This is a genomic window from Chromatiales bacterium, assembly GCA_024234935.1.
In the GTDB taxonomy this organism is placed as follows: Bacteria; Pseudomonadota; Gammaproteobacteria; order Steroidobacterales.
On record JACKNI010000001.1, the window covers coordinates 284,611 to 1,115,053 of the forward strand.

Sequence of the window (830,443 nt, forward strand, 5' to 3'; positions counted from 1 at the left end):
GTTGCGCGAGCGTGGTGAGATTACGCGCACGATGGTGGTGTACGCACCATTCAGCGGGATTGTCGTCGAGCGCAATATCCCGGAAGGCGGATTTCTGCAGCCTGGTCAGACTGTTTATGCAATCGCAGACATTGCCACAGTGTGGGTCTATGCGAACGTTTACGAGTATGAGGCACCGTGGTTGCACGTTGGTCAGGAGGCCGAGATGGCCTTGGCCTATCAACCCGGGGCCACTTATCGGGGCAGGGTCGCGTATGTGTATCCCTACCTGGACCAGAAAACCCGCACCATCGAGGTGCGTATGCAGTTTTCCAATACGCCGGATTTCGATCTCAAACCTGATATGTGGGCAAATGTCACGCTCCATAGCGAAGTAGCCCGTGAGGGGCTCGCGGTACCAATCCAGGCAGTGATTCGCGGCGGGCAACGGGACACCGCCATCGTGGCCCTCGATGGCGGGCGCTTCGAGCCTCGTGAGATTCAGCTCGGTGTACAGACCGGGGATGAATTTGAGGTGCGTGCGGGCCTGGCAGCGGGTGATCGTGTCGTCACCTCGGCCCAGTTCCTGATCAACTCCGAGAGCAACCTGCAGTCTGCGGTTCGCAAGATGATTGGCGGGGCACCGGCTGCCGAGCCAGCAGAGGCTGTCAAAATGCCGGAAGGTGAAATGTCGCCCCCGGCACCTGCTGATGCCGGGGCCGCACCGGCGCATTCCGGGCACGTCCACGAGTAGCGGCCATGCTGAAACGCATTATCGAGGCATCAGTGCGTAATCAGCTGCTGGTATTGCTGGCTACCGCAGCGGTTATCGGCGCCGGTATTTATGCCTTTCGAAATATCCCGCTCGACGCGCTTCCCGATGTGAGTGATGTCCAGGTCATCATATTCACCGAGTGGCCCGGACAACCCCCGCAGATAGTGGAAGACCAGGTTACCTATCCGCTGACGACCACAATGCTTGCTGTCGCCAAGGCAAAGGTCGTGCGGGGCTACTCTTTTTTCGGGCTCTCTTTCGTCTACGTCATCTTCGAGGATGGCACTGATATTTACTGGGCGCGTAGCCGGGTCCTTGAGTACCTGAGCTTCGTGCAGAACCAGTTGCCCCCTGAAGTCACGCCGGTTCTCGGCCCCGATGCGACACCTGTAGGCTGGGTTTTCGAGTATGCCGTGGTTGACCGCACTGGCAAGCACGATCTGTCGCAGCTGCGGAGTATTCAGGACTGGTTCGTGCGCTATCAACTGCAGACCGTTCCCGGAGTTGCCAACGTGGCAACTGCGGGGGGATTCGTCAAGCAGTATCAGGTCACGGTTGATCCCAACAAGTTACTTGCCTACCACCTGCCGCTCGGCACGGTCATGCAGGCGATCCGGCGTAGCAACAATGACGTGGGTGGCCGCGTCATCGAGTATGCCGAGGCTGAGTATATGGTCGAGGGTATCGGCTATATCGAGCAAGTACGGGATATCGAGCAGGTTCCGGTCGGAACAGGCGATGACGGTACTCCCGTCCTGGTGCGTGATATTGCCGACGTGACGCTTGGGCCTGATATCCGCCGGGGTGCTGTTCAACTTGATGGTGACGGCGATGCGGTGATCGGCATCATCGAAATGCGCTACGGCAACAACGCCCTCGCTGTGATTGACCGTGTCAAGAAAAGGATCGAATTGCTCAAACCCGGACTTCCAGACGGCGTCGAGATAGTACCTGTTTACGACCGTTCGGCGCTGATCAACCGCGCCCAGTCAATGCTGCAGATGAAGCTTCTTGAAGAAAGCCTGATTGTTGCGGCGGTCTGCCTTGTGTTTCTGTTGCATCTGCGCTCCGCATTTGTGGCCATTTTCACGTTACCGGTCGGAATCCTGGCCGCCATGGCCATCATGTATTTTCAGGGTCTCGGGGCGAACATCATGTCACTCGGTGGGATTGCCATTGCGATCGGTGCCATGGTCGATGGCGCGATCGTGATGATCGAGAACACCCATAAACACATGGAGCGTGATCAAGGCCGGAAGCCGCACTGGGAAATCATTCTGGATTCGACCAGGGAGGTCGGGCCGGCGTTGTTCAGCTCACTCATGATTATTGCGGTTTCATTTTTCCCGGTTTTTGCACTGACAGGTCAGTCAGGCCGCATGTTTTCACCGCTCGCCTTTACGAAGACTTACGCCATGGCAGCGGCGGCAGTCCTGGCGATTACGGTGGTCCCTGTGTTGATGGGACACCTCATCCGCGGCCGTATCCCGCCTGAGGGGCGGAACCCGATCAACCGGTTTCTGAGCTGGGCGTATCGCCCGATACTTCGTGGAGCGTTGCGGCTGCGTTGGGTGGTTCTTGGAGCTGCCCTGGTTCTGCTAGTGGCGACAGTGGTTCCCTACAAGCAACTCGGTGCGGAGTTTATCCCGCCGCTCAATGAGGGCGATCTTCTCTATATGCCTTCGTTGCTGCCGGGTGTCTCCATTACCGAGGCGCAAGCTGTCGCACAGCAGACCAATCAGTTGATCATGACCGTGCCTGAAGTCAAACATGCGCTCGCCAAGATTGGCCGTGCGCGGACCCCGCTGGATCCGGCACCATTGTCCATGATGGAAACAACGATCATCCTCAAGCCGGAGGGGGAATGGCGGCCCGGGATGACGATGGAGCGCCTGACCGAAGAACTGGATGGGCTGATTCGATTTCCGGGCGTTACCAATGCGTGGACCATGCCGATCAAGACACGCATCGACATGCTATCCACGGGGATCAAGACGCCCGTGGGCATAAAGCTTACCGGACCGGATCTGGGCGTTTTGGAGGAACTGGGAAAGCAGGTTGAACCTCTGGTCCGTGACATTCCTGGCACGCGCAGCGTGTATGCCGAACGGGTTGCGGGCGGCTACTACATGTCCTTCGTGGTCAAGCGGCTTGAGGCGGCCCGTTATGGTTTGACGGTGCAGGACGTACTCGACGTGATCCAGTCCGCCATCGGTGGCATGAATGTCACTACGACCGTCGAGGGGCTGGAGCGCTATCCGGTGAACCTGCGCTACGCGCGCGATCTTCGCCAGAGCCCGGAAGCACTACGCCGCGTGTTGCTGGCAACGCCCACCGGTGTGCAGGTGCCATTGGGCCAGGTGGCGGACATCTTTCCGCGTATGGGGCCGCCGGCGATAAAGACGGAGGGCGCACAGCCGCAAGCCTGGATCTACGTGGACATCAATGCCGATCAGGACGTTGGCACGTATGTGGCCCGTGCAAAGCAGGCAGTGGCGTCAGGCCTGAGCTTGCCTGCGGGATATACGGTGCAGTGGAGCGGCCAGTACCAATACATGCAGGAAGCGGAAAGCCGGCTCAGGGTAGTCGTTCCGATCACGCTGTTGATCATATTCCTGCTGCTATACATCACCTTCCATAGCGTAACCAAGGTCTGCATCGTGATGCTCACGCTACCGTTCGCGGTGGTCGGTGGAATCTGGTTCATGTGGTTGCTTGGCTACAACATGAGCGTAGCCGTGATGGTGGGCTTCATCGCACTCGCGGGCGTCGCGACAGAGATCGGCGTGGTGATGATCGTCTACCTTGATCATGCATTCGAGGTCAGGCGAGCGCAGGTTTCCCGCTTGAGTGCGGAGGATCTCTACGATGCCATCATGGCGGGAGCGGGTGAGCGGGTTCGACCAATCGTGATGACAGCGACTGCGGTGATTGCCGGCCTGCTGCCGATCATGTGGAGTGATGAGACCGGGTCGCGCGTCATGAAGCGCATCGCTGCACCAATGGTGGGCGGGATGGTATCGGCAACGGTCCTCGCCTTGGTGATCCTGCCGATTGTTTACGCGATCTGGCGAGCGTGGCAATTGCGGCGGGAGCCGGAAATCAGGGATGCGTCATCTACGCCGTCGTGAAGACGTCTGCTTCCATCGGTAGCGATGGCGGAGTGCGCTCCACAATGGTACCTGGAGCTGATCATGGCGATTATTTCGAGATAACTTCCAGCGCAAGATAGCCATTCAAGGTGGTTGGTCGGGTTATTGCCGGTTGGCGGATCAGCATTAATCGTTATCAGTTTGGCAGTTTCTGGAGGACGGAATAATGAATGGACGGATGCTTGGTATTGCGGCGCTTGTGAGTGCCGGGGTACTTGTTACGGGAACAGTCACACTGATGTCATTGCCGGCTGCCGTCGCAGGCCCGGATGTGACCATGCCGACCAATGCTGCTGAATACGCATCGGAAGCAGCAAGGTACCAGCAGGAGGCATCGACGCTCGAGGCGAGTGCCAGGCGGCATGCCGATATGGCTGCGCATTACAAGCACCGCGCGAGCGGTGGTGGCAAGCAGGCGACTTCGCTTGGCAGTCTCGCCAGTCACTGCGAGAAGCTTGCGAAAGCCTATGCCACGGCGGCAGCTGAAGCGCGCGAGATGGCAAAGTCTCTGCAGGAAATGTCCACAGCAGGCTGAACCGTTGCCTGGTTCGGACAGGAGACTGGCGATGAAAGCGTTCGTAACAGCGTTGCTGATGGTACTGGTGGCTGGAGCTGGCGGAATCGCGGTACTGCTTTGGTCCGGGGTCTACAACGTGGCCGCGGATGAGCCTCACAGCCGCGCGGTACATGAATTTCTGGAAGTCGGTCGTGAGCGGTCGGTGGCGGTACGGGCGCTTGACATCGATGTGCCTGACCTCGCCGATCCCGAGTTGCTGGAGCGGGGCGCGGGTAACTACGCAGCGATGTGCGAGACCTGTCACTTGCGTCCCGGACTGGCTGACTCGGAACTGCGTCGCGGCCTCTACCCGCAGCCGCCAGCGCTGGCTGATGCCCGGGCTGACAGCAACTCGGCCCGTGATTTCTGGATCATCAAGCACGGCCTCAAGGCGACCGGTATGGCGGCGTGGGGCCGGAGCATGGACGATGACTCCATTTGGGGCATGGTGGCATTCCTGCGCTGGTTGCCAGACCGTGATGAGGGCGAGTACCTGGCAGCTGTCGCTGCCAGCAGCGGCCATTCTCATGGTGGGGTCGATGATCCGATGCATGAGACACGATCCGATCAGATGCACGAGCACGATGACCACGACCATTAGCAAGAGCAGGGTTGTGTATACCTGTCCAATGCATCCGGAGGTCAGGCAGGACCATCCGGGTATCTGCCCCAAGTGCGGGATGACGCTGGAGCCCGAGATTCCGATTCTGGATGAGGAAGAAAACGTCGAGCTGGCCGATTTCCGGCGGCGCTTCTGGTGGACGCTGCCACTGACGGTCGTGGTGACATTTCTGGCGATGGCTGGTCACCGACTCGGCTTATTGCCCGGCAATTTGCAGAGTTGGGTTGAACTGGCGCTGGCCACACCCGTGGTGCTGTGGGCCGGCTGGCCCTTCTTCAGCCGATGCGCTGCATCCATCGTTTATCGCAGCCCGAACATGTGGACACTCATTGGCATGGGTACCGGGGCGGCCTACGTTTACAGCGCTGTTGCCACCGTTGCGCCCGGCGTTTTTCCCGACGACTTCGTGCAGATGGGACGTGTCGGTGTTTACTTCGAGGCAGCGGCAGTCATCATTTCCCTGACATTGCTGGGACAGATGCTTGAGCTCAAGGCGCGGTCGCAGACATCGGCGGCAATCAAGGGGCTGCTTGGCCTTGCTCCGAAAACTGCACGCCGCATCAATGCAGACGGCAGTGAAGCAGATGTCCCACTGACCCATGTACACGTTGGGGACCAGTTGCGCGTCCGGCCCGGTGAGAAAGTGCCGGTGGATGGCGTGGTCGTTGAGGGCCGCAGCGCCGTGGATGAGTCCATGCTGACCGGTGAGCCGCTGCCGGTGACCAAGCGGTCTGGTGATCTGCTCATCGGCGCCACTATCAATATGTCGGGCGGACTCATCATGCGAGCCGACAAGGTGGGTGCGCAGACGGTGCTGTCGCGGATCGTGCAGCTTGTGGCGCAGGCGCAGCGTTCCCGTGCTCCCATGCAACGCATGGCCGATCACGTGGCCGGCTATTTCATCGTGGTGGTCATTCTGAGTGCGGTGCTCACCTTTCTCGTGTGGGGCACGTTTGGACCGGAACCCAGCTGGGTCTACGGCATGATCAATGCCGTCGCCGTACTCATCATCGCCTGTCCGTGTGCCCTGGGGCTGGCGACACCCATGTCGATCATGGTCGCCACAGGCAATGCAGCGACCCAGGGCATATTGTTTCGGGATGCGGCAGCGATCGAGAAATTTCGTCAGGTGGATACTCTGATCGTGGACAAGACGGGGACGCTGACCGAAGGCCGGCCACAGTTTCAGCGTGTGGTGCCGGGTGCCGGATTCGATGAAAAGGAAGTGTTGGGTCTGGCGGCCAGCCTGGACCAGGGCAGCGAACACCCGCTGGCCCATGCAATCGTCGCGGCCGCAAAGGAGCAGGGTCTGGTCCTGGAGAAAGCGGATGAATTCGAGTCTGGTACCGGCATCGGGGTTCGTGGTCGGGTTGGTGGTCGGAACCTTGTGCTTGGCAGTGCGATACTGCTGACGCAGGCTCATGTTTCCGTCGAACCGCTGCGTGCGAAGGCAGAATCGCTTCGCGCCACTGGTGCCAGCGTCATGTTCCTTGCCGTGGATGGCAAGCTCGGCGGCATCCTGGCTGTGGCTGATCCGATAAAGAAAACCACGCCAGAGGCGTTGTCCGTTTTGCGTGACGCGGGTATCCGGGTGGTTATGGCCACAGGAGACGGTCTGACCACGGCACGTTCCGTAGCGACCGAGCTCTCCATTGATGAGGTTTACGGGGAGGTCCGTCCCCAGGACAAACTCGATCTCGTGGCTGGTCTGCAGGCCAAGGGTCGTGTTGTCGCCATGGCCGGTGATGGCATCAACGATGCGCCGGCGCTGGCCAAGGCGGATGTTGGCGTTGCCATGGGGACCGGGACGGATATAGCCATGAACAGCGCGCAGGTGACCCTCGTCAAAGGCGATCTGCGGGGCATCGCCCGCGCCAGGCTTATCTCGGAAAACACCGTCGCCAACATGCGGCAGAATCTGGTGTTCGCCTTTGTCTACAACGCGCTTGGGGTGCCGCTTGCAGCCGGTGTGCTGTATGGACTTACGGGTTGGCTGCTGTCGCCAATGATCGCCGCATTGGCGATGAGTCTGAGTTCAGCTTCGGTTGTGATGAATGCACTGCGACTGCGGAAGTCGAAACCCTGATGTCTGACTTCCGGGGTGGTGCTTCGGGTGGTGTAGAGGCGAGCAGGGCGGAAAGCAGCACCACGATCAGCATGATCACGGCCTCGGCGCGAATCCCCCAGCGCATTTGCCTCGCTGCGCGGGGATCGCCTGCGACCAGTCGCGGGCTGAGCCGCAGTTTGTGATACGCGGCAATGCCCATCAGCACCGTGAACCAGGTGAACTTCATGATGAGCAGCTGCCCGTACCAGGTCTTCAGGAGCGCATCGGGTGTCCCCAGGTTAAGCAGGGCGGTGATGACCCCGACGATGGCCAATGAGCCGACAGCGACAAGTGCCAAGCCTGAGAATCGGATTACCGCTGGTGCCGCGGCTGCCGGCGTTTCCGTACCCAGCAGACGGTGTAGTGGCCACAGTGAACCGAGCCAGTAAGCGGCGCAGCTGACATGCAGGACCATCAGCGGCATCAGCAGGAAACCCGGATCACGGCTGGCCGGATGACCGATGAGGGCGCGGCTGATTGCCAGAACCAGCACTCCGCCCAGGAGCAAGCCCCGATGGTCTCGCCAGCTCCCCATCAGCAGTACAAAAAAGCCTGCGACCGCTACGGTATTCAACTGTTGCGGATTGAACCCACCGGCCAGAAGGCCACTGACAGCAAATATCGCCACGGCCCGTCGCAGGGTTGCCGTGAGTTGAGCGGTTACCGGTACCAGCAACATGAACCACGCGGTGCCCATTGCGAGCAGCATCAGTCCGACGTATGCCGCACGGCTCAGGACCAGGCCGTCAACGGGTGGCGCAACCTCCGCGAGGGGCGATACGCTGCCGCCGAGAGTTGTGTCGGCGAGTGCTGGCAGTGCGGCCATCATGAGACTGGCCAGTACGCCTGAAGCCGATGCTATATTCCTCATCACCAAACTGGCGCCTTCAAGGTTGGCATCAAAGATGATCATGAACAGACGCAACCCGGTGATATTAGCGACCGTATATGGTCTGGCGCTAGCCAGTATCGTTTTCACGCGCGCCTTCAAGGCATTCACGCTGGCTGAGGTGCTTGCGGTTTCCGCATTCATCTGTGGCCTTTTCATGTTCTGGCTCACGCGACGGCAGCAGCCGGGAGTCCGGCTGGCGCTGCCCGAACGACTGATTGTGATCGGTTCCCTGCTTGGCCTGGTCGGGCTGCCGTTGAAACTGGTATTTAGCCTGCTCGGTGTTGGCGCGCCTGCCCATGACATGGCCAATCATGTGAGTACAGCGGGCAACCCTTTGCTGCTGCATGTTCATCACCTGTTCTTCAATCTCGGCTTCCTGGCTCTGCTGATCTCTGCCCTTGCCTGGATGGTTGCCGCGATTCGGTGGCAGAGTGCCTGACCAGCGTCACGGATAGATCCTTGAGGCTGAGGCCTTATGAACTTTGACCATTGCCGATGCCTACGTCCACCGCCAGTTGCAAGAAATCCCTAGCCTGGATACTCCGCTACGCCAGCCAGGCCAAGCCGCGGTACCACACCTTTCGGTGTGTCTTTCACGCCGGTACCGCTGTCGATCATGCCGAGTATCTCGCCGGTCTCCATGCACACCTTCGCCATCATGCCGGTGAAGAAGTTGGTGGTGACGAATGACTTCTGGTCAGCGCCAGGCTGGATCATCGCCCAGCCGTAGGCCGGCAGCCGGTATTCGCGCAGTACCTCGCCGGCTTCATTCAGGACCTCGACGGTTTCGCCCCGGGTCAGCAGCAGGCGGCCGTCCCGCAGGTAGGCAACCGCAATGGCCCAGATGCGATCCATCTCGAATGGTCTTGTCTCACCGGGGCAGACTTTCAGGTCCGGCATCTGTTTGCCGGTGCTGATGTTGAAGCGCATCACCCGTTTACCCGTCTCGGTCGTATAGGTCACGTACTCTTCCGACGGATGCAGTGTCATGTGTGTGATGCCCTTGAAGCCGAAGGGCTCTGGCGCTGTCTCCGGTGTCCACTCGTTGAGCAGTTTGCCGTCACGGCCGAACCGGTAGAGTTTGCCCTGACCGATCAGCCCGCCGGTACCAGGAATCGAACGTATGCAGGTGCCAGGCGGCGGGGTGTTGCCCTTGAAGTAGTCGGCGAGCAGGATCGTGCCGTCAGCAAGAAAGCAGGGGCTTGCCAGTCCGACGTCGGCGAATCGTGTCTCTGGCAACAAGGTGCCGGATGGCTTTACCTGCACGATGTGATGCCCCTGGCAATCGCAGCCCCAGAGCGTACCGTCCGGGGCAAAACGCAGGTGTACGATCAGGTGGCTGGTGAAGCCGATCCACAGCACGCCCTTGTATTGCAGGTTCCGGTCGTACTGCACGATGCGTCCGACCCCGGCGTGATTGTCATGCGGATTATTCAGATAGGTACAGCCGAGAAAGATGTCGCCCTTCTCGAACGGCCTGATCGTTGAGGTGGTCGGCGGAGTTGGCAGTGTTTCGCCGTCCCATCCCGCATAGATCCGCTCGCAGATTTCCTTCGGTACCGGCTTGACCGAGGCCATGAACTTCGGCTGGCCCGTTTCGGCACTGTCGCCTTTCACCGTCTCGATTCTTGTTGCATCGCTGCTCATCTTCAGGTTTTCCGGCTGCTCAGGCTACGAAGCCGAAGTAGTAAAGTGGCGGCGAGGTAACACCCGCCATGATCATGCAGATCATCCCCGCGCGGCCGAAAATCCGGTGGATTCTGCTGAACTTGTTCGGCTTGGGCGGGTTACCGAATTTGAATAGTGAAATGATGATCAGAAATACCCAGATGATCGAGGTGAGGATCGAGAAGAAGGTGTGGATATAGATTGTCCAGTTGAGCAGCGGAGTGCCTTCGTAGATGCTGCCTCTGGTGATCTCGAAAATTCCGCCCGACACCCTGAGGTCATACTCGAAAATACTCACCACGATGAACAGGCTGATGCCGAGGTAGAGCTGGATTCGACGATGGGTGACGTAATCTTTCCGGTTGCGCGCCATGCGCCAGGAAAAAATCAGGATCGGCAGGATGATGATGAAAGACAGGGTGACGATGTCGATGAGGATATCTGCGCGCGAGCCGAGAAAGCCTGGTGGGAACATGATTACAAGGACCTCAGGAAGCGTATAAATCGAACAGTACTGTCCGAAGTAGAACCCGGAACCCGAACAGTGTCAACCAGAAAGGCTGCTTTTCTTGAGTTCCCTGCCCCGGTGCTTGAAATAAATAGGACCAATATGTCCTAATGGCTTTTCAATGAAGCAGCAGCAGCGAAAACCCGCAATGAGCATGGTCAGTCCCGTCATCCGTCGCCGGGTCGCCAGCACCAAGGCGCGTGTCTGTGAAGTTGCGGCAAGAAAGTTCAATGAAGAAAGCTATGCCGCGGTGAGCGTCGATTCGATTGTCGAGGCGGCCGGAATTGCGCGCAGCAGTTTCTATCGCTTCTTCCGGGACAAGGAGGATCTCCTTCAGCAGATCATCGATCCCGTCTTCAACCTGGCGGTCACGGAGCTGGGCCGGATGTCCGCCGATCAGCCCGAAGGCATCGTCGATGGCATAGCTGAAAGCTATCTGCAGGTATGGGCGAAGCATCGGGACGGGCTGGTGTTGTCGATGAAGATCGGTGCGAGCCTGTTTCCGCTGGTGCAGAAATCGCACGACAGATATGTCGCTGCCATCCTGGTATTGATGGAGCGCCTGCACGAAGCGCGGATGTTGCGCCACGATGATCCACGCATGGCTGCCCGCCTTCTGGCGTTGACGGCGGTGCCGGTGCTCCAGGTCTGCGAGCGGCATCCACAGTTCAGGAATGTCTTTCGAAGCACGCTCCGCGGCCTGCTGCTGAAGTGGTAGGCAGCTGATGTTCATCAATTTCTGGTATCCGGCCGGACAGGCCAGTGCGATCGGTCGCAAGCCGGTCAAGGTCCGCATGCTGGGCCAGAATTTCGTCCTGTTCCGGGATACCGCGGGCTCCGTGCACTGTCTCAGCAATGTCTGTCTGCACCGTTGCGGTTCGCTCGGCGATGGATGGGTACGCAATGACCGTGTGGTCTGTCCGTACCATGGCTGGGAATTCAATGGCAGCGGTCAATGTGAGCGCATTCCGTCGCTCGGTCCCGGCCAGCCACCGATGACGGCACGTGCGCGTGTCGATGCCTATCCGGTACAGGAGAAGTACGGGCTGGTGTTCGTGTTTCTCGGTGACTTGCCAGAAGATCAGCGGCCGCCTGTCATGGAAATTCCCGAGTGGGGAGATCCTGGCTGGCGCTGTACGACGATGAGTTTCTCCCTGAAAGCCAACTATGCGCGGGTGGTGGAGAATGCACTGGATCCCGCCCACGCGGAGTTTGTGCATTTTGTCGGACGCAAGGGCATGGATCCGGACTATCACATGCCGGACTACGAGACCCGGGAGAGCGAGTGGGGTGCAGGCATGGAAGTGCGCTTCAGAACGCAGGCTGGTGGCTTGTTCAGGTATTTTCGCCCCGGCGATACCGAAACAGTTGCAGGTACGACCTTTCACGGACCGGCGCAATTCGTGACACGTATCCGCATGAATGCACGGATGTCATCATTTCAGTATGCCTTCGATACGCCGGTGGATGAGTACGAAACACGATCTTTTCTGATCAATGCGCGTAACTTCTTCAGAAGTCCGCTGCTCGACGGCACGGCTGACAAGCGTAACCGGGCCATCATCGAGGAAGATCGGGCCATCATTGAAAAAATCGAACCCGTTGCACCGCCGCGTAGCACCACTTCGGACCTGTCGGTCAGGTCTGATGCCATTCAGCTGATCTACAGGCGCTATCTGCGCGAATGGGAGTCGCGCGGCTGGCGGATCGACAGCGAAGCGATATTCCGTGAGCATCCGGCATCACGACTGCACATGATTCCGAGTCCCGGGCGGCGCGATTCACGCAACTGGGTGTTTGATACGGTTCCGCTGGTGCCGGCCGCAGAAACGCCGGACTGAATGGCCCGCAGTGCGGGTCTCAGATTCCAAGCTTGCCGAGTGCGTCAGCGACCTGACCGACGGTCGCCGCCAGGCGCGGATGTTCACTTTCGAAGCGCAGTACGACTTCCCGAAGGCGGACTTCCAAGCCGTCGGGCGCGTCCGGATCCTCGCCGACCCGGCCGACGTCCTGCAGCACCTTCTCGATCAGTGCGCGCGACTGCTGGTCCAGTGTCCGGGTCGCGCCCAGTTCCCGGTGCAGTTCCTTAAGCAGTTGTTGCAGCTTCTCGTTTGACATGGCCGGAGTATAGCCTTCTGCTTGCCGAAAAGGAGTGCACCGCATACCCTGTGCCCGAGTCCGCGCTGGTCCCCTCGCGGCGGCTAGTCGTGAATCCCGTCAGGTCCGGAAGGAAGCAGCGGTAGCGGTGATGCCGGGCGCCGGGGTGTGGCTGGCGCGGGCTCACCAAGCTCGCTTTTCCCTGATCTCGAACCTGGTCCGACAAGTTTCATGAGCTATCTCGCGCTGGCCCGCAAGTGGCGTCCCAAGACCTTCGCTGATGTGGCGGGTCAGGGCCATGTGGTCCGGGCGCTCGAAAACGCCCTCGGCTCCGGCCGTCTGCATCATGCTTTCCTGTTTACCGGTACGCGCGGCATAGGCAAGACCACGATTGCACGTATCTTCGTGAAGGCCCTGAATTGCGAGCAGGGCGTCAGCGCCACACCCTGCGGCCAGTGTGGCAGTTGCATCGCGATCGATGCGGGGCGCTTTGTCGATTTCCTGGAAGTGGATGCGGCTTCGACGACCGGTATCGACAACATGCGCGAAATACTGGAAAACGCGCAATACACGCCGGCCAGCGGACGCTTCAAGGTGTATCTGATCGACGAAGTACATATGCTCTCGAAGAGCGCCTTCAATGGCCTGCTGAAGACGCTCGAAGAGCCACCACCTCACATGAAGTTCCTGCTCGCGACGACTGATCCGCAGAAGATTCCGGCGACGGTTCTGTCCCGCTGCCTGCAATTCAACCTGAAACGTCTGTCGCAGGCCGGAATCGTCGAGCGCCTGACCAGTATCTGTGCGAGCGAAGGCGTGAGTGCCGAGGCTGGTGCGCTTCAGCGCCTGGCACGGGCGGCGGCCGGCAGCGTGCGTGATGCCTTGAGTCTGCTCGACCAGGCACTGGCTTTCGGCAATGGTGCTGTCAGGGACCGGGAGGTGGCCGAGATGCTCGGCAGCCTGGATCGCCAGCGGCTCACCGGTCTGCTGGAAGCGCTGGTGCAGGGTGATGCTCCCGGATTGATGGACCAGGTAAGCCAGCTCGACGAACTGGTTCCCGACTACGAAGATGTGCTGGCCGGTCTGGCAGGCTTGCTGCAGAAGATTGCGGTGATCCAGCTGGCAGGGGCAGATGCGGTTGAGGTCGATGACGACAAGGAACTGCTGACGCGTTTGGCCGCACAGATGCGGGCTGAAACGGTACAACTGATGTACCAGATCGCCGTATTGGGTCGCCGCGATCTCTATCTGGCACCTGATCCGCGTACCGGATTTGAAATGACGTTGCTGCGCGTGCTGGCTTTCGATCAGCTGGAAAGCCCGGCCGCGGCAGTATCGACGGCACCAGCCATGTCACCTGGTGCAAAAGCGGCCGCGCCGATTCCGAAGTCGCCGCCGGCGCCGACGTCAAGCGGCGTTGTCGGTGGCGAGATCAGTGACTGGCCTGCCTTTGTCGCCACGCTGGACCTCGATGCTGCTGCACGCCAGCTGGCGGCCAACTGTGCACTGGCTGCACAGTCACCGACCGAACTGCGGCTGAGCATTGAAGGTCGAAATGCCCACCTGCTGACCGAGAGCCTGAAAGTGCGCGTGACCGCTGCCGTCCATTCCGCTCTCGGCGACAGCCGCAAGCTGAATTTTGTGCTGGACAAGGGCGTGAGTGATACAGCAGCGGCACGCCAGGCCCGCAGCGAAGATGAGCAGCAGCGCAAGGCACGGGAGGCTATCGCTGCAGACAGCAATGTTCAGGCCATGGGCGAACTGTTCGGGGCAGAAGTTGTCGCCGGCTCCGTCCGCCCCTCACCACCGGCAAGTTCCGGAAAACCAGGCAACAGAAAGTGAGTGCGATATGAAAGCCGATCTCGGTCAGTTGATGAAGCAGGCCCAGCGGATGCAGGAGCAGATGCAGAAGGCCCAGGAAGAACTTGCCGGCATCGAAGTCAGCGGTGAGGCTGGTGGCGGTCTGGTGAAGATCCGCATGAGCTGCAAGCATGAGGTACGCGGCATCACGCTCGATCCGGCACTTCTGGGAGAGGATCGCGAAATGCTGGAGGATGTGCTGGTCGCAGCCTTTAACGATGCCTTGCGCAAGGTCGAGCGTACAAGCCAGGAAAAGCTCGGTGGCATGACTTCAGGACTCGGCCTGCCGCCGGGTTTCAAGCTGCCATTCTGAGCGGAATTCAGATCGCATGGCTTTTACGCCGCTCCTCCAGGACCTGTTGACTGCGCTGCGCTGTCTGCCTGGCGTCGGGCCGAAGTCTTCGCAGCGTATTGCTTTTCATCTGCTCGATCGGGACCGTGATGGCGCAGGGCGAATCGTTGCGGCCCTGCAGGCTGCCCTGGACAAGGTTGGACTCTGCGTACGCTGCCGCATGTTTGCCGAGGCCGAGCTGTGCATGATCTGTGGCGATCCGCGTCGCGATCATGGCCTCGTCTGCGTCGTCGAGACGCCCGCCGACGTCGTGGCGGTCGAGGAGTCAGGCAGTTATCGCGGCCGGTACTTTGTGCTGATGGGCAGGCTCTCGCCGCTGGATGGCATCGGTCCGGCAGAGCTTGGCATTCCGCTGCTTGAGCAACAGCTTGCCGATCGTGCGACGCGTGAGCTGATTCTCGCCACCAGTGCCACGGTAGAGGGCGAGGCGACCGCTGGTTATCTGGCCGGCATCGCACAGGAACGCGGGATTCGCGCCACGCGTATCGCGCATGGCGTGCCGATGGGCGGTGAACTCGAGTATGTGGATGCCGGTACCCTGTCTCACGCCATTGCGGCGCGCACCCGGATCGGCGCTGATCAGTAAGCCTGGCCAGTCGCCTGGTTGGCGAGATTCATGAGCCGTCGATAGCTCTCGTAACGCCGGTTGTCTATGGTGCCTTTCAGGACGGCTGCGCTCACCGCACAGTCCGGTTCCCGCAGGTGACTGCAATCGGCAAAGCGACAATCGCGACCGGTTGTGCCGATCTCGATGAAGCCATGTGCGATGTCGCGCGGATCGGGGATGGCCGGAACGAAGTCCCGTACACCGGGCGTGTCGATCAGGCGACCACCGTTTTCCAGCCGGTACATGATCGAGGCTGTGGTCGTGTGCCGACCTTCGTCGCTCGCGGCGGACAGTTGGCCGGTAGCCGTATCGGAACCGGGAACCAGGCGGTTCAGGAGCGATGATTTGCCCACCCCGGACTGGCCGACGAGCAGGCCGACGCACTGACCTGCCCAGCCCAGCAGCGCGTCAAGGCCTGTGCCTGTAACCGCGGATACCGGAAACAGCCGATAGCCAAGCCTGGAATAGACCGCCAGTTCGGTCTCCGGCAGCGCGGCAAGATCGGCCTTGTTCCAGACGATGGCCGCCTGGACGCCCATCAGATGTGCGGCACACAGGTACCGGTCGGTGATGAACAGATCGGGAAGCGGGAGCGCGGCCATGACCACGATCAGATGACTGATGTTGGCTGCGATCGTCTCCGGCTTGCTGCCCCTGGGGGGCTGTCGGTTGAGCTGATTCATGCGCGGGGCAGTGCCACTGACAACCACGGGATCCCCGTCAGCAAAAGCCTGCCAGTGCACATGGTCTCCGCAGCAAACCTGCAGATGGCGGCCGCGGACGATATAAGGCAGGGCACTGCCCTCGGTTGTTTCGAGCATGCCGCGCCGGCCATGCGCCGCGATCACGAGGCCGGTTTTGCTAGAATCCCGCGCGGCGTCAATTGCCATGGTCGTGTTGGGAGGATCCTGGCTGATGAGTGCACCGATGCACAGACTGATCTGGATCGATCTGGAGATGACCGGTCTCGATTGCCGGAATGATTCTATCATCGAGATCGCCACGGTCGTCACGGATGCAGATCTGTGCGTCATCGCCGAGGGACCAGTGCTGGCGATTCATCAAAGCGATGCGGTGCTCGCGCGGATGGATGAGTGGAATACCCGGCAGCATGGCAGGTCCGGTCTGACCGACCGGGTGCGCATGAGCACCGTTACGGCTGCACAGGCCGAGCAGCAGACACTGGCTTTCCTGACGGGGCACCTGGCGCCGAAAGTCTCGCCAATGTGCGGCAACAGCATCTGTCAGGATCGCCGCTTCATGGCGCGCGAGATGCCGACGCTGGAGGCCTTTTTCCATTACCGCAACCTGGATGTGTCCACGCTGAAGATCCTGGCCGGGCTGTGGGCGCCCGCCGCACTGGAGGGCGTTGTCAAGAACACCGAGCATCTGGCGCTTGCCGACATTCACGAATCAATAGCGGAACTGCGACACTACCGGGCACAGCTCCTGAAGCTGCCGACCGCTGCCGGCTGAACGCGGGGTGCCGGAGCCGCTTCAGGCTGCCGCGACGAACAGGCCGATGATGCAAACCAGACCGCCGACCCAGGCCAGCGAGCGCAGCGTGGCGCGGTCAGCGATATAGAAGATGCCATAGAGGATGCGTGCGGCAACGTAGCCGAGTGCCAGCAAGTCGATGGTGGGCTGGGCCGCACCAGCCAGGTGCGCGATGATTACGCCAGCTGCAAAGGCCGGAAAACTTTCATAGGAATTGGCCTGCGCCCAGTTCGCGCGTTGCCGCCAGCCCTGCAGGCTGGCCAGATAATCGCGCGGTCTGGCATTGTCGAAGTTCCGGGCTCCGCCTTTCGCAATACCGGCCCAGACGATCGGCATGAGGATTGCCACGAGTACGCACCAGTATGCTGTGGTCATCTCCGGTCTCCCGATCGTCTGTGCAGCAGTGGTCGCGACGCTATACGGTTTTCCCGGCCAGAAAGAGCCAGGTCTCGATAACGGTATCCGGGTTCAGGGAAATGCTGCTGATGCCTTCCGTGATCAGCCAGCGGGCGAAGTCGGGGTGATCGGACGGGCCCTGCCCACAGATACCGATGTACTTGCCTTCCTTCTTACAGGCATCGATGGCCATCTTGATCAGCATCCTGACCGACTCATCGCGTTCATCGAACAGGTCGGCGATCAGGCCCGAGTCGCGGTCCAGTCCCAGCGTGAGCTGCGTGAGGTCATTTGAGCCGATCGACATGCCGTCGAAGTACTGCAGGTACTGGTGCGCCAGCAGCGCGTTGGTCGGAAGCTCGCACATCATGATCAGGCGCAGGCCGTTTTCACCGCGTCGCAACCCGTTCTCGGCCAGCAGTTCGGTGACGCGCCTGGCTTCGCTGACGCTGCGTACGAAGGGCACCATGACTTCGACATTGGTCAGTCCCATGTCATTGCGTACCCGGCGCAAGGCACGGCATTCCAGTTCAAAGCAGGGCTTGAAGCTGTCGGATACATAACGTGAAGCGCCACGAAACCCGAGCATCGGATTTTCTTCATGAGGCTCGTACTGCTTGCCGCCGATCAGGTTGGCGTATTCATTCGACTTGAAATCGGACAGGCGGACGATCACCGGGTTGGGTGCGAAAGCCGCGGCGATCGTGCTGATGCCCTCCGTCAGGCGGGCGACGAAATACTCGACCGGATCGGCATAGCCTGCCGAATGTTCCCGCACGATCTCCTTGAGATCAGGCGGCAGGCGCGCAAAGTCGAGAACGGCTTTCGGATGCACGCCGATCATGCGGTTGACGATGAACTCAAGCCGCGCAAGACCGATACCCTGGTTCGGGAGACTGGAAAAATCAAAGGCGCAATCCGGATTGCCCACGTTCATCATGATCTTGACCGGCAGCTGCGGCAGGTTGGCAAGTTCGATCTTCTGCTGCTCATAATCGAGGATGCCGTCGTAGACCAGGCCCTCGTCGCCTTCCGCGCAGGACACGGTCACTGGTGCGCCGTCGCTGATCAGCCGCGTGGCGTCGCCGCAGCCGACCACGGCGGGAATGCCGAGTTCGCGCGCAATGATCGCCGCGTGGCAGGTGCGTCCGCCGCGGTTGGTGACGATGGCCGAGGCGCGTTTCATGACCGGTTCCCAGTCCGGATCGGTCATGTCGGCGACCAGCACGTCGCCATCCCGTACCAGGTCCATCTTTGCCGTGCTCGCAATGATGCGGGCAGGCCCGGCACCGATGCGCTGTCCGATGCTTCGCCCGCGGACCAGCACCTTTGAGTGGCTTTTCAGCCGGTAGCGCAGCAGCGTATTGCCGGAGCGACTCTGTACGGTTTCCGGGCGCGCCTGCAGGAGGTAGATCTGGCCGTCGCGCCCATCCTTGCCCCATTCGATGTCCATCGGGCAGTTGTAGTGCGATTCGATCACGAGCGCATAGCGCGCCAGCGTCTCGACATCCTGGTCGGTGAGTGAGAAGCGGGCGGAGTCGGCCGGTGCCACATCTTCCGTGCGAACCGTCCGTCCCGGTTCCGGCTGGTCATTGAAGACCATGCGTATCTTCTTGGTGCCGAGCTTGCGGCGCAGGATGGCCTGGTGCCCGCTTCTCAGGGCCGGCTTGTAGACATAGAACTCGTCGGGGTTCACTGCTCCCTGAACGACGGTCTCACCAAGTCCCCACGCCGAGGTGATGAAGACGACATCGCGGAAACCGGACTCGGTATCGAGCGTGAACATGACGCCGCTGGAGCCAAGATCCGAGCGCACCATATGCTGTATGCCGACCGAAAGCGCCACCAGCTTGTGGTCGAAGTTCTGGTGTACGCGATAGGCGATGGCGCGGTCGTTGTACAGGGACGCAAATACCTGATGTACGGCCTCGATCAGCCGGGGCAGGCCACGGATGTTGAGAAAGGTTTCCTGCTGACCTGCAAAGGATGCTTCGGGAAGGTCTTCGGCCGTTGCCGATGAACGTACCGCAACGGCCATGTCGTCGGCTTGCCCCCGGCTCATCGTCATCCATGCGGATTCGATGGCGGTCAGCAGCTTCGGAGGCAGCGGCGCGCCGAGTATCCAGTCGCGAATGGTTTTCCCGCAGCGGGCCAGCTGCTCGATGTTGTCTACATCGAGATCGCTGAGCAGTTTGTCGATGCGCGCATCAAGGCCGTCCTGGGCCAGGAACTCGCGGTAGGCGCGTGCTGTTGTGGCGAACCCGCCAGGTACACGAACGCCCAGAGCCGAGAGTTGGCCGATCATTTCGCCGAGCGAGGCATTCTTGCCGCCGACACGATGGATGTCGGTGAGCCGCAGCGACTCCATGGGGATTACGTACGGTTCCATTTGCCTCCAATGTCCGGACCGTCCATGATCGGCCCACTACAGCCAACGATGACAGTCCGTCATGAACCAGAAAAACATCAATCGACGCGTCGTATTTTTTCTGTCGGACCAGACCGGAGTGACCGCAGAAACCCTGGGTCGCAGCCTGTTGACGCAGTTCGAAGAATACGAATTCGACCAAGTGACTGTGCCATTTATCGATACTGTTGACAAGGCGGATGAAACCCTGCGGCGTATCAGTGCGGCAGTTAGCGAAACAGGCAACAGGCCTATCATTTTCAGCACGCTGGTGCACGACCATGTCCGCGAGCGTTTTGCCGGAGTGAACGGGTTATTCCTGGATTTCTTTGCCACCTATCTGGGTCCCATGGAGCGTGAATTGCTGGTCCGCTCCTCGCATACTTCGGGGCGCGCCCATGGCATGAAGGATACCGGGAGTTATGACCGGCGCATGGATGCCACCAACTTTGCGCTCAACAACGATGACGGCGCGCGCACGAATGATTATGAACGTGCAGATGTGATCCTGCTCGGCGTCTCACGCTCCGGCAAGACGCCGACCTGCCTGTACCTCGCGCTGACGTACGGTGTGTTCGCGGCCAACTATCCCCTGTCTGAAGACGAGTTTGAAACGGGGCGTCTGCCCAAGGCGCTGGAACCTTATCGTCACAAGCTGTTCGGGCTGAGCATTTCGCCGGAACGTCTGCAACAAATCCGTCGTGAGCGACGTCCGGAAGGCCGTTATGCCTCATCCGAGCAGGTGCGCTACGAACTGCGGGGTGCAGAGGCACTGTACAGTCGTTATCAGATTCCCTGGGTGGATACCACGCAGTTTTCCATTGAGGAAATTGCCAGCCGGATTCTCAGCACGACAGGTATCGAGAGGCGGGCGGGTCGATAGTCGACCGCGGCCTCAGATCGTGCCTGTCGGTGCCTCCAGTCCGGTGTAATGGCTGATGCGTGCGAGTTTCGCGGCGAGCTGACCGAGCGGTTCCAGAACCTCCGCTGACGCCCGGTCGATTGTGGCCTGGTCGCGGACATGGTGTTCCAGGTAAACGCGCAGCGTCGCTCCGGAGGTGCCGGTGCCGGACAAGCGGTAGACGATCCTTGTGCCGTCACTGAAAACCAGCCGGATGCCCTGATGGGCGGACTCGCTTCCGTCGACCGGATCGCGGTAATGGAAATCATCGGCCGTTTCTATCCTTGCACTGCCGACCTGTTTGCCCGACAAGCCGGGTACTGTTTCACGAAGCGCCTTGACCAGTGCGTTGGCAGCTGCCGTATCGGCCGTAAAGTAATCCTGGCGTTGAAAGTGATGGCGGCCATAGCGGCGCCAGTGCTCATTGGCAATTTCCTTCAGGCTGCGATTTTGTACAGCGAGCAGGTTGATCCAGAGCAGCACCGCCCACAGGCCATCCTTTTCGCGGACATGTGCCGAGCTGGTGCCGAAACTTTCTTCCCCACAGAGCCCGATCAGTCCGGCCTCGAGCAGATTGCAGAAGAATCGCCAGCCGGTCGGCGTCTCATAGCAGGGGATGCCGAGTTCGGCCGCGACCACATCGAGCGCCCGGCTGGTCGGCATGGAACGTGCCGCACCGGGTACGCCGCTGCGGTAGCCTGGCAGGAGCGGCAATGACGCGAGCATCATGGCCACGCTGTCCCCCGGTGACAGGAAAAATCCCGGGCCGAGAATCATGTTCCGGTCGCCGTCGCCGTCCGAGGCGGCGAGCAGGTCAGCTGAGTCCGGTCTCAAGGACTCGGCAACCAGCTCCGCCGCATCGATCGGATTCGGGTCCGGATGGAGTCCGCCGAAGTCCGGCAGGGGCTCGCCGCGCAACACGCTGTCGTGTGGACAGTCGAGCAGATCGACGAAAATCCTCTGCGCATAGGGTCCGGTGACACCGTGCATGGCATCGAAGCGGATGCGATGCCCGGCCTTGAGCCATGCGCGGATCGCCCCGAAATCGAAGAGGGTCTGCATCAGCGCGGCATAGGCGGCAGTCGGGTCGATCACTTCGATGCGAATACCGCGCAGATCCGTCACGCCGATACAGTTCAGGTCGGTGGCCGGCAGGCTGGCCATGCGGTACCCGCCGAGTTGCTGGCTGGCCCTGAATACCGCTTCTGTCACCTGCTCGGTTGCCTGGCCGCCGGTCGGTGTATTGAACTTCAGGCCAAAGTCGCCGTCCGGGCCACCGGGATTGTGGCTGGCGGTCAGGATGAATCCGGCCGCGGCCGAATACTGCCTGATCACCAGTGATGCGGCCGGAGTCGACAGCAGACCGTTCTGTCCGACAACCACTTCGCGTATGCCATTGGCGGCAGCGATACGGATGATGGTCTGTATCGCCTCGGCATTGTGGTATCTCCCGTCACCGCCGATCACCAGACGGGAACCTTCGGGCAGCTTCAGCGTATCGAAGATGGCCTGTACAAAGCACTCCAGATAGTGCGGCTGACTGAACACGCTGACTTTCTTGCGCAGGCCGGCCGTCCCGGGGCGCTGATCCTGAAAGGGCGCGCAGCTGATATGAGTGATGTCAAGCGTGGACACGATCACAGACCCCGTTGGATTTTGCTTTAGTGTTGGACATGTGTTTTGAAAAAAGTGTGCATGAGCCACCGTGCTATAGTCAAAACGTGATTACCGACAGCTACATCGTTCCACAATGCATCGTTGCGCCACGCAGCCTCGGCGCACTGATGGCATTGTATGAAGGCAACTTCATCAAGCTGGCCGGACTCGCACCCCTGATGCTGCCGGATCGGCTTGCCGCCCCATGCACGGCAGTCTCTACATCGGTTCATGATCTGGACCTGCATCTCAGCGTTGATGCCGGAACCCGTTATACGCTGGATCTGCGTCTCAGTTACCGCTTTGATGATCCGGGTGGTTGTGTGGCCGACCCGGATCTGCGCCTGCGAGTCTACCTTGATGCGCGCATGGTTGAAGTGCTGGGCTGGATCAATGCTCCGCGACACGAGACGCTGCGGCAGTTGATGAAGCACAGTTCAGGTGAACTTGACCGTCGCTGGTCGAAGAACATCATGCTCGGCAAATGGCTGGACTACCTGTACGAGATGGGGCACCGGTTCCGGTCCTCACCGCCCGTCGCAGCTTGAGAAACTGTCGATTGCTTCACCGTCGCCAGGCGCGGACTTGGTTAAGTTCGAGCGTGGAGCTTCAGGTCTGCAGCGTCGAATGGCATCCATTGCCCAGCAACTGCTTGTGCGTCGAAAGCCCGCCGAGGACGAGCGGCTCCTGCAGCTGTTCTGGAATCGCGCCGAGCTGAAACGTGAATTTGCCCGCCTGCAGCGGGACCGGGACCGCCTTGCCGATCAGCTGCGCCAGCAGGAGGGCTCGACGCTCCGGTGGCAGCAGCGCCTCGAGCAACTTGAAGGACTGCTTGCCGACCCGGAACGCGCCGCAAACGCGGCGGTTTTTTTTCAGCTGCGTGGCGTCTGGCAGTACTGTCGGCGGCGTTTGGCGCGCCTGGCGCGAGAACTCGGGTCGCGTCAGCAGGACGCTGAACTGCGGCGGGAGACGGCACGTTTTGAAGAGCATCGCAAGATCGCCCTGGCGTCCATCGAACAGCGTCTGGTGCCGCTGATCGAAAGGCGTGTCGCGATCGAGGCCGAGCTGCATGGAGTACGTCTGCAGCAGGTGAAACTGACCAGTTTCTGGAAGCTGTTGGCTCGTCGCCGTTGTGAGCACGCGCAGTCAGTGCTGGAGTCCGCGCTGGCCGGCGTCCAGTCGCAGATCGATCGCTATGAAAAAGCCCGCCACGAGAAGCTCAACGAGTCCGTGACCCAGGCAGCTACCATCGGCACGGACAGCAAGCGGATCGTGAATCTCTCTGTCATCGCGCTGGCGCAGGAGCTGGTGGTGCAGCTCACTGCCCACAACGTTGCCCAGATGGCGCGCGACGCATCGCTGCGCCAGGTCAACGATATGCGGTATGGTGACTTGCCTGCCTGTCACCAGACAGGGCAGATGGTGGCAAAGGTTCTGCAGCGCCTCGATGAACTTGATGATCTGCCGGTACTCGTCCGGGCGCGGGCAGAGTACCTGCGGCGGCAGGCTGAATACCTGCGTGATGCCGATACTGTGCCGATCGCTGCGTCCTGCGCGGAGATCCCGCTGCAGCTGACGGCCGGTGACAGCCCCGCGCCAGCGAGTGATCGCAGGCTGTCAGTCAACGTCCTCGGCGAGGAGTATTGGGAGATCTATTCCGTACTCCTGAATTAAGGTCCGGCCTGCGGTGCCGTGCCCCCGGGCGACGACTGGGTTACCAGGCCCTGGCTGGCGCTGCTGATCCGCGAATACTCGGATGCCACGCGCGCTGCGGTCTGCAGCAGTACATCGGGTTGTTCGTCCGGCTTGAGTTCGTCGAGCGATGCAAGCGCCGGCAGACCCTGAGCCGAACGGCGCGTATTTTCACGTGCCAGCTGCACGCGTTGTTCGCTCTCGCGTTCATTCTTCCGCACCGTCAGGTTCAGCGAGATCTTCTTACGCGAGCGCAGCTGATCGATGTCCTTGATGCTTGCCTCAAGGTGGCGCATATCCGGGTCGCTGGCAAGTTCCGTGCTTTCGTAGCGGGAAAGTTCCGCGATTGCGGCATCAAGGGGCTGACTGGTCTGGAACCGGGTCGCGGCGATCTGATCCCAGGGCAGCGCACGATCACGGCTGCTTTCGCCGATGGTCGTTGCATCGATTGCCGAGGGCAGGGCGATGTCGGGGATCACGCCGCGATTCTGCGTGCTGCCTCCATTGACGCGGTAGAATTTGCCGATGGTCAGCGTGAGCTGGCCAAGTCCGCGATCTGATCTGCTGTGTGAATACTGGTCCAGTTCGTAGAGATTCTGCACGGTTCCCTTGCCGAAGGTCTGCTGGCCCATGACGATGCCGCGCCGGTAGTCCTGGATGGCGGCGGCAAAGATCTCTGACGCCGAGGCGCTGAACCGGTCAACCAATACGATGAGCGGTCCGCTGTAGGCAACAGTGGGTTCCGGATCGTCCAGAACCTCAATACGGCCGTTGGTATCGCGCAGCTGGACAACCGGTCCCTGGTTGATGAACAGGCCGGTCAACGCCGTGGCCTCGGTCAGGTGTCCGCCGCCATTGCCACGCAGGTCGAGAACCAGGCTGACAATCTTGTCCTTGCGCAGTTCGCCAATCAGGCGCCGCACATCGCGCGTGGTGCTCACATAGTCCTTGTCGCCACGATTGCGTGCTTCAAAATCCTGATAGAAGCTGGGCACGGTGATCACGCCGACATTGACCGGTTCACCGTCACGCTCAACCTTGATGACCTGCTTCTTGGCAGCCTGTTCCTCCAGCTTGATCTTGTCGCGGGTCAGCTCCAGGACATATTCGGCGGCGCCTGGCGCGGCGCCGCCCGGCAGGATCTGCAGGCGAACCTTGCTGCCGCGCGGGCCACGGATCTTCTGCACGACGTCGTCCAGCTCCCAGCCAACCACATCGGTCATTTCCTTGCTGTTTTCCTGGCCGACCGCAGTGATGCGGTCGTTTGCCTTGAGCCTGCCGTCCGCCGCTGCGGGGCCGCCGGGTATCACATTCATCACCTGGACAAACTCGTCATCGAGCTGCAGCGATGCGCCGATACCTTCATAGGAAAGGCTCATCTGGATCTTGTATTCCTCGGACTGACGCGGTGACAGGTAGTTGGAGTGCGGGTCGAGCGTCATGGCGAAGGCGTTCATGAAGGTCTCGAAGACATCGTCGCTGTCGAGCTTGTTGATGCGCTCCAGGACCCGCGTGTAGCGCTTGCGCAGCACCTCTGCCGTCTCTTTCCAGGACTTGTCGGCGAGCATGAGGCCGAGCGCATCGTTCTTGACGCGCCGGCGCCATAGGTCCTGCATTTCCGCAGGCGTGGCAATCCAGGGAAGATCCTTGCGGTCAAAGACGTAGTCTTCATTCACGCTGAAGTCCGGTTCCTGCTCCAGCACAGTCAGCGCATAGGTCAGGTTCTGCTGGGTGCGCAGCCGGTACAGGCGGAATATATCGAAGACCGGGTCCATGTCACCGGAACGCAGCGAGTCATCCAGCGAGTTACGGTAGCGCGCAAAGTAGGCGATGTCCGACTGCAAGAAGTAGTGCCGATTGCCGTCGAGCGTTTCGAGGTAGGTCTTCAGCGTCGCTTCGGACAGGGAGTCATCGAGCGGCAGCCGTGCGTAGTGGGCCCGCTCCACAAAGCGCGTCACCATGCGCGCAACCTGCCGCTCACGCGGTGTGGTGTCGAGCACCGCAGGACCTGGCGGAAGCTCGGGCTTTGCCATGCCCGGGACAGCCGGACCCAGCAGTGCGGCCAGGCAGGTGACGAGGGCGTATTTCCAGCTATTGTTCATGCGTGACGCTTTGCAGGGTGATCTCATTGAGGGACAAGGGCCAAATGGCTCCGCTAGGCTAGACTTGGACCGTGTGCGAGGCAAGCGAATGGCCCGGAAACCGGTAATTGACGCAATCCAAGGTGTGATCCATGCAACCTTTGACCATCATTCTGGGTATCGTGTTCGGCAGCGTCGTGTCCGTGGCTTTCAGTCTCGCTATCGTCCTCCTCGTATTCGGCCTGCGCAGTCCCGAGGATTCACGCTATCTGCTGGAAATCCCTGAACTGTGGCGCGCCGTGGCAATGTTCAGCGTGACCGCTGTCGCAGCCGGTCTGTCTTTCCTGGGGTCATTGCGTGTTGCGTCGTGGCGCTGGTGGCCGATGGCGGCCATGTGTATCGCCCTGACCGGCATCGGCTTTTATTACTGGCCAGACTAGGGCTGCTGACCGAAAAGCCGGGGCCTCTCATCCAGCTGTCGTGAGCAGCCGGCGCTGCAAACGCAGGATCAGGTACCAGACCAGCCAGACCAGAGCTGGCGACAGCAGGACCAGCCAGGCCAGTACCTCGCCGCGACTGGCTGCGGCATAGATGCTGTCGGCATAGTCGATGAAACCGAGCTTGCCCTCATAGCTGCCGATCAGGCGCTTGCCCGCCACGTATGCAACCGCGGGGACAACCAGTGCACCGGCCACACCGAGCAGGCTGAACCACAGCAGCCAGCGAAGGATCGTCGTGAGGAATCTGCGCATGGCGCATTGTCCCATTTATGCGTGATCTGTCATAACCCGGCCGGCGATCCGGTTATTGCGCTTCCGGACTGCCGCTGTGCCCGGGCCCGGCGCAGGCGCGAATGCCGGTAGCGCCGCCGCAATACCATGAGCCAGATGCCGGCATGCACGCAGATGGCGCTGATCACCAGCAGGTAGCTGATGATCCAGCCCGGGTCGGGGATATAGATGCCCGATGCCAGGGCGCCGGCACCAAGCAGCAAGTAAAGGAAGGGCAGGGCCGCATAGAGCCTTCCCGGGAGCCGCAGGCGGCGCGAGAGGAAGCGCCGCAGGGGTCCCTTTGGAAATGATTGCCGGAGTGTTGCTGGTCTGTTCCGCATGTCGCCGCCTGACAGGTGCAAGTCTGGCTGGCAGGCGGATTTCTGTCTGTGTGCAGACTCACACGGCAGGTGGCTCAGTCAAAGCCTGGTACCTCGGCAGGCGCCAGCGAGCGCGGCGCGTGCCCGATCAGTTGCCGCGCCCGGCTGCGCAGGCTCTGAAGCTCGGCCTGGTTCCCGCCGGATCTCAGTTCGTTGATCAGACTGGCCAGGCTGGTCCGGTTGCCGGTGGCCCGGCGCAATTCCGCATCGAGGTCATGGAAAATCGTCACGCCGCGTGCGCTCACTGCTCCGGTGGAGGCCGTCGTGCGCAGGCTTGTCACCCCGGCGCCCCATTTCCGCAGGCTACCGATGGTTTGTACATAACGTGCTTCTGAAATCGTGCCCGAATCGAGCAGTGCACGGAGTCCAAAGTATTCCGCGAGACCTTCATCGATCCAGTCCTGGTCGGCGGGTGTCTTGAGGTCGGCAAGCAGCACGTGCACCATCTCATGCACGATCGTGCTGGTGCCGTTCTCGCTGATCAGCGGCCGGCGAGCGTTGACGAAAATGGAATTGGGTGCGGACAGCGCGCCGAGCCACATGGGTTCGCCTGCAGCGACGATGTTCAGGTAGGCCGGCGGCTTGCCGAGCGCGGAAGTCAGCTGCGGCAGCGTCCAGCGCAGCAGGGCCAGCATGGCGATCCGCTCCATGCGGATGCCGCGCGGTGCCGATACCGTGATTTCCGTGCCTGCAATCACATCACGCCGCGTGCCGATGTCACCGGCGATGACCCAGCCGAGCGGGCGGGCCCTGCGGTTGCCGGGATTACCGATTCGCATCTGTCCGGTTGAGTCGGGCAGGTAGGGTGTCACGACGGACCAGCCTTCCGGGGCGCTTACGGCCAGTTCGCCGTGCAGTATGCTGCCTTTTGTGAGCCGCCAGCTGCTGACCGGAAAGGCCTTCTCGCCGCGGAAAATTGCCAGCCTTCTGCCCACCCATGCATCGTGGCTTGATGCATCGCGCGCCGAGCGCCGATGTGTGAGCCGGACCTGGTAACGGAGTTCGCCCCCGGTCGCCGGGGGGTTCCAGATCAGCTTGCCGGCGCTGAGCCGGATGCGTCCGTCACCATCGGGTTTGCCGGACAGGGCGTCAGCGGACAGTTGCAGCTCACGCAGTGCGCCTTTGTCCTGGCTGAGGACGATTCGCGCCCTGGCGCTGTCGGTGTCGGCAGCGAGCTGCAGTTGATATTGCAGGTGGATGGCCGCTGCCTGTGCACCGAGCACGGGCAAAGCGCAGCCCGACAGAAGGAGCAGGGCTGTAGCGAGACCAGCGCGCGAGCGGTGGGCAACTGCCGCAGGAATCAGGACATGTCCTCCTGGACTATGAACTGGCGCAGCTCACCGGCCAGCTCCTTGCAGGCAGCTGTTTCGGTACGCGCAATGAATGGCAGCGGCAGAATCAGCGCCGGCATCATCGAGCTGCCATGGACGTCGGCGCTTACCTTGCCGGCGGAACTTGAGGCCTTCAGATCCCAGACTCGGGCAGTATATGTGCCGTCGTCTTCCCACCAGACCAGACCGAAGCAACCGCCACCGGCTGCACTGGCGGCACAACTCATGCCACCGCCATCCGACGTCTTCTTTGTGCTGCCATTGACCCAGACCAGATAACGCACCCCGCTGGCGCTGATCCGTTCACTGACACCTGGTCGGGCCAGCAGTTCCGGCAGATCATTGATCCCCTGCGGCATGGTGCGCGGCTCGAGCCAGGGAAAGAGTTCGTCGAGGAATTTCTCGCGCGGATAGACCTTGAGCGCCTGTGCGCCGTTATCCAGTTCTTCATCCATGCACTCGAGAAAGTCCGCTTCTGTGCGATTGCCCTTGTGGTAACTGGCGGGGATGACCACAATCGATTCGTTTGCCGTGATGCCGGTTGCGGCGTTCTTCAGTCCTTCAACGCGGCTGGTGACGCAGCCGGAACAGATGGCGAAAATGAGCGGCAACACCGGCGAAAGCCAGCTCATGGTCTGTCTAGTTGCTTGCGTCGGTGCTGGCATCGGATTGCTCCTGCAGCAGTTTTTCGATCCCGGGTTGAACGGCGAACTCAACACTGATGGCAGCAGCCGCATCGCGCATGGCGAGGACAGTCGCCTGTTCCATTGAGCGAGCCGGCTTCAGGGTGCTCTCGCGGGCTTCCCCATAGCCACTGAGACTCCATGCGGTGATCAGTTCACCTTCGGGTCCGTACACTCTGAGAGTGTAGCGGATCCAGACCGCATACTGGTCCGACGCCGAGTTCTTTGGCAAGGAAAACTCGAAGGCATCAATGACCGGTTCAATGATGATATCGACCGCAGCCGGATTGGCCGCCGTCGGCAGCTTGCTCACCTGCGCCGTATCGCGAAACAGGCGACTGCCGAGCCGGTCGAAGAGACCCACGTTGGCCGGCCCGAGCTCGATATCCCATGCCGCCTGTCCGTCCTCATGCTCGGTGTAGTGGTAAGCGGCAAACGCCGGGGTGTAATACAGGCCGGCGCTCAGCGGCAGGGCCTGAACCAGGGGTTCCGGAACGCGGTCCGGAATGGTCAGCGACTGGCTGCAGCCTGCTGCCAACAGCAGAACGAGAGTGGTCGCAGCAATACGACCAGCGCACATGGTGCCTTGCTATCCGCCGGAACTGGCGAGGATTGCCGCCGGCTTCTCAAAGTTGTCGCGGCGTTCCGCGAAACCCAGCGGGTCGGGGTGAATGATGATTTCGCAGTCGGGAAACACCTTCCAGATCTCGGCTTCCACCTGATCGAGTATCTCGTGCGTTTCATGCAGCGAGGTGCCGGCATCGAGTTCGAGGTGGAACTGCACGATGTAGCCGGAGCCGCTGAACCGGGTGCGCAGGTCGTGAAAACCAAGTACTTCCGGATGTGCTTTTGCGATATCGCGAATCCGGCGACGGTCGACTTCGGGAATCTCCTTGTCCAGCAGCACGTCGAGAGAATGCATGGCGATTCCCCAGGCGCCGGATACCAGGTAGAGGGCAACGGCCCCGCCAACCAGCGGGTCCAGCCAGCGCAGTCCGGTCATTGCCGTGCCTGCCACCGCACCCGCCACGACCACATTGACCAGCACGTCTGTCTTGTAGTGCATTGCATCGGCGGTAATGGCCAGCGAGCCCGTCTTGTTCTTCACGAAGTGCTGGTAGAAGACCAGGCCGACTGTCGCCAGGGTTGAAACGGCCAGCACCGCTATGCCGGCGCCAGCCTGGGCGATCGGTGCAGGGGCCAAGAGGCGCTGTATGGCTTCATAGCAGACGAATACGCCCGAGCCACTGATGATCAGTGCCTGCAACAGGGCGGCAAGTCCTTCCGACTTGCCATGGCCAAAACGGTGCTCGCGGTCAGGCGGTTCCAGCGAATAGCGGATGGCCCAGAAGGTCAGCAGCGAAGCCAGTACATCGAGAACGGAGTCGGCGAGGGAGCTCAATATGGAGACAGAGTCCGTAGCCAGCCATGCCCAAACCTTGCCGCCAACCAGACTGCAGGCGACGAACACGGATGCATAGGTTGCCGACTTGAGCAGCCAGGCGCGTTCAGCCTTGCTGAGGCGGGTTGGCGCGTCAGTGTTTTTTTCAGTGCGGGCCACAGCTCATCCGGGATCGTGAAGCGGTGCCGCCATGTTTCGTGTTGGCGACGATTGAAGCCATTATGCCATGCATCGGCGCTTCGATCATGGCTCGTCCATCTGCAACCGGCTAATATCGCCGCGCCTCCCCACTGGCTGCGCGCCGCATGTCGCCCACCGAATTCCTGCAGATCATCCTGATGGCTGCCGCCTGGGGCGGGTCTTTCCTGTTTCTGCGCATGACCGTCGGAGAATTCGGCGCGGTACCGCTGATTGCGATGCGCGTGACCATCGCTGCCCTGGTGCTGCTGCCCGGAATCCTGCTGAATCCCGCCTGGCGGGAACAGTTCAGACATAATTTTTTCAAACTGCTGCTGCTTGGCGCATTCAACGCCGCACTGCCATTTTCTTTGTTTGCGCATGCAACCCTGTATGTCACCGCCGGCTTTGCCTCGATCATCAATGCGACTGCGCCATTGTTCACGGCATTTCTGGCCTGGCTATGGCTGCGGGAGCGCCCGACGCTGCTCCGCGTTGCCGGTCTGGTCACCGGGTTTTCCGGTGTCGTGCTGCTGGTCGGCGGAGTACCCTCCACGCAGAGCGGTGCCTTGCTGGCAACCGCAGGCGCGTTTCTGGCCAGTTTGTGCTACGGGGTGGCGGCGAACTTCGTGAAAACGGAGCTCGCCGGCGTACATGCATGGGTGACAACGGGTGGCAGCCTTGTTTTTGCCGCACTGCTGCTGTTGCCGCTGTCATTGTGGCAGTGGCCCGAGCAGTCGCCCTCAATGCACTCCTGGCTGGCAGTTGTGCTGCTTGCCGTACTGTGTACGAGCATCCCGAACATCTACTACTTCCGGCTGGTGATCAGTGCCGGTCCGACCCGGGCCATGGCGGTTGCATTCCTGATCCCGGTATTCGGCATGCTGTGGGGTGCGCTCTTACTTGATGAGACCGTTACACTCGCCATGCTCGGCGGCTGCAGCGTGATCCTGCTGGGTACCGCACTGGTCGGCGGCTTTACCAGCCGGCGTCTGCGCTAGGCACGAAGTTTCGCGAGAGGGTGTATTGATATGTACGACATCGTCAAGGACTACTACGGCAAGCAACTGCAGGGCTCTGCAGACCTCAAGACCACGGCTTGCTGCGATACAAGCAAGGTACCGGGTTGGCTGAAGCCGCTGCTGTCACGCATCCATCCTGAAGTGCTGAACCGCTATTACGGTTGCGGGCTGGTCTGTCCGCCGCAACTCGCGGGTTGCCGGATTCTCGATCTGGGCTGTGGTTCCGGGCGCGATGTTTATGCGCTGGCGCAGCTGGCCGGACCGACGGGCAGTGTTGTTGGTGTGGACATGACTGCCGAGCAGCTGGCGGTTGCCGATGGTCATCGCGGCTGGCACGCCGAACAGTTTGGCTTTGACAACGTGCGTTTTCTGAGCGGCTATATCGAGCGCCTGGATGAACTGGATCTGGAGCCCGGGAGCTTTGATGTCATTGTCTCCAACTGCGTGGTCAATCTGTCGCCGGACAAGCCTGCCGTGCTCGCCGGGGTGCATCGCCTGCTCAAGCCGGGCGGGGAGTTCTATTTCTCGGACGTCTACGCCGACCGGCGTGTTCCTGAATCGGTACGCAATGATCCCGTACTCTATGGTGAGTGCCTCGGTGGTGCCTTGTACTGGAACGATTTCCTGCGCATGTCGCGGCAGGCAGGCTTTGCGGATCCGCGCCTGCTCACCGATCAGCCGCTGGCGGTCACCGATGCAGAACTCGCTGCCCGGGTCGGCGCTATCCGTTTTTATTCGGCCACGTATCGACTGTTCAGGATCGCCGCACTGGAAGATGCCTGCGAAGATCATGGGCAGGCCGTGGTCTATCGCGGTACCGTGCCCGATCAGCCATTGCGATTCGATCTGGACAAGCATCACGGCATTGAAGCCGGTCGCGTGTTTCCGGTCTGCGGCAATACCTTCCGGATGTTGCATGAAACCCGTTTCGCAGCGCATTTCGATTTCATCGGTGACTTCAGCCGCCACTTCGGCCTGTTTGCCGGCTGCGGCAGCAGCATTCCTTTCGATGCAGGGGCATCAGCCGGAGTGCGCGACGCATCTGGCAGCTGTTGCTGAGGGGGCAGTCGGGTGAACGCGGCCGGTGTGAAACGTACACCAGACAATCGCTTCGACAAGCTGCCGGAATTCGGTTTCGCGCCGCACTATTGCCAGCTGCCCGATGCGTGCTTTGGCAGTCTGCGCATGCACTACCTGGATGAGGGACCTGTCGATGCGCCGGTGATCCTGCTGATGCACGGGCAGGGCACATGGTCGTACATGTACCGGAAGATGATCCCCCTGCTCGTCGCGGCGGGTCATCGTGTGGTGGCGCCCGACTACATTGGCTTTGGCCGTTCCGACAAGCTGCCGGACACGGAGGACTACAGCTTTCAGCAACACGTGGACTGGCTGGTGTGTTTTCTCGATACACTGCAAATCCGGGATGCGACCGCCTATCTGTTCGACTGGGGTGGTTACTTCGGCCTGCGTATCGCGGCGCTGCATCCCGCATTCTTCGGCCGACTCGTATTGAGCAATACCATGTTGCCGCAAGGGCAGGGCGGCAGCGGGCGGGAATGGTTTCTGAACTGGCGTGCGCAGCAGTTCGCGCTGCCGAAGTTTCCGCAGGGCGAGATGGTCAACATGGGCGTCGTCGAGAAACTCGGGCCCGGGATCATTGCGGCCTACGACGCGCCGTACCCGGATGAGACCTTCAAGACCGGTCCGCGACGCTGCCCCATGATCCTGCCGATCTGGCCCGATGATCCAGTCAGCATCGCCAACAAGGAGGCATGGCAGAAGCTGGCCGAATGGACGAAGCCGGTGCTCACGCTCTTCAGTGCCAGCCTCGGTACCGGCAGTCTGGGGCCGGATGCGATCAAGACGCATATCCCCGGGGCCAAGGGGCAGGCGCACGCGCTGCTGGAGCCGGCCGGGTTCTATATCGTCGAGGACCGGTATCGCGAGATTGCGCTACGGATTGCGGAGTTTGCCGCTCATTAGTGCCGCATTATCCGGCGGTGGCGCGCTCGCGCAGATACTCGGTGTCTTCAAACATGAATTCCTTCCAGTTCTTCGTGTCGAGTATCTCCGGCACAAAGCGCCGTACGCCGGTCATCACGTCCGAAGGCAGGGCATCAAGTCCGGATATCTTGGCCCCGAAGCCGCGCGCGACTGTGCCGCCCGAACGATCGCCCATGCCCATCCATGGCTGCCAGCGGTTCTTGTTCTGCAGCTGGGCATGTATGGGTGCGGAGTTGAGCCGGGGATTGGCAATATCGGTGAACAGGGCCGAAAAGGTCATGAATGAATTCACATAGTTGGTTTCGCCGGGCCGCACCATGTCCGGCATTTTCTCGATGGACTGCGTGGCGAGAAACACCCGGTCACCGATCAATTCCAGCGGCAGCGCCTTCGGCGTGTAGCCCATCGCGGTAATGCCCTCAGGCGTATAAATTCGCGGTACAGGCCCGAGCCGGAAGTGGTGGATATTGCTTCGCTCGCCGGTCAGGGGATTGTCGAAGTATTCAAGCGGCTCGTGGCTGTCGAACTTCGTATAAAAACCCACCTCATATTTGCGCATTTCGTAGCGATCGTTGCCCTTCGCATCCCAGTAGTCGACCAGGATGTTGTTCATCGTGAACAGCGGCACGAAGTTGCCGGTGCCAAGATCAGCATAGAGGTTCAGCCGGAAGAAGGTGTGCACGGTCTCTGTACCCAGGCTGCCGACCATCTTGACGTGAGCGCGCAAGGCCGTCAGTGGATCGGCCAGATTGAAACCTTCCGGAACAGCGGTTGCCGAGGTCTTTGCACCCGCAGACGCAACCGCGAGTGTGCCGAGGCTTGCTACGCCGCCAAGTGCGGCTCGCCGGGTCATTGGGTGCATGCCAGTCTCCTCTGTCATCAAAAACAATGGGGGAAAGCCCGCGAGTTTAGCCATTCCCGGGTCATTCGGCTCGACGTGGCCCGCGTTCTTTCTATACTGGCAGACATGCCGGGCGAACTGATTCGTCTCGTTCATGTTGTCAGTTCAGCGCTGATGTTCGGCGTGGGCATTGGGGCGTTCTGGTTTGTGCGTACGTCCCTGCGTTCAGCTGATGTGGCAGCGATCGCTGTCACCATCCGCAACGCGGTGCGGGCCGAGTGGTTCATTGCCGGGCCGGTCGCGGTAATTCAGCCCACGACGGGCTACTTGCTGATGCTTCAGCTCGAGTACTCGCTGCGCTCCCGCTGGTTCCTGGCGGTTGCGATCCTCTACATCCTCGCGGGCATGTGCTGGGTTTACCTCGTGAAGGCTGAACTGGGGATGAGGGCCCTGGCCGCTGCCTCGCTCGCGTCGCCGCGCGCGGCGACGCCTCTGCCGCCGCAATTCCACACCCTGGCCCGTCGCTGGCAGTATCTCGCGCTGGGTTCTATCGCCGGCGTGCTCGCGATCTTCTGGCTGATGGTGTTCCGGCCGGGGCTCTGAGGACGGCAGCGTTTTAGGCAAGCGCTGTTGCCGATCGATACCGGCCGAGGCCCATGCTTTGGTCCGCTGATTGGTGCCGGACCTGCTGTGTGATTACAGCAGCATCCCTTGTGGTCGTTCACGACATCGGGTCGGGTTCGTGCGCCTGGCTAATCGCAGGTGGCAGCGGGATGAACTCGCCGTTGTCGAGATCGGGCAGCTTCATTCGGCCGGCTGCCCAGTCCTCGCGCGCCTGGTCGATGCGTTCCTTTGATGAGGAGACGAAGTTCCAGTCGATGTAACGCGGCCCCACGGGCTCGCCGCCCAGGCCCATGACCACGGCATCGCCGATGGCGGCAAGGGTTGCGGCCTTGCCCGGCTTGAGCACAGCCATGGTGCCGGCCTCGATCCGCTGGCCACCAACGTCAACCGCCCCACTGACCACGTAGACACTGCGCTCCGGGTACTCGGCGGGCAGTGATGCGCGCGCTCCCGCACGCAGCTGCCAGTGCACGTAGAACTGCGGCGATTCGGTGCGCACCGGCGAGGCCACACCCGACAGGCGGCCGGCAATCAGCCGCCCGACCACGCCGTCGCTATCGAACACCGGGAGCGCCGCGCTGTCGTAGTGCCAGAACTCGGGATTCATGTCCTCGTGCTCGTCCGGCAGCGCCACCCAGGCCTGGATGCCGTCGAGCCGCCCGCCTTCCCTGCGCAGGTGCTCAAAGCGCTCCGAGTGGGTTATGCCGCTGCCTGAGGTCATCCAGTTGACCTCGCCCGGACGCACCGCCTGCTCCGATCCGACGCTGTCGCGGTGCATGATCTCGCCGTCGAAAAGGTAGGTGATCGTAGACAGTCCGATATGCGGATGCGGGCGAATGTCCGCTTCGCGAGGCAGTCCCGGCTGCAGGTCCTTGGGACCAATGCGGTCGAAGAAGATGTAGGGCCCGACCATTCGGCGTGTGGCGTACGGCAGCACACGGCCGACCTCGAAACTGCCGAGGTCGCGACGCCGCTGCTGTATGACAAGTTCGATCACGTGGCCGCTACTGGTTTCGAGCAATGGCACGAACGACGGGCATCCGATACCGGTGGCGTTGCAGCCACCTCAGGTGCCACGCGGCAACACGGTCAGGACATGCCCGATGAACTCGTGGAACGCCTTGAGGTAGTTGCGCAGGAACTCTGCCGTGGATGCGTTGGCGATATTGCCGGCGTCATCGATCATCCCGTCCTTGAACTGGATGTAGGCTTCCGGCGAGTTCATCTGCGGCGAGTTGAGGAAGCCGAGGATGCTGCGCAAGTGCTGCTGTGCCACGGCAGTGCCGATTGCGCCTGGCGAGGTGCCGATGACGCCTGACGGAATGTTGGCCAACGAGTTGGTGCCCCAGGGGCGGCTGGCCCAGTCGAGGGCATTCTTGAGCCCGCCGGGGACGGAGCGGTTGTACTCAGGCGTCACGATAAGGATCGCGTCGGAGCCCTCGATGCACTGCTTGAACTTGCGGCCGGCCTCGGGATAGTCGGCGTCATAGTCGTAGCTGTAGATCGGCAAATCCCGGTAGGAAATTTCCTCGAAGCGGAGCTGGGCCGGTGCCAGCTTGAACAGCGCATTGGCGAGCTTGCGGTTGATGGATTCCTTTGCGATGCTGCCGATCAGGTATCCGACCTTGTACGTCTTCATCATCTGCTCCCTGGTTTTCGGAATGGCCGCCAGCATGGCAACGGCTGGACTTACTCGGCCGGTGGCGGTGGTGGTGGCGGCAACCTGATAGGCAACAACCGCTGGCCTACAGTAGCAGCTTCATGGAGGGGACATAGGCCATCTGAAGGCTTTGATTTCTGCGGAGCCTCACTCGTTCACCTCCCATCAACACGGAGAAGCACCATGATGCAGGTAAGCAAGGCTGCGGACCGCGGTGTCGCCGAACACGGCTGGCTGAGCTCGCGCCACACGTTCTCGTTCGCCGACTACAGGGATTCGGGCCAGATTGGCTTTTCTGACCTGCGCGTGATCAACGAGGATCGCGTGGCACCCGGCCAGGGTTTCGGCACCCACCCGCACCGCGACATGGAGATTTTTTCCTACGTGTTGGAAGGCGTCCTGGTGCACAGCGACAGCATGGGTACCGGCTCGCAGATCAGGCCCGGCGATGTACAGTTGATGAGCGCCGGCAGTGGCGTTACCCACAGCGAGTTCAACGGCTCCAGGGAGGAGCCGGTGCACTTCCTGCAAATCTGGATCGTGCCGGACCACACCGGTGGCGCACCGGTCTACCAGCAGCAACACTTCAGTGAAGCGGACAAGCGTGGGCGCCTGCGCTTGATCATTTCGCCGGATGGCCGCGATGGCTCGCTGCGCATTCAGCAGGACACCCACGTTTACGCTGGTCTGTTCGATGGTGACGGTACCGCGTTGACGCTAAACAAGAACCGTCATGCCTTTGTGCATGTCGCCCGCGGCAGCATCGAACTCGACGGCATGAAGCTGGAGGCCGGTGACGGGGTGCGCCTGCGCAACCCACAGAGGCTGCAGCTAACGGCCGGCGAGGGTGCGGAAGTGCTGGTATTCGACCTGCGTCCGAACGAATTGCCGCAAACGCCCTGAGCTTACGCAACATTGGGGCTTCAGATGCGAAAAAACCCGCGTTTTAGCGGGTTTTTCGGTCGTCATCGGATGTCGTCGGATCGTGAAGTGGTGGAGGCGGCGTCCCTCACATCCTGACTGCAAGGTATTGTGGGTACTGGAGTTTCGCCGATTCGCTTTTTCCGCTTGCCCCCAAAATTGCCCCACGGTTGACGTATCGTTTTCGCACCCGGTGCGATTCCGTCGCGAGCCTGGAAGCGCGTCGAACACGCGCTTTTCTCTTGACCGCTGCTGTGCCAGTAACAGATCAGGCTTTCGACTTCGGCAAGGCGGCAGCCCGCACGGCACGCTGCACTTCCCGAAAGACTGTATCGAATGTCGGAAGCTGACTCATCTGGTGTGCAAGACGATTTGCCCAGAGCCGACGCAGGCGCTCTTCCTTGGCGGCGATTGCCTGCTCCATGCCTGCAACGACACGTTGTCGCAATGCCAGCTTGGCATCGAGTTCGACACGCATCTCTGCAATTCGCAAATTGGTTGCGCCGAACAGATACCAGAGGTCATACAGATCGCGCGGCTCGTTGCGAGCCCGGTCGCTCAGGGCCAGCAGTTTCTCGACCACGATCTCTTCGAGAGCGTAGACCTTCACGGTCGGTCCTTCCGGCAGGTCGTCGAAGCTCGTGTAGATACGCTGGATCGGGCGATCCTGTAACGGGTAGCACAGGACTTCGTTGATCGTGATGTCTACCTTGACATCGTTCGGAGCGGGGAGCGGCCCCTGGTAACGCAGATAGAACGTGTAGCTGTTCTGATGGCCGTGGCGGTCTTCGCAATCGAAGGCGATGCGAAGGCCGCAGGCGGCTTCAATCGCAGTGAAGATTTCGTTCAGGCCAGCCAGGATTTCTTCGAGTGCGATTGGTCGGGTCAGCGTGAAGTCCAGGTCTTCGGAAAACCGGTAGTCCTCGAACCAGCAGCGGCGCAGCGCGGTACCGCCTTTGAAGGCGAGCACTTCGCGCAGCGGATGGCCGGCCAGACCCGTCAGAAACCAGGCCAGCACGTAGTCGCGTTCGATCACGGCTTCGGGGATGCGCCGCCCGCCAGCAGATTGCAGCGTGTTCGAGATCAACGAAATGTTGCGTTGAGGGATCATCAGCCAAGCCTCACGGCATCGAGCTCTTCGGGAGTCACGTTGAGCTGAAGCCGCCAGCGTGCGAGGAAGGCACCCTCGGCGGGCAGTAGCGGGTCGAGTCGCTGGTAGGTTGCCGTTAACGTGTCGCGCAACGAGGCGAGCATTGAAGCATCGGCCAGGCTGTAGTGCTCAAGCAGGTAGCCAAGGCGACGCACAACCGCGCCGACGCCGAGACGTTGTGCGTAGTCCACCAGCCGCTCGGCATTCAGCACATCGCGCTTCATCCACAAGCCCTTGGCGACTTCGGTAATGCCACCGGCAAACGCGGGGTGTCGTAGACCATCGATGATGGTGCGCTCCATGTCGCTGATCATCACGAAGCGCTCTTTGTCGATCCAGTGCTTCACCACACCGAAGGCTTGTTCTGTGGTGATGTGGATAAAGCGGAAATCGTAGCCACCCACCGTCTGTGGGCGGACGCGCCGCGTGCATGACACATAGATGGTGAAGTTCGGCTGGGTCACCATGCGATGCAGTTCAAGTGCCGTACCGTGTGACAGGAAGTAGGGTGCCGTGCCGGCGAGTTCACGCGCAATCAGGTACGGGCTGCCGATATATTCGGTAGCACGGCCGAGTTCGAAGGGCACTAGGTTGTAGAGACCTGGTTTCAGCCGTGTCACCAAGCCCCGTTGTTGGGCCTTGTGCACCAGGTTGCGGGCCGATGACGCCGACAGCCCGGTGATTGAGCGCACATCCGCCAAGGTGAACGTAGACCGGCACCGTTCGTTCAGTTCGGTGAAGAGCTGCGCCGCGCGTGGGCCTAGTGTCTTGGTCTGCGAATGATACTTTACGCTCAATGTAGTTCTCGAATAGAGACGAAATGCGCAAAAAAGATAACAGAAACTATTTTTAGTGGCAAGTTCGTTTCCTTATAAGGGACGAATCGAGGCTAAAATATAACAATGATCATTCAAAGCGGACTTCCCACGGTACGTCCAAGTTCTGCAGCTGTTGCCGGACGAACGTCAGGCGGCACGGTTGCCCGGGCACTTTTTTGACTGTCAGCAGTGCTGACAGCTGCCCCGGGGTTGGTTCGGTCGAGCGATACGGCAGACTTACCGACCTAAATACACCACGGTGATCTGCTCGCGCTGATGCCCCAGCTCTGGGCTGATCGTGAGTCGCGCTTCGCGGTCGGCCTCGCGTTCTGAGGGTGTGAGATCTCTAGCCCGTGGTCCACCGGCCGTAGGTGCCGGCCAGCCGGTCAGTTCGCGGTAACGCGTCTGTGCGTACTGGTGGCGGTGGCCGTGGATGCGGTGTGCGCCGGCCGCAGCGCACTGATACTCGAAGCGGCGTAACTGCTCGACGTAGCTTCGCTCGGCCGGAATGAGGCTGCCCCTGCCGGCCAGGGCCTTGGCTTCATCAAGGAGCTGGCGCTGCTCAGTGTTGCGGATCGGAATTTCGCGCGCCCGCCCACCCTTGGTCCAGGTGTCCTTGAGTACCAGCCGGTTGTCCCGATCGGCCCACGCCGGGCGGATCTTGATCGACTCACCACGGCGCAGGCCGAAGGCGGCCTGCAACCGCAGCGACATTGCCGTAAAGGGGTCGGTGATCCGGGCGAGCTCGCTTCCGGTCAGCTGACGCGCCTTGCTGACGTTGGTGACGTACTGTCGATGGCCGATGCCGTAATGATCGTTGTCGCGGGTCATGACGTTTTGCTTGCCGATCTTTTCTGTCCACCAGCGCAGCTCTGCCATCCGGTTCTTGATCGTGCCCACAGCCAGGCCTTCGGCTTGCCAGCGTTCGACCAAGCGCTCGACGTGCTTGGGCTTGAGGCTTGCTGCAGCCATGTGCCGGTAGCCCAACTCATGAAGCTGGTTTGCCACCAGGTCGAGCACGCGCTCGCGATCGCGCTGGGTCGCGAAGCTGCCGTCGCGGTTGCGCCGGCACATTTGCTTCAACTCATAGTTCAGATTCCGCATTCGCTTCTCGTCTGCCTTTCGTTCTGCCTTCCATCCGTTGCCCCAGGGTTTTCGATTCGCTTTCTGTCGCTGGTGTAATGCATATCTGGTCAGTGTTTCTGTCCGTCCCGAACGCCTGAGCGTTACGGAAACCACAAGGGACACGGGACACCACTCCCGTTTCGTGCCGAGTAACTACTGGCCGCCGCGGCACGCGGCATTGGCGTCGATGGCGCTTCCTGTGGGAAGGCGATCCATCGGTTGAGCCATTGACCCAAGGCTCTGGGTGCGCCGGTGGCGCTATTGCTGATGTGGCCCGTAGAGAGGCGCGGGCGAGGGGCAGACCGCGTTGCGCGGTCCGAGGTTGTGACGTTCCAGAGAGGTCGTCACGTGGGGTTGTCACTTGCGACAGCCCCGGCACAACGCTTGTGTGCTGGGGCTGTATGCGCGTCGTCACTACTGGCTGGCGCCGCGTAGTGACGACGCGGTTGGCGCAGCGATGCTGGGGCAGGATGCGGGCGAGATTGCAGCAGTGGTGTCTCGGCAGATGCCGCTACGGTTCTGCAAGCTCGACTGGGGCAGGACAAACGTATCGTGTCTCAAGTCTGACGAAATCTCCGAGCCTTGCGGCCACCGGTTTTCAGGAGATCTGACCGGTTTCGGGCGATGCGTAACGGGCATCAACCGGGCTGACACAGCCAACGTGAATTTGGACGCACCGATGCTGCGCCATCTGTTTGTCGTCTGCAACAGCAGTGGAGAGGCTGAGACAGGGCCTCATGCGGTGGGCCAGAGCGCACGGCCGGTTCGAGGTGTCAGCACTGCTGACGGTCGCGTATGTCCTGACCTGCCGGCATTCCTCGATCCAGTGATGACTTAGGAAATGGTCGGTCTATCCGGTTGTCCGGTCTAGCGGGCTGCGCACAGCGCGTGCGCCTTTCTGCATGACGTGGGTGTAGATCATGGTGGTCTTCACGTCCGAGTGTCCGAGCAACTCCTGGACCGTGCGGATGTCATAGCCATCCTCCAGAAGGTGCGTCGCGAAGCAATGGCGCAAGGTGTGCGTGGAGACGCGCCGATCAACGCCGGCGCGCTGGGCAGCTGTCTTGATTGCCTTCTGCAGGTTGCTCGGCGAAGCGTGCCAGCGACGCCAGCAGGGGTCTTCAGCGCTGCGTGAACGGGTCTTGGACGGAAATACGAACTGCCAGCGCCACTCGATGGCCGCTGTCGGGTACTTACGCGCCAGCGCGTCGGGGAGCGGGGCATGGCCAAAGCCTTCGGCGAGATCTCGATCATGCAGTCGCCGCACACGCTCCAGGTGTTGCCGCAAGTCCGGCAGGACACCCTCGGGTAGAATTGTCACTCGATCCTTCATGCCCTTTCCAGAGCGCACCGTGATCTGGTGGTAATCAAAACCGAGATCTCCTACGCGCAGCGTGAGTGCCTCCAGCAAGCGCATGCCGCTGCCGTACATCATCCGCGCAATCAGGCTTTCGGTGCCCGCCAGCTCTTGCAGTACCTGGCCCAGCTCCCCGCGTGAAAGTACGACCGGCAGGTGAGTGGGCCTTCGGGCACGCACCACGTCCTCAATCCAGCCTATCTCCTGGTCCAGTACTGCTTTGTAGAGAAACAGAACGGCAGCCAGTGCCTGATTCTGAGTGCTCGCCGCGACTTTCTTTTGCACGGCAAGATAATCGAGAAACTCGCGAACTTCGGCTGAGCCCATTTCCGCGGGATGTCGCTTGCCATGAAACAGGATGTACCGGCGGATCCAGTGCACGTAGGCACTTTCAGTCCGCGGGCTATAATGCCGCACACGGATGCAGGCTCGGACTTTTTCGAGCAACGGGGAGGGTGCCATGGTGATGATCTCCTACGCCGCGTTTATCTTTTTTTATTATTCACTCTATCCATCTGATCGCAAATGGGTTTCCCATGATTTCCCATAAAAAGTCCGGATGGCAAACGGAATTTAGTCCGTATAGATATAGTTAGATTCAGAACAGATGATTCGGCTCCTTCTCCTTGCGACCGTGCTAGTCGCCTTCTCGCACCGGCAGGAGCCCGATTGAAATTAGAGGAGCGGGAGCGCTGGGCAACTATTCACGGGCACCGAACTATCCGGGGCGCGGCAATCCGCTCAAGATCCCGAAAAGCGGGTGGTGAAGGAAGCGTCTTTGCGGCGTGAACGTGCTGTTCTGGTCCCACGCCGTGCGTTTCAGCGTGCTACGGAATTCTTACAGCCTCTTTCCGCCGACTACGTTCTGTGCGCCGCATAACGACCATTGGACGGCCGGATCCTCCAGCGAACAATATTCTTACGGTGGTCAGCGATTCTTGCGTTTGCCGTTCGGTCTGTCACGAGTGTCTCAAGCGCGCAGCCGCCGGTCTCACTCAAGGTTAAGATTACGCGGTCTCTGGTGCCGGACCATCCGGTAGTCGGTGTGGCAGAGACAGTTCAGTTCGCATTCCCAGATGATTGGGGTTGCATAGTGCTCCGTGCGATGGCGAAAAGCCAGTATCGCTGGCTCGCTTCGCAGCACTGCAGGTCACCGGTTCTGTCGCCAGGTTGGGACATCAACGCCTGCTGGACCCGACCATCCTTCATGAATTGTGGCCGTGAAGCCTGAAGTGGCGGAAGATTGACCTCGGCAGCGCACCCAACGGCTTCACGAACCCGGCAGTACTGCGCAAGCGATCTGCGATGCCAGAGTGCGCCAGGCGTTTAACGGACGCATCCACTCTACGTTGACTGAATCACCTGTCACGCGGCTTGCAGACGCAAGCCTGCCCGCGCGCCAGCCGCTGGCGCCGGTGAGCTTCAGGCGTTAGCCACCAAGAAGGTGCCATGAAAACATTTGCCGCATATGTAATTATCGCGTGTCTTTCGAGTACGGCATTAGCTGGTTCAATTACAGAAAATACGTCTTGGAACAAAGAGTTCTCTGCCGAAGCCGTCAATGGTGTCTTCGTGCTTTGTAAAAGTAGCAGTAAATCCTGCGCTACCAATGACTTAGCTCGTGCATCAAAGGAATATCTTCCAGCATCAACATTTAAGATCCCCAACGCAATTATCGGCCTAGAAACTGGTGTCATAAAGAATGAGCATCAGGTTTTCAAATGGGACGGAAAGCCAAGAGCCATGAAGCAATGGGAAAGAGACTTGACCTTAAGAGGGGCAATACAAGTTTCAGCTGTTCCCGTATTTCAACAAATCGCCAGAGAAGTTGGCGAAGTAAGAATGCAGAAATACCTTAAAAAATTTTCCTATGGCAACCAGAATATCAGTGGTGGCATTGACAAATTCTGGTTGGAAGGCCAGCTTAGAATTTCCGCAGTTAATCAAGTGGAGTTTCTAGAGTCTCTATATTTAAATAAATTGTCAGCATCTAAAGAAAACCAGCTAATAGTAAAAAGAGGCTTTGGTAACGGAGGCGGCACCTGAATATCTAGTGCATTCAAAAACTGGTTTTTCTGGTGTGGGAACTGAGTCAAATCCTGGTGTCGCATGGTGGGTTGGGTGGGTTGAGAAGGAGACAGAGGTTTACTTTTTTCGCCTTTAACATGGATATAGACAACGAAATAAGACATTATGAAAACATTAAATCAAAGACGCGCGGCAATCAAAATGCAAAGGCAGGGCTACCCAAACACTGCGTACAACTCTGATTCGCGTATGGTGAATGCAAACATAACATCCCCGCTCAAGCAGACAACGCCAATCTCTTGTGTAAAGAATTATATTTATGGCGTTGCAGCTTAGCGGGAGCGTTAGCGCCCGCAAGAAACCGTGAGGTAATCATGTACGTTCCGCCCGGCTTCAATACGATCACGCCATACTTCTTCGTCAAGGGTGCCGACCAATTCGTTGCGTTCCTTGTCAAAGCTTTTGGTGGCACCGAGGTGCTTCGCAGCTTGCGCCCCGACGGCTGCATTGCCAATGCGCAGGTTCGCATCGGCACATCCACCATCATGGCAAGCGAGGCTGGTGGCCAGTACGCACCCATGCCAACGGCCTGCTACATCTACGTCGAGGACGCTGACAAGGCCATGGAACAGGCGCTGGCGGCCGGTGGCACGCTGGAGATGGAGGTCAGCGACATGCCCTATGGCGACCGTCAAGGCGGCATCAAAGATCCGCATGGCAATATCTGGTGGGTCTCTCAGCGCCTTGTCCAAGCACCGTATTCAACTTGAGCGTGCGGGCTCTAACAAGTCAATGCAGCGGACGCGGTACCCGCGCCGCTGATTTCCAGCGTTAGATGCCATGAGAATTGTGGGCGTTACATTGCGCGTAGGTTGCGCGGTCCAGCCTCGAGGAGAGTTGTAGTGTTTCTACTGAGCGAGAAATACATACGTTGGCATGTTCGCCTGATGAACGTGTTCGCACGCGCCTTCGGCGTCATGTCGGTGCTCGTCGGCGTAGTATTTTGCATCTCTGCATTCGGCGATCCAGACGAGCGGGTGATGTTCGCTGTAACTGGAATCGCCATTCTCGCGATTGGTATTGCCTTCCTGGTTGTGAAGCCACTTAGGACGGAGCATATCTACTCAATTATGGAAGGGTTCGGATATCGTCGGCCTACCAAGGCTGATAACTCTCCACGCAATGGCATCTAACAACTCGTTGCAGGCGGACCGTGAACGATAAAGTGCACATCACAATGGATCGGCGGGCGGCCGCTGAACTCGGGCGTTAGCCGTCATGAATTCGCTTGTATTGGCACTAGCGGTTTCGTTCGTCGCAGCATCGGCTGCGGCGGGCGCTCCTCACCCTGACTCCAGCGTTGTTCGGGGCGACTTTGACGGGGATGGAGTCATTGATCGCGCCACGCTCGTGCAGAGCGAGAGTAAGGTAGAAATCTCCATTGAGCGCGGAGGCGCCTCCGCAGCAGTGCAGGTCCTAGAGTTTGGTGTAGGCCCCTCCAGACAGGATGCTATCTGCCAGTTGCCGGCTGAGCTGATCGCCACTCCTCAGAATTGCAGCCCCATGGATGAACCCTTACCCGGCTGCAAAGTAATTACGGGGGCCATTGGCCTCACACTGAGTGACGGTGAGTGCGACTCGATCCACCTATATTGGGATCATGCCGCCTCTCATATGGCCTGGTGGCGCCTGTGACGGCTAACCAATCGTTCGAGCGGCCCGTGACGCATCATCGCGAGGCGCGCTCCGCGTCGCCCGGTCATTGTGCGCGCAGAGCGCGCCTGGCACGGCTGAGCGCGGCCGCTCAACTCAATCGTTAGGTTTCTCGGACACATTTGTGGACAAGCATCTTACGGTGACAGGGCTGCGCCTAGAACGGCGATTCGACGGCGTAATTGAGTGGTCACGCGGCGAACTCGGGGAGCTCACGTTAGGGCCAGACGAAGCAACGTTCAAGGATTGGTCAATTCCTTACGCGGCGATAAGTGAGGCAGCCCTGAATACCGAGCGGATGCTTTTCAAGAGGGTGCAGTGCCTGGCAATCGACGCAGAAACAGGCAAGTACATATTTACGCTCCACAATCCGATAGCAACCGCGGACGACTTCCCGTTTTCGGTTCGCACAACAGAACGAAGATCGGCCATTGGAAAGTTGATCCTGGTTGGGACAATATTCTTTCTGGCGAAGATTGCATGGGATGTTCTTAAGCCGTGGGCATGAAACCTAACCAGTCGCTCCACCGGTCGCCTGACGCGTCTGTCACGCGGCTTGCAAGGGCAACCCGCGCGCCAGCCGCTGGCGCCGGTGAGCTCGATCGTTATACGCATGAATTGCCATCGTACGCTTAAACCTGCCGTGTATGCGAGTCTCCTTCTTAGCATCCTGAATGCAGGGGCTCTGGCGGACAGTTGGTCGTTTCGGAAAGAGAAAACGGAAACTGTCCACCAATTTGGAAAAACAAAAATACTGAGGATCGTGGACGCGACGAATGACCAACAGTATCCCTCGTTCACAGTCGACATTTATACCGATGATCAACTGGTCGGAAGATACGGCAACGTCAGCTTTGACCAAATATTTTCCTCGAAAGATAATTCTCTATTCGTGGGCCTTTCGAACAATGGGCTTCCCGGTACGGCAATTCTTATTTTTGACAGCTCGGGCAATTTGAAGCTTGAGATCAAACACGGGTTGGGACATTTTAGGTATTGCGAAGAAAGCGCGAGCCTAGTCCGCACCTGGTTTAGCGCGGAGCATGCAGACTTCGCTTTTGAATATGCAGAAGGAAATGAAATAAAGGACATGACCCTACGTCTTTGCGACGGAAAACTGGCGTCTCTGAATTCGGTAATCGAAAATGCGTATAACAAGTAGCTGCACCGGACCCGTGAGACTCCGCGGCAAATTGTGCGTCGCGCGTTGCGCTCTTTTCGCACAGTTTGCCGCTCCGCTCACGGTCCGGTGAGCACAGCGTTAGGTTGCCCTATGAGAATCCGACCATTTCTTCGCTGGTGCTATACATCGCTGCTAGGTCACCTAGTCCTATTCGGAGGGAGCTTTACGCTGGTTGAATTCGTCACGTTCTCCTGTCTGGACTACCAAGATGGAACACTAACGTTTCATCGTGCCCTATATACCGCGGCCACAGGTGCCGTTTGTGGTGTGGTAGGGGCGATTCTCGTTTGGTACACAGTTACGAGGCCGCTAATCGCTCGACAGCAGCGATCTAAGCCTGGGTTGGAATCAAAGCATTCGTGACACCACTGCCGTGCGACAGCGCGAATTAAACATTAACGAACCAAGCTGACCACTACTTGCCAGTGCCCAGATTCATCCGCCTTGGCGCGCAATCAGATGAAGAAGGACCTGCCCATGCGGGTCTTCTTTATCGAATCGGATCTCGTTCTCCAGCCCCTACTGCTGGTTCGCCCCCGTTTCTACGGACGGCTCAGTGATGGCGCTCTCGCGAGTCGGTCAGGCGGTGCGTGTGAGCGGGATGACGGTTGCGCCGATACGAAGGGTGTCGAGATAGTCCGCCCACGACTGCATCATCCTCTTGCGTTCAGACAGATGCTCGGCAAAGTTGTATGCCGCGCGCACGGTGTCGCGTTCCGCATGCGCAAGTTGGCGCTCGATCGCGTCGCGGTGCCAGCCTTGTTCGTTGAGTCGGGTGGAGGCCATGCTGCGGAATCCGTGGCCGGTCATTTGATCCGACGCGTAGCCCAGGCGGCGCAGGGCGGCGTTGACGGTGTTCTCGCTCATGGGGCGGCCATTGGTGCGTGCGCCGGGGAATACATACCGACCCTTGCCGGTCAGCGGCCTCAGCTCGCGCATGACTTCGACGGCCTGGGTGGATAACGGAACAATGTGCTGCTCGCGCATTTTCATGCGCGCGGCCGGGATGCGCCATTCGGCGCCGTCGAGATCGAACTCGGCCCACTCGGCCCGCCGCAGTTCGCCGGGGCGCACGAACACGAGCGGGGCGAGGCGCAGGGCGCACTTGGTGATGAGGGCGCCTTTGTAACCATTGATCGCGCGCAGCAGTTCGCCGATGGCCTTCGGCTCGACGATGGAGGCAAGATGGGTTCCCCGGGTCGGTGGCAGCGCGCCGCGCAGATCGCGCGTGGGGTCGCGCTCGGCGCGACCGGTGGCCACTGCGTAGCGGAATGCCTGCCCGCAGTTCTGCGATGCGCGGTGTGCGGTTTCGACCGCGCCGCGCGATTCGATGCGCCTTAGAACAGACAGTATTTCGGGCGCGGTGATCTCCGCTATCGGCCGCGCGCCGATCCACGGGAAGATGTCCCGTTCGAGCCGGCGCAGGATCTTGCTGGAGTGGGTCTCGGCCCAGGAAGGCGAGAACCTGGCGAACCACTCCCGCGCGACGACTTCGAAGCTGTTGGCGGCCCGGTCGCCCTTGGCCGCCTTGATCGCTTTTCGTTGCTCGCCCGGATCGACGTCGCTCGCCAGCAGCTTGCGTGCCTCGTCGCGTCGATCTCGGGCGGATTTCAGGCTCACGTCGGGATAGACGCCGAAGGACAGGCGCTTCTCCTTTCCGTCAAAGCGGTACTTCCAGCGCCACCACTTCCCGCCAGCAGGGCTGATTTCGAGGTACAGGCCGCCGACGTCGAACAGCCTGATGCTCCTGGCTTGCGGCCTGGCAGAACGGATTGCGCTATCGGTCAACGGCATGTGGGGGCAACTCCCTGTGACTGCCTCCTGTTGCCCCGAGAGTTGCCCCACTTGTGGGGGCAGATTCGGGCGGAAGGCAAACAACCATGTCGGACAATATATATAAAAAAACCCACTGTTTCCAGTGGGTTATAGGACGTCTTCGGAATGCTTTGGTAGGTCAATTGGTGGAGGCGGCGGGAATCGAACCCGCGTCCGCAAGTCCGCTGCTCAAGGATCTACATGCGTATTCCGCCTTTTTTCTTGCTGGCAGCTACCCGACGGACAGGGACAACTGACAGCCAGTCCAGTAATAGGCAGTTAACCGTCGGGTCCTGGACGAACCCTCGGGCGAGCTTGTGTTTGATGACTCCTGGCTCCGGACCGCACAAGCACGGACCCGGTCAGAAGGCTCTAGCGCTGGTTTTTAAGCAGCGAGAGCGTAGTTGTCGTCGTTGGCAACTATAAGGTTTGCAGATGGATTTACGAGGTGATCTGCACCTCGGCATGCACCCAGAGGTTTGTAACCCACGTCGAAACCATGTCGCCCCCGGTAAGCCGATTATTGGGGCTGCGGTCGGGGAAGACAAGGGCGTGGGTCGCGACTGAAGCCGCAGCTGCGGGCGCTCCTACCCGCGACGCAGCAGGCGGCTCTTCTGCCGCTGCCAGTCGCGATCCTTGATGGTGTCGCGCTTGTCCTGGCTTTTCTTGCCCTTGGCGAGCCCCAGCGTGACCTTGACTTTGCCCTTGTCCCAGCGCATCGCCAGTGGCACCAGCGTGTAGCCGTCACGCTCGACGTTACTGCGCAGCCGGTCGATCTCGCGGCGGTGGAGCAGGAGCTTGCGCAAGCGCACGGGGTCGGGGTCTACATGGGTGGAGGCGGAGGGCAGGGGCGCGATATTGGCGCCGAGCAGCCACACCTCGCCATCCCTGAAGATCGCGTAGGCTTCCTTCAGGTTGCCGCGTGCGGCGCGCAGGCTCTTTACTTCCCAGCCGGTCAGCGCGATGCCGGCCTCTATCTGGTCTTCGATGAAATAGTCGAAGCGCGCCTTGCGATTTTCGACGATAAGGCTGGATCCGGCGCTTTTGGCCGGTTTGCTGGTTTTGGCTGAGTTCATGGGTGAATTGTCGGCGAGGCGCAGTTCGGCAACAATCCTGCCAAGTTTGTCTGGATAGCGGAAGCGAAATCGTTCCACATGCGTGAAGTTCACCGCAGCGCCATCGTGCCGTATCCGGCGCCCGCCATGTATGCGCTGGTGTCTGATCTCGAGGCCTATCCGCAGTTTCTGCCCGGCTGCACCGGCAGCTCCGTGCTGGAGCGGGGAGCCGATTCGGTGCTGGCGAGCCTTTCACTGTCGAAGGGGCCATTCAAGGCTACGTTCACCACCCGCAATGTGCTCGAGCCGCCGCGCCGGATGACCATGGACCTGGTCGATGGGCCATTCAGCAGTCTGCACGGGGAGTGGACGCTGGTGCCGCTTGGTGAAAACGGCTGTCGTATCGAGCTGCGGGTGAACTTCGAATTTGCCGGCACGACGCGCGATTTGCTGCTCGGGCCGGCTTTCGAACTGACCTGCGGCGGGCTCGTGGACGCTTTCGTCAGTCGCGCCAGGAAGCTCTATGGCTGAGCTCATAGAGATGCAGGTGGCCTATGCGCGACCTGATGTGCAGGTGGTCAGATCACTGAGCGTGCCGGCTGGCACCCGGGCGCGCGCAGCACTGAAGGCGTCGGATCTCCTTGCGGAATTCCCCGAAATTGATCCGGACCGTTGTCCGCTGGGTATCCATGGGCGAGAGATCAGCGGGGAGCGCGTACTGCGGCAGGGCGAGCGGCTCGAGGTTTACAGGCCGCTCCTCAAGGATCCGCGCACGGCGAGGCGGGAAGCGGTCGCACAGGGCACCGTGCTCGGCCGTAGCGGCCGGTAGCGCATGCCTCAGGACGGTTTGTCGATTGGTACGTCCTGATCGATCTTGCGGACGGTATCGCCGTCGAACCAGATGATTACCCAGTGCTGCAGGGCTTTATTGCCCCTGCCCGGCTTCAGGTAGTACATGTAGTCCCAGCGATCCTTGCGAAACCCCGTGCCGGCAACCGGTGTGCCGAGCAGAAAGCGTACCTGGCTGCGGGTCATGCCGATCTGTACGGCGTCGATGTCGGTCTGGTCGAGCAGATTGCCCTGCTGCACGTCGACGCGGTACACGCAGGCCGTCGTCAGGCCGCAGAGCAATAAGGAAATGAGGAGTCTGGTCAGCAGGCTGCGCATCAGGATCCGCCCCATGTTTCGGTGCTGGTAGCTGTGGGATAGCTGGTGGATAATCCGGGCGGATGATAGCCGATCGAAGCTGCTGATGGAGATCAACGATCTACGCAAGGCGGGGCTCAAGGCCACGACGGCCAGGTTGCGGATACTTGAAATCCTGCAGCAGGGGGGCGCCCAGCACCTCAGCGCGGAAGAAATCTATCGTCGCCTGGTCGAGGCGGGTGAGGAAGTCGGCCTGGCTACCGTGTATCGGGTGCTGACGCAGTTCGAGAACGCGGGGCTCGTCACTCGCCACAATTTCTCCAGCGACCATTCGGTTTTCGAGATCGGCTCCCGCAAGCATCACGACCACATGGTGTGCGGTGAGACGGGTCGGGTCATCGAGTTCTCCAGCGACGAAATCGAGCGCCTGCAGCGGGAGATTGCCCGCAAGCACGGCTACGAACTGGTCGATCACAGCCTGGTGCTGTACGTGCGGCCGAGGAAGGAAAAAGACTGAGCCAGGCCGGCGTTCAGGCCGGCGTACGCCGCCGGCCAGCGGTCTTCGGGGGCTTCCCGGGGGCTGGCGCTGCAGCAGCAGCGAGCATTTCCTGTGCGTGTGCTCGGGTCTGTGCCGTGATGTTCAGGCCACCGAGCATCCGTGCGGTTTCCTCCACGCGCTCCGCTGCATCGAGTTTCTGTACCGAAGTACTGGTCTTGCCGCGCACGGCCTGCTTCCGCACTGTGAAATGCTGACTGGCCTGTGCCGCGACCTGCGGCAGATGCGTGACGCAAAGCACCTGACGCTGGCCGCTCAGTTCGCGCAGCTTGCGGCCGACGATTTCTGCCACGGCGCCGCCTACACCGGCATCGACCTCGTCGAAAATCAGCGTTGGCGCACCGTGTGTTGCCGTGGCAACCACCTGAACGGCCAGATTGAGGCGCGACAGCTCGCCGCCCGAGGCGACGCGACTCATCGGCGCCGGTGGCTGACCGGGATTGGTGCTGACCAGAAACTCGATGTCGTCGACGCCCTCCGGGCCGATGGCCGCATCCGGTAGTGGCCGGATGCGTATTTCAAACACGCCGCCGGCCATGCCGAGTGTAGCCATGTTCTGCGTGATCGCTGTCGCGAGCTTTGTGGCGGTCTCGGCGCGCCGGACGGTGAGCTGTGCTGCAAGCGTGTTCAGCGCGCTGCGCTTCGCGGCGGCGACGTTTTCCAGGCGGCTGCAGGTCTCGGCGTAGTTGCCCAGTTGCGCCAGTTCATCGCTGAGTCGCACCTGAAGCGCGGGCAGCTCGTCCGTGGTGATGCGATGCTTTCGTGCCGCTTCCTGGAGCGCTGCCAGCCGATCATCGAGTTCGCTTTCACGGGCCGGGTCCTGGTCGATGGTGTCCATGCGCTGCCGGATCAGGTCGGCGGCTTCGCGAATCCGGATGTCGGCCTCGGTGAGCATCTGCAAAGCCGCGTCCAGCCCTGGATCGAAGCTGAGGACCTCGTTGAGCGCCTGGCGCGCAGCGGCGACCGCGGCCTGCGCCGAACCGCTGTCGTCGTCATAGGCGCGCCCCAGCGCTGTGTGGAGCGCAGCGGCGATCTGCGTCCGGTGGCGCAGTGCGCGATGTTCGCGTTCAACTTCGGCGTATTCGCCCTCGCGCGGATTGAGCGCCTGCAGTTCACTGACCTGAAACGCCAGCAGTTCGCGGCGGCTGTCGCGGTCGCGCTCACGCGTCAGCAATTCCCGGTATTCCTGCTCGGCAGCTCGCCAGCTGTGCCATGCGTTGCGCACCGCATCCCGCAGGCCGAGGGTGTTTCCCGTGCTGTCGAGCACCTCGCGCTGCGTACCCTTGTGGCGCAGGGACTGATAGTCCTGTTGGCCACAGATGTCCACCAGCAGGCCGCCCAGTTCACGCAGCGTCTGCGCCGGAACGGGTCGTCCATTGATCCAGGCGCGCGAGCGCCCGTCGCTGCCCACCACGCGACGCATGACGCAGTCGCCGGATTCCTCACCGAGTTCATTCTCAAGCAGCCATGTGCTGGCAGCGCGGTTATCTGCTGTGTCGAAGGTGGCGCTTACTTCGAGGCGCTCCGCGCCGCTGCGGATCGCGAGCGCATCACTGCGTTCGCCAAGCGCCAGCGCCAGAGCGTCGATGAGTATGGATTTTCCGGCGCCCGTTTCGCCGGTCAGTGTCGTAAAGCCGGGGCCGATCTCGATTGCGACTGCTTCGATGACGGCCAGATCGCGGATTTGCAACTCACGCAGCACTAGGCACCATCAGTCTTCTGGGGCAGGTGGATTGGTGTGCTCTCGCGCGCATCGCGCCCCCAGAGCAGTTTGCTGCGCAGGATGCCGAAGTAGTCGTAGCCGACCGGGTGAATGAGTTCGATCCGTTCTTTCGCTGCACGTACCCGGATACTTCCGCCCGGGCCGAGCTGCCCGACCGGCTCGCCGTCACAACTGACGTCGGCGTGTTCGGACTGCGCGGCCCGCAGCCGGACTTCGGCAACGCGCGTGGCAGGGATCACCAGTGGCCGGTCGCTGAGGGTGTGCGGGCAGATCGGAATCAGTAACAGTGCCTCGAGGCTGGGTTCGACGATGGGACCGCCGCAGCTCAGCGCATAGGCGGTAGAACCGGTGGGCGTGGAGACAATGAAGCCGTCGCCCAGGTGAGTGTTTACGTACTGTCCGTCAACAAATGTCTGGTACTCACACATGCGACCGGTGGCGTGCCGTTTGATGACCACATCGTTGAGCGCCATGCTGCTCGACACGATTTCCTCGTCGTGTCTCAGATCGACCAGCAGCAGCATGCGCTGTTCGCTGACGTATTTGCCGGCCAGAACCTCGTCGACACGAGCGAGCATGTGCTCCGGACCCACGTCGGCGAGAAATCCCAGCCGGCCGCGATTGATGCCAAGCAGGGGAGTCTGGCGGCCCGCAATGCGTCGGGCGGCATAGAGCATGCTGCCATCGCCGCCGATCGCGATCACCAGGTCCGCACCGTTGGCGATCTTCGTGTCGGGCACCCGGCGCACCTGCCTGGGCAGCGCGCGGCTGCGCAGCGATTCGCTGGCCTGTACCTTGAGGCCGGCGGCAAGCAGATGTGTGGTCAGCACCTGCATGGAATCCAGCGTGCGCCGGTCTTGCGGGTTGCCCATCAGTGCGATGGTGCCAAAGCGTGCGGCGCGCGTTTTCTTACTGGTCACAGGAGGCCCCGGTGCAGGAACGGTTTTACGCCCGCAATCCGGGCGCAGCAGCTATGCGCAACATAAAGGGTCCAGCCACGCCGCGGCAAGCAGCGATAGCCGGTTTTCGATGATGCTCCTTGCCTTGACACCCGCCGCAGGCGGTTGCTAGCGTGCCTCGCTACCAGTACGCGTTCCTGCAAGATTCCTGATCCCTGAAGCATGAGCAGTGAAACGACCCGCCCCGTTCCCTCCGAGCGCGCACAGCACATTCTGCGCGTCCTGGTAGAGCACTATATCCGTGACGGGCAGCCGGTGGGTTCCCGTACCCTGGCCCTGGAGGCTGGCCTCGCTCTCAGCCCGGCCACCATCCGCAACGTGATGGCGGATCTTGAGGATCTGGGTTTTATCACCTCTCCGCACACCAGCGCTGGCCGGATTCCGACCGCGCGCGGCTACCGCTTTTTCGTCGATACGCTCGTGCGTCTGCAACCGCTCGCCGAGCAGGAAGTTGCAAAGCTCCAGACCCGCTTCGAGGAACGGCAGCGCGGCGATGCCAAGTCGATTGTCACCACGGCTTCGTCGGTGTTGTCCGGGTTGACCAGCCTTGCGGGAGTGGTGACGTTGCCGCGGCAGTCGCAGGTCACCCTGCGGCATATCGAGTTCCTGCCGCTGTCCGGACAGCGGGTGCTGGCGATCCTGGTGGTCAATGATGCCGAGGTGCAGAACCGCATCCTCGATATGCCACGCGACTACAGCGAGGATGAGCTGCGGCGGGCGGCGAATTATCTCAATCAGCAGTTTGTAGGGCGGGATATCGACGATGTCCGCACGCGTTTGCTCGATGATATGGATGTCACCCGCGAGTCGATGAACCACCTGATGCTGGAGACCATCGTCGTGGCCGACAAGGGGCGCCAGAGCGGCCGTGACGGCTCGGGTTACGTGATGTCAGGTGAAACGCAGCTGATGAACTTCCACGAGCTCTCGGACGTGGAGAAGATCAAGCACCTGTTTGAAGCGTTCGGAGAACAGCGGGAGATCCTGACGCTGCTTGACCGCAGTCTGGAGGCTGATGGCGTACAGATCTTCATCGGCGAGGAATCGGGTTACCGGATGCTGGATAATTGCACCATCGTTGCGGCGCCATATTCGGTAGACGAACATATCGTCGGGGTGCTCGGCGTGATCGGCCCTACCCGCATGGCCTACGAGCGCGTCATACCCATCGTGGAGATCACCGCACGGCTGGTTGGCGCGGCCTTGAATTCCTCGTCCTGAGCCCCACTATGGTCTGAGCGGGCGATGGTCCGCACGTTTGTCTGCGCCTGCCAGTATGCTGATTTCAGGAGTAATGCCATGCCGGATACCGAACCCCAGGAGCCCACCGCAGAGATGGCAGATGCCGGAGGCGGTGAGCAGGGCCAGGCGGCGGATCCGGTCGCAGAACTGAGGGAAGCGCTGAAGCGGGCTGAAGCGACGGCTGCCGACAACTGGAACCGGTATCTGCGCTCGGTCGCCGAGATGGAGAATGTACGCAAGCGGGCCGCCCGCGACATCGAAGCCGCGCGCCGTGCAGGTATAGAAAAACTGGCTACGGAGCTGCTGGTCATTGCCGATACCCTGGAGATGGGGCTCGAATCGGCGGGAACAGCCTCGGCGGAGAGTCTGCTGGCCGGCAAGGAGGCCACGCTGCGCCTGCTGCAGGCCGCCTTCGAGAAGTTCAACATCGAGGCGGTCGACCCTGCCGGTTACCGTTTCGACCCCCAGCTGCATGAGGCCATGAGCATGCAGCCTTCGAATACGGCCGAGCCCAATTCGGTGCTGGCGGTCCTCCAGAAGGGCTACCGGATCGGCGACCGGTTACTGCGGCCGGCGCGTGTGATCGTCGCTGGTGAGCCGGTGGTGTCGCCTGCGTCCGGGGTGGAAGACACTTCGGGCGGCGAGTCCGCTTGAAAACGGCTGATCCGCTCCCATTAGTGGTGACAGACAGCAATATTTTATTGACGACAGCAATCTTCAACGGAGCGACTGGATGAGCAAGGTAATCGGCATAGACTTGGGTACAACCAACTCCTGCGTCGCGGTGATGGAGGGCGGCAAGCCCAAGGTCATCGAGAACAGCGAGGGCGACCGGACCACGCCGTCGATCGTCGCCTTCACCAAGGATGGCGACGCACTGGTGGGTCAGGCTGCAAAGCGGCAGGCGGTGACCAATCCGGCCAATACGCTTTTCGCCGTCAAGCGGCTGATCGGTCGCAAGTTCAAGGATGAGGTAGTGCAGCGGGACATCGGTATGGTCCCCTACAAGATCATCGGTGCCGACAATGGTGATGCCTGGGTAGAAGCCGGTGGCAAGAAGATGGCTCCGCCGGAGATCTCCGCGCGCGTGCTGATGAAGATGAAGAAGACGGCCGAAGACTATCTGGGCGAGGCGGTGACGGAAGCCGTGATTACCGTCCCGGCCTACTTCAACGATTCACAGCGACAGGCAACCAAGGACGCCGGCCGGATCGCCGGGCTGGACGTCAAGCGCATCATCAATGAGCCGACGGCGGCGGCCCTTGCCTATGGCATGGACAAGCAGCGCGGTGACCGCAAGATCGCGGTCTATGACCTTGGCGGCGGCACCTTCGATATCTCCATCATCGAGATCGCCGAGATCGACGGCGAGCATCAGTTCGAGGTGCTGGCGACCAACGGCGATACCTTCCTTGGCGGTGAGGACTTCGACCTCCGCGTGATCGAATATCTGGCCGGTGAGTTCCAGAAAGAAAGTGGCGTGGACATTCGCCGTGACCCGCTCGCCATGCAGCGCCTTAAGGAAGCCGGCGAGAAGGCCAAGGTGGAGCTGTCTTCACTGCAGCAGACTGAAGTCAACCTGCCCTATATCACTGCTGATGCAAGCGGCCCGAAGCATCTGAATATCCGCCTGACGCGCGCGAAGCTCGAATCGCTGGTCGAAGACCTGGTCGAGCGGACCATCGCGCCGTCGAAGATGGCGCTGAAAGACGCCGGTCTCAAGGCCAGCGATATAGATGATGTGATTCTGGTGGGTGGCCAGACGCGCATGCCCAAAGTACAGGAGGCGGTGCGCAATTTCTTCGGCAAGGAACCGCGCAAGGACGTCAATCCGGACGAAGCGGTGGCCGTTGGTGCAGCGATCCAGGCGGGCGTGCTCTCCGGCCAGGTCAAGGATGTGCTGCTTCTGGATGTGACTCCGCTGTCGCTGGGTATCGAGACCATGGGCAGCGTCATGACCAAGCTGATCGAGAAGAACACCACGATCCCGACCCGTGCAACCCAGGTGTTTTCGACTGCGGACGACAACCAGACGGCAGTGACGATTCACGTGCTGCAGGGTGAGCGGGATCAGGCGCGGCACAACAAGTCGCTCGGCCGCTTCGACCTGTCGGATATCCCGGCGGCGCCGCGCGGTATGCCGCAGATCGAGGTCACCTTTGACATCGATGCGAACGGCATCCTGAACGTATCGGCCAAGGACAAGTCCACGGGCAAGGAACAGAAGATCGTCATCAAGGCATCCAGCGGTCTGTCCGAGGATGAGATCAAACGCATGGTTACCGAGGCCGAGAGCCATGCAGAGGAAGACCGTCAGTTCCGTGAGCTGGTCGATGCGCGCAATCAGGCCGATGGTCTCGTGCATACTACCGAGCGCATGCTGCGGGAACTGGGTGACAAGGTCGATCCGGCCGAGCGCGGGCCTATCGAGTCGGCACTGTCTGATGCCAGGGAAGCGATAAAGGGCGACGACAAGGCCAAGATCGAACTCAAGGCAAAGGCGCTCGCGGAAGTTTCAGCGGTGCTGGCACAGAAGGCTTCAGCGCAGGCCGGGTCGGGCAGCGATGAGGGTGCGGGTGCGGGCAGCGCAGGCAGTAGCCAGGATGGCGTGGTCGACGCCGAGTTTGAAGAGATCAAGGACGGCAAGGACCAGTCTGGCACTGCCTGAAGCGCGGGCCTGAATACGGGTTTTCGGACCCGTCATGTCACTGGCTGACAAGGGTAGACGGCGGCCTGGTGCGGTGCACCGGGCCGCGTTTGTATTGGTGAACCAAGCGGATAGCAAATGACGAAGCGCGACTATTACGAGGTACTCGGTGTCGGCAAGGATGCCGCTGAGGCTGATATCAAAAAGGCTTACCGTCGCCTGGCCATGAAGCTGCATCCGGATCGCAATTCAGGCGATACAAAGACCGAGGCTGAATTCAAGGATGTCAAAGAGGCCTATGAAGTCCTCTCTGACCCGCAGAAGCGCGCCACCTATGACCAGTTCGGTCACGCCGGGCTCGAGGCGCAGGCGGGTGGGGGCCGGGGCAGCCACGGCTTCAATCCCGGTGATGCTTTCGGCGACATCTTCGGCGATGTTTTTGGCGATATTTTCGGTGGCGGCGGAAGGCGTGGGCGCTCGACGGTTTTTCGCGGGGCCGATCTGCGTTACGAGCTTGCGCTGACCCTGGAGCAGGCGGTTTTCGGCGATACCGTCAATCTCCAGTTGCCCACCCTGGTGGTCTGCAATACCTGCGAAGGCTCTGGCGCAAAGCCGGGCACCAGGCCGGTGACCTGTCGAACCTGCGAGGGCAATGGCCAGGTACGCATGACGCGTGGTCATTTCTCGATTCAGCAGCCGTGCCCGACCTGTCGCGGCTCCGGCCAGCAGATCGAAGAGCCGTGCAGCAGCTGCCAGGGACGCGGGCGCATCCAGAAGAACAAGACGCTGGCAGTCAAGGTTCCGGCCGGTGTCGATAGCGGCGATCGCATACGGCTTTCCGGTGAAGGAGAGGCGGGACAGAATGGCGGGCCCTCGGGTGATCTCTATGTAGAGATACACATACAGCCCCACGACATATTTCAGCGCGATGGTGCCGATCTTTCCTGTGTCATCCCGATCAGTTATGCCACGGCCGTTCTCGGCGGTACGGTGGAAGTGCCGACCCTGATGGGTGAGGTGGCCTTGAAGGTTCCGCCGGAGACACAGTCCGGGCGTGCGTTCCGTCTGCGTGGCAAGGGCGTACGGCCTGTGCGGGGCAGCGGCCCCGGTGACCTCTATTGCCGGGTTGAGGTTGAGACACCGGTCAAGCTCACCTCCGCACAGAAAAAACTTCTGGAGAGCTTCAACGAGGCGCTGGTCGCCGGCGGAGACCGGCATCGACCGCGCAGCCAGTCGTGGCTCGATGGCGTGAAGCGCTTCTTTGCTAAAGTCGGTTCCTGATTCGCAACGTGGTGGGCGGTATGCAGCGTATAGCAGTCCTTGGCGCAAACGGCCGCATGGGTCTCGCGCTGATTCGCCTGATTGCAGCCAGTGACCGGGCAGTACTGGCAGGTGCACTGACCGAACCCGGTCATGCGACCGTCGGGCGTGATGCCGGCCAGTTGGCCGGCCTCGATTCGCTGGGTGTCGCGTTGACCGATCAGCTGGAAATGGCAATCGCGGACTGCGATATCGCCATCGATTTCACGGCACCGGCGGCGACGGCACGGCATGCGCAGGCCTGCGCAGCGCATCGTTGCAGCCTGGTGGTTGGCACGACCGGGCTGGGCGCCGTCGAGCTCGCAGCGCTGCAGTCAGCTGCAGGCAGCATCGCGGTCCTGTATTCCCGCAACATGAGTATCGGTATCACGGTTCTGACCGAACTGGTGCGTCAGGCAGCCCGGTTGCTTGGTCCTGGTTTTGACGCCGAGATTTCCGAGGCCCATCACCGCGCAAAGAAGGATGCACCGTCGGGCACCGCGCTCCAGCTGGGCGAAGCATTGGCAGAAGCCCGCGCGCAGAAGCTGGCGGATGTGGCAGTCTATGATCGTAGCGGGTTGACCGCGGGCCGGCCCGCGCAGGCCATCGGCTTTTCATCGGTCCGCGCCGGCTCAATCGTCGGCGACCATACCGTATTGCTCGCCAGCGACGAGGAAGTGCTGGAGCTGACACACCGTGCCACCGATCGCGCGCTGTTCGCACGCGGCGCACTGCGTGCTGCGGCCTGGCTGGCGGATCAGCCGGCGGGCCTCTATTCGATGCAGGATGTACTGGGGCTCTCTGCCCGCTAGCCACTGTCGTCGACAGTCCCAAAGGGGTGTCCACGCCAGCCCCTGTCGTTTAGAATGCCGCGGGTCCCCAACAAAACCAGCAGAGCGGGAGGGCCCGGACAGGTTGTCTCCCGCTGCGTGTATATGCGCCCATCAAAAGCAGAAAACTTCCGGTCATCGCAGGTCCAGGGCTGATGGAAGCCGCGTTACTGGCTTTACGCGACGGTACGCTGTTCCACGGCATCTCCGTGGGCGCGCCCGGTCGCACCATTGGCGAAGTGGTATTCAATACGGCGATGACGGGTTACCAGGAGATTCTCACCGATCCGTCCTACTGCCGGCAGATCGTCACGCTGACCTATCCGCATATCGGTAACACGGCGACCAACAGCGAGGATCACGAGAGCGAGCGCATCTTTGCCGCCGGCCTCGTGATCCGCGACCTGCCGGCGGTATCGAGCAGCTGGCGTGCCGAGGTGCCGTTCCCCGAATTCCTGCGCCGGGGCGGTATCGTGGCGATTGCCGAAATTGATACCCGCAAGCTGACGCGTATCCTGCGCGACAAGGGTGCGATGTCCGGCTGCATCATGACCGGCGAGATCGATTCGCGAACTGCGGTCGATCATGCACGACGCTTCCCTGGTCTCGCAGGGATGGATCTGGCGAAGATCGTCAGTACCAAGGACAACTATCAGTGGAACCTGGGCGCTGCGTGGCCGGGACCGGGACCGATCAGGCCAAAGCGCAGTGGCGCCTTCGAAGTCGTGGCTTACGACTTCGGCATCAAGCGCAATATTCTCCGCTTGCTGGTCGATAATGGATGCCGCGTTACCGTGGTGCCGGCACAGACGCCGGCCGAGGAAGTGCTGGCCCGCCGCCCGGACGGGATTTTCTTGTCGAACGGCCCAGGTGATCCCGAACCCTGCACGTATGCGATTGAAGCGATCCGGCAGATCCTGGCCACCGGAACGCCGGTATTCGGTATTTGCCTTGGGCACCAGCTGCTGGCGCTGGCGAGTGGCGCGAAAACGGTCAAGATGAAGTTTGGCCATCACGGTGCCAATCATCCTGTGCAGGATCTTGAAACCGGTCGCGTCATGATCACCAGTCAGAACCATGGGTTTGCCGTGGATGAGGCGAGCCTGCCGGATAACCTGCGACCGACACACCGCTCCCTGTTTGATAATTCACTTCAGGGAATCGAAAGAACTGATTGTCCTGCATATAGTTTTCAAGGGCATCCGGAAGCCAGTCCGGGGCCTCATGACATTCGTTCCCTGTTTTCACGCTTCAGCAACCTGATGCGCCAGCGTGTGCAGCAGGGTGCGGGCGCGGCTACCGCCGGCAAGTAGCCTTAATTCCCGGATACCTGAACAGCCATGCCCCGTCGTACCGACATCGAGAGCATCCTGATCATAGGCGCCGGGCCGATCGTTATCGGCCAGGCCTGTGAATTCGACTACTCCGGCGTGCAGGCCTGCAAGGCCCTGCGGCAGGAAGGTTACCGGGTCATCCTGGTCAACTCGAACCCTGCCACGATCATGACCGATCCGGAAATGGCCGATGCTGTCTACATCGAGCCGGTCAACTGGCAGACGGTTGCGCGAATCATCGAAAAAGAGAAACCCGACGCGCTGCTGCCCACGATGGGTGGCCAGACTGCGCTCAACTGTGCACTCGATCTCGAGCGCCATGGGGTGCTTGCCCGGTTTGAAGTCGAGATGATCGGTGCTTCGCGCGATGCGATCGATACCGCCGAGGATCGCGAACTGTTTCGCCAGGCGATGAACGAAATCGGGTTGTCGGTTGCCCATGCCGAGATCGCGCACTCGCTGGAGGAGGCGATTCAGGCCCAGGCGCGAATCGGCTTTCCGACCATTATCCGGCCGTCGTTTACGCTCGGCGGCAGTGGCAGCGGTATCGCCTATAACCGCGAAGAATTCGAGGCGATGGCTGCGCATGGCCTCGACCTGTCGCCGACGACGCAGATCCTGCTTGAGGAGTCGGTGATCGGCTGGAAAGAATTCGAGATGGAGGTGGTGCGCGACCGCAACGACAACTGCATCATCATCTGCTCGATCGAAAACGTGGACGCCATGGGTGTGCATACCGGTGATTCGATCACGGTTGCACCGGCCCAGACGCTGACCGACAAGGAATACCAGTTGATGCGCAATGCATCGATTGCTGTGCTTCGTCGAATCGGGGTGGATACGGGCGGGTCGAACGTGCAGTTTGCGCTCAATCCGCGCGACGGCCGCATGATCGTCATTGAAATGAATCCGCGGGTATCGCGATCATCTGCGCTGGCATCCAAGGCAACCGGCTTCCCGATTGCGAAGGTTGCAGCCAAGCTGGCGGTTGGCTATACGCTGGACGAACTGCGCAACGACATTACCGGCGGCGCAACGCCCGCTTCCTTCGAGCCGACCATCGACTACGTCGTTACGAAGATCCCGCGTTTCACCTTCGAGAAGTTCCCCGGCGCAAACAGTCGTCTGACGACACAGATGAAATCGGTCGGCGAAGTCATGGCCATGGGCCGGACTTTCCAGGAATCCCTGCAAAAAGCGCTGCGTGGCCTGGAGACCGGGATCAATGGCCTCGTCGAGAAGCTGCCGGCCGAGCCGTCCCCCGAAGAGATGGATCGTCTGCGTCTCGAGTTGCGCATGCCCGGCGCTGACCGGCTCCTCTATGTCGGCGATGCCTTCCGGCACGGGATGAGCTGTGATGAAGTGGCGAGCCTCTCCGGAATAGATCCGTGGTTCCTTGCCCAGATCGAAGAACTTGTCCAGCTTGAAGCAAAGGTTGGTACTGATGGTGTCGTTGTGCTGCAGCCTGGAATGTTGCGGAGCCTGAAGCGCAAAGGTTTTGCTGACAGTCGCCTGGCTGCACTGCTGGGGATGCCTGAAGATTTCGTGCGCCAGCAGCGCCTGAATGCCGGTATCAGGCCGGTCTTCAAGCGCGTGGATACCTGTGCAGCGGAATTTGCCACCAGTACCGCCTATCTCTATTCCTCCTATGAAGAGGAGTGTGAGGCCGCTCCGGGCGATCGAAACAAGGTAATGATTCTCGGTGGTGGCCCGAACCGCATCGGCCAGGGCATCGAGTTCGACTACTGCTGCGTGCATGCCGCCTTCGCGCTGAAGGAGATCGGCTACGAAGCGATCATGGTCAACTGCAATCCGGAAACGGTATCGACGGACTACGATACGTCGGATCGTCTCTACTTCGAGCCGCTGACCTTCGAAGATGTCATGGAGATCGTCGACAAGGAGCGGCCGGTCGGCGTCATTGTCCAGTTCGGCGGACAGACGCCACTCAAGCTGGCGCGGCGTCTTGAAGAAGCCGGTGTGCCGATTGTCGGCACCAGTCCGACATCAATCGACATTGCCGAAGACCGCGAGCTGTTTCAGAAGCTTGTGCAGCAACTCGGTCTCAGGCAGCCGCCAAACTGCACGGCGCGGACGCCGGAGGAGGCTGTGCGGCGCGCTGCTGATGTCGGATTCCCGCTGGTGATCCGTCCCTCATTCGTGCTCGGCGGTCGGGCGATGGAGGTCGTGCATAACGAGGAAGATCTGCGCGCCTACATGAAAGATGCAGTCAACGTGTCGAACGACAGCCCGGTGCTGCTGGATCGCTTCCTTGACCAGGCTGTAGAGGTGGATGTTGATCTGGTGAGCGACGGGAAGGACATCCTCATCGGCGGCATCATGGAGCATATCGAGCAGGCCGGAGTCCATTCGGGTGACTCCGGTTGCTCGCTGCCACCGGCGACACTAAGCGCGGAAACGCAGGCCGAATTGATCGATCAGGTCACCAGGCTCGCCAGGGCGCTCAATGTGGTTGGCCTGATGAATACCCAGTTTGCCATCCAGAACGGGCTGGTCTATCTGCTTGAGGTCAATCCGCGCGCATCGCGTACCGTGCCCTTTGTTTCCAAGGCCACCGGTCTGCCGCTTGCCAAGATTGCCGCGAAGACCATGCTCAATATCTCGCTGGCCGAGCAGGGCGTGACCGAACAGGTCGTGCCGGGCTTCTATTCGGTCAAGGAAGCTGTATTTCCCTTCGGCAAGTTTCCTGAAGCCGATCCGATACTCGGTCCCGAGATGAAATCGACGGGCGAGGTGATGGGAACCGGTCGCACTTTTGCGGAGGCCTATGCCAAAGCGCAGATTGCCTCCGGCGTGGTCCTCCCCCAGCGGGGTACCGCATTCCTTTCGGTGCGCGACCGCGACAAGCCGGCAGTGGTAAAGCTGGGCAAGCTGCTGCTGGATCGTGGCTTCGACCTGGTCGCAACCGGCGGTACCGCAGTGGCGCTTGCCACGGCCGGTGTCGCCTGTCGCCGGGTCAACAAGGTTCGTGAAGGACGGCCGCATGTCGTGGACATGATCAAGAATGACGAGATCCACTTCATCGTCAACACGACCGAAGGCAAACAGGCCATTCGGGAGTCGCATTCCATTCGCGCGGCGGCGGTGCACAAGAAAGTCACCTACTACACGACCATGCCTGCAGCCATAGCCACCAGCTACGCCCTGGACCATCTCGAGGGCGGCAGCGTCAACAGGCTGCAGGACCTGCATGCGGGAGTTGTACAGTGAAAAGAAATCCGATCACGGCCGTCGGGGCGGACAAGCTTCGCGACGAGATCCGTGTCCTCAAGACTGAATCGCGTCCCCGGGTGATTCAGGCGATTGCCGAAGCGCGCGCCCACGGTGATCTCAAGGAGAATGCCGAATACCACGCGGCGAAGGAGCAGCAGGCTTTCATTGAAGGCCGGATCCGGGACCTCGAGATCTTGCAGTCTACGGCCGAAATCATCGATGTCGCGCGGCTGGCGGGGACGAAGAAGATCGTCTTCGGCGCCACGGTCCACCTGGTTGACGAGGACGATGGCCGTGAGATCTGTTATCGCATCGTCGGCGAATACGAAGCAGACATGAAAGGCGGTCTGATCTCCATCAGCTCGCCACTTGCGCGGGCGCTCATCGGGCGCCTCGAGGGCGACCTGGTGTCGATGACGGCCCCGGGTGGCGAGCGAAATTACGAGATCATGCGGGTCGAATACCTGTGAATGGTTGCTGTATCGCGGTGTCAGGTGGCCAAGAGCACTTCTAGCGCACGCTGGAAACAGAGGCAGGCGCGGGACCCCTTCGTGCGCAAGGCGCACGCGGAAGGCTGGCGGTCCCGGGCGATTTTCAAGCTGTCGGAGTTGCAACGCGTCGAGAAACTCATGGCGCCCGGCAATATCGTGGTCGACCTGGGCGCCGCGCCGGGTGCCTGGAGCCAGTATGCGGCTTCAATCGTGGGCCCGCGGGGTCGTGTGGTTGCCCTGGACCTGCTGGAGATGCCGCCCTTGGCCGGGGTAGAGGTCATGCAGGGCGATTTCCGGGAGGATAAAACCCTGCAGGCCCTGCTGGCGCGGCTCGGGCAGGTCAGGGTCGACCTTGTCTTGTCGGATCTGGCACCCAATATGAGTGGTATGCGCACGGTCGATCAGCCACGCAGCATGTATCTGGCCGAACTCGTACTCGACTTTGCGGGTCAGGTCCTGCGGGAGCGGGGCAATATGGTGGTAAAGCTGTTTCAGGGCGAGGGTTTCCAGGAATACATAGGCGCGGTGCGTTCACGGTTTGAGTCGGTCCGGATGAGAAAGCCGCCTGCTTCCCGGGCCGGAAACCGGGAGACGTATCTGGTAGCAAGAAACTTTCGGTTGTAGTAGGGTCTAAACAGAATACTGTCAGAATTTTGACGGTCAGGTTTCCAAGAGGGCCACCCACGTGCTCAATGATCTTGCCAAGAACATCATCCTCTGGATCGTCATCGCCATCGTGTTGCTGACGGTCTTTCAGAGTTTCAGTACGGGTACCCGTCAGTCAGATGCGGTCGAATACTCCGAGTTTCTGGATCTGGTCAGCAGCGGGCAGGTGGATCAGGTCGTCTTTGAGGGCGATACGATCAAGGGATTCAAGGCCACGGGCGACCGGTTTACGACCTACAGTCCCGAGACCGACAACACCGCTTTGATCGGTGAGCTCAAGAAGAACAACGTTCGCATCAGTGCGAGTCCCCCAAAGAGCCAGAGCATTCTGGTCAGCCTGTTCATCAATTCCTTTCCGGTACTGCTGTTGATCGGCGTCTGGGTGTATTTCATGCGCCAGATGCAGGGCGGTGGCGGTGGCCGTGGTGCCATGTCGTTTGGCAAGAGCAAGGCAAGGCTGCTCAGCGAGGATCAGATCAAGGTGACCTTCGTGGATGTCGCTGGCGTCGAGGAGGCCAAGAGCGAAGTCGAAGAGATCGTCGAGTTCCTGAAGGACCCGGCGAAGTTTCAGCGCCTGGGCGGCAAGATCCCGAAGGGCGTGCTGATGGTCGGTTCGCCGGGTACGGGCAAGACCTTGCTGGCACGTGCCATCGCCGGTGAAGCGAAGGTGCCATTCTTCACGATCTCGGGCTCGGATTTCGTCGAGATGTTCGTTGGTGTCGGCGCGTCCCGGGTCCGGGACATGTTCGAACAGGCGAAGAAGCATGCGCCTTGCATCATATTCATCGATGAGATCGACGCGGTTGGGCGGCATCGTGGTGCCGGTCTGGGTGGTGGTCACGACGAGCGCGAACAGACACTTAATCAATTGCTGGTCGAGATGGACGGCTTTGAAGGCAGCGAGGGCGTCATTGTCATTGCGGCGACCAACCGTCCCGATGTGCTCGATCCCGCCTTGCTCCGTCCGGGTCGCTTCGACCGGCAGGTCGTGGTGCCATTGCCTGATGTACGTGGCCGTGAACAGATCCTGAAAGTACATATGCGCAAGGTTCCGCTGTCTGATGACGTGCGGCCAAGCGTGATCGCACGTGGTACACCGGGCTTCTCCGGTGCCGACCTTGCCAACCTGGTGAATGAGGCTGCCTTGTTTGCTGCGCGTGCCAACCGGCGCACGGTAACCATGGATGAGTTCGAGAAGGCCAAGGACAAGATCATGATGGGCGCCGAGCGGCGTTCCATGGTCATGAGCGAATCCGAGCGCCGCCTGACGGCATACCACGAGGCCGGGCACGCGATCGTCGGGCTTTCGGTGCCGGACCATGATCCGGTATACAAGGTCAGCATTATTCCCCGCGGCCGTGCGCTCGGCGTCACGATGTTCCTGCCAGAGGAAGACCGGTACAGCTACAGCAAGCGACGCCTCAACAGCCAGATAGCCAGTCTGTTCGGCGGGCGTATCGCCGAGGAACTGGTGTTTGGCAATGAGGCGGTAACCACCGGTGCCTCGAACGATATTGAACGGGCCACTGAGATTGCACGGAACATGGTCACGAAGTGGGGCCTGTCCGAGCGGCTTGGACCGTTGACCTACACCGAGGAAGACGGCGAAGTGTTTCTCGGCCGCAGTGTTACCAGCCACAAGCAGGTTTCCGATGTCACGATCCACGCGATTGATGAGGAAGTCCGCAAGATTATCGATTCAAATTACCGGCTGGCCACTGGCATTCTCACCAGCAACAGGGAAAAGTTGAATGCCATGGCGGAGGCGCTCATGAAGTATGAGACGATCGACGAAACCCAGATCAAGGACATCATGGCGGGTCGTGAGCCCCGGCCGCCCGAAGGCTGGGATAGCAGTGGCGGTCCGGGTGCTCCGGCGACTGTGTCGGGCGGTGCGAGCAAGGGTGATGAGCCAGGGCTCGGTGAGCCTGCCAGCCAGCACCGGACCCGCAGCTGAGCCAGTCGCGCAGTCGCCCGACAACAGATATCCAGCCGGCTGGTTAAGGGCTGCTTGCTGCGCCGGATGATTCCCCTTGTTCCAGACGCCAGGCCGGCGGCCCCGCGCTGCCTGGTAATGGGCATTCTCAACGTCACGCCGGATTCCTTCTGGGATGGTGGGCGCTACCGCCAAATTGATGCGGCTGTTGCGCACGGCCTGAAGCTCGCCGCTCAGGGTGCAGACATGCTCGATATCGGTGGGGAATCGACCCGGCCGGGTGCTTCGGCACCGGGTGTCGAGGAAGAGTTGCAGCGGGTGATTCCGGTCATTGAGGGGCTACGCCAGGCCAGCGATATCGCCATCTCCATCGATACCAGCAGTGCTGAAGTCATGCGAGCAGCGGCAGCCGCCGGTGCCAACATGATCAATGATGTCTGTGCGCTGAGCCGGCCAGGTGCTTTGGCGGCAGCGGTGGAGACGGGGCTTCCGGTGTGCCTGATGCATATGCAGGGAGATCCGCAGACGATGCAACGACGGCCTGCCTACGTTGATGTCGTGGCTGAGGTAAGGGCGTTTCTCTTGCAGCGAGCAGCTGAATGCATGGCAGCCGGCCTGGCACACGATTGCCTTATACTCGATCCGGGTTTTGGTTTTGGCAAAAACCTTGATCACAATCTAAGCCTGCTGCGCGGGCTGGAGGTGCTGGTCGCCACCGGGTTTCCGGTGCTCGTCGGACTATCGCGAAAGAGTATGTTGGGCGACCTGCTGGGCAGGGCGGTTGAAGACCGGTTGCCTGGCAGTCTTGCTCTGGCGATCGCGGCCCGGCAGCGCGGGGCCAGGATCGTGAGGGTTCACGATGTGGCTGCAACTGTGGATGCGTTCCGGACGCTGGATGCAGTTGAAGGTTCTGAATTGGGCGGCCAGCGTTCAGACGCCATGGCCAGAACTGGAGTATCCGAGTGAGCAGAAAACTGTTTGGTACCGATGGAATCCGGGGCCAGGTCGGCGAGTACCCGATGACGGCAGAATTCGCCCTGCGCCTGGCCAGTGCCGCTGCTCACGTGCTGGCACCGCAGGGTGGCACGGTACTTATCGGCAAGGACACCCGGGTATCCGGTTACATGTTCGAGTCGGCCCTCGAAGCGGGATTTGTCGCGGCCGGGATGGACGTGATGCTGGTCGGGCCGCTGCCCACGCCGGGTATTGCCTATCTCACCCGGACGCTGGGCGCTGATCTTGGCGTGGTAATCAGCGCCTCGCACAATCCATATCAGGATAACGGCATCAAGTTCTTTGACCGAGAAGGCAGCAAGCTCTCCGATATGATCGAGGCGGCCATTGAAGAACGCCTCGAATCGCCCGCGATCACGCGGGAGTCCAGCCAGCTGGGGCGCGCCAAGCGGGTTGATAATGCGCTGCAGTCCTACCAGAACTTCTGTATCTCGACCGTTCCGCCCGAGCTTCGACTCGACGGCCTGAAAATTGTCATCGACTGTTCGCACGGCGCAGCCTACAAGGTTGCGCCACGTGTCCTGACCGAACTCGGGGCGGAGATCGTGCCAATCGGCTGTTCACCGAATGGCAGGAACATCAATGACGGCTGTGGCTCGATGAAGCCTGAACTGTTGCAGCTCACGACCACCGGTGTGCGCGCCGACCTGGGTATTGCCCTCGACGGTGATGGCGACCGGCTGCTCATGGCTGATCATGCAGGCGCGCTGGTTGATGGCGACCAACTGCTGTGGGTTCTGGCCAGCGCCTGGCAAAAGAGCGGTGAGCTGCAGGGTCCGGTGGTGGGCACCCTTATGAGCAATTTTGGACTCGAGCGCGGTCTGGGCGATCTCGGCATCGAATTTCTGCGTGCCAAGGTCGGAGATCGCTATGTGCTCGAGCTGTTGCGTGAAAAAGGTGGCCGACTGGGCGGCGAGACTTCGGGGCATCTGCTCTGTCTGGACAAGACCACTACCGGAGACGGCCTGATCAGTGCGCTGCAGGTACTCAGCGTGGTCAAGAAAACCGGCCAACCGCTCGCTGATCTGGTTGCCGGAATGCGGCGTTATCCACAGAAGCTGGTTAACGTCAGGATGAGCCGAAAGCTGGATCTGGACGGTTCGATGCCGGTCCAGGCAGCCGTACTCAAGGCGCAACAGCAGCTGGCAGGGCGAGGGCGCGTGGTTCTGCGCGCTTCGGGCACCGAGCCGGTCGTGCGCGTGATGGTCGAAGGAAACGACCATGCCGAGGTCGACCGCCTGACAGATGAACTGGCAGAGACGGTACGTCAGGCTGCAAATGCCTGATCTGCGTTGATTTTCAGCTGGGCTGAGGCTAACCTGCGCCGTCATTTTCGGGCCGCATGCCGCTTTGCGCGCCTGTCTCCCCGGAGTCACCTATGTCAAATCGGCGGCCGCTCGTGGCCGGAAACTGGAAGCTCAACGGTAACCGCACCGGAAATAGCGCCCTGATCAGTGCCCTGCGGGCTGGATTGGCGGCCCAGTGCCGTACCGATGTGGTCGTATGTCCGCCCTGTGTTTATCTGGCCGACATTGCTGCGGCTATCCACGATAGCGTTATTCAGCTTGGCGCCCAGAATACTGCCGCGGAAGATTCTGGTGCTTTCACCGGTGAAGTTGCGGCCAGCATGCTGGCCGATGTGGGTTGCAAGTACGTCATCATCGGTCATTCAGAGCGCCGGGCCTTTTTTGGCGAGACGGACGCCTTGGTTGCTGCCAAGGTTGCAGCAGCCCTGCGCTGCGGACTCAGGCCGATTCTCTGCGTGGGCGAAACGCTGGGGGAGCGCGATGCGGGGGATTTCCTGGACGTCGTGCGTCGACAGCTGGAGGCGGTGCTTGACGTGGTGGGTATCGAGGCCTTTGCGGAAGGGCTTGTCGCCTATGAGCCGGTCTGGGCGATTGGTACAGGACGTACGGCGACGCCGATGCAGGCACAAGACGTACACGCAGAGATACGGGCAACGCTGGCGCGACGCAATGCTACAATTGCCGCCGCTGTCCGCATCCTTTATGGCGGCAGTGTGAAGGCTTCCAATGCGAAGGACCTCTTCGCGATGGCAGACATAGATGGTGGACTGATCGGCGGCGCCTCGCTGGATGCGGCCGGGTTTCTCGGTATTTGCAAGGCGGCGGCAGAGAGTTATTGATGACTACCCTGAACACAGTTGTGCTGGTTGTACACGTACTTGTGGGCGTGATGATGGTCGGCCTGATCCTGATTCAGCGCGGCAAAGGTGCCGATGCGGGTGCTGCGTTTGGATCTGGTGCATCCGGCACGGTATTTGGCGCGCGGGGTTCGGCCAATTTCCTGTCGCGGTCGACGGCGATCCTTGCAGCAATATTTTTCTGTACCAGTCTGGGGCTTGCCTATCTGGGTTCGCAGCGTGAGGCCCCGACGAGCGTGCTCGATGTCGCGGCAGATTCTGCTGCGGCACCTGAGCAGGGTTTGCCTGTGGTCGGGCCCAAGGAGACGGATGCGCAGGTGCCGGCGGGCACATTGCCAGTTCTGCCACCGGCTCCAGCAGCCGAGCTGCCGGCGCCGGCGGACAAACAGACAGATTGATTTTTTTCGAGTGCCGACGTGGTGGAATTGGTAGACACGCCGTCTTGAGGGGGCGGTGGCGCAAGCTGTGCGAGTTCGAGTCTCGCCGTCGGCACCAACAGATCAGCAGAACCCGCGAATAGAAATTCGCTGGTCAGCCGTGGGTCGAAGGAGCGCCCGTGCTGAACAACTATTTGCCCGTATACATCTATCTTTGTGTGGCGCTGGGGATCGGGCTGGTTCTGCTCGGACTCGGTTTTCTGATCGGCAACGGGCAGAAGTACGGCGAAAAGCTGTCGCCTTACGAATGTGGCTTTGAGCCCTTCGAGGACAGCCGCATGCGCTTTGACGTCCGCTACTATCTGGTTGCCATTCTGTTTATCGTCTTCGATCTCGAGATCGCCTTTCTGTTTCCCTGGGCGATCACCCTGAAGGAGACCGGGCTCACGGGGGTCCTCGCCATGGGTATCTTTCTCGTGATTCTGGTGGTCGGTTTTATCTACGAGTGGAAAAAAGGAGCTCTGGAGTGGGACTAGAACGTCCGGTGCCGGAGATTCTTCAGCAGCGTGGTTTTGTGGTGACCGGGCTGGACAACCTCATCAACTGGGCACGCACCGGCTCGTTGTGGCCGATGACATTTGGCCTCGCTTGCTGTGCCGTGGAGATGATGCAGGCGGGAGCCGCCCGCTACGACCTTGATCGTTTTGGCGTGATCTTCCGTCCGAGTCCGCGCCAGGCCGACGTGATGATCGTTGCGGGTACATTGACCAACAAGATGGCGCCGGCCCTGCGCAAGGTCTATGACCAGATGACCGAGCCGCGCTGGGTCATCTCAATGGGCTCATGTGCCAATGGTGGTGGCTACTACCACTATTCCTATGCCGTCGTGCGTGGTTGTGACCGGATCGTACCGGTCGACGTCTATGTACCTGGCTGTCCGCCGACCGCCGAAGCGCTGATCTACGGCATTCTGCAGCTGCAGAACAAGATCCGGCGCACCAACACCATCGCGCGTTGATCTGGCCATGCGAGCAAGCAGCGGGATGGTAGTTTGATGAGCGCACGTACGGATGCGTTGCTGACCGCGCTGGGCGAGCGCTTCGGCCCCCGCCTGCAGCGGGTGGAGTCGCGCTGCGGCGAGCTGGGCTTTGAAGTCGCGCTGCCGGACCTTGTTGATGCCTGCCGGATTCTGCGAGACGACTTTGCTTTCGAGATGCTTGTCGATCTCTGTGGCGTCGATTATCTGACCTGGGGGCAGGGCGAGTGGGAAACCCAGGACGCCACCAGCAGCGGCTTCAGTCGCGCAGCGGTACGAGCCACTATCCTTCCGGATCCGGCACAGCAGTTTGATCCACGACGTTTTGCCGTGGTCTACCACCTGCTGTCGGTCAGCCGCAATTACCGGCTCCGGCTGAGCGTCTACACGGGCGTGGACAATCCGCCGGTTGTGCCATCGGTCATCGATATATGGGCTTCCGCCAACTGGTATGAGCGCGAGGCATTTGACCTGTACGGCATCCTGTTTGACGGGCACCCTGATCTGCGCCGTATTCTCACCGACTACGGATTCATCGGTCATCCGTTCCGCAAGGATTTCCCGATGTCGGGAAATGTCGAGGTTCGCTACGACCCCGAGCAGGGGCGGGTGGTGTACCAGCCGGTGAGCATCGAGCCACGGACACTCGTGCCGCGGGTTATCCGTGATGACAACCGGTACGAGCCTGACATCAAGTCCGCGGAGCCACCGCGTGGCTGAGTTCCAGAATTACACGATCAACTTTGGTCCGCAGCATCCCGCGGCGCATGGGGTGTTGCGTCTCGTGCTCGAGATGGATGGCGAAACCGTGCAGAGGGCTGATCCGCACGTTGGCCTTCTGCACAGGGCCACTGAAAAGCTGGCGGAGAGCAAGCCTTTCAACCAGAGCATCGGCTACATGGACCGGCTCGACTATGTGTCCATGATGTGCAACGAGCACGGATACGTGCTGGCGATCGAGAAGCTCCTCGGTGTGGTTGTGCCGATACGCGCGCAGTACATACGGGTGATGTTCGATGAGGTCACCCGGATACTGAATCACCTGATGTGGCTCGGTGCGCATGGTCTCGATATCGGCGCGATGACCATGTTCCTGTACTGCTTCCGCGAACGCGAAGACCTGATGGATTGCTACGAAGCGGTTTCGGGCACACGCATGCACGCCACCTATTATCGGCCTGGTGGCGTATACCGGGACCTGCCTGACACCATGCCCAGGTTTCAGCCTTCCGCATGGCGCAGCGACAAGAAGCTGCGCAGCCTGAACCAGGCGCGTGAAGGCTCATTGCTCGATTTTCTGCAGGATTTCTGTACGCGTTTTCCCGCCTGCGTCGATGAATACGAAACGCTGCTGACGGACAACCGCATCTGGAAACAGCGCACGGTAAACATCGGCGTGGTCAGCCCGGAGCGCGCACTCCAGCTCGGTTTTTCGGGACCCATGCTGCGTGGTTCGGGTATCGCCTGGGATCTGCGCAAGAAACAGCCCTACGAAGTCTATGCTGATATGGATTTCGATATCCCCATCGGTGTGAACGGTGACTGCTATGACCGCTATCTGGTGCGGGTCGAGGAACTGCGTGAATCGAACCGGATCATCCGCCAGTGTATTGACTGGTTGCGGGCAAATCCCGGGCCGGTGATGACTGACGATCACAAGATCGCCCCACCAAGTCGTGAACAGATGAAGGGTGACATGGAGTCGCTGATTCATCACTTCAAGTTGTTTACCGAGGGCTATACGGTCCCTGCCGGCGAGGCCTATGCCGCTGTCGAGCATCCCAAGGGCGAGTTTGGCGTGTATCTCGTGTCTGATGGGGCCAACAAGCCATACCGGCTGAAGATCCGGGCGCCGGGTTTCGCGCATCTGTCGTCCATGCACGAGATGGTGGTCGGTCATATGCTTTCAGACGTTGTTGCCGTTATCGGCACACAGGACATCGTGTTCGGCGAGGTGGATCGCTAGTCATGTGTGCCTTGAAGAGACTGAACTGAATGGAACCCGAGAAAATCCTGTCTGAGCACCTGCGTGCCGAGATCGATCGCTGGGTGGCGCGTTTTCCGGAGGGGCGACAGCGTTCCGCCGTAATCGCGGCCCTGCATGCCGCCCAGCATGAGAATCACGGCTACCTCACGCCTGAACTGATGGGCGCGATTGCCGGATATCTCGGTCTCCCGCCGATACAGGTCTATGAGGTTGCGGCTTTCTATTCGATGCTCGAGACGAAGCCGGTCGGCCGACACAGTATTTCCGTGTGCACCAATATCTCGTGCATGCTCAGGGGCGGAGAGAACATCCTCGCCTATCTCGAAAAAAAGCTGGGTGTAAAAGTCGGTGAAAGCACGCCGGACGGACAGTTTTATCTGAAGTGCGAAGAAGAGTGCCTTGCCGCCTGTTGTGGTGCGCCGATGATGATGGTTGACCACAAGTATCACGAGAATCTGACGCCGGCGAAGGTGGACGAGATCCTCGACAATGTTGCCAAGTCGGCGGGGCACTGAGCGTGAGCGAGCAACGCACATACGAACAGAACCTGGTCTGCTATCAGACCCTCGGGCAGGATCAGCCTGCCAGCCTGGAAACCTATCGCAAGCTCGGTGGCTATGAGATCTGGGAAAAGATACTCGCGGGCGGCATGACACGTGCGGAAGTCATCGACGGTGTGAAGGCGTCCGGCCTGCGGGGGCGCGGTGGAGCAGGGTTTCCTACTGGCGTGAAGTGGAGCTTCATGCCTAAGGATGCGCCGGGCCAGAAGTATGTGGTTTGCAATTCGGACGAAAGCGAGCCGGGCACCTGTCACGACCGGGACATCCTGCGCTATAACCCGCACGCGATCATCGAAGGAATAGCCATTGGCGGATTCGCGATGGGAGCGACCGTCGGGTACAACTATATACGCGGAGAGTTCATCGACGAGCCTTTTCCGGTCTTTGAGGCTGCACTGAAAGAAGCCTACGCTGCCGGACTGCTCGGCCGGAATCTGCGCGGTTCCGGTATCGATTTCGACCTGCATGCATTCATCGGTGCAGGCGCCTATATCTGCGGCGAGGAAACGGGCCTGCTCGAGTCCCTGGAAGGGAAACCGGGTAAACCCCGGTTCAAACCACCGTTTCCGGCTGCCTTTGGTCTGTATGGACGTCCGACGACCATCAACAACACGCAGTCGTTTGCCCTGGTACCGACGATTCTGCGCAGGGGGCCAAAATGGTTTGCTGATCTGGGGCCCGAGGGCTCGGGCGGCACAGCCATTTTTTCGGTGTCCGGCCATGTCGAGCGGCCTGGCAATTATGAGCTGCCCATGGGCATTCCATTCCGCGAGCTGCTGAAGATCGCGGGCGGAATGCGTGACGGGCGGCGGCTCAAGGCAGTAATCCCTGGTGGGTCTTCCGTGTACGTCGTGCCAGGCGATCTGATCATGGACGTCACGATGGACTACAACAGTCTCAAGAATATCGGCACCTCGTTTGGTACCGGTGCCGTGATCATCATGGATGAAACCACCTGTATGGTGAGCGTACTTCGGCGCTTGTCGCGTTTCTATTTTGCCGAATCCTGCGGGCAGTGCACGCCATGTCGCGAAGGTACGGGCTGGATGTACCGTCTGCTGTCGCGTGTTCTTGCCGGTGAGGCGGAGCGCAAGGACCTCGACCTGCTGCTTGATGTTGCCGGGCACATAGAAGGCCACACGATCTGTGCGTTTGGCGATGCTTCAGCCTGGCCGGTACAGAGTTTTCTGCGCCACTTCATGCCCGAATTCGAATACATGATCCAGCATCGGGGCCGGTCAATCGTCGAATCGCGGACTGAAGCAGCATGAGCGACGACAGCTTCAAGGTGGAAGTAAACGGTGTCGAGCTGAACGCCCGGCCGGGCGAGATGCTGATCGCCGTGACTGACCGCGCGGGTATCTATGTGCCGCGCTTCTGTTACCACGAGAAGCTGTCTGTGGCCGCGAATTGCCGGATGTGTCTGGTCGATGTGGCGAATGTACCGAAGCCGCTGCCGGCCTGTGCAACACCGGTAACGAATGGCATGAAAGTTGCGACGCGCTCGCAAAAAGCCATCGGCGCACAGAAAGCCGTTATGGAGTTCCTGCTCATCAATCATCCTCTGGATTGCCCGATCTGCGATCAGGGTGGCGAGTGCGAACTGCAGGATCTGGCCATGGGCTTTGGCCGGGACATCGCCCGCTTTGCCGAGGGAAAGCGCTCGCTGAGCGACAAGGATATCGGCCCGCTCATTTCGACCGACATGACCCGGTGCATCCTGTGTACCCGCTGCGTGCGTTTCGGAACGGAGATCGCCGGCATCCAGGAACTGGGTACCGTCGGTCGTGGGGAACGCACCCAGATTGCCAGCTTTGTGGGCAGCACCGTGGACCATGAGCTTTCCGGTAACGTCATCGATCTCTGTCCGGTTGGTGCGCTGAACAACAAGCCTTATCGTTTCAGCGCACGGGCCTGGGAAATGCAGTCGCTGCCGGCCGTTGCGCCACATGACTGCGTGGGCTCTAACCTGTCGGCACATGTGCTGCTCGGGCGTGTGAAGCGCGTGGTGCCGCGTGTCAACGAAGAGATCAATGAGACCTGGCTTTCGGACCGGGATCGTTTCAGTTATGCCGGTATCTATGCGCCGGACCGGCTGAATCAGCCGATGATTCGCGAGGGCGGGGAATGGCGGACTGCGGGCTGGGAAGAAGCGCTGCAACTGGCAGCCAGCCGGTTGGCTGAGGTCGCCTGTGCGGATGGCGGTGCCGGACTCGGTGCCTGGGCCGCACCTTCGGCGACGCTGGAGGAGGGCTACCTGCTGCAGCGTTTGCTGCGCCATCTGGGTTCTGAAAACATCGACCATCGGCTGCGTCGCCGTGATTTCCGGCTTGAGGAACGTGATCCGGTGTTTCCGTCACTGGGCGTTACGCTCGCGGAGATCGAATCAGCGGATGCGATTCTGGTCGTCGGCTCCAACCTGCGACGCGAGGCCCCCATGCTTGCTCACCGCGTGCGCAAGGCTGCCATCAGCGGTGCCGCAGTGATGTTCGTCAATCCGCTGCGCTACGACTACCTGCATCCTGTTGCCGGATACATTGAGACCGGTGCAGATCTGGTCAGCGGAATGCGTCGCTTTGCGGCGGCGGATGCGGTGGCCGCGGCAATTGCAGCGCGCCTGAAAGCGGCGACCACAGCAGGCAAACGGGCCGTCATCCTCCTTGGCCAGATCGCGGGTCGGCATCCCCGCTTTGCTGATCTCCGCCAGATGGCTGGTGAGCTGGCACATGAATCCGGTGCGGAACTCGGCTATCTCTCCGAAGGCGCGAATTCAGCGGGTCTTGCCCTGGCAGGAGTGCTTCCGCACCGTGGTATGGGCGGGGCAGCAAGCACAGGTTCCGGGCGCAATTTTGCGCAGATGCTTCATCAGCCGCCCAAAGGTCTGGTGCTGCTGGGCTGTGAGCCGGATGAAGATTGCAGCGATGCCGACCAGGCCGTCAAGGCAATGCAGGCAGCAAGCTTTGTTCTGGCGCTGACGCCGTTTTTCGGGACTGCTGTGCGCGCCCACGCCCACGTCGTGTTGCCGGTCGGAACCTTTGCCGAAACTGCCGGCACCTTCGTCAATGGCGAAGGCCGCTGGCAGAGTTTCAATGGCATAGCCAGTCCGGTGGGCGAGAGCCGCCCGGCCTGGAAGGTGCTGCGCGTGCTTGGCAACCTGTTGCAGATGCCTGGCTGTGAATACGCTTCGGCAGACGAGATCCTGGCGGAGTTACGCAAACTGGTTCCACCGGTCCAGCCGCACAATGTCGTACTGGCGAGTTCGATTCCGCCCGCACCGACCTCCGCCGACATTCCGCTGGCCGCCCTGGACGTTCCGATGTACCGGATTGACGCAGTCCTGCGCCGTACACCGGCCCTGCAGCTGACGCGCGAAGCGCGTACCGCGCGCGGCAACAGACTCGAGACGGCGTAGGGAACCAGGCGTCGTCATGGCAGCAATTCAATTCATTCAGGACCTCTGGTTTGCGCTGCCTGATCAGCTGCGTGAAGTGATCGTGATCGTCGTGCAGATCCTGCCGCTCACTGTAACCGTGATCCTGTGCGTGGCATTTCTCACCTATGGCGAGCGGAAGATCATCGGCTACATGCAGATCCGCGTGGGACCAAACCGGGTGGGTCCGAAGGGCTGGTTTCAGCCTTTCGCCGATACCATCAAGCTGGTGATCAAGGAAGTGGTCATTCCCGCCAACTCCAGCCGCTTCCTGTTTGTCATTGCGCCACTGCTGGCGATCGTCCCTGCACTTGCGACCTGGGCGGTCGTGCCGCTGTTCCCCGGCTTTGCGATCGCGGATATCGATGCCGGACTGCTCTATGTGCTCGCGCTGACCTCCTTGAGTGTCTACGGCATCATCCTGGCCGGCTGGGCGACCAATTCCAAGTACGCCCTGCTCGGCGCAATGCGATCTGCAGCACAAGTGGTTGCCTACGAAATTGCGATGGGCTTTGCGCTTGTCGGCGTGCTGATGGCCAGCGGCAGCATGAATCTTGGCAAGATCGTGGAGGCGCAGTCGGGCGGACTGTTCAGCTGGTTCTGGCTGCCGCTCTTCCCGCTGTTCATTGTCTACTTCATTTCCGGCCTGGCCGAGACCAACCGTGCCCCATTCGACGTCGCTGAAGGCGAATCGGAAATCGTCGCGGGTTTCCATGTCGAGTATTCAGGCGTCGCGTTCGCGATTTTCTTCCTGGCTGAATATGCCAACATGTTACTGATCTCGGCGCTGACTGCAGTGATGTTCCTTGGGGGCTGGCTGTCCCCATTTGCCGGTGACAGCATGTCGTTTCTCGACGGTACAGTCCTCGAGCTGCTCCGTGCGCCGGGCTTGCACTGGCTATGTGTGAAGATCGCGTTCTTCCTGTTCTTCTTCCTCTGGGTGCGAGCTACATTCCCGCGCTATCGCTACGACCAGATCATGCGTCTGGGGTGGAAAGTGTTCATTCCGGTAACGCTGGTCTGGATCGTGATCGAGGGCGTGCTGGCCGTACTGCATGTCGGACCGTGGAGTACCTGAGCATGCCGGACCAACAGGATCCAGTTTCATGAATGCACTTGTCAGTTCCGTAAAAACCCTCGTGCTGTGGGACTTGCTGAAGGGGTTGCGCCTTACCCTGCGCAATCTGTTTGCCCCTAAGTTCACCATCAACTACCCGGAAGAGAAGACGCCGCAGTCGCCGCGCTTCCGTGGTTTGCATGCGCTGCGCCGTTATCCGAATGGTGAAGAGCGCTGTATAGCCTGCAAGTTGTGTCAGGCGGTCTGTCCGGCGGCAGCGATAACCATCGAATCAGACGTTGGTCCGGATGGCACGCGTCGCACGACCCGTTATGACATCGACCTGTTCAAATGCATTTACTGCGGCTTCTGTGAGGAAGCCTGTCCGGTGGATGCCATCGTCGAGACCCGGATTCTCGAATACCACATGGAAAACCGGGGCGAGAACATCATGACCAAAGACAAGCTGCTCGCGGTCGGCGAGAAGCATGAGGCGAGCATCGCTGCCGACAGGGCAGCGGATGCGCGTTATCGATAGCAGGTACGCAGGGATGTTCCCGACGATACTTTTTTATGCGGCTGCAGCGACGCTGATCGGAGCGGCGATTGCAGTGATCACCGTTCGTAATCCGGTGCATGCCGTACTGTCCCTGATTCTGGCCTTTGTCAGCAGCGCCGTACTTTGGCTGCTGCTGGAGGTTGAATTCCTGGCGGTCGTGCTGGTGCTGGTCTATGTCGGTGCCGTCATGGTGCTGTTCCTGTTTGTGGTGATGATGCTGGACGTCAATACCACAAGCCTGCGGGATGGTTTTGCCCGGTACGCGCCGGTCGGTGCGATCGTTGCGGGCATCATCATTCTGGAGCTTGCTGGCCTGATCTGGTGGCGAAATGAAGGGATGCCGGTGGATCGGGTGCTGGTGCCCCGCGATGCGGCTTACTCGAGCACGGCGGAGCTGGGAAAGGTGATCTACACACAGTACCTGTACCCGTTTGAACTCGCCGCGATGCTGCTCCTGCTGGCGATCGTGGCCGCCATTCTTCTGACCATGCGCAAGCGGCCCGGGATCAAGAAGCAGGATATTTCGGCCCAGGTTCGTGTGCGCCGGGAGGACCGCGTGAAGCTGGTCAGCATGAAGGCGGAGAAGGACTGATGGTATCCCTCGAGCATTATCTGACCCTCTCGGCACTGCTGTTTGCAATCAGCGTCGCGGGTATTTTTCTGAACCGGAAAAATGTCATCGTTCTGCTGATGTGTGTTGAACTGCTGCTGCTCGCGGTCAACTTCAATTTCATTGCATTTTCGCGGTACCTGGATGATCCGGCCGGGCAGGTATTCGTCTTTTTCATACTTACGGTGGCTGCAGCCGAATCGGCAATCGGACTCGCCATTCTTGTGGTGTTGTTCCGGAACCGGCGCAGCATCAACGTCCAGGAAATGGACACCCTGAAGGGTTGATGTGATGGAGAATATCTACCTGGCTATCGTTCTCTGTCCGCTTGCGGCCGCATTGCTGGCCGGTCTGTTCGGGCAGGTGACGGGGCGGGCCGGTGCACATGCCGTAACCATCATCGGGGTCGGCGCCTCCTTTCTGCTGTCGCTTGCAGTGCTGAAGGCACAGGTGCTGGATGGAGCGCCTTCGTTCAACGGCACCGTATATACCTGGGCCGTCGTCGATGGCGTACACATGCAGGTCGGCTTTCTGGTCGACCGGCTGACGGCGCTGATGATGGTCGTGGTGACCGCTGTCTCACTGATGGTGCATATATATACCATCGGTTACATGCATGATGATCCCGGCTACCAGCGCTTTTTCAGTTATATCTCGCTGTTCACCTTTGCCATGCTCATGCTGGTGATGGCGAACAACTTCATGCAGCTGTTCTTCGGCTGGGAAGCGGTCGGCGTCGTTTCCTACCTGCTGATCGGCTTCTGGTACACGCGGCCTACGGCAATTTTCGCCAACATGAAGGCCTTTCTCGTCAACCGGGTTGGTGATTTCGGCTTTTTGCTCGGCATCGCGCTGATCCTGATGTCGACAGGCAGCCTGGATTACGCGACGGTCTTTGCCGGTGCCGATGCGATGAGCGGGCAGACGATACAGTTGTTTGGCGACAGCCAGTGGCCGGTGATCACGGTGGCCTGCATTCTGCTTTTCATCGGGGCAATGGGCAAGTCGGCCCAGATGCCGCTCCATGTCTGGCTGCCGGATTCGATGGAAGGTCCCACGCCGATCTCGGCGCTGATCCATGCCGCCACCATGGTGACGGCGGGTATCTTCATGGTTGCCCGGATGTCACCGCTCTTTGAGCATTCAGATACTGCCTTGTCGGTGGTCATGGTGGTCGGTGCCACAACAGCACTCTTTACCGGATTTCTTGGCGTCGTGCAGAACGACATCAAGCGTGTAGTGGCCTACTCGACGCTGTCGCAGCTCGGTTACATGACGGTCGCGCTGGGGGCCTCTGCCTATGCGGCGGGCGTGTTCCATCTCATGACCCATGCCTTCTTCAAGGCGTTGCTCTTCCTCGCTGCAGGTTCGGTAATCATCGCCATGCATCACGAGCAGGATATCCGCAAGATGGGCGGACTGTGGCGTTACCTGCCGATCACCTGGCTGACCAGTCTGATCGGATCCCTGTCCCTGATCGGTTTCCCCGGTTTCGCAGGCTTCTTTTCCAAGGATGCGATCATCGAGGCAGTTGGTGTCGCGCACCGGACCGGTTCCGGATATGCGTGGTGGTGCCTGATGATCGGCGTGTTTGTCACCGCGCTCTATTCGTTCCGGATGTTTTTCCTCGTGTTCCACGGGGCAGAGCGGCTTGATTCGCATGCCAAGGACCACCTGCATGAGCCGTCGATGGTCGTCTGGCTGCCGCTCGTGCTCCTTGCCGTACCGTCGGTCATCCTTGGTTGGCTGACGGTCGGGCCAGTCGTTTTCGGCAGCTATTTCGGGGGCGCCATCTTTACGCGCGAGATCAATGATGTGCTCGGTGAAGGCGCTGCAGAATTTCACGGGCCTGCGGCTTATGTGCTGCATGCCCTCAGTATGCCGGTGCCCTGGATAGCGCTGGGTGGCGTTGTGTGCGCCTGGTACCTGTATCTGAAAAATCCGGCTTTGCCGGAACGCCTGCGCAAGCAGTTCAATGGGCTCTATACGCTGCTGATCAACAAGTACTACTTCGATGAATTCAACCAGAAGGTGTTTGCTCGCGGCAGTACGGCGCTGGGCGGGTTTTTCTGGCATGTCGGTGATGAAGCAGTGATTGACAACGGTCTGGTAAATGGCAGTGCGCGCCTGGTCGGTTGGGCGTCGCAGGTCGCGCGTCAGCTGCAGTCCGGCTATCTGTACCACTATGCGTTCGCGATGATTGCCGGACTGGCTGTACTCATTGGCTGGTTGCTGCTTGCCGGCTGATATCAGCCAAGCGATGGGGTAGACGTGGGAATATTGAGCATATTGATCTGGCTGCCGATACTGGGCGGACTGCTGGTCCTTGCGATCAGTCGTACCAGCGCCGGCAAACCGTCCGGTGATGGTGCGGGATTGCGTGCCGATCGTTTGTTGGCGCTTGTCATATCGATACTCTGCTTCGTCCTCAGTCTGCCATTGTGGACGGACTTCAATTTGGCAACGGCAGACATGCAGTTTGTCGAACGCATGCCATGGATCCGCGCCTTCAATGTCGAGTACTACCTTGGCGTGGACGGCTTCTCCATGCCGCTCATCCTGCTGACAACGTTCCTGACACCGATCGTCGTGTTGGCTGGCTGGGATTCCGTCCGTGTGCGCACTGCAGAGTACTTTGCCGCTTTCCTGATTCTTGAAGGACTCATGATCGGCGTGTTCGCCGCCATCGATGCCCTGCTGTTCTATGTGCTTTGGGAAGCGATGCTGATCCCGATGTTCATCATCATCGGTGTCTGGGGTGGTGAGCGCCGGATTTATGCGACGGTGAAGTTCTTCCTGTACACCTTTCTCGGTTCGGTCTTCATGCTGATCGCGCTGATCTACCTGTATCTGAAATCGGGCAGCTACAGCATTCTCGTATTCCATCAGCTTCCGTTGAGCCAGACGGAGCAGACACTGATCTTCCTGGCCTTTCTCGCCGCCTTTGCGGTAAAGGTGCCGATGTGGCCAGTACACACCTGGTTGCCGGATGCGCATGTGGAGGCGCCCACCGGTGGATCGGTCATTCTTGCGGCGGTGCTCCTGAAGATGGGCGGCTACGGGTTTATCCGCTTCAGCTTGCCCATTACACCGGATGCCAGCGGGCAGTTGTCTGCGCTGATGATTTTTCTGTCGCTGGTCGCAGTGGTATACATCGGCTTCGTCGCCCTCGTGCAGCAGGACATGAAGAAGCTCATCGCCTATTCCTCCATCGCGCACATGGGCTTCGTCACGCTTGGGCTTTTCATCGCCTGGCCCATCCTCGCGCGCACCGGAATTACAAGTGGTGTAGCCATGGGCCTCTCCGGGGCAATGCTGCAGATGATTTCACATGGTTTTATTTCCGGTGCATTGTTTCTTTGCGTCGGAGTCCTGTATGACCGGATGCACAGCCGGAAGATTGCTGACTATGGCGGTGTCGTGAATACCATGCCGCGCTTTGCCGCCTTTATGGTGCTGTTTGCGCTGGCCAATGCGGGGTTACCCGGTACTTCGGGCTTTGTCGGCGAATTCATGGTGATTCTGGCCAGTTTCAAGGCGGGTTTCTGGTATGCCTTCCTGGCATCTATCACCCTGATTCTGGGTGCGGCTTATACGCTGTGGCTGGTCAAACGCGTCATATTCGGTGCAGTGGCCAATACGGCTGTCGCCAGCCTTGTGGATATTTCAGCCCGGGAAATGCTGATTCTGTTGCTCGTGGCCGGTGGCGTGCTTTGGCTTGGCCTGTGGCCAGCGCCTCTCGCTGATGTGATGTCCGCAAGCGTCGATCATCTGGCCATGCAGATCACGCAATCCAAGGTGCAGGCGGGACTATGAATTATTCGCTCCTGGACTTGTCTGCCCAGTTGCCTGAAATCGTGCTGGCCAGCGGGATCTGTGTCCTGCTGATTGTCGATCTGTTCGTGCGCGACAGCGCGCGTGACTTCAGCTACCTGCTGGCGATTTTCCTGCTGGCCGGTGTTGCGTGGGTGTTGATCGGTACAGGGCCGGACAGCACAGCGCATTTTGCGGCTGGTGGCTCATATGTGTCCGATGCACTGGCGCGGGTCCTCAAGTTGTTTGCGGTAACGGCCGTGGCATCGGTCTTTCTGTACTCGCGTCCCTGGCTCCGCAGCAGGGAACTGCATTTCGGTGAGTACTACGTTCTGGGCTTGTTCGGCCTGCTCGGGATCATGGTCCTGGCCTCGGGTTACAGCCTGCTTGTCAGCTATATCGGGTTGGAAATCCTGTCGCTAAGCCTGTATGCGATAGTGGCCTTCGACCGCGACGCGTCCCGGTCGGCCGAAGCGGCGATGAAGTACTTCGTGCTGGGTGCAATTGCTTCGGGCACCTTGCTCTACGGCATGTCGCTCGTCTATGGCATCACCGGCACGCTGCAGATCGGGGAGCTGCAGACGGCCATCGCCGCACAGTCGGGTGTGGTCGGCCTCTGGGTTGGTCTTGGATTCATGGTCGCAGGTGTCGCCTTCAAGTTTGGCGCGGTGCCTTTTCATATGTGGGTACCGGACGTCTATGAGGGTGCGCCAACCCCGGTCACTCTCTATATCGGTACGGCACCGAAGCTCGGTGCGCTGGCATTGGCTGTCCGCATTCTGGTCGAGGGCTCGGCAGGCCTCGCCTCGTTCTGGGAACCGATGCTGGCGGCGCTCGCGGTGTTGTCGCTGATCCTTGGCAACGTGGCCGCAATCGCACAGAAGAACATCCGGCGAATGCTTGCGTACTCCACGATCTCACATGTCGGATTTATTCTGCTGGGCCTGATGGCGGGCAGCCCGGGCGGTATACAGGCTGCGCTCTTCTATACGATCGTTTATGTGATCATGGCGGCGGGCGCCTTCGGTTTTCTTGTCATGCTGGGCAGTCAGGGCCAGGAAATATATGACCTGGATGATCTGCGCGGCCTCTGGCAGCGCAGTCCGTGGTTTACGCTGATGATGGCCCTGCTGATGTTCAGCATGGCGGGTGTCCCGCCGCTGGCCGGTTTCTATGCCAAGTGGTGGGTCCTTTCCGCGTTGCTGAACTCGGGCTATCTGGGGCTGGCGATAGTTGGTGTGCTGACCTCCGTGATTGGCGCCTTTTACTACCTGCGCGTCATCCGCCTGATGCTGTTCGACAATGGCGGTACAGCCAGTACGGTTGGTCTGCCGCTGGACCTCAAGCTTGTCCTTAGCGTCAATGCCTTGCTGTTGCTCGGTATCGGCCTGTTCCCGGACCGCCTCCTGGATCTCTGTGCGTATGCTGCTGCGCTGATCTGATTCCGGTCCGTTTCCCGACGGTTGCCTCGCTGCTGCGAAATGGCTACCATGCATAGCTGCGCTGGTGCGGGGTGGAGCAGTCTGGCAGCTCGTCGGGCTCATAACCCGAAGGTCGTAGGTTCGAATCCTACCCCCGCTACCATTTATCGCTTGAAATGGCCCCGCGCGGGGCTTTGTTTTTTTTGCGGTATTGCACGGCGACAGCCCGCACCCGGGCGGCAGCGAGGATTGGGGTGCAGCAAGGGTGGGCCAATGGCCCATTTTTTGTTTCTGCTCCATGCAATTGCAGGGCATGAAGCCCGGATGAGGCGCGTGATGAGCAAGGGTCGTATACAACTGATTGCCCTGCTGGAACCGCCGGTAGAGGCACTGGGCTACGAGTTGACAGACCTGGAGTTCAGCGTTGGCGGAGGGCGCAGGGTTCTTCGCCTGTTTATCGACCGGCCCGAGGGGATTCGTGTCGAGGATTGCGAAGCGGTAAGCCGGCAGATCAGCGGCTTGCTGGACGTTGAGGACCCGATTCAGGGTGACTACGACCTTGAAGTCTCTTCTCCGGGCATGGACCGGAAGCTGGTAAAGCCGGCGCACTTTGACCGGTTTGCCGGCCAGCCGGTCAAGGGACGGTTCAGGGCGAAGATTGCGGGGCGCCGCCGGTTTGCGGGGGTGCTGATTGGCCGCGATGGCGACAAGGCCAGGCTGGACCTTGACGGTGCCGAGGTGAAGGTACCGATTGAGGACATTGAACTGATACGGCTGGTTCCGGAATTCTGACCAGTCTTGCATGAAGCGAAGATACTGCGCGCAGGTGTACCGATTATGAGCAAGGAAATTCTGCTGGTGGCCGAAGCCGTCTCGAACGAGAAGGCAGTTGACCGTGAAATAATTTTTGAGGCGCTGGAAGCCGCGCTGGCTTCGGCAACCCGCAAGCGTTATGGCGACGACGATGTCGATGTGCGCGTCAACATCAACCGAGTCACCGGCGAATATGACACATTCCGTCGCTGGAAAGTCTTCGCGGATGATTCCACCGAGCTTGAGACGCCCGCGCGCGAGCTGCGCATGATTGATGCGGTCGATATCGACCCGGCAGCGGAGCCTGGCGGGTACGTGGAACAGCTCATTCCCTCGGTGGAATTCGGCCGCATTGCTGCCCAGACGGCGAAGCAGGTCATCGTGCAGAAAGTACGGGAAGCAGAACGCAAGAAGGTGGTCGAGGAGTTTGAAGGACGCGTTGGCCAGCTGTTGTCCGGCGTCGTGAAACGCGTTGACCGCAACGGCGTGTACGTCGACCTGGGTGGCAATGCCGAGGGCTTCATCCCGCGTGAGCACATGATGCCCCGGGAGCCGGCCAGGCCGCAGGACCGTATCAAGGCGCTGCTGCGCGAAGTTCGCTCGGAGCCGCGCGGTCCGCAGCTGTTCTTGACCAGAACTTCACCGCAGTTTCTGCTTGAGCTGTTCAAGATCGAAGTCCCGGAGGTTGGTCAGGGGCTGATTGAAATCCTCGGTGCAGCGCGTGACCCCGGCCTGCGGGCGAAGATCGCGGTAAAGAGCAACGACCGCCGCATTGATCCGGTCGGCGCCTGTGTCGGTATGCGTGGTTCGCGTGTGCAGGCTGTCTCCAATGAGCTGGCCGGCGAACGTGTGGACATCATTCTCTGGAACGAGAGTCCGGCCCAGTACGTGATCAATGCCATGTCGCCTGCCGATGTCAGCTCCATCGTGGTCGATGAGGAAAGCCACAGCATGGATCTCGCTGTTCAGGAGGACAAGCTGTCCCAGGCCATCGGTCGTGGCGGCCAGAATATCCGCCTGGCGAGCGAACTGACCGGCTGGGAACTCAACGTCATGACCGAGGCAGCTGCCGAGGAAAAGAGCGAGAAGGAGTCCCGGGTGCTGCTGGACCTGTTCAAGGAGAAGCTGGACGTGGACGAGGAAGTGGCACTGATCCTTGTGCAGGAAGGCTTCTCGAGCATCGAGGAGATCGCCTACGTGCCTGCCAACGAGTTGCTCGGCATCGAGGAATTTGACCAGGACATGGTTGATGAACTGCGTAACCGGGCCCGCGATGTGCTGATTACCCTGGCCATCCAGAATGAGGAAAAGATCGACAAGGCACCTCCGGCACAGGATCTGCTGAGTCTGGAGGGGATGGATCCGGCGCTGGCCGGTCAGCTTGCCAGGCGCGGCATCTGTACGCGCGATGATCTGGCTGAACAGGCAGTAGACGATCTGGAGGGTATAGAGGGGCTTGATGACGAGCGCTCGGCGAAGCTGATCATGGCGGCGCGTGCGCATTGGTTCGAACAGGAGTCAGCCGGTTGATCTTTATTGACCTGCCAGTACGCGGGGTAAGCCTATGTCGGAAGTGACGGTCACGCAGTTTGCAGATGCCCTGAAGATTCCCGTGGAGAAGCTCCTGGCCCAGCTGGGTGAGGCAGGGATATCCGTGGAAGGTGCGGATGCGGTTATCAGTGATGATGCCAAGCAGAACCTGCTTACGCATCTGCGCCGTACGCACGGTCATGATGACAGCAGCGCGGCGGCGGCCGCAGCGCCCCGCAAGATCACACTGAACCGGCGCACATCGACAGAAATCAAGGTGGGTGCGGGGCAGGGGCGTGCGAAGACCGTAACTGTCGAGGTGCGGCGCAAGCGTACCTATATCAATCGGGGTGTTCTTGAAGATGCTGCCAGGAAGCAGCAGGAGGAACAGGACCGGCTGCGCGCCGAGGAGCAGGCCAAGGCCGATCAGGCGCGTGAACTCGAGCAGCGCGAGCTTGAGCGCGTGCAGCGCGAGAAGGAGCAGGCGGAGACTGAAGCCAGACAGAAGGCCGAGGAAGAAGCCCGCCGGGTCAGCGAAGAAACTGCGCTGCAGGAAACAGAGAAAACACGGGCCCGGACCGAGGAAGAAACGCGGAAACGTGATGTCGAGGCCCGTCAGCGACGTGAGGCGATCGGCAAGCGCGAGGTGCGCCGCGAGGTCGTTGAAGTGCTGGCCGCAAGTCCGGAGGAGGATCTTCCGGATGACAAAGGCACTCTTTTCGGTCGTCAGGAGCTGCATGTCGCTGCCGATGCCAGCGGGCGGCGCAAGAAGAAAAAGGCGCGCCGACGAACGGTGGCCGTATCTGTGGACAGCAGCCGGCATGGCTTTGAGCGGCCTACCGCGCCGGTAGTTCGTGAGGTCGCAATCCCGGAGACCATCAAGGTAGGCGATCTGGCGCAGCGTCTGGCAGTCAAGTCGACTGACGTTATCCGTTCGCTGATGAAGCTGGGTGTGATGGCAACCATCAACCAGGCCATCGATCAGGATGCCGCCACTCTCGTCGTCGAAGAGTATGGGCACATCGCCAAAGCCGTAAAGGTCGAGGATCTGGAAGACCTGATCAGGCCGGGCGAAGACGATGCCGGAGAAATGAAACCACGCCCCCCGGTAGTGACGGTGATGGGTCACGTGGACCATGGCAAGACTTCGCTGCTGGACTATATTCGTCGCACAAAAGTGGCCTCCGGAGAGGCCGGCGGGATCACCCAGCACATCGGTGCTTACCATGTTGAAACGGCCAAAGGCCCGGTGACCTTCCTGGATACGCCTGGCCATGCTGCATTTACATCCATGCGTGCACGTGGCGCCAAAGTTACCGACATCATCGTGCTGGTTGTTGCTGCAGATGACGGTGTGATGCCGCAGACGGAAGAAGCCATCGTGCATGCGCGCGCAGCGGGCGTTCCGATTGTGGTTGCGGTCAACAAGGTCGACAAGAGCGATGCCGATCTGGATCGGGTTCGGCAGGAGCTGGTTGCCAAGGAAGTTGTGCCCGAAGAGTGGGGCGGTGACACGATGTTCGTCAATGTCTCGGCAAAGACCGGGCAGGGTATCGATGATCTGCTCAGCGCAATTTTGCTGCAGGCCGAAGTGCTGGAACTGGCTGCTGTAGACGAAGGGCGTGCGGCGGGCGTGGTTATCGAATCCAGTCTTGAGAAGGGCCGGGGAGCGGTTGCCACTGTGCTGGTTACCCGTGGGCGGCTGAAGCTTGGCGATGCGTTGCTGGCCGGCCATGAGTACGGTCGGGTACGTGCGATGACCAACGAGCGTGGTGAGCCGGTTACAGAAGTCGGTCCGTCGCAGCCGGTATCTGTTCTTGGACTGTCAGGTACCCCGAATGCCGGTGATGACGTCCTGGTGCTTGAGGATGAGCGCAAGGCGCGCGAGCTCGCGCAGTTCCGCCTGGCGCGTACCCGCGACACGAAGCTTGCCCAGCAGCAGGCTACGAAGCTTGACGACGTATTCAGTCAGTTTGATGCCTCACAGCCCAAGACGCTGCAGTTGCTGATCAAGGCCGACGTTCAGGGTAGTGCAGAAGCGCTGAGCGATGCGATGAGCAAATTGTCACATGATGAAGTGCAGGTGAAGGTCATCGGCACAGGGGTCGGTGGTCTGAGCGCCTCGGACATCACGCTTGCCGCGGCCTCAAAGGCCATCATCATTGCGTTCAATGTCCGGGCCGATGGAGCCGGTCGCCAGGCTATCAAGGACACCGGTGTTGATGTTCGCTATTACAGCATCATCTACCAGGCCATCGATGATGTCCGCGCGGCGATCACGGGCATGTTGTCTCCGGTTGTCCGGGAGCAGATCGTCGGTCTGGCAGAGGTTCGGGATGTCTTCAAGTCGCCGAAATTTGGCGATATCGCCGGGTGCCTTGTCATCGATGGTTATGTACGGCGCAATAACCCGCTTCGGGTCCTCAGAAACAATGCCGTTATTTACGAGGGTGAACTCGAGTCGCTGCGGCGCTTCAAGGACGATGTCAACGAGGTCCGTGCGGGTACCGAGTGCGGTATCGGCATTCGTAATTACAATGACGTGAAACCCGGGGACCAGATTGAGTGCTATGAGCGGATTACGGTTGAACGGACCGCTTGAGTCCGGTGTCCTGAAGGGTAGCTGACCGTCATGGCCCGTGAATTCCAGCGGAGCCGCCGTATCGAGGAACGGATCCAGCGACTGTTGTCCGATGTAATCCGCACCCAGGTGCGCGATCCACGCGTTGAAGGTGTCGTTATCACCCACGTACGGGTATCACGTGATCTGGGCGTTGCCTGGGTTTACTACGCGAGCTATGAAGGGAATGGGCACCTGAGTCCCGACCTTCAGGCTGGTCTGGACAGGGCAAGTGGTTTTCTCCGTTCCCATCTCGCACGCGAACTCAACACCCGTACGGTTCCGGAAATACGTTTCCGCTATGACGACTTGGGGGAAAAAAGCCGGGAACTTGATCGCCTGATTGATACCGCGGTCGGTGCATCGAAGTCAGATCCGCATCCCGGGCAGAATCCGGAGGGGACTGAAGGGCCATCCGCAAAGGCTGAAAAGACGTGACCGGCACCCGATCCGGGGTGCGGTCCGGTGGAGCGAGGCCCCCCGGAGTTCGCCGGAAAGTGGATGGACTGCTGTTGCTGGACAAGCCGTCCGGCGTCACCTCCAATGCCGCGCTACAAAAGCTGAAGTGGCTGTACGCAGCGCGCAAGGCAGGTCATACGGGGAGCCTGGACCCGCTTGCTAGCGGTATGTTGCCGCTGTGTTTCGGCGAGGCCACGAAGTTCTCGCAGTACCTGCTCGGGGCCGACAAGACGTATCTCGTGCGGGCCAGATTCGGAGCCCGTACCGATACGGCCGATTCTGACGGGACCGTTGTCGAAAGCACGGAAGTCCGGATTCCCGATGAGGCGACGCTCAGGCGAGCGGTGCAGCATTTAACGGGTTCGATCGCACAGGTCCCGCCTATGTATTCGGCATTGAAACACCAGGGGCAACGGCTCTACGAGCTTGCAAGAGCAGGCCGGGAAGTTGAGCGTCCGGCCCGGCCCGTGGTGATCTACAGCTTCGAGATCGAGCATTTCGATCCCGTTGCCCCGGTCTTCAGAGTTCGCTGCAGTAAAGGCACGTATATACGTGTTTTAATTGAAGATGTAGCTAAAGAAATCGGGTCTCTCGCGCATGTAATCGAGTTGCGCCGAACCTCTGTCGGTGGCTTTGAGGAGGCGGCGATGCTCACGGTTGAGCAATGCATGGTCGCTGCAGATGAGGGGACGAAGGCGCTCGATGCGCTCCTCCTGCCGCTCGATGAAGTCGCCGGGCAATGGCCGCTGGTCAGGCTGCAGACCGAAGAGGCAAGGCTCCTGCTGCGCGGCAGTCAGATCGCTGCACCAAACGGACAGTCAACGGGCATGGTTCGCCTCTATACGGAGGGCGGCAGTTTCTTCGGAATGGGTGAGGTAATGACGGATGGCCGGCTGTTGCCCCGGCGCTTGCTGGCGCATGGTTCGGCTGCCCGGGACGGGGATCTCTCGCTGACTCAGCTATCCCTGTGACCGATACATGGTTAGAATAGCGCCGGATTACATGGGCTGATTTACAAAAGTTTGGCAACAGGAGAAGGCTGGAATGCCCCACACGGCTGAAGCGAAGAGCAAGATTGTTGGTGAGTACCGCCGCGGCGCGGCTGATACGGGTTCGCCTGAGGTGCAGGTTGCACTGATGTCGGCGCGCATCACAGAGTTGACTGATCACTTTACCCGCCACCAGAAAGACCATCATTCCCGTCAGGGTCTGCTTCGTCTTGTCAATCAGCGGCGCAAGCTGCTGGATTATCTGCGTTCGACGGATGTCGCACGCTACAAGAGCCTGATCGAGAAGCTTGGTCTGCGTCGCTAGTCGGGCGTCGGGTTCACGTACCGCTCCGGATTTATTGGACCAGTCGGCCCTGAACGGCGACTGGTCCCTCTCTCCATTGCCTTGCCAGAAAATTTGAGGAATTCATTGTGGCTATAGTCAAGAAGTCTTTTCCCTACGGCGAACATCAGGTAAGCATCGAGACTGGCGAGATCGCCAGGCAGGCCGGTGGTGCTGTGGTCGTCAGCATGGGCGATACCATCGTGCTGGTTACGGCGGTCGCAAAAAAGGAAGCGGTGCCAGGCAAGGACTTCTTTCCGCTGACTATCGATTATCAGGAAAAGACCTTTGCAGCCGGCCGCATCCCTGGCGGCTTTTTCCGTCGCGAGGGTCGTCCGAGTGAAAAGGAGACGCTGGTTTCCCGCCTGATTGACCGGCCGCTTCGTCCCCTGTTCCCCAAGGGGTTTCTCAACGAAGTACAGGTGATCGCCACCGTCATATCGGTGGATCCGCAGATCGATTCTGATATCCCTGCCATTCTCGGTGCCTCGGCAGCTGTAGCGCTTACCGGCGCACCCTTCATGGGTCCGATCGGTGCCGCGCGCGTCGGATACATCGATGACAAGTTTGTCCTGAATCCGTCCGCGGCACAGCTGGCCACATCGAAGCTCGACCTCGTTGTTGCCGGCACTTCGAAAGCCGTGCTGATGGTGGAATCATCTGCCCAGCAGCTCTCCGAGACCGTCATGCTCGATGCAGTCATGTTTGGTCATGCGCAGATGCAGGTCGCCATCGAGGCGATTCGGGAACTCGCCGCCGAAGCGGGCAAACCGGTCTGGGACTGGCAGCCGCCGGCGGGTGACCCGGGTCTGGTTGCCGCGGTGGTGGCGGCGGTTGGCGAGCAGTTCTCCGCCGCATACAAGGTTCAGGACAAGCAGCTCCGCACTGCTGAAGTCGCCAGGATCAAGGAGCAGACGATTGCAGCGCTGCTTGTGGACGGAGGTCCGACCAAGGAAGCTATCGCTGCTGAACTTTCGCGCCTTGAGAAAAAGATCGTGAGGGGGCAGATTCTCGCCGGTCAGCCGCGTATCGACGGCCGCGACACCCGTACGGTTCGGCCCATTGCGGTGCGAACAGGCCTTCTGCCCAGAACACATGGTTCTGCGCTGTTTACCCGCGGTGAGACACAGGCCTTGGTTGTAGCCACGCTGGGTACTGACCGCGACGCCCAGATCATCGATGCGATTACCGGCGAGTATCGCGACCGTTTCATGTTGCACTACAACTTCCCTCCCTACAGCGTGAACGAAACAGGGCGGGTTGGGTCTCCCAAGCGGCGCGAAATTGGTCATGGGCGTCTCGCCAGGCGCGGTATCCAGGCCGTGCTGCCTGATATGCAGACCTTCCCGTACGTCGTGCGGGTTGTTTCAGAAATTACCGAATCGAATGGCTCCAGTTCAATGGCCACGGTTTGCGGTACCAGCCTCGCCCTGATGGATGCGGGCGTTCCGCTGGCTGCTCCTGTTGCCGGTGTGGCCATGGGCCTGATCAAGGACGAGGATCGTTATCAGGTACTCACCGATATTCTGGGTGATGAAGATCATCTGGGTGACATGGACTTCAAGGTCGCCGGCAGCGCCACGGGCGTGACAGCGCTGCAGATGGACATCAAGATTGATGGCATCACGCGCGAAATCATGCAGGACGCACTGGCGCAGGCGCGCGAGGGCCGCCTGTATATCCTCGAGCAGATGAACAGCGTGCTCTCGTCACACCGTCAGCAGATGTCTGACTGGGCACCGACCATCATCATGATGCGGATCGACCCGGAAAAGATCCGGGATGTGATCGGGAAAGGTGGCTCGGTTATCCGCGCGATCACTGAGGAAACTGGCGCAACCATCGATATCGATAACGATGGTACGGTAAAGATCGCATCGGTTCAGGCCGCTGCCGGGCGCGAAGCCAAACAGCGCATCGAACTGATCACTGCAGATGTCGAGGTAGGCCGGATCTACGAGGGCAAAGTCGCCAGGCTGATGGACTTCGGTGCCTTCGTCACTATTCTCCCGGGCCGCGACGGTCTGGTCCACATCTCGCAGATTTCGGATGAACGCGTAGAGCGTGTCGGTGACAAGCTGAACGAAGGCGATGTCGTACGCGTCAAAGTGCTTGAAGTAGACCGGCAGGGCAGGGTTCGGCTGAGCATGAGAGGACTGGACGCCGCCTGACGTCCAGCCTTTTTCGCCACAAAGACGCCGCTATTGGTGGCGGCTCAGACGGTATAACCCGCTGTAGCTGCCATTGATACATTTCCGCTGCTTCCGGAGCCGGCTGCAACAGGCGATTGCTTGTCCAGCAGGTTCTTCAGTGCGCGGTCGAGACGGGCAGGAAGTTCCGGATCACGATCCAGTGCGCCGAGCCTGATCATGGTGGCCAGAAATTCAGCGGACAGCAAAGGGGTATTGTCACGCTGGGTTTCAGCAATGATCTGCAGCAGCACGGGCGTGGTGATATCGGCACCTGTTGCCTGTTCTACAACCTTGACCTGGGAACCCTTGGTGATCAGCTCCCGCAGATCGTCCAGATTTACATAGCGGCTTTGAGTGGTGTCGTAGAGTCGGCGATTAACGTATTTTCGAATCAGTCTCTGCTCGCCCATCGTAGGTACCTCCGTGGTTTCAGGGACAGGCTCCAAGCCACTTATCCCGCGTTGGACAGTTCCAACTACCACTTATAGACCTGTTCCAGTCGAATTTAGTTCGCGCTGCAGCTCAACTTCTGTCTGATTCGATTATCGTCGGATAATCATTGCCTTACAGCAGATTTCTCGACAGTTACCGGTGCCTGTCATCACGCTCGCCATACTGCCGCTCGGCGAGTTCGCGCCGTTCCTGGGCCTCCAGGCACAAGGTCGCGACCGGGCGGGCCTCCAGGCGCTTCAGGCCGATTTCCTCACCCGTCTCTTCGCAATACCCATAACTCTTGTCATCGATGCGTGCCAGCGCCGACGCGATCTTCTTCAGGAGCTTGCGTTCCCGGTCCCTGGTGCGCAGTTCCAGTCCGAACTCGGATTCCTGCGTGGCCCGGTCATTCGGATCAGGAAAATTGCTGGCCTCATCCTGCATATGGTGAACAGTGCGATCTACCTCTTCCATCAGCTCCCGCTTCCAGGCCAGGAGTACCTCACGGAAGTGCTCAAGCTGAGCATCGTTCATGTAGCTTTCGCCGGCCTTGGGTTTGTAAGGCCGGATTCCATGTATCAATGCATTCGGATCATATTCATAAGTTTCCGACTTCAATGCCGAAGACTTTGCGCGTGCCTTGCTGGCCGCCTTGCGCGGGGCGGTGCCCGCTGAAGGTCGCGCTGCGGTCCTGGACACGTTCTTTGCCGGTGCCCGGCTGGTGGCAGCACGCTTGGCCGGCTTTGCAACAGCCTTCTTTTTCGCCGGCTTTGCCGGCTTCGTGGCTGGTTTTGCTGCCGGTCTTGCTGCCGGTTTTACCTTGCCTTTAGCTGCCGCCGCCTTGACACCAGTCCTGCGGGTGCCACTACGAGTCTTGGCGGTGGCAGAGGCTGTTTTGGTCTTTGCGGAAGGCTTGGCTTTGCGGGCCGGTCGCTTTGCTGCAGGCATGTAATGAATCCCAAAGGGCTCGGTAAACCGCCGAATTATACATAGCCGGGGCCGGGCGCAAAGACCCGTAACCGGTTTCGGGATGCCCGGATGTCGGTACCTATACCTGGTCTGCTTCGCGCGACGGCAGGCGGACCGGGACCTCGGCTTGCCAGCCGGACTGCCTGTGTTCGGCGACGATCGATGTATAAATCCCGCCCCGGACGTTGAAATCCGCGCTCAGGCGCATGAAGCGGGGTGCTACCGTTCTCACCAATTCATTCAGGATATCGTTGGTCACCGCCTCGTGAAAAACCCCCCGGTCACGGAAAGACCAGATGTAGTTTTTCAGGGACTTCAGTTCGATACACAGCTTATCGGGAATGTACTCCAGATGGAGTACAGCGAAATCCGGCTGCCCCGTGCGCGGACAGAGGCAGGTAAATTCCGGAAGGCGCATGCGAATGGTGTAGGGTCTCGCCGTTTCCGGGTTCTGGAAGGTCTCCAGAACAGGCTGATCTGAATCGTTGCTGTTCACAATAGCTGGCTCGTTTGTATGGGCGTGCAGATGATTACTGATCTCCCGGCTTTGGGTGTGCAAGGCCGGGATTTAATTTACACTAGGTCCGCCGCACCCGTTAGTGTTGTTACTCATCCTGGACGTCTGAAATTATGCGACTCAGCAAGATAAAGCTTGCGGGTTTTAAGTCCTTTGTGGACCCGACCACCGTTCACTTTCCCAGTAATCTGGTCGGTGTCGTCGGCCCGAACGGCTGCGGGAAGTCGAACATCATCGATGCGATCCGCTGGGTCATGGGTGAGACTTCCGCCCGGCACCTGCGGGGCGACTCCATGGAGGACGTCATATTCAGCGGGTCCAACTCGCGGAAACCGGTCGGTTCAGCATCCATCGAGCTGTTCTTCGATAATTCCGACGGTGCGCTTGGCGGCCAATACGCAAGTTATGCAGAGATCTCGATCCGCCGCATGGTCAGTCGTGACGGCATATCGCAGTACTTTCTGAACAACACGCGATGCCGGCGCAAGGACATCACGAGCCTGTTCATGGGGACAGGTCTCGGGCCTCGCAGCTACGCCATTATCGAGCAGGGCATGGTGTCCCGCCTTGTCGATGCGAAGCCGGAGGAAATGCGCAGCTATATTGAGGAAGCAGCGGGGATATCCAAGTACAAGGAGCGGCGCCGGGAGACCGAATCCCGTATCCACAATACGCGTGAAAATCTTGCGCGCCTTTCAGACCTTCGTACCGAGGTCGAGAAGCAGATCAGGCACCTGCAGCGTCAGGCCCAGGTGGCCGAACGTTACAAGACCCTGAAGCAGCAGGAGCGGCAACTTGAGGCCGAGTTGCTCTCGATGCGCCTCGCTGAGCTTGATCAGGGCCTGGGCGCGCAGCGAAGCGAGCTGTCTGCGCGGCAGACCGGGCTGGAGGCAGCGATTGCGGGGCAGCGGCAGGTGGAGGCGGATATCGAACGGGCGCGGGCCCGCCACGTCGAGGTCAGCGACCGTTTTACAGCCGTCCAGGCAAATTACTATTCGGTTCAGGGCGAAATTGCCCGGCTTGAGCAGACGATTGCGCACAACCGTGAATCGCGGGAACGCCAGTTGAAGGAGCTTGTCGGTGCACAGACCGAACTGGCGAACCTCAGCACGGAGGTGGGGCGTGATACGGCGCTGGTAGCCGGCCTTGCTCTCGAGCTTGCGGATTTTGAGCCGCGACTCGAGGCAATCCAACGCGAGGCAGAACAGGCGGGCGAGGAACTGCGTGGCAGTGAGGCTGCACTGGCGGACTGGCAACAGCGCTGGCACGGCTTCAATCTCGACGTAAAGGAGCAGCAGCAGCTCCGCCAGCTTGAGCAGACCCGGCTTGAACATATCGGTGCGCATCGCGACCGTCTGTCCCGGCAGCTGGATTCGGTAGAGGGCGAAAGATCATCGATATCCGTGGTTGATCTGGAAGCCAGACTGCAAGTGCAGCTGCAGAATCAGGCGGAGACGTTGGCAAGTCTTGAGGCCGAGACGCGAAACCTGGAAGAGGTGGAGCGCCGGCTCGTGGCGCAGCGCGAGGCAGAGCGGCAGCTGGGAGCGGATGTCCTGCAGCTTCGCGGTGAGCTGGAGTCGCGGCGTGGGCGTCTGGACACCTTGCGCGCAATCCAGAACACGGCTTTCGGTAATGAGGAAGCGGTGCTGGGTGAGTGGCTTGCCGGTACCGGGCTTGCGCGCCGCCGCCGGCTGGTTCAGGAACTCGTCGCCGACGACCGATGGACGCGCGCGATCGAGACCGTGCTGGGAGATTTTCTCCAGGCAATCTGTGTCGAAGACTCGACCCGCCACCTGTCTGCCTTGCCGGACACGAGTCTGGTGCTGCTGGATTCCGGGCCTCCGGACGGCGATGCGGAAACCGCGCCTGGAACCCTTGCAGCGCACGTCAGGAATGCCGGTCAGTTGCAGGGCATGCTGTCGGCGGTGCGCTGCGCAAATACCCTGGATGAAGCGCTGACGCTTCGCGGGTCGCTGAAATCCGGCGAATCCGTTATTACCCCGGATGGTGTGTGGCTTGGTGTGCACTGGCTGCGTATCAGTCGCGGGCAGCGCCACGTTGGCATGATGGCACGGGAGCAGGAGATTCGTGCCCTGTCGGATGCTGTAGCCGAGCACGAGGTGCGTGCGGAGTTGCTGTCCGGCAACCGGATCGAGGCACGTCAGGAAATCGAGGCCCTCGAGCAGCGGCGGCTGGATGCACAGAGCCGGCTGACCGAGGCAAATCGCCAGAGTCTTGAAGCTACCGCGTTCGTTGCCGGGCTGCAGACCGAGCTTGACCGCGCACGCCAGAGACTGGAGACCCTTGATCAGGACAGCAGTACGGTGCAGGACGAGCTGGTTTCTGTCGGTGCCGCAATCGACGAGGCCCGTGATCGACTTGTCGCCGCAGAAGCCGCGCTTGCCGCACTCGAGGAACGTCGGCCGGGCTTGCGGCAGGAGCAGGATGACTTGCTGCTTGCCTATAACCGTCTCCGGGAGCGGACTGAAGATCGCCGCAATGCGGTTGCACAAACCCAGATCGACTATGAAGGTCGCAGAACAGCACACGGTGCGGCGGTCGCAGCTCTCGAGCGACTGGTTGCCCAGCAACGTCAACTCGATCAGCGCATGGCGATGCTGCGCGAAAACATCAGTGCAAGCGAGGCTCCGCTGCAGGAGTTCCAGCAGGAACTGGACGGGTATCTGGCGCGTCAACTTGAAATCCAGCAGGAACTCAACCAGCAGCGGGAAGAGTTGTCAGCCGTCGAATCGGAGGTCAAGACAGCCGAACTGCACAGGCATGAACTTGAGAAACAGGTCGAGGCCTCTCGCGAGCTGGTGGAGGGCCTTCGAGTCAGTGTCCGCGAACTGGAGGTGCGGCGCGAAGCACTTGCTGAGCGCTTCGCTGCGACGGGAATTGCGATGGCTGATATGGAGGGCCAGCTTCCGGAGAATGCCAATGCCGGGGAGTGGGATCAGCGATTGCAGGCAGTTCGCGCGTCTGTGGAGCGGCTCGGACCCATCAACCTCGCCGCCATCAGCGAGTTCTCGGAACAGTCTGAACGCAAAACCTATCTGGATTCACAGCATGCTGACCTCAGCGCTGCGCTCGAGACACTCGAGCATGCCATCCGGCGTATAGACCGTGAAACGCGGACCCGGTTTCAGGAGACTTTCGACAACATCAATACGGGTCTGAAGCGGCTGTTCCCCCGTCTCTTCGGTGGTGGGCACGCCTATCTCAGTCTGGATGGCGACGACCTGCTCAGTTCGGGTGTGACCGTCATGGCCCGGCCGCCGGGCAAGCGCAACAGCCATATTCACCTGCTCTCCGGCGGTGAAAAGGCGCTGACGGCGGTGGCACTGATATTCTCGATTTTCGAGTTGAATCCGGCGCCTTTCTGCCTGCTGGACGAGGTCGATGCGCCACTGGACGAGGCCAACGTAAATCGCTTCTGCGATATCGTTCGCGAAATGTCCGGTACCGTGCAGTTCATCGTGATCACACACAACAAGACGACGATGGAAATGGTCAGGCAGTTGACTGGCGTTACCATGAACGAACCTGGCGTATCCCGTCTCGTGGCGGTGGATATCGATGAGGCAGTCAAGCTTGCAGCCAGTTGAGGGCTGATTCGTGGAAGAACTCCGTTGGGTTCTGCTGCTCGCCGCCGTTCTGGTCCTGGCGGCAGTGTTTGTCTGGAGCCGTTACAGGGCAAAGCTCGCCAGGGCCATCCCAGCTTCGCTGCGCAAAACCCCGGCGCCATCCGTGCGCATTGAGCCGGAACTTGAGCCTCCAGGCGCTGCCGCGGCCAGCGGCACAGCACCGGTGGTCCTGCCGGACAAGATTGTCACTATCCGTCTGCTATGCCGGGACAAGCGCGGCTTTGCCGGTGATGAACTCGTGCTCGCGCTTCGCGACAATGGACTCCAGCACGGCCGCTTCGGCATTTTTCATCACTACCCTGATGACGGTGTCGGGAGCGATGCCGGTACCGAGCCGGTATTCAGCGTGGCAAGCCTCACCGAGCCCGGTTCGTTTGACCTGACCCGGCTGCGTAACGACAGTTTTCCCGGAGTCAGCCTGTTCATGGGCCTGCCGGGACCGATGGACGGTGTTGCTGCTTTTGATGCGATGGTTGCGACCGCCCGATCCATTGCCGCACAGCTTGAGGGTGACCTGGTAGACGAGCAAGGCAGCACACTCAGCATTCAGCGTGAGCGCTATTTGCGCGAGGAAGTGATCCAGTTCCAGCATCGACAGGGGCGTGGCTGAGGCGTCGCAGCGCATGGCAACGAAGGCGACCCCGGGACAGGTGAGACGTGCAGCCGAGCTGCGGCAGCTGCTTGTCGCACACAATCGTCAGTATTACGAACTCGACGATCCGGTTATCCCGGATGCGGAATACGATCGACTGTTTCAGGAACTCCTGGCACTGGAACGCGATTTTCCCGATTTGGCGACGATTGATTCACCAACCCGGCGCGTCGGCGGGGCAGTGGCCAGCGGGTTCGCCGAGATCGTTCACGGGGTGCCAATGCTGTCGCTGGATAACGCCTTCAGCGATCAGGATGTCACGGATTTCGACCGGCGGGTCCGCGAACGGCTTGGCCGTGAAACAGTAGTCTATTCGGCCGAGCCCAAGCTGGATGGTGTTGCCATCAGCCTGACTTACGAGCAGGGACTTCTGGTGCGAGCGGCCACGCGTGGCGATGGGGCTGTTGGCGAAGACGTGACACATAACATCCGGACCATCAATTCGGTGCCATTGAAGCTGCACGGGGAGCGCGTTCCGGAGCGCATGGAAGTTCGCGGTGAGGTTTACATGCCGCGCGAGGGCTTTCTGGCACTCAACAAGCGGGCCGTGCAGTCGGGTGACAAGCTCTTTGCCAATCCGCGCAATGCTGCGGCCGGCAGTCTCAGGCAACTGGATCCTCTGGTGGCAGCCCGGCGACCGCTTGAATTGTTTGCCTATGGCGTTGGCCTCGTGACCGGCGGTGAACTGCCGGAGCGGCATAGTGAGACGCTGCGCATGCTGGCCGGGTGGGGCCTGCCGATCTGCTCTGAGGTTGCGGTGCTCAGTGGTGCCGACGCCTGTCTGCGGTACTACCGTGATCTGTCAGCGCGTCGTCACGCTTTGGCTTTTGACATCGATGGCGTGGTCTACAAGGTCGATGACTATGCGGGTCAGCAAGAACTGGGCTTTGTGGCGCGCGCCCCGCGGTGGGCGATTGCGCACAAGTTTCCCGCTGAAGAACGGTCGAGTCGCGTCGAGGCGATCGACTTCCAGGTCGGACGAACCGGCGCACTGACCCCCGTTGCGCGCCTGAATCCGGTCTTTGTCGGTGGGGCGACAGTCAGCAACGCGACCCTGCACAATTTTGCCGACCTGCACCGCAAGGATGTGCGCGTCGGTGACACGGTCGTGGTGCGCCGGGCGGGTGATGTGATTCCCGAGATCGTCTCGGTAGTTCTTGAGCGCAGACCCGCTGGGACCAGTGAGGTCGCCGTTCCCGTCAGCTGCCCCGTGTGCGGGTCCGAAGTGGTTCAGACAGAAGGCCAGGTGGTCGTTCGCTGCAGCGGCGGGCTTGTCTGTCCCGCGCAGCGCAAGCAGGCGCTGCGTCATTTCGCGTCACGGCGGGGGATGGATATCAGCGGTCTTGGTGACCAGCTCATCGATCAGCTTGTCGACAGTGGTCTGGTCCGGACTGCCGCCGATCTCTACCGTCTCGACAGTGCCGGGCTCAGTTCACTGGACCGCATGGGCGAGCGCTCTGCAGAGAAGCTGATTGCTGCCATTTCGCGCAGCCGGAAGACCACGCTTGCACGTTTTCTGTACGCGCTGGGCATTCCGGAAGTTGGTGATGCCACCAGTCGCCTGCTGGCCAGCTATTTTGGCAGTCTGGAGAAACTTGCTGGCGCCAGTGAAGACCAGTTGCAGGCGGTGCCCGATATCGGTCCGGTAATGGCGGCAGGAATTGCTGCCTTTTTCCGGCAGCGGGACAACCGGACAATTGTCGATGAATTGCGTGCGTCGGGCGTTGGCTGGGATGACCTTCCTGCGCCGGAGCACAGCAATCAGTCGCTTCGTGGCCAGAGCTTTGTCCTCACCGGTACGCTTGCGGCGATGGGCCGTGATGAGGCCAAAGCGAAAATCGAGTCGCTCGGTGGCAAGGTCAGCAGCAGCGTGTCAGCCCGTACCACATATCTTGTATGTGGCGAGAATCCCGGTTCGAAGCTGGCCCGGGCTGTTTCGCTCGGTGTACAGGTGCTGGATGAACCGGCATTGCTGGCTTTGCTGCGATAACCGATGGTGCGGGGAAGCTGCAGTTCACAAAGTCAGAACTGCAAATTGCCGGTAGTGTGCGGGACGCTGCATAATCTGCTGACTGGCGATGGATCCGCCGCGCAGAACAGAAAAGCATTTCATGACCGGACAACAGTTTCCTTTGCATGTACAGGCCCGATTGCCGGAGCGCATAGAGCGCCTGAATGACCTGGCTTCCAATCTCTGGTTCAGCTGGCATCGGCCAACGCGCCAGCTTTTCGATACTCTCGACCGGAGCCTGTGGTGGCGGACCGGCCGGAATCCGAAAGTATTCCTGCGCTGTATTGACCAGTCGATTCTGGAACTGGCAGCCAGGAATGACACTTTTCTGGGCGCTTATCGTCGCGCGGTTGCCGAGTATGACTCGTACCTCGAACAGAAGGTCGAAGGCTACGAGCCGGCTGGCCTGGATCAGGATAACCTCATCGCCTATTTCTGTGCCGAGTTCGGCTACCACGAGAGTTTTCCGATTTATTCAGGTGGTCTCGGAATTCTCGCTGGCGACCATTGCAAGACGGCGAGTGATCTGCGCCTGCCTTTCGTCGCCGTCGGCCTGCTTTATCGGCAGGGTTACTTCAATCAGCGGATCGACGAGCATGGTCAGCAGATCGCCGAGTATGGCTGTATCGAGGCCTATGACGCACCGGTTCAGGCTACCCGCGATGCGGCAGGCAAAGAGGTCGTTGTTCACTGCCAGATCGACGGCCGCCAGGTCGCGGTCAAGGTCTGGCAGGCGGGAGTAGGGCGCATCAATGTTCTGCTGCTCGACACGGACCTTGTACAGAATGAGCCGACCGACCGGCAAATCACCAGGCAGCTCTATGGTGGCGACAGCCAGCTCCGGCTGCAGCAGGAGATCATTCTCGGCATTGGCGGTGTGCGCGCCCTGCGGGCTGCCGGATTGGCTCCACAGGTCTGGCATATCAATGAGGGACATGCTGCATTTCAGGTCATTGAACGGGTGCGCGAACTGGTCGTTGGCGGCCTGGTGTTTGACGCGGCGATTGAAGTCGTGGCGGCAAATACGGTATTCACGACGCACACGCCGGTATCGGCCGGGCATGATGTATTTGGTCCTGAGTCGGTCCTGAACCACTTTCGTACTCTGGTGCCCGAGCTGGGTATCACCGAAGAGGCGTTCCTGAATCTGGCGCGGGAGAACAGTTCGCATCCCGGTTTCAACATGACCAGGCTTGCACTGCGCGGATCGCGGCACGTCAATGGCGTCAGTCGGCTCCATGGCCGGGTGACGTCGAATATCTGCGCGGGGGCGTGGCCGGAAGTGCCGGCAGCCGAGAACCCGGTCGGCTATGTGACCAACGGCGTTCACGTTCCGACTTTCATGCAGAAGGAATGGTCAGATCTGCTGGAGCAGAATCTCGGACCGTCATGGCGATACCAGATCACTGATCGCGAGCTGCTCAGCAAGATCGACGACATTCCAGACGGGCGGTTCTGGTACGTCAACCAGCAGGTCAAGGCCGCGATGCTCTATGGTCTTCGCGAGCGTTTGCGTCGCCAGCACAGCCGCAATCAGCTGTCCGAGGCGCATGTGCACCGGTTGCTGAAGTACCTGGATCCGGAGCGCCCCGATGTACTGACGATCGGCTTCGGGAGACGTTTTGCCACCTACAAGCGAGCAACCCTGCTGTTGCAGGATCTTGGCTGGCTGAAACAGATCGTTGATACCGATGAACGCCCGGTGGTATTTGTTTTTGCCGGCAAGGCGCACCCTGCTGATATGCCGGCACAGGAACTCCTGAAGGAGTTGCACCGTGTCAGTCAGCTGCCAGAGTTCTCGGGAAAGCTGCTCATTGTTGAAGGCTATGACATGGGCCTCGGCAGAATGCTGACTTCAGGTGTTGATGTCTGGCTGAATACACCGGTCTATCCGATGGAGGCCAGTGGCACTTCCGGCATGAAGGCGGCGATCAACGGAACTGTCAATGTCAGCGTTCTCGATGGCTGGTGGGCCGAGGCCTATGACGGAGAAAATGGCTGGGCGATTCCTCCCTCGCCACGCTCCGATGATACGGCCGAGCGGGACTGGCACGATGCCCGGACCCTCTATGAAATCCTCCAGGATGAAGTGATACCGCTCTACTATGCGCGTGACGAGCGCCTCGGTTATTCGCCTGGCTGGGTACGCAAGTGCAAGCGCTCGATGTCGACCATTCTGCCCAACTTCAACATGAATCGCGTTGTTCACGACTACGCAGGGCTCTTCTACGCGCCGGCAGCGCAGCGCGGAAAGCTGATGAGCGCAGATGGTTATGCGGCGGCACTGACGCTGGCTGACTGGAAGAAACGCGTGCATGAAGCCTGGCCTGGCGTCAGTCTGCGACTGGCAGCACCTGTCGGGCAGCGTATCGATTTCAATGAGCCGGTTACCGTTGAAGTGGACGTGGTGCTTCATGGCCTGGCGCCGGAAGACTTGCGCCTTGAATGTCTGCTGACGCGCGAACTCTGCTCTGAACTGACGGTTTCAGTGAAACGTTTTGCAGAGCGCGGTGCTGCAGAGCGCGGCACGCGGATCGTGGGCAATGACCATGCCTACGTGGAAATCTTCGAGCCGGCGGGTGCGGCCGACAGTGAAGGTGTGCAGCGCTATCGCGTGGTCTTTCGTCCGCCGTGGTGTGGGGCACTGAATCTGGAGATCAGGGCGGTTCCCTGGCATGTGCACCTCGCGCACCCCTATGAAATGGGACTCATGCGCTGGATGTAGCGCAGGCGCGCCGCTCAGCCTGTCGGTGCCAGAATCACGCCGGCCAGGGGCGGCAGGCTGATCAGCACCGACCAGGGTTGATGCATGCACGGTACGGCTTCAGCCGTCAGCGGGACAGGGTTGCCCAGATCGCTGCCGCCGTAGAATCGGGAGTCTGAATTCAGGATCTCCCGATACTGACCTGCGTGCGGAACACCGATCCGGTATCCGGTGCGCGCCACCGGGGTAAAATTGAGCGCGATCAGCAGACATTCATCCCTGCTCCGGCGCAGGTAACTCAATACCGAGTTTTCGGCATCTTCCCAGCTCAGCCACTGAAAGCCGCTGGCGTCAAAATCAAGCGCGTGCAGGGCGGAGTGTGCCGCGTAGATGTGGTTCAGGTCGCGCACCAGTCGCTGCATGCCACCATGACGCGGGTCATCCAGCAGGTGCCAGGGCAGCGACTCCCGCACGTTCCATTCCGAGGGCTGTGCCAGTTCACTGCCCATGAACAGGAGCTTCTTGCCCGGATAGGTCCATTGGTAGGTATAGGCAAGACGCAGATTGGCCAGGCGCTGCCAGTCATCGCCGGGCATCTTGCCCAGCATGGACCGCTTCAGGTGTACGACTTCGTCGTGCGAGAGAGGGAGCACAAAATTCTCGCTGAAGGCATAAACAGGACCAAATGTCAGCAGGTCATGGTGATGTTTGCGATAGACAGGATCCAGCGAAAGGTACTTCAGCGTGTCGTGCATCCAGCCCATGTTCCATTTCATGCTGAAGCCGAGACCGCCCAGATCAACCGGCCGGCTCACGCCAGGCCAGGCGGTTGATTCTTCGGCAATGGTGATCGAGCCGGGAAAGTCCCGGTGGGTCATGGCATTCAGTTCGCGCAGGAAGGATACGGCTTCCAGGTTCTCGTTCCCGCCGTGCCTGTTTGGCAGCCACTGACCCGGGCGGCGCGAGTAATCCAGATACAGCATCGAAGCGACTGCATCGACCCGCAGACCATCGACATGGAATTCCTCCAGCCAGAAGCGAGCGCTCGACAGCAGAAAGCTGCGCACTTCACAGCGATCGTAATTGAAAACCAGTGTTCCCCAGTCAGGATGGCTGCCCTTCCTGGGGTCGCTGTATTCGTACAGCGGTGATCCGTCGAAGCGGGCCAGCCCATGGCTGTCGCGGGGAAAATGTCCGGGCACCCAGTCGAGGATCACCCCCAGACCGGCACGGTGGCAGGTATCGATCAGATAACGCAGATCATCGGGTGAGCCAAACCGGCAGGTTGCAGCAAAATAGCCGACGGGCTGGTAACCCCATGACTCATCCAGTGGATGCTCCGTTAGCGGCATCAGTTCGATATGGGTGAATCCGAGCTCCGCCGCATAGGGCACCAGCAGGTCGGCCGCAGCACGATAGCTGAGTGGCTGCTGACCAGGTCCGTGCCGCCAGGAGCCCAGATGGACTTCATAAATGGAGACCGGCGCATGCAGCCACTGCCAGCCGGTGCGCGCGGTCATCCACTGGTCGTCATGCCAGCGGTATGCCGATTGCGGCCGCGCTATGGAAGCGGTCGCCGGGCGCAGCTCTGACTCGCGGGTCCACGGATCGCTTTTCAGCAGCAGCTCACCGCTCTGGCGATTGCGGATCTCGTACTTGTAGATGGTGCTCGGGAGGCCAGGTACAAACAGCTCCCAGACGCCCGAACTTCCGCGAACCCGCATCGGATGACAGCGGCCATCCCACTGATTGAAGTCGCCGACGATGCTGACCCGCTCGGCCTCAGGCGCCCAGACTGCGAAGCGAATCCCGGGAATCCCGTCTGCCGAGACCTGATGATTGCCCATGAAGCGATAAGCCGAGCTGTGCAGTCCGGCGTTGAACAGGTTCAGATCCGAGTCGGCCAGCTGCGGGGGGAAGCAGTAGGGATCAAAGTGCTCGTCGCTTGTTCCGTCGCTTGCAAGTGTTCGCAGGCGATAACGTGCCGGGACCAGCCTTGCCGGGCCATGCCACTCGAACAGGTCGGTATCACCAACCCGGGTCAGCGCGAGCCCGGATTCTGCGATGCTGACTGCCGCAGTGTGGGGCAGAAGCGCCCGTACCACGACCTCCTCGGAGCCTGCGGGGTGCCGGCCGAGTATTTCGAAGGGATCGTGGTGCCGCGCCTCCATGAGGCGCTGCAGGGCGGTATCGGTGACAGCAGTGAGTGGAGGCGTTTTCTGTGGGTCTGGTGGCCGCATGGTCAGCTTCGAGCCTTGTCAATCCGGGTGAACAAGCAGCCGTATGGTGTTACATTCATTGGCAGTGTGACACATCGGGCGATGGGGCGGTCATGAGCATCTTCTATCCGGGCAGTACCGCAAAGCCAATGCGTTCGGGGCGCTTTGTAAGCCAGCTTACCAAGAGCACCATGGCCATCGTAATGGCAGGTGGGCGGGGCGAGCGGTTGCGCCAGTTGACAGAGCACCGCGCCAAGCCGGCAACGCCGTTCGGCGGGAAGTACCGCATTATCGATTTCAGCCTTTCCAATTGCGTCAATTCCGGAATCCGGCAGATTCTGGTCATGACACAGTACAAATCACATTCTCTTACCCAGCATATCCAGCGTGGCTGGGGTTATTTGCGTGGCGAACTGGGTGAGTTTGTCCAGCTGGTTCCTGCCCAGCAGAAACTCGGCGAGCTCTGGTACCGGGGGACCGCCGATTGCGTGTACCAGAACCTCGATATCATCCAGGCGCATGACCCGGAACTGGTACTGGTCCTCGCGGGCGACCACGTATACAAGATGGACTACGGTCCGATGATCGCATTTCATGTGGCTCGTGCAGCTGACGTGACGCTTGGCATGGTGCAGGTACCCGTTAATCAGGCGCATGAATTCGGCATTGCGACGCTCGATGCGGATCAACGTATCGTGAAGTTCAGTGAAAAGCCCCGTAATCCCGAGCCGATGCCGGGCCGCAATGATGTCGCGCTCGCATCAATGGGTATCTATGTGTTCAGCGTCGACTATCTGCGTGCTGCGCTGAATCGCGATGCGGAGGATGCGGTCTCGGCGCATGATTTTGGCAAGAACATCATCCCGGCAGCAATCGCTGCCAGCAGCCGGGTATTTGCCTATCCCTTTGAGAGCGTTGAAACCGAGGCACAGGCCTATTGGCGCGATGTGGGTACGGTCGACGCGTTTTACGCGGCAAACATGGAGCTTATCTTCGTCAGCCCGGAGTTGAATCTTTATGATTCCGAGTGGCCGATCTGGACCTATCAGGAGCAGACCCCCTGCGCAAAGTTTGTACTCGACGAGGACGGCAGGCGAGGGGTTGCGATCAATTCTATGGTTGCGGGCGGCTGTATCGTTTCCGGGGCACTGGTCCGCGAGTCCCTGCTGTTTTTCAACGTCACCGTCAATGAGCGCAGCGAGGTGTTTCGCGCGGTCATATTGCCCGATGTCACGATTGGACGTGGTTGTCGCATCAGCCGGGCGATCGTGGATGAAGGCTGCTCGATACCGGACGGTATGGTGATTGGCGAAGACAACGCACTGGACCGGCGCCGTTTCCATGTGACCGAGCAGGGTGTGGTCCTTGTCACCCAGGACATGCTGAAGAACTGCAGCGTTTCCGCATCCGGTCCGGCTCCGACTGTATCTCCCGTTGCCCAGCCCCATACCGCAGGCTGAGCGGGGAGGACACATCGTTGACTGACCTGCTTGCAGAGGGCCGTAGTGCCGGCGTACTCCTGCACCCGACCTCGCTCCCCGGAAACTGGGAGAGCGGCGTGCTCGGTGAAGATGCGCGGCGGTTTGCCGACTTGCTTGCGGACGCCGGATTCAGTCTGTGGCAGATGCTTCCGGTGGGCCCGGTCGGTGGCTCGCTTTCACCCTATCAGCTGACTTCGGCTTTTGCCGGAAATTCACGTCTGGTCGATCCGGTGCCGCTCAAGGCAGCCGGGTGGTTGGCGCCTGAAGCATCCGTTGCCGGGGGCGAGTGGCAGCAGCGTGCCGGACTTCTGCGGCAGGCGTGGGACGGGTTCCGGCGGGCGGCAAGTCATGCGGAACGCAGCGAATTTGCCGCGTTCTGGCAAGCACAGCGCAGCTGGCTGCTGCCCTATGCGTTGTTCAGGGTTGCTCGTGAGCAGTATGGTGAGTCAGGCTGGTGGACTTGGCCCGAAGCTGTCCGGCATCGGGTTCCTGCAGCAGTTTCCGGTCTGCTCAAGGAGGCTGATGCGCGCATTCGCCAAGTGGCGTTCGAGCAGTGGATCTTTGACCGGCAGTGGGCCGATTTCCGGCATTACGCTGCGAGCCGTGGTATCCAGCTGTTGGGCGATCTGCCCATATACGTCGATCTGGACAGCGCCGATGTCTGGTGGCACCGGACGCTCTTTCGCGTGGACAAGGACGGGAACCCTGAAGCGGTGGCGGGAGTACCGCCAGACTACTTCAGTGAGGACGGGCAGGTTTGGGGGAACCCCCTTTATGCCTGGGAGCGAATGGAGGCGGATGGTTTCTGCTGGTGGCGGGACAGGGTGGCCAATCAGTTGCGGCGCTTCGATTGTCTGCGTATCGACCACTTCCGGGGCCTGCAGGCTTACTGGGAGGTTCCGGTTGGCGCGGAATCGGCACGCGAAGGGTCATGGCGGGATGCGCCGGGCGCCGCGTTACTGAAGGCGCTGGGTGCGGGTGGCGAGGGGCGCCACTTCGTCGCTGAGGACCTGGGAACGATCACCACCGAGGTCCATCAGCTCCGCAGGCAGTTTGGCTTGCCGGGCATGCTGGTCATGCAGTTTGCCTTCGACGGCTCGGCTGACAATCCTTATCTGCCCGACAATCAGGTTGAAGAAGCCGTGATCTATACCGGCACGCATGACAACGACACGCTTGTTGGCTGGTACGCCGGACTCAGCGAGGAAACGCGGCGTTACGTTCATGAAGTTCTGCACTGCGGTGTGGCCGACATGCCGGCGGCACTGATGGATGCGGTTTGGCATTCGCCGGCACGCGTGGCGATGCTGCCGTTCCAGGATCTGCTTGGCCTGGGTACTGAAGCACGGATGAATATACCGGGTACCACGCAGGGAAACTGGATCTGGCGGTTCGACTGGTCACAGGTACGGGCAGACTACGCTACGGGGTGGCGGGCAGATGCCGCCGCCTCAGGCCGACTCCGGATCAAGTCCGGCGAGGCGCCGGTAGAGCGCGAGGTACTGGGGCGCCTGGTGTGCCCATGAAAAGTCCTGTGTCATGCCGTTATGGCGCACTTGTTGCCATACCGAAGGCTGCCGGTACCAGGCCAGAACCTGGTTGATTGCCCACATCAGTCCGCCGGTATCCGCATCGCGAAAGACGCTTCCGGTTCCGGTTCCACTGTACGGATCGAAATGACTGACCGTATCGTGCAGTCCACCGGTATCCCGAACGATGGGTACGGAACCGTAGCGCAGCGCATACATCTGCGTCAGCCCGCAGGGTTCGTACAGCGACGGAACCAGAAAGGCATCACTGCCGGCAAAAACAAGTCGGGCAAGCGCTTCATTGTGTGCCGGAATAAAGGCGAAGTGGTCGGGCATGTCATCCGCCAGTTCCTGCAGGGCATCCGCATAGGGTTTGTCACCTTCGCCGAGGATGACGGCCCGACAAGAGCTGTTGCGCAGGAATGGCGGCAAGGCTTCTAGTACGAGTTCAATGCCTTTCTGTTCCGCCAGCCGTGAGACCATGCCGAGGATCGGCAAGTCCGGGGCTTCGCTGAACCCTGAGCGCCTGATCAGTTCGGATCGGCACTGCAGTTTGCCCCCGGTATCCGTCGGACTGTAATTGCGCGGCAGCAGATGATCCGATTCGGGATCCCAGCGACTGTAGTCGACGCCATTCAGTATCCCCACGAGCCGGTTCCGGCGTTGTCGCAACAGGGCATCGAGACCCTTGCCGTAGGCAGGCGTGAGGATTTCACTGGCGTGTGTAGGACTTACCGTGGTCAGGGCATCTGCGGCGGTGATACCGGTACGCAGAAAGTTCAGTGTCCGAGGTACAGGATCATCAGTCGATATCAGTTCTGCGGTTTCGTCCAGGCCCAGCTTGTCGGCCAGCGCGGCGGGAAAAACACCCTGATAGCCGATATTGTGAATCGTGAGTACGGAGTTCGCAGGGCGGAATACCGGCTCGCGCAGCTGATGCCTCTTTAACAGCAAGGGTGCAAGTGATGCATGCCAGTCGTGACAATGAACGATATGCGGCGCCCATTCGAGCAGCTGGCACAGTTTCAGTGCCGCATGGGACAGTAGTGCAAAGCGCAGGGCTTCCGTATCACCGCCGCCGTAGATCGTGCTGCCCGAGAAAAAGGCCGGCGCATCGACCTGATAGATCACTGGTCCCGTATTCGCTCCGCTGCAGAGAAACTCATATGGAGGGTGCGTACCATTCAGCGCTACCGGCGATATTCCGTTGGCGGCATGAGCATGAAACTTCAGCGCCGCTGCTGTATCTCCGGCCTGCTCAAGACCACGATAGCGTGGCATGACCACCCGTACATCATGGCCAGACGCGGCCAGCTGGTCAGAGAGACCGGCAACCATATCGGCGAGACCCCCGGTCTTGGCGAGCGGGGCATACTCGGCGGTGATCATCAGGATGCGCAACGCTTTCATGGGCGCGGATCATCGCTGATCCGGACACCAGAAAAAAGCGGGCCCCGCGATAGCGGGGCCCGTGACCAGGCGTGGATCCTGCAGCGCCGGGGCTACTCGAAGTGATAAAGCGCCATGAACTGCAGGACGTACACGAAGTCGGTGTTGTCCATGTCGTAGTAGGTGAAATCTGCCCGGAGGCTGAAGGGTGAGTCGGTATGCATGTTGATGCCGAAGCCGGCGGCCAGATCCGTGCCGTCATCGGAGGTCCTGATCGCCGCATTCTGCGCGCCCAGTGGCGGACCGGAAGCGTAAAGCTCGCTCCGCTCGTAACCCGCATAATCGGCGTTCCAGTCTATGACACCAAGTTTGCCGTAGAGGTCAAAGCTCTCGTTCAGTGGCAGGTTGCCGACCAGAAACAGCTGCCAGCCGTCCCGCTCGATCTCGCTGGTCCACTGCCGGCTGGAGCAGCCGAAAGTGGCGCAGCTCACCGGCAGGCCAAGATCGTCCGTGGCCGTCCCGAAATCGATATAGCCGATTTCAATGCCGATGTTCTGGTTGAACATCCAGCCGGCTACGAAGTTGAAGCTGACGTCGGACCCCGAAAAGTCGGGGTCGCTCCCGACGCCGACCGGCGGTGGTTGCGTGTCCTGGTAGCAGCCTGAGGTGGTCGATTCGCATACCGGAACCAGACCCAGGTCCGCCAGTTTTGACTCCGTGCGGCTGCCGCCGATACCTATGCCCAGATAGGCACCTGCTGTTGCAATCGACGGTGTACACAACATCACCGCGATGATGGTAGCGAGAATCCTGCTCATAGCCTGCCCCCGAAAATTGTTGAAGTTTCTATGACCGAACCTGCTCAGAACAGATTGTCGCGTCCCATCAGGCTGGCAAAATTGAACCGTGCGCTGAGCTCGATGCCCGTATCCTGATCGAACACGACGCCGCGTACCCGCACAGCCAGCTTGTCATTGAAATGGTAGCCGAGCCCGATAATCGCATCGCGATTGTCGATATCGGAATCGCTCATCTCCGTATAGCGATATCCGGCTTCAAGTTCCACCTTGTCGGAAAGCGAACTGCGAATCAGGCCCTCGATCCGGTATCCGTCGTCGCTGACGCTGGTCTTTGCGCAGCTGCCATCGGCGACATCAAAATCTGCATCGACATAGCCAAGGTTGGCCACCACATGGGTGGATTCCGTCAGTCTGTAATGCGCGCCCAGTCCGGCCGCATAGGATTTTGAATCCCGATCTCCGCAGCCGTCCCCGGCACCGCTGAAGTCCCCATCGAAGTATTCAGCAAAAAGGTGCAGGCCGACCGGGCCAAACTCCGTCAGCCCAAGGGAAGCATTCAGCTTGATGCCCTCGTGCTGCCCGCCATCGATCTTGATGGCCTCGTTGCTCTCCATCCACTGGTAGCCGGCATCAAAATAGGTGTATTGGGGGCCTTCAGCCGAAGCCGTGGCAACCCAGCTGCCCGCAAACAGCGGCAGAGCAGCAATCGTCAGCAACCGGACCTGCCTGGCATTCATGGATATCTCCTCGGAATAATCGATGCGGACGGCGGAAATCGCGAGCGACTATAGCGAATCGGTTCAGGACTGGCTAGTTGCTCGCGCGATCGGTTGCAGCGACAAGGGGGCGGTTTGCTATCATGCGCCCGTTGCCTTCCAGGGGAATCCGAATGTCCACCACCAATAGAGCCAATAGTCTGGTTGCGTCCGCATGGATTGCAGTTGCCATCGGGTCGGCACTGCCGATCGCAGCCTGGGCACAGATTGAAGAGGTCGTGGTCACGACCCGCAAACGCGAAGAGAATCTTCAGGACATCCCGCTGGCTGTTTCCGCCATCTCCGCCGAGCAGATACAACGCCAGGGCATCAGCAACCTGAATGATGTGGTTCAGAACCAGCCCAGCGTGCAGTTTGACCAGTCTTACGGGCCGGCCGACAACCGCATCACTGTGCGCGGCCTGTCGAATACCCGCGGTCGTTCCAACGTCGCATTCCTTATCGATGGCATCGACGTCACCACCGAGAACCTCATCTCCGCCGGTTCAGGTCTGCTGGCCAATCGGCGGCTGCTCAGCGATGTCGAGCGGATCGAGGTGGTCAAGGGCCCCCAGAGTGCGCTGTTCGGCCGATCAGCATTTGCGGGCGCACTGTCCTACATCACCAAGGAGCCGGGTGATGAGCTGGAAGGGCGGGTCAACCTCGACATTGGGGACTATGGTCGTCGAACGATTGACGGTGGTTTGAGTGGTCCGCTTACGGACACCATCAGTCTCGGAATTTCGGGTGTCCAGTTCAACGAAGACGGTTTCTATACCAACAGCCAGTCGGGAGCCGATGTCGGTGGTTCATACGGATATGGCGGTGCGCTGACTGCCGTATGGAAACCGGTGGATGCTGTAAAGCTCAAGGGCCGCATGGAGTACAGCGAGGAGAATTACGATCCGCGTGCGGTGGTAAATCTGCAGGGTGATACCCCCGTCTATCTCAGCGACCCGCGTGCCCTGGAAATCGTCAGGCCGATCATCACCGGCGATGTCTATGGTGATCCGACGCTGCAGAAGTCATCCAGCGGCGGAACCAACCTCTTCAACTTCGGCACCTACTGCCCGAAGAACTCTCCAGGTGGTAATTTCAATCCACTCACCGATATTTCGGGCGCACCAGGTTTCTGCCTGCCTCTCAATCTGGGTAGTGCCGATGGTCACGTGGTCTCTCTGAGTGAAGACCCCACCACGGGCGGTGAATTCCCGGGTACCCATACTGAAACGTTCCGCGCCAGCCTGCTGGCCAGCATCGATCTCGGTTATGGGCTGCTTTCGTCGTATACGGGGTGGACGAATTTCAATTCCAGCGACCGCTATGACCAGGACTATCAGGCCAGCTCAGGGCTCGATTTCAACGGCAATGGACAGATTCCTTATACCTTTGATGCCAACGGGAATGTACTGGGAGGCCGGCGCGATACCCTGATGGGCGCACAAGGCTCGGATCAGGAGACGAAGACCACGCAGTTCAGCCAGGAATTCCGTTACGAGACTCAATGGGACGGTCCCTGGAAGCTGACCGGTGGTGCGCTGTACTGGCAGGATCACCGGCTGCTTTGGGATCGCAACTGGATCATGGGCTGTGCCCCCTTCTCGCGTGACCAGGCCACGACATCGCCGCTGCTGGATGGCGCCGGAAACCCGGTGCTGGATTCCCTGGGTAATCCTGTTTCAGACCCGGCTACCGGCAGCATGACCCAGGTGGAGGGGCTCTGCGATGGCAGCAGCGCTTATCCGGCTACCCTGACTTCGTATCAGGATGTATATCGTCAGGTCGGTGTCTACGATTCGGTCCGGTACCCGAATGCGCTGCCCGGCCAAACTCCGTCAACATGGGATGCAACAACCCGGCACTGGTCCTTCTATGCACGGGTCGACTGGGCGATTACCGATGAGCTGAACCTCAGTATCGAGGACCGGTTTGTCAATGAAGAATCCAGCATGACCAAGCCTGGTGGCTCCAGTTGTACCGAGCTTGCGTTCATACCCGGTTCGGTCAATTCGCTGAATCCGGGCGCTGCAAACCGTGCGGTGGCATGGCTGGACCAGACTCGCACGCTGTGCGACAACGAACGGGTGATGTACGGCTACATCAACAATGAAGTTCTTACCCCGCCCAATGTGCTGCCAGTCGAGTTGACCTGGCGCTATATCGAGGGATCTACAACTTCAAGATACAACACGCCGAAGCTGACCCTCGACTGGAGCCCCATCGACGGCACCAAGCTGTTCTTCTCCTATGCCTTTGCGCAGAAACCTGGCGGCATCAATGCCCTGATCGGTGGCGGCGGTACGGCGCCGCCGACCATTGATAATGAACGATTCGACCCGGAGAAGCTGAAAGCCTATGAACTCGGGCTCAAGACCCAGTTCCAGGCGGCTGGATACTGGCAGCTGAACACCTCGCTGTTCTATCAGGACTATGCGTCCAAGCAGGTCAGCATCCAGGTTCTGGATAACGCGGGTATCGCCCAGCCACGGGTGGTCAATGCTTCCGGTGCTGAAGTCTGGGGTCTGGAGTTTGAGGCGATCTGGCAGCCCGAGTTCATGGACGGTTTGCTGCTCAGCCTGAGTGGCACGTTGCTCGATGCCTCATATACCAACTGGACTGATGACACGCGGAACCTCGTCAGGGCTGCCGCCTACGGCTCGTGCCCGCTGGTCTACAAGTACACCGGGCGTGATGGTGTGCAGCAGGAGGCTACCAATCCGGCCGATATCACCATTGAGGATACGAACAAGTTGCAGGATGGGAGTTATGCAAACGACGGTGTCGATGCCAATGACCCGCAACCCACGGCGTTCTGCCGCCTCGACTACGCCGGCAATGATCTGGAGCGCACGCCGAAGCAGGCCTATTCGGCGTCGATGCGCATCCAGCGACCATTTCTCGATACGCCCTATGAGTATCTCTTCGAGCTGAGTGGCAACTGGCAGGACAAGCGCTGGGCAGAGCCGGAGAACCTGGTCGAGCTCGATTCCTATGCCCTCGTGGATGTCCGTTTGGGACTCGTCTCCGATAAATGGGAGGTCATTGCCTATGTTGACAACCTGCTGGACGATGACACTTTCAAGACGGGTGGCAGCGGTCCGGACTTCGGCGACCAGGTTACTGATCTGGGCTTTACCGCAGGCCTTGGCACCACGCACTACTTCGCCAGCATGCCGGACCCGCGGGTCTTTGGTATTCGCGCCGGTTATCGCTTCGGGGGTGGCCGCTAGGGCCTGATACCGAACAGAGAGCCAGACCTGAAACGTCCCGGAAGCTGAATGGTTTCCGGGACGTTTTTTTTAACCCGCGAGTTTTGTAGTACCGATAAAGCCGACCAGAACGATCAGCAGGTAAGTGGCCCAGATAATGACCGTGGACTTGTTCATGGTCCGGCTGATGATGGTCTCGATCTCGGGTTTTGAGCCTTCGACCGCAAGCTGACCGAAAGCCGCACCCAGCGGGTCGAATGCCACGAGCATCCAGATGATGAACAGATTGATGAGGCCATAGAGCCCCACCTTGAGCTGCAGCCAACCTGCATCGGCAACAATGGGTCCGTAGCCGGCCCATGAGGACAGTGCCAGCACGATCAGGCAGCTGCCCACGAGCAGCGTCAGCAGGTTCGTGAGGCGCCCGAGGCGATGGCCAAACGGTTTGTCGTAGAACCATGCGCCGGTCATGCTGATCGCCCACCAGCCGAAGCTGAATATCCAGACGGCAGTCAGGGCACCTGTGGCTATCGGCAGCAAGCCCATATCCCGCGAGAGCATTACGCCGAAGGGCAGGGCGGCCTTCCACATCGTTCGCGGCAGCAATTCGATGCGCAAGGCCATGTGCAACAAGGTAACCCGGCTTGCAAAGGAGAGCTTCGGATCGGTGCAGCGCCGCGCAGCGAGAAAGACGCCCATGTCCGTTCCCACCCAGAAGACAAACATCAGGATGTGCGCGTACTTCCAGACGAGATAGCTCGACATTGTTCAACCCCCGCTGTCTTGCGGGTGACTCTACCCCACAGGCTGCGCTGACGTCGCTCCGGTTGTGTCCGCATTGACCGCACGGTGGCCCTTTGGCGGATGCCTGTACGCGGGGCGGCTACTGAGGTCGTCAGTTCCTTGTTACCCTGCTGATCGGGAAATTCACGGCCAAGCGGGGAGCTTCAGCATGCCAGTGCCGGGTGCAATAGATATCGTCTGCAATCTCTTTACTCCGCGTGAGGTTGCCGGCGGGCATACCGGTCTTGATGACGCATTCAAGGCGCAGGTGCGCATGCCCGAGGAAATTCGTGGCGGGGTCAGTATCGGGAATTATCTGCAGCGCATGGACCGGGCGGGTATCGAGCGCTCCCTGCTGATTGCAGTCCGGGCGGGTGACATCAATGTGAAGGGCGGGTTTGAACTGCCCTACGCACGGGTCCATGAGGTCTGTCAGGAGCATCCCCGGCGTTTCTCGGGACTTGCAGGCATCGATCCTTTTCGCGGCATGCAGGGACTCAGGGATCTTGAGCAGGGCGTGCGGGAATACGGCTTTGTCGGTGCACATCTCTATCCGCACTGGTGCGGGCTGGCGCCCGATCATGCGAAGTACTACCCGTACTACGCAAAGTGCTGCGAACTCGACATACCGATCATGATGCAGGTTGGCCACAACCTCGTCTATTCACGTGAACGCCGTCTGCCTTCGGTTGGCCGGCCCATTTGCCTGGATCAGGTGGCAATCGATTTTCCGGAGTTGCGCCTGATCGGAATTCATATCGGTATTCCGTGGACCGATGAGATGATTTCCATGTGCTGGAAGCATGAGAACGTCTATATCGCCGGCGATGCCTATGCGCCGAAGTACTGGCCACCTGCTTTCGTGCACTACGCGAACACCTACGGACGGCACAAAGCCATGTTTGGCACGGACTGGCCGGTTATCGACCCGGAGCGTGCGGTACGGGAGGTCGATGAGCTGAACCTGCGTGAGGAATCCAGGCGCATGTTGATGCGCGACAATGCATTGCGGGTATTCAAGCTGCCCGGCGGTCCGGTCTGATCATGTCTTCAACGAGCGCCGGTCTGCCCTTTTCCTTTCAGCATCTGTCCCTGGCAGCGGGCGTGCGGGCGGCGATGCATCGCAGTCCGGACAAGATTGCCTATCGGCATCGCGACCGCACGCGCAGTTATGCAGAGCTCTTGTCGCGCATCGACAAGGTAAGCACAGCGCTGGGTAGCGGTCTCGGCCTCAAGCCGGGCACACACGGTGCGATCATCGGCAAAAACTCCATCGAATACATGGAGATCGTCATTGGAGCTTCGCAGGCGGGGATCGCACTGGCAACGGTCAATCCGCGCCTGTCTGTCAGCGAAATGGTCAGTATCTGTGAGGATGCCGGGGCCGCGGTCGTGTTTGCCGATCGCGAAGTGGTTGCCTTGCTGCGCGACGCGAAGCTGGCATCCGCACCCGTCATCATCGAGATCGGTCCGGCGTTCGAGGCCTGGCTTGCCAAAGCCCGCCCGGCGACCGGCCTGCCGACAGTCAATGAATGGGATGTTTTTACGATTCCCTACACTTCAGGCACTACAGGCAAACCGAAGGGGGTACTTGTCCCGCACCGCTCACGGATACTCACCCTGTTTGCCATGGCGGTCGAGTATGGCTGCTACGGGCCGGATGACCGCTTTCTGGCCATTGCGCCCATGTGCCACGGCGCGGGCATGGTGTTTTCCCTGGCACCGATCTTCTTCGGCGGCTATGCCGAGATCATGGACAAGTTCGAACCGGAGGAGGTTCTGAAGAGTCTGGCCGGAGAGTCGATCAGCGGATTCTTCGGCGTGCCGACGCACTTCCACGCACTGCTGGAAGCCGGTTTCGGGCTGCAGACAGCGAGCCGCAAGGGCAAGTTGCGTGCGGTCATCTCCAATGCGGCGGCGATGCCGCAGACGATGAAGGAAAAACTGGTCGGGCAACTCGGTCCGGGTCTGCTGCATGACACCTATGGATCGACCGAGGCCGGAATTGTGTCCAACCTGAGACCGGCAGATCAATTGCGCAAGCAGCAGTGTGTCGGTCAGCCTTTTCCATGCACCTTGATCGAAATCCGGCGACCGGATGGCAGCGTCTGTGCAGCTGATGAGGTCGGCGAGCTCTACTCACGCAGTCCCTATCTTTTCAATGGCTACTGGGGTCGTCCGGAGGAAACAGCCGAGACATATCGCGATGGCTGGGTAACGGTCGGCGATCTCGCGCGGCGTGATGCCGAAGGTCATCTGTATATCGTTGACCGCATCAAGGACATGGTGATCTCGGGCGGAATCAACATCTATCCACGCGAAGTGGAGGAGGTTATCTTCCGGAATCAGGAGGTTGCTGATGTCGCGCTGATCGGTGTTCCGGACGAACGCTGGGGCGAAGTCCTGAAGGCCTTTGTGGTCAGGCGGGCTGGCTCCGGAATCGACGAGGTCGCTCTGACTGCGTTTCTGGAAGGAAAGATATCCCGCATGAAACAGCCAAAGTATGTTGAATTCATCGAGCAGATTCCACGCAACGCAAGCGGCAAGGTCCTGAAGACAGTGTTGCGTGCCCGGGGCTGAAAGCCAGTGTCTGCCGGTGATCCCGCCCAGGCCACTGTAGAATTTTTTTTCGACTGTGGCTGCCCCTGGAGCTATCTGGCTCTGGGACGGCTGCAGGAAGCGGCGATCCGCACCGGAGCGCGAATCGTTTATCGGCCGGTACGGCTCGCAGAGATCAGCAGTGGCGGCACGATGCACGCGGCGCAACCGCAGGATGATCTGTCGGCAGCAAGGCAACGCTATCGGAGCAAGGACTTGCAGGACTGGGCGCGCTTTTGTGGTGTAACTCTGCATGAGCCTGATTCCGGGTACGTGGAATCCGGCTGGGCGCAGCGGGGAGCGATCGTGGCGCTGAGAGCAGGGTGCGTGGTTCCTTATCTGGAGGGTATCTATCGGGCCCGGTTTGCGGAGCAGCGTGATATCGGTCAGCCTGGCGAAGTCACTGCGGTGGCAGAGAGTGCCGGTCTGGATGCTGAAAAGTTCGCCGCAGCGCTTTGCGCACCGGACACACTGGATGAGGTTCATGAGAATGCAGCGCGCCTGCTGCAGCATGGCGGCTTTGGTACGCCCAGCATGCTGGTGGGTACCGATCTCTATTTCGGCAACGATCGTATGCCGCTGGTGGAGATTGCACTGGCCCGTGCCGGCGGTATGCGCCTCGTGATGCCCGGCGAGCACGGGCGTTGAGCCCGGGACACAGTGGAGCCTGTAATGACTGGTACACAGCACAGATCTGAAATGACGACGCGGCGTGGATTCCTGGCCGGGTCGGGAGCGCTCGCCGCCGCTCTCAGCCTGCGTTATGCGCCCGCTGCCGCACAGGCCAAGGCGACGCTGCCATATGGTGCGTGGGAAGACCTGCAGCGCAGGAAGTGGAGCTGGGACCGCGTAACTCACGGCACACACGGGACCAACTGCACCGGTACCTGTGCATTCAATATCTATGTGAAGAACGGCATCGTCTGGCGGGAAGAGCAGCAGGGCGAGTATGGTCGGTCCGAGGACGCGCCGGATTACGGGCCCAGAGGCTGTCAGAAGGGTCTGCGCCACGCGAAATACATGTACGGCAAGCAGCGTGTGCTGTATCCGATGAAGCGGGTCGGCGAGCGCGGCGAGGGCAAGTGGCAGCGCATCAGCTGGGACCAGGCGATGAGCGAAATTGCCGATCGCTTTATCGATCACTCGATCGCCACAGGGCCGCGTTCCATCAGTTTCGATCTCGGCACGCAGATGGTACTCAAGCGTGCTTCTTTTGCAGCGCTGGGCCGTTTTGCCACCATCAGCGGTATCGAGTTGCCCGAAGCTTTTGCCGGCGTGGGCGACCTGCCGACCGGCGTACAGATGACGGTCGGAGAACCGCTACTCGGCGATACGATGGCGGCAGTCTTCAAATCCAGATGCTGTCTGGTCTGGTTCTGCAATCCGGCGGTGACCCGTATTCCCGACGCGCACTTCTTCTGGGAGGCGAAGTACAACGGAACGGAAGTAATCTCGATTTCGCCTGAATTCACGCCGAGCGCGATGCATGCAAACAAGTGGCTCAATCCGCGGCCGGGAACGGACATCGCGCTGGCCATGGCCATGGTCCAGGTCTTGCTCACCGAAGACCTGATCGATCGCAGCTATATCCGCGAGCAGACGGATCTGCCGTTTCTCGTCCGTAGCGATAACGGACGTTTCCTGCGTGAGAGCGATTTCATCGATGGAGCAACCGCACGCGACAATCTGTTCTATATCTGGGACGAGCGGAGCGGGAAGGCTGTCGCTGCACCGGCGACCGGCAATCCGCCGCCACCGCCCGGTTCACCCCTACCGGTCATCCCGGCAGGCAGCCTTGCGCTTGGTGCACTTGAGCCCGCGCTGGAAGGCAGCTGGACGGTAAAGACCAGGCAGGGCGCCGTCTGCGTTACCACGGTCTTTGAACTGGTGAAGCAGCGTGCCTTCGGTTATACGCCCGAGCAGGCCGCACAGATCTGCGGAGTGCATGCCGACAATATCCGTGAGGTCGCGCGGATCTTTGGCAAGGCCCGGCCGGCGATGATTTTTACCGGCTATCGCATGTGCAAATGGCTGCAGGGTGATCTACTGCAGCGGGCTTTCATGCTGTTGTTGTCGCTGACGGGGAACCTTGGCAAGGCGGGCGGTGGCTTTCAGCTGGAAAATCTGGGCAGCACAGCAAGCCAGATCGCCTTTATGCTCGCCGGTCTGCCGCCAACCCTGAACATTGCAACTCTGGCCCGCTGGGACTATGTGCACGCAGACGGCAAGGATCTCAACGAACGCATCTACGGCAAGGCCGTGGCCGACAAGGTGGATCACTATTTCCAGGAATCCATGCGCTCCGGCATGTGGCCGGACTATGCGGCAACGCCATGGAAGATGGGTATCTTTGCCGGCAGCAATACCGCGAGCTGGCGCTCTGGCGCCGGGCGCTGGCGCAAGACCGCATTCGAAAGCCTGGAAACCATTGTGACGCTGACGCCCGACATGGGTATCACCGCCATGTATTCGGACTACGTGCTGCCGATCGCCCATCACTACGAGCGGCAGGATTACCTGCTGGAGGCCCGCACGCCATACGTGCAGGTGATGGATGCGGCAGTGGCGCCCCTGGGCGAATCGATGGATGACTGGCATGCGCTCAACCGGCTCAGCAAGGCTATCTCGGAGCGCGCGGTGGCGCGCGGCATTGCACCGATTCAGGACAGTTTTTTCGGGCAGCCAGTCCCGCGGGATTTCACGCAGTATCACGCGCTCTTCACCCTCAATGGGCAGATCAGCGATACACGCGACCTGATCCAGTTCCTGATCGACAAGGATCCCGGTGTACCCAAGGTCACCTTCGAGGAAATGCGCAGCCATGGCCTGATGCGCAATGAGGGTACGGCACGCGTTGTTTACGATGAAAATGCACCCTATGGTTCCGTGCTCTTGCGGGCGGTTGAAAAGCGTGAGCCCTACCCGACGCTGACCGGTCGGCAGCAGTTCTACATCGATCATGACTGGTTCATCGCCGAGGACGAGCAGTTGCCGCGGCACAAGGACCCGATGCGTCTGGATGGCTATCCGCTGCAGATGCTGATGGGTCACCTGCGGCACGGCATACACAGCATGTGGACCGATGACTCCCTGCTGCTCAGCCTGCGTCGTGGCGAACCTGACGTCTACGTGAGCCCGGATGATGCGCTGTCGCGCAAAGTCAGCGACGGTGAGCTGATCAGGGTTTTCAATTCGCTGGGTTCATTTGTCGCCATGGCACATGTGACGCCAAGCATGCAGCCAGGGAGCATTTTCATGTACCACGGTTGGGACCCGATGATGTTCCGCGGTGGGCGGCAGAATTTCGGTGCGGTGGTGAGCAGTTCGGCGCTGATCAAGCCGACGGCACTGGTCAGTGGCTACGGGCATATCACCTACCGGGCACTCAACTTTGAGCCGAACTCAACTTTTCACGACTTCACTTGTGACTTTGAAAGGCATGTCGAAGCGCCGGTTTCGACCGCGAGCTGAGCGCATCAGTCCGGTGTGACAGGCTCTGCCGGTACATCGGCGGGCAGGGCGAGAAAGGTGGCGCCAGCGAGTATCACCGGCAGCACGGCACACCACGTGAATGCGGCTGCCCAGCCAACCACGCCTATCGCCCATGAGAGGGCAAACGGCCCGAGTCCAAGTCCGAGTTCCACCGCAAGTGAACTGGCAAAGCTGGCAGCAGTCGCGCGCAGCTCGGCCGGGTAGTTTTCCGCGATGAAGGTAAACATCACGGCATAGGCGCCGTAGAAGAAAAACGTCATTGCACTGAAGGCCAGGAAAGTCGGCCACCAGCCCTGTGTTAACCAGATCATGACGCTGAAGGCCAGCCCGCCGAGCCAGCACCAGGCGACGATGGTATTCCGGCGGCTGATCAGGAACTCGCCGAAGTACGCTGCGAGCACATAGCCAAAGGTACCGATCAGGAAGGAGAGTCCCACCAGCTCGATCGCTTCGCGCGCTGCCCAGCCCCGGGCTTCACGAAAGTAGGGCGTGAGCATGATCGTCGCGCCGTAGGCAAAGACGTAGAGAAAAGTTCCCATGAACAGAAGCACGGTCCGCCGTCGGTAGGTCGGGCGGAACAGTTCACGGGTTGCGGCTGGCGGGCGACTCGCCCTGCTGCGCGCCGCGCGGCTGTCCCGCCAGATCTGCGAATCCTTGAGGTAACGGTAGATCACCCACGCGTAGGGCAGGAAGAGGAGACTCAGCAGAAAGATATACCGCCAACCCCATGTTTCATATATGAAAGGAACCAGCAAAGAAGCGAGGAAAAAGCCCAGAGGGAAGCCGATCTGAAGGACGCCGGTGAACAGTCCGCGCAGGCGGGACGGGGATTCCTCGAAGACCAGCGTGCCGGTTACCGGCGACTGCACGCCGGACGTGGTAAATCCCAGCGTGCGTGCGATCAGCAGGCTGACCGTCGTCGGTGCAAACGCAAGCGCGGTTACGAATATCGGAGTCAGCAGGGTGCTGGCCAGCAACACCGCGCGCCGACCGATACGGTCCGCCAGCGCACCGATCTGGGTGATCAACACACCGGCTGCGACAAAGGTGATTGCAATGTAGATCCCGCGCTCGAGGTCCGACCAGCCAAATTCCGCCGAGATTTCGGTAAGAACGAAGGTGAACAGGGAGTGGTCGAGATTGGCGAAGGTCACGCCGATCAGACAGATCAGAAACACCCGCCAACTGTGTCCGGAAACCTGCCGCAGACACTCCCGGAGGCCCGGCTTTGCGGCAGCAGTCACAGGCGATGAGTGCACGGTTTCAGGTTCCGGAGAAGGTCCGTATCCAGGCAATGATGTCGCGGATGTCCTGATCCGAAATAACGTCACCGAATTTCGGCATGATGAAGTTCTTGCCCACTGCGGCACCGCCCCTGCAGATCACCAGATAGAGGTATTCGTCGGGCAAGGTTCGCATGTAAACCGGATCGCTCTGGTCCTTCGGTGGTTCGTCCATATGCATGACGATCACCTCGGCTTTGCCGTCAACGCCATGACATGCGGCGCAATGCTGAAGATGCAGCGGGGCTCCACGCTTTGCATCGCCCCGCAGCTCCCCGGATGGCGCGCAGGATTCAGCCGATGCCGCTCCGCCGCCCACATTGGCAATGCCAGCCATGAAAAGTGCGGCGACTGTAATGGCGCATGACCGGAACATGACTCAGACCGCCGCAATCCAGCCATACTGGGTCATGCTCGGTTCCTCGCCAGCGGCCTGATAGGCGAGCTTCATCTGGCTCAGTGCATCACCGGGAATGGCCTTGCGTGCTTCCTGCAAGTCCAGGTCAAACAGGCGGGCGGAATTCAGGCCGAAGATCAGCTCACGATCGCGCGTGGAAACGGGTTTGTATCCGAATTTCGCCTGCAGGTTCTCCGGAATCTGGAAGCGCCGGAATGCTTCGATCTGCCACTGTGGCGAGCCCCACCAGATGCTGTCGGTGCCCCAGATCACGTGATCAGCGCCGACAGCGGCTATGAGCTGGCCGAGCAGATGGCCGCAGACTTCAGGATGCGTAACAACCGAGTGGCCGAATACAGCGCCCAGTTCCAGATAGATATTCTTCAGGCCGTTCGCCTTGATCTGCGCGCAGAAGTCAGTCGTCCAGGGGATATTCCCGCTTTCGTCGATACCGCTTTCACCAGGCAGCAGCATCGTCATCATGTGCTTCATGCCGGAGTGAAAGACGATGAAGTTGAGATCGGGCCAGTCCTTTGCCGCTTTGAGTACGTCATCCGGCCGAAAATAATCGGCGCCGGGCCCTGGCAGTGGCAAGCCCTTGTGGGTGCAGATATTCCTGACGCCGAGCTTCAGCGTTTTCTCGTAGAATGGATAAGCAAGCTTCTCGTCATCGTGCCGCCAGGGCAGCATGGGATCGCCGGTATAGAACTTCCAGGCGTCAATCCTGAGGTCGCTGACTTGCCGTTCGGCCTCCTCAAGCCAGTCAGGATTTGCGAGCGTGCCGATTCCATGCGCCAGCATGCGCCGTGAACCAGCCGCCTGGTTGACCAGATTGCGTGTTTCCACGATCTCGTCCGCGGACAGTACGTAATTGTCCGGTGGACCGAACGCCGCCCCGGTCAGACAGGCCATCACCGTTTCGCTGTCGAAGAAAATTTCTTTCACATAGTTGGCGCGGTGAAGGCTGTCTTTTGCGGGTGCCGTGCCGCTGAGCACCGGGTTCAGCCCGAACCTGCCGGTCAGTGAACGAAAAACAACAGGGCCGACCATGCTGGCTTTCACATGGTGTGTCTGCAGGTCGAGAATGAACTCTTTCTTTGGCCACATCTCGCGGCTCGCGGCGGGTTCAGCCGCTTCGGCCTCACTGACCAGGAATGCCCGACCGAAGACTTCGTTCATGGCCATGAACGACACGGCCATACCGCCACTGGTGCGCAGGAATGCGCGGCGCGACATGCCGAGTTTCTGGCCGTAGTGATCAGCGAGTTCGAATATCCGCTGCTCGACCCGCCGCTGATCCGGCGTCTGCGGCATGGGCTCGAATTCTTCATTGCCCACGATCTGCGTCGGAACCGGTGTTGCGTTGCCCGATTGACGGTCACGATCACTCTTGCGAATCCACATGCGGTGATTCTCCCGGCGGCTGTCGTCGAGCGACGTCTCAAGCCTACGTTGATTGCCCTGTGGTCACCAATGGCTCATTGGCATCTGGCCGCTGCTTGGCCGGGCCGATGACCATGCCCTATAGTCAAAGACTCACTCATCGGCAATGAAGGCTGGTCATGCGTCTCCACTACACCGCAGTTGGTATACAGAACGTGTCCCGGATGGCTCTCACCCGGGACGATTACATGAAAGACATCGACAGGCTGGCGCTCAGCATGCGCTATGCAGTCTGGAATTGCAGTCTGGACCTCCCCGTGAAGCTGGTGGCCATCTCCGAAGGCGGGATCGGTGGCTGGTGCCTGGGCGGCGGGGACGAGCACCTGCGGATCTGTCGCGAGGTGGTGCCGGAGATCCCCGGCCGCGAGACCGACGCGCTGGGCGAACTGGCGAAGGAACTCGGGATCTACATCATTGCGCAGATGGTGGCCAAGGATCCGGAACTGATGGAAGACCGGATTTTCAACATCGCTTTCGTAATCGATCCGCAGGGCAAGGTCATTCACAAGCATTACAAGACGGCCTTTTACCAGCGGGAGCCCAATGTTGCGCCGAGCGACATCTGGAATATTTACCTGCAGAAATACGGCGACGACCCGCTCAGCCTGTTCAAGGCAGTATTCCCGGTTGCGAGGACCGAGATCGGTAATATCGGTACCCTGATCTGCGCCGAGGGCAGTTATCCGGAAGCGGCCCGCGGCCTGGCCATGAACGGCGCCGAGATCATCTGGCGGACCCAGTATCCGGAACCGTGGATGGGCAATGGCATCGCCGAGATCCAGAACCGGGCCCATGCCGTCTTCAACAACTGCTATGTGCTGTCGCCCAATATCGGTGCGATCGATTTCCCCGGCGGCGGCCACCAGATGAGCTGCGGAAGAAGCCAGATCATCGACTACCGCGGCAATGTCGTTTCGCAGTATCTGGGCGGGGGAGAAACCCTGGTCAGCGCATTGCTGGATATCGACGGGCTGCGGGATTTCCGGGTGCGGGCCCAGTGGCAGAACCTGATCAAGGACATGCGCGTCGAGGAGTACAAGACCATCTACGACGCGGCAATGGCGCGGGGTGGCATCTACCCGAGAAACCTGTGCATGGAAGAACCACCCCTGGTTGAGGCTGACCAGCTCGAGATGGTGAAGCACCAGATCAACAAGATGGTCGACTGGGGGGTTTTTACCCCACCGGCTGACTGGACGCCCTACGTGGTAAAGGCCGAGGTCGCGGAGCGGGTCCGCCGCGCCGGTTCCCTGTAAGGGGCCCGGGGTGCACCCCGGGGTTGGCAGCCAATGCGGCTGACAGGCTACAATACGGGGTTATCGTGACCCGGGTGGCGCCATGGCGCTGCCTGCCCTCCACAGTACACAACACGAAGTCGGAATTATGGCCAGGAAGAAAGACATCAAGCTCTACCGCAACATCGGTATCGTGGCGCACATCGATGCAGGTAAAACGACCACCACCGAGCGCGTGTTGTACTACACGGGCAAGAAACACCAGATCGTCGAGGTGCATGACACCAAGGATGGCAAGGGCAGCACCACGACCGACTACATGGAGCAGGAGCGGAAACGCGGTATCACGATCCAGAGCGCCGCAGTATCCACCGAGTGGAAAGGCCATCAGATCAACGTCATCGACACGCCGGGACACGTGGACTTCACGATCGAGGTTAACCGGAGTCTGCGTGTACTTGACGGCGCGGTCGTCGTCTTTGACGGCGTAGCCGGCGTCGAGCCCCAGACAGAAACCAACTGGCGTCTGGCCAACCAGTACAACGTTCCCCGCATGTGTTACATCAACAAGATGGATCGCATGGGTGCCAATTTCGGCCACTGCGTGAAGGGTATTCGCGAGCGGCTTGGCGCCAACGTGTTGCTGTGCCATGTCCCGATTGGCAGCCACGACGAGTTTGTCGGCATGTGCGATCTCATCGAGAATGTTGCCTATATCTGGACGGCGGAAGGCAAAGACAGCCCCTGGGAGACCGTACCGCTCGACCAGGTCCGGAGTCGATTCAACTTTGCGACCAGCCGTGACAATGACTGGATCGATCAGCTTCCCAAACTGCGTCAGGATGCACTGGAAACAGCGCTGGCGCTCGACGATGACGCCTTCATGACCTTTGTCGAAACGGGCGAGTTTGATCCGGTCGTCCTCAAGGCCTGTATCCGCAAAGGTACGGTGACAGGCCAGCTGGTACCGGTTTTCTGCGGTTCCTCATTCAAGAACAAAGGTGTCCAGCAGCTGCTTGATGCCGTGGTTGCTTACCTGCCTTATCCGGGTGAAAACGGCGGTACTGCTCTGGTGGATCCGGACGGCAATATCATCGGTACGCAGGAAGTTCGCGACGATGCCCCGGCCCGTGCGCTCGCGTTCAAGGTCATCAATGACCAGTTTGGCACCCTGACGTTTGCCCGCATCTATTCCGGTGTGATCAAGAAGGGTGACACTCTCATGAATGTCACCCGCGGCAAGAAGGAGCGTATTGGACGCATCGTTGAGGTACAGGCAGATTCAACCAAGGATATCGAAGAAGTGCGCGCCGGCGATATCTGCGCGTTTGTGTCCATGAAGGACACCGAGACCGGTGACTCCCTGAGTGATCCGGCCCATCCCGCCCTGCTTGAGCGCATGCGCTTCCCGGATCCCGTAATCAGCGTATCCGTTGAACCGAAGACACGTACCGACATCGACAAGATGTCTGCAGCTCTCTACAAGATGGCCAAGGCTGATCCATCCCTGCAGCTTGAAGTGGACAAGGAAACCGGCCAGACCGTACTGAAGGGCATGGGTGAGTTGCACCTTGAAGTGACAATCGACCGCATGCGTACCGAGCTGGGTGTGGAAGCCAACATGGGCAAGCCGCGGGTGAGCTTCCGTGAGGCCTTCGGCTCGACAATCGAGCATGTCTATACGCACAAGAAGCAGTCCGGTGGTTCCGGACAGTATGCCGAGATCAAGATGATCTTTGAACCGCTGCCGGCCGGGACCGGCATCGAGTTTTCCGACGAGATCGTCGGTGGTCGGGTACCGCGCGAATACATTCCGGCTGTTGAGCATGCGATTCGTACCGAATCAAAGCGCGGCCAGATTGCCGGCTATGAAGTCGTCGATTTCAAGGCCCGTCTGATCGATGGCAAGTACCATGATGTGGACAGTTCGGCACTGGCCTTCGAGATCGCAGGCCGCGCCTGCTTCCGTGAGGCACACAAGGCGAGCCGGCCGAAGCTTCTTGAGCCGATCATGGCTGTCGAGACGGTAACCGAGTCGGACTACCTGGGCGAAATCATCGGTGACTTCAACCGGCGGCGTGGCCAGATCAGCGAGCAGGGCCAGAAGGGTCCGCAGGCTTTTGTGCAGGGCTTTATTCCGCTCTCGGAAATGTTTGGTTACATCAACTGGCTGCGTTCAGCGACCAGCGGCCGGGGTACCTTCACGATGGAATTTGCGCGCTATGCGGAGGTTGCGCCCGGACTGGTCGACAAACTCATGGAGAAGGAAGTTCGCTGACCGGCGTCCGTTTCCGGACCATAAAAAGGCCAGCTTCCAGGCTGGCCTTTTTTTCGATCCTTTTACCGACATCTGCAATCAGCGTTTGGTCAAACTTCCCCTGGCGGTCAGCTGGCTGACGCTCGCTTCCAGGACCTTTCCTGCCGCAGCATCATCCATTGTCGGCAGATTTTTGGGCCAGACCGGTTGTTCATAGATCTTGCGGTAGATTTCGGTACGCAGGTAGGGAAGCCAGTTCTGAAACCGGGCATGTTCCCGATAATGGCGCAGCGCATCGATGTTGATCTCCGATGCAACATAGCAGTCATCGACAACGCTGCTCTGGGCCAGTACCTCGCCCTTGTAACCGACAATCATCGAGCGTCCACCGAGCGCTCCGCCAATCGTTGTCGGCGGGTTGCCGGGCATGATGAGTGCACCGCAGTTCGGGGCCAGCAGGTACGCGGTATTGTCTGCCGCGCGGGCCCGGTTCTGCACGTCCCAGATCCCGCGCGACACCCAGGGCTCAGGCAGTGATGCGCGATACATGATTTCCGCACCGTTCATCGCAAAGCCACGGTAGCTTTCCGGGAAAGCACCTTCAACCCCGACGCTGCCACCGATATTGCCGATCTCCGTCTTTGCTACCGGGAAGAATGCATCGAGCGTATCGCCATTTTCCCTGACCCACTGGTCGTAGACATCGTGCGGAGTCGTGGAATGCTCGACAAACAGCACCACGTTCTTGCGGTGCTTGTAGATGATCTGTCCGGCAGGATCCAGGATGAATACCGTATTGAAGAAGCGGTCCGGATATCCGGGCAACTTCTCCTTTAGCTGGGCGATCAGAAAAATGCCGTGCTCGCGGGCCTTCCCGGCCAGATGATCTGTTTCCGGCCCCGGAATTTCAGCCGCCATCGTTGCCGTATATTCAGCCGAAGAGAGGTGCAGGATTTCATCGGCGAAACCCTGGATACAGCCCTCACCGAGGGCAACCAGTCTTACGGGCAATTCCAGTGCGCAGATGTGGCACACCAGGTCAATCATGTTGCCGATATGGCTGAGATTCCTTTCGGTCTCGCTTCGCGTCACGCAATGGCGAACAGTAGTCTGGAGGGCGACAGCGATATATGGATCTATCATCGCTACGGCTTCCGCTGCAGGTAGTCCGCGAGGTTGATCTCGCGGGCACCCGGAATGACCGGGCGCAGCATGTCCTCACGATCCTCGATGTCCTTGGTTGCATCTATGGCGAGTCGGAGCGAACCCTTGTCGCCCTTGGCGCAGCGTTCAAGCTCCCAGCTCTTTACATTCGGAATTACCCGGTATTTGTCAGCGCGTGCCGTGCGCGTATACATCGCCCACTCCACATCGACAAGGTCGTGCACATTCACGTCCTCGTCGACTACTATGATCCGCTTGGTGATGTGACTGACCGGGAAGAACCCGCCGGCCGCCTTGAACGCGGCCTCGATCAGCGCCATGGGTTCCGCATCGTTCTGCTTGCGGATCGACATGACGATATGTGCCATTGCGCCCATGCGCGGTTCGAGAAAGACATCGATATCGACAATCCCGGTCAATTGGCTGCGCAGCGCGCTGATCAGCGCGCGCCTGATCGAGAAGGTAGCGATGGATCCAAGGGTGTTGTGTTCCGGGTTCCGTCCCGCAAGGATCGAATAGAACATCGCATCCTTGCGATGGGTGATCGCTGTGACTTCCGCAACGGGCGCCGTCTCAAGCCCATACTGCCCGGCGAACTCGCCGAGGTTGTTGTCGATATTCTCGGTGAAGCGGACCTCCACTTCGATGATCATCTCCGCATTGGCAGGAACCAGCAGGTCGCTGGTTTCGCACTTGACCAGGTCGATGGGCTTGCCTTGCAGTCCGCCCGCCAGATCGAGTTCGGACTGGTCCGGTGGCAGTTTGCAGGCTGCTGCCATCTGCAGTGCCGGCTCAACGCCGATTGCCAGGGCGACCGGCATCGACTCGCCACGCTGTTCGGCATGTTTGTAGAACTTGCGGAGGTCGGACAGGGAACTGGCATTAACGGCCAGGGTATTCCGTCCGAGAATGACGGACCGGTAAACACCGACATTAAGGTGCCCGGTATCCGGGTTGCGCGAGATGCCACAGGCGGCAGTGATGAATGGCCCGCTGTCCAGCTCGAAGAAGGTCGGTACAGGCAGGTCAGGAAGGTCAATCTGTTCACCACGGCGGACAACTTCCTTTACCGGTGCAGTGGGCACTTCACGGGGTGCAATGAGATTGCGCTTGGCAGCTTCGAACCGGGCGTCCAGGTCGTTGGCATCAAACGGTTCGCCGGGCGTGCTGCCGAGAGCCCAGCCAAAACACTCGATGCGGTTCAGTAGGCCACCGATGACGGGGAATCGTGCGCCGATGACGTTTTCAAAGAGAAACGCGCGTCGCTGTTGATCGATCTGTTCCATGACAGCCGCAATCTCGAACTCGGGGTCGACCGGCCGGCTGATGCGGTACAGCTCACCTCGTTGCTCAAGAAGCTTGATCAGTCCTCTGAAATCCAGCACGGACGTCTCTCCTGCGGCGGTCCCTCCGGGGAGTCCATTCTAAAGGATGTGTCCGGCCGACTGCCGGGGTTGATCGCCGTGTCCGCCAGTCAGACTGTTCCCGCCGTTTGGCGGGAGGTACCATCGTCCGGGCGGTGCCCATGGGGCCGCCAGTTCCAGCACAGGAGGAAACCATGAGTTACCAGGAGCCGGGAAATGAGCTGTCAGCAAGAACGCGGGACATGCATCGGGCCATCGAGTCCCTGAAGGAAGAACTCGAGGCGGTAGACTGGTACAACCAGCGCGTCGATGTCTGCAAGGATGCAGAACTCAAGGCGATCCTGGCGCATAACCGGGACGAGGAAAAGGAGCATGCATCCATGCTTATCGAATGGATTCGCCGCAATGATCCGGTCATGTCCAAGGAACTGAAGGATTATCTCTTCAGTACCAAATCGCTCGCCCATGACTGATCCGGCGTGAGTGCGGCGACACAGGGGCAGGGGGCATCGACAGGTGGCGCCATGGGCGCACTGGCGCAGTTCATGGCCGGGCTTGCCGAAGCCCTGCAGCGGGATCAGTGCTGGGGCCTTGTGCTGCATAAACCCTGCTCAAGGCCGTCCGGTGGCAGCTCTGCCCATACAGACAAGATAAGTGTACGGCCAGTCGAAATTGCGGGTCGCCGCTGCTACCAGCTGGCCGAACGTCGCGGGCAGCAGGAGTTTCATCGCAACCTCGATATGGACGACTTGCTCGGGCTTGTAGCTGCTGAAGTCCCCGCGAACTTTGCCCAGGCCGAGCTGTACACCGGCTCGGCTGACCTGTCCCTGCGTCTGACCGGGCGTCAGGAACCGCGCCTGACACGTCGAAAACCCTCACGCACAGCACCTGCGCTTGCCCATGACCGGCGCAAGCAATACCTCATACCCGAAGGGCGGCCCTGTGCCTTCATGCAGGCGATCGGTGTGATGACGCCGACCGGCCAGGTACGGGCCGCAAAGCAGGCCAAGTTCCGGCAAGTGAACCGATTTCTGGAACTGGTGGACGATGTGCTGCCGGAATTGCCGCCGGCTGGCAGCTTGCGCGTGATCGATTTCGGTTGCGGCAAGAGCTATCTGACCTTCGCATTGCACCACCTGCTCTGCAACATCCATCGACGCGACGTCGAGATTGTCGGGCTCGATCTGAAGGCCGATGTGGTACGTGATTGCCAGCAGATCGCTGAAAAGCTGGGCTGTACCGGTCTTCGTTTTGAAGTCGGCGATATTGCCGGGTATACCCCGACCGGTCCGGTAGATCTTGTCGTAACACTGCATGCCTGCGATACAGCCAGCGATGCCGCAATTGCCCAGGCAATGCGTTGGCAGGCAAAGGCCATTCTCGCCGCACCCTGCTGTCAGCACGAAGTGGCAGGCTTGCTGTCTGCTGATCTGCTGCCCGGGATAATGAAGTTTGGAATCCTCAAGGAGCGATTTGCAGCTCTGGCGACCGACGCGCTGCGTGCAGCCATTCTTGAGCGCGCCGGTTATCAGACCCAGATCATTGAATTCATCGACCTTGAGCATACGCCCAAGAACCTGCTGCTCCGTGCGGTCCGGCGGGACTGCCCTGATCCCGCTGCCGCAGCATCAGTCGAGTCGCTGAAGAACCAGCTTGGTATCCGGGAATTCAGCCTGGAACGTCTGTTGGCAACGCCAACCGGTTAATGCCTCCGGACCAGCCAGAGAGCAGCGAGATACTGATGGTCAGGCCCATCGGTCTGGTCAGGACCGAGGCGAGAACCCGCATCGAAGCGCCGCGACAGCCCGGCGCGGCTACCGGGATCAGGGGGCGCATCGAATTGTTTCCCGGGCGCAACTTCGAGCACGCATTGGAGGATATGGAGGGGTGGGACTACATCTGGGTGGTGTTCTGGTTCCACCAGAACAAGGCCTGGCGGCCCAAGGTTCTGCCGCCCCGCAGTACATCGGGGCGCAAAGGTGTGTTTGCCACGCGTGCACCCTACCGGCCCAATCCGATCGGCTTGTCAGCTGTGCAACTGGAGCGCATTGATGGATTGGTGCTTCATGTACAGGGGGTGGATATGCTCGATGGCACGCCCGTGCTCGACATCAAACCCTATGTGCCTTACACGGATGCGCATCCTGCCGCCCGCAGCGGCTGGCTCGAAGATTCCGCACGTCGACCGGACCGGGAGGCTGCGCCCGCCGATCCGGCTGGCAGCTATCGGGTCAGCTTCGCACCACTGGCTATGGAGCAGGCCAGCTGGATCGAGACCCATACCGGACTGGCCATCGGTGACCGGATCAAGGCAATCCTGTCGATAGGGCCGGAGCCGCATCCGTATCGCCGTATACGGCGCGACGGGCAGGGTTTTCGCCTTGCGGTCAGGGAGTGGCGGGTTCGCTTCAGCCTGGAGGGGCAACTTGTGCTGGTCGAGGGCATCAGCTCCGGCTACCGCGCTGCGGAGCTGACAGCACCCGGCAATGAGGTCATCAAATTATTACATCGCGATTTCCTGCGGCAATTCCGCCAGTAGTCACTCCGCGTCAGCTGATATGTCATAACGTGACTCTTGTCACACGTGTCCCCGGGAAATTGCCATAACCTCCATCGAAGAACAGCGTAGAACCGGGGCCAGGTCATTCTTGATTTTCTGTCCATGTTTGACCGTTTACGGCGCCCTGCCAGCCGCCGTAATGAGGGTTACCGGAGCGTCAATCCGCAGGATAATTTCTATCAGTCCTCGGCCTTCTTTCCGATGCCCTTCGCGATGGTTACGACGGTCAGCGAGATGGGGCATACCTCCATCGGGCCTTACTCCCTGTGTTTCCCACTGGATATCATTGAGGAGCCTTCCATGCTCCTGGTGGCCCGTTCCAGTTCCAATACCTCAATCAATCTGCAGCAGGGCAGCAAGGCTGCACTGAATTTCATTGAATTCCGGAAGAACTGGTTGCGTCATGTCGTCAATCTGGGCTACCCCGGGTTTGACCCGGTAGAGAAGATGAAGAATATCCCTTTTGCGCTGACCACCAGCCCGAATGTCCGATATGCTGAAGATCCGACATACCCATTGATCATGCAGGACGCATTTCAGGTTTTCGAGTGTGAGGTTGACGGAACGTTCAGATATGAGCCTGGACGCCTGACAGACCGGAGTGCTGTCGAGTGCTTCTGGCGGCTCAGGATAACCAATATCCTCCTGAAGGACTCGGTCCACACACGATTGGTTGAGCAGAAGGAGTTTCCGGGCGTACCGATCTCCTACGGTTTCAGGCATAACGACGCAGGTGATGCGCGATTCTTCTTTTGCTCGCATAACAAGCCGTTCGCTGTACCGGTGGCGAAGCCGGAGGGGTCCACGAGCAGCCACATCTACTACGTGGCAAACAAGATTGATCCGGAAGTGAGATTCAACGAAGAAGCATGCGGGCTGCTGGTCGATGTACCTGCTGTGTTCCTGAAAGTCGCATTGAAAGGGATCGTCAAGCAAGCGAGGGAAGAGGGTGTGATGATGGTGGACACGGAATTCATGAAGAAGTGCAACGAGAAGCGCAGGGCGGCCTGAGTTAGCCTGCGCTATTCTGTGTCGCTGCGACGCTGACCGGTACAAAAGCCGCGGTGTCTACTTGCGCATAACTGACTTCAACGACAGTCAGTTCTTCTGTTCCGGCAGGTGCGTGAAATACGATTGTGTCGCCGATGCGCGCCTTCAGAAGCGCGCGCGCCAGTGGCGAAACCCAACTGATACGGCCGAGAGGCAGATCGATTTCGTCGACCCCGACGATGGTGATCGTATGCAGCTCGCCAGTCTGGCCTGAATAGGTGACCTTGGCGCCGAAAAACACCTGATTGGCGCGCTCACCGCGCGGCTGTGCCGGATCAATGACTTCAGCGAGGTCGATGCGCTTGCCGAGAAAGCGTATACGACGGTCTATTTCCCGTAGTCGCCGCTTGCCATACTGATAGTCGGCATTTTCGCTCCGATCGCCATTGCCGGCTGCCCAGGAAACGACGGCGGTCACCGCGGGCCGTTCCTTGTGCAGCAGGTACTGCAGCTCGTCCTTCAGGCGCTGAAGGCCGCCAGGCGTTATGTAGTTTCTTGATCCGGTCGGCAGCGCCGGCGCAGCCGACCCCATGCCACCGCCATCGTTTTCGTCATCATCGGGATCAGGTTCCCGGGTAAATGCCTTGCTCATCTCTCATTCCCTGCTGCCCGGGCAAGCTTACGCCACCGGCGGCCGGGCATCTGGTATAAACAGGCCCCCTTCAAGTATCTGGAGTCGCGCCGTGGCCACAAAGCAGTATTCAAGTCCGCCCGCCATGCAGGTTGAGACCGATCGCACCTACAAGGCGGTGATCGAGACGGAAAAAGGCAGTATCGAAATCGAGCTGTTTCCGGAGCATGCACCCATCACCGTCAACAATTTCGTATTTCTTGCCCGGGATGGATTCTACGATGGCGTGGTTTTCCATCGCGTGATTGCCGATTTCATGATTCAGGGCGGCGATCCGACCGGGAGCGGCCGTGGGGGACCAGGTTATCGCTTTGAGGATGAGTTTGAGGGCAATCCCTTGCGTCATGAGCGTGGGGTGATCTCGATGGCCAATGCCGGTCCCGGAACCAACGGCAGCCAGTTCTTCATCACGCATGGGCCGCAGCCGCACCTGGATGGGCGGCACACCGTGTTCGGCAAGGTCAGCAAGGGCCTCGATGTCGTCGATTCGATAGAGCAGGGCGACTCCATGATCAAGGTAACGATCGACTAGATCGCGGTCACCGCAGCAAGGCAAGAAAAAGGGGTGCCGGTATTGCTACCGGCACCCCGATTCGCTTCAGGAGGCTGGAGTGACTTAAGCCTCGTCAGCCGCCTTGCGTGCAGCGCGGTTCTTGAACAGGGGGACTGCCTCAAGAACCCAGTTGCCGCTGGTACGACGGCCCGGCGACGGGATCGCATACATCATGTCCTTGCCATGACGTGCCTTGAACGTATTCCAGTCGATACGCCATCCCTTGTCGTCAAACTTGGCCAGCCAGTCGCGGTAGGCGACGATGGCCTTGTCGGCCGGCATCAGCACTTCCTTGGTGTTGCTCAACGGTGTCAGCTTGGGCTCGAGGTCGACCAGAAGGGCGATGTCCTGACCCGCAATGACCTTGTTGCGCGCATGGATCGGACCGTCTTTCTCCGGCTCAAGCAGGAAGTTCCGCATGTTCAGGAAGAAGATCTTGGTCTTGTTCTCGTCCACCGGCTGCTCGAAGAAGTACTGCCGGAACATCTTGTCTTCAGTGATGGTGATATAGGTCGGCATGATGTTCGGACCATAGGTACCGCCACCGGCAAAGATGTTGCTGCTCTGGGTCTTCGTGTTGCCCCAGGGCGTCGGCTGTCCGCCTGCCGTTATATGGTCTGATTGCGGCAGCGGCGGGGAGTCGAACTCGTGCATGAACCAGAAGCCCCAGCCCTGGCGGTGATCCTCGGTCTCGTATGGGCGAACCCTGTAGGTATCGCGATTGAGGGCCGAGTGACCGTGGGTCGGATGAACGAACTCATTGTGGGCCGGATCAAGGCCGTTCTCGATGGAACGCTCGAAGTAGTAGTCGACTTCAAGTACCAGCACCTGGTTGGCACGCCAGCCGGGCTTGCCGTATTCCTCGATCTCGAGCAGCGGCGGACGCGTCGCTTCCGGTTCATCGCCCAGGAAGGCGAAAACGATGCCGTACTTTTCCTGCACGGGATAGGAGTCGACTTTGGCGCGCGGCGGCGTCTTGGTGCCGTAGCCAATGGAGGGAATGTTCTTGCATTCGCCGTCACCACCGAATTCCCAGCCATGGTATGGGCAGACGATGCAGTTGTTGACGATGCGCGGCCGGCCAGCCAGCGACCAGCCGCCACCGAGCGATGCACCACGGTGGGTACAGGTATCGCTCAGGACATGGGCATTGCCTGCGTCGTCACGGAACGCAACGAGATTGCAACCAAGGACCTTGACCTTCTCGGGCTTGCCTTCACCGAGGTCTTCACTGCGAATAATCGGGTACCAGAAATTTATATACACGCCATTTACTCCTCTTGAGAATTTCAGCAAAACTTGAGTTATTTATCGCTTAGCTGACCCGGAAACACCCTGATCTAGATCAGGTCCGCTTACTTCACTTCACTTCACTTCGACTTCACTTCAAGTCATTCAAGCCGGCCCGACTCCAACGCAGTCGAGCCGGTCATTCATTTGTTCCTTCCCAGCTGCGCATCCAGCGCACGCGGGAACAGCACCCTGTTTTCCTTGTACATGTGCTCGACCATGTCCTGGTCGAAACGCGCAACCGCGGCAAGCATCTCTTGCCAGGTATCATCGGCGCCGGGCGGTGCCCTGTAACCGTCGGTGTACTCGCGCATCTTCTTCAGCGATTCGAGGGCTGCCTCATGTTCGGTTTCCATGCAGGCAATAGGGCCTCCGACTGCGTCACCACAACGTGTGGGCTTGACCGCGCTGCGGAGCGCCAGATCCCGTACCATCGCAAACAGGGCCTCCTCCTCATGGGCCAGATGTGACTCCAGTTCGGTGGCAATGTGCTGCATCTCCAGCTTCAGGGCCGCAAGTCGCCCATTGTCAGCCTGCGCTGCTGCAACCTCGCTGGTCAGCCGCGTCAGCAGCGGGAGATTTTCCCGCAGATAACGGTGATGAACGTCTTCAATATGCTCGACGAGCTCGAGCAACGACATTGCCTTGAATGGCGCGATATCAATCGGAGGGGTTTCCTCCGCCATATTGGCCGACTGCAGCATATTGAGCAGAATTCCCGGATTGAAGCCGAAGTTCCAGCACAGCTCACCGATGGTGACTTCCGGATCGTCACCATCCCGGAAAATACCCGTGGAAATCAGGGTCCGCATCACTCCCGGCGGACCATTCTGCAGGTCTGCAACTTTGCTGCGTGAGGTCAGTGTCAGCATTTTTTTGGTCTCCTCGGCATGGCGTTCGCATGACGCGCAAACCGGGCCGGCGTCATCCTTGACGATTACAACATGCCTCAGTTGCCTGATGAGCCATATAAGGGTTTTTACGCAATCGGCGCAACCCGAGCCTGATATGCTGCATCCTGCATAAACCCTCAATCTACGCGGAGTGAGACGATGACGACCAAGTTTCTGTTGCCGGAATCCGAGCTGCCGACGCATTGGTACAACGTGGTGGCCGACCTGCCCACCCCGCCGCCGCCACCGCTGGGTGCAGACGGCAAACCGGCGACGCTCGACGCCCTTGCGGCGATCTTCCCGCCCGGACTGATCGAGCAGGAGGTGAGTGCCGAGCGCTGGATCGAGATTCCGGACGAGGTGCGCGAGATTTTCAGGCTCTGGCGCCCGAGCCCGCTGTATCGGGCGCATCGCCTGGAGCAGGCGCTGAAAACCCCGGCCCGGATCTACTACAAGAACGAATCCGTCAGTCCGACCGGCTCGCACAAGCCTAATACCTCGATTCCACAGGCTTATTACAACAAGCTCGCCGGCATCCGGCGGCTCGCGACCGAAACCGGAGCCGGGCAGTGGGGCTGTTCGCTGGCGCTTGCCGGTCAGTTGCTCGGGCTTGAAGTCCGCGTCTATATGGTCAAGATCAGCTATGAGCAGAAGCCGTACCGGCGCTCGATGATGCAAACCTGGGGTGCCGAGGTCTTTGCCAGTCCAACCAATCTGACAGCCGCGGGTCGACAGATCCTGCAGAGGAATCCCGACACCCCGGGTTCGCTGGGGATAGCCATCTCCGAGGCGGTCGAGGAGGCCATCGGGCGGTCCGACACAAACTATGCGCTGGGCTCGGTACTCAACCACGTGATGCTGCACCAGACGGTTATCGGTCTGGAGGCACGCAAACAGATGGCGCTCGCAGGTGACTACCCCGATGCCGTGTTCGGCTGCTGCGGTGGCGGTTCAAATTTCGCCGGTATCGCCTTTCCGTTCTTCGCCGACAAGGCTGCCGGGCGCGAGGTCCGGCTGGTGGCGGTTGAGCCGACTTCCTGCCCGACGCTGACCAAGGGCATCTACGCCTATGATTTCGGTGATGCCACCGGCCTGACGCCACTGCTGAAAATGCATACTCTGGGCCACGATTTCGTGCCGCCGGGTATCCATGCCGGCGGGCTGCGCTACCACGGCGCTTCGCCGCTCGTCAGCCAGCTGGTCGATGCCGGGCTGGTCGAAGCTGTGGCCATTCCGCAGCTGGAAACCTTTGAAGCGGGCCTGCTCTTTGCGCGTACCGAAGGGATCGTGCCAGCACCTGAATCCACACATGCCATCGCAGCCACAATCCGCGAAGCGCGGCGCTGTGCGGAAACGGGGCAGAGTCAGGTGCTGCTGCTGAACCTGTCAGGCCACGGCCATTTCGACATGAGTTCCTATGACCGTTACTTTGCCGGGGAACTGCGCGACTACGACTACCCTGCGGAAGCGATCAAGGAGTCCCTGGCGCACCTGCCCAAGGTTGGCTGAGTCGCAGCTGTCGGTCAGTCCCGCGGCTGCGTCGCCGGATCCGGAAAAAGGACGGAGCTGTACCCGAAGCGGCTGAAATCGCGAATCCGCATCGGGTACAGTTTGCCGATCAGATGATCGCACTCGTGTTGCACGACGCGGGCGTGAAAGCCCTCTGCGACGCGATCAATGGTCTGGCCCTGCGCATCGAAGCCCCGATAGCGGATGCGGCTGAAGCGGGGCACCACGCCGTTCATGCCGGGTACCGACAGGCAGCCTTCCCAGTCCTCTTCTTCTTCGGGTCCCAGCGGCTCGATCACCGGATTGATGAGAATTGTTTCCGGTACCGCGGGTGCATCCGGATAGCGATCGTTGCTGTCGAAGCCCATGATTACGACAGCGAGGTCCACGCCGATCTGCGGAGCCGCCAGGCCAACCCCGTCGGCAGCGCCCATCGTTTCGAACATGTCGCGGATCAGCTCATCCAGCACAGGTACGCCGAACTGAATGACCGGTTGCGCGATCCGGAGCAGTCGCGGATCGCCCATTTTCAGGATTTCACGTATGGCCATGGGTCTTGATTTCCGCCGGTGGTTGCCGGTCAAGCCATTCGCGCACCACATCTGCGGACTCGACATCAGCGTACTTCAGCATCAGGTCGCAGAGGCTCGCGAAGTGCGGGATCTCGTGCTTGTCCGCCACGCATTCCTCCACGACGATCACCCGGTAATTGCGCGACAGGGCATCGACGGCGCTGGCACGTACGCAGCCCGAGGTGCTGCCGCCGGTCAGGATCACGGTATCGACCCGGTGCCAGACCAACAGCGAGGCGATTGGCGTTTCATGGAAAACGCTCGCCATGCGCTTGTTGAAAATCGCGTCGCGGCCAAGATCGACATGCAGCCGCGGATCCAGTTCGGCACGCTCCGACCCTGATTTGATGTTTTGCAGGGAGTCCGGCGTATCGGTCCGCGTACCCCAGACGCCGGCATCGTCAGCATTGTCCATGTAGGCTACATAGGTCCAGATAACCGGCATGCCGCGGCTGCGGGCCAGGACCGCAAGTTCGTCGATCAGCGGAAGCTGCCGAGGATCGGTCTGATAGGCGGTTTTGAAAGTTGCCAGATCGGTATAGGCTCGCTGCAGATCGATATTGATCAGTGCCGCACGCTTGCCGAAACCGAACTTCGCCCGGTTCGGGTTGGCTTTTATCTGCGCCCAGTACTGCCTGGGGCTCAGATCCGACGTTTCCATTACGGGCATGGTGGCAGAGCGACTCGCGCGGGATAATGGGACCGGGCATAGTCTGCCACAGGGGTGAGACTGGCGATGGACAGTAAGACGATCAGCTCGCTGGCCGGACAGCGCGGGGTGCGGAGCTTCTATACCGACCTCGTCGCTGACTCGCAGTCCGTACGGATCTGCACGGGTCTTTCATGTCATCTGGCCGGCGCCCGCTGCCCCGATGAGACTGTGGCAGCTCACCCTGCACGGACCGTTCAATGTCTGGGGTACTGTGATCGATCACCGGCACGCCTGGCGCCGGATGGTCAGGTGATTCTGACGTCCGGCAGTGGACCGGTATCGATCCGGAACGTTGCACGGGAAGCGATCGTTACCGCCCGCATCGGCAAGGGTGATTACTCTGAACTCGCACGCGCACGGGAAGCAGGTGTCTACCGGGCACTTGCCCAAGCGCTGCGGCGTACCCCTGAAGAGGTAATGGCCGTTGTCGAAGAGTCCGGGGAACAGGGGCGCGGCGGTGCCGGTTTCCCCACCGGGCACAAATGGCGCGTTGCGGCCGAGGCGCAGGGAAAGGAGCGCTATGTCGTTGCCAACGGCGACGAAGGCGACCCGGGTTCATTCATCGACCGGCTTCTGCTCGAGTACGACCCCCACGCGATTCTTGAAGGCATGGCCTTGTGTGCCTGGGCGATCGGCGCAAGCGAAGGAATCGTCTATATCCGCTCCGAGTACCCGGCAGCACAGGCAAGAATGCAGGCCGCAATCGTAGAAGCGCGCACGGCAGGCCTGCTCGGCACCGATATCTGCGGTGCTTCGTTCAGCTTTGAAGTGCGGGTCGTTGGCGGACATGGCAGCTATGTCTGTGGCGAAGAGACCGCTCTGCTCAACGCCATCGAACGGCGACGTGGCGAAGTCCGTGTACGCCCGCCGTACCCCGCGGTACAGGGTTTGTACGGGCAACCAACAGTCGTGAACAACATCGAGACGCTGGTCAACATCCCGTGGATCCTTGAACGGGGTGCCGCAGCGTTCCGGAGCCTCGGTACGCCGGCTTCACCCGGTACCAAGGCTTTTTGCTTCAGTCAGGGTTTCGCCCGACCCGGCATTGTCGAAGCCGAGTTCGGACTGTCGTTGCGCGAACTGGTGGAAACCCATGGCGGCGGCGGGTGGGATGGGAAACCGCTTGCGGGGATCGCGCTCGGTGGCCCGATGGGCAGCATCCTGCTGCCGGAAGAGTGGGACGTATCGATCGATTACCCGGTGCTTGCGAAACGCGGTATCCAGTCCGGTCACGGCGGACTCGTTGCGCTTGCTGCCGGAAGCGACTGGCGGCAACTGATGGTTCACTGGCTCGAATTCATGGTTGCTGAATCGTGCGGAAAATGTGTGCCCTGTCGTCTGGGTTCGGCCCAGGCACTGGCCCTGGCACAACAAACTGACGCTGATGAGGCTCAGCGCAAACTTCCCGCATTGCTGGATCTGATTGCCAGCACCAGCCTGTGCGGCTTTGGGCAATCGATACCGGCACCGGTCGAGCGGCTGCGTGCACTGGCTGAGGCTGCGGGACCAGGCCGATGACGGGAAAGCTGCTGATCGACGGCATGGACGTGGCGTTTGCGCCCGGCGAGACCCTGCTCGATGCAGCAAGGCGCGCCGGTATCGGCGAGCGCATTCCCACTCTGTGTCACCTGGCCGGCTCCGCACCGGAGGGCGGGTGCCGGCTCTGCCTGGTGGAAGTGGAGGGCAGGGAACGACCAGTGGCTGCGTGTCATTCAGCAGCCGAGAGCGGCCAGGTTGTCAAAACGTCAAGCCCGCGTCTGCATGAACTGCGGCGGGGCTTGCTGCAACTCTGGGCAGATACTGTGCCCGCAGCCACAGCAGAGCCTGTTTCCGGCGGGGATCAGTGCCGCGACTTCGCAGACTTGCTTGCGCAATATCAGGTCAATCCGGCCACCCCGGCTCCCGTGAGCGCCATACCGAATGCGATCCACCCCTATCTGCGTTTTTCAGCCGAGCGCTGTCTGGTCTGCCGACGTTGCCTGCAGGTCTGCGAGGATCTGCAGGGGCAGTTCGTCTATGGCATCGGGCAACGCGGCCCGGATACGCGATTGCTGTTCGGCGTCGACGAAAATTTCGATACATCTGCCTGTGTCAGCTGCGGTGCCTGTGTCGAGGTTTGTCCCACCGGGGCGTTGTTCGATCTGGATCGTGAGGCGCCGACAACAGGCAACCTGTCGCGACGGGTACGCTCTGTATGCGGCTATTGCGGCGTCGGCTGCAACGTCGACCTCACCGAGTCAGACGGCGCGGTGATACAGATCAGCGGCACCCCGCAGGCCGCTGTCAATCGCGGGCACCTCTGTGCAAAGGGCCGCTATGCGCACGCGTGGCAGCAATCGCGGGAACGCCTGACCACGCCCATGCTTCGTGTCGATGGCGTCCTGACGGCGGTCAGCTGGCCGGAAGCCACCACCTGGCTGGCGCGGCGGCTGACGGAGATTCGCGCCGCGCACGGGCCCGATGCGCTGGGGGCGATGAGTTCTTCGCGTTCGACCAACGAGGCGGGCTATCTGCTGCAGAAACTGTTCCGCAGTGTGATCGGCACGAACAATATCGACTGTTGTGCACGCGTCTGTCACTCGTCAACGGCGCTCGGTCTGCAAATCGCGACGGGTACAGGCGCTGCCAGTGCATCGTATGCAGATATCGAGCGTGCCCACACCATTGTCGTGGCTGGTGCCAATCCCACCGAAGCGCATCCGGTTGTCGGTGCGCGCATCAAGCAGGCGGCAAGGCGTGGCGCACGCCTGATTGTCATCGACCCGCGAAGCATCGAACTTTGTCGCTGGGCCGATCTGCACCTCCAACTGAAGCCCGGAACAAATGTGCTGCTGTTCAATGCGCTTGCACGGGTGCTCATCGATGCCGGGCTGATCGACACCCGATACCTGCTGGAGCGCACCGAAGGGTTCGAGCAACTGCGGGATTTCCTGCTGGCATCCGATCCTGCCGATGCCGCGCGGGAAACGGGTATTCCGCTTGAGCTGTTGCGTGCGGCAGCGCTGGCGATCGGTCAGGCCGGCATCGCGTCAACCGGACGCTGTCTCTTTGTAACCGGGCTGGGCCTGTCGGAACTGACGCAGGGTACGGATTCGGTGATGGCGCTTTGCAATCTGGCCATGCTCACCGGAAGCATCGGCCGGCCGGGTGGCGGAATGCTGCCGCTGCGCGGGCAGAATAACGTGCAGGGCAATGCCGACATGGGCGGTATGCCGGATCGATTGACCGGCTATCAGCGCCTGGATGATGCATCCGTTCAGGCGCGGGTTGCGGCGGTGTGGGGTGAGCCGGCGCCAGCGACACCCGGCCTGACCATCCTGGAAATGTTCGACGCCGCACTTTCCGGTGCCATTCGTGGACTCTGGATCCAGGGTGAGGATGTCGCACAGAGCGATCCCAATGAGCGGCATGTACGGGCTGCGCTTGCAGCTCTGGACCTCCTGGTCGTACAGGAGTTGTTTATTTCCGAGACCGCACACTATGCCCATCTGATTCTGCCGGCTGCCAGTGTGCTCGAGCAGGATGGAAGCTTCACCAACGGCGAGCGGCGCATTCAACGGGTACGTGCCGTTGTGCCGCCACCGGGAGAAGCGCGGGCTGACTGGGACGCGACGCAGACTGTCGCCAATGCGCTCGGTGCAAACTGGAATTACGCCGGTCCCGCTGCGGTCATGGACGAGATTGCCCGCATTGCACCGAGCCTGTTTGGCGGCGTGAGCTACTCGCGACTGGAGGGCGACGGGTTGCAGTGGCCGTGTCCGGACGCCGGGCATCCCGGCACAGCTACCGTACACGCGGCTGGTTTTGTGCGGGGCCGCGGTCGCCTGATGACACTGCCTTATGTGCCGACAGCCGAGCAGCAGACCACTGACTATCCATATCTGCTGATCACCGGCCGCGTACTGCAGCACTACAACGTGGGCACGATGACTCGCCGCACGCCACACCGCGAGCTTGAAGATGCTGACTATCTGGAAATCAATCCGCTGGACGCGGCCGCAGCGGGCATCGAGGACGGTGCGCGAGTGGATGTCCGCAGTCGTTACGGCAGGGCTGTCGTTCGTGCACGAACTACCGGGCGTGTGACGCCAGGACTCCTGTTCCTGTCATTTCATTTTCCGGAAACACACACCAACGCGCTGACCAGCCCCCGGGGCGATCCGGAGTCCCGGTGTCCCGAATACAAGATAACGGCCGTGCGTATAGCGGCTGTGACTGACGAGGAGCTGCTGACAACATGAGCGAACAGGACCGCAGGATTTTTGAGCGACTCTATGCGCGTGCGCATCGCGCGGAAGATCTGCCCTGGCATGAGGCGGAACCGCCGGCGCTGCTGGGCCGGGCATTGCAGGCGCGGAAGTCTCCGGGCAGGGCACTGGATCTGGGTTGCGGTGCCGGCACCTATTCGCTGTGGCTTGCAGAGCGCGGTTACAAGGTGACCGCTCTCGACTTCATGCCGCAGGCCGTACGCCTGGCTGGTGAGCGCGCAAGGCAGGCGGGACTCGATGTGACCGTGGCGCAGGGCGATGTCACCTCTGATGAGACCCGGCTTGCACACCCCGGACCCTTCGATGTGATTCTCGATGTCGGATGCCTGCATGGCTTGCCGGATGCCCTGCGTCCGGCTTACAAGCGGCAAATCCTCTCCTGGCTGGCCCCTGACGGTGACTACATCCTGCTGCATTTTGGCCGTCGCGGCTGGTGGGATCGCTGGCCGATTGGTCCGCGACGGATCAGTCGGGCGGCGCTTGGCCGCTACTTCTCGCCTGAACTTGAAGAAGCAGCCTGCGACCAGAAAATCAGCCGCGGCATGCCGCTGTTCATGGGGGGCAGCGCCGAAATCGGACGTTACTGGTTCAAGCGCAGTCGGGCGCGTACTTCCGCAGGCGTTACACCGGATGCGCGCAAGGCAGCGAGCGTCTGAGCCTTGTCCCGTTTGGCCAGCCGGTGACCATCGGCGTCGCGGATCAAGGGATGATGCCGGTAGCGTGGTGCGGCGAAACCCAGCACGATCTGCAGCAGGCGCTGCACATGCGTAGCGCTAAACAGGTCTTCGCCTCGGGTGACCAGCGTCACGCCTTGCTCATGGTCATCCATCACCACTGCGAGGTGATAGCTGACGCCGACATCACGACGCCCCAACACGATATCGCCGAGTATCCCGGGCTGCAGCGCGATCATTCCGGTCTGCCCGGTCGCGCCGTGACCAGTTTCCAGAAAGCCATTCAACGGTGCAGCGAGAGTTTCCAGGCAGGCTGCAATATTCAGACGGACGGCATGCGGCTCGCCGGCTGCAAGCCGCATGGCTCTCTCGCGTTCATCGAGTCTCCGGCAGATGCCCGGATACAACGGACCCTCGGGTCGTTGCGGCGCAGACTGCATGCGTGAAATTTCATCGGCGATATCCCGACGCGTACAGAAACAGGGGTAGGTCAGGCCGCGGGCGGTGAGGGCGGCAATTTCGCGGCGGTAATCAGCAATACGTTCTGACTGGTGCCGTACCGGACCGTCCCAGTCGAGCCCCAGCCATTGCAGATCGTCGATGATCTGCGCCGTATATTCCGGCCGACAGCGGCCCGCATCGATGTCTTCGATGCGCAGCAGGAAACGGCCGCCGGTGTCCCGGGCCAACCTATGCGCCAGCAGCGCCGAATATGCGTGCCCGAGATGCAGGCCGCCGGTGGGACTCGGCGCAAAGCGGGTGATTTCGGGTATTGCCATGGCAGCAGAGTATGCCGCGCCGTTACATAAGCTGCTGCTATTGCACGATCCGGCTCCCACAGAGGGGTGGCGTTGCTCTACTATTCAGGCCATGTATCCGTCCAGCCATTTTTCGATCCGCCTGTGCTTGGGCGTATTCGCGATGCTTCCCGCACTCGCTGCCGCAGATTATCGGGCAGATATCGGCTACACGAAGTTGCAGCAGCAACTGGGCTTGGCAACTCCGGATGGCACGGGGATACGGGTTACCCAGGTGGAGGGCAGTACCCAAGTCAACGGCCAGGAGGCCTGGTTCCCTGATCCGGCCAATGCCGAGTTTGTCGGCAAGACAATCAGCAATGCCTCCGGTGCCCCGGCCGGACTTTATTCCAGTCATGCCACCAGTGTCGGTGGCAGTTTTTACGGCAACATGCGTTCGATAGCGCCGGGCGTCAGCGATATCACGGCGTTCTCCGCCAATGACTGGATGGGTGGTGGCGCTCTGCTTACTATCCTGGGGAACGGTGGCAGCCGGCCGCTGTCTTCCACCAGCCGTGTCGCCAACCACAGTTATGTGGGCAGCGCACCCGGCGCCGAAAGCTACGTGCTGCGACGCGTGGACTGGCTGGTTGAAACCGACGAATACATTCAGGTTGTAGGGCTGGGGAATGGTGCCGGAACCAGCTATGTGGCCCTGCTTGGTTCAGCCTACAACGTGATTGCTGCCGGGCGTACCGACGGTCAGACCCAAGTGGGTTCGGTTGCCCTGGATGAAACGTATACCGTCGGGCGTACCCGGCCGGATCTGGTCGATCCTTCTGACTACACGAGTACGGCTGCGCCGCGCATCGCTTCGGCGGTCGCCATGCTGGTGCAGGCAGGGCACGACAACCCGGCATGGTCGAGTGATCCGGTCAGCACGAGCGTGACGAACCGCGCCGGGATCCTGGTCCGTAATGCAGAACGTTCAGAAGTCATCAAGGCGGTATTGATGGCGGGTGCTGATCGTGTCACGCATGACAGCACCTCCATCGATCTGCTCAATTACCGGACCAGCAGTGCTGACCAGACCAGCAATGGCCTGGATCGTCGCTATGGTGCCGGTCAGCTGAATGTCCGCAACAGCTACTGGATCCTTGCAGGTGGCGAACAGGCCAGCACGGAAGACGGCAATGCGGCCGGCAGCGTCTCCGGTCGCGGTTTTGACTATGACCCTGCCTTCGGCGGTGCCTCAGGCAGCAATTCTGCGGGGACTTATCCGCTCCCCATCGATGTGAAGCCGCGCCTGCTGACAGCAGCACTGGTCTGGAATCTGGATATCAATGGCGGAACGGCAACTAACTTCAATCCTGCTGCGACGCTGCGCGACCTCAATCTGGAGGTGATCGATCTGGCTGTCGCCGGCAGTCCGGTAGTCTCTGCCTCGCAGAGCACAATAGAGAACACTGAAAACATCTGGATGGTCGTTCCGGCCGGCGCACATTATGCTTTGCGCGTGACGCGAGTGGGGTCGTTCAAGTGGGATTACGGTCTCGCCTGGCAGCTGCTTGCCGATACGGATGGTGACGGCGCTTACGACGAACAGGACAACTGCATCGATGTCGCTAACGGTCCGCTCTTGCCCGATGCGGGTGGCAACAGTCAGCGCGATACGGACGGCGATGGTTATGGCAACATCTGCGACGGCGACATGGATAACAGTGGCGGTATCGTGAATTTTGCCGATCTGGCCGCCTTCAAGGCGATGTTTGGAACCCCGAATGCGAATGGCGATCTCAATGGCAGCGGCGGAATCGTCAACTTCGCCGATCTGGCCGGCTTCAAGGCCCTGTTCGGCAAGCCTCCCGGACCTTCCGGAATTGCGCCCTGACGTCAGGACCATCACGGACGCCGAGCGCGCTTTGCTTCCTCCATGACCCGCAGCACATGGAGTCCTCACGGCCCTGCTCCCGGGCCTGCACCGCCGCCACCGTCCGGTCTGCTCAACAAGCTTGGCCTCAACCTTTCGGTACTCCGCTACAGCGGGCGAGCCATCCGGCTGGTCTGGGAGACTAATCGGCAGCTCGCGCTGGCGCTTGCCGCACTGACGATTGCAACCGGCGTATTGCCGGCGGCTGCCGCGTGGGTCGGCAAGCTGGTCATTGATGCGATCGTCCTGCAGATGGGCTTGGTCAAGGCCGGGGCTGCGCCGGTTTATGTACACGTTCTGGATCTCGTTGTTCTTGAGGCAGCAGTCATTGCGCTGCTCGGCGCTGCACAACGCGGCATCAGCGCCTGCCAGTCGCTCCTGCGCGCGCAACTCGGTCAGCGCGTCAACGAGATGATTCTGGAAAAAGCCCTGACCCTGGACCTGACTCAGTTTGAGGACGCCGGGTTCTACGACAAGCTGACCCGTGCCCGGCGCGAAGCCTCCAGCCGGCCGCTCAGCCTGGTGATGCGCAATTTCGGACTGTTCCAGCAGCTCGTGTCACTGGTGAGCTTTGGCTTCCTGCTGGCCCGGTTCTCGCCATGGGCCATGGCACTGCTGATCTTCGCGGGACTGCCTTCATTTGTGGCTGAAACCAAATTCTCCGGAGATACCTTCAGGTTATTCCGCATCCGTGCGCCGGAATCGCGGCTGCAGTTCTATCTGGAGACCGTCCTTGCGCGGGACGACAATGCCAAGGAAGTGCAGCTGTTCCAGCTCGGTCCGCTGCTGCTCGGTCGCTACAAGCAGATCTTCACGAAGATCTACAGTGAGGACAAGGCGCTCACCCTGAAGCGCGAAACCTGGGGCCTGCTGCTCAGTCTGTTTGGCACCGGGGTACTCTATGGTGCCTATGCCTGGATCGCTGTCAGCGCTGTTCAGGGCCTCATCACCATCGGCGAGATGACCATGTACTTGCTGCTGTTCAAGCAAGGACAGGGCGCAGTCTCCGCCAGCCTTGCGTCGATTGGCGGAATGTATGAAGACAATCTGTACCTGACCAATCTGTACGAATATCTGGAGCAGGCACCGGTATATCGCTGGGGCACACTGAGCCACGGCCCGGATCGGAGCGACGGGGTACGCTTTGAGCACGTCTCATTCACCTACCCGGGCTCGACGGCACCGACGCTGAGCGATATCAACCTGCATATACGGCCCGGCGAAAGTCTCGCTCTGGTGGGTGAGAATGGTGCTGGTAAATCAACGCTTATCAAGATCTTATGTGGACTTTATCAACCTGATTCTGGTATGGTTTCCTTGCATGGGCTGGAGATCCGCAAATGGGATCGCGAGGCGCTGCGCCGGCAGATTGCAGTGATCTTCCAGGACTTCAACCGCTATCAGTTCACCGTCGGCGAGAACATCGGCGCTGGCGATGTAGAGGCCTACGCCGATGAGAGTCGCTGGGAAGCATCGGCACGCAAGGGTATGGCCATGAGCTTCATCGAGCGGCTGGAGCAGGGCTTTGCGACCCAGCTCGGCAGCTGGTTCCGTGGCGGCAAAGAGCTTTCCACCGGGCAATGGCAGAAGGTCGCCCTGTCGCGGGCTTTCATGCGGGTCTCGGCGGATGTGCTGATACTGGATGAGCCCACCGCCTCGATGGATGCTGCAGCCGAGGCTGAACTCTTCGAGTATTTCCGGGAACATACTGCGGGCCGGATGTCGATCCTGATCTCACACCGGTTTTCGACAGTACGCCAGGCTGACCGGATCGCTGTGATCGAGAATGGCCGCATCACTGAATACGGCACGCATGCCGAACTGCTGACGATGAATGGCCGTTATGCGCACCTGTTCCAGCTGCAGGCGCAGGGTTATCGCTAGCGGTGCACCGGTTGGCGCCGGCGGCTCAGCCCGGCGGCGAGCAGGATCACAAGCAGCAGCGGGTGGATCAGTCCACCGCCACCGCCGCCACTGGCAGCCGCCGCCGCATTTACAGTGACTCCGGCATAATCCTCGGCACCAACGTCGTCGGTAACCGTCAACAGCACACCCACGGGTCCCGCTGCCGAAATCTGCAGCCTGGCCGTCGCAGCAGTGCTGGTACCGACGATTTCTGCCATGCCCCCCGACACGCTCCACGCATAGCTGGTAATACCGCGTCCGCGGGCCGCGCCACTGGTAGAGCCGTCCAGGGTTATGGTTTCGCCAGCCCTGCCATTACCAGGCTCAACAATGCGTGCAATCGGTCGCAAGGCTTCACTCACCGCCCCGGGCGCATCGGCCATTCCGGCGCCGCAGGTCGTGGTGGTGCAATTGCACTGCGCTGTCAGGCTGTCCAGTGTGGGGCAAGTTGGAATGGCCGGATCAGGAGCTGGAAAGGGCCGGGCACCGGACTTGATGCGCGCAATCATCTCGCTGTTGGCCAACTCCCCATTTACCGCGTGCATCAGGCCGGCGATGGCCGCAACGATCGGTGCTGAAAAGCTCGTACCGATGCTGGCCCTGTAGGTATAGAGTCCGGGCACGGTCAGCCCGGTGTTGGAAGTCGTGGTAAGCGCAAAAAGGCAGGGTTGTCCGGCACCAAGGTTGACACAATTGCCAGCCGGGGCCGCTATGCCGACTTCCGGTCCGAGACTGCTATAGCCGACCTTGCTGCCAACCTGTCGCAGGCCGGCTACAGCCAGTACGCCCGCACAATTCGCCGGCGTTTCCACAGCCTCGCCATCCGTGTTACCGGCAGCAGCCACCACCAGCACGCCAGCTGTAGTCAATGCCGTTATCGTCTGGCGATAGCTGCTGCTGCAGTTGCCGGTACCGCCGAGACTCAGATTCAGGATTTTCGCGGGCGTCGGGTTGGCCGGTGCCCCCGGAACACTCAATCCGGCAGCCCAGCGCATTCCGGCGATGATGTCGGAGTCGTAGCCACCACACTTGCCCAATACGCGAACCGGCAGGATGCGCGCGTTCCAAATACCGCCTGCAATGCCCGTATTGTTGTCCGTAATCGCGCCCAGCATGCCGGCAACACGCGTACCGTGCCAGGAGCTGTCGTGTTCATCGCAATTCGCCAGAGGGCCCGCCGGGTCTTCATTGCGTACCCAGTCACCCGGATCAGAAGCATCGGCATCCCATCCGTTGCCATCATTTGCACTGACAAAGCTGCCGGCCGACTCCCCGGAGACAAAATCATAGCCGGGCACCAGCCGGCCACCCGGATCGATGCCATCCCGCCCCAGATCGGGATGATCAAAGCGTACGCCCGTATCGAGCACCGCGATCACGGTATCCGGTCTGCCGGTCGTCAGATCCCAGGCGGCGGTGAAATTTACCGCAGACGGCTGGTCCGCCTGGAGATACCACTGGTCTACATACATCGGATCAGTGGGCACCGCCTGCGCGTAGCGGCGCTGATCGATCTCGACAAATTCGACTTCCGGATCGGCGCGCAGCAAGGTGAGAGCTGACTCCAGTTCCGCATCTGCCAACGGCTTGTCCAGAAGGATCATGCTCAGGTCGCCACCCAGACTCCGGGACAGCCGTTCCGCGAGGCCTGTGCGCTGACCCAATGCACTGACGCGCCTTGATGCGCCGTCGGTCGCGGCAAGCGCCTGGGCGCGCACCGGCTCATCACTTGCCGGACGCAGCTTGACGATCAGGCGCGCCGTTCCATGCGACACGGGGGGCTGCCGGGCGGTTTCACCGTCCGCGGCGCTTTGCGCCATGCCGCTCTGCGCAATGAGGAATACCGCCGTCAGGGCACCAAACACATGAGCAAATCGCATAAATCCTCCGCGGTCATCATCCCCGAGGCGCATCTCGACGTGGAGTATGCAGCAAAGCACAAAAGCCGGTCCGGGCAGTGCCGATTACATCTCATGTACACTGGAGAACCAGGCCAACGGAGCATACCAACATGACGAATATGGAAAAGGTAACGAAAGACAAACTGTTCAGCGATTTACAGACGGTCATCGAAGATGCGGAAGCGCTGTTGCAGGCTACTGCAAGCCAGACCGGCGAAAAAATCGAGGCTGTCCGCGCACGGGCGAAGGCCTCGGTGAATCAGGCCCGGGAAAGACTGTCCGAAATTCAGAAGAAGACAACTGACCAGGCAAGGCAGGCTGCGGAATCAGCGGATGAGTATGTACACAAGAACCCGTGGCAGGCGGTTGGCATGGCTGCCGGTCTCGGACTTCTGCTCGGGATCCTGATCAACCGGCGTTGATACCTGTTGCGGAAGCACCAGTCATGGAAAACAACACGCCTTCAGCCGGAGGCCCGATCAGCAAGCTGCTTCAGTCGCTGAGAAATGTACTGGCGTCACTTATCGATGTCGGGCAGACGCGCCTCGAACTGCTGACCCTTGAACTGCAGGTCGAGGTTCGCCGTGCGGCCGGCTTGCTGGCCATCGGCTTTTTCACGATTTTCTTTGCCGGCATGGGTTGCCTGCTGGCCGGCCTGTCGCTGATATTCGCGTTCTGGGACAGCCAGCGGATCCTCGTATCTGTCCTGGTGACGGCCTTTTTCTTCCTGATGGCAAGTCTGGGTGCCTGGAAACTTTCCAGTCAACTGCGTCGCAAACCACCGATGCTCGCAGACACTCTGGGCGAGTTGAAAAAGGACAGCGACGGTCTCAGGGGCGGGATGAGAAACGGCTCATGAGCGCTGCTCTTTCCGGTCTCGAACAGCGGCGCGCGATGCTCCTGCAGCGTTGCGACAGCCAGCGCGAGCAGCTGCGCCGGGAAATCGGTCACATTGAGGAACAACTGGGCGGAGTCCAGCGCGGGATCCGCATTGCGCAACAGCTGACGACCCTGCCAGGTCTGCTGGTTTCCGGGTCCATACTGGCCATGCTTGCGATAGTGGGCCGCGGACGGACACTCAAGTTGATCAGTACCGGACTGGCGCTGTGGGCCGGCATACGCCGACTCCGACATGATCGTGCGCACCTTGCCGGAATGCTGCCGCAGTCCGAGTGATGACTGCGACAGCGGATCGGATCAAGCGAGCAGGATTTCGCTCTCCCGCTCGCCGAGCGGATCCGCGAAGCTGAATCCGGCCTGCTTGAGCTTGGCATTGGACACGCCGCGCGGACCCTTGAATACACCCAGCCAGATCACCGGCTCCAGCCCTTCACGTTTTGCAACCCGGGCAAAGAAGTCTGCCTTGTTTTCCGGAATGTCATTGAAGAGGTTGTAGAGTCCCGACAGGTGACGGTCAACGGCAAAGCCGATGGCACGTACCACGTCGTCCCTGTGAATCAGCATGGCATCGGATTGTCCGTCGAACGGAATCTGCTTGCCGGCGATGTGCTTCAGCTCATTGCGGTGTTCGCGGCCCGGGCCGTAGATGGTACCGGTACGGAAGTTGCACACCTTTAGCGTGTCTGTTTCCAGAGCTGCCAGCTTTTTTTCGGTCTCGACAAAGACCTGGGCGGCGGGGGAGGCAGCATTTGCCGGTGTGTTCTCGTCGACCGGATTCGCGCCATTTGCATCGCCATAGGCGTTCATTGAACTGCAGAATATGATCTGCCGGAGATTCGGTGCCGCGGAGAGCGCGCCGATGAGTCCGTCAGCGGTGCCCACATAGGAGTCCCGGTAAGCAACCGGATCCATGTAGGGCTTGCCGTCCTTGACACCGAGTCCACCAGCCATGCTCAGGAGTACGATATCCGCATCCCTGATCAGGCTTGCCATTGCTGCCGAATCACTGCCTTTCATGACAACGATATGATTCGCGACCTCGGCAAGATCAGCCGTCCGCTCCTGCCGCGTGGTGCTGACGCTGACGGAGTATCCTCTGTTCTTGAAGTACAGGGCTGCGGCCCGGCCGGTATATGCAGCGCCGACGATTGCAATTTTCATGTTCTGTCCCGTTGTGGTCGCCAATCTGCTTTTCAGTCTAATGCAGGGGCTCTGCGATGATCTGCCGGATCTCCTGTCCGACTTCCCTGCCGACCACGGTATAGACACCCTTCCAGGCGCGCGGATCCAGGTCCTCGTCCAGAAAGCACGCCAGGTGCTTCGCATCGCGCCTGCGCAGGAGCTCGGCGTCCGGGCCATTGAAGCGAAGCGCATTTGCCAATGCCAGCCAGTGCGCCAGATACGCGTGAATGCTTGGCGTTACCTTCGCAAGCTCGGTTGCGGTTGCAGGGCGACTCGTGCCAATGGACCAGTGCGAAAGGTAGGTGGCGATGGCCGGATTGCCTGGCGCATGTGAACACACGTTCTGGTAGTCGTTTATTGCTTTCCAGTACGGCATGTTCAAGGGGGCAAACACCTGACGGAAATAGTCCGGATGGTCGACCGGATCCACGCGCGGCAGGAAATCCGCATTGAATACACAGGCCTCCGGCGAGAACTGCACCACCTGTACATGAAAATGCGGCATCACGCTGTCGGCACGGCCGAACAGAAAGAATAACTGTGTATCGACCGGGCCCGAGCACAGGCGGAAATGCACCATGCGATCAGCAAGGCTGCCCGGTTCGGCAATCCACAGTCGCACGAAACCGGCATCTGCATGCGGTGCATCCAGAGCCTTCAGTTGCAGCAGAGGTCCACCCGCCGCTCCAGTGCGCTCACTGAAGTCAAGGCTGGCGAGGCTGTGTTCGACCAGGTTCTCGACAAATGGCAGACTGAAGGATCCGGACGACACTCAGATCACGCCGTCGCGCGCCAGCGCCTGACGTTCTTCGGCTCCATAGCCGAGCAAATCGCCGAGCACTTCATCGTTGTGTTCGCCGACTGTTGCGCCGGGCCAGTCAGTGCGGCCGGGTGTCGCGCTGAGGAAGGGCATCATCGCCGGGATCTTGAGCGCTTCGCCGTTGACCTGCACTTCCTCGAACAGCCCGCGGGCATTGAAATGTGGATCGCCGAGCATATCCACGACACTGTAGATCGGACCGGAAGGCACCACGGCTTTCTCGAGTACATCGAGAACCTGGACTGAGGACAATGACGCCGTCCACGCACCGATCGCCGCATCGAGTTCCTTCTCGTGGGCAACCCGGCCGGCATTGTCTGCCATGCGCGGGTCATCACCCAGATCAGTACGCCCGATCGCCTGCATCAGTCGTTTGTAGATCGAATCACCATTACCGCCGATGATGACAAACTTGCCATCCTGGCACTTGTAGGTATTTGTCGGCACGATGCCGGTAAGCGTGGATCCGGAGGGCTCACGGACAACGCGTGCACCCGAATACTCTGGGACCACGCCTTCCATCAGATTGAATACCGATTCATAGAGCGCCGCATCAATCACCTGGCCACGTCGCTCCGGATCCCTGGCCCGCTGAATACAGGCCAGCAGTACGCCAAGCACGCAGTGAATGCCACCCAGCGTATCGCCGATGCTCAGGTTCGGGCGCACAGGCGCCTGACCCGGAAAGCCGTTGACGTATCGCAGGCCGCCCAGCCCCTCGCAGACCGACGCAAAGCCCGGTTTCGCGGCATAGGGCCCATCCTGGCCATAGCCCGAAATACGGCCGTAGATGAGGCCCGGATTGTCTTTCCAGAGATCTGCGGGGCCGAGGCCCCATTTTTCCAGCGTGCCGGGGCGGAAATTCTCGATAAGGATGTCTGACTTCAGCGCCAGTTCGCGAGCGATTTTCCGGCCTCGCGGCGTCCGCAGATCGAGCGTTACCGATTTCTTGTTCCGCCCAAGGCTGTGCCACCACAGCGATACGCCATCCTTCATCACGCGCCAGGTGCGAATCGGATCGCCGCTGCCGGGTGGTTCGATCTTGATGACCTCGGCACCAAAATAGCCAAGTACGCTGGCCGCAAAAGGGCCGGCCAGCAACTGGCCCATTTCGAGAACGCGGTAGCCGTCGAGGGGCCTCTCGCCCTTCTTCTTGTCCATCATTGGATCGCTCACTGAGGTCGTAGTGGGGATGGTCCGTGGAACCGGCATTCTGCCAGTTCCGATGCTGCCTGCAAAACCGCCAGGCTAGCGCCTGTCCGGCGTGGCCTTGCCGACGAAGTGCCAGGAGATGAATCGTGGCCCGTCAAAATAGCTGCGTTCGATGTCCGTAAAGCGAAATCCGGCAGCTTCAATCGAGGCGTCGATTTGCCGGTTCGGGTTGCAGCCGGCCAGTCCGCGAAATACCGGCGCGAGCCGGTCCTGCCAGCGTGCAACGGCGGCATCGGGAGCCCGGCCATGCTCGAGGAACAGCAGCTGCCCGTCCGGCTTCAGCACACGCCGGATCTCGGCCAGGGCACGGTCCAGATCGGGGATCGAGCAAAGCGTCCAGGTACTCACTACACAATCCATGCTGGCACGCTCAAGCGGGATGCTTTCCGCACCGGCAGTCAGAAACTCCACCGGAAAGGGACTCCGGGTAGCAGCAGCAAGTTCAGCCGCTCTGGTCTGCAGCAACTCGGAGGGTTCCAGCCCGAACAGGTGCGTGACCTTGCGGTCGTAGTAGGGGATATTCAATCCGGGTCCCATACCGACTTCAAGAACCCGGCCGCTGGCGAGCACCGGAATACGCGGCCGGTGTTTGGTCATGGCCTTGTTCTTCATGCCCGCCGAAATCAGCCTGGGCAGGATACGGTCACTATAGAAACCCATGCGATCTACCCCGCGTGCATCTCGCTGCGCCGGGTAATCGCAGCAGAAACCATTTCCAGAAAGTCAGTTTCATCGCGCAGCGTATTGATATCACGCGCGTTGACGGTATAGCCGTGCTGTTCGGCAATCGCCGTATAGCGCGGTCGTCGATGCTGGACAAGCCGCGGAAAAATCCAGGTAACGAACTTGTCGGGATCGATTTGCTCTACCGAACTGCAACCGGTTTCATCGAGATAATTTGCCAGTTGCGCCTCGAGGAAGTCTTCGCGGTAGTAAAGTGGCTTGGGCCGCTCGACTGCACGCCGGATGAGTTCCTGTTCCATATCGTCGCCGGCACGGAGATAGAGGATCAGGGTGTGCCTGGCCAGCACTTCAAGCATGCTGTCATCGTCGAGTTCGCAGATGCTGCCGCCGGCATCATTCAGAAAGTGGTCATAGCCGTAGATGTCATGAGCCTTGTCGATGAAGGCGGCTACGTCCTTCATCGCCGAAATCTCCGCATCGCGGTGCAGGCGTTGTCGCCGCCGAAACTCGGCAAACGGAAGGCCGCCCTGACCTACCGCACCGACCTTGCCGAGGAAAGTCGATATCGGCTCGAGGTTGTGGACGGTGATATTGCTAGAGATATAGATCGAGTCACTGCGCAGCAGGTCGCGCAGAAACGGTACCTTCATGGCCTGCGCCTTGACGTTGTCAAGGAACGGCTCCTCCAGGTACTTGGTGCCGATGCGGTAGTCGCCCGAATAGTGAAACCAGCTGGAACTCGGCAGCTTGTAGGCGAGGGTGGTCTTGCCCACGCCGGACATGCCGAGGAGCGTGATCGCGCGGCGCGGCCAGGCCAGAAACTCATCGCGGGTCATGAACATGGCGGCAGTATAACCGTGGGCCGTCAGAGTCCCGCCAGCCGGCGGTGCAGGTCGAGTGCTTCAGTGCTGGGGCGCTGGTTCTCGTCACGCGGGTAGCGCAGCGGGCGACCGGCGAGAATGCGGTAGCTGGTGTCCATCAGGTCATCGCTGATGACCACCGACATGGTTTTCGTATCGATGGCGATTTTGCCCAGATCGAACAGGGTATGTACGTCGGCGCGGAGCAGCAGGCCGTTCGTGGCGTCGTGGGTGGATTTGCCCCGAAACGGCACGATATAGGCTGCCTCAAGCGCGTCCATTGCGGTGAAGTTGGTGATCGCACACCGGTATTCGTAGGCCTCGAGCAAGGCCTGCCGGAATCCGGGGTGACCGCGGCGCTTGATGATGGTGTCAACGACAGCCTGACGGCCTTCCTTGCTGTTCTGTGGCTCGAGCAGCTGAAGTTTGGCCATGTCGCGTTCCGACATGCGGATCATCCCGCTCATGTCGAGGATCGGACCGCCTACCGAAGTATTCAGCAGTCGCCGGCGCACGAAGCGCTCAATACCGCCGAAATCTGCCTCTATCCGGTCGATGCACTCGGCGGATATGCGACTGATCTCGCCGGGAACGACGGGCAGATAGTCCACCAGTTCGGTGCAAGGCAGGCTGAGTGGCACCGGTTCGGACAGGAAGAACAGATACTCGCGGATTTCGTCTTCGGGGCGATCGGTGCCCCAGATCAGGGAGGCTGCCTTGGCATTCTGGTACCGCCCGAGCACCTTGGCGTAATAGCGAAAATGGTCCCGCTGGACCAGCAGCACGAAGTCCCCGACCCCCATCTGGAACCAGTGCTGGATATTCTCGGGTTGCCCGTGCAGGCCCCAGCCATAAAAACCGTGGCCGCGCCGCTCTATGTCGATGAGTTCAGGGTAGGTTGCATCGCTGAAACTGCGGATCACCTGCTGACGCTCAATCGGCATGGCCACCGACCTCTCGAGATCGGTCCGGTCCTGTGCGGAGTCCACTGCGGCGACAAAGATACTGGCCATATTTCGACGTGTGTCTGTCGGGGCTGAGGTGGAGCTGATTCTAGCCTACAAAGGCGCCTGACTGGTCCTAAGCCCTGTGGCGGACCGGCGGAACGGGTATTATTGCGAGCGATTTTTTCCCTTGAGCAGGAACGGACGGATGAAGCCGGGTTGGCAGGTTCACAAGTTTGGCGGTACCAGTCTCGGTGATGCGGATTGTTTTCGCCGGGTCGCCGATATTCTGCTGGCGGAGCCCGCAGAGCGGCAGGCCGTTGTCGTTTCCGCCATGGCCAGGACGACCGATGCACTTCTCGGTCTGGTGGCCGCAGCCGAGCAGTCAGCCCCGGATCTGGCCAGTCGCCAGGAGGCCCTGAACAGCCGTTACCGGACAACTGTTGGTGCATTGCTCAGGCAGCAGAACCGGGCAGACGAGATCCTCGGCACCTTCGATGCGGACATGGCTGACTTGCGCGGCCTGCTGCATTCGATTTCACTGGTGCGGCAGGCGGGCGAACGCAGCCGGGATGTGGTGGCCGGATATGGTGAGCTCTGGTCATCGCGACTGCTGGCCGCGTATCTGGGCGAGCGCGCACAAGCGGACGCCCGCAAACCCCAGATCAGATGGGTGGATGCGCGCGATCTGATCGTGATCGAGCGGGGTGAAATGGGACCGGCGGTGCGGTGGGATGAGTCTCGCGCCCGCGCACGCCGTCACTTCGGTGCAGATATCCGGGGAATTTCGGTCATTACCGGCTTCATCGCATCCGAACCCGACGGTCTGTTCTGCACGCTGGGCCGAAACGGCAGCGATTTCTCCGCATCGATCGTCGGTGCCCTCGTGGATGCGGAAAAGATCACCATCTGGACCGACGTCGACGGCGTGATGAGTGCAGACCCGAACCGGGTCCCGGAAGCAACGATCATCAGCTCGCTGTCATACAACGAGGCGATGGAGCTGGCCTATTTTGGCGCCAAGGTGATTCATCCACAAACCATGGCACCGGCTGTACAGCGGTCGATCCCGATCTGGATACGCAACACGTTCAACCCCGCCGCGACCGGTTCGCTTATCGGCCCGGCCGCCGGTTCGCAGCAGCCCATCAAGGGGATCACCTCCGTCGACGATGTGGCGCTCGTGAACATCGAGGGAGCAGGCATGATCGGCGTACCCGGTACTGCCAATCGCCTGTTTGGCGTTCTGCGCGAGGCTTCAATATCGGTCATTCTCATTTCGCAGGCCAGCTCCGAACATTCGATCTGCATCGGCGTGCCGAGCCGGATGGCGGAACAGGCGGACAGGGTCGTGCGCCGTGCCTTTTCCGTCGAGCTTGATCAGGGGCTGATCCAGAGCGTGTCCGTCAAGAATCCGTGCAGCATCATCGCCGTGGTCGGCGATGGCATGGCGGGGATACCGGGTGTCGCGGGGCGATTCCTCAGCACGCTGGGCGCAGCCGGCATCAACGTGATGGCGATCGCGCAAGGCTCATCGGAGCGCAACATTTCAGCTGTAGTGGCCCGTTCTGATTCGACGCGGGCACTGCGGGCCGTGCATTCAGGCTTCTACCTGTCTGCCGAAACGGTTTCCATCGGCGTCGTCGGCCCGGGCAATGTCGGCCGGGTGCTGCTCGACCAGATGGCGGCAGAACTGCCACGCCTCAAGTCCCAGTTCAATCTGGATCTGCGCGTGCGGGCGATCGCCAGTTCGAGCCGCATGCTGCTGGCGGACGGGCGGATCGATCTCACCGACTGGCAGACTGTCTTTGCTCAGAAATCCGAACCGCTGGACTGGGAGCGATTTACCCGGCATGTACATGCCGAACATCTGCCGCACGCAGCCGTGGTTGATTGCTCCGCCAGCGAGGCCGTGGCTTCACGCTACCTGGACTGGCTGGGTACCGGTGTACACGTCGTAACGCCCAACAAGAAAGCGGCCAGCGGTCCGCTCGCGAACTACGACAAGTTGCATGAAGTCCGTCGTCAGCACAATACGCGCTTCCTTTATGAAACCACGGTCGGTGCCGCGCTGCCGATTATCGGCACCGTGCGCGACCTGCGCGAAACAGGCGATGAGATCCGCAGCATCGACGGCATCTTTTCAGGCACGCTGGCTTATCTCTTCAACGTTTTCGACGGCAGCAAGCCATTCTCGGCCATCGTGCGCGAAGCGCGCGATGCCGGCTATACGGAGCCGGATCCGCGCGATGACCTGTCGGGCATGGATGTGGCCCGCAAGCTGATCATTCTCGGTCGCGAGATGGGCATGCGTCTTGAACTCAAGGATGTGCAAATCGAAAGCCTGGTACCAGCCGGTCTCGATGCCGGCGACGCGGATCAATTCCTGCACGGACTTCCGGCTCACGATGCGGCAATGAGCGCGCGCTGGCGGAAGGCTGATGCCGAGGAGCAGGTACTGCGCTATGTCGGGCGCCTGGACCGGCAACGTGGCACAGCCACGGTGCAGCTCGAAAACCTGCCGCGTACGCATCCGTTCGCCAACATCAATCTGACGGATAATATCGTCCGCTTTGCCTCGGCGCGCTACAGCGAGAATCCGCTCGTCGTTCAGGGTCCGGGTGCCGGGCGTGCGGTAACGGCAGCGGGCGTCTTCGCCGACCTGCTGCGGCTTGCGACCTATCTGGGCACCGCGCTCTGAGTTCCATCATGCAATACATCAGCACACGCGGAGGAGCGCCAGTCGGCATCGAGACTGCAATCATGAGCGGTACTGCCCCCGATGGGGGGCTGTATGTACCGATAAGTCTGCCGGCGACACAGCCTGCTGACTTTGCCGGGCGCGAAACCCTGCCCGACATTGCCGAACAGCTGCTGATGCCGTTCTTTGCCGGTTCAACGCTGGCAGGACGACTGGGCGATATCTGCCGCCAGGCGCTGGATTTTCCGGTGCCGTTGCGCGAGCTGGAAAGCGGACAGCTCTCGGTGCTCGAGCTCTTTCATGGACCGACTGCTGCCTTCAAGGACGTCGGCGCGCGATTTCTTGCCGCCACCATGGAACGCATTGTCGATGACGGACGCTTTGCCACGCCACCAGTGACGATCATGGTTGCCACCTCGGGCGATACTGGCGGCGCGGTGGCTTCTGCTTATCACCGGCGACCGGGGATGCGCGTCGTCGTGCTGTTCCCCCTTGGTCGTGTGTCGCCACGCCAGCAACATCAGCTCACCTGCTGGGGTGACAATGTCACCTCACTGGCTGTACGCGGTGAATTCGACGATTGCCAACGCCTTGTGAAGGAGGCTTTTGCCGACCAGCAGCTCGCCAGTACGCACCGTCTCTGCTCGGCCAACAGCATCAATGTCGGCCGGCTGCTGCCGCAAGCTGCCTATTATGCGAAAGCCAGTCTGGAACACTGGCGGAAAACCGGCCAGCCGCTGAGTTTTGTGATTCCGACAGGCAACCTCGGCAACGGCTTTGCCTGCGTCTGGGCCAGGCGCATGGGTCTGCCCATCGATCGCATCGTACTGGCTACCAATGCAAATACGCCGATCGAAGATTATCTGGCCACCGGACAGTGGCTGCCGCGGCCGAGCATAGCGACGCTCGCATCGGCAATGGATGTGGGCAATCCGAGCAATATGGAAAGGCTGCGCCAGCTCTGCGGGGACATAACGAATCTGCGGGAAGAGGTCAGCGCAGTGGCTGTATCAGACGCGGAGATCCGCAGCAGTCTGAGCGATGAGTTCAGGCGTCATGGCATCGCCTGGTGCCCGCATACCGCAACGGGCCTGCATGTCTATCGTGGGCTGTCCGCGGCGCAGCGCGGTCAACGTCACTGGGTTGTCGTTGCGACGGCCCATGCGGCCAAGTTCGACACGATCGTGGAACCACTGCTCGGTTGTGATATCCCGCCGCCGGCGGAACTGGCTGCGCTCCTGGCACTGCCATCCAGGTTTGCGACGATTGACGCAAAGCTCGCCGATCTCGCCAGCCAGCTCTGAACACCATGCCCCCCGGTTCAGTCGATAACAATGCGTGGGTGCTTGGTGCCCTCGTTCTGCTCGCTGCGCTGCTGGCCGGCGGTATCGCGATATGGGTGCTCCGTCGCCGGCGACAGCGCGATACAGAGCGTCGGCTCCATGATGCCAGCTGCGGCATACTGAAGAACTCCCTGATACCGGATGGCAACGGTGGTCACATCCATCTCCAGTATGCCTTGCTTACCCGGCGCGGCATCCTGATCCTCGACATCAAGGAGGTCGAGGGACACGTGTTCGGCAGTGAGGGCATGCAGGACTGGACGGTGCTGGCAAACGACCGCCGCTATACCTTTGCCAATCCGCAACCCGGCCTGTGGGATCGCCTGGCCGCGGTAAAGCGGCTGACGCCTGAAGTTCCGGTGACCGGTCATGTCGCATTTGGCACCAAGGCGCGATTCTCCAAGGGACAACCGCGCAGCGTGATCATGCTGGAGGAACTGCTGCAGGAGCTGGAGCAGGAGTCCCAGGCAGACCGGTCTATGGCTGCTGAAAGTTTTCGCCCGTACTGGGATCGTCTGTGCGCGGCGGCCGGGTCGGCTCAGGGTGAGGCCGCTAGCGGACACTCTCAAGCCTGAACAGGCGTTCGGCATTGGCTGAACTGGCAGCTGCGACCGCGTCGGCAGGTAGCCGCATGCATTCGGCTACTACCCGTTGCACTTCCGTGAGATAGGCCGGTTCATTTCGTCGCGTGCGTGGCTTCGGACTGAGCGTGCGCGGCAGCAGATAGGGGGCGTCGGTTTCGAGGAGGAGGCGGTCCAGTGGCAAGCCGGCGGCTGCCATGCGCAGCTCCGCACCCCGTCGTTCATCGCAGATCCAGCCCGTGATGCCGATATACAGTCCCAGACCAAGATAGTCATCGAGTTCCGCCGGGCCGCCGGTAAAACAGTGTGCAACACCGCCGGAGAGTGAAGACCAGTAGTCGCGCAGCATCCTGAGAAACTCATCGTGCGCATCGCGCTGGTGCAGGAACACCGGCTTGCCGCAGGCTGCCGCCAGCTGCAGCTGCCCTTCAAAGGCCAGACGCTGATCGCCCGACGGGGCATAGTTCCGGCAATAGTCCAGACCGCACTCGCCAACGGCTACCGCCTGAGGATACCTGAGCAACTCGCGCAGCTGCGCTGCCGTTGCCGGAGAGTATTCGCCGGCATGATGCGGATGAATCCCGACTGTCGCCCACACAATTCCCGAGTGCTGCCCGGCGATTTGCAGAGCGGCCTCGCTGCCAGCCACAGTGGTACCGGTCGAGATGCAACGGGTGACGCCACTCCGGGCGGCACGCGCGAGAACTTCGTCCAGGTCATGGGCGAAGCTCTCGTGCGTCAGATTGGCCCCGATATCAGTCAGCATGTGCGGATGCGCCGGGCCAGGCGCATTGCTCCCGGCTCAGGCTGCAGCTTTGCCGCTCGCCAGCTGGCGCAGCACATACTGCAGGATTCCGCCGTGCACGTAGTAATCGCGTTCCTTCGGCGTATCGATGCGCACCCGTGCCTTGAAGCTGAATGTCGAGCCATCTTCACGACGTGCAGCAACACTGACTTCACGAGCATTTCCCTGATCCAGACCCGTGATGTCCAGCACCTCGCGGCCGGTCAGGCCCAGACTCGCGGCGTTCTCACCAGGCAGATATTCGAGCGGCAACACACCCATTCCGATCAGGTTTGAACGATGGATGCGTTCATAGCTCTCGGCGATGACCGCCTGCACGCCCAGCAGCTTTGTGCCTTTGGCTGCCCAGTCGCGCGATGATCCGCTGCCGTATTCCTTGCCGGCAAGGATCACCAGCGGCACCTGCTCGCCGACATAGCGCATTGCTGCGTCATAAATGGAGAGCTGGTCGCCACTCGGCAAATGAACGGTGACACCGCCTTCGGTGCCTGGTACCAGCTGGTTGCGCAGGCGGATGTTGGCAAAGGTGCCGCGCATCATGACTTCGTGATTTCCGCGTCGTGCGCCATACTGATTGAAATCAACAGGTTGTACGCCCTTACTCAGAAGATATTTACCTGCTGGTGTGTCTTTGCCGATCGAACCAGCGGGGGAGATATGGTCCGTCGTCACCGAGTCACCCAGCAGTGCCAGCACGCGGGCACCGCGAATATCGGCAACAGTACCCGGCCTGGCGGTCATGCCTTCGAAGTAGGGCGGGTTGCGCACGTAGGTGGAGTCGTCAGCCCATGCAAAGCGGTTGCCGGTCGGTACCTTCACTGAATTCCAGTTGGAATCGCCACTGAATACATTGGCATAGCTGTCGCGGAACATCGCCGAATCGATGCAACTGGTCACGACCTCCTGGATCTCGGCGCGCGATGGCCAGATATCGCGGAGATAGACAGGCTTGCCGTCGCTGCCAACGCCGAGCGGCTCATTCTCCATATCGATATGCAGGGTACCCGCGAGGGCATAGGCCACGACCAGCGGCGGAGAGGCGAGGAAGTTGTTTCGTACCAGCGGATGAATGCGGCCTTCGAAATTGCGGTTACCCGACAGTACGCTGCAGCCAATCAACTTGCCGTCACGGACTGCGGCTTCGATCACGGGGTCGAGCGGACCAGAGTTACCGATGCAGGTGGTGCAGCCGAAACCAACGATATCGAAGCCCAGCGCGTCGAGGTCCTTTTGCAGACCCGCTTTCAGCAGGTAGTTGCTGACCACGCGCGATCCCGGTGCAAGACTTGTCTTGACCCAGGGCTTGCTGGTCAGGCCACGCCGGACGGCATTCCGGGCCAGCAGACCTGCGCCCATCATCACGTACGGGTTTGAAGTATTCGTACAACTGGTAATCGCGGCGATCAGTACCGCGCCGTTCTTGAGATCAAAAGTCTGGCCCTTGTGGGTCAGCCTGACCGGTGCTGTACCGGTCTTGCCATCGGCAGCCTGTTCTGCCTCGATCTTGGCGTAGGTCTTGGCGAGCGCCTGCAGGGTGATCCGGTCCTGCGGACGTTTGGGTCCGGCGAGGCTCGGCTGAATGCTGCCCAGATCCAGTTCGACTACATCGGTGAAGAACGGATCGGGCTGGCCATTCTCGCGCCAGAGCCCCTGGGTCCTGGCGTATGCCTCGATCAGTGCAATCTCCTGCGCCGGACGGTTGGAGAGCTGCAGATAACGGATGGTTTCCTGATCGACCGGGAAAATCGCCACGGTGCTGCCGAACTCCGGCGACATGTTGCTGATCGTAGCGCGGTCAGCCAGCGGCAGGTTTGCAAGACCGTCGCCGAAGAACTCGACGAACTTGCCGACCACGCGCTTCTTGCGCAACATCTCCGTGACTGTCAGTACCAGATCCGTTGCGGTGGTGCCTTCGCGCATCTGGCCCGTCAGCCGCACCCCTATCACTTCGGGAATCAGCATCGTAACGGCCTGACCAAGCATGGCGGCCTCAGCCTCGATTCCGCCGACGCCCCAGCCGAGTACGCCGAGGCCGTTGATCATCGTGGTGTGCGAATCGGTACCGACGACGGTGTCGGGGTACGCGGTACGCTGGCCATTCCTTTCTCCCACGAAAACCACGCGGGACAGGAACTCGAGATTGACCTGGTGCACGATGCCCGTGTTTGGTGGCACGACCTTGAAATTCCGAAAGGCATTCTGACCCCAGCGCAGGAAGCCATAGCGCTCCTGATTCCGCTCGAACTCGACGGCGGTGTTTTGCTCGAGCGATCTGGCTGTCCCGTAGTGATCGACCTGCACCGAGTGATCGATGACAAGCTCGGCAGGCGAGAGCGGATTGATCGATTCGGCCTTGCCGCCAAGTTTCACAACCGCATCGCGCATGGCGGCCAGATCGACCACTGCCGGCACCCCGGTAAAGTCCTGCAGTACGACCCGTGCCGGGGTAAAGGCGATTTCATGCTCGGACTGGTTTTTCGGGTCCCAGGCGGCCAGCGCTTCGATATCCTCGACACGGACGTCGCCACCATCAGCATGACGCAGGAGGTTTTCGAGGAGGATCTTGAGCGAGTAGGGCAGGCGGTTTACATGTCCGGAGCCGATCGCCGCAAGACTGTAAATCTGATAATCGATGCCGTTGACGGCAAGTGTGGACCTGGTGTCGGGCGCTTTCGCCATGAGTCGGATCTCCAATCGGGTGGACAGCTCGCAGGGACGGCCTGGGAGCCCTGCAGTATAACGGATGGCCCTTCCATGCGCCGAGGCTCCGGGCGGGTTGAGGCCCTCAGTCGGCGGAGCGGGTGGCCAGAATCACACCGCCGCCCAGGCATTCGGCACCGGAATAGAAGACTGCGTACTGTCCGGGGGTCGCAGCCCTCTGCGGCATCATGAAATTCAGCCGCAGGGTAGTGTCATTTCCGAAGCAACTCAGTTCGCAGGCAACCTCGGTCTGCCGGTGCCTAAGCCGGGTATGGAGTGCAATCCTGCCGGTGACAGACAGCTGTTCCGGCACACCGTTGATCCAGTGCAGATCGCCCACCTCCAGCTCGCTGCTCAGCAAGGCCGGGTGATCGTGCCCCTGGACTACGATCAACGCGTTGCGAGTCTCGTCCTTGGCGGCGACGAACCAGGCTGCCTGCTCCTTGGTCGCCAGCCCACCGATATTGAGTCCGTGACGCTGGCCAATCGTGTAGTAGGGCAAGCCCGAATGCCGACCGACCGTCTGCCCTTCGATCGTCAGTATCGGCCCAGCTTCTGCTGCAATGTGCTGCGCCAGAAACTCGCGAAACGGACGCTCACCGATAAAACAGATTCCGGTGCTGTCGGCCTTGGCGTGATTGGCGAGGCCGTACTCTCTGGCGACAGCCCTGACCTCGCTCTTCTGCATTCCTCCAAGCGGAAAGAGCGCGCGGGCAAGCGCCGCACTTCTTACGGAGTGCAAAAAGTAGGTCTGGTCCTTGTCGGTGTCAGCGGCCTTGTACAAATGGCCCCTGCCGTCCTGATGTACGACGCGGGCGTAATGCCCGGTTGCGATATATTCCGCGCCCAGGCGCTGTGCGTGATGCAGGAATGCACCGAACTTGATGTGCCGATTGCAGGCCACATCGGGATTGGGTGTCCGGCCCGCCCGGTACTCCGACAGGAAATCAGCAAACACCTGCTCCCGGTATTCGCGAGCAAAGTTCACATGGTGCAGTGGGATGCCGAGATCGCTGGCAACCCGCTGCGCATCGGCAAAATCGGCAGCGGCGGTGCAATGCTCGTCAGCGTCTTCCCAGTTGGTCATGTGCAGCGCTTCGACGGCATGTCCGGCACACAGCAGGCACAGTGCGGCCACGGCCGAATCAACACCACCGGAAAGGGCAACGATAACGGGCTTTCGGGCCGCAGACATGCGGCTCAATTCTAGCAGGACGTGTCTGCCGGCACGGACTTACCCGATTCGTGCAGCACCTTGCATCAGCTCTGCGGCTGCCATGTTGCGGATGAAGTCGGGCGGATAGCGCAGACCCGCGAGATAGTCATCTACGGCACGCAGCACCATCGGGCTGCGCAGCTGCGGCGAACGTGCAAGCAGTTCATCGCGATTCAGCCAGAGTACCCGCTCGATACCAGTGTCGAGCACTCGATGTTTGTCATGACCGGAGCAATGACCGGAATACGCGACGCGAAGAAAGGTTTGTTTCCCGCGCCCACTGCTCCAGAGATAGATGCCGACCATGGACTCTGGCACGAAGGCCCATGCGGTTTCTTCCAGCGTCTCGCGGCAGACAGCCTGCAACAGGGTTTCTCCCGGCTCGACGTGCCCGGCTGGCTGATTGATCAGCAGCCGGCCACGGATGCGTTCCTCGACGAACATGAAGCGGCCATCCCGTTCGATGACGGCAGCCACGGTGAGTTCAGGCCGGACTCCGGTTTCATGAATATTCGGCATCTTGTGATCCCCCGATCCGCATGGCGATTTTCTTGTGATTGTCTGTCTTGTATCCCTGTGCTCAGACCCGTAACTGGCGCAGCTCCCTGGATGTTTCTGATGCTGTCCATATTTCTTCGAAGAGCGTCAGATACCGGCGCGCAACGGCGGGTTCATGCGTGTCGGCGATACCTTCCCAGCGCCTGTTGTTGACGCGATAGAGCAGGGCGGTGTCGTCGGCCAGCAAAAATGCCTCGCGATGCCCGGCATAGTCATCATGCAGGTTCCGGAATTCAATATAAGTGTCGAGCCGTCGCCCGAGCCCGACCAGCCGGTTGCCGTTGCGCGCAGTGCGCGCCGGCTCGGAAATCAGCACACGAACGCGCGCACAACGCTTGGCAAGTACAAGTCGCTTGACGATGGCCAGGAACCTTTCGTGATCGTAGAGGCCAGGCTCCAGATCGGGAGTCAGGATGGACAGTCCACGTTGCGCTATGGCGGCCACTTCGGTTGCGGCTGCCCGGGTGTCCTCAAAAGTCGTCAGGACCCAGCGCCGCCCCTGTGTTTTTTCGGCATCCATACAGGCATTGTAAAGACGGCATCCGGCTCAAAGTGCCAAATGCGTCACAGTTGGGCCGGCCGGGGGCCTGGCCCGGAAACCCGGCTCAGGGTTCGCTGTCGGCAGCCTGACGGGCAAGTCGTGCTGCATCACCGACATAGGCGGCCGGTGTGAGGGCAAGCAACCGGGCTCGCTCTGCAGCGGGCAGATCGATGGATTTGAGGAAGCGCTGCAGATCATCCCTGTCGATACTGGATCCACGCGTCAGCGCTTTCAACTGCTCGTAGGCGTCGGCATGGCCAAAGCGACGCATCACGGTCTGGATTGCCTCGCCAAGGATCTGCCAGCTCGCATCAAGCTCTGCCTGCATGCTGACGGTATCCGGCTCGAGCTTGCGCAGTCCGGTCAGCAGGGAATGCACCGCCAGCACAATATGGCCGGCCGCAACGCCCAGGTTTCGCAGTACGGTTGAGTCGCTGAGATCACGTTGCCAGCGCGACACCGGCAGCTTCTCGCTGAAATGGCGCAACAGGGCATTGGCAATACCAAGATTGCCCTCGGCGTTCTCGAAATCAATCGGGTTTACCTTGTGCGGCATCGTCGAGGAACCGACCTCGGTTTCGACCCGGCGCTGCCGGAAGTGGCCGATCGAGATATAGCCCCAGGCATCACGACACAAGTCGATCAATATCGTGTTGATTCGTGCCAGTACATCGCAATACTCGGCTATCCAGTCGTGCGGTTCGATCTGCGTCGTGTACGGGTTCCAGACCAACCCGAGGGACTTGATAAACCGGCGGGAGATACCCGACCAGTCAGCGTCAGGATAGGCGGCCAGGTGCGCGTTGAAGTTGCCCACCGCACCATTGAGCTTGGCCAGTGGTTCGACCGCACGGAGTTGTTTGAGCTGCCGCTTGAGGCGCCATGCCGAATTGGCGATCTCCTTGCCGATCGTGGTCGGGCTTGCGGGCTGGCCATGTGTGCGCGCCAGCATCGGTATATCCGCCATGTTGCGCGCCATGGTGTCGAGCAGGCTGACCACCTGCCGCAGCTGTGGCAGCAATACATCGTCCCGCCCGTGACGCAGCATCAGCGCATAGGCAATATTGTTGATGTCCTCCGAGGTGCAGGCGAAATGCAGAAAAGGTCTGATCCGGGCCAGTTCGGCATCCTGACCGAGGCGTTCGCCAATGAAATACTCGACCGCCTTGACGTCGTGATTGGTCCGACGCTCGATTTCCTTGATGCGCCGGGCATCATCGGGGCTGAACTTTTCCGCAATATCATCCAGTACCTGACTGACGACCGGCGACAGCGGCCCGAAATCGCCCACCGCACTCTCGGCGGCCAGAAACTGCACCCACCGCACCTCCGTGAGCACACGGAACCGGATCAGGCCGTACTCGCTGAAGATTTCCCGAAGGGAATCAGTCCTGGCGGAGTAACGGCCGTCGAGCGGGGAGAGGGCAGTAAGCGGGTCGCGATCCATGCCAGACAGTGCAAAAAGCCCCTATAATTCGGCGCGGAAATCATACACCAACAGCAACCGGTCCTGCCTGCACATTGTCGGCGGCGACTGCGGGCAGGCAAACCGAGGAAACACGAGTGGCAGACAGCAACTACCGCATTGAACGTGACAGCATGGGCGAACTGCAGGTTCCGGAGCAGGCCCTGTGGGGCGCCCAGACACAACGCGCCGTCGATAATTTCCCGATCAGCGGTATCCCGATGCCACGCGGCTTCATCCGCGCACTTGGCCTGATCAAGTGGGCAGCAGCTGGTGCAAACGCCGAGCTGGGACTGCTCAAGAGTCGCCGGGCCATGGCTATCCAGGCTGCCGCGCTCGAAGTGGCAACGGGTCAGCATGATGAGCACTTTCCCATCGATGTATTCCAGACTGGTTCGGGCACCAGCTCGAACATGAATGCGAATGAAGTCATTGCACGACTGGCAACCAGGCGACTCGGTGCCGAGGTGCATCCAAACGATGACGTCAACATGGGCCAGAGCAGCAATGATGTGATTCCGACGGCCATCCATGTGAGTGCCGCACTCGGTGTTACCGAAGACCTGTTGCCGGCGCTCGCCCACCTGCGCAAGGTGATACTGAAGAAGGCAAAGGAAACAGACGGTGTGGTGAAGACCGGGCGCACGCATCTGATGGATGCGATGCCGGTACGACTGGGTCAGGAGCTCGGTGGCTGGGCGCAGCAGATCGGCAATGCCGAAGCCCGTATCAGGGACTGTCTGCCGCGCCTGACGCGTCTGGCCCAGGGGGGCACAGCCGTTGGGACCGGGATCAACGCCCATCCGAAATTCGGCAAGAAGGTTGCCGTTCTGCTGGCAGAAAATACCGGCCAGAAATTCGACGTATCGAAGAATCTTTTTGAGTCGCTCAGTTGCCAGGACACGGCAGTCGAGCTTTCGGGACATTTGCGCACGCTTGCCGTTGCACTGATGAAGATCGCCAACGACCTGCGCTGGATGAACAGTGGCCCCCTGGCGGGGCTCGGCGAGATCTCCCTGCCTGGCCTCCAGCCTGGCAGCAGCATCATGCCGGGCAAGGTCAACCCGGTCATTCCCGAGGCCGTCGCCATGGTCGCGGCGCAGACCATCGGCAACGACGCGACGGTAACCGTCGCCGGCCAGTCCGGTAACTTTCAGCTCAACGTCATGCTGCCGGTCATCGCACTCAACGTGCTGCAGAGCGTGAGCCTGCTGGCCAATGCAAGCCGCCTGCTGGCCGACAAGGCGATCGCCGGGTTCAAGGTCAACCATGACAAGCTGGCTGAGGCGCTGGATCGCAATCCGATTCTCGTTACGGCCCTGAATCCGGTCATCGGTTACGAGAAAGGCGCAGCGATCGCCAAGAAGGCCTATGCCGAACGGCGTCCGGTACGGGAAGTTGCTGCGGAAAATACCGACCTTTCAGACCGGGAACTCGATCGCCTGCTGAATGCCAAAGATCTTACTCGCGGCGGCATCAAGTCCTGAGCCACATGTAATGAACCAGCAGGACAAACGGTCGATAGACACCCTGCTGGGAATCATGGCAGTGCTTCGCGATCCCGTGCGCGGCTGTCCATGGGACCGCGAACAGGATTTCGGCTCTATCGCGCCGTACACGATCGAAGAAGCCTACGAGGTTGCCGATGCGATCGACCGGGATGATCTGGCCGAGCTTCGTGACGAACTCGGCGACCTGCTGTTTCAGGTCGTCTTTCACGCACAGATGGCGAGCGAACTGGGGGCTTTCAGCTTTGCCGACGTCGTGCAGGCCATCTGCGACAAAATGCTGCGGCGCCATCCGCATATCTTTGCGACAGAGGAATCGTTGACTGCCGACGACCAGCGAGTGGCATGGGAAAACCTGAAAGCGCGCGAGCGTGCGGACAATGGCGACCCATCCGCAATAGCCGGGATCGGACAGGCGCTGCCGGCGTTGAGCCGAGCCAGCAAGCTCGGCAAGCGCGCTGCACGGGTCGGCTTCGACTGGCCGGAAATCGACGGGGTGATTGCCAAGCTGCATGAGGAGCTTGATGAGCTCCTGGCAGCCAGGGATGCCGAATCGCCTGATGCGATCGAAGAAGAAATCGGCGACCTGTTGTTCACGGCTGCCAACCTGGCACGCCACCTGCGCGTGGATCCCGAACATGCGCTGCGGGCAGCCAATCGCAAGTTCGAGCGCCGCTTCAGGGCCGTAGAAGCATTGCTCGAGCGTGCCGATACCGACTGGAGCAAGCAAAGCCCCGAGGATCTCGACCGGCTGTGGAAGTCCATCAAGGCAGACGAGCAGGGAACATGAGTGACGCCGGCGTCAGTGCGGATTGGAAACCGGACAGTTGGCAGTGCAGCACCGTGGGCCAGATACCCCGCTATGGCAATACTGCGCAAAGCGAAGCGGTGATGATGGCTCTTGCGAAACTGCCGCCGCTGGTTACGTCCTGGGAAATCGAGGCGCTGCGTGAACAGATTGCGCTTGCCCAGGCGGGCAAGGCCTTCGTTCTGCAAGGTGGTGACTGCGCAGAGACTTTTGATGACTGCACTTCGGCCGCCATCGTCAACAAGCTGAAGATCCTGCTCCAGATGAGCGTTGCCATCATCTCCGGGATGAAGCTGCCGGTCGTGCGTATCGGCCGTATTGCCGGACAATATGCCAAGCCACGTTCAGCCGATACCGAGGTTCGCGACGGCGTTTCCCTGCCGAGTTTTCGCGGCGACATCATCAACCGCAATGCCTTTACCGCGGACGATCGCGAGCCCGATCCGGAACTCATGCTGCGTGCCTATGAGCGCGCCGCGCTGACACTCAACTTCATACGGGCGCTGATCGATGGCGGTTTCGCCGATCTGCATCACCCGGAGAACTGGGATCTGGACTGGGTGAACCATTCGCCACTTGCTGACGAATATCACCACATGGTGAAAACGGTCGCTGATGGCCTGGACTTTTTCGAGAGCATTACCGGCAAGTCGATCGATCAGGCCCGTCGCGTGGATTTCTATACCGCACATGAAGGGCTGCATTTGCCCTATGAGCAGGCGCAGACGCGTTTTCTCGCACACCGCCAGAAGTGGTATGACCTGACCACGCACTTTCCGTGGATCGGTGCACGAACCAGTCAGCCGGGCAGCGCCCACATCGAGTTTTTTCGCGGCATCAGCAATCCGGTGGGCGTGAAGCTCGGCACCGGGATGAGCCCCGACTGGCTGCGCAGCCTGTTGCGCAGCCTCAATCCGGACAACCAACCCGGCCGGCTCACGCTGATCCACCGATTTGGTGCTTCACGCATCAAGGCCTTGCTGCCGCCGCTGATCGAGACGGTAAGGGAGGAAGGCGCGGAGGTGCTCTGGGTCTGCGATCCGATGCACGGCAATACGGAGACCGCCAGCAACGGACTGAAGACGCGGCGCTTCGAGAATATCCTCGATGAACTTGCCAGTGCGTTCGAGGTGCATCGCACCTGTGGCACCTGGCTCGGTGGCGTGCATCTGGAACTGACGGGCGAGCATGTCACCGAGTGCACCGGCGGCGCCCGCGGTCTGACCGATGCAGACCTGCACCGCGACTATCGCAGCCAGGTCGATCCGCGTCTCAACTACGAGCAGGCCATGGAGGTGGCGATGCGCATCGCCGGTCACGGCCGGCAGGCCAAGGCACGCGAAGCCGCGAAATAAGCCTCATGGCGGCAGACCCGACCCAAGCGCCGTTCGACAGCAGCAGCTTTCTCGCCTCGCTGACGCACCGCCCTGGTGTCTACCGGATGCTCTCGGTCGACGACACAGTGCTCTATGTCGGGAAGGCGAAGGATCTCAGAAAGCGGGTCTCAAGCTACTTTGGCAACAAGGCGCACCTGCCCAGGACGCAGGCGCTGATGGCGGAGACCCGTCGGGTCGAAGTGACGGTCACCGGTACCGAGCACGAAGCGCTGCTGCTCGAACACAATCTCATCAAGGAATACCGGCCACGGTTCAACGTCATTTTGCGCGATGACAAGAGCTACCCGTGGATTCATGTATCCACGAACCAGGAATTCCCGCGCTTTGAACTGCATCGTGGCAGCCGCCGCGGTCCGGGCCGCTTTCTCGGCCCATGGCCCTCGGCCAACACGGTGCGCGAGAGCCTGATCCAGTTGCAGAAACTGTTTCGGGTTCGTCAGTGCAGTGAATCCTTTTTCTCCAATCGCACGCGGCCTTGCCTGCAGTATCAGATCCGGCGCTGCACCGCCCCCTGCGTGGGCCTCATCAGCGCCGCGGACTATCAGCGTGATGTTGCCGATGCGCTGCTGTTTCTGGAGGGCCGCAACGAGAGCATCCTCGCAAGTCTTGGTTCCCGCATGGAGCAGGCTGCGGCGGCCCTTGATTACGAGCGCGCAGCACTGTTGCGTGACCAGATTCAGCTGGTTCGAAAGATCCAGGCTGAGCAGGTGATCAACGCACCGGGCATGACCGATGCCGACGTACTCGGCGTACGAACCGGACAGGGGCAGGCTTGTGTCGCGGTCCTCATGATCCGTGGCAGCCGTGTGCTCGGCAGTCGTACCTGGTTTCCGCGTATCGCCCATGACACCGAGGAGCAGGAGATCCTTGCCGCCTTCATCGCACAGCACTATTTCCATGCTTCGCCACCGGCCGAAGTTCTGGTTCCGGTTCCGCTGCAGGACCGGCTGCTCCTGCAGGCAGCACTCGAAACCCGGACCGGCAGCCGGTGTCGGATTCGCGACAGGGTGCGTGGCACCCGCAGTCGCTGGCTGGAAATGGCCACAGACAACGCGGCGCAGGGACTTGCCACGCGTCTGGCCAGCACGGCTACCCTGCGCGAGCAGTTTGAGCGACTGGCGGAAGCGATGATGCTGGAGGAGGTGCCGGAGCGGATCGAGTGCTTCGATATCAGTCATACCGCTGGCGAAGAAACCGTCGCAGCCTGTGTGGTGTTCGGAGCGGAGGGTCCGCTGAAGTCAGACTATCGACGCTTCAATATCAAGGGTATTGAACCCGGAGACGACTATGCAGCGATCGCCCAGGCGGTAGAGCGTCGCTATACCCGGGTACGAACCGAGGACGCGGCATTACCCGGGCTGATCCTCATCGATGGAGGCGCCGGCCAGACTGACCGGGCCTATGGGGTGCTCGAAGAACTGCAACTCGGGCATTTACCCCTGCTCGGAGTGGCGAAAGGCCCCGAACGACGGGCGGGCGAAGAAAAGCTGGTTCTGCCGCGCGGAAGAGGCCTGATCGCATTGCCGGCAGATTCCCCGGCCCTGCACCTGATTCAGCAGATTCGCGATGAGGCGCACCGATTTGCAATTACCGGGCACAGGCAGCGCCGCGCGCAGCCCAGGCGGACTTCCAGCCTGGAGGCCATTCCCGGTCTCGGACCGCAGCGTCGCCGCGCGCTGTTGCGCGAGTTCGGCGGTCTGCAGGGCATTCTTCAGGCCGGTGTCACGGATCTCGCCCGGGTTCAGGGCATCAGCCGGACTCTTGCGCAGCGAATCTATGACCATCTGCACGGCGGGACGCCCTGAGCGCCGAATTATTTCCACCGCGATCGAAACCCGTTCGTCGAGCGCGCGTTAGAATGACGCGCGATGTACCCGCAATTCAACACAGCGACATCCCTGACCTGGTTCCGCATTGCGGCCATTCCACTGGTTGTACTGGTGTTCTACAGCCCGGTTTCATGGGCCCGGCCCGCAGCTGCCATGGTATTTCTGCTTGCAGCCATTACCGACTGGCTCGATGGCTATGTCGCGCGTCGCTTCCAGCAAACCTCGGCATTTGGTGCTTTTCTGGACCCCGTCGCAGACAAGATGATGGTCGCGACCGCACTTATCCTGCTGGTGCAATCGGATACGCGAAATATCGTGGCAATACTGGCGGCAATCATCATCGGCAGGGAAATAGCGATTTCCGCCTTGCGGGAATGGATGGCTGAGCTCGGGGCGCGGCAGCGGGTGGCGGTTTCCGGTTATGGCAAGCTGAAGACCATCACGCAGATGACCGGCCTGTGCTGCATGATCTTCTATCAGCCTCTGCTGGGACTGCCGGTCTACGAGCTTGGCGTTGTCTGCCTCGTGCTGGCGGCCGGCCTGACCATCTGGTCCATGATCGGCTATATCCGTGCCGCCTGGCCCTCCAGCGGGGAACATGACAAGGTTTCTTGACTCTGTGTGGTTCGCCGATACCATATGCACTCCTTGCGGGCGGGAATAGCTCAGTTGGTAGAGCGATACCTTGCCAAGGTATAGGTCGCCGGTTCGAGTCCGGTTTCCCGCTCCAGTTTTCTCCTTGCTTTTCTGTATCCGGCTAGGTGGCAGAATGGTTATGCAGCGGCCTGCAAAGCCGCGTATGCCGGTTCGATTCCGACCCTAGCCTCCATCAGTCCCTGCAAGAGTCACTGCGGTATCCGCAGGCGTGTGTCTGCGCTGCGGTGAGTAGATGTAATCCGATTGTGGCGGCATACCGATACGTTACACTCCGGGCCCTTTCGTCAGTATCTGCATCATGATTCAGCATTGCTGTCTGCATTCGCGAGGAAGGCTGTTTCTGGGCGTCGCGTTCGCGACAATCCTCGCCGCCTGCGGCTCGGCCAAGGCACCATCATCTGCTCCCCCGGCACCCGGCCTGGTCGTAACCACGGTCGCACCGGAAACCCGTGAGGTCGCCCGGTCGATTGCCGTGTCCGGCTCGGTGAGCGCCTGGCAGGAAATGTCGCTTGGCGTGGAACTGACTGGCAACCGTGCCACGGAGGTTCTGGTCGAAGTGGGTGACCACGTGCGTGCGGGGCAGCCACTGCTGCGGCTCGACAGCCGCACGCTCGATGTACAGTTTCGTCAGGCCGAGGCCAGCGTCACCCAGGCCAAGGCTGCTCTGGAGCTCGCTCAGGCCAACGCTGCGCGTGGAGATTCGCTGGTGGGGCAGGGGCTTATATCGTCCAGCGACAGCGACAAATTGCGTGCCGACCTGCGCAGTGCTGAAGCGCAACTTGTCGCCGCACAGGCTGACCGTGACGCGGCGCGACTGCGCCTCAGCTTCGCAACCCTGTCAGCCCCCGACGATGGCATCATCTCGGCGCGCTCGGTACAACCGGGACAGGTCGTATCGGCTGGCAGCGAACTGTTGCGACTCATCAGGCGCGGCCGGCTCGAATGGCGGGCAGACCTTGCCGAGGCTGACCTGATCCGGGTCAAGCCCGGCGCGGTTGTGGAGTTGAGCGGCCCGTCAAACGAGACGATCAGCGGAAAAGTACGAGCCGTGTCACCCGCCGTTGATCCATCGACACGTACGGGCCTTCTTTATGCCGATCTTCCGGAACCGGGGCCGTTGCGTGCGGGCATGTTCGCGGAGGGCCGAATCCTGCTTGCGAGTGCGCCGGCCAGCGTGGTGCCGCGTGAATCGGTCGTGTTCCGCGACGGCTTTGCCTATATCTTCGTTGCCAAGGGTCTGGACGGCGAAGACGCCGGCAGCGCACTGCGACGGGTCGAACAGCGCCGCGTGAAGATCGGAGTCCGGCGGGGAGATTTCACCGAGATTCTCTCCGGGCTGCAGCCCGACGAGCGGGTCGTGCGTCGCGGTGCCGGTTTTCTGGGTAACGGCGACGTGGTTCGCGAGGTCGGTGATACGGCCGACGGAGCGTCCGGATCGCTGCAATGAACGTTTCGCTCTGGGGTATCCGCAACCCGGCCGGAGCGGTGATCATCTTTGTCGCGCTTTGCGTGGCCGGCCTCTACGGCCTGCGCCAGTTGCCGATTTCAACACTGCCGGACTTCACCGTCCCGCAGATCACGGTGACGGTAACCCTCAATGGTGCGACGCCAGCCCAGCTTGAAACCGATGTAACCCGCAAGGTTGAAGATGCGGTCGCAAGCATTGCGAATATCGACAAGCTCCATTCAACCATCACCGAAGGCCGCTCGCAGACACGTATCCAGTTCCTGCTTGGCCACGACATGAGCCGGACGCTGGAGGAAGTGCGCGATGCGGTTGACCGCATCCGCATCGATCTTCCGCAGAATATCGACGAGCCCGTTGTCGCCAGGGTCAACACCATTGGCGGGGCGGTGCTGACCTATGCGGTCTTGTCAAAAAATCTGGCACCGGACGAACTGAGCTGGTTTGTCGACGATACCGTCCGCAAGGCGCTTTTCGATGTACCCGGTGTCGGCGGGGTCACACGCATCGGCGGCTTCGATCGGGAAATCCGTGTCGATCTGCGACCTGATGCCCTGCAGGCCTATGGGCTGACCGCCGGCACGCTTTCCGACCAGCTGGCGCGAATCCAGGTAGAGCAGCCCGGCGGACGCACCACCGTGGGCGGCAGCGAGCAGTCGGTGCGGACGGTCGCGACCGTCCGCACGGCGGCAGCACTGGCCAATTACCCGCTGTCGTTGCCTGATGGTCGGGTTGTTCGCCTGTCCGCGGTGGCCACAGTCACCGACGGCTTCGCCGAACCGAAGGATGTCGCTCTGCTCAACGGCCAACCTGTCGTATCTTTTTCCGTGCAGCGCGCCCACAGCACGAGCGAAGTGGGAGTGGGACGAAGTATTCGCGAACGCGTTGCAAGGCTTGCAGCCGATCATCCCGAGCTCAGCTTTGTCGAAGTAGCCTCTGCCGTAGAGCCGGCCGAGAATTCCTACAACGCATCGGTCGCCATGCTCCTTGAGGGTACCGTGCTCGCCGTCGTGGTGGTCTGGATCTTCCTTCGCGACTGGCGGGCCACGTGGATCTGTGCCGTGGCCTTGCCGCTCTCGGTCATTCCCACTTTTGCCATGATGCACTGGTTTGGTTTCAGCCTGAACCTGCTTTCGCTGCTCGCCTTTGCGGTGGTCATCGGCATCCTTGTCGACGACGCCATTGTCGAGGTTGAGAACATCGCGCGTCATCGCGCCATGGGCAAGTCAGCTCGGCAGGCAGCCATTGACGCGGCAGACGAGATCGGCATCGCGGTGATAGCAACTTCCGCGACGCTGGTTGCAGTCTTCGTTCCCGTGGCAATGATCGGTGGCCAGGTCGGCCTGTTTTTCCGCGAGTTCGGCTGGACGGCGGCCACGGCCGTACTCTGTTCGTTGCTGGTGGCGCGACTCCTGACACCCATGCTGGCCGCCCAGTTCATGCAGTCGGCCGGGGAGGCCATCCCGGAATCGGGCTGGATGCCCGGTTATATTCGCTGGGTGGAAGCAGCCCTGCGCCATCGGAAGCGCACGCTGCTGCTTGCCTTTGCCGTATTCCTGGGCTCTCTCGCGCTGGTACCGCTTATTCCAACGACCTTTCTTCCACCCGGCAGCGGTACCCGTACCGAGGTATCGCTCGAGCTCCCGCCAGGAGCCAGCCTGCGCGAGACGACCGAAGTTGCGGAGCAGGCTCGGCAACTGGTCTTGCAGGTTCCGGAGGTTGACAGCGTCTATGCACGCATAGGTGCGGTTGCCAATATGGGCTATGAAGGTGGTTTCCTGGGCGATCTTCGCAAGGCCGGCCTGATCATATCCTTCAAGCGTGATCACAAACGGAGTGTTCCGGAGCTGGAAGCCGAACTGCGCAAACGGCTCGGCGATTTGCCCGGCGTACGCAGCAGCTTTGTGGCGGTGGGTCCCGGCAAGCTGTTCGAGATCATACTTGCCGGCAACGATGCCGAACTACTGACAGCCGCTGCGCGCGACGTAGAGGCGGCCGTTCGCACCTTGCCCGGTCTCGGCAGTGTTTCATCCACCGCATCGCTGCTGCAGCCGGAGATGATCATCACACCGGACCCGGCCAGGGCCGCGGATCTCGGTGTCACAACCGTCGATATCGCGACTGCCGCACGTGTTGCTACCAGCGGTGATTTTACGCAGCGGCTGGCCAAACTGAATCTGGCCGAGCGACAGATCCCGATCCGCGTACAGGTTGCGGAGCGCGCACTTGGCGATGTCGGACTGCTGTCGAAGCTGCGTATACCAACGCGGGATGGCAGCGTGCCGCTCTCGGCCGTCGCAACGATTCGCGAAGGCAGCGGGCCAGCACAGATCGACCGTCTCAACCGCGAGCGCAACATTCGCGTGACAGCCGAGTTGAATGGCCTGCCGGTCGGCACCGTGCTCAAGGAAGTCCGGGCATTGCCGGCACTGAGAAATCTGCCGGCCGGTGTCCGCGTCCTGCCAAGCGGCGATGCCGAGGCACTTGGCGAACTGTTGTTCGGTTTCGGCATGTCGATCCTGGCAGGCCTGGTCAGCATCTATGTCGTCTTGTTGCTGCTTTTCGGCAGCGCCTCGCAGCCCTGGGTAATTCTTGCCGCTGTACCGCTGTGCGGTGCGGGTGCGTTCGGCGGACTGCTGCTCACCGGATATGCGCTGTCACTGCCATCCCTGATCGGCCTCCTGATGCTGACTGGCGTCGCAACCAAGAATTCCATTCTCATCGTCGACTACGCCATCATCGGCGAACGCGACCAGGGCTTGTCACGACGCGAAGCCATACTGGAAGCCTGTCGCAAGCGTGCGCGTCCGGTCATCATGACCACGGTGGCAATGGGCGCAGGCATGCTGCCGATCGCGCTGGGTTTTGGCGCTGATGGCAATTTCCGTGCACCGCTCGGCGTCTCTGTGATCGGCGGGCTGCTTACCTCTACCCTGTTGTCCCTGGTCGTCGTCCCTGCGGCTTATTCCCTGGTTGCTGATATGGTTGGCAGATGGAGGAAGCCCGTTTGACCGGATCAACCGGCACAGCCCTGAAGCAGACATCAACCTCGCAGCTGGATATCGCCGGCATCTGTACGGTGCTTTCCGGCAAGATCGTCTACTTCGACCGGTCACATCAGGATTGCCTGCACGGCGCCTACATCACCGGTGTACATGAGGGGACCGAGCAGATTCGCATCGATTCCATCATCGTTTTGTAGCGACATGTTCGCAACGCCCTGGTACGAAGAGAATGTGGTGTTGACGCCCGGCGACATGGGCGGCCGCATGAACAACAAGCTCAAACCGGAAGAGATGTTTGTGGTCATTCCGGCACGCTGGGCCAACAATCTCGTCAAACTCCTGGGCGGCTCGGTTATCAGCATGCCCTGGGACGAGGAGGCGATGGCGACAATCGCAAAGACGCCAAAGTTCGTACGCAAGTTTGCCGTCGGCAACGTGGAAGATTTCGCAGAGGAAAAGGCTTTCCCGGTTGTCACTGCGGCTGTCGTAAAGGAACAGGCGGACAGCGTCGGCATGGGCAAGTGGCTGGCCATGCTGAAAAAGCCCTGAGGAGAACCATGCCGATGCGCCTGCCGCCGCCAGGCACTAGAATGTCTTGCAGGCCCGGGTGGCGGAACTGGTAGACGCTGCGGACTTAAAATCCGTTGACCCGAAAGGGTCGTGCCGGTTCAATTCCGGCCCCGGGCACCATTCCGGTCATAGATGCCGCAGGCAAGGGGCATCATCAACGACCAGGGCGATCTGCTTTTATCAGGGGGTGAGCGCAACGCGGCGAATCCGGATTGCCGCTGGCGGCGAATACCCTGCACAAGCAGCGGCAAACTGCCGTCTCCCGATTCAGTACAGGTATAACGGAGATCCCGCCATGCGCCGATATTTCTCCATTTTCTTTACCCTGCTTGTCATCGGGGTAAACGCTGCGGCAAATATCCTGCCCATCAACGGCGTGAATACAGGTGAGATCAGCGCGCGCTATCCGACAGGCTTTACGCCCGCGGGCTGGGTGTTCTCGATCTGGGGACTGATCTACCTTGGACTTGCGGCCTTCGCTGTCCATGCTGCGCGTGTTCCGACGGCCCAAGCGGCACGTGTGCGCAGCATAGAGCCCGCATACTGGCTCAGCTGCGTCGCCAATTCCCTCTGGATCTTCATGTGGCATTACGGCCGGATATTCGAGAGTCTGGTACTGATGCTGGTCCTGCTCGCAAGCTTGATCTTCATCTATGTGCGACTGCGGGCAACGCCTGCGTCATCACTCGCCGAACGCCTTTGCGTGAATACGCCGTTCAGCCTGTATTTTGGCTGGATCAGCACGGCAGTTCTCGCCAATCTTGCTGCCTGGTTTTTTGAGCTGAAAACCTGGCCGTTTGGATTGCCGATGGAGGACTGGGCACTTCTCACCGTTGTGACGGCAACGGCCATCTATACCGCCATGGGCGTCAAGACGCACGACGTCGTGTATACAGCGGTATTCGGCTGGGCGTCGCTCGGCATCGTGTTGCAGACGCTCGAAACAAGCCATGCTGTAAGGCTGTCAGCCGCGGCAGCTTGCGCGGTAATGGTGGTGGTCAGCGTGGCGGCGATCTGGCCGGGTCGGGCGCCTTCGCGCCGGTCATCATGAATAACCAGGCGCGGTCAGCTGGACTGCTCCATATACTTTTATTTACGGTCGCGCTGTTATCTGGGAGTCCAGCCATGAGCATCGAGGAGCCCGCATACACGGTCCGGCACACGGACGGAAAGGTTGAGTACAGGGAATATGCTCCTTACCTGACGGCTGAGACACTGGTCGAAGATGCAGCCGACTTCGAGAGCGCAGGTAACGAAGGTTTTCGCCGTCTGTTCAGATACATCAGCGGCGGCAACACCGCACAGTCGAAGATCGCCATGACGGCACCCGTATCCCAGACGGCAGGAAGCGAGAAAATTGCCATGACTGTACCCGTGCAGCAAACCGGTTCAGTCCGTGGATGGCGTATTGCCTTTACCCTGCCGAAAAAGTACACCCTTGAAACCGCACCGGTCCCGGCAGATTCAAGAATAAGAATCGTGCGTGAGCCGGCAAGGCTGTTCGCAGTACTTCGCTACTCTGGTCGCTGGACCGAGAGTAACTACAATGCCAGTCGTGACGAGTTGCTTGCTGCCCTCGCTGCGGCTGGTATCGGCGTGCGCGGGGAACCGCAACTGGCCCGCTATAACGCGCCATTCACCTTGCCGTTCATGCGACGTAACGAAGTATTGATTGAAGTCGACTCGCTCCCTGTGCGTTAGTATTCTCCGGTTCGGAGCACTTGTGAGGCGGGGGCGGGATGACTGCCGAAATCTATCTCAGCCTTAAATGGTTGCATATCGCCTCTGCCTGTATCGGCTTCGGATCAAACGTAACGCATATTTTCTGGCTGCTGGCAGCCAACGCAGATCCTGTGCATGGCTCGAATATCCTGCGTCTGATAAAGAAAATCGATGACCGGTTGGCGGTTCCGTCCTACATCGTCGCCACGATCTGCGGTACCACCATGTGGCTGTCCCTATGGCCGACGATCACGCCGTGGATTATCGTCAGCCTGGTTCTGACACTGGTGCTGGCAGCGATGGGCACCGCCTATGGTCCGTTCATGAAGAAGTGGATTCGGCTGACCGCGCAGCAGCCGCCAGATCATCGGCAGATTGCAGCGCTGTCACGCGGACTCACTTTTAGCTGGATCGGTATCACGGTCAGCGTCTTCGTGGTCCTGTACCTGATGGTCTGGAAGCCGATCCTCTGGTAGCGGGTGGCCTCAGATAATCAAGGCGTTCTTCGTGACCATGCACCAGATGATGTAGAAGGTCAGGATCGTCGAGCCGATTCCGCGGATCGCTGCCGTCTTCACATCCCGCTTCGGATCAGCGGCATGGGTGTCGACTGCATAACGGATGATGTCTGGCACCAGCTGTATCGCTGCCATGATCCAGAAGGCGACGTAGGCAGCGAGTGCCCATGGCGCCGATGCGAATCCGCCAAACCAGCCGTTGACCAGCAGCAGACCAGCCAGCGGGCTCAGTATCGACGTTGGGGCAGTGATGCCGAGCGCCATCTTGCGCAGCATCGCTCGGGCCATCACGCCCGTTGCGTGATCGGCCGTCATACGCACGCGCATGGCCCAGATATTGCTGAACAGGGTGTGGCCGAAAAAAATAAATCCGGAAAACTCGTGGATTACGAGCAGGAATACTGCACCGTGGTCCCAGTCCAGCAGAAATTCCGGCGGCATCACGGTGACGCCCAGCAGGGGTGCCGTGTACAGAGCCATGACAATAAAATACAGGCTGTAGCGAATCACCATCGACTGGCCGCTCCACGACGAACAGGTCAAAGACTGGCGTCGAAGCGTAGCTGATAGTTGCCTATGGTGAGCAGGTCTCCCGCTGCCAGAGCCTGGTTTTTTACCGGCTGTCCATTTACGCGCACGGGGTTGGTGCTGCGCAGGTCCACTATATGGACCTCATCTTCGGTAACGATCAGTACAGCATGATGGCGGCTCACGAAACGGCTGCGCAGGCACAGATCGTTGTGCTGACTGCGGCCGATCAGCATACGGCCGCAGGCGAGTGTCCGTCGCTCCAGAATCGCGCCATCGAGCATGACGACCAGGCTTCCGCGCTGGTTGGCGTCGGCCGGTCCCGAGGAGGGCGACCATCCGGCGGGGTGCGGACCACGAACGACGCTGAGCGCCGGCTCTGTAACGCGAACCACAGCTGCATCAAGGTCAAAGCGTTCGCGCGTGAACTGCCTGAGTCCGGCCATACCGGGGGAATCGAGGATCCGGCACAGCGTCTGGGTGCCCGCCAGGACAAAGGTAGCGGCGGGTATCGCGCTCACCCGCACTCGCGAAAGGACCTGCAAGAACTCGAGCACGCGAGGCCCGCACTGCTCGGTATGCTCGATCAGGAAGACGGTCCTGCGTCCGCGGGCACCTTCATGCCGCAGAAAGACCATGAGCAAGTTGTGGAGATCATCAGCTTCGACCGCCTCGAGCTCGAAGCCAAGCTGCGTCAGTGCGCGGGTCAGGAAATCCGGGATACTGTCACCGGGCGCATTGATCCGTACCAGGTGTAGATCGTCGCGGCGCTGGCATTCAGCGGCCAGATGGTCTAGGAGGGTCCCCAGCGTCAGTTGCGCGCTGCCGGTAAGCACCGCGAATGGACGCTGACCAAGCAGGCAGCGGTTCAGGTAGGCCGAGGCGGCGGTCAGTGTCGCGACGCGCGGCACCGGTTCGCGACCGGAAGCCTGTAGTTCACCGGTATTGATCAGTGCAGACAATGGCTCGAACGCTCATTTCTTGTTTGGGATCAGTCTAGTTAGGCATCTCAGTTATGTAAAGCATGAGGAATGCCAGGGCGATGGCCGCTTCGCTTGCGTCGGCGGGTCCGCGAAGTGATATGAACGAATTCATTCAATAACTTGTTTCAAAAGCGGATCCTGGTGCAGGATGGCGCGCCGCAAGGGAAGCGGTTTACGGAGGTGGAGTTGCTCACGGGCACGGGTTTGACGCTGTGGCGCGGTGCGAACTGTCTGTTCGATCAGCTGTCGTTTGCTGCGGCACCGGGTGGTGCGTTGCTGATCCGGGGTCCGAATGGCTCGGGCAAAACGACGCTGCTGCGCGTGATCGCTGGCCTGACCCTGGCCGAAGAGGGTGAGGTTCAGTGGCAGGGGCTCCCGCTGTCCGGACGCGACGGGACCGGTCGTCACGCGATCGCCTATTGCGGCCACGCAACGGCGCTTAAGCCTGATTTGACGACGCTGGAAAACCTGCGCTTTTATGCCCGGCTGTCCGGCTATGCGACCGGTGCGCTTCCTGAACTCCTCGCATCGACCGGGCTCACCGCATGTGCTGATCTGCCTGCCCGCGTCCTGTCAGCCGGGCAGAAACGTCGCGCCGCACTTGCCCGGGTGCTGATGTCCGGCGCACCGCTCTGGCTGCTGGATGAGCCGCAGACGAATCTCGATGCTGCCGGGCGCGAGTTTCTGGAACGGGTGTTGCAGAAGCACCTGGCCAACTCAGGCACTGCGGTCATCGTCGCCCATCAATCCATCGACCTCGGCACAGCGCGGACCACTGTGCTGCAAATGGGAGAGGCAGCTTGAATCTCGGACTGGGCAGCCTGTTCTGGGTCGTGCTCCAGCGCGATCTGATGATCGCCATGCGACGCTGGTCGGATATCTGCAATCCGGTCGTTTTCTTCGTGCTGGTTGTCGCCCTGTTCCCGCTGGCGCTGAATCCCCGCCCGGAGTTTCTGCGCGCGCTCGCGCCAGGGGTACTGTGGATTGCCGCGCTGCTCGCCGCCTTGCTCTCGCTCAACCAGCTGTTCCGTGCCGACATCGAGGACGGCACCATGGAGCAACTGCTGACACTGCCCTATCCATTGAGTCTCGTTATACTCGCGAAGACCCTTGCGCACTGGCTGGTCACCGGGCTGCCTGTTGTAGCCGTGGCACCGATGCTTGCCATCACCTACCATTTGCCGGCCGATGCAATCGGCACCTTGCTGCTGTCATTGCTGGTCGGTACACCAACGCTCAGCCTGCTGGGTTCAATCGGCGCGGCATTGACGGCCGGACTGCGCCAGTCCGGCGTGCTGCTGGCTTTGATGGTCGGGCCGCTGATGCTGCCCGTGCTTATGCTGGGCGCGCGCGCTACGGATATTGCCCTGAGCGGCGATGACCCGACCGGGCCGCTCTATCTGCTGGGTGCGCTGCTTGCTCTCGCATTGAGTCTTGCACCGCCTGCCGCGGCCATGGCGATACGTATCAGCGCAGATTGAATACGGAGCAACCGGACTTATGTGGACATGGTTTTATCGCCTCGCATCGCCGCCGCATTTCTATCGCGTGGCAGCGAGCCTGGTACCTTGGTTGCTCTGGCCGGCCTTGCTGCTCATCGTCCTCGGCACCTGGGGCGGACTGGTGGTTGCACCGGCCGACTATCAGCAGGGTGACGGCTACCGGATCATCTACGTGCACGTGCCATCTGCCTATCTGTCGATGATGATCTACGTAACGATGGCGCTTGCCGCTGGTATCGGCCTGATCTGGCGCATCAAGCTCGCCCATGCGGTGGCGGCGAGCTGCGCGCCCATCGGTGCGAGTTTCACTGCGGCAGCACTGGTCACGGGCATGTTATGGGGCAAGCCCATGTGGGGAACCTACTGGCAGTGGGAACCACGTCTCACTTCGGAACTGATTCTGCTGTTCCTCTACTTTGGTTATATGAGTCTGCGCAGCGCCTTCAATGACCTGAACCAGTCCGACCGGGCCAGTGCGGTGCTCGCGCTGGCTGGCGTGGTCAATGTGCCGATCATCCACTTCTCGGTATTGTGGTGGGCGGGGTTGCACCAGGGACCTTCGATCTCCAAACTCGATGCGCCGTCGATTGTCTTTAACATGCTCTGGCCATTGCTGACGATGATTCTGGGCTTTACGCTGTTTTTTCTGGGCGTACTCGCGATGCGGGTGCGGGGTGAGGTACTCGAGCGTGAATTCCACTCGCGCTGGGCACAGGATGTGCTGCGTAGCACCAGTATCAGGCAAACGGACCGATGAGTGAATTTCTGGCGATGGGCGGTTACGCCAAATACGTATGGCCGTCGTTTGGCATCACCGCCATCGTGCTGATATTAAATCTGCTGGCGGCACGCAGCCAACTGCGGCAGACCAGGGAACGTCTGCACTTGCGGCTGGTCAGACAATCGGGCAGAAAGGTGAGCACATGACTCCTCGCAGACAGAGAATGGTACTGGTAGGGCTTTTCGTCGCTGGTGTTGCGGTTGCGGTCGGGTTGGCCTTGCGCGCCTTTCAGGAAAACCTCCTTTATTTCTACACCCCGACCCAGGCGATTGCCGGGGAAGCACCTGAGGGCAAGAAGATCCGCCTCGGCGGCATGGTCGAGAAGGGCAGCCTCCGCCGCGAACCGGGCGACATGGAACTCCGCTTTGATGTCACCGATAACGCGAAAACCATGACAGTGGCCTATTCGGGCGTGCTACCAGATCTGTTCAAGGAAGGGCAGGGGGTTATTGCGATGGGACACGTCGATGCTGACGGTGTCTTCCGTGCCGAGGAGGTTCTGGCCAAGCATGATGAAAATTACATGCCACCGGAAGTCGCAGCGACCATGGCCACAGACGGTCAGGCGCCGCCTGCGGTACCACCCGCCACCGACGCTGCTTTGAATTGAAGTCTGGCACACTGTCGGCATGATTCCCGAGATCGGTCAAATCTGCCTGGTGCTTGCCCTGTGCCTGACCGCATCCCAGGCAATATTCACACTCGTCGGCGCACATACCGGCAAGACTGCGTGGATGGCTGTGGGTACGCCCGCCACGGCCGGTCAGTTCGTGTTTATCGCCGGTGCCTTCCTTGCGCTGGCCTGGGCCTTCCAGCACGATGATTTTTCGCTTCTCTATGTCGCCAGCAACTCGAATACCAGACTCCCGGATATCTACAAGGTAGCCGCTGTGTGGGGCGGTCACGAGGGATCGCTGCTGCTGTGGTCGCTGGTACTGTCAATCTGGGCGATTGCCGTGGCCGCACTTTCCGGGCGCCTGCCGCGGGACATCAGGGCGCGGATTCTCGGCGTGATGGGCGCGGTCAATTTCGGTCTCATCGCCTTTATCCTCTTTACCTCCAATCCTTTTGTACGGCTTGACCCGGTCCCCTTCGACGGCAATGACCTGAACCCGCTATTGCAGGATCCGGCAATGGCGCTGCATCCGCCCATACTTTATGCCGGCTATGTCGGCTTCTCGGTCGCATTCTCGTTTGCGATTGCAGCATTGCTTGCCGGCAAGATCGACAGCGAGTGGGCGCGGTGGGCGAGGCCATGGACGACAGCCGCCTGGGTGTTCCTGACCATCGGTATCGCACTGGGCAGCTGGTGGGCCTACTACGAGCTCGGCTGGGGTGGCTGGTGGTTCTGGGATCCGGTGGAAAATGCCTCGTTCATGCCCTGGCTGGTAGGTACGGCACTGATTCACTCGCTCGCGGTGACCGAAAAGCGCGGGCTCTTCAAGGGCTCGACCCTGTTGCTGGCGATCACTGCCTTTTCGCTGAGTCTCGTCGGGACCTTTCTGGTGCGTTCCGGCGTGCTGGTGTCGGTACATTCCTTTGCCTCGGATCCGGCGCGAGGGCTGTTCATCCTCGGCTTCCTGGCAGTTGTGATCGGTGTGGCGCTCGGACTCTATGCCTGGCGTGCACCAACCCTTGACCGGGCGGTGGGCTTCAGCGCTTTCTCACGCGAGACCTTTCTGCTGATCAACAATATTCTGCTCTGCGTGGCCGCAGGTCTCGTGCTGCTGGGCACCCTGTATCCGCTGATTCTGGATGCGCTCAATGCGGGCAAGATCTCGGTAGGACCGCCATATTTTGAAACGGTGTTTCTGTTGCCGATGTTGCCGCTGCTGGTGGCCGTGGGTGTGGGCATGCACACGGCATGGCGTTCGGCGGATACATCTGTTGTGGCAACACGTCTGCGTATTCCTGCCGCACTGGCCGTCGTGGCCGGAATCGCCATTACCCTGTTCCTCTACGGCGGCAAGAACGTACTCACCATGGTCGGCATAGCCGCAGGCCTGTGGCTCGTATTCGCGGCATTGCTGGATCCGGTACGGCAGCTCGTGGGTCGTGGGCCGCGATTCAGCCGGGCTGCACTGGGCATGTCGGTTGCACATCTGGGACTGGGGCTCTTCGTGCTGGGCGTTACCGTAACGACGTCTTTCAATGTCGAGACCGATCAGCGTATTGCAGTCGGGGAAACGGTGAGCATCGGTGACTACAACATCCGCTTCAATGGTGCCCAGCCGATACGCGGACCGAACTACCAGGGGCTGCGCGGTGAAATGGTCGTCACGCGCGATGGTCAACCGGTTGCAACATTGCACCCTGAAAAACGCGTCTATGGCGAGCGCAGTTCACCGATGACGGAAGCTGGCATCGATGCCGGCTGGTCCCGCGATATCTTTGTGGCGCTCGGTGATGACCTCGGCGGAAATGCATGGAGCGTGCGGCTCCAGTACAAGCCGCTGATCCGGTTCATCTGGCTGGGTGCGCTGGTGATGGCCTTCGGTGGCGTTCTCGCTGCAAGCGACCGGCGTTACCGTATACCGGTGCAGGCCAGCGTTCCTGCTGCAAGTCCCGGTTCGCAGCCCGCGCGGCCCTGAGGAATTCCGGACAGCGATGTGGCGCTATCTCATACCCGGAGCCGTGTTCGCGCTGCTGGTCGCCGTATTTGCCGTCGGCCTGTACCGTGATCCGGGCTATGTGCCTTCACCGCTGATCGGGAAACCGGCGCCACAGTTCAGTCTGCCGCGCCTCGATGATCCGCAAATGACCCTGCAGCGTTCGGATCTGCTCGGCAAAGTCAGCCTCGTCAATGTCTGGGGAACCTGGTGTTCAGGGTGCCGGCAGGAACATGAAACCCTGCTCACGCTGGCGCAGGACGGCAGTATTCCGATCTATGGCATCAACTGGAAAGATGATCCCGCTCTTGCCCGCCAGTGGTTGCAGCAACTCGGCAACCCTTACGCGGCCGTAGGCGTAGACGAGGCGGGCGGGGCTGCCATCGAGTGGGGCGTCTACGGTGCACCGGAAACATTTCTGGTTGGCCCCGACGGCACTGTGCTTTACAAGCATATCGCACCGATGACGCTCGCCGTTTGGCGCGATGAGTTTCTGCCGCGTATCACGGCAGCCCGGACGGGATCGAAACCCTAGTGCGGACCGTTGCGCTGTTTTCCGGAATCCTGCTTTGCCTGGCGACACTTTCAGCGTGGGCGATTGAACACGATGAAAAGCTCGCAGACCCGGCACAGCAAGCTGTCTTTGACCATCTGACCAACGAGGTACGCTGCCTCGTTTGCCAGAATCAGACGATCGCTGATTCCACTGCACCTCTGGCCATCGATCTGAGGCGTGAAATACGCCAGATGCTCGAAGCCGGGCGGTCGGAAGAGGAGATCAAGACCTTTCTCCTCGACCGCTACGGCGACTTTGTGCTGTACCGGCCCCGCTGGCAGGCGAATACGGCACTGCTGTGGTTGGCGCCGGTGCTGCTGTTGCTGATCGGCGCGGGCGGCTTGTGGCGAATCATCCGGCGCCGCGCCGCGCTGCCCGTACCCTCTGAGGACGGCGATCCGCCGTCGGCAGGCTGAATGAACGACAGCATGACACTTTTCGTACTGACTTCAGTTCTGCTGACCTTGCTGAGCGTCGGACTGATAGCCTGGCCACTGTGGCATGCCGCCGGTCCGGAACGCTCGCGGCTCGCAGCAACGCTCGCTGCCTGCCTGATTCCGATACTCGTCTGGCTGGTTTATCCGAAGATCAGCACTTACAACTGGGTGACGCCACCTGCCCAGGCCGCTGACCCTTCGGCGCAGGCGCGTTCCCTCGATGAAGCGATCGGCGGACTTGAACAGAAGCTGGCGGAGAATCCGTCTGACGAGGACGGCTGGGTCTTGCTTGGCAGTTCCTATCTGGCAGTTCAGCGTCCGGCCGATGCAGTGCAGGCTTATCGACGTGCCATCGAACTGTCCAATGGCAATAACATGGCTGCGCGCCTGGGCGCCGCCGAAGCACAGATTGCCGAGAATCCCGCAGCGCTTTCAGGCGCCGCAGGCCAGGAAGTCGAGGCGGTTCTGGAGCGGGAGCCGCGAAATCCGAAGGCGCTCTGGTACGGTGGCATGCTCGCCTTGTCACGCGGCGACATCGCAAGCGTACGCTCTCGATGGCAGGCATTGCTCGACCTGGATCCACCGGCGGAAGTTCAGCAGATCATTGTGAGACAGCTTGCTGAGCTGGGCGTCGATCCATCCGTCGCAGCACCTGGCTCAGGTCCGTCCGCAGCAAATGCGCCAGCGCGCGGTGCCGGTGCGGCCGACAGTGCTGGTATCGATATAAAGGTTTCGGTCAGTGCGGACTTGCGCGCGCGGATCTCGCCTTCGGCGCCACTCTTCATATTTGTTCGTGATCCAGGCAAGCCCGGACCGCCGCTGGCTGTGGTACGCCGGCTCGCCAGCGACTTGCCCGTGTCCCTGCGGATCAGCGATGCAGACCTGATGTTGCCTGGTGGGCCCGGCCTCGCGGCACTGAAGTCAGCCGCACTGGTGGCACGTATCGCCAATGCGGGGAATCCGGTCGCCCAGGCTGGCGATCTCTATGGTGAAGCCAGCTGGGGCGGAATGGAGCAATCCGGCGGGACCATCTCCATAGTGATTGACCAGGTGGTCCAATAGCCCGCGCAAGATAAAACTTAACATAATATATATTATGCGCACTTTAGCCTTGGCGACAGCATGCCTGCTGCTGAGCAGCTGTACCAGTTCCCTGCCACCGTTAAGCGGCATGCGGGAACCTCTCGATCTCCAGCGATTCATGGGCGACTGGTACGTGCTGGCATTCATTCCCATCGATCTGCCATTTATCTCGGAGAAAGATGCGCACAACGGTGTGGAGTCCTATCGACTCGCCGCGGATGGAACGATCGAAACCACCTACACCTTCCGTGACGGCGCATTTGACGGGCCGCCGAAGCGCATGACGCCCAGGGCACGTGTCGCCAATCCACCGGTGAATACCGAGTGGAAAATGAAATTTTTCTGGTTTCTGCCGGCGGGCGATTATCTGATCGTCGACCGTGATGAGGCATATACACGCACCATCATCGCGGTTCCGGACCGGCGCTGGGTCTGGCTGATGGCACGTACGCCATCCATAGCAGAGACAGACTACCAGGCGATGATTGCGTTCCTTGAGCAGAACGGGTTCGATGTAAACAAGCTCAGGAAAGTCCCGCAGCATATTGATTTAAAAACCGAACAACCCGATCCGGAAAGTCCGTAAAGACAGCATCAACGGATTCAGCGCCACACAAGACCGTGAGCAGCTCTTCCAGATTGCTGAACCCCGGCGGCAAGGCGTCGGCGCGAAGCGTGTAGGGATGAACCTGCAGACCAGCGCGGTGTGCCGCCTGGACCAGCCCGGTACCGAGCACCAGCCCCAGACCTGGTCCGATACCGTCGGCATATCCCCGGATCGCAGCCAGCTCTGAATCGGAGGGTAAAGCGCCCTCACCCTCCAGCAATTGCACCTGCCGCAAGCTGCACCCCAGTTCGCTACGCATACGCCGCAACTCCCCGGCGTCAAAGCACTGCATGATCGCCGGATCACCGGGACCGGAATAGCCATGACGGTTCAAGCTGGCCAGCATCTTTGCCGCCAGATCAATGCCATGATCGTGATGCCAAGCGGGTGATTTCACTTCCGGGTAAATGCCGACGCGGCGCCCGGTGGACTGATTCAGTCCATGTATGAAGCGGATTTCCTCGTCGAGGGTCGGGATCGCAAAACTGCCGGCAGCGGCCGGGAACCGGCCCGGATAACGCGGCTGCCTGCTCCCGGCGCGCCGCCGCTCGCTGACCGCCAATTGCCGGATTTCAGCCAGATCAAAATCGATGCAGTAATGCCGCCCGTCGGCTCGCGCCCGGCCCGGAAAACGGAGCGCTGCATCAGTTAGATCGTCGAGATGCAGATCATGGAAAACGATCAGCTCGCCATCACGAGTCGCGACTACATCCTGCTCGAGGAAGTCCGCGCCCATCGCGTGCGCCATGGCCTTTCCGGCCAGCGTATGCTCGGGCAGATAGGCTGATGCGCCGCGATGAGCGATGACGAGGGGCCGGATTGCCAAGCCTCGGTGCATGTCGCGACTACTGCTCGCCAGCAACTCCCAGGCGTTTTTGCATCAGCGGGCTGGTCGTCGTGTACTGCAAATGAACTTTCTTGCCGGGTTCCACGATCGCCTTGGCGGCAAACGCCGCCAGTGCAGCCTCATGAAAGCCACTCAGGATCAGTTTCTTCTTGCCCGGATAATCACAGATATCACCGATGGCAAAGACGCCCGGGATATTGCTCTGGAACTTCTCGGTATCGACCGCGATAGCCTTCTTGTTGAACTCAAGCCCCCAGTTCGCAATCGGGCCAAGTTTCGGAGACAAGCCGTAGAACACCAGCACATGGTCCACATCCAGTACTTCGGAAGTGCCGGATTTGGTAGTGACCTCAACACCCGTCATCAGCGAACCGTCCATACGCAGAGCGGTTGGATTCGCCTCTTCGACTAGTCGCACTTCGCCACGGCCTGCACGTTCCTTGAGCAGCGCCACCGAAGCCGGTGCCGCCCGGTACTCGTCGCGTCGATGCACCAGGGTAAGCGCCGCGGCCTTCGGCCCCAGAGCCAGCGCCCAGTCGAGCGCCGAGTCACCGCCGCCGAAAATTGCCAGCCGCTTGCCGGCAAAAATGCCGGGATCCTTCACGTGATAATGGATCTGCGTGCCTTCAAGCGCATCCGCGCCATCGACATGTACGCGGCGTGGCTGGAACGAGCCCACGCCGGCGGCAATGAAGACCGTCTTTGCCAGAAACTGCTTGCCTTCGCTGGTGCTGGCCGTAAATCCGCCGTCGGCAACCGCTTTCAGCTCAACGAGCTCTTCGCCGAGATGAAAAGTCGGCTGAAAGGGCTCAATCTGCTTCATCAGGTTCGCCACCAGTTCGGCACCCGTGCAGACCGGTACGGCGGGAATGTCATAGATCGGCTTGTCCGGATATAGCCAGGCGCACTGGCCGCCAGGCGCTGACAGTGTATCCACGAGGTCGGCCTTGATACCGAGCAGACCGAGCTCGAATACCTGAAACAGCCCGGCCGGGCCTGCCCCGATGATCAGGGCATCTGTATTTATCGTCATGATTTTGAACCGGATTTAAAGCAAGCTACGCCGGGATGTCCGGCAAGCAGGCGATGTTACTGAGCCATGCCTTTTCAGACAAGCGCGCTGCCCGGCAAGCGATCCGCCTGTCCGGCTGTCAGTCCAGCTTGAACTCAACGACGTCCCAGCGGGCCGTATCCTCATGGCGCGCGTGGAGCCGGATTGCATCGACCAGCGCGCGCTCGTTCCACTCCACCACGTCTGCTGCACGGTCGATGATCAGCTTCCTCAACATTACCGTCTCGCCAAACGACTTGACCGCCACGATCGGCTTGCTGAAGGCGCCGGCCACATCCATCTGGAAGGTCACGAGGTCCGGATTCGCTTCGTAGATCGAAACCGGCAGCACCATGATCTCGGCCGCCTTGATCTGGTTGCGCAACTCTTCCTTGAGGTCTTCCTTGCCGCCAGGCGGAATCCGGTCCGGGTCGCTGGTCGCCAGATACAGGAAGTTGTCCCGGCTCTCGAGATACTCGATAACCCGCAGATAATCCGGGTGCTTCTCGAACAAGTGACTGACAAAGACACGAATGGGTGTTTTATCGGACAAAATTCCGTCCTCCATCCAGTATTCTGCGGGACATACTACAGTTCCTGTTGCCTGCAGTCCCTGCAGCATTACACTCCCGGTCCAGATGCGCCTTCTCGTATACAACATCCGCTACGCCATTGGCGCCGGAGCCCCGCCGCAAATGCCGGTACCAGGGGCAGGTTACCTGTTTGGCGCGCCGGGAAACCTCGACAACATCATAAATTTCGCCAAGTCCGTCACACCGGACGTGGTGGGCCTGATCGAGGTGGATGTCGGTTCGATGCGCAGCGGCGGGGTCAACCAGGCCGAAGTGATCGCAAATGCCCTGGGGCACTTCTCCAGCTATGAATGCAAGTACGGCGAAGAGTCGCTGAACCAGCTGCTGCCCATACTGCGCAAGCAGGCGAATGCCTTTCTGGCCGCACCCTCGATTGTTGGCGAACGCTTCCACTACTTCGACACCGGCATCAAGCGCCTCATCATCGAGCTCGAACTCGACGGAGTGATCATTTTCCTGGTGCATCTCTCGCTCAAGTACCGGCATCGACAGTTCCAGCTTCGCTATCTGTACGAGCTCGTGTCAAAAGCCAAGAAACCGGTCATCGTTGCCGGAGACTTCAATACTTTCTGGGGCGAGAACGAGATGTTCCTTTTCATGAAGGCAGCCGGGCTGCGCAGTGCCAACGTGAGCGGACTGCCCTCCTACCCCAGCAAGTCGCCGCGTATGGAACTCGACTTTGTCCTGTATGGTGACGGGATAGACATCACCGCTTTCGACATCCCTCATGTCATCTATTCCGACCACTTGCCGCTGGTCTGTGACTTTCAGCTGAGGTAAACACATGCCGCATTCATCGCCCACCAATGTCCTGCTGACGCTCGTTCACTGGCAACTGGAAAGCGATGCGGACGGGATCGGCTGGTTGTGCTTTGACCGGCAAGGTGCCGGCGCCAACACCCTGTCCGCTGAAACGATGGCGGAGCTGGAAACGTGTCTGGATACACTGGAGGCGTCCGCACTCAAAGGCCTGGTGGTCTATTCGGGCAAGGCCCGGGGCTTCATTGCCGGCGCCGATATCAACGAGTTTCCGGCACTGGATTCCGAGAAGCGTGCCTATGCAGTTACGCGGCAGGGACAGAACATTCTGGCCCGTCTTGAGGCACTGCCTTTTCCCAGCGTTGCTGTACTGAACGGCTTTGCCCTCGGCGGCGGACTGGAGCTGGCACTGGCCTGCACCAGGCGCCTGGCGATTGCCGGAAGTGAGCCCGTTTATGGTCTGCCCGAAGTGCTCCTGGGCGTGCATCCGGGCTTTGGCGGCACCGTGCGTCTGACGCAGCTCATCGGCGTGCGCAAGGCGATGGACCTGATGCTGACCGGCCGGTCCATACGCCCGGTACAGGCGTGGAAATATGGCCTGGTGGATGCGGTGGCGGCGGAGGACAAGTGGCGAAACGGCGCCACGCACCTGCTGGCTGAAGGCGATGACCGAGCGCGGGCACCATGGCTTGACCGGCTTCTCGGTCTGGCCCTCGTGCGACCCTACCTGGCACGGAAACTCCTGCGCACGGTCAGCAGGAAAGCGCGGGTTGAACACTACCCCGCCCCGCATGCGTTGATCACCCTGTGGGAGAAGCATGGCGGCGCGGCCACCCCGGCCGCCTACGAGGCCGAAGCAGAGTCGTTTGCCCGACTGGTCATGACACCGACCTCACGCAATCTGGTCCGGGTGTACTTTCTGCAGGAACGCCTGAAGAAACTCGTCTGCAATGCGCAGCCACCAAAGCGGGTACATGTGATCGGCGCCGGGGTGATGGGGGGCGATATCGCGGCGTGGTGCACCTTGCGCGGCCTCGAGGTCAGCCTGCAGGACCGCGAACTGAAATTCATCGAACCCGCCATGGAGCGGGCCCGCAAGCTCTTCGAGCGCAAACTCAGGGAGCCGGACGCCGTCAATGCCGCGACGTCACGGCTCACGGCTGATCCCGAGGGCCGGGGTACCGCCACCGCCGACGTGGTCATCGAGGCCATCTTCGAAGACCTGGCTGCGAAGCGCGAACTCTTTACGCGCGTGGAGCCACAATTGAAGGCCGGGGCGATTCTGGCAACCAATACCTCAAGCATCCGGCTTGAGGATCTGAGCAGCTGTTTGCAGGATTCGGGCAGACTGATCGGACTGCACTTTTTCAATCCGGTGGCAAAGCTGCCGCTGGTCGAGGTAGTCGCAGCGCCCACCAGCAGTGAGGCGTCGGTGGATGCCGGCATTGCCTTCGCGCGCCGGATCGGCAAACTGCCTCTGCCCTGCCGGAGTCATCCGGGCTTCCTGGTCAACCGCATACTCGCACCCTATATTGCGGAAGCACTCGAATTGCTTCGGGAAGGGATCCCTGCCGCGGAGATCGATCTTGCGGCGACCGATTTCGGCATGCCAATGGGCCCGATCGAGCTTGCTGATTCCGTCGGCCTCGATGTGAGTGCCCATGTGGCCAGGATCCTGGCACCGGTTATCGGCAGGGAGGTTGCGCCCGAAATTGAAGAACTGGTGCGGCAGAAACATCTGGGCCTGAAGACCGGTCAGGGCTTCTATACCTACCGTGAACGAAAGCCGGTGCGCCCGTCGCTGGCTCCCGGCAGCTCGGATTCCGCGGTCCAGGAACGCCTGATCCTGACCCTGCTCAACGAAGCAGTGAGCTGCCTGCAGGAAGCGATCGTCGCGGATGCTGATCTGGTCGATGCCGGTGTGATCTTCGGCACCGGTTTTGCGCCCTTCCGCGGCGGCCCGCTGCACTACGCACGGGAGACCGGTGTGGACACCCTGGTTGATCGGCTTGAGGTGCTGGCAACACAACATGGGTCACGTTTTCGGCCCTCGCCCGGCTGGAAGCTTCTGGCCAACTGACGTCACAGATTCCACACAGGCGTTCTTCCGCCCCGCAAAAGCTTGCGGTTACAATGGCCGCAGATGTCTGAACTGATCCTCACCGAAGCCATTCTGCGGCGTTTCTCCCCGCTTGACAGCCTCAAGCGGGAGAACGTGGCCGCGCTCGCCAAGAAAATGGAGATCAGGACCCTGGAAAGCGGCAAGACACTGCTGCGCGAGGGGGATACCGACAAGCGTACCTATTACCTGGTGTCCGGCACGCTTGAACTTACCGATCGCAGCAATAACGTCAGACTGATGCGCGCCGACAGCGCCGACGCGCACAATCCGATTACACCGTTACTGCCCAGGCGCTATACGGTCAAGGCAGTTGACCATGTCCAGTATCTGTCCGTCGACACGGAACTGCTGGATGTCATGCTGACCTGGGACCAGACCGGCAGCTATGAGGTCAACGAACTGCACAACGAAGAGCATGCCGAGTCTGATGACTGGATGACGACGCTGCTGCAGACACGCGCCTTTCATCGCATTCCGCCCGCAAATATCCAGGCCATCTTCATGCGCATGCAGAAGGTGAATTACAGCGCCGGCGACGTCATCATCAAGCAGGGTGACGAAGGTGACTATTTCTATGTCATCACCCGTGGCCAGTGCACTGTGATGCGCGAAACACCACTGAACAAGGAAGGCATCAAGCTTGCCGAGCTCGGCGTCGGCGATACCTTCGGTGAAGAGGCGCTGATTTCACAGAACCGGCGCAATGCGACCATCACCATGCAGACCGACGGTGCAGTCATGCGCCTCGGCAAGCAGGACTTCAACACCCTGCTCAATGAACCGATGACAGTATGGGTGGATCGTGAGGAAGCGCAGAAGATCGTGGCCAATGGCGGCAAGTGGCTTGATGTGCGCCTCCCGAGCGAGTTCGAAACACGCCACGAACCCGGAGCAATCAATATTCCGCTCTACTTCATCCGGCTGAAGCTCGGCACGCTGGATCCGAAAATACCCTACGTCGTCTGCTGCGATACCGGGCGCCGCAGCTCAGCCGGCGCCTTCGTGCTGAACGAACGGGGCTTTGATGCGCGGGTGTTGCGCAACGGACTGAATCTGGCCGACTGAGGCCTCCCGGCTCGTTCCGGCAGCTTCCGGTGAACTACATGGTATGGGTTGGCTTGTCACCGCCCAGGGCGCCGGCCAGATAATTCTCTATCTTTTTCTGCGTTGAGCCGCCGTCCTGGTCACTGAACTGCACACCGATACCGGCGGTACGTTTACCCTGTGCGCCCTTGGGCGTCACCCAGATCACCTTGCCGGCGACCGGAATCTTCTCGTCCTCGCCCATCACGTTAAGCAGCATGAAGACTTCATCACCGATCCGGTAGCTGGTACTGGTCGGGATAAACAGGCCGCCATTGCGCACAAACGGCATGTACGCGAGATAGAGCGCACTCTTGTCCCTGATTGTGAGTGTCAGCAGCCCAGGTCTTGCCATGACGTTACCTTGCATATCCCGCCGAACCGTACCACCACATCAACAGCTCTGCCCACTGGAGTTCAGGATTCAGTGAACGATCCTGCAGCCGACTTGCCTGGTTGAGCTGATCCAGGTAGTCGCAGCAGGCGCTCATGTTCAGGCGCGAGTGCGAAATATTCAAGTGTGCTTTCGCTACAGCAGTCACTGGTTCGGCAATATTCATTGCTTCACGCATCAGTGCTGCCACCTGCGAGTAGAGCCAGCGCAGGCAGAGGTCGCGGTCGAGCCTGGCCCAGCGGCGCGCCACCGCGGCGGGTGAAAGCTCACGTTGCACGATCCTTTCCAGATCGGCGGCCAGTTTCCCGGTCTGTTCGCCGAAGCCTTCACGAAGCAGCTTCCGGGCGGCCAGTGGTGCGCGGCCAGCAAAGCCCAGTGCTGCTTCCACGCCGCTGTCCTCCGGCTGGGCGCGCCGCAGCCAGGCCAGCCCGGCTGACCAGTCCGGCGGTGCCAGCCGCACGCGTTCACACCGGCTGACAATGGTGGCAGGGACGCGAGCCAGCGAATCACAGACCAGCAGGATCGTGGTTGCGCCTGGCGGCTCCTCAAGAGTCTTCAACAGGCAGTTCGCAGCATTGCGCATCATGCGGTCGGCCGGACAGATGATCGCGACCTTGCGCCCGCCCCGATGACTGGTCAGTGTGAGATTGGCGATCAGTTCCCGCAACTGATCGATTCCAAGCGACTTCTTGTCTTCTTCGATGCTGACGGAAAAGAAATCCGGATGCGGCACTACGGGCAAGGCTCCGGCTTCGCTTTCAGCAGCCGGCTCCCAGTCTGTACCCAGGATCTGCGCCGCAGACCACAGGGCAAAATGGCGCCGCCCCGTGCCTGGCGGCCCATAGATCAATTGCGCCTGCGGAGGCTGATCCCGCTGCAGGCGTGCCTTGAGTTGCCGCGCCGGAGATTCCAGCCAATACATATTTTCAATAAGAGTCATTATTACAATAGCTTATAGCTTATTCGACGAAATTATCTCAATAACACTTCCTGCAAGACCCGACTGATCTCCGCCTTGACCTCTGGCAGCGGTCGCGCAGCATCGATCAGGCGAATCCGTTCCGGATGCTGCTTTGCCAACTCCAGATAGCGCGCCCTCACGCGACTGAAAAACGGACTCGCCTCACGCTCGAAGCGGTCGCGCGCAGCCCGGCCAGACTGTCGCGATATCGACACCTCCAGAGATACATCGAGCAGCAGGGTCAGGTCTGCGCGCAGTCCACCCGTCACTAGGTGATCCAGGGTCTCTATGGTATCGCGCGAAATGCCCCGACCCCCGCCCTGGTACGCGTGGCTGGCATCGGTAAAGCGGTCACAGACCACCCAGCAACCCGCCCGCAGCGCCGGCCGGATAACTGTCTCGACATGTGCAGCACGGGCGGCGTACATCAGCAGCAACTCGGCCATCGGTACGATTTCACCGTCAGGCCGGAGCAGCAGGTCGCGGATCTTCTCGCCCAGCGGTGTGCCGCCCGGCTCGCGCGTCAACAAGACCTCGTGTCCGGCCCGCCGCAGTTCCTCGGCGACAAAAGCGAGGTTCGTGGACTTGCCGACCCCTTCGATGCCCTCCACGGTAATCAGGCGCCCGGCTTCCTGCGCTGAAACTGGCCCGTTCATCGCTGGCCCTGTGCCTTCAAGGTGGCCAGGTACAGCCGAACGGCTTTCTCGTGCTCCGCCAGCGTATCGCTAAAGCGATGACTGCCGTCACCGGCACCGCTTGCAACAAAGAACAGGGCCGTACCAGCGGCAGGATGGGCAGCGGCGGACAACGCGTCGGCACCGGGTGCTGCGATCGGCGTAGGCGGCAAGCCCGTCCTCGTATAGGTATTCCAGGGCGTATCGGTTTCGAGGTGGCGCCGGGTGAGGTTGCCATCGAATTGCGCACCCACGCCATAAATCACGCTCGGGTCGGTCTGCAGCAACATGCCTTTGCGCAACCGCCGCACGAATACGCCAGCGATCTGCGGCCGCTCCGCAGCCAGCGCTGTTTCACGCTCGACGATGGAAGCCAGCACCAGCAACTCATAGGCACTTTGCAGAGGCAGGTCAGGATCCCTGCCTTGCCATGCTTCCCTCAGCTGTTCCTGCATGGCTTTATGCGACATGTCGAGAAGTTCAGCATCCGTCGTACCGCGCGGAAACAGATAGGTCTCCGGCAGGAATGCGCCTTCGGCACTCGCAAACTCCAGTTTCAGCTGCGTGGCCAGCTGGCCCGCATCGCTGGTCGTCAGCGTCTGCTTCAGCACAGTCGATTTTTTCAGGGCAGCCATGATCTCCGCAACTGTCCAGCCCTCCACCAGGGTAAAGCTGTGCAGCTGCACGCGGCCCGCCACGAGTTCAGCCAGCAGGTCACGGGCAGTCAGTCCCGGATGGAATGCATATTCGCCAGCCTTGATCCGGCCCGCCTGCCCACTGAGACGACCATAGATGGTGAGAATGGCGGGCACGGAGATCATGCCGTCCGCGGAAAGCTGACGCGCAACGGTAGCCAGTGAGGCACCCGCCGGCACTTCCAGACGATAACCGCTCGCGGCAATCGGCAGCGGAGCAGACAGGTAAGTACGCACCCAGACCGTGCCGGCCACAACTGCCAGCACGATCACACTGGCCAGGATCAACAGCTGCCGGCGCACTCGCCCACTCCCAGATCGACCAGCTTTGACGCCAGCCTGAAAGTCACCGGACCCGGTTTCCACTGACGCTCGCCAAGTTGTACGACGGGCCGTATCCCGATCAATGCATTGCTGACGAACACCTCATCCGCATCCAGCAAGTCCTTCTTCGTCACCGGCCCCTGGTATGACTCGATGCCTGCCTCGTGCGCCTGTTGCAGGATTACCCGGCGCATCACACCGCTGATACCCGCGTGGGTGACCGACGGCGTGAGCAGGCGCCCGCCCGAGACGATGAATACGTTGCAGGCGGTACCACCCACCAGTTGGCCCTGCTCATCGCACATAAAACCCTCGGCGATCAATTCATCCTGCCACTCGGCGCGGGCCAGCACCTGCTCAAGCCGGCATAGTGTTTTCAGGCCCGCCGTAACAGGATTCCGCCCGGCGATAGTCTCACACCAGCGCACCCTGATCGGTGTCCAGCGCTGCGCTTTGCACCGCTCCAGGCCCCAGGCGACAGTCGGCTGCTGATGCTGATGCTGTGCGGGCCGATAGCCGCGCGGCCCGGGACCACGGGTCAGGATCAGCTTCATCACGCCTTCATCGATGCCCGCCGCAGCGGCTGTCAGCTGCACAAAAAGCGAACCGCGCTCCGGTGCAGGGAGCTTGAGCCGTGCGGATCCAGCATACAGCCGGTCCAGATGCAGATCGAGAAACCGCGCAGCAGAACAACGGATGGCAATGGTCTCAAACAGACCGTCACCATAGGCCAGGCCGCGATCGTCGATATCGACAAGCCTGCCGGGCATACCGTTGATCCAGTACCGCTCCATTGCCCGTCAGCTCTCCAGTGCCAGCAGCATGCCCTTGGCCTTCGCCCGGGTCTCGTCGAGTTCCCGTTCTGCAACGGAATCGGCAACGATGCCGCTCCCCGCTGAAAGCGCGAACTCCTGGCCACACACCTGGATGGTGCGGATCAGGATATTCAGATCACAGCTGCCGTCGCGATTGAGATAACCCATCGAACCCGTGTATGGCCCGCGCGGTTGCGATTCCAGATCGCGGATGATTTCCATGCAGCGCACTTTCGGACAACCGGTGATCGTGCCACCGGGAAAAACCGCACGAATCAGCATGCCCGGCGTAACACCCGCACGCAGCTCGCCGCGAATATTCGAAACGATATGATGTACGTGAGCATAGGACTCAACGGTCATCAGTTCGTTCACCTCTATCGTGCCCGGCACACAGATCCTGCCGAGATCGTTCCGCTCCAGATCAATCAGCATCACGTGCTCCGCGCGCTCCTTGGCGTTACCGAGCAATGCCCTGCGCCGCTGCTCCTCTGGGTCAGCCATGCTCGCCCGCGGCCGCGTACCGGCTATCGGCCGCGTCTCCACGTATCCGTCGCGGACGCGTACCAGCCTCTCGGGCGACGAACTGATGATCGCGCCATCGCCGAACCTCGCGAATCCGGCAAACGGTGCCGGATTGACTTCACGGAGCCGGCGATAGACTTGCCAGGCCTCGACTCCGGATTGCAACTCACCCGTCCACTGGCGGGCCAGGTTGACCTGGAACACTGCACCGGCGGCAATCAGCTGGCGCGTCATCTCGACGGCATTGAGGAATTGATGCGGGTCCGGTTCGTGAATGCCGACAGCAAAGGTTCTTGTGTCCCCGGTCGGCCGGTTCCCGGCACGGATCACGGCATCGATATCTGCTGTCAGCTGTGCCGTCGCTGGTTCATTCCCGGATTCGGCCATGAGCCATGCCTGACCACTGTGCCGGTTGCGGATGAGCGCCACGGGTATGCGAACTGCCAGCGCAACAGGGAATCCGGACCGCGCCGTGGCCCTGACGGTGGGTTCGGTTTCCCGAACCAGCTCATAGGCCAGAAAGATGAACCAGCCGCCTCGAAACGGCAGACGGGGTGTCGCAGCGATGCGCTTGTCCGCACCGCTCTCAGGACGGGATTCAACCGACTCACTTGCCCACCAGGCATCGAGTGCCGCGAGGAACCCTGTGAATCGCCCGGCACGATCTCCGGAGAGTTTCCAGTCCTCGCCCAGACGAAGGATCTGGCCTGGAAAGGCAAACAGGATGTCAAAACCCTCCTGCGCGGTCGTGCCACCAAGGCTTTCAAGCAGGAAGGGATAGCGCTCCGGTGCCAGACAGTGCAGATCGATAAAGTCGAATTCTGCCGGGAGCCGGACCGTAGTGACGATGGGCGCTGTCACGGAGAATCAGGCCGCCGTCGATGTGCTGGCGGCAGCCGGCACCCGAGCCTCAAACGCGCCGGAAAACGAGGCTGCCGTTGGTTCCGCCGAAGCCGAATGAGTTACTCAGTACTGCGTTGATCGGCATCTTGCGCGCCGTGTTCGGCACGTAGTCCAGGTCGCAATCCGGACCCGGCTTGTGCAGGTTGATGGTCGGCGGCGCAACCTGGTCACGAATCGCCAGTATGCTGAATACGGCCTCCACCGCGCCGGCTGCACCCAGCAGATGGCCCGTCGTGGACTTCGTGGAACTCACGGCCAGCTTGTCTGCATGTGCACCGAAGACCGAGCGGACCGCGCGTGTTTCTGCTGCATCACCCAGCGGCGTGGAGGTGCCATGCGCATTGATGTACTGGAGATCTTCGGGATTCATTCGGGCGTCTTTCAGCGCGGCACGCATGCTGGCCTGTGCACCATCGCCAGTCTCCGCCGGTGCGGTGATGTGGTGTGCATCGGCACTCATGCCAAAACCGGCCACTTCAGCGAAGATCGGCGCACCACGACGACGTGCCGCCTCGTACTCTTCAAGCACCAGACATGCCGCGCCATCGCTGAGCACAAAACCGTCGCGATCGCTGTCCCAGGGCCGGCTTGCGCCCTCCGGATCATCATTGCGCTGTGACAGCGCGCGCGCCGAACAGAATCCACCGAGACCAAGTGGCGTGAGCCCGTGTTCCGCGCCGCCGGCCAGCATGACGTCGGCATCACCATAGGCGATCAGGCGCGCCGCCATGCCGATACAGTGGGTAGAGGTCGTGCAGGCACTGACCAGCGCAATATTCGGACCACGGAAATCGTACTGGATCGAAATATGGCCGGAGATCATGTTGATGATGCTGGCCGGAACGAAGAACGGCGAAATCTTGCGCGGGCCACCCTCCGTGTAGCGTATGAAATTTGCTTCAATCGTGCCGAGCCCGCCGATTCCCGAGCCTATGGCCACACCAACACGGTCCGGCGCATAGCCCGCCGCCGCCAGTCCGGCATGTGCCACAGCCTGCTGGGCCGAAGCGATACCGAAATGGATGAACGGGTCCATTTTTTTCTGTTCTTTCGGGGGAATGTACTGACCCGCGTCGAAGTTACGGATACTGCCGCCGATGGTTGTCGAGAACTGGCTGGCATCGAAATCGGTGATCGGCCCGATACCACTGCGACCGGAAACCACCTGCGACCAGGCGGTCTCCACGTCATTGCCCACGGGGGCAATGATTCCCATACCGGTAACGACGACGCGTCGGCTGGACATGCCGGTCTACCCTCGAAACAAAGCGGGCTGAAATGCCCCGGGGACGGAAACGAAGCTCAGGACGCAGCAGCCCGTTGAGTGATGTAGTCGATAGCCTGCTGGACCGTCTTGATCTTCTCGGCGTCCTCGTCGGGGATCTCGGTCTCGAACTCTTCTTCAAGAGCCATGACCAGTTCAACCGTATCCAGGGAATCGGCGCCAAGGTCATCCACGAAAGAGGCCTTGTTGGTGACCTCTTCTTCCTTTACGCCGAGCTGCTCGGCAACGATGCTCTTGACCTGTTCCTCAATACTGCTCATGTCTCTATGTCCTCTTCTCGTGAGTCCGAAAATAGCGTGGGCCGGCTTGTACGCCCACCAATTGAGTGCCCCACCGGGCGGGTATTCTAGGTTAAGCCCACCGGTCAATCTAGCATTGCAAAAAAACCCTCGCCGGGCGATAAGCCGGATCAGGGCATGAGCATGCCACCATTGACATGCATGGTCTCCCCGGTGATGTAACTGCCGGAGCGTGCGGCCAGAAACAGGGCCGCGGCCGCCACATCCTCCACCGTACCGAGGCGCTGCAGTGGCACACGGGCCTCAAGCTCCTTGCGCTGGGCCTCGGCGAGGCCTGCGGTCATGTCAGTGGCGATAAAGCCCGGCGCGATGACATTTACGGTGATGCCCCGACTTGCCACCTCGCGCGCCATCGCCTTGCTGAAACCGATCATCCCCGCCTTGGCCGCCGCGTAATTTGTCTGGCCAGGGTTGCCCATGACACCCACTACCGACGAGATATTGATGATCCGGCCATGCCGCGCCTTGAGCATGCCGCGCATGAACGTCTTGCTGGTGAGAAATACGGCGGAGAGATTGGTATCGATGACAGCCTGCCATTCTTCCTCTTTCATGCGCATCAGCAGATTGTCGCGCGTGATGCCTGCATTGTTGACCAGAATACTGACCGGACCTTCATTCGCACTGATCTCCGCTTCCGCGGCGCTGACAGCTGTCGCCTGGGAGGCATCCAGCACCAGCCCGCGACCGGTTACACCCAGAGCCTGGAATCTGGCACTGATCGCCGCGGCCCCCGCCTCCGTAGTCGCTGTACCAATCACGGTGGCGCCAGCCTGCCCGAGCAGATCAGCAATCGCCGCGCCTATTCCGCGCGATGCGCCGGTAACGAGCGCCCGCTCACCGGTGAGTGAAAAAAGCGTAGCTGGCTTATCCAATGATTGTCTCCGCAAGCCCAGACGGTAAATTGGGGTACCGCATTATAGACAGGCGCGGCACAGCCGATCGGGTTTCAGGCACGCAGCTTCCGCACAGCGGACTCACCGCCCACAAACAGGAAGCCGCCGACCGCACCCCACAGGTGCGCGTCAGTGACCACTGGTGCACCGATCGTTTCCGCTGACAGGGGCACGGCGCCATTCAGTTGCTCCCATCCCAGCTTCGCGATCCAGATCAGCAGCAGGACCCAGCCGAACCGATCGCCCTGGCGGATCCAGTCGATCGCACCGATGATCAGCAGGCCGTGCAGCGCACCGGACATACCCACACACCAGAGGATTTCCGGACTGAACAGATAAAGCCCGAGGGTGCTGGCAAGGGAACAGACAAGCTGCGCAAAGACCCAGGCGACAGGCGTTCGCGCCGGGTAGAACACCCATATCCCGATCAGCAGCGCGCCCACATTCAGCGCCAGATGCCGCCAGCCCAGATGCACCAGATTGCCGGTCAGAAGCCGCCAGTATTCGCCGTTGGCCACTGCATCACGCGCATACCAGAGCTTCCTGTGCAGCTCGTCTGGCAGGAACTGCAGGCCGACGAGCAGCAGCGCAAAGCCCATGGCCCACACCAGGGAAGAAGATTTCTGCCAGGGGGAAAAGCTTATGTTTCGTGCTGTTATGCGCACCAGGTCAAATCTTTCTGAAATTTACTGGCAGGGCCTGTCACGGTGGCGGATAATCACTCGCGGGTTGCCGCTGCTGTTGGGTTGCAGCGGATCATCGCAGAATCACGAGGCCAATACATGAAGTTCGAGAACGCTCCGTTCCGGGCAGCGCGAGGTTTTACGCTGATAGAAATCATGGTTGTGGTGGTCATTCTCGGCATTCTTGCCGCGCTGATTGCTCCGAACGTGATCAGCCGCATCGACGATGCACAGAGCGCCAAGGTCCAGCAGGACATCCGCGCCATCGAGAGCGCACTGAAGCTCTATCGCCTGGACAGTTTCCGGTATCCGACCGGGCAGGAAGGTCTGGAGGCCCTCGTCACCCCGCCACAGGATCCCGCCCAGAAGTGGCCTGATGGCGGCTATCTCGACCGCTTGCCCAAGGATCCCTGGGACCGGCCGTACATCTACGAGAATCCCGGCAAACAGGGGGCATTCGACATCTATACGCTGGGCCGCGACGGGCAGCCGGGCGGTGACGGAGTCGATGCCGATATCGGTAACTGGGATATCGACTGACCGGCCGAATGCCCTGTCTGGCAAATGATCGGCAGCAGCAGGGCTTCACCCTACTCGAAGTGCTGGTGGTGGTATTCATCGTCGGCGTCATCGCCACGATGTTCACGCTGGCCGTGGGCGTGGCCGGTGGCGTAGACCGCGAACTGCGGCAGGAAACCGAACGCCTGGAAACGCTCATACATCTTGCGCTGGAGGACTCGACTTTCCAGGCGCGCGAACTGGGCATACGCTTTTATCCGCAGAGCTACGAGTTCTCTGTCTGGTCACGCGGGCAGATCGCAGACCCCACCGATGACACCTGGATACAGATCGAGGATGAGGTCCTCGCACCCCGGAAACTCAACAAGAGTTTTGGCTTCGAGCTGGAAATCGAGGGACGCAGCGTGGTCCTCGAAAACAGTGCAAAGGACGTGGAAAAAAGCTACCGGCCACAGATTTTCATATTCTCCTCGGGCGATATCAGCGATGCCTTTGTGGTGCGCATCCGTGATCGCGTCGAGCGGCGCAGCTACACGCTGGATGTAGCAACAGATGGGACGACGGAAATCACCCGCGATGACAAATAAGCGGTGCGGACAGCCGGGTTTCACGCTCATCGAGGTGCTGGTCGCACTGGTCATCGTTGCGCTGGGACTGCTGGCCGCCTTCGGGCAGGTCAACCAGACACTGACCACGGCGAGCCGCCTGCGTGACAAGACCTTCGCCGACTGGGTCGCGCTGAACCAGCTCACCGCGCAACGGCTGACCGGTGAATTCCCTGCCATCGGCAGCAGTTCCGGGGAAACCGAAATGGGGCGTGCCAAATGGCGCTACACCGTCAAGGTTGATAAGACCGATTTTGAAGATCTGCGCCAGATCGACGTTTCGGTAGCCTTCGCCGACAAACCGGAACAGGTCGTCACGTCGATCTCCGGCTTCATGGGACGGGCCGCCAGCCAGGCCGTGGAACCCGGCGGCCAGCGCGCCGACTGGGTACCGATCGAGCCGGGCCGCTGAACATGCCATATCGCAAGCCCGTCTGCCGGAGATCACTGACTGGCCTAAGACGCACGGTCAGCGGCTTTACCTTGCTTGAGCTGCTGGTTGCGATGGGTATCTTTGCCGTCATCGGTGCGATGGCGCTGGGCGGCCTGAATACCGTGGTCGACCAGACCACCATCGCTCGCGAGCAGATGGATCGTCTCGGCAAACTGCAGCGGGCGCTGCGTCTGATGAGCGGTGACTTCAGCAATCTCGCGCCGCGCTTTGTCCGCGACGAACTCGGTACAGCCGGTGAGGCGCCCCTGTTGGCCGATGGTCGTCTGTTCGGCGTGGAGCTGCGCCTCAGCCGCGGCGGCTGGCCCAATCCGGCCGGCCTGCCCCATCGCGGCACCCTGCAGCGCGTGCAGTATCGTCTGGATGACGACAAGCTGATTCGCGAATACTGGTCCGTGATGGACCATGTGCTGGGCCAGGAGCCGCGCAGCCAGGAGCTGCTGAGCGGCGTCAATGAATTCAAGTTGTTCTATCTCGATACGCAGAATGAATGGCGAACCCAGTGGCCGCCGCCCGCACAGACAACCAGCACGGTCGTCGGCCAGCGACCACGCGCGGTGCGCATCGTTCTGGATCTCAAGGACTGGGGTGCCGTCGAGCGTCTGATCGAGGTGGCGCAGTGAAGCGGTGCGCAGGTCCGGCCCGCCAGCGTGGCATCGCCGTGCTGACGGCAGTGCTGGTCGTGACCCTGGCAACGGTACTCGCCGTAAACCTGCTGTGGCAGAGCAGTGTCGATCTGCGCCGTACCGAGACGTTGCTGCTGCAGGACCAGGCGCGTCAATACGACCTCGGTGGCGAAGAAGTCGCCAGGGTGTTTTTGGTCAAGGACTTTCGCAACGATCCCGGCGGCATGGATACGACGAAGGAGATCTGGGCCACACCACTGAAGCGTGATTTCGAGGGCGGATTCTTCGAGGGCTGGCTGCTCGATCAGCAGGGCCGCTTTGACCTCAACAGCCTGGTGGATGCAAAGGGCAAGCCGGTTGAGAAGACCTGCCGCCAGTTTGTACGCATGCTGATGTTGCTGCCGCTCGAATCACCACTGGATGCAAACACGGCAACTTCGCTCATGGAAGCGACAGTCGACTGGATTGATCCGGACCAGGCACCACAATTGAACGGCGCCGAGGATGACCACTACACCAGCCGCGAACCGCCCTACCGGCCAGCAGATTTCTGGTTCGTTTCCATCAGCGAATTGCTGGCCGTGGAAGGCTACACGCCGGAGATCTATGCGGCACTGGAGCCTCATGTCACCGCCCTGCCGCTAACCGACAAACCGCGCCTGATCAATGTAAACACCGCCACCGATGTCGTGCTGGCTTCGCTGGTGGACAACGAAACCCTGGAAAGCGTTGAACCGCTGCTCAATCAGGAATACGCGAAAGCAACCGACTTCACCGAAGAAGCACCCGGTTTCAAGGCCATCGAGAACGACATCGACGTAAAAAGCGACTGGTTTCTGCTGACTGTGACCACGTCTATTGGCACCACCCAGTCCACTCTGTACAGTCTGCTGGAACGCCACGGCGAGAACGTCGCGGTCCGCCTGCGCAGTTTTGACGTGAAATGACCGATGAGTGAAACCCTCGTAGTCCGCCTCCGTGCCAGCGACGCCGGACTCGCCGAGTGGATTGTCGTGGACGACACCGGCGCCTGCACGCTGGCACCTGCAGCCGGACCGGTGGCGGGTGCCGCTGCGCTGGTGGGTGGCAGACGCGTCGTCTGTCTGCTGCCATCGACGCGGGTACTGCGCACCCGCGCTGATGTTCCCGTTCGCAACCAGAGTCGTCTCGCTCTCGCCCTGCCCTTCGCTCTTGAAGACCTGCTCGCCGAAGATATTGATGATCTGCACTTCGCCAGTGGCATGCGGCACGGCGATGGCCGGATCGGCGTTGCGGTGATCCGTCGTACACATCTGGACGACTGCCTCGCCCTGCTGGCAGAAGCCGGGGTAGCGCCCAAGGCCATATTTGCCGACAGCGACGGCGTCGCCGATCTTGTCGGCACGACGACAATACTGCTCGAAGACACGCAGGTAATTCTGCGCGATCCGGGCGGCGATGCAGTGGCCGCCGAGACCGATGGCCTTGATGCCTTGCTCAGCCTCTGGCTGGCGCAGACCAGGCCCACCAGTGATGACAGCACGACCCCACCCCGCCAGCTGCAGATTTATGACGCGACTACCGACGGCTGGCCAAACTCGGTCTGGGAGGAATTGCAGGCACAGGTACAGAGCCTCGAGGTCCGGCGTCTGCCGGACGGGGCGCTGGCACGCCTGGCAGCGGGCGTCGTCGTAAGTCCCGGTGTCAATCTGCTGCAGGGCAGGTATGCGAAGCGTTCCAGTTTCGCGAGTTACTGGCCGCGCTGGCGTCTGGCCGCTGCACTCATCGCGGCGCTGGGCCTCACGATACTGCTGAATGCCGGAGTCGATACCTGGCGCCTGAATCGCGAATCCGCAGCGCTCGAAACCGAACTGAACCAGGCCATCGCGCATACCTTTCCAGGCGCGGCGCCGCGGGATGTGCGTGCGCTCGTCGATCAGCGCCTGCAGGCCGGCAGCCCGCAGCAGGGTCTCGCGGCAGGCAGGCAGTTTCTCGATACGCTGCGTACGGTTGCGGGAGCAGTCTCACGCACCGGCAACGCAAGAATCGAAGCCCTGAACTTCCGCACTGGCACCATGGAACTGACCTTGCGCGTGCCCAGCGCCGATTCGCTCGACAGTATTCGCAAGCTGGTGACCGAAGGTGGTCGGCTCAATGCCGAAATCCAGTCTTCCAATGCAGAAGGTGAGCAGATCCAGGGACGCATCCGGATCACGCCAGCGGGCAAGGCGGGTGAGGCATGAACCTGGCTGCGCTTCAGCAGTGGTTCGACAAGCTGGCGCCGCGCGAGCGCTGGATGGTGATGGCCGGCGCAGTGTTTGCGCTCGTCGCGCTGATCTTCGCGCTCGGCATCCGGCCGCTTTACCAGGCCCGCGATGCTGCCGCCGGGCGGGTTGCCGACCAGCGCCGGTTGCTGGCTGATATCGAACAGGTCGCGCAGCGCTTTGGACCGCAATCCGGCCCCGCTGCGCAGGTCCAGGGCAGTGGCGAATCAGTCGTCGTGCTGGTCGACCGCTCGACGAGGGAGCGCGGGCTCAGCAGCTATCTGAAGCGCAATCAGCCCGAAGGCAATGGCGGCGTTCGTCTGCGCCTGGAAAACGCACCCTTCGACGAGTTGCTGCTGTGGATCTCCGATGTGCAGTCCGGCCAGGGACTCGCAGCCGTGTCGGCCAGTTTCGACCCCACCGGTGAACCAGGGCGCGTGAACGCCAACCTGGTGCTGAGTCCGGTCGGGCGCTGAGTTGACATGACACGCATGTACCGCACCCTGTTGTTCACCGGCCTGGCCTCCCTGGGTCTGTCGCTGCTGCTGCTCATTCCCGCGCGGACCCTTCTGCCATTGCTGATCAAATCCGGTGCGGTCACCAGCGGTCTGGACGGCACCGTCTGGTCAGGCAGCGCGCGTACCCTGAACGCGGGGCCGCTGCGCTTCGACCAGCTGCGCTGGCGATTCGAGCCGTGGCGACTGCTGCGCGGCGAACTCGGCGCGCGTATCGAGGGGCGGCTCCCCGATGGTTTCTTTTCCGGACATGTGGCGCGCTCGCTGGGCGGCAGACTTGTCATTCGCGATATCGAAGCGGCGGCACCACTGCAGGTACTGTCACCCGGCATGGCGTCCCTGACCGGCAACAGCCAGCTCAGCATCAGGATGCAGCAGATCGCCTGGCTCGACGGCTGGGTGGAAACAGCGATCGGCACGATCCAGCTGTCGCAGGTCGTGTTGCCGATTCCAGTGCTTGCCGGCCGCACACCGCCTGGCAATTACGTCATCAGCTTCGACAGCGAATCGCTGGCAGCCGGCACACCGCTCAGCGGGAAGGTCGCCGACGGCGGCGGCCCGCTGGAAATCAGCGGGGTACTGAACCTGAGCCCGCCACGCAACTATGAACTCTCTGCCACGGTCAAGGCACGCGACACGGCGCCGCCAGAACTGGTCAATATCCTGAAGTCAGCCGGTCCGCGCGCGCCCGACGGTGGCCGCGAATTCAGCCTGGCAGGCTCATTCTGAGCCAGCTTCTGGCAGCTCGACTGCGTGCAGCAGCCTGAGCAGTGGAAAATACAGCGCCACTGAAATCGGCCTTGTTTCAATCTGCGCGAAGGCGTCTCTGTAGGCTGTCAGCTGGGGCGCGTAACGCCGCGTTTCCGAAGCGATGAACTGCGTGCGGTCACCGCCCTCGTGACTGCTGGTCTTGTAGTCGACGATCCAGCGAATGCCCTGCCCGCAGACGAATGAGCGGTCGATGACCAGGTGCCTGAAACGGTCGCCAGACTTCACCGTCAGCGGGTACTCGTTCACGGCCTCATCGTGCTGCGAGGACATCAGCCAGCGTCCGCGCTCATCGGTCAGCGCATTGCTCAACACGGCATGTACCCGCTCGATGGCGCGGTTCAGATTGTCGGCTTCGACGCCGGCCCGGAGCAGCAAACGCCGGATAGCGGGTTGCAGACTGCGAAACGCCGCGTCGTCGCCCACGAACTGCTCGGCGCCGACCGTCGCAATATGCTGCAGCCAGCGATGCGCAACCGCGCCGGCATGCATCGCCCAGGAACTCGCCCAGTCGTAAGGCACGAGGGTTTCCGGCTGTGCTGCTTCCGCAATTGTCAGGCCCAGGCCAGCCGGCGGCGGCGGCCGCTGCCACGCGCCAGGCAGGCGGCGCAATACAGGTTGCTGCCAGTGCGACACGCAATCGTCTGTCGCAGCGACCTCTGGCTCCGTGACTTCGGGCCAGCATGAGCCGAGGGCTGGCCAGAGGCGTTCCAGCAGGCTGCCCGCCGCAGGCACGACCGACACGGCGCCATCGTCAACCGGTTCAGCAGTCTTGAGCTGACCGTACAGGTGCAGGCGCTTGATGGCACGGGTCGCGGCGACATAGAGCAGCCGGTCGGTTTCGGCCAGTCTCTGTTGACGCCGCAAGCGCCACAGCAGCGCGTAAAGTGGATCCGCATTCTTTTCGCCGGCCGCATTCACCGGCGCCAGCAACAGCTCAGGCTTGCCACCGGCCGAAGGCACTTCCTGCCAGAGCAGCGCCGGTTGCTGATCGCGGCGGGTCTCCCGCCCGAGCGCCGGCAGGATGACCGTATCGAACTGCAGCCCTTTCGCCTTGTGAATTGTCATCACCTGGACCTGGCTGCCGCCGCCGGGCAAGGACGATGGTGAGGCGTCGAGCGAAGCATCAAGCGCCAGCAGGTCCGCGCAATCGCCCCCGCTGTCGTGCTGCCCTATCGTGTCGAGTACCAGATCCACAAGCGGCAGGTCTGCACCAGCCACGGCCGGTCCGCCCAGTTCCACCCACAGGCCTTCGATCACATCGCGCAAGGGGATCTGACCGAGGCGTCCACGTGCACGCCCGAATGCTGCCGCAAGCCGCTTCACGCGATTGCGGCCATCGGTACTCAGCCTGGACAGCCACTGTCCATCGTTGCAACGTTCAACGAGCAGTGACTGGTCATCAGCTCCGGGAGCAGCCAGAGCCTCGAGATCGGCCAGCATCAGCCCGCACCAGGGCGCCCGCAGTACCGACAGCCAGGCCAGGCGGTCACCGGCATGCAGAAGCGCATGAGTGAGGGCCAGAAGTTGGCTGGCAATCGCCGTCTTGCCGAGCTGCACCAGATCGGCTGCAGAGAAATCGATCTGTGCGGCGCGCAACGCCGAAACGACCGCCGCCGCATGTGCCCGGCTGCGAACCAGAATGCCGATACTGTCCGCCGGCCAGCGCTGCAGGCAGCGCGTCACCAGGGCGGCGACCTCCATACCTTCCGATTCCGCCTGCATCCAGCTGCAACCGTGCAGCCGCACGCCATATTCAGGCTCACCGGAATCCGGTACATCCGTCGTGCCATCCTCCTCCGGCAGTATCGCCGGGGTGCTGGGGACGAAGCTGATGGCGCTGGTGAGCAGGTCATCGTGCGGGGGGAAAACCTGCGGAAAGATCCGGTTGACCCACTCGACCAGCGGAGGCACTGAGCGGAAGTTGGCACACAGACGGATGAATTCGAGCTGCACGCCGGGAATGCCCTGATCGCGACTGGCCAGAAACAGGCGCACTTCAGCCTGTCGAAAACCGTAGATGGACTGCATCGGATCGCCGACCAGAAACAGCGTACGGCCATCGCCTGGTGACCAGCCGCGCGTCAGTGCCTGCAGCAACTCGTATTGGGGCTGCGAGGTGTCCTGGAACTCGTCGAGCAGCACATGGCGGATTCGCCAGTCCACGCGCAACGCCAGTTCGCTGGGCGAATCGAGGCCGCCCAGTGCTGCCCTGCCCTCCGCAGCGATTTCCACGTAGTCAGTCAGGCCACGCGCAGCGAAGACCAGCTTCAATCCCGCGGCTGCGACGGGCAGCAGCTGCAGCAGCGCTTCCAGCGCCCGCCACTGCGCGGCGGGATAAACGGGCGACGGCAAGCCGGCGACCGTCGCCAGCACCGGCAACAATCCCTTGACCTCGCCGATGTGCGCGATCAGCTCCGCAGCGTGCGTCTTGAGATCCTTCTGCGCCGGCGGGAATCCCTCTGCCACGGTGAGTCGCGCGCGCGGCGTACCCGATTTTGTCAGGACCGTCGCCGCTGCAAGCTGCCACCATGCCAGGCGCTCAGCGACCGGGTACCTGGTATCGGGGCCCGCAGCGACAACGAGACCACGGTTGATCGCGGCAGCGTGGACGATCTCCATGAGCTGATCGAGCAGCGCCGCCGGTAGCGCCGCCTGAACCAGATCCAGTTCATGACTCACCACCCGGCCCAGCGCGGCCTCAAGCTCGGCACGAGCCAGGTCCATATCCATGGGCGTACCGATGATCGGCAGCCACTGGTCGCGATGCGCCAGCATCCCGGCCAGCAAAGCTTCCAGACGGTCCAGACGGTTATCGAAATGAGCCAGCAGGCTGGCGACTGCCACGCCCGCCGCATCGTCCTCAACCAGCAGTCGCACGGCCTCGCGCGCTGCCTGCCGATACAGCGGGTCGAACGGCGTCGCCACCGGGCGCAGCACGTTCGCACCGCCGCTCACCGGTGTACTGCGCGCCAGCGATGCACTCAGGCTGTCGATCGTGCTGATGCGCAGCCGGGACGGGTAGGCCGCAAGACCCCAGCCTCGCGCCTGATCCCTGGCCCGCACCGCGGCGACCAGTTCCCGCTGTCGGCGGCGACTCGCGGTTTCGTCAGCCGCGGCGGCCCCCTCGCCGGTCAAGGCCTGGCAGATCCTTCGCTGCATCTCGGCTGCAGCCTTGCGTGTAAAAGTGATGGCAAGAATTTCTTCCGGTTCGTCGACCAGACTGAGCAGTCGCAGATAGCGCTGAATCAGCAGTTCGGTCTTGCCGGCGCCAGCCGGTGCCTGGACCAGAAAAGAGCGATCCGGTGCGAGTGCACGTTCGCGCAGCGCGTCATCAGGTGCGGTACCGGCGATCTTCATTCGGCGTCTTCTTCCGTCGCTTCGGTCGCATATACGCCGGTAAGCACAGCGAACTGCCCGGAAGCCAGCGCCGGTTTTGCCGGATCGATGCGAAAATCGCCCGCCGCAAACTCGTCAGCGAGCAATTCGAGCTGGCCCTTCCAGCGCGCCACCACACCGTTCCAGTCCAGCTCCGGCTCGGCAAAGAACTTCCCTGGCGTCGTCAGGCAGCCTGTTCCAAGCGCCGGATCGCCGACACCGTAAACCACGACGGTGGACGGCGTGAACTGCAGCACCGCCACGCCGCGACAGCCAGTCCTTAGCGCATACAGCGGGAGCTGGCAGTCTTCCAGTCGCTGGCTACGCCACGACTTTGGCTTGAAGCTGCCGGTCTTGTAGTCGATGACCAGCTGCGCACCATCGGCAAAGGTGTCGATGCGATCAAGGCGCAACGCCAGGGCAAGCGAGCCAATAGTCAGCGAGCGCGGCGTTTCGGTTTCAGCCGTGAACTCACCCCACTCCGTCTCCCGTGCAGCGAGCAACAGAAGCTGGGACCACAGACGCTCGCGCTCAAGTTCGCGCAGACGGCGCAGAAAAACGTCCCTGCGCGGCAGCCAGTCATCCAGCACGTTTTCGACCAGTCCTGAAAAAAGGTCCGACAGGCGTGACCGGGGCACGAGCGCCAGTCCGTGCCGGCACTCCTCATGACCATAGAGGCGTTCAAGCAACCGGTGAAGCAGATTGCCGCGCGTAGCCGGGTCCAGCGGACGCGAGGGCTGTGGCAACTCCATACCGCGCAGCCGCGCTTCGATAAAGGCCCGCGCCGGACAGACTGCCTGCAGCGACAGGACACGGGCACCGCCGCGCACACGCTGACCCGACGGCCATGGAGGTGGCGGATCCGCAGCGACAGTTTCCGGTTGCGCTGATTGACCGACGCTGTACCGGTCCGGATTCGGCATCAGCGCCGGGCTCATTGACGCCCCGGCGCTCATTGTCGCGCGGATCCCCGCAAGCAGCGGGCTCATCAGCAAGTCTGCATCGCCGCGCTGACGGGCCCAGCTGAGGACCAGCTCATCGGCACTCGTCAGCAATCGGGAAAAGCGCCGCCCGGTCCATGCCTGCAAGGTGGCCGGTGCAGCAGCCGGAATCCCCGCCGTGCGCTGCAGTTGCAACGGCACCAGCGAATGGGGATGAGGCGCCGGCGGCCATCGGTCTGCGGTCATGCCGCACACCCAGAGGTGATCGAAGCTCTGGCCCGCCGCCTCCTCCAGACTGAGTACCTGCACGCCTTCCGGCATGGCCTCGGGAACGAACGGCCGCTCGCCGGCCAGGCTCTCGATGCCGGCCAGCGCGGCGCGCTGCGAGACCTTGCCGATCACCTCGTCGCAAGCGGCCCAGGACTGCAGCAAACCCTGCCATGCGCCTGCAGCCTGAAACTCCTCGCTGTCGAGTCCGCGCTCACCGGGCCATCCATGCGCTTCGAGTACGCGCGCAAACAGCGCCGACCATTGACTGGGCACAAGCCGGCCACCGGCATCATCGAGCAGACCGGCTGCCGCATCAAAACCGGCAGCGAGCCGTGGCGACAGCTTTCGTGCCCGCGCCACGAGCGACTCGCGACTGATATGGCCACCTGGCGCGTTACGCAGCCAAAGCTCGAGTTCGGCCCGCCCGGCCTGCTCAGTCGCGGCACCACCCGAATAGACCGAGCGCAACACCTGGCTGAGGAGTTCAAAATCGGGCTCGGCAGCCGATGCCTGCAAGAGACGCAGGGCTGCTGCAACCACCGGATAATCCGCCAGCACCCATCCGCCCGATAGGCTGAGCGGCGGTGCGGATGGCCGATGCAGTTGCCAGCCCGGCGCCAGTATCTCGAGCAGGCTTCTGCGGACGGCAGCGGCGCGCTGCCCGAGTTCCGGCACGATGATGGCAACCTGGGCATGCGGCGACTCGTCAAGACGCTGGCGCGCCCACCAGCCCGCCTGTACCAGCTCATCGGCCTCATCCAGACAGCTGACGACGCCTGTCTCACCGGCGCGCGCTGTCGGCCAAAGCGTTTCTACTGTGCAGCCCGCATCGGCGAGCGCCTTGCCCAGGGCCGCATATGCGGGCGGCCAGGGATCGAACGCCATCCAGCCGATATACTGCGGTAGCGGCAACAGTCCGGCTGAGAGCTCTGCTGTCAGCGCCTGCATCGCGCCGGTAATGTCCAGCCACTCACCGTCTTTCAGCAAGCCCTGGTAGGCATGCACCCATTGCGAGAAAGCACGGGCATCTCCGCTGTCTGCCGCGGTCTGCAGCTCGGCAGCACTGATGCCCCAGGTCTGGCAGAGGCGCCAACCTGAACTCGCGAGTGGTACCAGTACGCCGATGTCAGCGGCTGCACTACCGTTGCGCTCTGCCCAGCGCGCGATCACCCGCCACCAGAGCAGACGACACTCTTCCTCGGACAACAGCCGGCGGGTGCCCGACGGAGTATCCAGCACAACCGCAGCATCCCAGCAGCGTTGTATCCAGGCATCCAGTGGCAGGATGTCGGCACCGGGCCAGACGCCGAGCCCCGCCGCGGCCTGGCTGCGATCCCAGTCGAGCCGCAGCGTGCGGGCCAGCCGATGCGTGGCCGTGATGACCGTACCGCCGCCAGCAAGAACCTCCCGTGTGGCGGGTGTCACTGGGGGCATGCGGCTGGCAGGCGCAAAAGCGCGGCGCCGGTGAATCGTTCAGGCTGTCCGTTCGGCCACATAGCCGTCGAGCAACTCCTGGATCCGGCCAAATACATCCTTCAGCATGTCGGCATCGGGCAGATTGGTTATGCGGAAGAAGTTGTTGTCGCGGGTATTGAAACTGGTGCCTGGCGCGACCAGCACATGCTTCTTCTCGAGCAGGTCGAGCGCGAAGGCCTGGTCATCGAAGCCGGGAAATCGGGACTTGTCCACCCCGACGAAGGCATACATCGCACCGGCCGGTGGCGTGACATCAAGATATGGACTGGCTGCAATCGAATCGATGATCACGCGCCGCGACTCATACAGCCGTCCGCCGGGCCGCACCAGTTCCTGCACGCTCTGAAAACCGCCGAGCGCCGTCTGCACCGCCCATTGCGCCGGCACATTACTGCACAGACGCAGCGAGGCAAGCAGATCCATCGCATGCAGATAGTCGCCGGCCTGCTCGCGCGCCCCACTCAGCGAAACCCAGCCCACACGATAACCGCAGGCACGGTAGACCTTCGACAGGCCGCTGAAAGTTGCGCACAGCGTGTCGTTGACCAGCGGCGCCAGCGGTACGAAGCGCGCATCGTCGTAGGTCATCTGATCGTAGATCTCGTCGCTGAACAGGATGAGCTGATGTTTCTCGGCGAGGCGCACGATGGCGCGCAGCGTTTCTTCCGCGTAGACGGCACCGGTGGGATTGTTTGGATTGATCACGACGATCGCACGTGTACGTGGCGTGATGAGCCGGGCAATCGCTTCCGGGTCCGGCTGAAATCCGGCCTCGGGACGACAGGGATAGTGAACCGCCCGTCCCTGGTTCAGGGTCACGCTGGCCGTCCACAACGGATAGTCAGGGCTTGGCACCAGCACCTCGTCGCCAGGGTTGAGCAGCGCCCGCAAGCTCAGGTCGATGAGTTCGCTGACACCGTTGCCGATGAACACATCCTCCGCGGTTACACCGATGACGCCCCGCTCCTGCTGCTGCATGACCACGGCTTCACGGGCGGGAAAGATGCCTTTCTGATGACAATAGCCTTCGGCACTTTGCAGGTTCTCGATGATCGCCAGTCGCATGGTTTCCGGTGCACGAAAACCAAAGCGACCCGGATTGCCGATATTCAGCGAAATGATCTCGTACCCACGCCGCTCCATCTCGTGCGCGCGATTCGCGAGCCGTCCGCGAATTTCGTAGCGAACACCGCCGAGCGCGGTGCTGGGTTTGAAGGTAAATGATTGCTTCATGCGAAACGCCCTTTATGTGCCCGTCTTCTTGCCGGTACCGGCCTGTGTGCCGGTATGGAACAGGGTTGACAGAATGAATGCCAGTCCGACCAGTACAGCAACCAGCAGGAAGGCCAGGTCATAAGAGCCCGTGTTGTCACGGATCGCACCGATCATCGGCGGACCCAGGCCACCGCCCAGCGTGTCGAGCACGGTAATCGCACCCAGTATCTTACCGAGATGGCGTGGACCGAAGTAATCCGCCGCCAGCAACTGCAGCAGCGTATACAGCCCACCCCAACCCAGACCGAACATCGCCAGGCCGATCCAGATGCCGCTTGCCGCGGGCAGTCTGAGTACTGCGGTACCTGCCAGCATGATGCCAAGTGCGGCCACGAATACCGGCTTTTTGCCCAGCCGGTCAGCAAGAAAACCATTGATCACCTTGCCGCACAGGCCCAGGTAAAACAGCACCGTATAACTGAAGCCGGCATCCATCTGCGAAAAGCCGCGACCGAGCATGTAAAGATTCAGGTGCGCCTGGGTACCGATGATCGCGAAGAAACTGGTCATTGCAATCAGCGCGAGCAACCAGAAATTGCGCGTACGAAAAGCCTCCGATAGCGACATCCCGCCGAGTACCGGTGAATGTCCGGCGGTGCGCTGCGCCGGCGGTTGCTGTGCACCGAGATCGGCCGGCCGCTCACGAATGACAAAAAATATGACCGGCAACAGCAGCAGTGGCAGCAGGCTCATCCAGGCAAAACTCGCGCGCCAGCCGATCTCACCCATCAGTGCTGCATTGATCGGCGGCAGCGTGCCATTGCCAAGACTGGTCCCGGCCAGCGCGATACCCAGGGCCAGACCGCGATCCCTGACGAACCAGCGCGAGATGAGGATCACAATGACGATCAGCCCGCAGCTGGCCAGCGCTGAGGCAAACAGCAGGTGTATCCAGTAAATCTGGTCAAGACTGTCGACCGTCGAGTAAAGAAAATAACCCGCTGACAGCAGCAGTGCGCCAAGCACCATCAGCGGCCGCACACCAAAACGATCGGCTGCCGCGCCAGCCAGTGGTGCCAACAATCCGCTCACGGCCAGTGTTATCGCATCCCGAGTCTTGAGACCGGCGAGCGTCACGCTGCCACCCATCGACTCGTTGAGTGACTCGATCAGCGGTTTGTCGAATACATTGAGGCCACCCAGCGTCATGCCGTTGGTGATCAGCAGAATGAAGCCGGAGGCAAAGGCAATGACCCAACCATAGTAGAAAGCCTTGCTGTCCTGCTTTGTCATCAACCTCAACCTGTTCCGATAAGCTGACTCGCGCGGCGGCCACGATACCGGATTAGGGGCGGTTCCCCAAGCTGCTTGCCGGCGAACGGCGACAGGCTAGAATCAGGCCACAAGTCGCGCAGGACCACAGGCCCGCATGCTCAGATATATCGCCGTCGTCACGCTCGTCGTCAATCAGCTGTCAGCAGTCGAAGAGCCCTATCGCCTGCACCTGAACTATACGGCCATGCATCGTGGCACGGTCAGCGCGGAACAGGCAGCGCTGTGGGCGGCGCCGGCGATGAATGGCAAGCCATTTGTGATCCTGGGGCCAGCCAGCGGCGAACCCGTCTATCTGCGCTTTATCGAAGACCAGGCGGCCGTGATGCCCGCCCCCGGCACGAGCTTTGGCTGGAATGCCGCTGAGTTGCTGGTTACCGATCCGGACCGTCTCGCCGCTGAGCTGGAAGGGTCCGCGTTCCGCGTAATCGGCGAGCCCCGAGACCTCTGGGCTGCACCGGATGCACCGCGCGCCATGCAGGCCTTGGGTCCTGCCGGTGAACTCCTCTATTTCACCCGCGTGATCCCCTCCGCGTTCAGGATTCCCATGACACCGGCCAGCAGCCCGGTGGACCGCATCTTCATCATGGTCGTCGGCGGTCCCTCGATGGCCGCCATGCAGAACTGGTATCGCGATGCGCTTGGACTCAAGCCCGGAGCGGCCAGCGCCTGGCAGATCAATACGCTGTCGCAGGCACTGAAGCTGCCACCGGAAACCAGATACCAGCTGTCGATCGCGCCCATGCCGCGCGACTTCGAGATCGAACTGGACGAGTATCCGTCGGTGTCAAAGCCGCGCGCGGCTCGTGCGGGCTCGCTGCCGCCCGGTATCGCGATGGTCAGCATCGGCGTCGACCGGCTTGAGGACCTTCGTGTCGATTGGCGGGCACCGCCCGCTCGAATCGCGGATTTTCCCTATAACGGCCGGCGCACAGCGGTAACGACGGGGCCCGCGGGCGAATGGCTGGAGTTCATTGAGGCGACCACACCCGCAGTGCCGAAGTAACTTCAGACCGAGCGTTCGAAGTCGACCAGTTCATACTCCGTCAGCATGTAGCCGCCGATCACGCCCCTCAGGAAGATGTAGTCGCCATCCGCAGTACACCAGATGTCATAGGGTGGATGTGCCTCGGGCAGGCCCGGCGATGATACGAAACGGTAATGCAGGGCATCGAAGGTTCCGGCCTTTACCGTGATCTTCTCCTCACCCACATACTCCACGCCAAAACCGATACGGAACAGCATCGGTCCGGTGGCGCCGCGATGATCCGGAGAAGACAGCAGCATCTCGTCGATACTCTGCACGCCGGGACCCTTGTTGCGGTCAAAGAGCTGCATATGCCAGGCATCGCAGACGATCGCGTGATTCTGGAATGCCTGCAGCCGGCCGGTGGTTTCCATGCGCTGCGTAACACGGCCATCGAGAGCGGTATAGGTCTCGCACTCGGCGAAATCCTTGCCGAAACGGAACCAGCCGGTGCCGGTAAAGCGGTCGTTGACGCTCAGCCGTACAAAGCAGTCAGTCGGCAGCCACTGCGCGTCGAGACTGTAGACGATGTCACGCATCACGCTGGGCCGGTCGTCGATTTCCGAGTGGGCCATGCAGGTGCGGCGGCCATCGCTGTGCACTGTGATGTGGAAATACTCGCGTCCACGCTCCTGACCAACGCGGTCAGGCTTGTTGCTGGTGTAGGCGATGGTGCCGCGTACGGCACGCTGGTCGCGCTGCAGGATGCTCGTGCTCATGCTGTGTCAGTCCTTCGAAGTCTGTGTGATCCCCTGCTGCCGCACTGAAGGGCCACCGCAGGCTTTGCCGGGGCGCAGACTTTACGGGGAAAGGAGCCTGCCGCCAACCGCCTGCACAGGAAATGGCTCAGCTTTCCCGCTCCACCGGCCGCCCAGCGGAGCGTATCCATTCGCTCCACGAGCCCACATACAGGCCAGCTCCGGGCCAGCCGGCCAGCTCAAGAGCGAATATGCCGTGACAGGCCGTCACCCCCGAACCGCACATGCAGACCACTTCGGCAACCGGCCGGTCACCGATCATCGCCGAATAATTCCGGCGCAGCTCTGCAGCCGGAAGAAAACGACCGTCGGGCCCCAGGTTCCTGGAAAACGGAGCACTCACCGCGCCCGGCACATGCCCGGCCACCGGATCGATAGGCTCCACCCGTCCGAGATAGCGATCGTGTGAGCGCAGATCCAGCAGCAGGATCCGCGCCGTACCGAGTGCGGCTTCGATGTTCCGGGTTGTGGCTACCGGCATACTGCCGGGCCGGGCCACAAACCGGCCCTTGCGCCGGGCTGGCACTTCGGTGCTGATCGGCAGGCCGGCCGCACACCAGGCAGCGAAGCCGCCGTCCAGCAGGCTGACTTCGGTGTGGCCAAGCCAGCGCAGCAGCCACCACAGACGCGCCGCCAGCGCACCACCACCCTCGTCATAGACGACCACCCGGGTCTCCGGCCCAATGCCGAAGCCTGACAGCAGCTGCTGCAGATCCTCCACATCCGGCAGCGGATGACGGCCGGTTTCCGCTGTCCTGGGGCCGGCCAGATCCCTGTCCAGGTCTGCGTAGTAGGCGCCGGGAATATGTCTCTCGGCGTAGAGGCGCGAGCCTGCCGCCGGCTGCTGCAGGTTGAACCGGCAATCCACCACAACGAGGTCGGGATTGCTCAAATCAGCGGCAAGGTCGTCTATTGAAACAAGCATGAATCCTGCTCTGTACTTGTCGGGGCTGGGCCAGTGGTTAAAAATACCGGCTCCTCAGGAAGCCAACATGCACAAAATCATCGTTTGTCTCAAGCGCGTCGTCGATTACAACGTGCGCATTCGCGTCAAGCCGGACGGCTCCGGGGTGATTACCGAAGGGCTCAAGATGAGCATCAACCCCTTCGATGAAATCGCACTCGAAGAAGCCCTGCGCATCCGCGAACAAGGCGCTGTCGGTGAAATCATTGCGGTTTCCATCGGCCCGGATGACTGCCAGCAGCAGTTGCGCACCGCGCTGGCCATGGGTGCCGACCGCGCCATTCTCGTGCAGACCGACGCGGAACTTGAGCCGCTGGGTGCGGCCCGCAGCCTGCTGAAGATCGTCGAGCGCGAACAGCCGGAACTGGTGCTGCTCGGCAAACAGGCCATCGATGACGACTGCAGCCAGACCGGCCAGATGCTGGCCGCATTGTGGGGGCGTCCGCAGGCGACCTTTGCCTCGAAGGTAGAGATCAGCGACAAGTCAGTCCGTGTAACCCGCGAAGTGGATGCCGGGCTCGAAGTCATCGAAGTCGATCTGCCGGCCGTTATCACCACCGACCTGCGCCTCAACGAACCCCGCTATGTGAAGCTGCCGGACATCATGAAGGCCAAGAAGAAACCCATCGAGACGGTGCCGCTCGAAAGTCTCGGCGCTGATACGGCCGTCAAACTGCGCACGCTGCGCCATGAAACACCGGCGCCACGAGGCAAGGGTATCGTGGTCAAGGACGTTGCCGCACTCATCGCCGCACTGCGCGAACGGGGTCTTTCCGCATGACCAGAATTCTCGTAATCGCCGAACACGACGGCCAGCACGTCCAGCAGAGCACGGCCCGGTGCCTGAACTGCGCCGTACAGATCGATGCCGCTGGTGCGGACGTGGTGGTGTTCGCCGCTGCCGACAGTCCCGCCGCTGCCGAAGCCTCCAGGCTCAGCGGCGTAAAACGTGTGCTGCTGGTCGCCCAGAAAGAAAAGGCCGGCTCGCTGGCCGCACTCCTCGCACCGCAGATCGTTGCGCTTGCGGCCGACTATGACTGCATCCTCGCGCCATCAACGACTTTTGGCCGGGACCTGCTGCCGCGTGTGGCGGCACTGCTTGGCATGGCCCAGGTGACCGACATCATGGCCGTCATCGGTCCGCGCAGCTTCAAGCGACCCATCTATGCGGGCAATGCGATCGTTACCGTTGAGGTACCGGAAGGACAACAGGTTATCGGCACCGTGCGCAGCGCCTCCTTCAAGCCGGTTGAGAATGGTGCGGAAGCGCCGGTCGAATCCGTCAGCATTGCGGCCGAACTGCCAACGCATACCCGTTTCATGGAACTGCAGTCCGGTTCCAGCGATCGCCCCGACCTGCAGAGCGCGAAAATTGTCCTGTCCGGCGGCCGCGGCCTTGGCAGCGCAGACAACTTCAAGCAGCTCTACGCGCTGGCCGATCGCATGGGCGCTGCAGTAGGCGCTTCCCGCGCAGCAGTCGACGCGGGTTTTGTACCCAACGAGATGCAGGTCGGCCAGACCGGCAAGATCATTGCGCCTGACTTTTACCTCGCATTCGGAATCTCGGGCGCCATCCAGCATCTCACCGGCATCAAGGACGCCGGCACCATCGTCGCGATCAACAAGGACGCCGAGGCGCCGATTTTCGAGGTTGCCGATATCGGCCTGGTCGGCGACCTGTTCGAGGCGATCAGGGAGATCAGCGAACAGCTGGGCTGAGCGGCGCTCAGCCGCCCATGCCCGGCTTCCAGACGCCCAGCCAGGCTGACACTGCGACACCGATCCAGATCGCCCAGACATAGGGTCTGCAGGCCATGATGCCGTCATACATCAGCTTGTCGCTCTCCGGGGTCGCACCCTTCGCGGCCAGCACCCGGAAGCCCTCGACAAAGGGCGGCAGTTTGACGCGGATCATGAAGCCGCAGAAGATCAGGAAGGCGAAGATCGTCAGCTTGGCCGCCAGCCACGGGAAAGCCTGGAGAGGCCCGGTGATCCAGTGATAGATCACCGAACCCAGCAGCGCAAAGATCATCAGGAAACGGAACCAGTAGTCGCCCCTGGCGAGCAACCGGCCGAAATCCGTGCCCTCTTTTACATGCACCATGTGCACCACCCAGACCCAGATCGGACCCAGCGCGACGATCGCAATCGTCTGCCAGAGCGGATGCTCATAGCCGACAAACTCGGCAAGTATGCCGCCGACCGTGAGCATCAGTGCCAGGCAATAGCGTGGCAGCATGTCGAGGTTGATGAAGATCTTGAAGGCCGTCAGCCGGGCATCGCGCGACAGTTTGTCGTTGATGACAAAGGTGCTGGAGTAATACACCCCGGCATCACCGCCCAGCCAGTACACAAAAAGCAGTATGTGCACGAACTTCACTGCGGCATAGGCTAACGGCAGCGTCTGGACGACCTGCATCTCTTCCATGGTTCAGTTCCCGATGAGGATTGCTATCAGAGCTGCTTGAGTACGCACTCGGCGGTGCTCACCTTGAACTCGCGTGGCGCTTCCACGTTGAGTTCGGTGACGACACCGTTGTCGACCACCATCGAAAAACGCTGGCTGCGGGTGCCAAGACCGAAACCGCTGCCATCCAGTTCGAGGCCCAGGGCACGCGTGTATTCGGCGTTTCCATCCGCGAGCATCAGTACCTTGTCGCCCACGCCGCGGTCCTTGCCCCAGGCGTCCATCACGAACACATCGTTGACCGACATGCAGGCGATCGTCGCCACGCCCTTGGCCTTGATCTCCGCCGCATTCTTGATATAGCCCGGCAGATGGCTGTTCGAGCAGGTTGGCGTGAAAGCGCCTGGCACGGAGAAAAACACGACTTTCTTGCCGCCAAACAGGTCCTGCGTGGTGATTGATCCAGGCGCACCATCGATCATCACGCTGAACTTGCCCTCGGGTACCCGGTCGCCGACTTTGATTGTCATGGAAGTCTCCTTGCCTGATCGGTAGAAATCGATGCCGGATTGTACAGTCCAAAACCGGCGCAGGTGACCAGCATACCGGAGTCGTCCTCAGGGCGGAAAAGCAAAGGTCCCGCTGGAGCGGACACCGCCCGAATACGGGTATTGACCGCGCCGCTCAGGGTTCGCCGGGCGACTCGGGCACCATGAATACGGGCATCGGCTCGGTGGGCGTCGGATCGGCGCCCATGATGGCAATCAGCTTCTGCATGCTGGTGAGGAATGTATCGAAGCCGAGAAAAACCAGCGCCACGACAAGCAGAGCAAGAACCAATGCGATTGCATGCTGCCAGTAACGGTGCGGTCGCGTGTCGCGATTATCTGCAGCAAATTCGCGAGCACGCTCAGTGATGGCGCGCCGGAGCGCGTCCTGATCCCCGGTGTCGTGCGGCATCTCGGTCTGCCCGTCAATTTCTGAGCGGCGAGAGTACCCCGTCCCGCATTTTATTGGTATCACCGCACCCAGGCTCATGGCGTGCGGCCACGGTACTTTGCCAGCACGGTGGCGCGGGACAAGCATCGAAGGCTGGATCCGACAGAAAAAAAGCCCCCAGCGTGTGGGGGCTTTTCATCAACCAGTGATTCCGGCGAAGGTCAGCCGGCGATACGTCGACGCCTCAGCAAACCGAGACCACCCAGGGCGCTGCCAAACAACCAGACCGCCGCAGGGACAGGAATGGCTGTCAGGTTCAGCACCCCCGAGTAGCTTCCACCGGAGGCGCCTGTGGCATCGCCACGTATCTGCAGCACGTAGCTGCCTGGTCCGAGAACGATCGGATTCAGCACCGTATAAGTCACATTGGCAGCGACAACCGTCGTACCCCAGACCGCCAGGCAACCGCCGGGACATGGAGCACCCACCGTACTGCCAGGGTTATAGACCCCGGGCAGTGCGAACAGTCGAGCCTGCAGATTCGAGATTTCGAGTGAACCGGGGATGCTGATGGACGATGTCACCGAGTTCGACCCCGCGCCAACAGGAATGGTGAATATGAAATCGTCGTAGAAGCCATAGCTCGACGCGGCAGGGAAATTCGGGTCGGTCGGCAGGCTGAATGTATTACCGTAAAAATCAGAGCCGGGAACCGGCAGCACCGTATTGGCACCACCACCGGTCGTGACATTGATCGCGCCATTGTAGGTTGTTGAATAACTCAGCGGCATGGCCTGGGCGCTGCCGATACAGAACAGTGACATCGCCGCGAGAGCGCCAGCGACAACCGAAAACCTGGTATTCCCCACGTCAACTCCCCCGGATCATGTTAGTTCTGGTCAGAAACGCCCCATGCAGAGGGGTTCATGACTGTTATTGAGTAGCGGGACCAAGACTAGACTATGTCTGAGACAGAAATCAATCAGATTTCAGCCGGACCAGCGGGCCGGCAGCCTTTGTCATAATGCGCCGAAAAACCCGGGAGCAAACTCTGCTACCAAACAAGGACTTGTGGAATATTTTCCGATGCATTCTCATCAGCCTGACACCGCAAGGATGGGTGTACCGTCGTCCGGCCCAGGCTTTTCCCGCAGCGTTGCCGCTCAGCCTTTCAATGCCCCCAGCACCTCGTCCAGCATCTTCTTCGCATCGCCGAACAGCATGCGGTTGTTGTCCTTATAGAAGAGCGGGTTGTCTACACCGGCATAACCCGAGGCCATCGAGCGCTTCATGACGATGGAAGTCTTCGCTTTCCAGGCCTGCAGCACGGGCATACCCGCGATCGGACTGTTTGGATCGTCCTCGGCACCGGGATTCACGATGTCGTTGGCGCCGATGACCATGACGACATCCGTATCCGGGAAGTCGTCGTTGATCTCGTCCATTTCCAGCACGATGTCGTAAGGTACCTTGGCTTCAGCCAGCAGCACGTTCATATGGCCGGGCATGCGACCCGCCACCGGGTGAATGCCGAAGCGTACGTTGGCACCCTTCTCGCGCAGGAACTTCGTGATCTCGTAGACCGTGTGCTGGGCCTGCGCAACAGCCATGCCATAACCGGGAATGATGATCACGCTCTTTGCCGAACCGAGCAGTTCCGCTGTTTCGATCGCACTGATCGACGTGACCTCACCGGCCGGCTGCGCACCAGTCGCAGGCGAGGCCCCCTCACCAGTACCGAAACCGCCGGCAATGACGCTGATGAAGTTGCGATTCATCGCCCGACACATGATGTAGGACAGGATCGCGCCGGAAGAACCGACAAGCGCTCCGGTCACGATCAGCAGGTCATTGGAGAGCATGAACCCGGTGGCTGCTGCTGCCCATCCCGAATAACTGTTCAGCATCGACACCACCACCGGCATGTCGGCACCACCGATGGCCATCACCATGTGGATACCAAAAAGGATGGCGACAACCGTCATCACGATCAGCGGCGTCATGCCGGCACCGATGTCCGGTGCCTGCAGAAAAGCGTAGCCAAACCAGATCACCACCAGCAGCCCGACCAGGTTGATCCAGTGCCGGGCTGGCAGCAACAGCGGCTTGCCGCCAATCTTGCCGGACAGCTTGCCGAAGGCAATCACCGAACCGGAGAAGGTTATGGCGCCAATCAGGATGCCGATGTAGATCTCGATTTCGTGGATGGATTTCTCGGCACCGGTGAACTCGATCGAGGTATCGACATAGCTCGCAAAACCGACAAGGCACGCAGCGAGACCGACCAGGCTGTGCATCAGCGCAACGAGTTCAGGCATCTGCGTCATCTGCACCTTGCGCGCGGCGTAAAGACCGATACTGCCCCCGACGAGCATGGCGCCGATGATCCATGGCACGCCGGCCAGGGTGACGCGGGGGCCGAACACCGTCGCCAGTACCGCGATGGTCATGCCGACGATGCCGTAGAAATTGCCGCGGCGGGCGGTTTCAGGATTGGCGAGACCGCCGAGACTCAGGATGAAGAGAATCGTGGCGCCGATATAGGCAACTGCAGCGAGACTGGCGGACATGCCGGTGACCTCTTATTTGCGGAACATCGCCAGCATGCGGCGGGTAACGGCGAATCCGCCGAACATGTTGATTGCCGTCAGCGCGAGTGCCACGACGGCAAGCCCCAGAATCAGGGCTGATGGACGATCCGCCCCCTCCCCGATCAGCGGTGGCGCAATCTGCACAAGCGCACCGACCGCGATGATGCTCGATATTGCATTGGTCACGCTCATGAGCGGGGTATGCAGCGAGGGTTTGACGTTCCAGATCACCATGTAACCGATGAAACAGGCCAGTACGAACACGGTGAAGTGCGACAGAAAGGTGGCCGGCGCATAGGCGCCGACCAGCCAGAACAGTGCGGCACCGACGCCAAACAATACCGCAAGACTGCCAGCCGACATTGGCTCGCTATCGCCATGACCGTGGGCTGACTTCTTCGCTGCAGCTGGCGATGCGACCGGCTTTGCCTGCGGAGGCGCTGCCGGGATTTTCGGCGGCGGGGGCGGCCAGGTGATCTCGCCGGCCTTGATGACGGTGAGGCCGCGAATTGCCTCATCGTCGAAGTTGACGTCGATCTGTCCATCCTTCGCCTTGCACAGATCCTCGGTGAGTCGCAGCAGATTGTTGGCGTACAGCGTCGAGGATTGCTTGGCGAGCCTGCTCGGAAGGTCCGTGTAGCCGATGATGGTGACGCCATGGCGCACCACGCTCTCGCCCGGCACGGTCAGTTCGCAGTTGCCGCCCTGTTCGCCGGCCATATCGACGATCACGCTGCCGGGCTTCATGGACTTGACCATGTCCGCGGTAATGAGCCGCGGTGCCGGCTTGCCGGGAATCAGGGCCGTCGTGATGATGATATCGGCCTCTTTCGCCTGGCGCGCGTACATCTCGCGCTGAGCCTGCTGGAAGCCTTCGCTCATGACCTTGGCGTAACCGCCGCCGCCAGAGCCCTCTTCCTCGTAGTCGACCTTGACGAATTCACCGCCCAGGGAAACCACCTGATCGGCCACTTCGGCACGGGTGTCATTGGCACGCACCATGGCACCCAGGTTGGCAGCAGTGCCGATCGCGGCGAGGCCGGCGACACCAGCACCGGCGATGAAGACTTTTGCCGGCGGGATCTTGCCGGCAGCAGTCACCTGGCCATTGAAGAAACGCCCGAAGGCATTTGCAGCCTCGATGACCGCGCGATATCCGCTGATGCTCGCCATGGAGGTCAGTGCGTCCATCTTCTGCGCACGACTGAGCTGGCGCGGCAGCGAGTCCATGGCCAGCACGGTAATCCTGCGTTCGGCCAACTGCTGCATGAGGTCGGGGTTCTGCGCCGGCCAGATGAAACTGACCAGCGTGGTACCGGCCTTGATCAGGCTGATTTCTTCGTGCTGTGGCGCACGCACCTTGAAGACCATGTCCGAGGCTGCCCACAGACCTGCTGCACTCTCGGCAATTTGCGCGCCGGCCGCCCGATAGGCCTCGTCATCGAAGTTTGCGGCTGCGCCTGCACCTGTTTCGACGGTGACGGAAAAGCCGAGCTTGATCAGCTTTTCGACGACTTCCGGGACGCTGGCGACACGCTTTTCGCCCGGAAACAGTTCGCGGGGAACCCCAATTGTCAGCGACATGGCAACCTCGGCAAGAGCCTGGACTGGTCTCGGTTCAGATTAATGTCGCGGGGAACCCGCAACAGCGGCCCTTGACGGTGCGCAATGATACTCAGCTTGGCGGAATTTACGAGACGTTCGTGGAAATTACTGACTGACGCGACCCGCCATTTTTTCGATCTGCGCGCGAGCCTCGTCCTCGGTTTTGCCGAGTGCATTGGCCAGTTCTTCAGACAGAAAACTCAGCGACTGGTTGTAATGGGTGCGGTCAGCGGCCCGCAGATTACCTTCCGCTTCAAGCTTGCTCAGCCCCTTGTAGACCTGCGCATAGCCGAAGGGATCACCCTTCTCCATCGTCTGCTGGTGGGCATTGGCCCTGGCCTTCCACTGGCTGCTCGCCTTGCCCTTCCATGTCTTCAGATAAGCCAGCAACTTCCGGGCTTCAGTGGCATCAATCGGGTCGCGTACGGTTTTCGCCAGGTCTTCCTTGCGCAACATCACCGTGAGGCGATCCCGCTTGAAGAACAGCTTTGCAAACAGCGCTTCGGTATCTCCCGAAAAACTCCGCTTGCGAATGGACAGCACCTCGCCGATGCCGTGGTGGGGATGATGGATGCAGTCGCCCTGATGTATGGTGATAAGCCTTCTCCTGCCAAAGTGTAGTCTGATTCGTCAAAAACCATTAATAATCATTATCTTACATAAAAACGGTGCGAATTTCAAGAAACAGGAAATGAAGGCGGCCGCTGCCGCTTTCACTGGCTGCCGGGCGCCTCCAGACGTTCGCGAAGTTCGGCTATTTCGTCCAGCAGCTGCAGCGCAAGGGCGACACCGGCGAGATTGAGCCCCAGGTCCTGCTGCAGCCGCCGGGCAGTCAACGCACGCCGCAATTGCATGCCAGGAAAGATCCAGTCCGGCTGCTCTCCGCGTTCCGGTTCGATCACGCCTTCGTGCACCAGCTCGATCACCCATTCGACCTCTGCCGCGCAGGCCCGGCTCACCTCGATCAGGGTCAGCTCCGACTGCTCCTCGACGATGACGCCGGAGAGGACTGCTTCGTATTCCTGGCCTTTTCTGCTCATACGCCGAGGCTCGCCCGTGGATTGTAGGAACTGAAATGCTCGCTCATTTTCTGGTAAATCGCTCTCGCAGCCGGGTCACTCGCCGGAGGCAAGGCGATCTGTGCAACGGCGTAGAAATCCCCGGGCGGATTCGCCGGGATTCCGCGCCCCTTCAGACGCAACTTGCGGCCGGCTGGTGTGCCGGGCGGAACCTTGAGCTCGACCGTCCCGTCAGGCGTCGGCAGCTTCAGGGTTGCGCCCAGCGCCGCCTCCCATGGAGCGAGCGGCAAATCCAGGTACACATCGAGATCCCTGATCCGGTAGAGCGGGTGTTGCCGGAACCCGATCTCCAGATAGAGATCCCCCCGCTTGCCGTCACCGATGCCTGACGCGCCCTGTCCGGCGAGGCGGATATGCTGCCCGGGTCGGACACCGCGCGGAACGCGAACGCTGAGCGTGCGCTCCCGCAATGCCACCCGCCCCTGCTCATCGAGTTCCGGGCTCCGCAGGGTCAACGTCTGCGTGCTCTCCTTCCAGGCATCCTCCAGGCTGATCACCAGCCGCGCATGCTGGTCCTCACCGTTCAGGCTGAACCGCGCATGTTCAGCTCTGCCGCCCGCTGCGCCACGACCATACAGGGCCTCGAAGAAGTCACTGAAATCGGTCGGGCCGGCCGTGGCGGAGCGCGCACCCCAGTCGGGTGGCGGTCGAAATTCCTGCCCGGATTTCCAGTCGGCACCCAGCTGGTCATAGGCCGCACGTTTGTCCGGATCCCTCAGGACTTCGTAGGCCTCACCGACTTCCTTGAAACGGGCTTCGGCTTCCGGTTCCTTGCTGACGTCAGGGTGGTATTTGCGGGCAAGCTTGCGATATGCCCGCTTGATGTCATCGGGAGTTGCATCGCGCGCCACGCCCATCGTCTGGTAGTAGTCCTTGAATTGCATCGCGGATCCCGGTGATTGCAGCCAGCCCGGCCAGGCAAGTCAGCAGGAGAATGGTCGAATCGCCGCTGTGCAAGGGGCTGGCAGAAGGTGCAGTATAAAAGAGGACAGGCTATCGTCATCCATCGTTACTCAATCCGGAAGGGCCCCCACGATGAACCGGCGCCTCGGCATCGCCGCCGTACTCGCTATCGCAGTCACCGCACTTGCCGCCTGGTGGTGGCTGCGGCCGGACCAGACGGGCAATGGCAACATCGTTGTGATGCACGGCAATGTGGATATCCGCGAGGTTGAACTCGCCTTTGACGGCAGCGAACGAATCGTGAGTCTCGCCGCAAAGGAGGGCCAGCGCGTCAAGGCTGGCGATCTCCTCGGCACGCTCGACACCGAAGGCCTGCGCGCCGACACCGATCAGGCAATCGCCAACCTGGAAGCGCAGGAACAGGATCTGGCCCGCCTGGTGGCGGGCAGTCGTACGGAAGAGATCCGCAAGGCCGGTGCCGACGTGGTCGCCGCTGACGCCGAACTCACAAATGCCCGGCTGCGCCTGACCCGCGCCCGCGAACTGGTCAGCCGTCAACTTGCCGCCCAGGCGCAGCTCGATGATGCCAAAGCCGCAGCCGATGCGGCACAGGCACGACTCAACGCGCTGAAGGCGCAACGTGACCTGGTCCTCGCGGGCCCGCGAAAGGAAGAAATCGCAGCCGCACGTGCACGGCGCGACGCCGCACGCGCAACGCTGGCGCTGGCGAGGCGCCAGCTGGCGAACGCTGAACTCCGCGCTCCGGGAGATGGTGTCATTCGCAATCGCATTCTCGAGCCGGGCGATATGGCCTCAGCTCAACGACCGGTCTATACGCTGGCCCTCGTCGATCCGGTCTGGGTACGGGTGTACGTCGAAGAACCCGATCTGGGCCGTATCCGCGAAGGGCAACGTGCGGAAGTACTCACCGACAGCTTTCCCGGCAAGCGCTATGCGGGCTGGGTCGGCTTCATCTCTCCGACCGCGGAATTCACCCCCAAACCGGTCGAGACAGTCGAGCTGCGTAGCCAGCTCGTCTACCAGGCCCGGATTTATGTCTGCAATCCTGCGGGCGAACTTCGGCTCGGAATGCCAGCCACGGTGAATGTGAATATCGCAGCGGCACCAGTCGAAGGACCCGGTTGCCAGGAAGCCGACCCGGAACCCTGAAAATGCCGCCTCCCGATGTAGCGGCGCTCCCCGTCAGTGACCTGGTCTTGTGTGCGAAGGGACTTACGCGGCGCTTCGGTAGCGGTACAGGCCAGAGCACGGCGCTCGATGCCGTTGACATCGAGATACGGCGCGGACAGGTGACCGGACTCATCGGCCCGGACGGTGCGGGAAAAACCACCTTCATGCGCCTTGCCTGCGGTCTGTTGCGCGCCGATGCGGGTACGCTCACGGTGCTCGATATGGACGTCGCCACCGACCCCTATCGCGTGCAAGCCGAAGTGCGCTACATGCCACAGCGGTTCGGGCTCTATGAAGACCTCTCGGTAGCCGAAAACCTGGCGCTCTACGCCGATCTTCAGGGGCTGTCGCCGGCCGGCCGGCCGGCCCGTTATGCCGAGTTGATGCAGATGACCGGTCTGGCTCCATTCATGAAGCGGCTGGCAGGCCGTTTGTCCGGCGGCATGAAGCAGAAGCTGGGCGTCGCCTGTGCGCTGCTCAAGCCACCCCGGCTGCTGTTGCTGGATGAGCCCACGGTGGGTGTAGACCCCGTATCGCGACGCGAGCTCTGGGCGATCGTCGATCGCATGGTGCAGGACACCGGCACCACGGTGCTGGTCAGCACCGCTTATCTCGATGAGGCTGAGCGATGCGCCGAGGTCATCGTGCTTCACGAGGGCCGGGTGATCGGTACAGGCAAGCCCGGCACTTTCAGCGCTGGCCTTGCCGGCCGCACCTTTCTGGTCGCGACCCCCGGTGTGCAGCGTCGTGCACTGGCGACCGGGCTCCAGGCTTCTGCAGGGATTCTCGACGCAGTGATCCAGGGTGACCAGGTACGCATCATCACAAGGACAGCTGACATGCCGACTGCAGCGACGCTGGGCCTGGCAGCGCCCTGCACGATCAGTCCGGTGGCACCGCGCTTCGAAGACGGCTTCGTGGTGCATATCAGGGAAAGTCGCGGACCACACGCGAGCGTCGCCGATCTCGCCATGCGGAAAGTGGCGGGCGGACGCGAGGTGGTGATCAGGACTGAGAACCTGGAGCGTCGCTTTGGCGATTTCCTTGCAGTACGCGAACTGGACCTTTCCGTGCGCCGCGGAGAAGTGTTCGGTCTGCTCGGCGCGAACGGCGCCGGCAAGTCGACGACCTTCCGGATGCTGTGCGGACTGCTGCCACCAAGCGGTGGCCAGATCGAGGTTGCCGGGGTCGATCTCCGCACCGCGCCGGCCGAGGCGCGGGCGCGCATCGGTTACATGGCCCAGCGCTTCTCGCTCTACGGCAACCTGACGGTCCGGGAAAACCTGAGGTTTTTTGCCAGCGCCTATGGCCTGTCCGGCTCACGTCGGACAGAACGCATCGACTGGGCGCTGGTGCAGTTCGAGCTCGCTGACCATGTCGACTCCGGCAGCGACTCGCTGCCGCTGGGCTTCAAACAGCGGCTGGCGATGGCCGCTGCGCTGATGCACGAACCCGAGATTCTCTTTCTCGATGAACCGACCTCCGGCGTCGATCCGCTGGCGCGACGCGACTTCTGGCAGCATATCAATGCGCTTGCCGAGGCCGGTGTGACCGTACTGGTCACCACCCACTTCATGGAAGAAGCGGAGTACTGCGACCGACTGGCGATCATGGCTGCCGGCCGCGTCCTCGCGCTCGGCACACCTGCCGAGATCAAGGCACAAACTGCCGACGAAACGGGTCCCGCAAGCAGCCTCGAAGAAGCTTTCATCCGGCTGGCAACATCAGGCACGGAGGCAGCGTGAGCGACAACCGGCGCGTGCGTGGCCTGATCCGCAAGGAATTCCTGCAGATCCTGCGCGACCCGAGCAGCATTGCGATCGCCTTCCTGATGCCGGTATTTCTGCTGCTCCTGTTTGGCTATGGCCTCTCGCTGGATGCGGAACACGTGCCGCTTGCTGTCGTGGTGGAAAAGCCGTCCGCAGAAACCGCACGATTTACCGGCATGCTGCAGCAGTCCCGCTATTTTTCACCACAGCACTTCGCCAGCATGCGCGACGCGGAACTGGCATTGCGTATGCACGAAGTGAACGGCATCGTCCATCTGCGCGCCAGCTTTGCTGCCGACCTCAAGGCAGAGCGCGAATCCGGAATCCAGGTCATCGTCAACGGTGTGGACGCCAATACCGCGCGCATGGTGCAGGGCTATCTGGGTTCGGTCTGGGCACTCTGGCTTGAACAGCGGCTGCGGGCAGCCGGGCAGGCGCCGGTAGTGAACATCGATCAACGCATCTGGTACAACACGGCGGTATCGAGCCGCAACTACCTGGTGCCGGGGCTGATCGCAGTCATCATGACCTTGATCGGCGCGCTGCTCACGGCGCTGGTGATGGCTCGCGAGTGGGAACGGGGCACGATGGAAGCGCTCATGGTGACCCCGGTGTCCATGTACGAAGTTCTGCTCGGCAAACTCATCCCCTACTTCATTCTTGGAATGGGCGGCATGACCCTGTCGGTAGCCATGGCGCTATGGCTGTTTGATGTGCCACTGCGTGGTTCCGCCGTGGTACTGTTTGCAAGCGCAGCCATCTTCCTGCTTGCTGCGCTCGGCATGGGGCTCGCTATCTCGATTACGGCACGCAACCAGTTCGTCGCAGGACTCGCGGCCATCATCACCACATTCCTGCCGGCATTCATGCTGTCGGGCTTCATCTTCGATATCGCGAGTGCGCCGTTGGCCGTACAGGCCGTAACCTACCTGGTGGCGGCGCGCTATTTCATCGCCATCATCCAGACCATCTTCCTCGCCGGCAACATCTGGCCGGTGATTCTGCCCAACGCAGCTGCCTTGCTGGCGATGGCCGGCCTGTTCCTCGGTATCGTTGTGGCGCGTTCCCGGAAACGGCTGGACTGATACATGCTCCGCCGTATCCTGGCCCTCGCCACCAAGGAATTTCTCGCCATCCTGAAGGATCCGCGCAGTCGCGCCGTGGTGATCGTGCCACCCATCGTACAAACGCTGGTCTTTGGCTACGCCGCGACCTTTGACCTGAACCATGTCGCTTACGCAGTGTATGACGCTGACCGCTCCTCGATCTCCCGCGAACTGGTTGAGCACTTTCGTGGCTCGCCCGTTTTCCTGGAAAGAAAACCAATCACGGCTGCCGACGATATCGCACCAACCGTCGACCGGCGTGAAGCGCTGCTGGTCGTGCGGCTCGACCCGGGCTTTGAACGGGACATCCTTGCCGGCCAGCCTGGCCAGGTGCAGTTGATCATCGACGGACGCAATTCAAATACGGCGCTGATCGTGCTGAACTATGCCCGGGAAGTCATCAACGGCTTCGCGATGGATCGTCAGCCGGACCACACGTTGCCGGGTCAACCGGTGGTACGCGCCTGGTTCAATCCCAATCTCGAGAGTCGCTGGTTCATCGTCCCCGGCATCATCGGCATACTCACCCTCCTGGTAACCATGATGGTCACCGCACTTTCTGTCGCCAGGGAGCGCGAACAGGGCACCTTCGATCAGTTGCTTGTCACGCCGCTGCGACCACTCGACATCCTGCTCGGCAAGTCACTCCCGGGACTCGCCATAGGCGTTGTCGAAGCGACCGTCATGATACTGATCGTTACGCTGTGGTTTGGCGTGCCGCTGCGGGGCAGTCTGTGGACCTTGTACATCGGGCTTGCAGCCTTTCTGAGTTCCGCGATCGGTATTGGCCTGATGATCTCTTCACTCTCGGTCACCATGCAGCAGGGTCTGCTCGGCGCTTTTCTGTTCATGGTCCCTGCCATCTTGTTGTCCGGCTTTGCAACACCCGTCGCGAACATGCCGGAATGGATGCAGACGCTGACACTCGGCAACCCCTTGCGGTTTTTCATGGTGATACTGCGCGGCGTGTTTGTAGAGGGCGCATCGCTGCGCGTACTCTGGCCGCAGATCTGGCCCATGCTGCTGATCGGCAGCCTGACGCTGGTAGCCGCCGGCCGGCTGTTTCGCCGCCGGCTCTATTGAGGCCCCGCTACGGCATGAGTGACAACCCGCATGAACCGGCACCTGAGGCACAGGCTGATTCGTTGCGAGCAGCGGCACAGGATCTGTTGTCGCCGAGCCAATGGCGGCGACGGATCCTGTTCTGGTCCGGTGCGATCATCGTCGGCCTGGCCGCCGTCGGCTTTGCCAGGGCTGCGGATGCGGTATTCGGCGTATTCACACGGATCGTCGCGCACAACAGCCATTGGCCATTCCTGATCACGCCAACCGTATTCGCCTTGCTGGCCTGGCTGACCCAGGGTGTACTCAAGCCCACCCGCGGCTCCGGGATTCCGCAAGCCATTGCCGCCCTGCAGGTTGACGAGGAACCGTTTCGCCGCAGCCTGCTCTCGATACGCATGTCGATCGGAAAGGCGGGCCTTACCCTTCTCGCCCTGCTTGGCGGTGCATCAGTCGGACGTGAGGGCCCAACCGTGCATATCGGCGCCGGGCTGCTCTACTCGCTGGGCAGGCGCTTTGGATTCGCTGATTCAGCGGCCAGCGCGCGATTCATACTCGCCGGTGCCGCCGCAGGCCTTGCCGCTGCATTCAACACGCCGCTGGCTGGTGTGGTCTTTGCGATCGAGGAAATGAGCAGCGCATTCGAGCACAGGATGAGCGGGACCCTGCTGACTGCCGTGATCGTCGCCGGCGTGGTTTCACTCGGCATACTCGGCAACTATGCCTACTTCGGTCGCCTGGATATCGGACTGCCACTCGGCAAGGCCTGGCTGGCCGTGCTGGTCACCGGCAGTCTGTGCGGTCTAGCCGGTGGCGTGTTCGCACGCATGATCCTTCCCCACCAGGGTGGCCTGCGCGGACTCGTCGGACGTCTGCGCATGCGCCAGCCGGTCGTCTTCGCAGCCGCATGCGGTCTCGCGCTGGTCCTGCTCAGTCAACTGACCGACACCGGCCTCTATGGAACCGGCTATACCCAGGCCAAGGCAATTCTCGAAGGCCACACGGTCACGGCAGAGGCCTTCGGCATCCTCAAGTTCTGCGGCAATATCGCCTCTTATTGGGCCGGCATTCCCGGCGGTATCTTTTCGCCAGCGCTTGCAGTGGGCGCCGGATTCGGCGCGAATATCAGCCCATTCCTTCCGGGCACCGATCCATCGGCGGTTGTGCTGCTGGCGATGGCTGCCTATCTCGCCGGCGTCACCCAGGCGCCGCTGACCTCCGCAGTGATCTCGATGGAGTTGACCGCCAACCAGCAGATGGCCCTGCCGATCATGGCCGCCTGCCTGCTGGCACGCGCAACTTCAGCGCTGGTCTGTCACAAACCGGTCTACAAGGCCCTTGCGGGGTTGCTGGTCGAGAGTCACGAGCGGAGTCGGCGTCAGCAGGAGACGGTGGGGCAAACGCCAGGCTGATTCGGGCCGAGGCGATGATTATTGCCGCTCGCCACCTACGTCAATCACCCGCACCTGCGGTATCAGCCAGCTGATGAATGCTGCCGAGAGCAGTTGGGTAATCACCACCGCCAGGAACACTGGCGCATAGGCGTAGTGTTGCGAAACCCAGCCAGCCGCGAAGCTGAACAGCGCGGCACCAAAGCTGCCGGCGGCGCCAAACAATCCCCAGACCGTACCGACCTGCAGTGACGGGAACAGGTCTGCAGGCAGGGCAAAGAGGTTCGATGCCTTGGCCTGGATCGCAAACATGGCCAGCGCAATCAATGCCAGAGCAGTCGCTGGTGATCCGGTCTTTGCGGCCGGGAGGCTGAGCACTACCAGCAGCGCTCCACCCCAGATCAGGCTCTTGCGCGCCGCATCCAGCGACCAGCCGCGCAGCATCAGATAGCGACCGCACCAGCCGCCGGCCAGCGCACCGGCATCGGCGGCCAGAAACGGCACCCAGGCGAATGCAGCAATCTGGCGGATATCGAAGCCCTGTGCCTGGGCGAGATAGAGGGGCAAAAAGCTGACGAAGAAATAGAAGGCGCCATCGTTGCTGATCCGGCTGAGCAGCAGCCCCCAGACTTGCCGATACCGCAACAGGCGGCCGATTCCAGACCAGACACCGACAGGTTCAGACACCCCGGTCTGCGGCGCTTGATCAGCCAGTATCAATGCGCGTTCTGCATCGCTGATATCCGGATGCATTGCAGGCGGCCGGTAGAAGCGCAACCAGATCCATAGCCAGACGAAGCCGGCAAGCGCCGGAACGATGAAAGCGCTGCGCCAGCCGGCCAGCAGAATCAGGCCACCGAGCAGCGGCGGTGCCAGCAGCGCGCCCAGACCCGGCCCGACAGTAAGAATGCCGACGGCCATCGAACGGTCGCGATGCGGAAACCACTCGGCGATGGCCTTTACCGCTGCGGGGAAGTTGGCTGCTTCGCTCAGACCCAGCAGCGAGCGGCAGAATATAAAACTGAAAAAACCGCGGCCGAACGCATGCAGAAAGCCTGCAATGCTCCAGGCAATGACAGCCAGTTTGAAAGCCCTGCGCGTACCCACACGATCGATGAATGGCCCGGCAATCAGGTGTCCGATGCCATAGCAGAAAAGAAAGGCAGCCGTAATTGTGCCGAAGCCGGTGTTGTCGATGCCGAACTCGGCAACCAGTGCGGGTGCAGCTACGGCAAAGGCCTGGCGGTCCAGGTAGTTGATCGTGGTTATGACACACAAGAGGCCGGCGATCCGCCAGCGCATCTGGCTGCCAAGAATACTGCGTCTGATACACCACCCCCGCTCTCGCATCCGGCAACAGCCAGTGCCTTGCCTCCACCGGTCTCCGGCAATTATGCTGACCGGATTCCGATTGGAGAGTATTGATGAACGCTGCTGCACAAAACATAGCACCATCCAGCGAAGCCCGGGCCTTTCTGGGCCGCGACCACCGGCTGCTGATAGACGGCCAGTGGGTTCCGGCAGCGAGCGGTGAAACCACCGAGATATTCGACCCATCCACCGAGCAGCGGCTGGCTGTGGCAGCTGCCGGTGGCAAGGAAGATGTCGACCGGGCAGTCGCCGCGGCACGCAAGGCCTTGCGCGGCGAATGGTCGAAACTGACCTCCTACGAGAGAACACGACTCATCCTGAAGCTGGCCGACGAGCTCGAGGCCAACATCGGTCTTGCCAGCGAGATCGAGACGCTCGACAACGGCATGCCACGCATGGTTGCCCACTACTCGATCGCCTCATTCGGTTGCGACTTCCTGCGCTACTACGCAGGCTGGGCCACCAAACTCAGCGGTGAAACGATTCCGGTATCGCCACAGGGCGTACGCAACGGCGAATCGCTGACCTATACCCGACGCGAGCCCATCGGCGTGGTCGGTGCGATCATTCCCTGGAATGCACCACTGATCATGGCCACGCTGAAGCTTGGCCCGGCACTGGCGGCCGGCTGCACCGTGGTACTGAAACCGGCTGAACTGACCCCGCTGTCCGCCCTCTTTCTCGGTGAACTCATAAAACGTGTCGGCTTCCCTGACGGTGTGATCAACATCGTGACCGGCTATGGCGAAACCGCGGGTGCTGCGCTCGCTGCGCACCCGGATGTCGACAAGATCGCCTTTACCGGCTCCACCGAGGTCGGCAAGAAGATCATCGCCGCTTCGGTCGGCAATCTGAAGCGCGTCACGCTGGAACTGGGCGGCAAGTCGCCGATGGTGGTATTCCCCGATGCCGACCTGGAAAAGGTGATCCCGGGTGTCACGCGCGGCGCTTTCTTTCTCAACGGCCAGAACTGCATGGCAGGCACGCGCCTCTTCGTGCACAGCGATATCTTCGACACCGTCGTCGAGCGGGTCGCACAGATGGCGGGGCAGTTCCGCATCGGTCCGGGGCTGAGCCCGGACAGCGATCTCGGCCCGCTGATCTCGGCTGAACAGCGCGAGCGGGTGATGAGCTATGTGAATGCCGGTCGGAAATCCGGCGCTGAACTGGTCTGTGGCGGCGAGGCACTGGCCGGCCGCGGCTTCTTCATGAAGCCAACCCTGTTCAGCAAGACCACGATGGACATGACTATCGCGCGCGAGGAAATCTTCGGGCCGGTACTGTGCGTGCAATCATTCAGCGATTCCAGTCTGCAGGCAGTCGCCGATGAAGCCAATCGGAGCATCTATGGACTATCGGGCAGCGTATGGACCCGGGACATCTCGGTCGCACATCGCATGGCGGCGATGATCGATGCCGGCCAGGTCAGTATCAACTGTCACGCGGCGGTGGATCCGGCGATTCCTTTCGGTGGCAACCGGCAGTCCGGCTGGGGCCGCGAGTTCGGCCGTGAGGGTCTGGACGCCTACCTGAAAACCAAGGCGACGACGGTCATCTATTGAGCGCCGCGCTGTCGCCGGCTACCAGGCTACAGGCTCGCCGAATCGGTCCAGACAGGTACCGCTGTGTTCAGCGGTCAGCTTGTCGAACACGAGCTGCTGGGCACGCACGCTGTCGACCGGATCGATGGGTGCGCTCGTACCGCCCAGATCCGTGTGACACCAGCCCGGCGCCATCGAGATCACGATCAGGTCACGCCACTCGTTGGCAATACCCTTTGTGAGCATGTTCAGTCCTGCCTTGCTGGTGCGGTACGCATGTGAGCCGCCGAGCGTGTTGCTGCTGATCGAACCGAGATCGCTGGTCATCATCACCACCGTTCGCCTCCGGCTCGCGCGAACATTCGGCGCCAGCGCCACGGTGAGACGAAATGGTGCCAGCAGGTTGATCTCGAGAATCTCGCGCCAGATCGCATAGTCCATGCTGGCCAGACTCTGATACACCATCCCCTCCGGCGCACCGAGCGGACCATAGGTGCCAGCGTTGTTCAGCAGAATATCGACTGGCGTACCGTTCAGCTCCCTGACCAGCTCCTTTACGCTGCCCTCGCTCGTCACGTCGAGCTGCAGGATCTGCACCCTGGCCGGGAACGCCTGCTGCAGGGTATGAAGGTCCCGCGCCTTCTCCGGATTGCGCGCACAGGCAAGCACGCGCCAACCGCGCTCTGCAAACTGGCGGCTGTGCTCCAGACCAAGACCCCGGTTTGCACCGGTGATGAGTACCGTTCCCGACATAGCGCAAAGTCTACGGCTTCGCAGCTCCCGATTGGCAGCATGCAGACTTGGCAATCGCGCAGGTAGTGACTAAGATTGTCCGCCTGCCGGTCAGACCAGGGATGTCGAACAAGCGATGACTTCAACCCGCCCCATACGTGCCTTGCTACGCGGCCTGGAAGTACTCCATGTGCTCAACCAGCGGAATGGTGCCACCGTCTCCGAGGTCGCAACGGCGATCGAGCTGCCCCGCACCACCACCTACCGCATTCTCGAAACGCTGTGCAATGCAGGCTACGCCTACCGCGCCGCCAGCGACGAGCGCTATCGCCTGACGATCATGGTACGCGGACTGTCGGACGGCTTTGACGATGAGGCCTGGGTGACGCAGATCGCACGTCCCTACATGTACGAACTCTGCAGCGAACTGGTCTGGCCAATCGCCATCGCCACCCTCTCCGGTTCGACGATGCTGGTACGCCAGACGACCGATCATCGCAGCCCGCTCGCCGTCGAGAAGCGCGGCCCCGGCTTCCGGGTGGCAATTCTTACCTCGGCTTCCGGGCTCTGTTATCTCGCACATTGCCCGCCTGAACAGCAGGAGGCGCTGCTGGAACTGCTGATGCGACCGAAGCGCGGCGACGAGCAGACCAGCAGCCGCAAGAAGACCGTCGAGCTGCTGTCCGAGGCCAGGAAGCGCGGCTATTCAGTGTGGCGCCGTCCACGCCGTATTTCCGATGAACTGAGTTTCTCGGTACCGATTTTCGCGAAAGACCGTTTGCTTGCGGCACTGACCATCCGCTTTTCGAGCACCGCAGTGCCTGAATCAGACGCGATCCAGCGCTTCATTCCCAGGATGAAGGCGGTTGCCCAGCGGATAGGCCATGACTTTCTGACCCAGAACGAGCACCAGGCTCTGGCAATTGCAGCCGACGCTCCCGGCACGGCCGGCAGCGCTGACTGAAATCGCCTGAAAACGCGCAGGGCCGGTACACCACCAGGTGTGTACCGGCCCTTGCTTTCTCTGCGCTTGCCAGCAATCTTGCAGGCAGCGCCCTGACCAGCCTCAGGCGACCTTCTTGCCTGCCTTTTTTGACTTCGATGCCGGTGGCTTCCCGGCCACGAATCGTGCCTGGAACACCGGCTGCTTCGGTGCATCCATGCCGGTTTCCTTCTTGCAGGCTTTCTTGAGCTCGGGAATCGTGCCGCCGAAGTCAAAGAGCTTGGCCTTGCCGCGTTTCTTCGCCATTTTGGCGCGCAGCGCCAGCGTCGCCTTCTCATCCGCGCTGCCATCGGCCTTGATCACCACACCATAACGCTTGGCACCTTCGCGCGAAACCAGCCCGGCTTCGACATCAAACGCGACCTGCTCGATCGGCCGCTTGAAGGGATCGCCCCAGCCACCGCCGCCCCAGGTATCGAAGTACAGCAATTCGCCTTCAAGCACCGGAATGCGATCGCACTTCGAAGGCAGCAATACCTTCTTGCCGTTCTTGCGGATCAGCGTCTTTCGGCTGCGCGCACCGGGCAGACCGCCGGTCACGCCCCACGGGTAGGTCAGCCAGCGATCATCGTGAATCGAAATCTGGCCATCTTCGAGGAAGCGATAGGCGACGCGCAGTGCGTTGCCGCCACGATGCAGCCCCGGACCACCGCTGTCGGTGATGGTTTCGTAGGCTTCGATCCGCAACGGGAAATAGCTTTCCAGGAATTCGTTGGGAACATTGGTAAAGCTCGGCCAGAGCGAGTGGCCGTCCGGACCGTCACCGGAGGGCTTGCCCGGAATACCGCCGAAACCGATCGAGTACAGCTGATACCACTCGCCGTCCTTGCGGTAGCCTGAATACATGAAGTGCGGGCTGTCGGAAAAGCCGGCTGCGCACAGGAAGTCCGGATTACCCTGCCCGAGCAGACCACCGAGGATGTCGAAAATACGGCCCAGCGCATGCGTGCGGCACGACAGCGCTGCCGGTGCCCGTGGCTTGAGCAGCGTACCTTCCGGAATCCGCACTTCCATGAGGTCGTAGAAGCCGTCGTTGAACATGATCTGCGGGTCAAAGACCATGATCATGTAAACACCGCAGAACATCTTGAACATCTCTTCGTTGAGAAGGAAGTTCACGGAACCGGTCGATTGCGGATCGGTGCCTTCAAAATCGAAGATAACCTTGTTGCCCTCGCGCCACATCGCGCACTTGATCTTGTAGGGCCCCATACCCATGCCGTCGTCACACAGGTAGTCCTCAAAGTACTGCCGCTTGGTCGGCACCGTTTCCTTGATGAGCCGGCCCATGGCGCGCTTGTTGCGATCGAGCAGTTCCTCAAGGGCTGAATAGAAGAGGTCGTCACCGAAGCGGTTGGCCATCTCGATCACGCGCTTTTCAGCCGTGCGGATCGCCGCCACGATGGCATGGAAGTCGCTGCGGTTCCACTGCGGCATGCGGCAGTTGTGCAGGATGAGGTTGAGAATCTCCTCCTGCAGGACATCCTTCTTGTAGATCTTCATCGGCGGAACGCGAATACCTTCCTCGAAGATCGACTGCGCATCGGTCGGCATGCTGCCAGGCACCTTGCCGCCGATGTCGGTCATGTGACCAAACATCGCCGCGTAGGCCAGCAACCGGCCATCCTTGAAGATGGGACGCAGCAGCAACCAGTCGTTCGAGTGGCTGACGGCACCATTACAGGTATAGGGATCCGTCGTGAGGAACATGTCGCCCTCCTCGATGGTTCCGTCGTATGCGGCCTTGAAGCCGTAGATGAAGCTGCCGAACTGGCCGACGACCATCTTGCCGTCGACGTTGGCGATCATCGGAAACTCGTCGTGCTGCTCGCGAATACCGGGCGACATTGCCGTGCGGAACAGCACGGCATCCATTTCCCACCGCGCATTGAGCATGGTGTTCTCGATGATATCGAGCGAGATCGGGTCGATATCCACGCGATTGAATGGCCGCGGCTTGGTTTCAACAATTCTGGCTGGCATCTGGTTTGCTCCTGCGCTCTTGGGCTGACTGGGGCTGAAGGTTGATCAGGCGGCGGGGGTGATGAGGATGTTGCCCCAGTCATCCACCTTGCCCCTGTGTCCCGGGAGAATAAGGGTAGTCGAGTCCATTTCGAGGACGATGGCCGGCCCGCTGATCAGGTTTCCGGACCGCAGCTTTGAACGGTCATAAAGCGTGGCATCCTGGTCCTTGCCGTCGACGAAGATCCTGAGCTTTGCGGTCACCGCTGCCGACGGACTCTCGCCGCCCTTGGCCACCTTCTGTGCACGCACATTGGTCGGCATGCCCTGCACGACCGCGCGCAGGTTGACGAGCTCCTTGTCGTGCGGCAGAGCGAAGGTAAACAGCTGTTTGTGCATCTCGTCGAAGCGTTCGCCGATGACATCAAGGCCCCGGGCATCAAACTCCTCGATCTCGAAATCGACCGTAAGCAGGAGACCCTGTCCGTGATACCGGATATCCACCTGGTAGCTAACCGTCTGCTGGGCCTTGGGAATGCCTTCGTTATCCAGCGCCTTGGACGCATCCTTCGCCAGGCTCTGGAAGATTTTCGCCACTTCCTTGACCGTGGTTTCGCTGAAACGCCGGATGAAAGTGCGTGAGGCGTCGTCGCGTACCCGCGTGGTAGCGTCTCCATAGGCGCAGAGCACGCCCGGACCCGGCGGAATGATGACCGGCCAGGAGTTCATGAGCTTGCCGATCGCATTGGCATGCAGCGGCCCGGCGCCGCCAAACGCCATCAGTGCGAAGTCGCGCGGGTCGTAACCCTTCTCGACCGAGACCAGGCGCAATGCGCCGTACATGTTCTCGTTGACGATATCGATAATGCCTGCGGCCGCCTTCTTGATGCTGAGTCCGAGTCCATCGGCAATGGACTTCACAGCCGCTTCGGCCAGGTCGCGCCGGATCTGCATGTCACCGCCGAGGCGCACTTCGCCACTCGGCAGATAGCCGAGCACGACGTTCGCATCGGTCACCGTCGGCAGGGTGCCACCGCGGTTGTAGGCGGCCGGACCAGGCAGTGCGCCTGCGCTCTCCGGGCCGACACGCAGAGCCTTGGTCAAGGCGGGCACCTTGGCAATGGAGCCGCCGCCCGCACCTACGGTACGCACGTCGACGGACGATGCGCGCACCGTTACGTCGCCGACCGTGGTCTCGCGCCGCAGCTGCGCCTTGCCGTTCTCGACCAGACAGACGTCAGTCGAGGTACCACCCATATCGAAGGTAAGCAGGTTCTTGAACCCGGCCTGCTGCGCCACCCATACAGCACCGGACACGCCGCCGGCGGGGCCGCTCATCAGCAGGTTCACCGGCAGGGCCTCGGCGGCCTTTGCCGAAGCCAGGCCACCGTCAGAGCGCAGGATGTGCAGCTGGACCTTGCTCATGGTCTTCTGCAGGTTCTTGTGCAGGTTGCGAACATAGGTCTCGACCTTCGGCCGCACGTATGAATTGGCAACCGTGGTAATCGTTCGTTCGTATTCCTGCATTTCCGGAACGATATCGGAGGACAGTGAAACGGGAATATCCGGCATGACTTCACGTGCAATCTTGCCGACACGCTGTTCGTGCGCCGGATTCGCAAAGGAATTGATCAGGGAGATCGTCAGCGCTTCGATACCCTTCTTGCTCAGCGCCTTCAGGTCGCGGCGCAGTTTCGCCTCGTCCAGTTTCCGGACCACCTCACCGCGCGCACCGATCCGCTCATCGGCCTCGATGGTGACGGCCAGTGGCGCCATGGGCAGGCTCTTGTTGTAGATCACCCAGCCGCCAAGACCGCCCGGCACAAAAGACCGCGCGATCTGCAGGACCTGACGGTAACCCTTGCTGGTTACCAGGCCAACCTTTGCACCTGAACCCGTGAGCACCGTATTGGTCGCCACGGTTGTACCGTGCATGAAGTGATCGATCTGGTTGGGATTGATCCCCGCGTTCTGGCAGACCCTGGCGATACCATTCAGTACACCGACCGATGAGTCGTGGGGCGTACTTGGCACCTTGGCCGTAAAAATATCCCCGTTCTGCTCATTGATGAGCAGCAGGTCCGTGAACGTGCCTCCAACGTCAACCCCTAAACGGTAACTCATACGGCCCTCTCAGATTTGTAAGTGTTCATTGATCGGTTTCGGAACCACGACAAACAGTCGCAGCACTTGAGCGTGTACTTGATTCTTTTCTCCGGTCAGGCAGCGCCTGCCGCACGATGTTTATCGGCAATCTGCGGGAACATGCCGGCTTTGGGCAACATCGCCGGTGTGCTGCGGCCCAGCTGCTCCTGCAGCCATCGGCTGGTCGCAATTATTTTCTCCAGCGACACGCCGGTATGGATACCGGAACGGTCCAGCATGTAGAGCAGGTCGTCGGTCGGAATATTACCGGTTGCTGCCGGCGCGAAAGGACAACCGCCGATCCCGCCGATACTGGCATCGAGGGACGCAACGCCGGCCACAAGTGCAGCCTGCGCATTCGCGATGCCGGTATTGCGCGTATTGTGGAAATGACAGCGGATCGGTACACCCGGCGCGCGCGCCATCACGGCGCCGAGCAGATCGCTGACCTGGTTCGGCACGGCAACCCCGATACTGTCGGCAAGCCCCAGCTCGACCGGCTCGCCTTCCATGACCTGATCGACCAGTTCCAGAATCCGCGCAACAGGAATCTCTCCTTCATACGGACAGCCGAAGGCCGAGGAGATCATCACATTGGCGCGAATGCCCGCGGCCCGCGCCGCACGGGCGATATCGATCCAGGCCTTGACCGACTCGGAAGTAGGCACGCCCTGGTTGCGCTGGTTATAGGTATCGCTGGCCACAACCGCCATGCCGATTTCATGGATCCCGGTTGCTTGCGCACGCTCAAAACCCTTGCGGTTCAGCACCAGACCGATGTAAGTCACGCCTTCGCGTGCCGGCAGACCGCGAATGACATCTTCCGCGTCGGCCATTTGCGGCACGCGCTTTGGATGCACAAAGCTGCTGACTTCGAGACGCCTGATTCCGGCGTCGAGCGCACGAGTGATGAACTCGATCTTGACGGCCGTCGGCAGAACTTCGGGCTCGCTCTGGAGCCCGTCGCGCGGTCCGACTTCGATGATGGATACGTGCTGTGCTAGCTGGCTCATGGCCTTACAGGGCGAGTGAATTCCGCTATTCTATACACCGTAGTCAGCGATACAAGAATTACGGTGATGGCAAGCGAACAGAAAACAGGTGCAGGTCCGCTGGCGGGGCTGCGCCTCATCGAAATGGGCACGCTGCTGGCAGGGCCTTTCTGCGGGCAGCTGATGGGCGATTTCGGCGCCGAGGTGATCAAGATCGAGCCACCCGGACAGGGCGATCCGATGCGCGAATGGGGCCGGGAGAAAGCTCACGGCATGTCCTTGTGGTGGCCAGTGGTGGGCCGCAACAAGAAGTCGGTTACCGTCAACCTCCGCGTCAAGGAAGGCCAGGACATTGTCCGGCAGCTGGTCTCGAAAGCAGATTTCCTGCTTGAGAACTTTCGTCCGGGAACGCTCGAACGATGGAACCTGTCTTTTGAAGAGCTGCACAAGATCAATCCGCGACTGATCATGATCCGCGTGTCGGGCTTTGGCCAGACCGGCCCCTATGCCGGCCGCGCCGGTTTTGGTGCCGTCGGCGAGGCCATGGGTGGATTGCGCTACGTCTGCGGCGACCCGTCAACGCCGCCAAGCCGTATGGGCATCAGCATCGGCGATTCACTGGCAGCGACTTTCGCCTGCATCGGCGCCCTCAGCGCGCTGCACTATCGCGAGAAGACAGGACAGGGACAGGTCGTCGATTCCGCGATCTACGAAGCAGTGCTCAACATGATGGAGTCACTCGTCACCGAATACGACAAGACCGGATATATCCGCGAGCGGACCGGCGCGATCCTGCCCAATGTCGCACCCTCAAATGTCTACCCAACCCGGGACGGCGGCATGATCCTGATCGCTGCCAACCAGGACACGGTGTTTGGCCGGCTGGCCGAAGCGATGGGCCGACCGGAACTCGCCAAGGATGAACGTTACGCAACACATACGGCGCGCGGCGCGCGGCAAACCGAACTCGATGATCTTATTGCCGACTGGACGCGCACCATCGACGCGCCGGTACTTGAGCAGTTGATGGACAAGTTCGGCATTCCCTCGGGCAAGATCTATCGCACGCCCGAAATGCTGGAGGACGCGCACTTCCAGGCACGCCAGGCCATCGTCACCACCATGCACCCGAAGTTCGGGGAATTGCGCATGCAAAATGTTGCGCCGAAGCTGTCATCCACGCCCGGCGGCATCAGGCTCCCGGCGCCGGAACTCGGCGAGCATACCGACGAGATTCTCCGCAGCCTGCTGGACTTCGATCCGGCAAAGCTGGCAGCGCTGCATGCACAGGGTGTGATCTGAGCGCGCAGATCGGCCCGATTGCCGGCGTTACGATCAGCACGCCGGATCTGGGCAAAGCGGAAGCTGTCTACGCCAGTTACCTCGGCTATCGCGTACTCAGTTACGAATCGGTGAGCGCCGACCAGGCCCGGCTCTGGCGCACACCCGGCGCGGAGGGCCGACGCTGTCTGCGCATGGCACCGGCGGCCGCCGACGATTTCGTCTTCCGCTTCATAGAGATGCCGGCAGAGCCAGGTTACCGGGCTTTCAGCCGGCATGGCTGGAATGCGGCCGAACTCATCGTTGCCAGTGTCGATGCGCTCGCCCAACGTCTCGCCTCCTCGCCTTTCGAAATCGTCGCCCCGCCGATGGATCTGTCCTTCTGCCCTGATATCCGTGCGATGCAGGTGCGTGGTCCGGGTGGTGAGATCCTTTACCTGACTGAATTCAAGAAGCCGGTGCCTGGCCTTGAAGCGCCACCTGCGCGCTGCGAAGTCGACCGCACGTTTATCGTGATCGCCGGCGGCGCCTCGCTCGATGCCATGCAGGATTTCTACGCGACACGCTTTGCGGTACCACGCGCACCAGCACTCGAATCACGCGTACAGACGATGGCGCTGGAATTCGGCCTTTCGCGCGAACACCGTTTCCGGATTGCGGCGCTGCCGCTCGGCGGTCGCTGCTACATTGAAGCAGACGAAATGCCGGCCGCGGCACAGCCACTGCCGGCTGAGCAGTACGAGCTGCCGCCGGGCATTGCCATCGTGAGTTTCCTCGGCGCTCCGCAAGCCGGCATGGACAGTATCAGCTGCATCCGCGGCGCCGCTGGCGAGATCCTGGAAATCATTCCACGCTGACCATTCAGGCCCGCTTTCTCGCCAGTGTCAGGCCATCACCGACCGGCAGCATCGAGAGATCGAAGCGCGGATCGATGTGCAGCTTCTGGTTCAGCGCACGCAGGGCATCCGTGTCGGCATCGTGTATGGCCGGGTCTGCAACCCTGCCACTCCACAACACATTGTCAAACATCATCAGCCCGCCGGCGCGGAGCAGTTCATGGCCATGCTCGAGGTAATCGTCGTAGCCTGCCTTGTCCGCATCGATAAAGATGAAATCGAAGCTGCTCTTCATGCCTTCTGCGGCGAGCTGGCGCAGCGACTGACCGGCGGAGCCCAGCCGCAATTCGATCCGGTCTGCAACACCGGCTTCTGCCCAGTAGCGACGGGCAATAGCTGTCCATTCCTCGCTGATATCCAGTGCCACCAGGTGCCCATCGGCTGGCAAGGCCAGCGCACAGACCAGCGCGCTGTAGCCGGTAAAGGTACCGATTTCCAGACAGCGGCGCGCACCGATCAGCTTCAGCAGCAAGGCCATGAATTGCCCCTGTTCAGGCGAGATCTGCATCCCTGCCATGGGCAAAGCTGCGGTCTCGGCACGCAGGGCAGCGAGGACCGCCGGTTCGCGCAGTGAAACGTTCTGCAGGTAAGCGTACAGCCGGTCATCAAGGTTCAATGAGCGATTGGACATGATGGTCTGAACTCCATGTCAGGGTTTCCAGAATCTGGTCGCAGTCGACGCAGCGACTTCGCAGTCCGGGCGGCTCGGCTACAATGCACCGCCCCATCGCCACAGGCCAGCCCGCTCTTGTTCACTGCCGACACCACCGCCATGCTGCTCTGGCTGGTACCGCTGCTCGCTACAACGGGCCTCATCGCCGGCGTGCTCGCCGGGCTGCTCGGCGTCGGCGGCGGCATCGTCGTCGTGCCCGTGCTTTACCACCTGTTCAGCTATATGGGCATAGACCCGAGCGTACGCATGCATCTGGCCGTCGGCACCTCGCTGGCGACGATCATACCGACGAGCATCCGCTCGGTTCGCGCCCATACGCAGCGCGGGGGCTTTGACCCGGCCTTGTTCAGGGCCTGGGCGCCGGCCGTTTTTGCCGGCTCAGTCTTCGGCACCTGGATGGCGACGCTGGCTGACTTCAGCGTACTGACCTCGATTTTTGGCATCGTCGGGCTGATCATGGCATTGCAGATGGGCTTTGGCAGCTCCAGCTGGCGACTTGGCACCAGCCTGCCGCGCGGACCAGCCAGTATGGCCTTCCCGGTCATGATCGGCGGCCTCTCCGCGATGATGGGTATCGGTGGCGGCACATTCAGCGTTCCGGCGCTCAGCCTGTTTGGCACCCCGATGCATCGCGCCGTCGGCACCGCCTCAGGATTCGGACTGGTCATATCGATTCCGGCCACGGTCGGTTTTGCGATCGGTGGATGGAACATGCCGGGACTGGCGGCATTCAGCCTGGGTTATGTCAACGTCCTTGGATTACTGCTGATCGTACCGACGACTCTGCTTACCGTACCGCTCGGTGCGCACCTCGCGCATACCCTCAGCCAGCAACGCCTGCGCCAGCTGTTCGGCATCTTTCTCGGCATCACTGCCAGCCGCATGTTGTGGGATGCCATCAAGGCCGTCAGCGGCCTTTAAAGTGCACGACGAACACTTCCTCAGGCAGAGACCGAAAAGTGCAATTCGAGGCTGCGGTCGAGTACCACGCTGACGCGATCGCCGCGTCCGATCCTGAACTGACCGACACCCGACGAAAGGGCCACGATATCGCCCGGACGGAAAGCGTAACTTGCAGACAGGTGGGCCAGGATCCCGGCCGCATCCTGCAGCGACAAATCGGGCATGCGGCTGCCGATGGTATGTGAATTGACCGTCAGGGCAGCGCCAGGCACCACCCGATCGGGCCACTCATCCAGTGTCGCAATACATGGACCAATCACGCAGGCACCCGGGAACTGCCGCCCCGCCGGGTCAAGGTGTGACCATGCGGAAAAGCCGAGATCGGCAACCAGTGTCACAGCGGCGATGGCTCGCGCCGCCTGTTCAGCGGTAGCAGCGTACAGCGGGCGACCCAGCACCAGCCCCGGCATGGCCAGTCCGTCCAGGGGCTCATCCCGGTTCGCCGGCAGGACGATACGGGCATCCGGACCAACGGCCGCATTCGGATTCTTGACGTAGGCCGCCAGAGCGCCACCCGCTTCACGCCGAACCATCAGCAGCAGGCCCGGACGTCGTATCGGTGTCATCAGTTCGGTACCGGCCCCCGGCAGCAGGCGCCCTACGGCACGCCACTGCAGGCGCTGTGGCCCGCTCGCGGCCTCGATCTCGGCAACCAGGCGCGCAACATGTGCGGCGCCCTCCTCCCCCTGTGCAAGCACACTGACCACCGACTGCGGCCGCCACTGTGAGGTACCGAGCGTGGCGCCAGCGGCTGTCAGATCCAGTATCTCTCCGGATGGCAGGCTGACCGCGGGCCGTCCGCCGACTTCACGACTGTCCAGTGTGACCAGGCGCATGGCAGGTATCAGTCTCCGTTGTCGGCTACGGTGATTTCGAGGCCATCGAGCCCCGGCTCAAGCGCGATCTGGCAGAGCAGGCGACTGTTTGCCCGCCGTTCCGTCGCAGCACTGAGCATGGCATCTTCCATCTCTTCCATGGGCTTGAGCCGCGGCAGCCAGCTGTCGGCGATGTAGCCATGACACGTGGCACAGGCACAGGCACCCCCGCATTCCGCCACAATTCCTTCTACGCCGTTGTCAACGGCCGCCTCCATCGCCGAGTACCCGGCGGGTGCCTGCACTTCGACGCGGCGACCGTTCTTGTCGTGGAATACTACCTTGGGCATGTCTGAGCTGTCCGGCAAGCTGATAGAGCTCCCTGTGGAGCGGCCCCGGCATTGTACGCAACATCACGATCACTCCCGCAAGCTGCGCCGAGGTTGACAAGGCTGCGGGCTTAAAAGAACATTCTGGCATGCGGTTCTTTACGATCAGTGCGTCTTCTTTCCGTCTGTCCCTGCCCCTGGTGCTGCGAAGCCTGGGCGCGGGCGTCTGACTGGCTGATTTCCCCACGAATCACCGAGACCCCGCACCCGCAAGGTGGCGGGGTTTTTTGTTCTTGGCGCAGAATTATCAGTTGCGATTCCACTCAAACAACAAGGAACGGAAACAACAGCCCCCGGGTGACCCGGTTCACCTGAGGCAGGGAGAGCAGCGATGAGTGAGCAGAGCCAGGATCGGGTCATCATCTTCGATACGACGCTTCGCGACGGCGAGCAGGCCCCGGGCTGCAGCATGACCCTGAGGGAAAAGCTGCGGGTCGCATCAGCACTTCGTGACCTGCGTGTCGATGTCATCGAAGCCGGTTTCGCGGCCGCCTCTCCGGGCGACTTCGATGCGGTTCAGGCGATCGCCACCGATATCAGCGGGCCGGTGATCTGCAGCCTGGCTCGTTGCCATCCGAACGACATCGAACGCGCCGCTGCGGCACTCAAGCCGGCACCGCGCAGCCGCATTCACGTTTTTCTCGCTACCAGCGAGATCCATCGAACCTACAAGCTGCACATGGCGAAGGAAGAGATCATTCGCCGTGCAGTCGAAGGTGTGCAGCTGGCGAGAAAATACTGCGAGGACGTGGAGTTTTCGGCTGAAGATGCGTCGCGAACGGAGCCGGCCTACCTGGCCGATGTGGTCGCGGCAGTCATCGCTGCAGGCGCCAGCACGGTCAACATCCCGGATACGCTCGGTTACACCGTGCCCGAGGAGTTCGCCTCCCTGTTCGGCTACCTCCGTACCCATGTACAGGGTATCGACCGGATCATGCTCAGCGTGCACTGCCACGACGACCTGGGCATGGCGGTCGCCAACAGCCTGGCCGCCGTCTCCGCCGGAGCGCGCCAGGTGGAATGCACGATCAACGGCATCGGTGAACGAGCCGGCAACTGCTCGCTGGAGGAAGTGGTGATGGCGCTGCGCACGCGGGCCAATCACTACGGACTCGATGTCGGCATCGAGACCCGACGCCTCTATCCGACCAGCCGTCTGGTCTCGAGCATCACCGGCATGCATATTCCGCGCAACAAGGCCGTCGTCGGTGAAAATGCCTTCGCCCATGAGTCCGGCATTCATCAGGACGGCATGCTGAAGCACGCCTCCACCTACGAGATCATGAATCCGGAAGACATCGGCATCAGCAAGTCGAATCTGGTCCTCGGCAAGCACAGCGGCCGCCACGCCTTCCGTGAACGCGTGCAGCAGCTCGGCTTCAACCTCGACGACGAGCAGGTCAACGTCGCGTTTGCCGAATTCAAGAAGCTCGCTGACCGCAAGAAGGAGATGTTCGATGGCGACATCGAAGCCATCATCATGAACACGGGCATGCTGGCTGCCGATACGGGAGGCGCCGGCCCCTGGGAGATGGTCGAACTGCATATTTCCGCCGGTACCGGTGCGATCGCTGCGGCGGCCGTACGCATGCGCCATTCCGACGGGCGGATCGTCGATGAAGCCTCGGTCGGCGACGGGCCGGTGGAAGCCGCCTTCAAGGCGCTCGAACGGGCTACCGGCATCAGCCTGGACCTGAAGAATTTCGAGGTACACAGCGCTACCACGGGTGAAGATGCCCAGGGCGAAGTAACCGTCACCGTCAGCGAGAACGGACAGTGCCACCGGGGGCATGGTGTGAGTACCGACATCGTCGAGGCTGGCGCCCTCGCCTACCTCGATGTAATTAACCGTATCTGCCGGCAGAAACCGGGGCACACTGCCCCGGAATCACCGACGAATGAAAACGTAGTTCACCTCTGAACGCTTGCGAAGGCCCAGGGCCGAGGAAACAGCATGGCTATCAAGACGACTGAATGGATCTGGTTCAACGGCAAGCTGATTCCGTGGAACGACGCGCGGGTTCATGTCATGACCCACGCCCTGCATTACGGTTCATCCGTTTTCGAGGGCATTCGCGTTTACCAGACACCGGCCGGTCCGCGCGTCTTTCGCCTGGCGGCCCATACCCGGCGCATGTTCGATTCGGCCCGCATACACCGCATCGAAATCCCCTGGACTGCAGACGTGATCAATGCCGCCTGCCGGGATGTCGTGACGCGCAACAAGCTGGGCAGCGCGTATATCCGCCCGATCGCCTTTCGCGGCTACGGCGAAGTGGGCCTCGCACCGCCGCCTGGACACCCGGTCGATGTTGCGGTTGCCGCCTGGGAATGGGGCGCCTATCTCGGCGCTGATGCACTTGAAAAGGGCGTCGATGTCTGCATTTCTTCCTGGCAGCGTGCGGCTCCGAATACGATTCCGACGCTGGCCAAGGCGGGCGGCAATTACCTGTCCAGCACCCTGATCAGTCTCGAGGCACGCGAACGCGGCTTCGCCGAAGGCATCGCGCTGTCGACCAACGGCACGGTCAGCGAAGGCGCTGGCGAAAACCTCTTTCTGATTCGCGACGGCTCGATCATCACGCCATCGACGACGGATTCGGTTCTGCAGGGCATCACCCGTGATGCGGTCATGACACTGGCGCGGGATCTCGGCATACCGATCAGGGAACAGGGCATTCCCCGCGAGATGCTCTATGTGGCCGACGAGATCTTCCTCACCGGAACGGCGGCAGAAATCACGCCGGTCAGGTCGGTGGACCGGATCACCGTCGGCTCAGGCGTGCGCGGCCCGGTCACCACCGCACTCCAGAACGCCTTCTTCGGCCTGTTCAACGGACGCACAGCAGACAAGTGGGGCTGGCTCGAGTCGCTTGCTTAAACCCAGGAATCATCACATGAGCGATAGATCACTTTTTCAGAAAGTCTGGGACGACCATATCGTCGTTCCCGAATCGGCGGATACCCCGGCCGTCCTTTATATCGACCTGCACCTGACCCACGAGGTGACGACACCCGAGGCCTTCAATGTCCTGCGCTCCCGCGGCCTGTCCATCCGGCGGCCGGACCTGACCGTCGCCACGCTCGATCATTCGACACCGACCGTGCCGATCACGACACTCAAAGACCTTGATGTGGTCTCGGAACCTGCAGCGGCGGCACAGATCCGCACCATGATCGAGAACTGCGACAAGAACGGCATCCGCATGTACGGCTTCGACAGCGACTCGCGTGGCATCGTCCACGTGATCGGCCCGGAACTCGGCGCGACGCAACCCGGCAAGACCATCGTCTGCGGCGACAGCCACACCAGCACGCATGGCGCATTCGGCGCGCTCGGTTTCGGCATCGGCACCACTGAAGTCGGCCATGTTCTTGCGACCCAGTGCCTGCTGCAGCGCCGCCCCAAAACGCTCGCCATCAATGTCGAGGGCAAATTGCCGCGCGGCGTGACGGCAAAGGACGTGATCCTCGCCATCATCGGCAAGATCGGGGTCGGCGGCGGCACCGGACATGTGATCGAGTATCGCGGCAGCACGATCCGCAGCCTCGACATGGAGCAGCGCATGACCATCTGCAACATGTCGATCGAAGCCGGTGCGCGCGCCGGCATGATCGCGCCCGATGACACCACGATTCAGTATCTCAATGGCCGGCCCCTGGCTCCCAAGGGTGCGGACTGGGATGCCGCGGTGGCCCGATGGCGCGCCCTGCCCTCGGATACCGATGCGCGATTCGACAAGGAAGTATCGATTGATGTCAGTCAGCTCGCGCCGATGGTGACCTTCGGTACCAATCCAGGCATGGTCGTGCCGGTTACTGATGCGGTACCCCTTTCCGACGATGCAAGCTTCCGCAAGGCACTTGCCTACATGAAAGTCACCGCCGGCAAGCCCATGCTTGGCCTGCCGGTCGATGTGGTCTTCGTCGGCAGCTGTACCAACTCACGCATGTCCGATCTTTACGATGCGGCCTCGATTCTGCGCGGCCGGAAGGTCGCGAGTTCCGTACGCATGCTCGTCGTCCCCGGTTCTGTCCAGGTGCAGCGCCAGGCCGAGGCGGAGGGTCTGGACAAGGTGTTCCGGGAGGCCGGCGCGGAATGGCGTGAAGCCGGTTGCTCGATGTGCCTCGGCATGAATGGCGACATCGCATTGCCAGGACAACTCTGCGTCAGCACCAGCAATCGCAACTTCGAAGGCCGGCAGGGCATCGGTGCCCGCTCGGTGCTGGCAAGCCCGTTGACCGCTGCCGCTTCGGCGATTGCCGGCGTCGTCGCCGATCCACGGCCCCTGCTGCAAAACTGAGCGGCTCATCCAGTCGAGAAATATCCATGGAAAAAATAGACATCGTACGTTCGCGGACCGTGGTGATGCCCGGCACCGACATCGATACCGACCAGATCGTTCCGGCCCGTTTCCTCACCACCACCACCCGCAAGGGCCTGGGCAAGGCGCTGTTTGCTGACTGGCGTTACGACAAGAGCGGCAAACCCAAAGCCGATTTCGTACTCAATACGCCGGCAGCCGCGGGCTGCAGGATTCTCGTCACCGGCAACAACTTTGGCTGTGGCTCCTCGCGGGAGCACGCACCGTGGGCTCTGCTGGATTTCGGCATCCAGGCGGTGATCAGCACCGGTATCGCCGACATATTCCGCAGCAACTCACTGAAGAACGGCCTGCTGCCGGTCGTCGTCGACAAGGCGACCCATACCTGGCTGCTTGAGAACCCGGGTATCGAACTGACCATCGACGTGGCCAGTTGCCAGCTGCAGCTGCCTGACGGCAAGTCCGTCTCCTTTCCGCTGGACGGCTTCTCGAAATACTGCCTGTTGAACGGCGTGGATCAGCTCGGCTACCTGCTGCATCAGTCCGATGCCATCACGCGCTTTGAGAGCGAGCGTTCATGGAAGCCCTGATCGGCGTACTGCCTGGCGATGGCATCGGCCCCGAGGTGATGACCGAGGCGCTGCGCGCACTCCGGTTCATCGAAAAGAAGTACCGGCATCAGTTCGTCTATCGCGAAGCGCTGATCGGCGGCATAGCCATCGACAGCCAGGGCCATCCTTTTCCGGCTGATACCCGCAAGCTGTGCGCAGAAGCCGATGCCGTGCTGCTCGGTGCGGTCGGCGGCCCGAAGTGGAGCAACCCTGACGCGAATGTTCGCCCCGAGCAGGGCCTGCTGGGCATGCGCGCGGCCATGGGTGTGTTTGCCAACCTCCGTCCGGTACGGACACATCCGGCCCTGTATGCCGCGTCACCCTTGCGCAGCGAGCGCCTTGCGGGTGTCGATATCCTGGTCGTGCGTGAACTCACCGGCGGCGCCTACTTCGGACGCAAGGAACGGACCCCTGACGCTGCCACCGACGTCTGCACCTATACACGGACCGAGATCGAGCGCGTGCTGCGCATGGCCGGCGAACTCGCCCGCACACGCCGGCGCAAGATCACTTCAATCGACAAGGCAAACGTACTGGAGACTTCCAGGCTGTGGCGTTCGATCGCCACCGAACTCTACGCCCGTGAATTCCCCGATGTAAGACTGGACCATATGTATGTGGATGCGGCCGCGATGCATCTGCTGTCGCGCGCTGCAGATTTCGACGTCATGGTGACCGAAAACCTGTTCGGCGACATCCTGACCGACGAAGCCTCAATGCTGACCGGTTCGCTGGGCATGCTGCCCTCGGCCTCACTGAATGCCGAAAAGCGCGGTCTCTATGAGCCGATCCACGGTTCTGCCCCGGATATTGCGGGACGGGGCATTGCCAATCCCTGCGCCACCATACTCAGCGCCGCCATGCTGCTGCGCCATTCGCTGGGCATGGAGACCGAAGCCCGCGCGATCGAACAGGCCGTAATCACGGCCATTGAGAGCGGTTGCCGCACCGCAGACATCGCCCTGCAAGGCAAATCACCGGTCAGCACCCGCGATATGGGCGATGCGGTCCTGCGGGCGCTCGAGGCGCAGTAAGCCCTGACGGGAAACCCGGCTTGCCAAAGCCTGTACTGATGTATTAATGTATTAGCGCATTAGTACATCAGCACATGAAAGAACATCGCATACTCGACAAGCAGGATGAGGCAGCGGCGGAACAGGCACTGTTCCGCGCCCTCCTCAGCCTGCGTGATGTCAGCGAACTGCGCGCCTTCTTTACCGATCTGTGCACCCCCGCCGAGTTGCAGGCACTCACCGATCGCTGGCATGTCGCAGAACTTCTGGACCGTGGCCTGCCCTATCGCCAGATCCACGACCAGACCGGCGTCAGCGTAACGACGATTGGCCGCGTGGCCCGTTCACTGAACATCGGTGCCGGGGGCTACCGCAAGGCCCTGCAGCGCCGCAAAAAGTAGGAACTTATGACTGACAAGCCAGCACGTATCAAGATCGCCATCCAGAAATCCGGCCGACTGACCGAACAGTCACTGGATCTCCTGCAGCGCTGCGGCCTCAAGTACACGCGGGGGCCCGACCAGCTGATCGCCTTTGGCGAGAACATGCCGGTCGACGTGTTGCTGGTCCGCGATGACGACATTCCCGGCCTGGTGCGCGACGATGTCTGCGACCTCGGTATCGCCGGCCTCAATATCGTTGAAGAGAAGCGCCTGCACTTCCTCGAGCAGGATCCGGTCACGCCTTTCCAGATCATCCGCTCGCTGGACTACGGTCACTGCCGGCTCGCCTTCGCCTATCCGGACGGCAGCGCCCTGCGCACCGTTCGCGACCTGGCGGGCAGGAAGATTGCCACGAGTTATCCCTCGATCGTGCGTGACTACCTGCGGCGCAACAATGTCGATGCGGGTGTCGTCGAGTTTTCGGGGGCGGTCGAGATCGCGCCGAGCCTCGGTCGCGCCGAGGCAATCTGTGACCTGGTTTCGACCGGTTCGACGCTGCTTGCCAACAAGCTCCGCGAGGGTGAAACCATCCTGGAAAGCCGCGCCGTGATACTGCAAACCCCCGTGGCAGTGCCGCCGGAAAAGATCGAGTGGATCAACCGCCTGCTTCAGCGTGTCGAAGGCGTCATGCAGGTCCGCGAGAGCAAGTACATCATGATGCATGCGCCGAAGTCGGCACTTGCAAGGATCGCGGCCCTCCTGCCCGGCTCCGAGTCGCCGACGGTGCTGCCGCTCGACAGCCTGGATGACCGGGTCGCCGTACATGTCGTGTGCCGGGAAAATGTGTTCTGGGAAACACTGGAGGCCCTGAAGAGTGCAGGAGCGACTTCGATTCTGGTCCTGCCTGTGGAAAAGATGCTCGCCTGAACCACATGCGTATCGTTGACTGGACAACTCTGGATGAAGTGGCGCGCAGCCTGGTGCTGCAGCGTCCGGCTGTGCAGCTCAGCGACAGCATCCGCGAGCGGGTCAGCGAGATCGTCAACCGGGTACGGACCGAAGGCGATTCGGCACTGCTCGGCTTCGCGGCGGAACTCGATGGCGCCAGACTCGATTCGCTGCGGGTTGACGCTGACGAGGTCAAGGCGGCAGCAGCGGAACTGTCGGCCGACGCCCGGCAGGCCATCGCCACGGCAATCGCCAACGTCACGCGCTTTCATGCTGCGCAGGATGCAGCCCCGATCCGTGTCGAAACCGTGCCCGGCGTCGTCTGCGAACGGATCAGCAAACCACTTCGTGCCGTCGGCCTTTATGTACCTGCCGGTACGGCCCCGTTGCCCTCCACGGCCATCATGCTCGCTGTGCCCTCGGGCATTGCCGGCTGCCCGGTACGCGTCATGTGCACGCCACCGCGTCCCGACGGGCGTGCGGATCCGGCCGTAGTCACGGCAGCATGGGCCTGCGGTATCCGCGAGATCTACAAGGCGGGCGGCGCCCAGGCCATCGCTGCGATGGCCTATGGCACCGCGACCGTGCCCAAGGTCGTGAAGATCTTCGGCCCGGGCAACGCATGGGTGACCGCGGCGAAGACGCTGGTCGCTGCCGATCCTGCCGGCGCAGCACTCGACATGCCAGCCGGTCCCTCGGAGGTCATGGTCATTGCCGACCGCGACGCCAATCCGCGCTTCGTGGCACTCGATCTGCTCTCGCAGGCTGAACATGGGCCGGATTCTCATGTGGTGCTGGTCTGTACCGACCGGACCCTGGTGAGCGCCGTACAGGCCGAAATCGATCGCGCCCTGCCTGGCCTGCCGCGGCGGGATACGATCCGGACTGCACTCACGCATGCCGTGGCTGTCATCGTGCCGACGCTGGCTGATGCCGTGATCGTGGCCAATGACTATGCGCCCGAACATCTGATTCTCCAGACAGCCGAGCCACGGGCACTGGCCGCAGGCGTGGATACTGCCGGTTCGGTATTCATCGGCGAGTGGACGCCAGAATCAGTCGGCGATTACTGCAGCGGCACCAACCATGTGCTGCCAACCTACGGGTATGCGCGGGCCTACAGCGGGTTGTCCGTGGCCGACTTCCAGCGGCGCATGACGCTGCAGGAGGCCACGCTGCCGGGCCTGCGCACGCTGGCACCAACGGTGCGTACGCTCGCACAGCTCGAGGGACTTGATGCCCATGCACAGGCCGTCGCCACGCGGCTGGAGCAGACCGACAGCGGGCGAAGCCCATGAGCACCACACTCGAACTGCTGCGCCCGGAAATCTCCGCGCTGAAGCCATACAAACCTGCCGACTATGTCGGCGGCTTTATCCGCCTCAACGCCAACGAGACACCCTGGCGACCGCCCGGCGACCAAAGCCGCGACGGCCTGAATCGTTATCCGGACCCGCGTCCTGCTGAGCTGACCCTGAAACTTGCGGCACACTACGGCGTTGCCGCCGATGCCTTGCTGGTTACGCGGGGTTCGAGCGAAGCGATTGACATGCTGATCCGCAGTTTCTGTCGCGCCGGGCAGGACGAAATCATCATCTGCCCGCCAACCTTTGGCATGTATGAGTTCTACGCACAGGTCCAGGGTGCCGGGATCCGGCGGATTCCGCTCGACCGCGAGAACGGCTACACCCTGCCCGTTGACGAGATCAGCGCGCAATGGACCGATCACAGCAAACTCGTCTTCGTCTGTTCGCCGAACAATCCGACCGGCAACTGTTTTCCGGACAGCGATATCGACCGGCTGGCCACAAGTCTCGCCGGACGTGGCGTCGTGGTTGTCGACGGCGCCTACATCGAATTCGCGGCCAGCGATCCCACGCTTGATCTGCTGGCACGCCACGACAACATCGTGGTGCTGCGCACCCTGTCCAAGTCGCTGAGTCTGGCCGGCATCCGCTGCGGGTCGCTGATCGGACGCGCCCCGCTCGTCGAGCTGATCGGGCGCATCCTGCCGCCCTACTGTTTCCCGACGACCAGCCAGGACGCCGTGCTCCGTTGCCTGGGCGCCGAGGCGCAGACCGAACTGGCCGCCCGTCGCCGCATCATCATCGCCGAACGCAAGCGGCTGGCCGAGGCGCTGCAGCAGCTGCCTGATGTGCTGCGAATCTGGCCGAGCGACGCGAATTTCCTGCTCGTCGAAACCACGCTCGGCTCGACACTGTCGGCCCGTGCACGAGCCGGCAAGATCCTGCTGCGCGATTTTGGCTGGGACCCGATGCTGCCAAACTGCGTGCGGATCACGGTCGGCTCACCAGCCGACAACGAGCAACTCCTGAAAGCCCTGAGGTCATGATGGCAGCGCCAGGCAAAATCGCATTTCTGGACAGGGACGGCACCCTTGTTCTCGAGCCCGCCGATGAGCAGGTTGACCGGCTCGACAAGATCGCGCTGGTACCCGGCGTGATTCCAGCACTCTTGCGCCTCCGCGATGCGGGCTATGAATTTGCGATGGTCACCAACCAGGACGGCCTGGGCACCGCGAGCTTTCCCGAAGCCGATTTTCGCCGCGCGCAGGATTTCATACTTGAGCTGTTCCGTTCGCAGGGTATCGAGTTCCGCCATATCTTCATCTGTCCGCACAAGCCCGCTGACGGGTGCAGCTGCCGGAAGCCCGATCCGGGCATTCTGGGTGAAGCCGCGCGCAGCCTGGATTTCGACCGCGAACGCAGTTTCGTGGCCGGTGATCGTGATACCGATCTTGAGTTCGCGCGCAATATCGGCGTACCGGGCTACCGCACCGATCCGGCCGACCCCGACTGCTGGGCGCAAATCGTGCACACGATCCTGGACCAGCCACGCACCGCGAGCGTGCTGCGCGAAACGCGAGAAACCCGTATCCGGGTCAGCGTGGACCTCGATGCGGAGCAGCCGGTTTCCGTGCATACCGGCATCGGTTTCTTCGACCACATGCTCGAACAGATCGCCAAGCACGGCGGCTTTGCCCTGACGCTCAACTGCGCGGGCGACCTGCATGTCGATGAACACCACACCGTCGAAGACGTGGCGTTGGCGCTCGGCGCGGCCCTGCGCCAGGCGCTGGGCGACAAGCGGGGTATTGCACGCTACGGCTTCGTATTGCCGATGGACGAAGCCTGGGTGCAGGTCGCACTCGACCTCTCCGGACGCGCCTGTCTGGTCTTCAAAGGCAAGTTTCCACGACCCGAAGTCGGGCAGTTGCCGACCGAGCTCGTGCCGCACTTTTTTCGCTCACTGGCCGATAGCCTGGGTGCCAACCTGCACATCACGGTACGCGGCGAGAACACGCACCACATGATCGAAGCCTGCTTCAAGGGCGTCGGCCGGACGCTGCGCCAGGCGATTGCACGCACCGGCCAGTCATTGCCCAGCACCAAAGGCACGCTGTGAGCACTGCGTCGCGCGAGGTTGTCATCGTCGACGGCGGCGGCGCGAATATCGCCTCGCTGAACCTGGCGCTGCAACGCCTGGGTTACACGGGCCAGCTGAGCAGCGATCCGGCAATCATTCGGGCCGCCTCGCATGTGATCCTGCCCGGCGTCGGCGCAGCGCGCGCGGCCATGGAGCGCCTGCAGAAAGCCGGCCTGGTCTCCGTGATCCCGGAACTCAGACAGCCGGTACTCGGCATCTGCCTCGGCTTGCAACTGCTGTTTGAATCCTCGGAAGAGGACGATGTCGCCTGTCTCGGTATCCTGCCCGGCCGGGTCCGGCGCTTTGCGCCGGCACCGGAGCGGCCGATACCACACATGGGCTGGAACCAGATCACGCGCAAACGTGAATCGCCGCTGCTGGACGGTGTTCCTGACGACAGCTACTTCTATTTCGTGCACAGCTATGCCGCTGATGTATCCGACGACACGATCGCCACGACCGACTACGGCCGGCTTTTCACGGCGGTTGCCGGGCGGGACAACTTCTACGCCGCCCAGTTTCATCCGGAACGATCGGGACCACTCGGCGCACGGATTCTCGAGAACTTTCTGGGCCGCTGCTGAGACCTGCACATGGAAGTGATACCCGCAATCGACCTGCTGGACGGCCAATGCGTCCGTCTCTACCAGGGTGACTTCAACAAGGTATCCGGTTACACGCAGGATCCGGTCGAACTGGCGAGCACCTATCGCGCAGCGGGAATGGGGCGGCTGCATGTGGTCGATCTGGATGGCGCGCGCACCGGCAGTCCGACCAACATGCCACTCATCAAGGCCATGGCGGCTGCCGGCGGCATGGCTGTTCAGGCCGGCGGCGGAATCCGCGACCTGCAGCGCGCCCGGCAGATGCGCGAGGCCGGTGCCACACGCGTCGTGCTCGGGTCGATCGCAGCCGAGAAACCGGAAACTGCCCTGGCATGGCTCGGCGAACTCGGCGCTGAACACGTGGTGTTTGCCTTTGACGTGCGCGTACCCGAATCCGGCGACCCACAGATCCTGACCCGTGGCTGGGTACACGACAGCGGTCTCAGCCTGTGGACGCTGCTCGCACAATTCACTGCATCCGGCGGCATCCACTTCCTGTGCACGGACATCGCGCGCGACGGCACCCTCGGTGGCCCGAATCTCGATCTGTACACGGAGTGTTCGCGCCGCTTTCCGGATGCACAGGTCATCGCATCGGGCGGCGTCAGTTCGCTGGCCGACCTGCAGGCCCTGCAGCAGACCGGCGTATCTGCCGTGGTCACCGGCAAGGCCCTGCTGGACGGACGCCTGACACTCGAGGAGATCCGCAAATTCTCGCACGGCGCATAATTCCCTGCCTCGATGTCCGCGACGGACAGGTCGTCAAGGGCGTCCGGTTTCGCGATCACCGCGTGGTCGGCGACATCCTGGAACTGGCCGCCCGTTATCGCGATGAAGGCGCCGACGAACTGGTCTTCTACGACATCACCGCCAGCCCGGAAGGACGCGGTGTGGACCGACGCTGGATTCACCGTGTCGCCGAGGTGCTGGACATACCCTTCTGCGTGGCCGGCGGCATCCGCAGTATCCGTGACGCCGAGGAAGTATTGAACTTCGGTGCGGACAAGGTTTCGATCAATACACCGGCGCTGACTGAACCTGCACTGATCACCGAACTGGCGCAACGCTTCGGTACCCAGTGCGTGGTGGTCGGCATCGACAGCCGGGAAGAAGACGGGAGCTGGGTCGTCTATCAGTTTACCGGCGACCCGGACAAGACTCGTGCCGCCGGACTCAGGACCGAAGACTGGATCGTCGAGGCGCAGCGCCGCGGCGCCGGCGAAATCGTCCTGAACTGCATGAACCAGGACGGCGTGCGGCGCGGCTATGATCTGACCCAGCTGAAAGTCATGCGCGCTGCGGCCACCGTACCGCTGATCGCATCCGGTGGTGCCGGCACGCCGGAACATTTCCGCGATGTATTTGTTCAGGCCGGGGTGGATGGCGCACTCGCTGCCAGCGTCTTTCACAGCGGCGCGATCAACATCAGGGACCTCAAGACTTATCTGCGTGGCGAAGGCATAGAGGTACGACCATGAGCACAGCCGATATCAGCTTCCTGCTGCAGCTTGAGCAGGTGATTGCCGCCCGCAAGGTCGAGGGCAGCGAGGCCAGTTACACAGCGAAACTGTTCAAGGCGGGACCTGCCCGCATCGCGCAGAAGGTCGGCGAAGAGGGAGTGGAACTCGCCCTCGCCAGCGTTACCGATACACGTGAAAAGGTGGTTTCCGAAGCAGCGGACCTGCTCTATCACATGCTCGTGCTGCTGAATTCACGCGAGGCCGGCCTGGCCGAAGTGGTCACCGAACTCGAACGGCGACACAGGTAGCGGCCCAGGCCACCCGCCTGTCGCTCAGATCGCGACTTCGACCGCGGGATCACGCAGGTTGTAGCTGGAACTCATCACGCGGCCATAGGCACCGGCATTGGCGATCACCAGCACATCGCCTTCCTCGCACGTCGGCAACAGACGGTCGGCACCCAGCCTGTCACCGGTCTCGCAGATCGGCCCGACGATGGTGACGACGCGATCGGTATCATCGCCCCAGCGGCTCAGGTTGACGATCTCGTGGAAGGCGCCGTAGAGCGCCGGACGGATCAGGCTGTTCATGCCGGTACTCACACCGACATACATCATCTGCCCCTTGCCCTTTACCTGCGTCACGGTGGCAAGCAGCACACCGGCTTCGGCGACGAGGTAACGCCCCGGTTCCAGCCAGATCTCCAGTTGCGGCTGCGCCGCACGGATCTCGGCAATCCCGGCGTCGACGGCCTGCATATCCAGCGGATGCTGCCCGGACTTCTCCGGCACACCCAGGCCGCCACCGAGATCCAGGAAACGCAGCCCCGGAAAATCCTGTGCAATCGCGACGAGTTCCCGGCCCACATCCTGCCAGTTCTGCGGCGTCAGGATGCCGCTGCCGGTATGCGCGTGCAGCCCGACGACAGTTGCGCCACAGGCGGCGACCAGCGCGCGCGCCTCTTCCAGTTCGAAGACCGGAATCCCGAACTTGGAATGCGTGCCCGCCGTCCGCACATGCTCGTGATGGCCATGTCCCTGCCCGGTATCGACACGCAGGAAGATCTCCCGCCCACGAAACAGCTCGGGCCAGTGACGCAAGGGATGAAGGTTATCGAGCGTCACCCAGACGCCTTGTGCCAGTCCGAATTCGTAATCGCTGCGCGGGGCGAAATTCGGCGTATAGAGAATCCGGTCGCGGGCAATCTCCGGGAACAGTTCGAGCACCCGGCGTATCTCACCCGGCGAAACGCACTCGAAGCTCAGGCCCTGTTCATCCATGACCCTGAGCACATCAGGCGAATTGTTGGCCTTCATCGCGAAGAAGACCCGCTGCACCGATTGCAGGGATTTCAGCCGGGCTGCGGCCGCGCGCACCGAGGCCAGATCGTAAACGTAAGCGGACTGGTGCTGATGGCCGAGCGCCACAAGTTCCGCGCGTCGCTGCACCCACCATGGCTCGACATGCGGTCGCAGCTTCCGGCCGCCACTGCGCAGTTCTTCCCAGGTCTCACCGAAGACCTCGTCATCCGGCCCGGAGTGAACCAGCGTGCCGTGCAACTGCTGGATCAGGCGCCCGGCCTGCCCTTCCTCAATCACGAAGGAAAGGTTCAGGTCGCTGGCGGACTGGCTGACCAGATGAATGCGGTACTCGTCGAAAACCTCGAGCGCCGGACCGATCTCATGCAGCGCCGCGCGAATTTTCTGCCCGACCAGGCTGACGACCTCCACGCCTTCGATGATCCGCACGCGACACAACTGCTCCAGGCGAACCTGCAGATCAGCGAGCGTCTGCACGTCGATCGGGTTGGCACCCGGATCGAGCGTAACGGTCACGTTGCTCTCGGAAGTCGAAACCAGATCGACCGACAGTCCCAGATCGGAAAAACAACGGAAGGCGTCGGCGAGGAATCCGACCTCATGCCACATGCCGAGGGTTTCCATCGACACCAGCGTGATCCGGCTGCGACCGAGGATCGCCTTGACCCGCGGGCCATCGCTGCCGGCGCGTGCCGTGACCAGCGTACCGGGCAGTTCCGGCTGGCTGGTACACAGCACCTTGAGGGGAATGCCGTGCCGCTTGCAGGGATTGATACAACGCGGATGGAGTACGGAACCACCGGTCGAGGCGATTTCCTGCGCTTCCTCGTAGCTCAGCATGCGCAGCAGACGCGCGCCCGGCACCACCTTCGGATTGGCGGTGAACATGCCGGGCACGTCGGTCCAGATTTCAAGTGCTGCAGCCTGCAGCTTCGCCGCAAAATACGCGCCGGAAGTATCGGAGCCACCACGCCCGAGCAGCACGCCATCGCCGCGTGCATTTCTGGCAATGAAGCCCTGTGTCAGCACGATGCCCGCCGCAGCGGCGAAGCGCGCCTGAAGCTCGGGATCGGGCTCGAAATCGCAGTTGGCGGCGAGGTATGCCGAACGCTCGTTGACACCGGGCCGCACACTACTGAGCAACAATTCGCGCGCATCCATCCAGGTCACCGTCAAACCCTGCCGCGCAAGAAAGGCAGCACCGAGTCGTGTGGCCATCAGCTCGCCGAGCCCCATCACCCGGGCCTGGATACGCGGGCTCACTTCCCGGATCAGGTGAATCCCTGCAAGCAGATGCTCGAGTTCGCGGAAATACGCGCCCAGTTCCTTTTCGCCATCGACCTGCAGGCCGGCGGCGAGGCGCAGGTGCAGTTCGCGGATCCCGGCAACCTCGGCCGTGACGTCTGCCTCCAATGCACGATGCAGCAGTTCGTCGAGCTTGTTGGAAACGGTGGCAAGAGCCGAGTGCACGATGACCGGGCGCAGGCCTTCAGCCTGCCGCTGACGCAGCAGCCCGGCGATGGTCTCCCAGCGCTCCGGGCTGGACACGCTGGTGCCACCGAACTTCAGCACGACCCAGGCCGACGTGGAGGCCTTGCGACGCGCGCTGCGCTTCCCTGACATGCTCGCCCTGTCCGTGCTCAAGTGGTGATCGCGCCGAGAGAAGCCGAGTTGACCAGTTGCACGTACTTGCTGAGTACGCCGCGCGGCACCTCACGCGGCGGCAAGGTCCAGCGTGCGCGGCGCGCCTCCAGCTCCGCCGGCGAAAGATCCACATCGAGGGTCCGCTTCTCGGCATCGATGGTGATGCGGTCCCCGTCCTGCAACAGCGCCAGCGGCCCGCCGACGGCAGCCTCGGGCGAAACATGCCCGACGACGAAGCCGTGACTGCCACCGGAGAAGCGGCCATCGGTGATCAACGCAACCTCGGCACCCAGACCGCGACCCATGATCGCACCGGTCGGACTCAGCATCTCGCGCATGCCCGGACCACCCTTCGGACCCTCGTAGCGAATCACCACCACATCACCGGCAACGACCACGCCACCGAGGATGGCTTCGAGCGCGGCTTCTTCGGAGCCGAACACGCGAGCATTGCCGACAAAGCGCAGCCCCTCCTTGCCGGTGATCTTGGCCACTGCACCATCCGGTGCAATATTTCCATTCATTACAACAAGATGGCTGTCATTCTTCATAGGATTATCAAAGCCGCGGATGATGTCCTGACCCGCCGGATAGGGCTGTATATGAGCCAGGTTTTCGGCAATGGTCTTGCCACTGACCGTCAGACATTCACCGTGCAGCAGGCCCTGGTCGAGCAGCATCTTCATCAGCGGCTGGATGCCACCGATGGCAACCAGCTCGGACATCGCATAGCGCCCGCTCGGGCGCAGATCAGCGAGCACCGGCACCCTGGCACCGATACGCGTGAAATCGTCCAGCGTGAGCGGAATATTCGCCTCGTGCGCGATTGCCAGCAGATGCAGGACCGCGTTGGTCGAACCGCCGAGCGCGATCACCACCGTGATCGCATTCTCAAAGGCTTCACGACTGACGATATCCGAAGGCTTGATGCCGCGACGAACCAGCTCAACCACTGCCGCACCGGCGCGGCGGCAGTCGTCCAGCTTGTCCGGCGAGATCGCGTCCTGGGCGGAGCTGTTCGGCAGGCTGAGACCCAGCGCCTCGATGGCCGAGGCCATCGTGTTCGCCGTGTACATGCCACCGCAGGAGCCCGCGCCCGGAATCGCCGTCTGCTCGACCTCGAGCAGCTGTGCCCTCGACATACGGCCGCCAGCAACCGCACCGACTGCCTCGAAAACCGAGACGATGTCACAGCGGTTGGCGCCGGGCAGGATCGTGCCACCATAGACAAACACCGAGGGGCGATCCATGCGCACCATGGCGATCGCACATCCAGGCATGTTCTTGTCGCAGCCACCGATGGTCACAAAACCGTCAAAGCCTTCCGCACCCACGACCGTCTCGATCGAATCGGCAATCACTTCGCGCGATACCAGCGAGTAGCGCATGCCGGGCGTACCCATCGAGATCCCGTCCGAGACGGTGATGGTGTTGAAGATCACCGACTTGCCGCCCGCCGCATCGGCACCCTCGCCTGCCAGCCTGGCCAGCTGATCGATGTGCATGTTGCAGGGCGTGACCATGCTCCAGGTCGAGGCGATGCCGATCTGGCTCTTCCCGAAATCAGCCTCGGTGAAGCCGACGGCCCGCAGCATGGCGCGGCTCGGCGCCTGTGAAACGCCGTCCACGACGACGCTGGAATAGCGGCGCGCACTGTCTTTGGTGTTCTTTGGGTCAGTCATGATCTGGTCCGTACTCCGCAGCTGTTTCAGGCAGCAAAACCGGGCGCAAGTTTAGCCGATTCGGTCTTGATTCCCTATGCAAATCCGGCTGAATCTCCCTCAACCCGCGCGCAACAACTTGCCCGGATTCATGATGTTGTGCGGATCGAGTACGCCCTTGATGGCACGCATCACCTCGATCGTCGTCCCGCCCCGCCAGCGTTCGAGTTCCGCCACTTTGAGGCTGCCGATACCGTGCTCGGCACTGAAGCTGCCACCGAAGTCCACCGCAATCTGGTGAATCTGCGCGGCGATCTCGTCCCAGCGAGCGAGAAAAGCCGCCGGATCCGCACCGACCGGCTGACTGAGGTTGAAGTGCACATTGCCATCACCGAGATGTCCGAAGGCAACCACGCGGACCCCCGGCACGGCCGACTCGGCCCAGGCGGATGCACGGGCAACAAACTCGCCGATGCTGGAAACCGGCACCGAGATGTCGTGCTTGATGCTGGCTCCCTCGATCTTCTGCCCCTCCGACATGCTGTGACGAAGCCTCCACAAGGCATTCCGCTGTGCGCCACTGGTCGCGACCACGCCGTCTGTCACCGTATGCCTCTCGAGCATGCCGGCCAGGAAACGCTCCAGGTCCGCTCCGGTATCTGCCGATTCGCGCGCGGTGCCGAGTTCCAGCAGCACGTACCAGGGCGAGTCGCTGCCCAGCGGCGCGCGGCTGCCCGGAATATGTCGAATCACGAAATCCAGCGAGGTCTGATTGGCAAACTCGAAGGCGGTCAGCTCATCACCCAGCGAGTCGCGTGCCGCACCATACAGCCTCAGCGCCGCCGCAACATCGGGCACGGCCAGCCAGGCAGTTGCCGTGTGCCGGGGCTGCGGGAAGAGCTTGCAGCTCGCTGCCGTGATAAAGCCCAGCGTCCCTTCCGCACCGATGAACAGTTGCTTCAGGTCGTATCCGGTGTTGTCCTTGCGCAGGCTACGCAGCCCGTCGAGCACCCGCCCGTCTGGCAGCACGACTTCGAGGCCCAGCACCAGGTCGCGCATGTTGCCAAAGCGCAGAACTGCCGTACCGCCGGCGTTGGTGGAGAGATTCCCGCCCAGCTGACAGCTGCCCTCCGCGGCAAGACTCAGCGGGAAAAGCCGGCCCGCTTCCGCTGCCGCCGCCTGTACCGAGGCCAGCACGCAGCCAGCCTCGGCCGTGATGCTGTAATTCGCCGCGTCGATGGTACGTATGCGGTTCAGCCGACGCGCCGAGAGGAGGATTTCCGGCCGCTCTGCCGTCGAATGCGGTATGGCCCCGCCGACCAGACCCGTGTTTCCACCCTGCGGAACGACGGCGATACGATGCTGGTGACAGAAGCCGAGTATCGCTGCCACGGTCGACGTCGAGCCGGGCATCAGCATCAGCGGCGCAGCGCCCCTGAACAAGCCCCGCCATTCGGTCAGGCTGGAGGCGAGCTCGGCCGGATCCTCGATATGGCCACCAGGGCCGGCAAGTGCCTTGAGTTCAGCGAGAAGCGGGCTGGAAATTGCGGTCAAGGGAATGAACCTGCTGATGTAAAAGACGGGCCATTGCAATGCCGCTTGCCCGTCGTGCATCCTAAGACAGTCCCCACCGGGTCGCAAAGCACGCTTTCCACGGAAGGAATCCGGGTTCTGAGCACACGTTCCATATTCATGCCCGACCCCATTTTCCCCGAAGGCACATTCGGTCCTGCCGCTGCTTTCGATTTCCGCCAGCGCAGCAATCTCCAGGAACTCGACCGGCAACTTTACAGCCACTGGGGGCTCGGCCAGAACCTCGTGATGGCCTGGTGTCCGCATCCGACCGGCATCCAGGTCCTGGTGGTGCCTCATCATGCGGTTGCCAGTTATGGTGCAAGCGGCAACACGGAGTCACCGGCTGACAACAGCCTCAGTCCGGCACACGAATTCATCATGCATCTGCTGTCCGGGTCGCGGCAGTTCAACGCCCGGCAGATGAACAACGCCACCCATCTGCTCGGCGTCGAGGCCATACAGATCCGTTTGCGCCAGGCACTCACCGGCGGTGCCGATGAAGCAGCGGTGATCGACCAGATCGTCAAGCGCTACAGCGTCAGCTACATCCACAATCGTGCGGTGGCGCTTTTCGATATCGTCGGCTTCAGCCTGCTCAGCCCTTTCGAACAGATGACCCAGCTCAGCAGCCTGTCCTGTTCACTCAATGCCGCACACAGCCGCCTGATGGGCCGGCGCATGATGGTGGACTTCGCGCGCTCCACCACCGGCGACGGCTTCTATATCTGGAATCGCGACGCCGGACTCGAGGCCAACACCAACCTCTACCACTTCATGCATCTGGTCCTCGCCGACAACGCCATCGCCGGACAGAAAGCTGCGAGTCGCACCGTGCCGTTGTTGCGCACCAGTTTTCATGTCGGCAACTGCTACGAGTTCCACCACGCCGAAGGCCTCAACCCGACCATGTACTGCGACATCGTCGGCGACGTCACCATCGAACTCGCACGCATGGTCGAGCATGCAATGCCCGGCCAGATTCTGGTCGGCGACTTCGCACTGGAAACCATCAGCCAGGAACCGTTGACCGATGCCGTCTGCGACGCCATCGGCTTCATCGAACAGGCCCAGAACAGCCTGTCACAGCTCAACGGGCTTGAGCTGTCCGGCGACGCCGTCGAGTCGATCAAGTGCTACCTCACCGGACAGGCCTGCGCCGACGGCACCTTCACCATTCGCAAGCTCGCCATCCATGACAAACACGGCCGTACCCGCAACGCCTTCAACGCCAAGGTCAACATCCACCGCCGTGATGCGACACCGATTCTGCTCGGCATCGAAGACAGACTGCTATGCGATGACGAACGCTACGCCGTGACGCGGGGGCATGTGGTGCGGGATGGGACGTGAGCATGCGAATGTATATCCACCGCACGCCGGCGGACACAGATTCGCAGACTGACCGCTCGCTTGCGGTGCGCGACAGGAAGTATGCCAAGCCCGCATTGCTACTTCCCTGCTCGATCGTAACCGTTTGTTGTTATTGGTCGGGGCGACAGGATTTGAACCTGCGACCCCCTGCACCCCATGCAGGTGCGCTACCAGGCTGCGCCACGCCCCGACTTTGTTCCGGTACCTGCTGAACAGACATTGATGCCCTTCGACAGGGCGTGAATTGTAAGCGGAAAGACGGTCAGAACGCCAAGTCAGCGACGCAGCAGGCGTAATACTTCTTCAAGCTCGAGGCGCAGCTGACGGATGATCTGCTGGCTCTGGGTGGTATCGACCCGGGCTTCTTCGCCGGTGAGCTTCTGGCGGGCCCCACCGATGGTGAAGCCTTCGTCGTAAAGCAGGCCGCGAATCTGGCGAATGACGAGTACGTCCTGGCGCTGGTAATAGCGGCGATTTCCGCGGCGCTTGACGGGCTTTAGCTGCGGGAACTCCTGCTCCCAGTAACGCAGCACGTGCGGCTTGACCGCACAAAGCTCGCTGACCTCACCGATCGTGAAGTAGCGCTTGCCCGGAATCGGGGGCAGTTCGTCGTTATTCCCCGGCTCCAGCATAGGCCTCTACTCGGGTCTTCAGTTTTTGTCCGGGACGAAACGTGACGACACGTCGCGCCGTGATGGGGATTTCTTTCCCCGTTTTTGGATTGCGGCCTGGCCGTTGATTCTTGTCTCGCAGGTCGAAGTTGCCGAATCCGGAAAGCTTTACCTGCTCTCCGCTGGCCAGTGAGGCACGCAGTTCTTCAAAGAACAACTCGACGAGCTCGCGGGCTTCGCGTTTGTTGAGTCCCAGTTCATTGAACAGAGACTCGGCCATATCAGCCTTGGTGAGAGCCATGCTCATTATTTTTTTACTCGTTATTCTCTTAGCCGGGCGTCGAATTTCATGGCCAGATGAGTGACGACACCGCTGATGATTTTCTCGATATCAGCGTCAGTAAGGGTGCGGGATGTTTCCTGCAAAATCAAGCCCAAAGCGACACTCTTTTGACCACTTCCGATGCGTTTGTCAGCGAAGATGTCAAATACCACGACATCTTTCAGCGCTGGTCCGGCGGCCTCGGCAACCGCCGCCAGCAACTTGCCGGCGGGTATCTCGCTCGCCACCAGGATGGCGAGATCGCGGCGTACCGCCGGAAAGCGAGACAGGGCCTGATAGCGCCGCGGCCTGGCACGACTGAGCGCTGCGGTATCCATCTCGAAAAGCACAGGCGATGCAGGCAGTTCGAGCGCTGCGCGCAATGCCGGGTGCAATACACCGAGCCAGCCCACAGGCACACCGTCACGCAGGATCCGCGCCGTCTGTCCGGGCTGGAGAGCGGAATGCTCCGCGGCCACAAAATCCAGGCCGGACGGATCACCAGCGAGCCGCAGCAAGGCCTCAACGTCGGCTTTCACATCGAAGAATCCAGCCGAAACAGGCTTTGTATCCCATTGTTCCGGAGTGACATTACCGATGGCGACACCGGCAATGACGGTCTGCTCCGACAGCGCGTCGGCGCCAGAAGGGCTGAAGCGCACGCCGGCCTCAAAGAGACGAACGCGGCTCTGCTGACGCGCCAGATTATGACGAACCGCATTGATCAGGCCCGGCCACAGGGTCTGGCGCATCACTGCGAGTTCAGCGGAAATCGGATTGACCAGCGGGACACCAGGGGCACCGCCTGCAAACTGCGAATCGAGATCAGCGTCGATGAAGCTGTAGGTGATCGCTTCCTGGTAACCGCGCTCGACCAGCACGTTTTTCAAACGGTCGAGGCCGACCACGCTGTCGCTCGCCGCACCAAGGCGGGTGGTCTGCTGACCCGGAAGCTCCCCGATGCGATCGTAGCCACGTATCCGTGCGATCTCTTCGATCAGGTCCACCTCAATCGCGATATCAAAGCGGAAGGATGCCGCTTGTACCTGCCAGCCCAATGCATGCCCATCGACCAGCATGTCGAGCCGTTGCAGGATATCGACGACCTCTGCATCCGGCACCTGGTGACCGAGCACCTGCGCCAGGCGCTCACGTCGCAAGAGCACCGCCGGAACGCGCTTTTCTGCCAGCGCACCCCACACGCTCGCTGGTCCGGGCTTGCCACCGGTGATGTCCAGCAGGAGCGTCGTCGCCCGCTCGATCGCTGCAAGCTGGCCGGCCGGATCAACACCGCGTTCAAAGCGAGTTGCCGCATCCGTCTGCAAACCGAAGCGGCGCGCGCGCCCGGCGACAACGGCAGGCCGGAAAAATGCCGACTCCAGCACCACGTTGCGCGTGCCCTCCGTCACTCCGGTACTTGCGCCGCCCATGATGCCGGCCATGCCCACGGCACCGCGTGCATCAGCGATAACCAGCACATTGGCGTCAAGTTCCGCTACGTCACCGGTCAGCAACTGAAGTTTCTCGGCAGGCAGGCCGCGCCGGACTGCAAGACCACCGGACAGGGTATCCATGTCATAGGCATGCAGTGGCTGGCCCAGCTCGATCATCACGAGGTTGGTTACATCGACGACCGGGTTGATGCTGCGGATACCGCTGCGGCGCAAGCGCTCGCGCAGCCAGAACGGGCTCGGCACATCGCTGCGCAGGCCGCGGATCACGCGGCTGACAAAGACCGGACAGTCATCCTGACTGCCGATCGTTACCGGAAATACTTCATCGATGAGGGCAGCGACCGGCACGGTTTCCGGGGCGCGAAACAGCACACCGGTTGCCGCGGCCAGATCGCGCGCAACGCCTGCCACGCAGAAGCAGTCAGCCCGGTTGGGCGTGACTTTCAGGTCGATAATCTGGTCATCGAGCCCCAGAGCCTCGGCGACCGGCATCCCGGGCTGCAGACCGGCATCCAGCTCCAGCAATCCATCGGCCTTTTCGGCCAGTCCGAGCTCGGTTGCCGAGCACAGCATGCCCTCCGAGGCCTCGCCGCGCAGCTTGGCCGGCTTGATCAGCGTCCCGTCCGGCAGCTTCGCGCCCACGCATGCGACGGGATAAACGCCGCCGGCCTGCACATTGGAGGCGCCACAGACGATCTGCAGCGGCGCAACCCCTGCATCCACACGACAGACGCGCAGACGATCGGCATTCGGATGCGGCTTCACTTCGAGCACGCGGCCAACGACGACGCCGGGCAAGGGCGGCGCAGCCGGATCGAGGCTCTCGACCTCCAGACCCTGCATGGTCAGTTGATGCACGAGCGCGGCGGTATCCCCTGCAGGGTTTGCATACTCGCGCAACCAGTGTTCGCTGATCTTCACGGCATGCCCATCAGTTGAACTGGCGCAGGAAGCGCAGGTCGTTTTCAAACAGCAGGCGGATATCGTCTATGCCGTACTTCAGCATCGCCAGACGCTCGATGCCGATACCGAAGGCATAGCCGGTGTATTTTTCCGCGTCGATGCCGGCATTGCCGAGCACCTTCGGATGCACCATTCCGCAACCGAGCACCTCCAGCCAGCGCCCTGACTCGGAGAGAATGTCCACCTCCGCAGAGGGCTCCGTGAACGGAAAGTACGAGGGCCTGAAACGCAGTGTCGCCGAACGTTCGAAAAAACGCTCGATGAACTCATGCAGGATCGCTTTGAGGTTGGCAAAACTCACGTCGGTATCGATCACGAGTCCTTCAACCTGGTGAAACATCGGCGTGTGCGTCATGTCGGAATCGCAGCGATAGACACGACCCGGTGCAATCAGACGCAGCGGCGCGCCCTGCTCGAGCATCACCCGTATCTGCACGGGTGATGTATGCGTGCGCAGCAGTTTTCCCGAAGGCAGATAAAAAGTGTCGTGCATCGCACGCGCCGGATGATCCTCCGGAATATTGAGCGCCGTGAAGTTGTAGAAGTCGTCTTCGACCTCGGGACCTTCGCTGACCGTGAAACCGGCGGCGGCAAAGATCGCCTCGATACGCTGCCGGGTCTGCGTGACCGGATGCAGGCCACCGGCCTGTTGACCGCGGCCCGGCAGACTCACATCGACAGCATCGGCGGCCAGGGCAGCGCGAAGCGCATCGGCCTCGAGCGCAGTACGCCGCTCATTCAGTCCGGTTTCCAGGGCATCCCGGGCGGTATTGATCACCTGGCCTGCCGCACGCCGTTCGGCATCCGGCAAGGCACCGAGCTGCTTGAGCAGCGCTGTCAGCTCGCCTTTCTTGCCCAGATAGCGGACACGCACGGCATCGAGCAGCGCGAGATCACCCGCAGCGGCAAGTTCCGCTCTGGCACGGGCCAACAGCGACTCGATGTCATGCATGGAAATAGCCCCCGGCAAGAGCCGGGCCCGGGCAGGTACTTACCGGCTCCGGGCCCCTGGGCATTGCAGGTCAGACGGCAGCGCTGAGACTGGCCTTGGCCTTCTCGGCCAGAGCACCGAAGGCTGCGGCATCGTGTACAGCGAGGTCAGCCAGCATCTTGCGATCCACCTCGATGCCGGCCTTCAGCAAGCCGTTCATGAAACGGCTGTAGGAAAGGCCATGCAGACGGGCAGCGGCATTGATGCGCGTGATCCACAGTGCGCGGAACTCACGCTTGCGCACCCGGCGGTCGCGGAACGCATACTGGCCGGCCTTGATGACGGCCTGCTTGGCTGTCTTGTACAGCTTGCTCCGGGCCTGGGACATGCCCTTGGCCTTCTTGAGCATCTTCTTGTGACGGGCCTTGACCGTCACACCACGTTTTACTCGTGCCATGAATCGGTCCTCCTCAGGTGTACGGCAACATTTTCCGGACGGCAGGAACGTCGCATTCAGCGATCTGGTTCATCGAACCCAGCTGGCGCTTACGCTTCGAGCTCTTCTTCGTCAGGATGTGGTTGAGATGGGACTGCGCGCTCTTGTAGCCGTTCGCAGTGGCCCTGAAGCGCTTGGCAGCGCCCCGGTTGGTCTTCATTTTAGGCATTGTCGTCTCCTGTAGCCTGAACCGAACCGGGATTGGCCGGGGCAGGCGGGTTCCGGTATCACCGACAGCACGATTGCTGGCGGCAACAGCCGTCACTCTCTTCTAATTGCCGTCACTCACTTCTTCTTGGGTGCGATGACCATGACCATTTGCCGGCCTTCCATCCGGGGAAATTGTTCAACGGTCCCTATGGCTTCAAGATCCTGTCGGACCTTCTGCAGGAGCTGCACGCCGATCTCCTGATGAGCCATCTCCCGGCCACGGAACCGCAGGGTTACCTTGGCCTTGTCTCCCGCCTCGAGAAACCGGATGAGATTACGCATCTTGATGTCGTAATCTCCCTTGTCGGTTCCGGGGCGAAACTTTATTTCCTTTACCTGGATCTGCTTCTGCTTGCGCTTCGCTGCGTGCGCCTTCTTGTTCGTCTCGAACAGGAACTTGCCAAAATCCATGATGCGGCAAACGGGCGGCACTGCGGTCGGTGAAATTTCGACCAGGTCCATTGCCGATTCAGATGCCAACTGCAAAGCAGCCTCGCGGGACAGCACGCCAACCTGTTCGCCATCACTTCCGATGACGCGAATCTCTTTGGCCTCGATCTCGTCGTTTCGGCGCACTCGTTTGTTCGCAGCGATACGTCAGTCCTCCATTAAATTACGGCCGCGGCTCGCGATCTCGGCTGTAAGGCGCTGGATCAGCTGCTCTAGAGGCATGCTGCCCAGATCCTTGCCGCTTCGCGTGCGCACGGCCACTTCAGTGTTTTGCGCTTCACGGTCCCCGACCACGACCAGGTAGGGAACGCGTTGCAGAGTATGCTCGCGAATCTTAAAGCCAATCTTCTCATTCCTCAAGTCCACCGTGGCGCGAACACCCTGATTTTTCAGGACTTCCTGAATGGTTCCCGCGTACCCGGCCTGCCGGTCGGTGATATTCAGGATCGCGACCTGCACCGGGGCCAGCCAGGTCGGCAGACGGCCGGCATGGTGCTCAAGCAAAATGCCACAGAAACGCTCCAGGGAGCCAAACATGGCCCGGTGCAGCATGACCGGAATCCGGCGCTGGCTGTCGTCACCCACATAGGAGGCGCCGAGCCGTTCCGGCATGTTGAAATCCACCTGCAGGGTGCCGCACTGCCAGTCACGGCCGATCGCATCGCGCAGCACAAACTCGAGCTTCGGGCCATAGAAAGCCCCCTCGCCCGGGTTGTATTCGAGTTCGAGTTCAGCCGCCTCGGCCGCCGAGCGCAACGCCGCCTCGGCGCGATCCCAGATCGCATCGCTGCCGACGCGCTTTTCCGGACGATCGGAAAACTTGATGCGGATATCGTCGAAACCGAAGTCACGATAGATGCCGAGGATCAGGTCGGTGATCGCCACCGACTCCGAGGTGATCTGGTCCTCGGTGCAGAACACATGGGCATCGTCCTGGGTAAAGGCGCGCACGCGCATCAGTCCGTGCAGCGCGCCCGAGGGCTCATAGCGGTGCACCTTGCCGAACTCACAGAGGCGCAGCGGCAGATCGCGGTAGCTGCGCAGGCCCTGATTGAATACCTGGATGTGTCCGGGACAGTTCATCGGCTTGATCGCGTAGACGCGCTCGTCAGGCGTCTGCGTCAGGAACATGTTCTCGCCGAATTTCTCCATATGCCCGGACTGTACCCAGAGTTCGCGGTCCAGAATCTCCGGCGTGTTGACTTCCTGGTAACCGGCCGCGCGCTGCGTGTCGCGCATGTAGCCGATCAGCTGCTGGAACAGCGTCCAGCCTTTCGGATGCCAGAACACGGCACCCGGCGATTCTTCCTGGAAGTGAAACAGATCGAGCTCACGGCCCAGCTTGCGGTGATCGCGCTTCTCGGCTTCTTCGAGCCGCAGCAGGTAGGCCTTGAGCGCCGCCTCGTCCTGCCAGGCCGTGCCGTAGATCCGCTGCAGCATTTCATTGCGCGAATCGCCGCGCCAGTAGGCGCCCGCGAGCTTGGTCAGCTTGAAAGCCTTGAGGCGACCGGTCGAGGGCACGTGGGGACCGCGGCACAGGTCGACCCAGTCGCCCTGCCCGTACAGACTGATGTCCTGCTCCGCCGGAATGCTGGCGATGATCTCGGCCTTGTAGTGCTCACCGATACCCTTGAAGTACGCAACAGCCTCGTCGCGACCCATGAGCTTGCGCGTCACCGGCAGGTCGGCGCCGGCGAGTTCCTTCATGCGCGCCTCGATGGCCGCGATGTCTTCGGGCGTGAAGGGCCGCTTGAAGGCAAAGTCATAATAGAAGCCGTCTTCAATGACCGGACCGATGGTCACCTGTGCATCCGGAAACAGCGACTGCACTGCCTGCGCCAGCAGATGCGCCGTGGAGTGGCGAATGATCTCGAGGCCCGCAGGATCCTTCGGCGTGACGATGGACAGGCGAGCATCGCCATCGATCACATATGAGGTGTCGACGAGCTGGTCATCGACCCGCCCGGCCAGCGCGGCCCTCGCCAGCCCCGCGCCAATGGAAGACGCCACCTCGGCAACCGAAACCGGGCGATCAAACGCCTTCTGACTGCCGTCAGGCAGGGTAATGACGGGCATGGGTGAACTTGTCCAGAAAGTTGGTAGGCGCGAGAGGAGTTGAACCTCCGACCCCTTCCATGTCAAGGAAGTGCTCTAACCACTGAGCTACGCGCCTGTCGCATTTATCGGGAAACGGCCCTGCCGCATCCCGACCGGGCGCCACGATACCGAATGGCACGCGCAGAAGGCAAGGCAAACTAGCCGGTCTTGCGTTCCGGCAAACCGAAACCTGTGCGCCGCAGCTCCTGCACCTGGTCCCGCAGCCGGGCTGCCGCCTCAAACTCGAGGTTCCGGGCATGGCTATACATCTGCTTTTCCAGCCGGGCAATCTGCTTGATCAGCTGCTCCGGACTGAGATTCCGGTATTCGCTGCAGGGCTCGGCGGCGCGTCGGCCGCGGCGCGGTACCTCGCTGCGTGCCCCGTCCATCACGTCCCGGACCTGCTTGATGATGCTGCGCGGCTGTATGCCGTGCAGCTGGTTAAATTCGAGCTGCTTCTGCCGCCGCCGGTCGGTTTCCGCAATCGCCCGCTGCATGGAGCCGGTGATCCTGTCGGCATACATGATCGCCATGCCATTGAGGTTACGGGCCGCACGACCCACGGTCTGGATCAGCGAGCCCTCGGAACGCAGAAAACCCTCGCGATCCGCATCGAGGATTGCCACCAGCGAGACCTCGGGCAGATCCAGCCCCTCGCGCAACAGATTGATGCCTACCAGCACATCGAAGGCACCGAGCCGCAGGTCGCGAATGATCTCGCTGCGCTCGACCGTTTCCACATCGGAGTGCAGGTAACGCACGCGCACCCCGTGCTCCTGCAGATAGTCGGTGAGATCCTCCGCCATGCGTTTGGTGAGCGTCGTAATGAGTACCCGCTCCTGCCGCTCAACCCGGATCCGGATTTCAGACAGCACATCGTCAACCTGTGTGGCGACCGGACGTACCTCGATCAGCGGATCAACAAGTCCGGTGGGCCGCACAACCTGTTCGACGATCGCATCGGAGCGCTCACGCTCATAGGGCCCCGGCGTGGCCGACACATAGATGGTTTGCGGCGACAGCGCCTCAAACTCATCGAAGCGCAGGGGCCGGTTGTCGAGCGCAGACGGCAGGCGGAAGCCGTACTCGACCAGCGTTTCCTTGCGTGAACGATCACCCCGATACATGCCGCCCAGCTGCGGCACGGTCACGTGGCTCTCGTCGATGATCAGCAGCGCATCGTCGGGCAGGTAATCGAACAGGCAAGGCGGAGGTTCGCCCGGCTGGCGGCCCGACAAGTAGCGGCTGTAGTTCTCGATACCGCTGCAGAATCCAAGCTCGGCCATCATTTCCACGTCGTACATGGTGCGCTGCTCGAGCCGCTGCGCCTCCACCAGCTTGTTGGCTTCGCGCAGTTCGGCGAGACGCAGCACGAGATCCTGCTTGATGGAATCGACAGCTTTCAGCACCACCTCGCGCGGCGTCGCATAGTGCGTCTTGGGAAAGATGGTGAGCCGCGGCACGCTGCGAAGCACCTCGCCGGTCAGTGGATCGAAATATGCGAGGCTTTCGATCTGCTCGTCGAAGAGCGTGACGCGAACCGCCTCGCGCTCCGACTCAGCCGGAAAGATGTCGATGATTTCGCCACGCGCCCGGTAGGTACCGTTACCGAGTTGCATGTCGTTGCGCGTGTACTGCAGCTCGGCGAGGCGCCGCAACAGGTCCCGGTCAGACATGCGATGACCGCGGGACAGGTGCAGGACCATTGCAAAGTAGGCCTCCGGATCGCCGAGACCGTAGATCGAAGATACCGTCGCGACGATGATGCTGTCTGGCCGCTCCAGCAGCGTCTTGGTGGCCGACAGGCGCATCTGCTCGATGTGCGCATTGATCGCCGCGTCCTTCTCGATATAGGTGTCCGACGAAGGCACATAGGCCTCCGGCTGGTAGTAGTCGTAATAGGAAACGAAATACTCGACGCGGTTGCCAGGAAAGTATTCGCACATCTCGCCATAGAGCTGCGCCGCGAGGGTCTTGTTTGGCGCCAGGATCAGCGTCGGGCACTGCCGGGCCTCGATGACGCTGGCCATCGTGAAGGTCTTGCCCGAGCCGGTTACGCCAAGCAGTGTCTGGCGTGCCAGCCCGTTGCGAAGGCCGGCGACCAGATCCCGGATTGCGGCGGGTTGGTCGCCTGCCGCGGAATAGTCGGCCACCAGCCTCATGCGGTCCATTGAATCATGCTGCCTGTTGGTTGCGGCCCGTGAATCCCTTAATATCTGCAGCCCTCCCGCTTCTCGAATACAGCAAGGAAATCACGGTGAGTCTAGCAGTTTCCCAACGTTGCCAGCGCGTCAAGCCGTCGCCGACCATGGCCGTCGCGGCCGCCGCTGCCGAGCTGCGCGCCAAAGGTCACGACGTCATTGACCTCGGCGCCGGCGAGCCGGATTTCGACACCCCGGAACATATCCGTGCGGCCGGTATTGCCGCAATCCAGAACGGCCAGACCCGTTACACGCAGGTCGAAGGCACCCCTGCACTGAAGACCGCCATCATCGACAAGTTCCGGCGGGAAAATAACCTCAGCTACGCACCAGACCAGATCATCGTTTCCAGCGGCGCAAAACAGACCTGTTACAACGTCTGCGGCGCCGTGCTGAATCCCGGTGACGAGGCCATCGTGCCGGCGCCCTACTGGGTTTCCTATCCGGACATGATCAAGCTGGCCGACGCCGAGCCGGTGATCGTTGCCGCCATGCTGGAAGATGGCTTCAAGATCAACCCGCGTTCCCTGGAAGCGGCAATTACGCCCCGTACCAGGCTGGTTTTCCTCAATAGCCCTTCCAATCCGACCGGTGCCGCCTATACCCGCACAGAGCTGCAGGCACTCGGCGCCGTGCTGGAGAAACATCCGTCGATCGTGATCGCGGCTGACGACATGTATGAGCACATCTACTGGGCAGACGAACCCTTCGTCAGCTTCGCGGAAGCCTGCCCGAACCTCTACGACCGGACCGTGACGATCAACGGTGTATCCAAGGCCTATGCGATGACCGGATGGCGCATCGGTTACGCAGGCGGACCGAAGACCATCATTGCCGCGATGAAGAAGATCCAGAGCCAGAGCACTTCGAATCCCTGCAGCATTTCCCAGGCTGCGAGCGTGGCTGCCCTGAACGGCGACCAGTCCTGCGTACGGGAGATGACGAAAGCCTTTCGTGCCCGGCACGATTACCTGGTGGCGGCTCTGAACGAGATTCCCGGATTTCAGTGCCTGGCCTCGGCCGGCACCTTCTATGCCTTCCCGAACGTCAGCGACGCGATCCGGGCCAAGGGGCTGAAGGATGACCTGGCATTTGCCGAGCTCCTGCTGAGCAAGGCTGAGGTCGCCATGGTTCCCGGTTCTGCCTTTGGCGCGCCGGGCTATATCCGGCTCTCTTTTGCCTGCAGCCTGGATACCTTGAAGGAAACCATCCGCCGGCTGAAAACGGTGATAGGCTGAATCGCCGAGCACATCAGCAGCTGAATCCTTGACTTGCTACAGCGCCTTCCGGGAAAATCCCGCGCGCTTCAGGGCTTTTATCGCTTCCCCGGTAGCTCAGTGGTAGAGCAACCGGCTGTTAACCGGTTGGTCGCTGGTTCGAATCCGGCCCGGGGAGCCAACTCTTCAGCGCAGCGTCTGCAGGTGTGCCCGCAACCGGTCCTGCAGGGCCGGATCAGCCAGCGCGTAATCGACGGTAGCCTGTACATAGCCGAGCTTGCTGCCGCAATCGTAGCGCTGGCCGGCAAATGGCAGGGCATAAACCGCTTCGGTGCCAAGCAGTCCTGCGATACCGTCGGTCAGCTGTATTTCTCCGCCAGCCCCTCGCCCGGTTGACTCCAGGATGTCGAAGATCTTTGGCACCAGCAGATAGCGGCCCACCACGGCGAGTCGTGACGGCGCGACCTCCGGTGCCGGCTTCTCGACAATTTTCTGCAGGCGATTGTTGCCATCGACGGCGACAATGCCGTAGTCGCGTGTACGGCTCGGCGGCACTTCCTGTACCGCAATCACGCTCGAGCCATGAACCTCGTAGTGCGCGCGCAGCTGGGCCAGACAGCCCGTTTCCGCGCGGATGAGGTCGTCAGGCAGGTGCACGTAAAAGGGCTCATCGCCGACGGCCGGTCTGGCACAGAGCACTGCATGCCCGAGACCGAGCGGCTCACCCTGTCGTATGTAGACGCAGGAGACACCCGCTGGAAGGATCGCCTTGACGACATCGAGGAGATCCTGCTTTCCGGCCACGCTCAGCGCACGTTCGAGCTCCGGATCACGGTCAAAGTGATCTTCGATCGCACGCTTGCTGCTGCCGGTGATGAATACCAGGCGGGTTACGCCGGCCTCCAGTGCCTCCTCGACCGCGTACTGGACCAGCGGTTTGTCGACGATAGGCATCATCTCCTTGGGCATGGCCTTGGTCGCCGGCAAAAAGCGCGTACCCCGGCCGGCGACCGGAAAAACAGCCGTGCGAACTGGTCCCTTCATCTTGAACCCCGGACTTCTTGTTGTTGCGGACAGGCGGCCATCATAGCCAATACCACCGCCCGCGTCCGGGAACTGGTCCGCGCAGGCGACACCGTTTCCCGGTGCCGCCTGCGGAACAGCCTATTGCTGATTGATGGTCTTGGCAGCCTGACCGGTGCGGATATTCTCGCGATTCAACTTAAGTACCTGCGGACCGATGCCGGAGACCTTCATCACATCGTCCGGCGAGGCAAAGCGCCCGTTCTTCTCCCGATACTCGACGATGGCGCGCGCACGACTCTCGCCCACACCGTTCAATTCACGTGCGATGGTTGCGGCATCAGCTGTATTGATGTCGACCGGCCCTGCGCCAGCCAGCGCGGGAAGCAGTCCCAGAATGCCCAGACATATGAATTTGCGCATGACAGACTCCTGAAATGATGTTGCCTGAATAAACCGCTGCCACAGCGGACAGCAACGACATCCTAGGAGATCGATCGCATGTTTCTCAGCGCAGTTTCCGGCGAGATGCACCAGAAATCGCTTATACCGGCGAACCTTTGAATAACAGCCGGTCAGCAGCCCGGACCGTGTCCCACGCGCGGCAGCCGGGGCACTGCCACTGCAGGGATGAGCTGTAGTATCCGCAGTCGGCGCACTGATAACTCGTGCCGGGTCGCGACAGCTGATGGAGCGCCTTGCGCACCCGTCCGATCGCCTCCCGTCGCGCGTCCGGCGTCGCCGACAAAGGCACGCCCGCACCCGCCAGGTCGCGCAGTATCGGCTGCTGCTCGATGAACCGTCCGAGGCAGTCGATGGCCGCCGGATGAACGATCTGCGGATCACGAATGACGGCAAGGGCAATGCCACGCAGCCCCTCGGGTGTCTCCGTGACCTCGTTCAGGAGCGCCTCAAGTCCGGACTCCGGCACGGTGCGCAGGACACGGGGCAGCACATCGCCAAGCATCGCCGGAACAGTCCTGGCAATTTCCACATAGGCTGCAGCCGCAGCCTCGGCCCGTCCCTGGTCCGCAGCGAGATCGCCGCGAATCAGCGCGCAGCGCAATTTCCCGGGCTCAACCGCCTCGGCCTGTTCCAGCAGCCGATACGCCTCGTGCCACTCGCTTTTCTTGCGGGCATTTTCAGCCAGTTCGCAGTAGTAGTGGGCCAGCTGAGCCGGCGCCACGCTGCCTGGCTCGATCCGCAACAACTCGCCACAGAGATCGACGGCGCGATCCCACTCGGCGGTAACCTCACAGATCCGCAGCAGGCGCCTCAGGGCAGCGACGCGATACTCGCCGGCCTCCCTGAGCTGCAGGTACAGGTCTTCAGCACGATCAAACAGACCGGCACTGAAGTAGTCTTCAGCCAGCGCGAAACGTGCCTTGTCACGCTGAGAGCGACTGATCCCCGGACGATCGAGCAGGTTCTGGTGCATGCGGATGGCGCGGTCGACCTCGCCCCGCCGCCGGAACAGGCCACCGATGGCGATCTGGGTATCCAGACCTTCCTCGTTGATATCACCGCTGTTGGTAAAGATCTCGACCGCCTGGTCCGGTTCCTCATCCAGCAAATGACGGAATCCCCTGACGAAGTTGGCGCGGGCAGACTCGCGCGTATCATCCTCGTCGTCATCGGCATCGCCGTAGCGTGCAAAGACGTATCCGAGCGCCGCGGCCAGAAACAATAGCCCGGCAAACAGGAATGTGGATTCAGTCGGCATCCTTGACCGGCAGGCTGCGCAATGCCTGAACTTCCTGTTCGGCAAGGCGCAGCGATCGCTGCAGCGCGCGCCGCTGACTCAGCAAACGCAGGACTCCAACTCCCGCACAGAAAAGACCGAAGACCCAGCCGACCGCGAGGGTTGCCATCAGGGCAACGGATTTTTCGACCTCAATGGCCTGAAAGGCAAAATCGAGACTGATGCGCCCCGGATTCAGGGCACCGAATACGGCCGCCAGCCCGATAAATACGAGCAGCAGACCAGAGTAAATCAAACTGCGGAGCATCGACGGCCTCCAGCAAATCGAAACAGCCGCCCGTCACCACTCACAGGCCATGCTGACGGCAAATCGCGATCGTCAGGCCCGGATCAAACCGCATCAGTCCTTGATGGGCAGGTGCCGGTTCTCATTGACCCGGTCGCGCAGATCCTTGCCTGGCTTGAAGTGCGGCACATGCTTGCCGGCCAGCGCAACAGCTTCACCCGTCTTGGGGTTACGTCCCATGCGTGGCGGACGGAAATGCAGCGACAGGCTGCCAAAGCCCCTGATCTCGATTCGCTGGCCACCGGCCAGCGAATCGCTCATCAGGTCGAGCAGGTGCTTGACCGCCAACTCGACATCCTTCGCCGGCAGATGCTTCTGCTTTCTGGCCAGAACTTCGATCAACTCTGACTTGGTCATCGCTGCGTCCCCTTGCGCATCACCAGCTCGCCCCTCGTCCAGCACGACCGGATCAGGAATCGCCAGAGTTGGAAATCTGCTCTTTCAGCAACTCGCCCAGGGTGGTTCCGGTGCTGCCACCGCCCTCGGACCGGTAGCTGTCCATCGCCTGCTGCTCCTCGTGAGCATCCTTCGCCTTGATGGACAGGGACACGATACGATTCTTGCGGTCCAGACCAGTGAACTTGGCCTCGACTTCGTCGCCGACCTTGAGAACCGTACGGGCATCTTCGACGCGATCCCGCGACAGCTCGCTGGCCCGCAACTGGCCCTTGATCCCGCCTTCGAGATCGACCACTGCACCGCGGGCGTCCACCTCGGAAATGACACCCTTCATGATGGTGCCCTTGGGGAAATCCGCCAGGAACCTGGAGAAGGGATCCGTATCCAGCTGCTTGATACCCAGCGAGATACGCTCGCGTTCGGGGTCGATCGCCAGCACCACGGTATCGACGTCCTCACCCTTCTTGTAATTGCGCACGGCCTCCTCGCCCGCGATATCCCAGGAGATATCGGAGAGATGAACAAGGCCATCTATACCGCCCGGCAGCCCGATGAAGATGCCGAAGTCGGTAATCGACTTGATCTTTCCCGACACCTTGTCGCCCTTGTTGAAGCCAACGGCGAAGTCCGACCACGGATTGACCTTGCACTGCTTGATACCGAGGGAAATACGCCGGCGCTCCTCGTCGATATCCAGCACCATCACTTCGACTTCATCGCCGATCTGCACGACCTTGGCCGGACTGACGTTCTTGTTGGTCCAGTCCATCTCGGATACGTGCACCAGACCCTCAACGCCTTCCTCGATTTCGACGAAGCAGCCATAGTCAGCAATATTGGTGACCTTGCCGAACAGGCGGGTATTGGGCGGATAACGCCGCGAGATAGCCTTCCACGGATCAGAGCCCAGTTGCTTCATGCCGAGTGAAACGCGGTTCTTTTCGCGATCGAAGCGCAGGATCTTGACTTCGATCTCGTCGCCTACCGTGACCACTTCGGAAGGATGCTTGACGCGCTTCCAGGCCATGTCGGTGATGTGCAGCAGACCGTCGATACCACCGAGGTCGACGAACGCGCCGTAATCGGTGAGGTTCTTGACCGCACCCTTGACGACCGAACCTTCCTGCAGGTTGACCAGCAGCGCTTCACGTTCGGCGCTGTATTCAGCTTCGACCACGGCGCGCCGGGAAACGACCACGTTATTGCGACGCCGGTCGAGCTTGATGACCTTGAATTCGAGTTCCTTGCCCTCGAGATAGGAGGGATCACGTACCGGCCGTACATCGACCAGCGAGCCTGGCAGGAACGCACGGACAAATTCGATATCGACGGTAAAGCCGCCCTTTACGCGTCCGTTGATCACTCCCTTGACGATCTTGCTGTTCTCGAATGCGTCCTCAAGGGATTCCCAGGTCCGCACGCGCTTGGCGCGTTCACGCGACAGCTTGGTTTCGCCGAAGCCGTCTTCAAGATAATCGAGTGCAACCTCGACTTCGTCGCCGACCTTGACCTCCATCTCGCCGCGTTCGTTCTTGAACTGGCTGGCGGGAATAACTGCTTCGGATTTGAGACCGGCACTGACGACGACGGCCTCGGAGGAAACTTCCACCACCCGACCCGTGAGGATCGTGCCTGGCTTGATACGCTGGTTGGCGAGACTCTGCTCGAAAAGTTCGGCGAAATTTTCAGTCATTTGTTACACACCTGCCCGAAGGCAGACCCATGGTTTATCGAAACGTACACTCACCAATCGTGACGAGTGACGGCTACAGCCAAAAAAACCAGCCGGCTATTTGCCGGCCAGACCCGTTAGGCACTCAACCCCGTTGCCGTGAAGCCCCGGGGAAACGTTCACTGACCCAGCGCGACATCAAAGCCACCACCTCAGGTATGGACATACCGGTGGTATCCAGAATTCGCGCGTCCTGACCGGGACTCAACGGTGCAACAGACCGCTCCGAATCACGCCGGTCGCGGTCCGCCATGTCCCTTGAAAGGGCCGCAAGGCTAACATCAATACCCTTGTCCTTCAACTGCTTATGGCGCCTGCGGGCCCGTTCCTCAACGCTTGCCGTCAGGAAGACCTTGAGCCCTGCGTCCGGGAAAATAACCGTACCCATATCGCGACCATCGGCGACCAGTCCCGGCGGCTGCCGGAAACTCCGTTGCCGCTCCACAAGCGCGGCCCGCACCGCCGGAAGCACGGCGACCACCGAAGCGCCCTGAGCGCAGGCCTCGGTACGAATCGCCTGCGTGACATCAGCACCGCCCAGCCAGACCCGCTCCTCGCCGCCTGACGCATCGAAGCGCACATCCAGACTGGCGGCGATCTTCGCAACCTCGGCCTCGGTGTCCAGCGCCACAGCCCTGTTGGCGGCCTCAAGCGCGACGAGCCGGTACAGGGCCCCGCTGTCAAGCAGGTGCCATCCGAGCTGGTCAGCCAGCAAGCGGCTGATCGTGCCCTTGCCCGCTCCGCCGGGCCCATCGATGGTTGTCACCGGGACTGCGCTGGCGGTCGTCTCAGCCACCGGCATCCGCCTCGATGACCAGGCCGACGGCAGACGCCTGGCGCACGAAACCCGGGAAAGAGGTCGCAACGTTGGCGGTATCCAGAATCTGCACCGGCCCGGCGGCACGGGCAGCACCAATGGCAAATGACATTGCCACCCGATGATCGCCGTGGCTGTCGATCGTACCGCCGCTGAAACGGCCGCCACGGATGCGCGCGCCATCTGGCAGTTCATCGACCTCGATACCCAGCGTGCGCAGGCCGGCCACCATCACACTGATGCGATCGCTCTCCTTGTGACGAAGCTCCGCGGCACCGCTTACCAGGGTCTCGCCGCGCGCAAGCGCTGCAGCGACAAACACCATCGGAAATTCATCGATGGCCAGCGGCACCAGCTCCGGCGGAATCGCCACGCCCTGCAGTTCCGATGGCCGAACGACCAGACGCCCGACGGGCTCGGCGCACTTGCCAGTTGCCGGTTCAACGCGCAAGTCGGCACCCATCAGCTCGAGTATGCGCAGGATGCCGGTACGAGTGGGATTCAGCCCCACGTTGTCGATGACCAGCTCACCTTCCGCCGCGAGGCAGCCGGCAAGCACAAAGAACGCTGCCGAGGAAAGATCGCCAGGCACGTTGATGTCAGTGCCGTTGAGTTGCCCGGTTGCGCTCAGGCTCACCACTTTCCCGTCACGGCGGACCGGCTGACCCAGGCTGGCGAGCATCCGTTCGGTGTGATCGCGGGTCACTGCCGGCTCGGCCAGCACCGTATCGCCGTCGGCGTACAAGCCTGCCAGCAGCAGTGCGGACTTCAGCTGGGCGCTGGCAACCGGCATGTCGTAGCGGATGCCCTGCAGCTTGCGTCGGCCGGAAATATGCACGGGCGGCTTGCCATCGGTAGTGCTGATTTCCGCGCCCATCAGCCGCAGCGGCACCGCGACCCGCTCCATCGGACGACGGCTCAGCGATTCATCGCCAATCAGTTTGCTGTCGAAATCCTGCGCCGCAAGCAGCCCCATGAAGAGGCGCATCGCCGTACCCGAGTTGCCCATATCAAGCGCCCCGGACGCCGCACGCAATCCGTGCAGCCCTTTGCCCATCACCGTAATCGTGGTCGCATCGTGCTGCTCAACATCGATGCCCATCGCCCGCACGGCCGCCAGCGTCGCCATGCAGTCTTCACCGGGCAGAAAGCCCGAGACCCTGGTCTTGCCGCTGGCGATGGCACCGAGCATCAGGGCACGGTGCGAGATCGACTTGTCGCCCGGCACCCGCATCGTGCCGGCAACACGTCGTGACGGTCTGATCGTGAAAGTGCTGCTCATGGTTTCGGCGCCTTCCCGTCGATCAGACTGCGCAGTGCCGACAGCAGTCGTTCGTTTTGTTCCGGAAGCCCGACAGTGATGCGCAGATGATCAGGCAATCCGTAATTGGCAACCGGCCGCACGATGACCCCGGCACGCAGCAGCTTTTCGTACCAGGGCAGTGCCGGACCGCCCGTATCGGCCAGCACGAAGTTGCCCGCTGACGGCGACACGCGCCAGCCGAGCGCACCCAGGCCGCTGCTCAGCTGCACAAGTCCCTGTGCATTCAACTGCCGCGAACGCATGACATGCGCTGTATCGTCGAGCGCTGCACAGGCCGCAACCTGCGCCAGCGAGTTCACATTGAAAGGTTGACGCACGCGATTCAGCAACTCGGCGACTTGCGGATGGCTGACCGAATAACCGACCCGCAGGCCGGCCAGCGCATACATCTTGGAAAAAGTACGCGTGACGATCAGATTGGGAAACTCGTCGAGCCAGCGCACCGTATCCGGCCAGTCAGAGCCTGCGACGTACTCCCCGTATGCCTCATCGAGCAGGACCAGCACGTTTGCGGGGAGACTGCCGATGAATGCCCGCAGTTCCCCGGCACCCAGCCAGGTGCCGGTCGGGTTGTTGGGATTGGCAATAAAGACCAGCCGTGTTGCCGGCGTAACGAGCTGCTTCATTGCTGCGAGATCATGGCCGAGCGCCTGCGCATGGCCGGCCGGATTCGCCCGCGCCACGCGCGCGGTCGCTCCGGTTGCCTGTACCGACAGCGCATAGATCAGAAAGGCGAACTGCGAATAGATCGCCTCGGTCGCCGGCGTCAGGAATGTTTCGGCAACCAGCGACAGCAGTTCATTGGAACCGTTGCCGACCGTGATCTGTGCCGGATCGACCGCCAGCCGCTTTGCCAGCGCGTTCTTCAGTTCGAAAGCAGCACCGTCCGGGTAAAGCGCCAGTTCACCGAGTGCCGCACTGATCGCCCGGACGCTTGCCGGTGGGGGCCCGAGCGGATTCTCGTTGGAGGCCAGCTTGATCGAATCACGAATGCCGTACTCGCGTTCCAGCTCGGCAAGCGGCTTGCCCGGCACGTACGGCTTGAGGCCGAGCACTCCCTCGGCGGCAAGTGCTGAAAAGCGATCCGGCCCGGGCATCTGCATCCAGCGCTTTAGAGTATGGCCTTGGGATAGGAACCAAGTACGCGGAACAGCTGCGCACGCTTTTGCAGTCCGGCAAGCGCCAGGGCAACGTTCTTGTCTTCGGCATGGCCGTCAATATCGACAAAAAACACGTAGTGCCATTTGCGCCGACGGGACGGCCGCGACTCGATACGGCTCATGTTGACCTGATGATCAGCAAGCGGCGCCAGCAGTTTCTGCAAGGCGCCGGCATCATCCGTATCCTGCGTCGAGAGCAACAGACTGGTCTTGTCACAACCGCTGGCTGCCAGCAGCTCCCTGCCGATCACCAGAAAGCGGGTGGTGTTATCCGGACGGTCCTCGATATCAGTGACCAGCTTCTGCAGCCCGTAAACCTCGGCTGCCGCATCACCGGCAATCGCCGCCGTGCCCGCCTCGTCACGCGCCCGGCGCGCACCTTCAGCATTGCTGCTCGCTGGCAGCAGTTCGACACCAGGCAGGTATTCCCGCAGCCACGCACGGCACTGGGCCAGCGACTGCGGGTGCGCGCTGACCCGCACCACCTTGTCGAGACCTGTGACGTTGCCAAGCAGATGCTGGCGGATGCGCATTTCAACCTCACCGCAGATCTTCAGCGGTGAAGTCAGGAACATGTCGAGCGTATGGTTGACCGTGCCTTCGGTGGAGTTCTCGATCGGCACCACGCCGAAATCTGCAGCGCCCGACTCGACCTCATGAAAGACCTCGTCGATCATGCCGAGCGGCAGCGCGCGAACCGAGTGCCCGAAGTGCTTGTATACGGCCGACTGGCTGAAGGTACCTTCCGGCCCCAGATAGCCGACCTTGAGCGGCTGCTCCTGGGCGAGGCAGGCCGACATGATCTCGCGAAACAGGCGAACCATTTCCTCGTCACTCAACGGACCCTTGTTGCGCGCCACAACGCCGCGCAGCACCTCGGCTTCACGTTCCGGACGGTAGTAGCCCGTCGCTGGAACGCCCTCGCCCTTGGCCAGGGCAACCCGCTGCGCCAGGCCGGCACGCTCGGCGATCAGCGCCTGGATCTGCTTGTCGACGGCGTCGATCTCCTCGCGCAGCACGGCCAGAGCCGGAGCTTTGGGGCTGGTCTTGCGCGTGGCGGATTTCTGCCGTTTCTTGACCATTCAGGCCTCAGCCGGGCTGTTCGTTGAGGTAGCGTACGTTCAGCACACCATTGATTCCACGGATCCGCGCGAGCGTCTCTTCTTTCACCGGACCGTCGAGATCGACGATCGTATAGGCCACTTCGCCGCGCGACTTGTTGAGCAGATCGGCAATATTCAGCCCGGCATCGCCCAGACAGGTGGATATCTGGCCGACCATGTTCGGCACATTGGCATTGGCGATCGTGATCCGGTGCGGCGTCGTCCGCGGCAGATCAGCCTCCGGGAAATTCACCGAATGACGAATGACCCCATGCTCAAGGTAGGCGCGCAGATTGTCCGCAACCATCACCGCACAGTTTGATTCAGCCTCATGGGTTGAAGCACCGAGGTGCGGCAGCGAAATCACCTTCGGATTGCCCATCAGCGCCCGACTCGGGAAATCACTGATATAGGCGGTCAGCTTCCCGGAGGCCAGGGCCGCAGCGACTGCCGCTTCGTCAACGATTTCGCCACGCGAGAAATTGAGGATTACCGCCTTGGCCGGCATCAGTTTGATACGCGCTTCATTGACCAGCGCGCGGGTCGCATCCAGCAGCGGCACATGTACGGTCAGGAAATCCGCCTTGCTGAACAACTCGTCGAGGCTGCGCGCCTGTTCGACAGCAGCGGACAGTTGCCAGGCACGCTCGACGGTGACCTGCGGGTCGAAGCCGACCACGCGCATGCCGAGGTTTATCGCAGCATTCGCCACCTGCACGCCGATCGCACCCAGACCGATCACACCCAGCGTTCGGCCAGGCAACTCGAAGCCGACGTACTGCTTCTTGCCGCCTTCCACCGCCTTGTCGAGCGCCGCACCGTCTTCTTTCAGATTCTCGACGAAGTTCCAGGCCTGGCAGATGTTGCGCGCCGCGAGCAGCATGCCGGCCAGCACCAGTTCCTTGACCGCATTGGCGTTGGCGCCGGGCGCATTGAATACCGGGATACCGCGCTTGGCGAGTGCGGCAACCGGCACGTTGTTCACACCGGCACCAGCCCTCGCAACAGCGAGCACCGAATCCGGAATCGCCATGTCGTGCATCTTCGCTGAACGCACCATGATGGCATCCGGATGACCGATGTCTGAAGCGACCTCATAACGCTCACGCGGCAAGCGCTGCAAGCCCTCCACCGAAATGCTGTTGAGGGTCAGAATCTTGTATGTCGCCTTCGCGCTCACTGTATCAACCTCTGTCTGGATTCAACTATCCGCGTCTTCAACCGCGCCGCTTCTCGAAGTCGGCCATGAACTGCACGAGCGCCGCAACACCGGCCTCGGAGGTAGCGTTGTAGATGCTGGCACGCATGCCACCCACATCGCGATGCCCTTTCAGATTGGTCAGCCCGGCCTTCTTCGATTCACTGAGAAAATCCGCGTCCAGTGCTGCGTCGGCGAGCGTAAACGTCACATTCATCCACGAGCGGTGCGCTTTCGCCACCGGATTGTTGTAAAAGGATGAAGCATCGATCGCATGATAGAGAAGCTCGGCCTTGCGACGATTGATCTCCGCCATTCTCTGCAGACCGCCCTGGCGCTTCAGCCAGGCAAAAACCAGACCCGCCATATACCAGCCAAAGGTCGGCGGCGTATTCAGCATGGAGCCGGCTGCCGCATGCGACGAGTACTTGAGTATCGCCGGCAGACCCGACGGTGCGCGCTCGAGAAGATCCTTGCGCACGATGAGGATCACTAGACCGGAGGGGCCGATATTCTTCTGTGCACCACCATAGATCACACCGAACTTCCGCACATCGACCGGACGCGACAGGATCGTGGATGACATATCAGCAATCAGCGGCACCGATCCGACTTCGGGCGGCTCATGCATCTCGAGACCGCTGATCGTCTCATTCGCGCAGTAATGCACATAGGCCGCATCGGGATCGAGCTTCCAGCCCGCCCGCGCCGGGATGTCCATGTAGTTCGACCCGGAACCGTCTGCAACGATGTTCACCTTGCGTACCGCCGCCGCTTCCTTGCTGGCCTTTTTCGACCAGCTGCCGGTAACCAGATAGTCCACGGTTTGTGTGGGTGCGGACAGATTCATCGGCAGCAGGGCGAAATGCGTCGTCGCACCACCCTGCAGGAACAGCACCGAGTAGTCGGCCGGGATCTGCATCAACTCACGCAGATCGGCTTCAGCCTGTTCCGCAACCTTGATGAATTCCTTGCTGCGATGACTGACCTCCATCACCGACATACCCGTACCGTTCCAGTCGGTCATCTCTGCCTGTGCCTGCTGCAGCACTTCGAGCGGCAACGCGGCCGGGCCCGCACTGAAATTGATTACCCTTGTCATCTGCTTCTCTCGTGAAAAATTGTCTGGAAAGCGGCGCGCGGAAATCGGGCCTATTCTGCCGACTCACCGTCATCCTCATCGGTACCGGGAACGATCCGGTCAAGTCCAACCAGTCGCTCGTCGTCGCCGATGCGGATCAGCCGCACGCCCTGCGTGTTGCGACCCTGCTGCGAAATCTGGGCCACCGGCGTACGCACCAGCGTCCCGCCACTGCTGATCAGCATGATCTCGTCTTCATCCCGGGCCTGGATCGCACCCACCATGCGGCCATTTCGATCCGAGGTCTGGATTGCGATGACGCCCTGACCACCGCGGCCCTGCACCGGAAACTCGTCAACCGCCGTGCGCTTGCCGTAACCGGTCTCGGTGGCGGTGAGCACCTCGCCTTCCCCGAGGATCAGCAGCGCGATGATCTCGTGTCCTTCCGGAACGCGCATACCGCGCACACCGGCCGCCGCCCGACCCATCGGCCGCACGTCCGCTTCACTGAAGCGGATCGCCTTGCCGGTGCTTGCGCACAACATGATGTCGCATTCGCCATCGGTAATCGCAACATCGACCAGCCGGTCACCTTCGTGCAGGTCGATGGCACGGATACCGGCAGTACGCGGTCGCGAGAAGGCATCCAGCGCCGTCTTCTTGACGGTACCGTCACTGGTGGCCATGAAAATGTAGTTGCTCTCGCTGAACTGCCGCACCGGCAAAACCGCGTTGATGCGCTCATCGGGCTCGAGCGGCAACAGGTTCACCATCGGCCGGCCGCGTGCGCCATGTCCGGCGCGCGGAACCTGATAAACCTTCAGCCAGTACATCTTGCCGGTGCTGGTAAAGCACAACAGGGTATCGTGGGTATTGGCGATGAAGAGCTTGTCGATGAAGTCCTCTTCCTTGACCTTCGCCGCCGTACGGCCCCGCCCGCCGCGACGCTGCACCTGGTAGTCGCTCACACTCTGCGCCTTGGCATAGCCACCGTGCGAGAGCGTCACGACCACATCCTCTTCGGGAATCAGGTCTTCCATCTCGAGGCTGGAGTGGTCCTCGATGATCTCCGTACGCCGGGCATCCGCGTAATTGTCGCGGATCTCCACAAGCTCGGCGCGAATGACGGCGATCAGACGTTCCGGGTCGGCCAGAATCTCCGTGTACTCGCGGATCCGCAACAGCAGTTCCTGGTACTCGTTGATGATCTTGTCCTGCTCTAGACCCGTAAGCCGCTGCAGACGCAGATCGAGAATCGCCTGCGCCTGGACCAGCGACAGCCGGTAACCGTCCGGACCCGGACCGAAGTCGGCTGCGGCATCGTCTGGCCGGGTGGACACATTACCTGCCCTGGCCAGCATTCCGGTCACGGCGCCTGGCGACCAGACCTGGCTGGTCAGCGCTTCGCGCGCCTCCGGCGGCGTCGGCGAAGCCTTGATCACCGCGATCACGGGATCGATGTTGGCCAGCGCCACTGCCTGGCCTTCGAGGATATGCGCACGCTCGCGCGCCTTGCGCAGGTCGAAAATCGTCCGGCGAGTGACCACCTCACGCCGATGACGAACGAAACACTCGATGAGGGTCTTGAGATCGAAAAGCCGCGGCTGCCCGTCACGCAAGGCAACCATGTTGATGCCAAATACGCTCTCGAGTGGCGTCTGCTTGTACAGGTTGTTGAGCACCACCTCGGAAGACTCGCCGCGGCGCAGTTCGATGACTACGCGCATGCCGTCCTTGTCGGACTCGTCGCGCAGCTCGCTGATACCTTCCAGCTTCTTGTCGCGGACCAGTTCGGCAATTTTCTCGATCAGTCGCGCCTTGTTGACCTGGTATGGCAACTCCGTAACGATCAGCGCCTCGCGACCACGGTCACCGAATTCCTCGACATGCACGCGCGCACGGATATGTATCCGGCCACGACCCGTGGTGTATGCCGAATGAATGCCCTGCGAGCCGTTGATGATGCCGGCGGTCGGAAAATCCGGGCCGGGCACGATCACCATCAGTTCAGCGGTGGTAATCGCCGGGTTGTCGATCAGGGCCAGCGTCGCCGCAACAACCTCGCCGAGGTTATGCGGTGGAATATTGGTCGCCATGCCAACGGCGATGCCTGATGACCCGTTGACCAGCAGATTGGGAATCCGCGCGGGCAGCACCGACGGCTCGGTCTCGGAGCCGTCGTAGTTGGGTACGAAATCAACAGTACCCTTGTCGATGTCGGCCAGCAGTTCGCTGGTGATCCGGGTCATGCGCACTTCGGTATAACGCATGGCGGCGGGCGAATCGCCGTCTACGGAACCGAAGTTGCCCTGCCCGTCGACCAGCAGGTAACGCATCGAGAATGGTTGCGCCATGCGCACGATCGCGTCATAGACGGCCGTATCGCCATGCGGATGGTATTTACCGATGACGTCACCGACCACGCGCGCAGATTTCTTGTAGGCCTTGGTATGGTCGTTGCCCAGCTCCCGCATCGCATGCAGCACGCGACGGTGTACCGGCTTCAATCCATCGCGCACATCGGGCAGCGCACGGCCCACGATGACGCTCATCGCGTAGTCCAGATAGGACTTCCGCATCTCGTCTTCGAGATTGACCGGGAGAATTTCCTTGGCTACTTCAGCCATCGATACAGCAGGTTCCGCCAGACAACGATCCACACACAGCCATCCCCGGCATGGCATTTACCCGCCAGGCTGGAGGCGGCTCGGCTGATCGTTGCGGTGTTAAAAAAAATGGTCTCCGGGACGCGCGCTATGCTAACACGGATCAGGCATTATGCCGCCGCCGGAACCCTGTGCCATGCAGCCTGCTGACCTCATCATTGCCGCCCGCTGGATCGTCCCCGTCGAACCCGAGGGGCAGGTTCTCAATGACCATGCCCTGGTGGTTCGCGACGGCCGGATTGTCGATCTCTTGCCCACTGCCGAAGCCGCTCGGCGTTATGCCGCCGTGGCGCTGGTCCGGCGACCAAACCATGTATTGCTTCCCGGGCTGGTCAACGCCCATACCCACAGCCCGATGACGCTGTTCCGCGGGTTTGCCGACGATATGCCCCTCAGCGCCTGGCTCGGCCAGCACATCTGGCCAGCCGAAGCGCGCTGGGTGGATGCCGGCTTCGTGCGGGACGGCGCCGAACTCGCCATGCTGGAAATGCTTCGCGGTGGCACCACCTGCTTCAACGACATGTATTTCTTTCCGGACGTCGTCGCACGGGCCGTTGATGCCAGCGGTCTCCGCGCCTGCATCGGCATGATCGTGCTGGAGCAACCCACGGTCTGGGCACAGAACGCCGAAGAGTATCTGCGCAAAGGCCTGGCGGTACGTGACCAGTTTCGCGGCCATCCGCGCATCTCGATGGTGTTCGCGCCACACGCCCCCTACACGGTTGCCGACAGCAGCTTCAGGCAGATCCAGCTGCTGGCCAACGAACTCGACACGCAGATCCACATGCACGTCCATGAAACTGCCGACGAGATTGCGGAAAGCGAGCGGCGCTTTACGCGCCGGCCGCTGCAGCGACTCGATGAGATGGGCCTGCTCACGCCACTCCTGGCTGCCGTGCACATGACCCAGCTCCTGCCGGAGGAAATCGCCCTGTTGCGCGAGCGCGGTGTCAGCGTGGTCCATTGCCCTGAATCGAATCTCAAGCTGGCCAGCGGCTTCTGTCCGGTTGCGGAACTCGCCAGCGCGGGCATCAATATCGCACTGGGCACCGATGGCGCTGCCAGCAATAATGACCTGGACATGTTTGGCGAGATGCGCAGCTGCGCACTGCTCGCCAAGGGTGTGGCACAACGTGCCGACGTCGCACCCGCCGCAGCGGTACTCAGTATGGCGACACTCAACGGTGCGAAGGCGCTCGGTCTCGACGATCGTATCGGCTCACTTCTGCCCGGCAAGGAAGCCGATGTAATCTGTGTAGACTTGTCCGCGCCTGCCACCCAGCCGGTTTACGATCCGGTTTCCCATCTGGTCTATGCGGCCTCGCGCGACCAGGTCAGCGATGTCTGGGTCGCCGGCCGCCAGTTGCTGGCCGACGGCCAGCCGTTGCTGGCCGAATCCGCACTGATTCTGGCGCGCGCGGAAGCATGGCGGGCACGACTTTCAGCCACTCCGGAGAGCGTTGCAGATGACTGAACATGCGAATGCCAATCTGGCGGAACTGGCGCATTTTGGCGCGCTTGCCAGCCGCTGGTGGGATCCCGACGGTGAGTTCCGCACGCTGCACGATATCAATCCGGCACGCATTGAGCTGGTCGATCAGCGCATCGGCCTTCAGGGCAAGCGCATCGTCGATGTGGGGTGTGGCGGCGGACTGCTCAGCGAGGCCATGGCCAGATGCGGCGCGGAGGTTACCGGCATCGACATGTCAGCCGAAGTGCTGGATATCGCGCGTCTGCATCTGCTGGAATCAGGACCCTTGCCGGTCACCTATCTGCATGTATCGGCGGAAGACCTCGCGCAAAGCTCACCCGGCAGCTTTGATGCCGTCACCTGCATGGAACTGCTGGAACACGTGCCCGATCCTGCATCGCTCATTGCCGCCTGCGCGCGGCTGGTCAAACCGGGCGGCAGCGTCATCGTGTCAACCCTCAACCGCACGCCGCGCGCTTTCCTTACCGCCATCGTCGGTGCCGAATACCTGACCAGGCTCGTGCCGCGCGGCACGCATCACTACGGGAAACTCATCCGGCCCTCGGAACTCGACGCCTGGGCGCGGCATGCCGGGCTGAGCCTTGAGGCCCTGATCGGCGGTCACTACAACCCGCTCAGCCGCAGTTTCAGTCTTGGTGGCAATGTAGGCGTCAATTACTTTGCACACTTTCGCCGCCCGCGCGGAGCCGCTGACTGATGCCGCGCTGGTCAGCGCCGGCAATACCCGCTGCGGTGCTGTTTGATCTGGATGGAACACTGCTCGATACGGCGCCAGACATGGTGGCCGCACTGAACGAGCTTTGCCGGTTGCAGTCGGTTCCGGTACTGGCGTGGGAAACAGCCCGCGCCCAGGTATCCAACGGTACGCTCGGCCTGCTGCGCGCGGCATTCCCCGGAACCGACCCGTCCCGACGTCCCGATCTGCAGCAGCAGTTCCAGCAACTGTATGCGGCGCGCCTGGTCAGTGAAACCCGCCTGTTCCCCGATATGGAACCGCTGCTGTCCAGACTTGAGCAGCAGCGGATTCACTGGGGAGTGGTCACCAACAAGCCCCGTCAGTTCACCGAACCCCTGCTGGCTGCGCTCGGTCTGCTCGAGCGCGCCGCCTGTACGGTAAGCGGCGACACGCTGGCCGAACGCAAACCGCATCCGCGCCCGATTCTTTATGCGCTGGAACAGATCGCGGCGTTGCCCGAACACTCGATCTATGTCGGCGATGCGCGCCGCGATATCGAATCGGGCCGGGCTGCGGGCACCGCTACCATCGCAGTGCGTTACGGCTATATTGAGCCCGGACAGGATCCCGACGCCTGGGATGCCGACTTTGTTGTCAGCACACCCGGCGAACTCTCACAACTCATTCTTGGATACAGCTGACGCCATGACATCCGCAGCCGCCAAAGCCTATCAACCCGCCGCCGACGTCTTGCTTGACCGGGTCATCCTGGTCACTGGCGCCGGTGACGGACTGGGACGGGCAGCCGCCCATGCTTTCGCTCGGCACGGTGCGAGCGTGATCCTGCTGGGCAGGACCGTACGCAAACTCGAACAGGTCTATGACGAAATCCTGGCCGCAGGCGGACCTGAACCGGTCATCGTCACGCTCGATCTCGCCAGGGCGCATGGTCCCGACTACAGCCAGCTTGCCGAACAGATCGACAGCAACTTTGGCCGGCTCGACGGCCTGCTGCATAACGCAGCCATGCTCGGCGAGCGTGCGCCGATCGACTACTACGATATCGGCATCTGGCATCAGGTCATGCATCTGGACCTGAACGTGCCCTTCATCCTCACACAGACCCTGCTGCCCCTGCTGCGCAAGGCTGCAGACCCATCGGTGGTCTTTACCAGCAGCAGTGTCGGGCGGCGGGGACGGGCCTACTGGGGCGCCTATGCGGTAGCCAAGGCCGGCATCGAGAACCTGAGCCAGGTGCTGGCCGATGAGAATGAGGGACGACTCCGGGTGAACAGCATCAACCCCGGTGCCTCCCGGACGCGGATGCGGCGCGAAGCCTATCCGGGTGAAGACCCCGAAACCCGGCCCGAGCCAGCCACCCTGATGGGACCGTATCTGTATCTGATCGGACCGGCCTCACACGGCGTGACGGGACAGAGCATCGACTGCCAGTAGCAATCAGCTCTCTTCGTCTTCGTCTGCGCTGCGCAACCCGGCTGCGATATACACGCGGTTGAGCTCCGCCTCTTTCAGCAGGCGATGATGCCCTGCCCGCACCGAGCGCGGCAGACTGACCGGACCATAGCGCACACGGATCAGCCGACTCACGCGGCAGTCAACCGCAGCCCACACTCGCCTGACCAGCTGGTTGCGACCTTCAGCGACCACGACCTTGAACCACTGGTTGGAACCTTCGCCACCGGCAGCTTCGACGATGTCGAAAGCGGCCGGACCGTCCTCGAGCTCCACGCCCTGGCGAAGCAGCGCGAGTGTCTGTGCTGTCACCGTGCCTTGCACCCGCACGGCATATTCACGTTCGATCCCGCTCGACGGATGCATGAGCGTGTTGGCCAGCCCGCCATCGGTCGTCAGCAGCAGCAGACCCGATGTCGCAATATCGAGGCGGCCCACGCTGATCCAGCGACTGCCCTCCAGCGGCGGCAACCGGTCGAAGACCGTCGGCCGGCCCTCGGGGTCGCTGCGGCTGCACACTTCACCGGCCGGCTTGTGATAGAGCAGCACCCGGGGACCGGGGCGCGACTTGCGCAAAGCCGGTACCGGCCGGCCATCCACGAGGATGCGCTCCCGGCCCGTGACCTTGGTGCCCAGCGTCGCAACATTCCCGTTGACCGTTATGCGCCCGGCACTGATCCATTGCTCGATTACGCGCCGCGAGCCCACGCCCGCAGACGCCAGCACCTTCTGCAGGCGTTCAGTCATGATGCTCGATGTTCCGGGCGGTGATCAGCGTGCCTTGATTGGCACGACAGTCGCACTGTGCTGCTCGCCATCGCCATGCGCCGACGTTTCATCATCATGCACCGGCACCACTGTGCCGCGCGCTTCGGATATCTGCGTGACGGTCGCGAGTTCGTCGGACTCATCGTCATCCATGCTCTCAGCATCGCCCGTCAGGTCAGCGAGGCTGCCGGGCAGCACTTCACCATCTCCGAGGTCGAGCTGGGCGGTGAGCGATTCCAGGTCCTTGAGATCGGCAAGCGGCGGCAGTTCATCGAGACGCTTCAGTCCGAAGTAATCCAGGAAATCCTTCGTCGTGCCGTAGATTGCGGGTTTGCCCGGCACATCGCGAAAACCGACGACACGTATCCAGTTTCGTTCCAGCAGCGTGCGCATGATGTTGGTTGTTACGCCGACGCCGCGGATCTCCTCGATATCGCCCCGCGTCACCGGCTGCCGGTAGGCGATGATCGACAGCGTTTCCATCAGCGCCCGCGAATATCGCGGCGCCCGCTCTTCCCACAGATGCGACACCCAGGCCGACATGCTCGTCCGCAACTGGATACGAAAACCGCTGGCAACTTCCTGAACCGTGATGCCGCGGTTTTCATAATCGGCCTGCAACGCGACGATGGCCGCGCGCAGATCATCGCGCTCCGGCGGATGTTCGTCGCCGAAAAGGCCTTGCAGCGTGGCAAGGTCCAGCGGCCGTGCGGCGGCAAGCAGGGCCGCCTCGACGATATATTTCAGCTGTTCAGTTTCCATATCGGTCCATCAACCTTGCAGTTCTGCGGGTTCTGCCTCCGCCTCGGCCTGCCCCTCGACAAGAACGGGGCGTACTGACGCGGCCCGGACGTGAATTGGCGCATAGGCTTCGGTCTGCACAACCTCGATCAGCGATTCCTTCAGCAGCTCGAGAAGTGCCAGAAAGGTCACCGTAACGCCCATGCGGCCTTCGGTCGCATCAAACAAGGACATGAAGTCCACGAATGATGTGCCCTGCACCCTCAGCAGAACGTCAGACATCCGCTGCCGCACTGACAGCGGCTCACGTGAGATGTGGTGATGGGCAAGCATCTCGGCCCGCATCAGCACGTCCCTGAAGGCCAGCAACAGTTCCTTCAGCGTCAGGTCCGGCAACCGGGTAACGACGGTGCGTTCGGTCATCTCCGCACTGGCCTGGTATGTCTCACGCTCCAGGCGAGGGATCGTGTCCAGATCGGTGGCCGCCTGCTTGTAGCGCTCGTACTCCTGCAGCCGGCGTACCAGCTCCGCTCGCGGATCCGACTCCTCATCCTCAGCATCGCCGATACGCGGCAACAGCATGCGCGACTTGATCTCGGCCAGCATGGCCGCCATCAGCAGGTATTCACCGGCCAGCTCCAGCTGCAACTCCTCCATCAGCTCGATGTACTGAACGTACTGACGGGTAATTTCCGCGATCGGGATATTGAGGATATCGAGGTTCTGCCGGCGAATCAGATAGAGCAGCAGATCGAGTGGACCCTCGAATGCCTCCAGAAAAACCTCCAGCGCATAGGGCGGGATATAGAGATCCTGGGGTAACTCGGTTACCGCCTCACCGGCAACGATGGCAAACGGCATTTCTGCCTGGGCCGGCCCCGCCTGCACTTCTGCGACGGGCTCCAGCTCCGGAGCAGAAACCTGCACCTCTTCTTCCGTCATCTGCTTAAACGCCCACGAGCAACAGGATGAGATCGATAAACCAGCTCATCACCGGCAAAAGTATTCGACCAAGAATTCCGAATGTCAGCAACAGCAGCACAAGTATAAGGCCCCAGCGCTCGGCGGCATCGAGCTTCATGCCATGGCGTTCGGGCAACAGGCCACGCAACACGCGCCCGCCATCCAGCGGCGGTATGGGAATCATGTTAAATACAGCCAGCAAGACATTGAACTGTATGCCTATTTGTGACATGGAAAGCAGGAACTGACGCAGGCCCAGCTGGGGCTCGTTCCAGCCCAGCATTGCGCGGAACACCACAGCCCAGAGCAGCGCCATCAGCAGATTGCTCACTGGGCCGGCCGCCGCTACGGCGATCATGTTGCGCTTGGGGTCGCGCATATTGGCGGCCACGACCGGCACGGGCTTCGCCCAGCCAAATGCCGGCAGACCCAGCAGGGTCAGGATGAGCGGCATCGCGACGGTGCCGATCGGGTCGATGTGCTTGATGGGATTGAGGGTCAGGCGACCCAGCATCTCCGCCGTGCGATCGCCGAAGTAACGGGCCACCCAGCCATGTGCGGTTTCATGCAGCGCGATGGCGAACAGGACCGGGATGACTGCAGCCGCGAGTAGCTGGATTGAAGCTGCTGTGTCCGTCCCTGGCATGCCGGAGAGTATACGGTGATGGGCCGACTCGCGCCCTCAGGCAAATGCGCTCGCGTCACCACTGCCCTGGCGCAGCACCTGCGGATAGTCCCCGGTGAGGTCCACGACGGTGGTCGGATCAAGCCCGCAGTTACCGCTGTCGATGAGCAGGTCGATGCGGCTACACAGTATCTCCCATATCTCATCGGGATCAGCGAGCGGCAGATCATGGTCCGGCAGGATCAGTGTGGAACTCATCAGCGGCTCGCCGAGTTCTGCCAGCAAGGCCAGCGGCACCGGATGGTCCGGTACCCGGATACCGACCGTTTGCTGTTTCGGGTTCTGCAGTCGCCGAGGAACCTCCCGCGTAGCGCGGAGAATAAAGGTATAAGCGCCCGGCGTATGGGCACGCAGCAAACGGTAGGTGGAATTCTCGATGCGGGCATAGGTGGCAATTTCAGACAGGTCCCGGCAGACCAAGGTGAAATTGTGGTCCTTGCCGGTCTGGCGGATACGCTGCAGCCGCTCAGCTGCATCACGGTTACCGATATGCCAGCCGAAGGCATAGCCGGAATCGGTCGGATACACGATCAGACTGCCGTCGCGAATCAGCTCCGCCGCCTGGCGTATCAGCCGGGGCTGGGGATTCACCGGATGGACCTGTAAGCGCTGTGACATGCCGGCATTCTAACGGACGACCAAATCCGGAGCATGAATTGAGTATCATGCGAACGGGCTCCGGAACTGGTTCTGATGCAACTCTTTATCGATTTTCTGCCAATCGTCGCTTTCGTCATCGCCTACTGGCTTACCGACATAAAGACAGCGATTGCCGTCATCATGGTCGCCATGACCCTGCAGGTCGTGATCACCTACGCGCTCAAACGCACCGTCAGCCGAATGCTGCTCGCATCTGCGGCGCTCGTTGTCGTGCTCGGCGGGATCAGCCTGGCGATCAATAACGATCTCGTATTCAAGTGGAAACCGACGGTGCTCAACTGGGCCTTTTGCGCCGTCCTGCTGGTCAGCCGCTATGCCGGCGACAAACCGATGATGCAGCGACTGCTTGAATCGGTAGCCAAGGGTGAAATCAGGCTGTTGGCGCCGGACTGGCAGCGACTCAACCTGATGTGGGCCGGCTTTTTCCTGCTCTCCGGTGCGGCGAACCTGTATGTTGCCTACAACTTCTCCGAGGGCGTCTGGGTCAACTTCAAGCTTTTCGGACTGCTCGGCATGACACTGGTCTTTGTATTGCTCCAGGCTTTTTGGCTGAGTCGCCACGGGCTGCCAACAGAACCTGGAAATCATACGGAGAGCCAATGATGCTCTATGCAATCTCGGGCACAGATGCGCCTGACAGCCTCAACGGACGCAAACTCGCGCGCACCTCTCACCTCAATCGCGTCGCAGCGCTTCGCGATGCCGGAAGGCTGGTTCTCGCCGGACCGCATCCGGCAATCGACTCAACCGAACCGGGTGAGTGTGGCTACACTGGCAGCCTGATTGTCGCCGAGTTTCCGAGCCTCGACGAGGCGACCGCATGGGCACGCGCTGACCCCTATATGGCAGCAGGTGTCTGGTGCGAAGTCACGGTCAAACCATTCACGCAGGTCGCACCATGAATACCGCGCGTATCGAACTCATGCACAAGCTGCTCAGCGAAGCGCTTGAACCCGACTCCTGCGAAATCATCGACGAAGGACACCTGCACATCGGTCACGAGGGGGCACGCGGTGGCCGCGGACACTACCGTATCCGGATCGCCTCCCCGCGATTCCAGGGCATCTCCCGTATCGCCCAACACCGCCTCGTCTACGACGCACTTGCGGACCTGATGGTCGAAGAGATTCATGCGGTGTGTGTTGAGGTGGTTGGAGAATCCAAACCTCTGGGCGCACCCACTCCAATTCGACTAACTGAATAGATGTAGCCGAGCCTGAATCACTGAGCCCTCCGGTACATCACAGCGGAACCTTGGTCTGCAGCAACGTGCGAACCTCAAGCCCGCATACTAGTTACATAATCTAGTAACATCTTCGCTTAGCATCGCCTCCTAACCCTGCGATTTAATGGCGCAATCGCTATTGACTAACGATCGCATTGAACATATCGTTGTTACATAAGAAAGAACCATAGAAATGGAATCCGACCTTAAGGCGGCGCTACTTGCAGCGTATGCGCGTCTCTTGGGTCCGCTAGTCCGGATTCTTTTGCAAAACGGGATCTCTTACCCGGAGTTCGCGGAAACAGCAAAGAAGGTGTTCGTCACAGAAGCTACGAATGAAGCACCAGCTGGAGACATAGACAGCTTGGCAGCAAGAGCAGCAATTAGAACCGGAGTAACTAAGAGTGAAGCAATTGGTGTCTTGTCTGCAGATGAAAGTCCATCTGTAGAGAGCAACCTCAACCGTATAACACGCATATTAACCGGGTGGCATGCGGACACGACATATACAGGGCCATATGGATTGCCACTGGAGCTGCCGTTTCAACTGCGCGACCGACCAGATTTTGTATCCCTTGCACGGACGCATTGCCCAGATACTCAACCGGCTGCGATCTTGAAGGAACTCATTCGTATTGGCGTGGTTAAGGAAACAGAAAATGGTTGGCTTCGGGTACTGACGCGCACATACCTACCGAAGACTGACGCGCCGGACAGCTTAGAAAGAATAGGCCAGGCCATTCAGCATCTTGTAGAGACTGTTGAACACAACAGGCGGGAAACAGATACAGACCGACGGCTATTTGAACGAACCGTATACGCCGATGACGGAATATTCGAAGAAGATTTGCCTAGATTTAAACGCTACGTCCAAGGCAGAGGCCAAGTGCTACTTGAGGACATCGATAACTGGCTTAGCCAACTAGAAAAACCAAAGAACAGTGAGAGCAAACGGGTAATTCAAACGGGAATCGGTATCTATCACTACATTGAAAAAGAAACCGATAACAACAAGTAGCTCGCCTTCTATCCGTTTCTCGCAATTGCCGTAATTCTAGCGATTAGGGATTCTTCAAAATGCAGCATTTAGTTTCAGCTAAAACCCTATTCTTGATATGTGGCCTATACGCGGGCTGCCTTGCACTTCCTTCAGGTACTGGATACGCCTTTTCAGGCACAGACAACCCGCCTGGCCTCCGGCTAGTTGGTCGTACCGTCGATGGCGCGATTGTAATTGACGGATCCGATAGCCAACTCACGGACTTGGAGACGATCGCGGTCATCACACGCAGGAATATTCCGAATACATTGGCCCCCGAACTTATTAGCATTGGAACTATCGAGTCTTTTGACCAAGCTAACAACTTGTTGGTAGTTGCTGGGCAAACCACATTTATACCTAGAAATACGCAATTAATTGATGCGTCAAGCGGCAAATCATCTTCACTTGGTTTCAATGGTAAGGATATCCATGATTTGCACATTGGACGTCATGTGGCCGTGGCCGGCGACATTATTGGGCTAGGTCAGTCGATTGCCACGTTCGTAGTACTTATACCGACTCCAGCAGCTCGAGGAACATCACTTGTTTATGTTCGCGGCATACTGCAAGAAAGTAACCCGAATAGCCGAGAACTTGTTATTGGCAACACCAAGCTGGATCTCGGCATTGTCAGATCCAGTGACTACGACAACCTATCGCCAGGCGACCTACTTGAGGTAGTTGGTTACGACGCCGGACCAGGGCAGTTGACGGTAACAGGGCTTTCTAAGCTAGCGCCACAAGACCCACTTACTACAGGCAATCCAGCGCCGCAGGATACCGCCCTCAGCAGTGGCTTGAATGGTATCCACGGCAGTGGCTTGAAGGGTATCCATGGCAGTGGCTTGAAGGGTATCCATGGCAGTGGCTTGAAGGGTATCCACGGCAGTGGCTTGAAGGGTATCCATGGCAGTGGCTTGAAAGGTATCCATGGCAGTGGCTTGAAGGCCGCCCCATTGGAGCCATCGGCTGACAATCGCTAAATATCCTCCTCAAAATAATAAACGCCAAATCCGCAGCTTTTTCGAGGAGATTGCGACAGCGTTTCAAGTTGGGCCATATCTATACGCTCTCTCTCGCCTATCCAAGTATCTAGCTGCAACAGCAGCTCTTCAGCTTTTTGCTCGGACAGAATCCGGAAATCATGCGCAGAGGCTTCTGATATCCGTGTAGTCCATGCATATCTTTCCAAACGACCATTTTCGGTTTCCGGACCCTCGCGAGCAATGACATCAGCGTTATGCGCTAATGTACTAGCAATGTTCTTCAGCGAAAATATCATGGTCTTTACAAACTCGACATCAACCTCGGTTGGCGTGTACTGACGACGAACGGCACGCATAACATCATCACCAGACTCCTTAATCGCGCCAGAGCGCTTAAGCTCGAGTCGCGCCGCGTCAGGCTGGATATCGCCGGCATACTTTGCAACTAAATCTGCAAACGAGTATTCACCATTAATGAAGTTGAGCGGACGAGGAACACCGTCGTTCGAGTAGTCTGGATCGCTATGCCAGAAATGCAGAATCTGCGTTAATGGATTCAGTTCAGAAGCCCAAAATTCGGCTTCAGTCTCTGCTAGGTCGCAATCACGAAGCCTTGTCACTTCCTTTCGGCCGACCCCTGTTATTGCGGACACCCGAGAAATGCTTGCTAGCCGCCCGCGAACGCCATATTCATCGCTTGCAACAGAAACAAATGCCGCCCTACAGATCTCCGAGAATTCCTTATAGCCAATCCCTGATCTCAATAAAAAACGTGCTAAAGGGCGTAAAAAACTCCCCAAGCCCAGAAGTACTGCACGCTGCAGACTGGGACTCCGTTCTTTTCTACTATCCTTCACCATAGGGAATTACCGTACTTAGAAGCCCTTTAGCCCAACAACATTACGTGCAATATCGACAGCCTTTGGGCGAGTGGGGTACAAAACAACTCACTCAATCATAAAATCCGACCACCGCATACGATGAAACGTATATTAATCAGGCTTAAAGTCGCTTAATCCATGGACCCCTTACTCAGCCTGATCATCCGCATGGGCCTCAGCGTCCTGTTCGCGACAGCGGCGGTCAGCAAGCTCCGCAATCGTCGGGAGTTCTACGCTGCCATGCTCGCATATCAGTTGCTGCCACCGCGCTGGGCAATCAATCTGGCAGACATTTTGCCATGGGCTGAGGGGGTAATTGTCGTCGGATTGATACTGGACATTAACGCAGCGCTACCAGCTGCTGCGAGCCTGCTCCTAATCTACGCACTGGCTATGGCAGTGAATCTCGGTCGGGGCAGACGCGACCTCGACTGCGGCTGTGGCGGCGCTCCGCAGCCGCTAAGCAACTGGCTGGTTGTCCGTAATCTGGTTCTGGCCGGAGGGGCGTTGGCAGCATGGTATTGGCCGGCGGCGATCCTGGCCTGGAATCCGGTTGATGCACTCATTGTCATCAGCGCGGTGGCCTTGTTGACGCTGATCTACATCAGCAGCCACCGGTTTCTGGCCAACCGCAGTGGATCGGATCGGAATTAATACCGAAATGCGGAGTTGGTGGGCCGTGATGGACTCGAACCATCGACCAACGGATTAAAAGTCCGTTTTCATAACCAAGAAGCTGACTTTCAACCGCTTACATTTTGGTTGAATAAGGCTGCAGTCCTTTGACAGCATAACTTCTAGAGGCTACATTAATCCGCGTGTCGTCGGAAGTCGTTTGAAACCGCCTGCTTACACGGCGCTTACACGACGAATTCGGCAGGGAGGATTGATGGCTGGAAACCTCACCAAGACCGCTATAGAACGCCTAGCAGCGCCTGAGAGCGGCTATCTGCTCATCTGGGACCCTGACCTAAAGGGCTTCGGCCTTCGCGTCACCGCCAACGGAGCGAAGTCCTGGATCTTGCAAACCCGTATCAAGGGCCGCTCTCGCCGGTTAACCATTGGGCGCTTCCCCGGTGTGACCCCAGAGGTTGCCCGCAAACAGGCCCAGAAGCTCATTGGACAGGTAGCTAACGATGGCGATCCAGTGGCCGAGAGGTCCCGCCGGAAGGTCGCGAGCATCACCCTAGAGCAGGCATTCATCGAATACACCGAGACCCGGCGGCGGAAGAAAGACGGCAAACCCCTGAAAGCCAGAACCCGCGCCGACATGCTCAGCGCGATGAGTGAAGCTTTCGAGGACTGGAAGACGCGCCCCTTAGCCGGCATTACGCGAGACATGGTGCAGAAGCGCTACCAGCTTCGTGTACAGGCATCGGTAGCCCGAACCAATCTGGCGTTCCGGTATCTGCGGGCGGTTTTGAATTACGCGATTGCTGCGTATAGGGACTCCGAGGGGCGGCCCGTATTGATGGACAACCCCGTGCGTGTTTTATCGGAGGCCAGCAAGTGGCACGGTCTCAAGGCTAAGACTTCGGTGCTGTCGCCCGACGACCTAAAGACTTGGGTACCTGCCGTACTGGCGCTAGCCGATACACCAGACCGCCCAGCCGGTAAGGGCAAGCAGATTCCACGCCTGCGGCATGGTGAAGTTTTCCGGGACCTGTTGCTGTTTCTGGCATTAACCGGGTGTAGACGCGGCGAAGCCATGCAACTCCGCGTTCAGGACGTGGACCTTGAAGGCGGGACTCTGACGTTTCCGGACACCAAGAACCGCCAGGATCACCGCCTGCCCCTCACGCCATATCTCCGCAAACTGCTCGAACAGCGTATCCGTCAGGGCAAAGGTAAGGCGCTGGTGTTCTCCTCCCCTTTCGATGGTGCCCCGACAAGGAACCTGCGTCACGCCCTCGCACGGGTGCGGACAGCGACGGGTCTCACGTTCTCCCCTCACGATCTGCGCCGGTTAACAGCCAGTTCACTTGAGCGCCTAGCGGTACCCGTCTATACGATCAAAGCTGTACTCAACCACCTACCTGGCGCTAATGACGTAACCGGCGGTTACGTGCAGGTTGACGAAGCAATGAAACTGGATGCCCTAACTAAATTGCAGGGCTTTCTCTTAGGCTTTGCACTAAAGGGAAAGAAGGTTGTTCCATTGAGGGAAGCGCAGTGAAAAAAGCTCTCAATGACTACCGCGTAGATACGCGTTGGCACAACAATGTCGTCGAGCATCTTCAATGCTTCCTGGACACGGCCCACAAAACCTTCGCAAAAGATCCTGATGGGCTGAAGTGGATCGAGGCAGCCATACCTACAGCCCACCATGCTCTGATTGGTTATGCGAGGGGCGAAATGAGTATTGAAGAAACTCTATCCGTAGTTAACAAGCTTGCGCAGCCATGTCCACCGTCAGCGCGTATCTTGCTTCTAGGCATCACCGCCGATCGTGCCCTGGAAACAAAGCAGCGAAAACTGGGTGAATCGAAGCCACTGATCCCTCGATGGCTGCGAGCCATGTGCGGCGAGTTCGTAGAAAAAGGCATGGCCGAAGGTGGGCTGTCGCGTGAGGATTCGATAGACAGCGTACTGCAACTGCTGAACAAGTGGGACTTAATCGACCTGCTTTCGCGACAACCCAAGGAATCAACGCTTCAGGAATGGCATCGGGAATGGAAGAAATCCAACGGGGTGCCAATGAAGCGCGGTCGCCCCCGGAAATGTCAGTAGAGGTAGCGCATTTCCGATTTAATTAGAGTTCATCTACCTGCAATCTGGGTGAAACGGTTCGATGTCCGAATCGATGGAGTACCGCCCGATGCAGACGAATCTCACCCTCGCCGACCTTCAAGCTGATCCTGAGCGGTTACTGACAGACACCGAGGCTGCTCCCTTCCGTGGTGGCACTACCGCAACCTTGGCCCGAGACCGTTGGGCCAATACAGGGATACCGTTTCTTAAACTGGGCCGCAAGGTCGCCTACCGTGCTGGTGACATCTTGGCATGGGTTCAGACACGGCGCGTCGAAACTCATCAGCAGGCCGCCTGATAACCCCCATGAAAAAGGCCGCGCACCGAACCTTAAGGGTCGGCCTGCTGCTAGACCATGGTGGCATCTGGAAAGGCGCTCCTATGCGAGATGGTGAAGCTCTGGTGCGACGTTACCCGATGACGGCCGATCGGACGGTGCAGGCATGAGCGCCCACATCCTGCAATTTCGCCAGCGATCAGGTCCGACCTGTACACGGTGCGGGGTTCACTTCCGGCCGGCCCGGCCTGAGCACCTGTTCTGCCACCAGTGTTACCGATGGGCGCGTGCCTGGCTCGGTATTGCACAGGCCCGAAGCGCGCCGCGGGGCGAGCAATGAGCGCTGTCGATATGGCATACGCAGTAGGGGTGCAGGGCCATGTCTAACCGGTCCAAGGCAAAGGGCAGGTCAGAGAGCGGCAGCTATACCAATCTGCCACACGCTTTTCTGCAGCACCCGAACTGGCTCGAAGCCAGCCCGGCTGCCGTCAAGTTGTTCATGTATCTGGCGGGGCAGTATCGCGGCCATAACAACGGCGATTTGTCCTGCTCATTCACGACGATGAGAGCTATCGGCTGGAAGAGCAATGCCACGCTGGCCCGTGCTATCGATGAGCTACTGGCTCGGCAGTTTATCGTTCGCACACGACGCGGTGCGAAGAAGGGGAAGTGCCATTTGTTCGCGCTGACTCTCAGGCCGATCAACGACAGCGACAAGCTCGACCATGACGTTACGCCCAGCAACATCGCGGGCAACGAGTGGAAGCGTGGACCAGACCCCGAACTTTGGGCAGTTTTCCAATCCCGTAGGCGGGACCGAATAGACCGTATACGGGACCATGTAGACCACATACGGGACCAATCAACCAATTCAGTCCCGCATACGGTCCAGCCAGAAGGTATTTCGACGACTTTTCAATCCCGTATACGGTCAACTAGTAGTAATACCAGGTCAGGTGCTTGCGATAGGGCTGATTCCCTGCCACCTGAATCTGATGATCTGGGTCTTAAAACAGCGGGCGGGTCGAATCTGCATTCGCTATCCGCCCTCGAAAGGTCCGCATCCAAAAGACTGCCGACACTCTCGCCAAATGCCCGCCTTGCAAAGATAGCTAGGGCTGCCGAGCTATGGTCAGACAAGGACAACGAGAGCCTGGCTAAGCTCTCAGGCACCACGCTCGAAGAAGTGCAGCAGTGGCGAGCGACAACTGCATGAGGAGCATCGGCGGACAGCTCGACTACTCAGCCCTGGCGAACCTGCACCGGCCAGACGATCCCGAAACACTCAGCCGAGAGGCTCACTCGCTTGCTGCCCTCGGATTCAAGTCACGCGACATTGCCGACGCGCTGAACCTGGCACCGGCTGCTGTTGCGTTCCTGCTCAACCCAAAGGAGAAACGACATGGCCAAACGTAAAGCCTTCCCCCGCAACCCGCTTGTCTGCGATCGCCCAACCGACTCTCTGGACTACTGCGCTGCTGTCATTGACTACGTTGCCCACTCTGCCAGCGAGAACCTGCCCAGTGACAGCCATGAGTTCGGGCAGTTCCTGGTGCTGATGGCAGTTCGGGATGCGCTGCGCTTCGAAGTTGAGAGAGTGGGGCCACGTGGCAGCGCGGGTGGTGGGCTTTGATGCATGGGAACACGGTTCAACATTTTATTGAAAGGAAGGAGACAGCATGACTACCCGTAGTGAATATTTGGCTGATCTGGATACGGCAGCCGAAACCATTGGCCGGTCCCTGAGTGGGCTTAGGGCTGAGCGCGCGGCCAGGCTCGATCAGGCCCGAGTGTGCCCGCTGCATGAGATTGAAGCACTCCATGACGCCGAGGATCGTTTTGACTACCTGGTGCTGGGGCTACTGGAAGCGCATGGGCTGAGTGATCTTCTGATCGGCCATCGGCTGCCAGCGGCTGACCTAACGGGTACCGCGATACTCGAAGTCGGCGGCACGCTTCTAGCCAAAGTCGATCAACAACTGGCAGCAATGGTGACACGCCAAACACAGCGGAGGACAGCATGAAAGGCGAAGTAACAGAACGGACGGCGCTGGAAGATCGTGTGGCTACGGCTAAGGCCGCGTATCGCGTTGCGGCTGCTGAAGCGGCAGCTGGTAATGCCGAGGCCAAACGACGTATGCCGGACCTATGGCAGGCCATCGGTAGTGCGACAGGCGCGCTACGAGACTTCGACGCCATAGGCGATGAACGACTCCGCCTTGAGCGTGAACAGGAGGCGGCAAGTCAGTTACGTCAGGAGGTGGACACCATAGCCACCAGTCTGGCTGCAGTGGATGAGGTGGCGGCATTGGCGGTTGTCCTGGCCGATCAGGTTAAGCAGATCGCGTCCACCCTGAACAAAGCCAAGGATGCCCGGGACTTGGCGGCAGCCGGTATGGACTCTGCCCCGGAGCGAGACTACGAGGCGTTCGTTTATCTGCTTTCCCGGTTTGAGACTGGTCTTGCGGCAATGTTGGGCCAGTCAATTGAGGAAATGTATTACATCAACATCTCGGCTGAGACCCAGTTGCAGCGTTCAGATACGCCATGGGCGGAAAGTGTGGCATTGCGGTGTGAGGCCGCAGCGAAAATGTTACAGGCACGTTTGACGCCAAAGGAGGCGGCATGAATACCACCAACACTCAATCACCAGACGCGGATTCGGATCTGTCAGTGCTCTACCCGACCATGTCACAACCGATTGAATCCAACGAACCGATGTATAGCGCCGGGAAGGACTACGGCCCAGCTCTGCGCGATAGCATGGATGAAGTGTGCGCCCATGTTGGCTTTGGCGTGGATGACCGGGAGGGCTACCTGCAGGATGTGGCAACGACGTTCCGTGAATTGGGCATCTCACCGGCTGACGCTGCCCCCCTGCATGATTTGATCGTCGGTGGACTCAAGAAGCCAACCTCACCAGATCAGATCAATGCGTGGAATCGAGAAATCGAGCGGGACGGCAAATATGGCTTCGGTGAAAAGGAGTACACCCGCCGCCTAGATCTGGTACGTGACTACCTCACCCGCCGCCTATTTCTTCGGGACATTCTGACCGACACAGGGATGGGCAGCCATCCAAAGGTCGTGATGGCCCTGCTGAAGCAAGCCTATTCCCTGCCCAGGAAGTGAGGCCGTCATGCCCGCTGACCGTCACGAAACTGCTCAGTCCGTTACCGGAAACGCCATGCATGGCAACGATTCTGGTGAGGACAAACAATTAGCCGTCGGATCGCCCGTGCGCGTGGGGCGACTGGAAACATTAATCTCATTGCGAGCAGAAGCGGCTCGGCTATACCGCGAAGCACGTAGGCGGGAGGGACGGTATCCAGATGCTTTGACGGCGCAACGGCTTGCCGCAGTTCTGGGCTCAGTTCGTGGCTATATCGAACTGACGGAGCTTGAGGCGCGTATGACTGCCATGGAGCAGAGAAACGATCGATGAGCACGCATCTCAGGGCGCGTATGCGCCGATTGGAAACGCGAGTGCCACCTGTTCAAGAAGCCACTTTGTACGATTACATAGCGGCCGCAATGGATCAGGAGTACAGCGAGCAATTCACTGCGGATCTTAATGCTGGCCGAATAGCTGAGGGTGCGAGCGGTTGGTACCTACGGCATATAGCCAAGCATGACCCCACCATCGGTATGTTTCATTGGGTTGATCCGATAACTGGCGAGTCCTGGTCATGGCCCATGGGCGCACGAGACCCCCGCCCTGAGAAATATCGGACTTACGAGCTGCGCGACCGATCAGAGCCATTGCCGACATTTGTGGCAGGCCAATCCAAAAAGCGGCCTAGCTGCCACGCAGAGAACCACGACCCGTAAGACTGAATGCAAGGAAGGTAAACGAGCTTAGCAAAGGATCTCAAAAGCCCCGAGAATTACGCCAACTACAAAAGCCGCCTGACCTACCCAGCCCACCCACTCTGCTCGTTCACCCCAGTCGGGCACGGGCTTTGCGGAGGTACCGCACTCCTTGACGGTGAGTTGATTGTTGGCAAAGCCGAGCATCCGCCGACGGACGTCCATATGTATTGCATACCACGCGCTTCGCAAGAACCGAAGCGAAACGCCGGTGCAAACGAGTCCGATACAGAATGACAGCAGGGCCAAACTGCCACTTCGATCGGCACCGCCACCCATGTAGGCCAACATAGCCGCAGCACCACCGCCGTTCGTCAAGAATGTAGTTTGTGCAATCTTGGCGTCGATCTCGGACAAGCGATCAAGGGAATCCACAGACTGCGTCTGGAGCAAGTCGAGCAGGCGGTTTGCTCGCTCTGGGTCAAGATCCGAATACCGTTCCGGCATCTGGGCGTCCATCGCTCTTGCCTCCGAGGGACTGTGGTTTTGGTTGCAACGCTTACACCGTGCTTACACGGCAAAAGTAGCCAAGCGACAAGGCCCGTAACTCATTGATTTATTGGTGGGCCGTGATGGACTCGAACCATCGACCAACGGATTAAAAGTCCGATGCTCTACCACCTGAGCTAACGGCCCATATCGGGTATCGGGTGCCGCGAGGGCTTTGGACGCGCGGCATTCTATGCCGGCAGGTCTGGATCAGGCAAACGATAGCGGGTCGAATCGGGAACTCCTGCCGCTGCAAAACCGGCATGTCGCAGGCGACAGGCGTCGCAGCGTCCGCAGGCTGCGCCATCTTCATCGGCCTGATAACACGATACCGTCCGCGCAAAGTCGACGCCGAGACGGATTCCTTCGCGCACGATCGCCGCCTTGCTCATCGAGAGCAGCGGCGCACGCAGCTCGATTGGCTTTCCCTCGACACCACGGCGCGTGGCGAGATCGGCGAGGCGCTGGAATGCCTGCAGGTATTCCGGCCGGCAATCCGGATAGCCGGAGTAATCGACGGCATTCACACCAGTATAGATGCGGTCGGCATCCAGGACTTCGGCCCAGCCGAGCGCAAAGGCCAGAAATACCGTGTTCCGTGCCGGGACATAGGTAACCGGAATCCCCTCACCCGGCTTGTCCGGTACGGCGATCCTGCTGTCGGTCAGTGCAGAACCTCCGATCTCGCCCAGACCGATGGTGAGCGTGCGATGCTCAATCGCACCAAGATCTTCGGCAAGTGCGGCTGCCGCATGCAGCTCGGCCCGATGCCGCTGCCCGTAGTCAAAACTGAGCGCGTGACAGGCAAAGCCGTCATGACGCGCCATTGCCAGACAGACTGCGGAGTCCATTCCTCCTGAAAGCAGCACGACGCCACGTTTGTTCTGCGCTGACATGCTCAGTGCCCCGGCGCATCGCCCCAGAGATATTTGTGCAGCTGCAACTGGAAGCGCACCGGCAACTGATCAGCGAGCACCCATTCCGCCAGCTCCCGGGCGGCGAGCTGCCCCCATGAAGGCGAAAACAGCACTTCGCACCGGCTGTCCAGCTGACGTTCGGCCAGTACTTTTCTTGACCAGTCGTAATCGGGCCGGCTGCAGATCACGAATTTGATCTGGTCATCGCGCTTCAGGCGTGGAATATTTTCCCAGAGGTTGCGTTCGCTCTCACCGGAGTCCGGCGTCTTGATATCCAGAACCACGGTTACCCGCGGATCAACCGCCGAGATATCAAGCGCCCCGCTCGTCTCAAGCGAGACGGCATAGCCCGCATCACACAGTGCGCTCAGCAGCGCGAGGCAAGCAGGCTGCGCCAGCGGCTCGCCACCAGTCACACACACGTAGCGGACACCAAAGGTCCGCACCTGGTCGAGAACCTCGGCGATGGTCTGTCGGGTCCCGCCCTGGAACGCGTAGCTGGTGTCGCAATAGACACAACGGAGCGGGCAGCCGGTCAGCCGCACAAATGCAGTCGGATAACCCGCCGGACGCGACTCGCCCTGCAGGGAATGGAATATCTCGCTGATACGCAGGGCTGACACGACTGTCTGTGCGGCAGGACGGGCAGCAGGCCGCAAGCCGGCTAGGTGCCCTCGCTGCGCATGGCCTCCAGTCGCTGCCCGGCCAGACGTGCTGCCGTGGTTTCCGGATAACTCGCAACAACCGCCTGCAGCGACTTGCGGGCTGCGGAGTATCGCTTCAGCTCGTAGTTGCAGTAGCCGATCTTGAGCAGCGCGTCGGGAATCTTCCGCGACTTGGGATACTTGTCCACCACAACGGTGAATTCCGCCAGAGCCTTCTCGTAACGCTGACGGACGTAGTCGGTCTCGGCAAGCCAGTACTGCGCATTGTCGATCAATGAACTATCGGGAAATGCCACCATGAACTGGCGCAGCGCTGCATTGGCCTCCTTGTGACGACCCTGCTTCAGCAGCTCGAAAGCTGCCTGGTAGTTCGCGCGGTCGCTGCCACCCGGTACCGGCAACTGGCCCGCTTTCAGTTCCTTGCCATCGAGTACGCTTGCGCCATCGCCCTGCTGGCTACTCCGCTCGGTCGCAGACTTCTCGATGCCCTGCAGGCGCCGGTCTACATCCTGATACTGCTGTTTTTGTGCAGTATTGGCCTGCTCAAGCTGGAACTGCAGCTGCTCGACCTGCCCGCGCAGCGCCTGGCTGTCGGATTGCAGCTGCTCGATCTGTTTGAGGATATTGACCAGACCCTCGCTGTCGATCACCCGCTCAACCCTGGTCAGCCGTGAATCCAGCTCTGAGAGCTTGATGTAGGTCGGATCTTCCTCTGGAGGCACGAGCGAGCAACCCGCCCCCAGCATCGCAACCAGGCCGGTTGCGATCAGGGGCGCCCGGAATGAAGGCCAGCGGGTTCGGGACTGCAGCATGCCGGACTCCAGGGCTTATTGCCCGTATACGATCTCGACTCGACGATTCAGCGACCAGGCTTCCTCATCGTCACCGGTGACTGCCGGGCGCTCTTCGCCGAAGCTCACCGTATTGATCTGGTCCGAGGCCGCGCCCTGCAGCAGCAGGACGTTGCGCACTGCCTGCGCGCGCTTCTCGCCCAGACCGATGTTGTACTCGCGGCTGCCGCGTTCATCCGCATGACCTTCCAGCCGCACCCTGGATGTCGGGTTGGCAGAAAGGTACTTGCCATGCGCCTGCAGAACCGGGTTGTACTCCGACTTCACATCGAAACGGTCATAGTCGAAGTAGATGATGCGGTTCTCCTGCGAGGCACCCGGGCCACCGAGCGCGCTGCCGCCCATCGCGGCACCCTGACCCATGCCACCCTCATTTACACCGGACGACATCGCGCCACCAGCCTGCGTACCAGTGGATCCGGCCGCATTTTCGTCAACCGTGGACTTGGATGGGCCAGCGCATGCCGCAAGCAACATGACAGTCAGCAATGCAGCAATACTCTTCATCATCGTCATGTACGCAAACTCCCTGAAAAAGTTCGTTAAGAAAACCGTATACAAATCTGTCCTGCCACCGGGCCGACCCGGAGACCGGCTCAGTTTGGCGGAAAGGGTGACCAGGCCGGCTCCCGCACATCGCCCTCTACTGTCGAGAGGCGCTGCTTGATACGACCATTGGCGCTTACCGTTGCCAGCACCCCCCGCTTGCCCTCGCGGGTCGCGTAGATCAGCGTTTCACCGTTGGGCGCAAAGCTCGGCGACTCATCCAGCCGGCCATCGGACAGCACCTGAGTATAGGACCGGGCCAGATCGACGAGCGCAATTCTATAGTTGCCGCGATCGTTATGCACCACGGCCAGCTGCTTGCCGTCGGGCGACATTCTTGGCCTCGCGTTGTAGCTGCCCTCGAAGGTCACGCGCTGGCTTGCCCCGCCCAGTGCCGGTACACGGTACACCTGCGGTCCACCGGTCGAATCGGAGGTGTAGTAGATCTGCTGGCCGTCGAGCGACCAGGCCGGCTCCGTGTCGATCGCCGCACCGCTGGTCAGGCGAGTCAGCATCTGGCTGTCCAGATCGAGCGTGTAGATATCCAGATTGCCGTCCTGCCGCGACAAGGACACGGCAAGCTTTCGGCCATCCGGCGACCAGGCCGGCGCCCCATTGACTCCGGGCCGGGCCGAGGCCCGCTTGCGCGCTCCGGAGCGCAGGTCCTGCACATAGATTTCAGACCGGCGGTTTTCAAAGGATACGTAGGCGATCCGGCGGCCATCCGGCGACCAGGCCGGCGACATGATCGGCTGCGCCGACTCCAGCATGATGTGCGGGTTCTCGCCATCGGCATCGGTCACAATCAGACGAAAAATCCGTTTCGTGGCCGGGCCTGCGACCGTCACATAGGCGATACGTGTGGAAAACACGCCACGAATCCCGGTCAGCTTCTCGTAAATCAGATCCGCCACGCGATGGCTGTTGCGGCGGAAATCCGCCGCATTCGTCGCTTGCCGGTAGCCGAGCAGCTGCTCGCCTCGCAGCACATCGAATACCTGAAACCGGATCTCGAACTGGTCGCCAGCACCCTGCACGACCTGCCCGATCACGAGAATATCGCTGCCCTGGATTTTCCAGTCGCTGAAATCGACTTCTGCACCCGTAACAGGCCGTTGCAGCATGTCCTTGCGGTCCATGGGCGCGAATCGCCCCGAACGTGCAAGGTCGGCAGCTACAATCGCTGCAGCATCCTGCGGCGGCTGGGCGCCCGTACCACTCCAGCCAAAGGGCACCACGGCAATGGGTACCGCCTTGTCCACGCCGGCGGTGATTTCGATCTGCAGTTCGGCACGCAGGCCGGCCGAGAACATCAGCAAGGCGAAAACAGCGGCAGCGCGCTGCCAGTTGAGTCTGTTCATGAGGCTCCCGATCCAGATTTCCCGAAGGCTATTCTTGCGGTTTGAACACAAAGCGCAAGTTGCGGTCGAACAAGGCCTGATTCGCCGGCATGGGCAATGGCGAGGCGCGCAGCACTGCTGCCTCGATCGAGCGACGGACGGCATCATCCGCCGGACAGTTACCGATGCGCACACCGGTCACCTGGCCGCCAGGAATCTGCGTAACGCTCAGCTCGCATTCAAGCCCGGCTTTGGCACTTGGCGGACGCACCCAGTTGCGCTCCACTTTCTGGGCGATGAGCGCGACATACTCGGCCAGCGCGCCTGAATCAGCCGCGGCCAGCAAGGCGTCTTCCTCAGCCAGCTGGCGATCGAGTTCAGCCTGTGCAGCGCGGCGACGTTTGTCTTCAGCTGCCCGGCGTTGCGCTTCGGCCTTCTCGGCTGCCGCCTTGTCCGCAGCCTTCTTTTCGGCGGCCTTCTGCTCGGCGGCTTTCTTTTCGGCAGCTTTCTGCTCGGCAAGCTTCTTCGCGGCGAGCTGCTTTTCAGCCGCTTTCTGCTCCGCACGCCTGGCTTCGGTTGCCTTCTGCTCGGCGAGTTTCTGTTCTACAAGCTTCTGCTCGCTCAGCTTGCGCTCGCGTTCAGCCTGCAACCTGTCCGCTTCGGCCTTCTGCACCGCCGGGTCCGGCTGTGGCGGCTCGGCTGGTCGCGCTTCAGGTGCGGGCGGCGGTGGTCGGCGCCGCATCTTGCGCACGGCATCAGGATCGATGAGCGTCGCCTTGATGCCCAGATTCGAGGGTGTGGGCTTGTGTGGAATGACAATCCCGCCTAGCAGGATGATCAACAACAGCACCCCGTGGATACCGAGCGACCAGGCCAGACTCCACCTGTCGCCCGCCGAACCAGGAAAGCCCGCGTTGCGCATGGCTGCCGCTCCGTTTGCCGGCATCAGCCACGCCGCCGCAGCTTCGTCGGCGGCTCGGTGAGGAAACCGACGTTCTTTGCACCGGCCTCCTTGAGCAGGACCATGGCGGCCACCACTTCGCGGTAGGCCACGCGCTGATCTGCATTGACCAGAACGGGGGTCTGCGGATTGCGCCGCAGCACCGCCGAGGCGAGTTCCACTACCTTTTCCGGCTCAATCGGCTGGTCTTCGTTGTCACCGACGCTCAGGTACATACGGCCCTCTGCATCCACAGAAAGCACCAGCGGTTCATGGTCTTGCGCAGCAGTGATCGGATCCGCCGCCGCTTCCGGAAGTTCGACATCGATACCCTGCGTGAGCAACGGTGCGGTCACCATAAAGATGACCAGCAGTACGAGCATGACGTCGATATAGGGAACGACATTGATATCGCTCATCAGCCGGCGTTTACGCGTCTTGCGCATGGCGGCTACCGGGAAGCCTGTGTCCGGCTGTGGGCATGTCGCTGCAGCACGCTGAAGAATTCCTCGATGAAGCTGTCGTATCGGACTTCCAGACGGGCCACCTTGTCGGCATAGCGGTTATAGGCAATGACCGCCGGGATCGCCGCAAACAGGCCGATGGCAGTCGCAACCAGCGCCTCCGCGATCCCTGGCGCCACCACAGCGAGCGTCGCCGACTGCACATTGCCGAGACCACGGAAGGAATTCATGATGCCCCAGACCGTGCCGAACAGGCCGACGTAGGGGCTGGTAGAACCGATCGTCGCCAGCGTGGACAGGCTCTCTTCGAGGCGATCCATCTCGCGCATCTGGGCCACATGCATCATCCGGCGCACACCATCGAGGACCTGGTCCGGGGACATGTTCTGCTGGGCCGTCAGGCGACGGAATTCGCGGAAACCTGCTTCAAAAAGTCCGGCCATGTCCGCCGGCTCGGTCTTGCCGCGCGTAATGTCACGATAGATGGCATTCAGGTCGCCGCCTGACCAGAAGCTGTTCTCGAAAGCATCGGAACCGCTGAGGGCCTGATTGAGCAGGCGCCGTTTGCGGATGATGATGGTCCACGAGGTCACTGAAGCAACCATCAGCAAGGCCATGACCACCTGCACGACAAAGCTCGCGTTGACGATCATGTCGAAGAAAGAATAGTTGTCGGACATCAGATATTGCCTGTACTCATGTTGCTGACGGGTCCCCGGAATCAAACAGCCCCGGCCCGGCATCGCTGCCGCTCCGCGGCGGTTGCAGACCAAAATATTGCCAGGCGCGCCGCGTTACCATGCGTCCGCGCGCCGTCCTGCTCATGAAGCCCTGCTGAATCAGAAAGGGCTCGATGACGTCCTCGATCGTACCGCGCTCCTCGCCCAGCGCCGCGGCCAGCGATTCGACGCCAACCGGTCCGCCATCAAAGCGTTCGATGATCAGCAGCAGGAAGCGGCGATCGAGCAGATCAAATCCGCCCGGATCCACGTCGAGCAGGTCCATCGCCGAGCGGGCGATAGCCGCATCGATACATCCGTCCCCCTCGATCTCGGCAAAATCGCGCACCCGGCGCAGCAGGCGGTTGGCAATGCGCGGCGTACCCCGCGCCCTGCCGGCCAGCTGTGCGGCACCTTCCGCATCGATCGGTACGCCGAGGATATCGGCCGAGCGCACGATGATGGCATGCAGTTCTTCCGGCGAATAGAACTCAAGGCGCTGCACGATGCCGAAACGGTCGCGCAAGGGTGAGGTCAGCAGACCGGCCCGGGTGGTGGCACCGACCAGGGTGAACGGTGGCAGATCGAGCTTGATGGAGCGCGCCGCAGGGCCTTCGCCGATCATGATATCGAGCTGAAAATCCTCCAGCGCCGGATAGAGCACCTCCTCGACGACCGGACTCAGCCGGTGGATCTCGTCCACGAAAAGCACGTCACGCGGCTCGAGGTTGGTCAGCATCGCAGCGAGATCACCCGGTCGCTCCAGCACCGGACCCGAGGTATGCCGGATGTTTACGCCGAGTTCGTTGGCGATGATGTTTGCAAGCGTGGTCTTGCCGAGACCCGGCGGACCGAAGATCAGCGTATGGTCGAGCGCATCGCCGCGCTTGCGCGCAGCGGAGATGAAGACCTCAAGCTGACGCTTCACGGCCGCCTGACCAACATAGTCGGTCAGACGCTGCGGGCGGATGGAGCGATCAAGTGAATCCTCGCCGGCACCGGCCAGGGTGGCGATGACGCGCTCGTCAGTACTCATGTCCGCACCGCACCGCGCAGGATCACCCGCAGCAGATCTTCCGTCGACTGGCCCTCGTCGGGTACGCGATCCAGCATGCGTCGCGCCTCGGGCGGCTTGTAGCCAAGCGCCAACAAGGCGTCGAGCGCCTCGGTACGCGAGTCGGCAGGCATTGCCGGCCGGCCGGAGCCACCGCCAGCGAGACCCGGATGACGGACGCGGTCGCGCATCTCGATGATCACCCGCTCAGCTGTCTTGCGACCGACACCGGGCAGACGCATCAGCGAAGCAACGTCATCGGTTTCCACACAGCGAATGAAAGCATCGACGCTCAGTCCCGACAATACGCCGAGGGCGGTCTTGGCCCCTACACCGCTGACCTTGAGCAGATCCCGGAACAGGCGCCGCTCCACTTCCGTACTGAAGCCAAACAACGTGTGATGATCCTCGCGGATCAGCAGATGGGTACACAGCTGCACGCTCTCACCCGTGCCCGGCAGCCGAAAGCAGGTGGACATGGGCGCTTCGACTTCGTAGCCGACCCCGCCCACGTCGATGAGCAGGAACGGCGGCTCCTTGTGCGTCAGCACACCGCGCAAGAACCCGATCATCGGCGCATTCCGGCAACCAGACGCCGTGCGCCGGCCAGCCGCTCGTTGAGTGGTTGTGTATGCGCATGACACAGGGCTACAGCCAGCGCATCGGCAGCATCCACCTCCAGCGCTTCGCGATGATTGAGCAGCACGGCAACCATGTGGCTGACCTGCGCTTTCTCGGCATTCCCGGCACCCACGATGGCCTGCTTTACGGCCCGTGCCGCGTATTCGAAGACTTCCGCGCCGCTACCGAAAGTGGCGCAGATCGCCGCTGCCCGGGCCTGCCCGAGCTTGAGCGCGGAATCAGCATTGCGGGCCATGAATACCTGCTCGACGGCCACTGCGCCGGGCTGATATTGCTGAACCAGGGCCTGTACGTCGGAAAAGATGGTCTGCAAACGCGAAGGCAGTGCGCCCGCCGCAGTCCGGATGCAGCCGCTGGCCACATGCACCGACCGGCGTCCGTCCGACTCGATGATGCCAAAGCCGGTGATCCGGGAGCCGGGGTCGATACCGAGAATGCGCGTAACCCCGCTCACGCCTGGCTCCCGACATGCGAATGAAGATCCTGCACAGCGCAGGATGATAACTGAATTGCCGCGTCAGCCGGAGGTGCGGTGAAGCTCAGTGATTGATGGCATGCAGGGCGCGACGATCGGCCGACAGCGCCGCCTCGTGTATGGCTTCGGTAAGGGTCGGATGGGCATGGATCGTACGCTGCAGATCTTCGCAACTGGCTTCGAATTCCATGGCGACCACTGCTTCGCCGATCAGTTCACCGGCCATCGGCCCGATAATGTGCACGCCCAGCAGCCGATCAGTGGCGGTATCAGCCAGTACCTTGACGAGGCCAGCCGCCTGTTCCATGGCCTTGGCCCGGCCACTGGCCGCGAAATTGAAAGTCCCGACCTTGTAGGACTGGCCGGTCTCCTTGAGCTGTTCCTCGGTCTGACCCACCCAGGCGATCTCCGGCGAGGTATAGATCACGCTGGGAATTGCCGCGTAGTTGACGTGCCCGTAACGACCGGCGATGAGATCGGCGACCATCACGCCCTCTTCAGAGCCCTTGTGGGCGAGCATTGGCCCGCGTACCAGATCGCCGACAGCCCAGACATTCGCGGCTGTGGTGCGGCACTCGGCATCGACCTCGACAAATCCGCGTTCGTTCAGCTGAACGCCCGCCAGCGGATCGAGCAGCCCGTCGGTACCCGGCCGGCGCCCGACAGCGACGATCAACCGGTCCACTTCCAGCGAATGCCGGCCGCGCCCGTCCTCATAACTCACCACGACCCCGGCATCGGTCTGCACGGTTTCGATCACTTTGGCGCCGAGCCGGATATCCAGACCCTGCTTCTTGAACTGCCGCTGCGCGTCCTTGGCAATCTGGCCGTCAACCATGAACAGGAACCGGTCCAGCGCCTCGATCACCGTGGTCTGCGCGCCCAGCCGCTGCCAGACGCTGCCAAGTTCGAGCCCGATCACGCCGCCGCCGATCACCCCGAGACGGGCCGGTACGGCATCAAATTCCAGGGCACCCCAGGAGTCCACGATCCTTTTGCCGTCGAAGCGCGCAAAGGGCAACTCGACCGGCACGGAGCCTGCGGCCAGCACCACATGCTCGGCCTCCAGCAACTCCGGCTCACCGTTGTCTGGCGTATAGCGAATCTTGTTGGCGGGCAGCAAATGACCGTGGCCAAACAAACTGTTAACCCCGTTGGCCTTGAACAGTTCCTGTATGCCACCCGAGAACTGGCGAACGATTGTGGCCTTGCGTGCCTGCATTACCGACAGATCAAGCCCGGGCTTGCTGACCTGGATACCGTGACTTGCAAATTCGTGGCCAGCGCGATGAAACAGCTCGGAGGATTCGAGCAGCGCCTTGGACGGAATGCAGCCTGCGTTCAGGCAGGTGCCGCCCAGCGCGTGCTTGCCGTCGCGGTTCTTCCAGGCATCGATACAGGCGACCCGCAGCCCGTTCTGGGCCGCACGTATGGCGGCGATATAACCGGCTGGCCCGCCACCGATGACTACCACGTCGTACTTGCTCACGACCGCACTCCTTCTGTCCTCAGATACCCAGCAGGAGCCGTGCCGGATCCTCGAGGGTTTCCTTTATCGCCACCAGAAACTGCACTGCCTCACGACCATCGACGATGCGGTGATCGTAGGTCAGCGCGAGATACATCATCGGACGGACCACAATCTGCCCGTCGACGACCATCGGTCGTTCCTGGATCTTGTGCATGCCGAGGATCCCGCTCTGCGGGGGATTGAGGATGGGCGTCGACAGCATCGAACCGAAAACGCCGCCATTGGTCAGCGTAAAGGTTCCGCCGATCAGGTCATCCATGCCGAGTGTGCCATCGCGCGCCTTGCGGCCGAACTCGGTAATTGCCGCCTCGATGGCCGGCAGGCTCAGCCGTTCGGCATCGCGCAGTACCGGAACGACGAGACCACGGTCGGTCGAAACCGCGACACCGATATCGTAGTAGTCGTGATAGACGATTTCCTGACCTTCGATCGAGGCATTGACGCCCGGATAGCGACGCAGTGCCTCGATCGCCGCCTTGATGAAGAAGCCCATGAAGCCCAGACGAGCACCGTGCTGCTTTTCGAAGGCCTCCTTGTAGCGGCTGCGCAGGCTCATGACCTCGCTCAGATCAACCTCGTTGAAGGTGGTCAGCATCGCGGCAGTCTGCTGTGCCGTAACCAGCCGTTCCGCAATCCTGGCGCGCAGACGCGTCATCGGCACACGCCGCTCGCTGCGACTGGCGGCAACGACCGGTTCGGGCACCGGTGCGGGCCGGGTCACGGGCGAGGCGACGACATCGCTTTTCTGAATACGTCCCTGGGGACCGCTGCCCTTGAGGGTCGCCGTATCGACGCCCTGCTCCGCGGCCAGCCGGCGTACCGCCGGACCCGTCTTGCCGGCATTGCGCTCTGCGGGCGGCCCAGCGGCAGGCGTTGCTCTGGCTTGAGCCGCTGCAACGGCAACAGGCTTTTTCGCTGCAGCAGCCGGGCCCGCCGATGCACCGTCCGCGGCTGCCTCAAAGATCGCCAGCAGCTGCCCGCTCGTCACCGTGCTGCCCGCCTCCACCCGGATCTCGCGCAACACACCCCGCTGCGGTGCGGGCACTTCGAGCACCACCTTGTCGGTTTCGAGATCGGCGAGATTCTCATCGCGCTCAACGGAGTCTCCTGGCGCCTTGTGCCAGGTCACGAGCGTCGCGTCGGCCACCGACTCGGGGAGGCGCGGCACCTTGACTTCAATCACCATCTGCAAACACCTCCTGTTTAACGCACGTCTGCCGACAGCGCGGTTTCAACCAGCTCCTGCTGCTGCTGGACATGCAACTGGAAAATTCCCGGCGCCGGTGCAGCCGCACCGGGACGGCCAGCATAGTAGAGTTCCTGCCGCTTCTGCAGCGGCCGCTGCAACTGATGGCGGATCTGGTACCAGGCCCCCTGGTTCTGCGGCTCCTCCTGGCACCAGACGACTTCCCGCGCCTGTGGATAGCGGGCCAGCAGCGCAGCGTACTCATTGCCGGGGAACGGATAGAGCTGCTCGATGCGGATCAGCGCCACATCGGTCTGGCCTTTGGCGCGCCGCGCCTCGAGCAGATCGAAGTAGACCTTGCCGCTGCAGAATACGACGCGGCGTACCGCCGTTGTCTCCAGCGAATCAATCTCGTCGATGATGAGCTGGAATCGGCCACGGACCAGTTCATCAAGTGGCGAACTCGACAGCCGGTGACGCAGCAGACTCTTCGGCGTCAGCACGATGAGCGGCTTGCGCAGCGCGCGCAGCATCTGCCGGCGCAGCATGTGAAACATCTGCGCCGGCGTGGACGGAATGCATACCTGCATGTTCTGTTCCGCACAGAGCTGCAGGAAGCGTTCGAGACGCGCAGACGAGTGCTCCGGCCCCTGCCCTTCCTGTCCATGCGGCAGAAACAGGACGAGGCCGCACAGACGGCCCCACTTTTCCTCGCCCGAGCTGATGAACTGGTCGATGACGACCTGCGCCCCATTGCAGAAATCACCGAACTGCGCTTCCCAGATCACCAGAGCGTCGGGGTCCGTACTGGAATAGCCATACTCGAAGCCGAGCACCGCCTCTTCGGACAGCAGGGAGTCGGTCACGGTAAAGCGGCTGCGCTCCTTGCCGCCCGATATATTGTCGATCGGCGTCCAGGTCTGTTCGGTGAGCTGGTCGTGAAGCACGCAGTGACGGTGAAAGAATGTACCGCGACCGCTGTCCTGGCCGGTCAGCCGTACATTGATGCCCGCACGGACCAGACTGCCGTAGGCCATCAACTCGGCGAAACCCCAGTCCATCGGCAGCTCGCCGGCAGCCATGCGCTCGCGGTCCGTAACCACTCGCGCGACGCGCGGATGCAGACTGAAGTGCTGTGGGATGGTATTGATCTCACGCCCCAGGATCGCGACTTCCTCGCTGCCCAGCGCGGTCGACTCCGGCTCGTCCCAGTCGGCCTTGACGTAGCGGCTCCAGTCCACCGTGTATTCATTGCCGACCATGCCCAGCACGGTCTGCGGCAACGACAGACCTGCGTCGACACGCTCCCGGTAGTCCTCGCTCATGCGATCGGCCTCGGGCGCATCCAGAACGCCGCGCTCCATCAGCTTCCGCGCGTAGATCTGCCGGGTCGTCGGATGCTTGCGGATCGTCTGGTACATGAGCGGTTGAGTTGCACCCGGCTCATCGGCCTCGTTGTGGCCGTGGCGCCGATAGCAGACCAGATCGATCACCACATCCTTGTGAAAGGTCTGACGGTATGCCAGTGCCAGGCGAGTAACGAAGACCACGGCTTCCGGATCATCGCCGTTCACGTGCAGTACAGGGGCCTCGATCATGCGTGCAATATCGCTGCAGTAGGCCGTAGAACGCGCATCGCGCGGATTGCTGATGGTGAAGCCCACCTGATTGTTGCAGACGATATGCAGTGTGCCGCCGGTGCTGAAGCCGCGCGTCTGGGACAGCTGGAAGGTTTCGGCCACCACGCCCTGCCCGGCAAACGCCGCATCACCATGCAACAGCACGGGCAGGATTTCACTGCCGTCGACGTCACCGCGACGCTCCTGCCGCGCACGCACCGAGCCTTCGACCACCGGATCGACGATCTCCAGATGCGAGGGATTGAAAGCCAGGACCACATGGACGTTGCCGCCTGGCGTGCGGATATCGGACGAGAAGCCCATGTGGTACTTCACGTCACCCGAACCCTTCACGCGCGCCGGATCGTAGACACCTTCAAATTCGGAGAACAGGGCCTGCGGCGCCTTGCCAAGGATATTGACCAGCACATTGATCCGGCCACGGTGGGCCATGCCGAGTACCATCTCCTGGATACCGCTGGCGCCGCCCTGCTGAATCAGGTCATCGAGCAGTGGCACCAGACTGTCGCCACCTTCCAGCGAAAAACGCTTCTGACCCACATAGCGTGTATGCAGATATCGCTCGATGCCTTCGGCCGCAGTCAGCTGCCTGAGAATGTGGCGGCGGTCGTCGTCACTGAAAGGGTCGCTGAGCATGCCGCGCTCAAGGCGTTCACGGATCCAGCGTCGTTCCCGTCCCCGGGACAGATGCGCATAGTCGGCGCCAACCTTGCCGGCGTAGACGCGTGTCAGCGTGCTCATCAGCTCGCACAGCGTCATGCGCACATCGGTCTGGCCGGCCAGATTGCCAACGTAGAACTCTGTATCGAAATCAGCCTCGCTGAGTCCCAGCTGGTCGAGACGCATGACGATGGGCATGGCGCGCTTGTCGAGCCCGAGGGGATCGAGATCCGCGATCTGATGACCGCGCAGGCTGTAAATCTGGATGAGTCGCGAAACAGAGGCCTGCTTCTCTGCCGATGGCTGTGCGCCGCTTCGCCGGGGTCCGGATCCGGGATGCGGCGACCGGCTGATCGTCGCTGCACCTGAACTGGCAGCCGAACCGGGCGCTTGCGGTGCCTGCTCGGCAAAAAACCGGCGCCACCTGGCATCCACGGAACCTGGATCCTTCAACCAGCTCGCGTAGAGTTCTTCGACGTACTCCGCGTTGCCCGCAAAAAGTGGCGACGCAGCATAGATCTGCTGCAGGCTCTGGCTCATATCGATTAACTGTTTCAGAAACTGCCGGGGACGCCGTGGATTCTACCTGTTCTGTCCTGCCGGCTCATGGTCAATCACCGGGATCGGGTCCGCTCAGAAGTAAACGACAAACATCCACACTTCATAGGCCAGCAGCACGGCATAACCGGCACAAAAGAGTTGCAGCAACCGGACCACCGGAAACATGCCCATGAACTGCCGTCGGGCAACCACTGCGAGCAGCACAGCGGACAGACACGTACTGCCGATCTTGACAGCCAGAAAAGTCCTGACGTCGTGTGTGATCAGCGCGTGCATGACCGCATTGACCTCCTGCGCGCCAGAGGCCAGGAGATTCAGCGTAAACAGCGCGTCAGTGCAACTCATCAGCACGACGGCCAGAACCAGGTAGAGGACGCGCGGTTCATGCCAGTCGAGGAAGACACGCTCATGGTCCCCCTGACGCCGCCCCTGACGCCGCCGGGGACGGAAGCTTCCGTAGGCAAATGACCAGAACGAGTGGCTGCGCCGCTCATTCATGCGGCGCTCGGCAGCCAGCGCGGACGAACCCGGGATCTGTCCGGTCAGTCGCTGAAACCAGCGACTCCAGACCGAAACCTGTGCACTGCCCGTCACCGCGCGATCAGTAGATGGCCGGATTGGATGCCCCACGCACCGATATCCTCAGGACTTGCGTATCCGCAGCATATTAGAGGTTCAGGCGGTGCTGCAGCTTGCTGGAGTTCGCACTCCGGCAGCGGACCGGGCTGCTACTTTGGGCGAACGGGCGCGTCATCCGCAGTCGTCATCATGATACCGGGCTTCATTTCGCCCGACGCGAGCGCCTTCAGGTAGTCGACCGTCGCCAGATGGCAGTAGCTCTGGCCCTGAACTTTTTCCGGCAGAAACCAGGTGATCCAGCTGTCGTAGTCCTGATACAGGCCTGGTGAGCTGATGTGTATCGCGCCATCCCCGTCGCGATAGCTGAGCTGGAAATCGGCGAGGTATGAGCGGCCCGTAAAATACGGCTCGTTCTCATCGACGATAAAGGCAGCCGCCCTGGCCGCAGCCCCCGCCTGACTGGCTTGCTGCAATTCCGCGACCGCCTGCGCGCGGATCAGCCGCGTGACATCAGGACAGTACAACTGCTTGCCCGCGGCCTTCGGGCCATAGGCTGCACGCAGATGTGCTGCCGTCTTTACTTTGCAGGACACCATGACCGGCAGCTTCCCTGCGTAGCTCACCACCTGGAAAATCTCCAGCGGATCAACCAGCGGCTTGGAATGCCGGTACGCAGGCATATCGGTGAACAGTGTGTTTCTTCCGACCATCCTGGTGCTGGCGAGAAGCTGCTGGGCGGACACGCAAAAAGCCGGCGAATCTGCTGCCGGCAGCGGCGCCGCGCGGACCAGACCCGGAGCGAGCGAGACCAGACCCGCGACAAACATCAGGAATCTGCTGAAGCTTCGCATCACGTACCCTACTGCTGGATCGAACGCAGATAGCCGACCAGTTTGTCGATCAGGCTCTGTGCGGCTGCCCGACCGGGCTGATCAGGCGGGGCCTGCGCTTCGAGTTCATAGCCCCATACCGGCATGTCGCGCAGACCATGCGCCGGCAGCACGGCGCGCCCGTCGACGATCTCGCGGATCCGCTGCTCGGGGAATTCGCCATTCTGCTGCCGCCGGGCGATACGGGTCAGGTCTGGAACCATCACCTTGAGCGTCGCTGCCACCGGCCCGTCACCATAGGCCTGTGGTCCATGACAACTGGCGCAGAAGCGCTGATAGAGCTGCGGACCGCTATAGCTCAGCAGCGGCTCAAGCTCCGTGGCATGCAGGGCAGGAACCATGCCGAGCAATACGGTGCTGACCAGAATACGAAGCAAGGTGACTCTCCCGGGTTCAGGCAGGACGTTGATCTTGCATTGTGGCAGCAGCGATCGCAACACGCTGGCGATCGGTCAGAACTTGTTCAGGATCTTCTTTGCGCGGATTTCTTCGAGCTTCTTTACCGTGGCCCTGGTCTTGATGCGTCGGGCCTCGTCCTTGTCCATGCCGGCTTCCACCGCCTGCTTTGCCGCATCGAGCCGTTGCCGGCTGTGCTGCACCTTCAGCGTGCGCGAGGCAATCGCCCGATCTACATGCAACAGGGCCGGTTCCACGGATAAATCCCCGGCAAAAAGCTGCTCTTCAAGTTCACGCTTGCGCGTCTGCAGTTGCTCCAGTGTCGCCATATCTCTCAGTCTTGACCATAAAGCCGTTATGCGTATGTGGTGGTTTATGATACACGCCCGCCGCAGGATCCCCGCTTCATGTCGCGCAAACCCGGCAAGGGCTACTACATCGATGGCGAGTTCGTGCCCCAGGGGAGCGAACTCGACCGCCAGTTCAGGGCCGAACTCAAAGGCACTGACGCCGCCAGCCGCACCGATCTCAAGCGCGAGAGCGAGGAACTGCAGGCGCTCGGCGAGGCACTGCTGGCATTACATGGCGACGCCCTCGAGCAGCTGCCCCTGTCGCACGGGCTGCACAACGCCATTCTGGAGGGCAAACGGATCAATGCCCGCGGCGGCGGCCGCCGTCAGCGACAGCTGATCGGCAAGCTGATGCGACAGCAGGAAGCGGAAACGGTCGAGGCCATACGCGCCGCCATCGCGTTGCAACATGGGCTGTCCGCGCGGGAAAAGGCCATGCTGCACCTGGCTGAGAGCTGGCGGGACCGGCTGATCAGCGATGACCGGACGCTGGATCAATGGCTCGCGGAACATCCCGGCACGGATGCCCAGCAGCTGCGCACACTGATACGCCAGGCGCGCAAGGATGCGGGTGCGGAGAAACCCGGCGGCCAGGCGCGTCACGGGCGGGCATTTCGCGGAATCTTTCAGCTGGTACGGGAACAACTGGGACCTGAGCTACCGATTCCCTGATCTGCCTGGAGTGCCCGGGACGACACGGAGAGTCATCGTGCCGCCCCGGGAGCCAGGGGGAGAGATCAATCTCGACTATTCACCACCAAACCGGTAGCTGGCACGCAGCCCGACAACCCGGGGTGGTGGCAGGAAGGCAAATATCGCTTCGTCTCGCGGCTCACCGCCAAAGTTTCCGCCATACATGCCGTCACGGAAGTCCTGGTAGCCCTGCGCCCACCGCACTGTGTCGTCATCGAAGAGATTGGTGACATAGGCCTCGACCAGCCAGTCACCGGTCTGAACGCCGAGCTGCGCATCGACGCTCCAGAAGGAATCGACATAGGCAGTATTAATGCGGTCATAGATGGCACGCTTGTCCTGATACTGCCCGACCGTATTCACGTACCACTCCATATCACCGGCCAGCGGTCGCGTGTAGTTGGCCTGCAGCACCAGCGCATTTTCGGGGATACCCGCCACATCTGCGCCGCTGCAGTCACCCAGCGCGTTGCCACAAATCGCCATATCCTTCTCGTTCACACCGCCGCTGTTGGCGCGGATTTCCGAATAGTTGAAATCTGTCCATTCGGCATCGGTATAGGCATAGCCGGCACCCAGCGTCAGCGCGTCGGTCGCACGCCAGACCAGCTCGATTTCGACACCTTTGGTTTCAGCTTCGGCGGCGTTGACAATACCGGCCGCTGCCCAACCTGTATTCGGATCGGTCACCGTCACACCGACCTGGCGGTCGGTGTAGTCGTTGTAGAAAAACGCCACATTCGCCTGTAATGACCCGTCCAGCCACTCGGTCTTGGCACCCAACTCGTAGGCCCAGAGCTTTTCCTGGTCGACCCGCGCATTCTGTGGTGTCGCGAACTGTGAAGTCCCGAACCCGGCCGGCTTGGTCCCCTTGGCCACGGAACCATAAACCATCACGGCATCGGTGATCTTGTAGTCCAGTGCCACACGCGGGTTGATGGTGTTCGAGTTGACAGTATCCGATGCCGGCAGCACTGGTGGCGCGCCGAAACTGAAGTCAATCGGCAGATTGAACACATACTGTGACACACGATCAATCGAGGTATTGGTTTTTACTTTTATCTCATCGTCGATGTAGCGTGCTTCGAGCGTCAGTCGCAACCGATCGGTGATATCGAAACCGACCAGGCCAAATACCGACCAGCTGAAGGTATCCCTGTCGATCGTCTTTGCCGGAGTGCCCGCCACAGCGGAAGCCGCATAGCTGCAGGCAAACTCGAATGGATTGGAGCCACAGAATCCCGGCACGAAGAGGATATTCGGATCATTGAACCAGCCCAGCGAGTTATCCACGTTTCGGGTGTCTTCCCAGAAACCGGACAGACCCACCAGCCAGTTCCAGCGGCCCTGGTCGTTGGACTCCAGGGTAAATTCCTGGTTGAAGTAATCGGTATCCGTTGAATCCCGGTACTCGTTGGCCAGTGACAAACCGACACCCATGAATACCGTACCCACGCCGTCCTGGTATTCCGGATCTTCGTCGAGCGTGGCTTCATTGCTCAGATAACTGGTCGAAGACCTGAAGGTGGTGGAACCCAGGTCCCACTCCAGCTTCAGGTAGCCAAGCAGGGTTTCATCGCTACTGCCGGCAAACGGTGCATTGGTGCGCTCCGAGACCGACAGGTTCACGTCATCTTCATTGACTGAACCAACGGTACCGAGCCACTGACCGTAATCCTGGGTTCCCATGAAGCTGAAGTCTGCCGTGGTACCGGCGGGCAATTGCTGCCCCATGAGGTAAAAGGTATTGGCGTTCGCAACCTTGACTACCGCCCGCGGATCGCTGTCGGTTTCGCTGTAGCTCACGCTGCCGGTTATTTTCAGGCTGTCGGTTGGCGTATATATCGCCACCAGGCGCGCGCCATGACTGTCGCCGCCGTTAAGTTCGCCATTGGCCGCCGGTACCGCAGAGTTGTGATTGTCGTAATAGCCGTTCGAATCGTACCAGCCCAGATTCAGGCCGATAGCCAGTTTGCCGTCAATCACCGGGCCTGACACCGAAGCGCGCAGGTCGTAGGTACTGTAATCGGCGATATCGGCACTCACCTTGGCCTCCATCGCGGTCATGGACGGCTGTCTGGTGATGTAACTGATGGCGCCGGCAAAGGCGTTGCGACCGTAGAGTCCGGCCTGCGGCCCCTTGACCACCTCGACACGCTCAAGGTCCAGAAGGCGGGTATTGAGCAGCGATGATCCGCCGCCTGCCGTCACGTTTTCACCGCTGACGTCGATACCGTCGACCAGAACCGCCGCACTGGTGCGGCCGCGTTCACTGTTGATGCCACGAATGGAGATGCGCGTATCAGCCGCTGAAAACCCCTGATCAAACTGCACACCCGGCACCAGCTTGACTACATCTGCTGTACTGCTGATCCCCTGCTTCTCAATCTCGTCAATACTGAACGATGACACCGCTACCGGAATGTCCTGCAGGTTTTCTTCTCGACGCCGGGCAGTCACCACGATTTCGGCAACCGCCTGCGACCAGCACGGTGTCGTCACCAGCGCAGTTGCCGGCAAGGCCAACAGTGATAGCGCAGCTGGCGATAACAATATCGCGACACCGGCGCCCAGAGTCTTCTTGGTTCTCATTCGACAGTCCCCCATTCAAACAAACAAGCAATATCGCCAAAACACCGTCTCACCACCCGTGCGACCGGTCAGACGGCAAGGGCGTCACCGGAACGCGGCTCCATCGACCGGTAGACCATGATCAGCACCCCGACAAACAGCAGCAGCACGGTGAGCATTACAGGCGCGTATTCAACCGGCTTGATCCAGATTTCCGGATATAGCCCCCAGCGCGCGAAAGACTCTATGGGCAGCCAGAGAATATTTCCGGTCGGTATTGCGTAGCGGAGTGTCGGCCCGAAGCCCCGTTGCTTCAGCAGCCGGGTCACAAGCCATAAACCCCACACCAGAATGCCAATCGTGATCGACATCGCAGCAAGCGAGTCGTAGCGAACACCGCGCGGATCGTTGATGTAGATCGCAAACAGGTAGATGGTCCAGACCAGGAATACCGTTTCCATCGCTGTATTGCGCGCATGCTGGCGTTTGAAACCCGGCGTCATGCTGTCGGGTCGCAGATTGAAGGTGCGATGGAACCACATGAACATGCGGCACCGGGTGTCCTTGTTGGCGCCCAGAAATATCAGCAGGCTTATTGCGATCAAGGTAGTAGCCTGGATCATCAGCAGTTCCGACGACAGGATTGCGAAACCCTTGTCCATGACGGGCTGGATACCGAGAGAGTGACTGAAGTAGCGCCAGCTCCACTCGAAGGAACCACACCAGATCAGGTTGCCGCCGATGTAGCCAAGGATGGTGCCCTGGGTTTCGCTGCGCTTCATGCCGATCCAGACCAGCACAAAACCCAGGAAACCCATTGGCCAGGAGATCATTCCGTCCAGCAGGCCTGCGCCACCGGTCGCGGCAACCTGCAACACCACCAGAGAGTGGCCCAGCGCAAGGCCGCCCCACACTATGAGCAGACTCATCAGCCCCAGCAGGGGCTGCTTGCCCAGTCGTTCAACGACAGAATCCATCCGGTAAATCCGTCCGCGGCTCTGGAAGATCAGGAGGCGGCTAAACTAGGCATTGGTGACGAACGCCGCCAGCGAAGATTCCTGAATTGCAACGGAATATCCTAGAATCGCATTCGTGCAGCACGAATTTGTCGTGCGCCCGGGTTCAAACACAGGGATATGCCAGTACAGCCCCCGAGCGACAGCAAGCCAGCCATCGTGAATACGATGCAGCAGCTCGGAGCCGACCTGAGCTGGCAGATCCTCGCCTTCTATCTGCTGGTACCTCTGGCGCTTGGCGGTTATGGGGCGATCAATAATTGGCGATTGATCGAATCCATCGGCCCGCTGTGGGCAGTGGCCTTCTATCTGGGCCATGCCTTTGTGCCCTGGTTCAGCACCTGCCTGCTGACCGCACTTGCAATGCGTTTGCTTCAGCCGTGGCGACCCCGGCCCGTCTTCATCATGCTGGCCGGACACACGATGGCATGCCTGATCACCCTGCCCTATATCACCTGGCTGACGAGCCTGTTTGCCCTGCACTGGCCAGCCAGCGGCCTTGACGCTCAGCCGACAAGCCCGCTGGCTGTCAACTACTGGGGTTACTGGCTGCGCGCGGGGGCTATCTGGCTGTGCACAAACTTTGTTTTCGACCGCTTTTTGAATCTGCCCCGCTATCGGTACGACACCGTGTCGCGCAGCGCAGCCCCGAAATCTGCCGCAGCGGACACGTCAGTCATGGCTTCCAATGTAAGCCGGCCGGCATTCCTCGAACGGGTACCCGTCGGCATACTCTTGCCCGACGTCATCGCGGTAAAAGCCGAGCAACACTACATCCGGATCGTGACTGCAAAGAAAAGCTATCTGGTTCTGCATCGCTTCAGCGACGCCCTCTGTGAGTTGCCGTCGGACGACGGCTTGCAGATCCATCGCAGCTGGTGGGTAAGGCGGAATGCGATTCAGCGGGTACGACAGAACGCCCGCAAGATGTCAGTGGTTCTGCAAACCGGAGAGGAAATCCCGGTCAGCGGCCCCTACCAGGTACTGGTACGGCAACTTGCGCGGTCCACGGCACTGCCCGTAACACCCTGACCGACAACCAGCCACCGCCAACCTAAATCCAGCCGCGACAGCGCTTTGCACCACACAGGCAGGGCAGCTTGCCCTCGTGGTGACTCTCGCCATAGTCCACCGTGAGTTCCTCGCCCGCCCGGATCCGGCGCAGGGCATAGAACTCGGCCCGCTCCCGCGTCAGTCGGGTGAAGGTGTTGGGTGCACAGGAATGATTGATGTAGCGGAAGCCGCGCCGGGTGACTGATGCGTCGATCGCCCAGCGTTCCAGTTCGATGATGGCAACGATGCGCTTGCCGGTCGCACGACGCCGCGCCTCTGCAATCGGGATCACCTCGCCCTCGAACTCGCCGATCTTGGCGCGTGCCGGAATCACCGTTCCGGCAAACAGGCCTCGTCCGGTGATCCGGCTGGGCGCGACGCGGAGCGCGTCGTAGATCGGCGAGGCGTAGACAACTCTCTCGCCGGTCCGGCCTCGCCTGCTCAACCTGGCGTCAGCTCGCACTCTCCGCCTTCCGCCGTGAAGCCGATCTTCCGGTGCGTACCGTCACACAGGGGTTTGCTGCCGGATGCGCCACAGCGGCACAGGGCAATCCGGTCTTTGCCGGTCTTTGTGCCGGCCTCGCCCGTCCAGCTCCACTCTCCGCTGGTATCGATCAGGAACGGACCATTCGCTACGACAGTGATCTTCATGAACGTCTCCAAAATGACAATCGGTGATGGTACCGGACATCTACAGCCGGTTGATGCGCAGACCAGGCCGAACACCTTCCTTGGCCTTTTCCACGGCACGCACGAGCGCGGCGTGTTCATGGCTGCCCTGGCCGGAGTGCAGATACAGATCGGCAGCGGCCAGCACCCTGTTCAGCAGGTGTTCGCGCTCCGAATCACTGACGAGGGGCAGACCTTCCCGGGACTCGGCAGGCCGATGCGCCGGACCCGGCAACTGCTGGATGAGCAGGCGTATCAGATCGGTAGAGGTTACGACTCCTGTCACCCGGCCATCTACGTCGACCACCGGCAGGGAATGAAACGCGCCCGAGACCAGAATCTCCGCCGCGTCCTGCAACGATGCGGTGGCCGGAATGGAAACCGGATCCGGTTGCATCAGTTCGGCAACCGTTGCTGCGGAAGCATCCATCAAGTCGCTGGCGCTCAGCATTCCCACCAGCCGGCCATCCTGCAGCACGACCAGATGGTGCAGCGATTTCCGTGCCATCAGCAGTCGGGCAAGTTCCGGCGTCGCCGTCGGTGCAACGAACACCGGGGGTTCGGTCATAATTCGGGTGACAGGCTGATCACGCATGGCGCCTCCGGAAATTGAACGGTCCGCTACCAGATTGCATCGAGAATGGAACCTTCACGTATCGGCCGACCAAACGCAAACTGAAGTTCCCAGAAGCCATTGTTGGTGCTGCCCAATGATACGAGAAAAGGTCCGACGGGCGTGCGGCCGCTCAGGCTGACAGCCGCACCGAGGATGGTGCCATCGTTCACATCGTCGATCCGGCCCGCGACATCGCCGGCGGTGAGTCGCAGACCACCGTACAGCGCCTGCCCGAACAGGCGTTGTATGTCGCCGAGCTTGCGGTAATAACTGGTCCCCGATATCCAGTAACTCGTGCCGCGCAGTTGCTGACGCTCAAGCCCGGGGAAACTGTTGATTCCGCCAATCGCAAACAGGTCGTACGGCGGCAGCGTGCCGCTGAGTTCACCGCCTCCGGCCGCGAAGACATGCAGCACATCGCCGCGGAACGGAATCACCTTCAGCACCAGTCCTTCTGCCTGCTGGTAGGACTGCTCACCGTTCAGCCAGGCACCGGAGGACTGGTATCGCGCCGTCAGCAGGCTGCCCAGGCTCGGCAAGCCAACGACATCCCGCGTGTCGTAGGTCGCCTGCAGAACCAGGTCGGACTCATGCGTCGTGGACAGGTCGGCAAGCGCGGCGCTGTCACCGGTCTGGAGATCGGCTCCGGCCCAGCCCTGTCGCAGCCCGGCCCGCAGTTGCGCCACCCTGCCGATATTGAGACCAAGATCGATCTGGCCAAAGCCGCGCCGGAACGAAAACTCGCCGATCTTGTTCCCGTCGACGTAGAGCCCTTCTATGTTCCGGTCAAACTCGAGATAGGGCTCGACAAAAACCCGCTGGCGGATTTCCAGCGGCTGATAGAGGCTTGTGCGGAGCAGCAGATCCTGGCCAACCTGCACCGTATTGCGCCACTCGCCACCGTACGGGTTCAGCCAGGTACGGGTATGTTCGCCGAGTAATGCGAAGGAAAAATCTCCTCCCGCCGTAAAACCGAGCCCCAGATCAAACTTCAGGAAATCGGGTCCCCAGGATTTCTCGGTTGCCCTGAACTCGACCGTGGGATCAACCGGCGTATTGACCACGCTGTATTCAACTTTCTGGAAATCACCCAGGGCATAGATCCGACTGGAATCCGTCGCGATGGCACCCAGGCTCACCTCTTTGCCCGGCCGGGTGGCAATCACCCCCGTGCGCACGTACTCGGAATTGACGCGATCCAGGCCGGTGATACGGACCCCGGCCACCCGGATCGGCTGCTGGTAATCACGGCTGAGGCTCGCGCGCCAGGCCTTGTATTCCGCTTCCGGCAAGGCATAGCGCGCCAGTTCAGCAGACTTCGACAGGGCGGCGGCACGCCCGAGCGGTATCGCATCGGGCACCCGCTCGAAGCTGCCTGAACCGATGTCGCCCATCGGCACGACGATACTCACGTCCTTGTCCGTCAGGGTAGCGAGCTGGGCCCTTCCGTTCGCCTCGATCATCACATCCAGTGAGCGGGTGGCAAGCGCCAGCGCCGAATCCAGATCCTCGGGCTTTGGTGGCGGGCTGGACAGGGATACGGCGATGATTACATCGCCACACAGCTCCCTGCCGATATCAACCGGCACGTTGCGCATCTGTCCGCCGTCAGCCAGCACCCGTTCACCGATGACGACCGGCGAAAACGCGCCCGGCACCGCCATGCTGGCCCGCATCGCAACGGTGAGATCACCATCGCCGAGGACCACCATCTCCCCGGCCATCATGTCGGTCGCGACGGCACGAAAAGGAATCGGCAAGTTGTCGAAATCATCGACATAACGCGCACCGGCCACCAGGTTCCGGAGCAGCTCCTCGATCTCCTGCGATTTGAGAACACCGCCCGGTGCCCTGATCCTGCTGCCCTTGAATCCGAACTCCAGGCTGTTGGTATAGGTACTGCCCTGAAGTTTGCGATTGATCGGCGCCTGGTCACGTGCGCCTGCGGTCCCCACTGTGCGCGTCCAGTCGACCGCCAGAACCCTGCGCTCGATTTCCGCGGGCGGCACGCCGCTGGCAAAGGTCGCGCCAACCAGTGCACCCATACTCGTGCCTGCCACGCAATCCACGGGAATGTGCATCTGATCGAGTACACGCAGAACGCCGATATGCGCCGCACCCTTGGCACCGCCACCGCCCAGCACCAGGCCGATTCTTGGCCGTGCCGGCGCTTCGGCCACAGGCTCGGTTGCGTGGATCGCGGTTACCGGCGGCAGCATGAGGAAGAACAGGGTTACAAGCTTGCCGTTTCTGGCTCTGCGCACAGAGTTCTCCGGAACGAGTCAATCCTGTGCGAGTATAGGGTGAAATCCGGAGCCCACGATGATCAGTTCCCGCCAGACGCTTGCCTTGATCGTCCTGTTCACGGTCCTCGCTGCGCCCGTTCATGCAGCTGAGCCGGGCGAGTACCGCTTCGCCCTCACACCCCTGCTCGGCTACCGGATGGGTGGCGATTTCGAGAACGAAGACACGGGCGCAAAGGTATCGCTGGACGATGCAGCTGCAGTCGGCTTCATCCTCAATGCACCGGCTGAAGCGGTCGGTGACGATGCCTACACCGAGTGGGAACTCTATTTCAGCCGACAGTCGGCCGGCATCGACGAGGCGCCCGCCGGCGTGGATCCGGCACTGGACATGAATATCAGCTACCTGCTGCTCGGCGGTACCTATGTCGGTGCAGGAGAACTGGTACGACCCTTTCTGGCGGCCGGTATCGGTGCCGCGCACCTGAGCCCGGATCGTTCCGGATATGGTTCAGACACGGTGTTTGCCGTCGGTATCGGCGGCGGCGCACAGGTTTTCCCAACCGAGCGAGTCGGCCTGCGCATGGAAGTGCGGGCGCTGGGTGCCGTGATCGACAGTCACAGCAATATCTTCTGCGCCTCGGGGCCCGAGGGATCAGCCTGCGCGGTCAGCGCCAGTGGCAATATGCTGTGGCAGTGGGAAGCATTCGCCGGACTGGTGGCGAGGTTCTGAAAGCGGCGCAGCGGGCGATCCGCTCAGCTGTCAGTCCCCAGTTCCTTCCAGCGGTTGAAAAAATACACGCTATTGAATGCCCAGAGACCCATGTTCATGCTCAGCGGTATGTGGACGATCCAGCCCCAGCGCCGCCGCGTGAGTACGCCATAACTGGCAATGCCAAAGGCCACCGCATAGACCATGACAAACGGCGCCCAGTCCGGATAGAAACCAATGCGGGTCATGGCGATGCCGCCGGCAATGCCGGCAACTGCTGTCATCAATCCACTGTAGCCGAGGAAATATCCCCACTTGTAGGACATCGTGCCCGGCAGGCGTACCGAGAGCTGCGCATCCCTTTTCTGCGAAAAAAACAGGCAGACCACGATACAGACTACCGCCACAATGAATGGCACGGCCACACCCGCCACGATCAGATCATCCACGTTCTTTCTCCATCAGTCCCGGCCCATCATCAGCTCGCCACGTGGAGTCCCGCCATGACCGGGGTCAAAATGCCGCCGCATTCAGCTCCAGGTGCACCCAGATGCTCGCCGCATAGCCGAGTGCGATCGCCCATATCCAGCGCAAATGTCCGAAAAACGTATAAACGCCCCTGGCCTGGCCCATCAGCGCGACCCCCGCGGCCGAGCCGATGGAGAGCATTGAACCGCCCACACCGGCGGTCAGCGTCACCAGCAGCCAGTGACCATGCGACATGTCGGGGTTCATGTTCAGCACCGCGAACATGATCGGGATATTGTCCACGATCGCCGAAGCAATGCCGACGAGTATGTTTGCCTTCAGCGGCCCGAGATCCGTATAGGTCGCATCCGCAAGCAGATGCAGGTAACCGAGAGCGCCCAGGCCACCGACGCTGATCACCACACCATAAAAGAACATCAGCGTGTCCCATTCGACGCGCTTCATGCTGATGAAGATATCGAAGGGCCGCGTGGCCGGCTTGAAGCCCTCGGGGATCAAGACTTCCATCGCGCTCGGGTCCTGGTCGCCGCTCCTTTCCTTCGTTTCCCGGCGACGCAGAACAAAGCCGTAGATACTGAGTATCCCCATCCCGGTCATCATCCCGAGCGCCGGCGGCAAGTGCAGGAAGTTGTGCAGGCTTACGGTCATCGCAATGGTCAGTGCAAACAGCGCGACAACGATATGGCCACCGGGCTTCACGGCTGCCCGTACCGCAAGTTTGGCCGGCGCCGCATCGGGCACGGCAAATGCCATGATGACTGCCGGAACCAGCCAGTTCACCAGCGAGGGCACAAACAGCGCAAAAAACTCCTGGAAGGTCACGACACCTTTTTGCCAGACCATCAGTGTCGTGATATCGCCGAAGGGACTGAAGGCCCCACCGGCATTGGCTGCCACCACGATATTCGAGCAGGCAATCGCGATGAAGCGCGGATTGCCCGCCCCCACCGAAACCACCACCGCGCCCATCACCAGTGCGGTGGTCAGGTTGTCGAGTATTGGCGAAAGAAAAAATGCCAGCAGACCGGTTATCCAGAACAGCGAGCGGGGATGAAAACCGCGGCCGATGAGCCAATCCCGCAGTGCATTGAAAACCCCGCGCTCCTGCAGCGTATTCACGTAGGTCATTGCGGCGAGCAGGAACAGGAGCAGCTCGGCATACTCCTCGATCTGCATTTTCAGCAGATCAGTGGCACCGGGAACCCCGGCACGCGCATAGGAAATCGCAACCAGTATCCAGATAACGCCAGCCATGACCACTACGGCCTTTGACTTGCGCAGGTTCGTAAACTCTTCGGCAATGACGAACACGTATGCAAGGACAAATCCCAGCAGCGCGGCAATGCCAAGTGATGTAGCCGTCAGATCGGGAATTTCCATCGCTGCACCGGCTCCGCTCGCATGTGCACCCGCAGGCAGCGCGAGTGCCGCAAGAAATACGGCAGCACGACAGAGGCTGGCGACAGTCATCAAAACGCTCCGGAACCCGATTGACGTCGCAGCCTACCCTACCGAAGCAAATTTGTGCCAGTCAATTGCCGACAGTGATTTCAGGTTTCGTCCCGACTGCCGTCCAGCACACGCTGTTCCACAACTGCCGCACCCACCGCATCGCCCCAGACATTGACGCTGGTGCGAAAACGATCAAGCAGCCAGTCCACGGCGAGTATCAATCCGATACCTTCCAGTGGCAGGCCCACCGCCTTCAATACGATCACCATCGTGACCAGCCCCGCTTCGGGAATTCCCGCTGCGCCGATCGCCGCGAGCGTCGCCGTGAGCAGCACCATGACCTGCTGGCCAAGCGTCAGATCCAGACCAATCGCCTGGGCGATGAACAGCGCAGCAACCGCTTCGTAAAGCGCAGTGCCGTTCATGTTTATGGTTGCGCCGAGCGGCACCACGAAACCAGCCACCTTTTCCGACACGCCGTTGTGTTTTTCCACGCCCTCCATGGTCAGCGGCAGCGTTGCCGATGAGGACGCGGTAGAAAATGCGGTGAGCAGCGCGGTACCCATGTTGAACATGTAGCGGTAGGGATTGCGTCTGCCGACAAACCAGAGGATGGCTGGCAGGACCACGGCAGCATGCAGGCTTAGCGCAAGCAGCACGGTCGCCATGTACCAGCCAACGCCACCGATCACTTGACCGATATCGCCAGCGCGGCCGAAGCGCCCGGCGACCAGACCGAAGATACCGATCGGCGCCACCAGCATCAGCAGCATCACCATCTTCATGATGGCCTCGTTCACGCCGCGGAAGAATGCAATCACCGGCGCCCCTACCGGTCCCAGCGTGGTCAGGACCGCGCCGAAGACCAGCGAGAACACGATAATCGGCAGCAACTCGAGGTTGGCCATCGATGCGACGATGTTGTCGGAGACCAGCGAAAGCACCAGATCAGATAGCGCGAAGTCCTCCTTCGCCGCCACATGCGCCGGCACCGCGAGTTCGCCGATGCTGATCCCGTCGCCGGGACGGATCAGGTTCACCATCAGCAGACCGATGGCGACTGCGATGCCCGTGGTCACGACGAAATAGAGAATCGCGTTGCCGCCGAGCCGGCCGAGCTTGCGGACGTCACCAAGACCGGCAACGCCAACGATCATCGAGGCCGTGACCAGCGGCACGATGATCATCTTCAGTGCCTTGAGAAACAGCGTGCCCAGCCACTCCACGCTGGCCATCGCCTCGCCGAACAGCGCCACGCTGGCAAAGGCCAGCACGATCGCAATCACGATGCCGAGCAGGATGAAATTACTGGTGCGTGCGTCCAACGGCTACCTCCGTCCACTCTTTCCAGGCCGGTGCCAGACCGCCACGGGAATGCTTGCGGAGCTGATCTGGATTCACCCCTGCGGCCTGATCCGGAAGCCGGCGATACCGGTCAGCAGCCAGGCCAGCATGAACGATGTACCGCCCATCGGCGCGACTTCGCCGACTGCCGGCGGCGCACCGAGGATTTCCGCGTAGATGCTGCCCGAGAACAACACCAGCCCAAGCATCATGAAACCGGCAGCAATACGCAACAGCCATGAGCCCGGCGCCTTGTCGAGAAGCAAACCGATCAGGATGAGGCCCATGGAGTGAAGGAACTGGAACTGGTTGGCCCATGCCCACGAGGCAAGTTTGGCCTCAGGGACTTTCCCCGGCAGACCGTGGAAGCCATAAGCGCTGAGCATCGCGGCCAGCATCAGGCTGATGCCGGCTATCAAGAAGAGGCTTCGCGAGAACTTGGGCATGTCGTTACTCCCCGATTCAATCTGCCGACACTCGATTCATCGTCTTGAACGCTCGCGCATGGTGCGCGATGTGCTCACCGATAAAGCTGCTGATGAAGTAGTAGCTGTGATCGTAACCCGGCCGCAGGCGAAACGTGAGCGGATGACCGGCCGCATCGGCAGCAGCCTGTAACAGCTGCGGCCTGAGCTGGCTGTCGAGAAACTCGTCAGCGTCGCCCTGATCGATCAACAGGGGCAGTTTTTCCCGCGCCAACTTCAGCAGTTCAGTTGCATCCCAGGCCCGCCACGCGTCTCGATCGCTGCCCAGATAGGCCGAGAATGCCTTTTCGCCCCACGGTACCTGCGACGGTGCCACGATCGGTGCAAATGCCGATACGCTGCGGTACCGGCCCGGATTCTTCAGTGCGACTAGCAGTGCACCATGTCCACCCATCGAATGCCCGCTGATGCCGCGCACCTCGCTGACCGGGAAGTTTGCCTCGATCAATTCCGGTAACCCGGACACGACGTAGTCATACATGCGGTAATGCGTGGCCCAGGGCGGCTGAGTGGCATTGAGGTAGAAGCCGGCACCCTGGCCCAGATCGTAGCCCCCGGCATCAGGGACATGCTCACCGCGCGGGCTGGTATCCGGCGCAACGAGGATCACACCATGTTCAGCGGCATAACGCTGCGCCCCTGCCTTGGTGATGAAGTTCTGCTCGTTACAGGTGAGGCCGGACAGCCAGTACAGCACCGGCAGCTTCCGCTCCACAGCCTGTGGCGGCAGGAAAATGGCAAAGTTCATCAGACAATCGAGTACCGCAGAATGGTGACGGTAAACGTCCTGCCAGCCACCACAACAGGCGCGATGCTCGATACGTTCCATGCTCAGAAATGGATCACGGTGCGGATCGACTTGCCCGCGTGCATCAGATCGAAGGCTTCGTTGATCCGCTCCAGCGGCAACTCGTGGGTGATAAACGGATCCAGGCTGATTTTGCCGGCCATCGCCTGCTCGACCATGCCCGGCAACTCGCTGCGGCCCTTGACCCCGCCAAAGGCACTGCCGCGCCAGACACGGCCCGTCACCAGCTGAAACGGACGCGTGCTGATCTCCTGGCCTGCGCCGGCTACCCCTATGATTACCGATTCGCCCCAGCCCTTGTGACAACACTCGAGCGCCGCACGCATGACCTTGACGTTGCCGATACATTCAAAACTGAAATCGACACCGCCATCGGTGAGCTCGACGATCACGTCCTGAATCGGCCGGTCGTGGTCTTTCGGATTGATGCAATCGGTCGCACCCATCGCCGTGGCGAGCTCGAACTTGTCGGGGTTGATGTCGATGGCAAGGATGCGCCCGGCTTTTGCCTGCACCGCGCCCTGAATCACGGCGAGGCCGATACCGCCGAGACCAAATACCGCCACGCTGTCGCCGGCTTTGACCTTTGCCGTCTTGTGTACGGCGCCAAGCCCGGTGGTGACACCGCAACCGAGCAGACACACCTTCTCCAGCGGTGCCGCGGGATTGATTTTGGCCAGCGACACTTCTGCCACCACGGTGTATTCGCTGAAGGTGCTGGTACCCATGTAGTGGTAGACCGGCGCACCTTTGTAGCTGAAGCGGGTCGTGCCGTCAGGCATCAGTCCCTTGCCCTGCGTGGCGCGCACTGCCGAGCACAGGTTGGTTTTGCCCGATCGGCAGAATTTGCATTGACCACATTCAGCGGTGTAGAGGGGGATCACGTGATCGCCGGGGCGGACGCTGGTCACGCCCTCGCCCGCCTCGACCACGATGCCACCACCCTCGTGGCCGAGCACTGCCGGGAACACACCTTCAGGATCGTCACCGCTGAGCGTGAAGGCATCGGTGTGGCAGACACCGCTGTGGGTGATCCGCACCAGCACCTCGCCCGCGCGCGGCGGCGCCACATCGATCTCGACGATTTCCAGCGCTTTGCCCGGCGCAAAGGCAACGGCGGCACGTGATTTCATGACTGACTGTCCATGGCTTTTTTTCGATGGGAATTGTCCGTCCAGTACGGAGCGGAGACTACCAGCATCGCCTGCGCACAGTACCTGTCAATCAGCATTAGTGACGAAGTGGTACAGGCGCAATAAGGTACGGCAAGATTCACAGCTTCGCACTGCTTTGCCGGCATAATGCCTTGACATCGGAACATCGGCCTTCAGACCCGCCACCAGCACTTGTCGCCCGGGGTCGACGCCGACGACGATACAGGTCTCTTGCAAACACAACCCACCGGGGAAAACACAATGAAGAAGGTACTGTCAGCAGCCGCTCTCCTGGCGGTCAGTGGCTTCGTCAATGCGGCACCGGAACCGGCAACCCTGACTCAGGTGCTGAGCTATAGCACCAACGGAAACTCAATCTGGTCCCGCACCGCCGATACCTCAACCTGGACCTTCGATGCCATCACCGGTACAGCCGTACAGACCGGCGGCACCTATACGGGGACAGCCAAAGTTGGCGCCACCCCCCTGATGACGCACACCATGACTGGTGCAACACTCGGCAGTGGGCCGGCAACTGCCACCACCTGGGCCTGCATCGAGGGTACTTTCGGCACTGTCGTCGGCGCCAGCATCTGCGGCAACTACAACTTCGGTATTAACGCTACAAACGAAAGCATCTACACCCCGACGACGACCGGTGGCACCGTGGTGCTTGGTGGTGACGATGTGGCCTTGCCGGGCGGAGTACAGACACTTGCCAATGCTTACAGCAGCATGCTTGCCACCAATGTTGGCGGCAATGTCTGGAAACTTTCCAACAAGCTGCCCGACGGGAGCGGTGGCTATGACTTCACTTTTACGATCACGGGCGGGTTGATAGCGAACGCCGTAAACGATGGCCCGATCACCGCGCCGCAGACCGTGCCCACGGTAATTCCCGTAGGCGCAAATGACGTGGACTTCAGTGACCCCGTAACAATAACGGTCAACACCAACCCGCAGCACGGGACCATCACCGCGATCAGCGCCACAGGGCCTGCGGCCGACCAGACCATCACCTATACCGCGAATGCCGGTTACCTGGGTGCAGACAGCTTTACCTACACCATGACCGGCGGGAACGGTTTTGATTCAGCCACGGTAAACATCAACGTCACGGCCGCGTTCAGCGCGGCCGCCGACTTTGCCACCACAGCACCCAACCGCCCGGTCATCATCTTTGTCGGCGGCAACGATTCGGGCTTCGACAATACAGTGAACGTCACGGTGAATAGCGGCTCCTTCAGCGCCGGCGGTTCGGCTGCCGTAACGGCCGGCCAGGGCGGCCCGGCGAGTGGCATTCGCATCAGCTACACCCCGCAGAACGGATTCAGAGGTGATGAGACATTCACCTATACGATCGACGACGGCTCACGGAGCGACACCGCGAGCGTTACAGTCACGGTCACGGACCCGACACCACGCGCGGCAACCCTGATCAGCGTGACCAGCCAGAGCACCAATGGCGCCTCAAACTGGTCCCTTTCCGCCAACACGGCCACCTGGACCTTCGATCCCGTGACCGGAGTAGCCCTCCAGACAGGGGGCACCTATCAGGCAACTGCCAAGGTCGGTGTGACGCCGCTGATGACCCATACCATGACCGGCGCCTCGATCGGTGGCACCGCAAATGCATCGGCCACCACCTGGGCCTGTATCGAGGGGACTTTTGGCGGCGTGGTCGGTGCCAGCATCTGTGGCAACTACAACTTCGGTGCAAATGCGACCAACGACAGTACCTACTCCCCCACGACTACCGGCGCCACCGTAGTGCTTGGTGGCGATGATGGTGCCCTGCCGGGCGGTCCGCAGACGCTGGCCAACTCATACAACAACATGACCGCGACTGCCATCACAGGCGCTGCACCGGGCCTGCAGCGCTACAGGATCTCAAACAGCATTTCGCTCCAGTCCGGCTACGATTTTGTTTTTGAAGTCACTCACCTGGTTGATGCTGCTGATGATGGTCCGATCAGCGCTGCCCAGTCCGTTGCCACTGTCATCCCGATTGGCGCCAATGATATCGACTTCAGCAACCCGGTCACGGTAACAATCATTGCCGCACCAACGAGGGGTGAAATCACCGCAGTCAGCCCCCCGGGATCCGCAGCCAGCCAGACCATCACCTATACGGCGGATGCAGATGCCACCGGTACCGATACCTTTGTCTACCGTATGACTGATGCCAACGGCGTTGATTCCGATACCGCCACGGTGGCCATCAATATCAGTGCGCCCAAGGCCAAGCTTCCAGGTGGCAGCAGTGCATTTGATCTGTGGAGCATGTCGCTGCTCGGTGGACTCTCTTTGCTCCGCCGTTTCAGGAACCGTCCGGGAAGGGGGCCGTCACGAGCGGCGCCCTGACGCCAGGCGGGTTCAACGGTCTGCCACGCTGCATGTCACCGCAGAGACAAAGCTGGCTATATGGCCGGCTGGACCCTGGAGTTTATGGTGCCCCGACCACGATTCGAACGTGGGACCTTCCGCTTAGGAGGCGGACGCTCTATCCCCTGAGCTACCGGGGCTTCGGTAGGTGGCGGCCATTCTAGCGCAAGCGCGGAAATTACCGATCGGCCCGGGTCCGGGTCAGTGGCTATACTCACGCCCATGAAAACACATGATGCGGTATTGATTCCCGGCGATGGCATCGGTCCCGAGGTTACGGCGGCCACGCTGAAGATCCTCGACGCGGCGGGCGCCAGGTTCCGCTGGACCGAACGGCAGGCGGGCGTGGTATCACTGGAGCAGGAAGGCAGCGTGCTGCCGGAGTCCACGCTGGTCGCGATCCGCGAACAGAAACTGGCACTGAAGGGCCCCTGCACCACGCCGATCGGCGGTGGCTTTCAGTCCGTGAATGTGCAGCTGCGCAAGGCCTTCAATCTGTATGCAGCCGTGCGGCCTGTGCGCAGCCTGCCGGGCGTTGAAACGCGTTTCAAGGATGTGGATCTGGTCATCATCCGCGAGAACACCGAGGGTCTCTACAGCGGCGTCGAGAACGAAGTCACGCCGGGCGTGGTGATGAGCATGAAGGTGGCCACCGATATCGGCTGCACGCGCATCGCCCGCTGGGGCTTCCGCTATGCCATGGAACGCCAGCGGCCGAAGGTCACGGTGTTCCACAAGGCCAACATCATGAAGCTCACGGACGGGCTGTTTCTGCGCTGCGCGCAGCAGATCCACGAGCGTGAGTACCCGGACGTCACTTATGAAACAGTGATCATCGACGCCGGCTGCATGCGCCTGGTGCAGGACCCCACGCAGTTTCATGTACTGCTGATGGAGAATCTCTACGGCGATGTGGTCAGCGATCTCTGCGCCGGGCTGGTCGGTGGTCTCGGCGTGGTGCCAGGTGCAAACATCGGCGACGACGGCGCGATCTTCGAGGCCGTACACGGCTCGGCTCCGGACATCGCCGGCATGGACAAGGCCAACCCGCTCGCGCTGCTGATGTCGGCCGTGATGATGCTGAATTACGTCGCGGACTCGGCCCATGATCCAGCTGCACGACCGGTCGCCCTGAGAATCCGCAAGGCCTATGACGCCGCACTTGCCGCCGGAGAAAAGACCCGCGATCTCGGTGGCAAACTCGGTACCGCCGCCTTTGCCGATGCGGTGATCGCCCGGCTCTGAACCGGACACGAGGCAGGAACCGCTCCCGCATCCGCCGCTGATCCCTTGAGGTCTGCATCGCCATGACCCCGGAACGCTTCGCAACACTCAGCACCGCACTCGCCCGTCGGCAGCCGGATCTCACCGTGCTCGCCGATAACGTACACAAACCGCACAACGTGGCAGCACTGATGCGCAGCTGCGACGCTGTGGGCGTGTTCGCAATTCATGCCGTCGGTGGCGCGGCCACCTTCAGGCGTGCAGTCGGTATCTCGGGCGGTACTGCACCCTGGGTGAAGGTACGGCGACATGCCGCCATCAGCGAGGCTGTGGCTGAACTGAAAACAAATGGTTTTCAGATAGTTGCAGCGCATTTCTCAGATACTGCCGTGGACTACCGGCTGCCGGACTACACGCGGCCAACGGCACTCTTGCTTGGCGCCGAGCTATATGGTGTTTCCGAGCAGGCCGCCGCGCTTGCCGACCTGCATGCGGTGCTGCCGATGCGCGGACTGGTCGCCTCGCTCAATGTCTCCGTCGCCGCTGCGCTGTTCCTGTATGAGGCTGCCCGTCAACGCGAAGCAGCGGGCATGTATGCACAGTGCCGCCTGCCACCAGCCCTCTATGCCGATACGCTCTTCGAGTGGTGCTATCCGGAGATTGCCGCCCGCTGCCGGGAAAAGTCGGTAGCCTATCCGCCGCTGACTTCGGAAGGCGAACTCGGCGCCAATCCGTTTACGGAGTCCGGCCGCGCACCATAGTGCAAGCGCAGGGTCTTCACCTTGCCATACCACGGGATGCTGACGATATAGATATTGTCGTACTCGGCATCCGCCATGGGCGGCACTTTCTTGCTGCCCTGTAACTTGGGGATGATGGACGGAATCAGCTCTGGCCCGGCAACCACGAGCACAACCTCGCCTTTGTACTTGCGCAAGATCCGGTTGCGCAATTCACGAGTGCTGTCCAGATCGTATTCGAGTACCGGCAGGTTCAGCTGTCGCGCCAGCGGCGCCACTGTCTCCTGATCGGCACGCAGCGCTGGCGAGAAGATGGCGTCGACGCCCTGCACGACATCTGCATCCCCAAGCACACGGGCGAGTTCTTCGGCGCGCAGCGCACCCGCCGGACTCAGACCCTGATCCTCGCCCATCCCCGGCAGCGTATCGGCATGACGCACAAAGATGACTGTCGTGGTCGCCTGCGATTCAAAGAAGAATGCCAGCCCGAGGGCAAACACCATAAAGGCCGATACTGCCCCCGCTCGCCGCCGGCGCTTGCGACGTTGCCGTGGATCCATCGATCACTCCCTGTATCAGCTACTGCCGGACGTGCCGTAGAGCGGCGTCAGCGCTTCAGGCCTGCCTGATATTCAGTCTCGGTGATGGTCGTTACCTGGCCCTCGGGCAAACTCACCCATGTTTCGGAGGAATCGTCCAGAAACTCCACGACACCGCGACCTTCACGCTCGATCTGCCGTGTGAAATAGACCTTTCCGGAATACGGATCAGTAACCTGATAGTAGCTGCCAAGGCCCAGGACATGCGGGACCGAACATGCTGCGAGGGCAAGACAGAGTGCCGCACCCAGCCCGATACACTTCAAACGATAGATCGACATAAGCTGGTACTGGCTCCATAGGTTGAACAAGACGATTGCACAGCACCTGGCGGAGAGGGAGGGATTCGAACCCCCGGAACCTTGCGGTTCAACGGTTTTCAAGACCGCCGCATTCGACCGCTCTGCCACCTCTCCGGCGCCTGACGGGGATTGTCACCACCCGGCGAACGACATTCAAGCGCTGCCGTGCGATGCAACCGCCATCCGGGTGAGTCGCGGGGAACCTTTCCGCGCCGGATTTGCCTGAATGAACGGGATTACTCAGGTAGGATAGATCCCGATAGCGCCGATACAGTGAGGATATACATGAACGACCGTCAATTGCGTCCGATCCCGACCAGCCAGGGCACCCCGTCATATGGCGGAACGCGCGAGTCCGCGCTGTCCACCAACCGCGTACTGCGCAATACCTATCTGCTGCTGTCAGCCACACTGCTTTTCAGCGCTGCGATGGCCGGGCTGGCCATGGCGATGGGCATGCCGTATCTGGGCCCGGTCGTCACGCTGGTCGGCTACTTTGGCCTGCTGTTTCTTACCTACAAGTTGAAGAACTCGGCGGCAGGCATCGCGGCGGTGTTTGCGCTGACTGGCTTCATGGGCCTGACGCTTGGGCCGATCCTGAGCATGTATGTGAAGTCGGTACCGAACGGTGGCGAACTCATAATGACGAGTCTCGGCATCACCGGCCTGCTTTTCGCCGGCCTGAGCGCCTATGTGCTGAAGACCGGCCGCGACATGAGCTTCATGGGCGGCTTCCTCACAGTCGGGATGTTCGGCTTGCTCGGCGTGATCGTCATCGGACTGTTCGTCGACCTGTCGGCCTTCCAGATGGTGATCTCGGCGGGCATCGTGCTGCTGATGGCCGGCTACATCCTCTATGAGACCAGCGCCATCATTCACGGCGGACAGACCAACTACATCCTGGCGACCATCAGCCTTTACGTCAGCCTCTACAATATCTTCCTGAACCTGCTGATGCTGCTCGGTGGTAATCGCAACTGAGCATGCCTGAGCGCGCAGGGTGACCGCCTGGCCACGGGCCTCATCGGATGGTGAGGCCCGTGGCGGCAGCAACAAAGGCCCACTGCGCGGCATATTCATCCACCAGCTTCGATACCGAGGCCCCGGCTCCGTGGCCCGCACGAGTTTCGATACGAATCAGTACGGGCTGCCTGCAGCCCTTCACACCTGACTGCGCCGCCTGCAGAGCCGCCGCATATTTGTAGCTGTGCCAGGCGACCACGCGATCGTCATTGGCATCAGCCTGTATGAGCACCGGCGGGTAACAGTAGCCCTCCCGGATATTGTGGTAAGGCGACCAGGCGCGCAGCGCCGCAAACTCGGCCGGATCATCGCTGAGACCGAAGTCGCTCGCCCACTTGCGCGCGTTCAGGCTGGCTGTCTGATAACGCAGCATGTCGAGTACACCAACGGCCGGCACGGCTGCCGCAAACAGTTCCGGCCGCTGGTTGAGTACCGCGCCGACCAGCGACCCGCCATTGCTGCCACCCCATATCGCCAGATGGGCGGGCGATGTCACGTTGTTGGCGATCAGCCACTCGGCCGCTGCGATGAAATCATCGAAGACATTCTGCTTGTTGAGCCTGGTGCCAGCCAGGTGCCAGGCCTCGCCATACTCGCCACCGCCGCGCAGATTGGCCTGCGCATAAATGCCGCCGGCCTCGATCCAGGCCATGCGTGCCGCAGAAAAGGCCGGCATCAGCGAGACATTGAAACCGCCGTAGCCATAGAGCACGGTCGGCTGCTGTCCATCCAGCGCCAGATCCTTGCGATATACGATCGACATGGGCACGCGGGTGCCGTCGTGGCTGGTGTAGAACACCTGCCGCGTTGTGAAACGATCCGGATCGATGTCCTGCCGGCCGGCACGCAGGGCGGCGACTTCACCCGTTGCGGTATTCAGCCGCCAGATCTCCCGCGGTGTCGTGAAGTCGGTGTAGGACCAGAAAGTCTCCGGATCGTCCGGCGTACCGGGAAAACCCGCGACACTGCCCTGCCCCGGCAAATTCACATCGGCGCCCGGCTCGCCGTTCAGCTTGTACAGTCGAAGCCCGGCATGCGCATCCTGCACGTACTCGATCACGAGACGTTTGCCGATCAGCGCCGCCGAAGCGATCGCCGCCGATGCTTGAGGTACGACTTCACGCCAGTTGCCCGCCTCCGGCGCGCCCAGGTTCACGGCAATGATCCGGCCCAGCGGTGCTGATTGAGTACTCAGGAAATAGAAGTCCTCACCGTCGGCACCGAGAAAGTCATAGCGGCCATCCCAGCGATCGAGCAGCCGGATTACCGCGCCACTGCCGCGTGGGTCATCGAGGCGCTGATAGTAGACACCGTTCGTGACATAGCCGTCTTCAACGCTGATGACCAGGAAACGCCCGTCGGCGGTGACCTGGGGATAGGGGTCGCGTGTGGGATGGTCGTTGATCTCGCAGACCTGCCGGTCGGCTGTCTGCACGGTGCCGAGACGATGGTAGTAAACGGCGACCTGCCGGCTGTCATCGTAATGCAGTTCGCCATCATCCCCCGCGTGCCCGGGGTAGCGGCTGTAGTAAAAGCCGGATCCGTCCCTTGACCAGCTGACCGGCGTGAATTTGGTGCCGGCCAGCACATCGCCGGTATCACGCCCGGTCGCGGTATCACGCACACGCCAGGTCTTCCAGTCGCTGCCGCCGTCCGACAGGCTGTAAGCCACCCGGCTGCCGTCCGGACTCAGCTTGAAATCACCGAGAGACACCGTGCCATCAGCATTGAAGCTGGCCGGATCAATCAGGACTGCGCCAGCATCCGCGGGATCACGCGAGACGCGCAGCACATCCTGTTCGGCCTGACCCGGATTCCAGGTCCACGCATACACGCCACCTTCACGATCCGGCAGACCCATGCGCTCGTGATCGAGCAGCGCACGCAGGCGCGCCGCAAAGTGCGTGCGGGCGGGAAGTGCTGAGATATACCGCTCGGCAAGCTGATTCTGCGCAAGGATCCATGCCTGCACTTCAGCAGAGCCGGGGTTCTCCATCCAGCGCCAGGGATCGGCAACCGCAACGCCATGGTAGACATCAATCTGTTCGACACGGCGTGCGTTCGGGTATGACAAGTCCGGCTGCTCCGCTGGCAACAACTGCATGGCACTCAGTGCGACGATACCAAGCCAGCCGAGGAAGCCGCCGAAGTCTGCGGCGAGGTCCGCACCGGAGCGGGCGCCCCGCCCTCCGGTCCGGTTCAACGCCGGGCGGCCGGCAGCCGCTCCACACCGCCCATGTACGGTTTGAGTGCGGCGGGAACCGTGATACTGCCATCGGCGTTCTGGCAGTTCTCCATCACCGCAACCAGCGCGCGACCGGCCGCCACGCCGGATCCATTCAGCGTATGCACCAGTTCCGTCTTGCCGGTATCCGGATTGCGCCACCGTGCGCCCATGCGCCGCGCCTGGAAGTCGCCGCAGTTACTGCAGGAGGAAATCTCGCGGTACTTGTTCTGCCCCGGCAGCCAGACCTCCAGGTCATAGGTCTGCATGGAACCAAAACCGATATCGCCGGCACAGAGCGCCACCACCCGGTAGGGCAACTCGAGCTTCTGCAGGATCGCTTCGGCATGTGCGGTCAGCGTTTCGAGCGCTGCAGCCGATTCCGCCGGCGGCACGATATGCACCAGCTCGACCTTTTCGAACTGGTGCTGGCGAATCATGCCGCGCGTGTCCTTGCCATATGAACCCGCCTCGGAACGGAAACACGGTGTATGCGCAACATAGCGCAGTGGCAATTCACGGGCATCAACGATCCGGTCGCGCATCAGGTTGGTGACCGGAACTTCCGCCGTCGGAATCAGGAATAGTTCAGTCTCGCCACTAACGGCAAACAGGTCAGCCGCAAATTTCGGCAGCTGCCCCGTACCCTGCAGCGAGCTGCGGTTGACCAGATACGGCACATAAACTTCCGTGTAACCGTGTTCCAGCGTGTGCGTATCGAGCATGAACTGGATCAGTGCCCTGTGCAGGCGCGCCAGTGAACCGCGCATCACGGCAAAGCGGGCACCGGAGATCCGGCCTGCGGCCTCGAAGTCGAGCAAGCCGCTGCCATTGCCCAGATCAACATGGTCGCAAGGTTGAAAATCGAAGCCACGCGGAGTGCCCCAGCGACGTATTTCGATGTTGTCGCTCTCGTCACGCCCGTCGGGCACGCCAGGCTGCAGCAGATTGGGCAGACCGAGCTGCAGTTCAGTCAGTTGTTGCTGCAGGGTTTCCAGCGCCGCCTCGGCCGCTGCCAGCTCTTCGCCGAGCTGCTTCACCGTGGCCATCAACGGGGCCGTATCGGCGCCCGAGGCCTTGAGTTTGCCGATTTCCTTCGAGCGGACGTTGCGCCCATTGCGCGACTGCTCGACGCGCACCTGCAGCTCCTTGCGCCGCTCCTCGATGTCCTGAAAGGCAGCGACATCGAGGCTGAAGCCACGGCGGGCGAGATTGGCGCGGACCGCTTCAGGATCCGTACGCAGCAGTCTGGGGTCGAGCATGATGATGATCCGGTTTCTGCAGGCTGGAAGTCGCGCAGTTTACACTGCGCTCCGGCGCACGAGGCCGGCTTCAGGACTTCGTTGACGGCTTTCGGGCGGCCAGGTTGCGCGCCCTGAAGGTCGCGAGCTTCTCCGCAATCCTGATCTCGAGCCCGCGGTCGACCGGCTCATAGTAGCTGCGCTGGCCGAGTCCCTCGGGGAAATAGCGGGCGCCGGCAGCAAAACCGTCGGGCTCGTCGTGAGCATAGCGATAGCCCTTGCCATGACCCAGTTCGCGCATCAATGCGGTCGGTGCATTGCGCAGTTCGAGCGGAACCTCAAGGCTTCCATGCGTGCGGACATCAGCCTGCGCCGCTTGCCAGGCCCGATACACCGCATTGCTCTTTGCCGCGCAGGCGAGAAAAACGACAGCCTGTGCCAGCGCCAGCTCGCCTTCCGGCGTACCGAGCCGTTCGTAAGCCTGCCAGGCTTCGAGAGCCATGGTGAGGCCGCGCGGATCAGCATTGCCGATGTCCTCGCTGGCCATGCGCACGATACGGCGGGCCACGTACGCAGGATCACAGCCGCCATCAAGCATGCGCGCCAGCCAGTACAGCGAGGCATCGGGGTCAGAGCCACGCACCGATTTGTGCAGCGCCGAGATCTGCTCGTAGAACACATCGCCCTGCCGGTCGAAGCGACGATAACTGCCAGCCAGGGCAGCTGCCAGGATTGCGGGCGTCAGTATCACCTCAGCGCCATCCTCCGCCTGCGCACGGGCCAGATCTGCAGCCAGCTCGAGCAGATTGAGTGCGCGCCGCGCATCGCCGTCAGCACCCTGTGCAATCTGCAGGAGTTCGGCGTCGCCGGCGACCAGGCCGGTTGCACCAAGCCCCCGCTCCCTGTCCGCCAGCGCCCGGTGAAGGATGCTCAGGAGATCCGCATCGGACAGCGGCCCAAGCACGCAAACCCGCGCCCGGGACAGAAGCGCGTTGTTGAGCGCAAAGGAAGGATTTTCGGTCGTGGCGCCGATAAAGATCAGCGTACCGTCTTCGACGTAGGGCAGAAATGCGTCCTGCTGCGCCTTGTTGAAGCGATGGACTTCATCAAGGAACAGCACCGTGGGCTGGCTGCGGTCGGCCTGCGCAAGTGCCACCGCCTCACGCACATCCTTGACGCCCGCCATGACGGCAGAAAGCGCTACAAAGCGCGCGCCGCTGGCCGCTGCGATCAGTCTGGCAATCGTCGTCTTGCCGGTACCGGGCGGGCCCCACAGGATGACCGAATGCAAGGCCTTTGGCGCATCGCCGGCACTGCCCGCCAGCAGGTATGCAAGCGGCTTTCCCGCGGCGAGCAACTGCGCCTGCCCGGCCACTTCGGCGAGTGTCCGCGGACGCATCCGGTCCGCCAGCGGCCGCCAGTTTGCTTCAGTACCGGGATCCGGATCGCTCAGCGCTTTTCGTTTGCCCGCCATGCTTGAAGGCCTGACTCCAGCCATACGCACCAGCGCCGCAGACCGGCGATGGCAAGAATCCAGCCTAGCAGAATGCCGGCGACGTCGGCGCCCACATCCAGCAGTTCGGGGTGGCGGGACTCCGTAAGGCTCTGCAACAACTCGATCAGCACACCATAGGCCACCAGACAGATCGCCAGCGTCGGCAGACGGCGCATCTCGATAACGCCGGAGAACCAGACCATCAGCGTCGTGAAGGCCAGCGCATGTGTCATCTTGTCGTTGTAGGCAAGCGGCAACGGGGGCGGGTTGGGCATCAGGGCCAGAATAAGGATAACGGTGAGCAACAGGCCACCGAGAATTGTCCAGACGTGCGCATAGCGCAGGGGCAGCAGTACGGAAGTCACAGCGCGCTGTCGTCGATGACATCCGCACCGGGCGGAATGTCGAAAATGAAGCTCTTTTCGTCCAGTCGCGGATTGATGTCGATGCGGGAAAATTCCAGCTGCGTTTGCTGACCGAGCCTGTCGTCGAGTTCCAGGTTCACGAGCCTGGGCCCCTCAAAACCGAGCCGCAGAGCAGAAAAATCCCCATCGGCAACTTTCGGCACCAGTGAGATCCACTGCAATCCGTCGGCCCGCCATGACTTGCTGACATCGAAACGCTCCAGCACATTCTGTTTCCCGGTCAGCAGCGCCGCCGGCGTATCGCCAATCCCGGTTTGCAGCTGCCGGATGACGACCTGCTCCAGATCAGCTTCATAAAGCCAGAGCCTGGTACCGTCAGCAACGATCACGCGCGCATAAGGTTGCTGATAATCCCAGCGGAACCGTCCGGGGCGCTGCATGAGGACCCGACCGCTGGAATCCTCAACGATCTGCTGGCGAGAATCGACGACCCGCTGCCGGAAATCGGCACGCAGGGTTGTGACTCCGGTCAGAAAATCACGCAGGCGCTGCAGGCCGGGGTCATCCGCGCTCACCGCCGCCGCAGCACTGCCCGGCGCACAGGCAAGCGCACAACACAGCAGAAAAATGGCCCGGATCATGCGCCAGAAAATCCGTCAGTCGTCATCAGCCGGTGGCGGCGCCAGCACTTCCCGAAACCCGTTCGACTGCAGGGGACCGACGAGGCCCGCTGCCTCCATGCTCTCGACGAGCCGTGCTGCCCGGTTGTAGCCGATCTTGAGACGTCGTTGTATGCCGGAGACCGATGCGCGCCTGGTCTCGGCAACGATCCGCACCGCCTGGTCATACAGCGCATCCGCTTCGCCGTCGGCTTCCATGCTGGTGGTCGCCTCCCCGGAGATGCCCGGGATCGCCATCGCCGGACCCTCGGTGATTTCATCGACATATACCGGAGCCCCGGCGCCCTTGAGCGCAGAAACCACCCGGTGCACCTCCTGGTCGGAGACGAAGGCACCGTGTACCCGCAACGGCATACCGGTGCCGGGCGGGAGAAAGAGCATGTCACCGTGACCCAGCAGGCACTCCGCACCACTCTGGTCGAGAATCGTGCGCGAATCGACCTTTGCCGAAACCTGGAAGGCAATACGCGTGGGAATATTTGCCTTGATGAGCCCGGTGATCACATCTACCGACGGCCGCTGCGTAGCGATGATCATGTGCATACCGGAAGCGCGCGCCTTTTGCGCCAGCCGCGTGATCAACTCCTCAACCTTCTTGCCGACAACCATCATCATGTCGGCCAATTCGTCGATGACCACGACGATCTGCGGCAGCGTGGTCAGAACCGGCACAGACCCATCGAGCATTGGCTTTGGTGCAAATTCGGTACCGACCAGCGGATCGGGGATCGGCTCGCCCTTGTCTGCCGCCTGCGTCACCTTGCGGTTGAAACCCGACAGGTTGCGCACGCCGAGCGCCGCCATCAGCCGGTAGCGGCGTTCCATCTCTGCCACGCACCAGCGCAGGGCATTGGCCGCCTCTTTCATGTCAGTCACGACCGGCGCGAGCAGATGCGGGATACCCTCGTAGACGGAGAGTTCAAGCATCTTCGGATCGATCATGATCATGCGCACGTCCTGCGGACGCGCCTTGTAGAGCAGACTGAGCACCATCGCATTGATGCCCACCGACTTGCCCGAACCGGTGGTACCGGCAATCATCAGGTGCGGCATACGCTGCAGATCAGCGACCACCGACTTGCCGCCGATATCCTTGCCGAGCGCGAGCGTCAGGGGTGATGCCATTTCTTCATAGGCCTGCGAACGCAGGATTTCGCCGAGCGTGACGATCTCGCGGGTTTCGTTTGGTATTTCCAGACCGACCGTGGACTTGCCGGGAATGACTTCCACAACCCGCACGCTGATCGCCGACAGCGAGCGCGCCAGATCCTTGGAGAGGTTGCTGATCTGGCTGACTTTCACGCCGGGTGCCGGAGCCAGCTCAAAGCGCGTCACGATCGGACCGGGCTGCACCGCAACGACTTCAACTTCGACGCCGAAGTCCTTCAGCTTGAGTTCCACAAGCCGTGACATCGCTTCCAGAGATTCCTTCGAGTAGCCGGGCGGCTGCTCGTGAGGCGCATCGAGCAGCGACAGTGGCGGAAGCTCCCCCGGCGCAGCAGCAGCATCGAACAGCGGGACCTGTCGTTCTTTCTGGGCGCGCACACTGGGCACTGCAGATACGAGCACGGGCTCGATACGCGGCGGTACCTTCTTCTCGACCTTCCGGCGCTCTTTACGCACCGTCTCCTGCCGTTCCTCCTGAGCGCGCTGTCCCTCACTCCGGCTGCGGAATTCCGTGATCAGCTGGCGGCTCCGGTCTATGCCGTCGAGTACGATCTTGCCCACCCGGTCCATGACCGCAAACCACGACAGGCCGGTAAACAACGATATCGCAGCCAGCCAGACCGACAGCAAGAGCAGCGTTGCACCCAGCAGGCCAAGACCTGCCTCAAGCGAGCGGCCGAGCAACTCACCGAATCCCCCACCGGCGGTCGCGGGCAGGCCGGGCGCGGAAAAATGCAGTGCGGCGAGCGCACAGCTGCTGGCCAGTGTCAGTACAAAACCGGCAGCGCGGGTCAGCAGCAAGGTGCGATCAATGGGCTCCGGGCTGGTGCGTGCATTGAAAACAATCCACCCGGCAAGCATCACCATGGCGGGAAACAGCAAGGCCGGCGCACCGAACAGGCTGTAGGCGACATCCGCGAACCATGCGCCTGCCGCACCAATCTGGTTGCGCAGCGGTCCGTTATTGACGGCATGACTGAAGCCGGGGTCGTCCTTGCTGTAACTGAGCAACGCCACCAGCATGATGAGCGCAACGGCACCGAGCACCCACAACGCCGCCTCGCGCATGATGCGCGTCAACGGCGCAGCCACGCCGCGGTTCTCGAGTCCGATTGCTCTGGACGCGCCCGATCCCACCAATTTACCCAGCTTCAGTGATACGACAGCAACAAAACTAACTGCCTGCCCGTCAAGCAGTTAGCGCAACCGATCATAGCAGCACAGGGCTTTGGCGCAAGCCGCAACAGGAGCCGCGGCGGCTTTGCCGCAACAGCACGGCATCGCCTAAACTGCCGCCATGACAAACCCGAAACACGCCCGACTGGTTATCCTCGGTTCCGGACCAGCCGGCTATACGGCTGCCGTTTATGCGGCACGCGCGAACCTCAAGCCGCTGCTCATCACGGGTCTTGAGCAGGGTGGCCAGCTCATGACGACGACCGAGGTCGACAACTGGCCGGGCGGTCGAGAAGGTCTCCAGGGACCCGAACTCATGGAACAGCTGCGCGCGCATGCGGTGCGGCTCGACGTGGAAATGGCCAGCGACCAGATCGTGACTGCCGATCTCGGCCAGCGACCCTTCATCCTGCACGGCGGCTCACAGACATACAGCTGTGACGCACTCGTCATCGCCACCGGCGCCTCGGCACGCTACCTCGGCTTGCCATCCGAACAACAGTTTCGCGGCAAAGGCGTATCAGCCTGTGCAACCTGTGATGGATTCTTTTACCGCAAGCAGCGCGTAGCAGTCATCGGCGGGGGCAATACCGCCGCCGAAGAAGCCCTCTACCTGTCGAACCTGGCTGCGCACGTCACGCTGGTCCATCGGCGCGATCAGCTGCGGGCGGAAAAAATGCTGCAGGACAAACTCATGGCCAGGACCGGTGCCGGTGGCAACATCTCCATCATCTGGGAACACGAGGTGGAGGCTGTCGTTGGCAACGACAGCGGCGTGACGGGCCTGCGCCTTCGGCCGGTGGACCCCAAGCTGCCAGAACGCGACATCGACGTTACCGGCGTGTTTATCGCCATCGGGCATGTGCCGAATACCGCGCTCTTCGACGGACAGCTCGAACTGGATCACGGCTATATCGTGGTCCAGGGCGGCCGCAGCGGCGGCGTGACAGCAACCAGTGTCCCCGGCGTATTTGCAGCGGGCGATGTTGCCGACAGCATTTATCGACAGGCGATTACCTCGGCCGGCTCGGGCTGCATGGCGGCCCTGGATGCCGAGAAATTTCTCGACAGCATGACGTCGTAAACGACAGGTGCGGATCGAAAGTGTCGCCAGCATTGCGGAGATTCCGGCGACCAGCTGGAATCGCCTGCATGGCGCGGAATACCCTTTTCTGCGCCATGAATTTCTCCTCGCCCTCGAAGAGTCCGGTTGTGTCAGCAGCGCAACGGGCTGGACACCCTGCCATCTGACGCGTCGCGATGATCAAGGGTTGCTTGCGGGAGCCATGCCCCTGTACCGCAAGACCAACTCGCTCGGCGAGTTCGTCTTCGACTGGGCCTGGGCCGATGCCTACCGCCGTTCCGGTTTGCATTACTACCCGAAGCTCGTCTCGTCAGTCCCCTATACCCCCGCGACCAGCACGCGCTTCCTTTACGCGCCCGGCGAAAACCGGACTAAAGTGAGCCAGCAACTGCTTGACGCGGCTCTGGCGCTCACGCGACAGTCAGGCGCCTCGTCCCTGCACCTGCTGTTTCCGGATCCGGCTGAAATGCCGCTGCTCGGTGCGGCCGGGATGATGCCGCGCAAGGACTGCCAGTTTCATTGGCACAATCGGGACTATGCGAGCTTCGATGATTTTCTCGGCACCTTCACCGCAGAGAAGCGCAAGAAGACCAGACGCGAACGTCGACGGGTCGCGGAGGCCGGAATCAGTTTTGAACACCTGAGCGGCCATGAAATCGACCGTGACCTCTGGAAGCAATTGATGCCGCTGTATGCCAGCACATTCCTGTACCGCGGTCGCAGTCCCTATCTGAACGAGGATTTCTTCCGGCGCATCGGGACAAGCCTGCCGGATCAACTGCTGGTGATACTCGCCCGGCTGCATGGCGAGCCGGTCGCAATGGCCATCTGTTACCGCAGCGCCGATACGCTTTACGGTCGCTACTGGGGCAGCAACGGCAATTTCCACAGCCTGCACTTTGAAACCTGCTACTACCAGGGCATCGAATACTGCATCGCCAATGGGCTAAAGAGCTTCGAGCCCGGCACCCAGGGGGAGCACAAGCTCGCGCGCGGATTCGCGCCTACGGAAACATGGTCTGCCCACTGGCTGTCACATCCGCAGTTCGCCGCCGCGATCGACAACTACCTCGAGCGTGAGCGTGCGCATATCGATGAATACATGGACAGCGCGCGCGCCCACGTACCCTTTCGCAAGGACATGATCTGACCGCCAGGATGGACAGCACATGCCGCGCCTGACACTCCTGCGACCGGACGACCCCCCGGAAACATTTCCGGATCCGGCGCAGGCGCTGGACAGCCCGAACGGCCTGCTGGCACTCGGCGGCGACCTGTCACCTGAGCGGCTGCTGGCTGCCTACCGGCGAGGCATCTTTCCCTGGTACGAAGACGGACAACCGATCATGTGGTGGTCACCGGATCCGCGCGCTGTCCTGTTGCCCGGTGAACTGCATGTGTCGCGAAGCCTGCGCCGCACCCTGCGCAGCAACCGTTACATGGTATCCGCCGACCGGGACTTCGCCGGCGTCATCAGTGCCTGTGCCGGGACGCGCGCACTGCAGGGCACCTGGATCACGGCCGAAATGCGTGCCGCCTATCTGGAGCTTCATGAGCTCGGTCATGCGCATTCCATCGAGACCTGGCACGGCGACAGGCTGGTCGGCGGCGTTTACGGCCTCGGCATCGGCAGGGTGTTCTTCGGTGAGTCGATGTTCAGCACCGAGAGCGACGCCTCCAAGGTCGCGCTGGCTGCGCTCATGCGCGAGCTCACCGAACGGGGCTTTGGCCTGCTCGACTGCCAGATCGAGACCGGACACCTGAACTCGCTGGGCAGCCGGCTGATGGGGCGCACGGAGTTCGTCAGTGCGGTGAGCAGATTGACCGCCTCACCGCTGCAGGAATCCAGCTGGCGCTCCGGTCCCCGCCCTACCCGGAGCCTGGTTCCGTCCATCAAGCCACATGCTCGCTTGCACGATATAGCCACTTAGACCACAATTCGCGGCTTCCTGACGGAGCGCTCATGCCTAAAGAAGACGCCATAACCATGGAAGGTCTCGTCACCGAGACCCTGCCAAACACCACATTCCGGGTCAAACTCGAGAACGGACACGTGGTAATCGCGCATATCTCCGGAAAGATGCGCAAGAACTACATCCGCATTCTGACGGGCGACAAGGTAACGGTCGAACTGACCCCCTACGACCTGTCCAAGGCACGCATCACCTTCCGCGCACGCTGACCCCGGCCTTTACACCGGCACCATGATCAGGCCGGATCGGGCATATGCTCGAGGCTGCGCGTTGCCGGCGTGGTGATCAGCGTCAGGGCACCCGCGGTGTCGAGTGTCACCCGCACGTGTCCGCCCTTGGCGAGATCACCGAACAACAGCTCTTCCGCCAGTGGCCGCTTGATCTGCTCCTGAATCACCCTCGCCATGGGCCGCGCGCCCATCTTCGGGTCATAGCCCTTGTCAGCAATCCACTGTCGCGCTGCCGGCTCGAGCTCGATCGTTACTGCATTCTTGTCCAGCTGGGCCTCGAGCTCCATCACGAGCTTGTCGACCACGCGCAAGACCGCATCCGGCCCCAGCGGAGCAAACTGGATGATGGCATCGAGCCGGTTGCGGAATTCAGGGCTGAACATCCGATTGATGATCGACATGCCATCGGTGCTGTTGTCCTGGTTTGTGAAGCCCATCGACGGCCGGCTCATCTCCTGCGCGCCGGCATTGGTGGTCATCACCAGGGTCACGTTGCGGAAATCCGCCTTTCGCCCGTTGTTGTCGGTCAGCGTGCCGTGATCCATGACCTGCAACAGCAGATTGAACACCTCGGGATGTGCCTTTTCGATTTCGTCGAGCAACAGCACAGCGTGTGGATGTTTGTTGATAGCCTCGGTGAGCAAGCCACCCTGATCGAAACCGACATATCCGGGCGGTGCACCAATCAGCCGTGAAACGGTATGGCGCTCCATATACTCCGACATATCGAAACGGATCAGCTCGATCCCCAGACAGTGCGCAAGCTGCCGCGTGACTTCGGTCTTGCCTACACCGGTTGGCCCGGCAAACAGGAATGCGCCGACCGGCTTTTCCGGTTCACGAAGCCCCGAGCGAGCGAGCTTGATGGCCGACGCCAGCGCGGTAACCGCATTGTCCTGACCGAAGATCACGAGCTTTAGGTCGCGTTCGAGATTGCGCAGCTGATCGCGATCGGATGCGGAAACATTCTTTGGCGGGATACGCGCCATCTTGGCAATGACGTTCTCGACCTGGGGCACATCCACTACGCTGGTGCGGGTCGCCGCAGGCTCCAGGCGGACACTCGCTCCAGCCTCGTCGATGACGTCGATCGCCTTGTCCGGCAGCTGCCGCTCGTTGATGAATCGGGCTGACAGCTCGACTGCTGCGACGATGGCCTCATCCGTATAGCTGACCTTGTGATGTTCCTCGAAGCGGGACTTGAGCCCCTGCAGGATCTCTATGCTCTGCGGCACCGTCGGCTCGACGATATCGATTTTCTGGAACCTGCGCGCCAGCGCGTGATCCTTCTCGAACACTCCGCGATATTCACGGTAGGTGGTGGAACCGATGCAGCGGAGCTCGCCACTTGAGAGCACCGGCTTGATCAGGTTGGAGGCATCCAGCACACCCCCGGAGGCTGCGCCAGCCCCGATGACCGTGTGCACCTCATCGATAAACAGGATCGCGCCGGGGTCCTTGGCGAGATCCTTGATGACCGCCTTGAAGCGCTTTTCGAAATCACCCCGATACTTGGTACCGGCCAGCAACGCACCCATGTCGAGTGCATAGATCGTGCAGCCGGACAGCACCTCGGGCACCTGGCCGTCGACGATCATCTTCGCCAGACCCTCGGCAATGGCTGTCTTGCCCACGCCGGCCTCACCGACATAGAGCGGATTGTTCTTGCGGCGCCGGCAAAGGACCTGGATGGTGCGTTCGATTTCAACTTCCCGGCCGATCAGCGGATCGATCTTGCCTTCCCGTGCGCGGCGGTTGAGATTGGTTGTGTAGTTGTCAAGCGCAGTACCCTCGCCTTCCGGATCATCGCCATCCGGCGACGGGTTCCTGGGCTGGGCCTGATCCTCGCGCAACTTCGACAGGCCATGGGATATGAAATTGACGATATCCAGACGGGTGACTTCCTGGAGTCCCAGCAGATAAACCGCGTGCGACTGCTTCTCGCCAAATATCGCGACGAGAATATTCTCGCCCCGCACTTCCTTCTTGCCGCTGGACTGCACATGAAACACTGCGCGCTGCAGTACACGCTGAAAGCCCAGAGTCGGCTGTACATCCAGATCGCTGCCTTCGGCTATCCGCGGAGTCGACTCCTCAATGAACTGTTCCAGATCGCGGCACAGCCGCGCCATGTCGGCACCACAGCCCTTGAGGATCTCGCTGACAGAAGGAACCGCCGCCACCGCGAGCAGAAGATGCTCAACGGTCATGTACTCGTGACGGCGCGTACGGGCCTGCTGGAAAGCCTCGTTCAGACAGACTTCGAGTTCATTGCTCAACATGATGCTTCAGGTCTCCTCCAGCGTGCACAGTAGCGGATGCTGATTCTGCTGGGCGTAGGCACCAACCTGTGCAACCTTGGTCTCCGCGATCTCGTAAGTGAATACACCACAGACTCCCTTGCCTCGCGTATGAACCTCCAGCATGACCCGGGTGGCCTTCTCGCGGTCCATCGCAAAAATTCGCTCCAGCACATCTACTACAAATTCCATCGGCGTGTAGTCATCGTTCAGCAGCAACACCCTGTACAGGGGTGGTCGCTTGACCTTGGGCCGCGCCTCTTCGACGGCGAGCCCGCGTCCATCATCCGCCCGTCGCCCGAAGTCCTTGTCGCCAGAGTCATTGTCACCAGGGTCATTCATCGTTGAAGTCGTCTTTCTCACCGAAACCTTGAGTGTTCAGGATACCGCTTTATTCGCACGCGGCCAGTACAGCGGATTTCCGCGACGAGGCCCACTAAAGCACTGCGGCACGACGCCAATCCGGTCGCAATCCGCGGACCAGACAGTTGCTTTATTTGCGTACTCCCCGCACAGTAAAAGATTATGCTCAATCTCCATGACTTTACGGGGCTTTTTGTCGCTGTCCCGATTCATTCCATGACCCGGAACGGGCCGGACCAGGCAACATGGTAAACATACAGGCGACACTCAGTCGTTGGAGCGGTCAAAGTCCGGCACAGTTCACCGCGCTGACCATCGAGCGCCTGCCCGTGTGGGTGTCCTTCCTTGCTGTACTGCTGCTCGGCTATTACCTGGCCCGCTTGATCTGGTCGTTCTATCCGGTGGCTGAAAGCCCTCCCTGGCAGCCGCCGGCCCAGTTGCAGTCGGCATCGCCGTTGGCAACCAGCCAGAGCGACTACGCCAGCATTGGTGCCGCCCACCTGTTCGGCGAAGTCTCACACGACACACCATCGATCAGCGGCGATGCGGCACTTACCGCACCCGATACGGGCCTCAGCCTTCAATTGCGCGCCACGGTTACAGCCGACAACCCCAAAGTGGCCCACGCGATCATCGCTGACAGCGGCGGTACCGAGAAAGTTTACTTCGCCGGGATGCCCTTGCCCGGCGGTGCGACGCTGCAGAAGATCCAGCCGGACCTGGTCATCCTGAGCCGCGCCGGGCAGCTCGAGGTGCTGCGCTTGCCGCGGGCCTCCGGCAGCACCGGCAGCAGACCCACCCCTGCTCCGGCACCTGGCGCTGCGCGCTTCCCGGCCGTACAGGCCGATGTCGAGGAGTTTGTGGCGCAGAACACGGCGGGGTTTCTGGAGGTGATTCGGCCGCAGCCCTTCATGCCGAACGGCCAGCTGAAAGGCTATCGCATCTACCCCGGACCCAACCGCCAGCAGTTTGCGGCGCTTGGCCTGCGGGCCGGCGATCTCATCACAGAAATCAATGGTGTAGTCTTGAATAATCCGGCCCAGGGAACTGAAGTGTTCCGCAGTCTTGGCGGTGCAACCCAGGTAACAGTCACGCTGGAACGCGACGGCCAGCCCCAGGTTCTGTCGCTGAACATGGATCAGGTCAGTCCGGCCGGCGGAGCCACCCAGTGATGTACAACAAGTATTCAGCCGCCCGCCGCCCGTTGTCCGCTGTCCTGGCGCTGCTTCTCTGCCTCTCGGGCACCGCTCAGCTGCACGCGGCAACCGGTACCACCATTACCCCCAACTACAAGGACGCCGACATCCGTCAGGTCATCGAGGCAGTCGGTGAGGTCACGGGCAAGAACTTCATTCTCGACCCGCGGGTCAAGGCACAGGTCACCATGCTGTCGGTGGCACCGATGAGTCCCGATGCCTTTTACGAAGCGTTTTTGTCCATACTTTCCGTCTATGGCTTTGTGGCCGTGCCGGCTGGCGATGTCATCAAGATCCTTCCTGATGCCAATGCCAGGCAGATGCCCGGTGCGGAACTTGAAAGCGGCGGCGGCCGGCGGCCCGATGACATCGTGACGCGCGTTATCGCCGTACAGAACGTCGCGGCTGCCCAGTTGGTGCCGATACTGCGCCCGCTGATTCCGCAATACGGTCATCTCGCCGCACACCCGCCCTCCAACCTGCTGATCATCAGCGACCGCGCTTCCAACGTGGACCGCATGGCCCGTATCATCGCGCGCATCGACCAGGCCGCCGATCAGGACTACGAAGTCATCCGTCTGGAGCACGCTTCGGCAACGGAGATCGTCAAGCTGGTCACAGCTCTTAACCAGGGCGCACAGGCGGGCGAAGGCGCCGGCGGGCCGCGCATCACCGTGGTCGCTGATGAACGTACCAACAGCGTGCTCATCACAGGTGCCACTGACGACCGGCTCCGCTACCGTGCACTGATCACTCACCTCGATACCCCGCTGGAAGAAGGTGGCGATACACAGGTCCGCTATCTGCGTTATACCAACGCCACAGATCTGGCAACCAAGCTGCAGAGCCAGTACTCGGGTACCGGCGCCCAGGCAGCGGCTGGCAAGGATGCCGCTCCACCGGCCCAGCGCGGTGAAATCGGCATCTGGGCCGACGACTCGACGAATGCGCTCATCATCACCGCCCCGCCGAAGATCATGAAGTCGATGATGGCGATCATCGACAAGCTGGATATCCGGCGTGCACAGGTGCTGGTCGAAGCGGTCATTGTCGAAGTGACTTCAGACCGCGCCGCTGAACTCGGTGTCACCTGGGCTGTGGGCAACGCCAACCTCGACAATGCAGTGGGGCTCACCAAGTTCCCCGGAACCACGGGCGTCACAGGCGTAGCCGGCGCGCTGCTCGGCAGCGGGACCAGCACGACCAGCCCGGCGTCTCTTATCGGCGACGGCCTTACTCTCGGCGTCGGCCGGCTTCGGGATTCCGGCGTCAGTTTTGTTGCCCTTCTCGAGGCGCTCGAATCCGATGGCACTTCCAACATCATCGGCACACCGGTTCTGGTGACGCTCGACAATGAGGAGGCCGAGATCAAGGTTGGCCAGGAAGTGCCGTTCGTGACTGGCAGTTACACCAACGGCGGTACCGGCGGCACCAGCACGAACACGGTAAATCCCTTCCAGACAATCCAGCGTGAACAGGTTGGCTTGTCGCTGAAGCTCACACCGCAGATCAATGAAGGCGATGCGGTTCGCCTGAAAATCGCCCAGGAGATTTCCTCACTCCTGCCCAGCAGTGCCGCAGTAGACCTGATCACCAGCAACCGCTCCATCAATACGACCGTCATCGTTCAGGACGGCGCAACACTGGTACTCGGCGGCCTGATCCAGGACCAGGTCAGTGAAAAGCAACAGCGCGTACCCATCCTCGGTCGCATCCCGCTGCTCGGCGCACTGTTCCGCAACAACGAAACCACCAAGACAAAGACCAACCTGATGGTGTTCATCAAGCCCACGATTCTGCGCGACAACGTTCAGGCTGCCTTTGAAACCAACACCAAGTACAACTACATACGCGATCAGCAATTGCTGACCCGGCCGAAGAATGTACGGCTGATGCCGCGGACGCCCCGTGCCGTGCTGCCCGAGATGCCGGCCGTCGAGCCGCCGGCCGCCGGTACAGAACCGCCAGTCATTGATCTTCGTGAGGCCCCTCAGGGAGAAACCGGTGAACCCGGCGATACCTGAACGGGCCAGCGCCGAGCCGGAGTTGGAAATCATCGTCGGCGACGCGCCGATTGCACCACATGCTGTCGCCCAGGGCGACCCGCGCAGCCAGCTACTGCCGTTTGCCTTTGCCAAACGCCACGGGGTACTGATCAACGGATTCGAGAATGGCCGCCCACTGCTGCTGGTGCGGCAAGGTGTGCGCCTTGCCACAGTGTCTGAAGTGCGCCGTTTCATCGACGCACCGCTCTGTCTCAAGGTGGTCGCAGCGGACGAGTTTGACCGGCAACTGCAGCAGACTTACGAACGCGAATCGAATACGACCATGCAAATGGTGGATGGACTCGGCGAAGACACGGACCTGTTTCGAGTCGCCCAGGAACTGCCTGAACCTTCCGACCTGCTCGAAAGCGACGACGATGCGCCAATCATCCGGCTGATCAATGCACTCCTGACCTCGGCGGTAAAGGACAACGCATCGGATATACACATCGAACCCTTCGAGAACCGGCTGGTCGTGCGCTTCCGTATTGACGGCGTCCTGCGCGAGGTACTGCAGTCCAGGCGCGCGGTGGCCCCGCTGGTGGTGTCGCGCATCAAGGTCATGTCCAAGCTCGATATTGCCGAGAAGCGACTGCCGCAGGACGGACGTTTCTCACTGCGCATCGCCGGCCGGGCGGTCGACGTTCGCGTTTCCACAATGCCGTCCGGACACGGTGAGCGGGTCGTGCTACGTCTGCTCGACAAGCATGCCGGCCGTCTCGAGCTCGAAGGCCTGGGCATGGACGCCGACTCCAAGGGCGTCGTCGACGAACTGATCCACAAACCGCACGGCATCATTCTCGTCACCGGCCCGACCGGTTCCGGCAAGACAACCACCCTCTATGCGGCGCTGGAGCGGATCAACGACGACACGCGCAACATCATGACGGTCGAGGATCCGATCGAGTACTACATCGACGGCATCGGTCAGTCGCAAGTCAACACCAAGGTCGAGATGACCTTTGCCCGCGGCCTGCGCGCCATCCTGCGCCAGGATCCTGATGTGGTGATGGTCGGCGAGATTCGCGACCTTGAGACCGCTGAGATCGCCGTACAGGCGAGTCTGACCGGCCATCTCGTGCTGTCTACCCTCCACACAAATACAGCTGTCGGCGCCGTGACCCGGCTGCGCGACATGGGCGTCGAGCCTTTCCTGCTCTCATCCAGCCTGATCGGCGTACTGGCACAGCGGCTGGTACGCGTGCTCGACCCGGCCACCAGGGTCGCCTATACCGCTCGTGAATATGAGTGCCGCACGCTGGGCATCGATCCGGCACACCCCCCCCTGCTCTACCATCCGGACGAAGCGGCCGTGCTGGCCGGCAGCCCGGGCTACCGGGGACGCACCGGCATTTACGAACTCGTGACCATCGACGACGAACTCCGGACCATGATTCACGATGGCGCCAGCGAGCAACAGCTGGAGCGCTATGCACGCACCCGCAGCCCCAGCATCCGTGACGACGGCCTGCGCAAGGCGCTTGCCGGCATCACCACGCTCGAAGAGGTGCTGCGCGTTACCCGTTCTGACTGATGGGCGCATTTGAATATACCGCGGTCGATGCGGCTGGAAAGGAACGCCGGGGCATACTCGAAGGCGATACGGCCCGGCAGGTACGCCAGCTGCTGCGTGAAAAGCAGCTGCTGCCAATCGAGGTATCAGAGGTCGCGAGACAGGAAGCCTCGCGGCAGAAATCATTCAGCTTCCGCCGAAGCATGTCGGCGGCCGATCTTGCGCTCATTACCCGGCAACTCGCGACACTCGTGCATTCCTCGCTGCCGCTGGAAGAGGCGCTGCTCGCGGTTTCCGAGCAGACCGAATCACCGCGGGTGAAGAGCATCCTGCTCGGCGTCCGCTCACGGGTGATGGAGGGACACACCCTGGCCGATGGATTCGGCGATTTTCCGCAGGCCTTCCCGGAGATCTATCGGGCCACCGTTGCGGCAGGTGAGCAGTCCGGACACCTGGATGCCGTGCTCGAGCGGCTTGCCGACTACACGGAGAGCCGGCAGGTGCTGCGACAGAAGGTGCAGCACGCCATGATCTATCCGGTCGTGCTGTCCTGTCTCGCACTGCTGATTGTCAGCGGCATGCTTGTTTACGTTGTACCCAAGGTCGTGGGCGTCTTTGCCAATACCGGCCGGGATCTGCCCGGGCTCACGGTCATGCTGATTGCCATCAGCGATTTCCTGCGTCACTACGGTGTCTTGCTGCTGCTGGCGATCGTTGCCGCCAGCTTTGGCATACGCCGCGCGTTGCGCCAACCTGGCCCGAGGCGGCGCTTCGATCTGTTGCTGCTGCGCCTGCCGCTGGTCGCCAAGCTGGTCCGTGGTTCCAACACGGCACGCTTTACCCGCACGCTCAGCATTCTGAGCGGCAGTGGTGTACCGGTACTCGAAGGGCTGCGCATTGCCGCCGAAGTCGTGACCAGCGTGCCGATGCGCGAGGCCGTTGAAGCGGCTGCCGACAGGGTTCGCGAGGGTGCGCCGATCGGCAAGTCGCTGGCCGTGGCAGGTTATTTCCCGCCCATCTGTATCCACCTGATCTCCAGTGGCGAAGCCAGCGGCGAACTGGAGATGATGCTGACCCGGGCCGCATTGAACCAGGAACGGGAAATGGACGGGCTGATAGCCGCCCTGCTCGGGATCCTCGAGCCGGCCCTGATCGTCGGCATGGGCGTGATCGTTCTGGTCATCGTGCTGGCAATCCTGCTGCCGATCTTTGAACTCAACCAGCTGGTCAGGTGACGGCGGTTTAGCGGCTGCTGCGAACCGGCAGCGGTATCAGTTCACAAATCAGGGAAACTGCTATTGCCAGACCGCAGTTGCGTCATTATAAAAACGGCGTGCGCTTTGAACATAAGGAAGTTCGCATGGGCCGCAAAGCTGTCGTGCAGAAAGTGCCGGAAAAGGTTTTCCCCAAAGAGCCGCCACCGGAGACTGTGGACGAACTGGATGAGCTCGAAGCCGACGCTGATGCCGGAGATTCGGACGACACTCTCATCGGCGACAACATCGGTGAGCCTTCGGTGGAGATCAATGTGGAAGGCCTCATTGCCGAGCTGGAAGCAGAGTCCCGCTTCGTGAGCAAGCCCGACATGATTTCTGCCCGGCGCAAACTCGAGGACTTTCTCGAGCGCCGTCGCGTGGCACGGGAAATCGAGGACTTCGACGATTTCAAGGTCGTCGATTAGCCGCGGACCGGCGGGCTTTCTGCGTCAGGCGAAATCGCGACTGTGGACGGTCAGGGTACCGAGCGCAGCGCTGCGATCCTCGGCCCGGGATACGATGACATGCAACACATCGCCCTGACGCTGTATCCGCCCCCGGACAGCCAGCAGGCGTGAACCGAGCAGAGCCCGGCGTTGCCGTTCTGCAACCTGCGGCCAGACGATCAGATTCACATAGCCGGTTTCATCTTCCAGCGTTACAAAAATCACGCCACCGGCACTGCCAGGTCTCTGGCGTGTGATCACCAGACCGGCAATCCGTACCGGATCATGCTCCGTCATGTCACGGAGATCTTCGGCTGTCACAAAGCCCTGTCGCTGCAGCTCGCTGCGCAGCAGGGCCAACGGATGACGGCCGAGGCTGAGTCCCATGCTTGCATAGTCTCCGCTGATGTCCTCCGCCTCGGTCGGCGGCCGCAACAGGGGAATCCCCTCTGCCACTCCCGACACGGGAAACAAGGGCAGCATGGGCTCCGCACCGGCCACTTCCCAGCGCGCCCGGTAACGGTGACCGGCAATGCCTGCCAGTGCTCCGGCTGCAGCCAGGGCGCCGAGTTCATGCTGCTGCAGGCTGCTCCGCACCTGCAGGTCCTCTACGTCGGCAAAGGCCTGCTGCCCGCGCGCCTCCAGCAGGCGCGCAGCGGCATCCCGGCTCAACCCGCCGGTCAGACGCAGCCCGAGGCGCAATGCCGGCTGACCGGCTGACCGGCCCTCCAGCGTGCAATCCCACTGACTGCTATTCACATCCACCGGCCGGACCTCGATACCGCTGCGCCGGGCATTCCGGACCAGTTGTGCCGGCGCATAGAACCCCATCGGCTGGCTGTTCAGCAGTGCGCAGCTGAATGCAGCCGGTTCGTGCGCCTTGAGCCAGGCAGATACATAAACCAGCAGGGCAAAACTTGCCGCGTGTGACTCGGGAAAACCATACTCGCCGAAACCGCGGATCTGTTTGCAGATCTGCTGTGCAAATTCCGGCGTGTAATGCCGCTCACGCATGCCGGCAATGAGCCGTTCCTCGAAAGACTCCAGACCACCCCGCCGTTGCCAGGTTGCCATCGCGCGACGCAACTGGTCGGCTTCGCCGGGCGTAAAGCCCGCTGCGACGACCGCCAGCTGCATGACCTGCTCCTGGAAGATGGGCACACCGAGCGTCCGCTCCAGCACCTGCCGGACCTCAGGTCCGGGATAGCTGACCGGTTCTTCACCATTCCGCCGGCGCAGATAGGGATGAACCATATCGCCCTGGATCGGCCCGGGACGCACCAAAGCCACTTCGATCACCAGATCGTAGTAACAGCGCGGCCGGAGCCGCGGCAGCATCGCCATCTGGGCCCGCGACTCGATCTGGAACACGCCCATCGTGTCGGCGCGACAGAGCATCGCGTAGACCGCCGGATCTTCAGCCGGCACTGTGCGCAGACTGAGTTCCCGACCGGAATAGTCCCGGATCAGCGCAAAGCTCCGCCGGATCGCCGAAAGCATGCCCAGAGCGAGGATATCCACCTTGAGCAGGCCGAGTTCGTCGAGGTCATTCTTGTCCCACTGAATAACCGTACGCCCGGCCATGGCTGCATTTTCGACGGGTACGAGTCTCGACAGCGGCTCGCCGGAAATCACGAAGCCGCCGACATGCTGGGAAAGATGACGTGGAAAGCCTTGCAGCTCCGCGACCAGGCTGATGAGCCGATGCATGACCGGGCTGGCCGGGTCCAGCCCTGCCTCGACAAACCGTTCCGGCTGTACGGCATGACCATCCCACCACTGTACGGAGCGGGCGATTTTTCCGGCCTGTCCAGCCGACAGCCCCAACGCACGACCTACATCACGGATCGCACTGCGCGGCGAGTAGCTGATCACCGTCGCCGTCAGCGCTGCCCGGTCGCGACCATATTTGGCATATATGTACTGGATGACTTCTTCGCGTCGCTCATGCTCGAAATCCACGTCTATATCCGGCGGTTCATTCCGCTCACGGGAAATGAATCGCTCGAAGAGCATCGACATGCGGGCCGGATCGACTGCCGTGATGCCCAGACAGAAACACACAGCGGAGTTCGCTGCCGACCCGCGCCCCTGGCAGAGGATGCCGCGACCGCGTGCGAAGCGCACGATGTCGTCGACGGTCAGGAAATAGGCTTCGTAACGGAGTTCCGTGATCAGTTTCAGTTCATGCTTCACGAGCTGCATGACCTGTTCGGATACCCCGCCCGGCCAGCGTTCCTGCAGTCCTGCCATCACGCGTGAATGCAGATAGCTGGCAGGCGTGTGGCCTGCCGGCACCAGTTCCTGCGGATACTGGTAACGCAGCTCATCCAGGGAAAAACTGCAGCGACGGGCAATCTCCAGCGTATTGCCCAGCAGCTCTGCCGGATAGATCCGTGCAAGCGCGGCACGGCTGCGCAGATGCCGTTCGCCATTCTGATAAAGGATGTGACTGCCGCTGCCCAGCGGCTGCCTGTTGCGAATTGCAGTGAGCGTGTCCTGCAACGCACGCCGGCCGCGCACGTGCATATGCACATCGCCGGCAGCAACCGCAGGTATGCCGGCAACGGCGGCCAGTTCAGCCAGCTGCCGGGCACGGCGATGATCGTCATCGCCGGCATGCAGTTCGACCGCCAGCCAGACGCGCCCTGCAAAGTGCTGCTTCAGCCAGAGGGCATCAGCCAGTTGCGGATCTGCAGCAGGCACCCACAGCACGCAGCAGGCTGTACCGAGTGCTTCCAGCTCGGAACGCGACAGATGGTAACTGCCCTTTACGGCAGCCCGGCGACCGCGCGTGATCAGCGCACAGAGCGCCGCATAGTCCTCGCGGTCAGTGACCAACAGGACGAGGTGCAGGCCATCGGCCAGTCGCAACTCGCTGCCGATGATGAGCTGTATCGCATGCCGGCGGGCGGCGACATGGGCGCGGACGATACCGGCGACGGAACATTCATCAGTCAGCGCCAGCGCTGTGTAACCCAGTGCAGCGGCCTGCGCCACGAGTTCAGCCGGATGCGATGCCCCGCGCAGAAAACTGTAGTTGCTGATGCAATGCAGTTCTGCGTATGCCGGGAGGCCAGCATTGCTGTCAGCCGAAGATGCCATGCAGATACCAGTTCGCTACGCTGCGCAGATCCTGGTAGACCCACAAGCGCGCACCACGGCGATTGCGCGCGACGTAGTAATCACGACGTATATCGTCTCCGTCCCACCAGCCGGTTTCTATGCGTTCCGGACCACGCTCCAGGCAGAGCGCTCCGTCATGTACCGGCTGTCCGGCAGCCCGTTGCAATAGCTGTGGCGCTGGCAGTATCCACACCGGTCTGCGGCCCAGGAGCCGTCGCGATACTTTCCGGTTCGTGCCCAGCGGATCGCTGACGGGGCGCCAGGCCCGCTCAGGGCGATATTCATCAACCAGCGCGAGTCCCCGCACTGCATGCTGACCAAGCCGGGCGCGCAATCTCTCCAGCAGACCGGACAGGTCGCTGTCAGCCTGCAGTTCGCGACCGAGCAGATCGCTGCCGGTTGCTTCCTGGCCTGTCGATAACCTGGCCTTTAGCGTCAGCAGCGTGACCGGTGCGGGCAATACGAGAGCCTCCAGGCGCAGACGCAGCACTTCGGTGAATGCAGCGGCGCTTGCGGCAGGCCTGCACAGGCGGATATGCAGCTCTGTATCGCTGCCATCCGGATGCCGGAGATGACACTGCAATGTATCTGTGCTCGCCTGTCGTGATTTCAGGCGCTCGCCGAGCCGGGACAGAAGCCGCTGAAAGCCTGCCAGCAAGGCATCGACGCATGTCGTCTCAACGGGCAATTCCAGCGTATCGACAAAATGTTCCGGCACGACATGCGGTCGCCGCAACTCGGGACTGCGTCCGAAACCCTGATCCAGTTCATGCAGTCTTGCCGGGCCCAACCTGCGTGCAAACCCCTGTCTCGGCAGCCGCGCACACTCACCCAGCGTCCTGATGCCCATCTGGGCCAGCATCTTCATTGTGGCAGCCGGCCAGGCCAGATGCTCCACGGAGACCGGCAACAACCGGTGACGCAGTTCATCCCGGGTCAGCAACGTACATTCAATGCCCGCACGGGCCAGCCACAGCGATCCACGTACGGTCGGCGTGCAGCTGATGACCGGTTCATGACCGCGCGCGTGCAATCCCTGCTGCAACAGGGTCCGTATCCTTTCCGGACCACCAAACAGTTGCAGGCTGCCACGGATTTCCAGCAGCAGCGCCTGGTCTTCCTCGATGCTCACGACGGGTGTAAACCCTGCAGCCCAGCCAGCCAGCTGCTCCATCGTGACGGCTTCCAGCGGCCCGGCCGGCAGCCAGGCGCACAACCAGAGTGGCGATAAAGAACTCATGGCAAGCTGACCCTGACGGTGCCCGCAGCACGCAGGCGGTTCTTGAATATCTCCACGCACACAGCAGCCTGTATACCGGGCTCCAAATGCAGCTGCAGGCGCAACATGGCTGGCGAACGTTCGCGACGAAAGCGTGCCGCCCTTATCAGTACAGACCAGACCGGCCGCTTGCCTGCCAGCAGATGCAGTCTTTGCAGGGCAACCCGGCCAGCCGTACCAGTCCAGGCGATGATGCCAGCGCAGGCGCCCGACCTGAGCGCTGCTTCCATCGCCCACAGGGCATCTGCAGCTTGCCGTACATCGATCACCAGCACCCTGGAGAGCGCGAGACCCTGCCAGCAGAGCCCCGGCGCATAGGGAATCCACGGGGGCGCAATCAGCATGACCCATGCCGGATCCACCGTGGCATCTCCACAGGTGAGGCGGGTCAGCACCGGACTGAGCAGACCGAGTTCAGCCGAAGCGCCAGCCTCTATCAGCAGTTCGGTCAAACCCCCGGTCGGCCAACCACCGCCCAGCATTGCATCGAGTTCCGGAAACCCGCTGGGCAAAGATGGAAAAGCGCTGACGCCAGGTGCATGCGGACCCTCTGCGGCAGATTCAGACCAGCGCGCAACACCAGGAATATCGATGGGCACGGAACTTCACTCTGTGGTCGACATTCCGTTGCGGATAACGCCGACGACCACGCCCTCGATGATCAGATGCTGAACGTTGAGATCGACCTTGATGGTTTCGTAGTCCGGATTCTGCGGCAGCAGGTATACCGTTTTGCCGGTCTGACGATAGCGCTTGACAGTCACCTCTTCATCCATCCGCGCCACCACGATCTGGCCATTACGCACATCAGGCTGACGACATACGGCAACCAGGTCGCCATCCAGGATGCCGGCATCGCGCATGCTCATGCCATGCACGCGCAGCAGGTAGTGTGGACGCGGATTGAACAGAGCCATATCCAGCTGGTAGCGAGCCTCGACATGCTCACTGGCCAGCATCGGCTGACCAGCCGCTACCCGACCAATCAGCGGCAAGCCTGCCTCATGGTCTGTATCCAGTAATTGAATCCCGCGCGAGGCACCCGGAATCAGGCTGATGACCCCCTTGCGCTGCAAGGCGCGCAGATGCTCTTCAGCAGCATTGACGGAACGGAACCCCAGTTTCCGGGCAATCTCGGCACGCGTGGGAGGCATCCCGGTTTCAGCCACAAATGACTGAATAAAATCGAGAATTTCTGACTGGCGGGCGGTGAGCTCGCGCATGGCTATACCTGTATATATGAACAGTACTGGGATTATATACAGAGATTTTCGGCAGGCAACAGCCGACCCGCAGAGTCCTGTTGCGACTATGGTCAGAAAGCGTCATTTACCCCCCTCCATCACCTTCGGGGGTGAGGGTTGGGGATGAAAATCCATCACGCAAAGTTCAGCAGAATTCCTGTATCAGGACTGTACACACTCAATCACACCCCAGCGCAATCAAGCGATATTGCGGCCACGAAAACCTGCCACGCTTCAACGTCGGTATCCGGTCGCTTGTTTCTGATTTGTTTGCGAATTAATCCGGCTTCGTTCATTATTGCCGTGCACGAGGGTCCGCTATACGGCGGGTTTACTGCCTCTCGGCGACTATCGTCTTTCCGGGTGTGTATCCATTCAATCTGCTGTTTGAGGAACTAATATTATGAAAATGAAATCCGCTTTTCAGGGTAGCGTTCTGGCCATCGCGATGGTCGTTGCTGCTGGCTGCGCTTCATCGTCCAGCATCGACGCGCTCTCTGCCCGCCTTGATCGCGTTGCCGCCGATGCCAAGTCTGCTTCCGATGCAGCTGCCTCAGCCAACTCCGCTGCTGCCGATGCCAAGAAGACTGCTTCCGGTGCACAGAGCACTGCCAACCAGGCTCTGAACGCTGCCAACCAGTCGCAGTCCTGCTGTGACGCCACCAACGAAAAGATCGACCGCATGTTCAAGCGGAGCCAGGCCAAGTAATACTGGCCACTCTCCGTTTGGGCTTCTGTTGATGAAGCCCGATCAGGAAAAAGCCGCAGCAGATGCTGCGGCTTTTTTTTCACGAAATGCTTGTGATCAACATGTCGGCTGATCTGCATGCCCATGTCAGCAAAGACGCATCAGCAGATCCCCTCGCTCAGCCACGCCTCCATCTCAGTGACCAGCTCTCGTGCGACCCACGGATCGACAAGCACTGCGGGCCGGTCACGAGCGAGCAGAAACAGGAAGGTATCCGCCCACTCGAGATCCGGCTCACGGCGCCAGATGTCGAGCATCGGCGCAATCATCTGCCAGATCTCATCAGCTGCAAGCGCACGCCGCGTAATGCCCTCGCGCAGAAATTTCTGCTGGATCGCCTGCAACTCCTGCGGCATCTCAAGTGCGAGTTGCATGCGCGCTGTTTCACTGACGATATCGAATGCGGGAAACACTGCCGGCAGCGGGTAGTGAATGCCCCGTGCATACAGTGCGGTATAGGCATCATCGAAAGCCTGACGCTCGGCAGGCGATGGATAGCCGGGGTGTTCGATCTCCACATCGATCTCGGCCCAGCAGTCAGCCCAGGCGAGTACCTCAGCCCACTCCTCTTCGTCATACCGTGCCACCAGGAAGCGCTCGGCCGATGTGCGCGTCATGACTGCACGATCCGGTCGATACAATGCGAGCGCACGTTGTTGCTCAAGTGTCGGTGGCATGCGGCCTTCCATCAGGCCAATCAGGCGCCGCGCTTCACCCCTGCTGGTAAAGAGGCCCGCTTTCAGCTTGAGCTGGCGCAGGCGCTCCATCTCCAGTGGCGACGCACGCTCCGGATGCGTGCCCCGCAACCAGCACCACAATACCGCGGGATTGCACAGCACTTCCGGCGGCGCACGACCCGTCCAGGCAGCACATACAAACAGTGCCGACACCCAGAGCCCAAGCGCCAGTTGCCCCATACCCTGCAGGCTCCAGTTGCCAGCCGTTATCAGGCCGGGCAGGTCCACTGACCAGACCGCAAGGCTTGCCGTGAGCAGATACACCACCGCCAGCGCCCGACTCCAGGGCGCAATCGTCGAACCAATATTGACTGCTGACATTGCCTTTCCCTCCACACCGCAAGACGTTCCGGTGAAGCCAGCATAGCAGCCCGTCATCGGGCGATGCCGCCCTTTCCCTGCCACAGGAATGCACAAACAGGACAGAAGGCCAGGCTATCGGCCTATCATCGCCAAGGCATGTTTGATATGCAGATAGCGCACCATGGATGAGCCGAAGAGCGATGAACAATCGGGCGCCAGAGGCGTCACCCCGGCCTTCAACCTGACCCGATTCACCTGCCCTGCCTGCCACTCTTTGGCAGACCAGGTGTGGCTCGGTGGCCGGATGGTCTACCCATAAGGGGAATCAGCGGCAGTCCTCAGGTACCCGGCGAAATACCCGTGCCGACCAGAACGGGAACGCCCTCATGCCGGCGATAGACATCCTCGACCAGGCGCCAGTTGACGCGCGCGGGACGATCCCGCGTAGCCTGCACATATTCCTCGGTCAGGACGGTCATTTCCCGCTCACGGGTTGCCTTGTCGTCATCGAGGGGAGGATGGGCTTCGAGATAGAGATCATTCCCTGCCCAGCCAAACTTGTAGGGCTGATTGACGATCGTCACAGGCGTACCAACCGGCACCTGCGGAAACAGCCACTCAATATCTTCCGGGTACATGCGGATGCAGCCGTGAGTAACCTGCATGCCAATACCGACTGGCCTGTTGGTACCGTGAATCAGATAGCCGCTGATGCTGAGGCGCATCGCGTAGCGGCCGAGCGGATTATCCGGCCCTGCCGGCACAACTTTCTGCAGCACACCCCGGCCATCCGTCAGATGCTCGTTACGAATCGACTCCGGCGGATACCAGGCCGGATCCTTCTGTTTCGCAACCACGGACCAGCGACCTATCGGTGTCGACCAGTCCATGCGCCCTATGCTGACCGGAAACGTCGAAACACCCGGCTTGCCGTCGACCTGATGAAAATAGTAAATCCGGTATTCGGCAATATTGACGACCAGGCCGCTGCGCGCGGATGGCAATATGAATCGCGTTGGCAGCGTCACCACAGTGCCTTCACCAGGCAACCAGATATCGGTACCAGGATTGGCCCAGATGATCTCCTCGTAGCCCAGGCCATGTGCGCGTGCGATGTCGGTCAGGGTATCCTCGTGGCGCGCGACTACAGTTCCGACGTCACCGACCAGCTGGGTCCCCGGCTGCAACACCCAGGTTTCAGTACTCACATCCGCAACGGCACCGGCACTGGCAGACAGAACCAGGCCGGCGAGAAGCCCGGACAGCGCGCGGATGTAACGACAGATGTCAGTCATGGTCATCAGAACCTGATCAACGCCGAGCCCCAGGTAAACCCGCCACCAAAGCCTTCGAGCAGCAACAGGTCGCCGCGCTTGACTCGGCCGTCCCGCACTGCGACATCGAGCGCCATGGGCACAGAAGCTGCGGAGGTATTGCCATGGTCCTGGACCGTCAGCACGACCTTCTCCATGGGCATCTCCAGCCTCCTGGCGGTAGCCTGAATGATGCGTATGTTGGCCTGATGGGGAATCAGCCAGTCGATCGCTGAAGGCTTGAGCTCACTGGCCGCAAGCGTCGTTTCCACGATGCCCTCGAGGGTCTTGACCGCGACCTTGAATACCTCGTTGCCCTTCATGTGTATGTAGGGCCCTGCAGTTTCGCCCGGTTTCTGGCGCCGCGAGGCACCATAGGGATGATAGAGCAGATCCTTGTAGTTCCCGTCGGCGCCGAGGTGACAGGCGATGACGCCAGGCTCGTCGGCCGGCTGCAGGATGACAGCACCTGCACCATCACCGAACAACACACAGGTATTCCGGTCCGTCCAGTCGGTGATGCGCGACAGTGTCTCCGCCCCGACCACCAATGCGCACTTTGCGCTGCCGCCGGCAACGAAACGGTCAGCGATACTCAAGGCATACATGAAACCGCTGCAGGCTGCTTCGACACTGAAGGCCGGGCAGGCACGGATACCGAGCCGCTCCTGTATCAGGCACCCGACATTCGGAAACACAAAGTCGGGCGTCGTGGTCCCGACGACGATGAAATCGATATCTGCCGCAGTGACGCCAGCCGCAGCCATGGCCTGAAGAGCTGCCTGCTCGGCCAGATCTGCCGTGGTCTGGTCATCGGCGGCAATATGGCGTCGCTCGATCCCGGTTCGCGAACGGATCCATTCATCGGTGGTATCAACGCGGGTCTCAAGCTCGGCATTGGTCACCACCCGCTCAGGCAGGTAGCGCCCGGTACCCGCAATACGGGAGTACGTCATACCGCCTGCTCGCTCAGCAGTTCACGAATCTGGTCTGGCACGCGCTTCTCGGCCTCCAGCAAGGCAACAGTGATCGCCTGTTCAAAGGCCAGTACGTCGGCGCCACCGTGACTCTTGATGACGATCCCGTTCAGGCCAACCAGACTTGCGCCATTATAGCGACGCGGATCCAGCCGGCGCCCCAGCGATTTGAGTACCGGCCATGCCACCAGGCCGGCGAGACGTCGATAGAGCCCGGCACGGAATTCAAGCTCGAGAAAATGGCGGATCAGCTTGGCCGTTCCCTCCATCGACTTCAGTGCGACATTGCCGGTGAAGCCGTCGCAGACGATCACGTCGGCACGATCGTCCTGGATCGCATCGGCTTCGACAAAACCGACATAGTTGAGCACGCTGGCCGAGAGCAACCCTGCTGCCTGCTTGACGATCTCGTTACCCTTGATGTCTTCCGCACCGATATTGAGCAGGCCGATGCGAGGCCGGTCGATGGATTCCGTAACGCCGGCAACAACCGAGCCCATGACCGCGAACTGGAACAGTTGCTCCGCCGTACAGTCGGCATTGGCGCCGAGGTCGAGCATGTAGATGGCACCGTGCCTGGTCGGCAGCAGGGCCATGATGGCCGGACGATCGATACCGGGCAGCGTCTTGAGTACGAAGCGGCCGGTGGCCATCAGGGCACCGGTATTGCCAGCGCTTACACAGGCGTTGGCACGACCATCGCGAACCAGATCGATCGCAATGCGCATCGACGAGTCCTTCTTCTTGCGCAGTGATTCAGCGGGTGGCTCATCCATGGCCACCACCTGCCGTGCATCGACGATCTCCACGCCAGCAGGGAGGCCGCCCGAACTGGCGACGATCGGCTCGATGACCTCGCGCTGGCCAACCAGGATAATGCGCACACCAGGCCGACGGCGCACCAGCTGCAGTGATGCCGGAACGCATATCTGCGCACCAGTATCACCGCCCATGGCATCAACAGCGATGGTTACGGCTTCGGCCATCAGATGGCTCCGGAAAAAGGAGGGACGCGCCAGGCCGTCCACATGGAAATACAGGCCGTCGGCATGTGCCGCACGACCTGCATGTCCCGGGTACCGTCTGAACTAGTCGTTATCGCCGGCATCCGGCGTATCGATGACCTTCTTGCCGCGATAGTAGCCGTCGGCGCTGATATGGTGCCGACGATGCGTTTCGCCAGTGGCCGATTCGGTCGAGATGGCCGGCGCCTTCAGCCGGTCATGCGACTGACGCATGCCCTTTCTCGACGGAGTTACGCGACTTTTCTGAACTGCCATTGCAGATCTCCTGATGGTTCAATCATTGCCCTGCTGGTCTTTAGGTCCAAGCAAAGCCGCCAGTCCTGCCAGTGGACGACGGGTCGGCTCACCGGCCTCCCTCTCGCCACTGACACTCAATCCTTTGGCATCCCATCCGGCGGGAGCCTCGCAACGCTGTCCTTCCGCATGCCGTGGTGCCAGCGGCAGCGCAGCCAGCACCTCGTCCTCGACGACCGTATCCGGCACCAGGCCATCGCTCACCAGCAGCGTATCGAACGGATCTGCCAGCGCCTCTGTCTCGCCATCCGTACGGACCATGGTCAGGTACAGGTCAATGTCTACAGGCCAGACCAGTGCCTGCAGACACCGCTGGCATGCGACAACGACGGAGCCACCGACGATCAGATGCAGTTGCGGGTATCCTTCTGCACCCGGCTGAAATGCCAGCCTTGCATGGAGTTCACCCAGCGGTACTGTCGCTGGCACATCCGCTGCAGCCGCAAGGCTCGCCAGACGCGACAGGGAAGCGACCGGAAAACAGAAATCCAGCTGCGCCTGTCGGGCTACCAGATCCTCAATTTCAACCGATCCGATACGCCTGGCTGTCATGGCGGCGCCAATGATAGGTACGGTCTCCGGGTGTGTCAAAATCATCTGCAGCTAGGCCCGCGTCATAATCCGGCCCGCAAGCCTCAACCTGCATCAGGAAGTTCCATATATGGGCCATGGCCCCCGCGTCCTCCTGGCTTCCCAGTCACGCTATCGGCGCGAGTTGCTGGGCCGGCTGCTCAGCGCTTTTGAGTGCTTCACGCCGGATATCGACGAAAGCCCCATGCCGGGCGAGCCCCCGGGACAACTGGCGCAGCGGCTGGCGCGGCTCAAAGCCAGTGCCGGCGCGGCAAGTGCGCCGGGGACCGTGGTCATTGGCAGCGACCAGGTCGCGGCACTCGGCACAAAGAAGCTGGGCAAACCGGGCTCTGTGGAGCGGGCGGTCCGCCAGCTACTGCAATGCTCCGGGAAACTCGTCGAGTTCCATACGGCGGTCTGCATTCTCCGCCCCGGGAGCGGCGATCTGCTTGAGCATCTGGACACCACAAGGGTGCAGTTCCGGAAACTGAGCGAAACGGACGCCCGTCGCTATGTCGAAGCCGATCAGCCGCTGGACTGCGCCGGCAGCTTCAAGGCCGAACGCCGCGGCGTGATCCTGCTGGAGAGCATCGACAGTCGCGATCCCACGGCCATTCAGGGGTTACCGCTGATCTGGCTGGCCGACGCCCTGCGCCGGTGTGGCGTACAGATCATCTAGTTGACCTGCCCCGTGCTGCCCGGATGCCACCCGGTCTGGCGACATCCTGATGCGATCCAGTGAAGCGGTGAGGTCCTCTCCGGGCGGCGCATCGATGGTCAGCGCCCCGTTATGCGGACTCGTGAATGCCAGTGAACGGGCATGCAGAAAGAGTCGCTTCAGACCGTACTTCGCGACCACCGGATCGTCAGCCACGCCATAGCGCTCATCGCCGGCAACCGGGTGTCCGATGGACGCGGCATGCACCCGGATCTGGTGCGTACGACCGGTCGTCAGATGCACCTCGGTAAGCGTTGCTTCAGCAAAACGCTCCAGCGGCACAAAGCGGGTCAGGGCGCTCTTGCCCGCCGCATCCACCCGTACGTGCCGCTCACCGCCACGCCGCTCGTCGGTGATCAGTGGCGCATCGACGGTGCGCGCCCGACCCGGCCAGCGGCCAATCAGCAGGGCAAGGTAACGCTTGTCGATGCTGCCATCCCGGAATTGTGCATGCAGCGTACGCAGCGCGCTGGCCCTTTTTGCCACCAGCAGGCATCCGCTCGTATCGCGATCCAGACGATGCACGAGTTCCAGACGTTCACGCGGACCGCGGACTGCACGCAGCAGTTCTATGGCGCCGAGGCTGATCCCGCTGCCACCGTGTACGGCCAGACCGGATGGCTTGTTGAGTACCAGCAGATCCTGATCCTCATAGATGACGCAATCCTGTATCCAGTCGGCGCGCACACGTGAGGCCGGCAGCGGTGTGCGGGCATCGGCCTGACGGACCGGCGGAATGCGCACTTCGTCGCCGGTACTCAGCCGGTATCCGGCCTGAACGCGGCGACTGTTGACGCGCACCTCACCGCCGCGAATCAGCCGATAAACGTGCGCGCGGGGGACGCCCTTGAGGCGCGTCAGCAGGAAATTGTCGAGACGACGCCCTGCTTCTTCGCTGGTCGCCGTGACGCGCTCCACCCGGGGGGAAGCAGCGCTCACGGGAATTCCTGTATCGGCAAGGGCTTAAGCCTCATATCGCATTGCTGGGGCGAATAGTCGCTGCTATAGTAATCCACTGCTAGGCCAAGCGTCGCCGACTGTCAAGTCTCAGCGCTGTCTTCGCCCGCGAAGGTCGCCGATTGCGATCTGATCTAACGATAGGGCTATCGGTGACGTATCACACCCCGATAGATCCACGGCCCGCGTTGAGGCGGGCCACGAGCGGGCCTCCTGCTGGTGCGGATCAAGATCCTCCCAGAGTCGGTCAGGCAAGAATTCCAGGAATCTGAAGAGTGACAGCAGTCGATCACCGCAGAATGGAATCCGGGCACTCCGCGCCAGGGTATCGCACCACTTCAGGTGGAACGGTAGCCGGCGGAATATGGATGTGTGCCCCAATGCCAGACCGTTCGCACCCGGGAAGCCCAGGTACTGTCACGCGTACTTGCGAGTATGTAAGGGCTTATGAAGAGAATGCTTGTCAATGCAACTCAGGCAGAAGAGTTGCGAGTAGCGATGGTCGATGGCCAGCGCCTGTTTGATCTTGATATAGAGAGCCAGTCCCGGGAACAGAAAAAAGCCAACATCTACAAAGGCCGGATCACGCGCGTCGAGCCCAGCCTGGACGCCGCGTTCGTCGAGTATGGCGGTGACCGCCACGGCTTCCTGCCGCTGAAGGAAATCTCCAGGGAGTACTTCATCGCCGAGCCGGCATCCGGTTCACGCATCAATATCCGCGACGTTCTCCGCGAGGGGCAGGAAATAGTCGTCCAGGTTGAAAAGGAAGAGCGTGGCAACAAGGGCGCCGCGCTGACCACCTATATCAGCCTTGCCGGCCGTTTCATCGTCCTGATGCCAAACAACCCCGGGGCCGGCGGTGTTTCCCGGCGCATGAGCGGTGATGACCGCGACGAAATGCGGGAAACGCTCAACGAGATCGGCGTACCCGAAGAAATGGGCATCATCGTCCGGACCGCCGGCGTCGGTCGGTCGGCCGAAGAACTCAAGTGGGATATGGACTACCTGCTGGGTATCTGGGAAGCCATCAAGAAGGCGGTCGTGACGCGCCCTGCCCCGTTCCTGATCTTCCAGGACAGCAACGCCATCATCCGCGCCCTGCGCGACCATCTCGCCAACGATGTGGGCGAGATCCTCATCGACGACGAAAGCGCCTATGAGGAAGCCCGTCAGTTCGTCGAGCGGGCCATGCCGCAGAATGTACGCAAGCTGCGCCACTACACCGATCCGGTACCGCTCTTTACCCGCTTCCAGATCGAGAGCCAGATCGAGTCGGCATTTTCCCACAACGTCGACCTGCCCTCGGGTGGAAGTATCGTCATCGATCACACCGAGGCACTGGTTTCGATCGACATCAACTCAGCCCGTGCAACCAAGGGCGGGGACATCGAAGCAACCGCCTTTGCCACCAATCTGGAAGCTGCCGATGAAATCGCGCGTCAGTTGCGCCTGCGTGACCTCGGTGGCCTGATCGTCATCGACTTCATCGACATGGGACCGCAGCGCAACCAGCGGGATGTCGAAAACCGGCTGCGCGACGCCGTGCGCATGGATCGCGCGCGCGTGCAGATCGGCAAGATCTCCCGATTCGGTCTGCTCGAGATGTCGCGTCAGCGTCTGCGGCCCTCGCTCGGCGAATCAGCCCATCAGCCCTGTCCGCGCTGTGACGGCATGGGCTCGATCCGCAGTGTCGAATCGCTGGCACTGGCTGTACTTCGCCTGGTCGGCGAGGAAACCCGCAAGGACCGTACCTCCAGGGTCATCGCGCAACTGCCGGTCGCCGTGGCCAATTACCTGCTCAACGAGAAACGTGAATGGATTCGCGCCATTGAAGCACGCGACAACCTGCAGGTCGTTCTTGTCGCCAATCCGGATCTCGAAACGCCGAACTATTCGATCCGCCGGGTACGTGACGATCAGCTCGCTTTGCCGGAAAACTCGGCGCTCAGTTACCAGCTTGCCGCACAGGGTGCCGAGGAGTCTGCGGCGGGCGATGAACTCGCGGTCACGAAACCGCAGCCGCAGGCGCCAGCTGTCGCAAGCATACTGCCCGGCGCGCCGGCACCCGCACCCATAGCGCGGGAATCGACTGCCGTAGTTGCCACAAGCCCTGGGCTGCTGACCCGTCTGCGTACATGGTTGTTTGGCAGCAGCCCGCCGCCTGTGGAGACAGACAGCAGCAACCGGAGTGGTGGTGACCGCCGGCCGCGCCCGGAATCATCCGCACATCGTGGCCGTAGCGACGGACGCGCCCAGGGTCGCGCCCGTGGGCCCGGCAGCGACCGCAACAGCCAGCGGCGCAACCGCCCCCCGCGTCGTGAGCAGCGTGACGGCGACAGCAATAACCGTGGTCAGGACGGCAGCCGCCAACCGGATGCGCGCGCGGCCGCGGAACCTCGCAACAACGAAAGCCGGCGACCTGAACCACGCGATGACGATAACCGTCGCGCCGCGAACGTGAGCGGGGAGAACCGCCAGACCGAGGGCCGCAGTGCCGGGAATGAACAACAGCGTAGTGGTGGCGGCGCGGCCGGCAGTGAGCGGCCCAGGCGCGGTCGTCGCCGGCGCGGAGGAAGCGGCCGCGACAACCAGGGTGAAACACGTTCCGCCAATCCCGCGTCCGCACCGGAATCAAGCGGCAACGGCATGGATCATCATGCTGCCAGTGCATCAGCACCACAGGTGCCGAAAGCAGCGGTGGACAGCACTGTGGACCGCCAACCGCCGGCAGCGCATGTCGAAGTGACACCGCCTGCAAATGGGGCGCCTGCCCCGGTAGCTGCACCAGCCCAGGCTTCTGCTCCGGCTCCGGCACCTGCCGCAGCTGCCCCTGCTCAGGTCTTTACACCTGCTCCGATACCAGCGCCTGCACCGCCGCCGGTGACTGTTTCTGCACCGCCGCGGGCGCCGGCTCCTGCAGCTGGAGCTGTGCCGACATCTTCTGCATCTGCATCCGCGTCTGGCACTCCGGCTCCGGCAAGCAGTGTGACCACCCACACGGTATGGACCAGCCGTGACAGCGAGCGTCCGGACGCGGACAGGGACGCATAAGCCGAGGCCGATTGACGACTTGGAGCCCTGGTCACGTCAGCCTGAACACTGGCGTGACCAGCTCGCCGGGATAGTCAGGAATTGTGCTCGGCGAGGCACCGGGCCTTCTCTGCGCTGAGACGCTCAAGCTCGTCGAGCAACCCGGCCATGGATTCCTCAACCATATCAAGTACACGCTCAAAGCCCAGACTGCCGCCGTAATACGGATCGGGCACACTGCGCGATGTCTGTTCGGGACTGAACTCCAGCAGCAGCCGGACTTTTTCGTGATGCTCCTCCGCGGCGACTTCGAGCAGCGCGGAGCGGTTGTCCTCATCCATCGCGAGCAACAGATCGAAGCGGATGAAGTCCACGGACTCGACCCGTCGTGCCCGGAGCTTCGAGATATCCACACCACGACGCAACGCCGCAGACTGCGCACGCGGATCAGGCGGCGCACCTTCGTGGTAGCCATGTGTACCAGCCGAATCCACTTCTACAGGCAAGGCCAGCTGACGCTCTGCCAGCCGCTGCCGGAGTATGCCTTCCGCCATCGGCGACCGGCATATGTTGCCCATGCAGACCAAAAGCACCCGGAACGTTTCAGGTGGCGGTGACTGCCTGCTCCACGGAAATTTCATACTGCCTTACCTGCAACTGCCATGAACTCCAGCGCGCGCTGGAGATCTTCGGGCGTATCGATATCCGGACCGTGTGGCTCGAGCGCCTGCACAACACGAATTTCAAGACCCATCCACATGGCGCGCAATTGCTCCAGGTTCTCGCATTGCTCGATATAGCACGGCGGGGACGCAGCCAGCGTGCGAAGCGCGCCGATGCGATAAGCATACAGCCCTATGTGCCGGGCGCTCACCGGAAAGCCACCCTGCTCCGCCGCGGGCAGGCCGCCCATATGACCTGCAGCCGGGATCGGTGCGCGACTGAAATACAGCGCGCGGCCTTCAGCATCACTGACCACCTTGACCACATGCGGGCTGCGGTAGTCCTCCGCTCGCGCAATCCGGGTGCACAGCGTCGCGATTGCCGCGCCCGCATGCTGCGCCAGAAGTTCGGCAACCTGATCGATGCTGGCGGCTGGCAGCAGCGGTGCATCACCCTGACAGTTCACGACCAGATCTTCATCGGGCCAGCCCCGCAGGTCCGCCACTTCGGCTGCGCGCTCCGTTCCCGAGCGATGCAGCGCTGAAGTCAGCACCGCGTCGGCACCAAAGCCCCGCGCCGCCGCCATGATGCGTTCATCATCAGTGGCGACCACCACCTCCAGTGCTCCGCTCCGCCGGGCCTGTCGCCAGACATGCTCCAGCACCGGACGACCCGCCAGATCGGCGAGCAGTTTGCCCGGAAAGCGGGATGCCGCGTAGCGCGCCGGAATCACCACCCTGAATCTTGCAAGCGACATCAATCCAACCTGATCATGCGGACAATTCGGCCAGACGAGCGAGCATAAACACCCGGAACACATCGGGCATGTCGATTTCCATCGGCACCACCCACAGCGCACGGCCCGGCAATGGCCGGTATTTTACGGCGTCTTTTTCGGTCATGAAGACCGGTGTGTCCTCATCCTTGAACAGCGCCTCAAGTGACACGCGTTGATGATCGGCCACCGGCACAGGAATCACCTCCATGCCGGCGGCAGCGAGCTGGGAATAAAACCGCTGCGGGTTGCCGACGCCTGCCAGCGCACGCACCCGCTGACCGCGAAACGCTGCCAGACTGCGGCATTCGCTGCCATCCAGCGCGATGGCGTCCTTGATCCGAACCTGAAACACGGTGCCACCTGCAAAAGCCTCGCCACCATTCAGCAATACCGCATCAACTTCGGCCAGACGGCTGCGCGGCTCACGCAGTGGTCCGGCCGGCAGCATCCAGCCGTTGCCAAAGCGTCGCTCGCCATCGACAACAGCGATCTCGATATCACGTGCCAGCGGATAGTGCTGCAGTCCGTCGTCGGCAATGATCAGGTTGACACCCTCCTCCAGCAGACGTCGTCCGGCAGCAACGCGGTCAGGGCAGATGCAGACCGGCACGCCGGTCCGCCGGCGCAGCAACAGGGGCTCATCGCCAACTTCGGCAGGATCATCGCCGGGCTGCACCATATAGGGTGCAGTGCGGGCCTGGCCGCCATAACCCCGACTGGCGATGCCGGGTCTGAAGCCTGCCGTGCCGCAGGCACGTACCAGCCAATCGACCACCGGTGTCTTTCCCGTGCCGCCCACCGTGATATTGCCAACCACGATCACCGGTACCGGCAATCGCTGCGGCTTGCCGAATCCGGATCGCCAGAACCAGCGACGCAGTTGTACCGCCAACCCGAAAATCCACGCCAGCGGCAACAGCGGCAGGACCGCCGGCGATCTGCTGTGCCAGAGCGATTCCAGCCGCCGGACCAAGTCAGGCTGCGTCATCCCGGAACTGCAGCCGATGCAGATTGGCATATTGGCCTCCCGCCGCCAGCAGCTCGGGATGACTGCCGGCCTCGACAATCCTGCCTTCCGACATGACGATGATCCGGTCCGCACTTTCGATCGTCGAAAGACGATGGGCGATGACAAACGTCGTGCGGTTCTTCATCAGCTGTGCGAGGGCTGCCTGGATCCGGCGCTCGGACTCCGTATCAAGCGCCGAGGTCGCCTCATCGAGGATCAGGATCGGCGCGTTCTTGAGCAGCGCCCGCGCGATTGCGATGCGCTGGCGCTGACCACCGGAGAGCAGCACGCCGCGATCGCCGACCCAGGTGTCGAGTCCGTCGGGCAGCTGACTCGTGAACTCATCCACATAGGCAGCGCGTGCAGCTGCTTCGATATCTGCACGCTTCGCATCCTGGCAGCTGCCATAGGCGATATTGCCGGCAATCGTGTCGTTGAACAGCACCACTTCCTGGCTGACCAGACTGATCTGGTTGCGCAGCGCCGACAACCGGTAGTCACCAACCGGCTGATCATCGATGAGCACGGTCCCCGAGCTTGCATCGTAAAAACGCGGCAGCAGTCCGACCAGCGAACTCTTGCCGCTGCCCGACCGGCCAACGATCGCCAGCGTCTGGCCGGCAGGTACCATCAGGCTGATGTTGCGCAGTACGCTGCCCTGATCGGCGGCGTATTCAAAACTGACGTCCCGGAACTCGACCCTGCCGCCGACCCGCTCCGGCTCCAGCATCCCGGTATCACGTTCGCCTCCCTCATCGAGCAGGCGAAACACGCTGGCGCCACCCGCTATTCCGCGCTGCAAGGCTGAATTCACATTGGTCAGTGCCTTCAGCGGCCGCATCAACAACAAGAGGGCAGCGATAAAACCACCGAAGTCACCGACATTCAGCGCTTCACGTACGGCATCCTGGGTTGCGACAAAAACGACACCAGCGAGACCGATGGCAGCAAGGAATACGGTAATCCCGTCGCCGATCGCCTTGGTTGCGAACAACCGCATGTTCATCCGGCGGTTCTTTTCGTTGGCCTCTTCAAAGCGGTGCGCTTCGTATTCCTGGCCATTGAATATCTTGATGATGCGGTGACTCTGCAAGACCTCGGTCGTGATGCGCGTCAGATCGCCCATGGAATCCTGGATGCGCGTGCTGTGGCGGCGAAACATGCGTGCCAGCGTTCTGATCAGCAGTGCCAGCACCGGTGCCGCGACAAATACAAATGCGGTGAGTACCGGACTCAGATAGATCATGTAGCCGATCAGGCCGACCGTAGTGAGACTGTCGCGGACGAGTACCGTGACCACATTTGAAGTCGCATCAGCAACCTGTTCGATATTGAAGGTCAGCTTGGAAAGCTGCATGCCGGCAACAGTGGTGTCAAAAAACCGCGTGGGCAGATAAAGGAACTTGGTGAACACTTCGCCGCGCAGCTTCTTGATGATCTGGCGGCCGATCCAGCCAATGCCGTAGGTCGAAGCAAACTCGCCGGTACCGCGAACCAGGAACAGCACGAGAATGCCGAGCGGCAACCAGCGACGGATCAGTTCCTGGTATGGCCCCTCAGTGGAAGGTGGCGCGCCTATCGCAGCGATCAGCTTGTTGATCAGGTACGCAAAGCCGGTATCCGTGGCGGCATACACCGCCATTCCCAGCGCAGCCACGATGAAAACCTTCCAGTACGGAAGGCAGTAGCCGAGCAGCCGCCGGTAGATCTGACCGGGGCTCAGCTCGCGGGCTGGCGAATTGCTGTCCGGCGTACTCACCTGTTACTGGTCTGCCTGCTGCGCCCGGGTGGTGGTGATCCGGACCTCGACAAATCCCAGCCGACCGGCAACATCCATCGCCGTCACCACGGCCTGGTGACTGGCCCGGCCATCAGCGCTCAGCGTGAGGTGGCGCTTCTCCACATCCGGCATGACCGTGCGGATGGCGGCCTCCAGCGTCTCGGGGCGTGAATCCACGAGGGCCCGTCCATTGACCCGGTACTCGCCCGAACTGGTCACGGAAATTTCCAGTTCCTCACGTTCGGGCGAGACCGTGGACGCAACATCGGCCTCGGGAAGCCGGATGGAAATCCGCGATGGTCGGACGAAGGTCGTGGTGAGCATGAAGAAAATCAGCAGCAGCAACACCACGTCGATCAGCGAGGTCATGTTCAGATCCGGCTCATCGCGGGCCGTGCTGTTGCGCAGCCTCATCTGGACTGCCCGAGGCCTTCCATGTACTGCTTGCGCTGCAGGGCTGCGACCAGCCCGATCGCATCCTTTTCCATCTGCACCACCAGCGCATCCACACGGCCGCGCAGATATCGGTAGCCGATCAGCGCGGGAATCGCCACCATCAGGCCTGCGGCAGTGGTGATCAGTGCTTCTGAAATTCCACCAGCCAGGGCCGAGGGGTCGCCGGCCGTATTGGCGGTGAGCGCGGAAAATGTCCGGATCATCCCGGTAACGGTACCCAGCAACCCGAGCAGCGGCGATATCGCTGCGATGGTACCGAGCGTATTCAGGTAGCGCTCCAGTTCGTGCACGACATGCCGTCCGGTATCTTCAATGACCTCCTTCAGGCTGGAGCGGTCCTGCTGCCGGCTCGCGAGCCCGGCGGCAAGAATCTGGCCGAGCGGAGAGCCGCGACGCAATTCCTCGATGCGCTGATGGTTGAGCTGGTTGTTGCTGATCCACTCCCAGACCTGCCGCGACAGATTGCGCGGCACCACGCGTCGAGGTTGCAGGGTCCACAACCTTTCAAGAATGATTGCCGCCGCCACAATCGAACAGAGAATGATGGGCACCATCACCCAGCCGCCCGATATCACGATCTCCAGCATGCGCACACGACCTTTCTGAACTGGTCGCAACTATACATCGCCAGGCACTGGCCGGGACAGGCAACGACGCAGTTGTCGACTCAGGAGCAGGGTTGCTCTGCCGGAGGCCGGGTCAGCCACACACCCGCCGCTTCAGCGCGCTGTCGATGACTGAGCGAGAGCCGGCCCGCGAATGACAGATCAAACTGCAAGGCGCCCTCCTCTGCCGTATTCAGCAGGCAGGCGCCGGCCGCTTGCCAGCGACCGACAACCTCCCGCGCCGGAAAATGCCAGCGGTTGGCAAAGCCCGTGGCAAACACAACATGGTGCGGCGAAGTTGCAGCAACGAACTCTGGCGACGACGACGAGCGGCTGCCGTGGTGGGGCGCGAGCAGCAGGTCAACCGGCCCGCTCACACCTCGGGCAAGGAGTTCCTGCTCGGCTTCCACTTCAATATCACCCGGCAACAGGACGCTTGCGCCCGACACACTGATCAGCAGCACGCAGGAGCCATTGTTGTCAGACATCGGACCGGAACCCGCGACCGGATGCAGGATCCCGAAATGTACGCCGTCCCAGTCCCAGCCCTGACCTGCTGCACAAGGCTCACTGCTGCCACCCCTGGGCGCCGAACCGGACACATGGACCTCGGGATAGCGCTCGATCACGCTCCATGCACCGCCACGATGGTCGGCATCCGCATGGGAAATGAGCAGTCGGTCAAGCTGCCGCACGCCCAGTGCCTGCAGGACCGGTACGACGATACGGTCTCCCGCGTCACCGTTTCTGAACAGCGGTCCGGCATCATAGAGGAGTGCATGATTTGCGGTCTGGGCCAGCACTGCGAGTCCCTGCCCCACATCCAGCACCATGATCCGCAGGCTACCCGCATTGACGGCTGGCGTGGCGCCACCCAGCAGCCCAAGGAGCAGCAGCGGCCCGAGACCACGCGCCGGCCAGGGACGCGGCCATAGAAACCAGACCACCCCCGGCACCGCCAGCACAAGTGCCACCATGCCCGGTGTCGGCAGAGGCCAGACCGCGAAGGGCAACCCGGCGCACCAGGCGAGAAAGCTGCGCCAGACATCAAAACAGTCAGCGGCAAGCAGCAGCAGGGGCACCGAAGCCCCAGGACTGAAGCCGGCAACAGCAGCCGCGAACAGGGTCAGTGGCACCAGCACCAGACTGAAAGCCGGTACGGCGGCAAGATTTGCAATCGCGCCGGCCAGCGGCAACTGACCGAAGAAAATCAGCGTCAGCGGTGCCAGGCAGATCGTCATCGCGATCTGGGTCAGCAACAGCAGGCGGCATGCGTTCATGGCGCTCGCGACTGTTCTCCGGCGAAAGGACTGTGCAGCTTTTGGCCCGGGACCAGGCACCGGGGCACTGGTGGTTGCCACCAGCGCCAGGATCGCCACACCCGCAAACGACAGCCAGAACCCGGGCACCAGTACCGCAAAGGGCTCGACCAGCAACACTGTCAGCAGCACCGTCGCCAGGACAGTCGGCCCGCCGACAGCGCGACGAAGACTCAGCAAAACGGCGGCGGTAATCAGCATCACGACCGAGCGCAGCAGCGGCACGCTGAATCCGGCCAGCAGACCGTAGACGGCAGCCGCACAAACCGCGGTCCAGCCTGCCCACAGTCTGGGCCGGCAACTGAACCCCAGGGCGAGCAGGCCGCGCCCGAGCAGCAAACCCAGCAGGGCGAATGGACCTGCGACCAGTGCGATGTGAAAACCGGAGATCGAAATCAGATGTATGGTGCCGGTGCGGCGCAACATCTCCCACTCCTCCGTCGCCAGCGCCTGGTAGGCGCCAACCGAGAGCCCCAGCACATAGGGCGCTGACGCCCTGCCGGCCAGCGGTGCGGCCATCCGGCGCGCCAGAGCAGCCCGGGCACTGCTCGCCGGACAAGCCGGTCGCTGATCCGCGAGACGATGGTTTGCTCCACCCGGGCGAACCCAGCCGGTCGCACCGATGCCTTCACTGAAAAGCCATCGTTCGAAATCGAAGGCACCCGGATTGGCCGAGCCATGCGGTGGCCGCACACGTATCTGCAACTGCCAGACCTCGCCTGGCCAGATCTCCGGCGCAGTGTCGTACCAGCTGACCAGCATCCGCTTCGGCACCCGCATCGCGCCTCCCGAACCCTGCGTTTCGAGCACAAAGCGCAGCGAGTCATCCTGCCGGCGCGGAAACTCGCATATGCTGCCGCGGACATCGAGATCCGCGCCGGTATTTTCTGGCGGCAGGCGATCGGCAAGTACCGCACTGATACTGAGCACGACCCGCACGCCAACGAGCACCACCAGCCCGGCCAGCAGCAACCCTCGTCTGCCAGCCAGCACGCCGCCTGCAAGAAGGATTGCAGCGGCAGCGGCTGCCAGTGTGCCGACCGGTGGCAGCTCTTGCTGAAACAGCAGCAGAACAGCCGCCAACACGGCGAGAAAAGCCGAAGCGAGCATATTCGCAGGCGTCCAGAACCGGGATAATGCGCGGGCCCGGGGTACTGCCGATTGCCGGGCGACTGCTACAGTGGAAGTACAGATCCAGGGTAAGGGATGCCGCGCAAGTTTTTAAGGCGACTATCTGTTGCGTATCGCGAGAAGCGCGGGGCGCAGCCGTGGTATTTGCGTCCCTTCGGGTCGCTGCTCCACCACCCGGTCTATTTCTCAATCAACCGTCGCAGCATCAGCAGCGCCATGGCAATCGGCCTGTTCGTCGCTGTGCTGCCGATGCCGGGGCATACGCCACTCGCGCTTGTACTCGGCCTGTTACTGAGAGCCAATCTGCCGGTCGCCCTGCTGGCCATCTGGGTTGCCAACCCCCTGACCTATGCACCGATCCTGTACGGCGACTATATGCTCGGCAACTATCTGCTCGGTGTCACGCCCGGTAATTTCAGCGCGGGCTCGTCCTGGGCAGAGCTTCGCGAACTCATGGCCAGCGCCTGGCGTCCACTGTGGTTCGGTGCAATCGTCGGCGGCCTGCTGCTCGCTGTTCTGGGTTATGGCCTGACCAATGCAGCCTGGCGGGCCAATACGCTGTGGCGATACCGAAACCGCATCGCACAGCGCGCAAAGGACTCATGAGGCCTGCTGCGGGTACTCGGTGCTGATGTCGTCGAGGCGTCCGTCCTGCAGCCGCATCACACGGCCCATCCTTTCGGCGATGCGTGCTTCGTGGGTCACAATCACCAGGCTCGCACCGACTTCACGGTTGAGACTCAGCATCAGTTCGAGCACGGTTTCGCCCGTCTTGCGGTCCAGGTTGCCGGTCGGTTCGTCGGCAAGCACAACGGCCGGCTCAGTGACGAGTGCGCGGGCAACCGCAACGCGCTGACGCTCACCGCCCGACAATTCACCCGGCCGGTGATCGAGTCGCGCACCCAGTCCGACACGTTCCAGCACCTCACGTGCGCGGACGCGGATCGCGGCGACCGGGTCACGACGAACCAGCAGCGGCATGGCCACATTTTCCAGCGCCGTGAACTCCGGCAACAGATGATGGAACTGGTAGACGAAGCCCAGGTGCCGGTTACGGATCAGTCCGCGCTGCGCGTTATCGACTGCCGAAAGGTTCTGGCCACTGACGAGCACTTCGCCGGCAGTCGGTGTATCCAGGCCACCCAGCAGCTGCAGCAGGGTGGTCTTGCCGGCCCCGGAGTAGCCCACTATCGCAATGCGTTCGCCCGGCGCAACGCTCAGCTCGATGCCGTTCAGCACATTGATGACAACACCACCTTCCACAAAGCGACGGGTCAGGCCGTGACACTCAAGAGCCGGCTTGTCATTCATAACGCAACACCTCCGCCGGTGCGGTCAGTGCGCCGCGCCAGGCTGGATAGACCGTGGAAACCAGACTGAGGACCAGAGCAATTCCCGCCACCTGCCAGACATCTGGCCACAGCAACCTGCTTGGCAGCTCGCTGATGAAATAGACATCCGGCGCAAGAAACTGGAAACCCGTGATCCGCTCGATCAGCGCTGTGATCGAGCTGACATTCCACGCACCGAGCACACCTGCGGCCACCCCGACGATGGTACCTGTGAGACCGATGATCGCCCCCTGACAGACGAAGACCGTCATGATCGCCGCAGGCGATGCGCCCAGCGTACGGAGTATGGCGATCTCGCCCCGCTTGTCGCGCACAACCATGACCAGCGTGGAGACGATATTGAAAGCAGCGACGGCCACGACCAGCAGAAGGATGACGAAAACGATGGACCTCGTCAGCTGTATCGAGCGAAAGAAATTGCCGTGCTCGTGCGTCCAGTCGCTGATATAGGCGCCCTCGCCCCAGGCATTTGCGACAGACCGGACCACGGCAGGTGCCTGCAGCGGATCCCGGACCGCCAGGCGCAGGCCAGACACATCGTTCCCGAAGCGCAGCAGACGCTGCGCATCCCGGATGTTCAGAAAGGCCAGCGACCGGTCGAACTCATACATGCCGGCATGGAAGATGCCGACAACCGTGAATCGGCGCATGCGCGGCACCACGCCTGCAGGCGTCGTTGTTCCCTGTGATACCAGCATGATCAGCTCGTCCCCCGGCCCCACATCGAGCTGCTCCGCCAGCGTCTGGCCGATCACGAGACCGAAGCTGCCTGGCCGGAGTGCGGTTAGTTCGCCTTTTACCATCAAATCACCCAGCGCGGAGGTGCCGAGTTCAGCTGCGGGATCGATGCCGCGAATCTGTACGCCCCGGATTTCCTTCTTGCCGACCAGCATGGCCTGACCATCGACAAAGCGCGCCACCGCCCGCACATCCGGGTCGGCAAGCGCAACGGAAGTCAGCGATTCCCAGTCGCTGATATGTCCGTCCAGGCCGGTAATCGATGCGTGGGCGACGACCTGCAGGATCCGGTTGCGCACCTCGTACTCGAATCCATTCATCACCGACAGCACCATGATCAGCACGGCAACCGCCAGCGCCGTGCCCGTGATCGAAATCACCGAAATGAAGGAAATGAAGCGATTCCGGCTGCGCGAACGGATATGACGGAGCGCGATGGCGAGTTCGAATGGATGCAACATGATTGCCGGTACGACCTCAGCTACTCGTAGCGCAGCACTTCAGCCGGCGCAACAGATGCGGCGCGCAGGGCCGGATAGATGGTTGCAATCGCGGTCATCAGCAGCGCGATCACGCTCACCCAGAAAAGATCATCGACCTGCAAATCGACTGGCAGGCTGGTCAGGTAGTACACATCAGCCGGCATGAACTCGAAGCCAAAAAAGTTTTCCAGCGCAGGCACGACGGACGCAATGTTTTCGGCCAGCAGGCTGCCAGCCAGGATTCCGGCAAGCACACCGACCCAGCCGATGAGCAGCCCCTGCAAGGCAAATGTGGCAATGATCATCCGCCGGGAAAAACCCAGTGTGCGCAGAATCGCGATACCCGGCCGCTTGTCCGTCACGATCATCACCAGCGTGGCGACAATATTGAAGGCGGCTACGGCCACGATCAGCGACAGCAGCAGGGTCATCATCACCTTCTCGATGCGCACGGCCCGGAAGTAACTGGCGTTGTCGCGCGTCCAGTCGGTGGTCGCAAACCCTGCCCCGCCAGCGGCGGCCCAATGGGCTTCCCAGCGCCGCAGGATTTCCGGCGCCGCGAAGATGTCGGCCATCTCCAGGCGCACACCGGTCACCCTGTCGCCGAGCCCGGCCAGCTGTGCCGCATCTGCCAGATTGAGCAACACACGGACGGAATCGTGGTCCCGCACACCGATTTCAAAAACCCCGGCGACAGTGATCTCGCGCAGCCTGGAAACCAGGCGCCCGTCCGCATCACGTACCGGCACCATGACCCGCACGCGTTCGCCGGTCGCAAGCCCCAGGCGCATGGCCAGTGCACGGCCCAGCAGCGCATTGAAGGTGCCGGGACGCAGCTCGGCAAGCCCTTCACCGAAGATGGCGGCACGCTGATCGGCGAAAGCTGCATTCTGCGCAGGATCCATGCCTTCGATCACCACACCGGCGAGTTCACCGCCATTGGCCAGCATCGCCTCGAGTTCGACATAAGGAGCCGCGGCGACGATGCCGGGCCAGGTGCGGAGGTCATCGCGCAGTTCACGCCACCCGTCACCCTGCCGGCCGGTCAGCACCGCCGCATGCCCGGTGATGCTTACCAGGCGCGAACGCAGCTCGTTTTCAAAGCCGTTCATGACGGAAAGAACCACGATCAACGCCGCCACCCCCAGCGCCACACCAAGCACCGAAGCCACGCCCACGAGGGATGCAAACTGGTTGGCGCGCTGGGTGCGCAGATAGCGCAAGGCCATCCACAGGGCGACCGGCCGTATCACGCGCGATACCCGGACTGGCGCGTCACCGGCGCGGCCGGTCGCAACCGCGATAGCGCAATTCGGGGGTCATGTCTACGCAACAGGTGGTTTTTCCGAGTACAGACGGGATGTTATAGTCAGAACCGAAAGCTGGCAGAGAGGTTAGCATGGTTATGAATACAGTCTACCGGATGCTCAGTTGTCTGGCAGTCAGTCTGGTGCTCGCGGGCCCTGCCGCCGCAGATACCCTGCTCATCGAGAGCGTGCAAGCCGCCAGGGCCACCGCCAACGAACGACCAACTCGCGGCCTCAGCATGGACAGCGTGGAAGCCCGATGGGGTGCACCAACCAACCGGTCCGCTGCCGTTGGAAAGCCGCCGATCACGCGCTGGGAATATCCCTCGTTTGTCGTGTATTTCGAATACCAGCACGTCATCGACGCTGTTCCGCGCTAGAACGCTGTTCCTGTCACATTGACCGGTATCTGCTCTTCGGCAGGTACGGGTCGCATGCTATGGGATAATCGCGAGCTTGCCAGCAGCCAGCCGCGACATGAACAGCGCACCCGCCGACTCCAGCCTGCTATCACTGCCACTGCCACTGCCGACCGGGGCCAGCACCCGCCGGAACTGGACGGCCTTGCCTGGCTGCGGCGAAGCACTCGGACTCGCCAGCCTGCGCGCGACGGCCGCCGACTTCTGGCTGATCATCGTGCCGAGCGTTGCACGCGCCGAGAGCCTTGAAGCCGAACTGCGTTTTTTTCTTGGCACGGCAACCGGCCTCGCTGTATTTCCCGACACCGAAGTACTGCCCTACGATACCTTCAGCCCCCATCAGGACCTCACCTCGCGGCGGCTGATGGTGTTGCGCGATGTCGCGGCGGGCCGGATCAATACCTTGATCGTAGCGGCCTCCACGCTGCTGCCCCGGCTGGCACCGACGCGCTATATCAGCGGCTACAGCATCTCGCTGGCAGCTGGCCAGAAGCTGCGGCCGGAGCAGTTGCGCCTGCAGCTGGAGACAGCTGGCTATCAGCGTGTCGCGCAGGTCATGGAGCATGGCGACTTCGCCGTACGTGGCTCCCTGCTCGATTTCTATCCGATGGGCTCCGAGCAGCCGGTCCGTATCGATTTTCTGGACGACGAGATCGAAAGCCTGCGTGAATTCGATCCCGACTCCCAACTCTCGGGCACCGTGCTTCAATCGCTGGAAACGCTTCCGGCGCGTGAAATGCCGGTCGACGCCGAAGCCATCAAGCAGTTTCGCCAGGCCTACCGGCGCCGATTCGAGGGCAACCCGGCGCGGTCGATCATCTATCGTGAAGTATCAGAAGGACGCATGCCCGGCGGTATCGAGAACTATCTGCCGCTGTTCTTCGAGGAAACAGCCCTGCTCTGGGATTACCTGCCGCCCGGACGCCTGACTGTTTCGCTGGGCGAACCCGGCACACTGTTCGGCTCGGCCTGGCAGCAGATTGCCGAGCGTCATGCGCAGGCGGGCGAAAACTCCGAGCGGCCCGCGCTGGCGCCACATGAGATCAACGCACCTCCGGAAGAACACCTGGCACAGCTGGCATGTGGTCCATCGCTGGTGATCGAGAGTGGGAGTGATGCGGCAGCTACCAGCCTGCCTTCACTGCAGATCAATGCGCGACAGGAACATCCAACCCGCCAGCTGGGCGAGTTTGTGCGCGGATTTGCAGGTCGCGTGCTGTTCGCCGCAGAGTCACCGGGGCGCCGGGAAATGCTGGCCGACATCCTGCGCCAGGAAAAACTTCCGGCAACCGAGACAGCGGGCTGGTCTTCCTTCCTCGCCAGTCCGGCGCCCGCCATGCTCGCTGTCGCACCACTGGAACAGGGGCTGCTGCTGGAGAGTGCCGGCATTGCGGTCATCACCGAACGCGAACTGTTCGGCGAACGGACGCGCAGCCGGCGGCGCCAGCGGCGGGTCCGTGATCCGGAGCAGATACTCAGCGACCTGACCGACCTGCTGGTCGGCGCACCGATCGTGCACGTCGATCACGGCGTCGGACGTTATCGCGGCCTGACGACCATCACCATCGACGAGATGCCGACCGAGTTCCTGACCGTTGAATACGCCGGCGGCGACCTGCTGCACGTCCCCGTGGCTTCCCTGCACATGATTTCTCGCTACACGGGTGGCTCCGCGGAAGAAGCGCCGCTGCACCGCCTGGGCAGCGACCAGTGGGACAAGGCCAGACGCAAGGCTGCCGCGAAAATCCGCGACGTCGCGGCCGAACTGCTCGAACTCTATGCGCAACGTGCCGCACGGAAGAGCATTCGCAGCGCGGAGATACAGAACGACTATGCCGCATTCGCCGCTGCTTTTCCCTTTGAGCCGACCGAAGACCAGGCGACTGCCATCGAAGCCGTCATCAAGGACCTGCGCTCCGACAGCCCGATGGACCGGCTGGTCTGCGGCGATGTGGGCTTTGGCAAGACCGAAGTGGCACTGCGCGCCGCCTTCATCGCTGTCTCGTCCGGGAAACAGGTCGCGGTACTTGTGCCGACCACGCTGCTCGCCCAGCAGCACCAGCAGAATTTCGCCGACCGTTTCGCCGACTGGCCATATACGGTGGAAGCGCTGTCGCGATTCCGCTCGGCCCAGGAAACCCGCAAGATCATCGAGGGCGTCGAATCCGGCAGCGTCGATATCGTTATCGGCACACATCGGCTGCTGCAGGGCGACCTGCGCTTCAGGAATCTTGGCCTGATCATCGTCGATGAGGAACATCGCTTCGGCGTGAGGCACAAGGAGCGGCTCAAGGCACTGCGCACCGAAGCCGATGTGCTGACACTGACGGCAACGCCCATTCCTCGCACGCTCAACATGGCGCTGGGACGGCTGCGGGACCTGTCGCTGATCACAACGCCGCCTGAAACGCGCCTGAGCATCAAGACCTTTGTGACCCGCTGGGAAGCGCCGCTGATCCGCGAGGCCTGCCTGCGCGAACTGAAGCGCGGCGGCCAGGTGTACTTCGTGCACAATCACATCGAGGACATCCAGAAGATCGCTGCTGCGCTTGCCGAGATAGTTCCTGAAGCGCGCATCGAGGTCGCCCATGGCCAGATGCGTGAGCAGGAACTCGAGCAGATCATGCTCGACTTCAATCACCGGCGTTTTCATGTCCTCGTCTGCACCGCCATCATCGAAAGCGGCATCGACATACCCTCGGCGAACACCATCATCATCAACCGTGCAGATCGTTTTGGTCTGGCCCAGCTGCATCAGTTGCGCGGCCGGGTCGGCCGGTCCCATCACCAGGCATTTGCCTATCTGCTTGCGCCACCGCGGGAAGCCCTGAAACCCGATGCCATCAAGCGACTCGATGCGATTGCCGCACTGGAAGACCTGGGCTCCGGCTTCATGCTTGCCACACATGACATGGAGATTCGCGGTGCCGGCGAACTGCTCGGCGAGGAACAGAGCGGCCAGATCCAGGAAATAGGTTTCGAGCTCTACAACGACATGCTCATGCGCACGATCAAGGCACTGGAAAGCGGACTGGAGCCGGGCCTGGACAGCGCCCTGCCGCCGGCGGTCGAGATCAACCTGCATCTCCCGGCGCTGCTGCCGGATGACTACCTGCCAGACGTGCATCTGCGCCTGGTGCATTACAAGCGCATCGCCAGCGCCCGCTCGGATCAGGCCCTGCGCGAACTGCAGGTGGAACTCGTGGATCGCTTCGGCTCACTGCCGGAAGCAACGCGCAACCTTTTCCGTCTCACGGCATTGCGTCTGCGCGCCGAGCCGCTGGCAATACGCCGGCTCGATGCAGGACCGGCTGGCGGCTTCGTGGAGTTCGGGTCGGCCACAACCGTGAGCCCGGCCTGGCTGGTGAAACTGTTGGGCGATGAACTCGCGACCTACCGGCTCGACCGGCAGCAGAAGCTGCGTTTCCGGGCCGAACTGGAAGACAGCAACGCGCGCTTCAGCTTTGTGGAACGACTGGTAGCGGAAATGCTGGAGAACCGGGAGAAGCCGGCGACAAAGCCTGCAGCACGGAAAGATGCGGTTACGGAGCGTCGTTAATCAGGAAGGGCCTTGAATCAACCCGTTTCGAGCGAAGAGCTGCATTGTTCTTCAGGCTCATGGCCACGCGTGAGGCGGGCCTCCGCATCCTCCAGCAGGCCCGGTTCCTCGGCGCTGACCGGCGGAATTTCCGAAGCCAGGGAAAAAGATACGGTTACATAGCGTGCGGGCTGTGCCCGTGGATGATGGATGGCGAGATCCCAGACACGCTGGGCGATTCGCTCGGCAAACTGTGCAATACGGTCTTCTGCCCCGCCGGAAATCAGTACCGCAAAGCGATCGTTGCCCACACGCGCGGTGTAGTCCGTGGATCGCTGCAGTGAATTGCTGATCGCATGCGCTACCCGGCGCAGGCAGGTCTCCGTCGCATGACGGCCGAAAAGTTTCTGATAACTCTCCAGGGCGTTTATGCGGAATACGATGACGCTGAGCCGCTTTTGTTCCTGCCTGGCTATGAGCCAGTCGCGGTACTGGACTTCGAGGAACGCCGTTCGGCCGGGAATGCCTGTCGTTACGTCGGTACGGTCATCGCGAATGATCCGCGACGGGACTTCCGTTGCTCGACCGCCAACGCCGGTAGATCGCGCCGAAGTCCGGACAGCGGGCGGCTCTATCGGGTCGCCGGTCAGCAGCCAGTAACTGGCCTGGCCGGGCTGCGCGTACAACGGCACCTGATGCAATGTGAGCGCTGAACCGTCTTTGGCCCGCAGTTGCCAGCGCTCGTCTGTAGCGGGTTCGAGGCTGAGGTTGGATGCCGGCCGCGCGATCAGTTCGCTGGCCTGCAGGCCCAGCGCCCGGCCTGCGGCAGGATTTGCGTAGACGACCAGCTTGTCATCGCACTGAGCGTCAACGATCAGTACCGGCGTGGCGACCGCATCCAGCGCTTGTCTTAGCAGATGTTTATTCAATTTTTTCAATATGTTAAATGACATATCTACAATCCGGCTATCAACCCGCCGTCGCCAACCCTGGCAGTTGACAGCTCCGTGACGGGCATCTTAGGTCGACTGCAATTTCGCTTCTGTGAACACCATCACTCCGGACAGGGTAAACAGGATGTTTTTCCTCGCTCGGGACCGCAACGTGCAACCACGCGCCATCCGGACGCCATCGCTAGCTGCTCAGTTGGCGCGCAGGAAGGCCTGCACCAGCGCTTCGGCCTGGCTCAGACCCGCTGCCAGATGCGCTGCGATTTCGGTATGGATACCGACGCCGGATGGCGATCGCCCGGCAGCCTGGTTCACGACCACGCAGCAGATGGCATAGGAGATGCCCAGCTCGCGCGCAAGGCCTGCTTCAGGCATCGCGGTCATCCCGACCAGGTCGCAGCCATCGCGTTCCATGCGATCGATTTCGGCAGCCGTCTCCAGCCGTGGCCCCTGGGTGACTCCATAAGTACCAACAGATCTCAGACTGATACCAGCCCGATGCGCAGCACTTGACAGCTGTTCACGCAGTGGGGCGCTGAACGGCATGGTGAACTCCACATGTTGCAGGGGGAATTCCGTGCGACCGCAATAGGTGTGCTCACGCCCCCAGCTGTAATCGATCAACTGGTCAGGCAACACCAGCGAACCGCACGCTGCATGGTGAGAGATGCCGCCAACTGTATTGATTCCGAGCAGATGATCGACGCCCAGCTCGCGGAAAGCCCAGACATTCGCACGGTAGTTCACGACATGTGGCGCAATCGCTGGCGCCCCCGGCTCTCCATGCCGCGCCATCAGCAGGACCTCATGACCGGCAATGACGACGCGCCGGACTGGCCCGGAGCATTCGCCCCATGGACCAGCGGCCAGCCGGACCAGCTGGCCGCCTGACAGAAACGATGCCGTGCCTGATCCAGCGATGATCCCGAGTCGCATGAAATCATGCCCGGCTATGCGGGCAACCCCCAGATTGCATCCAGATGTCGCCAGCGTCCGCGAAAATCCATGCCGCAGCCAAACACATACTCATCGCCGACTTCCAGTCCGACATGATCCGGTGTCAGCGAGCTGCTGACCCGCTCATGCCGCTTGCGGACCAGCACTGCCGTGCTGAGCTGGCGTGCGCCCTGCTGCCGGCACCAGGCGGCGACAAAATCCAGCGTAACCCCTTCGTCAAAGATATCGTCGATGAGAATGACATGCTGATCCCGCATCACGACTTGGGGCGGACTGATCCACTGCGGAATTCCACCGCGAGTCGCATCACCATAGCGGCCGACACGGCAGACATCGATCAGCAGATCACCCTGCAGCAAACCCGCAACCCGCACCAGCGGCACGACACCGCCCAGCAATACGCCGAGCAATACGCAGTCACCCGCCGCGAGCTCCGGCTGGATGGCTGTCGCGAGTCTCTGATACGCCACTTCAACCTCTGCGGGCGTGGCGACCAGGCGTGCCCCTGCGACTGGCGGAACCATCAGCTCAGTGCAAGCCCCGGTCGGGCCAGCGCCTTGTCGAGACTTGCCACCGCCTGCCGCCAGTCGGCCGATCCGCGCAACCCGGCACCAGGCAACGGCGCGCCGGCCTTGCGTCGCAGCGCTACCAGCCGCGACTGTCCGGCAGGATCGATATAGCCCTGCAGGGCTTCCAGCGTGGCATCAGCAGCTACCGGATCATTGCAGATCAGTGTCATGTCGGCGCCGGCGGTGAGCGCACGCCGCGCGCGCTCGGGCATCTCGCCCTCGCTGGCGAGTGCCCGCATGCTGAGATCATCCGTAAAGATGGCCCCATGCATACCCAGGTCACGGCGCAGTGCGGTCCGAAGCCAGTATGGCGACAGGCTCGCGACCTCGGCGTCGACACGTGGATAACGGACATGAGCGACCATCACTGCATTCAGCCCGTGGCTCAGCAGCCGCTCATAGGGCAGCAGGTCGTCATAGAGTTCCGGGAGCGTTCGGTGATCGACCGGCAGATCCAGATGCGAATCAGCAACGACATGGCCATGCCCCGGAAAATGCTTGGCGACACCGATCATTCCCGCCTTGTGCATGCCCTGCAGCCACGAGACAGCCAGCGTGGCGACGATCTCGGGATCACGGTGAAACGACCGGTCGCCGATCACTTCGCTCAATCCGTAATCGAGATCGACCACCGGCGAAAAACTGAAATCGACGCCCGACTCGAGGACTTCGGCGGCCATCAGCCAGCCACATTGCCAGGCGAGCCGGCGACCCTCGGCGGCATCCAGATCGTACTGGTGGCCCAGCCAGCGCAGGGAGGGCAGCGCATAGAAGCCGTCACGAAAACGCTGAATCCGTCCACCTTCCTGGTCCACGGCAATGAGCAGTGGCGGCATCCGCAGGGCGCGGATCTCGGCCACCAGCTCACGTAACTGGTTTGGATCTGCGTAATTCCGGCTGAAGAGAATCACGCCGCCTACCAGCGGATTACGCAGCCGATCACACTCGGCAGCAGACAGGGCGTGACCCTCCACGTCGAGCATCAGTGGACCAAGCGTCATGGGACAATATCGACCGGTGTTCCGGTCTTCACGGTGGAAAACAATTCCATCACATCTGCATTGCGCATTCTGATGCAGCCGTGCGAGAAGGGCACGCCCATGACTTCACTGTCAGGCGTGCCGTGGATATAGATGTAACGGCGCATGGTATCTACCGATCCAAGGCGGTTGCGTCCGGGCTCGCATCCGGACAGCCACAGGATACGTGTCAGTATCCAGTCACGTTCCGGGTGTGCCGCGATCAGGGCCGGGCTGCAGATCTCGCCCGTGGGACGTCGGCCTTCCAATACAGCCCCGGCAGGCAGGCCCGCACCGATCTTCGCGCGGATCACGTGACGACCGCGCGGCGTACACAGGCTGCCACTCTGCTCTCCCGGCCCGTAACGCGATGTGGAAACAGGATAAGTCGCCAGATCACGGCCCGCCTCACGCAGGCTCAGCCGCTGGCGCCTGAGGCTGATTTCAATCGTCACCGCGGAACTGCCAGTGTGAGCCATGAGTATCAGTTCTTCACAAAGAGCGCCATGGATTCAACATGGCTGGTCTGGGGAAACATGTCCATCGCACCGGCGGCCTCGAGCCGGTAGCCATGCGCTGAAACCAGCAGCCCCGCATCGCGGGCCAGCGTCCCCGGATGGCAGGATACATAAACGATGCGCCGGGCGCCGACCCCGGCCAGCGCAGGCAGCAGCTCTGCCGCACCCGTCCGGGGTGGATCCAGCAACACCAGCTCAAAGGACTGACGGGTCCAGGCACCCTCCACGCCCGCACCGCCAAGATCAGCCTCAATGAAGCGGGTATTGGCAAGCCCCGCAGCGGCCGCATTCTGCCGGGCACGCTCCAGCGCAGGTCTCGCACCCTCGATGCCGGTGACTTCGGCGGCGCACTTCGCCAGCGGCAGGGTGAAATTGCCTATACCGCAATAGAGATCGAGCACCCTGTCCGTCGCGACAGGGGCCAGCAGGGCAATGGCCTGGTCAATCATGCGCAGATTGACTTCCGCGTGTACCTGAATGAAGTCCGCCGGACCGAAGCGCAGCGAAAGCCCGTATCCGGGAATCGCGTAGCAGAGTTCCTCATCCGGCTGCAGCGGATCGAGCGGGGCTACGGAATCGGGACCCCCGGACTGCAGGTAAATTCTCAGCGCATGCGTCGCTGCGAATTCGCGCAGCAGGGCCATGTCTCCTGCTGCGGGTGGATCCAGAACCCGCAGGACCAGCGCTGTCGCATTGTCCGCAACCGTTACTTCGATCTGCGGCAGCCGCGCGCGGATCGACAGCGCACCGATCAGCACCGACAGCTCCGGCAACAGGCAGCTCACAACCGGATGCATGGTTTCACAGGACAGCATGTCGACAACCCGCGGCTGGTCGCGCTCACGAAAACCAACGAGGACACGGCCCTTCTTCGCGACGTGACGCACGGCAAGCCGAGCCCGCCGACGGTAGCCCCATACCGAAGCACTGATGGGCGGCAGTATCCGTTCCGGCACAACCCGGCCGATCCGCTGCAGGCTGTCGAGCAGGGCCGCCTGCTTCATCTCCAGCTGTGCAGCCGGTTCCAGATGCTGAAGCGAGCAGCCGCCACAGCGGGAAAAATATTCGCAGGCCGGGACCGCACGCTGCGCCGAAGGACGCAATACCTCGAGCAGCACACCCTCGTCGAAATTGCGCCGGCGCCGCTCACGCCTGAAACTGATCTGCTCACCGGCCAGCGCACCCGGCACCAGCACCCGCTTGCCTCCAGGCGAGGCGACAACCCCTGCACCTTCGAGGGTCAGATCCAGGACTTCAGCGGTTTCCGCCGGTGCGATGCTGGCCACAGGACGATCAGTCCCCGGCAGGCGGCTGTGTAACAGCGGCGGAATCTGTCTGCACCCAGGCTTCGGCGAAGGCCTTCCAGTGCGGCGCATCGGAAGCATCGAGCAGACGACGCACCCGCTGGTACTCCTCTGCCAGTCCCTGCGCATCAAGCTGCCCGCGCAGATACTGGAAACGGAGATACACCAGCCAGGTGTTCATCACATCCGTCTCGCAATAGTCACGAATCGCTTCAATTTCACCGCGCTGATAATGATCCCAGACCATGTCGCCGGAAAACCCCAGCTTGCCGGGCAGGCCCAGCATGGTCGCGATGTCATTCAGGCTGGCGCGCGAGCGGCCCTGAAAGGCCGAAAGGACATCCATCAGATCGACATGGCGCCAGTGAAAGCGGCTCAGATAATTGTTGTAGCGGAAGGCCTGCTCGTTGTCGCCGGTTTCCCAGTAGCGCGGGGCCTGTACACCGTGCAGCAGTGAGCGATAGTGCAGGACCGGCAGATCGAATCCGCTGCCGTTCCAGGACACCAGTTCCGGGGTATGTCGCTCGATGGCTTCAAAAAAACGCGTGACCAGTTCCTGCTCGCTGCTCTCTGCAGTGCCGAGGCTCATGGCCTTGAGGCCATCGCGATGCCGCCAGACCACCGAGATGGCGACGACACGCTGCAGGTGCAGCGGCAGAAAATCCGAGCCGGTCTCCTGCAGACGATGAAAGGTCATGGCCTTGGCAACTTCCGCATCCGGCAAACCTTCAAGGTTGAACAGGCGCCGGCCGGTTTCCACATCAGGCACAGTCTCGATATCAAACACCATCGTCTTCATGATCGCCTCAGGCTTTCATCAATACGGCGACCGCGACAACCAGACCTGCCTCATCAGACAGGGTAACGTGGCCATCGCCCGCACCGAGTTCTGCACAGACCTGCAGTCCGCGTACCGAATACACGATCTCCGGTTTGCCGCGCACGTCCGGCACGATGCCCGTATCACGCAACCACATGCCGTTGGCAAAACCGGTGCCCAGGGCCTTGACGATAGCCTCCTTGGCCGCGAAGCGCATGGCCAGATAACGCACCGGATTGCCGCTGCTGCTGAACCCGGGCAACTCCTCCGGCATCAGGATACGCTGCGCGAATCGCTCACCATACCGGGCGTATGCGGCTGCAATCCGGTCAATCCGCAGGATATCGGTACCAATACCGAAAATCATGGCGACCGCGCCATGCGGATCAGCTGCTTCATTTCCGCAACCGCTGCCGACATACCGGAGTACAGCGCCTGGGCAACGATCGCATGGCCGATATTGAGTTCGGTTATTTCGGGTATCGCCGCAACCGGCCCCACATTGTGATAGTTGAGCCCATGCCCTGCGTGCACCTCAAGCCCGGCCGCGATGGCAGCGCGGGCTGCATCACGCAGCCGTTGCAGTTCCTTTTCGCGTTGCGCACCATCCGGCAGGCCCGAATAGACGCCCGTGTGCAGTTCGATCACCGGCGCACCGCTGCGGGCTGCCGCCTCGATTTGCCGCAGCTCCGGATCGATGAACAATCCGGCCCGGATTCCTTCCCCGGCAAGACGCCGGCAGGCCGCCACCACGGCATCGAAATGCGTGATCACATCCAAACCACCCTCGGTGGTCAACTCGGCGCGCCGCTCCGGAACCAGGCAGCAGTCGGAGGGACGGATGCGACAGGCAATCGCAATGATCTCCGCGGAGACGGCCAGCTCCAGGTTCATGTGCGTCTTCAGCTGCGCCTGCAGAACCTCGAGGTCGGCATCCTGGATATGCCGGCGATCCTCGCGCAGATGGACGGTAATGCTGTCGGCACCGGCCCGCTCTGCCATCAGAGCCGCCTCACAGGGATCGGGATACGATGTACCCCGCGCCTGGCGCAGGGTCGCGACGTGATCGACATTGACACCGAGGAGCATCGCGGCAGACGGGCTCATGCTCATGACGGCTGCGGCACCACAGGGGTGCGGCGCATTGAAGCCAGCACCTGACGGGTGCGCAGCGTGCGCCCGTCCAGATAGTGCGCGAGAACTCCGCGCAACAGCCGCTTGGCTGACTGCAGTACACCGGGATCACTCAGCTCACCGCGGCTGATGGCAAGCAGCGTGAGGCCGGACAGGACGAGGACCCCCTGGCCGGCCTCCGCAGGTACCGGACCATGCTCGATGCGGTACTCATAGTTACGCTGCGGATCCAGCGCGACGTCATTGAGTACATCGTGGTCAAGATTCAGGCCGTAACCGACCTCCGCCAGGAGACCCAGCTCGAAGCGACGCAAGGCCGGCTCGGGATCACCACCCAGACGCAGCTCATCAAGCGCCTGTGCATAGGCCATGAACAGCCCGGGATGCGGATCGCCACGCCGGACAAAATTGAGGATCAGCTCATTCAGGTAGTAAGCACCCATGAGCGCCATACCCTGCAGCGACGCCTCGGGTGATGTTGCCTCGGCAGCACGCAGCGTCTGCAGCGAGCCCCTGCCACCCCAGGACAGCCGTACTGCCTGAAAAGGCTGCAGCACGCTGCGCCAGCGCGAAGCCGGCCGGCGGGCACCGCGGGCCACCATGCCCACGCGGCCATGTTCATTGGCCAGCACTTCAAGGATCTGGCTGGTTTCCTGATACGGCCTCGCATGCAGGATGAAGGCCGCTTCAAACTCGGCTGTCGCAGCGCTCACGCTTCCGTCTCAAAACCGAACTGTTGCAAGGCCCGGGCACTGTCTGCCCAGTTACTCTTTACCTTGACGTGGGTCTCCAGATAAAACTTGCTGCCAAAGATTGCCTCGAGCTCGAGTCGCGCAGCGGTACCCACTTCCTTGATCGTCGCACCGCCCTTGCCAACCACGATACCCTTGTGGGAATCGCGGTCGGCCCAGATCGCAACGTCGGCGAGCACCACGCCCGGCTTCTGTTCCAGCATCAGCACCTCAACAGCCAGTCCGTAGGGGACTTCCTGACGAAGTGCGAGCAGCAGCTTTTCCCGGACCATCTCGGCGATGCGGAACTCCATGCTGCGATTGGTACTGGCATCCAGCGGGTACAGCGGCGGCCCGACTGGCAGGAATGACACCGCAAGATCGGTCAAGCGGTCGAGGTTATCGATACGCGCCGCAGAAACCGGAATGATGCCGCAGAACTCGCCCTTGCCGGCACACTGCTCGAGATAAGGCAGCAAGGCTGACTTCGGCCGTACCGAATCCATCTTGTTGACGACCAGCAGTGCAGGAATTCCGGCTTTACGGACATGCTCGAGTACGTAATCGTCTGCTGACCGCCAGACCCCGGCCTCGACGACGAACATCACCAGATCAGCCCCGGCGATTGCGCTGTCCGCCGCCTTGTTCATCGCCTTGTTGAGCATGTTGCGCTGGCGGGTATGCAGTCCCGGTGTGTCGATGAACAGCAGCTGCGCATCGGTACGCGTCAGCACGCCGAGGATCGCATGCCGGGTGGTCTGTGCACGCGGCGTCACGATGCTGATCTTGCGACCGACCAGGGCGTTGACCAGTGTGGACTTGCCCACATTCGGGCGCCCGACCACGGCGACGAAACCAGTACGGAAATCTTCAGCCATCCCGGCCCGCCTCACGCAACGCCTGCTCAGCCGCCTGCTGCTCGGCAATCCTGCGGCTCGAGCCTTTGCCGCGCACCGTCAGACCCAGCGCCTCAAGCCGGCACACCACTTCAAAGAGCTGGTCGTGTGCCGAGCCGCTGACCTGCTCGACCGTATAGACGGGCAGCGCCTGACCCTGACCCTGCAGGAATTCCTGCAGGCGGGTTTTGGGATCGCGCAGGTCTTCATCCACTGCAAGCCCTGCAAGGTGACTGGAGAGAAGCCGCACCACCAGCTCACGGGCGGGCGTCATGCCACCATCGAGAAACACCGCGCCGATAACGGCCTCCAGGGCATTCGCGAGTATCGAACCGCGCTGGTGACCACCCGAACGCGTTTCACCACTGCCCAGCTGAAGATGCCGCCCGAGATCAACGCTGCGAGCAACTTCCTCCAGCGTTTCGCGTCGTACCAGCCTGGCACGAAGTCTGCTCAACGTGCCTTCGTCTGCGGTCGGGTATGTGGCATAGAGCACTTCTGCCGTCACCATGCCAAGCACAGCGTCGCCGAGAAATTCAAGGCGCTCATTGTGCGCTGCCGAAGCGCTCCGATGGGTCAGTGCCAGACCGAGCAGGCGCACATCCTGAAACGGGTAGCCGAGTGTGCCTTTGGCCCAGTCGGCCGGTTGCTTCATCTGCTGATCTCGACGCTGTTGCGGAACTTGGCGGTCAGGTACAGATTGCCCAGATATGGCACTTCATCCTCATAGTCGACTACGACGCTAAAGCCGTCATCGGTCTTGTTGATCATGAAATCCTGGCGCTTTGGATAATCGACGGCATCGATATCGAGCCGCTTGCCTATTTCGGTCATCAGCCTCGTCGGCGTTGGACCGGCACCATCGTACTCATCCTGGAGATCTTTCATCAGCTTCACGATCTTCATCTGCGTCAGATAGACAGGTATCAGCCGTATGGCGCCGTAACCGATCATGGCAACCAGACTCGCGATAACGATAAAGCCGATGGCAGTCATTCCCTGCTGGCGGTGTTTCATGTCCATCCCCTTTGGTTAACCGTAGGTACAAGCGCTCAGTGGATCGATTGTCCTATACGCTGCCAGCGCGGCATGTGCGAAAAATCCCAGTTCATCCAGATACGCACGGCGTGGCCCGCGATATTGGCGTCAGGAATCATGCCCACACCCTCATAGCGGCTGTCGCGGCTGTTGTCCCGGTTGTCGCCCATCATGAAATAGTGACCTGGCGGCACGATAAACGTCCCTTCCCGGCTGCCCCTGCCCGGCATCCACAGCACATTGTGATCAACCATACCGAGCTTCTCCTCGCCCAGCAGAGAGTCATCCTGGTCGCCACCCTGATAAGGGCCAATGACGCTGACCGGTACCGGCTGACCATTGATGAATACCTGGCCATGCAGATAAGTCACCGCATCGCCCGGCAGGCCGACGAGGCGCTTGATGTAGTTCGTGGAAGGGTCAGACGGCAGGCGGAATACCACGACGTCGCCGCGTTGAGGTGCACCAAGATCGAGAATCTTGCTGTTCAGTACCGGCAGCCGCAGCCCGTAGGCAAACTTGTTGACGAATATGAAATCGCCGACCAGCAGGGTCGGCATCATGGAACTCGATGGAATCCGGAACGGCTCGAACAGAAAAGACCGGACGACCAGCACCACGAGCAGAACGGGAAAAAAGGAGCGGGAGTACTCGACCAGCAGGGACTCTTTTGCCTCAGGTGAGCGGCCGAGTCGCCGCCGACGAAACCAGACTGCATCCAGGGCCCAGACGACGCCGGTCAAGGCAGTCGCACATACCAGTACAAGTGCAAAATCCACGTCTACCGCCGACCCGTTCCAAAAGAGCGCATAGCCTAACATGACGGGTGCGGACACCCGCTGCAAAGACAGCCGGGAAAACGCCGATCTATCCGTTCAGCACTGCGTTTAACGCAGCCCGGTCAAGCCGGCCGAAGCAGATAACCTGATCCAGGTGACTCAGCACCGGCACCTTGAGGCCATACATTTGCCGCCAGTCATCCCGACTGTCCACATCGAGTACCTTGACACAGACCCGGGTGCCATACAGGCGCTCAAGCTCCTCCATCATGAACTCACAGAGATGGCAGCCGTCACGGCTGTACAAGCTCAACTCGAGCACGGCTATTGCCGCAGGTCTTTGGCTACGGGAGCGGTCCCGGTCACCTGCAGCGACCTGGCAATCAATTCCGCCGTACGCGCCGGAACCTCGCCGACGGCAGTCACGAGATGGCCCCCGGTCACCGCCGTATAGGCATTGGCGGCGCCCATCCGCGACACCCCCTCCCCCTGCTCTGCGTTGGGCACATTAGCCTCGATGAACACCGATACACTGGCGATACCGTCCGTATAGACGAGGTGTTCCATCGGCCTGTTTCCACCCTCGACCTGCAGTGAACGGACCGTACGCAACCAGAAGCCGGGCGGCAGCGATACGGCGCGCCAGACCGGCTCGACGGCGCTCACCGGACCGGTTGATCCCGGGGATGCAGGCATGTCCGAACGACGCCATGTAAATCCATCCGTGCCGACGGACGGTTCCAGTGCCGCGGCAGGAATCTGCTCGGGCAGTGAAATTTCCGAGAACAGCAGTTGTTCGACCACAGAATCGTCTTCGGCAGAAATCTGCACCTTCAGTGGCATGGCAGTACTGCGATCAAGCCAGAGCCGATAACCATAACGAAACTGGTCCATCGGCTTGACCGTGATCATCCACGTCAACCGGCCGACCAGCCGGCCGCCGCTCGCAATCGCAAACCGGTAGTAATTGTCGTCGAAGCGGATATCGTCCGGAAACTGCTGCTGCAGGGGACTGGTGCCGTTCTGGCCATTGCCGCGCCGGCCGACGGTCACTGTGCGCTGGTCAGGAAAAATGCAGGTGACTTCCTCGCCCCGGCGAATGATCTCGCGACCGACCTCGTCCATCGCCGTAATACGCTCGGCACTTTCGCCACCATCGACACGGTGGACGATATGCATGATGGAAGCCTCGTCGCCATGCATCTGCACCAGCGTACCTTCATAGTTGAGACTGCTGAGGGCGTGCTCCATCCGCCCGAGCCAGTTCTGCGGTTCACTGTCAGCCCACGCGGGGAACCCGAGTACGCACACCAGGCCGCCAACAGCACAAAGCAAGGCCTGTCGCGTACCGCCTGGCCAATGCGTCATTTCACCGGATACTCAAAGTGCGTACGCACAGCGGCTGCGTAGCCACGATCGTTGACTATGCGTGACTCCGCCGCCTGTACTGCAATTGCACCGGTATATTCACCGTGCCAGACCAGATAATCGGTCAAACGCTGTCGCGACAGCGGCGTCCGATCCGCAAATTGCGGCTGACGCCAACGTCCTGAAGTGGCAGCCGCCGGGATGAACATGCTCGCCCTGTTCGTCTGCATTGCCACGACTGGTGCGGGCTCCGGACTCCTGAGCGTCGCCATCACAAAGAGCGTCAGCAAGACGGTTGCGGCTGCGGCAAAAGGCACGATATTGTCCTGCCAGCGACGATCCGGGGCAGTCGCTGCAGGCAAGCTGTCCGCAGCAATCGGCAAATCAGCCTCCAGCGCACGGCGCACCCGATCACTCAGCTGTCGTGCATCGGGTACGGGATACCCACCGCGCAGCGTGGCGCCTATCAGCCCGTATCGTCCGAGTCGGCTGCGCTGTTGGGTGTTCTGGGCAAGCCGGGCCATCAGCAGCTCGAGCTCGGCACCGGGTAACTCATCATCGAGCCATGCAGACAACTGTTCAGCAACGATATCCGGCATGGCTTCGGGTACCTTGCTCATTTCAGTTGACCAGTGGCCGGATGCAGGCATCGATCGCTTCGCGCGCCCGAAATATCCGTGAACGAACCGTACCGACCGGACAATCCATCGCCTGTGCTATTTCTTCGTAGCTCAAACCTTCGATCTCCCGCAGTACGATCGCTGTTCGCAGTTCGTCCGGCAGACCAGCCATCGCCCGCGCGATGGTCTGGCGTAACTGCTCCTGCATGACGAGCCCCTCCGGCGATTCCTCGTCACGCAAACGGGCATCACTTGCGTAGTAATCCGGATCCTGGCTGTCGAGTTCCTGTTCGGGCGGCCTGCGCTTGGCTGCGGCAAGATGGTTCTTTGCGGCGTTGATGGCAATTCGGTACAACCACGTATAAAAGGCGCTCTCGCCACGGAACGAAGGCAAGGCCCGGTAGGCCTTGATGAAGGCTTCCTGGGAAACATCCAGCGCATCGGTCGGGTCATGCACAAAACGCATCACGAGCTTGACGATCTTCTGTTGGTACTTGAGAACCAGCAGGTCGAATGCGCCCCGGTCACCACCCTGGGCACGCTCTACGAGAAGCTGGTCACCGTCGGTTGCTGCCATGCCCGCTGGTCCTGTGACGGAGCGCGGACGATAGTCAGTTCACCGGTCGTGTAGACCCTGATGAAAACTGAAAGTTCGCCACGCGTGATCCGTATCCCGAATCCCGAATATAAACACACTGCAAACGCGATGCAGCGTCAGACTCATTCTAACTCAAGGCAGGAAGATTAATTTCTTCGAAGTCGAACCAGCAGTCGACGCCAGGTATCGGCGCATAGCTGCCACCGGAACAGGATGATCGATGAGGTGAGCCCATCACGATCGGCAAGCCGAAAGCCGGTCGCGACACCAGGCGCTATCCAGGGCCGGCCCGTGAGCTGCAGTTCGGCGTCAGTACGCGCTTCCTGCCAGATCCGGCCCGCGGCATCTACGAGGATGTCCGAAACCCCACCGCCGGTGCGCAGCGCACGCCAGCCCTGCAGGCAGGCCAGGGTCGCAAGCGGTAGCGCGCAGACCGCGGACAACCGGCTCAGCCAGACCGCCAGGAGTGCAGCCAGTGTGAGCCCGACAATACCGGCCGGCAGACACCAGTGCCGTTCAATCCGGAGACCGAATGAGAAGTTGTTTGACCACATGGCGCAGACCCGGATCTTTACTGCCCACACGACCCGCCAGCAAGTCGACTATGTCCGGATCCTGCCAGGAAAGCAGTTGCTCGAAAGCCCTGCGATCAGCTTCCGGCGCCAGCGGAAAGGTCTCATCGAGGTAACGCAGAAGGAGAACGTCAAGCTCGCGCATCCCGCGCCGGCACCGCCAGCGCAGCTGCCCCGGATTCACAGACGACGTTCGACCAGCATGCGCTTGATCGAGGCAATCGCCCTGGCCGGATTGAGATCTTTCGGGCACGCGTTTGTGCAGTTCATTATCGTATGGCAGCGGTACAGCCGGAATGGATCTTCAAGATGATCGAGGCGTTCACCGGTTGCCTCATCTCGCGTATCCACCAGCCAGCGATAGGCCGCCAGCAGCGTGGCCGGACCCAGATAGCGGTCGCTGTTCCACCAGTAGCTGGGACAGCTTGTCGAGCAGCAGGCGCAAAGGATGCAGGCGGAAGGGCTGTTGATCAGTTCCTGGTCCTGCTTGGACTGCAGGCGCTCGCTGTCGGGCGGCGCCGGCGTCTGTGTCTGCAGCCAGGGCTTGATCGAAGCGTACTGCGCATAAAAGTTTGTCAGGTCAGGGACCAGATCCTTGATGACCGGCATATGCGGCAGCGGATAGATCTTCACATCGCCGCGAATGTCCTCGATCGCCTGCGTGCAGGCCAGCGTGTTAAGTCCATCGATATTCATCGCGCAGGAACCGCAGATTCCCTCGCGGCAGGAGCGGCGAAAGGTCAGCGTGGGATCAACCTCGTTCTTGATCTTGATGAGCGCATCAAGAACCATCGGGCCGCAACGGCCAAGATCCACTGAATAGGTATCTACGCGAGGATTTTGTCCGGTATCCGGGTCATACCGGTATATCCTGAAATCGCGCACACGCGTCGCGCCTTCCGCAGCCGGATAGTTCTTGCCGGGTGTGACTCTGGAATTGGCAGGCAGGGTGAACTCGGCCATGTTTAATACGTCCGCGCCTTCGGCGTGACTGTCTCCACTTCGTTGGTGAGGGTCTGCAGCTTTACAGGGCGATAATCAAACCGCACTCCGCCCTGCCCGTCGATCCAGGCAAGGGTGTGTTTCATCCACTGCTGGTCGTCGCGATCCGGGAAATCTTCGCGCGCATGTGCGCCACGGCTCTCCTGGCGATTGACCGCACCGGTAATGGTGACCATCGCCTGGCTGAGCAGGTTATCGAGTTCAAGCGTTTCCATCAGATCAGTATTCCAGACCAGGCTACGGTCGCTGACACGTACATCGGCAAAGGACAGGAAGCACTGGAGCAGCGCATCGACGCCTTCCTGCAGCGACTGGCCGGTGCGGAATACTGCCGCATGTGACTGCATGATGCGCTGCATGTCGAGCCGGATCTCTGCCGTGCCGCGCGGGCCATTGGCATTGCGCAGACGGTCGAGTCGCGACACTGCCACCTCGGATGCTTCCGCAGGCAGCGCCGGCTGACGGGCGCCCGCCGTCACCGTTTCAGCACAGCGCTGGGCCACGGAACGGCCAAACACCACCAGATCGAGCAGCGAATTTGAGCCCAGCCGGTTTGCGCCATGCACCGACACACAGGCCGCTTCGCCGATGGCCATGAGCCCCGGCACGACCTCTTCCACACCGCCGTCCTTCAGCGTCAGGACCTCGCCGTGCACGTTGGTGGGTATACCACCCATGTTGTAGTGCACGGTCGGCAAGACGGGAATCGGTTCGCGGGTCACGTCGACGCCGGCGAAGATACGTGCGGTCTCGGCAATACCCGGCAGCCGCTCGTGAATGACTTCGGGTCCAAGATGCTCAAGGTGCAGGTGAATGTGGTCCTTGTCCGGACCCACACCACGACCTTCGCGGATTTCGATGGTCATGGCGCGGCTGACGACGTCGCGCGAAGCCAGATCCTTCGCATTCGGCGCATAACGCTCCATGAAGCGGTCGCCAGCCGAGTTGGTCAGATATCCGCCTTCGCCGCGCACACCTTCAGTAATCAGACAGCCAGCGCCGTAGATTCCAGTCGGATGGAACTGCACGAACTCCATATCCTGAAGCGGCAGGCCGGCACGCAAAACCATCGCATTACCATCGCCGGTGCAGGTGTGCGCTGAAGTACAGGAGAAGAAGGCGCGGCCATAACCGCCGGTCGCGAGGATCGTACGCTGGGCACGAAAGCGATGCAGTTTGCCTGTGGCCATCTCCAGCGCGATGACACCGCGGCACTCGCCGCCTTCCATCATCAGGTCGAGCGCGAAGAACTCAATGAAGAAGGTCGCCTGATGCTTCAGCGACTGCTGGTACAGGGCGTGCAGCATCGCATGGCCGGTACGGTCAGCGGCAGCGCAGGTACGCTGCGCCGTGCCCTTGCCGAAATGCGTGGTCATGCCGCCAAAGGGCCGCTGGTAGATGCGTCCGTCATCGGTGCGCGAAAACGGTACGCCGTAGTGCTCGAGTTCGATGACGGCTGCTGGCGCCTCCTTGCACATGTATTCGATGGCGTTCTGGTCACCAAGCCAGTCAGATCCCTTCACCGTGTCGTACATGTGCCAGCGCCAGTCGTCTTCGCCCATGTTGCCGAGTGCAGCGCTGATACCGCCCTGTGCCGCAACGGTATGACTGCGGGTGGGGAACACCTTGCTGATACAGGCTGTGGAAAGCCCGGCCTCGGCGAGCCCGACTGCTGCGCGCAGGCCGGCCCCGCCAGCACCGACCACAACCACATCATAGGTGTGGTCGACAAAGGAATAAGCCTGGCTCATGCGCCGGCCCTCGTGGCAATCAGGAAAACTGAAAAGATGCCAGCTGCTGCAAGCGCGATATGTGCGAGACGCAACAATGCGAGCACCACGACGCGCGACCCCGGCGTATGGATATAGTCTTCAGCGACTACCTGTGTGCCGAGCGCCGAGTGGTAGACGAGCGCGACAACCAGTAGCGCAAGCAGGATGGCGTGTAGTGGCGCTGCGGCCCATGCACTCACCGTATAGTAGTCGAGGCCAGGCAAGCCGAGCAGTGCAACGGCAAACCAGAGCGTGAGCGGCACCAGCGCCACGGCACTCAGGCGCTGCCCCCAGAAATGCTCGGTACCGGAATTGGCAGAACCCAGCCCGAGCGCGCTGCCCAGTGGAGACTTCAGGCTCATGCCGCACCTCCGGTCAGCGCGGCGGCCCAGAAAGCCAGCGTGAGCAGCACCGAGATGCACACGACCACAAGCCCGGATTTGCGTGCGAAGTGCTTGTCAAAACCGCGATCGACATCCCATGCAAGATGACGGATGCCATTACAGAGGTGATAAAAAAAAGCGAAGCTCCAGCCCAGCAGCAGAAACTGGCCAATGAAGCCACGGAACAGCTCGTTGAGCTGCAGAAAGCCGGCCTGACCCGCCGCCAGTGCGAGCAGCCAGCCAACGAGTGCGATTGCGCCGATGGAGAGTGCAAGGCCCGTCATCCGGTGCAGGATGGACAGGGTGTTGCTGACCGCCCATCGATACACCTGCAGATGCGGGGACAGGGGTCTGGAAACCTGGCTCATCGAACTCTCCACTCAAAAAAACATTCCGCCCGACGCCCAGGGCGTCGCGAATCGTCGCTGTCATGCTGACATCGGAACCGCTACCGCGCTCAGAAGTCTATACAGCGCCCGCCACGCTCCCAGTCACCGTAACGGGTAGGCTCAGGTCCGGCCGGCCCGCCGGTTTCACGCGGCCGGCTGACTTCAGGATGCGGGGCTTCAGGCGACGGTATCGAAACATCCGGCCCGCGAGCAACGTCTGTCTTTGCTGAGTTATCCGTTGCGCGAGACTGGTTCACGTATTAATTGTGCCAGAATGACCTTCGCTACTCCAGACCAGACAAGACGCCAACCCGCTCATACACAAGGCTTTCTGTGTCCAACACCATTGCTCTGAACGATCTGCGCATTCTCACCGTCTCCGGTCCGGAGCGCGCCATGTTCCTGCAGGGCCAGCTCACGCAGGATGTCGGCCTCGCGCGCCCTGACTCCACGCTGCTCAGTGGATGGGCAGATGCCCGCGGCCGGCTGCTGTTTGCCGGGCATCTGTTCACGCTGGGTGCCAGCGCCGATGCACCTCTGGCGCTGCTGGTGCCGGAGTCGCTCGCCGGCTCACTGCTGAAGCGTATGCAGATGTACGTATTGCGGGCCAAGGCGCAGATCGCCGTGTCCGGGCTGGCGGTGTATGGACAGTACGGTGAAGGCAACCACATGGAACCTGGCACCGGCCAGCAGCTGCGATATCTACAGGACGAAAGGCGCCGCTTGTTCCTCGGCCCGGCCGGTGCCGCAGTCGATGACAGTCAGCAGGCACGCAACAACTGGTTGCTCGCCGACATCCGCGCCGGAATCCCCGCCATCGGCACGACTACCAGCGGTGAGTTCATACCGCAGATGATCAACCTTGATCTGCTGAATGCAATCAGCTTCAGCAAGGGTTGCTATACCGGCCAGGAAATCATCGCACGAACGAAATATCTCGGGCGCATAAAGCGGCGCATGCTGCGTTTCTCGTCCGCCAGCGCCCCGCCGCTTCCCGGCACGCCGGTCCATGCCGCACGCGGCACCGTTGGACAGGTCGTAAGCGCGGCTTCGACACCCGAAGGCAGTGAACTGCTGGCCGTCATCACGGTCGACGACCTGCCCGGTCCGTTTTTTCTGGACAGCACTGAGACGCAACAACTCGAGCGTCTCGATCTGCCTTACGAAGTACCGGTCTGAGCGCCGTTTGCCTGCGGGTTGCGCGACCCGCTTTTCAGCAGCAGAACGGTTGCGATCAACGCTGACAGCATGGAGCCAGCAAGCACACCGATCTTCAGCTGCTTTTCATAGGCCGGACCCAGGTCCTCGAAGGCCAGCGAACCGATGAACAGGCTCATCGTGAAGCCGATTCCGCACAGCACGCACACGGCGAAGAACTGGTGCCGGCTGGCATCGGCCGGATAACGTGCGTAGCCGGACCGTACGAGCAGCCACGCAGCGCCAAAAACGCCAATGGCCTTGCCAGCTGTCAGCCCGAGACCAATACCCAAAGGTACCGGCTGGATCAATGTGGCAGGCGAGACCCCTGTCAGCGATACCCCGGCATTGACGAATGCAAACATCGGCAGGATTGCAAACGCAACCCATGGCTGCAGCGAATGCTCTGCTTCCAGCAGCGGTGAACTGCCATCCGGACGCGAGGCCGGTATCGCGAGCGCGGTGATGACCCCGGCCAGCGTGGCGTGCACGCCTGATTTCAGCACACAGACCCAGATCAGCACGCCGATCACCAGGTACGGGGAGATGCTCGTGATGCGCGCACGGTTCAGCAGAATCAGGCCGGCGCACCCTGCGCCACCGACGATCAACATGGGCACCGAAAGGTTGTCGGTATAGAACAGCGCAATCACCAGAATCGCACCGAGGTCGTCGATGATGGCGACGGCCGTCAGAAACAGCTTCAGGGATGCCGGCACACGTGAACCCAGCAGCATCAGAATGGCCAGCGCAAAGGCGATATCAGTTGCCGCCGGGATGGCCCAGCCCCGCAGCGCGAGGGCATCACCGTAATTGATTGCAACGTAGATCAGCGCCGGCACGACCATGCCACCGAGCGCCGCACCCGCGGGGAGTATCGCCTGCTTGATGGAGGCAAGTTCACCGTCAACCAGTTCACGCTTGATTTCAAGGCCGACGAGAAAGAAGAACACTGCCATCCAAAGGTCGTTGACCCAGGTTACCAGCGGCTTGGCCAGCACCAGCCAGTCCCCGCCGATCCGCACTTCGCCCGGCAGATTCACGAATGCTTCGTACCATGCCGCCAGCGGCGAGTTACTGACCGATAACGCGAGCAGCGCAGCGCCGGCAAGAACAATACCGCCGATCGATTCGGATTTTACAAAACGATCAAGACTCAAACCCGTGACATCCCTAATATGCTTCTGCGGCGCCGGTCTCTACGCCGAGCCGGTAAGTCTGGCGCTTGCCGTGCTCCGGGCCATCCGGGTAAGTGATCACGCCGTCCGGCAACAGCACATGATCCCCCTTGAGCCTGATCCAGCGACCGTCAAAGGTATCGAAACCGGGAAGTTCGCTACTCGCCGGTTCGGTGTACTCGGAGCGGAGCGCCTGCTGGTTCCAGCGGCGGTGCCGAAGCAGGTACTGCCCTTCGGCAATCATGGCGCCACCGGTCTCGAACCAGGTCCGGCAGGCATAGCGGTTCGGTAACGACGGCACAGCTTCACAGGCTATCCACGTACCGCCCTCGACATTACCTGCCCAGCTCGCACTGGCTGGCACGCCAGGCGGGCGTTCCGGATCAGCACCCGGGCGGCAGGCCGCAACAAGCCCCGTGACTATCGCGATCAGCATCAACTGGCGGCGCATTCTCTGACCTCCGCGCAGTTCCGCTCCATCGCGCCTGGATCAGCTGCGCAGGTGCGGAAACAGCAACACGTCGCGGATCGACGCCTGATTGGCGATAAACATCACCAGACGGTCCACACCGATACCGAGACCCGCGGTCGGCGGCATGCCGTACTCCAGCGCGGTGATGTAATCCGCATCATAAAACATCGCTTCATCATCACCACCCGCTTTCTGCCGGACCTGGGCCTGGAAACGCTCCGCCTGGTCTTCCGGATCATTCAGCTCGGAAAAGCCGTTGGCCAGCTCGCGGCCATTGATGAAGAACTCGAAGCGGTCGGTGAGAAAGGGATCTGCATCGCTCTTGCGTGCCAGTGGCGAGACTTCGGCCGGATAACCGGTGATAAAGGTCGGCTCGATCAGCGCATGCTCGACCGTCTTCTCGAAAATCTCGATCAGCAACTTGCCCGCGCCAAAGCCCGGCTTCACGGCGATTCCAAGTGCGGCACACGCGGTGCGCAGCGTTTCGACATCGCGCAACTGCCCACTTGTGAGATCCGGATTGTGCATCAGTACCGCCTCCTCCACTGACAGACGACGGAAGGGCCTGGAAAGATCGTGGCTGTGACCCTGATATTCGACCGTCGTTGTGCCAAGCACATGCACCGCCAGGCTGCGCAACAGATTCTCAAGCAAGTCGATCAGCGTACGATGGTCCGCATAGGCCATGTACAACTCGAGCATCGTGAACTCGGGATTGTGCTGCGTCGAAACCCCCTCGTTGCGGAAGTTCCGGTTGAGCTCGTAGACACGCTCGAAGCCACCAACCACCAGACGCTTCAAATACAGCTCGGGCGCGATGCGCAGGTAGAGCTGCCTGTCCATCGCATTGTGATGTGTGACAAAGGGCCTCGCCACCGCACCGCCGGGGATTGCCTGCATCATCGGCGTTTCGACTTCGAGGAAGTCCAGCGTATCGAGATAGGAACGCAGGAACTGCACGACCCGGGTGCGCAGCGCGAAGACCCGCCGCGTCTCCTCGTTGACGATCAGGTCGACATAGCGCTGCCGGTAGCGCATCTCCTGATCGCTGAGGCCGTGAAACTTTTCCGGCAGGGGCTGCAGCGACTTGGTCAGCAGCGTCAACTCCTGCGCCTTTACGCTCAGCTCGCCGGTACGGGTACGGAACAGGGTACCGCGCACGCCGACGATATCGCCAAGGTCCAGCGCCTTGAAGCCCGTGTAGGCCGCCTCGCCCAGCGTTTCCCTTTGCAGAAAAATCTGGATCTGCCCGCTGCGGTCCTGCAAGGTGGCAAAACTTGCCTTGCCCATCAGACGCTTCGTCAGCATGCGGCCACCAACCTGCACTTCGACCGGCTCGGCCTCCAGCGTCTCATTACTGCATTCGTCGTAAACAGCATGCAGCTGCCCGGCGAGCGCGCTGCGTCGGAAGCGGTTGGGGAAATCAAAACCCGTGGCCCGCAGTGCGGCCAGCTTGCGCCGACGCTCGGCGACCAGTTTGTTCTCTTCACTCATGTCTCAGAGTCCCTGCTTCAGGCTGGCTTCGATGAACTTGCGCAGATCACCGTCCAACACCTTGTCCGGACTGCCGCTTTCAACCCCCGTGCGCAGATCCTTGATCCGCGACTGGTCGAGCACGTACGAGCGAATCTGCTGACCCCAGCCCACATCGGACTTGGAGTCCTCGAGTACCTGCGCCTCGGCGCGACGCTTCTGCTGCTCCAGTTCATAGAGCTTGGCGCGCATCTGCTTCATCGCCGTCGCGCGGTTCTTGTGCTGGGAGCGCTCGCTCTGGCATTGCACGACTGTATTGGTCGGAATATGCGTCATGCGAACCGCTGACTCGGTCTTGTTGACATGCTGGCCGCCGGCGCCGCTCGCCCGATACACATCGACGCGCAGATCCGAGGGATCGATTTCGATATCGATGTCCTCGTCGATTTCCGGCGAAACGAACACCGCGGCAAAGGAAGTGTGGCGACGGTTGCCCGAATCGAAGGGCGATTTGCGGACCAGCCGGTGGACGCCGGTCTCCGTACGCAGCCAGCCATAGGCATAGGGGCCGGTGACATGAATCGTTGCACCCTTGATGCCGGCCACCTCACCATCGGAGCTGTCGATGATCTCGGTCGAAAAGCCCATGGTCTCGCAGTACTTGAGATACATCCGCAACAGCATCGCTGCCCAGTCCTGGGCCTCGGTCCCGCCGGCACCGGACTGGATATCCAGAAAGGCATTCGCGTTGTCGAGTTTGCCGGAAAACATGCGCTGAAACTCGAACTGCTCGACCTCGGCAGACACGCGCTTCAGGTCGCGCAGGACCTCATCGACCGTGGACTCGTCGTTCTCCTCCTCGGCCAGATCCAGCAGATCTGAGGCGTCGCGCAGGGAGCGCTCGATCTTTTCCACGCCCTCCACCACGGTCTCAAGCCCAGAGGCCTCCCGGCCGAGGACCTCGGCCCGCTTCGGGTCATTCCAGACGGCCGGATCCTGCAACGCTTCGCGGACCTCGCTCAGCCGGCGCAGCTTGGCATCAAGGTCAAAGGTACCCCCTCAGAGCGCCATTGCGCTCCTGAAGGTCGCGAATGCTGAGCTTGATCTGGGCAGTTTCCATGGGGGCAGGTCGTTCGGGAAAGCGCGAATGCTAGACGCAATGCCACCGATCAACAACCGCCGGATGACCGGCAGCCTCAATCAGGCCATGTACTCAACGACCAACTGCACGCTACGTGACTGCCGCCAGGTATTCACATCAAGGCGATAGACGAGACGGACCGGCGCGTTTCGGGCACTGTCCAATGGTGCCTGATTGAAGGCCACGGCATCGAGCAGTGGGCCGCCATCAGGATGCCTTACACGCATACGCAGATGCTTCTCGCCAATCACCCGCTGCTCGCATAGCGTAAAGACGTTGTCGAAGAGCGGCTCCGGAAACCCCTGTCCCCACGGCCCGGCCGCAGCAAGCGTCTCGGCCAGGTCCAGCTGCAGATCCTCCGCCGCCAGCGCACCGTCCGCCCAGAGGCTGTCGTCGCTGCCGGAAATGTCGCGCTGTCTGCCGACTTCGGCAGCAAATGCCGAACGAAAGCCGGCCAGATCCGCTTCCGCCAGCGTGATACCGGCGGCCATCGCATGACCACCAAATCGTACTGTGGACCCGGACATTGTCGTCAGCGCCGCCGCCATCGCGTCGCGCACATGCAGTCCTTCGACCGAACGCGCCGAGCCGCGCAGCATCCCCGTCTCCGTACACCGCGCAAAAGCGATCGCAGGACGCCCGGTGAGATCCTTGAGCCGGTTTGCAACCAGACCGACGATACCCGGATGCCAGCTCTCATCAAAGAGACAAACAGCCGCCTCCACGGCACCGAGCCGGGCGCCGACTTCGTTCAGCAATACCTCGGCTTCGCCTTGCATCTGCTGCTGCAGGGCGCGCCGCTCTGTATTCAGCGCATCGAGCCGCGCTGCCAGCAGCTGTGCTGTTGCCGCGTCAGCCGCCAGCAGGCAGTCGATACCGATGGTCATGTCCTCGAGCCGCCCGGCTGCGTTCAGGCGCGGTGCAATGGCGAAGCCGAGGTCGGTACTGCGGGCCAGTTCCATCTCGCGGCCGGCCACCCGGAACAACGCCGCCATGCCAGGCCGCGTGCGCCCGGCCCGCATGCGCCGCAGGCCCTCAGCGACCAGGATGCGATTATTGAAATCCAGCGGCACGAGATCGGCGACCGTGCCCAGCGCGACCAGATCGAGGCAGTCGGTGACCGCATCGCGCGCCACATCCGCCGGAATGATCCCGAGTTCAGCGAGCCGCTTGCCGGTCGCTGCCAGCAGGTAGAAAGCCACGCCCACACCGCACAGGGCCGGGCTGCCAAACACCGAGCCGGGCAGATTCGGATTCACGATCAGCGCCTCATCCGGCAGCACCGGACCGGCAAGATGATGGTCGGTGATCAGCACTTCCATGCCGAGTTCCCGCGCACGCCGCACGCCCTCAAGGCTGGTGATGCCGTTGTCGACCGTCATCAGCAGCGTCGGCTTGCGCATCGCGGCCAGTTCGGCAATGGCCGGCGAGAGGCCATATCCGTATCGGAAGCGATCCGGAACGAGGAAGTCCGGCGCCGTGAAGCCAAACGCGCGCAGGCAGGATACCGAGAGTGCCGCAGCCGTAGCGCCATCCACATCGAAATCACCGATCACGAGTACGCGCTCGCCGCGCTGCCGGGCGATGACCAGTCTTTCGGCAGCGGCCTGCACGCCCGGCAGGCTGCCGACCGGAATCAGCTGGGCAAGCTGCGGCTGAAGTTGCGCCGCACTGACCTGTCGTGCGGCCAGTACCCGCCGCAGCACCGGATGCAGTCCGGCGGGCAAGGCAGCGCTGACCGACTCAGCTGCACTGCGCACACGAATCGTCGTGCTATCTTCATCTGCAAAACGGGGATGACGCATGCAACTCGATGCCGAACCAGGTTCCGGAAATTATATACAGTCGGTCTCGGCCGAATTGGTGCGGATCAACGGACGCGACTTTCGCGGCCATGTGATCGTCAGCGCCGAGCGGATCCTTGCCGACTGGAACCCACGACCGATCGATGAAATGCAGGTGGAGGATTTCCAGGCAGCGCTCGAAGGCCAGCCGGAAACGATCCTGTTTGGCAGCGGTGCAAAGCACCGCTTCGTGAGCAATTTCCTGCTCACGGCAATCATGTCGCAGGGTATTGGTTTCGAAGTGATGAGCACTGCGGCTGCCTGCCGCACCTACAACCTGCTGCTGGGCGAAGGCCGACAGGTCGTCGCGGCCCTGCTGCTGCCGGAACCATCCTGAAGCTCAGCGCGCCGGCAGCATGGTCAGCGGATCCAGTGGCTGGCCAATGCGGCGGATCTCGAAGTGCAGCATGGCACGACGTTTATTGCCGCCGGGCATCGGCCCCTCGCCCATCCGTGCGATCTGCTGTCCGGCTGCCACCCGCTCACCCTCCGCGACCAGTCGCGCCTGGTTATAGCCATAGGCCGTCAGCCAGTTGTCACTGTGCTTGATGATCAGCAGTTCACCATAGCCGATCAGGCCACTGCCTGAGTACACCACCTGGCCGGCAGCAGCAGCACGTACCGGATCGCCCACCCGGCCACCGATCTGTATCCCCGACGCTGTCAGCGGTGACTCACCGTAGCGACTCAGCACTTCGCCGGAAACCGGCCATTGCCAGCGTGGCGGCGCCTCGACCGCCGGTTGCGCTGTACCGGACGGCGATACAGCACTGCCCGGCGGCGCCAGACGCAAACGCTGATTCACATAGATCAGCGTCCCGTCACCGAGTTTGTTCCAGGCTGCGAGCTGCTTCACGCTCAGACCGTAGCGGCGGGCGATCGAGTACAGGGTTTCACCGTTCCGCACGGTATGAAATGCAGGGCGTGAACCGGGCGGCACACGCGAGGCCGAAGAAACGCTGCGCCCCGTGGACCCGCTGCCACGGTCGACTGTGCCGCAGGCGGTCAGCCCCAACACCACGAACAGGATGCAGAACAGCTGCCGGGTCACCCCATACCTTCGACAAGCGGCACAAATGAAACCTGCGACAGCAACTCGCGCTGCAGGCCATCGGGCGTGCGGGTCACCCGCAACAGATCCTGCTGACCCGAAGGCCCCACCGGAATCACCAGTCGCCCGCCGGGCGCGAGCTGCTCGAGCAAGGCAGCGGGCACCTCGGCTGGCGCCGCAGCGACCAGGATCGCGTCAAACGGTGCCTGACCCGGCCAGCCCTGGAAACCGTCGCCATGCCGGTAACGGACATTGCCGAAACCGAGTTCATTGAGACGGGTACGCGCCGCCCGCTGTATGCCGGCGAGTCGCTCGATCGTGAAAATCTGCCGGGCGAAGGGCGACAGCACGGCGGTCTGGTAACCGCAACCGGTACCCACTTCAAGGACCTTGCCGAGCGGCGGCACGGCGCTGCTGCTGCCGGGCGGCGGCAGCAGCGCCTGCGTCATCAGCGCCACAACCCACGGCTGCGAGATGGTCTGGCCCTGCCCGATCGGCAGTGCCGTGTCTTCATAGGCACGACTCGCAAGCGCCTCATCGACAAACAGATGGCGCGGCACGCTGCGGATTCGCTCGAGTACAGCCGGGTTGCTGATTCCGTTTTCGCTGAGGCGCTGAATGAGTCGCTCGCGGGTGCGGGCCGACGTCATGCCAATGCCGCGAGTTGTCGCCTCTCCGTTCACCTGGGCAACCATCCGGTCAGCAGCTCTATCCTCGAGCTGTGCGTCAGATCGAGCTGCAAGGGCGTTACCGAAACGTAGCCATGCTCGATGGCATGAAAGTCAGTACCCGGACCGGCATCCTGGCCTTTTCCGGCCGCCCCGACCCAGTAGATGATCCGGCCCTTGGGATCACGCGCCTGCACAACGCGCTCGGAACGGTGCCGGTAGCCCAGACGCGTAGCCTGAAAACCCTTGATCTGCGCCCAGGGGACATCAGGCACATTGATGTTGAGGATGGTATCGGCAGGCAGCGGCACAGCCGTCAGCTGCTGGAACAGCTTGCGTATCGCCTGTCCGGCCGTATCGAAATGACGGTGCTCGCCGGTCAGCGATACCGCGATTGCCGGCAGGCCAAGAAAACGTCCCTCGACCGCCGCCGCCACCGTACCTGAATACAGCACGTCGTCACCCAGGTTGGCACCGTGATTGATGCCGGCGATCACCATGTCCGGCTCCCTCTCCAGCAGCCCGGTGATCGCCAGATGCACACAGTCCGTCGGCGTGCCGTTAACGTAATGTATGCCCTCACGCGTCCGGCCGACCCGCAGCGGGCTTTCCAGGGTCAGCGAGTGGCTGGCGCCGCTCTGGTTGCGATCCGGCGCCACTATGGTGATTTCCGCCAGATCGGACAGACTGAGGGCAAGTGTGGCCAGGCCATCGGCCAGATAGCCATCGTCATTACTGAGCAGCAAGCGCATTGTTGTGAAAAGCCGTGCGAAAATGGAATGCTAAAGCATAGTGCATGAGTCGAGGAGCCCCGGTGAACCCCAGCGGTGGAAAAAAGCCAGATTCGGACCTCTCCTTCAGTGAACTGGTAGGCCCGGTAACGCCGCTCAAGGTCCGCGGACGGGTGAACGTGAAAAAGCCGCCGCCACCGCCACGCGCGCGCTTCAAACAGGCTGACGAACGCGCCGTACTGGAGGAATCAATCTCCGGTGGACCGTCTGAACCGGCCATTTCCGCCGGCGACGAGATCAGTTTCCGGCGCAAAGGGGTACCCATTTCCGTACTGAAAGACCTGCGGCGCGGCAAGTATGCCATCCAGGAAGAACTCGACCTGCACGGCATGAACACCAGCCAGGCACGTGCGGCACTCCGGCAGTTCATGAGCGAATTGCTGATGAGCGATACACGCTGCGTGCGCATCATCCACGGCAAGGGACTGCGTTCAGGGCCACGCGGCCCGGTACTCAAGGGCAAGGTCGTCACCTGGTTGCCGCAGTGGGATGAGGTACTGGCCTACGTCACGGCACCGGAGAACAACGGTGGAACCGGTGCGGTCTATGTGCTGCTGGCGCGTTGAGAGCCGCTGTACCTTCACCCGGCCTTGCCCGGCCAGTTCCTGAAGTAGTCGTCCCAGCGCTGATCCACCAGATCAAAAGATCCTGGAGCACCCCGGCTCAGCAGCTCGCGGTTCGGCGCCGGCCAGCTCTTCGGACCACCTTCCTGGGGCAGCTGCCGGGTGGCGTCGATGATGAATTTACCCGACAACATGGGCGTGGGCCGGCTGGGGTCCGGCATCATCATCTGGGTCTGCGGAATGAGCACACTCGCCGAGGGTTGCCAGCGCGCGCCGATTGCCTTGAGCACGGCGCCGGAGTCCATGATGTCGACGTCGTCATCAACCACGATGACCACCTTGTTAAGAGCCGGGTTGGCGGCAATGTACTGGCCGGCGGAAATACCCTGGCCCGGAAAGCGCTTCTGGATACTGATGACGATCACGCCGCTGGCACCAGCCGGGGAATAGAGGCCCGTCAGACCGGGAATCAGACGCTTGTACATGAAGAAGTTCGACGAAACCTGCGGTGCCTTTGGCATGTCCCAGGTCAGGCCGGTGAAAGAATTCAGTACCCAGGGCTTATGCCGATGGGTCACCGCCTTGATGTTCATGAAGAAGTTTTCTTTCTTCGCGGCACCCTGGAAACCGTACATTTCTCCGTAGGGTCCCTCGGCCTCGAACTGGTCCAGCGGGATCTCGCCTTCGATGATGAACTCCGACTGGGCCGGCACGAAAATGTCGCAGGTCTCGCACCTGACCACCGGCAGCGGACTGCCCCGCAGTCCGCCGACGAACTCCAGCTCATCCTCCCTGAATCCCGCCATCTTCGTGCTGCTGGCACAGAAGGTCATCGGGTCGGGAGCCACCGCGATCGCAACCTTGGCGAGCTTGTCGCCACGCTGCTGCATCTCGCGCAACAGCAGCCAGCCGTGCTGCCCAGGCTCCGGATTCACACCGATCTTGCGCGGACCCTTGACCTGGCAACGGTAGGTACCGACGTTGCTGCCAAGCTCGGGATCACGCATGAATACCGAACCCATGTTGATGTAGCGGCCTGCATCGCCCGGATTGTTCTTCAGCCAGGCGAAGCGCTCTATGTCGATCGCATCACCGGTGAGTACGACTTCCTTGCAGGGCGCCTGCGCAGCCGGGACCACAACGGGGGGAATTCTCGGCCAGTTTCCGCTGCGATCGAGCTGGCTGACCAGCGTATCGATCACGGCCCGGTACATCTGGTGCTGATCGTCGTTGATCGCAGCAACGCCAAACAGAAGCGCCTCGTCCGGCCAGCTGCCGTAAAGGTTCGCAAGCACCGGACCATCGCGCCACTGGCCATCGATCCTGACCCGTTCGACCAGAAATCCGGGCGCCGCTTCGGAACCGAAACGCTCCAGCAGCCGGTAGGCAAAGGCGGTGATTTCGTACTGATCCTGATCCATCGATTCGATACGCAACAGGCGGCCCCTCGCCTCCAGCGCCGCGACGTAATCGCGGATTGAATCAATGGGTCTGCCAGACGCAACGCTCATGGGGAAAGTATAGGACATTCAAAGCCCTTGGCCGTGGAGGCAACATTGCGCCGCTATTGCCCCAACAGAAAAGGTGCGGCCGGCCAAGAGCCGGCCGCACCGCCTGGGGGGCCAGGCAGGGAGAGCTCGTTGATAACTACTTGGCGGGAGGCAGTATTACCGCGTTGACCACGTGGATCACGCCGTTGCTCGCGCCAACATCCGCCGTCACGACGTCGGCTCCGTCAACCGTCACACCCATACCACCGGCAACGATCTTGACCGTCTGGCCTTCGAGTGTTTTTGCATTGATGGTGCCCTTGAGATCGCCCGCCATGACTTTGCCTGGCACGACGTGATACAGGAGGATGCTCTTGAGCTTTTCCTTGTTCGCCGGCTTCAGCAGATCATCGAGCGTACCTGGGGGTAGGGCCGCAAAAGCCGCATCGGTAGGCGCAAAAACCGTAAACGGACCGCTGCCCTGCAGAGCGCCGGCGAGGTCAGCTGCCTTGATCGCTGCAACCAGTGTATTGAACGAGCCGGCACCAATCGCCACTTCGACCACGTTACCGGGCGCGGCAGCCACTGCATTTGCACTCTGGCCGGCATGGGCAGAGGTCCCGTAGCCGCCGGCAACCAGCAGAGCTGACAGCGCCACAGCCATAATAGGCTTTGTTTTCCGGATTGCGTACGTCATATAAGTACTCCTGTGGGGCCAGGCGATGACCGCTGGCGTACTCATGCTTTCGGCCACATCGTCAAACCGGATTCATCGCTTCTCCATGCGCTTGCTGAAGTCCCACGATGTCATCCAGTCCGCTTCCAGTCGGATGGCGACCTCGGTGTCCGAGCGGGCAATCAACCATGATGCAAAGCCGGAATCGCGATTGCCAAGGTAACGATCGATCAGGCGCAGCAAGATATCCGGACCTTGTGCGGCTGATAGCGAAACCCTGCCCTGACCGCGCACGCCACGATAGGGCATGGTTTCGGTCGCCACTTCGAAGCCGCAGCGCGGTTCCGCTTCAAGAAAGCCAATCACACGCGCGGATTGCCGTGTTGCGCACCAGAACGCGCCTTCCGAATAGAGGTACCAGAGCGAACAGACGAGCGGATCGCGATCACGGTCGACGCACGCAAGCCTGAGCGGAATTACGGCATCGGCGAGAAACCGGCTGATCTGGCGTTCATCCCAGGCACTGGTAGCACGAATAATGCCCATGGCTGACATCCCTGCAATTTTTCCTCCCCTATCGTAGCCCACTCCCAACAACTGACGCCGGCGTTGGAGAACCCAGCCTGCCAGGCGTGGCACCCGCATTGTGCAATGCAATTTACGCCGCCACGCGGGAGCGTATACGTCGGTTACCGATTCTTGCCGCATGACAGGTGTATGCTGATTCGCCCATCCGACAACGAACAGGAACATGCCTGTGTACCTGAATCGACGCACCATACTGATTGCGGCAGGACTGTTGCCGTTGACCGGCTATTTCAGGGCTGCGTCCGGCGAGGAGAAGAAAGCAGTGAATGACAAGCCCGACGCACTGATTCTGAGTGATTTTTCCGGCACCGAGCCTTATGTGCTGTCCGGCGCAGGCTGGCGCGGCTTCAGCGACCGGGTGATGGGAGGTGTTTCAGATGCCAGCCTTAACAAGGCGACCGTTGATGGCAAGAACTGCATGCGCCTTACCGGCCGGGTTACCCGCGAGAGCAACGGCGGATTCATACAGATGGCGATGTATTTCGGCAGCGGAGACGCCGAACTCGACGGGTCAGCGTACAAGGGGATTGAGCTGCTGGTGTACGGCAATAACGAAGACTATAACGTGCATGTGCGCACGGCTGATTGCGGCTGGTACGACGAGTCATACCGCTATACGTTTTTCGCCAAGCCGGAATGGCAACAGGTACGGATTGCGTGGGCAGATCTCAAGGCCAACGGAGTCAAGGCACCTCTGGACAGCAGCCGCATCAATCGCATTGCCATCCTCGGCTGGATGCGCGAATTCCAGGCCGATATTTCCCTCGCCCGGATCGCGCTTTACGCATGAACCAGTTGAAGCACGAAGCAGAACTCTTCAAGGCTGGTCTGGCCGCTGCCATGAAGTACGCGGAAGACCGGGGTGCCGTCGTCTTCGAGAAGACCGACTCGGCGAGCGAGAAGCTCCTGTACGTCTACCGGCTTCTGGTACACGACAAGAAGATCGCACCCCTGCCTGAAGCGCAGGTCGCGGAAAAAGCGCTCCGTCACCGCATCGCCATGTGGTACGCCCACCAGCTGCCGAAGGATCATCCGCTCCTGAAGTGAATCAGCGCCAGCTGTTCTTCTCATCGAGGAAACGCTTCGCGTCCTTAAGGTCGGTGGGCAGGTATCGACTGAACAGACCAGGTGCCTGACGCGGCTGGTAGCGGTCGAACACGGGCTGGTAGAGCGCCAGATGCAGATCAGGGATCTGGTGCGTCTGGCGATAGCTTGCAAGCGGCAGCCGGGCCACAACCTCCTGTTCGAATTTCGAGTCCGCCTCGGCCAGCGATTCGCCGCGCGGCCCATGGATTGCCGAGCTGCCGGCACCGCCATTGGCATCATCCAGGAAGCCGGGATTATCGGGCGACACCGCATTATTGACGATCACCGAATACACCCGGTTATAGGCCGAGACCATCCGGATGTCGTCGGCATTAAAGCCACCCGATGCCGTGCGCAGCAGGACTTCAGCGCCCTTCAGCGCCATCGCGCGGAACAGTTCCGGCTCCATCTGCGTGGACGAGGTAGCGAGGTTGCCGATGTCGGTGCGGTGCACCGGAATGACCGCATCGGCACCATACATCTCGATGTAGCGGTCCAGCACGTTGTAGATCGTGGTGGTAACCAGCTCAAAACCCGGAAAGACACCAACGATGTTACGGGCCTTCCAGTCGCGCGCAACCAGTTCACCGGTCGGCCCGATGATCGACGTGAGACTGAGAATGTGGCCGGGCCAGTCCTTGTCGACCGCATAGGCGCCGAACTGGATATAGCAGTTGTGCTTGCGCGCCCTGGCCGCTATCGCCTCGGTCTCCGGCCCCGGAATCTCGATGGCAAGCCGTTCCAGCTCCTTGCGGTCCCATGGGTTCCAGCCCTGGAGGGGAAACTCGTGAAAACACAGCAGATCCTTGGTGCCGCCGAAAAACTGTACCTTGTCGATCAGCTCCAGCATGTGCGCCAGATTGTCGCGAATCCCGGGGCCCGGCTTCTGTCCGTCGACGGCACGAATCCGCGACTGCACGGCAGCCACGGCGACAAAGTCGGACCTCAGGGGCTTGCGCTCATACGCCCGCCCGTTGGGAGAAACACTGACCTCAGTATTGCCGGATTCCTGCGTGCGCTTGTCGGCCGCAGCGGCAACCGCAGACATGCCGTCAAGGACGGACAGGCCCGCGAGTCCGGTAATGCCGGTGATCAGCCGGCGCCGATCAATTCCTGAATCTTTCGTCATCGCCTGCTCCTCCCGACCCTTGTCATGAATATCGCTATTTGAACAACCACCGATGCACCAGCCTCGTGTAGCGCGGCATGACCACATAGATCATCAGCCCGACGATCACACCGGTGACAACCAGTGTATCGACGAAGGGCGTTCGCGGGAGCCCGGCAGCGCGGAGCACCGGTGTCACGAGCAGCGGCACACCCAGCACCAGCGGGTAAATCACCGACCAGGTGATGATGAACTGTCTCCAGCGCACTGGCAGCCTCGCCCGCGCCCCCTCGGGGGCAAACCAGAAGTCGAGGCCCGTGCGAATGAAGAAGTCGTCGTCGGTCGAGAGGATCGGTCTGACTTTTGCTATCAGCCGGTTGCGCTCTGGCGAACTCATCCAGCTTTCGAGATTCCTGTGCGAATCAAAACGGATGACGACAGTGTAGGTCGAGGTCAGGCCGGTGACGGGGCGGATGATCTGCCAGTCCAGATAACCGGGCGCGGCGCGACAAACGGGGCCTATCTCGTCTATCCAGGCTTCGTAGTCGGGCTGGTGCCCGTGGCGGACGCGATGCGTTATGACGACAGTGGCGCCAGTTTCGGCAGCGTCCGCGACGGGTCGGGTTTCGGTTGGCATCGTGTGGCTACTTCTTGGCCAGGCGCTCCACCAGTTTGCGCATCTCGGCCTGGGTTTCAGTGCTAAACCACCAGTCCGTCGCAGCAGCCACGTCGCTGCAGTTGCCGTAAGCCCCGATCAGGCGGGACTTGCCGGCGAGACGCGTGGTATTCATCGCGACCGGTGGCAAAGCCAGCAGTTCCTGCGCGCGGATCAGCGCGGTTGCCATCAGGTTTTCCGCATCGACCAGTTCATCGACGAGGCCGATGTCCAGCGCTTCCGCCATCGGCAAGAGCGTACCGCGGGTTGCAATACGACGCGCCATTCGCGGCCCGATAACCTGTTCCAGAGCCAGCAAGATGGTGGCGGGCACTGGCAGTCCGACCTGGACTTCGTTGAGACCGATCCTGAAGTTGCCGTTGACGCCGATCCGGTAATCGCACTGCAGGGCGAGAACCGCACCGCCAGCCGGCGCATGTCCGGACAGCGCAGCGATGACCGGTACCGGACTGGCTGCAAGCCGGCACGTGAGCAGAAAGAACTGCTGCCAGAAACGTTCAATCTCGGGCCGTGTGCAGTCGATCAGGGCAGGTACATCCAGACCGCCGCTGAACATGCCGGGCCGGCCGGTGATGATCAGGGCCCGGGTACCGCTTGCCTGCAGGGTATCCAATGCGGCCAGCAACTCATCGACCAGCGCGTGGTTGAGTGCATTCGCCGGTGGCCGATCCATGCGGATCTCGGCGACATCCTCATGATGCTGGATGTGCAGCACGCGAGCTTCCCCGGGCCGCACTCAGCCAGCCGGTCGCGGTGCGCTGAACAGATAGAAAGTCTCGTTCGGCCCGATCAGGCCCAGGTCAGCGCGGGCGCGCTCTTCGACGGCTCCCTCGCTCTTGCGCAGATCAATGACCTCGGCCTCCAGGCGCTGATTGCGCTGATTGAGCCGGTTGTTTTCGTCGGTTTGCTGTGCAATCAGCGCCGTCAGCCGGGAGGCCTCGGCAAAACCGTCGTCGGAAACCCAGAGCCGGAACTGCAGCAAGCAGAACAGCAGTGCGAGAACGCCGGTCGCAACGCGTATCGCCATGGTGCCAGTCCCCCCGAAATCAGAACTTCAGTTTCACCGGAAACGCATCGGCACCAGCATACCGCGCTTCGCGCCCCAGCAGCTCCTCGATCCGCAGCAGCTGATTGTACTTCGACATGCGGTCAGAGCGGCAGAGTGACCCGGTCTTTATCTGCGTCGCACGGGTTGCGACCGCAATATCGGCAATGGTCGCATCCGAGGTTTCACCTGAACGATGCGAAATCACGGCGCTGTAGCCGGCATCGATAGCCATATCGACCGCTGCAAGCGTCTCGGTCAGCGTACCGATCTGGTTCGGCTTGATGAGGATCGAGTTGGCGATCTTCTCGCTGATGCCGCGCCTCAGAATTTCCGTATTGGTGACAAACAGGTCGTCACCCACCAGCTGTACCTGCTTGCCCAACAGTCCGGTGAGTATCGCCCAGCCCGCCCAGTCGTCTTCAGCCATGCCGTCTTCAATGGAGATGATCGGATACTGGCGCACCAGACCTGCCAGATACTCTGCAAACTGGCCGGGCTCAAAGCTGCGATCTTCAGACTCCAGCCGGTAGACACCCTTGCTGTACAGCTCGGAACTTGCCACATCGAGGCCCAGAAACACGTCGCCACCGAGCTTGAAGCCCGCCTTGTGTACCGCCTCCGCGATCGTATCCAGTGCCGCTGCATTGGATGGCAGATCGGGCGCAAATCCACCCTCGTCGCCAACCGCCGTATTGAGCCCTGCCGCCTTGAGCACGGCCTTCAGCGCATGAAAGATCTCGGTTCCATAGCGCAAGGCTTCGCGAAAGGATGGTGCACCGACCGGCAGCACCATGAATTCCTGGATGTCCACGCTGTTATCGGCATGTGCGCCGCCGTTGATGATGTTCATCATCGGCACCGGCATGGTCTTGCCCGGGCCAAGCGTCCGGAACAGCGGCTGACCACGGCCCGCAGCCGTGGCATGGGCTGCCGCCAGCGAAACCGCGAGTATCGCATTGGCACCGAGCCGCGATTTGCCGGCGCTGCCATCGAGGCTGATCATGCGCCGGTCCAGAGCCGCCTGATCGTCAGCGTCCATGCCGGTGAGCGCACTGCGGATTTCACCATTGACGCCCGCAACGGCCTTGAGCACACCCTTGCCCAGATAACGGGTCGGATCCTTGTCGCGCAGTTCAACCGCTTCGCGGCTGCCGGTGGAGGCACCGGAGGGCACCGCTGCCCGCCCGAAGGCGCCATTCTCCAGCCGGACATCGGCTTCAACGGTGGGATTACCCCGGGAGTCGAGAATCTCCCGACCGTGAATTTCGACAATCTTGCTCATCGCGTCCTCTGCTCCGCCAGGCCGGTTTCGGCCAATGGCCTCTTCTTCACCACCTGGTCGATTTCGACCAGGACCTCCAGCAACCTCTCCATCAAGTGCAGTGGCCAGGCATTCGGGCCATCGGAAAGCGCGCGATCCGGGTCCGGATGGGCTTCCATGAACAGTCCCGCCACCCCGGCCGCGACTGCCGCACGGGCCAGCACCGGCACGAATTCCCGCTGCCCGCCCGAGGCATCGCCCTTTCCGCCTGGCAGTTGCACGGAATGCGTTGCATCGAAGACCACCGGACAGCCGGTATCGCGCAGCACCGCCAGCGAACGCATGTCACTGACCAGGTTGTTGTAGCCAAAACTGAAGCCGCGCTCGCAGACCATGATCCCGGGGTTGCCGGTGCTCCGCGCCTTGGCGACCACATTGCTCATCTCCCACGGCGAGAGGAACTGGCCCTTCTTGATGTTGACCGGTTTGCCCTGGCTGGCGGCGCGGAGAATGAAATTGGTCTGCCGGCACAGAAATGCCGGTGTCTGCAGCACATCGACGACTGCCGCGACTTCGTCGAGCGGACTGTCTTCGTGGATATCCGTCAGCACCGGCACGCCGAGCTGCGCGCGCACGCTCTCCAGCACGCGCAGACCTTCGGCGATACCCGGCCCACGGTAACTCTGCAACGATGAACGGTTGGCCTTGTCATAGGACGACTTGAAGATGAAAGGCACACCGAAACGGCGTGCCATATCCCGCAGTTGCCCGGCTGTCTCGACAGCAAGCGTCTCGCTTTCGACCACGCAAGGTCCGGCGATCAGAAACAGCGGCTGGTCGACGCCGACCTGGAAATCCAGCAGCTTCATGCCCGCGCTGCAGTCGGCATGGCCTGGGTACGGAATTTCCGCGCCGCTGCAACGAAACCGGTAAACAGCGGGTGGCCATCACGCGGGTTGGACTGAAACTCCGGATGAAACTGGCAGGCCAGAAACCACGGATGATCCGGCAGCTCGATCACCTCGACGAGCCCGTCGATGGAAAAACCGGCAAATACCAGGCCCGCATTGCTGAGCTGCTCCAGATAGGTGTTGTTGAACTCGAAGCGGTGCCGGTGACGCTCGCGGATGGTTTCCGTCCCGTAGAGATCGTGGGCCAGCGTTCCCGCCTGCAGGCGACATTCCTGGGCGCCGAGGCGCATGGTGCCACCGAGATTGGAATCGGTATCGCGTTTCTGCAGGCTGCCGTCACGATCCTGCCACTCGGAGATCAATGCGATCACCGGATGCGGATTGCGCGGATCGAACTCCGTGCTGTGGGCGCCGGTGAGCTTGAGTACATTGCGCGCATACTCGATGACCGCAACCTGCATCCCGAGACAGATCCCCAGATAGGGCACACCGTTCTCGCGCGCATACCGCACGGCCGAAATCTTTCCTTCGATGCCGCGCTCGCCAAAACCACCCGGCACCAGAATGGCGTCGACACCAGCCAGCGCTCCCAGACCGTCCCGCTCCAGGTCCTGTGACTCGATGTAACGGATGCGGACCTGCGTGCGCGTCCTGATGCCCGCGTGCATCAGCGCTTCGGTCAGCGAAATATAGGCATCGCGCAGGTCAACATATTTGCCAACCATGGCGATAGTCACTTCCGCTTCAGGATTCCTGCGTGCAGCAACCACCGCGTCCCATTCGCTGAGGTCGGCAGCCGGTACGCTCAGGCCCAGACGCTCGACGACGATGGCATCGAAACCCTGACTGCGGAAAGCGCCCGGCAGCTTGTAGAGATCGTCGACATCGACCGCCGAAATCACGGCGCGCTCGGGCACATTGGTAAAGAGTGCGATCTTGCGGCGCTGCTCCTCGGGCAACGCCTTCTCGGAACGGCACACGAGCACATCCGGCTGGATGCCGATGGACCGCAGTTCCTTTACCGAGTGCTGGGTGGGCTTGGTCTTGATCTCGGACGAGGAAGGAATGTACGGCACCAGCGTCAGATGCACATAAACACAATGCTGCGGGCCGAGGTCGAACCCGAACTGGCGAATCGCCTCGAGAAACGGCAGCGATTCGATATCGCCGACCGTGCCGCCGATTTCGACGATACAAACGTCGGCGTCGCCGGCGCCAAGCCGGATACAGCGCTTGATCTCGTCCGTCACATGCGGGATGACCTGCACGGTCGCACCCAGGTAGTCGCCTCGACGCTCCTTGGCGATCACGCTGCCGTAGATCCGTCCGGTGGTGAAATTGCTGTTACGTCCGGTAGTGGTACGGACGAAACGTTCGTAATGACCCAGATCGAGGTCGGTTTCGGCACCGTCAGCGGTAACGAATACCTCACCGTGCTGAAACGGGCTCATGGTGCCCGGATCGACATTGAGGTAGGGGTCGAGCTTGACCATCGCGACCTTCAGGCCGCGGGCTTCGAGGATGGCGCCGAGCGAGGCAGCCGTTATGCCCTTTCCCAGTGAGGAAACGACGCCGCCGGTCACGAAAATATAGCGGGGCATGGCACCCATCTCCGCCGACCGGCGGCGCCATACCTTGTGAGGCGAGGCCCGGGATCGGCTGCAAATACAAAAGCCAGTATCCAGCAAACAGACAGAGTGCAGTCCTCACCGGCCGGATCGAGCAGGTAAGGCGACGAGCTGTCTGGGCTGGACTCTCCAACAAGGAGGTAGATGGGGAGGAAAAGTTACCAGATCGCTCCACGGCGAACAATGCGGGATTCAGACGATTGCGGCATGCCCTTCCCAGACAAGCACCACACCGGGCTCGCCAGGCCGGGCCATCGCCCAGTCAGCCAGCCAAAGGTTTGCAACGGCGGCCAGTTCGCCGCCGGCATACAGCAAGGGAATATGGCCGCGCATCCACGGCACGACGGCATGTTTCTGAAACAGGTATTTCAGGGTCCGGTGGTGCAGATCCCCGCTGGTCTGCACCGCTTCCCCGCCGGCGCGAAAAGCGACCCGCAGCCCGCCGCTCAGGGCGCTTGACGCCAGACCGACACCGACCGTTGGCTGCAGTCGCAGTCGGCCACGCGGGCCGCCGAGCAGCAATTCGCCCTCACCGCTCCAGACATGACTATCAGCCAGACCGGCAACCGGTCCGGCTTCGATCAGGTACAGGCGCTCACGAAAGCGCCGGATCTCATGGTCTGACCAGGCGAGCACCGGATGACGATCTACCCGCGCATCCAGCAGCTGCTGCAGGCCCGAACGGAGCCGCTGCTCCGGTGGCATGGACCAGCCGCGTCGCCTCACGAGACTGCGAATGAGGTTGCGCTGGCGGGCTGCACCGAGCGCGCGAAACGGCAGCAGGCTCAGGGCCCCTTCCCGCATCACGGCGAGTTCATCAATGTGCGCAAGGTCTTCGAGCAGATTTGCCGCCTCGCCGGCCAGCCGGGCACTGCGCCCCGCCGCCCGGGCCGCCGTCGGCCAGCGCAGCCGCAGCGCCGGAACGACCTGGGCACGCAGGAAATTGCGATCCAGCGCGATATCGGCGTTCGTCGGATCATCGATCCAGTGGAGCGCATGGATCCCCGCATAGGCCTCGATGCTCGCACGCGATACGCCGAGCAGCGGCCGGCACAGTCGTCCGGCGGCAAAATCGCTGCCGGAGGGTATGCCGGCGAGGCCACTCACGCCGGAACCACGCAGCAGATGCAGGAGCACCGTCTCTAGCTGGTCGTCTTCATGGTGGGCGGTCAGCAGCCACTCCCCGGGGTGGATCTCGGCACGCAAGGCCGAGTAGCGCGCTTCCCGCGCCGCAGCCTCGATGCCATGCCCCGCATCCCTTGATATCACGACCGACCGGACACGCAGCGGTACATCCAGGCCGGCGCAGAACTGCGCACAGTGACGGGCCCATGTGTCCGCCCGGGATTGCAAGCCATGATTGACATGCACCGCGCGCAGCTGCCAGTCGTTCCGGTCACGCAGCCCGGCCAGCGCATGCAACAGCACGGAGGAATCGCGACCACCGCTCAGGGCAACACACAGGGATATCCCGCCCGGAATGGACCGGGTCAGACTCTGCGGAATATCTGCAAGCTGGCTGCTCATCTGCTGACCAGCATGGCTTCAGCCCGGCTCAGCTCTCACGAAAACTGCCATATGAAGCCAGACGCGCCGAGCGTCGTCGCAGCAACTCGTTGACATCCACGGCATCGAAATCGCGCATGTGCCTCACCAGCGCGCCGCGTATGGACTCGGCAGTGACCGCCGGATCGCGATGCGCGCCTCCCAGCGGTTCGCGCACCACTTCGTCGACCAGACCCAGCTCGCGCAGCCGTGGGGCCGTTACGCCCATCGCTTCAGCCGCGAGTTCAGCCTTCTCCGCACTCTTCCACAGGATGCTCGCGCAACCTTCCGGCGAAATAACCGAGTAAATACTGTACTCGAGCATCAGCACCCGATCAGCAACACCGATCGCCAGCGCGCCGCCGGAACCGCCCTCACCGATCACGATGCTGATGATCGGTACCTTGAGGTGGGCCATCTCGAACAGGTTGCGTGCGATAGCCTCACTCTGCCCCCGCTCCTCGGCGCCGATGCCCGGGTAGGCGCCCGGCGTATCGATGAAGCTGATCACCGGCAGACGAAACTTCTCGGCCATGCGGAACAGTCGCAGCGCCTTGCGATAACCCTCGGGCTTCGGCATGCCGTAGTTGCGGCGCACCCGCTCCTTCGTGTCCCGGCCCTTCTGCTGGCCGATATAGACCACCGGCTTGCCGTCCAGACGCCCGAGACCGCCGACCATCGCCGGGTCATCCGCATACATCCGGTCGCCATGCAGCTCCTGGAAGTCGGGGCTGATGACACCAAGATAGTCCAGCGTATAGGGGCGAAGCGGGTGGCGTGCAAGCTGGGCAACCTGCCACGACGAGAGGCTCGAAAATATGCTGCGCGTGAGCGTATCGCTCTTCGCTTTCAGGCGCGCAATCTCATCGCTGATGTTGACCTCGGAATCATCACCGACAAAACGCAGCTCGTCGATTTTCGCTTCGAGCTCCGCGATGGGCTGTTCAAAATCCAGAAATTTCAGAGCCGTGACTCCCTGCTGCGACTGCCGCGCGGCCACACTAAACCGGCGCACGCCCGCCTTACAAGCCACCCATACCGCCTGTTCACTGCCTCGGGCCCTCATACACGAAACGGAAGCCGTCGTTCCCGACCAGTTCCGACAGCCGTTCGCGGAGTTCACGTGCCGGCCGGATCGACCAGTCGCTGCCCAGCACCAGTCGCGCCTGGCCGCCATTGTGCCGATAGTGCACCGTCACCGCACAGCGACCCGGCCGATGAGGCTCCAGCACGTTCTTGAGCAGCTCCGGCGTCAGGTTGCGCTCCACATCGGTACGCCAGCGCAGCAGGAGACCGGTAGCGCGTGCCTCGACCAGGCGGTCGAGATCCAGCACGTCTTTGGCGGCAAGCCGCCAGCCGTTGATGAACTCGTCAAAGCGCAGTGAGCCGCTGATGGCCACCAGCGCCTGACTGCCGAGCAGGTGGCGCCAGCGGTCGTAGGCCTCCTGAAAAAATCCGACCTCAATCGTCCCGGTGCCGTCATCCAGCTCGACCGATACGCGGGAACCACGCTTGCGTATCGATGCAACGATACCGCCAACCGTAACTTCACGGGCCGGACCGCGAAACTCACCCGCTACGGGTGGCGGTTCCGAGATCAGCCCCTCGATGGTCGAGCTGCAGATGAATGGCTGGTCGGCGCGGTACTGGTCAAAGGGATGACCGCTGAGATAAAGACCGAGGCTTTCCCGCTCGGCCTGCAGTTTGCGGCCCAGCCCCCAGTCGGCAAGCTCCGGCACGACTTGCTCGGCAGCCGGCTGGCTGGCCGGCGCACCGAACATGTCCTCCTGGCCTGCCCGGTCGGCCGCAGCTGCCTGATCCGCCGCGTCCATCGCGCGTGGCAACTCCGCGAGCAGGCTCGGCCGGTTCGGTCCGAGGGCATCCAGAGCGCCGGCCTTGATCAGTGCTTCGACCGGCCGACGGCCGAGCTTCTGGCCTCCAACCCGCACGCAGAAATCCTGCAGACTCCGGTAGATCCCGGATTCGTTCCGCTGCGCGACTATGTGTTCAGCAGCCCCCTGCCCCACGCCCTTGATCGCACCAAGACCATAGCGGATGCTGTTCCCCGCCTCCACGGTAAACGCATGCTTCGACACATTCACATCGGGCGGCCGCAACTCGATTCCGAGCGCCGCGCACTCGCGCTTCTGCACGACAAGCGCATCGGTATTGTCCATTTCTGTCGTCATTACCGCCGCCATGAATGCGGCCGGATGGTTGGCCTTGAGCCAGGCAGTCTGGTACGCCAGCAGGGCATAAGCCGCCGAGTGCGACTTGTTGAAGCCGTAACCGGCAAACTTCTCCATCAGGTCGAAGATCCCGGTCGCCCGGCCACGGTCCGTACCGCGCTCCGCCGCGCGGTCGGTGAATCCCGCGCGCTGCTTGGCCATCTCCTCGGCCTTTTTCTTGCCCATCGCACGGCGCAGCAGGTCGGCCTCGCCGAGTGAATAGCCGGCCAGGCGCTGGGCGATCTGCATCACCTGCTCCTGGTAGAGAATCACGCCGTAGGTTTCCCGCAGTACCGGTTCCAGGTCCGGGTGCAGGTAATCGATGGGCTGGCTCGCATCGGCGTGCTTGCGGTTGATGAAGTCGTCAACCATCCCCGACTGCAGCGGGCCAGGCCGGAACAACGCCACCAGCGCCACGATGTCGCCGAAGCTGTCGGGCTGCAAGCGACGCATCAGGTCACGCATGCCCGGCGATTCGAGCTGGAAGACACATATCGTCTTGCAGGCCTTGAGCAACGCGAAGGTGGCTGGATCATCCAGCGGCAACTGACGGATATCGACAGGCGCCTCACCGCCGGCCTCTCGTTCAGCATTGATCACGCGTACCGCACGATCGATGATCGTCAGTGTGCGCAGGCCCAGAAAGTCGAACTTGACGAGCCCCGTCGCCTCAACGTCATCCTTGTCGAACTGGGTAACAGCCGTCTTTTCGCCGGCCACCTGATAAAGCGGCGTGAACTCGGTGATCTCCCGCGGTGCGATGACGATGCCACCGGCATGCCGGCCGGCATTGCGCACCAGTCCCTCAAGCTGCCGGGCCAGGTCGATGAGACTGCGCACCTCATCATCCTCCGCATACAGTGCGGCCAGCTCGGCTTCCTGCTGCAGGGCAATCCCGAGCGTCATCTCGACACCTGGCGCATTGGGAATCAGCTTCGCGATGCGGTCGACGAAACCGTAGGGATGGCCGAGCACGCGCCCCGTATCCCGTACCACGGCGCGCGCAGCCATGGTGCCGTAGGTGATGATCTGCGAGACGCGGTCACGCCCATAGCGCTCGCCGACATACTCGATTACCCGGTCACGGCCCTCCATGCAGAAGTCGATGTCGAAGTCCGGCATGGACACGCGCTCCGGATTCAGGAAACGCTCGAAGAGCAGATCGTAGCGGATCGGATCGAGGTCGGTGATGCCGAGCACCCACGCGACCAGCGAGCCGGCACCGGAACCACGCCCCGGGCCCACCGGAATCTCATGCTCTTTCGCCCAGCGGATGAAGTCGGCGACGATCAGGAAATAGCCTGCGAAACCCATCCGGCAGATCACCGACAGCTCATCGGCAAGACGTTGCTGATAGCCGGCCACGGGACCGCTGACCTGACCGGGACCGGTTTCGGACAGGCGCTGTGCAAGTCCCGCTTCTGCCTGCTCGCGCAGATAGTCTGCCGGCAGCAGGCCGTTGGGCACCGCATAGTCCGGCAGATGGGTTTCACCCAGGCTGAGCGTGACGTTGCAGCGCCTTGCGATCTCTACCGAGTTCGCCAGCGCCTCGGGCAGGTCGGCAAACAGCGACTGCATCTCTTCCGGTGTGCGCAGGTATTGCTGCTCGCTGTACAGGCGCGGACGACCGGGATCAGCAAGGGTTCTGCCCTGCTGGATGCAGACCCGCGCCTCATGTGCATCGAAGTCATCGGGCTTCAGAAAACGCACATCGTTGGTCGCAACGACCGGCAGTCCCATCCGGCTCGCAAAAAGCGTTGCCGCTTCGACATAGGCATTTTCGTGCGGCCGGCCAGTGCGCTGCAGTTCGATGTAGAAGTCACCACCGAACCACTCGCTGTATGCCGCTGCGGCACGTTCGGCACGTTCCGGCGGCCCGCCGAGCAGCGCGCGGCCAAGCACACCGTCCTGGCCGCCTGACAGGGCAACCAGTCCGCTCGTGGCACCGCCATCAAACCAGCTGGCATGTACCTGGGGTATGCCGTCAACCTGGCCCTCCAGCCAGGCACGGCTGAGCAGGCGGGACAGGCTGCGATAGCCGGCAGCGTTCCGGCACAGGAGAACCAGTCGCGCACCGTCGGCCTGCTCCTCGCGGCCTGTCACCCGGATTTCAGCCCCGATCAGCGGCTTGATACCGGCATCGAGCGCCTGACGATAGAACTTGACCAGGCCGAACAGATTGCCCTGATCGGTAATGGCGACGGCCGGCATGCCGGCCGCAGCTGTGGCAGCCACAAGTCCAGACAGGCGCACAACGCTGTCGATCAGCGAGTACTCGGTATGCACGTGCAGATGCACGAAACCAGGCGCTGTCATCACGACAGTTCCACAGGCCGTCTCGCGCCGGTCAATGCGGCACGCACAGGCGCAAAGCTGCGGCGATGCGCCGGACAGGGACCGAGCGCCAGCAACGCGGCCCGATGTTCGGCGGTCGGATAACCCTTGTGGCGGTCGAAGCCATAGCCGGGATACTCGACATGCAGTTCCATCATCAACTGATCGCGATGGACCTTGGCGAGTATCGAAGCAGCCGAAATCGCCGGACAGCTCCGGTCGCCGCCGATCACGGTCTCTACGGTTCCCGTGAAGCCATCGAACCGTGGCGCCCGGTTGCCATCGATCTGCACCAGATCAGGCCGCATGCCCAGGCCGGCAAAGGCGCGGGACATGGCCAGCATTGTGGCGTGCAGGATATTCAGCGAATCGATTTCTGCATGCGTCGCGACACCGATGCACCAGGCGAGCGCACTGCTGCGGATTTCGTCCACCAGCGCCTCGCGGCGGGCCGCGCTCAGTTGCTTGGAATCACGCACACCGGGAAGAACCTGACCGGGAGTGAGTACCACCGCGGCGGCGACGACTGCGCCAGCCAGCGGCCCGCGTCCGGCTTCATCGATGCCAGCTACGGTAGTGGCGCGACCGCCGGGGTTATTCGGTGTGAAAGAGGAATACATGGAATGCGGGATTATACGGAGCTGAACCGGCCGCGCAGCGCTCCTGCAATCGGCCCGTGGCCCGGAACTCAGCTCCGCTTCAGCATCGCCAATACCGTGTCCGCTGCGCGCTCGCTGGCAGCGTGGCGCAGCCGGTCTCCCAGCTCACGAAAGCGCCCGGCCAGACGCTGGCGATTTTCCGGCTTCTCCAGCAACTCAAGCAGCGCAGCACCGAGTATCGCCGGCTCAACCTGACCCTGCACGAACTCCGGCACCAAACGCTCGTCGGCGAGCAGATTCGGCAGCGCCATGTACTGCACATGGATCAGCCGAAAAAGCTTCACCAGCGCATAGCTGAGTGGCGAGATACGGTACGCCACCACCATCGGCCGGTTGAGCAGCATGGCCTCGAGCGTGGCCGTGCCGGAGGCCAGCAGAATCGCATCGGCGGCCGCCATGACCGTGTGTGACTGGCCATCGACCAGCTGTATCGGCAACCCACCCGCCACCCGCTGCCATTGCGCCGCGAAACGGGTACGCAAGGCCGGCGTCGCCATTGGCGCGACAAAGACTACATCAGGCAGGCGAGAGCTCAGCCAGCGTGCGGTTTCAGCGAATACCGGACCGAGTCGCTCGAGTTCGCCGCCCCGGCTGCCGGGCAGCAGGGCCACCACTCGCCCCGTCTCCGGCAAACCGAGCGCCCGGCGTGCGGGTACGGGATCCGGGTCAGCCGGCAGTTCATCGGCGAGCGGGTGACCGACGAAAACGGCTGGCACCTGGTGCCGCTGCAGGAACTCCGCCTCAAATGGGAGCAGGCACAACACATTGTCGCAGGCTTCACGCAACACGCGAACCCGACCGCTGCGCCACGCCCATACGGAGGGCGACACATAGTGCACAGTCGGTATACCCGCTCTGCGCATCGTCCGCTCGATGCGGAGGTTGAAATCCGGCGCATCGATGCCGATGTACAGGTCGGGCGGATCGGCGAGCAGACGCGCCTCGAGTTCGCGGATGATGCGCCGCAGACGCGGCAGATGGCGTACGACCTCGGCAAGGCCCATCACGGCCAGTTCATCGCTATGCCGCCAGGCTTCTGCGCCGGCGGCCTGCATCAGTGGTCCGGCAATGCCGGCAAAGCGGATTTCCGGATGCCGCGCATTTACGGCGTGGATCAGGCCGGCACCGAGCCGGTCTCCGGAAATCTCACCCGCAACGATGGCAATCCGCGACATGCGGCGAGTCAGCGGATCAGGCTCCGCTCGGAGGAATCGATGAAATCGACCAGGATGCGCAGCTCTGGCTGGCTCTCCGCAAGCGCCGCGATCCGGTCACGCGCCTCCGCCAGCTGCAGGCCATCGCGGTACAGGATCCGGTATGCGTCCTTCAGGTTGCGCAGCTGCTCGGTACTGAAACCGCGACGCTTGAGTCCTTCGGTATTGATGCCATGCGGAGCAGTCGGCTGCCCCGCCACCATGACATAGGGCGGTACGTCACGGGTGATACCGGCAAAACCGCCGAGGAAGCTGTGTGCGCCCAGCCGGCAGTACTGGTGGATCGCAGAGAACCCACTGCAGATCACGTGATCGCCAACCTGTACATGGCCGGCAAGCGTCGTGTTATTGGAGCAAATCACATCGTTGGCCAGGACGCAGTCATGGGCGATATGGACGTAGGCCATGATCCAGTTGTCGTTGCCGATACACGTGACACCCTTGTCCTGGGTCGTGCCGCGGTGAACCGTACAGAACTCACGGAAGGTGTTGCGGTCGCCGATCTCCAGCCGCGTCTCCTCACCGCCATACTTCTTGTCCTGCGGATCCTCGCCGATGACGGCAAAGCCGAAGATCCGGTTGTCGCGACCGATGGTTGCCGGCCCCTTGAGCAGCGCATGGGCACCGATTGTGGTACCCGCGCCGACATGCACGCCAGGACCGATGATGGCGTATGGGCCGACGCTGACACTGCTGTCGAGTTCGGCCTCGGCCGATACGATCGCGGTTGGATGAATTGCAGTCACTCAGGAGTCCCGGTTGATGCGCTTTTCGACGGCCCGAAGCCGGCGCGCAAGTTCGTCAAGCTGACCAAATCGCACCATGTTCCTGCGCCAGCGCTGCAGGGTATCCGCAGGCGTACCGCCACCGGCATAGATACCTGGTTTCAGCAATGAACCCGTCACGCTCGTCCCGCCACCGATTACGACGTCATCAGCAATGACGATATGACCAGCAATGGCAGCCCTTCCGCCGATCGTGCAGCGTGCGCCGATGATCGTACTGCCGGATATGCCAGCCTGGCCGGCAATCACCGTATGCGCACCGATGCGCACATTGTGCCCGACCTGTATCTGGTTATCGAGCTTGACACCATCAGCGACAAACGTATCGCCGATTGCACCGCGATCGATGGTCGTGCAGGCACCGATCTCGACATCGTCACCAATAACCACGCCGCCAATCTGCGGTACCTTGAGCTGGCTGCCGTCGCGTTCACGCGCAAAACCGAAGCCATCCGCGCCGATGACAGCACCCGAATGAATGATGCAGCGACTGCCGAGCCTGACACCCGTGTAGATCACTGCACCAGCGCAGATGCGGGTACCTGCGCCGACTTCCACACCTTCACCGATGACCACATTCGCGCCGATGCTCACCCGTTCGCCAAGCGACACCCTGTCAGCAAGCACGGCACCGGCATCGATCTGGCAACTCGACGGGACCAGGGTCGCGGCACCAAGTACAGCAGCCGCATGGATACCCGGCCGCAGCGGTGGCACGGGATGCAGCTCTGCGGCGACCCGCGCATAGACTGCGTAGGGATCCTGCGCAACGAGAACAGCAACGGGACACCCGGCCGCATCCGCGGTACGGAGTATCACGGCTGTCGCCCGCGTAGAGGCCAACTGGGAGCGGTAAACGGGGTTGGCGAGAAAACTGATGGAACCCGGCGCCGCCGAAGCGAGCGTGGCAACCCCGTGCACGACGCTGTCCGGGTCGCCGCGCAATTCACAGCCGTAGCGGACGGCCAGCTGACCCAGTGTCATACCCATGGAATCAAGCGCATCAGGCGGCCCGCTGGCGCCGGCCGGCGCGCCAGTGCCTCAGGGCTTGGCTGGCGCTTTGGCAGCACCCGACCGACTCTGCAGGGCCTGCAATACCTGCGCGGTGACATCGAGGCCCGGACTCACATACAGGGCATCGCTGATGATCAGGTCATACCCGCCCTGACGGGCAAAGCTCTCCACTTCTCCAAGCAGATTGACGCGCAGCTTGCCGAGTTCCTCGTTCTTGCGGTTGTTAAGGTCCTCACGGAGTTCATCGAGCTGGCGTGTCAGGTCACGCTCGTCGCGCCGCATGTCGTTCTCCGCGTTGCGACGCTCGTCGGCACCCATCACTGCCGCATCCTTCTGCATCTTGTCGGCGCGGTCCTTGAATGCCTTCTGCTTGGCCAGCAGATCACGTTGCCGCGGGGCAAATTCATTCTCGAGTGAACGATTTGCCGCATTGGCCTGTGGCGACTCGGCCAGCAAACGCGCCACGTTGACGAAGCCCACCTTGAGCGGTTTCGCCGCCTGCGCCAGTACGACCTGCGGTACGGCCAGCAAACCGGTTATCGTCGCCAGCACCGCCCACTTCCTGATCTGCAACATCGTAATTCCCTGTTTCATTAAGAGTTTAAGTTCCGGCGGCTGCCGCCGCCATCCCGGATCCCGCACCTGAAATTGTTCTTAACACGCCCGGACCTAGAACGCACCACCGATCGAGAACTGGAATCGCTCGGTCTTGTCACCCCACAAAGTGGTGGTACCGTCGTCAGCATCCATCGGGAAAGCATAGCTGAAACGGAACAACCCAAGGGGCGCCAGCCATTGGGCCGATATGCCGTAAGAACGCTTCAGGTTGCTCGCATCGAAATGATAGTCGATCGGTTGAAGCTGTTTGTCGTAAAACTGGACATCGCCAACCGAATAGACGTTACCCATGTCGAAAAACAGGGTAAATCGCGACTTGGCCTCCCACTTCTCCGGAATCGGCAGCAGCAGCTCGACCTGACCCGCCGTCAGCAGGTCGCCGCCATAGGGTCTGCCGAACGTATCCTTGGGGCCCAGGTCGTTTTCCCGGTAACCACGCACCGTATCCGGACCACCTGCAAAGTAGTTTCTGTATGGCGGCAATGAAGTCGTATCACCGAGCGCCGCGCCATAACCGAGGTCGAGGCTGAACAGGAAGGTTGCCCAGCGGTTGACCGGCAGGTATTTCTGGAAATTGTAGTTGAGTGTGTAGTACTCGACATCACTGCCCGGAACCGTAACGTTGGCGGTCAGCCGATGGCGGGCACCACGGTCCGCAAACAAGCCGCGGTTGCGGGTGTCGTAGACCCAGCCTGCCAGCAACTCGACGGTATCGAACTTGGTGGTGTATATCGCACCACCCGGCACGATATCAGTCGTACTGTTACCGTTATTGCGCACCCACCGCTGCGCCTGCTCGGTCTGGAAGCTGTCGCTGAGCAACTCGGAACTCTGCAGCGTGCCGCCGAAGATGAGCCGCTGGTACTCGGTGACCGGATAACTGTATTCGGCAGACACGGACAGGGTCTTGGTCGAAAAGTCGGACGCATCCGAGGTGAACTGCGTGATGTCGCGATAGGCAAGGCTGATCGTACGACTGACCTCATTGATCGTCGTGTAGGGGTCCGTGTAGGAAAGCCCGTAGACAGTACGGTACTGACCTGTATTGACATCGGCCTGAACGCGGTTGCCGCTGCCCATGAAATTGGTGTGCACGAAGTTCCCGTTGAATATCAGCTTCTGCGACTGGGAATAGCCAACACCGCCGCCAAACTGCCCCGGGAGGCCCTCCTTGATGTCGAAATCCAGATCAACGAGATCCGGCGTACCCGGCACCGGATTGGTGGTTTCCTCCACCTTCTCGATATAAGGCAAACGCTGCAGACGGATCTTCGAGCGCTCCAGCCGGCTGTTCGACAGGTAGCCGTCCTCCAGTTGCCGAACCTCGCGCCGCAACACCTCATCGTTGATGGAAGATGTGCCGTTGAAATTGATACGCCGCACGTAGACGCGGTTCTTCGGTTCGACATAGAGCGTGATCGCCGCGGTCTTGGCCTCCCGGTCAAGCTCCGGCACTGGATCGACGCTGGCGAATGCGTAGCCCTCTTCACTCAGGCGCAGGCGGATCATGTCCGCGCTCTGCGTAATCAGTTGCTGCGAATAGCCCTGCCCGGGCTTGACCCGTATAAACGGATTGAGCTGCGCCTCCGACAGCACCAGATCTCCGGCGAGACGTACATCGCTGATCCTGTAGCGATCGCCTTCGAGCAGATTGATCGTAACGAAAATATCCCGTTTGTCGGGAGATATCGCCACCTGGGTCGACTCGATGTTGAAATCGGCAAAACCCCTGTCCATGTAAAAGGAGCGCAGCGTTTCCAGATCCCCGGACAGCGCTTCGCGCGAATAGCGATCGTCCTGCCTGATGAACGACAGCCAGGTCGGTGTCTTCAGCTCGAATCGCTCGAGAATTTCCTTGTCGCTGAAGCTGTGATTGCCGACCAGATTGATTTGCCTGATCCGGGCGCGGTCGCCTTCCTTGATCGTGATGGCGATTGCGACCTTGTTGTCCGGCAAGGTTTCGACGGCCGTTGTTACCTTTGCCGCATATTTGCCACGACTGAAATACTGGTCGGTCAGCGACTGCTCGACCTCATCCAGCACGGACTGGTTGAAGATACGGCCCTGCTTGAGGCCGATCCTCGCCAGCGGTTCCTGCAGGTCTTCAGTCTTGATGTCCTTGTTGCCGGTTATCGAGAAACTTGCAATCGACGGGCGCTCCGACACGGCAATGATCAGGGTTCCACTATCCCAGCGTATCTCGACATCGCGAAAGAAACCGGTGCCATACACTGCCCGGATGGCCTCCTGGATACGACCCTGATCGATGCGGTCACCGATATTTACCGGCAGGTAATTGAACACCGTGCCTTCGGCGATCCGCTGCAGGCCTTCGACGCGGATATTGCGCACCACCAGATCATCGGCATCAGGGGCCGCAACCTGGCCGTGTGCGACCAGTGCCAGCAGCAGCAAGGCCGGTACAAACAGCAGGCGCGCAAATCGATAACCCGGCGAAAACAGACCCATCACTGACTCAGCCGAGCAATCTGGAAATATCGTTGTAAAAAGCGAAGCTCATCAGGAGCAGCAGCAGGCCGATGCCCACTTGCTGCCCGATCATCTGCGCACGTTCCGACAAGGGGCTGCCCTTCAACTGCTCGGCCAGCGTGTAGACGATTTGACCGCCATCAAGCATCGGCACAGGCAGCAGATTGAGTACACCGAGACTGATACTGACCACTGCAAGAAAACCCAGAAATGCCGAAATCCCGATGCTCGCACTATAGCCTGCATATTGGGCGATATTGATCGGACCACTGATATTCTTTACCGAAACATCACCAACCAGCATCCGCCAGATCATGCGCAGCGTCAGCGCGCTCATCTCCCAGGTCCTGACAGAGGCACGTTGCAGGGCTTCAAGGGGCGCATAACGCTCCTCGGCGCGCATGCTGTCGAATTCGCCGGGTGACAGCAGAACCGCGGCACCGATACGGCCAATTGAACCGGCATCGCTGTCCACCGCTTCCACATCGACCGGCAGATCCAGCTCTTCCTCAGCCCTCTCCAACTTGACTTCAATACGCTGTCCGGGGCGGGCACGTATCATTTCCACCCATTCCGCCCAGTTGCCCACAGCGATACCATCGACCGCCAGCACCCGGTCACCGGACTGGATACCGGCACGCTCGGCAGGGCCGCCCGCAACCAGCTCACCGATAACCGCATCCGGGACGGGCCTCCAGGGCCTGAAGCCGAGCTTCACAAACAACTGCCCCGGCTCCGTCAACTCGGACTCAAGGCCTGCTGTCTGCAGCACCACCCGCCGCACTGCCGGCGACTCGGCACCATTCCTCCAACTCACATCGAGACGAATCGCTCCGTTGGTCAGCAGTTCATCCAGCATGCCCAACGTGGCGGACTCCCAGGTCAGAACGCGCCGCGTCCCGACCGAAACGATGGTGTCGCCTTCGCTCAACCCGGCACTCGCGGCCACTGACCCGGGGTCGACGGCACCGATCACTGGCTTGATGCCCGGCACACCGTGCATGAACATCAGCGTATAGGCGAGCACGGCAAAAACCAGATTGAACGCCGGCCCGGCAAACAGAACGGCCATGCGCACCGGTCCCGACTGCCGGTTGAATGCGCGCCCGCGCTCGGCAAAGCTCACCGCACAATCCCGTTCGTCAAGCAGTTTCACATAGCCGCCAAGCGGTATCGCCGACAGGCAGTATTCAGTCTGGTCAGCACCGGCACGGCGGGACCAGAGCACCTGCCCGAAACCAATCGAGTAACGCAAAACCTTCACACCAAACAGGCGGGCAACGGCGTAGTGCCCGAATTCGTGTACCGCTACAAGCAGCGCGATGGCCGCAATGAAGGCGAGCAGGGAATTGAGAATGGTTGGCATGGCGTCAATACTAAGACATCAGGCAGGGATCCGTCCCATCCACTGCAGCGCCAGCGCAAACAACGGGGTCGCCGCCGTGATGCTGTCAATCCGGTCGAGGACACCGCCATGACCGGGAAACAGCCGGCCGCTGTCCTTGATGCCGACACTGCGCTTGAACATGCTCTCGGTCAGGTCACCGAGGATGGATATCGCTGCCATGCACAGACCGAGCGGCAGCATGGCCGCCAGTGGCAGGCCAAGCAGGCCGCCGCCCAGACCTGCAACAAGTACCGCGCTGACCAGACCCCCACCGACCCCTTCGAGCGTCTTGCCTGGACTGACGCGCGGCGCCAGCTTCAGACGCCCCCAGCGATGCCCGGCAAAGTACGCGCCGATATCCGCAGCCCAGATGATCGCCAGAGCAAGCAGCAGCAGCGCCGGTCCCTGCCCCGCCACCTGCAGGATGCTCACCAGGCTGATCCAGGCCGGAACCAGGACGAAAACGCCAGCCAGTCCGGCGGCAATTGGCGAAATCGGCACCGGGTAGCGCAGGACCCAGACCAGCGCGGTTAACCACCACGCGAGCGCTGCCCATAGCACGAGCGACAGGTCGAGCTGACGGGGAACGAGCACATAGACCGCTGCATAGGCGCCGGCCAGCAACAACAGCCACGCATAGCGCACCAGCGGATTTACCGCACCGAGAAATGCCGACCATTCGCGAGCAGCGAGCAACATCAGCAACGCCGCCACACCGGTTGCCACGCTGCCGGGAGCGACAAAGAGAACTATCAGCAGAACCGTGACCAGCACTGCCGCGGTTAGTACCCGCTTTATCAGTTCAGTCACGGGGATACCGCGACTCTGTCCGGAGCGCACGCCCCGCGGCGGTACTCAATCGCCGATGGCCTCGAGCTGCCCGGTGACACCACCAAAGCGCCTCTGCCTGTGACTGAATGCGTCCAGTACCGCCACCAGTTCCTCCGCGTTGAAATCCGGCCAGAGGGTATCAGTGAAATGCAGCTCGGTATAAGCCAGATCCCACAGCAGAAAATTCGAAATACGCCGCTCACCACCGGTACGTATCAGCAGATCAGGAGCCGGCAGACCCGCCAGGGCACGATGGCGGTCGATCAGTGACTCGTCGATATCAGCAGGATCGAGATCGCCGGATCTCAGTTTCTGACCAATCCGCCGCACGGCCTGAACCATATCCCACTGGCCGCCATAGGCGACTGCAAGCACGAGCGTCATACGCGAGTTCGCCGCAGTCCGAGCCTCGGCATCGGCCATGCGCTTGCGCAAGATCGTCGGCAGGCTGTCACGTGCACCGATAAAGCGCAGCTGTATGCCGTTTTCATGCAGGGCATCGACCTCGCGCTGCAGCACCTCGACGAACAGACGCATGAGTGCATCGACCTCGCCCGGAGGCCGCTTCCAGTTTTCGCTGCTGAAGGCAAAAAGCGTCAGCACCTTTACATGCTGGGCGGCACAAGCCTCGATGACAGCGCGAGCGGCCTTGACGCCGGCACGGTGGCCAGCGTGACGGGGGCGCCCATGCGCGGTGGCCCAGCGCCCGTTCCCGTCCATGATCATGGCCACGTGGGCAGGCAGTACAGCCTGGAATTTATTGCTGCTGGTCATCGACGCTCAGATCTGTCTCAGAAGTTCCATAACTATCAGAACTCCATGATTTCCTTCTGTTTATCCTCAGAGATCTTCTCGATCTCAGCGACATGCTTGTCGGTAATCTCCTGGATCATCGCCTCGCCCTGATGCTCCTGATCCTCGTTGATCAGCTTGTCTTTCAGCAGTTCCTTGATGTCGTTGATGGCATCGCGCCTGACATTGCGTATGGCAACCCGGCCCTGCTCGGCTTCCTGGCGAACCAGCTTCGCAAGGTCCCGTCGCCGTTCTTCGGTAAGCACCGGCAGCGGCACACGGATCACCATGCCGGCACTGCGCGGCGTCAGGCCGAGATTCGCACTCATGATGGCTTTTTCTATCACCGCCACCATCGATTTTTCCCAAGGCGTCACCGTCAGCGTGCGGGAATCTTCGATGGCAACGTTCGCGGTCTGCGTCAGCGGAACGCTGGTGCCGTAGTAATCAACGGTCAGGTGTTCGAGCAGGCTCGGGTGCGCGCGGCCGGTGCGGAGCTTTCGCAGGCCCTGCGACATTGCCACAACGCATTTGGCCATGCGCTGATCAGCATCCTTTCTGATCTCATCGATCACGACATAACCTCCGGACTACACGATCTACTCTGTAATCAGAGTGCCCACATTCTCGCCGCGAGCGAGACGCACCAGCTCCCCGGCTCCGTTCAGATTGAAAACACGGATCGGCACATGATTCTCACGGCACATGACAACCGCCGTGGTATCCATGACGTTGAGCTTGTCGCTGATCACCTGGTCAAAGTTCAGCCGGTCGTAGCGCACTGCCTTGGGATCCTTGACAGGATCGGCCGTATAGACCCCATCGACCTTGGTGCCCTTGACCAGCACATCGGCATCGATCTCAATGGCACGCAATGCCGCAGCGGTGTCGGTCGTGAAAAACGGGTTGCCTGTGCCTGCCGCAAAGATCGTCACCCGTCCTTTTTCGAGGTGACGGATTGCGCGGCGCCGGATGTAGTCTTCGCAGACTTCGTGGATCTGCAAGGCCGACATCACCCGGGCATGCGTACCGATACGCTCGAGGGCGTCCTGCAAGGCAAGTGAATTGATGACCGTTGCGAGCATCCCCATATGGTCACCGGTGACCCGGTCCATACCCGCCCGGGCGAGGCCCGCGCCGCGGAAAATATTGCCACCACCGATAACGATGCCAAGCTGCACCCCAAGGGCGACAACCTCTTTCAGCTCGGCTGCTACCCGGGCCAGCACAGCGGGATCAATGCCGTAATCCCCACCGCCCATAAGTACCTCACCGCTGAGTTTCAGCAGGATGCGCCGGTAGAGCAGAAGGGTCTCATTCATGCGATCAGAACCGTGCGATGTCGATTGAAGGGCTGGTGCAAAACCCGGTTGATTCTACCGGATTTGCTGCCCTGCGATGTTAACAGCAGGACAGGCTTGCGACGTACCGCACAGCTGGCCGGAAATGCGATCGGCCGATCATGAAGTGGCTCAGCCCCCCGAATGCATGGCAGCGACTGCTTCAGCGATGTTTTCCGACTTCTTCTCGATCCCCTCGCCCACCTCAAGACGCACAAAACTCTTTACGGTGGCGCCACGTTGCTTGAGCAGTTTCTCGATGGAAATATCCGGGTCCTTGACGAAGGACTGGCCAAGCAAAACGATTTCATTCAGATACTTGCGCAGCCGACCCTCGACCATCTTGGCGACGATCTCGGGCGGCTTGCCCTCACCCTGGGCCTGCTCGGAGAGGATCCGGCGCTCGTTGGCGCGAATCTCTTCGGGCACATCGTCAGCTGACAGGAAGCGCGGGCTGCTCGCAGCGATATGCATCGCCAGATCCTTGCCGAGATCCGCATCACCACCAACCACATCGACAAGCACGCCGATCCGCGTACCGTGAAAATAGGTGCCCAGCTGTCCGGCTGGCCGGACATAGTCAAAGCGGCGCACACCGATGTTTTCACCGATCTTGGCAACCAGGTCCCGCCGGGTTTCCTCGAGCGTCCGTCCGTCAGCGGCTGCGAGCGCCATCAGTTCATCGACCGTCCCGGGCTGCTTTGCGGCTGCCATCTCAACGGCTGCCTGCGCAAAGCGCTGAAAGTTGTCGTCTTTGGCAACGAAATCCGTTTCGCAGTTGACCTCCATGATAGCGGTCACATCGCCACCGGGGCTGACTGCCATCATGACCTGTCCTTCGGCGGCGATCCGTCCGGCCTTCTTGTCGGCTTTAGCCTGACCGCGGGTACGCAGAAGTTCTTGTGCCGCATCGATCGCACCATCGGCATCGATCAACGCCTTCTTGCACTCCATCATGCCGGCGCCAGTGCGCTCGCGCAGTTCCTTGACGAGACTTGCGGCAATCGTCATCACGACTCTCCAGATTCATAAACAGCGGCCCCTGCAATACACGAGGCCTGGCTGGTGCCCGTAAGGCACCGGAAAAACTTCCGGGCTGCACAAGCAGCCCGGCATGGAGCAGGCAGGCCTATGGAATCAGGCCTCTGCTTCCGTCTGATCGCCTGGCGACGCGGCATCGGCTGCCGCTTCTTCCGGCTCGGCCTTTGCAGCCGGACCCGGTGCTGCAACCGGTTTCCGTGCCGGCCGCCTGGCTGCACCGGCCCGCTTGCCATCGGGGTTTGCCCGGGGACGCCCGTCGGCATCAAGTTCGACAAAATCGTCTTCGCCGACCGGCAGGGCCGGAATTGCCGACTGGCCGGCGATTACCGCGTCCGCAATCGCGATTGAATAGAGTTCGGCGGCCCGCATTGCGTCATCGTTACCGGGCACCATGTACTGGACACCATCGGGCGAAGAATTGGTGTCAACAATACCTACAACGGGAATGCCCAGCTTGTTGGCCTCATGAACCGCGATCTTTTCATGACCGACATCGATCACGAAAATCGCATCCGGCAGCGACGCCATGCTTTTCACGCCCCCCAGGCTGCGCTCAAGCTTTTCACGCTCACGCCGACGCTCAAGAACCTCTTTCTTGGTCAGACGCGTGAAAGTGCCGTCCTCTTCCATCGCATCGAGTTCCTCGAGGCGCTTGATGGACTGCTTGATTGTCTTGAAGTTGGTCAGCGTACCGCCCAGCCACCGGTGACTGACATGGGGCATACCACAGCGGGTCGCCTGCGCCTTTACTGATTCGCTGGCCGAACGCTTGGTACCGACAAACAGCACCTTGCCGCCATTCGCCGCAAGCGAACTGACGAAGTTCGCCGCCTTGCGAAACATCGGTACCGTATGTTCGAGATTGATGATGTGGATGTTGTTGCGGGCGCCGAAAATATACGGGCCCATCTTCGGATTCCAGTAGCGAGTCTGGTGGCCAAAATGCACACCGGCCTCGAGCATCTGGCGCATGCTCACGTCAGTCATGGGAACTCCTCACAGTTTGGGTTCGAACCTCCGCGAACCCCATCCGGCAACCCTGGCTCCGCAGCAGGATTCCTGTACTGGAATCCCGACTTGGTTGGAGGGCACCCCGCCGGACGTGTCGGAACGCGTGTGGATTTCGTTGCCTCTAGGGCGCGCGCTTTATACCATACCGGGTTAGCGGCAACAACGCGCTCGCAGGGTCGTTCCTCTTCATTTGCCGGGGCCCGGCTCAGGGCTGCAGAAAGGAACGCATGGCCATTTCAATCAAGACCCCGGCTGAACAGGACGCAATGCGGCTGGCAGGGCGGCTCACCGCAGACGTCCTGGACATGATCGGGCCTTATGTACAGCCCGGGGTCAGCACAGACGAGATCGACCGCATCTGTCACGATTTTATTGTCAACGTGCAGCATGCGATACCCGCCCCCCTGAACTACCGCGGCTTCCCGAAATCCATCTGTACCTCGGTCAATCATGTGGTTTGCCACGGCATTCCGGGCGACCGGGTCCTGAAAAGCGGCGATATCGTCAATGTGGATATCACGGTCATCAAGGATGGCTTCCATGGTGACAGCAGCCGGATGTTCTTCGTGGGCAAGAGTACGGTGCAGGGCGAGCGGGTCGTACGTGCTTCCTATGAAGGGCTCTGGAAGGGCATCGCGCAGGCCAGGCCGGGTAACCGCCTCGGCGATATCGGCCATGCCATCCAGACTTTTGTCGAGGCCCAGGATCTCAGTATCGTGCGTGAATACTGCGGCCATGGCATTGGTCGCGTCTTTCATGAAGATCCGCAGGTACTGCACTACGGTGAGCCGAACACCGGGCTCGAACTGCGCCCGGGGCAGACATTCACCATCGAACCGATGGTGAATATAGGCAAACGGCATGTCAGGCTGCTGCCAGATGGCTGGACGGTAGTCACGCGCGATCATTCACTGTCCGCCCAGTGGGAGCACACAATCCTGATCACTGACAACGGGTGCGAAGTCCTGACTCTCGGCGCCAACGAGCAGCGATGAACGAATCCGCCACCCTGCCCATTGTCCTGACTGACGAGGCCCGGGAACTGGCCGCGAGCATCCTTAGCGCTGACGGCAGCGCCATCGACTGGACAAAGGTGTCCACCCTGCCCTGTCAGCCGGACAAGAACCCGGACACCCTGTTGCTGCAGCTCCGCCATATCCTTGCCTGCGGCAGCGCCGCACTCAAACAGCGCTTCCTGGCCGGTGAAAATACCGGGCAACTCATCGCCGACCGGGCCAGGCTTGTCGATCTCGTCATCTGCAGCGCCTGGCGAGGCAGTACAGGTAGCGACCATGCCGGTTGCGCACTTGTGGCAGTCGGCGGTTACGGTCGGGGAGAACTGCACCCCTGCTCGGACGTCGACCTGCTGGTACTCATGCCGCCAGAAACGGCGGGTCCGGTCCGTGATGGCTTGTCAACATTCCTGACCCTGCTTTGGGATGCGGGCATCGAGATCCGGCACAGTGTGCGCAACGCCCAGCAGTGCCGACAGGACGCTGAACACGATCTCACCGTCCTCACGACGCTGATGGAATCCCGCCTGCTGCTTGGGCCGGAAAAACTGTTACAGAGCATGCGGGCCGCTATCTCACCGGAAAACATCTGGTCATCGCGCGATTTTTTCGAAGGCAAACTGCGGGAACAGCAGGCCCGCCATCACCGCTATGACGACACCGTCCATAACCTGGAACCGGATGTCAAAGGCAGTCCGGGCGGATTACGCGACATCCACACGATCGCCTGGATCGCACGCCGTGAGTTCGGCAGTGAAAATCTCGAAGACCTGGTCAGGCGCGGTTTTCTCAGTGCTCCAGAGCTTCGCCTTCTCCTTCAGGGCCGGGAGTTTCTCTGGCGCATCCGTTTCGCCTTGCATCTGCTTACCGGTCGGCACGAGGACCGCCTGCTGTTCGATCATCAGGCACGCATTGCGCAGTTGTTCGGCTACCAGGATGCCACCTATATGCTGGCTGTCGAGCAGCTCATGCAGCGCTACTACCGCACAGTCATGGACCTGAGCCGGCTCAACGAGATGAGCCTGCAACAGTTTCAGGAAGCGATTCTCAGCAGCCCGGATACGCCCGTCGAAGCCGTCAACGACCGCTTCCAGGTCCGCAACGGTTTCCTGCAGGTCACTGCGGATGATGTTTTCGACAACACACCGTCCGCCCTGCTGGAACTTTTTCTCATCCTGCAGCAGCACCCCGAACTGAAGGGTGTAAGCGCAGGAACCATTTCACTGGTACGGCGCAGCCTGAATCTGATCGACGATGGCTTTCGCCAGGATCCGCGCAACCAACGGCTTTTCCTGCAGATCCTGCGCGCCAAGGAAGGCGTAACGCACGAACTGCGGCGCATGAACCGCTATGGCGTACTCGGCCGCTACGTTGCCGCCTTTGGCCGCATCGTCGGCCGCATGCAGTACGACCTCTTTCATGCCTATACCGTCGACGAGCACACACTGTTCGTGGTCAGCAATCTGCGGCGCTTTGCACTGTCCCGGTACGATCATGAATATCCGCGCTGCTCGGAAATCATGCGCTCGCTGCCCGCACCGGAACTCGCCTACCTCGCCGGACTCTTTCATGACATCGCCAAGGGGCGCGGTGGCGACCATTCCGAACTTGGCGCACTGGATGCCGAATCCTTCGTCCTTGAGCACGGAATGAGCCGATACGACGCCAGACTGGTTGCGTGGCTCGTCCGCCACCATCTGAGCCTGTCGCTGACCGCGCAGAAACGCGACATCAGCGATCCCGCGATCATCAGCGAATTTGCCGCGCTCGTCGGCGACGAGGTCCACCTGGACTATCTGTATTTGCTCACCGTTGCCGATGTCCGTGGCACCAACCCGAAACTGTGGAACTCATGGAAAGCACAGCTCTTTGAGGAGCTGTACAACCAGGCAAAGCGGGCCCTGCGCCGCGGACTCGAAAACCCGATCGACCGCGACGAGCTGGTTGCCGAACGCAAGGCTGCCGCACGGATCCTGCCCGCGGCAGCCAGCATCCCCGCAGCACGGCTCGAAGAGATCTGGGCCGAACTGGGCGACGAGTATTTTCTGCGCTACTACCCGGAGGAGATTGCCTGGCACACGCGGCTGCTCGCCGCACGCGAGGACGAAGGCCGCCGGGTACTGGTCGGCATCCAGGATGAAGCCTCTCGTGCCGGCACCTCGGTGATTACCTACGCGCCACAGGATCGCTATACCTTTGCGATTGCCACCGCCGTCCTCGACGAACTCGGCCTCAACATCGCGGACGCGCGGATTATCCGGCTCAACAACGGTTTCCGCCTGTCGACCTACGTGGTACTCGAAAGCGGTGAACACATTCTGGACAGCGACCGGCGCGAACAGATCAGACAGCGCCTGGAACAGGCGATAACGGCCGGCGAAACCAGAGGCCTGAAAGTGACCCGGCGCCCGCCACGGCAGGTACGGATGTTCACCACCCCGACCCTGGTCAGCTTTGGAAGCGATGACATCAATAACAGGACCGTCATCGAGATCGTTGCGAGCGACCGGCCGGGACTGCTGGGCCAGATCGGGCAGGTACTGCGCAACCATGAGGTGGGCATTCAGGCTGCCAAGATACTCACCGTGGGCGAACGGGCCGAGGACGTCTTTTATGTCACCGACCCGAACGGCAACCCGCTGACCGATGCTGCCTGCGAGCAGATCGAAGCAGCCCTGATTCTCGCCCTCGACAATGGCAGCTAGGACGGCAGCCCGCATATTCTTCAAACATCTACAGCTGGAACTCATCGTGAACAAAGACACAGACACACTCAGCACAATCATCGACAAGGCGTTCGACGATCGCGCCTCGCTCGATCTGCAGAATCCGCCACCGGCGATCCGTACGGCCGTTCAGACCGCCATCGACATGCTCGATCGCGGCACAGCGCGTGTGGCTGAGAAAACCGCCGGGGGATGGGTTGTCCACCAGTGGCTCAAGAAAGCCGTGTTGCTGCACTTCGGTATCGAACGGAATGTCCGCATCGAAGCCGGCTTTACCGATTTCTATGACAAGGTACCGATGAAGTACGCCAACTGCAGCCAGGAGGCATTTGCCGCAGGCGGAGCACGCGTGGTACCGGGTGCGATCGTCAGGCGCGGTGCGCATATTGCCCGTGACGTGATCCTGATGCCGTCGTTCGTGAATATCGGGGCATTTGTGGACAGCGGCACCATGGTGGACACCTGGGTGACGGTCGGCAGCTGCGCGCAAATCGGGCGCAAAGTGCATCTCTCGGGCGGCGTGGGCATCGGTGGTGTGCTGGAGCCCCTGCAGGCCAATCCGACCATCATCGAAGACAACTGTTTCATCGGTGCGCGATCCGAGATCGTCGAAGGCGTGGTCGTCGAAGAAGGGGCCGTCATCTCGATGGGGGTCTTCATCGGCCAGAGCACCCGCATCTATGATCGCGAGAAGGACGAGATCCTGTACGGACGGGTACCGGCCGGAGCCGTGGTCGTACCCGGAACGCTGCCCTCGGGCAAAGGCTCCTGCAGTCTGTATTGTGCGGTAATCGTCAAGCGCGTGGATGCGAAGACACGCGCCAAAACCTCCCTTAACGAGCTGTTGAGAACAGACTGAGCGCATGACATTCACCAGGGACAGTACGCTCGATTTTGCCTGCGAACTGCTGCGCAGGCCGTCGATTACGCCCGCTGACGAAGGCTGCCAGTCGCTCATTGCCGAGCGGCTCGCCACAGCCGGCTTCAGCGTCGAACACCTGCAGTTTGGCGAAGTCAGCAATCTCTGGGCACGTCACGGCCAGGGCAGCCCGGTACTCTGCTTTGCAGGCCATACCGACGTGGTGCCAGCCGGACCGGCACAGGACTGGCAGACCGATCCCTTCGTACCGGAAATCCGCGATGGCATCCTCTATGCCCGCGGCGCCGCCGACATGAAGGCGAGTCTGGCCGCCATGGTGGATGCCGCAACAGACTTCACGGCAGCTCATCCCGGACACAAGGGCTCGATTGCGTTCCTGATTACCAGCGATGAAGAAGGCCGTGCCCAGGATGGCACAAAGCGCGTCATGCAGTGGCTTGCCGGGCGCGGTGAGCGGATTGACTGGTGCGTCATCGGCGAGCCGTCCGGGAAAGAACGCCTTGGGGATACCGTGCGCGTAGGCCGTCGCGGATCCCTGAGCGGCATACTGACGGTGCACGGGATCCCGGGGCATGTCGCCTACCCGCACATGATCAGCAACCCGATCCAGGCTTTTGCACCACTGCTGGCCCGCCTCTATTCGGAACCGGTCGATCAGGGCAACGAGTTTTTCCCGCCGTCCAGTTTTCAGGTCGTGAAGCTCGAAAGCATCGGCGATGCGGTCAACACCACTCCCGGTACGCTCAGTGCGCGCTTCAATTTCCGCTATTCAACCGTGTGGACACACCAGCGTCTCAGCGCACACATCGAAAAACTGTTTGCCGAATCCGGCATGAAATACACGCTGGACTGGCACCTGTCAGGCGAGCCGTTCCTGACACCGCCGGGCCAGCTCACCGACTCGGTCAGCGCAGCCATCACCAGCATCACCGGCATCACGCCAATACTGTCTACCGGCGGGGGAACATCGGACGGAAGGTTCATCGCGCCGAGCGGCGCTCATGTCATCGAGTTCGGCGCGGTCAACACGACGATCCACAAACCGAACGAACAGGTACCGGTCGCCGATATCGGCACCATGCGCGAGGTCTACCGGGAAATTTGCGCTCGGCTGCTGGGCCAGCCATAAGACGGGCCGGGCCTCAGCCGGTGCGTAGTGGCCAGCCTTTGCCACGCCAGTTCAGCACGACACCGCAGCTTCCGAGTACGGCCAGCGCAATCAGCACCCAGCCGGGCATGCTCAGGCCAAACAGCGTCCAGTCGACCTTGGCACACTCGCCGGAACCGGACAGCACCGTCATCAGCATCTCGCCGACCGGAAACGCCTCCAGCATGAAGTCCAGGCCCGGACCGCAGGCCGGCACCCGGTCGGGTGGCAAGGCCTGCAACCATAATTGCCGGCCGGCGACACCGCTGCCAGCCAGCGCCGTCAGGCCGATCAGGATCGCGTAGAAACGCCGCATCCGTGGTCCGGCGTCGTGTACGGCAGCGATCAGAAACAGGAGCCCGAGACAGATCACCGCAACACGCTGGAAGATACACAGCGGACAGGGCTCAAGGCCCAGCACCTGCTGCGCATACAAGGCAAAGACGATCAGCGCGGAACAGACCAGGAACCCGACCGTGTTTGCACCCCGCACCGTACTGAAGATATTCATGCCGCCGATCCTGTCACCCGTCCGGGAAATACCATCACAAACTGAACCCGGGCACTCACGATGTTACCCGGTCGCGCAGATAATTCGGCAGTGCGAGTGCCGGCGCAAGCGTCTGGCCGCGCAGGAACTTCGGCCAGGCCAGTGCGGCAACATCGGCCGCCGACGGCCGCAACTCCGCATCCAGCCCGGTCAGCACACCGGCAAACCGTTCACGCAATCCCGGATATGCAAGCCAGCCGGGCCCGGCCGCAAAGCATGAGGACAAGCTGGTACAGCTGATTTCCTCCGGCTGCACCAGCACATCATCCTGCAGGCTGCGCACACCAAACTCGTCGTCCGCTGCATAGACTGCAAAATAGACCTGCCCCATCCGCGCATCCAGACAACAGGCAACCGGGTGCCCCGCGGAAGCCCGGAATCCGGCCATCGCCAATGCGGCCAGCGTCGACACCGGTACCACAGGCAACTGCCGCGCAAAACCAAGAGCCTGCACCAGTGCTGCCGCGACCCGCACTCCCGTAAAGCTCCCGGGTCCGGCGCCAAAGGCCAGACAATCAAGCTGATCCAGGCTGGTGCCTGTTTCTTCAAGCAGTTCCTGAAGCCAGGTGTAGATCGCACGAGATGGCGTCTGCAGACCCTCCGCCACACGTACGGCGATCTGCGTTCCGTGTACCAGCGCGAGGCTCGGGAAGTCGGTGGCCGTCTCGACAGCCAGGCAGCAAAAATGCGGATCCTTCACTGCCCTGCTTTCAAACAGCCATACATTCAGGTAACCGGAACGGTCGGGGAACAGATGTGGGTCAGTATAGGCGATCCCTGATCTGTATAATCGCCCACCAATCCCGCCTGCCGCCTCCTTGCCGGCGCGATTACTTCACAATAATCAAGGATATGTGATGACCACAAGTAATACCGCATTGCGCGGCTGGGTGGACTCGGTTGCTGCCCTGACGAAGCCGGCAAGAATTCACTGGTGCGACGGATCGGAGGCCGAATATCTCGGCCTGATCGCGGAGATGCAAAAGACCGGCGACCTCGTCGCCCTCAACCAGAAAACCTATCCGAACTGCTATTTGCATCGCTCCAACCCTTCAGACGTGGCGCGCGTCGAACACCTGACCTTTGTCTGCACCACAGACCGCGACAATGCCGGCCCCAACAACAACTGGATGGCTCCCGATCAGGCCCATCAGAAAATGGATGGCTTGTTCGCCGGCGCAATGCAGGGGCGGACGCTGTACGTGATCCCCTACTGCATGGGTCCGATAGATTCCCCCTATTCCCGCTGTGGCGTGGAGATTACCGACAGCGCCTACGTCGCCGCCAACATGCAACTCATGACGCGCATGGGCAAGGCCGCCCTTGAGCGCATTGAGCGCGAAGGAACATTTGTACGCGGGCTGCACTCGACCGGTGACCTGGACCCGAACCGCCGCTTCATCATGCATTTTCCGGAAGAGCTGCTGATCCAGAGCATCGGCTCGGGTTACGGTGGCAATGCGCTGCTCGGCAAGAAATGCCACGCGCTGCGCATCGCCAGCTGGCAGGCCCGCCAGGAAGGCTGGCTTGCAGAACACATGCTGCTGGTCGAGATCGAGAATCCGGCTGGCGAGCGCTACTACATCGGCGCCGCCTTTCCTTCAGCCTGTGGCAAAACCAATCTTGCAATGCTCATACCGCCGCAATCGATGGCTGGCTGGAAGGTACGCACGCTGGGCGATGACATCGCGTGGCTGCACCTCGACGACGAAGGCCAGCTTCGTGCTATCAACCCGGAAGCGGGCTACTTCGGCGTGGTACCGGGCACCGGGCCGACCACCAATCGCAACGCCTACGACATGATCCGGCACGACACGATTTATACCAACGTCGCGATGACCGCCGACAAGGAGCCCTGGTGGGAAGGCAAGGGTGATGGCAAGCCGGCCTTCGACTGGCAAGGCCGCCCTTACGATGCGAAGAATGGCCCGGCAGCGCACCCGAATTCCAGATTCACGGTATCGGCACGACAGGGTTCGAGTTACTCGCCGCTTGCAGACGACCCCAAAGGCGTGCCCATCAGCGCGATCGTCTTCGGTGGCCGTCGCCGCGAACTGGCGCCACTGGTCTATCAGGGAAAGAGCTGGCGTCATGGCGTATTGATGGGCGCGGGCGTCGCTTCCGAAACCACCGCAGCGGCCACGGGTGCGGTCGGTGTGACCCGGCGTGACCCGATGGCCATGAAGCCCTTCTGCGGCTACAACTTCGGTGACTACTGGAAGCACTGGCTGAGCTTTGAAAAGCGCGCCAGGAAGCTGCCAGCGGTATTCCACGTGAACTGGTTCCGGCAGGACGACAGCGGACATTTCCTGTGGCCGGGCTTTGGCGACAACCTGCGCGTCATTCAGTGGATAACGGAACGCTGTTCAGGCAAGGTCGGCGCGCGCGAGACACCGATCGGTTTCCTGCCGCACAGCGCGGATATCGACAGCCGCGGCCTTGAGCTCAGGCCGGGTGCGCTCGACGCGCTGCTAAAGGTCGATGCCGCCCAGTGGCGGGCAGAGATGGCGTCCATTGAGAACTACATGAAGGAATTCGGTGAGCGGCTGCCGGCAGAATTGCTGGAAGAGCATCGCCGGGTGGTCAGGGATCTCGGCTGAGTGACAGACCGGCTTTGGCATGCGGGCGCAAGGCCCGCATCCGCTCTCAGCTTTCCACGCTGTATTCGATGGCCAGCGGTGTTCCGCGGGAAGCGACGCGCCCCATGCTGATCACGCCGCTGCCGGTCAGGACCGCACTGTCGCGACGCAGGTAGATCTCTTCCTTGCCATCCTGCTGAATGAAAGTCCCGTTCGTGCTTTCATCCACGAGTACAAACCTGTTTCTCGCCGCGTCCACGCGTGCGTGTATCCGCGAAATCAGGTTTCCCTTTATGACCACATCGTTTTCGTCGGCCCGGCCCATAGTGACGGTCGCCTTGCCCTCGTCACCAACGATGACTTCCTGATCACGAAAACGAAGATACAGGCGCGCATTGGTCACCGGCACCCGGTGGGCCGGATCAATCGACGGCAGCATGTTGGTTGCCTCTTCAGGCTGCCAAAGCACCTCGAATACAGCGACTTCGTCGGACTGCCCCTTGGGTGTGGCAACGTCAATCTGGCGCACCAGCGCCTTCCATTGCGGACTCAACTGCTCCACTACAGCGCTCGTCGTGAGAATCTGTCCCGCCTTCGCCTGCGATGTCATGCTGTTGGCGGTATGAACCGCAACACCGGAAATATCCCGCTCCTCAACCTGAACCGCCCCGTAGTGACAGCCGATGCGGATCGCAACATGCGTGCCCTGCGCGTCGATGCGCACCGTATTGCTGATGCGCTGCTGCATCTGGTTGGCCGCATTCAGGGCGTCGTCTGCAGACGGAAAGGTTGACATGGCTTCGTCGCCCATGGTCTTGATGACCGTGCCGCCGAAGTTCTCAGTGGCCTGCTTCATCACCTGCAGACACTGCTGGACCGTCTCGCGGGCTCGTTCGTCGCCGAGCTTCTCGTATAGCTGGGTGCTGCCGACCACGTCTGCAAACAGTATCGAAAGCTTCTTTTCGGCAGCTGCAGTCACACGTCACCCGGAACGCAATATGTCAAACGGCTGCAGGCAGTATATGCCATGACATGCCCGGCCAGACCAGTGTCCGGACCCGGGGGCGCCACATCAATACTCCGCCACGAGATAGGCCACCCAGCCGGCATCCGCATCACCTTTCGCTTCAGGTGTGAACTCCCCGTTACCGCGACCATCCTTCGCAGTTCCTTCCCACCAGACAGTGGTCTTCGAGAATCCTGCCTCCCCCAGCAGCTCTGTCAACTCCGGCAATGACCACAGGCGCCAGTCATAGGTGAATGCCTTGTCTATCCGCGAACCATCCGGAAACCGGAATCCGATATGGCACAGCACTTCCGATGTGACGGGAAAGTATTTTTCCTGATGCCATACATAGGTGAAGCCGCGATGTGCGGTCGTTTCACGAAGCTCGCGATAGGCGTCGTATCCACCGTAGGCATCCAGAAAGAAAATACCATCCTTGACCAGCGAACGCCGGACACGGCGGAAATACCGCAGCATCTGTGCACGTGTCTTGAAGATCCAGTAACTGAAATTGAAGGCAGCGACCGCATCGAAGCCTGTGGCACGGACTTTGGTGACGTCGGCCTGAAGCAACTCAAGCCGCCCCCGCTCCGAGGGCTTGAGCCGGTCGACATTTCGCTTCCGCCCCCAGTCCAGTACGGCCGCATCCAGATCAACGCCCGTCGCATGCATGGACCGACCCAGACTCACCCACTGGCAGGCCACGCTTGCCGTACCGCAAAAATCCTCACGCAGCTTGTGTGGCGACCGGCCACGGACCTGCCGGAAAGTATCCACGACAAACTCGCATTCCGACTCGGCACACTGTACAGCCTTCTCGTAATACTCATGCAGGTCTGCATTCTGGGCGATGCTTTGCTTGCCCGTATTTCTCCGCTCCGCCATCCGTGATCAACTCCTGTATGTCAAAAACCCGCATCATCGCCGGTCACCATCTTCAAGGACTCAAGCAGCAACTCCGGCCCCGCATCAACCGCACAGCCCCGGGTACTGAGAAAGCGACGCCATGCCCGCGCACCCGGCTGGCCATGATACAGGCCCAACATGTGACGAGTGATGTGGTGCAGGCGAACGCGCTCGCCTGTCTCCTGTCGCGCATAGCGTGCCATGGCGGCGACAACATCCCCCCGTGACGGCGGTTGCCACATGCCAGTCCGGTCAAGGACACCCGTCTCGACTGCCGTGAGCCAATAGGGATCTGCGTAGGCCTTGCGGCCGATCATCACACCGTCCACACCCGCTGCCAGGTGCGTCCTGATCGCAGCCAGGGTATCGATACCGCCATTCAGGATAATCCGCAAATCAGGAAAATCCGCCTTGAGACGGTACACCGTCGCATACAGCAACGGAGGGATCTCCCGGTTCTCTTTCGGCGACAGTCCGCTGAGCAGCGCTTTCCTGGCATGCACGACGAATGTCCGGCATCCGGCTGCTGAAACCTGCGAAATGAAATCATGCAGAAAACCATAGTCGTCGCGATCATCGATACCAATCCGCGTCTTTACCGTGACGGGCAGCCCGGACTCTGCCTGCATGGCTTGCACACAACGGGCCACGAGGCCCGGCGAACCCATCAGGCAGGCGCCGAAGGAACCCTCTGCGACCCGCGAACTCGGGCAGCCCACATTGAGGTTGATCTCGTCGTAGCCATAGGGCTCAGCCTTGCGGACAGCTGCGGCCAGCAATCGGGGATCACTGCCGCCCAGCTGCAGGGCGAGCGGATGTTCGGCCGGGTCGAAGCGCAGCAGCCTGTCGCAGTCACCATGCATGATCGCCGCTGCTGTCACCATCTCACTGTAAAGACGGACATGGGGACACAACAGGCGCAGGAAATACCGGCAGTGCCGGTCGGTACAGTCCATCATCGGCGCAACCGAGATGCGCCAGGGATCGACGCCCCGCATCTGTCCGGATGCGGCCGGGATTTCAGGAATCAGCTGCGTCATGGGGTCAGGCGACAGGCGTCACGGCCAGAATCCGGACCGGGCTATATAATTGACCGTTAACTCATTCATCACGGGATTCTGTCATGAGCAGTTCCACCAGCACCAGGGAAACCGTCCTCGTCAGCGGCGGCGCCGGATACATCGGCAGTCATGTGGTCAGACAGCTGTGCGAGGCCGGAAAAAAAGTAGTTGTGCTGGACGACTTGTCTACCGGATTCCGCTCGGCGGTACCGGAGGGAACGCTGGTAACCGGCAATACCGGCGACCGCGATCTGGTGACCGAACTGCTTGCCGGACACCGAATTTCCACCATTTTGCATTTCGCAGCACACACCATTGTTCCCGAGTCGGTAAGCGATCCGCTGAAGTACTACGGCAACAATACCTGCGCCACCCGCAACCTGCTCGAGTGCGCTGTCCGCGCTGGCGTAAAGCACTTCATCTTTTCATCAACGGCCGCAGTCTATGGGATTCCCGAAAACGGCATCGCCTCGGAAGATACGCCGACTGCACCGATCAACCCCTATGGCAGTTCGAAACTCATGAGCGAATGGATGCTCAGGGATGCCGATCTAGCCCACGCAATGCGCTATGTTTCCCTGCGATATTTCAATGTCGCAGGCGCGGATCCAGGCGGCAGGATCGGCCAGTCCACACGCAAGGCGACCCTGCTGACCAAGGTGGCGTGCGAGGCTGCTGTCGGCAAGCGGCCCCATGTTTCCATCTATGGCACTGACTACCCAACCCCGGACGGCACAGGCATACGCGACTATATCCATGTCGAGGATCTCGCCACGGCCCACCTCGACGCACTCCGTTATCTGCACGATGGCGGAAAGTCAGCCGTACTGAACTGCGGCTACGGACACGGCTACAGCGTGCGCGAGGTTCTTGCCGCGGTCGAACGCGTGAGCGGCCTCACGCTTGCAAAGAAAGAAGAACCCCGCCGCGCCGGCGACCCGCCGACGCTCGTAGCGGCCGCCGACCGGATTCGCTCCGTACTGGGGTGGAGCCCGCGCTTCGACGATCTGGACCTCATCGTCAGTACCGCACTGCGTTGGGAACAACGCCTGCTCAAACAACCGGCCGAGTAACCCCCTGGCGCGACTCAATGGTCCTTGTCGTGCTGAATCGCGTACTTGTCCAGCAGGTCATAGAGCGTCGGCCGCGTGATACCGAGTAACTGCGCCGCTTTGGAGATATTGCCCGCCGCATAAGCCAGCGCACTGTTTATCGCACGACTTTCCGCATCCTTGCGCACCTCACGCAGATTCAGGCTGGGTGTCTGCTCACCGTCAGCCGCAAGACCGAGGTCAGCTGCAGTAATGTAGCGCCCTTCGGCCATGATCACCGCACCCTTGATCTTGTTCTCCATCTCCCGGACATTGCCGGGCCAGGGGTAATTCTCTACGGCGTTCTGCCCGTCCGGACTGAAGCCGCGGAACTGGCGGTGGTACTGCAGCGCGAATCGTTCCAGCAGCGTCCGTGCCAGCAGCAGGCGGCAACCGCCGTCCCGTTCGCGCAATGGCGGAATCCGGATGGTGATCTCGCTGATCCGGTAATAGAGATCTTCACGAAACCGGTTCTCGCGAATCGCCACTTCAAGGTTCTGGTTCGTGGCGCAAACGACGCGCACGTCGACGGGAATCTCCTCCCGTCCGCCGACGCGCTCTACAACCCGCTCCTGCAAGAACCGCAGCAGCTTGGCCTGCAGTGGCAAAGGCATGTCGCCGATCTCGTCAAGAAACAGCGTACCGCCATCCGCGTGCTCGATCTTGCCAGGCGTTTGCCGCACAGCGCCGGTAAACGCGCCCCGCTCATAACCAAACAACTCGCTCTCGAGCAGGTTTTCCGGGATGGCCGCGCAGTTGATGGCGACAAAGCCCTTGTCGACCCGCGGACTCAATGAGTGCAGGGCCCGGGCCAGGACCTCTTTCCCGGTACCACTCTCACCGAGCAGCAGGGTCGTGGCATTCGTGGGTGCAACTTTCTCGACAATGCGGCAGACCTGCAGCATCGATTCGCTGGCGGCCACCACGCCATCCAGCGGTGACATGCCCTGCTTCTGCAAGAGCTTCTGGTTCTGCCGCTCCAGTTCGTGGATGTGGTAGGCGCGATCGACAATCAGCTGCAGCGTATCGGTATCGACCGGCTTCTGGTAGAAATCATAGGCACCGATCGCCACCGAACGAATGGCATTCTGCTGGTCGCCGTGACCGGTGACAACAATCACCTTGGTAGCAGGCACGAGCGCCAGAATTTCCTCGAGTGTGGCTATTCCTTCACTGACGCCTTCCGCATCCGGCGGCAGGCCCAGATCCTGCAGTACTACAGGCGGCTCATGACGACGCAGCTGTGCCAGCGCGCCGGCCCGGTCCTCGGCAACGATTACCTCATAGTCCGTGAAGCACCACTTGAGCTGACTCTGCAAGCCCGGGTCGTCCTCGACCACAAGAAGCTTCCTGCGCTGGTCTGTCAAAGATCTCTCCGCTGAAAACTGAAGCCCCGCGGCACATCCGGCCGGACAGGGTCAAACGCAACATAAACCCGGGTCATCATAACGCACGGGTCCGGCACATCATGCCGCCGACGTCACAGCACCGGCTTCATACAGCGGCAACCAGATGATAAACCGGGTACGAACACCCGGCTCCGATTCAACGCGCAGCGAACCGCCGGCATCCATGACCAGCGTCCGCGCCTGATACGCGCCGATGCCCATGCCCTTGCTGCCCTTGGTCGTATCAAAAGGACGGAACAAACGGGTGCGGATGAACTCAGGCTCCATGCCGCAACCGTCGTCCTCGATCGTGATCGCCACCCCATCATCGGCCGCCGCAATCGCGACGCTGACCGAGCCATCGCGGCTGGTTGCCTCCTGGGCGTTACGGATCAGGTGTACGAGTACCGCGGTGAATCGCTCACGGTCTATCCACACCTGCAGATCCGACTCCGTATCGCCGAACTGCGGGACCGGCTCTCTGCCCCGACAGCGCTCCACCGCATCGGCGACAGCGGCTGCCGCCCGTACGCGCTGGCGTGGCCCCGTGGTTTCACCACTCTGCAGCTGCTGCAGCAGCTTGTTCATGCGCAGGACGGAATTGTCGATGGTCGCCATCGCATCATCGATAAACGCCGGATTACCCTTGTGCTTCGCAGCGTTACGCAACATCAGCGATTGCTGGGCAATCAGGTTCTTTAGGTCGTGCATGACGAACGCCGTCAACCGGTTGAACGCCTCAAACTGACGTCCTTCGGCAAGTTTTTGATCCGCTTCGTACTGCGCCAGGAAGGCGGCAACCTGCCGGCCTGAAGTACGCAGCAGATCGATCTCCTCGAAACTCAGCCTGAAACTGGTACCGGGCTGATGCAGCATGATCAACCCCGTAAGCGTCGCGTTACTGATCAACGGAACGATAAGCAGGCCATCCGGAAACGCATCGAGCCACGACGGTTTCTTGAGGCCTGAATACAGTTCCGGCCGGCGCGACAACTCTGCCGTATCGATGATCCACTGACGCTCGAGCATGAACAGGACCAGGGGGTCATCGATTGCGATACGCGCTTCCGGCAGGCTCTGTACATTCCAGCCGGCCAGGGCAGTCAGTTGACGGTTCTCGTCGACCGGTGTCCAGAGTATCCCGGCTGGACTGCCCACGATCTCGGCCAGCGCCTTGATCACGCGCTCCGGAAGCGGCAGACCGGCACCCTTTGAAACCAGGGTATCGATCAGCCGTAACCACTCTTCCCGATAGTCGTAGCGAAACGGTACGAAATGTTTGCTGACAAACACCTTCAGGCGCGCATTCAGACGTTCGGAGAACAGCAGCACCACGAGCGGCGTACCCATGCCGAGTACCAGGGCAAGCGCTGCCTGTCGGGCGATCAGCGGTTCCAGCGAGTGGAATACCGGCAGCAGAAACAGGGCGACCAGCAGGATGGATCCGGTGGCCAGAAAACGCGGCGCATAGCTGCGCGCTTCAGGAGACACGAATATATCGAGCGACCACTGTGGTCGCTGGCGAAGCGCGAACAGCATCAGCAGACCCGCCGCCGCAAGGCACAGCGCTGCGAGGCCGCTCAACCAGCGCGGTACGCCCGCACCGGCCGCAGCGACTATAGCCACAACAGCCTGCGAGCCCGAAACCAGTACTGCGGAAAGGGCGAGAGCTCGGGTTGCCGTCCGCCCCTCGACCGGGGCATCACTGACAAACTGGGCTGCAAGTGCCAGACACAAGAGCGCGACGGCCGCTGCAATGACATTGCAGACCGTATCCAGCCACCCGGCCGTGCCGACAGAGGTCAGCCAGATGACGCCGGCTGATGCACTGAGGACCACGATCCAGAACAACCGCAGCAGCCACCTGACCAGTTCCGGCATGGACCGTTCGTAAGGTCCACGCAAGAGCCGGTGCAGGAACTGATACCAGCTGTAGAGCAGGAGAATCTGCACGCCGTAGGCCAGCAGTGCAAAGTACTGAATGCCTTTGGCATAACCGGACTGGGCGAAAAAAAGCCCCCAGACCACACCGCCGAAAACGACGCCGAGTATCTGATTCCGCAGCAATACCCCGCCACCAGTCAGCAACACGTAGGCGCCGACAAGGGCGTAGGAGAGCGCCACCAGGCTGGCCCACAAGGCGGTATTGAATAAAGCGGCGGTCACGCAGTCATCATAATGCCTGTTTGCTCAGATGGTTAGCATGCATTCGATGAATGGATCACAACACCAGCCATTGCCCGGGAACGCTGGCCGCGGTAGTAGCCAGCGCCAGGATCATGAGAAATGGCGTCCCCAAGGGGATTCGAACCCCTGTTGCCGCCGTGAAAGGGCAGTGTCCTAGGCCTCTAGACGATGGGGACAGTCTGATGGGCTAACGGTACTGGAAGTAATTTGGTGGAGCTAGTCGGGATCGAACCGACGACCTCTTGCATGCCATGCAAGCGCTCTCCCAGCTGAGCTATAGCCCCACACGGCTGGCCGGGGAATCTACGCGACCGCTCCCAAGACTGTCAAGGAAAGCTGCAGGCCCCAACCGGAAAAATATGGAATCATGATGGCAACCGAGCGATCGCGTGCTTCAGGCGGTCCAGGGCCTTTTTCTGCCCGAGCAATTCGAGCGTCACATCGATTGGCGGCGATACAGTGCCGCCGGTCACGGCCACGCGCACCGGCTGACCGAGCTTGCCGAAGCCGATGCCGCATTCCGCGGCGACGGCGGTCATGGCGGCATGAATATCTGTGCGCGTCCAGGTTGCAGCCTCGGCAAGGCGCTTGACCAGCAGGCTCAGCGGTCCGGCAACCGTCGCAGTCAGGTGTTTGCTGATAGCTGCGGTATCGATCTGTGCCGGCTCCGCATACAGATAGTGTGCGCTGCTGGCGATCTCTTGCAAGGTCGTCGCCCGCTCCCGATATGCCTCGACGACAGCAACTGCAGGTGGTCCATTTCGCACATCAAGCCCTGCCCGCTCCAGTTGCATCACAAGACCCGGCGCGAGCTCCTCCGGGCTGCCGCTGCGGAGATACTGCTGATTGATCCAGTTGAGCTTGCCCGTATCGAAACGCGAGGCCGAGGCGTTGACCGCTGCGATGTCAAACAGGCGGATCATCTCTTCACGCGAAAAAAGTTCCTGATCGCCGTGCGACCAGCCGAGGCGTGCCAGATAGTTCAGCACTGCGTCCGGCAGATAACCCGCATCGCGGTACTCGAGTACATTGACGGCCCCATGCCGCTTTGACAGCTTGGCCCCGTCCGGCCCGAGGATCATCGGCAGGTGGCCATAGGCGGGACGAGCAAAGCCGAGTGCATCGATCAAATGCATCTGTCTCGGTGTGTTGTTGAGATGGTCGTCACCACGGATCACGTGCGTGATTCCCGTATCACCATCATCCACCACGACGCCAAAATGAAATGTTGGTGAGCCGTCAGATCGCATGATGATCAGGTCGTCGAGCTCGGAGTTCTGGAACTCGACACGGCCACGCACCAGATCATCGACAATTGTGACGCCCTCCTGCGGCGTACGGAAACGCAGAACCGGGGACACGCCCGGGACCGGGTGCCGACGCTCCCTGCAACGTCCGTCATAGCGCGGATTTTCGCCGCGCGCCATCTGGGCCGCGCGCATCTGCTCAAGCTCATCCCGGCTGCAGTAGCAGTGATAGGCGCCGCCTGCCTCCAGCAACTGTGCTGCGAGTTCGCGGTAGCGATCCATCCTTGCGGTCTGGTAGTAAGGGCCCTCGTCATATTCAAGGCCAAGCCAGTTCATTGCCTCAAGGATCGCGTCCACTGCGGCCTGGGTAGACCGTTCGCGGTCAGTGTCCTCGATTCTGAGCACGAACTGCCCGCCGTGATGGCGTGCATACAACCATGAGAACAGCGCGGTACGGACGCCGCCGATGTGCAGATAGCCGGTGGGGCTGGGAGCGAAGCGTGTCTTGACGGTCATTGCTTTTCAGAACTGGCGAATACGGGCGCGATTCTAGCGTGAACGGGTTCCGGTCGCCCCGCCCCGCTTTCCATTGGCATCGTGACCATCGATTGGCACACTGCCACCCCATGCCTGATGGTGCTGAACTGACGAGGGCCATGACGGATCTGGTTCCGCCAGCAGTTGCCTGCGCGCTGTACAACACCGGCTGCGAGCCGGAACCACTATGGTCACCGGAACTTCGAGCTGCTGCCGGCATGAGCGGGAAGCGTCGACGCGAGTTCGCTGCCGGCCGCCATTGCGCACGCCGGGCGCTGGCGCACCTGGGACACGAAGCAGTTGCGCTGCCCATCGGCCCTGGTCGTGCGCCCGTATGGCCACCCGGGGTCATCGGTTCGATTACGCACACCGGTGACTTCGCCATTGCCGCTGTCGCATGGAAGTCGGATCTCCGCTCCCTGGGCATCGACATGGAAAGCGCTGATCCACTTGAGCCCGACCTGCTCGAACTGGTATGCCGTGAAGACGAGCGGGCGGCACTGGCCAGCTGCGGCATGGATCCGCAGCTCGGCGCCAAACTGGTTTTCAGTGCCAAAGAGAGTGTCTACAAGTGCCTCTGGCCAGTAACGGGCTCATTCCTCGAATTTCATGCCATCGGCATCAGGATCGACCCGGTCGTATCCCGTTTTACGGCCTGCGGCGAGGATCCTCTTATTGAAGAAATGCTGAAGACTGTCCGCGGCGCATACCGGAGAGTTGGCAACCTTCTGCTCAGTTGCGCTTGGCTACCCTGATCAGGGTTGAGGCGGCCGCTGAAGGGCGGGCGGAAAAGTCCGACGATGCACGCTGTCGTGTCGCCATCGCTGGCGCACGTACCGGAGAGGAAATATTGACCGGTGGTGCCGTAGCCGTCTGAGCCGAAGCCAGACGCCGGTCAATGCCGCTGCGCCGCTCGGGCCCGGCATAAGCCGGATCCTGCCCACGACGCCGATCGCCAGCAATTCTGCGCCGGCAAATCGAGCGATGCAGGAAGCGCATCACCCGCCAGGCGTGCATGATCATCCAGAAATAACCGAGCCCGACCAGCAGAAAACCGCCGGCAACGAGCAACTCGGGCACATGCCAGTAAACGCTGGCCAAGCCGATGAGCACACCAAGTGCGGCAATTGCAGCCATCAGCCCGACCGTCTCGTTGACGGTATAGCCGGCCAGCAGGAACACATGATGCAGATGCTCCCGGTCCGGCGAAAACGGTGACCGTCCGCGCAGGATCCGGCGCAGCATCATGGTGACGGTATCGAAAATGGGCAGCATCAAGAACCACAGGGCTGCTGCAGGACTGATCACCCTGGATTCGCCCTGGGACAGCGAGACTGCATACCAGGTCAGTGCGAAGCCGAGAAACATGCTGCCCGCATCACCCATGAATATGGAGGCGCGCTGGCGGCCGGGAAGCCGGAGATTGAAAAACAGAAAGCCCACCACTGCCGAGCCAAGCAGTGGCAGCAGGATGACATCTGCGACGTTACCCCACAGGTACGCTGCCAGAAACAGTCCGGCCAGAGACACCAGCGAAAGACTGCCACTCAGCCCATCCAGGCCATCGCACATGTTCAGCGCATTGATTACACCCAGGGTCGCAAAAACCGTGAACGGAACTGCAAAGACGCCCATTGTCAGGAGCCGCCCGGACAACGTCATGCCGCCCAGGTCATTCAGTACAACGCCAGCGCCAAAGATCATCAGCAATGCCGCAGCGATCTGCGCAGCGAAGCGCGCCAGCGGTGACAAGTCAAAAAAGTCATCGATGACGCCAACCGTTACCAGCAGCAGACCTCCGCCGAAGAAACTCAGGATTTCACGAAGCGGCAGGGTCACACCTTCGGCTACAGTCAGCAGGAATGCCATGACCAGACCGGCGAATATCGCCAGGCCGCCAACCAGTGGCGTCGGGATCTGATGGCTCTTCCGCTCGTTCGGAATATCGACAAGTCCGGTCACTACGGCGAGCGGACGCAAAAGGAGGATCAACAGCGTGGTCGAGGTCAGTGCGGCCAGGGATATGTGATACACAGACATATGCCGTTCTTCTTTGTGCAACCAGTCAGCCGTTCAGTGTGTCGTTACCATTGTCCTGAAGCGTGACACTATTCGCCTCGACCGTGGATTTCTGCGATGGCCCTCACAGGCAGAAGCGTCGCAGCAGATCCAAAACGCGATTAGACTGGAGAGACTATATAGTCGCTCGTTCAAGGAACCGCGTTACGGGTTGGTAAGGCTTCAGGCAGCCGGGGCTTGCGGTTAACATAAGGCCGGGAGCATCGTGTGCAGCGCATTTCACTTTCAGCAGGAGCAACGGCATGACAAGGCAGTTTCACAACATTCTGGCGGGCACAGCTGCAGCCCTGCTTATCCTGATGAACACCCTGGTGCCGCAACCTGCGCTGGCCGAGGACGAAACACCAAGCGTGGGCACATACCCGGTCAATGCGGGTGACGTACTGGAGATACTGGTGTGGAAGGAAGAGAACCTGCAGAAGCAGGTGGTAGTCCGTCCCGATGGCTACTTCTCCTTTCCACTGACCGGAGACATCCGCGCAGAAGGCCGAACCATCGAGGAGATACGCCGCGATATTTCGTCACAAATCGCACGCTATATCCCCGACCCGGTCGTCAGCGTTTCGATCTTTGAACCCCGCGGCAGCAAGGTATATGTCATCGGCCAGGTCAACCGGCCAGGCGAATTTCCGATCAATCGCTATGTCGATGTAATTCAGGCACTGAGCATGGCCGGCGGCACGACGCCATTCGCCAAACTGGACGAAATCAAGATATTGCGCCGCGAGGGTGCGACGCAAACAGCAACGACCTTTGCGTATGGCGACATCGCCAATGGCAAGCGGCTGCAGCAAAATATCGTGCTGAAGCCCGGCGATACCGTACTTGTCCCCTGATAGCGCAGGCCGTCAAATGAGCAGGATCAGAAATCCGGTTCGCTATCGGCACATCAAAGCCGCGGCGATACTGATTTCGCTCTTGCCAGGTCTGCTGACATCGCAGCCGGCCCGGGCCTACTGGGAGCTGACACCGCGTATCGAGGGCGGGATCACCACTGAAACGAATCCATACAACCGGATTGAAACGCAGAGCTACGACGGTGCCACCGGAGCGTTTGCAGACTTTCGTCTGGAAGGCTCCCTTCAGACTCCTCGCGATGTTGTCACACTGACCCCAAGGTTGCGTAGTTCCCGGTTCGCCGGTTCAAACGAGCCGCTGGACGACGATGACTACTGGATCAACCTTGACGCAACTCACTACTGGGACACCGCCAATGCGAACCTGGGTGTGATGTACCGTGACAACGGTATCCGGACCAGCGAGTTCAATACAGCAAACCCAGGGCAAACCAGGGACGACTCGCAGAGCACCTGGTCATTCGATCCGTCGCTAAGCTATATTTTTTCGGCGCGAAACTCCATCCAACTCACCGCTAACTGGACGGATATCACATATGATGCGCCTCCACAGTCAGGCTATTATGACTACACCAACGGCAGTATTCAGGCGACCTGGATTCACGCCTTTAGCGAAAAAACATCTGCTCTGGTGGCCGTGAACGGCGGCTCTTTTAAGGCAAGTGACCCCTACTCAGCAAGCAGGAACAACACTGATTCGTTCGGCGGAACCCTGGCCCTGGAGCGCAAACTGAGTCCAACGCTTACGACCACGGTTACCCTGGGCAGCTCACGCAGCACCCAGGATGTCGAGGGACTTTTCTTTGATCCGGAAAACCCGGGATTTCTTTGCCCAACCTATCCGTTTGCGCTATGTTCGATCAGCGAAAACAGCAACAACTTTGTTGGTGGCATTACGCTTCGTCAGCAATCGGAGGTCATGACGACGACAATCGACTACAGCCAGTCGCAGGCGCCTCGATCAAACGGAACATCCGTTGTGTCAGAGAGTTTTCGCGTTAATTTCCAACGCACGCTAAGCCGGAAACTGGATGGCTCCTTTAACCTGCTCTACACCAGCGATTCCGCTCTCGGCAATTACGGCCGCCAGGACAGAGCGTACTTTTCAGGCAATGCTGCTCTCAGGTACCGGTTGACCCGGACGCTGGCCGTAAACGGGAGCTACAACTACTCGGTCAACAATGACGACGCCAATGGTGCCAAGCAGAAGAACAACAGCCTGTTCTTTTCCCTGATCTATACGGGCGTGGGAATCCGGCGGTAGCCGAAAAATGGTGGGCGATGAGTGGATTGAACACTCGACCTCTGCTGTGTGAAAGCAGCGCTCTCCCACTGAGCTAATCGCCCGCTGCGGCGCAGATGATATACGGAGTCTGGTCGCCCTGGCAAAGCCGGCCCGCAGCCCTGAGAACCGGACCGGCAGCCGCCAACCGTGAGCCAGGCACGCTCCACAGGCTATACTCGGGACTAATATCGCCGGTACGGGGCTGTTAACCGGCCGGATCCTGCTCCCTGACGGAACGACGGACCAGAATGTACGAAGAATTCTTTCATCTGCAGTGCCGCCCGTTCGACCTGACGTCGGACCCGAAATTCATTTTCATGACGGCTCAGCACGCCCGGGCGGTAGCAAACTGCCGGTTCGCACTGCTGAACCGTGACAGCTTCGTAATCATCACCGGCGAGATCGGGATCGGCAAGACCACCATCCTGAACACGGTGATCGAGGAGCTTGGCCCCGAGTATGTGACCGCCAAGCTTGTACACACCACACTCTCGGATATCGAACTGCTGCAGGCCCTGCTCTCGGAGTTCGGCATGCCTAACTACACCAGAAAAAAGGTCCTGCTGCTCGATACGCTGCGCGGCTTCTTTCTGGAAAAGCACCGTGCCGGCAAACATGTGGTCATCATCGTTGACGAAGCCCAGAACCTCAGCAGTTCCGCGCTTGAGGAGTTGCGCCTCCTGTCCTGCATTGATACCAGTGACAGACGCATCGTCTCGATCGTACTTACTGGCCAACCCTCGCTGGACGACCTTCTGGACGCCCCGGGACTCGCACAGCTGAGACAGCGGGCTCGGCTCAGGCAACGGCTGGATGCCATGGAAGAAGCCGAATCCATCGACTATATCCGACACCGCCTGCAGGTGGCCGGCGGCAACGCGGACGAGATATTCGAGGCCGATACGCTGCCTGAAATCCATCGCCTCACCTTTGGCATACCCCGGCTTATCAACACCCTGTGTGACACGGCCCTGACTGCGTGCATGGTCGATGAGCGTCACAAGGTGACTATCGAAGTCATCGACAACGTCGTTCATGAGTTGCGCTGGCAATGGTTTGAAGACAAGAACCCGCATCATGAGAAAGAGACGCCCGCATCGGCCCGGGAAAAGTCACAAGATGGCCATGTGAGTCTGATGGTCTACCGCGCCGGGCAACTCCTTGAGCAGATGGAGACCTCAACATTTCCCTTTGTGATCGGCCGAAGCAATGCGAACGATCTGGTCATCATCGACAAGGAGGTCAGCCGCCGGCACGCACTTATAGACTGCATCGGCGGTATTTATGTTATCGAAGACCTGAACAGCCGGAATGGCATCCTGGTCAACCAGAAACCACGCGGGCGCGCGCTATTGCGTTCCGGCGACATCATCAGCTTTGGTGGAGTCGATGTGGTGTTCTACCTTGAACGTCAGCACGACATGCAGCCACGATCAGCGCTGGTGGAAAAAGCTACGACCGACTCGGGCGACGACACGGGTCAACGCACAACGCTTCTCAATATTGGCACTCAGGCCCTCGGCTGATCCGGCGCCGCCTGCTTGCCACGCCCCCGCCGGTCTGCGCCTGGCGCTGCCCCGGACATGCTCGTCCCGCGCCCCCAGACCACGACTTCCGCCGTCTGAAGCAGGATCAGCAGATCGAGGATCAGGCTGGCGTTCTTTATGTAGTACAGGTCGTACTGCAGTTTCTCGCGGGCGTCCGCCACCGAAGCGCCGTAGGGAAAGTTCAGCTGCGCCCAGCCCGTCAATCCCGGCCGTACTCCATGACGGTAGTAATAGAGCGGGACCTGCCGGCTGAGATCTTCGACGAACTCCGGACGCTCCGGCCGCGGCCCAACAACGCTCATATCACCCCTGACGATATTGATCATCTGCGGCAACTCATCGATCCGGAAACGCCGCAGGATCTTCCCTGTGCGCGTGATCCGGTCATCGCCGGCTGTAGACCAGCGTGGCCCGGTGTCGCGCTCGGCATTTATCCGCATACTGCGGAACTTGTACAGACGGATGATACGACCGTGCCGCCCTACCCGCGTCTGGCGATAGAAAATCGGTTTACCGATACCATCCTCGATGACAATGCCAAGAATGGCCAGCACGGTTAAAGGCAGCGTAAGAATCAGCAGGACGATCCCAAAGAACACATCAAAGGCCCGCTTGAGCAGCCGGTAGATCAGGCTTGTTTCACTGCTTTTTTCATACAGCAGCCAACTCGGGCGGAGGATATCGAGATCGAGATACTCGGTTTCACGCTCCAGAAAATCCACCAGGTCAGTTACCGGTACCCCACGCTGCTTGAACTGCAGCAGGAACCCCATTGGCAACATCCCCCGTCGATCATCCAGCGCAACGACGATTTCATCGAATCTCCAGTTGACCGCGTCGTCAGCATTGATGACCGGCCCGATACCAAGTTCCGCGGCGCGCTCCTGCTCGCCATCGAGCGCCACGAATGCTACTGCTTCAAAACGCCGGCGATCGGAGCGACGGCGAAGCATGCTGATCTTTGATGCGAATTCACCGGCACCGACCACCAGTACCCGTCGCTTTACCGGGTTGTCATCGATGAGACGGAGCATCACGAGACGCACACCCACCAGCATGAAGCAGGCAATGACCATTGCCAGCGCCATCACGCCGCGCCCAACCACGAAGAAATCGGGTACCAAATAGAAAAACAGGATATTGGCCAGACAGCCCAGCACAACGGCCAGCAATACTCGCGCGATGGCTTCCTTGGTGGTTGGGCGCTGGCGCACCCGATAGAGGCCCATCGCGAGCATGCCGACCATGACCCAGAATACAAAGGAACTTGCCGGGTACGGCGTGGCCTCGACAAGCCATTCGAGAGTCGCCCCGTTCAACGCAAAACGCAGCCACATCGCCAGGCAAAATGCCACCGTCGCGGCGATGATATCCACCACGACCATGAGCACCATCGGGTTGCCATGACCACGTTTACCGGCGCGAAACATGTTCACAATTTCAGCATGATGCAGAATCGATAGTCATTTCCGGAGTTTCCTGTTTTGCCGCCTTGCATGTGACGGGGGATTTCCAGACCAAGTATACGATTGAGAAACCTGCCTTACCGTGCTGATTCCCGACATTTTTCAGCCCTGATCACAAAGGAAGCGGCGGACGTCCGCAACCCGGCTTCAGCGGCCCGAGTTTGCACGCAATACAGCAAATCCCGACCAGATAAAAAAACCGTGAGGCTCGCGCTGTGAAGATGTAAAATCCCCCGTCACTAAGTGCTTGCGCAGCTCAACTTCATGCGGTTTACTGGCCGTGTGCAAGGGCAAACCCGTCGAAAGGCGGGGACGCAAAGCTACCGGTCTTCGGGCGTGAGCCCATGATAGCGGGGTTGCCAGTAAAGGGTTTTTGTTACCACCACAGCCTCTGCGGCTGTCGTGGCCGCGGGCTCTTTCTGACCATCCCCTCATACGTAGCACGGCGTTCGGGCAGAACGCACAGAGGATGGGCAGATGGGGCGGTCTACGAACCAATTCGGCAAAATTGCAGCCCGATACCTGGCTGTCAGTGCGATTGCACTGATTTTGGCTGCGTGTGGCGGTGGCGGCGGTGGTGCTTCAACAAGCACACCTTCCGAGATTCCATCCCAACCCGCCCAGAACAGGGCCCCGCAGATTGCGGGAACACCGGCGACAACTGCACAGGTCGGCGCAACCTACGTCTTTCATCCCGCCGCCTCCGATGCCGACAACGACACGCTCAGTTTTCAGATTTCCAGCAAGCCGGCGTGGGCTTCCTTTGATCCTGCGTCAGGAACCCTGACTGGTACCCCTGCCAGCAACAATATCGGCACCAGCAGCAACATCGTCATCAGCGTCAGCGACGGCACTGCCAGCGTATCTTTGCCGGCATTTTCAATTCAGGTACAGGCAGCACCGCAGACCGATTTGCCGCCCACGATCAGCGGTACGCCACCCACCACCATCGTTGCCGGCCAGGCCTACAGCTTCCGGCCGTCTGCATCCGATCCGAATGGCGACACTCTCACTTTTTCCATCAGCGGCAAGCCGGCATGGGCAGCGTTCAATACCACCACTGGTCGCCTGAATGGAACACCGGCGCCGGCTGACGTCGGCTCATATACGGGTATCGTCATCCGCGTCAGCGATGGCACGACGACGGTCGCGTTGGCAGCTTTCACGATCACCGTCACACAAGTCACGAACGGTACTGCAACGATATCCTGGATCCCGCCCACCCAGAATACCGATGGCTCACCACTGACCGACCTTGCGGGCTATCGCATCTACTACGGAACCAGTCCGTCCAACCTGAACCAGGTTGTCGAACTCAGCAACCCGGGCCTGACGAGCTATATGGTGGAAAATCTCTCTCCATCCACCTGGTACTTCTCCATGCGATCCTTCAGTACTGACGGTACAGAAAGCGAAGCATCGGGCCTCGCCAGCAAGACGATTCTGTAAAAAAGCCCGGCTCCTCCAGTCCGCTGGATCCCCAAAACGCCCTCTTTGGGGTTTATCGCCATACAATGCGCCCGTACAGTGAGCCGGCTGGCTGGCGTAAGCACAGCCAGCGGACTGCGAAACGGGGGAAATCCAGACATGTGCAATCGCGTATTGAATCCAGTCGTCGCCGGGCTGGTATCGGGACTTCTCAGCCTGCCGGTACTCTCCGCCGATCTGGACTGGGGGGTCGAGGCGACCATCGGTCACACTGACAATGCCACCCGGGTGAGCAGTGATGAAATCAGCGACACCATTGGCAGTATCGGCGGACACATCGAAGTTACGCGGGACGGCTCACGCATCGATGGCCGATTACGCGGTGCGGGAAGTTTTCGCGACTATTTTGACAACACCTATAACGACGATTTTCTGGGCTCAGGTGCCGCGGAGCTGCGCATTGGCCTGATCGGTGAATCTGTCACGTGGTCGGTAGACGACACATTCGGCCAGGTGCTGAGCGATGCATTTACACCATCGACACCGGATAACCGCGAAAATGTCAATATCTTCTCCACCGGACCTGATATACGCCTGCATCTCGGCCGGTCTACAGAAATGGTTATCAGGGGACGCTACCAGGATTCAAACTACCAGAACTCCAACAGCGTAGATAACGAGCGTGTCAGCGGTGATATTGCACTGGTCCGGCACACTTCGCCTGCCGTGGCATGGTCGCTGAATGTCAGCGCCAGCAGTGTTGATTTCAGCGGCGCGGGCAACCCGGGCTACGATCAGCGGGAAGTCTTTGCCCGAATGGAGTCCAGGGGCACAAACCAGACCCTCACCGCCGACCTCGGTATCGGCATTCTGGACGGTGGAGACCAGACCGACCATACCGCCCTTGTCCGGATCAACTGGATACGGCAGCTGTCCCCTTCATGGGCGCTTGAACTCGGCGCGCTTTCCGAGTTTGGCAATGCGGATGACCAGTTTGTCTACGGCGTTAGCGGCGGCACAGAGCTCGGTGGCACCCAGGATGTAGAACTGTCGGGGCTGGCCATGCGCAATGACAATGCCAGGCTGGCACTACGCTTCGTGCGCCCGCGCACGCGGCTGCGATTCTTTGGCGACATCGGACAGGAAACATACCCGGATACCATCGGGCAGGATCGCAGCCGGTGGTCTCTGGGCGTCGAGGCCACGCGGCGCCTTACCGCACACCTGGAGGCAACGGTAGCGCTCTTTCACGAGGACCGCGACTTCGATGCCAACGCGGGCAGCGACAAGACAGATCGCTACAGCGCCCGCCTCGACTGGCGCATCGGCCGCTCGCTATTTCTGGGTATTGAGGGACGCAAGGAAGATCGTTCGGGGAATACCGCCTACAGCTACGACGAAACGATCTATCTGGCATCACTCAGCTATCGAACCGGTGCGTTGTAAGCTGACCCGGTCCTCCAATGCCTGAGCGGGGCAACGCACTGCAGAGCCAGCCGCCTTGGCCCGCCAGTGCAAGTCTGATCAGCTTGCGCTGGCTTGCGGTAGGCGTATTGATGGTGGCGGAACTGGCCAGCGCGCGCCTCTTTCTCGCCTTTCCTGATGTTTCTGCCCAGCCCGGACGGGTCGCCCAATTCATCAGCTCAGTCAATGAAAACGTCTCCGTAGGCTCCGTCGGTTCGTTTGTCGTCGCTTTCCTGGCGACCTTGTTGCTGATCATCAGCAAACGACTTGGTTCTGTCGTCAGGGACTTGCTGGATCAGGATGGATATCGCTGGTGGCCATGGCTGGCATGCCATACAGCCGCCTTTCTCCTCTTTGTCGACCTGTCATGGCCGGTATTCGGACCTGCTGCCGGAAGTTCCGGTCTCTCACCAGGCTGGCTGACTGGCTGGATAACAGCCGGTACCGTGATGCTCTTCTGCCTTTTATTCATAATCGCCCCCGCCTCCAGATGGCTGCATCTGGCGCGCCGGGAAAAGGCAGCAGCCGGTCTGGCGGTAATCGCCGGATCCGTTGCATGGGCGGGCGGTCAGCTGACACAGGAACTCTGGACACCCTTGACCGATATCACCCTTTGGTGCACCTACAACCTGCTGTCAGCCGTCTACGCAGATGTCTATCTTGACCCGACACGGGCAATTCTCGGCGTAAATTCCTTTCTGGTCGAAATCGCACCAGCGTGTTCCGGTCTTGAGGGCATTGCGCTGATAACCGTATTTACAGCTTTGTATCTCTGGCTGTTCAGAGAAGAACTGCGCTTCCCCGCCGCCTTGCTGCTGTTTCCCGTCGGCATCACCATCATCTGGATCACCAACATCCTGCGCATCGTGATACTGGTCTCGATTGGCGCATTCATTTCACCGAATATTGCGGTCGACGGTTTCCACTCGCAGGCGGGCTGGATTGGTTTCAGCGTCGTCGCATTTGGCGTGATTTTTCTTGCCCATCGCCATTTTCTTGCCATTCCGGCCGACATGGAAACTGTCCGGGACCAGCATCCTGCAGGTACGAGCTCGGCACCATCGCTACTGATACCCCTGCTGGCACTGCTCGCCAGCGCCATGCTGGTGGCTGCATCTTCAAGCGGTTTTCCGTATCTCTACCCTGTCAACGTCATCGTGACAGCGGGAGTGCTTTGGTATTTTCGTGGCAACTACAAACCGCTCATGAAAACACCATCCTTGCACGGCGTGGCGATCGGCATTGCGGTAGGCGTTGTCTGGCTGTTGCTTGTTCCCGATGACGAAAGCTCCGCGACAATGCTGACCGCAACTCTGGCGACCATGCCAGGCTGGCTTTCAGCTGGCTGGATCGTGTTCCGGATCCTGGGCTCCGTGCTTACCGTGCCAATTGCGGAGGAACTTGCCTTCCGGGGTTATCTGCTCCACAAGCTGGTCGCTACGGAGTTCGAGAACGTAAAGCCGGGCAGTTTCACCTGGCTGTCGTTCCTGATGTCTTCGGCCCTCTTTGGCCTGATGCATGACAGCTGGCTGGCAGGAACCGTGGCCGGGGCCGGTTTTGCGCTGGCACTCTACCGGCGTGGCCACCTTGGCGACGCCATAGTTGCGCATATAACCAGCAATGCGCTTGTCGCGGTCGCGGTTTTGGGTGCGGGCCGCTGGGAATTATGGGGATGAGTTCGCACTGCCACGACCTGGAATCAGGTGATAATGGCGCCCTGATCGACACTGACCTCTGGAGCACGCATGGGCGAACAGCAGCGAATCAAGGAATTTATTCTCGGTAACTTCCTTTTTACCGACGATGCCAATGCGATAGGCAATGATGTCTCCCTTATCGGCCAGGGTGTGATCGACTCGACGGGTATCCTGGAGGTCATTGTCTTTCTGGAAACAGAGTTTTCGATAAAGATCAGCGACGAAGAAATGACTCCCGAGAATTTCGACTCGATTGACGCCATCGCGGCCTTTGTCGACAGAGTGCGAACCAAGTAGCCGGCCGGTACCAAAGATATGGACTCGCTGCCGGAAACGTTAGGAAGACAGGCCCGGGAGCAACCCGGGTCATTGGCCATCGTGGACGGCATCCACAGGCTGACCTACGCCCAGCTCTACAAAATGGCCGGCATTGTTGCAGCCCATCTCTGCGAATGCGGCATATCGCCCGGTGACCGTGTTGCAATGCTGCTGCCAAATTGCCCGCAAGCGGTGGCGCTGATCTATGGAACCTGGCTGGCGGGCGGCGTCATCGTGCCACTCAATCCGCAGGCACGCGGACAGGAAGCATGTGCCCTGGCGCAACATGCCGGCGCACGGATCATCGTTTGTGAGCCAGGCTACCGGGATCTCGATACCGTTGTCGGCACAGCCGAAACCAGCAACACGCTGGTGCCAATGATCGATGACCTCATATCTGCTGGAGACACCGCAATCCCGGCCCCGGCGAAACTGAAGGCTGACGATCTTGCCATGCTGCTTTATACATCCGGGACCACTGGTCACCCGAAGGCCGTAATGCTTTCGCACGGAAACATCAGCGCCAATGTCGCTGCCATCATCGATTATCTGGAACTGACACGCGAAGACCGTGTGCTTTCCGTATTGCCGTTCAACTATTCCTATGGCAGCTCGGTATTACACACACACCTGGCCGTCGGTGCCACGATCGTACTGGAGAAGAACCTGGTCTTCCCGCATGCACTTGCCGAGACCATGGTGAGAGAGCGGGTTACCGGATTCCCGGGTGTCCCCTCGACTTTCGCATTGCTGTTGTCGCGGGTTGACCTGGCAAGCATGCGGCTGGACTCGCTCCGTTACGTCACGCAAGCGGGTGCCGCCATGCCTGCCACACTGGTCGAAAAGCTGCGCAAAGCGCTCCCGCAGGCGCAGATCTTCATCATGTATGGCCAGACCGAGGCAACCGCCCGGCTCAGCTACGTGCCGCCGGACCGGCTGGCTGACAAGCCTGGCTCAGCCGGAATACCCGTATCCGGCGTCGAGATTGAAATCCGTGACGAGCAGCGCCGCACACTCAAGTCATACGATACCGGCGAAGTGTGGGTCCGCGGGCCAAATGTCATGCAGGGCTATTGGCATGATGAGTCCGCCACTCAAGCTGCATTGGTTGACGGCTGGCTGAAGACCGGCGACATCGGTTATCGCGACGACGAGGGTTTCCTGTTTCTGGTCGGCCGGCGCAGCGATATCATCAAGACCGGTGCACATCGCGTCCACCCCGGCGAAATCGAAGAGGTGATCGCCGGGCTGGCCGGCGTGAGCGAAGTTGCCATCGCGGGAATCGATGATGAGCTGCTCGGCCAGACGATCGCAGCCTGGGTCGTACCGGAACCTGGTCACGACATCAGCGTCGAAGCAATCAAGGCGCGGTGCCGGGACATGCTGGCAAGCTACAAGATACCCAAGCAGGTACAGATAGTTGCCACCCTGCCGCGCACCGCCTCCGGAAAACTGCGCCGTATTGAACTATCGTCCCCGAAACCGGCCACAAGCACGAAGGAAGTCCATTGAACACCCTAGACGCCAAGGTACTGGATCTTGATCTGGAACAGGAAGCCACGCGCATCGCATCCCGACTGCGCGACATCACGGCAAAGACTCTGCATCGACGCGGCCTGGTCGTGGCCATTTCCGGCGGCATTGACAGCTCGGTATCCTTTGCGCTGGCCGTTCGCGCACTGGGGCCGGACCGCATCCTCGGGCTGATCCTGCCGGAACAGGATTCATCGGACGACAGCGCGGTACGCGCCACACTTCTCGCCCGTCATCTGGGCGTCAAGGTTGAAACCTTCAATATCGCAGCCACGCTCGAAGCCATCGGCTGCTATCGCTGGCGGGATGAGGCCGTGCGATCGGTCATTCCGGCATACACCACAGGCTGGCGCATGAAGATCGTGATCTCCGGCGGGATCGCCGGCCGGATCAATCATTTCAGGATCATCGCCGAGGCGCCGGACGGAACCCGGATCGAGGAATCCCTGGGACTGAAGCCGTACCTGCAGATCGTGGCCGCCACGAATTTCAAGCAACGAATTCGCAAGACGCTCGAGTATTTTCATGCCGACCGCCTGAATTATGCTGTTGTCGGCACACCAAACCGGCTCGAGTATGACCAGGGCTTCTTCGTCAAGAACGGTGATGGCGCAGCCGACGTAAAGCCCATCGCGCATCTCTACAAGTCCCAGGTCTATGCCATGGCACGTCACCTTGGTCTGCCCGAGCGCGTGTGTGCCGCCGTACCGACCACCGACACCTACAGTCTCGCGCAAGGTCAGGACGAGTTCTATTTCGCCCTGCCGTATGCCCAGATGGACCTTGCCCTTTGGGCGCTCAACCACAACCGGCCGGCACGCGAACTGGCATCAGCCATTGGCGTTGATGAAGCGACCGCTGAAGCTGTCTATGCCGATATCCGCGCCAAGCGCCAGACGACCCGCTACCTGCATATGCCGCCGGTATTGGCAGGCGAGGTACCGGAACTGGACAGCTGAGCAGCAGGCTGGTCCCGCAAGATGTGTGGAATCGCCGGAATCTTTTCTCCGCCGGGTGAGCGGCCATCAGAGCGGCCGGATCTCGAGAGGATGATTCATAGCCTGCGGCACCGTGGGCCGGACGGTTTCGGATACCACATGGCGCCCGGCATCGGGCTCGCGCACGCGCGCCTGAGCATCATTGACCTCACCACCGGCGACCAGCCCATTCACAACGAATCGGGGACCGTCTCGGTCGTGTTCAATGGCGAGATCTTCAACTACCTGGAACTCAGAGCGGAACTGGAGGCGCGTGGACACCGCTTCTACACCACATCGGACACCGAGGTCCTGGTGCACCTCTACGAAGACTTCGGTGAGCGCTTTGTAGAGCATCTGAACGGCCAGTTTGCGATCGCCCTGTGGGACGCACCGGCACGTCGCCTGATACTGGCACGGGACCGGGTCGGCATCCGGCCCCTCTTCTACACATGGTCGCGACAGCGACTGCTTTTCGGTTCCGAGGTCAAGGCGATACTGGCGGAAGGCAGTCTGACGCCGCGCCTGGATGCCCAGAGCCTGATCGAGACTTTCAGTTACTGGTGCCCCCTGGAAGGCCGTTCGGCCTTCGAAGGAATCCATGCCTTGCCCCCCGGACACCTGATGATTGTCGAAGGCACGCAAAGCAAGGTCACATGCTACTGGGACTGGGATTTCAGCAACCCGGCTCCTCCCCGGGGCAACCACCAGGAGCGCGTCGAGGAACTGCGCGCATTGCTCGAGGACGCCGTGCGACTGCAGCTGCGCTCCGATGTCCCGGTCGGCGCCTACCTCAGCGGCGGGCTGGACTCATCCGCGATCACGAGCATTACGCAGCGTATCACCCGCCAGCCGGTGCGGGCCTTCTCGCTGACCTTCGAGGATGCCGAATTCGACGAGGGTGATTTTCAGCGCCTGATGGGTAAAGCACTGGGTGTCGAGCGTACCGAGTTCTGCTGCAAACACGGCGACATCGCCGCAGCCTTCGGCCAGGCAATCCGCCATGTCGAGGCACCGATGGTACGCACGGCACCGGTGCCCCTGATGTTGCTGGCACAGCGGGTACGGGAGGCCGGCTACAAGGTCGTTCTCACGGGTGAAGGTGCCGACGAAGTATTCGCCGGCTACGACCTGTTTCGCGAGGCGAAAATTCGCCGCTGGATTGCAGGTAATCCGGACTCGGCATGGCGCGGGCGTCTGCTTGAACGTCTGTACCCCTACCTGGCCAACTCACCGACCCGCAGCCAGGCCTTCGCCAGGCAGTTTTTCGCCGCGGGGAAGGAGGACCCGCAACACACCGCCTTTGCCCACCTGCCACGGATCCGGACAACGCAGCGCAGTCTGCAGTTCCTGTCGGCAGGTCTGCGGGAGGAATCGCGCAAGTTTGACGCAGCCGCAGCATTGGCCGACGCCTTTCCACGGGTCACGCCGGCCTGGCCACCACTGGGCAGGGACCAGTACATCGAAGCTCACACGCTGATGTCGGGCTATCTGCTCAGCACCCAAGGCGACCGGATGGCCATGGCCAACTCCATCGAAGGCCGCTTCCCCTATCTCGACCACCGTGTCATCGAATTTGCCTGTCGCCTGCCGCCATCAAGCAAACTGTCTGGAATGCGGGAGAAACACATCCTCAAGCAGGCTGTGGCGCCCTGGGTGCCGGACCAGATCCGTGCGCGGGTGAAGCAGCCTTACCGCTCGCCGGACAGCCAGAGCTTCTTCGCCGCCGGGCAACCGCACCCGCTGGTTGTAGAAATGCTTGACGCCGGCAGAGTCCGCGACGCGGGCTACTTCGACCCGCTTGCGGTGGCCCGTCTGACGGAAAAATGTCGAAGCGGCAAAGCCATCGGCTTTGGTGACAACATGGCTTTCATCGGCATTCTCTCCACCATGACTCTGCACGCGACCTTCATCGCCGCAGGGACCACCTGATTGCAGGTCTGCAGGCCATGGTGAGCGCAGTTGCCACGCAACTTCTGAACAGCAGTCCGGTCTGGCTGCAAAACTGCGCGATCAGCGCCTATGGCTGGCAGTTGCGCCAGCAGCGATATGGCGGCGAGTTCCGCAGTATCTACGCCGAACTCGAACGCAGCGATCGCTACAGTACTGCCGAGCTTGCCGAACTGCAGGCGCGTCTCCTCGGATCAATGCTGAGTCATGCGGTCAGCACCGTGTCTTACTACCGGAAGCAATGTGCAGTGGATCCAGCCCGGCTCGGATCGATGAGTGCTGAAGAGATGCTTGCGGCATTTCCGGTTCTGCCAAAATCAAGGCTGCGGGCCATGCCGGCAGATTTTGTCGCAGTGAGCGCAGGGGCCACCGTCGACATCCAGACCAGCGGCTCAACCGGGAGTCCGCTGAAAGTCACCACGACCAGCGCCGCAATCCGGCGCAACTATGCCTTTTTCGCCCGCTTTCTCGGCTGGCACGGGGTGAGCCCTTTTGATGAGAGCGCAACCTTCGCCGGCCGGCTCTTCAGTGCATCCGGCCGGGGCAGAGACACGCCATGGCGGCGCAACGCCGCCATGCACGATACGCTGTTCTCCTCATACAACCTGAGTGATGCAAATATCCCCGCATACATCCGTGAACTTGAAAGAAGGCAGCCGGTTTTCATCGACTCATACCCATCCTCCATCTACCGGATTGCCAGTTTCCTGAAATCGCGCGGGCAGCAACACCGGATACGCCCGAAGGTAATCGTCACTTCCTCGGAAACCCTGCTGGATTCGCAGCGCGAGACCATCGAGGAGGTATTTTGTTGTCCGGTACGCGACCAGTACGGCAGCGCCGAGATGGCCGGGTTTTTCGCCGAGTGCGAGCACGGTCGTTATCATGTTGCCCCGGAGTATGGCATCGTGGAAATCGTCGACGCTGATGGCGCACCAGTACCGGTTGGCGAAATGGGCGAACTGTGCCTGACCGGGCTGATCAATCCCACCATGCCGCTGATTCGCTATCTGATCGGCGATGTCGGCCGGCTGTCAGACAGTTCCTGTGCCTGCGGTCGACACGCCCCGGTTGTGGAATCGATCGAAGGTCGCATCGACGATGTGATCATCACGCCTTCCGGGCGCCATGTCGGACGTCTCGACCCGGCCTTCAAGGGCGTGACGGGTATCCGTGAGAGCCAGATCCTGCAGACGGCCCGGGATGAGGTTGTGGTGCGTATCGTCAGCGATGACCGCAGCCAGGTGAACGGCGCGGGGCTGGTCAGCAACCTCAGCGAGAGAATCGGCACCGATGTTCACATAAGCATCGAGTTCGTCGAGAGCATCGACAAGGAACCGAACGGCAAGTTCCGCTCGGTGAAAAGCCTGCTGCCAAAGACACAGCGGCCAGGTTGATGGTCAGGTCCGTGGTCAGGCTGGCAGCAGTCGGGGATATCTGCCCCGGCGATCACTATTTCAGCTTCGGTCACGGTGCCGGCTCGCTGTCCGCGAGACAGCGCGGCCAGGCACTCAAGGCGCTGTCACCCGCGCTGCAGGATGCTGATATCGCACTGTGCAACCTCGAAGGGGTACTCAGTTTGCGGAGCAACGTGCCTGATCCGGTTGAGAGCCGGGTATTTCGCGGTCCGCCTGACTGGGCCCTGGCATTGCGTGAAGCCGGGTTTACCGCGGTGAGTGTTGCGAACAATCATTCCCTGCAGCATGGCATCGAGGCTTTCCGGGACACTGTGGATGCGTGTCGCAAGGCCGGGCTTGATGTCATCGGACTTGCCGACGAGCGCGGACTCCCCGTACCGGTCATCCATAACTTTGGCGCAATCCGCATTGCCCTCCTCGGCGCATCCTTTGTGCCGGACCCCCGGGGGACGTCGACGAACAGCTATGCGGCACCGGAACCGGACGCCCTGCTGGAACAGATCAGCAGCCTGGCGGCCACTGGTGCGTGTGTGGTCATCGCTCTCCATGCGGGCGAAGAAGGCCGGCTGCTGCCGGACCCTGGCACCATGTCGGCGATCAACGCGCTTTCCACGGCCGGCGCACGCCTGATCCTGATTCATCACAGCCATGTTTTTCAGCCGGTTTTCCGGCACGGTCACAGCCTTGTCGCTTCAGGTCTCGGCGACTGCCTGTTCGACCTGCACTGGCATCCGGCCTTGACCAGTGCGGCCGTACTGCTGGCCGATATTCCGGCAGAGGGCGATATTCTGGACACGCTGCTGCCATTCCGCCTGACTGCGGGCATGGAACTGCAACTCCTGACTGACGATCACAAGACCCGTTTTCTGCAAACGCTGGGTACCCGCTGCGAACAGTTGCTTGAAAAGCGCCCAAGCCAGCCGGACCAGCTTCGGGCGCTGCAGATCCGCAAGGCGCTTTACTTCCTGATGCACTTTCCACAGGGCGAATCGCGGCTGAAGCTGCGGTTTCTGACCGCGAAAGTGCGTCGGCGGCTGGGATTTCGGGCATGAAAGTCCTGCATGTACTGCCCAATGCGGGCAGCGGGATCGAAACACTCGTCACTGCGATGTTGCCCGGTTTCCGTCAGCACGAGGTTGAAACCCACCTGCTCTATCTGAGCGATGTGGTCGCGCCAGTTGATGCTGCCGGCAGGGACGCCTGCTCGCTGACCGTGATGAATATTCGTCGGGATCCCTTGAAGACGATAGCCGGATACCGCAACATGATTCGCGCCTTGCGTCCGGATATCGTGCACGCACATTCCATGTTGCCGAGCCTGCTGGCGGCCACCGGACGCAACCGTGGCACCTGCCATGTCAGAACTGTTCATGCACCCTATCCGTATTTCTCCGCACGGGATGCGCGCTCCCTGATCAAGCGCCACATCGAGGGCAAGGCGCTCGGCTACACCGCCTCCACCGTCGTATGCGTGAGCAATGCCGTTGCCAGGAGTCTGCCATGGCAGATGGCCAGGCCAGTGCTCACCATTTACAACGGAGTGAGCACAGTTCAGCCAATGCCCACGCCGCACAACGCCGGCAATCTCCTGATCGTGACGGCAGGCCGGCTCGAAGCGCAGAAGAACTATCCGCGTTTGCTGAAGGCCTTTTCGACGTTGCGGCATGCAGTGCCCGAAGCACAACTTGCCATTGCGGGCGAAGGTTCGCAGCGCGGGATGCTGGAGGACATGATTCGTACATTGCAGCTCGAGAATCACGTCACGCTGCTGGGCCAGGTGACCGACATGACTGCGCTCTACGAGAAAGCAGCCCTGTTCGTGCTGAGTTCAGATTATGAAGGGCTGGGCCTGGTTACCATGGAGGCGCTTTGCGCCGGCTGTCCGGTCGTGAGTACACCCATCGAGCCATCGCGGGAGATTGATGCCATCCTCGGCGGCGGCATGATTCATTTCGCCAGAGACCTCTCGCCGGACGCGCTCTCGGAAACCATGGAAAATACCCTGCGCAACGTCTCATCCACAGATCCGGATTTCACGGTGAAAATATCCTTAATACGAAAACGGCTGTCGGTCGAAAACTGTGCTGCACAGTATCTCGCCCTGTACCACAGCACCGATGACCACCAGAGGCGGCATGCGGCATGAACAGCCTGGGCGACAAATCCGATATACCGACGGTTGCCATCGTCATACCGGCCCGGAACGAGGCGGATTACCTGAGCCGGTGCCTGCAAGCGCTGGCCCTGCAGGACTATCCGGCAGACCATATCGAGATCATTCTTAGCGACAACGGATCGACTGATGCGACCGCGGAAATTGCCCGGACACACGGCATCAATGTACTCCACCACCCCCGGGGGCGGGTGGGCGCGGTACGCAACAGTGGCGCACGAGCGACCAGCAGCCAGATCCTGGCTTTCGTGGATGCCGATTGCGTAACGCACACCAACTGGCTGTCGGCTGCGGTCAGTGCTCTGGCGACTCCGGGAGTCGGCGTTGCCGGGGGCGGCTATCTCGCGGACCCTCGTGGCACCTGGGTACAGCACGCATGGGCACCGACGAGACCCGCACCGACTGCCGAGGTTGCTGCCCTGCCAGGTGGCAGCATAGTCGTTGAGCGGGAACTGTTTTCCGCACTCGGCGGCTTCAATGAACAGCTTTCTGCCGGGGAAGACGACGATTTCTGTCGCCGGGTACGCGATCGCGGCCTAAAGGTACTCGCGGTAGAGGCAAGCTGTGTGATACATCTGGGGTATCCGCGTACCTTAGGTGCTGTCGCGCGCCGGCAGCTTTGGCATGGGAGCTATCAGCTGGATGTCGCCGAGACCTGGCGCGAACCGCAACTGCTCATGACACACTCCTATGCGCTTGGTTTGCTGACCGTTCTGACCACGCCATGGTCCGGAGCTGCAGGCTGGGCAGTCGCTGGCTTGCTGCTGGCACCACCAGTACTGCTGATGTCGATTGCCAAGGCAGCTCAGCGGCACGACCGGCTCGCAACCTTGCTGCGGATGATTCCGGTGGCCGCGGCCTTCTATTGCGGCCGGGCACTCGGTCTGCTGAACAACTACCGTCGACTTGCACGATCGAGGAATTCATTGCACGAGAGGTCAGGAAGATGACAAGACCGTGGAAATGGATTGCACTGAGCCTGATGGTGCTCAGTGGCTGCAATCCCCAGGAGGAAAACATGACAGCACGACACGACGCCATCGACTGGTCCGCACTGAGCGGCAAGACAATCGTCTTTGCCCACCAGTCAGTAGGCACGAATATCCTGAGCGGCGTGGAACAGCTCGCCCGCCGCGACGGCATCACGCTGCCGGTTCGCGAACAGCGTGGCGCGCCGGCTGGTACCGGCATCACCCATTTCAACGTCGGTCGAAACGAGGACCCACTGGGCAAGATCAGGGACTTCTCCGCTGCAATGGATGAGGGCGCGGCCCGAGGTGCAGACATCGCGCTGATGAAGCTCTGCTACATCGACTTCAATGCAAAGACCGACGCCCGGCAGCTTGCCGAAGCATATATCAGCGGCCTGGATGCGCTCAGTCAGAAATATCCGGATACGCGCTTCGTTGCAGTCACCGCGCCGCTGGCAGCGGTGCAGACAGGCCCAAAAGCATTGGTCAAGCGCCTGCTTGGAAAGCAGCCGGCACAGTACATCGAAAATGCCAAACGTGCCGAGTTCAACGAACTCGTCCGGGCACACTACAAATCCGGCAGTCGCCTGTTCGATCTGGCGCGCGTGGAAGCCGATGGCGGCGGCACACATACGGTAGTACGCGTTGCCGGTCGCGATGTCGAGGCCCTTGATCCTGCACTTACCGATGACGGCGGCCATCTGAACGAGCGCGGAGAGCTGCTGGCCGCCACGGAGTTCCTCAATGTCATCGGCGCCATCCCGGCAAAGTAGCCGTGGCCATGGCACGATTTTCAGCTGATCTGGATCTCTGTCACCGGCGCCGCTGGCCAGGCAAGCCGGTCCGCCTGCTCTCCGGTTTCTGGCTGCTGTTGAGTTCGCGGGGTTTGTGGTTGCTGCTGGTGCATCGCCTCTCCCACTGGTGGGTCAGCCGCTGGACCGGCCCATCGCGGGGCAGCTGGCACCTGCGACTGATCGGTATTCCGCTGAGCAGTCTGGAGTGGCTGGTCAAGGTATTTACCAAGAGCGATATCCTCGGGCGCAGCGATATTGAAGGCGGCGTGTGCATGCCTGATCAGGGCTGCCTGATCTTTGGCGCGAAGAAAATGGGTACTGGTACGGTCATCGGCCCGCGCACGACCATCGGCATGAGCCTTGCGGACGGTGGGCTGCCCGAGATCGGCCGCAACGTCTGGATAGGTGCGGACTGCGTGGTCTACGGATCGCTGACCATCGGCGATGGCGCCACCCTGCTGCCCGGTACTGCACTCACCAGGAGCATACCTGCCGGCGTCGTCATGCAGGGCAATCCGGCGCGCATGGCACTGCGCGATTTTGACAACACCGCGTTACGCGAACAGCCGGACCTGGACGCGGATGCATACGTCGCGGCCGTGCGGGGCAACTGATTGTTTGCGCATATTCGCGCTGATGTACTGCGCTTTCATCGCGCCGACACCACACCTGGTGTCCGCGACTTGCTGCGACTCGCGGGCGACAACTTCGGCCTTCAGGCCTTGTTCGTCTACCGTTTCGGGCGCTGGCTCGCCAGCTTGCGTCAGCATCTGCCCGGCTGGCTTCTTGCCGCCTGTCTCTATCCGGCATACTGGCTGCTGGTGGCATTTATTCGCCTTGCCTATGGGATCCGTCTGGAACAAAGCGCTGACATCGGCCCCGGCCTTTATGTCGGCCATTTTGGCCGGATCCGGGTGGCACGCTGTCAGATCGGACCAGGTTGCGCGATCCAGCAGCACGTCAGTATCGGGCCCGAGGCAGACGGACCCGGGCCGGTAATCGGGACGGGGGTCTGGATCGGTGCACACGCAACGATAACCGCCAGCGTGCACATCGGTGATGGCGCCACAATCGCCGCTGGCGCGATGGTAAATCAGGACATTCCGCCGCGTTGCCTGGTACTCGGCAATCCCGGGCGCATCATCCAGCGCGACTACGACAACAGCACGTTTCTCTGATCAACCGATACCGGCCCGGCGCTCCACAACGGAAATCCACTCCGGCATCGCGAGCTCCGTACCCGCTGGCAGCAGCCACCGACCCTCCTCCACCAGACCAAACCCGGCATTGGCAAACACGCTCGCCGACGGCTCATTGCGCCCACTGGGAACAAAGTGGCCGATGAGCGGCCGCCCGGCACACAGCCGGACGATATAAGCCAGCATCACCTGCTCCATTCCAAAACCCATCGCCCGACAACTCATGACGAAGCTCTCGATCAACACCTCTGCTTCCCCAAGACGCAGGACTGCCACGCACACCAGTCCCAGCGCGCCAAACTTGTCCGACAGGTCACCGACGACAAGCCGCGCGTCATCACTTCGAAGCAAGCCGTCGAGTTCATGCTTCCCGTACCTGATGGTGGTCGTATTGAACTGGTTCGTCCTCTGTACCAGCTCTGCGACCCGGTCGAGATCTGTTTTTCTTGCCGGACCGATCGTCGCCTTCAGTTCGAGGGTGCGCATCAGTGCCGGGTAGTCGGCCCCCGAGCGAACCGTCTGCTGCCGGCTGGCCTGCTGGCGATAGAGCTGTTTGCGATGGCGCGCCTCCTCTGTCTCCCTTGTATTCGGCATGAATAACAGCCGTCCCAGAGCCACCCAGGCAGACGGTGCCGTGGCATCAAGTACGGGGATCTGGGGTAACTGCTGCCTGAGCAGCTCACGTTCAGCCGGGTTGTCGTCCAGCAACAGGAATGAATCGATGCCCAGGTTGAGGTCCGCCGCGATCTCCCGCGCTGACTGCGCCTTCAGGTTCCAGTTGATTTTCAGGGCAACGAAATCATCCGCAGCCAGCAACATCTCGTCCCAGCGGACGTTCTTCTCGTCATTCTTGCTGACCGCGGCAAGGAGGATGCCCTGTTCCGACAGCTTCTTGAGCAGCAACTGACGGTCGCGATGATGTTCCACCGGACCATCAGCCATGACGCCGGTCCAGAGGGTGTTGTCGAAGTCGACCAGGATCAGCTTGGTTTTCGCGAGCCGCGCCAGGTCGCTGACAATTGCGGAATACTCGATTGATGCCAGCCGCTCAAAGTCGATCAGATGAAACTGGGCGTGGCGGAACATGCGCTGCGGAAACAGAACCCTGGACGCGCTGCGCAGTCCTCGTGGTTCCGTCAGGGCATTTTCGTCGATCAGGAAACAGTTGTCGGTTGCGGCCGCGATGCGGCTGATCCCGGTATTGACCAGATGCAGCGCATCCCGCTGCGCCCGCGTCAATGGCGACAGACCGGGCAGGCGCGAACGCCATCGACTCAAGGGCAGGCCGGATGCGTTGTGCAGCAACAGCGGCACATCGGTAAGTTCGCGGATCTGGCTGACATGGCTGGCAACATACTGCGTAATCGCTTCCACCAGCGCGCGCTTCTCCTCCGCCGAGTGCTTGCCTGCGTCCTCCATCAGCGAGCGATAGAGCGGGATTCCCTTGTAGGTCAGATAACTCGCAGCAATGATGTCGACCTTGCTGGTTCTGATCGCAGCCGCTATGCCATCCTGGTCGATATCGGCACCCATCAGCGCCGACAGGTAGTAGTAGCGCACATCCAGGTCAATTCCCTGTCTGGCCATCTCGCCAATCAGGAACACCTGGATACCCGCCATCACACAGTCGCCAACCATCAGCATCCGGAGGGTGGTTCGGTCAGCTGCGGGTGGTGCGCACAAAGGCCGGTGCAATTCAGTCAGCCAGTCTGCAAATGGCTGACGAACCTCGCCGGACACCCGGCTGAGCAGCGCCCGCTCATGCGCCGGCACCAGTGACGCAAAGTAGGCCTGCAGCGCTTCCTGGCCCTCACGGTGAGGTGCATAGCGCCGCCACTCGAACAGGTATTGCTCGCGGAACAGTTGCTCACCGGTGCGCGCATACTGGACCAGCAGGCCGAGCATGGGGAGGAGAAATTCCCGGGTTATTGCCGCCTGTTGCGGACTGGCCGAAAACTCACCGGGAAAGGCCGCCAGGATGGCCGGCGAGAACCAGTCGGCATACCAGTCCGTAACGATCTGCTGACGGTTGCGCCAAAGTTCGCCGGCGAGCTTGTGAAGGTTGATCGACGCACTCATAAACCACAGCGAGGGTACCGCGAATTACGGTATTTCCTTGGGCTGGGCAATATATCACGCGACCAGATGCGACAAGTGTGACCGCGTCGAAGCGCAAGACATCAGTCTTGCACGCCGCTCTCCGTTACAATCCCGCCGGTGAGCGACGACGTATACCGATCATTGCGCTGGATGACTGCGGCCCGGGCTTTTGCGCAGATCGTCTCCTGGATATCGACCATCGTCGTGATGCGGCTGCTCGCTCCCGCAGACTATGGTCTGGTGGCGATGGCCACACTCTTTACCGGATACCTGCTGTTCCTCGGTGACCTCGGGCTGGGCACGGCCCTGATCAGCCGCCGCGAAGCCGACCCGCTGGTGCTTCGCGCTGCCTATGGTGCGTCGATGCTGGCGGGCATCGTCCTCTGCGGACTGATGGCGGGCCTGGCGCCACTGGTTGCCGGCTACTTCCGGAATGACGCGCTCATCCCCCTGGTGCAGGCCAGTGCCCTGCTCTTCCTGGCAATTGGCATCTCTACCGTCCCGCGCGCCCTGCTCGCCATCGACATGCGGTTCCGGGAAATCTCCCTCGCGGGCATGACCTCCTCGCTGATCTCCACGATCACGACGCTGTATCTCGCCTGGGCCGGGTACGGCGCCTGGGCGCTGATTCTCGGCAATCTGGCGGGCAGCTTTGCCCGAGCGCTGCAGATGCAGCTTTACGTAGGCGGCATACCGCGGCCGGTGCTCGCACTTGAACCGCTGCGCGGCTTGTTTCGACTGTCCGGCTTTCTGCTCGCCAACATGACGGTCTGGTACTGGTACACGCAGATTGATGCCTTGATCGTCGGACGAAGACTCGGCGATGCGAGCCTCGGCCTGCTGACCGTCGGCAAGGAACTGGCCTTCATGCCGGTTTCAAAAGTTGTAGAGATCACCAACCAGGTCGCGCTTCCCGCCTTCGCTCGCCTGCAGGATGCACCTGCACAGGTGGCTGACGGCTATGGCAAGTCCCTGCGTCTGTCATCCATCGTGAGCTTCCCGGTACTCTGGGGCCTTGCGCTCACCGCGCAAGACCTGGTGACCGTCGTGCTGGGCGGCAAATGGCAAGCTGCCGTGCTGGTGATACAGATACTGGCCGCCGTCATGCCCCTGCGGCTGACCGGCGCCTTTGCCGCCACCGTACTGCAGGGTATCGGTCGCCCCGAACAGACCTTCTATTACAACCTGAAGACCCTGGTCTTGTCGGCAATCATGTTGCTGGTGAGTACGCGCTGGGGGCTGCCGGGAGTTGCCATCGCATGGGCCATCTCTATTCCGCTCGGCTTTCTGCTTGGCCTGAATGCGGTTGCCAGCTGCATACCGGTCAACCGCTCGCAAATCCTGCGCGAACTGGTCATCGCAGCGCTGCCGGCTTTCGTCATGGGACTTGCGGTACTTGGCTGCCAGGCGCTTTTGCCTGACGCATCTGCCACCTTGCGTCTCGCGATCAGCATCAGCAGCGGTGTGCTGGTCTGGCTGATCGCCGCACGCCTGTTGACACCGGCGCCGTGGCGCGAACTGATACAGGTTGGCGGAAAACTGCTGGGGCTGCGCAAGTCCTGATCTATCCCCGGCGATGCAGGGAATGGTGGACTCTGACCCGAGTGCCTATATGAGCTGATTGATCAGGCGTTGATATTCATCGAGCGTTGCGCTCAGCGAGTAGCGCTGCTGTACAGCCTGCAGGCCACGCTCACCCAGCTCACTGGCCAATCCGGGATTGCCGAGGACCGACGTTATCGCGCCGGCCAGGGCGGCCGGATCGCCGCCGGGCACACTGAGACCACAGCGGGCATCATCAAGCAGACGTGTCGAGCCCTCGTTGGCTGTGGCAACTATCGGCACACCACAGGCCATTGCCTCAAGAAACGACAGGGGCAGACCTTCGGATGAGGCCGCCGACACCAGCAGATCCAGGCTGCTGTAGTGCGCAGCATCGGCAGTATGAAAGCCCAGAAAGTGCCAGTGACGCTGCAGCCCCAACTGATCGCGCAACCGCTCCAGTTCACGCTGATAGGCTGGATCACCCTCACCGGCAACCACAAAGTGCACATTGCCCTGAGCTTTCACCACCAGGGCCGCGGCCTGCAACATCAGCTCATAACCTTTTACCGGATGCAGGTTGCCTACCGCCCCAACGACAACGGCATCTGCAGGCAGTCCCGGCACATTGCGCAGCGCTGCGCCTGCCACCGGCTGAAATGCAGCCGTATCCACGCCATTTGCGATGACCCGTACCCGGTCGGCCTGCAGACCCCAGGCAACCAGCGCCTCCTTGACACCGGCCGATACCGCAACGACATGCACGTGCCCCAGGCCCAGCAACCAGCGCTTGAGGGCACTCATCCTGCCGGGCGCTTCGAAGTCCAGGGCGCCATGAAAGACGGCAATCACCGGTCGGCGCAGGAGCAGACCGGTCAATGCAGCATAAGCAGCTGAACCGAGCAGGTGGACGACCATGATATTCGCGCGCGATTGCCGCATAAGGCCCACGAGGGTCGCCAGCAACCGGCTACTGAAAGAACCTCGTGAAGCAACAAAACGCACTTCAGAGCGAAGCCCGGTGAGCTGCTCCGCAATCCAGCCCGGACCCGGCAATGCGGTCAGGGCGTTTTCGTCACGCTGATCAAAATAACGGACCATCTGGCAAAAGACGGTCTCGGCGCCGCCCGTTCCCGCGACATCGATCAGATGGAAGATCCGCGGCGGAGGACCGGCCACGCCGCGCGTCACGGCTGGCAACCGCAGAAAGGCTGCGACGAACTGTAGGATTCAGCTGCGTACTTGGCCGCTTCATTCTCGGGGCGACGCGAGCGGCACAGCATCGCATCGCTGATTCGGCGGAACCAGGGATAGTCCTGCAGGTGCACGGCTGCATTGCCACGATTGGCGTCAATCAGGATTGTCACGTCACCATGCGCGGCATCGCCGACGACGTGCCAGCCTATTGCGGGGATAGCGAGCGAAAAATCACCTCGCTCGACGGGCAACGGCTCGCCGGTGGTCTGCCACAGTGCTGCATCCGAAGGCAGCGAGAATGCCGCGACCAGCGAACGCAAGGACCACAGGCAACTGGCCGGACCGGAGTAGGAGTCAAGGATTCGCGGCTCGGCACCGCAATAGCCCTGGGTCATCGTCCCGTCGACAACCGCGCCATTGCGCACCAGGAAGCTCCAGGTCAGATCCATGGCCCGGCGTGCCTCACCCGCCGAAACACTGCCCGTATCATCCTGTGCCGCCATCAGCAGCGGCACCGGCGCAGCAGCGCGATAGCAGATACTCCGCCCCATCGCGGGGATCCCGTTCGGCCCGAAAAAATACTTGTACTTCGCGGCGAACGCCGCCAGCGCACCGACCAGAAACTCGTGATCCCACTGTGGGGAAATCTCGCGAATCCAGTACAGCGGATAGTGCATGCCCCAGGCATTGTAGTAATCGACGTGGCCGGCCGGTCCATCGCGAAACCAGCCTTCACCGGCATAGAAGGACTTGAAACGGGCATACCTGCGCTGCGCCTCTTCAAGATCAGCCGGCATACCCAGATCCTGCAGTACGACGTTCACCTGCACGACGAACAGATGCCAGTTGTTGTCGACCGTCTGTTTGCCATTCACGCCGTACAGCCAGCCTGCAACCTGTTGCCGCTCGGCGGGGGAGAAGTCTGCCCACACGGCAGCACGCGACAACCAGAGTGCCAGGGCGATATCCGCCGCCTCGACAATCCGCGATGGGTCGATCACACCCCAATAATCGGGCGAGCGCGGATCCGTGCCGTGCAGGATTCCGGTGCGCAGCAGATCCCGGACATCAACAGCGGCACCCGACGACAGGCTGATATGAGCTTCGCGGCCACCGTGCAACCAGCCGGCCAATAGTGGCGCAATCCGCGAAAACCCCTCGAGACGGGCAAGGCTGCGGTCGCGGACAGCACCTTCACCCATGGGCCAGCCGGGATAGGCCGCTCCCGCACCCCCGCTGTCGCGATAGGTCACAAAACCTTCAACGAAATAGCTGAACAGACCGGCGTAGTCTGCCTCGGTCAGCCCTGCGGCGGGACTGCCGAACGGTGCCAGGCGGGGATCATCGGCCGGGGCCGGAAAATCACCGGCCCCGAACAGGCAGTCACGGATTCTCCATACCCCGAAACCGGTCAGCAATACCGCAGCAACCACCACCAGCAACAGCGCCCGACGCACGTTCATGCCAGACGGCGCGCCGCAATGTGAGCGCTCTGCGGACTACGAAACACCTTGCAACGTCGGCGGATTTGGCCTGACAACCGAAGCGTCAGAATCGCTGCCGATCTGCGCAACACCGGTCGTCCAGCAACCCTGGTCAACTGCCGATCCGGACGAAACGCCGCCGATACGGCCGGCGCCGATACACGGTGATCCGGCCTGCAGCTTGTAGTTGGCCGGCGTATTGGCACCGCGCGACACGAAGAGCGGGTCACTTGCCGCACTGTGTGCCTCGGCACCCCCGGCTGCCGACATCGCACTGCGCCAGGTTGCCAGACTCGTGTACATGTTCGACGCCCAGTTCCGGAACTGGCCGCCGTAGCAGTTGTAATCCAGCACGCCAAACTGTGCCGGATTGTTGTTCCGGTCGGTGATACCGATACCCAGCCAGCCGGTGCTTGCATTCGTATCGACATAGACGATGTTGTTGTACAGGCGCACCAGCCCGTTACTTGCTGATCGCAGATAGAACCCACCCGCATCATTCAGGGAACGGTTCGCATACGCCGTATTGTTGTAGATATACAGGTTGTGTGTCGTAGCCTGATCAACTTCAGCATCGTAGTACTGTGTCACGTTGTAGAAGAAGTTGTTGTGCACATAGGTCGAAAGCCCGCTTGTATTGGCATTGCCACCGAGCCGGCGCGTAGCCGATACGAGGTTGTGGAAATGACAGTAGCGAACGGTCGTTCCACCCGTATAGGTCTTGGCAAACACACCTTCATTGGTGTTGTATATGGTGCAGTATTCGACCAGAAGGCCGCGCGTGCGGTAGATCTTGATACCGCTCGCATTGTAGTCCGCGTGCGGTACATAGGTACCCGTTCCCTGTGCATTGTAGATATCGTGGATTTCGCAATTCCGGACGACAATGCCACTCAAGGATGGCGAGCTGCCACCACTGTAGTCCTCGATGCGTATGCCTTCAGTGTTGTCGATGACACCGTAATTCGGTTCACGCCGCTGATCGATGTCGAAGATTTCGCAGTCTTCAACCACGACATTGCTGTTACCGATCATGATGGCCTTGCGCACCACCCGCTTGATCGTCAGGCCACGTATCGTGACGTACTGATTGAGGGTACCGATGGGCGCCGGAACATAGGTGTTGTAACCACTGCCGTTCCAGGCAGTGATGATCGCCGCGCGCGGTACCACAGACTCAACGACGGTATGCGCGGACGAACTGCCGCCGACGATATTGACCACCGGACGGAGATAGTCGCCCTCGCTGGCACCGGTCGGAGCGACATAGGTTCCGGGCAACAGGCCTATCCGCTTGCCCGAAATCGTCGAACCTTTTGATTGCAGCGCGCTCAGCGCCCAGGGACTGCCCTCGGTACCGGCATTGCTGTTCGAACCGGTCGGGGAAATGTAGTAATCAAACCCCGCCTGCTGGGCAAAAACACGTGCCGGCCGGGCAAGCAGCGCGGCGAAAGGGATAGCGAAGCCGGCCTTGACGACGCTGCGCCGGGAAACGCCGGAAAACGCGGCACCCGGCGTCGAGAAACGATTTCTCTTGCTCAAGAGGGAACTCCTTTTTTGATCAGCCGAACCCAGCCGCTTAAACAGCGCACCCAGCGGCCTGTGTCGCGGTACGGGCAGTATCCCCCGTCCCCCGGGATCCAATGCTGTGGACTATCGCACACTTCGCAACTGTCGGATCGTTATGGAACACCGTCTGGCTGTCACCAAGACGGCTCCGGAGTCTATTATGCGCCCGGTGACGGTATTTTCTCGCCAAACCCCGGCCGGGGAAAGGGTGCTTCTCCGGCAGTTGCTGGTAACTCCTCGTGCCGACGAGTTCACCACTCCCCTGCTCGGGGGCTGGAGCGCATTCGGCTCGGGAACGATGGCGCTTGCTGCAGCGCTTTTCTTCGCAGCTGACCGGCATCAACCGGGGAAGTCGGTGATCCTGCCGGCCTACTCCTGCCCGGATATCGTTGCGGCGGCACTATGCGCCGGTCTGGAACCTGCATTTGCAGATCTCGCGAAAGAGCAGACCGGAATGAATCTCGCTGCGCTGCATAGCTCACGGACTCCCGGATCATCCGTCGCCGTACTCGTGGAGCTCTTCGGCACGCGACATGAAATACCGGCGCATGGGGAAACAGCAGCGGCCTCGCGAATGACCCTGGTTCACGACCGCGCGCAGAGCCTGGCCGGACCAGGAGTGGAAGTGGACTCTGCAGCCGACCTGGTCGTCGTCAGTCGTGGCCGGGGGAAACCGGCAACATTGCTGGGTGGCGGTGCCACCTGGGCAAGGCAGGCCGACGAGTTTTCCGCATTCGCCAACGCGCGCTTCCCGGTCAGCCCCTGGAGCGCGGCGAGTACAGCCCTGCGGGCCGCCCTGTACAATCTCGCCACGCAACCGCTGGCTTTTGGAACGGTGGCACAACTGCCCTTTTTGCACATTGGCGAAACAAGGCTCAGAACGCTGCCTGCGATTACTCGCCTGCCCCGACCATGGCTCGTACACGCCGCCCGGCAGCTGCAGGCACAGCAGTCCGCATGTGCCGCGCGCCGCGCACGCACCCTCGCGATGGCCGAACTGATCCCTGCCAACAGATTCCGGATCCCGTCCGATGCCCTGCAGACAGCTGCCGATGAGGGGCTGAACAGACTGCCCGTCCTGTGCAGTGACGCGGAGCAGGCCGAGTGGCTGATCAGCCGGGGCGCAGCACTGGGCATCTCGCCCATGTACGGCAGAACCCTTCCCGAGTTCCTGGGCATGAGCGCAGCGGATGCAGCCCTGGCTTTCCCGGTTGCCTACCGCTTTTCACGGACCCTGGTGACGCTGCCAACACACGCACGCTGTGGTCCACCAACACGCCAGCGCCTTCGGGAACTGCTCCGTGACGCGCAATAGGTCCCAGGGCAACAAGCGGCTGCCGGGCACCGTGCCGGACGAGGCAGCGCTGAAAGGCATGTATCTCGCCGTTTTCGGCTACCTGTTTCTGACGTTTTCCCGCCTCCATGAATTTGTTCCGGCCCTGAAAATCATCCGGCCGCTGCAGTTTCTGACACTGATAGTCATCGTGCTGTGGTTCAAGCACCGGCCACCGATGCCAAAAAACGAACCACTCATCCGCTGGCAACTGATCTTTCTCGGCGTCATGCTGATTGGCCTGCCCGTCGTGGTGAACCACTTCTGGTGGCTGAACACGGTCGCGGACTTCGTCATGTATCTGGTTGTGTTCTCTGTCGGGCTCGTCGCCGTCTGCCGGTACGCCGTTTACCGGCAGAAAATCCTGCGTTTTCTGCTCCTTGCATTCCTTTTACTGGGCGTATGGGCTCTGACTCACAATGGCGTCGGTCCGCGGGATTGCTGGCTGGAGGACGAAAATGACATTGCCGGTGTGTTCGTCGTCGGCGCCTGCCTCGCCTATGCCATGCGCACGGAATCACCGTCACGAAAATGGCGCTGGCTCGCCATTCTGAGCGGCGGCACCTGCCTCGCCGCACTGATTGCTACGGCCTCGCGGGGCGGCTTTGTCGCGCTGGTGGTAACCGTGGCAACCATCGCCCTGTTTTCCGGCAAGTTCATCCGCACCAGCATCGTCATCATCCTGATCGGCCTCGCCGCCCTGCCCTTTGTACCCGCCTCATACATCGGAGAAGTAAGCTCCATCGAAAGTGGTGCCGAGTCATATGGCAAGACCGAGGGACAGGAGATGGAACGCATCTATACCTGGCGGCGCAGCTGGGAAATGTTTCTCGAGAATCCGGTGATCGGCGTAGGTGCCGGCAACTTCTCCTGGGCCATCAGCAAGTTCGAATCAACCTACAAGGCGCGACTGCAACGTGGAAAACGACGGGCAATCGCCGGCCGTGCTGCGCACTCGATCTACTTCACCCTGCTCCCGGAGCTGGGCGTGGCTGGCACCCTCGCCTATCTGATGATCATGATCAAGGCGGTCCGGCGTGCCCGCAATATGCTGCGTCTTCCTGCCCAGACACCGGAAGACGGCTCGATGCGCATGATTGCCCTGTTTGTCGGACCGGCAATCGTCGGCTACTCGGTCGCCGGCGTATTCATATCGGTACTCTGGTACCCGATGCTATGGCTGCTTGTAAGCCTTGCCATCGTTCTGCATCTGCCAGCCGATACGGCCTCGGACGGGCCCCAGGGGTGAAGCAGCAGCCACTGCGGATATTGCATATCGCGTCCGGCGACCTGTGGGCCGGCGCCGAGGTTGCGATCTTTCATCTGGCCTGCGGGTTGGCTGCTGATGCCGATGTGCAAATCGGGATCGCGCTGCTGAACGATGGTGAGCTCGCGGCGCGTCTGCGCAGCGTCGGCATCCCCGTACATGTCTTCGATGAGCAGCGACACGGGATCTCAAGCCTGCTCCTTCAGGTCCGCAACCTGATCCGGCGGCTCCAGCCACAGATCGTCCACACGCATCGCGGTAAGGAACACCTGCTGGGCGCGCTGGCAGCTGCGCTGGTTCCGGGATGCATATCGCTGCGCACCGTACATGGCGGCATAGAGACCCTTGCCGGACGGCGGCCCGGGTTCCGCGATGTGATCAGGCAGAAACTCGACCGGTTCGTCGCCGGATTTCAGCGTTGTGCGATCGCCGTTTCCGTGCCACTTGAAGCAGAACTCGGCAAGAGTCTGCCAGGAATGCCGATCCGCACGATCGTCAACGGCATCGACCGGAAGGCGATCCAGGCAGCGGCAGCACAGCCCTGCGGGCCTGTCACTCCAGGCCGCATCGGTATCTGCTTTTCCGGACGACTCGTCGCGGTCAAGCGCGTGGATATCTTCCTGGCCGCCGCACGCACCGTGCTCGACGCGCATCCGGGACGCTATGTTTTTTATGTCATTGGCGACGGTCCGCTGCGCGCGCAACTTGAGGCACAGGCGCAAGAACTGCAATTGGGCAGCGATTGCATGTTCACCGGCTTTCTGCCGAATGCCCTGCCCCTGTTGAACAGGATGGGGGTGCTGGTACTGACTTCCGACCATGAAGGCACGCCCATGGTCGCACTTGAAGCACTTGCCCTGGGTGTGCCCGTGGTTGCTCACGCGGTGGGTGGCCTGGTGCCGCTACTCGGTTCGGCGGCACAGGGAAAACTTGTCCGCAGCCAGGACCCAGCCGGGATCGCCAGGAGCATCATCGAAACCGCACCGCCAGACCGGCCGACGCCGGCGGAACGTCACAACCTGTTGCCGCCCGAATACCGGATAGAAAACTGTGTTGCCGCCCATCTCGCCCTGTATCGCGAGCTGCTGGCGGGGACCCCCAAACGCCGCTAACGCAAGCCTGCCACGCGCGCCAGGAAGCTCGCCCCGTCGGCCGCGATATCCTCATGAACCGACAATCGCCGCAGCAGATGGAGATCGCTCCGGGGCTGGTTCCAGCCTGGCACCGTCGTCACAGCCGCACGGTAGACGCTGCGCACGAGCGCCAGCGCCGCCGGCGAACAGTCGCCGTTCGGGTAGCAGAAAATATCCGCCGGCTGCCCGACCATCTGCTCCAGGTGGCGGCGCGATGCCCGCACCTCGTCTTCCAGCTGTACCGGCGTCAGCCCGGGCAATAGCCGCGTATGGCGTCGGCTGTGTGAACCGAACTGCACCAGCCCGGAGTCCCGCATCGCCAGGATTTCGGCCTCGTCGAGCAGATCGCGACTCCCCGCCTCAGCGACGGCCGGCACAAGGGCCTCCGCCGCATCAAGCAGGCTGATCATGGCCGCATCAGACTCGCTCTTGCAGGCGTCGATGACACGATCGATTTGCGCGATATCGGGCGTACCGGCCGGTACAAAGCCGGCGCGCACCAGCAATGCCGACAACCTGGCCGGCAGCAACGCCAGATCGCTGCTACCGAGCCTGCCCAGCAGCTGCGCCAGCCGGTTTGGCCAGAACCGGTAACTGCTGCCAATGAAGTCGGTAACCAGAAACACCGTCGCTGGCACTCCCGCCGCGGCAAGGACTGGCAGTCCATAATCGTAATTGTCACGCCAGCCATCATCGAAGGTGATGCAACAGGCGCGATCCGGCAGCGCGGCACCCGAGGCACGCAGGCTGAGCCAGTCGCCCAGCCCGATCAGCGTAAAGTGCTGCTTCAGCACGCGCAGCTGCATGGCCAGCGTATCCGGACTGACATACATGCCGGGCTGCTCGGTCAGCCGTGCGGGATGATCAGCCGGCAGAATGCGGTGGTAGGTCAGTATCGTGAGCGACGGTCGCGGCCGAGTTCGCCAGACCACGGGTGCTGCCAGACCGAGTGTGCGACGCAGAAGCCTCTTGATGCGTGTTCGGGGCATCATGACTACCAGGGCAGTTTGGGACTGATCAGCGGGCCAAGCCAGTTGGCCATAGGCAACGGCATCCGGCTCCATAGCCTGACCGCCAGCTCGAGACGGGAACGCCCGCCCTGCTGATCCGCAACCGCATCAACACCAGCCGGCGACCAGCAATGCCAGTGGAGCTGCACCGGCTTTGCACCCCACTGGCTCTTGAAGCGGTAGGTTCCCGCGTCCACGCTGCTGCGACCAAAATCGAAGGATGCGCAGCCCCGCGAGAGCGCAAGCTGCAGCAATTCCCAGTACAGGCGCATATTGATGGCCAGGCCCTTGACCTGCCCCAATGTTGCCGCCCACGGCACCTCCATGCCATCACGCCACTGCACGAGGATCGCTCCGGCGACCGGCTTGCCGGCCAGGTAGATCACGACAACCGAAACACGTGATTCCAGGGCCGCGCAGACAGCTGCGAAAAAACGCAGCGGATAGACCGGCGTACCGAGATCGCGCATCACACTGCAGAACACCGGATAGAAGTCCGCCAGCAACTCCGCACCACCGATCCGCACTTGCGGATTTTCCCGTTCAGCACGCCGGATCTGCGAGCGCAGCTTGGACCCCAGGCTCTTCTGCAGCTCTGCAATCGTATCCGGCAGTGGCAGAACCATCGACACCTTGTCGAGGCTTTGCGCCCAGCTGATCGCCGGCATTTGCCGCGCATGACGCAACAGGATGCGTGTCGCGCGACGCTCGCCGGCAAGTCGTTCAACGCCCTGCAGGAGTGCCGCAACGACCGCATCGTCGTCGGCCAGCACACCGCCATAGGTGCAAAACGGCAGCGAGCCCAGACAACGTGTCCACGGCACCAGCCGCTGCTCCACGACCGGCAGCACACCGCACAGTCGGCCATCGGCGCCACGCGCACCGAGAAAGAAGCTGCGTAAACCAAAGCTTGTCGTACCGATACGCACCGCCGCTGCCAGCTGCCATGCACTCGCATCCTTGTGGTCTGTCACATAGGCATCCCAGTCGCCAGGCGGCGTCTGCGCCGTGTCAACGGTCAGCGTGCCGGAACTCACCGCGCCGAGGGCTCCCAGGTAACGATCCGGCGACCACGCAAAAAGGCAATGCCGGCTGCCGCCAGCGCAAGATTCACCTGTACGAAGAAGTAACCGAGGCGCAGCAGCACAAAACGCTGCAGTACGGGCACCCAGTGACAGAGGGTAACCAGCACATAGCCGAGCAGCTGCACGCCAAGTGCGATGGCAAAAAACCGGCTCTGCGGTGCGAGCCAGGCCGAGCAGACCAGCAGCAGCAGCATGCACCACGGCACCAGCCAGCGCATGAGCTTGTGCCCCCACACCTGGAATGAAAACCAGCCGTAGCGAAACGGATTCAGCACCTCTCTCAGACGAGCCATGGCGGTCATGCCGCGCACCGCGGTACGAATCTTGCGCGCGTACTCCTTGCCCGGATCCTTGATGTCGCGATAGATGCCGACCATCCGCGGATCCGAGATCGCGCGGGTCCCGGCGCGCACCGCATACAGCGCACAGGCAAAGTCGCTGGGGATGCCCGCATCCCATCCGCCAAGGATCGAACGCCGAATGGCAAAAAAGGAGCCACTCAGGCCAACCAGCCCCGCCCGTGCGGATTCGAGCCGGCGCAACCACATTTCATATTTCACGTAGGCGCCTTCACCGACCACGCTGCCATCGGCGCTGACAAACCGGTCTTCACTTGATACCGCGCCAACGGACGGATCTGACAGATCCTCGACCAGCACGCGAATACTCCCGGCCGGCAGGTCCGTACCGGCATCCGAGAACACCAGTATTTCGCCTCTGGATGCCGCGATTGCCAGGCCCTGCGCAAACTCCTTGCCGCGGCGCTCATCGGAGCGCACCAGCTTCACTCCGCGCAGCGCATATTCAGCAACGATGGCATCGGAATCGTCATCAGACGCATCCGAGCAGACGATGATCTCGATATCCGGGTAGTCGAGCTCAAGCGCATTATCGAGCTTGTGACGCAGGCGCCGGCCTTCATTCCGGCAAGCGATGATCAGCGAAACCGGCGGCATGAACGCCGGGGATCCGCGTACCGGCGGACGCGCCGGAACCAGTCTCAACAACAGCGGATAAAGCGCATAGCTGTACGCGCAGCCAAAAACTGCCAGCCAGAACAGCGTGCGCAACGCGCCGTGCCTAGAACCAGGTCTGGGGGATAACGATCACGTCGCCCGGCTTGAGTAGCAGGTTCTGGTCCAGGTCACCTGAATCGAGCAGGTCGCCGACCCGGATCTTTGTCTTTGACTCCTTGCCGTTTTCAGTGCGGATCAGTACGGCGCGGTTGGGTGCCGCAAACTCGGTCAGTCCGCCGACCGCGAGCAGCGCATCGAGCACACGCAGTCCGGCATGGTAGGGCACGCCGCTCGGCCGTGTGACCTGGCCAATCACCTGCACCTGACTGAGCGCCCCGACCGCCTGACTGACGATCACACTGACTTTCGGCGTACGTATGTAAACCGCCAGAGCGGTTTCAAGGTCTGACGCCAGCTGCGCCGGCGTCTTGCCAACCGTCACGGTATCCCCGACCAGCGGCGTGGAAATCCGTCCATCCGGCCGCACCGGCACCGTCACCGACAGCTCCGGATTCTGCCAGACGAAGATCTGCAGGGTATCGCCCGGGCCGATCAGATAGTCCGCACTGACCACGGAAGCAGCCGGGGCAGGCGCTTCAGCCGAAGTCTGGGCCAGCGCCGGCTGTACGAGGAGGCTCGTGATCAGCAAGGCACAGATTGACTTGAACAGCGACATGGAAAACTCCTTCATGGGACTGAACACGGAGGTGTGCAGCATACTACTCCGAAGCGGAGAGCAGTCCTTCTGCCACCAGGCATTCGCGCATGGTACTGAAGCGAAAGTCGGCCAGCAGCTGCTCAAGGCGCGGCAGGGTACGGTGCAGATTGAGGTAGTGCCGGAACCGCGACCGCCACCCGGCATCGGCGATCCGTGGCTGCTCCGGATCAACTTCCCAGGGGTGCAGATAGAACACCACGGGCCGCCCCTGTGCCCGGACCCGACTCAGGCCCCAGCGCGTCAGGCCGTAGGGGAACAGGCGAAAATACCCGCCACCGGCCATCGGAATGTTCTGGCCAAACACCTCGACAGCAGTGAGCGGATATTCGACCAGCGTTCTGCCTTCCGGCGTCGTCAGCCGGTGCGGAACGGTCTGTGCGTCCGGAATGCCATAGCGATCATGACGCACGGGAAAAATACTCGAGTCATATTCAAAGCCCTCCTCCTTCAGGATATCGAGGGCCCACAGCGAATCGCGGGTAATCGAATAGGTTGCGGCACGATAGCCGGTAACCGCCACCTGCCCGAGGTCCTCCAGCAGCCGCTTGCTGTCGCGGGTTTCCTGGCGGAATACCGCCGGTGTCTGCGTCACGATGCGCTGATGACTCATGCCGTGGGATGCCAGCTCGTGCCCGCGGGCCACGATCGAGCGCACGAGTTCTGGATGACGTACGGCAATCCAGCCGAGAACAAAAAAGGTACCGTGGACCTGATGCCGGTCGAGCAGGTCGAGCAGCCGACCGGTATTGGCCACCACACGCGAGCCAAAGCTGTCCCAGTCCGACGGGTCGATTACCCTTGAAAACGCATCGACCTGGAAATAGTCCTCGACATCGACGGTAAATGCACAGGGTGGTGAAGTCATGCAGACCTGCTCAATTGAAACAGCGAACCCTCTTCCGGGGCCTGGCCCGATACTGTAGCTGCTTATGCCCCGTCTGCCACGCCCGATGGAGTGTGGTGTGAACTGCATCACACCGTTCGCAGCGGTGCGGGTGCAGCCGGCGAGCCTTACGCCGCATCCATTCACGGTGTCCAGATGATAGGCTAGGCGGCACAGATGGAGCACTACAGCGAATGGACTTCCAGAAGACACTTGCCCGGCTGATCGAGGATGCTCACCGCATGTGGGAGTTCCGCTGGCTGGGGCTCCTTTGCGCATGGCTGATTGCCGCCGGCGGCTGGTTCGCGGTGCAGCTCATCCCCGACAAGTACGAAGCTGCTGCCCGCGTCTACGTCAACGCGGAGGGCGTGCTGAAACCCCTGCTGCAAGGCCTGACGGTACCCACGGATCCGCTCGAACAGGTCAAGTTGATGACTCGCGCCCTGCTCAGCCGGCCGCACCTCGAGACCGTTGCCGACAAGACGGGGCTTTCCGCCCGGGCGCGAACTCCGGCAGAACGCGAATGGCTGCTGCTGAAACTGGAGGATTCCATCCTCGTGCTGCGGCCAATCCTGGCAGATGACGAGCAGGTCTACACGATTGCCTACAGCGATCACGACCCGAACATGGCCAGAGCCGTGGTGCAGACCCTGCTCGATGATCTCATCTCCGAATCCATGACCAGCGATATTGCCGACTCGGCCGAGGCCGGCGATTTCCTCCGCACGCAGATCAAGCAGTACGAAGACCGACTGACTGAAGCCGAAAACCGGCTGGCTGAATTCAAGAGGAAGAACATCGGCCTGCTGCAGGGCGAAACCGATTTCTATGCGCGCTTCGAGGCTGCCCGGGCTGAAGTCAGTACCCTGCAGTCACAGGTCAGCAGCCTGACCAACAAGCGCAATGAACTCGCCCGCCAGCTGGCCGGCGAGTCCACCGGCACAGACGGTATCGACCCGCTGCGCTCGAGTTCAGTGGATGGCCCGATCAGCAACCTGGAGGCTGAAATCGCCCAGCTGCGGCTGCGCTTCACGGACCAGCACCCGGACGTGCTGCGCGCCAAGCAGACGCTGGATGATCTGTACAAGATCCGCGAAGAAGAATTGCGCGCACGCGCTGCCGGCGGACTGGATACATCCAGGCGCAGTGTCGATCTGGTCTCACAGCGCATCAAGATCGCCCTCAGCACCACGGATGCCGACCTTGCCGCCCTGCGCTCGCAGTTGTCGCAGAAAAATGCCGAGGTCAGCTATCTGCGCGGCATGGCCAACACGATTCCGGAGGTGGAAGCGCAGCTGGCTCGCCTGAATCGCGATTACACCGTGGTAAAAACCGAATACGAAACGCTGTTGAAGCGACTCGAGTCGGCGCGGATGAACCAGGAGGTCCAGGCCGACAACAAGGACGTTACCTTCAAGGTTCTGGACCCGCCACGCACCCCGCTGCGACCGAGCAGCCCGAACCGCCTTCTCCTGAATACCCTGGTGCTTTTTGGCGCACTGGGCGGCGGACTGGCCGTGACCTTTCTGCTCGGCCAGCGGGATCCGAAGTTCTACTCCACAACCCCGCTCAACGAAGCTGCCGGCGTGCCCGTCTACGGCATGGTCAGCATCGTCGGCGATCCGGCAGCTCAGCTGCGGAACTGGCGCTTCCAGCTGACAGCAGGCGCACTGCTGTTAGCCTATATCGCGGTGCTGCTCATCAACAGGTTCTTTAGCGCATGACCATCATCGAACGCGCCATTCTGGCTGCCCGGGCCAAAGCCGCAAAAACCACGGCTTCCGAACCGGCAAAGACATCCTCAGGTACTGGCCGGGTCACGCCCTTGCCACGGCCTGCGCACGAAGCACCTGACCATGTCGTTGCTTTCCCCCGGCTGGACACCGGTGGAAGCCTGGTCACCGAAATCACCGACGCGAAGGTTTACGAGCAGTTTCGTCGCCTCAAGCGCCCTATCCTGCAGTGCGCGTTCGGGCCGCTGGCCACGCCAGGCACCCAGACGATCATGGTCACCAGCCCCCTGCAGGGTGCCGGCAAGACCTTCATCTCCAGCAACCTCGCCTATGCACTGGCGCTGGAGAAAGATCGCAACGTGCTGCTGATCGATACCGACAATGCCAACCCCACCCTGACGCGGCAGATGGGCCTGACCGGACATCCCGGCCTTTACGACCTGATCGGTACTGCCGGACTCGCGCTTGAGGAGGTGGTCTGCCGGACCGATATTCCGGGGCTCTGGGTCCTGCCGGCTGGCAAGACCGCGACAGACGCACTCGAATTGCTGAACAGCCATCGCTGCCAGGAAATATTCCGTCAGCTGGCAGATCGCGACCCCGACGGGATCATCATCCTCGACGCGCCGCCACTGCTGATCACCAACGAGGCGCCGGCAGTCACCGCCCTGGCGGGTCAGTTCCTGCTGGTCGTTGAAGCCGGCGTGACACCGAAAAGCAGCGTGACGCGCTCACTGGAAATACTCGATTTGAAAAAGCCGGTCGGCCTGGTGCTCAACAAGGCGCTCAGCCGCGGCGAGCTTGGTTCGTATTACCCGTACTCGTATCCCGCGTAGGAGCCGCTCCTACAAGCCGCTCCTGCCCCGCCCGATCCCGTAGTAGGCAAAGCCGAGCTGCTCGAGCTGGCGGGGATCGTAGAGGTTGCGGCCGTCGAAGATCACCGGGCCGGACATAGCGGCGCGGATACCCTCGAAGTCCGGACTGCGAAACTCCTGCCACTCGGTCACCACCACCAGCGCATCGGCACCGGCAAGGGTCTCGTCGGCCGAACTGCACAGCGCGAGGTCGGCGCGTTCTCCACAGATGCGACGGGTTTCTGCCATCGCCTGCGGATCATAGGCACGGACCTTTGCCCCAGCTGCCCACAACGCCTGCATCAGGACCACGCTCGCGGCCTCACGCATGTCATCCGTATTGGGCTTGAAAGCCAGGCCCCAGAGGGCGATGGTCCGGCCCTTCAACTGCCCGCCAAAATGGCCGCTGATCTTGCGAAACAGGACCTCTTTCTGCCGGTCGTTGACGCTGTTCACCGCGCGCACCAGCTCGGCGTCATAGCCGATCTCCTCGGCCGAGCGGATCAGGGCGTGTACGTCCTTCGGAAAGCAGGAGCCACCATAACCGCAGCCGGGATAGATGAATGAATAGCCGATACGCGGGTCGGAGCCGATACCGATGCGCACCTGTTCAATGTCAGCATCGTAACGCTCGGCGATATTGGCCAGCTCGTTCATCAGGCTGATCTTGGTGGCCAGCATCACGTTGGCGGCGTACTTGGTAAGCTCGGCCGAGCGCACATCCATGACGATCAGCTTGTCGTGACTGCGGCTGAAGGGCTCATAGAGGTGACGCAGCAGGTCGATGGCCCGCGGGCTGTCAGTGCCGATGATGATGCGGTCCGGCTTCATGAAATCAGCGACCGCCGCACCTTCCTTGAGAAACTCCGGATTCGAGACCACGTCGAACTCAACCCTGGCGCCACGCGCAGCCAGCGTCGCCGCGACGGACTCCCGAACCCGGTCGGCAGTGCCGACGGGGACGGTGGACTTGTCGACGATCACCTTGTAGCCGCTCATGTGCCGGCCGATGGTTTCGGCCACGGTCAACACGTGGCGCAGGTCGGCCGAACCGTCTTCATTCTTCGGCGTACCGACGGCGATGAACTGGATGTCGCCGTGGGCAACGCCCGCCGCCACATCGGTGGTGAACTGCAGTCGCCCGGCCGCGTGGCTGCGCTTTACGACATCCGCAAGACCGGGCTCGTAGATGGGGATCTCGCCACGCCCGAGCGCTGCGATCTTGGCGGCGTCGATATCGACACACAGCACCTGGTTACCGGCTTGCGCAATGCAGGCGCCCGTGACCAGACCCACGTAACCAGTGCCGTGTACGGTGATTTTCATCGTTGTTTCTCGGGACCCAGCGGGAAAACAGCAGCTAGATTAGCCGCTCAGACGCCGAAGGCAACCAATCCCGTCACGCCCGACGGCCTGAATCCATGTCAACCAGCGACCCGTTTGGCGCCGGGAGGCTCTGCGCGGCCTTGCCAGTGGTCCTCGCGGCACCGATGGGCTCAGCCTGGCGGGCCTGCCAGACCAGATCGTCGATGCCCTCGCTGACCGGCACGAAACCGTTCACACTCTCCAGCAGCAGGTTCAGGGTCTGCTCGCAGTCAAAGGCATTGCCGGCCAGCTGGAACTGGGCCAGGAAATGCCGCACCTTCGGCCAGGGCAGCGATTCTTCCATGGCGCGCATGATCATCGGGTGCTCGGTACGCGATACATCGGTGCCGATCAGCAGCTCCTCATAGAGCTTCTCGCCATTGCGCAGCCCGGTGTAGTGGATGGCGATATCGCCCTCTGGATTGGCCTCATCGCGCACCGTCAGCCCCATCAGGTTGATCATGCGACGGGCCAGATCGGCGATCCGCACCGGTTCACCCATGTCCAGCACGAAGACATCCCCGCCCTGACCCATCGAGCCGGCCTGGATCACCAGCTGGGCCGCCTCGGGGATGGTCATGAAATAGCGGATCACGTCTTTGTGCGTGACGGTCACCGGCCCGCCATCACGGATCTGCTTGCGGAACAGCGGCACCACCGAGCCCGAAGACTCGAGGACATTGCCAAAGCGCACCATGCAGAACCGGGTCTTGCTGCCGCGCTCGGCCATCGCCTGCAGCACCAGCTCGGCAAAGCGCTTGGTGGCGCCCATCACGTTGACCGGCAACACGGCCTTGTCGGTGGAGATCAGCACGAAGGTTTCAACGCCGGCCTCGTCGGCAGCTTCGGCGGTATGCCAGGTACCGATGATGTTGTTGTGGATACCCTCGATCATGTTGTATTCGACGATCGGCACATGCTTGTAGGCAGCCGCGTGATAGAGCGTCTGCACGCCGAAGGCCGCGATAACGCCGCGCACGCGGTCGCGGTGATGCACGGAACCAAGCAAGGCGACGATTTCGGTCCTGAGTCCACGCGCCTCGACAAGCTTCGTCAGCTCCTGGTCGATCTGATAGAGGGCGTGCTCGCTGATCTCGAACAGCACCAGCCGGCGCGGCCCGAGTTCGATGATCTGCCGGCACAGCTCCGACCCGATTGAACCACCCGCACCCGTGACCATCACCGACTTGCCGCGTATGCAGGCATCCAGCAGGCCCTCGTGCGCTGGCACGGTTTCACGGCCCAGCAGGTCGGTGGCATCGACGTCGCGGATATCCTCGAGACGCGCACGCCCCGAAAGCAGGTCACCGATATCAGGCACGGTCTGCAAGCGCACCGACTGGCTGCTGAAGCTGTCGATGATCGTCTTGCGCTTGCGCCGACCAGCCGACGGCATGGCCAGCAGCACCCGGTCGATGCGCAGCGAAGCGAGCTTCTTCGCCACCTTCACGGGGCTGACGACCGGCAGTCCGGCAATCGTCCGCCCCTGCAACTCGGGGTTGTCGTCGATAAAAAGCACCGGCAGAAAGTCACGGTGGTTTGTTGCCGCGGCAACCAGGCGCAAACCGGCGCGGCCTGCGCCGTAAATCGCCACGCGCTCACTGCCCAATCGGCGATCCGATACCAGGGCACGCATCAGGAAGCGGCTGCTGACAAGTCCAATGATTGCAAAGGCATAGAAAACCAGTGCAAAGGAAACGAGCTGCTCGCCGGTCTCGATGCCCAGCGCCGCAATAATCAGGGTCATGGTTATCGTGATCAGGACTGTGCCGCCCAGTACGCCAAGCACCATGCGCGAACCAATGAACCGGATGATCGCCCGGTAGAGGCCCTGGCTGGCGAGGGCCGGGATACCGATCAGCATCACGGCCGGAAAAAGCCAGGCAATCGCCGGGCTGGACGGGAAGGAAAACCGGTGCAGGACCAGCAGGCTCAGAGTCAGGGTCAGGACCAGAACACCGGCATCGCTCATTGCCACGATGAGGCGCTTGGCCAGCGCGGGAAGCTGGATCAGCCGGGATTGGACTTTGGCGACTCTCATTCGTCCCCCCTGGTTTTGCCGCATTATAGCGACGGTGATCAGCCGCTTGCCAGAACGCTGTCAGGCTGCCCGGGACGTTACCACGCTGCTCGCCCCAGGTGGCGGATGAGGCACCAAGCGGTCTCGACGCTGGGCGATACGCACCAGCTCAGGTGGCGCGCTGCGACGTTCGAGATCCTGTGCGACCGCCCGCAAGGCTTTTTCACGCGACAAGATCGTCACGGCAGTCAGCAACACTAGCTTGAGATCGAGTGCAAGGCTGCGCCGCTCTATGTAAAACAGCCCGAGGCGGCTCTTCCACGGTCTGATCAGCTGGTTATAGGCCAGGTCCGGATCGGCCTGCCCCTGCAGGATTTCGCCTTCGTCGGCGAAGACTATCGAAGCGTAATCGGTAATGCCCGGTTTCACCGTCAGCAAGCGCTGCTCGAGATCCGTATAAAGGCGCGTCTCCCGTTCCACGTTTGGACGCGGCCCCACCAGGCTCATGTCACCGATCAGGACGTTCCAGAGCTGGGTCAGCTCATCGAGCTTGTAGCGACGGATGAAATGGCCCACAGGCGTGATACGACTGTCGCCGGCAGAGGTTGAATCGACGCCAGACCTGTCGGCACCGATACGCATGGAGCGCAGCTTGACCATCCGGAACGGCCGCTGATCAAGGCCAACACGCGAAGCCACATAGAAAGGTGAATGCCTGTCCTGCCACCAGACCAGAAACATCACCGGCAGCAGCACGGGCGACGCCAGCACGAGCCCGCCAAACGACACCAGCAAATCAAGCAGACGCTTTGACATGAGCTTCCTGACGACCAAGAGTGGCCCGGACCGCATCGACGATGGTCGCAGCGGTCGGGTAGTAGATACTCTCGAGAGCCTTGCTGGTCGGGGCCGGGGCATCAGCCAGCGCAATCCGCACGGGCCGGCTGCGGAGCTTCGCGGGATCAACAGCTTCCGTCACCGCAGCCAGTATCTCGGCGGACCAGCCAGCGGTACGCCAGCCACCGTCTACCGCAAACAGCCGTCCGGTTTTCCCGACTGACCTGATGATCTGCTGCGCATCGAGCGGACTCAACACACGAACATCGACAACTTCAGCAGAAACACCCCCGGCAGCCAGCAATTCGGCTGCCTGCTCGCAGAGATATGTCGAGTGACCCGCACCGACCAGCGTGAGGTCGCTGCCCTCACGCACCACCTTCGGGCCTTCAGCAGCCAGCGGTCGCTCGACTATCGGCGGGAGAACCGCTTCGCGATCGTAGAGCCAGCGATCATCGATATACATCACCGGGTCGTCACACAACACGCTGGAAATCAGCAGGTCGCGTGCGTCCTGCACGCTCGCCGGCATCACCACCCGGAGGCCGGGAACATGGGCAAACCAGCTATGCAACGCCTGGGAATGCTGTGCACCCTGCTCGCCGCCGCGATTGATGATCGCGCGGATCGTCACCGCCGGCGAAACCTGCCCGCCCAGCATGTGCCGCCACTTCGCAGCCTGGTTGATCACCTGATCGGCCGCCAGCACCATGAAGTCCATGCGCGGATGGATCACGATCGGCCGGTAACCGCACAGCGAAGCCCCCACAGCGGCCCCCGTACAGGCAAGCTCCGAAACAGGCGTATCGATAATCCGGTTCTTGCCGAACTGCTTGTCCAGGTCAGTCATCGTGTTGCCGACGTACCAGGGACTCCACAAGCCCTGGCCGATCGCAAACACCCTGGGGTAACGATCCAGCAGATAGACAAAGGCCTCGCGGATCGCCTCGCCATAGCCGACCGGCCTAGTCATTGGCGTACACCAGATCGAGCAGTGCCGCGGTCGGCGGATACTGCCCGGCCTTCGCTTTCGACACTGCCTCCGCGACCTCCGCGTGCACATCGGTCTGCAAACGCTTGAGCTCGGCCTCGGTTACTGCCTTTCCGGCCAGCAAGGCTTCGCTGAGTCGCCGGATGGGGCAACGTCGCTTCCAGCTTTCCACATCTTCCATGCGCCGGTTGACACCGACATCGATATCTTCATTTGGACCGACGTGGCCCCGAAAACGATAGGTCACGGCTTCCAGCAAGCCTGGTCCCTGGCCGGCGCGGGCCGCGTCGATCAATTCCTTCGCGGCACCCTGCACGGTGAGAACATCGTTGCCATCGACGGTACGGTTACGGACCCGGTGCGCATCGGCATAGCGTGCTACCCGGTCGCTCGGCTGCCGGAACTGGATATCGAGATGACTGGCAAACAGGTTGTTCTCGCAGACGAACAGGATCGGCAGGTTGTAGACGACGGCCAGATTGAGCGATTCGTGGAACACGCCCTCCTCGCACGCACCGTCGCCGAAGAAGGCCACGGCGATGCTGTCGGCGCCATCCATCTGTGCGGCAAGCGCGGCACCGACTGCTATCGGAATCGTCGCACCCACGAGCGGCACGGAACCATGAAATCCGACCGATGCCCCGTAGAGATGCATGGAGCCGCCCATGCCGTGCGAGACGCCCTCAACCCGACCGAGGATTTCCGCCAGCAGTCCGAACGGCGAGCCGCCCAGCGCCAGAAACTGCGAATGAGAGCGATGGCCGCCAAACACCCGGTCGGTATTGCGCAGCTCGGCACAGACGCCGACCGCCACGGCTTCCTGACCGATCCCGAGGTGACACGGCGTCTTGGCGAGTCCCGCAACGACCAGCGCTGCAACCTGTTCCTCGACCACCCGTATCTGCCACATCGAACGCAAGAGGCGCAGCAGCCCGGCAGTATCCTGACCGGTGATGTCCAGCGGCTCTCTGAAACGGGCCGGATCCGCAAGTCCGCCCAGATCTGATCGCCAGGTATCCCTTGCCATGCTCAGCGGCCCCGGCCGTAGAAGCTCCGGATGCATTCCACGACGTAGTGCACGTCAGCGCTGACCATCGAAGTATTCATTGGCAACAATAAGGCCCGACGATACAAGAGCTCCGTACGCGGCAAACTGTAGCCTGTCAGACCCAGACCGGCGTACTGGTGAACGGCCTTGCCGCCGAACTGAACGATGGTCCGCACACCGCGTTCCTCAAGATGCTTCTTCAGCGCGTCGCGACGCTCCGCCTCGATTTCATAATTCTGGTAGACATCGTGATGATCGGCGCTGGCTCCCGGCGCCGGCGGCAGCAGCAGTTCGCCGAGATCACGCAGGCCCTCGTCATACAAAGCTGCAAGCGCCCGCCGGGTGGCCAGATCCTTGTCAAAGGTCCTGAACTTCACATTGAGGATCGCGGCCTGGATGTTATCGAGCCGGGAATTCGTGCCCCAGGCAACCACTTCGCCCTCACTGTTGCGGCCGTGATCGCGCAGCAGTGCGAGTTGTTCACCCATCCGGTCATCGTTGGTTACCACACCACCGCCATCACCGAAGCAGCCAAGCAGCTTTGCCGGATAGAAACTGAAGGTGCCTGCGGCGCCGAAGGTACCGGCATGGCGACCCTTGAACTTCGAGCCGAGCCCCTGGGCGGCATCCTCGATGACGCGCAGATCATGGTCCACCGCCACCTTCATGATCGCGTCCATGTCAGCGGTCCGGCCATTGAGCTGCACCGGCATGATGGCTTTGGTCCGCTTTGTGATGGCCTGACGGGCAGACGCCGGATCGATCATGTGATCGTCGAGGCACTCGACAAGCACCGGCGTCGCGCCTGCAAAATGAATCGAAGCGGCGCTGGCAACATAGGTATGCGAGGGTACGATCACCTCATCACCGGCACCGATCCCGGCCGCACGCAGGGCGATGATCAGCGCGTTGGTGCCATCAGCGACGCCATACGCATACTTCACGCCCAGATAGCCGGCCAGCTTCGCCTCGAATTCGGTCAGGTCGCTTTGCAGGATATAGGCACCACGCCGCATCACATCCGTGACGGCGGCGGTGATTTCGGCTTCCTGGGACTCAAACAAGGCGCGATAGTTGAAAAACGGGACCTGCCTGGTGGACGCCATCGGCAAACATTCCTTGTCAAAAAACGGGGATCAGGCAGTCCGAAGAGTTGCCACGCAATAGATTACCTTGTGAGAGCGATCAGGAACACCAGCAGGCAGCGGTGCAGGCTCGATGACGGGCGCCGAAGATTCCGCGATCTCGGCGGGCATCGGCACCGGCTTGCCGAATACCAGACGCTTGAGTAGCTGCTTGCCACGCATGGTCTTGGGCATCAGGCCCGAGGCGACGACAAACTGCTTTACCGGACGGAGCAGGCGCTGCTTGGCGGATACGGCCGAAACACTGAGGTAGCCGAAACAGCTGGTCTCGAAACCTTCCTTCGCGAACTGCTCGCCCAGTTCGGCCACCCCCAGATACAGGTGACTATAAGGACTCGGGTTGAAATCAGGCAAATCCTTGTTGGCAGTTGCGATGAGTACCTTGCCACCCGGTCTCAGAACTCTCCGGCACTCGCGAATGAACGCCGGCACATCAGGCAAATAGTAGAGCGCCTCGAAAATGATCAGCACGTCCTTGGATTGATCCGGGTAAGGCATCGCCTGCGCATCAAACTGCCGGACGACGACACGACCGCCATAATGCTGACGCACCCGCTCTATCATCGGACCACTGAAATCGCCGGCCTCAAAGGATCCGGCTACCCCGTTCAGCACACCGATGCCCGGTCCGGTGCCACACGCGAGCTCCACCACATCCTTGCCAGCACAGTAGCGACTCGCCCATGCGTATCTATGACAGAGGCGGTCGAGCTGCTCTGAAGTGATCGGCTCGCCCGCCATCTCGGTGACGTCCTGGAAGTCTGTGCTCACTGCGTTCACCGATAAACACCCGAAGTGCCGCCAATCAATACTGGCAACGTAAAATGGGCCGCACCATAGCACGCGGCTCTTCCGATATCCGAAAGTAACTAAGACGTTGCCGAAACCCCAACCGGTACAGCTGCCGATGACTCAAGAAGACTCACGTAGCGTTTGTAAATAGTCTCCGCTGAGTACTGCTTGTCGAATAGCGAACGCGCACACATCGCCTGCCTGCTGCGCAGTCTCGTATCCTCGGAAAGCCGCAATATTTTCTCAGCCAAATCCTCAGCCCGTCCCGCCATATAGGACAGACCAATATTGTTTTCATCAATTATCGTGGCCGCCTCGCCCGTCAAAGACGACACAACAGGCAGACCAGCACTCATATATTCAAAGAACTTGTTAGGCAGGCTCATTGAGGCTCTGGGTTCATAGGCAGCAAGCCCGGCGTAGGCTATCGCAGACATACCGGCAATTTCTGCAGCACCAAGCCAGCCTGTAAAAACCACGTTAGCCAGATCATGTGCATGCCGCTTCCACTCTGTTGCCCGCTCACCGTCACCACTGAAGACAAACAGTATTCTTGGACTCCCGGCAAGAATACGTGCAGCATCAATGACCGTTCTGAGATCAATGTTTCCGACGAACGTACCGCAGAACCAAAAGATCTGCCTATCCGGATCGACACCGAGGCTCCTGAACCGGCCCAATACCTCATCAGGGCATCGCTGAGGAGTTGACTCACCCGTATATCCGAGCGGAATCATCTGGTCGGCACGACCTGCCGAACGGTTGGCCATGAGCAACCCCCATCTTAGGTAAGCATCTGAAATTGCAATCAGTCCAGCAGATTCTTTCATCGTGGCGACGGCCTGCCGCCGCAGCGGCCAAATTGCCAGCTTGACAGCAAATCGCGACCAAAGTGGCGCCCGACGAACGATCTCATCAGGCCACAGATCCCGAATGTCAGTAAACACGGGCACACCGCGCTCCCTGCCGTACCGAACTACGGCCCGGCAAAGCTCGATTGGAGGATACGAGGCGGCGATAACATCCGGTTGCGTCGCCCGCTGCGCGATAGCCGCGAAGCGCTGGCCTAGCTCTCTATGATTGAGAAATCTGGCAAGCGAAATATTTCTCGCGTAGGGCCTGCCCTTGAGAAACTGAAGGCGAAGATTCGAACTGATCTCTGAATTTGCTTCAGCTTCTTCAAAGTAGCGCTTATTGAAGTGATCAAAAGACGATGTCCACCAGGTGACCTGATGTCCACGATTGGCCAGAAGCCTCGCCAGAAATCCGCACCGCCACAGCCTGTCACCAGATGAGTAGCCTGGAAGGGGTTCACCGACAGTAACCAGCCAGATACGGAGCGGGCGGACACTAACCACACGCTATCCCTTCAGAATGTGCGAGCTGACAACTGTCGCGCGCGATATTTGCAAACCCCACCTCACCGACCATCCAAGACTGCAGAATAGTTTTCACTCAGCAACCTTACACACGCCGGCAACGAGTATTCTTGCTCAACACGCCTGCGCCCCGCTTCGCCAAATCTGTTCCGCAGATCCGTGTTGTCTATAAGCGTCTCAATCGCCAGCGCAAGCGCTCGTACGTCACCGGGCGGAACCACCAAACCCGTTACCCCTGATTCGACAACCTCTGGTAGCCCGCCAACATTACTCACTACGACTGGAATGCCACACGCCTGCGACTCAACGACAGATACACCAAAACTCTCGCTATGGTCTATTGACGGATACACCGCAACATCCAACTCCTGGTGGTAACGATGGACCACATCGTTGTCCACACGTCCGACAAATGTTGTCGTCCGGTCTATTCCAAGCTCTACAGAAAGGACTTCGAGATCCCTCCGTAGCGCGCCACCCCCTACGATCACAAGCCGCATCGGCGTCTGTGGCCGACCGGCGCATATTCTCGCAAACGCGCGCATCAGAAATTCCATTCCATACTTAGTCTCTAGGGACTTTATCGTTCCAATTGTAATTGGCCGTCGTCCACCTCCGTCTTTTTCGACGGGAGAGAATCTCTCAAGATCAATGCCAAATGGGACAACATGGACATTTCCATTGCTCACCAACTCAAGAACCTTTGTGCGCATCGTGTGACTGGTAGAAAGAATTCGATTTGCATTACGCAGAACATACCCAATTGCAGCCTTATGCAGCGGCGTAACAGATGGCGTTGTATACACATCTGCCCCCCATGCTGATATCACCCGTGGTCGCAATCCGGCGATTGTCGCCAGAACGCCGTAACTACTTACGTAGTGAGCATGAACAATGTGTGGATCGAATACTCGTGCCAGGGATTTCACCTTAGGCAGTGTCCCGATGTATGAAAGCTTCCGCAAACCGCCATCGGCCGAGTAAGCGACGCCGGGGTCTATTCCAGCGGTTTCCAACCGGACATCAACAGAGGCCCACTCATGCGGCGACTGTGGAGCCGCCAAACTGTAGACAAGCACCTTATACCCAGCAGCCGACAACGCCCTAGCCCAGCGCAGAGTGTGGGCTGCATTCGCATCTGACAACCAAAATATTCGTTTTCCGTGCCCGTCGCTATTCACCAGATAATCCCGCCCCACAATTCCTTTGCACAGGTGCCTTCGGGAGCAATCCTCCCAACTTACTGACCGCCCATACCAGACACCAGGCAACTGGAAGAATGTATGCAAAGTACCCTAATCCAATCGTGGAGTTTCCTCGCGCCACCATCAGATAACCAACTATCGTCGCCGGAGCAACCAGAACGACGACCTCAATCGGCAACGCAAGCAAGATACGATCTATGCTGTAAAGAACCAGCGGTAGAATGGAACACATGACTACCAGCCCAAGCCATCCACCATTCATCCACGCTTCACCCCAAAACGTCGGATGAAGTGATCCTTGGTCACCAATCTTCAACACATCGAGAATCTGGCGGATAAACATTTCACCATCAAAAAGGCCAGAATTGGCGGCATGCGTCCAGAGCATATAGGTTGGATCAATTGGCTTTAGATCCACTGCCCAGGATCGCGGCACGTACATTAGTACCCATCGAAGCACGGTAGCCATGGGCTCGACACCGGGAATGTAGTTTTCAGAAAGTACGAAATAGTAATAACCAAAAATATCGCTTTCACCTCCTGTCCAGTCGATATTCGCTATGAAATCTAAAATGCCTTCTTCAGGTGCGAACCGCCCCTGAGCAATCGAAATCAGCCCCCCCAGTCCAATCCCCCGTACAAATCTGCCGGTCACATGCAGCACCATGACCGCCAGCAGCAAAGCAATTGCGCCCCACATCAGTGCAGACTTACTACTTGTCAGGCGTCTGCGCGTATGAAGATCGAATGCGACAATCGCGGGAATCGTCAGAAACGCGGCACGTGATCCGTAAATTGAAATAAGCAATAAGGAAAGCAAGAATAATCCTACGGCTGGCAAATGTTTTCCTGACCGCCAAACAACCCAACAAACCGGAAGCGCCATGAACAGCAGAAGCGTCGCAACAGAGTCTGCGAACCCAAGCGCATCGCGAGCGTCCTCCCACGTTGAATCTAGCACTACAACGCCCCTACGGGCCGTAATCATGACAACCACAGCAAGCGCGGACAAAGCAATTACCAGGTAGTTGCCAGGCTTCTCTCCCACGGCCTGAACGACTGGCTCAAATGACCGATGAGAAGAATGCTGGTTGACGCGCTCCAAGCCCTCCAGGACACCGACTATGAGCACGGCCCCAAGAAGCGCGACGAGTTCGCCTTGAATGACCACGTCGACACCAAATTGATCAAGAAACGCGTAGACGCTTGGCAGCGCCAGGACATGATAACCAGCCAATCCTGCAAGCAGCGCCGTACAAATCCGAATACGCTGGAGTGCGGCCCATGCTCCGTATCCCAGCACACCTGCCACTGTCAGATGCAGTACAACGAGCGCGAGAAACAGCATGCTCACGGCGCCATCCTCATGGGGAGCAAATCAGCACGCATGAAGTAAAGGCACGCACATAGCCCAATCAACTCTCCGCCAACCCAGGCAAATGCAATAGACATCAGGTCCCTGCCGACGATCAGCAAGGCCGCGCCAATCACGACAGATCGGAGACATTCAACAAGTGCAGATACCTGTGGCTTCCCACAAGAACTGCAGTAGACAGAAAAGATACGCAGCATCGCCTGTGGAACAATCGACACGAATACCACGGCATATAGGCCTACATACCTGCCATACGGTTCGCCAAATATAAACCTGACAAGCGTCGCTTCGAAAAGCAGGAGGCCGATACAACAGATTACGGCAACACCAAGAACAAACGACATGGATATCCGCACTTCTCGCAAGCGACTCTTCCCCTCCAATGGAACCCACCATTTGAAAAGAAGCGGCATGCTTAGCACCAAAGGTGTTGCCGCGGTCGCTACCAAGGTAGCTGCAGCACCAAATGCGCCAACAGCGTCTGGATCAGCCACAACTATACCGACCCACTTAAGGGCCAGAAGCATTGCCGCCGCTTGGAATAACGATGGTAGCCATGACGATATACTGAAAGGCAAGAGGTCTTTGATATCGGCCAACGTATTCGCCAGTGTCAGCCGACCCAGCTTCGGCACAAAAATCAATACAACCAGAACAACTGCCGCCGCATATGCGCCGAGAAAAACCACACGCCCAGCTATTCCGGAGAACGAACCTTCCCCTGCCCCATATACCAACCAGCCGGCCACCAAAACCAGCAGCACAACATTTGGAACAGCGCTGATTCGTGCAAATGTAGCCGCCGAATGCGTAGCCAGTGAGATTCCTCGCAAATCGCCATAAATGACACACAGTGCAACGGTAACCCCCATCACCAACGGACCAGATACACTCATCCCGACAGACCCAGACGGCACAAGTACATACCACGCCCACACAACAAGTCCTGCAGTAACAGAGTGGACTGTCACGATACTCAAGCAAGCATCAAGCGTTTTTTTTTGACTCCGCAAGAAGAAGAGAAAGGACTGCGGTAAGCCGATCAGCGCCAGAGCAGCGAGGAAATCTATTGCGGCCTTTAACGTACTGAACTCGCCTTGCCCACCCGGACCGACCACTCTGGCGATCAGAGTCACACACGCAAACATTGCCAGCGACCCGACTCCCTGGAGAAGCACGGTTACTACCAACTCACTTGAACGTGTAGGTACCTTCACCGCGTCTGGTCGACTCTAGCGGCACTCATAATGAGGTTTGATGGATAGAGGCGGCGCCCAAAAGGCCGACATCCACGAGCAAGGCCATGCACTAATGTCTTTAGACAGCGAACAGGCCAGGTACCACTGTACTGGCTACCCAGAAGCTGCTCACGAAGCATTCGACGCTCAACGTCGTAAGATGTTTCATGAGACCACACACGGACACAAGAGACAATTCTCAATCCAGCCCGCACAACAAGCGCACGCCCAGCCTCTTCGGTATACCGGCGAAGATGGCCAGACTTGTCAGAAAATCCGTAAGGTCGCCGCAAATTGAGCCAATTGTCCTCAAGCGGCAGGTTAACCAACACCAGGCTCGCCGACTCTCCCGCACGACGAAGGAAATCAACATCATCAGGAACATGCTCCAGAATATCGCTGAGCACCACCACGTCAACCGCTGGACCATCGTAGAACTGCGCATCGGAGAAGGTCACGTTTCTGTATCGATTTTTCGCCTCCTTAATATTCGACGGAGAAATATCGAACCCATACTTCTCCAGGACATCACCATCCGGCCCATACTCCGGATACGAGGCAATCAACTCACCCGTCGCGCACCCAACTTCAGATATTGAACGGTAGTTGAAGCCATCTGGAATGACAGACAACAAGTGAGGAATCTTGAAGGTCACCACCTCCAGCAAGATCTGCCGAGCTTCAAACGACAAAGGATCACGCCGCGCGATGTATTCGGCATGATTATCGTAGAGAACATCTAGGGCAATGCCAGCCGCTGAGGCGCGGTCATCTTTTTCGACATCCGCTATTGGTGATGCGCTCATCTGCACCACTCCCTTTGAGTCACGCATCCAGTTAGCTTGCGGGCGGCCGCATCAGCAATGCCGCACCAAGCCCTACTCCCCCACCAATGACGGCGCCAAACAGCGTTAATAACAGCAGGTTTGGCCAAACATATTCATCGCCTTGCGGAGGAAGTGCGGGGTCGATGACCCGAAGTGCATACTCCGGATTAATCTTAGTAAGCATCGATTTCTTGATTTCGTCCTGGAGCAGCCGAAACAGTACAGCCCTCAGCTCGACAAGATCGGCGGATGCAATCTGCTCATTGAGGTAAGCAAGGCTTTGCGTTGCCGCTACGTACGCCCTCTGACGCATCGCTTCATTCAACTTCGCAACAAGACTATTCAGCCATTCCGCCGCTTGAGCAGGATCGTGCCACCGCAAGGTGAGCGTAATTACCCCAGTTCGCCGGTCCTCTTGAAAATGCAGAAGCTTAGAAAACCGACGATAGCCATCAGCTGGAGTTGGGGCATCCTTGCGGCCACCGACCAAAGCAAATCGGCTGACAGCGCAAGCATTATCCGCACACAACGCCGGCAGTATCCCGGCATCTACAAGAAACTGTTCGCCGAAAGCGCGGGATCGCAACACCTCCAGCGCTTCATACTTTGCTCGGTCTCCGCCGACTTCTCCAATGCCAGCCAGATCGGCCAAGCCACCGAGACCGCCTAGCGAAAAACCATCGCCGTGGATCTGTTCTGATGGCAAGACCTTAATCGAAGCCTCGTAGATCGGCGTTACAAACGCAGAATAAACCAAGCCAAAAAGAAGCCCGAACAAAGGAAAACCAGCGAACCACCAACGCCAAACAAAAAATTGCCGGGTCAAATCCGTTCCCTCATTGTCAGAACGAATTGACCGCCGCCACCGCGACAGCCAGGTTGTAGATGATTGTGGTGACCGCGCTCCACATCGGCAGCGGTGGCAGGCGCTCGGTGTCGACCGGTACGACGATCGTGTCGCCGGGGCGAATATCCTTGCCGGGATCGCCGAACCAGCGGCTCTTCGAGCTGGCGACAACCTGGCCGTTGGCCTTGACGACGTAGATCCTGCCGGCGTCGGCCTTTTGCGTGGTGCCGCCGCTCATGCCCACATAGTCGGAACGTGAGAGACCTGGCTGATAGAGATGCGAGGTTGCAGTCTGGACCTCGCCGAGAACGGTAACTTCCTGGCTGCGCCTCGGCACGACGAGCCGGTCGCCGTCCTTCAGCAGGATGTCCGCAGCCGATCCGGGTTTCGCTGCGAGCACCTGGGGCAGATCGATGGCGAGACGGCCGACCGGTTTGGTATTCCGCAACTCTGCCAGCAGGGACTGCCCTACCGACAGCGACTGCGCGCCGCCACTTTGCTGATCCACCTGGCTTCTTTGCACGGCCATGGCCGCCATGTCGCGTTCAAGCCGGCTGGTAAGCGCTGCTATCTGCTGCGCTTCGCGCTCCTTGAGGTTCTCGCGGGTAAATACCACGCCTTCGGCAAACGCGAGGTCAGTCAATCCACCGGCCCGACTGATCACGGAGGTCAGCGTTTCGCCACGCCGGATCGGGTAGCGACCGGGGAAGCGCACCTCTCCCTGCAGGGTGACCGCCTCCTGGTCAGACCACTGAGGCACGGATCGAATTGTAAGTACATCAAATGGTTGCAGCACTATATTTGACGCTGAATCACCTGCCTGGGCTGCTGCCAGGTTGATCGGCAACAGCTCCGTACGGCGGGATTCGCCGTTGATCACCTCGTAGCGCACCAGCTCCGCGTCGGCCGCAAAAGCTGCCTCATTCATGCCACCACCGGCGCGCACCAGATCGGCGACGCGCATCCCCGCTTCCAGCGGATAGTCGCCGGGCATACGCACATTGCCGCCGATATTGACGATCTGGCTGGGGTGCTCGCGACTGCTCTGCCGGTTGAGATCGGCGATCACCGGATCAAGCAAGGCCGAGCGCGTTGCCTCCAGATCAAAAACGATGACCTGGTCGCGCGGCGCGAGCACGACGTTGGCTTCTGATTGCGGCGCCGCCCAGGCCTTGGCGATATCGGCCGACAACACCGTCACGCGACGATCTGGCGGCAGCTCGCGCCGGATCAGCACATAGTGAAGATCGGCATTTGGCTTCAGCTCATCGACGCCGGGCAACAGATCAGCGAGACGCATCCCCGGACGGAACTGCGCCGGGCCGGCGCGGTAGACATGACCGCTCACCCTGACGGCATCGGCAACGGTCTCACGCACCGCAGCCACGCGCAGGGTGTCACCGGACTTGAGCTTCATGGCGCGCCCTTGCGGGCCGCCCAGATCCACATCAAGGAGCACATGGCCCTGGCTTGCATCGACCCGGTCGAGCTTGGCCAACCGGGGTGCCGCCTCTGCCGTGAGGCCACCGCTCAGTTCGATCAGATCCTGGACCGTTGCCGCACCCTTGTACTCATAGATCGCAGGCCGGCGAATTTCGCCAGTGATCCCGGCGGTATTGCCTACCGGCGGGATGAAGATCACATCACCGGAAAGGAGGCGCGCATCCTTGCTCGCATCGCCCTTCAGCAGCAGGTCGTAGAGATCGAGGGTCGCGACCAGCCGGCCACCGCGCTTTAGTTGCACGTTGCGCAGCGAGCCGATCGGCTTCACGCCACCACTCACCAAAAGCGCATTGGTCATGGTCGAGAGGCCGCTCACGGTATAGGAACCGGGCCGCTCCGCCTCGCCTGTAATCAGCACCCGAAGCGAGCGCAGTTCGCCCAGCCCGACGACGGCGCGCGTGCCGATCATCTGGTCGGCAACGGTCTTCTCGATCAGCGACTGGAGTTCATTGAAAGGCATGCCGGCAACGCTGATCGGCCCGAGCTCCGGAAAGCGGATCTCGCCATTGCGACCAACGACCAGCGTGTAGTTGGCCTTGACGTTGCCGATCAGCTGCACCTTCACGGCATCGCCCGGACCAACGGTGTATTCAGGCGGCACCGGGATATCGGTGGCCGGCGCGTAGGTTGTTGGTACGTTCGAGAACAGGTCGTAACCGAAGGGCTTGAGCGCGTCCACACCGATGCGCTCGAGACTGAGCAGCGATACGGTCGTGGTGAGATATTGCAGGGCGGGCTCGCGGCGCAGACGCTCGCTGGCCTGGTCGGCCGTCAACCCGGCCAGCGCTATCGGTTGGCTCAGGCCAGGGATCTGCAGACGGCCCAGCTTGTCCAGACGATAGGGATTCGCGGCCAGCGCCCGCTGGCGCAGCTGTTCGAGCGCCTGTAAATCCTGCGGTTGCAGATCCGGCAGGGCATAGGTCTGGTTTGCGGGGAGGGTTCCCGAAAAACTCTTGTCCGGGTAGCCATTCTTTTGAGATGACTTGTCGGGATATGGCTTTTCTGTAGCGGAGCTGGCGCCATCCGCACTGAGGGTACCCAGCTGCAGGTCGAGAAGAATCGTATCGCCGCCGCGGATCCGCGGTGAACCGGTCTGGAACATCGCGGTATCGGACCAGGCCGAATCAGACCATCGGTCATTTGCACCCTGGTCGATTTTCGGTCTGCTGGTTACGGGTTGATCGAGAGGCCGGTCAGTCTGACCACCATCACCCTGAATGCCACTCAGGCCGTACTGTTCGGCCAGGGCGCGCTGCTGTTCGGGAGACAGTGAGCGCAGCATGCGCAGCTGCTCTGGTGTGGGCGTCTGGCTCCAGGCGGGTCCAGCCAGCGTTGCGCCGAGCAGAATCGCGCACGATGACGCCATCCAGAAAGCCAAGGTCCAACCTGCAGTCTCGCGTATCAAACGCCGCAGCATCACGCTGTTCATCCCCCGGTGAGCCCGCGGGAAGCTTACAGAATATGGACGGCGCTGGGTAGGAGCGGTGTGTCGGCGACCCTACTCGTCACCCGACCAGCGGCGGATCGCTGCGGCGATACCCGGCAGCGTGGGATCGGCCTCGGTGGCCTGCAGCTTGTCGTGCATCGCAGTCGCCATCTTCTTGCCGAGCTCGACGCCCCACTGATCGAAGGGATTGATGCCCCAGATACAGGCCTGCACGAAAACTTTTTGTTCGTAGAGCGCGATCAGGAAACCGAGACTGCGCGGATCGAGCCGGCGCATGAGCAGGATGTTGCTCGCGTGATTGCCGGGGTGCACCTTGTGTGGCGTCAGCCGCTCGACTTCCGCCGGGCTCCTGCCCTGCGCCACCAGTTCGGCACGTACCGCATCGGCCGGATTGCCGCGCGCAAAGGCCTCGGCCTGGGCCAGCATGTTGGCAAGCCCCACCATGTGCTGATCGACGGCAGCGCTTGAGCCCTCGACCGGCGCGATGAAGTCGGCGCAGAACTGCGCTGTGCCCTGGTGCAGGAGCTGGAAGAAGGAATGCTGGGCATTCGAGCCCGGCTCGCCCCACAGCACCACACCGGTGGACCACTGCACAGGCTGGCCATCGCGCGTGACGCCCTTGCCGTTGCTCTCCATCTCCAGCTGCTGCAGGTAGGCGGGAAAGCGGCCGAGCCGACCGTCGTAGGGCAGAACCGCGTGGCTGGTGGTACCCAGATGGTTCTGGTTCCAGATGCCGACCAGCGCGAGCAGCACCGGCAGGTTGTCGATCAGCGGCGCACGGCGAAAGTGTTCATCCAGCTCGTGCGCACCGCGCAACAACTGGCGGAAATTCTCGCCGCCGATGGCGATGGCAATCGCGAAGCCGATCGGCGACCACAGCGAATAACGTCCGCCGACCCAGTCCCACATTCGAAAGCGGTGCTCTGGCGCGATGCCGAAAGCATCCATCGCCGGACCATTGACCGATACCGCGACGAAATGCCGGGCGACCGCGGCCTCGCCCAGCTGGCGGATAAACCAGCTCCGCGCAGCGCCGGCATTGAGCGCGGTTTCCCATGTCACGAAAGTCTTGGAGCAGATGATGAACAGGGTTTCTGCCGCCGAGACACTGGCGAGCACATCGGCGAGCTGGGTGCCATCGACGTTGGAGACGAAGTGCAGACCGAGATCCGGATCGGCATACTCGTGCAAGGCCTGGACCGCCATGACCGGCCCGAGGTCGGAGCCGCCAATACCGATGTTGACGATGTGGCGGATGCGCGCACCGGTAGCGCCGCGGAATTCACCGCTGCGGATCGCCTCGGCCAGCGCCAGCATGCGCTCGCGTTCGGCAGAGACTTCCGTCACCAGGTTCACGCCACCCACGACGACCGACGCATCGTCCGCATCACGCAGGGCCATGTGTTGTGCGGGACGGTTCTCGGTGCTGTTTACCGCCGCGCCGCTGAACAGCGCTTCGATCCAGCGCGGCAGCTCACGTGCCTCGGCCAGCTCGATCAGCAGCCTGAGCGTCCCCGCATCCAGCCGGCTGCGCGAGAAGTCGAGGATGAAATCGCCGTGCTGGCGGGAAAACTGCGCGTAGCGCCCTGGCGTATCGAGCAGTTCAGCGATATGTGTACCGGCAAGTGCCGCGGCTTGCCGCTTGAGCGCCTGCCAGGCCGGCAGCTGATCGAGCCCGCTGCTTTGCTGCTCCAGGCTGCCAAGCTGATCACTCATCGCTTGATCTGATGGTAGTCCAGATACCAGTCCACAAAGCGCGCCACACCGGTTTCGACCGGCGTGGCCGGACGGTAGCCGACATCGCGTGCCAGGTCTTCGACATCCGCCCAGGTATCCGGTACATCCCCGGGCTGCAGCGGCAGCAGATTCTTCTCCGCCTTGCGCCCGAGTCGTTCTTCGAGCACGGCGATGTAGTGCATGAGGTCCACGGGCTGGGCGTTGCCTATGTTGTACAGGCGATATGGCGCCGGACTGGTGGCGGGATCGGGCGCATCGGAATCCCAGTCCGCATTCGGCGTGGCGACGTGATCGAGCGCCGCCACCACACCGCCGACGATATCGTCGATGTAGGTGAAGTCGCGCCGATGCTTGCCGTAGTTGAAGACATCGATCGGCTTGCCTTCGAGGATGTTCCTGGTAAACAGGAACAGCGCCATGTCCGGCCGGCCCCACGGACCGTAGACGGTAAAGAAGCGCAGGCCGGTAACCGGCATGCCATAGAGACTGGCGTAGGTATGCGCCATCAGTTCGTTGGCCTTCTTGGTGGCGGCATACAGGGACAGCGGGTGATCGACGTTCTGGTGCACCGAGAACGGCATGTTGGTGTTTGCGCCATACACGGAACTCGTCGAGGCATAGACCAGGTGCTCGACCGCGTTATGCCGGCAGCCTTCCAGCACATTGAGCGTGCCGACCACGTTGCTGTCGACATAGGCATGCGGATTCTCGATGGAATAACGCACACCGGCCTGCGCACCGAGATGGACGACGCGATCGAATCGCGAAGCGGAGAACAGTCTGGCCATACCCTCGCGGTCGGCGAGGTCCAGAAACTCAAAGCGGAAGTTCGACTCTTTCTGCAGTATTGCCAGCCGGGCCTTCTTCAGGTTTACGTCGTAGTAGTCGTTGAGATTGTCGAGACCAACCACTTCGTCGCCACGTGCCAGCAAATGCCGCGCCGTCGTCGAACCGATGAATCCCGCTGCGCCTGTGACCAGAACCTTCATTAATTGCTACTTCCGTTCGCTGTCGCTGTCAGAGACGCCCGTCGACCTGGTTGGCCGGCAGCAGGCTCTTGATGTCATAGAGGACGTGCCCTGCCCGGCCCCAGGCGTGAATATCAGCCGGAGACATGTCCCGGAACTGGTCGTGGGCCACCGCGATGACGATACCGTCGTACTGCCCCTGTGCCGGTTCCTGCCTGAGGATGTCGAGGCCGTATTCGTGCTTGACCACGGCAGCATCGGCCCAGGGATCATGGATGTCCACCGTGGCTCCATAGGCCTTGAGTTCATGCACCACGTCCACGACGCGGGTATTGCGCACGTCGGGACAGTTTTCCTTGAAGGTGATGCCGAGTACGAGAATGCGGGACTTCGGCAGACTCGCGCCACTCTTTACCATCAACCGGATCACCTGCGACGCGACGTAGAGACCCATGTTGTCGTTGATGCGCCGGCCGGCGAGGATCATCTCCGGGTGATAGCCCATCTCCTGCGACTTGTGGGTGAGGTAGTACGGATCGACGCCGATGCAGTGGCCGCCGACCAGGCCCGGGCGAAACGGCAGGAAATTCCATTTGGTACCGGCCGCCTGCAGTACTTCGAGCGTGTCGAGACCCATGCGGTTGAAGATCAGCGCCAGCTCATTGATCAGGGCGATGTTCACATCGCGCTGCGTGTTTTCGATCACCTTGGCAGCTTCGGCCACACGGATGCTCGAGGCCGGATAGGTGCCGGCCGTGATGATCGTGGCGTAGAGTTCGTTGACGAAGGCTGCCGCAGCCGGCGTCGAACCGGCAGTGATCTTGCGGATGGTGGGCAGGCGGTGTTCCTTGTCGCCCGGGTTTATGCGCTCCGGGCTGTAGCCGACAAAGAAGTCCTTGTTGAGTTTGAGGCCCGAAAGCTGCTCGAGAATCGGCGCGCAGTCTTCCTCGGTGCAGCCGGGATAGACGGTCGACTCGTAGACCACGATGGCGCCCTTGCCAAGTACCTGGCCAACCGTGCGGCTGGCCGCACGCAGCGCACTGATATCGGGGCGCTTCGCGGCATCGATCGGCGTCGGCACCGTGACGATGTACACATCGCAGCCACGCAGGGCCTCGAGATCGGTACTGAAGCGCAGATGTTTCGCTTCGGCGAGCTCGGTGGCGTCGGTCTCGAGCGTGCGATCGTTACCCGCCTTCAGTTCGGCGATGCGCGCGGCGTCGATGTCAAAACCGAGGGTATCGAGATGCTTGCCGAACTCGACCGCGAGCGGCAAACCGACGTAACCGAGACCAACAATGGCCACCCTGGCGTCGGCCGTCCTTTTGAAGCTCGTCATATGCGTTCTTTATCCTTTTTCCCGGGGACACAGGCCTGCCCATTGTCCGGCAAGAGCCCGGCCTGGCCACACGGGACCGGTCACACTACAGCAGAAAAACCACGGCGATCAGGCCCGTCAAGGTCATGGTAACGGCATAGGGCAGGGCCATCCAGACCATCCGGCCATAGGAAAGACGGATCACTGGCGCCAGGGCCGAGGTCAACAGGAACAGGAACGCTGCCTGGCCATTGGGCGTAGCCACACTGGGAATATTCGTCCCGGTATTGATCGCCACGGCCAGCAGGTCGAACTGTGCGCGGCTGATGCTGCCGGCGGCGAGCGCATCCTGCGCCTGGCTGATATACACCGTACCGACGAAGACGTTGTCACTGACGGCTGACAACAGGCCCGCTGCCAGGTAGTACGTGACGACCTGCGTCCGGCCGGCCAGGCTGAGCACCCAGTGCGTAAAGGGATGGAAGAGTTGCTGGTCCTGGATCGTCGACACGATTGCGAAGAACACCACGAGCAGTGCGGTAAACGGCAGCGCAGCTTCGAAGGCGTGCCCCAGCCTCACTTCCTCCGTGACACCGTTCAGCGCAGTCGCCAGCACGATGATGAGCAGTCCGATCAGGCCGACTTCGGCGAGATGGAAAGCCAGCGCAAGGATCAGTATCAGCACCACGACGGCCTGCACCACCAGCACGCACTTTTGCCGCAGCGTTCGCGACGCTGCTTCGTGCCGGGCATGCTCGCTAAGCACGGCGCGCACTGCAGGACTCAGCTCGGCGCCAAATCCAAACCAGCGTGTGGTCTCAAGCCCGACACACACCAGCAGCCCGGCCGCCAGCACAGGCAGGGAAACCGGCGCGACGTTGAAAAAAAACTGACTGAAGGTCCAGCCTGCTTCTTTGCCAATCAGCAGATTCTGCGGCTCGCCAACCAGTGTCGTGACGCCGCCGAGAGCAGTCCCGACTGCGGCATGCATGACCAGGCTGCGCAGGAAACCGCGAAACTGGTCGAGATCCTGCCGATGGAGCTCCGGCACGGAGCCGTCATCGATCCAGCCATCGGACTGCGCATCGGATTGACCGGAAGCCACCCGCTGATAGATCCGGTAGAAACCTTCCGCGACGGCCATGACCATGGCAGTGACGGTGAGCGCGTCGAGAAATGCCGAGAGAAATGCGCCGGCAGCGCAGAACATCAGCCCCAGCAAGGGCTTTGATTGCACACCGAGCAGAATCCGGCTGAAGACATACAGCAATATCTCGCGCAGGAAGTGAATGCCTGCCACCACGAAGATCAGCAACAGGATGACCGGGAAATTGTGCAGGGTTTCCTGGTACACGCCGTCCGGTGTGGTCATGCCGATCAGCACCGCCTCGATCGCAAGCAGCCCGCCCGGCTGCAGCGGATAGCACCGCAGCGCCATGGCCAGCACGAAGATGAACTCGGCAATCAACAGCCAGCCGGCGGCAAACATGCCCAGGCTGAAGGCCACCAGCGGATTGATCAGCAGGAAGGCGACGACAGTAAATTTGTACCAGTCGGGCGAGCCGCCGAGAAAATTCGCAACCAGTGCCTGACGAACCGTGAGCTGCATCGTGAATTGTCCCGAAGGTGAAGGGTTTCGGTGCAGGAGCGGCTTCATCCGCTCCTGCAGCCGCGATCAAGGGTTTGTGCGCCAGAGCGTCTTTCCATGGCTGATCTTGTCGATCAGCTGCAGATGCTGCTCGTGCTCGGCCAGCTCTTCCGGCGTGGCCCGGATCACACGCAGATTGAGGCCGCTACGGTCAATCGGACGGGGCGGTGAAGGCCGCCCGCCGGCTTCCGGGCTGTTGCGGTCCAGAGAAAGGGTTGCCTGTCCGCCGGTCATGGCCAGATAGACGTCGGCAAGCAGATGCGCATCCAGCAACGCACCGTGATACTCGCGGCCGGAGTTGTCGATGCTGTAACGCTTGCAGAGTGCGTCGAGGCTGTTGCGCTGGCCGGGATGCAGGCGGCGTGCAAGCGCCAGCGTATCGACAACCGGGCAGACCTCGGTCACGGTCGCCGGCGACCGTCCGGTCCGGCGCAGCTCGGCATTCAGAAAGCCCACATCGAAGTCCGCGTTGTGGATCACCAGCTCGGCACCGGCGATGAAACCGAGAAAATCATCGGCGATTTCACTGAAGCGCGGCTTGTCCTGGAGCATTTCAATGGAAATGCCGTGCACTTCCTGCGCACCGGGATCTATGTCGCGATCCGGTTGCAGATAGTGGTGCAACGTGCGCGCCGTCCGCCGACGATTGACGAGTTCCACACAGCCAATCTCGATCACGCGATGACCGAGCTTCAGCTCAAGCCCGGTGGTCTCGGTATCCAGTACGACCTGTCGCATCCGCTGATCTCCGCTCAGTCCGCACTCGCCGCCGTACGGCCGCCGAGTGTCGCCTCCAGTCCCTGGTTTGCCAGTGCATCCGCCCGCTCGTTTTCCGGATGACCGGCATGGCCTCTGACCCAATGCCACTCGACACGGTGCTTGGCAGTGATCGCATCGAGCCTCCGCCAAAGGTCCTCGTTCTTTACCGGCTTGCGGGCTGCCGTACGCCAGCCGGCACGCTTCCAGCCCTCCAGCCATTCGCTGATCCCGCGCCGGACATACTCGGAATCGGTGTACAGCGCGACCTCACAAGGCCGGCTGAGTGCGGTCAGCGCCTCGATCGCCGCGGTCAGCTCCATGCGGTTATTGGTGGTATGGAGTTCTCCGCCGCAAAGTTCGCGCTCCTTGCCATTGGCACGCAGCAGTGCACCCCAGCCGCCCGGACCCGGATTACCGCGGCAGGCACCGTCGGTATAGATCTCGACCTGGCTCATGCGGCTTCGCGCGTGGTGGGATTGACGAGGCCGCCCACCAGTTGCGCGCGGCGGCGACGAAGCGCGGGACGAACCGGCGTCATGGTGAACATCTCGCGTCGCGCGACGAGCAGATAGCAGCTGGCCAGCGGATGCCAGCCGCGGCGCCGGCTGTGTCGATCCCTGACGGGTTCGGCTGCCACATGGCTGCGATAGATCGGCGCCGTAAAGTGAAAAAAACATGACGGGTCCACGCGGAAATCGAGCAGGCGCAGCCAGTCGTGCAGACGGGATTCGGAAACCATGCGCCGCGAGCCAGCCGGAAATTTGCGGCGCGCAAGATAGTGGCGCATGCCCCACCAGCCCCAGGGGTTAAAACCCAGCACCACCAGATGTCCGTCAGGACGCAGAATACGGTCGACCTCGCGCAACACATCGTGCGGATCATCTGCGGTCTCGAGGGTATGGGGCAGGAAAACAGCATCGATCGAATCGGGGACAATGGCCAGATCCTCGGCGGCGCTGACCAGATCCACACCCGGAGCAGGCTGTGCGGCGACCACCGCGTAGCGTCGCGTCCGGGCAAACTGCCGGAACAGCTGTCCGTCGCCCCATGCACCGATCTGCAGACACTGGTCGCCGAAGATACTCTCGAAAGCACCGGCCACCTGGTACGACTCCTCCCTGAGCAGGGCGATGCCGGTACCTGAATGGAGCCAATCGGAGCGCATATCCGTATATTAGCCCACAGTGATGCACCGGTTTAGCCCGTGGCACCTTACAATGGGCGCCTGGCCAGCAAGTAAAATTGAGGCAGACGATGGGTTTTCTCAAAGGCAAGCGCGCACTGATCGCGGGTATCGCGAGCGATCGCTCCATAGCATGGGGTATTGCGCAGGCAATGGCCCGGGAAGGTGCGGAACTTGCCCTCACCTACCAGTCGGAGCGTCTCAGCGAACGTGTGCGCGAAATGGCGGCAGAGATCGGCGCAAATATCTGCCTGCCGCTCGACGTCTCAAGTGATGACGAGATCATACGCATGTACGCATCGCTTGCCGGGCACTGGGACAAGCTCGACATCATCGTGCACTCGGTCGCATTTGCGCCCCGTGACCAGCTGGTTGGCCCCTACCTCGACACCGTCACGCGCGAAGGCTCACATATCGCGCACGATATCAGCAGCTACAGTTTCGTGGCGCTGGCGAAGTACGGCCGAGGCATGCTCTCGAAGCAGTCTGCCATGCTGACGCTGTCCTACCTGGGTGCGGCGCGCTCCCTCCCGAACTACAACATCATGGGCCCCGCCAAGGCCAGCCTTGAATCCAATGTGCGCTTCATGGCGGCCGACCTCGGTGCTTCGGGTGTACGGGTCAACGGTATTTCGGCAGGACCGATCAAGACGCTGGCCGCGTCCGGGGTCGGCGACTTCCGGCAGATGCTGCAGCACTTTGCCAGCATCGCCCCCCTGCGGCGCAATGTGACCATCGAGGACGTCGGCAATGCAGCCGCATTCCTGTGCTCGGACCTCGCCAGCGGGATTACCGGTGAGATCGTCTACGTCGATGGCGGCTTCCATACGGTGGGCATGAGCCTTCCCGAATAGGCGCGCCGCCTCACCTACTGCGTGACGTCTTCGGCCTTGAAGAGATCCTTGGCCACCACGACCTTCGCTTTACTGCGCAGATCGGCAGCCAAGGCTGCCAACTCGGCCTGCGCTGAACGCTGGGCCAGAATGCGCTTCTGCGCATCACGCTGATCTTGCGGTATCTGTGCAGGGTCACCCGGAATGACGCGATCGAGCCGGAACACCGCGTAGCTGCCATCTCCCAGCGATACACCACGCACCACGGGCTTGCCATCGACAGGTGCCGGAGTACGGAACACGGCCGAAAGCAGTTCGGGTGGCAAAAGCGGCGAGCGACGCAGCACCGGTCCGGTCCTGGTCAGATGCAAATCCATCGAAGCGAGGACAGCGGCGAGATCTTCGCCGGTCTGCTGGCGCTTGAGAATTGCTTCGCCCCTGGTCTTCGCCTCGGTCGCCGCACGCAGCGAACGCAGCCGGGCGACGATTTCGTCGCGGACCTCGGCCAGCGGCCGGGCAGCCGGCAGTTTGTGTTGGGCGACCCTGGCAACCACGACCCGCCCCTGATCAAGCTCGATCAAGGGCGTATTCTCGCCACCCTCCAGCACGGCATCGCTGAAGACGGCGCTGATCAGATCTGAGTTGTCGCCAAATGGTCCGCCGCCGGCACGCGTATATCCCGGGTAGCGGCGGATCTGCAGCCCCGCTTCCCGGGCTGCAGGCTCCAGCGAGCCGGGGTTTTCGAGCGCGAGATCATCGAGCCGCTCGGCCAGCGCATAGAACGAATCCTGCGCCTTCTGCTCGCGCAAGGATGCCGCGAGCTGCTCGCGTACCTGTTCAAAATCCTGCCCCTCGCTGGCCTTTATCGCCTCCAGCCGGATGATGTGATAACCGAATTCGGTCTTTACCGGCGCCGAGGTCTCGCCCGGCTTCAGGGCAAACAGGGCTTTTTCAAACGGCTCGACATATACACCGCGCGCAGCAAAACCCAGATCACCGCCGCGCGCAGCCGAACCGGGATCACCGGAGTACTGGGCCGCCAGCGCCGCGAAATCAGCACCATCGGCAAGCTTCTTTTCAATTTCATCGGCCAGCGCTTTCGCGGCCGCATCACTGCGATCGGTGCCCACAGTGATCAAAATGTGTCTGGCATGCCGCTCCTCGGGGCTGCGAAACCGTGTCGGATCCTCGTCGTAGGCTTTGCGCAACGCTGCCTCGTCCGGCACATAGTCGCGTTCCGCATCCGCCAGACTGATTTCAAGGTAGTCGAGGTCAACCGTTTCTTCGCTCTGGAACTGCGCGGAGTTCGTCGCGTAATAGGCCTGGATTTCCGCGTCCGAGGGGGTAATTGCCGCACCCAGAATCTTGGGGTCGAACAGCACATACTCGAGATCACGGCGTTCCTGATCAAGGGCGATGATGCGGCGGAACTCGGCCGGCGTGAAAAAGGCGCTGCCGGCAATACCGTCCTGCAACTGGTTCACCTCAAGCAGGGAACGCTGCTCGCTCTCGAAGGCCGCGGCGGACGCCCCGTTTGCAGCCAGTGCCGCGTCATAGGCCGGCTTGGAAAACTGCCCGCCCACCTGAAAATTCTTCAGACTGCGGATATGGTCGGCAACACGCTGCGCACTGACCCGGAAACCGGCTTTGTGTACAAACTGGAGAACTGCCCGGTTCAGCACCAGACCGTCGAGCGTCTCCTGCTTCAGTTGCTGTTCTACTTCAGGCGACAGCTGGCTACGGGTTTCCTGCTGTCTGGCGACCGTACGGTCCTGCAGCACACGCTGGAACTCCACGATCGGAATATCCTCGCCGTTGACACTGGCTGCGGTTCCGGCTCCCGTGAAAGGGCTGTTACCACCGACAAAGGTCAGGACAAGGGGTACGCCGATCAGGGCAATAACGACCCATGCAATCCAGCCCTTGAGACCGTCTCTTATTTTTTCCAGCATCGATTTCTCCAAACAAAAAAGGCGCCACACTGGTGGCGCCCGTTCGTTCGCATCAGATCAGCCATATGCTGCCACAGATGCACTTGCAGGATAGTTGGCGGAGTGGACGGGACTCGAACCCGCGACCCCCGGCGTGACAGGCCGGTATTCTAACCAACTGAACTACCACTCCAAAAAAAACCGACCGCCCGACCGGAGAAACCCGGGCATGGTCCCCCGAGAGCCTGCCTGGGCTGATCAGAAACAGTCTGCGAATCTGGTGGGTGCTGAGGGGCTCGAACCCCCGACCTTCGCCTTGTAAGGGCGACGCTCTTCCAGCTGAGCTAAGCACCCTGTTTGCTGGCCGCGATCCAGTTACCGGCACTCATGCCGGCTGGCAACCAGAAACTACGACCATCAGGCGATGCCCCTCACAGGGCACCCGGCAGCCGCCTAGTTTACGGCATCCTTCAGAGCCTTCCCAGCCTTGAAACCAGGTACCTGGCTGGCGGCAATCTGGATCGTCTCACCGGTGCGCGGATTACGGCCCTGACGTGCCGCGCGCTTCTTCACGGCAAAGGTTCCAAAGCCCACAAGCGCGACCTGGTCGCCCTTCTTCAACGCCTTTGTGACCGCGGTAATGACAGCATCCACTGCACGAGTGGCATCAGCCTTCGACAGGCCGGCATCATCCGCAACCACGTCGATCAGTTCACCCTTGTTCATCAACGTACCTTCTTAACTGTTTCCCGATTACTGACTACGCTACCGGCAAACCGGCAGCACCCCCTTGAAAACTTCTCCGGCTGTCGTCAAACCAGCGAACACACCGATACGGACATAAACCCGATCCTTCAACAGGACTGCAGGATCTGGAATCCGGACGGCGGTGAAATGAAGTATAGCGGGACGCGAAGCCGCGAACCTTATACCAAGCGCAAAAAACCGCTGTCAACCTGCACTCGGCCCGGCGTTAGTGGGCGCGTACAGCCTTATCAGCGGGATCAGTTTGCGCCTTCTGCGCTTCGTCTGCCACCAGTTTGCCTTCGACGGTCTTCGGCATCGGCATGTCCTGCAGGGACAACTGCAGGACCTCATCTATCCAACGGACCGGAACAATGTTGAGGTTGTCCTTGATGTTTTTCGGTATTTCCGCCAGATCCTTCTCGTTGTCGTGCGGGATCAGCACCGTCGCAATCCCGCCACGATGCGCAGCCAGCAACTTTTCCTTGAGGCCACCGATCGGCAGAACCTCACCGCGAAGGGTGATTTCCCCGGTCATGGCCACATCACATCGCACCGGGATATTGGTCAGGGCAGAGACCAGCGCCGTACACATGCCGACACCTGCGCTCGGCCCGTCTTTGGGCGTAGCGCCCTCCGGCACGTGTATATGCAGGTCGAGCTTCTGGTGAAAATCCTCGTCTATTCCCAGTGTCCCGGCACGCCCCCTGACGATCGTGGTGGCGGCCTGGATCGACTCGCGCATCACTTCGCCGAGTTGACCGGTATGGATCATCTTGCCCTTGCCGGGCACGACAGCTGCTTCAATCGTCAGCAGTTCACCACCGACTTCGGTCCAGGCAAGGCCGGTCACCTGACCGATGCGGTTGCTCTCCTCCGCGCGGCCATAGCGGAAACGGCGCACACCCAGATACTTCTGCAGGCCCTTCGGTACCACGTGAGTGGTCTTGCTTTTCGGCTCGAGCAGGTGGCTCTTGACGACCTTGCGACAAAGCTTGGCGATCTCACGCTCGAGGTTTCGCACGCCCGACTCGCGCGTATAAAAACGGATCATGTCGTGAATCGCCCCATCGGATATCGAGATCTCGTCCTTCCGCAGCCCGTTGTTCTTTATCTGCTTTGGCACGAGATAACTGCGCGCGATATTGAGTTTCTCGTCTTCCGTATAACCGGCAAGACGGATTACTTCCATTCGATCAAGCAGCGGCGCGGGGATATTCAGCGTATTGGCAGTACAGACGAACATCACATCGGAGAGGTCGAAATCGACTTCCAGATAGTGATCGGCAAAGCTGCCATTCTGTTCGGGGTCGAGCACCTCGAGCAGGGCCGACGAGGGGTCGCCACGGAAGTCCGTCGACATCTTGTCGATTTCATCGAGCAGGAACAGCGGGTTGCGCACGCCGGCCTTGGCGAGGTTCTGGATGATCTTGCCGGGCATCGAGCCGATATAGGTACGCCGGTGGCCGCGGATCTCCGCCTCGTCGCGTACCCCGCCCAGTGACATGCGGACAAAGGTCCTGTTGGTGGCGCGCGCAATACTCTGGCCCAGTGAGGTCTTGCCCACACCGGGCGGACCCACCAGGCACAGGATCGGACCCTTCAGCTTCTTGACGCGCTGCTGAACCGCCAGGTACTCGAGAATGCGTTCCTTGACCTTCTCCAGGCCATAGTGATCCTTCTCGAGAACCGCTTCGGCCTGCGGCAAGTCATGATTGACCCGGGTACGTTTGCGCCACGGTGCCTTGAGCAGCCAGTCCACGTAGTTGCGGACCACGGTTGCCTCGGCTGACATTGGCGACATCAGCTTGAGTTTGTTGACCTCGGCTGTCGCCTTCGTGCGCGCCTCCTGCGACATGCCGGCACGTGAAATGCGCTTTTCGATATCAGCGATCTCGTTCGGGGCATCGTCCATGTCCCCGAGTTCTTTCTGGATCGCCTTCATCTGTTCGTTGAGGTAGTACTCGCGCTGACTCTTCTCCATCTGCTGCTTGACACGGCCGCGGATCCGCTTCTCGATCTGCAGCATGTCGATCTCGGTCTCGATCAGCATCATTACGTGCTCGAGACGTTCACGGATCGGGATGATTTCGAGGACCTTCTGCTTCTGGTCCAGCTTGAGGGACATGTGCGCAGCGATGGTGTCGGCCAGCCGCCCCGGCTGGTCGATACCGGCCAGGGACGTCAGGATCTCCGGCGGCACCTTGCGGTTCAGCTTGACATAGTTTTCGAACTGGGAAATCAGCGAACGCTTCAGGACATCCGCCTCACGGGTAGTGACGTCGAGACTGTCTTCAACCAGGTCGATATCGGCTGAAAAGAACTCGCCGGCCCTGGTCTCAACAAGATTGGCCCGAACGCCGCCCTCAACGAGAACCTTGACCGTACCGTCCGGCAGCTTCAGCAACTGCAGAATGGTGGCCAGCGTACCCACGCGGTAGACATCCTCCAGCGAGGGCTCGTCCACATCGGCCTGTTTCTGCGCCACCAGCAGTATCTGCTTGCCGGCCTGCATCGCCGCATCGAGGGCCTGGATGGAACGGGATCGGCCCACGAACAACGGAATGACCATGTGCGGATAAACCACCACATCGCGCAGGGGAAGGATGGGAACGTTCAGACGTTGTTCCGGCGGATTCTGTTCAGACATTCCTCTCTCCATGCGCAATGCGCCGTTCCGCCCCTGGCTGGCCGGAAGACCCGGGCGCTAGCCGCCGCACAACACTCTCACGAGCTCAGCTGCCGCCGCCGGAACCTGCTGCCCGGCGCTCTTCCGTCACGGCACGCAAGGACCCGGCCTCATCAGACTCATAAATGATATAGGGACGCGTCTCACCAGTGACGACGGCCGCGTCAACCACCACCTTGCGGGCATTACGCAGGGACGGGATCTCATACATGGTGTCGAGCAGGATGCCCTCGAGAATGGTCCGCAACCCCCGGGCACCGGTCTTGCGCTGCATGGCACGCAATGCGATCGCGCGCAGCGCGTCTTCACGAAACTCCAGTTCCGCACCTTCCATCTCGAACAGACGCCGGTACTGCTTGACCAGCGCGTTCTTTGGTTCAACCAGGATGCTTACCAGCGCCGCCTCGTCGAGTTCATCGAGCGTGGCGACCACAGGCAGCCGGCCGACAAACTCGGGAATCAGTCCGAAGCGGATCAGATCCTCCGGCTCCACATCATTCAGCAACTCGCCGATCGGTGAGTCTTCGCTACTGCGCACATCGGCGACAAAGCCGATACCGCTCTTTTGCGAGCGCTTCTGGATAATCTTCTCGAGCCCGGCAAAAGCGCCGCCAACGATAAAGAGAATGTGCCGCGTGTCGACCTGCAGGAATTCCTGCTGCGGATGCTTGCGGCCACCTTGCGGGGGTACGGAGGCAACCGTACCTTCGATGAGCTTCAAAAGTGCCTGCTGCACGCCCTCCCCCGAAACGTCACGGGTGATTGACGGGTTGTCCGACTTGCGGGAAATCTTGTCAATCTCATCGATATAGACGATGCCGGTCTGTGCCTTTTCGACATCATAGTCACACTTCTGCAGCAGCTTCTGGATGATGTTCTCGACATCCTCGCCGACGTAGCCGGCCTCCGTAAGCGTCGTTGCATCAGCAATCGTGAACGGCACATTGAGCAGGCGAGCGAGTGTCTCGGCGAGCAGCGTCTTTCCGCAGCCGGTGGGACCGATGAGCAGTATGTTGCTCTTCGAAAGCTCGATGTCGCTCTTGCCAACATCGGTAGAACGGTTTTCCAGCCGCTTGTAGTGGTTGTATACCGCTACCGAGAGGATCTTCTTGGCCCGGTCCTGACCGATGACATACTCGTCAAGGACATTCTTGATTTCCTGCGGCTTGGGCAGCTTGGTGCCGGTGTGATCCTGACGGTCTTCCAGCTCCTCGCGGATGATGTCATTGCAGAGCTCTACGCACTCGTCGCAGATAAATACCGAGGGACCGGCAATTAGCTTCCGTACCTCATGCTGGCTCTTGCCGCAGAACGAACAATAGAGCAGCTTGCCGTCGTCGCCACGTCCCCGGGTTTCATCTACCATGGTTGCCTCGTTTCTCTGCCGTGAGGTCCGTCACATGGACCCGGTTCAGATATAACACGCCCTTGTCCGGCCGTGCAAAGCAGCTGCACATATTCTGCGATCAGTTCACATCAAGCCGGGATGCGAACGTCTGTGCGGCTTTCCAGCACGGAATCAATCAGACCGTACTCAACGCCTTCAGTACCGCTCATGAACCGGTCGCGGTCGGTGTCGCGGTCGATCTGCTCGATCGGTTGACCGGTATGCTTCGCCAGGATCCGGTTGAGCCGGTCGCGCGTTTGCAGGATCTCCTTGGCGTGGATATCGATATCCGTCGCCTGGCCCTGGAAACCACCCAGCGGCTGGTGAATCATCATGCGCGAATGCGGCAGACAGAAACGCTTGCCCTTGGCCCCGCCGGTCAGCAGCAGCGCACCCATGCTCGCCGCCTGGCCGAGGCAGATCGTGCTGACATCCGGCTTGATGAACTGCATCGTGTCGTAGATGGAGAGCCCGGCAGTCACGACGCCACCCGGTGAATTGATATAAAGGTGAATGTCCTTGTCGGGATTCTCGGACTCCAGGAACAGCAACTGGGCGACCACGAGGTTGGCCATGTGATCTTCCACCGGACCAACGACGAATATCACCCGCTCCTTGAGCAGCCTTGAGTAGATATCGTAGGCACGTTCGCCGCGGGCAGTCTGCTCAATCACCATCGGCACGAGGCCGAGCGCCTGTGTTTCCATTGCCATGTCCAGCTGTTCCTGTCTGTCGTACTGTGCGCCGCCGGAAACCCGGCGGACCCGTGCTCTGTTCTGCGCTGCCTAACTGCCTACCAGTGCCTGGAAACTGGTCGGTTTCGGCGTCACCGTGGCGCGCTCCGTCAGCCACTCGATCACCTGCTCTTCCAGCACCATGTCTTCCACCTGGCCCAGCAGCCCGGCGTTCTGGTAGTAGATCTTGCGCACCTCATCCGGCTTGTCGTAACCCCTCACAAGTGAATCTATTCGTTCACCAACCCTGTCCCGATTCGCCACCATGCTCTGCTCCATGATGATGGCACCGAGCAGCAGGCTGAGGCGCACACGCCGCTCGGCTGCGGGGAGATAGGTTTCGACCGGCGGCGCGCCCTGCCGGTCGGGCAGACCGAGATTGCGCGCTGCATCGCCCTGCAGCGATGCGGCAGCTTCCGCAACCAGCACTTCAGGTACATCGATGGGATTGTGCTTCAGCAACAGTTCCAGCAGCTGCTGCTTTACTTCAGCCCGTGCACGCGATTCAAACTCCTGGGCCATGTTCTTGCGGATATCCTGCTCAAACTCGGCACGATCACCGCTCTCGACCCCGAAGCTGCGGACAAACTCCTCGTCCACCTCCGGCAACTGTTCTTCGGCGACCTCGCTGATGCGCAGGTCGAATTCGCCCCGACGTCCAGCCAGTGTCTTGTTCGGATAATCGGCCGGGAACTCGACCTGAATGGTCTTCTGCTCGCCGGCACGGACTCCGGCCAGTTGCCGTTCAAAGTCAGGTACGAGGCGACCGCCTCCGACCACCACACTGACCTGATCACCTGATCCGTTTTCAATCGGCTGACCATCGAGCCGGCCTTCAAAATCGAGTGTCACCTGGTCACCGTCACGGGCCTCGCGCTCAACCGGATTCCAGGTCCGGCGCTGCCGACGGAGGTTGTCGATGACGAAGCTGACGTCGGCGTCGTCCAACTGCGGTTCCGGGCGCGAGACCGTCAGCGCATCGATGCCCTGCAACTGAAAATCCGGGAAAATCTCGAAGCTGGCGGTGAACGACAGGTCGCTGCCGCCGTCACCGGAGTCCGGTGTGGTTTCAATCTGCGCGTCGCCGACGGGGCGCAATTTCTCGCGGGTCACGGCCTCGGAATAACTCGAGCGCACGACGTCCTGCATGACCTCCTGACGCACCTGGTCACTGAAGCGCTGACGCACGACTTTCTCGGGGACCTTGCCCGGGCGATAACCCTTGATGTTGGCCGTCCGCCCCACCGAGCGGAGACGCGATTCGACTTCGCGCTCGATACGCTGTGCCGGCACGCTGACCCGAATGCGCCGCTTGAGACCCTGTGCGGACTCAATGGCTACCTGTACGTCTGAACCCTCAACGCGCTCCATTCATCCTCTCGCTTTCTGCTGTGACTGCCTGATTTCCGTACGGCGTAGCACACTGGCCCCAAAATCCCCTACACCGGGGCTGGTGCGAAAGGAGAGACTCGAACTCTCACGGGTTGCCCCACAGGAACCTAAATCCTGCGCGTCTACCAGTTCCGCCACTTTCGCGCCTGGGGCCCCGTGGCGCACTACGCGGCGCATTATACCGAAGGGTCCTGGCCACGCCGTCCGAAACGGCGGGCGCCGGGCCTTCGCCGAATTACTGAGCTGACCCGCCCCACTCAAGGCTTTTAAATCAATCGATTAGGGATGAATACTAACACGTAGCCTGATTTGCGGCCCGTCCGGGTACGGCTTTCGCCGCTCTGGTTCCGAACCTTCACGTGGACAAGCAGGAAATAGCCCAGACCGATTTGACCCAGATCAAACAGCCCCCGGGGCACCTCTGTTACTGATAGCTGATATCCAGCGTCCGTATCGGTCCGTCTGAGCAGGAGTATCGAGAAGCGTGAACACCGAAGCACACCAAACCGCTGCTGCCAACGACTTCGTAAGCTACGCCGGCCGGAACAACTTCTATCAGACCTGCGCCTTCATTCCGATGTCCTTCGCGCTGGTTACGACCGTGCATGAAAACGGCGAGACAGGCATCGGCCCGCACGCCCTGGTCATGCCCTTTGGCATCAGCCCGCCCTACTCCATGCTGCTGATCAGCCGTGGCAACAGCGCCACGTCCAGCAATATCCGCCGTACCGGCAAATGCGCGCTCAACTATATTGAATTCAACCGTGACCAGTTGACCGCCGTTTCGCGCCTTGGCTATCCGGGACAGTCGCTGGAGGAGAAGCAGAAGGCAATGCCTTTTACGCTCCTGCCTTCACCCTCTGTCGACCGGCAGAATGACCCGGACGCGCCCCGAATCCTGGGTGACGCCTTCCAGATCATCGAGTGCAGTTGGGACCGCAGCTTCGATCTGGATCCGCCGCGTACCGGTCCCGACGGCACCAACGAGCGCCGCTTTGTCCTGCAGATCGACCACCTGCTTATGCGCCGGAATTTTCACGATGCGCTTGAAAACGGCGGCACCTTCCCGATCATGCCGATCTTCTACGGCTTTCGCAGCGACGGCGGCTTCTGGTTTGCCGAGCACGGCGAGCCGTTCAATATTTTGCCGCCAAGGGTTGAAGGCAGCGAAATCCGGCAGGTTTCCTATCTGGCCAACCGTATCGACAATAACGTACGCTTCACGCAGGAAGCCTGCGCTGCGTTCACCAAAGTACCGCGACCGTTTCTGAAAACCGCATTGCAGGAAACCGTCAACGCTGCACTGGCGGCCGGCGTGAGCCTGGTCGATGAAACGTTCGTAAAGGAACTGCGCGGCAAGTCTTCGCGCTGACTGAAACACACCACCCATCAAGAGAGGCAAGCCCATGATGCATCGCTGTCTGACCATCACCACAAGTGTCATCCTCATGATCAGTTCGTTGAGCCCGGTCGCCCTGTCCGCGGCTGAACGCAGCCCGGGCGAAACCGTTCAGGCCTTCAATCAGGCCCTCAGCAAGCATGATCTGGATGCAGCGCTGGCGCTGATAGCAAATGGTTCGGTGCAATTCTCCCTGCGCTCGGCGCACAGCGATATCCCGTCTGCTGGCCAGGGGGGTGTCACGAGCGACCTGAAGGCCCACTGGAGCATGGTCGGTCCGGTGGTATTCGGCAGTACAGCGGTCTACAGCCGTATCCCGAAAGTCGTGGACTCCCATGTCGACGGCGACCTCGCCACCGTATGGACGAATACCGCCACCGAAACCGTGGACAAGAGCGGCAGCAAGCGCACTGACAGCTTCAGTGAGGTCTATATGCTCGTGCATACGGCCGGCGGCTGGCGGATCGGCGCGGTGGCCGACAATCGTGGCGCGAACAAGACAACCGCAGTGGCACCAGCGGCATCAGGAGGAAAATAAGCGTAGGTGGTGGGCCGTGTAAGACTTGAACTTACAACCAATGGATTAAGAGTCCACTGCTCTACCAATTGAGCTAACGGCCCGCTGCTTCTTCTTCCGGACTGCATAACTTCCGCAATCCGCTGTCAAAATTGGGGTGGGCGATGGGGCTTGAACCCACGACCACTGGAATCACAATCCAGTGCTCTACCAACTGAGCTACGCCCACCATTGACACGGCACTGCACGTCAAAATCCTGACCTGGCGCGCCTGGCAGGACTCGAACCTGCAACCACCGGCTTAGAAGGCCGGTGCTCTGTCCAGTTGAGCTACAGGCGCTTTACTGCCGGGAATTCCGGGTGGTCGGGGTAGACGGATTCGAACCGCCGACCCTCTGCTCCCAAAGCAGATGCGCTACCAGACTGCGCTATACCCCGATCTGTACCCGGCATTGCATTATAGCCGCCCGCCCGTCGGGGCGCCGCATGATACGAAGCGCCGCCGGCAGCGTCAATTTCCGGCCGACCTCGCCGACCCGCCCGGGGCCGGTTTTTCGGCTTCTGTGCCTCTGGTATTGTGCATTACCTTCTGTATTTCCAGCCTGCAGCCAGAGACCGCACATCCCGCTCATGACAGATTTCACATGACTGCCCGCCTGATTGACGGCAAAGCGATCGCGCTCGGCCTGCGCGCGCGACTGCGCACACGCATCGCTGAGCGGCTGACCCTGGGTCACCGGCCGCCGGGGCTCGCAGTAATCCTTGTCGGCGATGATCCGGCCTCACAGATCTATGTACGCAACAAGCGCACCGCCTGCGCGGAAGTGGGCGTCGTATCCCGCAACCACGATCTTCCGGCCTCCACGGGTGAGGCGGAATTGCTGGCGCTGATCGACCAGCTCAATCTGGATCCGGCTGTCGACGGCATCCTCGTCCAGCTGCCGCTGCCACCGCACATTGATGAAACCGCAGTGATCGAGCGCATCAATCCGGTCAAGGATGTGGACGGCTTCCACCCCTACACCCTTGGCCGTCTCTGTCAGCGCATGCCGGTGCTGCGCCCCGCCACCCCGTACGGCGTGATGACGCTGCTGCGGCATATCGGCGTACCGGTCCGCGGACAGCATGCGGTGATCGTCGGCGCTTCAAACCATGTGGGCCGCCCGCTGGCGCTCGAACTGCTGCTGGCCGGCGCCACCACCACAGTGTGTCATCGCTTTACGCAGGATTTGGCCAGCCACATCGCGAGAGCCGACATCCTCGCAGTGGCGGTCGGCAAGCCCGGACTGGTACGCGGCGAATGGATCAAGCCTGGCGCCGTCGTGCTGGACATCGGCATCACACGCCTGCCCGATGGCAAGCTCTGCGGTGACGTGGAGTTCGCCGCAGCCAGTGAACGCGCTGGCTGGATCACGCCGGTGCCGGGCGGTGTCGGCCCGATGACCATTGCGATGCTGCTGGAGAACACGCTGACGGCCGCGATCTCGGGCATAGCGCTGCTGACACCCCGGGAAATGCCCCCGGCCTGAGCATTACTGTTTCAAGATTGATGCGGAGCAAGTACCGATGCGTATTTCAAGAATCTGCCTGCCACTGATCGCCAGCTTCTTGTTGGGCCTCGGCACGAGCCTGCAGGCTGCAGACCCGGTTCTCGTACAGTTCGAGACTTCAGCGGGCGCGTTTATCGTGCAGCTTGATCCGGAGCGCGCGCCACTGACCGTCGACAACTTCCTGAAGTATGTCAACGAAGGCTTCTATAGCGGCACGATCTTTCATCGCGTGGTCAATGGCTTCGTGATTCAGGGCGGCGGATTCACCGGCGACCTCAAGCTCAAGCAACCGCACCCGGGCGTGCCGAATGAATCCGGAAACGGGCTCAGCAACCGGCGCGGCACCATTGCCATGGCGCGGACCGGTGAACCGCATTCGGGAGACTCGCAGTTCTACATCAACCTGGCTGACAATTTTCCGCTGGACCCGAAGCCCACCCGTTGGGGTTATGCCGTGTTCGGCGAGGTCATCCAGGGTATGGATGTCATTGACGACATCGGCCACCGCCTGACGGGGACGAAGGACGGGATGTCGGACGTCCCGGTTGAACCTGTGATCATCCAGAAAGCGAGTCTGCTGAAACCGCCTGCAGCTAAATGACGATACTGTTCGTCTCCGACCTCCACCTTCATGCCTCGCGGCCTGCAGTCACCGACTGCTTTCTGCGCTTTCTGGCTGATACCGCCAGCCATGCGGAAGCCCTGTATATCCTCGGCGACCTGTTCGAGAGCTGGATCGGGGACGATGCGCCCGGTGCCACCGGGATGCAGGTCAGCGCAGCATTGCGTCAACTGACGGACCGCGGTGTCCACTGTCACTTCATGCGTGGCAACCGCGATTTTCTGATCTCTGGACGCTTTGCCGCTGAAAGCGGCATCAATCTGCTGGCGGATGAAGTGGTCATCGACCTTCATGGTGAACGTACCCTGCTCATGCATGGGGACACCTTGTGCACTGATGACCACGCCTATCAGCGATACCGCCGGATAGTGCACTGGCCGCTCACCCAGGCACTGTATCTCGCCCTTCCGGTGACTGCCAGAAAGCGCATCGAAGCGCGGTTGCGCAGCAAGAGCATGGAAGCATATGGCAACAAACCGGCCATGCTCATGGATGTGAACCAGCAGGCAGTGGCGGCCATCATGGAACATCACAAAGTATCGCTGCTGATACACGGACACACGCACAGGCCGGCGATCCACAAACTAGCCACCACACACGGCGAGGCGGCAACACGCATCGTGCTCGGTGACTGGTACGAACAGGGCAGCGTGCTGCGCTGCTCGCGCGGAGGACCGGCGCTGCAGCCAATTCCCCTGCACTGACGCCCGTTGCTACAGAGCCGGCTCCCAGGCCAGCAGCTCGGCGACATTCTGGAAACGTGCCGAGGGCTTCTTGGCCAGCATTCTTTCGATCAGCGGCTGGAACTCGGCTGTCGCGGGCGGCAGCACTGGCACCGGCGCCTGCCGATGCTTGACGATCACGCTCATTGCGGTCTCGCCATCGTAGGGCTTGGCACCACTCAGCATTTCGAAAAAAATGACGCCCAGGCTGTAGATATCACCCCGCGCATCGACTGCTTCACCGTGTCCCTGCTCGGGGCTCATGTAGTACGGCGTGCCGAAAATCGCACCCGCACCCGTCACCTCGGCGATCAGAGCCACCTGTTTGGCCAGACCGAAATCGATCAGCGCCAGCGTGTCATCATCGCGAAACAGCACGTTGGTCGGTTTCAGGTCGCGGTGCAGGATACCGGCAGCGTGCAGCACACCGAGCGCAGCCGCGATATCGCGCATCAGCCGGTAGGCTTCGTAGCGGTCCATGCCTGCCGCAATACGCCGCTTCAGACTGCCGCCGCCGCAATATTCCATGGCGATATAGGCATGATCATCCGCCACGCCAAAGTCATGGATGCGCACGACGTTGGGATGATCGAGGCGCGCAGCCAGCTCGTACTCGCGCAGGAACCTGTCGAGGATCTTGCCGCTCGCCGCATCGCTGACCTGGTGCAGAACCTTGAGCACCACTTCCCGGCCAGAACTGCGTTCTTTTGCCAGATAGACCGTGGCAATCTCTCCGTGCGCGAGCTTGCGCACGACACTGTAGTTCCTGGGAATCGGCCCGTTGCCATTTGCTGCCAGAGACTCTCCCCCTGTGCGGCCCGGGTTGGCCCGGTTTGAACCGATACGCAAGGCTTCCTCGATCGCCTCAACCAGCCGGGCGTTATTAAGCCGCGGTTTGCCCACGTATTCTTCTGCACCGGACTTGATGGCCGACACGACCTGTCGTTCATCGCCATTGCCGACAAAAATGATGGGTGGAAATTTTGGCTGCGCCCGAAACCGGCGCAGCCACTCGATGGCATCCTCGCCGCCACAGGTATCCCCCAGCAGCACCACGTCATTGCCGGCACCGGAAAAGGCATCGGGCAGGCGTCCTGACTGCAGGGGGTCATACTCCCTGATGATCGCCTCGGGCCAGCGTGCCGCAATGTGGTAGGAAAGCAGACGCCGGTAATCGGCGTGATCGTCAATGATGAGGAACTTGAGGCTCACGAGGGTGCCGGGCTGCCGACTGCTACATGCCGCACGACCGCCTCAGACGGTCCGCAACCGGGGAGCGGCGCCGGCACCATCCGTACCAGATGGACCGCGGCGGCGTTTCGAATCACGCTGTGACATGGCCCGATCGCCGCGCTGCTGCTCGAGTTGCGAAAGATACTCGGGACTCACATCCCCGGTTACATACTCACCGGAAAAGCATGACGTATCAAACTCGGTGATCTCCGCGTCATCGTGGTGGACTGCCTTGATCAGATCGTCGAGATCCTGGTAGACGAGCCAGTCGGCACCTATGAATTCCTGTACCTGCTGCTCGGTTCGGTCACTCGCGACCAGCTCGCTGGCGGCCGGCATATCGATACCGTATACGTTCGGGAACCGGACCGGCGGCGAGGCGGATGCAAAATACACCCGTCGCGCACCCGCTTCGCGGGCCATCTCGATGATCTGCTGGGAGGTCGTTCCACGCACCACTGAGTCATCGACCAGCAGCACGTTCTTGTCGCCAAACTCCAGATCGATTGCGTTCAGCTTGCGGCGCACCGACTGTCGCCGCATTTCCTGACCGGGCATGATGAAGGTGCGGCCGATATAGCGGTTCTTGATGAAGCCTTCGCGGTACTTGACGCCCAGCCGGTGCGCGACCTCAAGCGCGCTGGTGCGGCTCGAATCCGGTATCGGGATAACCACGTCGATATCGTGGTCCGGTCGTTCCCGCAGGATCTTCTCTGCCAGGCGTTCACCCATGCGCAACCGCGCCTTGTAGACGGAGATGCGGTCAATGATCGAGTCCGGCCGTGCAAAATAAACGTACTCGAAGATGCACGGCGTATAGCTGCGCGGAAGGTCACAAACCTTGCTGTGCAGGCGACCATCCCGCTCGATGATGACGGCCTCACCCGGCAGGATGTCGCGCACCACCTTGAAACCGAGCGCATCCATCGCCACGCTCTCCGATGCCACCATATGCTCGATGCCATCGGGCGTTTCACGGCGCCCGAGGCATACCGGACGTATGCCGTGAGGGTCCCGGAAAGCCACGATGCCATAGCCGATGATCAACGCCACTACGGCATAGCCGCCGCGGCAGCGACGGTGCACAGCGGCCACCGCCGCAAAGATCGCCTGCGGTGTCAGTTCTGCCGCTGGCTGCTGCTGAAGCTCATGGGCGAACACGTTGAGCAGCACTTCGGTATCCGAGCCGGTGTTGAGATGGCGGCGATCCTGCTGGATCAGCAGGGCTTTCAGTTCGTCGGAGTTTGTCAGGTTGCCGTTGTGCGCCAAGGCGATGCCATACGGCGAGTTGACGTAAAAGGGCTGGGCCTCACTGGACCTGAGTGTCCCCGCGGTCGGATAGCGGCAGTGACCGATACCGATGTTGCCGCGCAATTCCTCCATGTGCCGCTGCAGGAAAACATCGCTGACGAGCCCGTTTTTCTTGCGCGTACAGAGAGTGCCATTCCAGTCTGTGACGATACCGGCTGCATCCTGGCCGCGGTGCTGCAAGACCATCAGCGCGTCATACAGTCCCTGATTGACCGGCTGATGACTGACGATGCCGACGATGCCACACACTAGAACCAGACTCCTGCCTGCTCACCCAGGCCCTTGACCTGCTGCCCGGCCAGCGCCCAGAACTTCTCGCCGGCTGCGGCGGCATACGGTATCAGCTTGGACCGTTGCCACCAAGATTCAGACTCAAAACCGCCTTCCTTCAGCACCAGCACGACCAGAATCATTGCCATAAGCCCGCGGGCCAGACCAAACAGCAGTCCCAGCACCCGGTCAGTACCGGTCACGGCGCTGTTGCGGATCAGGTATCCCACCAGCCAGCCGAGCAGGCTGCCGGCAAACAATATCCCGACAAACGCCAGGGTCCTGCCCGCCCAGAGTTGCAGCGCTGGCTCGTGCAGAAAGCCGTTGAGCAGTGTCCCCATCTGACCACCAAAGCGGGCAGCGCCCCACAGCGCCAGTATCCAGACCAGCACCGACAGGGCTTCGCGGATAAAGCCACGCAGCACACCCACCAGACCGGAGACCGCAACCAGCACGACAAGAATGTAGTCGACTGTGTTCATCAGCTATAGCCTGGTTACCTGCCCCTTGAAACCGGCGCCGGAAAGCTTTTCTGCCAGCGCGACAGCGGCATCCCGGTCGGCACGCGGCCCCACGAGCACACGAGACATCGAGCCATTGTTGCTCTTGCGGATCGTCGTATTGAAGCCCGCGGCCTTCAGCTTCCTGGCCAGACCGTCAGCATTCAGCCGGTTTGAGAAGCTGCCCAGCTGCACATACCACTCCCCGGTATCGGCAACGGCCGGCTTCCCCGGCGCCGGCGCCCGAGCGACGGCGTCGTCCGTGGCTGCCGCCACAACTGCCTGCCTTGCCGGTTCTGGCACCGTGGATGGCGCCGGCGGCTCGGCCTCGTTCAAAATCAGCGGCGCAGCGATCTCGTCCGCAGGTGACTCTTCAGGCGGCAGCGTTCCGGCGGGCTCGCCCGGAACATCGCGCAACTGCGGTACCGGCGGCACACGCTCCGTATTGCTCAGACTCAGCGTATGCGTACGCAAATCAGGCACTTCTGCCGGCACCGGCTCCCCGGCCATTTCCGAATGCTGATTGCCATCCAGAATGGAGGGCACGACGAGAACGAGAACCGCGAGCAGACACGCGGCACCAACCATTCGTTCAGCGAGCTGGCGGTCCATCAAAAAACGGTTCCAGGCGGGCCGTCAGTATAAACCAAGCCACTGCAGGGCAGGCGCCACAATGCGGAACGAACCGCAGACCACTATGCGGCCCGTCGGTGGCGTCAGGCGCTCAGCCAGCCTGAATGCTGCCTCCGGCGTCGCTGCATATTCAAAGTCATCGATCCCCGCAGCTGCCATTCCTGCGCACATGCGCTCGCTGCTGCTGGCCCGGGGGTCGTCGATACCAGCGACGATCCAGCGCGTGGCAATCGGTGCCAGTACAGCCACAAAGGGCGTTACCGCCTTGTCAGCCAGCAGTGTCGTTACGAAGGTCGTTGCGGCAGCGCTCGGCAGAGTCTCGAGTTGTGCGCGGAGTACAGTTGCTGCCTGCGGATTGTGTGCCACATCCAGAATCCATTCATGTGTCGCACATACCTGCTGGAAACGACCGTCCGGACGGGAATGGGCAAACACGGCATTCAGGGCAGCGAGCTCGGCCAGCAATGCGGGTTCGAGTACAGACAGCGCTGCCAGTACCAGGCTGGCATCGCGATACTGGGCAGCCGACCAGTATTGCGGTGCCTTGAGTCCCCCGATGCCTCCCGCAGCTGCACCCTGCCACGACCAGCTACGCAGGCCATCAGCCAGCTTCTCGCTGGTGGTGTGGTAGGAAAAGTCACTGCCCAGGACCGCCAGCGGTGTACCGGTTTCCGCCGCATGATTCCTGATTGCAGCCGGCACTGGCTGGTCTGCATAGAAAGCCGGTCGACCCGGTCGCATGATCCCGGCCTTCTCGGCGGCGATTTCCTCGACCGTTTCACCCAGCCAGTCCTGATGGTCGAGCCCGATCGTGGTGATCAGCGCGAGATCGGCCGCCAGTACGTTGACTGCATCCAGACGGCCGCCCAGACCGACCTCCAGAATCCAGGTATCGCAATGAGCTTCCGCAAAACAGCCGAACGCCGCGAGCGTGCCAAATTCAAAGTAGGTCAGCGGCACATCGCCACGCACTGCCTCAATACGCTCAAAGGCGCGCACCAGTCCGGCATCGGAGACTGGCGCACCGCAGATACGGATACGCTCGTTGTAGTGCACCAGATGGGGCGAGGTATAGAGCCCGGGACGGCGGTCAGCCGCCAGCAGCATGTCCTGCAACAGGGTCACGGTCGTGCCCTTGCCATTGGTTCCGGCCACGGTCACGACACGGCCGGCTGGAGGTTCAAGGTCGAGACGCTCCAGCACTGCGCCGACGCGCTCAAGACCGAGCTCAACAGCGTGCGGACTCAGGGACTCCTGCCACCGGAGCCACTCCGCAAGGGTTCTCGTCGGCATCAAGCCTCAGGCCGGCAGGTCGACGGCTGGCGGCGCCTGCTTGAGCAGCTTGGCGAGCAGCTGCGCAATCTCGTCACGCATCTGGCGACGATCGACAATCATGTCCAGGGCGCCGTGTTCGAGCAGAAACTCGCTGCGCTGGAAACCCTCGGGCAGGGTTTCCCTCACCGTCTGCTGAATCACACGCGGCCCGGCAAAACCAATCAGGGCGTTGGGCTCGGCAATATTGATGTCACCCAGCATGGCAAGGCTCGCCGACACACCACCGGTAGTCGGGTCGGTAAGCACGGAGATATAGGGAATACGCGCATCGGAGAGCGAGGCCAAGGCACCGCTGGTCTTGGCCATCTGCAGCAACGAGTACAGGGCTTCCTGCATGCGGGCGCCGCCGCTGGCAGAAAAACAGATCAGTGGCGCGCGGTGGTCGCGACCGTATGCGGCAGCCCGCGTGAATTTCTCGCCAACCACCGAGCCCATCGACCCGCCCATGAAGCGAAACTCGAAGGCGCAGACAACGACGGGCTGCCCCTTGAGCAAACCGGACATCGCGACCAGCGCATCGCGCTCACCAGTGTCCTTCTGGGCCTGCGCGATACGCGCCCGATAGGGCTTGGTGTCCTTGAAGCGCAGCGGATCCTGCGGACTGAGCTTTTCGCCGATCTCCTTTCCGGAACCCGCGTCGAGAAAAACTGCCAGCCTGTCGCGCGCAACCAGACGCATATGATGGCTGCACTTGGGACAGACATGGAGATTGCGCTCGAGCTCGGCACGGTAGAGCTGCGCGCTGCACTGGGGGCACTTGATCCAGAGTCCCTCGGGCACTGAACGTGTCCGCCGCTCGGTCTTGATCCGCGAGGGCAGGACTTTTTCATACCAGGTCATGGGCGAATCATAATCAAGTCCGGTTCATCGATCACGCCAATCGGCAGACCAGACCGGCCGGGACGGTGGCGGCGGGAAACCGAAGGCATCCGGATAGTGGACGGCAGCAAGGAAAAGACCCGATGACGGCGCGGTTGGCGCCGCCGCGCGCCGGTCTTTCAGCGCCAGCAGTTCGCTGATCCAGCCAGCCTCAGCCTCACCACTGCCCACCGCGACCAGCGAACCAACGATATTGCGCACCATGTGGTAGAGAAAGCCATTGGCGCGCACTTCGAGAACCAGATAATCACCGTGCCGGACGACCTCCAGATGCTCCACCCGGCGCACCGGGCTCCTTGACTGGCAGCCTGCCGCACGGAAAGAAGAAAAATCATGTTCGCCAAGCAGATAGCTGCCCGCGGCCTGCATCAGCCCGGCATCCAGCGGCGTGCGCAACTGCCAGGCACGGTGCCGATCAAGCGCGGAACGCACTGGACGATTGAGAATCACGTAACGGTAGGTGCGCGCCAGTGCCGAGTATCGCGCGTGAAAATCCGGTGGTACGGCCCTGACCCACTGGATCGCGATATCCGCGGGCAGATTGCTGTTGATGCCGCGCAACCAGGCATATTCGGAACGACTGGCGATGGAGTCGAAATGCACCACCTGGCCGCAGGCGTGCACACCGGTATCGGTACGCCCGGCGGCGGCTGTCGTCAGGGCTTCGTTGGCGACGGTACTGATCGCAGCATTCAGCGTGGACTGAATGCTGCGTGCATGGCTCTGGACCTGCCAGCCGAAGAATTCACCGCCGTCGTATTCAACCCCGGCAGCAAGACGCTGGGCGATCACTGATATGGTGTGGCTCAGTCGGCCAGTTCGTCCAGAAGCTTGCGGGCTTCCTGCTGCTGGGACGAGTCGCCCTCCTCAAGAACTTCGTTGAGGATGCTGCGGGCCCCTTCAGGATCACCCATGTCGACGTAGGCCCTGGCCAGATCCAGCTTGGTACCGACCTCGGTCATGGTCGGTCCATCAGGCCCGCGACCTCCCCGAGGCGTCACGACGGAGGTTGGTTCGGAGTCTTCAATCCCGTCTGCGCCGATATCGAAATCGACCTGGCTCAGTTCGCCGGATTCCTCACCAAGCGCAACACCAGGCAGCTCGCCGCGCGGCTGTTCGGCCGTATCGTCGATACCTGGCGACTGGCTGGTCGCCTCGCGGCTCGCCGCACTCTTCTCCATTGCCGTACCGATTGCCGGCAGATCAAGCGTCCCCTCATCGAGCGACATGCTGCGCATCTCGGAGGTTGCGTCCCCTTCCAGGCTCTGCAGGATGTCAGAGAGGTCTTCGTCCACATCGGCATCAGCATCGCCGATATCAAATATCTCGCCTTCACCGCCATCGTCGGCCTTGCTTTCCTCGAGCTGGTTTTCGTCGACCGCCGCGTGCAGTCCCGTACCCATGTCGCCCGCCACTTCGTCGAGGCCAGTCAGATCAATGGCAAGATCTTCAACATTGATCTCTTCCGTATAGTCATGGCCTTCAGAGTCGGCAAGCCCGGCGCGCGACCCTGTTATCGCGGCATTCTCGAGCGTCGGCGTCTCGACGGTACCGGCCGCTGGCGTCTCCAGTGTTGGCGTTTCCACGGTCGGCGCATCTGGCCCGCGGAATTCCACGGTCGGCGTCTCGATGGTGGGCGTTTCCATGGTCGGGGAAAGGTCACCCGCCGGTGCTTCAACAGTTGGTGATTCGTTGCCCTGCAGTTCCGGTGCGATCTCGGTCTGCATCATGCCGGTATCGTCGACTCCGGTATCGTCGGTCCCGGCAATTTCACCGAAATCAAAGTCGAGAAGGTCAGCCGCCGGACCCGGTCGCGCCCCGGTCAGGTCCAGGTCGACGCTTTCAGCGGCGTTCTCGTCCAGCGTAAAGTCCACGCTGTCCCCACTGTCGCCGTCCAGCGAGACATCCAGGCCAGCGGTACCCGCACCGGCTGCAAACAGTTCCTCGCCCGGACAAATCTGCTTGCCCATGATGAGGACCTTGTTCCAGTCCGGGCTCTCGGCAACACCGGGCTGGCGATGGAAAATCTGTGCTTCCTTGAGGAAGGCCGCCTTGTTTTCCCAGATGAAATAGACTTCGAGCAGCTTGAGGCGCAGATCACGCCGGTCGGGATTGTCACGCAAAGCCCGCACCAGCAGCTCCGCCGCCTGGTCATAAAGACCGTAGGCCATGTGAAACTCGGCTTCGGCGACGACATCGGCCTGGTCGATCTCGACCGCGCCGTCGGTGCTGATCGTGCGTTCAAGCGCTGTCTCCGAATCATCGGCAGGTTTGCGGCCACTGCGCCCTGGTGCCGGTGCCACAGCCGTCTGTTGTGCCTTGATCTCGCCGGTCCGTTGCGCCTCGCTTTCCTCGACGATGAAGCCTTCGCGCAGCGTCGGCTCGGCTTGCGCTGCGCCGCCTACGGAGCTGCCTCTGGGCAAGGTAGAGAATCGGCCAGTGCTGTCGTCATCAGCCCTCGCCATGCGCCGGCGGCCAAAGACGACGAAGAGACCGGCCAGAACGACCGCAGCGGCAGCAATCAGGAAGTAGCTGTTGAACACCAGGCTACCGAGCGAATCCAGCCAGGAACTTCCGGCGGGCTTCGGCTTGCGTTTAGCGGCGGTCTGCTTTGCGGGAGCTGCTGTGGAAGCCGCAGACCCGGCAGAATCTTCGGCGACGGTGGCTTCATCGCCAGCCGCTTCATCCGGCTCGGCAGCTGCCTTGTCTTCGATCGGCAACCGCTCTACGGGCGCTTCAATAGGCGCTTCAACCGGACGCTCAACCGCCGAACCCGGCCCGCCAACCTTCAGCCGGTCCTGCAATGCCTTGAGCTGGCTGTCTTTCAGGTCAAGCAGGCGGCGGCTCTCGGCGAGCTGCTGCTCGAGCGCCCTGACCTGCGCTGCATCCGCCCCGGCTGACGCTTTCGGAGCAGGCGTGGACGGCGTGCTTGCCGGCTTTTCCGCCGGTGGCACCAGCTGCAGGCGTGCCGCGCCTGCAGCTTCTGCTGCGCCTGCACGCCAGGCGTCATTCTGGCGGCGCACTTCGTTCATCGCTTCACTACCTGAAAGCGCCGCGAGCTCGGCTCCGGCCGGTACGCGCAGGATCGCACCGCGCTTCAGCAGGTTGATATTGCCCGCGAATGCCTCTGGATTGGCGCGGAAGAGCGCAACCATCATGGCGTTCAGGGACACGCCACTGTCGGTATTCAGACGCTCCGAGATTGCCCAGAGCGTTTCGTTGGCGCGTACCGGCCCGTAGCTGCTGCCATCGGGCCCGGCAACCAGGCGATCATCGCCGCGCTGCCCAGCCCCGGCTGACGCGGCCGGTGCCTCCGGCTGCGCGACGGTCCGCTCAATGCGTTTGACCGCGGGCGCGGGCGCGGTTACCGCCGGCACGGCCGCAGCGGGTTGCACGGCACCGGTCCGTGCAAACGCGGGCGGGTCGAGCAGCATGGTGTATTCGCGCAGCAGATGACCCTGGGGCCAGGTGATATCCAGCAGCAGGGAGACGAAAGGCTCGCTGATGGGCAGACTGGAAGTGACGAGAATGCGAGCCCCACCGCCAGCACGGTCGACGGTGAAGTTTAGGGTATTCAGGAACTGCGGCCGGTCCAGGCCAAAACGCTGGAAGGTTTCTGCCGAAGCCAGGCGCACATCGAGTTGACTGAGGTCATCAGGCGATTCGGTTGTCACCGGAATCTCTGCGACCAGTTCTTGATTCAAGGCTGACTTGAGACTGATCTCGCCGAGGCCAAGGGCCCCGACAGACAACGGTATCAGCCCCGCCAGCAGCCATCCTGCAGCGAGTGGAACTCGTGGCATCACCAATCCCCGTTCATGACCCAGAACACCACCCCTGGTGACTGCGTCTCAAGGCGCACAGCGGAACGTCGTAACCCACTCCGAGAAGTGGCTGCAACTATAGCCCATATGACCGTATTACGTAAGGCAGACCATGGACGCATCGCCCGTTTCGTGACGCCCGTCTACTGTCGCCCGATGGACAGGCTCACAGATATTCGCGGATCAGCACTTCGGCGATCTGCACGCTGTTCAGCGCGGCGCCCTTGCGAATATTGTCCGACACGACCCACAGATTGATGCCGCGCTCGCAGGACAGGTCTTCGCGGATCCGCCCGACATAAACGGCATCGTGGCCTGCGCCCTCGGTGACCGCAGTGGGGTATCCACCCAGCCGCGCCTCGTCCACCACGCTGATGCCGGGCGCCTTTTCAAGCAGGGCACGAACTTCACGCGCGGAGATCTTGCGCCGGGTCTCGATGTGCACGGCTTCGGAATGACCAAAGAATACCGGGACGCGCACAGCCGTCGGGTTGACTTGTATCGAGTCGTCCTCGAGGATCTTGCGCGTCTCCCACACCATCTTCATCTCTTCCTTGGTGTAGCCGTTGTCCATGAAGTCGTCGATATGGGGCACGACGTTGAACGCGTTTTGCTTGGCGGCACCCTGGGTTTCCACCGGCTGGTGGTTCAGATGCTGGGTAGTCTGCCGGGCCAGCAACTCAACCGAACGCCGGCCGGCGCCGGACACCGACTGATAGGTGGCGACATTGATGCGGGTGATGCCCACGGCATCATGAATCGGCTTGAGCGCCACCACCATCTGGATCGTTGAACAGTTCGGATTGGCAATGATGTTGCGCTGCCGGTACTGCGGAATGGCCTGCGGATTCACCTCGGGGACGATCAGCGGGATATCAGCCTCGTAACGGAACTTCGAGGTGTTGTCGATGACCACGCAGCCGGCGGCTCCGGCCCGCGGCGCATGCTCGCCTGAAACGCTGCCACCGGCCGAGAACAGGCCGATATCCACCCCGGCAAAATCGAAAGTCGCGAGATCCCTGACCGGCAGCTTGCGGCCGCCGAATTCAATGCTCTTCCCCACCGAGCGGGCACTCGCCAGCGGAATGAGTTCGCTGACCGGAAACTTTCGCCCGGCCAGAATCTGCAGCATGGTTTCGCCGACGAGACCGGTAGCACCGGCAACGGCGACCCTGTAGGCATTCTTCTTTGACATGAGCTGAAACTCTGCGATGGGTATAGGGCGGAAAGCCGCCGAAGGATAGGCAATTGCAGGGCAAAAACAAGCCCCGCAGCGATACGGAACGGGCCATGCCCGGACCGCTCAGCGTTTGGGTCGGCGCGCCTCGACAGCGGGCGTCAGCGGCTGCACATCGGCATTCTGGCCGCGCTGCCGCAGATAGTGATCCATGAGCACGATGGCGAGCATGGCCTCGGCGATCGGTACGGCCCGCAGCCCGACGCAGGGATCGTGCCGGCCGGTGGTGGCGATCTCGGCAGCCTCACCCTCCTCGTCTACGGTCGCCCCGGGCAGCCGGATGCTTGAGGTCGGCTTCAGCGCCATGCTGAAAAGTATGTCCTGACCGGTCGATATGCCGCCGAGGATGCCGCCAGCCGAGTTGCTGCGGAAACCTGCCGGTCCTATTTCGTCGCGATGCTCGGTACCCTTTTGTGCCACCACGGCAAAGCCGGCGCCGAGCTCAACCGCACGCACCGCATTGATGCTCATCAGTGCGTGGGCAATATCGGCCTCAAGCTTGTCGAACACCGGTTCGCCGAGGCCGGCCGGCACGCCCGAGGCGAGCACGTTGACCCGTGCGCCGATCGAGTTGCCCTCCTTGCGAAGCGCATCCATATACGCCTCGAGTTCTGCCAGGCGGGACGGGTCGGCACAGAAGAACGGATTGTCATCGACGGTTGAAAGGTCCAGCGGTTCGAGAACCAGCGGACCCAGCTGGCGCAGATAGCCGCGGATTTCCACGCCGAGGCGCTCACGCAGATATTTGCGGGCGATGGCGCCGGCGCCGACGCGCATTGCGGTTTCGCGGGCCGATGAACGCCCGCCGCCGCGATAGTCCCGCAGGCCGTATTTCTGCTGGTAGGTGTAGTCGGCATGGCCCGGACGGAAGCGGTCCTTGATACCCGCATAGTCCTTCGACTTCTGATCGACGTTATCGATCAGCAGGCCGATCGGCGTGCCGGTGGTCAGCCCTTCAAAGACACCGGAAAGGATGCGCACCGTGTCCGGCTCGCGACGGCCGGTGGTGTGGCGTGACTTGCCGGGCCGGCGGCGTTCGAGGTCGTGCTGGATGTCGGCCTCCGCAAGCGGCATGCCCGGTGGACACCCGTCGACGATGCAGCCGATCGCGGGTCCGTGACTCTCACCGAAGGTGGTCACGGAAAACAGTCTGCCTATGGTGTTGCCGGACATTCACTTGCTCTCAGATCGACGGCACTAATCAGCGCGATGCCGTCACCGCCGTTTTCAAACTCGGGCCAGATAAATGGCAGCGTCGCAAAACGCGCCTCCAGCAAGGCAGCCCCGCCGCCAACCTCCAGGGCCAGCCAGCCGTCCGCCGTGAGAAATTGCGTCGCATGTTGCAGGATTCTCGCGGGCGTTGCCATCCCGTCCTCCGCCGACAGCAGCGCCAGCTCCGGCTCGTGACGATACTCGTCCGGCAGTGATGCGACCTCTGCGGGCGAAACATAGGGTGGATTGCTGATGATCAGATCGAATACCCCGTCGAGCCCCGCATACAGGTCGGCCTCGACCAGCTGCACCCGGCCCGTCACCTTGTGCCGGGCCACGTTTTTCCTCGCCACCTCCAGCGCTGCCGGCGAGATATCCGTAGCCACCACGCTGCTCTCCGGAAAGGCCAGCGCACAGGCAACCGCCATGCAGCCGCTGCCGGTGCCGATCTCGAGAATCCGGTGGATGCCATCCGGATCCAGCCAGGGCACAAAGCGCGAGGTGATCAGTTCGGCGAAGGGTGAACGCGGCACCAGCACCCGCTCATCGACATGGAAAGGCAGCCCGGCGAACCATGCCTCACCGGTCAGGTAGGGCAAGGGCTGACGCGTGCTGATGCGCGCTTCGAGCATCCCGGCCACCTGCCGTTGTCCGGCTGCCGATACCGGCTGACCATAGACGCGCAACGCATCGGCATGGTCCAGGCCGAGCACGTGGAAAACCAGCGCTGCGGCTTCATCGCGCGCATTGTCAGTGCCATGTCCGAAGCAGACCGCGCTGCGCTCAAGGGCCCGGGTACAGCGGGCGATCAGCTCGGCAACACTCTGCCCCGCGTTGCTGTCGCCACCAGTCTTTTTGTCTGCCATCGCGCCCTGACCATCAGCATCCGAACCGGCCGTATAGAATACGCTGGTGCCAGACAGGACCGGAACCGGAACCACCATGCTGCAGGGCCTGCCTGATCAGCTCTTTGTGCTGTTCCAGCGTCTGCTGCCGGGGCGACTGCTGGGACGCATCGTCTACTGGCTGGCGCGTCAACGCGCACCGTGGCTGCGTACCCTGCTGATCAGGAGCTTCATCCGCTTTTACAAAGTCGATCTCAGCGAGGTCGAACACCCGGAACCGGCGGCATGGGAACATGCCAACGCCTTCTTCACGCGCGCACTGAAGCCTGGTGCCCGTCCCGTGGCTGCCGGTGCCGGTACGGTGGTGAGTCCCGCCGACGGCACGATTGAGGAACTCGGTTACGCCACCGGTGATCACCTGGTCCAGGCCAAGCGTTTTCATTACCGGCTGGCGGACTTTCTGGCCACCGACGATGCAGCGGTGGCCCGTTTTCATGATGGTGCAGCGCTGACGATCTACCTCGCCCCGCACAACTATCACCGGGTACACATGCCGCTGGCGGGGCAGATACGTGAAATGGTCTATGTACCCGGACGACGATGGGCAGTGAACAGGCGAACCGCCCGCGCGGTACCGGGGCTCTTTGCAGCCAACGAGCGGGTGATCCTGTGGTGCGAGAATCCCGCGGGCCGCTTTGCCGTGGTACTGGTCGGCGCGATGAATGTCGCAAGCATCTCACTGGCCTGGACGGGTGAAGTGGCACCAGGAAAGGAAGTAACCCGTATTCGTTATCCCGCCGATGCACCGCATCTTGCGATTCCCGCTGGTGGACTCCTGGGGCAGTTCAACCTCGGCTCTACGGTCGTCATCGTGGCTGAACGCAAGCTCATCGAGTGGGATGCCGGCTGGAGTTCGGGGCGCAGCGTACGCATGGGCGAAGCGCTGGGCCGGCTCCGGTCCGGCTGAGCCGGGACATGGCATGGCAACCATCGGCCAGCCTTGACACGCTGGCGCAGCGCGCACGCCTGCTCGGTGCCGCACGAAACTTTTTCAGCACGCGAGGTCTGCTGGAAGTCCAAACCCCGACACTCGTGGCCCACGCTGTCAGCGATCCGCACCTGTTCAACATGGCGACATCGCTCGCCGATGGCCGCAGGCTCTGGCTGCACACCTCACCCGAATACCATATGAAGCGGCTGCTTGCTGCCGGCGCTCCCGATATCTGGCAACTCGGCAAGGTCTACCGTGACGGCGAGGCCGGTCGCTGCCACGAACCGGAGTTCACGCTGGTCGAATGGTACCGACACGGCTACACGCTGGGAGCCATGGCCAGCGAAACCTGCGAGCTGATTGCAGCGCTGGCGGCTGCGGTGGGCAGATCCCTGACAACTCCGGCATTCATCAGCTATGGGGAACTTTTTGTCTCTGCAGTCGGCATCGATCCGCTGACTGCAGATGCAACAACGCTCTGCAACTGCGCGCGCAAAGTGCTGGGCAGCAGCCTCGGCATGGAACTGGAGAAGGGCCTCGGCAACGATATCGATGCCTGGCTCGACCTGCTGATGAGCCATGCCGTGACTACCCATCTGGCCGGTACGGAAATCGCGGTAGTCAGCGGCTATCCTGCAAGCCAGGCGGCGCTTGCGCGGATCGATCCTGCCGACGAGCGTATCGCCGAGCGCTTCGAGGTGTTCTGCGCGGGACTGGAAGTCGCCAACGGCTATCGCGAACTCTGCGCCGCCGATGAACAGGCGCGGCGCTTCAGCGCTGACCGGGCGACACGCGCCCGACTCGGCAGACCGGACGCGGTGCCGGATCCTGCACTGCTGGCCGCACTTGAAGCGGGGCTGCCGGACTGTGCCGGCGTTGCGCTGGGCTTTGACCGGGTCCTGATGTTTCTGCTGGACTTGCCGGACATCCGCTCCGGCATCAGTTTTCCGGCCGGTTCATGAACAGCGCATACCCGGTGGTCCGCGGCCCGTGAATGGCTGGCCTGCGCCTACTTGACCCGCGATGCGTACTCGCTGGAGCGGGTATCCACCTTGATGACTTCGCCTTCGTTGATGAAGAGCGGAACCTTCACCACTGCACCGGTCTCAAGGCGCGCGGGCTTCATGCCGCCGGTCGCTGTATCACCACGCACGCCCGGATCGGTCTCGACGATCTTGAGTTCAACGAACATCGGCGGAACGACTGTCAGCGGCACCCCGTTCCACAGCGTGACCGTGCAGGTGTCTTGCTCGCGCAGCCACTGCTTGGCCTCGGCGACCGCAGCATCAGACGCAGGGATCTGCTCGAAGGTTGCAGGATCCATGAAGTACCACATCTCGCCGTCGGCATAGAGAAACTGCATCGGGCAGTCGATGACATCGGCCGACTCGATGGAATCGCTGTTGCGGAAGGTTTTTTCCACTACCCGGCCGGTGCGCAGATTGCGGATCCGGATGCGGTTGAATGCCTGGCCCTTGCCAGGCTTGACGAACTCGTTATCGACCACGGCGCAAGGATCGCCATCGATCAGAATCTTGCTGCCACTCCGCAGATCACTCGCGCTGTAATTGGCCATACCAGTCCATTCCTTTACGTTGCCGGGTATTCTAGCCGTAGTGCTGTGCCGAGGGCAGACCCCGGCAGCAGATGGACAGCCAATGCACGCAATAACCCGACACCTGAAGGACCGATCGCCGTGGCAGACTGAACTCGGCCAGGCCTACGCACGCCTCGACGATCTGCTGGCAGCGCTCGGTCTGACGCCCGGGTCCTGTGGCGTATCGGCTGAAGCTGCGGCGACCTTTCCACTGCGCGTCCCGCGCGGATTCGTTGCCCGCATGCGGCATGGCGACCCGCTCGACCCGCTGTTGCGGCAGGTGCTGCCGGTCGAGGGCGAGAACGCAGTCGTGGCAGGCTATGGTGCCGATCCGGTCGGCGACCTCGACAGCGTGCGGGCGCCCGGACTGCTGCAGAAATATGCCGGCCGCGCATTGCTCATCACGACCGGCGCCTGCGCCGTACACTGCCGGTACTGCTTCCGGCGTGCCTTCCCCTACCCGGAACACAGCGCGACGCCCGGCGTACTCGCCGAGACGCTCGCGACGATCGCGGCTGACGACAGCCTCCACGAGATCATCCTGAGCGGCGGTGATCCGCTGGCGCTCGGCAATGCCCGGCTGCGCGAAATCCTCCGCTCGCTCGGCGATATTCCGCACATCAGCCGTATCCGGCTGCATACGCGGGTGCCGGTGGTGCTGCCGGAGCGCATCGATACCGAACTGCTCGATCTGCTCCGCAATGCAGGCCGTCCGGTGGTCACCGTGATTCACGCCAACCATGCCAATGAGATCGATGCTGGTGTTGTCGCAGCGCTGCTGGAACTGCGCGATGTCTCGGCCGCGCTGCTGAACCAGTCGGTACTGCTGCGCGGTGTAAACGACTCGGTCGATGCACTGGCCAATCTGTCCGGGAAACTGTTTTCCGCGGGCGTGCTGCCCTACTACCTGCACCAGCTGGACCATGTCGCCGGCGCCGCCCACTTCCTCGTTCCCGATGAGGAAGCACGTGCCCTGCTTGCGGCGATGACCGCGAGGTTGCCGGGCTATCTGGTACCGCGACTCGTACGCGAGATCGCCGGAGCGGCTGCAAAAACACCGCTGGAATATTTCAACGCTACATAATTCCAGCCGCGCCACATAATCGTACTGCGGTCACATAATCCCCGCGGTGGTGTCGGCAGAATCCTGATCCTTCGAAGAAGACACGACAGGTGTGGGGTTGGGCAACTCCGTTGGCATTCCGCTGATCGTCATCAGCCGCAGCGACGATCACGCTACGACCATCAATACGATTCTGCGCGACAGTGGTCATCCGGTGCACTGCATGCGGGTCAATGAGCTGAAGCTGCTCGGCGAGCAGCTGTCTGCCATGGCCCCGGAACTCGTCCTGTATTTTTCGGGCGATACCGACGTCGATCTGGCTGCCGCTGCTGCCAGCATCGCCCAGTGCAGCACGCAGCCACCGCTGCTCCTCGTGCACAACCAGGTTGACGAACAGACCATCGCTACCGCACTGGAAAGCGGTGCCCGCGACGTCGTCTCGCTGACGCACCGTAACCGCCTGCGTGCCGTTGTGACCCGGGAGTTGCACGCACACCGGCTGCGGGTCGCACTGGAAGGTGTGCTCAGCTCGGCGCGGCAGTACAAACAGGAATTGCGCAGCCTGATGAGCGGCGCCTCTGATGCCATCGTTGACATACACGATGGTATCGTCGTCGCCACCAACCCGGCCTGGGCCGCATTGCTCGGCCGCGCTGAAGAAGAACTCATCGGCGAGCCCTTCATGGACCTGTTCCGCGAAGCCGATCAGGCCACACTGAAAGGCGCGCTGGTCGCCTGCCTGCGCGACAAGTGGCAGGAAGGCAGCACGCTCGGCATGGTCGCCTACCGCAAGGATGGCCGTGAGCTGCCGCTGGACCTCCAGCTGAAACGCATCACCATCGATGGCGACCCCGGCATCAGGCTGATTGTCCCGGGTGAACGGAGCGTCGAACAGCCCGTTGACGAAATGCTGCAACACGCCGTCGGCAAGGATCCCTCGACCGGGTTCTTCCAGCGACACTTCTTTCTGGAACACCTCGCGGCCCGACTTGCGACACCACCGGAAGGCGGTATCCGGGCCGTCGCCTACATCCGCCCCGACCATTTTTCCAGGGTGCAGGCTGATGTCGGACTGCTCGGCACCGAAGCCCTGCTGATGCGCCTTGCCGAGTTGCTGCGCGAACTCATGCAGCCCGGCGATCTTTACGGCCGATTCGGCGGCACGATGTTCGCGGTGCTCGTGGAACGCGGCACGATGGGCGACGTTCAGGCCTGGGCCGAGCAGATACAGAAGGCCGTGGCCACACAGATCTTCGAGGTCGACACCCAGTCGACCTCACTCTCGTGCACGATCGGTGTCTGCGAAGCGCGTTCGGGTAGCCAGACGCCCGGCGAGATCCTCAGCGAGGCGGAACAGGCCTGCCGCAATGGCCGCGACCAGGGCGGCAACCGCGTCATGCTGAGCGACATTACCAGCGTCACCGAGCGCCTGCGCCTGACCGACTCGCTGTGGATTACGCGTATCCGTGCCGCGCTGATGCAGAACCGCCTGCGGCTCGTGCATCAGCCGGTGGTCGGACTGCAGGACGAGGTGCAGGGCGTGCTCGACACGCGTGTGCGCCTGATCGACGAACAGGGTGAACCGGTGCTGCCCTCGGAGTTCATTCCGGTCGCAGAACGCGCCCACATGATGAAGAACATCGATCGCTGGGTGATCGGTGCATCTTTCTCGTTCTGCGTTGCGCGCCAGCCGAACCTGGTATTCATCCGGCTGTCGCGTGAATCGATACTCGATGAGTCGCTGCTCGACTGGCTGAAGGCACGCGCCCAGAGCACGCGACTCAAGCCCTCCCAGGTCTGCTTCCAGGTCAGCGAGGAGCTGGCCCTGCAGCACCTCAAGGAATGTCAGCAGACGGCCAAACAGCTCCGCGAAGCAGGCTTCATGTTTGCCGTCGATCACCTCGGCGCCGGCCGGGATGCCACGCAACTGCTCGGCCATCTGCCGATGCAGTTCGTCAAGATCGACGGCAGCCTGATGCAGGGACTGCACCGGGACAAGGAACTGCAGCGCAAGGTTGGCGGCATCGCCGCGCGCGCAAATGAACTGAAGATCAAGACCATTGCCGAGCGGGTCGAAAACGCCAACACGATGGCAGTGCTCTGGCAGCTCGGTATCGCCTTCGTGCAGGGCAATTTCACCCAGAACCACGGCGTGGTCCTGGCCAGTGAAACCAGCCCCGGTCAGCAGGCTGTTGGCTGAGGGATCCCGTGCAGCCGATCACAGTCCACGGCACCGGAAGCGCGTCCTGCTGCTGCCACATTACAGAACGAGACCTGGTTCATTTCACTGAACCGCAGCAAATGGTCTCTTGTCGTCTGTCACAAAACCGATCCGCAGTGGATCTGTAAACCCGGGACCCCAGGCATGCGCACCAGGCGCAACCAGAGCAAGAAAAGCACGCCGCCCGCGCACCGCGCGGCGCACACACAACCCGCAACCGGTCATGAGCGGCTGGTCGCATCCACGCTTGCAGGCATGGCCCTGTTCGCCGTGTCCCCGGCCGGTCACTCGCTGAGCCTCGGCGAGATCACCATACACTCCAGCCTCGGGCAACGTCTCGATGCCAGCGTCCCGGTTCAACTGGCCGCCGGTGAATCGCTGTCCGGCGGCTGCATTCAGTCAGGCCGCGGCAGCAATGACCTCGGGCGCGTTCCCGATGCTTCCGTCAGCACGCCCGAGGCGGTTCGCCCGGGCACGTACACGCTGCGGATCAGCAGCACCGCAGCGCTTTTTGAACCGGTCTACGCACTGAGCCTGCAGGCCGGCTGCCCTGGTACCGCTGCCATCACACGACAGTATGTGCTGATGCTTGACCCGCCGGGCATGAACGCTGAGCCGGCTCCGGTGCCATTTCAACCACCGGTTGCGCAGACGGGACGGTTGCCGGAAGCCCTTCCTGCCTCGCCTGTCTCCGGAGATGCGCTGCGCACGACGGTACCGCGTGAGCGGCCATTGCGATCGCGCCGCTCACTGGATGCCGCCAACACACCGGTCTTGCCTGGCACGAGATATCAGGTGGTTGCCGGCGATACCGTATCGTCGATTGCGGCGCGCGTCAGCGGACGCCGGGTGAATCTGTGGACGCTCGCTGGCCAGATTTTTGCTGCCAACCCGGATGCGTTTATTCGCAACGACATCAACCTGATCAAACTCGGCAGCACAATCGACATTCCGGCTACCAATGCCCCTGCCGAGGCAATGATCCCTGCTGCCCTGACAGCATCTCTACCTGAACCCGTACCGGTACCGCTGCCAGAACCGGCCCTGTTGCCGGCTGTCGCACCGGTGCCGGTTGAATCCGCACCCACTGCCGCCACGACTGAAATTGCTGCCACACCGGCTGCCGAGCCAGCTCCGGTCAGCAGGATCTCGCCCATCAAGGAAACCGCAACCGGTCCTTCGGAACCGGCGATTGCCGCTGTCGACACACCTGCCGGGACCGAAGCCAGTCCGCTGGCTGCCACTGCCGCGGGCATCACCTTCGGCCTGCTGATCAGCGCCCTGCTCTGGTTCCGCAACCGGCTGCCAGCCATCGCCCTCAAGCGCCAGGCAAGACAACCGGTGCAGGCTGATTCCGCCGCGGAGGAAGACCCGTTCAGCAGCGCAGCCATAGCCGCCCCGATTACGGTACGTACCGAGCGTGCGGAGCCATCGATCACAGTCCAATGGTCCGCGCGGCCTGATGATTCACTGTCCAAGGAGTTTACAAGGCGAACCGCAGCTGATTCGCAGACGGTTGCCCAGCCTGCGTCAGCTGCGCATTCCGAGGAAATCACCTCGGAACTCGAAAAGCTGTTTGGCGACGACAGCGAGACCCTGAATTCCCCGGCACCCGCGATGCCTTCGATATCCGACGACAACGGTGCGCATGATGCGGATGAAAACGACAAGCAGGCCGAGACCCTGCTGCAGGCCCTGTCGCTGCTTGAACGCGACTACGAAACCGAGCTGACCGCCAGCCAGGTGCTGGACCTGTCTGCAATGCGCGAAGCGCTGGCGACCGGTACCGACTCAAAGCCGTTCATCAAGAAACCCGACTAGGCTCGCTGTCAGGCAGATGGCGCGACCAGGATGCGGTCGACCTTGCGCCAGCCTCGTGGCAACAGACCACCGCGCTGGCCACGCGCACCCCGATAGTCCGCGAGATCGCCCGGCTTCAGCGTCATGCTGCGCTGATTGCTGAACAGCAACAGCGAATCTCCCGGCTCAAGCACGGCGATACTGGTGAGCTTCTCCTCACCTGCCTTGAACTTGCGCGTTGAGATACCGAAGATCTTGTTGCCTTTGCCGCGCGCGAGTTCAGGCAGATCGGCGGCCGGGAATACCAGCAGCCGGCCTTCCGAATTGACCGCCGCAACCAGCGCCTTGCCCGGAAATCCGGTACCACCATACGGCGCGGGAATCAGTACATCAGCGCCCTCGGGTACACGCAGACAGGCTTTGCCGGCCCGGTTACGCGACTGGAGTTCAGCGAGCTGGACGAAAAACCCGTAACCAGCATCGCTGGCCAGCAGCCAGTGCATGGATGGCTCGCCGATGAGCACGCCGCGGAAACTGGCGCCAGCCGCCGGATTGAGCCGGCCGGTGAGCGGCTCGCCCTGGCCACGTGCCGAAGGCAGTGAATGTGCGGGCAGACAGTAGGCGCGGCCGGCATTGTCGAGAAACACGGCGGTCTGCGTACTCTTGCCGAGTGCCGCAGCCAGATAGCTGTCCCCTGACTTGTAACTCAGCGATGCCGGATCAATCTCGTGGCCCTTGGCCGCACGCACCCAGCCGCCGACCGACAACACCACGGTGACCGGCTCGCTGCTGACCAGTGCGGTTTCAGCCAGCGCCTGGGCCGCTTCGCGCTCGACGATGGCCGTGCGCCGCTTGTCCCCGTGTTTCTCGGCCAGCGCCAGCAACTCGTCGCGGATCAGTTTTCGAAGCTTTGCGGCGCTCTTCAGGACCTGATTGAGCCAGTCGCGCTCTTCTGCCAGTGCCTTCTGCTCGCTGCGGATCTCGATTTCCTCGAGTTTGGCCAGCTGGCGCAGGCGCAGATTGAGAATTGCCTCGGCCTGCACATCGCTGATTCCGAATCGTTCCATCAGCACCTCTTTGGGCTTGTCTTCCCGGCGGATGATGCGGATGACTTCGTCGATATTGAGAAAGGCGATCAGCAGGCCATCGAGGATGTGCAGACGGTCCTCGACCTTGCCCAGGCGATCCCGCAGGCGCCGCTTGACGGTATCGGTACGGAATTGCAACCACTCGGCAAGCAGCGATTTGATATCGCGGATACCGGGCCGGCCATCGAGACCGATGCAGTTCATGTTGACGCGGAGGGTGCGCTCGAGATCTGTGGTGGCAAACAAATGGCCCATCAGCGCATCTATATCCACCTTGCCGGATTTCGGCGTGATGACCAGGCGCACCGGGTTCTCGTGGTCAGACTCGTCGCGCAGGTCATCGACCAGTGGCAGCTTTTTCGCCTGCCGCTGGGCCTCGATCTGCTCGAGCACCTTGCTGCCGGACACCTGGAACGGCAGGTTGGTGATGATGATGTCGTTGTCTTCGCGCTCCCAGGTCGCGCGCAGACGCAGGGTGCCGTTCCCGGTCGCGTAGATCTCGTTGAGTTCCTTGCGCGGCGTAACCAGCTCACCGCCGGTCGGGAAATCCGGGCCCTTGATGTGCTGGCAGAGCTGTTTGGCCGTGGTATCCGGCTCCTCCAGCAGCCGCAGCACCGCAGTGACGACTTCACGCAGGTTGTGCGGCGGGATGTCGGTAGACATGCCGACGGCGATTCCGCTCGCACCGTTCAGGAGAATGTTCGGCAGCTGCGCAGGCAGCAGCACCGGTTCGAGCAACGTGCCGTCGAAGTTCGGCACCCACTCGACCGTGCCGTGATCGAGTTCGTCGAGCAGCGTCGCCGCATAGCCTGTCAGCCGGGCCTCGGTGTAGCGCATGGCCGCAAAGGACTTCGGATCGTCGGTCGAACCCCAGTTGCCCTGGCCATCGATGATCGGGTAGCGATAGGCGAAGTCCTGGGCCATATGCACCATGGCTTCGTAACACGCCGAATCACCGTGCGGATGGAACTTGCCGAGCACATCGCCGACCGTACGGGCGGATTTCTTGTGCTTGCTGGTCGCGCGCAGCCCCAGCTCGCTCATCGCATAGATGATGCGCCGCTGCACCGGTTTGAGGCCGTCACCGATATACGGCAGGGCACGATCGAGAATCACGTACATCGAGTAGTCGAGATACGCCTTCTCGGTGAAGGTGCGCAGCGCAAGCTTCTCGACCGGGTCGAACTCGAGACGCGTCTGCATGTTGTCGGAAGCCGTCATTGGAATTTCATACCCCGTCAGATCTCGGCAAGATTGCCCTTGCTCTCGAGCCAGGCACGCCGGTCAGCCGAGCGCTTCTTGGCCAGCAGCATGTCCAGCAGCTGTTCCGTGTCGTCCTGTGGCGACATCGTCAACTGTACCAGACGCCGCGAGTCGGGCAGCATGGTGGTCTCACGCAACTGCAGCGGGCTCATTTCACCAAGACCCTTGAAGCGCGTTACATTGGGTTTTGCGCGTATGCCTTCGGCCTGCAGCCGGTCGAGGGTACCCTGCCGCTCGGCTTCGTCCAGCGCGTAGTAGACATCCTTGCCCACATCGATACGAAACAGGGGTGGCATGGCCACATAGACATGCCCGGCACGGATCAGCTGGGGAAAGTGCCGGACGAACAGCGCGCAGATCAGCGTCGCGATGTGCTGGCCGTCCGAGTCGGCGTCGGCAAGGATGCAGATCTTGTGGTAGCGCAGCCCGGCGAGGTCATTGCTGCCGGGCTCGGCGCCGATCGCCAGGCTGATATTGCTGACTTCCTGCGACGCCAGCAGTTCGCCCTGGTCGACTTCCCAGGTATTGAGGATCTTGCCCCGCAGCGGCAGCACGGCCTGGTATTCCCGGTCGCGGGCCTGCTTGGCCGAACCGCCGGCGGAATCGCCTTCCACCAGGAAGATCTCGCAACGCTCCGGATCGGTGCTGGTGCAATCGGTGAGCTTGCCGGGCAATACCGGTCCGCTGGTAATCCGCTTGCGCACCACCACTCTTGCCATCTTTGCCCGCGTCTGGGCAGCAAGAATTGCCCGTTCGGCAATCTGGTCACCGGCATCGGTGTTCTGGCTGAGCCAGAGCGAAAACGAGTCCTTGACCGCACCGCTGACGAAGGCGGCACATTCGCGCGAACTCAGCCGTTCCTTGGTCTGCCCGGAAAACTGCGGATCCTGCATCTTCACCGACAGCACGAACTGCAAGCCGTCCCAGACGTCATCAGGTGCCAGCTTCACCCCGCGCGGCAGCAGATTCCGGAACTCGCAGTATTCGCGCAACGCATCGGTAAGGCCGGTCCTGAAGCCGTTGACATGCGTACCACCCTGCGCTGTCGGAATCAGGTTGACATAGGACTCGTTGATGGCCGGGCCATCCGGATCCGCCCAGGCCATGGCCCACTCTGCTTCTTCACGCTGCCCCTTGAGGACCGCGCTGAAGGGTTCCGACGGCAACAGCGCAGTATCCGGCAGACTTTCAACCAGGTACTGCTCCAGTCCACCCTCGTAGTGCCATTCGAATTTCTGTTCCGGCTTCTCGACCTCGAAGCGGATCTGCAGCCCCGGGCAAAGCACCGCCTTGGCCCGCAGCGCATGGCGCAGCTCGTTTATGGCGAACTTGTCGGTGTCGAAATACTTCGGATCCGGCCAGAAACGCAGTGTCGTTCCGGTATTGGCCTTGCCGACGGTACCGACCTTTTCGAGCTTGCTGGTGCGCTCACCGCCGCGGAAACTCATGTTGTACTCGCAACCGTCGCGGCGTATCCAGACCTCGAGATTCTTCGACAGCGCGTTTACGACCGAGACACCAACACCGTGCAGGCCGCCTGAATACTGGTAGTTATTGCCGGAAAATTTCCCGCCGGCGTGCAGCCGCGTGAGGATGAGTTCAACGCCGGGGATTTTTTCGACGGGGTGCTTGTCCACCGGCATGCCGCGGCCATCGTCAGCTACCTGCAGCGAGCCATCGGCGAACAGCGTGACGTCGATTCGCTTGCAGTGTCCGGCGATGGCCTCGTCGACGCTGTTGTCGATGACCTCGTGGGCAAGGTGATTCGGTCGACTGGTATCGGTATACATGCCCGGCCGGCGGCGGACCGGGTCGAGACCGCTCAGGACCTCGATATCAGCAGCTTCGTAACGGGCACTCATGGACGGCCCGGCCTGCCGGCAGCAGACTGCCAATGCATCGGGGCCGCTGAAGACTCGATCACAGCGGAATCCTTAATTATCCAGGGTCGCGCACAACAACGGGCGGAATCTTAGTCCACCCGGAGGATTTATCAACACGGAACGAAGCGGAAGTGCTTCAGTGCAGGTCGGCCAGCAACGACTCGTGCAAGGTCTGGGGAACGTCGTCCACGCGAAGTCTGAGCTGCGGGTGATCCACACCAACCGACAGCGCCGCACCGGCACGCAATGCCTTCACTGAGCCTGGCGGCAGCTCGAAACGCAGGAAGTGTACGGCTGAGGTCTTGCTTTCCGTGCTGCGCTCAAGGTCTTCGTCGGCGATACCAAAAACGACCGGCTCGCCGGCCACCTGCACCCAGATCCGGTCCTCTATACCGACCAGCTGCTCGAGCGCCACGCGACGTTCGTCGGGATCCGGATATTCAATGGACAGGGTTGCCTTCCAGTTGCTGCCGTCAGGAATCAGCGGGTTATAGGCCGCCAGCTCGGCTTCGATATCAGCCGGCTCGAAAATCCGCTCGGCACGCAGCATTTCCTGCACCTGGTAGTGCATGGTCAGCCGGTCTTCAAAGACCAGCGACAAGTGTTCGCCGAGACCGAGGCGGCGGTGCGCCTTGTGCTCGATGACCCGTTCGCGGAATTCCGGCCGCAGCCGCGCGTAGGTCTCGAGGGGATACAGGTCGTCAACAGTCAGTTTGTTCATGTCAGATGCCGTAGGCTTGCCGCAGCAGCTGTATCGGATGCGGATGGGCATCACGGTCGGCCAGACCGGCCACCTGTGCGCCGGCCATCGGGCAGTCGCTGCAGAAGTGATCCGGTGCCGCCTCTTTCAGCTGATCGACCACCGGCATCGCGATCTTCACCGAAGCGGCGCGGAATTCGGTCTTTACACCGTAGGTGCCGTCATGACCTGAACACCGCTCGATGGCCTCGACGGTGGTACCCGGAATCAGGGACAGGACATCGCGCGTCTTGAGGCCGATGTTCTGCACGCGCAGATGACAGGGCACATGCCAGGAAACCCGCCCCAGCGGTTTGGCGAAGTCGGTGCGCAGCTTGTCGGCCTTGTGGCGCAGATACAGATAATTGAACGGATCGAAAAATGCCCTGGCGACCGCCTGCACCTGCCGGTCTTCCGGAAACATCAGCGGCAGTTCCTGCTTGAACATGAGCACGCATGAGGGCACTGGTGCGACCAGGTCCCAGCCCTGCTCCACCCAGCGCGCCAGTTCCGGCACGTTCGCTTCCTTGGCCTTGGCTACCGACTCCAGATCACCCAGTTCGAGCTTCGGCATCCCGCAGCACTGCTCCGATCCGACCAGCTTCACCTGTATGCCGTTGTGGCGGAATACAGCGACCAGGTCTTCAACCATGGCCGGCAGGTTGCGGTTGCCGTAACAGGTCGTATAGAGGACCACCCGGCCTTGCGTGCCGTTGACCGGTTCCACAGGCAGATCCGGTGCCGGCGTGCGCGCGAGGCGCTTGCGCGCCGTATCGCTCTCGTAACGCGGCAGCGGCGCGTCGCGCGCCACGCCCAGCGTCTTTTCCAGCAGCAGACGGCCGGCCAGGTTGTCGTTGACGGCGTTGACCACTTCGGACACCACCGGGATGCCGGCGATGCTGCCGACCATGTCGGTCGAAGACAGAATCCGGCTGCGCAGCGATGCACCCTCCTCGCGAAAGCGCACGGCCTTCGCCCGCAACATCAGATGCGGGAAATCGACGTTGAAGGAATGCGGTGGCACGTAGGGGCACTTCGACACATAGCACATGTCGCACAGATAGCAGTGGTCCACGACCTCGCCGAACTTGCTCTTCGGCACGCTATCCAGTTCACCGGTCGGGGATTCATCGACCGCATCGAACAGTGTCGGAAACGCATTGCAGAGGCTGAAGCAGCGCCGGCAACCGTGACAGATATCGAAAACCCGCTCGAGTTCCTTGTCGAGCGCGGCCTTGTCCCAGAATTCCGGCGACCGCCAGTCAAGCGGATGCCGGGTCGGGGCCTCAAGGCCGCCCTCGCGCGCAGGCTGGTTATCCATCTGCGCTGTTATTTGCCCAGCGTATCCAGTGCCTTCTGGAAGCGGTTCGCGTGCGAACGCTCTGCCTTGGCCAGGGTCTCGAACCAGTCAGCGATCTCGCGAAAACCTTCATCGCGTGCCGACTTGGCCATCCCCGGGTACATGTCGGTGTACTCGTGAGTCTCGCCGGCAATCGCCGCCTTGAGGTTCTCGGCCGTCGAGCCGATCGGCAGGCCCGTCGCCGGGTCTCCGACAGCCTTCAGGTAGTCGAGATGACCGTGTGCGTGGCCGGTCTCGCCTTCTGCCGTGGAGCGGAATACAGCTGCCACGTCGTTGAAACCCTCGACATCGGCCTTGCCTGCGAAATACAGATAACGCCGGTTCGCTTGCGACTCACCGGCGAATGCGGCCTTGAGGTTGCCCTCGGTCTTGCTGCCCTTGAGGTTCATATCAGTTCTCCCTGGTTATTGATCTTATGCCCGTGCCCCGGATCAGCCGAGACACGTCTTTTAGAATGAGTCTAAAGTTTAAGAGGTCCGACAGGCTCCTGTCAACGCTTGCGGTCCATGGTTTGACCGCCCGCCGGAGCATATGCAAACCTTAACCTCATCACCCACCTCAAGACCAGTGTCCATATGAACACAGCGCGCCGCAAACTGCCGGACCTGGAAAAATCCCTGGCCGAACTTGAAACCATCGTCGAGCAGCTCGAATCAGGCGAACTGGCGCTGGAGAAATCGCTGAAGGAATTCGAACGCGGCGTGCGCCTGAGCCGCGAATGCCAGCTCGCACTCAAGGATGCGGAACAGCGCGTTCAGCAGCTGATGGGTGCGGAACTCAAGGACTTTGTCAGCCCGGACGACGAACCGGACGACGCTGCCTGAGTGCGTTCTTGCCGGCGCTCAGGCAGCCGGATCTGCGCGGTTATTCGCACCCTGCAGGCGCCGGATCAGGGTACGCAGGAATACCTTGTTGAAGCGCAGCTGGCACTCGGTGGAAACCTGTTCGAGTATCGTCGAACTCACCGACAGCACCGTCACTGCATCCTGCGCGCGGAAGCTGGAAATGCTGCGGGCACCGGAGACATAGCCCGTCTCGCCAAAACAGTCACCACTGTTCAACATGCCGATTTCCCGGCCGTTGCTTTCAACGGAAACGCGGCCAGTCACGATTACATAGAAGCGATCATCGGCCGTACCCTCGCGGACAATCTCGTCCCCTGCCATGTATTCGCGCCATTCACTCGCGCGCAGCAGGTCATGAATCTCGGCCTGCGAGAAGTCGTGAAAAAATGACAGACGCCTGAGCGTATCGAAGTGCTCATGGCGATCGATGCCGTCCCACTGGGCCTTGAGCTGCTGATAGACGCGCGTCAGCCGGGCGCCGAACTCACCCCCGTTGGCGTAACGCCGGGCGGGATCCTTCTGCAGGGCGATCGCAACCACTTCCTCCAGCTCATCGGGCACACCGAGTCGCAGCGTATGGATGGGCGGCGGTGTCGCATAGACGATCTGGTTCAGCAGCTTGGACAGGCTGCTGCCGCGAAATGGCCGGAATCCGGTCAGCAGCTCGTACATCACGGCACCGAGCGAATAGAGATCGGAGGCCGGCGTGATGTCGAAACCCTGCACCTGCTCTGGCGACATGTAACTGGGTGATCCGGCGATACCTTCGATGCGCGAGATATCCGCATCCAGCAGGATCGCGATGCCAAAATCGATGATGCGCACATCGTTGTCGTTGGTCAGCATGATGTTGCTGGGCTTGATGTCGCGATGAATGACGCCGCGCTTGTGCGCGTAGTGCAGCGCCTTTGCGCACTTGAAGATGATTTTCACCACATCTTCGATGTGCAGCAGGTTGTCCGGACGGCAGTAGGCCTCAAGCGTGCGGGCCCGCTGCACGTGTTCCATCACGACGTAGTATTTTCCGTCTTCCTCACCGGCATCATAGATCGGCAGGATGTTGGGGTGCTGGAGCATGCCCACCATGTGCGCTTCGTTGAAGAACATCTTGCGGGCGATCCTGGCGCGCTGCGGGTCATCGTCGGTCGCAGTCGCATAGACCTTGATCGCGACATCACGGCGAAAATAGGGATCGTGTGAAAGGTAGATGGTACCGGTCGTGCCTTTGCCGGCGACCTTGATGATCGGGTACTTGCCGATCTTGTCCGGAACCTCCGCCGAGGCGGCTGGCGCAACACTCGGACTCGGAAGTTGAACCATGCGGACAGGACCTGAAAACTCATGCCAGCGGCAGAAACTGCACTCCCCCGACGACCAATGCCGCATACCCGGCCGCCAGAACGTCATCGAGCATAATTCCCGTGCCGCCCTGCAATCTGTGATCAGCCTCCCGAATCGGCCAGGGCTTCCAGATATCCATGAGCCGGAACAGCACAAATGCCAGCGCATACCACGCCAGCGTGTGCGGTGTGACCACCAATACCAGCCACTGGCCCACAAATTCGTCGAAGACGATGCCACCATGATCATGCACGCCGAGACGCCGCGCACTTGCGCCACAGATCACGCAACCGGCAACAAAGGCCAGCGCCAGCCCGGCCAGCTGCACCGGCACTGGCAGCGGAGGCAACCACCAGTAGAGAAAGGCCGCGAGCAGCGAACCCCAGGTGCCGGGCGCAACCGGCAGCAGGCCGGTGCCGAAACCGAAGGCCAGCCATTGAACCGGATCGCGGAGGACCTCCTGCCAGCCAACCGGACCAGCACGGGAAGCGGCCATCAGAAGTGCCGGAAAGTGGAACCGGGCACGGTCAACGCCCGTCCCGCATGCTGCCAGCGGACGCCCGGCTCGCTCACCACGGTGCCGATCCGGGTCACAGGGACCGTCCACCCGGCTGCCATCCCCTGCAGCCGGGTGGTTGCCTGCGCGGGCACTGTAAAGCACAGTTCGTAGTCATCGCCGCCGGTGAGCGCATATTCGATGGCGCGCTCCGCAGCCGCAGCTCCGAGTTCAGCTGACAGCGGCAGGAGCCCGGCATCGAGTTCGGCACCTGTGCCGCTCGCGGTCATCAACTTGCCGATATCGTCATGCAGGCCGTCCGAGACGTCGAGCATGGCGGTGGCCAGCGCCGCGAGAGCAAGGCCCTCGCGGACCCGCGGCTCCGGATAGAGAAAGCGATGGAGCAGCGTCGCCCTGACCGTTTCGGGCACGCCCGCGGCAGCATCGAGCAGATGGCGGCCAGCTACCGCATCACCCGGACTGCCAGTCACCCAGATCCCGTCACCTGCGCGCGCTCCGGTGCGGGGCACAGCGGCCCCGGGGCGAACGCGGCCCTGTACGGTGACCGTTGCAGACAGCGGCCCGCGCACCGTGTCACCGCCAATCAGTGCGGTGCCAGAGCGATCGGCCAGTGCAAACAACCCGGCGGCAAATTCTTCCAGCCAGGTCGGTTCGGCCGCCGGCAAGGACAAGGCCAGCGAACACCACAGCGGCTCGGCTGCCATGGCCGCGAGGTCACTGAGGTTGACCGCAAGAGCGCGATGGCCGACGGCGCGAGCGGGAATACCGGCCGGGAAATGTGTGCCTTCGGTGATGGTGTCGGTCGCCACCACCAGATCCCAGCCAGGCTCGAAGCGCAGCACGGCGGCATCGTCACCGATACCGAGTACGACATCCCTGCGTCCGGCGCTGTGGCCGGCGAAGTAAGTGCTGATCAGCGTCCGTTCATCCACCGGCACGTGACCTGTGCTGTCAGGCGGCCGGGCGCAGCGCCGGCGCAAGCTGGTCGAGGACGGCATTGATGTAGCGATGCCCGTCCTGGGCACCGAATTCATGCGCGAGTTTCACCGCCTCGTTGATCACGACCTTCACCGGCACCTCCCGGTGCAGTTTCAGTTCGGCCAGCCCCAGCCAGAGTATGCCCCGCTCGACCGGATCCAGCTGGGCCACGGGCCTGTCGGCCTGCGCGGTCAGCAAACGATCCAGAGCATCGGTATCACCGAGAATCTCGCCGAGCAGGAGGCGGAAGTAATCCACATCGACAAGCCTGAAATCGCGCTGCGCCGCGAACTGCGCGGCGATTTCCGCCACCGAATGCTCGCTCAGCTGATACTGATAGAGCGCCTGCACCAGCAAACGACGCGAGCCATGCCGACCTGTCGCGGCCATGCGGCGGGCTCAGCCTTCCAGCTGCCGCAGGAGACTGGCCATCTCCAGCGCAGCCAGCACCGCATCCGTGCCCTTGTTGCCACCCTTGCCGCCGGCGCGATCCATGGCCTGATCCACCGTATCGCAGGTCAGCACGCCGAATCCCACCGGCATCTCGAACTCCAGACTGACGCGGTTGAGCCCGGCGGCGCATTCGGTGCACACGAAACCGAAGTGCGGCGTCTGCCCGCGGATCACTGCACCGAGCGCGACGATGGCGTCACAGCGCCGCAGCCGCGCAAGTCGATGCGCAGCGAGCGGCAGCTCGAAGGCACCGGGCACCCGGACCAGCTGTATATCGGTCTCGACAGCGCCGTGCCGCTTGAGCGTGTCCACCGCGCCATCGACCAGATTCCGGACAATCAGGTCGTTGAAGCGTGCGGCAATGATCACGAAACGCATGTCCCGCGCCACCAGTTGTCCTTCCATGATGCGCATACCTTCAGCCTGCCTTTGGCCGGTCAGCCGTATCGACATACTCCACGACCTCGAGACCGAATCCCGACAGGCCATGCATCTGTTTCGGCGCGCTCAGCACGCGCATCCGCTGCACACCCAGGTCGCGCAGGATCTGTGCGCCGATGCCGTAGCTGCGCAGCACGGCGCCGCCGGCCGGCGCAGGCCGCTCCGCACCCTCGGGTCGGCTCAGGGACTTCACCGCTGCCATCAGTTCGCGCGGCGACTCGCCGTAGCGCAGAAGGACGACGACACCGTGACCGGTGGATGCGATCTGATGCATCGCCTCGCGGAGCGGCCAGCCGAGCTCCGCGCTCTGCACGCCGACCACATCGCCCAGCGTGTCCTGCACATGAACGCGAACCAGCGGCGGCTCCGGCCGGCTGAGGTCACCGCGGATCAGCACGAGATGCACATTGCGCGTGACATGGTCTTCATAGCAGACCAGCCGGAAGTCGCCGAACTCGGTCTGGATCTGCTGATCGGCGATACGCTCGACCGATTCCTCATGTCGCAGCCGGTACCTGATCAGGTCAGCGATGGTGCCGATGCGCAGCCCATGCTCTTTGGCGAAAGCCTCAAGCTGCGGCCGGCGCGCCATCGTGCCGTCTTCATTGAGGATCTCGACGATGACGGCCGCAGCTTCCAGCCCGGCAAGCCGGGCCAGGTCGCAGCCTGCCTCGGTATGTCCGGCGCGCGTGAGTACACCACCGGGCTGGGCCATCAGCGGAAACACATGTCCGGGCTGACGCAGGTCTTCGGGCGTCGCATCCGGTCCCACCGCAACCCGCACCGTCCGCGCACGATCGTGTGCGGAGATACCGGTGGTGACACCTTCAACCGCCTCGATCGAAATGGTGAAATTGGTGCCGTGCGCGCGATCGGTGTCACCGACCATCAGCGGCAGACGCAACTGCTGGCAGCGCGCCCGCGTCAGGGTCAGACAGATCAGGCCACGACCATAGCGGGCCATGAAGTTGATGTCCTCGGCGCGCACCTTGGCGGCGGCCATGAGGATGTCGCCCTCGTTTTCGCGGTCTTCATCGTCGACGATTATCACCATCCGCCCCTGGCGGATATCGTCGATGATGGCCGAAATCGGACTGAAGCCGCTTTCCGGCCGTTCCATTGTCCCTCGCCTCGTGTCCTGTATCGGATTCATGTCGTTCCCAGCAGCCTTTCAACGTAACGCGCCACCAGGTCAACCTCGACGTTGACCCGCGTGCCGACCACATAGTGCTGCATGATAGTTTGTCCGAGCGTATGGGGCACGAGCGTTACCAGTACGCGGTCGTCCGCAACATCGTTTACGGTCAGGCTGACACCATCGATACAGATCGAACCCTTGCGGGCTGCATAGCGGCGCAGCGCCTCGGGGAGTGCGAAGCGGACAATCGCCGTGCCGCCTTCCCGATTCAGCGCCACAACCTCGGCGATGCCGTCCACATGGCCGGTGACCAGATGCCCGCCCAGCGGGTCGTTCAGCGTCATCGCCGGTTCCAGGTTGACGGGGCTGCCCACCGCCAGGCTGCCGAGCGTCGTGACCCGCAAGGTCTCGGCAGAGATATCGGCGCCGAAGCGGTCTGCATCCAGCGTGACGACGGTGAGACATGCGCCGTTCACCGCGATGCTGTCACCGGGATTGAAATGACGACCGGCCAGCGCCCCGAGCTCAAACTCACAGCGGCGGCCCGATGGTGTTGCTGTCGTTGTCACGACCCGGCCCAGCGCCTGCACGATTCCGGTAAACATCAGTCTGTCCTTTCTCCTGCCGTTGCCGGCCTGTAGGTCAGGCGCAGATCCGCGCCCACGCGCCGCACTTCCAGCAACTCGAAGGCCGGCCGCTTGTCCATTGCCGGCAGCGGCGGCAACTCGAACATGCCGCGCGCCGTCGAACCCAGCACGTGTGCAGCCTGATAGACGATCAGCTCATCGACCAGGCGTGCTGCCAGAAGCGCGCCGTTGAGCGCCGGCCCCGCCTCAACGAGCAGTTCATTGACCTGCAGCTCTGCGAGCCGCTGCAGCACTGCTGGCAGGCTCACGCGCCCGTCAGTACATGCGATTGTTTCCACGCGCGCGCCGCACGCTTCAAGCGCAGCTTTTTGTTTCGCAGCTCCCGCGCCGAACACAAGCACCTCGCCGGGCACGGACAGCAGGAGCGCATCTGGCGGTGTCCTGAACCCGGAATCCAGAATCACGCGCAGCGGCTGCCGGCTGGTCCCCTCGGCCAGCCCCTCATCCGCGACTCCACGCACATTGAGCCGAGGATCATCGGCCAGCACCGTACCGATCCCGGTCAGCACCGCCGAACTCTGCGCACGCAGGCGCTGCACATCCAGCCGGGCTGGCTCACCGCTGATCCACTGGCTGCGGCCGTCGGCGAGCGCTGTACGACCGTCGAGACTGACGGCGATCTTGCAGCGTACCAGTGGCCGACCATGGCGCATGCGCATGAAGAAGCCCGCGTTCAGCCGCTCCGCCTCCGCAGCCAGCAGGCCACTGCTGACCTCGATGCCGGCCGCAAGCAGGGCTTGGCCGCCGCCGCCATTCACCTGCGGGTTGGGATCCTGTGCGGCATACACCACGCGCCGGATACCCGCCTTCCGCAGTGCTTCGCTACAGGGCGGTGTACGTCCCTGATGACAGCAGGGCTCGAGCGTCACATAGGCTGTTGCGTCGCGCGCCTTGTCGCCGGCTGCCTGCAGTGCATAAACCTCGGCATGCGGCCCGCCGGCCTCGCGGTGCCAGCCTTCACCGACAACTGTTTCACCCCTCGCAATCACGCAGCCCACGCGTGGATTCGGCGGCGTGCTGTTGAGTCCACGCGCCGCAAGCTGCATTGCGCGAGCCATGTGACGGTGATCGGCAGCGCTCCATACCGGCACAACGGCGCTCACGACGCCTCATCCGGCAGCAGTGGCAGCTGATCCCGCCGCCGTTCCTTGTCACCCAGCTCGCGCATGCGGCGGATCTCTTCCTGGAATGACTCCACATCCTGAAAGCTGCGATAGACAGAGGCATAGCGCACATAGGCCACCTCATCCAGCGCGCGCAGCTCTTCCATCACCAGCTCACCGATGCGCCGCGAGGCGATCTCGCGTTCGCCCATGGTCTGCAGGCGGTGCGTGACCCGGGCCAGCGCCGCCTCCACCGCTTCGCTGTCGACCGGACGTTTTTCCAGCGCACGCACCATGCCGCTGCGAAGCTTGCCGTCGTCGAAAGGCTCACGCGTGTCGTCGCGCTTGATCACGCGCGGCAAGACGAGCTCGGCCGTCTCGAAAGTCGTGAAGCGCTCGGCGCAGGCCAGGCACTCGCGACGGCGACGCACCTGCAGGCCCTCGCCAGCCAGCCGCGAATCGATGACCTTGGTTTCAGGATGGTTGCAGAACGGGCAATGCAAAACCGGTCTGCCTCCTTCAGCTTACTGATATACGGGAAAGCGCGCGCACAGCTCGATGACCTTGCCGCGGATCGCCGCCGAACGTGCCTCGTCCTGGATGTTATCGAGAATATCGGCGATCCAGCCGCTGAGCTCTTCAATCTCGGCGGCGCGAAAGCCGCGCGTGGTCACGGCCGGCGTGCCCATGCGCACGCCGCTGGTCACGAAGGGTGAACGCGGATCATTCGGCACCGCGTTCTTGTTGACCGTGATGTTGGCCCGGTCGAGTGCGGCATCGGCATCCTTGCCGGTGATGTCCTTGTCGATCAGGTCGAGCAGGAACATGTGATTCTCGGTGCCACCGGAGACGATCCTGTAGCCGCGCTCCGTCAGGCAGCGCGCCATCAGCTGCGCATTGCTCTTGACCTCGCGCTGATAGGTCCTGAACTCGGGCTGCAACGCCTCGAGAAAGGCCACGGCCTTGGCCGCGATCACGTGCATCAGCGGGCCACCCTGGGTGCCGGGAAATACCAGGGAGTTGAGCTTCTTCGCGATTTCCTCGTTCTGCCGCGCCAGGATCAGGCCGCCGCGCGGACCGCGCAGGGTCTTGTGTGTGGTGGTGGTCGTCACATCGGCGATCGACACGGGATTCGGGTACTCCCCCGCCGCGACCAGCCCGGCGACATGCGCCATATCGACGAAAAGATACGCGCCGACGCTGTCGGCAATGGTGCGGAATTTCTGCCAGTCGATGACCCGTGAATAAGCGGAAAAACCGGCAATGATCATGCGCGGCTTGTGTTCACGCGCAAGACTTTCCAGCTGTCCGTAGTCGATGAGCCCCGTGGCCGCATCCACACCATAGGAAACGATGTTGAACAGCCGCCCGGAGAAGTTCACCGGCGAACCGTGCGTCAGGTGGCCGCCATGCGCGAGGCTCATGCCGAGCACCGTGTCGCCCGGCTGGAGCAGGGCCAGGTAAACTGCAGCATTGGCCTGCGATCCGGAATGCGGCTGGACGTTGGCATAGGCGGCGCCAAACAGCTGCTTCGCGCGCTCGATGGCCAGGTTTTCGGCGATGTCGACATACTCGCATCCGCCATAGTAACGCTTGCCCGGATAACCCTCGGCGTACTTGTTGGTCAGCACCGAACCCTGCGCCTCGAGCACGCGCGGGCTGGCATAGTTTTCCGAAGCAATCAGTTCAACATGGTCTTCCTGCCGGCCACGCTCGCTGTCGATGGCGCGGGCAAGCTCAGGATCAAACCCGGCAATCGTGCAATCCCGCCTGAACATTCTGGGTGGCCTCCACTGGAAAAGCGGGTCATTCTACCCGAGGCCTCCGGTCTGGCGGTCATCGGCGACGGAAACAATCCCGCTCAGGCGGGCCGGCCGGCCTCGACAAAAGCCTCAACCACCGCGGTCCAGGCCAGGGCGAGATTGCGCCGGTTGTATCCACCGCCACCGGTGGCCAGCAGGCGCCCTTCACAGCAGCGATCGGCCAGCGCACACAGACGCGCAGCGGCATAAGCGTGCGCTGCCGGCGAGTAGCGCAGATGGGTGATGGGATCACCGGCCAGACTGTCCGCACCGCATTGAAAGACGATGAATTCAGGCCGGGCGGCGGCGACATGGGCCTCAACGCGCTCCCAGGCACCGCGGAACTCCTCATCGCCGGCACCCGGCGCGAGCGGAATATTGAGCTTGGTACCGGCCGCAGCGCCACGGCCGGTCTCATCCGCGGCCCCGGTGCCCGGATACAGATAGCGGCCGTCCTCGTGGATATCGGCAAAGCAGATCGCCGGATCGGTGTCGAACGCGTAATAGACGCCGTCACCGTGATGGGCATCGATATCGACGTAGGCAATGCGGCTGAGACCATGGCGGGCGCGCAGCAGCTCGATCACCACACCGCAGTCGTTGTAAACACAAAAACCGGCTGCATTATCGCGGCCCGCATGGTGCAGCCCGGCGATCGGCACGAACGCGCGCCGCGCCTGCCTCGCCATGATGGATTCCATCGCAAAGACCGTGGCACCGACAACCGCGGCAGCAGCAGCATCCAGCCCTCGCTGTGCCGGCGTATCCCCGCCATCCAGCCAGCCGGTCCCCTCCCGGCACAATGCCTCCACACGCGCCACATGGCCCGGCGTGTGAAAGGCGGTCAGCTCGGCATGCGTCGCTTCGCTCGCCATCGCCAGCCGGATTACGCGGCTGAAATCGCGCCCGGCAAGCTCATCGTGGAAAGCAGCGTGGCGGTCCGGCCCGAAAGGATGACCGTCGCCGAATCCATAGGCGGCAATATTGGCGCCCTTCAGCACCAGCACGGCATTGCGACTCTCTGCCATGCCCGGGATTATAACTTTGCAAGGCCCGACGCTTGCCGGATAATCGCGCGGCATTTCCCGCACGGCAATCCGGCAGGCAGATCCAGTGGCGCAATACGTTTACACGATGAACCGGGTGGCGAAGATCATTCCACCCAAGCGTTTCATCCTCAAGGACATCTCGCTCAGCTTTTACCCCGGCGCCAAGATCGGCGTGCTTGGCCTGAACGGCTCGGGCAAGTCCACGCTGCTGCGGATCATGGCCGGCGTCGACAAGGAATTCGAGGGTGAGGCCCGCCCGCAACCCGGCATCCGCATCGGCTTCCTGCCGCAGGAACCCGACCTCCCCGCCGGCCGCAGCGTGCGACAGGTCGTCGAGGAAGGCCTCGGCGAGATGATGCAGCTGGTCAAGCGCTACAACGAGATCAGCGAGAAGTTTGCCGAACCGCTCGACGACGACGAGATGAACAAGCTGCTCGACGAGCAGGCAAGACTGCAGGACGCCATCGAAGCGAAGAATGGCTGGGAAATCGAGCGCAAGCTCGAAATCGCCGGCGATGCCCTGCGCCTCCCCGACTGGGATGCGAAAGTCGACCAGCTGTCCGGCGGTGAGCGGCGGCGTGTGGCCCTGTGCCGGTTGCTGCTTTCCGAACCCGACATGCTGCTGCTCGACGAGCCGACCAACCATCTCGACGCCTCATCGGTCGCCTGGCTGGAAAAATTCCTCGAGCAGTATCCGGGCACTGTCATCGCCGTGACTCACGACCGCTATTTTCTCGACAACGTGGCCGGCTGGATTCTCGAGCTCGACCGCGGACACGGCATCCCCTGGGAGGGCAACTATTCCTCCTGGCTCGACCAGAAAGAGCAGCGCCTGCAACGCGAGGAAAAGGGCGAAGCCGCGCGACAGAAGGCCATCAAAGCCGAGCTCGAGTGGGTACGCGCGAACCCCAAGGCACGTCAGGCCAAGAGCAAGGCGCGGCTCAGCCGCTTCCAGGAACTTGTCTCGCAGGAATACCAGACCCGGCAGGAAACGCAGGAGATCTACATTCCGCCCGGGCCGCGCCTCGGCGACCTGGTGATCGAGGTCAATCACCTGCGCAAGTCCTTTGGCGACCGGCTGCTGATCGATGATCTCAGCTTCCAGATTCCGCCCGGCGCGATCGTCGGCATCATCGGCCCCAACGGCGCGGGCAAGACCACGCTGTTCCGCATGCTGACCGGTCAGGAAAAGCCCGACAGCGGCGAAATCCGGATCGGTGAAACGGTGCAGATCGCCGCAGTCGACCAGTCACGACATTCGCTGGATGACACGAAGACGGTGTGGGCCGAGATTTCCGGCGGTGAAGACATCATCCGCATCGGCAAGTACGAGACGCCGTCACGCGCCTACTGCGGGCGCTTCAACTTCAAGGGCACCCAGCAGCAACAGCTGATCGGTGAACTCTCAGGCGGCGAACGCAACCGTGTGCACCTGGCCAAGGTACTGAAGGAAGGCGGCAACGTGCTGCTGCTCGACGAGCCGACCAACGATCTGGACGTCGAAACACTGCGGGCACTGGAAGAAGGTTTGCTCGAATTTCCGGGTTGCGCCATCGTGATCTCGCACGATCGCTGGTTCCTTGACCGTATCGCCACGCATATCCTGGCCTTCGAAGGCAACAGCCAGGTGGTCTGGTTCCAGGGCAACTATGCGGACTATGCTGCCGACCTGCGCCGGCGCATCGGTGATGACGCGGCCAATCCGCACCGGATACGCTACAAGCCGCTGACACGTTAGGTTTTCTGCAACGGGGTATGAAGAAATGACAGCCTGCATCACCGCAGACAACCGCTTCGAGCGCGGCGGCACCAGCACCATGGAGTGCCCGCAGTGCGCGGCCGTGGTGCCGATGAGCGTCACCGCGTTCCCGCCTTTCAGCCGGTTGAAAGCCGAGCGGCCGGCGCAGATCGGCGTCGTCCTGCAGTGCTCGGCCTGCAAGTCGCCGGTATTCCTGCGCTACCGGACGCGCGCCTGGCGCGATGACCGGGTCGACCTGCATCCGCTGCCGCAGCCGGTCGAGCATCCACCCGAACGCTTCAGCCTCGGCTACCTGCCCGCACCGGTCGCCACGCGCTTCCGCGAGGCGCTGGCCTGCTACAGCGCCGGGCTATGGCAGGCCTTTGCTGCCATGTGCAGGCAGACGGCACAGGCGATCTTCGACGATGTCGGCGAAGCCGGTCGCCTGCGCGTTTTCGATACGGTGACGGAGATCCAGCAACTCGGCGAAATCGACGAGGCGACTTTTACTGCGGTCTGCCGGGTGATCTTCGACACGAATACCAAAGCCGCCGGTACCGAGCCGGCATTCGAGCGCCGGCAGGCTGCCGCGCTGCTTGAAACCATGAAAGACCTGCTCAACCAGACCTACGTACGCAAGGCCAAGCTGCGCCAGGCACTGAAAGTGCGGCGCTTCTTTGCGGATCAGGCGGCGGGGATCGACGATACCGATACCGCAACGGACCCGAAAGTCAGCAAGCTCCGGCTGTAGGAGTGCTGCACGTTGCGCCGCACCTTTTCGGGATACGGGATACGGCATCAGGATCGCGGCGGCTGAATCAACGCCACCGCAGCCCATCCGGTTGGCGCTCCGGACTTGCCCTCAGCTCAGCAGGAATTTCAGCGCCGCAATCATCACGCCGAACCCAACTACCAGCATGGATCCAAGCTGAATGACCATCCGGCTGGAGAGCAGTTCCATGTCCTTGCGAACCAGCCCGGTTTCGTGCCGGAGTTCGTGGCGCAGGTCGCTGACGTTGCTGTTCACCAGTGACGTGAGGTCCTGCCTGAGGATCTGCAGGTCTGCCTTGGTTGCAATTGTCGTACCCATGTCCCGCTCCATGGCATCCACCACTGCCCGGGCCTTGTCGTTCGGAACGTGGATGCTCAGGAGAGCATCGTACAGCGAATACAAATAGTCCATGGGCAACAGGCTAGCCCATGTCACAAGCCTGGCAAACCCGGGTTTCTGGCCGGATTGTCCTGATTGGACCCGCCCCGCTGGCACCACCGCAGCGAGGCGTGCGATGAAGTCCAGCGACTCGAACGCCACGTGGGTGGAGCCGTCCCGGTACGGCATCTTCAGCGTGTAGCGCACCTGGCCTTGGGCGGTGAGCGACAGCAAAGCCGGTGATCGCACCGGATCCGGGGGTAGCAACCCCAGAAAAGTTGAGATACGCGGCGTGGGCAAGCAAGGCGGCATCGTATTGCTCTTGAAATGTAGACATGCTTTATCTCCAAGGATCCGGTCAGTTCACTCCGCTCGACTTCGGCGAAGAACGCTGGAATGCTGCAGAAAAAAGGTCAGTTATGTCAGGGAACCGACCGTTCACATAAGTCCAACAGGTGGAGGAAGCCACTCCGCCGCCCCCGCTGAAATCCAGAAACGGAGCGGCGCTTGAATAGAATCGGTAGTCTCTCAGGACAGCGATCTCCTCTCCGGAGGAGGAATCGTCAATGCGAAGCTCCCGTACAGAAAGCTTGATGCCCCAATCCGCTGGCTCGTCAAAATATCGCTGCGAATACACCGGACCCACTGGCCGGCTCGGAAGTGGCTCCACGGCAATACATTGACTAGGGAGCAGACCGAAGCGATTTGCGTCCATCTTGACGAAGGCGGCCCGATCAAAGACGGCACAGTCGGAGTCTCCCACTGTGCCAATCCTCATACGGTAATAGCCCCGGACCGGAAATAGCTCTCCGTGTCCGTCTGCACGCACCAAGTAGTCGACATACTCAGAAGTCCCGGCGGCCAGTTCCCTAATGCACGATTCGCAATTGGAGCCACCTGGCTCGCTGTAGAGAAACCCTGGTGCAACCGTTGGCGTTCGTAGCGTGAGCCCCCCGTCGCGCGCACAAGCCGCCTTAACAGCTGCATTGCCAAGGTCCTCCTCTATCCAGAGAAACGCCAGTATCCCGATAATAGCGACGAGCGCCGAACCTTTAATGAACTGGCCTAACCGGATGTTCAATTGAATCGCCTCAAGCGCTCGGACGTAGGACGTAACTGCCCCTGGGTGAGTCCTGCGAACGATGTCCGACCGAGGTGAAAGACGGGGGCTTCAGGGCATCCTTGTCCTGAGCAAATAGGAAATTCAAACACCCCATGCGGTGAGTCTGCCAGCTTGCCACGCCACCTGTCGCGCACCTCGGGCGCAATACGCGCCAGCGCTGACGAACTACTGTTCAGCGAATCTCCCCGCTAACCCGCCGTTTGTGCACCGCACACACCGCCCGGCGCAGCCATGGATACCGGCTCCCATAACGTCGGGGTGAGCCGCTACCACTGATTTTCAGGGATCAGCCGCGATTGTTCTGGCGGGCAATCGCGGCTGAAGCCGCTCCTCCGACAGCGCACTTCAACCAGTGAACAACCGCGCGTTGCGGAACAGGCGCAGCCAGGGGCCATCATCGCCCCAGCCGGCCGGATGCCAGGAGTGCTGTACGGTGCGCTGCACGCGCTCGGGATGTGGCATCAGGATCGTGACCCGGCCATCATCCGAGCACAGGCCGGCGATGCCACCCGGCGAGCCGTTGGGATTGGCGGGATACAGCGCGGCCGGCGCACCGCGATTGTCGATGTAGCGGATCGCCAGCTGTGCACCCCTTTCACATGCGGCGAGATCGCCCGGCCGTGCAAATTCCGCACGCCCCTCGCCGTGCGACGTAGGCACCAGCAGACGACTGCCGGCCATGCCATCCAGTAATACGGAGCGCGACGGCAGCACTTCCACCAGGCTCAGGCGCGCTTCGAACTGTTCGGACCGGTTCTGGCGAAAACGCGGCCAGTGCGCGGCACCGGGTATCAGTTCCGCCAGCACGGACAACATCTGGCAACCGTTGCAGACGCCCAGCGTGAAGCTGTCGCTGCGCGCAAAGAAGCTTGCGAACTCCTCGCGCACGCGCGGATTGAACAGCACCGACTTGGCCCACCCACCACCGGCGCCGAGCACGTCGCCATAGGAAAAGCCGCCGCAGGCGGCCAGGCCTGCAAACTCGCGCAGCTGCTGACGCCCGGACAGCAGGTCGGTCATGTGTACGTCCACCGACTCGAAACCTGCGCGCTGGAACGCCGCAGCCATCTCGATCTGGCTGTTGACTCCCTGCTCGCGGAGGATCGCGACGCGCGGGCGCCGCCCGATGCGGATCAGCGGTGCGGCCACATCGTCGGCCGGATCGAAACTCGTCTGCGGACTCAGGCCTGGATCGTCGGCATCAAGCAAGGCATCCCAGGCCTCGGCCGCGGCATCCGGATTGTCGCGCAGCGCCTGCATGCGCCATGACAACTCCGACCAGCAGCGACGCAGTTCGGTACGCGTTCGGTCCAGCAGCAGCTCGTCGCCGGCGAAAATGCGGATCCGGTCATCCAGCGCGACGCCAGCCACGGTCGCCGTGACATCCGCCAGACCATGCAGCGCGAGGACCGACTGCACGGCGGCGAGATCGGTATCGCGCACCTGCAGGACGGCGCCGGGTTCCTCGGCAAACAGGACGCCGAGCAGCGCGTCAGCAGAAGCGGGGGCGAGCCTGATGTCGAGCCCGGTCTTGCCGGCAAAGGCCATCTCGCACAGCGTGACGAACAGACCGCCATCGCTGCGATCGTGATAGGCGAGCAGCAATTGCCGCGCGCGAAGCGCCTGTACACAGGCGAAAAAGGCGGCAAGCCGGCCCGGGTGATCGAGATCGGGTGGGCAACCGCCAGCACGGTTGAATGCCTGTGCCAGCACCGATGCCCCCAGGCGATTGCGGCCACCACCCAGATCGATGAGCAGCAGACTCGAGCCGCTTTCCTGCACCAGCTGCGGGGTGAGCGTGCGGCGCACATCATCGACGGGCGCGAAGGCCGATACGACCAGCGAGACCGGCGCCACCACCGAGTGACTCGCGCCCGCCTCCGTCCAGCGCGTCTGCATCGACAGCGAATCCTTGCCCACCGGGATGGCGATCTTCAGTTCCCGGCACAGCGCGCTGACCGCATCGACCGTGTCGTAGAGGCACTCATCCTCACCGGGACTGCCGGCTGCTGCCATCCAGTTTGCCGAGAGCCGCACTGTTGCCAGATCGCCGATCGATGCCGCCGCGATGTTGGTCAGCGCCTCGGCAACGGCGAGGCGGCCGGATGCCGGCGCATCGAGCAGCGCAACCGGCGCACGTTCGCCCATCGCCATGGCTTCACCGGCAAAGGTTTCGAAGCCGAGCGCGGTCACACCCACATCGCTCACCGGCACCTGCCACGGGCCGACGAGCTGGTCGCGCGCGACCAGGCCACCGACAGTGCGGTCGCCGATATTGATCAGGAAGGACTTGTCGGCGACGACCGGCATGCGCAGCACGCGCTGACAGGCCTCGGCCAGATCGATACCACCCAGATCCAGCGGCACCTCCGGCACCGCGCGACGTTCAATCCGGCGCCGCATCTGTGGTGCCTTGCCGAGCAGGGTTTCCAGCGCCATATCCACCGGCCGGCCGCCCAGTTCGCGGTCAGTCACGATCAGCCGGCCGCTGTCATCGAGACTGCCGAGGACGGCATACGGGCAGCGTTCGCGCGCACAAACCGCGGCAAACCAGTCGAGATCAGCCGGCTCGATCGCCAGCACATAGCGCTCCTGGGCTTCGTTGCACCAGATCTCCAGCGGCGACATGCCCGGCTCGGCATTCGGAATCTCGCGCAGCTCGATGGTCGCGCCACGATGGCTGTGGTCAACGAGTTCCGGTACCGCATTCGACAGGCCACCGGCACCTACGTCATGCAGCATGAGCATCGGGTTCGCAACACCATCGAGTGCCGCACGTGCGCGACAGGCCTCGATGACCTGCTGTGCGCGTCGCTCGATTTCAGGATTGCCGCGCTGGACCGAGGCGAAGTCCAGATCGGCGGCACTCGTGCCACTGCCCACCGACGAAGCCGCACCACCACCGAGTCCGATCAGCATCGCCGGACCACCGAGCACGATCAGCAGGGCACCTGCTGGTACCTCGGCCTTCTCGACATCCGGGCCGGAAATATTGCCGAGGCCACCGGCAATCATGATCGGCTTGTGATAACCGCGAGCCGATGCGTTGCCCGTCACATCGCGCTGCTCGAAGGTCCGGAAGTAGCCGGCAATGTTCGGCCGGCCGAACTCGTTATTGAACGAGGCTGCGCCGATCGGCCCCTCGAGCATGATCTGCAACGGGCTCGCGATGCGCTCCGGTCGGCCCGGACTGTATTCCCAGGGCTGCCGCCAGCCGGGCATGTCGAGATTCGACACACTGAAGCCGGTCAGGCCGGCCTTCGGTCGGCCACCGCGGCCCGTCGCCCCCTCATCGCGCAGCTCGCCGCCGGAACCGGTCGCGGCACCCGGGAAGGGCGAGATCGCGGTCGGGTGATTGTGTGTCTCGACTTTCATCAAGGTGTGTACGGGGAGAATCTGCGCCCGGTAGATACCGGTCACGGGGTCCGCAAAGAGGTGTGCGGTAACTGCGCCTTCGATCACCGCTGCGTTGTCGCGGTAGGCGCTCAGCACGCCGGCCGGATTCGCCGCATGCGTGGAACGGATCATCCCGAACAGGCTCGAGGCCTGCTCCTCGCCATCGATTACCCAGCGCGCATTGAAAATCTTGTGACGACAATGTTCGGAGTTTGCCTGGGCGAACATCATCAGCTCGGCATCGGTCGGGTCGCGCTGTTCCGCACCGAACTTCTCGGCCAGGTAGCTCATTTCATCTACCGACAAAGCGAGGCCGAGCTCGCGATCAGCACGTTCCAGTGCGGCCAGGCCTTCACTCAGCAGCGGAATGGTGCGCAATGCTGCCGGCGCATGGATGGCGAACAGATCGTCCTGTACCACTTCCCGTTCGAGCAGGCTCTGGGTCATCCGGTCGTACAGCAGGGGTGCGAGCGCCACGATTTCATCGGCGGTGAGCGGCTCCGGCGCCGCAAGGCTGAAACGGACCATGCGTTCCGCACGGCGGACCACCTTGAGCCCGCAGCTGTGCACGATATCGGTGGCCTTGCTCGACCAGGGGGAAATGGTGCCGACGCGCGGAATCACCAGCAGGGACTGGCCAGCCAGTTCGGGCACTGGCTCATCGCCGAGCAGACGGCGCAGCGTCCGCTCTTCGCTGTCAGTCAACGGACGGTCGATGGAGAGGCAGTACTCATGGCGCGCGGCAATCCGGCTGACGCGGGGCACGCGGCCGCGGATTGCCTCCAGCAGCTTGTCGAGCCGGAAAGGCGAAAGCGCATCGGTACCGGCCCACACCAGCATGGTGCCGGTACGGGAAGTCGGCGACGCGGCAGGTTTCTGCTGCGGGCCCGTCACGGGTCCGCATCGCCGGAAGGCGCCGGCGTATAGACAGGCGTGGGGAACTGGCTGACGTTGCTGCTTTCAGCGGCGCTGATCTTGCTGGTGCCCTGCTTTTCGACTTCATCGATACGCAGTATGGAATGCAGCGGCAGATAGGTACGCCGCACACCGGCAAATTCGGCTCTGACGCGTTCTTCGGACGGATCGATAACGACCGAACTGCGCTCACCGAATACCAGCCGCTCCACCTCGATGAAGCCAAACAATGTGCCCTGGGTCACATTCCGGGCGTAGATCTCGTAGACCTTGCCCTGGCTGAGAAAGACAACCTTGTAGATACTTCTCGCTGACATGCTGCCGCCAGGACCCGCTGGTGCTGTTCAAACGCGCCGCCAGATCTGGCGGGCGCGCAGTATAGCGCAGCGTCCATGGTCTGGACCGGGTCCGGAACTGTGAACCGAAACGCGGCCAGATATCCGCTCTCCGGCCATGATTCCGTCCGGGACATTCCAGACTGGCTGCCGGCGCACCGCGCCGGACCTGCGCTGGCACAGGACAGAACATGCCACTTCGGCTCCGGGTAATCAGTGACGGCAACGCGCTTGCACCTGAAGAGCGCTTGCGCGAATTTGCCGCTGCCGGCGGCACGATCGGGCGGCACAGCGACAACGACTGGGTGCTGCCGGACGAGAAGCGCTACATCTCCAGCCGGCACGCGATGATCGAACATCAGTCCGGTGCCTACTACCTGGTCGATACCAGCCGCAACGGCGTCTACGTCAACGATGCGGACACCCCGGTGGGTCAGGGACATCCGCAGCGTCTTTTTGATGGCGACCGCCTGCGCATAGGCGCCTATGAAATCGCCGTGGACATCAGCGAGAGCGGCGACGAAGAGCAGCACGACGGCATGCGCGACTCGATCGTGCGTGCGCAGCTCGTACCGGAAGAAGAGTCGCTGGAGCTGGCGCTGGTTTCGGAAGACAAGATGCTCGGCGACGCCGGCCTGCAGAAACATTTCACGCCCAACAGCGCGCTGGTGCAGAAACTGAAGTCCCTGCCCTCGCGCCCCGGGAAGCAGGCAAGAACGCCGACGGCGAGGACTGCGGCTACAGCCGCAAAGCCCGACAGTGATGCAACACCCGCCACCTCAGCCGCCGATCAGCGCGCACTGGACCGCTTTATCACCGCTGCCGGTCTCGACCCGGATGCGGTCGCCGGTGTCCCGGCCGGCGACCTCATGCAGACCAGCGGCAAGCTGTTGCGCCTGATGGTCGGTGGGCTCATGGAGCTGCTGCGCGAGCGCAGTCACATGAAAGACACCTTCCGCCTGCCGCAGACGGTGATGCAGGCGGCGCAGAACAACCCGCTCAAGTTCTCGCCGAACATCGAAGAGGCGATGCGCTATCTGCTCAACGACCGCAACGAAGGCTCGTATCTCAGCGCCGAGGATGCCGTAAAGGCCGGCTTTCGCGATGTGCGACAGCATGAGCAGGCGCTGGTGAAGGCCATGTTGCAGGCCGTTGAGGATTACGTCGACCGTTTCGATCCGGACGAGCTGAAAGCCCGTTTCGACAAGGGCATGAAGCGGAGCGGACTGCTGGCCGGCGCCAACAAGCTCAAGTACTGGGAACTCTACGAAGAGAGTTACCATGCGCTCACACAGCGCGATGACGGCGGCCCCCCGCAGCTCTTCAGCGAAGAATTTGCCCGTGCCTACACCCAGGAGATGGATGTGGCACGGACCGCCCGCAGTCGCTAGAAACCCCCGCCCTCCGCCCGCAGGGGCCTTCCTGGCCCGGCTCAGGGAAAGTCCCTATCGAATGACAATGATTCTCATTTAGAATGGGCGCATGACACTCGATGAACTCAAGGTCGGGCAACCGGCCACCATTACCGCCGTAAATGGCCACGGCCCTGTCGTGCAGCGGCTCATGGCGCTCGGCCTCCTCGCCGGCTCGCCGATCAAGGTGACTCGCCGGGCCATCGGCGGCGATCCGATCGAGGTCTCGGTCATGGATTACGCGCTATCGCTGCGTCGCGAGGAAGCGCGCCAGGTAGAGGTTATTCTGGCGACATGAATGAAGCCGCACCCGCCCCGGTAACGGAGCTGGAAAATGCCAGGGACCGGGTGATTGCCGTAATCGGCAATCCGAATACCGGCAAGAGCACGCTGTTCAACGCGCTGACCGGACTGCGGCAGAAGACCGCCAACTATCCTGGCGTGACCGTCGAAAGACATACCGGACACATCACCCTCAGCGGTCAGAAAGTCACGCTCGTCGATCTGCCAGGTGCTTACTCGATCGCCGCGCAGTCGCCTGACGAAATGGTGGCCATCGACGTCCTCCTCGGCCATGTCGAAGACCTGCCGCGACCTCGCGCCATCCTTGCCGTTGTCGATGCGACCAATCTGCGACGCAACCTGTTTCTCGTCACCCAGCTCGCGGAGCTTGGACTGCCGATGGTCATCGGCCTGAACATGACTGACCTCGCAGCGGCCAAGGGCATCGAAGTCGATATCACCGCCCTCGGCAAGGCACTGGGCGCACAGGTGGTTGCGCTCTCGGCTGCCCGCGGCATCGGACTGGATGATTTGCGCGCCGCGCTGGCCAGAGCGATCGATGCACCGTCACCGCCGCCACTCCGGGTATTGCCCACGGTCAATGAGGCTGCGGCGGACCTCTGGCAGCGGCTGCGGGCCGCAGGCTCGCACCTGAGCGAATACGAAATCGAGCGGGCACTCATCGATGCACACGGTGCGGCCGAGCGCCGCTTCGAGCTGAGCGCCGGCGAAGCCTTCCACGCCGAGTTGCTTGATCTGCGTGCCAGGCTCAGCGCCGGCAGTTCGCTGGCTGCAATGGAGGCGACTGCCCGCTACGGACTGATCAACGCACTGATCGCCAAAGTGGAACGACGCCAGCCACCACGGGTCACGGTCAGCGACCGCATCGACAGCGTAACCAACCACCCGGTGATCGGCTCGCTTTTGTTCCTGCTGGTCATGGCGGCGGTTTTCCAGGCGGTATTCTCCTGGGCCGCGCCGCTTATGGACCTGATCGACGGCTGGGCATCAGGCCTCGGCGAAGTGGTGCGCGCTGCCCTGCCGCCCGGGGCAATCTCCAGTCTGCTGGTCGACGGGGTGATCGCCGGCGTCGGTGGTGTGGTGATCTTCCTGCCACAGATCATGATCCTCTTCGCCTTCATCATCGTGCTGGAGGACTCGGGCTACATGCCGCGTGTCGCGTTCATGGTCGACCGCCTGATGCGCTCGGTGGGCCTGTCCGGCCAGTCCTTCATTCCAATGCTGTCGAGCTTTGCCTGCGCCGTGCCCGGCATCATGGCAACGCGCGTGATACCCGAGCGGCGCGACCGGATCGCAACGATCCTCGCCGCGCCCTTCATGACCTGCTCGGCACGTCTGCCCATCTATGCGCTGCTGATCGGCGCCTTCATTCCCGACACACGTTATCTCGGCGGGCTGATCAACCTGCAGGGCATGGTCCTGCTCGGCCTCTACCTGCTCGGCATCGTCGGCGGCATCTTCACCGCCCTGCTGCTGAAGCGCACGGCACTGAGCGGCCCCACACCGACCTTCATGATCGAGTTGCCGCCCTATCGCCTGCCGAACCTGTGGTCGGTCGCGATCCGGCTCGCCGAACGCGGCCGCATCTTTCTGGTACGCGCCGGCACCGTGATCTTCTCGGTGGCCGTGCTGGTCTGGGCACTGGTGTATTTCCCGCGGCCACCGGAAGTCGCCGCACCCTACGAGGCCGAACGCGCCGCACTTGCCAATCTGCCGGACAGCGCTGTGCGCGACCGGCAGATCGAGCAGCTCGACAACCGCCTGGCGAGTGCATGGCTGGAACAGAGCTGGCTGGGCCGCGCCGGCCACTTCGTGGCGCCCGCCTTCGCACCGCTCGGCTGGGACTGGAAGGTTTCGGCGGCGGTGATCGCCGGGTTCCCCGCGCGGGAAGTGGTGATCGCCGTACTGAGCACGATTTACTCGGTCGGTGATCAGGGCGAGGCGACAGACAGCGCCCTGCGTTCCCAGTTGAAGCGCGCCACATGGCCGGATGGGTCATCGATCTACACACTGCCGATGGTGGTCGGCTTGCTGATCTTCTATGCCTTCTGTCTGCAGTGTGCGGCGACGCTTGCGGTGATATATCGTGAGACCAACAGCCTGGGCTGGCCGGTCTTTGCCTGGCTGTACATGACCGGGCTGGGTTACACGGGCGCGCTGCTTGCTTACCAGCTCGGCAGCTGAGGAGAATGTCATGCCCGGTTTGCAGGAGATCATCGCCATACTGATCGTCGGCGTCGTTGCCGGCCGCCTCGCCTGGCGTTTCTGGAAAAAACCGTCCGGCAGCTGTTCGGGCTGTGCGTCGGCACCACCTCCGGAAAAGGAAAAGACGGTCCGCTTCTACAAGCGAATCGACTGACCTGCCAGGGAACGATGAATTTCCCGGCGGCTGCGCCATACTTTGCGCATGTTGATCCGTCACCCTCTGTTTGCCTACGGCTTCCGTCCATTCTTCTTCCTTTGTGGCCTCTTTGCGCTGCTCGTCATTCCCGCCTGGCTGCTGATCTGGCTGGGCAATGCCGAACCTCTCGCCGGCCGTCTGCCTGCGCAGCTCTGGCATGCCCATGAAATGCTGTTCGGCTTCACGGCCGCAGCCATAACAGGCTTTCTCCTCAGCGGCGTGCCGAGCTGGACCCGCAACCGTGGCTTTGGCGGCCTGCCGGTTTTCACGCTGGCCCTGGTCTGGATGGCTGGTCGCGTGGCATTTGCCCTCGCACCGTTCTGCAGCCTCCCGCTGCTGGCCGCACTGGAACTCGCATTTCTGCCTCTGCTGATAGCGCTGATCGCACCGCCGATCATCCGCGAACGAAACCGCAATATCGCGATGCTGCTCGTCCTCCTGTCCCTGTGGATATCAGACGCCGTGTTTCTGTTCTCGCTGGCGCGGTCGGATGCGGCTCTCGCCAGTCATGCGCTGCTCACCGCAATGAACATCGTGCTGCTCTTGTTGACCATCGTCGGCGGGCGGATCCTGCCGGCCTTCACGAGCAACGCGCTGCGCCGTGCGAACATCGCCTTCAATTTGCACAGGTATGCGTGGCTGGAGACGCTGCTGCCGGTCGCGATGATCGCGGTGATCGTCGTCGATGTCTGGCAGCCCGGCCCGATGCTGCGCGGCTGGCTTGCATGCATCGTCGCCGCGCTGCACGCCGTGCGGCTTTCAGGCTGGCGCAGCCTGCGTACCGGCGGCGATCCGATGTTATGGGTACTGCATCTGGCCTACGCATGGTTGCCGCTCGGCTTTGCACTGAAGGGCATCGCGCTGCTGGGCGAGGCGATCTGGGCACAGTACTGGCAGCATGGCTTCGGCATCGGTGCGATTGCGACGATGATCCTTGCCGTGACCACACGCACCGCGCTCGGCCACACCGGCCGGCCGCTGGTGGTCAGCCGGCCGATCCTCATCGCCTATCTGCTGCTCGCGCTGGCAGCACTACTGCGCGTCGCCGGACCGGTGGTCTGGCCGGACAACTATTCAGCCGTGCTGCTCGCTGCCGGCACGAGCTGGGCGCTCGCTTTCCTGATCTACGTTGCGGTCCATGGCCCGATCCTGGCAACACCACGCGTGGATGGAAAACCGGGCTGAAGTACCGCAGCCTAATTCAGGCCATACCGATCAGTCACTCGTGCCCGCTGCGGGAAATACCTAGAACACAAGGCTGGATTTACGCGTTCTACGCACCACGGCGGCACTTTTCCCCTCACTTGTAAGTACAACTCGCTATGCAAAGCGCGTCCGTCCGCGCGCCTAATATGCAGCAGCGAAATATATCCAGCAAAGGAGTGACTACAGTGACAGTTTCACGTACTACCACTTCGGCAAAGCGTCTGGGGCTTGGCGTCCTGTCCGCACTCGCCAGCAGCATGCTGATCACGCCGGTCGCTTCCTATGCCGGCGACGTGGGCACCGATATCGCACAGGCCTTCAAGGACGGCAAGACCAGCGTGTCCTTCCGCTACCGCTATGAGAACGTTGACCAGGACAACTTCACGGATGATGCCAACGCATCCACCCTGCGTTCACGCATTTCCTTTCAGACTGCGGCCTGGCAGGACCTGAGCCTGATGCTGGAACTGGACGACATCCGTTCTGTCGGCAAGCAGCGCTACAACAGCACCCGGAACGGCAACACCAACCTGCCGACGGTGCTCGATCCTGTCGGAACCGACCTGAACGTTGCCGCGATCAAGTACATGGGGCTGGCGAATACGGAAATCGTCGTCGGCCGGCAAAAGATCTCGCGCGGCAACGAGCGTTTTGTTGGTCCGGTGGGCTGGCGCCAGAACGAACAGACCTACGACGCGGCCTCCGTCAATTACAAGTTCAACGACAAGCTGCAGGCCTACTATGCCTATGTCGGTCAGGTGAATCGCATATTCGGTCCCGACAGCGGCACGCCGCCATCCGACCTGAACGGCAATACGCATCTGCTCGACCTGAGCTACACCTTCAGCCCGGCCGCCAAGCTGACCGCTTACGGCTATTTCCTCGACTTCGATGAAGCCGCCGCCTTGTCGAGCCAGACGCTCGGCCTGCGCCTGGCCGGCGACATCAAGATCAACGACCAGTGGTCAGTTCCCTATGCGGCCGAGTGGGCCACCCAGGACGACTATCAGGACAACCCCAACAGCTACAGCGCCGATTACTATCTGGCAGAGGCCGGGGTCAAGTGGCAGAAGGTAACCGTCAAGCTGTCGTATGAAGTGCTGGAAGGCGACACCGTTGCCAACCACCAGTTCCAGACGCCGCTGGCGACGGCACATGCCTTCCAGGGCTGGGCTGACCAGTTCACTTCGACCCCGACCGGCGGCATCGAGGATACCTTCGTGCAGGTGGACTTCCCCCTGCTCGGTGCCAACATCAAGGTGCGCTATGACGACTACCAGGCCGAAACGGGCTCGGTGGACTACGGCAACGAACTGGGTATCTGGGCCACCCTGCCGATCGGCACCAACTACTCGGTTGCCCTGAAGTACGCCGCCTTTAACGGCGACAACGAAGCCCCCAGCTACGTTGACGTCGACAAGTTCTGGATCATGCTCTCCGCAAACTTCTGATCCTGAGCCGATACGCAAGAAGGGCCCAGGCAGCTCCGGCTGACTGGGCCCTTCCTTTTTTTGGCACGCAACCCTTCTTCAGGAAACAAGCATGAAGGGCCGCCTGCCCTTCATGGAAAACCGACCCCTCATCCGGATACGTAGCGGCGCAGCTCCTCGATCACGAATTGCTGATCCTTGATGATCTCCTTGACGAGGTCACCGATCGACACCACACCGATCACCCGTCCCTCATCGATCACCGGCAGATGGCGGAAATGCCGCTCTGTCATCAAGGCCAGCCCCTGCTCGACCGTCATGTCGACCGACACCGCGATGACATCGCGCGTCATGATCTCCTCGACACGCGTATCGGCAGAACGCCGCCCCTGCAGGATGATCCGACGGGCATAGTCGCGCTCCGAGATAATGCCGAGCAGCTTCGGCCCTTCCATGACCAGCAGCGCACCGACCCCGCGCTCGGCCATGGTGGTGATCGCCTGCAACATCGTGTCGCCCGGCGCCACAGACCAGATCTGCCCCCCCTTGTTCGTCAGAATCGTCCCGATCGCTTTCATTGTTGTTCCCTCCCGCCCCGTAACGACAACAGTATAGAAGCATGGCTGCCGCGTTTCGCGCCCCAGGCTCCGGGCCGGGACGACATTCAGCTCCGCAGCGCTCTGGCCAGGAACGGCAGGCTCAGGTCCATGCGATAGTCGATATCCGAGTGATCATCATCGAATTCTTCGTAACGGTGCGCAATGCCCGCGGCCGACAGCCGCCGGGACAGGATCCGGCAGCCATAATGGATGTGGTACTGGTCGCGCCAGCCACAGTCCACATACAGGCCGCGCAGCGAGCGCAGTGCCGCCGCATGCCGCGTGACCATATGGATCGGGTCGTGGACCAGCCAGCGCTTCCAGTTGGCAGCAATCAGCTCACCGGTTTCCGCATTGAATGGCAGGCGAAAGCCGAGCGGTGCCTGCGGTTGCGGATCGTAACTCGCGGCCATGCACAGGTTCATCAGCGCCAGGCCCTCGGCCCGCGAGACCTTGGACTTCTTCCAGATTGCATCCAGGAAGCGCCGCACCCGGCCGTCGTCATGGCCACGAGCCAACGCCACCTCTGCGCCAGCGCGGGCGGCACGGTAAACACCCGCTTGCCGGCGCGGCAGCCGATACTTCGCCAGCTCGTTCAGTGTGTTCGGCCAGTCGCTGCGATAGACAAAGTCGAAATGCGCATCCCCGGAATGATCCGCGACCGCGCCCCAGGTGGCCGGATATTTCATGCCATGGACCAGCGCGCCGTAGCCGCCCGAGGATTTGCCGAAGCAGCCCCGATGCTCGCGCGCAGCGAGCGTACGGAACTCTGCATCGACGAAGGGGACGATCTCGCGCGTCAGATAGTCAGCGTAGCGTCCAATCGCGGAGGAATTGATGTACTGGTTGCCGCCGAGTGCGGTGAAACAGTCCGGCATCACCAGTATCACCGGCGGCATCTTCTTTGCGTGAATCAGCCGCGCCACGCGCTCGACCAGGTTTTCGCTGAACGGCTTCCAGTTGAGGTGCGCGAGCCCCGAGCCGGTAAAACCGGCGAAATCGTAGAGCACCGGAAACCGCCGCTGGCCCCGGCCATCGTAGCCAGGCGGCAACCAGACGGCGAGCTTGCGCACATGCGGGTCATTGAGGCGATTGTCCTTCAGGACGCGCGAGACGTGCTCAAGGACGACAAGCTTGCCGGCACTGCCCGGACTGTGTTTACGAGCCATGATTTGTCTGCGACTTCAGGTCGTCACCTCGTAAAAGATACGTCGCGCCTTCTCCGCGCCGATCATCCTGGCCATCATGCCCTGGGCCTTGTCCTGGGTGCGTATATCGCTGACGAACTGCGCCTGCGCTTCGCTGATCTGCGCCAGACGGGCCTCATCCTGCACCGCTTCGCAGCCGACCAGGTGACCCAGATAGACATGCAGATAGTCGAGACCGCAGTTCATGAAATCATCAAAGCGGTCTTTCGGCAACATGCCGTAGATGCCGGCGGGCGTGCGCCACTTCAGCATCCATTCCGGATAACGGTCTTCACAATCAAAAGATCCATGGCGCTGCCGCGCTTCGAGCAGCGGTGCGACCCACTTCTGCATGTAAGCCTCATCCCGGAACGGACAGTTCAGGTTCACATGCGCGATCAGCTTGCGGCCGGTCAGCAGGCAGAAGAACAGGAAGATCGGTGCGTCATATCCGGGTTCCGGATAAATGATGAAGTTCATCTGGTCAAGCGACGGGATCTTCACTGAAAACCGCATGCCGAATACCTTTCGGCAACGCGGCGCCTGCCAGTTCATGTGGCGGGCCTTGAGGATTTTCAGGAAGGAATGCGGCTCAGCCAGCTCCGGGTCCAGCACCACGGGCCTGAGTTGCAGCTTTGCATCCACCACCTCGATCAGGTCCTGGAACCGGCGCTCCAGATCAAAATCAGCTGCCATCTGCGGGTCTCATGCCAGTGGAATCAACTGCAGCATACCCCCGTGATGCAGCCGGATAGACAAAAATTCGGCGAAAACGCCTGCATGGGCTATTGTCTGTCCTGCCGCAGAAAAGGATCCAGCGATGAAACAAAACTACCAGTTCGAAAAGCGCCAGAGAGAGATGGAGAAAAAGAAGAAGAAGGCAGAAAAAGCCCAGAAGAAGGCCGCAGCTTCCGAGACACCACCACCGGCCCCACCGGCACGCAGCTGAAGCGGAGGATTACATGTACTACATCGTTGAAAGCAGCAAGAGCTTCGACCAGGCCTCGGCCGATCTCGAGGCAGCGGTGAAGCGGCACGACTTCGGCGTGCTGCATATCCACGATCTCGGCAATACCCTGCGCAGCAAGGGCGTGGCATTCGACCAGCAGTGCCGGGTATTCGAGGTCTGCAATCCCGGACAGGCCGCCCGGGTTCTGGCCACCGACATGCGCATCAATATGGCTTTGCCCTGTCGTATTTCGGTGTACACCGAAAACGGGGCGACGAAGATTGGCCTGATCAAGCCACGCGAAATGCTGTCTGCACTGTCCCGGGACGCCACCCTGATGCAGGTCGCCCAGGAGGTCGAAGACCAGACCATCCAGATGGTCGACGAGGCGCGCTGAGTCGGAACGCGCGGCGACGCGGGTATTCGGCCCCGGATTCAGCGCGCTGCCGGACTGCCCTCCGCCGCCACAAAGGGCACTGGCCGGTACACCCAGTGCGCCGGATCTGCCTGGCGCGCCGGCGACGGAATCACCCGCACCTCACCATTGCGCTCGCAGGCATCCAGTGCGAGTCGGTCAATCTGCCAGCCCTTGCCACGCAGTTCGCGCATGAACTGCCAATAGGTCTGCATCAGCAGATCTTCACGGTCAACGTTGATCACCGGCCACTCGGGGATATCCGGTGCACGCTTCGGCAGATTGGCTTCGGCAATCGCCTTGTCCTGGTAAACGTTGCGCAGGTTGCGCTGCAGGTGGTCCTTGTCCTTTTCCGGTTCCAGCATGAAATTGCGGAAGACGACCAGGTACATCTTCGTGTTCTCTTCATCGATGGGTGTGGACATGGAATAGAAGACATTGGTGAATGACGTATCCGGGGTACCGATCTGGATGCGGCCGTATAGCGTGAATCCCGGCAGATAGAACGTCAGGTGCGAGTTCACCTCGGTACGCTCCTTGCGCATCTTTGCCCACTCGCCTGATGGCGGCGGTGGCCTGGAAACCAGATGCGTGCGAAAGCCGTTGTCGAGCCATTCCACGCTGTGCGCCGAAGGCCGGCTCGGGTTTTCCTCGTTGAGCGGGATGCCATGGACGATGTGCAGGTGTACCTGATCGAGATCCACCATCTTTGCCCAGTGCACGTTGGCTTTCCATGTATCGGAGAAGATCACCCGTCGCCAGGCCGGGTCGTTGTCTTCCGGCATATCGAACAGCGGATGCGCCTTTTCGGGCCGGTCGCCCAGAAAAACCCAGATCAGGCCATGTTTCTCCTGCGTCGGGTAGCTGTCGATCCGGGCCGAGGCAGGGATGTCGGCAGCCGGATCGAGCTGCGAGGGAATATTCGTGCACCGGCCACCGGCGTTGAAGCGCCAGCCGTGGAACACACAGGACAGCGTGCCATCATCCTGTCGCTTGCCCTGCGCGAGGCTCGCGCCACGGTGACAGCAGGTGTTGCTCAGGCACACCGCCTTGCCCTCGATATCCCTGAACAGCACGAACTCGCGCCCGAGCATCTTCACCTTCACCGGTGTATCGCTGACGCTCTCGCTCCACTCGGCGATGTACCATACGTTCGCAAACAACATGCTTGTCGACCCTGCTACTGCTTCACGACGACAACACGCCCCTCGGCGTTGACCGTCACCCGATAGCGATTGCCATCCGAGCACGAAGCGAGATAGTCGTTGTCGCCTTTCCTCTCGGCGCGCACGACCTGCCCGCAGGGCAGCCCCTGCAGGGCTATCACCGCTGTCATGTCCTTGGCGGCGGCTTCATCGGCACCAATATCCACGGCAAGCAACGGTCCGGCACAGCAAACTGTCACAAGGGCCAAAACCATATTCGTCAGCTGTCTGCGCATGCTCATGCTCCTGCCATCAGATTGTTCTCGGAAAACTTCTTCGGGTCCGAAAGAATGCCCCAGATCGCTTCACGCGAGCTGACGATATCCCTCGCCAGCGCCCGATCACTGTCCTGAAGGAGTGACAGCACCTTCATCAGCAACCGGTCATAAGCCGCCCGCAGCTCCGTCAACGGAATCTTGGCGCGCCCGCGGTACTGATTGCGAAAGGTATCGAGCAGATCGTCGACCTGGTTCTTGAGCGCCAGCTTGGTCATCACGCCGATGGCCTTGGTCGCACGCAGTCGCGACTCGAGCCCGGCCAGATCGAGCGGCGGTGCAGCTGGTGGCGCGGCAGCGACCGGCGGCGGTCGTGGCGCTGGGGCCGCGCTCGCTGCAGGTGCCGGCGTTTGGGCAGCAGGCGGCGCGGACCTGGGCGTGGCTGCCGACGGCGGTGGACTCACCGGTGCCGATGCCGGTGCAGGTGGTGGTGCTGAAGCCGGAACCGGAGCGGCTGCAGTCGCTGTCGTTTTCGGCGGCGCAACTGGCGGCACGACCGACACGTCCCTGGCCGATTCAGCTCCGGCCGCCTCAGGCTCAAGCGGTGCCGGCTCGTTTTCAACGACCGGCGCTGCAGCTGCCGCCGCCCCCGCCGAGGACCGCGATTCCCTTGCCGGAACCGGTTCAGACGATACGGCCGCTGCCGCCGGCGGAGCAGGTGCCTGTTGCGCAGGGGTGCAACCAGCAGCGAGCAACACGGCGAAAACGGCGATGGGCGAAAACGACCTGTCCATGAAGGAATGGAACCGCATTTGACTGCAAGAGGCAACAGGTTGCCGAAAAGAGCTGCCCGGAACGATCAAAAACGGCGATCGCGCCGCAACTTCCCTGGCCAGCGCGCCTTCATGCGTTCGACGATGTCAGGCGCCGCCCGCAGGAGCACCGCCCGGTTCAACTCCTGGTACACGGGCGGGCCGCCTTCTTCCGGCCACTGTCGTGTTGCATCAATGATTGCCTTGCTCGTCGTCACCCGGTCGGGCGACCCGGGGTCCAGCGCAAATGCACGCTTGCCCCTGAGGATTTCGGTAGCGGATCCCGGCTGCCATCGCGAACCGATTGCGAAACGCACCGCCGCCGAGTCGAGGATGTCGATGTCGTCATCGACCACAATCACGATCCGCGACAGCGGATTGAAGTTGGCGAGAGGCTCAGCCACTTTCAGGCCCTGGCCCGGTGCGTCCTTGCGGATGCTGATGTATGCGATGCCCTGCGAGTCGCCCGGCATGAAGTAATCCACGACCTGGGGAAAGGTCTTGCGCAGCGCGTAAATGCTGGCCGCAGACTGGGCCGCCGTGCAGTATTCGGAGACGACGCCGGTGAAGCTGTTCATGACCCACGGCTGGCGCCTGTGGGTGAGCGCATCCACCCGCATCACGTAGTTTTTCTCTTTCGCAATGCCCATATAGCCGTACATCTCGTGGTACGGCCCTTCAGGTTCGAGGTTGACGATATCCACCGTGCCCTCGATCACCATTTCAGCGTTGGCAGGCACCAGGAAGTCGCCGCCCCCGGTTCGCACCACATCGATTGCCTTGCCGCGGAAACCGCCGGCCACGGCGAGTTCGTCGATCGGCTTGCGGTTGCCGATGCGGTTTGGCACCCGCGAGCTGCTCACCATCCATGTCATGGGATCCTGGCCGATCACCAGCGCAACCCGCACCGTCGTCTCGCCGCGCTGGCTGGCCGCCATTACCATGCGATGGCCGGTCTGGCCTGCTTCGAAGTTCACCATCACCTTGCGCGGCCCCTTGACCTGGCAACGGTAGGTACCGAGGTTCACGCCCAAGTCCGGATCCCGGGTGAACACGGATGCCGTGTTGATGTAAGGGCCGCCATCGCCCGGATTACCGCGAATGAAGGGAAAGGCCGTAACGTCAACCTCGTCACCCGTCAACCGCACTTCCTTGCACGGCGCCTCCTCAGCGCGTACTTCTCGCGGCTCGATCAGCGCGTACTCGCCGTTGTCGCGCTCGAGCTGCGCCAGCAGCAGGTCCTTCACCGTGCGGTAGGACCGGCGGGGATCGTGCGGATGCGGCTCAACGCCGAACAACAGTGCCTCGGCATCCATATGGCCCTGCACGTTGGCCACGATCGGGCCGGGATATACCTGGCCGTTGGCGCGCAGATTTTCAAACACGACCGCTGGCGCCTCGCGCCGGCCGAACTCTTCGATCAATGCGTACATGATCCCGGTCGCCTCGTACGCATCCTGGTCAACATCGCGAAAGCGCAACACGAGACCACGTGCGTCCAGCGCTGCTATCCAGTCGCGCAGCGACTCGAAAGGTGCCATGGAGCTGCCTGTGGAAACACCGGGTGAGCTGTTCATTGGCAGATCAAACCGCAGTTGATGGCAAGAGGCAACTGCATGCCCGGTCATCGCACCCGGCGCTGCAGCCAGGCGGGCTTGATTGCAGCCAGATCCGTTGTGCCGGCGAATTGCATCGCCCGCTTGAGTTCGCTGTCCAGGATCGCCATGACCTTCGCGACGCCGTTGTCACCGTAAGCCGCCAGGCCGAACAGATAGGGCCGGCCCACGCAGACCGCGGTGGCGCCCAGCGCCAGGGCCTTGAATACATCGGTACCGCGCCGGATGCCTCCGTCCATCAGGACCGGCATGCGCCCATCGACTGCCTGGACAACCTCCGGCAAACACTCGAGAGTTCCGCGGCCACTTTCTTCCTGCCGGCCACCGTGATTCGAGACGATGATGCCGTCCACGCGCCTGCTCACCGCCAGTTCGGCATCTTCGCGCGTCACGATTCCCTTCAGCAGGATTGGCAGCTGCGTGTTGGCGCGCAACCAGTCCACAATTGCCCAGGTCATGGCCGGATCGCCGATACGCTGCGGCCCCTTGTAACCTTCCAGGTTCCCCGCACGTACCCGGCCTTTCCGCGTCGATCTTCGGGCGAACCAGCGTTCGCCCTCGCGGTTGCCACGGGTCGGAGAGTCCACCGTCAGCGCGATCGCCCGGCAATCGGCCTCTTCCGCCACCGCCAGCAGGTGCCGCATGAATCCCTCGTCCGGTGAGGCATAAAGCTGAAACCACAGGGGTGCCGTACCAGCAGCACGAATCTCGGCGATGCTGCTGCCAGTCATTGTGGAAGCGATCATCAGATGCCCGCTGGCCGAGGCGCCGCGCATGGTCGCAGGCTCGCCGTCGGCGTGGATGGTCTGCTGTGCCCCGACCGGCGCCAGCAAGATCGGCGTTGGCAGTTTCTGCCCGAACAACGCGATGCCCGTGTCGATGTGACTGACGTCGACCAGCCGACGGACACGAATTTGCCAGGCGTCGAAAGCCTTGCGGTTGGCCTCGAGGGTGAGCTGATCGTCCGCGCCATTGACGATGAAGTGCCAGGTTTCCGGATCGAGCACTTTCTGCGCCGCGCGCTTCATCTGAAACACATCGAGTACCTCGTCGAGCGTTTCCGGCATCGCCAGTTCGGGACGGCTGCGCGCAGCGCGAGGCAGCAACAGACCGGGGGCGGCCAGCAGCGGTGAGGCGAGCAGGAAGCGCAACAGCCGGCGCCTAGCGATGATTTTCTCAGGCATGGATCGGGGTCCTCTGCAAGTGACATACTCGGGGCGCAATCCGCATAACGATAGTGGCCAGACACCATGCTTGGCCACCCGCTGCGTGGCAGGCAAGCAGACCGGAGCCGGGAAAGGACGCAAAACACGATGAAACTGAAAAACAGGACTATCTGGATCACCGGCGCTTCCTCCGGGGTCGGCGAAGGCATGGCGAAGGTATTTCACCGCGAAGGCGCGGAACTCATCCTCTCCGCACGCCGTCTCGCCGAGCTTGAACGGGTCAAGGCTGCCTGCACACAGGGTCCGGGCAGCATACGCCTCGTGCCCTTCGACATCATCGACGCCGGCCAGCGCGAGCAGGCGGCACGAGAGGTGCTCGGCAACTACCCGCGCCTCGACATACTGGTGAACAACGCCGGCATCGGCCAGCGCTCGGCGGCGAAAGACACGCTGCCCGAAGTCGAGCGGCGCATCATGGAAGTCGATTTCTTCGCGCCGGTGGCACTGACGAAGCTGGTACTCCCCCGCATGATCGAACAGCAGGGTGGTCACCTGGTTGTAACGTCATCCGTCGCAGGCAAGCATGCGGTTCCCCATCACAGCACCTACTGCGCGGCGAAGCATGCCCTGCACGGCTACTTCGACACGCTGCGCATCGAGCACCTGGCCGATCACATCGACGTCACCCTGCTGGTAATCGCCGGCATCAGGAGCGATGTCTACCAGCATGCGCTGACTGCCGACGGCTCGGAGTACGGCGCGAGCATTGGCAGCGATGGCACCAGCATGAGCGCCGAGGAATGTGCAGAACAGGTGGTGGATGGCATGCTGAGGCGGGACTTCGAAACCGTCATCGGCATCGAGATGGCACTGCAAGCCCTGCGCATCAAGGACAAGGACCCGGCGGCGTTCGTGCAGCGCATGGCCGGCATGATGAAGTGGCTGGAGAAGACCTGATCTCCCCCATGAATGCGCCTGCGGGTACCTCCACCTTTCTGGTCACCGGCGCCACCAACGGCATCGGCAAGGCTACGGCACTGGCGCTCGCCCGGCAGGGTGCGAGCGTCATCATCCATGGCCGCCATCCGGGCAGGCTCGAGGCAACCCTGAACGAGCTGCGCACAGCCACCGGCAATCCGGCGCTGAATACCGTGCGCGCTGACTTCGCATCGCTGGCCGAGGTCGCCGCGCTCTCCGCACAGCTGCGCCGGGAGTTCGCGGGACTCAGGGTACTGATCAACAATGCCGGCCTGCTCACCGATCGCCGGCAGCTGAGCGTCGACGGCTTTGAACTGACCTTTGCCGTGAACGTCCTGGCACCCTTCCTGCTGACCCTCGGCCTGCTCGACACGCTCAAGGCCAACGCGCCGGCGCGCATCGTCAATGTCGCATCAACGGCACTCGGGGGTGGCCGAGTGGATTTCTCCAACCTGCAGCTCGAGCGCGGCTTCGAGGGCTGGCAGGCCTATGCCAACAGCAAGCTGATGAACGTGCTGTTAAGCAACCATCTCGCGGCTGAACTGGCCGGCAGCGGCGTGGTGAGCAATGCGCTGTGCCCGGGACTCATCGACACGAACTTCTTCCACACCAATACGCTGTTCGCTGGTGGTACCTATGAACGGCTGCGGCCGGGCATGCGCCCGCCTGCAGAAGGCGCGCTGGTGCCCCTGTATCTCGCCACCGACCCGGCAGCCGGCGAGAGCAACGGAGCGTTCTACGTTCGCGAAGGCCGTGACGGCCGGCACGCCGTTGCACTCCCCTGGGACCGGGCCGTGGCTGCGCAGTTGTGGGCCTACTGCCTGGACTGCGTGCAGCGATGGCTGCCGGTGAGGCAATAGCTGTTACAGCGGCTCGATCCGCCCCTTGCCAGACAACCGCACAACGAACTGACCTGTCACCGGATCCACACACCAGCCGCGGGTTACACCCTGCGCCTCGTCATCGTCGGCGTCCGACCATAGCACCCAGCACTCGCGCGGCGCGGGCAGCGCTTCATCACGCTGAAAGCGCAAACCGAACTGCGCAGAGTCACCGGGATCGAAGCCCGCAGCCCGCGCTGCCTCCCAGGCAACCGGACTGTCGACGAAGCCGCCAGAAAACGGCTTCATCAGCACGCACGCATCACCTGTGCCGACATTCTCGACCGTGCCATTGGCGAGCGCACGAATGCGCGTACAGACTCCCTTCGAGCGGGACTGCACATCGTAGAACCAGAAGGCGTGCTTTGGCCCCTCCGCCATGCTCGTGGTCACAAGAACGAGTTCGGCATCCGGCTGCCACTGCCTTGCTGCAACCATTACCGGCTCGAGCAGCGCGCGGGCGGTAATGCCGTCATCGTCCACCGCTGCCGGGGCAGGCGCAGTCGAGTCCGACGAGGTTGATGTCGATGACGCCGCAGCTGCCGGCGCTTGCGACCCATTGCTCTTGCCGCCACAGCCAGCAGCGAGAAAGACGGTCAGGCCAAGCAACAGCAAGATCTTCGGTGTATTCATGGTAATTTTCCCCTGCATATCCAAAGGTGTGACTGCTACCGGCGAATGGCGAGCGGGACCGGACGGCTCAGTCGATCGGTCCCGCCGGATAGAGTCGCAGCTTGTCGATACCGACGTAGTAGCCCGTCGCTTGGGCATGCTTGCCGGTAATCATCAGGCTCAGCTGCCGTTTCCCGGCCTGCAGCGCAAAAGTTCCCAGCTGGACCGGACCGCTCGTCATCACCTGCGGTGCCATGCCATCAAAGGGCACCGTGCTCTTGTTGCCATCGATCTCGAACTGGAGCTGACCGTAGTCCGGTGCACGCGTCATGTAAATCTCGACCGCATACTTCGAAGCTGCCGGCACGTCGACGAAAAGATCAAGCACGGCGCCAGTCGCGCCCCCGCTCCAGAAGAGCTGTGCACCCCCGCTCCAGCCGCTCCCGAAGCCCGCCATCTGCTGCACGCGCGCCTGGCCGCCGTTGACGGTCGTCGCTCCCGAGGTCACGAACGATTCCCCTTCGATTTCCATTTGTGTCGCAGGCCCCGTCACCCTGGCCGCTCGCTGCGGGCTTTCCGCGGCGGGCTGCGCGACCCGACGAGCGTCCATGGGCTGACGACTCGCTGCACCGGAACCGCGCTGCATCTGCTCGATCACTGCGGCACGACCCGCGACGTCTTGTGGCGGTGAGCGCGTAGACGCCGTTCCGGTACTGCCCGCGCCCGTCGACGCGACGCCGCCCACCGTGGTCCCCCCCGGCGAGTTCCCGGCAACCGCCTGCTCAACCTTTGGCTTTTCGGCCGGCGGCGGCTGACTCGGCGGCGGCAGATTGGAAAGCGCCTGGGCTTCCGCAAGCGACAGTTTTTTCGCGGCCCAGAACTGCCCCTGCACCAACAAATTGTAGATGCCGCCGGATTCAACCTTGGCCGTGACCTTGACCGCGCCACACGCAGCTGGCCCGCCGGGAGGGTCCTTGAGGAATGGATCCTGGGAGCAGATTGCCCTGGCATCGCGCACGCCAACCGAATCGCCGGTGAACTTGAGCGTCTCCACCGCCTCGCCGGTCAGGCGATCCCAGCTCGCGCTACCCAGATAACTGAACGACAGACTGTCCGACGTCGTCGTGTGGGAACCGACACCTGTCTTGATCTCGCTCCAGGTGTAAGTGCAGTCGCCAGTGATCTTGTAGCTTTGCTTGTTCGAGATCACACCCGAAGCGGCCTTGAGTGTCGGGCTGGAACACTGCAGCCCAAAGGCGGGTTGGGCAAACCAAAGCGACATGGCGAGGATCAGAGAGACGCGATTCCGGTACATGAGACCTGCCTCCTGCGTGCGAGAGCCGGATCAATTGTGCGCCGAACAAAGTCTGTCTGCAGCAACCGGCCCGGGACGGCCTGGCAGGCAGGGGCAACGTACGCCCCGCGTCTGGAAAAATATGTGGCGGAGGGAGAGGGATTTGAACCCCCGTGGGGCTTGCGCCCCCCACTGATTTCGAGTCAGGGCCGTTTAGCCTCTCCGGCATCCCTCCGGTTTCAGGCTGGCGCCGCATTATAGGTATTCAGCGCCGTGGCGTCAGGTTGAATCGGCTGTACCGAGCTGCAGCCTGAGGATTTCCAGAAAACCCTGCGGGTCGGTCAGTACATTCTGCTCGATTGCCTCACCGGTGGCCGAGCAACCACCCACGACGCCACCGGTCTGGTCGCCGCTCTCCGAGGCCTTTTCCTGGCGATAAAAACGAAACCACCCGGCCAGCGGCAGACCACCACCGTGGTCCTTCATATAGGTCCGGTAGGCCGTGTAGCGGGAGGCAACCATCTCGACCTCGGCGGGATCGATGCGACGCACCCGGCACAGGCTGCGCCAGTCACTGCTGGTTGATTCGGGCTGTGTGACCGTCTGGGGCATGGCATCACGGATCCTGTCGCGGGACTGAACAATAACGGAAATCGCTGCCCGGGGGTCGGCCAGCTGACTTGACGGGAAAGGCCATATATCTCTCGTATATTATTGTTTTAATTGTTTTTATACATAAACCCCAACATTAAAAATCACACCTGCGCCTGTTCCCGGTCGAAGCCTGCGTGCTACGGTTCGCGCCGATCATGCGTACTGCACTGCTCATCGCTGTCGCGAGCCTGCTATGTACCTGCGCCCGGCAACCCTCACTGCTTGAGGAAGTCAGGGCCCTGGGCGAGCTGCGCGTGGTCACCCGCAATAGCCCGATCACCTATTACATGGGCCAGGCCGGCCCCGAAGGACCGGACTACGAACTCGCCCGCAGCTTCGCCGAAAAGCTCGGCGTCAAACTCAAACTGATCGAAGCCGAGCGCTTCTCCGACCTCCTGAAAGAAGTCCGCGCCGGTCGCGCCCACATCGCTGCTGCCGGCCTGACGGTAACGCCGGAACGGGCCAGGTCCGTGGATTTTGGACCCTCGTACCAGCATGTGAGCCAGCACCTCGTCTATCGGCGTGGACAGAAGCGGCCCCGCTCAGCCGCCGATCTGGTGGGCAAGCGCATCGAGGTCATTGCCAGTTCAAGCTATGTCGAGTCACTGATGGCAGCCCGCCGCGAGGTACCCGGCCTCGCATGGATCGAAAACCCCTCAGCAGACGCCGGCGAACTGCTCAACAAGGTCGCCGATGGCGAAGCAGACTTCACGGTCGTCGACTCGAATCTTTTCTCGGTCTTTCAGCGCTTCCACCCCGAGCTGCTCGTCGCCTTCGATTTCAGCAAGGGCGACTCGCTGGCCTGGGCCTTTCAGCGCCGCAGCGAACACAGCCTGATCGATGCAGCAGGCGCACACATGGCCGCAATGCGTGCCTCCGGTGATCTCAGTCATCTGATGGACCGTTACTACGGACATCGCGACTCTTTCGATTACGCCGGTACGCGGAAATTCATCCAGGACTACAAGAGCATGCTGCCGCACTACCGGGCCTTGTTCGAAGCCGCAGGGAAGCGCGCCGACATCGACTGGCGGCTGATCGCTGCAGTCGGTTATCAGGAAAGTCACTGGGATCCGGCTGCCGCATCGCCCAAGGGTGCGCTGGGCATGATGATGCTCACCCCGGATACGGCACTGCTGATGAACGTCGAGGATCGCAGCGACGCGGTACAGAGCATCACCGCCGGCTCAAAGTACCTGTGGCGCATGCGCAGACGCATCTCGCGGCTGGCGCCCGGAATATCCGAACCTGACCTGACCTGGATGGCGCTGGCTGCCTACAACATGGGCTATGGCCACCTGCTCGATGCGCGGCGCATCGCAAAACTGAACGGCGGCAATCCGGACCGCTGGACCGATATCAAGCGCGCCCTGCCGTTGCTGATGGAGCGCCGCTGGTACGAGAAAACCCGCTGGGGTTTCGCGCGCGGCCATGAAACCCGCGCCTACGTGCGCAACATCCGAAACTACTACGACATCCTGGTGTGGCTTACCGAAGGCCGGAATGCCTGGCGCCGGACCGAGCCCGCCATGGAAGTACCCGTGAAGGCGGCTGACATCCGGCCGGCGCAGGCCATTGCCATCGAGAACCGCAGCTAGACCGCAGGCCTTCCGCCCCGACGGGTGCGAAAGAAAGCCTGCAGCAGTTCCCGGCACTCGTCTGCCAGCACGCCGCCGGTCACGTTGACGCGGTGATTCGCGGCAGCGCTGCCCAGCACATCGATGACCGTCCCGGCAGCGCCGGCACGCAGGTCCGGCGTCCCGTACACGACACGCGCGACACGCGCATGGATCATGGCGCCGGCACACATCGGGCAAGGCTCCATGGTCACATAGAGCGTACTGCCAGCCAGCCGGTAATTGCCGAGTTGCCGGGCTCCGGCCCGCAGCGCCTCGATCTCCGCGTGCGAACTCGGATCACAGCTGCTGATCGGCCGGTTCCAGCCCTCCCCGATCACCGCCCCTTCGAGCACCAGCACCGCACCCACCGGCACTTCGCCGGCCAGCTCCGCACTGCGCGCGAGTTCGAGCGCACGGCGCATGAACACCGCGTCGTCAACGACACCGGATACACCGCAAGTCACCACGTTTACACGACCGGTCGCCTGAGTTGCCGGCCAGTGTAACGCGAGGGCTCAGGATACCGGCATGCGCATCCTCATCAGCCGCCGACGAAACACCAGGCCACCGAGGCCTGTACCGAGCAACCAGATGCCACCCGGCAGTGGTACCGGGCTGGCGCTGGCGCTCAGCACCACTGAGTGATCGAAGTACAGGGCGGTGAATGAAACCCCCGGATCGAAGCCACTCCAGGTCACGTGGCTGAAGACGCCCAGCAGGTCGCTGACGTCCGCCACTCCGTCATCAAAGGTGATGATCGTGAAGGTGTCACCGTTGCCGGGGTTGTACCCGCCGAGGCTCGATACGTGGACCGTACCGTTGAGCGACAGGTTGCCGACCACATCCATGGTATCGAAGTCCGCGAGCGATGCCAGGTTGAACTCGATCAGGCCGACGGCATCCTGGGTGTAGTCGCCCGCGATCAGCAACTTGCCGAGGCTGGTCGCGGTGCCCGGCTGTACCTGACCAAAGTTCTGCACGGCCCGGCCGGTTGCCGAATCATAGGTGCCGGTGCCCTGAAGAGTACCGTGATTCTGCAGATTCGCCCCGCCGCTGGTGGATGCGAATGTCGTGCCAGTGGCGGTACTGATCGTACCCAGATTGTCGACCGCGTTTGCAACGCTGATCGTGCCGGCATTCACATTGACGTTACCGGTGTTGTTGAAGTTGACGCCCAGGTCAAAGGTGGTGAGGGTGTTCTCGGTCTTGTTGTAAGTCCCGATATTGTTGAAGTTGTGCGGGCCACCGACGTTGTGCTCGATGAAGGAATCGAAGGCGTTCGAATCATTGAACGTACCGTTGTTGTTTATCGTCGCCCCGTTCCAGAACCGGATGGCGTTGTTGTTGTTCGCGGTATTGCCGCTCCAGGTCGTGGTGCTTTCAAGGTTCAGGGTGCGGCCACCCACCAGGACCTTGAGATTGGGACCCGAGATCGCCACGTCATTGGCAAAGGTCGTGCTGGCGGCACCGGATATCGTGCCGCCGGTCCAGGTTGTCAGGCCCTGGAAGGTCGCATCGGTACCGGACATGGTGCTGCCACTCAGCAGGAACGGCGTCGTGTGAGTGCCGCCGTTCACGGTGACGGTCGCATCCGCTCCAACGTTGTCGGTGCTGATCTGGAAGGTGCCCGCGCCGCTGGTCGTGACGTTGTTCAACGTGTGCGCCCCATTCCGGAATTCCAGCTTCGCACCATCCGCGATATTGAACACGCCGGAGTCGGTGCCTCCGCCCCCCATCAACATCGTCCCGGCGTTCACGTTCACCGTGTCGGAACTGTTGAAGATCACCCCGATCGTCGTGGTCGTGCCTGACTGCTTGTTGAAGGTGCCGTTGTTGTTGAAGATGCCGCCACCGTTGCCGGCGCTGATAATGCTGTCGAAGGCATTGGAATCCGTAAAGGTGCCCGTGTTGTTGAAAGCACTTGCGGTGGCTATGGCAATCGCGTTGTTGTTGGTGCCCGTGTTGCCGGACCAGGTGGTGTTGCCGGCATTGACGCTGCGACCACCCGAGAGCGTCTTGGTATTTGCACCCGTGATGGCCAGCGTGCTGCCAAAGGTGGTGCTTGCGGAAGCTGCGCCCGTGATGGTACCACCCGTCCATGTGGCGGCGCCCTGGAAGGTGTTGCTGGTGCCTGTCATGGTGCTTCCGCTCAGCAGGAACGCCGAGGTGTGCGTGCCGCCGTTCACGGTGACGGTCGCATCAGCTCCAACGTTGTCCGTGCTGATCTGGAATGTGCCAGCGCCGCTGGTCGTGACGTTATTCAGCGTGTGAACGCCGTTCCTGAATTCCAGTTTTGCGCCATCGGCAATGCTGAACTGCCCGCTGTCCACGCCGCCGGCCTGCATCAACATCGTCCCGGCATTCACGTTGACCGTCGCGGTATTGTTGAAGACAGAACCCATGGAAGTCGTCGTGTTCGACTGCTTGTTGAAGGTACCGTCGTTATTGAAGGTACCGCCGCTCATGCTGCTGTCGAAGGTATTGGCGTCGGTAAAGGTTCCGGTATTGCTGAAGATACTGGTGTTCGCGATGGCAATGGCGTTGTTGTTGGCGCCGGTATTGCCGGTCCAGGTGGTATTGCCGGCGCTCACGTCGCGACCACCGGTAAGCGACTTGCCGTTGGCGCCACTGATCGTCAGCGTGCTGCCAAAAACAGTGCTCGTCCCCTCCGCACCCGTCAGCGTTCCGCCGGTCCAGGTCGCCGGACCCATGAACACCTGATTACCCCCGGTAACGGTACTGCCGCTCAGAAGAAAGGCCGAGTTCCAGGTTCCACCGGTAATCGTGACGATCGCATCCGCGCCAACATTGTCCGTGCTGACCTGTATCGTGCCCGCACCGCTGGTCGTTACGTTGTTCAGCGTGTGAGCGCCATTCCTGAACTCCATCACGGCCCCCGTCGCGAGGGCGAAGCTTCCGGTACTGGTGCCGCCGGACTGCATCAGCATCGTTCCGGCATTCACGTTGACCGTCGCAGCATTGTTGAAGACGGTACTCATGGTCGTCGTGGTGTTCGTCTGCTTGTTGAAGGTGCCGCCGTTGTTGAAAGTGCCACCGCTGATGGTGCTATTGAATGCGTTGGCGTCGCTGAAGGTACCGGTGTTGTTGAAGACACTCGTGCTTGCCATGGAGATGGTGTTGTTGTTGGCGCCGGTGTTGCCGGACCAGTCGGTGCTGGCCGCATTCACAACGCGGGCACCGGAGATCGTCTTGGCCGTTGCACCGGATATGGCGAGCGGGCCGTCGAACTGGCTGATGCCGGCACCGGTATGGGTACCGCCGGTCCAGGTCGAGGAACCGGTCAGCGTGAGCGCGCCGGTGCCCGATATCGTGCCGCCAGCCTGGGCAAGCCCGAGAATGGTGGTATCGGAATTCAGCTGCGCATTGCCCGCATTGATGATCGCGGTATCGCCCACTCCGGGCGGGCCACCAGGCGTCCAGTTGGTGCCGATGGTCCAGTCAGCAGTGACGCTGTTCCAGGTCAGCGGCGCTGCGCTGGCAGAACCAGGCGCCGCCAGGACGACAGGCAGGGTGGCCAGTGCCAGCCAGGATCGGCGGCGCATGTCGGAACTGATGCTCTGGGGGAACGAACGGAAACCGCGCGCCTTGTACATGACACCTGCTCCCAAACAACGCCTTCCACGACGCTTCCCGGCGAACAGGAAAGGCTTCAATGCTGAATAGACCGGTGCTTCCGTGCAGGGTCTGGAACCATGACCTGCGACTTGTAGTTGTGGTCGAATAGTCCTGCCGGGATCCCTGGCATGTCAAGCGGGGCAGTCTTGCTGCGGCGCCCGCACGCCTTGACATAAGGTCTGGCCTCGGACCGGTCGCAGGGCATCCATGCTATTCCCCGGAGCGGCGTGTAGCATTCGCCCCCCGCTTCAGCCCCCCCGACAGGATTCCGCCTTGATCACGACAGCCAATATCACCATGCAATTCGGCGCCAGGCCGCTGTTCGAGAATGTTTCGACCAAGTTCGGTGGCGGCAACCGCTACGGGCTGATCGGGGCCAACGGCTGCGGCAAGTCCACCTTCATGAAGATCCTCGGCGGCGATCTGGCCCCCACCTCGGGCAACGTGGCCCTGGATGCCGGTGTGCGCCTCGGCAAGCTGCGCCAGGACCAGTTCGCCTTCGAGGAATATCCGGTGCTCGATACGGTGTTCATGGGACATGCCGAACTCTGGGCCATCAAGCAGGAGCGGGATCGCATCTATGCCCTGCCGGAGATGAGCGAGGAAGACGGGATGCGGGTCGGTGAACTTGAAACCCTCTTCGCCGAACTCGACGGCTACACCGCCGAGTCCCGTGCCAGCGAGCTGCTGCGGGGTGTGGGTATTCCGGCAGAACTGGAAACCGGCCTGATGAGCGAAGTGGCACCCGGCTGGAAACTGCGCGTGCTGCTGGCCCAGGCGCTGTTCGGCAACCCGGACGTGCTGCTCCTTGACGAGCCCACCAACAACCTGGACATCAACTCAATCCGCTGGGTCGAGGACCTGCTCAATACCCGCGACTGCACGATGGTGATCATCTCGCACGACCGGCACTTCCTGAACAGCGTCTGCACGCACATGGCTGATCTCGACTACGGTGAGCTGCGCATCTATCCGGGCAACTACGACCAGTACATGACCGCATCCACCGTGGCTCGCGAACAACTGCTGGCCGACAACGCGAAGAAGAAGGCGCAGATCGCCGAGTTGCAGACCTTCGTCAGCCGCTTCTCGGCCAACGCGTCGAAGGCCCGGCAAGCGACGTCCCGCGCCCGCCAGATCGAAAAGATCGAACTGGCCGACGTGAAGCCCTCCAGCCGGGTGAGCCCGTTCATCCGCTTTGACCAGTCGCGGAAGCTCTACCGCCTGGCGCTGGAAGTCGAGGGGCTGACCAGGGGCTACGACGCAGAGCCGCTGTTCAGGAACCTGGACCTCAAGGTCGAGGTCGGCGAGCGGATCGCCATCATCGGCGCGAATGGTGTCGGCAAGACCACGCTGCTGAAATGCCTTGTACAGGAACTGGAGCCGGACCAGGGCACGGTCAAGTGGTCGGAGAACGTGACGACCGGCTACGTCCCGCAGGACCGTGGCGAGGATTTCGCCGAGGACCTCACGCTGTTCGACTGGATCCGCCAGTGGCAGCAGAAGACTGACGACGAGCAGGCGCTGCGCGCGACGCTCGGCCGCATGCTGTTCTCGAAGGACGAGAGCCGGAAATCAGTGAAGGTGATCTCGGGTGGTGAGGAAGGCCGCCTGCTGTTCGGCAAGATGATGCTGCTCAAGCCGAACGTGCTGCTGATGGACGAGCCCACCAACCACCTGGACATGGAATCCATCGAGGCTCTGAACCTGGCGCTGGAGAACTACGCCGGCACACTCATCTTCGTCAGCCACGACCGGGAATTCGTGGCGTCACTCGCCACCCGCGTGATCGAGATGAAGAGCGACGGGATCGTCGATTTCCACGGCGGATATGAGGAATACCTCAGCAGCCAGGGCGTGGCCGAGGTTCAGCAGCAGAGACGGCTCAGCAGATAAGCCTCGCTCCGTCAGCAACAGCAGCTGGAGGATTTTACTTAAGATCAATCATCCGTTTGGATGGTGCATCTGCAGCATTGTTGTTGGATACTCCGGCTATAAAAAGCAAGAAGGTCGGGGGGCCAAAATGGGAACGCAAGCGAAGACAGTGCTGTCGATAGCCGCACTGGTTGGGCTCAGTGGTATCGGTGTGGCGTATGCAGCGCCGGTTCCTGCAACCCTGGTGAGTGTCGGAAGTTACGGCAGGAACTCAACGACGCCCGGCGACTGGACTGCCACGGCAGCCAATACCGCCACCTGGACCTTCGATACCACCACGAATACGCTGGCGATTGCGAGCGGTACCTACGCACGTGTAGCCAAAGTGGGCTCTACCCCGCTGATGACACATACCATGACGGGTGTCACCATGAGCGCCGGTATAGCCACCGCCACGACCTGGTCGTGCACGGAAGGCGTTTTCGGTGGCATCATCGGCGCACACATTTGCGGCAACTACAACTTCGGCAGTAACTACACCAACGACAGTGTCTACACCCCGAGTACTGTTGGGGCCACCGTGACGATTGGTGGTGACGACATAGCCCTCGGCGACCCGCAGACGCTTGCCAACAGCTACAGCAACTTCAACCCTGCAGTTGCCATCCCTGGTGCAGCCACTGGTTTCCAGCGCTACACCTTCTCCAATGGTGCGGATCTGGTCCCAGGTGCCGGAGATTCAGCCACCGGCTTTGATACCGGCTATCTCTTTACCTTTGATATCCCGGTCACCCCGGCAGCCGATGCTGTCAATGATGGCCCTGTCGTTACCGCACCGTCGACTCCCACCCTCATTCCAGTGGGTGCAAACGATATAGGCTTTACTGATCCGGTAACCGTCACGGTGAGCACGGCGCCGGCCCACGGGATAATCACTGCAATCAGCGATACCGGTGCCGCGGCCGCCCAGACGATCACTTACACAGCAAGTCCTGGCTATACGGGCCCCGACACCTTTGTCTACTCGATGACTGACGGCGCCAGCACCGACACGGCCACCGTGACCATCACCGTCCAGCCAGCCCAGGCCAACGACGACATCATTTCCATCAGTAACGGCGCTGCAACCTCCATCAATGTGCTGGCCAATGACCAGGCCTTTGCCAACCCCGCAACCGTGACGATCACCGCCGGACCGAACCACGGCGTTGCGACCGTCAGCGGGTCCCCCGGCAACAAGTCTGCAATCCGCATCAACTACACGCCGACCACAGGCTACGCGGGCCCGGACAGCATCACCTATGAGGTCGATGATGGCTTCAATTCCGATACGGCGACGGTGGCAATCACGGTGCTGGTCTACAAGGCCAACAACGACAACTTCGTCGTGAGTCGCGACAACTGTTGCCAGTATTTGTACGTGGCCCGGAATGATGTGGGCTTTGGCAGCCAGGTCAGTGTCACGCTGATCCAGTCGCCCGACCACAACGGATCTGCATACGTCCAGAACAGTCCCGGCACGAAGAATGATGTCAATTTTTATTACTACCCGTATTCCTACAACTATCCGAATGACTATACGGAAACTTTCCGGTATCAGATCAGCGACGGCGTCCATACGGATACCGCCACCGTGTCTGTTGAGGTGGTTCGCTACAAGGCCATAGACGACCAGGCCGTTACCGGCGTCGGGACACCGGTAACCATCGGTGTAACCACCAACGACATCGGATTTGCCTACTACAACAAGACGGTCGGCATCTATACCACTCCGCAGCATGGCAGTCTGAGCATCAACGGCAATGGCGGCAGTTCCCCGAGCATTACCTACTCACCCGCACCCGGCTTCATGGGCACTGATACCTTCGAGTACGCCATCGATGACGGTGCACGGATAGACATCGCGACGGTCACTGTGGCTGTGATCATCGATCTCGACAACGACCTGGTGGATGATGCCGCGGATAACTGTCTCGGCGCCGCCAATAACAGTCAACGTGATACCGATGGCGACGGTTATGGCAACTGGTGCGATGCGGATCTGAACAACGACATGAAGGTCAACTTTGCCGACCTGGCGATCTTCCGCGCCCGCTTCGCCACCAGCAACGCTGATGCCGATCTCGATGGCAACGGCAACGTGAACTTTGCCGACCTCGCCCGGTTCAGGGCCCTGTTTGGCAAGCCGCCGGGGCCGTCAGCAACGGCGCCCTGAAGCCTGGCAGCAAGGCTGGAAGCGGCGCGTGCTCAGCCGAGGGCGGACCAGATGGCGCCGCCGAGCCCGCCGAGGATCAGGATCATGATCGGCAGCACCGAGATACCAAACCCGGCACCGCGCTTCTTCGGGTCCGCGATGTAGAGGCGCAGGTAGACAAGGCGCCCCGCGATGAACACCAGCCCGAGTATCGCCGCGCCCGTGGCGCTGACGTAAGTACCGAACAGCAGCATCCCCGGCACGAAGCTCACGAGCTGCTCCATCGTGTTGTAGTGAACCCGGTAATAGCGCTCGAACACCGGGTGGCCGGTGATGGCCGGCGCATCCACCTGATATTTCACCCGGGCCCGCCCGACAAGCGCGCCGAAGACGAAAAACTGGATCAGTGCCAGCGCGATGACGACGTGAACGGCAACCATACGCCCCTCCTCTTGGCCGAAAGACCGGCACCATTCTAGCTGGCCGGGGGTGGCTTCGCAGACAAGCGACAGGCAGTCGGCAGTTGTGAGTGGGCATCAAACAATTCCTCGACAAGGCGGGCCTATGCGGGTTGCCGCTCAGCACAGGCCTCTCGAACACGCCCACGAAGCCAGCGATGCGCCGGATCTCCATCCAGCCGCGGATGCCAGAGCAACGAAACCGCGAACTGCGGAACAGGCATTGGCAACGCGAAACTGTGCATCCCGGCGAAAAGAACTCCGGTGTGCCGCTCGTGAACGGTGGCCACCAGATCCGAGGCTCTCGCCAAAGCCAACGCGGCCGAGTATCCGCCGACTGTCGTGGAAATCTCGCGTTTCAGCCCACGTTCTGCCAGGGCGTCGTCCACATGGCTCTTTTCATAGTCTCTACGGGAGACATGGACATGAGCTGCGGCGGCATATCTTGATGGGGTGATTTTGCCCTTGCTCAGCGGATGCCCTATCCGCACGACACCGACGTAGCGGTCTCGAAACAGCGCCTGCGCGCGCAGCTCCGGACCAATTGCTTTGTCAATTACTCCCGTTTCCAGATCAACGGATCCATCGCGCAGCGGCCCACTGGTCTTGTCCAGTTTATGCAGGAAGTGCAATCGAACACCGGGTGCTTCTCGTGAGACGAGAACCAGAAGTCTCGCTCCGAAGTTTTCCACAAAGCCCTCACTGGCGCGAAACGTGAACGTTCGATCAAGGTGCTCGAGATCGAGTCTGTTAGCGGGACGCAATGCCGCTTCGGCGGCATGGACAAGTTGGCTGACCGAATCGCGGAGCTCCATCGCCCGGGGCGATGCGACCATGCCACGCCCTGCCCTGACCAGGAGCGGATCACCCGTTGCCTCCCGAAGCCGCGCGAGTGATCGGCTCATCGCCGAGGGGCTGAGCCGCAACCGCCGGGCAGCGCGGGCAACACTGCCCTCTGCGAGCAGCGCATCGAGCGTGAACAACAGATTCAGGTCCGGTCTGGCCATGGCGTCTCCTCGACGCCCAGGCTCATATATGGCGTCATATGCACTTATCGAGTGCAAATGATGCGCCTTCCGCCATGCCATCTCAATCACTACCTTAGCCGCCAGAAGCCTGAACTGATCGCGTCCAGGCAGAACGGGAGAAGAGGACATGGTTGGCAACACTCTTGAAACGTCGATTGAAGGAATCAGGGCGGCGTGGGGACCACTTTGCACTGAAGTGGTCGCTACCTGTCAGCGACACCTGGAGGATGCCCTCAAAGCGCCCGTCACAGAAGACTGGTTGTCGGCGCTGTACAGGGAAGCGCCGGCCAACAAGGAACTGTACCGGGACCCGCAACACGGGTTTGTGCTGCTGGCGCACTCGGAATATCCAGGGCTGTATCGACCGCCGCACGACCACGGCAGGGGGTGGGTCATCTATGCGATCCAGCAGGGTGAAATCGAGATGGGAACCTATGCCCGGGTCGAGAACGAAGATGGCAGCGCGAAGCTCGTCAAGAGAAACTCGACGGTGGTACGCCCCGGCCAGGTGCAAGTCTATCTGCCCGGAGATATCCATGACACCCGGTGCCTGACAGGGCCTGCGCTCCTGTTCCGCTTTACCGAGCGAGACTTGAAGAAGGAGGACGAAGAGGAACACCGGGTGACGAGGTATGTGGAGCGCGACGGCGTCTGGACCTCAGGTGCGTCATGAGCTCGCAATTCAATGATGCAGGGCCAGGTTTGCGGGGACGGCGCCGGACGGCCGCAATCGCTTCTGTACTGGCAGCCATGGTGCTTGTTGTGCTCGACGCCGCCATTGCCAACGTGGCACTGCCCACGATCGCGCGATCGCTGCAAGTGACGCCAGCGATGTCGATCTGGATCATCACCGCCTACCAGTCGGCACTGGTGGTGGCGTTGCTACCCAGTGCCGCGCTCGGTGAAAGCTTCGGCTTCCGCAAGGTTTTCACGGTCGGCGTTACTTTGTTTGTCGGCGCATCCGTGCTGTGTGCGCTGTCACCGTCCCTCCCATGGCTCGTCGCCGCCCGCTTCCTCCAGGGGCTCGGGGGAGCGGCTGTCATGGCGCTCGGCGTTGCGCTGCTGCGCACTGTGGTCCCACATGCACGTCTCGGCGCCGCCATCGGCTGGAACGCCCTTGCCGTCGCGCTGTCATCTGCGGCCGGTCCGTCCATTGGTGCAGCGATTTTGTCGTGGGCGAGCTGGCCGTGGCTGTTCGCCTTTAACCTGCCCTTGGGCGTTCTGGTGCTGCTCGCGAGCCGCGCTCTGCCGCACATCAGTGGCACTGCGCGCCGGCTGGACTTGCTCAGTGTGGCGATGAATGCAGGTGCCTTTGCATCTTTTGTCATTGGCGCAGAGATACTACCCGGACGACCGGCGCCGGCTGCCGCACTGATCGCCGCGGCGATCATCATACTGATGGCGTTGGTCCGACGGGAGAGACCCAAGGAAGCGCCGCTGATCCCGCTCGACCTGCTCAGCGCCGACTCGTTCCGCATTTCAGTGACTGCATCGGTACTGTGCTTTACGGGAGTGGCCGCTGGCCTGGTGGCGTTGCCCTTCTACCTGCAGCACGGACTCGGACAGAGCGTCTGGATGACAGGGCTCTACATGACGCCATGGCCGCTAACGGTGGCCGTCGCAGCTCCGCTTGCAGGTCGACTCGCGAGTCATGTGTCAACGGCATGGCTCTGCGCAGCGGGCGGTATTTGCCTCGCCTTCGGGCTTGCGGTTGCCGCGATTTGGCCGTTAAAGGAAAGCCTGCTGCCGCTCGCACTTCTCACAAGTTTGTGCGGCCTTGGATTCGGCCTGTTTCAAGTACCGAACAACCAGAACATGTTTCTCGCAGCGCCGCGCGAGCGAAGTGGTGCGGCGGGAGGCATGCAGGGTACCGCGCGGCTGACGGGCCAAACGGCGGGCGCAATCACCATGACCCTGCTCTTTACCCTGGCATCTGTCGACACAGCGCCCCGGATCGGACTCGGCATCGCTGCGGTGCTGGCATTGGCTGGGGGCCTAGTGAGCGTGCTCCGCGTGAGACTGACAGCTACCGACCCACATGAAACATAACTGCTGCCCAAGCTGCTTACGTCGCGCGGTCGAAGTCGCTGGCCGCGTGCCGCTCGCGGAGCTGCTTGCCCCCGTCACCCGACACACGGTTGACGCGCCGTCCGCGCTGCACGGCTTCGCGCCCGGCGATGCCGGCCGTCCAGCGCAAGACATGGGGATAGGACTGCACGTCGAGGAACTCGGCTGCGCCGTATACCTCGTTGCTGACCAGGCCGCCGTACCACGGCCAGCAGGCGATGTCGGCGATGCTGTAGTCGTCGCCGGCCAGGTAAGTGTGCCGGGCGAGACGCTGGTCGAGCACGTCGAGCTGCCGCTTGACCTCCATCGCGTAGCGGTTGATGGCGTACTCGATCTTGATATCTGCATACTTGTAGAAATGCCCAAAGCCGCCACCCACGAAGGGCCCGGCACCCGTCTGCCAGAAGAGCCACGACAGGGCCTCCGTCCGGGCTGCATGGTCCTGTGGCAGCAACGCGCCAAACTTGTCGGCCAGGTACAGCAGGATGGCGCCGGACTCGAAGACGCGCACCGGTTCGGGCCCGCTCCGGTCCAGCAACGCAGGGATCTTGGAGTTCGGGTTTAGTGCGACAAAGCCGCTGCCGAACTGCTCCCCTTTGCCGATATCGATCGTATACGCGTCGTACTCGGCCCCCGCGTGCCCCAGCGCGAGCAGTTCCTCGAGCATGATGGTCACCTTCATGCCGTTCGGTGTCGCGAGTGAGTAGAGCTGCAAAGGGTGCTTGCCGACCGGCAGCTCTGCCTCGAAGCGCGCGCCCGCCGTGGGACGGTTGATGTTGGCGAACGCACCGCCGTTACCGGGCTTCCATGTCCACACTGCCGGTGGCGAATAGGATGGTGAATCACTCATGCTTGCTCTCCTGCCTCCGTACCGCTCCGCAATCTTCGCCAGCTCTCATCGTGATACGAAATGTGGTCGCGCCACCACTACTCAAGAGGGCAAGGGCTTCGCCTCGTCCGTCTGTCCGGCAGCTCTCGCCGACAGCGTGAGCCCCAGCGCAAGCATGATTCCCGCGACGACGGTCATGCCGAGGAATGCCGCCTGGTAGCCCACGACACCACTGCCGGCCGATGCCGCAATACTGCCGACCAGGGCGGCGCCGACCAGCCGGCCCATCGAGGTGAAGTTGCTGAGCAGACCCTGGGCTGTGCCACGCTCATTGGGCAGGCTGTTGTCGATTATCACCATGCGCAGTGGCGCGCCCTGCACGCCACCAAGGCCGGTACTGCCGAGCACGCTGGCGAGGATAAAGCTCGCGACGCTGATGTGCGCCAGCCCGAAGATGAGCAGGCTGCAGACGACCATCAACACGCTCACGGTGACGATAGTCCGCGTGCTGATGCGGTTTATCAGGCGGCCGGCAACCGCCGAGGCAATGATTGCGCCGAGGACGCCCGGCAGGAGCATCCACGACGCCGTGCTCGGTGTCACCCCGATGGCCGCGATGGCAAGCGCCGGATAGAACGCGCCACCGGACTGGACGGCGCCGATGCACGTACCTATCAGCGAAGCGGTTGCGACAGGCCGCGAGCGCAGCAGGCCGGGACGGACGATCGGGTCAGCGGCGCGATTCTCGATGCGCCAGAACACCGGCACCAGCACCACAAGCACACCGGCTGCCAGGGCGCTCCGGCCTGAAAGCAGGCTGCGCAGCAGTTCGCGGGTGTCCAGGCTGCTGACGAACAGCACGAGCGCGGCAAGCGCCACTGACAAGGTGGCAATGCCACCGATATCGAGCGGCTTTCTGGCGCTGCCAGCAGCGGCCGGCAGCACGCGGTACGCACCAGCCATGAGGACTGCGGCGATCGGCAGATTGACGAGGAAGAGCCATTGCCAGCCATAGGGCAGCAGCAGTCCGCCCATGATGGGTCCCACCAGGAATGCGAGTCCGAAGACCGTGCCGAGGATGCCGAGGGCCGGGCCGCGCTCCCGGGACGGCAGCGTATTGCCGATGACCGCCGCAGCTATGGGAAAGATACCGCCGCCACCGAAGCCCTGCAGCGATCGGCCGAGGTACAGCACCCAGGGGTCAGGCGCGATCACCAGCAGCAGCGACCCGCCGGCGAAAAAACCGATGCTGACCAGGTAGGCCAGGCGTGGACCCACGCGGTCGGCAAACTTCGCCAGCATCGGCGTGCCAATCATCTGGCACAGCACGTAGGCGTTGAACAGTACCGCCAGCTGACGGCTGGTCATGCCGAAGTCCGCCTGGATGGCCGGCAGGGCCGGGCCCACGATGGCGAGATCGAGCGCGCCCATCAGCACGCCAGTAAACAACAAGGGCAGCAGGGTTCTGGATTTTTGCGGATTCAAGATGGGTCCCCGGACGACGTCATGCATGTCATTCGACAGTCAACCGCCGGCGGATTCCGACTGAAGATCATCAGATCCAGCCGCAGCGGCCACTGGCAGCATACCGGCGGCGAAGCGGGCCTTTATCAGCGACTCAGGATTGAATTCCGCTGAGTGCCGACAGACACGAAAGGCCCCTGGTCATTCCCACTCGATCATCAACGGCATGGGCAAGCCGTTGTCTGGTCTAGAGCTTCGTTCTGCGAGTTGCATTTTTACCGTCAGATATACCGTCAATCTCACCTGATGCCCTGCAACAGCTTTCAGCATCTATCGACATCTATTGAGGAGCATCGGCACCTTGATACGAGTCCGCTTTCGAGATGTATCGAGATCTATCGGCTCTGGTGGTAGCTCACACGCTGCATAAACTGCGCTGGCGTGAGGATGGGAATGCCTTCATGAGCGACCAACTCCAGCAGGTCGCGGTCACCGCTGATGATCGCGTCGGCCCGCCCGATCACTGCGAGCGCGAGAAACTTGTCGTCATCCGGATCACGGGAGATGCCCGTCGCTGTTCCGGCATCCTCGAGCCAAAGCGCCAATTCCACCAGTTCGGACAGGAACAGGTTCCACGCCTCAGGTTCGCGGTACCGATCAAACTTGGGTCGATCCAGACGTGACACCAGCTCAGTAAACGTCGCCTCCGACATCAGTATGTCGATGTCGTTGTCCAGCACAGCATCCACGAGCTGACGCGCTGTTCCGGAGGGTGAGATCAGCGCTGCAATCCAGACGTTGCTGTCGATGACCAGCCTTTCAGCTTTCATCCGCGAGCAGCTTGTCCAGCACGTCCTCGGTCATGCCCTGAGCCGCCGCGTGTTCGCCAGCGCGTTGCATGGCCTGGCGCAGTCGTTTGCGCGCCATGTGCTGCCGACGGGCGTAGCTCTCTGCGGAAATCACCACCACCGAGGGGCGGCCGTTGCGCGTAATGCTGACGGGTTGACGCTGGGCGGCCTCCAGCACTTCGCCGAACCGGTTTTTGGCTTCCAGGGCGGTAACGCTTTTCATCACAGCTAGAATAGCTATTATGGACGGAACAAACAAGGACGATCGCCCGCGTACCCCCCCCCGACGGCCCCGAGCCGAATGTCGCTGGCGGCAAGGCAAATCTAAGCACGCTCCAAGCTCAGCCAAGGCGTGGAGCAGGGCATTATGTCCAACCGGCGCATAGCGCCTGGCCGCGCGGGTTGCGCTTGCGAGCGGCGTGACAGCCGCGTCAGGCTGTGCGGACACCATGCTCGATCATTGCAAAGCAAGGACGCGACGGACTTCCCGTGCTTGTCCCATTCAATGCCTACAAGTTACTGCGTTCAGAATCCCCGGTTTTGCCTTGGAGTACATGCGGGCTGTCCAGCTGATCCAGCACGGCAATCAGTGACTCCAATGAGTCTTTGCTTGCTTCCCTATCCTGACGGACGGAGCGAACATTTTTCAGGGCATCATCAATCGCATCATCAACCTCGATCCATTTTTTCGCAGTTGGCCGCACGCAGCAATGCCTCCGCGTTGTCCAAAGTGAATTCCAGATCACCGATACGCGCTTTCGCTGCCGCGGGTTCGTCCCTTAAAACCATCTTCAAAGTATCTGCAGAAATCGTACGAAAAACTGACAAATCGCCTAACGGAGCCGCCACTGTTGAATTCAGCAGAGAAGGATCATTCAGCTGCACTTGCCGCCAGTAATAGCCGCTGCTGGCAATCAGGACCAACACAGATACAACAACAGCGGTCTGCCAACCCGCACCGGATTTTCCGTCAGCCTCCGCGACATCTATTTGTGCTTTCGCCATCAAATCACGCTTTGTGATTGACCAGTATGCAACCAGCACAAAAATAGCGGCGGCGAAGATAGCACTGGTGACAGTCGCACCCAGACCTATGCCACCGTTGACCGCAGACTGTGAAAGATAGTCACCCAGCGATGCGCCAAGGGGCCGCGTCAGAATATATGCCAGCCAGAACGCCAGCACCGCGTCCAACTTCAGATACCAGAGGATAGTAATCGCCGAAATTGCACTGGCGACAATGATCCCGGTCAGCGGATAACCCAGACCTAGACTCTCGGCCATCAGATCGCCGGCAGCAGTACCGAGCGCGAAGGTGGAAAGTATGGCGAACCAATAGAACAACTCACGGCGCCAGGTAACAATCGAGTGAATCGAAAGCGTTTTCTCCTGCTCATACCAGATCACGAATGTAATCAGCAGCGTGACGCTGAAGAACAAGGTACTGGCCTCAAGTGGCACCCCGATTTCATCGCTAAGAATGTCAGTAATCAGCGTACCGAACACACTGATCAACACCACCGCCAACCAATATACTTTTGGATTGTATTGGCTCTCTCTAAACTGAAAATAGAGCGCGACAATAAGCACAATACCCGTTGCGACAGAGGTCCACGTAAGCCCGAAGCCCAGATCGACGTTCAGAAAATCGGCGGCAGATTCTCCGACGGTGGTGCAAAGAATTTTGATAACCCAGAAGTAGATCGTGACTTCAGGCACTTTGCTCAACATGGTCGAATGATTTTTTCGGGTCATATTCGATTATCAACGCAAATAGCGACGATTTGGTCGCGCTTGAGAACACCAACTGCTGCCACATCACCGTCGACCACCAGCCAAACAAACTTTTTGGCGTGAATTTAGTTCAGGCCATTCGCGCCTGAAGACGCTCCTGCACAATACAGATCAGGCCGCCGGTGCAGACCGTGTCAACCGGAACTGAGTCGCCAACAGCAACGCGGCCACAACGAGTCCGGTAACCAGAATGAAGGCCTGATTGTAGGATCCCGTACGGTCAAAGATGGCGCCGATCATCGCCGGCCCCATGCCGCCGCCGAATGTATCGAGTACGGTGATGGCGCCCAGGATCTTGCCCAGATGCCGCGGGCCAAAGTAGTCGGCCGCGAGGAGTTGCAGCAATGTATACAATCCGCCCCAGCCGAGGCCGAAGCAGACCAGGCCAGCCCATATCGCATTGTTCCCCGACAGCGTAAGGATGCCGGCACCGATGGCCATGGTCGTCAGCGTGCCGATAAAAATGCGTTGACAGCCGACTCTGTCTGCCAGAAAACCGCTGGCGATCTTGCCAATCAATCCCAGGTAGAACAGTACCGTGTAGCTCAAACTCGCCCCGGTCTGATCGAAACCCTGGCCGAGCATGTAGAGATTCAGGTGGGCTTGCGTACCAATGATCGCAAAGAAGGTAAACATCGCAATCAAGGCCAGGATCCAGAAATTCGGTGTGCGAATTGCTGTGCCCAGTGTCAGGCTGGTGATGCTTGCCGGTGCAGCGCCATTCGCCTTCGCAACCGGCATCTGCCGATCCAGATTGGCCGGATGCTCCCGGACGACAAACAAAATCACCGGAATCAGAAACAGCGGCAACAGGCTGATCCATCGGAAGGCAGACTGCCAGCCAACGGCTTCCATCAAGATGGCATTGAGGGGTGGCAGCGTGCCGTTGCCGAGACTGGTGCCTGCCAGCGCGATTCCGAGGGCCAGGCCCCGGTCCTTGACGAACCATCGCGATACCAGGATCACGTTGACTATCAGGCCGCAGGAGGCGAGCGCCGAGGCAAACAGAATGTGAATGGCGTAAATGTCGCTGAGGCTGTCGACGGTTGAGTAAAGGTAGTATCCGGCCGACAACAACAGCGCACCGATTATCATCAAGGGGCGGACGCCGAAGCGGTCGGCAGCAGCACCCGCCAGGGGCGCCATGAGCCCGCTGACCGCAAGCGTGATCGCATCCCGCAACTTGAAATCGCTAAGACTGACAGGGCCGCCCGTGGCCTCCTTCAGTGCGTCGAGCAGTGGCCGGTCGAAGACGTTCAAGCCTCCCAGCGTCATGCCATTTGTAACCACCAGGATGACGGCCGCCGATACGGCAATGACCCACCCGTAGTACATGCCGCTACCGTTTTCTACCGTCATGGATTGCTCTCCCTTTTTTTCCGGTGACGCATGAGTAATTTCCGCCCGCTCAGCCGCGACACGGGATTCCTGCTCCCACCGTCGGTGGATGAGTGGCTGCCGCAGCGAAACCTGGCGCGCTTTGTGGTGGAGATGGTCGATCAGCTGGAAATGTCGGCACTGGTCAATGCCTATATCGCTTATTTTAAAGTGCGAACGCCGAGCGACAAGTAATGGCAACGGATTGATGAGAGCTGGCGGATCGTCTTGATTGCTGTTCTAATCTGGGCTGGCACTTTATCGTTGCTGAACGCATGGCCGATGAATGCGAGTGAGAATTCGCGGCTGGCGTTTGAGCTTTGCAAGGCTTCGCAATGGCGAATCCGGCGCCGATATCGACGCCTTGTTTGTTGATGGCCATCGCAAGGCGCAACGTGCCGCTTGGCTGTTCTGGACGCTGATCATCATGGCCTGGCTCGGAATTGTTCAACCCTTTTGACGTCTCAACAATATGAGAGTAACAGTGATGCTGTTTCTGGTTTACCTGGAAGACATTACGGACAACATGCGTATTCGTGAGCCGTTGCTGAAGGAACACATGGCGCATATTGGCAGACATATCGGGGCGATCAAGATGGCCGGCCCGTTCATGCGTGATGACGGCAGCGCGCCGGCCGGCGGCATGCTGCTCATCGAAGCAGAGTCGAAGCAGCAGGTCATCGATATCATCGAGGCCGATCCGTATAACAAGGCTGGCCTGTGGCCACAGGTCCGTATCCATGCCTTCAAGGACCTGGTCAACAGCTGGCGACAGCCAGCCTGATCCGCACACGGCCATGCCACTGAACAGCCCGCCTGCCATTCGCCCATCCGCTGAACTCATCGCGGCGCTTCACGGCATCATGGGAGCACAACGCGTTATCACCAGCGCTGACGAGTGTGAACTGTTGTCCGGGGACTTGTACTCCCAGGGAAAGACGGCGACCGCAGTCATCCGGCCATCCGGCACGCAGATGCTAGCGAGCGCAGTGGCACAGATTTCGGCCGCAGGCTATGTGCTGGTGCCACGTGGCGGTGGTATGTCCTACACCGGCGGCGTGTGTCCCGCGTCGGTGTCCTCGGTTGTGGTGGACACCGTTGAGCTTCAGGGCGTGGTCGACTTTGATCCTGGCAACATGACTATAACCGTCGGTGCCGGCACGACCTGGGAAGCCATTTATAAACATCTGGCACCGCACGGGCTGCGTCTGCCCTACTTCGGAACCTTTTCCGGACGCCGCGCGACCGTTGGTGGAGGGCTGTCCAACGGTGCCGTATTTCTCGGCACAGCACGGTATGGCAGTGCTGCCGAGAACGTGCTGGGACTGGAAATCGTGACGGCCGATGGCGGCATTCTGCGCACCGGCCAGGCAGGATTCCGCCACGGCAAACCGTTTTACCGGACGCACGGTCCGGATCTGACCGGGCTGTTTGTACATGATAGCGGTGCGCTCGGCATCAAGACCGAGGCCACCTTCAGGCTGATCGAAATGCCGCAGCATATCGAGTACCTGTCCGGCGCTTTTCGCGACGCACATTCAGCGGCCACAGCCCTGTCGGCTATCGCCCGGTCGGGCGCAGCAGAAGAGGCATACGTGTTCGATGCCCAGACCACATCCAGAAATATGGCGGGCGGCACGCTCAAGGGTGACATTGCCACCCTGGGCAGGGTGGTCGGCAACCAGAAAAACCTGCTGGCAGGTCTGAAGGCCGGCGCGCGCCTCGTTGCGGCCGGCAAAGGTGTCGTGCCGGCGGGCGCCTGGTCATTGCATCTTGTTTGTGCCGGGCGCAGTGCTGCCACTACCAGGTCCGATCTGGAGCTGTGCCGACGGCTGCTCGAGCGGCATGGCGGCAAGGAGATCCCTGCCTCCATCCCGGTGGCCGTGCGTGCCGCACCCTTCAACAATCTCAATGGTGTGCTCGGCCCGGCTGGCGAACGCTGGGTGGCGCTGAATGCCAAGGTCCCGCACAGCGATGCGCATCAACTGATCGATGCGTTCAATCAGATGATCGAGCCACACCGGGCAATGCTTCAAGAGGCTGGTGTCGAGTTGTCCACCCTGCTGACGGCGATGCAGACGCATGCCTTCAGTTTCGAAACTGTCTTTCACTGGTTCGACAGCTGGTTGCCCCTGCATCGCGCGATTCCTGATCCGGAGCACCTCAGAAGATTGACCGAGCCACAGCCCAATCCGGCTGCGCGTAACCTGGTTGCGCGCCTGCAGCGCGAAACACTGGCGCTGTTCGACTCCCTGGGTGCGGCCTCGAATCAGTTGGGGCGCACCTACGCTTACGCCGACAAACTGATGCCGGAGAATCGTGCGCTGCTCGTGGCGATCAAGTCCCGGCTCGATCCGCGCGGCTTGATGAACCCCGGGGTACTTGGCCTGCCAATCGACAACACAGCGCAGGATCAGGCCCCCAACCCTGCGAAGGACGGACCAAAGGCGCCATCATGCTGATTCAGGTCATCATGGTGGCGCATATCATCGTCGTGGGTTACTGGCTGGGCTCCGACCTGGTCATCAACAGCACCTTTCGCTATGTCTCGCGGGCCGCAGCTATGCCCTTCGCAGACCGGGACCGGCTACTCGAGCATGTGCTGGATGTCGACCAGCATGTTCGTTACGCGCTGATTCTCCAGGTCTGGCTGGGTACAGCGCTCGGTGCGCTGCTCGGGTATTTTCCCGGCGGGATCTGGTTGGCTGGAGTTGCCACGCTGCTGGGAATTGCCTGGCTGGTCGTGGTCGAGTTCACCCACCGACTGAGAAGCGGGCCAAAAGGCCGTGCACTGGGGCTGATCGACCGGACCATCCGGTATACAGCAATCGTCACTGCCGCGATGATGGCAATCGGTACCTTGATGGGCTACTTTTCCATAGCGGGCTGGCTGGCAATCAAGCTGGGCTTGTTCGCCGCGATCATTGTCAGTGGGCTCGGCATACGCTATGAACTCGTCCACTATTTTGCGGTATGGAATACCATTCGGCTGGAAGGCTCAACAGAAGAACGTGAGCGACTCCTGCGCAGTCGATACAAAAGCTCGACGACCGTACTGGTGCTGCTCTGGCTGCTGGTCGCCTCGATCGTCGCGGTGAGCGTTCTTAAGCCGGGCTGGGCGTAGCGCAGTGCAACCTGGTCGGTACGCAAACTGAGTGCTTCAGCGAGAGGTACACAGCTGATGAACTCATCTAATGACTCCACTGCAGCCGCCACGCCACAGCTGAATCAGGTCCGACCCCGTTACGGAAACCCCAGCCCCCTAAGGCGGACCCCGCAACGGCGGCCTCGACCCGGCCGGCAGGTTCCGCGATGCCAGTTACTCACCATCGGGACAATCGCTACTGTCTCATTTATTGATTACTGATACTCCTTGCCACCCCACTTGAAGATGTAGCTGGCATCGTCGAACTACAGGTCTGGGATGGCGGGCAAGGCGTCGGCCCAATATAACGCTCTGATCGTCGAACACCCGCTAAATGCTGGACCGGAAATTGCGTGAATAATGACCTCTAGCGTCTCCAGGTTTGACCCGTGTTAAGCCGCTCGATCGTATCGGCCAGGCGCTTGCTCGCTATCGATCGCATCGACTGGCCCTCGGGAATGCTGGCCAGCGTATTGGCGGGAAGGTGTTCGAAGTCGCGATACGACTCGTAATAAGCCTGGAAAGGCTGCCGCGCGAGCAGGTTGGTCATGCCGGGCAGGCTTCTTTCCGACCTGAGGGCAGCAATATCGATCTTGCCGGCCGCTTGCGATTCACCGAAGCCTGCTGCGTCGATAATCTCACCACGCGGACCCACAACCTTGCTCATACCATCGGTAGACGATTCAGACAGGCCTATCGATCGATAGCTACCCGTATTGGCGGAGACCACATAAGCCAGGTTTTCTATGGCGCGAGCACGTTTTGCCAGATCCTTCATGGTCACTTCGACACTGCCGACCTCCGACGAGGAATGACAGATCACTTCGGCACCGCGCATTACGAGACACCGCGCCAGTTCAGGATACAGGATCTCTTCGGACGCAATACATGCCAACCGGCCGATATCCGTGTCGACGACTGGAAACACGCCATCCAGTCCATAGCGATCGACATACTCGTCCCACACATCATAAGGAGTGGGCGAATACATGGAAATCAGTCGTCGGTACCTCAGGATCAGGTCACCCGACGGTGCGATGATGAAACTCGTCTGAAAGTAGAGCTCGGGAAAATACTGATCCGTTTCATAGGCATTGCCACTCAGATAGACACCGCTGGACTGAGCGATGCGACCGAGAAATTCGTATTCAGGGCCATTCGGATCCAGCGCAGCCTTGCTCTTCCACTCTGCAGAACTTTCTCCCAGTGGAAACCCTGTCAGGAAGTACTCCGGTAGAACCACCAGCTTGACCTGCCGCCCGTTATAGATCTTGAGAAATGCACTCGAACCTCGAACGACCTCGCCATAACGTTCGAGCGAGCTTGCAATCCGTCGCCGGGCACTCTGCGGGTCGTCCTGGTTCACAGGATCGCAGGCCAGCTGGAGCGCCAATGCGGTGTAGCGAGGAATCCCGCCGTCCAGGTCGGGCTGCAAACTAGCCGCCGACGCGTCAACTGTCCCGGATGAAGTCAGTACGGCAGATCCAACAGCCGCTCCCACCATGAAGTCACGCGTGCTGATGACATTCGCGGCTTTTTTCTCTGAGTAGTCGCCAGACACTAACTACACCCTATCCTTACGTACCATGAGAAACTCAACGTTATATTTTTTTTCCAGCACAGGCAGCCAGCTGTCCGGACCTCGCGTATCAATGTTCCTGCCGATAGGCCACATACGCCGGGCAGTCCTGCGCAGAGCATCAGGAAGTAAGCCGGATGTTCGATGGTTCTTGCAGATCCTCTGCCGCAGCCTGGATCGCAACGACTGGCCCGCGATTGATATAGATCGCCTTCTGGCGCAGAAACCGCGTCAGGCCGGTCGAGCCCATTCGGGAAGGCCCCATTCCAGACAGACGGAAGGCTGACTTACAGGCATCGAAAACCATCGTCGTCATGCCTGCATCATTGATACTGATTCCTCCCGCCTCAATTTGTTCGGCTACCCGCAGGGCGTCATCTTCGTTCGGGCCAAACACCGCGCCGGAGAGTCCATAGCGCGTGTCGTTAGCCAGTGCTATGGCTTCAGCTTCCTCGACGTACTTCATGACGGGCATGACCGGACCGAAGGTTTCCTCGGTCATGACGGCCATGGAATGATCGACTCGGCTCAGAACCGTCGGCTCGACCCACAGGCCGCCGCCCAGTTCCCGGACTTGTCCGCCGGTTTCGATCTGTGCGCCCTTCGCGACAGCGTCTTCAATGTGCTGACGGATAATCTCCGCCTGGCAATCAAAGATCAGCGGACCAACGATGCCCTGCCTGATATCCGGATAACTCAGCCGGGCAGCGCGAGCCTTGTCGGCCAGCAACGCCACGAACGCATCGTATTGGCTTTCGTGAACGTAGATCCGTTCCAGCGACTGACAGGCCTGGCCGGTGGCCAGAATGGAGGCGCGGAGAATCGCAGTGGATGCGCGCTCGAGATCGCTACCAGGCAGCAGGATGGCGGGGTCCTTGCCGCCCAGTTCGAGAAAGGCCGGAATGAAGGCCGCCGCAGCCGCAGCTGCGACTTTCTGTCCCGTCGCAACACTGCCGGTGAACGCCACGACGTCCACGTGCTGAATCAATGCTGCCCCGCTGCGCCCATCGCCGTGCACAAAGCCAAGCACGTCCCGCAGTTCCGGCACGGTGGCAATACACGCCTCGACCGGCACTGAAAACCGTGGTGTAACTTCACTGGTTTTGATCAGGGCCGCACATCCGGCCAGCAGCGCTGGAACAACGTCGATGAACGACAGGATCATCGGGAAATTCCATGGCGTAATCGCGCCAAGCAACGCATACGGCTCCAGGCGCTGCTGCACACCCACCAGAGGCAGATTGCCAGCTGGCCGCTCGCTATGCGCTTGCACCAGATCTGGTGCAAGCCGACACCAGTTGTCGATACTGTCGATGACGGTCTCGACCTCGATGCTAGCAATCCGGCGTCGACCGGTATCGGCTTCAAGCGCGGCGATAATATCTCCACGCCAGGCAACCAGCGCCGTCTTGAAGGCCTGCAGAACCTCAATGCGCGACTTTACGTTGAGCCGCTTCCACTTCTGTTGCGCCGTGCGCATGGCACGAACCCTGGGTTCGATATCCGTGGCCGTCGCAACGATCAGTTCGAAATCAAGTTGGCCGGTGCGTGGGTTGCGGACTCTCAATGAACCAGCCTCACCGGCCACTTGAGCTGAACTACTCGTAAAAGAAAGGGGAAGTGAATCCAAATGTCAGTTGAGCCAGCGGCTCACCCTATCCAGAAGGGCCTTCATTTCTTCCTGTGTTTTCGGTAATTGATCCGGCGGCATGTCAAGGTGGTTCGGTGGTAACTCCTGCTGGAATTGTCCAAAAATTTCTTTCACCATCTCCGTCGGATAGCGAGGCAACAGACGGCCCTCACGAAGCTTCGCAATCGGGATCTCCGCTTCGATTATCGCCTCAACGTTACGCGGTTCTTCCGCAAGTACAACTCCGCCGGGACCGGCAATCAGCGATTTGCCACCCATTTGCTCGGCATATGGGAGCTCTGGAGAAACCGCCATGTTCGACATCGCTGTGTAGAAGTTGTTGTAATAGGCGATCGCACGAACGTCGATCGGCGAGAACCCGGTCGCCGTGCGGAACATGATTTCAGTGCCGCGCATTGCGAAGGCAGCGTAAATCAGCGGATCGAGCTGTACCGTGCTTACGGCAATATTACCGTACTCGGTCTGCAGGACGGGATACTCCGCCTCGATACCATATCGCTCACGGAACTTGTCGCGCACGTTCTCGATCGTAGTCGTTGGAACCTCTCCGCTTGGGTCGTATCTGGTCGCATTACGTGTCTTCCAGAAAATCTGTGCGACCTCGCCCTGACGATTAATGACAGGGTTAAGACTAAGAATATGTCCCGGCCAGCTGGAATCACGCGCGTAGCTGCCGAAAATTACATAGGTATCGCAGGCTTTAGCCATTTCTCCTATGCGACGGGTCTCCGGCCCCGGGATTTCGATCGTGTATTTAAGCTTCTCCGCTCGGGGACCAGCCGAGTAACCAGTCAATGGAAATTCGTTAAATAGTATGAAATCAGGCTTTTTGCCTTCGCTGCATGCCTTGTCGATCCAGTACTGCATACGCCGGAGGTTTTCTTCAAGGCCAGCCGCCGGATTATCTGCTTGCTGGATATTGAGTGCGATGTGCTGGACGACCTTTACAACTACCACGTCTTTCGCAAGCGGTTTTACCGGATAAGTCCCATCCGCTCTCACAAGCTGCGGGATCTGCGGTTTGACTTGCCGGGTTTGCTCATTCTGCTCCCCTGACGCGCATGCGCCGAGACCAACCAGCATGGACAATGCGATTACATTCTTCATTCTTCTCATACTAATTACCTCTAGAGTGGTATGTCTGCTCGCAGTTGTTTGCAAGCAAGTTCTCTTGTGCATTTTTCACTATTGCCCGATCACGTCTTTCGTAGGCGCACTGCGGTTTATCGGCTACTTCCAGAACGACATCTGACATAAGGCTGATACAGGCGCCATTCGAATGCTTCCCACCGCACCCGACAAAATACCGGGAACCTAGAGCTTCGCTTCACCCGGCAGCTTCAAAGAGTCGTCAGTCGCGTGAAATACCTTTGAGATGCAGGCCGATTTAGCAACACAGTCAACCACCAGGAGCGCCAGGTCGCGACGGGTGATCATCCCGAGGGCAGTCTGATCTTCGACCAGCTTGCCCTTCCCGGTAGCAGGAGCATCCCCATCGATTACGAGACCACCCGTTCGAATGATGGTGTAAGGAACTTGCCCCTTGAACACTGCGCTTTCGGCACGGCCGCGCTCCTCAAGGAAGCTGGTGTACTCGCCCCATTTGATATCGGGGAAATTTTTTATGTTATCCCCTGCGCCGACGGAACTGATAAAGATAATCTGGCGCACTCCAGACTTTTCGCTTGATTTTACAATTTGCTGCATGGCTTGACCGTGGTCATAGGAAAAGACATCTGCACGGCGCCCGGATGCGTCGATCAGCACCGTAAATTTGCCCGACTCGATGGCAGATGCGATTTCGTTGCCGTTGTCGAGGTTGCCAATTGCATAGTCGACGTCGAGGCCCTTCAAGCGACTGCGGTCCGATGTCGAGCGTGCGAACACTGTGACAGCATCACCTGCATCGATGAGATCAGCGACGATATAGGCACCAAGCTTGCCCGTTCCTCCAAACACCAGAACCTTCTCGGCCGCTGTTGCGACATTCGCCAAAACCGAAACGACTGTCATAAAAAGAATTAATACGAATCGCATGTGACTTCTTCCTCTACCTGAAAATAAAATCGCCTGCCACCCTTTTACAAATTGCACGCAGATACAAGTCAATCCTGCTTCAACCGTTCAAGCGCCGGCTTCCAGTCGCCTAGGTCTTTGGTGACAGCGTTATACATCTCGAACGTTTTTCCCTGCGCAGCCGGATTAAATAGCGTTTCAACAATGACTTTGGCAACATCGGCACGGCTTGTATGAATGAGATTTGCAAAAACCGCATCACCTTGGGCCAATGCAATACCTGCCCTGCCGCCTGCCTCGTCACTCAGCGCGCTTGGTCGCACGATGGTGTAGGGCAAACCGCTTTTTCTGAGATACGACTCGGCATCACTCTTCCACCGAAGCAGGCCAGCAAATCCTTCGGTTGCTTGCGGATTGGCATGGCCGACGCCTGCCGAAGACATCATTGTGATGTGCTTTACTTTAGCCGCCACGCCAAGGTCAACCAGAGCGGCCACGGCTTCATATTCAACTTTCTGCGGTATGTTTGTCGGATCACTGAAGCTGTTCGATCCGGCAGCGAACACGATATAGTCCACTCCATTGACTATATTCTTGAGAGTTGAAGGCGCTCGCAGGTCGCCCTGTACCCACTCAACGGACGAATTGCCTTCCTTCGCCTGCTCGGAGTTGCGCGTAAGGCCGCGAACCTTGTATTGCCGCGACAATATCTCAGAGGCGATCAGTCTCCCGGTGCGGCCGGTAGCGCCTATGACGAGGACTGTTTCCGGGCCTGTGGCGCCGGAACCTTTGCCCCCCGCTGCAGCAACTGACGTCTGCCAGCCACCCGGCCCAACCAGCATGAACATAAAAGCAGCAGCTAAAACAGCCGTGCGTCGCGACTTCCTGATTGTTTGACAACTCATACTGATCGAATTCATCGGTGACAGTCCTTCTGCAGCTTTACTTTTGTTGGCCAAAAATTGACAGGTGTTCTTTGGGTTTTGACCAGGATTCCGGATTTTTGTAGAAGGAACGATCCCTCTCCATGACGGGCTTCCTGATCGACTCGGGCAAATCGTCAAAAGACTTGATCTTGCCGCCCTGTCCACGGCCCATCGTAAATCCTGGTCGCGTTCCCATTTCCATCCAAACTGGCCAGTTCATCATGTTCTGAAAGGTGAAGCGGGTTGACATCGCAGTGGCAACGGAAGCGTCGTTCAGCTCCGCCAAAGGAGCCGAATAGGTCGTAAACTCATCTGTCCGGAACGGCCAATCGATATCCCGGCCGTTATCATCTTTCACCTGTGACGGGATCGCTCCGTGCGTTTCCTCGGACAAATATACGATTCCATCGACGACAAAGGGCTGCCTGAACAATATGCTGAATGTCGTCCCCGGCGGCATCCCTTTCACGAGCTTCATTCCCTCCGGCGTCAACAAGAATTGACGTGGTCCGCCCTTGATATGACTGAGGCGGATTGGCTTTCCCGTATATGGATTGGTCACGTTATCCAGAACCCGCCCGTCTTCGGGCGAAAGGTAGTAGCCGACCTCGCTTGCCGTTATCGTCATCGTGCCATCATTATTCATCTCGCTACGTGACCAGGACGCGATCTCGAGCGCGTATAACAAAGTAACCTGGCGATCGACGACACCATAGGTCAGTGATTTGTACCACCAGTACATTGGATCGGAGCTGAAGCTGCCGCGCATTTTCTGGTATGCGAGAAAAGCATCAGCGTCATTACCTAGATTGAGCGACGTCCGATGGACGTTTTTCCCGAAGACCGCACCGACAAAGAGGCCAGCCGGAACTGCAGCAAGCACATGCCTTCTGGAAATTCTGTCAATCGACATCTAGTTCTGCACCTTCCAAACAAGCCGGTCACGACCACGCAATGTGGCAACCATGTTGCTCGCCGATCCCCCTGTCATCGGGATCCGAGGCTCCCAATCGGATCTCGCGCCACATCCGGATGCGCTTTGGCCAGCAGCGCCCGCCAGGTCTCGGGAACCTCATCGAAAGTCGCCACCTTTGAGCCGACGATACGAGAGATCAATCCGCCCGGCTGGTCGCCCATCTGCATCCAGCCTTGCCACCCGCCAAGTCCCTGGAGATGGAGAGACGCAGGCACGAACGTGAGGCTTTTATCCGCCAGATCCGTCATTCTGCAGCGAAAGGTGGACCACTCTGCACTGTAGACGGCAGCACCGCTGGCCGGCAGCATCTTCGTCGCTGCGTCGTCAGAAACCCAGATTTCGTCGCCATGAACGGTGAGGATGGCCTTTTTGCGGTCCGACTCGAACTTGGCACCGCCGATCTCGGACGGCAGGTCGAGCGAACCGTCCGAATGGTATTGCATGGTGAAGGGTCGCGCCGGCGTGCGCTTGTAATCCAGCGTCTTGCCGGTGAACGGGTTGGTCATCGACTCAAGCAGTCGGCCGCTTTCCAGATCGGTATAGAAAATGTGCTCCAGGACATCCACCGACCATCCGGCAGGGGTGGTCGTCACTCTAGTAATAGCGCACGCCTCGATGCCGTGAAATGGTCTTACTTCATTGTGAATCTGGCCGTACTTGGCGCCCTTCATCCACCAAAACAGAACACCATCATTCGGCCGATATCGCATTTTTCGAAACATCGGACCGAACTCACCGAGTGCCGGGGGAACGGCGCCTGCGCTTGCCCAAGCCACCGGAATCAAAGGCGCTAAAGCTGCGCCAAGCACCAGGGCCCGACGGTTCAGATTCGGTTGCGATCGCGTCATAGGATGGCCTCGAGTCAAGAGTTACCCGGCCGATAAAGCAGACGACCCCGGATGCCGACTACTAATATCTTGGAACACTTCTATAAGCCAACAACAAATACTGCCGATTAACAATGATCGGTATTTCAACAATAGCTAACCGGTAAAATCCGGGGACGCATGCAAACGCTTCGCCCGTAGACTGCCCATGACGCCATGGGGCCATGACGCCATGGGGCCATGACGCCATGGGGCCACCACCCCTTTCAGGCATCTGCTACCGAATCGCAACCGGGTGCACATTACCCTGCACCGCACCCACTACTCGGGGTGTAGCCAGGACGAACAGAAATTCCCACGCCTTGTCATTCACCAACTCTCTGGTGACGATGTTTTCCAGCAGATAAACACCATTTTTAGCCAGCATCTCCTGGTGGACTGGCATTACCAGGCTGCGATCCTCAGACGGCACAACCTCCACTGCGTCGCTATCGGCGCCGATTGCTATGACACCCAGCTCCGCAAGATACCGGGCGCCCTCCAGCCCCAAACCCGGCTCATTGATATTCATCCTTGGGCCCATAGCTTTCGTAGCGTCCATCCAGCCCGTATGAAGGAGCACTACGTCTCCTTTGCGCAACACGACACCCTGCCGCTTGCTGGCTTCGCGGATCTCCGCCACGTTGATAGCGTCTCCCTCTTTTAAAGCCTCGACTCCCCGTGCGCCCGCAAAGTCCAGCACTACGCCTCTGGCAACCAGCGGTGGTATGTTATGGACACTGAACTTCGTTACGCCGCCCGGCCTAACGAACTCGGTGGCAGGCACCCCGTTGTAATAACGGAAGTTGATCCCCGCGTGCGCAAAGCCGTCGATCTGTGTACCAAGTCCCTGCCATAGATAAACCGCGTCATCGTTGGCTGTAAACTGATTCGGTCCAAAGGGCTTGCCATCTCCGAACCCGACTTGCACTACCGTAACGCTGGCTCTTCGATAGGACCGCGGCGGCGTTGCGGGGTCTACGGCAACCGCCAGGGAATAGATCTTGCCGCGGTCGACGAGCTTGGCAGCGTCGCGTACCGTCTTTTCGTTTATGAAGTTAGCTGCGCCAATGGTATCGTCGGGGCCAAACTTCGATGGATACCAGTCACTTTTCGCGTCCGCAGCATTTTCTTGTGCCGTGGCCCAACCCAAGGGCGCTATAGATGCGATAGCACCGGCTGCAAGTATTAAAACCATTCCTGATGCAACCGAAAACCGCTTCGTCATACCAATTACCTCACCTTCGACCAACATTAGCGCTTGCTCTTCAGGCACAAGCGCACGAAACATTTCCCGCACCCACTTTTCACAGCACACCCATGTCGCCGCGCATCAACAGGACTCGTCTTTTGTCGCCGAAAAAAAAACTTACCACATCAGGTAACTCACCCACTAACAACTAATATGATGCATTCACTTCCGCGTCGAAGACCGCGGTAGATTGCTCCAGAAACCGTCAAAACCAGCATGCCGCCGCCGTCACACTGGCTGGTTGTTTAAGCTCCGGATTACTTGTTGGCAGCTGTTGTGCCGAGCATCCATACTCAGCTTATTCAGCGAAACGACGTTTGATACAGAGTCGTAACATTCTTGCTCGATGGAATTGTTTCAATTTGTCTGCATTGCAGCATTACTCAACTTGTATAGGCCCCTGAATGAGCTCTGAGTTCCACGTATCTCGCCGCAATACACTCGGCATATTAATTGGCAGCTTTCTTGCTGGAGCAGGCTCAGTTCTCGCGCCTGCGGCGCATAGCGCTTCTCCGTTGCCGTCCGGTAAAAATGGTTCTTTGGATCCCTACGACGCTGATGACTTCGCGGTGATTAGCCGAAAACTGCTTTACCGCGGCGATGATGGTTTGTGCTTCGCGTGGCTGAAAGCAACCAAATACGCGTTGGTCAAGAGTAGCCTGACTCCGCTGCACAGCATGGAGTCGGGAGCGCTTTTTAGGATCCAGACAACGACCGATGGCTATGACGTCACTACGCTGGAGAGGACCTTTTACACCGCTGTCGGAACCGACGATCTCCTGGATGAGTGGCGCAATCCATTAACGGGCGAGACCTTGATGCTGAAACGTGGCCCGGTGGGTCCGACTACGCAAAAGTATCGTCGCGACGGGTCGCTAGTGCTTCCGAAAGCCTATCTGGGACTCGATTTCGAAGCGACCTCCAGCACCAGGCTGGCAAATATTCACGGAGACGACATCTGGTTACTGGTTGATTCCGACGCCAAGGTATTTCGAAACGGACCAGATAAGCCACCGTTTCATGTTACCGAGATGCGCACCACGCAGGCGCGTCTATCGGACGCCATTAAGCCGAAAAACAACCTGGTGGAGACCTCGCTCAGTCTTCACGAAGTGAATAGCTGGCCCGAAACCATGCGTATGGGCGATATCGATGGGTCGGTGATAATCCGCGGATTCGGCCGCAAGATATTTGACTTCAACAAGATGCCCGACTCCTGGCTGACGAAACTGCGCCGTATCAATCCCGACATCGCGGCTGATCCCGTCGCCGCACTGGATAAAACTGCCGCCAGATTCGAACAGTAACCTCAGGATCAGATCTCTATGTGCAGCTTAACCCGATCAACGGCTTCACACGTTTGCCGTAACATACTTGCGGGACTGGGGACACTCTTTATCATTGCCTGCGCGCAGCAACCAACGAAGTCCGAGCCACGTCAATCAATTCTGGTAGCCGGAACGCCGATGCATGGCATTCAGGGCCTTGCATGGGGACCGGACGGTTACCTTTACGCTGGCGCAATTGCCGCGCAAAGAATTAGCAAAATCCATCCTGTCACCGGCGACGTTGAGGTCGTTGTCGATGCTCCGCTCGGTGAGGCTGATGACCTCGCGTTAGCAGAGAACGGTACCCTGGCGTGGACGGCGATTGTTGCTGGCGAACTGAGGCTTCGGAAACCAGACGGTACAGTGGTGACTGTCGCAGCCAATTTGCCGGGCATCAACCCTGTCGCTTTCCGCAAGGACGGGCGTTTTGTGGCGGGGCAGTTGGGATTCAGAGATGCGCTTTTCGAATTCGATCCGGCCGGCAAAAAAGCACCGCGCCTTATTACAGATGCGGTAAAGGGGCTGAACAGTTTCGAGTTCGGCAGCGATGGGCGCCTCTATGCACCGTATTGGCAGGCAGGCGTTCTGGTAGCAATCAATATTGACAGCGGCGAAATCGAGGAAATTGCTGACGGCCTGGGAACACCGTCGGCGGTCAGCCTGGATTCGCGCGGCCGGATGGTAACCGTGGATTACCTTACCGGGAAGATTCAGCGCACGGATCCCAAGACAGGAGCGACCGAACTGATCGCGACAGTCGCACCACCACTCGACAACCTGGCTGTGGGTCCTGATGACACGATTTACGTTTCCGACACTGCAAACAGCGGTATCGTGGCCATCAACCCCACCACGGGCGCGCAAAGAACGGTAGTCGGCGGTGCGTTTTCCACACCGGGCGATCTGGCGATTACAACAGTTGGTGGCAGTGAGGCACTGGTTGTCGCCGACTCCACTGGTTTTCGTTTTGTCGACCCGGTGAGCGGCACAGTGAACCGCCCACCGTTCAATTTTGCCGCAGGCGGGTCACTCAGCATCGATGCGACTGATGAAGTCCTTGCATTTGCAGATGCCAGGAGCGGCCGTATTCACATGATCAATCGCAAAAGCGGTGACATGCTTTGGAACACCATGGGTGCGCAGGCTCCTTATGGTGTCCTGATTCTCAACAACGAAACGGTGATTGTCACAGAATATGCAAAGGGCGCTTTACAGCAATATAACGGCAGCGCTGCGACGCTCATCATGGACGGACTGGACGGGCCCGTAGGCATCACCCGGGCCGGGCCACGCTCCGTGTATGTCACGGAAAACAAAAGCGGCCATATCACCCTGATTGACCTGGTGGAAGGAACCAAGGTTCGAATCGTCTCCGGTCTCGACCACCCGGAAGGCCTTGCGCTTATGAAGGACGGCCGGCTGGCAGTCGTTGAGGCAGGCGCTGGCCGCCTGAGCGCCATCGACCTGGGTAGCGGTGAGAAGACGGTTCTGGCTTCCGGATTACCCTTGAACGTCCCCGTTATTCTTGCACCGCAAGCAGTAGGCATGCCGGCCGGGGTAGCCGTTGCCGCAGATGGAACAATCTATGTGAGCTGCGCTGGCGATAACAGCATCCGCAAGATCACCGTCGGTAGCAACTAAGCCTTAGCCTGTCCGGAACTGGCTACAGGAGCAAACATGATTCGAAGATTTCGAGACCAGTGGTTGGCACTGCATAAATGGGTCGCTTTGACCATAGGCGTGTGGATCATCTTGAACGGGTTATCCGGCTCGATCCTCGTATTCCAGCGCGAACTCGAGGCGGCGATCAATCCTCACTTATATCGCACGGATCAGGCGATCACCGGCACCATTAACCTCGACGCGATGGAGCAAGCCGTTAAGGCAGCGTTCCCCGATTACTGGATTGTGATGGTTGATCGCGACAATCTGGTCGCAAACGAGGCTTTCCGATTTCAAATCGCCAGGAACGGGGAAGCTGCTTCATACTTCACGAATCTGGAAGTCTTCATAGATCCGGCAACCACTGAAATATTGGGCAGCCGTCCATATTTTACCTTCATCAAAGCCGTAAAAATGTTCCACTTCGAGTTATTGGGTGGCCGTACGACCAAGGTTGTCATGGGCTTTATGGGGCTGGCTTTCCTGGCGATGATGCTGGCGGGCGCCGTGCTTTGGTGGCCAGGGCGAAAGAAGTTGCTCCGTAGTTTACGCTTCAAGACAACAAGCCAGACTCCTCGATTAATCAGGGACATCCATACCGTCTTTGGTGTTTATTTCCTCGTTGTATTGTTGATGGTCTGCGTGACCGGGCTTGTGGTGATATTCCCACAGCAATCAGCCACGATACTGGGCGTCTTCACAGATGCCACGGCCACGGCCCGGCCTACAGCACCGCCAACCCTCAACCAGAATACCCCGCCCAGCCTCAATGAGTTGGCGCAAACGGTTAACGACGCGTACCCGGATAGCACACTGGTGTTATTGCTATACCCTGGGCCGAAACGCGGCTGGTATACATTCCGTGTTGAGCCCGCTGGTGCTGATCCTACGACGAATACTGTGCAGGTCTATGTTGATCAATACACCGGCAAGATCGCTGACGTGTTCGATCCCGGTGTCATGCCCCCGGCCCGATCGTTTATCGGACTCTGGTCAGTTTATTCACACAACGGGAAGCTCTACGGCATGCCAGGCCGCGTGCTGGTTTTTTCTGCCGGTATTGGCCTTTGCGTGATGTTTGGAACCGGCCTCTATATCTGGCTGCGAAAGCGACGCTTATCAGTCCCGTCGAGCAGCGTGGTCGTCCTGTCCCAGACTGACCACGGTGTAGCCTGATATCGCAGCGTGGGTAACCGCGCGGGATCGCGGTCGCCGCTTCTTCCACCAGATAAAGAATCCCGTCCCGACCATGCTCAGGAGGAGGATTCCGGCCAGCAGCACGACCAGCCGACCTACAATTCCCGCTATCTGGCCCGCATGAATATACAGATTCCACAACCCCAGGTAGGTATTGGCGCTGGGTTGACTGGTCGGATCAAAGGTATCCAGAATTTTCCCCGTACGGGGATCCAGATAGACCTGTGTAGTCGCAAGCGCAACAGATTTACCTTTCGGCAGCAGGCGGAAAGTAAATGTCCCCTTCCCTTCAATATGAGGAAAAAGCAGCAAGTTGACTGTGCTGCCCGGATAAGATTTTTGCACCGTGGCCGCCAGCTCGTTTAATTTGACATTCTGAATCCGACGAGCGTCAAGAGAAGACGACTCATCATTGCGGATATCGGTCGTGAAAGGCTTTAATGGCCGGACCTCGGCAAACTGTTCGATCACCAATCGCGCAGGTCCTGGCAGCACGATAACTAACCCCGATATAGCCATCGTCACGAGCACTACGCCGACATAAACGCCGGTAACCGTGTGCAGCTGTCGTATGACGGCGGGCATTGTGCCACTCAATCTGTAACGAAGCGCCGCCTTGAACTTGGAGTTTCTGGGCCACCAAAGCACGATACCGGTGCAAATGCTGATGATCAACGCGACACCCAGCACGGCCAGCACGTCTTCATAGGGCTCGATAAGCAAGCCGTTATGGAGAAGCCATACAGTTCGCATGAACGTTAACCAGGGTCGGCTTCCCAGGATCTCACCAGAACTGGAATTAACAAACACCTCCCAGTCCTCGAACGGCGACGACAATTGACCCGATTTGACCAGAACAAATCGAAACGCTTCATCGGCTGCGAGCATGTCCCGTTGAAGATAGGCAATGCGACGGTCCGGGTACGCGGACGCTACCTTTGCCACCATACCGTCATAGTCAACTTCTGCGACCGGGGTGCCCGTTCGATACAGCTCCGGGGCTACAGCAGCTTCGATTTCGTACCAGAATACCAGCAGAGTACCTGTGGCCGCCTGACAGGCCAACCATACACCGAGCACTAATCCGATCCACTTGTGCAGCACCAACCACAAACCGCGAGGGCCGCCACGAGTCTTTTTTTCAGCTCCTCGAGTCAACAGATGCCCTCCAAGGCATAGGCAACCTCACGCGATCAGTTTGTGCGAGCCGATTCGCTAATTCAAACAATAAGTAGTAAAGTCAACAACCGCCAGTTGTGCAGCCTGTCTTCTTTGGAAATAAAGCGATTACGCCAATTTCTTTCAGTGGTGGATTGCGGCAGCTTCACCCTAGCCGCTTCCGCTTGCAATCTTAGTCAACAGGGATTGAGCAAGAGCATCGCCACTCTGGAACAGAGTATTGGTGCCCGCTTGTTCAATCGGGACACGCGGGGCGTCACTCTGACGGAATGCGGCAATCTGCTGGTTCCAACTGCACGCAACATCCTGGCTGACGTGCAGAATTTTCAGCGGCAGTTTGAAAGTCTAACGGGAACAAACAATGGACGCGTCGTCGTCGGAGCCGGGTTTACTTCCGCCGGTTATCTCCTGCCGCCCGTAGTCAAGCGCATAGGGTTGAAGCGACCACAGCTGCAGGTCAGCATAATTGACGGCATAGCTGAAGAGTTAATACCAAAGTTGCTAGTTGGCGACCTGGACGTAGCGATCTGTATAATGAGCATGCGCAACGAGGATCCCCGTCTCGTTCAGAAAGTCCTTTTGGAAGAACCTGTCTCGATCATAGTCGGCAAAAACCATCCACTAAGCGGCCGCGGCAAAGTCACTCTGGGTGAGACTCTCAACTATCCCTGGGTGTCTTGGGGAGTTCCCAAGGTTCACCCGAGCATCTCAGCATTACTCAAGCAGGTCGGGCTGCCAGAGCCGGTACCGAAACTCGTTACGACTTCAATTGTGTTTGCTCTAGCGCTCCTCGACGAGAGCGATTACGTCTCAAGCTTCTCTGAACACATGGTGCATCGTGAACTCAAGTCCGGCACGCTTGTTTCTCTAGAAATTGAAAGTGAAGCCAGCCGCCCGGAGATCACGACGTCGCTTTGTTACCGAAAAGATTTGATCCTTTCACGGTCGGTCTTACTCTTCATTCAGGAACTCGAAAGATATGTGAGCGGCCTGGGCCGTGATCTCGAATAACTCCCCCGTGCTGGCCAATCAACGTCGCCGTGCGCGCAAGCCCTGCACATGCTATCTGCGCCACAAACAACAATGGAGTTCCCAGGTTTTAGTGGAGACATGAGAATGATCAGTCCCACATCCTCGGGAGAGTTCAATGTCCAAGGCAGCAAGCGCAGGACGAGTCCGCCTGGCATACCAGTTCATTGAGGCCCATCGACACCAATACCCCATCCAAATGATGTGCCGGCTGCTCGACGTCGCGCCGAGCGGCTACTACGAGTGGCTGCACCATCCGGTTTCCGATCACGCGAAGGAAGACGCCCGTCTCCTGCGCTTGATCCGGGCATCCTTCGTTGCCAGCCATGGTGTCTACGGCGCGCCCCGGGTATTCCTCGATCTGCGCGAGGCCGGGGAGACCTGCAGCAAGCACCGGGTCGAGCGCCTGATGCGGGTCAACGGCCTGCGTGCCCTGCACGGCTATCGGACCCGCCGGTGGTCGGTCGGCAAGCCGGCAGTCCTGATCCCGAACCTGTTGCAGCGGCAGTTCACCGTGACTCGCCCGAACACCGTCTGGGCGACGGATATCACCTATATCCGCACCTGGCAGGGCTGGTTGTACTTGGCGGTGGTCATGGACCTGTTCTCGCGCCGTGTCGTCGGCTGGTCCCACCATCCGTCGCGAGCTGGTGCTGGATGCCGTACTGATGGCCGTGCGCAAGCGGAGACCGCGCCGGGCATTGATCCATTCTGATCAGGGGACCCAGTACGGTAGCGATGCGTGGCGCCGGTTCTGCCGCCCCACGGCCTGGAGCCCAGCATGAGTCGTAAGGGCAACTGCTGGGACAACGCTGTTGCCGAGTCGTTCTTCAGCAGCCTAAAGAAAGAGCGCGTCAGGAAGCACATCTACCGGAACCGAGCGCTGGCCATCGCGGATCTGGCCGACTACATCGAAGCCTTCTACAATCGGACGCGTCGGCACAGCCACCTGGGCGGGCTCAGCCCCGAGCAGTTCGAGGCCGCGCACTCCGGCAGGCGCAAAGGTATCCACTAAAACCTGGGAACTCCACGTCGACCACCACGGCAGAGCTGTACGGCCCACCCCAACACATGCGCCAGTCCAGGTTGCAATTGTTGGCCTGGGTGCCGCTTTCAGGACCAGCTAGAACGGGGTAAGGTGCAGCGAAGCCCCGCCACGGCGTGCTAACTGCAGAGCTTCAGAGGGATATATGGCCATTCAGATCACGCGCCACTTCGCAACAGTCAATGGAGAACGCCAGGTTCATTACCGGCGCGCGGGCTCGGGCTCACCAGTGATTCTGCTGCACCAGTCGCCCACCTCATCGCGTGAATATATTCCGCTCATTCAGGAACTCGCCGGCAAGGGCTTTACCGTGTTTTCACCTGACACGCCAGGTAACGGTATGTCAGACCCGTTCCCGGGTGACGAATGGGCGCCCATGGAAGTGTTCGCCGACGGCATCGTGAACCTGATGGATGAATTGGGCATAAAGAAAGCGCCCATTTATGGCTATCACACCGGTGGCATTTGCGCACTGGCCCTCTGCTTGCACCACCCCGACCGTTTTACCGTGGCCATCATGAATGGCTACATACAGCTGGACAAAGATGAGGTCGACGAAATTCTGCAGCACTACCTGCCGGCGGTGGTGCCTGACTGGAGTGGCTCGCACCTGACCTGGACATGGTCGCGCTTTCGCGAACAACTGCTGTTCTTTCCCTGGTTCCGCAAGGATCTGGCACGGCGCCTCAACTACGACGTGCCGGCACCTGCAGGCACGCATCTGGCCGTGATGGATTTCCTCAGATGCCAGGATTATCGCAGCGCGTATCACGCCGCATTCCTTTTCGACACCGTCAATGCGGTGAAGAACATGAAGGGGAACATGGTCATCACCACGGCGAAAACCGATGTGCTGGCCAGGTATCACCCGCTATTGAAGGACGTGCCGCCCAACATCACGCTGCTGAACCCGGCAAATCCGGATGAGTCAAAAGAGCAGTTCATCAAGGTTTTAGCTGACAACGCCACATCAGACGCCGCACCGGTGCTCGCACAGACAAAGCCCATGCCCGGTAAAATCTGGCAGGAGTATTTCCAGGTTGATGGCGGGTCGATCTACGCCCGTCGCAACACGGACGGCACAGGGCGCCCCATCGTGTTCATTCATGCCAGCGCTGGCTCAAGCTACAGCATGGACAAGTTCATGAAGCCGTTGATCGGCAAGCGCCCGGTCATCGCGTTCGACTTGCCGGGCAATGGTGAGTCCGACAATCCCATGGGCACGACGGTGACGGTGGAAGCGCAAGCTGAATACCTGGCGCAAGCCATCAAAGCCGCAGGCTACACCGAGGTCGATCTGTTCGGGTATTGGGGCGGCTGTGCCGTGGCCGTGGAATTGGCTGTACAGAACCCGGACCTTGTGAAACACGTCGCAACGCCCACGTTGATGGTCTTGCCCGATGCCGTGCGTGATGAGTACCTGGCGCGTTACACACCGACCATTGAACTGGAAGACTATGGTATTCACTGGCTTAAGGTGTGGAACATGGTGCGCGATCAGGAACTGTTCTCGCCTTGGTATATACGCAAGAAAGAGCACATCATTCGCGATCATGAACCCAATATCGCGCCCGCCGTGATCCATCGGCGCACTGTTGATTTATTCAAGTCCCTCGATATCTATCAATCGGCTTACGGCGCGCATTTTAGTTACCCCGTGCTGAAGAAACTGCCGCAGGTGGCCTGCCCGATCTTGCTCAACGATGCTGCGGGCGGTACACGTCAAGCACTTACCGCCAGCAAAGCAGCCACGGCCAAAGCGTTACCGAACAATCCGGCAGCTCTGGCCTCTGAACTACTCTCTTTCTTTGGGTGATTTACAGAAGGCCTGAAGATCTGGTAATGACAGGGCGCGAATTCGCGAGATTCGGCTCGAGCGGGGATCATACGCTTGCTCCCGCAGGATCAGCGAGCGACTCGACGGATCGTGGCATCGACGCGAGTTTGGTCGACCCCACAGCACTGGGTTACTGGCCGCTAGAGCGCGGCAAAGAATGCCCTGAGACGGCGCGCGTTCGTGCCGGCATCTCCACCGCCGACTCGCGACAGCGAGCGTGCATCGATGATCGTCCCGTCGCCGGCTGGGCGAATCCGGATCACGACGTCGTCTTTAAAGCGAAACCAGAACGTCGTATCTGTGGCCTCGATTCGGCCCTCGGCAGGCACGGCGGCAACGAGTTCCCAGCCCAGTTGTTCGACGGCCGCGAGTGCGCGATTGAAGACGACGTTCGGCGGTTGGGCAATTGTCAGGGTTTTTATGTCGGGGTAAGCGTCCGTTTGAAGTTGTGCCAGGCGCTCCTTGGTCATGCCCTGCGAGCCGCCGTAGACCGTGGTATTTGGAGCATCGGCGCGCAACGGCATGACCGCGACGTAAGCCGGCGGATCGACGGTATCGGTCGAGACATCGTGAATCGGCGGGATATTGGCGCCCTCGGAAGGGCGGTAGGCTTCGGGCACGTAGTACCCCAAGCCTGCCGCAGCGGTACCGATCAACGCGAGGCTCACGAGCTTGCTTGCGTTGCCGGTTTTCCAGAGCTGGCTCAACGCCAACAGGCCGATAGTGATGATCAGGCCCGCAATTGCTATCCAGCCGGCATAGGCATTGGCGAACTGCAGCAGCGCAAAGCCTCTGCGGAAATCCCACAACCCGAACCATACCCCCATCGACGCGACCAATGTGACGCCGCCGATGCCGAGTCCTGCAAGCAGAGCCAAAATGGCAATCCACATCATCCACGGTCTTTGTTGACGAGTCATTGTTATCCCCGGATCGTTTTACGACTGTAGTTGCGGTCAACGTGCCCTTATAACTGATAAGGACGCTAATGGATATTAAGTTACTGTTGACAGTTGGAGGCACCGTGTTTCTCGCCAGCTGTGAGTACGCTTGCAAGCTGGCTGGCCGTGGTCAACCAGCCGATGCGGCGCAGCCAACGCTACCAGGCTAACAAGCTGCCATCGTACAGGCGGAACTGACCGGAAGTCTTGGCATCGAGATCGACAATCCGGGCGCGAACCCCTTTGGCGCTGGTCTGTACTGCGACTGGAGCGTTCGCGCCTCCCATGCGCGTCCGTGCCCAACCCGGGCACACCGCGAGTGTGTGCACGCCGCGCGACGCCAGGTCTTTCGCGAGCGTTGCCATGATCATATTGACGGCCACCTTGCTCGATCGATATGCATACAAGCCACCTTCGGTCCCAGCGATCGATGCGACGCCACTCGATAGCGTAATAACCTTGCGCTGGGCGCTGCTTGCAACATTGTCGATCAAGGCTTCTGTGAGCCGCAGGGGCGCCACTGTGTTGGTGCGCCAGACTTCTTCCAGCACCTCGTAACGAATGCTGCCGAAACTCTGGCCGGGATCCTTCTCTGCCACTGCCTTCGGACCAAACAACCCCGCGTTGTTGATCAACACGTCGATCGGTACCCCTGACATGGCTTGCCGTACCGACTCGATCGACGAACCGCTCGCCACATCGAGCGTCACGACCCGCACATTCGGTGCGCCCGCAAGTTCGTTTAAACCGGTTGCCCCTGCAGGTGCCCGACAAGTAGCGATGACACGCCAACTGTCTGCGGCGTATTGGCGGGCGAGTTCGAGGCCAATGCCGCGATTCGCTCCCGTAATGAACACTGTCGGCATGCGCTACTCCTGATCAAATGTCGAAATGGCGCTAAGGACTCACGCGCCCTCAGGCTTACCTGATGGCGTGCGGTCGAAGTCGCTGGCCGCGTGCCGCTCGCGGAGCTGCTGGTCCACCTCACCCGACACACGGTTGACGCGCCGTCCGCGCTGCACGGCTTCGCGCCCGGCGATGCTGGCCGTCCAGCGCAAGACGTGGGGATAGGACTGCACGTCGAGGAACCCGGCTGCGCCGTACACCTCGTTGCTGACCACGCCGCCGTACCACGGCCAGCAGGCGATGTCGGCGATACTGTAGTCGTCACCGGCCAGGTACGTGTGCAGGGCGAGGCGCTGGTCGAGCACGTCGAGCTGCCGCTTGACCTCCATCGCGTAGCGGTCGATGGCGTACTCGATCTTGATATCCGCATACTTGTAGAAATGCCCAAAGCCGCCACCCACGAAGGGCCCGGCACCCGTCTGCCAGAAGAGCCACGACAGCGCCTCCGTCCGGGCCGCATGGTCCTGTGGCAGCAACGCGCCAAACTTGTCGGCCAGGTACAGCAGGATGGCGCCGGACTCGAAGACGCGCACCGGTTCGGGCCCGCTCCGGTCCAGCAACGCAGGGATCTTGGAGTTCGGGTTCAGGGCGACAAAGCCGCTGCCGAACTGCTGCCCTTGGCCGATGTCGATCGTATAGGCGTCGTACTCGGCCCCCGCGTGCCCCAGCGCGAGCAGTTCCTCAAGCATGATGGTCACCTTCATGCCGTTCGGTGTCGCGAGTGAGTAGAGCTGCAGGGGGTGCTTGCCGACAGGCAGCTCTGCCTCGAAGCGCGCACCCGCCGTGGGGCGGTTGATGTTGGCGAACGCACCGCCGTTACCGGGCTTCCATGTCCACACTGCCGGCGGCGACCAGGCGGGGGAATCACTCATGCTTGCTCTCCTGTTTCTGTCGGGAGGGAGTGGGCGCCAACATCAACGGCCCCACGGCATTCGTGCCCGCAGGAGCGGCTTTAGCCGCGAGCGAACCAGTGATCGCCGCTAAAGCCGCTCCTGCAGGATGCGTGTCGATTCGTCGTCATTCCGGGCTGCCCCAGATCTGCTCCAGTCGGGCATCACGTCTGCAGTTGTATCGATAGAATTTGTAGCGGAGAGGATTCTTCTGGTAGTAATCCTGATGGTAGCCCTCGGCGGGATAGAATTTTGAGGCGGGGAGGATCTGAGTGACGCCCTTGCATATCCAATCAATGCTCTCACCAAACGTTAGCTGGCCGCACCACCCTCGACTTCACCCTTATCCTTGCGATAAGCACGTCCCAGCACCACGCCCATGAAGGCCCAGACTGCGGCAATAACCGCACCAATAATCGCCAGCGGTGACATACCCAGGCCCAGGCCTTCTGACAATGCAGTGAATGACCACGCATTCAAGGTATCCCCCAGACGATAAACCAGCGTGTCGATCACAGGCTTGGTCTTGAAGCGGGTCTCACGATCCACCAGCGTAAACAGCATTTCGCGTGCCGGACGGGTGATAGCGTAGTTGCCCGCCTTCAATGCCACCTGCGCGAACACCACGATCCATACGCTCGTGACCACCGATACCGCAAGCAAGCCGCCTATCATCATCACGGGAATGATAGCCAGTGCGACGCTCATGCCAAAGCGGGTCGTCAGTCGGCTGGTGGCGAACACTGCCGTGAGAATGGTCAGCACATTGATGGCCCAGGTAATGCCGGACTGGATCTGGGTACGCACTTCAGGGTCGTAGGGCTTGAGCAGGTTCTTCAATTCAAAGTAGATAAACGAACCTAGCGAAGTGTAGAAGAACAGGAACACGGCAATGCCCAGCAAAAACGGGCTCTTGAGCAATAACGTGAAGCCGGCGAAAGGATTGCCACCCAGCGTTTGCCTGGCAGGTGTGGTCGCGCTGTCGGCATTGTGTAGCTCAGTGACTTTCAGTCGCTCCAGATATGCAATGGTGGGAATGACCAGCACCAGCATCACTGCCGCCATCACCATCAGGCCTTCATTGCTGACTACCTTGGCAAGAAACACTGGTACCAACGGTCCGACCAGGCCGCCGACGCTGGCGCCGGTGGCGATGAAGCCAAACAGGCGCTTGGCCTGTTCCTTGCTGAACAGGTCGGCCATGAAGCTCCAGAACACGGACACATGAAACAGCGCGAACATGCTGATCCATACATAGAAGGTCTTGTTCACCAGCTCGATGTTGCTGAAGTAGTCGCTGCCGAAAGCGAACACCAGAAAGCTGACAGAAAAAAAGGCATACAAGGCAGGCACCACGACTTTCAGACGTGCCACCGACAGTGCCAGGCTGTACAACAAATTCATACCCAGCGTGACGAACAGGTTGATGGTCCACAACCAGCTCACTTCGGCATCCGACCAGTCCGACGCCATGGAATCGCGGATCGGCTTAAGGATGTTGTATGCGGTCATCAGGATGAACACGAAGGCAAAAGATGCGAACGCAGCTTTGACCTCGTTGGGCTCGATCATGGACATGGCCTGCATCAGGCTGGCGAGCGGGCCACGTTTTTCGATGGATTGTGGAGAATTCATGTGTGAGTTCCAGATTCAGGAATGTCGCAATTTACCTGTCACGTCTTGAATAGGTTGCGCCGCCTATACGTCTTCACAGTTTTCAGTCCATGCGCATTCAAAACGCCAATGATCTGGCTGTCGGTAGGACGCAATTTCTTCACGGGAATCTCCTCGCCTCAGATTACGAGAACATTCCACTTCTGGCCCCAGCTAATTGCCGGGAGGATGGTAGCCCGGAGATGTCCTACGTACCGTGGGAAGTCCGGATTACCCATGACGGTGTCAGGAAAAATGGGGCAAGGCCATAGACCACCTCAGTGGACGAGCTCCGCTTCGGGGCGATCAAGCGCTGCGATCGGATCCTTCGCAACCGAGGGGAACACTTCGATCAGTCGACGCCGGAAGTCCTGCGGCATGTCTTCGAAGGCGCTCACTTTCTGCCCGGAGATCTGCCCCATCATTGACCCGGGTTGACCCGCCATATCGAGCCACTTGGGCCAGGTCGTCACTTCCACCAGGTCTACCGTGGCAAGGATGCTCGTGACCGCCGGATCGGTGATCTCGCCAACATTCGAGACGTAAGTGGCCCACTCATTGACCTGTCGTTCCGCACCCCCAGATTTCGGAACAAGCTGGAAGTCATTCCGCGTCTTCATCCACACTGTGTCGCCGAGCAGGGTCACCGGGCCGTTAGCTGTCTTCATCCGGATGCGCGAACCACCAATCTCACTCAGCGGTATCAGATTCGACTTCGCATCATACTGAGCCGTGACCGGGCCCACGACCGCGTAAGGAATCTCGACGGTACGGCCTGTATAGGGATTGTCAAGTCGCCGCAGGACCTTCCCGGTAGAGAGGTCGGTGTAGAACGCGCACTCCAGTACAGTAACGGAGAATCCGCCGCCTGGCAGCTGCTTGACGCGGTTCCAGTTGCATGTCTCGACACCGTACATCGGCTGAAATTTTGCGTCACGCTGCCCATACTTCGCACCTGTGAACCACCACAATACGACGCCGTCAACCGTTGTATAACGCAGTTTCCGATAGATCATCGGCAGATCTGCAATTGGGTTGATTGAGCCGCGCGTGCTACGGACGGGGGCTGCCTTGGCAAGGCTCGTAACGACAGATGCGGCCGCTATGCTGGCGGCAAAGGTACGCCGCGTAATTCTTGATGAGCTCATGGCTTGACTCCCGTGGACTTACTTTCAACGATTCGGCGGATACAGTTGTCTCCACCTCAACCAATACAAGGGCTTCCGTCGCCGCTCAACGGCTTGATTCGAGCGCGATCAGAACGTACTCACGGTCTGCCGCGGTCCAGACAAACTTCACCATGAGGGCGTCGGGGCCGGTTACAAAGAGATCAACACCATCGCCGATACGAAAATGATCCGTAAGGAAAGTCCCCGCTGGAGTCGTGAGTGTTTCGGATCCAATGAATCGGAGATTTTGCGCTGACAGGCGGCCCAGCAGCGCGCCGGAACGATCAGCCAGAGCATCCATATCGTACACGGTGCCAGGCTGGTCACCGCCCTTGGCTTTGTCGTAGTGCCAAGTCTGCCAGCTGTTCGTGGACAGTGGATGCGGTATCACGGATAGATCTTCGGGTACCCTCAGCGTCTGTGTCAGCCGCCCGTTCGGGGTGTTCACGACAGCATCGAGTGTATTGCCGTCAATGGTAAACAGTCCGGAGCCGGCCCAGGCACCCCGGATCCAGTATGTGGCCATTACTTCCAGGGGACGGAAGTTCTCCTCGACGCGCAAGATCACGCTACGATGAAAGTCTACGTTGTCCAACCGGTTCACTGCCCGCATCGTGCGCGAGCCGTCTGGATGAACGGTCAGATACCAGTCCTCCTCTCCGTTTCGCTCGCCGGTCGATAGCACCCGGTACTCGATTTTGCCTTTGGCCCATCGGATGATGTTAGCGTTTCCATCCGCACCCTTCGTTTCACCCGCTGCCATGCTCAATACCGCAAAGAGCGCAACAAGGAGAAACGAAGGGGCCAATCCCGTAGGGTCAAAACGTAATCGCAGCCGTGATACCAAGTTGGCGCTGTCGCGGCACACCATAGGTAAAGCCGCGCAATCTGTCCCCGCTAAGAGTTCTTTCCGTCGCCAGGAAGTCTCTTCCCCGCGTGACCGCATTGGCCGTGTCGTCATCGGTCGCATTGTTAACCCACGCGGTAAGCGTGTATCTCTCGTTTTTAACGCCCGCCCGAAGGTTGAGATTGCGACTCCAGCCGGTTTCAGCGAGATTATGGATTTGCGCGTACCGAGACGATTCGGTTTGGTAATCGGCACGAGCGAACCAGTCCCAGCCAGTGCTCCCGAGCTGATCATCCCACGCGGTAGAAAGGGTGAACTGCCACTCAGAAGTATTAGGGAGTTTGTTACCGGCTACGTTACCCTCTCGATCAGTGAAAGCCTGCTTCTGCGACGGGGTGAGACTCGGACTGTAATCGATTGTTCCGTCCTGAAAATCAAACAATATGGCCTGCTGAAAGTCCGTATACGAGGTGATCGTTGCGTCGGCGTAAGCCGTTGTGCCGGATACAGTAAGCCTGTCGGTTGCGCGCCAGACAGCCTCGACCTCTACGCCCTTAACCTCGGACTTGCCGATATTCAAGATGGCGGATCCGGGATAGGGGGTTCCGTCGGTCTCTTCTATCAGGCGACTCGAGGTCAACCCCTGGTTGGACCAATCGATATAGTATGCCGCCACGTTCAGGATGAGCCGGTTGTCCAGCCAATTTGTTTTAGCACCTATCTCGTAGGTCCATGCCTCTTCTTCTTCGATCGCCAGCTCGCCGGCCGCCTGCCACCTGAGAAATTCCGCAGCCGTTACCAGCGGCCTGTAAATCTCTTTATTGAAACTACCCGGCTTGTTTCCCTTGGCCACATAGACATAGGTATTCGCATTATCTGTCACGTGCCAATCAAGCGTCGCGCGAGGGGTAAAGCTGTAGAACGTGGCCGAAGGGCTTACCTCGAAAGCCTCCGGCGTTCCCGCACCGATGTTTATCGGCCGACCCTCGTTGAGGATACGTTCATCCTTTCCGTATCGCCCTTCCAGGCTGGCCGTGACCTGGTCGGTGATATCGACCTCAATAGAGCCAAAATAGGAGCTGTTTTTTACATCCTCAACATCGGACGACGGAACCTTGATTACGCCGAACGAGCTGAAGGCACGCTGCTGCAGATCGTCTTCATCCTCGTCGTAGTTGTAGTATCCCGCCTCCACCCGAATTTTGCGGTCCGTGGGACTGGAAACCCTGAATTCGTATGCGCTATCGTCGACCCTCGATCCAAAATCAAGCTGCAGAAGACCACTCAACCCAAAGCCCTGACGATAGTCTCCATCGATAACTACGGTGTTGTCGTAGTGGTTGTAGGCTGCGGATGCCATTAACGTCCAGTCGCGAAGATTGTATTCAGTCGTTAGATGGGCCCGCCTGACTTGCGTAGTTACGCCGCAACTGACAGGGTCGCCATCGGCCGCCGACCTTTGCTCGATTTCCAGGCAACTGCTCGGGAACGTTGTCGGGCCCGTATCTATCACACCCTTGTAGTACTCAGGGGAGTATGGGTTGGTGACAGGGTCAAAAAGCGAGAAATTGTTCTTGCTGGAATCTTGCAACGCCTGAACGTACATATCGTCATTCGACCTGGAGCGTGACAATCGAAGCTTGACAGTCAGATTATCCATCGGCGTTGCATAGAGCACCCCGTCGAAGGAAGTGGTTTTCTCGCCACCGACATCCCGCGTCGTACCGTCCGACTGAGGGGACTTGAATTGCCCGTCGAATGTATCGCTGCTCGCGCCAAGATAGAAAGACAGTTTATCCTCGATGATTGGCCCAGACACTGATACAGATCCGCGGTAATCACTGTCTTGGGCAGCCGTCACCGAAGCTTTGGTCTCGAAATCATTGCCCGGAATTTTTGTAACGTAATTAACGGCGCCGGCGAACGTTGCGCGGCCGAATAGCGCAGCCTGCGGCCCTTTAATGACTTCCACACGCTCAAGATTGTTCATTGTAGTGGTAGTAATAGAACCGTTAACGAACACCCCATCGATAAAAAACGACACGTTGGGATCTCCCAGGATGTTTGACTGTCCGCGTATCACGGGACGATCGAAATCCTGCCGGCCAAACGTCGTATGCATGGAGAATCCAGGAGTACGCATCGCGATATCGTCGATGCTCGTCGTGCCCTCGCTTTCGATTTGAGCGGCAGTGAAGGCCGAGATTGACAACGGGACTTCCTGGAGGCTCTCAGCCCTCTTCCGCGCCGTGACGACGATCGTTTCTATAGCTTCCTCGGCGAAAACGCTGCCTGAACTCAGCAAGCTCCCGGCAACTATGGCTGCCAAGGCAATGTAAGTAGTTGTTGTGCGTGCGCTCATAACTGTTATACCCCCAAAAGCAGTGTCAGGCGTGCGAGCCGCAGTATTACCTACGCAATTGCCCAACTGCTAACAGCTGTTGCGTATCGCTTCACAACCGAAACTTGTGACCAGCCATTGCCAGATCGGACCTGGTTGAGAGTTGGCTTTCCGACAAACCTGGGGTGGTTCAACAAAGCCATCCCCCAGTCTGCGTTGGCCGAAAGGAAGCCAGCAGGTCAGTTGTACGTAGTGCCTCAGCTGAATTGATTTAGGGTGACAACGGGCAGACGTACCAACCAACGTCAAGTTGTTGGCACCCGCTCCCATCGATGAGATATATATTCATCACATGATCGGGTGGGCACTGGTAAGTCAGTAGGGGCAGCAGCGTGATTGAGCCAGAACGGGCATTGCAGCGTGACAATACTTGCGGATCCCAACTTGGGCGGCATGCGCTAGAAATAGTCAGACACGCTCGGCCGCGGATCACCACACGCTCGTTGGCGGTCAGCCTTTTAATGTTTCTTACGCTCCCCGCAGGGGCCCAGGAGGCGCTTCGGTTGGACTTGCCCAAGCTGGTGGAAATAGACGCGATGGACGGGCAACAATCCCGTATTAAGCGGTTTGCGATCACAGCACGGGGCATGATCGGGCAGGAAGTCAAGATTCCAAACTCACAAAAGTTCTTCTGCACCTTGAGCCATGCCTACAATGTGGTGCTGAATTACTATCCCGAAAACGACGAGTGGCTATTCGGAGTGCAATCCAACCCGAGTGCGCAGTTTGCAGCTGGGGGGCTGGCGACCTGCCTTGATCTATCAGTGCTTCCTGACGCCCCAGGGAGCCGCCAATGAACATTTTAAAGATCATGGCCTTTTGCCTTTTCGGTATTTGCGTTCTGGGCGATGCCGTAGCGGAGCAAACAGTATTCGTTGCTGGCGGGTCTGGCCGGACAGGGCTCGCCATCGTTGAGGTTTTGAGTAACGCCGGCTATCACGTACTCGCTTCCACCCGCAACGCCGAACGTGCCAGACAGAAATACGGCGATGCAATCGATTGGGTGGAGGTAGATCTGCTTGATACCACACGACTTGTGGACGCAGTCAAGGGAGCCGACTTCGTGGTCAGTGCCGTTGGCCATGGCGACTTCGTTGGTGTGGAGGCCCCACAGTTCGTTGCATACCTGGCGATACGCAATCTTGTTGATGCAGCCAAGGCCGCTCAGGTCAAACAGGTTGTCCTGATCTCATCAGCGACAGCCGGACATGTTCGCGGTGTCGATCACCGAAACGAAGCTCGCTTCGGCTTTGTCCTGTATTGGATGACAAAGGGCGAAGACTACCTTAGGGCGAGTGGCCTGCCTTATACAATCATCGGTCCGGGTGGACTGGCCAACGATTTCATGGCAAACCTCATCGGGTTTGATCTCGAAGCGTCCAAAACTTGGGGTGTCAAACTTCTTCCACGCCCCGAATACAAGCAGGCTTTCGTTTCCAGGAGCGGTGTAGCCTACGTAATAGACAAGGCACTAAAGGACCCAAGCGCTCGAAACAAGGCGGTTGCGGTAATTTGGGACAAGTCCGTCCCTGCCAGCACAGTGACTGGCTCATATGCGGCTATTCCGGAGGAAGTTCCCACCCGGAGCTACCTCACGCCATGACAGATCCGTCCAGTTTCCGCGGCGGATGCTGCTCACAATGGCAACCGCCGGAGCAGGCGGATTATTATCGGCCCCAACTTTGAGCGCTGCACAGCCCCGATACGACTTTTCCGATCCTGTGGATAATCTGCGGGCTTTCGTCAAGATCACAGGCGATCTGACAGGCCGGGAGACTTACCAATGGTCAAGCGGACGTCTCTTTGGTTCAACACCTGGAAAACTGGCGGAACCGCTGGCTGACGTCCAGGCATGCCGTAAACAGCAGTATCTAAAGATTGCGGACGGCTACCGCTGCCTTTACCGGGGAATGATCATCTTCTTCGAACCGCGAAGCGATAACGTTCTTGGAATCTTCGACAATCCGTATACGGGTAAGCGAAACGATGTCACCCACTATCGGACGCAGCTTAGCGAGTACACAATCACACCGCAGGGCTACCGCGGCGGCATTACGGAAATTGGCGAATCCGGAGTACCCCGGAAAGCGCCGTTCCTGTTGGACTGGACGGTGGCTGGCGATGACGTGTGGGTAATTCATGACGAGCGCCTGAAGTACACTCGCCCCGACGGGGGGAATGTTCGCATCGACAATCTGCTCAACCAGTATCATTGCCGGCTGGGCGAACTGGACGATACGGAACTGTCATCGGTTGGATGCGACTTGAGCTGGCGGGCCGAGTTGACCTGGTTTCCCTGGATGGGCATGGACGACTATCCAGGTCACATCTTCTGGGGCGGGATGGGGCGGAAGTACCACGAAATCGACGATCTCCCCAATCAGCTGGTAACGGCAGCTGATGCGATCTGGCCCGGCGCCATGGGCCAACCCCTGATACAGAGCTGCTTGAGCCTTGCCAGTTCCGCCCTGCTGAGGCAACAGCATCATGGAGATCAAGGCCTGGCGTCTAACAGGGTGATGCAAAACGACTGAGGCAGCTCGGTATCTGCGAGATACGCAGGACACCGAGTCGACTTAGTTGTGCCGATGCATGGCGAGGGCAGTCAGCGTACCGGTAAGCCCGTCGAGGAGATCCTGGGTACAGGGCTTGTCGATCGCAGCCAGGCAATTGACGATCAAGCTAGCGACCAGTATGGATTCAACATGTTGCTGCCTCGTGCAGGAGCCACCGGCAAACCGGAAGCGGCTGAGTCTGCCTGCGCAGACCACCAGCCCCTACCAACCGGCCGCTTTCCTTGGGAAAGCGTGCTGATTCCGGAATTGTGAGCGCCACATCAAACAGGGAAACATTCCATGACGGTCAAAGACGGTAGCGGCATGTACTACGGGTGGGTCATTGCCGTATCGGCGGCCGTCATCCTGGTGGTTACAAATGGCATGACGCTGGGAGGCTTGAACGTCTTCGACCGGCCACTGCTCGACGCACTGAAGGAGGCCACGGGCGGCCCTGTCAGTCTTAGCGATTTCAAGTTGCGGGACGCGATCACGCTTGCGGTCAGCGGGCTCATGGCGCCCCTGGCGGGTGCTGCTGCCGACCGCTTCGGCGTCCGCCCCTTGATGATAATCGGTGCGCTGTTGTTGTCGGCCGGATACTACCTTTACTCAACCGTCGACAGCCTCAGCGACATTTACGCCATTCACATTCTGTTTGCCTCGGCGCTCGCCTCCTGCGGCCTGATAGTCAACGTGATCCTGGTATCGCGATGGTTCGTCAAGGACCGGGGCCTGGCCCTCGGAATCGCGCTGGCAGGCACCAGTCTCGGCAACGGCACGCTGCCACCCCTCAATGCCATCTTGATGGAAGCCGTTGGCTGGCAGTCTGCCTTCCGATGGATCAGCCTGTTGCCGCTGTTTCTGATTCCGGTGATTTTGTTTGTCGTCCGGGAGCATCCGGCCAATCTGGATCGGCAGATGCCGGTTGCGAAGGCGAATGGCGCTGCACCGGCAAGCATCACCAGCCTGACACTGGGCACAGCAATTCGCACACCGAATTTCTGGATCCTGGCCTTGATTGCGATGTTTACCTTCTTTGCGATCATTGGTACGCAAGCCCACCTGAATCTCTACATGCTCGGCCAGGGTTTCGATCAGACCGGGGCGAGTTTGAGCTACACGGTACTGTTCTACCTGGGATTGATTGGCAAGATCGCCAGCGGTTTTCTGGCAGACAGAGTCGGCTGTCAACGCATTTTTATCGGCACGCTGACGACCATGGCCATCGGTGCCGGCATCCTTACGCTGTCGGGGAACAATGCGATATGGGCTGGCCTGGTCTGCTTCGGCCTCGGCTGGGGCGGATTGTATACATTGCTGCAACTCCTCGCGGCCGACTACTTTGGCCCGCGGCATCTGGGCAAGATCCTGGGCGCTATCACCGTACTCGATACATTCGGCGGCGGCATGGGGCCGGCGATGATCGGCGCCATCTTTGACCGTACGGGATCCTACAATCAGGCCTTCATTCTGGTTACCGGACTCGTTGTGGCCGCGTTGCTGTTGGCGACTCAGTTCCGGTTGACACGGTCTGCACCGGCGGCCTGATCCGTATTGTGCAGGAGCGTCTTCAGGCGCGAATGGCCCTAACCAAATCGTATATGGATTCCCTCTGCAAGCGGGCACAGTGATCGATGGTAATTCTGTGGGGATTTCGCCGGCAGTCGCGCCGCACCGTAAGGCCCATGGTCGCGCGGCGTAGCGTAGTAGATGCAGGCAAATTTGTTTTCCTGCGCACGGGTGGCCTTGTTGTGGCTGGAACGACTCTGCACCGGCAGCAGCGTGACACAGGCTGGCGAGTGTTTGGCCGCGTTCGTGAGTACAGTCTGGACATTCGCCTTGAACTGGTTCGCTATGTCAGGATCTGGATCCGACATGCAGTAGTCGCCATGTCGGTCAACGCCGTGGTACACGGCCAGGTGCAATGGAGAAAAAAGCAGGAATCCACTCAGTCGACGCCAAGTGCTGATGGGACTGGGCGCTGTGTCCCTGACATCTCCCCGGCTGCGAGCTGCCGCACGACAGTGGGACGTGGTGATTATCGGCGCCGGACTATCTGGTTTGAGAACTGCTCTGGATCTGGAGTCACAGGGGCTGTCCGTCAAGGTACTGGAGGCAAGGAACCACGTCGGTGGTCGACTGTATACGCTCGATGATGTGCCGGGCGCACCGGAGGCCGGCGGCAACGTCATCGGCGGCTTTTACGCACGGGTGCAGGACACCGTCACGCGCCTCGGCGAACGGGTCGCGTTTCACCTGAATGGCAAATACGTGACGGCCGATGAATGGCCCGATTACCGGAACAATCCCTTCCCGACCAGCCTGCGGGCGAAAATGCCCTGGAACTTCACGCTTGCGGCACTAGCGCCGGACAATCCGCTCAAGGACCTGGATGACCGGCTGCTGCCTGCAGCGCACCGCTACGATGAACCGCTGGCCGACACGCTGAAACGCGCAGGCATTTCCGATGCGGCCATCAAGCTGGGTGTCGGCGAGAACCAAGTCTATGGCCGATCGCCGACCGGGGTTTCCACGCTGCATCTTTACCAGTTACTGACCTAAGCAACTCACCAGAATCTTGGCAAGCAGCTGTGGCATACCGTCGGCGGCAATCAGCGGATGCCAGAAGCCAGGGCCACTGCGCTGAAGGAACCCGTTAAGTTGGACTGCGCGGTGAATGCCATCCACGACCGCGGCGAATCTGTGGCCGTGGAAACCGCGGACGGTATCTTCGAGGCCGGGCGGGTCGTCGTAACGCTGCCGGCACCGGCATTGCGACGGATCCGGATGACCCCTGAACTGCCCGCAGTGCAGCGGCGGGGCATAGACACCCTAGCCTACAGCACGGTCACACAAGTGCAGTTTCGCGTTGATGACGCTTATTGGGAGCAGGATGGCCTGCCGCCGACGCTGTGAACCGATACCGACATCGGGCAGCTACTGGCCTACCCCTACAGTCTAGGCGGCGCGACAAAATCTGCCGCCGTCTGGTTATCAGGCACCGATGCCCTCGAAGCCGACAAGCTCTCATCCGAAGCACTGGTGAAACGCAGCATGGCAGTGGTAAAACGCATCCGTCCCAAAGCCGCCAAAGCGCTTACGCCTCTGAAGGTTTTCTCCCGGCAGAAGGAACGCTACACGGGTGGCACCTGGGCCTCTTGGGCACCTGGCCAGATCAGTGCTTTCGCCAACGAAATCGGCCAGCGCCACGGGCGTATTCATTTTGCCGGTGAACATACTGCACGCCTGGAGCGTGGCATGGAAGGCGCGATGGAATCTGCAGACTTGGTGGTAATGGAGGTCCTTGAGCGCACGCTCGAGAGATCCGAACGGTATTCATCCGGGCTGTCGGCAAAAAAAGTCAGCAATGCGCGGTCGGCTGTCGCGCTACGTTCAACGGCTGAAGCCGCAACATCATCTCGCCAAAATGGCCCTCGCCGCCCGCTCGCCGCTTTCCAGCGCACCCTCGATCCCGGATGAGGTCTGCGCGAGATGCTCACCGGCGAAATAGAGGCGTTGGCCGGTATATTGGGCCGCCGCGGCCAGATCAGCAGCTTGCCCCGCCCCCATGTGATGGTAGATCCCGCGGGCATACCGATCTTTCTGCCAGCTGTACAGACGCAGCAACTGCAGTTTTCCTTTTGCCGATGGTCTGGCATTTTCAATCTGCCGGATGATTTCGGCACCCGCGGTGGCCGGATCCATTGCATCGATCCGGTCTGCGGCAGGGCCATTGATCCAGGCTTTGAGCATCGCCGGTTCATCGCCCAGCACAAAGACGCGCCCGATCATCGGGTCATCGCTCCACAGCGTTTCGGCAAAGCCATCGCTGTGCCGGAAGGGCTCTGACGCGGCGATATAGGCGAAGGTCGCGTGCGTGTAAGGCAGGCTTGCAATCATGCGCTTGACCGGCGACGGCAGTCGCGCGCTTATTTTTATTTCGCGCAAGGCAGCAAAAGGCACCGTGCAAATACAATGCGCTGCCAAAATCTGCCGGCCGTTGACCCAGGGTGATGCAGGTGCTGTCTTTCTGTGCCGATATGCCTGCGACGGGACTGTCGAGCTGGACGTCGGTCTTCAGTGCTCTCGCCATTGCATCTGTCATGCGTTGCGACCCGCCGCGCACAAACTGCACAGGCCCGCGTGCACCGCGAAATATGGCAAGCGTGCGAAGGACGTGAATGGGGAGAGCGTCTCGACTGAGTAACCGTTCATGTTCGCGTCGATCAAGGTAATTGCCTGGTGGCTTGCACCGCAGGCCTTCAAGGTGCCCAGCAATGGAACATCAAGGGCGCTGAACTGCGGATCCATCCATTGGGTAGGCAGGTCAAGCTTGGGCAAACCCTCCATGAAAGAGAAAAGTAGCAGGTCTGGCAACAGCGCTTTTTCAGCTCGTGCCAGCACGTTTTGCGCTGCGGCCGGCCATTGCCCGGCGGTGATCGTTGCGGCATCGATACGATAAAGCGAGCCGCCCTCGCCGCTTGTGGGGACAAAACGCTCAACGCCGTGGACTTCCCACGGTACGTAGGACATCTCCGGGCTACCGGTCAAATCCCAATGCCGAAACGACACGAAAACTCCGCCGTCTCACACAATCTTCGGTCCATGTATTCATGGTGAAACGCAAATCACCTGGCAGCTCAATCCAACTACCCACTATCAGGATTTCCTGGATAAACGTTCCAGCACTTCAACGGCGACGCGTTCTGCCGACTCCATCGCCCCTTCCATACCGGTTTGCATCACGGCAGTGTGCTCGCCGGCGAAATGAATGCGCCCGGCGGGTGCGGCCAGGTGATTCTTGAAGCGCGTAACCTGGCCTGGGCCAAAGTAAGAAAAGGCGCCCCGAGCGTATGGATACTTGCTCCACGACCACACCATGCGCGGCTCAACGCGCCCCTCGACCGACGGTCGCAGGCGTTTAAGCTCTGTCCATGACCAGTCCAGGATTTCCTGATCGCTCATTGCCTGCAGATGCTTTTCACGGGCGCCACTAATGAACGTCCACAAATACTGATCGTCGCCCGACGGCGGGCCCGCCAGAAACATCATGCGTTCCAGGGGACCATCGCTAAACATGGAAGCGGGCATCCCATCTTCCTCCCAGTAGGGCTTCTTTACATCGAAAAAGATCTGCGTCACCTGACTGTAGCCAAGGTTCTGCACGGCATCTGCTTGCGCACCCTGCAAGGGTGGATTAAATGCAACCTCGCGCAACACCGAAAATGGCAATGTCACGATGGCAGAAGCAGCCCTGTACCTTGAACCATCCGCACACACCGCCTCAACCGCACCATCCTGCTGGTTGATGGCCACAACCTTCTTGTTCTTGAAAACCCCGCCCTGAATTCGGCTCGCCATTGCCTCTGGCAACCGACTCATACCGCCCTCAAGCAAACTGTAAGGGCCACTCGCGATTTCATTTTTCAGCACTTTTTCGTTGCGCATCTGGTCAAGCGTAGAAACAGAACTTGTACGTTCGCCGGTTACTTCAAGCAATCGAATGGCTTCGTCAGACGCACCGTTAGAGCGTAAAAACCGCTCAAAGGAATAGTCATAGGCTTCCAGGTCTTTGCTCAACCATGAATCCAGTTGCTCTAATTGCGGTGCTTTCCGGAGATACAGGCTCTTCAGGGCAAACGGGGGCAGGCCGCGCTCGGCTCCTTCTGTCTTGTTCAATGGCGAGGTCGGCCAATCAGAAAGTTTGACCGGCTGCCCGCCGATATACATGCCCATGGGCGGGAAACCCTGTTTCGGCTCATACACCGATAAACCGACGGTATTGATCATGCTGCGTATGCGGGCATACATCCGTCCGATCTGCATACCACCCGCTTCCGGCCTTCCTGCCAGCATGTCCATGGTCTTGACGCGCCCGCCGACACGAGTATCGGCTTCAAGAACGACAACACGAGCACCCTGCTCCTGCAGCAGCTGTGCTGCATAAAGACCGGATAAACCTGCGCCAATAATGAGCACGTCGGTTTGAGGCGTGCCTGCGACGCCGCGCTTCTTCTCAGTCGCATTCACTGCACCGCTGGACAGCAGTGCACCGCCGGCGAGGCCAAGCAGCGCAGATCCACCCAACTTGATCACACGTCTACGATCGATAGTTGCAAAGTTGGCATTCGGTTTCTTTGACGATGACATGAGCTGGGTACTCCAGGAGGTTGAACGTGGCGGCATTGATACTGTGCGGCGACCGGCTGCAGGAACTCTGCTATTCGAGGCTCAGTCGCGCTTCATGCATGTAGAACTGCATCGGAATGGTCTTGAAGTCTTCAAGGGCCTTGATGGTTGCCCCAAGTTCCATCCAGCTTGCGCTTTCGCCGTTGGCCGGCGGCCAATGCGGCTGACCCTGGTAATCAGGCTTACCGGTCTTTGCGAACTGGATCCAGTAATTTGCAATGCTATTGGAGAAGTTACGGTCTTCGGCCGTGATCTGCTCCTCTGCATAGTCGTGCAGGCCACCCGGCAGGTTGCCAAAGATGAACGGAACCTCATCACCATGTGCAGCACCTTCGCGAACGCTCGACAGAGCCCGCGGAACATAGCTATATGAATACAGGTATGCCGGTTTCGACACGCGCTGCATCTGCGTGGCTAAAAAGTATGAGGTAAATGCAAACCGCCCGTCTCGAAAGTACTCATTCGCAAGTAGTGCTTCATCAGGGTTGTTGTAGATCGAACGAAGTTTGTCCAGGTCTTTAACCCCCGCGAGGATAAAGCGCGGTGGAATGGGCGGCGCTGTATTGACCAACAGGCTTTGCTCCCAGGTATTGCTGCCTGTCATCAGGGGTACGGCGTGCTGCTCGCCGTCGAAAAATACCTGCCCCAGGCTTTTGGGGATGAACACACCATCCACGACCGGGTTGAGCGAGTTACCACCATCTTTTTCCTGCACCTCCAGTATCTTTTGATAAGGAACAGCACGGAGTGCAGCCAGTAGCCCGGCACCCTCAACAGACACCAGAGATTTCGCCAATTTCTCGCCACTGGCTTCGAGTGACGGAAAAAATCCAACTTGCTTCGAAATATCCCTTGAGCCTGCAATATTGACGGCACCGCTTTGAGATATGGCCCTGCGGAACAAGCCCTTGGCAGCTGGTGTGCCCATAAGGTAGTTCACGGATACCCCGCCGGAGGAATTCCCGAAAATCGTAACCTGATCCGGATCGCCACCGAACGCGCCGATATTCTGCTGAATCCACTTCAGGGCAGCCACTTGATCCATCAAACCGTAGTTGGCCAGGGGCTGGCCCGATTGCGACCGGCTGAGAAGTGGATGTGCAAATTGCCCCAGATAGCCGAGCCGATAGTTGATGGTTACAACGATCACAGCCTTTTGAGCGAGCCGCGTACCGTCGTAGATTGGCCAGGAACCGGCCCCTGTCCGGAATCCACCACCGTGAATCCAGAACATGACTGGCAGTTTCTGGCTGATGTCCCCGATGCGCGGGATCCATATATTGAGCGTGAGGCAGTCCTCGCTCATCGGACCGGCTTCAAAGCTGCGTTCGCGCGATCCGGTTTGCGGACAGATCGGTCCGGGAGCCGCAGTGGAACGAACGCCTTGCCAGCTTGCAGCTGGTCGAGGCGGCATCCATCGAAGCTCGCCCACCGGCGGGGCTGCGTACGGAATGCCCCAATGTACCTCCACGCCATCGTGCTGGGTACCATGGACTGCGCCAGCGGAGGTCTGAACAATCGCGGGCTCCCGGGCACTGGAGTTGCCAGGCAGCATAAGAAACCAGCAAGCAAGAATGGCGGCGCAAAGCCCTGGATAGCGATAGTTCATGGCGTCCCTCAAAATCCATCCCCGATCTCTCTAACGAGGCAAGCCGCGCGGAGAGAACTTACGACAATGCGACTCTCTGGGCGCTTGGCGCCGAAATGAGCCGTGCTCGCCAAGTATAGGGACCATGTAAGCGGGTATTATTCGCAGCCGACCGGATTTTCGTGAAATGCCGGCATATTTCGCGCCTGACATCCGCGTGAGCGAACGTCAGGCGCCATATCCAGTAGAACCAACAGGTGCATTTGTTCGTGAAAGCCATTCAACGAATCATCCAGTTTGAAACACGAGGAATGTCGCTCGTCTCGGGGCTCACCTTTTTCCTCGGCGTACCCTTATTCGTTGCATTCATATTTGGATGGAATCACGTAATCGTCGACAGGAGCACGCCACTGGCCCTGTCGCTGCTTTTCTGGGCCGGTCTGGTCATGATCATCTGGCTCACTTCGATTGTCGCTTGCCACCTCGCGTATCACCTCCTGAAAAAGTGGGAGCCGCGCATGATCATTGTGCTTTTGGCGGGGCTGGCTATTTCGACCCTGGTCCTGGCATGGCCGATGCGTGCCTACAGTCTTTGGGGCCGCAACATGGGCAGCGATGCCCTTGCTCCGATCCTGTACGCACCCTTCACCCTGTCTTTCGATTATGCGTTCAGGCTGATCAACGGTGTTTTACCGGGGGCCTTTCTGTGGTTTGGCCTGAACCTTTTCTATGACAAGGCCCTAGGTATCCGGCGCTACAGCTATCAGCCTGATGTTGAGCCTGAAACAGATCCGGGTTCCAGTCGAACCGCGGATTCGAATCCCGCCTTTATGTCCCGGCTTCCGGTCGCCGCATACGGCAAGCTCATTGCCATGAAGGCGGAAGACCACTACGTTCGGGTGTTTACCGACAATGGCAATTCACTCGTTCACTATCGCTTTAACGATGCAATCACTGATGTTTCCGGGCATAGCGGCCTGCAAACGCACCGGTCCTGGTGGGTTCGTGAATCGGAAATTGTGAAGCTGAAGACGCAGGGCCACCGCATCCACCTCATACTTTCCAGCGGCCTGGAAGTCCCGGTCAGTCGCAGTTATCTGAATAGCGTGAAGCGCTCACTCGATCACCTGAAACGCCTGCCAGACCAGACAGGACAGACTGGCAATCCGGACGTTTCACAACAAACGCTCCAGTAAGAAACGCTTGTCGGCAATGCCGTTGAGGTGTACGGCAATTGAGCTCCACTGCGAAATCACAATGCCGGGCCTTTGTCCACGGGGGAACTGGACGCCGGCCCGGCATTGCTCTGGAGATCTACCTCAAATCAGAACTTGTATGAACCCCTGAGTCCAAACGTACGCGGATCGGGCAACATGCCCTTGCCAACGTTGTAGATGGTTGCAGGCGGCACATAAGTTCGCAGATCAGGCAGATTGGCGCCCGACCTGATGGTGTCATCGTCGAAAACGTTGTCGACATAGAGCATTACGTCCCAGCCATCAGCAGCCTGAACGCCAAACCGCAGATCGGTGAGCGTGTAGGAATCAAACCACCTGCGATTGGAACTTGAGTCGTAACGCTCATCCTGATACAGAACTTCTGTTTGAACAAACCAGTCCAGATCATTGTTGAGGGGTGCCTTGTATTGCACCGACGCATTCAGGGCATTACGCGGAACGCCTTCAAGCGTGTTGCCTGACAAGTCAACCTCACAGAGCGTACTCGTTCCTACCGTCACCACCGTACAGTTTCCGGCTGAGGCAATGCCGTCCGGGCTCGAAGTGTTGATCTGGAAGTCCTTATATTCTGTATCCAGCCATGCATACGATGCCGCAAAGGACAGGTGGTCCGTTGCCTGCCAGGAGGCGCTCAGCTCAAGCCCCCAGACCTCTGCTGATGATGCATTCTCTGGCTTGACACCCGGTATACCGGTGTCCGGGAGAATAACGGTAGAGGAAGTTTGCTTGTCCTTGAAATCCTCGTAAAAGAGGGCCGCATTTAATTGAAAGGTATCGTTGAACCAGGCGGTTTTGGAACCAATTTCATAGGTGGTCATTTTTTCGGAATCAAAACGGTTTTGCTCGACGTTAAAACCACCAGCGCCGCCGGTAAGTGTGCTGATTCCGCTTGGCTTCTCGCTCTTTGCGATAGACGCATACATCATCACTGCATCTGCCGGCCTCCATTCAAGCGTCGCTTTCGGTGTAAAGAAGCTGTCCCGGTCAGTTCCGGTAACCGGCAGACCCGCGGAAGGCGGATAGTTAATCGAGAAGAACGGCGAGGGAATAATGGCAAGTGCGTTCCCCGATGACCCGGTTACCTCGAGGTATTCATTGACGTAGCGCCCTTCAAGAGTCAGCGCAAGCTGGTCAGCAAACGCCCACTCTACAAGTCCAAACGCCGACCAGTGCTTGGTACGGCGCTCGTTAAAGCGCAAATTGCGGGGCAATGTCGTGCCAATTGGCGCCAGGGCGGCAGCACCGGAACCAATGCTGCTCAACACGTTCACGGAACCGTCGTATAGCGTCGCTCTTTCATCCCAGTAAAGACCGCCAACCATCCAGTTGACCGGTCCATCACCATTTGACGCCAACCTGAGTTCCTGGCTGAACAGCTTCGTAGTCGTGTCAAAGTAGAATTCGCCGCCAAATCCCAGGCCGCCTGTCGTCTCCGTTGTTTCAGAGCTGCCTACAATCTGGGCATCTTCAAATTGATAAACGTCAGCATCCGCGTAATGGGTCAGCGACGTCACCTTATAGGCATCGTTTTCCCATTCGGTGGTCAACGTCGAGCGAAAAATGTTGCGCCTGCCACCCGTATAGTCATAGCCCGTTCGCGGGTTCTGGCTGATTGTCGGAAACCGCCCGGAGGCATCCCCATAAGACCCAACGAGAGCGGGCACCTCGGTCGTGGTTGTCACACCAGGTATTGCCGATGGCGGAACCGGTAGCATCGTATTGGCCGGGATGATTGCACGCGCGCGTGGCTCGAAATCGTCATGCGAATACTCGGCACGCAACCAGAAGGACAGATCGTCCGTGGCATGGAACAAGGCGGATCCCGAGACCCCGTATCCGTCTTCGCCGCCCAGGTCGCCGTTTGTTACAGAGTTGCTGTAATAGCCATCGTGCCGCCAGGATGAGGCGTTGATGCCCAGGGACAGACGATTTTCTATAACCGGCCCACTGATGCCCGCACCCGCTTCAAACTGACCGTAATCACCAATGTCAAAGTTGACCTTACCCTCAACTTCATCGCCAGGGCGCTGGCTGATGTAGTTGATGGCGCCTGCAAAGGCACTTCGCCCGTAGAGTGCCATTTGCGGACCTTTCACCACCTCAACCCGCTCGATATCAAACAGACGGGTGTTCATGAGCAGGGACCCGCCTGAGGTGAGCAGCGACTCGCTCGACACGTCGATACCGTCCTGAAGAATGGCAACGTTCTGGCGACCGCGGGTCGGATTCAGGCCACGCATAATGACCGTCATGTCCTGGGCGGAAATGCCGCCGTTGTCGAAAATCACCCCGGCCGTCTGGCGGGTAATATCCTCAAGGTTATTCATGCCTTTGCGTTCCATGTCCGCGGTCGTGAACGCGGTGACAGAAATCGGCACATCCTGAAGATTCTCTTCCCGTTTGCGGGTGGTAACCACGATCTCTTCAATGGCGGCAACCGCTACTGATGGTTGACCAGTAACCGCTATAACAACTGCCATAGCGCACAGTTGCGCCTTTATCTGATATGAATGATTAATCACGTTCCCCTCACCCCAAGTGCATGATTTAAAATCAATAAAACGAATGCCTATTGTTTTCCGGCATTAGTTTTTTTCCTAGATTGATAATCCGGAACTTGATCAGCACGCTCAAGCAGCATTTCGTGGGGTACCTGGATATTTCGCGAATACAATTCGCGCACGCGAACCACACGGCCCTTTCAGGCCCGGCTGGACGACATAGCGCGCGCCACTTCGGACATTTCGGCCATCCCTCAGCCCGCAACGACGACCTGCTCAATAAGCGCAGCGTCTGCTGGCGATGCAGAAAGGCCTGGTGCGTCTAGCAGGATTCGAGAGGCAGAAAGCGTGCAAGCTCCTCAGGATTGTCGAGGGCCAGGACGTCGACCAAGACGACGATAGTGATGACTGGTGAACCAGCACGAAGGCTCGGGGATCGCGGCTGAAGCCGCTCCTACAGCCGCTCCTACGGTCGGCCTACTCCCACTCAATTATTTCCGAGCCTTCTAAGTGGTTGTGCCGACTCGGATTCTAACAGAGCCTCATATGACTTTACCGTCAGGAACGCCGACAAAACATTCCGCTTACAGAAGGCGGCCGGCGATAGATGGCGAATCGTCGACGCCCAGTAACTAGTCTTCCGCTTCACTATTGGCTTCCAGTCGCCTACGAAGCGTCGAAAGGACTTCGTGAGTCGTCTTGACGTCCGCAACCCGAAGGCCGCCCGCCAGTTGATTGATCCAGGGTGTCTGCACATTCATCGCAGCGCCGAAGGCTGCGTTGCCCTTGTCAGTGAGGACAACCAACTGGGCGCGTCGATGATGCGGGTTCGGCTGGAACGCGACGAGCCCCTCCGTGGCCAGATCGTTCACGATCCGTTGCACATTCTGCCGATTTCCGCCCATGTCGCGCGCCAACCAGGCAACGGGCTGAGCACGCTCCGCGGCGACGATGGTGCCCAGCACCTGCCAGCGCGCGCTGGTCAGACCGAGACCTGCGACCAGCCGATCCCCTGCGGTGAGCATGCGGCTACTGAGCCGGAAGAGTTCAAGGACGACGTCCGTCAGGGCCCGGCCGCCAGGGGTCTGCTTTGATTTTCTCATTGCTAGTATGATGCCTTGTTGACATCACAATGTCAATTTGTCAGTATTAGTCTTTATGATACCAAACTGTCATCATGCAGCCCAATCACAAGGAATCAATTCATGCTATCCCTGCGACCCTTGGACTCCGCATTTCCAATTGAAGCGCAGCTTCATGCCACGGCCACTCCGGTCGTCCTCGTCAATCTGTTCACGATTGCCGAGAGCGACATCCCGGCGCTGCTGGCAGCCTGGGAATCGGATGCCAACTGGATGAAGCGCCAGCCCGGCTATATCTCGACCCAGCTGCATCGCGCCATCGGCGGCAGCTGCATGTTCATGAACTATGCCGTCTGGGAGTCGGTGGCGCATTTCAGGGCCGCCTTCACGAACCCGGAGTTCCTCAGTGCGCTGGGCACGTATCCCTCGAGCACGGTTGCGCAGCCGCATTTGTTCGCCAGGGTTGCGGTACCCAACCTTTGCGCCGCCTGACTCAGCCCGGGAGTTCGTTAATGCCTAAGCGCATCCACCTCATTGCGGGGATCTTGTCTCCGCTACTCATCGCCACCTTCTTCACATCAACGGTGCTGGTCGAGCTGTTCGGCTCGCACGCTGCCATCGCCCACCTCAAGTCCCTGATCGTCACGCCCGGGCTGTGGATTCTGATCCCGTGTCTGGTCGCGACCGGCGGCAGTGGCATGTACATCGGCAGATCCCGCAAGGGCCGCCTTGTGGAGAACAAAAGGAAGCGCATGCCGTTCATCGCTGCCAACGGACTCCTTGTCTTGGTGCCCTGCGCCATCTTCCTCAGTCGCTGGGCATCCGTCGGGGCGTTCGATGCGCGCTTCTATATCGTCCAGGCACTCGAACTGCTCGTGGGAGCGACGAATGTGACACTCCTTGCGCTCAATGTGCGCGACGGCTTGCGGTTGGCGGGGCGACTGCGTGCTCCCGCATCCGCGGCGGCGCCTCGTTCTTGAACCGCAATACCCGGACAAGCCGCCGCGATGAAGCATGGACGTCAGCGCGCTCTGCTTGGTACCGATCGTGCACTATTGGTGCGAAATGCTGTTGATCAGGGGGGCCCGTTACTCACCGCATCGGGCACTCCCAAAATCTCTCTCACCCATCGAACCTCGCGGGTCGGCGCACGAAGCATCGTCTGGACCCGCAGCGCCACGCAATCGGACTGGCCGAGCGCCGTAGCTGCCTCTTGTGCGAGCCGGTAGGCCATCTGCACATCAAGCGAGGTCAACTCATAGCCCCTTCCCTGGCAGATCCAGTGCAATGCGGCGAGCGCCACCTCTCCGGCGAACGATGGCGACTTCGCGATGTTGTCTCTGGCGGCCCGGATCAGCGTCTTCGGATCGCAGGGCGATTTCCACGCGAGCTGCATCGCGAGTTCGAATCGCTTGAGCGTCTTCGCCGTGGCGAACCATTTGCCCTCCTCGCCCGGCGTCGTCGCGATGAGATCGGACAGCAACCGGTCGGGGTCGATCTCCGGATACCTACCGGCGATCAGCCGGAACGTGGCGAGGTAGGTCGTGGCGCGGTTCGCTTCGAGCGCGTATTTCTCGTAGGCCTCGATGCGCCGGCCAGCATGCAGCAGGATACCTTCGGCGAAACGCGCGAGTCCCGCCATCGGCGTCCAAGGGTTCACCGACTTCGCCATGAACTCGATGGCCTCGTCGATCTCGCCGCGGGCGACCTTGACGCGTCCGACCCACAGCAGGTCGCGCCACATGGGACGCGGATCGCTGCCGATGAGCTTGATCAGCTCATCGTGTCGACCGGCGGAGAACAAGGCGCTGTAGCAGAGCGAATCGGATCGGGTAAATGCGTGATGGCCGCGACGCCGCTCGGCGTTCACGTGTTGGACGAGATCGGTCAGGCGTTCGGCCCATTGCGAAGCGTTGTCCGGCGTCGCGCACAGCTCACCCCAGCGATCATCCAGGGATTCCAGATAGGGCGGATCATCGTTCTGGATCGCCTCGAACAACTGCTCGAGCCAGCCCTTACGCGTTGCCTCATCCGCCGGCGCCTGCGCAATGACGGGCACGAGCTCATCGACAGCGGCACGCGCCGCACCGCCCAACGCACCCGAAGAGCTATCCACTTGCTCCAACGCTGGGGACAGTTTCACCAGGAACCGGACCGCACCATCCGCGGCATGCAATGGATCGCGGCGGGCGGCAGCACGGATTTCTACCAGCGCCTCGGCGATACGCTCGCTGGCCAGCCGACTGGCGCGCCAGCCGAAACCGCCGCGGCGAAATCGCTTCGTGAATTGCCAGTCGCTGGCCTTGCCCATCATGTCGCCGGATAGAGCTTCGGAAACCAGCGCTCGACGACGTCGATCGGGAACCCCAGTCGCAATGGCGCCTTGTGCGAGCCCGAGACGAGCAAGCGCTTTTCGATCAGCGCCGAGATCACGCGACGCGCCGTGCGTTCGCTCGTGTCGATGAGCGCAGGAACTCGGCCTCGCTCCAATTCGCCAGCGAGCAACACCTCGCGCAACACGGTGAAGCTGCGCCTCGGAAGCCGCTCCGCGCTTTCCTCGTCGCGCACGTACAACTCCATGCGGCGCTGGAGTTCGGCCGGATCGAGCAGCTCGCGCATGTAGCGAATCTGGTCGAGGCAGGTTTCGAGAAAGAATTTGCAGAAGTCGATCAGCGCGTCCTGGGACAGCGCCCCTCGCCCATCGAGATCGTTCCTTCGCGGCTGGTCGGCAGCCATCAGCAGGCGTTTGTACTCGCCCGAGTTGCGCGCCAGTCCGCGCGACACGGACCAGAGCGCAGAGCCGATACCGATGTCGAGCAGCAGCGCGTGCGACATCAGCCGCGCAACACGACCGTTGCCATCGAGGAACGGGTGAATCCACAGGAATCGATGATGAGCCGCCGCGACGGCGATCACCTGCCGTGGTTTCGTCAGGCGCGCTGCATCGTAAGCGTGCTCGAATCGGCTCATGAACGCCGGCAGGTCCTCGGGTGCGGGCGCGACATGCCGACCCACGGCAACCGTGCGGGTGCGCAACTGGCCGGGCACCACCGGGACACGCTCGCCGGAGTCGGGATTCACGACGACGAGAAGACTTTCGGGTACCCGCTGGCAGAATTCCCGGTGCGTCCATTCGATGAAGGCACGCGAGACTGGCGGACACGGCAGGTCGTCGGCTCGTTCATCGATCATCTGCTGCACTTCAATGTGCGCGCGGGCTTCGAGCTGCAGATCGCGGCGATGTGGGTCGCTGGAATAGTCCGCCGCCAGGGCACGGTCGATGTCGCGGGGGTGAGTGTTGTGACCCTCGATCAGGTTCGAGTAGTAGCAGTTCATCGAACGCACAAGGTCGGCGACAGACTGCCGCACGACCGGGTGCAACTGCGCCGACAGCTCGCTGGCCTCCCGGGCGAGGTCGAAGGCCAGATTCTCGAGCACGGCGGCGCCCTCGGCCGGCAGATAGGGCTCGGCCGCAGCAGGCGTCACGCAAGGCTCCCAATGAGGTTAGGATTGGCCGGTTTCATGGCCGGAATATTAGTACTAGAAACAGTGTTTTGGTAGATTTCCATTGCCATATATGGCCGGAACAGTGACCGCAACCGCACCCTGCGCGGGTTTACCAAACCTGGATTTCAGTCACCTTCGGTGAGCATTTCTGGCAAACCGTAAACCAGTCAGGCTGCTTGGAGCCTTTTCCCAACAACCTCCACCGCCCCCAGAGGGCTGCCGCCGTCCATCCGCCGTAGTTCGCCCCTCCGCAATGATGGATCTACGCCTGCGGCGAGCATCTGCCGCGCCGCGCGATGGCGTGCCTGCGCCAGAGCATTGGGAACATCCGGATAGGTCCCGAGCGAAAGCGTCTTCCGCTTGTCGCCGTACCGGTACTGGTAGTGCCAGTACCGCCCACCCTGGGGGTGAAGGAGCAGATACAGACCGCCCCCCAGGAAAATCTTGCGGGTGTAACGGACCTGCCCCTCGACGTGCGGGTGCGTTCGTTGCCCTCCGGCGCGCGCTCTTGAGTTCTGGTGCATTGGCGAACTTCGATCGCTGGCGCCGCGCACGGACACATCGGAATCCCTGAGCGCTGCCGCCCACGAGTCCTTGAGCGAATTGACCTGCCCACCCTCACCCATCGGCACCGAGTATTGCTGCTTGCGGATGCGATGCGCGAGCTCGATGCCCGCCAGCGTGATCGCAGCCGACCGGAAACTCTTCAAGCCCAGCATCGGCGCGCAGCGCTGCTTGATGGCACGATGGTCCTGCTCGACCACGTTGTTCAAATACCGACGCGCCCGCACTTCCACGCCTCGCCAGCGGCGATCTTCGTCGGCGAGCAATCTCAGGCCGCGATGCGTGGCGCTGTTCCCGTCAACGTTGATCTTCTCCGGCCACGGCACGCCGTCCTGGCTGACGGCGGCACGGAAAAACGCCTGCGCCGCCTCCATACTGCGATCATTGCAGAGCAGCGATGCCACGGACTTTCCGCGCCGATCGACGGCACGATAGAGATAGTGCCGGCCACCCCGAACCGCCACCGCCGTCTCGTCCATCCGCCAGGAAGACCCCGGCGACCGCGCGAATCTCGACCATCGCCGCTCGTACTCCGGAACGTACCGCAGCACCCAGCGCATGATGGTCGTATGGGACACGACGATCCCGCGCTCGGCCAGCATCGCAACCAGATCGCGATAGCTCAGCCGGTAGGTGATGTACCAGCGAACGCTGGTCTCGATGGTCTCTGCGGAAAAGCGACAACCGCTGTAAATTGGGTCGCGCGCGATACGTCTGGCCATCCGGTCCGCCCTCCAACTGATACGCGGATTCTAGGGCTCGGACGCCAGCGCACCAGAACCCAGATTGACCGTCAATCTGGAGGGCATCCCCCCGATAGACCTCGATAGATCTAGACAGGCATTTTCTTTATAAAATAGACACTTATTGTGATCTTTCGATAGGTGCCGATAGACCCAGAAAGGCCCCGAATCATTCCCACTCGATCGTCGCTGGTGGCTTGCCGGAGATGTCGTAGGTGACGCGCGAGATGCCGTCGACTTCGTTGATGATGCGGCGCGAGACCTGGTCGAGGAAGTCATAGGGCAGATGCGCCCAGCGCGCGGTCATGAAATCGATGGTCTCGACGGCGCGCAGCGCGATCACCCAGTCATAGCGGCGGCCATCGCCCATCACGCCGACCGAACGCACCGGCAGGAACACCGCAAAGGCCTGGCTGACCTTGTCGTAGAGATCGGCACGTCGCAGCTCTTCGATGAAGATGTGGTCGGCCTGGCGCAGCAGATCGGCAAACTCCTGACGCACCTCGCCGAGGATACGCACGCCGAGCCCCGGACCGGGGAACGGATGCCGGTAGACCATCTCGCGCGGCAGACCGAGTTCGACGCCGATCTTGCGCACTTCATCCTTGAAGAGTTCGCGCACGGGCTCGATGAGCTTGAGCTTCATGTGTGCAGGCAGGCCGCCGACATTGTGGTGTGACTTGATGACATGCGCCTTGCCGGTCTTGGAACCCGCCGACTCGATGACATCCGGATAGATGGTGCCCTGCGCCAGCCAGCGGATATCCGTGTGCTTCGCAGCTTCCTCATCGAAGACGTCGACAAAGAGCCGGCCGATGATCTTGCGCTTGACCTCCGGGTCCTCGACGCCGGCCAGTGCGGCCATGAAACGCGCTTCGGCATTGACGCGAATCACTTTCACGCCCAGGTGTTCGGCGAATATCGCCATCACCTGGTCGCCTTCATCAAGGCGCAGCAGCCCGGTATCGACAAATACGCACAGCAGCTGCTCGCCGAGCGCGCGGTGCAGAAGCGCCGCCACCACCGAGGAATCAACGCCGCCAGACAGCCCGAGCAGCACGTGGTCCCTGCCGACCTGTGCGCGCACGCTGTCGATTTCGCGCGCGATGATGTTGCCGGCGCGCCAGGTATCGGGACAGGCGCAGATGTCGCGCACGAAACGTTCGATGATCTGCTGTCCGTGCTCGGTGTGCGTCACTTCGGGATGAAACTGCAGCCCGTAGAAATTCCGGCTCTCGTCCGCCATGCCGGCGAGCGGTGCATTGGCACTGCTGGCAATCGCGCTGAAGCCCTTCGGCAACCGCGCAACGCGATCACCGTGACTCATCCAGACATTGAGCGAGGGCACACCATCGGGATGCGCCACATCGGCGAGCCCCTCGAGCAAACGGTTCGACGACGTCGGCTGCACGACCGCATAGCCAAACTCGCGATGTGCCGATGCCTCGACCTGGCCGCCGAGCTGCGCCGCCATCGCCTGCATGCCGTAACAGATGCCGAGCACCGGCACACCCAGCGTGAATACCAGCTCGGGGATAGCCGGTGGTTCAGCCAGCACCACCGACTCGGGGCCGCCGGAAAGGATCACGCCGGACGGCGCATAGTTGCGGATCTCGGCCGCGTCGACATCCCAGGGCAGGATCTCGCTGTACACGCCAGCCTCACGCACGCGACGGGCGATGAGCTGGGTGTACTGGGAACCGAAGTCGAGGATCAGGATACGCCGTGCCGTCAGATCGCCCCGGACGGCTTCACGGGCAGATGCCGCTGCTGCTTTCAACGCCAGGACTCCGTCAAGTCTCCATCCGGTAATTCGGCGGCTCTTTGGTCATCGTGACATCGTGCACATGACTTTCGCGGATGCCGGCGCCTGTGATGCGCACAAACTGCGCCTTGCTGCGCAGTTCCTCGATGGTGGTGCAGCCGGTGTAGCCCATTGCCGCACGCAGACCGCCGACCAGCTGCGTCACGATGGTGGTGAGCCCGCCCTTGTAGGGCACACGGCCTTCGATGCCTTCGGGCACCAGCTTTTCAAGTTCGGCCGAGGGATCCTGGAAGTAGCGGTCTGAAGAACCGTGACGCTGGGCCATCGCCCCAAGCGAGCCCATGCCGCGATAGGACTTGTAGGAACGGCCCTGATACAGCTCGACTTCGCCTGGCGCCTCTTCCGTACCGGCAAACAGGCCGCCGATCATCGTGCAGTGCGCGCCGGCAGCGATCGCCTTGGCAAAGTCACCCGAGTAACGGATACCGCCATCGGCGATCAGCGGTACGCCGCTGCCCTCCAGCGCCGCCGCCACATTGGCGACTGCCGTGATCTGCGGCACGCCGACGCCGGCGATGATGCGCGTGGTGCAGATCGACCCCGGCCCGACACCGACCTTGACGCCATCGGCGCCGGCATCGACCAGCGCCCTGGCGGCATCTGCGGTCACGACGTTGCCGCCGACCACCTGCAGCCTGGGATAGGTCTCTTTGATCCGGCGCACGCGATCGAGCACGCCCTTGGAGTGACCGTGTGCGGTGTCGACGATGATCAGGTCCACGCCAGCCTCGACCAGCGCCCTCACCCGCTCATCGGTATCCGCGGCCGTGCCGACTGCCGCGCCAACGCGCAATGCGCCGCGCGCATCCTTGCAGGCGTAGGGATAGTCCTTGGCTTTCTGGAAATCCTTGGCGGTGATCATGCCGCGCAACTGGAAGTTCTCGGCGACCACCAGCACCTTTTCGATACGGTGCTTGTGCAGCAGTTCGAGGACTTCTCTCTTGTCGGCACCCTCGCGCACTGTCACGAGCCGGCTCTCCGGCGTCATCACCGAGGAAACCGGCGCGTCGAGGCGGGTTTCAAAGCGCAGGTCGCGATTGGTGACGATGCCGACCGTACGGCCCTTGTCCACCACGGGCACGCCGGAGATGCGGTGGGCATGGGTGATATCCAGCACTTCGCGGATGGTCTGGTCCGGGCGCACGGTGATCGGGTCGTTTACGATGCCGCTCTCGAATTTCTTGACCGCGGCCACCTGCCGGGCCTGGTCCTGCGGGCTCATGTTCTTGTGAATGATGCCGATGCCGCCTTCCTGGGCCATCGCGATGGCCAGGCGGGACTCGGTGACGGTGTCCATCGCGGCCGAGACCAGCGGGATATTCAGCGTGATTTCGCGCGTCATCCGGCTGCTCAGGCTGACTTCCCGCGGTATCACCTCCGAATAAGCCGGCTGCAACAGCACATCGTCGAAAGTCAGGGCGTCGTGGATGATCCGCATGGCATCGGTACGCAGGCTGAGGGATCGAGGATGGTACGCGGGCAGGCTGGGCGCGTAAACTGGCCCGCCGCAGCATTGCCCCTGAAGAAGGCCATCCTGACCATGCCCGCTGGCTCCAACGAGCAGGTGTATACCGTTTCCGAACTCAACCGGCTGGCCCGCCAGCTCCTCGAGCAGGACCTGCCGCGCATGTGGGTATCCGGCGAGATTTCCAACCTTGCCCGCCCGGCTTCCGGACATCTGTATTTCTCGCTCAAGGACGAACGCGCCCAGATCCGTTGCGCACTGTTCCGGGGTGCCAGCCGCGGCAGCGCATTTGTGCCGGAAAACGGCATGCAGGTGCTCGCCCGCGGCCGCGTCAGCCTGTATGAGCCACGCGGCGACTACCAGCTGATCGTCGATCACCTCGAAGCGGCCGGCGAAGGGCTGCTGCGGCGTCGCCTCGAAGAACTCAAGCAGAAACTCGCCGCGGCCGGGCTCTTTGACCCTGGCCGAAAACGGCCCCTGCCGGCACTGCCGAGGGCCATCGGCGTGATCACCTCGCCAAGCGGTGCCGCGGTGCGCGACATCGTGCATGTCCTCAGACGGCGCTTTCCGGCCATCCCGGTGATCATCTACCCGGTACAGGTGCAGGGCGAGCAGGCAAAGTTCGATATCGTCAAGGCGTTCGGGACGGCAGCCCGGCGTGCCGAGTGCGAGGTGCTGATCCTCGCGCGCGGCGGCGGCTCGCTCGAGGACCTGTGGGCCTTCAACGAGGAGATCGTCGCACAGGCCATCGCCGACTGCCCGATCCCCGTCGTGAGCGGCGTGGGCCACGAGATCGACTTCACCATCGCCGACCTGGTGGCCGATGTGCGTGCCCCCACCCCGTCCGGCGCCGCCGAACTCGTGGTGCCCGACAGCCGCGACTGGTTGCGGCACCTGCAGGCACTCGAACGGCGCACGGTGCTGGCGGCCACACGGACGCTGGCCAATACGCAATCACATCAGCAGCAACTCGCTGCACGCCTTGCCCGTTGCCATCCCGGCTACCAGTTGCGACAACACGCACAACGGCTCGACGAACTGCGTCATCAACTGACTGCCGCACTGGCAAACCGGCTCGCGCTCGATGCGCTGCGCATCGACAATGCACTGCACCGCCTGCAGCGCGTCTCGCCGGTGATGCAACTCAGGCTGAGCGCCGAACGCGTCGCTGGCGCCCGACAGCGCCTTGCCGCCGCGATTCGCGTCAGCGTTTCAGCTGCCGGCAGCCAGCTCGCTGTGCTCAGCGGACGGCTGCAGACGGTCAGCCCACTCTCGACACTCGAGCGCGGTTATGCGCTGGTGCTCGATGCCGGCGGTAGTGTCGTGCGCAGCACCGCGCAACTGAAAGCAGGCGATACGATCACCGCGCGCCTCGCCGATGGCGTGATCGGCGCGACGGTAAATCGCACAAAATAAGGATGTCACCCTTTCCTGCTTGCCAACAGCACCAGAGCTTCCACGTATACTCTGTGCGCATTCGGGTATTCAGGGAATCCATCAAGGGAGCGGCACAATGACGGCATTTCGTGTATTGGTGGCGGACAAGGTCAAGGCGCAGCTCTACGAGCTGCCCAGCCGGCGCGGTTCCCTCAAACCGCTACAGTGCTTCATCAATCCGGAGGGCAGGAAACACGAGCGGGCGCTCGGCACCGGCCGCCCGGGGCGGGTGACGAGTGGCGTCGGTGGTGGCCGCCACGCCTACCAGTCCCGGCATGGACTCAAGGAAAATTCCGAAGAGGTTTTCGTCCGGCGCGTCGCAACAGCGCTGGCCAAGGATGCCCGCGCGAGTGAAGGCGCTCCCATCCTGCTCATAGCCGCGCCGAGATTGCTGGGCAGCTACCGCAAGCATCTCCCGGCAAATGTGCGGGAACTCGTCGTCATGGAGCTCAAGCTGGATCTGGGCAAGGCCACCGACATCGAACTGTCCAGACGCGTGCGGGCTGCGCTCAGGGACCTGCCCTTCTCGGTCACGGCGCGATTTCGCAGCTGATAAATCGGAAAGGGAACGCTACCCTTTTCTGAATCTGCCCACCATCGCGAACAAACCGGTCGCCAGCAGCCAGGCTGCTCCCGGTGCCGGCACCGCCGCGACATCGCCGGAGATGACCGGCCAGACAAAACCACCCACCGCGCCATTTTTCTGCAGCGTGTAGTTGGCACCGTCAGTGGCATAGAAATTGAGAACCCACACCTGTTCCGGATTCGTGATCACCCACCCGATGAGGCTGTTTACATAGATATAGGTGGTGGTACTGGAAAAGTACTGCTGCCCCTCGATATTGCTGAACGGGCTCTGGCTGGAGTTGGTGATACCGTCTCCCCAGAACAGGTAGCCCAGCTCATTGTCTTCGCAGCCTGGCTGGTTGTAGACCGGGTTGCATCTCACGACCGCGTGATCGAGATTGCGATCCATGTTCGGCAAACGCCAGGTGTTGAAACCGAGATAGCCGTTACCGCCATCGTAGGCATTCATCGCCGCAATATAGTTGTTTGCAGCGGGCCAGAGCATGCCACCGGTTGAACCAATGCCTGCCACACCAAAACTGAGGTTGTCGGCCAGGTTTGCATTCGCAAGAAAAGTGACGTCGGTGATCGTGTCGTAGTAGGCCTGATAGACGCCGCTGCCTGGCGATGTTTCCAGGCGACCGAGCAACGATGCCTGCGCTGCCGTTGCGAGTAACAGCAAGGTTCCTGCACACACGGAACCGGACAGCCGCGATACGGATGACATGGGAACCCCCGGCAAATCTTGTCTTGTTACGGTGTGAATCTGCACCCATTTCAACGACATGTCCATACATGCGAACCTTATGTAAAGAATTTTCCGGGGATCCCGAACTGGCCCGCTACCGCGCGGGCATCCGCGCACTCACAGCCATCGCTTCTTGCGGAAAGCCAGCAGGAGTACGGTGGGTGCGCTCCTGGTGCTCAAATGCGTCCTTGACCTCGTGGATCCGGGCGGGGCCTATCTGCCGCCGCCGGTCAGCTTTGGCGTTTGGCAGACGGCACGTGCCACTATGAACCATTGGCAAACGCCATTTAGCGGATCCGGCACCCATGCAGTCACGTATCAACGAACTACTGAACCAGATTCACCAGCTGGAAGACCAGCTCGAAGATGTGCTGAAGAACCACGAGGTGGAGTTCTTCTACCGCCTCGACGGCACCCGGGTAAGGTTCGAGGAATCGGTCAGGCGGGCGCACCAGAAACTGCGGATCGGCATCTTCCGCTGGCTGGGCCAGAGCGAGCTTCGCAACGTGCTCTCGGCCCCGTTCATCTACGGGATGATCGTACCGTTCGCGGTACTGGATGCCAGCCTGTGGCTTTACCAGCAGGTCTGTTTCCGCCTGTACCGGGTTCCGCGTGTCCGGCGCAGCCGATATATCTTTCTGGACCGGCACCAGCTCGCATACCTGAACGGCATCGAGAAATTCAATTGCATCTACTGCGGCTATGGCAATGGCCTGATGGGCTATGCGCGCGAAATCGTGGCACGCACCGAGCAGTACTGGTGCCCGGTCAAGCATGCGCACCGGATTCTGGATCCGCACCGCCGCTATGCGCGCTTCGCGGAGTTCGGTGATTCGGAAGCCTACCAGGCGCACCTGAAAGCGATGCGCGATGAACTCACGCAGCTCGACGACGGGGAACCCGACAGCGATACGCCGACCACCTGAACCGAGCCGGTGTTTCCCGGATTCAGCGTGCCGGCGCCGGCTTTCCTACCTGGCAAAGAAGACTTCAAGCACGGGCCGGAAGCGGTCCATGTCGACGAGAAAGGAGTCGTGCCCCTGGATTGACGGCAACTCGACGAAGTGGACTTCGCGGTTGAGCGCGTCCAGGCCGGTAGCCAGTTCGCGCTGCTGCGCGATCGGGAACAGGATGTCGGTGTCCACGCCGATTACCAGCACGCGCTCGGCACACACCTTGCCGAGGCCGCAGGTTACCGAACCACCGTGTTCGGCGACGTCGAACAAGTCGCTGGCACGCGACAGGTAAAGATAGCTGTTGGCATCGAACTGGCCGGTGAACTTCTGCGCATGGGCTTCGAGATAGCCCTCGACCTCGAAATCGAAGCCAAAGGCGTCGCCGGTCTGGTGCTCCTCGCCTATGCGTTCCCGGCCAAAACGCTGATCCCATTCCCTGGCTGAACGATAGGTCACCATGCCGAGCTTGCGTGCCATGCGCATGCCGGTGATCGGCCCCGCACCGTCAGCATAGTTGCCATGATTCCAGGCCGGATCGCGGCGGATCATCTCGCGCTGAAGAGAGCGCATTGCAATCGAGAATGGCAGCGCGCGGGCAGCGGTAGAGATCAGCACGAGATTGCGCGTCATGCCGGGATGCGCGATGGCGAACGCCAGCGTCGTCATGCCGCCCATCGACGGACCGACCACCGTGTGCAGCCGGCTGATGCCAAGGTTCTTCACCACCAGCATGCCGGCGTTGGCGACATCCTCAAGCGTCAGCACCGGGAAGTTCAGCCGGTATGGTTGTCCGGTCAACGGGTCGATGGAAGCTGGTCCGGTAGAGCCGAAACAGCTGCCCAGGGAATTGATGCAGATGACGAAGTAACGCCGCGTATCGATCGGCCGCGATGGGCCGACGATTTCTTCCCACCAGCCCGGCGAGGGATCGTCGGGTGAAGAGCAGGCATGAGCGGAAGGCGACATGCCGGTAAAAATCAATACGGCGTTATCCCGCCCGGCATTGAGCTGTCCCCAGGTCTCGTAGGCAATAACAGGCTGTTCGAGCACGCCACCGCGATGCATCTCGAAGCTGCCGGGAACATGAAAGAGTTTGCGTGCCGTGGTCACTGCCTTGCGGTCCATCGCGCGGTGGAAGCCAGGATTATGCGTGCCGGAACAGCGCTCCGACCCGACCGTTTGGTTATATGGATATGGCCCGCTACCGGTAGCGAAGCCGGGCGCGATGCTTGACCTGGCGCGGTGTGAGGCGGTTCCGCTTGCCGGCAAAGGGATTCTTGCCGGCGCGCAATTCGATGCGGATCGGTGTCCCGCGCAGGCGAAATACCTTGCGGAAATAACCCATCAGGTAGCGCCGGTAATTCTCCGGCAGTGCCGAGGTCTGGTTGCCATGAATGATGATCAGCGGCGGCCGGCGCCCGCCCTGATGGGCATAAGTAAGCTTGATGCGACTGCGGTTCGCGATCGGCGTCGGATAAGCCTGCACGGCATCCTTCAGCGCGCGATTGAGATCAGGCGTCGGCAGTTCGCGGACCGCGGCAAGTGCCGCACGGCGACCGCTTTCGAGCAGATCGAAGACAGCCGTACCATGCAAAGCCGAGATGAAGTGTATATCGGCGAAATCCAGAAAGGGCAGACGCCGGTCCAGATCCTCACGTACGCGCTCGCGCTGATCGGGTGGCAGGTGATCCCATTTGTTGACACCGATGGCCAGCGCCCGTCCCCGCTCAAGCACGAGGCCGATCAGCGACACATCCTGCTCGGTCAGGCTGTCGCGCGCATCGATCAGCACCAGTACCGCATCAGCTTCTTCCAGTGCCTGCAAGGACTTGACGATACTGAAGCGCTCGATGACCTCGTCCACGCGCGCCTTGCGGCGTATGCCGGCGGTATCCACCAGAACCATCGCATGACCATCATGCGTGAAAGGAATGCGGATGCTGTCGCGGGTGGTACCGGCCTGATCGGAGGTCAGCAGCCGGTCTTCACCGAGCAGGCGATTGATAAGCGTGGACTTGCCGACATTCGGCCGACCTATCACCGCAATGCGCGTGCCCAGGAGCGCGGCAGTGTCGGCCTGTGGTGCGGTATCCTCCCGCACCGGCAGAGCGGCCAGAATGCGCTCGCCGAGCAGCGCGAGGCGGTCGCCCTGTTGTGCCGAGATGGCCACCGGATCACCGAGACCGAGTTCATAGAATGCTGCTGCCAGTTCCAGCGGCGCGCGGCCCTCGGCCTTGTTGATAGCGAGAATCACCGGCTTGCCCGTCTTGCGCAGCCGGCCGACGATCTGGTGGTCGTCGGGCAAAGGCCCGGTTGCCGCCTCGACGAGAAACACGATCACATCGGCCTCGCCGACAGCATAGGCAACCTGCCGCTCGATCTGCTGACCGAAAGGATCGCTGGTATTGGCCAGTCCGCCGGTGTCGATGACGATCGCCGCACGGTCCTTGACGGTGGTATAGCCGTAAAGGCGGTCGCGGGTCAGACCGGGCAGATCGGCGACCAGCGCATCGCGCGTGCCGGTCAGCGTATTGAACAGCGTGGACTTGCCGACATTCGGGCGGCCGACCAGCGCAAATACAGGCAGCACTTCAAGTGTCCCTGTGCGCTATTTCTTCACAACCTGACGGAAGGCCGCAAGATCGCCGCCATCGGACTGGACGTACAGCAGGTCGTTGACGACCAGTGGCGGCGAAGTTACACGGGTCCGGTCGATCCGCACACGCGCCTGCGGCTTGCCGGTCGCGGTATCGAAGAAGTACACATAACCCTCGAAGTCGCCGACCACCACCGAGTTCTGATACGCCGTGGGGCCGGTGATATCGCGGTTCTTCAGCAACTCGTGCTTCCAGAGTTCACTGCCGGTCTGGCGCACCAGCGCATACAGTTCGCTGTGGCTGCCCGATATGTAGACGTTCTCCAGATCCGCAGCGAGCCCGCCATAGCCGGCAACGTCCTGGGCCCAGAGGGACTGTCCGGACTCCAGTGCAACAGCCGTGGTCTGGCCGCGATAGTCAACGACGTAGAGGTCATCGCCCACTGAACGCACCGTCGCATTGATGTCCGCCAGCCGTTCGATCTCGTTGCGGCCCGACGGCGGATCGAGCAGCGTATCCCAGGACGGCGTTCCGTCCGACAGGTCGTAAGCGGCGAGCTTGCCGTTGTCGAAACCGCAGACCACCATGTTCCTGACCACTACCGGCGCACCGGTGCCGCGCACCGTGAGCCGCGGCATGTTCTGCTGGACAAACCAGCGTTGCGTACCGTCAGCCGCATCCAGTGCCGTGAGCTTGCCATCCACGGTACGCACCAGTACGAGCCCCGGGGCGATGGCCGGTGCCGCGAGTACTTCGCTTGACAGGGCCTTGCGCCAGATTTCCTTGCCATCGTCAGCGCCGAGCGCTATGACATCGCCGTTGCTCGAACCCAGTACGACGATCTTTCCGTCGGTGGCCGGCCCGCCCGAGAGCGGCAACTCCGTCTTGCTCTGCCAGAGCCGCTTGCCATTGGCTGCATCGAAGGCACTGACCCGGCCATCGTTGGCAGCGGCAAAAATCCGCGAACCATCAGATGCCGGCCCGAGCGCCAGGCGCAGGAATTCGGTTCCGCCGCCGAGGCCGGCCGACCAGACTTTCTTTATCTTGATCGTCGCTTTGAAGTCGGGGACCTCGACGGGCGCATCCGGCTCATCGTCCTTGCCGCCAAACAGGCCGCAGCTGGTGGTCGAGATGGCGCCCGCGGTCAGCAGCGCACCGAGCATGAAGATGCGCAGGCAGTCACCGACGGTCCGGCGGTTGAAAGGCATCACTGCGCAGGCTGGCCGTCAGCCAGAGCCGGAGCAGCAGCCGGCACACCAGCTGCCGCGGTCAGGTCGGCAGCCGTACCGCCGAGCTGGTCGAGCTTGGCGGTGACATAGCCGAGATCAAGCACCGCGGCCGCCATTTCACCGTTCAGCGCCTGCTCATATTCGCTGCGCGCTTCGGCCTGCTTGCCCATCGCGTAATACACATCACCGCGCACATCATGAAAAAGGGGCGCAAAGGCGACACTGCCGGGTATGTCCAGGGCTTTCAGTGCTTCGTCATTCCTGTCGTTTGCACTGAGCAAACGTGCAAGTCGCAGCCGGGCGATATTGCGCATCTCGTCGGAATTGCCCTTGTCGGCAACCCGCTGCAACTGGGCTATTGCTTCTTCCTGCTTGCTCCGCGACACGTAGAGACCGGCCATCGACATCCGGGCCAGATCCACGTAGGCGGACGACGAAAAATCGGCCTCGAGCTGCTGCAGCTGCTGGCTTGCCGCATCGACCTGCTGGCCGTTCACCGATTGCATCAGCTGGTCGTACAGCGCCGACGCAGCCTCGGCACGCTGCATCTGATAGTGCTGCCACTGGTTCCAGCCAAACAGTCCGCCGAGTCCCAGCACCACACCGGCGATGAGAAACGGTCCGTTCTGCCGCAACCAGCTCTTGACCTGGTCGGCTTGTTGGTCGTCTGTCAGAAAATCATCTTCCACGGCGTGTTCCTGTCACTGCATCACGTCATCAGGGCCGCGATCGCAAGTGCGCGGCGATCGCATCGGCCAGCCCGCCTGTAGCTACTGTGGTCTGCTCCACTTCGGTGCGCAAGGGTTTGACGACCGCCGTGCCGCTGGCGACTTCGTCTTCGCCCAGCAATACGGCAACGGTCGCACCGCTGCGGTCGGCACGTTTCATCTGCGACTTGAAGCTGCCACCACCGCAATTGGTCTCGACCCGCAACGGTGCGGCACCATCGCGCAGGCTCTCGGCGATGCGGAATGCGCAACGGGTGGCAGCCTCCCCGACCGCGACCACATAGACATCCGGCACCCGCGGCGGTGCACCCAGACCGGCCAGCGCATAAAGCTCCACCAGCCGCTCCAGTCCGATGGCAAAACCGACTGCCGGGGTCGGCTCACCGCCCAGACACTCAACCAGCCCATCATACCTGCCGCCGGCGCAGACCGCGCCCTGCGTACCGAGGCGGTCGGTCACCCACTCGAAGACGGTGCGCCCGTAATAGTCGAGCCCGCGCACCAGGCGTGGATTCACGACATAGGGGACGCCGGCATCGTCGAGCAGCGCGCGCAGGCTGCTGAAATGGGCCTCTGATTCCCCGTCCAGGTAGCCGGTAAGCCGGGGCGCGTCGGCAATCAGTGCCTGGAGCGCCGGGTTCTTGCTGTCGAGGATGCGCAGCGGGTTGCGCTCCAGGCGCCGCCTGCTGTCCTCGTCGAGACCCGCAAAGTGCGCACGGAAATAGGCCGTCAGGTCGGTACGGTACTGCACGCGGGATTCCGTCGTGCCCAGCGTATTGATCTGCAGGCTGACATGCTCGATGCGCAACAGGCGCCAGATGCGCGCCAGCATGATGATGAGCTCCGCATCGATATCCGGCCCCGGGAAACCGAGCGCCTCGACATCGAACTGGTGAAACTGCCGGTAACGGCCCTTCTGCGGCTTTTCGTAGCGGAACATCGGACCCGTCGACCAGAACTTCTGCCGCTGATTGCGCAACAGGCCATGCTCCATGCAAGCCCGCACGATGCCCGCGGTCGCTTCGGGACGCAGCGTGATCGACATGCCGTTGCGATCGTCGAAGCTGTACATCTCCTTCTCGACGATGTCCGTCACTTCACCGATCGAGCGCTTGAAAAGTTCCGTACGCTCGACGATCGGCACGCGGATTTCCTGGTAGCCGTAGTCGAGGAGCACGCCGCGGATCGTCGCTTCGACATGCTGCCAGAGCGCGGAATCCGGCGGCAGTACATCACCCATGCCACGGATCGCCTGTATCTGTTCCTGCATGACTGCTCTCTACCGGGGCGGCGATTCGATACGGAAGCGGGCCACATTGCTGCCGGGTGCGCGGACACCTTCGGGCACCGGCCAGGGCTGGCCATCGATGCTCAGGCGCACCCCGGGCACGTTGCCGAGGGCCACGGTGTAGGGCGGCTTGCCACTCAGCACCTGGCGACTGCCGGCGGGTTGCTCGCCTGACAGCAGGCGACCCGAACTGTCGCTGATGTCGACCCAGGACGCCTCGACAAACTCGAGCACCAGTGTGCCGGCCGCAACCGGCGGCGCCTCCGGTGCCGGCGCTGCGGGCAGTTCCACGGACGGCGTCTCTACCGGCAGTACGGCGACTTCGGCCGGCGTTCCGGAGTCCGGCACGGGCACAGGCACGCGGCTCTCCCCGCCAGACCGGAACAGGAAGAACAGCAGCACGAAAACCAGCACGCCGGCACCGGCAATCGTCAGCGCGACCGGCAGACGCGGCCCCACCGGTGGCAACTCATCGCGATCGCGCACGATTTTCGGCGGCAGCACCGAGGCCGGATCAGCCTGCCGGTAAGCATCGAGGACCGACTCCTCGGACAGCCCGAGCAGCCCCGCATAAGCTTTCAGATAACCACGCACGAATACCGGTGCGCCCAGCGCTTCAAAACGATCCTCTTCGATGGCCCTGAGCATCGACTCCTCGAGATGCAGCAACTGTCCCGCCTGCTCCAGACTCAGCGCACGGGCCTTGCGCGCCGACCGCAGGCGCGCGCCCAGTGGAAGCGCGGCATCGGTCCGGGTATCTGTGGATGCGGATGATTCCGCCGCTGAGGTCTGCACTTCGCTCAAGATTTCGACTCGCTCAGCCGGCGGGCTTCGTCGGAGGACGGGAACTGCTTGAGCAGGGTATCGGCATACTTGTCCGCGGCGGCGCTGTCGTTAAGCGCGCGCTCGATACGCACCCCAAGCCAGAGTGCGGCCGGCGACGGCTGACCGGCCGCCAGGTAGCGCTCGATGAATGCCCGGGCCTGCAGTGCACGCCCGGCTTCCAGCGTGACTTCAGCCAGCTGGAGCAGCGCGTCGCTGTAGTCCGGGTTCTCATTCAGCGCGCCACGCAGATAGCCCTCCGCACGGTCGAGGTCGATGCTCTTGGCACAGGTACCGGCATTGGTACCAAGCATCGCGCGGTTGGCGGTACTGACCGAGAGCGGTATCGCGAGCGCCCTGTCGAACAGCCGCAACGCTTCCTTCGGCTCACCCTTGCGCTGGCAGGTAAATACTGCCAGTGCGTTGAGGTTGTCAGGACTGTCGGGATTGAGATCAACGGCACGCTTGTAGTGACGCTCGGCACCGGCCGGGTCTTCAAGCCGCTCGAAAACCACACCAAGCGCGACATGCGCGGTAGCCAGATTCGGGTCGAGCCTGATGGCATTTTCCAGCTTGGTACGCGCCAGCTGCAATTTGTTCTGGCGCAGATAGCTGATGCCGAGCTGCATGTTGTATCCGGCAGCCTCGTCCGGCGAACTCGGTGCGGGTTGCGATCCCGTGGTCGTGGTCACACACCCGGCCAGGGACAGGGCAAGCAGCGCGATGATGACTGTCAGTTGTGCCATGTGACCTCATGCAGCCTGGTACCCAGCGGCACCCTGACGCGGTTGTTGACCTGGCCCGCGAGTTGCCCGCAGGCCGCCGCAATATCATCGCCCCGAGTGCGCCGGGTGATCGTCATGATGCCGGCATCGATCAGGATCGCGCGGAAGCGGTCGAGCGCCGCGCCTGAAGAGCGACGGTAGTCGCTGCCGGGGAACGGATTGAAAGGGATGAGGTTCAGCTTGGCCGGCCGGTTGGCCAGCAGCTTCACCAGCCCCCGCGCATGACTCTCGGCATCGTTGACGCCAGCGAGCATCACATATTCGAAAGTGATGCCGACGGCATTGGTCGTCTCGGCGTAATCCCAGCAGGCTTCGAGCAGCTCGGCGATCGGATGCCGCCGGTTTATCGGCACCAGCTGATTGCGCAGCTCGTCGTCCGGCGCATGCAGGGAGACAGCCAGCGCGACATTGGTCTCCTGCGCCAGCTTGCGGATCTGCGGCACCAGGCCCGAGGTACTCACTGTCACCCGCCGGCGCGACAGCTGAAAGCCGAGATCATCGATGAGTACCGAGCAGGCCTGAACCACCGGCCGGAAATTCGCCAGCGGCTCGCCCATGCCCATGAAAACGATATTGGTAATCCGTGAACGGCCCGCAACCAGGCCGAGCTGGCGGGTCGCGATGACCACCTGTGCAATGATCTCCGCGGCACCCAGATTGCGGTTGAAACCCTGGCGGCCGGTGGCACAGAAGGAGCAGTCGAGCGCACACCCCACCTGCGAGGAGACGCACAGCGTGCCGCGGCCCTCCTCCGGGATGAACACCGTCTCTATAAGCTGGCCCGCACCGACCCGCAGCCGCCACTTCACGGTGCCGTCGGCGGACTCCTGACACGCATCGATTTCGGGCAGATGAAAGTCTGCCATCAGCGCGAGCCGCTCGCGCAATGCCACCGACATGTCGGTCATGGCCGCGGGGTCAAGCACCCCGCGGCCATACATCCAGCGCATCAGTTGCCGGGCGCGGAACGGCTTCTCGCCATAGCCGGCAAAGACCTGCTCAAGCTCCGCCCGTGGCAGACCCAGGAGGGCCTGCCCCGAAGCCGCAAGCTGAACAACTTCGTTCACCGGCGCTTACCGGGTCCGCGGGCAGATATCAGCCTGGGCGAAGAAGAAGCTGATCTCCTGCCGGGCAGTTTCCGCTGCATCAGAACCGTGCACAACGTTTTCTTCGATGCTGGCGGCAAAGTCCTTGCGAATCGTTCCGGCGTCAGCCTTCTTCGGATCCGTCGCACCCATGATGCGCCGATGGGTCTCGATGGCGTTCTCGCCTTCGAGGACCTGCGCGATCACCGGGCCAGTCGTCATGTAGTTGACGAGGTCGCGGTAGAAGGGCCGTTCGCGATGCACTGCATAGAACGCCTCGGCCTGCGCCGTGCTCAGGTGCAGCATGCGCGCGGCAATGACCTTCAGGCCGGCCTGTTCGAAACGACGATAGACTTCGCCGATCAGGTTCTTCTGTACGCCATCAGGCTTGATGATGGAAAGCGTTCGTTCGATCGTCATGGATGCTCCAGTACTCGCGGGTTTCAGGATTGTTCAGACAGAAAAACTTTCGCCGCAGCCACACTCGCCTTTGGCCTTGGGATTGCGGAAACGGAAGGCCTCGTTCAGGCCCTCACGGACAAAATCAACTTCGGTCCCGTCGATCACGCCAAGGGCTGCGCGATCGACGACGACCTTTACGCCGGCCTGCTCGAAGACCACATCCTCGGGCGTCACCGATTCAGCAATGCTGACCACATAGGCCATGCCCGAGCAGCCGGTACGGCGGATGCCGATGCGCAGCCCGACTCCGGCAGCTGCGGAATCGGGGCTGCCAACAAACGCGCGCGCCCTTTTCAGGGCGTTCTCAGTCAGTACGACCGCCACCATCAATTCCTCTTGTTCAAGGGACTACGCAGATCGCCATTGTCCCAAGCTGCCAAGCACTTGCGCAAGGCATCCTGAATGATCAGCAGCCGACCGCTCTTCAGCGCCGGCACATCGAGCGGCGCGCGCAGGCACAGGGGCTCGAAAGTCCCCAGTTCCGCGGGTGCGCAACCGGTCAGCATTTCGGCGGCCAGGCTGCAGGCGGCGATCACATGCGGGCAGCCATATGCCCGCCAGGCCAGCGCCACCACACGCCCGGCGTCGATCCGCGCCTGGAAGACCACCCAGGCGCCCTGCTCCACGGAGCCCCCTTCGCCGCGCACCAGCGTGCCCGGGCCGGGCGGGAGTGTCCCGGCCTGCCGGGGCGCGGCGAAATGCCGGGCGACTTCACTGGAATAGTCCATGCCTCAGGCTCCCGGCACGTCGACGGGGCTGAAACTGCGCAGATGCCGCACTGCCCGCAGCACGCATTCGACGGCGAAATCGACTTCAGCCGCGGTGCTTTGCCGGCCGAGGGAGAAGCGGATGGAACTCTGGGCAAGCGCCGCGGGACGGCCAAGTGCGCGCAAGACATGAGAGGCTTCATTGCTGAGGCTGGTACAGGCCGAACCGCTGGCGACACAGAGATCGGCAAGGCCGTAGAACAGGCTCTCGCCTTCGACGCCCGCGATGCTCACGTTCAGTATGTGTCCGCTGCGCCGCTCTGCATGGCCGTTCAGCAGGATGCCGGGCAGCTGCTGCAGGCCTGACCAGAGCCGGTCACGCAGCGCTGTCGCATGCCGTGCTTCATCGGGCAGGCGCTGTGCCGCGAGACGCAAGGCTTCGCCCATGCCCGCCACCTGGTGCGTCGCAATCGTACCCGGACGCATACCGCGCTCCTGACCGCCGCCAAAGAGCAGCGGCGACACGCGCCGCACACGTTCCTGATCGATGAACAGCGCGCCGACACCTTTGGGGCCATAGATCTTGTGCGCCGAGAGCGAGAGCAGATCGATCTGCGAGGCGCGCACATCGATCTCTTCGCGACCTGCGCTCTGTGCCGCATCCACGTGCAGCAGCACATCGTGACGCCGGCAAATCGCAGCGATCGCCGCGATATCCTGCACCACGCCGGTCTCGTTGTTGACGTGCACCAGCGAGACGAGAACCGTATCCGGCTCCAGCGCTGCCTCGACAGCCGCCGGCGCGATCAGACCTTCTGCATCCGGCTTGAGCCAGGTGATGCGCCAGCCCTGCGTGGCGAGATGCCGGCAGCTTTCGATCACGGCCTTGTGTTCGGTCAGTGAGGTCACGAGATGCCGTCCGCGCGACTGACGAAACCGCGCCGCACCGATCACGGCCAGATTGTCAGCCTCGGTCGCGCCCGAGGTGAAGATGATTTCTTCGGGCTGCGCATTGATCAGCGCAGCGACCTGCACACGCGCAGCCTCGACCAGCGCCTGCGCCGCGCGGCCCGCAGCGTGACCGAGTGCGGCGGGATTCGCCGCAAGCTCCGGCCTTCGCAGGCAATCGGCCATCAGCTCGGCGACGGCCGGATCGACCGGTGTGCTGGCCGCGTAATCGAGGTAGACCGGCAGCTGCATGCTCAGGGCTTCGGCCGGGGCCCCGATCCCGGCGCCACGGCACTGAGAATGCCGCGCAGGATGTTCAGTTCATTCTCGTCCACCTGCGCGCGGTTGAACAAACGGCGCAGGCGACGCATCAGGTGGCGCGGATTCTGCGGATTCAGAAATCCGCTGGCCAGCAACACCCGCTCGAAGTGCTCGTAGAAAAGTTCCATGGCGGCCGGACCCGCCAGCGGCGATTCACGCGGCGGGAGTTCACGCTCGAGGATCTGCTGCTGCCGCAGCTCATAGGCGATGATCTGCACCGCCTGGGAAAGGTTCAGCGAGCTGTAATCCGGATTGGCCGGGATGTAGACGATCGCGCTGCAGAGATCGAGCTCTTCGTTGGCGAGCCCGGAACGCTCCGGCCCGAAGACCAGGGCCACCGGCTTGCTGGCCGCCTGCTCCATGGCCTGCCGCGCACACTCCCGCGGATCCATCTCGGGGCAGCCGATGCGCCGATGACGAGCGCTGGCGCCAAGCACCAGGCCGCAGCCCTCCAGCGCTTCCGGCAGGCTGGTGACGACCTTCGCGCCATGAAGTACGTCCTGGGCGCCGGAGGCCATCGCACGGGAATCAGTGCAGATATGCTCCGGCGGCGGATTGACCAGGTACAGCTGCTGAAAACCCATGGTCTTGATGGCCCGGGCGACCGAACCGATGTTGCCGGGGTGGGTGGGCTCGAAGAGCACGAAACGGATGTCGGCTGAACTGGACATAGGCCGGCATTGTAAGCTGGCAGCAGGGGCGCTGATGCGTACAATGGCCGCCCCGCGCGACAGGCAGACATATCCATGCAGGCAATGCTGAATACGGCCATCCAGGCGGCACGGCGTGCCGGCGATATCGCCATCCGCTCGCTGTCACGGCTCGATCAGCTGGAGATCAAGGCCAAGGCCCGCAATGAATATGTCACGCAGGTCGACCAGGCGGCCGAACAGGCCATCATCGAGAGCATCCACAAGCGTTATCCGGACCATGCCATCCTCGCCGAAGAGTCCGGGCGACACGGCAGCAGCGAGTTCGTCTGGATCATCGACCCGCTCGACGGCACCACCAACTTCCTGCACGGCTTTCCCACCTTTTCCGTCTCGATCGCCCTGCGCAAGCGCGATGTTCTGGAGGTCGGCGTCGTTTACGATCCCTGCCGCCAGGAGCTCTACACCACCATGCGCGGCCGCGGTGCCCAGCTCGATGGCAAGCGCATCCGGGTCAGCGAACGCCGCGAGCTCGAAGGCACCCTGATCGGTACCGGCTTTCCCTATCGCAGCAATACCCGCTGGATGAAAACCTACCTGGGCATGCTTGGCAGTGTCATGGAAAACACGGCGGGCGTGCGCCGCCCGGGCTCGGCGGCACTCGACCTGTGCTACCTGGCGGCCGGCCGGCTGGATGGTTTCTTCGAATTCGGCCTCGAGATCTGGGACGTGGCCGCCGGCACGCTGATGATCCAGGAAGCCGGCGGCGTGGTCAGCAACCTGACCGGCAGCGGCTCACACATGGACAGCGGCAATGTGCTTGCCGGCAATCTGAAAATTCACGATGCCTTGCGCGAGCTGCTCACGCCACACCTGAACGCGGACACCGGACCAGCCTGAGGCGCGCTGCACCCGGGGGCTGCCGCCGCCCTCGTTATCAGGGCATCGAGTCGACTTCGCCTTCGCCCTTCCCCTGCTTGGGCGGTATCAGGTCCGCCGCAGTCGCCTTGAGCACAAGGGCCAGGGCACTGGCAATGAAGATCGACGAATAGGTACCGACGACGATACCGACGGCGAGCGCACTGGCGAAACCGCGCAGCGTTTCGCCACCGAAAAGCAGCATCGCGATCACCATCAGCATGGTCAGGGAACTGGTCATGATCGTGCGGCCCAGCGTTTCATTGACCGAGATGTTCATGATCTCTTCCGGTTCGCCACGGCGAATCTTGCGAAAATTCTCGCGGATCCGGTCGAAGACGATGATCGTGTCGTTGACCGAATAACCAACAATCGCGAGCATCGCGGCGAGCACCGACAAGTCGAAAGTCAGGCCGGTCAGCGCAAAGAAACCCAGCGTGATAATCGGATCATGCAGGGTCGCGAGAATGGCGCCCAGCGCGAACTTCCACTGAAAACGCACCATGATGTAGGCCGCAATCATGATCATCGCAAACAGCATCGCCAGCGAGCCCTGCTCGGTGAGTTCCTGACCGACCTGCGGGCCGACGAACTCCGTACGACGCAGCTCAACCGTCGGGTCACCGGCCTTCAGCACGGCGATGATCTGCCCGGCCACCTCCTTGTTGTCGAGTCCCTCGCGCGGCAGGAGGCGAATCATCACATCGCTGGCCGTACCGAAGTTCTGCACCTGTGCGTCGGCGAAATTGCTGGCGGCCAGCCGCTCGCGGATGTCAGGCAGGTTCGCAGGCCCCTGGTAACCCAGTTCAAGCAGCACACCACCGGTGAAGTCGATGCCGAAATTGAGACCGCGCACGCCCGGGATCAACAGGATGAGTGAACCGATCATCAGGATGGCCGATATCACCGCCGCCTGGCGCCGCTGGCCGAGAAAGTTCAGGCTGGTCCGTGTGTTGAAAAATTCCATGCTGCCATCCGTCAGACAGAAAGTCGCTCGACCTTGCGGCCACCGTAGACGAAATTCACGACCGCACGCGTTACCGTCAGGGCCGTGAACATCGAAGTCATGATGCCGAGGCACAGCACCACGGCAAAGCCCTTGATCGGCCCGCTGCCGAAGGCGAACAGCACGATGCCGGCAATCAGCGTGGTGATGTTTGCGTCTGCGATCGTCGAAAATACCTTGTCGTAACCCGCCGATATCGCCGCCTGGGGAGTGCTGCCGTTACGCACTTCCTCACGGATGCGCTCGTTGATGAGCACGTTGGCATCCACCGCCATGCCGATGGTCAGCACGATGCCGGCGATGCCGGGCAGGGTCAGCGCCGCCTGCAGCAGCGAGAGCAGTCCGACGATCAGGACCACGTTGACCAGCAGACCGATATTCGCGATCAGGCCGAACGCCCGGTAATACACCATCATGAAAACGCCAACAAACAGGAAGCCGTAGATAAAGGCCTGCACGCCACGATCGATGTTGTCCTGCCCGAGGCTCGGCCCGATGGTGCGCTCCTCGATCTTGTAGACCGGTGCTGCCAGGGCACCGGCACGCAACAGCAGGGCGAGGTCACGCGCTTCGAAGGTATCGAGACCCGTGATCTGGAAATTGCTGCTGAACACACCGTTGATGGTCGCGACGTTGATGACTTCGCGCTCGACGCGCGGCACTTCGATCTTTTTGCCGTCCCTCTCCACGGTGTCGCGCTTCTGCTCGACAAATACCACCGCCATCGGCTTCTTGAGATTTTCCCGGGTGGTCTCCAGCATGCTGCGCGCGCCCTTGCTGTCGAGGCGCACGTAGACGGCGGCCTGGCCCTGGTCAAATCCCTGGCTGGCATCGACCAGCTGGTCGCCGGTCACGATCGTGCGCCGCTTGAGCAGCACCGGCCCGCCATCGCGCAGCTTGAACAACTCGCAGCCCAGCGGCGCGCGGCCGGTGCGCTCGGCCTCCAGCGGATTCTCATCGGCACAGACCAGCCGGAACTCCAGCGTGGCCGTGGCGCCGAGCACGCGCTCGGCCTGGGCGGGGTCCTGGACACCCGGCAACTGGACCACGATCCGGTCGACGCCCTGGCGCTGCACCACCGGTTCGGCGACGCCGAGTTCGTTGACACGGTTGCGCAGCGTGGTCGTGTTCTGCTGGATGGCAAAATCCTGCCGTGCCTTGATCTGCGCCGGCGTCATCTGCGCGACGAGCATCACTGATTCGCCGCTGCTGCGGCGCTCGATGCCGAGATCCGGATCCGCATCCTTCAACAAGGCTTCTGCGCGGTCGGCGTCGGCAGCGTCGGGCAGACGGATCAGCAGCTCGTTGCCTGTAACGCTGATGCTGCGGCGAATGCGGTTCTCGCGCAGCAACTTGTTGAAATCAGCTGCATAGCTGTCGAGTCGCTGCTTCACTGCCGTAGACACGTCGACTTCGAACAGGAAATGCACACCGCCACGCAAGTCGAGGCCCAGCGGTACCGGCCGCAGCCCGATCGCCCGCAACCAGGCCGGCGTATTCGGCGTAAGCGTCAGCGCGACCAGGTATTCCTTGCCGAGCGCCGTGCGCAGCGAATCGGCCGACTTCAGCTGTATGTCGACCGAAGGGAAACGCACCATCAGGCGGCCCTTGTCGATGTAGGGCGCGGCGCCCTCGATTTGCTGGGACGCGATCACCTGGTTCACGCGCTCGATGCCGCTGTCGGTCAACGGTTCGCCGCTTGCAAGGCCGACCTGCACAGCCGGCGCCTCCCCGAACAGATTGGGCAGCGATATCAGCAGGCCGGCCAGTACGGCGACGACCACAAGCAGGTTTTTCCAGAGCGGAAAGCGATTCATGAGCAGCAGGTTCCCGAAATTCCGGCGGGCAAACTTGAGCCGGACCGCAGGACCAGTTGCCGGTATCGGGCAGCCATATCCCCAGGTCCGGTTGGTATCACGCGTTCTTGATCGTGCCTTTGGGCATCACCGCAGCGACGGTATGGCGCTGCACGATGACTTCGACGCCACTGGCGATCTCGACATGCAGGAAATCGTCCTTGATGCGGGTCACCTTGCCAAGCACACCACCGGCCGTGCTGACCTCGTCACCGACCGCCAGGGCCGCCATCATGGCCTTGTGTTCCTTCTGGCGCTTCTGCTGCGGCCGCATGATCATGAAATAGATCACCAGCAGGATGATGACCATCGGCAGCATGCTGACCCACGGGTCCTGCGCCGGGGCGGCGGCACCTTGTGCCATTGCGTCCTGGATGAAAAAGCCCATTTATTGACCTTGATTCGCTGAAAAACGGCGCGCCATTATGGCATGGAAACCGCGGATTGCTGCCGGGCCAGGAAGTCCGCAGCGAAGGCACCCAGCTCGCGACGCCCGATCGCCGCACGCAGACTGGCCATCAGTTGTACATAAAAATGCAGGTTGTGGATGGTGTTGAGGCGCGAGCCGAGCATCTCGCCGCACTGGTCGAGGTGCCGCAGATAGGCGCGGCTGTAGTGCCGGCAGGTGTAGCAACTGCAGCCCGGCTCGATCGGCAACGGGTCGTCCCGGTACCGCGCATTCCGGATCCGCACCACCCCGTCGCCGGTGAACAGCGAGCCGTTGCGGGCATTGCGCGTGGGCATCACGCAATCGAACATGTCCACGCCGCGGAGCACCGCCTTGACGATGTCCGAGGGCGTCCCGACCCCCATCAGATAGCGCGGCTTTGTCGCCGGCATCTCGGGCAGCAGGTGGTCGAGGATCCGCAGGCGGTCATCTTCCGGCTCACCGACCGACAGGCCGCCGATCGCCAGGCCATCAAAACCGATCGCCACGAGCCCGGCCAGCGACTCGCTGCGCAGCGACTCGTACATGCCCCCCTGCACGATGCCGAACAGTGCCGAACCGGCCTGCGGCGCCGTGCCGGTGTCAAAAGCCTGGCGACTGCGCGCCGCCCAGCGCAGCGACAGTTCCATCGACGCGCGCGCCGCGGTTTCGGTCGCCGGATAGTCGGTGCACTCATCAAAGATCATCTGGATATCGCTGCCGAGTTGCCCCTGCACCTGCATGGCGCGCTCCGGCGACAGGAACACCAGGCTGCCATCGATCGGTGCGCGAAACTCGACGCCCGCTTCGCTGATCTTGTTCTTGGTCGCCAGACTCCAGACCTGAAAACCGCCCGAGTCGGTCAGGATCGGCCGCTGCCAGTGCATGAAGCGGTGCAGGCCGCCGAGCGTCTGCATCAGCTCGCCGCCCGGCCGCAGCATCAGGTGAAAGGTGTTGCCGAGAATGATCTCTGCACCCAGCGACTCCAGATCCTCGGGCGTCAGCGTCTTGACCGCGCCATAGGTGCCGACCGGCATGAACACCGGCGTCTCGACGCTGCCATGCGCGAGCGTGAGCCGGCCGCAGCGCGCCGCACCATCGGTGGCCTGCAGCTCAAACCCGAAAACGGCGCTCATGGCGTTCCGCTGTCCCGGCACAAAAACATCGCATCTCCATAACTGAAGAAACGGTAGCGGCGGGCCACCGCTTCCCGGTAGGCCGCCATCACACGCTCCATCCCGCCAAATGCGGCGACCAGCATCAGCAGCGAGGACTCCGGCAGATGGAAGTTCGTGACCAGTGCATCGACCATCTGGAAACGGAATACCGGACGGATGAACAGGCTGGTCTCGCCGTCAAAGGGTCGCAGTATGCCGCCGGCCGCTGCCGTCTCGAGTCCGCGCACTGCCGTCGTGCCCACCGCCACCACGCGCCCGCCGCGCGCACGGCAATCGGCCACCGCCGCACAGAGCTCGGCCGACACCGCCAAACGCTCGGCATGCAGCCGGCCGGTCTTCAGGTGGTGCGGGCGCAGAGGCGCGAACGTGCCTGCGCCCACGTGCAAGGTCAAGCGGCCAAAGGCCACGCCCTGCGCAGAAAGACTCGCCAGCAGGGCCGCGTCGAAATGCAGGCCGGCGGTCGGTGCCGCCACCGAACCGCGCTCGCGGGCATAGACCGTCTGGTAGCGCTCCCGGTCTGCGCTCTCGTCCGTCCGGCGGATATAGGGCGGCAGCGGCACATGGCCGGCCTGATCGAGCAGCTCGACCACCGGTCGTGCAAAGCGCAGTACAAAGAATTCATCCTGGCGGCGCAGTACCGTCGCCTCCACCTCGCCATCGAAGGACAGGACGGCACCAGGCTTCGGTGCATGACTCGAGCGCAACTGCACCAGCGCCTCGTCCGGCGACAGCACCCGCTCCAGCAGCATTTCCACTCGGCCGCCGCTGGCTTTGGCGCCATGCAAGCGAGCCGGCAGCACCCGGCTGTCATTCACCACCAGCAGATCACCAGCGCGCAGCAAGCCCGGCAGATCGGCAAAGTGCCGGTCCACGAGTCCCCCGTCCGGGCCAAGCTCCAGCAGCCGGCTGGCCGTGCGTTCCGGCAGAGGCTGCTGGGCAATCAGCTCGGGGGGCAGCTCGAAATTGAAGTCGGCGGGATCCATGCCGGGCGCATCCTAATGAAGTCGAGCCCGGTTAGCAGCACTTGCCGGCAAACCATCGTGTAAACTGCCGGCCCGCGCCGGGATGGCGGAACTGGTAGACGCGGCGGACTCAAAATCCGTTGGTGGTGACATCGTGTGGGTTCAAGTCCCTCTCCCGGCACCATTTATTGCCCAGGCAACATTGACGGCGTCAGCCGGGACGGCCTCCAGCCATGACCGTACACAGCTTCTTTCCGACGCAGGTCTACTCTGCACACCTGCGCCACGCCGGCTGGCTGCGCTTCAACCGCGAACTGCTGCGCGAATGCCAGCAGGTGCGCGAGCACGACGAGGCCGGCCGGAAGTGGTGCAAAAAAAACTACCCGGGCGGCTACACCTCATACGGCAGTCTCTGCCACATGCAGAAAATGTCCTCGACCTTCGAAGCGCTGGAGAAAAAGATCAACCGGCACGTGAAGACCTATGCCCGCGCGCTCGAACTCGACATGACGGGCCGCGAACTGACGATGACCGATTGCTGGATCAACATCATGCCGGAGCATGTGGTGCACGGCCTGCACATCCACCCGACCTCGACCATCAGCGGCACCTATTACGTGCAGACGCCGAAGGGTTGCTCGGGACTGAAGTTCGAGGACCCGCGCCTGGACCGCTTCATGGCCGCACCGCCACGCAAGGCCGACTGCAGCCCGGAAAACCGGCCGTGGATCACCATCCCGGCGAAGGCCGGCAACGTGGTGCTGTTCGAAAGCTGGATACGGCACGAGGTGCCGATCAACCAGCGCCGCGCCGAACGCATCAGCATCAGCTTCAATTACAACTGGTTCTGAGCCGCCTCAGGCAATCCGCAGCCAGACCGATTTCAGGAACGCCGGCTCTGCACGGCTGAGCGGAAAATCCGGCGGCTGCGGCACGTAATGGGTCTGGAGGATGCGCCGTCCACCGGCATGCACGGCCGATTCCACGCTGGCGATGAAGGCTTCGGGCAGCCAGTTTGCCGCGTTGCTGGACGCGAACAGCACGCCGTTCGGCTTGAGCAGCGGCAGGGCGAGCTCCACCAGCCGCCCGTAATCCTGCGTGGCGCGAAACATGCCCTGCGCCTTCGACTGCGAAAAGGTCGGCGGATCGAGCACGATCACATCGAACTGCCGGGATTTTCTGGCGAAGCGCCGCAGCCAGTCGAAGACATCGCCATAGATGAAATCGTGCCGTGACGGATCGAGCCCGTTCAGCAGGAAATTGCGCTGCCCCCACGCCAGGTATTTCTTCGACAGATCAAGGCCGGTGGTGTGCGCGCCGCCCTGCGCCGCACAGACCGAAAAGCCGCAAGTGTAGGCGAAGGTATTGAGCACGCTGAAATCGCCGTCCGTCGTGCCCTCGCGCAGCGGAAAGCCGGCCGCGACATGCCCGGTGAGCAGTCGCCGCCGGTTGTCCCGCTGATCGAGAAAAAGGCCGGTGGAATAACCCTCGCCCACACTCAGTTCGAAACGCAGGCCGTTTTCCAGGATGGTGAATGGAGCGGCAAGCGGCTCGCCCGACACCAGCTGCGGGGAGGATTCCTCCGGTGTCGTGCGCCGCACCTGGCGGTTGAGCATCTTGTGATACACCGCTCGTGCACCCGGCACATCGGCCAGGCGCTTCAGCGCATCTGCCGACAGCTCCGCCGCCGACTGCGAGAGCAGCACCTCGCCGAGCCGGTCGAGATACCAGCCCGGCCACTCATCGCTGGCGCCATGGATCAGCCGGTATGCATCCGTGCTGCCGGTATCGATCAGGGCTGTCCGCAGCGTCTGCCGTGCGTCCGCGTCGAAATCCGCCGGCGCCGCAAAACTCATCGCTGCGCCCGACGCCGGATGCTCAAGCCTCAGCTCGGCCGCATGCAGGCAGACGCGCGGCCACGGACTGCCGCCATAGAGCGTGTCGCCGAGTATCGGAAAGCCGCGCTCTGCCGCGTGCACGCGGATCTGGTGCGTGCGCCCGGTGAGCGGCTGCGCTTCGACCAGTCCATCCGCCAGCTGGCGAAAGCGCGTCTCGGCAGGCTCGCCGTCCGCACTGCCCACATAGCGATCGCCGGCGCGGACAATGCCGGACTTCACCACCTGCTCGCCGGCCGGTACCGGCTGGTCGGTGCGCAGCTGATAGATCTTGTGCACGCTGCGCGCGGCAAACTGCGCCGTCAGCGCGCGGTTCGCCAGCGGCGTCTTGCCGAACACCATCACGCCGCTGGTTTCCTTGTCGAGGCGGTGGATGATGGCGAGCGAAGCCCAGCGGGGCTCGCGATGCTTCAGCCAGTCGTAGAGCCCTTCCCCGGCGTGGGGCGAGGGCGCGTGCGTGTTCAGGCCGGCGGGCTTGTTGACCACCAGCAGATGCTCGTCTTCGTGAATCAGGCAGGGCAGCACACCCCCGCTTCCGTCTCAGCGGCTCTTGATGGCCAGCAGTTCCACCTCGAAGATCAGCGTCGCACCGGGCGGGATCACGCCACCTGCACCACGATCGCCGTAGGCAATTGCCGCCGGACAGACGAGTTCTGCCTTCTCGCCCACGTGCATGCGCTGCACACCTTCCGTCCAGCAGGGAATCACCTGGTTCAGGCCGAACTCGGCCGGCTCGCCACGATCCACCGAACTGTCGAAGATCTTCCCGCCCGGCAGCGTGCCGTGATAGTGAACGCGCACCACGTCGGTGGCCTTCGGCTGCGCACCGGTGCCCGGCGTGAGCGTGCGGAATACCAGCCCCGATTCGGTCTGCACCGCACCGGGCTCCTGCGCCGCGCGCTGCAGATAGTCTGCCGCTGCCTGTTTCGCTTCAGGCGTCTGCCCGCTGCACCCCGTGCTCAACAACGCAGCCGCGACAAACACGGCACTGACCCGACGAATCATGCTGCACTCTCCTGTTCGCGCCGCAAACCGGCGCGCGGCAGATTCTGCGCCGCGCATCTCCATCACGCCACCCGCGGACGCCGATCCGCCTGCATGGCGCCCGCACTCCGTTGCGTTTAGCATGGCCAGCCATGCAACCGGCAGTAAACGCGAGATGGTGTGTGGCCCGCCTGCCCACCCGCGACGAGGACATCAGCAGCCGGCATTTCGCGTGGCAGGAATGCCGAATTCCCGAACTGCAGGACGGCGAGTTCCTGGTGAAGACCCTCTGCCTCGCACCGGCACCGGCGCAACGTGGTTATCTGGAACCCGGTTACAGCGATTTTCTGCCCGCGCTCGCCCCTGGCGAGGTCATGCGCGGCCGTGGCATCGGCCAGGTCATCGCCTCACGTCATCCCGACCATGCGGCAGGCGAGATCTTCGTCGGTTCGCTCGGCTGGCAGACGTACTCCATACAGAAGCCGCGCGGGGCCGAGTTCGTGTTCAGCACGCACAGGATTCCATGCCCCGTGCAGCCGCTTTCCCTGCACCTCGGCATCCTCGGCCAGGCCGGCGCAACCGCCTGGTTCGGCCTGCTGGAGGTCGGCAACCTGCAGGCGGGCGATGCGGTGCTGGTCTCGGCCGCAGCCGGTGGCGTGGGCTCCGTGGCCGGGCAGATCGCCCGCATCAAGGGCGCAAGGCTGGTGGTCGGCACCGCTGGCAGCGATGCCAAATGTCGCTGGCTGTGCGACACGCTCGGTTACGACGTGGCGATCAACTACAAGACCGAAAACCTGCATGAGCGCCTGCGCGAGCTGTTCCCCACCGGCATCGACGTATTCTTCGACAACGTCGGCGGCGACATCCTCGACGCCGCGCTCGCCAACCTGGCAATGCACGCGCGCGTCGTGATCTGCGGATTCATCGCCAGCAACTACGCAGCCGAGCCACAGCCCGGGCCGGCCAACTACTCACGCATCGTCTACAAGCGCGCCCGCATGGAGGGCTTCGTGCTGTTTGACTACTGGAACCGCTACCAGGAAGCCGAACAGGCCCTGCTCGGCTGGTATCGCGCCGGTTTGCTGAAGAACTGCGAGGACGTCACCGACGGCCTGGAAAACATGCCCGATGCGCTCGGCGAACTGTTCCGCGGCGGCAATACCGGCATCAAGATCTGCCGGGTCGCACCGGACCCGGAACAGCTGACACCGCGTCGCGGCGCGGCTGAGTTCAGTCGCAGGCGGCAATAGGCACGCCATCGATGATTCGCAGCCTCATTTATTTCTGTCTGGTTTTCGGGGTCGGCTTTCTGCTCGGCATCGTCCGGGTGCTGGTTCTCGTACCCCGTATCGGGGAACTCCGGGCAGAACTCGCGGAAGCTCCCCTGATGCTGGCAGCAATTTTTCTCTCGGCAAAGTTCATTGTTCACCGCTTTCCCGCTTTGCATCGCGCGAGTTACCTTGTGTCTGGCGGAGTGGCCCTGTTAATTTTGGTCCTGGTGGAGTTCTCGGTCGTACTGGGTATCCGCGGAATTTCCATCAGCCAGTACTTCGCGGAGCGGGATCCGGTAGCAGGCGGTGTTTATGTACTCATGCTCATCATCTTTGCGGCCATGCCGTGGTTATTGGGTGCTAATCGCGCCAGCTAAGCTGGCTGGTGGAGATTTCCATCACTAGCCGCCCCACAGACCGCAGAAGCGCCGGGAAAGGCCCTGCAGAAACGGCCATCTCGGCAGGAACGATCGCGCACTACAACGAGCGCGCGGCGGATTTCCGGGAAGGCACGCGCGATCACGATGTGCGCCAGAACATCGATGCCCTCCTCCGGCATATTCGTGGCACGTCGCCGTTTCGCATACTGGACTTCGGCTGCGGTCCCGGGCGTGACCTGGCGGCTTTTTCTGCGCTCGGCCACGAGGCGATCGGCCTCGATGGTTCGCCGCTGTTTGCCGTCATGGCCCGGGAGACCAGCGGCTGCGAAGTCTGGCAACAGGATTTCCTGGCACTCGAACTCCCCGCCGGACACTTCGACGGCATCTTTGCGAACGCCTCGCTGTTCCACGTGCCGTCGCAACAGCTTCCGCGCGTGCTCGGCGAACTGCACTCAACGCTGCGGCCCGAAGGCGTGCTGTTCAGCTCGAACCCCCGGGGCAACAACGAGGAAGGCTGGAACCGGAGCCGCTACGGCGTGTATCACGGCCTTGGGTCATGGAAGCACTTCGTCGAGGCGGCCGGCTTCATCGAGCTGGAGCACTACTACCGGCCGCCCGGCCTGCCGATCGAGCAACAGCCGTGGCTTGCAAGCGTGTGGCGCAAGGTGCATACATGATCCGGGAGGTGAGGCTGCATTGAACGAGTCCTGGCTGCTGTGGGGTCTGCTGTTCGGCTCGATCGGACTCGGCCTGTTCGTTTACGGAAAAAGGCAACGCGCCGTTGTTCCGCTTGTTTGCGGCCTGGCTCTCATGATCTTTCCGTATTTTGTTTCCAGCACGATTCCCCTGGTCGGAATCGGGATCATACTCACGGCTATTCCATACTTTATCCGGCTCTGAGTATCTGCCGGCGTCCCGCAGACCTTCCGCAAGCCATACAAGTGCGCTTTCCATGATCAGTTACCTGAGCAATCTGAAGACAGGCAAGATCGTTCTCTGGTGCTACCTGATCTGGTATCTGTCCATCGTTTACTTCTATTTCGATCCGTCACTGCGGATCTGGCTCAACGCTGTTGGCATCAGTGTCGTCATAGGCATTGCGCTGAATCTGAGCGTATCCAGGCCAGCCGGCACGAAAGTCGATTTCTGGCAGACCTTTCGTCTGTTCATGATGCCGTTTGCCGTGTCGAGCTTTTCGTCCCTGATCAAGGGTCAGGGCTTCGTACTCGTATTTCCACCGAGGCTTGATGAACTGCTGATTGCTGGAGTTCTTTGCCTGCTTTTTGTGTTGCTGGTGACAGTTGCAAGATATGTTTCGACAGGCCGGGCACAGGCCTGAATGGCTGCAAGACTGAGACTGAAGGTCATCCCGGCCTCCTCCCGGAATGCGATTTCCGGGTGGCTGGACGACACACTGAAAATACAGGTGACTGCAGCACCCGAGCGCGGCAAGGCAAACAAGGCGGTCGTGGCGCTGCTGTGCAAGTCGCTGGGCCTGCCGCGCAATGCCGTCAGGGTCCTGCAGGGTGAAACATCGCAGACGAAGGTGGTCGAGATCGATGGATTATCCCTGGCGGATATTCATGAACTCCTGCCCCGTACCACGAAATCATGACCGGGGAAGCACGCCTCGATGCGCTGACGGAGGCCGACTTTCCGGTCGTTGCAGCATTGGCCCGGACGATCTGGCATGCGCACTACGCGACAATCGTCAGCGTCGCACAGATCGACTACATGCTGGCTGATCGTTGCACGCCGGAGAATCTGCGCCATTATCTGCCGGCCAATGACCGCTGGATGTATCTGCTGAGGCTGTCCGCCATTCCGGTCGGCTATTGCAGCTGTGCGCGAACAGCAACGCCGGACGAAATGAAGCTCGAACAGCTCTATCTGCGGCATGAACACAAGGGCAAGGGACTGGGCGGACTCATGCTTCGCCACATCGAAACCCATGCCCGCTCACTGGGATGCAGGACGTTGAGCCTGCAGGTCAACAAGCAGAACGTGGACGCCATCGCCGTCTATCGAAAATCCGGATTCACGGTACGCGAGGAAATCGTCCTGGATATCGGCAAGGGTTTCGTGATGGATGACTTCGTCATGGAGAAGACCCTTTGAAAGGAACAGGTATCATCACGAACAAATACACCGGCCGCCGAGTGAAGGCTTGCCCTGTCAATGAATACAGCAGAGGTTGTCATGAACAGCTTGCCACCTTGTCCGAAATGCGGCTCCGAATACACCTATGAGGACGGTGCCCTGTATATCTGCCCCGAATGTGCACACGAGTGGGCAGAAGACGTGGCAGTGGAAAGCGCCGAACCACAACGCATCGTGCACGATGCGCACGGCAACGTGCTCAACGACGGTGACTCGGTGACCGTCATCAAGGATCTGAAGGTCAAGGGCTCGTCGTCGGTGGTGAAGGTCGGGACGAAAGTGAAGAATATCCGCCTGGTCGATGGCGACCACGACATCGACTGCAAGATCGATGGCATTGGCGCCATGCAGCTGAAGTCAGGCTTCGTAAAGAAAGCCTGATCACCCGGTCACGAGCGTGGCATCGACCTCGTCTTTCTGGATCTCGAACATCCGCGCATACCAGCCGCCCCTGGCCAGCAGCTCCTGATGCGTGCCCTGCTCGGCAATCCGGCCTTCGAGCATGACGAGGATCTGGTCGCTGTCCATGATCGTCGACAGGCGATGGGCGATGGTGAGCGTGGTGCGCCCCTGTGACAGACGGCGCAGTGCCTGCATCACGCCGCGCTCGGTTTCCACATCGAGGCTCGAGGTGGCCTCGTCGAGCAGCACGATCGGCGCATTCTTGAGGATCGCCCGCGCAATCGCCACGCGCTGGCGCTGCCCGCCCGAGAGCTTGCTGCCGCGCTCGCCGCAGGGCGTGTCGTAACCCTCCGGCAAGCTGGCGATCCAGTCGGCAAGTCCCGCATCACGGGCCGCGGCCTCGATCTGTGCGTCCGTGGCTTCATGACACCCCATGCGGATGTTGTCGCGAATCGTCTCGTTGAAAATGAACGCCCGCTGGGAGACCACGGCAAACCAGTTCTGCAGGTCAGCCAGCGGAAAGTCCGTAATCGGGCGATCACCGATCAGGATCTGGCCGGATTGCGGATCCCACTGCCGGAGCAGCAGGTTCACGACCGTGGACTTGCCGGTGCCGCTGGGCCCGACCAGTGCGACACGCTTGCCCTTCGGCACATCCAGCGTGAAGCCGTCGAAGACCTTCTTCTGCCGGCTCCAGCTGACATCATCGGCGTCGTACTCGAAATGCACATTGCGGAAATGCAGCGAGGGCTCGACCTGGCCGGTTACGGCTGATTTCGCCGTTTCATGCACCGCCGGCGACTGGTCCATCATCGCGAACAGCCGGCGTGCCGCGATCAGCGACACGCGGAAGTCAGTGTAGTTGTTGGCCATGCCGACCGAGGTATAGAAACCGACGATCGACACGGCGATCACGGCCGGCAGATCGGTCAGGGTGGAAATCTCGCCCGCAAGCGCGAGCTCCACACCGCACCAGGCGGCGGCGAGAATACCGATGGTGATGAAGACCTCGGCGAGCGCGCGTTGCGTGGCATCGGCGCCGTAGAGCTTGTCCTGCCCGTCCTGCATCGTCTTGCCGATTTCCCACAGCTGCCGCGCGCGACGCTTCTCGTAACCGAAAGCAACCGTATCGCGTACGCCCTGGATGCTGTCGGCGACAAAGGCATTCACGCCGCCCAGCTGCTCGCGATATTCCACGCCATCGCCACCAAGACGGGCGACGAGCCAGGGCAGACCAAAAGTCGTGGCCAGGTAAAACGGTGTGAGCACCCAAAACAGCATCGGGTGCACGGTGTAGCACCAGGCCAGCAGGATGACCGGCACGAAGATCGCCGCGATCGCCGGGGCAATCGTGTGCGCATAAAAGGGCTCGATGCGCTCGCAGTCGCTCATGACCCGGCTCACGGCATCACCCGACTGCAGCTTGGCAGTGCGCGCCGGCGCCAGCGGCAGCATGGCGTAGTAGAAGCGGTTCCTGAACTCGGCCAGGATCCGGAACGCCACGTAGTGACCGGTGTAGTTCTCCATGTAGGAAACCAGGCCGACCAGCGTACCCACGGCGGCAATCCACTTCACCTGATGCCAGATGACGTCCCAGTTCACGACGCCGGGCTGTGCCGACTCGATATAGATGCCAACACTTGCCGCCGCGATGCCAAGCACCGCTGCCTGCGCGACGATCTTGAGTACACGGGCCACCAGTGAAGTGATCATGATGGTATTGAACGGTGTCATGTAGGTCAGCAGACGACGGATGACCTGCGTATTGCTGGCCTTCCTGTTGCTGCCGGCCAGGGTGCCGGCCGTGGCTTCAATGCTGCTCATGCGACTACCTTCGTGTTCTCGATTTCGCGCTTGGTGCGGATCATGCTCGCGTAGATGCCGTCGTGAGCCAGCAACTCCTGGCGGGTACCGCTTTCCGCAAGCCGGCCGCCATCCAGCACGACGATGCGATCAGCCTGCTCGATGGTGCTGAGCCGGTGCGCGATCATCAGCACCGTCTTGTTCTCCGTCAGCCGCTCTAGTGCGCGATTCAGCAACATCTCGGTCTCGACGTCGATCTGCGAGGTGGGCTCATCGAGCACCACTATCGGTGCGTTCTTCAGAAAAGCGCGGGCGATTGCCAGGCGCTGCGCCTGACCGCCACTGAGCGCTGCACCCTGGTCACCGACCTTGGTATCGAAGCCATCCGGTGTGGACTTGATGAAGTCGTAGAGCTCGGCGGCCTTGGTTGCCTCAATGAGCTCCTGCTCGGTCGCATCGCCCTTCGCAACGCGCAGGTTCTCGGCAATTGTTCCGTAGAACAGGAACGGGTCCTGCGGCACCAGGGCGATCTGCTTGCGGATCCACTCCAGCGACAGCTCCTTCTCCGGTATGCCATCAAACAGGATCGTGCCGGAATCGGGTTCCAGCGTACGCAGAAGCAGGTTTGTCACGGTGGTCTTGCCGGAGCCGCTGCGGCCGATCAGCGCCACGGTTTCGTTCTGGTCCAGGCTGAAGCTCAGGTTCTCGAGCGCCGGTTTCTCGGCACCCGGATAGGTAAATGTCACGTCACGCAATTCGATATGAATTGCCTTGCCGGTGGGCGGCGCGGAAAGTGCGCCTTCGTCACTGCTCACCGGTGCCTTTTCATTCAGGAACTCGATGATCTTTGCGGCGACTTCACGTCCCAGTGCGCCGGCAAAGAAGAACTCGCCGATCAGCAGCAGCGTACGGCTGAATTCCAGACTCAGCAGCACGACGGCAACGACTTCACCCGGCGTCATGTGGCCGCCGGTGTAACGATAAAGCGCCACGCCCATCGCCACGGCGGTGGAGAACAGCGCAAAACCCAACTCGAGAAACACGAACTGCGACTGGGCGACCAGCAGCAACTTCATGGTGGTACGGCGCTGCACCTCGTTGCCCGCCTCCATCTCCTTGCCGCGACGGATCGCCTGGTTGAATGACTTCAGGGTGCTCATGCCCTGGATCGAATCGAGGTACTGCGAGCTGTTGCGGTTCTTGACGACGGCGTTCTGTGCGCTGATTCGACGGAAGCCGCGGGCCGAGGAACCGACAAACAGCGGCGTCAGCGGCACACCCGCCAGCATCCAGAGCCCGACGACCCAGTCAATCCAGAAAATCGCCGAACACAGAAAGACCGGTATCGCGATCGCGACCCAGATCTGGACGAAATAGACGCTGAAGTAGTAGTCGAGGTATTCGACGCCCTCGGTCGCCGTGTTGGCGATCTCGCCGGTACGACGCTTGCCGAGCAGCCCGGGACCAAGCCGCACGACCTGCCGGTAGATCTGGTCACGCACATTGAGCTTTGCCTCGCTCGAGGCGCGGAACTGTCCGGTGCGGAAAAGCCAGGCCAGTGCAGCCTTCAGGAGCACCAGGCCGCACAGCACCCAGAACCACTGCCGCAGCATGTTGCTGCCCTGCCAGGCAGCATCCACTGCCATGCCGAGCACGTAGTACAAGAGGATGGTGGTGGGAATCGTGGCAAGTCCGGCGACCAGCCCTACCTTCACCCACTTGATCGTCGCGGGCGTAATCAGCCTGTCATCGACACCGAGCATTGACCAGACATCCCTTTACGGTAAACGCAGCCACCTTAGACCCTGAACCTTGGTTTAAGGTCAAGGACCGGAACCGGTGGCCTCTTCACTTCCGAACAGCTGTTCCAGCGTCCGAATGAGGTGCCGCGCCTCGACGGGTTTGCGCAGCAGCTGAACACGCGACAACTGGCCCGCATGCCGCAATATCGGCGAGGTATCGCCGCTGAGAACCACCGCGGGCAGATCGCGGCCGGCGGCAAGCCGCAGCCTGTCCAGAACCTGCAGCCCGTTGTCCGGGCCATTGAGATGGAAATCGGTAACGACCAGGTCGATATCCGGACCTTCCCGCGCAAACAGCTTTTCGGCAGCCTCGGCGGTCGCTGCAACCCGCACCGGGTAATCGTTGAGCTTCAGTATCAGCTCCAGCGCACCGCGCACCGCATCGTCATCCTCGATGACAAGTACCGAGGGCTTCAGCAACTCCGCTCCCGCAGCTGCAGACAGGGTTGCCGGCACGACTGCCGTGCGCATACCCGCCTCGACGAGACGATCCTGCGGTATGGCCAGCCTGAATGTCGTGCCCCGGCCGAGCTCCGATTCAACCTCCACGCTGTAGCCGAGCAGGCGACTGATCTGGCGGACGATGTTCAGGCCCAGCCCCGAGCCGCGGCGCCCTGCACCCGGCCGTTCCATGCGGTAATACTCGTCGAAAATCCGTTCGGTCTGATCGGGCGCGATGCCTACGCCGGTATCCGTCACCTCGATGTTCAAGTGCGTTGCGGTGCGTACGGTACGGATGCTTACCCCGCCAACACGCGTGTACTGGAGCGCATTGGTCAGCAGATTCTGGATCAACTGCCGCAGCAGCACCCGGTCGGTATGCAGGAACTCGCCGCCGGCAGTCACCGCCAGTGCCAGGCCACGGGCGGTGGCAATCTGTTCGAATTGCTGCCTGATTTCCGCCAGCAGGTCGCCGATCGACACATCTTCAAGCGTTGGCGTAACCGTTCCCGACTCCAGCTTGCCGATATCCAGGAGGGTATTGAGCAGATCAGCCATCGACTGCAGCGCATGCTGCTGCCGTTCGATGATTTCCGTTGCCGGACCATCGACCTGCCTCCCCAGTGCCGCGGTCAGCAGTTGCAGGGTCTGCAGCGGCTGGCGCAGATCGTGGCTCGCGGTGGCCAGGAAACGGCTCTTGGCCCGGTTGGCGCCATCGGCCTCGAGGCGCGCCGCACGCAGCTCTTCGGTGATCCGCGAACGTTCGCTGATGTCGCGGACCGCCGCGACCACCAGCAGCTTTCCGGCGTCATGAATCGGTGCCAGCCGGATCTCGGTCGGAAACTCGGTACCATCCCGCCGCACAGCAGACAACGCGACCTTTCGTGCGCCCATTTCCCGCGCGGCCGGTGTGGCATTGAAACCCTCACGGTAGCGGGCGTGACCACCCCTCAAACGCTCTGGCACCAGACATTCGATACTGCGGCCGATCAGTTCATTCCGGTCGTAACCGAACAGGGTGGCGACCGCACTATTGGCATAAACGATCAGGCCGGCGGTATCGACCAGGATCAGCGCGTCGGGTGCCTGCTCGACAACCCGCATGGCGATCAAAGGATTAATGCCGTGGTCGGCGGTCATAGGGGTAAGCCCTTAGAGAGCAAAGCGCGAGGCCGGTTTAGGATCGGTCGATCATGGAGACCCACGATCATCAGGTGCGTTCGCCCGGCGCGCAAGTGGACCGCGTGCTTGAGCAGGTGGTGGCCGTCACCTATCGATGCCTGCTGCGCGAACTGGCTTCCGGTTTTGCCCATGAACTCAATCAACCGCTTGCCGCCATTGCTGCTTATGCGGAGGGTGCCGCGACGCTGCTGCGGCGCGACCCCACACAGGTGACCAAGGCCGTCGAGATCGTGGAGGAAATCACCCGCCAGGCCCTGCGGGCCGGCGATGCGATCCAGCGGGTCCGCAGCAATGTTCGCCCTCTTCCGGTTCATCGTGCCGCAGCTGACTGTAATGCGCTCGTACAGGAAATGCTGCCGCTCATCGAACCACTCGCCCAGCACCATAACATCCGGCTCATTGTAAATCTTTCCAGCCCTCTGCCGCAGATCCAGGGCGACGGGCCACGGCTGCAGGGACTTCTGCTGTTCCTGTTTCGCAATGCCGTGGACGCGGTCCTCGACTTGCCTGCGGCCCGGCGACAGGTCACGATCTCGACTTCGAGTGATGCAGCAGCTGTCGAACTCTCGGTGATGGACAATGGTGCCGGCGTACCAGAGGCTGCAGCCCGGGAAATGTTCCTGCCGTTTTTCACGACAAAAGCAGAAGGGACCGGCCTCGGGCTTGCCGTCTGTCGTACCATAGCGGTCGAGCATGGCGGCGAATTGCGCTTCAGCAACCAGCCCGAAGGTGGTGCCAGGTTCTGGGCACGTATTCCACGTATCGATGCCGCACAACGGACCTGATGACCAGCACACCCGAAAAAACGGTCTTTATAGTTGACGATGACGAAGGCGTACGCACTTCGCTGAGCATCCTGCTCGATTCGGTCGGCTATATCCCCGTACCCTTTGCCTCGGCCTGCGACTTCCTCGCCCAGTACGACGCGAACCGTGCCGGCTGCCTGGTGCTCGACATCCGCATGCCGGACATGAGCGGCATGGAACTGCAGCAGGAACTGGCCAAACGGGGCGCATTTCTGCCCGTGATCTTCATCACCGGTCACGGCGATGTGCCGATGGCCGTCCAGGCGATGAAGAACGGTGCCTTCGATTTCCTGCAGAAACCCTTCGGACACCAGGATCTGCTCGACCGGATCGCTCGAGCTCTGGAGTCTGATGCGGAAGCGCGCCAGGTATTGTCCCAGAATGAAGAAATTTTCCGGCGTCATGCGACACTGACTCCGCGCGAAAAAGAAGTAATGACCATGATCGTCAGCGGACAGGCCAACAAGGTAATCGCCCTGGACCTCAATCTCTCTGAACGCACTGTGGAGATCCATCGCGCCCGAGTGATGGACAAGATGGGCACACGGTCTTTGGCGCACCTGGTCCGCATGGCGCTGGTACTGGAAACCCGACCCTGACCAGGAGGCTGCCATGTACATCAATTTCTGGTATCCCATCGTCCGCAGTGAAGACCTCGGGCCAGGGAAACCCGAGAAAGCAATGGTACTCGGGCTCAATTTCGTCGCCTTCCGCGACAGCCAGGGCAAAGCCCATGTCCTGAGCGATACCTGTACACACCGCGGCGCCTCGCTTGGCGGCTCATGGGAACTCGGCGACAAGCCGCGGATCGTCAACGACTGCATCGTGTGCCCGTATCACGGCTGGGAGTTCGGTGCAGACGGCGAGTGCAGGAACATCCCGTCCATCGGCTACGGAAAGAAGGTTCCGCCGCGCGCCAAGGTCGATTCCTACCCGGTCCAGGAAAAGTACGGCATCGTGTTCGCCTTTCTCGGCGATCTGCCGGAGAAGGATCGCCCCCCGCTGCTTGAGGTCGAGGAATATGGCACGGAGGGCTGGCGGGCGAACTCCATCCTGGTGCTGGACGTCGACTACTACTACGAACGCTCCATGGAAAACGGCCTGGATCCGGCGCACAACGAATTCGTGCATCCCACGCATGGCCTGAAGGCCGTAAACCGCGATACCTATCACGTCCGCGAATACGATGTAGCGGATCATCCGCAGGGCTGGGGCCTGTGGTTCGTGCATCGCTTCAATACGCCGGGGCTCACCGACCCTACCTGGAAATCAGTCGACCCGGACAGCCAGGCTCCCGGTGAACTGTTTGCGGGCAGCGGCACGCATGGCCCCAACACGATGGTCACGGAAATCAACATCGGCAGTGGCAAGAAGTTCCGGCAGTACTTCTTTGAGCAGCCGGTTGACCAGGACAGAACCCGGATCTTCTTCCTCAACATGCGCAATTTCATGCTGGGTGCGGAGCACGACGGACCGGTCCATGCCCGCAACAAGGTCATTGCCAAACAGGACATCGAGATCCTTGTCGACGTCTATCCGCCGCGTACACCTACCAGCAATATCAGGGAAGTACTCACGCCCTCCGACAAGGGTGTGGTGACTTACCGCGAGTGGCTGGCAAGGTTCGACGAGCGGGGCTGGCGGATCGACTGGGACGACTTCAGCCGGCGCAACGGCAAGGACACGGGTTTTGCCATTCCGAGTCCGGCACGGCGCACCACTGGCAACTGGGTACTCGAACCGGTACCACTGCTGAAAAACCGCGCCGCGCGCTGAGTTTCCGGCTATGCCGTGAGTTCCTGCAGCGGCGCAATGAAGACCGGCGCAAAGCCGCCGCCCGGTGTGCGGAAATTGGTGGTCTGACCTGCATACAGGCGTGCGGCCAGCAACTGGATACTGCCATCGTAGGCGAAGGCGCGGATATCAAACTTCAGATCGGTCGGGACATCGTCCCGCAGCACCAGGCGCTCGCTCGCTGGCGCAATTTCCTGGGCCACGTAATCGGCAGCGAGGATTTCCGCCCACACCCGCCGGGTGAGCTTGTCGCCACGGTAGGCGGCCTTGCTCCCATAGCCGCGCGCCGGCTTGAAAAACAGCTCGCGACGCCGGCTCCACAGTTCTTCGCTCTGCTCCGCGCTCACGCTGACCGTGCGCGGAATCCCCGGCTTCAGCCCGAGGCGGACCTCGGGCGCGACACCCAGCTCCGCCAGCCTCACCGGATCGCTGAGCAAGCCGAGATTGCGCTTGTCGGCATATAAGGCATGAGCATGGGGGTGCGGCGTCAGCACGACGGCGCCGGCCACATAGGCATCGCGCAGTGCGGCGTGCCGTGGTGCTTCGAGATAAAAATCGACCAGCCGGTTGTAGACCAGGTCGATCTTCAGACCAGCGTGCCACAGGCTGCCGTCGCGCCACTCCAGCGCAGCCGCATCGACAATCACAGCCTCGATGCCATGACTTCTGAACAGCCGCCTGAACAGCTGGAACTCCGGATAGAGAAACTGTGCCGGCGGATCGTCATCGACGATGGCAATGCGGGAGAGCGGTGAGTCGCCACGCTGGAGACTCCAGTCGTGACGAAATGACCCGACGAACGTTTCTTCGATCTGCTGCAGATCCGTGGGCGAACACAGTGCATTGCCCACTTCTGCGCAACAGACCTGCTGCGCGCGCGCGAGCGCGACATTGAGCAATGGCCCGCCGGCATTGGTATTGATTTCGATCAGCTGTGGCCCCTGCGGTCCCAGATGGAAATCAAAGCCCATGAACACGCTGCGCGGACCCGGATCCGTGCGCGCCATCTCCGGCGCACGCTCGAGTACCTCTGCCCGGTAGCCGGGCACGCTCACCACATTCTCGACGGCAGCGATGATCGCCGCCATGCGCTCCAGCTGCTGCTGCGAGATGAACACCGCCGTCGCGGAAAACATGTGCGGGCGGGTCCGGGTAATCTCGGCCGCCAGCCCGGCCAGCGACTCCTCGGACTCGAGCTGCGCCCGCAGCCGGTCGGGGTCGAGCGTGCGACAGGCGCAGGCGCCATTCAGGCTGTTGTCGTAGCGGGTCATCATGCTGAAGGCTCTGGCGGTCTGCAGGGCGCGCTACAAGCGCTGGCCATGCTCACGCGTGGCGTGGAAGCCAACGGTCGGCCAGCGCTCGATCGTCAGCTTCAGGTTGTACTTGTTGGCGGACAGAAAAACCGGGTTGCCGTCCACGTCCGTGGCCAGCGAAAACAGCTCATCCTTCTCGAATTTCTTGCGCGTCGTTTCATCGGGAAAGGTCAGCCAGCGGGCAGTAAAGATGTCGACTTCTTCATAGAGCGCATCGACGTTGTATTCGGCAGAAAGCCGGTGCGCGACGATCTCGAACTGCAGGCGACCGACCGCGCCGAGCAGCATCTGCGCGCCCTGCCTGGCGCTGAAAACCTGGATCGCACCCTCCTCACCCAATTCCTGCAAACCTTTTTGTAACTGCTTGCTTTTCATTGGATCTTTCGGGCGCGCCGAGCGGAACAACTCGGGTGCAAAGTACGGGATACCCTTGTAGGCAAGCGCCTCGCCCGCGGACAGCGTATCGCCGATCTGCAGCTGCCCGTGGTTGTATATGCCGATGATATCGCCCGCCACTGCGCCCTGGCTGGTCACCCTCTCGTTGGCCATGAAGGTCAGCGCATTGCCGAGCTTCATCTCCCGCCCGGTACGCAGATGGCGCGCCTTCATGCCCGGCGTATACCGGCCCGAGCAGATGCGGAAGAAGGCGATGCGGTCGCGGTGTTTCGGGTCCATGTTCGCCTGGATCTTGAACACGAAACCGCTGAAGGCTTCCTCGGCCGGCTGTACGCACCGCGCGCCACCATCGCGTGGCTGTGGCGGCGGCGCCCAGTCGACCAGCGCCTGCAGCACTTCACGAACACCGAAGTTATTGATACCGGAACCGAAGAACACGGGCGACTGCTTACCGGCGAGAAACAGCTCCGGATCGAAAGGCATGCTCGCATCGCGGATCAGGGCCACATCGGCACGCAGGCCGTCGACTTCATCGGGAAACAGCGCATCGAGTTTCGGATTGTCGAGACCCTCGATCAGCTCGACATCGGTACGTTTCTCCCCGCCTGCCGTGAACCGCAACAGGCGGTCCTGCAGCAGGTGATATACGCCGCGAAAAGACTTGCCCATGCCGATCGGCCAGCTGATCGGCGCACATTCGATCTTCAGCGCCGCTTCGATCTCCTCGAGCAGCGCGAGCGGCGCACGCACCTCGCGATCCATCTTGTTGACGAAAGTGATGATCGGCGTGTTGCGCAGACGGCAGACCTCCAGCAGCTTGATGGTCTGTGCCTCGACGCCCTTCGCCGCATCGATGACCATGACCGCTGCATCGACTGCCGTCAGCACGCGATAGGTGTCTTCCGAAAAATCTTCGTGGCCCGGCGTATCCAGCAGGTTGATGGTATTGCCGGCGTATTCGAACTGCATCACCGAACTGGTCACGGAGATTCCGCGCTGTTTTTCCACCTCCATCCAGTCCGATGTCGCATGGCGCGAACTGCGTCTCGCCTTGACCGTACCGGCGAGCTGGATGGCCCCGCCAAACAGCAGCAACTTCTCGGTCAGCGTGGTCTTGCCGGCGTCAGGATGCGAAATGATGGCGAAGGTGCGACGACGCCCGACCTCGCGGGCGAGCGCCGGGGAAGACTCGATGAGCTTGTCGGGGGCTGCCATAAGGGCGCGAAGGATAGCACCCCGACAGCACTTTACCGGGGCCGACGGAAGCGCAGTACCACCTGGTCGGTCTGGCCACGCACGGCCGGGTCGAATACCGGACGACTGCGGTCGTCGGCCGGATTTCGCAACACGTCGCTCTCGCCATCGAGCACGAATCCTGCCGCCTGCAGATCCCGCTTGAGCAGACCCGGATCGATACGATGCAAAGCCGCTGCCGCTTCCGGCAGGGTACCGGGGACTGCTGCATGGTCCACCACGCCCAGCACGGCACCCGGCCGCATGCTGGCAAAAATCACCGACAGCATTTTCGGCCCGTCGATGCGCGGCCAGCCGATTTTTTCATCGACCATATAGATGTCGTGGTAGACATCGGTCATCAGCACCGCGTCAAAGGTGTTGGCCGGCAGGCTGAGTTCGTTGTTCTCGGCGACCAGTTGCTCGACGTTGGCCAGACGACCACCGGCATAGCGCGTCGCTATCTCGTCCCTGGCAAACTGCAGATAGGGCGTGTTGTTGTAGGCCACGACGCGCCCCTCCGGGCCGACCAGATACGACAGGATCTCGGTGTAGTAGCCGCCACCCGAGTACAGGTCGAGCACCGTCATGCCGGGCCCGATACCAAAGAAGCGCAGCACAGCCGCACTCTGGCGCGAGGCGTCACGCGCGCGATCCGCCGCCGGGCGCTGCTCGTTCGCCAGTGCCGACAACACCGCCAGTTCAGCCGGGTCGACTGGCTGCGGCCGCGCACCGGGCGGTTTGACCGCTGCCTCCGACATCAGCGGCGGTTTTGGCTGGGTGGCGGCATCACGCGCCGAGCCGGCCAGTTCGGCAGAACGCTCCGGGTTGAGGACCGGGCCACCTGGCGAGCAGGCCAGCAGGGACAAGGCCATCACCAGACAAAAGATTCGCAGACACATGATGCCGACTCCCGGGTTACGCCCCTGCAGACAATCTACTCGCTTGGCTCGCTGTGTACGACCGGAAACAGCCGTGTGAAATGCACCATAGTGACCGTCATCGCGGCAAGGATCAGCAGCTTGCCGAGATAGAGGGGAAGCGGACCCGCAACACCAGGCGGCACCAGCAGCAGCAACACACCCGGCAACATGCCGGCCAGCAGCCACAGCCAGCGCTGTCTCAGCCACAGTCCGGCACCACAGGCCAGATACATGGCGAATACCAGCCAGCTGACCACCGGAACTGCCGCAGGCTGAACGCCGACCTTGAGCACACCCGGCAGCTGATAAATCAGCATGAGGACGGCGAGAATGCACAGGGCCCCGTGCCCCCAGTCGATCTTTGCCCAGGCAAAACCCACGCGACGACAGAGCGTGGCCAGCGAGAAGAGCGAAAGCGGCAGCGTGAGATGCGCCCATCTCAGCGCCAGGGTACCCAGCCCCCGGGCTGATTCATCCGCACCGCTCCAGAGCCTGAGGCCGGCCGCCAGCAGTTCGATCGGCAGGGCCGCCAGGGGCAGCAGCACGAACAGGATCATTGCCGAGCGGCTCAGTTGCCACTGGAGGAAAGCCCAGAGAGCCAGCGCGAGACCGGCACCGGCCAGCAACAGTACGAGCAGCGAATACATCGCAGACTCCGTGTGGATTGAAGGCCCAGTATCCCTGTGTTGATACGAGCCCGGAAGACCTGAAGCGGAAATCCGCGGCCTGCCGTGGCACAATTCGCGCCCCGGCTCGCCGGGATTCCGCCCTGTTGAGGCCACCAATGCCCGTTTCATCCCCCGCTTTGCCCGCTGATGCCGGCAGCTTTTCTGAACTCGGACTTCCCGAGCCGCTGCTGCGCGCGCTGGCCGATGTCGGCTACGAAACGCCGTCGCCTATCCAGGCGGCCACCATTCCCGCACTGCTCGCCGGCCGCGACATGCTCGGCCAGGCCCAGACCGGCACGGGCAAGACGGCGGCCTTTGCCCTCCCGATCCTCGCGCGGCTGGACCTCAAGCGTTACGGCCCCCAGGCCCTGATACTGACGCCGACCCGCGAACTGGCGATCCAGGTTGCCGAAGCCTTTCACAGCTATGCGCGCCACCTGCCCGGATTCCATGTGCTGCCGATCTATGGCGGCCAGGCCTACGGCCCGCAGCTCGGTGGCCTGCGGCGCGGCGCACATGTCGTGGTCGGCACGCCGGGACGGGTGATCGACCACCTGAACCGCGGCACGCTGGATCTGCGCAACCTCAGCTGCCTCGTGCTCGACGAGGGCGATGAGATGCTGCGCATGGGCTTCATCGATGATGTCGAATCCGTACTCACCAGGTCGCCGCCCGGCCGGCAGATCGCACTGTTCTCGGCAACCATGCCGGCCGAGATCCGCCGCATCGCCAAAAAGCATCTGTCGGACCCCGCCGAGATCACCATCAAGAACAGGACTTCGACCGCAGCCAACACCCGCCAGCGCTACTGGATGGTGAGCGGCATGCAGAAGCTGGATGCCCTCACGCGCATCCTCGAGGTCGAGCCCTTCGACGGCATGATCATCTTTGCGCGCACCAAGATTGCGACCGACGAGCTGGCGCAACGGCTCGAGGCACGCGGTTTTGCAGCCGCGGCCCTGAACGGCGACATGGCGCAGGCTCAACGCGAACGCACCATCGCACGGCTGAAAAGCGGCGACCTGGACATCCTGGTGGCGACCGATGTCGCGGCCCGTGGCCTCGATGTGGACCGCATCAGCCACGTCGTGAACTTCGACATCCCCTACGACACCGAAGCCTATATCCACCGCATCGGCCGCACCGGCCGCGCCGGCCGCAAGGGCGAGGCGATCCTGTTCGTCAGCAATCGCGAGCAGCATCTGCTGCGCTCCATAGAAAGGGCCACCCGGCAACCGATCGAGCCGATGGCACTGCCGAGCGTTTCAGCAGTCAACGACCAGCGCATCATGCGTTTCAAGCAGAAGATCACGGCTGCGCTGGCCAGTCCGCAGGCGGCCACCTACCGGCAGATCATCGAGCAGTACGAAATCGAACACGGCACCCCGGCGCGCGACATCGCCGCAGCGCTTGCCTGTATTGCCCAGGGTGATTCGCCGCTGCTGGTCGCCGAACCGGTGCGCGCGGAACGCGCCCCCAGGCCAGCTCCGCCCGCGCGCCAGAACCGTCCCGAGCGTGCGGCCAGTTCGCCGCTGGAGCGGGCCAGGCGGCCGGATTCGGGTCCGCCTGACAAGCGTGCGCCACGCTCGCAGGCACCGGTCCGGCCGGGCATGGTCCGTTACCGTCTCGCCGTCGGTCATCAGCATGGCGTGAAACCGGGCAATATCGTCGGCGCGATCGCCAACGAGGCCGGACTCGAAAACCAGTACATCGGGCGCGTCGATATCCGCGACGATCATTCCCTGATCGACCTGCCTGAAGGCATGCCGAGGGAAATCCTCAGCCATCTGAAAACCGTCCGGGTCGTCGGTCAGCAGCTGCAGATCCGTCCGGACGGCTCGCCCTTTGCAGGCGGCGCTCCCGAAGGTCGTGACAAGCCGCGCAAAAAAGGCAAACTGGGCAAACCCGTACGAAAAACCTGAAACCACCGTCGCCACAGGACAAAGAGGCTCTTATGCACCACCGTCTATATCTCCCGGCGCTTGCCGCCATATTGCTGCTGTCGGCCTGCGTCAAGAAAGACATCGAGCCGCCAACTCCCGAGGAGTCGGCCGCGAATTTTGAGGCATTCATAACCGCAGCTACGCGCAAGACTGCGGCGGAGCTGACGCCCGAAGAAATGCGCCAGGTCTTCGACCAGTATCAGACCATGGAGATTGCGGCGAACGCCGGCGAGAAGGCCGGTCTGGCGCGCAAACCCGAAGTAGCCGCACAGCTGCGCGTGCTGCGCATGAACGTGCTCAGCGAAGCAGCGATGCGCCAGTATCTGGACGAGCATCCCGTCGTCGATGCCGACCTCAGTGCCGAATACGACCAGCAGGTCGCGGCGGTACCGATGGAGTATTCGGCACGGCACATCCTCGTCGAAGACGAGGCGACCGCCAAGTCAATCATCGCCAAACTCGATGGCGGCGCTGACTTCGCCAAACTCGCCCGGGAAAAGTCGAAGGATTCGTCTGCCGGCAACGGCGGCGATCTGGGCTGGTTTGCACCGCAGACCATGGTCAAGCCCTTTGCCGATGCAGTCGTCGCGCTTGAAAAGGGCAAGTACACGACCACACCCGTCCAGACGCAATTCGGCTGGCATGTGATCCAGCTCGATGACATGCGGAAACCGACCCTGCCGACGCTGACGGAGGTCAAGGATCGCCTGCATGAGATGGTCCAGCGCAAGAAAATCCAGACGTACCTGGAAGAGCTGAAGGCGCAGTCAGGCGTCGACGCGGATGCGGCCTTTGAGGCGATGAAAAAAACCCTCGAGGCCGAAGCGAAGAAGAAGATCAAGGCAATCGCACCTGAATTCGGCGAGCCCCGGCCACCCGCCACGGAAGGCGCAGCGGCGCCTGAGGCGCCGGCGAGCGGCGGCTAGAGAACTGACCGGCACCCGGTCGCAGGCGCGTCAGCCACCGCGTCTGCGACCGGCAACTGCCTGGTCGAGAAATTCCGCAAATACCTCCGGCGACTGGGCGCCGGAAACGGCTTGCTGCTGACCGAAGATCAGAAACGGCACGCCTGACACACCTGCCCGGCGGGCCTCATCGATCAGCGCCCGGACGGCATCCTCGTCGGTATTGCCACGCAGCCGGGCTTCCAGATCCGCGCCATCCATGCCGACTCCCGCGGCGATACGCACCAGCACGGCCGGATCGCCTATATCCTCGGACAGCGTGTGGTGCGCGGCAAACAGGCGCTCGGCCAGCTCATTCTGGTCGATTCCCGGCATCCGGCCTGCCCAGTACATCAACCGGTGCGCGGCAAGCGTGTTTGGCGAACGGGCACCGGGGAGCGTCGCGAAGACCAGCCCGTCGGCAGCCGCAGTCGCGATCATTTTCTCGCCGATGGCCCTGGCCCGCTCCGGGCCGAAGATTTCCGCATAGTGCGCCTGCCGGTCCTTGCCCTCGCGCGGCATATCGGGACTGAGCTGGAACGGCAGCCACGAAATCCCTGCCTCAAGGTCCGGACGCAGGGCCAGCGCGGCTTCAAGCCGCCGCTTGCCGATATAGCACCAGGGGCATACGAAGTCGGAAACGATCTGGATCTGGGCCGGCGTCTGCACGACCGCAGTTTAAGCGCCCGCCGGGGCGATACAAGGCACCCGAACCGACCGGATTGTCGCACCAGCGGTGGCCAGATTCCCTGCAAGCCTTTCCTGATTGCCCTCAGCCACTTAAACTGTCGGGTCACGGGCCGTATTTCATGGCCCGCGGACAGTGATCCCGATGACAATCATGCACAGCCACCAGAACAGTGGCAGGCTCGGCCTGCCTCCAAAACAGGGCCTCTACGACCCGGCCAATGAGCACGACGCCTGCGGGGTCGGCTTTGTCGTGGACATCAAGGGGCGCAAATCGCACCGCATCCTGGAACAGGCCATCCAGGTACTGCGCAATCTGGATCATCGCGGCGCCTGTGGCTGTGAAGTCAACACCGGCGATGGCGCTGGCGTCCTGCTGCAGCTTCCACACCGCTTTCTGCAGAACGTGGCTGAACGCGACGGCTTTACGCTGCCGGCGCCGGGCGAATACGGCAGCGGACTGATCTTCCTGCCGCGCAATGCCAGCAAGCGCCGCAAGCTCGAGCAACGCTTCGAGCAGATCGTGCAGTCAGAGGGCCAGTCGATACTCGGCTGGCGCACCGTACCGACGCACAACAAGGAACTGGGCGAAACCGCCCGGGCATCCGAACCTTTCGTCCGTCAGGTGATCATCGGCCGCGATCCGGCCCTCACCGACGAACTCGCTTTCGAACGCAAGCTCTTCGTGATCCGCAAGCGCGCCTACAGCGAGATCCGCACCTCCACGATCGACGGCGCCGATTTCTGGTATGTGCCCAGCCTGTCCTGCAGGACCATCGTCTACAAGGGCATGCTGCTCACCGAACAGCTCGGCACCTATTTCTCCGACCTCGGCGATCCGGCAGTGGAAACGGCCCTGGCGATGGTGCATTCGCGCTTCAGCACCAACACCTTCCCGAGCTGGGACCGCGCCCACCCCTATCGCTATGTAGCGCACAACGGCGAGATCAACACCCTCCGCGGCAACATCAACTGGATGCATGCGCGCGAGGCGCTGTTCGAATCCGAGTTGTTCGGCGAAGACGTCAGCAAGATCCCGCCGGTCGTCAACCCGAACGGCAGCGACTCGGCGATGTTCGACAATGTGCTTGAACTGCTGGTGCTGGCCGGCCGCTCGCTGCCCCACGCGATCATGATGATGATTCCCGAGCCGTGGTCGAAAAACGCGCAGATGGATGACGCAAAGCGCGCCTTCTACCAGTACCACTCCAGCCTGATGGAGCCCTGGGACGGCCCGGCGTCAATCGCCTTCACGGATGGCAGGAAGATCGGCGCGATCCTCGATCGCAATGGCCTGCGCCCCTCGCGCTACTACGTCACCAGGGATGACATGGTGGTCATGGCCTCCGAGGCCGGCGTCCTGGAAATTCCGCCGGAGAACATCCTGCGCAAGGGCCGTCTGCAGCCCGGCCGGATGTTTCTCGTGGACACCGAGGAAGGCCGAATCGTCGAAGACGAGGAGATCAAGCGGCAGGTCGTCAACGAACGGCCATATCGTCAATGGCTCGACGAGCATCTGGTGCATCTGAACGATCTGCCGGCGGCACCCGAGGTGCCGGTACCCGACCACGACACGCTGCTGCAGCGACAGATCGCCTTCGGATACACCTTCGAGGACCAGCGCATCATCATGACGCCGATGGCGCGCGATGGCGTCGAGGCGATCGGTTCAATGGGCAACGATACCCCGCTCGCCGTACTGTCAGCCAAACCCCGTCTGCTGTTCGACTACTTCAAGCAGCTTTTTGCCCAGGTCACCAACCCGCCGATCGACTGCATCCGCGAAGAACTCATCACGGCATCCGAAGTCTGGCTCGGTTCGGAAGGCAACCTGCTGGAACCGCAGCCGGCCGATTGCCGGCGGCTGGAACTGAATGCCCCGGTGCTCACCAATGAGGAATTCGCCAAGGTGCGGCGGCTCGACCTGCCCGGCCTGCGCGTCGGTGTGCTGTCCAGCCTGTTCCGCGTGGCGCGCGGCGGAAAAGGCCTGAGCGGAGCGGTCGAGGAACTCTGGGCCAATGCGCAGCGCCTGATCGAAACCGAGAACATCAACGTCCTGATCCTCAGCGACCGGGGCGTAAACCGTGACTACGCCGCGATCCCCTCACTGCTGGCGGTGTCCAGCCTGCACCATTACCTGGTGCGCGAAGGTCTGCGCACGCGCGTCAGCCTGGTCATCGAAACGGGCGAAGCCCGCGAGGTGCACCACTTTTCGCTGCTGATCGGCTATGGCGCCAGCGCGATCAACCCGTACCTGGCATTCGAAACGCTCGACGGCATGATCCGCGACGGGCTGCTGGCAAATATCGATCACAAGACCGCGTGCAAGAACTTCGCAAAGGCGGCAACCAAGGGCATCGTCAAGGTGATGTCGAAGATGGGCGTGTCCGCCGTGCAGAGCTATCACGGCGCACAGCTGTTCGAGGCAGTCGGTCTGCGGCAGGACATCATCGACCAGCACTTCACGTGGACGGCATCGCGCATCGGTGGCATCGGCATCAATGTCGTGGCGCGTGAAGCCCTGCAGCGACATCAGGCGGCATTCCCGGAGCGTCAGATCGCCGGTCAGGCACTGCCATCGGGCGGGCAATATCAGTGGCGGGCCGATGGCGAGCAGCACCTGTTCAGCCCCGAGTCCATCCACCGGCTGCAGAAGGCCGTGCGCACCGGCAACTTCGCGATCTACAAGTCCTATGCCCGGCTGATCGACGACCAGTCAACCAGGCTGTCCACGCTGCGCGGACTGCTCGAGTTCAAGCCCGGCAAGGCGATACCGCTGTCGGCCGTCGAGCCGGCCGAGAACATCATGCGGCGCTTCAAGACCGGCGCGATGTCCTACGGGTCGATCAGCAAGGAAGCACACGAGACCCTGGCAATCGCCATGAACCGCATCGGCGGGATGAGCAATACCGGCGAAGGTGGCGAAGACCCGGAGCGCTTTACGCCGATGGCGAACGGCGACTCGAAGAGTTCGGCCATCAAGCAGGTCGCGTCCGGCCGATTCGGCGTAACCAGCAACTACCTGGTCAACGCCAGGGAACTGCAGATCAAGATGGCGCAGGGCGCCAAGCCCGGCGAAGGCGGCCAGTTGCCGGGCAGCAAGGTCTATCCCTGGGTCGCCAAGACGCGGCATACCACTGCCGGCGTCGGGCTGATCTCCCCGCCGCCCCATCACGACATCTATTCGATCGAGGATCTGGCCGAACTGATTCACGATCTGAAGAATGCCAATCGCGATGCGCGCATCAGCGTGAAGCTGGTCGCTGAAGTCGGTGTCGGCACGATTGCGGCCGGCGTCGCGAAGGCACATGCCGACGTCGTGCTGATCAGCGGTTACGACGGTGGTACGGGCGCCTCACCGCAAACTTCGATCACGCATGCCGGACTGCCCTGGGAACTCGGCCTCGCCGAGACGCATCAGACGCTGGTCATGAATAACCTGCGCAGTCGCATTGCAGTGGAAACCGACGGGCAGCTCAAAACCGGTCGTGACGTTGCGATCGCCGCACTGCTCGGCGCTGAGGAGTTCGGCTTTGCCACCGCACCGCTGGTCAGTGTGGGCTGCATCATGATGCGCGTCTGCCACCTTAACACCTGCCCGGTCGGTATTGCCACGCAGGATCCGAAACTGCGCGAGAAATTCACCGGCACGCCAGAACATGTCGTCAACTTCATGCGCTTCATCGCTGAAGACCTGCGCGAACTGATGGCACAGATGGGCTTCAGGACCATCAATGAAATGGTCGGTCGCGTCGATCACCTGGAGCCCAGGAAGGCCATCGAGCACTGGAAGGCCAAGGGCTTTGACTTCACCGACATTCTCTACCAGCCGGATGTCGGCCCGGAAGTTGGACGCTACCGTCAGGACACGCAGGATCACGGCCTCGACAAGTCGCTCGACGTGACCACGCTTCTGGATCTGTGCAAACCCGCCATCGAGAAGGGCGAACCGGTGCGCGGCACGGTTGCCTTGCGCAACGTCAACCGTGTGGTCGGCACAATCACCGGCAGCGAGATCACGAAAAAGTGGGGAGCCAAGGGCCTGCCCGAAGACACCGTCAGCATCACTTTCAATGGTTCTGCCGGCCAGAGTTTCGGTGCATTCATGCCGGCGGGAATGACCTTCATCATCGAAGGCGATGCCAACGATTACTGTGGCAAGGGACTGTCCGGCGGCAAGATCATCGTGCGGCCCCCTGCAAAGTCCACTTTTATTGCCGCGGAAAACATCATCATCGGCAACGTCGCGCTTTACGGCGCGACTGCCGGTGAAGCCTATATCAACGGCATGGCCGGCGAACGCTTCGCGGTACGCAACAGCGGCGTGGACACGGTGGTCGAGGCGGTCGGCGATCATGCCTGCGAGTACATGACCGGCGGACATGTGGTGGTACTCGGACCAACCGGCCGCAACTTCGGTGCCGGGATGTCCGGCGGTATCGCCTATGTGCTCGACGAGAACGGCAGCTTCCCGACCAACATCAACATGCAGATGGTCGAGACCGAGGAGCTGGCAGACCCGGCGGAAATCGCCAGGGTGCGCAAGCTGGTCGAGCAGCATCTGCGCTGGACAGACAGCGAACGCGCGCGTGAAGTACTCGACAACTGGGAGGCGAACGTCAAGCGCTTCGTCAAGGTCATTCCAAAGGACTTCAAGCGCATGCTCGCCTGCATCTCGCGCGCCCACGATCAGGGGCTGACCGGCGACGAGGCAATCATGGTGGCGTTTGAAGAAAACGCTCGCGACCTCTCCCGCGTAGGTGGCAACTGAGATGGGCAAGCCAACAGGATTCATCGAGTTCGTACGTGAACTGCCGGTAGACCGGACCCCGCGCGAACGGGTCCGCGACTGGAACGAGTTCCATCACCACATGGACGAGAAGCGGCTGCGCCAGCAGGGCGCACGCTGCATGGACTGCGGTGTGCCCTTCTGCCACAACGGCACGGTGATTGAAGGTTCCACGGTCGGTTGCCCGGTCAACAACCTGATTCCGGAATGGAACGATCTGGTCTATCGCGGCCTCTGGCAGGAAGCGCTCGTTCGACTGCACAAGACGAACAACTTCCCGGATTTCACGGGCCGGGTCTGTCCCGCGCCCTGCGAAGGCTCCTGCGTGCTCGGCATTTCCAGCCCGCCGGTAACGATCAAGAACCTGGAAGCGGCGATCATCGAGCGCGGCTTCGAGGAAGGCTGGGTGGTTGCCGAACCGCCGAAGACCCGTACCGGCAAGAAGGTGGTCGTGGTGGGCTCGGGACCTGCCGGCCTCGCCGCAGCTGCACAGCTCAATCGCGCAGGCCACCTCGTCACCGTACTCGAGCGTGACGACCGCCCCGGTGGTCTGCTCATGTACGGCATCCCCAACATGAAGCTCGACAAGCGTGCTGTCGTCGAGCGTCGCATTGCGCTGCTCGAACAGGAAGGCATCAAGTTCATCTGCAATGCGACGGTCGGCGAGAACGTCGAGGCACAGATGCTGCTCAAGGACTTCGACGCAACGCTGATCTGTACCGGTGCGACCCGGCCGCGCGACCTGCCGGTCGAGGGACGCGATCTGGGCGGCGTGCACTTTGCGATGGACTACCTGACCGCCAGCACCAAGGCGTTGCTGGACGACAGGCCGGATGCCAGCCCGTTGCATGCGAAGGACAAGGACGTCATCGTCATTGGCGGCGGCGATACTGGCACGGACTGCATCGGCACCGCACTCCGCCAGGGCTGCCGTTCGCTGCTTCAGGTAGAGATCATGCCGAGGTCACCGGCCGAACGCGCCGAGAACAACCCGTGGCCGGAGTGGCCGAAGATCCACCGGATCGATTACGCACAGGAAGAAGCCATCGCCCGGTTTGGCCAGGATCCGCGCGTTTATGTGACCACGGTCAAGAAGTTCCTCGGCGATGCCAGGGGACAACTGGAGTCCCTGGTCACGGTCGAAATCAGCTGGGAAAACGTGGACGGCAAGCTGGTTCCAAAGGAGCGCCCCGGCAGCGAGAAGACGCATCCGGCTCAGCTCGTCCTGCTGGCGATGGGCTTTACCGGCCCCGAGGCGCCGCTGCTTGAGGAACTCGGCCTCCAATGTGATTCGCGCAGCAACGTGCAGGCCGAATACGGCAAGTACGCCACGAGCGTGAAGGGCGTGTATGCGGCCGGCGACTGCCGGCGCGGCCAGAGCCTGATCGTCTGGGCCATCAATGAGGGCCGCGGCGCCGCCCGCGAAGTCGACCGTTACCTGATGGGCCGCACCGACCTGCCGTGACAGCGGCACCGCAAACGGCACTGGAGCGGGAACTGAGCGAGTTTCTGGATCGTTATGCCGCACTCTACAACCGGCAGGCGTATGCGGAACTTCTGGAGATGTGGGATACCGGCGATCCGGACAGCTTTTACATGGCCGAGGAAGTCGATCCGCCGATGTACGGCTGGCAGGCGATCAGGGCCTATTTCGACCGGCCGGGTTCGCTCGATGGTATCCGCAACGAGTACAGCGAAGTCCGGGCGCGCCACCTGGCACCGGACCTTGCGCTGGCAACCTACAAGCTGCGCTTCGATATCGCCGTGAAGGACATGAAGCCGCTGTCGAGCTTCGACCGTGTCGTCGCCGTGTTTCGCCGGCGCGATGGCGAGTGGAAGCTCGCCGCCTACGCCGAAGCCCCGCAGGCACCCCTGACCATGGTGCGCAAGCTGGCAAGGAATTCAAAATCACTGGGTCCGGCAGAACAGCAAGCGCTGCTGCAGACCGTCAAGAGCCTGCTCGAGGACACTGTACCCGCGGATTTTGAACAGTGGCTAAAGGCGCAGGCCTGAGCGCCGCCGTCGCGGAGGTCCTGCCCGATGCGCCGGCATCGGCAGCGGCGCATGTCTGGCCCCGGCCGCTGCGCGCCTGGTACCTGGTCACGCTGCTGACCATCGCCTACATCTTTTCCTTCGTCGACAAGTACATCCCGGCGCTGCTCGTGGAGCCACTGAAACGCGATCTAGACCTCAGCGACACCGAAATGGGCCTGCTGCTCGGTCCTGCCTTTGCGGTGCTGTATGCGACGCTGGGCCTGCCCATGGGCTGGCTGGCCGACCGGTTCCGACGTACCACGCTGGTCGCGATGGGCGTCGCGCTATGGTCGCTGGCCACTGCGGCCTCCGGGCTCGCCGGGAGTTTCGGGCGCCTGCTGCTGGCCCGCGTCGGGGTTGGCATTGGTGACGCGGCCCTCGCGCCCTGCGCGATGTCGATGATCTCCGACAGCTTTCCGCCGGCCCGGCGCGGCCGGCCCATCGCCCTCTACGTTGCGGCGCAGTCTTTCGGCGCAGGCCTCGCGGCCCTCGGTGGTGCGGCCGTGCTCGGCTGGGCCAACGCACAGAGCGAGATCTCGCTGCCCGTATTCGGCATCGTCGCACCCTGGCAGTTCACCTTCATCGCTGTCGGCACGCCCGGGCTCATCGTGGCTGTACTGCTGCTGATCATGCGGGAGCCGGCACGCGAAACCTCGGCGCTGAACAGCACCACGATGAGCCAGACACTGCGCTGGCTCGGCGCGCGGTGGCCGGTCTACGCAAGCCTCACTGCTGTGGTCTCGGTCATGACCATCGTGGCTTACAGCCAGAACTGGTATGCCGCTCTCTGGCAGCGCCAGTGGGGTTGGGATATCACGCGCTTCGCAACCTGGTACGGGCTGGCGCTGATCATTCTCGGGCCCGTGACGGTCAACCTGACCGGCTGGCTGTCAGACCGCCTGTGCGCGCGGGGACGCACCGACGGCCCGGTACTGATCGTCATGACCGGTACGCTGCTGCTGGTTCCCACCGGTATCCTCACACCGCTGATGCCGTCGGGCGAGCTGGCCTTTCTGGTCTGGCTCTGCAACCTGATCGGCCTGTCTGCGGTATCGGCCGCCGCCCCGGTCGCGCTGCTCAACATCACGCCGGGCGAGATGCGCGGCCAGGTATCGGCCCTGTTTTACATGATCATCATGCTCACGGGACTGGTCGTCGGGCCGCTGGCCGTGGGCTTTTTCAATGACGCCCTGTTTGCCGGCGACAATATCGCCCTCGCCTGCGCACTCGTGCCATTGATCATCGGTGTACCCGGCCTCGCGCTGCTCCGCTGCACGCGAAGGGAATACAGAAAAACGCTGGCCGGCCCTTACAATGGCGCCCCATCAGCCCAGTAACCCGGTAGCGACTGGATCCATGCAGTACTGCAGCGCCTGTGGTCAACCCGTGACCAGCACCATTCCGGCCGGCGATAACCGGCTGCGCGATGTCTGCACGAGCTGCGGTACGGTGCATTATCAGAACCCGAAGATCGTGGCGGGCTGCGTGCCCGAGCACGAGGGGCAGATCCTGCTGTGCCGACGGGCCATCGAGCCACGCCGCGGGTTCTGGACCGTGCCGGCCGGCTTCATGGAAATGGGCGAATCGCTGGCCGAAGCTGCGCTGCGCGAGACCTGGGAGGAAGCGCTGGCAAAGGTGGAGATTGGCCCGCTTTTCGCCGCCGTCGATGTCATCCACGCCGGCCAGCTGCATGTTTTCTTCAGCGGGAAACTGTCGCGACCGGAGTTCGGAGCGGGTACAGAGACGATTGAGACGCGCCTGTACCGGCCGGAGGACATCCCCTGGAGCGAGCTGGCTTTCCCCAGTATCCGGATTGCGCTGGAGCAGTATCTGGACAATCGTCGCACGGGTAACCAGCTGGTACACCTGAGCACCGCACCACGTAGTATCCGCGGCTAGTTATCTGCGCCCAAAATCTCTAAAGTAGCGGCCCTTGAAGGAGCCAAGACACCATGACTTTTGTCGTTACCGAAAACTGCATCAAGTGCAAGTACATGGACTGCGTCGAGGTATGCCCTGTCGATTGCTTCCATGAAGGCCCGAACATGCTCGTCATCGATCCCGACGAATGCATCGACTGCACGCTCTGCGAGCCGGAGTGCCCGGCTGAAGCGATCTTTTCGGAAGATGAGGTGCCAGCTGCGCAGAAGGGCTTCATCCCGTTGAATGCCGAACTGGCCAAGGGCTGGCCGGTGATCACCGAAGCGGGCACGCCGCCGGCCGATGCCGATGCCTGGCTCAAGACGCCGGACAAACTGAAGCTGCTGGAGCGCTGATTCAAGCGCCTGCGCCTCTCTCCGGTCCAGGCCCGCCAGGGCCAGCTTACTGACTGGCGACTTTCGGTACTTTCGATTCGGCGAGGTATTTCGCCAGTTCTGCCGGCTCCAGATAGCCGCCGATCAGCTCACCCGACTCGAGCACGATGGCGGGCGTACCCTGCAGGCCAAATTCGCGGCCAATGTTGTAGTGCTCGGCGACCGGGTTGGGCTTGCATGGCTTGTCCGTCAGCACCTCTCCCAGCTTGGATTTCGTCAGCGCACTGCGCCGGTCTTTCGCGCAGGCAACCTGTTCGGCTTTCAGCCAGCTGTCGGTACCCGGGCCGCTGCGCGGGAAAAACATGTAGCGGACGCGTATCCCCCGCGCATTGTAATCCGCAATCTGCCGATGAAGTTTGCGGCAGTAACCGCAGTCGACATCAGTAAACACCGTGACCGTATCCTGATACTTCGCGGGAGCGAAGATCACCATACCGGACTCGCTGACGCCGGCCAGCACCTCCTTGCGTACCCCCTCCACACGTCCCTCGGTGAGGTTTCGTTCTGAATCCAGGTCGTATATTTCACCCTGCACCATGTATCGGCCATCCGCGGACACATAGGCAATTTTCGAACCGATCCGTACTTCATAGAGCCCGGCCACCGGCGATTCGGAGATCTGTTCCGGCCGGATCTCCGGAAAGCGGGCGGCAATCAGCTTGCGCACCTCGGCGGTGGAAGCACCCGCTGACGGGGTCTGTGTTTCGGCAACCGAGTTGATGACAAAAAGAGCGCCGAGCAAGGCAATGCCGGCGAGGACCGGCTGACGAAAACGAACGGACATGGACGGTACCCTGAAGCGTGTGACTATTGAGCCGAATCGTAGCACGCGAAGTGCCACGCCCCGACAATGTAGTGCAGCAGCGCTGCAGCGGAAATCAGCCGCGCGGATGATGCTGGGCGTGAAGTTCCTTCATGCGCTCGCGGGCGACGTGGGTGTAGATCTGCGTGGTCGAAAGATCGCTGTGACCCAGCAGCATCTGTACCACGCGCAGGTCGGCCCCATGGTTCAGCAGATGTGTCGCAAATGCATGCCGCAGCGTATGCGGCGAGAGCTTGGCGTCGATATCGGCTTTCTTCGCATACCGCTTGATAATGTGCCAGAAGGCCTGGCGCGTCATGCGGTCGCCGCGGCGCGTCGGGAACAGGTATTCACTCTGGCGCTCAAGCAGGATTTCCAGGCGCGGGCCACTGATGAACTCGCGGATCCAGCGCTGTGATTCTTCGCCGAAAGGAATCAACCGCTCGCGATCACCCTTGCCGCGAATGCGCAACACGCCCTGGTTGAGGTTGACCTCGCTCTGACGGAGATTGATCAGTTCGGATACACGCAGGCCGGTGGCATACAGCACCTCCAGCATGGCCCGGTCGCGGTGACCGAGCGGGTCACTGGTCTCCGGTGCGGCGAGCAATGCATCGACTTCGGATTCGGTCAGCGAGCGCGGCAGTGAGCGGCCGATCTTCGGCATGTCGATCTTGACTGTCGGATCTTCCTGGATCACACCCTCGCGCAACAGGAAGCGGTAGAAGCGGCGGAAGCTGGACAATTGCCGGGCGGTTGAACGCGGCTTGGAGCCCTGCTTGGCCCGACTGGCGATAAATGCCAGCAAGTCAGCCCGGCTCGCATAGATCAGACTGGTATCACGCTGGGCGAGCCAGCGCTGCAGGGCCGCCAGGTCAGCGCGATACGCACCCAGCGTATTGGTCGACAGGCCCCGCTCCATCCAGATGGCATCGAGAAACTTGTCGATGATCCCCTCGGAAGAAACAGATTTCGGGCTGCTGCCCGTGATGTGGTTGACAGACGCTGGTGACATTACACTTCAGCCCCGTGCAATCGGCAAATGAGCAACAGAGCAAACCTGATCAGCGTCCCGGTGAGTCATTTTCAGGATAATCAGGGCTTCCTTCATGGGACTGCAGTATGGGCAAAAGGTTGCCGCATCGGCGTGACTGCACTCACAAATTATGATGAATTACATAAACTTACGATTTAACTAAACACGCGAATGCGTTACCTGTTTCGGGGCCTCGGGCATGGCATTTTCGGCGTATACGCGACCAGTGTTTTCGTTGCCGTCAGCCTGTCGACGCTGGCCGCCGTTGCCCTTACACCTGCCATCGCGGCGCGCCGGCAACTGGTGCGCCGCGCCGCCGGGACCCTGCTCAGTGTTACCGGAACCCGGCTGTCGGTAAGCGGACTCGATCACGTTCCAGATGATCCATGCATCGTGATAGCCAATCATTCGAGTTATCTCGACGGTCCGATTCTCAGTGCCGCACTGCCGCCACGATTCGGCTTCGTGATCATGCGCGAAATGACCCGCGTGCCCTTTGCACACTTCCTGTTACGTCGCATCGGTTCCGAGTTTGTCGAACGCAATGACAGGCACCAGGGCGCGGCCGATGCGCGCCGGATACTGCACAAGGCGCGCGGTCAGGAATCACTGGCCTTTTTCCCCGAAGGTTCGATTCTTGTCGAGCCAGGGCTGAGGCGTTTTCACAACGGCGCTTTTGCAGCCGCCGTGCGCGGCAATCTTCCGGTCGTGCCGGTCATCATCCGTGGCAGTCGCGACATGCTGCCTGCCTCCAGTCGGCTGCCCCGGCCCGGACGCATCGAAGTCATCATCAAGCCTGCGCTGCGCGCCAGCGGCGACAACCCCGTTCATTCACTGCGGGAACAGGCACGGCTGAGCATCCTTGAAGACCTCAACGAACCGGATCTGCTGCATCACGAGCTGACATAAGTCCCGTTTGGTCAACGCTTAGGGGGAAACCGTGGTTGGCGCGGACCATTTTGCAACGCATAATCGGCCGCCATGCGGCTACGGCCAGCTCTGTGGAGAGACGTTTTGACTCAGGATGCAATCGTTATCGTTGCGGCACGCCGCACGCCCATCGGCGCTTTTCAGGGTGCCCTGAGCCCGCTTTCAGCGCCTGAACTTTCAGCCGTTGCCAGCAAGGCCTGCCTCAGCGACTGCGCCATTCCGGCTGCAGATATCAGTGAGGTGCTGTTCGGCTGTGTGCTGAGCGCCGGACTTGGCCAGGCACCGGCGCGACAGGCCGCACTCGCCGCCGGCTTGCCGGATTCCGTACCCACCACCACCATCAACAAGGTCTGCGGCTCGGGCATGAAGGCCGTGCACCTCGGCGCCGACATGATCCGTGCAGGCAGCGCCTCCATCGTGCTTGCCGGTGGCATGGAATCGATGAGCAACGCGCCCTACCTCCTGCCGAAGGCGCGCTCCGGTTACCGGATGGGGCACCAGGAAGTGCTCGATCACATGTTTTACGACGGCCTGCAGAACCCTTATGACGGCCAGATGATGGGCATCTTCGGCGAAGCCACTGCGAAGACTTACGGGTTCTCGCGTAGCGAGCAGGACGAGTTTGCCATCGAGTCGGTGCAGCGTGCACTTGCCGCCACGAGTGCCGGCATTTTTGCAGCGGAAATCGCGCCGGTTGCCGTCAGCAGCCGGAAGGGCGAGAGCATCATCAGCGCAGATGAGGAACCGGGGCGCTGCGACCTGCAGCGTATCCCGACCATGCGGCCAGCCTTCGCCAAAGACGGGACCGTGACCGCCGCGACCTCCTCGTCAATCTCCGACGGCGCTGCATCGCTGCTGCTGATGAGTGCAGCCGAAGCGAAGCGTCGTGGACTGAAGCCGCTCGCGCGAATCATCGGGCAGGCCAGCCACGCGCAGGAACCGGCCTGGTTCACGACGGCACCGGGCCCGGCGGTCAAAAAACTGCTGGCTGCCGCCAACTGGAAGGTCGCCGATGTCGACCTGTTCGAGATCAACGAGGCGTTTGCCTGTGTGACACTGGCTGCCATGCGGGATCTCGGCATACCGCATGAGCGGGTGAACGTACATGGTGGCGCTTGCGCACTCGGTCATCCGATCGGCGCGACCGGTGCGCGCATCATTGCGACACTGATAAACGCATTGAAAACGCGGGGCGGAAAGCGCGGCATCGCCACGGCCTGTATCGGCGGCGGTGAAGCGATCGCGACAGCGATCGAAGTGTTGTGAAGCACCTCAGTCCGCGCCGCTACATCCCGGAGTAATTCGGCCCGCCGCCACCTTCCGGTGTCACCCAGCGGATGTTCTGCGCCGGATCCTTGATATCGCAGGTCTTGCAGTGGACGCAGTTCTGCGCGTTGATCTGCAGGCGCTGCTGGCCGTCCGTGCCCTCCACCACTTCATAGACGCCTGCGGGGCAATAGCGCTGGGCAGGCTCTGCATAGAGCGGCAGGTTGCTCCCTATCGGCACAGCCGGATCCAGCAGCTGCAGATGGCAGGGCTGGTCTTCTTCGTGATTGGTGCTGGACAAAAACACCGATGACAAGCGATCAAAGCTGATCTTGCCATCCGCCTTCGGATAGCTGATCCGCGGCGCACTGGCCGCAAGCTGAAGCCCTGCGTGATCCGGCTCGCGACTGTGCAGGGTAAAGGGCAGACGCCCGCCAAACAGGTTCTGGTCCAGCCAGATAAACGCGCTGCCGAGAAACAGACCGAACTTCTTCTGGGCCGGCGCGAAGTTGCGCGCGACATGCAACTCGCGCCAAACCCATGATTCGCGGACAGCCGTCTCGAAGGCGTCGAGCTGGGCAGGTGCCGCATCTCCCTGGCCAAGGGCTGCAAACACCGATTCGGCAGCCAGCATGCCTGTCTTGATCGCCGTGTGCGAGCCCTTGATCTTCGCGCCATTCAGGAACCCGGCCTCGCAGCCGGCGAGCAGGCCGCCGGGGAAGACCAGCTTCGGCAAGGACTGCAGACCACCCTTGTTGACCGCCCGCGCGCCATAACTGACCCGCTGCCCGCCTTCCAGGCAGGCGCGGATTCGCGGGTGCTGCTTCCAGCGCTGGAATTCCTCGTAGGGGTTCAGGTACGGATTGCGGTAATTGAGCGCAATGATGAAACCCAGATAAACCTGGTTGTCGGCAGCGTGATAGATAAAGCCGCCACCCTCGGTGCTGCTGTTGAGCGGCCAGCCGAAGGTGTGTACCACGAGTCCTTCGCGATGCCGCGCCGGATCGATGGTCCAAATCTCCTTGATGCCGATACCGTAGTGCTGGGGGTCACAGTCTGCCCGCAGGTGGTAGGTCTCCATGAGTTCCTTGCCGAGATGGCCGCGACAGCCTTCGGCAAAGATCGTGTACTTGCCGCGCAGCTCGTAGCCGGGCTGGAACGAGGGCTTCTCGTGACCGTCGGCACCCCGACCCAGGTCGCCGGTCAGCACGCCGGCGACGCGCCCGTTCTCATAAAGGACCTCTGCGCCGGCAAAGCCGGGAAACAGGTTGGCACCCAGCTCTTCGGCCTGCTGGCCCAGCCACTGGCAGAGCCGGCCCAGACTGATGATGTAGTTGCCCTTGTTGTGCATGGGGCGCGGAACAAATAAATCCGGCACCTTTATGTCCGCGTCAGCGCTGCGCAGCCAGTGGACCTCGTCAGCCGTGACCGCGGTCTGCACTGGTGCGCCGCGTTTTCGCCAGTCGGGGAAGAGTTCATCGAGGGCGGTCGTCTCCAGCACCGCCCCGGAGAGGATGTGTGCGCCGATCTCGGCGCCTTTCTCGATGACCGCGACCGACACATCGGTACCCGCGTCCCGGGCGAGCTGCAGCAAGCGGCAGGCAGCCGCCAGACCGCAGGGACCAGCCCCGACGATCACGACATCAAAATCCATGCTTTCCCGTTCAGCCATGCGGACGGAAGTCTAGCCCATCAATCCCCGCCCGCGCGATTCGGGTTTGCCCGCGACTCTCGCGGCTTCTACACTCGCGCCAGACCGCATGAACCTCCTCGACCGATATCGCTCCCTCAGTACGGAACTCAGGTTCAGCAATGACCCGGCGCAGCTGCGTGCGCTCGGGGTGCTGGACCGGGTCAGCCGCGAGCTGCTGGAGAGCCCGCGGCCACGGCGCCTGCCGGGAATTCTGGGCCGCTTCCTGCCGCGAACCACCAGCCCGGCGCCAGTACGCGGCGCTTATCTGTGGGGCAGCGTGGGGCGCGGGAAGACCTTCATGATGGACCTGCTGTTTGAGTCCCTGCCCTTCGACGACAAGGTCCGCTATCACTTCCATCGGCTGATGAACCGCGTACACGGGCGGCTCAAGACCCTGCGCGACGAGCAGGATCCACTGGCGACCGTTGCCGCTGAACTGGCGGGCGAGGCACGCATCATCTGCTTCGACGAGTTCTTCGTCGCCGACATCGCCGATGCGATGCTGCTCGGCCGGTTGCTTCACGCCCTGTTCGAGCGCGGCGTCACCCTGGTCGCCACCTCGAACAGCGCACCACAGGACCTGTATCGCGGGGGCCTGCAGCGGCAGCGCTTCCTGCCCGCCATCGACCTGATCCTGCAGCACACCGAGGTCGTGCACGTGGACGGGCTGACCGACTACCGGCTGCGTGTACTCGAAGCGGCCGAGCTCTGGCATGCGCCGCTCGATCAGAGCGCTGACCGGAACCTCGATCAATACTTCCGGAACATGGCACCTGACCGGGGCACCGAGGGCGAAACGCTGGATGTGCTCGGCAGAACCATCACCACCCGCCGACGAGCCGAAGGTATCGCGTGGTTTGATTTCGATGCGCTGTGCGCAGGACCACGCAGCCAGGAGGACTACATCGAAATCGCCCGCTGGTTCCAGACGGTAATCATCTCCGGCATACCCCGGCTCGACGAAAGCCGCGAGAATGAAGCGCGGCGATTCATCGCACTGGTCGATGAGTTCTACGACCGGCGCGTCAATCTGATCATCTCGGCCGCAGAATCCATCGGCCGGATCTATACCGGCACCCGCCTCAGCCACGAATTCGAACGCACCCGAAGCCGGCTGCTGGAGATGCAGTCGATGGAATATCTTGCCGCCGAACATCTGCCCTGAACGGCACATCGGCGCGCCCATGAACGCACCGCCGAACTGCTCCGCTATACTCGACAGGACCATCAGACAGGAGTCTGCCCACCATGCGCTTGCACAGGTTTTTACTGCTGTTGGGCGGGCTTTGCAGCCTGGTTACGGCATCCCTTGCCGCACCGGTCAGCGATGCAGAGCGCGTACCAATAGACCTGCGGCGCACGACGCTGATCGTGCGTGACATGGATAACTCGTTGCGCTTCTACCGCGATGTACTGGGACTCAAGGTCGCCTACGACCAGATCATCCGTACGCCGCGGGATGCCGCCAGCGATGCCGATGCCGAGCGCTCATTGCGGCTGGTGCTGTTGCAGGCCAACGACGATTTCATCGGCATGATCGGCATGATCCAGTACTTCAAGCCATTGAAGCCGGTTCCCGCCACACCGGCTGAGCCCTTCAGCATCGGCAGCATGGTCTTCGTCTTCAACGTGAAGGATGCCGCCGCCAGATTCGCGGCGGCCCGCGAGGTGCCGGGGGTCCGGGTTATCGAAGAACCGGCACCGACCACCTATCCGGGTTATGGCGGCAAGGGTGTCATCCCGGTACTGGTGAGCACGCTGACCGACCCCGATGGCTATGCGATCGAGCTGAACGAACTGCTGGTCGGAAATCCGAGGAGCGAAAACGCAGAAGCGCCCGTAGCGCCTGCCGCGAAATAGTCCGGCTGCAGCGCTGCCGGTGAGGGCTTCACCGGCAGCGCAACGCTCAGTCAGAGCCGGCCGTACCTGCCATACGGTCGTACTTCAGGAAGAACTCGCGTCCCAGCGCCACAAGCTGGTTCTCGCTGGGGTGATCGACGACCTGCCAGGCGGCGATATGTTTTGCCGTTTGCGGACGGTGCTTCTTTGCGTAGTGCTCAAAATCGGCGACTGCGGTATGGGAACCTACGGCCAGCACTTCCGGGACCCCCTCCAGCGCATCGCACACTTCCCCGAAAAACTCATGCTCGGTACGTACCGTACTGCCGTGCTGCCTGGTCGGGTGGGAGTGGGCCTTCAGCTTCTTGCCGGACAGCACCTTCTCATCATCGAAGTGCAGAATCTGGGCATGCTGGTGGTCGAGCCATACTATGGCGTGCGAGCGAATCATCGCGTAATTCCTTTGCGGCTGGAGAAGATCTGCTGTGGCAGATGGCATTATGAAGGCCGTGAGGCATCTGGTCCATCGCGCGGGAGGCAGGGAACTTTTTTTTCGTGCGGCGCTCAGCAGACCAGCTGGCGCACGAGCCGATAGCACTCGCAGACCCTTGCTTCAAGGCCGGCCCGGTCCAGAATGGTGATCCGGCCACGAGTGTAGTTCAGGAGCCCATCGTCCTGCAGCTTGCGGGCGGCGTGCGTGACGTCTTCGCGACGCAGGCCAAGCATATTGGCGACAAATTGCTGGGTCATCTCGACTTCATTGCCCGCGACACGATCCATACCCAGCAGCAATGTCTTGCAGATTTTCTGTTCTATGGAGTGCCGCCGGATACAGATTGCGCTCTGGGCAATCTGTATCATCAATAGCTGCAGATACCCAAGCGCTGCCCGCTGAAAACCGCCATGTATGTCAAACTCCGCCTGCAAGAAATCCAGTCGCGCCCGGTAAGCCGCACCGGAAATCAGTGTGACGCAGTGATAGGGAATCTCCCGCTTGCCAAGGAGCCGCACCAGCCCCACCAGACCATCTTCATCGATTTCCGCGACAGGCGTATAGAGACTTGTCGCCGAGACACCGACCAGTGAAACAACGCAGTTCACCGGAAAATAGCCGTAGCGTGATTGGTTGCATGGTTCGCAAAGAATCTGCCCGCCCTGCAGCATGACGAGTTCCAGTTGCGGCTCGAACTGCAGATATTCCGGTTCTGAAAGTTGGGCTAACAGGCGATTCTTGAGCGGGTTCTGCCAGGTCAACATCGCTTCAACTCCAATAGACTGGCCCTCACCCGCATCCCATAAGCCAAGGAAGCCCGCATCACGGCTGCAGACAGGAGCAGCCAAGCGATGCCTTATACCGTTAGTGTTTACCCGTGTATGTGCAGATTCACACACAGACGCCAGCGCCGGACCTTGGCCCGTCCTCCCGACATACCCCCGATACAGCTGACAAGGATTGTCCGTCACCTGGACCCAGCGTTTAGAATCATCGGCTGCGCAGCAATAACCGGAGCATCTGAATGACAGGCAAGCTGGTCCTCTGCCGGCACGGACAGAGTACATGGAATCTCGATAACCGCTTTACCGGCTGGACCGACGTGGACCTCACCGACCAGGGCTGCACTGAGGCAAAGAGCGCCGGCAAGGAGCTGGCGCGGCTGGGTTTTCGCTTCGATATCGCCTATACGTCGGTGCTCAAGCGGGCAATCCGCACGCTCTGGCTGATGCTCGACGAAATGGACCTGATGTGGATACCGGTCGAACGGACCTGGCGGCTCAACGAACGGCACTACGGGGCGTTGCAGGGGCTCAACAAGGCCGAGACCGCTGCCAAGCATGGCGAGGACCAGGTCAAGATCTGGCGCCGCAGCTATGACACGCCGCCGCCACCGCTGGAGGTAAGCGACGAGCGGCATCCGGTCCATGATCCCCGCTACCACGCAATCACGGGGCTGCCGGGCACGGAGTCCCTGAAAGACACGCTGGCGCGCGTCCTGCCCTTCTGGCAGGACAGCGTGGCGCCACGTCTGTTGCGCGGCGAGAACGTGCTGGTAACAGCACACGGCAACAGCCTGCGCGCCATGGTGAAAATGCTCGACCACATGTCCGAGCGGGACATCCTCGAGTTCAACATCCCCACCGGCATCCCGATGCTCTATACGCTTGATGCGCATCTCCAGCCACTGAAGCGCGAATATCTCGGCGACCAGACGGCTATCCGCAAGGCTGCCGAGGCGGTTGCACAGCAGGGCAAGGCGAAGTGATCTACGCACTCGATGGGCTGATGCCGCAGCTCGCCGACGATGTCTACATCGCGCCGAATGCCAGCGTGATCGGCGACGTGATCCTGGCCGCACAGGTCAGCGTCTGGTTTGGTGCCGTACTGCGCGGCGACGTCGAGCAGATCGTCGTCGGCCGCGGCAGCAACATCCAGGACAATTCGGTACTGCATTCCGATCCCGGCGCGCCGCTCACGCTGGGCGAGTTCGTGACGGTCGGACACATGGTGACCCTGCACGGATGCACCATCGGTGACGGTACGCTGATCGGCATGGGCGCGAGCCTGCTCAATCACGCCCGGATTGGCCGCAATTGCCTGATCGGTGCGCATGCACTGGTCACCGAAGGCAAGGAGTTCCCGGACGGCATGCTGATCGTGGGTTCACCGGCCCGGGCGATCCGGCCGCTGACGGCACAGGAACTTGAGGGGATCGCCGGCAACCGCCAGCGCTACATCGAAAGGGCCAAACGCTATCGGGCCGGCCTGCGGTCCCTGCCCTGAGCAAGTCGGCGGCGGCTAGTCAGCCCGATCCGGACGCACCCGGATCAGGCCCTCCTGTGCCAGGGTCGCCACCAGCTGACCGTCCGCGGCAAATACGTGACCACGCGCGAGACCGCGTCCGCCGCTGGCCGCAGGACTGTCAAGCGCAAACAGCAGCCACTCATCCACGCGGCAGGCGCGATGGAACCACATCGCGTGATCGAGGCTCGCCATCTGCAGACCGGCACGGCTCACATGCAGGCCATGCGGCAAGGTCACCGTACCGATCAGCTCGTAGTCGGAGACATAGGCGAGCAGCACCTGGTGCAGGAACTGGTCGGGCGGCAGCTGGTCGATGGCGCGCATCCATACCTGCTTGACCGGCGCGCGGTTCTGGCTGCCGGTCGACAGAAACTGTCCAGGATCTACCGGGCGCACACTGAATGGACGCCGGTAGGAAAGGAAGCGCTGCATGCGCGGCGGAATTTCAGCGCTGTACTCACGCACCAGCGTCTCGATGTCCTTGAGGCCATCGGGCGGCGGCACCTCCGGCATGGTCACCTGGTGTTCCAGCCCCGTCTCGGCGGTCTGGAACGAAGCGGTCATGTTGAAGATCTGCTCACCGTGCTGGATGGCAATGACCCGACGGTTGGAAAAGCTGCCACCGTCCCGCGCCCGGTCCACCTCATAGATGATCGGTGCGTTGACATCACCCCGCTTGAGGAAATAGGCGTGCAGCGAATGCGCGGCGCGGCCCTGCACCGTGCGGCTTGCCGCTGCCAGCGCCTGGCCGAGCACCTGCCCGCCGAAGACCTGCGGCGTGCCGATATCGCGACTCTGGCCACGGAATATGTTCTCCTCAATGGGCTCGAGTTCGAGCAGCGCGATCAGATCGGCAAAACCTGCGTCCATTGAGAACCTGAACCGGAAACGGGACAGGAATTGTAACCGCGCACGCTGCCGTCTGCCCGGCGGCCCGACCGGCATGGGCAGTCCCGCAGGCCTGTGTTATGGTCGGCGTCACGCAAGGGGGACGCGCATGAAAGACGCTCTGCAGCTCACGCCGCGCAAAGGCTCCCGTCTGTCCATGATCGGCATCTGGACCGCTGCGATCGGCATCGTTTTCGCCATTGCCTCGGGCTTTGGTGCACGCGCCGGATTTCTCTCGCCGTTTGCCAGCATGGGGACCTATGCGCTCGGCAGCCTGCTGCTGCTTGTCGCCGCGATCACGGCCGGGCTCGGCCTGATCCGCAGCGGCGGTCTGCGCGGTGCCACATCGCGGCCGATCGCCTGGCTGGCCCTGCTGGCCGGGCTTGCTGTTACGGCAAACAATGGCTTCGTGATCAGTCAGGCGCGTGGTGCGCCGGCGATTCACGACATCAGCACGGATACGGTTACCCCGCCCGCCTTCGTCAGGATCGCAGCGCTCCGGCAAGCGGATGCAGCCAATCCCAGCGAGTACGACGGTGCCGAAACTGCAGCCGAGCAGCACCGCGCCTTCCCCGACATCCAGCCGCTGGTGGTCGATCAGCCTGCCGACGTGGTCTTTGCCGGCGCGAAGGAGATCGTCGCCGACAAGGGCTGGACTCTGGTCGATGCCAGCGAAGCGGAAGGCCGGATCGAGGCGACTGCAGAAACCGGCTGGGTACGTTTCAAGGACGACGTCGTGATCCGCATTCAGCCTGCGGCTTCCGGCACCCGGGTGGATGTGCGTTCCAAGTCGCGGGTCGGGCGCGGCGACATGGGGGTCAACGCCCGCCGTGTCCGCAACTACCTTGACTCCCTGCAGGCCCGCCTCGCCCGCTGAACAAACATGCCTGCCATCACGGAAATGGTGGAGACCTATCTCCCGGTCCTGGTCACCGCCGGTGATTACGCCCGACGCATACAGCCGCTCATCGCTGGGCCCGCGCAAAAGGCCGGCCAGAATCCCTGGGTACAGGCGATTACGGACGCCGACCAGGCGGTGCAGACTTTCCTTGAAATAACCACGCTGGCCCACTTCCCGGAGGCCGGTTTTTTCGGTGAAGAACAGGAACTGTCACGCAACACCGGCTATTTTCCCTCCGCTGCCACAACGATGGTCTGGGTGGATCCGATCGACGGTACGTACCTTTACCAGAATCAGCGCAGCGGATGGCAGATCATCCTGTCGATCACACGCGAGGCACGGCTGATGGCCGTCATCTGCTACCTGCCCGTGCGCGGACGTTTCAATCTCGCCATTCGCGGCTGCGGCGCATTTACCGGGGGGCGCAATTGCCGGACCCTGAACGACATGCAGCCGCTGGCCACCCGTTCCGGCAGCGCCGTCTGCGTCGGCTACCAGGCACCAGCCGAGCTGGAAAAACTGCGCGGCAAATGGAAGGCCTTCGACATCGTGGCCGACGATGACCCGCAGCGCGACTTCGAAAACCTCAACGACCTCTTCACGGGCCGCCTGGATGGTTTCGTGTCGCAGTCCTGCGACCTGCTCGACTGGGGCGCGCTCGGCTATATCGTTGCCAATGCCGGTGGTGTGGTATCCGGACTGGACGGGAAACCACTGGACATATTCGAAAATTTCAGCGCACGCAGCAGCCCGATACTGGTGAGTTCATCGCCGTCGGTACACGAGCGCCTGCTGGCGGCACTCCGCAAACAGTAGCAGCGCCTTCGGGCGTGATTCTTTCGCCATCAATCGCGGCTGAATCCGCTCCGGCGGGAAGACGATACAGCTAGTCCTCGAAGAAGTAGAGGACCAGCACCTCGGCCGTACAGGCCGGTTTCACTTCACCCTCGATCTCGATCGTGTTGTCGAGAATGACCTGCAGGCCTCCGGCTCGCTGCCGTGCGGATTTCAGCGTGGTGCGCATGCGTACGCGCTTGCCGGCCGGCACCATGTTCCGGAAGCGTACCTCGTTGACCCCGTAATTGATGACGCGCTTGATCCCTTCGAACACAACGATGCTGTCCAGCAGCCGGGGCATCAACGATACCAGCAGATAGCCGTGTGCGATGGTCGTACCGATGGGGAATTCCCGTTTCGCGCGCTCGACATCCACATGGATCCACTGGTGATCGTCAGTCGCATCCGCAAAGCGGTTGATGCGGTCCTGATCGACGGTGATCCAGTCCGAAACACCGACCTCACGACCCTCAAAGGCCTTGACCTCCGCTGCGCTCTTTATGACAACCCGGCTCATGTCGCCTGTTCACCGCTCGTGGCCAAAAACAGATTGATAGCCTGCATGATCAGGACTGTCGACTCAACGTTCACGACGCGCGATGGCACCGAAGAATTCGGCACGGATACGATCGTCGTCCCTGAATGCACCCAGCATTTCGCTGGTCGTCATGCGCACATTGTCCCGGTGTACACCGCGCGTGGTCATGCAATGGTGCTGTGCCTCTATGATCACAGCCACCCCGCGCGGCTCGAGCACCTGCTGGAAACAGCGCGCGATGTCGGCAGTGAGCTTTTCCTGCACGATCATGCGCCGGGTAAAGGCCTCCACGACCCGCACCAGCTTGCTGATACCGGCCAGCCGCCGGTCCGGCAGATAGGCCACGTGTGCACGACCGATAACCGGCGCCACATGGTGCTCGCAGTGGGATTCGAAATCGATATGCGTGAGGGCAACGATGCGGTCGTAGTGCTCGACCTGGTGAAATGAAGTACCAAGCAGCGCATAGGGGTCGACCTTGTAGCCGGCAAACCAGTCTTCGTAGGCGCCAATAAAACGCGCTGGCGTCTTTTGCAGGCCGCGCCGGGCCGGATCCTCGCCGACCCAGGCCAGCAAGGTACGCACCGCGGCCTCGGCATCTTCGCGGCTCGGCTTAGGTGTCGTCGGGCTCTTCTTGCGGCTGGTGGCCATGTCTCTCTTTCCGGTATCGATCCAGTTCAGCAGGCGTATTCAGGTTGAGCAGCGCGACAGGCCACGGTGCGTCCAGCAACAGGGTGTCACTCTCCGCCAGCACGGCACGCGGGCTGACAGGACGCCCGGCGGCGGCAACGAGGCTGGCGAGGCGCGCCAGCGTAGCGGGTTCCCAGATCGCGCACAACGGCTCAGGCAGGCCGGTCACGGGACTGCGCCAGCTGGTCGCCGCCCGCGCCGGGTCGCGCGCGGCGACCAGCGCCTCAATGACCCGCCGGTCAAGACCAGGCATGTCACAGGCAAGCACCAGCCAGGCTGCAGCCGGATCCTCCAGATGCGCAGCGCGCAGACCGTTGACCGGACCGAGGCCGGTGCCTGCGTCCGGCAGCAGCGGGAATTGCCGCCGCAGCTGATCATCAACCTGATCAGCCCGCACCGATACGCGCACACTGGTCACACAACCGTCGAGCAGCGCGACGGTCCGCTCGAGCAGTGTGGTGCCTTCGATGAGGATCCCCGCCTTGTCACGGCCCATGCGCACACTGCGCCCGCCCGCCAGCACCAGCCCGCGCAAGGGCGGTGGCTCGCCGCCGGGCTCCATGCGGTTCAGGATGATCCGGCGGCGCTGAAGTCACTCTTGCCGCCGGTCTTGGTGATGAGCCTGATCTCGGCGATCACGATCTCATGCGACAAGGCCTTGCACATGTCGTAGACGGTGAGCGCGGCGACGCCGGCACCGGTGAGCGCTTCCATCTCGACGCCGGTGCGGTGTTCAACGCGTGTCGTGCAATCGATGATGACGTCACCACCCTGGTCCAGGCCAATCTCGATACGGCAGGAATCGAGCCCGATCGGATGGCAGAAGGGAATCAGCTCGCTGGTACGCTTGGCGCCCATCGTGCCGGCGATGATCGCGGTCTGGAATACCGGCCCCTTGGGCGTCTGGATATCGCCGCCCGCAAAGGCTGCACGGACGACCGGCGGGAGCAGCACCCGAGCCCGCGCATGTGCAGTGCGGCGTGTCACGGCCTTGCCGCTCACATCCACCATGGTGGGCTGATTCTTGTCATCCACATGGGACAGCATGTCGGTACTCGCCTGGATATGAAGCCGGGGATTATAGCTCCCCCGTCCCGTGCGCCCGCGCCGGAACCGAGCTGCTATCATCGCGGCCGGTTTCAGCTAGCGCCGACCTGGCGCGGGAAGCATGGGTCAGACCATCATCGACAAACTGTGGGCGGAGCATACGGTCGCTGATCTGGGCGATGGCGCCACCCTGCTCTACATCGACCGCATCTTCCTGCACGAGCGCACCGGCAGCGTGGCGCTCAAGGGCCTGGAAGCCGCGGGGCATTCGGTGCGCCACCCAGAACAGGTGTTCTGCACCATGGACCACATCGTCGATACCACCCCCGGGCGCACCGACGACACGCGCATGCCGGGCGGCCGCGAATTCATCACCAGCACCCGCGCTTCGGCCATCGCCGCGGGCATCCATCTCTTCGATCTGGGCGATGACCGCCAGGGCATCGTGCATGTGGTGTCGCCTGAACAGGGCATTGCCCTGCCCGGCGTGACGCTGGTCTGCCCGGACAGTCACACCTGCACGCTCGGCGGTCTGGGCGCACTGGCGTGGGGCATCGGCTCCACCGAAGCCGAGCATGCGCTGGCCACCAAGACACTGGCCGTACGCAAGCCGCGCAACATGCGTATCCGCTTTGAGGGCGAACTCGGTCCGGGTGTCTATGCGAAGGACCTGATCCTGCACCTCATCAGTCGCTACGGTGCTTCAGGCGGCACCGGTTATGCGATCGAATTCGCCGGCGCTGCGATACGCGCGCTGCCGATCGAAGCCCGCTTTACCCTCTGCAACATGGCCGTCGAGTTTGGCGCATGGACCGGTATCGTGGCGCCAGACGAAAGCACCTTCGAATATGTGCGTGGCCGGCCTTTTGCACCGGGACCTGAAACCTGGGACAAGGCGGTCGCTCACTGGCGCACGCTGGCCAGCGATCCGGACGCGACTTTCGACCGCGAGATCGAGATCGACTGCAACATGCTTGGCCCGCACATCACCTGGGGCACCAGCCCGCAGCATGGCGGCAGCATCGGCGACGCAGTGCCGGACCCGGCCGCCGAGGCCGACAACAACCGGCGTCAGTCCATGCAGCGCGCACTCGAATACATGGGCCTTGAACCCGGCACCTCGCTCGAGGGCCTGCCGATCAGTGCTGCCTTTATCGGTTCCTGCACCAACAGCCGCATCAGCGACCTGCGCGAAGCCGCCCGCCTTCTGCGCGGCCACAAGGTCGCCGCTGGCGTGAAGGCGATCTGCGTACCCGGTTCCAGCCAGGTCAAGAAAGCCGCCGAGGCAGAAGGGCTCGACAGGATTTTCCGGGACGCCGGTTTCGAGTGGCGCGAGTCCGGCTGTTCGATGTGCTTCTACGCCGGCGGCGAGAGCTTCGGTCTCGAGGAGCGCGTGGTCTCCAGCACCAACCGCAATTTCGAGAACCGCCAGGGCCCGCGCACGCGCACCCATCTGGCCAGCCCGGCGACCGTGGTCGCCTCGGCGATCGCGGGTTCGCTCGCCGACGTACGCAAGCTGAAGGGGGGCTGAGACGCCATGGAGAAGTTCACGCGACTCACCGCCATCGCCGCACCCCTGTTGCGCATCAATATCGATACCGACGCAATCATCCCCAGCCGGGAAATGAAGCGCGTCTCGAAAGTCGGCCTCTCGGAAGGGCTGTTCGCCGGCTGGCGCTATCAGAGCCCGGGCAGCCGCGCTGAAAACCCGGATTTCATCCTCAACCGGGAGCCCTACCGCAGGGCGCAGATCCTGCTTTCAGGCCTCAACTTCGGCTGCGGCTCATCCCGCGAACATGCCGTGTGGGCGCTGCACGAATGGGGCATCCGCGCCATCATCGCGCCGAGCTTCGGCTCCATCTTTCATGGCAACTGCGTACGCAATGGCATCGTGCCGGTGATTCTCGACAACGCCGTTGTCGAGGCCCTGGCACGAAAGGTTGAAGCAGACCCGGAGAAAATCCGGATCACGGTGGACCTGACGACCTGTACCGTCTCCATACCCGACGGTGGCGCGTGGTCCTTCAGCATCCCGGAGGCCGATCGGGAAATGCTGCTGGAAGGCCTCGACTCCATCGCCGTCACGCTGAAGCGCGACGCAGAGATCCTCGCCTATCGCGAACGCGACCGGTCACGCCGGCCGTGGATCTATCTGCCCGAACGCACTCAGCCGGGACAGTAACCCAACGGCGACGCATCCCGGGCGGCATGCCCCGAGCGGGCATAAACCGGATATCCAGGCCGTCACAGTTCCTTCCGGATAACGCGGAAACCCGGCCTCGTGCGCACGGGGTCCTCGCGAAAACCCAGTGCGCGCGCAAGTTCAAGCATCCGCGTGTTTTCCGGCAGCACGCTTGCGACCAGCTCCCGGGTACCCTGCGCGCGCAAGGTCCGGATCAGCTTGTCCATCAGCAGTTCGCCGAGTCCTTCACCCTTGAGTTCGGAACGCACGATGATGCCGAATTCGGCCTCGCAGTTATCCGGGTCAGCCGTGGCGCGCACCACGCCGAGGGTCTGCTCCCGACCGTCCGGCCGGGGCGCCACGGCAATGAATGCCATTTCGCGGGCGTAATCGATCTGCGTCAGCCGGGCGAGCTCGCTGCGTTCAATGCTGCGCTTGCTGTAGAAGACACGCTGGCGCACATCCTCGGGATCCAGATGTGCGAGGAACTCGAGGTGCTGCGCCTCGTCTTCAGGACGGATCGGGCGCAGCGTGAGCGCACGCCCTTTCCAGTCCAGCGACTCGATCAGATGCGCCGGATAGGGGCGGATCGCGAAATTCAGCGCGCCCGCCGGTGCCGCCGCGCTGAGCCGGATGCGGGCATCCAGCGCAATCGCACCTTCGTGATTGACGATCAGCGGATTGATGTCGATCTCGGCAATCGAGGCATTGTCGGCGAGCAACTGCGAGACGGCCATCAGGACCGCATACACGGCATGCAGGTCAGCCGGCGGGGTATCGCGAAAGCCCGTGAGCAGCCGGGCAACACGGGTACGCGCGACCAATGCGCGTGCCAGTGGCTGGTTCAGCGGCGGAAGCGCAATTGCCCGGTCAGCCAGCACCTCGACAGCAGTGCCACCCTGACCAAACAGGATCACCGGACCGAAAGCGTTGTCGATGCTCGCACCGACGATCAACTCCTGGGCATGTGCACGGCGGATCATCGCCTGCACCGTGAATCCCTCGATCCGCGCCGCTGGCCGCAGACGGCGTACCCGCTGAAGCATCGCGGTGGCGCTGCGCTCTACATCCCCGGGATCGGCCAGATCGAGCGCGACGCCACCCACATCGGACTTGTGCGAGATGTCCTCGCTCAGGATCTTCAGCGCGACCGGAAAGCCAATGGAGATAGCAGCCTGCGCGGCATCAGCCGGATCGGCCGCCACGCTGCGCGTCGCGACGACAGGAATTGCGTAAGCCGAAAGTACCGCCTTGGCCTCCGGTTCGGTGAGCATGTCACGCCCACTGTCCAGAACCTTCCTGAACAATTCATCGACAGCATCGAAGTCCGCTGCCGGCACGCCTGGCGGCCGTACCGGTGCAGCCTCGATCAGCTGGGCCTGATTGCGCCTGTAGGTCGTGAGCATCGAGAAAGCGCGCACGGCCTGTTCCGGTGTCTCGTAGCCGGCGATGTCTGCTGCCTGGAAAATCGTGCGCGCTTCCGCAACCGACTCGTCACCCATCCAGCAGCCCATCACGCGCGGCGGGGACTGGCTGGCCAGCGGCACGAGCGCCCGCGCAATATCGGCACTTGGCACGATCGCAGTCGGCGCATGCATGAACAGCACCGCTCCCGCACCAGGGTCGGCATTGAGCGCCTCCAGTGCCTGGACATAGCGCTCCGCCGGTGCATCACCGATGATGTCTACCGGGTTGCCGCGCGACCAGTTGGCCGGCATCTGCGCGTCAAGCCTGGCCACAGTCGCGGGAGTCAGTTCGCACAGGTCCACACCCAGGTGGGCGGCATGGTCGGCAGCCATGACGCCAGCGCCACCCCCGTTGGTCAGGATCGCCAGTTGCTCACCGACGTTGTCCCGGAACCGCGCCAGCGTTTCGGCCGCGAGAAACAACTGCTGCATGGTATCGACACGCAACATGCCGGCGCGTGCGATGGCAGCGTCATATACGAGATCCGAGCCTGCGAGCGCACCAGTATGGGAAGCAGCGGCGCGCTGCCCCTGCGCCGAACGTCCGGACTTGACGACAATAACCGGCTTGTTGCGCGCCGCCCCTCGCGCCGCCGACATGAACTTGCGGGCTGCCTCAACCGACTCGATATAGAGCAGGATCGCTCGCGTGCGGGGATCGGTCGAGAGGTAGTCGAGCATGTCGCCGAAATCCACATCGGCGTGCTCACCGAGCGAGACCAGATGGGAAAAGCCAATGCGGCGCGATCGCGCCCAGTCAAGCATGGCGGTCATCAGCGCGCCGGACTGGGTGATGAAGGCCAGTTCACCCGGCAAGGCATCGATATGGGCAAAGCTGGCATTCAGACCGATGTGCGGTGACAACATGCCTATGCAGTTTGGCCCCAGGATCCGCAGCAGGTGCGGGCGTGCCGCATCCAGCATGGCCTGTTTCTGCCCGGCATCGAGCCCCGCGCTGAGAACCACGGCAGCGCGTACACCGAGTTTGCCGAGCCCGGCAATCAACCCGGGAACCACGGCAGGCGGTGTACAGATCAGCGCGAGATCCGGAACTTCCGGGAGATCGCCTGCCTGCGCAAAAACAGGTACACCGTCGAACTCCCGGTATTTCGGATTGACGGCAAAAATGCGGCCCTTGAAGCCATCCGCATGGAGGTTGCGCCAGACGGTAGCGCCAACGCTGGCCGGTCGCTGCGAGGCACCGAACACGGCGACCGACGCGGGATCAAACAACTGATCGAGGTGACGGATACTCATCGCATGCCTTTCATGCGGGTACGGCCGGCCAGCAGCCGGCCGACCCTGGCATGGCAAGGCTCACTCGCGAAAGGCGCCGTCTACTTCAGAACGAAGGTCACGCGCATGCGTACGCGGTATTCGACGATGCTGCCCTTCTCGATAACCACTTCCTGATCCTGTATCCAGGCACCGGAGACATTGTCCAGGGTCTTTGTCGCCCGCTTGATGCCGTTTGTGATCGCATCCTCGAAGCTCTTCCGGGAGGTGCTCGTGAGTTCCGTGATCTTGGCAACGGTCATGTTGGTATCTCCTCTTGGTCTTCTTGCTGTGATGCTTGTCGGAAATTCGGACCTTACAGCAAAGGCGCCGAGAACGTATCGCAGCTGCCGGGCTGTCCGCTTGCATAGCCTTTGCTGAACCAGCGTACCCGCTGTTCCGCGCTGCCGTGCGTAAACGAATCCGGACTGACATAGCCGCGCGACTGCATCTGCAGTCGGTCGTCACCGATGGCGCTCGCCGCAGCCAGGCCCTCGTCGATATCACCGGTCTCCAGCAGCTGCCGGCTGCGATCGGCGTGGTATGCCCAGATTCCGGCGAAACAGTCGGCCTGCAACTCGAGCCGGACCGACAGGGCGTTCCCCTCGGCGTCGTCCCGGCCCTCCCGCGCTCTTTGTACCTTTGCCGAGGTACCGAGGAGATTCTGCACGTGGTGGCCGACCTCGTGGGCAATCACATAGGCCTCGGCAAAATCACCGGGCGCGTTGAAACGGTCATGCAGATCCGCAAAGAAGGCCAGATCGATATAGACCTTGCTGTCACCTGGACAATAAAACGGCCCGACCGCAGCCGTAGCCATGCCACAGGCGGAACGCACCTGGCCAGAAAACAGCACGAGGGACGGTTCCTGATAGCGGCGGTTTGCTGCAGTGAACAACGCCTGCCAGGTATCCTCGGTATCGGCCAGCACCACCGAGACGAAATCGCGCATCGTGTCGGAAGCCTCCGGACTGCCGGAGGGCGCCTCCGCGCTGACCGAAGTGTCGCTGCCGGCCGGCATGTCCTGCAGCAGCAGGGACGGGTCAACCCCGAAGTAGATTGCGGCCAGCACCAGCGCCAGTGTCAGCAGCCCGCCGCCGCCGACCAGACCTGTGCGCATACCGCCGGTCCGCCGGTCTTCGATGTTGCTGCTTCGCCGACCTCGCTCCCAGCGCACTGGCTATCCTCGCGGTTGCTTTGTCGAGTATAGATGACAGCCAGAGCAGGATGGGTACAACGGATCGTGGAGTTCATGGCACAACCCGAAATGACCTACCGGTTACTCGCAGATCTGGTGCTTGCCGCCCATATCGCGCTTGTGGTGTTTGTCGTCGGGGGACTTGCACTGGTTGTCATCGGTAACCGGCGCAGCTGGCACTGGGTCAACGAGCTGTGGTTCAGGCTGATGCACCTGGCTGCGATCGCCACCATCATCGCGGAAAGCTGGCTGGGCCTGAACTGCCCTCTCACGACCCTGGAGATATGGCTGCGAACCAAAGCCCGGACCACCACCTACAGCAGCGGTTTCATCGAACACTGGCTGCAGCAACTCCTGTACTACGACGCGCCGCCGTGGGTATTTACGACCGGCTATACGCTGTTCGGCCTGCTCGTCGTGGCAACGTGGTGGTTCTTTCCGCCCGACCGGCGGCGATGAGGAATATCCCGCATTGCCTTCAAGACGCATTGCTCGTAAATTGCCGCGCGTGTAATCCTGCCTGTCAATGACACAGATCAGGTTTGCCGGCATAAATTCCTGGTCAACACTCCGTCACGGAGCCCTTTGATGGACAAATCAAACACGTATAACGACGTCGTCGTCCGGCAGTTCTCCATCATGACGGTGGTCTGGGGTGTGGTCGGCATGCTAGTCGGCGTGATCATCGCCGCCCAGTTGATGTGGCCGGAGCTGAACTTCGACCTGCCGTGGACCACTTTCAGCCGGTTGCGGCCACTGCATACCAATGCGGTGATCTTTGCCTTCGGCGGCTCCGCACTCTTCGCCGCGTCCTACTACGTCGTGCAGCGCACCTGCCACGTGCGCCTGTATGCCGGATGGCTGGCGACATTCACCTTCTGGGGCTGGAACCTGGTCATCGTGCTGGCCGCCATCACCCTGCCGCTGGGCATGACCCAGGGCAAGGAATACGCCGAACTGATCTGGCCCATCGATGTACTGATCACCGTGGTGTGGGTTGCGTATGGCGTGGTGTTCTTCGGTACGCTGGCCAAGCGACGCGTACAGCACATCTATGTGGCGAACTGGTTCTTCGCTGCCTACATCATCACCATCGCAATCCTGCATGTCGTCAACTCGCTCGCGATCCCGGTAACGCTGAGCCTGTCGTACCCGATCTATGCCGGTATCGTCGATGCGATGGTGCAATGGTGGTATGGCCACAATGCGGTGGGCTTTTTCCTCACGGCAGGCTTCCTCGGCATCATGTATTACTTCGTGCCGAAGCAGGCTGGCCGCCCGGTGTACTCCTACCGGCTGTCAGTCGTGCACTTCTGGGCCCTGATCGCCACCTACATGTGGGCAGGACCGCACCACCTGCACTACACGAGCCTGCCCGACTGGGCCCAGTCGGTAGGCATGGTCTTCTCGCTGGTGCTGCTGGCGCCGTCATGGGGCGGCATGATCAACGGCATCATGACGCTGTCCGGTGCCTGGGACAAACTGCGCACCGACCCGGTCCTCAAGTTCCTGATCGTCTCGCTGTCCTTCTACGGCATGTCGACCTTTGAAGGGCCGATGATGTCGATCAAGACTGTCAATGCCCTGTCGCACTATACGGACTGGACCATCGGCCACGTGCATTCCGGTGCGCTCGGCTGGGTAGCAATGGTCACCTTCGGCTGCATGTACGCGCTGATCCCGCGCGTCTATGGCCGCACAGGCATGTACAGCACCAAAGCAATCGACCTGCACTTCTGGATCGCCACCATCGGCATCGTGCTGTATGTGGCTTCGATGTGGATTGCCGGCGTGATGCAGGGACTGATGTGGCGCGCGGTCAACAGCGACGGCACCCTGACCTTCACCTTCATCGAGAGCCTGAAGGCCACCTATCCATACTATGCAGCACGACTGACGGGTGGCGTGATGTTCCTCAGCGGCGCCCTGATCATGGCCTGGAACACATGGAAGACAGTGGTCACCAGCGAACAACGCGTCGTACAGCCCGTCCTGGATCCGGCCTGAGGAGCGCACGAAAATGCGGCATGAAACGATCGAAAAATCCGCCGGCCTGCTGGGCATCCTGACCGCGCTGGCGATCAGCATCGGCGGCATGGCGGAGATCGTGCCATTGATCATGTCACGCGAGGCCGTGGAGCCGGCACCAGGCGTGATGCCCTACACCGCCCTGCAACTCGAGGGACGGGACATCTACGTCCGCGAGGGCTGCTATGGATGCCACTCACAGATGATCCGGCCATTTCGTGCCGAAACCGAGCGCTATGGCCACTACTCGCTGGCCGGCGAAGCCGTGTACGACCGGCCGTTCCAGTTCGGCTCCAAGCGCACCGGTCCTGATCTGGCGCGCGTCGGCGGCCGCTACACCGATCAGTGGCAGCGCGCACATCTGCACAACCCGCGCGACCTGGTGCCTGAATCGAACATGCCGGGCTTTCCCTGGCTCAGCGAGAACACACTGGATGCCAGCCTCACGCCGATAAAGATGCAGCGGCTGCGGACCATCGGCGTGCCCTATACGGACGAGGACATCGCTGGCGCTTCCGCCCTCGTGGAGGGCAAGACCGAGATGGATGCGCTGGTCGCCTACCTGCAGGGCCTCGGCACAGCCGTCAAGGGCCGCTGACATGGATCCCGGACTGCTGCGCGGCATCTTTACCGTCGTGATGCTGGTGCTGTTCATCGGCATCTGCTTCTGGGCGTACAGCAGCAGACAGAAGGCAACTTTCGATGCGGCGGCACAGTTGCCGCTGGAGCCGGACGACAAACCACCCGCGGATCCGGAAAACCGGTCCTGATATCGCTGAACTGGCGAGGAGCAAGCGTAGATGAGCGGATTCTGGAATGCCTGGGTGTGGGTGCTGACGCTCGGCACACTGGCAGGCTGTCTGTGGCTGCTGCAGGCCCTGACGACCAAGCGCAAGGAGAAACGGCCCGAAGAGAAGAGCACCACGGGCCATGTCTGGGACGGCGATCTCGTGGAACTCAACAACCCGCTGCCGCGCTGGTGGCTGTGGCTGTTCTGGATCACCGGCATCTTCATGATCGTGTACCTGGTGATCTACCCCGGTCTCGGCAACTTCGCCGGTATCGGCGGCTGGAGCCAGAAAAGCCAGTACGAGGCGGAGATGGCCGCTGCCGAAAAGCGCTTCGGCAATGTCTTCGCTGCTTTTTCCGGCGTGCCGCTGCCGGAACTCGAAGCCGATCCGGATGCGCTGCGGCTCGGGCGCAATATCTTCCTGAACCGTTGCTCCACCTGCCACGGCTCCGACGGCCGCGGCGCCAAGGGCTTCCCGAACCTCACCGACTCCGCCTGGCTGTGGGGCAATGCACCCGACACGATCATCGAAACCATAACCAACGGACGTACCGGCATGATGCCCGCCCTCGGCCCAGCACTCGGCGAACAGGGCGTGACCGAAGTCATCGCCTGGCTGCGTGCACTGCCGAAGCTGCCTGCATCTGCGCTGACCGATCCCGCAGGCCTTGCGCCCGATGTGGCCGCTGGCCGGCAGAAATTCATGAGCTTCTGCATCGGATGCCACGGTGCCGACGCGAAAGGCAACCAGGTACTCGGCGCGCCGAATCTCACCGACACTGACTGGCTGCATGGATCGACTGATGCCGATATCCGCGACGTACTCATGAAGGGCCGCACCAACCAGATGCCGGCCCAGCATGACTACCTGACGCCCGATCGTATCCGTGTGCTGGCTGCCTATGTGCTGAGCCTCGGCAACGGCGGTGGAGCACGGCCGTGACCGAACAACCGGAGTTCCAGCCCGCTGATCCGGCGCCGCCACGACCGTGGAGCACGCGCGCCCAGGTGCTGGCTGCCGTGCTCTGGCCGTCGCTCCTCGCCGCCAGCTTCGCCACGATGCTTTTCTTCGCCTTTGTCGATCCTGGTCAGCTGCACGAGGGCTCTGCTGCCGAGATCGAAACTTCGCGCATGACGGCCTACGGCATCGCCTTCTTTTTTTTCTGGCTGATCGCCGCGCTCTCAAGTGCCGTCTCGATATACCTGATGCGCACCTCGCCCGGCTCTGCGCCGGGCGGGGATGACTGACCGTGAGCAGCAACGAGGTCGAAGTCGAAGCGCTGTACGCCAAGCGGGCGAAGATTCACGCTCGCGAGGTCAAGGGCTTCTTTGCGAATCTGCGCAAGACGGCGGTCATCGTACTGCTCGGCATCTACTACCTTGCGCCCTGGCTGCGCTGGGGAACACGCCAGGCCATCCTGTTTGACCTGCCCGCGCGCCAGTTTCACATCCTGGGCCTGACGCTGTGGCCGCAGGATTTCGTGTTCCTGTCCTGGCTGCTGATCATGGCCGCCCTGCTGCTGTTCTTTGCCACTACGGTCGCAGGCCGCGTCTGGTGCGGCTACGTCTGTCCGCAGACCGTCTGGACCGAGATATTCGTCTGGATGGAACGACTCACCGAGGGCAACTTCAACCAGCGCATCAAGCTCGACAAGGCGCCGTGGTCGCCTGAAAAGATCCTGCGCAAGAGCGCGAAGCAGATTCTATGGATCAGTTTCGCCGCATGGACAGGTTTTACCTTCGTCGGTTACTTCACGCCGATCCGTGAACTGGGTGTCTCGCTGCTGTCTTTTGATCTCGGCGGCTGGGAGACCTTCTGGATCTGCTTCTACAGTCTGGCCACCTACGGCAACGCCGGCGCACTGCGCGAACAGGTCTGCATCTACATGTGCCCCTATGCGCGCTTCCAGAGCGCCATGTTCGACCGCGATACGCTGATCGTCTCCTACGATCCGGCCCGCGGCGAACCGCGCGGCGGGCGGCAACGCGGCACCAGCGCTGCCGCGAACAAACTCGGCGACTGCATCGACTGCCGGATGTGCGTACAGGCCTGCCCGACCGGCATCGACATCCGCAAGGGCCTGCAATACGAGTGCATCACCTGCGCTGCATGCATCGATGCCTGCGATGTCGTGATGGACAAGGTCGGCTACCCGCGCGGACTGATCCGCTATACCACCCAGAACGCCGTGCAGGGCAAGCCACAGCATATTCTCCGGCCGCGGGTCATCCTGTACGGCACCATCCTGTTGCTGCTGTTCGCCGGCTTCGTGATCACGCTGGCCAACCGCGCCGCCGTGCGCCTTGATGTGATACGCGACAGAAACACGCTGTACCGCGAACTGCCGGACGGACAGATCGAAAACGTCTATCAACTGAAAATTCTCAACAAGGAGGATCATCCACGCAGCGTGCGCGTCAGCGTAACCGGACTCCCCGGTGCGCAGATCGAAACCGCACCGGCGGAAATCGATCTGGCCCCCGGCGCGCTGCTGGATGTCGTGGCGCGGATCAGCGTGGAGCGCAGCGCGGCGCCACAAGGCAGGGCCGATCTGAACATACGCGTGGAAGATGCCGTTGACGGCACGGTGCAGGCACAGCGCGACGCCCGATTCTTCGGTCCCCCGCAATGACCGCAAAGCCCTGGTACCGGCATTTCTGGGTCTGGTTCATCCTCACGCCGGTGATCGGCAGCGTGATCGCGGGCTTTGTCACGCTGTACCTCGCCGGGGCGCCGCCATCGCTGGTCGTGGACGATTTCGGCCAGATCGCCATGGCGGTGGAACTCGATCAGCAACGTGACAGGCGGGCTGTGGAACTCGGCGTCGCTGCCCGGCTGCAGTTCGACGCACCGTCCGGGGACAGCGCCCGGGCAGTGACTGTCAGCCTCAGCGGTGCGGCGCCAGACAGCCTCAGACTGGAATTGATACACCCCACCCTGGAGCAGATGGACCGGCACGTCATCCTGAAGCGCCGCGGCAATCTCTATGCCGGCACGATGCCGCGCGCCGACACGCGGCTCTATGTGATGATCAGCGATGCTGCGGGAAACTGGCGCCTCACCGGGGTGCTTGAACCCCGGCAGGAGGTACTGGAACTGAAGGCCGGACGCTGAAAATGCCCGATGCGCTCAATTGTTTCCACTGCGGCACTGCCATTCACGGGCCGGCAACGCATCAACTGCAGATCGACGGCGCCACTGTCACCCTGTGCAGCGACGCCTGCCAGGAAATCGCCACACGCATTCGCGACAAGGGGCTGACGGAATTCTATCGCTTCCGCACCGCTGCCAGCACGCCGGCAGGTGCCGACACCGGACCCGAACGATGGACGAGCTACGACCGGGAAGCGCTCCAGAAGGAGTTTGTCAGCTCCCGCAGCGATGGCAGTCGTGAAGCCCAGTTGCTGTTGCAGGGCGTGCGCTGCGCTGCCTGTTCCTGGCTGATCGAACGCGCCATGGCCGCTGTGCCCGGCGTATGCGAAATTGCGGTAGACCCGTTGACCACCCGCACACGATTACGCTGGGATCCGCAGGTGACGCGCCTCAGCGAGCTGCTGGCATGTATCGCGGTGCTGGGCTATGGCCCCTGTCCCTGTACCGAAGATGAGGCGGGTCGTGCCGCGATACTTGAACGGCGCGCCGCCCTGCCCCGGCTCATCGTCGCGGGGCTCGGCATGTCGGAGGTCATGGGTTTTGCCGTCGCACTGTATGCCGGCGCCTTGCATGATGCCGATCCGGCCATCCACGAGTTCCTGCGTCTCATCAGCCTGCTGGTCGCGACGCCGGTGGTGTTCTACGCCGGCGCGCCATTCTTCCGGGGCGCTGTGCGCGGCCTGCGCCTCGGCCGGCCTGGCATGGATGTGCCGGTGGGTCTCGCCATCGCCGCCGCCTATATCGCCAGTACCTGGAATACCTTCAAGGGCAGCGGCCCGATCTATTTCGATTCAGCCGTCATGTTCGTGTTCTTCCTGACCTGCGCGCGCTTCCTGGAAATGTCGGGACGACATCGGGCACTAAGCCTCACCGGCGCCCTGGCGCGGCATCTGCCGCGGGTGGCGACGCGACTGCGTGACGGCCGGCCGGAAATCGTCGGCGTCGTGGAACTCGAACCCGGTGATCTGGTGATGGTGGCGCCGGGGCAGTCGGTCCCGGTCGACGGGCGGCTGGAATGCGAGTCGGCACGCGTTGACGAATCCCTGCTGAGCGGAGAATCCCGTCCGGTACGCAAGGCCGCCGGCGATCCGGTCATCGCCGGCAGCATCAATCTGTTCGGCGCTGCCACGATCCGTGTGGAGCGCGTGGGTACCAGCACCGTGCTGGCGCAGATCAGCCGCCTCATCGCTGTAGCCCGCGAGGAGCGGCCACGCCTGGTCGAGATCACCGATCGCGTCGCGGTGTGGTTTGTCACCGGCGTGCTCGTGCTGGCGGCCGCATCCGGTACAGCCTGGTGGTGGATTGACGCATCCCGCGCTTTCGAGGTGGTCCTCGCCGTACTGGTCGTGACATGCCCCTGTGCCCTTGCCCTGGCAACACCGGCCGCATTCACCGTCGGCATGAGCGCCCTGGCGCGCCAGGGCGTATTGCTGCGGCGGGCCGGCGCCCTCGAAACACTGAGCCGCGTGACCGACCTGGTCTTCGACAAGACCGGCACGCTGACAGAGCACTCGGCTGGCATTCAGCACATCGAGACCTTCGCTGGCCATGATCGGGAACGGATGCTGGAGCTGGCGGCCTTGCTGGAGTCGCGTTCCGAGCATCCGCTGGCACGGGCTTTCCCGCCACCGCGCACGGCGTTGCCGGTTACCGATGTCGTGGCGGTAGCCGGTCAGGGCCTGGAAGCTTGCGTCAGCGGTGAACGGCTGCGCATCGGCACCCGTGCCTTTGTCCTCGGACTGGTTGACATCAATGCCAGTGACGACAGTCCGGATTCGACGGCGCAATCCGTCTATCTGGGCAGCGGATCGCAGCTCATGGCGCGTTTTGAAATCACCGAGCGCGTGCGGGCCGAGGCGCCCGCTGCACTGGCCGCGCTCGGGGCCGCCGGTATCGCGCTCGCCATCGCCAGCGGCGACCAGCCCGGACCGGTCCGGGCCGCTGCGCAGCGCCTCGGCGTCGATGCCTGGCATGCCCACCTGGCACCAGCTGGCAAGCTCGAATTCGTACGCCGGATGCAGCAGGACGGGCATATCGTCGGCATGGTCGGCGACGGTATCAACGATTCGCCGGTGCTCGCTGGTGCCGACGTATCCGTGGCCGTCGGCACGGGCACCTCCCTCGCCCAGCACGCGGCTGACTGCATCCTGATGGGACCGGGCCTCGGCGCCTTGCCGACAGCCGTGGCCCACGCGCGACGCACCATGCATATCGTGCGACAGAACCTGTGGTGGGCCGTCGCCTACAACGTGGTGGCCGTTCCACTGGCCATCAGCGGGTTGCTCGCACCCTGGCTCGCCGCCCTCGGCATGTCGGCGAGTTCGCTGCTGGTGACCTTCAACGCGCTGCGCCTCGGGCGTACGCTGCAACCGGTCCCGGCTACGGCACCGGATCAGGCGCTGAGCGAAGCCCGCCTGTGAGCATCATCTTCATCCTGATTCCGCTTGGCCTCGTGCTGCTGCTGGCTGCCGTGGCGGCCTTTTTCTGGGCCGTGCGCAGCGGCCAGTTCGATGACCTGGAAACGCCGGCCTGGCGCATCCTGCTGGATGATGATCGCAGACCGCCGCCGCAGGCGGAGACCGACAAGTCTGACGACCTGTAGCGTGCCGGGTGAGTCGATCCGCGCAGGCCTAGCCATCGCTTTGGTATGTGCCATCACCGTGTGGCGCAGCCTTGAACTCGGATAGCGCCTCGGCAGCGGCTGAAACAGCGACCAGACGAGGAAAGTCACTGGCCGGGACCACTTCCGGAATCATTTGCTGGCTGAAGTGCCAGGCCACTCCAATGGTGATCCCTGCCTGGCGGATGCCCGAGCTGCTGACCGCAAGCGGCGTGCGGGCGAGTTCCCGTTCCAGCTCACCGTATGCAGCGAGCAACTGGCCGGTAACCCGGTTGACCCATGGCTCGTGCAGTTTCTCCGGCGGGCGCAGTCCACGCTCATAGACGATCTGGACACTCTTCTCGGTTGCTGCGAGCGCCAGACCGATCAGCCGCAGCTCATGCTGAAGTTCCTTCAGACCCGATGGCATCAGCGTGCGCGGACGGGCAAGTACTTCGGCGTACTCCAGCATGAGCGTCGAGTCCATCAGCACTTCGCCGTCATCGCACACCAGCGTCGGCGCCTTGACCACGGGGTTGATCTGCTGGAACTCGGAAAAGGTACGAAAGACCGAGAGCGACTGGTGCTCAAAGCGTATGCCGAGCAACTGGAGCGAAATGGCGACTCGCCGCACGTACGGCGAGTCGAGCATGCCGATGAGTTTCATGACGCCTCCTGTGACGGTTGACCCGGTTCATACGCCGCCTACTCCGCCTTCGGCCATGCACTCGCGTCGATGGTTTCCAGATAGCCGTGCCAGGTCGCATAGGCGAGCAGCGGAATCATGATCACGAAGAGGATAAAGGCGGTGGCAAAGCCGATCAGCACGGATGTGATGATGACAGCAGCCCAGTTCAGCATCGCGCGCTTGTTGCGCAGCACGGCATTGACGCTGGTGACCACGGCGGTTACCGCATCGGTCTCGCGGTCGTCGATCATCGGCAGCGAGAAAGCACTCACTGCGAAAGTAATACCGGCAAAAACCGCACCGACCATTATTCCGGCCAGCAGATAGGGCCACATCTCGGCGATTGCGGGCTCATTCTCCATCGGCAGGAAGATGCTGATCAGCGAAACCGAACGCGCCCAGACCAGGAAGACGACCAGCAGCGTCAGCCCGAAGACCATGGCGTTGCTGAATACGCGGCGTATGCCGCGCAGCGAGACCACCATCATTGGCGTCTGGCCGGCCGCAACCTGGCGGCTGACCTCGTAAAGACCGATTGCCACGATCGGCGCAAGAAACACGAAGCCGGTGAGTGCGGCAAACACCAGCACGTAACTGCCCAGCCGGAACGCCAGCCAGGTGACCAGATAACTGATCAGCACGACGGTAGTGCCGTAGCTCAGGGTCGGACGCCAGGCGCGGATGAGGTCTCTCCAGCCCAGCCGCAGCCAGCGAAACGGTGCCTGCGGATCGAGTTGGCGGCACGGAGCCACAAAGGGCAAACCGCGCGGCACGCTGTTTCCAGGTTGATCAATCGTCACCGCATGCTCCTCGCTTGATTGGAACGCCACCCATTTTTCCCGGGAACGCTTTCCGCTTCCCGTCAACTCCGGAAACGGGACCATTCCTTCTCCAGAGTATAAGCCGCCCGTTACTCGTAATAGAAAGCGTTGAAGGCGTGATAGCCGATGAAGAACGGCAGCGCGGTGGCCAGCGTCACATGAACCACCAGCCACGCGGTGTTTAGCCGGTTGCTGTTCAGCCGTGCCAGCGGCTGCTGCAGCAGTCCCAGTGCGACGAGACCGAGGAAGGCAATGCTCATCGCGCGGATGTAGGCATATCCGAAACTGATCGCGTGCAGGTACAGCAGCAGGGGTGCCAGCGCACCCAGATCCCGGTGCAGCGTGAGCAGCCGCGGCGTCGGCGACGCGCTGCCCATGCGTGCGACCGACAGGCGCCACTGCATCAGGAAAAACAGGACGAGCGCCAGACCGCTGAGCTGCTTGTAGAGTTCGCTTTCCTGCAGGCCGGAAAGCCACTCCCAGCGCCAGCCCCAGATCGCCTGGGCCACAAATGCGGCTGTCAGCAGCGCTCCCGTTGTCAGCCAGGGCATATCCGCGCGGCCTAGTGCGACGGTATGCCGGCGCCGGATGCCGGGGACGGTGGCGCTGTTGCATTCAGCAGGGCATCAAGACTCGCCGCCGCCGTGCTTTCGCCAAGCGCAGCCATGAACACATCGGCAGACGGCAGGTAGTAGCCATCGCGCGGCCAGCGGGCACCGATCTCCGGCGGCTTGCTGAAGGTCACTGCCTTGTCGAGATAGGCCTGATAGGCACCGCGAATCGAAGTGCGCAATGCCGCCAGCACACTGATCATCTGCTCCGCCGTCAGCCGGTCCTCAGGGTACGACCAGGTGGTTGCCCCCATCACGTCATGCAGCTTCCAGTCGTTCTTCGGACTGTCCTCGTGCTCGTTGTGGCAAGTCACGCAGGCTTCCGCCACGGCTTCGTCGGGAAACATCGCGGTATACAGGCGCGTATCCGGCATCCGGAAATACTGCGGCTCGCCGGTTGCCCGGATTCTGGCAAACGCCTCCTGCTGCAGCCCCTCAAAGCGGTTGGCGGAATTGATCGGTGCATCGGAACCCAGAAACAGGCTGAGTCGCACGGGATTCCTTTCAAGGTTCTTCGCGGTCTCGCGCAGGAACAGCGCCGGCAGCGGTCCAGCCTCCTCCCCGGCTTCCCGCCAGTCCTCGCTGAAGCCGAGACCGGCTTTCTTGCCTGCGCCGACGATCTCACGGGTCCACAGGGCGCGTGCGGCATCATTTTCACCCTCCACCAGCGCGAATACCCGTTCAACGGGAATATTTGCGTTGACTGCGGCCTGCTCCGGCAACGGCGAGGGTGCACTCACAAACAGGTACACGATCAATGCCGTGAGCAGCAGGGAAGCGAGAATGAACAAGGGACGGGTCATCGCAAGGGCTCCCGGCGGGCTGCGAATCTTTTCTCGCGCGAATATGGCGACGCGCCACCGCGGAAATACGCCAGGATCTGCGCTGGTGGAATCGCGTCGCGCAGCTGCTCGTGCACCGTCATCAGGTGATTGCCGTGGAAATCGTGACAGCCCAGACAGCTGTCCCACTTTTCTGCCTTGATGAGTGAGGCATGGGAGACATCCAGCGGATCGTTCTTCAGCTTCGTGTCCTCATGGCAGTGCCGGCAATAGTCGATGCCATCGAGCGTGACCCGCACGCCCCGGTGCTCCAGATGACAGGACACGCAGGCCTCGGGATGCAGCGCGTCGCGCGCCTTCTGGAAACGCGGCTCAAAGAACCGGAACACGGGATGACGCTCCTCCGGAAAATCATGACAGGCCAGGCATTCCCCGTTCCCGGCCTGCAGCAGCCCGAAATCGGCGACGGTGGCGCGCATGCCAAGCAGATGACGGACATTGGCCTGCAGTTGCTGGCGCAAGGTACCCGGTGCAGGCAGATGGCAATGCTCACAGGCGATGTCATCGTGTCCGCTGTTCATGGGCCCGCGGGCGTGCAGCGTCTCCTCACCCGGCAGCAGCAGCACGAGCAGTATGAGCGCCCCGGCGGCAAAGCCGAGGATCAGGCCGAGATTCTGGCGGAAACGTCTGGCCATCGATGGCGGTGCCGTGAATACCGTTATTTTGTCCTCCGAAGTATAGGACAGCCCCGGCAGCAGGGCAGCGACCAGGGGCTGTCCGGTGCGCCGTGATTCGCCGGGATCTATAGAATGGCGTAGACCCGGACCACTGCTGAAATGGAACTGACCATGACTTCCAGAATCGCTGACGACCCGCGTATCGATCCGCGCATCAAGGCCTGGTTCGGAAACATGACCGTGCAGCCAGCGCATGATGTTGCCAGCCGTGAGGAGTTGCTTGCCGAGATGAGCGGCACTGCGGCCAGGCAGATGGCAATCACCCTGAAGGGTGTATTCGACGTGATGGATAACGAGACCGTCGCGCCGTCTGCCGGACTGCTCGTGCGTGAGCACTCCGTCGTCTCGCAACCCGATGGCAATCGCATCAACATCCGCTTCGTGCGTCCGGATACGCAAGAAGTCCTGCCCTGCATCTATTACATCCACGGTGGCGGCATGCAGGTCATGTCGTGCCATGACGGCCACTACCGTGCATGGGCACGCATCCTTGCCGCTCAGGGCGTGGCGGTGGCGATGGTGGATTTCCGCAATGCGCTGACGCCCTCGTCTGTACCGGAAGTCGCACCCTTCCCCGCTGGCCTGAACGACTGCATTTCCGGTCTGCAGTGGCTGCACACGAGCAGCGCGATGTTGAACATCGATACCTCCCGCATCGTCGTGGCCGGAGAAAGCGGTGGCGGCAATCTCACCCTCGCGACCGGCCTCAGGCTGAAGCGGGACGGCGAGTTGCACCTGGTCAAGGGACTGTATGCACTCTGCCCCTACATCGCAGGTGAATGGCCCTTGCCGCAGAACCCGTCGTCCGTTGAGAACAACGGCATCCTGATGGATCTGCATGATAACCGTGGCCGCATGGCCTACGGCATCGAGGCATTCAATGCGCGCAATCCGCTGGCCTGGCCCGGCTTTGCCACCGGCAACGATGTACGCGGACTGCCGCCAACCGTGATCAGCGTGAATGAATGTGACCCGCTGCGCGACGAGGGCATCAACTTCTATCGGCTGTTGATCGCCAATGGCGTGAGCGCCAGGTGCCGGCAGGTGATGGGCACGATCCACGGCACCGACATATTGCCCATGTGTTGCCCCGATATCAGCCGGGATACGGCACGCGATATCGTGGCGTTTTGCAAAGACTGAAGCTGTATCCGGCAAGGCCGCGTGCAGGTCAGGCAGACAAGTACTGCCATTATCCCCGGGATGCAGCGTCTCTTTCCCGTGCGGCAATCTCGCGCCTGAGCCGTTCCGCATAAGCGATCGAAAGACTGCTGCCGACGATGACCGCCATGCCGGCCAGCGACAGCAGATCGGGCAGATGCCGGAAGAACAGCCAGCCGAGCAGCATCGCCCAGATCAGCTGTACGTAGAGGAATGGCGACAGAAAGGACGCGGCGGCATGGCGAAACGCCCGCGTCAGCATCAGGTGACCCGTGCCACCGTAGATGCCCAGCGAGGCGATCAGCGCCCCGTCGATGCGGTCGGGTATCGGTCCGCCCCAGTACAGCGGAGCGGCCAGAGTCATCGTTACGGTACCAACCAGCGCCGTATAGAAAAGCATGGTGAGGGTATTTTCACCGGGCGAGAGCTGCCGCGTCTGTATCTGATAGCCCGAATAGCAGGCCGCCGCCAGCAGCATCCAGACCAGTCCCGGCATGCTCAGCGCCCCACCGGGCCGCGCGATCAGCAGGATTCCGAAAAAGCCGGCAATGACCGCAATCACGTGAATGCCGGCAATCGTTTCCCTGAGCAGCCAGCGCGAGAGCATCACGACGACCAGCGGCGTGATGAAAACGATCGCCGTACTCTCGGCCAGCGGCATCAAGGAAAAGCCGACCATCGAAAAGCCGGTGGTACCGGTCAGCATCAGCGCACGGATGACCTGCGCCAGCGGCCGCTTGGTAGCGATCAGCCGCATGCGCATCGACGGCGCAACGAAGATCAGCATCATCAGGCAGTGGAAGCTGTAGCGGCCCCACACCAGCATCGGTATCGGATAGGTCCGCGACAGGTGTTTCGACGTCGCGTCGAGCGCAGCAAAGCACAGCGTTGCGCCAAGCATCAGCAGCACTGCAATGCCGGTCTTGTGGGGGGCGCCAAGCGGCTGGCCGGCCGCGACCTCCCCCTCCGGACGGAGATCCTTCTTCAGGCCGGACCTGCGACAATCTTGCGACTGAGCAGTGTGCCGATCTCGGCGTCCGTATAGCCCGCCTCCCGCAGCACCTCGCGCGTATGCTGACCGGCACGCGGCACATCACGGTGCACGCCAAAACGCGCCCCGTCCATCTCCAGCGGCAATGCCGGCAGCCGGGTCTTCTCGCCAGCCCGCGGACCATCGCTGACCGTGATCGGCACCAGCCCGTCATTGGCAGCCAGATGCGGATCGTCGAACAGGTCTTCGGGCCGCGCGATCGGTGCAAATGGCAGGCCGGTCTTTTCCAGCTTGTCCATCAACTGCTGCTTGCTGTACTTGCGAAAGGTCGCCTGGATCTGCGGTACCAGACGATCCTTGTGCTTCACGCGGTCGTTGTTGGTATCGAGACTGCTGTCGGCAGCGAGCTCGTGCAACTCGAAGGCGGTACAGAAATCCTTCCACTGCTTGTCGCTGACCACGCCGACGAACACCTGCTTGTCATCGCCGGTTTCAAAGACCTGGTAGATCGCCCAGGCCGACACGCGCACCGGCATCGGCGCCGCCGGCTTGCCGGTCACCGCCATCTGCGCCATGTGCTGGCCGACGAGGAACACCGTGCTCTCATAGAGCGAAGCCACGATGTTCTGGCCCAGGCCAGTCGTATTGCGCTGATGTAGCGCGGCAATGATGCCCACCGCACCGAACATGCCGCCCTGCACATCGATCACCGAGGTACCGGCACGCAGCGGCTTGCCCGGCGGGCCGGTCATGTAGGCCAGGCCGCCCATCATCTGCGCGACTTCATCGAGCGCAGTCCGATGCTCATAGGGGCCGGCCAGGAAGCCCTTCTCCGAACAGTAGATGAGCCGCGGGTGCAGTGCCTTGAGCGTCTCGTAACCGAGACCCAGGCGGTCCATGGTGCCCGGACGGAAGTTTTCGATCAGTACATCGGCCGTGCTGACCAGGCGCAGCACGGCAGCAAGGCCATCAGGGGACTTCAGGTCAACGCACAGGCTGCGCTTGTTGCGGTTGTACATCGGGAAATAGCCGGAACCGGAACCCGGCAGGTGGCGGGTGCTGTCGCCATTCACCGGCTCGATCTTGATCACATCGGCGCCCAGGTCGGCGAGGATCAGCCCGGCCGCCGGGCCCATCACCATGTGCGTGAATTCGATCACCCGCACCCCTGCGAGGGGCAAACCCTGCGAACCTGTCATCGACTGCGCCTTTTCCGTGTTATGTCTGTTGCCGGCACCGGTTGGCACCGGCAATCGGGTGGTGGATTATCCACCACCCCGGCCCCATATAGAATAAACACCTGCAGTCACCAGGAATCCAGCATGTCCGGCACCAGCGATATCGACGTACTCGTCAGCGAGGTAGGCCCTCGCGACGGCCTGCAGAGCATCAAGTCCATTATGCCCACCCCCGCCAAGAAGGCCTGGATTGCAGCCGAGGCTGCGGCTGGCGTCCGCGAAATCGAGGTCTGCTCCTTCGTCCCCGCCAGGCTGATGCCGCAGATGGCCGACGCTGCCGAAGTCGTGGCCTATGCACGCACGATTCCCGGCCTGACGGTGCTGGCGCTGGTCCCCAACTTCAAGGGTGCCGAGAACGCGATCAATGCCGGTGCACACAAGATCGCACTGCCGCTCTCCGCCAGCGAAACACACAGCAAGGCCAACCTGCGCAGGAGCCATGCCGAGGTCATCGAGGACGTACGCCGGATCGCCGAACTGCTGCGCAGCCTGCCGGCTGAAAGTCGTCCCGGTTTCGAGGGCAATGTCGCCACTGCCTTCGGTTGCACGCTTGAGGGCGTGGTCCCGGAAACGAAGGTCGTCGAACTGGCCGTGGCGCTCATGGAGGCCGGCTGCGAAGAGATCGGCCTATCGGACACCACCGGTTACGCAAACCCGAAGCAGTTGCGTCGCCTGATCCGTCTCGTACGCGAGGCGGTGGGCCACGACAAGCTCTCCAGCGTGCATCTGCACAACACGCGGGGCCTGGGTCTGGCCAATGCACTGGCGGCGCTGGAGGAAGGCATCACGACGCTGGACAGCTCGCTCGGCGGACTTGGGGGCTGCCCGCACGCGCCAGGCGCCAGCGGCAATATCGTCACCGAGGACCTGGTCTTCATGCTCGATGCAATGGGCCTGCGTACCGGCATCGACATCCGCAAGTTGCTCGAAGTCCGGCAGATTCTGCGCGAGAGTCTGCCGGACGACGAGCTTTACGGTTTTACCCCGGACGCCGGATTGCCGAAGGGCTATGGTCCCGGTGGCTGGGGAATCGGCAAGCAGTTCAGTACTTGAAGCTCATGTCGAGCTGGAGACGGTCGTAGTCTTTCTCTGTACCGCGCTTCCCGCCCGTCTCGTTGATGAAGTAAGTCAGCCCCAGGTTCCATTTGTCGCTGAGCGCATAGACGCCCTGCAGACGATGACCCTTGTTGTCGGTCTTGCCGCCACCAAAGTCCGAGTCAGCCAGTCCGGCGAACACCGCATCCGGCTCGAGGTCCTGCCAGGTATAGCCTAGCTGCCAGGTCCCCTTGGCCTTCGCTGCACCGAGCTGTGCGCCGGCTGCCCAGCCCGTATCAAACTCGTCGGCATCGGTGTTTTTCACGTAGTCGGCGAAGACACTGGCCGGCAGACCGGCGAGCTTGAATCCCAGCTCGGCAAATCCCTCGATCTCCTCGTAGTCATACAGATAGCTGTTGGTGATCGAATCGTAGCTGTTGCCCAGGAAGTTGGTATCCGAGCCGTAGAACGTTCCCTTGCCCCTGGTATTGAAGTGGTAATACCCTGCGCCAGCGGTAAGTTTCACCTCATCGGCAATCGGGACAGCCGCACCCAGCTGGCCGCCCCAGGTGAAGGCCTTGTCGTTCTTGCTGTCGCTTTCCAGCCAGAAGCCAATCGCGTTGGCGAAGAACGGGCCACTGACATAGTTGAGTCCGAAACCTTCCGGATTCCAGTCACTGTCCCAGAGCAACGCGTGCTGGCCGGGCCGATACAGCGGGTTCTGGAACTTGCCACCGCTGACGGTCAACCCTTCCAGTGCAGCCCATTTGAAGTAGGCAAGGCTGAGCGCAAAGTTCTTGTTCGAGTTGCCGTCGCCCAGGGTCTGGTTGCCGGAGACCGGGTCATTGTCCTGGCTCGTCGTGAGGCCCAGACCGATCTCCAGGTTGTCCTGCGGCTTGGCAATCAGCGCCAGGCGCGCACGAATCCGCGCACGATTGCGTTCGTCACTGGCATTCTCGTCGTCTATGTTCTCGTAGCGCAGACGCAGGTCGCCCTTCAGGCTCAGCTTGTCAGCCCAGCTGGCCGGTGCCGGCGCGCTGGCGGCAGGCCTCGCCGCAACCTCCGCGACAGCCTGCTTCTGCTCTTCCACCGCCGTCTGCGTCTGTTGCGCGTTCTTCTCGAGTTCGGCAATGCGCTTCTCCTGCGCCTCCAGGCGCTGGAGGAGCTGCTGCACGACCTCATCGGAAACCGCAGCGAATGCGGTCGGTGAGTTCATCAGGAGGCCAACGGTCAGGGCCAGCAATACACGTCTCATGGGAATACCTCGTCTGTTCATAATCCGTTCCACATCGGCGGAAAAGGCGCTCGCCCGATCCACCCGATGCAGGAAGTCTGCCGCGCTTTTGTTGCGGGAATATGAAACGGGGAGCGGAAATGCGGTCCGGCCACGGTCCGGGTTTGTCGCGTCTCAGCCGAAACGGCCAGTCACATAGTCTTCAGTGAGCTTGTGCGACGGATTGGTGAATATCTTGTCGGTAGGGCCGACTTCCATGATGCGGCCCAGATGAAAATAGGCGGTACGGGTTGAAACGCGCGCCGCCTGCTGCATCGAGTGCGTAACGATTGCAATCGCATATTTCTCCGACAGCTCGTCGATCAGGTCTTCGATGCGCGCGGTCGCGATCGGATCGAGGGCAGAACAGGGCTCGTCCATCAGGATGACCTCGGGATTGACGGCGATGGTGCGTGCGATACACAGCCGCTGCTGCTGCCCACCCGACAGACCGGTACCCGGATCGTCGAGCCTGTCCTTTACCTCATCGACGAGTCCCGCGCGTTCGAGACTGCCATAGACGATGTCGTCGAGTTCCGCGCGATTTGCAGCAAGACCGTGGATACGCGCGCCATAGGCAACATTCTCGTAAATCGACTTCGGAAAGGGATTCGGCTTCTGGAAAACCATGCCGACACGCGCGCGAAGCATCACCACGTCGGTACCCTTGGCATACATGTCCTGGCCGTCGAGCCGGAAGTCACCGCTGACACGGGCTGACTCGATGGTGTCATTCATCCGGTTCAGGCAACGGAGAAAGGTGGATTTCCCGCAACCGGAAGGACCGATCAGCGCGATGACCTCGTTGCGCCCGATATCAAGACTCACATTGATCAGCGCATGCGTATCGCCGTAGTAGACGTTTCCGCCACGGACGCAGATCACCGCGTTCCGCGCGGTGACGTCGCCCACTGTATCGGGAGCGATGCGTTCGGCCTCGACAGGCTGCACCACTGCAGGTGCCGTGTCCGCCGGCGGCACAATGACATCCTCGGGTTTGTCCATTGCGAGCATTATCTGCAATCTTCCCTGTGTGAAGCTACCAGCGCCGCTCGAACCGGCTGCGCAGCCATACCGCGGTGGCATTCATCACCAGCAGAAACGCGAGCAGCACCATGATCGCAGCCGAAGTCCGTTCCACGAAGGCGCGCTCCGGACTGTCCGCCCATAAATAGATCTGCACCGGCAGCGCCGTCGACGGACTCATCGGCCCGCTCGGTACATCGACGATGAAGGCAACCATGCCGATCATGAGCAGCGGCGCCGACTCGCCCAGCGCGCGCGCCATGCCGATGATTGCGCCCGTGAGCATGCCCGGCATTGCCAGCGGCAGCACATGGTGGAACACCATCTGCATCTGTGATGCGCCGATCCCGAGCGCAGCCTCGCGCACCGAGGGCGGCACCGCCTTGATGGCCGCCCTTGAGGCGATGATCACCACCGGCAACGTCATCAAGGTCAGCACGAGACCGCCGACCAGCGGCGCCGACCGTGGCAGCCCGAAAAAATTGATGAAAACCGCAAGACCCAGCAGCCCGAACACGATCGAGGGTACGGCGGCCAGGTTATTGATATTGACCTCGACCACATCCACCCACCAGCTGCGCGAGGCGAATTCTTCCAGGTAAATGGCGGCGGCAACGCCGAGCGGAAAGGACAGCAGCAGCGTCACGAGCAGCATGAAGAACGAGCCCTTGGTGGCTCCCCAGATTCCCGCCAGCTCCGGCTCACGCGAATCGCCGGAAGTGAAGAAGGCCCTGTTGAAGCGCAATTCGATCCGGTCACCGGCCCGAAGCCGTTCGAGCCAGACAAGCTGCTGCTCCGAGAGCCGGCCTGAACCGTCGTCAGCGCCTTTTCCGGACGCCTGTGCCTTCAGCCACAGGTCCACCTCACTGTTCAGCGGCAGCCACAGCGACCTCGTCTGACCGAGGATCTGCGGATCAGCCATGACGGCATCGCGCAGGCTGAAGATGGCACCCGCACTTACCAGCTGGTTCAGCTCGCGCTTTTCGCTACGGCTGGCAGCTTCCGGTACCAGTTCCCGCAATGCGGATTTGACCAGCAGCGAGTAGTCGGCCACCGAGAGCGCATCGGGATCCCGTGCACCGTCCGGATCGATCACATCGGCATCAAAATGAATATCGAGCTGTAAGAAACTCTGCCGGAATGCGCTGTAACCGTTGCCGATGATCGTGCCGAACAGGAGCAGCAGAAAAACCACGCCCAGACAGACGGAGAACAGTCCGTAGAAGCGAAACATCCGCTCTCTGCGATAGCGGCGCCGCAGACTCGCATCGACGCGCCGTCGCGTCTCCTCCGGACTCAGCTGGCGGCTGCCACGGTCGTCGCCATCGGCCACCATCATTCGTACTGCTCCCGGTAACGACGCACCACCTGCAGGGCGATGATGTTGAGGATCAGGGTGACGATGAACAGCATCAGGCCCAGTGCAAAGGCCGCCAGTGTCTTGGGGCTGTCGAACTCCTGGTCGCCGACCAGCAGCGTCACGATCTGCACGGTGACCGTCGTTACCGACTGCAGCGGATTGAAACTCAGGTTTGCCGACAGTCCTGCCGCCATCACCACGATCATGGTCTCGCCGATCGCGCGCGACGCAGCCAGCAGCACGCCACCAACGATACCCGGCAGCGCGGCGGGTACCACCACCCGCTTTATCGTTTCCGAGCGCGTGGCGCCGAGCGCAAAGGAGCCGTCACGCATCGCCTGCGGTACGGCGTTGATCGCATCATCGGACAGCGAGGAGACGAAAGGGATGATCATGATACCCATCACCAGGCCCGCACCCAGCGCGGCTTCCGAGGCGACTTCCAGCCCCAGTTGCTGACCCGCGAGACGAATCATGGGCGCGACCGTCAGCGCGGCAAAGTATCCATAGACCACGGTAGGTATGCCGGCGAGCACCTCGAGCACAGGCTTGACGATCCGGCGCAGGCCCGGGCGCGCGTACTCGGAGAGGTAGATCGCAATCATCATGCCGATGGGCACAGCCACCAGCAGCGCAATACCCGAGATCAGCAAGGTACCGACAAACAATGGTACCGCACCAAAAGCACCCGACGAGCCGACCTGACCCGCCCGGATCGCGGTCTGCGGGCTCCAGCTGAGACCAAACAGGAACTCGCTCAACGGTACCTGACGAAAAAACCGCACTGCCTCGAAGCTGACCGACAGCAGAATGCCGATCGTGGTCGCGATGGCGAGCAGCGAAGCAAGGACCAGTACAACCTTGACTGCCCCCTCAACACGGTTTCGCGCCCGGAACTGCGGACGAAGCTGAAACCAGGCCAGCGCAAACCCGCTGAACGACAGCGCGACGACCAGTCCCGCCAGGATTTTCCGCGACGACTCGCGGAGGCTGTTGTAGAGGTCCGCAGCAACGGCAAATTCCGCACGGCGGCTCTCGTCGAACATCTGTCCGGTGGCGAGGTTGCGGATGTCGTTCAGCGTCAGGCCCAGCTCTGCTTCCGGCTGGTTGCGCAGCGCCTCGGGCAACGATTGAACCACCCGTGCAGTGATGAGGGAATCGCTGAAAGCCGCCCACATCAGCAGCAGCGCGATCCCCGGAAGCACGGCGCCGAGTGCCGCATAGTAGCCGTAGTACCTGGGCAAGGAATGCAGACTGCGTATGCCGCCGGCCGGCCGGGCCAGCGACAGCGCCCGCTGCCGCCCGAGAAAGAAGGCAGCGAGCACCATCGCGGCAAGAATCAGCAGCAGCGTTGGCAGACGCACCGCAAACTACCTGGGCAACGGCATGGCAACCAGCTTGCTGACCTGCCCGACAACCGACTTGTATTCTGCGGGCGACAGCGGCACGAGGCCGCGATCGGCGAGATAGCCCTCCTCGCCCATCGCTTTCAGGCTGGTAAATTCCCTCAGGTACTCAGCGATGCCAGGTATCGAACCGATGTGTGCCTTCTTGACGTAAAAGAACAGTGGCCGCGATACAGGATAGGTGCCGCTTGCGATGTTCTCGAAGGTCGGCGCCACACCATCAACCAGGGAGCCCTTCACCGAGTCGGAATTCTGCTCGAGAAAGCTGTAACCGAAAATTCCAACCGCATTCCTGTTCGCCTTCAGCTTCTGCACGATCAGGTTGTCGTTCTCACCGGCCTCGATGAAACGGCCATCCTCACGCATGGTGTGGCAGATCTGCTTGAAGCGGTTCTCGTCCTGCTCCTTGATGGCCTTGATCCACGGGAAGGACTTGCAACCACCTTCCATGGCCAGTTCCACGAAGGCATCACGCGTACCGGAGGTCGGTGGCGGACCAAGAACCTCGATGACCTCGGCCGGAAGCTGCGGGTTAAGGTCCTTCCACGTCTTGTAGGGGTTCGCAACGAGCGTCTGCTTGCCCTTGGGGTCTGGAACCTGTTTGGCGAGGGCGAGCCAGATATCGCGCATGGTGAGATTCAGGCCGGGTGCGGCCACCGACTCGGCGAGCACGATGCCGTCATAACCGATCTTGACCTCGATCACGTCCTTCACGCCATGGGCGACGCAATCCTTCAGTTCGGCCGGCTTGATGGCTCGCGAACTGTTGGCGATATCCGGATACTGCACGCCGACACCGCCGCAGAACAGCTTGATACCGCCGCCGGAACCGGTGGACTCGACCTTGGGGGTCTTGTACTTGCCGGTACCACCGAAGCGCTCGGCAACGACCGTCGCGAACGGATAAACGGTGGACGAGCCGACGATGCTGATATAGCTGCGCGCCGCCTGCGACCAGGCCACCCCTGGTGCCGTTGCGGTTATTGCCCCGCTGACCAGCAGAGTCAGGGCTTTGAGTGATCGTTTCATGCGGACCTCCGGGGTCATTGCGAACTCTTGACCTGATGGAGTCTATGCAGCAATTGTTGCGGCTTTATTTCAGGTGCCAGCCGTACGGTCGGCCCTGGCTGCATCCAGCTCCTGGCGCACCACTTCACGCTCCGTATGACGGATATCCCGGCCGTGCACCAGGTAAACCACATACTCGCCGATATTCTTGGCGTGATCGCCGATACGCTCAAGGGCACGGGCTGCCCAGGTCACATCCATGAACCTCCGGATGGTTCTCGGGTCTTCCATCATCAGGGCGATGCACTGCCGGGTGATCTGGTCGTACTCCTCGTCGACCAGCTTGTCTTCTTCGATGACCGCCAGCGCATCGTCGACATCCATGCGCGAGAACGCATCCAGGGCGTCGTGGAGCATGGTCTGTACGTGTTCGCCAAGCGCCTTCAGCTCGCTGTACGGGGCATAGAGTTCACGATCCGCAGCCAGATGCGAGGCCAGGTAGCCGATCTTCGAGGCCTCATCGCCGACGCGCTCCAGATCGGTGATGATCTTGATCACCGTGACGATCAGCCGCAGATCCGCAGCCGCCGGCATGCGCGTTGCCAGCAACTTGCTGCACTCTTCGTCGATGGACACTTCGAGCCGGTTGATCTTGAAGTCGTCACCGGAAACCCGCAGGCCCATCTCGCTGTCGCCGGAGGTGATCGCCTCCACGGCAGTATCCAGATGCTGCTCGACCAGCCCGCCCATGCGCAGCACCTCGCTGCGCAGATGCTCCAGTTCCGCATTGAAACGACGTGAAATATGATGACTGAAACTTTCGGATTCCATGGCTTTGCTCCTGCGCGTGGGCGCGGCTGCTGAGACTATCAGGACAGCGCGAGCCGGTCCCGGGGAAAGTGACAGATGAAGCTGCTGCCCTGACCAAGCCGGCTGCGGATCTCCAGTTCCGCATCGTGCCTGCGCAGCGCGTACTTGACGATCGACAGGCCAAGACCGGTGCCGCCACTCTGCCGTGCGCGGCCTCCGTCGGCCCGGTAAAATCGCTCGGTAACCCGCGGAATATCCGCCTCGGACATGCCGATACCGGTGTCCACGACAGCCAGGTGGCCGCCCTCGCGATCGACATTCCAGCTGATGGTAATCCTGCCCTCCGCCGGCGTGTAGCGCACCGCATTGGCCACCAGGTTCGACACCACGGACTGAAGCTCGGACTCCTCGCCAAGGACATTGACGGCACTGTTGAGCTGCACGTCGATCTGTCCGCAAAAGCCCGGCAGACTTTGCGCATCGCGCCGGGCCAGCTCGATCAGCCCGGACACACTCACCACCCGGTCCCTGGCCACCGATTGCCCGGATTCGAGCTTCGACAGCTGCAACAGGTCCTCGACCAGCCGGAACATGCGCTGCACCTGCTCCTGCATTACCCGTACCGGCTGCCGCCAGGCAGAGGGCTTCTCCGGGTCATCACCCAGCGCATCAAGGTAGCCCATTATCACGGTCAGCGGGGTACGCAGCTCATGCGATGCGTTGGCAACGAAATCCCGCCGCACGCGCTCGATCCTCACCCGCTGACTGATATCCCGGATCAGCAACAAGGTCTGGTTGGGCCCATAGGGAATCAAACGGCAGGACAACCAGGTATCGCCACCCGCCGGCGCGGGAATCTCCACGACCGGGCGCTCGGCAGGACTGCGCAGGTAGGCGATGAAATCCGGGTGCCGCAGCAGGTTCTCGATGCGCTGGCCACGATCCCCGCGCGCCTTGAGACCCAGCAACTGCCTCGCGGCCGAGTTGTAGTTCAGGATTTCATGCTGTGCGTTGAGTATCACACCACCGTCGGGAAACGCCTCTGTGGAGGCCCTCAACTCCTTGACCAGCCGGCGGAACCGCTTGCCACGCCGCTTTGCCTTGGTCTTGATGAACTGGATCCTGGCAAAAACCGGCGGCCAGGCCCCTTCGCCGTCAGGAATATCGGCTATCGAACCGGTCGCCAGCCAGCGCTCCAGCCGATAGAGGTTGTAGAGATGCCAGCCCAGGGCGGCGAGTGCCACGATCAGCATGCCCAGCACCGGACTGTCGTAGATCAGACCGATCAGAGCACCGGCGAGCAGCGCAAAGCCCAGCCGGAAGAGCGTCCAGGTCCAGATTCTGGGCATCAGCAGACCGAAAAACGGTAACCGGCACCACGGACAGTCTGCACGTAATGGTCTGCAGCAAAGTCCTCGAGTACCTGGCGAAGGCGACGGATGTGCACGTCGACCGTACGTTCCTCGACATAAACGTTCTGGCCCCAGACATTGTCGAGCACCTGCGTGCGGCTGTAGACGCGATCGGGATTTTCCATCAGGAATTTCAGCAAGCGGTATTCGGTCGGCCCGAGGCCGATCTCGCGCTCGCCCGCATACACGCGATGGCTGACCGGATCCAGGCGCAGCTCACCGGCCACCAGCGGCTCATCCGCCGCCGGTGCCGAACGGCGCAGCACGGCATTGACCCGTGACAGGAGTTCGCGTGGTGAAAACGGCTTGGTGATGTAATCGTCGGCGCCGCTGTCGAGCCCGAGCACACGGTCGCGCTCGTCGGCCCGGGCCGTCAACATGATGATCGGAATATCCCGGTTGGCCGGTTCACGCCGCAGGGTGCGGGTCAGCTCAAGGCCGCTCGAGTCAGGCAGCATCCAGTCCACGAGGAGCAGGTCCGGACGCAAATCCGCAATCTGCCTGCGGGCGCTCGCCGAATCGCCAGCTTCATCGACTTCAAATCCGGCACGCGTCAGGTTGAACGCGATCATCTGCCGGATCGGCAGTTCGTCCTCGACCAGCAATATCCTGCGTGCGCTCATAAGCCCTGATGACGGCAGCCAGACGGGCATTTGAACACGGTTTTATTACAAAACCATGTCGCCCTCAACGCATGCCACTGCGGATCGCAGGCCGGCGCTACTCCGCAGCGCCGGTTTCCTGCTGCAGGTATGCGATCACGCTGGCGCGATCCTCGGGCTTGCGCAGGCCGACAAAGACCATGCGCGTGCCGGGGATGAAATCGCTGGGCCGGAGCAGGAACTTGTCCAGCGTCTCGGCAGACCAGACCACCTCCGAGGCAGTCATCGGATCAGAGTAGGCAAAGCCCGGCGCAAGTCCCGCCTTGCGGCCGATGACACCATGCAGGTTGGGGCCGACCTTGTTCGGCCCGGCGGCCTCCAGGCTATGGCAGGCGCGGCACTGCAGAAATACGATCTGCCCCTTGGCCGGGTCCGCAGTGGCGAGCAGAGCGTTGATGTCGTAGCTGTCCGTTGCAGCCGCGGCTGCCGCCGGTGCGGCGCTGTTGCCTGCGGCCGGCGCACTGTTGACCTGCTGACCGCAGGCCGTCATCAGCGTACCCATGCCGAGTACTGCAATGGCGAATCGAAGGCTTTGAGGCATCTCTTTTTCCCTTTGTCTGTTGACCGGCACTCAGCTTGTTGAATCGGGTGCGGCGCCATTATCGCGCATCAGACCTGCTGCGCGATGAATGGCCTTGCGGATGCGCGGATAGGTTCCGCATCGGCAGATATTGGTAATCGACTGATCGATGGCCGCATCGTCAGGATCAGGTGTGGTTTTCAGGAAAGCGCTGACGGCCATGACCATGCCCGGCTGGCAGTAGCCGCATTGGGGAACCTGCTCATCGACCCAAGCCTGCTGAACCGGATGCAGAAGATCAGCATTGCCCAGCCCCTCGATCGTGGTGACCGACTTGCCCGCCACCGCAGCGACCGGCAGCACACAGCAACGTGCCGCGACACCGTCGATGTGGATGGTGCATGCGCCACACAGCGCAATGCCGCAGCCGTACTTGGTGCCGGTCAGGCCGAGCGTATCGCGCAACACCCACAGCAACGGCATTGCGTCGGGGACATCGACCTCGACGGCGGCATCGTTGAGCGTGAACCTGATCATCGAGCTTGCGGCAAGCGCTTATGCCGTCGCACCCCGGGCCGGATTGACCGTCAGCATGGCCGGATATTCCTGCTCGGCGCGCTTTCGATAGTCGGCCGGCAACTCGTCGATCGAGCGGAGCTTCGCGCCACCCGCATGCCAGACGATGTGACCCGGCCGGTCACCCATATCCATCCATTTGAGCCACGGCATGTGTACCGTCGAACCGAACACGACCGGCACGCTGTCGAGCCGCGTATTCAGGAAATCCTTCTGACTGGCAAACATCGTCTGCTGCTGCCAGCGGGGTGGCGACATGCCGGGCGGATAACGCGTCCAGTTGTGCAGCCAGACCATGTCGCGCGCGAAGGTCCAGTCGAGGATCAGCGGCTCTTCCGGCAGCTGCTCGAGCATGCGGGTGAAGCGGATCCCTTTCACCGAATAGTTGAAACCGCGACCTGCCCCGCCACCCTGCACAGCTGGCACAACCTGGTTGATGGCTCCGGTATAGGGGTTCTTGAACTCTGACAGCGGCGCACCGGTTTCGACATCGTGAAAAAAGGTCAGCGTATTGCCGATCAGCTCGTAGGCGCCGTCCGGCAGATGACGCATCCAGTAGAGTTCCATGCCCTGGAATTTCACGAGCGGCCGCGGATGCTCGCCGGGCACCACACCGAGGATCGTGCCGTCATACCACCACGGCACGTCGCGTTCCCCGAGGCTCGCCGTCATGCGCACCAGGGCGCGCAGGTTGTTCTCCGGCAGCGTGAGGTCCGGCGCACGTGCCGGCGGACTGCCCGCCACACCGGGCAACGCATCGCTGGTGGTACCGAGGGCCAGCAGACCCAGACCGGCAGTGAAGGATCGGCGGGTGACCGGTGTATGCATACGGATACTCGCTCCATGGCCCGCAGGAGGGCCGTTTACAGACCCAGCGCGCCGGGGTTCATCAGGTTCTTCGGGTCGACCGACTGCTTCAGCTCGCGCAGCAAGCGCGCCGCTTCAGGATTGCGGCCGCGCATATACGGATAGGACTTGCCGACCTGCATGTGCACGCCACCGACCGTCGCGAAGATGTCGTTGATCTTCGCCCGCAGCTCGCGGACCAGCGCCCGGCCTTCCGGATTTGCCGGATACTCGGGCAAGGTGTCCAGATACTCTTTGGGCAGAAAACGCTTGTGGAATGGCGTGCGGTCGTCCTCCCAGTAGAACACCGGTTCGTAGAGGAAGACGTGAGTGTTGATCGTCATGTACATCGCGCCCTTCTCGACCTTCGCCTTGCTCATGCGCCCGGCATTCTCCGCGTAGAGCTGCTGCAGCTTCTGGTAAAACTCCTGCATCTTCGAGAAGGGAATGAGTCCGTGCTGCGGCACCCAGCGCTCGCCTTTGGGCCCGAGGATCGGATAGAGCGGAATGAAGGGCATGGCACGGATCACTGTCGGCATGGTGTTGGCTGTTTCCGTGCCGAAGCGTTTCATGGCGTCGCGAATCAGCGCGAGCTTCGCGTTGACCTCGGCCTGGCAGACACCCTCAACGGTGTAGTGCGCCGAGTAGTTATAGCCAGCCAGAAAGCGCTTGCCGGCAATTGCCATCTTGAGAAGGCGGAATCCGGCCTGCACCGGATTGCGCGCGGTTTTTGCCACCGCCCACGCCGCACCAATCGCATCGCTGGCACTGGTCTTGCTCAGCTGCCCCTGCTGCAGCTTCGGATCGAGGCCGAAGTTGTCGGCGACCACACCCTCGCGGGCGGCAGCGGCCATGCCGCCCGACATGTTTTCGAAGGTATCGAAACCGAAGGATGCGGCACCATGAAACGGCGGGGTCTTGATCAGCCGCAGCGAAATACGCGCCTTGAAGCCCAGCGCACCCGCATCACCGGTGAACAGGCCGGTCAGATCCGGTCCGTACCAGCGGAAAAACGGCACGCCGTTCAGCGCGGCACCCGAACTGGTCCTCAGGATCTCGCCATTCGCCAGCACGATATCGAAGCCCAGCACGGCATCGGCCGACACGCCAAAATTTCCTGAACCGAGACTCGCGCTGTTCTGGGACATCGAACCACCCACGGTGGCCTTGATCCCGGAAAACGGTCCCCAGAAGGTGGTGCGCAGACCCTGCTTTGCAAGTTCCTGCCACAGCTCTGCCCAGGTCAGGCCCGGCTCTACCGTGACATACATGTCGGTGGCATTGATCTCGACGATGCGATTCAGCCGGCTCGTATCGAGCAGTATCGAATTGGCTGTGGTTGGCAGATAACCATCCGTGTATGAGGCACCACCCCCGCGCGGCACGACTGCAACACCCGCTGAGGTAATTGTCCGTACAGCCTTCTGCAGTTCCTCAACCGTCGCCGGTTGCACTACTGCCAGCGGAATCTCCAGCTGGTTGTAGACGTCCATCGCGTAGAACGACCGGTCAGCATCGCTGGTGAGGACATTGGGCTGGCCGACGATCGCGGCAAGATCGCTAAGCAGGTTGCTGGCAGACATCAAAAACTCCTGGAGAAAAGATTGCGGGACCGGATTTGACGGATCCGGCCTGGCAGGGCCGCTAGCCTACGGCCCGTCTACCTGTTTGGGAAGAAGGCCTTGGGAGCCGCGGTCACTCTCCGGTCGCTGCCGGCCGCGAATACACCGCCATCAGCTCGGCCACACCCAGCGAATTGGCATTGACGTTGAAGCCGACCAGGGCAGCCGTGGCGGTCGGCGGCAAGTCAAGCTTCTCGACCTTCAGCGCATGCAGCCGGAAGAAGTAGCGGTGTGGCTTGTCGCCTGCCGGCGGGCACGGACCACCGTAGCCTGCCGTACCGAAGTCTGTATTCCCCTGCACCGCACCGACCGGCATCAGGCCAGCGGCCGGATCGCCGGCCCGGCTGACCAGTGCGTTTACCCTGGCCGGAATGTTGTAAACCACCCAGTGCCACCAGCCACTGCCGGTGGGGGCATCCGGGTCATGGACCATCAGGGCAAAACTCTTCGTGCCGGCCGGGGCATTGCTCCAGCTGAGAGCAGGCGAGATGTTGCCTCCGCTGCAACCGAAGCCGTTGTAGACCTGCGGCAAACGGATCGGCGCACCTGGCATCAGGTCGGGGCTCGACAGCCGAAAGGCGGGGGTGGCAGCTGGCGCGGCATCTTCAGCCAGGGCAGCACCTGGTATCAGGAGCGCGGCACCAAGCGTCAGGCTGGCCAGTGCAAGCAGGGTAGCGGTTACAGAACGCAGCATGGCGATACTCCATATACGTGTTCTGGAGACAGGGTACATTCAGGCGCACCCGGCTTCAAAGCGCTGGCGTATCTGCCCGAGCGCTTCGGGATTGGCCAGCGCGGCAAGATTGGGAACCGCTTCGCCGTGCAGGATCGCGCGCACGGCCAGTTCGGCCAGCTTGCCGTTACGCGTCCGTGGCAGGTCGTCCACCTGCAGAATCATCGACGGCACATGCCGTGGCGTGAGCGCCTGCCTGACAGCCAGCCGGATCTTCGCGCACAGCCCTGCATCGAGCAGGAATCCGGAGCGCAGGACCACGAACAGCACGATGCGCTCGTCACCGTCGGCCCGCGCGCCGACCGCGAGGCCCTCCAGCACTTCGGGTACCGCCTCGACGGCGCGATAGAGCTCCGCGGTACCGATACGTACCCCGCCCGGATTCAGCACCGCATCGGAACGGCCATGGATGATGAAGCCGCCCGAGGGTGTGCGTTCTGCATGATCGCCATGGGCCCAGACGCCGGGAAAACGCTCGAAATAGGCGGCGTGATATAGCCTGCCGTCCGCATCACCCCGGAAGCCGGACGGCATGGACGGGAACGGTCTTTCGCAGACCAGTTCGCCACAGCCTTCGGTCTGCGCATGGCCCTGCTGGTCGTAGATTTCGACCGCCATGCCGAGTCCCGCACACTGCAGCTCACCCCGCTGCACCGGCAACAACGGATTGCCGAGGATGAAACACGAAATGATGTCGGTACCACCTGAAATCGAGGCGAGGTGCACATCAGCCTTCACACGTTCATATACATAGTCAAAACTTTCGGGGGCGAGCGGCGAACCGGTCGAGAGCACGGCGCGCAGGCGATGCAGGTCGAAATCCCGGCCCGGATGCAGGTCGGCCTTCGCATTGCCGGCCAGATACTTCGCGCTGGTGCCGAAAACCGTGACGCCCTCTTCCGCCGCAATCCGCCACAGCGCAGACGCATCAGGCCAGGCCGGCGAACCGTCATAGAGCAGCAGCGTGGCGCCGCTGGCGAGCCCGCTCACCAGCCAGTTCCACATCATCCAGCCACAGGTCGTGAACCAGAACAGCCGGTCGCTGCGCTGCAAGTCGGTATGCAGCAAATGTTCTTTCAGGTGCTGAAGCAGTGTCCCGCCGGAACCGTGCACGATGCACTTGGGAGCGCCCGTGGTGCCGGATGAATAGAGGATATAGAGCGGATGGTCGAAAGGCGTGGCGACAAATTCCAGCGGCCCGGCAACGGCAGTCAGCGCCTGCCAGCTGATGGCCCCGGGAATCGTCGCGAGATCGGGCGCTGTCGACAGGCAAGGAATCACCACCACGGCACTCAGCCCGGGAAGCCGGCGCGCAAGTCCGGCGACCACCGGCCGCACATCGATGCGCTTTCCGGCGTAGCAATAGCCGTCGACCGCCAGCAGCAGCTTCGGATCGATCTGCGCGAAGCGGTCCAGCGCACCGGCCGCACCGAAATCCGGCGAACCGGAGGACCAGATGGCGCCGAGGCTCGCAGTGGCGAGCATGCCGACCACCGCCTCGACGCAGTTCGGCACAAAGGCTGCGACCCGGTCGCCGCGACCCAGACCCAGACGCCGAAGCCCGGCTGCCGCATGGCTCACTTCAGCAGCGAGTTGCGCATGACTGAGTTCGCGGCGCCGTCCGCTCTCATCGCGCCAGATCAGCGCTGGCCGCTCGTCGCGCCAGCGCAGGAGATTTTCCGCAAAGTTGAGTTCTGCGCCAATGAACCATCGCGCACCCGGCATCTGATCGCCGTTTTCCAGCACACGACTGGCACCGCGCCTGAAGCGCACATCGCAGAAGCTGGCGACTGCGCCCCAGAAAGCCGCCGGATCTTCAACTGACCAGCGATGCAGGCCCGCGTAGTCGCTGCAGTCAGCGCCGTACCGTACCCTGACCCGCTCCGTGAAACGTGCCAGATGCGGCAGCCGGCCGGGTCTAGCCACCGATGTAGTACATCTCGACCTTGTCATCCTTGCGCTGGCTGGCCCGCAACTCACTGTAGCGGTCTTCCCTTGCGCCCCAGACACCGCTTATCAGTGCGCGCAGCTCTTCGTCGGTCGCACCGGCGCGCATCGGGTTCTTGAGGTCCGTACCTCTGGACGCAAACAGGCAGGTAAAGAGCTGCCCGTCGGATGACAGGCGCGCGCGCGTACAGGAGCCACAAAAGGGTTCGGATACCGAGGAGATAAAACCGACTTCGCCCGCACCGTCATCGAACTGGTATCGCTCGGCCACTTCACCGTGGTAGTTCGGCTGCACCGCTGTGAGCGGCCAGCGCGCACCGATCATGGCCAGCAACTCGCGCGACGGTACGCAGTCGCTTCGCTGCCAGTGATTGATGGTGCCGACATCCATGTACTCGATGAAACGCACGATCACACCCGTACCCCGGAAGCGCTCGACCAGATGGAGGACCGTGTGTTCGTTCATGCCGCGCTTGACGACAGTGTTGATCTTGATCGGTGTGAGTCCCGCAGTGAGTGCGGCGGCAATGCCTTCCAGCACCTGCTCCGTGCTGCCCCGTCCACCGCTCATCAGCAGAAACACTTCCTCATTCAGGGAATCCAGGCTGACAGTTACCCGCGACAGGCCTGCTGCCTTCAGCGCCGCCGCATGTTGCGCAAGCAGGATGCCGTTCGTGGTAAGCGCCACATCATCGATGCCAGGCACACGACTCAGGTCGCCGACCAGGTCGGCGATGCCGGGACGGAGCAAAGGTTCGCCGCCGGTGAGTCGCAGCTTGTGCGCACCGAGCCCGGAAAAAACATGGGCGAGCCGCAGGATCTCCTCGAAGGACAGGCGTTCGCTGCTCTTCAGGAACTGGAAATCCTTGTGATACTTGTCCTCCGGCATGCAATAGGGACACCGGAAATTGCAGCGATCCATGACCGAGATGCGCAGATCCCGGAGCGGGCGGCTGCGCCGGTCGAGCAGATCCGCAGGCCCGTCTTCCGTGCGCTGAACCAGCTTGACGACTTTTTCTGTCATTTCCTGCACTCCTGGCATCGATGGTAGCAGAGGCCCGATGGGAGCGGCTTCAGCCGCGATCATGGCCAAAAGGAATCGCGGCTGAAGCCGCTCCTACTTATACTGGGCCTGACTTCCGATTCGAGCGCACCATGACCGCTTCTGCCCGCCTGCCCGACACCATGCTGTGTATGGAGATTACCCAGCCTGGCCCGCCAGATGTTATGCAGCCTTGTCGGCGCAGTGTGCCAAACGTGCAGCCGGGCGAGGTTCTGATCCGGGTGGTGGCTGCCGGCGTCAACCGTCCCGACTGCCTGCAGCGCAGCGGCAACTACCCGCCGCCGCCGGGCGCCTCCGACCTGCCGGGACTCGAAGTCGCCGGCATCGTGGTCGCCACGGCGGACGACGTCGGCACACCTGCAGTCGGCGACCGGGTCTGCGCGCTCGTCGCTGGCGGCGGCTACGCGGAATACTGCACGGCGCCTGCGTTGCAGTGCCTGCCGGTACCCGCCGCACTGACCCTGATCGAAGCGGCGGCAGTTCCGGAGACCTTCTTCACGGTCTGGACCAATGTCTTCGAACGAGGCCGGCTGCAACCCGGTGAAACGCTGCTGGTACACGGCGGGGCGAGCGGCATCGGCACCACCGCAATCCAGCTCGGCACCGCCTTCGGTGCCCGCGTCTACGCCACCGCCGGCAACGATGCCAAGCTGGCGCTGTGCGAAAAGCTCGGTGCGCTTCGCGCGATCAACTATCGCAGCGAGAAGTTTTACGCGGTAATGCGCGAGCAGACCGGCGATTCCGGCGTGGATGTGATCCTGGACATGGTCGGCGCGCCGTACTTTGCCGACAACATCCGCCTGCTGCGCGATGACGGCCGTCTGGTCATCATCGCCGTGCTCGGTGGTACAAAGACCGAGGTGAATCTCGGCCAGGTGCTGGTCAAACGCCTGACGGTGACCGGCTCCACGCTGCGCAGCCGCCCTGTCGCCGAGAAAGGCCGGATTGCCCGTGCACTGGAACAGCAGGTGTGGCCGCTGCTGGAGCGTCGGCAGATCGCGCCGGTGATCCAGGATGTGCTGCCGCTGCACGCCGTCGCACAGGCACATCAGCGGCTCGAAGCCAACGAATCGATGGGAAAAATTGTCTTGCGGGTCACCGATGAACTCTGAACAGACCAGGATCGCGGCATGAGCAACAAGGCCCTTCTGCAGCGCTTTGCCGCGTGGCGCAGTGCGCAGCAGACGCTGGCGCTCGCCACCGTCATCGAGACGGCCGGGTCAACCTACAGCAAGGCCGGTCACCGGATCCTCATCAACGAGTCGGGCGACTATCAGGGACTGGTGAGCGGCGGTTGCCTGGAGGGCGATCTGGCTGACCACGCGCGACGGGTGATGGCCACCGGTATCGCTGCCTGCGTCACCTACGATCTGCGCGACGAAGCTGATGAGCTGTTCGGCCTCGGCGTGGGTTGCAACGGCCTGCTGCGGATTCTTCTGCAGCAACTGTCGCCGGCCGATGACTATCAGCCCTTCACGGCGATCAGCGAAGTGCTGCTCGGCACGGAGACCGGCCTTTGCGGCATGCTGGTCGACAGCCCGGATGATCCGGCTCTCGCGGGCAGGAGCCTGGTGCTTACGCCCACCCGCATGCAGTACACGGGCCTCAATCCCGCGCTCACCGGCCTGCTTGCCGGCCTGTGTGCGGCAGCGCAGCCGGCAGCGTCCCTGCATCGCTTCACACACGAGAAGCGGAACCTGCAGGCCCTGATCGCGCCGCTCCATCCGCTGCCCCGCCTGCTGGTACTCGGCGCCGGCCTCGACGCGATCCCGCTGGTAACGCTCGCCGATACGCTCGGCTGGCGCGTCAGCGTGGCCGATCACCGCCCGGCCTACCTGGAGCGCGAGGGCTTCGGCGCTGCCGAGCACAGCCTGTGCGCGCCGGCGGCCGAGCTCGCACAGCGACTGCCACTGACAACATTCTCCGCAGTTGTCGTGATGAGTCATCACCTCGCCACGGACCGCGTTTATCTGCAGCAGCTCGCCGCCAGCGCGATCCCGTACATCGGCCTGCTCGGGCCGCCGGCGCGGCGCGAGCGTCTGATGCAGGACCTGGGCGTCGCGGCCCAGGCACTGAACGGTCGTCTGCACGGACCGGCCGGACTCGACATCGGCGCCAGTTCGCCAGAGAGCATTGCGCTGTCGATACTGGCGCAGATCCAGGCCGTCAGTGCCACAGCAGAACAGTCGCGGAGTACGGTGCTGTGAGCGAGGGCAGCGCGCGACAGCGCATCGACGTCGCCGAAGCGGCTGAACTGATCCTCTCGCGCATGCCGGACTGGGGCACCGTGCGCGTACCGATCGACAGCGCGCATGGCGAAGTGCTGCGCCAGACCATCAGCGCGGAGCGTGACCAGCCACCCTTCGACCGCGTCACCATGGACGGCATCGCGCTTCGTCATGCGGCGATTGCAGCCGGCGTCCGCAGCTTCAGGGTGATCGGCACGCAGGGTGCCGGTGGCGAGCGCGTCAGCGTCACCGACAACAGGAGCTGCGTCGCGATCATGACCGGTGCGGCGCTGCCACCCGGCGTGGACACCGTGATTCCGGTCGAGCGCATCAGCCGCGAAGCGGATCTCGTGACGCTGGAAGACGGTTACCAGCCGGCCGTCGGCCAGTTCATACACCGGCGCGCCTCCGATCATCCGCAAGGAGCGGCACTGCTGATGCCCGGCACGCTCATCGGCGCCCCGGAGATGGCAATCCTGACCGTTGGCGGCTCGGCCAGCGTGGAAGTCTCGCGCCGGCCTGCGATCGCCGTGATCTCCACCGGCGACGAGCTGGTGGATGTCGGCCAGCCGGTCAGCGCCAACCAGATCCGCTCGTCGAACGACCGGGCCATCTCCGGAGCGCTCGCCGCACGAGGTTTCAGGGCTTGCACGCGCGTGCATCTGCCGGACGAGCGCACGATTCTGGAAGCCGAACTGCGCTGTCTGCTGGCGAAGAACGACGTGCTGGTCCTGACCGGCGGCGTGTCGATGGGCGAGTTTGACTACGTGCCGCAGGTGCTGCTCGCGCTCGGCATGGAACTGGTCTTTCACAAGGTCCTGCAGCGACCAGGACTGCCGCTGTGGTTTGGCGTGTCGCCGGAAGGCAAACCGGTCTTCGCACTGCCAGGCAACCCGGTGTCAAGCCTCGTCTGCCTGGTGCGCCATGCGCTGCCGGGACTCCTGCACGCGCTGCGCGTCAACGACGCACCGGTGCCCGTGGTCGCACTGGCCGAAGAAGTGCGCTTTGCGCCGGATCTCAGCTGCTTCCTGCCGGTGACGCTTGAGTACACGGCCGACGGGCGCTGCCTCGCGAGACCGAAACAGACCAATACCTCCGGTGATTTCGCCGCACTCGGTGGCACTGCGGGATTCGTCGAGCTGCCGCGCGGCGCCTCCCTGTTTCCGGCCGGCTATGCCGCAAGATTCTATTCCTGGTCGTAGGAGCGGCTGCTGTGGGAGCGGCTTCAGCCGCGATTCTTGCGGCCAGATGATCGCGGCTGAAGCCGCTTGTGTCTTTCTTCCCGGTTAATCTCAAGGCGAGAGCGGAGTACGGCAGGCCGATGAGCCGGAGTGCTGCGAGCACGTGTAGGAGCGCAGGCCGCCGTACCCCGTACTCCCGCCGTCAAGCCCGAACAGTTGCTCGAGTGTCAGCTCGAAACCGCACAAGCGTGGGCCAGGCGAGAGTGCTCTCAGGGCTGAGTTTAACGCGGGGAGAAGCACATGACAGCGTATGTCGGGATTGATGTGGCCAAGGCCACGCTGGTGCTGTGTCTGCAGCCGGAGGGGCGCACATGGAAGCGACCCAATACACCAGCAGGGCGGGCGCAGGTGGTGGCAGAACTGCAGGCGGTGCAACCGGAACGGATCGCCCTGGAAGCCACCGGTGGCTATGAACGGGCCATCTGGCAGCAGCTGCAAGCCGCTGGGCTGACCGTGGTGCGACTGCAGCCACGACGGGTCAAGGCCTTGGCCCGGGCACTGGGCTGGCAGGCCAAGACGGATCCGTTGGATGCCGCCTTGCTGGCCGAGGCCGCCCGGATCCTGGTGGTGCCGGTGACGATGGCGCCCGATGCGGCGACCGAGGCCTTGCGGGCGCTGGTCGATCTGCGTCGACAACTGGTCAGTCAGCGCGACGACAATCAGCGTCGACTCAAGCAGAGTTCCGCCGTGGTTGCCCAGCGGGTGCTCAACCGGATCAACGCCAGCCTGCAGCGGGAGATCCACCAACTCGACCGCAAGATCAAGGCGCAGCTGGCGGTCACGGCCACCACAGACCTGGCCACGGCGCCGGGTGTGGGACCGGTCTTGCAAGCCACGCTGGCGGCACGACTTCCGGAACTGGGCCGCTTGGGTCGCCGGCAGATCGCGGCGTTGGTGGGCATTGCACCGTACAACGCGGACAGCGGAGCCCATCAGGGTAAACGGCATATCCGTGGTGGCCGCGCTGACCTGCGGCGCGTGCTCTACATGGCTACCTTGGCTTCCATCCGTGCCAACTCGATAATCGCCACGACCTATCGGCAGCTGCTCGCCCGCGGGAAACTCAAGAAAGTGGCCATCGTTGCCTGCATGCGCAAGTTGCTCATCATGCTCAACGCCATGGCCCGCGACCACACCACTTGGGCACCACCGACCCTCTCAGGTGTGGCCTGAAAAAAAGACAGTTGCTCCTACCGAGAAAGCACTCGGTGCGGATCGACGTACTCGTGACCGAGCGCGGAAGCAACCGCTTCACAGCAGACCTTACCTTCATGAATGTTCAGGCCGTCCAGCAGACCCGGATCATCGAGCAACGCCTGCCGATAACCCTTGTCGGCGAGCGCCAGCACATAGGGCAGCGTCGCATTGTTGAGCGCGAAGGTCGAGGTGCGCGCAACCGCGCCAGGCATGTTCGCGACACAGTAGTGCACCACCCCCTCCTCAATGTAGGTGGGCTGCGAATGGGTCGTCGGCCGGCTGGTTTCGAAGCAGCCGCCCTGGTCGATCGCCACATCGACGATCACCGAACGATTGCGCATGCCGCGCACCATCGCACGACTCACCAGCCGGGGTGCCGCAGCGCCCGGCACGAGCACGGCACCGATCACCAGGTCAGCATCGGCCACATAGTGCTCGATGCTCTCGACCGTCGAGTAGATGGTGTTCAGGCGGCCGCCAAACTGGAAGTCCAGCTCCTTGAGACGCGGCAGCGAGCGGTCGATCACGGTGACCTGCGCCTCCATGCCCATCGCCACGCGAATTGCATTGGTTCCGACCACACCGCCGCCGAGCACCACGACATTCGCCGCCTTCACACCGGGGACGCCGCCGAGCAGGATGCCCGGCCCGCCTGCTTCGCGCTCCAGGCAATGCGCACCGGCCTGTACCGCCATGCGCCCGGCGACTTCACTCATCGGCGAAAGCAGCGGCAGACTGTGATTCGGGCCGGTCACCGTCTCGTAACCGATCGCAATCACGCCCGACCTGAGCAGCATCGCCGTCTGCCCTGCATCGGGCGCCAGGTGCAGATAGGTAAACAGCAACTGACCCGGACGCAGCAGCGGAAACTCGACCGCCTGCAACTCCTTCACCTTGACGATCATCGCCGCCTGCGCATAGACCTCGGCTGCCGCCGTCGCGATCGTGGCGCCGGCATTCATGTAGTCTTCATCGTCCATGCCGATACCGGCACCGGCGTTGCTCTGCACCAGCACCTGGTGTCCATGATGCACGAGCTCGCGCACGCTGGTTGGCGTCAGTCCGACGCGGTACTCGTCCTGTTTTATCTCGCCCGGTACGCCTATCAGCATATGCGTGCTCCCGCCAGTCAGCGACTATCAGAGGGTGGGCATGTCCAGATTGTTATCGTCCGTGTCCTGACCGCGCGGCCAGCGCGAGGTGATGGTCTTCAGCTGCGTATAAAAGCGCACGCCCTCCACGCCGTGAATATTGCTGTCGCCGAAGAACGAACTCTTGCGGCCGCCGAAGCTGAAAAACGCGGCCGGCACCGGAATCGGCACGTTGACGCCGACCATGCCGACATCCAGTTGCGCGGCGCATTCCCGGGCCAGCCGCCCGTCGCGCGTGAAGATCGCGGCGCCATTGGCAAACTCATGTCCGTTTACAAGTGCGAGCGCCTCGGCTGGCGTCCCCACGCGCACGAGGGCAAGCAGCGGGCCGAAGATTTCCTCTCGCCAGATGCGCATCGTGCTGCTGACGCGATCAAAGAGTGTCGGGCCCAGGAAGAATCCGCCGGACAGCTTCGCCGCCGCAACGCGCCCGTCCACCACCAGTTCGGCGCCTTCAGCCTCGCCGGCCGCGATATGGCCACGCACCCGCTCCAGGTGCTGCGCGGTGATGAGCGGCCCGATATCGACATTGGCCTGGGTACCCGCACCGAGCCGCAGCGCTGCAATCCGGGGCAGCAGCGCAGCCCGGATTGCATCGCCGGCCGCACCGACCGCAACCGCGACGGAGATCGCCATGCAGCGCTCCCCGGCCGAGCCGTAGGCCGCACCGATCAGCGCATCCGCGGCCTGGTCCATATCGGCATCGGGCATGACCAGCAGATGATTCTTCGCACCGCCGAGAGCCTGCACGCGCTTGCCGGCCTGCGCGCATTCCGCATAGACATGCCGTGCCACCGGCGTCGAGCCGACGAAACTCACCGCCGCCACATCCGGGTGACGCAGCAGTTCATCGACAGCCTCGCGATCACCGTGCAGCACGTTCAGCACACCCGGCGGCAGACCGGCCTCGCTCATCAGTTCGGCAAGCCGCACCGCGCAGGAAGGCGTGCGCTCGGAGGGTTTCAATATGAAGGTATTGCCGCAGGCGATGGCCAGCGGGAACATCCACAGCGGGACCATGGCGGGAAAATTGAAAGGCGTGATGCCGGCACAGACGCCGAGCGGCTCACGCAGCGACTGGCAATCGATGCCGCCGCCGACATCGCGACTCGCCTCACCCTGCAGCAGATGCGGGATGCCGCAGGCAAATTCAACCACTTCGACTCCGCGCTGTATCGAACCGGCAGCGTCGCCAAGCGTCTTGCCATGCTCGGCCGTGATCAGCCGTGCGAGTTCATCCCGATGTCTCTCGACGAGCTCCCGGAAGCGGAACAGGACACGGGCGCGCTTCAGCGCGGGCGTATCGCGCCAGGCCGGCCAGGCTTTCAGGGCTGTGGCCACCACGGCCTGCGCTTCTGCGGCCGAGGCCAGCGGCACCCGGCCCGTCACCGCGCCCGTCGCCGGATCAAAAACCTGTGCGTGGCGGCCCGAGGCGACCAGCACGCGCTGTCCGTTGATCCAGTGCGGGATCATGGCAGGGCCTGCGGTGACCGGAGCGCGCGCTGCCATGTTCAGCAACCCACTCAGGCGACAGCGCGCAGCGCCTTGCCGAGTGCATCGATGATCTGGCCGATCTGCGCGGGCTCGACGGTCAGCGAGGGCGTGAGCGCCAGGGTATCGCCGGTGGTGCGCACCAGCACGCCGTTGTCGAAGCAGTGGCGGAACACATCCATGGTGCGCGCGGTAGCGGCACCGGGACGGGGCTCCAGTTCGATGCCGGCAATCAGGCCGATATTGCGGATATCGATCACATGCGGCGCACCCTTCAGCGAATGCACCGCGTCGGCGAACAGCGGCGCCAGCTCCGCCGCGCGCTCGAACAGGCCTTCTTCGCGATAGACGGAGAGTGCCGCCCGCGCCGCAGCCGTCGCTACCGGATGACCGGAATAGGTGTAACCGTGGAAAAACTCGATGGCCTGCTCCGGCCCGGTCATGCAGGCCTCGTAGATACGCCGGTCCACGAGCACTGCGCCCATCGGAATCACACCGCTGGTCAGGCCCTTGGCCACCGTGATCATGTCGGGCCGCACGCCGAAGGTCTGTGCCGCGAATGCCGAACCGGTGCGGCCAAAGGCCGTGATCACTTCATCGAAGATCAGCAGGATGCCGTGCCGGTCGCAGATCGCGCGCAAGCGATCGAGATAGGCCTTCGGCGGCACCAGCACACCGGTCGAGCAGGCCACCGGCTCGACGATCACGCCGGCGATGGTGCTCGCGTCGTGCAGCGCGATCAGGCTTTCCAGCGCATCGGCAAACTCGGCACCGTAAACCGGCTGGCCACGACTGAAGGCATTTCGCCGCGGATCATGCGTGTGCGGCAGGTGATCCACGCCCGGCAGCATTGCCGTGGCGAAGGCCTTGCGATTTGCGACGATCCCGCCCACCGAGATGCCGCCAAAGCCGACGCCGTGATAGGCGCGTTCGCGACCGATGAAACGGAAACGCTGCGACTCGCCACGTGCCCGGTGATATGCCAGGGCGATCTTGAGCGCGGTGTCGACAGCTTCGGAACCGGAGTTGGTGAAGAAGACATGGTCCAGACTGTCCGGTGCCAGCGCGGCGAGTTCGGCGGCCAGCGCAAAAGCACCCCGGTGACCCATGTTGAAACTCATGGCGAAATCGAGCTTGCCCACCTGCTCGCGCACCGCCTCGACGATGCGCGGATGACAGTGGCCGGCATTGCAGCACCAGAGCCCCGCGATCCCGTCGAGGATCTGCCGTCCGTCAGTCGTCGTGTAGTACATGCCGGCGGCGGACTCGAGCAGCAGCGGATGCTGCTTGAACCAGCGGTTGGGCGTGAAGGGCATCCAGTAGGGCTGGAGATCCGGCAATGATGGCGCCCCGGCCTTGCCGGGTGACGGCCGATCTGCCCTTGATGAGTCGCTCACAAAGCCACCCTACCGCCTTTCAGTGCAGCAGACAATTGAGGCCACGGGAAAATTCCTTGCCCCGGGTTTATGATCCGGACATGCGCCGTTTGCCGTCGATCAAGGCCGTCATGACCCCGTTCCCCTACTCGGTGGATGTGGCCGCGCCGGTCACCACCGCACGCGCGCTGATGCACGAACACCAGATCAGCCACCTGCCCGTCACCCGCGACGGTGAACTCGCCGGCATCATCGCCGAGCGCGACATCCGCCTGCTGCTCGGTACCGACCCTGTCGAGGGCGACCGCAGGCAGCCGCCGGTGACCGCAGCCATGGTCAAGGACACCTATATCGTGGACATGGATACGCGTCTCGATGAAGTGCTCAACCACATGGCCGATCATCACCTCAGTTCCGCCATCGTCACGCGGCGCGGCAAGCTGGTCGGCGTGTTCACGGTCACTGACGCATGCCGGCATTTCGCCGAGTTTCTGCAGGAACAGGTGCGGCGCTCCGGCGGCGACGATGCCGCCTGAAGCCCGGCCACGAGCAAGGTATTATTCCGAACATGGCAACACCCCGCGAATTCATGCCGCTGTCCATCGCGATACTCACGGTATCCGACACGCGCACCATCGAAACCGATTCATCCGGCGCATTGCTGGTCGAGCGCCTGAAGAAGGCCGGTCACCAGCTCGGCGATCACCAGATCAATCCGGACGACATCTACCGCATCCGTGCCACGGTCTCGGCATGGATCGCCGATCCAGCCATCGATGCGATCATCACCACCGGCGGCACCGGCGTCACCGGGCGTGACAGCACACCCGAAGCGATCGAGCCGCTGCTCGACAAGGTCATCGACGGCTTTGGCGAAGTCTTCCGCATGATTTCCTGGAACGACATCGGCACCTCCACGCTCTCGTCACGCGCGCTCTCCGGCGTGGCGAACGGCACCTATCTCTTCTGTCTGCCGGGGTCGGGCAACGCCTGCGCGACCGGCTGGGACAAGCTCATCGCCGCCCAGCTCGACTACCGCACGCGCCCCTGCAACCTCGTCGAGCTCATGCCGCGACTCAAAGAGAAGTGAGGCAATCGTGGCCGCACTCCAGGTCCATCAGTTCCCCTGCCTCGGGGACAACTATGGATACCTGGTTCACGACCCGGATTCGGGGCTCACCGCAACGATAGACAGCCCGGACGCCGAGGCCATCAGGCACGCGATCGACGAGCGCGGCTGGAAACTCGACTACATCCTCAACACCCATCATCACCAGGATCACGCCGGCGGCAATCTCGCGCTGAAAGCCGGCACCGGCTGCACGATCGTGGGCGCCCGCGCCGATGCCGAAAGAATTCCCGGCATCGATATTCCTGTCAGCGAAGGCGACAGCTTCACGCTCGGCGAACACTCCGCACGGATCATCGAAACACCCGGCCACACGCGGGCGCACATCTGCTACCTGTTCGAGGCCGATGGCCTGGCCTTCGTCGGCGATACCCTGTTCTCCATGGGCTGCGGACGGCTCTTCGAGGGCACCCCCGCACAGATGTGGACTTCCCTGCAGAAAATCATGCAACTGCCTGATGAGACAAAGATTTTCTGTGCGCATGAATATACGCAAAGCAACGGCCGCTTCGCGTTGAGCGTGGAGCCCGACAATCCCGCACTGCTCGCCCGCATGCGCGAAGTAGCGGCGCTGCGGGCTGCCGGTCAGCCCACCGTGCCGAGTACGCTCGGCGTTGAAAAAGCCACCAATCCCTTCCTGCGTCCGGCAAGCACGGCGCTCCGCGCAAGGCTCGGACTCGCCGACGCAAGCAACACGGAGGTGTTTGCCGAGACACGCAAGCGCAAAGATCAGTTCTGAAGCAGCCGTTGAAGCTGCGGGGAGACGATCATGCTCGAAGACGTCACCGTCACCTGCCCCTATTGCTGGGAAAGCATCGCGCTCGAACTCGACCTCTCGCAGGGCGACCAGACCTGCATCGAAGACTGCCCGGTGTGCTGCGCGCCGATCCTGGTGCGCTATACGGTCGACGACGAGGGCCAGCTCGACACCCTCGCCGTCGCCCGCGAGAACGGCTAGGCGGTGAACACCGCCTGATGATCGCGAATGAACTGCTCCAGCGAGATCGGCGGTTTGCCGGTCAGCTTCTGCACTGAATCACTGAGGTGCAGATCGTGCCCGTCGGCGATCTCCTGGAACAGCTCGCACACCGCGTTCAGGTGCCAGGCGTTGGTCAGGAATCTCGACAGCGTCTGCCGATAGGCAGGCATCGGCACATGCACGTACTCGATCTTGCGGCCCAGCACCTTCGTGAATCGCGCCGCCACATCGTGAAAGCTCAGGATCTCGGGGCCGGTGATCTCATAGCTCTTTCCGGCGTGGCCTGAACCCGTCAGCACCACAGCGGCCACCGCACCGATATCGCGCACATCCGCCATCGCCGTCTTGCCATCGGCCATCGGCAGGAAAAACTTGCCCTGCTCCTTGATCGTGCCGGCGCTGCCGAGCAGGTTCTGCATGAAGAAATTCGGCTTCAGGAAGGTCCAGCCCAGACCCGAGGCGCGCAGATACTGCTCGGCCTCCCAGTGCACCTTCGGGATCGGCGCCTTCGCATCGGCCACGGCCTCCATCGACGACATCTTCACCAGCTGCGTCACGCCCGCGGCCTTCGCGGCATCGATGAACTGCTTTTCGGATGCCAGCTGGGTTTCGCCATTCGGCATGATCATCAGCGCCCGCTCGACACCGCGCAGGGCCTTGTCGATCACGGCCCGATCGGTCACATCGCCGACCACCAGGTCCACCCCGGCATCCTTCAGCGCAGCAGCCTTCTCCGCGTTGCGCACGATCGCCCGCAGCGGCACGCCCTTGCCCAGCAGCGCCTTTGCCGTTGCGCCACCCGTCTTGCCCGTCACGCCAGTCAACAGAATCATCATTCTCTCCATGAATTCAGCTGGGTAGGAGCGGCTTCAGCCGCAATGCCGGCAGTCTACCCCACCGCCTCGATCCGGCCCGAAACACTTCCCATCGTGACCGAATTGCCTATAATCCCCCGCCTGCCGGACCCATCCATGCCCGGCTTCCAAAGGGCCTCAAGCCCGGCACCACGCAATACGCGCCCGTAGCTCAGTTGGATAGAGCGTCTGGCTACGAACCAGAAGGTCGGGAGTTCGAATCTCTCCGGGCGCGCCAGTAGATAAAAAC

771 protein-coding genes, 24 tRNA genes, 2 other RNA genes, 5 pseudogenes and 1 riboswitch (1 of these 803 cut by a window edge) are annotated in these 830,443 nt (G+C 61.5%); of the genes and pseudogenes, 342 read left to right on the plus strand and 460 right to left on the minus strand.

The window, feature by feature from the left end; genetic code table 11:
* The 4 genes from H6979_01345 to H6979_01360 form a co-directional block, all read left to right on the plus strand.
* A protein-coding gene (locus H6979_01345; GenBank protein MCP5138491.1) for an efflux RND transporter periplasmic adaptor subunit crosses the window boundary here: on the plus strand, nt 1–733 show its 3' portion. It extends 635 nt beyond the left edge of the window; the window shows 733 of its 1,368 coding nt (coding positions 636–1,368); its start codon lies off the left edge, out of view; it ends in the stop codon at nt 731–733.
* A 5-nt stretch (nt 734–738) separates the two neighbouring features.
* On the plus strand, nt 739–3,885 hold the full coding sequence (locus H6979_01350; GenBank protein ID MCP5138492.1) for an efflux RND transporter permease subunit: 3,147 nt from the start codon (nt 739–741) through the stop codon (nt 3,883–3,885).
* 187 nt (nt 3,886–4,072) lie between these two features.
* Nucleotides 4,073–4,441, plus strand: a complete 369-nt coding sequence (locus H6979_01355) for a hypothetical protein (GenBank protein ID MCP5138493.1) — start codon at nt 4,073–4,075, stop codon at nt 4,439–4,441.
* Nucleotides 4,442–4,890: 449 nt separating this feature from the next.
* Entirely contained in the window at nt 4,891–7,170 is a 2,280-nt protein-coding gene (locus tag H6979_01360) for a copper-translocating P-type ATPase (protein ID MCP5138494.1), read from the plus strand.
* Here H6979_01360 and H6979_01365 read toward each other — a convergent pair.
* Nucleotides 7,067–8,062, minus strand: coding sequence for a CopD family protein (locus tag H6979_01365; protein ID MCP5138495.1), 996 nt, complete (start codon nt 8,060–8,062; stop codon nt 7,067–7,069). The genes H6979_01360 and H6979_01365 overlap by 104 nt on opposite strands.
* Nucleotides 8,063–8,102: 40 nt before the next feature.
* On the opposite strand from H6979_01365, the gene H6979_01370 reads away from it, so the two are divergent.
* Nucleotides 8,103–8,522, plus strand: a complete 420-nt coding sequence (locus tag H6979_01370) for a hypothetical protein (protein MCP5138496.1) — start codon at nt 8,103–8,105, stop codon at nt 8,520–8,522.
* 89 nt (nt 8,523–8,611) lie between these two features.
* Here the strand turns inward: H6979_01370 and H6979_01375 are convergent, their stop codons facing one another.
* Together H6979_01375 and H6979_01380 are read right to left on the minus strand one after the other, a co-directional pair.
* Nucleotides 8,612–9,730: a hypothetical protein gene (locus H6979_01375; protein ID MCP5138497.1), complete on the minus strand. Its 1,119-nt coding sequence runs from the start codon at nt 9,728–9,730 to the stop codon at nt 8,612–8,614.
* A gap of 19 nt (nt 9,731–9,749) precedes the next feature.
* Nucleotides 9,750–10,226: a hypothetical protein gene (locus tag H6979_01380; GenBank protein ID MCP5138498.1), complete on the minus strand. Its 477-nt coding sequence runs from the start codon at nt 10,224–10,226 to the stop codon at nt 9,750–9,752.
* 181 nt (nt 10,227–10,407) lie between these two features.
* Here H6979_01380 and H6979_01385 point away from each other — a divergent pair, with 181 nt between their 5' ends.
* Complete coding sequence (locus H6979_01385; protein MCP5138499.1) at nt 10,408–10,977, plus strand: TetR/AcrR family transcriptional regulator; 570 nt, start codon at nt 10,408–10,410, stop codon at nt 10,975–10,977.
* A gap of 7 nt (nt 10,978–10,984) precedes the next feature.
* Complete coding sequence (locus tag H6979_01390; GenBank protein ID MCP5138500.1) at nt 10,985–12,100, plus strand: aromatic ring-hydroxylating dioxygenase subunit alpha; 1,116 nt, start codon at nt 10,985–10,987, stop codon at nt 12,098–12,100.
* A gap of 19 nt (nt 12,101–12,119) precedes the next feature.
* Here the strand turns inward: H6979_01390 and H6979_01395 are convergent, their stop codons facing one another.
* The gene (locus tag H6979_01395) at nt 12,120–12,377 is read right to left on the minus strand and encodes a DUF4404 family protein (GenBank protein ID MCP5138501.1); all 258 of its coding nucleotides are present in this window, start codon (nt 12,375–12,377) and stop codon (nt 12,120–12,122) included.
* 63 nt (nt 12,378–12,440) lie between these two features.
* Between H6979_01395 and ffs the strand changes: the two genes are divergently transcribed.
* The 4 genes from ffs (at nt 12,441) to recR (ending at nt 15,154) form a co-directional block, all read left to right on the plus strand.
* Nucleotides 12,441–12,537: signal recognition particle sRNA small type (ffs, locus tag H6979_01400), an RNA gene on the plus strand.
* A 50-nt stretch (nt 12,538–12,587) separates the two neighbouring features.
* Complete coding sequence (gene dnaX, locus H6979_01405) at nt 12,588–14,198, plus strand: DNA polymerase III subunit gamma/tau (GenBank protein ID MCP5138502.1); 1,611 nt, start codon at nt 12,588–12,590, stop codon at nt 14,196–14,198.
* A 7-nt stretch (nt 14,199–14,205) separates the two neighbouring features.
* Complete coding sequence (locus H6979_01410; protein MCP5138503.1) at nt 14,206–14,529, plus strand: YbaB/EbfC family nucleoid-associated protein; 324 nt, start codon at nt 14,206–14,208, stop codon at nt 14,527–14,529.
* Between the two features lie 16 nt (nt 14,530–14,545).
* Nucleotides 14,546–15,154, plus strand: a complete 609-nt coding sequence (gene recR, locus H6979_01415; GenBank protein ID MCP5138504.1) for a recombination protein RecR — start codon at nt 14,546–14,548, stop codon at nt 15,152–15,154.
* Here the strand turns inward: recR and rsgA are convergent.
* On the minus strand, nt 15,148–16,065 hold the full coding sequence (gene rsgA, locus H6979_01420) for a ribosome small subunit-dependent GTPase A (protein ID MCP5138505.1): 918 nt from the start codon (nt 16,063–16,065) through the stop codon (nt 15,148–15,150). The two genes, recR and rsgA, sit on opposite strands and share 7 nt — an antisense overlap.
* A gap of 25 nt (nt 16,066–16,090) precedes the next feature.
* Here rsgA and orn point away from each other — a divergent pair, with 25 nt between their 5' ends.
* On the plus strand, nt 16,091–16,651 hold the full coding sequence (gene orn / locus H6979_01425; protein MCP5138506.1) for an oligoribonuclease: 561 nt from the start codon (nt 16,091–16,093) through the stop codon (nt 16,649–16,651).
* A gap of 21 nt (nt 16,652–16,672) precedes the next feature.
* On the opposite strand, the gene H6979_01430 is transcribed toward orn, so the two are convergent.
* Nucleotides 16,673–17,047 carry an MAPEG family protein gene (locus tag H6979_01430; protein ID MCP5138507.1) on the minus strand — a complete coding sequence of 125 codons (375 nt, stop codon included), beginning with the start codon at nt 17,045–17,047 and terminating at the stop codon, nt 16,673–16,675.
* 40 nt (nt 17,048–17,087) lie between these two features.
* Complete coding sequence (gene ppsA / locus H6979_01435) at nt 17,088–19,457, minus strand: phosphoenolpyruvate synthase (GenBank protein ID MCP5138508.1); 2,370 nt, start codon at nt 19,455–19,457, stop codon at nt 17,088–17,090.
* 61 nt (nt 19,458–19,518) lie between these two features.
* On the opposite strand from ppsA, the gene H6979_01440 reads away from it, so the two are divergent.
* On the plus strand, nt 19,519–20,358 hold the full coding sequence (locus H6979_01440; protein MCP5138509.1) for a kinase/pyrophosphorylase: 840 nt from the start codon (nt 19,519–19,521) through the stop codon (nt 20,356–20,358).
* Nucleotides 20,359–20,370: 12 nt separating this feature from the next.
* Here the strand turns inward: H6979_01440 and H6979_01445 are convergent, their stop codons facing one another.
* Nucleotides 20,371–22,011: an alpha-D-glucose phosphate-specific phosphoglucomutase gene (locus H6979_01445; GenBank protein ID MCP5138510.1), complete on the minus strand. Its 1,641-nt coding sequence runs from the start codon at nt 22,009–22,011 to the stop codon at nt 20,371–20,373.
* Nucleotides 22,012–22,160: 149 nt separating this feature from the next.
* Here H6979_01445 and H6979_01450 point away from each other — a divergent pair, with 149 nt between their 5' ends.
* Together H6979_01450 and H6979_01455 are read left to right on the plus strand one after the other, a co-directional pair.
* Nucleotides 22,161–22,580: a DUF1249 domain-containing protein gene (locus H6979_01450; protein ID MCP5138511.1), complete on the plus strand. Its 420-nt coding sequence runs from the start codon at nt 22,161–22,163 to the stop codon at nt 22,578–22,580.
* A gap of 79 nt (nt 22,581–22,659) precedes the next feature.
* Nucleotides 22,660–23,706 (plus strand): hypothetical protein, encoded by a 1,047-nt coding sequence (locus tag H6979_01455; GenBank protein MCP5138512.1) that lies wholly within the window; start codon nt 22,660–22,662, stop codon nt 23,704–23,706.
* Here the strand turns inward: H6979_01455 and H6979_01460 are convergent.
* On the minus strand, nt 23,703–25,826 hold the full coding sequence (locus H6979_01460; GenBank protein ID MCP5138513.1) for a carboxy terminal-processing peptidase: 2,124 nt from the start codon (nt 25,824–25,826) through the stop codon (nt 23,703–23,705). The genes H6979_01455 and H6979_01460 overlap by 4 nt on opposite strands.
* 131 nt (nt 25,827–25,957) lie before the next feature.
* Here H6979_01460 and H6979_01465 point away from each other — a divergent pair, with 131 nt between their 5' ends.
* On the plus strand, nt 25,958–26,245 hold the full coding sequence (locus tag H6979_01465) for a hypothetical protein (protein MCP5138514.1): 288 nt from the start codon (nt 25,958–25,960) through the stop codon (nt 26,243–26,245).
* Between the two features lie 27 nt (nt 26,246–26,272).
* Here the strand turns inward: H6979_01465 and H6979_01470 are convergent, their stop codons facing one another.
* The 6 genes from H6979_01470 to H6979_01495 form a co-directional block, all read right to left on the minus strand.
* Nucleotides 26,273–26,557 carry a hypothetical protein gene (locus H6979_01470; protein ID MCP5138515.1) on the minus strand — a complete coding sequence of 95 codons (285 nt, stop codon included), beginning with the start codon at nt 26,555–26,557 and terminating at the stop codon, nt 26,273–26,275.
* Nucleotides 26,558–26,586: 29 nt separating this feature from the next.
* Nucleotides 26,587–26,916: a hypothetical protein gene (locus tag H6979_01475; GenBank protein MCP5138516.1), complete on the minus strand. Its 330-nt coding sequence runs from the start codon at nt 26,914–26,916 to the stop codon at nt 26,587–26,589.
* A 74-nt stretch (nt 26,917–26,990) separates the two neighbouring features.
* Complete coding sequence (locus tag H6979_01480; GenBank protein ID MCP5138517.1) at nt 26,991–28,178, minus strand: hypothetical protein; 1,188 nt, start codon at nt 28,176–28,178, stop codon at nt 26,991–26,993.
* Nucleotides 28,179–28,255: 77 nt separating this feature from the next.
* Nucleotides 28,256–28,918 (minus strand): hypothetical protein, encoded by a 663-nt coding sequence (locus tag H6979_01485; GenBank protein ID MCP5138518.1) that lies wholly within the window; start codon nt 28,916–28,918, stop codon nt 28,256–28,258.
* A 7-nt stretch (nt 28,919–28,925) separates the two neighbouring features.
* Nucleotides 28,926–29,549: a hypothetical protein gene (locus H6979_01490; protein MCP5138519.1), complete on the minus strand. Its 624-nt coding sequence runs from the start codon at nt 29,547–29,549 to the stop codon at nt 28,926–28,928.
* 9 nt (nt 29,550–29,558) lie between these two features.
* Entirely contained in the window at nt 29,559–30,530 is a 972-nt protein-coding gene (locus H6979_01495; protein MCP5138520.1) for a cation diffusion facilitator family transporter, read from the minus strand.
* Nucleotides 30,531–30,676: 146 nt separating this feature from the next.
* On the opposite strand from H6979_01495, the gene H6979_01500 reads away from it, so the two are divergent.
* The 3 genes from H6979_01500 to H6979_01510 are packed head-to-tail and all read left to right on the plus strand — an operon-like array spanning nt 30,677 to nt 33,556.
* Entirely contained in the window at nt 30,677–31,549 is an 873-nt protein-coding gene (locus H6979_01500) for a DMT family transporter (GenBank protein MCP5138521.1), read from the plus strand.
* A gap of 30 nt (nt 31,550–31,579) precedes the next feature.
* Nucleotides 31,580–32,629, plus strand: coding sequence for a methyltransferase domain-containing protein (locus H6979_01505; GenBank protein ID MCP5138522.1), 1,050 nt, complete (start codon nt 31,580–31,582; stop codon nt 32,627–32,629).
* A 27-nt stretch (nt 32,630–32,656) separates the two neighbouring features.
* Nucleotides 32,657–33,556, plus strand: a complete 900-nt coding sequence (locus H6979_01510) for an alpha/beta fold hydrolase (GenBank protein ID MCP5138523.1) — start codon at nt 32,657–32,659, stop codon at nt 33,554–33,556.
* Between the two features lie 7 nt (nt 33,557–33,563).
* Here the strand turns inward: H6979_01510 and H6979_01515 are convergent, their stop codons facing one another.
* Nucleotides 33,564–34,439, minus strand: a complete 876-nt coding sequence (locus H6979_01515) for a DUF1838 family protein (GenBank protein ID MCP5138524.1) — start codon at nt 34,437–34,439, stop codon at nt 33,564–33,566.
* On the opposite strand from H6979_01515, the gene H6979_01520 reads away from it, so the two are divergent.
* Nucleotides 34,434–35,021, plus strand: coding sequence for a DUF2269 domain-containing protein (locus H6979_01520; protein MCP5138525.1), 588 nt, complete (start codon nt 34,434–34,436; stop codon nt 35,019–35,021). The genes H6979_01515 and H6979_01520 overlap by 6 nt on opposite strands.
* Nucleotides 35,022–35,139: 118 nt before the next feature.
* Here the strand turns inward: H6979_01520 and H6979_01525 are convergent, their stop codons facing one another.
* Nucleotides 35,140–36,039, minus strand: a complete 900-nt coding sequence (locus H6979_01525) for a pirin family protein (protein MCP5138526.1) — start codon at nt 36,037–36,039, stop codon at nt 35,140–35,142.
* A 69-nt stretch (nt 36,040–36,108) separates the two neighbouring features.
* Nucleotides 36,109–36,681, minus strand: coding sequence for an NAD(P)H-dependent oxidoreductase (locus H6979_01530; GenBank protein ID MCP5138527.1), 573 nt, complete (start codon nt 36,679–36,681; stop codon nt 36,109–36,111).
* A gap of 204 nt (nt 36,682–36,885) precedes the next feature.
* Here H6979_01530 and H6979_01535 point away from each other — a divergent pair, with 204 nt between their 5' ends.
* The gene (locus tag H6979_01535) at nt 36,886–37,605 is read left to right on the plus strand and encodes a pirin family protein (GenBank protein MCP5138528.1); all 720 of its coding nucleotides are present in this window, start codon (nt 36,886–36,888) and stop codon (nt 37,603–37,605) included.
* A gap of 286 nt (nt 37,606–37,891) precedes the next feature.
* Here H6979_01535 and H6979_01540 read toward each other — a convergent pair whose 3' ends face one another.
* The 4 genes from H6979_01540 to H6979_01555 all read right to left on the minus strand — a co-directional run bounded on the left by H6979_01540 (nt 37,892) and on the right by H6979_01555 (nt 42,535).
* Nucleotides 37,892–38,734: a nucleotidyl transferase AbiEii/AbiGii toxin family protein gene (locus tag H6979_01540; GenBank protein MCP5138529.1), complete on the minus strand. Its 843-nt coding sequence runs from the start codon at nt 38,732–38,734 to the stop codon at nt 37,892–37,894.
* Nucleotides 38,734–39,570 carry a type IV toxin-antitoxin system AbiEi family antitoxin domain-containing protein gene (locus tag H6979_01545; protein MCP5138530.1) on the minus strand — a complete coding sequence of 279 codons (837 nt, stop codon included), beginning with the start codon at nt 39,568–39,570 and terminating at the stop codon, nt 38,734–38,736. The genes H6979_01540 and H6979_01545 overlap by 1 nt, the downstream gene beginning before the upstream one ends.
* Before the next feature lie 258 nt (nt 39,571–39,828).
* Nucleotides 39,829–40,695: an integrase domain-containing protein gene (locus H6979_01550; protein ID MCP5138531.1), complete on the minus strand. Its 867-nt coding sequence runs from the start codon at nt 40,693–40,695 to the stop codon at nt 39,829–39,831.
* 871 nt (nt 40,696–41,566) lie between these two features.
* Complete coding sequence (locus H6979_01555) at nt 41,567–42,535, minus strand: integron integrase (protein ID MCP5138532.1); 969 nt, start codon at nt 42,533–42,535, stop codon at nt 41,567–41,569.
* A 987-nt stretch (nt 42,536–43,522) separates the two neighbouring features.
* Between H6979_01555 and blaOXA the strand changes: the two are divergent.
* The 5 genes and pseudogenes from blaOXA to H6979_01580 all read left to right on the plus strand — a co-directional run bounded on the left by blaOXA (nt 43,523) and on the right by H6979_01580 (nt 46,976).
* Nucleotides 43,523–44,256: pseudogene (gene blaOXA / locus H6979_01560) on the plus strand (class D beta-lactamase).
* A gap of 219 nt (nt 44,257–44,475) precedes the next feature.
* Nucleotides 44,476–44,871, plus strand: coding sequence for a VOC family protein (locus tag H6979_01565; protein ID MCP5138533.1), 396 nt, complete (start codon nt 44,476–44,478; stop codon nt 44,869–44,871).
* A gap of 132 nt (nt 44,872–45,003) precedes the next feature.
* Complete coding sequence (locus H6979_01570; GenBank protein MCP5138534.1) at nt 45,004–45,294, plus strand: hypothetical protein; 291 nt, start codon at nt 45,004–45,006, stop codon at nt 45,292–45,294.
* A gap of 662 nt (nt 45,295–45,956) precedes the next feature.
* Entirely contained in the window at nt 45,957–46,322 is a 366-nt protein-coding gene (locus H6979_01575) for a hypothetical protein (protein ID MCP5138535.1), read from the plus strand.
* 48 nt (nt 46,323–46,370) lie between these two features.
* Complete coding sequence (locus tag H6979_01580; protein MCP5138536.1) at nt 46,371–46,976, plus strand: hypothetical protein; 606 nt, start codon at nt 46,371–46,373, stop codon at nt 46,974–46,976.
* A 600-nt stretch (nt 46,977–47,576) separates the two neighbouring features.
* Here H6979_01580 and H6979_01585 read toward each other — a convergent pair.
* From H6979_01585 to smpB, 3 genes are all read right to left on the minus strand, one after another.
* The gene (locus H6979_01585; protein ID MCP5138537.1) at nt 47,577–48,791 is read right to left on the minus strand and encodes a tyrosine-type recombinase/integrase; all 1,215 of its coding nucleotides are present in this window, start codon (nt 48,789–48,791) and stop codon (nt 47,577–47,579) included.
* Nucleotides 48,792–48,956: 165 nt separating this feature from the next.
* Nucleotides 48,957–49,322, minus strand: a transfer-messenger RNA (tmRNA) gene (gene ssrA, locus H6979_01590).
* Nucleotides 49,323–49,399: 77 nt separating this feature from the next.
* On the minus strand, nt 49,400–49,888 hold the full coding sequence (gene smpB, locus H6979_01595; GenBank protein MCP5138538.1) for an SsrA-binding protein SmpB: 489 nt from the start codon (nt 49,886–49,888) through the stop codon (nt 49,400–49,402).
* Nucleotides 49,889–49,966: 78 nt separating this feature from the next.
* On the opposite strand from smpB, the gene H6979_01600 reads away from it, so the two are divergent.
* Nucleotides 49,967–50,398 carry a type II toxin-antitoxin system RatA family toxin gene (locus tag H6979_01600; GenBank protein MCP5138539.1) on the plus strand — a complete coding sequence of 144 codons (432 nt, stop codon included), beginning with the start codon at nt 49,967–49,969 and terminating at the stop codon, nt 50,396–50,398.
* Nucleotides 50,391–50,696, plus strand: a complete 306-nt coding sequence (locus H6979_01605) for an RnfH family protein (GenBank protein MCP5138540.1) — start codon at nt 50,391–50,393, stop codon at nt 50,694–50,696. The genes H6979_01600 and H6979_01605 overlap by 8 nt, the downstream gene beginning before the upstream one ends.
* Nucleotides 50,697–50,704: 8 nt before the next feature.
* Here H6979_01605 and H6979_01610 read toward each other — a convergent pair whose 3' ends face one another.
* Complete coding sequence (locus tag H6979_01610) at nt 50,705–51,037, minus strand: outer membrane protein assembly factor BamE (GenBank protein ID MCP5138541.1); 333 nt, start codon at nt 51,035–51,037, stop codon at nt 50,705–50,707.
* A 76-nt stretch (nt 51,038–51,113) separates the two neighbouring features.
* On the opposite strand from H6979_01610, the gene fur reads away from it, so the two are divergent.
* The gene (gene fur, locus H6979_01615) at nt 51,114–51,530 is read left to right on the plus strand and encodes a ferric iron uptake transcriptional regulator (GenBank protein MCP5138542.1); all 417 of its coding nucleotides are present in this window, start codon (nt 51,114–51,116) and stop codon (nt 51,528–51,530) included.
* A gap of 13 nt (nt 51,531–51,543) precedes the next feature.
* Here the strand turns inward: fur and recN are convergent, their stop codons facing one another.
* Nucleotides 51,544–53,271, minus strand: a complete 1,728-nt coding sequence (gene recN, locus H6979_01620) for a DNA repair protein RecN (GenBank protein MCP5138543.1) — start codon at nt 53,269–53,271, stop codon at nt 51,544–51,546.
* On the minus strand, nt 53,271–54,212 hold the full coding sequence (locus H6979_01625; GenBank protein MCP5138544.1) for an NAD(+) kinase: 942 nt from the start codon (nt 54,210–54,212) through the stop codon (nt 53,271–53,273). Before H6979_01625 ends, recN begins: the two co-directional genes overlap by 1 nt.
* Before the next feature lie 201 nt (nt 54,213–54,413).
* Between H6979_01625 and hrcA the strand changes: the two genes are divergently transcribed.
* From hrcA to pnp, 37 genes are all read left to right on the plus strand, one after another.
* Nucleotides 54,414–55,472 (plus strand): heat-inducible transcriptional repressor HrcA, encoded by a 1,059-nt coding sequence (gene hrcA, locus H6979_01630; GenBank protein MCP5138545.1) that lies wholly within the window; start codon nt 54,414–54,416, stop codon nt 55,470–55,472.
* A 78-nt stretch (nt 55,473–55,550) separates the two neighbouring features.
* The gene (gene grpE / locus H6979_01635) at nt 55,551–56,147 is read left to right on the plus strand and encodes a nucleotide exchange factor GrpE (GenBank protein ID MCP5138546.1); all 597 of its coding nucleotides are present in this window, start codon (nt 55,551–55,553) and stop codon (nt 56,145–56,147) included.
* Nucleotides 56,148–56,226: 79 nt separating this feature from the next.
* Nucleotides 56,227–58,161 carry a molecular chaperone DnaK gene (dnaK, locus tag H6979_01640; GenBank protein MCP5138547.1) on the plus strand — a complete coding sequence of 645 codons (1,935 nt, stop codon included), beginning with the start codon at nt 56,227–56,229 and terminating at the stop codon, nt 58,159–58,161.
* A gap of 117 nt (nt 58,162–58,278) precedes the next feature.
* Complete coding sequence (dnaJ, locus tag H6979_01645) at nt 58,279–59,421, plus strand: molecular chaperone DnaJ (GenBank protein ID MCP5138548.1); 1,143 nt, start codon at nt 58,279–58,281, stop codon at nt 59,419–59,421.
* 20 nt (nt 59,422–59,441) lie between these two features.
* Nucleotides 59,442–60,251, plus strand: a complete 810-nt coding sequence (locus H6979_01650) for a 4-hydroxy-tetrahydrodipicolinate reductase (protein MCP5138549.1) — start codon at nt 59,442–59,444, stop codon at nt 60,249–60,251.
* 173 nt (nt 60,252–60,424) lie between these two features.
* The gene (gene carA, locus H6979_01655; GenBank protein MCP5138550.1) at nt 60,425–61,582 is read left to right on the plus strand and encodes a glutamine-hydrolyzing carbamoyl-phosphate synthase small subunit; all 1,158 of its coding nucleotides are present in this window, start codon (nt 60,425–60,427) and stop codon (nt 61,580–61,582) included.
* 27 nt (nt 61,583–61,609) lie between these two features.
* Entirely contained in the window at nt 61,610–64,834 is a 3,225-nt protein-coding gene (carB, locus tag H6979_01660; protein ID MCP5138551.1) for a carbamoyl-phosphate synthase large subunit, read from the plus strand.
* A complete protein-coding gene (greA, locus tag H6979_01665; GenBank protein MCP5138552.1) occupies nt 64,831–65,307 on the plus strand; it encodes a transcription elongation factor GreA in 477 nt (158 codons plus the stop codon). The genes carB and greA overlap by 4 nt, the downstream gene beginning before the upstream one ends.
* Nucleotides 65,308–65,952 carry a 23S rRNA (uridine(2552)-2'-O)-methyltransferase RlmE gene (gene rlmE, locus H6979_01670; protein ID MCP5138553.1) on the plus strand — a complete coding sequence of 215 codons (645 nt, stop codon included), beginning with the start codon at nt 65,308–65,310 and terminating at the stop codon, nt 65,950–65,952.
* A 61-nt stretch (nt 65,953–66,013) separates the two neighbouring features.
* Nucleotides 66,014–67,951, plus strand: coding sequence for an ATP-dependent zinc metalloprotease FtsH (gene ftsH, locus H6979_01675; protein ID MCP5138554.1), 1,938 nt, complete (start codon nt 66,014–66,016; stop codon nt 67,949–67,951).
* Between the two features lie 66 nt (nt 67,952–68,017).
* Complete coding sequence (gene folP / locus H6979_01680) at nt 68,018–68,896, plus strand: dihydropteroate synthase (GenBank protein ID MCP5138555.1); 879 nt, start codon at nt 68,018–68,020, stop codon at nt 68,894–68,896.
* Nucleotides 68,893–70,230 (plus strand): phosphoglucosamine mutase, encoded by a 1,338-nt coding sequence (gene glmM / locus H6979_01685; GenBank protein ID MCP5138556.1) that lies wholly within the window; start codon nt 68,893–68,895, stop codon nt 70,228–70,230. The genes folP and glmM overlap by 4 nt, the downstream gene beginning before the upstream one ends.
* Nucleotides 70,231–70,322: 92 nt before the next feature.
* Nucleotides 70,323–71,090 carry a triose-phosphate isomerase gene (locus H6979_01690; protein ID MCP5138557.1) on the plus strand — a complete coding sequence of 256 codons (768 nt, stop codon included), beginning with the start codon at nt 70,323–70,325 and terminating at the stop codon, nt 71,088–71,090.
* Nucleotides 71,090–71,506, plus strand: a complete 417-nt coding sequence (gene secG / locus H6979_01695; protein ID MCP5138558.1) for a preprotein translocase subunit SecG — start codon at nt 71,090–71,092, stop codon at nt 71,504–71,506. Before H6979_01690 ends, secG begins: the two co-directional genes overlap by 1 nt.
* Before the next feature lie 12 nt (nt 71,507–71,518).
* Nucleotides 71,519–71,603: transfer RNA gene (locus H6979_01700), tRNA-Leu, on the plus strand.
* A gap of 61 nt (nt 71,604–71,664) precedes the next feature.
* On the plus strand, nt 71,665–72,021 hold the full coding sequence (ndhC, locus tag H6979_01705) for an NADH-quinone oxidoreductase subunit A (GenBank protein MCP5138559.1): 357 nt from the start codon (nt 71,665–71,667) through the stop codon (nt 72,019–72,021).
* Between the two features lie 8 nt (nt 72,022–72,029).
* Nucleotides 72,030–72,503, plus strand: coding sequence for an NADH-quinone oxidoreductase subunit B (locus H6979_01710; protein MCP5138560.1), 474 nt, complete (start codon nt 72,030–72,032; stop codon nt 72,501–72,503).
* A gap of 36 nt (nt 72,504–72,539) precedes the next feature.
* Nucleotides 72,540–73,241: an NADH-quinone oxidoreductase subunit C gene (locus H6979_01715; protein MCP5138561.1), complete on the plus strand. Its 702-nt coding sequence runs from the start codon at nt 72,540–72,542 to the stop codon at nt 73,239–73,241.
* Nucleotides 73,234–74,487 carry an NADH-quinone oxidoreductase subunit D gene (locus H6979_01720; protein MCP5138562.1) on the plus strand — a complete coding sequence of 418 codons (1,254 nt, stop codon included), beginning with the start codon at nt 73,234–73,236 and terminating at the stop codon, nt 74,485–74,487. The genes H6979_01715 and H6979_01720 overlap by 8 nt, the downstream gene beginning before the upstream one ends.
* Nucleotides 74,488–74,516: 29 nt before the next feature.
* Nucleotides 74,517–75,023 carry an NAD(P)H-dependent oxidoreductase subunit E gene (locus H6979_01725; protein ID MCP5138563.1) on the plus strand — a complete coding sequence of 169 codons (507 nt, stop codon included), beginning with the start codon at nt 74,517–74,519 and terminating at the stop codon, nt 75,021–75,023.
* Nucleotides 75,024–75,025: 2 nt separating this feature from the next.
* Nucleotides 75,026–76,339: an NADH-quinone oxidoreductase subunit NuoF gene (nuoF, locus tag H6979_01730; protein MCP5138564.1), complete on the plus strand. Its 1,314-nt coding sequence runs from the start codon at nt 75,026–75,028 to the stop codon at nt 76,337–76,339.
* Nucleotides 76,336–78,480, plus strand: a complete 2,145-nt coding sequence (locus H6979_01735; GenBank protein MCP5138565.1) for an NADH-quinone oxidoreductase subunit G — start codon at nt 76,336–76,338, stop codon at nt 78,478–78,480. The genes nuoF and H6979_01735 overlap by 4 nt, the downstream gene beginning before the upstream one ends.
* 16 nt (nt 78,481–78,496) lie before the next feature.
* Nucleotides 78,497–79,576: an NADH-quinone oxidoreductase subunit NuoH gene (gene nuoH / locus H6979_01740; GenBank protein MCP5138566.1), complete on the plus strand. Its 1,080-nt coding sequence runs from the start codon at nt 78,497–78,499 to the stop codon at nt 79,574–79,576.
* 28 nt (nt 79,577–79,604) lie between these two features.
* Entirely contained in the window at nt 79,605–80,093 is a 489-nt protein-coding gene (gene nuoI / locus H6979_01745) for an NADH-quinone oxidoreductase subunit NuoI (GenBank protein MCP5138567.1), read from the plus strand.
* Nucleotides 80,094–80,106: 13 nt separating this feature from the next.
* Entirely contained in the window at nt 80,107–80,706 is a 600-nt protein-coding gene (locus H6979_01750; GenBank protein MCP5138568.1) for an NADH-quinone oxidoreductase subunit J, read from the plus strand.
* Nucleotides 80,706–81,011 carry an NADH-quinone oxidoreductase subunit NuoK gene (gene nuoK, locus H6979_01755; protein ID MCP5138569.1) on the plus strand — a complete coding sequence of 102 codons (306 nt, stop codon included), beginning with the start codon at nt 80,706–80,708 and terminating at the stop codon, nt 81,009–81,011. Before H6979_01750 ends, nuoK begins: the two co-directional genes overlap by 1 nt.
* Nucleotides 81,012–81,015: 4 nt before the next feature.
* Nucleotides 81,016–82,971, plus strand: coding sequence for an NADH-quinone oxidoreductase subunit L (nuoL, locus tag H6979_01760; GenBank protein ID MCP5138570.1), 1,956 nt, complete (start codon nt 81,016–81,018; stop codon nt 82,969–82,971).
* 24 nt (nt 82,972–82,995) lie between these two features.
* The gene (locus tag H6979_01765; GenBank protein ID MCP5138571.1) at nt 82,996–84,540 is read left to right on the plus strand and encodes an NADH-quinone oxidoreductase subunit M; all 1,545 of its coding nucleotides are present in this window, start codon (nt 82,996–82,998) and stop codon (nt 84,538–84,540) included.
* A complete protein-coding gene (gene nuoN, locus H6979_01770) occupies nt 84,537–85,979 on the plus strand; it encodes an NADH-quinone oxidoreductase subunit NuoN (protein ID MCP5138572.1) in 1,443 nt (480 codons plus the stop codon). The genes H6979_01765 and nuoN overlap by 4 nt, the downstream gene beginning before the upstream one ends.
* Nucleotides 85,980–86,044: 65 nt before the next feature.
* A tRNA-Met gene (locus H6979_01775) sits at nt 86,045–86,121 on the plus strand.
* A 173-nt stretch (nt 86,122–86,294) separates the two neighbouring features.
* Entirely contained in the window at nt 86,295–86,750 is a 456-nt protein-coding gene (gene rimP, locus H6979_01780) for a ribosome maturation factor RimP (GenBank protein ID MCP5138573.1), read from the plus strand.
* A gap of 45 nt (nt 86,751–86,795) precedes the next feature.
* The gene (gene nusA / locus H6979_01785; protein MCP5138574.1) at nt 86,796–88,301 is read left to right on the plus strand and encodes a transcription termination/antitermination protein NusA; all 1,506 of its coding nucleotides are present in this window, start codon (nt 86,796–86,798) and stop codon (nt 88,299–88,301) included.
* A 34-nt stretch (nt 88,302–88,335) separates the two neighbouring features.
* The gene (infB, locus tag H6979_01790) at nt 88,336–90,903 is read left to right on the plus strand and encodes a translation initiation factor IF-2 (GenBank protein MCP5138575.1); all 2,568 of its coding nucleotides are present in this window, start codon (nt 88,336–88,338) and stop codon (nt 90,901–90,903) included.
* Between the two features lie 30 nt (nt 90,904–90,933).
* Nucleotides 90,934–91,359 (plus strand): 30S ribosome-binding factor RbfA, encoded by a 426-nt coding sequence (gene rbfA, locus H6979_01795; GenBank protein ID MCP5138576.1) that lies wholly within the window; start codon nt 90,934–90,936, stop codon nt 91,357–91,359.
* 17 nt (nt 91,360–91,376) lie between these two features.
* A complete protein-coding gene (gene truB, locus H6979_01800; protein ID MCP5138577.1) occupies nt 91,377–92,351 on the plus strand; it encodes a tRNA pseudouridine(55) synthase TruB in 975 nt (324 codons plus the stop codon).
* Between the two features lie 73 nt (nt 92,352–92,424).
* On the plus strand, nt 92,425–92,694 hold the full coding sequence (gene rpsO / locus H6979_01805) for a 30S ribosomal protein S15 (GenBank protein ID MCP5138578.1): 270 nt from the start codon (nt 92,425–92,427) through the stop codon (nt 92,692–92,694).
* A 107-nt stretch (nt 92,695–92,801) separates the two neighbouring features.
* On the plus strand, nt 92,802–94,883 hold the full coding sequence (gene pnp / locus H6979_01810; protein MCP5138579.1) for a polyribonucleotide nucleotidyltransferase: 2,082 nt from the start codon (nt 92,802–92,804) through the stop codon (nt 94,881–94,883).
* A 44-nt stretch (nt 94,884–94,927) separates the two neighbouring features.
* On the opposite strand, the gene H6979_01815 is transcribed toward pnp, so the two are convergent.
* The 3 genes from H6979_01815 to queF all read right to left on the minus strand — a co-directional run bounded on the left by H6979_01815 (nt 94,928) and on the right by queF (nt 96,801).
* On the minus strand, nt 94,928–95,314 hold the full coding sequence (locus H6979_01815; protein MCP5138580.1) for a polyhydroxyalkanoate synthesis repressor PhaR: 387 nt from the start codon (nt 95,312–95,314) through the stop codon (nt 94,928–94,930).
* A gap of 175 nt (nt 95,315–95,489) precedes the next feature.
* Nucleotides 95,490–96,284, minus strand: a complete 795-nt coding sequence (dksA, locus tag H6979_01820) for an RNA polymerase-binding protein DksA (protein MCP5138581.1) — start codon at nt 96,282–96,284, stop codon at nt 95,490–95,492.
* A 100-nt stretch (nt 96,285–96,384) separates the two neighbouring features.
* The gene (queF, locus tag H6979_01825; protein ID MCP5138582.1) at nt 96,385–96,801 is read right to left on the minus strand and encodes an NADPH-dependent 7-cyano-7-deazaguanine reductase QueF; all 417 of its coding nucleotides are present in this window, start codon (nt 96,799–96,801) and stop codon (nt 96,385–96,387) included.
* A 134-nt stretch (nt 96,802–96,935) separates the two neighbouring features.
* Here queF and smc point away from each other — a divergent pair, with 134 nt between their 5' ends.
* The 4 genes from smc (at nt 96,936) to glgP (ending at nt 105,857) form a co-directional block, all read left to right on the plus strand.
* Nucleotides 96,936–100,430 carry a chromosome segregation protein SMC gene (smc, locus tag H6979_01830; GenBank protein MCP5138583.1) on the plus strand — a complete coding sequence of 1,165 codons (3,495 nt, stop codon included), beginning with the start codon at nt 96,936–96,938 and terminating at the stop codon, nt 100,428–100,430.
* Between the two features lie 10 nt (nt 100,431–100,440).
* A complete protein-coding gene (locus H6979_01835) occupies nt 100,441–101,079 on the plus strand; it encodes a cell division protein ZipA C-terminal FtsZ-binding domain-containing protein (protein ID MCP5138584.1) in 639 nt (212 codons plus the stop codon).
* A gap of 13 nt (nt 101,080–101,092) precedes the next feature.
* Nucleotides 101,093–103,111, plus strand: coding sequence for an NAD-dependent DNA ligase LigA (gene ligA, locus H6979_01840; protein ID MCP5138585.1), 2,019 nt, complete (start codon nt 101,093–101,095; stop codon nt 103,109–103,111).
* Between the two features lie 121 nt (nt 103,112–103,232).
* Nucleotides 103,233–105,857: an alpha-glucan family phosphorylase gene (gene glgP / locus H6979_01845; protein MCP5138586.1), complete on the plus strand. Its 2,625-nt coding sequence runs from the start codon at nt 103,233–103,235 to the stop codon at nt 105,855–105,857.
* Nucleotides 105,858–105,871: 14 nt separating this feature from the next.
* On the opposite strand, the gene glgB is transcribed toward glgP, so the two are convergent.
* On the minus strand, nt 105,872–108,076 hold the full coding sequence (gene glgB / locus H6979_01850) for a 1,4-alpha-glucan branching protein GlgB (protein MCP5138587.1): 2,205 nt from the start codon (nt 108,074–108,076) through the stop codon (nt 105,872–105,874).
* A 128-nt stretch (nt 108,077–108,204) separates the two neighbouring features.
* Here glgB and glgC point away from each other — a divergent pair, with 128 nt between their 5' ends.
* Both glgC and malQ read left to right on the plus strand, forming a co-directional pair.
* Nucleotides 108,205–109,515, plus strand: coding sequence for a glucose-1-phosphate adenylyltransferase (gene glgC / locus H6979_01855; protein ID MCP5138588.1), 1,311 nt, complete (start codon nt 108,205–108,207; stop codon nt 109,513–109,515).
* Nucleotides 109,516–109,532: 17 nt separating this feature from the next.
* On the plus strand, nt 109,533–111,062 hold the full coding sequence (malQ, locus tag H6979_01860; protein MCP5138589.1) for a 4-alpha-glucanotransferase: 1,530 nt from the start codon (nt 109,533–109,535) through the stop codon (nt 111,060–111,062).
* Here the strand turns inward: malQ and H6979_01865 are convergent.
* From H6979_01865 to H6979_01875, 3 genes are all read right to left on the minus strand, one after another.
* Entirely contained in the window at nt 110,988–112,475 is a 1,488-nt protein-coding gene (locus tag H6979_01865; GenBank protein MCP5138590.1) for a glycogen synthase, read from the minus strand. The two genes, malQ and H6979_01865, sit on opposite strands and share 75 nt — an antisense overlap.
* Nucleotides 112,476–112,567: 92 nt before the next feature.
* Nucleotides 112,568–113,272 carry an outer membrane beta-barrel protein gene (locus H6979_01870; GenBank protein MCP5138591.1) on the minus strand — a complete coding sequence of 235 codons (705 nt, stop codon included), beginning with the start codon at nt 113,270–113,272 and terminating at the stop codon, nt 112,568–112,570.
* A gap of 44 nt (nt 113,273–113,316) precedes the next feature.
* Complete coding sequence (locus H6979_01875) at nt 113,317–113,991, minus strand: porin family protein (GenBank protein MCP5138592.1); 675 nt, start codon at nt 113,989–113,991, stop codon at nt 113,317–113,319.
* A 152-nt stretch (nt 113,992–114,143) separates the two neighbouring features.
* On the opposite strand from H6979_01875, the gene H6979_01880 reads away from it, so the two are divergent.
* Nucleotides 114,144–117,239, plus strand: a complete 3,096-nt coding sequence (locus tag H6979_01880) for a TonB-dependent receptor plug domain-containing protein (protein ID MCP5138593.1) — start codon at nt 114,144–114,146, stop codon at nt 117,237–117,239.
* A gap of 69 nt (nt 117,240–117,308) precedes the next feature.
* Here the strand turns inward: H6979_01880 and H6979_01885 are convergent, their stop codons facing one another.
* Entirely contained in the window at nt 117,309–117,983 is a 675-nt protein-coding gene (locus H6979_01885) for a hypothetical protein (GenBank protein ID MCP5138594.1), read from the minus strand.
* A gap of 187 nt (nt 117,984–118,170) precedes the next feature.
* Between H6979_01885 and H6979_01890 the strand changes: the two genes are divergently transcribed.
* The 4 genes from H6979_01890 to H6979_01905 are packed head-to-tail and all read left to right on the plus strand — an operon-like array spanning nt 118,171 to nt 124,070.
* Complete coding sequence (locus tag H6979_01890; protein MCP5138595.1) at nt 118,171–119,043, plus strand: amidohydrolase; 873 nt, start codon at nt 118,171–118,173, stop codon at nt 119,041–119,043.
* A 2-nt stretch (nt 119,044–119,045) separates the two neighbouring features.
* A complete protein-coding gene (locus tag H6979_01895) occupies nt 119,046–120,581 on the plus strand; it encodes an AMP-binding protein (protein MCP5138596.1) in 1,536 nt (511 codons plus the stop codon).
* A gap of 6 nt (nt 120,582–120,587) precedes the next feature.
* The gene (locus H6979_01900) at nt 120,588–121,247 is read left to right on the plus strand and encodes a 2-hydroxychromene-2-carboxylate isomerase (GenBank protein ID MCP5138597.1); all 660 of its coding nucleotides are present in this window, start codon (nt 120,588–120,590) and stop codon (nt 121,245–121,247) included.
* 51 nt (nt 121,248–121,298) lie between these two features.
* A complete protein-coding gene (locus H6979_01905) occupies nt 121,299–124,070 on the plus strand; it encodes a molybdopterin-dependent oxidoreductase (GenBank protein ID MCP5138598.1) in 2,772 nt (923 codons plus the stop codon).
* 5 nt (nt 124,071–124,075) lie between these two features.
* Here the strand turns inward: H6979_01905 and H6979_01910 are convergent, their stop codons facing one another.
* The 3 genes from H6979_01910 to H6979_01920 all read right to left on the minus strand — a co-directional run bounded on the left by H6979_01910 (nt 124,076) and on the right by H6979_01920 (nt 127,175).
* Entirely contained in the window at nt 124,076–125,269 is a 1,194-nt protein-coding gene (locus H6979_01910; GenBank protein ID MCP5138599.1) for an MFS transporter, read from the minus strand.
* Nucleotides 125,270–125,354: 85 nt separating this feature from the next.
* Entirely contained in the window at nt 125,355–125,750 is a 396-nt protein-coding gene (locus H6979_01915; protein MCP5138600.1) for a cytochrome c, read from the minus strand.
* A 3-nt stretch (nt 125,751–125,753) separates the two neighbouring features.
* Nucleotides 125,754–127,175: an amidohydrolase family protein gene (locus H6979_01920; protein ID MCP5138601.1), complete on the minus strand. Its 1,422-nt coding sequence runs from the start codon at nt 127,173–127,175 to the stop codon at nt 125,754–125,756.
* Between the two features lie 227 nt (nt 127,176–127,402).
* Here H6979_01920 and H6979_01925 point away from each other — a divergent pair, with 227 nt between their 5' ends.
* Together H6979_01925 and fusA are read left to right on the plus strand one after the other, a co-directional pair.
* Nucleotides 127,403–128,470 (plus strand): hydrolase, encoded by a 1,068-nt coding sequence (locus H6979_01925; GenBank protein ID MCP5138602.1) that lies wholly within the window; start codon nt 127,403–127,405, stop codon nt 128,468–128,470.
* A 127-nt stretch (nt 128,471–128,597) separates the two neighbouring features.
* A complete protein-coding gene (gene fusA / locus H6979_01930) occupies nt 128,598–130,727 on the plus strand; it encodes an elongation factor G (protein MCP5138603.1) in 2,130 nt (709 codons plus the stop codon).
* Nucleotides 130,728–130,805: 78 nt separating this feature from the next.
* Here fusA and H6979_01935 read toward each other — a convergent pair whose 3' ends face one another.
* Entirely contained in the window at nt 130,806–131,798 is a 993-nt protein-coding gene (locus H6979_01935) for a hydrolase (GenBank protein MCP5138604.1), read from the minus strand.
* Between the two features lie 53 nt (nt 131,799–131,851).
* On the minus strand, nt 131,852–133,255 hold the full coding sequence (locus tag H6979_01940; GenBank protein MCP5138605.1) for a UbiD family decarboxylase: 1,404 nt from the start codon (nt 133,253–133,255) through the stop codon (nt 131,852–131,854).
* A 173-nt stretch (nt 133,256–133,428) separates the two neighbouring features.
* On the opposite strand from H6979_01940, the gene H6979_01945 reads away from it, so the two are divergent.
* From H6979_01945 to H6979_01960, 4 genes are all read left to right on the plus strand, one after another.
* Complete coding sequence (locus tag H6979_01945) at nt 133,429–133,707, plus strand: ferritin (protein MCP5138606.1); 279 nt, start codon at nt 133,429–133,431, stop codon at nt 133,705–133,707.
* Nucleotides 133,708–133,713: 6 nt separating this feature from the next.
* Nucleotides 133,714–134,940 (plus strand): SAM-dependent methyltransferase, encoded by a 1,227-nt coding sequence (locus H6979_01950; protein ID MCP5138607.1) that lies wholly within the window; start codon nt 133,714–133,716, stop codon nt 134,938–134,940.
* A gap of 35 nt (nt 134,941–134,975) precedes the next feature.
* Entirely contained in the window at nt 134,976–135,773 is a 798-nt protein-coding gene (gene tsaA / locus H6979_01955) for a tRNA (N6-threonylcarbamoyladenosine(37)-N6)-methyltransferase TrmO (protein ID MCP5138608.1), read from the plus strand.
* Between the two features lie 123 nt (nt 135,774–135,896).
* A complete protein-coding gene (locus H6979_01960) occupies nt 135,897–136,805 on the plus strand; it encodes a hypothetical protein (GenBank protein MCP5138609.1) in 909 nt (302 codons plus the stop codon).
* A gap of 1 nt (nt 136,806) precedes the next feature.
* Here H6979_01960 and greB read toward each other — a convergent pair whose 3' ends face one another.
* Nucleotides 136,807–137,436 (minus strand): transcription elongation factor GreB, encoded by a 630-nt coding sequence (gene greB, locus H6979_01965; GenBank protein MCP5138610.1) that lies wholly within the window; start codon nt 137,434–137,436, stop codon nt 136,807–136,809.
* Nucleotides 137,437–137,560: 124 nt separating this feature from the next.
* Here greB and H6979_01970 point away from each other — a divergent pair, with 124 nt between their 5' ends.
* A complete protein-coding gene (locus H6979_01970; GenBank protein ID MCP5138611.1) occupies nt 137,561–138,007 on the plus strand; it encodes a peptidylprolyl isomerase in 447 nt (148 codons plus the stop codon).
* Between the two features lie 84 nt (nt 138,008–138,091).
* Here H6979_01970 and H6979_01975 read toward each other — a convergent pair whose 3' ends face one another.
* Both H6979_01975 and H6979_01980 read right to left on the minus strand, forming a co-directional pair.
* Entirely contained in the window at nt 138,092–139,294 is a 1,203-nt protein-coding gene (locus H6979_01975) for an aromatic ring-hydroxylating dioxygenase subunit alpha (protein MCP5138612.1), read from the minus strand.
* 167 nt (nt 139,295–139,461) lie between these two features.
* Nucleotides 139,462–140,190 (minus strand): hemerythrin domain-containing protein, encoded by a 729-nt coding sequence (locus H6979_01980; GenBank protein ID MCP5138613.1) that lies wholly within the window; start codon nt 140,188–140,190, stop codon nt 139,462–139,464.
* Between the two features lie 180 nt (nt 140,191–140,370).
* Here H6979_01980 and H6979_01985 point away from each other — a divergent pair, with 180 nt between their 5' ends.
* Nucleotides 140,371–141,720, plus strand: a complete 1,350-nt coding sequence (locus H6979_01985; GenBank protein ID MCP5138614.1) for a TrpB-like pyridoxal phosphate-dependent enzyme — start codon at nt 140,371–140,373, stop codon at nt 141,718–141,720.
* Nucleotides 141,721–141,734: 14 nt separating this feature from the next.
* Here H6979_01985 and H6979_01990 read toward each other — a convergent pair whose 3' ends face one another.
* Nucleotides 141,735–142,271, minus strand: coding sequence for a peptide deformylase (locus tag H6979_01990; protein MCP5138615.1), 537 nt, complete (start codon nt 142,269–142,271; stop codon nt 141,735–141,737).
* Complete coding sequence (locus tag H6979_01995; protein MCP5138616.1) at nt 142,258–142,953, minus strand: isochorismatase family protein; 696 nt, start codon at nt 142,951–142,953, stop codon at nt 142,258–142,260. Before H6979_01995 ends, H6979_01990 begins: the two co-directional genes overlap by 14 nt.
* Before the next feature lie 75 nt (nt 142,954–143,028).
* Between H6979_01995 and H6979_02000 the strand changes: the two genes are divergently transcribed.
* The 3 genes from H6979_02000 to H6979_02010 are packed head-to-tail and all read left to right on the plus strand — an operon-like array spanning nt 143,029 to nt 147,928.
* Nucleotides 143,029–144,522 (plus strand): NADH-quinone oxidoreductase subunit D, encoded by a 1,494-nt coding sequence (locus H6979_02000; GenBank protein ID MCP5138617.1) that lies wholly within the window; start codon nt 143,029–143,031, stop codon nt 144,520–144,522.
* A complete protein-coding gene (gene fdhF, locus H6979_02005; GenBank protein MCP5138618.1) occupies nt 144,519–147,245 on the plus strand; it encodes a formate dehydrogenase subunit alpha in 2,727 nt (908 codons plus the stop codon). Before H6979_02000 ends, fdhF begins: the two co-directional genes overlap by 4 nt.
* Nucleotides 147,242–147,928 (plus strand): class I SAM-dependent methyltransferase, encoded by a 687-nt coding sequence (locus tag H6979_02010; protein MCP5138619.1) that lies wholly within the window; start codon nt 147,242–147,244, stop codon nt 147,926–147,928. The genes fdhF and H6979_02010 overlap by 4 nt, the downstream gene beginning before the upstream one ends.
* Here the strand turns inward: H6979_02010 and gluQRS are convergent.
* Complete coding sequence (gene gluQRS, locus H6979_02015) at nt 147,853–148,725, minus strand: tRNA glutamyl-Q(34) synthetase GluQRS (GenBank protein ID MCP5138620.1); 873 nt, start codon at nt 148,723–148,725, stop codon at nt 147,853–147,855. The genes H6979_02010 and gluQRS overlap by 76 nt on opposite strands.
* 142 nt (nt 148,726–148,867) lie before the next feature.
* Here gluQRS and H6979_02020 point away from each other — a divergent pair, with 142 nt between their 5' ends.
* Together H6979_02020 and H6979_02025 are read left to right on the plus strand one after the other, a co-directional pair.
* Nucleotides 148,868–150,574, plus strand: coding sequence for a thrombospondin type 3 repeat-containing protein (locus tag H6979_02020; GenBank protein MCP5138621.1), 1,707 nt, complete (start codon nt 148,868–148,870; stop codon nt 150,572–150,574).
* Between the two features lie 42 nt (nt 150,575–150,616).
* Nucleotides 150,617–152,497, plus strand: coding sequence for an ABC transporter ATP-binding protein (locus tag H6979_02025; protein ID MCP5138622.1), 1,881 nt, complete (start codon nt 150,617–150,619; stop codon nt 152,495–152,497).
* Here H6979_02025 and H6979_02030 read toward each other — a convergent pair.
* Nucleotides 152,494–154,398, minus strand: coding sequence for a S8 family peptidase (locus tag H6979_02030; protein ID MCP5138623.1), 1,905 nt, complete (start codon nt 154,396–154,398; stop codon nt 152,494–152,496). The two genes, H6979_02025 and H6979_02030, sit on opposite strands and share 4 nt — an antisense overlap.
* Before the next feature lie 140 nt (nt 154,399–154,538).
* Here H6979_02030 and H6979_02035 point away from each other — a divergent pair, with 140 nt between their 5' ends.
* The 3 genes from H6979_02035 to H6979_02045 are packed head-to-tail and all read left to right on the plus strand — an operon-like array spanning nt 154,539 to nt 155,595.
* Nucleotides 154,539–154,841: a DUF883 domain-containing protein gene (locus H6979_02035; GenBank protein ID MCP5138624.1), complete on the plus strand. Its 303-nt coding sequence runs from the start codon at nt 154,539–154,541 to the stop codon at nt 154,839–154,841.
* A 23-nt stretch (nt 154,842–154,864) separates the two neighbouring features.
* The gene (locus H6979_02040) at nt 154,865–155,278 is read left to right on the plus strand and encodes a phage holin family protein (GenBank protein ID MCP5138625.1); all 414 of its coding nucleotides are present in this window, start codon (nt 154,865–154,867) and stop codon (nt 155,276–155,278) included.
* Nucleotides 155,275–155,595: a hypothetical protein gene (locus H6979_02045; protein MCP5138626.1), complete on the plus strand. Its 321-nt coding sequence runs from the start codon at nt 155,275–155,277 to the stop codon at nt 155,593–155,595. The genes H6979_02040 and H6979_02045 overlap by 4 nt, the downstream gene beginning before the upstream one ends.
* Nucleotides 155,596–155,616: 21 nt before the next feature.
* Here the strand turns inward: H6979_02045 and H6979_02050 are convergent, their stop codons facing one another.
* The 6 genes from H6979_02050 to H6979_02075 form a co-directional block, all read right to left on the minus strand.
* Entirely contained in the window at nt 155,617–156,480 is an 864-nt protein-coding gene (locus H6979_02050) for an NAD-dependent epimerase/dehydratase family protein (protein MCP5138627.1), read from the minus strand.
* A gap of 37 nt (nt 156,481–156,517) precedes the next feature.
* Nucleotides 156,518–157,273, minus strand: coding sequence for a hypothetical protein (locus H6979_02055; GenBank protein MCP5138628.1), 756 nt, complete (start codon nt 157,271–157,273; stop codon nt 156,518–156,520).
* Nucleotides 157,274–158,482, minus strand: coding sequence for a CoA transferase (locus tag H6979_02060; protein MCP5138629.1), 1,209 nt, complete (start codon nt 158,480–158,482; stop codon nt 157,274–157,276).
* An 87-nt stretch (nt 158,483–158,569) separates the two neighbouring features.
* Nucleotides 158,570–159,193 (minus strand): class I SAM-dependent methyltransferase, encoded by a 624-nt coding sequence (locus tag H6979_02065; protein ID MCP5138630.1) that lies wholly within the window; start codon nt 159,191–159,193, stop codon nt 158,570–158,572.
* Nucleotides 159,194–159,198: 5 nt separating this feature from the next.
* Entirely contained in the window at nt 159,199–160,059 is an 861-nt protein-coding gene (locus H6979_02070; GenBank protein ID MCP5138631.1) for an ATPase, read from the minus strand.
* Between the two features lie 23 nt (nt 160,060–160,082).
* Nucleotides 160,083–161,090 carry an HNH endonuclease gene (locus tag H6979_02075; protein MCP5138632.1) on the minus strand — a complete coding sequence of 336 codons (1,008 nt, stop codon included), beginning with the start codon at nt 161,088–161,090 and terminating at the stop codon, nt 160,083–160,085.
* A gap of 139 nt (nt 161,091–161,229) precedes the next feature.
* Between H6979_02075 and thrA the strand changes: the two genes are divergently transcribed.
* Genes thrA through H6979_02090 form a run of 3 tightly spaced genes read left to right on the plus strand, consistent with a single transcriptional unit; the run spans nt 161,230 to nt 165,640 of the window.
* Entirely contained in the window at nt 161,230–163,722 is a 2,493-nt protein-coding gene (thrA, locus tag H6979_02080; protein ID MCP5138633.1) for a bifunctional aspartate kinase/homoserine dehydrogenase I, read from the plus strand.
* 8 nt (nt 163,723–163,730) lie between these two features.
* A complete protein-coding gene (thrC, locus tag H6979_02085; protein ID MCP5138634.1) occupies nt 163,731–165,026 on the plus strand; it encodes a threonine synthase in 1,296 nt (431 codons plus the stop codon).
* A gap of 5 nt (nt 165,027–165,031) precedes the next feature.
* A complete protein-coding gene (locus H6979_02090; protein ID MCP5138635.1) occupies nt 165,032–165,640 on the plus strand; it encodes an NERD domain-containing protein in 609 nt (202 codons plus the stop codon).
* Here H6979_02090 and H6979_02095 read toward each other — a convergent pair.
* The 6 genes from H6979_02095 to purB all read right to left on the minus strand — a co-directional run bounded on the left by H6979_02095 (nt 165,618) and on the right by purB (nt 172,913).
* The gene (locus H6979_02095) at nt 165,618–166,412 is read right to left on the minus strand and encodes a TatD family hydrolase (protein ID MCP5138636.1); all 795 of its coding nucleotides are present in this window, start codon (nt 166,410–166,412) and stop codon (nt 165,618–165,620) included. The genes H6979_02090 and H6979_02095 overlap by 23 nt on opposite strands.
* Before the next feature lie 36 nt (nt 166,413–166,448).
* Complete coding sequence (acnA, locus tag H6979_02100) at nt 166,449–169,130, minus strand: aconitate hydratase AcnA (protein MCP5138637.1); 2,682 nt, start codon at nt 169,128–169,130, stop codon at nt 166,449–166,451.
* 106 nt (nt 169,131–169,236) lie between these two features.
* On the minus strand, nt 169,237–170,346 hold the full coding sequence (gene mnmA, locus H6979_02105; GenBank protein MCP5138638.1) for a tRNA 2-thiouridine(34) synthase MnmA: 1,110 nt from the start codon (nt 170,344–170,346) through the stop codon (nt 169,237–169,239).
* 39 nt (nt 170,347–170,385) lie between these two features.
* On the minus strand, nt 170,386–170,886 hold the full coding sequence (locus H6979_02110) for an NUDIX hydrolase (protein MCP5138639.1): 501 nt from the start codon (nt 170,884–170,886) through the stop codon (nt 170,386–170,388).
* Between the two features lie 61 nt (nt 170,887–170,947).
* Entirely contained in the window at nt 170,948–171,445 is a 498-nt protein-coding gene (locus H6979_02115) for a hypothetical protein (protein MCP5138640.1), read from the minus strand.
* Nucleotides 171,446–171,530: 85 nt separating this feature from the next.
* On the minus strand, nt 171,531–172,913 hold the full coding sequence (purB, locus tag H6979_02120) for an adenylosuccinate lyase (GenBank protein ID MCP5138641.1): 1,383 nt from the start codon (nt 172,911–172,913) through the stop codon (nt 171,531–171,533).
* 116 nt (nt 172,914–173,029) lie between these two features.
* Between purB and H6979_02125 the strand changes: the two genes are divergently transcribed.
* The 15 genes from H6979_02125 to H6979_02195 all read left to right on the plus strand — a co-directional run bounded on the left by H6979_02125 (nt 173,030) and on the right by H6979_02195 (nt 186,368).
* The gene (locus H6979_02125; GenBank protein MCP5138642.1) at nt 173,030–174,418 is read left to right on the plus strand and encodes a class II fumarate hydratase; all 1,389 of its coding nucleotides are present in this window, start codon (nt 173,030–173,032) and stop codon (nt 174,416–174,418) included.
* 10 nt (nt 174,419–174,428) lie between these two features.
* On the plus strand, nt 174,429–175,229 hold the full coding sequence (mazG, locus tag H6979_02130; protein MCP5138643.1) for a nucleoside triphosphate pyrophosphohydrolase: 801 nt from the start codon (nt 174,429–174,431) through the stop codon (nt 175,227–175,229).
* The gene (locus H6979_02135; protein MCP5138644.1) at nt 175,226–176,602 is read left to right on the plus strand and encodes a 3-deoxy-7-phosphoheptulonate synthase; all 1,377 of its coding nucleotides are present in this window, start codon (nt 175,226–175,228) and stop codon (nt 176,600–176,602) included. Before mazG ends, H6979_02135 begins: the two co-directional genes overlap by 4 nt.
* 5 nt (nt 176,603–176,607) lie before the next feature.
* A complete protein-coding gene (gene uvrC, locus H6979_02140; GenBank protein MCP5138645.1) occupies nt 176,608–178,449 on the plus strand; it encodes an excinuclease ABC subunit UvrC in 1,842 nt (613 codons plus the stop codon).
* 63 nt (nt 178,450–178,512) lie between these two features.
* On the plus strand, nt 178,513–179,088 hold the full coding sequence (gene pgsA, locus H6979_02145) for a CDP-diacylglycerol--glycerol-3-phosphate 3-phosphatidyltransferase (GenBank protein MCP5138646.1): 576 nt from the start codon (nt 178,513–178,515) through the stop codon (nt 179,086–179,088).
* Between the two features lie 39 nt (nt 179,089–179,127).
* Nucleotides 179,128–179,203, plus strand: a tRNA-Gly gene (locus H6979_02150).
* Nucleotides 179,204–179,228: 25 nt separating this feature from the next.
* Nucleotides 179,229–179,302: transfer RNA gene (locus tag H6979_02155), tRNA-Cys, on the plus strand.
* 126 nt (nt 179,303–179,428) lie between these two features.
* Nucleotides 179,429–180,577, plus strand: a complete 1,149-nt coding sequence (locus H6979_02160) for an efflux RND transporter periplasmic adaptor subunit (protein MCP5138647.1) — start codon at nt 179,429–179,431, stop codon at nt 180,575–180,577.
* Nucleotides 180,574–183,606 (plus strand): efflux RND transporter permease subunit, encoded by a 3,033-nt coding sequence (locus H6979_02165; protein MCP5138648.1) that lies wholly within the window; start codon nt 180,574–180,576, stop codon nt 183,604–183,606. Before H6979_02160 ends, H6979_02165 begins: the two co-directional genes overlap by 4 nt.
* Nucleotides 183,603–183,797, plus strand: a complete 195-nt coding sequence (locus H6979_02170) for a hypothetical protein (GenBank protein MCP5138649.1) — start codon at nt 183,603–183,605, stop codon at nt 183,795–183,797. The genes H6979_02165 and H6979_02170 overlap by 4 nt, the downstream gene beginning before the upstream one ends.
* Nucleotides 183,751–184,149 carry a DUF169 domain-containing protein gene (locus tag H6979_02175; protein ID MCP5138650.1) on the plus strand — a complete coding sequence of 133 codons (399 nt, stop codon included), beginning with the start codon at nt 183,751–183,753 and terminating at the stop codon, nt 184,147–184,149. Before H6979_02170 ends, H6979_02175 begins: the two co-directional genes overlap by 47 nt.
* Nucleotides 184,150–184,201: 52 nt before the next feature.
* Nucleotides 184,202–184,290 (plus strand) — tRNA-Leu (locus H6979_02180).
* Nucleotides 184,291–184,465: 175 nt separating this feature from the next.
* Entirely contained in the window at nt 184,466–185,221 is a 756-nt protein-coding gene (locus tag H6979_02185) for a tryptophan-rich sensory protein (protein MCP5138651.1), read from the plus strand.
* A 74-nt stretch (nt 185,222–185,295) separates the two neighbouring features.
* Nucleotides 185,296–185,871: a heme-binding protein gene (locus H6979_02190; GenBank protein MCP5138652.1), complete on the plus strand. Its 576-nt coding sequence runs from the start codon at nt 185,296–185,298 to the stop codon at nt 185,869–185,871.
* Between the two features lie 38 nt (nt 185,872–185,909).
* Nucleotides 185,910–186,368, plus strand: a complete 459-nt coding sequence (locus tag H6979_02195) for a DUF2269 family protein (GenBank protein ID MCP5138653.1) — start codon at nt 185,910–185,912, stop codon at nt 186,366–186,368.
* A gap of 9 nt (nt 186,369–186,377) precedes the next feature.
* Here H6979_02195 and H6979_02200 read toward each other — a convergent pair whose 3' ends face one another.
* Both H6979_02200 and H6979_02205 read right to left on the minus strand, forming a co-directional pair.
* Nucleotides 186,378–186,890: a hypothetical protein gene (locus H6979_02200; GenBank protein MCP5138654.1), complete on the minus strand. Its 513-nt coding sequence runs from the start codon at nt 186,888–186,890 to the stop codon at nt 186,378–186,380.
* Between the two features lie 59 nt (nt 186,891–186,949).
* The gene (locus H6979_02205; protein MCP5138655.1) at nt 186,950–187,900 is read right to left on the minus strand and encodes an FHA domain-containing protein; all 951 of its coding nucleotides are present in this window, start codon (nt 187,898–187,900) and stop codon (nt 186,950–186,952) included.
* A gap of 207 nt (nt 187,901–188,107) precedes the next feature.
* Here H6979_02205 and ccmA point away from each other — a divergent pair, with 207 nt between their 5' ends.
* The 10 genes from ccmA to H6979_02255 are packed head-to-tail and all read left to right on the plus strand — an operon-like array spanning nt 188,108 to nt 195,475.
* Entirely contained in the window at nt 188,108–188,725 is a 618-nt protein-coding gene (ccmA, locus tag H6979_02210) for a heme ABC exporter ATP-binding protein CcmA (protein MCP5138656.1), read from the plus strand.
* Between the two features lie 17 nt (nt 188,726–188,742).
* On the plus strand, nt 188,743–189,402 hold the full coding sequence (gene ccmB, locus H6979_02215; protein MCP5138657.1) for a heme exporter protein CcmB: 660 nt from the start codon (nt 188,743–188,745) through the stop codon (nt 189,400–189,402).
* A gap of 19 nt (nt 189,403–189,421) precedes the next feature.
* Nucleotides 189,422–190,180: a heme ABC transporter permease gene (locus H6979_02220; protein ID MCP5138658.1), complete on the plus strand. Its 759-nt coding sequence runs from the start codon at nt 189,422–189,424 to the stop codon at nt 190,178–190,180.
* On the plus strand, nt 190,177–190,350 hold the full coding sequence (ccmD, locus tag H6979_02225; GenBank protein MCP5138659.1) for a heme exporter protein CcmD: 174 nt from the start codon (nt 190,177–190,179) through the stop codon (nt 190,348–190,350). Before H6979_02220 ends, ccmD begins: the two co-directional genes overlap by 4 nt.
* Nucleotides 190,347–190,814 carry a cytochrome c maturation protein CcmE gene (gene ccmE, locus H6979_02230; protein ID MCP5138660.1) on the plus strand — a complete coding sequence of 156 codons (468 nt, stop codon included), beginning with the start codon at nt 190,347–190,349 and terminating at the stop codon, nt 190,812–190,814. Before ccmD ends, ccmE begins: the two co-directional genes overlap by 4 nt.
* 19 nt (nt 190,815–190,833) lie before the next feature.
* Nucleotides 190,834–192,795, plus strand: a complete 1,962-nt coding sequence (locus H6979_02235) for a heme lyase CcmF/NrfE family subunit (protein ID MCP5138661.1) — start codon at nt 190,834–190,836, stop codon at nt 192,793–192,795.
* A 16-nt stretch (nt 192,796–192,811) separates the two neighbouring features.
* Nucleotides 192,812–193,348, plus strand: a complete 537-nt coding sequence (locus H6979_02240; GenBank protein MCP5138662.1) for a DsbE family thiol:disulfide interchange protein — start codon at nt 192,812–192,814, stop codon at nt 193,346–193,348.
* Complete coding sequence (locus H6979_02245; protein MCP5138663.1) at nt 193,348–193,785, plus strand: cytochrome c-type biogenesis protein CcmH; 438 nt, start codon at nt 193,348–193,350, stop codon at nt 193,783–193,785. Before H6979_02240 ends, H6979_02245 begins: the two co-directional genes overlap by 1 nt.
* Nucleotides 193,786–193,797: 12 nt before the next feature.
* On the plus strand, nt 193,798–194,868 hold the full coding sequence (locus H6979_02250) for a hypothetical protein (protein MCP5138664.1): 1,071 nt from the start codon (nt 193,798–193,800) through the stop codon (nt 194,866–194,868).
* A 34-nt stretch (nt 194,869–194,902) separates the two neighbouring features.
* On the plus strand, nt 194,903–195,475 hold the full coding sequence (locus H6979_02255; protein MCP5138665.1) for a lipocalin family protein: 573 nt from the start codon (nt 194,903–194,905) through the stop codon (nt 195,473–195,475).
* On the opposite strand, the gene glpQ is transcribed toward H6979_02255, so the two are convergent.
* From glpQ to H6979_02270, 3 genes are all read right to left on the minus strand, one after another.
* Nucleotides 195,414–196,334 carry a glycerophosphodiester phosphodiesterase gene (gene glpQ / locus H6979_02260; GenBank protein ID MCP5138666.1) on the minus strand — a complete coding sequence of 307 codons (921 nt, stop codon included), beginning with the start codon at nt 196,332–196,334 and terminating at the stop codon, nt 195,414–195,416. The genes H6979_02255 and glpQ overlap by 62 nt on opposite strands.
* A 7-nt stretch (nt 196,335–196,341) precedes the next feature.
* On the minus strand, nt 196,342–197,376 hold the full coding sequence (locus H6979_02265) for an NAD(P)/FAD-dependent oxidoreductase (GenBank protein MCP5138667.1): 1,035 nt from the start codon (nt 197,374–197,376) through the stop codon (nt 196,342–196,344).
* Nucleotides 197,377–197,494: 118 nt separating this feature from the next.
* The gene (locus tag H6979_02270; GenBank protein MCP5138668.1) at nt 197,495–197,947 is read right to left on the minus strand and encodes a hypothetical protein; all 453 of its coding nucleotides are present in this window, start codon (nt 197,945–197,947) and stop codon (nt 197,495–197,497) included.
* Between the two features lie 85 nt (nt 197,948–198,032).
* On the opposite strand from H6979_02270, the gene H6979_02275 reads away from it, so the two are divergent.
* The 3 genes from H6979_02275 (at nt 198,033) to H6979_02285 (ending at nt 201,933) form a co-directional block, all read left to right on the plus strand.
* Complete coding sequence (locus tag H6979_02275) at nt 198,033–198,767, plus strand: endonuclease/exonuclease/phosphatase family protein (GenBank protein ID MCP5138669.1); 735 nt, start codon at nt 198,033–198,035, stop codon at nt 198,765–198,767.
* 4 nt (nt 198,768–198,771) lie between these two features.
* Nucleotides 198,772–200,826: an enoyl-CoA hydratase/isomerase family protein gene (locus H6979_02280; GenBank protein MCP5138670.1), complete on the plus strand. Its 2,055-nt coding sequence runs from the start codon at nt 198,772–198,774 to the stop codon at nt 200,824–200,826.
* A gap of 63 nt (nt 200,827–200,889) precedes the next feature.
* Nucleotides 200,890–201,933, plus strand: a complete 1,044-nt coding sequence (locus tag H6979_02285) for a cyclic nucleotide-binding domain-containing protein (GenBank protein MCP5138671.1) — start codon at nt 200,890–200,892, stop codon at nt 201,931–201,933.
* Between the two features lie 34 nt (nt 201,934–201,967).
* Here H6979_02285 and H6979_02290 read toward each other — a convergent pair whose 3' ends face one another.
* From H6979_02290 to rrtA, 10 genes are all read right to left on the minus strand, one after another.
* Complete coding sequence (locus H6979_02290; GenBank protein MCP5138672.1) at nt 201,968–202,321, minus strand: PilZ domain-containing protein; 354 nt, start codon at nt 202,319–202,321, stop codon at nt 201,968–201,970.
* On the minus strand, nt 202,311–203,285 hold the full coding sequence (locus H6979_02295; protein MCP5138673.1) for a hypothetical protein: 975 nt from the start codon (nt 203,283–203,285) through the stop codon (nt 202,311–202,313). Before H6979_02295 ends, H6979_02290 begins: the two co-directional genes overlap by 11 nt.
* A gap of 32 nt (nt 203,286–203,317) precedes the next feature.
* Complete coding sequence (locus H6979_02300) at nt 203,318–203,962, minus strand: dTMP kinase (protein MCP5138674.1); 645 nt, start codon at nt 203,960–203,962, stop codon at nt 203,318–203,320.
* On the minus strand, nt 203,959–204,966 hold the full coding sequence (mltG, locus tag H6979_02305) for an endolytic transglycosylase MltG (protein MCP5138675.1): 1,008 nt from the start codon (nt 204,964–204,966) through the stop codon (nt 203,959–203,961). Before mltG ends, H6979_02300 begins: the two co-directional genes overlap by 4 nt.
* On the minus strand, nt 204,960–205,769 hold the full coding sequence (gene pabC, locus H6979_02310) for an aminodeoxychorismate lyase (GenBank protein ID MCP5138676.1): 810 nt from the start codon (nt 205,767–205,769) through the stop codon (nt 204,960–204,962). The genes mltG and pabC overlap by 7 nt, the downstream gene beginning before the upstream one ends.
* 30 nt (nt 205,770–205,799) lie before the next feature.
* Nucleotides 205,800–207,188, minus strand: a complete 1,389-nt coding sequence (locus tag H6979_02315; GenBank protein MCP5138677.1) for an aminodeoxychorismate synthase component I — start codon at nt 207,186–207,188, stop codon at nt 205,800–205,802.
* A gap of 61 nt (nt 207,189–207,249) precedes the next feature.
* Entirely contained in the window at nt 207,250–208,488 is a 1,239-nt protein-coding gene (gene fabF / locus H6979_02320; protein ID MCP5138678.1) for a beta-ketoacyl-ACP synthase II, read from the minus strand.
* Between the two features lie 56 nt (nt 208,489–208,544).
* Nucleotides 208,545–208,787, minus strand: coding sequence for an acyl carrier protein (gene acpP / locus H6979_02325; GenBank protein MCP5138679.1), 243 nt, complete (start codon nt 208,785–208,787; stop codon nt 208,545–208,547).
* 149 nt (nt 208,788–208,936) lie between these two features.
* On the minus strand, nt 208,937–209,701 hold the full coding sequence (fabG, locus tag H6979_02330; protein MCP5138680.1) for a 3-oxoacyl-ACP reductase FabG: 765 nt from the start codon (nt 209,699–209,701) through the stop codon (nt 208,937–208,939).
* 74 nt (nt 209,702–209,775) lie between these two features.
* Nucleotides 209,776–210,321, minus strand: a complete 546-nt coding sequence (gene rrtA / locus H6979_02335; GenBank protein MCP5138681.1) for a rhombosortase — start codon at nt 210,319–210,321, stop codon at nt 209,776–209,778.
* Nucleotides 210,322–210,504: 183 nt separating this feature from the next.
* Here rrtA and gspG point away from each other — a divergent pair, with 183 nt between their 5' ends.
* Genes gspG through H6979_02375 form a run of 8 tightly spaced genes read left to right on the plus strand, consistent with a single transcriptional unit; the run spans nt 210,505 to nt 216,093 of the window.
* Nucleotides 210,505–210,945: a type II secretion system major pseudopilin GspG gene (gene gspG / locus H6979_02340; GenBank protein MCP5138682.1), complete on the plus strand. Its 441-nt coding sequence runs from the start codon at nt 210,505–210,507 to the stop codon at nt 210,943–210,945.
* Nucleotides 210,946–210,953: 8 nt separating this feature from the next.
* Nucleotides 210,954–211,511: a type II secretion system minor pseudopilin GspH gene (gene gspH, locus H6979_02345; GenBank protein MCP5138683.1), complete on the plus strand. Its 558-nt coding sequence runs from the start codon at nt 210,954–210,956 to the stop codon at nt 211,509–211,511.
* Nucleotides 211,501–211,941, plus strand: a complete 441-nt coding sequence (gene gspI / locus H6979_02350) for a type II secretion system minor pseudopilin GspI (GenBank protein MCP5138684.1) — start codon at nt 211,501–211,503, stop codon at nt 211,939–211,941. Before gspH ends, gspI begins: the two co-directional genes overlap by 11 nt.
* Nucleotides 211,942–211,943: 2 nt before the next feature.
* Nucleotides 211,944–212,603, plus strand: coding sequence for a type II secretion system minor pseudopilin GspJ (gene gspJ / locus H6979_02355; GenBank protein ID MCP5138685.1), 660 nt, complete (start codon nt 211,944–211,946; stop codon nt 212,601–212,603).
* Nucleotides 212,600–213,553, plus strand: coding sequence for a type II secretion system minor pseudopilin GspK (gene gspK, locus H6979_02360; protein ID MCP5138686.1), 954 nt, complete (start codon nt 212,600–212,602; stop codon nt 213,551–213,553). Before gspJ ends, gspK begins: the two co-directional genes overlap by 4 nt.
* 3 nt (nt 213,554–213,556) lie before the next feature.
* Nucleotides 213,557–214,828 (plus strand): hypothetical protein, encoded by a 1,272-nt coding sequence (locus H6979_02365; protein MCP5138687.1) that lies wholly within the window; start codon nt 213,557–213,559, stop codon nt 214,826–214,828.
* Nucleotides 214,825–215,325 carry a type II secretion system protein M gene (locus H6979_02370; GenBank protein MCP5138688.1) on the plus strand — a complete coding sequence of 167 codons (501 nt, stop codon included), beginning with the start codon at nt 214,825–214,827 and terminating at the stop codon, nt 215,323–215,325. The genes H6979_02365 and H6979_02370 overlap by 4 nt, the downstream gene beginning before the upstream one ends.
* 6 nt (nt 215,326–215,331) lie before the next feature.
* Nucleotides 215,332–216,093 (plus strand): type II secretion system protein N, encoded by a 762-nt coding sequence (locus H6979_02375; protein ID MCP5138689.1) that lies wholly within the window; start codon nt 215,332–215,334, stop codon nt 216,091–216,093.
* Here the strand turns inward: H6979_02375 and H6979_02380 are convergent.
* Genes H6979_02380 through H6979_02395 form a run of 4 tightly spaced genes read right to left on the minus strand, consistent with a single transcriptional unit; the run spans nt 216,085 to nt 224,705 of the window.
* Nucleotides 216,085–219,492, minus strand: coding sequence for a UvrD-helicase domain-containing protein (locus H6979_02380; GenBank protein ID MCP5138690.1), 3,408 nt, complete (start codon nt 219,490–219,492; stop codon nt 216,085–216,087). The two genes, H6979_02375 and H6979_02380, sit on opposite strands and share 9 nt — an antisense overlap.
* The gene (locus tag H6979_02385; protein ID MCP5138691.1) at nt 219,489–222,146 is read right to left on the minus strand and encodes a PD-(D/E)XK nuclease family protein; all 2,658 of its coding nucleotides are present in this window, start codon (nt 222,144–222,146) and stop codon (nt 219,489–219,491) included. Before H6979_02385 ends, H6979_02380 begins: the two co-directional genes overlap by 4 nt.
* A 48-nt stretch (nt 222,147–222,194) precedes the next feature.
* Nucleotides 222,195–223,430, minus strand: a complete 1,236-nt coding sequence (locus H6979_02390) for a pyridoxal phosphate-dependent aminotransferase (GenBank protein ID MCP5138692.1) — start codon at nt 223,428–223,430, stop codon at nt 222,195–222,197.
* Nucleotides 223,431–223,442: 12 nt separating this feature from the next.
* Nucleotides 223,443–224,705 (minus strand): MFS transporter, encoded by a 1,263-nt coding sequence (locus H6979_02395; protein ID MCP5138693.1) that lies wholly within the window; start codon nt 224,703–224,705, stop codon nt 223,443–223,445.
* A gap of 136 nt (nt 224,706–224,841) precedes the next feature.
* Between H6979_02395 and H6979_02400 the strand changes: the two genes are divergently transcribed.
* Complete coding sequence (locus H6979_02400; GenBank protein ID MCP5138694.1) at nt 224,842–225,750, plus strand: hypothetical protein; 909 nt, start codon at nt 224,842–224,844, stop codon at nt 225,748–225,750.
* Nucleotides 225,751–225,752: 2 nt separating this feature from the next.
* Here H6979_02400 and H6979_02405 read toward each other — a convergent pair whose 3' ends face one another.
* Both H6979_02405 and H6979_02410 read right to left on the minus strand, forming a co-directional pair.
* A complete protein-coding gene (locus tag H6979_02405; GenBank protein MCP5138695.1) occupies nt 225,753–226,490 on the minus strand; it encodes a hypothetical protein in 738 nt (245 codons plus the stop codon).
* A 127-nt stretch (nt 226,491–226,617) separates the two neighbouring features.
* Nucleotides 226,618–227,454: a sulfurtransferase gene (locus tag H6979_02410; GenBank protein MCP5138696.1), complete on the minus strand. Its 837-nt coding sequence runs from the start codon at nt 227,452–227,454 to the stop codon at nt 226,618–226,620.
* Nucleotides 227,455–227,521: 67 nt separating this feature from the next.
* On the opposite strand from H6979_02410, the gene H6979_02415 reads away from it, so the two are divergent.
* Nucleotides 227,522–228,274, plus strand: a complete 753-nt coding sequence (locus H6979_02415; GenBank protein MCP5138697.1) for an electron transfer flavoprotein subunit beta/FixA family protein — start codon at nt 227,522–227,524, stop codon at nt 228,272–228,274.
* On the plus strand, nt 228,271–229,212 hold the full coding sequence (locus H6979_02420) for an electron transfer flavoprotein subunit alpha/FixB family protein (protein MCP5138698.1): 942 nt from the start codon (nt 228,271–228,273) through the stop codon (nt 229,210–229,212). Before H6979_02415 ends, H6979_02420 begins: the two co-directional genes overlap by 4 nt.
* 7 nt (nt 229,213–229,219) lie before the next feature.
* On the opposite strand, the gene H6979_02425 is transcribed toward H6979_02420, so the two are convergent.
* The 9 genes from H6979_02425 to H6979_02465 all read right to left on the minus strand — a co-directional run bounded on the left by H6979_02425 (nt 229,220) and on the right by H6979_02465 (nt 236,998).
* Nucleotides 229,220–229,921, minus strand: coding sequence for a hypothetical protein (locus H6979_02425; protein MCP5138699.1), 702 nt, complete (start codon nt 229,919–229,921; stop codon nt 229,220–229,222).
* A gap of 26 nt (nt 229,922–229,947) precedes the next feature.
* Complete coding sequence (locus H6979_02430; GenBank protein MCP5138700.1) at nt 229,948–230,430, minus strand: peroxiredoxin; 483 nt, start codon at nt 230,428–230,430, stop codon at nt 229,948–229,950.
* A 154-nt stretch (nt 230,431–230,584) separates the two neighbouring features.
* Nucleotides 230,585–230,860 (minus strand): hypothetical protein, encoded by a 276-nt coding sequence (locus H6979_02435; GenBank protein MCP5138701.1) that lies wholly within the window; start codon nt 230,858–230,860, stop codon nt 230,585–230,587.
* A 200-nt stretch (nt 230,861–231,060) separates the two neighbouring features.
* The gene (locus H6979_02440) at nt 231,061–231,708 is read right to left on the minus strand and encodes an FxDxF family PEP-CTERM protein (protein ID MCP5138702.1); all 648 of its coding nucleotides are present in this window, start codon (nt 231,706–231,708) and stop codon (nt 231,061–231,063) included.
* A gap of 294 nt (nt 231,709–232,002) precedes the next feature.
* Complete coding sequence (pntB, locus tag H6979_02445; GenBank protein ID MCP5138703.1) at nt 232,003–233,409, minus strand: Re/Si-specific NAD(P)(+) transhydrogenase subunit beta; 1,407 nt, start codon at nt 233,407–233,409, stop codon at nt 232,003–232,005.
* Nucleotides 233,410–233,421: 12 nt separating this feature from the next.
* A complete protein-coding gene (locus H6979_02450) occupies nt 233,422–235,014 on the minus strand; it encodes a Re/Si-specific NAD(P)(+) transhydrogenase subunit alpha (protein MCP5138704.1) in 1,593 nt (530 codons plus the stop codon).
* Nucleotides 235,015–235,140: 126 nt separating this feature from the next.
* The gene (locus tag H6979_02455; protein ID MCP5138705.1) at nt 235,141–235,662 is read right to left on the minus strand and encodes a hypothetical protein; all 522 of its coding nucleotides are present in this window, start codon (nt 235,660–235,662) and stop codon (nt 235,141–235,143) included.
* 86 nt (nt 235,663–235,748) lie between these two features.
* Nucleotides 235,749–236,075 carry a MerR family transcriptional regulator gene (locus H6979_02460; GenBank protein MCP5138706.1) on the minus strand — a complete coding sequence of 109 codons (327 nt, stop codon included), beginning with the start codon at nt 236,073–236,075 and terminating at the stop codon, nt 235,749–235,751.
* A complete protein-coding gene (locus H6979_02465; protein ID MCP5138707.1) occupies nt 236,072–236,998 on the minus strand; it encodes a DnaJ domain-containing protein in 927 nt (308 codons plus the stop codon). The genes H6979_02460 and H6979_02465 overlap by 4 nt, the downstream gene beginning before the upstream one ends.
* Nucleotides 236,999–237,149: 151 nt before the next feature.
* Between H6979_02465 and H6979_02470 the strand changes: the two genes are divergently transcribed.
* The 5 genes from H6979_02470 to H6979_02490 are packed head-to-tail and all read left to right on the plus strand — an operon-like array spanning nt 237,150 to nt 243,557.
* Complete coding sequence (locus tag H6979_02470; protein ID MCP5138708.1) at nt 237,150–238,187, plus strand: efflux RND transporter periplasmic adaptor subunit; 1,038 nt, start codon at nt 237,150–237,152, stop codon at nt 238,185–238,187.
* A gap of 2 nt (nt 238,188–238,189) precedes the next feature.
* Complete coding sequence (locus tag H6979_02475) at nt 238,190–239,953, plus strand: ABC transporter ATP-binding protein (protein MCP5138709.1); 1,764 nt, start codon at nt 238,190–238,192, stop codon at nt 239,951–239,953.
* Nucleotides 239,950–241,062 (plus strand): ABC transporter permease, encoded by a 1,113-nt coding sequence (locus H6979_02480; GenBank protein ID MCP5138710.1) that lies wholly within the window; start codon nt 239,950–239,952, stop codon nt 241,060–241,062. The genes H6979_02475 and H6979_02480 overlap by 4 nt, the downstream gene beginning before the upstream one ends.
* Nucleotides 241,063–241,065: 3 nt before the next feature.
* The gene (locus tag H6979_02485) at nt 241,066–242,166 is read left to right on the plus strand and encodes an ABC transporter permease (protein ID MCP5138711.1); all 1,101 of its coding nucleotides are present in this window, start codon (nt 241,066–241,068) and stop codon (nt 242,164–242,166) included.
* A 14-nt stretch (nt 242,167–242,180) separates the two neighbouring features.
* The gene (locus H6979_02490) at nt 242,181–243,557 is read left to right on the plus strand and encodes a chloride channel protein (protein ID MCP5138712.1); all 1,377 of its coding nucleotides are present in this window, start codon (nt 242,181–242,183) and stop codon (nt 243,555–243,557) included.
* A gap of 18 nt (nt 243,558–243,575) precedes the next feature.
* Here the strand turns inward: H6979_02490 and H6979_02495 are convergent, their stop codons facing one another.
* Entirely contained in the window at nt 243,576–244,838 is a 1,263-nt protein-coding gene (locus tag H6979_02495) for an MFS transporter (GenBank protein ID MCP5138713.1), read from the minus strand.
* Nucleotides 244,839–244,960: 122 nt separating this feature from the next.
* Here H6979_02495 and H6979_02500 point away from each other — a divergent pair, with 122 nt between their 5' ends.
* Nucleotides 244,961–246,469, plus strand: coding sequence for an aldehyde dehydrogenase family protein (locus tag H6979_02500; GenBank protein ID MCP5138714.1), 1,509 nt, complete (start codon nt 244,961–244,963; stop codon nt 246,467–246,469).
* Nucleotides 246,470–246,487: 18 nt separating this feature from the next.
* Here the strand turns inward: H6979_02500 and H6979_02505 are convergent, their stop codons facing one another.
* Nucleotides 246,488–247,201 carry an SDR family oxidoreductase gene (locus H6979_02505; GenBank protein ID MCP5138715.1) on the minus strand — a complete coding sequence of 238 codons (714 nt, stop codon included), beginning with the start codon at nt 247,199–247,201 and terminating at the stop codon, nt 246,488–246,490.
* Nucleotides 247,202–247,316: 115 nt separating this feature from the next.
* On the opposite strand from H6979_02505, the gene H6979_02510 reads away from it, so the two are divergent.
* Nucleotides 247,317–248,144, plus strand: coding sequence for a helix-turn-helix domain-containing protein (locus tag H6979_02510; protein MCP5138716.1), 828 nt, complete (start codon nt 247,317–247,319; stop codon nt 248,142–248,144).
* A gap of 102 nt (nt 248,145–248,246) precedes the next feature.
* Here H6979_02510 and H6979_02515 read toward each other — a convergent pair whose 3' ends face one another.
* The 3 genes from H6979_02515 to H6979_02525 form a co-directional block, all read right to left on the minus strand.
* Nucleotides 248,247–250,166 carry a hydantoinase B/oxoprolinase family protein gene (locus H6979_02515; GenBank protein ID MCP5138717.1) on the minus strand — a complete coding sequence of 640 codons (1,920 nt, stop codon included), beginning with the start codon at nt 250,164–250,166 and terminating at the stop codon, nt 248,247–248,249.
* Between the two features lie 45 nt (nt 250,167–250,211).
* The gene (locus H6979_02520; protein ID MCP5138718.1) at nt 250,212–252,269 is read right to left on the minus strand and encodes a hydantoinase/oxoprolinase family protein; all 2,058 of its coding nucleotides are present in this window, start codon (nt 252,267–252,269) and stop codon (nt 250,212–250,214) included.
* A gap of 95 nt (nt 252,270–252,364) precedes the next feature.
* Nucleotides 252,365–253,303 carry a hydroxymethylglutaryl-CoA lyase gene (locus tag H6979_02525; protein MCP5138719.1) on the minus strand — a complete coding sequence of 313 codons (939 nt, stop codon included), beginning with the start codon at nt 253,301–253,303 and terminating at the stop codon, nt 252,365–252,367.
* A 66-nt stretch (nt 253,304–253,369) separates the two neighbouring features.
* On the opposite strand from H6979_02525, the gene H6979_02530 reads away from it, so the two are divergent.
* Both H6979_02530 and H6979_02535 read left to right on the plus strand, forming a co-directional pair.
* Nucleotides 253,370–254,584 (plus strand): CoA transferase, encoded by a 1,215-nt coding sequence (locus H6979_02530; GenBank protein MCP5138720.1) that lies wholly within the window; start codon nt 253,370–253,372, stop codon nt 254,582–254,584.
* A gap of 110 nt (nt 254,585–254,694) precedes the next feature.
* Nucleotides 254,695–255,420, plus strand: a complete 726-nt coding sequence (locus tag H6979_02535) for a hypothetical protein (protein MCP5138721.1) — start codon at nt 254,695–254,697, stop codon at nt 255,418–255,420.
* 4 nt (nt 255,421–255,424) lie between these two features.
* Here H6979_02535 and H6979_02540 read toward each other — a convergent pair whose 3' ends face one another.
* Nucleotides 255,425–256,090, minus strand: a complete 666-nt coding sequence (locus H6979_02540) for a class I SAM-dependent methyltransferase (protein ID MCP5138722.1) — start codon at nt 256,088–256,090, stop codon at nt 255,425–255,427.
* A 141-nt stretch (nt 256,091–256,231) separates the two neighbouring features.
* Here H6979_02540 and H6979_02545 point away from each other — a divergent pair, with 141 nt between their 5' ends.
* Complete coding sequence (locus H6979_02545; protein MCP5138723.1) at nt 256,232–257,053, plus strand: sulfite exporter TauE/SafE family protein; 822 nt, start codon at nt 256,232–256,234, stop codon at nt 257,051–257,053.
* 20 nt (nt 257,054–257,073) lie between these two features.
* Here H6979_02545 and H6979_02550 read toward each other — a convergent pair whose 3' ends face one another.
* Nucleotides 257,074–257,931, minus strand: coding sequence for a fumarylacetoacetate hydrolase family protein (locus H6979_02550; GenBank protein ID MCP5138724.1), 858 nt, complete (start codon nt 257,929–257,931; stop codon nt 257,074–257,076).
* Between the two features lie 8 nt (nt 257,932–257,939).
* Nucleotides 257,940–258,260 carry a 2Fe-2S iron-sulfur cluster binding domain-containing protein gene (locus tag H6979_02555; protein ID MCP5138725.1) on the minus strand — a complete coding sequence of 107 codons (321 nt, stop codon included), beginning with the start codon at nt 258,258–258,260 and terminating at the stop codon, nt 257,940–257,942.
* A gap of 370 nt (nt 258,261–258,630) precedes the next feature.
* On the opposite strand from H6979_02555, the gene H6979_02560 reads away from it, so the two are divergent.
* The 14 genes from H6979_02560 to hisE all read left to right on the plus strand — a co-directional run bounded on the left by H6979_02560 (nt 258,631) and on the right by hisE (nt 271,399).
* Complete coding sequence (locus H6979_02560) at nt 258,631–260,220, plus strand: 2-isopropylmalate synthase (GenBank protein ID MCP5138726.1); 1,590 nt, start codon at nt 258,631–258,633, stop codon at nt 260,218–260,220.
* Between the two features lie 33 nt (nt 260,221–260,253).
* Complete coding sequence (locus tag H6979_02565) at nt 260,254–261,180, plus strand: branched-chain amino acid transaminase (protein ID MCP5138727.1); 927 nt, start codon at nt 260,254–260,256, stop codon at nt 261,178–261,180.
* A 16-nt stretch (nt 261,181–261,196) separates the two neighbouring features.
* The gene (gene leuC, locus H6979_02570) at nt 261,197–262,603 is read left to right on the plus strand and encodes a 3-isopropylmalate dehydratase large subunit (GenBank protein ID MCP5138728.1); all 1,407 of its coding nucleotides are present in this window, start codon (nt 261,197–261,199) and stop codon (nt 262,601–262,603) included.
* Nucleotides 262,604–262,629: 26 nt separating this feature from the next.
* Nucleotides 262,630–263,214, plus strand: a complete 585-nt coding sequence (gene leuD / locus H6979_02575; protein ID MCP5138729.1) for a 3-isopropylmalate dehydratase small subunit — start codon at nt 262,630–262,632, stop codon at nt 263,212–263,214.
* Complete coding sequence (leuB, locus tag H6979_02580; GenBank protein MCP5138730.1) at nt 263,202–264,269, plus strand: 3-isopropylmalate dehydrogenase; 1,068 nt, start codon at nt 263,202–263,204, stop codon at nt 264,267–264,269. Before leuD (H6979_02575) ends, leuB begins: the two co-directional genes overlap by 13 nt.
* 74 nt (nt 264,270–264,343) lie before the next feature.
* Nucleotides 264,344–264,649 (plus strand): helix-turn-helix domain-containing protein, encoded by a 306-nt coding sequence (locus H6979_02585; GenBank protein MCP5138731.1) that lies wholly within the window; start codon nt 264,344–264,346, stop codon nt 264,647–264,649.
* Between the two features lie 6 nt (nt 264,650–264,655).
* Nucleotides 264,656–265,558 carry an ATP phosphoribosyltransferase gene (locus H6979_02590; protein ID MCP5138732.1) on the plus strand — a complete coding sequence of 301 codons (903 nt, stop codon included), beginning with the start codon at nt 264,656–264,658 and terminating at the stop codon, nt 265,556–265,558.
* Between the two features lie 5 nt (nt 265,559–265,563).
* Entirely contained in the window at nt 265,564–266,877 is a 1,314-nt protein-coding gene (gene hisD, locus H6979_02595) for a histidinol dehydrogenase (GenBank protein ID MCP5138733.1), read from the plus strand.
* On the plus strand, nt 266,874–267,932 hold the full coding sequence (gene hisC / locus H6979_02600; protein MCP5138734.1) for a histidinol-phosphate transaminase: 1,059 nt from the start codon (nt 266,874–266,876) through the stop codon (nt 267,930–267,932). Before hisD ends, hisC begins: the two co-directional genes overlap by 4 nt.
* Complete coding sequence (gene hisB, locus H6979_02605) at nt 267,932–269,005, plus strand: bifunctional histidinol-phosphatase/imidazoleglycerol-phosphate dehydratase HisB (protein MCP5138735.1); 1,074 nt, start codon at nt 267,932–267,934, stop codon at nt 269,003–269,005. The genes hisC and hisB overlap by 1 nt, the downstream gene beginning before the upstream one ends.
* Nucleotides 269,002–269,610 carry an imidazole glycerol phosphate synthase subunit HisH gene (hisH, locus tag H6979_02610; GenBank protein MCP5138736.1) on the plus strand — a complete coding sequence of 203 codons (609 nt, stop codon included), beginning with the start codon at nt 269,002–269,004 and terminating at the stop codon, nt 269,608–269,610. The genes hisB and hisH overlap by 4 nt, the downstream gene beginning before the upstream one ends.
* Nucleotides 269,611–269,619: 9 nt before the next feature.
* Nucleotides 269,620–270,360 carry a 1-(5-phosphoribosyl)-5-[(5-phosphoribosylamino)methylideneamino]imidazole-4-carboxamide isomerase gene (hisA, locus tag H6979_02615; protein MCP5138737.1) on the plus strand — a complete coding sequence of 247 codons (741 nt, stop codon included), beginning with the start codon at nt 269,620–269,622 and terminating at the stop codon, nt 270,358–270,360.
* Nucleotides 270,342–271,109: an imidazole glycerol phosphate synthase subunit HisF gene (hisF, locus tag H6979_02620; GenBank protein ID MCP5138738.1), complete on the plus strand. Its 768-nt coding sequence runs from the start codon at nt 270,342–270,344 to the stop codon at nt 271,107–271,109. The genes hisA and hisF overlap by 19 nt, the downstream gene beginning before the upstream one ends.
* A complete protein-coding gene (gene hisE / locus H6979_02625; GenBank protein MCP5138739.1) occupies nt 271,106–271,399 on the plus strand; it encodes a phosphoribosyl-ATP diphosphatase in 294 nt (97 codons plus the stop codon). The genes hisF and hisE overlap by 4 nt, the downstream gene beginning before the upstream one ends.
* Before the next feature lie 24 nt (nt 271,400–271,423).
* On the opposite strand, the gene H6979_02630 is transcribed toward hisE, so the two are convergent.
* From H6979_02630 to H6979_02640, 3 genes are all read right to left on the minus strand, one after another.
* A complete protein-coding gene (locus H6979_02630; protein ID MCP5138740.1) occupies nt 271,424–274,033 on the minus strand; it encodes a bifunctional aspartate kinase/diaminopimelate decarboxylase in 2,610 nt (869 codons plus the stop codon).
* A gap of 17 nt (nt 274,034–274,050) precedes the next feature.
* The gene (gene ilvD, locus H6979_02635; GenBank protein ID MCP5138741.1) at nt 274,051–275,736 is read right to left on the minus strand and encodes a dihydroxy-acid dehydratase; all 1,686 of its coding nucleotides are present in this window, start codon (nt 275,734–275,736) and stop codon (nt 274,051–274,053) included.
* A gap of 99 nt (nt 275,737–275,835) precedes the next feature.
* Nucleotides 275,836–277,329 carry an FAD-binding oxidoreductase gene (locus H6979_02640; GenBank protein MCP5138742.1) on the minus strand — a complete coding sequence of 498 codons (1,494 nt, stop codon included), beginning with the start codon at nt 277,327–277,329 and terminating at the stop codon, nt 275,836–275,838.
* A gap of 78 nt (nt 277,330–277,407) precedes the next feature.
* Between H6979_02640 and H6979_02645 the strand changes: the two genes are divergently transcribed.
* The gene (locus tag H6979_02645) at nt 277,408–278,640 is read left to right on the plus strand and encodes a hypothetical protein (GenBank protein MCP5138743.1); all 1,233 of its coding nucleotides are present in this window, start codon (nt 277,408–277,410) and stop codon (nt 278,638–278,640) included.
* A gap of 134 nt (nt 278,641–278,774) precedes the next feature.
* Here H6979_02645 and H6979_02650 read toward each other — a convergent pair.
* From H6979_02650 to uvrB, 11 genes are all read right to left on the minus strand, one after another.
* A tRNA-Pro gene (locus tag H6979_02650) sits at nt 278,775–278,851 on the minus strand.
* Nucleotides 278,852–278,936: 85 nt separating this feature from the next.
* Nucleotides 278,937–279,293, minus strand: coding sequence for a MerR family transcriptional regulator (locus H6979_02655; GenBank protein MCP5138744.1), 357 nt, complete (start codon nt 279,291–279,293; stop codon nt 278,937–278,939).
* Nucleotides 279,274–279,573, minus strand: a complete 300-nt coding sequence (gene ihfA, locus H6979_02660) for an integration host factor subunit alpha (protein MCP5138745.1) — start codon at nt 279,571–279,573, stop codon at nt 279,274–279,276. Before ihfA ends, H6979_02655 begins: the two co-directional genes overlap by 20 nt.
* A gap of 20 nt (nt 279,574–279,593) precedes the next feature.
* Nucleotides 279,594–281,969: a phenylalanine--tRNA ligase subunit beta gene (pheT, locus tag H6979_02665; protein MCP5138746.1), complete on the minus strand. Its 2,376-nt coding sequence runs from the start codon at nt 281,967–281,969 to the stop codon at nt 279,594–279,596.
* A 10-nt stretch (nt 281,970–281,979) separates the two neighbouring features.
* Entirely contained in the window at nt 281,980–282,963 is a 984-nt protein-coding gene (pheS, locus tag H6979_02670) for a phenylalanine--tRNA ligase subunit alpha (GenBank protein MCP5138747.1), read from the minus strand.
* 70 nt (nt 282,964–283,033) lie between these two features.
* Nucleotides 283,034–283,399, minus strand: coding sequence for a 50S ribosomal protein L20 (rplT, locus tag H6979_02675; GenBank protein ID MCP5138748.1), 366 nt, complete (start codon nt 283,397–283,399; stop codon nt 283,034–283,036).
* Between the two features lie 13 nt (nt 283,400–283,412).
* Nucleotides 283,413–283,607: a 50S ribosomal protein L35 gene (gene rpmI, locus H6979_02680; protein MCP5138749.1), complete on the minus strand. Its 195-nt coding sequence runs from the start codon at nt 283,605–283,607 to the stop codon at nt 283,413–283,415.
* A gap of 116 nt (nt 283,608–283,723) precedes the next feature.
* The gene (gene infC / locus H6979_02685; GenBank protein MCP5138750.1) at nt 283,724–284,242 is read right to left on the minus strand and encodes a translation initiation factor IF-3; all 519 of its coding nucleotides are present in this window, start codon (nt 284,240–284,242) and stop codon (nt 283,724–283,726) included.
* Between the two features lie 3 nt (nt 284,243–284,245).
* Nucleotides 284,246–286,174, minus strand: a complete 1,929-nt coding sequence (gene thrS, locus H6979_02690) for a threonine--tRNA ligase (protein ID MCP5138751.1) — start codon at nt 286,172–286,174, stop codon at nt 284,246–284,248.
* 21 nt (nt 286,175–286,195) lie between these two features.
* Nucleotides 286,196–286,271, minus strand: a tRNA-Val gene (locus tag H6979_02695).
* Between the two features lie 82 nt (nt 286,272–286,353).
* Nucleotides 286,354–288,366, minus strand: a complete 2,013-nt coding sequence (gene uvrB / locus H6979_02700) for an excinuclease ABC subunit UvrB (protein ID MCP5138752.1) — start codon at nt 288,364–288,366, stop codon at nt 286,354–286,356.
* Nucleotides 288,367–288,452: 86 nt separating this feature from the next.
* Here uvrB and H6979_02705 point away from each other — a divergent pair, with 86 nt between their 5' ends.
* Together H6979_02705 and H6979_02710 are read left to right on the plus strand one after the other, a co-directional pair.
* Entirely contained in the window at nt 288,453–289,634 is a 1,182-nt protein-coding gene (locus H6979_02705; GenBank protein ID MCP5138753.1) for a pyridoxal phosphate-dependent aminotransferase, read from the plus strand.
* 85 nt (nt 289,635–289,719) lie between these two features.
* Nucleotides 289,720–289,794 (plus strand) — tRNA-Asn (locus H6979_02710).
* A gap of 5 nt (nt 289,795–289,799) precedes the next feature.
* Here the strand turns inward: H6979_02710 and galU are convergent.
* The 13 genes from galU to gyrA all read right to left on the minus strand — a co-directional run bounded on the left by galU (nt 289,800) and on the right by gyrA (nt 304,125).
* Nucleotides 289,800–290,657 carry a UTP--glucose-1-phosphate uridylyltransferase GalU gene (gene galU / locus H6979_02715; GenBank protein MCP5138754.1) on the minus strand — a complete coding sequence of 286 codons (858 nt, stop codon included), beginning with the start codon at nt 290,655–290,657 and terminating at the stop codon, nt 289,800–289,802.
* A gap of 120 nt (nt 290,658–290,777) precedes the next feature.
* A complete protein-coding gene (locus tag H6979_02720) occupies nt 290,778–291,059 on the minus strand; it encodes a helix-hairpin-helix domain-containing protein (GenBank protein ID MCP5138755.1) in 282 nt (93 codons plus the stop codon).
* 121 nt (nt 291,060–291,180) lie between these two features.
* The gene (locus H6979_02725) at nt 291,181–292,359 is read right to left on the minus strand and encodes a tetratricopeptide repeat protein (GenBank protein MCP5138756.1); all 1,179 of its coding nucleotides are present in this window, start codon (nt 292,357–292,359) and stop codon (nt 291,181–291,183) included.
* On the minus strand, nt 292,349–292,645 hold the full coding sequence (locus H6979_02730) for a DUF1049 domain-containing protein (GenBank protein MCP5138757.1): 297 nt from the start codon (nt 292,643–292,645) through the stop codon (nt 292,349–292,351). The genes H6979_02725 and H6979_02730 overlap by 11 nt, the downstream gene beginning before the upstream one ends.
* 93 nt (nt 292,646–292,738) lie before the next feature.
* Entirely contained in the window at nt 292,739–293,041 is a 303-nt protein-coding gene (locus H6979_02735) for an integration host factor subunit beta (GenBank protein ID MCP5138758.1), read from the minus strand.
* 52 nt (nt 293,042–293,093) lie between these two features.
* The gene (gene rpsA / locus H6979_02740) at nt 293,094–294,776 is read right to left on the minus strand and encodes a 30S ribosomal protein S1 (protein ID MCP5138759.1); all 1,683 of its coding nucleotides are present in this window, start codon (nt 294,774–294,776) and stop codon (nt 293,094–293,096) included.
* Nucleotides 294,777–294,900: 124 nt separating this feature from the next.
* Nucleotides 294,901–295,617: a (d)CMP kinase gene (locus H6979_02745; GenBank protein MCP5138760.1), complete on the minus strand. Its 717-nt coding sequence runs from the start codon at nt 295,615–295,617 to the stop codon at nt 294,901–294,903.
* Nucleotides 295,604–296,914, minus strand: coding sequence for a 3-phosphoshikimate 1-carboxyvinyltransferase (gene aroA / locus H6979_02750; GenBank protein ID MCP5138761.1), 1,311 nt, complete (start codon nt 296,912–296,914; stop codon nt 295,604–295,606). Before aroA ends, H6979_02745 begins: the two co-directional genes overlap by 14 nt.
* Entirely contained in the window at nt 296,911–298,053 is a 1,143-nt protein-coding gene (locus H6979_02755) for a histidinol-phosphate transaminase (protein MCP5138762.1), read from the minus strand. Before H6979_02755 ends, aroA begins: the two co-directional genes overlap by 4 nt.
* 14 nt (nt 298,054–298,067) lie before the next feature.
* Nucleotides 298,068–299,198 carry a prephenate dehydratase gene (gene pheA / locus H6979_02760; protein ID MCP5138763.1) on the minus strand — a complete coding sequence of 377 codons (1,131 nt, stop codon included), beginning with the start codon at nt 299,196–299,198 and terminating at the stop codon, nt 298,068–298,070.
* A gap of 7 nt (nt 299,199–299,205) precedes the next feature.
* Nucleotides 299,206–300,399 (minus strand): phosphoglycerate dehydrogenase, encoded by a 1,194-nt coding sequence (locus H6979_02765; protein MCP5138764.1) that lies wholly within the window; start codon nt 300,397–300,399, stop codon nt 299,206–299,208.
* 37 nt (nt 300,400–300,436) lie between these two features.
* Complete coding sequence (gene serC, locus H6979_02770) at nt 300,437–301,519, minus strand: 3-phosphoserine/phosphohydroxythreonine transaminase (protein ID MCP5138765.1); 1,083 nt, start codon at nt 301,517–301,519, stop codon at nt 300,437–300,439.
* 50 nt (nt 301,520–301,569) lie between these two features.
* The gene (gene gyrA / locus H6979_02775) at nt 301,570–304,125 is read right to left on the minus strand and encodes a DNA gyrase subunit A (protein MCP5138766.1); all 2,556 of its coding nucleotides are present in this window, start codon (nt 304,123–304,125) and stop codon (nt 301,570–301,572) included.
* Nucleotides 304,126–304,300: 175 nt separating this feature from the next.
* On the opposite strand from gyrA, the gene H6979_02780 reads away from it, so the two are divergent.
* From H6979_02780 to H6979_02795, 4 genes are read left to right on the plus strand one after another with little or no spacing between them, the layout of a single operon-like run.
* Nucleotides 304,301–305,638 (plus strand): TRZ/ATZ family hydrolase, encoded by a 1,338-nt coding sequence (locus H6979_02780; protein MCP5138767.1) that lies wholly within the window; start codon nt 304,301–304,303, stop codon nt 305,636–305,638.
* Nucleotides 305,631–306,353, plus strand: a complete 723-nt coding sequence (gene ubiG, locus H6979_02785; GenBank protein MCP5138768.1) for a bifunctional 2-polyprenyl-6-hydroxyphenol methylase/3-demethylubiquinol 3-O-methyltransferase UbiG — start codon at nt 305,631–305,633, stop codon at nt 306,351–306,353. Before H6979_02780 ends, ubiG begins: the two co-directional genes overlap by 8 nt.
* On the plus strand, nt 306,353–307,033 hold the full coding sequence (locus H6979_02790; GenBank protein ID MCP5138769.1) for an HAD-IA family hydrolase: 681 nt from the start codon (nt 306,353–306,355) through the stop codon (nt 307,031–307,033). Before ubiG ends, H6979_02790 begins: the two co-directional genes overlap by 1 nt.
* A gap of 4 nt (nt 307,034–307,037) precedes the next feature.
* Complete coding sequence (locus H6979_02795; GenBank protein ID MCP5138770.1) at nt 307,038–307,787, plus strand: YciK family oxidoreductase; 750 nt, start codon at nt 307,038–307,040, stop codon at nt 307,785–307,787.
* A 3-nt stretch (nt 307,788–307,790) separates the two neighbouring features.
* Here H6979_02795 and H6979_02800 read toward each other — a convergent pair whose 3' ends face one another.
* From H6979_02800 to H6979_02820, 5 genes are read right to left on the minus strand one after another with little or no spacing between them, the layout of a single operon-like run.
* Complete coding sequence (locus H6979_02800) at nt 307,791–308,552, minus strand: pseudouridine synthase (GenBank protein ID MCP5138771.1); 762 nt, start codon at nt 308,550–308,552, stop codon at nt 307,791–307,793.
* Between the two features lie 24 nt (nt 308,553–308,576).
* Complete coding sequence (gene scpB / locus H6979_02805) at nt 308,577–309,335, minus strand: SMC-Scp complex subunit ScpB (GenBank protein MCP5138772.1); 759 nt, start codon at nt 309,333–309,335, stop codon at nt 308,577–308,579.
* 9 nt (nt 309,336–309,344) lie between these two features.
* Nucleotides 309,345–310,256 carry a segregation/condensation protein A gene (locus tag H6979_02810; protein ID MCP5138773.1) on the minus strand — a complete coding sequence of 304 codons (912 nt, stop codon included), beginning with the start codon at nt 310,254–310,256 and terminating at the stop codon, nt 309,345–309,347.
* Between the two features lie 4 nt (nt 310,257–310,260).
* Nucleotides 310,261–310,923 (minus strand): site-2 protease family protein, encoded by a 663-nt coding sequence (locus H6979_02815; protein ID MCP5138774.1) that lies wholly within the window; start codon nt 310,921–310,923, stop codon nt 310,261–310,263.
* 36 nt (nt 310,924–310,959) lie between these two features.
* Complete coding sequence (locus H6979_02820) at nt 310,960–311,580, minus strand: threonylcarbamoyl-AMP synthase (protein MCP5138775.1); 621 nt, start codon at nt 311,578–311,580, stop codon at nt 310,960–310,962.
* A gap of 75 nt (nt 311,581–311,655) precedes the next feature.
* Here H6979_02820 and H6979_02825 point away from each other — a divergent pair, with 75 nt between their 5' ends.
* The 5 genes from H6979_02825 (at nt 311,656) to H6979_02845 (ending at nt 314,872) form a co-directional block, all read left to right on the plus strand.
* A complete protein-coding gene (locus tag H6979_02825) occupies nt 311,656–312,225 on the plus strand; it encodes a septation protein A (GenBank protein ID MCP5138776.1) in 570 nt (189 codons plus the stop codon).
* On the plus strand, nt 312,225–312,524 hold the full coding sequence (locus H6979_02830) for a YciI family protein (GenBank protein MCP5138777.1): 300 nt from the start codon (nt 312,225–312,227) through the stop codon (nt 312,522–312,524). Before H6979_02825 ends, H6979_02830 begins: the two co-directional genes overlap by 1 nt.
* Nucleotides 312,521–312,826 (plus strand): BolA family transcriptional regulator, encoded by a 306-nt coding sequence (locus H6979_02835; GenBank protein MCP5138778.1) that lies wholly within the window; start codon nt 312,521–312,523, stop codon nt 312,824–312,826. Before H6979_02830 ends, H6979_02835 begins: the two co-directional genes overlap by 4 nt.
* Before the next feature lie 214 nt (nt 312,827–313,040).
* Nucleotides 313,041–313,865: a hypothetical protein gene (locus H6979_02840; GenBank protein ID MCP5138779.1), complete on the plus strand. Its 825-nt coding sequence runs from the start codon at nt 313,041–313,043 to the stop codon at nt 313,863–313,865.
* 59 nt (nt 313,866–313,924) lie between these two features.
* Nucleotides 313,925–314,872, plus strand: a complete 948-nt coding sequence (locus tag H6979_02845) for a hypothetical protein (protein MCP5138780.1) — start codon at nt 313,925–313,927, stop codon at nt 314,870–314,872.
* Here H6979_02845 and H6979_02850 read toward each other — a convergent pair.
* Nucleotides 314,869–315,735, minus strand: coding sequence for a hypothetical protein (locus H6979_02850; protein ID MCP5138781.1), 867 nt, complete (start codon nt 315,733–315,735; stop codon nt 314,869–314,871). The two genes, H6979_02845 and H6979_02850, sit on opposite strands and share 4 nt — an antisense overlap.
* A gap of 159 nt (nt 315,736–315,894) precedes the next feature.
* Between H6979_02850 and H6979_02855 the strand changes: the two genes are divergently transcribed.
* The 8 genes from H6979_02855 to H6979_02890 all read left to right on the plus strand — a co-directional run bounded on the left by H6979_02855 (nt 315,895) and on the right by H6979_02890 (nt 321,916).
* Nucleotides 315,895–316,410, plus strand: a complete 516-nt coding sequence (locus H6979_02855; protein ID MCP5138782.1) for a methylamine utilization protein MauE — start codon at nt 315,895–315,897, stop codon at nt 316,408–316,410.
* A 235-nt stretch (nt 316,411–316,645) separates the two neighbouring features.
* A complete protein-coding gene (locus H6979_02860) occupies nt 316,646–317,932 on the plus strand; it encodes an integrase family protein (GenBank protein ID MCP5138783.1) in 1,287 nt (428 codons plus the stop codon).
* Nucleotides 317,929–318,486 carry a hypothetical protein gene (locus tag H6979_02865; GenBank protein MCP5138784.1) on the plus strand — a complete coding sequence of 186 codons (558 nt, stop codon included), beginning with the start codon at nt 317,929–317,931 and terminating at the stop codon, nt 318,484–318,486. The genes H6979_02860 and H6979_02865 overlap by 4 nt, the downstream gene beginning before the upstream one ends.
* A gap of 88 nt (nt 318,487–318,574) precedes the next feature.
* Nucleotides 318,575–318,805: a DNA-binding protein gene (locus tag H6979_02870; protein ID MCP5138785.1), complete on the plus strand. Its 231-nt coding sequence runs from the start codon at nt 318,575–318,577 to the stop codon at nt 318,803–318,805.
* Nucleotides 318,806–320,186: 1,381 nt separating this feature from the next.
* A complete protein-coding gene (locus tag H6979_02875; GenBank protein ID MCP5138786.1) occupies nt 320,187–320,417 on the plus strand; it encodes a hypothetical protein in 231 nt (76 codons plus the stop codon).
* 46 nt (nt 320,418–320,463) lie between these two features.
* Nucleotides 320,464–320,808: a hypothetical protein gene (locus tag H6979_02880; protein ID MCP5138787.1), complete on the plus strand. Its 345-nt coding sequence runs from the start codon at nt 320,464–320,466 to the stop codon at nt 320,806–320,808.
* Complete coding sequence (locus H6979_02885; GenBank protein MCP5138788.1) at nt 320,805–321,413, plus strand: hypothetical protein; 609 nt, start codon at nt 320,805–320,807, stop codon at nt 321,411–321,413. Before H6979_02880 ends, H6979_02885 begins: the two co-directional genes overlap by 4 nt.
* Nucleotides 321,410–321,916 carry a hypothetical protein gene (locus tag H6979_02890; protein ID MCP5138789.1) on the plus strand — a complete coding sequence of 169 codons (507 nt, stop codon included), beginning with the start codon at nt 321,410–321,412 and terminating at the stop codon, nt 321,914–321,916. The genes H6979_02885 and H6979_02890 overlap by 4 nt, the downstream gene beginning before the upstream one ends.
* A gap of 726 nt (nt 321,917–322,642) precedes the next feature.
* On the opposite strand, the gene H6979_02895 is transcribed toward H6979_02890, so the two are convergent.
* The 20 genes from H6979_02895 to H6979_02990 all read right to left on the minus strand — a co-directional run bounded on the left by H6979_02895 (nt 322,643) and on the right by H6979_02990 (nt 339,528).
* A complete protein-coding gene (locus H6979_02895) occupies nt 322,643–323,113 on the minus strand; it encodes a hypothetical protein (GenBank protein ID MCP5138790.1) in 471 nt (156 codons plus the stop codon).
* A 101-nt stretch (nt 323,114–323,214) separates the two neighbouring features.
* Nucleotides 323,215–323,290, minus strand: a tRNA-Lys gene (locus H6979_02900).
* Nucleotides 323,291–323,334: 44 nt separating this feature from the next.
* A complete protein-coding gene (queC, locus tag H6979_02905; GenBank protein ID MCP5138791.1) occupies nt 323,335–324,039 on the minus strand; it encodes a 7-cyano-7-deazaguanine synthase QueC in 705 nt (234 codons plus the stop codon).
* Nucleotides 324,040–324,041: 2 nt separating this feature from the next.
* A complete protein-coding gene (queE, locus tag H6979_02910) occupies nt 324,042–324,683 on the minus strand; it encodes a 7-carboxy-7-deazaguanine synthase QueE (protein ID MCP5138792.1) in 642 nt (213 codons plus the stop codon).
* A gap of 41 nt (nt 324,684–324,724) precedes the next feature.
* The gene (gene ybgF / locus H6979_02915; protein MCP5138793.1) at nt 324,725–325,537 is read right to left on the minus strand and encodes a tol-pal system protein YbgF; all 813 of its coding nucleotides are present in this window, start codon (nt 325,535–325,537) and stop codon (nt 324,725–324,727) included.
* A gap of 15 nt (nt 325,538–325,552) precedes the next feature.
* On the minus strand, nt 325,553–326,092 hold the full coding sequence (gene pal, locus H6979_02920) for a peptidoglycan-associated lipoprotein Pal (protein ID MCP5138794.1): 540 nt from the start codon (nt 326,090–326,092) through the stop codon (nt 325,553–325,555).
* Between the two features lie 80 nt (nt 326,093–326,172).
* Nucleotides 326,173–327,483 carry a Tol-Pal system beta propeller repeat protein TolB gene (tolB, locus tag H6979_02925; protein MCP5138795.1) on the minus strand — a complete coding sequence of 437 codons (1,311 nt, stop codon included), beginning with the start codon at nt 327,481–327,483 and terminating at the stop codon, nt 326,173–326,175.
* 28 nt (nt 327,484–327,511) lie between these two features.
* The gene (tolA, locus tag H6979_02930) at nt 327,512–328,384 is read right to left on the minus strand and encodes a cell envelope integrity protein TolA (GenBank protein MCP5138796.1); all 873 of its coding nucleotides are present in this window, start codon (nt 328,382–328,384) and stop codon (nt 327,512–327,514) included.
* Between the two features lie 23 nt (nt 328,385–328,407).
* Nucleotides 328,408–328,848: a protein TolR gene (gene tolR, locus H6979_02935; protein MCP5138797.1), complete on the minus strand. Its 441-nt coding sequence runs from the start codon at nt 328,846–328,848 to the stop codon at nt 328,408–328,410.
* A gap of 5 nt (nt 328,849–328,853) precedes the next feature.
* The gene (gene tolQ / locus H6979_02940) at nt 328,854–329,546 is read right to left on the minus strand and encodes a protein TolQ (protein MCP5138798.1); all 693 of its coding nucleotides are present in this window, start codon (nt 329,544–329,546) and stop codon (nt 328,854–328,856) included.
* 16 nt (nt 329,547–329,562) lie between these two features.
* Entirely contained in the window at nt 329,563–330,621 is a 1,059-nt protein-coding gene (gene ruvB, locus H6979_02945) for a Holliday junction branch migration DNA helicase RuvB (protein MCP5138799.1), read from the minus strand.
* Nucleotides 330,618–331,211, minus strand: coding sequence for a Holliday junction branch migration protein RuvA (ruvA, locus tag H6979_02950; protein MCP5138800.1), 594 nt, complete (start codon nt 331,209–331,211; stop codon nt 330,618–330,620). The genes ruvB and ruvA overlap by 4 nt, the downstream gene beginning before the upstream one ends.
* Nucleotides 331,208–331,735, minus strand: a complete 528-nt coding sequence (ruvC, locus tag H6979_02955) for a crossover junction endodeoxyribonuclease RuvC (protein MCP5138801.1) — start codon at nt 331,733–331,735, stop codon at nt 331,208–331,210. The genes ruvA and ruvC overlap by 4 nt, the downstream gene beginning before the upstream one ends.
* 85 nt (nt 331,736–331,820) lie before the next feature.
* Nucleotides 331,821–333,293: a dihydrolipoyl dehydrogenase gene (lpdA, locus tag H6979_02960; GenBank protein MCP5138802.1), complete on the minus strand. Its 1,473-nt coding sequence runs from the start codon at nt 333,291–333,293 to the stop codon at nt 331,821–331,823.
* Nucleotides 333,265–334,473 carry a 2-oxoglutarate dehydrogenase complex dihydrolipoyllysine-residue succinyltransferase gene (gene odhB / locus H6979_02965; protein MCP5138803.1) on the minus strand — a complete coding sequence of 403 codons (1,209 nt, stop codon included), beginning with the start codon at nt 334,471–334,473 and terminating at the stop codon, nt 333,265–333,267. The genes lpdA and odhB overlap by 29 nt, the downstream gene beginning before the upstream one ends.
* A gap of 17 nt (nt 334,474–334,490) precedes the next feature.
* Nucleotides 334,491–337,313, minus strand: coding sequence for a 2-oxoglutarate dehydrogenase E1 component (locus tag H6979_02970; GenBank protein ID MCP5138804.1), 2,823 nt, complete (start codon nt 337,311–337,313; stop codon nt 334,491–334,493).
* Nucleotides 337,314–337,406: 93 nt separating this feature from the next.
* Entirely contained in the window at nt 337,407–337,964 is a 558-nt protein-coding gene (locus H6979_02975; GenBank protein MCP5138805.1) for a hypothetical protein, read from the minus strand.
* A gap of 98 nt (nt 337,965–338,062) precedes the next feature.
* Nucleotides 338,063–338,764, minus strand: coding sequence for a hypothetical protein (locus H6979_02980; GenBank protein ID MCP5138806.1), 702 nt, complete (start codon nt 338,762–338,764; stop codon nt 338,063–338,065).
* An 8-nt stretch (nt 338,765–338,772) separates the two neighbouring features.
* Nucleotides 338,773–339,180: a c-type cytochrome gene (locus tag H6979_02985; protein MCP5138807.1), complete on the minus strand. Its 408-nt coding sequence runs from the start codon at nt 339,178–339,180 to the stop codon at nt 338,773–338,775.
* A gap of 75 nt (nt 339,181–339,255) precedes the next feature.
* Nucleotides 339,256–339,528 (minus strand): hypothetical protein, encoded by a 273-nt coding sequence (locus H6979_02990; GenBank protein MCP5138808.1) that lies wholly within the window; start codon nt 339,526–339,528, stop codon nt 339,256–339,258.
* A gap of 78 nt (nt 339,529–339,606) precedes the next feature.
* Between H6979_02990 and H6979_02995 the strand changes: the two genes are divergently transcribed.
* Nucleotides 339,607–340,221 (plus strand): DUF615 domain-containing protein, encoded by a 615-nt coding sequence (locus tag H6979_02995; protein MCP5138809.1) that lies wholly within the window; start codon nt 339,607–339,609, stop codon nt 340,219–340,221.
* A 75-nt stretch (nt 340,222–340,296) separates the two neighbouring features.
* Here H6979_02995 and H6979_03000 read toward each other — a convergent pair whose 3' ends face one another.
* Both H6979_03000 and H6979_03005 read right to left on the minus strand, forming a co-directional pair.
* Nucleotides 340,297–342,834 (minus strand): TonB-dependent receptor, encoded by a 2,538-nt coding sequence (locus H6979_03000; protein MCP5138810.1) that lies wholly within the window; start codon nt 342,832–342,834, stop codon nt 340,297–340,299.
* 68 nt (nt 342,835–342,902) lie between these two features.
* Nucleotides 342,903–343,790 carry a hypothetical protein gene (locus tag H6979_03005; protein ID MCP5138811.1) on the minus strand — a complete coding sequence of 296 codons (888 nt, stop codon included), beginning with the start codon at nt 343,788–343,790 and terminating at the stop codon, nt 342,903–342,905.
* Between the two features lie 198 nt (nt 343,791–343,988).
* Here H6979_03005 and H6979_03010 point away from each other — a divergent pair, with 198 nt between their 5' ends.
* Nucleotides 343,989–344,861, plus strand: a complete 873-nt coding sequence (locus H6979_03010) for a LytTR family transcriptional regulator (protein ID MCP5138812.1) — start codon at nt 343,989–343,991, stop codon at nt 344,859–344,861.
* Between the two features lie 22 nt (nt 344,862–344,883).
* Here H6979_03010 and H6979_03015 read toward each other — a convergent pair whose 3' ends face one another.
* The 4 genes from H6979_03015 to H6979_03030 are packed head-to-tail and all read right to left on the minus strand — an operon-like array spanning nt 344,884 to nt 348,431.
* On the minus strand, nt 344,884–345,279 hold the full coding sequence (locus tag H6979_03015) for an SET domain-containing protein-lysine N-methyltransferase (GenBank protein ID MCP5138813.1): 396 nt from the start codon (nt 345,277–345,279) through the stop codon (nt 344,884–344,886).
* Between the two features lie 44 nt (nt 345,280–345,323).
* Complete coding sequence (locus tag H6979_03020; protein ID MCP5138814.1) at nt 345,324–345,533, minus strand: CDGSH iron-sulfur domain-containing protein; 210 nt, start codon at nt 345,531–345,533, stop codon at nt 345,324–345,326.
* Between the two features lie 40 nt (nt 345,534–345,573).
* Nucleotides 345,574–346,119 (minus strand): CBS domain-containing protein, encoded by a 546-nt coding sequence (locus H6979_03025; GenBank protein ID MCP5138815.1) that lies wholly within the window; start codon nt 346,117–346,119, stop codon nt 345,574–345,576.
* A gap of 53 nt (nt 346,120–346,172) precedes the next feature.
* Nucleotides 346,173–348,431, minus strand: a complete 2,259-nt coding sequence (locus tag H6979_03030) for a patatin-like phospholipase family protein (protein ID MCP5138816.1) — start codon at nt 348,429–348,431, stop codon at nt 346,173–346,175.
* 58 nt (nt 348,432–348,489) lie between these two features.
* Between H6979_03030 and H6979_03035 the strand changes: the two genes are divergently transcribed.
* Nucleotides 348,490–349,143: a hypothetical protein gene (locus tag H6979_03035; protein ID MCP5138817.1), complete on the plus strand. Its 654-nt coding sequence runs from the start codon at nt 348,490–348,492 to the stop codon at nt 349,141–349,143.
* Nucleotides 349,144–349,166: 23 nt separating this feature from the next.
* On the opposite strand, the gene H6979_03040 is transcribed toward H6979_03035, so the two are convergent.
* The 6 genes from H6979_03040 to H6979_03065 all read right to left on the minus strand — a co-directional run bounded on the left by H6979_03040 (nt 349,167) and on the right by H6979_03065 (nt 354,833).
* On the minus strand, nt 349,167–349,571 hold the full coding sequence (locus tag H6979_03040) for a hypothetical protein (protein MCP5138818.1): 405 nt from the start codon (nt 349,569–349,571) through the stop codon (nt 349,167–349,169).
* Between the two features lie 64 nt (nt 349,572–349,635).
* Entirely contained in the window at nt 349,636–351,081 is a 1,446-nt protein-coding gene (nhaD, locus tag H6979_03045) for a sodium:proton antiporter NhaD (GenBank protein ID MCP5138819.1), read from the minus strand.
* Nucleotides 351,082–351,161: 80 nt separating this feature from the next.
* The gene (locus H6979_03050) at nt 351,162–352,388 is read right to left on the minus strand and encodes a dicarboxylate/amino acid:cation symporter (protein MCP5138820.1); all 1,227 of its coding nucleotides are present in this window, start codon (nt 352,386–352,388) and stop codon (nt 351,162–351,164) included.
* A 72-nt stretch (nt 352,389–352,460) separates the two neighbouring features.
* A complete protein-coding gene (locus H6979_03055; protein MCP5138821.1) occupies nt 352,461–352,853 on the minus strand; it encodes a DUF423 domain-containing protein in 393 nt (130 codons plus the stop codon).
* A 16-nt stretch (nt 352,854–352,869) separates the two neighbouring features.
* Nucleotides 352,870–353,721, minus strand: a complete 852-nt coding sequence (gene fghA / locus H6979_03060; protein MCP5138822.1) for an S-formylglutathione hydrolase — start codon at nt 353,719–353,721, stop codon at nt 352,870–352,872.
* Between the two features lie 2 nt (nt 353,722–353,723).
* Nucleotides 353,724–354,833 carry an S-(hydroxymethyl)glutathione dehydrogenase/class III alcohol dehydrogenase gene (locus H6979_03065; GenBank protein MCP5138823.1) on the minus strand — a complete coding sequence of 370 codons (1,110 nt, stop codon included), beginning with the start codon at nt 354,831–354,833 and terminating at the stop codon, nt 353,724–353,726.
* A gap of 282 nt (nt 354,834–355,115) precedes the next feature.
* On the opposite strand from H6979_03065, the gene H6979_03070 reads away from it, so the two are divergent.
* Entirely contained in the window at nt 355,116–357,218 is a 2,103-nt protein-coding gene (locus H6979_03070; protein MCP5138824.1) for an Ig-like domain-containing protein, read from the plus strand.
* A gap of 85 nt (nt 357,219–357,303) precedes the next feature.
* On the opposite strand, the gene H6979_03075 is transcribed toward H6979_03070, so the two are convergent.
* Nucleotides 357,304–357,379 (minus strand) — tRNA-Arg (locus H6979_03075).
* An 82-nt stretch (nt 357,380–357,461) separates the two neighbouring features.
* Here H6979_03075 and H6979_03080 point away from each other — a divergent pair.
* Together H6979_03080 and trmH are read left to right on the plus strand one after the other, a co-directional pair.
* Entirely contained in the window at nt 357,462–358,484 is a 1,023-nt protein-coding gene (locus H6979_03080) for an isocitrate/isopropylmalate dehydrogenase family protein (protein MCP5138825.1), read from the plus strand.
* Between the two features lie 62 nt (nt 358,485–358,546).
* Complete coding sequence (gene trmH, locus H6979_03085) at nt 358,547–359,224, plus strand: tRNA (guanosine(18)-2'-O)-methyltransferase TrmH (GenBank protein MCP5138826.1); 678 nt, start codon at nt 358,547–358,549, stop codon at nt 359,222–359,224.
* Here trmH and H6979_03090 read toward each other — a convergent pair.
* The 3 genes from H6979_03090 to H6979_03100 all read right to left on the minus strand — a co-directional run bounded on the left by H6979_03090 (nt 359,155) and on the right by H6979_03100 (nt 360,218).
* On the minus strand, nt 359,155–359,763 hold the full coding sequence (locus H6979_03090; GenBank protein MCP5138827.1) for a histidine phosphatase family protein: 609 nt from the start codon (nt 359,761–359,763) through the stop codon (nt 359,155–359,157). The genes trmH and H6979_03090 overlap by 70 nt on opposite strands.
* Nucleotides 359,764–359,810: 47 nt before the next feature.
* Entirely contained in the window at nt 359,811–360,083 is a 273-nt protein-coding gene (locus tag H6979_03095) for a hypothetical protein (protein MCP5138828.1), read from the minus strand.
* A gap of 47 nt (nt 360,084–360,130) precedes the next feature.
* Nucleotides 360,131–360,218: transfer RNA gene (locus H6979_03100), tRNA-Ser, on the minus strand.
* Nucleotides 360,219–360,389: 171 nt separating this feature from the next.
* Here H6979_03100 and H6979_03105 point away from each other — a divergent pair.
* On the plus strand, nt 360,390–361,085 hold the full coding sequence (locus tag H6979_03105; protein ID MCP5138829.1) for a Bax inhibitor-1/YccA family protein: 696 nt from the start codon (nt 360,390–360,392) through the stop codon (nt 361,083–361,085).
* 40 nt (nt 361,086–361,125) lie between these two features.
* Here the strand turns inward: H6979_03105 and H6979_03110 are convergent, their stop codons facing one another.
* From H6979_03110 to H6979_03135, 6 genes are all read right to left on the minus strand, one after another.
* The gene (locus H6979_03110; GenBank protein ID MCP5138830.1) at nt 361,126–363,201 is read right to left on the minus strand and encodes a S9 family peptidase; all 2,076 of its coding nucleotides are present in this window, start codon (nt 363,199–363,201) and stop codon (nt 361,126–361,128) included.
* 125 nt (nt 363,202–363,326) lie between these two features.
* Nucleotides 363,327–364,613 carry a serine--tRNA ligase gene (gene serS / locus H6979_03115; protein MCP5138831.1) on the minus strand — a complete coding sequence of 429 codons (1,287 nt, stop codon included), beginning with the start codon at nt 364,611–364,613 and terminating at the stop codon, nt 363,327–363,329.
* Nucleotides 364,614–364,683: 70 nt separating this feature from the next.
* Entirely contained in the window at nt 364,684–366,066 is a 1,383-nt protein-coding gene (locus H6979_03120; protein MCP5138832.1) for a replication-associated recombination protein A, read from the minus strand.
* Nucleotides 366,042–366,380 carry a VanZ family protein gene (gene vanZ / locus H6979_03125; protein MCP5138833.1) on the minus strand — a complete coding sequence of 113 codons (339 nt, stop codon included), beginning with the start codon at nt 366,378–366,380 and terminating at the stop codon, nt 366,042–366,044. The genes H6979_03120 and vanZ overlap by 25 nt, the downstream gene beginning before the upstream one ends.
* Nucleotides 366,381–366,448: 68 nt before the next feature.
* Nucleotides 366,449–367,093, minus strand: coding sequence for an outer membrane lipoprotein chaperone LolA (gene lolA / locus H6979_03130; GenBank protein MCP5138834.1), 645 nt, complete (start codon nt 367,091–367,093; stop codon nt 366,449–366,451).
* A gap of 15 nt (nt 367,094–367,108) precedes the next feature.
* A complete protein-coding gene (locus H6979_03135) occupies nt 367,109–369,367 on the minus strand; it encodes a DNA translocase FtsK 4TM domain-containing protein (GenBank protein ID MCP5138835.1) in 2,259 nt (752 codons plus the stop codon).
* Between the two features lie 229 nt (nt 369,368–369,596).
* Here H6979_03135 and trxB point away from each other — a divergent pair, with 229 nt between their 5' ends.
* From trxB to infA, 4 genes are read left to right on the plus strand one after another with little or no spacing between them, the layout of a single operon-like run.
* Nucleotides 369,597–370,559, plus strand: coding sequence for a thioredoxin-disulfide reductase (gene trxB, locus H6979_03140; protein MCP5138836.1), 963 nt, complete (start codon nt 369,597–369,599; stop codon nt 370,557–370,559).
* 7 nt (nt 370,560–370,566) lie between these two features.
* On the plus strand, nt 370,567–371,709 hold the full coding sequence (locus H6979_03145) for an N-acetyltransferase (protein ID MCP5138837.1): 1,143 nt from the start codon (nt 370,567–370,569) through the stop codon (nt 371,707–371,709).
* Between the two features lie 19 nt (nt 371,710–371,728).
* Entirely contained in the window at nt 371,729–372,490 is a 762-nt protein-coding gene (locus H6979_03150) for a leucyl/phenylalanyl-tRNA--protein transferase (protein MCP5138838.1), read from the plus strand.
* A gap of 32 nt (nt 372,491–372,522) precedes the next feature.
* Entirely contained in the window at nt 372,523–372,741 is a 219-nt protein-coding gene (infA, locus tag H6979_03155) for a translation initiation factor IF-1 (protein MCP5138839.1), read from the plus strand.
* Between the two features lie 26 nt (nt 372,742–372,767).
* Here the strand turns inward: infA and clpA are convergent, their stop codons facing one another.
* Nucleotides 372,768–375,044 (minus strand): ATP-dependent Clp protease ATP-binding subunit ClpA, encoded by a 2,277-nt coding sequence (gene clpA / locus H6979_03160; GenBank protein MCP5138840.1) that lies wholly within the window; start codon nt 375,042–375,044, stop codon nt 372,768–372,770.
* A 6-nt stretch (nt 375,045–375,050) separates the two neighbouring features.
* Entirely contained in the window at nt 375,051–375,404 is a 354-nt protein-coding gene (gene clpS, locus H6979_03165) for an ATP-dependent Clp protease adapter ClpS (protein MCP5138841.1), read from the minus strand.
* Between the two features lie 266 nt (nt 375,405–375,670).
* Here clpS and gspC point away from each other — a divergent pair, with 266 nt between their 5' ends.
* The 5 genes from gspC (at nt 375,671) to H6979_03190 (ending at nt 381,860) form a co-directional block, all read left to right on the plus strand.
* On the plus strand, nt 375,671–376,597 hold the full coding sequence (gspC, locus tag H6979_03170; protein MCP5138842.1) for a type II secretion system protein GspC: 927 nt from the start codon (nt 375,671–375,673) through the stop codon (nt 376,595–376,597).
* Complete coding sequence (gene gspD, locus H6979_03175; protein MCP5138843.1) at nt 376,597–378,645, plus strand: type II secretion system secretin GspD; 2,049 nt, start codon at nt 376,597–376,599, stop codon at nt 378,643–378,645. The genes gspC and gspD overlap by 1 nt, the downstream gene beginning before the upstream one ends.
* 49 nt (nt 378,646–378,694) lie before the next feature.
* Entirely contained in the window at nt 378,695–380,200 is a 1,506-nt protein-coding gene (gspE, locus tag H6979_03180) for a type II secretion system ATPase GspE (protein MCP5138844.1), read from the plus strand.
* Entirely contained in the window at nt 380,200–381,414 is a 1,215-nt protein-coding gene (gspF, locus tag H6979_03185) for a type II secretion system inner membrane protein GspF (protein MCP5138845.1), read from the plus strand. The genes gspE and gspF overlap by 1 nt, the downstream gene beginning before the upstream one ends.
* 125 nt (nt 381,415–381,539) lie before the next feature.
* Nucleotides 381,540–381,860: a hypothetical protein gene (locus H6979_03190; GenBank protein MCP5138846.1), complete on the plus strand. Its 321-nt coding sequence runs from the start codon at nt 381,540–381,542 to the stop codon at nt 381,858–381,860.
* A 24-nt stretch (nt 381,861–381,884) separates the two neighbouring features.
* Here H6979_03190 and H6979_03195 read toward each other — a convergent pair whose 3' ends face one another.
* Genes H6979_03195 through lexA form a run of 4 tightly spaced genes read right to left on the minus strand, consistent with a single transcriptional unit; the run spans nt 381,885 to nt 387,509 of the window.
* Nucleotides 381,885–384,986: an error-prone DNA polymerase gene (locus H6979_03195; protein MCP5138847.1), complete on the minus strand. Its 3,102-nt coding sequence runs from the start codon at nt 384,984–384,986 to the stop codon at nt 381,885–381,887.
* On the minus strand, nt 384,970–386,247 hold the full coding sequence (locus H6979_03200) for a DNA polymerase Y family protein (GenBank protein MCP5138848.1): 1,278 nt from the start codon (nt 386,245–386,247) through the stop codon (nt 384,970–384,972). The genes H6979_03195 and H6979_03200 overlap by 17 nt, the downstream gene beginning before the upstream one ends.
* Nucleotides 386,244–386,885: a translesion DNA synthesis-associated protein ImuA gene (gene imuA / locus H6979_03205; protein ID MCP5138849.1), complete on the minus strand. Its 642-nt coding sequence runs from the start codon at nt 386,883–386,885 to the stop codon at nt 386,244–386,246. The genes H6979_03200 and imuA overlap by 4 nt, the downstream gene beginning before the upstream one ends.
* Before the next feature lie 6 nt (nt 386,886–386,891).
* A complete protein-coding gene (gene lexA, locus H6979_03210; GenBank protein MCP5138850.1) occupies nt 386,892–387,509 on the minus strand; it encodes a transcriptional repressor LexA in 618 nt (205 codons plus the stop codon).
* Nucleotides 387,510–387,933: 424 nt separating this feature from the next.
* Here lexA and H6979_03215 point away from each other — a divergent pair, with 424 nt between their 5' ends.
* Nucleotides 387,934–388,239: a hypothetical protein gene (locus tag H6979_03215; protein ID MCP5138851.1), complete on the plus strand. Its 306-nt coding sequence runs from the start codon at nt 387,934–387,936 to the stop codon at nt 388,237–388,239.
* A gap of 140 nt (nt 388,240–388,379) precedes the next feature.
* On the opposite strand, the gene H6979_03220 is transcribed toward H6979_03215, so the two are convergent.
* The 6 genes from H6979_03220 to H6979_03245 all read right to left on the minus strand — a co-directional run bounded on the left by H6979_03220 (nt 388,380) and on the right by H6979_03245 (nt 393,479).
* Nucleotides 388,380–389,336 carry a hypothetical protein gene (locus tag H6979_03220; protein ID MCP5138852.1) on the minus strand — a complete coding sequence of 319 codons (957 nt, stop codon included), beginning with the start codon at nt 389,334–389,336 and terminating at the stop codon, nt 388,380–388,382.
* A gap of 320 nt (nt 389,337–389,656) precedes the next feature.
* Entirely contained in the window at nt 389,657–390,613 is a 957-nt protein-coding gene (locus tag H6979_03225; GenBank protein MCP5138853.1) for a L,D-transpeptidase family protein, read from the minus strand.
* Between the two features lie 5 nt (nt 390,614–390,618).
* Complete coding sequence (locus H6979_03230) at nt 390,619–391,587, minus strand: ketoacyl-ACP synthase III (GenBank protein ID MCP5138854.1); 969 nt, start codon at nt 391,585–391,587, stop codon at nt 390,619–390,621.
* Nucleotides 391,584–392,594: a phosphate acyltransferase PlsX gene (plsX, locus tag H6979_03235; protein ID MCP5138855.1), complete on the minus strand. Its 1,011-nt coding sequence runs from the start codon at nt 392,592–392,594 to the stop codon at nt 391,584–391,586. Before plsX ends, H6979_03230 begins: the two co-directional genes overlap by 4 nt.
* A gap of 102 nt (nt 392,595–392,696) precedes the next feature.
* Entirely contained in the window at nt 392,697–392,888 is a 192-nt protein-coding gene (gene rpmF / locus H6979_03240; protein MCP5138856.1) for a 50S ribosomal protein L32, read from the minus strand.
* A gap of 18 nt (nt 392,889–392,906) precedes the next feature.
* The gene (locus H6979_03245) at nt 392,907–393,479 is read right to left on the minus strand and encodes a DUF177 domain-containing protein (protein ID MCP5138857.1); all 573 of its coding nucleotides are present in this window, start codon (nt 393,477–393,479) and stop codon (nt 392,907–392,909) included.
* Nucleotides 393,480–393,588: 109 nt separating this feature from the next.
* Here H6979_03245 and maf point away from each other — a divergent pair, with 109 nt between their 5' ends.
* Nucleotides 393,589–394,176 carry a septum formation protein Maf gene (gene maf, locus H6979_03250; GenBank protein ID MCP5138858.1) on the plus strand — a complete coding sequence of 196 codons (588 nt, stop codon included), beginning with the start codon at nt 393,589–393,591 and terminating at the stop codon, nt 394,174–394,176.
* Here maf and H6979_03255 read toward each other — a convergent pair.
* Nucleotides 394,120–395,154, minus strand: coding sequence for an RluA family pseudouridine synthase (locus tag H6979_03255; GenBank protein MCP5138859.1), 1,035 nt, complete (start codon nt 395,152–395,154; stop codon nt 394,120–394,122). The genes maf and H6979_03255 overlap by 57 nt on opposite strands.
* A 474-nt stretch (nt 395,155–395,628) precedes the next feature.
* Here H6979_03255 and H6979_03260 point away from each other — a divergent pair.
* Nucleotides 395,629–397,752, plus strand: a pseudogene (locus H6979_03260) (Rne/Rng family ribonuclease).
* Nucleotides 397,753–398,297: 545 nt separating this feature from the next.
* On the opposite strand, the gene H6979_03265 reads toward H6979_03260, so the two are convergent.
* From H6979_03265 to H6979_03295, 7 genes are all read right to left on the minus strand, one after another.
* Nucleotides 398,298–398,843 (minus strand): low molecular weight phosphotyrosine protein phosphatase, encoded by a 546-nt coding sequence (locus H6979_03265; GenBank protein ID MCP5138860.1) that lies wholly within the window; start codon nt 398,841–398,843, stop codon nt 398,298–398,300.
* The gene (gene kdsB, locus H6979_03270; protein MCP5138861.1) at nt 398,840–399,622 is read right to left on the minus strand and encodes a 3-deoxy-manno-octulosonate cytidylyltransferase; all 783 of its coding nucleotides are present in this window, start codon (nt 399,620–399,622) and stop codon (nt 398,840–398,842) included. The genes H6979_03265 and kdsB overlap by 4 nt, the downstream gene beginning before the upstream one ends.
* A 13-nt stretch (nt 399,623–399,635) precedes the next feature.
* Nucleotides 399,636–400,631 (minus strand): tetraacyldisaccharide 4'-kinase, encoded by a 996-nt coding sequence (locus H6979_03275; GenBank protein ID MCP5138862.1) that lies wholly within the window; start codon nt 400,629–400,631, stop codon nt 399,636–399,638.
* Nucleotides 400,618–402,375, minus strand: coding sequence for a lipid A export permease/ATP-binding protein MsbA (gene msbA, locus H6979_03280; protein ID MCP5138863.1), 1,758 nt, complete (start codon nt 402,373–402,375; stop codon nt 400,618–400,620). Before msbA ends, H6979_03275 begins: the two co-directional genes overlap by 14 nt.
* 39 nt (nt 402,376–402,414) lie before the next feature.
* A complete protein-coding gene (locus H6979_03285; protein MCP5138864.1) occupies nt 402,415–402,846 on the minus strand; it encodes a biopolymer transporter ExbD in 432 nt (143 codons plus the stop codon).
* Nucleotides 402,843–403,475, minus strand: a complete 633-nt coding sequence (locus tag H6979_03290; GenBank protein ID MCP5138865.1) for a MotA/TolQ/ExbB proton channel family protein — start codon at nt 403,473–403,475, stop codon at nt 402,843–402,845. The genes H6979_03285 and H6979_03290 overlap by 4 nt, the downstream gene beginning before the upstream one ends.
* An 80-nt stretch (nt 403,476–403,555) precedes the next feature.
* The gene (locus H6979_03295) at nt 403,556–405,922 is read right to left on the minus strand and encodes a DNA internalization-related competence protein ComEC/Rec2 (protein ID MCP5138866.1); all 2,367 of its coding nucleotides are present in this window, start codon (nt 405,920–405,922) and stop codon (nt 403,556–403,558) included.
* A 96-nt stretch (nt 405,923–406,018) separates the two neighbouring features.
* On the opposite strand from H6979_03295, the gene H6979_03300 reads away from it, so the two are divergent.
* Nucleotides 406,019–406,549 carry a DUF2062 domain-containing protein gene (locus H6979_03300; GenBank protein MCP5138867.1) on the plus strand — a complete coding sequence of 177 codons (531 nt, stop codon included), beginning with the start codon at nt 406,019–406,021 and terminating at the stop codon, nt 406,547–406,549.
* On the opposite strand, the gene H6979_03305 is transcribed toward H6979_03300, so the two are convergent.
* Genes H6979_03305 through H6979_03315 form a run of 3 tightly spaced genes read right to left on the minus strand, consistent with a single transcriptional unit; the run spans nt 406,544 to nt 409,768 of the window.
* Nucleotides 406,544–407,254 (minus strand): ATP-binding cassette domain-containing protein, encoded by a 711-nt coding sequence (locus tag H6979_03305; protein ID MCP5138868.1) that lies wholly within the window; start codon nt 407,252–407,254, stop codon nt 406,544–406,546. The genes H6979_03300 and H6979_03305 overlap by 6 nt on opposite strands.
* Complete coding sequence (locus tag H6979_03310; protein MCP5138869.1) at nt 407,247–408,494, minus strand: lipoprotein-releasing ABC transporter permease subunit; 1,248 nt, start codon at nt 408,492–408,494, stop codon at nt 407,247–407,249. The genes H6979_03305 and H6979_03310 overlap by 8 nt, the downstream gene beginning before the upstream one ends.
* A gap of 20 nt (nt 408,495–408,514) precedes the next feature.
* On the minus strand, nt 408,515–409,768 hold the full coding sequence (locus H6979_03315) for a lipoprotein-releasing ABC transporter permease subunit (protein ID MCP5138870.1): 1,254 nt from the start codon (nt 409,766–409,768) through the stop codon (nt 408,515–408,517).
* A gap of 152 nt (nt 409,769–409,920) precedes the next feature.
* On the opposite strand from H6979_03315, the gene H6979_03320 reads away from it, so the two are divergent.
* Nucleotides 409,921–410,202 carry a phosphodiesterase gene (locus tag H6979_03320; GenBank protein MCP5138871.1) on the plus strand — a complete coding sequence of 94 codons (282 nt, stop codon included), beginning with the start codon at nt 409,921–409,923 and terminating at the stop codon, nt 410,200–410,202.
* Between the two features lie 124 nt (nt 410,203–410,326).
* On the plus strand, nt 410,327–413,800 hold the full coding sequence (mfd, locus tag H6979_03325) for a transcription-repair coupling factor (protein ID MCP5138872.1): 3,474 nt from the start codon (nt 410,327–410,329) through the stop codon (nt 413,798–413,800).
* A gap of 17 nt (nt 413,801–413,817) precedes the next feature.
* On the opposite strand, the gene H6979_03330 is transcribed toward mfd, so the two are convergent.
* The 25 genes from H6979_03330 to H6979_03450 all read right to left on the minus strand — a co-directional run bounded on the left by H6979_03330 (nt 413,818) and on the right by H6979_03450 (nt 431,455).
* Nucleotides 413,818–414,708: a diguanylate cyclase gene (locus tag H6979_03330; protein ID MCP5138873.1), complete on the minus strand. Its 891-nt coding sequence runs from the start codon at nt 414,706–414,708 to the stop codon at nt 413,818–413,820.
* A 213-nt stretch (nt 414,709–414,921) separates the two neighbouring features.
* Nucleotides 414,922–415,665, minus strand: coding sequence for an S-methyl-5'-thioinosine phosphorylase (locus tag H6979_03335; protein ID MCP5138874.1), 744 nt, complete (start codon nt 415,663–415,665; stop codon nt 414,922–414,924).
* Between the two features lie 14 nt (nt 415,666–415,679).
* Nucleotides 415,680–416,210, minus strand: coding sequence for a hypoxanthine-guanine phosphoribosyltransferase (locus tag H6979_03340; GenBank protein MCP5138875.1), 531 nt, complete (start codon nt 416,208–416,210; stop codon nt 415,680–415,682).
* The gene (gene nagZ / locus H6979_03345) at nt 416,210–417,256 is read right to left on the minus strand and encodes a beta-N-acetylhexosaminidase (protein ID MCP5138876.1); all 1,047 of its coding nucleotides are present in this window, start codon (nt 417,254–417,256) and stop codon (nt 416,210–416,212) included. The genes H6979_03340 and nagZ overlap by 1 nt, the downstream gene beginning before the upstream one ends.
* A complete protein-coding gene (locus H6979_03350) occupies nt 417,253–417,753 on the minus strand; it encodes a L,D-transpeptidase (GenBank protein MCP5138877.1) in 501 nt (166 codons plus the stop codon). Before H6979_03350 ends, nagZ begins: the two co-directional genes overlap by 4 nt.
* A gap of 5 nt (nt 417,754–417,758) precedes the next feature.
* On the minus strand, nt 417,759–419,168 hold the full coding sequence (gene rlmD, locus H6979_03355) for a 23S rRNA (uracil(1939)-C(5))-methyltransferase RlmD (GenBank protein MCP5138878.1): 1,410 nt from the start codon (nt 419,166–419,168) through the stop codon (nt 417,759–417,761).
* Nucleotides 419,086–419,895 carry a 3'-5' exonuclease gene (locus H6979_03360; protein MCP5138879.1) on the minus strand — a complete coding sequence of 270 codons (810 nt, stop codon included), beginning with the start codon at nt 419,893–419,895 and terminating at the stop codon, nt 419,086–419,088. The genes rlmD and H6979_03360 overlap by 83 nt, the downstream gene beginning before the upstream one ends.
* A 7-nt stretch (nt 419,896–419,902) precedes the next feature.
* Complete coding sequence (locus tag H6979_03365) at nt 419,903–420,283, minus strand: holo-ACP synthase (protein MCP5138880.1); 381 nt, start codon at nt 420,281–420,283, stop codon at nt 419,903–419,905.
* Nucleotides 420,280–421,023, minus strand: a complete 744-nt coding sequence (gene pdxJ / locus H6979_03370; protein ID MCP5138881.1) for a pyridoxine 5'-phosphate synthase — start codon at nt 421,021–421,023, stop codon at nt 420,280–420,282. Before pdxJ ends, H6979_03365 begins: the two co-directional genes overlap by 4 nt.
* A 2-nt stretch (nt 421,024–421,025) precedes the next feature.
* Complete coding sequence (recO, locus tag H6979_03375; protein MCP5138882.1) at nt 421,026–421,763, minus strand: DNA repair protein RecO; 738 nt, start codon at nt 421,761–421,763, stop codon at nt 421,026–421,028.
* A complete protein-coding gene (era, locus tag H6979_03380; protein ID MCP5138883.1) occupies nt 421,760–422,659 on the minus strand; it encodes a GTPase Era in 900 nt (299 codons plus the stop codon). Before era ends, recO begins: the two co-directional genes overlap by 4 nt.
* On the minus strand, nt 422,652–423,332 hold the full coding sequence (rnc, locus tag H6979_03385; GenBank protein MCP5138884.1) for a ribonuclease III: 681 nt from the start codon (nt 423,330–423,332) through the stop codon (nt 422,652–422,654). Before rnc ends, era begins: the two co-directional genes overlap by 8 nt.
* Nucleotides 423,329–423,694 carry a DUF4845 domain-containing protein gene (locus H6979_03390; GenBank protein ID MCP5138885.1) on the minus strand — a complete coding sequence of 122 codons (366 nt, stop codon included), beginning with the start codon at nt 423,692–423,694 and terminating at the stop codon, nt 423,329–423,331. Before H6979_03390 ends, rnc begins: the two co-directional genes overlap by 4 nt.
* Nucleotides 423,695–423,729: 35 nt before the next feature.
* Entirely contained in the window at nt 423,730–424,536 is an 807-nt protein-coding gene (gene lepB / locus H6979_03395) for a signal peptidase I (protein MCP5138886.1), read from the minus strand.
* Between the two features lie 46 nt (nt 424,537–424,582).
* Nucleotides 424,583–424,801 (minus strand): glutaredoxin family protein, encoded by a 219-nt coding sequence (locus H6979_03400; protein MCP5138887.1) that lies wholly within the window; start codon nt 424,799–424,801, stop codon nt 424,583–424,585.
* Nucleotides 424,802–424,818: 17 nt separating this feature from the next.
* Entirely contained in the window at nt 424,819–425,862 is a 1,044-nt protein-coding gene (locus tag H6979_03405) for a MucB/RseB C-terminal domain-containing protein (GenBank protein ID MCP5138888.1), read from the minus strand.
* Nucleotides 425,859–426,482, minus strand: coding sequence for a sigma-E factor negative regulatory protein (locus H6979_03410; protein ID MCP5138889.1), 624 nt, complete (start codon nt 426,480–426,482; stop codon nt 425,859–425,861). The genes H6979_03405 and H6979_03410 overlap by 4 nt, the downstream gene beginning before the upstream one ends.
* A gap of 1 nt (nt 426,483) precedes the next feature.
* On the minus strand, nt 426,484–427,059 hold the full coding sequence (gene rpoE / locus H6979_03415; protein ID MCP5138890.1) for an RNA polymerase sigma factor RpoE: 576 nt from the start codon (nt 427,057–427,059) through the stop codon (nt 426,484–426,486).
* A gap of 167 nt (nt 427,060–427,226) precedes the next feature.
* A complete protein-coding gene (locus H6979_03420) occupies nt 427,227–427,634 on the minus strand; it encodes a hypothetical protein (GenBank protein ID MCP5138891.1) in 408 nt (135 codons plus the stop codon).
* Nucleotides 427,597–427,797, minus strand: a complete 201-nt coding sequence (locus H6979_03425) for a succinate dehydrogenase assembly factor 2 (protein MCP5138892.1) — start codon at nt 427,795–427,797, stop codon at nt 427,597–427,599. The genes H6979_03420 and H6979_03425 overlap by 38 nt, the downstream gene beginning before the upstream one ends.
* Nucleotides 427,798–427,832: 35 nt before the next feature.
* The gene (locus tag H6979_03430; protein ID MCP5138893.1) at nt 427,833–428,537 is read right to left on the minus strand and encodes a succinate dehydrogenase iron-sulfur subunit; all 705 of its coding nucleotides are present in this window, start codon (nt 428,535–428,537) and stop codon (nt 427,833–427,835) included.
* Nucleotides 428,538–428,617: 80 nt separating this feature from the next.
* Nucleotides 428,618–430,405 carry a succinate dehydrogenase flavoprotein subunit gene (locus H6979_03435; protein MCP5138894.1) on the minus strand — a complete coding sequence of 596 codons (1,788 nt, stop codon included), beginning with the start codon at nt 430,403–430,405 and terminating at the stop codon, nt 428,618–428,620.
* Nucleotides 430,402–430,788 carry a succinate dehydrogenase, hydrophobic membrane anchor protein gene (sdhD, locus tag H6979_03440; GenBank protein MCP5138895.1) on the minus strand — a complete coding sequence of 129 codons (387 nt, stop codon included), beginning with the start codon at nt 430,786–430,788 and terminating at the stop codon, nt 430,402–430,404. Before sdhD ends, H6979_03435 begins: the two co-directional genes overlap by 4 nt.
* Entirely contained in the window at nt 430,785–431,177 is a 393-nt protein-coding gene (sdhC, locus tag H6979_03445) for a succinate dehydrogenase, cytochrome b556 subunit (protein MCP5138896.1), read from the minus strand. Before sdhC ends, sdhD begins: the two co-directional genes overlap by 4 nt.
* An 89-nt stretch (nt 431,178–431,266) precedes the next feature.
* The gene (locus H6979_03450; GenBank protein MCP5138897.1) at nt 431,267–431,455 is read right to left on the minus strand and encodes a DUF1674 domain-containing protein; all 189 of its coding nucleotides are present in this window, start codon (nt 431,453–431,455) and stop codon (nt 431,267–431,269) included.
* Nucleotides 431,456–431,531: 76 nt separating this feature from the next.
* Between H6979_03450 and H6979_03455 the strand changes: the two genes are divergently transcribed.
* Nucleotides 431,532–432,377: a folate-binding protein YgfZ gene (locus tag H6979_03455; protein MCP5138898.1), complete on the plus strand. Its 846-nt coding sequence runs from the start codon at nt 431,532–431,534 to the stop codon at nt 432,375–432,377.
* Here the strand turns inward: H6979_03455 and nhaA are convergent.
* The 5 genes from nhaA to recJ form a co-directional block, all read right to left on the minus strand.
* Nucleotides 432,359–433,573: a Na+/H+ antiporter NhaA gene (gene nhaA / locus H6979_03460; GenBank protein ID MCP5138899.1), complete on the minus strand. Its 1,215-nt coding sequence runs from the start codon at nt 433,571–433,573 to the stop codon at nt 432,359–432,361. The genes H6979_03455 and nhaA overlap by 19 nt on opposite strands.
* Complete coding sequence (locus tag H6979_03465) at nt 433,569–434,024, minus strand: hypothetical protein (GenBank protein ID MCP5138900.1); 456 nt, start codon at nt 434,022–434,024, stop codon at nt 433,569–433,571. Before H6979_03465 ends, nhaA begins: the two co-directional genes overlap by 5 nt.
* Before the next feature lie 39 nt (nt 434,025–434,063).
* Nucleotides 434,064–435,539 (minus strand): lysine--tRNA ligase, encoded by a 1,476-nt coding sequence (gene lysS / locus H6979_03470; protein MCP5138901.1) that lies wholly within the window; start codon nt 435,537–435,539, stop codon nt 434,064–434,066.
* Nucleotides 435,540–435,542: 3 nt separating this feature from the next.
* Nucleotides 435,543–436,638, minus strand: a protein-coding gene (gene prfB, locus H6979_03475; GenBank protein MCP5138902.1) for a peptide chain release factor 2 whose coding sequence is annotated in 2 segments (ribosomal slippage) — nt 435,543–436,565 and nt 436,567–436,638 — 1,095 coding nt in all. Because the reading frame shifts where the segments join, the coding sequence is not laid out codon by codon here.
* Between the two features lie 80 nt (nt 436,639–436,718).
* Nucleotides 436,719–438,464: a single-stranded-DNA-specific exonuclease RecJ gene (recJ, locus tag H6979_03480; protein MCP5138903.1), complete on the minus strand. Its 1,746-nt coding sequence runs from the start codon at nt 438,462–438,464 to the stop codon at nt 436,719–436,721.
* A gap of 58 nt (nt 438,465–438,522) precedes the next feature.
* Between recJ and H6979_03485 the strand changes: the two genes are divergently transcribed.
* Complete coding sequence (locus H6979_03485) at nt 438,523–438,840, plus strand: hypothetical protein (protein MCP5138904.1); 318 nt, start codon at nt 438,523–438,525, stop codon at nt 438,838–438,840.
* 3 nt (nt 438,841–438,843) lie between these two features.
* Here H6979_03485 and H6979_03490 read toward each other — a convergent pair whose 3' ends face one another.
* The 3 genes from H6979_03490 to surE are packed head-to-tail and all read right to left on the minus strand — an operon-like array spanning nt 438,844 to nt 440,974.
* The gene (locus H6979_03490) at nt 438,844–439,554 is read right to left on the minus strand and encodes a peptidoglycan DD-metalloendopeptidase family protein (GenBank protein ID MCP5138905.1); all 711 of its coding nucleotides are present in this window, start codon (nt 439,552–439,554) and stop codon (nt 438,844–438,846) included.
* A complete protein-coding gene (locus H6979_03495) occupies nt 439,551–440,204 on the minus strand; it encodes a protein-L-isoaspartate(D-aspartate) O-methyltransferase (protein MCP5138906.1) in 654 nt (217 codons plus the stop codon). The genes H6979_03490 and H6979_03495 overlap by 4 nt, the downstream gene beginning before the upstream one ends.
* A gap of 29 nt (nt 440,205–440,233) precedes the next feature.
* Nucleotides 440,234–440,974, minus strand: coding sequence for a 5'/3'-nucleotidase SurE (gene surE / locus H6979_03500; GenBank protein ID MCP5138907.1), 741 nt, complete (start codon nt 440,972–440,974; stop codon nt 440,234–440,236).
* A 44-nt stretch (nt 440,975–441,018) separates the two neighbouring features.
* Here surE and H6979_03505 point away from each other — a divergent pair, with 44 nt between their 5' ends.
* Nucleotides 441,019–441,579, plus strand: coding sequence for a Smr/MutS family protein (locus tag H6979_03505; GenBank protein ID MCP5138908.1), 561 nt, complete (start codon nt 441,019–441,021; stop codon nt 441,577–441,579).
* Nucleotides 441,580–441,593: 14 nt separating this feature from the next.
* Here the strand turns inward: H6979_03505 and H6979_03510 are convergent, their stop codons facing one another.
* From H6979_03510 to H6979_03520, 3 genes are all read right to left on the minus strand, one after another.
* Nucleotides 441,594–443,105: a UbiD family decarboxylase gene (locus tag H6979_03510; GenBank protein ID MCP5138909.1), complete on the minus strand. Its 1,512-nt coding sequence runs from the start codon at nt 443,103–443,105 to the stop codon at nt 441,594–441,596.
* 118 nt (nt 443,106–443,223) lie between these two features.
* Nucleotides 443,224–443,730 carry a fasciclin domain-containing protein gene (locus H6979_03515; GenBank protein MCP5138910.1) on the minus strand — a complete coding sequence of 169 codons (507 nt, stop codon included), beginning with the start codon at nt 443,728–443,730 and terminating at the stop codon, nt 443,224–443,226.
* Nucleotides 443,731–443,835: 105 nt separating this feature from the next.
* Entirely contained in the window at nt 443,836–444,495 is a 660-nt protein-coding gene (locus H6979_03520) for a pyridoxamine 5'-phosphate oxidase family protein (GenBank protein ID MCP5138911.1), read from the minus strand.
* Between the two features lie 4 nt (nt 444,496–444,499).
* On the opposite strand from H6979_03520, the gene H6979_03525 reads away from it, so the two are divergent.
* Nucleotides 444,500–445,120 carry a CIA30 family protein gene (locus tag H6979_03525; protein MCP5138912.1) on the plus strand — a complete coding sequence of 207 codons (621 nt, stop codon included), beginning with the start codon at nt 444,500–444,502 and terminating at the stop codon, nt 445,118–445,120.
* Nucleotides 445,117–445,377 carry a DUF5062 family protein gene (locus H6979_03530; GenBank protein ID MCP5138913.1) on the plus strand — a complete coding sequence of 87 codons (261 nt, stop codon included), beginning with the start codon at nt 445,117–445,119 and terminating at the stop codon, nt 445,375–445,377. Before H6979_03525 ends, H6979_03530 begins: the two co-directional genes overlap by 4 nt.
* Nucleotide 445,378: 1 nt before the next feature.
* Here H6979_03530 and H6979_03535 read toward each other — a convergent pair whose 3' ends face one another.
* From H6979_03535 to rpsB, 23 genes are all read right to left on the minus strand, one after another.
* Nucleotides 445,379–446,545: a hypothetical protein gene (locus tag H6979_03535; GenBank protein MCP5138914.1), complete on the minus strand. Its 1,167-nt coding sequence runs from the start codon at nt 446,543–446,545 to the stop codon at nt 445,379–445,381.
* A 34-nt stretch (nt 446,546–446,579) separates the two neighbouring features.
* Entirely contained in the window at nt 446,580–447,161 is a 582-nt protein-coding gene (locus H6979_03540; protein MCP5138915.1) for an antibiotic biosynthesis monooxygenase, read from the minus strand.
* A 7-nt stretch (nt 447,162–447,168) separates the two neighbouring features.
* On the minus strand, nt 447,169–447,915 hold the full coding sequence (locus tag H6979_03545; GenBank protein MCP5138916.1) for an enoyl-CoA hydratase/isomerase family protein: 747 nt from the start codon (nt 447,913–447,915) through the stop codon (nt 447,169–447,171).
* 21 nt (nt 447,916–447,936) lie between these two features.
* On the minus strand, nt 447,937–448,227 hold the full coding sequence (locus H6979_03550) for a septum formation initiator family protein (protein ID MCP5138917.1): 291 nt from the start codon (nt 448,225–448,227) through the stop codon (nt 447,937–447,939).
* 19 nt (nt 448,228–448,246) lie between these two features.
* Nucleotides 448,247–449,530, minus strand: a complete 1,284-nt coding sequence (gene eno, locus H6979_03555; protein ID MCP5138918.1) for a phosphopyruvate hydratase — start codon at nt 449,528–449,530, stop codon at nt 448,247–448,249.
* The gene (gene kdsA, locus H6979_03560; GenBank protein MCP5138919.1) at nt 449,527–450,378 is read right to left on the minus strand and encodes a 3-deoxy-8-phosphooctulonate synthase; all 852 of its coding nucleotides are present in this window, start codon (nt 450,376–450,378) and stop codon (nt 449,527–449,529) included. Before kdsA ends, eno begins: the two co-directional genes overlap by 4 nt.
* Complete coding sequence (locus tag H6979_03565) at nt 450,375–452,021, minus strand: CTP synthase (protein ID MCP5138920.1); 1,647 nt, start codon at nt 452,019–452,021, stop codon at nt 450,375–450,377. Before H6979_03565 ends, kdsA begins: the two co-directional genes overlap by 4 nt.
* A 219-nt stretch (nt 452,022–452,240) precedes the next feature.
* Nucleotides 452,241–453,575 (minus strand): tRNA lysidine(34) synthetase TilS, encoded by a 1,335-nt coding sequence (gene tilS, locus H6979_03570; GenBank protein ID MCP5138921.1) that lies wholly within the window; start codon nt 453,573–453,575, stop codon nt 452,241–452,243.
* A 28-nt stretch (nt 453,576–453,603) separates the two neighbouring features.
* Nucleotides 453,604–454,659: an acetyl-CoA carboxylase carboxyltransferase subunit alpha gene (locus H6979_03575; protein ID MCP5138922.1), complete on the minus strand. Its 1,056-nt coding sequence runs from the start codon at nt 454,657–454,659 to the stop codon at nt 453,604–453,606.
* Nucleotides 454,640–458,137, minus strand: a complete 3,498-nt coding sequence (gene dnaE, locus H6979_03580) for a DNA polymerase III subunit alpha (GenBank protein ID MCP5138923.1) — start codon at nt 458,135–458,137, stop codon at nt 454,640–454,642. The genes H6979_03575 and dnaE overlap by 20 nt, the downstream gene beginning before the upstream one ends.
* The gene (rnhB, locus tag H6979_03585) at nt 458,137–458,775 is read right to left on the minus strand and encodes a ribonuclease HII (protein MCP5138924.1); all 639 of its coding nucleotides are present in this window, start codon (nt 458,773–458,775) and stop codon (nt 458,137–458,139) included. The genes dnaE and rnhB overlap by 1 nt, the downstream gene beginning before the upstream one ends.
* A gap of 68 nt (nt 458,776–458,843) precedes the next feature.
* Nucleotides 458,844–459,989: a lipid-A-disaccharide synthase gene (lpxB, locus tag H6979_03590; protein MCP5138925.1), complete on the minus strand. Its 1,146-nt coding sequence runs from the start codon at nt 459,987–459,989 to the stop codon at nt 458,844–458,846.
* An 8-nt stretch (nt 459,990–459,997) separates the two neighbouring features.
* A complete protein-coding gene (gene lpxA, locus H6979_03595) occupies nt 459,998–460,774 on the minus strand; it encodes an acyl-ACP--UDP-N-acetylglucosamine O-acyltransferase (GenBank protein MCP5138926.1) in 777 nt (258 codons plus the stop codon).
* Nucleotides 460,775–461,803, minus strand: coding sequence for a UDP-3-O-(3-hydroxymyristoyl)glucosamine N-acyltransferase (gene lpxD, locus H6979_03600; protein ID MCP5138927.1), 1,029 nt, complete (start codon nt 461,801–461,803; stop codon nt 460,775–460,777). It abuts the gene before it with no gap.
* A gap of 51 nt (nt 461,804–461,854) precedes the next feature.
* Nucleotides 461,855–462,421 carry an OmpH family outer membrane protein gene (locus tag H6979_03605; protein ID MCP5138928.1) on the minus strand — a complete coding sequence of 189 codons (567 nt, stop codon included), beginning with the start codon at nt 462,419–462,421 and terminating at the stop codon, nt 461,855–461,857.
* Between the two features lie 75 nt (nt 462,422–462,496).
* Nucleotides 462,497–464,914, minus strand: coding sequence for an outer membrane protein assembly factor BamA (gene bamA / locus H6979_03610; GenBank protein MCP5138929.1), 2,418 nt, complete (start codon nt 464,912–464,914; stop codon nt 462,497–462,499).
* Nucleotides 464,915–464,921: 7 nt separating this feature from the next.
* Complete coding sequence (gene rseP, locus H6979_03615) at nt 464,922–466,301, minus strand: RIP metalloprotease RseP (GenBank protein ID MCP5138930.1); 1,380 nt, start codon at nt 466,299–466,301, stop codon at nt 464,922–464,924.
* An 18-nt stretch (nt 466,302–466,319) separates the two neighbouring features.
* Nucleotides 466,320–467,132 (minus strand): phosphatidate cytidylyltransferase, encoded by an 813-nt coding sequence (locus tag H6979_03620; GenBank protein ID MCP5138931.1) that lies wholly within the window; start codon nt 467,130–467,132, stop codon nt 466,320–466,322.
* A 45-nt stretch (nt 467,133–467,177) separates the two neighbouring features.
* Nucleotides 467,178–467,927 carry a di-trans,poly-cis-decaprenylcistransferase gene (gene uppS / locus H6979_03625; GenBank protein MCP5138932.1) on the minus strand — a complete coding sequence of 250 codons (750 nt, stop codon included), beginning with the start codon at nt 467,925–467,927 and terminating at the stop codon, nt 467,178–467,180.
* Nucleotides 467,928–467,962: 35 nt separating this feature from the next.
* A complete protein-coding gene (frr, locus tag H6979_03630) occupies nt 467,963–468,520 on the minus strand; it encodes a ribosome recycling factor (GenBank protein MCP5138933.1) in 558 nt (185 codons plus the stop codon).
* A 24-nt stretch (nt 468,521–468,544) separates the two neighbouring features.
* On the minus strand, nt 468,545–469,267 hold the full coding sequence (locus H6979_03635; GenBank protein MCP5138934.1) for a UMP kinase: 723 nt from the start codon (nt 469,265–469,267) through the stop codon (nt 468,545–468,547).
* 150 nt (nt 469,268–469,417) lie between these two features.
* Complete coding sequence (locus tag H6979_03640; protein MCP5138935.1) at nt 469,418–470,296, minus strand: elongation factor Ts; 879 nt, start codon at nt 470,294–470,296, stop codon at nt 469,418–469,420.
* A gap of 126 nt (nt 470,297–470,422) precedes the next feature.
* On the minus strand, nt 470,423–471,313 hold the full coding sequence (gene rpsB, locus H6979_03645; GenBank protein MCP5138936.1) for a 30S ribosomal protein S2: 891 nt from the start codon (nt 471,311–471,313) through the stop codon (nt 470,423–470,425).
* A 251-nt stretch (nt 471,314–471,564) separates the two neighbouring features.
* On the opposite strand from rpsB, the gene map reads away from it, so the two are divergent.
* From map to dapE, 4 genes are read left to right on the plus strand one after another with little or no spacing between them, the layout of a single operon-like run.
* Nucleotides 471,565–472,332 (plus strand): type I methionyl aminopeptidase, encoded by a 768-nt coding sequence (gene map / locus H6979_03650; GenBank protein ID MCP5138937.1) that lies wholly within the window; start codon nt 471,565–471,567, stop codon nt 472,330–472,332.
* Nucleotides 472,329–475,055 (plus strand): [protein-PII] uridylyltransferase, encoded by a 2,727-nt coding sequence (gene glnD / locus H6979_03655; GenBank protein MCP5138938.1) that lies wholly within the window; start codon nt 472,329–472,331, stop codon nt 475,053–475,055. Before map ends, glnD begins: the two co-directional genes overlap by 4 nt.
* Nucleotides 475,045–475,935, plus strand: coding sequence for a 2,3,4,5-tetrahydropyridine-2,6-dicarboxylate N-succinyltransferase (dapD, locus tag H6979_03660; GenBank protein MCP5138939.1), 891 nt, complete (start codon nt 475,045–475,047; stop codon nt 475,933–475,935). The genes glnD and dapD overlap by 11 nt, the downstream gene beginning before the upstream one ends.
* 4 nt (nt 475,936–475,939) lie before the next feature.
* Entirely contained in the window at nt 475,940–477,085 is a 1,146-nt protein-coding gene (gene dapE / locus H6979_03665) for a succinyl-diaminopimelate desuccinylase (protein MCP5138940.1), read from the plus strand.
* Nucleotides 477,086–477,098: 13 nt separating this feature from the next.
* Here dapE and H6979_03670 read toward each other — a convergent pair whose 3' ends face one another.
* Both H6979_03670 and tsaB read right to left on the minus strand, forming a co-directional pair.
* Nucleotides 477,099–477,614, minus strand: a complete 516-nt coding sequence (locus tag H6979_03670) for a disulfide bond formation protein B (protein MCP5138941.1) — start codon at nt 477,612–477,614, stop codon at nt 477,099–477,101.
* 55 nt (nt 477,615–477,669) lie between these two features.
* A complete protein-coding gene (tsaB, locus tag H6979_03675) occupies nt 477,670–478,353 on the minus strand; it encodes a tRNA (adenosine(37)-N6)-threonylcarbamoyltransferase complex dimerization subunit type 1 TsaB (GenBank protein ID MCP5138942.1) in 684 nt (227 codons plus the stop codon).
* 157 nt (nt 478,354–478,510) lie between these two features.
* Here tsaB and H6979_03680 point away from each other — a divergent pair, with 157 nt between their 5' ends.
* Complete coding sequence (locus H6979_03680) at nt 478,511–480,253, plus strand: phosphoenolpyruvate carboxykinase (GTP) (protein MCP5138943.1); 1,743 nt, start codon at nt 478,511–478,513, stop codon at nt 480,251–480,253.
* Between the two features lie 46 nt (nt 480,254–480,299).
* On the opposite strand, the gene H6979_03685 is transcribed toward H6979_03680, so the two are convergent.
* The 3 genes from H6979_03685 to dusA all read right to left on the minus strand — a co-directional run bounded on the left by H6979_03685 (nt 480,300) and on the right by dusA (nt 483,142).
* Nucleotides 480,300–481,211 carry an adenylate/guanylate cyclase domain-containing protein gene (locus tag H6979_03685; GenBank protein ID MCP5138944.1) on the minus strand — a complete coding sequence of 304 codons (912 nt, stop codon included), beginning with the start codon at nt 481,209–481,211 and terminating at the stop codon, nt 480,300–480,302.
* A gap of 93 nt (nt 481,212–481,304) precedes the next feature.
* The gene (locus tag H6979_03690) at nt 481,305–482,123 is read right to left on the minus strand and encodes a class I SAM-dependent methyltransferase (GenBank protein ID MCP5138945.1); all 819 of its coding nucleotides are present in this window, start codon (nt 482,121–482,123) and stop codon (nt 481,305–481,307) included.
* Nucleotides 482,124–482,143: 20 nt separating this feature from the next.
* Nucleotides 482,144–483,142: a tRNA dihydrouridine(20/20a) synthase DusA gene (gene dusA, locus H6979_03695; GenBank protein ID MCP5138946.1), complete on the minus strand. Its 999-nt coding sequence runs from the start codon at nt 483,140–483,142 to the stop codon at nt 482,144–482,146.
* A 125-nt stretch (nt 483,143–483,267) separates the two neighbouring features.
* Between dusA and galE the strand changes: the two genes are divergently transcribed.
* Nucleotides 483,268–484,278, plus strand: coding sequence for a UDP-glucose 4-epimerase GalE (gene galE, locus H6979_03700; GenBank protein MCP5138947.1), 1,011 nt, complete (start codon nt 483,268–483,270; stop codon nt 484,276–484,278).
* Nucleotides 484,279–484,292: 14 nt separating this feature from the next.
* On the opposite strand, the gene prsR is transcribed toward galE, so the two are convergent.
* The 5 genes from prsR to gltX all read right to left on the minus strand — a co-directional run bounded on the left by prsR (nt 484,293) and on the right by gltX (nt 489,634).
* Entirely contained in the window at nt 484,293–485,663 is a 1,371-nt protein-coding gene (prsR, locus tag H6979_03705; GenBank protein MCP5138948.1) for a PEP-CTERM-box response regulator transcription factor, read from the minus strand.
* Between the two features lie 99 nt (nt 485,664–485,762).
* Nucleotides 485,763–487,850 (minus strand): PEP-CTERM system histidine kinase PrsK, encoded by a 2,088-nt coding sequence (gene prsK, locus H6979_03710; GenBank protein ID MCP5138949.1) that lies wholly within the window; start codon nt 487,848–487,850, stop codon nt 485,763–485,765.
* 121 nt (nt 487,851–487,971) lie between these two features.
* Nucleotides 487,972–488,047: transfer RNA gene (locus H6979_03715), tRNA-Glu, on the minus strand.
* A gap of 32 nt (nt 488,048–488,079) precedes the next feature.
* A tRNA-Ala gene (locus tag H6979_03720) sits at nt 488,080–488,155 on the minus strand.
* Nucleotides 488,156–488,236: 81 nt separating this feature from the next.
* A complete protein-coding gene (gene gltX, locus H6979_03725) occupies nt 488,237–489,634 on the minus strand; it encodes a glutamate--tRNA ligase (protein ID MCP5138950.1) in 1,398 nt (465 codons plus the stop codon).
* A 140-nt stretch (nt 489,635–489,774) separates the two neighbouring features.
* Between gltX and H6979_03730 the strand changes: the two genes are divergently transcribed.
* Nucleotides 489,775–490,410, plus strand: coding sequence for a 4'-phosphopantetheinyl transferase superfamily protein (locus H6979_03730; GenBank protein ID MCP5138951.1), 636 nt, complete (start codon nt 489,775–489,777; stop codon nt 490,408–490,410).
* Here H6979_03730 and H6979_03735 read toward each other — a convergent pair.
* Nucleotides 490,388–491,695 carry an undecaprenyl/decaprenyl-phosphate alpha-N-acetylglucosaminyl 1-phosphate transferase gene (locus tag H6979_03735; protein ID MCP5138952.1) on the minus strand — a complete coding sequence of 436 codons (1,308 nt, stop codon included), beginning with the start codon at nt 491,693–491,695 and terminating at the stop codon, nt 490,388–490,390. The genes H6979_03730 and H6979_03735 overlap by 23 nt on opposite strands.
* Before the next feature lie 281 nt (nt 491,696–491,976).
* Here H6979_03735 and H6979_03740 point away from each other — a divergent pair, with 281 nt between their 5' ends.
* Complete coding sequence (locus H6979_03740; protein ID MCP5138953.1) at nt 491,977–492,570, plus strand: polysaccharide biosynthesis/export family protein; 594 nt, start codon at nt 491,977–491,979, stop codon at nt 492,568–492,570.
* A gap of 16 nt (nt 492,571–492,586) precedes the next feature.
* A complete protein-coding gene (locus H6979_03745) occupies nt 492,587–493,855 on the plus strand; it encodes a hypothetical protein (GenBank protein ID MCP5138954.1) in 1,269 nt (422 codons plus the stop codon).
* A gap of 8 nt (nt 493,856–493,863) precedes the next feature.
* Here the strand turns inward: H6979_03745 and H6979_03750 are convergent.
* Nucleotides 493,864–493,938 (minus strand) — tRNA-Val (locus H6979_03750).
* A gap of 255 nt (nt 493,939–494,193) precedes the next feature.
* Between H6979_03750 and H6979_03755 the strand changes: the two genes are divergently transcribed.
* Entirely contained in the window at nt 494,194–495,402 is a 1,209-nt protein-coding gene (locus H6979_03755; GenBank protein ID MCP5138955.1) for an AAA family ATPase, read from the plus strand.
* Here H6979_03755 and H6979_03760 read toward each other — a convergent pair.
* Nucleotides 495,387–496,859, minus strand: a complete 1,473-nt coding sequence (locus H6979_03760; GenBank protein ID MCP5138956.1) for a TIGR03013 family PEP-CTERM/XrtA system glycosyltransferase — start codon at nt 496,857–496,859, stop codon at nt 495,387–495,389. The genes H6979_03755 and H6979_03760 overlap by 16 nt on opposite strands.
* A 309-nt stretch (nt 496,860–497,168) precedes the next feature.
* A riboswitch (cyclic di-GMP riboswitch) is annotated at nt 497,169–497,253 on the plus strand.
* A gap of 113 nt (nt 497,254–497,366) precedes the next feature.
* Between H6979_03760 and H6979_03765 the strand changes: the two genes are divergently transcribed.
* From H6979_03765 to H6979_03830, 14 genes are all read left to right on the plus strand, one after another.
* Nucleotides 497,367–498,338 carry a putative Ig domain-containing protein gene (locus H6979_03765; GenBank protein ID MCP5138957.1) on the plus strand — a complete coding sequence of 324 codons (972 nt, stop codon included), beginning with the start codon at nt 497,367–497,369 and terminating at the stop codon, nt 498,336–498,338.
* 138 nt (nt 498,339–498,476) lie between these two features.
* Nucleotides 498,477–499,763 carry a hypothetical protein gene (locus tag H6979_03770; protein ID MCP5138958.1) on the plus strand — a complete coding sequence of 429 codons (1,287 nt, stop codon included), beginning with the start codon at nt 498,477–498,479 and terminating at the stop codon, nt 499,761–499,763.
* A gap of 17 nt (nt 499,764–499,780) precedes the next feature.
* Entirely contained in the window at nt 499,781–501,457 is a 1,677-nt protein-coding gene (gene xrtE / locus H6979_03775; GenBank protein MCP5138959.1) for an exosortase E/protease, VPEID-CTERM system, read from the plus strand.
* A gap of 69 nt (nt 501,458–501,526) precedes the next feature.
* Nucleotides 501,527–501,775 (plus strand): acyl carrier protein, encoded by a 249-nt coding sequence (locus H6979_03780; GenBank protein ID MCP5138960.1) that lies wholly within the window; start codon nt 501,527–501,529, stop codon nt 501,773–501,775.
* Nucleotides 501,776–501,793: 18 nt separating this feature from the next.
* A complete protein-coding gene (locus H6979_03785) occupies nt 501,794–503,308 on the plus strand; it encodes an acyl--CoA ligase (GenBank protein MCP5138961.1) in 1,515 nt (504 codons plus the stop codon).
* The gene (gene nadE, locus H6979_03790; protein ID MCP5138962.1) at nt 503,305–504,288 is read left to right on the plus strand and encodes an NAD(+) synthase; all 984 of its coding nucleotides are present in this window, start codon (nt 503,305–503,307) and stop codon (nt 504,286–504,288) included. The genes H6979_03785 and nadE overlap by 4 nt, the downstream gene beginning before the upstream one ends.
* Before the next feature lie 21 nt (nt 504,289–504,309).
* Nucleotides 504,310–506,238, plus strand: a complete 1,929-nt coding sequence (gene asnB / locus H6979_03795) for an asparagine synthase (glutamine-hydrolyzing) (GenBank protein MCP5138963.1) — start codon at nt 504,310–504,312, stop codon at nt 506,236–506,238.
* Nucleotides 506,239–506,255: 17 nt separating this feature from the next.
* Nucleotides 506,256–507,653 carry a phenylacetate--CoA ligase family protein gene (locus H6979_03800; protein MCP5138964.1) on the plus strand — a complete coding sequence of 466 codons (1,398 nt, stop codon included), beginning with the start codon at nt 506,256–506,258 and terminating at the stop codon, nt 507,651–507,653.
* On the plus strand, nt 507,653–508,726 hold the full coding sequence (locus H6979_03805; protein ID MCP5138965.1) for a CapA family protein: 1,074 nt from the start codon (nt 507,653–507,655) through the stop codon (nt 508,724–508,726). The genes H6979_03800 and H6979_03805 overlap by 1 nt, the downstream gene beginning before the upstream one ends.
* Nucleotides 508,723–509,820, plus strand: a complete 1,098-nt coding sequence (locus H6979_03810) for a glycosyltransferase (protein MCP5138966.1) — start codon at nt 508,723–508,725, stop codon at nt 509,818–509,820. Before H6979_03805 ends, H6979_03810 begins: the two co-directional genes overlap by 4 nt.
* On the plus strand, nt 509,817–510,797 hold the full coding sequence (locus H6979_03815) for a glycosyltransferase (protein MCP5138967.1): 981 nt from the start codon (nt 509,817–509,819) through the stop codon (nt 510,795–510,797). The genes H6979_03810 and H6979_03815 overlap by 4 nt, the downstream gene beginning before the upstream one ends.
* Nucleotides 510,798–510,865: 68 nt before the next feature.
* On the plus strand, nt 510,866–511,591 hold the full coding sequence (locus H6979_03820; protein ID MCP5138968.1) for a hypothetical protein: 726 nt from the start codon (nt 510,866–510,868) through the stop codon (nt 511,589–511,591).
* 8 nt (nt 511,592–511,599) lie between these two features.
* Complete coding sequence (locus H6979_03825) at nt 511,600–512,226, plus strand: hypothetical protein (protein ID MCP5138969.1); 627 nt, start codon at nt 511,600–511,602, stop codon at nt 512,224–512,226.
* Nucleotides 512,227–512,790 carry a serine acetyltransferase gene (locus H6979_03830; protein MCP5138970.1) on the plus strand — a complete coding sequence of 188 codons (564 nt, stop codon included), beginning with the start codon at nt 512,227–512,229 and terminating at the stop codon, nt 512,788–512,790. It abuts the gene before it with no gap.
* On the opposite strand, the gene H6979_03835 is transcribed toward H6979_03830, so the two are convergent.
* Nucleotides 512,791–514,890, minus strand: a complete 2,100-nt coding sequence (locus tag H6979_03835; protein ID MCP5138971.1) for an HAD-IIIC family phosphatase — start codon at nt 514,888–514,890, stop codon at nt 512,791–512,793.
* 138 nt (nt 514,891–515,028) lie between these two features.
* Here H6979_03835 and H6979_03840 point away from each other — a divergent pair, with 138 nt between their 5' ends.
* Nucleotides 515,029–516,474, plus strand: coding sequence for a lipopolysaccharide biosynthesis protein (locus tag H6979_03840; GenBank protein MCP5138972.1), 1,446 nt, complete (start codon nt 515,029–515,031; stop codon nt 516,472–516,474).
* A 45-nt stretch (nt 516,475–516,519) separates the two neighbouring features.
* Here H6979_03840 and H6979_03845 read toward each other — a convergent pair whose 3' ends face one another.
* The 3 genes from H6979_03845 to H6979_03855 are packed head-to-tail and all read right to left on the minus strand — an operon-like array spanning nt 516,520 to nt 520,676.
* Nucleotides 516,520–517,632: a glycosyltransferase family 4 protein gene (locus tag H6979_03845; GenBank protein MCP5138973.1), complete on the minus strand. Its 1,113-nt coding sequence runs from the start codon at nt 517,630–517,632 to the stop codon at nt 516,520–516,522.
* 8 nt (nt 517,633–517,640) lie between these two features.
* Nucleotides 517,641–519,113, minus strand: coding sequence for a DUF2264 domain-containing protein (locus tag H6979_03850; protein ID MCP5138974.1), 1,473 nt, complete (start codon nt 519,111–519,113; stop codon nt 517,641–517,643).
* Nucleotides 519,114–519,149: 36 nt separating this feature from the next.
* Nucleotides 519,150–520,676, minus strand: a complete 1,527-nt coding sequence (locus tag H6979_03855; GenBank protein MCP5138975.1) for a right-handed parallel beta-helix repeat-containing protein — start codon at nt 520,674–520,676, stop codon at nt 519,150–519,152.
* 187 nt (nt 520,677–520,863) lie between these two features.
* Between H6979_03855 and H6979_03860 the strand changes: the two genes are divergently transcribed.
* From H6979_03860 to H6979_03870, 3 genes are read left to right on the plus strand one after another with little or no spacing between them, the layout of a single operon-like run.
* On the plus strand, nt 520,864–522,018 hold the full coding sequence (locus tag H6979_03860; GenBank protein MCP5138976.1) for a DegT/DnrJ/EryC1/StrS family aminotransferase: 1,155 nt from the start codon (nt 520,864–520,866) through the stop codon (nt 522,016–522,018).
* Nucleotides 522,005–523,285, plus strand: coding sequence for an O-antigen ligase family protein (locus tag H6979_03865; protein ID MCP5138977.1), 1,281 nt, complete (start codon nt 522,005–522,007; stop codon nt 523,283–523,285). The genes H6979_03860 and H6979_03865 overlap by 14 nt, the downstream gene beginning before the upstream one ends.
* Nucleotides 523,282–524,415, plus strand: coding sequence for a glycosyltransferase (locus H6979_03870; protein MCP5138978.1), 1,134 nt, complete (start codon nt 523,282–523,284; stop codon nt 524,413–524,415). Before H6979_03865 ends, H6979_03870 begins: the two co-directional genes overlap by 4 nt.
* Here the strand turns inward: H6979_03870 and H6979_03875 are convergent.
* From H6979_03875 to H6979_03895, 5 genes are read right to left on the minus strand one after another with little or no spacing between them, the layout of a single operon-like run.
* Nucleotides 524,412–525,425: a polysaccharide deacetylase family protein gene (locus tag H6979_03875; GenBank protein MCP5138979.1), complete on the minus strand. Its 1,014-nt coding sequence runs from the start codon at nt 525,423–525,425 to the stop codon at nt 524,412–524,414. The two genes, H6979_03870 and H6979_03875, sit on opposite strands and share 4 nt — an antisense overlap.
* A gap of 5 nt (nt 525,426–525,430) precedes the next feature.
* On the minus strand, nt 525,431–526,483 hold the full coding sequence (locus H6979_03880) for a GNAT family N-acetyltransferase (protein ID MCP5138980.1): 1,053 nt from the start codon (nt 526,481–526,483) through the stop codon (nt 525,431–525,433).
* Nucleotides 526,480–527,601 (minus strand): glycosyltransferase, encoded by a 1,122-nt coding sequence (locus H6979_03885; GenBank protein ID MCP5138981.1) that lies wholly within the window; start codon nt 527,599–527,601, stop codon nt 526,480–526,482. The genes H6979_03880 and H6979_03885 overlap by 4 nt, the downstream gene beginning before the upstream one ends.
* Nucleotides 527,602–527,611: 10 nt before the next feature.
* Nucleotides 527,612–528,223 carry a polysaccharide biosynthesis/export family protein gene (locus H6979_03890; GenBank protein ID MCP5138982.1) on the minus strand — a complete coding sequence of 204 codons (612 nt, stop codon included), beginning with the start codon at nt 528,221–528,223 and terminating at the stop codon, nt 527,612–527,614.
* A gap of 43 nt (nt 528,224–528,266) precedes the next feature.
* On the minus strand, nt 528,267–529,130 hold the full coding sequence (locus H6979_03895) for a DUF3473 domain-containing protein (GenBank protein MCP5138983.1): 864 nt from the start codon (nt 529,128–529,130) through the stop codon (nt 528,267–528,269).
* 212 nt (nt 529,131–529,342) lie between these two features.
* On the opposite strand from H6979_03895, the gene H6979_03900 reads away from it, so the two are divergent.
* On the plus strand, nt 529,343–530,872 hold the full coding sequence (locus H6979_03900; GenBank protein ID MCP5138984.1) for a hypothetical protein: 1,530 nt from the start codon (nt 529,343–529,345) through the stop codon (nt 530,870–530,872).
* A complete protein-coding gene (locus H6979_03905) occupies nt 530,869–531,717 on the plus strand; it encodes an AAA family ATPase (GenBank protein MCP5138985.1) in 849 nt (282 codons plus the stop codon). The genes H6979_03900 and H6979_03905 overlap by 4 nt, the downstream gene beginning before the upstream one ends.
* Before the next feature lie 9 nt (nt 531,718–531,726).
* Here H6979_03905 and H6979_03910 read toward each other — a convergent pair whose 3' ends face one another.
* From H6979_03910 to H6979_04010, 21 genes are all read right to left on the minus strand, one after another.
* Nucleotides 531,727–533,061: a UDP-glucose/GDP-mannose dehydrogenase family protein gene (locus tag H6979_03910; GenBank protein MCP5138986.1), complete on the minus strand. Its 1,335-nt coding sequence runs from the start codon at nt 533,059–533,061 to the stop codon at nt 531,727–531,729.
* Between the two features lie 73 nt (nt 533,062–533,134).
* Nucleotides 533,135–535,141, minus strand: coding sequence for a polysaccharide biosynthesis protein (locus H6979_03915; protein ID MCP5138987.1), 2,007 nt, complete (start codon nt 535,139–535,141; stop codon nt 533,135–533,137).
* A 60-nt stretch (nt 535,142–535,201) separates the two neighbouring features.
* Nucleotides 535,202–535,936, minus strand: a complete 735-nt coding sequence (locus H6979_03920; protein ID MCP5138988.1) for a sugar transferase — start codon at nt 535,934–535,936, stop codon at nt 535,202–535,204.
* On the minus strand, nt 535,917–536,930 hold the full coding sequence (locus H6979_03925; GenBank protein ID MCP5138989.1) for an alpha-ketoacid dehydrogenase subunit beta: 1,014 nt from the start codon (nt 536,928–536,930) through the stop codon (nt 535,917–535,919). The genes H6979_03920 and H6979_03925 overlap by 20 nt, the downstream gene beginning before the upstream one ends.
* A complete protein-coding gene (locus H6979_03930; GenBank protein MCP5138990.1) occupies nt 536,923–537,975 on the minus strand; it encodes a thiamine pyrophosphate-dependent dehydrogenase E1 component subunit alpha in 1,053 nt (350 codons plus the stop codon). The genes H6979_03925 and H6979_03930 overlap by 8 nt, the downstream gene beginning before the upstream one ends.
* A 2-nt stretch (nt 537,976–537,977) precedes the next feature.
* Nucleotides 537,978–539,102 (minus strand): DegT/DnrJ/EryC1/StrS family aminotransferase, encoded by a 1,125-nt coding sequence (locus H6979_03935; GenBank protein ID MCP5138991.1) that lies wholly within the window; start codon nt 539,100–539,102, stop codon nt 537,978–537,980.
* A gap of 30 nt (nt 539,103–539,132) precedes the next feature.
* Complete coding sequence (locus H6979_03940; protein ID MCP5138992.1) at nt 539,133–539,912, minus strand: class I SAM-dependent methyltransferase; 780 nt, start codon at nt 539,910–539,912, stop codon at nt 539,133–539,135.
* Between the two features lie 98 nt (nt 539,913–540,010).
* The gene (locus tag H6979_03945; GenBank protein ID MCP5138993.1) at nt 540,011–541,291 is read right to left on the minus strand and encodes a glycosyltransferase family 4 protein; all 1,281 of its coding nucleotides are present in this window, start codon (nt 541,289–541,291) and stop codon (nt 540,011–540,013) included.
* A 62-nt stretch (nt 541,292–541,353) separates the two neighbouring features.
* A complete protein-coding gene (locus tag H6979_03950; protein ID MCP5138994.1) occupies nt 541,354–542,493 on the minus strand; it encodes a glycosyltransferase in 1,140 nt (379 codons plus the stop codon).
* Complete coding sequence (locus H6979_03955; protein ID MCP5138995.1) at nt 542,486–543,871, minus strand: hypothetical protein; 1,386 nt, start codon at nt 543,869–543,871, stop codon at nt 542,486–542,488. The genes H6979_03950 and H6979_03955 overlap by 8 nt, the downstream gene beginning before the upstream one ends.
* Nucleotides 543,868–545,028, minus strand: a complete 1,161-nt coding sequence (locus tag H6979_03960; GenBank protein ID MCP5138996.1) for a hypothetical protein — start codon at nt 545,026–545,028, stop codon at nt 543,868–543,870. Before H6979_03960 ends, H6979_03955 begins: the two co-directional genes overlap by 4 nt.
* A 77-nt stretch (nt 545,029–545,105) precedes the next feature.
* On the minus strand, nt 545,106–545,936 hold the full coding sequence (locus H6979_03965; protein ID MCP5138997.1) for a class I SAM-dependent methyltransferase: 831 nt from the start codon (nt 545,934–545,936) through the stop codon (nt 545,106–545,108).
* A 31-nt stretch (nt 545,937–545,967) separates the two neighbouring features.
* On the minus strand, nt 545,968–546,783 hold the full coding sequence (locus H6979_03970) for a hypothetical protein (protein ID MCP5138998.1): 816 nt from the start codon (nt 546,781–546,783) through the stop codon (nt 545,968–545,970).
* Nucleotides 546,784–546,799: 16 nt separating this feature from the next.
* Nucleotides 546,800–549,589, minus strand: a complete 2,790-nt coding sequence (locus tag H6979_03975) for an SLBB domain-containing protein (protein MCP5138999.1) — start codon at nt 549,587–549,589, stop codon at nt 546,800–546,802.
* Between the two features lie 216 nt (nt 549,590–549,805).
* Complete coding sequence (gene pgi, locus H6979_03980; protein MCP5139000.1) at nt 549,806–551,470, minus strand: glucose-6-phosphate isomerase; 1,665 nt, start codon at nt 551,468–551,470, stop codon at nt 549,806–549,808.
* Nucleotides 551,467–552,480 carry an NAD-dependent epimerase gene (locus tag H6979_03985; protein MCP5139001.1) on the minus strand — a complete coding sequence of 338 codons (1,014 nt, stop codon included), beginning with the start codon at nt 552,478–552,480 and terminating at the stop codon, nt 551,467–551,469. Before H6979_03985 ends, pgi begins: the two co-directional genes overlap by 4 nt.
* A 28-nt stretch (nt 552,481–552,508) precedes the next feature.
* On the minus strand, nt 552,509–553,798 hold the full coding sequence (gene tviB, locus H6979_03990; protein ID MCP5139002.1) for a Vi polysaccharide biosynthesis UDP-N-acetylglucosamine C-6 dehydrogenase TviB: 1,290 nt from the start codon (nt 553,796–553,798) through the stop codon (nt 552,509–552,511).
* A gap of 85 nt (nt 553,799–553,883) precedes the next feature.
* The gene (nhaB, locus tag H6979_03995) at nt 553,884–555,386 is read right to left on the minus strand and encodes a sodium/proton antiporter NhaB (GenBank protein MCP5139003.1); all 1,503 of its coding nucleotides are present in this window, start codon (nt 555,384–555,386) and stop codon (nt 553,884–553,886) included.
* Between the two features lie 66 nt (nt 555,387–555,452).
* A complete protein-coding gene (gene dnaQ, locus H6979_04000; protein ID MCP5139004.1) occupies nt 555,453–556,163 on the minus strand; it encodes a DNA polymerase III subunit epsilon in 711 nt (236 codons plus the stop codon).
* A gap of 14 nt (nt 556,164–556,177) precedes the next feature.
* A complete protein-coding gene (rnhA, locus tag H6979_04005; protein ID MCP5139005.1) occupies nt 556,178–556,639 on the minus strand; it encodes a ribonuclease HI in 462 nt (153 codons plus the stop codon).
* Complete coding sequence (locus H6979_04010; GenBank protein MCP5139006.1) at nt 556,636–557,349, minus strand: class I SAM-dependent methyltransferase; 714 nt, start codon at nt 557,347–557,349, stop codon at nt 556,636–556,638. Before H6979_04010 ends, rnhA begins: the two co-directional genes overlap by 4 nt.
* Before the next feature lie 89 nt (nt 557,350–557,438).
* Here H6979_04010 and H6979_04015 point away from each other — a divergent pair, with 89 nt between their 5' ends.
* A complete protein-coding gene (locus tag H6979_04015) occupies nt 557,439–558,221 on the plus strand; it encodes an enoyl-ACP reductase (protein MCP5139007.1) in 783 nt (260 codons plus the stop codon).
* A gap of 14 nt (nt 558,222–558,235) precedes the next feature.
* On the opposite strand, the gene H6979_04020 is transcribed toward H6979_04015, so the two are convergent.
* The 9 genes from H6979_04020 to H6979_04060 all read right to left on the minus strand — a co-directional run bounded on the left by H6979_04020 (nt 558,236) and on the right by H6979_04060 (nt 567,221).
* Nucleotides 558,236–560,152, minus strand: coding sequence for a SurA N-terminal domain-containing protein (locus H6979_04020; protein MCP5139008.1), 1,917 nt, complete (start codon nt 560,150–560,152; stop codon nt 558,236–558,238).
* A 95-nt stretch (nt 560,153–560,247) separates the two neighbouring features.
* Nucleotides 560,248–560,324, minus strand: a tRNA-Asp gene (locus tag H6979_04025).
* Between the two features lie 85 nt (nt 560,325–560,409).
* A tRNA-Val gene (locus H6979_04030) sits at nt 560,410–560,485 on the minus strand.
* Nucleotides 560,486–560,584: 99 nt separating this feature from the next.
* A complete protein-coding gene (locus H6979_04035; GenBank protein MCP5139009.1) occupies nt 560,585–560,857 on the minus strand; it encodes an HU family DNA-binding protein in 273 nt (90 codons plus the stop codon).
* A 247-nt stretch (nt 560,858–561,104) separates the two neighbouring features.
* Nucleotides 561,105–563,537: an endopeptidase La gene (lon, locus tag H6979_04040; protein MCP5139010.1), complete on the minus strand. Its 2,433-nt coding sequence runs from the start codon at nt 563,535–563,537 to the stop codon at nt 561,105–561,107.
* A gap of 73 nt (nt 563,538–563,610) precedes the next feature.
* The gene (gene clpX / locus H6979_04045; protein MCP5139011.1) at nt 563,611–564,930 is read right to left on the minus strand and encodes an ATP-dependent Clp protease ATP-binding subunit ClpX; all 1,320 of its coding nucleotides are present in this window, start codon (nt 564,928–564,930) and stop codon (nt 563,611–563,613) included.
* A gap of 110 nt (nt 564,931–565,040) precedes the next feature.
* Entirely contained in the window at nt 565,041–565,658 is a 618-nt protein-coding gene (gene clpP / locus H6979_04050; protein MCP5139012.1) for an ATP-dependent Clp endopeptidase proteolytic subunit ClpP, read from the minus strand.
* Between the two features lie 78 nt (nt 565,659–565,736).
* The gene (locus H6979_04055; protein MCP5139013.1) at nt 565,737–567,056 is read right to left on the minus strand and encodes a trigger factor; all 1,320 of its coding nucleotides are present in this window, start codon (nt 567,054–567,056) and stop codon (nt 565,737–565,739) included.
* 80 nt (nt 567,057–567,136) lie between these two features.
* Nucleotides 567,137–567,221 (minus strand) — tRNA-Leu (locus H6979_04060).
* A 340-nt stretch (nt 567,222–567,561) separates the two neighbouring features.
* On the opposite strand from H6979_04060, the gene H6979_04065 reads away from it, so the two are divergent.
* Both H6979_04065 and H6979_04070 read left to right on the plus strand, forming a co-directional pair.
* A complete protein-coding gene (locus H6979_04065) occupies nt 567,562–568,449 on the plus strand; it encodes a flavin reductase (protein ID MCP5139014.1) in 888 nt (295 codons plus the stop codon).
* Nucleotides 568,450–568,483: 34 nt separating this feature from the next.
* Complete coding sequence (locus H6979_04070) at nt 568,484–569,014, plus strand: hypothetical protein (GenBank protein MCP5139015.1); 531 nt, start codon at nt 568,484–568,486, stop codon at nt 569,012–569,014.
* Nucleotides 569,015–569,021: 7 nt separating this feature from the next.
* Here H6979_04070 and H6979_04075 read toward each other — a convergent pair.
* From H6979_04075 to H6979_04090, 4 genes are all read right to left on the minus strand, one after another.
* Nucleotides 569,022–569,097: transfer RNA gene (locus tag H6979_04075), tRNA-Lys, on the minus strand.
* A gap of 49 nt (nt 569,098–569,146) precedes the next feature.
* Nucleotides 569,147–569,222, minus strand: a tRNA-His gene (locus tag H6979_04080).
* Between the two features lie 34 nt (nt 569,223–569,256).
* A tRNA-Arg gene (locus H6979_04085) sits at nt 569,257–569,333 on the minus strand.
* A gap of 21 nt (nt 569,334–569,354) precedes the next feature.
* A tRNA-Pro gene (locus tag H6979_04090) sits at nt 569,355–569,431 on the minus strand.
* A 206-nt stretch (nt 569,432–569,637) separates the two neighbouring features.
* Between H6979_04090 and folD the strand changes: the two genes are divergently transcribed.
* From folD to lpxH, 3 genes are read left to right on the plus strand one after another with little or no spacing between them, the layout of a single operon-like run.
* Nucleotides 569,638–570,522, plus strand: coding sequence for a bifunctional methylenetetrahydrofolate dehydrogenase/methenyltetrahydrofolate cyclohydrolase FolD (gene folD / locus H6979_04095; protein MCP5139016.1), 885 nt, complete (start codon nt 569,638–569,640; stop codon nt 570,520–570,522).
* 37 nt (nt 570,523–570,559) lie between these two features.
* The gene (locus H6979_04100; protein ID MCP5139017.1) at nt 570,560–571,144 is read left to right on the plus strand and encodes a peptidyl-prolyl cis-trans isomerase; all 585 of its coding nucleotides are present in this window, start codon (nt 570,560–570,562) and stop codon (nt 571,142–571,144) included.
* Nucleotides 571,141–571,869 (plus strand): UDP-2,3-diacylglucosamine diphosphatase, encoded by a 729-nt coding sequence (gene lpxH, locus H6979_04105; protein ID MCP5139018.1) that lies wholly within the window; start codon nt 571,141–571,143, stop codon nt 571,867–571,869. The genes H6979_04100 and lpxH overlap by 4 nt, the downstream gene beginning before the upstream one ends.
* A gap of 9 nt (nt 571,870–571,878) precedes the next feature.
* On the opposite strand, the gene H6979_04110 is transcribed toward lpxH, so the two are convergent.
* From H6979_04110 to prmB, 11 genes are all read right to left on the minus strand, one after another.
* A complete protein-coding gene (locus H6979_04110) occupies nt 571,879–573,099 on the minus strand; it encodes a protein kinase (protein MCP5139019.1) in 1,221 nt (406 codons plus the stop codon).
* 42 nt (nt 573,100–573,141) lie between these two features.
* A complete protein-coding gene (gene purF / locus H6979_04115; GenBank protein ID MCP5139020.1) occupies nt 573,142–574,680 on the minus strand; it encodes an amidophosphoribosyltransferase in 1,539 nt (512 codons plus the stop codon).
* Nucleotides 574,680–575,183, minus strand: a complete 504-nt coding sequence (locus H6979_04120; GenBank protein MCP5139021.1) for a CvpA family protein — start codon at nt 575,181–575,183, stop codon at nt 574,680–574,682. Before H6979_04120 ends, purF begins: the two co-directional genes overlap by 1 nt.
* Nucleotides 575,184–575,186: 3 nt before the next feature.
* Nucleotides 575,187–575,813, minus strand: coding sequence for an SPOR domain-containing protein (locus H6979_04125; GenBank protein MCP5139022.1), 627 nt, complete (start codon nt 575,811–575,813; stop codon nt 575,187–575,189).
* A 24-nt stretch (nt 575,814–575,837) separates the two neighbouring features.
* Nucleotides 575,838–577,127: a bifunctional folylpolyglutamate synthase/dihydrofolate synthase gene (locus H6979_04130; protein ID MCP5139023.1), complete on the minus strand. Its 1,290-nt coding sequence runs from the start codon at nt 577,125–577,127 to the stop codon at nt 575,838–575,840.
* Between the two features lie 6 nt (nt 577,128–577,133).
* The gene (locus H6979_04135) at nt 577,134–578,009 is read right to left on the minus strand and encodes an acetyl-CoA carboxylase carboxyltransferase subunit beta (GenBank protein ID MCP5139024.1); all 876 of its coding nucleotides are present in this window, start codon (nt 578,007–578,009) and stop codon (nt 577,134–577,136) included.
* 24 nt (nt 578,010–578,033) lie between these two features.
* A complete protein-coding gene (gene truA, locus H6979_04140; protein ID MCP5139025.1) occupies nt 578,034–578,858 on the minus strand; it encodes a tRNA pseudouridine(38-40) synthase TruA in 825 nt (274 codons plus the stop codon).
* Nucleotides 578,855–581,851, minus strand: a complete 2,997-nt coding sequence (locus H6979_04145; GenBank protein ID MCP5139026.1) for a hypothetical protein — start codon at nt 581,849–581,851, stop codon at nt 578,855–578,857. Before H6979_04145 ends, truA begins: the two co-directional genes overlap by 4 nt.
* A 187-nt stretch (nt 581,852–582,038) precedes the next feature.
* The gene (locus tag H6979_04150) at nt 582,039–583,067 is read right to left on the minus strand and encodes an aspartate-semialdehyde dehydrogenase (GenBank protein MCP5139027.1); all 1,029 of its coding nucleotides are present in this window, start codon (nt 583,065–583,067) and stop codon (nt 582,039–582,041) included.
* Between the two features lie 108 nt (nt 583,068–583,175).
* Complete coding sequence (aroC, locus tag H6979_04155) at nt 583,176–584,282, minus strand: chorismate synthase (protein ID MCP5139028.1); 1,107 nt, start codon at nt 584,280–584,282, stop codon at nt 583,176–583,178.
* The gene (gene prmB, locus H6979_04160; protein ID MCP5139029.1) at nt 584,264–585,187 is read right to left on the minus strand and encodes a 50S ribosomal protein L3 N(5)-glutamine methyltransferase; all 924 of its coding nucleotides are present in this window, start codon (nt 585,185–585,187) and stop codon (nt 584,264–584,266) included. The genes aroC and prmB overlap by 19 nt, the downstream gene beginning before the upstream one ends.
* A gap of 76 nt (nt 585,188–585,263) precedes the next feature.
* Here prmB and psd point away from each other — a divergent pair, with 76 nt between their 5' ends.
* Both psd and genX read left to right on the plus strand, forming a co-directional pair.
* A complete protein-coding gene (gene psd, locus H6979_04165; GenBank protein ID MCP5139030.1) occupies nt 585,264–586,133 on the plus strand; it encodes a phosphatidylserine decarboxylase in 870 nt (289 codons plus the stop codon).
* 8 nt (nt 586,134–586,141) lie between these two features.
* Complete coding sequence (gene genX, locus H6979_04170; GenBank protein ID MCP5139031.1) at nt 586,142–587,119, plus strand: EF-P lysine aminoacylase GenX; 978 nt, start codon at nt 586,142–586,144, stop codon at nt 587,117–587,119.
* Nucleotides 587,120–587,166: 47 nt separating this feature from the next.
* On the opposite strand, the gene efp is transcribed toward genX, so the two are convergent.
* A complete protein-coding gene (gene efp / locus H6979_04175; protein ID MCP5139032.1) occupies nt 587,167–587,733 on the minus strand; it encodes an elongation factor P in 567 nt (188 codons plus the stop codon).
* Nucleotides 587,734–587,815: 82 nt separating this feature from the next.
* Between efp and epmB the strand changes: the two genes are divergently transcribed.
* The 3 genes from epmB (at nt 587,816) to H6979_04190 (ending at nt 592,859) form a co-directional block, all read left to right on the plus strand.
* Complete coding sequence (gene epmB / locus H6979_04180; GenBank protein MCP5139033.1) at nt 587,816–588,838, plus strand: EF-P beta-lysylation protein EpmB; 1,023 nt, start codon at nt 587,816–587,818, stop codon at nt 588,836–588,838.
* Between the two features lie 97 nt (nt 588,839–588,935).
* Complete coding sequence (locus H6979_04185) at nt 588,936–591,017, plus strand: EAL domain-containing protein (GenBank protein MCP5139034.1); 2,082 nt, start codon at nt 588,936–588,938, stop codon at nt 591,015–591,017.
* A 165-nt stretch (nt 591,018–591,182) separates the two neighbouring features.
* Nucleotides 591,183–592,859, plus strand: coding sequence for a hypothetical protein (locus H6979_04190; GenBank protein MCP5139035.1), 1,677 nt, complete (start codon nt 591,183–591,185; stop codon nt 592,857–592,859).
* Nucleotides 592,860–592,867: 8 nt separating this feature from the next.
* On the opposite strand, the gene parC is transcribed toward H6979_04190, so the two are convergent.
* The 5 genes from parC to H6979_04215 all read right to left on the minus strand — a co-directional run bounded on the left by parC (nt 592,868) and on the right by H6979_04215 (nt 599,560).
* The gene (gene parC / locus H6979_04195) at nt 592,868–595,147 is read right to left on the minus strand and encodes a DNA topoisomerase IV subunit A (GenBank protein ID MCP5139036.1); all 2,280 of its coding nucleotides are present in this window, start codon (nt 595,145–595,147) and stop codon (nt 592,868–592,870) included.
* A 17-nt stretch (nt 595,148–595,164) separates the two neighbouring features.
* Entirely contained in the window at nt 595,165–597,051 is a 1,887-nt protein-coding gene (gene parE, locus H6979_04200; GenBank protein MCP5139037.1) for a DNA topoisomerase IV subunit B, read from the minus strand.
* 157 nt (nt 597,052–597,208) lie between these two features.
* The gene (locus H6979_04205) at nt 597,209–597,793 is read right to left on the minus strand and encodes a DUF3501 family protein (protein MCP5139038.1); all 585 of its coding nucleotides are present in this window, start codon (nt 597,791–597,793) and stop codon (nt 597,209–597,211) included.
* A gap of 1 nt (nt 597,794) precedes the next feature.
* On the minus strand, nt 597,795–599,132 hold the full coding sequence (locus tag H6979_04210) for a Fe-S oxidoreductase (GenBank protein MCP5139039.1): 1,338 nt from the start codon (nt 599,130–599,132) through the stop codon (nt 597,795–597,797).
* An 8-nt stretch (nt 599,133–599,140) separates the two neighbouring features.
* Entirely contained in the window at nt 599,141–599,560 is a 420-nt protein-coding gene (locus tag H6979_04215; GenBank protein ID MCP5139040.1) for a rubrerythrin, read from the minus strand.
* 186 nt (nt 599,561–599,746) lie between these two features.
* On the opposite strand from H6979_04215, the gene H6979_04220 reads away from it, so the two are divergent.
* The gene (locus H6979_04220) at nt 599,747–599,995 is read left to right on the plus strand and encodes an exodeoxyribonuclease VII small subunit (protein ID MCP5139041.1); all 249 of its coding nucleotides are present in this window, start codon (nt 599,747–599,749) and stop codon (nt 599,993–599,995) included.
* Between the two features lie 18 nt (nt 599,996–600,013).
* Here H6979_04220 and H6979_04225 read toward each other — a convergent pair whose 3' ends face one another.
* From H6979_04225 to H6979_04275, 11 genes are all read right to left on the minus strand, one after another.
* Nucleotides 600,014–601,336 (minus strand): protein kinase, encoded by a 1,323-nt coding sequence (locus H6979_04225; protein ID MCP5139042.1) that lies wholly within the window; start codon nt 601,334–601,336, stop codon nt 600,014–600,016.
* A gap of 19 nt (nt 601,337–601,355) precedes the next feature.
* Nucleotides 601,356–601,853 (minus strand): phosphatidylglycerophosphatase A, encoded by a 498-nt coding sequence (locus H6979_04230; protein MCP5139043.1) that lies wholly within the window; start codon nt 601,851–601,853, stop codon nt 601,356–601,358.
* Nucleotides 601,853–602,872, minus strand: a complete 1,020-nt coding sequence (gene thiL, locus H6979_04235; protein MCP5139044.1) for a thiamine-phosphate kinase — start codon at nt 602,870–602,872, stop codon at nt 601,853–601,855. The genes H6979_04230 and thiL overlap by 1 nt, the downstream gene beginning before the upstream one ends.
* Complete coding sequence (nusB, locus tag H6979_04240) at nt 602,826–603,242, minus strand: transcription antitermination factor NusB (GenBank protein MCP5139045.1); 417 nt, start codon at nt 603,240–603,242, stop codon at nt 602,826–602,828. Before nusB ends, thiL begins: the two co-directional genes overlap by 47 nt.
* 9 nt (nt 603,243–603,251) lie before the next feature.
* Nucleotides 603,252–603,719 carry a 6,7-dimethyl-8-ribityllumazine synthase gene (locus H6979_04245; protein MCP5139046.1) on the minus strand — a complete coding sequence of 156 codons (468 nt, stop codon included), beginning with the start codon at nt 603,717–603,719 and terminating at the stop codon, nt 603,252–603,254.
* A 4-nt stretch (nt 603,720–603,723) separates the two neighbouring features.
* Nucleotides 603,724–604,866, minus strand: a complete 1,143-nt coding sequence (gene ribB / locus H6979_04250) for a 3,4-dihydroxy-2-butanone-4-phosphate synthase (GenBank protein ID MCP5139047.1) — start codon at nt 604,864–604,866, stop codon at nt 603,724–603,726.
* A 29-nt stretch (nt 604,867–604,895) separates the two neighbouring features.
* The gene (locus H6979_04255; protein ID MCP5139048.1) at nt 604,896–605,489 is read right to left on the minus strand and encodes a riboflavin synthase; all 594 of its coding nucleotides are present in this window, start codon (nt 605,487–605,489) and stop codon (nt 604,896–604,898) included.
* Nucleotides 605,489–606,589 (minus strand): bifunctional diaminohydroxyphosphoribosylaminopyrimidine deaminase/5-amino-6-(5-phosphoribosylamino)uracil reductase RibD, encoded by a 1,101-nt coding sequence (gene ribD, locus H6979_04260; protein ID MCP5139049.1) that lies wholly within the window; start codon nt 606,587–606,589, stop codon nt 605,489–605,491. Before ribD ends, H6979_04255 begins: the two co-directional genes overlap by 1 nt.
* A 41-nt stretch (nt 606,590–606,630) precedes the next feature.
* A complete protein-coding gene (gene nrdR, locus H6979_04265) occupies nt 606,631–607,137 on the minus strand; it encodes a transcriptional regulator NrdR (GenBank protein MCP5139050.1) in 507 nt (168 codons plus the stop codon).
* Nucleotides 607,138–607,158: 21 nt separating this feature from the next.
* Nucleotides 607,159–608,412 (minus strand): serine hydroxymethyltransferase, encoded by a 1,254-nt coding sequence (locus tag H6979_04270; protein ID MCP5139051.1) that lies wholly within the window; start codon nt 608,410–608,412, stop codon nt 607,159–607,161.
* Between the two features lie 83 nt (nt 608,413–608,495).
* On the minus strand, nt 608,496–609,464 hold the full coding sequence (locus tag H6979_04275) for an acetoin utilization protein AcuC (GenBank protein MCP5139052.1): 969 nt from the start codon (nt 609,462–609,464) through the stop codon (nt 608,496–608,498).
* A gap of 85 nt (nt 609,465–609,549) precedes the next feature.
* On the opposite strand from H6979_04275, the gene ettA reads away from it, so the two are divergent.
* Together ettA and H6979_04285 are read left to right on the plus strand one after the other, a co-directional pair.
* The gene (ettA, locus tag H6979_04280) at nt 609,550–611,223 is read left to right on the plus strand and encodes an energy-dependent translational throttle protein EttA (protein ID MCP5139053.1); all 1,674 of its coding nucleotides are present in this window, start codon (nt 609,550–609,552) and stop codon (nt 611,221–611,223) included.
* Between the two features lie 25 nt (nt 611,224–611,248).
* Nucleotides 611,249–611,974, plus strand: coding sequence for a hypothetical protein (locus H6979_04285; GenBank protein ID MCP5139054.1), 726 nt, complete (start codon nt 611,249–611,251; stop codon nt 611,972–611,974).
* Between the two features lie 498 nt (nt 611,975–612,472).
* Here H6979_04285 and H6979_04290 read toward each other — a convergent pair.
* The 3 genes and pseudogenes from H6979_04290 to H6979_04300 all read right to left on the minus strand — a co-directional run bounded on the left by H6979_04290 (nt 612,473) and on the right by H6979_04300 (nt 618,124).
* A pseudogene (locus H6979_04290) lies at nt 612,473–612,604 on the minus strand (transposase).
* 1,237 nt (nt 612,605–613,841) lie between these two features.
* On the minus strand, nt 613,842–617,732 hold the full coding sequence (purL, locus tag H6979_04295; GenBank protein ID MCP5139055.1) for a phosphoribosylformylglycinamidine synthase: 3,891 nt from the start codon (nt 617,730–617,732) through the stop codon (nt 613,842–613,844).
* A gap of 50 nt (nt 617,733–617,782) precedes the next feature.
* Nucleotides 617,783–618,124 (minus strand): DUF1820 family protein, encoded by a 342-nt coding sequence (locus H6979_04300; GenBank protein ID MCP5139056.1) that lies wholly within the window; start codon nt 618,122–618,124, stop codon nt 617,783–617,785.
* A gap of 209 nt (nt 618,125–618,333) precedes the next feature.
* On the opposite strand from H6979_04300, the gene tagH reads away from it, so the two are divergent.
* The 6 genes from tagH (at nt 618,334) to H6979_04330 (ending at nt 624,915) form a co-directional block, all read left to right on the plus strand.
* A complete protein-coding gene (tagH, locus tag H6979_04305) occupies nt 618,334–619,533 on the plus strand; it encodes a type VI secretion system-associated FHA domain protein TagH (protein ID MCP5139057.1) in 1,200 nt (399 codons plus the stop codon).
* A 91-nt stretch (nt 619,534–619,624) separates the two neighbouring features.
* The gene (locus H6979_04310) at nt 619,625–619,852 is read left to right on the plus strand and encodes a ferrous iron transport protein A (protein ID MCP5139058.1); all 228 of its coding nucleotides are present in this window, start codon (nt 619,625–619,627) and stop codon (nt 619,850–619,852) included.
* A complete protein-coding gene (gene feoB / locus H6979_04315; protein MCP5139059.1) occupies nt 619,849–622,041 on the plus strand; it encodes a ferrous iron transport protein B in 2,193 nt (730 codons plus the stop codon). Before H6979_04310 ends, feoB begins: the two co-directional genes overlap by 4 nt.
* A 10-nt stretch (nt 622,042–622,051) precedes the next feature.
* On the plus strand, nt 622,052–622,216 hold the full coding sequence (locus H6979_04320; GenBank protein MCP5139060.1) for a hypothetical protein: 165 nt from the start codon (nt 622,052–622,054) through the stop codon (nt 622,214–622,216).
* A gap of 48 nt (nt 622,217–622,264) precedes the next feature.
* On the plus strand, nt 622,265–623,443 hold the full coding sequence (locus H6979_04325; GenBank protein ID MCP5139061.1) for an NnrS family protein: 1,179 nt from the start codon (nt 622,265–622,267) through the stop codon (nt 623,441–623,443).
* A 206-nt stretch (nt 623,444–623,649) separates the two neighbouring features.
* A complete protein-coding gene (locus tag H6979_04330) occupies nt 623,650–624,915 on the plus strand; it encodes an alginate export family protein (protein ID MCP5139062.1) in 1,266 nt (421 codons plus the stop codon).
* 128 nt (nt 624,916–625,043) lie between these two features.
* Here the strand turns inward: H6979_04330 and H6979_04335 are convergent, their stop codons facing one another.
* The 3 genes from H6979_04335 to H6979_04345 all read right to left on the minus strand — a co-directional run bounded on the left by H6979_04335 (nt 625,044) and on the right by H6979_04345 (nt 627,376).
* The gene (locus tag H6979_04335; GenBank protein MCP5139063.1) at nt 625,044–625,472 is read right to left on the minus strand and encodes a CBS domain-containing protein; all 429 of its coding nucleotides are present in this window, start codon (nt 625,470–625,472) and stop codon (nt 625,044–625,046) included.
* Between the two features lie 86 nt (nt 625,473–625,558).
* Complete coding sequence (locus tag H6979_04340; protein ID MCP5139064.1) at nt 625,559–626,662, minus strand: enterochelin esterase; 1,104 nt, start codon at nt 626,660–626,662, stop codon at nt 625,559–625,561.
* Nucleotides 626,663–626,677: 15 nt separating this feature from the next.
* The gene (locus H6979_04345) at nt 626,678–627,376 is read right to left on the minus strand and encodes a hypothetical protein (protein ID MCP5139065.1); all 699 of its coding nucleotides are present in this window, start codon (nt 627,374–627,376) and stop codon (nt 626,678–626,680) included.
* Nucleotides 627,377–627,642: 266 nt separating this feature from the next.
* Here H6979_04345 and H6979_04350 point away from each other — a divergent pair, with 266 nt between their 5' ends.
* Nucleotides 627,643–628,026 (plus strand): DUF302 domain-containing protein, encoded by a 384-nt coding sequence (locus H6979_04350; GenBank protein MCP5139066.1) that lies wholly within the window; start codon nt 627,643–627,645, stop codon nt 628,024–628,026.
* 38 nt (nt 628,027–628,064) lie between these two features.
* Here the strand turns inward: H6979_04350 and H6979_04355 are convergent, their stop codons facing one another.
* The 3 genes from H6979_04355 to H6979_04365 are packed head-to-tail and all read right to left on the minus strand — an operon-like array spanning nt 628,065 to nt 629,928.
* Entirely contained in the window at nt 628,065–629,210 is a 1,146-nt protein-coding gene (locus tag H6979_04355) for an aromatic ring-hydroxylating dioxygenase subunit alpha (protein MCP5139067.1), read from the minus strand.
* A gap of 14 nt (nt 629,211–629,224) precedes the next feature.
* A complete protein-coding gene (locus tag H6979_04360) occupies nt 629,225–629,485 on the minus strand; it encodes a hypothetical protein (protein ID MCP5139068.1) in 261 nt (86 codons plus the stop codon).
* Nucleotides 629,486–629,487: 2 nt separating this feature from the next.
* Nucleotides 629,488–629,928: a hypothetical protein gene (locus H6979_04365; protein ID MCP5139069.1), complete on the minus strand. Its 441-nt coding sequence runs from the start codon at nt 629,926–629,928 to the stop codon at nt 629,488–629,490.
* On the opposite strand from H6979_04365, the gene H6979_04370 reads away from it, so the two are divergent.
* Nucleotides 629,903–630,280: a hypothetical protein gene (locus H6979_04370; GenBank protein MCP5139070.1), complete on the plus strand. Its 378-nt coding sequence runs from the start codon at nt 629,903–629,905 to the stop codon at nt 630,278–630,280. The genes H6979_04365 and H6979_04370 overlap by 26 nt on opposite strands.
* Nucleotides 630,281–630,323: 43 nt before the next feature.
* Here the strand turns inward: H6979_04370 and H6979_04375 are convergent, their stop codons facing one another.
* Both H6979_04375 and H6979_04380 read right to left on the minus strand, forming a co-directional pair.
* Nucleotides 630,324–631,853 (minus strand): UbiD family decarboxylase, encoded by a 1,530-nt coding sequence (locus tag H6979_04375; GenBank protein MCP5139071.1) that lies wholly within the window; start codon nt 631,851–631,853, stop codon nt 630,324–630,326.
* A gap of 47 nt (nt 631,854–631,900) precedes the next feature.
* Nucleotides 631,901–633,076: an alpha-hydroxy-acid oxidizing protein gene (locus tag H6979_04380; protein ID MCP5139072.1), complete on the minus strand. Its 1,176-nt coding sequence runs from the start codon at nt 633,074–633,076 to the stop codon at nt 631,901–631,903.
* Nucleotides 633,077–633,205: 129 nt separating this feature from the next.
* On the opposite strand from H6979_04380, the gene H6979_04385 reads away from it, so the two are divergent.
* Nucleotides 633,206–634,015, plus strand: a complete 810-nt coding sequence (locus tag H6979_04385) for an SDR family NAD(P)-dependent oxidoreductase (protein ID MCP5139073.1) — start codon at nt 633,206–633,208, stop codon at nt 634,013–634,015.
* 8 nt (nt 634,016–634,023) lie between these two features.
* Complete coding sequence (locus H6979_04390; protein MCP5139074.1) at nt 634,024–634,896, plus strand: SDR family NAD(P)-dependent oxidoreductase; 873 nt, start codon at nt 634,024–634,026, stop codon at nt 634,894–634,896.
* Nucleotides 634,897–634,899: 3 nt separating this feature from the next.
* On the opposite strand, the gene H6979_04395 is transcribed toward H6979_04390, so the two are convergent.
* The 4 genes from H6979_04395 to H6979_04410 all read right to left on the minus strand — a co-directional run bounded on the left by H6979_04395 (nt 634,900) and on the right by H6979_04410 (nt 637,435).
* A complete protein-coding gene (locus tag H6979_04395) occupies nt 634,900–635,550 on the minus strand; it encodes a hypothetical protein (GenBank protein ID MCP5139075.1) in 651 nt (216 codons plus the stop codon).
* 67 nt (nt 635,551–635,617) lie between these two features.
* The gene (locus H6979_04400; GenBank protein ID MCP5139076.1) at nt 635,618–636,844 is read right to left on the minus strand and encodes a hypothetical protein; all 1,227 of its coding nucleotides are present in this window, start codon (nt 636,842–636,844) and stop codon (nt 635,618–635,620) included.
* 124 nt (nt 636,845–636,968) lie between these two features.
* Nucleotides 636,969–637,058, minus strand: a tRNA-Ser gene (locus H6979_04405).
* A gap of 44 nt (nt 637,059–637,102) precedes the next feature.
* Nucleotides 637,103–637,435, minus strand: coding sequence for a hypothetical protein (locus tag H6979_04410; protein MCP5139077.1), 333 nt, complete (start codon nt 637,433–637,435; stop codon nt 637,103–637,105).
* 197 nt (nt 637,436–637,632) lie between these two features.
* On the opposite strand from H6979_04410, the gene mltF reads away from it, so the two are divergent.
* Nucleotides 637,633–639,075 (plus strand): membrane-bound lytic murein transglycosylase MltF, encoded by a 1,443-nt coding sequence (gene mltF / locus H6979_04415; GenBank protein ID MCP5139078.1) that lies wholly within the window; start codon nt 637,633–637,635, stop codon nt 639,073–639,075.
* On the opposite strand, the gene tadA is transcribed toward mltF, so the two are convergent.
* Nucleotides 639,072–639,518 (minus strand): tRNA adenosine(34) deaminase TadA, encoded by a 447-nt coding sequence (gene tadA, locus H6979_04420; protein MCP5139079.1) that lies wholly within the window; start codon nt 639,516–639,518, stop codon nt 639,072–639,074. The two genes, mltF and tadA, sit on opposite strands and share 4 nt — an antisense overlap.
* A 93-nt stretch (nt 639,519–639,611) precedes the next feature.
* Nucleotides 639,612–642,710 carry a hypothetical protein gene (locus tag H6979_04425; protein MCP5139080.1) on the minus strand — a complete coding sequence of 1,033 codons (3,099 nt, stop codon included), beginning with the start codon at nt 642,708–642,710 and terminating at the stop codon, nt 639,612–639,614.
* A 295-nt stretch (nt 642,711–643,005) separates the two neighbouring features.
* On the opposite strand from H6979_04425, the gene H6979_04430 reads away from it, so the two are divergent.
* Together H6979_04430 and H6979_04435 are read left to right on the plus strand one after the other, a co-directional pair.
* On the plus strand, nt 643,006–644,628 hold the full coding sequence (locus tag H6979_04430) for an ABC-F family ATPase (protein MCP5139081.1): 1,623 nt from the start codon (nt 643,006–643,008) through the stop codon (nt 644,626–644,628).
* 127 nt (nt 644,629–644,755) lie between these two features.
* Nucleotides 644,756–646,822: a hypothetical protein gene (locus tag H6979_04435; protein ID MCP5139082.1), complete on the plus strand. Its 2,067-nt coding sequence runs from the start codon at nt 644,756–644,758 to the stop codon at nt 646,820–646,822.
* A 32-nt stretch (nt 646,823–646,854) separates the two neighbouring features.
* Here the strand turns inward: H6979_04435 and H6979_04440 are convergent, their stop codons facing one another.
* Together H6979_04440 and H6979_04445 are read right to left on the minus strand one after the other, a co-directional pair.
* On the minus strand, nt 646,855–647,241 hold the full coding sequence (locus tag H6979_04440; protein ID MCP5139083.1) for an MAPEG family protein: 387 nt from the start codon (nt 647,239–647,241) through the stop codon (nt 646,855–646,857).
* A gap of 122 nt (nt 647,242–647,363) precedes the next feature.
* Nucleotides 647,364–648,266, minus strand: a complete 903-nt coding sequence (locus H6979_04445; protein MCP5139084.1) for a LysR family transcriptional regulator — start codon at nt 648,264–648,266, stop codon at nt 647,364–647,366.
* 148 nt (nt 648,267–648,414) lie between these two features.
* Between H6979_04445 and H6979_04450 the strand changes: the two genes are divergently transcribed.
* Together H6979_04450 and H6979_04455 are read left to right on the plus strand one after the other, a co-directional pair.
* Nucleotides 648,415–648,960: a hypothetical protein gene (locus H6979_04450; protein MCP5139085.1), complete on the plus strand. Its 546-nt coding sequence runs from the start codon at nt 648,415–648,417 to the stop codon at nt 648,958–648,960.
* Nucleotides 648,957–650,336: an MFS transporter gene (locus H6979_04455; GenBank protein MCP5139086.1), complete on the plus strand. Its 1,380-nt coding sequence runs from the start codon at nt 648,957–648,959 to the stop codon at nt 650,334–650,336. The genes H6979_04450 and H6979_04455 overlap by 4 nt, the downstream gene beginning before the upstream one ends.
* 16 nt (nt 650,337–650,352) lie before the next feature.
* Here the strand turns inward: H6979_04455 and yghU (H6979_04460) are convergent, their stop codons facing one another.
* The 6 genes and pseudogenes from yghU (H6979_04460) to H6979_04485 form a co-directional block, all read right to left on the minus strand.
* Nucleotides 650,353–651,204: a glutathione-dependent disulfide-bond oxidoreductase gene (gene yghU, locus H6979_04460; protein ID MCP5139087.1), complete on the minus strand. Its 852-nt coding sequence runs from the start codon at nt 651,202–651,204 to the stop codon at nt 650,353–650,355.
* An 81-nt stretch (nt 651,205–651,285) separates the two neighbouring features.
* Nucleotides 651,286–652,668, minus strand: a complete 1,383-nt coding sequence (locus H6979_04465) for an MFS transporter (GenBank protein ID MCP5139088.1) — start codon at nt 652,666–652,668, stop codon at nt 651,286–651,288.
* Between the two features lie 374 nt (nt 652,669–653,042).
* Complete coding sequence (locus H6979_04470) at nt 653,043–653,477, minus strand: putative toxin-antitoxin system toxin component, PIN family (GenBank protein ID MCP5139089.1); 435 nt, start codon at nt 653,475–653,477, stop codon at nt 653,043–653,045.
* A complete protein-coding gene (locus H6979_04475; protein MCP5139090.1) occupies nt 653,467–653,718 on the minus strand; it encodes a type II toxin-antitoxin system Phd/YefM family antitoxin in 252 nt (83 codons plus the stop codon). The genes H6979_04470 and H6979_04475 overlap by 11 nt, the downstream gene beginning before the upstream one ends.
* A gap of 286 nt (nt 653,719–654,004) precedes the next feature.
* Nucleotides 654,005–655,250 (minus strand): annotated as a pseudogene (locus tag H6979_04480) (hypothetical protein).
* A gap of 150 nt (nt 655,251–655,400) precedes the next feature.
* Entirely contained in the window at nt 655,401–656,648 is a 1,248-nt protein-coding gene (locus H6979_04485; protein MCP5139091.1) for an MFS transporter, read from the minus strand.
* Between the two features lie 30 nt (nt 656,649–656,678).
* Here H6979_04485 and H6979_04490 point away from each other — a divergent pair, with 30 nt between their 5' ends.
* The 5 genes from H6979_04490 (at nt 656,679) to H6979_04510 (ending at nt 659,790) form a co-directional block, all read left to right on the plus strand.
* Nucleotides 656,679–656,861, plus strand: coding sequence for a hypothetical protein (locus tag H6979_04490; GenBank protein ID MCP5139092.1), 183 nt, complete (start codon nt 656,679–656,681; stop codon nt 656,859–656,861).
* A 97-nt stretch (nt 656,862–656,958) separates the two neighbouring features.
* Entirely contained in the window at nt 656,959–657,126 is a 168-nt protein-coding gene (locus tag H6979_04495; GenBank protein ID MCP5139093.1) for a hypothetical protein, read from the plus strand.
* 27 nt (nt 657,127–657,153) lie between these two features.
* A complete protein-coding gene (locus H6979_04500; GenBank protein ID MCP5139094.1) occupies nt 657,154–657,450 on the plus strand; it encodes a hypothetical protein in 297 nt (98 codons plus the stop codon).
* A 13-nt stretch (nt 657,451–657,463) separates the two neighbouring features.
* On the plus strand, nt 657,464–659,128 hold the full coding sequence (locus tag H6979_04505) for an FAD-binding oxidoreductase (GenBank protein MCP5139095.1): 1,665 nt from the start codon (nt 657,464–657,466) through the stop codon (nt 659,126–659,128).
* Complete coding sequence (locus H6979_04510) at nt 659,122–659,790, plus strand: hypothetical protein (protein ID MCP5139096.1); 669 nt, start codon at nt 659,122–659,124, stop codon at nt 659,788–659,790. The genes H6979_04505 and H6979_04510 overlap by 7 nt, the downstream gene beginning before the upstream one ends.
* 388 nt (nt 659,791–660,178) lie before the next feature.
* Here the strand turns inward: H6979_04510 and H6979_04515 are convergent, their stop codons facing one another.
* The 8 genes from H6979_04515 to H6979_04550 all read right to left on the minus strand — a co-directional run bounded on the left by H6979_04515 (nt 660,179) and on the right by H6979_04550 (nt 669,023).
* A complete protein-coding gene (locus H6979_04515; GenBank protein MCP5139097.1) occupies nt 660,179–661,372 on the minus strand; it encodes a nitrilase in 1,194 nt (397 codons plus the stop codon).
* Between the two features lie 139 nt (nt 661,373–661,511).
* Nucleotides 661,512–662,978, minus strand: coding sequence for an aldehyde dehydrogenase family protein (locus H6979_04520; GenBank protein ID MCP5139098.1), 1,467 nt, complete (start codon nt 662,976–662,978; stop codon nt 661,512–661,514).
* Nucleotides 662,979–663,023: 45 nt separating this feature from the next.
* Complete coding sequence (locus tag H6979_04525) at nt 663,024–664,157, minus strand: hypothetical protein (GenBank protein MCP5139099.1); 1,134 nt, start codon at nt 664,155–664,157, stop codon at nt 663,024–663,026.
* A 198-nt stretch (nt 664,158–664,355) separates the two neighbouring features.
* Nucleotides 664,356–665,078: an NAD(P)H-binding protein gene (locus tag H6979_04530; GenBank protein MCP5139100.1), complete on the minus strand. Its 723-nt coding sequence runs from the start codon at nt 665,076–665,078 to the stop codon at nt 664,356–664,358.
* A gap of 68 nt (nt 665,079–665,146) precedes the next feature.
* On the minus strand, nt 665,147–665,977 hold the full coding sequence (locus tag H6979_04535) for an SDR family oxidoreductase (protein MCP5139101.1): 831 nt from the start codon (nt 665,975–665,977) through the stop codon (nt 665,147–665,149).
* A gap of 22 nt (nt 665,978–665,999) precedes the next feature.
* Nucleotides 666,000–666,896, minus strand: a complete 897-nt coding sequence (locus H6979_04540) for a DUF1838 family protein (protein MCP5139102.1) — start codon at nt 666,894–666,896, stop codon at nt 666,000–666,002.
* A gap of 74 nt (nt 666,897–666,970) precedes the next feature.
* A complete protein-coding gene (locus tag H6979_04545; protein ID MCP5139103.1) occupies nt 666,971–667,807 on the minus strand; it encodes a DUF1838 family protein in 837 nt (278 codons plus the stop codon).
* Between the two features lie 256 nt (nt 667,808–668,063).
* Nucleotides 668,064–669,023, minus strand: a complete 960-nt coding sequence (locus H6979_04550) for a cyclase family protein (GenBank protein ID MCP5139104.1) — start codon at nt 669,021–669,023, stop codon at nt 668,064–668,066.
* Between the two features lie 458 nt (nt 669,024–669,481).
* Here H6979_04550 and H6979_04555 point away from each other — a divergent pair, with 458 nt between their 5' ends.
* The 3 genes from H6979_04555 to H6979_04565 all read left to right on the plus strand — a co-directional run bounded on the left by H6979_04555 (nt 669,482) and on the right by H6979_04565 (nt 673,243).
* The gene (locus H6979_04555) at nt 669,482–670,384 is read left to right on the plus strand and encodes a DUF1838 family protein (GenBank protein MCP5139105.1); all 903 of its coding nucleotides are present in this window, start codon (nt 669,482–669,484) and stop codon (nt 670,382–670,384) included.
* Between the two features lie 159 nt (nt 670,385–670,543).
* The gene (locus H6979_04560) at nt 670,544–672,046 is read left to right on the plus strand and encodes a PQQ-binding-like beta-propeller repeat protein (protein ID MCP5139106.1); all 1,503 of its coding nucleotides are present in this window, start codon (nt 670,544–670,546) and stop codon (nt 672,044–672,046) included.
* Between the two features lie 36 nt (nt 672,047–672,082).
* Nucleotides 672,083–673,243, plus strand: coding sequence for a PepSY domain-containing protein (locus H6979_04565; GenBank protein MCP5139107.1), 1,161 nt, complete (start codon nt 672,083–672,085; stop codon nt 673,241–673,243).
* Here the strand turns inward: H6979_04565 and H6979_04570 are convergent.
* A complete protein-coding gene (locus H6979_04570; GenBank protein MCP5139108.1) occupies nt 673,187–674,368 on the minus strand; it encodes a PepSY domain-containing protein in 1,182 nt (393 codons plus the stop codon). The two genes, H6979_04565 and H6979_04570, sit on opposite strands and share 57 nt — an antisense overlap.
* A gap of 96 nt (nt 674,369–674,464) precedes the next feature.
* Here H6979_04570 and H6979_04575 point away from each other — a divergent pair, with 96 nt between their 5' ends.
* The 3 genes and pseudogenes from H6979_04575 to H6979_04585 all read left to right on the plus strand — a co-directional run bounded on the left by H6979_04575 (nt 674,465) and on the right by H6979_04585 (nt 678,333).
* Nucleotides 674,465–675,454 (plus strand): LysR family transcriptional regulator, encoded by a 990-nt coding sequence (locus tag H6979_04575; GenBank protein ID MCP5139109.1) that lies wholly within the window; start codon nt 674,465–674,467, stop codon nt 675,452–675,454.
* 136 nt (nt 675,455–675,590) lie between these two features.
* Nucleotides 675,591–676,487 (plus strand): annotated as a pseudogene (locus tag H6979_04580) (IS3 family transposase).
* A gap of 175 nt (nt 676,488–676,662) precedes the next feature.
* Nucleotides 676,663–678,333, plus strand: a complete 1,671-nt coding sequence (locus H6979_04585) for an alpha/beta fold hydrolase (protein MCP5139110.1) — start codon at nt 676,663–676,665, stop codon at nt 678,331–678,333.
* A gap of 161 nt (nt 678,334–678,494) precedes the next feature.
* On the opposite strand, the gene H6979_04590 is transcribed toward H6979_04585, so the two are convergent.
* The 8 genes from H6979_04590 to H6979_04625 form a co-directional block, all read right to left on the minus strand.
* Nucleotides 678,495–679,274, minus strand: a complete 780-nt coding sequence (locus H6979_04590; GenBank protein ID MCP5139111.1) for a DUF1499 domain-containing protein — start codon at nt 679,272–679,274, stop codon at nt 678,495–678,497.
* Between the two features lie 179 nt (nt 679,275–679,453).
* Nucleotides 679,454–680,161, minus strand: coding sequence for an SDR family oxidoreductase (locus tag H6979_04595; protein MCP5139112.1), 708 nt, complete (start codon nt 680,159–680,161; stop codon nt 679,454–679,456).
* Nucleotides 680,162–680,200: 39 nt separating this feature from the next.
* Nucleotides 680,201–681,073, minus strand: coding sequence for a glutathione-dependent disulfide-bond oxidoreductase (yghU, locus tag H6979_04600; protein MCP5139113.1), 873 nt, complete (start codon nt 681,071–681,073; stop codon nt 680,201–680,203).
* Nucleotides 681,074–681,218: 145 nt separating this feature from the next.
* Nucleotides 681,219–681,389 (minus strand): peptide-methionine (S)-S-oxide reductase, encoded by a 171-nt coding sequence (locus H6979_04605; GenBank protein ID MCP5139114.1) that lies wholly within the window; start codon nt 681,387–681,389, stop codon nt 681,219–681,221.
* A gap of 14 nt (nt 681,390–681,403) precedes the next feature.
* Complete coding sequence (locus H6979_04610; GenBank protein MCP5139115.1) at nt 681,404–682,726, minus strand: MFS transporter; 1,323 nt, start codon at nt 682,724–682,726, stop codon at nt 681,404–681,406.
* Nucleotides 682,727–683,022: 296 nt separating this feature from the next.
* Nucleotides 683,023–683,892 carry a DUF1838 family protein gene (locus H6979_04615; GenBank protein ID MCP5139116.1) on the minus strand — a complete coding sequence of 290 codons (870 nt, stop codon included), beginning with the start codon at nt 683,890–683,892 and terminating at the stop codon, nt 683,023–683,025.
* 85 nt (nt 683,893–683,977) lie between these two features.
* Nucleotides 683,978–684,676 (minus strand): hypothetical protein, encoded by a 699-nt coding sequence (locus H6979_04620; GenBank protein ID MCP5139117.1) that lies wholly within the window; start codon nt 684,674–684,676, stop codon nt 683,978–683,980.
* Between the two features lie 55 nt (nt 684,677–684,731).
* Entirely contained in the window at nt 684,732–687,122 is a 2,391-nt protein-coding gene (locus tag H6979_04625; GenBank protein ID MCP5139118.1) for a TonB-dependent receptor, read from the minus strand.
* 542 nt (nt 687,123–687,664) lie between these two features.
* On the opposite strand from H6979_04625, the gene H6979_04630 reads away from it, so the two are divergent.
* The 7 genes from H6979_04630 to H6979_04660 all read left to right on the plus strand — a co-directional run bounded on the left by H6979_04630 (nt 687,665) and on the right by H6979_04660 (nt 693,196).
* Nucleotides 687,665–687,958, plus strand: coding sequence for a hypothetical protein (locus H6979_04630; GenBank protein ID MCP5139119.1), 294 nt, complete (start codon nt 687,665–687,667; stop codon nt 687,956–687,958).
* Nucleotides 687,955–688,764, plus strand: a complete 810-nt coding sequence (locus H6979_04635) for an NAD(P)H-binding protein (GenBank protein ID MCP5139120.1) — start codon at nt 687,955–687,957, stop codon at nt 688,762–688,764. Before H6979_04630 ends, H6979_04635 begins: the two co-directional genes overlap by 4 nt.
* A gap of 37 nt (nt 688,765–688,801) precedes the next feature.
* On the plus strand, nt 688,802–689,695 hold the full coding sequence (locus H6979_04640) for a DUF1838 family protein (protein MCP5139121.1): 894 nt from the start codon (nt 688,802–688,804) through the stop codon (nt 689,693–689,695).
* Nucleotides 689,696–690,016: 321 nt separating this feature from the next.
* Nucleotides 690,017–691,264: an MFS transporter gene (locus H6979_04645; GenBank protein MCP5139122.1), complete on the plus strand. Its 1,248-nt coding sequence runs from the start codon at nt 690,017–690,019 to the stop codon at nt 691,262–691,264.
* A gap of 513 nt (nt 691,265–691,777) precedes the next feature.
* Entirely contained in the window at nt 691,778–692,278 is a 501-nt protein-coding gene (locus tag H6979_04650; protein ID MCP5139123.1) for an FAD-dependent oxidoreductase, read from the plus strand.
* Nucleotides 692,279–692,335: 57 nt separating this feature from the next.
* Nucleotides 692,336–692,632 carry an FAD-dependent oxidoreductase gene (locus H6979_04655; protein ID MCP5139124.1) on the plus strand — a complete coding sequence of 99 codons (297 nt, stop codon included), beginning with the start codon at nt 692,336–692,338 and terminating at the stop codon, nt 692,630–692,632.
* A gap of 12 nt (nt 692,633–692,644) precedes the next feature.
* Nucleotides 692,645–693,196: an FAD-dependent oxidoreductase gene (locus tag H6979_04660; GenBank protein MCP5139125.1), complete on the plus strand. Its 552-nt coding sequence runs from the start codon at nt 692,645–692,647 to the stop codon at nt 693,194–693,196.
* Here H6979_04660 and H6979_04665 read toward each other — a convergent pair.
* The 4 genes from H6979_04665 to H6979_04680 form a co-directional block, all read right to left on the minus strand.
* The gene (locus tag H6979_04665) at nt 693,131–693,703 is read right to left on the minus strand and encodes an FAD-dependent oxidoreductase (protein MCP5139126.1); all 573 of its coding nucleotides are present in this window, start codon (nt 693,701–693,703) and stop codon (nt 693,131–693,133) included. The two genes, H6979_04660 and H6979_04665, sit on opposite strands and share 66 nt — an antisense overlap.
* 114 nt (nt 693,704–693,817) lie before the next feature.
* The gene (locus tag H6979_04670) at nt 693,818–694,249 is read right to left on the minus strand and encodes a hypothetical protein (GenBank protein MCP5139127.1); all 432 of its coding nucleotides are present in this window, start codon (nt 694,247–694,249) and stop codon (nt 693,818–693,820) included.
* Nucleotides 694,250–694,375: 126 nt separating this feature from the next.
* A complete protein-coding gene (locus tag H6979_04675) occupies nt 694,376–695,866 on the minus strand; it encodes an FAD-dependent oxidoreductase (GenBank protein MCP5139128.1) in 1,491 nt (496 codons plus the stop codon).
* A 70-nt stretch (nt 695,867–695,936) separates the two neighbouring features.
* Complete coding sequence (locus tag H6979_04680; protein ID MCP5139129.1) at nt 695,937–697,514, minus strand: carboxylesterase family protein; 1,578 nt, start codon at nt 697,512–697,514, stop codon at nt 695,937–695,939.
* Nucleotides 697,515–697,762: 248 nt separating this feature from the next.
* Between H6979_04680 and H6979_04685 the strand changes: the two genes are divergently transcribed.
* Nucleotides 697,763–698,689 carry a LytTR family transcriptional regulator gene (locus tag H6979_04685; protein ID MCP5139130.1) on the plus strand — a complete coding sequence of 309 codons (927 nt, stop codon included), beginning with the start codon at nt 697,763–697,765 and terminating at the stop codon, nt 698,687–698,689.
* A 128-nt stretch (nt 698,690–698,817) separates the two neighbouring features.
* On the opposite strand, the gene H6979_04690 is transcribed toward H6979_04685, so the two are convergent.
* Nucleotides 698,818–701,253, minus strand: a complete 2,436-nt coding sequence (locus tag H6979_04690; protein ID MCP5139131.1) for a TonB-dependent receptor — start codon at nt 701,251–701,253, stop codon at nt 698,818–698,820.
* Between the two features lie 611 nt (nt 701,254–701,864).
* Nucleotides 701,865–702,335 carry a winged helix-turn-helix transcriptional regulator gene (locus H6979_04695; GenBank protein ID MCP5139132.1) on the minus strand — a complete coding sequence of 157 codons (471 nt, stop codon included), beginning with the start codon at nt 702,333–702,335 and terminating at the stop codon, nt 701,865–701,867.
* Nucleotides 702,336–702,437: 102 nt separating this feature from the next.
* Between H6979_04695 and H6979_04700 the strand changes: the two genes are divergently transcribed.
* Together H6979_04700 and H6979_04705 are read left to right on the plus strand one after the other, a co-directional pair.
* Nucleotides 702,438–702,806 (plus strand): antibiotic biosynthesis monooxygenase, encoded by a 369-nt coding sequence (locus H6979_04700; GenBank protein MCP5139133.1) that lies wholly within the window; start codon nt 702,438–702,440, stop codon nt 702,804–702,806.
* 20 nt (nt 702,807–702,826) lie between these two features.
* Nucleotides 702,827–703,294: a hypothetical protein gene (locus tag H6979_04705; GenBank protein MCP5139134.1), complete on the plus strand. Its 468-nt coding sequence runs from the start codon at nt 702,827–702,829 to the stop codon at nt 703,292–703,294.
* Between the two features lie 95 nt (nt 703,295–703,389).
* Here H6979_04705 and H6979_04710 read toward each other — a convergent pair whose 3' ends face one another.
* From H6979_04710 to guaB, 5 genes are all read right to left on the minus strand, one after another.
* Entirely contained in the window at nt 703,390–704,625 is a 1,236-nt protein-coding gene (locus H6979_04710) for a hypothetical protein (GenBank protein MCP5139135.1), read from the minus strand.
* The gene (locus tag H6979_04715) at nt 704,625–705,800 is read right to left on the minus strand and encodes a Fic family protein (GenBank protein MCP5139136.1); all 1,176 of its coding nucleotides are present in this window, start codon (nt 705,798–705,800) and stop codon (nt 704,625–704,627) included. The genes H6979_04710 and H6979_04715 overlap by 1 nt, the downstream gene beginning before the upstream one ends.
* Before the next feature lie 188 nt (nt 705,801–705,988).
* Entirely contained in the window at nt 705,989–707,107 is a 1,119-nt protein-coding gene (locus H6979_04720) for an IS6 family transposase (protein ID MCP5139137.1), read from the minus strand.
* Between the two features lie 190 nt (nt 707,108–707,297).
* Nucleotides 707,298–708,908, minus strand: a complete 1,611-nt coding sequence (guaA, locus tag H6979_04725; protein MCP5139138.1) for a glutamine-hydrolyzing GMP synthase — start codon at nt 708,906–708,908, stop codon at nt 707,298–707,300.
* Between the two features lie 13 nt (nt 708,909–708,921).
* On the minus strand, nt 708,922–710,391 hold the full coding sequence (guaB, locus tag H6979_04730) for an IMP dehydrogenase (GenBank protein ID MCP5139139.1): 1,470 nt from the start codon (nt 710,389–710,391) through the stop codon (nt 708,922–708,924).
* 102 nt (nt 710,392–710,493) lie between these two features.
* Between guaB and H6979_04735 the strand changes: the two genes are divergently transcribed.
* Nucleotides 710,494–711,834: an exodeoxyribonuclease VII large subunit gene (locus tag H6979_04735; GenBank protein ID MCP5139140.1), complete on the plus strand. Its 1,341-nt coding sequence runs from the start codon at nt 710,494–710,496 to the stop codon at nt 711,832–711,834.
* A 97-nt stretch (nt 711,835–711,931) separates the two neighbouring features.
* Nucleotides 711,932–712,408, plus strand: a complete 477-nt coding sequence (locus H6979_04740) for a host attachment protein (GenBank protein ID MCP5139141.1) — start codon at nt 711,932–711,934, stop codon at nt 712,406–712,408.
* 18 nt (nt 712,409–712,426) lie between these two features.
* On the opposite strand, the gene H6979_04745 is transcribed toward H6979_04740, so the two are convergent.
* Complete coding sequence (locus tag H6979_04745) at nt 712,427–713,149, minus strand: DUF1566 domain-containing protein (protein ID MCP5139142.1); 723 nt, start codon at nt 713,147–713,149, stop codon at nt 712,427–712,429.
* A gap of 326 nt (nt 713,150–713,475) precedes the next feature.
* Between H6979_04745 and H6979_04750 the strand changes: the two genes are divergently transcribed.
* Nucleotides 713,476–714,096: a hypothetical protein gene (locus H6979_04750; GenBank protein ID MCP5139143.1), complete on the plus strand. Its 621-nt coding sequence runs from the start codon at nt 713,476–713,478 to the stop codon at nt 714,094–714,096.
* 45 nt (nt 714,097–714,141) lie between these two features.
* Here the strand turns inward: H6979_04750 and H6979_04755 are convergent, their stop codons facing one another.
* The 13 genes from H6979_04755 to H6979_04815 all read right to left on the minus strand — a co-directional run bounded on the left by H6979_04755 (nt 714,142) and on the right by H6979_04815 (nt 725,769).
* The gene (locus H6979_04755; GenBank protein ID MCP5139144.1) at nt 714,142–715,251 is read right to left on the minus strand and encodes a homoserine O-acetyltransferase; all 1,110 of its coding nucleotides are present in this window, start codon (nt 715,249–715,251) and stop codon (nt 714,142–714,144) included.
* Nucleotides 715,252–715,327: 76 nt separating this feature from the next.
* Nucleotides 715,328–716,716: a ribosome biogenesis GTPase Der gene (gene der, locus H6979_04760; GenBank protein ID MCP5139145.1), complete on the minus strand. Its 1,389-nt coding sequence runs from the start codon at nt 716,714–716,716 to the stop codon at nt 715,328–715,330.
* An 18-nt stretch (nt 716,717–716,734) separates the two neighbouring features.
* Nucleotides 716,735–717,931 (minus strand): outer membrane protein assembly factor BamB, encoded by a 1,197-nt coding sequence (bamB, locus tag H6979_04765; protein ID MCP5139146.1) that lies wholly within the window; start codon nt 717,929–717,931, stop codon nt 716,735–716,737.
* Nucleotides 717,931–718,641, minus strand: a complete 711-nt coding sequence (locus tag H6979_04770) for a tetratricopeptide repeat protein (GenBank protein MCP5139147.1) — start codon at nt 718,639–718,641, stop codon at nt 717,931–717,933. Before H6979_04770 ends, bamB begins: the two co-directional genes overlap by 1 nt.
* A gap of 28 nt (nt 718,642–718,669) precedes the next feature.
* A complete protein-coding gene (gene hisS, locus H6979_04775) occupies nt 718,670–719,950 on the minus strand; it encodes a histidine--tRNA ligase (protein ID MCP5139148.1) in 1,281 nt (426 codons plus the stop codon).
* Between the two features lie 9 nt (nt 719,951–719,959).
* Nucleotides 719,960–720,772 carry a DUF4115 domain-containing protein gene (locus tag H6979_04780; GenBank protein MCP5139149.1) on the minus strand — a complete coding sequence of 271 codons (813 nt, stop codon included), beginning with the start codon at nt 720,770–720,772 and terminating at the stop codon, nt 719,960–719,962.
* The gene (gene pilW, locus H6979_04785; protein ID MCP5139150.1) at nt 720,769–721,536 is read right to left on the minus strand and encodes a type IV pilus biogenesis/stability protein PilW; all 768 of its coding nucleotides are present in this window, start codon (nt 721,534–721,536) and stop codon (nt 720,769–720,771) included. Before pilW ends, H6979_04780 begins: the two co-directional genes overlap by 4 nt.
* Complete coding sequence (gene rlmN / locus H6979_04790; GenBank protein MCP5139151.1) at nt 721,524–722,642, minus strand: 23S rRNA (adenine(2503)-C(2))-methyltransferase RlmN; 1,119 nt, start codon at nt 722,640–722,642, stop codon at nt 721,524–721,526. Before rlmN ends, pilW begins: the two co-directional genes overlap by 13 nt.
* A gap of 6 nt (nt 722,643–722,648) precedes the next feature.
* Nucleotides 722,649–723,080 carry a nucleoside-diphosphate kinase gene (gene ndk / locus H6979_04795; protein MCP5139152.1) on the minus strand — a complete coding sequence of 144 codons (432 nt, stop codon included), beginning with the start codon at nt 723,078–723,080 and terminating at the stop codon, nt 722,649–722,651.
* A gap of 33 nt (nt 723,081–723,113) precedes the next feature.
* Nucleotides 723,114–723,446, minus strand: a complete 333-nt coding sequence (locus H6979_04800) for an iron-sulfur cluster assembly accessory protein (GenBank protein MCP5139153.1) — start codon at nt 723,444–723,446, stop codon at nt 723,114–723,116.
* 2 nt (nt 723,447–723,448) lie between these two features.
* Nucleotides 723,449–723,850, minus strand: a complete 402-nt coding sequence (locus H6979_04805; protein MCP5139154.1) for an iron-sulfur cluster assembly scaffold protein — start codon at nt 723,848–723,850, stop codon at nt 723,449–723,451.
* Nucleotides 723,851–723,853: 3 nt separating this feature from the next.
* On the minus strand, nt 723,854–725,029 hold the full coding sequence (locus H6979_04810) for an aminotransferase class V-fold PLP-dependent enzyme (protein ID MCP5139155.1): 1,176 nt from the start codon (nt 725,027–725,029) through the stop codon (nt 723,854–723,856).
* A gap of 2 nt (nt 725,030–725,031) precedes the next feature.
* Nucleotides 725,032–725,769: an RNA methyltransferase gene (locus H6979_04815; GenBank protein MCP5139156.1), complete on the minus strand. Its 738-nt coding sequence runs from the start codon at nt 725,767–725,769 to the stop codon at nt 725,032–725,034.
* A gap of 75 nt (nt 725,770–725,844) precedes the next feature.
* On the opposite strand from H6979_04815, the gene H6979_04820 reads away from it, so the two are divergent.
* Nucleotides 725,845–726,648 (plus strand): inositol monophosphatase, encoded by an 804-nt coding sequence (locus H6979_04820; protein MCP5139157.1) that lies wholly within the window; start codon nt 725,845–725,847, stop codon nt 726,646–726,648.
* Nucleotides 726,649–726,685: 37 nt separating this feature from the next.
* Here the strand turns inward: H6979_04820 and secF are convergent, their stop codons facing one another.
* The 5 genes from secF to queA all read right to left on the minus strand — a co-directional run bounded on the left by secF (nt 726,686) and on the right by queA (nt 732,116).
* Nucleotides 726,686–727,633 (minus strand): protein translocase subunit SecF, encoded by a 948-nt coding sequence (secF, locus tag H6979_04825; GenBank protein ID MCP5139158.1) that lies wholly within the window; start codon nt 727,631–727,633, stop codon nt 726,686–726,688.
* Between the two features lie 11 nt (nt 727,634–727,644).
* A complete protein-coding gene (secD, locus tag H6979_04830) occupies nt 727,645–729,489 on the minus strand; it encodes a protein translocase subunit SecD (GenBank protein ID MCP5139159.1) in 1,845 nt (614 codons plus the stop codon).
* A gap of 97 nt (nt 729,490–729,586) precedes the next feature.
* Complete coding sequence (gene yajC / locus H6979_04835; protein MCP5139160.1) at nt 729,587–729,916, minus strand: preprotein translocase subunit YajC; 330 nt, start codon at nt 729,914–729,916, stop codon at nt 729,587–729,589.
* 35 nt (nt 729,917–729,951) lie between these two features.
* Nucleotides 729,952–731,091: a tRNA guanosine(34) transglycosylase Tgt gene (gene tgt, locus H6979_04840; protein ID MCP5139161.1), complete on the minus strand. Its 1,140-nt coding sequence runs from the start codon at nt 731,089–731,091 to the stop codon at nt 729,952–729,954.
* Nucleotides 731,088–732,116 carry a tRNA preQ1(34) S-adenosylmethionine ribosyltransferase-isomerase QueA gene (queA, locus tag H6979_04845; protein MCP5139162.1) on the minus strand — a complete coding sequence of 343 codons (1,029 nt, stop codon included), beginning with the start codon at nt 732,114–732,116 and terminating at the stop codon, nt 731,088–731,090. The genes tgt and queA overlap by 4 nt, the downstream gene beginning before the upstream one ends.
* A gap of 76 nt (nt 732,117–732,192) precedes the next feature.
* Between queA and H6979_04850 the strand changes: the two genes are divergently transcribed.
* Nucleotides 732,193–732,279, plus strand: a tRNA-Leu gene (locus H6979_04850).
* A 49-nt stretch (nt 732,280–732,328) separates the two neighbouring features.
* Nucleotides 732,329–732,946 (plus strand): hypothetical protein, encoded by a 618-nt coding sequence (locus H6979_04855; protein MCP5139163.1) that lies wholly within the window; start codon nt 732,329–732,331, stop codon nt 732,944–732,946.
* A gap of 6 nt (nt 732,947–732,952) precedes the next feature.
* Here the strand turns inward: H6979_04855 and H6979_04860 are convergent, their stop codons facing one another.
* Both H6979_04860 and H6979_04865 read right to left on the minus strand, forming a co-directional pair.
* Nucleotides 732,953–734,515 (minus strand): class I SAM-dependent methyltransferase, encoded by a 1,563-nt coding sequence (locus H6979_04860; GenBank protein MCP5139164.1) that lies wholly within the window; start codon nt 734,513–734,515, stop codon nt 732,953–732,955.
* 15 nt (nt 734,516–734,530) lie between these two features.
* A complete protein-coding gene (locus H6979_04865; GenBank protein ID MCP5139165.1) occupies nt 734,531–734,995 on the minus strand; it encodes an FKBP-type peptidyl-prolyl cis-trans isomerase in 465 nt (154 codons plus the stop codon).
* Between the two features lie 161 nt (nt 734,996–735,156).
* On the opposite strand from H6979_04865, the gene H6979_04870 reads away from it, so the two are divergent.
* From H6979_04870 to H6979_04905, 8 genes are all read left to right on the plus strand, one after another.
* Nucleotides 735,157–736,224: an NADP-dependent oxidoreductase gene (locus H6979_04870; GenBank protein MCP5139166.1), complete on the plus strand. Its 1,068-nt coding sequence runs from the start codon at nt 735,157–735,159 to the stop codon at nt 736,222–736,224.
* An 11-nt stretch (nt 736,225–736,235) separates the two neighbouring features.
* The gene (locus H6979_04875) at nt 736,236–736,622 is read left to right on the plus strand and encodes a hypothetical protein (protein MCP5139167.1); all 387 of its coding nucleotides are present in this window, start codon (nt 736,236–736,238) and stop codon (nt 736,620–736,622) included.
* Between the two features lie 20 nt (nt 736,623–736,642).
* A complete protein-coding gene (locus H6979_04880; protein ID MCP5139168.1) occupies nt 736,643–737,302 on the plus strand; it encodes a class I SAM-dependent methyltransferase in 660 nt (219 codons plus the stop codon).
* Nucleotides 737,303–737,321: 19 nt separating this feature from the next.
* Complete coding sequence (locus H6979_04885; GenBank protein ID MCP5139169.1) at nt 737,322–737,525, plus strand: hypothetical protein; 204 nt, start codon at nt 737,322–737,324, stop codon at nt 737,523–737,525.
* Nucleotides 737,526–737,577: 52 nt separating this feature from the next.
* The gene (locus H6979_04890; GenBank protein ID MCP5139170.1) at nt 737,578–737,964 is read left to right on the plus strand and encodes a hypothetical protein; all 387 of its coding nucleotides are present in this window, start codon (nt 737,578–737,580) and stop codon (nt 737,962–737,964) included.
* Nucleotides 737,965–738,240 carry a DUF167 domain-containing protein gene (locus H6979_04895; protein ID MCP5139171.1) on the plus strand — a complete coding sequence of 92 codons (276 nt, stop codon included), beginning with the start codon at nt 737,965–737,967 and terminating at the stop codon, nt 738,238–738,240. It abuts the gene before it with no gap.
* Nucleotides 738,237–738,743 (plus strand): GNAT family N-acetyltransferase, encoded by a 507-nt coding sequence (locus H6979_04900; GenBank protein MCP5139172.1) that lies wholly within the window; start codon nt 738,237–738,239, stop codon nt 738,741–738,743. Before H6979_04895 ends, H6979_04900 begins: the two co-directional genes overlap by 4 nt.
* 81 nt (nt 738,744–738,824) lie before the next feature.
* Nucleotides 738,825–739,166 (plus strand): alkylphosphonate utilization protein, encoded by a 342-nt coding sequence (locus tag H6979_04905; protein ID MCP5139173.1) that lies wholly within the window; start codon nt 738,825–738,827, stop codon nt 739,164–739,166.
* Here H6979_04905 and H6979_04910 read toward each other — a convergent pair whose 3' ends face one another.
* Genes H6979_04910 through H6979_04920 form a run of 3 tightly spaced genes read right to left on the minus strand, consistent with a single transcriptional unit; the run spans nt 739,167 to nt 744,373 of the window.
* On the minus strand, nt 739,167–741,011 hold the full coding sequence (locus tag H6979_04910; protein MCP5139174.1) for an ABC transporter ATP-binding protein: 1,845 nt from the start codon (nt 741,009–741,011) through the stop codon (nt 739,167–739,169).
* Entirely contained in the window at nt 741,008–742,753 is a 1,746-nt protein-coding gene (locus tag H6979_04915) for an ABC transporter ATP-binding protein (protein ID MCP5139175.1), read from the minus strand. The genes H6979_04910 and H6979_04915 overlap by 4 nt, the downstream gene beginning before the upstream one ends.
* A 60-nt stretch (nt 742,754–742,813) precedes the next feature.
* On the minus strand, nt 742,814–744,373 hold the full coding sequence (locus H6979_04920; GenBank protein MCP5139176.1) for a PAS domain S-box protein: 1,560 nt from the start codon (nt 744,371–744,373) through the stop codon (nt 742,814–742,816).
* Nucleotides 744,374–744,426: 53 nt separating this feature from the next.
* On the opposite strand from H6979_04920, the gene H6979_04925 reads away from it, so the two are divergent.
* Genes H6979_04925 through H6979_04935 form a run of 3 tightly spaced genes read left to right on the plus strand, consistent with a single transcriptional unit; the run spans nt 744,427 to nt 746,997 of the window.
* Nucleotides 744,427–745,200, plus strand: a complete 774-nt coding sequence (locus tag H6979_04925; protein MCP5139177.1) for a sensor histidine kinase — start codon at nt 744,427–744,429, stop codon at nt 745,198–745,200.
* Entirely contained in the window at nt 745,200–745,820 is a 621-nt protein-coding gene (locus tag H6979_04930; GenBank protein MCP5139178.1) for a response regulator transcription factor, read from the plus strand. Before H6979_04925 ends, H6979_04930 begins: the two co-directional genes overlap by 1 nt.
* A gap of 13 nt (nt 745,821–745,833) precedes the next feature.
* Nucleotides 745,834–746,997 carry an aromatic ring-hydroxylating dioxygenase subunit alpha gene (locus H6979_04935; GenBank protein ID MCP5139179.1) on the plus strand — a complete coding sequence of 388 codons (1,164 nt, stop codon included), beginning with the start codon at nt 745,834–745,836 and terminating at the stop codon, nt 746,995–746,997.
* An 8-nt stretch (nt 746,998–747,005) separates the two neighbouring features.
* Here the strand turns inward: H6979_04935 and H6979_04940 are convergent, their stop codons facing one another.
* The 4 genes from H6979_04940 to H6979_04955 are packed head-to-tail and all read right to left on the minus strand — an operon-like array spanning nt 747,006 to nt 751,527.
* Nucleotides 747,006–748,289: a hypothetical protein gene (locus H6979_04940; GenBank protein MCP5139180.1), complete on the minus strand. Its 1,284-nt coding sequence runs from the start codon at nt 748,287–748,289 to the stop codon at nt 747,006–747,008.
* Between the two features lie 30 nt (nt 748,290–748,319).
* Nucleotides 748,320–749,939, minus strand: coding sequence for a peptide chain release factor 3 (locus tag H6979_04945; GenBank protein MCP5139181.1), 1,620 nt, complete (start codon nt 749,937–749,939; stop codon nt 748,320–748,322).
* A 32-nt stretch (nt 749,940–749,971) separates the two neighbouring features.
* Nucleotides 749,972–750,859, minus strand: coding sequence for a class I SAM-dependent methyltransferase (locus tag H6979_04950; GenBank protein MCP5139182.1), 888 nt, complete (start codon nt 750,857–750,859; stop codon nt 749,972–749,974).
* 35 nt (nt 750,860–750,894) lie between these two features.
* A complete protein-coding gene (locus tag H6979_04955) occupies nt 750,895–751,527 on the minus strand; it encodes a hypothetical protein (protein MCP5139183.1) in 633 nt (210 codons plus the stop codon).
* 137 nt (nt 751,528–751,664) lie between these two features.
* On the opposite strand from H6979_04955, the gene H6979_04960 reads away from it, so the two are divergent.
* Nucleotides 751,665–753,470 (plus strand): DEAD/DEAH box helicase, encoded by a 1,806-nt coding sequence (locus H6979_04960; GenBank protein ID MCP5139184.1) that lies wholly within the window; start codon nt 751,665–751,667, stop codon nt 753,468–753,470.
* Between the two features lie 32 nt (nt 753,471–753,502).
* On the plus strand, nt 753,503–754,417 hold the full coding sequence (locus tag H6979_04965; protein ID MCP5139185.1) for a peptidylprolyl isomerase: 915 nt from the start codon (nt 753,503–753,505) through the stop codon (nt 754,415–754,417).
* A gap of 30 nt (nt 754,418–754,447) precedes the next feature.
* Here H6979_04965 and H6979_04970 read toward each other — a convergent pair whose 3' ends face one another.
* Nucleotides 754,448–755,104, minus strand: coding sequence for a DsbA family oxidoreductase (locus H6979_04970; protein ID MCP5139186.1), 657 nt, complete (start codon nt 755,102–755,104; stop codon nt 754,448–754,450).
* A 163-nt stretch (nt 755,105–755,267) separates the two neighbouring features.
* Between H6979_04970 and gltB the strand changes: the two genes are divergently transcribed.
* Genes gltB through H6979_05000 form a run of 6 tightly spaced genes read left to right on the plus strand, consistent with a single transcriptional unit; the run spans nt 755,268 to nt 764,221 of the window.
* Nucleotides 755,268–759,893, plus strand: coding sequence for a glutamate synthase large subunit (gene gltB, locus H6979_04975; protein MCP5139187.1), 4,626 nt, complete (start codon nt 755,268–755,270; stop codon nt 759,891–759,893).
* Between the two features lies 1 nt (nt 759,894).
* Complete coding sequence (locus H6979_04980; protein MCP5139188.1) at nt 759,895–761,376, plus strand: glutamate synthase subunit beta; 1,482 nt, start codon at nt 759,895–759,897, stop codon at nt 761,374–761,376.
* Complete coding sequence (locus H6979_04985; protein ID MCP5139189.1) at nt 761,373–761,924, plus strand: nuclear transport factor 2 family protein; 552 nt, start codon at nt 761,373–761,375, stop codon at nt 761,922–761,924. The genes H6979_04980 and H6979_04985 overlap by 4 nt, the downstream gene beginning before the upstream one ends.
* Nucleotides 761,903–763,282, plus strand: a complete 1,380-nt coding sequence (locus H6979_04990; protein ID MCP5139190.1) for an MFS transporter — start codon at nt 761,903–761,905, stop codon at nt 763,280–763,282. The genes H6979_04985 and H6979_04990 overlap by 22 nt, the downstream gene beginning before the upstream one ends.
* A 19-nt stretch (nt 763,283–763,301) precedes the next feature.
* Nucleotides 763,302–763,844 carry an NUDIX hydrolase gene (locus tag H6979_04995; protein ID MCP5139191.1) on the plus strand — a complete coding sequence of 181 codons (543 nt, stop codon included), beginning with the start codon at nt 763,302–763,304 and terminating at the stop codon, nt 763,842–763,844.
* Between the two features lie 53 nt (nt 763,845–763,897).
* Complete coding sequence (locus H6979_05000) at nt 763,898–764,221, plus strand: ferredoxin family protein (GenBank protein MCP5139192.1); 324 nt, start codon at nt 763,898–763,900, stop codon at nt 764,219–764,221.
* Between the two features lie 46 nt (nt 764,222–764,267).
* On the opposite strand, the gene H6979_05005 is transcribed toward H6979_05000, so the two are convergent.
* Complete coding sequence (locus H6979_05005; GenBank protein ID MCP5139193.1) at nt 764,268–765,044, minus strand: DsbC family protein; 777 nt, start codon at nt 765,042–765,044, stop codon at nt 764,268–764,270.
* Between the two features lie 94 nt (nt 765,045–765,138).
* Nucleotides 765,139–766,077, minus strand: a complete 939-nt coding sequence (xerD, locus tag H6979_05010) for a site-specific tyrosine recombinase XerD (protein MCP5139194.1) — start codon at nt 766,075–766,077, stop codon at nt 765,139–765,141.
* 192 nt (nt 766,078–766,269) lie between these two features.
* Here xerD and H6979_05015 point away from each other — a divergent pair, with 192 nt between their 5' ends.
* Nucleotides 766,270–767,007: a 1-acyl-sn-glycerol-3-phosphate acyltransferase gene (locus H6979_05015; protein MCP5139195.1), complete on the plus strand. Its 738-nt coding sequence runs from the start codon at nt 766,270–766,272 to the stop codon at nt 767,005–767,007.
* A 72-nt stretch (nt 767,008–767,079) separates the two neighbouring features.
* Nucleotides 767,080–768,294, plus strand: a complete 1,215-nt coding sequence (locus tag H6979_05020; protein ID MCP5139196.1) for a thiolase family protein — start codon at nt 767,080–767,082, stop codon at nt 768,292–768,294.
* 19 nt (nt 768,295–768,313) lie between these two features.
* Here the strand turns inward: H6979_05020 and H6979_05025 are convergent, their stop codons facing one another.
* The gene (locus H6979_05025; GenBank protein ID MCP5139197.1) at nt 768,314–769,966 is read right to left on the minus strand and encodes an electron transfer flavoprotein-ubiquinone oxidoreductase; all 1,653 of its coding nucleotides are present in this window, start codon (nt 769,964–769,966) and stop codon (nt 768,314–768,316) included.
* An 88-nt stretch (nt 769,967–770,054) separates the two neighbouring features.
* Here H6979_05025 and H6979_05030 point away from each other — a divergent pair, with 88 nt between their 5' ends.
* Both H6979_05030 and H6979_05035 read left to right on the plus strand, forming a co-directional pair.
* Complete coding sequence (locus H6979_05030; GenBank protein ID MCP5139198.1) at nt 770,055–771,152, plus strand: cell division protein ZapE; 1,098 nt, start codon at nt 770,055–770,057, stop codon at nt 771,150–771,152.
* A gap of 83 nt (nt 771,153–771,235) precedes the next feature.
* Nucleotides 771,236–771,847 (plus strand): VOC family protein, encoded by a 612-nt coding sequence (locus H6979_05035; protein ID MCP5139199.1) that lies wholly within the window; start codon nt 771,236–771,238, stop codon nt 771,845–771,847.
* Between the two features lie 46 nt (nt 771,848–771,893).
* On the opposite strand, the gene H6979_05040 is transcribed toward H6979_05035, so the two are convergent.
* Both H6979_05040 and H6979_05045 read right to left on the minus strand, forming a co-directional pair.
* Complete coding sequence (locus H6979_05040; GenBank protein MCP5139200.1) at nt 771,894–772,277, minus strand: hypothetical protein; 384 nt, start codon at nt 772,275–772,277, stop codon at nt 771,894–771,896.
* 113 nt (nt 772,278–772,390) lie between these two features.
* Nucleotides 772,391–773,083 (minus strand): Crp/Fnr family transcriptional regulator, encoded by a 693-nt coding sequence (locus H6979_05045; GenBank protein ID MCP5139201.1) that lies wholly within the window; start codon nt 773,081–773,083, stop codon nt 772,391–772,393.
* A gap of 260 nt (nt 773,084–773,343) precedes the next feature.
* Here H6979_05045 and gpmA point away from each other — a divergent pair, with 260 nt between their 5' ends.
* Both gpmA and H6979_05055 read left to right on the plus strand, forming a co-directional pair.
* Nucleotides 773,344–774,087 (plus strand): 2,3-diphosphoglycerate-dependent phosphoglycerate mutase, encoded by a 744-nt coding sequence (gpmA, locus tag H6979_05050; GenBank protein MCP5139202.1) that lies wholly within the window; start codon nt 773,344–773,346, stop codon nt 774,085–774,087.
* A gap of 20 nt (nt 774,088–774,107) precedes the next feature.
* Nucleotides 774,108–774,605, plus strand: coding sequence for a gamma carbonic anhydrase family protein (locus H6979_05055; GenBank protein MCP5139203.1), 498 nt, complete (start codon nt 774,108–774,110; stop codon nt 774,603–774,605).
* 15 nt (nt 774,606–774,620) lie between these two features.
* Here H6979_05055 and tesB read toward each other — a convergent pair whose 3' ends face one another.
* Nucleotides 774,621–775,496, minus strand: a complete 876-nt coding sequence (gene tesB / locus H6979_05060) for an acyl-CoA thioesterase II (GenBank protein ID MCP5139204.1) — start codon at nt 775,494–775,496, stop codon at nt 774,621–774,623.
* Nucleotides 775,497–775,623: 127 nt separating this feature from the next.
* Between tesB and H6979_05065 the strand changes: the two genes are divergently transcribed.
* Nucleotides 775,624–776,391 carry a DUF1499 domain-containing protein gene (locus H6979_05065; GenBank protein ID MCP5139205.1) on the plus strand — a complete coding sequence of 256 codons (768 nt, stop codon included), beginning with the start codon at nt 775,624–775,626 and terminating at the stop codon, nt 776,389–776,391.
* A gap of 6 nt (nt 776,392–776,397) precedes the next feature.
* A complete protein-coding gene (locus H6979_05070) occupies nt 776,398–777,231 on the plus strand; it encodes a hypothetical protein (GenBank protein ID MCP5139206.1) in 834 nt (277 codons plus the stop codon).
* Nucleotides 777,232–777,301: 70 nt separating this feature from the next.
* On the opposite strand, the gene H6979_05075 is transcribed toward H6979_05070, so the two are convergent.
* From H6979_05075 to moaC, 4 genes are all read right to left on the minus strand, one after another.
* On the minus strand, nt 777,302–777,769 hold the full coding sequence (locus tag H6979_05075; GenBank protein ID MCP5139207.1) for a MaoC family dehydratase: 468 nt from the start codon (nt 777,767–777,769) through the stop codon (nt 777,302–777,304).
* 63 nt (nt 777,770–777,832) lie between these two features.
* Complete coding sequence (locus H6979_05080; protein MCP5139208.1) at nt 777,833–778,441, minus strand: GTP cyclohydrolase I; 609 nt, start codon at nt 778,439–778,441, stop codon at nt 777,833–777,835.
* Entirely contained in the window at nt 778,404–779,042 is a 639-nt protein-coding gene (locus H6979_05085; protein MCP5139209.1) for an NTP transferase domain-containing protein, read from the minus strand. Before H6979_05085 ends, H6979_05080 begins: the two co-directional genes overlap by 38 nt.
* A gap of 5 nt (nt 779,043–779,047) precedes the next feature.
* Nucleotides 779,048–779,527, minus strand: coding sequence for a cyclic pyranopterin monophosphate synthase MoaC (moaC, locus tag H6979_05090; protein MCP5139210.1), 480 nt, complete (start codon nt 779,525–779,527; stop codon nt 779,048–779,050).
* A gap of 121 nt (nt 779,528–779,648) precedes the next feature.
* On the opposite strand from moaC, the gene leuC (H6979_05095) reads away from it, so the two are divergent.
* Both leuC (H6979_05095) and leuD (H6979_05100) read left to right on the plus strand, forming a co-directional pair.
* Complete coding sequence (gene leuC / locus H6979_05095) at nt 779,649–781,058, plus strand: 3-isopropylmalate dehydratase large subunit (protein ID MCP5139211.1); 1,410 nt, start codon at nt 779,649–779,651, stop codon at nt 781,056–781,058.
* Nucleotides 781,059–781,064: 6 nt separating this feature from the next.
* Nucleotides 781,065–781,709 carry a 3-isopropylmalate dehydratase small subunit gene (gene leuD / locus H6979_05100; protein MCP5139212.1) on the plus strand — a complete coding sequence of 215 codons (645 nt, stop codon included), beginning with the start codon at nt 781,065–781,067 and terminating at the stop codon, nt 781,707–781,709.
* A gap of 62 nt (nt 781,710–781,771) precedes the next feature.
* Here the strand turns inward: leuD (H6979_05100) and H6979_05105 are convergent, their stop codons facing one another.
* From H6979_05105 to H6979_05115, 3 genes are all read right to left on the minus strand, one after another.
* On the minus strand, nt 781,772–784,432 hold the full coding sequence (locus H6979_05105) for a bifunctional acetate--CoA ligase family protein/GNAT family N-acetyltransferase (protein MCP5139213.1): 2,661 nt from the start codon (nt 784,430–784,432) through the stop codon (nt 781,772–781,774).
* 80 nt (nt 784,433–784,512) lie between these two features.
* Nucleotides 784,513–784,713 carry a dodecin domain-containing protein gene (locus H6979_05110; GenBank protein MCP5139214.1) on the minus strand — a complete coding sequence of 67 codons (201 nt, stop codon included), beginning with the start codon at nt 784,711–784,713 and terminating at the stop codon, nt 784,513–784,515.
* 53 nt (nt 784,714–784,766) lie between these two features.
* Nucleotides 784,767–785,627 carry a neutral zinc metallopeptidase gene (locus tag H6979_05115; GenBank protein MCP5139215.1) on the minus strand — a complete coding sequence of 287 codons (861 nt, stop codon included), beginning with the start codon at nt 785,625–785,627 and terminating at the stop codon, nt 784,767–784,769.
* A 90-nt stretch (nt 785,628–785,717) separates the two neighbouring features.
* Between H6979_05115 and H6979_05120 the strand changes: the two genes are divergently transcribed.
* From H6979_05120 to ccoS, 10 genes are all read left to right on the plus strand, one after another.
* Complete coding sequence (locus tag H6979_05120; GenBank protein ID MCP5139216.1) at nt 785,718–786,107, plus strand: DUF2784 domain-containing protein; 390 nt, start codon at nt 785,718–785,720, stop codon at nt 786,105–786,107.
* 129 nt (nt 786,108–786,236) lie between these two features.
* Entirely contained in the window at nt 786,237–787,655 is a 1,419-nt protein-coding gene (gene ccoN / locus H6979_05125; protein MCP5139217.1) for a cytochrome-c oxidase, cbb3-type subunit I, read from the plus strand.
* Between the two features lie 13 nt (nt 787,656–787,668).
* Nucleotides 787,669–788,274 carry a cytochrome-c oxidase, cbb3-type subunit II gene (ccoO, locus tag H6979_05130; GenBank protein MCP5139218.1) on the plus strand — a complete coding sequence of 202 codons (606 nt, stop codon included), beginning with the start codon at nt 787,669–787,671 and terminating at the stop codon, nt 788,272–788,274.
* Nucleotide 788,275: 1 nt separating this feature from the next.
* Nucleotides 788,276–788,446: a CcoQ/FixQ family Cbb3-type cytochrome c oxidase assembly chaperone gene (locus H6979_05135; protein MCP5139219.1), complete on the plus strand. Its 171-nt coding sequence runs from the start codon at nt 788,276–788,278 to the stop codon at nt 788,444–788,446.
* Nucleotides 788,447–788,476: 30 nt separating this feature from the next.
* Nucleotides 788,477–789,409 (plus strand): cytochrome-c oxidase, cbb3-type subunit III, encoded by a 933-nt coding sequence (ccoP, locus tag H6979_05140; GenBank protein ID MCP5139220.1) that lies wholly within the window; start codon nt 788,477–788,479, stop codon nt 789,407–789,409.
* A gap of 65 nt (nt 789,410–789,474) precedes the next feature.
* Nucleotides 789,475–789,714, plus strand: coding sequence for a hypothetical protein (locus tag H6979_05145; protein ID MCP5139221.1), 240 nt, complete (start codon nt 789,475–789,477; stop codon nt 789,712–789,714).
* 32 nt (nt 789,715–789,746) lie between these two features.
* Nucleotides 789,747–791,099 carry a cytochrome c oxidase accessory protein CcoG gene (gene ccoG, locus H6979_05150; protein MCP5139222.1) on the plus strand — a complete coding sequence of 451 codons (1,353 nt, stop codon included), beginning with the start codon at nt 789,747–789,749 and terminating at the stop codon, nt 791,097–791,099.
* Entirely contained in the window at nt 791,096–791,581 is a 486-nt protein-coding gene (locus H6979_05155) for a FixH family protein (protein MCP5139223.1), read from the plus strand. Before ccoG ends, H6979_05155 begins: the two co-directional genes overlap by 4 nt.
* A 2-nt stretch (nt 791,582–791,583) precedes the next feature.
* On the plus strand, nt 791,584–794,040 hold the full coding sequence (gene cadA, locus H6979_05160) for a cadmium-translocating P-type ATPase (protein MCP5139224.1): 2,457 nt from the start codon (nt 791,584–791,586) through the stop codon (nt 794,038–794,040).
* The gene (ccoS, locus tag H6979_05165) at nt 794,037–794,222 is read left to right on the plus strand and encodes a cbb3-type cytochrome oxidase assembly protein CcoS (GenBank protein ID MCP5139225.1); all 186 of its coding nucleotides are present in this window, start codon (nt 794,037–794,039) and stop codon (nt 794,220–794,222) included. The genes cadA and ccoS overlap by 4 nt, the downstream gene beginning before the upstream one ends.
* A gap of 28 nt (nt 794,223–794,250) precedes the next feature.
* Here the strand turns inward: ccoS and H6979_05170 are convergent, their stop codons facing one another.
* From H6979_05170 to H6979_05190, 5 genes are all read right to left on the minus strand, one after another.
* Nucleotides 794,251–794,886: a glutathione S-transferase gene (locus tag H6979_05170; protein MCP5139226.1), complete on the minus strand. Its 636-nt coding sequence runs from the start codon at nt 794,884–794,886 to the stop codon at nt 794,251–794,253.
* A gap of 38 nt (nt 794,887–794,924) precedes the next feature.
* Entirely contained in the window at nt 794,925–795,707 is a 783-nt protein-coding gene (locus H6979_05175) for a DUF2189 domain-containing protein (protein MCP5139227.1), read from the minus strand.
* A 110-nt stretch (nt 795,708–795,817) separates the two neighbouring features.
* Entirely contained in the window at nt 795,818–796,279 is a 462-nt protein-coding gene (locus H6979_05180; GenBank protein MCP5139228.1) for a hypothetical protein, read from the minus strand.
* An 11-nt stretch (nt 796,280–796,290) separates the two neighbouring features.
* Nucleotides 796,291–797,142 (minus strand): DUF3365 domain-containing protein, encoded by an 852-nt coding sequence (locus tag H6979_05185; protein ID MCP5139229.1) that lies wholly within the window; start codon nt 797,140–797,142, stop codon nt 796,291–796,293.
* Complete coding sequence (locus H6979_05190) at nt 797,139–797,816, minus strand: hypothetical protein (protein MCP5139230.1); 678 nt, start codon at nt 797,814–797,816, stop codon at nt 797,139–797,141. The genes H6979_05185 and H6979_05190 overlap by 4 nt, the downstream gene beginning before the upstream one ends.
* 153 nt (nt 797,817–797,969) lie before the next feature.
* Between H6979_05190 and H6979_05195 the strand changes: the two genes are divergently transcribed.
* Nucleotides 797,970–799,001, plus strand: coding sequence for an alpha/beta hydrolase (locus tag H6979_05195; protein ID MCP5139231.1), 1,032 nt, complete (start codon nt 797,970–797,972; stop codon nt 798,999–799,001).
* Between the two features lie 49 nt (nt 799,002–799,050).
* Here the strand turns inward: H6979_05195 and H6979_05200 are convergent, their stop codons facing one another.
* Together H6979_05200 and H6979_05205 are read right to left on the minus strand one after the other, a co-directional pair.
* Nucleotides 799,051–799,920 (minus strand): DMT family transporter, encoded by an 870-nt coding sequence (locus tag H6979_05200; protein MCP5139232.1) that lies wholly within the window; start codon nt 799,918–799,920, stop codon nt 799,051–799,053.
* An 83-nt stretch (nt 799,921–800,003) separates the two neighbouring features.
* Nucleotides 800,004–801,209 (minus strand): CoA transferase, encoded by a 1,206-nt coding sequence (locus H6979_05205; GenBank protein MCP5139233.1) that lies wholly within the window; start codon nt 801,207–801,209, stop codon nt 800,004–800,006.
* 123 nt (nt 801,210–801,332) lie between these two features.
* Here H6979_05205 and H6979_05210 point away from each other — a divergent pair, with 123 nt between their 5' ends.
* The gene (locus H6979_05210; protein MCP5139234.1) at nt 801,333–802,301 is read left to right on the plus strand and encodes a hydroxymethylglutaryl-CoA lyase; all 969 of its coding nucleotides are present in this window, start codon (nt 801,333–801,335) and stop codon (nt 802,299–802,301) included.
* Here H6979_05210 and H6979_05215 read toward each other — a convergent pair.
* From H6979_05215 to moaA, 15 genes are all read right to left on the minus strand, one after another.
* Complete coding sequence (locus tag H6979_05215; protein ID MCP5139235.1) at nt 802,291–803,538, minus strand: putative porin; 1,248 nt, start codon at nt 803,536–803,538, stop codon at nt 802,291–802,293. The genes H6979_05210 and H6979_05215 overlap by 11 nt on opposite strands.
* Before the next feature lie 153 nt (nt 803,539–803,691).
* Complete coding sequence (locus tag H6979_05220; GenBank protein MCP5139236.1) at nt 803,692–804,561, minus strand: phosphate ABC transporter ATP-binding protein; 870 nt, start codon at nt 804,559–804,561, stop codon at nt 803,692–803,694.
* A 34-nt stretch (nt 804,562–804,595) separates the two neighbouring features.
* On the minus strand, nt 804,596–805,918 hold the full coding sequence (gene pstA, locus H6979_05225) for a phosphate ABC transporter permease PstA (GenBank protein ID MCP5139237.1): 1,323 nt from the start codon (nt 805,916–805,918) through the stop codon (nt 804,596–804,598).
* Entirely contained in the window at nt 805,918–807,306 is a 1,389-nt protein-coding gene (pstC, locus tag H6979_05230; GenBank protein MCP5139238.1) for a phosphate ABC transporter permease subunit PstC, read from the minus strand. Before pstC ends, pstA begins: the two co-directional genes overlap by 1 nt.
* Nucleotides 807,307–807,312: 6 nt before the next feature.
* Entirely contained in the window at nt 807,313–808,377 is a 1,065-nt protein-coding gene (locus tag H6979_05235; GenBank protein ID MCP5139239.1) for a PstS family phosphate ABC transporter substrate-binding protein, read from the minus strand.
* 69 nt (nt 808,378–808,446) lie between these two features.
* Nucleotides 808,447–809,187, minus strand: a complete 741-nt coding sequence (phoU, locus tag H6979_05240; protein MCP5139240.1) for a phosphate signaling complex protein PhoU — start codon at nt 809,185–809,187, stop codon at nt 808,447–808,449.
* 38 nt (nt 809,188–809,225) lie between these two features.
* A complete protein-coding gene (gene phoR, locus H6979_05245; protein MCP5139241.1) occupies nt 809,226–810,515 on the minus strand; it encodes a phosphate regulon sensor histidine kinase PhoR in 1,290 nt (429 codons plus the stop codon).
* Nucleotides 810,515–811,201, minus strand: coding sequence for a phosphate regulon transcriptional regulator PhoB (phoB, locus tag H6979_05250; protein ID MCP5139242.1), 687 nt, complete (start codon nt 811,199–811,201; stop codon nt 810,515–810,517). Before phoB ends, phoR begins: the two co-directional genes overlap by 1 nt.
* A 97-nt stretch (nt 811,202–811,298) precedes the next feature.
* Nucleotides 811,299–811,730 (minus strand): cytochrome c family protein, encoded by a 432-nt coding sequence (locus H6979_05255; protein ID MCP5139243.1) that lies wholly within the window; start codon nt 811,728–811,730, stop codon nt 811,299–811,301.
* Nucleotides 811,731–811,811: 81 nt separating this feature from the next.
* Nucleotides 811,812–812,297, minus strand: coding sequence for a (2Fe-2S)-binding protein (locus H6979_05260; GenBank protein MCP5139244.1), 486 nt, complete (start codon nt 812,295–812,297; stop codon nt 811,812–811,814).
* Nucleotides 812,298–812,315: 18 nt separating this feature from the next.
* On the minus strand, nt 812,316–813,164 hold the full coding sequence (locus H6979_05265; GenBank protein ID MCP5139245.1) for a DUF1838 family protein: 849 nt from the start codon (nt 813,162–813,164) through the stop codon (nt 812,316–812,318).
* Between the two features lie 35 nt (nt 813,165–813,199).
* Nucleotides 813,200–814,765 (minus strand): FAD-binding oxidoreductase, encoded by a 1,566-nt coding sequence (locus H6979_05270; protein ID MCP5139246.1) that lies wholly within the window; start codon nt 814,763–814,765, stop codon nt 813,200–813,202.
* A 112-nt stretch (nt 814,766–814,877) separates the two neighbouring features.
* Nucleotides 814,878–815,498, minus strand: coding sequence for a YbhB/YbcL family Raf kinase inhibitor-like protein (locus tag H6979_05275; protein MCP5139247.1), 621 nt, complete (start codon nt 815,496–815,498; stop codon nt 814,878–814,880).
* Nucleotides 815,499–815,537: 39 nt separating this feature from the next.
* The gene (locus H6979_05280; GenBank protein MCP5139248.1) at nt 815,538–817,490 is read right to left on the minus strand and encodes an acetoacetate--CoA ligase; all 1,953 of its coding nucleotides are present in this window, start codon (nt 817,488–817,490) and stop codon (nt 815,538–815,540) included.
* Nucleotides 817,456–818,508, minus strand: a complete 1,053-nt coding sequence (gene moaA, locus H6979_05285; GenBank protein ID MCP5139249.1) for a GTP 3',8-cyclase MoaA — start codon at nt 818,506–818,508, stop codon at nt 817,456–817,458. The genes H6979_05280 and moaA overlap by 35 nt, the downstream gene beginning before the upstream one ends.
* 161 nt (nt 818,509–818,669) lie before the next feature.
* Between moaA and H6979_05290 the strand changes: the two genes are divergently transcribed.
* From H6979_05290 to H6979_05305, 4 genes are all read left to right on the plus strand, one after another.
* Nucleotides 818,670–819,659 (plus strand): NAD(P)H-quinone oxidoreductase, encoded by a 990-nt coding sequence (locus H6979_05290; GenBank protein MCP5139250.1) that lies wholly within the window; start codon nt 818,670–818,672, stop codon nt 819,657–819,659.
* 18 nt (nt 819,660–819,677) lie between these two features.
* Nucleotides 819,678–820,754, plus strand: coding sequence for an XdhC family protein (locus H6979_05295; protein ID MCP5139251.1), 1,077 nt, complete (start codon nt 819,678–819,680; stop codon nt 820,752–820,754).
* Nucleotides 820,751–821,977 carry a molybdopterin molybdotransferase MoeA gene (locus H6979_05300; protein MCP5139252.1) on the plus strand — a complete coding sequence of 409 codons (1,227 nt, stop codon included), beginning with the start codon at nt 820,751–820,753 and terminating at the stop codon, nt 821,975–821,977. The genes H6979_05295 and H6979_05300 overlap by 4 nt, the downstream gene beginning before the upstream one ends.
* 279 nt (nt 821,978–822,256) lie before the next feature.
* Nucleotides 822,257–823,189, plus strand: a complete 933-nt coding sequence (locus H6979_05305; protein MCP5139253.1) for an IS110 family transposase — start codon at nt 822,257–822,259, stop codon at nt 823,187–823,189.
* 17 nt (nt 823,190–823,206) lie between these two features.
* Here the strand turns inward: H6979_05305 and ald are convergent, their stop codons facing one another.
* From ald to H6979_05320, 3 genes are read right to left on the minus strand one after another with little or no spacing between them, the layout of a single operon-like run.
* Nucleotides 823,207–824,325 (minus strand): alanine dehydrogenase, encoded by a 1,119-nt coding sequence (gene ald, locus H6979_05310; protein MCP5139254.1) that lies wholly within the window; start codon nt 824,323–824,325, stop codon nt 823,207–823,209.
* A gap of 27 nt (nt 824,326–824,352) precedes the next feature.
* The gene (locus H6979_05315; protein ID MCP5139255.1) at nt 824,353–825,837 is read right to left on the minus strand and encodes a CoA-acylating methylmalonate-semialdehyde dehydrogenase; all 1,485 of its coding nucleotides are present in this window, start codon (nt 825,835–825,837) and stop codon (nt 824,353–824,355) included.
* Nucleotides 825,838–825,887: 50 nt separating this feature from the next.
* On the minus strand, nt 825,888–827,171 hold the full coding sequence (locus H6979_05320) for an aspartate aminotransferase family protein (protein MCP5139256.1): 1,284 nt from the start codon (nt 827,169–827,171) through the stop codon (nt 825,888–825,890).
* A gap of 137 nt (nt 827,172–827,308) precedes the next feature.
* Here H6979_05320 and H6979_05325 point away from each other — a divergent pair, with 137 nt between their 5' ends.
* Genes H6979_05325 through H6979_05340 form a run of 4 tightly spaced genes read left to right on the plus strand, consistent with a single transcriptional unit; the run spans nt 827,309 to nt 829,318 of the window.
* Nucleotides 827,309–827,767: a CBS domain-containing protein gene (locus H6979_05325; GenBank protein MCP5139257.1), complete on the plus strand. Its 459-nt coding sequence runs from the start codon at nt 827,309–827,311 to the stop codon at nt 827,765–827,767.
* A gap of 32 nt (nt 827,768–827,799) precedes the next feature.
* Entirely contained in the window at nt 827,800–828,321 is a 522-nt protein-coding gene (gene moaB / locus H6979_05330) for a molybdenum cofactor biosynthesis protein B (protein MCP5139258.1), read from the plus strand.
* A 7-nt stretch (nt 828,322–828,328) separates the two neighbouring features.
* Nucleotides 828,329–829,099, plus strand: coding sequence for a hydroxyacylglutathione hydrolase (gloB, locus tag H6979_05335; GenBank protein MCP5139259.1), 771 nt, complete (start codon nt 828,329–828,331; stop codon nt 829,097–829,099).
* Between the two features lie 30 nt (nt 829,100–829,129).
* The gene (locus H6979_05340) at nt 829,130–829,318 is read left to right on the plus strand and encodes a CPXCG motif-containing cysteine-rich protein (GenBank protein MCP5139260.1); all 189 of its coding nucleotides are present in this window, start codon (nt 829,130–829,132) and stop codon (nt 829,316–829,318) included.
* Here H6979_05340 and H6979_05345 read toward each other — a convergent pair.
* Nucleotides 829,315–830,172, minus strand: a complete 858-nt coding sequence (locus H6979_05345; GenBank protein ID MCP5139261.1) for an SDR family oxidoreductase — start codon at nt 830,170–830,172, stop codon at nt 829,315–829,317. The genes H6979_05340 and H6979_05345 overlap by 4 nt on opposite strands.
* A gap of 182 nt (nt 830,173–830,354) precedes the next feature.
* Between H6979_05345 and H6979_05350 the strand changes: the two genes are divergently transcribed.
* Nucleotides 830,355–830,431, plus strand: a tRNA-Arg gene (locus H6979_05350).
* The last annotated feature ends 12 nt before the right edge of the window (nt 830,432–830,443 follow it).

What these genes read in the sequence shown, in the direction of transcription:
- H6979_01350 (MCP5138492.1), top strand. Translation starts at nt 739, where the DNA reads ATGCTGAAACGCATTATCGAGGCATCAGTGCGTAATCAGCTGCTGGTA.
- H6979_01355 (MCP5138493.1), top strand. Translation starts at nt 4,073, where the DNA reads ATGAATGGACGGATGCTTGGTATTGCGGCGCTTGTGAGTGCCGGGGTA.
- H6979_01360 (MCP5138494.1), top strand. Translation starts at nt 4,891, where the DNA reads ATGACTCCATTTGGGGCATGGTGGCATTCCTGCGCTGGTTGCCAGACC.
- H6979_01365 (MCP5138495.1), bottom strand. Translation starts at nt 8,062, where the DNA reads ATGAGGAATATAGCATCGGCTTCAGGCGTACTGGCCAGTCTCATGATG.
- H6979_01370 (MCP5138496.1), top strand. Translation starts at nt 8,103, where the DNA reads ATGAACAGACGCAACCCGGTGATATTAGCGACCGTATATGGTCTGGCG.
- H6979_01375 (MCP5138497.1), bottom strand. Translation starts at nt 9,730, where the DNA reads ATGAGCAGCGATGCAACAAGAATCGAGACGGTGAAAGGCGACAGTGCC.
- H6979_01380 (MCP5138498.1), bottom strand. Translation starts at nt 10,226, where the DNA reads ATGTTCCCACCAGGCTTTCTCGGCTCGCGCGCAGATATCCTCATCGAC.
- H6979_01385 (MCP5138499.1), top strand. Translation starts at nt 10,408, where the DNA reads ATGAGCATGGTCAGTCCCGTCATCCGTCGCCGGGTCGCCAGCACCAAG.
- H6979_01390 (MCP5138500.1), top strand. Translation starts at nt 10,985, where the DNA reads ATGTTCATCAATTTCTGGTATCCGGCCGGACAGGCCAGTGCGATCGGT.
- H6979_01395 (MCP5138501.1), bottom strand. Translation starts at nt 12,377, where the DNA reads ATGTCAAACGAGAAGCTGCAACAACTGCTTAAGGAACTGCACCGGGAA.
- dnaX (MCP5138502.1), top strand. Translation starts at nt 12,588, where the DNA reads ATGAGCTATCTCGCGCTGGCCCGCAAGTGGCGTCCCAAGACCTTCGCT.
- H6979_01410 (MCP5138503.1), top strand. Translation starts at nt 14,206, where the DNA reads ATGAAAGCCGATCTCGGTCAGTTGATGAAGCAGGCCCAGCGGATGCAG.
- recR (MCP5138504.1), top strand. Translation starts at nt 14,546, where the DNA reads ATGGCTTTTACGCCGCTCCTCCAGGACCTGTTGACTGCGCTGCGCTGT.
- rsgA (MCP5138505.1), bottom strand. Translation starts at nt 16,065, where the DNA reads ATGGCAATTGACGCCGCGCGGGATTCTAGCAAAACCGGCCTCGTGATC.
- orn (MCP5138506.1), top strand. Translation starts at nt 16,091, where the DNA reads ATGAGTGCACCGATGCACAGACTGATCTGGATCGATCTGGAGATGACC.
- H6979_01430 (MCP5138507.1), bottom strand. Translation starts at nt 17,047, where the DNA reads ATGACCACAGCATACTGGTGCGTACTCGTGGCAATCCTCATGCCGATC.
- ppsA (MCP5138508.1), bottom strand. Translation starts at nt 19,457, where the DNA reads ATGGAACCGTACGTAATCCCCATGGAGTCGCTGCGGCTCACCGACATC.
- H6979_01440 (MCP5138509.1), top strand. Translation starts at nt 19,519, where the DNA reads ATGAACCAGAAAAACATCAATCGACGCGTCGTATTTTTTCTGTCGGAC.
- H6979_01450 (MCP5138511.1), top strand. Translation starts at nt 22,161, where the DNA reads ATGGCATTGTATGAAGGCAACTTCATCAAGCTGGCCGGACTCGCACCC.
- H6979_01455 (MCP5138512.1), top strand. Translation starts at nt 22,660, where the DNA reads ATGGCATCCATTGCCCAGCAACTGCTTGTGCGTCGAAAGCCCGCCGAG.
- H6979_01460 (MCP5138513.1), bottom strand. Translation starts at nt 25,826, where the DNA reads ATGAACAATAGCTGGAAATACGCCCTCGTCACCTGCCTGGCCGCACTG.
- H6979_01465 (MCP5138514.1), top strand. Translation starts at nt 25,958, where the DNA reads ATGCAACCTTTGACCATCATTCTGGGTATCGTGTTCGGCAGCGTCGTG.
- H6979_01470 (MCP5138515.1), bottom strand. Translation starts at nt 26,557, where the DNA reads ATGCGCAGATTCCTCACGACGATCCTTCGCTGGCTGCTGTGGTTCAGC.
- H6979_01475 (MCP5138516.1), bottom strand. Translation starts at nt 26,916, where the DNA reads ATGCGGAACAGACCAGCAACACTCCGGCAATCATTTCCAAAGGGACCC.
- H6979_01485 (MCP5138518.1), bottom strand. Translation starts at nt 28,918, where the DNA reads ATGAGCTGGCTTTCGCCGGTGTTGCCGCTCATTTTCGCCATCTGTTCC.
- H6979_01490 (MCP5138519.1), bottom strand. Translation starts at nt 29,549, where the DNA reads ATGTGCGCTGGTCGTATTGCTGCGACCACTCTCGTTCTGCTGTTGGCA.
- H6979_01500 (MCP5138521.1), top strand. Translation starts at nt 30,677, where the DNA reads ATGTCGCCCACCGAATTCCTGCAGATCATCCTGATGGCTGCCGCCTGG.
- H6979_01505 (MCP5138522.1), top strand. Translation starts at nt 31,580, where the DNA reads ATGTACGACATCGTCAAGGACTACTACGGCAAGCAACTGCAGGGCTCT.
- H6979_01515 (MCP5138524.1), bottom strand. Translation starts at nt 34,439, where the DNA reads ATGCACCCAATGACCCGGCGAGCCGCACTTGGCGGCGTAGCAAGCCTC.
- H6979_01530 (MCP5138527.1), bottom strand. Translation starts at nt 36,681, where the DNA reads ATGAAGACGTACAAGGTCGGATACCTGATCGGCAGCATCGCAAAGGAA.
- H6979_01535 (MCP5138528.1), top strand. Translation starts at nt 36,886, where the DNA reads ATGATGCAGGTAAGCAAGGCTGCGGACCGCGGTGTCGCCGAACACGGC.
- H6979_01540 (MCP5138529.1), bottom strand. Translation starts at nt 38,734, where the DNA reads ATGATCCCTCAACGCAACATTTCGTTGATCTCGAACACGCTGCAATCT.
- H6979_01550 (MCP5138531.1), bottom strand. Translation starts at nt 40,695, where the DNA reads ATGCGGAATCTGAACTATGAGTTGAAGCAAATGTGCCGGCGCAACCGC.
- H6979_01555 (MCP5138532.1), bottom strand. Translation starts at nt 42,535, where the DNA reads ATGGCACCCTCCCCGTTGCTCGAAAAAGTCCGAGCCTGCATCCGTGTG.
- H6979_01565 (MCP5138533.1), top strand. Translation starts at nt 44,476, where the DNA reads ATGTACGTTCCGCCCGGCTTCAATACGATCACGCCATACTTCTTCGTC.
- H6979_01585 (MCP5138537.1), bottom strand. Translation starts at nt 48,791, where the DNA reads ATGCCGTTGACCGATAGCGCAATCCGTTCTGCCAGGCCGCAAGCCAGG.
- smpB (MCP5138538.1), bottom strand. Translation starts at nt 49,888, where the DNA reads ATGAACTCAGCCAAAACCAGCAAACCGGCCAAAAGCGCCGGATCCAGC.
- H6979_01600 (MCP5138539.1), top strand. Translation starts at nt 49,967, where the DNA reads ATGCGTGAAGTTCACCGCAGCGCCATCGTGCCGTATCCGGCGCCCGCC.
- H6979_01605 (MCP5138540.1), top strand. Translation starts at nt 50,391, where the DNA reads ATGGCTGAGCTCATAGAGATGCAGGTGGCCTATGCGCGACCTGATGTG.
- hrcA (MCP5138545.1), top strand. Translation starts at nt 54,414, where the DNA reads ATGAGCAGTGAAACGACCCGCCCCGTTCCCTCCGAGCGCGCACAGCAC.
- grpE (MCP5138546.1), top strand. Translation starts at nt 55,551, where the DNA reads ATGCCGGATACCGAACCCCAGGAGCCCACCGCAGAGATGGCAGATGCC.
- dnaK (MCP5138547.1), top strand. Translation starts at nt 56,227, where the DNA reads ATGAGCAAGGTAATCGGCATAGACTTGGGTACAACCAACTCCTGCGTC.
- dnaJ (MCP5138548.1), top strand. Translation starts at nt 58,279, where the DNA reads ATGACGAAGCGCGACTATTACGAGGTACTCGGTGTCGGCAAGGATGCC.
- H6979_01650 (MCP5138549.1), top strand. Translation starts at nt 59,442, where the DNA reads ATGCAGCGTATAGCAGTCCTTGGCGCAAACGGCCGCATGGGTCTCGCG.
- carA (MCP5138550.1), top strand. Translation starts at nt 60,425, where the DNA reads ATGGAAGCCGCGTTACTGGCTTTACGCGACGGTACGCTGTTCCACGGC.
- carB (MCP5138551.1), top strand. Translation starts at nt 61,610, where the DNA reads ATGCCCCGTCGTACCGACATCGAGAGCATCCTGATCATAGGCGCCGGG.
- rlmE (MCP5138553.1), top strand. Translation starts at nt 65,308, where the DNA reads ATGGTTGCTGTATCGCGGTGTCAGGTGGCCAAGAGCACTTCTAGCGCA.
- folP (MCP5138555.1), top strand. Translation starts at nt 68,018, where the DNA reads ATGATTCCCCTTGTTCCAGACGCCAGGCCGGCGGCCCCGCGCTGCCTG.
- H6979_01690 (MCP5138557.1), top strand. Translation starts at nt 70,323, where the DNA reads ATGTCAAATCGGCGGCCGCTCGTGGCCGGAAACTGGAAGCTCAACGGT.
- secG (MCP5138558.1), top strand. Translation starts at nt 71,090, where the DNA reads ATGACTACCCTGAACACAGTTGTGCTGGTTGTACACGTACTTGTGGGC.
- H6979_01715 (MCP5138561.1), top strand. Translation starts at nt 72,540, where the DNA reads ATGAGCGCACGTACGGATGCGTTGCTGACCGCGCTGGGCGAGCGCTTC.
- H6979_01725 (MCP5138563.1), top strand. Translation starts at nt 74,517, where the DNA reads ATGGAACCCGAGAAAATCCTGTCTGAGCACCTGCGTGCCGAGATCGAT.
- H6979_01735 (MCP5138565.1), top strand. Translation starts at nt 76,336, where the DNA reads ATGAGCGACGACAGCTTCAAGGTGGAAGTAAACGGTGTCGAGCTGAAC.
- nuoH (MCP5138566.1), top strand. Translation starts at nt 78,497, where the DNA reads ATGGCAGCAATTCAATTCATTCAGGACCTCTGGTTTGCGCTGCCTGAT.
- nuoI (MCP5138567.1), top strand. Translation starts at nt 79,605, where the DNA reads ATGAATGCACTTGTCAGTTCCGTAAAAACCCTCGTGCTGTGGGACTTG.
- H6979_01750 (MCP5138568.1), top strand. Translation starts at nt 80,107, where the DNA reads ATGTTCCCGACGATACTTTTTTATGCGGCTGCAGCGACGCTGATCGGA.
- nuoK (MCP5138569.1), top strand. Translation starts at nt 80,706, where the DNA reads ATGGTATCCCTCGAGCATTATCTGACCCTCTCGGCACTGCTGTTTGCA.
- nuoL (MCP5138570.1), top strand. Translation starts at nt 81,016, where the DNA reads ATGGAGAATATCTACCTGGCTATCGTTCTCTGTCCGCTTGCGGCCGCA.
- nuoN (MCP5138572.1), top strand. Translation starts at nt 84,537, where the DNA reads ATGAATTATTCGCTCCTGGACTTGTCTGCCCAGTTGCCTGAAATCGTG.
- rimP (MCP5138573.1), top strand. Translation starts at nt 86,295, where the DNA reads ATGAGCAAGGGTCGTATACAACTGATTGCCCTGCTGGAACCGCCGGTA.
- nusA (MCP5138574.1), top strand. Translation starts at nt 86,796, where the DNA reads ATGAGCAAGGAAATTCTGCTGGTGGCCGAAGCCGTCTCGAACGAGAAG.
- infB (MCP5138575.1), top strand. Translation starts at nt 88,336, where the DNA reads ATGTCGGAAGTGACGGTCACGCAGTTTGCAGATGCCCTGAAGATTCCC.
- rbfA (MCP5138576.1), top strand. Translation starts at nt 90,934, where the DNA reads ATGGCCCGTGAATTCCAGCGGAGCCGCCGTATCGAGGAACGGATCCAG.
- rpsO (MCP5138578.1), top strand. Translation starts at nt 92,425, where the DNA reads ATGCCCCACACGGCTGAAGCGAAGAGCAAGATTGTTGGTGAGTACCGC.
- H6979_01815 (MCP5138580.1), bottom strand. Translation starts at nt 95,314, where the DNA reads ATGGGCGAGCAGAGACTGATTCGAAAATACGTTAATCGCCGACTCTAC.
- dksA (MCP5138581.1), bottom strand. Translation starts at nt 96,284, where the DNA reads ATGCCTGCAGCAAAGCGACCGGCCCGCAAAGCCAAGCCTTCCGCAAAG.
- smc (MCP5138583.1), top strand. Translation starts at nt 96,936, where the DNA reads ATGCGACTCAGCAAGATAAAGCTTGCGGGTTTTAAGTCCTTTGTGGAC.
- ligA (MCP5138585.1), top strand. Translation starts at nt 101,093, where the DNA reads ATGGCAACGAAGGCGACCCCGGGACAGGTGAGACGTGCAGCCGAGCTG.
- glgP (MCP5138586.1), top strand. Translation starts at nt 103,233, where the DNA reads ATGACCGGACAACAGTTTCCTTTGCATGTACAGGCCCGATTGCCGGAG.
- glgB (MCP5138587.1), bottom strand. Translation starts at nt 108,076, where the DNA reads ATGCGGCCACCAGACCCACAGAAAACGCCTCCACTCACTGCTGTCACC.
- glgC (MCP5138588.1), top strand. Translation starts at nt 108,205, where the DNA reads ATGCGTTCGGGGCGCTTTGTAAGCCAGCTTACCAAGAGCACCATGGCC.
- H6979_01865 (MCP5138590.1), bottom strand. Translation starts at nt 112,475, where the DNA reads ATGAAAGCGTTGCGCATCCTGATGATCACCGCCGAGTATGCCCCGCTC.
- H6979_01870 (MCP5138591.1), bottom strand. Translation starts at nt 113,272, where the DNA reads ATGAGCAGGATTCTCGCTACCATCATCGCGGTGATGTTGTGTACACCG.
- H6979_01875 (MCP5138592.1), bottom strand. Translation starts at nt 113,991, where the DNA reads ATGAATGCCAGGCAGGTCCGGTTGCTGACGATTGCTGCTCTGCCGCTG.
- H6979_01880 (MCP5138593.1), top strand. Translation starts at nt 114,144, where the DNA reads ATGTCCACCACCAATAGAGCCAATAGTCTGGTTGCGTCCGCATGGATT.
- H6979_01885 (MCP5138594.1), bottom strand. Translation starts at nt 117,983, where the DNA reads ATGTCGAGCTATCTCGTCTGGAAGTACGCGCACATCCTGATGTTTGTC.
- H6979_01890 (MCP5138595.1), top strand. Translation starts at nt 118,171, where the DNA reads ATGCCAGTGCCGGGTGCAATAGATATCGTCTGCAATCTCTTTACTCCG.
- H6979_01895 (MCP5138596.1), top strand. Translation starts at nt 119,046, where the DNA reads ATGTCTTCAACGAGCGCCGGTCTGCCCTTTTCCTTTCAGCATCTGTCC.
- H6979_01905 (MCP5138598.1), top strand. Translation starts at nt 121,299, where the DNA reads ATGACGACGCGGCGTGGATTCCTGGCCGGGTCGGGAGCGCTCGCCGCC.
- H6979_01915 (MCP5138600.1), bottom strand. Translation starts at nt 125,750, where the DNA reads ATGTTCCGGTCATGCGCCATTACAGTCGCCGCACTTTTCATGGCTGGC.
- H6979_01920 (MCP5138601.1), bottom strand. Translation starts at nt 127,175, where the DNA reads ATGTGGATTCGCAAGAGTGATCGTGACCGTCAATCGGGCAACGCAACA.
- H6979_01925 (MCP5138602.1), top strand. Translation starts at nt 127,403, where the DNA reads ATGAAAGACATCGACAGGCTGGCGCTCAGCATGCGCTATGCAGTCTGG.
- fusA (MCP5138603.1), top strand. Translation starts at nt 128,598, where the DNA reads ATGGCCAGGAAGAAAGACATCAAGCTCTACCGCAACATCGGTATCGTG.
- H6979_01945 (MCP5138606.1), top strand. Translation starts at nt 133,429, where the DNA reads ATGAGTTACCAGGAGCCGGGAAATGAGCTGTCAGCAAGAACGCGGGAC.
- tsaA (MCP5138608.1), top strand. Translation starts at nt 134,976, where the DNA reads ATGGTCAGGCCCATCGGTCTGGTCAGGACCGAGGCGAGAACCCGCATC.
- H6979_01960 (MCP5138609.1), top strand. Translation starts at nt 135,897, where the DNA reads ATGTTTGACCGTTTACGGCGCCCTGCCAGCCGCCGTAATGAGGGTTAC.
- greB (MCP5138610.1), bottom strand. Translation starts at nt 137,436, where the DNA reads ATGAGCAAGGCATTTACCCGGGAACCTGATCCCGATGATGACGAAAAC.
- H6979_01970 (MCP5138611.1), top strand. Translation starts at nt 137,561, where the DNA reads ATGCAGGTTGAGACCGATCGCACCTACAAGGCGGTGATCGAGACGGAA.
- H6979_01980 (MCP5138613.1), bottom strand. Translation starts at nt 140,190, where the DNA reads ATGCTGACACTGACCTCACGCAGCAAAGTTGCAGACCTGCAGAATGGT.
- H6979_01985 (MCP5138614.1), top strand. Translation starts at nt 140,371, where the DNA reads ATGACGACCAAGTTTCTGTTGCCGGAATCCGAGCTGCCGACGCATTGG.
- H6979_01990 (MCP5138615.1), bottom strand. Translation starts at nt 142,271, where the DNA reads ATGGCCATACGTGAAATCCTGAAAATGGGCGATCCGCGACTGCTCCGG.
- H6979_01995 (MCP5138616.1), bottom strand. Translation starts at nt 142,953, where the DNA reads ATGGAAACGTCGGATCTGAGCCCCAGGCAGTACTGGGCGCAGATAAAA.
- H6979_02000 (MCP5138617.1), top strand. Translation starts at nt 143,029, where the DNA reads ATGGACAGTAAGACGATCAGCTCGCTGGCCGGACAGCGCGGGGTGCGG.
- fdhF (MCP5138618.1), top strand. Translation starts at nt 144,519, where the DNA reads ATGACGGGAAAGCTGCTGATCGACGGCATGGACGTGGCGTTTGCGCCC.
- H6979_02010 (MCP5138619.1), top strand. Translation starts at nt 147,242, where the DNA reads ATGAGCGAACAGGACCGCAGGATTTTTGAGCGACTCTATGCGCGTGCG.
- gluQRS (MCP5138620.1), bottom strand. Translation starts at nt 148,725, where the DNA reads ATGGCAATACCCGAAATCACCCGCTTTGCGCCGAGTCCCACCGGCGGC.
- H6979_02020 (MCP5138621.1), top strand. Translation starts at nt 148,868, where the DNA reads ATGCTTCCCGCACTCGCTGCCGCAGATTATCGGGCAGATATCGGCTAC.
- H6979_02025 (MCP5138622.1), top strand. Translation starts at nt 150,617, where the DNA reads ATGACCCGCAGCACATGGAGTCCTCACGGCCCTGCTCCCGGGCCTGCA.
- H6979_02030 (MCP5138623.1), bottom strand. Translation starts at nt 154,398, where the DNA reads ATGCGATTTGCTCATGTGTTTGGTGCCCTGACGGCGGTATTCCTCATT.
- H6979_02035 (MCP5138624.1), top strand. Translation starts at nt 154,539, where the DNA reads ATGGAAAAGGTAACGAAAGACAAACTGTTCAGCGATTTACAGACGGTC.
- H6979_02040 (MCP5138625.1), top strand. Translation starts at nt 154,865, where the DNA reads ATGGAAAACAACACGCCTTCAGCCGGAGGCCCGATCAGCAAGCTGCTT.
- H6979_02045 (MCP5138626.1), top strand. Translation starts at nt 155,275, where the DNA reads ATGAGCGCTGCTCTTTCCGGTCTCGAACAGCGGCGCGCGATGCTCCTG.
- H6979_02050 (MCP5138627.1), bottom strand. Translation starts at nt 156,480, where the DNA reads ATGAAAATTGCAATCGTCGGCGCTGCATATACCGGCCGGGCCGCAGCC.
- H6979_02060 (MCP5138629.1), bottom strand. Translation starts at nt 158,482, where the DNA reads ATGGACAAGAAGAAGGGCGAGAGGCCCCTCGACGGCTACCGCGTTCTC.
- H6979_02065 (MCP5138630.1), bottom strand. Translation starts at nt 159,193, where the DNA reads ATGGGTTTCTATAGTGACCGTATCCTGCCCAGGCTGATTTCGGCGGGC.
- H6979_02070 (MCP5138631.1), bottom strand. Translation starts at nt 160,059, where the DNA reads ATGTTCATGACCCGCGATGAGTTTCTGGCCTGGCCGCGCCGCGCGATC.
- H6979_02075 (MCP5138632.1), bottom strand. Translation starts at nt 161,090, where the DNA reads ATGGCCAGTATCTTTGTCGCCGCAGTGGACTCCGCACAGGACCGGACC.
- thrA (MCP5138633.1), top strand. Translation starts at nt 161,230, where the DNA reads ATGAAGCCGGGTTGGCAGGTTCACAAGTTTGGCGGTACCAGTCTCGGT.
- thrC (MCP5138634.1), top strand. Translation starts at nt 163,731, where the DNA reads ATGCAATACATCAGCACACGCGGAGGAGCGCCAGTCGGCATCGAGACT.
- H6979_02090 (MCP5138635.1), top strand. Translation starts at nt 165,032, where the DNA reads ATGCCCCCCGGTTCAGTCGATAACAATGCGTGGGTGCTTGGTGCCCTC.
- H6979_02095 (MCP5138636.1), bottom strand. Translation starts at nt 166,412, where the DNA reads ATGCTGACTGATATCGGGGCCAATCTGACGCACGAGAGCTTCGCCCAT.
- acnA (MCP5138637.1), bottom strand. Translation starts at nt 169,130, where the DNA reads ATGGCGAAAGCGCCCGACACCAGGTCCACACTTGCCGTCAACGGCATC.
- mnmA (MCP5138638.1), bottom strand. Translation starts at nt 170,346, where the DNA reads ATGTCTGCGGCCCGAAAGCCCGTTATCGTTGCCCTTTCCGGTGGTGTT.
- H6979_02110 (MCP5138639.1), bottom strand. Translation starts at nt 170,886, where the DNA reads ATGCCGAATATTCATGAAACCGGAGTCCGGCCTGAACTCACCGTGGCT.
- H6979_02115 (MCP5138640.1), bottom strand. Translation starts at nt 171,445, where the DNA reads ATGGATGCCGAAAAAACACAGGGGCGGCGCTGGGTCCTGACGACTTTT.
- purB (MCP5138641.1), bottom strand. Translation starts at nt 172,913, where the DNA reads ATGGATCGCGACCCGCTTACTGCCCTCTCCCCGCTCGACGGCCGTTAC.
- mazG (MCP5138643.1), top strand. Translation starts at nt 174,429, where the DNA reads ATGAACCAGCAGGACAAACGGTCGATAGACACCCTGCTGGGAATCATG.
- H6979_02135 (MCP5138644.1), top strand. Translation starts at nt 175,226, where the DNA reads ATGAGTGACGCCGGCGTCAGTGCGGATTGGAAACCGGACAGTTGGCAG.
- uvrC (MCP5138645.1), top strand. Translation starts at nt 176,608, where the DNA reads ATGGCGGCAGACCCGACCCAAGCGCCGTTCGACAGCAGCAGCTTTCTC.
- pgsA (MCP5138646.1), top strand. Translation starts at nt 178,513, where the DNA reads ATGTACCCGCAATTCAACACAGCGACATCCCTGACCTGGTTCCGCATT.
- H6979_02160 (MCP5138647.1), top strand. Translation starts at nt 179,429, where the DNA reads ATGATTCAGCATTGCTGTCTGCATTCGCGAGGAAGGCTGTTTCTGGGC.
- H6979_02165 (MCP5138648.1), top strand. Translation starts at nt 180,574, where the DNA reads ATGAACGTTTCGCTCTGGGGTATCCGCAACCCGGCCGGAGCGGTGATC.
- H6979_02175 (MCP5138650.1), top strand. Translation starts at nt 183,751, where the DNA reads ATGAGGGGACCGAGCAGATTCGCATCGATTCCATCATCGTTTTGTAGC.
- H6979_02185 (MCP5138651.1), top strand. Translation starts at nt 184,466, where the DNA reads ATGCGCCGATATTTCTCCATTTTCTTTACCCTGCTTGTCATCGGGGTA.
- H6979_02190 (MCP5138652.1), top strand. Translation starts at nt 185,296, where the DNA reads ATGAGCATCGAGGAGCCCGCATACACGGTCCGGCACACGGACGGAAAG.
- H6979_02195 (MCP5138653.1), top strand. Translation starts at nt 185,910, where the DNA reads ATGACTGCCGAAATCTATCTCAGCCTTAAATGGTTGCATATCGCCTCT.
- H6979_02200 (MCP5138654.1), bottom strand. Translation starts at nt 186,890, where the DNA reads ATGGCTCTGTACACGGCACCCCTGCTGGGCGTCACCGTGATGCCGCCG.
- H6979_02220 (MCP5138658.1), top strand. Translation starts at nt 189,422, where the DNA reads ATGTGGACATGGTTTTATCGCCTCGCATCGCCGCCGCATTTCTATCGC.
- ccmD (MCP5138659.1), top strand. Translation starts at nt 190,177, where the DNA reads ATGAGTGAATTTCTGGCGATGGGCGGTTACGCCAAATACGTATGGCCG.
- ccmE (MCP5138660.1), top strand. Translation starts at nt 190,347, where the DNA reads ATGACTCCTCGCAGACAGAGAATGGTACTGGTAGGGCTTTTCGTCGCT.
- H6979_02235 (MCP5138661.1), top strand. Translation starts at nt 190,834, where the DNA reads ATGATTCCCGAGATCGGTCAAATCTGCCTGGTGCTTGCCCTGTGCCTG.
- H6979_02240 (MCP5138662.1), top strand. Translation starts at nt 192,812, where the DNA reads ATGTGGCGCTATCTCATACCCGGAGCCGTGTTCGCGCTGCTGGTCGCC.
- H6979_02250 (MCP5138664.1), top strand. Translation starts at nt 193,798, where the DNA reads ATGACACTTTTCGTACTGACTTCAGTTCTGCTGACCTTGCTGAGCGTC.
- H6979_02255 (MCP5138665.1), top strand. Translation starts at nt 194,903, where the DNA reads ATGCGCACTTTAGCCTTGGCGACAGCATGCCTGCTGCTGAGCAGCTGT.
- glpQ (MCP5138666.1), bottom strand. Translation starts at nt 196,334, where the DNA reads ATGCACCGAGGCTTGGCAATCCGGCCCCTCGTCATCGCTCATCGCGGC.
- H6979_02265 (MCP5138667.1), bottom strand. Translation starts at nt 197,376, where the DNA reads ATGACGATAAATACAGATGCCCTGATCATCGGGGCAGGCCCGGCCGGG.
- H6979_02275 (MCP5138669.1), top strand. Translation starts at nt 198,033, where the DNA reads ATGCGCCTTCTCGTATACAACATCCGCTACGCCATTGGCGCCGGAGCC.
- H6979_02280 (MCP5138670.1), top strand. Translation starts at nt 198,772, where the DNA reads ATGCCGCATTCATCGCCCACCAATGTCCTGCTGACGCTCGTTCACTGG.
- H6979_02285 (MCP5138671.1), top strand. Translation starts at nt 200,890, where the DNA reads ATGTCTGAACTGATCCTCACCGAAGCCATTCTGCGGCGTTTCTCCCCG.
- H6979_02290 (MCP5138672.1), bottom strand. Translation starts at nt 202,321, where the DNA reads ATGCAAGGTAACGTCATGGCAAGACCTGGGCTGCTGACACTCACAATC.
- H6979_02295 (MCP5138673.1), bottom strand. Translation starts at nt 203,285, where the DNA reads ATGACTCTTATTGAAAATATGTATTGGCTGGAATCTCCGGCGCGGCAA.
- H6979_02300 (MCP5138674.1), bottom strand. Translation starts at nt 203,962, where the DNA reads ATGAACGGGCCAGTTTCAGCGCAGGAAGCCGGGCGCCTGATTACCGTG.
- pabC (MCP5138676.1), bottom strand. Translation starts at nt 205,769, where the DNA reads ATGCCCGGCAGGCTTGTCGATATCGACGATCGCGGCCTGGCCTATGGT.
- fabF (MCP5138678.1), bottom strand. Translation starts at nt 208,488, where the DNA reads ATGTCCAGCCGACGCGTCGTCGTTACCGGTATGGGAATCATTGCCCCC.
- acpP (MCP5138679.1), bottom strand. Translation starts at nt 208,787, where the DNA reads ATGAGCAGTATTGAGGAACAGGTCAAGAGCATCGTTGCCGAGCAGCTC.
- rrtA (MCP5138681.1), bottom strand. Translation starts at nt 210,321, where the DNA reads ATGGGCTTTGCGCTGCTGCTCGTCGGCCTGCAGTTCCTGCCAGACGAG.
- gspG (MCP5138682.1), top strand. Translation starts at nt 210,505, where the DNA reads ATGAAGTTCGAGAACGCTCCGTTCCGGGCAGCGCGAGGTTTTACGCTG.
- gspH (MCP5138683.1), top strand. Translation starts at nt 210,954, where the DNA reads ATGCCCTGTCTGGCAAATGATCGGCAGCAGCAGGGCTTCACCCTACTC.
- gspI (MCP5138684.1), top strand. Translation starts at nt 211,501, where the DNA reads ATGACAAATAAGCGGTGCGGACAGCCGGGTTTCACGCTCATCGAGGTG.
- gspJ (MCP5138685.1), top strand. Translation starts at nt 211,944, where the DNA reads ATGCCATATCGCAAGCCCGTCTGCCGGAGATCACTGACTGGCCTAAGA.
- H6979_02365 (MCP5138687.1), top strand. Translation starts at nt 213,557, where the DNA reads ATGAGTGAAACCCTCGTAGTCCGCCTCCGTGCCAGCGACGCCGGACTC.
- H6979_02370 (MCP5138688.1), top strand. Translation starts at nt 214,825, where the DNA reads ATGAACCTGGCTGCGCTTCAGCAGTGGTTCGACAAGCTGGCGCCGCGC.
- H6979_02375 (MCP5138689.1), top strand. Translation starts at nt 215,332, where the DNA reads ATGACACGCATGTACCGCACCCTGTTGTTCACCGGCCTGGCCTCCCTG.
- H6979_02380 (MCP5138690.1), bottom strand. Translation starts at nt 219,492, where the DNA reads ATGAAGATCGCCGGTACCGCACCTGATGACGCGCTGCGCGAACGTGCA.
- H6979_02390 (MCP5138692.1), bottom strand. Translation starts at nt 223,430, where the DNA reads ATGAAGCAATCATTTACCTTCAAACCCAGCACCGCGCTCGGCGGTGTT.
- H6979_02395 (MCP5138693.1), bottom strand. Translation starts at nt 224,705, where the DNA reads ATGACAAAGCAGGACAGCAAGGCTTTCTACTATGGTTGGGTCATTGCC.
- H6979_02400 (MCP5138694.1), top strand. Translation starts at nt 224,842, where the DNA reads ATGCTCAGATATATCGCCGTCGTCACGCTCGTCGTCAATCAGCTGTCA.
- H6979_02405 (MCP5138695.1), bottom strand. Translation starts at nt 226,490, where the DNA reads ATGAGCACGAGCATCCTGCAGCGCGACCAGCGTGCCGTACGCGGCACC.
- H6979_02410 (MCP5138696.1), bottom strand. Translation starts at nt 227,454, where the DNA reads ATGCTTGTTTCAATAGACGACCTTGCCGCTGATTTGAGCAATCCCGAC.
- H6979_02415 (MCP5138697.1), top strand. Translation starts at nt 227,522, where the DNA reads ATGCACAAAATCATCGTTTGTCTCAAGCGCGTCGTCGATTACAACGTG.
- H6979_02420 (MCP5138698.1), top strand. Translation starts at nt 228,271, where the DNA reads ATGACCAGAATTCTCGTAATCGCCGAACACGACGGCCAGCACGTCCAG.
- H6979_02425 (MCP5138699.1), bottom strand. Translation starts at nt 229,921, where the DNA reads ATGGAAGAGATGCAGGTCGTCCAGACGCTGCCGTTAGCCTATGCCGCA.
- H6979_02430 (MCP5138700.1), bottom strand. Translation starts at nt 230,430, where the DNA reads ATGACAATCAAAGTCGGCGACCGGGTACCCGAGGGCAAGTTCAGCGTG.
- H6979_02435 (MCP5138701.1), bottom strand. Translation starts at nt 230,860, where the DNA reads ATGCCGCACGACACCGGGGATCAGGACGCGCTCCGGCGCGCCATCACT.
- pntB (MCP5138703.1), bottom strand. Translation starts at nt 233,409, where the DNA reads ATGTCCGCCAGTCTCGCTGCAGTTGCCTATATCGGCGCCACGATTCTC.
- H6979_02450 (MCP5138704.1), bottom strand. Translation starts at nt 235,014, where the DNA reads ATGTCGCTGACAATTGGGGTTCCCCGCGAACTGTTTCCGGGCGAAAAG.
- H6979_02460 (MCP5138706.1), bottom strand. Translation starts at nt 236,075, where the DNA reads ATGAGCAGAAAAGGCCAGGAATACGAAGCAGTCCTCTCCGGCGTCATC.
- H6979_02465 (MCP5138707.1), bottom strand. Translation starts at nt 236,998, where the DNA reads ATGCAATTCAAGGACTACTACCAGACGATGGGCGTGGCGCGCGATGCA.
- H6979_02470 (MCP5138708.1), top strand. Translation starts at nt 237,150, where the DNA reads ATGAACCGGCGCCTCGGCATCGCCGCCGTACTCGCTATCGCAGTCACC.
- H6979_02475 (MCP5138709.1), top strand. Translation starts at nt 238,190, where the DNA reads ATGCCGCCTCCCGATGTAGCGGCGCTCCCCGTCAGTGACCTGGTCTTG.
- H6979_02485 (MCP5138711.1), top strand. Translation starts at nt 241,066, where the DNA reads ATGCTCCGCCGTATCCTGGCCCTCGCCACCAAGGAATTTCTCGCCATC.
- H6979_02490 (MCP5138712.1), top strand. Translation starts at nt 242,181, where the DNA reads ATGAGTGACAACCCGCATGAACCGGCACCTGAGGCACAGGCTGATTCG.
- H6979_02495 (MCP5138713.1), bottom strand. Translation starts at nt 244,838, where the DNA reads ATGCGCTGGCGGATCGCCGGCCTCTTGTGTGTCATAACCACGATCAAC.
- H6979_02500 (MCP5138714.1), top strand. Translation starts at nt 244,961, where the DNA reads ATGAACGCTGCTGCACAAAACATAGCACCATCCAGCGAAGCCCGGGCC.
- H6979_02505 (MCP5138715.1), bottom strand. Translation starts at nt 247,201, where the DNA reads ATGTCGGGAACGGTACTCATCACCGGTGCAAACCGGGGTCTTGGTCTG.
- H6979_02510 (MCP5138716.1), top strand. Translation starts at nt 247,317, where the DNA reads ATGACTTCAACCCGCCCCATACGTGCCTTGCTACGCGGCCTGGAAGTA.
- H6979_02515 (MCP5138717.1), bottom strand. Translation starts at nt 250,166, where the DNA reads ATGCCAGCCAGAATTGTTGAAACCAAGCCGCGGCCATTCAATCGCGTG.
- H6979_02520 (MCP5138718.1), bottom strand. Translation starts at nt 252,269, where the DNA reads ATGAGTTACCGTTTAGGGGTTGACGTTGGAGGCACGTTCACGGACCTG.
- H6979_02525 (MCP5138719.1), bottom strand. Translation starts at nt 253,303, where the DNA reads ATGAGCCAGCTAGCACAGCACGTATCCATCATCGAAGTCGGACCGCGC.
- H6979_02530 (MCP5138720.1), top strand. Translation starts at nt 253,370, where the DNA reads ATGGCAAGCGAACAGAAAACAGGTGCAGGTCCGCTGGCGGGGCTGCGC.
- H6979_02540 (MCP5138722.1), bottom strand. Translation starts at nt 256,090, where the DNA reads ATGTCCAATCGCTCATTGAACCTTGATGACCGGCTGTACGCTTACCTG.
- H6979_02545 (MCP5138723.1), top strand. Translation starts at nt 256,232, where the DNA reads ATGCTGCTCTGGCTGGTACCGCTGCTCGCTACAACGGGCCTCATCGCC.
- H6979_02550 (MCP5138724.1), bottom strand. Translation starts at nt 257,931, where the DNA reads ATGCGCCTGGTCACACTGGACAGTCGTGAAGTCGGCGGACGGCCCGCG.
- H6979_02555 (MCP5138725.1), bottom strand. Translation starts at nt 258,260, where the DNA reads ATGCCCAAGGTAGTATTCCACGACAAGAACGGTCGCCGCGTCGAAGTG.
- H6979_02560 (MCP5138726.1), top strand. Translation starts at nt 258,631, where the DNA reads ATGAGTGAGCAGAGCCAGGATCGGGTCATCATCTTCGATACGACGCTT.
- H6979_02565 (MCP5138727.1), top strand. Translation starts at nt 260,254, where the DNA reads ATGGCTATCAAGACGACTGAATGGATCTGGTTCAACGGCAAGCTGATT.
- leuC (MCP5138728.1), top strand. Translation starts at nt 261,197, where the DNA reads ATGAGCGATAGATCACTTTTTCAGAAAGTCTGGGACGACCATATCGTC.
- leuD (MCP5138729.1), top strand. Translation starts at nt 262,630, where the DNA reads ATGGAAAAAATAGACATCGTACGTTCGCGGACCGTGGTGATGCCCGGC.
- leuB (MCP5138730.1), top strand. Translation starts at nt 263,202, where the DNA reads ATGGAAGCCCTGATCGGCGTACTGCCTGGCGATGGCATCGGCCCCGAG.
- H6979_02585 (MCP5138731.1), top strand. Translation starts at nt 264,344, where the DNA reads ATGAAAGAACATCGCATACTCGACAAGCAGGATGAGGCAGCGGCGGAA.
- H6979_02590 (MCP5138732.1), top strand. Translation starts at nt 264,656, where the DNA reads ATGACTGACAAGCCAGCACGTATCAAGATCGCCATCCAGAAATCCGGC.
- hisD (MCP5138733.1), top strand. Translation starts at nt 265,564, where the DNA reads ATGCGTATCGTTGACTGGACAACTCTGGATGAAGTGGCGCGCAGCCTG.
- hisC (MCP5138734.1), top strand. Translation starts at nt 266,874, where the DNA reads ATGAGCACCACACTCGAACTGCTGCGCCCGGAAATCTCCGCGCTGAAG.
- hisB (MCP5138735.1), top strand. Translation starts at nt 267,932, where the DNA reads ATGGCAGCGCCAGGCAAAATCGCATTTCTGGACAGGGACGGCACCCTT.
- hisA (MCP5138737.1), top strand. Translation starts at nt 269,620, where the DNA reads ATGGAAGTGATACCCGCAATCGACCTGCTGGACGGCCAATGCGTCCGT.
- hisE (MCP5138739.1), top strand. Translation starts at nt 271,106, where the DNA reads ATGAGCACAGCCGATATCAGCTTCCTGCTGCAGCTTGAGCAGGTGATT.
- H6979_02630 (MCP5138740.1), bottom strand. Translation starts at nt 274,033, where the DNA reads ATGTCAGGGAAGCGCAGCGCGCGTCGCAAGGCCTCCACGTCGGCCTGG.
- ilvD (MCP5138741.1), bottom strand. Translation starts at nt 275,736, where the DNA reads ATGACTGACCCAAAGAACACCAAAGACAGTGCGCGCCGCTATTCCAGC.
- H6979_02640 (MCP5138742.1), bottom strand. Translation starts at nt 277,329, where the DNA reads ATGCACGACGGGCAAGCGGCATTGCAATGGCCCGTCTTTTACATCAGC.
- H6979_02645 (MCP5138743.1), top strand. Translation starts at nt 277,408, where the DNA reads ATGCCCGACCCCATTTTCCCCGAAGGCACATTCGGTCCTGCCGCTGCT.
- H6979_02655 (MCP5138744.1), bottom strand. Translation starts at nt 279,293, where the DNA reads ATGCTGGAGCCGGGGAATAACGACGAACTGCCCCCGATTCCGGGCAAG.
- ihfA (MCP5138745.1), bottom strand. Translation starts at nt 279,573, where the DNA reads ATGGCTCTCACCAAGGCTGATATGGCCGAGTCTCTGTTCAATGAACTG.
- pheS (MCP5138747.1), bottom strand. Translation starts at nt 282,963, where the DNA reads ATGCATGACATCGAGTCGCTGTTGGCCCGTGCCAGAGCGGAACTTGCC.
- rplT (MCP5138748.1), bottom strand. Translation starts at nt 283,399, where the DNA reads ATGGCACGAGTAAAACGTGGTGTGACGGTCAAGGCCCGTCACAAGAAG.
- rpmI (MCP5138749.1), bottom strand. Translation starts at nt 283,607, where the DNA reads ATGCCTAAAATGAAGACCAACCGGGGCGCTGCCAAGCGCTTCAGGGCC.
- thrS (MCP5138751.1), bottom strand. Translation starts at nt 286,174, where the DNA reads ATGCCCGTCATTACCCTGCCTGACGGCAGTCAGAAGGCGTTTGATCGC.
- uvrB (MCP5138752.1), bottom strand. Translation starts at nt 288,366, where the DNA reads ATGGACCGCATGAGGCTGGTGGCCGACTATTCCGCGGCAGGCGACCAA.
- galU (MCP5138754.1), bottom strand. Translation starts at nt 290,657, where the DNA reads ATGAAGGGACCAGTTCGCACGGCTGTTTTTCCGGTCGCCGGCCGGGGT.
- H6979_02720 (MCP5138755.1), bottom strand. Translation starts at nt 291,059, where the DNA reads ATGCGCAAATTCATATGTCTGGGCATTCTGGGACTGCTTCCCGCGCTG.
- H6979_02725 (MCP5138756.1), bottom strand. Translation starts at nt 292,359, where the DNA reads ATGCCGACTGAATCCACATTCCTGTTTGCCGGGCTATTGTTTCTGGCC.
- H6979_02730 (MCP5138757.1), bottom strand. Translation starts at nt 292,645, where the DNA reads ATGCTCCGCAGTTTGATTTACTCTGGTCTGCTGCTCGTATTTATCGGG.
- H6979_02735 (MCP5138758.1), bottom strand. Translation starts at nt 293,041, where the DNA reads ATGACCAAGTCAGAGTTGATCGAAGTTCTGGCCAGAAAGCAGAAGCAT.
- rpsA (MCP5138759.1), bottom strand. Translation starts at nt 294,776, where the DNA reads ATGACTGAAAATTTCGCCGAACTTTTCGAGCAGAGTCTCGCCAACCAG.
- H6979_02745 (MCP5138760.1), bottom strand. Translation starts at nt 295,617, where the DNA reads ATGCCGGTGGCTGAGACGACCGCCAGCGCAGTCCCGGTGACAACCATC.
- aroA (MCP5138761.1), bottom strand. Translation starts at nt 296,914, where the DNA reads ATGAGCAGCACTTTCACGATCAGACCGTCACGACGTGTTGCCGGCACG.
- H6979_02755 (MCP5138762.1), bottom strand. Translation starts at nt 298,053, where the DNA reads ATGCCCGGGCCGGATCGCTTTTCAGCACTTGCCGCCGAGGGAGTGCTC.
- pheA (MCP5138763.1), bottom strand. Translation starts at nt 299,198, where the DNA reads ATGGTCAAGAAACGGCAGAAATCCGCCACGCGCAAGACCAGCCCCAAA.
- serC (MCP5138765.1), bottom strand. Translation starts at nt 301,519, where the DNA reads ATGACAAGGGTAATCAATTTCAGTGCGGGCCCGGCCGCGTTGCCGCTC.
- gyrA (MCP5138766.1), bottom strand. Translation starts at nt 304,125, where the DNA reads ATGGCTGAAGTAGCCAAGGAAATTCTCCCGGTCAATCTCGAAGACGAG.
- H6979_02780 (MCP5138767.1), top strand. Translation starts at nt 304,301, where the DNA reads ATGCAGCCTGCTGACCTCATCATTGCCGCCCGCTGGATCGTCCCCGTC.
- ubiG (MCP5138768.1), top strand. Translation starts at nt 305,631, where the DNA reads ATGACTGAACATGCGAATGCCAATCTGGCGGAACTGGCGCATTTTGGC.
- H6979_02790 (MCP5138769.1), top strand. Translation starts at nt 306,353, where the DNA reads ATGCCGCGCTGGTCAGCGCCGGCAATACCCGCTGCGGTGCTGTTTGAT.
- H6979_02795 (MCP5138770.1), top strand. Translation starts at nt 307,038, where the DNA reads ATGACATCCGCAGCCGCCAAAGCCTATCAACCCGCCGCCGACGTCTTG.
- H6979_02800 (MCP5138771.1), bottom strand. Translation starts at nt 308,552, where the DNA reads ATGACTGAACGCCTGCAGAAGGTGCTGGCGTCTGCGGGCGTGGGCTCG.
- scpB (MCP5138772.1), bottom strand. Translation starts at nt 309,335, where the DNA reads ATGGAAACTGAACAGCTGAAATATATCGTCGAGGCGGCCCTGCTTGCC.
- H6979_02810 (MCP5138773.1), bottom strand. Translation starts at nt 310,256, where the DNA reads ATGACGGAAGAAGAGGTGCAGGTTTCTGCTCCGGAGCTGGAGCCCGTC.
- H6979_02815 (MCP5138774.1), bottom strand. Translation starts at nt 310,923, where the DNA reads ATGCCAGGGACGGACACAGCAGCTTCAATCCAGCTACTCGCGGCTGCA.
- H6979_02820 (MCP5138775.1), bottom strand. Translation starts at nt 311,580, where the DNA reads ATGTCACAGCGCTTACAGGTCCATCCGGTGAATCCCCAGCCCCGGCTG.
- H6979_02825 (MCP5138776.1), top strand. Translation starts at nt 311,656, where the DNA reads ATGCAACTCTTTATCGATTTTCTGCCAATCGTCGCTTTCGTCATCGCC.
- H6979_02830 (MCP5138777.1), top strand. Translation starts at nt 312,225, where the DNA reads ATGCTCTATGCAATCTCGGGCACAGATGCGCCTGACAGCCTCAACGGA.
- H6979_02835 (MCP5138778.1), top strand. Translation starts at nt 312,521, where the DNA reads ATGAATACCGCGCGTATCGAACTCATGCACAAGCTGCTCAGCGAAGCG.
- H6979_02840 (MCP5138779.1), top strand. Translation starts at nt 313,041, where the DNA reads ATGGAATCCGACCTTAAGGCGGCGCTACTTGCAGCGTATGCGCGTCTC.
- H6979_02845 (MCP5138780.1), top strand. Translation starts at nt 313,925, where the DNA reads ATGCAGCATTTAGTTTCAGCTAAAACCCTATTCTTGATATGTGGCCTA.
- H6979_02850 (MCP5138781.1), bottom strand. Translation starts at nt 315,735, where the DNA reads ATGGTGAAGGATAGTAGAAAAGAACGGAGTCCCAGTCTGCAGCGTGCA.
- H6979_02855 (MCP5138782.1), top strand. Translation starts at nt 315,895, where the DNA reads ATGGACCCCTTACTCAGCCTGATCATCCGCATGGGCCTCAGCGTCCTG.
- H6979_02860 (MCP5138783.1), top strand. Translation starts at nt 316,646, where the DNA reads ATGGCTGGAAACCTCACCAAGACCGCTATAGAACGCCTAGCAGCGCCT.
- H6979_02870 (MCP5138785.1), top strand. Translation starts at nt 318,575, where the DNA reads ATGCAGACGAATCTCACCCTCGCCGACCTTCAAGCTGATCCTGAGCGG.
- H6979_02875 (MCP5138786.1), top strand. Translation starts at nt 320,187, where the DNA reads ATGGCCAAACGTAAAGCCTTCCCCCGCAACCCGCTTGTCTGCGATCGC.
- H6979_02880 (MCP5138787.1), top strand. Translation starts at nt 320,464, where the DNA reads ATGACTACCCGTAGTGAATATTTGGCTGATCTGGATACGGCAGCCGAA.
- H6979_02885 (MCP5138788.1), top strand. Translation starts at nt 320,805, where the DNA reads ATGAAAGGCGAAGTAACAGAACGGACGGCGCTGGAAGATCGTGTGGCT.
- H6979_02890 (MCP5138789.1), top strand. Translation starts at nt 321,410, where the DNA reads ATGAATACCACCAACACTCAATCACCAGACGCGGATTCGGATCTGTCA.
- H6979_02895 (MCP5138790.1), bottom strand. Translation starts at nt 323,113, where the DNA reads ATGGACGCCCAGATGCCGGAACGGTATTCGGATCTTGACCCAGAGCGA.
- queC (MCP5138791.1), bottom strand. Translation starts at nt 324,039, where the DNA reads ATGTCAGCGCAGAACAAACGTGGCGTCGTGCTGCTTTCAGGAGGAATG.
- ybgF (MCP5138793.1), bottom strand. Translation starts at nt 325,537, where the DNA reads ATGCTGCAGTCCCGAACCCGCTGGCCTTCATTCCGGGCGCCCCTGATC.
- pal (MCP5138794.1), bottom strand. Translation starts at nt 326,092, where the DNA reads ATGACGATGATGAAGAGTATTGCTGCATTGCTGACTGTCATGTTGCTT.
- tolB (MCP5138795.1), bottom strand. Translation starts at nt 327,483, where the DNA reads ATGAACAGACTCAACTGGCAGCGCGCTGCCGCTGTTTTCGCCTTGCTG.
- tolA (MCP5138796.1), bottom strand. Translation starts at nt 328,384, where the DNA reads ATGCGCAACGCGGGCTTTCCTGGTTCGGCGGGCGACAGGTGGAGTCTG.
- tolR (MCP5138797.1), bottom strand. Translation starts at nt 328,848, where the DNA reads ATGCGCAAGACGCGTAAACGCCGGCTGATGAGCGATATCAATGTCGTT.
- tolQ (MCP5138798.1), bottom strand. Translation starts at nt 329,546, where the DNA reads ATGTCCGACAACTATTCTTTCTTCGACATGATCGTCAACGCGAGCTTT.
- ruvB (MCP5138799.1), bottom strand. Translation starts at nt 330,621, where the DNA reads ATGAGTACTGACGAGCGCGTCATCGCCACCCTGGCCGGTGCCGGCGAG.
- ruvA (MCP5138800.1), bottom strand. Translation starts at nt 331,211, where the DNA reads ATGATCGGGTTCTTGCGCGGTGTGCTGACGCACAAGGAGCCGCCGTTC.
- odhB (MCP5138803.1), bottom strand. Translation starts at nt 334,473, where the DNA reads ATGGTGATTGAAGTCAAGGTGCCGCGCCTCCCCGAGTCGGTGGCCGAC.
- H6979_02970 (MCP5138804.1), bottom strand. Translation starts at nt 337,313, where the DNA reads ATGAGCCAGAGCCTGCAGCAGATCTATGCTGCGTCGCCACTTTTTGCG.
- H6979_02980 (MCP5138806.1), bottom strand. Translation starts at nt 338,764, where the DNA reads ATGCGAAGCTTCAGCAGATTCCTGATGTTTGTCGCGGGTCTGGTCTCG.
- H6979_02990 (MCP5138808.1), bottom strand. Translation starts at nt 339,528, where the DNA reads ATGGCGACACTGGAGCAACTGCAGACGCGCAAGCGTGAACTTGAAGAG.
- H6979_02995 (MCP5138809.1), top strand. Translation starts at nt 339,607, where the DNA reads ATGTCGCGCAAACCCGGCAAGGGCTACTACATCGATGGCGAGTTCGTG.
- H6979_03000 (MCP5138810.1), bottom strand. Translation starts at nt 342,834, where the DNA reads ATGAGAACCAAGAAGACTCTGGGCGCCGGTGTCGCGATATTGTTATCG.
- H6979_03005 (MCP5138811.1), bottom strand. Translation starts at nt 343,790, where the DNA reads ATGGATTCTGTCGTTGAACGACTGGGCAAGCAGCCCCTGCTGGGGCTG.
- H6979_03020 (MCP5138814.1), bottom strand. Translation starts at nt 345,533, where the DNA reads ATGAAGATCACTGTCGTAGCGAATGGTCCGTTCCTGATCGATACCAGC.
- H6979_03025 (MCP5138815.1), bottom strand. Translation starts at nt 346,119, where the DNA reads ATGACCGAACCCCCGGTGTTCGTTGCACCGACGGCGACGCCGGAACTT.
- H6979_03035 (MCP5138817.1), top strand. Translation starts at nt 348,490, where the DNA reads ATGATCAGTTCCCGCCAGACGCTTGCCTTGATCGTCCTGTTCACGGTC.
- nhaD (MCP5138819.1), bottom strand. Translation starts at nt 351,081, where the DNA reads ATGACTGTCGCCAGCCTCTGTCGTGCTGCCGTATTTCTTGCGGCACTC.
- H6979_03055 (MCP5138821.1), bottom strand. Translation starts at nt 352,853, where the DNA reads ATGCCCAAGTTCTCGCGAAGCCTCTTCTTGATAGCCGGCATCAGCCTG.
- fghA (MCP5138822.1), bottom strand. Translation starts at nt 353,721, where the DNA reads ATGGAACGTATCGAGCATCGCGCCTGTTGTGGTGGCTGGCAGGACGTT.
- H6979_03065 (MCP5138823.1), bottom strand. Translation starts at nt 354,833, where the DNA reads ATGAAATCACGTGCCGCCGTTGCCTTTGCGCCGGGCAAAGCGCTGGAA.
- H6979_03070 (MCP5138824.1), top strand. Translation starts at nt 355,116, where the DNA reads ATGAAGAAGGTACTGTCAGCAGCCGCTCTCCTGGCGGTCAGTGGCTTC.
- H6979_03080 (MCP5138825.1), top strand. Translation starts at nt 357,462, where the DNA reads ATGAAAACACATGATGCGGTATTGATTCCCGGCGATGGCATCGGTCCC.
- trmH (MCP5138826.1), top strand. Translation starts at nt 358,547, where the DNA reads ATGACCCCGGAACGCTTCGCAACACTCAGCACCGCACTCGCCCGTCGG.
- H6979_03090 (MCP5138827.1), bottom strand. Translation starts at nt 359,763, where the DNA reads ATGGATCCACGGCAACGTCGCAAGCGCCGGCGGCGAGCGGGGGCAGTA.
- H6979_03095 (MCP5138828.1), bottom strand. Translation starts at nt 360,083, where the DNA reads ATGTCGATCTATCGTTTGAAGTGTATCGGGCTGGGTGCGGCACTCTGT.
- H6979_03105 (MCP5138829.1), top strand. Translation starts at nt 360,390, where the DNA reads ATGAACGACCGTCAATTGCGTCCGATCCCGACCAGCCAGGGCACCCCG.
- serS (MCP5138831.1), bottom strand. Translation starts at nt 364,613, where the DNA reads ATGCTCGACCCCAGACTGCTGCGTACGGATCCTGAAGCGGTCCGCGCC.
- H6979_03120 (MCP5138832.1), bottom strand. Translation starts at nt 366,066, where the DNA reads ATGGCGGGCAAACGAAAAGCGCTGAGCGATCCGGATCCCGGTACTGAA.
- lolA (MCP5138834.1), bottom strand. Translation starts at nt 367,093, where the DNA reads ATGATCCGGGCCATTTTTCTGCTGTGTTGTGCGCTTGCCTGTGCGCCG.
- H6979_03135 (MCP5138835.1), bottom strand. Translation starts at nt 369,367, where the DNA reads ATGCGCGAGGCGGCGTTGTGGGTGCTCGGTGCCGTTGCGCTCATCATG.
- trxB (MCP5138836.1), top strand. Translation starts at nt 369,597, where the DNA reads ATGACAAACCCGAAACACGCCCGACTGGTTATCCTCGGTTCCGGACCA.
- H6979_03150 (MCP5138838.1), top strand. Translation starts at nt 371,729, where the DNA reads ATGCCGCGCCTGACACTCCTGCGACCGGACGACCCCCCGGAAACATTT.
- infA (MCP5138839.1), top strand. Translation starts at nt 372,523, where the DNA reads ATGCCTAAAGAAGACGCCATAACCATGGAAGGTCTCGTCACCGAGACC.
- clpA (MCP5138840.1), bottom strand. Translation starts at nt 375,044, where the DNA reads ATGTTGAGCAATGAACTCGAAGTCTGTCTGAACGAGGCTTTCCAGCAG.
- clpS (MCP5138841.1), bottom strand. Translation starts at nt 375,404, where the DNA reads ATGAATGACCCTGGTGACAATGACTCTGGCGACAAGGACTTCGGGCGA.
- gspC (MCP5138842.1), top strand. Translation starts at nt 375,671, where the DNA reads ATGGTAAACATACAGGCGACACTCAGTCGTTGGAGCGGTCAAAGTCCG.
- gspD (MCP5138843.1), top strand. Translation starts at nt 376,597, where the DNA reads ATGTACAACAAGTATTCAGCCGCCCGCCGCCCGTTGTCCGCTGTCCTG.
- gspF (MCP5138845.1), top strand. Translation starts at nt 380,200, where the DNA reads ATGGGCGCATTTGAATATACCGCGGTCGATGCGGCTGGAAAGGAACGC.
- H6979_03190 (MCP5138846.1), top strand. Translation starts at nt 381,540, where the DNA reads ATGGGCCGCAAAGCTGTCGTGCAGAAAGTGCCGGAAAAGGTTTTCCCC.
- H6979_03195 (MCP5138847.1), bottom strand. Translation starts at nt 384,986, where the DNA reads ATGGCATCTTCGGCTGACAGCAATGCTGGCCTCCCGGCATACGCAGAA.
- H6979_03200 (MCP5138848.1), bottom strand. Translation starts at nt 386,247, where the DNA reads ATGAGTTCTTTATCGCCACTCTGGTTGTGCGCCTGGCTGCCGGCCGGG.
- lexA (MCP5138850.1), bottom strand. Translation starts at nt 387,509, where the DNA reads ATGCGCGAGCTCACCGCCCGCCAGTCAGAAATTCTCGATTTTATTCAG.
- H6979_03215 (MCP5138851.1), top strand. Translation starts at nt 387,934, where the DNA reads ATGAAAATGAAATCCGCTTTTCAGGGTAGCGTTCTGGCCATCGCGATG.
- H6979_03220 (MCP5138852.1), bottom strand. Translation starts at nt 389,336, where the DNA reads ATGTCAGCAGTCAATATTGGTTCGACGATTGCGCCCTGGAGTCGGGCG.
- H6979_03225 (MCP5138853.1), bottom strand. Translation starts at nt 390,613, where the DNA reads ATGACTGACATCTGTCGTTACATCCGCGCGCTGTCCGGGCTTCTCGCC.
- H6979_03230 (MCP5138854.1), bottom strand. Translation starts at nt 391,587, where the DNA reads ATGACGTACTCCCGTATTGCGGGTACCGGGCGCTACCTGCCTGAGCGG.
- plsX (MCP5138855.1), bottom strand. Translation starts at nt 392,594, where the DNA reads ATGGCCGAAGCCGTAACCATCGCTGTTGATGCCATGGGCGGTGATACT.
- rpmF (MCP5138856.1), bottom strand. Translation starts at nt 392,888, where the DNA reads ATGGCAGTTCAGAAAAGTCGCGTAACTCCGTCGAGAAAGGGCATGCGT.
- H6979_03245 (MCP5138857.1), bottom strand. Translation starts at nt 393,479, where the DNA reads ATGACAGCCAGGCGTATCGGATCGGTTGAAATTGAGGATCTGGTAGCC.
- maf (MCP5138858.1), top strand. Translation starts at nt 393,589, where the DNA reads ATGGGCCATGGCCCCCGCGTCCTCCTGGCTTCCCAGTCACGCTATCGG.
- H6979_03265 (MCP5138860.1), bottom strand. Translation starts at nt 398,843, where the DNA reads ATGAAATTTCCGTGGAGCAGGCAGTCACCGCCACCTGAAACGTTCCGG.
- kdsB (MCP5138861.1), bottom strand. Translation starts at nt 399,622, where the DNA reads ATGTCGCTTGCAAGATTCAGGGTGGTGATTCCGGCGCGCTACGCGGCA.
- H6979_03275 (MCP5138862.1), bottom strand. Translation starts at nt 400,631, where the DNA reads ATGACGCAGCCTGACTTGGTCCGGCGGCTGGAATCGCTCTGGCACAGC.
- H6979_03285 (MCP5138864.1), bottom strand. Translation starts at nt 402,846, where the DNA reads ATGAGGCTGCGCAACAGCACGGCCCGCGATGAGCCGGATCTGAACATG.
- H6979_03290 (MCP5138865.1), bottom strand. Translation starts at nt 403,475, where the DNA reads ATGCTGGAGATCGTGATATCGGGCGGCTGGGTGATGGTGCCCATCATT.
- H6979_03295 (MCP5138866.1), bottom strand. Translation starts at nt 405,922, where the DNA reads ATGCTCGCTTCGGCTTTTCTCGCCGTGTTGGCGGCTGTTCTGCTGCTG.
- H6979_03300 (MCP5138867.1), top strand. Translation starts at nt 406,019, where the DNA reads ATGCCGCGCAAGTTTTTAAGGCGACTATCTGTTGCGTATCGCGAGAAG.
- H6979_03305 (MCP5138868.1), bottom strand. Translation starts at nt 407,254, where the DNA reads ATGAATGACAAGCCGGCTCTTGAGTGTCACGGCCTGACCCGTCGCTTT.
- H6979_03310 (MCP5138869.1), bottom strand. Translation starts at nt 408,494, where the DNA reads ATGTTGCATCCATTCGAACTCGCCATCGCGCTCCGTCATATCCGTTCG.
- H6979_03320 (MCP5138871.1), top strand. Translation starts at nt 409,921, where the DNA reads ATGAATACAGTCTACCGGATGCTCAGTTGTCTGGCAGTCAGTCTGGTG.
- H6979_03335 (MCP5138874.1), bottom strand. Translation starts at nt 415,665, where the DNA reads ATGCGACTCGGGATCATCGCTGGATCAGGCACGGCATCGTTTCTGTCA.
- H6979_03340 (MCP5138875.1), bottom strand. Translation starts at nt 416,210, where the DNA reads ATGGTTCCGCCAGTCGCAGGGGCACGCCTGGTCGCCACGCCCGCAGAG.
- nagZ (MCP5138876.1), bottom strand. Translation starts at nt 417,256, where the DNA reads ATGACGCTTGGTCCACTGATGCTCGACGTGGAGGGTCACGCCCTGTCT.
- H6979_03350 (MCP5138877.1), bottom strand. Translation starts at nt 417,753, where the DNA reads ATGGCTCACACTGGCAGTTCCGCGGTGACGATTGAAATCAGCCTCAGG.
- rlmD (MCP5138878.1), bottom strand. Translation starts at nt 419,168, where the DNA reads ATGCGCCGCACTGGAAGGCCTTCGCCGAAGCCTGGGTGCAGACAGATT.
- H6979_03360 (MCP5138879.1), bottom strand. Translation starts at nt 419,895, where the DNA reads ATGAAGACGATGGTGTTTGATATCGAGACTGTGCCTGATGTGGAAACC.
- H6979_03365 (MCP5138880.1), bottom strand. Translation starts at nt 420,283, where the DNA reads ATGATTTTCGGTATTGGTACCGATATCCTGCGGATTGACCGGATTGCA.
- pdxJ (MCP5138881.1), bottom strand. Translation starts at nt 421,023, where the DNA reads ATGAGCCCGTCTGCCGCGATGCTCCTCGGTGTCAATGTCGATCACGTC.
- era (MCP5138883.1), bottom strand. Translation starts at nt 422,659, where the DNA reads ATGGCTGAAGATTTCCGTACTGGTTTCGTCGCCGTGGTCGGGCGCCCG.
- rnc (MCP5138884.1), bottom strand. Translation starts at nt 423,332, where the DNA reads ATGAAGCAACCGGCCGACTGGGCCAAAGGCACACTCGGCTACCCGTTT.
- H6979_03390 (MCP5138885.1), bottom strand. Translation starts at nt 423,694, where the DNA reads ATGAAACACCGCCAGCAGGGAATGACTGCCATCGGCTTTATCGTTATC.
- lepB (MCP5138886.1), bottom strand. Translation starts at nt 424,536, where the DNA reads ATGTTAGGCTATGCGCTCTTTTGGAACGGGTCGGCGGTAGACGTGGAT.
- H6979_03405 (MCP5138888.1), bottom strand. Translation starts at nt 425,862, where the DNA reads ATGACGCATTGGCCAGGCGGTACGCGACAGGCCTTGCTTTGTGCTGTT.
- H6979_03410 (MCP5138889.1), bottom strand. Translation starts at nt 426,482, where the DNA reads ATGAGCAAGGTACCCGAAGCCATGCCGGATATCGTTGCTGAACAGTTG.
- rpoE (MCP5138890.1), bottom strand. Translation starts at nt 427,059, where the DNA reads ATGGCAGCAACCGACGGTGACCAGCTTCTCGTAGAGCGTGCCCAGGGT.
- H6979_03420 (MCP5138891.1), bottom strand. Translation starts at nt 427,634, where the DNA reads ATGTGGTCAAACAACTTCTCATTCGGTCTCCGGATTGAACGGCACTGG.
- H6979_03425 (MCP5138892.1), bottom strand. Translation starts at nt 427,797, where the DNA reads ATGCGCGAGCTTGACGTTCTCCTTCTGCGTTACCTCGATGAGACCTTT.
- H6979_03435 (MCP5138894.1), bottom strand. Translation starts at nt 430,405, where the DNA reads ATGAGCCAGGCTTATTCCTTTGTCGACCACACCTATGATGTGGTTGTG.
- sdhD (MCP5138895.1), bottom strand. Translation starts at nt 430,788, where the DNA reads ATGAGCCTGAAGTCTCCACTGGGCAGCGCGCTCGGGCTGGGTTCTGCC.
- sdhC (MCP5138896.1), bottom strand. Translation starts at nt 431,177, where the DNA reads ATGAGCCAGGTTTCCAGACCCCTGTCCCCGCATCTGCAGGTGTATCGA.
- H6979_03465 (MCP5138900.1), bottom strand. Translation starts at nt 434,024, where the DNA reads ATGCGCCGCCAGTTGATGCTGATCGCGATAGTCACGGGGCTTGTTGCG.
- lysS (MCP5138901.1), bottom strand. Translation starts at nt 435,539, where the DNA reads ATGAGTGAAGAGAACAAACTGGTCGCCGAGCGTCGGCGCAAGCTGGCC.
- recJ (MCP5138903.1), bottom strand. Translation starts at nt 438,464, where the DNA reads ATGCGTCATCCCCGTTTTGCAGATGAAGATAGCACGACGATTCGTGTG.
- H6979_03495 (MCP5138906.1), bottom strand. Translation starts at nt 440,204, where the DNA reads ATGACGTCGGCCCGCACCCGCGAGCGACTCATTCAGCGCCTCAGCGAA.
- surE (MCP5138907.1), bottom strand. Translation starts at nt 440,974, where the DNA reads ATGCGCTTGCTGCTCAGTAATGACGATGGCTATCTGGCCGATGGCCTG.
- H6979_03505 (MCP5138908.1), top strand. Translation starts at nt 441,019, where the DNA reads ATGAGTCGAGGAGCCCCGGTGAACCCCAGCGGTGGAAAAAAGCCAGAT.
- H6979_03510 (MCP5138909.1), bottom strand. Translation starts at nt 443,105, where the DNA reads ATGTCCTATACTTTCCCCATGAGCGTTGCGTCTGGCAGACCCATTGAT.
- H6979_03515 (MCP5138910.1), bottom strand. Translation starts at nt 443,730, where the DNA reads ATGGCTGTGGCGCTGTCAGCTCTGCTGGTTGCCGGCGGCTACGGGACC.
- H6979_03520 (MCP5138911.1), bottom strand. Translation starts at nt 444,495, where the DNA reads ATGTTCCTGTTCGTTGTCGGATGGGCGAATCAGCATACACCTGTCATG.
- H6979_03530 (MCP5138913.1), top strand. Translation starts at nt 445,117, where the DNA reads ATGAACCAGTTGAAGCACGAAGCAGAACTCTTCAAGGCTGGTCTGGCC.
- H6979_03535 (MCP5138914.1), bottom strand. Translation starts at nt 446,545, where the DNA reads ATGACGAAAGATTCAGGAATTGATCGGCGCCGGCTGATCACCGGCATT.
- H6979_03540 (MCP5138915.1), bottom strand. Translation starts at nt 447,161, where the DNA reads ATGCCAACCGAAACCCGACCCGTCGCGGACGCTGCCGAAACTGGCGCC.
- H6979_03550 (MCP5138917.1), bottom strand. Translation starts at nt 448,227, where the DNA reads ATGGCGATACGCGTTGCGACCGGCGTTCTCGCACTGCTGTTCTGCTTG.
- eno (MCP5138918.1), bottom strand. Translation starts at nt 449,530, where the DNA reads ATGAGCAAGATTGTCGAAATTCACGGTCGGGAGATTCTCGACTCCCGG.
- kdsA (MCP5138919.1), bottom strand. Translation starts at nt 450,378, where the DNA reads ATGAAGCTGCTGGATTTCCAGGTCGGCGTCGACCAGCCGCTGTTTCTG.
- H6979_03565 (MCP5138920.1), bottom strand. Translation starts at nt 452,021, where the DNA reads ATGCCCCGCTATATTTTCGTGACCGGCGGCGTCGTTTCCTCACTGGGA.
- tilS (MCP5138921.1), bottom strand. Translation starts at nt 453,575, where the DNA reads ATGAGCAGCCAGCTTGCAGATATTCCGCAGAGTCTGACCCGGTCCATT.
- H6979_03575 (MCP5138922.1), bottom strand. Translation starts at nt 454,659, where the DNA reads ATGAGGGCCCGAGGCAGTGAACAGGCGGTATGGGTGGCTTGTAAGGCG.
- dnaE (MCP5138923.1), bottom strand. Translation starts at nt 458,137, where the DNA reads ATGACAGCGCCTGGTTTCGTGCATCTGCACGTGCATACCGAGTACTCG.
- rnhB (MCP5138924.1), bottom strand. Translation starts at nt 458,775, where the DNA reads ATGTATTCCTCTTTCACACCGAATAACCCCGGCGGTCGCGCCACTACC.
- lpxB (MCP5138925.1), bottom strand. Translation starts at nt 459,989, where the DNA reads ATGTCGCGGATTGCCATCGTTGCGGGTGAGATTTCCGGAGACCGGCTC.
- lpxD (MCP5138927.1), bottom strand. Translation starts at nt 461,803, where the DNA reads ATGGGTATGACACTGGGTCAGCTGGCCGTCCGCTACGGCTGTGAATTG.
- H6979_03605 (MCP5138928.1), bottom strand. Translation starts at nt 462,421, where the DNA reads ATGAAACAGGGAATTACGATGTTGCAGATCAGGAAGTGGGCGGTGCTG.
- bamA (MCP5138929.1), bottom strand. Translation starts at nt 464,914, where the DNA reads ATGGGTCTGTTTTCGCCGGGTTATCGATTTGCGCGCCTGCTGTTTGTA.
- rseP (MCP5138930.1), bottom strand. Translation starts at nt 466,301, where the DNA reads ATGCCAACCATTCTCAATTCCCTGCTCGCCTTCATTGCGGCCATCGCG.
- uppS (MCP5138932.1), bottom strand. Translation starts at nt 467,927, where the DNA reads ATGACCAGCAGCAATAAATTCCAGGCTGTACTGCCTGCCCACGTGGCC.
- H6979_03635 (MCP5138934.1), bottom strand. Translation starts at nt 469,267, where the DNA reads ATGAATGAGACCCTTCTGCTCTACCGGCGCATCCTGCTGAAACTCAGC.
- H6979_03640 (MCP5138935.1), bottom strand. Translation starts at nt 470,296, where the DNA reads ATGACGATTGCCGCAAGTCTCGTCAAGGAACTGCGCGAGCGCACTGGC.
- rpsB (MCP5138936.1), bottom strand. Translation starts at nt 471,313, where the DNA reads ATGACTGACGTGAGCATGCGCCAGATGCTCGAGGCCGGTGTGCATTTT.
- map (MCP5138937.1), top strand. Translation starts at nt 471,565, where the DNA reads ATGGCCATTTCAATCAAGACCCCGGCTGAACAGGACGCAATGCGGCTG.
- glnD (MCP5138938.1), top strand. Translation starts at nt 472,329, where the DNA reads ATGAACGAATCCGCCACCCTGCCCATTGTCCTGACTGACGAGGCCCGG.
- dapD (MCP5138939.1), top strand. Translation starts at nt 475,045, where the DNA reads ATGGCAGCTAGGACGGCAGCCCGCATATTCTTCAAACATCTACAGCTG.
- dapE (MCP5138940.1), top strand. Translation starts at nt 475,940, where the DNA reads ATGACATTCACCAGGGACAGTACGCTCGATTTTGCCTGCGAACTGCTG.
- H6979_03670 (MCP5138941.1), bottom strand. Translation starts at nt 477,614, where the DNA reads ATGAATATCTTCAGTACGGTGCGGGGTGCAAACACGGTCGGGTTCCTG.
- H6979_03680 (MCP5138943.1), top strand. Translation starts at nt 478,511, where the DNA reads ATGACCACAAGTAATACCGCATTGCGCGGCTGGGTGGACTCGGTTGCT.
- H6979_03690 (MCP5138945.1), bottom strand. Translation starts at nt 482,123, where the DNA reads ATGGCGGAGCGGAGAAATACGGGCAAGCAAAGCATCGCCCAGAATGCA.
- dusA (MCP5138946.1), bottom strand. Translation starts at nt 483,142, where the DNA reads ATGCGGGGCGTCGATCCCTGGCGCATCTCGGTTGCGCCGATGATGGAC.
- galE (MCP5138947.1), top strand. Translation starts at nt 483,268, where the DNA reads ATGAGCAGTTCCACCAGCACCAGGGAAACCGTCCTCGTCAGCGGCGGC.
- gltX (MCP5138950.1), bottom strand. Translation starts at nt 489,634, where the DNA reads ATGACCGTCAAGACACGCTTCGCTCCCAGCCCCACCGGCTATCTGCAC.
- H6979_03730 (MCP5138951.1), top strand. Translation starts at nt 489,775, where the DNA reads ATGACGGATCTGGTTCCGCCAGCAGTTGCCTGCGCGCTGTACAACACC.
- H6979_03735 (MCP5138952.1), bottom strand. Translation starts at nt 491,695, where the DNA reads ATGTCTGTGTATCACATATCCCTGGCCGCACTGACCTCGACCACGCTG.
- H6979_03740 (MCP5138953.1), top strand. Translation starts at nt 491,977, where the DNA reads ATGACAAGGCAGTTTCACAACATTCTGGCGGGCACAGCTGCAGCCCTG.
- H6979_03745 (MCP5138954.1), top strand. Translation starts at nt 492,587, where the DNA reads ATGAGCAGGATCAGAAATCCGGTTCGCTATCGGCACATCAAAGCCGCG.
- H6979_03755 (MCP5138955.1), top strand. Translation starts at nt 494,194, where the DNA reads ATGACGGCTCAGCACGCCCGGGCGGTAGCAAACTGCCGGTTCGCACTG.
- H6979_03765 (MCP5138957.1), top strand. Translation starts at nt 497,367, where the DNA reads ATGGGGCGGTCTACGAACCAATTCGGCAAAATTGCAGCCCGATACCTG.
- H6979_03770 (MCP5138958.1), top strand. Translation starts at nt 498,477, where the DNA reads ATGTGCAATCGCGTATTGAATCCAGTCGTCGCCGGGCTGGTATCGGGA.
- xrtE (MCP5138959.1), top strand. Translation starts at nt 499,781, where the DNA reads ATGCCTGAGCGGGGCAACGCACTGCAGAGCCAGCCGCCTTGGCCCGCC.
- H6979_03780 (MCP5138960.1), top strand. Translation starts at nt 501,527, where the DNA reads ATGGGCGAACAGCAGCGAATCAAGGAATTTATTCTCGGTAACTTCCTT.
- H6979_03785 (MCP5138961.1), top strand. Translation starts at nt 501,794, where the DNA reads ATGGACTCGCTGCCGGAAACGTTAGGAAGACAGGCCCGGGAGCAACCC.
- asnB (MCP5138963.1), top strand. Translation starts at nt 504,310, where the DNA reads ATGTGTGGAATCGCCGGAATCTTTTCTCCGCCGGGTGAGCGGCCATCA.
- H6979_03800 (MCP5138964.1), top strand. Translation starts at nt 506,256, where the DNA reads ATGGTGAGCGCAGTTGCCACGCAACTTCTGAACAGCAGTCCGGTCTGG.
- H6979_03805 (MCP5138965.1), top strand. Translation starts at nt 507,653, where the DNA reads ATGGTCAGGTCCGTGGTCAGGCTGGCAGCAGTCGGGGATATCTGCCCC.
- H6979_03810 (MCP5138966.1), top strand. Translation starts at nt 508,723, where the DNA reads ATGAAAGTCCTGCATGTACTGCCCAATGCGGGCAGCGGGATCGAAACA.
- H6979_03815 (MCP5138967.1), top strand. Translation starts at nt 509,817, where the DNA reads ATGAACAGCCTGGGCGACAAATCCGATATACCGACGGTTGCCATCGTC.
- H6979_03820 (MCP5138968.1), top strand. Translation starts at nt 510,866, where the DNA reads ATGACAGCACGACACGACGCCATCGACTGGTCCGCACTGAGCGGCAAG.
- H6979_03825 (MCP5138969.1), top strand. Translation starts at nt 511,600, where the DNA reads ATGGCACGATTTTCAGCTGATCTGGATCTCTGTCACCGGCGCCGCTGG.
- H6979_03835 (MCP5138971.1), bottom strand. Translation starts at nt 514,890, where the DNA reads ATGAGTGCGTCGATCAACCTTCACAAGCTCGCCGGCGAACTTTGGCGC.
- H6979_03850 (MCP5138974.1), bottom strand. Translation starts at nt 519,113, where the DNA reads ATGAACGTGCGTCGGGCGCTGTTGCTGGTGGTGGTTGCTGCGGTATTG.
- H6979_03860 (MCP5138976.1), top strand. Translation starts at nt 520,864, where the DNA reads ATGCGCCCGGTGACGGTATTTTCTCGCCAAACCCCGGCCGGGGAAAGG.
- H6979_03875 (MCP5138979.1), bottom strand. Translation starts at nt 525,425, where the DNA reads ATGCCCCGAACACGCATCAAGAGGCTTCTGCGTCGCACACTCGGTCTG.
- H6979_03890 (MCP5138982.1), bottom strand. Translation starts at nt 528,223, where the DNA reads ATGTCGCTGTTCAAGTCAATCTGTGCCTTGCTGATCACGAGCCTCCTC.
- H6979_03895 (MCP5138983.1), bottom strand. Translation starts at nt 529,130, where the DNA reads ATGACTTCACCACCCTGTGCATTTACCGTCGATGTCGAGGACTATTTC.
- H6979_03900 (MCP5138984.1), top strand. Translation starts at nt 529,343, where the DNA reads ATGGACTTCCAGAAGACACTTGCCCGGCTGATCGAGGATGCTCACCGC.
- H6979_03905 (MCP5138985.1), top strand. Translation starts at nt 530,869, where the DNA reads ATGACCATCATCGAACGCGCCATTCTGGCTGCCCGGGCCAAAGCCGCA.
- H6979_03910 (MCP5138986.1), bottom strand. Translation starts at nt 533,061, where the DNA reads ATGAAAATCACCGTACACGGCACTGGTTACGTGGGTCTGGTCACGGGC.
- H6979_03915 (MCP5138987.1), bottom strand. Translation starts at nt 535,141, where the DNA reads ATGAGAGTCGCCAAAGTCCAATCCCGGCTGATCCAGCTTCCCGCGCTG.
- H6979_03920 (MCP5138988.1), bottom strand. Translation starts at nt 535,936, where the DNA reads ATGTCAAAGCGTCTGCTTGATTTGCTGGTGTCGTTTGGCGGGCTCGTG.
- H6979_03925 (MCP5138989.1), bottom strand. Translation starts at nt 536,930, where the DNA reads ATGACTAGGCCGGTCGGCTATGGCGAGGCGATCCGCGAGGCCTTTGTC.
- H6979_03930 (MCP5138990.1), bottom strand. Translation starts at nt 537,975, where the DNA reads ATGGCAAGGGATACCTGGCGATCAGATCTGGGCGGACTTGCGGATCCG.
- H6979_03935 (MCP5138991.1), bottom strand. Translation starts at nt 539,102, where the DNA reads ATGGCGTCCACCAGGCAGGTCCCGTTTTTCAACTATCGCGCCTTGTTT.
- H6979_03965 (MCP5138997.1), bottom strand. Translation starts at nt 545,936, where the DNA reads ATGAGCGCATCACCAATAGCGGATGTCGAAAAAGATGACCGCGCCTCA.
- H6979_03975 (MCP5138999.1), bottom strand. Translation starts at nt 549,589, where the DNA reads ATGCTGCGCTCACTGTCTCCCGAACAGCAGCGCGCCCTGGCCGAACAG.
- pgi (MCP5139000.1), bottom strand. Translation starts at nt 551,470, where the DNA reads ATGAGTGATCAGCTTGGCAGCCTGGAGCAGCAAAGCAGCGGGCTCGAT.
- H6979_03985 (MCP5139001.1), bottom strand. Translation starts at nt 552,480, where the DNA reads ATGAAGGTTCTGGTCACAGGCGCAGCGGGATTCATCGGTTCGACGACG.
- tviB (MCP5139002.1), bottom strand. Translation starts at nt 553,798, where the DNA reads ATGACGAGCTTCAAAAGGACGGCCGACGCCAGGGTGGCCATTGTTGGT.
- nhaB (MCP5139003.1), bottom strand. Translation starts at nt 555,386, where the DNA reads ATGCAGCTCACGGTTCGTCAGGCACTGGTTGCGAATTTTCTCGGCGGC.
- dnaQ (MCP5139004.1), bottom strand. Translation starts at nt 556,163, where the DNA reads ATGCGACAGGTCGTACTGGATACCGAGACCACCGGGCTTGAGCTGAAG.
- rnhA (MCP5139005.1), bottom strand. Translation starts at nt 556,639, where the DNA reads ATGAGCCAGGTCGAGATCTATACCGACGGTGCCTGCCGCGGTAATCCG.
- H6979_04010 (MCP5139006.1), bottom strand. Translation starts at nt 557,349, where the DNA reads ATGCGCTCCGATTGGCTCCATTCAGGTACCGGCATCGCCCTGCTCAGG.
- H6979_04015 (MCP5139007.1), top strand. Translation starts at nt 557,439, where the DNA reads ATGGGTTTTCTCAAAGGCAAGCGCGCACTGATCGCGGGTATCGCGAGC.
- H6979_04020 (MCP5139008.1), bottom strand. Translation starts at nt 560,152, where the DNA reads ATGCTGGAAAAAATAAGAGACGGTCTCAAGGGCTGGATTGCATGGGTC.
- H6979_04035 (MCP5139009.1), bottom strand. Translation starts at nt 560,857, where the DNA reads ATGAACAAGGGTGAACTGATCGACGTGGTTGCGGATGATGCCGGCCTG.
- lon (MCP5139010.1), bottom strand. Translation starts at nt 563,537, where the DNA reads ATGGAGAGAGGAATGTCTGAACAGAATCCGCCGGAACAACGTCTGAAC.
- clpX (MCP5139011.1), bottom strand. Translation starts at nt 564,930, where the DNA reads ATGGTAGATGAAACCCGGGGACGTGGCGACGACGGCAAGCTGCTCTAT.
- clpP (MCP5139012.1), bottom strand. Translation starts at nt 565,658, where the DNA reads ATGGAAACACAGGCGCTCGGCCTCGTGCCGATGGTGATTGAGCAGACT.
- H6979_04055 (MCP5139013.1), bottom strand. Translation starts at nt 567,056, where the DNA reads ATGGAGCGCGTTGAGGGTTCAGACGTACAGGTAGCCATTGAGTCCGCA.
- H6979_04070 (MCP5139015.1), top strand. Translation starts at nt 568,484, where the DNA reads ATGATGCATCGCTGTCTGACCATCACCACAAGTGTCATCCTCATGATC.
- folD (MCP5139016.1), top strand. Translation starts at nt 569,638, where the DNA reads ATGACTGCCCGCCTGATTGACGGCAAAGCGATCGCGCTCGGCCTGCGC.
- H6979_04100 (MCP5139017.1), top strand. Translation starts at nt 570,560, where the DNA reads ATGCGTATTTCAAGAATCTGCCTGCCACTGATCGCCAGCTTCTTGTTG.
- lpxH (MCP5139018.1), top strand. Translation starts at nt 571,141, where the DNA reads ATGACGATACTGTTCGTCTCCGACCTCCACCTTCATGCCTCGCGGCCT.
- H6979_04120 (MCP5139021.1), bottom strand. Translation starts at nt 575,183, where the DNA reads ATGAACACAGTCGACTACATTCTTGTCGTGCTGGTTGCGGTCTCCGGT.
- H6979_04125 (MCP5139022.1), bottom strand. Translation starts at nt 575,813, where the DNA reads ATGGACCGCCAGCTCGCTGAACGAATGGTTGGTGCCGCGTGTCTGCTC.
- H6979_04130 (MCP5139023.1), bottom strand. Translation starts at nt 577,127, where the DNA reads ATGCCGACGAGAACCCTTGCGGAGTGGCTCCGGTGGCAGGAGTCCCTG.
- H6979_04135 (MCP5139024.1), bottom strand. Translation starts at nt 578,009, where the DNA reads ATGACCTGGTATGAAAAAGTCCTGCCCTCGCGGATCAAGACCGAGCGG.
- H6979_04145 (MCP5139026.1), bottom strand. Translation starts at nt 581,851, where the DNA reads ATGCCACGAGTTCCACTCGCTGCAGGATGGCTGCTGGCGGGGCTGATA.
- H6979_04150 (MCP5139027.1), bottom strand. Translation starts at nt 583,067, where the DNA reads ATGTCAAAGAAGAATGCCTACAGGGTCGCCGTTGCCGGTGCTACCGGT.
- aroC (MCP5139028.1), bottom strand. Translation starts at nt 584,282, where the DNA reads ATGTCCGGCAACACCATAGGCAGACTGTTTTCCGTGACCACCTTCGGT.
- prmB (MCP5139029.1), bottom strand. Translation starts at nt 585,187, where the DNA reads ATGGCAGACAAAAAGACTGGTGGCGACAGCAACGCGGGGCAGAGTGTT.
- psd (MCP5139030.1), top strand. Translation starts at nt 585,264, where the DNA reads ATGCTGCAGGGCCTGCCTGATCAGCTCTTTGTGCTGTTCCAGCGTCTG.
- genX (MCP5139031.1), top strand. Translation starts at nt 586,142, where the DNA reads ATGGCATGGCAACCATCGGCCAGCCTTGACACGCTGGCGCAGCGCGCA.
- efp (MCP5139032.1), bottom strand. Translation starts at nt 587,733, where the DNA reads ATGGCCAATTACAGCGCGAGTGATCTGCGGAGTGGCAGCAAGATTCTG.
- epmB (MCP5139033.1), top strand. Translation starts at nt 587,816, where the DNA reads ATGCACGCAATAACCCGACACCTGAAGGACCGATCGCCGTGGCAGACT.
- H6979_04190 (MCP5139035.1), top strand. Translation starts at nt 591,183, where the DNA reads ATGCGCACCAGGCGCAACCAGAGCAAGAAAAGCACGCCGCCCGCGCAC.
- parC (MCP5139036.1), bottom strand. Translation starts at nt 595,147, where the DNA reads ATGACGGCTTCCGACAACATGCAGACGCGTCTCGAGTTCGACCCGGTC.
- parE (MCP5139037.1), bottom strand. Translation starts at nt 597,051, where the DNA reads ATGAGTGCCCGTTACGAAGCTGCTGATATCGAGGTCCTGAGCGGTCTC.
- H6979_04205 (MCP5139038.1), bottom strand. Translation starts at nt 597,793, where the DNA reads ATGAACAAACTGACTGTTGACGACCTGTATCCCCTCGAGACCTACGCG.
- H6979_04210 (MCP5139039.1), bottom strand. Translation starts at nt 599,132, where the DNA reads ATGGATAACCAGCCTGCGCGCGAGGGCGGCCTTGAGGCCCCGACCCGG.
- H6979_04215 (MCP5139040.1), bottom strand. Translation starts at nt 599,560, where the DNA reads ATGAACCTCAAGGGCAGCAAGACCGAGGGCAACCTCAAGGCCGCATTC.
- H6979_04220 (MCP5139041.1), top strand. Translation starts at nt 599,747, where the DNA reads ATGAACACAGCGCGCCGCAAACTGCCGGACCTGGAAAAATCCCTGGCC.
- H6979_04225 (MCP5139042.1), bottom strand. Translation starts at nt 601,336, where the DNA reads ATGGTTCAACTTCCGAGTCCGAGTGTTGCGCCAGCCGCCTCGGCGGAG.
- H6979_04230 (MCP5139043.1), bottom strand. Translation starts at nt 601,853, where the DNA reads ATGGCCGCTTCCCGTGCTGGTCCGGTTGGCTGGCAGGAGGTCCTCCGC.
- thiL (MCP5139044.1), bottom strand. Translation starts at nt 602,872, where the DNA reads ATGCCGTCCTCGACCAGCTTGCGCCGGCGCTGCGCCCGGCCGCCTGAC.
- nusB (MCP5139045.1), bottom strand. Translation starts at nt 603,242, where the DNA reads ATGGCCGCGACAGGTCGGCATGGCTCGCGTCGTTTGCTGGTGCAGGCG.
- H6979_04245 (MCP5139046.1), bottom strand. Translation starts at nt 603,719, where the DNA reads ATGCGCATCATGGAAGGACAACTGGTGGCGCGGGACATGCGTTTCGTG.
- ribB (MCP5139047.1), bottom strand. Translation starts at nt 604,866, where the DNA reads ATGGAACGGCCGGAAAGCGGCTTCAGTCCGATTTCGGCCATCATCGAC.
- H6979_04255 (MCP5139048.1), bottom strand. Translation starts at nt 605,489, where the DNA reads ATGTTTACCGGAATCGTGCAGGCGCTGGGCCGGGTCGTGACAACGACA.
- ribD (MCP5139049.1), bottom strand. Translation starts at nt 606,589, where the DNA reads ATGGCTCGCGCAATGCAGCTTGCGGCGCGTGGACTCAACAGCACGCCG.
- H6979_04270 (MCP5139051.1), bottom strand. Translation starts at nt 608,412, where the DNA reads ATGTTCAGGCGGGATTGCACGATTGCCGGGTTTGATCCTGAGCTTGCC.
- H6979_04275 (MCP5139052.1), bottom strand. Translation starts at nt 609,464, where the DNA reads ATGGCAGAGAGTCGCAATGCCGTGCTGGTGCTGAAGGGCGCCAATATT.
- H6979_04285 (MCP5139054.1), top strand. Translation starts at nt 611,249, where the DNA reads ATGACAGCCTGCATCACCGCAGACAACCGCTTCGAGCGCGGCGGCACC.
- purL (MCP5139055.1), bottom strand. Translation starts at nt 617,732, where the DNA reads ATGCTGGTGTGGGCCGGTACCGATGCGCTTTCGCCTTTCCGGCTCGAC.
- H6979_04300 (MCP5139056.1), bottom strand. Translation starts at nt 618,124, where the DNA reads ATGTCAGCGAGAAGTATCTACAAGGTTGTCTTTCTCAGCCAGGGCAAG.
- tagH (MCP5139057.1), top strand. Translation starts at nt 618,334, where the DNA reads ATGCCACTTCGGCTCCGGGTAATCAGTGACGGCAACGCGCTTGCACCT.
- H6979_04310 (MCP5139058.1), top strand. Translation starts at nt 619,625, where the DNA reads ATGACACTCGATGAACTCAAGGTCGGGCAACCGGCCACCATTACCGCC.
- feoB (MCP5139059.1), top strand. Translation starts at nt 619,849, where the DNA reads ATGAATGAAGCCGCACCCGCCCCGGTAACGGAGCTGGAAAATGCCAGG.
- H6979_04320 (MCP5139060.1), top strand. Translation starts at nt 622,052, where the DNA reads ATGCCCGGTTTGCAGGAGATCATCGCCATACTGATCGTCGGCGTCGTT.
- H6979_04325 (MCP5139061.1), top strand. Translation starts at nt 622,265, where the DNA reads ATGTTGATCCGTCACCCTCTGTTTGCCTACGGCTTCCGTCCATTCTTC.
- H6979_04335 (MCP5139063.1), bottom strand. Translation starts at nt 625,472, where the DNA reads ATGAAAGCGATCGGGACGATTCTGACGAACAAGGGGGGGCAGATCTGG.
- H6979_04340 (MCP5139064.1), bottom strand. Translation starts at nt 626,662, where the DNA reads ATGGCTCGTAAACACAGTCCGGGCAGTGCCGGCAAGCTTGTCGTCCTT.
- H6979_04345 (MCP5139065.1), bottom strand. Translation starts at nt 627,376, where the DNA reads ATGGCAGCTGATTTTGATCTGGAGCGCCGGTTCCAGGACCTGATCGAG.
- H6979_04350 (MCP5139066.1), top strand. Translation starts at nt 627,643, where the DNA reads ATGTACTACATCGTTGAAAGCAGCAAGAGCTTCGACCAGGCCTCGGCC.
- H6979_04355 (MCP5139067.1), bottom strand. Translation starts at nt 629,210, where the DNA reads ATGTTGTTTGCGAACGTATGGTACATCGCCGAGTGGAGCGAGAGCGTC.
- H6979_04360 (MCP5139068.1), bottom strand. Translation starts at nt 629,485, where the DNA reads ATGCGCAGACAGCTGACGAATATGGTTTTGGCCCTTGTGACAGTTTGC.
- H6979_04375 (MCP5139071.1), bottom strand. Translation starts at nt 631,853, where the DNA reads ATGAACAGCTCACCCGGTGTTTCCACAGGCAGCTCCATGGCACCTTTC.
- H6979_04380 (MCP5139072.1), bottom strand. Translation starts at nt 633,076, where the DNA reads ATGCCTGAGAAAATCATCGCTAGGCGCCGGCTGTTGCGCTTCCTGCTC.
- H6979_04385 (MCP5139073.1), top strand. Translation starts at nt 633,206, where the DNA reads ATGAAACTGAAAAACAGGACTATCTGGATCACCGGCGCTTCCTCCGGG.
- H6979_04390 (MCP5139074.1), top strand. Translation starts at nt 634,024, where the DNA reads ATGAATGCGCCTGCGGGTACCTCCACCTTTCTGGTCACCGGCGCCACC.
- H6979_04395 (MCP5139075.1), bottom strand. Translation starts at nt 635,550, where the DNA reads ATGAATACACCGAAGATCTTGCTGTTGCTTGGCCTGACCGTCTTTCTC.
- H6979_04400 (MCP5139076.1), bottom strand. Translation starts at nt 636,844, where the DNA reads ATGTACCGGAATCGCGTCTCTCTGATCCTCGCCATGTCGCTTTGGTTT.
- H6979_04410 (MCP5139077.1), bottom strand. Translation starts at nt 637,435, where the DNA reads ATGCCCCAGACGGTCACACAGCCCGAATCAACCAGCAGTGACTGGCGC.
- mltF (MCP5139078.1), top strand. Translation starts at nt 637,633, where the DNA reads ATGCGTACTGCACTGCTCATCGCTGTCGCGAGCCTGCTATGTACCTGC.
- tadA (MCP5139079.1), bottom strand. Translation starts at nt 639,518, where the DNA reads ATGCGCCGTGCGCTCGAACTCGCGCGCAGTGCGGAGCTGGCCGGCGAA.
- H6979_04425 (MCP5139080.1), bottom strand. Translation starts at nt 642,710, where the DNA reads ATGTACAAGGCGCGCGGTTTCCGTTCGTTCCCCCAGAGCATCAGTTCC.
- H6979_04435 (MCP5139082.1), top strand. Translation starts at nt 644,756, where the DNA reads ATGGGAACGCAAGCGAAGACAGTGCTGTCGATAGCCGCACTGGTTGGG.
- H6979_04440 (MCP5139083.1), bottom strand. Translation starts at nt 647,241, where the DNA reads ATGGTTGCCGTTCACGTCGTCATCGCGCTGGCACTGATCCAGTTTTTC.
- H6979_04445 (MCP5139084.1), bottom strand. Translation starts at nt 648,266, where the DNA reads ATGGCCAGACCGGACCTGAATCTGTTGTTCACGCTCGATGCGCTGCTC.
- H6979_04450 (MCP5139085.1), top strand. Translation starts at nt 648,415, where the DNA reads ATGGTTGGCAACACTCTTGAAACGTCGATTGAAGGAATCAGGGCGGCG.
- H6979_04455 (MCP5139086.1), top strand. Translation starts at nt 648,957, where the DNA reads ATGAGCTCGCAATTCAATGATGCAGGGCCAGGTTTGCGGGGACGGCGC.
- yghU (MCP5139087.1), bottom strand. Translation starts at nt 651,204, where the DNA reads ATGAGTGATTCACCATCCTATTCGCCACCGGCAGTGTGGACATGGAAG.
- H6979_04470 (MCP5139089.1), bottom strand. Translation starts at nt 653,477, where the DNA reads ATGAAAGCTGAAAGGCTGGTCATCGACAGCAACGTCTGGATTGCAGCG.
- H6979_04475 (MCP5139090.1), bottom strand. Translation starts at nt 653,718, where the DNA reads ATGAAAAGCGTTACCGCCCTGGAAGCCAAAAACCGGTTCGGCGAAGTG.
- H6979_04485 (MCP5139091.1), bottom strand. Translation starts at nt 656,648, where the DNA reads ATGACGGTAGAAAACGGTAGCGGCATGTACTACGGGTGGGTCATTGCC.
- H6979_04490 (MCP5139092.1), top strand. Translation starts at nt 656,679, where the DNA reads ATGAGTAATTTCCGCCCGCTCAGCCGCGACACGGGATTCCTGCTCCCA.
- H6979_04500 (MCP5139094.1), top strand. Translation starts at nt 657,154, where the DNA reads ATGCTGTTTCTGGTTTACCTGGAAGACATTACGGACAACATGCGTATT.
- H6979_04505 (MCP5139095.1), top strand. Translation starts at nt 657,464, where the DNA reads ATGCCACTGAACAGCCCGCCTGCCATTCGCCCATCCGCTGAACTCATC.
- H6979_04510 (MCP5139096.1), top strand. Translation starts at nt 659,122, where the DNA reads ATGCTGATTCAGGTCATCATGGTGGCGCATATCATCGTCGTGGGTTAC.
- H6979_04525 (MCP5139099.1), bottom strand. Translation starts at nt 664,157, where the DNA reads ATGAGAAGAATGAAGAATGTAATCGCATTGTCCATGCTGGTTGGTCTC.
- H6979_04530 (MCP5139100.1), bottom strand. Translation starts at nt 665,078, where the DNA reads ATGCGATTCGTATTAATTCTTTTTATGACAGTCGTTTCGGTTTTGGCG.
- H6979_04535 (MCP5139101.1), bottom strand. Translation starts at nt 665,977, where the DNA reads ATGAATTCGATCAGTATGAGTTGTCAAACAATCAGGAAGTCGCGACGC.
- H6979_04540 (MCP5139102.1), bottom strand. Translation starts at nt 666,896, where the DNA reads ATGTCGATTGACAGAATTTCCAGAAGGCATGTGCTTGCTGCAGTTCCG.
- H6979_04545 (MCP5139103.1), bottom strand. Translation starts at nt 667,807, where the DNA reads ATGACGCGATCGCAACCGAATCTGAACCGTCGGGCCCTGGTGCTTGGC.
- H6979_04550 (MCP5139104.1), bottom strand. Translation starts at nt 669,023, where the DNA reads ATGGTTTTAATACTTGCAGCCGGTGCTATCGCATCTATAGCGCCCTTG.
- H6979_04555 (MCP5139105.1), top strand. Translation starts at nt 669,482, where the DNA reads ATGAGCTCTGAGTTCCACGTATCTCGCCGCAATACACTCGGCATATTA.
- H6979_04560 (MCP5139106.1), top strand. Translation starts at nt 670,544, where the DNA reads ATGCATGGCATTCAGGGCCTTGCATGGGGACCGGACGGTTACCTTTAC.
- H6979_04565 (MCP5139107.1), top strand. Translation starts at nt 672,083, where the DNA reads ATGATTCGAAGATTTCGAGACCAGTGGTTGGCACTGCATAAATGGGTC.
- H6979_04585 (MCP5139110.1), top strand. Translation starts at nt 676,663, where the DNA reads ATGGCCATTCAGATCACGCGCCACTTCGCAACAGTCAATGGAGAACGC.
- H6979_04590 (MCP5139111.1), bottom strand. Translation starts at nt 679,274, where the DNA reads ATGACTCGTCAACAAAGACCGTGGATGATGTGGATTGCCATTTTGGCT.
- H6979_04595 (MCP5139112.1), bottom strand. Translation starts at nt 680,161, where the DNA reads ATGCCGACAGTGTTCATTACGGGAGCGAATCGCGGCATTGGCCTCGAA.
- yghU (MCP5139113.1), bottom strand. Translation starts at nt 681,073, where the DNA reads ATGAGTGATTCCCCCGCCTGGTCGCCGCCGGCAGTGTGGACATGGAAG.
- H6979_04610 (MCP5139115.1), bottom strand. Translation starts at nt 682,726, where the DNA reads ATGAATTCTCCACAATCCATCGAAAAACGTGGCCCGCTCGCCAGCCTG.
- H6979_04615 (MCP5139116.1), bottom strand. Translation starts at nt 683,892, where the DNA reads ATGAGCTCATCAAGAATTACGCGGCGTACCTTTGCCGCCAGCATAGCG.
- H6979_04620 (MCP5139117.1), bottom strand. Translation starts at nt 684,676, where the DNA reads ATGGCAGCGGGTGAAACGAAGGGTGCGGATGGAAACGCTAACATCATC.
- H6979_04625 (MCP5139118.1), bottom strand. Translation starts at nt 687,122, where the DNA reads ATGAGCGCACGCACAACAACTACTTACATTGCCTTGGCAGCCATAGTT.
- H6979_04635 (MCP5139120.1), top strand. Translation starts at nt 687,955, where the DNA reads ATGAACATTTTAAAGATCATGGCCTTTTGCCTTTTCGGTATTTGCGTT.
- H6979_04640 (MCP5139121.1), top strand. Translation starts at nt 688,802, where the DNA reads ATGGCAACCGCCGGAGCAGGCGGATTATTATCGGCCCCAACTTTGAGC.
- H6979_04645 (MCP5139122.1), top strand. Translation starts at nt 690,017, where the DNA reads ATGACGGTCAAAGACGGTAGCGGCATGTACTACGGGTGGGTCATTGCC.
- H6979_04655 (MCP5139124.1), top strand. Translation starts at nt 692,336, where the DNA reads ATGCCAGAAGCCAGGGCCACTGCGCTGAAGGAACCCGTTAAGTTGGAC.
- H6979_04670 (MCP5139127.1), bottom strand. Translation starts at nt 694,249, where the DNA reads ATGTCCTACGTACCGTGGGAAGTCCACGGCGTTGAGCGTTTTGTCCCC.
- H6979_04675 (MCP5139128.1), bottom strand. Translation starts at nt 695,866, where the DNA reads ATGTCATCGTCAAAGAAACCGAATGCCAACTTTGCAACTATCGATCGT.
- H6979_04680 (MCP5139129.1), bottom strand. Translation starts at nt 697,514, where the DNA reads ATGAACTATCGCTATCCAGGGCTTTGCGCCGCCATTCTTGCTTGCTGG.
- H6979_04695 (MCP5139132.1), bottom strand. Translation starts at nt 702,335, where the DNA reads ATGAGAAAATCAAAGCAGACCCCTGGCGGCCGGGCCCTGACGGACGTC.
- H6979_04700 (MCP5139133.1), top strand. Translation starts at nt 702,438, where the DNA reads ATGCTATCCCTGCGACCCTTGGACTCCGCATTTCCAATTGAAGCGCAG.
- H6979_04705 (MCP5139134.1), top strand. Translation starts at nt 702,827, where the DNA reads ATGCCTAAGCGCATCCACCTCATTGCGGGGATCTTGTCTCCGCTACTC.
- H6979_04710 (MCP5139135.1), bottom strand. Translation starts at nt 704,625, where the DNA reads ATGGGCAAGGCCAGCGACTGGCAATTCACGAAGCGATTTCGCCGCGGC.
- H6979_04720 (MCP5139137.1), bottom strand. Translation starts at nt 707,107, where the DNA reads ATGGCCAGACGTATCGCGCGCGACCCAATTTACAGCGGTTGTCGCTTT.
- guaB (MCP5139139.1), bottom strand. Translation starts at nt 710,391, where the DNA reads ATGCGGATCATCCACGACGCCCTGACTTTCGACGATGTGCTGTTGCAG.
- H6979_04735 (MCP5139140.1), top strand. Translation starts at nt 710,494, where the DNA reads ATGCCCGCTGGCTCCAACGAGCAGGTGTATACCGTTTCCGAACTCAAC.
- H6979_04740 (MCP5139141.1), top strand. Translation starts at nt 711,932, where the DNA reads ATGACGGCATTTCGTGTATTGGTGGCGGACAAGGTCAAGGCGCAGCTC.
- H6979_04745 (MCP5139142.1), bottom strand. Translation starts at nt 713,149, where the DNA reads ATGTCATCCGTATCGCGGCTGTCCGGTTCCGTGTGTGCAGGAACCTTG.
- H6979_04750 (MCP5139143.1), top strand. Translation starts at nt 713,476, where the DNA reads ATGCAGTCACGTATCAACGAACTACTGAACCAGATTCACCAGCTGGAA.
- H6979_04755 (MCP5139144.1), bottom strand. Translation starts at nt 715,251, where the DNA reads ATGGACCGCAAGGCAGTGACCACGGCACGCAAACTCTTTCATGTTCCC.
- bamB (MCP5139146.1), bottom strand. Translation starts at nt 717,931, where the DNA reads ATGCCTTTCAACCGCCGGACCGTCGGTGACTGCCTGCGCATCTTCATG.
- hisS (MCP5139148.1), bottom strand. Translation starts at nt 719,950, where the DNA reads ATGCAGGAACAGATACAGGCGATCCGTGGCATGGGTGATGTACTGCCG.
- pilW (MCP5139150.1), bottom strand. Translation starts at nt 721,536, where the DNA reads ATGGCACAACTGACAGTCATCATCGCGCTGCTTGCCCTGTCCCTGGCC.
- ndk (MCP5139152.1), bottom strand. Translation starts at nt 723,080, where the DNA reads ATGACGATCGAACGAACGCTTTCCATCATCAAGCCTGATGGCGTACAG.
- H6979_04805 (MCP5139154.1), bottom strand. Translation starts at nt 723,850, where the DNA reads ATGGACTATTCCAGTGAAGTCGCCCGGCATTTCGCCGCGCCCCGGCAG.
- H6979_04810 (MCP5139155.1), bottom strand. Translation starts at nt 725,029, where the DNA reads ATGCAGCTGCCGGTCTACCTCGATTACGCGGCCAGCACACCGGTCGAT.
- H6979_04815 (MCP5139156.1), bottom strand. Translation starts at nt 725,769, where the DNA reads ATGTCCAGTTCAGCCGACATCCGTTTCGTGCTCTTCGAGCCCACCCAC.
- H6979_04820 (MCP5139157.1), top strand. Translation starts at nt 725,845, where the DNA reads ATGCAGGCAATGCTGAATACGGCCATCCAGGCGGCACGGCGTGCCGGC.
- secF (MCP5139158.1), bottom strand. Translation starts at nt 727,633, where the DNA reads ATGGAATTTTTCAACACACGGACCAGCCTGAACTTTCTCGGCCAGCGG.
- secD (MCP5139159.1), bottom strand. Translation starts at nt 729,489, where the DNA reads ATGAATCGCTTTCCGCTCTGGAAAAACCTGCTTGTGGTCGTCGCCGTA.
- yajC (MCP5139160.1), bottom strand. Translation starts at nt 729,916, where the DNA reads ATGGGCTTTTTCATCCAGGACGCAATGGCACAAGGTGCCGCCGCCCCG.
- tgt (MCP5139161.1), bottom strand. Translation starts at nt 731,091, where the DNA reads ATGAGCGCCGTTTTCGGGTTTGAGCTGCAGGCCACCGATGGTGCGGCG.
- queA (MCP5139162.1), bottom strand. Translation starts at nt 732,116, where the DNA reads ATGGATCCCGCCGACTTCAATTTCGAGCTGCCCCCCGAGCTGATTGCC.
- H6979_04855 (MCP5139163.1), top strand. Translation starts at nt 732,329, where the DNA reads ATGACCGTACACAGCTTCTTTCCGACGCAGGTCTACTCTGCACACCTG.
- H6979_04865 (MCP5139165.1), bottom strand. Translation starts at nt 734,995, where the DNA reads ATGATTCGTCGGGTCAGTGCCGTGTTTGTCGCGGCTGCGTTGTTGAGC.
- H6979_04875 (MCP5139167.1), top strand. Translation starts at nt 736,236, where the DNA reads ATGATTCGCAGCCTCATTTATTTCTGTCTGGTTTTCGGGGTCGGCTTT.
- H6979_04890 (MCP5139170.1), top strand. Translation starts at nt 737,578, where the DNA reads ATGATCAGTTACCTGAGCAATCTGAAGACAGGCAAGATCGTTCTCTGG.
- H6979_04895 (MCP5139171.1), top strand. Translation starts at nt 737,965, where the DNA reads ATGGCTGCAAGACTGAGACTGAAGGTCATCCCGGCCTCCTCCCGGAAT.
- H6979_04900 (MCP5139172.1), top strand. Translation starts at nt 738,237, where the DNA reads ATGACCGGGGAAGCACGCCTCGATGCGCTGACGGAGGCCGACTTTCCG.
- H6979_04905 (MCP5139173.1), top strand. Translation starts at nt 738,825, where the DNA reads ATGAACAGCTTGCCACCTTGTCCGAAATGCGGCTCCGAATACACCTAT.
- H6979_04910 (MCP5139174.1), bottom strand. Translation starts at nt 741,011, where the DNA reads ATGAGCAGCATTGAAGCCACGGCCGGCACCCTGGCCGGCAGCAACAGG.
- H6979_04915 (MCP5139175.1), bottom strand. Translation starts at nt 742,753, where the DNA reads ATGCTCGGTGTCGATGACAGGCTGATTACGCCCGCGACGATCAAGTGG.
- H6979_04920 (MCP5139176.1), bottom strand. Translation starts at nt 744,373, where the DNA reads ATGACCGCCGACCACGGCATTAATCCTTTGATCGCCATGCGGGTTGTC.
- H6979_04925 (MCP5139177.1), top strand. Translation starts at nt 744,427, where the DNA reads ATGGAGACCCACGATCATCAGGTGCGTTCGCCCGGCGCGCAAGTGGAC.
- H6979_04930 (MCP5139178.1), top strand. Translation starts at nt 745,200, where the DNA reads ATGACCAGCACACCCGAAAAAACGGTCTTTATAGTTGACGATGACGAA.
- H6979_04935 (MCP5139179.1), top strand. Translation starts at nt 745,834, where the DNA reads ATGTACATCAATTTCTGGTATCCCATCGTCCGCAGTGAAGACCTCGGG.
- H6979_04940 (MCP5139180.1), bottom strand. Translation starts at nt 748,289, where the DNA reads ATGATGACCCGCTACGACAACAGCCTGAATGGCGCCTGCGCCTGTCGC.
- H6979_04945 (MCP5139181.1), bottom strand. Translation starts at nt 749,939, where the DNA reads ATGGCAGCCCCCGACAAGCTCATCGAGTCTTCCCCGGCGCTCGCCCGC.
- H6979_04950 (MCP5139182.1), bottom strand. Translation starts at nt 750,859, where the DNA reads ATGTGTCTGCGAATCTTTTGTCTGGTGATGGCCTTGTCCCTGCTGGCC.
- H6979_04955 (MCP5139183.1), bottom strand. Translation starts at nt 751,527, where the DNA reads ATGTATTCGCTGCTCGTACTGTTGCTGGCCGGTGCCGGTCTCGCGCTG.
- H6979_04960 (MCP5139184.1), top strand. Translation starts at nt 751,665, where the DNA reads ATGCCCGTTTCATCCCCCGCTTTGCCCGCTGATGCCGGCAGCTTTTCT.
- H6979_04965 (MCP5139185.1), top strand. Translation starts at nt 753,503, where the DNA reads ATGCACCACCGTCTATATCTCCCGGCGCTTGCCGCCATATTGCTGCTG.
- gltB (MCP5139187.1), top strand. Translation starts at nt 755,268, where the DNA reads ATGACAATCATGCACAGCCACCAGAACAGTGGCAGGCTCGGCCTGCCT.
- H6979_04980 (MCP5139188.1), top strand. Translation starts at nt 759,895, where the DNA reads ATGGGCAAGCCAACAGGATTCATCGAGTTCGTACGTGAACTGCCGGTA.
- H6979_04995 (MCP5139191.1), top strand. Translation starts at nt 763,302, where the DNA reads ATGCAGTACTGCAGCGCCTGTGGTCAACCCGTGACCAGCACCATTCCG.
- H6979_05000 (MCP5139192.1), top strand. Translation starts at nt 763,898, where the DNA reads ATGACTTTTGTCGTTACCGAAAACTGCATCAAGTGCAAGTACATGGAC.
- H6979_05005 (MCP5139193.1), bottom strand. Translation starts at nt 765,044, where the DNA reads ATGTCCGTTCGTTTTCGTCAGCCGGTCCTCGCCGGCATTGCCTTGCTC.
- xerD (MCP5139194.1), bottom strand. Translation starts at nt 766,077, where the DNA reads ATGTCACCAGCGTCTGTCAACCACATCACGGGCAGCAGCCCGAAATCT.
- H6979_05015 (MCP5139195.1), top strand. Translation starts at nt 766,270, where the DNA reads ATGCGTTACCTGTTTCGGGGCCTCGGGCATGGCATTTTCGGCGTATAC.
- H6979_05020 (MCP5139196.1), top strand. Translation starts at nt 767,080, where the DNA reads ATGCGGCTACGGCCAGCTCTGTGGAGAGACGTTTTGACTCAGGATGCA.
- H6979_05025 (MCP5139197.1), bottom strand. Translation starts at nt 769,966, where the DNA reads ATGGCTGAACGGGAAAGCATGGATTTTGATGTCGTGATCGTCGGGGCT.
- H6979_05030 (MCP5139198.1), top strand. Translation starts at nt 770,055, where the DNA reads ATGAACCTCCTCGACCGATATCGCTCCCTCAGTACGGAACTCAGGTTC.
- H6979_05035 (MCP5139199.1), top strand. Translation starts at nt 771,236, where the DNA reads ATGCGCTTGCACAGGTTTTTACTGCTGTTGGGCGGGCTTTGCAGCCTG.
- H6979_05040 (MCP5139200.1), bottom strand. Translation starts at nt 772,277, where the DNA reads ATGATTCGCTCGCACGCCATAGTATGGCTCGACCACCAGCATGCCCAG.
- H6979_05045 (MCP5139201.1), bottom strand. Translation starts at nt 773,083, where the DNA reads ATGTTGACCTGGCAGAACCCGCTCAAGAATCGCCTGTTAGCCCAACTT.
- gpmA (MCP5139202.1), top strand. Translation starts at nt 773,344, where the DNA reads ATGACAGGCAAGCTGGTCCTCTGCCGGCACGGACAGAGTACATGGAAT.
- H6979_05055 (MCP5139203.1), top strand. Translation starts at nt 774,108, where the DNA reads ATGCCGCAGCTCGCCGACGATGTCTACATCGCGCCGAATGCCAGCGTG.
- tesB (MCP5139204.1), bottom strand. Translation starts at nt 775,496, where the DNA reads ATGGACGCAGGTTTTGCCGATCTGATCGCGCTGCTCGAACTCGAGCCC.
- H6979_05065 (MCP5139205.1), top strand. Translation starts at nt 775,624, where the DNA reads ATGAAAGACGCTCTGCAGCTCACGCCGCGCAAAGGCTCCCGTCTGTCC.
- H6979_05070 (MCP5139206.1), top strand. Translation starts at nt 776,398, where the DNA reads ATGCCTGCCATCACGGAAATGGTGGAGACCTATCTCCCGGTCCTGGTC.
- H6979_05075 (MCP5139207.1), bottom strand. Translation starts at nt 777,769, where the DNA reads ATGAGCCGGGTTGTCATAAAGAGCGCAGCGGAGGTCAAGGCCTTTGAG.
- H6979_05080 (MCP5139208.1), bottom strand. Translation starts at nt 778,441, where the DNA reads ATGGCCACCAGCCGCAAGAAGAGCCCGACGACACCTAAGCCGAGCCGC.
- H6979_05085 (MCP5139209.1), bottom strand. Translation starts at nt 779,042, where the DNA reads ATGGAGCCCGGCGGCGAGCCACCGCCCTTGCGCGGGCTGGTGCTGGCG.
- moaC (MCP5139210.1), bottom strand. Translation starts at nt 779,527, where the DNA reads ATGCTGTCCCATGTGGATGACAAGAATCAGCCCACCATGGTGGATGTG.
- leuC (MCP5139211.1), top strand. Translation starts at nt 779,649, where the DNA reads ATGGGTCAGACCATCATCGACAAACTGTGGGCGGAGCATACGGTCGCT.
- leuD (MCP5139212.1), top strand. Translation starts at nt 781,065, where the DNA reads ATGGAGAAGTTCACGCGACTCACCGCCATCGCCGCACCCCTGTTGCGC.
- H6979_05105 (MCP5139213.1), bottom strand. Translation starts at nt 784,432, where the DNA reads ATGAGTATCCGTCACCTCGATCAGTTGTTTGATCCCGCGTCGGTCGCC.
- H6979_05110 (MCP5139214.1), bottom strand. Translation starts at nt 784,713, where the DNA reads ATGACCGTTGCCAAGATCACGGAACTCACGAGCACCTCCCGGAAGAGC.
- H6979_05120 (MCP5139216.1), top strand. Translation starts at nt 785,718, where the DNA reads ATGACCTACCGGTTACTCGCAGATCTGGTGCTTGCCGCCCATATCGCG.
- ccoN (MCP5139217.1), top strand. Translation starts at nt 786,237, where the DNA reads ATGGACAAATCAAACACGTATAACGACGTCGTCGTCCGGCAGTTCTCC.
- ccoO (MCP5139218.1), top strand. Translation starts at nt 787,669, where the DNA reads ATGCGGCATGAAACGATCGAAAAATCCGCCGGCCTGCTGGGCATCCTG.
- H6979_05135 (MCP5139219.1), top strand. Translation starts at nt 788,276, where the DNA reads ATGGATCCCGGACTGCTGCGCGGCATCTTTACCGTCGTGATGCTGGTG.
- ccoP (MCP5139220.1), top strand. Translation starts at nt 788,477, where the DNA reads ATGAGCGGATTCTGGAATGCCTGGGTGTGGGTGCTGACGCTCGGCACA.
- H6979_05155 (MCP5139223.1), top strand. Translation starts at nt 791,096, where the DNA reads ATGACCGCAAAGCCCTGGTACCGGCATTTCTGGGTCTGGTTCATCCTC.
- cadA (MCP5139224.1), top strand. Translation starts at nt 791,584, where the DNA reads ATGCCCGATGCGCTCAATTGTTTCCACTGCGGCACTGCCATTCACGGG.
- H6979_05170 (MCP5139226.1), bottom strand. Translation starts at nt 794,886, where the DNA reads ATGAAACTCATCGGCATGCTCGACTCGCCGTACGTGCGGCGAGTCGCC.
- H6979_05180 (MCP5139228.1), bottom strand. Translation starts at nt 796,279, where the DNA reads ATGCCCTGGCTGACAACGGGAGCGCTGCTGACAGCCGCATTTGTGGCC.
- H6979_05185 (MCP5139229.1), bottom strand. Translation starts at nt 797,142, where the DNA reads ATGACCCGTCCCTTGTTCATTCTCGCTTCCCTGCTGCTCACGGCATTG.
- H6979_05190 (MCP5139230.1), bottom strand. Translation starts at nt 797,816, where the DNA reads ATGGCCAGACGTTTCCGCCAGAATCTCGGCCTGATCCTCGGCTTTGCC.
- H6979_05195 (MCP5139231.1), top strand. Translation starts at nt 797,970, where the DNA reads ATGACTTCCAGAATCGCTGACGACCCGCGTATCGATCCGCGCATCAAG.
- H6979_05200 (MCP5139232.1), bottom strand. Translation starts at nt 799,920, where the DNA reads ATGCTTGGCGCAACGCTGTGCTTTGCTGCGCTCGACGCGACGTCGAAA.
- H6979_05205 (MCP5139233.1), bottom strand. Translation starts at nt 801,209, where the DNA reads ATGACAGGTTCGCAGGGTTTGCCCCTCGCAGGGGTGCGGGTGATCGAA.
- H6979_05210 (MCP5139234.1), top strand. Translation starts at nt 801,333, where the DNA reads ATGTCCGGCACCAGCGATATCGACGTACTCGTCAGCGAGGTAGGCCCT.
- H6979_05215 (MCP5139235.1), bottom strand. Translation starts at nt 803,538, where the DNA reads ATGAGACGTGTATTGCTGGCCCTGACCGTTGGCCTCCTGATGAACTCA.
- H6979_05220 (MCP5139236.1), bottom strand. Translation starts at nt 804,561, where the DNA reads ATGGACAAACCCGAGGATGTCATTGTGCCGCCGGCGGACACGGCACCT.
- pstA (MCP5139237.1), bottom strand. Translation starts at nt 805,918, where the DNA reads ATGGTGGCCGATGGCGACGACCGTGGCAGCCGCCAGCTGAGTCCGGAG.
- H6979_05235 (MCP5139239.1), bottom strand. Translation starts at nt 808,377, where the DNA reads ATGAAACGATCACTCAAAGCCCTGACTCTGCTGGTCAGCGGGGCAATA.
- phoU (MCP5139240.1), bottom strand. Translation starts at nt 809,187, where the DNA reads ATGGAATCCGAAAGTTTCAGTCATCATATTTCACGTCGTTTCAATGCG.
- phoR (MCP5139241.1), bottom strand. Translation starts at nt 810,515, where the DNA reads ATGCCCAGAATCTGGACCTGGACGCTCTTCCGGCTGGGCTTTGCGCTG.
- phoB (MCP5139242.1), bottom strand. Translation starts at nt 811,201, where the DNA reads ATGAGCGCACGCAGGATATTGCTGGTCGAGGACGAACTGCCGATCCGG.
- H6979_05255 (MCP5139243.1), bottom strand. Translation starts at nt 811,730, where the DNA reads ATGACGGCCTGCGGTCAGCAGGTCAACAGTGCGCCGGCCGCAGGCAAC.
- H6979_05260 (MCP5139244.1), bottom strand. Translation starts at nt 812,297, where the DNA reads ATGATCAGGTTCACGCTCAACGATGCCGCCGTCGAGGTCGATGTCCCC.
- H6979_05265 (MCP5139245.1), bottom strand. Translation starts at nt 813,164, where the DNA reads ATGCATACACCGGTCACCCGCCGATCCTTCACTGCCGGTCTGGGTCTG.
- H6979_05270 (MCP5139246.1), bottom strand. Translation starts at nt 814,765, where the DNA reads ATGTCTGCCAGCAACCTGCTTAGCGATCTTGCCGCGATCGTCGGCCAG.
- H6979_05275 (MCP5139247.1), bottom strand. Translation starts at nt 815,498, where the DNA reads ATGCTGCGTTCTGTAACCGCTACCCTGCTTGCACTGGCCAGCCTGACG.
- H6979_05280 (MCP5139248.1), bottom strand. Translation starts at nt 817,490, where the DNA reads ATGACAAGGTCGAGATGTACTACATCGGTGGCTAGACCCGGCCGGCTG.
- moaA (MCP5139249.1), bottom strand. Translation starts at nt 818,508, where the DNA reads ATGACAGAAAAAGTCGTCAAGCTGGTTCAGCGCACGGAAGACGGGCCT.
- H6979_05290 (MCP5139250.1), top strand. Translation starts at nt 818,670, where the DNA reads ATGCTGTGTATGGAGATTACCCAGCCTGGCCCGCCAGATGTTATGCAG.
- H6979_05295 (MCP5139251.1), top strand. Translation starts at nt 819,678, where the DNA reads ATGAGCAACAAGGCCCTTCTGCAGCGCTTTGCCGCGTGGCGCAGTGCG.
- H6979_05305 (MCP5139253.1), top strand. Translation starts at nt 822,257, where the DNA reads ATGACAGCGTATGTCGGGATTGATGTGGCCAAGGCCACGCTGGTGCTG.
- ald (MCP5139254.1), bottom strand. Translation starts at nt 824,325, where the DNA reads ATGCTGATAGGCGTACCGGGCGAGATAAAACAGGACGAGTACCGCGTC.
- H6979_05315 (MCP5139255.1), bottom strand. Translation starts at nt 825,837, where the DNA reads ATGATCCCGCACTGGATCAACGGACAGCGCGTGCTGGTCGCCTCGGGC.
- H6979_05320 (MCP5139256.1), bottom strand. Translation starts at nt 827,171, where the DNA reads ATGCCCTTCACGCCCAACCGCTGGTTCAAGCAGCATCCGCTGCTGCTC.
- moaB (MCP5139258.1), top strand. Translation starts at nt 827,800, where the DNA reads ATGGCAACACCCCGCGAATTCATGCCGCTGTCCATCGCGATACTCACG.
- H6979_05340 (MCP5139260.1), top strand. Translation starts at nt 829,130, where the DNA reads ATGCTCGAAGACGTCACCGTCACCTGCCCCTATTGCTGGGAAAGCATC.
- H6979_05345 (MCP5139261.1), bottom strand. Translation starts at nt 830,172, where the DNA reads ATGATTCTGTTGACTGGCGTGACGGGCAAGACGGGTGGCGCAACGGCA.